This is a genomic window from Cylindrospermopsis curvispora GIHE-G1, assembly GCF_014489415.1.
Classification (GTDB): domain Bacteria; phylum Cyanobacteriota; class Cyanobacteriia; order Cyanobacteriales; family Nostocaceae; genus Raphidiopsis; species Raphidiopsis curvispora_A.
Genome location: NZ_CP060822.1, coordinates 57,672 through 980,417 on the forward strand (window position 1 = coordinate 57,672; position 922,746 = coordinate 980,417).

Below are 922,746 nucleotides of genomic sequence, written 5' to 3' on the forward strand. Positions count from 1 at the left end.
ATCAACTCAACGCCTTTACTGAGGATATTAATTATCGGGTATCTGTGGCTAAATATAAAAAGCATTTACCTGTATTATCCTCAAAAGATAAATTAATTGCTGAATCCCTAAAGCAGCAAGGTGTTTATATTACTTCTCTCACAGATTTAGGACTGCCATCAACCACACAAATGTGGGTAAGTGCTACGGGTTATGCAGGGATGATATCAGCTCCCAGAAATGTGGAGTCGGGATATAGCTTACCGCAAATTTACACAGTTACAGATCTACCAGAATTTTTTGCCTGGGGAATTGAATCTAGGTTAAGGAATATCATTGAAAGTTATATAGAGTTACCTATAGCTTTTCATGGTGTTCACGTGCGGAAGGATTTTCCCAATGAGCAGCAACTACAAACTCTGTTGTGGCACAAGGATTCGGAAGACCGACGGATGATTAAAATCATCGTCTATTTACACGATGTGGGGGAAGAACATGGACCTTTTGAATATATACCTTTACCAGGTAATATTGGAGAATGGTGCAATTATTATCGGGTCGATTATAGATTGTGGAAGTCAGGTTTTTTGGGAATTGATGACCGAGCAATGATGAATGTTATTCCTAAAAAATTCTGGAAATCTTGTCCAGGAAAAGCAGGAACGGTAATTTTTGTTGATCCTAGAAATGTTTTACATCACGGAACAGTCAGAACTAAAGAGCGTTCTACAGCATTTTTTGTTTACACTTCTGATGCTCCTAAACGCCCGGAACTTTGCACTCAATACCATGATCATACCTTCACCAAACCCCATGGGCAATTTAAGACTGAAATTGCAAATAAAGCCCAGTAAATTTTTCTAGGGTCTGTTGTTAGAGCATCCCGATCAAGTTTTCATTTTCGCTTATCCAAATTCACCGAGAGTTTTCAAAAATATGATTTTTACCCAAACAAGTCTAGCTGGCGCTTTCATTATCGAATTAGAAGAAAAACCAGATCATCGCGGTTTTTTTGCCAGAACTTTCTGCGCCCAGGAATTTGCTGAACATGGTTTAAAGCCAACAGTTGCTCAATGTAATTTATCTTTTAATCATCAAAAAGGCACTCTGCGAGGAATGCACTACCAAATTACACCAGCAACAGAAACCAAATTAATTCGCTGTACTCAAGGTGCAATTTATGATGTAATTGTGGATATGCGTCCGGAATCTCCTACCTACTTATCATATATTGGCGTCGAACTAACAGCAACAAATCGTCGCGCTTTATATGTACCGGAAATGTTTGCCCATGGGTATCAAGCTCTAACTGATGGCGCGGAAGTTGTTTACCAAGTTGGTGAATTTTACACCCCTGGTTATGAACGAGGACTGCGTTATGATGATCCCATTTTAGACATTGTTTGGCCTTTGAACGTGACTGAAATTTCTCAGAAAGATCGTAGTTGGCCCCTATTGGAATCTGTGTTAATAGGTGTCTAGTAACCGTTTTTATAAAGAATTATTGGGAGTTTCCCTGGAGTTGAAAATGATAATAGTTGATCAAGCATTACAAGCACGTGCTGAATTAGGTAAACCAGTAAAAGTTGCTATGATTGGTGCTGGTTTTATGGGGAGAGGTATAGCTAATCAAATTATTAATTCTGTTCCAGGAATGGAATTAGTAGCTATTGCTAACCGTCATATTCAAACAGCAGAACGAGCATATTTGGAAGCAGGAATTGAAAATTTCCGAACTGTGGATAATTTAGGAGCTTTGGAAGATTCCATCGCCCAAAATGGATATGCAATCACAGAAGATGCCATGTTGCTATGTGAAGCAGACGGCATAGATGCAATTATTGAAGTCACTGGAACCATAGAATATGCAGCTCATTTGGTAACTAGAGCGATCGCCCATCAAAAGCATGTGATATTAATGAATGCGGAACTAGATGGGACAGTGGGACCGATTTTAAAAATTCATGCTGATAGAGCTGGAGTGGTTTTCACAGCTTGCGATGGCGATCAACCAGGGGTAGAAATGAACTTATATCGCTTTGTTAAAAGCATTGGTTTAACCCCCCTATTATGCGGAAATATTAAAGGATTACAAGATCCCTACCGTAATCCAACCACTCAAGCTGGTTTTGCTCAACGTTGGGGACAAAATCCAGCTATGGTGACAAGTTTTGCTGACGGTACAAAAATTTCCTTTGAGCAAGCAATTGTAGCTAATGGTACGGGAATGAAGGTAGCAAAGCGGGGTATGTTGGGATATGAATATATGGGTCATGTAGATGAAATGACTAACATGTATGATCTGGATCAGCTTAGGGAACTGGGTGGAATTGTGGACTATGTGGTAGGTGCAAAACCCAGTCCAGGAGTATTTGTTTTTGCTACTCACGAAGATCCCAAACAACGCCATTATTTGAACCTCTATAAATTGGGCGAGGGTCCTCTTTATAGTTTCTATACACCCTATCACTTATGTCATTTTGAAGTTCCTATTTCTGTAGCTCGTGCAGTGTTATTACATGATGCAGTTTTAACCCCCATAGCAGGTCCTATAGTTGATGTGGTGGCCACAGCCAAGATTGATTTAAAAGCAGGGGAAATAATTGATGGTATTGGCTATTATATGACCTATGGACAATGTGAAAATTCCTCCATTGTGCAACAGGAAAATTTACTACCCATGGGACTAGCACAAGGATGTCGTTTAATACGAGATATTCCTCGAGATCAAGTCCTCACTTATAACGATGTGGAATTGCCTGCAGGTAGACTTTGTGATAGATTGCGTGCTGAACAAACAGCCTATTTTTCCCCAGTTAAAACTTTAGCGATCGCTAGATAGAGTTTCCAGCAGTCATAGGGAGACCCAATACTCCCTATTCCCCCTCCCCCCTATTCAAACAATGAAAATTGCTCTAGTCCATGACTATTTAACCCAGCGCGGTGGAGCAGAGCGAGTATTTGAATTGCTTTGCAAATACTACCCCGAAGCGGATATTTTTACATCTGTATATGATGCCCAAAAAACTATTGACTTAGGCGATCGGATAGTTAAAACTACTTTTTTACAAAGCATTCCTGGGGCTAAGAAATATTTTCGACTTATAGCCCCGTTATACTTTCCAGCTTTCCGTTCCCTGGATTTACAAGACTATGATTTAATTATTAGTAGCAGTACGAGCTTTGCCAAAGCGGTTCGTAAAAAAAAGGAAGCTCAACACATTTGCTTCTGTCACAATGTAACTAGATTTTTATGGGATACACAAACTTATTTACGGGAGTATGGAGATTATCGTTACTTTGCTCCAGTAATAGAAAAAATATTTGCTATGATGAGAAATGTGGATCTGAAATACTCCCAGGAACCAGATTTATACATTGCCAATTCCAGCGTTGTTGCCAAACGTATACAACAAATATATGGCAAGGAAGCAATGGTAGTCAATTATCCAATTGATACCAATAATTTTGTTTTTTCTGAAATAAAAGATGACTACTACTTGGCATCTGCTAGGATGATAAGTTATAAACGTTTTGATATCATAGTCGAGGCTTTTAACTGGTTAGGTTGGCCTTTATTAATCTCAGGTGACGGACCAGAACTACAAAGGTTAAAATCCAAAGCGCTAGGTAATATTCAATTTTTAGGTCATGTGAGCGACGGTAAGCGTAAAGACCTATTTTCTAGAGCTAAATCCATTATTGTTGCTGCATTAGAAGATTATGGATTAGTGCCGGTAGAAGCGAATGCAAGTGGAACTCCAGTGATTGCTTATGGTGCAGGGGGTGTTTTAGACACTCAAATACCCGGAAAAACTGGAGTGTTTTTTAGCAGACAATCAGCTGACTCTCTACAAACAGGATTATTTCGGGCCAGGGAAATATCTTGGAATTATCAAAGCATTCGCAATCACGCTGTTAACAACTTCTCAGAATCGGTGTTTTTTCAAAGGATAGAGGAGATTGTGATGAAAAACTCCGGTATACATCACTGATGGAATGAAGGGGTATAGCACCCCCAAATTTTACTACTTTCGTCAACGATCCGAATTCTTAGTCTATAGTCTCTTGTACAGAAGGATAATTACAGTGCTTCAAACTAGTTTAAATTCACCTTTAAATACTTCAACAGATCCCGAGGCAAGCTATGGTCAAATGTTGTCTGTATTTATTAGAAGATTTCCCTGGGTTCTATTAGTATTTTTAACTTCCACAGCAGTAGCTGGAATTATCACTGCAAAAACTCAACCAACTTTCCAAAGTACCCTCCAGTTATTGATAGAACCTAACTACCAAGGAAGGGAAAAGGAAGATAAATTAGGAACAGATTTCACTGAATCTAATATTGTTATTGACACAGCAACCCAGTTAAATTTAATGAAGAGTTCTGCACTTTTACAAAAAGCAGTGACCCAGCTTAAGTCCGAATATCCGGATATGACTACAGAGGAACTTAAAAAATCCTTAGTTGCGACTCAGATTAAGACTTCAGAAGATAATATTGCCACGAAAATTTTTCAAATTGATTATATCAGTGACGATCCATATAAAACCCAAAAGGTTCTGACTGCTATTCAGCAAGTGTATCTTGATTACAATAAAAATCAACAGGATATTCGGTTACAAAAAGGCCTACAAATTATTAGAGAACAGCTAAATAAAGCAACTGACGAAGTGAACGCGTCAGAGGCTAATTTACAACGATTTCGCCGCAATCAGAATTTGATTGATCCGGAGTTAGAAGCAAAAGCAATTGAAGAGACCTTAAATAGTATTCGCAAGGAAAGACAAACCACTCATTCTCTATACCAAGAAGCCATAGCTAAGCAAAAATCCTTGCAACAACAACTGAATCGCTCACCACAAAATGCTTTAGTTTCTTCTCGTTTGAGTCAATCTACACGCTACCAAGGTTTGCTCAATGAAATTCAGAAAACAGAGTTAGCTTTAGCTCAAGAGCGATTGCGTTTTACCGATGATACTCCTAATGTACAAAAACTAAATCAACAACTGCAAGACCAAAAAGAACTTTTACAAAAAGAGGTAAGCAGAACTCTAGGTGAGAATAATAATTCCTTAAATTTCGGAGAAAATTTGCTAGAACAAGGACAACTAGGACAAATTGATCTGAACTTAACTAGTGAACTGGTAACAACTCAAACTAATATCGTGGCACTGAGCGCTAGAGATCAGACCTTGGCTCAGAAAGAAAGTCAACTTCAATTGCAGTTAAAACGTTTTCCTTCCTTATTATCTTACTACAATCGGATCATTCCCCAACTAAAATTTAGTCGGGAAAGAATGGAGCAATTACTAAGAGCAGAACAGCAATTGCGTCAGGAATTGTCTAAAGGTGGATTTAATTGGCAAGTAGTGGAAGAACCAAAAATGGGCATTAAATTAGGACCCAATCTTTCACAAAATTTATTAATGGGTGCAATTGTAGGACTTATCTTAGGTGGAGTTGCTGCTTTTATCCGTGAGTCATCGGATGATGCAGTGCATACTACCGCTCAATTGCAAAAACAATTAGCATTACCTTTATTGGGAACAACACCAAAATTACCATTAGCAAAAGGTAAGGAATCCGTCATTAAATTGCCTTTTGGTAAACCCGATGTTTTAGCTCCCTGGACAATTCAGGTTTTACAGTCTTCTCCTGGGTGGGAGTCCCTAGATTTGATTTATAAAAATATCGAATTGCTCCACAGCAAGTCCGATTTAAAATCCTTAATGGTAACTTCAGCATTACCAGATAGCAGTAAGTCATCTTTAACGTTAGGTCTAGCCATGAGTGCAGCACGTCTACATAAAAGAGTGCTCCTAATTGATGCCAATTTACGAGATCCAAATTTACATAAGCAGTTAAATCTACCTAATGAACAGGGTCTATCAACCCTGCTAGCTAATGATGCAAACATACCCGATCAAATAGGAATTTCCTACTCAGGTTCAGCTTACATTGATATTTTAACTGCTGGTCCCATACCTGCAGACCCAGCACATCTTTTGAGTTCTCCACGTATGAGAGAAATAATTACTATCTTTGAAGAAAACTATGATTTAGTGCTCATAGATGCACCTTCAGTTTTAGGTATGGTGGATGCAATAATTACAGGTTCTTCCTGTCGAAGTGTAGTTATGGTTGCTAGTATTGGTAAAGTGACACATAATCATTTAGCCCAGGCTACATCTATGTTGAGCAAATTAAATCTTATTGGCGTTGTAGCTAATGGGGTATCTGACTCCGAAAGCACTTATGTTCCATATATCAAACCACAACCATTAGCTCTAAAAGAATTTGTGGAAAAATAATTATTCTGGGGAAACGGGGAATTTTCTATTGTTCTATATTATTTAAGGAATTAATCAAGAGTTAATCAAGAATCAATAAAGAATTCTTGAGTTCAAAAATCAGCTGACCATCTTATTCTATTATAGAAAATATAGAGATAAGGAAAAACACGACCATGACGACTTCCATTTTTCCTAGTTTACAGCAATCTGGTGTGGTATCTGACCTATCTGAAAATTTTGCCTTTCCATCTTACTCTCTGAAATGGCGTAGGGATCAGTTATTAGTTACATTCTCCCGAAATTCCTCACAAATACATTTACCTTCCCTAAACAATGAACAACAATTGATTAACTGTCTAAAACATTCCACAGTTAATTTAGTAACTATAGATTCCAAACTGGGAACTTCCACATTAAAATTTTGGGCTAATGCTTGTGAGAAGGCTAATAAACCAATATTTATACGTCCTGTTAATAAAAATCAACCTCTTACAATAGGTGATGATATACTGGTGGTATTAGAGAGAACAATAAATATATTTTTGGCATTGTTTTTCTTGTCTTTATTTAGTCCTTTAATAGGATTTATAGTCTTATTAATGTTATTGAAATCACCAGGATCAATCTTTAAGTATGAATGGTGTATTGGCAAAAAAGGCAAATTATTTCGTTTGGTAAATTTTGATCATAATCTTCAACAAAATCTTCCGATCTCGAGCCTAGGGATGACGAAGTTAAGATTACATAGATTGCCAGAGCTATTCAATATCTTGCGCGGTGAAACTAGTTTATTTAACTCCAAACACTCCAAGCTTTAGACAAACCTATCCCCGAGATAGGGTTTCTAATAACCCATGAAAGTTCACATAATTAACAACAGCTAACAACGGCAACAAAAAATGAAAACCGCTATTTGTACCGTATTTGAAAAAGACTATCACTATGGTGTAGGCGCGTTAATCAACTCATTACACCATCATGGTTTTAAAGGAATATGCTGGGCTGGCTATCGTGGTAAATTACCAAGTTGGGCGAAGTATTTAAAAACAGGAGCAGGTTATGAAGAGTTTACTGTGTCTCCAGATTGTGCCATCAGATTTATAGAGGTAAAAACTAATAAACATCTAGGTTTTTACAAACCCGATTTTATGTCTCTACTATGGCAAAAATACTGTCCTGATATGGAGGCATTATTTTACTTTGATCCTGATATAGTCAATAAGTGTAAATGGAACTTTTATGAAAACTGGGTTAGTCGGGGGATTGCCATTTGTGGTGACTCCTGGTATTTGGTTCCTGCTAATCATCCCCGAAGACTAGCATGGAAAGAATTTGCCGAAAGTAATGGTTTTATTTGTGAACGCCAATTAGATTATCACTATAATAGTGGGTTTATTGGTCTACCCAAGCAATATCAATCAGTTCTGACTACTTGGCAAAATTTGCAAGAAATAGGTGAGAAATTGGGTTACAGCGACCTAACGGATCTATACGGGAGTCGTACTTTTAATTTTCCTCCCTATCTGTATGGAGATCAAACATATTTAAATCTAGCTTTAATGCTAAATAATTATCCTTTAAGTACTGTTGGACCCGACGGTATGGATTTTATTCCTGGTGGTACTATTATGTCTCATGCGACAGTACCAAATGTCAAACCTTGGCGCAAAAAGTTAATGCTTAGTGCTTTATTAGGTAGTGCTCCCAGCATCACAGATAAGTTGTATTGGAAACACAGTCATACACCTATTAAACTTTATTCCAATGCCAAATTAATTCAGCAGAACCTAGAAATTCTCTTGGGTTCTGCTATTGGTCGTTTTATCCGTCGCGCTCCCATGTAATCCCTGGATCGTGATTAATCCTATTACCAGTTATTATTGATTATTCTCATGTACCTTAAACTTGCTAGTCTCCCTCTCGAAATCTTGCAAAGTGCAAGTTTTTGGCAAAACCATAAATTAATTCTCAAAGAGTTTCAGCATTTTCGCTTGATGGCGATTGGTGCCATATTTTTTTCAGCTCTTGCTGCTAGTTTTGAGGGGTTTGGTTTAGGTTTTTTGTTAGTATTTCTGCAGAGTTTAACCACTCCTGCTGCTGCACCTGTAAAAACGGGAATTGATTGGGTTGATATTTTTATTTTAGGAGTTAATACCTCAGCAATAGAAAGATTATATCGCATATCCGCTCTCATTGTAATTACTACCTGTATACGGGCATTATTTAACTATGTAGGACAATTATGTATTCAGTTCAGTGAGATTAATTTAGTAGATAACTTGCGAAAACGCATCTTTGAGCAATTGAGTACACAAACTCTGGGTTACTTTTCTAAAAAAAGCTCTGGAGAATTGATTAATACTCTCACCAATGAAATGGAGAGAATTAGACAGATTTTCGGAGGATTGGCTTTTTTAGTGACTAAAAGTCTTACTTTAGCAGTCTACTCAATTTCCCTATTTGTTTTATCCTGGCATCTTTCCATCTTATCTATTTTCCTATTTAGCTTTTTAGCCGTGGGACTATCGACACTAAATAAACATATTAGGGAACGCAGTTTTGAGATTACTAAAGCCAATGATATTTTTACCACTAGAGTGCTGGAGTTTTTGGATGGTATTCGTGTAGTTCATGCTTTTTGTACACAACAGTTTGAACGGCAAAGATACTTTGAAGCCAGCGCCAACATTGTTAAATCTTGGCGTAGAGTTTATTGGATTTCCCTGATAGTTAAACCCCTGGCGGATAGTATATCAACTCTGATTTTAGTTGGTATCATTTGCGTGGCTGTAGTTGTAGATTTAATGCCAATTTCTAACCTCCTGACTTTCTTTTTCGTACTGTTTCGTCTGGTACCAATGATTCAAGATGTCAACGGAGTTTTAGCATTTTTAAATACTCAAGCCGGTGCGGTAGAAAATATCAAAGATTTATTGAAATCTGAAAATAAAGCCTATTTTAAAAATGGCTATCTTGAATTTAGTGGGATTCAAAAAGCTATAGACATACAGGCTGTAAATTTTGGTTATGAGCCCAATCATTTAGTTCTCAAAGATATCACCTTGACAATAGAAAAAGGTAAAATGACTGCCCTAGTTGGTGCATCAGGTGGTGGCAAAACCACATTAGCTGACTTACTTGCTAGATTCCACGAACCAACTAATGGGAGAATTCTCTTAGATGGGTTAGATTTCCAAAAATTTGAAATCAACTCTCTTCGTTGGAAAATGGCTATAGTTGGTCAAAAAAGTTTTATTTTTAACACTTCAATCCGTCATAATATTGCCTATGGTACACCCCTAGCCACCGAGGAAGAAATTATTGAAGCTGCACGGTTAGCCAATGCTCTAGAATTTATTCAAAAATTACCTGAAGGTTTTGATACTATAATTGGTGCTGATGGTATTCAATTATCTGGAGGACAACAACAGAGAATTGCCATTGCTCGAGCTTTAGTGAGAAATCCTGAAATCCTTATTTTAGACGAGCCAACTAGTGCATTGGATGCAATTACAGAGCAGCTAATTCAAGAGTTGTTAGATAAATTCACTATTGGGCGAACAGTAATTGTTATTGCCCATCGTCTTTCTACAGTGGCTAAAGCTGATAAAGTTGTGGTCATTGAACAGGGAAAAATTATGGAACAGGGTTCATACCAAGATCTGATTCAACAACAAGGTAAATTTTGGCAATATTATCAGACCCAAAATGATATCAGATAGTTTCTAGTTCTTTATCAAATATACAAAACACATGACAATAATTGCACAGTTGAAACATAAGTTTAATGGTAAAGTATATTTTTTATGTGATCCTCGAGAGTTGGATGATGTTGGTGATCAGTTTCAACATTTACTGGTTTGCTTAGCTGAAGGTTTTCAGGAACTAGGAATCTCATTTTTTGCTAATGTAAATTATTGGTTAGAATCATCTCAAGAGGAAAAATATCTTTTTAATTATGACCCAAATATTACCTTTGATGATTGTGACTTGGTTATATTGACTAATATTTGGTTGTCTGTTAATTATGCCTGGGTAGATAATCTATTTAAACCGAATCGTGGATATCTTACGGTTTACTTAGATGGAGAAGACAGTGATAAAACTTATAGGTTTAGACCTGAATTCAACCAGTTTGATTTTATTTTTCGAACCCATTATAATCGTAAGTTACAATATGGAAATAGTAAATCTAGGAATAATTTTTACCCTTGGGCTTTTGGTTTAAGCAGTCGAATTTTGCGAGAACTGAACACAGTGCCAGATTTTGATGATCGTCAAAAACAAATTTTGGTTAATTTTCGCCACTGGAAAAAAGGCCATCCTGTGAGAAATATTAGTTCTCGGATGTTTATACCCCAAATCAGTAAAATTTTCTCCATAGACCACACTATTGATAGTCCCCACAATCTAACATCAGACCCATATCATCAATTGCAGTGGTTACAAACCGGTAAGAGACATTATCCCAGCTTTTACCAGCGTCTAAAAAACTCCATTGCTTGTGCTTGTTTTGGAGGTTTTTTTGTGCCTAGCTGGCCTGATGACCCAGCCAGTTTACTGAATCGTATAGGTAAGCAAATGCTCAATCATTTACAGTTAAAATCCCATCAGATAGTACAGTGGGACAGTTGGCGATTGTGGGAATCTTTAGCAGCTGGATGTGTTACTTTTCATCTGGATTTTGAAAAATATGGTGTTTGTTTACCTGTTATGCCAGAAAATTGGGCACATTATATTGGTGTGGATTTAGATAATGTTAAAGCCTCAATTGAAAGAATAGCGGATCAACCAGAAATTTTACCAGCAATTGCTACAGAGGGTAGAAAATGGGCTATGAAAAATTATAGTCCTGCTCCCACAGCTTTACGTTTCCTAAACACCATTTATCAAAAGTCAAGTCAAACCAACCATAGTGAGTTAACAACATGTCTATAACTTCTGACTTACTACCACCCTTAGTTAGTGTGATTATCCCTACTTATAATCGTCCTCAATATCTCAAACAAGCAATTTTCAGTGCTGTTCTTCAAACCTATCAGAATATTGAAATTATTGTTTCGGATAATTGTAGTCCAGAAAGTCCAGCAAATTTAGTAGCTGATTTTTGTGATCCACGGATCAGATTTTGGCAACACCCACAAAATGTAGGGATGCTCAAAAATCAGATTCATGCTCTCAAAATGGCACGGGGTAAATATGTCGCTACTCTCCATGATGATGACCTATGGCATCCTGATTTTCTTGCCACACTCATACCACATTTGGAGAACAATTCGGATTTGATTCTTGCTTTTTGTGACCAATATATTATAGATGCTAATGGTCAAATCAATCTTGATGCCACCCAGAAAAGTTCTCGTGCTTATAAACGAGATCAAATATCCCTGGGAATACATAGAAATTTTTTAAAAATGGGATTGGTTGATAAAAGCATCCCCACCGCCGCTGCTTGTGTAATTCGTAATGGTTTGATTAATTGGGATGCTATTCCCCTACAGGTAGCAGGAATGTGGGACTTATATTTGACATATTTATCCTCTGTATCTGGCTATGGTGCTTACTATGTCCCAGAAAAACTAACTTATTATCGTGAACATGAACAAACAGAAACTATGCTCAGTGGTAGACGCAATGTAAAAGCAAAAATCAGCAAGGCTGAAAGTGAAATTTTCTGTTATAAAATATTTATGAATGACCCCCATCTACAGTCTTTCTATAATCACTTTAAAAAATTATGGTTAGAAGCGCACACAACCTTAGGCATTGGACTGATAAGAGAAAATCAACCATCTGCGGCACGTTCTTATTTTTGGCAAGTTTTACGGCAAGGAAGATTGAATTTCCGGACTATTATTGCTTTATTAATTAGTTTCTTCCATCCAAAATTAATTAATAAATTTTTGAGCAGTACTTCATGAAGATTAGATATTAATCTTGATCTTAGCCAGATTTTTTATATAATCATAGCATAGAGTAAATAAACAAATTTTGGGAGATGATTTTTTGTTAGTTTTATAACAGATAATGGTAAAAAAATAGCAGAAGTTTTTAGGACTAGAACAACTAGAAGTTTGAGGTGAGAAGTGAAAATCTGTATTGTCACCCACAAGATTAGAAAAGGTGATGGCCAGGGTAGAGTTAATTATGAAATAGCGATGGAATTGTTACGTCGTGGTCATCAATTAACATTATTGGCCAGTGAAGTCGCCCCTGAATTAGCAGACAGTATTTCCGTTGATTGGGTTCCAATCATTGTCCATAAATATCCCACTGAATTCATTCGTAATTTGGTCTTTGCCGAAAAAAGTGGCAGCTGGTTACGAGATCATCGAGGAGAACTTGACATCGTCAAAGTTAATGGTGCAATTACTGGAGTTAATAGTGACGTAAATGCTGTGCATTTTGTTCATAACTCTTGGTGGCGATCGCCTGTACATATTTCTCAAGAGCATCGAGACCTATATGGTTTATATCAGTGGCTATATACCGGGATCAATTCCTATTGGGAAAAACAGGCATTCCGCAAAAGTAAAGTTGTGGTAGCGGTTTCCACAAAAGTGGCGGAGGAACTAATAAATATTGGTGTAGATCCCAGAAAAATTCGCGTGATTGCCAATGGAGTAGATCTAGAAGAATTCACACCGGGAACCATAGAAAGGGAGGAATTAGGTTTGCCAAAAAACGTTACTTTAGCAATGTTTGCAGGAGATATTCGTATTTCCCGCAAAAATTTAGATACAGTACTTCAGGCCTTAGTAAAAGTTCCCGATTTACATTTAGCCGTGGTGGGAGAAACTAAAAATAGTCCCTATCCCAAAATGGTAGAAAAATTACAATTAGGTCAACGAGTACATTTTTTAGGTTATCGTCGAGATATGCCACTTCTACAAAAAGCGGCAGATTTTTTTGTATTCCCTTCCCGTTATGAACCTTTTGGACTAGTAGTAATTGAGGCAATGGCTTCCGGTTTACCAGTAATTACGTCCAAAAGCACAGGTGCAGCAGATCTAGTTACCCCTGCTTGTGGAATTGTATTAGCTGACTGCAATGATATAAATAGCCTAGCTCAGTCTTTAGAATTACTAAAAAGCGATTACCAGTTACGTCAAAAAATGGGCAAGGCTGCTCGCGCTATTGCTGAGCAATATAGCTGGAAGATCATGGCACAAAACTATTTAGATTTATTTACTGAAGTAATCCAAAATGCGCAATACGGTTCTTATCCCTACTTATCGTCGTCCTCACGATCTATGGCGGTGCCTTGTCGCACTGCAAGCCCAAACTAGACCAGCTAATCAAATAATTATAGTGGTTAGGGATGTGGATACACAGACCTGGGAATTTTTAAATCAATTACCAAGTGAACTATCTTCTGATAACCTACCATTGCAAATAGTTACAGTTACCAAACCAGGAGTAGTACAAGCTCTGAACACTGGATTAAAAGTTGTCAATGGTGATGTCCTATCCATCACCGATGATGATGCTGCACCCCATCCTGACTGGTTGGAAAAAATCACTGCCCATTTCACCAAAGATGCTGATATTGGTGCAGTAGGTGGAAGAGACTGGGTACATAGGGGAGATAAGGTGGAGGGAGATTCCCGTGCGGTTGTGGGACGTGTACAGTGGTTTGGAAGGGTTATTGGTAATCATCATCTAGGAACAGGAAAAGCTCGCGAAGTAGATGTTCTCAAAGGTGTAAACATGAGTTTTCGCACCCAGTCCATAGGGAAACTAACTTTTGATGAAAGGATGCGCGGTACAGGAGCTCAAGTACATTTTGAAATGGCATTTACCCTAGCTATTAAGCGTGCGGGATGGAAAATAATTTATGATCCCCATATAGCAGTAGATCACTACCCAGCTACACGTTTTGATGAAGATCAGAGGGAAAATTTCAATGAAATTGCCCTAACCAACCTAGTTCATAATGAAACCCTAGTTTTACTAGAATACTTGCCACCTTTAAGACAAATCGTTTTTTTATTATGGGCAATATTCATAGGAACAAGAGATGCTTTAGGCATAGTGCAATGGTTAAGATTTTTACCTAGTCAAGGGAGAATTGTCAACAAAAAATTGCACGCTTCTTTGCGTGGGCGTTGGCAAGCATGGCAAACCAATAAAACCAATCAATTGATAATTTCCAACTCCTAAAAAAAGTGACTTCCAAACAACTGCTTTTCAATAGCTTTTTACAATCCTCCTATTCCCCGGAAGATAGATCAGCCCAAAGTTGGGTAATCATTTTTTCCTTTATTCTATTTATAAGTACCTGTTATTTTGTCGGTGCTGCCAACTTACTAAGAATTATTTTTCCTGTTAGCGCCCTTCTAGTGGGAATATTTTTATATTTGCGTCATCCCATTCTCTATCTTGGTTTTACCTGGTGGATATGGTTTATTACCCCATTATTAGCAAGATTAATAGATTATCGAGTGGGTTGGGATCCCACCCGTCAAATTTTAGTAGCACCTTATTTAGTAGTACTGATAACTACTGCTTCGATAATTAAAAACTTACCTCGCGCTCTCAAAGAAGGGGGATTACCGTTTATCTTAGCCTTAATCGCTGTTATTTATGGATTGTTAGTTGGACTGCTTTACAATCAACCAATATCAGTCATTCGAGGCTTTTTAGACTGGTTTACACCTATTATCTTTGGCTTTCATTTATTTATCAATTGGCGAGATTATCCCAGCTATCGCCAAAATATCCAACGGGTGTTTATTTGGGCTGTTTTACTAATAGGAGCCTATGGGATATATCAATTTATATTTGCTCCTGAGTGGGACAGATTTTGGTTAGTAGAGTCAAAAATGTTTACCAGTGCTGGATCTCCCAAACCATTTGGCATGAGAGTTTGGAGTATCCTGCACTCACCAGGTACTTTCGGTGCGGTTATGCAAACAGGATTACTATTGCTATTTACCAGTTATGGACCTTTAATTTTTCCTGCTTCAGTGGTAGGGTATTTGTCATTTTTACTGTCACAAGTTCGCACTAGTTGGGGATGTTGGTTATTGGGAATTCTCATCATGCTAGGTTCTGTAAAAGCAAAAGTTCAAATGCGCCTAGCAGTAATCATTTTAATAATGGTTCTTAGTATTATACCCTTAGTCACCATAAAACCTATTTCTGAAGTTGTGACCACACGGCTTGAAAGTTTTTCCAAGTTAGAAGAGGATAGTAGTTTTCAGGACAGATCTAAAACTTATGATAGGAATCTAAACTTAGCACTTTCTACCCCTCTGGGTAATGGAGTAGGAAATATTTGGAAGGTAAATGAAAAGACAGGACAGATTGAAGTTGTTGTAATTGACAGTGGCATTTTAGATATGTTTTTTACCCTGGGTTGGTTTGGTGCCATACCCTATACTAGCGGATTAGTCCTGATGCTGGTTGCTGTGATTAACTGTACTGAAGCCAAACGGGATGTTTTTACGGGTGCAGCTCGTGCTATTGGTATAAGTTCATGTGCCCAGTTAATTATTTATAGCGGGATGCTAGGTGTTGCGGGTATGATTATGTGGGGGTTCTTAGCTGTATCTATGGCTGCCCATAAATATTATAAACACCATTATTAATAAAACAAACTACCAAAGATGCTACACTAATAAAAACATCAGAGTAAGGCATCAAAATGTTGGCATACAAGGTAGTTAATGGTGAAATCAGTCGAGTAATAATTGCAGGAGGAATTCACGGTAATGAACTGATTGGAGTTTATTTGGTCAAAACGTTTGAAAAGTATGGAAATTTAATTGAGAGAGAAACTTTTGAAACCATCTGTTTACTTGGTAACACCCCAGCTATTAATGCTGGGAGAAGATATGTTGATAAAGATTTGAATCGTTGTTTTACCAAAGACATATTATTCAATGCCAATACTTCTATATATGAGGAATCAAGAGCTAAGGAAATTTGGCAACTTCTGCAACCACACCATCCCCAAAAATTAGATGCTATAATTGACATACATACAACCACTGCCAATATGGGATTATGTATGATCATTAATAGTATGCACCCCATATTGCTCACTTTAATAGCTCACTTAACCAGTATAAGTCCCTTAATTAAAGTATGTTTTCACCCAGAAACACCCAGTGGTGGTTTTTTGCGTTCTTTAAGTGAACTAGGTTTCACTTTAGAAGTAGGTCCTGTCCCTCAAGGAGTTTTAAATGCCCAACTATTTCAACAAACAGCAAAAATCGTTTATGCAATATTAGATTTTTTTGAAAACTATAATCAAGGCAAAATTTGCATTAATCAGAAGTCGAATGAGAAGAAACTAAAAGTTTATGAATTTATAGGTACGATTGACTATCCCAGAAATGAATTAGGTCAGCTCCAAGGGATGATTCACCCCCAACTTGAATATAAAGATTATCAACCACTAAATTTCGGTGAACCAATTTTTCTGACCTTTGATAATCAAGAGGTTTTCTATCAAGGAGAGTCTACAGTTTATCCAGTTTTTATTAATGAAGCTGCCTATTACGAAAAAGGAATTGCCATGCATTTGACGCAGAAGAAATTAGTTGATATATAGTTTATATAGACGATTGAGAGATAACAATATGGCTTAGTCTAGACTTTTAAATTATGCTCGAAATATAGCTACTTACCCGTTACCAATTGCCTGGTGTCAATGGAGGAGAAGACGTTATATTTGTTGCTTAATTCGCGGTATATGCTCAAAGTTTCCTCACTCACACGTGTGGTGCTAAATCTTTGAAGATTTTGTTGACCACGTAATTTCCAAGCTTGTAGCTTATGGCGATCCCTCAAAAGTTGGATTAAAGCATAAGCCAAACTTTGACTATCTTGAGGAGGAACTAAAATACCTGCTTGACCATAATCTAAAGTTTCTGGAATGCCATCTACATCAGTAGCAACAATAGCACAACCAGCTTCTCTAGCTTCCGTGAGAACCAAGCCAAATGACTCACAATGGGAAGCCAAAACAAAGATATCTGTTGATAACATATATCTTTGTGGTTCCGGTTGAAATCCTTCAAAATGAATACGATGTTTAAGTTCCCCACACTTTTGTACCATGGCTTCAAACATAGTCCGATCGGGACCTTCACCCACAATATAGAGATGAGCTTGAGTAAAATCCTGGGCAATGATTTGAAAGGCTTGAATTAATTCACTAATGCCTTTGCGCGTGTACATTCCTGCTACTGTAGTAATAGCTGGATGATGTAATTTCATAGGTTGATATTCTTGAATTTTTTTGTGTCTCGGACTCCCCAAAGTGCCATTAGCAACTACCCGCAATTTTCGGGATGGGATTCCACGACGGATCATCGAATTAGCCACCGCATGACTGACTGCAATTACCCGATCTGCTAATCCCATTAATATTGCACTGCGTTGGAATTCATTATGCACTGTAGCAACTAAACCATATTCATGATTATTTCTAAAAATTCCTGCCAGTAAAACTCCTGTCATCATGTGGCAATGAACTATATCAGGTTGAAATTTTTTAATTATGTCCCGGTAGGAATAAACTGCCTTAATTAACTTGGTTACTCTCCGGGACTGGTCTAATTCAAAGTGAGAAATACCATACTTTTCTAAGAGTATTTCGTATTCTCCTCCCAGGGAAGCAATTGCCACTTCTAAACCGTCTGCGGCTTGTAAACAAGCCAAATCTACTGCCACATTGACAATACCGTTACCAACATTTTGAATATGGTTAGTTAAGTGTAAAATTCGCATTTATTTTTACTCCTCAGTATTTTTTTAAACTGATTTTCTCTAGAATTAATATTTCGTTTTAAAGAAGATTTCTTCCGCTTGTAAAAATCTCTTAATAAAGCCCCGAGGAAGAGTGGATATTTGAGAAGAATAGGCGGCGATCGCTTGTTTTTTTTGAGATTGAACTTGTGCAACTGATAATCTATAAGCTGGGGCAATATCCCGTAATTTTAACAGAATAAATAATGGTGCTCTCCAAAAGATCCAAATAGGGTACTGGAAAAGTTCTACGCTGATTCCACTTTCGGCGATCGCCTGTTTCACTAGAGAATATGTAGCCTCGTGATCCCTGTGACAATCTTTAAAATGAGGCACATAAACCTCACCTGGTTGATAATCTCTTAACAAAGTAACTATTTCTGAGATCAGTTGTCTTTTTTGAGAAATATTCAAATCTAATAAACTGCCATCCTCCCTATTTAAAAACTTAATTTCTGTCTGGGGAACTCCCAAAATCTCTAATGCTTGTAGGGACTCCTGCTGACGAATTTGCATAACCTGATTTTGGATATTAGGTTCTAGTCCATGGGAACCTCTTCCATCGGTAAGAAACACCACTCCCACCCTAATTGCCTGTTGTCGTTTGCGAGCAATCATTCCCCCGCAGCCAAAAGTCTCATCATCCTGATGAGGAGAGAAAACCATAACTGGTGCTGTGGTCAATGCTATTGGTCGACTTCCCCATCGTAAAATCCAGTGCGAAAGTAAACAGGCATGGATATACTGAATGGTACTTAAAAAATGAATGGGAATTAATCTTTGTAATTTGGTCAAAGTTGTTTTTTGCATATTCCTCATAAAACTACTCATAAAACCGTCATTTATTAATTATGGATGAACTTGTTAATGAACATCAATCCCATAGCCATAGGCGTTATAGCTAAAGCCATAATTTAGCTGACAACTTATTCACTATGATAATAAATGTAGACACCCGATATTTGTTGATTGTGTAAATTCAGAATGTGAATATGAAGATGGTGATTGTTTTTAAAAACGGAACCGATAAATAATCACCTTGCCATTTCTATTCTCCTCTACAAACAATAAATATTCACCATTGCGACGACGAAAAGCTCGGATACCATGGGGAATATCCACCCAACCACTTTCCTGACCGACTTCTGGACCTGGACCAAATTTGCGCACAAATTTTCCCGTATCGTTTCTATAGACATAAACCTCCGCAGTTTTAACTGTAACAGCAAATACATAATCGCCTGCTACGCTCATAGCAGCAGTAGATACTGCTCGTTGACCCGTATTGTCATAGGGAATTACTGCTCGCCATCTGGGAGTGCGATTTCCTTGACTCCAGCGATCAAAGCGGATAATTTCCGATCCCACAACCCCGGTATCATCACCAACGGAAGGATGATCAACCGTAAAACCAGACAAATACATAGTATCTGTGTCTGGGAAATATTCAATCCTGCGCAAATCTCGAAACATACTAGGAGTTCTTTCTCTTTTCATAGAACCATAGCTATAAATTGGATTCCCCCGACTATCCAATCCCTGTAGAGGATAGTGACGAATACCATCCTCAGTCCGTAGGGTTTTCCATACGTCCCCCTTAGTATCTACCCACCAACCACCTATATATAAATAATCTTCGCTGCTTTCATACTCATTTTGCTCGAATGCACCATTACCATTTTTATCACGCCAAATCCATTCGCCCTTACTGGGTTGAAGAGGTGGCCAATTACCATTAATGGCTTTACCTTTATCATTAGTCCCCACAAACATTCCCGCAGGAACTGCAATTTCTCCGTCGGTTTGTGGTTGGAATCGATAAATTTGTAGTAAACGCCCAAACATATCCGTCAGAAATAAAAATGGTTTGCCTTGAATACGACGGAAAATTGGACCATCAGGAGCAGTGTGTAAACGAGGGTCTTGAGGATATTTAAAAGGGTTTAAAGTATAGGCCTGGTAAGTCCATTGTTTACCAATGGGTTTACTATAATCTACTAGGTATTTTTCATGTTTGGTGAAGATGACTGTCCCATCACTTTGAGGATCCGTATCCCCATTATCCACAAATATTAAACCCAGTAATTGCCATTGTAATTTTCCTGAAGGAGAAAATTTCCTCAGATCTGTTCCCGATCTATTGAAGCCATTACTATTAATATATACATTGCCTGCTCCATCTGTACCAATGGCAGTGATACCATAGAGTTTTAAATCTCCAACCGCTCCCGGTACACCACTATAAATACCTTTTTTATCTCCAAAATTTCCTACCTGTAAAGGTTGATTGTTTATTTCATAAATTAGTATCTGCTGGCGTTCACTATTTTCTGCAACTAATAATCTATTTTTTGGATCCATGGTGATCGCCGTTGGATCTTGCATATCCATAATTTCTTGTGGCAATTTTTTCCCAGAGGGACTGTAATGCAATACTTTTCCAGATTTGTTCCCTTTTTTATTTTGGATAATCCATAAATTATTCTGGTGATCAATAGCTATTCCTCCAGGATTTTCTACGGGGAATCTGCCAATTTCTTCCATAGTTTCCCTATGGAAAATTCTCACCATATTACTACCCCCATGACTGACAAACAATTTATCACCAAGGGTGGCCAACCCAGTTACTTCCGTTTGGTCACTAATAACCAACATACTTTTATCCCAACCCTTACCCTGGGTAAAAGCAATAGGTTTTCCTTGTAAATTATAACGTCTGACACAATACCAAGTTTTATCTCGGGGTGGATAACTATCTTTGTCACCTCCTTTTTCACCTTGAAGTGATCCTTGACTCATGGCTACATAAATATATTGATTATTTGCAGTTACTGCTCGACCACCAAGACGATACCAACCATGTAAATCTTCTAAAAAAGCAATGGGTTTACCATTTTCATATATTCCTGCTTCTCCTCCATTTTCATCCCAAATACTATTTGTGTAAATCAGCCCATTGGCTGTCACATACATAGCTTCTATATTATTTTGTACCCTCAGTTTTCCCTTACCTATAGTATTACCTACCCAGGACGTTGTATATTCAAATCCAGATGCTGTGGTGCTAGAAATTATTATCAATCCACAAATTGTGACCAGTAACATCTGAAAACCTAGGTTTCCAGATTTGACCAAAGAGGACTTTTGAGAAAATAAACTACTAAGAATCTTATGAATTTGATGAACAATTTGATGAACAATTCTCATATATTTCTGATAAACAATTGTCGGGTTTGAAATAAGTTCGCTAATCAAAGATCTGGCAATTGACAAATAATTAGAGATCATGTTTTTTATCTAATTCACATATCCAGTCAACAGCAAGATCATCAACCACTAATAACCTAACAGCTGAAGTTTCCTGTTTTTATGAAATTTGTCAAATCTTCATCAAAAAAATATCTCCTTTAATTCTATATTAAAGTGAAAACTATAAGCTGTGAACTACCCGCAGTCAGTAGAGTCTATGTTACATCACACCTAATCAGTATTAAATTTTACTTAAATATACGTTAGATTACGTAATAAAAGTTTTACAGTTTTAACAGGCGCAATTTAGCATAATTTGCCAACACAGACGGATAATTTGGCAAGTTAGGTTTACAATCGGGATGACTGGATTCGAACCAGCGGCCCCTTCGTCCCGAACGAAGTGCGCTACCAAGCTGCGCTACATCCCGTGAGAAAAACACAAGCAGTAAAAATAATATAACTCTCATTATAACATAAAAACCATCAGTTTTTCTAATTTAGAATTTAGATAAATATTTACAAATATCTTGCTTAGAACTGGAGTAAGATATATTGTATTGAGTGGAATTTATTGAGTGATCAGGATATTAAGACAGCGATGTCTTAATAATCTCCGCACCTTCAGGCGCGGAGATTGTTACAGCTATCACACAACTCCACTCCTGGCTGAACGCTAGTGCTGTAAAACAGAGGGGCAAGCATTATGACAACTACAAGCATTTCTAAGAAAGAAATCGCCGCCATGACACCAACAGATGTCAAAGATTTGGCCGCTCGTCTAGAACTAGATAATTATAGCAATGCTTTTGATGGTTTAAATGATTGGCATTTACTGCGAGCGATCGCCTTTCAGCGTCCAGAGTTGGTGGAACCATACGTTTATCTATTGGATTTGGAACCTTACGATGAAGGTTAGAAACCGTGAAATCAATTCACCTTTCCCTTAGCAATGGGAGCGTCAACCACCCATTTCTTTTAACATCTCTTCTACCCTAATCATCCCGTCCGTGTCCCTACCAGTACGATATAGTCTTAGGGCTTGTCTTAAAGCATTACCAGCCTCTTGCATTTGTCTGCGCTTTTTAAACATAGCACCTATTAACTCATACACCCGTGGGTTATTTCTATCTATTTTAGTTGCCTGTTCAAAAGCCCATTGTGCAGCATCATAATCTCCCAACCGGGTTTGACTTGCACCCAATCCTAAATAGGCATTGAAATTATTGCGATTAATCTGGATGGCACGACGGTAAGCCTCTTTGGCACCTAATACGTCTCCCAGATTCCCTTTAATGTAACCAATAGCGTAGTAAAAGTCACTGTTGTTAGGATTGATAGAAATGGCTTGGCGGTAAGCAGATAATGACTGTGAAAAATTGCCTTGTTGAGCATATAAATAACCAATACCAGAATAAATTTTGGCATTTTGAGGCGCCAACTTGGCTGCATCCTGATAAACAGCAATAGCATCGCTGTAATCTCCTGAATCTACCAATCTTCGTCCCCGCTCTAACAATTCTCGTAGTTTACGATTATCAGCTTGTACTAGTAATACCTCTGCTGCTTGAGACTTAGCTGTCATCACAGGACTAATAGTTGAAACTACGCTTAATATTAGCGTTGCTACTAAAAAAGATGTTTGTTTGTATTGCATAACTTTTTGGTATTTTATTCATCAAGATTTGGTGTATTTGTATAGCTGTAGCCACCTGTAAGGAAGTGAGCCAGAACGCTTACCCAACTATCATTTTTAGCCATCAACCCTGTCTATAGCGTTCCCACTAAAGCTATATTTTGAGGATAAGATGAGCAATAACCGTTGGAAACCCTCCTTCATACTCCACTTGCTATCGGTAACTTTCCTGTATACTAGTCAACAAAAAGACTGAACTCCAGTTCCTACCTACAGATTCTGAAAAACATCCTTTGATCAGGATTAACAGCTAGAAAATATTGCGGTTATACTAAGAACTTAAACCCAATATGTTATTAATTAATCTGTATAAGCTTTTTAAATCTAGTATAATTAACAAATACCAAAAAGTGTTAAATCTTAAGATGTATGTTTTGGGTAAAGTAGTTAATAGAAAATGAGAAACCTTACCTTTGGCGCTGATATTTGCCCATGAGTTGTGCCTTAGCCAAAACATGATTTTTCATAGCTACCATAATGTCATTTTTAGTTACACCAGATGAGAAATTTAGCTGTTTATCTAATGCGTAAAGATGAAAAAAATAACGGTGGATCCCACTTGGTGGACAAGGACCGCCATAACCCAAGATATTAAAATCATTTTTACCCTGTATACCACCACCGGGGATATGCTGACTGGTGATTATATTTTCTGACAATTGGTTAATTGTTGGGGGAATATCATAAACAACCCAATGAACAAAGGTTTTTCCTGGTGCATCTGGGTCATCCATAATTAACGATAAACTCACCGTTTCTGGAGGAACCTCATCCCAGACTAAGGGAGGAGAAATATTTTCACCATCACAGGTATACCTCATGGGAATTAAACCATGGTCAATGAAAGAACTGCTAGTTAGTTTCATAGGTTTTTGTACCTTAGAAGTTATAACTGTAAGTGGGTAGGTGGAATTAAATATAAGATGAACGTCATCCTACAAATAATTGTGCCTTCCTACTTACACACCTTTAGAGAAATGGAAGGGAACCATAACGTCTATGCAAACCTGACTTTTACCTAGGTTTCTACAATCTAAAGATAGCAAAACTTTCATGAATAAAAACTCGTCTTTTAGTCATATATAATTGGTAGTATGGCCCTAGCCACCCGGAGGATTTATTAGTTCATGATTGCTAACTATCTACCATTTCAAAAACGCCTCCTCAACGCCCTTTTCTCTTCTAATCTTTCCATCTGATTCAAACCAATTAATAATTTGCTTAGCTGTCAATTGCTCAATTGGTAGCTCATATTCCTGGGCAATATGTTGTAAAATCCTCAAGGAAGAAATGGTCAGTCTGGTTAAAAACTTCTCAGAAGATGATAACAGAGCTGCATCAACCTGAGCGGATTCATCGGGGGTTAAAAATTCAGTTGATGATTGATTAGGTACAACTTCCATAAGATTTCTGGGTATGGGTTTACAATTACTACCAGTTCATTAAACCATAAAAAATTACGGTATGCAAAAACTACCCTAGGTCAAAACATGAGGTCTTTGCACTATAATTATTTATTATTACAATTTGTGACTAGTTTCTCTTAATCAAGTACACACACCTATGCTGCCCATCTATTATCCAGTGGGTTCTTTGCACACTACAATCGGGCAATATTGCTGCAAACATTTCTAGCTCATGTCCACACACACTAGGAAAAGACTCAGCAACATTAGAAATGGCGCAGGTGTGCTCCATAAATAAAAAGCTATTATCACCCTCATGACCATCATCCTTTTCTTCCACTGGGCGGAACTCAGCCATAAAACCTTCGGCCTTTCTTAATTCTACTAGGGTAGCTACCCTTTCTTCTAAACAACCCTGGCCAACCTTTTCCTGATATTCCTGGGCTTTCCTTTCCCACTGCTTTTGTAAAATAGTTTTTACCTGCTCCCTTCCTACAGTTTCCGCTAGGGTATCCAATAGCGAAACTGCAAATTCCCCATAACCACCACTAACCCTAGTAGCGTTTCTTTGTAAATACTCCTTACCTCCTGGACTCAAATGATAAATGTGTTGGGGTCTGCCCATACCGGAATTTTCTGGTACGGAATACACAACCATGTCATCCGCCTCTAAATCTTTCAAATGCCTACGAACAGCTTGTGGACTAACTTCTAGGATTTCTGATAGTTGCCCCGCTGTGGCTTGAGAGTGTTTCAAAAGATACTGTAGGATATCCTGCTTAGTTGAGGACTGCTGGGTAGTCGCCATTTTAGTCCCAAAAAAATTTTTCTAAAATTTGACTTAAACAACATTGTTGTTGTTAATCTATCGTACAATAGATTTGGGTTAAACAACAGCCTAGTTGTTTTACTCGCCGATTCCATTCTAGCAGTTTAGTGACTGAGTTAGTTACACCTTAACAGCTAAACCCATTGGTTATCCTTTAAAGAGAACACAATAGAAACGATGAGCGCATCCGTCAAGACCATAGTTAACCAACCTTACAAGTATGGCTTTGTCACCGACATTGAAACCGACACCATACCCCGTGGGCTAAATGAGGAAGTTATCCGCTTAATTTCCGCTAAAAAACAAGAGCCAGAATTCATGCTGGAATTTCGTTTGCGTGCCTACCGTCAGTGGTTAAAGATGACGGAACCAATTTGGGCTCATGTTAACTATCCACCTATTAATTACCAAGATATTGTTTATTATTCTGCACCCAAGCAAAAGAAAGCAAAACTGAATAGTTTGGAAGAAGTTGACCCAACGCTACTAGAAACCTTTGAGAAGTTAGGTATTTCTCTATCGGAACAAAAGCGACTGGCCAATGTAGCTGTGGATGCAATCTTTGATAGTGTTTCCGTGGCCACCACATTTAAGGAAAAACTAGCGGAGGATGGGGTGATTTTCTGCTCTATTTCGGAAGCATTGCGGGAGCATCCAGAATTAGTCAAGAAATATCTTGGCAGTGTGGTGCCCATTGCTGATAATTATTTTGCTGCTTTAAACTCCGCTGTTTTTAGCGATGGTTCATTTGTATATATTCCCAAAGGGGTCAAATGTCCCATGGAATTATCTACCTATTTTCGCATTAACTCCGGTGATACGGGACAGTTTGAAAGAACTTTAATTGTTGCGGAAGAAAGCAGCTATGTTTCCTATTTGGAAGGATGTACAGCACCAATGTATGATAGTAACCAATTGCACGCTGCTGTTGTGGAATTAGTTGCTTTGGATAATGCTGAAATTAAATATTCCACAGTGCAAAACTGGTATGCTGGTGATGAAAATGGCAAGGGAGGAATTTACAATTTCGTGACCAAACGGGGTTTGTGTCAAGGAGTGAATTCCAAAATTTCCTGGACTCAAGTAGAAACAGGCTCTGCTATTACGTGGAAATATCCCAGTTGTGTGTTAGTTGGTGATAATTCAATAGGTGAATTCTACTCTGTAGCTCTAACCAATAATCGCCAGCAAGCTGATACGGGAACTAAAATGATTCATATTGGTAAAAATACTCGTAGTACAATTATTTCTAAAGGTATTTCCGCAGGCAAATCAAGTAATAGCTATCGGGGTTTAGTCAAAATTAATCCTAGTGCCAAGGGTGCTAGAAATTATTCTCAATGTGATTCCATGTTGATTGGAGACAATGCCCAGGCCAACACATTTCCCTACATTCAGGTTCAGAATAATACAGGTAAAGTAGAACATGAAGCTTCCACCTCTAAAATTGGTGAAGACCAACTATTCTTTTTTGCCCAACGTGGTATTTCTGCTGAAGATGCGGTTTCAATGATGATTAGCGGTTTCTGTAAGGATGTTTTTAACCAGTTACCGATGGAATTTGCGGTAGAAGCTGATAAGTTATTGAGCTTGAAATTAGAAGGTAGTGTGGGTTAGTAGATCAAAAAGAGGATAGGAGCCATGATTATTGAGAACAGTGATTTGATTTTGTCCGTTAAAGATTTGCAAGCCCAAGTGGATGGAACTCCAATTTTGAAAGGAGTTAATTTAGAGGTGAGAGCAGGTGAAATCCATGCCATTATGGGACCAAATGGCTCTGGCAAAAGTACCTTGTCTAAAGTTTTAGCTGGACACCCTACTTACAGTGTCACCAGTGGTGAGGTAGTTTTTCAGGGTGCTAATCTTTTGGAAATGGAAGCAGAAGAAAGAGCTAGAAGTGGTGTATTCTTGGCCTTTCAATATCCTCTAGAAGTTCCTGGTGTTAGCAATTTAGATTTTCTGAGGGTTGCCTATAATTCTCATCGTAAAGCCAAAGGTTTACCGGAAGTGGACACTTTTGATTTTGATGATTTAGTAATGGAAAAGTTGGAAGTTGTGAAAATGAATTCCAGCTTTTTAGAACGCAGTGTTAACGAAGGCTTTTCCGGTGGTGAAAAAAAGCGCAATGAAATTCTGCAGATGGCTATTTTAGAGCCTAAATTAGCAATCCTAGATGAAACAGATTCTGGTTTGGATATTGATGCCCTCAAGATTGTTTCTAATGGGGTGAACCAGTTGACAAATGCAGAAAATGCCACCATCATGATTACTCACTATCAACGACTTCTGGATTATATTGTTCCTGATTTTGTCCATGTGATGGCTCAAGGACGTATTATTAGAAGTGGTGGTAAGGAGTTAGCTTTAGAGCTAGAATCTCAAGGTTATGACTGGGTATTGGAAGAAGCTTTAGGAGTGGGTGTGTAATTATGACTATGGAAGTTTTCCCCCCTGCTGTTAGCGATTCTTTATTAGATTTGGATAAAGATGCTTTTTTAACTAGGTTGCTAAATCAGCTAAATGAGATTTGTCTATCAAAAGAACCAAGCTGGTTAGAACAAGTTAGGACTAATGCGACCAAGTGGGTGCGTCATTCGGTGATTCCTACTACCCGAGATGAAGAGTGGCGTTTTACAGACCTATCTCCTTTACGGGAGATCAGTTTCGCATTAGGTTCTAATTTAGGTAGTTCCCAAATTGCCATGGAATCTTTTATGGAGGGTTTAGGTTTACCTGAAGCTACCCACCGGTTGGTTTTTATTAATGGTGTTCTCACACCAACTTTATCCCAGACTTCAGATCTACCCTCCGGTTTACATGTTGGTAACTTAGATTCTTTAGAAGATTCTGTTGCTCAGAAATATTTGGCGCAGTTTGACGGAACAAGAGATGTCTTCAGCGACTTAAATACTGCTGGTTTGAATGATGTTGCAGTGGTATGGGCGGGCAAAAATGTGGTAGTTGAAGATCCCATACAGCTGTTATTTATTTCCCTGGTGGGAGAGTTCCCAACTTTTTGTCAACCTCGGTGTTTGGTAATTGCTGAGGGTAATTCCCAAATAAGTCTAATTGAAGAACATATTACCCTAAATACACCGTCACCACAAAATGAACCTATGGGTGCTGGTTTGAACAACAGTGTGACAGAAATCTGGGTACATGAAAATGCCCAGGTCAATCATTCCAGAATTGTCTTGGGTGGTGATCATAGTTTTGATATTGGTAAAACTGCTGTAACCCAAGCAAGATACAGCCGTTATAGCTGTAATGCCATAACTATTGGTGGTAAAATTTCTCGTCACAACTTAGAGCTTGTACAAACTGGTGAACAAACTGAAACAAATCTCCACGGATTAACGGTTATTGCCCAAAAGCAATTGGGTGACACTCATAGTGCGATCACACTGAACTATCCTTATGCTACTAGTAAACAATTACATAAACTTATTATAGGCGATCGCGCCCATGGGGTGTTCAATGGTAAGATATTCGTTCCCAAATCCGCACAATTAACGGATGCGTCGCAATTAAACCGCAATTTGCTATTATCATCAAAAGCGAGAGTGGACACCAAACCCCAATTAGAAATTACCGCTGACAATGTTAAGTGTGCCCATGGTGCAACCGTTAGTCAATTACAAGACGATGAAATCTTCTACCTGCAAAGTCGGGGAATAGGAGAAACGGAAGCGCGTAAGTTATTAGTTAATGCTTTTGCAACAGAAGTTATTAACCTAATTCCACTTGCTTCCTTGAGAGAGAAGCTGTTAAAAACAGTTAGCTCTCTAGTCAATAACTAAGAAATCAGATAATCAAAACTAGCGAAATATGACATTCACATCAACTAAAACCCTAGCAGATCAGGTTCGTCCAGACTTTCCCATTCTTAAACAAAAAGTTCATGATAAACCCCTAGTTTATCTAGATAATGCAGCCACTTCTCAAAAACCAACCTTAGTATTGAACACTTGGCGGAATTACTACGAAGAGTATAACTCCAACGTGCATAGGGGTGCGCATTTTTTAAGTGGAAAAGCTACGGATGCTTATGAAGCAGTAAGAGATAAAGTGGTTAATTTTATCCAAGCAAAATCCCGTCAGGAGATAGTTTTTACCCGCAATGCTAGTGAAGCCATTAATCTAGTGGCTTACAGTTGGGGAATGAACAATTTACAACCAGGAGATGAGATTATCCTCTCTGTAATGGAACACCATAGTAATATTGTCCCCTGGCAATTTGTGGCTCAAAAAACCGGAGCAGTCCTGAAATTTGTAGAATTGACACCTGCACAAACCCTAGATTTAGACCAGTTTAATAACCTAATTTGTGAAAAAACTAAACTGGTATCTATTGTGCATATTTCTAATACATTAGGTTGCATTAATCCAGTCCAAGAAATAGCTAAAATTGCTCATAGATATGGAGCAAAATTCCTACTAGATGGATGCCAAAGTGTTCCTCACACCCCCATCAACGTCCAAGACATTGACTGTGATTGGTTAGTTGCATCTGGACACAAAATGTTAGCTCCCACCGGTATTGGCTTCCTATACGGTAAATTAGAATTACTAGAATCCATGCCACCATTTTTCGGTGGTGGAGAAATGATTGCAGAAGTATATTTAGACCATTCTACCTATGCAGAACTCCCCCATAAGTTTGAAGCTGGTACACCTGCTATTGGGGAGGCCATAGCTCTGGGTGCAGCAATAGACTATTTAACTAATATAGGGATGGATAAAATCCATGCTTATGAAGCAGAATTAACTAGCTATTTATTTGAGCAACTAGCACAAATACCCCAACTAACAATCTATGGACCAAAGCCAGATATTCATGGTGAAGGCAGAGCCGCTTTAGCGTCTTTTACTGCCAAAGGTGTTCACGCTAATGATTTAGCCACGTTACTAGACCAAGAGGGTATAGCTATACGTTCTGGTCATCATTGTACACAACCATTACACCGTTATCTAGACTTGGCAGGGACTGCACGGGTAAGTTTATCTTTTTATAATACCAGGGAAGAGATAGACGTGTTTGTTAACGCTTTGAGAGAAACATTGAATTTTTTTGCCAGTGTTTTTAGTGAGTAGACGGAAATAAATAGACATAAATAAATGTATTGGAAAAAAAAATGGACTTTGTGAACATAGTGGGATTAGCTGCGGGAACCCTAACAACAATTGCTTTTTTACCTCAGATGTTACAGACCTGGAAAACAAAGTCAGCAAAAGATGTTTCTTTTGCGATGTTGATTACATTCATGACTGGGTTGTTCTTATGGTTTATTTATGGTATTATGCTGGGCGCCACGCCAATTATTTTGGCCAATGGTACTACTTTGTTTTTTAACCTAATTATTCTGGGTTTGAAGGTTAAATACAAGTAAGAGGAAATATAGCTTTAGACAAAATGCTATTATATCCCCATACCCCCATTATCAACCCATTAAAATAACAGTGTCAATAACATGAATGACCCCATTGTCGGCCTCAATATCCGCTGCAATAACTGTAGCATTTTTGACTTCAAAACCATCATTACAGTCAATTTTTATTGGTGAACCTTCTACGGAACTGACCGTGCCCAATTGGGCTAAATCCGCTTTCGTCAATTTTCCGGGAACTACATGATAGGTTAAAATTCTTGCTAACTGAGGGATATTTTGCAATAGGGTGGTAATGGTACCAGGGGGTAGTTTAGCAAAAGCATCATCAGTGGGTGCAAAGACCGTGAAAGGACCCGGACTTTTGAGAGTTTCCACCAAGTTAGCTGCTTGTACCGCCGCTACTAAGGTTTTGAATGAGTCATTGCCAACTGCAATATCAACAATATCAGCCATTAATGCCACCTTTTATCTACTGAGGGATATTTACAAATTGTAAATCATTGAGAGGGTAGGTCGCTCATCTCCCCTAACTACAGCTGTAATTGCTAATTTTTCTCATACTAGTTGACAAAGATTCTCAATCAAGTTAGAGTTTTATATAGTGTTCTCTTCTCTTTAAAGGATCGGCAAGTGGGAGTAGTCCTGGTGGCTAGTCCCTATTTTTTAAGAATTATTCCTAATAATTAATTGTTTTGGATAAAATTTGTTTTAACTTCTCACAACTTTTTTGAATACTATCAATACTACCAGCGTTTATAAATCCATAGTAGTCTACCACATAAATGCGATTGTTCTGAACCCTTTGTCTTTCTCCCCCTGATAGCTGTTCTACTGGGCGATCGCCCAGTTTTTTCAGTTGGGTTAATTCCAAGGCAATTGATACTTGCTGTTGGTCTTCAACACTTAATTCCCATTGCCACCAGCACTGGTGAGGAGATCTACCTAAACTAACCAACTGTTGAACTGTTAAACCTTGGGGTATAATTTGTTGTTGTGGTAGAAATGCCAGTTTTCGTGCCACCTCCATAACTAAAGACTATTATGGTGAATTTGTCATCCTCAACCCAAAACCGTGAGCTGGTGTCATCTTATTGATTTTTCGAGTAAAGCGAACGCTTATTTTAGCGTACCAGTCAGCTACCTTTACATAAAAAGCATTATTCGTAGGGCTTTGGCTATTTCCGGAGATGTCTAAAGGTGTTGCTGGAGTAGATAATTTTCCAAGAGATATGGCGTAGAGTTTTCAATTTTCTAACCAATTATCTAGTTTTAAATTGGGAATATTGATAAAATCTTTGATATTATTAGTAACGAGAATATCGTTACGAGAACGGGCTACAGCAGCAATTAAAGCATCAAATTCTCCTGTTGGTTTACCAATTTTTCTGAGTTCGCTTTGAATCTTGCCAAATTCGATAGCTGCTTCTATTTCAAATGGTTCTACTGGTAGTAGTTCTATGAACTCAGTTAATGTTTCTAGATTTTTGGCTACCTGTTGAGAACAATAAACTCCTTTATAGAGTTCTGAAACTACGATGATGGATAGATAACATTGGCTAAAGTAGCGATTGAATTTAGCAACAGCTTGAGGGTTTTCGTTGAGTAGTGCTATGCAAATGTTGGTATCTAGTAGATACATTAGTCGTTATCCTGATTATCAATTGAGTCTATAATTCTACCTTGATAAGTATGGCGTTCTTGGTCAATTTCTGCAAATATTTGGGTTAATTCAGGTTGATTTTTCCAAGTACCGAATAATTTATTTAGTTTAGCTAGTCTCTCCTGTTCTGTTAATGGTTGTTTTGGTTTTCTGATTTGGTTTTCAATAAATTCTAAGTCTATTATTTCTAAGTCTACTATGATTTCTGTTCCATCTGGAATATTGTTAAGTTGTTCTAATATTTCTATATTCTGTCCCCGTTTTATGCCTCTAACTTTCATTTTCAATTTCCTCTTATTAATAGTTATTAGTTGACTAGTTGACTGTTTAATTTTCGGTGAGTTGATAACATTTTATTTGTCGGAATCCAGAAATGTTGAATGTCGTTACAAAACTTTATATCTTCCATCCAATGAACATAACTGATAGCTCACCGATTAGACCTGTTGGGAAATACTAATTAAAACGGCAGAAATCCTGATGCAGTCTAGCTTTGAGGAATTTTACGGTATAATTCCTGAAATCCTTTTGATGAATCTAACTGGCAATCGCTCCTCATTTTAGTATAAACTCCAGTAAAATGACTCTAAACAGGTTTAATAGGTATATCAAAATGAACTCCGTAGATATTGGAATTATTGGTGGCAGTGGTTTATACAAAATGTCAGCATTACAAGATGTGGAAGAACTGGATATTAAAACGCCCTTTGGTTCCCCATCTGATGCGATTATTATCGGTACTTTAGCGGGAGCAAGGGTTGCATTTTTAGCTAGGCATGGTCGCAATCATGCCCTGTTACCGACTGAATTACCATTCCGCGCCAATATTTATGCCATGAAACAGTTGGGAGTCAAATACCTACTTTCAGCTAGTGCTGTTGGTTCCTTGAGAGCAGAGGTAAAACCACTGGATATGGTGATTCCTGATCAGTTTATTGACCGGACTAAAAATCGTGTTTCTACCTTTTTTGGAGAGGGAATTGTAGCCCATATTGCCTTTGGCAATCCCATTTGCCAAAATTTGGCAGCAGTTCTAGCAGATGCGATCGCATCTTTGAATTTACCTGATGTTACTCTTCACCGTGAAGGTACTTACTTATGTATGGAAGGCCCTGCTTTTTCTACCAAAGCGGAATCAAATATGTACCGCAGTTGGGGAGCAACGATAATTGGCATGACCAATTTAACTGAAGCCAAGTTAGCTAGAGAAGCGGAAATTGCCTATGCAACCCTAGCTTTAGTTACTGACTATGACTGTTGGCATCCGGATCATGATCATGTGACGGTAGATATGGTGATCGCCAATTTACAAAAAAATGGCATAAATGCTCAAGAAGTAATCATAGAAACTGTGAAAAGATTAAGTGAAAATTCCCCCCCAAGTGAGGCCCATTCCGCACTAAAATACGCCATTCTCACAAATTTGGCCGATGTCCCCACAGAAACAAAACAAAAGTTGGGTCTGCTACTAGAAAAGTACTTGGAGACTGGCCGTGTTTAAACTGATTGAAAAACAAAATTAATGCTTGCCCAGTTATTCACATCTAGTACGTAAGAATCAGTACTACTCACACTACTAGCAACATGCAAATCCTCTAGTATGGCTTGAGTCACATCCAGAGGATTAAATAGTTCACTAATAGACTGTTGATCTGTAGATTTATTATATGAGCTTGCTAAAGCTAATAAAGTTTTGGTAAAAGGAGAAGTGCTGAAAATCAGTTGGTGTTCACAAAACAATGACTTTTTCGGCAATAACCAACTAAAACTTTGACCATTCTGGGGAAATTGAAGTGATCCTCCCGGAGCAATCACAATCTGCTCTAACTCAGGTTGATTATCAGTCACATTTGGAGAGGAAATTGCCCATGGGTAAAAAGCTACGGGAGTTTTATGATTATTTAACCCTACTAGCATACAATAAATTGGGCGATCGCCAAAATTTACCACCCGGTAGACCATGATGCTATTAACTGGAACAGTAGGAACAGCTGCTGATTGGTCTGCAAATCTTTTTTGGCTTGTCCCATCCTGTAAGGAAACAGGAGAGGTTTCCCTTTCCCACACTAGGTGACGTGAAATTGTACCGGACTGAGAAAAGAGATTTTTGCTAACAACTTCCAAGCTCACTTTCACAGACAATTGAGAAGAACCCTGATTTTCTGTCAGTCGCCATAATTTGATTGCCAGTAATTGAGAAAAGTTCCTAATTAGTCTTTGCACTGCTACTTTCACTAGTTCTCCTGGTTCCCCAGTGCTACTCTCCAGGAGTTCACCACCCAGGGAAAATAAACCATAACGAGCAGGGAGATTTGATAATTTACCAAAGATGTAGTCAGCACCCCGTTCTGGTGAAGTGATATTTACTATACGGGTTAAGGCGGAAAAAGCACTAGTAGCATCTACACGCTCAATTCTTTCCAGTGCTGAATCTAAAGCTACTGTGAGGTTAATATTACGAGACAAGACACGCACCGTCTCTTGCACTAATTGACCAATCTGTAAAGAATTACCGGTCTGTGCCTCTTTTCTAATAATTTGTGCTTTAGCTGTCAAACCACTAGAAGACTTGAAGACTAGTTGTTCTCCACCAACTGTAGCAAATCTGGAATTAACCCCATAATTTAACCATACTTGGGGTGGTAGTCCCCCCAACCATAACTGGGCTGTTTTCCCCTCTTGGTCAATACTGGTAACTACCCCTTGAGCACCAGTGGTTTCCAAGGGAAAATTCTCCGTAATTAAAACGGATGGGAAATTTTCCTTTGTAGTTAAGGTTAACAAATCTGGTTGTTGACGATTACCTAGTTTATATATATGATTATTAATCTCGGATAAGAGAATATGAATAGTTTTGGGCGGTATAACTTCCCAAAGATACTGGGTCAGGGCGTAGGTGAATAAACCTGCACTAAAACCATAAAATAGGGACTCCCCTGGCGATTGGTCGGGTTGTGAACTGGCCCTTAAAATTATGGACTCATTCTTGCTTGAACTAACTCCCTTGGCAATGCCATTATTTATGGGCAAACCCCCTCTTAGGAGATGGTTCAAGAAATTCAGCTCTTGGGGATTTAATCTCTTGGTTGGGGGGGTCACCAAGGAGCGAAATCTTAACCCAGAAGGTTGGGATATGGTTTTGGGATAATAACCAGTATCTAACACTGCTGTTACCTTATCCGTGGGAACTAAACCCAATAATAACAACAGGGTTTCTTCTAACAGGTAGTTAGCAAAATTATTATCTTCTGTGTGGTTAGATCCATCCGACGCACTTTCATCCACGGGGATTAAAGCATGAGCCCCCCCTGGTAAGTCTTCTAATTGAACACGAGTGCCATAACCACTAAAATGGAAAACCACCGCATCATCAGTCTTAACCTGCTTAATCAAATGCTCAGAAATGGCCGCTTCAATAAATTCTCGACTGGCTTGTTCCTCGGTTAAAGTCAGGATATCAGAACTCAAAAACCCAAAACGGTGAATTAACAGTTCTTTTTGTAACTCAACATCGGTTAAGCAACCACTCAATGGAGGACTTTCTGGGTAGTTATTAATACCTATTAGTAAAGCCAACTTGTGACTAGGGGGTGTTGCTAAGGCTTGATAATACTGACCTCCTAAACCTGACCATGCAAGGTTAGTCCATCCTGCAGTTCCCAGTATGGAAGCAATTCGTTGTAAAAATCCACGCCGTTTCATAAGTTAACTAGTAGCCCCGATTCCATCAGCTAATAGCTTAAATGGCAAAGGGCTAAAGAGTAAAGTTTGAAATTACACTTTTTTAGCTTTGCCGACAGAAGCCGCCCCACGCTCACTCTTAGGAGCGTGGGATGAATGGCGCGTGAGTTGACGACAGTTCCCTGACTAATAGGGAACGAAAACGAACACTGTCTTATTCTGCCGATATGATCTTCTTCTCCATTACAGCAGTTTTCCTAAATGAGTAAAAATGCTCAGGGACGGAAGGTAAGGCCTGTGAAAACCAGATTCTTATAACTGTGTGTTCATGTAGGTGTAAATCCTACCCCCTAGGTGCAAGGGTGACAGCATCATCCTTACGGTAGCGACTAGCCATCAATCCGTAAAGCAGGAAGAGAAGGCGTTCTTACTGGGAGCCCAACCTGGTACACGTCGAGCAAAGTACCCATGAGTAGTAAACAAAGATGTGTTGGAAGCGTCGTGATTCTAAACCAGCCAAATGAGGCTGACAGGCTGGAACCAAAAGGTAAAGGATAAGGAAACGGCTACTTGTTACTAGACCGTTATGCACTTCCGATAAACCCGGCGTAGAACATCACTCTAAAGGTACACAGAATGAACGCACGGAACGAAGTAACCCCTTGTTAGCTCTTTTAGAAGGTCGAATCTAAAAGTAGGTGCTAACCGGATGCTACAAGCGGGAAAGACTGAGTCAGAAGCGAACGCTTAGGGTAATGCCTAAGATATGCTGACAGATTTACGGTGATATGGACGATAAAGTTGTTAGTAGGAATTATGTCTAAAACGAGTGTAAAGACTACGGTAGAATGGAACATGATTAACTGGAAACAGTTAGAACGTCGTGTATACAAAATCCAAAAACGAATTTATCAAGCCTCAGCCCGTGGGGATGTCAAGGTGGTTCGTGGACTCCAAAAGGTGCTGATGAAATCCTGGTCGGCCAAAGCTTTGGCTACACGCAGGGTAACTCAAGACAATTAAGGAAAGAAAACCGCCGGGGTTGATGGAGTTAAAGCTTTATCGCCCAGCGAAAGACTGGAATTGGTAGAAGAGTTAAAACTAGGGTCTAAACCCAAACCAACCAGAAGAGTCTGGATAGACAAACCTGGGAGGGATGAGAAAAGACCACTAGGAATACCTACAATGTATGATAGGGCATTACAAGCACTTGTCAAACTAGCTTTAGAGCCAGAATGGGAAGCCAAGTTTGAGCCTAACTCATATGGATTTAGACCAGGACGCTCATGTCATGATGCCATACAAGCAATATTCAAGGCCATCAGATACAAACCCAAGTTTGTATTAGATGCTGATATTGCTAAGTGTTTTGACAAGACTAACCATCAATCATTGCTAAAGAAAATGAACACCTACCCAAAACTACGTCGTCAAATCAAGGCATGGTTAAAAGCAGGTGTGGTTAATAGCAAAGTCCTGTTTCCTACAGAAGAAGGCACACCACAAGGTGGTGTTATATCCCCTCTACTGGCAAATGTAGCCTTACACGGTATGGAGGAAATTCTTAAAGAATATGCTTCAAAATTACCAGGTAAAGGCTCTAAAAGGGACAAAGCTAATGCAATATCAATCATCAGATATGCAGATGATTTTGTCATCTTGCATGAAAATTTAGCAGTTATTGAACAATGCAGGGAAATCTTAGTTAAATGGCTAAATGAAATGGGGTTGGAATTAAAACCCAGTAAGACCAGATTAGCACATACTTTGTATGAACACCAAACAGAGAAACCAGGATTTGATTCTCTTGGCTTCAATGTGAGGCAATACTCAGTTGGTAAATACAACTCAGGATTGAATACTAACAAGGAAATACTAGGATTTAAAACCGTCATCACTCCATCTCAGAAATCGGTCAGGAATCACTACGAAAAGATTTCCATTACCATTAAAAGAAACTTACCAACACCACAACTAGGACTGATAAGTAATCTCAACCCGATAATTCGGGGATGGTGTAATTACTACTCATCAGTTGTAAGTAAGGAAATCTTCAATAGTATCTCTAATCAGGTGCACCGACGACTGTACAGATGGGCAAAACGCCGACACCCCAACAAAACCGATAAATGGATAGCCAATAAATACTGGCATACCATCGGAGGCAACCACTGGGAATTTGCAGTAAAAATGGATGATAAGTTTATCAAACTGTATAGACACCCAGAGACTCCCATTGTACGTCATAGAAGAGTCGTTGAGAAGCCCACACTCACCTGTAAGGGAGTGTGTGGAGTATGTCACGTTATCTGTAATTTGCCAAATGTCAACGGGTGGTTCAAGTAGTATACTATACTAAAGCTGGTTGTCCAATACGCATGGCTCGTGCCAATTCTGCTGCTACTTCAGGACGAGAAAACTCAGGTGGTGGTAACTCACCACGACGCAACATTTCTCTAACCTTTGTCCCTGAGAGATGAACTCGCTCTGCTGGGGTACTGGGACTAGTTTTAGTTGTAGCCATTTGTTTAGTACGGGTACAATAGAAAGCATGTTCAAATTTCATTGGTACAATGCCCAATTCTGAAGGTTCAAACTCATCGAAAATATATTGGGCATCATAGGTACCATAATAGTCACCCACACCCGCATGGTCCCTCCCAACTATAAAATGGGTACAACCATAGTTCTTGCGAACTATTGCATGGAAAATAGCTTCCCTAGGTCCAGCATAGCGCATGGCAGCAGGGTTAATTGCTAAAATCACCCGATCTAATGGATAATAGTGCTCGATTAAAATTTCATAGCAGCGCATACGAACATCCGCTGGAATATCATCTTCCTTGGTAGCGCCCACCAGGGGATGTAGAAATAGACCATCAACGGTTTCTAAAGCACACTTTTGAATGTATTCATGGGCCCGGTGGATGGGGTTACGAGTTTGAAAGCCCACAATAGTTTTCCAGCCTTTTTCTCGGAACATTTGTCGAGAAGCTGCAGGGTCTATTTGGTAGGTGGGAAAGTGGGGGTGAGCATTACGTTGCAGTAACCAGATATCCCCAGCCAGATTCACAGAACCCTGGGTATATACTACTTGAACTCCTGGATGTTGGGCTTCATCTGTGCGATAGACATTCACAGCTTCGCGCTTTTTATTGTAGGTATACTTTTCACTGAGTTCCAATACGCCAATATATTCACCTTGGGAGTTATCTAGACGCACTAACCCACCCACCTGCAAAGGACTTCCCACTTCTTCTGTCACAGACAAAGTGATGGGAATTGACCAAACTACACCATTAGCCAGACGCATTTCCTCTACTACACGGTTGTAGTCCACCTGGTTCATAAAACCAGTTAAAGGACTAAAACCACCAATGGCTATCATTTCTAAGTCTGAAACAGCCCGCTCATCCAGGATCACTCTTGGTAGAAACTCAGCCTTAGCAAGAAAAAATTCTTTTTGTTCTGGTGAAGCAACTCGGTTTATTAACTGTCCGCCGTGGGGGGCGATCGCATCTCGATGGTAACTCAAGGTGATCCTTCCGTAATTTAGTAATTTATAGTTTTGTTGCCAATCAATTAATAAGTTATCAAATGCTTGGTGCACTGTCCTAGTACTTTGGCAAAAAAATTTCTTGGTGGTGCCCTAAGCGATCACCTAAAAGTCCATCAATCAACAAGCTCTGCATCAAAAAGTCTTTTCGTGGAGATAGGAAACAGTTTTGGCTCTCCACCTAGGACTTTTCAATGCAAGTCCTAATTACTCATTAGTTGGGGGAAGAACGGTGTCACTAGATTTCTGCTGACGCTGGTCACGCTTCTTGCGGTCCGCAGCCAGCATATCCGCCATAACTATTAGAGCCTGTTCCATCTTATCAAGATTAGAACGATATAAGTCTAAATCCTTATTTAGTTTATCCTCAGACAATTTTAAACCTTGAGCAATGACTGCAATAGCTTGATTGCGCTGAGTTTCATCCTTGACAAATTCAGGATCTGACAATTCCAATAAGGAGAATAAACCAATAGCCAACAAACGACTGTATTTAAAATTGGGATTTTGGGCTATGGCTTGTAGTTCCCCTTGGATATTAGCATCTTGATCCAATGGGGTAGTTTGACTGCACCAAGCAATTAAGTCTTTGACAGGAAAAGATTTAGCTATAGCCTTGAGCTTAGCTGCATCCTGGCGATACACCTGGGGATCCTGCTCCACAGCACAAATGATGGCATTAAAAATAGATACTAGATCCTCGGATGGTTGGTAGCCCTGCATAAAGCGGTCAAAAGTTGTGACAACCCCTAAGGCATAGATTGAATTGTAGCTAAAATCTACATTGACTGACAGCAAGTGCATCTCTACCATCAATTCCTCTACTACCCGACGGTAAATAGTGTTGATGGGGCGGGTATGACGGCTATAGAAAGTTCGCTTTGTATCAGAGACAGTACGGAAGTTATTCACAAGGAAAATGTTAAGGGCAATGTATTGTTATTTCCTATTCTAACAAAAAGCCGTCCTTTCTTAGATTCAGTTGTGCATTCAAAAAGGAATAGTAAAAGCTTCCTCTTCTGTTTCACAGATTTCAAACACAGTATCCATCATGGTGACCTCAAAAACGAGTTTTGCATCTGGATGAATATTACAAATGCGAAAAGTTCTATTTAACTTGTTTGCATCACGCATTCCAGCTACCAAGGAAGTTAAACCAGAGCTATCAATAAAATCTACTCCTCCCAAATTCACCACTAGATGACAAGTCTTCTTACTAATACACTCCTGTAACTTTAATCTAAATTCCCAAGCAGTTGTAATATCAAGGCGACCCGCTGGTGCTAAAACAATTACAGTTTCATCGCTTTTAGTCTGATAGCTTTTTTCTTGTATAGAGAGCATATCTGTTAATATTTTTGTCTAATAGTTTTAGCAGTTTTTACCAATTGAGGCTGGAATATTAAAAAGCTGCTGTCTTGCTGCCATATTATTATACCAGCCCATACCAATGCTATATACACTCAATGACTAGATTGTAACTTCCAATTGAGCCAGTCTTGGGGTTTGAGGAAAGTTTCATATAGTTCGGATTCGGGAGAATTTGGTTGTGGTTGATAGCCATATTCCCATCGCACCAAGGGAGGTAGGGACATTAAAATCGACTCCGTCCTTCCATTAGTTTGTAGTCCAAAAATCGTACCTCGGTCATAAACCAAGTTAAATTCCACATACCTACCTCTACGGTACAATTGGAAACTACGCTGGCGATCGCCATATTCCATATTTAGGCGACGCTCGACGATAGGTGCATAAGCTGGGATAAATGCCTGACCACAGTCTTGGACTAAAGAAAACACTTGTTCCCAGGTACGACGGGGTAATGGTGTCAAACTGCGACTGTAGTTGGCAGCTTCCCCCTGGGAATCAGGACCTCGATAAATATCACCTTGTCCATCCTGATAATCTAAAAATATGCCTCCCACGCCTCTAGTTTCACCCCGATGTTTAAGATAGAAGTATTCATCGCACCAGCGTTTAAACACCGGGTAGTAATCTTCATGATGTTTATCACAAGCATCCTTAAGAGTTTGATGAAAATGAATAGCATCTTCAGCAAAAGGGTAGTAAGGAGTTAAATCAGCACCACCGCCAAACCACCATACTGGGCCTGCTTCAAAGTAACGATAATTTAAATGGACAGTAGGTATATATGGGTTACGCGGATGTAAAACTAAGGAAGTACCAGTAGCATAGAAACCATGTCCTGCAGCTTCTGGGCGCTGAACCAAAATAGATGGTGGCAGCTGATCGCCCCACACTTGGGAAAAATTAACACCAGCTTGTTCAAAAACTGTCCCTTCACGCAAGACACGGGAACGCCCACCACCACCTTCTATACGCTCCCAAGAGTCTTCCGTAAATTTAACTCCACCATCCAACAATTCTAACTCAGTAGTAATTTTATCTTGTAATTGTTTCATAAACTGACTGACTCTAGTTTGAGCGTCAGGGGGGGGAAGAAATTTGGATAATTCTGCTGAGAGAGTGGGGGTTTGCGAGTTTGTCAACATAGATTCCCGAACCTAAAAATTACAATTTTTACAGAAGCTGCACGACAGCTTACGTCAATGGAAACGACAAATCGTTTGGGAAGATTATATCAGAAACCAGTATGAAAAATCAGTATCAGAAATTAGGAAAAGCCTTTCTAAAGCGGTGTGGCTCTCCTATCATTCTTTTGGCTAGTTGGTAAATTTTCTTTGCAATTCTTGAAAAATTAAGATGAACAAACTGACAAAAGGGCCCATTTTGTATATCATGTCCTTCTCATGTTCTACAATGAAGTGGAAAATAGTCTAAAATGCACCGCTGACAATTAAACAGACAAATAGCTAGGAGAGATTCAGAGTGCAAAATTGGTTATCCAGGTTCCTGCACCGTAAGCATCGTCGAGTTTGCGTTTCCCTCATGAAAACCTATCGACAAATCAGTTCCGCTTCCGTAGACCAACTATGGTTAAAAGTGTCAGATCTAACGGATTTTTCCTGGCATCCCCTGTTTAAAAGCACTAATGTACCCCTAGGTTTAGTGCCCAAACCAGGATTAATATTTCAGGCAGTGTCAAGATTTTGGCCAATCCCTATTCATATTTTCGTAGAGCGAGTAAATCCTAAACAACTCCTAAGTGTTCGTGTTTTGTCCATTCCTGGCGTAGAAGAAAGGGTAACTTATCAAATAGACTCTACTCTATGTGGTAGTTATCTATCCTATTCAGTAGATCTACGTGGCTGGTTATCCCCGATAATTTGGTCACTATTTGGCTCATATATAGATCAGGTGGCACGTTGTTTGGTGGAAGCAGCAGAAATGTCCCAGGGATCTAATCTTTAACTGGTGGACAGTTAAGATTTAAATTAGTAAAAATCTAGTAAAAATAAAAGTCTTTTAAATTTGATTAAGGCGGGTACATATGTCCAATCTCCTCAATTCCCAGTCAGTGCTGGAAGTGTTGCGTCCAGTAGAAGACCCAGAACTTCGCAAAAGTCTGGTGGAACTAAATATGATTCGCAACGTGAAAATTGATGGTGGCAAAGTTAGCTTTACTTTAGTCTTGACTACTCCCGCTTGCCCATTACGAGAATTTATTGTAGAAGATTGTAAAAAAGCTATTCGTAATTTACCAGGTGTTACAGACATAACAGTTGAGGTAACAGCGGAAATACCCCAGCAGAAAGCTCTACCTGACAGGACTGGTATCCAGGGAGTGAAAAATATAATTGCTGTTTCTAGTGGTAAAGGTGGAGTTGGTAAAAGCACTATAGCTGTAAATGTGGCTGTGGCTTTAGCACAAGCAGGTTCCAAAGTGGGTTTATTAGATGCTGATATCTACGGTCCTAATGACCCCACTATGTTAGGTTTAGCAGATGCAGAAATTGCCGTGCGCTCCTCAGAGAAGGGGGAAATCCTGGAACCAGCTTTTAATTACGGGGTGAAGTTAGTATCCATGGGCTTTTTAATAGACCGAGATCAGCCAGTTGTTTGGCGTGGTCCCATGCTCAATGGTGTGATCCGTCAGTTTCTCTATCAGGTTGCATGGGGAGAAATTGACTATTTAATCGTGGATATGCCACCCGGAACGGGAGACGCCCAATTAACCCTCAGTCAGGCAGTACCTATATCAGGAGCAGTAATTGTTACTACTCCTCAAACCGTGTCTCTGTTGGACTCCCGCAAGGGTTTACGGATGTTCCAACAGATGAATGTTCCTGTGTTGGGGATTGTGGAAAATATGAGTTATTTTATCCCTCCGGATCAACAGGATAAACAATATGACATCTTTGGTTCCGGTGGTGGTTCTAAAACAGCTGCAGAATTGCAAGTACCACTTTTGGGATGTGTACCTTTGGAAATGTCTATCAGAATTGGTGGAGATAATGGTATACCCGTGGTCATTTCCCACCCAGATTCAGTTTCCGCTCAGTCCCTAAAGGCGATCGCCCAAGGGATCGCTGCTAAGGTTTCTGTGGCAGCTCTAACATGATTAGTGTTAACATCTACTGTTTATTAGTATAATGTTATTAAAACGTTCAACTCGAAAATTTACTTGGCATTCTTGGATAAAACCCTGGCAACAAATGGACTGGTTGCTATTATGTCTACCTGTGGCAGCCAGTGTATTTGGCGGGTTGATGATATTTAGTACAGAACGCAATCAACCTGTTACTGATTGGTGGTGGCATTGGCTGATCACCGGTATTGGGTTGATTATAGCCTTGTGTATATCTCGGTTTCGGTATGAAAAACTAATAGAATGGCACTGGTTCACTTACGGATTGACTACTTTCAGCCTAATTTTAGTGATGATAGCCGGTACAAGTGCTAAAGGAGCTCAAAGGTGGATTAGCGTTTTAGGATTTAATGTGCAACCTTCGGAATTTGCTAAAATAGGAGTTATTATCACCCTGGCAGCTCTGTTACACAAGCGCACAGCTTCCAGTTTGGATAATGTTTTTCGGGCTTTAGCATTTACAGGAGTTCCCTGGTTATTAGTCTTTTTACAGCCAGACTTAGCCACCTCACTAGTATTCGCCTCCATAGTGATAGGAATGCTTTACTGGGCGGATGCTAACCCTGCTTGGTTAATCCTGATGGGTTCCCCAGTAATATCTGCTATTTTGTTTAGTACATCTTGGCCCCTGTCTCAACCAATTATACTCTTTAAAGAACTCATTTTTAGTCCCCTGGGCATACTCTGGGCGATCGCCATGGGAGTTTTAGGGTGGTTAAACTTACCCTGGCAGAAATTTAACATTAGTGCGATCGCCAGTTTTAGTTTAAATATGCTAGGTGGTGAACTGGGGGTTTTTGCCTGGAATCATGTCTTAAAAGAATATCAAAAAAACCGACTGACTGTGTTTATGAACCCTGATCATGACCCCCTAGGAGCTGGCTATCACCTGGTACAGTCTCGCATTGCTATTGGTGCAGGGGAAGTGTGGGGATGGGGATTATTTAAAGGTCCAATGACTCAATTAAACTTCGTTCCCGAGCAGCACACAGATTTTATCTTTTCCGCAGTTGGGGAGGAATTTGGTTTTATTGGTTGTTTAATAGTCTTATCCCTGTACTGTTTAATTTGCTTCCGATTGCTCCATGTGGCCAAAACTGCCAAAGATAATTTTGGCTCCCTAATAGCTATTGGTGTATTGTCAATGATTGTATTTCAACTGATTGTCAACGTTGGTATGACTCTGGGTTTAGCACCGGTGGCGGGTATACCCTTACCCTGGATGAGCTATGGACGTTCAGCAATGTTGACTAACTTTATCAGTCTAGGAATAGTGGAATCTGTAGCCATTTTCCGTCAGCAACAAAAATACTACTAAATTGATCTTCCCCCCCCAATACCCAATAGTTTAGGATTACTATATGATCAAGCTAACAACAAAATTTGAGGATAAAAACATGATCCTACCTGGAGCTACTGTTCGCGTCAAAAATACTGCAGACACTTATGATCGTTATGAAGGACTTGTACAACGGGTTAGCGATGGTAAAGTTGCCGTTCTTTTTGAAGGAGGTAACTGGGATAAAATTATCACCTTTCGCCTTCCGGAATTAGAAGTAGTGGAAACTATACCTACAAAAAAAGGAAAATGACCATGAAGTTTGGGTGGGGATTTTATACTCACGATTGTCACCCCCCTCTTCTCTTATACCAGTATCAACATGTTTTTACCCTTACCACAGTTTGCCACGGAAGATCGTCATCCTGACCACATTGCTGAGGTAATTGAAACCAGCTCTACCGAGTTTCTGGCTCAGTGTTTGGATCCGGAAGATTTAAGATTTCCCCTAATGCCAGCTTTTGGTAGCTGGATTTCCGCCTTTGATGAAGAATCCGATAATCAAATATATGCTGTAGTATACTATGCTACTACTGCTCCCATAGATAGTGTGCACCGGGCGCGGGCCCTGGGGTTGTCCCTAAAAAATTTACGTCAGGAACAACCCCAAATATTTGCCATGTTGAAAACAGAATTTAAAGCTGCTATTGTTGGCTTTGAGGCACCATCGGACATATCTACTCAAAGACAAATGTATCACTATTTACCTCAACGTCCACCTCAAATTCATCAGGCAGTGTATAGGTGTAGACCAGAATCTATACTTAGATTTACGGATAATATGGATTTTCTGCGAACCTTACTGTTAGTTCCCGGAGCACCAGTAGAATCATTAGTTGCATCCGCGATTCGTGAAGTTTACAAATTACGTAAGTTAGACAGAGAATGGCTTGTAAAAGCCTGTCGCTACCTAAGTTTACTTTTAAAGGACGATTATGATCAATTAAGATTTATTCTTGGTCAGATCCATCCCTAGTTAGAACGAACAGTTAGAACCGAACAAATTTGGCTGGCACACTTCTCAATTTGCAACCAGCATGAATATCCTATAGGAGTAATAATAATCAAACAACCATGAGAATTTTAGTCACTGGTGGAGCGGGTTTTATAGGTTCTCATCTTATAGACCGTCTAATGTCCAACAATCATGAAGTTATATGCCTTGATAACTTCTACACAGGGAGTAAGCAAAATCTGCTGTCATGGTTAAACAAGCCTAGATTTGAAATTATTCGTCATGATATTACCGAACCAATTCGCTTAGAAGTAGATCAAGTTTATCATTTAGCCTGTCCCGCATCCCCAGTACATTACCAATACAACCCCATTAAAACTGTCAAGACAAATGTAATGGGAACTTTGAATATGTTAGGTTTAGCCAAGAGAGTCAAGGCTAGATTTTTATTGGCATCTACTAGCGAAGTTTATGGAGATCCAGAAATCCATCCCCAAACGGAAGACTATCGTGGTAGTGTAAATCCCATCGGGATTCGTTCCTGTTATGACGAAGGTAAAAGGGTTGCTGAAACATTGACATTTGACTATCACCGAGAAAATAAAGTAGATGTTCGGGTAGCTAGAATTTTTAACACTTATGGACCAAGGATGTTAGAAAACGATGGTCGGGTGGTTAGTAATTTTGTAGTTCAAGCTTTGAGGGGTAATCCCCTAACTGTATATGGGGAAGGTCAACAAACTCGGAGTTTCTGCTATGTTTCAGACCTAGTAGAAGGTTTAATTAAATTAATGAATGGTGATTACACTGGTCCTGTCAACCTAGGAAATCCAGAAGAATACACAATTTTAGAACTGGCCCAGACAATACAAAACATGATTAATCCAGAGGTGCAAATTAAATTTACACCCCTACCAGCAGATGATCCCCGTCGTCGTCGTCCCGATATCACCAAAGCCAAAACCTGGTTAAATTGGGAACCGAAAATTTCTCTACAAACCGGTTTAAAGTTGACCGTGGAAGACTTCTACTCCCGCATTCATACTAATGACTAAAAATATTGAATTATACAAAAATTAGAAAAAATTAGGAGTTGAAAGATGCGCGTTTGTGTAATTGGAACCGGTTACGTAGGGTTAGTAACGGGAGCCTGTCTAGCACACATTGGACATGATGTTATTTGTATAGATAACAACGAAGAAAAAATTAAAATGATGAAGTCTGGACAATCGCCAATTTTTGAGCCAGGACTATCGGAAATTATGCAATCTGCCATAAATAGCGGTAATATTCATTTTTCAGCGGATTTAGCCGCAGGAGTGGCCCATGGGGAAATTCTGTTTATTGCAGTGGGAACACCTCCCTTACCAAATGGTGAAAGTGATACTAGATATGTAGAAGCAGTAGCTCGTGGTATTGGAGCAAGTTTGAATGATGGTTATAAGGTGATTGTGAATAAATCTACCGTACCTATTGGTTCTGGTGATTGGGTGCGAATGATTGTGCTAGATGGCCTTGCTGAACGCCAAGCATCCTTGGTAGAAGGAGTAAATTCCCCTGAGTTTGATGTGGTTAGCAATCCAGAGTTTTTACGGGAAGGTTCGGCAATTTATGATACTTTTAACCCAGACCGAATTGTATTGGGGGGAAGTAGTCCAGAAGCTATTGGTATGATGAAAGAACTCTACGCCCCAATTATAGAAAGAAAATTTGCCGTGGACAAATCCTTACCACCCATACCCTTGTTGGTGACGGATTTGAGTTCAGCTGAAATGGTAAAATACGCGGCAAATGCCTTTTTAGCCACTAAGATTAGCTTTATCAATGAAGTAGCAAATATTTGCGATCGCGTAGGTGCGGATGTTACTCAAGTAGCAAAAGGCATAGGTTTAGACTCCCGCATTGGTAGTAAATTTTTACAAGCTGGAATTGGTTGGGGTGGTTCTTGTTTTCCTAAGGATATATCAGCTCTAATTCACACTGCTGATGACTATGGCTATGATACCCAAATACTCAAAGCTGCGGTAAGTGTAAATGAAAGACAACGGGTAATTGCCATAGAAAAATTGCAACAGGCATTAAAAATTCTCAAAGGTAAAACCATAGGACTGATGGGTTTAACCTTTAAACCAGATACAGATGATTTACGGGATGCACCTGCGCTTAAACTTATACAGGAGCTAAATCGTTTAGGCGCAAAAGTAAAGGCTTACGACCCGGTCATTTCCCAATCTGGTATGCGCCATGGTCTTTCCGGGGTGTTAGTGGAAACCGATGTTGAAAGATTGGCAGATGGTTGTGATGCTTTAGTGCTAGTAACAGAGTGGCAAGAATTTATCAGCTTGGACTATGGAAAAATGGCGAAACTGATGAAACATGCTGTAATGATTGATGGCAGAAATTTTCTAGAACCAAAAATGTTGATTAACGCTGGTTTCCAATATTTAGGTATTGGTAGATAAGGTTGGAGAATCGCTTGCTGATCGTTGATAAACATCCTTACTACGACCTAGGGCAAAGCGTAGTGATTGGAATACCCCATGATTAGATTGGGACATAAAGATTAAAATAGCCAGGAGGGTTAAACCAAAACTAAGACCAAAAACATGACGATAGCTAGTGGATTGGGCTATGTAACCCACCACTGGACCAGCTATACCCAGTCCCAGATCAAATCCCACCAGGGATACACTGAAAATGCGCCCTCGTTCATGGGGTAGGGCTCTATCAGTCATCATGGCGGAAATCATGGGAATGGCAATACCAGAAGCAGCACCCTCCACAATTGCTCCCAATAGGAGAATTGGAGAACTGTTGGCTTGCCAAATAGTTAGCATGGCTATGCCATAACCGATTAAACTAAGAGTGACAAATAAACCCCTACCATATTTGTCTGAAGCTCTACCTACAAATAATCTAATAACAAAGCTGGAAATGGCCGCAGCAGCGAAAAATAAGCCAGCGTTTAAATCAATTCCTATTGATTTAATAAACAGAGCGATAAAGGTGTGTATGGTACCAATGGAAAAACCTATGATCAATAATATAATTGCTGGGACACGAACTCGAGGACTAATTAAAATTCCCCAGAAATCATCCCCTGTTTCTTGTTTGTTATTTTTCCATGTGGGGGGATTGGTTATAGGAATCACACAGATTAAACCTAAACCAGCTAGTAAACTGGAGAAAATAAATAATGGGGTGTAACCCGCTATGGCTTGTAAATATCCACCCAGGGCAGGACCAACAGCTACCCCAATGGGATTGACTAAGCTCATATACCCAATAACTTCGCCACGACGGTTATCCGGAGCTAAATCCGATACTAGTGCAATATAGGCTGTAGCAAATGCTGCAATGCTTATACCATGAAAGGCTCTAATTAGCATCAATCCCACCAGGGATTTTACTGCTAAATAACCTAAAGGGGCAATTGTGGCTACTACCATACCAATTAGTAAAACTAGCTTTCTCCCCTGACGGTCTGCTAATTTTCCTACCTGGGGGCGAAACACTAATACTCCCACAGCAAAGCTACCCATAACAATACCAATTTGTTGCTTTGTTGACCCTAGGGACTCTATGTATAATGGCAGTGTGGGCAATAGGGACGCCAAAGCTGACCAAAACAACAAACCACATGTAAAGATTACTACTAAGTTTTTCCTCAAATCAGGATCTAAGCTGGGGGAATTTCTCACGCTGAACACTACCTAAATAAATAATAGTCATCTATTAAGTATATGTTAAGATGGGTCATCGCTCTGGATTATCTGCAGAATGTGAGTTCAAGATGAAAGAACACAAAAAAGCCAAATGGAAAAATCCCAGAATGGTCATTTATGGTATTATTACCATGGTCATTGTTAGTATTATAGGTTTATTTTTAGGTCAGATAGCCACTGCAAGCGTTATAATCACGGACATAGAATTTCTTGGTGTAGCTACTTTACCCACGGGATATACCTTTCAAAATACTGAAATAGGTGGACTCTCAGGAATTACCTATGATGTTGATCACGATCTTTACTATGTTGTTTCCGATAACCGGGGACAAAAAGGACCACCTCGGTTCTATAACTTCAAAATTGACCTAAGTAAAGGTAAGTTAGACCAAAGCAAAGTACTACCTGTAGGTGTCACAACTCTACTAGATGAAAACAATCGAAAATTTGCCCTTGGGGGAATTGATCCCGAGGGTATTGCAGTGACAAAAAAATCCACCGTCTTTATTTCTTCAGAGGGGGATGTCAGTCAATCAATTAATCCGTTTATTCGGGAATTTTCTCTAGCTTCAGGGAACGCAATTAATAGTCTACCCATACCAGAGAAATTTTTACCCGATGGCAAAAATCAACGGGGTGTGCATAATAGTTTAACCTTTGAAAGTTTGACAATCACACCTAACAATCAAATGTTGTTTACAGCTACGGAAAACGCCCTAGTTCAAGATGGTGAAGCTGCTAAACCCAAATTTGGCACTCTGTGTAGAATTCTACAATATAACCTCACTTATAATCAACCGCAAAAAGAATTTCTCTACCCTATGGAACCAGTTACACCCCTATTTAACTTCATGGATAGATTTTATAGTGGACTGTCGGATTTAGTAGCTTTAGATAATAGAGGAAACTTTCTCAGTTTAGAAAGAAGCTTTACCGGTGTGGGCTTTGCAGTTTCCCTATTCGAAGTGTCTCTGAACAATGCTGATGATATTCAGAATATCCCTAGTCTTAAAGCTATTGACATCGGCAAAATCAAACCAGTTGAGAAAAAATTACTTCTAGATTTGCAAACCCTACCCCTACCCTTAGATAATATAGAGGGACTAACTATCGGACCAAAATTATCCGATGGCAATATTTCTCTAATTTTGGTGGGTGATAACAACTTTAATAGACTACAAAGCACCCAAATACTAGCGTTAAAACTGAAAAGAGAATCCCCCTTAAAAAGACTACTACATCAGTTGGGATTGACCTGGTGACTAAAATTGAAAAGTAATTGGAAAAAGTTTTACCTATTTCCAATTAATCAAAACCCTAGGAAAGTTGATTTTTCAATTTCTCTAAAGCTGACCAACGTCTATCAACTGAACTTTCATTAACACCAGTAGCTATAATTCCCGGACAATTTGAGTTACATAACTGGCGTTGAGGAATGGCTAAACACATCTGTTCATATACCCACTCACCAGGATCAAAATAACCATCAGGTGCAATGGTTTCTACCAAATCCTCCATAGCAACTTCCCTTTCCAAGGGTAAATCTTCTACCGGACTAGAATTAGTGTCAAACCAAATAATTTCTTTAGTCTTAATAGCCAACCTCTGATTATATTGTTGTAAACATCGGTTACAGCTACAAGTAATTATAGATTCTGCTTTACCAGAAACTTCTAAGTAATTACCATGGTGTTGCAAACGAACAACACCACGCACGGGTGTTAAAGTTTCTAGCCCCGGTAGAAATTCATCAACCTGAATCTCTTCTGTACACTGCGGAGCCTTAGTTAGTTGTGGCAGAAAAATAGCATCCATGATACTTATGAATACACTTCAATATTTACCCAATTGGAAAGTATTGTTAAACCTTCGCATTTAACCCCATTTTAGCTTGAGTAATCAGAATTAGCTGGCGATTGAGTGGCTAAACGAATCACCAGATTGCGATTAGGTTCCCGACCACGGCTAAAGGTTTCCAAATCTGGAAATTCCTTCAAGAAGCTGTGAACTTGTCGTCTCTCAGCGGAATTCAGAGATCTAATTTCCACCTCCCTTCCGGAAAACCGCACTTCCTGAGCTGCAGTTTTCACCAAAGTACTGATTTCTGCTTGTCTTAGGACACGATAACCATTCAACTCAATGATATAGGATATTTGTTCCTGTTCCTGGTGATGTAAGTTCAACACAGAATTAGCCAAGGACTGTATAGCATCTAAAACGGATCCGCTAGTACCTATCAATACCCGTATCTGTTCGGGCATTAAATTAGAGTCATCAATTGTCAACCAATAGCTATTTGGTTCCAGGGGAGCTGTTTCTAAAGTTGGTGCAGCACCCATTTGACTGTAAACATTAGCAGAGATTCCAGCTAACTGCAGCAATTGTTTTAACCACTGTTCACTGTGCTGCATAGAAATGTCACTCATAAGTTGGGTTACTTAGGTTTTAGATTCTTTGTTATTGGGCTGTTTTTTCTTGGAACCTTTTGGTTCAAAGGGTAAGGTCTTCACATCTACCGTTGCTGCTTGTTTTTCTTTTTCCTGTATTGCTACAATCTTTTGCAGCTCCTCTGGTAAAGGTTCCCGAGACAGAATATAGGTCTGGAGGGTTTGGAAAACATTACCAATTACCATGTACATGAGTACACCTGCAGGTAAAGGAAAGAACAAAAACATCCCAGAAAAAATCACAGGAGTGATTTTATTGACGGTTTCCTGTTGAGGGTTACCACCACTGGAATTTTGCCCAGACAGCATTTGGCTAAAGTATAAGCTAATGCCAAAGAAAATAATCATACCAACAATGTCCCAGTGTACCTTGCCATCGGGATCAATTGCTCCCACCCTACCCAACGCATCAATAAACAGAAATCCACTATTGGCAGCTAGTCCAGGGATTGTGCCTTGAATTGTCACGTCCCCTGGTTGCAGAGCTTCAACATTACCTTCTGAGTCAATCTTGATGCGGTCTTCTCCCTTAATGATTTTCCATTCGGGGGTCAACTTTGTTTGGGGATATTCCAATAAGAGTGCATCAAAGGGTTTACCCTCCATAGTTTGATATTGGATCTTGGTTTTTTCCCCTACTGCCAATTTATTGCCACCAGGAAGAATGGCGGTGATTTTAGTGTGCACACCGTCTGCAACGTAAATGTTTTGAGGAGAGGTAGCAAAAGCCTGAGGTTGAATGCGTTCAATTTGTTCTGAGGGCACAATTTGTAGGTTAACTGAGTAATTAGCACCCGCAAATGGCGAACCCCTGAGAGTAGCAAACAAAGCCAACAACACTGGCATTTGTAACAGCAGTGGCAAACATCCAGCTAAGGGATTGCCAAATTCCTTTTGGACATTTACCATTTCCTCTTGCTGTTTTTGCGGATTATCTTTATAGCGCTCTTTTATTTCCGCCATCCGCTTTTGCATCAAAGGTTGTACTATTCGCATGCGACGCATACTGCGAATAGACCCAGCACTCAGAGGGTAGAGTGCGAAGCGAATGATTAGTGTTAAAGCCACAATTGCCAATCCATAGCTGGGGAAAACGCCATAGAAAAAGTCTATGATTGGCAACATGACATTGTTCGAGAGAAACCCAATACCAAAATCCATTATTCTCAATCCAACCCAAGGTAATGTAAACGTAAACTGAATCTAATTTATCTAAATTGTGATTTACTGGCGACTATCACCAGCTACGGATAGCCGCACCTACAAGATAATAGGTAGATCAAGAGGGGTTAGAAGTATATTGAGGATTCTTAGCGGCAACCCTATCATTGATATATTCATAAACCTCTCGAAAGTTGGGAATAGCCCTAATTTCCAAACGACTACCGTTTTTCAGGGTTAACACCATGTCACCCCATAGACCAACGCCACGAGGGACTTTCACCACCTTCACAACTTCTGAATAAATCACATCAGTGCGATTTTGTCCCATCCAACCACCCATCACAGCAACTCGCCGATCAGTGATCTTAAAACGCAACCACAAAGCTCTAATAATCGCCCCAATTGTCAATGGCAAGCCAACTATGGTCAGGCCAATTAGTAGATTGAGAATTAAATCCCCAATGTGGGGACCACCTTCATAATAAACTTCCTCACGAATGCCCATTTATCACCTCAGCTTTTACCAACAACTGCTCTAATTCTCGCAGAAATTGTTGGCTTATGCACTGCCATTCTCCTGTCTTTGGCTTGACAATTACCACCAGTCGCCATCCTTTGGATAACTTCGGTAATAATTGGTACAAAACACCCGTAATTTGTCTTTTGATACGGTTGCGAACCACTGCTCTTTTGCTAACTTTAGTGCTAATAGAAATACCAATTTTAGTATTAGGTAAGTTTTCACAGGTGTTAGCAGGTATATTTATAGAAGAGGAGTGCAGGTGAGTTGGAGATAGGGGTTTTAAAGCTCTCAGGGTGAAATGAGAGCTATGACACCGGACTCCTTCCCGGAAAACTGCCTGGAAGTCGCCACGGGATTTTAGTCTGTATGCTTTTGGCAACGGCACAATAGGTTTGTGTTAGCTAGGTTCCTATTAAACGCTCAAACGATGACGACCTTTTTTTCTTCTGGATCTAATTACGTTTCGACCGGTTGGGGTTTGCATTCTGGCGCGAAACCCAGAAGTTCTCTTTCTTTTGCGACAAGTTCCACCCAGTGTTCTTTGCATTGTTTTCTCCTCTTAGGCAATTTTATAAAAAGTCACAATCTCTTATCTTAGCACTTTACTCCAGATCAGAACATATTTTGCAGGTACTAGATTTAGGATATGCTAATGATCCAGGTTCCAAGATAGCGAGGAATTTGCACCCCACCAGGGGAGAGAACCTGACAGTTAAAATAGAACATCCCGCCAAAACTTGGGTTTTGCACGTTGGAGAGAATTAGTTCAACTTTACTACGAGCAGGCACGGGTTCTTGGGTCACTATCTCAATTACTCTTGTTTCTTTATCCCATTTAACTTCTTTTAAACCTACACTTTTACCTTTAACTCGAACTTCTATTTCTTTTGTTTCGAAGCTACCTTTGTAGTGTTCAGGATAGGTAATATTAAATTGAGATACTGGCAATTTCATCTTATTGGCAGGCACTCTTAGTCTATATCTATCTGTGCTATTAGTTTGTCCGCCAAAATCCAAGAAAAAGGACAGCTGATTTTCTGATTTAACACCACTAAATAGTGTTAAGCCCGGTAGGCTTTGAGCTAGGGTGGTAGTGGAAATACCAGTTAACAGGCAACTAGATAGGGCTAAAGCCGGGAGTAAACGCTTCATAATTTTAACCATTCGATGACAAATTTGATTGGTATGACGTAGGAACTGGCATAAGGGTGCCAGCAATCATCAAGCAATTTTTACGGACGTTAAGTTTCTTTTCGATTTTGGACACAGCTTTAACTAACCCACTAGAATACCCTAAACAAATGAGAAAAACAATCTCAACAACCTAGCTACTTGTTTCGAACCACAATAATATACTCAGTAATATGAATAAAAAAAATCCCTAAGATAATCTGAAAACTTACACACAATACCTGACACATAGTATATACATCAAGTATACATCAAGTACAACAGCTTGCTAATGTCCAGGACTATACGTCCGTAGCTAGAGATTCCCTCTGGTATAGCACCAAAGGTAATCCATGAAAGTTAAACCTGAAGCTAAAAAAGGATGTTAGGAAATATTGAGTATTGATCTTATTCATCTTGAGGAGACTAAATGAAAATTGCAGTTGCTAAGGAAATAGAAGTAAGTGAACGGCGGGTGTCATTAGTTCCTGACATGGTAGCCAAACTGGTCAAACAGGGACTAGAAATCTCTGTGGAAACCGGTGCAGGAGAAAAAGCATACTTTAGTGATGGGGACTATGAAGCAGCAGGGGCAAAAATTATTACTGATGCTGCTGTCTTATGGGGTGAAGCTGACATACTGCTCAAGGTGAGTCCACCCCAGGAAAGGGAAGATGGTCGGCACGAAATAGACCTGCTCAAACCAGGAGCAGTGTTACTTAGTTTTCTCAACCCCCTGGGTAATCCGGAAGTAGCTCGAAAATTAGCACAACGGCAAATCACTGCTCTAAGTATGGAACTCATACCCCGTACTACCAGGGCCCAAAGCATGGATGCCTTGTCTTCTCAAGCTTCCATAGCTGGCTATAAAACCGTATTATTGGCAGCAGCAGCACTACCTAAGTATTTTCCCATGTTGACTACCGCAGCAGGTACTATTGCGCCTGCTAAAGTGTTTGTTATGGGTGCAGGAGTAGCTGGGTTACAAGCTATAGCTACTGCTCGTAGACTGGGTGCCTTAGTGGAGGCTTTTGATATACGCCCAGCAGTGAAGGAGGAGGTACAAAGCTTAGGAGCGAAATTCGTAGAGATTAAATTAACAGAAGAAACCACAGCAGCAGGTGGTTATGCCAAAGAGATTTCTGAAGATAGCAAAAAACGCACCCAAGAGGTGGTTGCTGAACACGTCAAACACTCGGACATAGTCATCACCACAGCTCAAGTACCAGGTAGAAAAGCCCCCATCCTAGTCACGGAGGATATGGTAAAAGGAATGAAACCTGGCTCTGTAATTGTGGATTTAGCGGCGGAACAGGGAGGAAACTGCGCTTGTACAGCACCTGGTAAGGATATAGTTTATCACGGTGTGACTATTATTGGACCGATTAATCTGCCTTCGTCAATGCCTGTACACGCTAGTCAACTTTATGCCAAGAATGTTACTGCATTAATGCAGCTGGTCGTTAAAGATAAAGCCCTAAATATTAACTTTGCAGACGACATTGTTGATGCTGCTTGTATTACCCACAATGGTGAAATCAGAAATCAACGCATTAAGGATGCACTACAGACCGTTACGGTTTAATTTTTGAAAGACCATTTTCGAACTAACAATCTGTGAAATAAATCTCAAATCAAAATGACTGAAACACTACTTGCAGCTTTGTCTGTACTTGTTTTGGCTTCTTTTATAGGTTTTGAAGTCATTAACAAAGTTCCCCCTACACTACACACTCCTCTAATGTCTGGTTCCAATGCCATTTCAGGAATTTCCGTAATTGGTGCGATTTTAGCAGCGGGGGAGAAAAATACGAGTTTGTCCGTAATTCTTGGTTTAATTGCGGTCATATTAGCCATGGTTAACGTTGTCGGGGGTTTTTTGGTAACTGACAGAATGTTGCAGATGTTTAAGAAAAAGGAGGTTAAAGCATGACCAGTTTTATCCCTACCAGTATTCAGCTCACCTACTTGCTGGCCGCATCCCTATTTATATTTGGTTTGAAAAAACTAGGCTCTCCTGCAACTGCACGCAATGGTAATGTTATTGCAGCAGTGGGAATGTTATTAGCCGTAGTTGCTACCTTACTAGACCAAAAGGTTCTCAATTATGAGATGATATTAGTGGGTCTAGTCATTGGTTCCATTATTGGGGTTATTGCAGCTTATAAAGTGCAAATGACAGAAATGCCCCAAATGGTGGGTTTACTCAACGGTTTAGGTGGAGCATCTTCCGCTCTTGTAGCTGTTGCTGAGTTTTGGCGTCTTTTGGATGCTGGCCAATCTATACCTTTGGATATCAACATATCCATGCTATTGGATGTGTTAATCGGTGGTGTGACTTTTACTGGTAGTTTTCTAGCTTTTGCTAAATTGCAAGGTTTAGTTAGTGGGACTCCCATTACTTTTCCCCTGCAACAACCTGTGAATTTGTTGCTTTTAGGTACATATCTAGCAGGGAGTGCCTATTTAATCGCTTCTCCCGATAGTTTACCAGTATTTTTGGCAGTGGTGGCCGTTTCCCTGGTGCTTGGAGTAATGTTCGTATTACCCATTGGCGGTGGAGATATGCCAGTAGTAATTTCTATGCTAAACTCATTATCAGGTGTGGCAGCATCAGCAGCAGGCTTTGTGGTGATGAATAACATGTTAATCATTGCTGGTGCTTTAGTTGGTGCTTCTGGAATTATCCTTACGGAAATTATGTGTAAGGCCATGAACCGGTCTTTGTTCAGTGTTCTATTTAGTGCGTTTGGTTCTGTTTCTACTGTTAGTGGTGGAGCTACTACTGCTACTGGTAATCAAACCGTGCGGAGTATTGATCCTGAAGAAGGTGCTATGATGTTGGGTTATGCACGTTCTGTGGTCATAGTACCCGGTTATGGTATGGCTGTAGCACAAGCCCAGCATAGCATTCGCGAGTTAGCAGATCAACTGGAGCGCATGGGTGTAGATGTTAAATACGCCATACATCCAGTAGCTGGTAGAATGCCAGGACATATGAATGTATTGTTAGCAGAAGCTAATGTGCCTTATACTCAGTTATATGACATGGAGGATATTAACCCCCAATTTGAACAAGCTGATGTAGCTCTGGTCATTGGTGCCAATGATGTGGTTAACCCTGCAGCTCGCAGTGATGCTAACAGTCCAATTTATGGAATGCCCATTTTAGAGGTTGATAGGGCTAGGCAAACTATTGTGATTAAACGAGGTATGAGTACGGGTTTTGCTGGTGTGGATAATGAGTTGTTTTATAAGGAAAAAACAACTATGTTATTTGGTAGTGCCAAGGATATGGTGGCTAAGTTGGTCTCCGAGGTGAAGCAGCTTTAGAAATATAGGGAATGGGAAATGGGGATTAATTAACATTTAACATTATTAGAGCGATCGCAATCGCTCTAATCTTTCCAAATATGTCTGAAACCCTATTGATATCGTTAGGATTTTATTGCGTTTGAGGATTTTGGCTAAGGTATTGATTAGGTAATGATTTTTTTAAAAACTGGCTCCTCAAATGATATGATAGGCGATTTAACAGTAGCTAATCAAAAGACTAACTAACCCTAATCATGACCCAAAAATACAGTATTACCCTACTTCCTGGCGATGGTATTGGTCCTGAAATTATGGAAGTAGCAGTGGATGTACTAAAACTGGTTGGTAAGCAATTCAAGTTGAATTTTCAGTTTGAAACTGCTCTAATCGGTGGTGCTGCGATCGACGAAACCGGAGAACCTCTACCATCCCATACCCTAGAGACTTGTGGGCGCAGTGATGCAGTTTTATTAGCTGCTATAGGTGGTTATAAATGGGACTCTTTACCTGCAAATAAACGTCCTGAAGCAGGACTATTGGGATTGAGAGCTGGGTTAGAACTATTTGCCAATTTAAGACCCGCAAAAATAATCCCTCAGTTAATAGGTGCTTCCACCCTCAAACCGGAAGTAGTGGAGGGTGTGGATATCATGGTGGTACGAGAACTCACAGGGGGGATTTATTTTGGTAAACCCAAAGGTATTTTCACTACAGAAACAGGAGAAAAACGTGGTGTAAATACGATGGTCTACAGTGAATCAGAAATAGAAAGAATTGGCAGAGTTGCTTTTGAAACAGCACAAAAACGAGGTGGCAAACTTTGTTCGGTGGACAAGGCTAATGTCTTAGAAGTATCTCAGTTGTGGCGAGAGGGGATGAATAAACTGGCTCCCGAATACCCCCAGGTAGAATTATCTCATTTATATGTAGATAATGCTGCCATGCAGTTAGTTCGGTCCCCTAAGCAGTTTGATACTATTGTCACTGGCAACCTTTTTGGTGATATTCTTTCTGATGCAGCAGCTATGCTAACCGGTAGTATAGGCATGTTGCCATCAGCTAGCTTAGGATCTTCCGGTCCAGGTGTGTATGAACCCGTCCATGGTTCTGCTCCTGATATTGCAGGACAAGACAAAGCCAATCCTCTAGCACAAGTCCTAAGTGCGGCTATGATGTTACGCTATGGGTTAAATCAGCCAGCAGCAGCAGACAGCATAGAAAACGCAGTGTTACAGGTTTTACAACAAGGCGATCGCACAGGAGATATTATGTCTCCAGGAATGAATCTTTTAGGGTGTCGAGCTATGGGTGACGCCTTACTGAACATTCTGGAAAAAAATAGTTAAATGGTCTATACAGTTAGATAGTCCATGAGGGAAAATTTAGCGTTACTTGCTAAAGGTTTCCGATAAACTAAGTAGGGAGGCATAATTATTTGTAGGATGGGTCGAGTAACGAGACCCGTGGTGTTGGGTTTCATACTTCAACCCAACCTACGTTAATCTTATATTTAATTCCACCCACCCACTTAAAACTAAATCTAACTCCATCTATATAATAACCAAAGGGTTCCAGTGTACCTTTCACAACCAGATCTCAATAATTTCAGTGTCCAACCCAACCAAACTGCTTTGATCGATCCCGCCGTGATTAAAGCAGCAGGACAAATTTATCACACCTATTCTCAAGTCCATCCAGAAATTATCGGTCAAGTATCAGGGGTGGCGATTAGTCGCACAACCTATAGGGGTAAGGTCATTTTTACCCAGCAACCAGTTCTTTTACCACAGGAATGTTTTATACCTTTACAACAAATAGAGTCTTATGTTTACTAACAAATACCAATAATCAACCCAACAGTTAATCACTGATATGATGCTAACTTTAGTGACTAGCAGTGTCGTTGTTTTATTATTGGGCGCATGCATTGGCAGCTTCATCAATGTGGTGGTTTACCGACTACCCAGGGGATTGTCATTACTATGGCCTCCTTCCCGTTGTCCTCACTGCTTGAACCAGCTGAAAGTATATCACAACTTGCCCATTTTAGGTTGGCTATGGCTAAGGGGAAAATGTGCTTATTGTCAAGGTGAAATTTCCCATCGTTATCCCCTGGTAGAGTTATTGACGGGAATAATATTTTTAATTGTATTTTGGGTATTTCAATTTTCACTGCCAACTATTGGCTATTGGGTTTTTTGTAGTTGGTTACTAGCCTTATCCTTAATAGACTGGGAGACAATGATCCTACCGAGTAGTCTGACTAAATCAGGACTGGTCTTGGGTTTAATATTTCAAACCACTTTAGGTTATGTAACACATAACACCTGGTCTGGGACCATTGGGCAGTTAATCTGGGGAATAGGTGGCATGGTTTTAGGTATATGGTTGTTTGACATTATTGCCAACTTGGGATTTGTGTTTTATGGCCAACCAGTTATGGGTGGTGGTGATGGTAAACTAGCAGCAATGATGGGTGCTTGGCTCGGTTGGCAATACTTATTAATAGCTAGTTTTATAGCCTGCTTTTCTGGGGTGTTAGTAGGTTTTGGGGCAATTATTGTCTCTGATGGTCAAATAGGACAAAAAATGCCCTTTGGACCATTTTTAGCCTGGGGAGCGCTGATTTCTATTTTTGGTGGTCAGGTCATCCTGGATCATTACCTACGCTTTGTACTATCCCATTCTTGAGGTGAAATGTATGTATTGTGATACTATTCAAAGAATATTCCAAACAACAAAACTATTACTGTAATTCACAATTTAAATTGACAGTTTAAATAGTTATAGCTAGAGTTATAAACTTCTTAAAAATCTGTCAAAGTGGTAAATCTGATCAAATCCCTTAACAAAAGTTCAACAACCATAAGATAACAATGGCAAACAACGAAGAATCACGCGGTTTAAAGTCTTTATTAGATTGGTTTGCGAATCGTCGTAAGTCCGGGAATACAAATCTGGATCGTCAAGAACGAGAAATAGCTGATGGATTGTGGCACAAATGTCCTGAATGTGGAGTTCTCTCCTATACAAAAGATCTCAAAGCTAATCAAATGGTTTGTGCTGAATGTAGTCATCATAATCGAGTCCATAGCGATGAACGCATTAGACAATTAATTGATGCCAATACCTGGACATCTATGGATGAAAACCTACGCCCCACAGATCCTTTAGGCTTTCGCGATCGCAAGCCCTATAGCGATCGCCTGCGAGAGACCCAGGAAAAAATCGGGTTAACGGACGCGGTCAAAACTGGATTAGGACAAATCAACGGTTTACCCATTGCCTTAGGAGTGATGGACTTCCGTTTTATGGGAGGGAGTATGGGTTCAGTGGTAGGAGAAAAACTAACCCGTTTAATAGAGCAAGCTACCCAAAGACGCTATCCGGTAGTGATAGTTTGTACATCTGGGGGTGCCAGAATGCAGGAGGGAATGTTATCTTTAATGCAAATGGCCAAAATTTCGGCTGCTCTCCAGCGTCATCAGGATGCTCGTTTACTATATATTCCCGTCTTGACCAATCCTACCACCGGTGGCGTTACCGCCAGTTTTGCCATGTTAGGGGATATAATTATTGCCGAACCCAAGGCCACCATTGGTTTTGCTGGTAGAAGGGTAATTGAACAAACCCTGCGGGAAAAACTCCCAGAAGACTTTCAGACCGCCGAGGATCTGCTAAAACACGGCTTTGTAGATGAAATTGTTCCCCGAACCCAGTTAAAGCATACCCTGACACAACTGATATCCTTACACCAACCCATGCCCATAGCAGTAAATATGGTTTTATTGGCTGGAACCTAAAATTGTTCGGGGGGTAGGATTATAGTCACAACCCCCACCCATCCATCATCTTTACAGCCATAAATCAAAAATTTCAAATCTCAAATCTTAAATCCAAGTACCTAAATGGTAAACTGATTCATGCTGATGTTAATGATAGCGAGGAGATTTTACCTAAGCTTATTCTCCCTAGTTTAAACTAAAGAATCAAAGTTTTAGTACTAGATAAATATCCGTGTTTTGTCTGTGCTCAAAAAAACTACTCGTATCTTAACTATCTTGATCATGACAAATTTCAAGGGGAAATATGTTTATAAGACTGATAAGCGTTGTTTTGGCTACTGTGTTGCTGTCGTTTCATCTGTTTATGGGTAGTGCAACCGCAGTAGAGCTAGATGAAGCCACCAGAACAGTCAAACTGAATGAAGCTGGTGATACAATAGTTATTAGCCCTAAGCAGTTACAAGAAGGAAAAAAGCTATTTCAGGATACATGCGCTCAATGTCATGCTGGTGGTGTAACTAAAACCAACCAGAATGTGGGTCTGGAACCAGAAGCTTTGGCGGGTGCTGTCCCAGCACGTGACAACATTGAAGGATTGGTGGCCTTTCTCAAGGAACCTAAAACTTACGATGGTGAACAGGATATATCGGAAATACATCCCGGTATCAAGAGCGCGGATATCTTTACGGAAATGAAAAACCTCACAGAGGATGATTTAAAAGGGATATCAGCCTACATTCTTATCCAACCCAAAGTCGTTGGTGCTCGCTGGGGTGGTGGTAAGATATACTACTAAACATCTCTAGTTAGTATTGTTCTATAATGCGCACACTTTTGTTTTGAAATAGTTTTGGTTCCTAGTCCTGATTTGCTAAGAGTATGTTGCTCCATCAACTCTGGTCTAGGAACTGCTTAATAATTACAACTAAAAATTAAAGCCTTTACCCATGATTCAATTATATAGCTTTGGCCAGAATCGACAGGGGTTGCAAGCAGTTGGGTGGGCCTCACAGGTCCCCTCTTTCCCCTTGTAGGTGGCTAAATCCATAAAAAATGACCTGAAAAATAAATTTTTATATGACAAGCTGTCATATTTGGTGTTAAATATAGTTAACATGAGATTGGAAAAATAAAACTATATCTCGGGAGAGAATTATGAAACTAATCATGGCAAATTGGAAGCGTTTAACCTTGACTGTGCTGACTTTGGTTTTAGCCGTTAGCACCTTAGTCCTGTTTAGCCCCACCGCATCAGCTGAAACCTACACCATCAAACTAGGTACGGACAAAGGACTCTTAAAATTTGAACCCAGTAAGTTAACAATTAAACCAGGGGACACTATTAAATGGGTTAACAATAAAGTTCCCCCCCATAACATTGTATTTGATCCCGTTAAAAACCCTGGCAAGGATAAAGCCTTAGCAAAATCTCTGTCCCACAGTAAATTATTGTTGAATACTCGTCAAAGTGTGACCACAACCTTTCCAGCAGATGCACCTGTTGGTGACTATACCTTTTACTGTGCTCCCCACCGTGGCGCCGGTATGGCGGGTAAAATAACTGTTGCCAGCTAAAATATATAGCTTCGGTTTTTAAAAACGGTTAGAGTGAATCCATGGCACGCCCGGCGTGCCATTGACATATAATCAAACAGTGATTATTGGGAGGAAAATTTCTTGTCTAGACCTCTACCGTTGTTAGTTTTAATTCTAGTGATCGCCGTATTTTTTAGCTTCACACTTATTATCAAACCAGTCTTATCAGCAGAAATAACTATAGGTCATGCTATTTTCAATGCTGAATGTGCTTCCTGCCATGTAGGGGGTGGTAACATACTTATTGAAAATAAAACTCTACAAACATCAGCCATGAAAAAATACTTAGACAACTATGACACCGACCCTATCGGAGCAATTGTTAATCAAATTCATAACGGTAAAGGTGCCATGCCTGCTTTTAAGAACAAATTAACCAAGGAGGAAATTCTAGAGGTGGGTCTCTATGTTTTTCAAATGGCAGAAACAGGATGGTAGATTTAGTGGAGATCAAAACTATGATGTGATGACCTCCCACTAAATAAGCCATGCCCATTCTACCTACCTACTTTGGGGTTGTTGAGCGCCCTGAGTTTGAGGGAGGTTTTCCGCATTTGAAGAGGTTTTAGGAATGTTCTCACTGGCATTATTGACCAAATTGAAACGGAGTTGGAAAGGATAAGAACTAATGTTCTGTTCACCTTTAGGGGGATTAGCGTTAAAAAACTCCCGGGTTTGAGATTGGAGTTGAGGAGACACCGATTGGTCTTCAAACTTAATGTCCAAAACCTTGCCATCAGGATCCACAACTAAACGACCGAAAACCACACCTTCCATATCCCGGCTTTTCACAGGCACACTTTGACGGATTGGGGACTGTTGTTTAGAGTTGGGGTATTCCTTAAGAATAGTTTGTCTGAGTTTGTTATAGGATTCCAACCTAGCGATTAATTGTTGTCTTTTTTGAGTTCTAGCGTCATTCTCTTGAGATACGGGGGTTTGCACTTCTGGTTGGGAACTAGGCAAACTAGGCATTTGTTCCTGTGGCTTTGTAGGAATGTCTGGAACAACTGCCATGGGCCCACCTAACTGGCCTGCAGTGGGCAAAGGAGAAGATGGATTGGAACCGGTTCCATTTTGCTGTGGATCAGAGTTAGCTGAAGGCTGGTTTTGACCTATTCCCCCACCAGAGTCAATATCAATCTTAGTGGGGGAAGGATTATTTAAAGGCTCACTTGGTATTTCCGTGGTTATTTGGTTATCAACTTGTGGTTGCTTACTAACATTGGATTGATTTGGTCTAACTTGGGCATCTATATTATCGACAAAAGGAGGTGCTGATAAAGGGCGGGGAGAAAATTTATCTTTGAAATCTTTGAAGCGTAAATTACTAGCTTGGATATCCACACTAGTAGTGGAGATCCTTGGTAGTGATTGCCTTTGAGGCAATACAGAAAGATTGTAGTTGGAAGAAGAGGTAGGGATAGGAGGTAAGAGGGGAGGGGGTAAAACTGGCTGAACAGGAGGTTCTAGGGGCTTTCCAGCAACACTCAAACCACCCAAGGGAATTTGGGATTGTAATGCCAGTTGGGGGAGCTGGGCGGCTATTTGGGTTGAATCTGTAGACTGTGGCAGTCTATTTTGGTCAGCAGGGCCCAGTTCCATTAGTCCCACAGCCCTAGTCGTATCAGTTCGTGCGATCTGATTGTGATTAGAATCAATGGGCATTAATGGCACAATGAAGGCAATAGCCCCATGGATACCAAGAGAAGCTATGGCAGCTATTCCTGTGGGCTGGCCTAATATTTCTGGAATGCTTTTCAGGACGGAGACGTAAGACATAATCTGAATCGTTCACTCGACTTAGTTGCTGTCAGCTAGTTCCAGCAGGCAAAAGGCGGGCAACTAACATAACTTACTTGGGGTTTGCAGTCACAGCCATTTCTGCCATGCCCAACTAGAAACTTGATTTCTTAAATTATATTCCCATTTTTCAAATGTGGCTTCATCTATTCGACAAATAATAACTGTCCACCTTGACAACGAAAATAGCAGTTTTAGGTGTTGACTATCAAAAGAACTTGCTAATAGGCATTTCCTCCACCTCCGGTAAAGTTTCTAAGGCTAAAACCCCAGACTGACTGGATCCAGAGAGAAGTTTTAACAGACTTGGTCGGGAATCATACAACAGATAAATAATGCGATCGCCCACTTCCCAAGTTTCATTCACCGATATTACCTGTAATCTTTCTTCTCTTTCCAATAATAAGGGAACTAGTACGCCACTGCGAATCTTTTCCTGAATATGCTGCTGTTGACTTTCAAATTCTTCTTCGTTTAAAGTTGTGTTTCCCAATTTCACCCTACCACCACTCAAATACTCATTCCAGGTTTTTATTGGTAGGTCAGAAACAAAAGCCTGACTCACTCTACTATGAACTGAAACATTACCATGAGGATCCCGGGGGAATATGGCCAAAACTCGGGGTGGATTGAACTCTTCAGCTGCTCGTTGCGCCAAAACAAAATTCACTTCTCCATTATTAGTCATTGCTATAAATGTACCAATTTTAGCAATACCCGCATTTTCTAAAACCTGAGCATCTAAAGCACTATTGACAAGCACAGGCAAATTTTGAGCCTCTGCCTGAGTTAAATATTCTGAATCAGTATCAATTATTACTACTTTTTCCCCCCGTTCCTGGAAAAAGCGAGCAATGAGCAAACTGAGAGGATTACAGCCAACTATCAAGGCTCCTGTTAAATTTTCTGAAGTAATTCCTAGGCATTTCACCAGCCATGAAGCTGTTAAACCTTGACAAAAAACAGTCATAATAATAGTCAAAAATACTAAAGCCTTAATGGCATCTCCACCATTAATTCCATGTTGAGTCAGGGAAATAGCAAATAATGAAGCCACAGAAGCGGACACTATTCCCCTGGGAGCAACCCAACTTAAAAACAACTTTTGCCGCCAATTCAGACCACTATTCCAAGTACACAAAAGAATATTGATTGGACGCACTACAAACATTAATACCAGGACGGTAAATAAACTGCCCCAACCCAGGGCAAAAACACTGGCAATAGATAAATCAGCTGCCAATAAAATGAACAGTACGGAAACACCCAGAATTGTCAGTTGATTTTTAAAGCTGCGTAATAACCGTTCTTCGGGAACGGATGAGTTAGCAAATACCGCACCTGCTACAACTGTGGTCATCACCCCAGATTCACTGCGGATGGCTTGCGCCATGGTAAACAGGCCCCATAACAATGCTAAAACTACCAGATTTTTTAGTTCAAAGGAGAGGAAGTTGGCACGTTTGAAGACCATACTCATTACTAAACCACCTAGAACTCCAATAATCCCTCCCACACCCAGTCGCATTATTAAACCCATAATCGCTCCCATGGGATCGGGATCGCCATTAACAATTGTATCTAGTACCACATAACCTAAAATTGCCCCCACAGGATCAATTAAAACCCCTTCCCCTTCTAGTAGTGTAGCAACCTGCTTATCTACATTAATTTGTTTAACTAATGGACCAATAACAGTCGGACCAGTAACTACAACTATGGAGGCGTAAAGAAAGGCCAAGTTCCAGGGAAATTCTCCTAGCCAATGGGCTGCCATACTCCCACCCAGCAAGGTAATTAAAGTCCCCAGGGTTACTAACAGTTGCAAACTCACTGAAACCCTACCCACCTCGCGGAAGTCCAATTTCAGTCCACCTTCAAACAAGATGATTGCCGTTGCAAGGGAGACAATCACTTCTAATCCAATACCCAATAATTGGGGATGTAATATTCCCACACCATCATTACCCAGGATGATGCCCAAGAGGAGTAGTAGTACGATACTGGGTAGACGGAAGTGTGCAGCTATTACCTGGGCACCAATACCTGCCAGAACCGTTAGTACCATTTGTAAAGTGATTTGAAAAGATGTTTCCATGTTGTGGACTTTGTGATATTGGTCTCAAAATCCTTTAATTAACCTCTTCAACAGTTACAAGTGTAAGTTTACAAGTCTAAATAACATTCCCTTCATGACGAATCCGAGGGCGTTTTTTCTACTTGGCCCCCTATATTACATGTTTTTTCCGGATTTAGCCACCCGCTTGGCATATTATGTCGGAAATGTGAAGAAATCTTGGATTGAAAGATGTGCAATTGTTGCAATTAAGAGGTTTACTAGTTAGCAAAAAAAATTTTTCTCAAACCAGTTGACATTCCCGAAATAATAGGGTAAGTTAATAAGAGTGAAGTCCAGCGCCCCCATCGTCTAGAGGCCTAGGACATCTCCCTTTCACGGAGGTAACGGGGATTCGAATTCCCCTGGGGGTATGTAATAATTAGTTGACATATAACAATATCTATGTTTATGTGGGACAGCCATTATTATCATTAGAAAGTTTATGAAAATCCTAGTTACTGGTGCAGCAGGCTTTATCGGATTCCACCTCAGTAATTACCTATTGAATCGGGGCGACTATGTGGTGGGAATTGATAATCTCAACAGCTACTACGATGTCTCTTTAAAAAAAGCTAGATTGGTCCAATTAGAACCCTACAATAAACTATTCAGCTTCATAGCGCTAGATTTAGCTGATCGGGACGGAGTTAACAATTTATTTGCCCAACACCAATTTGATGTGGTTGTTAATCTAGCAGCTCAAGCTGGGGTCAGATATTCCATAAAAAATCCTCATGCTTATATTGATAGTAATATTATAGGATTTACTAATGTTTTAGAAGCTTGTCGCCACTATGGAGTGAAACACTTAGTATTTGCTTCCTCTAGCTCTGTTTATGGAGCTAATACCAAAATACCATTTTCTACCCATGACAATGTGGATCATCCTATTAGTTTATATGCGGCTACTAAAAAAGCTAATGAGCTAATGGCACATACTTACAGTCATCTGTATGAATTACCTACTACCGGACTACGCTTTTTTACCGTTTATGGTCCTTGGGGAAGACCAGATATGGCTTACTTTTTATTTACCAAAGCCATTTTATCGGGACAGCCCATAGATGTTTTTAATTATGGTAAAATGAAGCGCGATTTTACTTACATTGATGATATTATAGAAGGAGTGTTAAGAGTTATAGATACTATCCCTCAAAGCAATTCTCACTGGTATGGTGACAGTCCTGACCCCAGTAGTAGTAAAGCACCATATAAAATATATAATATTGGCAATAACAATCCGGTAGAGCTAATGCACTTCATTGAAGTTATAGAACAGTGCCTAGGGATGAAAGCTAAAAAGAACATGCTACCTCTACAACCTGGAGACGTAACTGTCACCTATGCGGATGTTGATGATTTAATTCAAGACGTTAATTTTAAACCTGACACTCCCATTGAGTTGGGAGTGAAAGAGTTTGTTAAATGGTATAGGGAGTATTATCAAGTTTAGCTTAAACTCGACCTTAAAGGTTTATCCTGCTCATAAATCAGACCACTAGATAGAGCTATTTCGGCCTTTTGTAATTCCGAACCCAAATACATGGCGTGGTCAACTTGTAGTCCAGGGGAATTTAATGTTATTTCCCGGGAGAGTTGAGTGGAGGATTTACCAGAATAACAATTAACCACCTCTCCCGAATTAGGAGTAGTATGCTCCACTATGATCCTACCATTTTGGAGATAAATAATAAAGTTGCCAGTTGGGTCGTAGTAATCCTTTTTTTGGCATATTTTGCTGTACTGGGAAGCAATTACACTTTCTGCATGTTCCCAGCATTCATCATAAATATGAGCACTTTGACTAAAAGTAATCAAAGGTCCAAGTCGGAGGTTCTGATGAAGATTGGAACCCCGGACAATGCCATCATAAATATATTTTTGTAAAGCTCTTAATCCCATCCCATTGGCTGGCCAAGCGGAAAACATATCATTACTGCGGAATGTGGCTGTTAAAGATAATTGATCATCTACTATTCTCACCCAAATATGATTTAAACAGGGTGGACTGTGATGCTCATCCTTGACAGGATCCCATAAAGACATGACTGCTCTAGCAGAATCGGGATCATTAATTAATTTATTAATGACCTGTTGAATTTGGTCTTTGCCAAACCAAGAGCGGAGTCTTTGTCCATAGGTATATTTAACACCTTCCCGATCAGGAGCATCATCTAAAACTTGGGAAATGTATTCTGGTAAATAGCTTTTATTTATAGGCAAATAGTTAGGCTCAGGAAAATAAAAATCCTCAGGTTCATCGGTAATAATTGCCATTAAATTGATTAATTCTTGCCATTTACTATCATAAGCGCTAGGTCTAATTATCCCTGTGGTTTTAATCCGATGGATAATCTTCACCCAGGTTTCAGCTATGGTTTTACCTTCTATTCTATGGCCGTAGCGTACCCCTGGTAAAATTGTGGTTTCAAACTGGGATAAGGGAAATTCCAGTGCCATACCCCAAGGATCAACCATGGGTTTTTGGGCGTAATATTTAATTTTTTCCACTGCTACAGAAATTGATTCCGCTGTTGCTACTTCTAGACTGTGACGTAGTTTTTCCAAAGCATTCAGGTCAATATCTATATCTATATATCCAGCAATAGAAGAGCAAATTACCCAAGACTTGCGACCACTAGCACTAAAATTTTCTTCCACACCATAGGCAAAAAAATCTAGTAAACATTTTATGGCACCAGCATTTTTATCTTCCTTAGTGGCATTTATCAGCACCAAATAGCGCACATGGGGATTTATCAACAAGTTGCGAACTAATATGTTTATCCCCCTAGTCGGTGAGTACAATTGTCCAATGACTGCATACTCGGATGGTTGTAGATTTTTACATAGGGCTTCTTTTACGGTCCAACCAGTTACTACTGCTGTGTTTCCATGACCATAAATCAATTGATTGCTTTTATACCTTGCAATATAATTAAATCTATCTGTTTTAACTTCTGGTGTCATCTTTACTTCCCTCCCAGATCCTCCCGCTCTCTAATGATGAATTTCCAAGTTGAGAATATATCGACCCAATTGCAACTTTTGCGACCACAATTCATAGTCAATCCGTAAATTTTCTGGCAAGATTTTTCCAGTCAATTTTAGGTCAGTGGTAAAATTACGTAGATGAATTGGCTGACATGGTTGTAAAGATTCGAGAGGTAGCCAATAACGACTCATTCCGTAAACTCCTTTCTCCCAAAAATGCCTGTAACTTATTTGAGTATTACCCTGCATAGTCATGGTAATTCGGTAGGGTGAAATCTCTACCCATAAAATTCTGGGACTGGGAGGGGTCTGCAAATGTTTGTGGATGGAACCGATCACATTTTCCGTAGTGGATATATTTCGTGCTTCACAACTAATTAAGGGTGGTGCTGTTAGAAGTAAGTGAAACCTTTCAGTGTCTTTTTGATATAGGGTACCTGGAGTTTCCACCACTGACCAAACTGGTAAATCGGTGGAAATAATAGATAAACAAACGGGTTTGTGGTGATGAGTGAGCATGATCAATAAGTATTACAAGGAGTTAGTTGGATAAATAAACTATTTAATAAATAAGTAAATGAGTGTAATACACTAGGATTAAGCTTAATTTGACCGGCATAAATTGGGTAAAGAATTGATGAGTATGGTTGAGGTTGGTAGGCGCTATAGTTAGCTATATGTGAGAGGATGTTTTGTCAGAAATTTGGATACTAGGACCTAAAAAGCGGTAGGATATTGGGGAGGAATTTACCAGTGACAGCAACAGAAGCGACTGAAAAATTTCCCACCTATTCCAAAGCTAGTGTACTCTAATGTCAGCTGCTATTATAACTTTAGAAACTCAAGAAACCGGTTCTCATAATTTAATTATTCACAGATCTGATTCCGATTTGTCTCTACAAGGTCGCATTCAAGTTCCCGGTGATAAGTCTATTTCTCATCGAGCTTTGATGTTGGGAGCCATTGCTGAGGGAGAAACGGAAATTCAAGGACTGCTATTGGGTGAGGATCCCCGCAGCACCGCCAGCTGTTTTCGTTCTCTGGGTGCAGAAATTTCTGATTTAAATACCCAGTTGGTGCGGGTTCAGGGTATTGGTTTAGGGAATTTACAAGAACCTATCGATGTTTTAAATGCGGGTAACTCGGGTACGACTATTCGCCTAATGTTGGGTTTGTTAGCTTCCCATCCTGGCAGATTTTTTGCTGTAACTGGTGATGATTCCTTGCGATCGCGTCCTATGTCGCGTGTGGTCAAACCTTTACAACAAATGTCAGCTCAAATCTGGGGTAGAAAGGGTAATACTTTAGCACCTTTAGCTATTCAAGGACAATCTCTTAAACCCATCCATTACCACTCCCCTATTGCTTCAGCTCAGGTGAAATCTTGTATTCTTCTTGCTGGTTTGAACACGGAAGGAAAAACTACGGTAACAGAGCCAGCTTTATCTCGAGATCACAGTGAAAGAATGTTAAAGGCTTTTGGAGCGGATTTAACCATAGACCCAGGGAGCAATAGTGTGACTATTACGGGTAATGCTAAACTTTATGGTCAGAAGGTGATTGTTCCTGGTGATATCAGCTCTGCTGCTTTTTGGTTGGTTGCTGGATCTATTGTTCCTGGGTCTGATTTAGTGGTAGAAAATGTGGGTGTCAATCCCACCCGCACAGGAATTCTGGAAGCTTTGACTACTATGGGAGCAAATATCCAATTAGAAAATCAGCGGGAAGTCGCAGGAGAACCTGTTGCTGATTTGCATGTGCGCTATAGCCAGCTACAGAGTTGTACCATTGCTGGCGATATTATACCTAGACTAATTGATGAGATTCCTATTTTGTCCGTTGCTGCTACCTTTGCTAAGGGAACAACTATAATTAGAGATGCAGCAGAGTTGCGAGTCAAGGAGAGCGATCGCATTACTGTAATGGCACAACAGTTGAATAAAATGGGTGCCAGGGTCACTGAGTTGGCTGATGGTATGGAAATTACTGGTGGTACTACTTTAGTGGGTACGGAGGTGGATAGTTATACAGATCATAGAATCGGCATGAGTTTGGCGATCGCAGCTTTAAATGCTATTGGTACTACTACCATTCATCGTGCTGAAGCAGCGGCCATTTCCTATCCCAATTTTACCAGCACATTAGTGGAAGTTTGTCGGTTGAGAAAATTGCAATAACTATGAATAATCAACCGTCGAATTATCAATTTTCCCGAATGAGTGAGGTGCAATCTCCAGTGATTCCTCTAGTGGGGGAGTTGATTAAAAACAATCCAGGTACAATTTATTTGGGACAGGGAATAGTTCACTACAGTCCGCCAAAGGAGGTGCAGGATTTCCTGGAACAATTTTTTCAGGATCCTGTTAACAATTCCTATCAGTCCGTATTAGGACTTCCTAAATTACTCTCTGCACTAACACAAAAATTAGCTGAATTCAATGGGATCATAATTAATGATCACCAAGCTAGTGTCGTGGTAACAGCTGGTAGTAATATGGGTTTTATGAATGCGGTTCTGGCTATTACTAATCCCGGGGATGAAATTATTTTAAATGTGCCCTATTATTTCAATCATGAAATGGCAATTACTATGGCGGGTTGTTTACCCGTACTGGTAGAAACTGACGAAAATTACCAGTTAATTCCGGAAAAAATAGCAGATGCAATTACAGATAAAACTCGTGCCGTAGTTACAGTTTCACCCAATAATCCTACCGGTGCTGTTTATTCTGAAATAGCATTACATGAGGTTAATCAAATTTGTCGAAAAAGACATATTTATCATATTAGTGATGAAGCGTACGAACATTTTACATATAATGGGGTCAAGCATACTTCCCCAGGTGCATTTCCAAACAGTAGCCAATATACAATCTCTCTATATAGCCTTTCTAAATCCTATGGTTTTGCTAGTTGGAGAGTTGGTTATATGGTGATTCCCCCACACTTGTTAAGTTCAGTTAAAAAAGTACAGGACACAATTTTAATTTGCCCTCCCGTGGTCTCCCAGTATGCTGCATTGGGAGCATTACATGCAAATGGGGAATTTTTAAAAACCAATCTTCAATCTGTGAGTCAAACACGCAAAATTGTCATGGAAGCACTCCACCAACTTCCCTCCTCATGTACCATTGCACCTGGGGAAGGTGCTTTTTACTTTCTCTTAAAAGTCAACACTTCCCTCAATGCTTTTGAATTGGTTAAAAAATTAATTGAGGAGCATAAAATAGCTGTTATTCCAGGAACAACTTTTGGCATCCACCAAGGTTGCTCTTTACGAGTTGCATACGGTGTGTTGAAACCGGAAACAGCAGCACCAGCTATAGAAAGATTAGTCAACGGATTGCGGGTTATATTAGGCTGAGTTTATTGCTATGGAGAAAAGTCTCTACTTCCTGTGCAGTTGGTTGAGATGCGATCGCTCCTGGGTTGATAGTAGTCATGGCACCTACCGCACTGGCGTAGGTAATAACAGATTGGGCAACTTGCGGATCGCTTAAAGCTTGAATCCCATACTGGTTTAACTGATGGACAAACCCAGCCAAAAAACTATCCCCCGCACCAGTGGTATCCACCACGGGTACGGAAAAAGCTGGTAGTTTGCCCTCGTTTTCCGCCAAACAATAGGAACAACCATTTTCCCCATCTGTCACTAAAACCCCTTCTAAAGAGTTGATTCTATAAGTAATTGCCCCTGCATCACTAGTATTAAATAGCCAATTGCCCTCTTCTTTAGTCAGCTTGATAAAATCACAATTGGGTAATATTTGGTGAATCTTCTGCTTTGCTAACTCGCTGTCTTGCCAAAACACAGGTCGCCAATTCACATCTAAAATAATCTTTAGGTCATACCGTTCCGCTAGTTTTAAAGCTTGATGAGTAGCAGCTTCACTTTCGGGATAGGCCAATTCTAATGTTCCCAAGACCAAAAAATCTGCTTCGTTAAACAACTCCTCAGGTAAATCAGTGGCCTTTAAGCAGGTGTCAGCAAACTCGCTAGTGTGATATTTACCAAATCCAGCAAAAGTGCGATCGCCATTCAAGTCTCTAACCACATAAACTTGACGGGTAGGAGCTGTAGGATGGCGTTGAACACCTCTAGTATCCACACCTACATCTCCCAGGAGTTTTACCAGGGTGTCACCTGGTTCATCCTGTCCTACAGCACCGATAAATCCTGCTTTTGTTCCTAGTTTAACCAAAGCACAGGCCACATTAGCAGGAGCTCCCCCCGGGTAAGGAGTCCAGGAGTTCACTTCTTCTAATTTTAGACCTATTTGATCAGCTAGACAATCAAATAAAATCTCGCCAAGACACAAAACACTGGAATTACTCATCTGACTTTAGATAAATGACCTAGTTGGGGAGTCTGTAGGAATGGATTCAAAAACAATAGAGTTCACTATTTTTAGTCTGTTCAATATGATCAAACAACTAAATTATATCTTAAATTTATCCTATCTTTTAGAATATTTGGTGCAATAATATAACAAATTTGTCTATTTTTAACTACCAACAGAGTTAATCTTTGGAATACTAACGGAGAAATCTATAAATCATGGCTACTAGTGAGTCTCGGACCCCTGTTACTCTCTCAGATAGAGAACTGCAAATCATCGACTTGGTGGCCGCAGGCTTAACTAACCAAGAGATTGCAGCAAAGTTGGAAATTAGTAAACGTACGGTTGATAACCACATTAGCAATATCTTGACCAAAACCAGGACGGACAACCGAGTAGCTTTAGTACGTTGGGCTTTACAGTGGGGAAAAGTATGCTTAAATGATATTAACTGTTGTACATTGCCTAACTATGATATCTCAAATGGTTCACAGGATTCAAATATAAGCTAATTGATTTAACAAACCAACATCTGTTTGCTCTATCAAAAACCTGCCTACAAATCCAAAGAAGCATTTTAGCATGAATGGTTCAATGGCGTAAATAGTTCTTCAATTCTGGGGACATCTATGAAAATGAGAAAACTTTACTTTTTATTACCGGGAACAAATGGTAAGTTCGCCTGTGGCGGTCTTTGGGCTGAGTTAAAAACCATTAATTTAGTCCGCAACATCTGTAATGCAGAAGTTGTCACCTATCGACAACGGGAAAAAAACCAACTGTTTTTGGATGATCTCCTCCCAGACCCAAGTTTGCAGGATGTGATTTTTGTGGTTAGCTGGGGATTTGACATTCCTAAATTGGTACGTAAACTGCAAAAATACAATGTGGTCTATCATGCTCACAGTGCTGGGTATAAATTCCATCTGCCATCTCCCATACCTATTATTGCGGTTAGTCGCAATACTATGGGATATTGGGGACAAAAAGCACCCAATAATTTAATTTATTACTTACCTAATCAAATTTCTGACGAGTTTACTAATCTTCATTTAGACAGGGATATTGATGTTCTCGTCCAGTGTCGCAAGTCCTCAGAATATCTACTTCACCAATTAATTCCCGCACTCCAACAAAAATGTCGGGTTTTAGTAGCGGATTCCTATGTTCCAGACCTACCAGGACTATTCAATAGGTCGAAGATTTACCTTTATGACTCTGCGGAATACTGGGCCCAACAGTCTGTTAGTGAGGGCTTTGGGTTACAACCCATGGAAGCTTTGGCCTGTGGTTGTCAGGTATTTTCTAGTATTAACGGTGGTCTTTCAGATTATTTAGATCCCGCATTTAATTGCCATAAAATAGCTGGTTATTCTCTTGAGTATGATTTACAACGCATTATAAAAATATTGGATTCCCCAGTTCATTTTTTAACTTTGTCTAATCAAGTTTTATCTGAATATCGAGCTGAAAGCATCACAGCACGACTTTCAGTAATCCTATCGGAAATTAACCACTTTTTTGACCATCAAAGCCATCAATTATCTACTATTCCTCAACTTACTAAATTCCGATTGGCAACTTTACTGATGAAAAGGCTCTATGGGAAATTTATTCATCGGTACTTTAATTTGCCTAAATCTAAATAGCCAGGTTTATTTAAAACTATAAACAATCCTAAATAACCACTTCCAATTTTAAACTATTAACTCTTTCTTAGATGTTCTATCCAGACCTATTTGGGTAGAATGTCATGCTTTACTAACAAAACTATCCGTTAACTGGGAGAAAATGTTATAATTTAATGACAATTGATCCCCAAAGACCTGATAAATAGGTAAAATGAGTAAAAAACCCACTCTACCCCTTGATCAATAGGCATAATTACCTGTTAATATTTCTTCAGGAAAAACACACCGCCCGATCCCAAAATCGGAAAGTATGTAAGCAAATTTAAAAAACAATAAAAACGCTTATACGCTGGGTAAAACCAGAAGTCATGAATGAAAATTCATCTGGAATGGGTAGCATTTTATGAACCTTCCTATAATCAGGGGAAGTAACTTGCCCTACAAACTACTGGAGGCTAAAGCCAATGGCAAAAGAACGCCCACCTATGGAGGAGATGACTCTCAGGCAACTCCGCAAAGTTGCTAGTGAGTATGGTGTCTCTCGGTACAGCAGGATGCGTAAATCCCAACTGCTGGCATCAATTCAAGAAGTGCAAACTCGCAAATTTTCGATTAGTCCATCTCAGTCGTTGGAGGCGCAGGAAAACGTGGAAGCAACAAAATTTGAATTAGGTCAAGAAGATCGTAATGGTGGTTCTTTGTCTGACGTGGATGCTGGACTAGGAGATTTACCAGGTGGTTATGGTGAAAGTCGCATCGTACTTTTACCCCGGGATCCACAATGGGCTTACACCTACTGGGATATACCTAATGAGCATAAGCAAGAGTTGCGTCGCCAAGGTGGACAACAATTGGCTCTACGGATTTATGATGTCACCGATGTTGATTTAGATCATCAAAGTCCTCATAGTCTTCAAGAATATCCTGCAGACGAATTGGCCAGGGAATGGTACTTACCTATTCCTGTGAGCGATCGCGATTATGTTATAGATATTGGCTATCGTACTCCCGATGGTCGCTGGTTGGTGCTAGCACGTTCTGCGAGGGTTCATATTCCTCCTGTATATCCCTCGGATTGGATTGAAGATGTGTTCATCACCGTGAATTTTGAGGAAGACCTGCGTGGTAAGACTAAGTATGAATTAATACCTCCTGCTAAGAAAGCGGCGATTGCAGCAGAAGCTGCAAGTGCTGCAATTCACGACCAAATGCTTAGTTTAGCGGAATCAGGGGAAGCACAAAGAGTTGCTGGTTCCCTGTTTGGCTCTATGCAGCATGTACCTGGATCCGTACGTCCAGAACAGGCTATAAGTTCTTATGTCTTCCCATCCGGTGTTGGTATGTGGGCAGTTCCCACTGCATCTGGAATTAACGTTAATATGTCCGGTGTTGGCATGTCCGGTGTCGGATTCTCCGCTTCCGCTGTACCTGTACGTCCTCGACAATTCTGGTTGGTTGCTGATGCGGAACTAATTGTCTATGGTGCGACTGAACCAGATGCTACGGTGACCATTGGTGGTCGTCCAATTAAACTTAATCCAGATGGTACCTTCCGTTTCCAAATGTCCTTCCAAGATGGTTTGATTGACTACCCAATTTTGGCTGTTGCTGCTGATGGTGAGCAAACCCGCTCTATTCACATGAAGTTTGAACGGGAAACACCTTCTCGCCATACTAATACCAAGGAAGAAGCTGTTCTGGAATGGCTTTCTTAGGTATTGAATTTTACATTACTTCATAACTGCAATTTCTCCCCCGCTATATAACTATGTGGCGGGAGTTTTTCCTACTTTTGGTGTTTTTCATAGGCGGAAACTATCCTTTGCACCAGGGGATGACGCACCACATCCTTTTGGGTAAACTCACAAAATGCAATACCATCCACATGTTTTAAAATTTGTAAGGCCACGGTCAAACCTGAGTCTTGATTGAGGGGTAAATCGGTTTGGGTGAGATCACCGGTGATAACCATACGGGAACCGAAGCCTAAGCGGGTCAGCACCATTTTCATTTGGGAAGGTGTAGTATTTTGGGCTTCGTCAACAATGATAAAGGCATTGTTTAAAGTACGCCCCCGCATATACGCCAAAGGTGCCACTTCGATGATTCCCCGTTCCATCAAGTTGGGTACTTTTTCAGGGTCAATAAACTCATTAATAGCGTCATAAAGTGGACGGAGGTAGGGGTTAACCTTTTGCTGCAAGTCCCCAGGTAAAAATCCTAGTCTTTCCCCAGCTTCCACTGCAGGACGTGTCAAGATCAATCTTTCAAACTGATTAGATAGCAGTTCTTGTACAGCAACCACAACAGCAAGATAGGTTTTGCCAGTGCCCGCAGGACCAACACCAAATGTTAGATCTCGTTTACGAATGGCTTCAATATATTGTCGTTGACGAAAAGTTTTAGCGCGAACCTCCTGACCGCGACGACTCTTAGCCAGAATGTCCCGTTGTAGATCTTGCAGTTCCCCCTGGCGATCGCCCTCTATTGCTTGACGTGCGGTCAAAATATCCGCACTGGCAATATTATTCCCTGTACTCCAAAGCTCTTCTAGGGATTGGACTATTTTCACTGCTAGATCCACATGTTGTTCCTTACCGGAAACTAGAAGTTCTTGTCCCCTGAGGACCAAATTAGCTCCTGTTTGTTGGGACAGAAATTTCAGATTTGCTTCCCCATATCCTGCTAGTGCGATCGCACTAGGAATATTAGGTAACCCAATTATAACCGTACCTGCCATATTTGTAAAATTCGTGGAACATACATCCTTAACCTCATTAAAGAAGTTAAGGATCCCAGTATGAGGTTGTTGATAACTTAACGACGGAAACGGGGTTTAGAAAAAGATCCGGGGGTATTTCCACTCCGTGATTTGGGTGGGAATATTTTTTCTTCCTCATCACTTCCATCTGGACTATGGGAATTATTGCCATAAATGTCCAGATATACCGATTGACCCGCTAATTCTGCTGCTGCTGTAACTACAGTCCTAATTGCCTGAATATTGCGTCCTCCCCGACCAAAAACCTTGCCTTTGTCCGTAGGGTCAAAAGCAATGCGAATCCAAGCCCGTTTTAGGGTATTGGACATTTCACAATCGATTCTCAAAGACCCTGGGGAGTCCAAAAATGGTTCCACAAGAAATCTCACCAGTCCCGTATAGTTAGGACTGGTTGTTGATAATTTTGTCTCTAGCTTATGATGATGCGGCGTTGGCACTGACTTGTTCAAAAACATTAGCTTTTACTAAAAGGCGACGAACTGTGTCCGTAGGCTGAGCGCCTTGTTGCAGACGCTTTACAATACCAGGAACATCAAGACGCACTTCATCAGTTCTGGGGTTGTAAAATCCTAGTTCTTCCAAAGGACGACCATCACGACGAGATAGGTCGTTAATGGCAATAATACGGTAGCTTGCTTCCCGCTTTTTACCAAGTCGCTTTAAGCGCAATTTGATCATGTTGAGAGTTTATTCTCCTGTTAATTTATCAGTGGTCATTTTTTGGGCATTAAACCCCAACTATAGCATAGCCATCAAGGAATAGGGAAACCTATAGGGTGCCAAATCCTTTTTTCTTTTTTTCCTTCTTTTTCTTGGTGGTAGGTGGTGCGCCTCCAGGATAACCCCGCCAACCTGGACTGGGACGATTTCCTGCTGCTAGGGGGTTACCCCCACCAAACATACCTGGCGGAAAATTACCCTGTCCCATTTGCTGCATTAGCGATCGCATCTTTTGAAAGTCTGATACTAATTTACTCACATCCGATTCTTTGTAACCAGAACCAGAAGCAATTCGCCTGCGTCTACTAGGAGAGCTAGCCAACAAATCTGGGTCTTTACGCTCTTGCTTAGTCATAGAACTAATCATAGACTCACAGCGTTTTAGTTGGGTTTCTCCTTGTTTCAACTGCTCATCAGAAATTTTATTCATTCCTGGGATTAATTTCATAATCCCACCTAAGGAACCCATATTTTTCATGAGGCGCAGCTGTTTCAGGAAGTCGGTAAAATCAAACCTGGCCGAGAGAATTTTCTCCTGCATTTTCTCAGCATCAGCTAGATCAATTTCCTCCTGTGCTTTTTCCACCAAGGTGAGAACATCACCCATACCCAAAATGCGGGATGCCATGCGATCAGGGTAAAATGGCTGTAGAGCTTCAACCTTTTCCCCTACACCGATAAATTTAATTGGGGCCCCAGAAATTTGCCGCACTGATAAAGCTGCACCACCTCGGCTATCACCATCCATTTTAGTCAAAATAGCACCGGTAATCCCAATCTGCTCATGAAAGGTGCGGGTCAAATTAGCCGCTTCTTGTCCCGTCATGGCATCCACAACTAACAGGGTCTCATCCGGTTTAATAGTTGATTTGATCCTGGATAATTCCGCCATCATGTCCTGGTCTATTTGTAACCTTCCAGCTGTATCAACAATTACTGTGTTGATCCCTTCATTCCTGGCTCTTTCCACTCCTTGACGAGCTATTTCAACTGGGTCAGCATCACTACCCATTTCAAACACAGGTACGTCAATTTGCTTACCTAGGGTGACCAGCTGATCAATAGCTGCGGGACGATATACGTCCGTAGCTACCAGCAAACAACTGCGATTGGTTTTTCTTAAATGCAGGGCTAACTTAGCAGTAGCGGTAGTTTTCCCCGTACCCTGTAAACCAGCCATGAGGACTACGGTGGTTTGGTCTTGTGCTTCTGCTAGAGGTACATTTTCTTCCCCCATGACCTGCACTAGTTCATCATAAACAATTTTGATAAACTGCTGGTCAGGTCGTACTCCAGATATTACCTCTGCTCCCTGGGCCTTGTTCTCAACATCGGCAATAAAATCCTTGACTACCTGTAAGTTAACATCTGCTTCTAACAAGGCACGACGCACTTCTCGCAAGGCATCTTGAATGTTAGATTGGGATATCTTGTCTTGTCCCCGGAGTTTTTTCCAGGCAGCTTCTAAGCGGTCAGATAATGCATCAAACATCTGGTCAAATATGAATTTACATTATATATCATTGTATATAATTTATTATCTTAATTATCTTCTACAATCGACTTGACCTTGGCATTTTTGTGGTTTTGTCCCCAACTAATCAAAGCGCTGTTCATTGCATAAATCCTCACTGTCAACATCCCTATCCCCAACCCTGGGGAAATCGCTTTTGTAGTAGCTGTGGCAGTATTTTGTACCTGCTGGATCGCTATTACCCAATTCAACCTTTAGGTTTAGGTGGTTTCGCCCAGATATATACTGTCTGGGATGTTAAAACTCAAACTCAAAAAGTACTGAAGGTACTCTTGGAAAGTTCTCCAAAAGCATTGGAATTATTTATTCAAGAAGCAGAGGTTTTGAGTCAGTTCCATAATCCTGGAGTACCAAAAGTGGATGGATATTTTCAAGTTCATCTCCCTTACCCCAAACCATACCAGTTAGCTTGTCTGGTAATGGAGAAAATTGAGGGCTATACTTTAGAGCAACTACTTCAAAATTATCCCCATGGTTGTCCAGAGGATTTGGTCTTGAATTGGTTTACCCAAGCTCTGAAAATCCTATGGGAGTTACACACACATAAAATTATTCATCGCGATATCAAACCCTCTAATTTGATGTTGCGTATTCCTTCGTCTAACTCTCATTTAAAGATAGGAAGTTTAGTATTAATAGATTTTGGTGGTGCAAAACAAGTTATAAAAGACACTTTAAAATACCCCTCTTCTACTCGATTATTTTCCCTAGGATATAGTCCACCAGAACAAATAGCAGGAGGAAGTGTGGGACCAAGGGCAGATCTGTATGCTTTAGGAAGGACAATAATTGAATTGTTGACGGGTAAGCACCCTCAAGAACTAGAAGATCCCATGACAGGGAAATTACAATGGCGACAGTTTCGTCGTGTTAATTCTCAATTAGCAGACCTACTAGATGAAATGATAGAGATGGAGGTGGCATACCGCCCCAAGGATGCAGCTAGTATTCAAAAGCGTTTACTGGCAATAACACCAGTCAAATCACCAAGGGCAATTTTTTGGCAATGGCACAATTATCTGTTCCAAATCATTATTCAATTTACCCAAAAAGTTACTAATACAACTATATTGACCATAGTTACCATTGGTAAATGCCTATTTGCTGTTTTGGCAATGATTTGGACGGTAATACTTACAGTTATGGGTGCTGGTGTGGGAACTATATTAGGTTTTTTCCTAGCATATTACACAAAAGTCGGTGATATAGTTGATATATTCATATCTATCCAAGTGAGCGAGCTAATTCGCCAAGTGATGTTTTTTCAACTCATCAACTCCCGAGAAGTTATTGTTTATGCCTTGGCAGGATTGGGCACATCCTGGGGAATTACACTAGCTAGTAGTTTTGGACAAATGAGAAAATTTTTGCCCTCGGGAATTCTGGCCTTAATAGGTTATAGTTTGAGTTGGATGAGTTGGCAACTAGTGGAGCCAGAATACGCAAAACCTATTATTTCCCTACTCATCTCAGTTTCCTTACTCGCCTGTGGTTTACAAATCACAAGTCATACTTTATACTATATACTATATTATCTACTTTTTAACTCTCTTGTGGTCGCTGTTACTTTATCATTTTTAATAAGTCTAAAAACGCCAATTTATTTTATTCATTCCTATAATCAACCCGGTTATCTAGAATTATTTCAATATATAGCATCTTTTACTCTTATAGGTCTGATTAACAGCTTTTGTTTAGGACTAAGCCTTTATGTTATTAGTCCCTGTTTTCGCCGATTTGGATTAAAATAGTCAAACTTGATTTGAGTTGAGGACCTAGCTCTTGCAAAAACAAGACCCCCCCAGGGTGGAACTAACCTCTCTGGGGGGATCACATATTGGATAGTCTATAAGTCTTTCGGTATAGTCAGTTAAGTAAAATATAACCAATCTATTCTATTTTGGCTACCCCTTGAGAGTTCAATTAACAAAAATTTATAAAAAATTTATATTTATGGATTTTTATGGCTTTAACCAGATCCCTTGAAATCATGAAAAAGAGAGAGAGCAGACCTTCCCAAACTTGATAAAAAAAGAATCTCTATATGCTTGAATTAGCCAATTAATCAACTATCATAGTAGGGAGCTTAGCAAAGTACATTCCAAACAACTTCAAATAATGCTAAACCGCATTAAAGATATAAGTAATAATCTTGCACCTCGCTTACGAGAAATTTACCGTCACCTTCACGCCCACCCAGAATTGAGCGGTCAAGAGCATCAAACTGCAGCATTTGTGGCGGGTGTGTTGTCTTCCAGCGGGTTGCACGTCTTGGAGGGAGTGGGTAAAACTGGTGTGGTGGGGGAATTACTCACCAATCATCATGGAGAGGAGATTTTAGCAATTCGTACCGATATGGATGCCCTGCCTATACAAGAACATAGTGGATTAGACTATGCTTCATTAAGGGAGGGAGTGATGCACGCTTGTGGTCATGATGTTCATACCACAGTAGGTCTGGGAACAGCCATGGTGCTATCGGAAATAGCCAACCATGTAGAAGGGAGAATCAGGTTTTTATTTCAACCTGCGGAAGAAATCGCCCAGGGTGCTAGTTGGATGGTACAAGAGGGAGCAATGAATGATGTTTGTGCTATTTTAGGAGTTCATGTTTTTCCCTCTATTTCTGCTGGATCTGTGGGTATTCGTTATGGTGCGCTAACTGCGGCAGCAGACGATTTAGAAATTATTATTTTAGGTGAATCTGGACATGGCGCTCGTCCCCATGAAGCAGTGGATGCAATCTGGATTGCATCTCAAGTAGTTACTGCCCTACAGCAAGCTATTAGTCGAACTCAAAATCCCTTACGTCCTGTCGTATTGAGCATTGGTAAAATTAGTGGTGGTAGAGCCCCAAATGTAATTGCCGACAAAGTTCAGTTATTGGGTACCGTGCGATCGCTTCATCCAGAAACTCGCAGTCAAATGCCAACATGGATAGATAAAATAGTTGCTAACGTTTGTAATTGTTATAATGCCAAATATCAAGTGAATTACCGTCATGGTATATCCAGCGTGCAAAATGATTATTCCCTAACTCAATTATTACAATCTGCTGCGGAAGAAGCATGGGGTAGCGATTACGTACAGGTTTTACCAGAACCCTCTTTAGGAGCAGAGGATTTTTCCGTTTATTTGGATTATGCTCCCGGTTCCATGTTTCGTCTCGGGGTGGGATATAAAGACAGAATTATCAATCATCCCTTACATCATCCTCAATTTGAGGTAGATGACTCTGCAATTATTACCGGAGTTGTGACATTGGCCTATGCAGCATATAAGTACTGGCAAAAATAAGATATATATTCCATGTTAACTATCATCGGATGCGGAAATCTCAATCGTAATGATGACGGTGTGGGGGTAATTATTGCCCAGAAATTACAGCAATATGTGGCGGAAAATCCCCACCCCCAGGTGAGGATTTTTGATTGTGGTACTGGGGGAATAGAAGTGATGTTTCAAGCTAGAGGAAGCAAAAAATTAATTATTGTGGATGCTAGTTGCACGAATTCCCAACCTGGTGCTATATTTAGAGTCCCAGGGAAAGAATTGGAAGATCTACCCCAAATTGGTTATAACCTGCATGATTTCCGTTGGGATCACGCCCTAGCTGCTGGGAGAAAAATCTTTGTGGATGATTTCCCCCAGGATGTGACTGTTTATTTGATTGAATCGGAAAATCTGGGTTTTGGCCTAGATTTAAGTCCTGCTGTTAATCACTCCGCCCAATTAGTTTTTGCTGAACTAATTACAATAATTGAGAGTGTCAACCTTACTTAGGACTTATAAATCCTGGGTTCTACGCCCAATCCCGATAAACAGAGAGTTCATCTACCCTCATTTCAAATGGTATAGCACCAGCATCGGGCGGACAAACACGAATTTTGGCACTACTAACCACACTGTAAAGTAAACTGGCCATGGGGACAATTTTTTGCAAAATTCGCCAATTGCTTACTTGGTCTGGACATTCAATCACTAAAGTCAAAGCTTTAGTGTCTGTTATCATGTACCAACGACAGTAAGAGAGCAGGTTTTGAATATTCCGGTCACACCCATGATAAAAGTAGCGACTGATAGAGTGTTCCAGCTGTTGGCGCAGAATAATATCTGCTGAAGTGGCTTGAATGGGGTGTTGGTCATCAGCGTTGAATCCTGACTTTATTCTAACCATTTCCGTTGATTTTCCTATGTTATTTGTCGGTAGTCGTCACATAAAAAACATCCTTATTGGGTTTTAGAAAAGATTGGACTTAATGATTATAATAAGCACCAATATGATTACAATCTACTCCCCAATAATTATTGCTGGAGAAATATAGATAACTTCTATATTGAACAGGTATGTAGCAGCTGCTGTTACCTGGGGATGCACCACAGCGTAGAGTGAAGATTTTAGTAGGAATGGTCGCCCATCCCGCTTTAATACCTAAACAAGTTTCTCTATCCATAAATGTGCCATGAAATGGATAACCTGAAACATCTGATTAGCTTTGGTGATCATTCCTCCACCACTACGTAACTACCAATAAAACTCTAATTTTCAAATTCTCAATCAGTATTTAGAGGTAGTTTACCATGGTGAACGATTGATTTTGATGTTGTTGCGTTTAAAGATCTAAAGGTCTGATGAGATACCAACAGCATCAGTATTGAATTTATCTTGGTTATCCAATGTACCATGTCGTCCCTGTCTTGAGATTTCCAGCTAGACCTATGATAGACATAACTAACTAAAAAAATGAAATTATTGATACTGTTACCCAGTATAATGTTGATGGAAAAGGAAGCATCATTACTCAATTTTAGCCATCAACTTTGTCTATAGCGTTTTGGCTAAAGCCATAATTTCTAAATTCCAACTAGAATTATGTTCTGGTTTTCTGCTAAATTTCCTATGGATCAGGATATTTATGTTGAATCCTATGAAAGTTGAACACATAGTTTAAGCCCGGACATGTGCCAATATGTCCGGGCTTAACACGGCTAATTTGACCCAAACCTGGTAAGATACTCCCATAGCTTGGCTTATCCCCGTTCTAAAGAGACAGGGATTCATTAAAACCGTTTGTGTATGCTATTTAGGTTGGACTATCTTGCAGGTCATTTCCATCATGCAACGGTAGCTGGTTTCTTGTCTTCACCAAACATTTCTCGAGCGGACCTACAAGGTTTTGGCACACCGTAAAAAGTTGCTTCTGCTTCTAATTCATCTACAATATCCCATGCTTCAATTGCTCGTTTAGAATCTGAACCATAGTTAGCAGAAATCAACCGAGCTTCAGATACAGCTTTTTGTATCTCTTTACGTAAGAACTTCAATTTTGGTTTATCTACAAAGTTACCCTTTGTGATAATATCAGTAACAGAAACAATACCCAATAATTCCCCTTGGATAACTGGTGCACGCCACACACCCGTATTAGCAAATAACCGAGCCACATATTCAACATCCAGGTCAGGATTGACTACCACACAAGGTTTAGTCATAATTTCATACACATGAACTGCTTCCGGATCCCTCCCAAAAGCTGCGACCTTACCTACAATATCCATTTCCGTCACCATCCCATAAGCATCCCCACTGTGACGAGGTTCAACAACCAAAGAGCGTAGACCTTTGAGTCTCATGAGCTTTACTGCTTCTGCTACGGTTGCAGATCCCCGAATAGTAGCAACGTCTTGAGTCATAATATGTTTAGCTCTCATAATTCCTGCTCCTTTAGCTGGGTGAGCGAGTCATTGATTAATTTCTAAACTGTGGCCCTTCAACTCTTGGTGTTTTTCCCCTTCGTTCATCAGTCCAGTGCTTTCGGAAATAAGATTTGCGCAGACTCTATTGTTCAAGTTTAGGTTCACTGCCAACAATTTAGCCTACCTATATAGTATCACTCTCCCTCTCATTAAATATGAATCATTTATAAAGATTGAACCGCAAAAAAAATGCTCCCCATTTCTGGAGAGCATTTTTCAATCAGAATCCTTTGAGATTAACCATTGATTGCAGGAGCAGTCAAAGCAACAGGAGCAACTTCACCAGCAGCTAGGTCTAAGGGGAAGTTGTGAGCATTGCGCTCGTGCATTACTTCCATACCCAAGTTAGCGCGGTTGATTACATCAGCCCAAGTACCGATTACACGACCTTGAGAGTCAATAATGGATTGGTTGAAGTTGAATCCGTTCAGGTTGAATGCCATGGTGCTTACACCTAAAGCAGTAAACCAAATACCAACTACTGGCCATGCAGCCAAGAAGAAGTGTAGAGAACGGCTGTTGTTGAAAGAAGCGTATTGGAATATCAAACGACCAAAGTAGCCATGTGCAGCAACAATGTTATAGGTTTCTTCTTCTTGACCGAACTTGTAACCGTAGTTTTGAGATTCGGTTTCGGTGGTTTCACGCACCAAGGAAGAGGTTACCAAAGAACCGTGCATTGCAGAGAACAAGCTACCACCAAATACACCAGCCACACCTAGCATGTGGAAGGGGTGCATCAAAATGTTGTGCTCAGCTTGGAACACAATCATGAAGTTGAATGTACCGGAAATACCTAAAGGCATACCGTCGGAGAAGGAACCTTGTCCGATGGGGTAGATCAGGAATACTGCAGTAGCAGAAGCCAAAGGCGCAGAGTAGGCTACACAGATCCAAGGACGCATACCCAAGCGGTAGGACAATTCCCACTGACGACCTAAGTAGCAAGCGCAACCGATCAGGAAGTGGAAAATCACCAACTGGTAAGGACCACCGTTATATAACCACTCATCTAAGGAAGCAGCTTCCCATATGGGATAGAAGTGCAAACCAATAGCGTTGGAGGAAGGAACAACTGCACCAGAGATGATGTTGTTTCCGTAAATCAAAGATCCTGCTACGGGCTCGCGGATACCATCAATATCCACGGGAGGAGCAGCGATGAAAGCGATAATGAAACAGGTGGTTGCAGCCAATAGGGTAGGGATCATTAATACTCCGAACCAACCGACATAGATACGGTTTTCGGTGCTGGTGATGAATTCACAGAAACGATCCCATACGCTAGCGTTGGAGCGCTGTTGTAAGGTTGTGGTCATTTTTTATGATTGCTTTATGAGCTTTATGATTATGATAATTAAGTAGGCGGTTATTCCTACTTGACATACCACTTTAAAGGATAGGTCTATTATTGTAAAGGGGTTTGTTATTAGTAAATCTGATAACATTTCCTGATTATGATAAGTTTATCAAATAGTTTTGGAATACAAACCTCCCACGAGGAGTAACCCCCAGATTGATGTCCTACTTTTTCTATTAGCACGGGGATGGATCCGGCGATTTTGGGCTTTTTCAACCCGGAGGCCAGGACAAGGATCTTCCCCCTAGGATATGTATGTGCAGGTGATAGACTGTTTGTCCTCCGTCCTGTCCTGTATTCATAACTACGCGATAACCCTGTTCAAGACCCGCTATTTGGGCAACTTTTTGTACGGTTAATAATAAGTGTCCTAACAACAGCTGGTCTTCTGCTTGTGCAGTAGCTAGATTGACTATGGGTTTCTTGGGTATGACCAGAATGTGAGTAGGTGCTTGGGGGTTAACATCTGTAAATGCTAAAGCCAATTCATCCTCATAAACTATGTTGGCGGGTATTTCCCGACGGATGATTTTACCGAAAATGGTGTCTGGAGTTAAAGTCATGAAGAATTGCTGTTAAATATTGCTAAAGTGGTTTGTCTGTAAATTTTAGGACAAATCTGGCCATCTCAAAAGTAGTTTTAGAGTAGTTTTGCGTAATTTCCCCAATGGCAATCTGGGAAAAAATCTGCTTTTATAAAGTGGAGTGATATGAAAATTTCTTCCTATAAGGAAATGCTATCTAGAGTCTGGAGTGCATCCATTATTGGTATAGATGCTGTGAAAGTAGGCGTAGAAGTGGACATTTCTGGTGGAGGATTACCAGGAATTATCATTTTAGGTTTACCTGATTCAGCAATTCAAGAGTCTAAGGAAAGGGTAAAAGCAACCTTGAGAAATGCGGGTTTTAACGTTCCTGTACGTAAGATAGTGATTAATCTGACTCCTGCAGATCTCAGGAAAGAGGGACCTGCTTTCGACGTACCTATTAGTATAGGAATTTTGGCCGCATCGGAACAGGTCAATCCTGATTTGTTGGGAGAATTTTTGTTTTTGGGTGAGGTTTCCCTAGATGGTACACTCCTACCTGTTACAGGGGTTCTACCCATTGCAGCTGCTGCTGAAAAATTGGGGATTAGCAGTTTAGTAGTACCCATGGAAAATACTCAAGAAGCAGCAGTAGTAGAGGGTTTAAATGTTTACGGTTGTACTAACATTTTACAAGTGGTGGATTTATTAAATAACATCAACAACTACCATAAGGTAAGTTTAAAAACCACCCAGGAAAGTCTCTTATCTACATCTTCTAACTCGGCGGATTTGCAGGATGTTAAGGGTCAATCCCACGCCCGGAGAGCATTAGAAATCGCCGCTGCAGGGGGACACAATTTGATTTTTGTCGGTCCCCCCGGGAGTGGAAAAACAATGTTAGCCAGACGCTTACCGGGGATTTTGCCACCATTAGAATTTTCTGAGTCTTTGGAGGTAACTCGCATTCATTCTGTTGCTGGTTTATTGAAAAACCGTGGTTCATTAGTGCGCGAGCGTCCTTTTCGCAGTCCCCACCACTCCGCTTCCGGTCCATCCCTAGTTGGAGGTGGCAGTTTTCCTCGTCCCGGAGAAATTTCATTATCCCATAGAGGTGTGCTTTTTTTAGATGAATTAACAGAATTTAAAAGGGATGTTTTGGAATTTTTGAGACAACCTTTAGAAGATGGATATGTAACTATTTCTCGTACTCGTCAATCAGTAGTTTTTCCAGCACAATTTACTTTGGTTGCTAGTACCAATCCCTGTCCTTGTGGATATTATGGTGATGCAGTCCAACCATGCACTTGCTCCCCCCGACAACGAGAACAATATTGGGCAAAGTTATCGGGTCCATTAATGGATAGAATTGACTTACAGGTAGCAGTAAACCGGTTAAAACCAGAGGAAATTACCCGCGACACCACCGGAGAATCCTCCAAAACCGTCAGAGAAAGAGTGCAAAAGGTCAGAGCTATTGCTAATCTTAGGTTTAAGTCGGAACCCCATGTTAAATGCAATGCTCAAATGCAAAGTCGTCATCTACAAAAATGGTGCAAATTAGATGGTACAAGTCTTAAACTCTTAGAAAATGCAATTACACGACTAGGACTTTCCGCACGAGCAAGTGATCGCATTCTTAAAGTAGCACGGACTATTGCGGATTTGGTAGATGAGGAAAACTTAAAGTCTCAACATGTAGCAGAGGCTATTCAATATAGAACTATAGATAGAATCCAGTAGAGAGTTGCAATAGATTTTTATTTTTTTATTAAAGTTTTTTAGCACATACATCAACTAAATCGCAACTTTTACAACTGGGAGATCTAGCTTTACAAACCGCACGACCATGATATATTAATCTGATTGACCAGTTTTCCCATTCTGGTTGGGGTAGTAGCTCCATTAAATCTTTCTCTATGCTAATTGGTTCGGTACTTTCTGTTAAACCTAACCGTTGACTCAATCTTTTAACGTGGGTATCCACTGTCACCCCCCCATTAATACCATAAGCATGAGCTAAGACCACATTTGCCGTTTTTCTTGCTACCCCGGGTAGTTTTAATAGATCCTCCATCTTATTTGGAACAATTGAGTTAAAATCACTCACTATCATCGTACACGCAGATTTAATGTTCTTAGCTTTGTTGCGATAAAACCCAGTAGAATGCACTAATTTCTCCAATTCTAATACATCTGCTTCTGCTAAACTTTGGACATCGGGAAAGCGACCAAATAAATCTGGGGTTACTTTATTAACTCTTTCATCCGTGCATTGTGCGGAAAGAATAGTGGCCACCAAAAGTTGGACTGGGGTTTGATAGTTTAGAGAACAGGTTGCATCAGGATAAAGACGATAAAGACGAGAGAGAATTTCTAAAGCTAGTCCCCTTTTAGATAGTTTGGAGATTTTTTTATTACCCATGGAGACCCAGGATCTGATGATTTTAACATTGCGACTAACCGGTACTTATCCGATTAGTCGGTGATTTGGAATTACATTTTCTGAAATATTTGTTGGATAAAGCTTAACTGGAGAGTTTCTTTAAAAATCAAGAAAATTCCCAGTCCTAGTAACACCACTAATCCAGTTTGCATAACCCCCTCTTGAATTTTCATAGGTAGGGGTTTACCAAATAGACCTTCAATCAACAGAAAAAACAATTGTCCACCGTCCAAAGCTGGTAATGGTAAAATGTTGATAACTGCTAAGTTAATACTAATTATAGCTGCAAATGACAGGAGATTTGCACTATTATCTGCTGCTAATTTAGCACCAATTTTGACAATATTGACCGGACCCGACACCTGACTGGCGGTTTGTTGAAAGTTAGTGATTAGTTGTCCAAATCCTTTAATTGTGCCCACAAATAACTGCTGGAATCTCTCTCCTGCAACGGTAAAAATCTGCATGGGATTTTGGGGACGCTCGTAAACAGCTTTACCATTGGGCGCAAGTTCCACACCTACCAATCCTTTCCCTTCTGGATTTTCCCCAGGGGTGATTTGTAGGGTAATTTCCCGGTCTTGACGTTGGAGTTGCAAATCAATTGGTTGACCGGGATGGTTTTGAATTTCCTGTGTTAGATATAAGGTGGAATCTTTACCAGCTACTAATTCACGTCCACTAACGCTAAGAACAATATCACCTTCTCTAATACCAGCCTGGTAAGCTATTGATTGCTCGTTAATTGGTTTGATTAAAACTCCAGGTTGATATTGAAATTCCTTTGGTATACCTACAACACCTAACTGCAAGGCAAGGACTAAATAAGCAAACACCAGATTTGCCATCACGCCAGCACTAATGACAATTGCTCGATCTAGAATAGGACGATTTCGCAATAGGTTGGGATCATTAGGGGGAATTGTGCTATCAGGATCATCATCGGGGAAACCCACAAAACCACCCAGGGGGAAAGCACGAATTGTGTATTCCGTTTGTGATCCTTGATATTTCAACAAAATAGGACCAAAACCCAGGGAAAAACGGTTGGCATAAATCCCTTGGGATCTAGCTGCTATAAAATGTCCCAACTCATGTACTAAGATAAGGGTCGCCAAAACTGCTATCGCTGCTAAAACTGACATAGAGCAAATTAGTCAACATACTGAAAATATATATCCTAATTCTAGTTGGATTTTATTCCAGTTTGGGAATTTCTCAAGAAACAGGGCGGGTTTACCCTACTGGCCCCGATCTAACCTATTCCAACTAGTTCTCCATCATTCCATTCCAGGGTATCACCAATGCTCTGACCATTGTGATAAGCTGCCAATAGTATTTCACTAGTCTTACCATAGGATATGTTTCCCGTGCAATCTAGGGCGATCGCACCTAAATCTCTTTGGTTTTTACTGGCTTCGGTAAAGGAACGCCACATCGCTTCCTTTAAAGACATCCCATCGCTAACACGAACCGCAATTTTGGCAGCTAAACACTCGTCAATGATATCTTCTCCAATACCTGTACAACTTATTGCTGCGTATCTGGTAGCATAGTTACCTGCTGGCATAGCAGAATCACTGACTCTACCAATGCGTTCAAAGCCTTTACCACCAGTAGAAGTGCCTGCAGCCAATTGCCCAAAGGTATCTAAGGCTACTACGCCAATGGTTCCCCTCCCAGCTTCAGGATCTGGGGTTTCCGGTTCGGCAACTACTCCAGCCATAGTTCTCTTAAATTTGTCTTCTCTTTCTTGTATCCATTCTTTGAGTCGTAAATCTGTCAAGGCACTATAACTAGGAACTTGTAACTCTCGTGCTAACTCCAGGGAACCATGATCGGACAATACCCGGTCAGGAGATTGTTGTAGAAATAGGGCCATTTCAATGGGGTTTTTCACCCGAGAAACGTTAATTACTCCACTAAATTTGCCAGATGTGCCATCCATAAAAGAAGCACTCATGCGAATTTGACCATCGGACTGCAGGACTGAACCTGTGCCAGCATTAAAACGGGGATCGTCTTCCAGGAGTTGACAACCCCTAACTACTGCTTCGCTGGCAGATACACCAGAGAGTAGCATTGAGTATACATCTTCTATGACGTTATGGAGCGATCGCCTGACAGCGGCTAATCCCCCTTTGCTTTGGAGGGAACTACCCGCTCCACCATGGATAATCAGTTTAGGCTGTACTTGAGTTTGTGTTGATGAAGTCATTTATTAGTTTAACTATGTATGTATTTAAGTAAGATGGTTAACTTTCACTTAGCTTGAGAACGACGCCGACGACAACGTTCCGAACAGTATTTCACATCATCCCAACAATCTTGCCATTTTTTCCTCCAAGTGAAGGGAAGTTGGCACACAGGGCAAATTTTTTCCGGTAGGTTAGACTTAGAAAGTTTACGCCCCATAGATTAATTTATGGTATGTGGTGGTTTTTGGTATTTTAGTGTATTTTAGTAATGGCAAAATTTTACCATCAACCTTATTCTTAACTAGCGTATTATAACCTAAATTGGATATCTATAAGGCAGTAATTCTTCCATTTTTATTTACTCTGATAAAAGCAGATCCAGAATGGTTACACGGTGGGCTGATAAGTTCCCTAGACTGGTTTCTACAACCTTCCCATCCTTACCGTGCTATATGGTTGAAATCTTTTGTCGGGGATTCTTTATGTGTCCATGACAATAGGTTAAAACAGAACCTATTCGGTTTGAATTTTCCTAACCCCCTGGGTTTGGCCGCAGGATTTGATAAGGATGGTATGGGATCTCACTTTTGGTCCAGGTTCGGTTTTGGCTTTGCTGAGTTAGGTACTGTCACCTATCATGGACAACCAGGAAATCCCCCACCTCGTTTGTTTCGTTTACCTATGGACTTAGCAGCTCTTAACCGTATGGGCTTTAATAATTCGGGTGCTGCTGCTATGGCCGCAAGACTAACTGCACTTTATCAACAACAGCTACCTGCCATACCTATAGGTATAAATCTTGGTAAGTCTAAAATCACCCCCCTAGAAGCAGCAGCAACAGACTATCTGCAAAGCTTTCGTTTGCTAAAGAATTTAGGTGATTATTTTGTAGTCAATGTTTCTTCTCCTAATACACCAGGACTGCGATCGCTTCAGGATGGAGCTATGCTTAGTCAAATATTGGAGGTCATTCAAACAGAAAACAGTATACAAAACCAACCCAAGCCATTATTTGTCAAAATAGCACCTGACCTAGAATGGGAAGCAATAGTAGACATTATTAATCTTGCCCAAACCTATAAACTGGCGGGGATTATTGCCACTAACACTACTATTAGTCGTCAAGGACTGAAAACCCAAGTGATTGAAAAAACCGGTAACCCACCCCAAGTGGAAGCAGGAGGGATTAGCGGATTACCATTACGTCAACCCTCCACAGAAATTATACGTTTTATTTATAAACAAAGCCAAGGTCAAATACCAATTATTGGTGTGGGAGGGATTTTTACCGCAGAGGACGCCTGGGAAAAAATTACAGCAGGTGCAAGTTTAATCCAGGTTTATACTGGTTGGATTTATGAGGGACCAATGATGGCAAGCCGAATCTTGACAGGATTATTAGCAAAACTGCAAAATCACGGCTTGGGTTCCATTGGTGATGCGGTGGGAATCCTTACTTAAATCCACTAAATCCACCACTGCTTATTTATCCAGGGGGAAAAACTCTCTATTTTTGCGAGAGTAAGACCAGGCAATCCCCTCTGGGTCTCGACTGCGAGTCCATTCGGAAAAATCAGGATCATTGCGTCGTTTGTAGACTGTACTTGAATAAACACCTAAGCGTTGGGCCAATTCAGACTGGATTAAGGAACCAAAAGCTAACTGTCTCTCTAGGGATTTGGTTTGCAAGCTATTAGTGATTTGACCTTCTTTATCTCCTTCCCTACCCTCTAAAACAAGTACAGGTGGAGATAGTAGAGATCTGGGCTCCTTGGTTACTGATCTACCAACTGGTTTGATATCTGATTCGCTACCATCTAAAATCTCGCCCAGAATACTCCCAGTGATAAAGTAGTAGTATGGACTGTCGGTTTCTGAGTCTACCAGATTGACACCAAATTCCTTGGCTTTCTTTTCTAGGTAGCGTTTTGCCTCGTCTCCTGGAAAATTTCCCCTGATGGCCAGGTCAACCGAGGAGATTTTTCCCTGATTTTCCTCAATTAACTCATAAAACAGAGGATTTACCTGATCACACCATTTTTCCCACCTATACTTTTGCCACAGATTAAAACTCATGATGACCAATAACCCTATGAGTAAAAACTTCCAGGTGTTGAGAACGAAAATAATCAAAAAAGAAATCGGCAAAATGATTACGAGAAAACTTTTGCCGTAGTTTTCCATGTTTGTTTGAGTCATGCTGATTTTTGCCAGGTGGCCTTTTACAGAATAATATTTCCATTATTTCTATCTTGGCAAAAATTGACCCCTTTTTTGTATTCCCTGGCAAAATTTCCACTACCAGTTGGCAAAAACCACCAATTTTTGCGGTTTTACCCCTTCTAAAATCCTACAACTGATTATCTTCCTACCTACCCGGTCACACCCAAATCCCAATTATATTCTTCAAATTTAAAAACAATGGCTCACATATCTTATGAAACGGTTAAAGAACTACTCAGTTCTGAAAATTTAGGCGATCGCCTTCGTGGTGTGAATCAAATTAGGGAATTGGCACCCGGACAGGGTTTAGAATTATTACAAATTGCCATTAAAGATCAAAACTCAAGAGTGCGTTATTGTGCTGTAAGTCAATTAGACACATTAGGATCCGAGGATTTAGATTTTTCCCTAAATATTTTAAGAGAGTTGCTAAATGATAATGAAGCGGATGTACAAGCAGCAGCAGCTGATTGTTTAGGGGCGCTAAAACTACAAGTGGCCTTTCCCGATTTAGAAAAGCTCTACCATGAGACCCCGGAATGGGTAGTAAAATTCAGCATAATTGCCACCCTTGGATCCCTGGGAGATCCAAGGGGAGTAGATTTGCTCAAAAAAGCCCTGGAATCAGATAACGGTTTAGTCCAAAGTGCGGCCATTAGTTCCCTAGGTGAATTGGGCAACCCTGAAGCAGTAACCATCCTAGCTCCCTATACTCAAAACCCAGATTGGCAAGTACGTCATCGCTTAGTTCATGCTTTAGCAAATTTAGGTGGAAAAGAGGCTAGGAAAATTCTAGAAGTGTTGGCTACTGACTCAGTAGAAGCAGTTGCAAAAGAAGCCAAGGATGTTCTTAACCATGAAATTGAGGTAGAATCTTGATATGACAACAGACTACCCAAAAATTGATATTGCCCCATTTATTGATCATTCCCTGCTTTTACCTACCACAACAGAACCGCAGGTAGAAAAGTGGTGTGAAGACGCGTACAGATTTAATTTTGCTGCAGTTTGTATTCACCCATCCCATGTTAAGCAAGCGGCGGAGCTATTACACAACAAAAAGCCACAAGTATGTACTGTAATTGGATTTCCCACCGGGTTGACCACCTCAACAGTCAAATTATATGAAGCACAGGAGGCGGTGGAAAATGGTGCCACGGAGTTAGATTTAATGATTAACTTAGGCTGGTTAAAAATCGGCAAGACTGAGCAATTACACCGAGAAATTGCCACAATTTGCGAAGAAACTGGGAAACCAATCAAAGTAATTTTAGAAACCAGTTTACTGACAGATGCGGAAAAAAAAGTAGCTGCTGAAATAGCCATGGATGCGGGTGCGGCATTTTTAAAAACTAGTACGGGTTGGAATGGTGGAGCAACAGTGAAAGATGTGCAATTTTTAAAACAACTAACAAAAGAAAGGGTGGGAATAAAAGCTTCCGGAGGGATTCGTACCCATCAAGAGGCTATAGATCTAATTATGGCCGGTGCAACCAGACTGGGTACATCTCGTGGAATAGACTTACTCCATCAGCGCCTGGATACAGAAAAATAACAGGGGTAATTACTAATGAACGGGAGTTATCACGTAAGGGGAATCAATCTTAAAAGCCAGTTTCTAGGTGAGTCGGATCAAATACTCACCGTGTTAACCAGGGAGTTGGGCCTAGTTAAGGCGATCGCCCCTGGTTCCAGAAAGTACCAATCTAGCCTAAATGGTAGAAGTGGAATATTCATGGTGAATGAATTATTGATTTCCTCTGGCAAATCTAACCCCACTCAAACATCAAGCCTTTATAGGATTAACCAAGCACAGACCCTCAAGACCTATCCTGGACTGACCAAAAGTTTAGGAAAACTGGCAGCGAGTCAATATTTAGCAGAAATTGCGCTCCATCAAGCATTGGAGGAGCATCCCCAACTAGAGCTATATGACTTATTAAATCAACATCTTGAGACCTTAGATTCCCTCCCCCCAATTCCCCAGATTGCCATAGTAGCACATTTAGTTAAGGGAGTCTTTGATATGTTAAACTTAGTTGGAATAAGCCCACAGGTCCAAGTGTGCTGTTTAACCCAAAAACCCTTAATACCAGATTTAAGCAATCCAAAATGGCAAGCTGGTTTCAGTACAACAGCGGGGGGAACAATTTGCCTACAAACCTGGGAAAACTTAAAAAAACAGGAAAACTTTCATGAGCCAAAAATCCCAGAAAATGACTTTGAAAGGGTTTTGCACCACCAAGAGTTACCAAAAATTTCCCGTCGATTGGGAGCAAAAGAATTAATGATGCTCCAATATTTATCCCAACCAGGGATAATACAAATAGATTCAGCCTATGATGATAGCTGGTTATCTGTTGAGCAGATCTTGCGCCATTATACTCAGTACCACCTGGGTTTTCCTATTCGCTCTGCTACCTTGATAGATTCCTATTTTGCTCCCAACCATGATGCAATCGTCTGATTTAGATAGAAACAACCAGCCCTTATCACCCAAATTTAAACACAAAAATAGGGTGAAATCATACCAAGATAATCACCAGCAAAGATCCGTGAAGGGATTTTCCATGGAAAAAACCAAGACAAGTGATTTACCAAAATCACCTCCCACCAACTCGGATCTTCCTCTGGAGGTAAATCCTATTAATGAACCTGCTGAGACCACCCGTGAAAACGAAAAAGCAGTTTTAGAAGAGACACCATCACAACTAGACGTAGAAGATAGAGACGGTTCCGGGTCCGATCTAAAATCTAGTAGTAAGCATGGAAAGGAAGGATTTTTCCCAGTATTAAAAAATCGCAATTTTCTAGCACTTTGGGGGGGGCAAATCTTTTGTCAATTAGCTGACAAAGTATATCTAGTTCTTATGATTGCCTTAATCAACAGTGAGTTTCAACAAAGGGGTCAAAGTATTAGTGGTTGGGTTTCAGCCCTAATGATGATTTTTACCATTCCCGCAGTTTTGTTTGGTTCTGTTGCTGGGGTATTTGTGGACCGCTGGTCAAAAAAAGCTGTACTAGTAGCATCTAATATTTGGCGTGGTATTCTAGTTATTGCCATTCCCTTTTTAATCTGGTTAACCCATGATTGGCATCCTATAGGCGCTTTGCCAGTAGGTTTTTTAATGATCTTACTGGTGACCTTTTTAGTTTCTACCTTCACCCAATTTTTTGCCCCTGCAGAACAGGCCACTATTCCTCTAGTGGTGGAAGAACAACATTTACTCTCCGCCAATTCTCTGTACACAACTACAATGATGGCATCAGTAATTATTGGTTTTGCAGTAGGTGAACCAGTTTTAGTTTTAGCTGATAGTCTCTGGTCAAAATTCGGTGGTGCTGGTGGACTGGGCAAAGAAATTTTAGTTGGCAGTAGTTATGGTATTGCTGGTATCATTTTACTCCTAATTCAAACTCAAGAAAAACCTCATCCTCCAGAAACAGAATTTCCCCATCTTTTATCCGACTTGTGGGATGGTTTGAACTACCTCAAGTCCAATCGCAGCATTAGAAATGCTATGTTACAGTTAACCATATTATTTTCTGTATTTGCAGCGCTTACTGTTTTAGCAGTTCGTATGGCAGAAATTATCCCCAATTTAAAGGCCTCCCAATTTGGTTTTTTATTGGCCGCAGGTGGTGTGGGTATTGCTGCTGGTGCTACAATTGTGGGACAGTTCGGTCGCAGTTTTACCTATGGACAGTTGAGTTTATGGGGTTCCTTGGGAATGTCGGGATCTTTGGTTGGTCTTGCTATCTTCACAAACCAACTATGGCCCGTACTGCTATTAGTAGCACTGCTAGGTGTTTTTGGGGCTTTGGTCGGTATTCCCATGCAAACAACTATTCAAACCGAAACCCCAGCAGAAATGCGTGGTAAAGTGTTTGGACTGCAAAATAACTTGATTAACATTGCTCTAACCCTACCTCTAGCTTTAGCTGGTCTAGCGGAGAATTTTATTGGGTTAAAGTCAGTTTTTTTGCTTTTATCCGTCATTGTATTTGGCGGAGGAATAATTACCTGGTATAATTCGAGCAATCATTAGTTAATAAAAGTTGATTAACAGTTCAAAAACCACTAAGTTTTGTGCTACAATTGTTCCCAAGATAATTTCTCAATTTTTCGTAGCCAAATAAAGAATGCGTATAGCCTGGATTGGAAAAAAATCACCCTTTTGTGGCAATGTTACTTACAGTAGGGAAATTACAAATGGTCTGTTGGACAGGGGACATGATGTAAGTTTTTTACATTTTGCTCAGGAAGAATCTCAACCTGATAACTGGCCAAATTTTAAGGAAGTTCCCTTACCATTTATCTATAAGTCGCAAGTCTACACACTTCCCGCTTTCAATGCAACTAAAGTTTTAAAAGACGCGCTACGGGAAATACAACCCCAAATAGTTCATGCTTCCTTAACCTTATCCACCCTTGACTTTGTTTTACCCGAAATTTGTCAGGAACTAAATATTCCCCTAGTGGCCACTTTCCATACTCCTTTTGCGGGTAAAGGTGCCAAATTGATCTCTGGTACCCAATTGCTAGCGTACCAGTTATATGCTCCTTTTTTAGACAACTATCACCGGGTGATTGTATTTTCCCAAATTCAAAAAGAATTATTGGTAAAAATGGGAGTTAGGGAAGCAAAAATTGCTGTTATCCCTAATGGGGTAGATACTGTGAAATACTCTCCTGGTACTTCTAAGGTGAAAGATGAATTTAATGCAGAACGACTATTTGTTTATCAAGGTCGTCTCGCACCGGAGAAAAACGTTGAATCCCTACTAAGAGCATGGAAACAGTCATCCATGTCACCTACTAGCAAGCTGTTAATAGTTGGCGATGGTCCTTTGAGATCTTCACTCGAGCCATTTTATGAATCTGAATATGGTATTATCTGGTTAGGTTTTGTTGCTAGTGAGGAGCGACGTATAGAGATACTAAGAGGTGCGGACTTATTTATTTTACCTTCTTTGGTAGAAGGCTTGTCTCTATCTTTGTTAGAAGCTATGTCCTGCGGTTTGGCATGTCTTGCCACTGATGTGGGTGCAGATGGAGAAGTTTTAGAAAAGGGAGCAGGCGTTTTAATCAGTACAAGGTCTGTGCGCTCTCAAATTAGAACTATTTTACCTTTATTTCAAGATCATCCAGAGTTAACTGCCCTGTTAGGTCAAAAAGCAAGAAAACGCGTCCTAGAAAAATATACTCTCAGTGATAATATAACCAGTTTGGAGAAGCTTTACCACGGGGTTTTACCAAAAGCTATATAATTTTTCTACATGATTCTTGTACAGTTTAGACTGTAACCAAACCCTACCATACTAACCTCAATTTTTTCCTAGGGGCGCTGAATAATAGTTTCTAGCACTCGACGTTTCAATTTAGGATCAATAACTACCAAGCGTACATATTCACCAGGATGTTCCAATAAACAAGACTCCAAAGCGAAAACTGCTTGTGAATAATCGCTCATATGTAAATTGCCACAACTTTGCCAAGATCCCATAGAAAATCGTCTTTTGTCAACGTATTCCACAGTGATCTTATAACCCTGGGATAAAACCTGACGAATTTGTCCCTGGGTGTGTAGACTTATCAGACTTAAAGGGGTGCTATTTTCTAAAGTGTTATGTGAATTGATACCAATTGTACGCTATTTTGGCAACCAGTTAGAACTTAAAACCACTGTTAAACCCAGAAAAATAACTACCAGGGACCAAGTAACGCGATTGAGTGTATTCTCAGCACTTTTAGTACTGCTAAAAAGTTGAGCTTGTCCACCAATAGCTCCAATACCATCTCCTTTGGGACTATGTAGCAAAACTAAAACGATTAAACCCAAAGCAGAAAAGGCCCAAATTCCTTGTAGAATATTGTTAATGTTCATAGCTAGTCAAAGTGGTGTAAATTGAACTTGAATAATGACGGTGCAAGTCCTACAAAGAACTATAATGTGATAAAAAACCTGCAAGTGCAGGTTTTATCCCTATTTGCGACTTGGAATCGCCATTACTTGGAAATACGAAAAAGTATAACTTATTTACAATCCCACTTGTACAGGTCTACGAGGAAATTGTAAATCATATTCGGGCGCTCTCAAGAGGGATTTACCAGTCATTTCTGGAGGTTGAGGTAGTTTCAAAATATCCAGAATGGTGGGAGCAATGTCCGATAGTTTGCCATCATTACGCAAATCAACATTTGCACCATATCCTGGTATTTTCAGCTTTTCTCCTTCGATTAAAATCAAGGGAACTGGGTTAGTAGTATGAGCTGTCCAGGGACTGCCATTTTCATCTACCATATACTCAGCATTGCCATGATCAGCTGTAATGATCAATGTACCACCTGCTTTACCCACGCTTTCTACCAGTTTGCCCAAACATCGATCAACAGTTTCAATAGCCACCACGGTAGCATCCACTTTCCCCGTATGGCCTACCATGTCAGGGTTGGCATAATTCATCACTATTAAAGAATAAATTCTTTTCTCTATAGCGGAAATAGCCAAACTGGTCACAGCGTCAGCAGACATTTGGGGTTCCTTGTCGTATGTAGGAACCTGGGGACTTGCTACCATTGCTCTGTCTTCACCTTCATAAGCATACTCTAATCCCCCATTAAAGAAATAGGTGACATGAGCATACTTTTCAGTTTCTGCAGTGCGAAACTGCTTGAGACCATGATTAGCAATCACCTCACCCAACATATTCTGTAAGTTCTGGGGGGTAAATGCTACAGATACAGGCAACTCGGGATCATATTGGGTAAAGGTGACAAAAGACAGAGGTGTAATTTGCTCCCGTGGAAAACCCTGAAAATTACAACTGACAAAAGCCTGAGTCAATTCCCTGGCCCGATCTGGGCGAAAATTAAAGAATATCACCCCATCACCAGGACTAATTGCACCGGGAGCAATTCTCACAGGAACGATAAACTCGTCGGTTACTCCCTCAGCATATAAAGACTGCAAAACCTCTACAGCTGTTTTTCCTTTACCAGCACCCTCTTGTGTCATTACATCGTAGGCCAGTTGGACCCTGTCCCAACGACGGTCTCTGTCCATAGCATAATATCGACCACTGATAGTAGTTATTCTTCCTACTCCCACCCGGTCTATATAGTTTTGCAATTGTTGGATGGTTTTGATTCCATCCACTGGTTGGGTATCACGCCCGTCCATAATAGCGTGAATACATACATCTAAAACTTGCTGTGATTTAGCAAAATCAAGCAAGCCTAACAGATGGGTAATATGAGAGTGTACCCCTCCATCAGAACAAAGGCCAACTAGATGCAACTTGCCATTTCGGGATTTCACTTCTTGGCAAATGTTGAGAAGTGCGGAATTAGTAGCTAGAGAACCATCTTCTACAGCATCAGAGATGCGTACCAGTTCTTGGGGAACCACTCTTCCAGCGCCAATGTTCAAATGACCAACTTCTGAGTTGCCCATTTGACCTTCTGGCAACCCTACGGCTTTTCCTGATGTGCGGATGAGGGTGTGGGGATAACCTGCCCATAAACCGTCCATAATGGGAGTTTTAGCAGCTGCGATCGCGTTTCCACGTTTATCCTCACAATAGCCCCATCCGTCTAAAATGACTAGCACCACAGGACTAACAGGTGCTTTGGTCATAGTAAAATTGCCCTTTACTTTTTTTAATAACCGAATAATAGCACTACTCCCTGAAGATTGCAGCAATAATTTCCACAACCTGCAAGTGTAGTTAGGTAACTCTAGTTATTAGCAGTAGCTAGTTCTGCTAAACGTTCCTGTTGATCTTGAGAAATACAAGATTGAATTAAAGTTTCCAAGTCCCCTTCTAAAACTGGACTGAGGGTGAAGTTTTGCCCCAAACGATGGTCAGTAGCTCGACTATCTTTATAATTGTAGGTGCGGATCTTTTCTGAACGAGAACCAGTACCAACTTGAGATCTCCTCATGGAAGTCACCGCTTCTTGTTGTTCCCGTAGTTTGATTTCATAGAGTTTAGCCCTAAGAATTTGCATTGCCCGTTCCTTATTCTGTAGCTGACTGCGCTCTTCGGTGCAGAAAATGCGTATACCGGTTGGTTTGTGAAACAAATCAACTGCTGTTTCCACTTTGTTGACGTTTTGCCCACCAGCACCACCGGAACGAGCGGTAGTCATTTCAATATCTTTTGGGTCAATGTGTACTTCCACATCATCAACTTCGGGCATAATCGCCACTGTAGCTGTGGAGGTGTGAACTCTACCACCCGCTTCCGTTGCTGGAACCCGCTGAACACGATGGACCCCAGCTTCAAACTTTAACTTGCTGTAAACGCTATCACCTTGAATTTCTAGAATTACTTCTTTAAATCCACCCATCTCTCCTGGAGATTCGCTAACTAGTTTCACCTTCCAACCCTGGGTGTCAGCATAACGGGAGTACATGCGCAGCAAATCTCCAGCCCAAATACTGGCTTCATCTCCACCAGTACCAGCGCGGATTTCCAACATGATGTTTTTCTCATCGTTAGGATCACGGGGCAGCAGTAATATTTTTAACTGCTCTTCTAAATGTTCTATCTTGTTTTCCAAGTCTTTTACTTCCATGGTTGCCATTTCATGCAACTCCGGATCTCCATTAGACTCTTTTAGTATCTGCCTTGCTCCAACTAACTCCTCTTGAGAGTTTTTCCATGTTTCATAGGCAATTACTACCTCTTCTAAAGAGGAACGGGACTTGGCAATCTTCTGATACTCATCAGGACTTTTTGCCGTGTCCGGATCGGCTAACCGACGAGTTAATTCGTGAAAGGTTTGTTCAACAGATTTCAGTTTCTCCAGCAAATATGATTCAGCCATAACTAGTAAACAAGCTCCTAAAAAATCACAAGTTGGCCCAAGTTAAAAACAACAAGCGACCCCGCAATTATGCAGGGTCCCTGTAGTACAAGCTACAGCCAACCAGCTACTTTTTCTTTTTGTTACCTTGCTCGCTAGACATGCCATACTTACGAAGAAAGCGTTCCACACGACCCTCAGCATCAATAATTTTCTGAGTACCAGTGTAGTAGGGATGGTTTCCAGACCAAACATCTACGTGTAATTCGGGTTTAGTTGAACCGACGGTCATCACAACCTGACCATTACAATAGACTTTAGCTTCTGGATACCACTGGGGATGAATATCAGGTTTAGCCATTTTTCCTTTTGTGGTGTTTATCAAAATTATAGCTTTTATAGCTTTGCAACTCGACAGCTTTTCCGTCAACTATCGTTTTGAGTATTGAGGGGCTTTTCGAGCTTTATGTAATCCGTATTTCTTCCGCTCTTTAGCTCGTGGATCCCGAGTTAAATAACCCTCAATTTTTAAGGGTGAACGATTGTCTGGATCCAACTGACATAGGGCACGAGCTACACCCAAACGAATTGAGTCCGCTTGTCCAGTTAGACCGCCACCTTTGGCTTTTACTAAAATGTCGTACTCGTTTTCCAACCCTAGAGTTTCTAAAGGGGCTTTAATGACTCCTAAGTAGTTGGGATTGTATTGGAAGTACAACTCCCCTTCTTTGCCATTAACCACAAATTTACCCTCTCCAGGAACTAGACGTACCTGTGCAACTGCGGACTTGCGCCGACCAGTGCCCCAATACAGAGCACGACCACTATTATTTTCTGCTACTGTTGCCATGATTAGTTTTCTCCCGGAATAGTGTTAATAATTAGTTCTTTAGGTTTTTGTGCTGTGTGAGGATGGGTCGAACCACTATAAACTTTCAGTTTGGTGAATAACTGTCTACCTAAGCTATTTTTAGGTAACATACCTTTTACAGCATGCTCGACTATTCTTTCTGGTAGGCGCTGTTGCAATTTAGCAAAGGTTTCTGTTTTCATCCCACCGGGACGACCGGAATGCCTCCGGTAAAGTTTTTGACTCTGTTTTTTGCCCGTAACTACCACTTTTTCCGCATTGATTACTACTACAAAGTCTCCTGTATCTAAATGGGGGGTATATTCAGCTTTTCTTTTACCCCGGAGAACCATGGCAATTTCAGTTGCTAGCCTACCTAGACGCTTGTCTGCGGCATCTACTACATACCAGTCACGTTTAATTTCTTCCTCTGGAGGAAGATAAGTTTTACTACTCATTGTTTTTTCCTTTGTCGGTTTTAAGTGATCTGTCATCGGTCCGGTGACCAAATACTAAATAAGGTTGAGTTTCATACCAAATTTCCCGGGAAAAGGGAAAGTCACTATATCCAACCCTTAGTAAGCATAGACCTTGAGGTGGTGCTGCATATTTCACTTTTTCTCGGTCTTCTGTTTGCCAAATGTTTGTGAAATCCTCTAGGGACTTCTGTTTGCTTCCTACCTGCACCAACATCCCCACTAATAACCTTACCATGCCATACAAAAATCCATTGGCTTGAATCTCTATATGTACTAATGAACCTTGCCGACCACATTCCACTGCTTGTATTTCTACCCAGGAATGCGATCGCGCTGATCCAGCACGGTGAAAAGCTGCTAGGTGGTGTTTTCCCACCAGGGGACTTAAAGCCGCTTGCATCAACTCTTCTTCCAGGGGAGCATAATAATAATGCCAACTAAACGGACTCACAAACAAGTTTGGTAGAGCTTCAGTATAGATTGTATATCTATATCGTCGGTACACTGCACTAAATCGGGCGTGCCAACTTTCGTTTACACCAGCAGAAGCCCTGATTAGTATATCCGGGGGTAAGTAACTGTTCAAAACGGTTGCCCACTTGTGCCCAGGTATATGCCCTGTAGCATTGAAATGGGCAACTTGAGCAGCTGCATGAACCCCGGCATCAGTCCTTCCCGCACCATGTAGTGTTACATGATGCCCTAGAACACTGGCTATAGCTGTTTCTATTTCTTCTTGGACTGTACGGTGGGCTTTTTGCCGTTGCCACCCATGGAAGTTGGTACCTAGATACTGAATAACTAAGGCAACTCGATAAGTTGGGGTGGGCTGGCGGCTATCTGACATCATGGGTTGGATGGGTTTTCCCTATTCCCTACACTAGTTCAATAATCGCCATTTCGGCATGATCGCCCCGACGGGGCACAGTATGCAAAATACGGGTGTAACCACCTTGACGATTCCCATACCGAGTTGGTGCTTGTTCAAATAATGCCTTGACTAGGGACTTATCGTAGATATAACCCAATGCCTCTCTACGAGCTGACAAAGACCCATCTTTTGCCAAAGTGATCATCTTTTCTGCTTCACTACGTACTACCTTAGCACGAACTAGTGTGGTAGTAATACGACCATGACGTATAAGCTCTGTGGTCAGCGATCGCAATAAAGCACGACGCTGGTCTGCTGGTTTACCAAGTTTTTTTACTTTACAACGGTGACGCATAATAGGGACCTATTACTATGAAAAACAATCGGACTAGCTTGGTTTAGAACTTCTTTCCTGTGGTAAAGTAATACCTAGACGGCGCTGTAAGGCTTCCACTACTTCTTCTGCCGATTTTTGACCAAAGTTCTTGATTTCTAACAAGTCTTCTTGGGTATAATCCAACAAATCTGCTACAGAATTAACTTGAGCACGTTTCAGGCAGTTGTAAGCACGAACAGATAGCTGTAACTCCTCAATAGGAATTTGGGCAGTGGGATCATCTGGCATATCCAAGCCCATGTCCGTAGGCTCCAAGGAGATATCCTTAAGAGGGTTAAATAATTCTACCAGAATTGCCGCAGATGAAGACAAGGCCTCCTGGGGTGAAATACTGCCATTAGTCCAAACTTCCAACAAAAGCCGATCTTTCAGGCTACCATCACCACGGGATTCCTCCACGCTATAATTAACTTTTCGCACTGGCATAAATACTGAGTCAATCTGCAAAAAGTCCAGGGATGTAGCCTCTTCTCTTCCCTTTTCTACAGTGCGATAGCCCTTACCTCTTTCAATGCGAAACTCCATTTCCAGTTTGCCGCCCTCTGCTAAAGTAGCTACATACTGGGTAGGATCAATCACCTCTACCTCACCAGGCAAATCAAAATGGGCTGCAGTAACCGTTGTGGGACCGGTAACCAGCAACCTTCCTATTTGCGGTTGATGGGAATAGCTTTTGAGAATCACCTCTTTCATCCGCATGATGATTTCCATCACATCTTCCCGCACACCGGGAACTGTGGCAAACTCATGGGTAACACCAGCTATTCTTACTGCAGTAACTGCTGTTCCCTCTAAATTAGATAGCAAAACCCGTCGCAACGCATTACCTACCGTCGTTCCCTGACCCCTTTCCAGGGGTTCTAGGACGAACTTGCCATAATGATTACGACTTTCCTCGGTACTAGACTCTACACATTCAATTTGAAACTGCGCCACGGAGTAGCCTCCCCTTTAAGGTGCTGCTGGCAAAAATTTGCCCCTCGAATTAACTTTATGCCCTGATCTGTAATTTTGGTGGATCAAAGTGCCATAATTTAAACCAATCTCTAACCAATCTTTCCAGTAATAAAAGTTTAACTTTCCCAATTGGTTATCTAGAGTTTTCCCCTCCCCTTGAGGAAAGCCCATCAAGGGGGAATCCTGTTCACCATTAATACCAAATGAATGCCAACTACATATTTACACCCGACGGCGTTTAGGTGGACGACAGCCATTATGGGGAATAGGAGTAACATCCCGAATCAGGGTAATTTCTAATCCTGCCCCTTGTAAAGCTCGAATTGCCGTTTCCCTTCCTGCTCCTGGTCCACTAACCATCACCTGAATTTGACGCATTCCTTGGTCAATAGCGCGACGACCGGCGCTTTCAGCTGCGGTCTGGGCGGCAAAGGGAGTACCTTTTTTTGCCCCCTTAAATCCACTGGAACCAGCACTGGCCCAGGAGATTACATCTCCATTTTGGTCCGTAATGGTGACAATGCTATTGTTGAAAGTAGATTGAATGTAGGCAATGCCATTAGGTACATTCTTCTTCTGCTTTTTACTCCCGGTTTTTTTGGTTGGTTGTCTTGCCATGTTTGTTTGCTGAATTTAGACTAAAACTTGTTCACTTATTTACCAGGGGCCTTTTTCTTACCAGCCACTGTTTGTCTTCTACCGCGTCTGGTTCTGGCATTGGTACGGGTTCTTTGACCCCTCACAGGTAGACCCATACGATGACGACGACCACGATAACAGCCTATGTCAACTAGACGCTTGATATTCATGGCCTCTAAACGTCGCAGATCCCCTTCCACTTGATAGTTGCTTTCTATCTCAGCTCTTAAAGCCGCTAAATCAGCATCAGTCAAGTCTTTAACCCGGGTGTCTGGGTTTACATCTGTAGCTGCTAAAATGTCCTGCGACCTTGTCAGTCCAATCCCATATATGTAAGTTAGACCGATCTCTACGCGTTTGTCACGCGGTAGGTCTACTCCTGCAATCCGTGCCACAATTAATCTCTCCCTCTTTTTTTGGTCATTTTCTTTATCAGCCTACTGAAACTGCAAATTTAATTGACAGTTTTAGCCTTGCCTTTGCTTGTGTTTAGGGTTTTCACAAATAACCATAACGCGACCACGACGTTTAATCACGTTACACTTATCACAGATTTTCTTGACTGAGGCTCTAACTTTCATGGCCTTTTTGTTGAACTCCAAATGGTGAATTATAACATTTCCCGAAAAATTATTTCAGTCACTACGAAGGGAAAATCCGCAGCTTTTATGATAAGATTGTTGGTCTTACTTCTTCCGTAGTCGGTAGGTAATACGACCCTTAGTTAGGTCATAGGGGGTCAGCTCCACCTTGACCCGGTCCCCCGGCAAAATTTTGATATAATTACGGCGGATTTTCCCAGAAATGTGTGCTAGGACATTAAACCCGTTATCTAGGTCAACTCGAAACATGGCGTTGGGCAATGATTCGGTTACAGTCCCTTCCATTTCAATCAAGTCTTGTTTAGACAAGTTTTTTCCTCAACTCGGTAATTATTCGTTCCAGGACAGATGCAGTCTTGACAAGGAACCAATGTGGAATATATCAACAGCTTATTAATATATCTTAGCTAAAAGGGATGGGGAAGATGGATTAGAAACTGGGGTCATCTCCTTAAACAGTGATAGCCATTTTTAAGGCGCTGGTGACTTCTTCTTGGGATTGGTTACCATTAACAGTCAAGAGCTTCTGGCGATCGCCATAATACTGAATTAGGGGAGCAGTGTCTCGCCTGTAAACATTTAGTCTATGGCGAATAACATCCTCCGAGTCATCTTTTCTACCCCTTCCCAACAAGCGAGAGACGACAATCTCATCGGGTGCGTCAAGATTAACCACCCTTTCTGAATCACCCTGGATCCGGTCTAAAAGATTGCCCAAGAAAACTGCCTGAGATACTGTGCGGGGGAACCCATCAAGAATCCAACCTTTTTGGGCATCTGATTTTTGCAGTCTTTCTTCCACCATATCTTGCACCAGCTGGTCAGGGACTAGATCACCCTTGTCCATGTACTCCTGAGCTTTCACACCCAGAGCTGTTTGGTCAGTAATGGCTTGGCGTAAAATGTCCCCAGTGGAAATGTGAGGAACCTGGAAAAAATCAGCCAAAACCTTGGCTTGAGTTCCCTTACCTGCACCTGGTGGTCCCAAGAAGATTAATCGCGTCACTATTGTTTCACCATTCCTTCATAGCGTTGAGAGATGACGTAAGTCTGGATTTGCCTTGCCGTATCAATGGCCACACCCACTAAAATCAACAAAGAAGTGGCTCCCAAACCTCTAAAAGTTGGTACATTTAAAGTGCTTTCCACCGCAGTAGGAATAATGGCCACCAGTCCTAAGAACATAGCTCCCAAAAAAGTTAAGCGGTTGCTGACGCGCTCAATATACTCACTAGTAGCTTTGCCCGGTCTAATCCCAGGAATACTAGAACCCATTTTCTTCAAGTTTTGAGCCACATCTACCGGGTTGAGAATCAAGGAAGAATAGAAATAGCTAAAGAAGATAATAGAAATCATGTACACCAAAGCATACACCCAAGAACTAGATCCGCTAGGGCTCAAATAGGTGTTAACTATATTTGCCAATTCAACATTCTTAGTGAAGTTAGCAATTAGCAAGGGCAAACTGAGGATGGCAGCGGCAAAAATAATCGGCATGACACCGCCCTGATTCAACCGTAAAGGCAGAAAACTTCTTTGTTCTGCTAAAACTCGCCGACCTACCTGACGGCGTGCAGAAATAATTGGAATTCGGCGTATACCTTCCTGGACGAACACGATACCAATAATGGTGGCTACAAACACCAACACCAAAACAATCACCCGTCCCACAATTTCCCTACCACCGACCTGCACCAAGTCAATAGTGTCACCCAGGGACTTAGGTAAGGAAGCCACAATATTGACAAAAATCAACAAAGATGCACCATTGCCAATTCCCCGCTCCGTAATCAACTCGGATGCCCACATAACAAACATGGAACCAGCAGTCAAGGCTATTGCGGTTTCCGCCACAAAAATGGGGCCTGGATTGAGGGCAAACTGCTGCAGGAACAAAGCTGAAAAAGCCGTACTCTGAAGAATTGCCCAACCCAAAGACACATATCGGGTAATCTGAGATATTTTCCGCCTTCCTGCTTCTCCTTCATTTTTCTGTAAATTTTCTAAAGAAGGAATAGCAGCAGTCAACAATTGGATAATAATAGACGCATTGATAAAGGGAAGAATACCCAAGGCAAAAACACCCAAGGTGGATAGTCCCCTTCCCGAAAATATATCCAACAAACCGAAAATGGCATTATTCCCAGATATGGCCTCTGCAAATCTTTCGCGGTTAATTCCGGGAACTGGCAAAAAGATGCCCAATCGCACCAAAATTAGAATCCCGACCGTGACAAGCAGCCTTCCTCTTAGTCCAGCTGCTTGTGCCATTTGCATGAAAGTTTCTTGAGCCGTTGGGGCTTTGTCTCGACTGATCATAAAGTCTTACCTTGATAGTGAACCGGGTGCTGGCAGCTAGTTGACTAGCATATCCTCAGCTTAAAACCTCACAACTACCACCAGCAGCCTCAATTTTGCTCCGAGCTTGACCGGTGAAAGCTGCTGCTTGCACCTTGAGTGGAACACCCAATTCCCCATTACCCAAGACTTTTAAAGGTCCTTTAACGGAGGTAAGAATACCCGCCTCTTTTAAAGAGGCCAGATTTACTTCCGAGTTAGGGGGTAGGGAAGCCAACTTCTCTACATTTATCGTAGTGTAAACCCGACGATTGACTACAGGAAAACCCTTGAGTTTAGGTATCCGACGGTAAAGGGGTTGTTGACCACCTTCAAAACCCGGTCTAGTGCTGCTACCAGAGCGGGACTTTTGACCCCGCATGCCCAGACCCGCACTAGCGCCTTGACCGGCAGAAATACCTCTACCTACACGCTTACGGCGTTTTTTAGAGCCCTTTTGAGGCTTAACATCGTTCAGTCTCATGTTGATTTGGGTGTTTAGATTTAGTATTGATCCTCTGATTGTGCTATGGATTTTCCTGAGAAAATCCTGCATAAAGCATTATTAAATATAGAGATTCTCTACCGCAATGCCCCGATCTTCAGCGACTTCAGCAAATGTCCGCAGTGTAGATAAAGCATTAACAGCAGCTCTAGCGTTATTTAAAGGGTTATTAGAACCTAGTTGTTTGGCTAGAACGTTACGTACCCCAGCTAATTCCAATACAGTTCTAACTGCACCACCAGCGATTACACCAGTACCTGGTGCGGCTGGACGCATAATCACCTTGGCTCCACCACCAACACCATCAATGGGGTGGGGAATAGAGTTAGACTTGGTGATAGGAATTTCAATCAGATGCTTTTTGCCATCTGCGACACCCTTTTTCACCGCTCCGATTACATCGGAAGCCTTACCAACTCCCACACCCACCTGACCACGTTCGTTGCCAACGATGACAATTGCCCGGAAGCTGAGTTTTTTACCACCTTTGACTACCTTACTGACACGACGGATTTGAATCACCCGTTCTTGCCAATTGGTTTCTTCTTTCTTTGCTTTACTTGCCTTACGACGACCCGTTGCCATAATCACTTTTCTCTCAACGTCAGTTGTCAGTTGTCAGTTGGGACTTTTTCCCCACAGAAAACTTTAGAAATCCAAACCTGCTTCCCGTGCTGCCTCAGCTAAAGCCTGAATACGACCATGATAAAGATTACCACCTCGATCAAATACGACCTTAGTAATACCCTTCTCCAAGGAGCGCGCTGCTATTAACTTACCAACTTGGGCTGAAGCATCACAGTTGGCACCAGAGGCCAAATCAGACCTCAACTGAGGGTCTACTGTTGATGCTGCTACTAGTGTGCGATGTTGTGTGTCGTCAATAATTTGAGCATAAATATGCTCATTAGAGCGAAACACTGATAGACGTGGACGTTCTGGGGAACCGTTAACTTTACCACGTACGCGCCTATGGCGACGTTGTTTTGATTCTCTACGAGTAAGTTTCATGTTTACTTCTTACCTTTACCACCAGTCTTACCGGCTTTACGTCTTACCACTTCACCGGCATAACGAATACCTTTACCTTTATAGGGTTCCGGGGGACGAACAGCACGAATTTTAGCTGCTGTGTTACCCACCACCTCTTTGTCATAACCACTAACAATGACATTAGTGTTATTTTCAACAGCAAATTGAACTCCCGCTGGTGGTTCGATTTGCACCTGGTGGCTATAACCAATATTCAATACCAGATTGGCACCCTGCACCTGAGCCCGATAACCTACCCCTTGAATTTCCAACCGGCGTTGAAAACCTTGGGAAACGCCCTCCACCATATTGGCTACTAAAGTCCGGCTTAAACCGTGCATTTGTCGGGAAGTGCGTGTGTCATCACGTCTGGTGACTAACAATGTTTCTCCAGATTGAGAAACTGTGACGTGGGCGGGTAGATCACGGGAAAGCTCCCCCTTGGGACCCTTAACCACCACCTTTGTACCATCTATTGCCACCTGCACTTTGGCGGGAATAGTAATTGGACGTTTACCAATACGAGACATGAATTTTGTCCTTTGTCAGTTATGAGTTGTGAGTATGAGTCATCTAGAATTAGCCTGGGTCGCCCTACTCCCGAACTCCTGAGCTTGTTTTTACCAAACGTAGCAAAGCACTTCACCACCCAGGTTCTGGCGACGCGCTTCCCGGTCAGTCATAATTCCACTAGAGGTGGAAATAATCGCGATCCCAATACCACCTAGGACTCTTGGCAGTTCCTTTCTGTTGGAGTAAACTCGCAACCCAGGTTTACTTACACGTTTTAGAGCTGTGATTAGAGGTTGACGATTTTTACCTTTGTATTTCAGGGAAATAACTAGGTTACGTTTTACCCCTTCTCCCGCTTCAGTGTACTCGGAAATAAACCCCTCTTGCTGTAGAACCTTAGCAATACTACGAGTCATTTTTGTTGCTGGCACTTCCGTTGTTTGATGCCTTGCCAGGTTAGCATTGCGGATGCGCGTCAGCATATCTGCAATTGTGTCGTTAGCGGCCATCGTTCCCTCTTTAGATGAACTTATTGATCCCGAAAGGGCATTCCCATTTCTTTAAGCAAAGCACGACCTTCTTCGTCGGTTTTGGCTGTGGTGATAATTGAAATATCTAAACCACGGATTTGATCTATCCTGTCGTACTCGACTTCTGGAAAGATTAGTTGTTCTCTCACCCCTAGGGTGTAGTTACCTCGACCGTCGAAGCTCTTGGCACTAACCCCGCGAAAATCGCGAATTCTGGGTAGGGCCAAACTAATCAACCGATCCAAGAAAGCATACATCCGTTCGCCTCGGAGAGTCACCATAATGCCCACGGGCATGCCTTGACGAATTTTAAAGCCGGCGATCGCCTTTTTTGCTCTGGTCACCACTGGCTTTTGACCAGTAATTAGGGCAATTTCACTTAAAGACGCTTCTAAGGCCTTAGCATTTTGAGCCGCCTCCCCCAAACCTCGGTTAACAGTAACTTTCAGCACTTTAGGTACTTGATGCACATTAGTATACTGAAACTGTTGGGTTAGTTTGGGGACAATTGTTTGGCTATATAAAGTTTTGAGTCTAGTTGTGGCCATTCACCTACTTATCCAAAATCTCACCTGTTTTCTTCAGCATTCTCACTTTTTTGCCGTCTTCGGTAAAAGTGTAGCAGACACGACTAGCAATGTTTTGCTTAGTAGAATAGAGCATCACATTAGAGCTGTGAATGGGATACTCCTGGCTTACAATCCGACCAGATTCGCCTTCCTGTTGAGGTTTAACGTGCTTGGTCTTGATATTAACACCCTTAACAATCACCCTGCTGTCTTGAGGTAATGCTTTAATCACCTCGCCTACTTTACCCTTATCCTTGCCAGCAATCACTTGCACGGTATCACCGGTTTTGACGTGCATTTTATGGAATACCTTGGGTTTTACCTTGGCCATTACAGCACCTCCGGAGCGAGAGAAACTATTTTAGTAAAGTTTTTATCCCGTAATTCCCGAGCTACCGGTCCAAATACCCGTGTACCTTTGGGATTACCTTCTTTGTTGATAATTACTGCTGCATTATCATCAAAGCGAATACTCATGCCACTGTCACGGTTAATGCTCTTTTTAGTACGAACGATTACCGCTTCCACCACATCAGACTTTTTCACAGCCATATTGGGTTGGGCATCCTTAACAACGGCGATAATTCTATCGCCCACGCCACCATAACGGCGATTGCCAGCACCCAGTACCCTTATGCACATTAGTTTGCGGGCACCGCTGTTATCGGCAACATTGAGGTAGGTTTGGGGTTGAATCACAATTAATCTCCCGATAAAAGTTGTTAATCAAATAACAACCTAAACAACAACCATTCTTCAAGCCTTGACATTGAGGATTTCCGTCACTTGCCAACGCTTGGTTTTGCTCAGGGGTCTAGTTTCCTGAATGCGAACGCGATCGCCCACTTTGCAGCTGTTTTCCGCATCATGAACCTTATAGCGCCGGGTTTTAACCACGGTTTTACCGTACTTAGGGTGAGAAGACCGGTTTTCCACGGCGACCACCACAGTTTTTTGCATTTTATCGCTGACTACCAAGCCAACTCGTTCTTTGATTGCCATAATCTTCTAGTTGCTTTCTTGGGTCGGTTGACTACTTGCCTGTTTACGCTCTGTTTCTACTGTTAGTAGTTGAGCCAAACGGTGGCGGGCATGTTTAAACTGGTGGGGTTTTTCCAACTGTCTAGTAGCCTTTTGTAATCGCAGTTGAAATAGTTGTTTTTTCAAACTCACTATTTCCTCAGCCAGTTTTTCATCACTTAATTCTCGAGCTTCTGAAATCTTGGGAAGAGGCATAACCTACTCCTGCTCCTGTGGTTGAGAGCGGACAATAAACTTGGTTTTAATTGGCAACTTATAAGCAGCCAAGCGCATAGCTTCACGAGCTATTTCTTCAGACACACCAGCGATTTCAAACAGAATCCGACCTGGTTTGACCACCGCCACCCAAAATTCCGGATTACCCTTACCAGAACCCATCCGGGTTTCTGCGGGACGCATGGTAACAGGCTTATCTGGGAAGATGCGGATCCAGATTTTACCACCCCGGCGAATATAACGAGTCATTGCCCGACGGGAGGCTTCTATTTGGCGAGAGGTAATCCAACATGGTTCTTGGGCTTGCAGGGCAAAATCCCCAAAGTTTAGGGTGCTACCACGGTGTGCTAGACCCTCCATGCGTCCGCGTTGTTGTTTGCGGAATTTTGTTCTTCTAGGACTTAACATGGTTTGTGGATTGGTAGTTGGTAATCGGTGATTAGCAATTGGTTGCGACTAGTTTTGTTATAGCCACCTGTCACCTAATTACGCTTCATTTGACCGGTCTTCAAATTGCTGGCGACGGCGTTGTTGTTGACGACGACGGGGTTCACGCTCTCTGGTTACTGGTTGGGAGACAATGTCTTCTTGTCCGGGAATAATTTCTCCCTTGAACACCCAAACCTTAATACCCAAAATTCCGTAAACCGTTTGAGCTGTACAGTAGGAGTAGTCGATGTCAGCCCGTAGGGTATGTAACGGTACTCTCCCTTCACGAGTCCATTCAGTTCGAGCAATTTCCGCACCATTGAGACGACCACTCACCTGCACTTTGATTCCCTGCACTCCTGCTCTTTGGGCCCTTTGAATCGCTTGGCGAACTACGCGACGAAAAGAAACGCGTCTTTCTAGCTGTTGAGCAATATATTCAGCAATCAAATAGGCATCCGCATCTACTTTTTGCACTTCTACAACGTTGATGCGCACTTGTCGGTGACTGCCCAACAACTGCTGGAGTCCAGTACGCAGGGCCTCTATACCCTGTCCACCCCGGCCCACAACCACACCGGGTCTAGCCGTCCGCAGCTCTAAATCAACTTGATCAGCTTTACGCTCAATGTGGATCTCAGAAATACCAGCATTATTTTGAGCGTTTCTACCCAGCTTTTGTTCTATGTACTGACGGAGTTTGTGGTCTTCCTGCAGCAGTTCCGGATAGCGATCAGGAACTGCGAACCAAAGGGATTGATGTTCTTGTGTTATACCCAGACGAAACCCGACTGGATGAATTTTCTGTCCCACAAATGCTTCCTCTAAAATTTCTGACTGTACTCACACAACCCAATTAGTTGTAGCTGTGGTTGTAACCCTATCTGACTCATTGAGCAGCTTCTCCCACAGCAACAGTAATATGACAGGTCGGTTTACGAATCTGGTAAGCTCTCCCCTGGGCCCTGGGCTGGAATCTCTTCAAGACCGGACCTTGATCCGCATAGGCTTGGGTGATTACTAGACTCGCCCTGTCTAATCCAGCATTATGTTCGGCATTGGCAGCGGCACTTCTTAATACCTTTAACACTGGTTCACAAGCACGATAAGGCATAAATTCCAGGATGATTAGTGCCTCCCGATAAGATAGCCCCCGAATTTGATCTAACACCCGCCGCACTTTATAGGGAGAAACGCGGATGTATCGAGCGATCGCTTTAACTTCTGTAGTATCCGTTGCCATAATTTACTCCGTTTAGGGCCACTTGTCACCAGCTATGTTTTTGGGGCCAATGACTAATGACATAACTATCTGCCCGATTTTTTGTCGGTTTTTCCGTGGCCCCTGTAGGTACGAGTGGGAGCAAATTCTCCCAACTTGTGTCCCACCATTTGCTCATTCACAAACACTGGCACATGTTGTTTACCGTTGTGAACTGCAATAGTGTGACCTACCATAAGTGGCAGAATTGTAGAAGCCCTTGACCAAGTCTTAATAACTTGCTTTTCATTATTAGCGTTGAGCTTTTCAATCTTGCTGAGTAAGTGATCAGCAACAAAAGGACCCTTTTTTAAAGAACGACCCATAGTTCAATCTCAGATTTTGGATTTTGGGGTTTTGGATTTACATCCTAAGACTGACGACCGCCACGTCCCCGTTTAGAAGACTTACGACGACGACGTACAATCAATTTACTACTAGCTTTTTTACGCTTTCTGGTTTTAGCACCTAAAGCTGGTTTACCCCAAGGGGTAACCGGACCCGATCTGCCAATAGGTGCCCTACCCTCTCCACCACCATGGGGGTGATCTACAGGGTTCATCACACTACCTCTGACCTTAGGACGACGACCTTTCCAGCGATTTCTACCAGCTTTTCCTGCACTCAGGTTTCTGGCATCCGTATTGCCCACCTGGCCAATGGTGGCGTAGCATTCCCGGCGTACCATTCTCACTTCCCCGGATGGCAGCTTTAAGGTGACATAGTTACCTTCTTTTGCCATCAACTGGGCCGTTGCTCCAGCTGCACGCACTATTTGTCCACCTTTCCCTGGTGTCATTTCCACGTTGTGTACGTTAGTACCCAGGGGAATATTACCTAGGGGTAGGGCATTACCATCTTCAAAAGGTGCTTGGGGTCCAGCAGTGATCTTTGCCCCTACCTTCAAGCCATTGGGATGTAATATATACCGCTTCTCACCGTCTTCGTATTCTACTAAGGCAATCCGCGCATTCCGGTTAGGATCATATTCAACTGCTATAACTGTGGCGGTTATATCCCGCTTATCTCTTTTAAAGTCGATAATCCGGTATAGTTGTTTGTGTCCGCCCCCCCGACGACGGCTAGTTATCCGCCCTTGATTATTCCGACCTTTGGGTCTGTGCACTGATTCAGTCAGTGATTTTTCAGGTTCGGTTTTTGTGATCTCCGCAAAGTCTGAAATAGTGACTTGGCGAGTGCTAGGGGTGTAAGGGCGATAGGAACGAGTACCCATAAACGATTTTGGATTTTGGATTTTAGTATGGGAGGCTTTTGAGTTGGATGGGGATTTTTAATTGCTGCTTAAATATATCTACTAGACATGCTTTACTCAGCTTGAAATCCAATCTCAAATTCTTAAACGTCTGGGAACAGAACTTGTCTGATTTTTGTTTCATCCCCAGATGCAATAGTCACCACAGCTTTTTTGTACTGGGGTTTAAAGCCAGTAAACTTCCCTACACGACGCTTTTTCCTGGGTGGTAGGGCAGTATTTACTTTAACAACTTTAACCTGAAACAAATCTTCAATGGCGGCTTTAATCTGGGTCTTGGTAGACTTAGGAGTGACCTCAAATGTGTATTTGTTCTGCTCCATCATGATAGTGGCTTTTTCCGTCAGGATTGGACGTCGCACTAAGTCTGGTAGGTTGCGGGGTTCAAGGTTAGGCACTGTACACCTCTTGAATTTTGGTTAATGCTGAAGATGTAACTACAATCTTGTCAGCGTGCAACAGGTCAAATACGTTCAACTGGTCAGCCGCAATCACCTTAATGTTTTCCACATTACGGGCTGAAAGACTGATGGTCTCCGTGCTTTGCCCAATTTCTGACAAAATTAATAAGGTTTTTTGATCCGCTTCTGCTCCCCAACGAGCTAGCGCTGCCACCAATTCCTTACTTTTAGGACGTTGTAGTTGGTCTGTGAATTCTTCTACAACTATCAAATCTTCCCTACGGCTAACAAAAGCTGTACGCAGTGCTAAACGTCTCTCTTTACGATTAAGCTTGATGTTAAAGTCCCTCGGTTTTGGTCCGAAGATCACACCACCGCCACGCCATAATGGTGAACGAATAGAACCTGCTCGGGCACGACCAGTACCTTTCTGTCTCCAAGGTTTGCGACCGCCTCCTCGCACTTCTGCACGGGTTTTGGTGCTGGCTGTACCTTGGCGAGAATTGGTCATTTGTCTAACTAGGGCCCGGTGCACTATGTGGGACGCTGTCTCTTCCTTGGCAACTCGCAACTCGAAGCTGGTTTGACCAACCTCTTCTCCTTGCCAATTCTTAACTGTACTCTCAACCATTTTTCTGTCCTTTGTTAGTAGTCAGTTGTCAGTTTTTACTGACAGCTAATCAACTAAAACTATTTGTTACCAACTTTAGTCGTGGGCACTACATTGACTAAGCCACCGGGTTTGCCAGGAATTGCTCCCTTGATTAATATCAGGTTACGTTCCGCATCTACTTTCACCACGGTCAGTTTACGAACGGTGACGCGACTACCTCCCAATCTTCCTGCCATCCTTTTACCAGGATAAACACGACCAGGGGTTGTACCTGCTCCAATGGAACCAGGGGCTCTGTGGTTTTTGGAACCGTGGGACATTGGTCCCCTGCCAAAGTTATTGCGCTTCTGGTTACCCGCAAAACCACGCCCGATACTCGTCCCAATCACGTCTACAATCTGACCTACGCTGAAAATATCTGCCTTGATCTCCTGTCCTAGGGCATAATCACCTGCTGTGTCAGTCCGATATTCGTTTAAATACCGTACTGGTCCTGCTGATGACTTGGCCAGGTGACCTAACTTGGGTTTGTTTAACGCTTTTGGTTTTACTTCCCCATAGCCAACCTGAATGGCACAATAACCATCCGTGGGTTGGGTTTTAACTTGTGTAACAGTGCATGGACCAGCTTTGATGACGGTCACGGGAATGGATACTCCCGCTTCATCAAAAATTTGGGTCATGCCCAGCTTGGTGCCGAGAATACCTACAGACACAGTAACTGGTTCTCCTTAATCTAGTTGCTGACCTTGGGAGCGGATTTTCAGAGGATTTTACTACGTCCACAACAGAGTTGTACTGGCGTTAGACAGCGCAAACCGCTAGTGACGTAACAAACTGTGAGCCTACTGTTTGGTGAATCCGTCTATTGTTTCTCTTTTTTATCCACCAGAACAGTGATAATTACCTTTTTAATTGGAAGGCATTATTTCTGGTATCAGTGCAAAAGCTTATAGCTTTGCTTTTGTGCAGCAATGGGTTACTTTGTTCCACTGCTTTGGCACTCTCCGTTCGCAACAGGACTTAAGCAGTGATGCTCAGTATCCATTTTCTGATAACTTTCAGGTTGCTCTTAAGACCTTAAACTACTGTTTGAGGATCCGCCTTTTTAGGGCTGGCCGGAGCGAACTATAACTTAACTTCGTCAACTCAACTTCGTTTTGGCTGTGGGTTAGGGGCCTTCACTTGAGTTTTACCTAAATTGTCTCTATTTTAGCAGCTTTTTGGTTTTTTCACCAAAAGACCAAAGGCTTTGTGCTACTTTTTTCCAAGGCGGCTAAGAAGACCACTAGTACGGTTTAGTTACAATCTAACAATATAATCCATAAACCTGTTTTTGTCCAGTGGTTGATCAAAGATATTTTGGCAAGGTGTAAATGTATTGCCAAAATCCAACTTCCCAACCTATCCTAATCTACCATTAAGGTGAATAATAATAATAGAGATATATAGGTGGGAGAAAAATCTATGGCACTAATTACCACTGGCAGCGGTTTCATCCGGGATTTGGAAAAATTTGGTTCCTTGGGTGTATTTGTTCCCTTGGAAGGGGGGCATGAAGGTCGCTATCGCCGTCGTCTCAGGGCTGCAGGATATGTTAACCTTCATATTACAGCTAGAGGTTTAGGAGACGTAGCAGCCTATTTGATGGGGATTCACGGGATTAGACCTCCCCATCTGGGCAAAAAGAGTACCAGCAATGGTGCAGCGGTAGGTGAGGTACAATATTTACCCCCCTTAATCTCCTCCCATTTAGCCCAGCTACCCCCCAATTCCAAAGGATTGTTATTGTGGGTAATTGAGGGCAATATTCTTTCCGATCAGGAAGTGGAATATTTCACCAATTTACCCCGGTTGGAAACACGGGTCAAGGTAGTGATTGAAAGGGGTGGCGATCGCTATTTTCGTTGGACTCCCCTAGAAAAAACCTTACTGGCCAGTTAATTGCAGTTAATCACATTTAATTGTACTTAATTACCGGCGAACCTATTCGCCGTTGGCCAGGTTTTGGTCCAGGTCTGCAAATTGAAGCAAAACAATATTTAAACTGCTAAAGCAAGTAGTTAAGTAAAAATGAGACGTAAATCAACTCCTAGAACGGCTACAAGTTCCAAACCATCTATTTTTCAATCTCCCATATTTAATTTAACCACCATTGCTGTTTTAGGGGGAGTATTGGTCTTGGGTATTGGCATTGGCATTGCTTTTAGCTCCACCACCACCCTTACTCCCTCAAATGTAGCCAGCCGTGAATTTATTGATTTAAAAGCCCCAAATCCAGAAATTTGTGTTCAGTATGGGGCCAGTGCAATGGTTATGGATGCCCGATTGTTTGTTACTCTTAACCCATTTAATGTCTACGTATCACAACCAAATATTCGTCCTGGGTGTGTAATCCGCCAAAATAACTGGGCTATTTTAGAAAACAAGAAATTGGTCACATCTGATCAGGTAAGAGAGTGTAAAAATCGTCTGAATACTTTTGGATTTACTGGCAATTTGGACAGTGAAAAGCCTGATATTAGATGTATCTATCAAAATGAGGCGGGTCAAAATTTCTTCTTATCTCAACCAGGTGCAGTAGCACCCAATCAGGAAACAGACCGATTCTAGTTATTGATTGATAGTCATTTTTTTACCTCAAGAAAGGTATTGGTTGACCAAATTCAATAACAGGAACTTGAAAACCTTGATTTGAAGGCTCCGTTTTGGGGGTAGCGGTTGGCTGAGAGTTAGAGGGCATGATCAGGAATTGAGAAGGTGCAAAAGTGCTTCGATTCGGAGGTGGCACCATAATAAAGGGTTGTTGGTGATTGATCGGGTTAGTAATTGCTGATGGCAAACTAGAAGAGGGGAAAGATTTGGTGGTGGTTTGATCATCGGAAAATACCGGGCGTAATATCCAGCGTTTGGACTGGTGATCGGTGTGCACCCCCATAGCGTTCATATTCACCACTGTCCCCGGCTTAAATTCAATCACCATGCGGGTAATTTGAGAGCTAAATTGGGAAAGGCGAATTTTCTGAATTCTACCAGAATAGGTTTTTTGGGTTTCCACATTGCCCAGTTGAGTATTAGGTAAATCTATCACCAAGCGAGAAGGTTGTTCAAGGTAGAAGTAATCCGCTTTGGTCTTGTTAGAAAGGTTTAGTTCTATCTGTTGTGATTTGACATGAAGTAGCCACTTATAGAGTATAGCTTTAGGGAATGAATTGGCTAACGCTAACTCCATCCAACTGTTAAAAGTTAACAGCGTAAACAAACTCAACACTTGCAGCCTAAACATATAAAATAAAAAACGGGTCTTATTACTGATCGGATTGTTCATTGTTGTAATTTGAATTGGTATGTCAGTGATTTGGGGGTGTTGTAGCAAAGTTTTTACATTATCCAAATTCCTTAACCAGTGATCTGGTCAATTCTGACTCAACAATGTGGTCGTTCAACTTGAGAATCAAACCAATCAATATGTTGTTAACTTTTGTTAAGATTGAAAATGACCTCAAAGTTTCGCTTTTTTGATCTTCTATTCCTTATTCGAGAGATATTTCATGTTAAGACTGGAACACATTAGTAAAATTTACCCGACAGGTGAAGTTCTACAAGATATTAACTGGGAAGTCAAACCAGGCGATCGCATTGGTTTAGTGGGCGTTAACGGTGCGGGAAAGTCTACCCAATTGAAAATCATCTCTGGGGAAATAGAGCCCACTGCTGGTCAGATCATTCGTCCTGCTAGTTTGCACATAGCCTATCTTAACCAGGAGTTTGAAGTAGATCCCACGCGAACAGTTCAGGAAGAGTTTTGGACCGTTTTCAAAGAAGCTAACGCGGTACAATTAGCACTACACGAAGTGCAGCGTGACATGGAAACAGCGACCATAGAACAACTAGACAAACTAATTAATAAGTTAGACAAATTACAACGTCAGTTTGAGTCCCTAGATGGTTATAATTTAGATGCTCGCATTGGTAAAATTCTCCCAGAAATGGGGTTTCAGGTAGAAGATGGGGATCGTCTGGTCAGCGCTTTTTCGGGGGGTTGGCAAATGCGCATGAGTTTGGGCAAAATCCTCTTACAAAAGCCAGACTTATTACTGCTAGACGAACCGACAAACCACTTAGACTTAGAAACCATTGAATGGTTAGAGAATTACCTCAAGAGTTTGACCACCCCTATGGTAATTGTTTCCCATGACCGGGAGTTTTTAGACCGACTTTGCACACAAATTGTGGAAACTGAACGAGGGGTTTCCACTACCTACCTGGGTAACTATTGTGCCTATCTCCAACAAAAGGCTGAAAATGAAGCGTCTCAGTTAAGTGCCTTTGCACGTCAACAAAAGGAAATAGAAAAACAGCAAGCGTTTGTAGACAGATTTCGTGCTAGCGCTACTCGCAGCACCCAGGCAAAAAGCAGAGAAAAGCAGTTGGAGAAAGTTGAAAGAATTGAAGCACCAACTACAGGGGTGAGAACCCTACATTTTCGTTTTCCACCAGCACCGCGCAGTGGTAGGGAAGTGGTAGAAATTAAAGACCTTACCCACACCTATGGAGACAAAATCCTGTTTCTAGGGGCAAATTTACTCATTGAAAGGGGAGACAGGATCGCCTTCTTAGGACCTAATGGAGCAGGAAAATCCACTTTGTTAAAAATGATTACGGGTATGGAAATTCCTACGGAAGGAACTGTTAAACTAGGAGAACATAATGTTATTCCAGGTTATTTTGAACAGAATCAAGCGGAGGCCCTGGATCTAAATAAAACCGTCATGGAGACTATTCATGATGAAGTTCCTGATTGGAAAAATGAGGAAGTGCGTACGTTGCTAGGAAGGTTTTTATTTGCTGGGGATACGGTTTTCAAACAAGTAGGGGCCCTAAGCGGAGGGGAGAAAGCAAGACTGGCATTGGCAAAGATGCTATTATGCCCAGTTAATTTAATCATTTTGGATGAACCCACTAATCACTTAGATATTCCCGCTAAAGAAATGCTGGAAGAAGCACTACAAAACTATGATGGTACAGCTATAGTAGTGTCTCATGACCGTTACTTTATCTCCCAGGTGGCAAATAAAATTGTAGAAATTCGAGATGGAGAATTTCGAGTTTATTTAGGAGATTATCACTACTATCTGACTAAGATCGAGGAAGAAAAGCAACAAGCTAAATTAGCAGCCAAAAAAGCGGCAAAAACAGCAAAAGCGGCTGCTAAGAAAAAGTAACTTAGTGTTAATTTAGACCTTAGATTAAGTAAGTCAAAGAACCTGGGGACTGAATCGCCTGTCCCCCGTTTAGAATCTTCGTGAATTCTCTCATACTCTCATAATTGTAGATGCTTGCTTGATCATAAAGTTTATCACTTAAACTAATTTATGGGTGATAATTGAGTGATAAGAATTGTGGTGAGGTGCAACCCGTCTTTGAGTGTTGGCTACTGCTGGGTATTATCTAAGGAGTTTCTCAACCGCATCAGTTGTCTTCTCATTTGAGGAGAGGCCTTAAATTCAGAGATCTCCTGAGCTTTAACAGATGCTTGTAGCATTTCCAAAAATTCGTCCGATCCCTCTGTAAGTGCGTCTAAGAAGACTTGCAGAAGCTGTTCACGATCTCCCAACAAACTTTTTTCTTCTATTAAGCGAAACTTAAGGTGAATTTCACATTCATAAACACCGACTTCGAGATTATTGACCTGGCGTGGTAATGCTTTGGAGTTCATAGTTGTGAGGATTCCTTTACTGGGTTAGAAACGGTGTTCATACAGGTGAGGAGCCAAAATATCCAGAAAAAAATCTTTATATTTTCTCAATATTTTCTCAAACACAGCGAAGACATAATTTAAGTTTACTCATCTGCTAAACTTCTTTCTCATTGCGCCCTCCATAGTGATGAAAAATTGCTTTTAACTGTTCCAATTTTATCCCTCCTTGTGTAGTTGTTGTATGTTGAAGTAGTAAAGCATGATCGGATTTTTAAGTTCTACATAATAAAGGTTCTGTAAGAACTCATCCCACCTTTTTAAAAGTTTGTACAACAACTTTATCCAAACGTCAATACTGGGAAAATATATCACTTTATCAACTGGTAATTATATTTAAACTTATTTTTTAAAGTCTATACAGGTAATACAATTTGATGTTAAGAACAGTTTTATTAAATAAAAACAGTGCTATTTGGTACATGCACAAAAATTTGTGACAAAAGTGACATAAAACCTAGCAGTATTTGATATGTATAAGCGAAGCCCTACCGATTTGTTAATCAATCTATTTGGCAAATCCAAACAATTAAGATCGGGCACAGCAGTTAAAATAATTGCAGTGTGATTAACCAAAATCCTAGACCTAATTATGGATAACCCAATACTGCTCAAGTCCACAACCCGTCATATCCGCATTTTTGCGGCGGAAATAAACAAAGACGAATTAGTCCCTAGCAACCAGGTTCTTACTTTAGACGTTGATCCAGATAACGAATTTAACTGGAGCGAAGACGCACTACAGAAAGTATATCGTAAATTTGATGAAATTGTAGAATCTTCAGAAGGTGTAGACCTAACAGACTATAATTTGCGTCGGATTGGTTCAGATTTGGAGCATTTTGTGCGATCGCTGTTACAAAGAGGTGAGATTAGCTACAATCTTGCTGCTCGCGTCACTAACTACAGCATGGGACTACCCCAAGTTGCAGCGAATGGCAATCCATGAGATAAAAATTTGCTTCCAGTCATGGTTGATGAGTTAAGGTAAATGAAAGTTTCTAACCCATCAACAAAATTAGGGCTCTGGTAAAACCAGGCTCTAAAAAGTTGGGCTAAAAGCTGAAAAAATTCTACCCAGATATTAACAAATCTGCCGAAATGTCCACATACTAAAATTTTGAAGGAATTCATATTCCGATTCGTTCGGATCAAACGGTAAGCTCTACCGAGATAGCTTGTGGAGTAGACAAACCTCTCAAGAATCATCTTGAGACTACGATGAAACAGGAAGTAGGTAGTCCAGATCTGTAAAGGTCTGGGTAGCTTTGGGTAGATCCTATAGAGCGGGACATCTCCTAAACATAGTCTTGAATAATTGCTAGTCGCTGCTTGGTGCGAGAAATATGGAAAATGAAGTAGCAATGCTTTTCTGCCCAAACGAATATTGTCAAGCCCCCAACCCTCTAAACCACAGGTTTTGCCAGAGATGCTCCACACCCTTGCCTAAGCGTTATCTGTGGACGGTCGGGGTCCATGATCTGGGTACTCCTGGAAAAATTGTCGGAGACCGTTATGTAATCATTGAGGGGTCGATAATTTTAGATCTCAAACCTGGATTACCACCCCAAGCACCTGATTTAGCTTATTTAGATCAAATAAAGCCCTATCTAAAACTCATTCCCCACCGCCTGCACATACCACAGATTTATGGGGTTCTTTGTGTAACTGAACAAGAACCTAGAAAAAATACACTACTTTTAGAAGCCATACCCCTAATCTATGATAACAAAAACCAGCAAGTAGATTTGTGGAGTGATCTAATTACAGCTTGGGATAAAGCTTCTTCCATACGACAAATTAATTGGTTGTGGCAAATAGCGAGACTGTGGCAACCCCTACACGAGCAAGGGGTTGCTAGTAGTTTGTTAGACTGGGACTTAATTAGAGTACAAGGGGGTTTAGTTAAACTCCTGGAATTACGCAGTGACAGATCACCCATAAACCTGTCACATTTAGGAAAAGCTTGGCAACAACTTTTACCAAATGCTCAACCATTCTTAGTGGACTTGCTCGAGCAAGTTTGTGAATCTTTGATTAAAGAAGAAATTATTTCTTCTGAACATTTAACTATAACTTTAGACCAAGCGCTATCACAAATAGATAAGTTGCAAAAAAACACTTCAAGCATTGCCATAAAGATTGTGACTCAAACGGATTCAGGTCCGAGTCGTCAAAGAAATGAGGACTCCTGCTATCCGCCCCCGGGGATTGTAGTTAGTCTATCTTCCCCAAAGGATGGTTTAGCTATTGTTTGTGATGGTATTGGCGGACATGAGGGAGGAAATGTAGCATCCGATTTAGCAGTGAAGACCATTGTACCACAAGTAGAAGAAATATTAACAATTCAGGAAAGTGCAGACAACTATAGAGACTCATCAACAGTTGTCCAAATGTTGGAACAAGGAGTAGCACTAGCAAACGATAAGATCAGTCAGCAGAACGATATTGATCACCGTCAAGGTCGTCAGAGAATGGGAACCACCCTAGTCATGGCCGTACCCATTGCTCACCAGATGTACATTACCCATGTGGGAGACAGTCGTGCTTATTGGATTACCCATCATGGTTGTTATCAAGTGACCCTGGATGATGATGTGGCTTCCCGTGAAGTGCGTTTAGGTTATGCCACTTACCGTGAAGCTATACAACATCGTGGTTCGGGTTCCTTAATTCAGGCCCTGGGTATGGGTAATAGCGCTTTACTTTCCCCCACTTGTGAGCGGTTTATTCTGGATGAGGATGGTATTTTCCTGCTCAGTTCCGATGGACTGACGGATTTTGATCGGGTAGAGGACTACTGGGAAACCGAAATCCTACCTGTTTTGCGTGGGGAGTCTAATTTAGAAACTACGGCGTCTCGACTGGTAGAAATTGCTAATACCAAGAATGGGCATGATAATGTCACTATTGCTCTCTTACATTATCAAGTTCAATATCAAGAGCCCAATACAGTGCTAGAGGCAAAAATCCCACCCATTGGTTTCGGTAAAACAGTTAATATAACGGGTAGTAATTCCCAAGCAAGGGATGTAAATTATTTCCCTCAATCAACTCGGGTGATTCCTGAAACTCCATTTAGTAAGGATCATAACCGCAAAATCCCCATACAGCTATTAATTCTGTTGGCTGTACTTTTGGGGGCTGGATTTTTAGGATCCTGGCTCAAGCGAGAAAAAAAATCCCCGGTTCCCACACCATCGGTCATCCCCACGATTACCAATCTTCCCATTGGTCAATCATCTGGAAGAGAGATATCAAGGTAGGCGTTCTGTCTAGAGGTAAAAGGTATAATTTGATTTTATCATAACTAACTGGAATTTATCTGGCGTTTACAAATGCACCAACATACTTTAGCTGCTGAAATTTGCCAAACAGGTGTGGGACTTCATAGTGGTGTAAATAGTACCGTGCGAATACTACCAGCTCCAAGCGGGAGCAAACGCTACTTTGTGAGGGTGGATTTACCTGATTTGCCAATTATTCCCGCTGAAATCGCCGCAGTTAATCAAACTCTTCTCTCTACTGAATTAGGCACAGGAAATGCTTACGTACGTACAGTAGAGCATTTGCTAGCGTCCCTGGCTGTTATGGGTGTAGATAATGCCCGGATTGAAATTGACGGATCCGAAGTACCACTTTTAGATGGTTCTGCCCAAGTATGGACTAATAGTATTGCTGCTGTGGGATTAACTTCACAGCCTGTTAGTGATCAATATTTACCCATAGTAATTAACGAACCTATCTACGTTTATGACAAGGACGCATTTGTTTGTGTTCTACCTGGGGAAGATACACGTTTTAGCTATGGAATTGATTTTGATGTGCCAGCAATTGGCAATCAATGGCACAGTGTTGTCCTTTATGATTCCTTTGTCACCGAAATTGCCCCAGCTCGAACCTTTGGCCTATTACATCAAATTGAACACCTACAGAAATCCGGTTTAATCAAAGGTGGTAGTCTAGAAAATGCCCTAGTTTGCGGAATGGATGGCTGGGTAAATCCACCATTAAGGTTTATGAATGAACCAGTCAGACATAAAATCCTCGACCTGGTAGGTGATATCAGCCTATTGGGACAGTTTCCCAAGGGCCACTTTCTAGCTTATAAAGCTAGTCATAACCTGCATATCCAGTTAGCACGCAAAATTTTAGAGAGTGTGTGAAAAGTTGTGCTAAAAATTAAGTAAACTTTAAGATTGTACGCTATTATCTAGGCTAATTTAACTTCCCACATCTCAATCAAATCCATTGCCAATGTCAACCCTCAGCCAAACCAATTTTATCCAAGTGACTACATCCCAAGGAGAAGACCAAACCATTAATACATCAGCAACTAAAACAACTTTCACCATAGAAGAGATTCAGCAACTAATACCTCATCGCTACCCGTTTTTACTAGTAGACAAAATAGTTGACTATATTCCGGGAAAGTTGGCTGTAGGTATCAAAAATGTTACTTTTAACGAGCCTCAGTTCCAGGGACATTTTCCTGGACGTTCCCTAATGCCAGGGGTTCTAATTGTGGAAGCTATGGCTCAAGTTGGAGGAGTTGTTATGAGTCAAATGCCTAACATGCCCGAAGGGCTGTTTGTATTTGTAGGTATTGACAAAGTGCGGTTTCGTCGTCAGGTGGTACCCGGTGACCAATTAATTATGACTGTGGAACTGTTATCTGTCAAACAACGTCGGTTTGGAAAAATGCAGGGTCGAGCTGAAGTTGACGGAAATCTCGCCGCCGAGGGAGAACTAATGTTCTCTTTAATTAGTTAAAATTGGACCGATAAAAAACCTGCGTATTTAGATGCAGCCGTGAAGTGCATCATCCTAATTAATAAATAGTTTGTCATCCCTGCTCCCTAATTTCAAATCTCATTCACATCTCAAATTCGCCTTCCTCACACATCACTTATTTTGCCCGACACTTTTTCTATGAAACCAGTTCTGGAGAGTTACCCTTGAAGACACTTATTCATCCAACTGCTGTAATACATCCTAACGCGGAACTCCACTCAACGGTGCAAGTAGGTGCCTATGCTGTGATTGGAGCGAATGTTCAAGTCGGACCAGAAACCGTTATTGGCGCCCATGCGGTGGTGGAAGGACCATGTAAAATTGGATCGGGAAATCACATTTTTCCAGGCGCTGTAATCGGTATGGAACCCCAAGACCTGAAATATGTGGGGGAACTATCTTGGGTTAAGATTGGTGATAATAATGCCATTCGTGAGTATGTGACTATTAATCGGGCTACCGGTCATGGTGAAGCGACGGTTATTGGTAATGGTAATCTGCTAATGGCTTATGTCCATGTGGGTCACAATTGCATAATTGAAGACTCAGTTATTATTGCTAACTCTGTAGCTTTGGCTGGTCATGTGCATATTGAGTCCCGAGCCAGACTCAGTGGGGTTTTGGGTGTTCACCAATTTGTCCACATTGGTGGTATGTCCATGATTGGAGGTATGACACGTATTGATCGGGATGTTCCTCCCTATATGTTAGTTGAGGGAAATCCATCACGTATCCGATCACTCAATCTGGTGGGACTAAAGCGCTCAGGAATGCCGATAAATGAGTTTCAACTACTGAAAAAAGCTTTTCGTATTCTCTACTGCTCTGATATGTTGTTTAAGGATGCTTTATCTGAGTTAGAACTATTAGGGGATACATCACAGCTAAAACATTTACGTCGGTTCTTGCTACTTTCACAAATGCCAGGAAGAAGGGGGTTGATTCCCGGGAAAAGTGCCACCAAGGGTACTGATAATAATGAGTTGTGATTGGTTGGTTAGCTAGTCTTGACAAATCCTGAATGATGAGTTTACTTATATTCATAAATTAATACATGAGTATAATCAATGGGTAGAGTAGTTACTCATCATTCTAATGATTAGCTCTTTCCCCAGCGTACTGGCTAAAGGTATATATAGCTAGTGGTCTTAATTATAATCCCTCATTTAAAATCTAAAGTTCATGCGAGTATTTATCAGTACTGGGGAAGTTTCGGGAGATTTACAGGGTGCCATGTTAATTACAGCACTAAAAAATCAAGCTGCTACTTTGGGCTTGCCATTAGAGATAGTAGCACTGGGTGGATCCCAAATGGCTAAAGCTGGGGCGAGAGTTTTGGGAGATACTAGTGGTATTGGTTCCATGGGAATTGTTGAGGCATTGCCATATATTATACCAACTATTATGGTGCAAAGACAGGCGATCGCCTATTTAAAAAAAAATCCCCCGGATATAACAGTGTTAATTGACTATATGACACCAAATATGGGAATTGGTAGTTATATGCAGCAGCATTTTCCTCAGGTTCCCATAGTATATTACATTGCTCCCCAGGAATGGGTATGGTCAATGAGTTTAGATAGAACTAAGAAAATCGTTAGTTTTACTCATAAGTTGTTGGCAATTTTTCCCCAAGAGGCGAGATATTATGAGGAAAACGGAGCTAATGTTAATTGGGTGGGCCATCCCTTAGTAGATAAAATGGCGAACACACCCAGTCGTGAAAGTGCCAGAAAAATATTGGGTATTAAGGAGCAAGAATTGGCGATCGCTCTTTTGCCTGCTTCTCGTCATCAAGAGTTAAAATACTTACTACCTGCAATTTTTCAAGCTGGGAAAAGTATACAATCACAACTATCAAAAGTAAAGTTCTTTGTACCCTTATCCCTGGAAAGATTTCGAGGAAAAATTACCGCAGCAATTAGAGATTATGGGTTAGAGGCCAAAATATTGTCTGGGAATCAGAGGGAAATTTTTGCTGCTGCTGACTTGGCAATTACTAAATCGGGGACGGCCAATTTAGAATTGGCCCTGGCCAATGTTCCTCAAGTAGTTGTTTATAGTCTTAATCCTTTCACTGCTTGGTTAGGTAGAAAGATTCTCAAAGGTTCCATTCCGTTTGCTTCCCCCGTCAATTTAGTTCTTATGCGAGAAATTGTACCTGAGCTATTACAGGAACAAGCTACAGCAGATAATATTACAAAAGCAGCCATGGAATTATTATTAAATTGTGATAAAAGAGAAAAAACCCTATTAGACTATCAAGAAATGCGTCAATGTTTGGGTTCGGTTGGAGTGTGCGATCGCGCAGCTAAAGAGATTTTAGCAATGGGAAGAGTCGAAAAAACACAATAGATGACTATGACGCTCCCCGATTTATCGGGGGATTCTCAGTTCTTCCAATAAAATGTACTTAATCATTCAATTACTGACTCCTGTCCATTTTTTCGATTGGTCTCACCTGTGATAATTTGAAACAATCTATGGATACGTTTGAAACCGCTCAGAATAATTAAAGTTAGTACTCCACCGATTAATCCCATTTGCCACAAACCACAACCAATCGCTGCTCCCAATCCTGCTGCTATCCAGATGCAAGCTGCAGTTGTTAATCCTCTAACTTTTGGACGCAGGGATTTTCCAGAAGATTCTTGTAAAATCAATCCCGCTCCCAAAAATCCCACACCACTAGCTACTCCCTGAACTGTTCGACTAAGTGCATTAGTAGCTGCATAGGAACTATCTCCCTCAGCTTGTAAAGGAATCATTACGAACAGAGCTGCTCCCATACTTACCAACATAAATGTTCTCATTCCTGCTGGTCTACCTCTCTGCTGACGGTTAAACCCTATCATGCATCCAACAATGAGAGCCAAAACTAGTCTAAATCCTATTTGTAACCAATCATTTGTGGGGAGTAGCATATTTGTCATTATTAAGTTCCTTAATTTTCAAATCTGGAATATGGGTTTACACTTACACACTGGATGATATAGCCTTAGTCAGAACACCAGTCATTGTTGGGTTCTGAATATGACTACTAAAAGTCTATAGATTTAGTAAACATTAAGGAGAGTTTAACAAAAAGTTAAGAATAAGTAAAGGAATAACTTTGGTGCTTTTTTCCATGAATCCCATCCGTGGATTAAATCATGATAGAAGTGTGATGATTGTGCTATAAAATAGCACAAATAGGATGTTTGTAAACCTAATGCATTAGGTAATATACATAGCTTGTACAGCTTTAACTATAAAGAAGTGAAAATCATGTATAACAATTATAAAAGAGTTAGTGGATTGTCAGCATTTTCAATGCTAACAATCCAGCAAGTTGATCATTCAGCTGCAACTCTTACAGCTGGATAGGGAAAGAAATTTCTAAATCCTTCCAAGCGTTGTTCCAAAGTTTCAGGAGAGCGATTCCACAAAGTTTCATAGTAAAAGAAAACGATACCTAACTCTTCCCTTTGCACAGTTCTGACCTGTTTAGTAATTTGTTGTATAGGAACAGGACTAGTTCTTAAACCGGCCATAATGCCAATTCCAGTAGGAATAATTTGGCGCACTTCTTGTATTTCATCCCGGGCAATTTTAGAGGTAAAACTTTCCAAATCAGAACGATAAACTTGCATAACCAACTCATCCACAATATTCAGTCTTACCCAATTCAACCAATCTTGTAACTGAAACCTATAAGCATGATTGTAGTAATTTGGTGAAACCGAAAAGATGAGTTTTGGTTTAATTTGCTTGATAGTATGGTTCAACCTCACCATGAATTCCGTGATTTTATTGGCCCGCCATGCTACCCATTCTGGATCTTGAGAATTGGCCGGGGGATTTTTACCCGTTTCTTGCTTATACAAGTTTACGGTATAATCATCATAGCCAAATTCATGGGGTAAACTGGTGTGGTCATCAAACTGAATACCATCAATATCATAATTGTTAGTCAGCTCCACCAGTAGATCAATAATAAATTTTTGAACCTGGGGATGAAAGGGATTTAACCAAGATACTTCACCAGCAGCACTAATAGAAACTACAGCACCATCTCGCGTTTTAGTGAGCCAATCTGGCTTATTTAACGCCAGCTCTCCAGTATTGGGGGTCATAAATCCAAATTCAAACCAGGGGATTGCCAGCAGATTTTGACTATGGGCCTGATTAATAATATCTGCTAGAATATCATGACCATCGGATCCGCGAAATACAAAGGGTTGAATATCCAAGCTCTTAGCTACATTGCTAGGATACATAACATAACCTGAATTCCACACCACGGGGTAAATTGTATTAAAATTGAGCCGCCGCAATTTCGTCACAGCATCTCGGACTTGGTCACGATCCTTGAAAACATTTAAATCGTTACTTGTTACCCAGACACCCCGAATTTCCTCGCGAGACATTTGAGCGGTTACACTTGGTACTGAGTGTATGAGTACCACTGTCAATAGGGAAATTAAGCATAGCCAAGGGGAAAATTTCTTCCAGATTTTTCGTGGCCAGTTGGTTTGGTCCTTAGGATGATAATTGAACGAAAAAAGATGGAGTTTCATGTTGGTCAAGGAGTTATTCGTGTTGAGATTGGGAGGCGTTGCGGATTATCAACTCAAGTTGTCATCCAATCCCTAATCATAACTTAATAATAATCGTTATTCAAGAGATGTTATGTATATATAGCTTTATCCAAAACGCTATATACAGAGTTAATGGATAAGAGCGACTCACCTTTACCTCCTATTGCCAAAGCTATAAAACAGCGTATTGGTTAGCCTTCTCTAGTATTAACTTAGAACTCTTCACCTGTTGAGGAATCGCTACAGGATAATCACCCGTAAAACAAGCAGAACAGAACCCATTTGTATCTTCCCCGGTGGCGGCTAACATTCCTTCCCAACTTAAATAAGCGAGAGTATCCACCTCTAAATGTGTACATATCTCACTAACTGATTTTGTAGCTGCAATAAGCTGATCCTGTGTATCCGTATCTATTCCATAGAAACAAGGATGAGTCACCGGTGGAGAAGATATTCTCATGTGCACTTCCCTAGCGCCTGCTTCCCGCAGTGCTTTTACCAGTTTGCGGCTAGTAGTTCCCCTGACAATAGAATCATCAATTATTACTACTCTTTTTCCCGATAACACATCTTTGAGGGGGTTCAACTTTACTTTTATCCCCGCCTCTCGCATACTCTGAGTGGGTTGAATAAATGTTCTACCGACGTAACGATTTTTAATTAGTCCCTCGCCATATACTATACCTGATTTTTGGGAAAACCCTATAGCAGCAGGTATACCAGAATCGGGTACACCAAAGACTATATCAGCATCTATGGGAGACTCCTGTGCCAAAGTTCTTCCCAGTCGCATTCTATAACTGTATAACGTCTCATTGTGCATTAAACTATCTGGACGGGCAAAGTAGATCATTTCAAAAATACATAACTTGCGCTGGGGTTGGGGATTCCAAAATAAAGATGCTAAACCCGTTTCTGTAATCCAAACTAACTCTCCCGGTTCCACATCCCTTATATATTCCGCACCAATAATGTCTAAAGCACAGGTTTCAGACGCCAAAACATAACGTATTGGCTGACTATCCAACTTACCAATCACCAGGGGACGAATCCCATGGGGATCTCTTGCTCCCATAATTCCATCCGGTGTTCCAATTACTAAACTAAATGCACCCTGACATCGATGGAATGCATGAGTTGCAGCGTCTAACCATCCCGCACCAGTATTTATCTCCTCAGCGATCGCATGGGCTATCATTTCTGAATCCGTACTTGTCACCAGGTGTAAGTTGGTTTTGAGCAATTCTTCCCGTAATTGTATGGTATTCACCAAATTACCATTGTGAGCCAATGCCAGGGTTCCTAAACGAGTGTCCACCACTGCTGGTTGAGCATTCACTTTACGACTAGAACCGGTGGTGGAGTAACGAGTATGACCAACTGCCATATTACCTGGTAATTGCTCTAAAATCGCCTCGCTAAATACCTGAGAAACCAAACCCATATCCTTATGTTGATGTACATAAGGTCCTTCAAATGTAGCAATACCAGCGGATTCTTGTCCCCTATGTTGCAGCGCATATAATCCAAAATAGGTCATTTTTGCCACATCCTGTTCCGGGGCATATATACCAAAAACACCACAGGCTTCTTCTGGTTTGTCACAGAGGTTTTTAGAACTGTTCATGGTTAGATCAAAAGTGGTAGGATGCTGGGGAATCATGCTGGTTTTTGCTCCTGGTGAGTCACTAAATACTAGAAAATACGGGTGGCTAGGGTTAGAGAATGGTTAGGTGTCAGTGGTTATTGATCCGGAAATAAATGTCGAACTTTTGCCATCCTTGTTCTTAATTAAAACTTAACCATTCACTAACAGAGTATCGCAAATCGGTCAAGGATAAAAAGGATCAAAAAGAAATTGTTAGTTACTTCAGTAAAAAAACCTTACTCATGGCCATAAAAAGCCAGTCGCTGGGCGATCGCCTGATGATAAACATTGTCCATTTGAGGAATATCTATACGCATTACCTCATAGTCATCAAGGGTAGAAACGGTCAACCCGGATGATAAATTGACAACTGAACCCAACTTTTGCCAATTATTCCCTAGGTGTGCTTGTAAATAGGACTCCCAAACTTGTTGATAGGTTCCGGGTACGGAAACTAGGATTCGGGCCCCGCCTTCACTAAAAAGTACTTCATCAAAGCGACATTCCTCATTAGAAGAAATTCCCAAATTAATGGAAGCTCCTAAATTACCACTCAAACAGCATTCCGCTAAGGCAACTATTAGACCACCCTCAGCACTATCGTGGGCAGAACTAATCCATTTGTGACTAATACCATAACGACAGACCTGTTGCACATCCCGTTCCAGGGCAAAATCAATTTTTGGTGGTTTACCAGCAACAGTATGATGAATGACTGCTAAATATTCAGATCCACCCAACTCCAACTTTACGGAAACTGGTAAACCCAGCAGATAAATTCCATCACCTACATTTTGCCAACCCTGACCACAGATTTTTTGTAAATCTTCAATCAAACCAACCATTCCCACCACCGGGGTAGGGTAAATTGCCTGGGGATTTCCCTGTGCATCAAAGGTCTCATTATATAAGGAAACATTACCACCCGTTACAGGAGTTCCCAGCTCCCTACATCCTTCACTAATTCCTTTACAAGCATAAGCTAACTGCCAATAACCTATTTCCTTTTCTGGACTGCCAAAATTCAGGTTATCAGTCACTGCTAACGGTTGTGCACCCACACAACTAAGATTCCGCGCTGCTTCAGCCACTACTGCCTTAGCACCCTCATAAGGATCAAGATACACATAGCGCGAATTACAATCTACTGTAGCCGCTACTCCAGATTCCCAATTCGTTACCGTAGATCCTGATAAGGGACGTAATCGCAGCACTGCTGCATCCGCACCACCTGGCAACAATACCGTATTATTTTGCACCTGGTGATCATATTGACGATATACCCAACTCTTAGAAGCAATAGTAGGTGTATTGAGTAATTTCAAGAGAATATCTTGCCAACTTAAAAACTCTCCCTGCACCTCAATTCCCCTGACATCGCAAGTTGGTAACTTGGCTGAAGTCCACTCCCAAGCTAGTTTTACATATTCTGGAGGTTCGGACAATAGTTTCCTTTCATACAAAGGAGTATTTTCAGCCAAAGCCTTTGCTGGAATGGACGCTGCTACTTCCCCCTGAAATAAAATTCTCACCACTGGTTCACTAATTACCTCCCCTGCAACTACTGCATGGAGTCCCCAACGCTGGAAAATATCAATTAACTCCTGCTCTCTCCCCTTCTGGGACACAAATAACATCCTTTCCTGAGATTCGGAAAGCAAGTATTCATAAGGTGTCATTCCTAACTCTCGAGCCGGAACCTTATCTAAGTCAAACTCAATACCTACACCACCCTTAGCCGCCATTTCCGAAGTAGAGCAAGTAATCCCTGCAGCGCCCATATCCTGAGCAGCTACTACTGCTCCTGTCTTGAATGCTTCTAAACATGCCTCAATTAAGGACTTTTCTAGGAATGGGTCGCCCACCTGCACTGCGGGACGGTTATCCATGGACTCATCAGTTAATTCAGCGCTGGCAAAACTAGCACCACCCATACCATCTCTCCCAGTGGTAGAACCAACGTATAGAACTGGGTTCCCTATTCCTGCTGCCCCAGATTTAACTATGGTGGGTGTTTCCATTAATCCCAAAGCCATCACATTAACTAGAGGATTTCCCGAATAGGCTGAATCAAAATAAACTTCACCGCCCACAGTGGGAACACCTACACAATTGCCATAATGAGCTATACCTGACACTACACCCGTAAATAATCTTTGGGTTTTTGGATCCTCTAAATTGCCAAACCGGAGGGAATTTAATAGTCCAATGGGACGCGCCCCCATGGTAAATATATCCCTTAATATACCACCTACACCGGTAGCAGCGCCTTGAAAGGGCTCCACAGCAGAGGGATGATTATGGGACTCTATTTTAAATGCTAATTGCAGTCCCTGTCCCAAGTCTACCACACCAGCATTTTCACCAGGTCCCACCACAATGCGTGGTCCGGTAGTGGGGAACTGTTTGAGCAACGGGCGGGAATTTTTATAGCAACAGTGTTCGGACCACATCACTCCAAACATTCCCAATTCGGCCTTATTGGGGTGACGACCCAGACGACGCACTATGTCAGCATATTCATCTGGTTTAATGCCTTGGGAGGCGATTTCTTGGGAAGAAAAGGGACTTTCTGTGGTACTCATGTCTGTTTTACACCAAAGGTACAGATGTTTATTTTATCGAAAAGTTGCGATAAAACCGGTGTTTCTAGCACGGCTTTTTTAGAAAATCTGCTTGACATCTTGAACAAGACAAGGTAATATCCAAAGATAGTCGAGGGGTTATAGCTCAATTGGTAGAGCGCTTCAATGGCATTGAAGAGGTCAGCGGTTCGATTCCGCTTAACTCCACTCTAAATACGATTAGAAAAGCAAGCTTGTCAAAAATCTGCTTTAATAAAATTAGACTAGTATGGAATTCTTGCAGCAATGACTGTAGAGGGAAGCACAAATACAGAAGTATTTCTCAATTATGTAAATCAGGTTTTATTACCCCAATTATGGAAAGGGGCTATTGTTGTTTTAGATGTGGGGAAAATTAATCGCCTCACAAGAAAATCGCCGAAAGGCACGGAAGCCACTTGGCTTTAGACAGGAAGTGCCAACGGCGAATTTATTCGCCTTGATATTTAACCGTGATGCGGCTCTTCAATATACCTTTTAATAACATCTGCTGAAACCTGTCCAGCAGTGGAATAAAAATAACTATTAGTCCATAGGCTAGGAAGTTTAAGTAATTCAGGAAATTTTCGTCTTAACAAGCAAGATGACCGTCCTTTAAAAGCTTTAACCACTTGATTTATAGCAACATCTGGTTGATGTTCTACAAATAAATGAACATGGTGCAACCTCAAGAGCGAGGATATCCCAGTCTTTTTCTTTGGCTAGTTCGTAAATTATCTGTCGAAGGCATTTAGGTATCTATACAAGATGCACTACTGCATTACCTTTTGAGTGATTTCCTATTCTGTATTCCAGTGTTGTCTTCATATTGTTTCGTGGCTGCTATTGACAAGTAAATCATATCTCAACTATACTTTTGAAATCAACAAACATTGAAGGTCGAACAATGTACGGATGCCAACAAGTTCTTATCAAGTCCGATAAATCAATAACAGCCATATTGGAGTACGTCTGCACAGAAGCTAAAAAGCTGACAAATTGTGGCGTTTACTATTCTAGGCAGATGTACTTTAAAACTGGTTATATTCCTAGTAGAGCAGATTTGCATAAACAACTAGGAACTTATCAGAAAAACGTTCATTTGTTTCTAATCTGGGAACATCATTTATTGTTGATGGACTTCATTTAAAAAGTTTAAATCAGTGGTACAACAAATCAGTAGCTAAACTTAAAAGTGATAAACCGCAAGGTTTTTGGTCTAACAGATTAGCTGCTATTACCGAAAAAAGAAACCGACAAATGCGTGATGCAGTTAACAAAGCTGCAAGAATAGTCGTTAACCACTGTATTGAAAATAAGATTGGTGCTATTGTTTTTGGATGGAATAAAGGACAAAAAGATAGTATTGATTTGGGGTCTAAAAACAATCAGAAGTTTGTCCAAATTCCCACAGCAAGATTAAAAGACCGTATTGCTCAATTATGTAAACAATACGGAATAGATTTTATTGAAACAGAAGAATCATACACTTCTCAATCATCGTTTTTTGATTGCGACAATATACCTAAATTCGGTGAAAAACCCGAAGGGTGGAAAGCAAGCGGGAAACGAGTTAGTCGTGGAGTATATGAAACTTCTGATGGGTTCAAAATTAATGCGGACTGTAATGGTGCTGCTAATATTTTGAAAAAAGTAGCGGTGATGCTAGGAATTGATCTTAGCGGAATCAGTAGAGGCTGTTTAAGCCAGCCTCAGAAAGTTCGTTTATGGACTCTTCAGAAATCTCCGTGTCTTCAGACCGGAGAAGCTTAATCGACCATAATATCAAATTTGTTGCATAAGTCAAGCCGTAATTGCGGTTAATTTACATTTCTTTTCAATTCATACTGGTCAGGAGTCAGATTGCTGTTGTGTCAATTTAATTTATCCTAGTGTTAAAAACGCAAGATTTGGAAACAATCAAGGATTTACTCAGGATCTAAAGCGTGATCGATATAAGATTCCTAGTCGTTAAAATTTCTGTTTAGAAAATTCTGCACTTGCAGTTTATTCTCTTACTACGCCAGTTCAACTTATCTCAGTATTTACCACGTGAACGATGATGAGTTTTTATTTCTGGTAGCAGGCACTGTAATAGTGTTATGATCTCCCACGTGGGCTGTGTGTGGTTTTTGAGTTTTCGTTTTGCAAGACTATAACTCTACTACATTGGCCCTTCCTTTTCATACTCTTTTTTTGGCTAAGGTATTAATTGACTACTACTATTGCTCCCCCAATCAGCAAGTTGCCAACCAGTTGGCATCCTCTCCAACCCATTTGGCAAGGTGAGGAAGAGGAAATTCAAGGAGGACTGCCACACACCCAATTAGCTCCCCCATGGCAGTTGTTATTATTGGGTGATGGTTCCCCCACTAAACATCTACAATTACTCACCTGTGAACCAATAGAAGTGGACGTAATTGATATGTCATTTGTGGGCATGGATTTAGATCAGGCTCCCAATTTAATTGAAACCGTACCGGGCCCAAGATTACGACGACAGGTATGGCTAAAGACATCATCCGGTCAAAGATTGGGTTATGCTACATCTTGGTGGGAGGCCAGTCATGTAGATGAATTTTTGCAAAACCGCTCTCTACCAATTTGGGCAAGTTTAGCAAGAATTCGTACAGAATTGTATAGGGACATTCGGGGAATTTATTGCGGTTACTCGGATGGGCTACAGTTAGGTTTTGGGCAACCAGGACCTTTTTGGGGTCGCCATTACTTGTTTTGGCATCGCGGAAAACCTTTAACCTTAATTTATGAGGTTTTCTCACCCTATTTAACTAAATACTTGGGTGAAACTGTGGTATCCACTTCACCAGTGGATTTGAGTAGGTTGTAGATACCGGAGAACTGTTTATGAATCTGGTTGTACTCCAGAATTGGCTAGATAATGCTTCCTTTGCTATTTTGTTCTGTACCATGCTGATATATTGGGTGGGGACGGCTTTTCCCAGTTTGTCCATCACCGCAGCACTGGGAACCGCTGGAATGGCCATTGCCAATTTGTCCATTGCTGCTCTATTAACAGCAAGATGGATAGAGGCGGGTTATTTCCCTTTGAGTAATCTTTATGAATCCCTATTTTTTCTCACCTGGGGAATTACTGCTATTCATCTAATTGCCGAGTATACTAGTCGTAGCAGATTGGTAGGGGTAGTAACTGCTCCTGTAGCTATGGGCATTACCGCTTTTGCCACCCTCACCCTACCATCGCAAATGCAGAATTCAGAACCACTAGTACCAGCTCTCAAGTCTAACTGGCTAATGATGCACGTCAGTGTGATGATGTTAAGCTACTCAGCTTTAATGGTAGGTTCTTTACTGGCGATCGCATTTTTAATTGTCACCCAGGGTCAAAATATTGAATTACAGGGTAGTTCGGTAGGTAATGGTGGTTATCGTACGAATGGTTATAAACTGCTCAAACCCCAGGAATTAATAATGGAAGGTTCTGGAGGAGAAAAGAATGGTTTTGCCCGGGTAGAAAGCAATCAAAATGGTAATGGATATGGTACAGCGGTTTTAGAAGTGGTGAAAGCGGACCATATATCACCAGTTACAACCCTTTCTCCCCAACGTCTGACCCTAGCGGAAACCTTGGACAACATTAGCTATCGGGTAATTGGTCTTGGTTTTCCCCTACTAACAATAGGTATTATTGCTGGTGGGGTATGGGCCAATGAGGCCTGGGGTTCCTATTGGAGTTGGGATCCTAAAGAAACTTGGGCCCTAATTACCTGGTTGGTTTTTGCTGCTTACCTTCACGCCAGAATTACCCGTGGTTGGCAAGGGAGAAAACCAGCAATTTTAGCAGCTGGTGGTTTTTTAGTGGTTTGGACCTGCTATTTAGGCGTAAATCTATTGGGTAAAGGCTTACATTCCTACGGTTGGTTTTTCTAATTCTAAGTAGGGAAGGGAGGCACAATTATTTGTAGGATGGGTTTCTTTCCTCAACCCATCCTAATGTTCATCTTATATTTAATTCCACCCACCCACTTATCAGGGGGAATCTCCCCTGATCCCCATTCCCGATTTGAACAATATTTAGATAGAATAACTGGGCATAACCTAAAGTTACCAAATCGCTTTTGACTAAGACGAAATGATGATAAGTCAATTAAATAATGGTTTTACTCTATTTCTAAGTCTGCTGGTCGAGGCAATGCCTTTTTTGCTTTTAGGTGTTTTATTTTCTAGCTTGTTGTTGTTTTTCGTTGAAGAGCGCAAACTTGTAGATATAATGCCTAAAAATCCCCTCCTGGGAGCTTTGTTTGGCAGCATGATTGGCTTTTTATTTCCAGTTTGCGAGTGTGGTAACGTACCAGTAGCTAGACGATTATTAATGCAGGGAGTACCTACGTCAGTTGCTATTGGTTTTTTGCTAGCAGCACCAACTATTAATCCAATTGTGATTTGGGCAACATGGACTGCATTTAGGGATCAACCAGAAATAGTAGTTTTAAGAGTGGTCTTATCTTTATCAATTGCTACTATTATTGGCTTTGTGTTCAGCTTTCAAAAGGATATTACTCCTTACCTGCAACCCCAGATCGCCCGTTATTTGAAATTTAACCCTCCAGCACAGACAGAACCAAAAACCTCAGCAAGACAATTACAAGAACAGGTTACAACTCCCAGTCCCCTTTTACAATCGGGAACCTACATCCTCGGTGGTAAAGCAGGTATATCCACCCGGTTAAGTGGAAATTCTTCTCAAACAGCTCTAAAAACAACCAATAGAACTTTAATGGGGAAACTTGGTCTGGTTTTAGACAATGCTATCCAGGAACTCCGAGAATTGGGAGCTGTAATGGTAATAGGTAGTGCCATAGCGGCTGCTATTCAAGTATTAGCCCCTCGGGATGTGATCCTCAGTTTAGGTGCGGGGCCAATTAGTTCAATTCTTACCATGTTATTACTGGCTACAGTGGTATCAATTTGTTCCACGGTGGACTCCTTCTTTGCCCTCTCCTTCGCTTCAACTTTTACCAGTGGATCTTTATTAGCCTTTCTTGTCTTTGGTCCAATGATTGACATTAAAGGTGTGGGATTAATGTTATCAGTTTTTAAACCAAAGGCTCTGTTTTACTTATTTGCCTTAGCAGGTCAACTGACACTTTTATCTACTTTGTTTTTAAATCTCTACATCATGTAGCTTAAATACCGTAAATTACCGTGTATGAGTTCACTACGAAATGCTAAATCCCTAACCATTAATCATTTACTCTCTTGGTTAGAAGTAGTAGCCATTGCTGCTTGGGGAGTGCTAATCTTGAAATACTGGCTAACTGATAAACTGAATCTCTTAATTCATCCTGATTTCTTTTGGTTAGTCATTGTAGCTGCTATTGGTTTACTGACCATGAGTTTTTGTAAAAGTTTACAACTTTGGCACAAAATTCCTCCTGATCAAATCACCAGTGGTGAACAACATATTAATGTGTTTCCCCCTGGATGGAGTAGCAGCTTGCTATTAGTTGCTGCGGTTTTAGGATTTATTATTAGTCCTCAAGTCTTTGCTTCCCAAACAGCACTGAATAGAGAAGTTACCGAAATACTAGGAGCAACACGGACTCAACCCCAGGCCTTTCGTGCTAACACCCGTCCAGAAGAGCGAACTCTAATAGATTGGGTAAGAATACTCAGTGCCTATCCGGAACCGGACGCTTATACTGGACAGAAGGTCAAAGTCCAAGGGTTTGTGATTCACTCCCAGGAACTCAATCTAGACCATCTTATCTTAGCTAGGTTTGTGATTACTTGTTGTGCTGCGGACGTTTATCCCGCTGGATTACCTGTCCAACTCCCCACTAATCGCGACCAATATCCCCCAGATACCTGGTTAGAAGTGGAAGGACAAATGATCACGTCCAATATTGCCGATAAACGCCGACTCACTATTAAGGCTAATTCTATCCACCAAATTCCCCAGCCCAAAAATCCTTATAGTTATTAGGTGTATTAGGTGACTAAAATATGTTAACTAACTCGAGACTTGTTTAGATTTGTTTGGATTTGTACAGGAATTATTTTCCATTTCTACCGATGACTAAAACCTATAAATCTATTTTGTCTTTTTCACAATTAGATCGTGCGGCGATCGCCGTGATATTAGTGTTAGGCTTGTTGATTGGAATAACCATTGCTCAGGGGGATGGTGTAAAACCCACTGTGCGCAGTTTTAGTTGGCAAGATCGACAAATTGGTGCGGAAGATACTGCATTTAGTCTGGTCTTTAGTCGTCCCATGGATACCAAAAGTGTGGAGGATAATTTGCAAATTACCCCACCACTAGCTGGTAAAATCAGCTGGGCGGGGAAAAGGATGGTTTACACACTATTAACACCAGCTCCCTATGGCACAAATTATCAAGTTTCGTTAAATAAAGCCAAGGACAAATTTTCCCGCAGTCAGAATAAAAACAGATTAATCAAATCCTTTACCGGAAGTTTTTCTACTCGCAATCGTGCGTTAGTTTATATTGGTACGAGTCCCCAGGAATATGGCAGGTTGGTTCTTTATAACTTAACCCAAGAGCAGAAAACCATACTTACCCCTAGAGATTTAATTGTTATGGACTTTGAGCCATTTCCTATGGGAGATAAAATCCTGTTTTCCGCTCGTGCGAGTAATAATCCAGATTTACTGTCGGCGCAAATTTATACAGTGACCACAGGAATAGCTAACGGACAAGAAGAAAAGTCAGAACCAGCAGGTAAACTGGGTTTAATGTTGGACAATCAGGAGTATCAAAACCTCAAGTTTGACTTGTCCCCTGATGGAGTGACCCTTGTGGTTCAAAGAGGTAAAAAAGATAATCCTGGAGATTTTGGACTATGGTATTCATCCCTGGATAACCTAGATTCTAATGGAAAAGTAATACTAAAACGCTTAGAAGGTAAACCAGCAGGTGACTTTATCATTACACCGGATAGCAAAGCAGTAGCAGTTGCCCAAGGACAAGGAACTGCGATTTTATCCCTAGCAGGGGATACAAGTAAACCATTGGACTTTTTACCTCAGTTTGGTTTGGTACAAGCTTTCTCTAAAGATGGTTCCCAAGCTGCTATGGTAAAATTTAATGGCGATTACACTAAAGATTTATTCTTGGTTACCAATCAGGGAGTTCAGAAACCATTACTAAAAACTTCAGGATCCATACTTTATTGCAGTTTTGATCCTTCCTCACCCACTCTATACTGCTTGTTAACTAGTTTAGTATCACAAGATAAATATGTGGAACAACCTTACCTAGTGGCGATCAATCTGGATACAAAAAAGTACAAACCAATTTTAATGTTACCCGTAGGACAAAGAAATGTACAAATGAGCCTGGCTCCCGATGGTTTAGCAGTTTTGTTTGACCAAACTGTACCTATAAGTAATAACACCCTTTCCTTACCACCTAGTATCTTGAAAACTGATGATGGAGAGGCGATCGCCAAAAGTAGTCTATGGTTCATGCCCCTACTACCGATTGCTGAAGATCAAGCCAAGTCTCTGATTAAACCGGAAGCACTTCCCATAGATGGGTTTAACCCGGTATGGCTCCCATAACCTTTCTATTATTTCACAATTATACAGAGAGAAACAAGTCATGGTAGATCCAGAAATACAACAGTTAGTAACCTTAAATCAAGAACTAAAAAATGTTAACAATGATTTATGTCGAAAATTGGAGAAATTAAGCAAGGAATTAGGGGAAGCGGAAAAAATTCTACAGTGGCAAAAAAAACGCTCCAGCGTCAGCGAATCCATGTTAAACCAGCAGAATCAGGAGATAACAGCTGCTCAAGAGCGAATACAGTCTCTTTCCCAACAATTGGAAACTGCTTTGCGGAATATGGAAAGTCAGGAGATGTTTATCGAAACCCATAAAGCAGAATCACAACTAAATCAACAAAGAATCGCCCAACTAGAAAGAGAATGTACCCTCCTACAAACTAAGTGTAGTGAACAGTCTCAACAGTTACTACATTCAGAGAATACCTGTCGTGAATTAGGTATGCGACTTTTAAGACAACAGCGTCAAACCTTACAGTTTAAAGCTGCTTTAGAAAAGTGTTTAGATAATCCTGGTTTTAGTGATCAAGAGATAGATGATAATGCTTGTTATTTAGATGGAAATTCGGAGGACAGTAGATTTTATAAAAAAGTGCAGTCTTTATTATTACACAGGGAACCCATTAGACCTTGGTCAGCAATGGACTATGTGGAGTCAGAATTTAACCAACCTACTAATGAAAATACAGAAAACACAATGGATGTCTCTGAGGAGATTTCCCATGTAGATCAGAGATTGGAAGATATTCTGTCCGTGTTTTTTGCTTCTAATCCGGACTTGTCAAGTACATCAGATATATCACATACCAATCGGACAAATAACACCAAGGAGACCAGTATCAAAGGTGAGAGTACCTCTTTTCTGGGTGATGGATTGACAGTCCAAAATTTAGATTCCAATCCGGAGGAAAATGAACCCAGACTAACCATGATTCCAGAAAGTCCAAAAAATATGAATAATTTACCCACAGTTAACTTGTCATCTGATAATACCATAAATACCAGTGACCAACAAAATAATTACGATCTACAATGGTCAATTCATAATTTGTCTAATAACTTCTCCCCTGTGGAACTTTTAGAGCAAGATTCAGAACAGAAATCACCCTCACCTTTGATTTACCCTGGTCGAACGGTTAAAGTGAGAAAAACCTTAGCAGCAGTAGAGCTGCCAAATTTCCCACCTCAGTCTCAAAATCAAGATGCTGCTCGGTAATTAACTCTTCCTAAGCTTCCGCTCTATAGGATCTACCCAAAGCTACTCAGACCTTTACAGATCTGGACTACCTACGTTTCATCCTAGTCTCAAGATGATTCTTGAGAGGTTTGTCTACTCCACAAGCTATCTCGGTGGAGCTTACCATTTGATCCGAACGAATCGGAATATGAATTCCTTCAAACCATTGTTCTAGATTTTTTGCTATTGAGATCCCATAGGCAAATTTGAGGAAATGGAAGTGACAAACCGAGTATTAACACGCTTACCAATGGTAACGGCATAATTAATTTCCAACAATTGTAGCCAAAGTGCGGGATACTTGGGTTCCAACCAGGACTGATTCCACTGGAGGAATGGGGTGAACCAGGTTCCCAGTAAAGCGCTTACCAGAGCATGAAAACCAAAATTAAAATAATTGCCCAACCATTTAACTAGATCCTGAAAACCCGCCATTTGCCAAATCCAAATCAGTAGAGCAGGATTTTTGCTAGCAGCTTTTATGGCTAGACGATTAAAGGTTAACCAGTCACAGCGGTCTTTAATAAAATTGTCCACTACCTGTAAAGGTTCATCCACCAGCAAGCCAAAGAAGGTATTCAGCATAGCATTTACCCTTTGGGGAGGAATAAATTTCCCCGTGGGAACCATCATTCCTTTAGAGAATAACCAAGTTACAGAAACGTTACTTTGGTAGGCACGAATTCTATTGAGATGTGTAAAACTCAGTAGATTATGTTTTAAAGCCGTGTTCAGCAGAGTCGTTAAACGCTCCAGATTGCGAACCAAAGAACCAAAACCAGTAAACACCAAAGGAGATTGTAAAGAAGCGGAATCACCAATGGCAATTATGCGGTTAAAAGCCACCTTGCGATCTTTACTACTGGTGCTAAAATGCCCGGGTATATAGCCAAAAGTAGCCTTTTTCCACACCAGGTTATCCAGTTCACAACGGCGATATTCTGGCAAAATTGCGAAAAAGTCCTCATACATTTCCAAAAGAGAACCGGGATTTTCACCATTTACCTGATGATAGTGAAATAGATAAATTGTCAGTTCTTCCCCCTTTCCTGGAAACAACTCCCAAATTAACTGTCTTCCTCTGGAAATATCCCCGTGACTATACAAAACATCTCCATACTGGGAATCCCACACCCCAGGAGCGAATCCTTTCTCTATAATAGCACCTACCGTAGGACACACACTATCAAAAGCTCTACCACCATTTAATTGCCAAGCTATAGGAGAAGCAGTACCCATAGCATCTACGAGTAATCTACCCCCAACTAGTTTCTCCTTTTCCGTATTTATACTCTTGACAGTTACACTAACTTGTGAGTCAGTGACATCTGCTCGCACAAATTCCGTTTCATCCCAAATATCACCACCAGCATCTCGCAGTTTTTGACCACATAGGGTTAATAATTTCTCAGCATCCAGAGCCACATTGAGAACCGTAGGTGTGTGTAATACAGGTGCTTGCAGGTCAGATGGATTATTGGCATCAAAAAACTTATTAAAACCATCTTTATACTCTCTAGCAATAATAGTTTCTACTTCTTCATTTGTGAGTAAGTTTAGATTGATTAAACTTTGAATTTCATCGCGAGAAATATTCCATTCCCTATTCATTCTGCCAAAAGGTAATCTTTCAATCAGTAGCACCTTATAACCCAATCTAGCCATAACTGCAGCGTGGATTGAACCCAGGGCACCACCGATATAGATTAGGTCATATATTAGGCCAGATGAGTTTTCTGGTGGGGTTGTTTGGTGGTCAAAAACTACCTGACGGGGTTGCTGAGGACTTTTGACACCTTCTCGCCAACGTTGCTCCCACCAGTAAACACGTTTAAGATCATATTCCCCATTGGGAATTTTCTGAAAATACTTGACAGTTAGAGGATAATAGGGTTCTAATTCTGTAAAAATTGACCTTTGGGGGTCAATCTTTGGGGGATCGGGGTATTGGTAGGGAAAGCGGCTCCGAATACCCACAGTTAAGCGTCGTAAAACTAAACCTTCTCTTCCAAACGGTTTATCTCCCCAACGAAACACCTTTAAGTATGTTGTCCGCTGTACAGACCAAACAAAAATCGAGAGTTCCGTAGCTAAATGTTTTTCAATAGATAAACCCTCATTTACCACGCGAACTCCTTGTGGAGTTAGTAATTTTTCTCCATCTCCCGGAACAAACTCTGTTTGTAGCCAGTCCCGGACAGCACCACTATCGCTGGTGGGAATTTCTAAGTAAAGAAGCTCTTTCATTTTCTAGTGATATCTCCCCATGTTTTTGTGATGTTGTTGTAAACGTACCCAAACTTACCTAAAAAATTTATCCTAAATTCGCGCCATGAATTATCCTATCCCACAGAGTCCCCAAGAAATCGTCGCCCTGCGACAACAACCCGTTGATGAAGAGTTAGTAGCTGCCGCCATTGCAGGATTAGTCCAGTTAGGTCGCGCCCAAGGGCAGTCGCTAGAAGATTTAACCGCTCAAGTGCTAGAAGAGGATCCCATGTTAGACCGCCAACAAAGAAGATGGCTGAGCCAGTTGGTAGCACAAGCATGGGAAATTTTCTCATAAATCTTGCCCTCATCTCCTGTACTCATCACCACAGTCTCCTATCACCTCATACAAATCTCGTGATTGTTGGGAAACCCTATTGATGATTTTGATATCTTCATCATCCAAATCAAACTCAAAAACCCGCTGATTATCTGCTATGTGTTCGCTAATTCCCAGCCTTGCGCCTACGATTACACCTGCTACTGCTGGCTCTTTTAGAATATAATTGATAGCCACATTAGCAATAGTAGCGTGATACTTATCTGCTACTTGTTTAAGAGTGGCAAGTAGGGACTGGAACAATTGCCATCCACCCCAAGCATCAATCATGTTCTTGTACTTTTTCAAGCTAATGGTATTTAAATCAAAACTGCGCGGTTCTGGTTGTCCCAAATATTTTTCGGATAAGAAACCACCGCAAATGGTACCATAAGTCAATAGCTTAATATTGTGTGCTTCACAAAATTTACTCATATTTACTTCTGGTCTTCTATCAACCAGAGAATACTGGACTTGATTGGAAACAATTCTTATGCCAGCTTGGGTAATGATTTGTAAGTGTTCCGTATCGAAGTTAGTCAAAGCTATGTGTTTAATTTTACCCTCAGCTTGTAATTCTGCCATATACTTGAGAGCGTCTAGGTAACTAGGGTTACCATATTCCCACCAGTGAAACTGCATTAAGTCCAGGGATGGTACATCCATTCTCCTCAGGGAAATATTAATATTCTCTTCGACGATGGATTTAGTCATATTGACAGGGCGAGGGACCCATTTAGTGAAGGTTTGAATATTATTAGCTGCTAACTCTCCACGCTGTGCTATTAACTGACGACGAAACTCCCCGATTAAATCTTCTGCTGGTCCATAATGATCTGCTAGATCCCAGGTGGTAAAACCAGCATCAATATATTTGAACATTGCATTTAAAGCATTTTTTGGCACAATGCGTCCGTGTCCGCCAGAAACTTGCCACATTCCATTTAAAATGCGGCAAATTCGTAAATCAGGAGTAAGTTGTAAATAGCTTTTTGTAGGTAGCATAATAGTTTGTTTTAATGGATTTTAAAAAGGGGTTATTTAGTAGTAGTTAGTCTAAATATAGCACTTTTTGTGAGCTGTATATTTTGAAAGCAGTTTTTGCAGGTTGGATTGACGCAAGGAAAACCAGCGGCCTAAAATTTTGCCATATTTGGCAGATTATACCAGAAAGGCGATCACTCCGCCACAGGAGTAGGAGTACCCTTCTACAAATACAGCAGATTTCATGTAAATAAACCACAATGATTGAACCAATTAAGCGCATTCTCTACTGTAATATAATTTACTGCACTTGTCATGGACTCATTTAGGGCTTCTAAGGTTCGTGCCTCACGACTACGGAGAAATTGCTTTAATTTTGACCAACATAATTCTATCGGAGAGTGGAGTCTCCTGTTCACTGGCATTTAAGTAGGGAGGCACAATTATTTGTAGGATAGGTTAGCAGTAGCGTAACCCATGGGGGTGTTGGGTTTCATACTTCAACCCAACCTACGTTCATCTTATATTTAATTCCACCGACCTACTTAGACTTTTTTTATGACGTAGACCCAACTTTTCTAAGGCTCGATGCATGGTTGTGATACTAACACTAGTGCCCGTCGTTTCTCTCAGGCGATCGCATAATTCTGAAAGCAGTAAATCATTTTTCTCATCCAGCCAAGACTTGATCATGTTTAAATATTGGCCTGCAATTATAGGCTTTTCATATCCTCCACATTGCTTTGGCTCAACTTGCCCAGTTTCACGATAACGACGTACTAAATTTCTCACAAATGATAAGCTGACCTTGAATCTTTCTGCCAACTGGCGTTGAGATCCCTCTCGAGCAACCCATGCTACAATCACGCGATTACGCAAATCTATTGAATAAGGTTTTGGCATATAATTTGACAGCATTTTTACTCTATTTTAGTTTATTACCCTTATTATAGCTTATCTTATTTTGGAGTTTAACTACATGAAAATTGCTGTAAAATAGATTTTTATGGAATAAAATCATTAAAGGGGTTTACCACAAACCCGCGCCCTTGATAGCTCAGACTTCACCATGCCCAAACACTTTAACACTGCTGGTCCTTGCCAATCTGATATCCACTACATGCTCTCCCCAACAGTTCGCCTACCGGACTTGAAAGCACTAATCGATGGACGCAATTACTTTATCATTCATGCACCGCGACAAGTAGGCAAAACCACTGCTATGATAGCCCTAGCCCAAGAATTGACTGATAGTGGGGAATATATCGCCGTGATGCTTTCTTTAGAAGTAGGGGCACCCTTCTCCAGGGATCCGGGTATGGCTGAACGTGCAATTTTGGATGAATGGCAAGAATCCGCTTGTGTTTACCTATCAACTAATCTCCACCCACCCCGTTGGCCAGCATCTCAACCAGGACGGCAAATTGGAGCCGCGTTAGCCAGTTGGGCTAAAGTTGCTACTCGTCCCCTAGTGGTTTTCCTGGATGAAATTGATGCTTTAGCAGATGAAACACTGATTTCTGTTTTTAGACAACTACGCTCAGGTTACAATCGCCGTCCCCATAGCTTTCCCCATTCGGTAGGGTTGATTGGTATGCGGGATGTGCGGGACTATAAGGTTAAATCTGGTGGAAGTGAACGACTTAATACGTCAAGTCCTTTCAATATCAAGGCTGAGTCTTTAACTCTCAATAATTTTACCTTACCAGAAGTAGAAGAACTTTACTTACAACATACACAAGCGACGGGACAGGTTTTTACCCCCGAAGCCATCTACCGTGCATTTTATTTAACCGATGGACAACCGTGGTTAGTCAACGCCCTAGCTCGTCAAGCTACCCAGGTTTTGGTGAAAGATATCACCCAACCCATTACTACTCAAGTGATTAACCAGGCTAAGGAAATTCTTATTCAGCGCCAGGATACTCATTTAGACAGCTTAGCAGAAAGATTACGGGAAGATAGAGTCAAAACCATTATTGAACCAATTTTAGCGGGTGAAGATTTACCTGATGTACCCCAGGATGATATTCGTTACGTCCTGGATTTAGGACTGTGTCGAGACCGAGGACAGGGTTTGGAAATTGCCAATCCAATTTATCGGGAAGTTCTACCCTTGGTGTTAAGTTACACAACCAGGGCTTCCATTGGAGTTATTGAACCTCGTTGGTTAAATGAACAAGGGGAGCTATTACCCGATGAATTATTGGAAGCATTTCTGGAATTTTGGCGACAACATGGGGAACCACTGCTTAAAAGTGCGCCCTACCATGAGATTGCTCCCCATTTGGTATTAATGTCATTTTTACATCGAGTAGTAAACGGTGGTGGTACGCTAGAACGGGAATATGCCATTGGTTCTGGAAGAATGGATATTTGTTTACGCTATGGCAAGGTAGTGATGGGCATAGAATTAAAGGTGCGGAGGGAAAAGTTGGATCCCTTAACCAAGGGTTTAACACAATTGGATAAATACCTGGATGGGTTAGGATTGGATAGAGGGTGGTTAGTGATTTTTGATCGCCGTGCGGGATTACCACCCATGGGAGAGAGAATTAGTACGGAGGAGGTCATTAGTCCAGGGGGACGAACCATTACCGTCATTCGTAGTTAGGGAGATTACCTACAGTATCACACTCTTATTCCCCCTTATAAACATAATATAGTCTAATACTCATACCTCACCATGCCCAAACACTTTAACACTGCTGGTCCTTGCCAATCTGATATCCACTACATGCTCTCCCCAACAGTTCGCCTACCGGACTTGAAAGCACTAATCGATGGACGCAATTACTTTATCATTCATGCACCGCGACAAGTAGGCAAAACCACTGCTATGATAGCCCTAGCTCAAGAATTGACTGATAGTGGGGAATATATCGCCGTGATGCTTTCTTTAGAAGTAGGGGCACCCTTCTCCAGGGATCCGGGTATGGCTGAACGTGCAATTTTGGATGAATGGCAAGAATCCGCTTGTGTTTACCTATCAACTAATCTCCACCCACCCCGTTGGCCAGCATCTCAACCAGGACGGCAAATTGGAGCCGCGTTAGCCAGTTGGGCTAAAGTTGCTACTCGTCCCCTAGTGGTTTTCCTGGATGAAATTGATGCTTTAGCAGATGAAACACTGATTTCTGTTCTTAGACAACTACGCTCAGGTTACAATCGCCGTCCCCATAGCTTTCCCCATTCGGTAGGGTTGATTGGTATGCGGGATGTGCGGGACTATAAGGTTAAATCTGGTGGAAGTGAACGACTTAATACGTCAAGTCCTTTCAATATCAAGGCTGAGTCTTTAACTCTCAATAATTTTACCTTACCAGAAGTAGAAGAACTTTACTTACAACATACACAAGCGACGGGACAGGTTTTTACCCCCGAAGCCATCTACCGTGCATTTTATTTAACCGATGGACAACCGTGGTTAGTCAACGCCCTAGCTCGTCAAGCTACCCAGGTTTTGGTGAAAGATATCACCCAACCCATTACTGCTCAAGTGATTAACCAGGCTAAGGAAATTCTCATTCAGCGCCAGGATACCCATTTAGATAGCTTAGCAGAAAGATTACGGGAAGATAGAGTCAAAACCATTATTCAACCCATGTTAGCTGGTGAAGACTTAGCTGATACGCCAGAAGACAACTTACGATACGTGTTAGATCTGGGTTTATGCCGTCGCGATCGCGGGGGTGCACTAGAAATTGCTAACCCCATTTATCGGGAGATTTTACCTAAAGCTTTAGCCTCCGTGGCGATCGCCTCTTTAACCTCGGTGGAACCCAACTGGTTAAACCCTGATGGCACACTCAACCCTCAAATCCTATTAGACTCTTTTTTGGAATTTTGGCGACAACATGGGGAACCACTGCTTAAAAGTGCGCCCTACCATGAGATTGCTCCCCATTTGGTATTAATGGCATTTTTACATCGAGTAGTAAACGGTGGTGGTACGCTAGAACGGGAATATGCCATTGGTTCTGGAAGAATGGATATTTGTTTACGCTATGGCAAGGTAGTGATGGGCATAGAATTAAAGGTGCGGAGGGAAAAGTTGGATCCCTTAACCAAGGGTTTAACACAATTGGATAAATACCTGGATGGGTTAGGATTGGATAGAGGGTGGTTAGTGATTTTTGATCGCCGTGCGGGATTACCACCCATGGGAGAGAGAATTAGTACGGAAGAGGTCATTAGTCCAGGGGGACGAACCATTACCGTCATTCGTAGTTAGGGAGATTACCTATAGTATCACACTCTTATTCCCCATTCGGTAGGGTTGATTGGTATGCGGGATGTCTGGATGGGTTAGGATTGGATAGAGGGTGGTTAGTGATTTTTGATCGCCGTGCGGGATTACCACCCATAGGAGAGAGAATTAGTACGGAAGAGAAACTTCCTAGCCTATGGACTAATAGTTATTTTTATTCCACTGCTGGACAGGTTTCAGCAGATGTTATTAAAAGGTATATTGAAGATCCGCATCACGGTTAAATATCAAGGCGAATAAATTCGCCGTTGGCACTTCCTGTCTAAAGCCAAGTGGCTTCCGTGCCGGCGATTTTCTTGTGAAGAACGTCAACGAGAATATGAAGAACGTCAACGGGAATATGAGGCACGTCAACGGGAATATGAGGCACTTCAACGGGAATATGAAGAACGTCAACGGGAATATGAGGCACGTCAACGGGAATATGAAGAACGTCAGCAACGGGAGCGTGAAGAACGTCAACGGGAAAATGAAGCACGTCAGCGAAAACATGAAGAAGAGATGAACCAATTCCGTATATCTATGGAAGAAACTAGGAAGATGGTAGCTGAAACTAATAAGAATATGGGATCTATCACTAGTAGATGGGGTGAGTTTGTAGAAAACTTAGTCAGACCTGCTGCGGTGAGATTATTTAAGGAGCAGGGTATTAATGTACACTATACCTCTCTTCAGGTAAAAGCTCATGATTATGCAGGTTCCATAGAAATTGATATTTGGGCAGAAAATGATGGTGAAATTGTAGCCATTGAAGTTAAGTCTCACTTAAAAGTACGAGATATTAAACGATTTATAACAGTACTTGATCGGTTCAAGGATGTATTTCCTAAATATAAAAATTATAAGCTTTATGGAGCAGTAGCGGGTATCAAAGTAGATGAGAAAGCAGATCAATACGCGTTAGAACAAGGTCTCTTTTTAATCCGTCCAGCGGGAGATTCTGTAGCTATTGATATGAAGAAGGATTTTCAAGCCAAGGTGTGGTAACTGGGTCACAATCATTGCCCACTTGGTACATCTACCTTCTAGAATTAGATGATTGATGACACCAGTGTAAGATTTAGATGATAAGTAAATAATATGAAAAAACCATTTATCTATATAATCATGATTGTTACCGGTATGCTGGGGAGTTCTGCTCTACTACTCGAACCAAAGTTAACAGCTATTGCCCAATCACCCAATTGTGTTAACCGGATTACTCAGTATGATATGAATTTATGTGCGTCCCTTGATGCTAAGGTTGCGGATGGAAAGTTAAATCAGATTTATAAACAAGTTCGAGTCAGGTATAATGCAAATCCGGAAGCAAAACTTCTTATAGATGCACAAAAAGCCTGGATTAAATATCGAGATGCTAGTTGCGCATTTTCTAGGGGTAGATTTCAGGGAGGATCTATTGTACCAATGGTATATCACGGTTGTTTAGAACGATTGACTAAAGAACGAACGAAGGAACTTGAAAGTTACTTACAAGAAGGAAGTTTTTCTAAGCGCTAGCGGAGATACTAACGAACCCGAATCTGAACCATGCAATCGCATTGATCTTCGAGTTTTGGGTTTTCTCAACTGCACCCAGGAAAAGCGATCGCCTGTTTTTGTGGGTAATCATGGGATTTTAAAGTAAAGTTGACTTTCACACAAGTTTCGTGTACTATTAGATATTTATATGCCTCAATATAACCCATGACTTTCACAAGGGCACAGTTTCAAGTTGTAATCAAAGATAAAAATGACAGCAGTCGCGTTGCAGCTTTACAACAACTGTTAGGATACCCTGTGGGAGAAAAGGATCCGGGAGGTTCACGATTCTGGTATTTGCGCCCAGGGGTGGATGGGGAACAAGCTACTGACACATGTCCTATTGCAGTGGGTTTTTATGAAGAACTGGTGTCTTTAAGTGAATTAGAGGCTAAAAGATTTTTCACTGAGGAAGCACAACAAAGAGATATTTACGGACATTATATCAGTCGAGTAGCTGAAGAACAACCGGTCATGTATGTACTTTTACCCCATGGGTCATCTGGTAGGGTTTCTTTAATCCTTCCTGGGGAAGGTAAATTGCGTCAGCAACAAATTCAAACTTTTAGTTGTGATGATGAGCAGTTACTGTCACGACTAAAAAGAATTACACAAGATGAAATATTTATTGCTACTAAAGCACTGATGTCTGTTCCTTTGGTGGAATGGGTGTTTTATGAACCAATCAAGACTGCTAAGGAATTGGCTCTAAAATTAGCACAAGCAGCACGTCAGATTGAGCAGGTAATACCTATCGCTTACAAGCAAGAACGGGAAGATGGATATTTACATACATTACTTAAAAGTTTTCAGCGGGAATTATTACCTTCTCTTAAACTTAGTGCAGATAATGAAAAAGATTACAGTTTCGCTGATATTTATGCCCAAACTATTGCCTATGCTTTGTTTACAGCTCGGGTATTCGGTTATGTGAGAGATAAAAGAGCAGGAAGGACACAAGAAACCTTATTTGATAGAGAATCAGCTTGGCAACAATTACCCGAAACTAATCCATTTCTACGTAAGTTGTTTCAGGATGTTTCTGAACGCAGTGCTGAGAAATTGGGTGATGATTTGATAGGGGCGATCGCGGATATTTTTGTCATCCTTCGTACTACTAAGATGGATGCGATTTTATCGGATTTTGAGATGAAAATGAACCGGGAGGATATTGTAATTCGGTTCTATGAAGATTTCTTAGCAGCATATAAACCCCAAATGCGGGAACGACGGGGGGTTTATTACACACCTGAACCTGTGGTTTCTTACATGGTGCGTTCTGTGGATATTTTGGTGCAGGAAAAGTTTAATAAACCCTTGGGTTTAGCAGATCCCACAGTGACTATTCTTGACCCTGCTTGTGGTACTGGTACATTTTTATTATATATTTTTCAACTTATCTATCAACGCTTTCAAGAGTCCCCAGCAACACTTACGGAAGGCTTAGCTGATAGGTCTTGGTCTGGGTATGTTGAGGAGCGGTTGCTACCTAGAATATTTGGTTTTGAGCTGTTAATGTCTCCCTATGCGATCGCCCATCTGAAAATAGGTTTGTTTTTGCAAGAAACTGGGTATAGGTTTGATGGTGCTAAGCGATTGGGAGTTTATTTAATTAATACTTTGGAGGATATTACGTTAAGGGAAGAAACCCAGCAGTTAAGTTTAAATATTCCCCAAATGGAGGAATTAATAGCTGAGGAAGCGAAAGCAGGGGCTAGGGTTAAGAAGGAGGAACCGATTATGGTGGTAATTGGTAATCCTCCCTATTCAGGACATTCAGAAAATAATAACCCTTGGATTAAGGAGTTAGTTAATGATTATTATTTTGTAGATGGCAAACCATTGGGTGAGAAAAATCCTAAATGGTTACAAGATGATTATGTTAAGTTTATCCGTTTTGCTCAGTGGCGAATTGATAAATCAGGTCAGGGAGTTTTAGCTTTTATTAGTAATCATGGATTTTTAGATAATCCCACCTTTCGGGGAATGCGTCAGCATTTGATTGATAGTTTTAATGGCATTTATATTTATGATTTACATGGCAATAGTAAGAAGAAGGAAACTGATATGGATGGAGGGAAAGATGAAAATGTCTTTGATATTCAGCAAGGTGTAAGTATTACTTTAGCTCTTAAAGTAGAGAATGAATGTATTAATAATCATGCTCATTTATATGGATTGAGAGATTACAAATATAATACTTTGACTGAAAATACAGTTAATACTACTAGGTTTTCTGAGGTTAAACCAAAGTCTGAGTTCTATTTATTAATTCCTCAAGATACGGATTTATTTACAGAATATGAGCATTATTTTAAAATAACTGATGTTATGCCTGTGAATTCTGTAGGTATTGTGACAGCTAGGGATAAATTAACTATTCAAGACAGTCCTGAAGAGGTTTGGAATATTGTTACTGATTTTGTAAATTTAGGTATTGAAGAAGCAAGAGAGAAGTATAGTTTAGGTGAAGATACTAGGGATTGGAAAGTTAATCTAGCCCAAGAAGATATTAGAAACAGTAATCTTGATAAAGATAATATATCACCGATTTTATACAGACCATTTGACCAGAAGTTCACTTATTACACTGGGAAGAGTAGAGGTTTTATTTGTATGCCTCGTCCCGAAGTTATGAGAAATATGTTATTAGGTGATAACTTAGCTCTAATAACTGTTAGAAAATCACCACCTATGAGTATTTCTAATTACTTTTTGACAACTTCTCAAATTATAAGTAATGGTGTTATTAGGTCTGATAATCAGAGTATTGATACTTTATTACCGCTTTACCTCTACCCAGATAAAAACAACCCCAAAGAACTCCAACAAGAAAAACGAGCCAACTTTTCAGAAGACTTCCTAAAAAAAATAGAAATAAACCTGGGTTATCTCCCCACACCAGAAACCATATTCTACTACATATACTCCATCTTCCACTCCCCCACCTACCGCACCCGCTACGCTGAATTTTTAAAAATAGATTTTCCCCGAGTTCCCATCACTAGTGACAAAAACCTCTTCTCTCAACTAGCAAAATATGGAGAAGAACTAGTAGCACTACACCTGATGAAATCCCCTAGATTAAATAACCTCATCACCCAATTCACTGAAAATGGAGGTCATGGAATAGTAGATCCCGCTCACCCTAAATATACCCAAAGCACAGTAGTCATCAACAAAAAAGGTGACAAATTTGTGGGAGTACCAGAACCAGTCTGGAACTTTTATGTTGGAGGTTATCAAGTTTGCCAAAAATGGCTTAAAGACCGTAAGGGACGCACCCTAAATGATAATGATATTCAACATTATCAGCGCATAATTGTAGCACTACAGGAAACTATTAAACTCATGCAATCAATTGACGAAACCATACTAAACTGGCCCATTCAGTAAATATTGCATTAGTTATTTTTCATCTGCTACAATCAAACTAATTATTTCCCCAAACCGCACCTGTGATTTTTAGATATTTTTAACCTCAAATGCTGGACACCTTTATCCAAGAACTGATCCGAAAACAGCGTCCTTACTACATCATCCAAGGTACACCCATAAAAGGGCTTGAGAATCAGTATTGGTTGGTTTTCAAACATCGTGATGCAGATAACCTGCTGCATAAAGTTGTTAAATTCTTAGGTGCTAGTAAAAAACAAACAACTTATAAACTATTAAGAATAGACCAAAAAGCTGCTAAGGTCTTTACATATACCCCCATCAAGCAAAATGACTTACCCAGCACCAGCTTACTGAGAACATCCAAGCTCGATATTATTGAAAAATTCTTGGATGTGGAAAATGTCACTAAAGAAAAAGCCTTATTAACTGGTAGTTTCCGAGAAATCTCTGGTCGTCAGCGGCGCTTCAATCTGCCCAATGATTTGGATAAGTACCATCAATTCTTTAGTAAAGTATTAGAACGCAGTCAAATTTATCGTCGTTCCACAGCTTATTTTGATAGTGGTATTCTGAAATTATATGAGGAACCATTGGCTGCTATTATTCAAGCAGAAGGAAGAATTCGCTTGTTAATGGACTGGCAAGGATTTACTAAAAAGTCCGATGTTCAAGAACTGGAAAAACTTCATGACTCTAATTATCGCACTCAGTTTATTCAACGCACCTTACAAGAGTTTCTACGAAATTTAAAAGATAGAGAATTAGATCACACAGAAATATTAGCTGAGTTAGTCAGACTAGGATTTATGGTGATTAAACTAGTCAAAATGGAATCAGAAAGGGCCATTTATCATAAAAAAACAGGTATTCTCAGCGACTCCCTGGGATATCATATTCAACATGATGGTTCGGACAACTTCACCCGCGCTGCTTATTCTCGAAATGCTGAAAGTATCACTTTTTTATATTCCTGGGATGAACTGGATACAGAAACCATATTAGAGAACATTCGTCAATTTGATAGGGAATGGGAACGGGAAGATATAGCATTTGATATCAGTTTAGAATTCCTCCAAGAAGTATTAGCAGAAAAGGAACGTCGCAGTCAATTAAAAACACCAGTTATTGATTCTATCACTCCTGACACCGTTCCCTCGGGAAAAACTACCAACGTTGAAATTACCGGTCAAAACCTAGATCGCGTAGAAGAAATCCAAATTGTTGATAATGACCTGGTACAAGTTACCATTAATAGTAAAGAACCAGAGCGTATTTTCGGTCAAATTACTATAAACACAAACCATCCACCAACAGTTTTAAAAGAGTTTAAGGTAAGAACTACTGAACAAAGTTATGAAATAGCACCGAAAAAACCTCCGGTGGTCACTAATTCCCCAGAAATTCCTGAGTTTGCAGAAATTGAGGGATTTAAACGAGCAGTAGAAATGATTTTAGCGGGTAATCATGGTACACCTAGTGACTTTCTTTATTGGTTAGCACGGCAAAAACCCCAACAGTTTCAAGTAGAACGCAGTGATTTATTAGACGAACTGTTAAATAATAGCACCCTCTTTGAACACCAAAAGTCAGGCGCTCAACATTGTTTAAGAGTGATGAAAAATTTTGGTGTAGCTGTGTGTGCAGATGCAGTAGGCTTAGGGAAAACCCGTTTAGCTGCTACTGTAGCCAGACTATATCGTCAACAAAATGCACAAGCTAAAATTGCTATTATAGCTGCTAAAAAACTTCATCCCAACTGGGAACGGGAACTGGGAGAATTAGGATTATTTCAATCCCGTGATTACGAACCCTATAACAAAAACCTCATGAGTCGTAAAGGTGGTTTTATAGAAAACTTTGGTCGTTTTGGGGGACCAGACTTAGTAATTATTGATGAGGCCCACGAAGGTATTCGCAATTATAGAAACCGTATTCACAAAACTTGTTTAGAGATACAAGAACAAGATAGAAAAACTGGCAAGCAACGTCATTTTCTGCTTTTGACCGCCACTCCCTGGAATAATCGCCGAGAAGATATTTATAATATCCTTTCACCCTTTATTAGTCGTCCAGAAGGTTTTAATGATTTAAAATTCCCCCCAGAAGTAACCCACTGGTTTCAAAATCGCGAAAGTGGTGTAGAAAATTTTACGGACAATACGGAACTATTTCGCCGCACCTATCGGGAACTGTTTCTTCAACGGACTAGACAAATGCTACGAGAAGCTACTCCGGATTTAAACTTGTATGCCAAACGGGTGGCGGAATGGTTACCAGTAAAATTTGAAGATGGTACTGAATTAGCGCTAAATCAAATTTTCACCCAGTTTGAAACTAGTTTATATATTCCTTTTGCTGACCCTATTCGTTATTTAACCAGTAATGTGGAACAACGTAGTTTGTTATCCAATCAGCGCCGCTTTTTCTTACAAAGAGCTGAATCTAGTATGTATGCCTTGGGTAGAACTATTGGGAGTTTTGGTTACCGAATTGAACAAATGCAGAAACGTTTAGAATCAGTTTCTTCTGATGCGGAGGGACTAAAGGAGTTTTTACTAGTCCACTATAATTTCAACTCCGATAGAAAAGATAACTCAGAAAAGTTCTTAGATCATTATTTAGATCATTATGAAGATGAGGATTATGAAGAAGAGGAGGAAGAAGAGGAAAATGAAGCAAATCAAGAACAAAACCGTCAACAATTAAGACGTTCTATAGATACTCTCACAGGTAATCTACAGAATGATCCTGACAATGCCCAAAAAATTTATAATCGCATGCTAGATGATTGTGAAAAAGACCTACAACAATTGGATGAAATTCACGCCTTATTAAAGAATGAGTTTTTGGTTGATCACAAAAAACAACAAGTTACCCAAAAAGTTCGTGAGTTAGTGAAACTTGGTCATAAGGTACTACTAATTTCTACCTTTAGCGATACTGTGATTGATTATTATCATTATATGACCCGCGACAGTGCGATCGCAGCTAAGGGTATTGGGATGTTAATTGGTTCCACAAAATTATATTATCCGGACAATTCAGATAAACCACAAAGAGTAAGTCCTGCTTATGTAGTACAACCTAAACAAGGTCGAGTTGTTTCCAATCGCCAAAGTATCTTTAGATTGTTTGCTCCACATGCTACCTGTAAAAGTCCTGAAGAGCTTCCCAAACCAGAAGAAGAAATTAGAGTATTAATTGGTTCAGAAACCTTATCGGTGGGTCAAAATTTGCAAGATGCGGATTATTTGATTAATATTGATTTGCCTTGGAATCCCATGATTTTAGAGCAAAGAATTGGCAGGATTGATAGACCGAAACAACATAAGACGGAACATATTTATATTTATTATGCCAACAGCGAAAGTCAGCTACTGAGACAAGCATCTCGATTAACAAATTTACATAAAAAACTAGTAGGTGAATTAGCTCAACTAGATGGGAAGATCACAAATATTGAAGACCATCCTCCTATTCCTACTATTTCCAGTGTTAATAAATTAGGATCTTCTATTTATGGTGATACATTATTTGATGATGAAATTTTACCAGGATATGTGGATTTCATCCAAAGTCTAATTAAAGCTAGAAAAATGGAACAAGGTAATTTACAGGAGGATGCTTATAAAAAACAAGAAACCAATCGAGATGTTTATACCCAAAATGAAATATTACACAGTGAAGAGCTGAGTGAACTTTTAAAAAAAATGGGCGATGATTACCAACCAAATCCCATTGCTCTAGGTCGAATCAATGAACCAAACCAACCAACCGGATTAGTAGCACTAACAGTGCGATATTTCGGACCCAATGGTGAACCTATAAAAAATAAACAAGAAACCCTATTTTGGAACAATATCACAAGAGAAAAAGATGGTTATGGTTTGGCGATCGCCACTGCTATCAAAACCCCAGCAGCTAACAATGTGTTTTCTTCAAAATATTTAATATCATTAGCTGAATCAATTTATGACGAACTGGTGAAACTCAAGGAACAACGCAGTGCAGAACTAGAGGAACCAGAAACCCTAGAAAATATTAATATTACTTCGGAACGGATTACCAAAATACAACGTCGTTTAAATAAGCTAGATAGGTTCCCAGGTAATTTAGACCGTGTTATGGTGAAAAGTACGCTGAAAAAACTGAATAGTTGGAAAGAGGGAAAATCTGTACAAAAACTTTTGAAGGAATATACAGATGGGGATAAATCAAATTTGGATGATGAGAAATTTATTATTCAGTTGGTGGAAGATACGGATAGGTTAAACCTAATTTTGGATGAAGGAATTAAACCTACCAGTATGCAAATTTCCTTAACAGCATTTTTATTAAGAGGTTGAATGCAACCAGTAATTACCGCTTATAAAAATAGATGCACATCTAATTAATTATCTTTAAATTAGGGTTTAACTTTCTACTTTGGGCTGAGAATTTCACAACATAGGAATTCTATGCTGATTCCATGACCAGTTAGGATTTGATAAAACTTAGTCCAGTCTGAATCAAGAGCATTAACGATGGGAGGGCGATTTGGCGTAGCGAGGGCGACAGCGACAAATTTTCGATCTGATGGGTCAAATTTTTCTAATTCAGGATCATTAGGAAATTCTTTAAAGCTGTTATCTATCTTACAGCAGTTTTCATCTATTTAAACCAGATTTTGATTACCTTCTCCCTTTGCGCGAAACAAAAACCGTGGTTCATTTACCTGAAATTCGCTGTATCTAAAGGATGAATCTCAGTCCACTCACAATGCTGTGAAAATAGTATGTCGTGCTGGGAGCTTTCTGGATTAAAAATTGTTAATTCCTCTAGTAAATCCCATTCTATTTCATAATAGATTGTACTGGGAATAATGTGATTGTGAGTAATATCATATAATGTGCCTAATTCTACATAACTTCTTTCATCTCCTGTATTTAAAACCCTCTGGCGATCGCTCGACTCCATAGTTTGTTTAAGCAGCAAAAAGAACTGGATAATGCTTGATTTTCCGGAGCTATTACTGCCAAAAAATCCTGTGATAGGGCCTAAGGTAATGTCTCCTGTATCCCGCCACGATTTAAAGTTTTGAAACTTGATTTTTTTAAACATAAATATGAACTATGGTAACACCATATCAGCATAACTATATATCTCAATGCCTAGAGATTTCGCTACCGGTATAGCCCGTTCATCCACCATAGGGGAAATCACAATTTTACGGTCAACCACTCTATTTTGACTTTTAGCGTAGAATTCCACCTTGCGACCAAAAACGTACATACCAGCTTTGTCAATGGAAGACTTAAGTTCACAGACAATAGTCAGTCCATTTTTGATAATTATATCCAATTCCACCTGCTCTGGGCGTCCAAATACTTCCCCCTCCTGGTCATAAAGGGTGAGATTGAGCACCTCCACCCCGAAGGACTGACCTAAAATAGCTTTAAGTCCATTACGGAAACTAGCTTCAGAATAGAGACCCCAGCGGGAACCAATAGCACCAATGGCGCTTTCATAACGACGGTTAGCCTTCTGGATCTCCTCCAGGGTAGCACTGTTCTGGGCTTCGATTCTGTCAAGACGTTGAGTATTTTCCTCCCATTTGCGATTTTGCTCATCCCACTTACGAGCTTGCTCCTCCCTATCTCGCTGTAACTCATTCAAAACTCGGTCAAATTTTTCGTCGAACTCAGTCCGGGGGGTGTAATATTCTGACACCGTGCGCAAGACGAAATCCCGTACCCCCGGTTCTTCGGCGAGCTCCCGTAGGGAGTGCTTCGCAATCGCCCGGGGCAATTCTTTTTGGATTAATGCTTTAATTTCAGCCTCTATCATAGGTTTTGGTATAGATGTTGAAATGCTCCCCTCAAATGGTAGGGATTCTGGTAACTAGTTTTTAGCTACTTACCCATATTATAACCTCTAATTTTAGGATCTTTGTAAACTCTACTAAGTAAAGATGCACAATTGCAGGATGGGTTAGCGGTAGGTTAACCCATGGGGGTGTTGGGTTCATACTTCAACCCAACCTAGCTTCATTTTATATTTAATTACACTCACACACTTAATTCCTTAACAGAGTAGAGTGTGATTATAAGCTATGATACCACCATGTCAGCGTAACTATATGTCTCAATACCTAGGGATTTCGCTACCGGTATAGCCCGTTCATCCACCATGGGGGAAATCACAATTTTACGGTCAACCACTCTATTTTGATTTTTAGCGTAGAATTCCGCCTTGCGACCAAAAACGTACATACCAGCTTTGTCAATGGAAGATTTAAGTTCACAGACAATAGTCAGTCCATTTTTGATAATTATATCCAATTCCACCTGCTCTGGGCGTCCAAATACTTCCCCCTCCTGGTCATAAAGGGTAAGATTGAGCACCTCCACCCCGAAGGACTGCCCAAGAATAGCCTTGAGTCCATTACGGAAACTAGCTTCAGAATAGAGACCCCAGCGGGAACCAATAGCACCAATGGCGCTTTCATAACGACGGTTAGCCTTCTGGATTTCCTCTAGAGTAGCACTATTCTGAGCTTCGATTCTGTCAAGACGTTGAGTATTTTCCTCCCATTTGCGATTTTGCTCATCCCATTTACGATTTTGCTCATCCCACTTCTGAGCTTGCTCAGCTTGAAAAGCATCGAATTTGCGATTTTGCTCATCCCACTTACGAGCTTGCTCCTCCCTGTCTCGCTGTAACTCATTCAAAACTCGGTCAAATTTTTCGTCGAACTCAGTCCGGGGGGTGTAATATTCTGACACCGTGCGCAAGACGAAATCCCGTACCCCCGGTTCTTCGGCAATCGCCCTGGGCAATTCTTTTTGGATTAATGCTTTAATTTCAGCCTCTATCATAGGTTTTGGGTATAGATGTTGAAATGCTCCCCTCAAATGGTAGGGATTCTGGTAACTAGTTTTTAGCTACTTACCCATATTATAACCTCTAATTTTAGGATCTTTGTAAACTCTACTAAGTAAAGATGCACAATTGCAGGATGGGTTAGCGGTAGGGTAACCCATGGGGGTGTTGGGTTCATACTTCAACCCAACCTAGCTTCATTTTATATTTAATTACACTCACACACTTAATTCCTTAACAGAGTATGGTGTGATTATAAGCTATGATACCACCATATCAGCGTAACTATATATTTCAATGCCTAGGGACTTCGCTACTGGTATAGCCCGTTCATCCACCATGGGGGAAATCACAATTTTACGGTCAACCACTCTATTTTGACTTTTAGCGTAGAATTCCGCCTTGCGACCAAAAACGTACATACCAGCTTTGTCAATGGAAGATTTAAGTTCACAGACAATAGTCAGTCCATTTTTGATAATTATATCCAATTCCACCTGCTCTGGGCGTCCAAATACTTCCCCCTCCTGGTCATAAAGGGTAAGATTGAGCACCTCCACCCCGAAGGACTGCCCAAGAATAGCCTTGAGTCCATTACGGAAACTAGCTTCAGAATAGAGACCCCAGCGGGAACCAATAGCACCAATGGCGCTTTCATAACGACGGTTAGCCTTCTGGATTTCCTCTAGAGTAGCACTATTCTGAGCTTCGATTCTGTCAAGACGTTGAGTATTTTCCTCCCATTTGCGATTTTGCTCATCCCATTTACGATTTTGCTCATCCCACTTACGATTTTGCTCATCCCACTTACGAGCTTGCTCCTCCCTGTCTCGCTGTAACTCATTCAAAACTCGGTCAAATTTTTCGTCGAACTCAGTCCGGGGGGTGTAATATTCTGACACCGTGCGCAAGACGAAATCCCGTACCCCCGGTTCTTCGGCAATCGCCCTGGGCAATTCTTTTTGGATTAATGCTTTAATTTCAGCCTCTATCATAGGTTTTCGGTTATAGATGTTGAAATGCTCCCCTCAAATGGTAGGGATTCTGGTAACTAGTTTTTAGCTACTTACCCATATTATAACCTCTAATTTTAGGATCTTTGTAAACTCTACTAAGTAAAGATGTACAATTATTTGCAGGATGGGTTAGTGGTAGGGGTAACCCATGGGGGTGTTGGGTTCATACTTCAACCCAACCTAGGTTCATTTTATATTTAATTCCACTCACCTACTTAATTCCTCAACAGAGTATGGTGTGATTATAAGCTATGATACCACCATATCAGCGTAACTATATATCTCAATGCCTAGGGACTTCGCTACTGGTATAGCCCGTTCATCCACCATGGGGGAAATCACAATTTTACGGTCAACCACTCTATTTTGACTTTTAGCGTAGAATTCCGCCTTGCGACCAAAAACGTACATACCAGCTTTGTCAATGGAAGATTTAAGTTCACAGACAATAGTCAGTCCATTTTTGATAATTATATCCAATTCCACCTGCTCTGGGCGTCCAAATACTTCCCCCTCCTGGTCATAAAGGGTAAGATTGAGCACCTCCACCCCGAAGGACTGCCCAAGAATAGCCTTGAGTCCATTACGGAAACTAGCTTCAGAATAGAGACCCCAGCGGGAACCAATAGCACCAATGGCGCTTTCATAACGACGGTTAGCCTTCTGGATTTCCTCTAGAGTAGCACTATTCTGAGCTTCGATTCTGTCAAGACGTTGAGTATTTTCCTCCCATTTGCGATTTTGCTCATCCCATTTACGATTTTGCTCATCCCACTTTTGAGCTTGCTCAGCTTGAAAAGCATCGAACTTACGATTTTGCTCATCCCACTTTTGAGCTTGCTCAGCTTGAAAAGCATCGAATTTGCGATTTTGCTCATCCCACTTACGAGCTTGCTCTTCCCTATCTCGCTGTAACTCATTCAAAACTCGGTCAAATTTTTCGTCGAACTCAGTCCGGGGGGTGTAATATTCTGACACCGTGCGCAATACAAAATCCCGCACCCCCGGTTCTTCGGCAATCGCCCGGGGCAATTCTTTTTGGATTAATGCTTTAATTTCAGCCTCTATCATAGGTTTTGGTATAGATGTTGAAATGCTCCCCTCAAATGGTAGGAATTCTGCTAACCAGTTTTTAGGTGTTCACCCGTATTATAACCTCTAATTTTAGGATCTGTGTAAACTCTACTAATTCCTAAACAGGGTAGGGTGTGATTATAAGCTATGATACCACCATATCAGCGTAACTATATATCTCAATGCCTAGGAATTTCGCTACTGGTATAGCTCGGTCATCCACCATGGGGGAAATCACAATTTTACGGTCAACCACTCTATTTTGACTTTTACCGTAGAATTCCGCCTTGCGACCAAAAACGTACATACCAGCTTTGTCAATGGAAGACTTAAGTTCACAGACAATAGTCAGTCCATTTTTGATAATTATATCCAATTCCACCTGCTCTGGGCGTCCAAATACTTCCCCCTCCTGGTCATAAAGGGTGAGATTGAGCACCTCCACCCCGAAGGACTGACCTAAAATAGCTTTAAGTCCATCGCCACTTAGGAAGCTAAATCTGCTACAATCAGTAAAGGTCAAAAGAATTTTACGGACAAATCTTTCTTATGCTGCTGCGACCAGAACAACGTCTAAAAATAGACGACACCGATGATAACCTATTTTACGACTACCCACGATTGGTAACTCATGTTGATGATGGGTTTATTCAGCAGCTAACCGATATATATCGTCAATATCTGCAACCCAAAACCCGCATTTTTGACATGATGAGTAGCTGGGTATCCCATTTACCACCAGAAGTAGACTTTGACCATGTGGAAGGGCACGGACTAAACCCTGAGGAATTAGCACGCAATCCTCGTTTAAATCACTACTTTGTTCAAAATATCAACGCCCAACCCCAGCTACCACTAGCCAACCAGGATTTTCATGCTGTGATCAATTGCGTTTCTGTGCAGTATATCCAATATCCAGAAGCTATATTTTCAGAAATTCATCGTATTCTCAAACCTGGTGGTGTGGCCATTATTAGTTTTTCCAATCGGATGTTCTATCAGAAGGCAATTCAAATCTGGCGTGATGGCACAGAATCATCCAGAGTAGAGTTAGTCAAACGTTATTTTGCTTCCGTACCCGGTTTTACCACCCCTAAGGTGATTGCTACTAGAGCACAAGCTCCCCATTTAATACAACAATGGTTGGGTTTACCTGGAGGAGACCCATTTTACGCGGTGATAGCTCATCGAGCCTTCAAGTAAAAATACTTAAAATTAAGTAGCATATTTTAGAAAAGAATAGAAAAATAATAAGGAAATAATAAATTTTTCCTTACAAATGATCACAAGAAAATCGCCGAAAGGCACGGAAGCCACTTGGCTTTAGACAGGAAGTGCCAACGGCGAATTTATTCGCCTTGATATTTAACCGTGATGCGGATAATATACCTTTTAATAACATCTGCTGAAACCTGTCCAGCAGTGGAATAAAAATAACTATTAGTCCATAGGCTAGGAAGTTTAAGTAATTCAGGAAATTTTCGTCTTAACAAGCAAGATAACCGTCCTTTAAAAGCTTTAACCACTTGATTTATAGCAACATCTGGTTGATGTTCTACAAATAAATGAACATGGTGCAACCTCAAGAGCGAGGATATCCCAGTCTTTTTCTTTGGCTAGTTCGTAAATTATCTGTCGAAGGCGTTTAGGTATCTATACAAGATGCACTACTGCATTACCTTTTGAGTGATTTCCTATTCTGTATTCCAGTGTTGTCTTCATATTGTTTCGTGGCTGCTATTGACAAGTAAATCATATCTCAACTATACTTTTGAAATCAACAAACATTGAAGGTCGAACAATGTACGGATGCCAACAAGTTCTTATCAAGTCCGATAAATCAATAACAGCCATATTGGAGTACGTCTGCACAGAAGCTAAAAAGCTGACAAATTGTGGCGTTTACTATTCTAGGCAGATGTACTTTAAAACTGGTTATATTCCTAGTAGAGCATATTTGCATAAACAACTAGGAACTTATCAGAAAAACGTTCATTATCAGGCATTGTATTCTGATACTTCTCAACAAATACTAACCAGTGTAGCTGAATCCTTTAAATCATACATTGAGCTAGTAAAAGCTGCAAAAAAGGGCGAAGTTTCCCAAAAACCCAAATTACCTAATTACTGTAAAAGTGTTATGACTGTAGCTACTTTTACGGGCAGGTCATTAAAGTTAATTGATGGGATGATTAGGTTTCCTTTGGGAACAAAAGTTAAGGCATGGTTTGGGATAGATTCTTTTTGTCTACCAATGCCATCTAACCTTGACTTCAAATCAATCAGAGAAGTACGTATTTTACCTAGAAATAGACAATTTTATGCAGAATTTGTCTATCAGGTAGATGAAATAAAATCTGATGTTGATAGAAATAATGTTTTAGGGATTGACCACGGGTTAAATAACTGGTTAACTTGTGTTTCTAATCTGGGAACATCATTTATTGTTGATGGACTTCATTTAAAAAGTTTAAATCAGTGGTACAACAAATCAGTAGCTAAACTTAAAAGTGATAAACAGCAGGGTTTTTGGTCTAACAGATTAGCTGCTATTACCGAAAAAAGAAACCGACAAATGCGTGATGCAGTTAACAAAGCTGCAAGAATAGTCGTTAACCACTGTATTGAAAATAAGATTGGTGCTATTGTTTTTGGATGGAATAAAGGACAAAAAGATAGTATTGATTTGGGGTCTAAAAACAATCAGAAGTTTGTCCAAATTCCCACAGCAAGATTAAAAGACCGTATTGCTCAATTATGTAAACAATACGGAATAGATTTTATTGAAACAGAAGAATCATACACTTCTCAATCATCGTTTTTTGATTGCGACAATATACCTAAATTCGGTGAAAAACCCGAAGGGTGGGAAGCAAGCGGGAAACGAGTTAGTCGTGGAGTATATGAAACTTCTGATGGGTTCAAAATTAATGCGGACTGTAATGGTGCTGCTAATATTTTGAAAAAAGTAGCGGTGATGCTAGGAATTAATCTTAGCGGAATCAGTAGAGGCTGTTTAAGCCAGCCTCAGAAAGTTCGTTTATGGACTCTTCAGAAATCTCCGTGTCTTCAGACCGGAGAAGCTTAACCTGCATTAAATTGGTAATTGCTTCAACAAAAACCACAATAAATTACAATAATTCCAGGAGAATCAACATGAATTTATCCCGTGGACGCAGGGTATTAGCCAGCTTGCTACTGTGCATTTTACTTTTGACAACAGCTTGCGCAGCCAAAGCACCTAGTCGTTTTGATGCAGTACAACAAGAAAGCACAAAGCAAAAAAGTGGTCAAGCAGTTTCTAAAAATGCCACCCAGGGTAGTAAATTAAATGCTTTCTTTCCTAAAAGTGAGGATGGCTACAGTCGAGTTTATACCCAAGAGAAAAAGGGTTTCTCGGAGGCTAATTTGAAAAAAGATGGTAAAGTGGTAGCACAGTTAGCCATTTCTGACACCACTAGCACTCCTGGAACTGCTTCAAAATATGCCAACAGCACCAAAACAATAGATGGTTATCCTGCAGTGGAACTGGGTAAAACCCAAACCTCTGTTTTGGTAGGTAAGTACCAAGTAAAAGTGATTTCTAAAGACCCATTATTTAACGCCAGTGAGAGGGAAGATTGGATTGAAAAGTTCGATCTTGATGGTTTATCCAAGTTGAAATAACCTTTCAACTGAATTCAAATTGTCCCCTCCCACAACAACCTAAAATAGCACCATACCAATCAACAGATAAATCAGGAGATTATTGTGAGCAAGCCAATTTTTGAACTAGTTGATGAGTTACCTACCAGTGGTTTAACTGTTTCTTTATTGAACGCTTTGGACTTTGTTGCTCCTGGTGAATGGCAAAATACAGTAGGGTTTGTCAATACAATTAAAACTGTTACTGGTGAAACTGACGAAGATTTAATTCAAGCCATTGGTGAACGGGCGATTTACCTTTTTAACGATAAATCTCAAGGTTATCAAACTGCCTTATGGCTCTATCAAACCGTAGATGGCACTGATAAAGCTTTGGGTGCAGCAGCTTTGGCAAATAAGGTTGGTGAAACCATACCCCTATTTGGTTTCTTAAACTCTATCACCCCCAAACCCGATAAAGCTCAAACTATTGACCTCACCTTAAAAGTTGTGGCGGAATTAGTGGCTTTTTGTCAAATTAATGGCATTCCTGGTGATAGTATTGGTGATTTTGTAGCCGCTTTGGGAGAATATGCTGGTGAATCACTAATTAGGATGGTAGCATTAATTTGTGTGGATGGTATTCTCCCCCTCGGTCCTGATTTTGTGCAAAAATCATTGGCCTTCCTCAGTAGTATGAATCCCCAGGAATTGGACCAAAATTCTACTTTTAGAAGCATTAAGGATGCAATCCCCGGAAATGGTACCGGGGGAAAAATAGACTTTATTGGTCAAAGTCTGGACTCTGTTCAGGGTTGGATGAATGGAATAGTTTCTGCTAATGCCTTAACTGCTCAAAAAGTCCTGAATAACATCAGTGGTTTTCTTGATTTTGCTGATGATAAATTAGACTATGTAGCAGCCTTTTTAGATGTATCCACCAACTATTATGAACACACGGGAACTCAAACTCTAGCTCGTCGCTTGATTGAACGGGCTGTGGCTGAAATATAAGCCCCATTAGTCCACAATCATCTCCTATAACCCTAACCATCTGGTCGCAGCCAGAATGCTTCATAGGCGTTCTGGCTAAAGCTGTACAAGCTAAAATGGTATCTCGTCCGGATTAGGTGCTGGCTGAATCACTGGTTGAGGACTTACCGGTTGAGAACTGGAACTAAGGTTAGTTACTAAAGGTGCTGTGTCTGCTACCGTGGGAGTTGGAGTGGGTCTACTTGCTTGATAGTTAGCGGTCTCTTGGAAGCGTGGTTCACCCGATTGGCTAGGTTCTATATTTTTGGTGACAGGGTGAATCTTTTGCACTGTTAACTCCGCACGTTTCTCTTTAAATCCTTCAGGACGCTCAAAAGTGTTCATTCCCAGACGACCCTCTAAAATGACCCGGTCACCCGCATGATAATTCTGGTGAATATCCTTAGCTAAATTTCCCCAACCTACTACTTTTAGGGGATGGGTAGGGTCATCAGCGCGTAATCCTGGCACATGAACTATCATCTCTGTGACTTCCAATCCCTCTGTTGTGTGTCTCAATTGAGGTTGGTCATAAATCTCTACCATTAAAATACAACTGTTCATAATATATCCTCATTCAATTTCTTAGGAAGCTGAATAACTTGGCTTATAATTTGAGGGGTGATGCAAAATCGACCCCTCAAGACCTCAAGTTTAGATCTTGGTTATATTCTAGTCCAACCTAGTCTCCAGTAATGGAAAGTTCACCTACCCAAATTCTGGGACAAACCCCCCCCGGTGTTAACTCTGCTTCCTTCTCTATGTAAACAATAGACTGCAATAGTTCTAGAAAATCCCCTGCCACAGTTGCTGAATCAATGCTGATTTTTTCGCGCTTGTTCACTAACCAACCATCAAAGGGTAAGGAAAAAGAACCTTGTAAAGCTTTAACACCCGCATGAAGGGCCTGTAAATCATCAATTAGTATCACATTTTCTGCTGTTTGTAAACTGAATTCTTTTTCAGTTGTATTAGCAGCAAACACATGATAAAAATTAGGACTCACAGTTACTTTGGCACCAATACTCGCATTACCTGTAGGTTGAGCATTGAGTCTTTTGGCAGTTCCCGCACTGTGTAAAAAACTGGTTAAAATTCCCTTTTCTATTAGCTTCACTTGACGGGTAGGTGTACCCTCTCCATCAAAGGTTTCTGCTCCTACATTAGCTGGATGCAAGGCGTCATCATAAACTGAAAGTAAAGGAGAGGCAATTTGCTTCCCTAGGTCATCTACCTGGGATAAACTTTGATTATCTAGAATATTTTGGGCATTAAATAAATTAGAGAACGCACCCAATAAACTCAAAAAAGCTTCAGGAGAAAAAACTACCTGATATCTACCAGTTTTAACTTTTTGGTAATCCAAATGACTGATAGTTTTATCTGCTGCTTCTTTGATGCAACCTGCAATATCTAAACCGTCTACATTTTCTTTCACCCGATAAGCACCAGCACTACGGGGCTTTTTCCCTTCCTGCTCTGTTTTACTGTATAAATAAATTGAGGCTAAGGAGTGAGACTCTCTTCTTAATGCACCATCACTATTGAGATAAAACCGCTCTATGTCTCGTTGAGATAAGCCATTATAAGGTACACCATTAATTGCAGGGTGGGAGTCTAAAAGTTCTTTTTCCGCCAATAGCAGTTTGTCAATCAGTTCCGAAACAGGTGCTTGAGCAAATTTCTCTTTGGATGTACTTTCAATGGGCAATGTTGCTTCTGGACTAAAGTCAGGAACATTTTCCTTCACCCCGAAGAAACTGGCTTCATAAGCAGTTTGCAAGGCTAATTCTAAACCTTTGAGATCTACATCCGTGGTGCTGGTAACCCCCATTGTATTCTCCTCGTTCCAAACCCTGACTGTGACCCCAGAACGATTGGAAGCTTTTACCTGTTTGGGTTCTCCTTGGTCAACTTGTACGCTAGTGTCATCTACAGTTGAACCATAAATATCGAATTTTTGAATGCCCAGTTTTCTAGCGGTTTCCTGGGCGTTTTTAGCGACTTGTTGGATATTAGACATGACAATTCTAGTATTTAAACTTTGTTATTGGTTACTGATAGTTATTGATATGTGCTTCCAATCCCCAACTATCTTCCCCCTACGGTAATGGAATCTACCTTAATATGTGGCTGTCCTACTGTGGTGTAAATGCTACCACTCACAGAACCACAAAAACCAGGTGCCAATTCTAAATCCTGGGAACAAAGGGAGATTTTGTTCATGATTTCCTTAGCTTCTCCAATTAGGGTAGCGCCCTTTAAAGGTTTGGTGACTTTCCCATTTTCTATGAGATAGGCCTCATCAACGCTGAAATTAAATTGCCCAGTTGCACCCACACTACCTCCACCCATTTTTTTGCAGTAAATCCCCTTGTCGATGGAAGCAAACAGGTCTTCGTTGGTGTATTCTCCAGGAGCAATATAAGTATTTCTCATGCGACTGGCAGCAGCAAAGGTATAATTTTGACGGCGACCACTGCCCGTTCTTGGGTGTCCAGTTCTCACAGACCCGGTTCGATCGGCTAAGAAGTTTTTGAGAACTCCTTTTTCTATGAGTAATGTTCTTTGGGCTGGCATTCCCTCATCATCCATGTCAATTGTGCCAAAAGCATTATCCGATCTCCCTTCATCCCAAGCTGTTAGACTTTCATGGGCAATTTTCTCGCCCTTTTTATCCGCAAATGGGGTGGTTTTTCTTTCTATTTGGGTGGTTTCTAATAGGTGTCCACAAGCTTCATGGAAGATGACCCCGCCAAAGTGATTGGCCATGACAATGGGGTAATTCCCTGATTCTACATAATCCGCATAAAGCATTTTACCAGCTGATTCCGCAATTTGGTCAGCTGACTGTTCATAATCCCAGCTTTTGAGGAAGTTAGGATCGCTGGTATTACCCGCTCTTTCACTGATGGATGTACGGTGAGATCCGTCAGCACACAGGAGGCTAAAACCTGCGGATTGGGTCAGGCGAATATCCCGAGCAAATGTACCATCACTGGCTGCAACTAATACTTCTTGCCAATCACGAAAATAGCTGGCACGACGGGACTGAATGTGGGTGGCCTTTTTATGCAATTGGGCTGTACCCTCTAACAGTATTTCCCCCATTTCCCTAATTGTGGTACACAGGGGTAACCAACTATCTTTCCCCCTTTTGCTGGCGTAGTCTCGGAACAATTCCAAATAGATTTCTGGGATGAAGGCATTTGCTGCGGGTAGTTGTAAGCCTAGTATGGAAAGTGCCTTTTCTAAAGCTGATTTTAAACCCGCAAAGGTAAGATTGTTGGTGCTAACATAACAATCGGCTTTGCCACGGAACACCCTCACCCCCGCACCTGTGCTGAAACTGGGTGAAATGCTGGTGATAATATCTTCTTCTGCTAAACAGCTAATGTAATTACGACGCTCTAAAAAAAACTCCACAAAGTCCGCACCAGCAGCACGCCCCAACCCCAATAGGGTTGCTAATGGAGCCTCCCAGGTTTGGTCAAAACGCTCTGTGGTGGATGAGTAATTTAAGTTAGGGATTTGAGAGGAAATAAGTAAGGTATTTATAAGCATGTATGGCCTCGCCTGCTGGCTTTGTGTGGAAAATATCCATTTACATTCTAATTACATTCTAACAATTTTTAGAATTCGCCACATCACCTACAAGGATGTGATGGTTCCTGTGGTGGGTGAACTGGCACTGGCATATTCTTTGATTGGCATTCTACCTGATAGGTATGCCATTCTTCCCGCTGCGGTGGCTAACTTCATAGCATAGGCCATCGCTGGTGCATTCTGCGCCAGGGCGATCGCACTATTAATTAATAAGGCATCAGCTCCTAACTCCATGGCTTGTGCTGCTTCTGAAGGTGAGCCAATTCCCGCATCTACCACCACTGGTATTTTACTGTTTTCTATGATAATCTGAATATTGGCACTGGTTTTTAATCCCTGTCCTGAACCTATGGGAGCTGCTAAGGGCATAACTGTAGCACATCCTACCTCCTCTAAGCGCTTTGCTAATATTGGATCGGCATTAATATAGGGCAACACCGCAAAACCTTCTTTTACCAGTTGCTCTGCTGCTTCTAAGGTACCAATGGGGTCGGGTAACAAGTATTTGGGATCGGGTATCACCTCCAATTTGACAAAGTTATTATCTTCTTGTCCTAACAATTTAGCCATTTCCCTACCTAAGCGAGCTACTCGGATGGCCTCCTGGGCGGTTTGACATCCAGCTGTATTGGGCAACATCCAAATTTTACCCCAATCTAAGGACTCTGCTAAACCCTCATGTCCAGGAGCATTAGTTTGCACCCTGCGCACAGCTACGGTAACTATTTGACAACCACTAGCATTAATGCTTGCTTGCATTTCCCCCATACTGCGATATTTTCCTGTCCCGGTCATTAATCTGGAATGGAAGACCTTGTGACCAATCTTTAATTCTGAATCTATCTGGTTGAATTCTGGAAATTTTAAGTATGAATTATTAGCTTTGCTGTCAGTAAAATTAGCGGAATGAGTGAATGGTATGTTTGGCACGGGTGAATGTTCAAAGCGGGAGTAATGGAAATGGCTGAGCAGGGGATCGGGTTTTTGTGACACAATCAGGTCAGCTAGTAGTTTGGCTGTCACTGGTGCTAACAAAACCCCATTGCGATAATGACCGGTGGCCATGGTCAGGTTTTGACAGTAACTTTCACCCAAAATGGGCAATTCATCGGGTGTAGCTGGACGAAAACCCCACCACATTTCTTCTAGGGAATAATCTGCCAGGGACGGGTACAAACGGGTGCAGTGGTTGAGTAAATTTTGAATCCCCGCTGCTGTGTTATTGGGTGTAAACCCTACCTCCTCCACGGTAGCACCCACAATAATAGAACCGTCTTTTCGAGGAACAATATAAACATTTTCACCATATAACACTCTTGTTAGAGGTATTTCTTGCACAATTCCTGGCACGCGCAACCGCAACATTTGTCCTTTACAGGGACGCACTGGTAAAGGTAACAGTTGATTTGACCAAGCACCAGCAGCTAGAATATAGTGACCAGCGTGGAATAAACCTTTGTTGGTTTGAACCCCCATAATCTGGGACTGTTGCTGTAGGATTGCCTCAACATTAACCCCATCCTGGAATTCAATCCCTAAAGACTCTGCTGCTGAGCGCAAAACCTGAATCAGGGCTTGATTATTCACCTGTCCGTTTTCAGCATACCACCAACCACCAACTATATCCGATCCTAAACCCTGTTGATATTGTTCAATTGTTGCTTTATCCAACCAGTAACCTGGGGACTGGCTGTGATTGCTTGGTTTTTGACTCACGGGAGCAACAATACCACAAGGCCAATAACCCGTATTCAACCCTGTCAACTCCTCCAACTTACCAACCCATTCTGGATATAAATAAAGCGATCGCTTGCTGAGTGTCAACATGGCTTCATGGGCTATGTTTTCAGCATCAGGAGCCAACATACCTGCTGCTGCATGACCAGCTGCTTCAGTAAAGTTACGACATAAAACCGTAACATTTTCACCTCTTAATTTCAACTCTACAGCACAGGCCAACCCAATAATACCACCACCAATAATTAAAATATCCGTATTCATTACTCAGTATTTATCAGTATTTATTTAGCTGTTATTAGCTATTAAGTAGGGAGGCGCAATTATTTGTAGGATGGATTAGCAGTAGCGTAACCCATGCGGGCGTTGGGTTTCATACTTCAACCCAACCTACGTTCATCTTATATTTAATTCCACCCACCTACTTAGTTGACAATTTCCATAGTAAATTAAGTGAAACATTAAATGGTAGACTGGGGGCTTTAGCCCCCTAACCTAGATTACACCTTATATAATTACTTTACTACCACAAAGCACGAATAGGTCGTTTGTTTCGATTAGTTCTAACAGATTCCGATCCATTATTTATATCAGAGCTAGATCCATCACTGTTGTTCAGGTCTTGGGTGGTACTAGAATCTCTGGGTGAACCGTTGGTAGAATTGCTTTGAGCTACCCTAGCACCTCTGGGAGTATTGGGAAAATCATCGGGGATATCCGTGTTATTGGCACTTTCCGAATTGTTTTGATTATTTCTATTAGCAGATTCCCCATCCTCTCCCGGAGCAGAGGTGTTAACATTAATATTAGCTGGGAGAACGCCCGAAGCACGCCTTTCTGGGGGAACATTAGCAGACTGGTCTCCACCCATGGGAAAGTTAATCCCCAATAGGGTACCCACTAGGATTGCCACGCCTCCAGCCATTAAAACTAATGGTGTCCATTTACCCATCTTGTTTATCTCCTTTGTAAGTTTCCGGTGTGCAAACTGGCTGAGAACCTTGACCGTGAAAATCCATGACGTGTCATCTTCAAACTACCTAAAATCCACATTTGATAGGCTAAGAACAAATCATATCTCACTTTGGGGATAACAGGTGGGACTTCCTTGGAAAGGAAGTACATATACCACCCCAAAACGACACAATCTATCGGGGATGCCTTGCTTTCTACCTTAACCGTACAAGGGAGGTAACGGCAAATTCCGCTTCGTGAGATTCAACTTTTTTCCAATCTTTTTAACTTTTAAGGATATTTTAAACATATTTAAGTTACGGCTAATTAATAGCTACATTGCACAGTGATGAGAGAACATAGAAAATAGGTAGTAGTTTACCAGATCTTTGCTTTATGACCAAAGCTCTATCCAAGCCAATTCTAATCTATGACACCACTCTCCGAGACGGCAGTCAACGGGAAGGCTTGTCATTATCTATACAAGACAAATTATGTATTGCCCATAAACTGGATCAATTAGGTGTACCTTTTATAGAAGGTGGTTGGCCAGGCGCTAATCCCAAGGATATAGAGTTCTTTTGGCAAGTGGGCAAAAATCCCCTGCAGCAAGCTCAACTAGTCCCCTTTTGCTCCACCCGTCGTCCTTTTTCCCAAGCTATTAATGAACCCATGCTAGAACCGATTTTAGCTGCGGGCACAACTTGGGTGACAATTTTTGGCAAATCTTGGGATCTACATGTTACAGAGGGCATTAAGACCTCTTTGGATGAGAATTTGTCCATGATTGGTGATACCATCGAGTATTTACGTTCCCAAGGTAAGCGGGTAATTTATGATGCTGAGCATTGGTTTGATGGATATAAGCAAAATCCAGATTATGCCTTGCAGACCATCAAAATAGCTGCCCAATGCGGTGCTGAGTGGTTAGTTTTATGTGATACTAATGGTGGAACTTTTCCCCAGGAGGTTTCCCAAATTGTTACTATTGTTAGCAAGTCAATTTCTGACTGGTCATCAAATGTCCATATTGGCATCCATACTCATAATGACGGAGAAATGGCAGTTGCTAATGCTATTACAGCTGTAATGGCGGGAGCTACAATGGTTCAGGGGACGATAAATGGTTATGGTGAACGCTGTGGCAATGCTAATCTCTGTTCTTTAATCCCCAACTTACAATTAAAACTAGGTTATAATTGTATTGGCGAACATCTACTAAGTCAACTGACATCTACAAGTCGTTTTGTCAGTGAAGTGGTTAATTTGGCACCAGATGATCACGCGCCCTATGTAGGACGTTCAGCTTTTGCTCATAAAGGTGGCATTCATGTCTCAGCTGTGGAGCGCAACTCTCTCACTTATGAACATATCCAACCGGAGCAAGTGGGGAATCTCCGTCGAGTCGTGATTTCTGAACAAGCTGGGGTAAGTAACGTTTTAGCCAAGGCAAAAACTTTGGGCATAGAATTAGATAAACATGACCCGAAAACCAAGGAAATTCTCAGACGCATTAAGGAACTAGAAAATGAAGGCTATCAATTTGAAGCTGCAGAAGCTAGTTTTGTCCTATTAATGTATGAAGTATTAGGACTCAAGCAACAGTTCTTTGAAGTCCAGGGTTTTCGAGTACATTGTGATCTAGCCAACGAAAAAAACATCACCAACTCCCTAGCTACAATTAAGGTAGGTGTGGGGGGAGAAAATATTTTAGAGGTAGCAGAAGGAAACGGTCCCGTTGCAGCTTTAGACGCAGCGTTACGTAAAGCGCTGTTGAATTTTTACCCTCAAATTGCCGAGTTTGAACTAACAGACTACAAAGTGAGAATTCTCAATGGTAATGTGGGCACCTCTGCCAAAACCCGGGCCCTAATTGAGTCTGGTAATGGTCAAGCACGTTGGACAACCGTAGGAGTATCCACTAATATTTTGGAAGCTTCCTATCAAGCGGTGGTAGCAGGTTTGGAATATGGTTTACTAGTACATTTTCCATCTTCCGTTCCCTACTGTAAAATCTAAACTTGCCCACCTACATCAGCATTTCTACCAGGTGGGATCGGTAAAAAGATGTATGGTTAATTCCTCCGTTACTGCAGGAACAGGTGTAATGCAGGCACGGATAACTTCACCATCATCTAATTCTACAGTACAAGCATGACAACTCCCCATTAAACAACCAGTGGGTATGCACACTCCTGCTCTTTCTGCCACATCTAATAGGGATTCTCCTATTGTGGCTTTGACGGTAACATTATCTGGTAAAAAGCGAATATTAATCGTCATGGTAAATGGGAATGTGAGATAAAGCGTTTTTACAATCTGATGGTGTCAACATTAGTTAGGGGACTCAGATTCAAATGGCTTTCAATTTCAGTAGCTAGGGAATCTAAAATCTTTTCTCTGTGTTCTCCGTAATTGGCAACACCAGTGGGCAAAGACTTGAGACCGCGCTGTTGACGAAGACGATTTAGCCAACTGCGTCTCCAAGCTCCGTTATCAAAAATTCCGTGTAAATAAGTACCCCAAATTGATTGACAATTATCTACTAGACCTAAATTAGCATCATCAAATAGGGGTTGACAGGGGGATTCATGACTGGATTTATCCGTGGGTTCTTCTACGCGAGAACGTCCTTGGTGAATTTCAAATCCCTGTATGGGTAGACCCATCTGGGGATAATTGGAAATTACCTGACGCTGACGGGCGGTTTTTTGCCCTGTAATTATGGTTTTAATTGGCAATAGGTTTAATCCCTGATATTTCCCGGGTGGACCCTCAATTCCTTCTGGGTCTGCCACTACTTGACCTAACATTTGAAAACCACCACAGATACCTAAAACTGTGCCTCCACTGGCCGCATATTGTTGAATTGCTTCCGCCATGCCACTTTTTTGTAGCACAATTAGATCGGCTATTGTGGTTTTTGTCCCTGGAATAATGACCGCATCAGGATATCCTAACTCCTGTTTAGGACTTATATATTTCACCGATATTGTTGGTTCCGATTCCAATGGATCAAAGTCGGTGAAATTAGCAATTCTTGGTAATCGGATAACTGCTATATTCAGATCAGATTCAAATTTAGTGGATTTGCGATCCAATAAGTCCAGGGAATCTTCTGCGGGGAATATTTCTGAAATGTATGGTATCACCCCAAGTACTGGAATTCCCGTCCGTTCTTCTAGCCATGTAATTCCCGGATCCAGCAGGGAACGCATTCCTCGGAACTTATTGATGATTATCCCCTTGATTAGAGCTCGTTCCTCTGGTTCTAACAATTCCAGGGTACCAACTACATGAGCAAAAGCTCCACCTCTATCAATATCAACTACGAGAATAGTGGATGCTCCTAGATATTTGGCCACCCGCATGTTGGTTAGGTCCCGATGCTTGAGATTAATTTCCGCAGGACTGCCAGCACCTTCACAAACAATCAAATCAAATTCCGAGCTTAATTGTTTCAGAGATTCTTGGATCGTTTGCCAACCTATTTCAAAATACTGTTCATAATAATCCCTAGCACTAACCTTACCTACAACTTTTCCCTTAATAATGACCTGAGAAGTCATATCTCCCTGGGGTTTGAGTAAAATTGGATTCATTTCTACCGTTGGAGGTATTTTAGCTGCCCAAGCTTGTACAGCTTGAGCGTAGCCTATTTCTCCACCATTAGCCGTGACATAGGCATTTAAAGCCATATTTTGGCCTTTAAAGGGAGCCACTCGCCATCCCTTTTGAGAAAAGATACGACACAAAGCTGTTGTGATTAGAGACTTACCCGCGTGGGATGTTGTTCCCACCACCATAATTGATTTCATACTTCCATCCGAAATTTAGATTGACGGTAGACGCAACCAACGAGTTATAGCATCCTGCAGGCGATCGCCCCATGAAGCTCTAGTCCAGGGTTGGTGGGCAAATTTTTCCACCAATTGATGACCAAGGGGTGTGAGACGAAATCGATCAGTGATTCCTTGTCCATCAACTTCTCGACGTAATACCCCGACTTCAATCAACCAACCCAAAGCATTATCACATCTTAACCCTGAGAGACTAACTTGGGTATAACCCTGTTGGACACCATTTACCGTGGCGATCGCTCCTTGGGGAATACTTTGACTTTGCATGTCTCGAAAGAGTTTCAGGCGAAAGGGTGAACAGATGAGGGCTCGCTCTGCTCTAGATAGTGTTTTTCGAGTATACACAAAAGATTTAGGATTTGGCGAATTTACCATATTCATAAGTTTACATATTTAGAGTTGAGTTATAGTATCATGTAAGTCCTACAACAGATGCAATTTCAGCTATTATTTATTTTCATTTGGTGGGGTTGACTATTGACCTTTGGATGTGATACCCTGACAATGGAAGTCCTTGCACTTTTCCACAGATGCTCACACTCCATTATACTTAACCCTCATATTGCCACATTTTTATCCCCTCGACCATAAAAAAAGTTATCTCATCCCCCTAATTTTTTCTTATTATTTATCCCTATATAAATAAATGTAGATAGATAAATTTGATTATGCACTTATATCCGGTTGGTTTGTTGGGTTTCGTTCCTCAACCCAACCTACGTTGATCTTATATTTAATTCCACCCACCCACTTATTCCTAACTTTTTTAAATCCTCCAAATTTTGTAATGATCTTTTTTGATGTTAAACCCATTTCCTTGAATCAAACTATTAACTCCAACCTCTGGTGTTTTTTATAATAGTCGGTTAGAAACCGACTTAATGTACCCTACAATAAATCAGCGAGTCTCTCCCTGAGAATCTGAGCTTGTTTTTCTGCTTCTGCTAGAGTATCTCTAGCGGTTTGCACCACAGCTGGGGGAGCTTTGTCAACAAAGTTAGGATTATTCAACCTTCCAGTTAAAGCATCTATTTCTGCTTGCACTTTACCTAGGCTTTTTTCCAATTTGGCTCGCAACACCTCCACATCAACCACCCCAGTTAGGGGAATTACTATCTGTACTGTACCTACCACACCTGAAATCGAATTTTCCTTCACACTGACGTTAGGTTCTGTGGATTCTGTAGATTTGGTTTCCGATGCTGGTGCTTTTGAGGGAGCTGTAAGGTATTTGTCCAAAAATTCCCGTCTGGCTTTCCAATTGACCAAATGACGCAAAACAAACCAAACTACATAAAACAAACCCACAGCTTCAAATAAAGCTCCAAAAAGTGGTACACTCAATAGTGTATTGCCCACAAAAAAGGCAACTTTGAGTATCACCAACACACCCAAAATTATGGCTAGGGTTCTGAAATTATCCCAATAGGGACTGCTGAAAATCTCGCTATTCTTGAAGATATTCCCGAGATTATTCGCGATATTAGTCCCTACATCAGTTCCTACATTAACTTCTGGTTCTTCCTCAACCTCGCTACTCTCTTGAGGAATGTTAATAGTTAAAGTTTCCACCTTAGCTAGGTCTTTGATATAATCTTGCCCAACAACTAAAATTGCTCTTTCCTTTTCGCTATCACTTTCTAAATTAGCAGTTATTTTTGCCCCAGGTTTAACATCAGCTTCTGCACGCAAATTGCGAATATTACGAATGGTAGCAATCAACAAATCAAACTGTTCTTCTAACTCAGAATCAATTAATTTATTATCCGCTTCTGGATAACTTTGCAAGGCTAAAAATTGCCCGTTGTCTATTGGTTGTTGGGTGAGGGTTTGCCAAATTTCTTCCGTAATATGGGGCATGAAAGGATGTAATAACTTTAACACTCCCGATAAAACTAAGGCCAGTATTTGCTGGGCAGTTTTCCGCGATACGGGATCCGCATCCTTTTGTAATCTGGATTTTACCAGTTCAATATACCAATCACAAAAGTCTCCCCAAATAAATTCATATAACCCCTTAGCTGCTTCCCCTAACCCATAATTATCAATATGGTTGTTGGTTTGTTTTACCACTTGATGATAACGGGAAAGAATCCATCTGTCACTCAGTTCTATCCCCTGGGGTTCCCCCAACTGCTCTGGTGTTTGTCCGTCCAAATTCATCATCACAAATCTGGCCGCATTCCATAATTTATTAGCAAAATTACGAGATGCTTCTACTGAAACTGACTCATCCTTTTTACGGTCATATTCTAAACGAATATCTTGACCTGCACCAACCACTTCTTTTACTAGGGTGTAACGTAAAGCGTCCGTACCATATTTGTCAATCAACAATAATGGATCAATCCCATTATTAGCTGACTTGGACATTTTCTTGTTGTTCTCATCTCGGACAAGACCATGAATATAAACCGTTTGAAAAGGCATTTTTCCGGTGAAATGTCCAGCCATCATAGTCATTCTTGCTACCCAGAAAAATATAATATCAAAGCCCGTAACGAGAGTGGTTGTGGGGTAATATGTGTCAAAATCTTGGGTTTTTTCTGGCCATCCCAGGGTAGAAAATGGCCATAACCCGGAAGAAAACCATGTGTCTAACACATCCGGATCTTGAATTAGTTGCACATTTTCAACCCCTAAAGCTCGGGCCTTTTCTAGGGCCTCCGTTTCGTTGTGAGCCACAAAATAGGGTGTGCTGTCGGTAATTTCTCCCCCAGTTTCACTCACAGCATACCAAGCGGGAATTTGATGACCCCACCACAACTGACGGGAAATACACCAGTCCCTTAGATTGACTAACCAGTCACGATATACTTTTCCCCACCTCTGGGGGACAAATTCCGGTGAGTTCTCTTGGTCTAGGAACTCTAGGGTTTTGTCCGCTAAAGGACGAATTTTCACAAACCACTGGGTAGAAAGTAGGGGCTCAACAGGAACTTTACCGCGATCGCTATAAGGTACTGTGTGTTTATATTCTTCTACTTTTATTAGTAGATTTTCCGATTCCAAACGACTAATTACATTCTTTCTAGCAACAAATCGGTCTTGTCCCTGAAATTCCCCCGCATTGTCGTTAAGAGTGCCATCTTTATTCATAATATTAATAAACGGCAAGTTGTGGCGTTTACCCATTTCAAAATCGTTAGGGTCATGGGCGGGGGTAACTTTCACACATCCCGTACCAAAAGCAGGATCAACCAACTCATCAGCAATAATTGGGATTTGTCGGTTCATAATCGGCAAATTTAGGGTTTTTCCGATTATATCCTTATACCTTGAGTCCTCTGGGTTGACTGCAACTGCTGTGTCTCCTAACATGGTTTCTGGTCTAGTGGTAGCTACCTCCACATATCCAGTACCATCTGTAAGATGATAGCGAAAATGCCACAGATTACCATTTACTTCCTTGGGTTCTACCTCTAGGTCCGATACAGCAGACTGGGAAGCTGGACACCAGTTGACTAAATAATTACTACGGTAAATTAACCCCTCTTCATAAAGTTTAATAAATGCTTCTAAAACAGCTTTTGATAACCCTTCATCTAAGGTAAAGCGTTCCCGTGACCAATCCACTGAAACACCCAAACGTCGTAACTGATTAATAATCGTACCACCAGACTCAGCTTTCCATTGCCAAGCCCTTTCTAAGAATTTCTCTCTACCTAATTCGTAGCGGTTTTTACCTTCTGATTTAAGTTTTTTTTCTAAAATAGTTTGCACTGCTATACTTGCGTGGTCAGTACCAGGTAGCCATAGTGTATTCCTTCCTTTCATCCGATGATATCTCACCAGGGCATCAATTAGCGCACTTTCAAAGGCATGACCCATGTGCAAACTACCAGTGACATTTGGAGGCGGAATAACAACACAGTATGGCACGCCAGGGTGATTAGGATCTGCTTTGTAAATTTGATTTTCTTCCCAGGATGTTTGCCATTTTGCTTCTGTGGAGAAGGGTTCGTAAAGACTAGGAAGATTGGTGATTGCAGTCATGCTAGAAATAATCTGTTTAGGGACTAGTTTTTGAGAACTCGGATCCATTGTGCCATAAGGTTGAAGACTATGCGAAAAATCAATGGGGAGAAGGATTGAAAAAACGCGTCCAACCACCGAATTAGACCCCCCTGAATTAGACCAGCTAAATTAGTCCTGCTGACTCATATAGTCTTTTGAACAAGGCTTTAATTTTTGTTCCATAGTCTAAATCCGCTGACCATCTCCCAGAAAGTTGATCCACTGAGGGTGCTACTCCCCTGGTGACAAACCTAAAACGCGGATCTACTTCTTCTTGCACTAATGGTTCCAAACTTGCGTATGCTTTTAAGTGTTGAATATGGGCTCTAACACCAATTCTCGCACTACTAAAAGAAGCTGCTTCTGCACCACCACTAATTCCTCCTAAACCGGCAAAATTGTTTTGTTGTGGTTTAATATCACCGCCAAATCTTAAAAATCCGGTTTCTAAACACATCTGACAAAAGGCAATGTCATGATTTACACCCTCTAATGTGGCTTCTTCTCGATAGAGTTTTGGTATATCCCCAAACTGATTTAAGGCATTTTCGTTGTTGTTGCGCAAAAACAGTTGTAATTGCACTTCTGTGGTACTACCATTGGAAATTATTTTATCAATATGTCCAGCACAAATTGCCAAAACCGAACGCAGTTTTACGGTTTTGGTGCTGCTATCCCAAGCAATGGAAATGTTAAAGTCCCGCAGTTCGATGGCTTTAACATAAACAATACGACGATAAGTTACACGATTAATATTAGATCCCTGTGATAAATCAATGCGCAGTCTATCTACTAGGTCTACAGGGATATAGGAATTACCATTAATTAATATTCCTTGTTCACCATAGTTTTGCCCATTAATATTAATGTTAATTGCCAGATAATTGGCATCTACAGGGGTCCCAGGTTTAGGATCAATGATTTGACTCCAACCAACTAATCCATCAACAATTCCTAGGGCAAAATCCCGACGACGAGTTTGTAATAAATTCCGGTCTTCTGGACTGGTGATAAACCCCACCTGCATCAGTAATGCAGGAAGATTGGTTTGACGACAAAATTGTAAACTCCCCAAACCACTATCCGTATCTGGTCTCACTCCCCGACTGGGCAGTTGATTGACGCGACGCAACAAACCTGTTAACAGTATTTCTGCATTTTGTTTCCGCTCGGTGTTGTTAGCAATATAAAACACTCCCGCACCTCTGACTGTGGGGTTATTAGCACCATCAGTGTGAATTTCCAGCGCCACATCACCAGCACGACTACGAGAATTAATCCAAGAGATGGTTTGGACAGCACTTAAATCATCGGGAACAGATAAAACTTCTAAGTTACGACCTCGCAGTTCTGTAACAATTAGGTCTCGTAACAGAATCATTTCTCCGGATTCTGTTGTACCCCCAGCTATAGATCCCGGGTCAATTTTGCCATTTTCTTTACCCCCATGTGCAGCGGAAATGAAAATACGTCCCATTTTGATGAATTCCTATGGTTAAAAGGAAATTTTTTGAATTAAATTTTACTCCAGTAATATGCGATTCTGGCAATCCCATTCTACTAATTTTAATGGTACTATGAACTTGTGCGATAAATAGTTCCTGAAGAAATGCAAATCCCCCGTTTACACCCAGATACCGTGGAAGAGGTTAAACATCGTGCGGACATTGTGGATGTTATCTCAGATTATGTGGTTTTACGCAGACGAGGTAAGGATTTTGTCGGTTTATGTCCTTTTCATGAGGAGAAAACCCCCAGTTTTACCGTCAGTCCTACTAAGCAAATATACTATTGCTTCGGTTGTCAGGCTTCCGGGAATGCTATTAAGTTTATCATGGACTTGAATAAGAGACAGTTTGCAGAAGTGGTTCTGGACTTGGCGAAACGCTATCAAGTGCCTGTGAAAACTTTAGCACCCGAACAAAGACAGGAATTACAACGTCAGTTATCTTTACGGGAGCAATTATTTGAGGTTTTAGCGTCTACGAGTCAATTTTATCAACACGTTCTAAGACAGGATATAGGTCAACAAGCACTACAATATTTACAAGGAAAACGGTTTTTAAAAACAGAGACTGTGGAAAAGTTTGCCTTGGGTTATGCTCCTCCAGGTTGGGAAACTTTATATCATTATCTGGTGGAAAATAAAAATTACCCCGCCCACCTGGTAGAAAAAGCTGGTTTGATTAAACCAAGAAAGGAAGGTGGTGGTTATTATGATGTATTTCGTAATAGGTTGATGATTCCCATTCGTGATGTTCAAGGTAGGGTGATTGCTTTTGGTGGTAGAACTTTGACTGATGAACAACCAAAATATTTGAATTCTCCCGAAACAGAATTATTTGATAAGAGTAAAACCCTATTTGCTTTGGATCTGGCTAAAGATGCTATTTCTAAATTGGATCAGGCGGTGGTTGTAGAGGGATATTTTGATGCGATCGCCCTCCATGCCAAAGGAATTAATAATGTGGTAGCTTCTTTGGGTACGGCGTTGAGTTTAGAACAGGTAAGATTATTATTGCGGTATAGTGAATCAAAACAATTAGTGCTAAATTTTGATGGAGATAAGGCAGGTATTAATGCCACAGAACGAGCAATTGGGGAAATCAGCAACTTGGCATATAAGGGTGAGGTACAGTTAAAAATCTTGCATATTCCTGATGGTAAGGATGCGGATGAATACTTAAAAAATCACTCGGTAACAGACTATGGGCAATTATTAGTTGACGCCCCCCTGTGGTTAGACTGGCAAATTGCACAAGTTATTCAAGGTCGAGATTTAAAACAACCTACGGATTTTCAATTGGTGAGTAGGGAGTTTGTTAAGCTATTGCAAAAAATTTTAAATAGTGATACTTTGAATTATTATATCTCCCACTGTGCGGAAATCCTCAGTTTAGGAGATAGTAGATTAATACCCCTGAGAGTGGAAAATCTCATTACTCAGGTTACACCCACTGCAATTTTACGCCCCACCCCAAATTCTACAATATGGTCAAAAACATCCCCCATATCCCATCCTCAACCCAGTCTGTTGGAGCAAGCTGAAGGATTATTATTAAGAATCTTTCTCCATTGTCCTCAAGAGCGTCAAGTAATCATCGAAACCTTGGGATCCAGTAATTTGGAATTTAGTGTTTCCCATCATCGTTTTTTATGGGAAAAAAGTTTGCAGTTCCCTTCACAAACCCTAGATTTAATTTCTCAATTACAGAACCTCTATTTGGAAACACAAAATGATCTAGGTCCGGTTCAGCATATATTCCAACTGAATGAGAAGAATAAACAAGAAATATTACTACGCACAAATCAACTAGTACAAGCTGCGATCGCCTGTATGGAAAAAGTATTTAGGGAAAATCGCTATCGTCACTTTTTAGAACTTTGGCAAAAAACAGATCCCAACACGGATCCAGATCAGTATAATCTTTATGCCCAAACTATATATGCTGACAAGATGCGAATACAAGAATTAAGCAAGCAACGTCAATTATCCATAGCAGACCTAATTGATTAATAGATTCTACTCTGGGAAATTATTTGTAGGATGGGTTTTGTTCCTCAACCCATCCTACGTTCATCTTATATTTAATTCCACCCACCCACTTAGCAGATCTTTGATATGATAAAATCAATTACATCTGTTAATCCCACTTGGGTTTTCAAGTTGGTCAAGATAAAAGGGCGATCGCCACGCATTCTCTTGGTGTCTCGTTCCATAACATTTAGATCTGCACCAACGTAGGGAGCGAGATCAGTTTTGTTAATGACCAGTAAATCCGACTTAGTAATTCCCGGTCCACCCTTGCGGGGAATTTTATCCCCCGCAGCAACGTCTATAACATAAATGGTTAAATCCACCAGTTCCGGACTAAATGTAGCAGCTAGATTATCTCCCCCACTTTCTAAAAAGACCACATCTAGATCGGTAAACTTCTCTTCTAACTGTTCAATAGCTGCCAAATTCATAGAAGCATCCTCTCTAATCGCTGTGTGAGGACATCCCCCCGTCTCCACCCCCAAAATACGATCCTTTTCTAATGCTTGAGAGCGAACTAAAAATTGTGCATCCTCTTGAGTATAAATATCGTTGGTAACAACCGCTAATTTATAACTCTCTCTCAATGATTTACATAGTGCATCCACTAAAGCCGTCTTGCCAGAACCCACAGGTCCTGCTACTCCTACACGATAGGCACTCATAAGCAATAATTAGTTATTATTAATGTTAATGTTTATCAACTATTCTAACTTCTGAATAGTCTTGTGTACTGAGTTTCGTGTTGCATACTAGCTAAAGATAAACCCCAACTACAACAACTGAGATGATCATCTTCCAGGGAGAGAATTTCCTCCACTGTTGTATCTAATAGTCCCTGTAACTCCCACAACAATTCTTGACCACTGGTTTGACCTAAGGGAATGAGTTTTATGCCTGCTGTAATTAAATTACTCACCCAGCTATGTAAATATGCCAACAACGCTACCCGAGTATCAATTTGCCAGTGTCCACAGCCAATACCAAAGGCGATCGCATAGTTACAAGGATAACCAACCGTATTGGATATGGATGTAATTGGGGGTGATAACTTGCCCAATAATTGTAAGAGAGATCTTCCCATTTGCCAACTAGCAGCGCGCAGTTCTTGTGTATCTCTAAAAGCAGACAACCAAGAGTTCCATTTTTTCAACCCTTCTAAATCTTCCAAAGTAGTGGCTTGTATGGTTCTAATCATAACTGCACCATCAATACGAATTGAGCCGTAGCGCAATTCGGAATCTAACCAATTTTTCAGTCCAACCCTGTCGTGAATAGTCCTATTTTCCACGAGCACTTCTAATCCCTCAGAATAGCTATAAGCACCCACAGGTAAAGAGGGACTGGCTAGTTGTAAAATAGACAAAAAACGACTATTCGTGAGAGTGATGGTCTCCATAAGCTCCTAGTTCGGGGTAAAAAGGTGCCACTTCTTCTGTCACCTCCAACTGCAATTTTTGCAGCATCGATTGTAGCACTAAATCGGGAGACAAGCGCAAATAATCAGTAGTAAGTTCCACTGGTACATGACGATTGCCCAGGTGATAAGCTGCTCGTAGTAATTGTATAGGGGTTGTGCCAACCACTGTCAAAACAGGTTCGGGTTTGGCAACAATTTTTATCCAAGTTGTTTCACTTTCATCTGCGAGCATATCTCCATGATGAAGAACCTTCCCGCGAGATAAACGCCAACATATTTCCTGATGGTTTTCTAATATTAAGCGATAACGACTGCGCCTGCGTTCCTCAGCAGTAAGGGGTAAAACTAAGTCAAAAGCAGTGTGACCATGGTCGCTTTTCAGTTTTGTTAATATCAACATGGCAAGCTGGAATAAGATTCACCACAAGTTTGAAAACCATATAAGTAGGGAGGCACAATGTTCATCTTATATTTAATTCTACCCACCCACTTACGCCTATTCAGAATTAAGAGACGGAGAGGGAGGGATTCGAACCCTCGTTGAAGTTTCCTCCAAACAGCATTTCCAGTGCTGCGCCTTCAACCACTCGGCCACCTCTCCAGTAGGTCATGAGTTATAACTATAAACTAAGATCTTAAAAAATGCAATGGTTAAATCAAAAAATTTTTGCCATTTTTGCCAGGTATGTTTTTTACAATAGGGTGGTTATATATTTTTCCAACTCCGACGAAACATGACTCAAACCCACACAATTACAGTTCATAATCGCCAAACTGGCCTATCCCATAGGGTGCAAGTTCCCCATGATCGTTACATTCTCCACTCCGCAGAAAACAATGGTGTGGAATTGCCCTTTTCTTGTCGCAATGGGGCTTGTACCACCTGTGCTGTGAGAGTTTTATCCGGGGAAATTTACCAACCCGAAGCTATTGGTTTATCTCCAGAATTACGTCGTCAAGGTTACGCCTTGTTATGTGTAAGTTATGCTTGTTCCAACCTAGAGGTAGAAACTCAAGATGAGGATGAAGTTTATGAACTTCAATTCGGGCGATTTTTTGGCAAAGGTAAGGTAAGGGCTGGGTTCCCCTTGGAAGAAGACTAGAGGCAAATTAATGAGGATTATAGAACTTTTCCTAGGGAATGATAACAAAGTACCCAGGATGGCAATTAGGGGCAATTCCTGGAATTGTATAAGTTTGCTGCCAATTGTACTTTGTTGTTCACTAATGTTCCTCTTAGTAGGCTGTCAAAGCAAGGACAAAACCAAAGATAGTATAGTTCAAGCGAGAGTAGTAAGAGTAGTAAGCGGGCAAACCCTAGAAGTGGCAAAAATAGGAGAGCCAACAAATTCAGTCTCCTCCGTGCGACTAATTGGTTTAGACGCACCCGACCTGCGTCAGTACCCTTGGGGAGAAGATGCCAGAAAATTGTTAGAAAAGTTGATTCAAGATGCCAATAGTGATAATACTACCAATAATAATACCAATAGCGCCCAAATCACACTAGAGTTTGATTTACAAACCCAGGATAAATTTGGACGCAACCTAGCTTATGTTTGGAAGGATCAGGTGCTAGTGAACGAGCAGATCATCAAACAAGGGTATGCTCTATTTGCAGGAAGATCCCCTAATCACAAATACGATTTACGCCTGGAAAATGCCCAACACTGGGCTAGACTCATGGGGGAAGGGATTTGGAATCCAGAAAACCCCTTACGTCTAACTCCCGGTCAATTTCGTCGGATCAACGGTTAGGTTCCCGCTTTTTTATTTGCCATTGGCCATGGAGATGACGAATTTACAAGTTTTTCTAGACATTGCTACGGAAGCAGCCCTAGCTGCTGGTGTGATTTTACAAGACTATTTAGGGAAGGTAGAAGATGCAATTAGTGAAAAAGGTAGACCGGGTGATTTAGTCACTGCTGCTGATCAAACCGCTGAAAAAGCAATTCTGGCAGTGATTAATCGTCACTTTCCCGAACACCGTATCTTAGCTGAAGAATCAGGAAAACTGGGAAATCAAACCAGTCAGTATCTTTGGGTAATTGATCCCCTGGATGGCACCACTAACTATGCCCATCAATATCCCTGTTTTTCTACTTCCATTGGATTGCTAGTGGAGGGAGAGCCAAAAGTAGGTGTGATTTACGATCCCCTCCGGGAGGAACTATTTCAAGCTGCTGCTGGTCTAGGTGCAACACGTAACCGTCGTCCCATTAAGGTCTCCACCACCACAGAATTGGGCAAAAGTCTCCTAACTACGGGTTTTGCCTATGATAGAAGAGAAACAAGTGATACTAACTATCCAGAATTTTGCCACTTTACCCATCGGACCCAAGGTGTGAGACGGGGGGGATCCGCAGCCTTGGATTTAGCTTATGTTAGCTGCGGACGGGTGGATGGATATTGGGAAAGGGGTCTTGCTCCCTGGGATATGGGTGCTGGTATAATTTTAGTGCGGGAAGCAGGAGGTAAGGTTACCGCCTATAATGGTAGTGATTTAGAAATTGATTCTGGGAGGATCCTAGCTACTAATGGTTATCTTCACCAGGTCATTAGTGATGAACTAATGCAGGTTAACCGCTAATTTGGATTTGGTTTAGTTATTTGTTTGGTGGGAAGAAAAAATCATGGTGTATCAACCAGCAGCGGGAGCTAGAGATTTATTACCCTTAGATGTGGCTCAAAAACGCTGGATTGAAGATAGGTTACAACAGGTTTTTCATCGTTGGGGATATCACAGGATTATCACCTCAACTTTGGAGCGTATGGATACTCTCATGGCCGGAGAGGCTATTGATCGCCATAAAGTTATACAGTTACAAACCGGTCAAGATGAAGAATTGGGTTTACGTCCCGAATTGACTGCTTCTATTGCTCGGACCGTGGTTACCCGTATGGCCATGGCTAATTATCCCCAGCGATTATATTACAATGCCAATGTGTTTCGTCGTAATTGGGAAAAACGACACAATCGTCAGCAGGAATATTATCAAGCAGGTGTAGAACTGTTAGGTGCTGAAGGTTTATTGGCTAATGCAGAAGTGTTACTTTTAGCCTCTAACTGTTTGACAGCTCTAGGGTTAAACCAATGGCATTTAATTTTGGGTGAAGCAGGAATTACTAAGTCCCTACTCAATGCTTTCCCCCCAGAAATGAGAAGCCAGGTGAGAATGGCGATCGCCAATTTAGATAGGGTAGCCATAGATACTTTACCCCTGGGTGAGGATCTACATAAACAGGCGAAAATCATGATGGATTTACGGGGAAAAAGTGGGGAGGTGTTGCAAAAAGTCAGTAATTTCCCTTTAGATTCCAGTCAGCAAGCAGCGGTCAACCATCTGAAATCCCTGGTGGAATTATTAGAAGCGGAAGGGAAATTTTCTCTCATTCTTGATCTGAGTCTCATTCAAACCATTGATTATTACACGGGAATTGTGTTTGAAGTGGTGGGTGACCTGAATGGTCAGGCCCAGGTTTTAGGACGGGGAGGTCGCTATGACCAACTGTTGGGTTTATATAATCCTCGAGGAGAAAATATTCCTGGTATTGGGTTTGAATTGAGTATTGATGATTTATATCAAGTTTTATCCAGTACCCAACAATTACCCCAAACTATTCCTTCCAGTAATTGGTTAGTAGTACCAGAAGGGGACAATGCTCAAGTTGCCACTTTTGCTTATGCACAAAAGTTACGAGATTCAGCCGATTTAATTAGGGTGGAAATGGAATTAGGAGGCAAAGATCCTCAAGGGGTTCGTGAATATGCCAAAGAACGCTCCATAGCCCAAATTGCCTGGATTAAATCCGATGGCACAGGCAGAATTGAAACCGTTAGTTGATGGAAAAATAATTAAGAGAGGAGAATCTATGCCACATACAATAGTTACAGAAACTTGCGAAGGAGTTGCAGACTGTGTTACTGCTTGTCCAGTAGCGTGCATTCATGAAGGTCTAGGTAAGAATATGAAAGGTACAGATTGGTACTGGATAGACTTTACCACTTGTATTGATTGTGGTATATGTTTACAAGTTTGCCCAGTAGAAGGAGCAATAGTTCCCCAGGAACGACCTGAATTACAAAAAATACCACAATAATAGGTGATAATGATGATAAACAACCCGGAAAATAGTCCTAAAAACAACTCCAGAAATAATTACCTACTAGAAGTAGAAAACGTCCACGCGGGGTACATTAAGGATGTGGATATTTTGCAAGGGATTAATTTTCGGGTTGGTTATGGAGAGTTGGTCACTGTCATTGGTCCTAATGGTGCAGGGAAATCTACCTTGGCTAAAACCATTTTTGGACTCTTGACACCTCACACGGGTACCATCACCTTTGGGGGAGAAAAAATCAACGGGTTAAAATGTGATCAAATCGTTAAGAAGGGTATGTGTTATGTACCCCAAATAGCCAACGTTTTCCCCTCATTAACCATAGAAGAAAATTTGGAAATGGGCGCTTTTGTCAGAAATATCCCCCTAAAACCCTTGAAAGATAAAATCTTCACCATGTTTCCCAGATTAGGCGATCGCCGTTTGCAACGTGCTGGAACTCTATCTGGTGGAGAAAGGCAAATGTTAGCTATGGGTAAAGCTTTAATGTTAGAACCGAGACTACTATTATTAGATGAACCGTCAGCAGCTTTATCTCCTATTTTAGTGACCCAGGTCTTTCAGCAGATTAAACAAATTAATCAGGGGGGAACAGCTATAGTTTTAGTAGAGCAAAATGCCCGGAAAGCACTAGAATTAGCCCATACAGGATATGTATTAGTCTCTGGAAAAGATGAGATCTCCGGATCAGGTCAGAAATTGCTCCAAGATCCCAAAGTGGGAGAATTATACCTGGGTGCAGGAGAGGTGAGGAGATAGTAGATGCGGAAATGTTGGGTTGCGTTCTACCCAACCTACAATCTACCTACCATATTTACACTACCACCAGCAGTTAAAAGTTGTTTTGCAGTTAATTGTAAACTGGGGAAAATAGCAGAAACAAGAAGATCATCATGTTGAAACAACTGCTTTTGATACTCATCTTCAATTAACTTACAAATAGTAATAGTTGGCTGCTTAACTTTACCAATATATTCCCTACCACCTAAACCCAAATAATCTATAATCCAATATTCAGGTACACCTAATAAAGCATAATCTTCCACCTTACGAGCATAATCATTTTGCCAGTTTGTACTCACAACTTCTGCAATTAACTTAATTAATTTTCCTGATGTAATTACAGGTTCTTGTTGCCATAAAGGCTCATTAATTAATTGAGTTTGATCCAGTACAATCACATCAGGACGAAAAGCCGTATTAGTTCCCAAAAGTTTCACCAAGCAGCGAGAAGGTGTAAAATATGGTAAATCTTGATGATCAATTTCTACATTGAGTTTACGACTGGTAAAAGCTGATATTTGTTCATGTGGTCCAGTGGGTTCCATCTCGATTAATTCCCCATCAATTAATTCATAATGATTATTGTCACCATATTGAGTAATAAACTCATTGACAGTGATTAGTTTTGGTGCTACTTGTACCATGATGATTTTTCCTCATAATTTAGTTCAATATAATTCAACTATACTTTAGCTAAAGTTACTCTTTCAGGCTGATTTTGATATTTACCTACTCTATCTGCATAGGTAGTTTGACATGGTTCTCCTTCTAAAAACAATAATTGCACAACTCCTTCATTGGCATAAATTCTACAATCAGCACTTGATGAATTACTAAATTCCAGGGTAAGTGCGCCATTCCACGAAGCCTCCGCAGGTGTAATATTTGCTATCAAACCCACACGAGCATAAGTGCTTTTTCCCAAACAAATTGCAGTTACATTAGGAGGTATTTGTAATTTTTCTAATGCTACTCCTAGTCCATAAGAATGTGCAGGAATAATAAAAAAATCTCCATCTTCATCATGTTGTAAATCCACAGATTCTAAATTTTTGGGATTAAATTTTTTAGGATTAACAACTGTTCCAGGAATATGTTTAAATACTAAAAATTCTTTAGGTGATAAACGTATATCATAACCATAGGAAGATAAGCCATAACTCAATGCAGGTACTTCTGCGCCAGATTCTAACCTGATAGTGCGAAGTAAACTAGGTTCAAATGGTTCAATCATTCCTTTCTTTGCTTCTTCAATTATCCACTTGTCATTCTTCAGCATTTGATAGTTACCTAAATTCCTAACCTCGTTATTCTAGCATGATTAAGGATACCAATACAGTAACTCCCGAAGAAATTGCTCAGTTTCGGACCCAATTAGCGGATTATCCCAGTGCGATCGCGGCTTTTGGATGCAATTGAGGGGTGTGAGGGCTATTTGGAGGATGCTATACCATGTTAATGTGCCCACCAAAGCGGGTACAGAATGAGACAAAAAGCGAGCGCGGCAGGGTTCGAACCTGCGACCAATTGCTTAGAAGGCAATTGCTCTATCCACTGAGCTACGCGCCCAATTTCAGCACTTGTAAATTCTCAAAACATCCCTCACTATCCCCAGACTCAACACAGTTCCTGTATTGATCGTGGAAGATTTTTTAGGCTTTCGTGTTTGGTGGAGTCCCAAATGCCATACAATTCTACAATAGACAGGAATTTTCGGAATGTCAACCTTTTACCCAAAAATTAAACTGTGCCTCTAGGTTTGTATAAGTTTCTGATCCATGAATCAAAATCTGACGATAGCTTGTCAATGGTTACTCAATCTCGATATACTGGACAGATGGCGAGCTAGTTATTATAAGTTAGTGGTTAAATGTGACGAATCCCGTGCTTCCAAAGCTCCTACTAATTCTAGTTAATTTGGTAACAGACTAAGTGAGAATAAGAAGTTTAAATTTCCTGATAATTGCTGATAGGGATGTAAATGGTGCATAAAAGTTCGATTAGTGCCTTACAGACAAATAAAGTTAACAAATTTTGGTGTCTACCGTGAGAAAACTAACAGATTCAGACAAGACTGAAATTCTCAAACTCTATAGAGAAACCGCCGAAACTACCTCAACTTTGGCAGAACGCTATGGAGTGAGTAACTCCACCATTAGCCGTCTGCTTAAAGGTATTTTACCGGAAGAAGACTATGAGTATCTAGTTTCCCTCAAGCGCGCTGCTAGAACTCCGGAAGGTAGGGCCCTAGTAAGCTATGAACAACTACCCCTGCTGGGTCAATCCCAGGGGGATGAGATTGCAGCTACCCAAACTCCGCTGGAGGACTTAGAACCTCCCAAGGTTGAGGTAACCAGAGTTGATACACCTGAGATGGAAGTGTCCAAACCTGTAATAAAGGAAATCAGGGATGTTGTAGATATTCAAACGACACCCATTCCTGCTCCCATCATTAGAAGAGTGAAGACACGCTCCTCTGCAACGGACAAGCCTCCCTTTGCAGTCTCTCCAGACCTGGAACCAGTCAAAGACCAAGCTACAATCCTGGAAGAAACCGATTCCCAAGCTAGTATCATTGCTAATATGTTTGGTGATGATTTGCTCGACGAGTCTGAGGATTTGGATGATTTAGATGATGATTTATATGAAGACGAGGAGGATTTTGAAGAAGAGGAGTTTGAAAGACCTACACCTTTTGTAACCAGATCTAGAGCAGGAGATGGCTCTGTTCAAATCTTGCCACTTTCAGTTGCATCACTACCAAAAACGTGCTATTTGGTAATTGACCGCTGTGCAGAACTAATTACCAGACCCCTAAAAGACTTTGGGGATTTAGGCGCTATACCCATTGTGGAAACCCAACAAAAAACCCTGCCAGTATTTGATAATCATCGAGTGGCTAAACGCTTCTCTACCAAACGCGATCGGGTGATTAGAATACCTGACAGTAGGGTGCTGCATAAGACTAGTAACCATTTGCAAGCTAAGGGTATTACCCGACTATTAATTGATGGTCAGGTTTACTCTTTGACCTAGGGTGTACTTAAAACCACAGGTTCTGGTGGTCTTTCGCTCTCCATGAGGTAACATGGCTTTTTCTCCCGAAAGTACTTGCCATGTTCACCAGAGAAATGTACAATAATTTAACTGATAAATTTTGCCCTCCACAGTCAACCGAAGAGAGCGGGGGTCTCCATGAGGGAAAATAATGAAGGCTAAATGTCAAAACTTGCATGAAAACAAATAAATATTCAGTTACATTTATTGACTAAATATATGTACTTGAGGTATTAACAATCAGGAGCAATTCTGAATACTCATAACTCAATATAACTCATACCTAATTACCTTACTACCAACACTACTCACAATTGTGTCACTGTAATGATTAACTCTGCACCTTCCTCGATTAGCGATCGCAAGCCTTCTAAAGTAGAGGGGATAAAAGAAAAAAGTAACTTTCTTAGGGAGCCCCTAGCCACGGAAATCCTTGAGGATACTACCCATTTCACCGAGGACGCAATACAAATTCTCAAGTTTCACGGTTCCTACCAACAGGATAATAGGGATAACCGAGTCAAAGGACAGGAGAAAGACTACCAGATGATGCTGCGCACAAGAAACCCTGGTGGTTTGGTTCCGCCCCAGCTATACCTAGCCTTGGATAAATTAGCTGATGAATATGGTAATCATACACTAAGAGCCACTACCCGTCAAGGCTTTCAAATTCATGGTGTGTTAAAAAAGAACTTGAAAACCGTAATTGGGACTATCATCGAAAATCTTGGGTCCACCTTGGGAGCTTGCGGGGATATTAACCGCAATGTGATGGCACCCCCCGCACCTTGGAAAAACCGTCCAGAATATCAATATGCTTGGGAATATGCCCAAAATGTTGCTGATTTACTGTCTCCTCAAACGGGAGCTTATTATGAAATTTGGTTAGATGGGGAAAAAGCCATCACAGCCCAAGAACACCCAGAAGTAAAAGCAGCAAGGCAAAAAAATGGCACTGGGACTATTTTTCATGACTCCGTAGAGCCCATTTATGGCACCCATTATATGCCACGTAAATTCAAGATTTGCGTGACCGTACCCGGTGATAATTCGGTGGATTTGTATTCTCAAGATTTAACCCTGGTAGTCATTACTAATGAGCAAGGAGAACTGGAGGGTTTTAACGTCTTTGCTGGTGGTGGTTTAGGAAGAACCCATAACAAGGAAGAAACTTTTGCTCGGTTAGCAGATGCTATTTGCTATGTAGATAAAAAAGATGTCTATGAGCTTGTGAAAGCAATTGTTGCCACCCAAAGAGATTATGGCGATCGCACGGACAGAAGACATGCCAGGTTAAAATATCTAATACAAGACTGGGGAGTAGATAAATTCCGGGCTAAAGTAGAAGAGTATTTTGGCAACAAGGTTAAACCTTTCCAAGAGCTACCACCATTCAAATATCAAGATTTTCTGGGATGGAATGAGCAAGGGGATGGTAAACTGTTTCTAGGGATTTCCATAGACAATGGTCGAGTGAAAGATGAGGGGAAATTTCAACTAAAAACTGCCTTACGGACCATAGTTGAACAGTTTGACCTACCCATGCGTCTTACCCCCAACCAGAACCTAATTTTCTATGATATTGTCCCCAAAGATCGGCAAACCATTCAAGCCATTTTAGAAAGATCCGGGGTAATTACCAATCCCCAGACCATTTCTACCCTAACCCGCTATGCCATGGCTTGTCCAGCCTTACCCACCTGCGGTTTAGCTATTACCGAATCAGAAAGAGCAATACCTGGAATATTAGAGCGGATTCGCACCTTACTGGATAAGGTAGGTCTGCAAAAAGAACACTTTGTAGTCAGGATGACCGGTTGTCCCAATGGGTGCGCTCGTCCCTACATGGCCGAATTAGGGTTTGTAGGGAGCGCGCCAGAATCCTATCAGGTATGGTTAGGTGGTTCCCCGGATCAAACCAGATTAGCACAACCAATAATTGAGAAATTGCACCACAATAGTATTGAGAGCTTTTTAGAACCCATCTTTGTCTTTTTCAAGAAGTCCCGTCAAGCGAAAGAGAGTTTTGGTGATTTTTGTGATAGGGTTGGTTTGGATGCCATTCGGGAATTTTCAGCTAGTTACAAGCCAGAAGAGGTAGTTAGCACTAGTAAATACCGACATCGGGTAAGTTTGCAAGATGACATTTACTTACAGCTCAAGCAAACCTCAGAGAGAGTAAATAAACCCATGACTCAGCTGGTCAATGAAGCGTTGGCTACCTATTTGGCACAGTTGGACTAAACACACCTGACTAGAGCTTTAATCCAGGGAATTCAATTCCCTGGATCCCCCTATGATTGGTTAGAAACTAAAGGTAGTTCTCAACGCGCCAATAATAACACTGTCATTTTGCTTGTTGTGATTTGGTGCAGTTAGCCAAATCAGACCGGGAGTGACGGTGATATTGTCATTGACTTTAAACTGATAAAAACCTTCCAAATGATAGGAAGTATCTTTGTCTTTAAGTCCGGACAAAGTGGTGCTTGCATTGGTCACTTTTGGCTGCATACCGACTATTAAACCACCCAAGTTGCCTTTTTTCCACAAATCTGGAAAGGCCAGGTTAACAGCATAGTTCCAAATATCCACATCTCCTTTTATACCCGTTAACAACTGGCTCTTGGTATATCCCGCCCAACCTTCTAAACGCAGTTTGGGGGTAACACCCAGGGATGCTTGTACTCCGTAGGAATTGCTGGAGAAATTGCCCAAGAAATTGGTTGTAGCATTATTGCTACCCGCAGCAAGTGGCAAATTGTAGGAGTTGATGTAGGTCAGTCCCAGAGTAACACGGTCACTTGGTTTAACAGTTAACTGAGCTAAAGCTCCGTAGGGTCCCTCAAACAAACCCTTACCAGAAGCGGGACTAGCAGCGCTACTGCTTCCAGTACTCATATCTCCACCCAAGTACCCTAGGCTCAATGTTAAATTTTTATTGAACTCGTGGTTTATTCCCAAACCGCTAGCACCCAATTGGGAGTAAATAGGGTTACGCGTACCAAAGGTAGATAAAGCACCAAAAGCACCATCACCATTAAAGCTGGTAATAGTGGTAGTTAGGTCCTCCGCTGCACCATCGTTAGCAACAGCTATGACCTGGGTTTTATCACCTATGGGGAATTTGTATGACAATGCACCCACGGAAAGAGCTGTACTAGCTCCACCACCCCCAAAGTAGAAACCTGCTTCTGTAGTTCCCACATCAGGGGTTCTAATGTTATTACTTTGAAGTCTGGTAAATAGGGTATCTTTACCTGTAAAACTGGTAACCAGCTCCAATCTTGTCCGCGCTCCCAAGGTGGCACTCCTACCCGCTCCCGGATTTCCGTCAACCTTCCTAGCAGAAATGTCACTAACAACAGCTACTACCTGACCTTGCAATTTTGTGGTTGTGGAAAATTGGGTTGCTTCCAATCGGGTGGTTTTAGCCTCTAATGTATCTACACGACGCTTGAAAGTTTCCAGTTCCGGACCAAACTGTTTTTGCAGTCTCTCTATATTGGCAATGTCCTGTTTAGTTACCTGATCAGCAGTAGCACTACTAATTAGCTCATTAACACGGTCTAAACAAGCACTTAGTGCGGCGGCAAATTCAAATCTGGTCAGTGTTCGATTACCACGAAACTTGCCATCGGGATAACCACCCACACAACCATAACGCTCAATTAATGACTGTATTGCTTGAAATGCCCAATCCCCCGGTTGCACGTCTGATAGCTGGGACACGGATGTCATCTGGGATATGTAGTTTGGCTCAGATACCTGTACAGATGATTCTGTTTTTGACACATCCTCGGCTAAAGCACTGCCACTCATAGAAATGGCATATCCAAGTACAGAACTTGTTAGCAAATACAACAGAAATTTTTGCATGGCTTCCTCACACCTCTTTATCATTAGCATCAGCATCTTTCCCAACTACTGGGTAAATGCAAACACTCAAGAAAAATCCTTTCCTTCTCACCTTAACACCAAGCAAACATTTTTTTAACCTCAAGTTAACAAACCCTGATTTATTTCCCAGTTGATCCTGGTAGTATCCATATTTTCCTTAGCTCCCATGAAAATATTGCTTCACCTCCACTCCGCTCTATAGGATCTACCCAAAGCTACCTAAACCTTTACAGATATGGACTACCTACTTCCTGTTTCATCGTAGTCTCAAGATGATTCTTGAGAGGTTTGTCTACTCCACAAGCTATCTCTAATGTCTGGGTAGAATTTTTTCAGCTTTTAGCCCATTAGCTATTGCCTGATAATGATAATTATTATAATATTTTTCTGGTGATGTTTTTTAGTATGGTTCGAGGAGAGAACATGAAAAAGTTTGGCAAAACTACCAAAATCACTAAGATTGCCAGAAAGATTCTGGGTTGGTCATCTTCTGTCTTATTTATTTCTTTAATATATGGTTGTGAGCGATCGCAGGTTAATTTACCAACAGAAAAATCAACATCAACCGAATCTAGTCCAGCTACTCAAACTAAAATAGTGGCAACATTTTTACCGGTCTACCTATTCACCAAAGCTGTAGTAGGGGATGTGGCCAAGGTAGACGTGTTAGTAAAGCCTGGTACTGATATTCATGAATATCAATCTACTCCAGATAATGTCAAGGCGATCGCCAGTGCGAACATTTTGGTAAAAAATGGTCTAGGGTTGGAAGAGTTTTTAGAGGGTACAGTGAAAAACGCTAAAAACCCTCAATTAGTAGAAATTGATGCTAGTAAAGGGATTAAGATTATAGACGAGGGTTCACCAGTAGAGGAAATAAAAGGGGAGGAACACGACCATAAACATGATCACGCCCAGGGAAATCCCCATGTGTGGTTGGATCCGGTATTAGCTAAACAACAAGTGATTAATATTAGAGATGGTTTAATTGCTGCTGATGCGCGAAATAAACAGATCTATAAAACTAATGCAGCGACTTATATTCAGGAATTAGACAATCTCAACAATGAATTTGAGCAAACTCTTAGTAAAACTCCCAACTGCACCTTCATCACTTTTCATGATGCTTTCCCTTATATAGCTAAACGTTATAATCTGAAACAGGTTGCAGTGGTAGAGTTACCAGAGGATAAACTCGCACCAGGAGATATACAAGCGGTAATTAATACGGTGAGAAAGTACAAAGTTAAAGTTTTATTTAGCGAACCAGGAATAGATAATAAACTACTTACCAGTCTTGCTCAAGATTTGAATCTAACTTTATATTCCCTCAATTCGTTAGAAACAGGAGAGAGAAATCCCCAGTATTATTTTCAAGCCATGAGAGACAACTTAAAAAGTTTAGCAACAGGATGTCAAAAATAATAATGACTCAAAATCCGTCAAATCAGTCAAAAATTACATTACCAATATTAAAGGTAGAGGGGTTGAACATCTACCAGGGGAAATATTTGGCCATTAGAGATGTTTCCTTTGAATTGTTTCCGGGGACGGATACAGCTATAGTTGGACCTAATGGTGCTGGTAAAAGCACCCTGGTAAAGGGGATTTTAGATTTGATTCCCCACACTGGTGGGAGAATTGAGATTTTTGGTCTTCCCCTTTCCAGGTTAGGGAATTTACGTCAATTACTGGGCTATGTACCACAAAACTTTATCTTTGATCGTAGTTTTCCTATTTCCACAAGTGAGTTAGTAGGACTAGGTATTGGTCAATATGAATCAGTCGGTGGGAGAAATAGCTCTTCTGTTAATTCATGGTTATGTAAATTTCGGCAAATCCGACGACAAGAATCCACAGCTATTAAGGTAGCATTACAGCGTACAAATTCCTACCATTTAAGAAATAAGACCATTGGCACACTCAGTGGTGGTGAATTAAAAAGGGTTTTGTTGGCCTATTGTTTAGTAACTCCCCGAAAACTGCTAATTTTAGACGAAGCTTTCGCTGGGGTGGATATTCAGGGAGCAGCAGATTTTTATGCTTTGCTCAATCAGTTAAAATTAGAAGAGCAGTGGACTGTATTACAGGTTTCCCACGATATTGACATGGTGAATCGCCATTGTGACCGCGTGCTTTGCTTAAATCAAACCTTGGTCTGTTCTGGTAAACCGGAAATTGCTCTTTCACCACAAAATCTGTTAGCAACCTATGGCCCAGGTTTCAGTCGTTATCAACATCATCATTAAATAATGACTAGTCTTATTACTAATATTCACGACTTGTTTAATCTTTTGCAATTTCCATTTATGCAACGTGCCATGATAGGCGCAGTATTAATGGGAACATTGGGGGGGTTATTGGGCAGTTTTGCCACTCTACGCCAACTATCCTTTTTTAGTCATGCGGTGGGTCATGCAGCACTGGTGGGAGTTGCTTTGGGAGTGTTATTAAATACTAATCCCCATTGGATGTTATTGCCATTTACCCTAATTTTTGGTGTCATTGTCCTCTACATAATCGACCAAACTGATTTAGCTAGTGATAGTGTGCTTAGTATAGTCTTATCAGGATCCTTAGCCATCGGTGTGATCCTCACCACCATGATTCAGGGATATCGTGGTAACCTAATGGCGGTTCTCTTTGGGGATATTCTGGCCATTGACCATACGGATTTAATTTTAACCCTGATCATCTTATTAATAAGTAGTATTTTTATATTATCAACTATGCGATCGCAAATTTTGTTGACGTTAAATCCGGATGTGGCTAAGGTTCAAGGTATACCGGTTGAAATTTATCGCTATATTTTTGTGATTTTATTATCTTTGGCAGTTGCGGTAGCAATTAAAGCAGTAGGTATATTACTAGTGAACGCATTTTTAGTAATTCCCTCAGCGACAGCCAAATTAATGAGTGAGCATTTCAGTAAATTTTTAATCTTATCAGTGTTAATAGGTTGTATGAGTAGTATTGTTGGCATGATAGTTTCTGGTCTGTTTAACCAAGCTTCTGGTCCGACCATAGTAATTGTGCAGTTTCTTTTGTTTGTGTTTACTTTTAGTTGGGTTAGATTGAGGAGGATATAAATGGAGTATCAACATTAAGACCTTAGCTAGTCAAATATTAACTCTAATTGTCTGACAGTAGTAATTTTGTTTTGGTTTTTATCTTTAATATATTCATTAATACAGTTTGCAACATATTCGGCAAGTTTTACTGGAACCGCGTTACCTATCATTTGCTCTAGATCTGTCTTACTACCATTGAAAATAAAATCTTTGGGAAAAGTTTGAATTAAACTTCTTTCTTTAGTTGTTAATGGTCTTACCTGATCTGATATTTCAATTGGGTCACCATTATGCTTCTTATAACCTTTGGGAATTGGTCTATTTACACCACGAATTGTTGGACTTGGTTCATAGATGCTAAAAACTCCTCTTCTTGCATAACTTCTAGGATGTCGGTAGTAGTATTCAACACCTAATGAGTTGCCAAAATATTCGAACAATGTCATGGGTTGACCGGATTGATTTTTATTCAAATATGGGGTTAAAAAATTGTCAGGTGACTGGTTATTTCCTACCAAAAAGAAACGCTTTCTTGACTGTGGAACTCCACAGAAACTTGCATCCAATACTTGATAAGAAATTCCATAACCAGCTTGCTTAAAAAGTAATATAGCTTCTTTAAGAATAGGACTTTTAACTATTCGCTCAACATTTTCCATGACAAACCATTCAGGTTTGGTATCTACCACAATCTTGGCGTATGAAATGGTCAAGTTTGCACGGCCCAATGTTTCATCTCTTTTTCCTGCACTTGAAAAGTCTTGGCAAGGTGGACCACCAATAATCATTTGTGGTTTAAGATCTTTGATAAATTCAAGTCCTACTTGAGTTCCCAAATCCGTTTCGTAAACTGGGTGCTTGAAATTGTCCCGGTAAACCTTTACAGCAGCTCTCCACTGGTCAAATGCTGCCAATATTTGAAAACCTACATTTTGAAAACCCAGCGATAATCCCCCACATCCTGCAAATAAATCTACTGTTTTCATCATCGAAAAAGTGTTGGATAGTTATAAATAATTGCATCAAATCTTCTTTCCGGACTCAGGGAGACAGGGAATGAATTGTCTCAAAGCCTAAGTCGGTTGAAAACCGACTGGTTTTGTAGTGAGTCATTATGGGTAACCCATTCTACAAATAATTGTGCCTCCCTACAAGGAATAGCGATCGCTTTTTCGTGAAGGGGGGATATCAAATATTAGTAGTGTTGGGTGGAGAAAACACAACAGGCAATTTACCAAACATGACCAAATTATGTGGGGTTATAAACTTGTAGTTAATAACGCTAAAAAACGGTTGCACAATTGTATTAACACTTAAACTCATGTATAAAATATAAACAATAAGAAAAAATTATGTTTATAGGGGGTTGAGATAAGTTTTTTTGTGGTCGAAGGGGTAAAAATGTGGTACTATGAAGGTTGATTATAATGGAGTGTGAGCATTCGCAAAAAAGTGCACAGATTCCCATTGTCAAACTATCATGTCCAAGAGACAATAGTCAACCCCCTCATGGAGAAAAAAATGGGCGCGTGGGTAGATTCCTCACTTGAAATTAATTGCGATCGCTATTTTATAGGATTTTCGGTGTAATTACCAAAGGTAGGAAAAATCCTGCTAGGAGATAGAAGGAAGAGCGATCGCTCTTTCGCGAAGGGGGGTAATATCAAATATTAGTAGTGTTGAAACACCAGCGGGATATAGAGTTCCATTATTATTAGGTGGAGAAAACTCAACAAGCAATTTACCAAACGTGACCAAACTATATGGGGTTGTAAACTCATTGTTAATAACGCTAAAAAACGGTTACACAATTGTATTAACCCCTAAATTCATGTATAAAAGATAAATAATAAGAAAAAATTATGTTTGTAGGGGGTTGAGATAAGTTTTTTTGTGGTCGAAGGGGTAAAAATGTGGTATTATGAGGGTTGATTATAATGGAGTGTGAGCATTCGCGAAAAAGTGCACAGATTCCCATTGTCAAACTATCATGTCCAAGAGACAATAGTCAACCCCCTCATGGAGAAAAAAATGGGCGCGTGGGTAGATTCCTCACTTGAAATTAATTGCGATCGCTATTTTATAGGATTTTCGGTGTAATTACCAAAGGTAGGAAAAATCCTGCTAGGAGATAGAAGGAAGAGCGATCGCTCTTTCGCGAAGGGGGGTAATATCAAATATTAGTAGTGTTGAAACACCAGCGGGATATAGAGTTCCATTATTATTAGGTGGAGAAAACTCAACAAGAAATTTACCAAACGTGACCAAACTATATGGGGTTGTAAACTCATTGTTAATAACGCTAAAAAACGGTTACACAATTGTATTAACCCCTAAATTCATGTATAAAAGATAAATAATAAGAAAAAATTATGTTTGTAGGGGGTTGAGATAAGTTTTTTTGTGGTCGAAGGGGTAAAAATGTGGTATTATGAGGGTTGATTATAATGGAGTGTAAGCATTCGCGAAAAAGTGCACAGATTTCCATTATCAGACTATCATGTCCAAGAGACAACAGTCAACCCCCTCATGGAGAAAAAAATGGGCGCGTGGGTAGATTCCTCACTTGAAATTAATTGCGATCGCTATTTTATAGGATTTTCGGTGTAATTACCAAAGGTAGGAAAAATCCTGCTAGGAGATAGAAGGAAGAGCGATCGCTCTTTCGCGAAGGGGGGTAATATCAAATATTAGTAGTGTTGAAACACCAGCGGGATATAGAGTTCCATTATTATTAGGTGGAGAAAACTCAACAAGAAATTTACCAAACGTGACCAAACTATATGGGGTTGTAAACTCATTGTTAATAACGCTAAAAAACGGTTACACAATTGTATTAACCCCTAAATTCATGTATAAAAGATAAATAATAAGAAAAAATTATGTTTGTAGGGGGTTGAGATAAGTTTTTTTGTGGTCGAAGGGGTAAAAATGTGGTATTATGAGGGTTGATTATAATGGAGTGTGAGCATTCGCGAAAAAGTGCACAGATTTCCATTATCAGACTATCATGTCCAAGAGACAACAGTCAACCCCCTCATGGAGAAAAAAATGGGCGCGTGGGTAGATTCCTCACTTGAAATTAATTGCGATCGCTATTTTATAGGATTTTCGGTGTAATTACCAAAGGTAGGAAAAATCCTGCTAGGAGATAGAAGGAAGAGCGATCGCTCTTTCGCGAAGGGGGGTAATATCAAATATTAGTAGTGTTGAAACACCAGCGGGATATAGAGTTCCATTATTATTAGGTGGAGAAAACTCAACAAGAAATTTACCAAACGTGACCAAACTATATGGGGTTGTAAACTCATTGTTAATAACGCTAAAAAACGGTTACACAATTGTATTAACCCCTAAATTCATGTATAAAAGATAAATAATAAGAAAAAATTATGTTTGTAGGGGGTTGAGATAAGTTTTTTTGTGGTCGAAGGGGTAAAAACGTGGTATTATGAAGGTTGAGTATAATGGAGTGTGAGCATCAGCGAAAAAGTGCACGGATTTCCATTGTCAGAGTATCATGTCCAAGAGACAATAGTCAACTCCCCCCATGGAGAAAAAAATGGGCGCGTGGGTAGATTCCTAACTTGAAATTAATTGCGATCGCTATTTTATGGACTTCCGGTGTAATTACCAAAGGTGGGAAAAATTCTGCTACGAGATAGAAGGAGTTGCGATCGCTCGTGAATATCAAATACTAGTGAGTGGAATTAAATATAAGACACAAATTTCCATTGTCAGAGTATTATGTCCAAGAGACAATAGTCAACTCCCCCTGAAAAAAATTCCGTGGGGATGTAATAGGAGATAGATGGCGATCGCTATTTTATGGGTATTATACAACAATTTTCTTATGAAAAAATTTCTTTGAAATCCCCTTGACAAATAACTATAACTTTGTTATGGTTATCTAATGTGAGCAATAAACAAACCTAGCCGGGATAGCTCAGTCGGTAGAGCAGAGGACTGAAAATCCTCGTGTCACCAGTTCAAGTCTGGTTCCTGGCATTTTCAAATCCCCTATTTCCCCGTTTCCCAACTTAGTGGTGATGGTGATGATGGACGGACAATTGAAGATTTACTTCCTGTCCTGCTTCCTTCATCAACTCGCTAATCTGGGTGTTAGCCCAACCGGCAGCCATTTTTAAGAATTGTGGGTGGTCATTAACACAAGGCATTTGCACATAGTCTAGACCAGAATACTGTTTCTCCAAATCATGAATTATATGGTGTACATCCAACAGGGTTTCATGATTTTCTGTGGCAAAACCAATGGGCATAAATATCACCACTTTAGCACCCAATTGAATTAAATTTTTGGCAGCTTGAGTAGCATTGGGTTGAGTCCATTCAATTAGAGGTGTGTCGTGGTTTAACCAACCCACAGAAATTAAGGGATAACGGTGAATTAATTTCTCCCTGACTAACTCATAGAGAATTTGACTTTCATCAATTCCTGATGTGAATCCTTTGGCTTTGTGTGGACAACCATGATTGAGCAGTACAATGCCAATTTGGGAAGGTAAATAATTAGTCGCCAAATCACTACTAACTTTTTCCTCTACTAGTCTTGCCATTAAACTTATATATTCTGGCTCATTGTAAAAGGACGGAATATAGCGCGTTCCCTTGAGCCAATGTTGTTCCCCATCCGATAATTCTGCTAAAGCTTTATTAACTTGTTCGATCGCTATACCACTGGTGAAGATAGAGTCTACTACTAATAAGGGATAGATTAAGATTTTTTCAAAGCCTTGATTTTTGATCTCAGCTAAAACTTGTCCAGGCAAAAAGGGAGCGCAAAAGTTAAAAGCTTTGAAAACTTGAACCTTATTACCCCATTTATGTTGTAATTCGTGTTCAATCCCTGCTCGTTGCTTTTCAAAAATGGCGTTGTGAGGAGAAATAAAATCATGATGGGTATGTCCCCATTCATGACGGTCAAACAGTGCCAAAAGTTTAGCTAGGGGAGGATAAACCCAAGTAGGAACGGGTGCAAATTTGGCAGTGAGCAGATTTAACGCCTGTTCATTATAATTAGCAAAATCCTCATAACTCTCCACTTCACCATAACCCATTAGTAATACCGCTATGGAGTCATGGTTTGGTAGATGCTCGTGAGTATGTTGTAGTTTTTCTGGTGTTACAACCACAATAATTACCTCAATATTTTAGTGGAATCATCTTGGACTCTTGATGTCGATGTTAAAAATCATCAAAGCCAAAGATTACAATCTATACCTACTATCCCCAACCATTATTATCCTATCCCAGGGGATAGGATACTGTTGCACACAAAAATATACATATTGTTCCAAAAAAATGGGGTCAAGGATTAAACCTATGCAAATTGTAATCTGTCCTGGAATTCATCAGCGGGAATTGACTCAAAGATTCATCGAGGATTTATGGTCTCTAGGGGAAAATAACCTCAACAATCTACAGATGGATAACATGTTAGTATTTCCCGAAGAGGGAATTTTAACTTTATCAACATTTCATATTTTACTGTTTATGGGCGATCGCCTGGGGAATAGGTTAGAATCACCGGTGATATTCATTGGGTTTAGTGCGGGTGTGGTGGGAGCGATGGGTGCTGCTATCAAATGGCAAATGCGGGGTGGAAATGTAAAAGCGTTGATAGCTATAGATGGGTGGGGGGTTCCGGTAGGTGGTAATTTCCCCATTCATCGTCTGAGTCATGACTATTTTACCCATTGGAGTTCTGCTATTCTGGGTAGTAAGCAAGATAATTTCTATGCAGATCCACCAGTGGAACACTTGTCAATGTGGGGATCACCGGGAAAAGTGCAAGGTTATTGGCAAAACCTATCCACAGGGTTTTTCGGGTGTCCAACCTACCTGAGTGCAACGGAATTTTTACATTTGCTGCTAAAAAGTTATGATAGTGAGTTATGAGTAAACCGACCATGGAGGTTAAACCTTGGGTCTTGATTTTCGCCAATCACCAATCAAACAATTCTCATGTTTCCCACGGAACCTACTGCAATTAATCAAGGCTTTAGTGCCCTGGTCAAAAACCGCAATTTTATGCTGCTGTGGATTGGTCAACTAATATCCCAGTTAGCTGATAAGGTATTATTAATACTAATGATTGATTTATTGGAGAAAAAATACTTACCTCCCCATTTATCATCGGGGACTGGAAGGTTTTATCTGTATATGGCATTTACCCTACCAGCAATATTCTTTGGTTCGGTTGGTGGTGTAATTGTTGACAGAATGCCCAAGAAGTTAATTATGATTGGTTCCGATGTCATTCGCGGTGTATTAACACTGAGTATAGCGTTCTTACCTCGACAGCTGGGGATTCTATTAGCACTGAATTTTGGTATTTCCTCGGTTACTCAATTTTTTGCCCCAGCGGAACAAGCTACCATACCTCTTATGGTCAAAAAAGAGAACTTGATGGCAGCTAATGCTCTATTTAGTAGTACCATGATGGGTGCACTAATAGTGGGTTACGCCTTAGGCTCTACTATTTTAAATGAGGCGGAACATATTGGTATTGATTTTGGTAAAGAACTACTGGTGGGTTTATTATACTTGCTATCTGCTGCTATTATGCTACCCATCCAGTTTCGAGAACAGCGTCACACTTCTGTAGTCAACCCGGTGGCAGAATTTTTACAGGGTTGGCAATATCTGAGGACAAACCGCTTGGTATGGAATGCTATGATTCAAATTGTAGCTCTATACTGCGTTTTTGCATCTTTACTGGAATTATCCATTAGACTAGCAAACAGACTAAAATTAGAACAAACAGATTTTAGCTTTTTCGTAGCTGCAGCTGGTGTAGGTATGGTTCTGGGCGCAGCAATAATTGGGCATTTTAGTCAACAGCTAGATCGTCAACCCTTACCCCTAATTGGGTTTATATTTATGGCATTGGCACTGGGAATGTTTATTTTCACCTATAACCTTCCCTGGGGTTTATTTCTATGTGTTTTCCTGGGTCTAGGAGCATCCCTGGTTAACGTGCCCATGCAAACCCTAATTCAACAATATACTCCCCCATCCATGCACGGGAAGGTATTTGGCTTTCAAAATCACGCCGTGAATATTGCCCTTTCCTTCCCCCTACTAATTACTACTAAACTGGTGAATGCTCTGGGTTTATCTTTATTTCTGTTTGGCATGAGTCTCACTGTGGCTATAATTGGCCTGTGGACCTGGCAAAATACTAGAGAATAAATAAAGTGTCGGTTTTTCAATTAAAATGGTATCCTAAATACAAAATCCAGGCTTAATTTTAGTTATATTTTGAGGTTAATCGTGCGATCGCCTTCTCAAATCAATTCCTCACAGTCTGAAAAACGCAAGTCTGCTCCTATCTCCCACTCCTGGACCCAACCCATAAGAGCAACCGGTGGTTTTGCTCTGTTGGATAGTCTACTCCGTCATGGAGTGGAGTATATTTTTGGTTATCCCGGAGGAGCTATACTTCCTATTTATGATGACCTGTATAAAGTAGAAGAAACAGGTAGTATTAAACACATTCTAGTTCGTCATGAACAAGGTGCTTCCCATGCTGCGGATGGTTATGCCCGTGCAACGGGCAAGGTGGGGGTATGTTTTGGTACTTCCGGACCGGGAGCTACCAACTTAGTAACAGGTATTGCCACCGCCTACATGGACTCCATACCCATGATAATTGTCACTGGACAAGTACCCAGACCCGCTATTGGTACTGATGCTTTCCAAGAGACAGATATTTATGGTATTACCTTGCCCATAGTCAAACACTCTTACGTGGTGCGGGATCCCAAGGACATGGCCAGAATTGTGGCTGAAGCCTTTCATCTAGCTAGTACGGGTAGACCTGGACCAGTTCTCATAGACGTTCCCAAGGATGTAGCCCTGGAAAAATTTGACTATACCCCAGTGGAACCAGGTTCGGTTAAATTACCGGGATATCGCCCCACAGTTAAGGGCAATCCTAGACAAATTAATGCCGCTATTCAACTAATCACAGAAAGTCGCAAACCACTCTTGTATGTCGGTGGAGGAGCGATCGCCTCTGGATCCCATAAAGAAATCAAAGAACTGGCGGAATTATTCAATATCCCAGTCACCACCACCCTGATGGGAATTGGTGCATTTGACGAACATCATCCCCTGTCCTTGGGAATGTTAGGTATGCACGGAACTGCATACGCTAATTTTGCCGTAACAGACTGTGACCTACTAATTTGTGTAGGGGCAAGATTTGATGATAGAGTAACAGGAAAACTAGATGAATTTGCTTCCCATGCGAAAGTAATTCACATTGATATTGACCCAGCGGAAGTGGGCAAAAACCGAGTTCCGGAAGTTCCCATAGTTGGGGATGTGAAAAACGTCTTAGAAGACCTATTGAGGCGATGTCATAACAATCATCACAATCACCATAATCGCAATCAGGAATGGCTAAACCTAATTGGTCGTTGGAAACAAGATTACCCTCTCATTGTTCCCCACTACCCTGATAGCATTTCCCCCCAAGAAGTAATAGTGGAAATTGGCAAACAAGCTCCCAACGCCATTTACACCACTGATGTGGGACAACATCAAATGTGGGCAGCCCAATTCCTCAAAAATGGACCAAGACGGTGGATTTCTAGTGCGGGTTTAGGCACCATGGGTTTTGGCGTACCCGCAGCTATGGGAGCCAAAGTAGCCTTTCCTGAAGAAGAGGTCATTTGTATTAGTGGTGATGCCAGTTTCCAAATGTGTTTACAAGAACTGGGAACTTTAGCACAATATGGCATAAATGTCAAGACCGTGATTTTAAATAACGGTTGGCAAGGAATGGTAAGACAATGGCAAGAGGCCTTCTATGGTGAGAGGTACTCCTGTTCTAATATGGAAGTAGGAATGCCCGATATTGAGCTTTTAGCTCAAGCTTATGGCATTAAGGGCATGGTGATTACTAAACAAGAAGAGTTATCACAAAAAATAGCAGAAATGTTAGAGCATAAAGGTCCAGTAGTGGTTAACGTTCACGTCACCAAAGATGAAAACTGCTATCCTATGGTAGCACCTGGTAAAAGCAATGCCCAGATGTTCGGGTTACCCAAACCAGGACCAACCACAGTAGTAGAATCAACTTATTGCAACCATTGTGGCACCAAAAACCCTTCCACTCATAATTTTTGTTCCCAGTGTGGGTCTAAATTGTGATTGTGACCAGTCACGGGGGAGAAAGCTTCCCCGGATTTGGCACTTAGAACAAATTCCAGACCAAAATGCCAGTGAAATACAAAATAGCCACCACGCCAAAGGTCATCTGTAAGCGTCCCAAAATGGGTTTAATTTCATAAGCCACAATTAAACGATCTCGATCAATAATTTCCCGTGGCTTATGCCATATTTGTCCATCATACCAGCCAGATTCCTCATATAAAACCGTGGCACTGTAAAGGCGATTTCTTATATAAAACCAGCCTAGATACAACCTGATTAGTACCAGAACCACCACTAGACTAGCAATAGCACTACCACAAAGGATAAAATGAAATATATGCTTTTCTACAGGGAAACTAGAAGCTGAAACCGGACCAGCTATCAACCAAGACCAACCCCAAATCCATAAAATTCTGGTCAGGTAACCACGCCAACCTAGGGTACTATCCCCAAAAAACCAGGAATTTTTTAATTCCTCGTACTCGTGGAGCGGTTGCTGTTCAATGGGAACTGGACAATTATCAACCGAAGATCTTATCATTTGGACCATCCTCAAGGTCTTTAGGGTTTTCTAAAGGAATATGCTCTGCATGACTCCAGAACGCTTCCAAATTATAAAATTCTCGTTCCTTGGGCATCATAATGTGAACAATCACATCTCCATAGTCTTGTAATACCCAACTACCTTCCCCTTTTCCTTCTGTGCGCAAAGGACGACGTTGTAATTCCGTTTCCACCTTTTCTTCTATAGCAGAGGAGATGGCCCTAACCTGCACCCTGGAATAACCAGTCATCACTAAAAAATAATCCGACAGGTAGGAGACATCTGTTACCTTGAGCAGTAAAATTTCGCCTGCTTTACGTTCTGATGCTGCTTGTGCTATGGTGAGAGCTAATTTCCCACTGCTATCTCCAGTTTCCACCATTGGGGTGTTCACTGTCTTTTTGCTATGTGGAATTGATTTTAACGGTAAATTGCTTGGGAAATAATCAGTCATTAAACCTCAACTGTTACACGCCATAAAACATATCATAACAGAAAACCTCATCCTCAGCAATGCGGAGTTTATTCCACCAGCAATTCTATAACCAACCACGCAGAGCATAAACTAGGTAACCAATATATTCTTTTAAAGCGTTGGTAAAATTATTTAAATTGTCAGCACTGGGGAACAAATTTAATATGGTGGACTTAGGAGTAGCAATTAGTTCTTCTAGCTCACTCCGACTAACAATAAAATCCGTGGGAGCGGGAATTACTTCCACACCCTGACGTTGAAAAATTTTCAGAGCCCGGGGTGTGTGCATGGCTGAAGTGACCAATAACACTTTTTTGATTCCCCGACTTTCCAGGATTTTCTTGACATTGACCGCGTTCTCGTAAGTATTAAAGGAATTTGGTTCCTCAATAATTACTTCTGGAGGAATACCTAGAGATATGAGAATGGCAGCCATATCCGCTGATTCTGGTGGTCCACCACCACGCCAATCAATACGTCCACCACTTAAAATAATCAAAGGTGCTTTTTTTTGTCCATACAGTTGAGCAGCATAGATTACCCTGTCTCCGGACTCGTTTAAGTCTACTGTGGAACGGGGCCAAGTAGCTGGTTTGGTAGCACCACCCAGAACCACAATCGCTTCAGCTTCGGGTATTTTTTCCAGGGGGATATTTTGCCATTCCAGGGACCTAACCAAACTTTTAGATACCCACCCATTACCAGATATCATTAATGTAGCTAAGGATATGGCAATGCAACCTGCGGCAATTTTAGGACGCTTCCACAAGGTGATAAAAGCAATAACTAAACTGACACCAGCTAAACCTAAAGGATAAAAAAATAGCGGTAGTAGTTTAGAAAGATATAAAAACATATTTTGTCTATATTGGTTTGACAACGGTTGGGCAAAAAGTTACCTTCCTATTTTTCCCAAAATCGAAAATTGAAACTTCCGGGAGGACGACGTAACCGACGAACAGGTAATCTTTTTTTCCGCTTAGTAACTCTAGTATCTGATTGTTCGAGATCATCATCCTCTACCAAATCATCTTGAATTTGAGTGACGGTTAATTCCTTGCTTCTCCACCAAGCAATAATCCAACCTCCACCTAAACCAGCTATACAACCAAACAAAATACTAATAGGAGCAGAATAACCCATAAATAAAAAACTAAACATGAAAACCAAACAGTATTTCAGCGCAGCATCAATACCATCATTAGCCGCAACATTGGGAATTGTTGCGTCATTTTCGTTAGCAATAGTGAACCAACCTAAAGCTAAACCACCCGCAATTCCCAAAAATACGCACAGAATTAGAGAAGCTCCCGCAAACCTGGAAATCGCAGCTAATAAAAACCCAAACACGAATTGGGAAAAAAAGTTGGGTGATGTGGATAGTATTTCGCTGAGGATATTTTTGTTGGATGCCATAATTTCACCAATCTCATCTAGCTTTAACTTACCTAAATTTACCACTAATCTGTTGAGCCAAAGGTTGAGTAGTATCTACTACTATAATGTAGGGTAGTTCCTCCTCGGTAAATGCTTCATACTGCTCAACTTGACCTGCCAATAATTCGGGAGTAGCATCAGTAATATCACCACTACGGTGTATTATGCGTTCCTCTAATACCTCTAATGGTGCAGTACAGTAAACAATTTTCCCAGGTAGCTGGTGCCTATTTGCTTGATCAATTACCTCTTGACGTAAATGCTTACGATCATATTTAGCATCTAAAATTACAGACCAACCTTGATTGGCCAGTGTAATTCCCAATTCTAACAACCGATTATAGGTCTTTTGAGTCATTTCTGGAGTATATATTTCATTCCTACCCCGCTCCCTAAGAGAAATACCCGCCAGATGTTTTCGCACCGCGTCAGAACGTAAATGAACCGCGCCCAGTTTAGCAGCTACATACCTCCCAGTAGTACTTTTGCCAGAACCAGATAGACCAGACATCAATATTAATTGTCCCCGTCTGGGTTGGGTATATTTCCACGCCTGTTGATAATATTTTTCAGCTGTTTGGGCTGCGATCGCTCTAGTTTCTGACCCTATAGCTTTATCATCTAATAAAAATGAATTTACTTTGGCTCTTACATAGGCTTGACGAGTTAAGTATAAATGTAGTATTTGCAAACCCTCCCAGTCCCCGGTTTCCTCAACATAAGTGTTTAAAAAGGTATTTGCTAAGTCTTCTCGACCTTTCGTCTCCAAATCCATGACTGTAAATGCCACATCATACATAACATCCACGAAGCGAAAGGTCTCATTAAATTCAATACAGTCAAAAAGGATAATTTCTTCATTCCACAGAGCAATATTTGCTAAGTGTAAATCTCCATGACATTCACGGATGCGTTGGTGGGCAATTCTGCTGGCAAATAACTCCGAATACTGCTGACAAAACTTATCTGTATAGGCTTTTGTTTCTTCAAATCTGGACTGAGTTTGGGGCCCACCACTATATTTTTCAATATATTTTAATGTTTGAATATAATTTTCATCAATAGCTGACCGCACCAACCCTACTTGGCCAAAACCACTGATATAATCATTGGTAAGACATTTAGTGTGATAGTCAGCCAGCACCCTTCCTAGTTCTTGTAGATGGAGCTGATTTAACTTACCTTGGGAGAGCAGTTGACTAAATAAAGCATCTTCAGGAAATTGACGCATTTTCACCGCATACTCTACAATTTCACCCCTTCCCCCCAAATGGTATTTTCCCTCACTCCAGGTAATGGGTACAACTTGTAGATATAACTTACTGGCACCACGTTGATTTAAGCGTAATTCTTCCTGACAAAAGTGTAAGCGCCTATCCAGAGTTGAGTAATCTAAAAAACCAAAGTTAACAGACTTCTTCAGCTTATAGACATAATTGCCTGTCAAAACTACCCAAGAGATATGAGTTTGAATAACTTGAATAGGTTGGGTTACAGCGTGAGGATAAAATTCCGTCTGTAACATCTGATCAACTAAATTTTCAAGACTTGTAGTTTCCATTGAAGTTATAATTTAGTTCTCACTCCAAGAATCCCCGTACCTGCAGCACGAAGATTCTTGCCACCTCGAAAGACTCCTTAACTCTTAGCTGCAAAAAAACTCAAATGATAGGGAGTTCCCTTCGCTGGGTGAACTTGAACTTCCCTCAAAACAGTTTTACCAGTCCATTGAAGATCTGGAATACTCAGTTCAATTTCCGTCTTATTAGGTGCAGCTTGTTTAAGCAAGCGGTCAACTGTTTTAGCTTCCAGAGCCAAGGAAATTGACTCAGTACCGTTGTGTCCATACAAATTAGCGGGGATCAAACCAGAACGGCGTAAAGCCTTGGGTTTAATGCCTTCTGGACGTTTTTGAGATTCTACTGTCAGTGCCATACTAGTTTTAACTTGTCAATTAGTTATCAGCCATCAATTAATCACCAATCACCGCTCCAGCTAAACTGCAACTGGTGTACCATTGGGTTGCAATAAAGCCCGTTTTGGGCCGTGGATTGGATCCTCCACAATTATAGTCTGATCACGACTTGCTCCTAGGGAAACAATCGCGATCGGGACTTCCATCAATTCGGCTAGGAATTTCAGATATTCCAAAGCCTGCTTAGGCAAGTCCTCTAGGCTACGGCATTCTGTAGTAGAGACTTGCCATCCAGCTAAGGTTTGATATATGGGAAGACAACGAGAGAACTGACGGGCACTAGTGGGGAAATGTTCACACCTTTGACCATCAATTTCATAAGCTACACAAACCTTGATTTCCTTCAACTCATCTAGAACATCTAGTTTGGTAATAGCCATACAATCCATGCCATTAATACGGACAGCATAACGTCCAATTACTGCATCAAACCAACCACAGCGACGTTTTCTTCCCGTAGTCGTGCCAAATTCTGCGCCCCGACTGGCTAACAAATCACCAATTTCCCCCTGGAGTTCCGTGGGGAATGGCCCTTCACCCACTCTGGTAGTATACGCCTTGGAGACCCCAATTACCCGATCTATCATTGTTGGTCCCACACCCGTACCCACACAAGCTCCTCCAGCTACAGGATTGGAAGAGGTAACATAGGGATAGGTTCCATGATCTAAATCCAGAAGAGTGCCCTGAGCACCTTCAAACAGAATATTACGTCGTTTTTGCACCGCGTCATATATTCTCACCGAGGTGTCAACCACAAAAGGACGTAATCTTTTGGCATAACCCAAATACTCCTGAAAAACCTGTTCTGGATCCAGGGGAGGAAGATTATACAACTTCTCTAAAATTGCGTTTTTATAGTTTATTGTCCATTCCAACTGTTCTCGTAACCCGTCAGCATCCATCAGATCTAAAACCCTGATCCCAGTTCGTTCTGACTTATCCGCGTAGGTTGGACCAATACCTCTTCCGGTGGTGCCAATTTTATGACTTCCCCTCTGCTCCTCCGAGGCCCGATCAATCAATCTATGATAGGGCATAGTAACGTGAGCAGTCTGGGATATGCGCAAATTGTCCGTGGAAATATTTAATTTTTCTAGTTTGTCGAGTTCTCCTATTAACACCTGTGGATCAATCACTGTCCCACAGCCGATAATACACTCGGTATCTGGATACAATATACCAGAGGGAATTAAGTGCAACTTAAATGTTTGACCGTTCACCACTATTGTATGACCGGCATTAACTCCCCCCTGGTAACGTACCACCACATCTGCAGAGCGGCTGAGTAGGTCAGTTATTTTACCTTTTCCTTCATCGCCCCACTGAGCACCTATGACAATGACGTTAGCCAAGAGATTATATTAAAAGTAAAGTTTTCACAAACAATCATTATCACCAGATTGTTTGGCATTTGTCAAGAGGTTTTTTCACCTAGGAAAGTGAACTGCTTCTCACCGTTTAACCAAAGGAGAAAACCATATCGTTAAAATCATAATCACTGACCCCTACACCAGCAGGTAAATCCTCAAATCCAAAGACATTGTTCCCAAAGCTCTTGATATGAGCCGATCCGTCTGGGTTAGCTGCACCAAAGCTAAAGTAAGCAACTGGCAAACTAGTGTAATTTTGCGCAGTGGCTCCACTATTATTTGGATTAACCTTAAAAAACTCGTTAATGGCATTTTGTATGCTACCAGAATAATTACCACCATTAGCAATGACGAAGGGTGCATAAATTTTCCCTTCAATACCAATTAAATCACCACTAACACTATGACCCGCTCCCCCAGCTCGTACGGTGAAATTGCTAACTACCCTATTTTTGTCTAAAGCAGCTTTCGCGTAATTAATTTCTCCCGGTGCAATACCATTAACCGTTCCTGTAGCATCATCTACCTGATATAGCCCAAATATGTTCTGAAAGAGTGCACTGGTTTGACCCAAGGTGTTTTCCAGTCCTGTCTTTGCTTCCGTTTGTTTATAGTTAGTGGGGAAATTGTAGGACACATTATTAACTATATTGGTTTGATCACCCCCTTGCTTAGATATGAGAGGGTCTCCAGGTTTTAGGATGGTTACTGGATACATGATAATGTTTGTTGTTGTCACAGTAACGTTGACAGTAACATTCACATTAGCTGTAGCTATTAAGCCCTCTTTATTGGAAATAGTGTAAGTAAAAGTATCATCCCCTACATAGGTGGCACTTAACAGAGTGTATATTAAATCATTACCATTAATATCCACTTTCCCATATTTACCACTTGTGACATCAATAATTTTCAGTTGGTCGTTTAAATCTGATAGAGATGGATTTGTGTCATTTATCAGGGGGTTAACAGTCCCGCTAGTAGTTCCTTTAATAATGGGTAACAGGTCATTAATCGCAACGGGAGGTTGATTACCCGTCTTAATGTTTAGGCGTTGATTAATAGGAGTGGCAAAATAATCTTTAATTGTTATGGAATTACCAGATCCTAATGTTATCAATAGGTCGTTTCCAGCTTGGGTTTGGCTGATATTACCAGCGTAAAAACTTGATAAATCTAGGATGTCAGCACTGTTGGCATTCTCAATGGTATCTTTCCCTGTGGTGGTGGTTGGACCATAACCGGTAAATCTATTAGCCGCTGAATTGGCAATAATATAATCATTACTAGAAGAGTTAATTAAATTCTCTATGATTACCCCATAAGCCAATCTTGTTCCCGATGCTGTAGCCTTATAAATTCTTCTACTATCAGTAAAACTAACCAAATTTGAATCCAGCACAACATCATATTCAACCGTATTAAAATCAGCCTGTTTTGACAACCAACCACTCGGATTCATGTCTAGGCGATAACCAGTACTATCAAATAATAAATTGGCAAAATTTAAAGTGTCCGTTCCACCACTATCCCAGATTGTGCTCTTACTCCTAAGATTTGAATCACCAACAGTTTTTATTCCATCTGAGTATAAATCTATCTTAGTGAAATTATAAGTAGTGTTACTTTCATTATATACCTTACTTCCATATAGATGCTGTAATGCTATAACATCAAATGGCATTGGTGTAATGGGCTGAGATCCGGAATTGAAGTTGTATGTCATCAGGGTGTTATCCCCATTGTCTTCACTATAAGCAAGATAGGGAGGATTATCCTCTGACGAATAGCGATTGGGATGTTTTGTACCTAAAGCATGCAGCATTTCGTGCATCAAAGCAGTATACCCGGGAGTACCTGGGCCACCCTGGAATCCACTTGGATCTGTATTATTATCTTGTTTAGCATTAAGAAAAATATCACCTCCAATAGCACTACCATTAGGCGGGTATGTATAGGCATATTGAGGAGTGGTAGAAAGCAAAAAGCGAATATTACCGTAGTAGAGAGGAGAATCTTCAACTTCTACAAAATTGCGGCCAATTAGTGGAGCAATTGTATCGTTGAAAATTTGTCGCACATTATTTTTAACCGCATCACTGACAGTTACTAATCCCTCTTCAGTACCGTAGTATTCACCTCCAACATAAAAACTATAGGTTATAGTGTTGTTACCCCATTTATCACCGGTTAAAAGTGCATTATTTATGGCTTGGTTATTTATTGTACTCATAAGAAATTCTTCTCATCTGCTCAAACCTGATTATTATTGTAAAATGAAACAGGAATTAGGTAGTCCAAATCTGTAAAGGTTTGAGTAGATCCTATAGAGCGGTCAAACCATAGGCCAAAATAGCACTACCAATGGGAACCGTTAAATTATCAATCCCCAAAAAGGAAACGGATTCTAACAATGTGGCAGTGATAGATACTAGCGCTGATACTAACCATATTTGCCAACTACTTCCCCGTGTTGCTAACAAAATAATTACACTTACTAAGTAACTGACCACTGTCATGGTTAAAGAACCTTCCCAACTTTTATTCGCGCCAAAGAGGTAATACTTGTGCTTACCAAATCTTTGCCCAATTAGTGCTGCTAGTCCATCACCCCAGGTCATAATTAAAATACCTAAAGCTGCATATTCAGGTTTTTTTAAATACCAGAAATATCCAACCAAAATTCCAATACTCACAGCATAAAAAAAAGTGCCTAAACTTTGTCTCCCCACACTATTAATTCCAGGCAAAATTGGCACAAAATATGATATGACGCTAATTAGACCAGCTAAAATTGCCGCACTAATTCCCACGTAAGCAGGAATATGGAACCACCAAGCTAATAAAATTACATTACCACTACCAATATGCACAATTTTACGGATGATTTCCGGTTGACTAGGAGTAAACCGACTGACTAACCAAGCAATTAATATGATCAAAAAGACCCAACCAGCAGCGATCGCAATTTTCAGCCACAATGGAAACATGGATTCTAAACCGGAGAATATAATCTTGAGATATACAGTTATTATCAAATATTAGGGAATTCCTCAACCCAACTTCTTTAGTCTAAACTCCAGATCTCAAACAAGTGAGGTACTTCTCTAACCAATAGAACCTCCGTTTCCTCCCTTTCGCTTTCTAAAGTCTATCCCCGGATTTATGAATTCCTGAGCAATAGTGCTTATGTTTATATTATTAGATGGAAATGATAAGAGTTAACAAAGATGACCTTTGGTCAATAAATATCTATGGCTATTGCTAAACGTTACTGAGTATTGGCGCGTATTTGTAAAATCTTGCCATAAAATACTGTGAAATCTTTATACCAATATCAAGGAGATTCTCAAGACCATATTGAGAATGGATATCCAAATTTTGAACATTTACACCCGTTTGAAGTGAATGAATTTCTCCCTCAAATTCATAGGTTGACTACTATTGGTGCGGGGATAATGTTGACTATTCTTTTGGTAGGGATAGCTCTAGCGACTATAATGACTTATAAAACAACCGTTAAAGTAGCTGGTACTATTAGACCAGTGGGAGAAATCAAATTAGTTGAGTCAGCTATTTCTGGGGAAGTGCAAAGAATTTTAGTGCAAAATCATCAGGTAGTTCGTCAAGGAGATAGCATGGCTTTTGTTGATGATTCTCAATTACAAACCCAAAAGAAACAATTAGAAGATAGCATTCAAAAATCTCAATTACAACTGCTAGGAATCGACTCTCAGCTCAATGAAATTCGTAATCAAATCCTAGATCAAACTAATTTAAATGAGGAGACAATTTTTGCCGCACAATCGGAACTTATGGGAACTCAACGTAATTTTGATGATCAACGGATTAAGGGAAATGCAGAATTATTGCAAGCAGAAATTACTTTTCACTTTGCCAAATCACAACTACAACGACTGGAAAAACAGGGAATTCTCAAATCTACCATCCAAGAAGCAGAAACTGCTTTAAACCTCGCCATACTTCAAAGGGATAGACTACAGGCGATCGCCAGTTCTGGTGCTATTTCAGTGAGTCTTTTAGAAGAAAAACAACAAGCAATAAAATCTGCACGAGCCAAATTAGAAAGTGCCAAAAATAATGCCCAAAGTCTGTGGGATGATAAACAACAGGCTTTGAAAATTGCCCAAACAAACCTATATAAAGCCAGAACAGCTATGAATCCCAGTAATTCAGCTGTGATTATGGCATCACAACGTATAAAACAGGAACAAGCTAGGGGAGAAATGACTATTGCAGCTTTAAATAAAGAACTGGGCAATTTATCACAACAAAGACTGGAAATACAAAAACAACTAACTCGTTACCGTCAGGATTTACTGCAAACAGAAATTAATCTACAAAAAACTGTAATTCGTGCACCTATTACTGGAACATTACTACAATTCAAACTTCGTAATCTTGGACAAGTAGTTCAATCTGGTCAAGCGATCGCCCAAATTGCTCCGCTCAATGTTCCGTTAGAAATTAAGGCTTATATACCGAGTCAGGAAATTAATAAAGTGCAAGTGGGAAGAAAGTTCCAAATGCGAGTTTCTGCTTGTCCTTATCCAGATTATGGTACTCTCAGGGGTAGGGTTAAAAATATTTCTCCAGATGTTTTGTCCAGTAATATAATAACCAACAATATGACCAATACCAATACTGCTGGCGTAAATGGATATGAAGTCACCATGGAACCAGAAACATTATATCTTGGTAAAGGACAAAATAAATGTTATCTACAACCGGGGATGGAAGGAGGCGCTGATATTATTTCCCGCGAAGAAAATGTGATGCAATTTATCCTCCGTAAAGCTAGACTAATTAGTAATTAGGGTTAATTTCCATAGTTTACAATTGTTACTCATCAATAAGTCCCACACTCAAATATGATGTTTAATCCATTCCAATTTAGGAAAAAATATGAATGTGTTTTACAAGCAAGTGAAGAAGACTGCGGAGCAGCTTGTCTAGCTTCAATCTGCAAATATTACGGGAGATTTCTCACCATTAATAAAAGTCGAGAAGCAGTAGGAACGGGACAATTAGGAACAACATTATTGGGCTTAAAACGTGGATCGGACAGTTTAGGATTCAATTCCAGAGCAGTTAAAGCACCACCGGAAATTTTAGACCGAATCACGGAAATTCCCTTACCAGCTATTATTCATTGGCGGGGTCATCATTGGGTCATTCTCTATGGTACTCGGGGCAAAAAATATGTTATTGCTGATCCAGCTGTAGGTATTCGCTATATTGAACGCCAAGAATTATTAGCAGCGTGGAATGGAGTGACTCTATTATTAGAACCTGACCCAGAACAGTTTTCTACCCAATCTCAAGAGCAACCTCATGGTGGTTTGTTACGCTTTTTCTTGAGAATTTTACCCTATCGTGGACTGCTAGCACAAGTTATTGTTATCAATATTATTCTAGGTGTGTTAGCTTTAGGAACTCCAGTTCTCATTCAATTATTAACTGATGATGTTTTGGTCAGGGGTGACCTACAACTACTGACGGTCGTAGTATGTGCTGTGGTCGTGATGACCATATTTAGTAGCAGTTTACAACTAATACAATCTACTATGATTGCCCATTTTGGGCAAAGATTACAATTGGGATTGGTTTTGGATTTTGGTCGTAAATTGTTGCAATTGCCTTTGAGTTATTATGAGTCCCGTCGTAGTGGTGAAATTACCAGTCGCTTGAGTGATATTAACGAAATTAATCAGTTGGTTTCTCAAATTGTCATTCTTTTACCTAGCCAATTTTTTGTGGCAGTTATTTCTTTAGGACTAATGCTATTTTATAGCTGGCAATTAACCATAGCAGTGATAATTTTCGCCACTGTTATGACTGTGGTTGCTCTACCATTTTTGCCCATACTGCAACAAAAAACTCGTAGTCTATTGGTTTTAGGAGCGGAAAATCAAGGAGTATTAGTGGAAACCTTTAAAGGAGCTCAGGTTGTGAAAACCACCAATGCTGCGCCCCAATTTTGGGATGAGTTCCAAAGTCGTTTCGGTCGATTCGCCAATCTGAATTTTAGCACCATTCAACTCGATATTATTAATGGCACTATCGCCAAACTTCTTTCTAGTTTGGGTGGTGTTATTTTATTAGGTTTGGGCAGTATATTAGTGATTAACCATCAATTGAGTATTGGACAAATGCTGGCGTTTAATACTTTACAAATTAATGTTTTGGCTTTAATTGTATTTCTGGTGGGACTGGTGGATGAATATTTTCGTTCACAAACGGCAATCTCCCGATTATTAGAAGTAATTGATGCTACACCAGAAGTAGTGGGCGGTGGGCAAAAACCAATTGCTCAAATTGCTGGTGATGCGGATATTTTTTTTTCTCACTTGACATTTCACCATCTGGGAAGGGTGGATCTATTGGATGATTTTTCTCTCAAACTTCCCGGTGGTAAGGTTATTGCTGTTATTGGTAAATCAGGTTGTGGTAAAAGTACCTTGGCAAAACTTTTAGCTGGGTTATATCAACCCAGTTCAGGAAACATCCGAATTGGAGTTTTTAATATTCATGATCTCGCCCTTGATTGTTTACGCCAACAGGTAGTTTATGTACCTCAAGACCCTCATTTCTGGAGTCGTTCAATTTTAGAAAACTTTAGATTGGGTATACCTAATCTTTCTTTTGATCAGATAGTTCAAGCTTGTGAAATTGCTGATGCTGATGGTTTTATTAGTCAATTACCTAATAAGTATCAAACCGTTTTGGGAGAATTTGGAGCTAATCTTTCCGGTGGACAAAGACAACGATTGGCGATCGCTCGAGGAATACTCAATAACCCTCCAGTTCTCATATTAGATGAAGCTACTGCTGGATTAGACCCTGTCAGTGAAACCCATGTTTTAGACCGACTATTGGCATTTCGCAAGGGAAAAACCACAATTTTAATTACCCATCGTCCCAGCGTGATGCACCGTGCTGATTGGATTGTCTTATTAGAACAAGGGAAAATTCAATTACAAGGTAGTTTAGAAACTTTTATTGCTCAACCTGGGGAGCATTTGCACTTTCTCACTATTTAGCGGTTATAAACTGTTTAATCTCCATAAACACCTAAATCCCCGATGTCTTTAAGATATATCCTAAAGATGTCGGGGATTCAAGACTGTCTTTAAGTCAAAGAAACAGTTAAAGTTCCCGGTTTACTCAAATCACCTGTCAAAACCACACCTCGATTATTAGCATGAAGATGACGGAGAATTTTGTAAATGGGTTCTACCTGATCACTAGCACCCGCTTTATCAGCGATCTCCCCAATGGTTAGTCCTTTCCTTTCTGATTGTAATACCTTGATTACCTTATTCTGTAAGTCCAGTATTACTGCTGCTGCTTTTTTCCCTGCTTCTACCCCTGGTTGATGATAAGCATTAACATTTACCAAGCTAGCATATAAACCCACAGCTCTCTCATACAACGCAATTAATGCTCCTACTGTTTGAGCATTAACTTGGGGAATTGTCACAGTAATGGAATCCCGATGATTCTCATAAAGTGCTTGACGGGTTCCTAATAAAAACCCAGATAGGTAATCACCAGCAGTTACACCAGGATCAATTTCCGAAGATGCACCTTGACGATCTTCCAATACCTCAATTAAGGTGGCAAAAAAATTAGGCACTCCTTCTCTTAATTGTTGTACATAAGCATGCTGGTCTGTTGAACCTTTGTTGCCATACACAGCAATACCTTGGTATACAGTCTTGCCATCTAGGTCTTTCTCTTTGCCTAAAGATTCCATTACCAACTGCTGTAAGTAACGGCTAAATAATAACAAGCTATCTTTATAGGGTAAGACAACCATGTCCTTTTCACCCTTACCATTACCAGAAAAATACCAGGACAAGGCTAATAAAGCTGCTGGATTATTTTTAATGTTGGCAATGCGGGTAGCATCATCCATTTGTTTAGCACCATCTAGCATAGCACGAATATTAATACCCTGCAATGCTGCTGGAACTAAACCCACAGCGGACATTTCTGAAGTCCTTCCACCTACCCAATCATACATGGGGAAGGTCCCTAACCAGTTTTCTGATTTGGCAACTTTATCCAAATTACTACCCGTACTAGTAATGGCGATCGCATATTGGGCAAAGTCTAAATTTCTACGGGAGTATGCCTGTTTCACCTCTATCATACCATTGCGAGGTTCAGGTGTACCACCAGACTTGGAAATCACTAATACTAGGGTGCTACTTAACCTATCTCCCACGCGGGAAAGCACTCGGTCAATTCCCGCAGGGTCAGTGTTGTCGATAAAGTGAATGTTAAGAGGGGGAAGGTCAGGAGCAAGTGCTTCTGCAACAAATTGTGGACCTAAAGCTGAACCTCCAATTCCAATGGAGATAATATCGGTAAAGCGGTTTTCTTTAGGAGGATGTATGGCTCCAGTGTGCACTTGATCTGCAAAAACTTCGATTTCTTCTAAAGTTCTGACAATTTCTGCTCTCAGTTGGGAATTGGGTGCTAAATCGGGATTTCGCAACCAGTAATGTCCCACCATGCGGTTTTCATCGGGATTGGCAATTGCTCCCTTTTCTAGAGCTACCATTTCCCTAAATGCTTGCTCAAATTTTGACTGTAATGACTCCACGAAAGTGTTATCAAACCGCATTCGGCTGATATCCAGATACAGTCCCAATCCCTCGTGGTAATATAACCAGTCTTGGTATCGTTGCCAAAGTTCCTTAGCATCCATAATGAGGGAATTCTCACATAACTTAGTCAAACTCCAGTTTAATCTATGGTTTTGGCGATCCCTGCTCTGTCTTATACAGTTTGTAATCAGGAGTTATGACTTTGGTTAAATATGGTTAATTTTTGTTAAATATCCTTATTATATTACATTCATGCCCTATCTTATGTGAGAATGGCTCACCCTTATCCCTTTTGAAACATCCCTGGTTATGAGTGAATACCTGATCTTTTTGGCTATTTCTACCGCTACTTTTTCTCTGTTTGCATTGGGACTTAATTTACAGTGGGGTTTTACTGGCCTGATTAGTTTCGGTCACATTGCTTTTATGACTTTAGGTGCCTATACCACTGTTATTTTAAGTCTACAGGGTGTTCCTCTATTTTTATCTGCTGTTGCTGGAGCAATTGTAGCTGCTTTGTTGGGTCTGGTCATTGGTTTTGCCACTCTACGTCTGAGAGAAGACTATTTGGGTATTGTCACTATTGGTACTGGTGAGCTAATTCGGTTAGTTTTTAACAATCAAGATTTACCAGTGGGCGATCGCTGGATATCTGGAGCTTTTGGTATTCAAAGTTATGTGATTCCCCTAACAACAACACCTAATTTATTGTTCCGATTACTGATGATTGGGGTGCTTACTTTACTTACAAGTATTACTTTATTTTCTCTGTGGCGCTGGGTAAAAAATACTCGCAAGAATAACCATAGAGCAGAATTTACTTCCCATTTGGTGGTAGCCATAATTTTGGGTTTGTTGTCATTAGCGATTTATATTGCTGGTGTACTAGGACTTTACAACTATAATCCTAAAGCAGGGTTAATGTTACTGGTCTTATTAGTTCTAGCTTTTGTATTTTGGCGGTTAGAATTTTTAGTCCAATCTCCTTGGGGACGTGTTCTTAAAGCAATTCGAGAAGATGAAGAAGTACCTAAAGCTCTGGGTAAAAATGTTTTTTCCTACAAATTACAATCTTTAATCTTAGGTGGTGCGATCGCTGGAATTGCTGGTGCTTTTTTTGCTTGGCAACTGAGTGCTATTTATCCCGATAACTTTCAACCACAACTGACCTTTGATGCTTGGATTATGGTAATTTTAGGAGGGTCTGGCAATAATCTGGGGACAATTTTGGGAGCGGTAATTTATTTTGCCTATGATGCTCTAACCAGGGAATTTTTACCCAAAATAGTTCCTTTAGATGCGGAGCGTATTGGTGCTTTTCGGATTATGTTCATCGGTTTCATTCTTATGAGCTTAATGATTTGGCGACCTCAAGGTATTTTAGGAAAAAAGGAAGAACTAACTCTAGGAAAATAGTTGATTGGTTTCAAATATGAATCTCAGCGACCAATAATTAACCATACAACTATAGCTGTTATTAAGGGCACGCTTAAGTTATCCGTGCCACGGGGAGAAATCCCCTCTAGCAAGGTAGCAAAAGTGGCACTGATCACAGCAGCAAGCATTGCCCTCCACCCATCTATGGGGGTTGCTAATGGACTAAATAAAGAACCGGGAATTAGTAGTAATATCAGAAATATCACCATTGTGGTGACAAAAAACATCACAGCTGATCCTTCCCAGGAGCGAACGGAGGTTCCTACCTGGTACTTGTGCTGACCAAATTTTTCCCCAATCAATGCTGCTAGTGCATCTCCCCAGGTCATAGACATGACCCCTGCTAGTGCAATTGTAACCTGGTCTGTGGGTTCATTGGGTCTCCAGAATAGGGCAAAAAGTATGGTAATGGAAATGGCAAAATATACTGTACCAGGGGAGCTATTTTTTCTATCTAGGGAATGAATCAGAGGATATTTATACAATAGGTAATTAACCATTATAAAACTAGCAAAGGGAATAATTCCTATTTGCCAACTGTTGAATAAAATCAAAATTCCAAATACCCACATACCGGCAGATATGTGAACGATTTTGCGGGTGATACTTTGTTTAATTTTAAATACTCTATGCAGAAATTCACTAATAATTAATAGGCTCATAGCATAGCCATAGGAGATTAATAATCCTAGGAGGTTTTGCTTATCCATACTTTTAAAAAACTGGTTTTTTTAGTTTTCAGTCATGATTATTTTCCGGGTTTATCCCCTAAGTTTACACTACCAAGACCCTGGAGTACACCACGAGCAATTAATCCTAAACCTCTACCAACTATTTTTGTTAAAATAAAAACTATAACATTCCCCACAAAAGACAATAGAGACTGTAACCGAGGTGCGATCGCATCTCTAAACTCCAGTGCTAGTGTTACTGCTAGGGGAATACCGGAAAGGTTAGCTAGTTGGTGATTACGGGGGGAATAAATAGAAGTTTTAGTAATACCACGAGGTGCAATGACAAACAGTTCATAACGACTTTCAAAAATTGCCTGGGGTTCACCAAAATGGCGAGTTAACCAGTACTTCCAAGATAGGTTGTTTCTAAATCTTTCAATTTCTCGTGTGGAGATAAAATGACGGTCATAAAAATGTTGTTTGACAGTTTCCACATCGGCTAAAAGGTTAATTAGGGGTTGCAATACACCATTGGCAATTTGAATCAATAGATTTTCTAAAATCATTAATATTTGATAATTGGCTGACTCTGAACCTGGAGAATACAACCTATTATCCACATATAAGTCCGTTTGCCAAATTAGATAGGATAATAATTCTTCAACCAGGGGAATTTTATCTAAGATTTCAGTTTCTACTCCCCTAGCATTATCTAATAAAAATCCCACTGTTTCTATGGTACTCTTACCCACATTTACCTGGGGGATTTGACCATAAAACTCTCTCACTACTCCCTCCCATAAATCATAAAGTATTTCCTTTTTTAAATTGGATAGTTGGGAAATCTCAAATTGGCAATCTCGGAGTTTATCTAGGCGTTGAGATAATTTTTGTAATATCAGATAAAGCAGTTCCTTTTTTTTCTCTTCCCGTAAGATATCAATTTCTAATGGCACTTCCCCTATATTGGATAAATGAGAATGCAGCTTGTCAAGGCAAGACGTAAATATTATTGACTGTAGAGCTTTTTTAGTTTGTAATGGTGAGCTAGCTATTGGTACTGACTCAGATTCACCCCGATTCCTGGGAACAGGTTGTGGTTCCGATGAACCAAATAACTGATGTACTAACCAACCCGCAGCTAACAGTTCTCTCCTATGTCCAGCTAAAATGACTCGCTCCAATAATGGGATTCCAGGAATCCTTAGTCTTAGCGTAATCTTGGTCAAATCTCGGGTGATATAACTAATTCCCGATGAGTGGATTTTATGTGTCCAGCGGGTCAAGGGTGAATCTAGAGATTTACTAGGATTTTTCTCCCACCAATAATAACCACCCTTGGCAATTTCCTCCATAATCCCCACTAATAGGGAAATTGATATACCTTTGGGACAATAGCCATTCACACCTAGATTTTTTGCTGTCAAAAGAGTTTCTGAATTGGACACAGCTGTGAGTAATAGAACTGGTATATGGGGATATAGAGCTTTCAGTTGTTCACAAAATTGTAACCCTAACTCTGCTTCTTGAGAGTTCCTACCCAATTCTAAAACTATTAGGTTAATTTCTCTGTGGTCTTTTTTTGGTTCTTGACTATTTTCGTTTTCATCAGTCTGTTCCTGACTAGAAGCAGTGTCACCTAATAACTGTAACGCGGCACTATCATTAGAAACGTCACCTACTACTTTAATAGAAGATGAAGCTTCCAAAGCAATTCTTAAACCCAGACGAAAAATAGGATCTGAGTCGATTAATAGCGCACCCAGATGTGAGAAAGTCAAAAGGCGATCGCTCATGTCAGGTCAAGTAAAAACAGAATTTTTTCCCAGTTCGGTCAATATTCGTCTCTAACTCACTCAAAGGAATGTAAGTAATCAACACTATCAATACTATCACCATGTTTAGGATCACGCATACCAAAAAAGTTAATGGTATAACTTTTTATTCTCACGCCTGTTTGTAATTCAACTTGGCGAATTAAGTCCAAAGGTAATTCCACGTGTACATCAATAACTTCATGATTGTCAATACAGCTAACATGACTATGAGCTTGGGTAACACTGCCATATAATCTGCCATGACTATGTTCAATACACTCAATAATCCCTTGACTGGAGAGCAATTCCAAATTTTGATAAACAGACGTATGACCTATTTCCTTACCTTTTCTATTCAGACGATCATAAATCTCCCTAGCTGAGAGATGTTCCTTAGATTCCCAAAGTAACTCTAATATAAAGCGACGCTGACGGCTAATTCGCAGGCCTAAAAGTTGACATCGTTCTAAAGCATCTTCCAGGGAATGAATCCCCAGTGTAGAAATAACAGGTTTCTGCATATTTTTAGTTTTAAATGTATGAATATGGCTTTAGCTGGAACTGGCTTCGCTCCATTTGATTTCCCCCCCCACTGGGAATCGGCAAATTGCTGGCATTAGGAAATGAAAACTGCTACCGTTGATGTAGAAATACAAATCAATAAGCTAACAGGTCAATGACAATCAGCATTCAGGTAGGTCGGGATTCCATCAATAACTTAGATTTATCACCCGCACTAAAAGTAATTGAATCAATCCTCCAAAAAGAGTCAATCATATCCCAGGAGCAGCAACTGCGCTTTGATGTTGACTACCCAAGACAAGACAACGATCCCAGAGAAATCTCAGAAATTCCAGAGATCCGACTATGGTTTGTGCGATTAGATGCCCAATATCCATGGCTACCATTTTTACTAGACTGGAAATCTGGCGAGCTAGGACGTTATACGGCCATGTTAGTACCTCACGAATTTCACAAGAAAGAAGGTATACAATATAACCCTGAAGCTCTAGAAATTTTCTTGATGCACAAAATTTTTATTTTGAGTAACTGGTTAAAGCAGAATCAGATACCTGCCAGGTTCCGTTTAAAATCTCTAGCGCAAATGTTAGGTTATGAATTAGAAGATGGTTTTTTTGAGATGATTGATAGTTAAGAGGATTTAGCTACTAACTACAACTATAATAACAAAAACACAAAGATAACAGCAAAAATTTCGTCCCCCTTCCCTCTTAACTACCTAACCCCCCCAAATTGTTTTTAAAACAGTTGCTGGTGGAATATCAGCCGTTTTACCTGTGGGGGATTTAATGGCTAAGAACTTGTCATTAACAGGCAGTAACTTAGTTGAATCCGCAGAGCTTAGTAAGGCAATAGTATAGGTTTGTATAGCTATGGCTAATTGTAAAGGAGAACCATTAACAGTAACCATTAAACTGGCACCACCAATAATAGCAGCCAATTTACCCATGTCAGGAACGGGAATAACCTTAATGTTAGGGAAAGATTCTACTAGAGAAGGGACAAAATAGTCATCACCCTGTTCCTTAACCACTAGTATGGGTAAATCTGGCTGTTTTTGCTCACATTCTCCAATAATTTGCTGCCAACTATCTATGGGGTAGATATTGTCAGGGTCAGAAGATAACTCACCATAACCACCATAAATCAAAATGTAGCCTGTTTCACCAATACCTAATCGTTTTTGTTGCTGTTTAGCCCACTCCACATCTGGTTTGAGCAAGTTGATGGCTAGGGGTGGACAAGGTGTGTTAATGCCTAAAGGCTGTAATAGATCATGGTAGATATGAGGTATGTATTGGGAAGTGTTGGGAGAAATGACATGGGTAAGAAAATTGGCTCCACTACCCCGGAAGCCAATACGGGTAGGAATACCACTCAACCAAAGAAACAAACCAACAAACCAACTTTCTCCCGCAGTAATAGCTAGGTCATACTCACGGTCGCGGATTGTTCCCAACAGGTTGCTCCAATCTGCTAAACTATTACGGTCTTTGTAATCAAAGAGAAATACCTCGTGAACATACTTGTTCACCTGGTAAGCAACCTTTGATCTAGGTTCCACAATCACATCTATCCAGGCATCTGGGTAAGAACGCTGTAGAGAGTCTAAAGTGGGAAAGAAAAGAATCTGATCGGCAATGGAACCAGGTACAAGGGCTACTACTCGCATAAATAATATATTTATTGAGGCTTATCGTTCCTATTTTATCGAAAATCGGGTTCAGAAAATTCCTTTTCTCAAGTCTTAGTGGTCGTAAAATCGAGGAAAACAGTGTATTTATTAATTCCAGCCGCTGGTAGCGGCAAAAGAATGGGTGCTAATTGCAACAAATTGCTATTGAAGGTTCACTCTCAGTCTATTATCGCTTGGACCTTATTGGCCGCAGAAGCTGCTAGCCAGATCCGTTGGATCGGGATTATTTCTCAACCCTCAGAATGGCACGATTTTAAAGCTATTGTGGCTGGTTTAGCCATGACTAAACCTGTGGAGTTTATTCCCGGCGGTACTACTAGACAAGAATCTGTTTACAATGGATTACAAGCATTGCCATCAGAGGCTAAGGAAGTGTTGATTCACGATGGAGCACGCTGTTTAGCAACACCAGAATTATTTAATGCCTGTGCGATCGCTATTCTCAATTGCCCAGGACTGATTGCTGCAGTACCAGTAAAAGATACAATCAAGGTGGTGGGTGAAAGTGGTATAATTGAGTCCACGCCAAAACGGGAAAAGCTTTGGGCAGCTCAAACCCCCCAGGGTTTCAATGTGCAGTTGTTAAAACAATGTCATGCAGAAGGAGTACGTCAAGGGTGGGAAGTAACCGATGATGCAGCCTTATTTGAAAAGTGTGGCATCCAAGTACGCATAGTCCCAGGAGAAGAAACCAACCTAAAAGTGACAACTCCCCAAGATTTAGCGATCGCTGAATTGATCCTCAGTCTCAGATGATTGCCCTCCCTATCAAGAGCAGAATCTCCCAACATGTCCCAACAAAATATACCTATAGCTCTAAAAATAGAAGCAGTTTTATACTTAAAGGGTCAATCCTTGTCCCTAATTGAAATTGCTGAATATATAGGATGCGATCGCCACACAATTGAAGAGGGAATAATAGAACTAATGGACAATTATGCCCGTAGGGAAAGTGCCCTAGAAATTGTAGAAACAGAAGGTAGTTATGGTTTACAACTAAGAGCAGACTTTCAAGATTTAGTACAAACCCTAATACCGGTAGAGTTGGGAGTCGGGTCCTTACGAACATTAGCAGCGATCGCCTTAAATAGTCCTATTTTGCAAACCGACTTAATTAATTTACGAGGATCCAGTGCATATCCCCATGTTGCTGAACTGGTAGAGTTAGGATTTATTCGCAAAAAAAAGGATCCCAATTCCCGGTCTTACTCACTACAGGTAACATCAAAATTTCATCAATATTTTCAGATAGACGAACTACCCATAGAGCAGCAGAAAATCAAGGAAAGAGAAATATAAAAGGTTTCTCACTTGGGCTACCCTTTTTCTTGCACTATGAGCTAAAGTAGAATTAGCAACTAAGGTAAGAAGAATTGCCAATGGTGTTTGATCCTGACTTTTTGAATGACAACTCTGAGGAACACGGTAATCAGGTTCTGAACGATCAATTTGGGGAAAATCCAAACCAACTATTAAAATATTTACAGCATCAATCTCCTGACGTTCTAGCCCGTGTTGCCCAGTCCGTCACGCCGGAAATCAAACAGATTATCTCCCAAAATGTCCAAGGTTTGGTAGGAATGCTACCACCAGATCATTTTAATATCCAAATTACTACGGATAGGGATAATTTGGCTGGACTTTTAGCATCAGCCATGATGACCGGTTACTTTCTCAGACAGATGGAACAAAGAATGGAGTTGGACTACCTATCTAATCAATAGAAGTACCCACCTAAGAGAGCGGGGGTTTGAAAGAGCCTAAATTGACATTACCTATCTAAGGATGGTTATAGCTATGTTGCTTAGACCTCACCCCTCCCCCACCTAAGAGAGTGGGGGTCTCCAGGAGGGAACATAAGTTACTGACGGAAAATTTCTACACTATCCAGGGTCACATCTTGGTTAGGGCGATCGCGCGTGGTAGAAACATTAGCGATCTTATTGACCACATCCATACCATCAACCACATAACCAAAAACACTGTGTCTTCGATCTAAATGGGGAGTTGGTCCTTCCGTAATAAACCACTGAGAACCATTAGTTCCAGGTCCTGCATTAGCCATGGATAAAATACCCGGTGCATCATGCTTTAGATCGGGATGAAATTCATCAGGGAACTTGTATCCGGGACCACCGGTGCCCCAACGACGAGCCAAATCGGGGTAAAGGGTGAGAGGGTCTCCACATTGAATCATAAAACCAGGAATCACACGGTGAAACCTGACACCGCTATAAGCGGAGGTTCCTTGCATAGATTTGCCAGTTTGTGGGTCTTTCCAGTCAATTGCTCCGGTTGCTAGACCAACAAAGTTTTTAACGGTGTTGGGGGCACGCTCTTCTTCTAGTCTCACCACAATCTTACCCAGAGAAGTATTTAGGTTGGCGTGAAGTTTTCCCTCACCGGCGATATTAATTTCTGGAAAGTTCATTACTTGTCCTGCTTTTCAAACTGTCCCAGCTATTATATCTCATTATGGCAAACACCAGGTTTCATCCAGCTGCTGTCTTAACCCAGGATTATCCTCCAATAAACGCTCTAACTGAATACGCTGTTTATCAATGGACATTTTCCAGCTAGGGGAACGGTGATTGGGTTGAAACTGCCATTTGAGCAGATGCAATGATAACTGCTCTATAGCTGATACAAGGGCTCTATATTCACTCCTTGCCAAATCTTCAATTTCCTCAATAATATGATCCCAGTCAACCTGCTGAAATTTTTTCTCCCGTAGTAATTGAGCTTGTTGTAATGCCCATGTGTAAAAGTCTTGATGGTACAGCATATAGTCTTAGTGTGGTTTGATCAAATGACCATTATCTTTTTATAGCCAGTGAGTCACCCTCCCGTTTGTCTTTTAAATCACCATAATAACCTCTATAATAATAATATCCTCCATATCCGCTATCTTCACTGACACCATTGACCACCATACCTAAAACTGGCACTTTGGACTGGGCCAGTAACGAATTGGATGCTTTCACAGCTGAAGATTCTACCTGACCAGGGCGGACAACTAACAACACCCCATCTACCAACTTGCCCACAATCAGTGCATCAGCTACAGCAGTTAGGGGTGGTGTGTCAATAATCACAAAGTCGTAGTCCCGGCGAGCTGCTGCGATTAAACTGGCCATGGATTGGGAATCTAATAGCTTAACTGGATTGGGCGGAACCTTACCAGCTGTTAAAACATGCACCGAGGATACATCCTGTAAGCAATTTTCCAGTTGTGTTTGGGCAACTAGCACGTTACTAAGTCCCACAAAGTTGGGCAGTCCCCACACTTTATGTTGACGGGGACGACGTAGATCCCCATCTACTATCAAGACTCTTTTGCCTAGATGGGATGCTGCTAGGGCTAAATTGGCTGATACAAAGGACTTACCTTCACCAGGAGAGGAACTGGTGAGTAAAATGACCCGCAATTCTTTATCCGTAGCAAAGCCCAGATTAGTTTGCAACATTTCAATGGATGTGCTAACAGGTGAATAGGGATTATCAAGAATCGGTAGCTCTCTTTGACTTTCTTCCCCCCCTGCATTTTTCTGTCTTTTAGTGTTCTCGTACTGGGGAATGGTTCCCAACATGGGTAAATCTAGTATTCGATTTAACTCCTCAATATTCTTGACGGATTTATCCAAGGTTTCTAATAGTAGTGCTGTTCCCACACCCAAAACCACACCCACAAGCGCCCCAATACCAATGTTGAGTGCTGTTCTGGGAGAGATTGGTATTTCAGGTACCAAGGCGCTGGATATGACCCTGGCATTACCAACATTTTGATTCTCCAGTACCTGAACTTCTTGTAATTGTTTTAATAATTGTTGATAAGTACCTTGTGCTACCTGTAATTGTCTTTGTAGTTGCAGTTGTTGCTGCTCCAATCGAGGTAAGCTGTCTAAACGTCTTTTGTTAATGATAAATACACTCTGTAAAGCTTTAACCTGATTAGCTAGTGCTAGTCTTTCTACTTCCGATCTCACCAAATCTTGAGTTAGTCCTTGTTTTAACTCTCCTATTTGCAAGTTACTCTGTTGTAAAACTTCCGCATTACCTAGGGTTTGGGATACTCTCTCTTGCAATTGCTTTTTCAGGGCCTGTTCCTTGAGCTGCAAATTGACCACCTTGGGGTTGTCACTGGTATAGGTTGTTTCAGCTATAGCCAACTCCTGCTGGGTCTTCTGATATTCTGTCAGCACCTGCTGCACTCCTGGAATTTGACTGATGTTACTGAGAGCGACTGCTTGCTGGGTAGTCAGTTGTAACTCATTTTGTAGTGCTAATGATCTAGTAGAAGCTGCTGCCAATTGACCTTGGGCTTGGGTAATTACCTCATCTATCCTACCCAGGGTTTCTATACCTACTTTAGCTTCCGCATCTAGGGCTACTACTCTATTAATTTCTTTAAACCGACGTAATTCCAGTTCTGCTTTAATAACTTGTTTTTCTATCCTTGGTAATTCCTGAGATAAGAATTTCCTTGCTGCTGTTGCTTCTGAACGATTGATGAGAATATTATTATCTAGGTAATATTTCATTAGGGTGTTGACTGTATCCGCTGCTTCCTGGGGGTTTGTACTATTATAAGAAAGCTCCATTACGTCCGTACCCCGAATTGTTTGCAGTTTCAGTTGTTTCAGAAACCGGTCAATGTCTATGGGTTCACCTTTGGTATTTTTTATCCCTAGTTGATTAATAGTCTTTGTAATCAGAGGATGGGAACGAATCACTTCCGCTTCTGTGTCTATAGGGTTACTATTATTCCCAAGTCCTCCTAGTTCTCCCACACTTGTGGCTAAACTTGTTAGGGAAGAAACTCCATCTTTTTTCTCAAACAGCAGTTTTCCCTTGGCTTGGTAAACTGGTTTCTGGGAGTAAGTGTAGGAAATGGCAGCCCCCAACACTGAAGCTATAACAAGTAATATTACTAGCCAGCGCCGTTTAAGTATTAGCCAATATATCTGTAAATCAATTACATCTGTTTCCTCTTGGTTAATGGGCATATAAACTCCAGTCGCAATAACAGGTTCTACCATAACACAAAATATTAGCACAACAAAAAGACCAGCTTCCCACAGCTGGTCTCAAGAATGTTGTTCGTTTTGTCTTCTTAGTAGAGTCAAACCAAATTGCACGCGTCTAAGATACAGTGGGCAATGGTCAAACTGAAGGGTCGGAGATGTATTTCCCCGACTTTCTGTCATCAAGAATTGTAACAGAAGAATTGTAGCAGTCGGTACAGATTTTGGAAAACGGCAAGAAATTGATCAGTCCTCATTACTCGCATAATAGCTTCATGTAGTATTTACATGCTATGTTTTATAGATAGTTGTTTTAAAAAATGTGTTGGTACTTTCAAAGGTAGGGAGGAGAAGGTTTTGAGAACGATAAAATTTGATGATTTTAAATAGTCCTCTCCCCAATCTATCCATTAGACCATAATCTTTGAGCATTTGGGCAATCAGAGGATTGCGATAATAGGAAATTCCAGCTAAAGCTCTCTCTAAGCTCAGGGTGTTAGGTAAACTACCAGGGGAAAATATTTCCAGGCGATCGCCAAATAAAGACAGACGAATACGTTGACCGAAAATAGACCAGTCTCGGTGGGCAAAAGCATTAACTAGTAATTCTCTAATGACAAATGGTTGATAATCAGGTAGGTCATGACGACGGGTTTCTTCTGGGTTAAAAATAGGAAGATGACGAGAATTTCTTCTGACAAAGGATTCACTAACTTCTATAGCTTCAGGGATGGTTTCGGTTAAGGTTAAACTATCAATTATAGGAGAGGTAATATCATTACCACTAAAGGCATTTAATTCAATTCCTGCTTGTGGTAATATTCTGGCTACTTGTCTGGAAAAAAAAAGACTTCCCCCAATGGTCAATCTTTCTTGTTCATCGATTATTTGTAGGTTATACCAGGTACGTGGGTTGTTCTCTTCTGCTGATAAATCTCTCATTTTTTGACAATAGTAACCCAGTCTTAATGGTTCTAGATCTATTATTCCCGTTCCGGGTAAGGAGGAAATCTCAAAGTGAAATTGTCCACCATCTTGTAATAATCTGACCAATTCTTCTTGAGTTGGCTCAATGGCCACCGTACCCGCTCTAATATAATAGCGATTTAGGGATTTTACCTTATAAGGTTTGCAGATACCCTTTTCAATTTCTATAACCACAATATATTTATCCTGATGAGGAATTGATATCAGTTCGGGAATTAATGGTGGTTGAATGTTATTGCGGCAAATTTGAATGATTCTCTCCATCAATTCCTGGTAATTTTCTACTCCTGAAATTTCGCCGTTATCTTCCACCCCCACGAATATTGTCCCCCCTCTCATATTAGCAAATGCCACAATTTCTTTGGCTAAACTTTCATTGCGAAAGCCACCAGATTTAAACTCTACCCGGGAATTTTCTCCCAGTTTAATTAGGTCTAAAAACCTACTAATAGACATACTTCTATACTCCCTGCTGCAAGTGATTAATTACCTGACTAATTTTCCCTGGGTTACCCCATATAATTTTCTCTTGCTTGTAAATTACTAGTCCTGGCTTGGCACCTTTGGGTTTATATACTCTATTGGGTCGAGTATACACTACGGGAACCTGTTCGCTATGACGAGCGCGACTAAAATAGGCTGCTATGTTGGCTGTATATTTTAAATCCGCTTCTTCAGGAACTGTGCCAGGTGGCAATCTCAATAAAACATGACTTCCGGGTATTTCCTGCGCGTGAAACCACAGGTCATAATCCCCTGCTACTCTAAATGTTAAATAATCATTCTGATGATTATTACGACCAATTAAAATTTCTAACCCACTGGGGGTGCGATAATGGTGAAAATTATGGCTGACTGTTTCACTCTGACTGGGACGACGATATTCTAATTCCTCTAAGTACTTTTGTTCTATTAGTTCGTCTCTAATTTCTTCTATTGCTTCTAAATCTTCTTTTGTTTGATAATTATCTATTTGATTAGTAGTAGCTTCTACTTGCTCTAGATACTCTATCTCTCTATTTACTTCTAATAGTAAAGGATATACTGCATTTCGGGCGCGTTTCAATTTCTGATGTTGTTTATAAAACCGTTGGGCATTTTGCACAGCATTTTTGTCCGCTTCCAGGACAATTCTCTGGGGTTGATCTGTCTCAAAGTCCGGAAGGATAATTTCTGTCATACCTGGTTGCCATTGATGCAAGTGCGCCATTAACAAATCCGCTTGCCGTTTGTACTTATCCGCATCCTCTGACTGTTCTAACCTATCCCTAAACGCTTTGGCTTTATTATTTAACTTACCAAGAATATTTTGCAGTTTCTGGGTCAATTGATGGCGCAGCTGATAAAACCCTTGTCGATTAAGTTGCTGCGTATAATACTGATTAATTAATTCTTGAATGTTGTCAACTGATTGGATTTCACCCCATCCCACAACAGTATAACCTTGTTTTGTCCACGCCGGTTTAAAATCACCCTCCTCTAGTCTCCGTAACCACTCTTGCCATCTAGCAAATAGTGTGGACCAGTCTTGATTAGTTAAACTGGTAGTGCTGGTTTCAGGAGATATGTGGGCTACTAATAACAGAGAATCCAATAATGCAGCACTAACCCCACTATAACTCTTCAATATTTGCTTTTTAATACTCCCTGGGACTAAACTTACCCTTTCTTGCCATCTGGCTTCAGTTTCCTTTAAATTTGGTATATTCCCCGTAAGTTTGGGCGGAATTTCGTAGGGTTGACCGGTTTGAATAGGACGAACACTAGATTTTTGTTGACTCACCTGATGAGCAGCAGTAATGATTTCATTTTTAGCATCTGTAAGAATGACATTACTGTACTTACCCATAATTTCCACATACAGATGATAAAGGGGAGCTTCTCCTGGACGACGGGCAAATTTTAGGTCTATTACCCTTTCCCAAGGGGCGATAAATTCCATACCTACTAATGCTAACCCCCCTAACTGATGTATAAGCTGGTGACTAAAGGTAAAAGTATCTATAACACGTGGCGGTGGTTCGCCGATGCAAATACGCGTAGCTTGCGGATGCCATGATATGTCTAGCCAGTCCCGCTTTTTCATGGTCCGCAGGGCTAGAGATATGGTGTAGCGATCGCGCTGGTAGACCTGTTCTGTACGAGCTGGTAGCCAGTTAGTTCGGAGGTGGCTACAGATTGCGGTGAGGGTAGTGAAGTCGAGGGGTTGCAAGATAGTTAGAGAAGGTGCGGGAGAAGCTGGATAAGGATTATCCCCAGGGTGAGGGAATAGCTGTGGTGGATAAGATTTTACTGGCCATCAGTCTAATTCCAGTCTTACCACAATTGGGACAGGGGACTTCTAAGAACTGTGAGGATGTGATATCCACCTCACTCAAAATCCCTTGTCTACAATGCCAGCATTCAAATATAACCCTACTAACCGGTTGATTACAATCCAATACTTTAATGTGTTGTGAAGGGGTTGGTTGGCTTGATATCTTTCTGGGCCTGGGCAGTTGTTTAATTTCTTGAGTTTCCATGTTTTTGCTTGTGTGTTTTTGGGTAGGGGGAACTTAGCGGTTTATGTTCCAAGAAATCATTCTTAGTATAGCTCACCGGACAAACCAAAAACTTATCCCCAGCTATTGTACAATACAAAAAAATATTTAAATTATCAAAGCTGATCCGATGACCAACCCAGAAGTTAACACAAAATCCAGTGATAAAAGCTTAGAAGCAATGCGGCACTTTTCAGAACAGTACGCCAAACGGACTGGAACGTACTTTTGTTCAGAACCATCCGTGACAGCAGTGGTCATTGAAGGTTTAGCCAAGCACAAAGATGATTTAGGTGCACCATTGTGTCCTTGTCGTCATTATGAAGACAAACAAGCGGAAGTTAGCGCTGCCTATTGGAATTGTCCTTGTGTACCAATGCGGGAGCGCAAAGAATGCCACTGTATGCTTTTCTTGACTCCTGACAACGAATTTGCCGGGAAAAACTTACAAGAAATTTCCATGGCAACCATTAAAGAAGTACGAGACAGTATGGGATAATTTCCGATGAATGGAAATCAACCAGAAGAATTTTGGTTAGGTGTAGAACAGTTCAATGCTGGACAGTTCTACGCTTGTCATGATACCCTGGAAGCACTGTGGATAGAAGCAACAGAACCAGAAAAAACCTTGTATCAGGGAATTTTGCAAATTGCCGTGGCCTTGTATCATCTGGAAAATGGCAACTTGCGAGGAGCAATGATCCTTTTGGGTGAGGGTACGAATCGTTTACGTCGGTTTCCTGATGATAACGATTATGGGATTAATTTGCGGCAACTTTTAATTGATAGTGTGAACTTTTTAAGAGCCATTCAGCAGGGAAAACCAGAAGAAGTTTCAACGATGACTTTGCCTAAGATTGTCAGGTCAAATCCCCTGGATACTGATTCCAAAGTTAGCAAAACTCCATAGTCGAGAAACTTTAATTAGGGGAAAACGTCGAATGTTTCGTTGGCAAGATTTAGACTGAAAGACCTATGCTCAAATCACAAATGCACCGTCTGGGATTGGCTATAATGCTCCCTGTAACTATCATTATGGTTACCCTAACTGGTAAGCTATCCACGGCCCAATCTTCCGGGGGAAATCGCCCATTGACCATCCGTGCTGACATTCAAGAATATGATGCTAAAAGTCAAGTGATTACTGCCCGTGGTAATGTGCAGATGCTTTATCCTGCTCGTCGAATTCAAGCAACTGCTGCACAAGCCCAATATTTTAGCAAGGAACGTCGGATAGACTTTAGCGGTAATGTATATATTTTGCAGCAAGGTAATAATAGCATCAGAGCTGAAAAGGTTACTTATCTCATTGATGAGGGACGATTTATCGCCCTACCCCAATCTAACCGTCAGGTGGAATCAATTTATATGATAGAGGATGATGATTTGAGTCAACCAACTAGCAGACCAATTCCTAAGCAAGGTTCTAAAACTCGGTCTCCCCTCTAGTTACTATTAATCATTGCAAGAGCAGCGATAGTGAAAATCTTTCTGGAAAATATTCACAAGTCTTACAGTAAAAGAGTAATTGTCAATCGTGTTAGTCTTTCTGTATCTCAAGGTGAAATAGTTGGTTTGTTAGGACCCAATGGTGCTGGCAAAACAACGACGTTTTACATTGCTACAGGTTTAGAAAAACCAGATCAGGGCAAGGTATGGTTAGATGAACTAGATATTACTTCCATGGCTATGCACAAGAGGGCTAGATTGGGTCTTGGCTATCTCGCACAGGAAGCGAGCATTTTTCGTCAACTATCTGTAAAAGAAAATATACTTTTAGTCCTGGAGCAAACTAATGTGCCAAGACGAGAATGGTCTAGTAGACTACGAGAACTATTAACAGAATTTCGCCTGCAAAAAGTTGTTAATAGTAAGGGTATTCAACTTTCTGGAGGTGAACGACGACGCACAGAGTTAGCTAGAGCTTTAGCAGCAGGTAGGGAGGGTCCGAAATTTCTGTTTTTGGACGAACCCTTTGCTGGGGTTGACCCCATCGCGGTGGCCGAAATTCAGCAAATTGTTGCCCGATTAAGAGAGCGTGGTATGGGTATTTTAATCACTGATCACAATGTTAGAGAAACCTTGGCCATTACTGACAGAGCTTATATCATGCGGGAAGGACAAATCTTAGCCTTTGGCATTGCTGATGAACTATACAATAATCCTCTTGTTCGTCAATACTATTTAGGAAATCACTTTCTCCTTTAGAAACAATTAAACTAGTTCAACTGGTTATATTAATTATATAGAATTAACATCCCTTCTTGGTAATCATATTTCCCCTTAGTGCGATTGCGAAGATCGCCCAATTTTGTAGGTTAGGTTGAGGAACGAACCATCATATGCAAACCAAACCATTCTATACGATTAATTCCCTGGTGCCATTTTCTATTATGGATCGCTACTTAGCGATGCAGTTACTACCCATCTTTCTATTTGGTGTTGGTGCTTTTACCTCTGTAGTCTTAGCCATTGACAGTTTATTTGAGTTGTTGCGCAAAGTAGTAGAATCCGGACTACCAATTAACATTGCATTAAAAGTGTTTGTGCTGAAATTGCCCTACGTCATGGTTTATTCCTTTCCCATGTCCACTTTACTAGCAACTTTAATGACTTATAGTAAGTTATCCAGTGACAGTGAACTGATAGCTTTAAGAGGATGTGGTGTAAGCGTTTATCGAATGGTACTAACAGCAGTTTTGCTAAGTGGTTTAGTTACTGGAATGACCTATATATTTAATGAATATATTTCCCCTGCAGCCAATTATGAAGCTACTACTACCCTAGAAAGGGCATTAAAATCAGATCAACCATCATTTAAACAACAGAATATTTATTATCCAGAATATAGAGAAGAAAAAACAAAAGATGGTGGTACTAGTAGACTATTGGCTCGCTTATTTTATGCTGATGAATTTGATGGTAAAAAAATGAAGGGATTGACAATTATTGATCGCTCTCAAGCGGGAGTAAATCAAATTGTTGTATCTGAATCTGCCCAATGGAATGCATATAAACAAGTTTGGGACTTTTATAATGGCACCATTTATTTAGTTGCTCCTGATCGTTCCTATCGAAATATTTTGCGTTTTGAACATCAGCAATTACAATTGCCCAACACACCCTTAATTGTGGCTAAAAATAGTCGAGACTATGAAGAAATGAACATTGCCCAATCATTACAACAACTGGAAATAGAAAAGTTAGCAGGTAATCCCCAAAGAATTAAAAAATTGGAGGTAAGAATTCAACAAAAAATAGCCTTCCCCTTTATTTGTATAATTTTCGGTTTAGTTGGTTCAGCTATGGGAACCATCCCCCAACGCACTGGTAGGGGAAGAAGTTTTGGTGTCAGCATTATAGTCATTTTTATTTATTATTTATTACTGTCTGTTTGTGGAGCTTTAGCACAAGCGGAAATTTTATCTCCCTTTGTCGGTGCATGGTTACCTAATCTGTGTGGGTTAGGAATGGGAATTTTAATTCTTATGCAATTTTCCCAAAAGTAAGTGGGTGGGTGGAATTAAATATAAGATGAACATAGGATGGGTTTCGTTCCTCAACCCATCCTACAAATAATTGTGCCTCCTTACTTAGATGGGGCTATTTAACGATTTAAGTTTGAGCACATAACTCGGAAACCTAAGTTGTTCTTGTCAGAGAGGTGACGATTACGGGAACCACAACGACAGTGGTTGGCAGAATCACACCAAGAACCACCACGTAACACATGGCCGCGAAAAACACTAAAAATTCCCTTCTCAACCCATGGACTACCATCCTTTGGTATATCTTGGTAGTGATCATGCCAATGATCTAAACACCATTCCCAAACGTTCCCGTGCATATCGTATAATCCAAATGGGTTAGGAGGAAAACTTCCCACCTCCGTAGTTTGTTTGCGATATTTTCCTTGAGGTGCTAAACTATTCCCATGGTCTCCATGATAGTTGACCAGATCTGTGGTGATGGTGTCACCAAAATGAAATTCTGTGCTGGTTCCCCCTCTGCAAGCATATTCCCACTGTGCTTCACTAGGTAAGGTGTATATCTTCCCGGTAATCTGACTGAGTTTCTCGCAAAAATCAACTGCTTGACTCCACTTTACCCGTTCTACTGGGCGTTTGTCACCCTTGAAATAAGAAGGGTTATTTCCGGTAACAGCTTCATATTGTTCTTGTGTTATCTCGTATTTTCCCATGAAAAAACTGGGTATTGTGACTAAATGTTCAGCCATGTCCTCCGAGGTTCCCCGATTTTCAGCTGACTTGATGGTAAATGTCCCTCCCGGAATTTCTACCATTTCTAAGGTGATATCATCACCTAAATCCTCCAAAAAGTATATGGCACTAGCGTCACGTTTGATTATCTCTCCGGAATTTTTCTTACTAACTACTTCAAAGCTGAGGATTTTTAAGTTAAGGTAATTATGAGGTGTAATGGTCAGTGTTAATCCTCCCTTCTCCCAAAACTTGAGGTTGTCCGTTAGGTCTAAACTACCAAGACTTAAAGCTCGGTTAAAATCCTCTATTGCTCCCTGTCTATCTCCCAATTCGTAGCGAATGTTCCCTCGCATGTTATACGCTTCAACACAATTGGAGTTAATATTTAAAGCCTGATTTAAATTCTCTATTGCTTCTTGTTTATCTCCTAATTCATAGCAAACAATTGCTCGATTGTTGTATGCTTCTGCATAATGAGTATTTATTTGTAGAGCTTGACTAAAATCATCTTTAGCCCACTCCTTATCTCCTAAATCTCTGTAGGCAACTCCCCGATTGTTGTATGCTTGGGCGTGATTGGGATTAATATTTAAAGCTTGATTAAAATCTTCTATGGCTTTTTGCCTATTCCCCAGTTCATAGCGTACATATCCTCTATTAATATACGATTCTGTATAATTATAGGCAATTATAGTAGCTTGACTGAAATCTTCTATAGCCAATTGCCTCTCGCCCAAACAAATACGCACAATTCCCCTATTGTTATAGGCTTGGGCATAGTTAGAGTTAATATTAATAGCGTGATTGAAATCCTCCATTGCTCCCCGATTATCCCTCAACTCATAGCGAACAATTCCCCTATTGTTATAAGCTTGGGCATAATTGGGATTAATATTAAGAGTATGATTGAAATCCTCTATTGCTCCCTGGTAATCTCCCAGCTCATAGCGAACAATTCCCCGATTGTTGTAAGCATCAGCATAACTAGGGTCAATATCCAGACCATGATTGAAATCATTTATTGCTCCTTGGCTATCTCCTAACTTATAAAGGGCAGTTCCTCTGCCAATATAGGCATCAGCACAATTAGACTTAATTTCTAGAGCTTGAGTGTAATCATCTATTGCTCTCTGGTAGTTTGCTAAATCATAGTAAGCAATCCCCCGATTATAGTAGGCATCAGCATAATCAGGACTAATATTAATGGCTTCCGTATAATCATCTATTGCCGTTTGATAGTCTGCCATATGACTACGAACAATTCCTCGATTGTTATATACGTAAGCATAATCAGGATTAAGATTCAGGGCCTGGGTATAATCATCTATTGCTCCCTGGTTGTCTCCCAACTCACTTCGGGTCAGTCCCCGTGCAATGTAGGTTTCAGTATCATCAGGGTTAATATTGAGTGCTTGAGTATAATCATTTATCGCCCCTTGTTTATCTCCCAGTTCGCTGCGAAGCATTCCCCAAGCGTAGTGGGCTTGAGCATAATTAGGATTAATATTAATAGCTTGAGTATAATCATCTACCGCTCCTTGTTTATCTCCTAAGCTAGTGCGAGCAATTCCTCGGTTGTAGTAGGCTTGAGCATAGTTAGGATTAAGACTCAAGCTCTGGGTATAATCATCTATTGCTCCTTGTTTATCTCCTAGGTTAAAACGAGCAATTCCCCGACCGTAGTAGGCTTGAGCATAATTAGGATTAATATTAATGGCTTGGGTATAATCATCTATTGCTCCCTGGTTGTCTTCTAAATTAATGCGGGTAGTTCCCCAATTATAATAGGCTTCAGTATAGTTATAATCAACTCTGAGAGCTTGAATGTAATCATCTATTGCTCCTTGATAATTTCCCAAGTAAGTACGAATAGCTCCCCGATTATTATACGCTTGAGCATAATTGGGATCAATTCTGAGAGCTTGGGTGTAATCATCCATCGCCGCCTTTTTAGAACCCAGGTCACTACGAATTATGCCCCGGTTGTAATAGGCACTAGCAAACTTAGGATTAAGATTCAGGGCGCGGGTATAGTCGTCTATTGCTCCCTGCTTATCTCCTAATTGACTGCGAGCAACACCTCGATTATGGTATGCTTGGGCATAATTAGGATTAATTGTAATTGCCTGGTTGAAATCATTTATAGCTTCTTGGTAGTTTCCTAAGTCACAGTAAACAAATCCTCTGGCAGCATACCCATCGGCAAAGTGGGAGTTAATCCTGATAAGCTGATTAAAATCATCTATTGCTCCCTGCTTATCCCCCAAATCATATCTGGCAAGTCCCCGTCTAGTATAGGCATCAAAAAAAGCAGAATTAAGGTGAATAGCTTGGTTGAAATCATCTATTGCTTTTTGGTGATATCCCATGTCACCGTGACTAACCCCACGACCGTAATAAGCTAAAGCAAGATTGGGGTTAATATGAAGAGATTGGTTAAAATCCTCGATTGCTCCTCGCTTATCCTCCAAATTATATCTGGCAATTCCCCGCTCCATGTATGCCTGAGCAAGGTTAGAATTAAGACTTATAGACTGAGTAAAATCATTTATTGCCCCCCGATTGTCTCCTAAGTCGCTGCGGGCAATTCCTCGGCAAAGGTAGGTATGGGCATCCTCTTCCAGGTCAATTTCTAAAACTGCCTGATTACCTAGGGAGATAATATTGTCAGTCTGTCTTGGTGATAAGGTGCTAGAGATAGCCTGTAGTTGTGCTAAATGAACTGAAAATATGGGTAATGCCTGTTCAAATTCAATTTCTATATGTTCCAATATTTCCAACTCTGCCCTATTATCAACTGGACTAGAAGGACATATAAAGGGATTGGGGGTAAAGGTGGTGTCTCCACTAAATGTGCGATGAAACCAGATAGCTAACTCCCTAGCTATCTTTAATATAGTCAAAGCCTGACTAAAATCACTAGTATACTCATAGGTTGCTCTATCACTAACAACCCTAACTTGATGGAATAGAAGGGCTACCTTTTGTGGTAGGATTCGTTTGAACTCTAATTGGCGCAATAAATCTGCTTGGTTTTCAACAGTGGAATGGAAATTTCCCGTTCTAGCAGCAATTAATTGAGCTAAGGTTTCGCCCAAGTAGCGCAATTTAACCAGACAAGTGTTGGGTTTATGCCACACATAGCCCTCAGCCAAAATACCAAGACGTACTAACTGTAAATCCTGCGGTTGTAAAAACTGGAAGTTGACTGATTCTTTTGTCATAACTCAATTTGACCAGCGTGACACAAAATTAATGGTAGTGGATTGTGGGAGATACTTCAATATTACATTACTACACACCACTGATGACGGTCAATCTTAATCAAGCCCACGCTGGCACGAAAAATTACCTAAAACTTTTCTAGGAGGTGGACATCATGGCTGCTAAGACTTTTCCTATAAGTAGTCTCTCTATAAAAGGATACAAGTCTATCAAAAACCTTCAAGACTTCCCCCTGCGATCGCTCAATATTCTTATCGGTGCCAATGGCGCAGGAAAGAGTAATTTTGTCACATTTTTCGCAATGCTCAGTGAACTGGTAGAGCAGCGATTACAAGTTTGGGTACAAAAGCAGGGCGGTGCGGAGCGAGTTCTGAGCTTTGGAATCAGAGAGACTCCTGAGTTGTATTCTAGAATTTATTTTGCGCGGAATCAATTGTGAAGGACAGACAGAAGAAGATTTTATCAAAGAGGTATTGCGTCCCCATTTTTCCCAAAAGGGAATAGCAGTCTACCCCTCCCTCATTGGTAAGCCAGGTCACAAGGGAGGTAATTTCAAGATTGAACGCCTACTGAATGATGTGCGTAACCGCATCAAAGGGGACACAGAGGCTTTCTGTACTACTATGTTTGACTACTATGGTCTTCCCACCTCATTTCCTGGGAAGACTACAAGCACTGCGGGGATGACCTCAGAAGAAAAATCAAACATCCTGTGTCGGGAGCTAGCACAGGTGATTGAGAGTCAGCTTGGTCATTCTATTAGCAAACGTTTTATTCCCTACGTTCAAATGCACGAGTTTGAGGCGCTACTATTTAGCCATCCGATAATGTTTGCCAAGAGTATAGACAAACCTGCGATCGCATCGGAGTTATTAACCATTAGGAATAGTTTTGCTTCGCCAGAGGAGATAAATGATGGGCCGATGACAGCACCGAGCAAACGAATACTGACCCTCATTGCTGAGTATCAAAAGCCAATAATGGGCGTAATTGGCGCTCTTGAGATTAGTCTCCCCGTTCTGCGACATGAGTGTCAGCTTTTTAATAAATGGCTTTGCTGTCTGGAACAGTTATCTTCTTAGATTTTCAGATGTTACCCTGGAATAAGAAACTTAGCTGCTGTCTGTACATCCTTATCACCCCTACCAGAACAGTTAATCACAATTCGTGGACTACCTACTAACTGGGGACATAAAGTTTCTAAATAGGCGATCGCATGGGATGTTTCCAAAGCTGGTATAATCCCCTCCAATTGGGACAGTCTTTGAAAAGCCTCTAAAGCTTCCTTATCTGTTACGCTATAATATTCGGCTCTACCCGTATCCTTCATGTAACTGTGCTCTGGTCCAACACCGGGATAATCAAGTCCTGCACTAATAGAGTGTGGTTCAATAACCTGTCCCTCCCCGTCTTGTAGCAAATAACTCATGGCACCATGCAATACACCCACTTGTCCTTTGGTCAAAGTAGCAGCATGTTTACCAGTATCCACTCCTTCACCAGCTGCTTCTACACCAATTAATCGTACAGAAGGTTCTTTAACAAACTCATGGAAAAGTCCCATAGCATTAGAACCCCCTCCCACACAAGCCAAAAGAATATCTGGTAAACCGCCCCATTTTTCCATAGCTTGCTCCCGGGTTTCCCGACCAATCACAGCATGAAAGTCTCGCACCATCATGGGGTAAGGATGGGGACCAGCAACTGATCCTAGAATATAGTGAGTTGTTTCCACATTAGTCACCCAATCCCGAATGGCTTCAGACGTGGCATCTTTAAGAGTACCTGTTCCCGCAGCTACCCCTCTCACCTCCGCCCCCATTAGTCGCATTCTAAACACATTTAAAGATTGGCGTTCCATGTCATGAACGCCCATATAAATAACACATTTTAAACCAAACCTGGCGCATACCGTTGCTGTGGCTACCCCGTGCTGTCCTGCTCCGGTTTCAGCAATAATTCGCTGTTTACCCATGCGTTTGGCTAAAAGTACCTGACCAAGAGCATTATTAATTTTATGAGCACCTGTATGATTTAAATCCTCACGCTTTAAGTAAATTTGCGCTCCAGTACCATCGGGACGAGCATAATGAGCCGTAAGTCTTTGGGCAAAGTATAGAGGTGTGGAGCGTCCCACATAATCTTTTAATAAGATCTGTAATTCTGTCTGAAAATCCGGATCATGGCGGTAACGCTGATAAGCAGCTTCCAATTCAAACAAAGCTGGCATTAAAGTTTCTGGAACGTATTTGCCCCCAAAGCGACCAAAACGCCCCAGATTATCGGGGACAGAACTAGCTTGGGACAGGTTAGGAGAAAGGGGAGTAGTAATCACAGATTCAGTAAAAGGAGACAACAGGGTTAATTTTAAGAGTTAATTCTAATTCTATCTGCAATTATCTTGCAGATAGATATTGGTCTGGACAAGAGCATGAAAAATGCTACTTAATAAGCATCTTGCAACTCGTAGAAATCCGGTGAAATGTAGTCCTTACGTAAAGGCCAACCCACCCAATCTTCAGGCATGAGGATTCGTTTCAAATTGGGATGACCCTCATAAATAATACCAAACATGTCATAGGATTCCCGTTCTTGCCAGTCAGCAGTCCGCCAAATCCAGTACACAGATGGTACAACGGGATTCTCTCTGGGTAAGAATACCTTAATTCTTACTTCGGCTGGTTTATCAGCATCACTACTGACCTTAATCAAATGGTAAACACTAACCAAATCCTGCCCAGGACCTAAATCAATACCTCCTTGAAACTGGAGATAATTAAACCCATAAGCATATAAAGCCGTTGCGGTGGGTAGTAAAAAATCCGATGCCACCTTAATAATTTCTACACCGTTGACATCAGGATTTAAAGACTCATGGTCAAAGCCATTTTCCGTTAACCAGGTAGAAACCTGACCTGCAGGAACCAGTTTAGATTCCGCTTGAGATTCCACATCAGCCACGCTTTTGTTCCTCCTTTGTCCTAGATGTCAACAGTGCGGGTGGTACGGGCATACCAATTGCTTGGGTTAATTCCTTAGGTGGATTATAGCGAGTTTCTGATTGTAAATACTTACCAGTTAAAATCTCTGGAACTGGTTTCATGCTGTGAGTAGTACTGTAATAGCGATGGGTTTGCTTGATTTGATTCCGTTCCTGCATAGAATCATTAGCAATTTTCTTGCGCAACTTAATAATCGCGTCAATAATCGCTTCCGGACGAGGTGGACAACCGGGTAAATACACATCTACAGGAATCAACTTATCCACTCCCCGCACTGCACTAGGAGAGTCCACGCTAAACATACCACCAGTAATAGTACAAGCCCCCATAGCGATCACATACTTAGGTTCAGGCATTTGTTCATAAAGACGTACCAATTGGGGACCCATCTTCATGGTAATTGTGCCAGCAGTAATCAATAAATCAGCTTGACGGGGGCTAGAACGGGGAATTAACCCAAAACGGTCAAAGTCAAAACGAGAGCCAATTAGGGCAGCAAATTCGATGAAACAACAGGCCGTGCCAAATAACAAAGGCCACAAACTGGAAAGCCTGGCCCAGTTATAGAGGTCATCTACCGTGGTTAAGATCACATTTTCTGACAGTTCCTGAGTAACCGTGGGTCGCTCAATAGGATTAATAATTCTTTCTTTGTCCTGGGTGGTTAAATTAGAACCTACGACCATTCTAATGCTCCTTTACGCCATGCGTAAACTAATGCGACTACAAGAATCGCAATAAAAATCAATGCTTCTATAAATGCCAATAATCCTAAACGGTGGAAAGCCACCGCCCAGGGGTAAAGAAAAACTGTCTCCACGTCAAATACAACAAAGACCAGAGCAAACATATAGTAGCGAATGTTAAATTGAATCCAGGCACCACCAAAAGGTTCCATACCGGACTCATAAGTAGTGCGTCGTTCGGGACTGTAGCTACTAGGTCTCAGGATTTTAGATGCTGACAGCGCCAGGGCTGGAACTAGGCTACAAAGGATTAGGAAGCCTAGAAGATATTCGTAACCGCTAAGGACAAACACAATGGATATCTACCAAACTATGGGGAAAATAAGGCTGTGAGCTTCTTTTACATTATATCTTTTCGGCATGTCTGAAATCTAGAAAACAGACAGACTAAACTATTGGATTAGGTTTTGACAATTATCGAAAAGTTTTACAAATATAATGTCATAATTTTTAACGTATCTTTAAGATTTCCCCTCTAGGAGAATCCGACCATGAGTGAACAAGCTCAAGAAGCTCTGGAGACTCAGGCGCCAGACCGTTATGAGTGTCGCGCCTGCGGTTATGTTTATGAACCAGAGAAGGGAGATGATAAATATAATATCCCAGCAGGCACAGCTTTTGCCGACTTACCGACAAATTGGAATTGTCCAGTATGTAGTGCTAAGAAAGTGGCTTTTGCCAATATTGGTCCTACGGGCACTGCTTCTGGTTTCAAAGAGAACTTAGGTTACGGGTTTGGTGTTAATCAACTAACACCAGCGCAAAAAAACATCTTGATTTTTGGTGCCTTAGCCTTGGGATTCTTGTTTTTTATTAGTCTCTATGGCTTACAATGATAGCCCTTTGGGCCTAAAACCTGTAAAAATTCAACTCTTGATAAAGACTAAAACATACTGATGAGTTCAATAACAAAAAAGTGGCAAGGATTATTTGCCGTGTTACTAGTGGTGCTGACCTGTATTGCTTGTAGTAAGGTTCCATCTACCAGTTTTAACCCTTGGGAAATAATTAGTGTACCAACAGAGGAAAAACTGTTTGATATTGCTTTTACGGATGAGCCCAATCACGGTTATTTAGTAGGTAGCAATGCCACCCTATTAGAAACTAAAGATGGTGGAAACACTTGGCAGCGTTTAGAATTGGCAGTGGAAGAGCCAAAGTCTCGTTTTGACTCTATTAGTTTCGCTGGTCAAGAAGGTTGGATTGTGGGTGAACCCTCTGTACTACTACATACCACTGATGGCGGTAAATCTTGGTCTAGCTTACCTCTGAGTCAGAAACTACCTGGCAACCCTATTTTAGTAAAAGCTTTGGGCGAAAATGTGGCGGAAATGGCTACTGACGTGGGGGCAATATATAGGACCACAGATGGCGGTTTAAACTGGAAGGCCCAGGTAGAAACCGCTGTGGGTGTGGTGCGCAATTTAGAGCGTTCTAGTGACGGCAAATATATTGCTGTTTCCGCTAAGGGTAGTTTTTATTCTGTTTGGGAACCGGGTATGACTGCTTGGGAACCTCATAATCGCAATAGTTCCCGACGGTTGGAAAATATGGGTTTTGCTGATAAGGGTCAATTGTGGTTGTTAGCAAGGGGTGGTCAGGTGCAATTTAGTGACCCAGCTAAACCAGATGAGTGGTTAGAAGCTGCATATCCCGAGTTGTCTACCAGTTGGGGGTTATTAGATTTAGCTTATCGCACACCCCAGGAAATCTGGATTGGTGGTGGTAGTGGTAATTTATTACGCAGCACCGATGGCGGTCAAACTTGGGCAAAAGACCGAGAAGTAGAAGAAGTTGCTGCTAATTTATATAAGGTTGTATTTTTCAACCCTGATCAAGGTTTTATCATCGCTGATCATGGTGTGTTGCTTAAATATAATCCTCATAATCCCAACGAGGAAAATACCACCCCAGCTGATGCGGTTTAGTTGATGGTTTAGTAGCCAGAACGCCATCAACTATTTATATAGCGTTCTGGCACAAGCCATAATTCATAAAAATGAACCAAAATAAGGAAAGACAAAAAAGAAGACCAATTGCCATTGATTTATTTTCTGGAGCGGGTGGACTTTCTCTGGGAATGGAGTCTGCTGGTTTTGAGGTGGTGATATCTATTGAAATTGATCCCGTTCACAGTGCCATTCACAACTATAATTTTCCCAATTGTGCTAATATTTGTCGAGACATATCAAATGTGTCTAGCGAAGAGTTATGGAATATTTTATATGATAAAGATATAAGTGAAGTTGATTTATTAGCTGGGGGACCCCCCTGTCAAGGATTTTCCCAAATGGGACGCAGACAAATAGAAGATCCCAGAAATAAATTAGTGTTTGAATATGTAAGAGTTGTCAGAGATATCAAACCAAGGTACTTTATTTTTGAAAATGTTCCTGGTATAGTATCTGGCAAGCATAAGGGATTTATAGAGGATCTTTGTCAGGAATTTATCCAGATAGGGTATAATACTATTGTCCCGGTCTTAATTTTGAATGCAGCGGATTTTGGTGTAGCTCAAAACAGATCTCGTTTAATTTTGCTCGGTTGGCGCAAGGACATGCTAAAACCAGTATATCCCGAGATTCTGTTTGAAAAACCCACAGTAGATGGTAAAAGTAGGGACCTATCTTCTCTACCACCATGGCTAGGAGCATCAGACGTGTTGAGCGATTTGGAGGGTGTTTCAGTTTTTATTGGCAAAGATGAAGGGATCAGTCCTCATAAATTGAACTATTGTGGACCCCGATCTAACTTTTCCTTTGATCCCAATGGTGTGTTTGACCTATGTCACAGAAGAACCTTTACCGAAAAATTAATTTACGGTCACTTGTCCTCTACCCACACAGAACAATCAATCATCAGATTTCAGAATGTTCCCCAAGGAGTAGTAGAACCAACAACTAGGCTCTTCAAATTACATCCTTATAAACCCTCTAACACACTTAGAGCTGGTACAGATAGTAAACGAGGTGCACATACTGCGCCTCGACCCATACATTACTCTCATCCACGTTGTATTTCCATCCGCGAAGCTGCAAGATTACATTCCTTTCCGGACTGGTTTCAGTTTCATAGGACTATTTGGCATGGACATAGACAGATTGGTAATTCTGTACCTCCCCTATTAGCTAAGGAAATTTCCCAAAGCTTAATTGAGCTTTTAGATTATGACCTCAGCAAGATTCCCGTGGAGAATTTACCAACTTCAGATCCAGGACTTCTTTCTTTAACTATGCACCAGGCTTGTAATTTATTTGACGTGCCTAAGGATGTGATAGGAAAGCGGAATCGTAACAAAGGAACCACCTAAAATGGTTCACTAACAATATTAAACAATATATGTCACATTCTATCCTTCAACAAAATATAACACAAAATAAAATTAGTCGGGTCAGCTTTTTTGCGGACTTTCTCTTAGCAGGAATGGTATTGGGTCCATTCTTAGCTCCCTTCTTGGCCGCATCTAATGTATTTGTACTACAAATTATCAGTAATATAATTTATTTCATAGGTGATCATGTTTGTCCTCAACCTGAAACTGGTTTGGAATTAGCGCCTCCTTACATTATGTCGGTTTGTATGCGGTGTTATGGAACAGTTACGGGATTATTAATAACACGTGTTTTGTATGGTCTAACCCGGGGGAAAGGAGTTTTTTGGTTGCACCAGTATGGTTGGATGGGCGCATCCGTGGCTACGATTTTGATGACAGCTTATCCTTGGGAGTTAGCTGCTGAGGTTTTTGGTTTGTGGGAGTTTAATAATTATGTTGTTACTCCCTTTGGTTTGGTTACCGGTTTGGCTTGGGGGTTGTTTGCTATGCCAATTTTACATTCTAGTAAGACAACTTTTGAATCTAAATACTAGTCAAATCTGTTGTTACTATTTACAGTATAAAATCTTCGAGTAGCATTATTTCACCTCATCAACTGCTTTAGCCATACCCTCAATCAACTTTTTGTTTTTGTGACTTCTAGCGCCATAAAGACGACTGGAAAACACTTGAATCAACTCTATCATGTCCTGTACAAGTTCTTGTTCAAAACTGATTTCTTCTGATGATTTGTTAACAATCACCACCTCAGTTTCAAACTCCTCACACATAGCGAAAACTAACTCTGAACCAAATCTTAAAAGTCTGTCTTTGTGAGTGATAACAAGTCTGCCAATCTCTCCAGACATAATTCTTTTAAGCAGTTTAGTTAGACCTTTTTTCTTGTAGTTCAAACCAGATCCAATGTCTTGAATTGTTTCAAACTGCCAACCGTTAGAAGCGCTGAAAGCTTCTAACATTTGAACTTGACGTTTTAGATCTTCTTTTTGGTCATCACTAGAGACTCTTGCATAATTGATTGTAATGCGAGTCTCTAGCTTGTCTAAGTCTCTGGGAGTGATGCGTTTAATATCCGCTAAGTAGTAACGTCTATGACCGCTAGGACTTCTCTCAAACCTTAGTTTTCCTGAATCAGACCACCTCCTTATAGTTTTTACGGAAACGCCTAATTCCTTAGCCGCTTCGCCAATGCTTACCGTCACTTCTGAAGTCTCCATATTGAACTCAACAATATATACTACATTTTAGTATATTGACATTCCAGGAGACTTGTAAATATCTGGGCAGAAATTTTATTTCAGCTTTTAGCCCTCACATTGTCAGCAAAGCGAATTCTCAGGTAGTCACCCTCCATTTTTGCTCCCGCAGGTTGGAGAGCAGCTAAAGCTTGGGGTAAAACTAAATTACGTCGGTGATTACCAATAGTAATATTTAATTCATCTCCACTTTTACTTAATTGAATCTGACTTTTAGGAATAGTCGGTAAATAAAGTTCCAAGCTGTACTGGTTGTTTTCTTGCACCACTCTAATGGTCGTCTCTCGATAATAAACCTGGGTGGGATCTTCACCTGGATACAAAGTATCCTTCAATCTCTCTAATGCAGCTAGACCACACATCTCCTCGGAAAATAAGGGGACTTCCTTCACCGGTAACGGGAGAAAGTTGTCATGAATTTCTCGTCGATATTGTTCTTGATTTTGTTTCCATCTTAGGAAAAATGGATCCGCAACCTCCTCTGGAATAATCCTATTGGCTACGACTAAATCTGTAGCTACATTATATAAACTCAAGTAAGCATGTGCTCGTAATGATTCTTTGATTACCATTTTTTCTGGATTAGTCACTAGTCTAACTGAGGTCTGAGTGTTATCAGTTAAAACTTTTTCTAAGGCTTCTATTTGCTCATAAAACTCATATGGTGCATCCATTACCTCCTTGTCTGGTAAAGAAAATCCCGCTATGGGTTTAAAAATCGGCTCTACGAATGGTCTCAGGGCTACTGATATGTTTTGAAAAGGTTTATAAAACCGCCTCATATACCAACCACCTACTTCTGGTAAACTTAATAGTCTTAAAGCTGTACCAGTAGGAGCAGAGTCTATAATTAAAACATCAAATACTCCTTCATCGTAGTGACGTTTCATTCTCACCAAACCGAAAATTTCATCCATCCCCGGTAAGATTGCTAGCTCTTCTGCTTGGATTCCTTCTAAACCCCTAGCTTGTAACACCTGGGTAATATAACGTTTGACTGCTCCCCAATTACCCTCTAGTTCTTGCAAAGCATCCAGTTCTGCACCCCATAAGTTGGGACGCACTTGTTTTGCATCGTGACCTAACTCTAAATCAAAACTGTCTGCTAAGGAATGGGCTGGATCTGTACTTAAAACTAATGTTTTATAACCTAGTTCTGCACAACGCAATCCAGTTGCAGCGGCGACGGAAGTTTTACCTACTCCACCTTTACCAGTCATTAAAATTACGCGCATGAATGATTCTGTCCTACCTGAATTTTGTTGACATTTATTTACATTATCCTTTGTTTACGGAAAATAGGTGTTGTTTTAGTACATCTAAACGTGAACAGTACCAATAATCTATATGGGAACTAATTAATCCTTGATTATTAAGATCTAATTGGGTCCATCCGGAGATAGAAATTCTCGGTTTCCACGGTAGGTAAGCACTCCAGCTTAATGTCCATTCAGTCTTAATCATGTTTTGCTCTTGTTCAATGTGGTGCAAATCCATCCGTAATTTGCTGAAAAATATGTGAATAAATTTAATCATCCACTTATAAAGTTCTAAACCACGAAATTTAAAAACTGGATCTTGAAAGTAAACATCTGCTGCATAAATGCTGTAAGTTTGCTCAAGGGGAAATCTTTGGTAATCTGCTTTTAGGGTTTCGATAATGTTCATCATAAAAATAAAAGGAATAGGTGGCCTAACTACAAACTCAAATCCGCTTGGGTAATTTCTACATAAATATGTTCTAAACGTAGGGATTGACGCGAAATAGAGTCAATCTCTATACCATCGAATTTAGTCAATAATTCTTTTAGTTCTATTGGTTCTGGTACTAAAAAGGCTAAATCACTCCCATACCGTCGGACAATAAAACCATGTTCCCGTCCTACTGATATAGCTGTACTTTCTTCTTTGGTTTGCACCAAAACAATTTCCTTCCCCGGAACCCGGTTTTTTAATTCTGCTAAACTCCCCTCAGCTAATATCTGACCATTTTTTAAAACCCCAATGCGACTACAAAGTCTTTCAGCTTCATCTAGTAAGTGAGTAGTTAGCAGTATGGTCATACCTTGATTTTTTAAATTGCGAATTAATTCCCAAATTTCATATCTAGCTTCAATATCTAGTCCTGTAGTTGGCTCATCAAGAATCAGTAATTGAGGTTGATGTACCAAAGCAACGGCAATATTTAAACGCCTTTGCATACCTCCACTGAGAGTTTCTACGGGACTATCTGCTCTATCTAACAAGTTTACGGATTTTAGGGTAGTCACTACTTGTTTTTGTTTGGTTTTGGGGTCTAAACCATAAATTTCAGCAAAAAATCTCAAATTTTCCGCGCAGGAGAGGGTTTTGTATAGAATATTTTCCTGGGGAGCAATACCAATGAGTTTTTTTGTAGAACGAGAAATTGGCTCATGATTTACTGTGATGTAACCGCTATCCGCTTTAAGTAGATTACAAATAATATTGATGGTAGTTGTTTTACCAGCTCCATTAGCACCCAGTAAACCGTAAACTTCCCCTGGTTGGATGGTAAATGTTAAATTTTGCAGAACTTTCCGGTTTTTGTAAGACTTGTTTAAATTTTTAATTTTAAGCATCTTGGTAACTGATATTTTTCAGGAATGGGAGCTGGAATTGAATCATGCTCCCCCGCTCTTGGCTTTAATTCACCAAATTCAACTCTTTGTATAGAAACAGGATATTTATTTGTGATTATACTGTTTTAAAGTCTTTTTTCTACCATCAACATCCGTCTATAAGATATCCAACCACAAACCAAGGTAAGTGTAGCAAAAAATAATAAAAAGCGCAAGTGTAAGCTCACATCGCTAAATTTTTCTCCATTAGCGGAAACACCCAAAAGAGCTTCATTCATGTGGTAAATGGGATTATACTTAGCAATATCTAATAGAGTCTTAGGAAATAGGGAACTTGGGAAAAATGTCCCCCCCAAAATTAACAGGGGTACGCCAAAAGTAGCTACCAAAGCATTAACATCTTCCGTACGACGAGCTAGTTGTGTACCGAGGACAAATCCCAGACCCACGTATGCAATGATGCTCAAGAAAATAATGACTATTCCTAATAATATTGAACCTTGAAAGGTTGCACCCCAGAAACCAGCAACTATATAAACTAGCAGAGTTTGTCCAATTCCTATACAGCTATGGGCTAAAAAAATTCCCAGAAAATAAGATGTGCCACTTAAAGGTGAAATAAATAATCGTTTTAGAGTTTGTTGTTCTCTCTCCGCAACCACTGTTGCAACAGTTCCACCCAAACAACTGAAAAATAGTGCAGCACCCACTAAACTCGAAGGTGCAGCTTTTTCTAAGGCCAGCTCCATGGCTAATTCTCCCCGTTCTGACAAAATAAAGCCATTAAGTATCAAAATAGAAACCGGGAAAATGCTCCAAAAAATTAGACTTCGTCTGCGTCGTAGTAGTTCCGTTAAAATGCGCTGAGCTATAGCCAGGGTTTCACGCCAATATTTCATGTTAATCTCTTACCAAATTACCCGAGGTCCATGCTACCATGTCTCCCACAATTTTCCGGAACATACTGAAAGCGAGTCCTCTTTTCTCGACTTTCCACAATTCTACTAATCGGTAATCGCATTCATTAGAACTTCTGTTAAACTCATTTCTTCTAATTCATCTAAAGTCACAGTGTCACAAATATCAAATTTAGCTCCTACACTTTGCAACTGATCATCAAGAGCTTTGAGAAATTTTGTAGCTTGTGGATCTGTACCTACTTGAATTAAAGAAATTGCTAATTCCTCATCTTTATCTATTTTGCGAGAGGCGTTAATAACTACTTCAAAAACCGCTTTCCGATCATCCGGTTCCCCGTCAGTAATTACCAGAATGGTTTCACCATTCGGTTTGGCTTGACCAGATGCTTTACGTTGAAAATAGTGATTGGTAGCATCTAAAAGCACTCCAGCCAAGTTGGTTGTACCAACAGGATCATTTTCTTGAAATATCTGGGTGACCTTTGCTGCTGTCACATTTTCGTATCGTTTAAATTTACCGGAAAATACATAAACAGTAATACCATCTGGGTCAAATTGCTCACACTTTCTGGCTAGGGCTATGGTAGATTCTTGGGCTATGTCCCATCTGGTTCTTCCACCCCGTTGATCCGGAGTTGACATGCTCCCACTTTTATCAATGATTAGTGTATAGTCGCGATCGCTCATCATGTTTCACTCTAAATATTAGTTTATTCTCATTTTATCTTTTACCTGGCATTTTTGCACAAGGTGGGGCGGCTATTCCGTCACCGTAATTCTCAGTTGAAAAATGCGATAAATTTGGACCACACCTTAAATTATTGCCGATTATGTCTAAACACTTTAATACTGCTGGACCCTGCAAAGCTAGCATTCACTATATGATTTCCCCCACAGGACGACTACCTGAGTTGAAAGCATTAATTGATGGAGAAAATTACTTTATCATTCATGCACCGCGACAAGTAGGCAAAACCACTGCTATGATAGCCTTAGCTCAAGAATTAACTGATAGTGGGGAATATACCGCTGTCATGCTCTCCGTGGAAGTGGGGTCGGTTTTTCCTGATGAACCAGAACGTGCTGAAAGGGCCATTTTGGGTTCTTGGCAAGATGCAATTGATATTTGGCTTCCGGAAGACCTCCATCCCCCTTTTGATCCGGAGCGTAGGGAGAGTATTGGAGCTTTCCTCAAAAGTTGGGCAAAAAGTTCTACCCGTCCCCTAGTGGTCTTCATTGATGAAATTGACTCATTGCAAAATCAAACGTTGATTTCGGTATTGCGACAGTTACGGGATGGTTTTCCCCGTCGTCCCCGGGGTTTTCCCCATTCGGTGGGCTTAATTGGCATGCGGGATGTGGGGGACTACAAGGTTAAATCTGGTGGAAGTGAACGACTCAATACGTCTAGTCCGTTCAATATCAAGGCTGAATCCTTAACTTTAAGTAATTTTAGTTTTACAGATGTGCAAAATTTATATGAACAACATACAACAGCTACAGGGCAAGTACTTACCCTGGGAGCAGTTCAACAGGCATATTATTTAACCGATGGACAACCGTGGTTAGTTAACGCCCTAGCTCGTCAAGCTACCCAGGTGTTAGTCAAGGATGTGAATCAACCCATTACTGCTGAGGTGATTAACCAAGCCAAAGAAATCCTCATTCAACGCCAGGATACCCATTTAGATAGCTTAGCAGAGCGATTACGGGAAGAGCGGGTTAAGACCATTATTGAACCAATTTTAGCAGGTGAAGACTTACCCGACGTACCACCGGATGATATTCGTTATGTCCTGGATTTAGGTCTGTGTCGAGATCAAGGACAAGGCTTGGAAATTGCCAATCCAATTTATAAAGAAGTTCTACCTCTAGTGCTAAGTTACACAACTAGGGTTTCTATTGGAGCAATTGAACCTCGTTGGCTAAACCAACAAGGGGAACTATTACCTGATGAATTATTACACGCTTTTCTGGAGTTTTGGCGCCAACACGGGGAACCATTACTTAGAAGTGCACCCTACCATGAGATTGCTCCCCATTTAGTTTTAATGGCATTTTTACATCGGGTGGTAAATGGTGGTGGCACGTTAGAACGGGAATATGCCATTGGTTCTGGGAGAATGGATATTTGTTTACGCTATGGCAAAGTGGTAATGGGTATGGAACTCAAGGTGTGGCGTGAGGGAAAGTTAGATCCATTAATGAAGGGTTTAATCCAACTCGATAAATATCTGGATGGGTTAGGATTAGATACAGGTTGGTTAGTGATTTTCGATCGCCGTCCCGGATTACCACCCATGGGAGAGAGGATTAGTACGGAGGAGGTTATTAGTCCTAATGGGCGCACCATTACCCTCATTCGTAGTTAGATTCCCATAAATTTGAATCACAGTAGTACCTTAACTTATTGCCAATTATGCCTAAACAATTTAACACTGCTGGTCCCTGCAAAGCCAACATTCACTATATGCTCTCTCCCACAGGGCGACTACCTCAGTTAAAAGCATTAATTGATGGAGAAAATTACTTTATCATTCATGCACCACGACAAGTAGGCAAGACCACTGCCATGATGGCCCTAGCTCAACAATTAACTGACAGTGGACAATACCTAGCTGTGATGTTAACCCTGGAAACCGGTGCGCCATTTCCAGATGCACCAGAACAAGCGCAACAAAGTATCCTTAGACGCTGGCAGAATGAAATTCGGTTTCGAAAATTACCCTTGCCCACTTTAACCCAAATTCAAACAGAGACTGAGACCTCTCCCTTAGATATTCAAACAGTCCTACAAGGGTGGGCCATGGCTTCTCCCCTACCCTTAGTTGTCTTTCTGGATGAAATTGATTCCTTACAAGATCAAACTCTAATATCCATCCTCAGACAATTGCGAGCGGGTTATCCCAATCGTCCCCAGGGTTTTCCCCATTCGGTGGGCTTAATTGGCATGCGGGATGTGCGGGACTACAAGGTTAAATCTGGTGGAAGTGAACGACTAAATACGTCTAGTCCATTCAATATCAAGGCTGAATCCCTAACTTTAAGTAATTTTAGTTTTACAGATGTGCAAAATTTATATGAACAACATACAACAGCTACAGGGCAAGTATTTACCCTGGGAGCAGTTCAACAGGCATATTATTTAACCGATGGACAACCGTGGTTAGTTAACGCCCTAGCTCGTCAAGCTACCCAGGTGTTAGTAAAGGATGTGAATCAACCCATTACTGCTGAGGTGATTAACCAAGCCAAAGAAATCCTCATTCAACGCCAGGATACCCATTTAGATAGCTTAGCAGAGCGATTACGGGAAGAGCGGGTTAAGACCATTATTGAACCAATTTTAGCAGGTGAAGACTTACCTGACATACCACCGGATGATATTCGTTATGTCCTGGATTTAGGTCTGTGTCGAGATCAAGGACAAGGCTTGGAAATTGCCAATCCAATTTATAAAGAAGTTCTACCTCTAGTGCTAAGTTACACAACTAGGGTTTCTATTGGAGCAATTGAACCTCGTTGGCTAAACCAACAAGGGGAACTATTACCTGATGAATTATTACACGCTTTTCTGGAGTTTTGGCGACAACACGGGGAACCATTACTCAGAAGTGCGCCCTATCATGAAATTGCTCCCCATTTGGTGTTAATGGCATTTTTACATCGGGTAGTTAATGGTGGTGGCACATTAGAACGGGAATATGCCATTGGTTCTGGAAGAATGGATATTTGTTTACGGTATGGCAAGGTAGTAATGGGTATGGAACTCAAGGTGTGGCGTGAGGGAAAGTCAGATCCATTAATGAAGGGTTTAACCCAACTGGATAAATATCTGGATGGGTTAGGATTACATACTGGCTGGTTAGTGATTTTCGATCGCCGTCCTGGATTACCCCCCATGGGGGAGAGAATTAGTACGGAGGAGGTTATTAGTCCCACTGGGCGCACTATTATCCTAATTCGCAGTTAGAAAAGTGCGATCGCTAAGTAAAACGTACTTTATTATTTTGATAATTACAAATTATACCTTACTATGGCTAAACAATTTAACACTGCTGGACCCTGCAAAGCTAGCATTCACTATATGATTTCCCCCACAGGACGACTACCTGAGTTGAAAGCATTAATTGATGGAGAAAATTACTTTATCATTCATGCACCGCGACAAGTAGGCAAAACCACTGCTATGATAGCCTTAGCTCAAGAATTAACTGATAGTGGGGAATATACCGCTGTCATGCTCTCCGTGGAAGTGGGGTCGGTTTTTCCTGATGAACCAGAACGTGCTGAAAGGGCCATTTTGGGTTCTTGGCAAGATGCAATTGATATTTGGCTTCCGGAAGACCTCCATCCCCCTTTTGATCCGGAGCGTAGGGAGAGTATTGGAGCTTTCCTCAAAAGTTGGGCAAAAAGTTCTACCCGTCCCCTAGTGGTCTTCATTGATGAAATTGACTCATTGCAAAATCAAACGTTGATTTCGGTATTGCGACAGTTACGGGATGGTTTTCCCCGTCGTCCCCGGGGTTTTCCCCATTCGGTGGGCTTAATTGGCATGCGGGATGTGCGGGATTACAAGGTTAAATCTGGTGGAAGTGAACGACTAAATACTTCTAGTCCGTTCAATATCAAGGCTGAATCCTTAACTTTAAGTAATTTTAGTTTTACAGATGTGCAAAATTTATATGAACAACATACAATAGCTACAGGGCAAGTATTTACCTCAGGAGCAATTCAACAGGCATATTATTTAACTGATGGACAACCGTGGTTAGTTAACGCCCTAGCTCGTCAAGCTACCCAGGTGTTAGTCAAGGATGTGAATCAACCCATTACTGCTGAGGTGATTAACCAAGCCAAAGAAATCCTCATTCAACGCCAGGATACCCATTTAGATAGCTTAGCAGAGCGATTACGGGAAGAGCGGGTTAAGACCATTATTGAACCAATTTTAGCAGGTGAAGACTTACCCGACGTACCACCGGATGATATTCGTTATGTCCTGGATTTAGGTCTGTGTCGAGATCAAGGACAAGGCTTGGAAATTGCCAATCCAATTTATAAAGAAGTTCTACCTCTAGTGCTAAGTTACACAACTAGGGTTTCTATTGGAGCAATTGAACCTCGTTGGCTAAACCAACAAGGGGAACTATTACCTGATGAATTATTACACGCTTTTCTGGAGTTTTGGCGACAACACGGGGAACCATTACTCAGAAGTGCACCCTACCATGAGATTGCTCCACATTTAGTTTTAATGGCATTTTTACATCGGGTGGTAAATGGTGGTGGTACGTTAGAGCGGGAATATGCCATTGGTTCTGGAAGAATGGATATTTGTTTACGCTATGGCAAAGTGGTAATGGGTATGGAACTCAAGGTGTGGCGTGAGGGAAAGTCAGATCCATTAATGAAGGGTTTAATCCAACTGGATAAATATCTGGATGGGTTAGGATTAGATACAGGTTGGTTAGTGATTTTCGATCGCCGTCCTGGATTACCACCCATGGGAGAGAGGATTAGTACGGAGGAGGTTATTAGTCCCGGTGGGCGCACCATTACCCTCATTCGTAGTTAGAAAAGTGCCAGAACCTCGGTAATCCCGACTTGGGGAGATTAGACACTTCCAAATCAATATTAATGTTCATTTATCTAATCTGGTTATTAAATAATCCATGTTTGCTGCTTCCCATCAATTATTATGGTCTATGATTGGCTTGCTGTTGACCATTGGCGGCACCTTTTTAGAAGCATACGGTACCACCCCACCCTGGAGTTGGAGTCAACAGGGAATTAAAACCTTTCCCCTAGGTGCTAGCTATCAAATTGCTGCTGTACTGTTTGTTGGTTGTTTAGGGGGTAAAAGTGCTGGTGCCCTTTCCCAAATTGCTTATTTAGTGATGGGATTGACTTTACTACCCGTATTTGCCCAAGGAGGAGGTATAGGATATGTTAAACTCTCCCAATTTGGTTACTTACTGGGGTTTATTCCAGGAGCATGGATTTGTGGACATTTTGCCTTTAAAGCCAGACCCCGATTAGAAACCCTAGGTTTTAGTTGTCTGTGCGGGTTGTTAACTATTCACATTTGCGGTATTTGTTATTTGGTAACCAGTTATCTTTTCTCCTGGGGGGACAATCAAAATTTGTCCTTAATGGAGGGTATTCTTAAATATTCCTGGTTTTCCCTCCCTGGACAATTGGCCGTGCTTTGTGCTGTTACTGTCATGGCTTACCTTCTGCGACACATTATGTTTTATTAATGTTTTATTAGTAATTTTTGCCTCCCACATAATTAATGGTAGAACTGTCATGGGTTTAAAAAATCGCCTGTTTTGGATTGCTGCTGTAATAGCTTTTGCTCTAGACCAACTGACAAAGTTGTCCGTGGTTCAAAGCTTTGATTTACACCAAACCTTGCCCTTACTACCAGGAGTCTTTCATCTGACATACGTAACTAATACAGGTGCAGCTTTTAGTCTTTTTAGTGGTAAGGTTGAGTGGTTACGTTGGTTATCCCTAGTAGTAAGTTTACTGTTACTAGCGATCGCTCTTTGGGGACCATTATTAAGTATATGGGAACAGTTGGGTTATGGTTTAATTTTAGGGGGAGCTATAGGTAATGGTATTGATAGATTCATATTGGGCTATGTGGTGGATTTTCTGGACTTTCGTCTATTCAACTTCCCAGTCTTTAATTTAGCAGACTCATTTATTAGTATAGGTATTGTTTGTCTACTAATTGGTTCCCAGAAAAAAGCCTAAGCACAAAACTCCCAATTAATTTTGATATAAATTAACTTTACCCAATCTTAGACCATGAGTTCCCAACAACCACCCCAAAAACCCCAAACCTTTCTTGGTCACATCACTCAAGCTGTAAATACCATTCAAGCTAGAGTAGACTTTTCTAAACTGACTTTGAAACCCAATGCTAAAGTACCGGAACTGTGGGTGCAAAATGGGGAAGAAAACCAAACATATCCTTTATTGGGAGAACGTTACATTTTAGGTCGCAGTTCCAGATCCTGTGATATCATCGTTCCCAACCCAGTAGTTAGCCAGGTTCACCTTTCCCTCACCAGGGACTCAAGCCAAAACAACCCGGTCTTCACTATCAAAGACGAAAATTCCACTAACGGTATTTACTTAGGAAAACGCCGAATCAAATCTCTCAAACTTAGACATGGTGACATTGTTACCCTGGGTCCACCAGAACTAGCTGCTTCAGTAAGTCTTGAGTATATTGATCCACCCCCTGCCCATATTAAATTTCTTACTTGGGGAATGTATGGTATCAGTGGTATTACTGCCCTATTTGCCCTGGCTATCGGTTGGGAATGGACAAAATTTGACGTTAACCCCCTACCTACAGCAACCAGCGGACCAGTAGTAATTTACGCCCGGGATGCCTATACCCCATTGCGAGAACCCCGCAATATCTCTCACGTAGATCTCAAGGAAATAGCAGATTTCGGTCCTTACATACCCGGTGCAGTAGTCGCTTCCGAGGACAGTCGTTATTATTGGCACTTTGGGGTTGACCCCCTGGGAATTTTGCGGGCAGTATTCATTAACACCCAGAGTGGGGATGTGCAACAAGGGGCTAGTACAGTTACCCAACAGCTTGCACGGAGTTTATTTCGTGATTATGTAGGTAGACAGGATTCTTTAGGAAGAAAAATTCGTGAAGCTATTGTCTCCTTAAAATTAGAAACCTTTTATAGTAAGGATGAGATCCTGCTTACTTATTTAAACCGAGTATTTTTAGGAGCTGACACTTCTGGTTTTGAAGATGCGGCTAAATATTACTTTGAAAAATCTGCCAAAGAATTAACCCTGTCAGAAGCAGCAACTTTAGTGGGAATATTACCTGCACCCAATGGGTTTGACTTTTGTGGAGATGGACCGAGGAAATTAGCAGCAGCAGATTATCGGAATCGGGTCATTCGACGCATGTTAGATATGGGTACGATTAATTCCACTCAAGCAAATCGAGCTAGAAGATCCCCCGTACAGGTAAGTCCTAGAGTTTGTGAAAGACAAGCTAAAACTATTGCTCCCTATTTTTACAACTACGTTTTTCAAGAACTAGAATCAATTTTGGGTGCAGGAGCAGCCAGGGAAGGTAACTACATCATTGAAACAAAATTAGACCCAGTAATTCAAGCTAAAGCTGAGTCAGCCTTGCAAAATTCGGTGAATAAGATTGGTTCCAACTTGCGATTTTCCCAGGGAGCAATTGTCACCCTAGATTCCAAAACTGGGAGCATATTAGCCATGGTGGGGGGGAAAAATTACAAAGAAAGCCAATTTAATCGTGCTGTACAAGCTCAAAGACAACCCGGATCTACTTTTAAAGTTTTTGCCTATGCTGCAGCTATAGAAGCGGGAATACCCGCCTACAAGAGCTATTCTTGTAATTCTTTTCCTTGGGGAGGATTTACTTATAGACCCTGTCGCAGTGGGAGTGGTAGTTTAGATGTAGCTACTGGTTTTGCACTGTCAGAAAACCCCATTGCTCTGAGACTAGCGCGAGAGGTAGGATTAAATAAAGTGGTAGAAATGGCCCAGAAGTTAGGGATAAAATCCCCATTAGAACCAGTTCCGGGTTTAGTTCTGGGTCAAAGTGTGGTCAATGTTTTGGAAATGACCGGTGCGTTTGCAGCAATTGGTAATCGAGGAGTATGGAATCCTCCCCACGCTATTACCCGGATTCTAGATAGTAGTGATTGTGAAGATCGGAATAATTTAAAAACCTGTCGGGAGATTTATTCCTTCGCTCAAAATCCCAAAGCTAATCAAACCGTGTTAAAAAAGAATGTAGTTAATACTATGACTGACATGATGCAAGCTGTGGTGGCTAGGGGTACTGGTCGTGCTGCTTCCATAGGAATGGGTGAGGAAGCAGGTAAAACCGGAACCACGGATAAAAATGTGGACTTGTGGTTTATTGGTTTTATTCCCAGTCGTCAATTGGTCACTGGTATTTGGCTAGGTAATGATAACAACTCTCCCACCCTTGGTAGTAGTGGTCAAGCAGCACAGTTATGGGGAAATTATATGCGACAAATTAAGTAGCTAAGACGGGGCGATTTATAATGCGTGTTTTACTTTCTGGTTATTATGGTAAGGGTAATGGTGGTGATGAAGCTCTCTTGGCTACTCTTTTACAAATGCTACCACCTCACATCACGCCCGTAGTTCTCTCCGGTAGTCCCCAACTAACCACTAGAAATTATGGGGTGGAAAGTCATGACCGGATGGCACTTATCCCCTTGATTCGAGCTTTACGCTCTTGTCAAGGATTTATCTGGGGTGGAGGTAGTTTAATGCAGGATGCAACCAGTAGTATTAATCCCTTATATTATGGGGGAATAATGGCTTTAGCCCAATTTATGGGTCTAAAAACCATAGCCTGGGGCCAGGGTATAGGTCCCCTATCCCTACCACAAAACCGTTGGTTGGCTCAAAGAAATTTTGCCGGTTGTGTGGGAGTAAGCGTGCGGGACAGGTCAAGTGCTAGTTTATTATCAAGTTGGCACATACCACATATCCTAGCACCTGATCCGGTGTGGGGTTTAGCATCTGAGTCAGTACCAGAATTAGCGGGTCTACCGAAACCACGAATTGCAGTTACCCTGAGAAAACATCCCCACCTGACAGAGAGTAGATTGGCAAATCTAATCCGTGGATTGGTGGATTTGCAGAAACATACCCAAGCATTTATTTTAATTCTACCATTTCAAAAAACCGAAGATTTAGAAATTTCTCAACAAATTCACTCTCAACTGCCAAATAATAGCCAGGTTTTTTGTTTGGAGAAACCACAAATGTTAAAAGGCGCATTTAGAGGTGTGGATATGGTAATAGGAATGCGCCTACATAGTTTAATTATGGCCGCTAGTGAAGGGTGTCGTTGCTTTGCTTTAAGTTATGATCCTAAAATCAACAGGTTGATGGAAGATTTACCCATACCAGGTTGGAATCTTCCAGATTTACCCAATCATGCTAATTTAATTGCCAAAACTTGGTTGGACTTGTATCACAATGCCGAGTGTTTGTCAAGAGATAAATTACAGTCTTTGTTGAGTAGTTGCCTGTTGCACCGCGACTTGTTGTACCGAGTATTTAGTTAGTATGGTGTTGTACAATTTTATGGGTAACCGGGTAAGTATGTTAGTCTACTTACCTTTAGTTTCTAAACTTAGTACAGCTTGACGAAAACCCAAGACAATTAAAATATTAGCAAAAGTTAAGAATAACTCAGCACTGCCATGAAGCCAGTCTATATTCGCTAGGGCTTCTTGGTAAGCAATTTTGGCGTAAATGCCAGCTGGAATGGTAACACCAACAAATACTAAAGTGCCATAGAATCCATAGAGTGCTAAACGTGGCATTTGTGGACTGCGACTGATAAACCACAAGAAACCCAAATAGGGGAACAAGGAGAGAGCAAATAGAGTTTCTTTTGAGATCATGACCGTCTACTCCTTATTTGAGATATTAAGAACTCCACTCGCTCGAGTAGAACGCCAAACCCAGACTGCTGCTGCCCAAAGAGTAAAATTACCTACTAGCGTGGTAGTGGCCTGGAGGGTGACTAACCATTCTAGGGACTGGGGATTATCGAAATAATGCCAGGTACAAGCACATAGGGCGCTGATTAAGGCAGGTATCATAGCTAGGGCAAATCCCCTCCAACTATGGTTTTGGGTCAGTTCCCCATATTTCCAGATGAGGGAAATGGCAACTACCCATTCAATAACACTAGAAATATGGATAACCCAGGTGGGAATTGAAAGAGCGTTCATGGGATATAAATATGGCTTTGGAGAGCTTTGGCTATTAAAATCAAGACTGCCCTCATTGTGGACTAACTCATATTTTATATCTACTGTTGGAGGAGCGCCACTAGAAATTGTTAAACTTTATATTCAAAATCAAAAAGAAACTTGTCGGGGATTTCAATCCCCGACGGATTTCATCCTTTGATTTTTGGTTGTCCACTTGAAAAAAATCTCTTGACAAGCCAAAAATTGTCTGTTAAGGTTGTCATATCATAATTTTTAATAGACTTGGAGAGGTGGCTGAGTGGTCGAAAGCGGCAGATTGCTAATCTGTTGATGGAATCGTAAGGTCCATCCGAGGGTTCGAATCCCTCCTTCTCCATTTAGCTCAACTAAAATTAACCTATTCACTAACTAGTCATGGAAGTTATCCCAGCAATAGATCTATTAGAGGGGCGTTGTGTAAGACTCTATAAGGGTGACTATGCACAATCCCAGGTTTACAGCCATAATCCTGTGGAAACCGCTAAAATGTGGGCAGACCAAGGAGCAACAAGACTACATCTAGTAGATCTAGATGGAGCAAAAGCTGGTAAAATAGTAAATCTATCTACTATAGAAGCTATTACCAATGCTGTTTCCATACCTGTTGAAGTTGGCGGAGGAATACGCGATAGCTCCAGCGTCATACAGTTATTTAATCTTGGGGTACAGTGGGCAATTCTGGGAACTGTAGCAGTAGAGCAACCAGATTTGGTTCAAGGACTGTGTGAACAATTCCCCCAGCAAATTATAGTTGGCATTGATGCGCGGAATGGTTTAGTTGCTACCAGGGGTTGGTTAGAAACCTCTCAAATTTTGGCCCCCCAATTAGCAACCCAAATGCAGGAATTGGGTGCAGCAGCTATTATTTATACGGATATAAATCGTGATGGTACGCTTCAGGGACCAAACTTGGAAGCATTAAGAGGGTTGACATCTGCCATTTCCATACCCGTGATTGCCTCTGGGGGTGTGGGTTCTGTTACTGACCTATTAACCTTGTTATCTTTAGAACATCAGGGGGTTACAGGAGTAATTGTCGGTAAAGCCCTATATACTGGAGATATTAGTTTACCAGAAGCACTGCGGGCTATAGGTCCTGGAAGAATTCAGGATATTCCACCCACTTTGGATTTCTCTAGTTTTGCCTGAACTAAGTAGGGAGACACAATTATTTATAGGATGAGTTTAATACGAAACCCATGGGGGTGTTGGGTTTCATACTTCAACCCAACCTACGTTGATCTTATATCTAATTCCACCCACTCACTTAAAAGGCACAAATGTGGAAATATTCGACAAAATTTCTATAAAACACTTATAATTTAGGCAAATTGTTGTATTGAATACAATAATTTTGTGTTCCCCAATATGTGTCCTCAATTCGTGAGGATCATAACTAGTTGGAAACAAAGCCCAGTACATTCTTACAAATTTTTGTTGTCAATGTATACTACTGAATTGCCTAGGTACTCCACTAAATCGGATATTGAACCAGTTAGTCGCGTTTTAATAGTGGAAGACGAAGAACTAATCCGAGAGATGCTTGTAGTAGCCTTAGAGGGTGAAGGTTATGAAGTTGTGACTGCTAAAGATGGTCGTTGTGCTGTGGAATTAATCAGAAATTTAGAGGCCCAACCTGGTGAATTATTATTCGACCTGCTTGTGCTAGACTTGATGTTGCCACAAATCAACGGATTAGATATTTGTCGTTTATTACGTCACCAGGGTAATTCCATCCCGATTTTAATTCTGAGTGCGAAAGGTAGTGAAACTGACCGGGTGCTAGGTTTAGAGGTAGGAGCGGATGATTATCTAACTAAGCCCTTTAGCGTAAGAGAAATGGTGGCTAGGTGTCGTGCCTTGTTACGTCGCCAGCGGTTTTCTAATTTGCCCTTGGCACCCACCTTAAAACATAAAGATATTAGTTTAAATCCTCAGGAATGTCGGGTGTTAGTGAGAGGAAGAGAGGTGAGCTTGTCACCGAAAGAATTCCGGTTACTAGAACTATTTATGAGTTATACTCGCAGGGTGTGGTCACGGGAACAGTTATTAGACCAGGTTTGGGGTCCTGATTTTGTTGGTGACAGTAAAACTGTGGATGTTCATATTCGATGGCTGAGGGAAAAATTAGAGTTAGACCCTAGCCATCCAGAATATATCGTCACAGTCAGGGGTTTTGGCTATAGATTTGGTTGATTTCTATATCTGGGCTATTCCGTTTTTGGTTTTCCTATTCCTTTAGGTGGTCGTGGTCTTTTTATTTTAAACCATCCCCTGGATTGGGGTTTTTGGCTCTTGTCTCGGGAGTTATCATTTTGGGAGTTGTCATTTTGATTGGACATAAAATTCGGCAAGAAGTGTATCAGTTACCTTATCCAGTCTAACCTGTAGCACAGGAATGGTCACAGATACCTAGGCGATCGCATTTTCCGGGAGAAATCCCTAGGAATTATGATTATAGTAATAATATAACAATCAAGAAAAGCCGTCCTAAGGAGACCTTGCTTGCACCCTTCCCCTTTAATTCCGGTCAAATAGCACACTTACTATCAAATGTTCTTATTGGGATTTCTTCTGGGTTTGGCAGTCGGTTTTGGTTTTTGGCTGTGGCAACAATTTCAACTTAACAGCTATTTAGAGCAGTTAACCAAACCCTTAAACCCCCATGCTGAAAAGATATTATTACCCCTATTAGCTGGATTACACCGTAAAATATCTAGTGTTAGGGATGAGCAACAAAACTTACGCTTGTCACTCAAAGCTTATGAACAGTTGCTGGATGCTGCACCATTGGGATACTTACAAGTAGATGAAGAAAACCAACTACTATGGTGTAATAAGTGCGCACGGGAAATGCTACATTTACAAAGATGGCAACCGGGTCAAGTGCGCCTGCTACTGGAATTAGTGAGGTCCTATGAACTAGATCAGTTAATTGAGCAAACCCGGGATTGGCAAAAACCGCAAATGCAAGAGTGGATTTTTCACCCTTCCCGAGACCATGGTCAGGGTGTCTTAGAATTAAAGCCATTGTCCTTAGCAGCTAACAGTTTTCCCCTTCCGGAAGGACAAGTAGGTGTGTTTCTGGAAAGTGACCAACAATTCTTGGACATTAATGAGCAACGTGACCGCTCTTTTTCTGACCTGGCCCATGAACTGAGAACACCTCTGACCTCCATTCGTCTGGTGGCGGAAACCCTGCAAACTCGCTTAGATCCTCCCTTGAACCGTTGGGTCATCCGCCTGATGCAAGAGGTTGACAGACTAATTAATTTAGTCCAAAATTGGCTAGACCTGACCCAGATGGAAATAACCTCCTCCATACAACTGAATTTGGAAATGCTAGAAGTCCGCTCCCTGATTTTTTCAGTCTGGGAAAATTTAGAGCCCTTGGCAGCAAATAAGCATCTTAGCATTTCCTACTCCGGTCTAGAAAAGGTCTATATATGTGCTGATAAGTCCCGAATTTATCAAGTGTTTCTTAATCTGTTAGATAACTGCATTAAATATAGCAACCTCAATGGTACTATTCTCATTGAAATGAATTCAGGTGCTGGGGAAAAGTCTATTAATGGGGTTGATGCAAAAACAGATACAATATCAAATCAAATTTTAGAAATTAACATTATTGATTCTGGTGTTGGATTTGCTCCTGTGGATTTACCTTATGTCTTTCAAAGATTTTATCGGGGGGACAAAGCTAGACACCACGAGTCGCGCTCTGACAATGAAACAGTAGAAATTACTGGTAGTGGTCTAGGTTTATCCATTGTCCGCCAAATAATTATAGCTCATGGTGGCAAAATCAGGGCCATGAACCATCCTGATACCGGTGGTGCTTGGATACAAATTCATCTTCCCCAGGTAGTTCAACATGATAGCGGATATTTCTGAATCAAGACTATAATAGCTAGAAATATATTAAACTCGAGATTAAAAATATGAAAGCTGTTGTGAAATATACAATTTTTGAAAAACCTCAGCCTATACGTGCCATTAAAAGACTGGAAAGAGATGTTTTACGTATGGGTGCTTTAGTAGAGCAGTCATTCCGTCTGAGTCACCAAGCTCTCTTTAATCGGGATTTAACAGCAGCTGAGCAAATACGCAGATTAGACAAAAAAATTGATCGCTTTTACAGACAGATAGAAGTCGATTGCGCCTCAATTATGAGCAGTCAAGCTCCCACAGACCAAGAATCTCGTTGTTTAAGCTCATTCATGCAATTAGTTAGAGATTTGGAACGTATTGGGGACTATGCCAAAGATTTGGCAGAAATAGCAATGAAAATATTTCCCTATCCCCCCCATCCTACTTTGGGGGAGGTTGCCATTATGTCCGATCATGCCCAATCTATGTTGGCTACTAGCCTAGTAGCTTTAGCGGATTTGGATGAGATTAATGGTAGAAGAATTAAATTATTAGATGACACAGTAGATGATGCTTACAAAAAATTATATCGTAATTTGGCACAGCAGAAAGATGTTCCTGGGGTAGTGGAGCCCATTCTACTATTAACATTAGCAATTCAATGTCTAGAGAGAATGGCAGATCATGCTACCAATATTGGTCAAAGGGTAGCATACATTGTCACAGGGCAAAGGTAAAGAGAGCTTAATTAAGGTTGGGTTGAGAAAACCCAACAACTCTCCTATATTCAAGGCACTATCGCTCCTGATAAAGTGCCATTATGCTATAGTAAATTAAACCGATTGAGTCAGTACCAAAGTGAATGGGAGGTATAGATATGGTGAGGCAAATTGCACCAAAAACTCAACTGGGGGTGATAAAATCTAACGTTAATCAGGTTGGGGAGACGATCGCGCCTGAAATTGTCTACCCAGAAAGTGATGGTGAACCCATGGCGGATAACACTAGGCAATTTACATGGATTGTCAAAATCAAGGAGAATTTAGAAATACTATTTAAGTCTAATGCGGATGTGTTTGTGGCTGGGGACTTATTTTGGTATCCAGTAAAGGGTAGTAACAAAATTAAACTGGCTCCTGACACCATGGTAGTGTTTGGGAGACCCAAGGGACACCGGGGGTCCTATCGACAGTGGGAAGAGAATAATATTCCTCCCCAGGTGGTTTTTGAAATTTTATCTCCCAGTAATAGTGATAGTGAGATGACGAAAAAAAAGCTCTTTTATCTCAAATATGGAGTGGAAGAGTATTATGTATATGACCCAGATGGGATTAGTCTAGAAGTATGCATTAGGGAAAATAATTCGTTTAAAGAAATTGAGAATTTTGCTACTTGGACTAGTCCAAGATTGAATATAACATTTGACATGACTGGAGATGAATTAGTCATCTATTATCCAGATGGGAGTAGGTTTCTTAGTCCTGTGGAATTGAGTAATTATGTAGAACAGGCAAATCAACGTGCAGAACGAGAAAGATTTCTTAAAGAGCAGGAAACTCAACGTGCGGAACAAGAAAGATTTCTCAAAGAGCAGGAACAACTAAAGTATCAAACTTTACTAGCACAATTAAAAGCTAAGGGTATTGATATTACTGCACTCGAATAAACTATTTGCACTCGAATACCCTTGGGGGTTTTTAAAAACTGGAGTTTAGACTAAAAGCACTCCCTATGGGAGATCGTCAATTACCTGTTATTGTTTGAATTAATCCACACCTGGAGACTGTCCGTGGGGGAGACAATCAATTCCCGGTCTCAAAGCTCAAGTCAGTTAAAACTGACTAGTTTTGTCATATTGTAGTTTGGGTTGATTAAACTCAATACTCCTACACAAACCATGTTATGGTAAATTAAACCGATTGAGTCAGTACCAAAGTGAATGGGAGGTATAGATATGGTGAGGCAAATTGCACCAAAAACTCAACTGGGGGTGATAAAATCTAACGTTAATCAGGTTGGGGAGACGATCGCGCCTGAAATTGTCTACCCAGAAAGTGATGGTGAACCCATGGCGGATAACACTAGGCAATTTACATGGATTGTCAAAATCAAGGAGAATTTAGAAATACTATTTAAGTCTAATCCGGATGTGTTTGTGGCCGGGGACTTATTTTGGTATCCAGTAAAGGGTAGTAACAAAATTAAACTGGCTCCTGACACCATGGTAGTGTTTGGTAGACCCAAGGGACACCGGGGGTCCTATCGACAGTGGGAAGAGAATAATATTCCTCCCCAGGTGGTTTTTGAAATTTTATCTCCCAGTAATAGTGATAGTGAGATGACGAAAAAAAAGCTCTTTTATCTCAAATATGGAGTGGAAGAGTATTATGTATATGACCCAGATGGGATTAGTCTAGAAGTATGCATTAGGGAAAATAATTCGTTTAAAGAAATTAAGAATTTTGCTACTTGGACTAGTCCAAGATTGAATATACGGTTTGATATGACGGGAGATGAATTAGTCATCTATTATCCAGATGGGAGTAGGTTTCTTAGTCCTGTAGAATTGAGTAATTATGCAGAACAGGCAAATCAACGTGCAGAACAGGCAAATCAACGTGCAGAACAAGAAAGTCAACGTGCAGAACAAGAAAGTCAGCGTGCAGAACAGGCAAATCAGCGTGTAGAACGAGAAAGATTTCTCAAAGAGCAGGAACAACTAAAGTATCAAGCTTTACTAGCACAATTAAAAGCTAAGGGTATTGATATTACTGCACTCGAATAAACTATTTGCACTCGAATACCCTTGGGGGTTTTTAAAAACTGGAGTTTAGAGTAAAAGCACTCCCTATGGGAGATCGTCAATTACCTGTTATTGTTTGAATTAATCCACACCTGGAGACTGTCCTTGGGGGAGACCGGGAATCAATTCCCGGTCTCAAAGCTCAAGTCAGTTAAAACTGACTAGTTTTGTCATATTAGTGAATGGGAGGTATAGATATGGTGAGGCAAATTGCACCAAAAACTCAACTGGGGGTGATAAAATCTAACGTTAATCAGGTTGGGGAGACGATCGCGCCTGAAATTGTCTACCCAGAAAGTGATGGTGAACCCATGGCGGATAACACTAGGCAATTTACATGGATTGTCAAAATCAAGGAGAATTTAGAAATACTATTTAAGTCTAATCCGGATGTGTTTGTGGCCGGGGACTTATTTTGGTATCCAGTAAAGGGTAGTAACAAAATTAAACTGGCTCCTGACACCATGGTAGTGTTTGGGAGACCCAAGGGACACCGGGGGTCCTATCGACAGTGGGAAGAGAATAATATTTCTCCCCAGGTGGTTTTTGAAATTTTATCTCCCAGTAATAGCGATAGTGAGATGACGAAAAAAAAGCTCTTTTATCTCAAATATGGAGTGGAAGAGTATTATGTATATGACCCAGATGGGATTAGTCTAGAAGTATCCATTAGGGAAAATAATTCGTTTAAAGAAATTAAGAATTTTGCTACTTGGACTAGTCCAAGATTGAATATACGGTTTGATATGACGGGAGATGAATTAGTCATCTATTATCCAGATGGGAGTAGGTTTCTTAGTCCTGTGGAATTGAGTAATTATGCAGAACAGGAAACTCAACGTGCAGAACGAGAAAGATTTCTTAAAGAGCAGGAAACTCAACGTGCGGAACAAGAAAGATTTCTTAAAGAGCAGGAAACTCAACGTGCGGAACAAGAAAGATTTCTCAAAGAGCAGGAACAACTAAAGTATCAAACTTTACTAGCACAATTAAAAGCTAAGGGTATTGATATTACTGCACTCGAATAAACTATTACCTGCACTCGAATACCCTTGGGGGTTTTTAAAAACTGGAGTTTAGACTAAAAGCACTCCCTATGGGAGATCGTCAATTACCTGTTATTGTTTGAATTAATCCACACCTGGAGACTGTCCGTGGGGGAGACAATCAATTCCCGGTCTCAAAGCTCAAGTCAGTTAAAACTGACTAGTTTTGTCACATTGTAGTTTGGGTTGATTAAACTCAATACTGCTACACAAACCATGTTATGGTAAATTAAACCGATTGAGTCAGTACCAAAGTGAATGGGAGGTATAGATATGGTGAGGCAAATTGCACCAAAAACTCAACTGGGGGTGATAAAATCTAACGTTAATCAGGTTGGGGAGACGATCGCGCCTGAAATTGTCTACCCAGAAAGTGATGGTGAACCCATGGCGGATAACACTAGGCAATTTACATGGATTGTCAAAATCAAGGAGAATTTAGAAATACTATTTAAGTCTAATCCGGATGTGTTTGTGGCCGGGGACTTGTTTTGGTATCCAGTAAAGGGTAGTAACAAAATTAAACTGGCTCCTGACACCATGGTAGTGTTTGGGAGACCCAAGGGACACCGGGGGTCCTATCGACAGTGGGAAGAGAATAATATTCCTCCCCAGGTGGTTTTTGAAATTTTATCTCCCAGTAATAGTGATAGTGAGATGACGAAAAAAAAGCTCTTTTATCTCAAATATGGAGTGGAAGAGTATTATGTGTATGACCCAGATGGGATTAGTCTAGAAGTATGCATTAGGGAAAATGACTCATTTAGGGAAATTGAGAATTTTACCACTTGGACTAGTCCAAGATTGAATATACGGTTTGATATGACGGGAGATGAATTAGTCATCTATTATCCAGATGGGAGTAGGTTTCTTAGTCCTGTGGAATTGAGTAATTATGCAGAACAAGAAAGTCAACGTGCAGAACAAGAAAGTCAACGTGCAGAACAAGAAAGATTTCTTAAAGAGCAGGAAACTCAACGTGCAGAACGAGAAAGCCAACGCGCAGAACAGGCAAATCAACGCGCAGAACAAGAAAGTCAGCGCGCAGAACAGGCAAATCAGCGTGTAGAACGAGAAAGATTTCTTAAAGAGCAGGAAACTCAACGTGCGGAACAAGAAAGATTTCTCAAAGAGCAGGAACAACTAAAGTATCAAACTTTACTAGCACAATTAAAAGCTAAGGGTATTGATATTACTGCACTCGAATAAACTATTACCTGCACTCGAATACCCTTGGGGGTTTTTAAAAACTGGAGTTTAGACTAAAAGCACTCCCTATGGGAGATCGTCAATTACCTGTTATTGTTTGAATTAATCCACACCTGGAGACTGTCCGTGGGGGAGACAATCAATTCCCGGTCTCAAAGCTCAAGTCAGTTAAAACTGACTAGTTTTGTCACATTGTAGTTTGGGTTGATTAAACTCAATACTCCTACACAAACCATGTTATGGTAAATTAAACCGATTGAGTCAGTACCAAAGTGAATGGGAGGTATAGATATGGTGAGGCAAATTGCACCAAAAACTCAACTGGGGGTGATAAAATCTAACGTTAATCAGGTTGGGGAGACGATCGCGCCTGAAATTGTCTACCCAGAAAGTGATGGTGAACCCATGGCGGATAACACTAGGCAATTTACATGGATTGTCAAAATCAAGGAGAATTTAGAAATACTATTTAAGTCTAATCCGGATGTGTTTGTGGCCGGGGACTTATTTTGGTATCCAGTAAAGGGTAGTAACAAAATTAAACTGGCTCCTGACACCATGGTAGTGTTTGGTAGACCCAAGGGACACCGGGGGTCCTATCGACAGTGGGAAGAGAATAATATTCCTCCCCAGGTGGTTTTTGAAATTTTATCTCCCAGTAATAGTGATGGTGAGATGACGAAAAAAAAGCTCTTTTATCTCAAATATGGAGTGGAAGAGTATTATGTATATGACCCAGATGGGATTAGTCTAGAAGTATGCATTAGGGAAAATAATTCGTTTAAAGAAATTAAGAATTTTGCTACTTGGACTAGTCCAAGATTGAATATACGGTTTGATATGACGGGAGATGAATTAGTCATCTATTATCCAGATGGGAGTAGGTTTCTTAGTCCTGTGGAATTGAGTAATTATGCAGAACAAGAAAGTCAACGTGCAGAACAAGAAAGTCAGCGCGCAGAACAGGCAAATCAACGCGCAGAACAAGAAAGTCAGCGCGCAGAACAGGCAAATCAGCGTGTAGAACGAGAAAGATTTCTTAAAGAGCAGGAAACTCAACGTGCGGAACAAGAAAGATTTCTCAAAGAGCAGGAACAACTAAAGTATCAAACTTTACTAGCACAATTAAAAGCTAAGGGTATTGATATTACTGCACTCGAATAAACTATTACCTGCACTCGAATACCCTTGGGGGTTTTTAAAAACTGGAGTTTAGACTAAAAGCACTCCCTATGGGAGATCGTCAATTACCTGTTATTGTTTGAATTAATCCACACCTGGAGACTGTCCGTGGGGGAGACAATCAATTCCCGGTCTCAAAGCTCAAGTCAGTTAAAACTGACTAGTTTTGTCATATTGTAGTTTGGGTTGATTAAACTCAATACTCCTACACAAACCATGTTATGGTAAATTAAACCGATTGAGTCAGTACCAAAGTGAATGGGAGGTATAGATATGGTGAGGCAAATTGCACCAAAAACTCAACTGGGGGTGATAAAATCTAACGTTAATCAGGTTGGGGAGACGATCGCGCCTGAAATTGTCTACCCAGAAAGTGATGGTGAACCCATGGCGGATAACACTAGGCAATTTACATGGATTGTCAAAATCAAGGAGAATTTAGAAATACTATTTAAGTCTAATCCGGATGTGTTTGTGGCCGGGGACTTGTTTTGGTATCCAGTAAAGGGTAGTAACAAAATTAAACTGGCTCCTGACACCATGGTAGTGTTTGGTAGACCCAAGGGACACCGGGGGTCTTATCAACAGTGGGAAGAGAATAATATTCCTCCCCAGGTGGTTTTTGAAATTTTATCTCCCAGTAATAGTGATAGTGAGATGACGAAAAAAAAGCTCTTTTATCTCAAATATGGAGTGGAAGAGTATTATGTGTATGACCCAGATGGGATTAGTCTAGAAGTATGCATTAGGGAAAATAATTCGTTTAAAGAAATTGAGAATTTTACCACTTGGACTAGTCCAAGATTGAATATAACATTTGACATGACTGGAGATGAATTAGTCATCTATTATCCAGATGGGAGTAGGTTTCTTAGTCCTGTGGAATTGAGTAATTATGCAGAACAGGCAAATCAACGTGCAGAACGAGAAAGATTTCTTAAAGAACAGGAACAAATAAAGTATCAAACTTTATTATCACGATTAAAAGCTAAGGGTATTGATATTACTACACTCGAATAAACTATTACCTGCACCAGAATGACCTCGGGGGTTTTTAAAAACTCTCCTCCTGTTAGAGTCAGCTCTCAACCGACTCTCAGAGTTTTTCAAGTTGCAGCAGTGCGATCGCTCCCCTAGGGTGCGGAATGTGGGATTGAATCCCAACTCCCAGACATAAGGGACACCGGGGGATATTAAGCTGGTTTCAATTTTTTACCGGATGATAACTCATTCTTAACCTTTTAATTATTAATCTTTGCTATTGTAAGTGGGTCAGTGGAATTAAATATAAGATCAACGTAGGTTGGGTTGAAGCATGAAACCCAACACCCGCATGGGTTTAGTTCCTCAACCCATCCTACAAATAATTGTGCCTCCCTACTTAGTCACATATTGTCAAACAATATGTTATGGCTTTAGCCAAAAGGTGATGGGCCCTAAAAATTGCCTTTAAGCCACATAGCTAAAGTTTGTCGAACTTAACAACTGATTATAAAGCCTAACAATTATATAAGATGTAACCATTTAACATTGCAGTGACTAACCTCTATTAATAAACCCTTCTGGCATTTCTGGCAATGAACCCTACTGAAAATATCATCCATCTACCAAGAAAGAGTTTGCCGCAACAGATACTTACCCAGCACTCAATCATTCCGGTCAGAAATGACGTTCTGTGGCGGATTGAGCGTGGTGTAGTGCGCACATTGACCTGGAATGAAGAGGGCACAGCTATCACCCTAGGTTACTGGGGACCTGGAGATATTACTGGTCATGCTTTATCAAAAGTGACACCTTATCAAATTCAGTGTTTAACCAGTGTACAAGCAACAATTATACCACCTCATTTGTGGCATGAGCATATTGAGGCCTTGCTCTCTCATATTCAACAGACAGAACAAATTTTACATATTCTCCATTGTCAACCCACATCATTAAGATTGTGGCATTTTTTGCTGTGGTTAGGGGATAAATTTGGTAGGGATTTGGAACAGGGCAAGTTGATTGATTTGAACCTGACCCATCAAGATATTTCAGAGGTGTTGAACACAACAAGGGTGACAATAACTAGACTGTTGCGGAAATTTGAGACCCAGGGAAAAATATCACGTCCTAAACGCAGTATTATTCTCCGGTTGGATGGGGATAGGAGACAAATTGACTGCCAAAATAATGGCTTGAGCCAAAATACTTAGCACACCGGTGAGCGCAGGATAGCCGTTCTGGCTTGGCTCCCCTCTGTTGCAGATGGCTACACTATAAGAGCTATAACAAAATCAAAATTATAATTTGTGTTCCGGAACAAAAATAGTGTATAGTGGTCAATGAGGATGTGGTATGTAATTCCCCGACCCCTCAAAAGTAAGCACGATGCTTTAGGCGGAGTGCCCACGGACTATTTGGCACGGCCGTTGAGAGTGGGAATCTCTTAAAAGTCTCTGTCCTTAAACGGGGCAGTAAAATGTCAAAACTATTTTTTTAGGTGTGAGAAAAGGTAAAAACATGACAAAACTATTTTGGAATGTTCTCAGAGTGAGTCCCGTTGTTGCAGCTACCATCCTTTCTGCCAACAGCGTATTAGCAAATGAAGTGAAAGAGCCAACCACTAGCGTTGCTCAATTGTCGTCTGATAAGATTAGTCAGACAACATCCGTTTCCCAGTTTCGTGATGTACAACCGAGAGATTGGGCGTTCCAAGCATTACAGTCTTTAGTTGAGCGTTATAATTGTATTTCTGGTTATCCCGATGGTACATTCCGTGGTAACCGCACCCTAAACCGCTTTGAATTCGCGGCTAGTTTAAACGCTTGTTTAGAAAGAGTTAGTGAGCTAATTGCTTCTTCAACGGCTGATGCAGTTAGAAAAGAAGATTTGGCTACCTTACAGCGTTTACAAGAAGAATTTTCCGCTGAATTGGCTACTCTCCGTGGTCAAGTTGATGCGTTGGAAGCACGTACTGGTGAGTTGGAAGCTAATCAGTTCTCCACCACCACCAAGTTGAAGGGTGAAGCTATTTTTGGTCTGAGCCAAGCTTTTGGAAAGGGTGTAGCTGGTAGTCCGAGTACAGACCTAAATTCCAACTTCACGTTCTCTGACCGGGTAAGGTTGACTTTGGAAAGCAGCTTTAGCGGTAAGGATAGGTTGCAAACTAGGTTAAATGCTGGGAATATCTCTCCCTTGAGTAACGCAGGACTGACACGCAATACAAGTAGTCAACCTGTTGGAAGCATTCCAGCTAATGAGACACCTGACCAATTTGCGAATAGAGTTGCATCAGCAGGTGGTACAAATACTAACATGGCCCGCTCAAGCTATGATGGTAACAATAGCAATGCAGTAGTAATTGACAAAATCAACTACACCTTCAACCCCTTTCCCAATCTTAGTGTGAAGGTTGATGCCATAGGTGCTGACCTAGATGACAACTTTGAAGCCTTTAACCCTGACTTTAAGAGCAGTGGATCAGGTTCCATTTCCCGTTATGGACGTTTTAGCCCCATCTATCGCCAAGCTGCTAGTGGATCTGGTATTGCAGTGAACCTCAAAGCTAATGACGCTATCACCTTGGGTGCTGGTTATTATGCTAGGGGTAATGCTACTGCATCCGATCCAGGTCCCAATAAAGGACTTTTCGAGGGCGACAGCACCATTTTTGGTCAGTTGGCCTTTAAACCAAATCAGGCTGTTAATCTCGGTATCACTTATGCTCATACTTACCTGACACCTCCACTAGTCGATAGTAATGGTAGAAATACCTCTACATCTATTTTTGATAGTACAGGTGGTACAGGTGGTTCTTACTCAGTTGGTACTACTGGTGTGAAAACTGAAGCCAATCACTACGGTGTGGCATTGAACCTAAAAGCTACTCCTAGCATTTCATTAGGCGGTTGGGCAGGCTACACAACTGCTAGCACCTTGGGAGGTACTCCCACCAGTCGCGATTATTGGTACTGGACTGGTAATGTGGCAATTAAAGACTTCCTGAGAGAAGGCAACACCCTTGGTTTCGTCTTCGGTCAACCTCCCAAATTTACTGGTGGTAAAACCAGAAATGCTGCTGGTGTAACCACCAATATAAACGGAGAAACTGATACTTCCTTCCACTTAGAAGGCTTGTATAAAATCAAGGTTTCTGACAATGTTCTCATTACCCCAGGTGTGTTAGTCATCCTAGATCCTGAACACAACAAAAATAACCCCAATATCTATGTAGGTACAATACGTACTACCTTCAGCTTCTAAGCTCAACATTGACTTAGTAACCTGTTAAACTCTAATAACCCGCCCTAGGGCGGGTTATTATTTGGAACCTATTTTGCCAGGATTAGGTCATACTATCCAAGACAATTATTGGTAATATCTTATGAGTGGTCTAATAACTTGGAAAGCAACTGCAGCTACACTAATGACCATAGCCATTAACACAGGGGCTGTTATTCCCTGGATCTACCCTAATCCTGCTCAAGCACAATTTAACTTTAACCAACCGCGCACGATTACCATTCCAGCTAATGTGACCCTACCTGTAACCTATGAAAAAGAAAAAATAATTCTCCAACCGGGGGAAAGAATACCCCTGACCCTGAGAATAGCTAATGATATTATGGATAGTAATAGAAATATCTTAATCCCTGCTAATAGCGAGGTAACAGGAGAATTGACACCGGTTAATTTAGGTGGCAATAATAGAAGGGGGGTAAGATTCGTCGCTACAGAATTGGTGTTTCCTAATGGTAAAACCCAACCAATTAGTGCCAACTCCAGAACCATCACTAAAACTGAAACCATCACTAAGGGAAGTAACACCGGTCAAATTTTAACCGATGCTGCTATTGGTGCTGGTGCAGCAACCTTGATCGCTCTGGTCACTGGTAATAAAAAGGTGGAGGTTTTAGAACCCATTGGTGGTGCAGCAGCGGGCGCTTTAGCCAGTGTGTTACTGAGAAAAAACAGGGCTGATGTGTTTGTTCTACGCCCAGAACAGGATTTGGCTATTACATTAACTAGCAATCTGGTGCTATCCCGCTAATATTCCTTAAATCATAAGCAGGAGCGTAACCCATGGGGGTGTTGGGTTTCATACTTCAACCCAACCTACATTCATCTTATATTTAATTCCACTTACCCACTTGGGGGAAGGTGTCAAATCTTCCCCCACATTAGGGATTAGTAGTCCAAGTCTCCACTAGCAGGAGCAGCTTCCTTCTCGCTAATATTCCTTAAATCATAAGTAGGAGCGTAACCCATGGGGGTGTTGGGTTTCATACTTCAACCCAACCTACGTTCATCTTATATTTAATTCCACTTACCCACTTGGGGGAAGGTGTCAAATCTTCCCCCACATTAGGGATTAGTAGTCCAAGTCTCCACTAGCAGGAGCAGCTTCCTTCTCGCTAATATTCCACAAATCATAAGTAGGAGCGTAACCCATGGGGATGTTGGGTTTCATACTTCAACCCAACCTACGTTCATCTTATATTTAATTCCACTTACCCACTTGGGGGAAGGTGTCAAATCTTCCCCCACATTAGAGATTAGTAGTCGAAATCTCCACTAGCAGGAGCAGCTTCCTTCTAATATTCCACAAATCATAAGTAGGAGCGTAACCCATGGGGGTGTTGGGTTTCATACTTCAACCCAACCTACGTTCATCTTATATTTAATTCTACCCATCCACTTAATTAGGGAAAGGGTGAAACCTTCCCCTACATTAGAGATTAGTAGTCGAAATCTCCACCACCCATACCAGCACCAGCAGCAGGAGCAGCTTCCTTGGGTTCTGGTTTGTCAACCACAATACACTCGGTTGTTAGCACCATACCAGCAATAGAAGCAGCATTTTGCAGTGCAGAACGGGTTACCTTCGCAGGATCCACAATACCCGCAGCTAACATATCAACAAATTCGTTGGTAGAAGCGTTAAACCCTACGTTGAACTCTTTCTCTTTCACTCTTTCAGCAATTACAGCACCGTTTTGTCCAGCGTTTTCTGCAATTCTCTTTAAAGGAGCAGGTAAGGCACGGGCAACTATTAAAGCACCTGTTAACTCTTCACTGGTTAAGGTTTTATTGGCCCATTCCTCTAAGTGGGGTGCTAGGTGAGCTAGGGTTGTACCACCACCAGGAACTATGCCTTCTTCTACAGCAGCTTTGGTAGCATTGATAGCGTCTTCTAAACGCAGCTTCTTATCCTTCATTTCGGTTTCCGTAGCTGCACCAACTTTGACTACTGCTACACCACCAGAAAGTTTGGCTAGACGCTCTTGCAGTTTTTCTTTGTCGTAGGAAGATTCAGTTTCATCCATTTGACGACGGATTTGTTCGCAACGAGCTTTTACTGCAGCTTCATTACCTTCAGCTACAACGGTGGTGTTGTCTTTGGTAATGGTGATGCGGCGCGCTTTACCTAAACTATCTAGTTTGGTGTTTTCTAGTTTTAAACCAGCATCTTCTGTGATTACTTGTCCACCAGTTAGAACCGCAATATCTTCTAACATGGCTTTACGACGATCCCCAAAACCAGGAGCTTTCACTGCTGCTACGTTCAGTACGCCGCGTAGACGGTTAACTACTAGGGTAGCTAGAGCTTCTTTTTCAATGTCTTCAGCAATGATGACTAGGGGTTTACCTTGACGTGCTACTTGCTCTAACACAGGTACTAAATCCTGCACTAGGGCAATCTTCTTGTCGGTAAGAAGAATATAAGGATCGTCAAATACTGCTTCCATGCGCTCAGCGTCGGTAGCAAAATAAGGGGAAATATAACCCTTATCAAAACGCATACCTTCGGTGATTTCCAATTCTGTGGTCATGGATTTCCCTTCTTCCAAGGAAATCACACCCTCTTTACCCACTTTATCCATTGCTTCCGCAATCATTTGACCCACTTCTTCATCGTTACCAGCAGAAATGGAGCCTACTTGTGCAATGGCTTTGGAATCTTCCACGGGACGAGCATGTTCCGCAATCTTGTCTACTAAGAATGCTGTGGCTTTATCAATACCACGCTTTAACTGAATCGCATTAGCACCAGCAGCAACGTTACGGAGACCTTCCTTCACAATTGCATGGGCCAATACGGTGGCTGTGGTGGTACCATCACCAGCAGCATCGTTGGTTTTAGAAGCAGCTTGGCGAATCAAGGAAACGCCTGTGTTCTCAATATGGTCTTCTAATTCAATTTCTTTAGCAATGGTGACACCATCATTAACAATTTGTGGTGCGCCAAATTTCTTCTCTAGAACTACGTTACGTCCTTTGGGACCTAGGGTCACAGCTACAGCTTCGGCCAAAATGTCAATACCTTTTTCCAAAGCTCGACGGGCGTTTTCGTTGTAAATGATGCGCTTTGCCATAATCTGTTTACTTCTTGAATTGCTTATGTGTTAACTATCAACTTTTTAGGGTAGTTTCTAGGGTAGTTCGTTCTCCTACCCAACTACTATTACCCAACTACTGCTAGAATGTCTTTTTCAGAAAGTAGTACAAATTCGTCTGTACCCAGTTTGATGTCTGTACCTGCATACTTGGAATATAGTACTTTGTCCCCTACTTTCAGCTCAATTTCTTGACGGGTTCCGTCATCATTACGCTTACCAGGTCCTAAAGCTACTACTTCCCCTACCTGGGGCTTTTCTTTTGCTGTGTCGGGCAAATATAAACCACCTGCTGTCTTTTCTTCAGCTGCTGTGACTTTTACAAACACGCGATCGCCTAGGGGCTTAACTGTGGATACGCTTAGAGATACTGCTGCCATATTTTTTCCTTATCTTTAAATGTCGTTGATTAGCACTCTCAACTCCTGAGTGCTAATGTACCGAAAAAAGACCACAAATGGCAACAATCTTATCTGTACGGGTTTCCGAACCAGATAAATTCCCAATAGGTGAGGAAAACAGAATCAACTGGATTTTTGCTTTTCCACCCCATACTTAGCCATATTTATTACCTACTAATTGAGCGTAAATACTGAATTATTCTAGTTGTCTGGTTCTGTTGCGTAAGTAGTGAATATTTTTATATGAACAACTTTATTTCCAAATGAGGAAAATTGTTATAGAAATGTAGTCAAGGAATCCTTGAATGAGTAACAATACAGGAGTTCCCAACTTTTGGCTATTGGTGCAACCAAATTTCGTCAATTTCCACATTCTACTTGCAGGAGAAAACTAGATGCAGTTAGTTAAAATGCATCCCATTTACAAAAATGATAAACATTGGCAGGGATGTGATTTAATCTGCTTTAGAGCCAAAAATCTCTACAATTTGTGTACCTATTATCTAAGGCAGTCTTTCTTTAAAACGGGCAAGATACTTTCTAGTGGGAAGTTATATGGCTTAGTATTTCGTTCCAGAGCTTATCAGGAGATAGCAGTTACTCACAGAGGTTTGTCAGTAGTTAGACAGGTATTACGAAGGTGGAAAAACTATATCAGATCTTGGCAAGATTGGCAAGCTAATCCATCTAAATATGTGGATCCACCAAAAATCCCCAATTACAAACACAAAATTAAGGGACGCTTTCCAATTGTCGTATACAATGTATATCAGGGTTGTCCAACCATGGATCAACCATCTCTAGTCCAAGGAATGTGCCAGTTATTTGAAGGTCTATTTGAGGGTGAAGTGAACGATTCCATCGGTAAGGCTAGAAAACTGGTGGAAGCCATGATTATTCCCAGGAATAATGGTTCATACCTCCTCAAGTTCATTTATGAGGTGCAAGAGCCTACAACTAAATCTACACCAGTTATAGCTGGTATAGACTTAGGAGTTAATAACCTGGTTGCCTTGACAACTAATAGTTCAACTATTAGACCTTTATTGGTGAATGGTAAACCGTTGAAATCCCTCAATCGACTGTTCAACAGAAAGCGGGATCTAATAGGATCTTATCAGTCTGAGAGTCAACCCAGTCAAAGATTGGGTGGAATAACCATCAAACATCATAACCGAGTAGATAACTATCTTCATCAGACATCCTCTATCGTAATCAATTATCTCAAGTCTAATGGTATTAAAACCTTAGTAGTGGGAAAGAACGATGAATGGGAAAAAGAGACTAGGATGGGTACAAGCAAGAGACACAACTTTATGCCAATACCCCATAGTAGACTCATTGATATACTGGAACACAAATGCCGACTAGCACAGATTGAACTAATCACAGTTAATGAGGCATACACCAGCAAGTGCTCTGCTTGGGATTTTGAACCCATAGCAAAACATCAAAAATATTTGGGGGAAAGATTACATCGAGGACTATTTAGATCCGCCAATGGTCAGGTTATTAATGCAGACCTCAATAGTAGCCTGAACATAATTAGAATGTATTCCTCAGAGGCGTTAACTGCCGAGAGGATAGGGAGTTGTGGCGTTCAACCACTAAAGGTAAATCCTTTAGCAAGAGTTAAACAGATATAGAAATGTAAAATCGGTTCTCCAATTTTATTTTCTTGTGTGATTTAACTTCAACGCTAAAAACTGGATATTGTATGGGCAATAGTAACCTAATAGAAATGCAGGTAGGGTTGTAAAGATCATCTTTGGCTCAACACTGAACTTGTCAAAATGATTAAATCAGATTCTTGTACCCGTTTCTGGCAAAGGAAAATATAATAGCGCATTATAAATACTTTTGCTCTCCGTATCCTTACTAGACCTTTGTCATTAAGTTACTAGTATTATGTAAGGAGTAACAACCACCCTCACAAACCACAACCAACAGGAATGAGTTAGGTGGAAAGAAGCTCCTCCATCCCATCCCGGGAAGGATCTAAGCGCGAAAAATGCCAACGCTATAAAAGAATTCAGCATGAAAGACCAAAAACGACTTTTACTGATTGATGACGATCCTAATTTAATTCTGCTAGTCAGAGACTATCTAGGATTTAGGGGATATGACGTTCTAACAGCTGAAAATGGGCGAACAGCTCTAGGTGTTTTAGAACAGGATATTCCCGATATGATCATCTGTGATGTGATGATGCCAGAAATGGACGGTTATACCTTTGTTGAACAGGTGAGACAAAACGAGCGGACTAGTTGGGTACCCGTCCTTTTTCTGTCAGCGAAAGGACAAAGTGCGGACAGGGTAAAAGGGTTAAATAAGGGAGCTGACGTATATATGGTCAAACCCTTTGAACCAGAAGAACTTGTGGCCCAAGTAGAATCCTCACTCAAGCAAACCAGTCGCTGGAAAGAACATCAAACTAAAGTAGGGGAACCTGGTTCTCGCATCCAAGTTCCTTTTGATGTTCAATTGACCCCCACGGAACTAAAAGTAGTTCAATTTGTGGCTAGGGGTTTAGCAAATCGGGAAATTGCTGAGGAATTAAATGTCAGTCAACGTACGGTTGAAAGCCATGTGTCTAATATGCTGGGTAAGACTAACCTGCATAATCGTACTGAGCTAGCACGCTGGGCAATTGAAAATCAAATGGCTTAAAGCCATAGCCATGCAGTTGAATGAAATTTTGAGTTTTGAATTGATGTCCTTATCACTCAAGGCTCAAAAAATCATTCTTCTGAATTTTATAACTTGATGAGTGAGTTAAAAATCCCTGTTTTAACAAGCCCTATATATTACTCTTCCTGGATATTCTTCCTCATTTACTTTTGCATATAAGCGGAGGCAAGATAAAACCTCTCCTGGAGTTCCCCCATCCTCCAGTTGTAAATCATCCTTAGCGTACTGGCAAATATCAGCATATAGTCCTGATAGTTGCTTGATCTTGATGTTATTACCTGCTTTCGTAGCTTGATCAGCCATTTTTTTGAGTATACGTCTTGATTCTTGTTGTAGTTTTCCCCACCAGGAATATCTTTCTGCTGGGGGGACAAATACTAGGGAATGTATTGCTTCATCTAGATCTAGCCAACTGCGTAAATTTATGATACTGGTGGAATCATCATTAAGTTTTTGGTTACGTTGCAGGCGATCGCTAAATGCTTCCAGATATAATTGCTTTTGTTCGGGATGAGATTTAAAAGAAATAACATCAAAGCTAAAGACACTTTTGAGGGCGTGATGTAGATCGGGATCAAGATCAATGAAACTAGTATATAAGGAGAGGAAACCGGTTAAAAAATGCCAAGTATCGGAGTTATGTGATTGAGCCAGGTTTGATTTGAGCAAAGCTTTTTTAGACAAAGAGAGTCCGGGAGAGACGATTGTGCCACTTAGACCGGGATAAATAATTTCATCGCGCACAAAAGGTAAATAACGAAGATTCACATAATCTTCCATAGCACCGAACCTTTTGGCAATTTCCAGAGTGCGATTTTTCCAGATTGTAGCCAAATCTTCTGGTAAGCGCAGCAACTTGCGGTGAATTTCATTCCAGAGATCACAGTCATTATCACTGTGTAAAGGTTGATCTCCCAAGTAAAACCTGACCTCTAAATCAGAATTAAAAATTTCCCTTAATTCTGTCAGTAATTGACCAGATGTGGAATCATGGATTGTGAATTCAACATCTTCAACCTCCCCAACAGACTTCAACTGTAAAAGACCATCTATTTCCCCAATGACCTGGGAACATAAATCATTGCCTGGATCTGCGGGATATGCTGTTTTGGCCTGTCCTAGGGTCTCCTTGAGTCCGTATAGGTTAAACCTCAATAGTTGAGAAATAACCGAATCTTGAGTTGCTAATAATTGTTGTAGATGTTGTAGATGTGGAATCATGATTATGTAAAGATATGACAAAATATAGTTTTAATGCACACCACAAAAGGGGTCTCGTTCCTTATCAATTTCATTGGGTTGTAATTCCAAGTCAGTAAAATAAACACATCCTGGTTGTTGCAAAGATTCCAGACTATGGGATATCCAGTAGGGAACTGCTCCTGGGTGCATTCTTAATATCCCCTTACTATCTAGGGTGACATAGTATTGACAAGGGTAATCTGTAGAGATTTCTGGTTTGCTAAGGGATCCAATACGGATCCATTTTTTAGTCTTGGTCAAACTATCAGTTTGACAGATATAGAAATTATGTTGACCATTTTGGGGAAATGGTGGTAAAGGACTACTAATTAATCCCTTTCCAGTTTCTTGGCTTCCATCTTGTAAGTAATGAAACGTTTCTAATATCTGATTTTGACTGTTGTCAACTGCAAAGACTAAATGATAGGCATCCGGTTGATCCACTGTAGCAGATTCTAAGACATTGATAGCAATATCACCATCTTTTAAATTTTCATAATCCCCTATAAGAGCAATATTCCATTTTAATTTTCCATCAACAAATATATCAGAACCAGTTGAATGGGGGTCAATGACAGAATTGATATCAATTCCTGGCACATCTATTAAATAATGGGGACTACCTTGACAGAGTAAAACAGTAAATTGAAGAGTTTGGTCAATTTCAAATTGGACTTGAATTTTTTTGAGAAATTCAGCTTCTTCCATTCTCAAATTTTCCATGAGAGTTTTACCATCCAAACTACCCCAAAGACGTAATTCCCCATCTTGGTAATCTTGACGATAGATGATATTAGTTAACTGAATACCTTGCCAGGTTGTTCTTACCTTAGCGACACTTTCCCAAGGGATAAGTTGATAGAGTTCTTGTCCAGCATTAAAAATAGATAATAACTCCTGAGTTTGGGTTTTGCGCTTGAAGTTGCACGGTAAATAATAAAAGAGATTTTTCACATCTATTTCCAGCTGATTTGCTCCCTTGCGCAGTAAATTTTTAGAAGCTTCAGGATCAAATCTTAACCTTCTTAATTTTTCCGCATAACAAGCACCAGCAGAAGTTGCCAACTTAGTGAATTCTAGGACAAAGGTAATCCGTTCTGGATTCCAGATAAAGTAGGGAGATTTGCTAAATTCTTGGTAAATTTGGGTTTTCACCAAATCCAGATTACAAGTTTTACCTGAGAGAATTAACCAATCTACCTTTTCATCTCCATTTAAACGACTTTCCATCAGTCCTTTGGCGATTCCTATAGCTTCTCTAATACTAGAAATAGCACAACGTTGAAATTGTTGGGCGTTTATAGTTAGGTAAATAGAATCAGCACTAACCAGTTGAAATTTCACCCCACTTTGTAAAAGCAACTCGCTAATTTCTTGCTCATTGAGGGTAAAGGTTAATAAACCATCTTCAGATCCTTTCTCCCCTAATTTTAATTTGGCCGATTCTGCATGTTCCCACAGAGTATAGAAGGTTTGGAGACGTTGAGGAGCTTGTTGCCATCGAGTTGGTAAGACTTTTTCAGCGGTGTCTAAAGCGTCTTTGAAAGCAACATCCCCTTCTGGATTCTCTTTATCCACACATTTTAATAAACTGCCACTTTTGAATTTGCCATCTTGTAAAAATCGCTCGTTGAGTTCTGAATTAATTAAGTCTTCTAGCTTATCACTGGTTATATTGCCATCGGTAACCGCTGTTAATAAAAAATCAGCTAGGGCAATTTTTAACAGTCGAAAAACTCGTAAGGTAATTAATTCCCCACCTAATTGTAAATGTCCTGAAGAACCCAATAATTTTGGTGTCAGTTTATAATAACGTCCTCCCAAACCTCTATCCTCACTATTGGCAAAAACAGGGGTTTTATCTTCTAAGGTGAGTTTGATTAATGCTAGGTCGGTTGTACCTCCACCAATGTCTAATACCAGAACATTTTGGGACCAGTTATTTTTTTCCTGACGACAACGGGTTTTAAATGATTCAATACCAATATTCAAATTGCCACCAAATTCTCGCCATAAAAAGAATATGGCTACGGAAACAGCTTCGTCATAGGCCGTTTGCACATCATCCAACCCTAATTCTTCTACTAGTGCTTTAATCTCCTTTCGCACCACCGGAGGAGCAACTGTGGGATAGGTGACCACCGCTGTTAATAAGTCTCCTTGAGAAAATCTTCTACCTGCACGTTGACGATAGTCTTCGGTTAATTCAATGAGGTGTGCCCATGCTGCTTGAATTAATTGGTGAACTTCAATGTTGTTATTTTCTAGATCATTTTTTTCTCCCTCATTTATCACCACAGGAAAAGTGCGATTTTGCCCAAAATATCGTTTTGGTGAATGATGAAATCTACTAATAATATCTTTAACTGCAGGAATTGTCCCCTGGGCAATCGCCTTTTTGCGGTTATCTCTTGCAGCTCTACCCATTTGCAATTTCAATGGTTGTATTTTACAGATTTCTATTTCACTAGGAATTTCTGTTTGTCTTCTATTAAAATCCAAAACCACTGGAATCAAATTTTGGGACTCCAGGGTAGGAACGCGAAAAACCTCATGATATATTTGATAGAGTTTTTTACTGACAGCACGACGAAATCTTTCACTGTTTCCCAAACATAGTTCGATTTGACGCAGAGCTTCTAGAAATTTTTCTTTATGGTCGTTTTCAAAAATTTCCCCTATTGTTTCTGGTGGAATTTCCAAATTCCTACTCAGATTAACCAGGAATTTTTCCCATTCGTTCACACCAATATCTGGTAGAGCTAAATGGGGAGGTGAGTTTAACCATTCCCCCAACCGCTGACGCAGTCTTACTTCTTGTTCTCTAGGTAGGGTTTCTGCAATTGGCACTTCAATAGGGTCAAATAGTGTTACTGTAGAGTTAGAAGTGCCAAAATCCACTGCCAACCAGCCCGGAAATCTCTTGTGAGAGTCTTCATTTAGGTTTTCACTTAGTTTCTGACTTAATCGGTTAAGGTAAGTGTCCAGTTCAAAATTGTTCATAGTTTATTTGTTATTGATTTTTATTGTTACTACAGGTAAAACTACTTTAAGTGTACTCATAGATACGTTGCTGGTCAATAGATGCAATATCGCTGAGAATTTCTAACCAGGTAGGTATGGTCAATTCTAGGGTTGTGTCTCCAGCAGCAATATATCTAAGTAGTTCTTCTTTTTTCAATAAGTTTTGCAAACTGGGGATAATTTGATCTAAAATTCCCTCCAATTCTAAATTTATCTGTCGGTTTACTTCACTCACATATTGAACCAGATGTAAACTAGCACTAGTAATAATTTCATCTCTTAATCGTAAAATAAAAACTTGGTGATTTGTACTGCTAGACAAATATTGACTTCTTTCCCCGGACCAATCAAATACTTGTCCTGTATCATGCTTTTCATCCTGTTTGGCTAGGGGAAATATATTTTCCGGTATTATGGGTTTATCTTGGTTCTCTATTTCCTCAATAATTGCCTCCTTCCATTGATTTGGTTTTGATGCCAACAACAGTCTATAAAATAGGTCTGCTGCTTCTGCTCCAAACTTATCTTCTATCAATTCTTCCAGTTCGGGATTGAGCGCTAATTTTTCTGATCCCAATTCTGACTCCAGATTGATGGTATTAGTTAATTTGACCAATAAATCTATTACAGCTTGTCTAATACAATCTCTGGCAAATTTTTCCATATCTTTAATAGTTTGGGCAAAAACAGGATAGAAATCATCACTTTTGGTGGGTAATGTATTATTAACCTTGCTTCCACGATCTGCGCGATCGAATAGTTTTCCCGCTGCACCTTTAGATTCTACCAAGGCAATTCTACCACCTTGCAATTTATTAAATAATAAAGTCCACTGATTCCAATTGAGAATTTGATAAGTTAATTCATCTTTGATAATACTACTCACTACTAAACCACGTCTATCTTTTAGAGGTTCCTTACCCAAATCTCTACGAAAATTGCGGTAGATTTTATCCAAACTCTCAATGGCCAATCGCAAATCAACTAGGGCTTGACTATCAGCAGCAGGTACGCCTTGGGCATGAATTTCAGACACAATATCTTTCAATTGTTCCTGTTGTTGACGAATAAGATCCGCCGATCTACGAGTATCTTCATATAACTGTTTTAAACCATGGGTATTCACATGATTTTGAATCAATTCCCTTAACTTGCTCACACCTCCATCCCGAGCAAAATAATCCAATTGTCTACCCAAAATACTGCGGGAATCCTGGGTTAATAATTTCTGGCTTAACCTTCCCCACTTTTCTTGTAATTTTTTCGGTCGTTCCAGATAATCGGGATAATCTATATTTGCTAAAAATTCATCCGAACCAGCTTTCACCTTAGTTGAACGTTTAGATAATTCCGCTAACCCCAACAATGGCGATAATAGAACAATTCTTTCATCTTCACTGGTAAAAGCTCTCCCACTATCAATAATAGTTTCCAAAATTTTTAAATTTTCTAAAACTACTTCAGTTTCTAAAGCTTTACCATGGTACTCCTCAGCAATTAGACTGTCTAAAATTCTTTCCCCCCCTTCATTCTCTAAAGGTAATTGATCGAAACGTCCTACCCCTACCAAAATTAAATCCTTTAAATCTTGACCCGGACGTTGTTGCTGCATCATCGTAAATATCTTATTGGCGCGATCGCTCCCTGGGGATTTGCCATTTAATAGCACCAAAATAGTTTGTACCTGGGACAATTCTCGTAAAGAAAGAAAAGTATCTCTAGCACCGGAATTGGCCGCACCCAAACCAGGAAAATCCAACAGAACAAATTCTTCTGCTCCAGTCAAATCCCAAATTTCCCTAGATATTTTCACCTGAATATCCACTCTCCGAATCAAGGGAAAACTATTTTGTAATAATTGGGATGGCAAAATTTGTGGAGCTTTGGGCAATCTAATCTGAGCTGGGGGTAAATCCTCAAATCGTAACGTTTGAATTGCCATAGGCAATTCAACTAACTGTAGACCATTTTTGGCAGTTTTGGCATCAATAGTATAGATTTTATCGCATAGAGATTCACCATAAGCTTGATAAGAACGTAAAAATAATATTAACTCTCGTAATAAATAGCGCAGTTCCAAATTATTAGAGCTTTGCCAAGCTTCCTCACACCAAGAAGAAATATCCTTACCAGTTTTAATTTTACCAACCTGTAAAGGTGGTAACCCAGCAGCAACCGCACGGCGATTAGCTTCCGATAACATAAAATGTAAACATTCATTCACACCCTCATGGGATAAATACTCAACACCATAACTAGTTACTTGAGTAGTACTAAAATTCTCCTGTGGTTGAATATGAATAGCAGTGACATTTCCCGTCGTAGGATTTTCACTAACTGGTAGAGCATCCGCATAACCAATTAAACTACCCAATAACAAACTTTTGCCACTGCTAAACTCACCCATTACACCAATTTTCACAGGAGAGTTAGCCATTTCCACTGTTTTTTCAGCTGCACCTCGTAACTGCAGCAAACACTCATCTAAACGGGAGGGAATCCAATCTTCCTGCTCAGACAGATGGAGAGGTACAGAGTCAATTTTACGAAGGATAAATTCACCGTAGTCTTTAAACCTGGTTAATTTGTCTAGTTCCATATTAGTCTTTTTAATCTGAGTGAAACACTATTGAATTTGCGATTCCTCCCATTTTATTCATCTTACTCAAGTTTGGGAGGCTTTTTCCAACTTTCAGCTAAGGTGGAGAGTTTGGCGAGTTCTTGAACCGAGAAAGATGAACCTTATAAACATAGCTTCCTGGGGATAGATTTCCCACATATACCTTGTACTCTCCAGGGGACCAAAATCCAGTCATTTCTGGTTGATTTCCGTCTGGTAACATACAAAAACGTCCACCCGGGCCATCAACTAGTAATGTGGCTTTTCCTTCCCCTTCCAGTGTGAGTCTCAGATAGGGTATAGATTCTTTGACCACAATAATTTGGTTGGGTTGGCTAGGGATAAGGCCACAGTCCTTTTTAACTCTTGCTCGGGAGTTCCCACTAATAACTAGTGGATCCGGAGAAAGTTCCTGTTTAATCTCGATAACTCCCTGTTGTGCTACCACGACCTGGTTCAATGGCAAACCCATGAGGAGGTTAACTGTAAGAAAGGTTAGTAATTTTACTGTTTTCATGTTCGCCTTTGTATTTGTCAACTCTTGGATAAAAATTTTGGTTAGTTTGACTAAACCACTCAAGTTTTGTTCCCGGTTTTATCGTGTTAGGTACAGTATTTATTGAATACTAATCAATACCAGTCAATACGAACAGGAAATCAACCTATCTGAAAAATATCCTCAACTGCGGTGATAAACTATCCTGAAATATTACGGTAGAAATGGAAAATCCTGACTGTGGGTAAGATCCTGTTGACCTTCTCCCCTATTCAATTGTAGATTTATATGTACATGTAAATTTACAGGGCGGTGATAAAACATCATGAGTTCTCAACCACAAGAAGAATGGAAACGTCGCATCCAAGAGTTAAAATCGGAAATTAATTCATTTTACTCTGATCGACCACAAGGTACACAACTGCGTCAAAATGTTATTAATCAGGTCAACAACTATTGGAATCAATACCAAACTTGGTTTCAAGGTTTGTCCACTATGAAAAAGATCGCTGTTGCTACCATTACCGTCATATTATGTTTTATCACCTTACAAACAGTATTTAGACTGTTAATTTCCATTATCAGTCTAGCAGTGTTGGGGGTGTTATTATATCTTGGTTATAGGTTTTTACTTAACAAAAACTTATTCAATAAGCCTTAACCTATTTACTTCAAGTATAGTTCAACTATATACGAACTCGTCAATGGATAATCAATCTAGTCCGTCTCCCCAACCACGAAAAACCAAATCCCTACCCCTACCAGCAAGACGCTTGCTCGCTTGGTTAGCAGAAATAACCTTAGTGACAGCTAGTGGGGTTATTCCCTTTAGTATTGGGGCTTATATTAATTCCCAAACCGATTTACAAAGAACACCTTTAAATCCAGTTTTAGCAGGAATAGAAAGAGCGATCGCACAGCCATTAGCCCTACCAGTTAATTATGGTATTCGCAATGTAGCCAGTCCCACCAATTTTTTATGGACTATAGGTTTGTTAACACCTATTACTATTGGAGGTTGGCAATTATACTTATTAGCTACAACAGGTAGCACCCTTGTCAAAAAGAAATTAGGAATCAAGGTAGTTAACAAAGAAGGAAAACCCCCCGGTTTTAAAGCCATTATCATTCGTGAAGGAATAGGACGTTGGGGTGTTCCAGTGAGTATGGCTTATGTATTGTGGCGTTATAGTTTTGCCTTTCCTAACCTGGAACTATTTACATTTTTGGTTCTGGTAATGGTAATAGCAGAAGGCATGGGTATTAATTCTCGCAAACGTGCCATCCATGATCAGTTAGCTGATACATACACCCTAGATATTAATATAGCAATCACTGGTAAACAACTAACAGAAAGTTCCCCATCTCACCCCATTGCCAATTTTACCTTTAACTTTCCCCCCAATCTGACCCTGATTGTAGTAGGTGCAACGGGTATAATAGCCCTATTGTCAACCCTGGTGGGTACACAAATATATATTCAAAACCAGGCCAATGAAAGACAAACCCAGCTGGTAAACAATCAAAACTTCCTAGAACTGAACAAACAAATTAACCCCCAGTCTGGTACTGGCATTGAGGAACGCCAACGGGCAATTCTTGCCATGGGTGGAGTTAATGATCTCCAGTCAATCAAGTATCTAGTGGATTTACTGACTAAAGAAACTGATCCCAGCATATTGAATACTATCCAACAAGCATTATCTAATATAGGAATCACATCCCTACCGGAACTAAAACGGGTCAACCAGTTCATTGGCAAAGAAATCAAATCCGGTGCTATTTCTAGTAGTATGGGGGAACAACTGTTAAACATCAACCAACAGACTATCAACAAAATATTAGCGGTTTATAGTGGCAAAACTCACAACTTGGATTTAACGGAAATTCAACTAGGTCCGCAAAATGCCGAAGAAAATTCCCAATCCCCATTAATCCTAGAAAATGTAGATTTATCTGGAGTTATACTCAAATCCGCCAATCTTAACCAAGCTAGTTTTAAAGGTAGTCGTTTTCGTAGTGTGGGAGAAGATGGTCGTTGGGACACCTACGATGATATTATAGCCGACTTGAGTAAAGCCCAACTAAAAAGATCCAATCTATCTAACGCCAATCTCAGTCGGGTTTTAATGAGTCGTGTAGATCTAAGTCGTTCGGTGTTAAACAGGGCAAACCTAGCAAATAGCAAGTTGATAGGTGCTAACCTCAGCAGTGCCCAACTTGTAGGTTCGGATTTACAACAAGCGACCTTGCAAGATGCCATTTTGACCGGAGCGGATATCAGCGGTGCACAACTACAAGAAGCTGATTTATATGCTGCTCAATTGGCTCGAGTTTCTGCTATAGGGTCCCAACTTTCCCATAGCAACTTAACTAAAACTAATTGGCAAGGTGCAGACCTCTCCGAATCTTATTTAAATCATGCCAACTTAAACAGTGCCAATTTCAGTGCTGCCAATCTCTCTGGTGCTATTTTGCGTTATGCTAACATGACTAACGCTAACCTACGCAATGCTGATATTAGTCGTACTGATTTAAGAGGAGCAAATTTGGAAGGTACGGATTTTCAGGGAGCGATCTTATTTCCTGGTAAACAGGATCCTAAAGATAGATTTGTAGAAACCTCCGACCTTGGTTCCCAAGCAGCTATTGTTCAGGGTGTAGATTTTAGCAATGCTAAAAACTTAGATGTGCAACAATTGGCCTTCATTTGCACCAATGGTGGAATTCATTCTCGTTGTCCATAACTATAAGAAGTGGTAAACTGTTATGAAATATATGAAATTTACTCAACACTTAGTTTCTCTGTTAGGTACTGGGTTGGTTTTTAGCTTATTGATGAACCAAAAACCCGCACTAGCGCAAGTAGCTTATGGTAGTTATGTAGGTGTGGGACCAACGGTGGACACTCAAAACGGTCAAGTTGGTGGAATCTTAGCCTTTCGATATAAGTTATTAGAAGCTCCAGTTTCCTTCCGCACCCAAGCTCTAATTGGTAAAGGTACAGCAGTGGTGCCCACTGTTTCCTACGACGTTCCCATTAATTGGCAAACTGATATTTACTTGGGAGCAGGTGTGGTTTTGACCAGTGGTGACACCCCTTCCCCCGTTGGTAATAAAATCAGTTTTGCCCTGCAACCAGGTATTGATTATACCATACCCAATAGCAGTGCAGTAATTTTTGGTAACGCCATTATTGCCTTTGACGCTTATCGTAATAGTAGTTCCACAGCTGTTTCAGTACAAGGTGGTGTTGGTTTAAGATTTTAACTAACCTTTCCTTATATTTATGATACGGGTTTTAATTCTTGGTGGTACCGGTGATGCCATAGAAATCACTAACAAAATAAATCACATTCCGGAAATACAGGCGATCGCATCGTGGGCGGGTCGAACCAGGAATCCGGTTATGCCCCCCAACGTGCGCATTGGCGGTTTTGGGGGTGTACCTGGGTTAGTAGAATATTTACGGGAACAAAAAATTGATATTTTAATTGATGCGACCCATCCGTTTGCGGATAGCATATCTTGGAATGCGGACAGAGCAGCTAGAGAGGTAGGGATTCCCCGATTATTATTTCATCGTCCAGGTTGGGAAAAAGAAGCGGGGGATAATTGGATTGAAGTAGGGAACCATAGGGAAGCTGCGGCCATTTTGCATAACCAGAGTATGAGTCACCAAGTTTTTAAAAACCAAATCAACCCAATCAAAAGAGTTTTTTTAACCATAGGTAGACAAGAAATAGCAGCTTTTGCCCACCTAGAGAGAATATGGTTTTTAATGCGAATGATTGATCCTCCTGCGGTAGATAGCAAGATTCCTTGTGGAGAGATATTATTCAACAGAGGACCCTTTGATTTGAGAGACGAAAGAGAAATTTTAACCCGATATAATATAGATGCGATCGTCAGTAAAAACAGTGGGGGGAGTGCCACCTACCCTAAAATCATAGCAGCAAGGGAGATGGGTATACCAGTGGTGATGGTAAAGCGTCCACCTTTACCACCTGGAGAACAGGTAACAGATGTGGAAGCTGTGATCAATTGGCTAATGGCTAATAGAAGGAAATAAGGTAGGGATATTTATTTGGATTAGAGAAATAATTTCTGTAATTTGTTTTGTCATTAGAGTTACTGCTATGATGATCATCATAGCCAATGTGATTTTCCCACCGGGAATTAGGGACTGATAAATCCCATTTGTTAACTTTTCCCGTTCTTGCCAACTAATAATTGCGGGAATAATAGCACCCAAAATTGAAATAGTGAGGATACCACTATATTCTATAGCTATAAAAAAGATGTAGGGGTTGATTGTACCCAAACTCAGAGGTGGAAGCAGCACCAGAGAGAAAATGGGTAACCGGGAAATTTCCACCTGTTTAAGACGATAAATATCCTGAAAGAAATCAATCAATCCATAGACAAAACCAATAAAGGATGTGACAATGGCAAATTCGGAGAAGACAGTTAATATTATAGCTAAGACCTCTCCTGCTTCTCCTGATTGTAAAACCTCTAAGGGGTCGAAAATAGAACCATTAGGTTGGTTGATTTGCCAAGATTGAAAATTTACACTGCCTAAAATAACAGTATTCCAGGCAAGAAATAGAATCATGGGAATACCGGAACCAATGATAATAGATTTTCTAATTTTGGAGATATCTCCTTCCAGTTGGCTTACCACCAAAGGAACAACATTCTGATAAAAAAGGGTCACACAAATAACTGAAATAGCACCACCCACAGCAGGCCAATTTTGGAATAGGAATAGGGAACTTTTTACGTGACCAACTCCCAAAAATAATATTCCCATAAAGGAAACAATCACAATTCCTACCAACACATTATTTAATTTTTCCAAAAATTTCTCTTTCCCCCAATACAACATCCCTCCAAATAATATGGTAAAAGTTGTTGTACCTAACCAATGGGGTAAATCCTGATCTAAATTGCCTATTTTGGCAAAGGTAGAGATCAGGATATCTCCACCTCGACTAATATATGCTACCAAAATAGCATAGTGCTCAAATAAATAAGTAGCACCTGCAATTCTTGCTCCTAGGTTGCCCAATTTTTTTTCCACAATTGCCAAAAAACCGATGTGGGCAATTCCCTCCATACCCATCACATTTACAGTAATTTCTGCAATTAGTAACCCTGATAATAGGGTATAGATCCAAACTAGACAAATAGCAACATTAGAAGGCAATACACCCGATGGTAGGGTAACTGCAGGTAGGGCAAGAATACCAGCACCAATGGTAGTTCCAGTAATTAAAGCTGTGCTACCTAAAAGGCTACCCGGTTGATGATTTAACTGCTCTCGATCAAATTTGAGGTGAGAAAACAATCGGGTGCTTTGGTCTGGGAAATTTTTTTCTGGCATATCACAAGGTACTAGCAAGTTTTCAAAAACTTATTTTACTATCATACTACAAAACTACCTTTGGTAATTGTAATGTTATAAGTGGGTGGGTGGAATTAAATATAAGATGAACGTAGGTTGGGTTGAAGTATGAAACCCAACACCCCCCGTTCCTCAACCCATCCTACAAAACTACCTTTGGTAGTTTGATAGTGAATGTACTACCTTTACCCAATTGTGAATATAGCTCTATTTTACCCCCATGTGCTTCAATAATCCGTTGGGAAAGATGCAGTCCTAAACCACTACCAGATCTTTTGTTTTTGCCTTGACGAAATCTCTCAAAAATAATAGTTTGATCTTCCGGTGCAATACCATAGCCAGTGTCCGATATCTGAATAATAACCTGTGCCATATTTTTGTGGCGGGATTTTTCAAAAATCCTTACTTCCACAGTCCCGTGATCAGTAAATTTGATGGCATTGCCAATTAAATTGTTGAGAACCCGACCTAATTCTAGTCTATCCCCTAAAACCAGGTTTTGTTCTTCTAAACGGGTTTCTAATTTCAGAGTTAGGTTTTTTTCCATAGCCAATGGAGTTAATTCATTAACTACTTCCTGGGCTATTTCATGCAGATCACATTCTTGCACATTTAAAAACTTCTTATCAGCATCAAACCGATACACCTCTAGAAGATTATTTACCATTTCTAGCAGGTTCTGGTTACTGCGAATCATCATGGCGATCGCTTGTTTCATTTCAGGAGGAATTTGACCAAAGGTCTCCTTTTGAAACAGGTCTAACATACGATCTGCTGCTAATAAAGGAGTGCGCAAATCGTGAGTTAGTCGCGAGACAAAATCTTCTCGTTGTCGGCTCATTTTTTGTTGTTCATCAATGCTGTGTTTCAGTCTCAGTAAGCAGCGGACTCTTGCCAATAACTCATTGGTATCAAATGGTTTACGAATAAAATCATCTGCACCCGCATCTAATCCTTCCACCACACTAGATTGATCAAAAGCTGTGATCAGTAAAATAGGAACGTAGTCAATATTAGTATAGCTACGAATTGTGCGGGTTACTTCATAACCATCCATTTCTGGCATCATTACATCCAAAAGAATTAGGTCTGGAGGTGATTGGACAGTTTTTTGTAAAGCTGTTGCTCCATCAGAAACTGAATCAATTGCATACCCTTCACTCTCTAATAGGGTTTGGACTAAAATTAAATTATCTCTTATATCATCGACCACAAGAATACGCGCAACTTGATCACTCTTGCTAACTGACATACCCTATCCACCTGAGTAAATTTAGTTTAATTGGTAAGTAGGGAGGCACAATTATTTGTAGGATGGGTTGAGGAACGGGGGGTGTTGGGTTTCATACTTCAACCCAACCTACGTTCATCCTATATTTAATTCCACCCACCCACTTAGTTGTTTATTGACGCTCCCCGGACAAGTAAAAAACTAATATCTGGCCCTCCATTTTTCTGGAACTGACATGCTGTGACCTTTTTTCTCCAAATAGCCCAGTTTTTCTTCACTAAGTAAATTTACACTAACTTGTCTTGGTAATTCAACTCTAAATAGTGAACCTACTGCTAATTGACTTTCCAATATTATTTTTCCTCCCATGATTTTCACTAATGAATCAATAATTGCTAAACCCAGTCCAGTCCCTGGATACTTACGACTCATACCTTGATCTACTTGTCTAAATGCTTCAAAAATATGTTCACAATCTTGACTGGAAATACCAATTCCAGTATCCCTAATAGAAATAGCTATGCGACTTTTACTGAGTTCGGTAACTCTAACCCAAACACACCCGCTCTCTGTAAACTTAATGGCATTTGAAAGCAAGTTAATTAAAATCTGACGCACTCTGATAGGATCATTAAACACAAGAGTATTTTCCAAATCTATTTCTACAGATAAAGATAATTTCTTGGCTTCCACTAAAGAGCGGATTTCACCCACAGTATGATTAACCATCTTAGATAGATCGAAAATTTCTGGTTTTAATGCTAGTCCACCAGAATCAATCTTAGAAAAGTCTAAAACTTCATTCAGTAACATCGACAAATCCTTGGCATTATTCAGAATGCGTTTTAAAATATCTGTCTGTACACTACTTAGCTGACTAAATTTAGGACGCAGTAGAATTTGGGCAAACCCAATTATGGCATTCATGGGAGTTCGCAACTCATGAGATATGGTTGACAAAAATTGTGATTTCAATCTTGATACTTCTAAGAGTTTTAAATTCTGTAATTGAATTTGTTGTCGTTGTCTCTCTAATTCCTCATTACTACGAATTAACTTTTCATGGCTTTCTTTAAGCTGCCCATAGGCTAACTGGGCTTTAATCTCGGACTGGTGTAAGCGAATTGCATTTCGCAATGTTATAGATAAAACTTCTGGAGTGAGACTGGATTTATTCAAATAGTCTGTAGCACCGTTATGTAATAAATTGAGAGCGGTTTTCTCTTCTCCTGGACTTGTGAGAATCACCAGGGGGACTTTATTCTGGGAGGAATGTAATTTGTCAATTAGGTTCAAAGTTCGATCCACCAAAGGAGAACCAAGAAAAATACAATCGAATTTAGCACTTTCTAGGACACAAAAAACATTCTTGCTGTCACTGATCTCCCATAATTCCAAGGATAACCTGGTTTCGTTTACTACCAAACGAAATACCTTACGTGCTAAGTGATCCTCATCCACAACCAAAATTTTCAGCCTCTCTTCCATTGGTTTCCATTTCCCCTATTGAGTAGCAGAGGGAAAAAATAGAGTATTTGATTGATATTGACTACCTCCAATTTTTTCTCCCCGTTTACATATATTTGTTTAATTTCCACATAGACCAGTTTTCCGTGTTAACACGACCAGTTTACCGGACTCAGTTATACCGACATTATTTCGTGTTCGCATCAGTATTTCATATCCCGGAAATTTTGGCATATATCCCTGGTTATATTTTTACTCTTCCCTAAGATAGATGTAATTTACAATATATATCATCTAAGATTCCCCTGGGGATGTTAGATACACAAGGACTTTGACCTAATGGGTAAATTTCCACGACAATTAGATAATTATGATAATTTGGTACGACAATGAGTGAAATTAGCATTATTTTAATAGAAGACCATGATTTAACTAGAATGGGTTTAAAGACTGTCATCCAGTCCCACCCGGGGTTGAAGGTAATCGGTGAAGCAGCAAATGCAACTCAGGGACTAAAACTTTTAGAAACTACTAAACCCGATGTGGCAGTGGTCGATATCGGTTTACCTGATATGGATGGGATAGAATTAACTCGTAAGTTTAAGCGCCATCAGGGTGAAAACGGACAGGACAATACCAAAATTCTGGTTTTGACCATGGATAGTACGGAAGAATCAGTTCTAGCTGCTTTTGCAGCGGGGGCAGACTCCTATTACATGAAAGAGACCAGCATTAATAAATTAACAGAAGCTATAAATGCTACTTATGCGGGAAATTCTTGGATCGATCCAGCGATCGCTAGTGTAGTTTTAAGAAAAATGCGTGTCCAGTCACCGGGGGAAGCGGGGAGTACGGATAAGCCAAAAATGGTAAAAATAGAGGGTTTAGCCATAGAGTATGAACAGGTGTTAGAAAGCTCTCCCCTCACCCAACGGGAGTTAGAAATTTTGGAATTAATAGTGGATGGTTGTAGCAACGGACAAATAGCAGAGAAACTCTACATTACGGTGGGAACGGTAAAAACCCATGTTCGCAATATCTTGAATAAGCTCTGTGCGGATGATAGAACTCAAGCTGCTGTGCGGGCTCTACGTTCAGGATTGGTTGGGTGAACCCAATCTCACTTCTAAACATTCAGCAATGCGTCTTGCTGCTCCTGGTTTCCCCATACGTTCCCATCCATTTGTAGCAATTTCTTGGAAAAAGTCAGGATTTTGGAACAGATTTGACACAGTTTTGGGAACTTCTCTGGGGTGATCTACTAATATTAAAGAAACTCCTAAAAGACGACTTTGAGCTTCAGCAAAATTGGGATTATATTGGGGACCTTTACCTGGAAAAGCAATTACAGGTTTTCCCAGTCCTACAAATTGCTCTGTAGCGGTACCCGCCATAGCAATGGCTAAATGTGCCCAGTGTAAACAGTCATTATAAGCTGTTTGTGTTAGTAGTAAATAGGCATTTCTTTGTTTAAAAACTAGAGCATGAGGATCCCTAATAGCAATGGGGGATGAATGATGATTTTCCCAACCTTGAATTTTTAAACTTTCAGATAAAATTGCCTGGTCTAAACCGGGGGCGATCGCACCGAGAAAAATAATTTTTCGCCCGTGAAAACTCTCCATTAAACCGGATATAGCCACCATAATCATTTCCCAATTATTATATGCTTCACCAGTGCGGGAACCGGGGAGCAAAGTAACAATGAGGGGGTAATAGCTTTCTGATTTTTGGAGATTAGAATCTAGAAATTGGGGTGTATTAGAAGAAGGTTCCAAACCATCCATCATGGGATTTCCTGCATCAAAAGCTGGGATAGGCCACCTTCTTAAAATTTCCGTTGTTAGGGTATCTCGAGGGAACACTGCACGACAGCGACGACGACTCATCAACCATCTTTCCCAGGGGTGGTAAATGGAACCAGAGAAGTTTTCCCACCAAGATTTTTGGGAATTTCTCCTGAGTAAACTGGTTTTATCCCGCACATAATATTCTGATTTTGCAGTTCCCACAAAAGCATAATTAGCACCGCTGATGGTGGCAAATAATAGAGGTATGATATCACCCACCGCCACAATCCCTTGGTGATTGCCCAATTTTCTTTGACATTTTACCCAGGTACGAACTGCTTGAAGTTGCTTCCAAGTCAGTTGAATTAGACCACTTTGGATATCCTGCACTAGTTGACTTTTATCCATATAGATAAAACCACCTGAAGGCATGGTTTTTACATCACCAATACGGGGTATATTTAAACTTTGATATGTATGACCTTCTCCTACTATTGGTAAGGCAAAAATATCGGGAGGTGAGGGGAGCTTTCTTAGTTCCTCGATAATCCTTCCTGCAATTATATCCTCTCCGTGACCATTACTTAAAATAAGTAACTGCCAATTGGGGCTTTTTTTCAGGCTATGGTTTGAGGGTAACGATGAATGTTTCATATTTACAAAGGGAAATAATATATTTTAGAATTAGACCACAACTGCTTTTAAAAACAATTCGTGGATAAGTGGGTGGGTGGAATTAAATATAAGATGAACGTAGGTTGGGTTGAAGTAGGAAACCCAACGCCCGCATGGGTTAACCCATCCTACAAATAATTGTGCATCCCTACTTAGGGTATTTTGCCCTCAGCTTGCAATCTTTCTAAACAGGATTTCAGGGTTCTAGGGTCAAATAAAATTGGCAAAAAATGGATACTTTTGATTTCTCTAAAATAAAACAAAATTGGCACCCTATGCCAAAAAATTCGCCAACTTTGCCACTCCCTATAAGGAAATCTCCTAATTAATTTCTCACCTCGGTAAATATCAAAGTCATTCCCGGTAAATAAAAACCGCAACGACACAGCTTGAAACATCAGAAATAATCCGAATAGGGCGATCGCACCACCCAATAAAGGTTGAACCACCAAGAGGGGAATGGAACTAATTACTAATACCAGAGGAATATTGTAACTGGCTTTGAGTTCCGTGGTAGATAAACTACTAGATAAGGGATAATTTGTCATAATTTTTGAGAGTTGTAGGTGAAATAAGTGGGTAGGTGGAATTAAATATAAGATGAATGTAGGTTGGGTTGAAGTATGAAACGCCCGCATGGGTTAACCCATCCTACAAATAATTGTGCCTCCGTACTTAATTAAGGTCTAATAGATGGATTACCCGCTCCCTGAAACATCAACCATGATAAAAAGAAATTGCTGATGAAAATCACTAACAGAGCAGTAACCACTGCTGTGGTGGTCGACTGTCCCACACCCTTAGCTCCCCCTGTAGTGGTTAAACCCCAGCTGCAACCAATTATGGCGATTAAAACCCCAAAACATGCTGCTTTAATCATGGCACTAATTATATCTCGGAGATCTAGAAAGTTACGCGCTGAGTCTAAAAATACCGTATCCGAAAGATTGTAAAGATTGGTAGCAATTATCAATCCCCCCCACATTCCAGTAACCAGAGATAACAGGGTCAAAATTGGTAGCATTAATAAACAGGCTAAAAGACGAGGTATGACTAAAAAATCAATAGGATCAGTCTTTAACATTAATAGAGCATCTATTTGTTCTGTAACCCGCATAGTACCAATTTCTGCCGCAAATGCAGAACCTACTCTACCCGCTAAAATAACTGCTGTGAGTACGGGTGATAATTCTCGGGTTAAAGCTACTGCTAATACCCCCCCTACCAAATTCCCAGCACCAAAGTTGATAAACTCTCGCGCTACCTGAATTGTAAATACTGCACCCACGAAAATCGCCGTTAGTAAGGCTATAAATAGGGAATCCGGTCCCACCACCGCTAGTTGCTCTAGTGTGTTACGACGATGAATTTTTCCCCTGAGCAAGTGCAGTGTCACTTGTCCCCCTAAAAAAATGGCCTCCACCAGTCTTTGACCCCATAGTCCTAAACTGGATTTAGATATAGTCTGGCTCAATGTCTTCTATCTAACTCGGTGACTCTTCTAAGAATAGCGAAACTTCTCGCTTTTTTCTCCTGACCATTTTGATAACTATATTAACTTTGGTTAAGGACTTTCTCACTAATTATATCTTAATATATCTTAATTTTTAACCTGGTACAACACATCCAAATGCAATTAACTAACCAAACCCATGTATATCAAGGGTTTTACCACTTGAGGTTACTCAAAACTCACCCTGCACCAGATGGTAATTTTTATCTTTATTTTAATTAAGATTTAAGATTTTTGACAAATCCGTATTTTCGTCGCGATCGCCCCTATTGTAGAAATTGACGTGCAGGTTTTGGTCTGTCGTCGTCTTAATCTTGGAGATGGCCTGAAATGATGGTTTTTACTAACTTTCTCCGCTCAGTTTTACTAGCTATAGTATTGAGTTTTATAGCTCCAATATTATTTGTTGGTTTTTTATTGTCCTGTCTATGTTTGTTTGGACTCATCCCTATTTTGCATGGAGTGACTCAGGACATACCCAATGACATACTGCATTTTTTAGCTACCTTTGGCACTGGTAGTCCCCTCCATGGATTGTTAATCATTGGTCTGACCTTTGGTTTTGTCGGTGGGTTATTTGACGTTTATGCCTACTATCGTCATCAGATTTTTAGTTTAAACAGTGAGGGATTGATTCAAAGTTCAACAATTACAGTGTTTTGTGAATCCTTAGAGAATGAGGAAGTATATTTAAAACCTTTAACCAGAACACCATAAAAGAGTTGATAGGTAAAAATGGGTGCTGGCCCAGCTATCTCTTAACAAACAAAGCGCGGTAAATGGGTTCACCCTTATTCTGGGTAGCTATTTCCCGTTCTGTGGGGACTAGGGGGTTTTCTGATAACCATTCGCCCACCCCGTTAAATACCCTAGTAAATGCTGGGTGTTCTTGCAGGCGATCGCACATTTGAGTAGCTAGAAAATGTTGATCAGATTGTATAAACACTTCTCCACCCACAACCAAGTAATTAGCCAAGTGTGCCACCAATTGGGGTTGTACCACACGACGTTTAGCATGACGGGATTTAAACCAAGGGTCGGGGAATTGGATAGTTACCCGTTGTAGAACTCCCGTTGGCAAACTGGACAAAATTGGCTCTAGGGAATTATTCACATTACAAAATAAATAATGTAAATTTTGCCAATCTAATTGATTAGCTAGTCTGTTAGCTTCCATCACCAGAGGTTCTCTAATTTCTAAACCCAAAAAATTCCAGTTTAATTCTCTTTGAGCCATTTGTAATAAAAACCTACCTCGTCCCGAGCCAATATCCATGTGTAGAGGTTGGTTTGTTTGAGAAAAAACCTGTTCCCATATTGGTGGATCAATAGGAGTTTGAAACTTTCTGGCTAGAGGGTTAACGTGCTGACGCACCCGAATCAAAGGCAAAATTTCCACCTCCAAAGACTAGTCTAATTTAATGTACATTTTAAATTAAACAGATAAGTGGTTTTAACATTTTTTTAAATCAACAGATATGAAATTTCGCTTTGCCATAGTTAGCGATTTGCACATTGCTCTACCCCACACCATATGGGATCATCCTGATCGGTTCCACCTGGTGGAAGTAAGTATCCCCGCTTTGGAAATTGTCTTAGCACATCTGACCCAACTGGATCTGGACTTTCTTTTACTCCCGGGAGACCTCACCCAACATGGTGAACCAGAAAATCACGCCTGGTTGACCAAAAGATTACTAGAGTTACCATTTCCCAGCTATGTTGTCCCTGGTAATCATGATGTCCCTGTATTGTTAGCCAATCACCAATCTATTGGCTTTGTAGAGTTTCCCTATTATTACCATAAATTTGGCTATGATCACCCAGAACATTGTTATTATAACCGTCAAATATTGCCAGGTGTGAGACTAATTGGGTTAAACTCTAACACCTTTGACTCCGATGGTAAACAGATAGGACTTTTAGACCCGAAACAATTTCAATGGTTAGAGTCAGAATTGGCAAAAATCAAGGATGAATTAGTTTTGGTCATGATTCATCACAATGTTGTTGAGCATTTACCAAATCAGGCAAGTCATCCCATGGCTAATCGTTACATGTTAGAGAACGCCAGGGAACTGGTAAACCTGTTAGGTAAACATGGAGTGAAACTGGTATTTACAGGACATTTACACGTACAAGACATAGCCCACGCTCATGGGGTTTATGATATTACCACCGGTTCCCTTGTGAGTTATCCCCATCCCTATAGAATATTAGAATATGAACGAGACCATGTAGGGAGAGAATGGCTACAAATATTCTCCCATCGAGTCCAATCAGTACCCCAATTTCCCGATTTACAACAATCATCCAGACAATGGATGGGCGATCGCTCCTTTCCCTTTGTGATCAAACTATTAACCCTACCCCCCTTGAACTTACCCTTAAATCAAGCTCAAAAGTTAGCTCCCGAGTTACGAGAATTTTGGGCCACCATAGCAGATGGAGATGGAATCTTGGAATATCCCACTTTTCCCCCAGAAGTGCGGTCTTACATTGAAAAATATGGAGCCATTAGTCACACTGGTGATCCCACTTATATTGATAATAACAGTCGTCTTTTGCTCAATGATTGGTAAAATCATACCGGGATTCTTATTTCCCCTTCCGCATTCGCGGATGGATCAGTTCATTTAATCCCTCACCCAGTAGTGATAAACCTACCACCATAATAGTCATAGCTAACCCAGGGAAAAGGGTAGTCCACCAAATACCGGTGGGCAAAGCTTCTAAAGCTTGTCGTAAATCGTATCCCCACTCTGGTACTTCTTCTGGTAGTCCTAAACCCAAAAAGCCCAAACCACCCAGAACTAATATGGCATCTGCTGCATTAAGAGTGAATAGCACAGGAACACTCTGAATCACATTTAAAAATAAATATCGAGATAACACAGTCCAAGTAGAAGCACCCATAGCTTGGGCAGCTTCGATATATACTTCCGTTTTCACACTCACCGTATGATTACGGACAACCCGATAATATTGGGGGATGTAGGCTATGCTAATGGCGATCGCCGCATTTAAGATTCCCCTACCCACCACAAATGCCAGGGTAACAGAAAGTAGAAGTCCGGGTAGGGTGTAAATGCTGTCCATGAGAAATAGCAGGGTCTTATCTAATTTGCCACCTAGATAACCACTAACCATTCCCAGGGGTACGCCCACTACCATACTCAACCCTGTAGCTAATATGACCACTTGTAATGCTGCTTGAGCGCCAAAAATGGTACGGGAGAAAACATCATAACCCAAGCGACTAGTGCCAAACCAATATTTTCCCGAGGGGGGTTGATGAATGGGATTGGTCAAAAGTTCTTTAGGGTCAGATAACCACCCCCAATTTTGCCAAACTGGTGCCATAAAAGCCAGTAAGACGAAAAATAGGGTAATTATCAACCCTAGGAGCATGAGTTTGCCAGAGAGATTGGACTGAGCAAAGTTTAAAAAAGAGGGTATTCGTCGTTTTTTGATCTGCATAATGCAAATTGGGGAAGTGGTCAATTGATTTTAACTCACAACCAATCAACCATTAAGTAGGGAGGCACAATTATTTGTAGTACGTTCATCTTATATTTAATCCCACCCACCCACTTACCACAAACAAAATCAGTTGCACCTACAAATTACCCGCAATTACCTGACGATACTCCCCCTTGGGTTTTACACCCTTCCATTCTTGAATCAACTCCTTGTTTTTAAAAACTTGCACCGTCGGTGTACCCACAATTCCAGCATTTTGGGCAATGTCCTGATCCTCATCAATATCAATTTCCACAAAATGTATCCTCCCATCAAACTCATCCACCACCTTGTTAAGTATGGGTTTAAGGGTATGACAAGGACCACAACCAGGAGCAACATACTTTACCACTAACAGGCGATCGCTTTCGTGGAATAGTTTCCTGAGAGCATAACCACCATGATGGCGTGTTTTCTGTAGATTGAACTCGGTTGGGGGAATTTCTTCCTGGGGTTGTGTTGTGGATTCTGGAGTTGGTTCCGATTGGGTTTGATGGAATTCCTGAATTAAACCCCCTGATGATAACCATCTTTCCGCTAACAGCGCTGCTTGACAACCAGTACCCGCAGCGGTGATCGCTTGACGAAATTCATGGTCTTGAACATCACCAGCAGCAAATACGCCCTCCACACTAGTTTCCACACTTCCATGTCTGGTGACAATGTAACCTACCTCATCTAGCTCTAATTGTCCCCGAAACAGCTCTGTATTTGGTTTATGTCCTATGGCGTAAAATAAACCCCTAGCAGGAATGGTATTTTCTTCCCCTGTGTAGTTGTTACGCACTTGCACCCCCACCATTTGCTCCTTACCGATTACGTCTAACGCTTCTGTGTGCCAGTGAACCTTAATCTTAGAATTAGTTAAAACCCGATCTTGCATGGCTTTAGAAGCACGCATCTTATCAGAACGCACCAATAAATGGACTACAGAGCCATACTTGGTTAGGTAAACAGCTTCTTCCGCTGCAGAATCGCCAGCACCAATCACCACCAACTCTTGACCGCGAAAAATAGGAGTTGCACCATCACAAATGGCACAAGCAGAAATTCCCCGACTCCAAAACTGCTCCTCACTGGGTAAACCCAGACGTTTAGCAGTTGCACCAGTCGCAATAATTAAACCATGGGTTTTTACCTCCCTTTCTGAAGAACGAACAATAAAAGGACGCTGACTCAAATTAACGGATATCACATCCTCTGTGTACAATTCTGCCCCCCAGCGTTCCGCTTGGGCTTTCATATTAGTCATTAACTCTGGTCCCGTTATTCCCTGGGGAAATCCCGGAAAATTTTCCACTTCCGTGGTTGGTTAAACTAAGCCAAAAGGTCACCCTTCTAACTCGTCTTCAAAACCGTGCATGAATTTTTCAATTCACACGGCTCCTCAATGGGGTGGGACTTGTCTTGTCTACCTAGCATACCGTTTTTAACAGCTTTTACCTGGGGATGAATATTCTCTATAGATGTGCTTCCAGATCTTCTTAATTTCAAATCTTGGTGGATATGTTGGTGCTTCATCAGTTCGTAGGTTTTACCCTCCGAGTTCTGGTGACCAAATCTCCAACCCTCTCCCTTGGTGATTGACCAGTATCTTTTACTAATCCATCTCTTGCCTTTTTGGTTGTGTCTTCGTCGTGACCAAGCTCTTAATTTTGAGTGCAACTCAAAATCCACCTTGCTAAAAATGCGATCGCTGATTAGGGGAGAGTAGTATTTTGTCCAGCGTTCAATTAAGGGATTAAGCTTACTGATCAGCACCGATTGTTTAGCAGATCGGTGCTGGTCAATAATCGCTCCTAAGGACTTAGTATGTTCTTTTAGGCTTTGTTGACTAACAGTAATCAAAGTATTATAGTTAGATCCATCAGTCAAAGGTTGACCATGTGAATTCCTTTGTCTGACAAACTGTCTAATATAAAACCCCAAAAAGTTACAACCCACATTTCCCTGATAATCATAGAGACTGTGGGAGATTTTTAACCCTTCCGCTTTTAACTTTAAACCCACTTCTGATAGCCATTGGGTGATAATGCGCTCACAAGAAATAATCACTGCCAATTCCTGATGTACCAGCACAAATCCACCTTGGTGCTTAACAAAATGGGGAATTACATTAATTACATTAGAGTTAAAAGCAGTAGTTTTGGGTTGATTAGAATCAGCCATTAGACCAATTAAGATCCCATCTATCCTCCGTTGTAATTCCCCCAAAGCTACACCCAGTAGAAGAGATGATAGGGAGCATATAGTAGTTCTTTCCCTTGGGAACAATAGTTGTTGATGATTGAGAACACCCAACTTCAACCATAACTTAATTTGTTTCCCCAGCAATGGAAAAGTATTAAGCTCCTTGAGGAAATATTCAGAGTTAACCCCCTGGAAACTTTCTTCCAACTCACCAGCTAAAACATACTTAGGTTTTTTTACCACTTCCCTGTGAATAGACTTAATAGCATTGTAACAAGAAATATCAGAATTACCCTCATGTAAACCCAAATTGAACTTTGCATCCCATTCTGGACTCATAGCCATACTAATAAGCAAAGTCAGAGCCTGATTGTATATAGTAAACACAACCAAAGAAAGATTCTTCCTGACCAGTAGTGATTTGGCAATGACAGAGAGTTGCCTGGCCAAAACCAGTTTTTGTTCAGGAGAGAAAGATTTAGCACCCTGGTTTTGTGGAAATACCCCCTTCACAGCAATACATCTTGCTGACCAAGATTTAATTAACAGCTTCTGGAGCTTATGAACCGTTTTGACATCCCCACGCTGCGAGGCTTTGTATATTCTCTTTTGCAGCTTAAAAACATGACGTTCCAGTTTTTTCCAGGGAATTTCTTGCCAGTTTACATCTGACTCCATTTCCCCAGGAACTGGACCGTTGTTTTTCCATTCCATCCTCAAGTTATTTTCGGCCTTGGACATTTTTACTGCTACTTAAAACCATACATTCCAACCCATCGTGTCTACGTCAGCTTATCCTTTGGCTTTCCCAAAGGCCAATGCTTCTTAGACAATCCCTCCCACTATGTTGCTTGCGGTTAGCACCTACTCAAGTTTTCGACCTCAACTCAAGAGCTCACATAGAGGTTACTTCGTTCCTAATCTTCGTTTGGCGTTAGTTTTAGAACCTCTCTCTCCACCGGGTTACTTCCAGGGTGCAAGGTTGCAAATAATGAATTTTCCAACCCTTTTCACCATTCCTATTTTAGGAAAAGCCTAATCCGCGTTGGCTTATTGGTCATTACGATGGTTCTGTCGAAAGTTTGACCCCTAGGTCTGTTCATGACTAACTGTGCTAGAAGGGATTCCCAGTCGGATTCTATAGGTTACCTCCGTTTATCCCCGCTTCATTAGTTTGATGGCTAGTCTCTCCAATGGGGGATATGCTTTCACCCATGCACCTTGGGGGAAGGAATTACCTGATATTCAACAATGTTCAGGTTCACCTTCACGAAGATTAAGTTATCTGGGTTTGTTCCACCCAGTGACCTATCCCTCAATCTAATTATCCATTAAGTAGGGAGGCACAATTATTTGTTCATCTTATATTTAATTCTACCCACCCACTTATGCAAGTTATAGCTATTTTATAGCTATTATTTGCACTCATAACCAAGATTGATTTCAGATCAACGAATCGCACTCATTAGTTGACCACCAGGTAAACCACCTGTTGCAAACCCTTCAAACACAATCGGTTTTAAATTGGCTCTCCCAGCATAAATAGCTGCTGTATATCCAGCTGGCCCAGAACCAATAATCACTACATTTTCTACGGTTTCTACTGTCAACTTGGTCATATTTTTATCCCACGTCATATTGACTACACTCTACTGAATATAGTATAACAGAATAATGCCTGTGCCTAACCTCTTATATCAAAAGTAAACTTAAATTTTAACGGTTATGTGAACCATTGATAATATCATTCCATATCATCAACTTTTCCTTGGCTTCAATAACCGAAAATTACCCACATTCCCTTTGATTTTTGGTATAAATAAATCAGAATGATATTACCAACAAGCTACCATGAAAACCAAATTCCAGGTTAGACTACTACAGTATATCCTGATTAGGGACAAAACAGCTCAAGGTTTTACTCTGCTAGAACTACTAGTGGTTATTGTCATTATTGGTATACTGTCCGCGATCGCCTTGCCCTCTTTTTTAAACCAAGCTAACAAAGCTAAGGAATCGGAGGCTAAAACCTATGTCAGTTCCTTTAACAAAGCCCAAACCCTATACAGGCTAGAAAATACCGGGTTTGCTACCACTCTTAACCAGTTATCAATTACCATTCCCACATCCACAGATTTTTACAATTACACTATTGGAGGGAGTGGTACTACTACCAACCTTACAGCAAGTACTAAGGACCCTAACTCCCTCAAAGGGTTTAGTGGTGGAGTAACGATCTTGTCAGCAACCGGACAAACCCAATCTGTTGCCTGTCAAACTGAACAAGTGCAGCAAGTTCACCCTGTTGTTGTTCCCATTCTGGATTCTACCCAAGCCAAATGTGATGATACAAAAAATATGACCGCGATGAAATAATGACATAAATTATAACTTGAGCCAGAAAGCTTAGTACAGTGTTGATAAGCAAAATTAAGTGCTGACTAGGCGTTCTGGCTCTCCCTTTAATGTAATTAAAATATTTGTAATCGATTATAAGTAATTGCTATCCTAGCTAGGTTGATAATTGATAGCTGGTGGTAGTAATTACCGTACAAAAGCTAAAGATTCTAAATTTGTGGGAATTTTGTATGATATACTATGGGAGTTAAAACCAAAAGTTAAATGTTGCACGGTAGGAAAATCGCCAACAGTGGATCATCTTCCTCTTGACTAAAATAATAGGATAGTTTACAATGGGGCGTTAGTTATCAGGAATTAACCCTGAAACTATCTGTTAAATGACTGCTAAAAGCAACCACAATGCTAAAACAAATCCCTAGCAAGATTAGCACAAGTTGTTCAAATCAGTCTAAGACAGTCCTCCGTGGACTCCTCAACAAATCTCTGTCTACCCCAAGCAAGAAAGCTCAAACACCGGTAATCATCAATCCTAAGACAAACTTGCTAGTAACAAAAACCCAAGCTACACTTTTCCAATTACGTGCATGGCTTTAAACAGCTTTGTATAAATTCGAAAAGGTCAAATGTTGCACAGTTTTAACTGAGCATTTATTTCAATAAAATCTGAACACAATCCTGGTTATGACTCAACAAGTGATTCACCACATGGTGAAATTGCAGCGTAATGTTCAATCATTAGTAGAATCGAATATTATCAAGCCTAGCGACAGTATATGGAAGATTGCCTTTTTATATGCTGACGAATGGAAATATTGGAAACAAGAGCTACTAGACTTTGGTTTTAGTATGCAAGATCCCATAGGGGATCTATTAGCAGTAGAAACCTGGGACGAAGATTAGGGCCACAACATCCACAATTAACATTCCAACAGTGCTTGAGCCAAATCCTGAGCGCTTTGAAAACGGTTCCCCGGTAATGGTTCGGTCACTCTCTCAATAACTTTCTGAATTTTCGGTGTAATGGTCGGAATGTTTTGCACATCAAAACAAAACCCCTTCCCCTTAGGACGAAAGAACTTGAGAGGATTTTGTCCAGTTAACAAAAAAATCAAGGTTGGTCCTACTGCATACAAATCCGACTGAGTCAGCGGTTGTCCCCGTTCCTGTTCGGGAGCGCAGTACCCCTCAGCACCAATCCTTGTTCCCGATCCACTACCAATTTCCTTCACAGCACCAAAGTCCAAAACCACAATTCGATGATTACCATTTCTCACCATCAGATTAGCTGGTTTAATATCCCGATGAATCAAAGGTGGGTTTTGAGAATGAAGATAATCCAGAATCTCACAGGTTTGCACCATCCAGGCGATCGCCTGGGTTACCGTTACAGGTCCACCATGGGATACAACTTTTTCTAAATCCTGTCCCTGGATTAATTCCATGGCCAAGAATTTTTTCCCCCCTTCCACAAAAAAATCGTAATATTTAGGGATTCCCGGATGATGGAGACATTTCAGCGTACTTGCTTCTCGCTCAAATAGTTCCTGAGCTTTTGCAATTCCGCTCATGTCTCTGTTCATTTGTTTCAGAACTAAAAGCTGTGGTACTCCCGTAGTTGTACCCGCACTATCCCAAGCTAGATAGGTAGTACCCATACCTCCCTGTCCTAAAATACGTAACATTTGATAATGACGTATTTGTTTAATAATAGATATAGGCTGACCACAGTGCACACAAAAAATGTTATTGGGTAAATTTCCTTCGTGTTTACAAGATAAGGGTGAGACTTGACCCATCACTTGTGGTGCCATCCAAGGGGGATTGGTCAAGTTAGGTATGTTTTGTATTTGAAAGCGTACTATAGGACCACCCTGTGCCAACTGCAACAGATAATTATCCATCAACCTACACTTTGAAGTTAGTACACCATTGACAAAAGTCCCATTTGTCCCCCGACTAACTATTTGCCAGCTATCAACATCTCCAGCCTCTGGGAGTTTTTTTAGTTCTAAATGATACCTTGAAACTAAGTTACTATGTAATACTACGTGATTATCTACAGCTCGACCAATGCGAATGAGAGTGGTATTCTCGAAACGCCATTCTTGGACTGGAGTTTGGTATTGGGGATCTAAAAGGGTGAGAATAACCAGCATGACTAATTATATAACTAATTATACAAATACAAATATAGATAAGTAATAGAGACTAACAATTAAACTAAAAATTCAACTAACAACTTATTAATTTAAATTTATCATTCATTTTATTTTTTGCTTCAATCGGTACAAAATAGTATTTTTTTCCACCTGGGTCAAAATTTCCTCAATTACGGTGTTAGCACCCAACCTTCCCCAGGTACAACCATTTTCTAAATATACTTGTGCGGCTTTTCCCACGGCATAAGCACCATAGGAAGCCACACCGGACTGAGCTAGGGCACCACCAGCAAAAGTAGTAATATTTATAGAATTTTCACCACTTACTACTGCTGCACTTTTACCCATCCCTAGAACCAAGTTACTAGCTATTTCTGAAAGTAATAAACCACCAGAACTCAAGAGGATAGTTTTTAATAACTTAGTTGCTTCATAGCTAGTCATAGGGAGAGAGTATAATCTAGCCAAAGAACGAATTAAGGCCAAATCGGTAATTAGACCACCAATAACATCTAAAAAAGCAATGGGATTTAAAGCAATAGCTAAGGCTTTATATTTACAGAATCGCCAAATCAACTCCTCTGCTTCTTGTTGACGAAAATGCAAGGTTTTTTCCGCCATAATTGCTTCCGATTCCCTAGCTTGTAACAGTGCATTTAAAGCCAAAAGCGATCGCCCTTCCCGATTTAGTATATTTAGAATAGTTTGCTTTAGCTCTTGTATTTGAGGTTTGGGGGTTTCCCATTCATAACTGATCCTACCATCCGCATATTCCACCCTCACCTCCATGGGTGCAGGTTCAGCGGCTACCATCACAATTTCATCTGGTAATAACGGATCACTTTGCTGACTACCCGTAGCTGCTCCTAAAACTTGTAAATTGTGATAAATTGCGCTTTTATCGGTATCTGGATACAAATCTATTTTATTAAACACTAAAATCAGAGGTTTTTGAGCTTGTCGTAATTCCAGTAAAGCTTGGTACTCTGTTCTAGTTATATCTCCGGATACAACAAACAGAATTAGATCAGCCTGTTGTGCCACAGTGCGAGCCATTTCTCCCCGAACTTCCCCATTGATTTCATCCAAACCAGGAGTATCAATTAATTCAACATACACCTTAGTACCTGGTTGCCAACGGAGGGAGCGGGGCCATTGAGTGACACCATTAAGAGGTCCTGTTTCCAGGATTTTTTCCCCCAGGAGGGAATTTAACACAGCGGACTTACCACGACTGACCAGACCAAAAGCAGCTATTTTGATCAGATTTAAGTCCAGCTTGTGCAGGGTAGCATTGAGGATTTCTATTTGAGGTTTAATCAAACTTGCCAAATCTGGTCTAGACGATAAGTGTCCTGACTTACGAAGATAGGCATACCAAGACAGAGTTTGTTTGATGCTGGCACGAGCGCGATTTAGATGGGTTTCTTGGGAAACTACTCGCGACTGAAATTCCTGCATTGTGAACACTAGGTGACCAAATAAGTTTAGTTTATCATGAAATCATTGCCGACTGCTATACCAATGCTCGCCAGACTACTTCCTGAAATGGCGATGCAAACCTAGAACGGTTATTAAGGCAACCAAGCTTCATCTAAAAGCTGCTCCAGAGTAGCAATAGGTTGGGAAGGAAATGTATCCAAAGGCAATTGGGACCGCTTGGATGCAATTTTTCTTCCATCCAAATAACAATCGCTGAGGACTTGTTCAGCAAATGTGTTTAAACTAGGACTACGCTTTAACAAACGATTGATTTGCAATCGAAAATTGAGGATTTCTGCTTCCCAATGGCCCCGATTGCGCTCTAATTCAGATTCCCAATAACGCCACTTCAATAAATGCTCCCATAATCTGATTAATAAGCTTTCCAATTTATTTTTATCTCTTTGACTCAAATCCAAGACTTCTTCTAACAAATTATCCATATCCAGATCGGCGAAGTTTTTGGATTGGAGTTGTTTGGCCGTTTCCAGTACCCAAAGATTATAATCAAGTTCGTAGAGCTGTGTGCAAGTTGATACTAACCTAGCATGTTGATTTTTCATTTTACTCCTCCATTATCGCCCTTTTGATTTAAAATAAATTCACATATACGAATGAATTCCTCAACTCAACAGTCACCCACGACAAAACCAAATGATCTACCATAGAACTCAATCAATCGTTGGCAAGTCTTTGTATGAGTCCGATTTCTGGTTATGGACTCAGGATACCATAGCTAAACTCAAAGCTAGAGATTTTGACCGTCTAGACCTAGAAAACTTGTTAGAGGAGATCGAAGCATTGGGGCGATCAGAAAAAAAAGAACTGGCCAGCAGACTAGAAACCCTATTATGCCATCTCCTAAAGCGAGTTTATGTTAACCTACCTCAAGACTTTAATGGCTGGGAGCGCACTATAAGAGAACAACGAAGACGTTTAGCCCAATCGCTCAGACAAACCCCTAGTTTGAAAACCTTTTGGGAAGAACTATTTAGTGACGCTTGGGAGCTTGCACTAGATACCGTTCGAGACGATTACCCCCAGTATCAATTTCCAGATACATGGGAGTTTGGCACTGATATTGACACCATACTCAATGCCCATTTTTGGGAATAGCGATCGCAAACTGCATTGCATAACTAAAATAAACAGAATTAATGTTATAAAAAATGGCTTATAGTGAATTTACTATATGCAAAACCATTATAACGGGTAAATCCCCAGATCGGCCTTTTGATTTAAAATAAACTTACAGATCAACAAAGGCGTAAGCTTTGTAAAGAAATGTAGATTAAGTGCCATATCCCCTTGACTTATGCAAGAAATCTGATATGATCAGACAGCGAGGTAATTAATGGCCTCGTGTCGAAATAAAATATAAGTCAAACCATAAGGTGCAGAGCTTTGACGGTCTACATGATCTCAGTTCGTACCAACCAGACTCACCCACCCAAGTAACTACAAGAGTCAAGTGGTAAGGGTTTTCTGTCTCAATTTTAACCTACAAACAATAATTACCTACGGACAGTATCCGGGCGTGGGTTATCTCAAACAATCATTGTTAATTCCGTAGCGAGATCCCACAGGGAGTCCTTGGCAATCGCCCTTTTAATTGAAATTCACAAGAAAATCGCCGAAAGGCACGGAAGCCACTTGGCTTTAGACAAGAAGTGCCAACGGCGAATTTATTCGCCTTGATATTTAACCGTGATGCGGCTCTTCAATATTCCAGTGTTGTCTTTATGTTATTTTGTGGCTGCTATTGACAAGTAAGTCTTATCTGAGGCTATACTTTCGAAATCTACTTAAAGTAGCGGTGATGCTAAGAATTAATTTTAGCAGAATCAGTAGAGGCTGTTTAAGCCAGCCTCAGAAAGTTCGTTTATGGACTCTTCAGAAATCTCCGTGTCTTTAGACCGGAGAAGCTTAATATAAGTTCCCAGATTTGACCAAGGAGATGATTATGCAGTTACTGGATTTTAGACAGATTTCTGATTTAGAAGCATGGTTAAAAGACACAGAAAAGTCCAACGATATAGCTGAATCTCCACCCTTAAATTAGAAAACTGGATTTCATCCTGATGCAAAAGTTTTATTAAATTTAGTAGTCCACCTCCCTGACTTCCCTTTTCAAGACATCCACACCCACGGGAATACTTATGAGGAAGCAGCCAAACATGGTCAGCAAGTGATTGACAGTTATCTTCAGCTTTATCAAGAAAATAACCAACCTCTACCCCAGCCTAAAAACCTCTTGAAATATATTCAGGTAGCATAACCACTCTGGAAGATTGCCTTGACCAATATCTTTTAACCAAGAGCGATCGCCCGACTGCTAACCAATAATCACCCGTAAGGTGACGAGTTGCCTTTTACGTTAAAGAAGCCATGTTATAGTAAATTAAACCGATTGAGTCAATACCAAAGTGAATGGGAGGTATAGATATGGTGAGGCAAGTTCCACCAAAAACTCAACTGGGGGTGATAAAATCCAATAAAAATCAGCTTGGGGAGACAATCGTCCCTGAAATTGTCTACCCAGAAAGTGATGGTGAACCCATGGCGGATAATACTAGGCAATTCACATGGATTGTCAAAATCAAGGAGAATTTAGAAATACTATTTAAGTCTAATGCGGATGTGTTTGTAGCCGGGGACTTGTTTTGGTATCCAGTAGAGGGTAGCAACAAAATTAAACTAGCTCCCGATACCATGGTGGTGTTTGGGAGACCCAAGGGACACCGGGGGTCTTATCGACAGTGGGAGGAGGATAATATTCCTCCCCAGGTGGTGTTTGAAATTTTATCTCCTGGTAATAGTCAAGATGAAATGGACAAAAAAAAGCTGTTTTATCTGAAACATGGAGTAGAAGAGTATTATGTGTATGACCCAGATAGAATTAGTCTAGAAGTATCTATTAGGGAAAATAATTCATTTAAAGAGATTAAGGATTTTAGTGTTTGGACTAGTCCAAGAATGAATGTACGGTTTGATATGACGGGAGATGAATTAGTCATCTACTATCCAGATGGTGGTAGGTTTCTTAGTCCTGTAGAGTTGAGCAATTATGCAGAACAAGAAAATCAACGTGCAGAACGGGAAAGATTTCTGAAAGAGCAGGAAACTCAGCGTGCAGAACAAGAAAGACTGCTTAAAGAACAAGAAAGATTTCTGAAAGAGCAGGAAACTCAGCGTGCAGAACAGGAAAGACTGCTTAAAGAACAGGAAAAATTTCTGAAAGAGCAGGAACAACTAAAGTATCAAACCTTACTAGCACAATTAAAAGCTAAGGGTATTGATATCAGCACACTCGAATAAACTATTACCTGGACCGGAATACCCCCGTGAGAAGGGTTTTCTCAACCTGAGATTTTTCTCTACTTAAAACAGTACGAAGTAAGTCGTCCGTGGCAAGGTTTGCTGATTTTGCCCAGTCAGGGTTATAATGTGGGTGCCAAGAGTAACGCGGCTTTATCTAACGGATTTGAGGGAAAGGCAAAACCTGAGTTCCAATTTGACCTTGTTACAGTTGTTAGGAACGAATGAGGAGGAGAGTGGGGAGATAGGTAACCACAGGAGAATTTCTACCGACGGTTTTTTATGAATTTCCAGATACATAGGAGTTTGGGACTGATAAGAAACCATGTAATAGTAAATTAAACCGATTGAGTCAATACCAAAGTGAATGGGAGGTATAGATATGGTGAGGCAAGTTCCACCAAAAACTCAACTGGGGGTGGTAAAATCCAATAAAAATCAGCTTGGGGAGACGATCGCGTCTGAAATTGTCTACCCGGAAAGTGATGGTGAACCCATGGCGGATAATACTAGGCAATTCACATGGATTGTCAAAATCAAGGAGAATTTAGAAATACTATTTAAGTCTAATGCGGATGTGTTTGTAGCCGGGGACTTATTTTGGTATCCAGTGAAGGGTAGTAACAAAATTAAACTAGCTCCCGATACCATGGTGGTGTTTGGGAGACCCAAGGGACACCGGGGGTCTTATCGACAGTGGGAGGAGGATAATATTCCTCCCCAGGTGGTGTTTGAAATTTTATCTCCTGGTAATAGTCAAGATGAAATGGACAAAAAAAAGCTGTTTTATCTGAAACATGGAGTAGAAGAGTATTATGTGTATGACCCAGATAGAATTAGTCTAGAAGTATCTATTAGGGAAAATAATTCATTTAAAGAGATTAAGGATTTTAGTGTTTGGACTAGTCCAAGACTGAATGTACAGTTTGATATGATGGGAGATGAATTAGTCATCTATTATCCAGATGGCGGTAGGTTTCTTAGTCCTGTAGAGTTGAGCAATTATGCAGAACAAGAAAATCAACGTGCAGAACGGGAAAGACTGCTTAAAGAGCAGGAAACTCAGCGTGCAGAACAAGAAAGACTGCTTAAAGAACAAGAAAGATTTCTGAAAGAGCAGGAAACTCAGCGTGCAGAACAGGAAAGACTGCTTAAAGAGCAGGAACAACTAAAGTATCAAACCTTACTAGCACAATTAAAAGCTAAGGGTATTGATATCAGCACACTCGAATAAACTATTACCTGGACCGGAATACCCCCGTGAGAAGGGTTTTCTCAACCTGAGATTTTTCTCTACTTAAAGCAGTACGAAGTAACATGGGAGTTTGGAACTGATATTGACACCATGCTCAATGGCCATTTTTGGCAATAGCGATCGCAAACTGCATTGCATAACTAAAATAGCCTCGTGTGGAAATAAAATATAAGTCAAACCATAAGGTGCAGAGCTTTGACGGTCTACATGATCTCAGTTCGTGCCAACCAGACTCACCCACCCAAGTAACTACAAGAGTCGAGTGGTAAGGATTCTCTTACCCCAGCCTAAAAACCTCTTGAAATATATTCAGGTAGCATAACCACTCTGGAAGATTGCCTTGACCAATATCTCTTAACCAAGAGCGATCCCCCGACTGCTAACCAATAATCACCCGTAAGGTGACGAGTTGCCTTTTACTTTAAAGAAGCCATGTTATAGTAAATTAAACCGATTGAGTCAATACCAAAGTGAATGGGAGGTATAGATATGGTGAGGCAAGTTCCACCAAAAACTCAACTGGGGGTGGTAAAATCCAATAAAAATCAGCTTGGGGAGACGATCGCGTCTGAAATTGTCTACCCGGAAAGTGATGGTGAACCCATGGCGGATAATACTAGGCAATTCACATGGATTGTCAAAATCAAGGAGAATTTAGAAATACTATTTAAGTCTAATGGGGATGTGTTTGTGGCTGGGGACTTGTTTTGGTATCCAGTAGAGGGTAGCAACAAAATTAAACTAGCTCCCGATACCATGGTGGTGTTTGGGAGACCCAAGGGACACCGGGGGTCTTATCGACAGTGGGAGGAGGATAATATTCCTCCCCAGGTGGTGTTTGAAATTTTATCTCCTGGTAATAGTCAAGATGAAATAGACAAAAAAAAGCTGTTTTATCTGAAACATGGAGTAGAAGAGTATTATGTGTATGACCCAGATAGAATTAGCCTAGAAGTATCTATTAGGGAAAATAATTCATTTAAAGAGATTAAGGATTTTAGTGTTTGGACTAGTCCAAGAATGAATGTACGGTTTGATATGATGGGAGATGAATTAGTCATCTACTATCCAGATGGCGGTAGGTTTCTTAGTCCTGTAGAGTTGAGCAATTATGCAGAACAAGAAAATCAACGTGCAGAACGGGAAAAACTGCTTAAAGAACAAGAAAGATTTCTGAAAGAGCAGGAAACTCAACGTGCAGAACAGGAAAGACTGCTTAAAGAACAGGAACAACTAAAGTATCAAACCTTACTAGCACAATTAAAAGCTAAGGGTATTGATATCAGCACACTCGAATAAACTATTACCTGGACCGGAATACCCCCGTGAGAAGGGTTTTCTCAACCTGAGATTTTTCTCTACTTAAAGCAGTACGAAGTAAGTCGTCCATGGCAAGGGTTGCTGATTTTGCCCAGTCAGGGTTATAATGTGGGTGCCAAGAGTAACGCGGCTTTATCTAACGGATTTGAGGGAAAGGCAAAACCTGAGTCCCAATTTGACCTTGTTACAGTTGTTAGGAACGAATGAGGAGGAGAGTGGGGAGATAGGTAACCACAGGAGAATTTCTACCGACGGTTTTTTATGAATTTCCAGATACATGGGGGTTTGGGACTGATAAGAAGCTATGTAATAGTAAATTAAACCGATTGAGTCAATACCAAAGTGAATGGGAGGTATAGATATGGTGAGGCAAGTTCCACCAAAAACTCAACTGGGGGTGGTAAAATCCAATAAAAATCAGCTTGGGGAGACGATCGCGTCTGAAATTGTCTACCCAGAAAGTGATGGTGAACCCATGGCGGATAATACTAGGCAATTCACATGGATTGTCAAAATCAAGGAGAATTTAGAAATACTATTTAAGTCTAATGCGGATGTGTTTGTGGCTGGGGACTTATTTTGGTATCCAGTGGAGGGTAGCAACAAAATTAAACTAGCTCCCGATACCATGGTGGTGTTTGGGAGACCCAAGGGACACCGGGGGTCTTATCGACAGTGGGAGGAGGATAATATTCCTCCCCAGGTGGTGTTTGAAATTTTATCTCCTGGTAATAGTCAAGATGAAATGGACAAAAAAAAGCTGTTTTATCTGAAACATGGAGTAGAAGAGTATTATGTGTATGACCCAGATAGAATTAGTCTAGAAGTATCTATTAGGGAAAATAATTCATTTAAAGAGATTAAGGGTTTTAGTGTTTGGACTAGTCCAAGACTGAATGTACGGTTTGATATGATGGGAGATGAATTAGTCATCTACTATCCAGATGGCGGTAGGTTTCTTAGTCCTGTAGAGTTGAGCAATTATGCAGAACAAGAAAATCAACGTGCAGAACGGGAAAAACTGCTTAAAGAACAAGAAAGATTTCTGAAAGAGCAGGAAACTCAACGTGCAGAACAGGAAAGACTGCTTAAAGAACAGGAACAACTAAAGTATCAAACCTTACTAGCACAATTAAAAGCTAAGGGTATTGATATCAGCACACTCGAATAAACTATTACCTGGACCGGAATACCCCCGTGAGAAGGGTTGCTGATTTTGCCCAGTCAGGGTTATAATGTGCGTGCGGAGTTATCTTCCTTAAATTAGAAAACTGGATTTCATCCTGATGCAAAAGTTTTATTAAATTTAGTAGTCCACCTCCCTGACTTCCCTTTTCAAGACATCCACACCCACGGGAATACTGAGGAAGCAGCCAAACATGGTCAGCAAGTGATTGACAGTTATCTTCAGCTTGATCAAGAAAATAACCAACCTCTACCCCAGCCTAAAAACCTCTTGAAATATATTCAGGTAGCATAACCACTCTGGAAGATTGCCTTGACCAATATCTTTTAACCAAAAGCGATCACTCTTCTAAACAAAACCCTGAGAAAAAGCAAGCCTCATACTGCTTTTGTGAGTGGCGATCGCATTTAGCAAAGGGAGAATCATCAAACTGGTCTCTGATTGTACTGCATCTTTGTGAAACCCGCTATATATTTATTTAATAACTTTCAATTGAATGCCTAAAAAAATTCGAGAACTAAAGGCAATGTTGTTAAAAGCCGGGTTTATCCAACGGACTGGTAAAGGTAGTCACACAATCTGGATTCACGAAAAAATGCCAGATATGCCAATAACAATTGCAGGTAAGGATGGTGACGATGCTAAAATCTATTTAGTTAGAGAAACAAGTTAAACAAAGACTCGCAAGACTAGAAGAATTGCAATGAATTCACATTACAGTATGATTATTTTCTGGTCTCAAGAGGATAACTGCTATGTAGTCCACCTCCCTGACTTCCCTTTTCAAGACATCCACACCCACGGGAATACTTATGAGGAAGCAGCCAAACATGGTCAGCAAGTGATTGACAGTTATCTTCAGCTTTATCAAGAAAATAACCAACCTCTACCCCAGCCTAAAAACCTCTTGAAATATATTCAGGTAGCATAACCACTCTGGAAGATTGCCTTGACCAATATCTTTTAACCAAGAGCGATCGCCCGACTGCTAACCAATAATCACCCGTAAGGTGACGAGTTGCCTTTTACTTTAAAGAAGCCATGTTATAGTAAATTAAACCGATTGAGTCAATACCAAAGTGAATGGGAGGTATAGATATGGTGAGGCAAGTTCCACCAAAAACTCAACTGGGGGTGGTAAAATCCAATAAAAATCAGCTTGGGGAGACGATCGCGTCTGAAATTGTCTACCCAGAAAGTGATGGTGAACCCATGGCGGATAATACTAGGCAATTCACATGGATTGTCAAAATCAAGGAGAATTTAGAAATACTATTTAAGTCTAATGCGGATGTGTTTGTAGCTGGGGACTTGTTTTGGTATCCAGTAGAGGGTAGTAACAAAATTAAACTAGCTCCCGATACCATGGTGGTGTTTGGGAGACCCAAGGGACACCGGGGGTCTTATCGACAGTGGGAGGAGGATAATATTCCTCCCCAGGTGGTGTTTGAAATTTTATCTCCTGGTAATAGTCAAGATGAAATGGACAAAAAAAAGCTGTTTTATCTGAAACATGGAGTAGAAGAGTATTATGTGTATGACCCAGATAGAATTAGTCTAGAAGTATCTATTAGGGAAAATAATTCATTTAAAGAGATTAAGGATTTTAGTGTTTGGACTAGTCCAAGACTGAATGTACGGTTTGATATGACGGGAGATGAATTACTCATCTACTATCCAGATGGCGGTAGGTTTCTTAGTCCTGTAGAGTTGAGCAATTATGCAGAACAAGAAAATCAACGTGCAGAACGGGAAAGACTGCTTAAAGAGCAGGAAACTCAGCGTGCAGAACGGGAAAAACTGCTTAAAGAGCAGGAAACTCAACGTGCAGAACGGGAAAAACTGCTTAAAGAACAAGAAAGATTTCTGAAAGAGCAGGAAACTCAACGTGCAGAACAGGAAAGACTGCTTAAAGAACAGGAAAAATTTCTGAAAGAGCAGGAACAACTAAAGTATCAAACCCTACTAGCACAATTAAAAGCTAAGGGTATTGATATCAGCACACTCGAATAAACTATTACCTGGACCGGAATACCCCCGTGAGAAGGGTTTTCTCAACCTGAGATTTTTCTCTACTTAAAGCAGTACGAAGTAACATGGGAGTTTGGAACTGATATTGACACCATGCTCAATGGCCATTTTTGGCAATAGCGATCGCAAACTGCATTGCATAACTAAAATAAACAGAATTAATGTTATAAAAAATGGCTTAAAGAAATGTAGACTAAGTGCCATATCCCCTTGACTTATGCAAGAAATATGATATTATCAGACAGGTAATTAATAGCCTCGTGTGGAAATAAAATATAAGTCAAACCATAAGGTGCAGAGCTTTGACGGTCTACATGATCTCAGTTCGTGCCAACCAGACTCACCCACCCAAGTAACTACAAGAGTCGAGTGGTAAGGATTCTCTTACCCCAGCCTAAAAACCTCTTGAAATATATTCAGGTAGCATAACCACTCTGGAAGATTGCCTTGACCAATATCTTTTAACCAAGAGCGATCGCCCGACTGCTAACCAATAATCACCCGTAAGGTGACGAGTTGCCTTTTACTTTAAAGAAGCCATGTAATAGTAAATTAAACCGATTGAGTCAATACCAAAGTGAATGGGAGGTATAGATATGGTGAGGCAAGTTCCACCAAAAACTCAACTGGGGGTGGTAAAATCCAATAAAAATCAGCTTGGGGAGACGATCGCGCCTGAAATTGTCTACCCAGAAAGTGATGGTGAACCCATGGCGGATAATACTAGGCAATTCACATGGATTGTCAAAATCAAGGAGAATTTAGAAATACTATTTAAGTCTAATGCGGATGTGTTTGTGGCTGGGGACTTATTTTGGTATCCAGTGGAGGGTAGCAACAAAATTAAACTAGCTCCCGATACCATGGTGGTGTTTGGGAGACCCAAGGGACACCGGGGGTCTTATCGACAGTGGGAGGAGGATAATATTCCTCCCCAGGTGGTGTTTGAAATTTTATCTCCTGGTAATAGTCAAGATGAAATGGACAAAAAAAAGCTGTTTTATCTGCAACATGGAGTAGAAGAGTATTATGTGTATGACCCAGATAGAATTAGTCTAGAAGTATCTATTAGGGAAAATAATTCATTTAAAGAGATTAAGGATTTTAGTGTTTGGACTAGTCCAAGACTGAATGTACGGTTTGATATGACGGGAGATGAATTAGTCATCTACTATCCAGATGGCGGTAGGTTTCTTAGTCCTGTAGAGTTGAGCAATTATGCAGAACAAGAAAATCAACGTGCAGAACGGGAAAGACTGCTTAAAGAACAAGAAAGATTTCTGAAAGAGCAGGAAACTCAGCGTGCAGAACAAGAAAGACTGCTTAAAGAACAAGAAAGATTTCTGAAAGAGCAGGAAACTCAGCGTGCAGAACAGGAAAGACTGCTTAAAGAACAGGAAAAATTTCTGAAAGAGCAGGAACAACTAAAGTATCAAACCTTACTAGCACAATTAAAAGCTAAGGGTATTGATATCAGCACACTCGAATAAACTATTACCTGGACCGGAATACCCCCGTGAGAAGGGTTTTCTCAACCTGAGATTTTTCTCTACTTAAAACAGTACGAAGTAAGTCGTCCGTGGCAAGGGTTGCTGATTTTGCCCAGTCAGAGTTATAATGCGGGTGCGGAGTTACCTTCCTTAAATTAGAAAACTGGATTTCATCCCGATGCAAAAGTTTTATTAAATTTAGTAGTCCACCTCCCTGACTTCCCTTTTCAAGACATCCACACCCACGGGAATACTTATGAGGAAGCAGCCAAACATGGTCAGCAAGTGATTGACAGTTATCTTCAGCTTTATCAAGAAAATAACCAACCTCTACCCCAGCCTAAAAACCTCTTGAAATATATTCAGGTAGCATAACCACTCTGGAAGATTGCCTTGACCAATATCTTTTAACCAAGAGCGATCCCCCGACTGCTAACCAATAATCACCCGTAAGGTGACGAGTTGCCTTTTACGTTAAAGAAGCCATGTTATAGTAAATTAAACCGATTGAGTCAATACCAAAGTGAATGGGAGGTATAGATATGGTGAGGCAAGTTCCACCAAAAACTCAACTGGGGGTGGTAAAATCCAATAAAAATCAGCTTGGGGAGACGATCGCGCCTGAAATTGTCTACCCAGAAAGTGATGGTGAACCCATGGCGGATAATACTAGGCAATTCACATGGATTGTCAAAATCAAGGAGAATTTAGAAATACTATTTAAGTCTAATGGGGATGTGTTTGTAGCCGGGGACTTGTTTTGGTATCCAGTAGAGGGTAGCAACAAAATTAAACTAGCTCCCGATACCATGGTGGTGTTTGGGAGACCCAAGGGACACCGGGGGTCTTATCGACAGTGGGAGGAGGATAATATTCCTCCCCAGGTGGTGTTTGAAATTTTATCTCCTGGTAATAGTCAAGATGAAATGGACAAAAAAAAGCTGTTTTATCTGAAACATGGAGTAGAAGAGTATTATGTGTATGACCCAGATAGAATTAGTCTAGAAGTATCTATTAGGGAAAATAATTCATTTAAAGAGATTAAGGATTTTAGTGTTTGGACTAGTCCAAGAATGAATGTACGGTTTGATATGACGGGAGATGAATTAGTCATCTACTATCCAGATGGTGGTAGGTTTCTTAGTCCTGTAGAGTTGAGCAATTATGCAGAACAAGAAAATCAACGTGCAGAACGGGAAAGACTGCTTAAAGAACAAGAAAGATTTCTGAAAGAGCAAGAAACTCAGCGTGCAGAACAAGAAAGACTGCTTAAAGAACAAGAAAGATTTCTGAAAGAGCAGGAAACTCAGCGTGCAGAACAGGAAAGACTGCTTAAAGAACAAGAAAGATTTCTGAAAGAGCAGGAAACTCAACGTGCAGAACAAGAAAGACTGCTTAAAGAGCAGGAACAACTAAAGTATCAAACCTTACTAGCACAATTAAAAGCTAAGGGTATTGATATCAGCACACTCGAATAAACTATTACCTGGACCGGAATACCCCCGTGAGAAGGGTTTTCTCAACCTGAGATTTTTCTCTACTTAAAACTGAATTTAAGTTTGATGGCTTTTTACAGCGGTAACGGATGACCCTACAATACCCATAGTGTTTGCGGAATTCCAGATACATGGGAGTTTGGAACTGATATTGACACCATGCTCAATGGCCATTTTTGGCAATAGCGATCGCAAACTGCATTGCATAACTAAAATAAACAGAATTAATGTTATAAAAAATGGCTTAAAGAAATGTAGACTAAGTGCCATATCCCCTTGACTTATGCAAGAAATATGATATTATCAGACAGTGAGGTAATTAATAGCCTCGTGTGGAAATAAAATATAAGTCAAACCATAAGGTGCAGAGCTTTGACGGTCTACATGATCTCAGTTCGTGCCAACCAGACTCACCCACCCAAGTAACTACAAGAGTCGAAGAGATGCCTCTTGTTGGGAGTTAACCAAAAGATAACACCTATGTGAGATAATTTATTTTTAGCCAAGTCCAAATCTTGATAACTAAAATAAGTAGGTTCCCATTCGGAAACGAACAAGTCCACAAATAGTCATGATTACCTGTTCATACTTACTTGAATTTAATCGAAATCTTTCTTGTGCCACTCTGAATATTTTCACTACACGAATTAAATGTTCAACAAAAATTCGTTCGGAAGCTAACTCTTTATTTTTTTCTTTTTGTTCAGACGTTAATTCTTGGTTTTTAGGTTTTTTTGTCGGAGTTTTCATTAACTCCTCTCCTTGATAAGCTTTATCACCACTAAATTTTTGTTTTTTATCAAATATATTTCTGGTTTCACGGAATAAATTTACATCACTTTTTGGACCAGGTTTACCCGCTACTACATCAACAATATCTTTACCATTTGGTAAAACGATTAGTTGACTTTTTCTAGTATGACAGGCTTTTTTACCTGAATAATATTTTTTTTGTTCTTGGTACTCTCCAGGTCTGTCTATAGGCTGTTCATAGCTATCCACTATTAACTCAAATTCTGTTAATATTTCTTTAACGACTTCGTAATCACTGGAGTTTTTTTTTACCTGTTCTAGCAAACTTGGTGGCAATAATTCTCCTATTATTGGCAACCAATAGAGCTACCCAAATTTTTCGCTACAATTTAGCAATGTGGTTAATGACGATTAGAGGAATCTTATTTACACGTGGTGATAGAATTGTTGTGGGTTCGGTCTTAGGTCCAGAGTCTCTGGCCATTTATGCCATAGTAAGTGATGTTGCATCTGGAATAAATTTCCTTGTAGCGCAGCCAATTCAACCATTTTTACCTGTGGTTAGTCGCCTTGCACTATTACCTGTGGCTGAAGCTGATCCAAAATGGTTACCGCATCGGAAACTTACCTGAAGTGTTGTTGTATTTTAGGGTTGGCAACGGTATGATTAGACGCAGGCATGGATGGGAATATTTGAAAAAAGAGCTTAAATTTTATTACCGAGTAATGCTTAATGGACTTATACCGCCTCAAACCCTTGTTGTCTCAGTTTTACTGCGACTGCCATTGCGGTTATTACCAATCAGGCTATTACAATTTTTATATGAAAAAGTGGTTCGCTACTGAAAATTACGATTCAGACATTTACTGAGTATATCATATCTCATATTATTTAGTGGCTATCCCAGCAAATATCAAGACATACTTTTCTATTTTGTAAAAACCCATACATAACCTAAGTACAGCCAATAATGGCCCTTGCCTTAACTCCTTACCTGTGCCATCCTGTTTATAACTAGAACCCACTTTCAGCCCAGTTGTTATACTGCTATCCTCTAAATAGCCCATAATGAGATACATGCTAGAAGTAAAACTTGAAAATCCCAGATTAAAAATCAATGCTTCCAGAGTCAGCAAAATCTTGCGCTTAATCGCCCCAATTATCTTGACCGCTGACCTCTTTGGACTAGTTATTTCCCTAGCACTAACATCCTATTTAAGGCTTGGACACGTACAACTCATACTCAACCCAACCACATGGGCATTTGTCTTACTAATTCTTACAGGGATGTACTTACTAGATACATACCATCCCAATAAGCAAATTGCCGGAATGCGAGCTGGGGCCAGGGTCATCATTAGCAACTCTACCACTGCTCTCCTCTGCTCACTGTTAATTTATCTCGCCAACTCCTGGCAAAAAGATTTATCCTTAGACCCAATAACATTTCTAATTAGCTTAGTCGCTTTTACAATCTGGGCTATCAATATCCGACTATTGGCAGCTCAGTGGGAGCGATCGCACGTACAAAATTCCTATTGGCTAATGCTGGGCGCTGGGGATAGGTCTATGAAATTTGCCGACATTTTCTCCCAGACCAAGCATAGTGGACAATTGATAGTCCTAACGGAAAATCCCCATATACCTAAGCTCAATGGCATGGACCCTCCACTCATCTTAGACAAACTAGATAATCTGCCCAATTGGGCTGACCAAAAGTGGTCTGGAGTAGTTGTGGGAGATGGCATAGATATATCTGATAACTTACATCAGACATTGATGAAACTTCGCCTACAGGGCATTCCAGTGTATAGACTGCCTGATGCTTGTGAAGAACTATGTTGGAAAATCTCCCCCTCTTTGCTAGAAGATCATTGGTTCGCCTTCAGTAGTGGGTTCAATTTGGTCTCCGGTAGTCTGAGAATTAGGGTTAAACGTGTCATCGATATTATCCTAGCTACTCTATTACTAGTAACACTGTTTCCAATTATGGTAGTGGTGGGAATCTTGATTAAATTGGAGAGTCCCGGACCCATTTTCTATAGCCAGATCCGCACAGGACTCCATGGCAAACCATTTCGAGTGTACAAATTCCGCTCCATGTATCGGGATGCGGAAAAAAGAGGGGCTCAATGGGCAAGTGAACGGGATCCACGGATCACCACGGTTGGTTACTGGCTGAGGATATTACGCATTGACGAACTACCACAGATTTTGAATGTGTTACGAGGGGAAATGAGTCTGATTGGTCCCCGTCCAGAAAGACCAGAATTTGATATCAAGCTGAAAGAGGCCATTCCTTACTACGAATTGCGTTATCTGGTCAAACCGGGAATTACTGGTTGGGCTCAGGTTCTCTATCCTTATGGAGCTTCCTTGGAGGATTCCTATGAAAAACTGGCTTATGACCTCTACTACATCAAAAATTATTCTCTATGGTTAGACTTTGCTATCATTTTCAAAACCATCAGAGTGGTCTTTTTAGGTAAAGGTAGATGAATAAAAAGGTTTTAGTGACTGGGGGTGCAGGCTATATTGGCTCCCATGTGGTGCTTCAGTTAGCTGAATCGGGATATGATATAGTAGTATATGATAATTGCTCCACTGGTACGCCTGATTCCGTACTTCATGGGGAGCTAGTTATTGGTGATTTATCAGATATAGACCGACTTTACCAAATATTTAGCCAGCACAGATTTAGTGCGGTATTACATTTTGCAGCTAGTTTAGTGGTCCCAGAGTCTGTAGCCCATCCCCTAGACTACTATACTAACAACACCCGTAACACACTCAACCTGCTACGGTGCTGTAGTGTGATGGGAGTCAACCAGTTTGTTTTTTCCAGCACAGCTGCAGTTTATGGTCAACCCCAGGAAAATCCTGTAACAGAAGATAGTCCCACCTTACCCATGAATCCTTACGGTCGTTCCAAGCTGATGAGCGAGTGGATAATTCAGGATCATGGATTGGCATCTGATTTTCGCTACGTAATTTTACGGTACTTTAATGTTGCTGGAGCCGATTCCCGGGGGAGACTTGGTTCCAACTCACCCCATGCCAACCACCTAATTGCCAATGCTTGTAATGTGGCACTGAAACGCCAACCGGAACTCAAGATTTTCGGTGTGGATTTTCCCACTGTGGATGGTACGGGAGTGCGTGATTATATTCATGTAGAAGATTTAGCTTCAGCCCATGTGGATGCCTTGAAGTATTTGGAGAATAATGGAACGTCCCAAATTTTAAACTGTGGGTACGGTAAAGGTTATAGTGTGTTGCAAGTAGTAGAAAGAATCAGAGCTATTTCTGGGATGGATATTCCCATAACCATAGCCAGTCGTCGTCCGGGGGATCCAGCTTGTGTGACTGCTCATGCACAGAAGATTAAGCAAGTTCTCAATTGGGAACCTAAGTATGATAACCTGGATGATATAATATCTACCACTCTGGATTGGGAAAAAAGTAAAGCCACCAGGTAGGTGATTGTTTTAAATTGGACTTCGTTATTTATTGCCTTATTCGTGTAAGCTTGACAAGCTAAAAGGAGATAGGGAATAAATTCACTTTCTCAAAGCTCAAGTCGGTTGAAAACCGACTAATTTTGTCATATTGTAGGTTAGGTTGAGAAAACCTAACCTACGGTACAATACAGTATGATGTTGATAACGACCATAGAAGTCTTGTATAGACCATACATACCAAGTTTCCACAAAAGTTCTAAACAAGGAGATAATGAATCATGTATCAAAGTGAAGCACCTCCACTAAAAACCATACCCACTGATTTACCCAGTAAGGATATTGATGAAGAATTAAACTCCACAATTCATCCCCGTCCACCCTGGGAAACCTTGCCCACCATGTATGACTTACCTAGTGAAAATCCGGAGGAACCAGGGTTGCCAGACGAATTTCATAACTTTCAGCCTCAATTATTGCGCGAAACTTGCCAATCTTCGGTTTATCCCCGAGAGGAAATGTTCATTGGTACAGATTTAAACTTGTACTATGATGTGCATCATTTCTCATGGTATAAAAGACCAGATTGGTTTTTAGTATTAGGCGCACCTGCTTCCGAAACCCAGCAAGATATGCGGTTGAGTTATGTGATTTGGCAAGAGGGATTCGCTCCATTTTTAATCGTGGAATTATTATCGCCAGGTACAGAAGCGGAAGATTTAGGAAAAACATTAAGAAGTGCCAATAAACCCCCAACAAAATGGCAAACCTATGAGCAGTATTTGCGCTCACCTTACTATATCATTTTCGACAGATATGAAAATCAACTGCGAGTATTCCAACTATTGGGAATAAAATATCAAGCGGTGGAACTGACAGAGCCAAAATTCTGGTTTCCTGAGCTAAAATTGGGGTTGGGAGTTTGGTCAGGAAAATATCAAGGTACAGAAGGTTTATGGCTACGTTGGTATAATGAAGATGGTGATTGGATAGCTACTTTAGCTGAAACAGCAGAACGGGAAAAACTACGAGCAGAACAGGAAAAACTACGGGCGGACAAATTAGCTGAAAAATTGGCAGCTCTGGGTGTAAGTTTCGATGAATGAAAACGCTCATTAATATCTACCCAAACCTACCTAGATATTAACAATCTGGGTAGATGGGGTGAGCGTGCATGACTCCGCCAGAAAAAAGAGTTACCTACCATCAGGTAAGGTTGGCTACGAAAGACAGGTCATGACACCTACAAATTAACTCCAGTTTGTAGCTCTGTCGGTAACTTCAACAAAAGGCGAGACATCTTAGAAAGCCCTCTGAACTACCATGACAAGCCTGTTTTTCATTGTCGAGGAGCACATTACTAAGGACTGGTCAAACCGACCAAATTAAACTATGTCAAACTTCGTTTTTCTAATTGATGCCAACAAACAGCCAATGAATCCAATTCATCCGGTACACGCGAGAAAATCGACCATTGCGCCCGATTCACGGTTTTTGCACAGGTGACATTGTGAAAACGGTCATCCCGAACTGGAAGGCAATCGCTCCCTGATAAATCTACTTTGAATGTAGGGAGGCACAATTATTTGTAGGGTGGGTTAGCGATAGCGTCAACAAACGATTAAACAAATTGGCAGCTTTAGGGAGCTAAATATGAATTTAGAAGCTGAATATGACCTGGATTTCTATGCTTGGATCAATAAAAATGTGAAATTATTGCGGTGTGGCTGTTTGTCAGAAATTGACGCCGAACACATTGCTCAAGAGTTAGAAAGCATGGGAAAGCGCGATCGCCGTCAACTTCGTTGCCGCTTACAGGTTTTAATTATGCATCTACTCAAATGGCAATATCAGCCAGACAAACAAAGCAAGAGTTGGTTAGCTACTATAGATCATCAACGAGAGGAAATCCAAGCTCTACTCCTGGATAGTCCAAGTCTCCGTAGGGATTTAGAAACCGCACTGGTAACGGTTTATGCTAAAGCTGTGCGTGATGCCCAGGAAGAAACATCTCTCCCAGAAACCGCATTTCCCCTGTCTTGTCCCTTTGCGCTAGAAGAAATTCTAGCTGTACGTTTCTTACCTGAGGCGCTATAGAAAAATTAGACTGCCCATCACCATGATAAAAAATATACTGAAACTCTAGAATGGAATTAAGCTTCTCCGGTCTGAAGACACGGAGATTTCTGAAGAGTCCATAAACGAACTTTCTGAGGCTGGCTTAAACAGCCTCTACTGATTCCGCTAAGATCAATGTTCGACCTTCAATGTTTGTTGATTTCAAAAGTATAGTTGAGATATGATTTACTTGTCAATAGCAGCCACGAAACAATATGAAGACAACACTGGAATACAGAATAGGAAATCACTCAAAAGGTAATGCAGTAGTGCATCTTGTATGGATACCTAAACGCCGAAAAAAGGTATTATCTGGAGAGATAGCTAAACGCCTTCGACAGATAATTTACGAACTAGCCAAAGAAAAAGACTGGGATATCCTCGCTCTTGAGGTTGCACCATGTTCATTTATTTGTAGAACATCAACCAGATGTTGCTATAAATCAAGTGGTTAAAGCTTTTAAAGGACGGTCATCTTGCTTGTTAAGACGAAAATTTCCTGAATTACTTAAACTTCCTAGCCTATGGACTAATAGTTATTTTTATTCCACTGCTGGACAGGTTTCAGCAGATGTTATTAAAAGGTATATTGAAGATCCGCATCACGGTTAAATATCAAGGCGAATAAATTCGCCGTTGGCACTTCCTGTCTAAAGCCAAGTGGCTTCCGTGCCTTTCGGCGATTTTCTTGTGATTCTGACAAAAATTCAACTATCAAGGTTATCCCTTGTGGCTAATCCTCCAGACCTTTACGGGTCTTAGTTTCTAGCCAACGAATCCCACGATTTAACCGACTTTAGCCGCTAATGCAGGGAATTAATTCCCTGCTCCTGTGATCCTGCTTCCTTCCTACGACCACCATAACTATAACCGTAGTAATAATCATGATATTGATGAATGGTCTTATTATATTGATTAGCAACTATGCCTAATATACTAATAGATGACTGCCTTAGAGCATCCTGAGCTTGCTTGATCATCGAGCGGTCTGTCTTGTGCATTTTAACCACTAAAATCAAACCATCTGTTTGCGAAGCCACCAGTCTACTATCCACTATACCCATAACAGGTGGTGTGTCGTAAATTACTAAATCGAATTTTTCACGAAAGTATGCCATCATTTGTTTCATCTTCTCAGATGAAATTAGTCGCATGGGATCTGGCGGTTGAGTTCCCGAGGTAATTACTGATAAAGTATCCAAATCTGGTAACTTTTGCATTACCTCATCAGGAGTAAGATTAGAAGTGATAGCATTGCTTAAACCAACTAAGTTGGGTAAGTTTAACCTCTTGTGTACTTGAGGAAGTCGCAAATCAGTATCCACCAGCAAAACCCTTCTTCCCACAGAAGCTGCCATTTGAGCTAGGTGTAGTGCCAATGTACTTTTTCCCTCCCCTTTGAGAGCAGAGGTGATGGCTACAGACTTGACAACTTCGTCGGAGTTGAGTAACTGAATGTTGGCATACAGCACTTGCAAAGATTGCCAAAAATGACCCTCTCCATAATAGCCATATCCATAACCATAGCCATACCCGTAGCTTTTCTTCCTTTTTTTGCGGGAGAAAGAAAGAAGGGGTATATCTAATGGATTGGTTTTAGCAGGTTTATTTTGGCTTTGGTCAGAATCATGGCGAGATTGATAGCTGACACCAATATTTTTCGCCCTTGGCAAAGTCCCCAACAAGGGGAGTTTGGTCCTCTCCTGCATGTTTATGGCATCATGATAGGAATTGTCTAGTTTCTCTAAAAGGAAGGCGATCGCAACACTTATAGATAAGCTGCCAATTAGTCCAATCAATAAACTCTGGTAGATTTTACGAAAAACTGGCAATTCAGGCGTCATTGGAGCTTGGACCAGTTCCCAAGGTATTTCTGTTTGGGCTACTTCAATGGCCAGTTTTTCCCGGGCTTCTAAGAAGCGATTTAAACTTTCACTAGCTAGTTGTAATTTTCTTTGCAGATCCGTGTTTTGTCTAGCTAAACGGGGTAATAGATCGAATCTGGCTTTGCTTTGCTCTTGCGCTCTGGTGATTTCTCTGTTTTCCGATTCTAGTAATAAAATGGTATTGGCCACTTCCGCTATTTTCAGACCTATATATCTCTCTTTCTCTTTTTCTATGAGAGGTAATATGTTTTGTCTTTTTTCTTCTAATGTTGTTATATATGGATTATCCCCTTGAAATCTGGCTAGTTCTCCAGATAGTTGGGCTTCTATTTGTCTAAGCTGAATAACTAATATATTGTAAGGCGACTGAGTTTGACTCTGAGTCTGGTTTAATGCAGCTTGTTGTCCTTCTGGTGTGAGCAATGTGGCGTAACTGGTTCTAGCCACAGCCAACTTCTGCTCTATGGCTATTCTTTGTGTTTCTAAGCTCTGAATTTGCTCCACCAACTTACCGGACTGATCCTCTGGATTAACAAACTTGTACCTTTGTCTAAATACTTGTAATTCGCGCTGTAGTTGATCCACAGTAGCGCCAATTCTAGGTAGTTGTTCGTCTATAAACCTTAGACCTTGATTTAATTTAGTCTTGCGTTTCTCTAAGCTATATTTTAAATAAAATTTGGACAGGGTATTTAACACCAAGTCAATTTCCGCCCGATCTGGACTTTTATAGGTAATTTCTAGAACTTTAGTTTCAGCTGATCTCTGGATGGCTAAGTTTTTGATAAATAAATCGTATGTAAGCTCAGGATATTGAGATTGTATGTCAGGTAGGGCCTGATTAAGCAATTCAGGGCTTTTGAGAACTTTAATTTGGCTATCGTAGTCTAATCCTGATTGGTCAAGTTGAGTGCTTTCTAGGGCTGCGGTCAGTAAGTTATTTTTTTCGCCACTAACTGGTTCTACTAAAATCTCAAAACTGCCTTGGTAAATTTTTTCTGCTGTAAACAGGTAGTAACTACCTCCAGCCATGATCAGGGAGGCAATTGTCAAAATGCCTAATGCTCGTCTTTTGAGGATGGACATTATCTCTTTGAGATCAATGTCATCCTCAGTTGTTTGAAGGGATATCAGATTCCCAGAGGATATCACTTCTGGTTGGAGAATAATATTTTCTTTTTCTCTGGTGATGAGACCTTTGCTTTCGTTGGTACTGTTCATACTTAACTTATGCTTGACATTTAAACTACGGAGAATTCATTTTTAGCAGAGGGTATTCTTACTGATTGAACAGAATAAACCTGAACTACATGGACATAATATCATAAACTGTACCAGTTTAACATTTTAATACAAATTAACAAGTCCATTTTCAACCGACTGGTTTTGTCATATTCAAATTCCCACCTGATAATTACCACATTTTTTTGAGTCACGCATTAAGCGATCGCATTTTATTCTAACTCAAATTAAGAGAGGGAGTGCTTCGCAATCGCCCACCTCCAATTTAACACTGGACCTGCGGGGAATATAGCGCAACCTCATCCAAGTGGATTAGGAATAAATTAGTGTAAGAATTTCTGATACTATATTGACATGGGGTAATTAACTCACACCACATCTAACAAATTCCGGTTATGGTAAGTAAAAAACCCAAACTTCAGAAAAAAAAGGACACCCCAAATAGAGACTGGCACCGCCTATTAGGAATGTTTATGACCGTCCACTTCTATAATAGCCCTTATGAGGTAGAAGTAGAAAAGGATCTAACCATCAGAAAACAACTGCTAGACATTATAATCATTAAGAGATATAAAGACAGCGGATTTAATCTGTATCCAGCAGGTTTAGAAAACATGTCTAAACACAACCTAATCAGCTATAAATCCATTCATGAATCATTCACAGTTTGGTCACTAATGGAATTAATAGGACACTATGTCAATTATCGGAAGCAAACGAGTAAATCCTTGTCGAACCTGCTACCAGAGGAGGATTACAGACTGTACGGATTAACAACCCACGAACCGACCCAATTAATGGGGAGATTAAAATGGAAAACTGTCAGTGAAGGGGTTTATGATATAGAATGTGTTACTATGAACGTGAGACTGATAGTGCTGTCGAAAATACCCAAAAGTGCCAACAATGAGTTGTGGAGACTGTTTAGTGCGAGAGCAGAAGTGGTGGAAGAAGCGATTAGCCATTATCAAGAAAGTTATCGCAAGAGCGAGTATAGCATATTAATGCAACAACTGTATGAGTTTTACATAAAGGAGAAACTGCCAATGACATACACATTAGAGCAATTCAAAAAAGATTTTGTAATAAGTCACTTGAGAGAGATACCGACTGAGGAGGTATTAAAGCAATATTCTCTCGAAGAGATTAAGCAATATTCTCCAAAAGAGCTGTTAAAGCAATATTCTCTCGAAGAGATTAAGCAATATTCTCCAAAAGAGCTGTTAAAGCAATATTCTCCTCAGGACCTCGTAGAAGGACTTTCACCAGAGACACTACAGCACTTGGCAGTTGTTCTATCTCAATTGGGTGTCAACCAAATAAAAAATCAGGAGCAATGATATTGGGATCTTAAAACTGTAAAACACACAAAAACGGTTCCTGGGAACTCTATTTTCAAATTCCCACCTGATAATTACCACATTTTTTTGAGTCACGCGTTAAGCGATCGCATTTTATTCTAACTCGAATTAAGAGCATAAGCGTTAACCGACACTAGCAATAATCTGCCCAATATCTTATCGCCATCACCATGCAAAAAAGGTTTGAGATAAGTTTTTGTGGTTGAAGGCGTAAAAATCTGGTGTTATAACAAGATGTTAGGTTTTTAACGAATAAAATTAATCGGACAGATTTGTAAAGGTACAATTCGGTCGAATTCATGATGATCTGAAGTCAGTAATATTCCTCGAACGGTTGTGGTTAATGCTAGAGCGAAACAGTCAGCTAAAGAGACACGGGCAATCTAAGCTTTATATTGTCCTACTAATTTCCAAAAAGGTTCAGTCATAGTCTTTCTAATAATTACTCCCGCTAATTTTAATTCACTGATTATTTGCTCTGCATAAACTTGATTATTGCTTCTGATAAAATCATAATAAACCTCACATAAATTAATCGCATGAATATAAGAATTACAATCAGGATGAATTAAAAACTCTTCAACAATATCACCTCCCTCTTCGTCCCGAAAAAAGGAAATGACCGCACAAGCATCTAAAATAATATTCATTTATTTCTTTCTTCCCACTCAATTTCTCTTTGTTTTTGTTGCATAAAAAAATCACTGGGACTCAAGTAATTTTTATACTTGCCTCTAAGAGAACGAATAAACTCTTTCCGCTGATTAGAGACATCTTCCTTAACCTGATCTAAGCCAATGGTAGACACAGAAATTTTTTCTTCGGCTAAAGACATTACAAAGTCTCGATGGCTTAATCCTGCTATTTGAGCAGCTTTTTTTTCAGAAATTTCGCCTTTTTGATACCAATGAATAGCAGCGGCGAGTTTCATTTTTTTCACAAACTCTTGAGGTTTACAGCGAAAACTGTCAAAGATTTCATCAGGTAATTGAATCGAAATGTCCATCATAATTCTACACGTAAATTTAATAAGTTAATAGAAACTTTATCTGGCAAATATCCCCATTTCTCAAATTGTACCTGCAATTCCGGATTATACTGTATGGTGTCGATAACCGGCAAATTCATTTTATCTCCACTGGCACTTACCCAATGCCATAAGGATTGATTGCCACTAATACCACTTGTTATTAGCTTAGGCTGGGCTTTGCGTGCTGCTCGAAAACTACCCCACACTTGGGTTTGCTCATAAGCGACGCATTTTATTTTAACTCGAATTAAGAGGGCGATTGGGAAGCACACAGAATTAACCAGGTAAACGTACGGACAGTTCATAGAGTGTTTCTGGCGCAATATCAATTTCCCCGGGCCACACCACTGTGCCATAATTGACAGAGGCCAGTCCAAAAAAACCTGGATTTTTCAATGGTTGAAAGACAGTCATGTCCAGATAGGGACGCATATCGAACCGACGTTTTTCGTCATTACTAAATCTCAAAATAAGATGGAAGTCTGATTCAGCAACAACGGTAAATACTCTTATCATAAGACAACCTAACGTAGTGGTTCAATCTTGAATATAGGCTCACCCTTAACTGCTAATGACCAATCAGCCATCAGCTCTTCTTCATGTATTACTATCCATGCCTGAAGCATTCTCAATTTTTTGGGCGGCAACACACCTTGAACAATCTCCCCATCTGGTATAGAAACAACTGCTTCCGCACCTTGATACTCCACATGCAGATGCGGCAAATTGTGTTGCTGGATATCTGTAAAAAACATTCGGATAATCAAACCATAAAACATACTAATGGTAGGCATAGGTGGTTCCTGTTTATTGGGGAATAATAACGATCTGAGAGTTGATGCCATTTCTCTAGTAATTCTAAAGGTTTAGTTGTGAAGCTTGGGATATCGTAATCAATCCGATAAGCGATCGCATTTTATTTTAACTCGAATTAAGAGGGAGTGCTTTGTAATCGTTCCCCTCCAATTTAACACTGGATCTGCGGATACTGGAATATAGCGCAACCTCATCCAAGTGGATTAGGAATAAATTAGTGTAAGAATTTCTGATACTATATTGACATGGGGTAATTAACCCACACCTAATAAATTATGCGAACAGTCCGGTTATGGTAAGTAAAAAACCCAAACCTCAGAAAAAAAGTCTTCCGACACCCCAAATAGAAACTGGCACCGCCTCTTAGGAATGTTTATGACCGTCCACTTCTATAATAGCCCTTATGAGGTAGAAGTAGAAAAGGATCTAACCATCAGAAAACAACTGCTAGACATCATAATCATTAAGAGATATAAAGACAGCGGATTCAATCTGTATCCAGCAGGTTTAGAAAACATGTCTAAATATAACCTAATCAGCTATAAATCCATTCATGAATCATTCACAGTTTGGTCACTAATGGAATTAATAGGACACTATGTCAATTATCGGAAGCAAACAAGTAAATCCTTGTCAAACCTGCTACCAGAGGAGGATTACAGACTGTACGGATTAACAACCCACGAACCGACCCAATTAATGGGGAGATTAAAATGGAAAACTGTCAGTGAAGGGGTTTATGATATAGAATGTGTTACTATGAACGTGAGACTGATAGTGCTGTCGAAAATACCCAAAAGTGCCAACAATGAGTTGTGGAGACTGTTTAGTGCGAGAGCAGAAGTGGTGGAAGAAGCGATTAGCCATTATCAAGAAAGTTACCGCAAGAGCGAGTATAGCATATTAATGCAACAACTATATGAGTTTTACTTAAAGGAGAAACTGCCAATGACATACACATTAGAGCAATTCAAAAAAGATTTTGTAATAAGTCACTTGAGAGAGATACCGACTGGGGAGGTATTAAAGCAATATTCTCTCGAAGAGATTAAGCAATATTCTCCAAAAGAGCTGTTAAAGCAATATTCTCCTCAGGACCTCGTAGAAGGACTTTCACCAGAGACACTACAGCACTTGGCAGTTATTCTGTCTCAATTGGGTGTCAACCAAATAAAAAATCAGGAGCAATGATATTGGGATCTTAAAACTATAAACGCACAAAAATGGTTCTTGGGAACTCTATTTTCAAATTCCCACCTGATAATTACCACATTTTTTTGAGTCACGCGTTAAGCGATCGCATTTTATTTTAACTCGAATTAAGAGGGCGATTGCGAAGCACAGCGATATCCCATAGGGAGTGCTTCGCGATCGCCCACCTCCAATTTAACACTGGACCTGCGGATACGGGAATATAGCGCAACCTCATCCAAGTGGATTAGGAATAAATTAGTGTAAGAATTTCTGATACTATATTGACATGGGGTAATTAACCCACACCTAATAAATTATGCGAACAGTCCGGTTATGGTACGTAAAAAATCCAAACCTCAGAAAAAAAAGGACACCCCAAATAGAGACTGGCACCGCCTTTTAGGAATGTTTATGACCGTCCACTTCTATAATAGCCCTTATGAGGTAGAAGTAGAAAAGGATCTAACCATCAGAAAACAACTGCTAGACATTATAATCATTAAGAGACATAAAGACAGCGGATTTAATCTGTATCCAGCAGGTTTAGAAAACATGTCTAAACACAACCTAATCAGCTATAAATCCATTCATGAATCATTCACAGTTTGGTCACTAATGGAATTAATAGGACACTATGTCAATTATCGGAAGCAAACGAGTAAATCCTTGTCGAACCTGCTACCAGAAGAGGATTACAGACTGTACGGACTAACAACCCACGAACCGACCCAATTAATGGGGAGATTAAAATGGAAAACTGTCAGTGAAGGGGTTTATGATATAGAATGTGTTACTATGAACGTGAGACTGATAGTGCTGTCGAAAATACCCAAAAGTGCCAACAATGAGTTGTGGAGACTGTTTAGTGCGAGAGCAGAAGTGGTGGAAGAAGCGATTAGCCATTATCAAGAAAGTTATCGCAAGAGCGAGTATAGCATATTAATGCAACAACTATATGAGTTTTACTTAAAGGAGAAACTGCCAATGACATACACATTAGAGCAATTCAAAAAAGATTTTGTAATAAGTCACTTGAGAGAGATACCGACTGAGGAGGTATTAAAGCAATATTCTCCCGAAGAGGTATTCAAGCAATATTCTCTCGAAGAGATTAAGCAATATTCTCCAAAAGAGCTGTTAAAGCAATATTCTCCCGAAGAGGTATTAAAGCAATATTCTCCCGAAGAGGTATTAAAGCAACACTCTCCTCGGGAATTCCTAGAAGGACTTTCACCAGAGACACTACAGCACTTGGCAGTTATTCTGTCTCAATTGGGTGTCAACCAAATAAAAAATCAGGAGCAATGATATTGGGATCTTAAAACTGTAAAACACGCAAAAACGGTTCTTGGGAACTCTATTTTCAAATTCCCACCTGATAATTACCACATTTTTTTGAGTCACGCATTAAGCGATCGCATATTATTTTAACTCAAATTAAGAGGGCGATCGGGAATCAATTCCCGGTCTCAAAGCTCAAGTCGGTTCAAAACCGACTGGTTTTGTGGTGGGTGATTTGTGGGGTATTGAGTAATCGTAGGTTGGGTTGAGGAACGAAACCCAACAAACCAACGGGATATGTATAAATGCGATTGCAAAGCACTCCCTACGGGAGCTCGCCATCATCATCCAAGTTCCCAGTCAATTTCTAAGGGAATGAATTTATCTCCTTGCAGAAGTCGTGATTCACAAGAAAATCGCCGAAAGGCACGGAAGCCACTTGGCTTTAGACAGGAAGTGCCAACGGCGAATTTATTCACCTTGATATTTAACCGTGATGCGGATCTTCAATATACCTTTTAATAACATCTGCTGAAACCTGTCCAGCAGTGGAATAAAAATAACTATTAGTCCATAGGCTAGGAAGTTTAAGTAATTCAGGAAATTTTCGTCTTAACAAGCAAGATGACCGTCCTTTAAAAGCTTTAACCACTTGATTTATAGCAACATCTGGTTGATGTTCTACAAATAAATGAACATGGTGCAACCTCAAGAGCGAGGATATCCCAGTCTTTTTCTTTGGCTAGTTCGTAAATTATCTGTCGAAGGCGTTTTAGGTATCTATACAAGATGCACTACTGCATTACCTTTTGAGTGATTTCCTATTCTGTATTCCAGTGTTGTCTTCATATTGTTTCGTGGCTGCTATTGACAAGTAAATCATATCTCAACTATACTTTTGAAATCAACTTAAAGTAGCGGTGATGCTAGGAATTGATCTTAGCGGAATCAGTAGAGGTTGTTTAAGCCAGCCTCAGAAAGTTCGTTTATGGACTCTTCAGAAATCTCCGTGTCTTCAGACCGGAGAAGCTTAAAATGGGAACTCCATTTTCAACTTCCCACCTCATAACTACCACTCCGTCAATGCTTAGCCACCCCTCACCAACTGTACCATTAAGCATAAACTGGGCATCACTATTAGTCAAAACCGTACATATCATTTCTGACCAATTAAATTCTCCTACTAGTCTCCGACTTGTCAAGACTAAGCGGGAATGGCGAGAACCAAAGCAAGGAGAATACCAACTGTCATTATCCACGGAAGTGCTAGCATCGGAACTATAGGTCAGTAACTGTAACCGCAAAGGATTTTCACGGTCATTCTTTTTTGACCCCCTGTTATCCACTTCTAAATTCCAACCATGCTGGTTTTCCCTACAAATAACTCCTGGACCTAAATGTAGTCTATGAATCCAACCTAGGGGAGACTTACTCTGTATCCAGTCTAACACGATAAGGATAAACTTATTGTTCGATACACCACTGTCTATTTCTGAACACCCTAACCAACGATGATGGCTGGCTTTTAACCAGTCATAGCCACTGTGACTGGCACTTACCCAATGCCATATGGATTGATTGCCACTACTACCACTTGTTATTAGCTTGGGCTGGGCTTTGCGTGCTGCTCGAAAACTACCCCACACTTGGGTTTGGTCAAAGGGATATCCCCCTTCTATTGGCGTAAGGGTAATGGTATTATGGGCTAGAGTACCCCTTTCCCGTTGACGGGTGCTATCACTGCCATACTTACTAGTTCCTGTTTCTACAATTAAGGGTTCCCCTCGCCAATAAACATCAAAACTTAAACAGTCTGAGTGAGCATGGGCAGGCAAATCAGGAGGACAAGGAGGTGCAGCGTCAAAGGTAATTTCAAACCCACTGGCAGTTCGCAGCAAGAAGTAGCCAGAATCGGGAAATTCCAATATACCTGTTGCACGGGGAGAAGGTGAACTGATGGTGGCTAGTGCTAAATTGGCGGTTCTACAACTTAAAAGACGTTGATTGAAGGGGGAAACTGCTGCGGATGACCGTCCCAAAATGCGATCAGCACAAGCTACAATTTCATCTAGTGGTTCGGCAATGTTGTAGGCACAGTCATTCCAAAGGGGATAATTACCATTTCTCAAACGTATCCCTTTTGCAAATTCGGTCATTGATGTTAGGGTGGTGATAAGTGTTTGTGGGATTTCACTACCCGCACTGCTTAAACAAATAATTACTTCACACAACCGCTTCAGTAAAATAAGATGGTACATGGGGCTGCGTTCAAAGTGACCACCATCACCAAGAATCTGCACTGCCAGTTGCTTTTTTAAACGATTAAGGGATGTTGCTACTATTTTTTCCGCTCTCTTACCCCTGAAGTTTAACCCGGCAATAATTAGGGCAGCTAGGTTCTCAAACCAGTGATTTCCCTTAAAAAATGTCTCCTGATAGTGATATAAATAACACAACTGTAGCCACAGGGAGTGGTTGACCTGGAGGCTTTGCAGTTCGGGTGCTGTTCTCAGTAGCCAGGTCCAGTTAATTAAACGAAGGGAGGTGGGATAGGGATGCCAACCATCAAAGGTGCCTAGGGGGTTATGGGTAATCCAATCTTGGAGGAGGTATAACCTTTCTATTGCTGATTCAGACCAATTATGTGTGGTGTAAAGGTGATTGAGATCATCTCTTATCCAATCAAAATAATGGAGGTTGAATTGCCAAAGACGAGAATAGGTGGGGGAATTCCAAGGTATTGGATAAGGTAATATCTTTGATTCACCGACAAACTTAAATGGCAGTGCGGTGGGTGGAATGTTTCTATGCGCTATTCTATGGCTTTCTATATTGGTTGGGTTGCCATGGCTAAGTCTCACTAGATAATCTTCCCGATTTAAGGGAGGGGGAAATTGGGCGCCAATCCAAACCTTTTTCATTAGGTCTGGCAATCGCTTATAAACACGGCGACGGCTTTCAAACCAAATTCGATCTAACAGTTTGGGAATCGGTACGTCTTTTAAAGTGTAAAACCAGAGGCTTGGGTCCATGGAATATGTGAAAATATACTAAATTTTACTTGCTCGCTTACTTACTTGCTTGTATATAAGAAAGTAAGTGATCTGCGTACTTCCTCATGATGTTCCTCCGATCATATTGCTCGATGAATTCATCTCGGTTGTGCCAGCCTGTTTTTATCTGTTTGAGCTGGTTGAGAAAGGATTTTATGTCTTTCTGGGTGAAAAATTGCACTCCGGGAATTTGACCGATAAAGTCCCGGGTGTATCCTCTCACACCAGCTAGAATTGGTAGTCCCGTAGCTGCATACTCGAATATTTTCGATGGAATCACCATGTCTAAACTTCGGTAGCTGCCAACCTGCAAAAATAAGGCATCAACTTGTCCGTATTCTCTAATCAGCTCCTGTCTGGGAATGGGTCTTAATACTGTGATTATTTCTCTGAGGTGAGGGAACTTCGCTAGTTCTCTGAGTGCTGGAGCTTGGGCTCCGTCCCCCATAATCTTAATTGACCATTTTAGCTCTATTAGCTCTTCTACTATCTCTTTTTCCTCAATTAATGGTTCTAATAGTTTCAGCAGGTCTTGTCCAATACCTAGGTTGCCAGCATACAAAATTGTCTTGGGTTTATCCGTGTGGTTTGTTTGCTTAACTGTGTCAATTTCTAGTAATGTGGCGCTATTTATTTTATTATCTAATGTTTTTCTAACAACTAGTGTGTTATTGGTTGTATGGTTAAATGTTTTATTAAGAAAAGTTTTCAATGAGGGGTGCTGACTGTTGGCATAAAACTCCACAAATTGCTCATCCACACCGTTGGTGAAGTAGGAAACTTTACTGGAATCTAAGAGTTCGTCGTAAAGTTGGGAAAATCCTGGGGATACAAGGTTAATACTTGTGGCCCGATTGGCTACGAAGTTCTCTATATATAATAGTATGAGGTAGACTAGAACCTTTCTCTGTCGTCTAAAAAAGCTGAGGAAGTTTTCTGAAAAGGTGTCTCTAATATCAACACATAAGATGGCTCCTGTGATTAAAGAAGCTAGGGCTCCTAGATAACTGGTGAGTAGTTTGGCACTGGTGGCAAAAATTAGATGGGGTCGATTCCAGATTAATACTGGTAGTGCTTGAATTAAAAAAAAGAGGTAGGAGAAGCTCTCCGCCACAAAGCCTCGACCAAACATGGGAACGTCTAGTCTAATAATGTCAACATCCTCTAATCCTCGAATTAGATTGTGTTTGGGGGAGGATGAACCTGGCTCGTTTTTGTTATTGTATTTGTATCTAAAGGGTTTAGCGCAAACCACCGTAATTTTTAAATCTATCTTCCGAGTTGAAGCTTGTTTTTGAATGGATTCAACTAGAGAAAGCATTCTAAAGGAGGCAGCTCCGAAATCCGGGGGGAAATTAAAAGTGACTATAGCAAGACGTTGTTGAAGCATGTTAGTCTTTGGGATTATCTAAAAATATCTGATGTTGGAACTTCCGACTCAAATAACGAATTTGTGGGCGCAAAAATATCAGTGGATTCCGCAAAAGTCCAGATATGGTTTGTTAGCAAGATCCAAACCGATAAATTCCCTATGACCCACCAAAAAAACTAATATATCCGCATTCTCCAGGGCTAATTTCCATGGAGTTAATTCTAAGGAAACATGGTACTGTAAATTGGGCTCAACAACTAAAACACTATATCCACTACTAATTAAGGTTGTAGCTATTTCCAGCGCTGGTGAACCCCGCAGGTCGTCAACGTTGGGTTTAAAAGCTAGTCCAAAACATCCAATGGTGGGAGCGCGATGGTATTTTTGCTGAAATTCTTGTGCAAGGGTAATAATTTGCTGGACTACCCATTGGGGTTTGCTATCATTGATATGGCGAGCAGTTTGAATCAGTGATGTGTTTTCTGAATCCGCTGCGGCAATAAACCATGGATCAACTGCTATACAATGTCCACCTACGCCGCAACCGGGTTGCAAGATGTTGACTCGGGGATGGTGGTTAGCTAGATGAATGAGTTCTCGCACGTCAATTCCCAGGTGGGGACACAACATGGACAGTTGGTTGGCAAAGGCTAGGTTTACATCCCGATAGGCGTTTTCCGTTAATTTACAGAGTTCCGCCGTGCGAGCATCGGTGGTTAGTATTTGTCCCTGACAAAAGGTTTGATAAAAGGTTTGGACTAAGGTTGTTGCTGCTGGTGTTAGCCCACCTACTACCCGGTCATTATGAATCAGTTCTTGCAGAATCTTTCCTGGTAACACCCGTTCAGGACAGTAGGCTAAATGTATGTGGTCTGGGGATAAACCAGCTGAGTTGAAGATTTCTCCTACCTTTTCCGTGGTTCCCACGGGGGATGTGGACTCTAAAATGACTATGTTACCCGGTTTTAATACGGGGATGATTGATTGGGCTGCTGCTAATACGTAGTCAATGTTAGGTTGGGGAATGCCGTTATCATTTTTGTGGAAGGGGGTAGGTACACAAATAATGAAAATATCCGCAGCACTGGGGGTGGTACTAGCACTGAGTTTTTGGTTATGAACTGCCTCGGATACTACTAAATCTAGATCTGGTTCGACAATGTGGATTTTACCTTGGTTAATGGTTTCTACCACTTTGGGGTTGATATCCACCCCTTTTATTTGGTAGCCATGCTGGGATAAAATTGCTGCTGTGGGCAGGCCAATGTAGCCTAGTCCAAGGATGCACACTTGGTACGGATTAGCTTGCATAATAGTTCAATAATTTAATGCACTAGCAATATCTATGGTCGCTTTACTCACCTCTAGTAGTTCCTCAAACCCAATGGGAATGGGAGATCCCTGAAGCAGGGATTGAACAAATTCTGCCACGCAAGCTGTTTGTCCCTTATTTTGTCGCCAACTGCTCTGCTGTCGGAATCTGGACCAACCCCAACCTCTTAATTGCCGATAATTGTCTAGTTGCAAAATCTTGCCTCCACAAAATACTTCTACACGCTCTTTGGCAAATGCTTTGGATCCGTTGGCTAGGTAGTGTATTGTGCCTATGGATCCGTCGGCAAAGTTGAGGGTAATCGTACTACTATCTGGACAGGTTTTACTATCGGGTAGCATACTAGTTTGCCATTTAACTATGGAACTACCTACTAAAAATCTCATCAGGTCAACAAAGTGACAAGCTTCACCAATAATGCGCCCTCCCCCTAATTGGGGATCTTGGGTCCAGTGGTTACTGGGTATTTCTCCGGCGTTAACTGTTATGATTAATACTTTTGGCTGGGATAGGGTTGTCAACATTTGGTGCATGGTCTGTACCATGGGTGCAAACCGTCGGTTGAATCCTACCATTAGTTGCTTGGGTTGACCCGTTTGAATATTACTAGTATATATTTCTTCTATTTCTTCCAGTTCTTGATGGCTCAGCGCCAGTGGCTTTTCCACGAAAATATGTTTCCCTTTAGCGAGAAAGCGACACACTAGATCTGCGTGGCTGTCGTGTCTGGTGGCAATGACTATGGTGTTAATTTCTGGGTGATCTAGCAAGCTATCTATATCCGTAGTAATCTGTTTGAAGCCAAACTTGGCTCCATAGTGGCTAGTGTTGACTCCCGAGCTAGCTGCTAGGGTGTGCAACAGGGCAGGGGTCTTAGCAAAGGCGGGAATTAAAACTCGACTGGCATAGTTACCAGCACCAATACATCCTATAACTACGGAAGATGGGTGAATGGTAAGATTGTCAGTGAAGCGAATGGTAGTTTGGTGCGGTTGACTGGTGCTGGGATAATCAATAAGAATACCTAAACAAGGACCACTGGTCAATACGCTGTAGGCCTGGTGGGCTTCCTCTATGGAAAATCGATGGGAAATTAGGTCATGGGTGTTGATCTTGCCTGTGGCTAGAATATCTAGTACAGCTTGAAAGTTCCTTTGCTCTGTCCAGCGGACATAGCCTATGGGGTAGTCTTGTCCTTTTTGTTCATAGTTAGGGTCGTAGCGTCCCGGTCCGTAGGAACAGGAAACTTGAAAGGAGAGTTCTTTTTCGTAGAAGTCAGCACGAGAAAGTTCTAGTCCTGTTACTCCCACTAGTATGATGCGCCCCCGTTTGCGGCACATTTGGGCAGCTTGGTGGATGGGTTCGTTGCTGGAAGTGGAAGCGGTAATAATCACCCCATCTACTCCCACTTGGCGGGAAAATTGGGATGCGGCAATTAAAGGGTCTTCTCCAGCACCTAGGTTAACAGTATGGATACCCAGTTTATTGGCTAGAGCTAATTTGTCCGGGGCGAAGTCCAGTCCCAGGACTCGACAACCCTGGGCTTGTAGCAGTTGGGCTGTGAGTATGCCGATTAGTCCCAATCCAGTAACGACAAAGCATTCTCCCAGGGTGGGTTGGGCAAGGCGGATAGCTTGCAGTCCTATGGCAGCTAGGACGGTAAAAGCTGCTGCATCGTCACTAACTGGATCTGGAATAATGGCACAGAGGTTGGCTGGCACATTGACTATTTCCGCGTGATGTCCGTTAGAAACAATGCGATCGCCTATTTGAAAGCCGGTAACTTTATCACCGATGCCAATTACCGTACCTACATTACAGTAACCGAGGGGTAAGGGTTGGTCGAGTTTAGTTTGAACTGCTTCTAAGGTGGTGAATATTCCATCAGTGTGGATTTTTTCTAGGACTTGGCGGACTTTATCTGGTTGTTGTCGGGCTTTTTCTAGCCAGTTACTTTGACCAAATTCTACCAGCATTCTCTCTGTACCCGCAGACACTAGGCTACGGGAGGAGCGAATCAGTAATTTGCCTGGCTGAATTTTGGGGGCGGGTACGTCTGTGACTTTGGTTACTCCTGTGCTTAGCGATTGGAGGATTTGTTTCATGTTATTTTCTGGCTTGAATTAGCATGAATATACCAGCACTTGGCAAAAACTTTTGGATGAACCATCGCGGCCAAATCTTTTTAGCTAGGGATAAAATTATACCTCTGTGTCGTTGTCCAGCGTCTGAGGTGAGCAGATCCCCATGGGAAAGCTGTGTATGAATATCTACATGGCTAAACTGCGCAAACATCTGCTGTGCCTCACTGACAGAATATGCCTTAGTTCCAGGACTTTCTAAGTAGTTACCATAGATGGTCTTCATGCTGGTGAAGGGACGTAAACGAAATAGACCATAACGCATCCATAGCATTATGCCCACCATGCTCCATTTATGATAAATCATAATTTTTGCTACCCCCCCCCCGCTTAAGTACACGCCAACATTCAGATATTGCGGCTGGAGTATTAGGACTATGATGTAATACTCCCCAGGAATATACTACATCAAAGGTTTCTGCATCAAAGCTAAGATTTTCCGCATCACCCACTGCAAGGGAAGAATGGAGTCCAAAACGGTCAAGTCGTTTTAACGTGTGTTCTATAGCTCTTTCTGTGAGATCTATGCCATACAATTCGGCTCCAGCTTTGGCAAACTCCTGATGATCTGCGCCTAAACCTACCCCAATTTCTAACACCTTCATTCCTTTAGTGGATTCAAATGCAGCAAAATCTAAAATGATGGGTTCTAACTGGTAGCGTTTTCGCGCCTGAGCTTCATAACCTTCTATATCTGTTGATTTTAAATATAGGGTTTCACCACATGCAGCTTGGTTCCAGAAGTCATGAACCTGTTGCTTTTCATTAAATGCTGTCATATTTATATCTAAGTTATGGAAGTTGTGATTGTTTATCTGTATCAATAAAGCGACGACACCACAGTTCAATAGATATGAGAGATAGCAGAGTATAAGTGGCATCAACCCTACCAGAATCATTATCACTTATCAACTGTTGGACGGCGCGAGGATCGAACAAGCCCCTTTGTTTAAGACTTTCTGCACTGAGAATATCACCCAGAAGTTCCCGCAACTCAAAACGCATCCAACGACGCAGGGGAGCTCCAAAACCACTTTTAGGACGATAAATAACCTCTCTGGGTAAATAAGGTTCCATTGCTTTTTTTAGAATCCATTTGCCTACTCCACGACGTTGTTTTAAGGATGGAGGAATTTGGGCGGCAAAATCAACTAGTTCTAGGTCCAGAAATGGTACTCGCACTTCCACACCTACTGCCATCGCCATTTTGTCAGTATAAGTTAGATTGTGATCACTCAAGAAAAAACGTTGTTCCAGGGCGAGCATCTTTTCTAGAGGAGGAACTCCATCACATAATGGGGATAAAAACTCTAACATTGGAGTTGCAGCAACCGTATCACTTAAGGCTGCACGAAATTCGGGGGTATAAAGTTTTAGGAGATCGGGTTGGCGAATCCAAGCAAAGTAGTTGACTAAACGCTGGTCTCCCGTTAATGTTGGTCCGTTAAAAAACTTACTTACACGGCGTAAAAAAGAAATTTTTTGATTGAAGCCTCCACTGATGTGTTCTAGCCAACTACGAATACTAAGGGGTAGCCAACGCCAGTAAGATTCCCAGCCAAGTGCCAGATGCCGTCTATAACCGGTGAATAAATCATCACCACCAGACCCGGATAGCAAAACTTTAATCCCCTGCTGCTGTGCTAATTGACTGATGTATAAGACGTTTAATGGTGCTGGATCAGCCAATGGTTCATCTAGTTGTTCAACCATCTTGGGCAAGTCTCTAGCCATTTGAGCAGAGTCAATTTTCACCACATCCAGGGGGACTTTTAAATGAGCTGCTACTAGACGACTATATGGTAAGTCATCACTCATGCCCTCCTCCTGCCCATTTACATCTATGGTAAAACAGCGGATATGTGGGTTGACTTCCCGTGCAAATGCAACAATGGAGCTGGAATCTAATCCCCCTGAAAGGAAAGCTCCTACAGGCACATCGGCTATCATTTGTCGGTGAACAGCATCTTTTAGGTGCGTCACTGTTTGCTCCAGGACGGTTTTTTGGTCACTAATGATTTGGGGATAACGAAAGATAGGTAGCTTATACCAAGTCCATTGGCGGGTTACTCTCCCGGTTACAGTCATTGCTTCCCCTGGTAAGAGCTTCCTAACGGAGTTAAACGGCGTACCCGCTCCGGGACACCACAGAAAAGTCAGGTAGCGATGCAGTGCTTCATAGTCGAGAGATGGTGTGGATGGTAAAAAAGGCGACAGGGCTTTTATTTCGCTAGCAAAGGCAAAATAATCTGGTGTATTGGTATAATAAAGAGGCTTAACACCTAGGGCATCACGCGCAATAAAGAGGCACTGCTTACTAGTGTCCCATAAAGCGAAGGCAAAAATGCCGTTGAGGCGAGACAGCATGGAATGTCCCTGGGAAAGATAAAGATTTAGTAGCACCTCTGTATCTGAATTACCACGGAAGTGAAAACCTTTATCTATGAGTTCTTTTCGTAGCTCTAAGAAATTATAAATTTCACCGTTAAACACCAGGGTGATGGAACCGTCTAAACTTGCCATGGGTTGATGACCCAGGGGAGAAAGGTCAAGAATGGCCAACCGACAATGGGCAAGACCAACTCCTGATTGGGAGTCTAAATATATACCCGTGTCATCTGGTCCACGATGAATTTGGTTGTTGACCATTTTCCACAGGGTTGATTCATGACCGCCATTTACAAAACCGGCAATTCCACACATGGTTTATTATAGTTTATTTATTAAAAACAGCTACTCAGCAAGAACTATTAGTGTTTCCCCGCCCAGCAGTCGTGTCCCCCAGTCTTTGTTGACAGCATAAACCACATACCTGGGAAGTCGGAATAGGTTTGTTTTTAGACTGCGATTTGGCATATTTAAAGCTGCACCAGTATAACGCCACTCAATAATTTTAAACCCACATTCTCTTAAAGTTGCTAGAGCCAAATCTTTAGTGTAAAAGTGAAGGTGCCCAGTGCGATCGCGAGCTTCCAGCAGAGGTTTTCCTCTCAATACGCTACTGGCACTTAAGTCCAAAGGAATATGAAAAACAAATCTATCAGCATGGCGATGGGATTCCTCAAGAAATGTGAATGGATCCCGTACATGCTCAAAAACATCCAACATTAATAGGACATCATATTTATCCGTGTTATTCTCATGAAAGTCAGCCAGTACAAACGAGATTGTTTCCCCCCCCCCGATATGTTTAGTATTATTTATTGCATCTGATTCCCAAAACTCAGCAGCTTGTGGGGAGATATCATAACCAACAAGGTGAGTATTGGGATAAAGTTGGTGTAGATGGCGGAGAATATCTCCCGAACCACAGCCAACTTCACAGATGGATAGGGGATTTATCTGATGGTCTTTCAAGATCGAACTGACTTGGGAGGCTTTCCAAATCGCGTCTTCACTATGCCATGACGGATTTCCATTTAGGTATGATTTATCAATGTAACGGTTCTCTATTTTCATTATCTTTAAGTGTGAGAGCAACTGTATTACTCGGTTCACCGAATTCAAACTTGATTTGCTGAGGAACTTCACTTGCAAAACGATGCCAAAAATTCAAATGTTTCTTCGGCACATCGCTTCCAGTCAAAAGCCTGAGATTTTAAGTATGCACGTTCAGCCAAATCCTCTCTGAGAGCTGGATCATGAATGAGTTTTTCTAAAGCGCTGGCAATTTCATCTACAGATTCTGGGTCAAAATAAACTCCCGCATCTTCTAAAACTTCCGGCATCGGTCCCCTATTAGAACAAGCAATGGGTAAACCTGATGCCATAGTTTCTAAAAGAATATTAGGCATATTTTCACAGGTAGATGCAAATACACCTAAGTCAGCCTTCCTATAGAATTCATGAAGATTCTGGTAAGAAATAGATCCACGATAACGGCACCAATCTCCACGGGGATCACATTTATCCAAAGTTTTACGCAGTCGAACTAGAGAAGGAGCATAAGCTGTTCCCACCAGATCTAGTTGCAGAGGTAAACCAGAATGACGTAAAAGAGACACAGCTTCTACTAAATTCCATTGATGTTTATATACGTCAACAATTGAAACGTAAAGGATACGATAGGGGTTCTCCGGACTATATTCCAGGATGGAAATCTGGGGCTTTACGGAGTGTCGAAAACGGAGGTTCAAACCGTGAGGAATAATGGTTGTCTTTCCTTTCAGAAAACCTGTAGTTTGAGTGACACGTTCTTTGGCATATTTAGTCAAAAAAATTACACCATCGGCATTCCTAAAACTCTGGCTTTGAAATTGACGTAATAAAAAAATTCTTAGTCTGTTTAATGACCAGCCATAGCGCTCCATTTCTGGAAGATCGAAGGGTAAAAGATTTTGACTCATGGTAACCACAGGGTGGAAGTTACCAAAATAACTCCCGCCAGGCACGAAAAGTAAATCGCATCCCAAATGTCGAGCGGATTTGGATAATTGCAGGCTTTGCCAAGAAACACGACTGAAAATGCCTTGATTCAGCTGTGGGGGATTGATTTTTTTCAACCAGGGCTTTTCGCTTAAACCGGGTAGAGTTTTAGATCCACCCCATACAATTACACTGGAAATGCCATGCTTTATGGGTTCAGCAGCATCTAGTAGTTCAGTTAAATGAGTTACACCACCGCCATTTCTAATATTAGTTGCATCAATTCCAATTACAATTTGGTTTCGGTCAGCTCTGTTGTTAGATATGAACATACAGTTTTTTTGATAACTCGATAGCCAATTGGGTATATGTTTCAGATTTCGTTGCATCCATAGCATAAGACAGGCCCTGTTGGGGGAGGTGCATGGGTTGATGGCCCAGGGGGGAGAGATCAAGAATTGATAACCGCCGATGGGCCAGACCTACGTGCCCATGAGACCTACGTGCCCATTATCCGACCACCACTCCCCTGCATCATCGGGGCCTCTGTGGGTGATCGGTTTGGGGGGTGGTTGAGGCGAGTCCGACTATTCCGCACATTGCATCAATTCCTCTGTACTATTTATTACTTCGAGCAGGGGTTGTATTGATCGCTCTACAGTCCAGGTTTCGGATTGGATTCGGGCTGACTTAGCGATCAACATAATGTCAGAACCAATGGCACGTAATTCTCTGATTTGTGTGGAGAGTTGTTGCCAATCACCAGCCCTATGGATGAAGCCACTGATTTTGTTCTCAATTCGATCAATAGCTGAGCCACAGACATCTGATGCCATCACAATACAACCTGCAGCCATCCCCTCCAATACCGCATTTGGATAGGGGTCATGAACAGGACTCGAGTGTATTAGTATATGACTTCTTGACATTCGATGAATGAGTTCAGAAGGCTCCACCCAACCTAAAAAACGGATATAATCTTCGATACCGAGACCCCGAGCAAGATCTTGAAGTTCTTTTAGATCCGGTCCTGTCCCTGCGATCTCATATTCCCAATTTTGATTCGAACCTAACGCGGCAGCAACTGCACGAATACTTATGTCATGGCCCTTTACAGAATTCTTTAATCTTCCCGAACTGATAAAACGCAAAGGATAAGGGTATTCATATTTTATCTCTAGAACTTGCCATGTAGGGTATTTTTCTAGATCTAAAACAAAAGGTAGATTTCTCGTTCTTTTCGGTGCTGATCCCATACGAATTAAAGCATTGATTCCAGGACTACCCGTTCCAAAGATGGCCTTCGCACCGAGCATAATCCATTTTAGCCACCTATCTCTTGCCCATTCTCGTAGATGTGGTGAGTTTTTTTTGCGTGGTCTTGGTACATCTGTCCAGATTGAGTATGTCCGACCCAAAAGTCTAAGCAGCGAGAGTAGAATAAGAGTTGTTGGATGATCCCACCCTGCGATAACAAAAAGGGAGATGCCTGGGTCAAATATCAAACTTAGGGACCTCCAATCGACACCCAAAAAGGTGTTATAAAAGCGGTTTTTATAGCCTAATCCAAGCGGTGATTTCCACGGATGAGATGACAAAACCTGCGAGCGATAATTAACCGAAAGATCAATTTTTGGGATAAGAGCAAGTGATTTGAAGAGGACATCATTGTAAGGAGTTGGCTGGCAATTAAACCACTCAATCCTGATTTTTGCCATGATATTGTACCTTTAATTAAGTAGTCGCACGTTGAGGTTAAGACGAGATTTTATATTATCTCGCAAAAGTACACACACATCCGTAGCGAGAGATAAGCCTTAGTAATGTTCGTGATTCGATTAGTTTAATCAAGTTATCAACATCAAAGTGCTTATTCTCGTAAGTAGTAGCATGCAGCTCAAAAATTGCTAACTTGCATGCTAACAAAGATTCAGTATCGTTAAAAATAATTTCGACTTCAGCGCCCTCAATATCACAAACCAATGTGTAATCAGTGAGGTCTTCGGACTGTATTATATCTTTTAGTTGTATTGCGGGCACTAGTAATGCGGTGTCTCCTTCTCCAAGGGATGAAGAAAGGGGACAGTGGCTTATCGAAAAACTAACTTCATCAAGCCCATTATAAGTGACCGCTCCATTTATGATCTTTGTTTTTTTCTCTGGAGCATTCACAGTCAAGTTTTTGGCTAAAAGGTTCAAAAGATTTGGGTTAGCTTCAACACAAATAAGCTTATTCTGTGGTGACAGCTTTTTAGCAAGGACACATGAAACACCTCCAATACTACTACCAAGTTCGATAACGTCCATATTAACTGGTAAATACTTATTAATCATCCTGATTTCGGCACTTTCATAGAGCCCAAAGAACAGGTAAGATTTTAGCTTCCCCCCCCCTGGGGGAACTAAAATACGGCTGCCTTGATGTGGGATAAGGTTTTGGAAAATGATACCTATTGTCCAATTAACAAGCGGATGGCAAATGAAATAGGATACAACCCGTTTTACGGGTAACCATCGTCCAACTGGCTCAATGGATGGATTCATAGTAGTTTACGTGCAACGATATAAAGTTGAGAATCGACTCTATAATATGTCCGATTGCGGAGACGGAAGAACCGCTCGACCAGACCTAATGGATAGAGTAACCAAGTAAAGCCATGGAATAGAAATGTACACAATACCACCAGGTCTCAGCAAGGCATTGATTTGCTCAATCACCTTCCAAGGATGGGGAGTATGTTCAAGCATGGAACAATTTGCTAAATAATCATATTGTTGAGTTAAGTGCTGACTCATTTCTTCCGCATCAACCACTATATCTACAAGTTCCAAAGGTTTTAAGTCTATTTGGGTGATTTTATTGGGTCCAAAATTAAACTTGTGGGGGGGTGTTTTCACCCTCGCCCATTTAGATACTTGTTAAAGTGTCGCTCACTTAGAGCTATTCCAGGGTGAGGATGTGGCGGAACAATATTCTTCCACCACCAAATACAGAATCTCAGGAGCTTTCCTTTGATACCTGGGATGTTATCCCTTTGCCGATAAAGATCTTTAATGTTCATTGGTTATAGCTTTTAGAAATTGTTTGGCTCTGCTGTTTACATCATGCCCATCTGCCCACACGCGGCGCAGCCCTGCAGCGGCGATATATTCCCGGATACTAGGATTCGCCAGTAACCAGCGTACTTTTTCGATCAGTTCGTCATTGGAGGAAAAGAAGCAGGCCTCCTCATCTTCCCTGAACATGCACATTAGGTCGTCGGTGCGCTCTGCCAACATTAGCCGCCCACAGGCGGGAATTTCAAAACACCGTCTGGTGTAGGTATCCCTATTCAACTTTGAGAGAAACGCTAGACAGATCTTTGCACCACAAAGCGCTTTGGCGTAATTATCTCCGAGGGCTGGTTCTATAGGCTTAAGGCGATCATACAAATGACCAAGAGCATGACGTGGCCAATCACCCCCACTCCAGATCTTGACCTCAATTCCAGCATCTATGAGTGATCGTATAGTTCGTTCTCGACCATCAGGCTCGTAGTGGCCTACGAAAACCAAGTCAGTCGAAAATCTCTCCTGATCCTGCAATGTCAAGTCCACCGGGCGATCCTGTTGAGGAATAAAGTAGGGCATCAGCACTTCTGCATGGCGGACACCATGCTCTACCAGGGCTTCCCGACAATTAATCTTACGGTAGAAGAAATTACAGTCGAACTCAGGAAGACAGCGCAGATACCAAAACCAAAGCCAGTGGTGATGCCAGGGTAACCGTCCATGAGCCTTTGGTCCAAGGGGGTCATCGTTGTTGTATGAGACAGTCTTGATGCCTAACCGACGGAGCTTTCGCAGTGTTGAGGGTAGCACATGGGTGGATCGCCAGAACAGAATCCAGTCCGGCCGTTCCTGCTCTGACTGACGAATCAGATCTCTATTCAGACCTAACAATGCCCATCCGGGTAGTGGCAACCTTAACTGAAGGGATCCGAACCAACCTGAAAAATAGGAACTTGTGGAAAACCGGCTGACTTCCACTCCGTTTCCCTCAAGACCTTTAGAAAAGGCATCCTCATACTGAACCCAACGCCAGGTACCAACTATCAAGAGTTTCATAATAAGTTTTAAAGTTTTACAGCTACATCATTACGTGCTAGGAACTGCTCAATAAGCAGATTTTTTCGGGTTGTGGCAAGATCCCGTATCAAGTTGACGGTGTCTACACTGCGAGCATTCTGACGGTGTCTACACTGCGAGCATTCTAAAATCTCAAAAAATGGTCACTAGCAAAGTAAGCAAAATCACAAGTTTAAAATCTCTCCCAACCATGGCAAAAACTATCACTGTTAATAAAATTATCAGCCGCAAAAATCAGCTGTTTGTCATGCAGCTTCTGGCTTAACCAAGCCCCCCACCAATAATAAGAACTATTGGTAAACACATGGTGGCGACACTGAGAAAGGAGCCACATCCTCTCCAAAGTTCCCTCATAACCATCATCATGGGTAACAAAAACACTATTCTCGGGAAGATTTAACTTTTCCAGGATTGGGGAGCGATGGGTGCAGAAGATGAAAAAACGAGCATTTGGGCGTTGAGATAGTAGTTGCAATATAGCATTGTTGATTTCCTTGGGTGTTTTTAAAACTCCACCCTTAGCATGCACGCTAGGATTAGTACTTTCTTCGTACAATCTAACCCCTAAAGCAACGGATTCATCTTCACGTAACTGTTGCCCCAAACTCAAAAATCTAGGATCAGTTGGCGAGGGAGGTGTAAGTTCTCTCAGTAAAGTGTCTGTGTGGTTTTTGAAGTACAGAGGACTTTGCCAGTAACCCAATAGCCAAAAGGAAGAATTGAGGTTTAACCCATTGAGCTGCTTAAGATAAGCCTTCTCTGTCTCTAAGATGAATTGACCATACCAGTGTATTTCAATAAACGAGTTTTTTCTGTCTAAACGTTTTTCCAAACGATGTAACCAGATTGGTAACGTTTCCCAAGTTTGGATGGTCCGACCACTAATGGGTAAAGCATGGAGTTCATAGTGACGGCGATACTGAAAATCTCGAACAAATCCACTCCAGTTATCTAAGACTAAATGTGCTTTGTGACTCAAAGCAAGCGATCGCGCTGTGGCATATTGGAACATTTGATTTCCCAGTCCACCACAAAGGTATGTGTATATTTTCATGATATTTTGTTGAAAAGGCTAAGTTCCAACAGCTACATGCCGATTTACCCAGCTATGGTAGATTTCCTGAAAAATCTCTGGCAAGCCTTTAGTGATTTGCCAATTGGGATAGTGAGATTGCATTTTGCTGAGGTCGCTGTAGTAGACAATGTGATCTCCCTCCCGAGCCTTTTCTGAATACTGGTAATCCATGGGCTTACCACTGATCGACTCAATTAAAGCAAAAGATTCTATCATGGAAATACTATTACCCTTACCACCTCCTAGATTATATACTTCCGCAATTCTGGGGGATTGGATAAACTCCCCTATAAAATTAGCCACATCCCAAGCGTGGATATTATCTCGCACCTGCTTGGCTTTATAACCATAAACGGTGTATTGTTTACTTTCTACATTACATCTAATCAAGTAACTAAGAAACCCATGTAGTTCCACACCACTATGGCTTGGACCAGTCAAGCAACCTCCTCGTAGGCAACAAGTTGGTATGTTAAAGTATCGTCCATATTCCTGAACAAGAATGTCAGCAGCTACCTTAGAAGCTCCAAATAAAGAGTGCTTAGACTGATCTATAGTAAAGTTTTCTGGAATTCCGTTGTTCCAAGGTCCAAGGGCAAATTCCCAACGAGTTTCCAGTTCTACTAGAGGTAATTGGTTAGGAGCATCACCATAGACTTTATTTGTGGACATGTGAACAAAAGAAGATTCAGGACAATGCTGTCGAGTTGCCTCTAACAGATTTAGAGTGCCTACTGCATTAGTATCGAAGTCATCAAAGGGAATAGATGCTGCGCGATCGTGGGAAGGCTGGGCAGCAGTGTGAACAATTGCATGTGGCCGAATAGCATCTATTAAATTAAGGATCCCAGAGCGATCTCTTATATCTATCTCATGATGGGTAAAAGTGGGAAATTTTTCTTTTAACCGCTGTTGGTTCCAACGGGTGGAACCATGAGGTCCAAAAAACACTTCTCGTTGATTGTTGTCAATGCCATGGACTTGATAGCCCTGAGCAGCAAAGAAGCTGACAACTTCGCTGCCAATTAATCCACTGGAACCCGTAACTAAAATGGTTTTCTGCGTCATAGTTCACGATGATGGACAAAGCTAATTAACTAGTAAATCAGTTTGGTAAATACAAAAATCGCTAGGTTATATGTTTGTATAGCAAGTTTAAGAAGTGAATCTTCACTGATTTGTATATTTTGGACAACACCATACTGGCTAATGACTGTCAATTGCTCAAGTTGTAACCCTTCTGAACTTGTTACGCGTATGATAGTCCTGGGATCAAACACCCAATTAGCATTGAATTCCACACGTTCTCGCCCAATGGGAGTGGAAAGATAAAATTTACCACCAGGTTTTAACAATTTGGACATGGTTTTAATTCCGGATGCGTAACCAAATGGGTTAATTTCATCACCGTAGCGCCCTAAGCCAAAGTGTTCTATGGCGTGTAAGCAGGAAAGAGAATCACAGTATCCCCCCCCCATTTGTATAACTAGTTACAGATTTCATACTTTGGAAATCTGCCTGACGGAAGACTATTCCCGGAACTTGCGTTGTAATATTACGAATATCGAAAACCTCAACTTCACGAAAGCTGGCCACGTGAGCAACAAAACCATCCACTCTGGAACCCACATCAACATGTAGTTGAGGTCGGGCTTCATATACCCAACGGGACACTAGCAGGTCTTGCCAAAAATACTCGCTTTTGGTGGTGCCACCTTCTTCAAAACGATCGTGTAGGCATGGCATGATAGTAATCTTACCAGTATAGGTTTTTCTAAACTTCCACCAATCAGAAATAAAAGTAGGAAGTCCACAGACCGATCGCCACAGGCGTAGCGGGTCTATGCCAAATTGGGAGGAAGTGAGCCAGTGAAGTTTGATAAGAATTTGTTTCACGTTGTGTCATTTATGTAGCTATATACTTAAGACCCACCGCTCTCAGACAAAGGGATAGGCAAAAACAGAGCGGTGGGTCTGGGACAATTATTACAGGCGAATTATCGATTAATCGGAAATGAAAGCAGGAAACCCTAGGAGCGATCGCCACAGGCGTAGCGGGTCTATGCCAAATTGGGAGGAAATGAGCCAGTGAAGTTTAATAAGAATTTGTTTCACGTTGTGTCATTTATGTAGTTATATACTTAGTTTTTTACTGCTACCACATGCCAGCCAAAACATGCTAGATCCTCTCTGAACTGCTTACCACGCAATGTAAAATACATATACCCCAGCAAAGCGTAGGCATAAGCCATTGGCCAGATCCAATTACCTCTCTGTCGCTCCATCGAGCCTAGACGAGTAATCTCCTGATACAAAAGGGCATACCAGTCCCCATTAGCTACGAGTTCAGTAATCTGAAAATCTCGTTGAACCAAATGATGCTCATACCAGTATTTGGAAAAACCACTACAGAAGTGGTATGGTGCCATATGTACGTTGGAATAGAATGGGGCAGTCAAAATCAACACTCCCCTAGGTTTTAACAAACGGGTAAACTCATCCAATGCATGGGTAGGTTCAGGTAGATGCTCAAGTACTTCGCTTTGTTAAGCGGGATCATCAAGACGATAATTAGGATTATGGATCCAGAGGAAATCAAAGATGTTGATCGGGTGATTGTCAATCTGTTAGATGGGTTAACTGTGGACGAAGGATCCCCATGAGTATTTCCTTCTAAGGTTACTAAATAGTGTTTACGCTTGCTATTTCTTATTAGCCTTTCCCAAATGCTTACAAACAACAGTAAGACTAAGAGAAATGTACCAATCTTATAAAATACATCTAAGGAGGCTAGTCCGGTAAAATTAAACGGCCGATGACGCTGAAAAGCATATTTTTTCGGGTTAAGGTAAAAAATAGGCATGGTAACAGCCTGGGTGATGAAGCTTGTCCACACTACAATTTTAGTAGATAAAAAGCTACTCTTCGTCACCCATATCAACGCGGGAATAAAACAAGAAAGCATGATCCACCACGCGATAACTATTTCTAACTGATTAGTAAGAAGCAGTGTTAAACTGACAAAACAACTTAGCAAAATTAGCCTATTGATCAACCTTTTGGGGAACATTGCCAGGGATTTATTCATGGAAAATAATTAGGCATTGACAGAATGAGAAAACCAGTCTTGTGCATTATAAGAGACATCTCTAACGCCAGAAGTGTTGAATGTTAAGAAAGTTGTGATAAAAATTGCCCAAAATATATTAGACATCTCCGAAAAAGAATCAAAGTGTGATAAAATAATAGAGCTGTTGGGAAATAAAAGCATATTTCCGGATGACAGAACTTTCCCCATCCCGATTGAATTTATGCTGCATCTAAATAGAAGTTCCATAGCCCTGCACTGACCAACATCAACTGAGAAAGGAGCCACATCGTCTCCAAAGTTCCCTCATAACCATCATCATGGGTAACAAAAACACTATTCTCGGGAAGATTTAACTTTTCCAGGATTGGGGAGCGATGGGTGCAGAAGATGAAAAAACGAGCATTTGGGCATTGAGATAGTAGTTGCAATATAGCATTGTTGATTTCCTTGGGTGTTTTTAAAACTCTACCCTTGGCATGTACGCTAGGATTAGTACTTTCTTCGTACAGTCTAACCCCTAAAGCAACCGATTCATCCTCACGTAACTGTTGCCCCAAGCTCAAAAATCTAGGATCATTTGGTGGATGGGGTGTGAGTTCTTTCAATAAAATGTCTGTGTGGTTCTTGAAGTATAGAGGACTTTGCCAGTAACCCAATAGCCAAAATGAAGAATTGAGGCTTAACCCATTGAGCTGTTTAAGATAAGCTTTCTCTGTCTCTAAGATGAATTGACCATACCAGTGGCTTTCAATAAATGAGTTAGTTTTATGGAAACGTTTTTCAAAACGATGCAACCAGATTGGTAAAGTTTCCCAAGGTTGGATGATCCGACCACTAATGGGTAAAGCATGGAGTTCATAGTGACGGCGATACTGAAAATCTCGAACAAATCCACTCCAGTTATCTAAGACTAAATGTGCTTTGTGACTCAAAGCAAGCGATCGCGCTGTGGCATATTGGAACATTTGATTTCCCAGTCCACCACAAAGGTATGTATATATTTTCATGATATTCCGTTAAAAAGGCTAGGTTTCAACAGCTACATGCCGATTTACCCAGCTGTGGCTGGGCAGCAGTGTGAACAATTGCATGTAGCTGAATAGCAGCCATTAAATTAAGGACCCCAGCACGGTCTCTTTAACGAAATATAAAGTTGTGGGTCTTTAACTTAGCTTCACCTACTTGAACCCTTTTTATCAAATCCTCAGAGACGGGTTGGGACGAATCTTCAGCCGTAAATGCTTTATATCCATGTCTAAGGAACATATCGAAAGTGTTGCTAAAGTTGGGATTAATTGTAGTGCCAAAGGGTTGGTGCTCAGTGGTTGAAATTTCTACCATCCATACCGGACGAGGGTGATGTTTAAGAGTAGCAAGAGCACCCTTCAGGAGCATATACTCTGCTCCCTCAATATCAACTAAAATTAGGGAGCGGCGATTTTCAAGCGCATTACCTAAAAGACGATCAAGGGTAATAATGGGAACTTGAGTAACATAGCTTTCTGGTATCGAAGCCCATCCCTTAATTAGGGAGGCCCCTGTCCCCCCCCAAAAATTTCCAAAATATCAATACTTTGACCCAGTGCTACGGGAAAAATTTCTGCTTGCTTTGCCCAGCCATTATCACGAATGTTCTTCAGAAGGTAGTGTAAGTTACGAGAAATTGGCTCGGCGGCAATTACAGGTTTGCCTAAACTGAGAGCATGCAGACAATAATAACCAACATTCGCGCCAATATTTACTAGTACATCTACTTCCTTTAGTAAGTGTCGAACAATTTGAGTTTCTGAAGGCTCAAAATCTCCCATGGCCATAAACCGATTACCGGCTAGAGTAAATCCGTACTGAGTTTTAATAGGTTGATCATTCCTGTCCAATTGATCCCGTAGAGTACGTAAAAAAAGGGATGTTTCAGGAGAAAGTTTAATGATTTTTTTGATTAAGCTCTTGATCATATCTTGTATTTCAGAAGTGTTGAATGTTAAGAAATTTGTGATAAAAATTGCCCAAAATATATTAAAATTCGGGCAACACGTATCAAAATATTGATTTGATAATGACCATAAATTCATTCCCCAAGATTGTCAAGGAAATCCTCAGACCGTTACCAAAAAATGATTATCCAGTTTTGAAAAGCCGTCTTTATGTTGAGTGTTGGTTGGCTTATGCCTTGGATAATAGTTTAATAAGTATGCGGGACTTATTTACAAGATTAAACCATAAAATGTTATATAAGTTCCGCTATCTTCAAGCTTGTATGTGTCAACAAATCAGTTATGTTCATTGGATGGAAGATATTAAAGGATTTCTGGTATTTTAATCACTATTTCCAAACAGGTCTAATATCTGAATAGCCTTGCATGCTGGAAAACGTAAGTAGTAAATTCCATAATCAGAATAAATAAAAGTGGATAGGTCCATGGTATGCGGAATGAACGGTATAGCAACATGGGTACTAAGAAAACAAAGGAAGGGGTGATGTAATTGTGAAAAGCCGTAGCACCGCCTAAAACGCCAAGGCTGATGCACAGACCAAACAGTAGGCTGGATCTGACAACCGGATCCAAAATTTTAAGTCTTTTCCACCCTAATATCACGGCAAGAAAAAGATAGACTCCTGTGATTGCCGACAGCATGTGTAGGAAAAAATGTAGCCAAGACCCTCCAAAATGAACTTGGATGATAAAATTATACTTGTACCATGGAAAAGGAGACAATAATGCAAAAACATATTTGTACAAAATACTGATGATGGGCAAGTTTTGCCCCGGATATGTAACACTTGATGACACAACTTTAGCTTGCTCTCTGATTCCTTCCGCAGCATCCAGAAAGAAATTCTGTAGATCTGAATACAAATACATGCTAGATGCCACAAAAAGGATTAAAGATACTATTTTTAGGTTCCTTGTGTTCCGAACTAAAACACTTTTGTATTCAAAAAGTTGATTCGAAAACCGTTCTACAAGAAAGAAGAATCCATAAAGAAGCAAATAAGCCGGTTTACTTAATATCACCAAGGTAATTCCCAAGAAATATACAGCTGTCCGATCCCAACTAATTCTCTTACTAATCGCCAAATGACCAAAGAACAAAGCGACTAGGGAGAATTGGGTCACGAAATGCCTATGAGGCGCATAGGTGAACACGAGGAGTGATGGAGAGAGACCCAGGAACAATGCGAATATCAGAAGTATCTTTTCGCTTGCGACATTCCAACTTCTCACCAAAGGTAGGAAGGCTGCTAAAAGGATCAGGATCACTAAATTTTGGGAGATGATATAGGCTTCCTGAGGTGCTTTTTCGAGGAGTATTCTTGGAATGGCAAAGCCAGGCACTGCTCCCAGTGATAGTACCTTAGAGATGAGTAACGGATTAGTTGTTCCGTATTCACGGGAAACTTGAGTAATTCTGGCAATGAGTCCGGTTTGGATAACCCTTACCGCTTCCTGAGTGTGCGCCACTCCATCACCATTGTCAAACCAATTGTTGGCGACGCTAAGGCTAATGATCAAAAGCAGAAAGGGGTGCAGCCAGAATAGTACGGAGTAGTGATATCGTCTGAACAGGTAAACAAAATATGCGCTGAAACACAAATCCACTGCAACTATTGCAGCAAGAGGCATATCAATGAGCAATCGGGTCAGCAAAAATGAGATTAAAAAAGCCGAGCCTAGTACAAAGTAGTTGTAAACAATCTCTTTAGAGGAGTTGAATCGACTGCCGGATCCAAGACTTAATTCGGTTTTCACCATTCTAATAAGTGGTCGTGCAAAATAAATTTCGCAGTTCAGGGAGGGAACTGATAACTGAAAAGACCTAACAGATAACCCTTACAGAAATTTCTTCTTCAATATAGTTGTTGGGTAATAAGCCAGAATATCCCTGAAAGGCTTTTCCGACAAGGATTTCGGGAATTATACCGTGAAACCCCTCAAACCTAGACTGCATAAGGATTTCTGGTATTTTAATCACTATTTCCCAACAGGTCTATTTTTTGGGGTGATTGGGTCATGAAAGTGAGTGCGTCCCGGATGGACCTTGGGAATTTGCAATACCTTTCTAATTGGCCAAGATAATTTAGGGGTTTTAATTGACAAGTATATTACACAAATAGCAAGGGCTTGAAAGAATGGTAAGCAAGAATATGCTCTTCTAACCCACAGCAAGTGATGATTCTTAGTCGGCGGGCGATTGTACAGTCTGTCTATTTCTTCTCGTGTCTTAAATGAGTAAATGTTCTTGTACCCGGCACCAAAGCAATCAATAATTGGTCCCTTAACTAGTAAATGGAGAATCAGGAATTTTTCTGGCGTATACACATCCCTTTCAAACTTATAGTCCCTCACATAATGGGTGCAAAACATGCCATACATTATATGATCTGTAATGTTATTAATTAAATATACTCTTAGTCTTTCAATTAGAGAACCATCAAGTTGATATGGAGGTTCATCGCGAATAAAGGCCTCACCGCTACTATCGATGTAGTCTACTGTAGCCATAGCACCGGAAGCAGCAGGTGCCAATTCCAATGATTGGACATATTTTTCAATGAGGTTTGGATCATCATAATGGTCATCATCCGGAAAGATTATGAGGTATTTTCCTTTTGCATTACTGAATAAAAACTCAAAATTGAACAACGGACCCATGTTTTTCTCATGACGTACGTAGCGAACTCTGGAGTCAATTTTATGCACTTCAACGATTTTGGTAACGTCTTCTTTTGGCTCTGTACAGTTGTCAGCCACCAAAATCTCCAGATTTGCATAAGTTTGATTCACTGCGCATTCCATAGTGTGTTTTAGACCCTTTGGTCGGTTGTAAGTCGGTATGCCGATAGTTACAAGCGGTTTAAAGAACTCCATAGAATAATTGATCCTATAATGAGAGACAATAATTTAAGTGTGCAGCCAACCTCATGCGTCCAAAATCCATCATTCAACTCACAGAGGACCTAAAATCCCCGTACATAAAAACAGCCAACAAACTCAAGGGAACTGATCGAAGACAATTCATGGCAGAAGTGGTCAAAAGTTTGGGAATAGGCGGACAGATTTTAGCAGAACGGGAATTAGGATGGTACGTCCATTCCATCCGAAAAGGTATGCGGGAGTTGGAGAGTGGTCAGCCTTTTATTGATGGTTTCCGGCGTAGTGGACGGAAGCGGGTAGAAACAAAATTACCAAACTTAAAGGTGGTGGCAAACTGTCAAACACCGTTTTACTCAAACTGGTAATTAATCAGGATAATGGACCGGAAAATCATTCTCCTCATAGTTATTGGATCATCTTTTTTGTGGATTTCTCTTAGAAATTAAAGTATTTAAGGAACTGACAAAAACTGTCTTTACTTGTTTACGTACCATATTAGCACCTAACGTAGCCGCAAGGAAACTACTAACAGAAGCTAAAGCCAATGTTCCCAGTTGAGGAAACAGGCCGACCGGACTGGGGAAAAAGCAACGGATGACAAATACAACAGCACCAGCTGAAATCAGTGGATAGAGCAAATCTTGCCGATACCAAAACCATTTCTCAGTTTTTAGAATACGACGGTGCATGAAGTGTATACCTATCAAAACATAACCAGCATTAAGACTTACCCATGCCCAAGATGCTCCTATTGCCCCATACATAGGGGTCAACCACAAAACAGCAGGGACAATAAAGACAACTGCTACAGTATTAATTTGCAGTCCTAGTCTAGTCCAACCATAAGCAAGTTGGGTTTGGTAAGGAATCCACATTAGACTATTGAGCATATTCCCCAGTACTAAAATACTCAGCAAAGGGGCGACCCGCTCAGCCAATTCCGAATTCTTACCCCAAAGCTGAAGAAAGGTTTCCGAAAAGAAGATCAGCACCATGGCAGTGCTCCCCATTACTACGGTTACTAATTGCGCTCCTTGATGATAGGTTCGGTTCAACGTGGAAAAGTCTTGAGACGCAAAGAGTTGAGTTAATCGCGGAAACCAAGCTTGTGTTATTGGACTTATTAACATATATAAAGCACCTGCTACAGTGGTTGCTAAGGTATAATATCCATATTCCGACAGTGTTAAAAGCTTAGACAGTAAAACTTTATCAACCTGGGTGAGTAACATAGCAAGAAAGGTAATACCAATCATACCCCCTGCATAACCCCAAATGTCGCCCAATACCTGCCAAGAAAACCTTCCAGAACGATTGGAATGGGGCAATATTTTATATATTGCAAAGGATAATGCAACCAGGGTCACTATGGAAATCAGTCCTTGCCAAAGAAAGAAGGCCTGAATGGTAGGAGAACCCCAGGCTAAAATTGCTACTGACCCTAAACCCCGCAGGGTGGACAAAACAATGTTCATTGTGTTGAACAGCACTTGCTGTTGCAGACCCACCAAACTACCACTGTAAATGGTTTCTATAAATCGCAGGGCGCTAACTAGTCCCATAATCCTAAAAGCATCAGATACCGTTGCTATAGATAGATCTTTGGATTGGATCCAAGAACTGGCTAGCCACTCAGAACCAAGAGCAAGGATAAGCGCAATTAAAGCAGCAGTGATAAAGGTAACAATTTCAATACTGCGCAGCAGGTCTTTGATTGACTCAGTAGTGTGTTCACCCCCAGTAAAACGGGCCATCTCTCGGCTCAAGGTAGGAGTCATACCCATATCTAACAGATTTAACCAAACAGTTACTACTCCAAACAAACCTATTAACCCATAGGACTCAATGCCAATGTAATGAATATACAAAGGCAAGAATCCCAGCGCCATTACACCCTTCCAAATCTGACCTAGGTAGTTGGCAATTAGATTACGTTTGAGCATTGCTAGTTTCGTTTTGATGAGATATATGTTTTTATGGGAGAGTATTAGACTGTTGGAAGCAAATCTGAGAACTGGGGAAGGAGATTCAAGCGATCCGTTTCAAATACCCATCTGGAGCGACGGTGATCAGCAACTTATGCTGAATACTCTTATCGATCGCAAATTCCGGGTGGGTTTTGAGATATTCCCAAACGGCGGTCTTGGGGTTGTTACCGGGACCCCAAGGTCTGTCGCTAAACATGTCCCCTGGTAGATCTTCTACTACAGTATCAAAAACAACGCAATAACTTCCCACGGATGTTAGAGGAGCATAGGACTCAAGTTCTGCTAATACGTGACTATGGGTATGATTACTGTCTAAGCAAACAAGAATCTTTTGCTTGTCTGCTGCTTTGGATTTCACTTCCTCAATTACCTCTGATGCGATACTTGAACCTTGAATCATGGAAATTCGCTTAAACATCGGATGGGTTTCGATAGCTTCTCGGTTGTGTTGACGAATATCAATGTCAATGCCCAAAACCTCGGCATTTTGAGGACCTCCACATAAAGCGTTAAGTTCTAGCATGGAAGCGGAAAAAATCAAAGATCCACCATGAGCTATACCGGTTTCAATAATTAAATCTGGTTGGATGGACCAGATCAATTCTTGCATGGCAACAATGTCTTGGGGATATTGAATAATCGGACGACCTAGCCAGGAAAAATTGTAAGAATATTTACTGAGGATGGAAGTTTCCAGGAATCTATTGCCAGCCTCGCACAATAGAGCGTTTTCATTTACTTGGTCAATTCTTGCTTGGACTTCATGTTTAAAATTAATCATTATCAATACTCACATAATTAAAACAATGGCGGGACATTTCCCTAATTTCTTCTAGATAATTAGAATTCATTACAAACAATTTTGAATCTTTGGGAAGTAGATCAAAAACTTCTACTGGAGAACTCACCTTTATACCCGTAGCAGGCAAGTATCTTTTTTGCTTCGCAGGATTAATATCAATCACAGCACTTATTGTGTTACCTAATCGCGACATCAATAGGGAAAATATCACACCTTTGGATGCTCCTCCCCAGACCCCTATTCTGTCAGTTTCTTTTGACTCATGTTGTGTTAATTTTAACAGAAAATTAGACGGAAAATCTACACGATCATAGAAGTCAATTTTTGGCACTTGTAAACTGGCAAGTTCAGCCACAACATAAATATACTGTCCACCAAATAGCTGACCGCTATCCATAACATTTGAAAACAGACGGTGAAAGTCCGATAATCGGAAATAATTAACGTGCTCATAATAGATATCAAACCAGGCTCGACGTTGACATATCCAGTCAAAACAAGGAACTTCAATGTAAATTTTACCCTCTCCTTTGTTAGCATCTTTTAACTGAAAGAGAAAATTGACCGGGTCTTGTATGTGTTCCAGGACATGTCGCAAGACCAAACCTCTCGAGTGAAATCCCAGACCGGAAGTAAAATACTCGCGCTGAATATTAGGATTGCTCCCTTCGTATGTTGGATCGAAACCGGTAACGTTAAAACCTTTGTTCGTAAGCAGCTCTAAGAAAAAACCCTTGCCGCATCCGACTTCCACTAAATCTGTTTTTCCAATCTTGTCTTCAATGATCAGGGCAACATTCTGTAAGTGCTTTTGAAACACCGGGCTTAATGCCTGCTCGTTTTGATAATGCTGATCGTACTTAACTAAGCTGGAACAAAATGATTCGTTGTAAATTAATCCCGTTGCTGCACTCTCAACTAAGTGCATACTACCTTTTTGACAGTCTTTGGCTTCCAATTCAGAATCATACATCCGGTTCTGAAATACTGGTAAATCTTCAACTTGATACAGCAATCTACTTGTTTTGTGTGTTCCCAATTTTAGATCTCCTATAGTAACTAGTAACCGAATAATTCGGTGTTATTAACAAACCAACCTATCATAGGGAAGTTTCAACCCAACTACCAGTTTTTATTTGGAGCAAATTTAACAGAATATTAAATTTTTTATACCTTACAATTCAGTTAAATTACTAACATAAACGTTGAGACTTTCCCAAATGTTATATTCAGGCAACCAACCTTGTGATACAAGGGACTGATTGTCCCCTAACAAAAAATAATCTGGGTAAAGAGAACTGTCAGCTTCAACCATAAGCAGGTCAATATTTCTATTGAGCATCACTCCAATCTTTTGGATCACCTCAGACAATTGAGTTGGTTTTCCAGAACAAATATTAAAAACTCCAGAGCTTTCCTGCGCAACTAAAAAAACTAATCCGTCAGCAACTATTTCAACAGGTAAAATATCTCGCCACTGGTGAACACGAATGGGAAAGGGGGGACGCAATCCTGATAAAGCATGGGTAATTGAAGGAATAAGTCTTTGGGAACTTTCCCCTAGACCAAATGGCAGAAAAATTCTGCCCCACGCTAGTGGTACACTTTGCAGGGCGCAAATTTTCTCGGACATGCGTCGGGCACAGTCCTTGGCAGTACCATATAAGGTAGATGGCCGACTAGGAGTCTTTACTTCATGACAATAACCAAAAGACCAATCATATTCCGCGCATGAACCTGCCACAACAACTCGCTTACCTCCTTGGTTGACAAACGCATTAACTAGATGAACTGTTGCATCGCACCAATTTAGGTTTAGTGGAGATGTCCAATATTTTCCATGTTCAGCATACCAAGCTAAATGTAGCAAATGAGATGGTTTATATTCTGAGATCCAGTGATGATTTTTTTCCTGTAGTAGGTCTACTGGCAAAAACGACAACTTTTGACCTGGTAAAGGAGCAGAACGTCCAACAGCTAAAACATCGTACCCATTGGAGACTAAAGCGTTAACTACATGACGACCAATAAAACCCGTTGCTCCTGTAACAGCAATTCTCATACCACCTCTAGTTTTGGTACTGCAGTAACAAACTTTGCTCCCCATTCGCGCACATAATCAAGCTGATTCACAATTTCATTCTTTAAATTCCAGGGTAAAACAACTATATAATCTGGTTTAGCATCTTTCAAATAACCCTCATTCACAATTGGTATGCGACTTCCAGGCATAAATTTCCCCTGCTTCGCCGGATTTCTATCTACCACAAAAGGAATTAAGTTGGGACGCACCCCTGCATAGTTCATCAATGTGTTACCCTTTGCTGCAGCACCATAGGCAGCTATTTTCTTGTTTTGACGCTTAGCTTCTAATAAGAAGAACAAAAAATCCCTACTAATTTCATCTGCTTTCTCCTGAAAGCCCTGATAATAAGCAGCTGTTTTAATTCCAACTTTTGACTCCCGCTCCAAAAACTCGCCCACCCTGGGAGAAACATCATAATAATTTCTGTCAGCTCTTTGTGCAAACACTCGCAAACTACCTCCATGGGTATCCAGTTCTTCCACGTCAAAAACACAAAGACCATGGCTTTGAAAAAGCCCCACCACTGTGGTAAAGGAAAGGTAGGAAAAATGCTCGTGATAGATTGTATCAAACTGACTTTGATTAATCAAATTGACTAAATGAGGAAACTCAAAGGTGGCTACCCCTTCAGGTTTTAGCAAGGTGGCAAAACTGGCGGCAAAATCATTAATATCTGGTACATGAGCCAGAACATTGTTAGCTATCATCAAGTCAGCTTGCTTACCCTGTTCAACTAACCGTTTAGCTAAGTTCAGGTCAAAAAACTCTTCTATGGTCTCAATACCCTTTAGTTTAGCCGCAGCAGCAGTACTAGCCGTTGGTTCAATACCAAAACAAGGAATACGCTCCTTTTGAACATACTGTAACAAGTACCCATCATTAGAGGCTACCTCTACCACGCAGCTGTTTTCATTTAGTCCCAACAGCGATACCATCTTGCTAACATACCGCTCTGAGTGATCTAGCCAGTAGCGAGAGAATGAACTAAAGTAGGCATACTCATCATTAAACAACTCGGCTGAACGGGAGTAAACTTCCGCTTGTACTAACCAACAATTGCCACACACCATTACCTTCAAAGGAAACCACTTCTCTGGACGACGCAGTGTTAAAGTGCTTAAATAAGCATTAGATGGTGGAGCACTTCCCAAATCAATTAGGGGTATTGTGACATGTGAACCACAGTGACGGCATTTCATACGATAAGACCCTGGAAATTTTCAGAAAGTAGTGGGTGAGATTTGTCCCGCTGGGAAATGGTAGTTACTCCCATTGGCCACGAAATATTCAGTAGTGGATCGTTGTAAAGTAATCCCCCTTGATGATTAGGTTGATATGGAGCAGTGTTCAAGTATAACATTTCTGTCCCAGCTTCCAAAACCTGGAAAGCATGACCACAACCTTCAGGAATTACTATCATGTCACCATTTTCTCCCGACAATTCCGCAGAGAACCAATGGAGAAATGTTGCTGATCCCTGCCGTAAATCCACTGCCACATCCCAAATCTTTCCACGAGTGCAACGGATAAATTTCATCTCACTATGGGGAGAACACTGGAAGTGTATTCCTCTAATAGCCCCTACATCTTCAGTTTTGGATACATTCACTTGACTAATGGTTCTGTTTTCTAAAACTGATTTTAGTTCCTCATTACAAAAGCCACGGTAAAAGTAGCCTCGCTCATCTATAAATGGAATAGTTTTGACTATCCACACCCCAGCAATAGGGGTAGTCAGAATTTTCATAGAACACTTGCGTAGGAGTGAGTTTTTTGATAGCCAGCAATTTGCCACAAAGAAAAGTCACGCATATCCTTACCTTCTAGCCAGGCTCGGTGCCAATCTACGGTAGCTTGCAGTGCTTGTTTAACTGTCCATTGGGGATTCCATCCCAGCTCAGTACGTACACGACTGATGTCAAGTCTTAACAGTCCAGCTTCATGGGGGTGGTTTTTATTCTTGTCTACGTCAACTGTTGCATTGTTACCCCAAAGATGAGCAATGGTTTTGGCAACTTCTCCCACTGTTGCATCACCTCGATCATCTGGACCGAAATTCCAAGCAGATGCATATCGATTACTTTCTGAACTCATCAGTTTTTCCGCCAGAAGTATATAACCTGAAATTGGCTCTAGCACGTGCTGCCAAGGACGTACTGCTTGAGGTGAACGTAAAACCACAGGTTCTCCACTCTGAAAAGCTCTCAGGCAATCCGGTACTAAACGATCTGTTGACCAGTCTCCACCACCTATAACATTACCGGCTCTCGCTGTGCCCAGTGCTATATCTTTCTCTGAGTTAACATGGTTAAAAAAGGAATTGCGATAAGCAGCTGCTACCAACTCCGCACAAGCCTTACTGCTACTATACGGGTCATATCCACCCAGTGCCTCAGTTTCTCTATACCCCCAGACCCATTCCCGATTTTCATAGCATTTGTCAGAAGTAATGTTTACCACAGCACGCACTGTTTGTGTCTGGCGGATAGACTCCAGTAGGTTTACTGTACCCATTACATTTGTGGCAAATGTGTACACGGGTAACTTGTAAGACTCTCTTACTAATGGTTGGGCTGCTAGATGAAATACCACCTCTGGAGAGAAATCTTCTACCACTTGCTTCAGGGTACTTAAGTCTTGAATATCCCCTATCACAGAGGTCATGTCACTATCAATTTTAGCTAGACTAAATAAATTGGGATGAGTATGGGGATCTAAGGCATACCCAATGACTTTGGCACCCATAGACTGAAGACACAAACATAGCCAACCACCTTTAAAACCAGTGTGACCCGTTACCAAAACCCGCTTTCCTTGCCAAAGACTTGTATCCATTTACCAGACCCTCCATGGAGCTTGCCCAGAACGCCACAAATCCTCTAACATATTTTTGTCTCTTAAAGTGTCCATTGGATGCCAAAATCCATGGTGGTAAAATGCGCCCAACTGATTTTTGTTAGCTATTAGGGGAAGGGTATCACTTTCCCAACTGCTGCTATCCCCTTCTATTAGGTTGAGTACTTGTGGTTCTAAAATAAAGAAACCTCCATTGATCCAGCCCCCCTCTCCTTGAGGTTTTTCTAAAAAATTCATTACTAATCCTTCATGGTTGATATTTAAAGCACCATATCTACCCGGTGGTTGCACTGCTGTCACCGTGGCCCATAAACCACCCTTCTGATGGTGGTTGATCAATCTTCCTATATCAATATCACTGACCCCATCTCCGTATGTAAAGCAAAACGCTTCATTGCTTATATAATCCTTAACTCTTTTCAATCTTCCACCCGTAAGAGTTTTTTCACCCGTGTCTACCAAAGTTACCCGCCACGGCTCTGCATGTCTATGATGCACTTGCATCTCATTCATCTGCATGTCAAAAGTCACATCAGACATGTGTAAAAAGTAGTTTGCAAAATACTCCTTAATTACATAACCTTTGTATCCACAACAAACTATAAAGTCATGCACTCCGTAGGCTGAGTATAACTTCATGATGTGCCAGAGGATTGGGCGATCGCCGATTTCAATCATGGGTTTTGGTTTTAAGTGAGTTTCCTCGCTCAGTCGAGTGCCATACCCCCCCGCCAGAATAACTGCTTTCATATTCTGAATTCTTTTACTTAAAGTTTATTATTAGAAAGTAGTAACTTTGATGGTGCAGGCTTAATTGCTTTAAAATTGACTGGTTTTTTTTGTAATTGATTATAAGTTGGGTTAACAAAAACTAACATCTGTTTTATCAATTATGGTATGTGTGAGTTTGTTTTAAATCAAGAACGCGATCGCCAGTCTGTTTTGCACCTACTGCTTAGTGCTAACCTGTCAGACTGTAAACCGGCACAAACCACTAAAAACTTAGAAGACCAGGTGTGATGATCACTGATGACTTCCACACCAGAAGAATTGACCACCATATCCTTCACCGATTCACCCAAGAAGATTTCCGCACCTGCTTCCCGGATTTTTTCCCCATACCTAATAGCCACAGCCTTGTAATCCACAATACCAGTTTGAGGAACTCTAATTCCCCGTAAACCCACACAATGAGGTTCAACCTCAGAAATTTCCTGGGAGCTTAACCACCGTATTCCCTCCAACTAGCTATTACCCTGTGCTAAAGCATTTCTAATTGGGGGAGTTCCTTCTCGCTAGTAGCGACCACTACCTTACCGCAAATTTCATGCGGGATTTCTTCATCTTGACAAAAAGTCAAGAGCTGGCGATAGCCTGCTATACAGTTAAGAGCTTTTAGGGAACCGGGACGATAATAGAGACCGGAGTGAATGACACCGCTATTATTGCCAGTTTGATGTTTAGCTAGGGTGGATTCTTTTTCCAGGAGGACTAATCGGAGATCGGGGCGAGATTGCAAAATACGGAGGGCGGTAGCCAAACCGACAATACCACCTCCCACTATTAAGATGTCACAGGATTTGTCTATATGGGTCATTGTAGCTTGGGTTGAGAAAAACCAAATGGGAGATCGCTGGGAGATCGCTTTTTAGTAAGAGGGGGATGCGATTGGGAAGGAATTACCCGTGTGGTTGGGCTAACCCAAGCCTGGAGACTGTCCGTGGGGGAGACTGGGAATCAATTCCCGGTCTCAAAGCTCAAGTCGGTTGAACCCGACCGGTTTTGTCGTAGGTAATCGTAGGTTGGGTTGAGGCACGAAACCCAACAAACCAACGGGATATATATAAATGCGACTTCAAAGCACCCCCTAGGGGCGATTGCGAAGCACTCCTTACAGGAGCTCGCCAGAGAATTAACCGTGATTGGGTTGAATTAACCCAAGCCTGGAGACTGTCCGTGGGGGAGACCGGGAATCAATTCCCGGTCTCAAAGCTCAAGTCGGTTTTAACCGACTAGTTTTACCGTGGGTGATTATGGTGTATGTGAATTTGTTTCAAATTAAAAGGGCGATTGCAAAGCACTCGCGAGATCACCCGTTGTAGACATTGTGACCGATTACACATCCAGTTGATTGCCATTTTGGATATCAACTTGTGGTCTTAGATCATCGGTTAAAACCGACTGGTTTTGCCGTGGGTGATTATTGGTTATAGGTTAGAATTAAGACAGAAAATCCATGCCACTCGACTCTCTTAGCTGTGGGTGAGTCTGGTTGGTACGAACTGAGATCATGTAGACCGTCAAAGCTCTGCACCTTATGATTTAGCTTGTATTTTATTTGGATACGAGGCAATTAATTACCCCATGCCAGAATGATATCAGATTTGTTGCATAAGTCAAGAAGCTATAGGGATTAATTTACATTTCTTTACAAACCTGATGGTTTAACATTACAGATTTCGATTACACATCGGGTCAACCGGTTTTGACCCCCTCAACAGCGTTGTTTATATGAATTTATTTCAAATTAAAAGGGCGATTGGGAAGCACTCCCTATGGGCGATCGCCAGTCTGTTTTGCACACACTGCTGTTAACTACCACCCCCGAGGTCTAAATTTATCGTCATTGAGATAGAAGTGTTACTGGCTAAATTATGGTATATGTGAGTTTGTTGTATCTATTATCAGATACCGTTCCAATCCATCCGGTGCCAAATCTTCCCCTTCAGGCCAGCAAATCCCCCCTAGTGTATCTATCTGAGCCTGACGAAAATAACGAGGACTCTTTAGACGCCAGTAACGCTCTCGGGTTTGAATTAATTTTTCCAGGGAAAGCCTCATCTCTTGCCCATTTTCAAAGATGACCTGCAAAGGGCGATTGCTTCGCAATCGCTCGTTGTAGACACTGTAACCGATTACACATCCAGTTGATTGCCATTTTGGATATCAACTTGTGGTTTTAGATCATTGGATTTTTCTGCGTCTTTTAACCACGCTTCTAAATCAGAAATCTGTCTAAAATCCAGTAAAGATTCACCCATTGCTTCTAATTGCTCTAGTGATAGTCTGTTTATCCTTTCCACCACAGGTGACTCGATTCCATCAAACTTGTGATTCAGCAACAGTAATATTATCTTTCGCTGTCCTTCTTGTCTTCCTTCTTGTCTTCCACGTTGTTCTCCTCGAAGTTCGCCTTCCTGAAGACCTTTCTGAAGACCTTCCTGAAGACCTTCCTTAAGAATTTCGTTGTACCAGGGCGATTCACGTAATACCGTCATGTCCCACCTCATCATTTGTTGTACTAAAGGGATATCAAATACAAAGCTAGCAAAAAAAGACAACAACGGCTCCAAATCCCCCAACACTTGATTCTTGCGAAGATTGAGTAGAGCCTGACGCAGATTTACCTCACTATTACCCCCCTTCAAAATTGGGACAAACGGTAGCAAGGAAGACAGATTTTGCTCAAACACCGTCTCCGCCTCAATCTCCCACAAATTAATCACCCGATAGTCCTGATAGGCCCTACAACCCATAATTTCGGACTCATAACGGCTGCGAATTATCTCCGTCGGCCCAGGTTGAAGAATATTGACGACCACTGGATAGACTAGTAGCCCATACTTTTCCTCTACTAGAGCAGCATAAGCTCGCATCCTTCGGGGCATCTTAGCATCATGGCGCAGTTGTAGCTCATTCAGTAGAATAAAATCGCCACACTCAGGACTATGGGCCTTGAGCAAAACATCACTTTCCCGCTCGATCCATTGAAGTTCACTGTTAATAATTTCCTGAACTTTGATCGTTTTATCCCCCGTGACCCAACGCCCCCAAGCTTGTGGACTAAGTCCAATTAAACGTTTACCGCCAATATCTGATTTTTTTACCATAAACAATCACACAATGGATTTTTCTGCGTCTTTTAACCATGCTTCTAAATCAGAAATCTGTCTAAAATCCAGTAAAGATTCAGCTTCTGCATTTTGCAACAGTTCCTTACCTATCTCCTCTTCATTCGTTCCTAACAACTGTAACAAGGTTACATTAGGACTTAGGTTTTGCCTTTCCCTCAAATCCGTCAGGTAACTCCGCACCCACATTATAACCTGGACTGGGCAAAATCAACAAACCTTGCCACGGGCGATTGCTTCGCAATCGCTCGTTGTAGACACTGTAACCGATTACACATCCAGTTGATTGCCATTTTGGATATCAACTTGTGGTTTTAGATCATTGGATTTTTCTGCGTCTTTTAACCACGCTTCTAAATCAGAAATCTGTCTAAAATCCAGTAAAGATTCACCCATTGCTTCTAATTGCTCTAGTGATAGTCTGTTTATCCTTTCCACCACAGGTGACTCGATTCCATCAAACTTGTGATTCAGCAACAGTAATATTATCTTTCGCTGTCCTTCTTGTCTTCCTTCTTGTCTTCCTTCCTGAAGACCTTTCTGAAGACCTTTCTGAAGACCTTCCTTAAGAATTTCGTTGTACCAGGGCGATTCACGTAATACCGTCATGTCCCACCTCATCATTTGTTGTACTAAAGGGATATCAAATACAAAGCTAGCAAAAAAAGACAACAACGGCTCCAAATCCCCCAACACTTGATTCTTGCGAAGATTGAGTAGAGCCTGACGCAGATTTACCTCACTATTACCCCCTTTCAAAATTGGGACAAACGGTAGCAAGGAAGACAGATTTTGCTCAAACACCGTCTCCGCCTCAATCTCCCACAAATTAATCACCCGATAGTCCTGATAGGCCCTACAACCCATAATTTCGGACTCATAACGGCTGCGAATTATCTCCGTCGGCCCAGGTTGAAGAATATTGACGACCACTGGATAGACTAGTAGCCCATACTTTTCCTCTACTAGAGCAGCATAAGCTCGCATTCGTCGGGGCATCTTAGCATCATGGCGCAGTTGTAGCTCATTCAGTAGAATAAAATCGCCACACTCAGGACTATGGGCCTTGAGCAAAACATCACTTTCCCGCTCGATCCATTGAAGTTCACTGTTAATAATTTCCTGAACTTTGATCGTTTTATCCCCCGTGACCCAACGCCCCCAAGCTTGTGGACTAAGTCCAATTAAACGTTTACCGCCAATATCTGATTTTTTTACCATAAATAATCACACAATGGATTTTTCTGCGTCTTTTAACCATGCTTCTAAATCAGAAACCTGTCTAAAATCCAGTAAAGATTCAGCTTCTGCATTTTGCAACAGTTCCTTACCTATCTCCTCTTCATTCGTTCCTAACAACTGTAACAAGGTTACATTAGGACTTAGGTTTTGCCTTTCCCTCAAATCCGTCAGGTAACTCCGCACCCACATTATAACCTGGACTGGGCAAAATCAACAAACCTTGCCACGGGCGATTGCTTCGCAATCGCTCGTTGTAGACACTGTAACCGATTACACATCCAGTTGATTGCCATTTTGGATATCAACTTGTGGTTTTAGATCATTGGATTTTTCTGCGTCTTTTAACCATGCTTCTAAATCAGAAATCTGTTTAAAATCCAGTAAAGATTCACCCATTGCTTCTAATTGCTCTAATGATAGTCTGTTTATCCTTTCCACCACAGGTAACTCAATTCCATCAAACTTGTGATTCAGCAACAGTAATATTATCTTTCGCTGTCCTTCTTGTCTTCCACGTTGTTCTCCTCGAAGTTCGCCTTCCTGAAGACCTTCTTGTCTCACTTTTTCTATATCTTGCTGGTACAGTGGTGCTAACCTCATAATTAACTCCTTATCTTCCCTTTCTTCAGCTTTTCCACTTTGCTCCAAGTTTTGTCTCAAAGTATATAGCAATTCTAGCACCTTTCTTCGTAATGGGTGATCTTCTGTCAGTTTTTCTAACTGATCAATTGCTTTTGTTCGTACTTTCCCCCTTCCCAATATTCTTAGCCATAATGTTTCCGGCGTGTTTGGTAAGTGGTGAATCGCTACAATCTTTGTCCTCAGACTTTTTCCTAAATGGTACAGTCTAACTTCTCCTGGAACTCGCTTAGAAGATTCTATTTCTCCATAGGGCCTGAGTATTTCCTCTAAGTAGTCCTTGGCAAATTGGTCGTGAATGAATCGGGTCATTCTCTTAATCTTCCTTGTTCTTTCCTCTCAAAATTTCTTTGTGTCACCCATTAAGCGATCGCAGTTTATTTTAAACTCGTATTTGGTACACAAGTCAAGAGAATATGGTGCTTAATTTACATTTCTTTGCAAGGCTGATGGCTTATTACACATAGGGTGAGCTGGTTTCTACACCACCCAACATTTGTTTCAAATTAAAAGGGCGATTAGGAAGCACTCCCTATGGGCCGTTCCAGCCACTGGTGTTAATTACCACCCTCGAGGTCTAAATTTATCGTCATTGAGAATGACTAAATTATCTCCCGACTGCCCAATTACAAATAATCCCTTCCGATAAGCATAACGAGAAACATCCAAGGGATTAATTTACATTTCTTTACAAACCTGATGGTTTAACATTACAGATTTCGATTACACATCGGGTCAACCGGTTTTGACCCCCTCAACAGCGTTGTTTATATGAATTTATTTCAAATTAAAAGGGCGATTGGGAAGCACTCCCTATGGGCGATCGCCAGTCTGTTTTGCACACACTGCTGTTAACTACCACCCCCGAGGTCTAAATTTATCGTCATTGAGATAGAAGTGTTACTGGCTAAATTATGGTATATGTGAGTTTGTTGTATCTATTATCAGATACCGTTCCAATCCATCCGGTGCCAAATCTTCCCCTTCAGGCCAGCAAATCCCCCCTAGTGTATCTATCTGAGCCTGACGAAAATAACGAGGACTCTTTAGACGCCAGTAACGCTCTCGGGTTTGAATTAATTTTTCCAGGGAAAGCCTCATCTCTTGCCCATTTTCAAAGATGACCTGCAAACGAAAACCATCCAAAGGAACTACCTTTATCGCTTTTAGCCAGGGAGTTTTAATCTGAGAGTTCATGCCATTTCTCCAGTAATTCTACTTGATTATTCAGTATAAATATTTTGATTTTTTTTGCTTGAGCAGGGGGCATCTCCCCCGCTAGAGGTTCACCGTCTTCAAGGCTAAATGAACCGGCAAAATCTCCATACATGGCATGACAATGAGGTATCCCATGGTCATCCATGTACATATAAATGGAAATTCCAAAGAAAAAAGCGACTCGCGGCATTGTCAAATTCTCGCTACTAGGTTCAATTATTATCACATATTACGCACCGGGTTTTCCATAAAAAACCAAAACATTTTTATTCCAGCTTCAATTAAACTTAGGTACGTCTGAGTAAGTTTCTAAGAGATAGGAATAACTCAATCGGGTAAAAATATATCCCTCAGCAATTGTTCTGGACTATAGGGGCAATCTTTAGGATAATTAGACAGGCCTGCTTCCCGCTTAGCATTTATTACTGCCAAGGGATAGGCTGACAAAATGATATCCGATACGATGGGTTTTAGACTGGGGTTTTCTTGCAAAAGCTTGCCTAACCGCAGGCGTTGTTCTTGGATGGTCAACTGCCAACTCTGAGATCTGAGATTGGGCTGATAGTGCCACTTTAGCAGATGCATGATGAGCACCTCCAGGCGAGTGGCAAGCTGGCGTTTTTCTGAACGACCCATTGCTTCGATTTCTTCAGCGAGATTCATCCAGTCTAAGAAACTCGCTTGCCGTTGTCGCAGAAGTTCTGCCTGCTGGCTTGCCCAAGCATAAAAGTCGGCTTCATAATTGATAATCTCCATCGTGTATACCTCAAAAATGGCAGGTCGCCTCGCTCGCCATATTAGTATCTAATTAAGTATAACACTTGGTAGGTTGAGTTTAAAACGAATCCCACTTCATGAACGGTTTAAAAGGGCGATTGCGAAGCACTCGCACTTGCGAGATCGCGAAGCACTCCTTACAGGAGATCTGCTTTGCGATCGCTCGTTGTAGACACTGTAACCGATTACACATCCAGTTGATTGCCATTTTGGATATCAACTTGTGGTTTTAGATCATTGGATTTTTCTGCGTCTTTTAACCACGCTTCTAAATCAGAAATCTGTCTAAAATCCAGTAAAGATTCACCCATTGCTTCTAATTGCTCTAGTGATAGTCTGTTTATCCTTTCCACCACAGGTGACTCGATTCCATCAAACTTGTGATTCAGCAACAGTAATATTATCTTTCGCTGTCCTTCTTGTCTTCCTTCTTGTCTTCCTTCTTGTCTTCCTTCCTGAAGACCTTCTTGTCTTCCACGTTGTTCTCCTCGAAGTTCGCCTTCCTGAAGACCTTCCTGACGACCTTTCTGAAGACCTTCCTGAAGACCTTCCTTAAGAATTTCGTTGTACCAGGGCGATTCACGTAATACCGTCATGTCCCACCTCATCATTTGTTGTACTAAAGGGATATCAAATACAAAGCTAGCAAAAAAAGACAACAACGGCTCCAAATCCCCCAACACTTGATTCTTGCGAAGATTGAGTAGAGCCTGACGCAGATTTACCTCACTATTACCCCCCTTCAAAATTGGGACAAACGGTAGCAAGGAAGACAGATTTTGCTCAAACACCGTCTCCGCCTCAATCTCCCACAAATTAATCACCCGATAGTCCTGATAGGCCCTACAACCCATAATTTCGGACTCATAACGGCTGCGAATTATCTCCGTCGGCCCAGGTTGAAGAATATTGACGACCACTGGATAGACTAGTAGCCCATACTTTTCCTCTACTAGAGCAGCATAAGCTCGCATTCGTCGGGGCATCTTAGCATCATGGCGCAGTTGTAGCTCATTCAGTAGAATAAAATCGCCACACTCAGGACTATGGGCCTTGAGCAAAACATCACTTTCCCGCTCGATCCATTGAAGTTCACTGTTAATAATTTCCTGAACTTTGATCGTTTTATCCCCCGTGACCCAACGCCCCCAAGCTTGTGGACTAAGTCCAATTAAACGTTTACCGCCAATATCTGATTTTTTTACCATAAACAATCACACAATGGATTTTTCTGCGTCTTTTAACCATGCTTCTAAATCAGAAATCTGTCTAAAATCCAGTAAAGATTCAGCTTCTGCATTTTGCAACAGTTCCTTACCTATCTCCTCTTCATTCGTTCCTAACAACTGTAACAAGGTTACATTGATTGTTTGAATGTAAGGATTCAGGTCTGAACTGGAGGTATTAGGGATATTATTTTTGTAATAATTCAAAGAACATTTCTTTTTTTAAACTTTCAAGATACAATTCAATAGCTTCTGTAATATTATCAATTGTTTCTTCAAAAGTGTCTCCTTGAGAATGACAGCCTTTCAGAATCGGGCAAAAAGCATGATAGCCTCCATGTTCTTCCTTTTCGAGAATCACGGTGTAATTGTAAATTTGTTTGCTGTTGTTGTTCATATATATTTTTTACTTGAACTGGTTTGAGCGCAAAATATTTTGGGTAAATCTCGAATTTGTCGTACCAGCTGATTTAATTCTTGGGGTTCTAAGGAGGCCTGATGCTCCGGACTAGGGAGAGTGCGATCGCCAACGAATTACCCGTGATTATTCGTTATAGTTTAAAATTGAGACAGAGACATCCTACCGCTAGCCACCTAGGTAGATGAGTCTACTTGGTACGAACTGAGATCATATAGACCGTCAAAGCTCTGCACCTTATGGTTTAGTTTATATTTCATTTAGAAACAGGAGGAACAATTACCTCATGCCAGTATAATATCATAACTTGTTGCATAAATAAACCAAGGATTGCGATTATTTTACATTTCTTTACATCATTGGGAGATCCCCAAGGAATTACTCGTCATTGTTTAAATTAACCCTTACCTGGAGACTGTCTGTGGGGGAAAGCTCAAGTGGGTTAAACCCGACTGGTTTTGTCGTGGGTAATCGTAGGTTGGGTTGAGGCACGAAACCCAACAAACCAACAGGATATATATAAGTGCGATTGCGAAGCACTCCTTACAGGAGATTGCGAAGCTCAAGTCGGTTGAAACCGACTGGTTTTGTCGTGGGTGATTATTGGTTATAGGTTAAAATTGAGACAGAAAAACCCTCGAACGCGATACTACCGCACCCGCACCCACTACAACTCCATTTCCTAAAGTAACACCTGGTAGGATAATAGCTCTATAGGCAATCCAAACGCCATCGCTTTTTATGTATGATATGTCTACTTCAAGGAAACTTTTGGTGAACTAAACTACTGGCTACAATCAATCGATCTGCTGGATCACCATGAAAATTCCCTGGTAATCTAGTTGACAGCACCGCAATTTCTGGTGTTAAAGCTAACAGTTGAATTTTTGGATGTTGAAGTGCGAGATTTATCCAAATTTGGACATCCATTGATAAACCAATTCTATTTTTGGCAACCAGCATTGCTAATTCCCAGCAACTAATTGCAGCAATGCCAATGATATCAGCTTTGTTAATGGCTTCAGTAGCTTGTACCGAAAGATTTTTAGATTCTGTTATCCACCAAATCCAAGCATGGGTATCAAGAATAATCATCTCTCAACATCCCACGTTTCATCAATGGGGCTAATAATATCTTTTTCATAGATGATACTATTCTTGAGTGGGTTATTTGCGAACCAGCTAATTTCATTGTTAGCCACAGGTATGGGATGTTTAAGTGCCATCACAATACGATACACTACGTTAATGGTAAAATCATCGATGTAATCCAGTTCCAGTTTGAGTTTTTCTCGATCAGTAATCATTTTTCTATGCTTATTAGTATCGGTTGGTAGCTCATATTAGCTATTTTTGAGTTACGGTATTTAATTATTTTAGCTGGATTGCCAACAGCGATCGCTTGAACCATCATCTGATAGTAAAATCTCATAAGGGGCTTGGGTTTGTTCAAGACAAGAAGATATTGTGGTGCGAATAAATTTTTCAGCATTGTAAGTGGGAATACAAATACTTATTTTCAGTGCGTTATTGTGCATTGTAAATTGTAAAAATTTTGTTAATTTTTCAATCAAAGTAACCAAGGAAAGTAGGTTCTTGCGCCTGTTTTATGGAGAATTAGTCGCCATATTCTCCCGCTCCAATATACTCTTACACATCAGCTTAGCTGATTTCGACTCCGCTCAACCACAGGAGTTGTTTATACGAGTTCATTTTAAATCAAAATGGCGATTGCGAAGCACTCCTTAATCGACATGGTGGGATGAGAGGGACAAAGCTTCCGGAATTAGGCAATATTCACAACAACCATTGGCGCGATCGCCCACTATTCGCCGCAGGGACGCATAAATATAGCTTTTACTCATCCTTCTTAAGTTTAAGGAGGGCTTGAGCTTTTGCTAGTCGCACAAGATGCTCTATAAATTCGTATTGTTGCCAAAGACGCTGCTCGTCGTTGTTTAAACTCTGAGTGCGATTTTTTTCCAGGAGGATTTCAACTTCAGTTTGCACTGGAGGTGATCAAATTTATTTATCTACCCTACCACTCGACTCTTATAGCTACTTGGGTGGTTGGGTCGAGTTGGTACGAACTGAGATCATGTAGACCGTCAAAGCTCAGCACCTTATGAAGTTTATATTTCATTTGGATATGGGCGGGATTAATTACCCCATGGCAACATGATATCAGATTTGTTGGATAAGTCAAGGGTAAGCTCTACCGAGATAGCTTGTGGAGTAGACAAACCTCTCAAGAATCATGTTGAGACTAGGATGAAACAGGAAGTAGGTTCTAAAGTCCAGATCTGTAGGGGGAGACCGAGAATTCATTCCCGGTCTCCCTGACCTTAGCTTTAACCAAAGGAGAAGACCGTGTCATTGAAGTCGTAATCATTGACCCCTACACCAGCAGGTAAATCTTCGAATCCAAAGATATTGTTGCCAAAGCTCTTGATGTGAGCTGCACCGTCTGGGTTAGCTGCACCAAAGCTAAAGTAAGCAACTGGGAAAGAGGTATAGTTTTCAGCGGTGGCTCGACTATTATCAGCATTGAGTTGGAAGAAGGTGTTAATAGCATCCTGCATACTACCGAACAAGTTACCACCATTGGCAATGACGAAGGGAGCGTAAAATTTATCCCCGCCCACAACCACATTTCCAGTTATGCCATTTCCCGAACCCCCAGCTCGTACTGCAAAACTAGATACTGCTCTGTTTAAAGCAGCCCTAGCATAGCCAGGTTGTCCTGGAGCGATGCCATTAACTGCGCCTGTAGCATTATCTATTTCATAAAGACCAAATAGGTTATTAAAGGCTGCATCAGTGCTAACTAAAGTTCTTTGCAGAATATCCCTTGCTTGAGTTGGATTGTAGCCAGCACGGAAATTGAAGGACACATTATTAACAATACCAGATAGGGAACCAGCTTCTGAAGGAATTAAGGGGTCACCAGGTTGGACATCTGTTATTACGCCCGAATTTACTACAACTTTTGTTCCCGTCACATTAACCTTGACGTTTGCGGTTGCTGTTAAATTTCCTTGGTCAGAGATAGTATAGCTAAAAACATCATCTCCTGTGTATGCAGCATCTAAGAGGGTGTATTTTAGCTGATCACCAATGATTTCAACCTTGCCCTGTTTACCATCGGTTACGCCAATAATTTTCAGTTTATCACCGCTATCAGGATCAGTATCGTTCTTCAAAGGTTCAATGGATCCGCTAGTATCTCCAACAATGGCTAAAAAGTCACCAATAGCAGCGGGTGCTTCATTGACATCTTCAACCTTGATATCGATATCTTGGGTTACGGGAGGGGTGTTACCATCTCCGACTGTAACTTGTACTTGATAAATATTATTCTTGCCCGCATCCTCGGGTTTTTCAAAGTCTGGTGCTTTATTAAACGTCAAGTTACCTTGGGAATCAATGGACAGCAATTTAGCATCAACTCCTGCTAGGGCAAAGGTAATAACGTCTTCCGGTTCCGGATTTTGAACACTGATTCTACCAACTAATTTACTATTTTCACGAACAGGGAAGGAGACAGCAGAGAAAACAGGTGGTTCATTAACATCCTTAACACCAATAGTCAGCTGTTTCTCAAAGAACAGTCCACCTTGGTCGGTGCTGCGAACTCTAATGTTATAAGTATTCTTGGTTTCAAAGTCAAAGGCAGCAGCAGTTTTTAGTTGACCACCATCTATGGTAAAGGAACTATTATCGATAGAACCTGTTCCCGTAACTAGGCTATAGGTAAAGGTGTTGCCAGCATCCGGGTCTGTGGTAGACAAGTTACCCACCACTGTGCCAATTGCTTGATTTTCTGCAATGGTAGTAGCTGATAGGGTCAGGTCTGTGGGTGCTTCGTTAATGTTGGTGACATTAATGGTTAACTGTTTCTCAAAGAACTGTCCACCTTGGTCGGTGCTACGAACTCTAATGCTGTAGCTGTTCTTGTTTTCAAAGTCAAAGGCAGCAGCAGTTTTTAGTTGACCACCATCTATGGTGAAGAAACTGTTATCGGTAGGACCTGCTCCTGTAACTAGGCTATAGGTAAAGGTGTTGCCAGCATCCGGGTCTGTGGTAGACAAGTTACCCACCAATGTGCCAATTGCTTGATTTTCTGCAATGGTAGTAGCTGATAGGGTCAGGTCTGTGGGTGCTTCGTTAATGTTAGTAACATTGATAATCAAGTCCTGGTTAACAGTATTTTTACCATCCGTAACCCCGATTCGTAGGTTGTAAACGTTATTAATTCCCCCATCTCCTGGTGCTTCAAAATTAGGAGCAGCAACAAAGCTCAAGTTCCCTGTATTGGCATTGATGGTGAATAAACTTTGGTCTGTTCCCCCACTAATGCTGTAGGTAAGAGGATCACCATCCGCATCGGTAGCAGTAATATTTCCTACTGTGGTACTGTTTTCTGCCACGGAGAAGTTGGAGCTGCTAGTTATCACCGGTGGATTGCCAATTTCTACCACATCAGTGACATTAACGGTAACTGTCTGGGTAGCGTTTAAACCCCTAACATCGGTGGCGGTTACCGTTACACTGTAAGCATTGGTCCCCGCTGCACTACCTTTCGCCTCAAAATCAGGGGGAGTTTTAAAGCTAAGGGCGCGAGTAATGGTATTAAAATTAAACTTGGTTGCGTCTGCTCCCGATAGGGTGTAGTTAAGAATATCCCCCCCATCTGGGTCGGTAGCAGGATCGATGGTTCCTACAGTAGTGCCATTCTCCGCTACAGGGAAAGTGGCGGTAGTATTGGTAAAGCTGGGCGCTTCATTAACGTTGGTGACATTAATGGTTAACTGTTTCTCAAAAGACAGTCCACCTTGGTCTGCGGTACGAACTCTAATGCTGTAGCTGTTCTTGGTTTCAAAGTCAAAGGCAGCAGCAGTTTTTAGTTGACCACCATCTATGGTGAAGAAACTGTTATCGGTAGCACCTGCTCCTGTAACTAGGCTATAGGTAAAGGAGTTGCCAGCATCCGGGTCTGTGGTAGAGAAGTTACCCACCACTGTGCCAATTGCTTGGTTTTCCGCAATGGTAGTAGCTGATAGGGTCAGGTCTGTGGGTGCTTCATTGACATTAGTTACTGTGATTGCTACTGCTTGGGATGTGCTTAAACTGCCATCACTAGCACTAACGGTAATGTCATAAATATTGTTGCCACCACCATCACCGGGAACTTCAAAGTTGGGTGCGGTTTTGAAGGTAACTGCTCCTGTACTGCTGTTTATATTAAACAGTGGGGCGTCAGTTCCCAATAGGCTATAAGTAAGGGTGGCTCCAGCATCTGGGTCTGTGGCTAGAACGGTGTAAGCAGTACCTGTTCCATTTTCTGCAAAGCTGGCTGTAGCTGAACTGGTAATGGTGGGTGCTTCATTGACATTAGTTACTGTGATTGCTACTGCTTGGGATGCACTTAAACTGCCATCACTAGCACTAACGGTAATGTCATAAATATTGTTGCCACCACCATCACCGGGAACTTCAAAGTTGGGTGCGGTTTTGAAGGTAACTGCTCCCGTGGTGCTGTTTATATTAAACCGTGCTGCGTCAGTTCCCAATAGGCTATAAGTAAGGGTGGTTCCAGCATCTGGGTCTGTGGCTAGAACGGTGTAAGCAGTACCTGTTCCATTTTCTGCAAAGTTGGTTGTAGCTGGACTGGTAATGGTGGGTGCTTGATTGACACTAAGACCGGCTAATCCGGGGTCAACTATGATGCCATTAGCTAAACCGTCCCGATCCCACTTATCGCCATCTGTGAGGGTGAGGGTGAGGACAACCTGCTCACCTGTCTGCCACAAGTTATCGTTGTTTCCACCCTCGACCCTAAATGCATAGAGATCGTTGCCGTTGTTATCTGTAAACGCTTTAAACTGGTTGTCTGTGCTATCTAGTTTATAGTAAGTCCATCGGGTTAGGGGAGTGTCGTTAGCTGCTAAGCGAGATGCTACGTTTGCTGGCAGATAGAATTGAGTTGTGACAGTTGCACCAGGTCGAACTCCGGACACTGTCATTGCTAGGGGATCGGCAACTGGTGTAAAGCTGGATCTAGGGGGAGCAGAAATAGGGGTGCTGCTGCCATCTGATCCGGGAATGGTATAAGTGCCGTCTTGGCCGGTTTCAAACTGTTCAACACCCTGGATGGTACCTGTGGAAGTGTTAAGACCAGCTCCTGTTCCTTTGTCGGCAGTATCAGCACCGGCATTGAATTCGTCGGCGGTACCATAGGTGAAGACCAGGGCATTGGGTTGGCTGGTATCTACTCCCTGGAACTCCACACCCAATGCCTGAAGGTTACGCAGCACGTCAGCAGTTAGTCCCCCGGGCTGGGAGGCATCAATAACGGTAGGAGCGGTGCGATCAGCTAGTACCCCTTGAGAAATGAACAGGGTGCGAGATGTTTTACCTATGCCAATCTGGTTTCCTTCAGTGCGGGTGAATCGGGCGGTGACTTGGTTGTCCTCATTGCCCACTAACCAGGTAAGATCTGCTGCAGTGAGGGTGTAACTCCAGGCAACCGGACTGGTGGTACTAGTACTAGCATCACTTATCCTATTTCCATCCGTATCAACCGCAAGTCTTGCTACTCGGGTCTGTCCCCCAAATGTAAGGGTGACAGAGGTGTTAGGGCTGGTGACTGTACCAGTGAGGGTGAGTCCTCCAGCTAGGCTGCTAGTATCGTTGTTCACAGGAAACTCTTCCACTGAGGCAATGTCATCCCCGTTGGATGTCATGGCATCAAAGCTACCACTGGCTACCGGTGGTGGCGCAGTTTGGATGACACTAGTTGCTGCAGAGTAGATGGTGCTGGTGAAACCCTGGAGGTCGGTGTAGGTGATTTGCACTCGCAGGTTTTGGTTCAGATCTTCATCTGTGACGACATAAATGGCTTTGTCACCATCTTTTAAGATGTTATTCCAACTACTATCGTTGTTAGAGCGTTGCCATTGGTAAATCACATTGGTACTGTTGGGATCTAGCCCATCCAGGTCTCCGACCACGGAACCAGTTTTTAAGGTTGCCCCAAGCACAAAGCTGGGCTGGCTACTCTCAGGAGCAATGGTGATGGGACTGACAGTTCCTACTCCGTTGTCCACGGTCTGGATAAACAAGGCTGGGGTGGGAGTACCATTGAGCAGCAGACGCACCTGACGACCACCTAGGTCGTTTTTAGTCTGGAGAGAGGCCCTGGTTTCTCCGGCTAAATCTTGCCAACCCGTGCTGGAGCTGAACACTTGCCACTGCGATGTGGCAGGCTGGGCGGAAAACCATGTAATTACAACTCCCTCGCGGGCATTACGAATTACATTGGTGGTGGGACTTGATGTGATGGTTTCAGAGAATCCCTGCTGGTCAGTGTAGCGGGCAACAACACGCAGTGGGCTACCGGATACTGTGTCGGCAATTGTGTAGGTCGCACCTGTGGCAATATCAGACCATTCACCAACTGTTCCACGAACTGAAGTGGTGGCTGGATTTTGCCGCTGCCAGGTGTAGGTTACGCCACTGGGGGGAATACCGTCAGCATCAACTAGGGTGCTGGCGGCTGTGAGAACTTGACCAACTACTAGGAATCCATTAATACCAATGCTACCTGTGGGCAGATCATTGACGGGTCTAACTTGACCAGGTATGTTATTAAGACTGCCCACTGGGGTAGGGACTATTTCTGTGGTGCCGCGCAAATCCGTATAGGTGGTGACCAGGCGCAGACGCTGACCCGACTGGGCATCACCTGGGGTGAAGGAGCGACCGGTGGCGTTGGTGATGTTATTCCAGTTGTTACTGTCAGTGGACTGTTGCCATTGGAAACTGAAGGGGGTGGTGGCGTCAATTCCATCAGCATCGCTAATGCCACTAACATTTACTGTTAGGGTGCTGTCTTCCTGGGCTGCACCATTCACCAAACCACTAAAGGTGGGGATGCCTTCTGGCTGGTCATTGACATTAACCACTGGGGCAGTACCTTTGGAAAGGAGGGACGAGCTGAGACCAGTGGGGGTAACAGCTACGGTGATCACCTTGCCCACATGATCGTCACCTGGTGTGAATAGGTCACTGTTGGCACCAATGATAGCCACCCCATCCGCATACCACTGATAGGAGAATTGCACCCGTCGTATACCATTGAAAGTAATCTGGGTTGTCCAGGGATCAGCCACTAAGGTGACGTTTTCTTGGGCAATCAGATTACCGCTGGCATCTACACCCTCCAGGGCATTAGTGGAAAGAATTGACACATCTCCAGTAAGGAGTTGGTCAGCGCTAATAACTGCTAAGGAGTTGGGGGATAAGACACGTTCTACAGTCCCACGTTGATCTGTGTAGGTGACCTGGACAGTTAAGGTCTTGTTCAGGTCGTCGTCGATGGGGGTATAGGTGGCATTGGTGGCACCCGTAATGGAAACTCCGTTGGCAAACCACTGGTAACTAAAGGCTCGTACCGAATTAACCTCATCATCTGGATCAACTAAACTCCTGGTGTCAGCAGAAAGGGTTACTCCAATGGCTGGAGTCCCTCGAACTGTAACTGATCCGGTGGGCGCATCGTTAACATTCAGGATGGGGGTGGTGGCAGTGGAGGTGACGGTTTCTCGTGTGCCTAGACCATCTATGTAGTTTACTCGTACCCGCACCTGGCGACCAACCTGATTCTGGGTGAGGCGGTAGGTATTGCCAGTGGCATTGGGGATATTGTTCCAGGTAGTTCCATCGGTGGACTGCTGCCACTGGTAACTGAAGGTACCAAATCCATCCAAATCCGCTATGGAGCTAGGATCGGCTGTGAGCAACTCACCCTGGGTAAGAGTACCACTAATGGTGGGTTGACCAGTGGGCCCATCGGGTAGGTCAATGACTAACCCGGTTGCTGTGGAGAACAGGGTTTCTTGGGTTCCCCTACCATCGGTATAGGTTACCCTCACCCGTAGAGAACGATTCACGTCTCTCTGACTGGGATTATAGGTGGCAGCATTAGCACCGGTGATGGCTTCCCAGGTAGTGTCGTTGAGCCGTTGCCACTGGTAATTGAAAGTACCAAGTCCATCAATGTCGCTGATGCCGTTGGTGTTGGCAGTGAGGGTCTGTCCCTGGTTCGGGACGGTGACCCCAATTGTAGGATCCCCCAGGGGCGCATCGTTGACGTTGAGGATGGGGTTAGTAGCAACCGAGGTGACGGTTTCCGAGAAACCTCCGTTGTCGGTAAAGGACATGGTAACCCGTAATCTTTGACTTACCAGGGTCTCTGTCAAGTTCAGCCTTGCAGTTGTGGCATTGGGGATATTACTCCAGGTAGTACCATCGGAGGACTGTTGCCACTGGAAGGTGTAGTTGGTAATGTTGCCCTGGGAATCACGCTGAATCGCTGGTGCGCCATCTAAATCGGTGATAGAGTCAAGCTGAGCTGTTAGGGTTTGGTTCTGAACTATTGCCCCTGTTAGTATTAAGGCCAGGGCAGGGTCGTTCACATTCAGTACAGGCGGGGTGGCTGGGGAGCTGATTTCTTCGTTGGTCCCTCCACCATCGATGTAGCGAACCCGTACTGCGATCGCCTTGCCTACTTGAGGTTGACCTAGGGTCAGGCGATCGCCTGTGGCACCACTAATCACCTGGCCATCAGCTAACCATTCGTAGCTCAAGGCTCCTATACCATCACCATCTCGAATACCGCTAGTGTTGGCTACCACAATCTGGTTTTGACTGGGGGAACCAGTGAGGGGATTTCCGTTCAGGGTCAAGACTACTGCCCCTTCCACCGGATTGAGGTTGCTATTACTGACCAGTGCAGTTGCACCCGATTCGCGAGTTTCTAAGGTGCGCTGGGTTTCTGGTCCTCCGGGATAGTCGCGATAGCTTACCCGCACCCGCACTCGGTTATTGACCTGGCTATCTCCTAGAGTTAGGTTACTACCAGTGCCACCAGATATATCACTCCAGGTATTACCATCACTGGATTGTTGCCACTGGTAACTGAAGGTACTAGTGTCTATACCGTCGGCATCGCTTAACCCTTGAGTAGAAACACTGAGAACCTGTCCCTTAGCTGGTGTACCTATGATTTGGGGCGTGCCACTGGCAGGGTCATTGATGTTGGCAACCTGGGTCGTGGGGTTAGAAGTTAAGGTTTCCCTATTACCATAACCATCAGTGAAGGAAACCAAATTACGGACTAACTTGCCAACCTGGTCTTGGCCCAGTCGCAGGCTGGTGCCAGTAGCACCACTGATGGCGGTCCAAACAGAGTTATCACTGGATTGTTGCCATTGATAGCTGAAGCTACCTAACCCATCCAGATCGCCAATACCACCGGTGTTCACGGTTAGGGTCTGTCCCTGGGTGGGAGTGCCTGTAATTTGCTGACCACTCCAGGTAGGGGTATCGGGGCGATTCTGAATTAGGTTAGTGGGGTTGGAGATGACGCTTTCTAGGTTGCCCCCCTGGTCAGTAAAACTCACTTGCACCCGAATCACTTTGTTGATATCCGTGGCAGCTAACTGGTAGGTGGGGGTTGTAATACCCGTAATCTCCTGAAACAGACCGGGATTGCTGCTGCCATCCACCGATGCCCGGAACCACTGATAACTAAAACCACTTGCGGGCAACCCATCCACATCGCCAATACCACCGGTGTTCACGGTTAGGGTTTGGCCCTCTTCCAAAGTGCCAGTAATTCCTGGTTGCCCGGTGGCAGGGTCATTCACAGCAGTGAGATTGATGGTAAATGTGGCGGGAGAAGAAACCCCATCTCCCTGGTCTAGGACCCGGAATTGGAAGGTAGCATAAGGCCCATTGGCATTAGCTGCGGGGCGGAATCGCAGGGCACCTTGGCTAATTTGTTCCCGTGTTACTTGCAGGGGATAGGTGACAGGGTTGCCATTTAGGAGCAAACTGCCAGCTGTGGGGGGGGCGACAATCTGCACTGCTTTGAGTGAGTCCCCACTGTCCACATCTGTGAAGGCAAAATCCGAGAGTTGGAGGGTGATATCCGTGTCTTCTTGTCCAGTGCGACTGGTTGATGCGGTTGTGGGCGCATCGTTCACATTTTGCACCACCAATTTAAAGTTATAGCTCCCCAGCAGGTTGTTGCCGCTATCCAGTTCATTGAGGCGTAACTGCACCGCTTCTGCAAAGTTGGTAGGTGGTGTACCACTGACTTGCCTGGTGCTAGGATTGAAAGATATCCAATCAGGACGGGGCGTGCTATCTAGGGATAATAGCTGATAACTTACCGCTCCAGAACTGCCTACCACCGGCAAAATGAAAGAGTTAATTGAACTCTCTTCCTGAGTTATTTGGTCGTTGAGGGACTCCCGCAGGTCTCGGATATTGATGGTGAAGGCTTGATCTCGGGATAGCCCTCCTTGATCTGTAGTGCGAACATTAATGCGGTAGTTGGATTTGGTTTCAAAGTCTGGTGAAACAGATAATCTTAACTGTTCACCAACAATGACAAAGCTACTATTGTCTACATCTACCCCACCTGTTCCTGAGACTAGGGTGTAGGTGAAGCTTTGGGGACTGGCATCCGGATCCGTGCTGGAAAGAAGACCGACTAGGGTTCCCACCCCTAATAACTTCCAGTCTTCATGGGTTTGATGAAGAATACTATCAACGGCATTAGCCAAATAATCTTGACCATTATAAACTGGTATAATAATAGATATTGTCATAAGTTTAATAAATCAAGTGGGAGAAACTTCTATTAACCACACTATTGTAAACAGTTCAGGCATAATTTTAATCATCAAGTTTCTTAATTTAACTAAGGTATCTTGTTTTAGCACTTTAGATAAATACTGTTCAAAAGGAATCATGCCTTCTGTCGGAATTAATTGAACTACTTGATAACCCGATTTCTCAAGCAAATCTTTCCAAGTATCAGCCGTGTAAAAATGTAGGTGTGTTCTGTCCATAATTCCACTCTCGGAATAATTCCACCTTCCTAGCAAAAGATTTTTACGAACTGCCCAATAACCCACATTCGGTCCTGTTATAATAACCTTTCCATCAGGTTTGAGCAAAGATTTTAAAGACAAAAGAATTTTCTCTGGATAAACAAAGTGTTCAACAACGTCCATAAGAAGAATAACATCAAACTTTTGGTCTATATTTTTTTGAATATCTATATTTTCAATATTGCAACATAAAACTTTACATCCTTTTTCTACGGCAACTCTTGAGGCACTTTCATCAATTTCTATGCCGAGAACATCATGACCATTTTGCATAAGGAATTGAGTAAAGTATCCAGTATGACATCCGATTTCTAAAATAAAACTTTGAGGTGGTAATCGGTTAGCAACTTCAGCATATTTACCAACTATTCCTAAAGAAAAATCTCTGTTGTAGTTTTGTGCCATTTGAGCTATGTCCCTATATTTTTAATTATAGTTTCAAACTGATTTTCATAGTTCCACTCATCTAAAATCCGCTGTCTCCCCCGTTCTCCCATCACCCTCATTTCTGTAGGATGCTCTAAATACCAACGTAAAACATCAGCGATACTATCAGCATCTTCAGGATTACAGGCTAAACCATAACCTGGTTCTACATACATCTGTTCCCAGTCGGGTAGACTTGACACTACCAAGGGTAAACCACAAGCTAGGTAGTCAAAAGGCTTATTAGAAGCGCCTGTCATAGAAACTAAATTAACATCGTCGCTAGTAATTGGCATAAAAGCAAGACCGATATCACTTTGTTCAGACCATTTCAATAGCTTTTTTCTGGGTAAAGCCTCAATAAGCTGTAGCCTGTCAGTGAAACCTAATTCTCTAGCAACGACCTTTAATTTATTTACATACCCTCTAGACCCCAAGGTTTCATATCCAATCACCCTCAATTTAACTTTTTTTGGCAATCTAGATATCGCATCTATTACAGTCATGGGTAGCCTTTCTGGTACAATTGAGCCGTGATATAATACCCAAATATCATTATCATGTCGATACTGTAAGCGTTGAGAAACTACCTCCTCCTTATCGGGACAATTCCAAACACAAAAAACTGGTTTATGAGTCCTAGTTTGGCTCACAAACTTCTCTAATCTTGCTTGATTAGGCAAAATTGAGAAATTAGCAGCACTAGCTAACTTGATTCGCGCCTGTGAACACCAACGTAGAAACAAACTCTCGGGGGTAGTAGTGGGCGAATCATGCTCATGGTAAATCACCTTGACTTGGGGCAAAAAAGTTAATATGTAAGCCAGGGGACAGATTAAAATATCCGAAGCATAGATCCATTGGGGTTCCCAACGCAACACCCACATTACCACCCACAGGCAAAACTTAATATAATGCAATTTCTGTCGCCAACCAGGACGACAAAAAGGAATTTGATATACAGTAATCTGAGGGTGTGGGGCAAATTTCAAAGCATTTGCTCCCTCTGCTCCCGTGCCTAAAAATAGAACTTCCCATCTATTACTTCCTAATATGCGTGAACTATGTTCTAAGGGAGGATAGCCTGCGGGGTTGGTGTATTGGATATATAAAATGCGTTTTAATGGCTGTTTTTTGTTGTAAGTCATCTTAATCCTCTAATTGTCTCGATAGATAGGGAATTTTTTTAAAGGCAACTCTCCATTGTTTATGAATAATATTATTAAGAACCCAAAAACCTATTAACACTTGTAACAATGGCTTCAATTTGTGAGAATTCTAGTTGCGGAAACATAGGCAATCTTAACAAACAATCCGAAAGATGATTGGTATTTTCCATGGAACCGTGAACTTTTGTCAGGCGATGACCTGCTGGAGAACTATGTAGCGGAACATAATGAAACACCGCATTAATCCCCTGAGATTTTAGCATCTTACAGCGATTTTCATGTAGTTAAACTCCAAAATAAGATAAGCTATAATAAGGGTAATAAACTAAAAAGGATGATGCAATCACAGAAAAATAACCTTCATTCCCACCAACATCCAAAAAGCTATCATTCGGACGTAAGAGGGTTTGCAACAAGCGAGTCATTGAAGACTCATAAATTCCCTCAGATAAAAGGGTATAACCGAACACAGAGACAGGATCTGCAAAAAATGTGTAACCAATACTGGTAACTATATTTTGACGCCTAATTTGAAGAACATTTTTGATAAAGCTACCTAACTGGGCAGGACGAATACTTAATAAAGTTTTGTAATATTCTGTTGAATGAGTCATATTTTTGATGTTTAGTATTGTCGACTATGTCTTAACTTAGTGGCTAGTATTTCTAGTCAATTCATACTGATATAAAGTCCGCTCTATAGTATCTACCCAAAGCTACCCAGACCTTTACAGATATGGACTACCTACTTCCTGTTTCATCGTAGTCTCAAGATGATTCTTGAGAGGTTTGTCTACTCCACAAGCTATCTCGGTAGAGCTTACCGTTTGATCCGAACGAATCGGAATATGAATTCCTTCAAACCATCGTTCTAGATTTTTTGCCGCGATCTCTGTGTTGGGTGTGTCCACATTCAGGACAAACGTAAACTCGTTAAAAATGCTTTGATACTCAAGTCCTCAATTTTGATAACGCTGTGGTTTTTAGCGAGATCATAAGTGAGTTACCCAGTAGCATTATTTCACCTCATCAACTGCTATACTCTCAATCAACTTTTTGTTTTTGTGACTTCTAGCGCCATAAAGATGACTCGATAACACTTGAATCAAGTCTATCATGTCCTTGTTCAAAATTGATTTCTTTATTGAACTTAACAATAATATACACTACATTTTATGGACATTTTGGTAAATTTGTCAATATCTGGGCAGAAATTTTCTTTCAGTTTTTAGCCCCCGTCTTTTGATAAATTAACTTCATCTTCTGAGCTACCATCTCCATGGTTGGAGGCGGAGTAATTCCAGACTGGAGTCGACCTAACTGCTCCCTGTTATCACATAGAAACTGTAATTCCTGACCCCAAGCTTTTATACAACCAGCTTCAACAAGTATACCATTAACATGATGCTCCACTAACTCTCCAATACCTCCTAAATTGGAACCAATTACTGGAATACCCGCAGCAAAGGCTTCTAAAACCACCATTGGTCCTGTTTCCAACCATTGGGAAGGAACCACAAGTAAGTCATAATTTTTCATGGTTTTGACGACTTGCGCTGGTAACACGGGGGTTTTCCAGTTAATTCGGTGGTCATTGCGGGATAAATGTTGAATTTTTGCTTGGTAAGAATCACCAGAGGTAGATTGGCAAATACCATAAATATCCAAGGTAGCATTGAGCTGGGGGTGAGCGATAAAAGCTTGAATGAGAATATCAATTCCCTTGGTGGGATCAAGACGACCAAAAAAGACCAACCGCAAGGGTACACCAGATACGAGGGAGGAAAGGGGTGAAAATTCCCCTGTTTCTAGGAGAAGTTCTTGACATAATCCTTGACGAATAACCACAATTTTTTGTTGAGGAACCTGGTTAAGGATTAAAACCTTTTTGACCCAATCACACACAGCGATAATATGATCAACTTCTAACATTAAAGATTGAAAGGCTTGGGTACGAGAATTAACTAATTCTCTCATTTGTAATGCAGTCCAAATACCTCCACTCAGACCAATTCGTGTGAGAGTTGCGCCGACTATGGGGGGTAAGTTGCTAATTATCTGAGCGGTGCTTGAACTTATCCCCAAGCCTTGAAGAGTACAAGCGGTACATTGAGATAATTGAATTTGACCACTACACACTTGATTTCCCCACTGTAATAAGGTACCCCGTTGACAGCTAACTGTAGGGGTATGATAGGTAAAGATGACTGGTATTCCCCTCGATTTAGCTAACCTAACTAGGCGTAGAGATACACCACGGGTGAAAGCATGGAGATGGATTAAATCTGGTTGTTCCGCATCCAGGATTTTACTAAACTCCATAGCGCCCAGTTCATCTCCCTGTCCATAGATTTCTTTGAGATGTTTCACCTGGGGGGATATGGCAAAGCGCCTCACAGGGGTTTGGTTATAGATGTAAGATTGATTAGTTGCTGCTGGTGCAGCGATGATGTTGGTAATTCCCTGTTTAGTTAATTCCCTGGCTAATGCTTCGACATAAATTTCTGTGCCTCCCATGGGATCTGGGTGAAAGCAAAAGGGAAGATGAATAATTTTCATGAAAAATTTTTATATGCTTCTCACTTTGGCAGCAAAACATAATCCCTAGAACTGGTCCAATTAAACTCAAAATATTGGACTATCCCCTCTTTAGTAAGATTATATAAATTGTATGATTGATGCAAAAATTCTAGAGAGTTTAATTTTCCTTCATACATACTTAATACTTCAACTATAATTGTTGGCTTATAACGAAGGATAAAATTTTTCATCCCTGACAAAACCTCAAATTCCAATCCCTTTAACACCTGTTGCTTAATTTTGTGGAAAGGTAAAGGTTCTAATATGAAACTCAGAAAGTAGACATATATATGACTCAAGATAATTGATTTAGACACCAAGGAATGGAATAAAATAGCATTATTTTTTAGAAAATTTTTAAAGTTAAACATCAAGAAATTATCCTTTTCACTTTCCGATAAATTAAAGCGATCGCTTCTGCTTGTTCATAACCTAACCATTTTGACAATTGGCGCAATCCTTGGGGACTGGTAGGAATGTATTCTTGATCAATTCTACGGATTCTAGTTAATACTTCGTGAAATTTATTGTGATCGTGTTCAAAGAAAAATCTAGCTAATTGTCCATAAATCTGTAAGAAAATATTTAATTCATTTTCGCCTAATTGCGAAGCATCAATTAAATTTTGCACGTATACAGCGTTTTCATAACAAGCATTACAGAACTCCAATTTTCTAGAACTGGATAAACTTTGACTGTTACCCACCCTATAAAAAAACAATGGTTCTTTACTAGGAAAAACTATAAAGTTAGAGTTTATTTTTGATAAATCTATTAAAAATCTCACATCTTCAATCAACCACTGATCTTCTCTAAAACCTCCAGCTTCTAAAAAAGATTGTCTATTAATTAATCCAGACATTAAAGGGACGAATCCATCATCTTTGATTAGTGAAAGAGGAATAGGATTGCTAAAATGAGGCTGGTAAATGCAAATATCTTTTCGATGATTCCAATCAGATTCCCATGTTACCCTTGCCCAATTTGAAGTTATGAAGCTAGGAAAATTATTTTCTAATGCGAAGTTATATTGACGAATGATTTTAACGGGATTAAACCAGTCATCAGCATCTAATAATTGAATATATTCACCTTGAGCTTTTTCCACTCCTCGATTACGAGAGTAACTCGGTCCATAATTTTGGTCAAGGAAAATAAATCTTGTTGTGATTGAAGAAGAAACTTGTTGCTCTTTAAGATACAGAGTTTGTCTTAGGGATTCCGATTCAGAAGAAAGGTTATCAACCACAATCATTTCTACTTGATAAGGAAACCAATTAGATTTCCACAAATAATCGAGTAGTGGAAGTAACAACTTTCCTTGTTGATAGTTGGTAATAATAATACTTACATCCATAATGTACAAAAAACTACGAAGTGAGAATTCGTTTTAAAGCCCCCATCGTGAACCTTGTCCATCGAATCTGAGGATCTCTAAAGGACTTAAAAATTATATCCTTTGACCGAAGTAGTTTATTCCCTTGAATAGTTAGTTGTTCGGAAATATATCTATTCCAACTTTTTTTTCTATTTCTCAATTTGATTAAATGGTGAAGTTTATAATATTTTTCATCTTTGAGTAAATTATTTAAAACAAGATCTCTTTCATGATCAAAACCTTTTACATAGTTGATCGTTTTTGACACATTATGAAGTCTAAATTGAGCTAATACCATTGAAGTATAATTGATATTGGGAAATAAGTATAAATATTTAATAGTCAAGTCCCAATCAAAACAGTAGTTATAATTGTCCATAAGCCCACCAATGTTTTTAACTAAATCTGTTTTTAACCACAATCCTGGTTGCTGAAAAGTTATATTTTTTACGTCTCTTACAATATTGTAAGAAGATAGGTTATTATTGGGGATAACTTCTACTTTATTGTCATTGTCATGAAAATTCAAAACTTGTCCACCCAGGGCATCTGCATTTTTAATCTCTTGAGCAATGGATTTTAAACTTTTTTGAGATAAAATATCATCAGAATTAATCCAGTTAAATATCTTCCCTGTCGCTTGCTCAAATCCCTTATTAATCGCATTTGCCTGTCCCCTATCCTTCTCACTCACCCAATAACTTAACCATGGCTCATACTTTTTAATAATCTCGACGGAATCATCTGTACTACCACCATCAATCACAATATATTCCAAATTGGGATAACCCTGAAGCAACACAGAACGAATGGTTTCCTCAATAAACTGCCCGTAATTATAGTTAGGAGTAACAATACTAATTCTTGGCCATTCCCCGCCATCGGGCATGGTATTAGGTAATCGTTCCGTTTCCTCAGTCCAAGGCCAACCGGTTTTCCCCGGTGGAGGTGGTGGAAGCTCGCTTAATTTAGGACATTGCATAGACATGACTCCGCTTTTCTATTACACATACAGTTAACATACAGATTGTATCTGCCAATAACTGGCATATTTGGATCCTAACTCCAGTAATTCCTAGATAACATTGTAATCCTCTAAAACCTATAGTCTTCAATCTTCCAATACCCATCCGGATGATCTGAATCAACGCGGACAATTTTTTGAGCATTATATCCCCATCTAGATATTATGGAACTTCTTAACTTAGGTATTTTCCTAATCTGGTGGAATACTCGGTTTTTTCCTGTCTTAATATAATAATTTAAATTTAAGTGCTGACGCATAGCAAGCAAAGCTAAGGTGGCTTGTGATATGTATTCTTGAATATTTTTACTTTTTTGGTAGTATTGAGACCTAAAACCACCTAGAGGTGACGCTGTGCCATATAAGTTAGTATGAAGATAGAAGCGACACCATAATTCAAAGTCGCCAGCAAGCTTGAGGTTGTTATTTAAGCAACTTCCTGACCTTACCCATAAACTCCTACGCCAAAACGTGGATTCCTGCTGAATCCAATACCCTACACCATTAGTAGGCAAGTAGTACCCATCCAGGAATGCATCAATTGAGAATCCTGGAGTATTGCCAAATCCTTTACAAAACCCTGAATAATCGTAATGACCAGGGTAAAGAGTTGTTAACCATTCTACAGTAGGTAAGGAGTACATAATGTCAGCTACTGTTTTTAATGCCCAAGGTAAATACATATCATCACTATTTATCCATGCCATAATTTCGCCTTATTTGTAAGAATCAGATAGAAAGAAAGGAGGTTGCAAATCATGGACTTGACAAACTGAGTCAATAGTAACAACTGGCACTTTGATTTTACTACTTTGAGATGGAGCATGTGAAGCTAACCCTCCGAAAGGATTCAGAAGCATCAAAATATATTTCGCATTCAATGTCTCATGCTGCTGCGAGGATAAAGTCAACCTTTTTTTGTGATGATTTAAATTCTTGTAATGCACTCAAGTGAATTGGGTTGGCTTCAATCAAGTAGTAAAAAGCCCATGGAAAATAGGCTTTGACAACTTTAGTCCACTGTCCATCAGAAGCACCAATATCAATCACAGTCTTAATTTTAATGTCTTTAGTAGTAATTCTCGATAAAGCTGATTGCAAGGACAAATCCTTTGTCAAGCTTGTCTTGGGGATTTTTTGAAGACCTAGTCTTTTTAATATTAGTTTTACAATAATAACTATTAATTCGGGACGTTGCATAAACAAAAATAACCTCGCTTTTCTATTACACATACAGTTAATGGGCAGATTGCATCTGCCAATAATTGGCATATTTGGACCCTAACTCCAGTAATTCCTGATGAGTACCCCGTTCCACAATACAACCCTGTTCCATAACCAGAATTTCATCAGCATTCACAATAGTAGACAACCTGTGAGCAATCACCAAAACAGTGCGCTCCGCTTGAAACTGACCTAAAGCCTGCTGCACCAAACGCTCAGACTCACTATCTAACGCACTGGTAGCTTCATCAAGAATCAGTATTTCTGGCTGTTTTAGAATCGCTCTGGCCAGGGCTACACGTTGACGCTGTCCACCAGATAACCTATAACCACGTTCCCCCACCACTGTTTCATATCCCTTGGGTAATAACTGAATAAACTGATCAGCTTGAGCTACACGAGCTGCTTCTAGCACTTGTTCATCCGTCGCATTGGTCATTCCATAACGAATATTCTCTAAGATACTCTGATTGAATATAAATGTATCCTGACTTACCACCCCCAATTTACTTCGCCAGCTTTCCCAACTATAAGACTGTAAATTTAACCCATCTACTAATATTTCCCCCGTTGTTGGTGCGTACAGTCCAATTAATAAATCAGCTACGGAAGATTTACCTGCACCAGAACTCCCAATTAGGGCCACCACCCGATTCCTAGGCAATTTAAAACATATGTCCGATAAGGCAGGTAGGGAAGTGCCTTCATATTTCAGGGATACATGATTAAAGGTAATGGCAGACTTTAACCCCTTAAATATCTCACCACCCACTCGACTAAATTCCTGTCCCTCACCTCCTAAAATTGCATCTAAACGATCCATCCTCCCGGAGTTTTCTGCCAGTCCATTCATTGTTCCCGCCAAACCCTGAACCTGCATTGATAAGCGATTTAAAGCTAGAATAAAGGTGGCTAAAGCTGGCAGTACGTTTCCTTGCCCTCTCTGGAGCAAAAAGGAACCGGTGAGTAACAAGGCTGCAATGACAAAAATAGTCAGCGCGTTATTTAATGGGCTAGTGATAGAAAGTAATCTAGCTTGTCTTTGCAAGAAGACTAATACCTGTTTTTGTAAATAAACTACCCTGTTAATAGTTGAATGCTGGTAACCAAAAGTATGCACTACTCGCAAACCTTGAATGTTTTCTACCATGTCCTTAGCCACGTCAACCTGAGCTTGGGAGAGTTCCCTAGCAGTTGATTGAATTCTGGGTATTAAGTATCTTTGAAGCCAAATTAGCAAAACAAATAGTAAAATTGCCACAGCGGAGAGAGGTAGAGAAATGGTTAAGACTGTGATACTATAGGCGAAAAACATCATTATCCCAGTTAAAAACCCGCTCCACAGTCGCATTTGCATATCTACCGTACTACCAGCTTGACCTACGTATGTACTCAGGTCGCCTATTTTATAGCGACTGGCGCAGGAAAAAGTGAAACTCATGATGCGGGCGAAGACTTTCTCGGTCATCTGTGCTTGCACTCGGGCGGTTAAATCTCCAGATGATACTAAGCTGATGTAGGTCATCAAGCTGCGCACAACTTGTGATAGAACTGCTAAGCCAATCAAGAGTAAAAAAACTTCTTGGTTTTCTCCTTTCCATCTGTCAGCTAACCAGGGAAGGGCTGATTTTATTGTGTCCGGTAATTGGGGTAACTGATTGTCTTGTAAAACTCCCAGGGCTAGAAAAATGATCCCCAAGGTTGCAGTTTCTAAGGTTGCTGAGAGCAGATTACTCACAAAGGTAAATACCACTAAACTGCGATTGCGGTTCATGGTTGTGGCAATTGTTCTATAAGCAGGTGTGTTATATCTTGGCAGCGATCGGAGGAGAATTTTTTTAATTGGGATCATGGTGATCACTGATCTTTATCATGTTAAATATAGGGCAATTTCATGTGAGTAAGCTGTTATACACTTTTATATATTTTCTGGCTTGTAATTCCAAAGAGTACTCATTAACAGCTATCTCTCTACAGTTTTTACTCATTTGCTCCCGTATTGCTTGATTGGTTAATAGATCTACTATACCTTTGGAAAAATCTGCTGTATCTTCTGCTGGTGCTAAATATCCCGTAATCCCAGGACGGACCAAATCAGGTACACCACCTACATCAAAAGACACCATGGGTGTACCACAGGCTAGACTTTCTTGTAGTACTAAAGGTAAGTTATCCGCACGGGTGGGGAAGATAAACAGATCCGCTGCGGAAAAAACTACTGATTTTAGGCGATCGCTACTTATGTAGCCCAGATTCAAAGTGGAGATTCCTAGTCTAGACGCTATCGTTTCACCACCACTACCAAGGGTCAAAAGTATAATTTCTGTTTTCAGGCTTTGAGGCAAAGCTTCTAAGGCTCTCAGAAGTAAGTCACCACCTTTACGGGACTCTTCAAGACTAGCTGCACCAAATAATAAGACTTTTTTATTGGGGAGAATATCTAATATTTTTTTACATAGACTGGGGTCTATAGGTTTGTAAATATCTATGTCGATTCCATAGGGAATATGACTAATCTTAAACCGATTTAGCATACTGACTTGAGCCTGCTGTGTTAGCCAACGGCTAGGGGTAATGACACTTAGATTGGATTGTCCATAAACTAGATCTTTTAGCTTCCATTCTAAATGACTACTATCTACTCTAATAGACGGGTAAGTTTCCGGGTAGGGACATTGACCACAGCCGATTTTCCATCTATCACAATCGTAGCTATAGGAACAATGTCCAGTAAAACTCCACATGTCGTGAAGAGTGAAAATAGCGGGTTTGGATGCAGTGAGTTTAGATATAGCCAGGTAGTTAAAATAACCAGTATGCAAGTTATGGAAGTTGAGAATATCCGCATCCTCATAGAAGTTTTCGCGGTGGATGTAGAAGCTATTGAACAGGTGAATGTAATTTAATCCTAACCTTTGTGTAAGCCTGCCTATTACATTTTCTAATCTACTACTACGTTTCACAGTTCCTACACGCAAGTCGCGAGTTTGAGCAAAACCAACTAACAGTTTTGAATCAATGGATTGATTTAACAGTCCCTGATGAAGGCGGTAAGCTGCTATACCAGCACCTCCCCCGATATCGGATTGATTGATGTGAAGAACTCTCATTTTATTTTACTGGTTTTACAGATTCTACATAAAAGGGTATACCAGTTCGTAAATTATGGGCAATTACACTTTCACCTGTGAATATAAAGTTAATATTTGTCCAATCGGGGTGATAGCGGTTTCCAGAACCTAGATTAAGACAGGTTGTATGGGGGCTAGCTTCAGAATTTTCTGAGTTATGTATTGTTTTCACGAGTTATTCCTTTGAGAAAACCGGGTTTTTGCTCATTTAGTTGTTGAGATTGATGATCTAGAACAATTAGTAACGTGTGACCTGGTATGTAATGTCGTAGTCCTAATAATCTAATAATCTCAGTGGTGAAAACGTTTTTAGTTCAGCCTGGTCAAGTAAGTTGATCCATAATTTTTCAAATCTTTCATCATTTGAACAATAAAAACTACTCAAATATCTCTTTCTAAGATCACGGTCAATAAATGGAAAAATTCTGCCCCTATCTATTCCCAAAATTAGCTTTGCAGTGAGTGAGCTAGACGATGAACAAGAAATAATTTTTGAGAAGTTCAGGTGGTTGAAAAAAAACTCGACCGGAAGGTGGGAAAAATTCTTATCGATAACTGCTGCTTCATAACCCCTTTGAGATAACATATGACATAATACACTTGACTGATTCAATGTTTCTCTGGGATGTGACTTAATAATTATAAACTCATTTATAGAAGAGTATCTGATAACCTGATTAAAATACATCAAAGCTTCCCGTTGTGCCAAAGTCGAATTTGCGCGTTGCTGTATCAAATTTAGAGTTTTTTCCAAAGTATTTATCTTCAATAATAATAACCGTCTATTTGCAGCAGAAACCACTCTTAGTAGCCATAGCCACCCCAGACTGGGTCTCACCGAAGATGATTCAGTGAAGTTACTCGTTGTTACAAGAGTGAGTTTTTTCTCCGAATTATCAGTTAGGGATTTAGCGTAGGTTTTTAACTGCGTCATGTTTGAAGCAATATCGTTGATTATGCTGATCAAATAATCAATAGGAGGTTGGATAAAATCATCAACTAAAGAAAAACATTTACTCTCAATTTCTACTGGTGCAAAAATATAGGCTTGATTAAGTTTCCAATAGCCTCTTGGATTTATAGAAGGCTGATGATCTGTAGCACCCTTAATATCTAAAATACCAAAGCCATCACCGTAACATACTTTAACAGCACTTGGGCAACATTCAAGAAGAATTTCATTAAATGGTTGCCAGTTGCGGCAAACATATATTCTTTCAAAGAATCCTATATTGAGTTTTTGTTTAACGCTTTCGACCACTTCAAAAAATGAAGAACTGATTGATAAATCATCATCACTTAAATACTTAACTGATTTGAAGTTCCAATATTTGGATATGTTAATGCAAACCTCTTTCATTCTGGCAAGATTTTCATCGGAACCTTGGATATAAAAACCACCTAGGACTAAATGATCTTCCCAATATTCATTGGCTTCGTTTCTAAGTTGATATTTTAAAATTCCTAAAACGTTCAGTAGCTGGGCGGGTCCCTGAGCGGATACTACTCTAACTCTATCACTTACTGGTTGCTGCATATAATTAATCATTTCAAAGGATATTCGTCAAATCTGGGAACTTATTTGCTAGTATAGTCTCTATCAAACTCAACCGATGCTCAAACTCCGGCTCCGTTTCTGCACTTTGCAACTTACTTCATACTGTTTTAAGTAAAGAAAAATCTCAGCAAAAAATCGTCGGTAGAAATTCTTTAAGGATTTATGGTATTTTAATCAGTATTTCCCAACAGGTCTATTAAATAAATCCCTCAGATGGGGAATGGTCACAATATTAGAGTTGTTGGAAAATAAGGGATATTATTTTTGCAATAATTCAAAGAACATTTCTTTGTCAATGCCAATATCTTGAATCATGCCCATGAGAGTACCTTGCTTTATATCTTGTCCTGAATGAATAGGAACTACAACCCTGCTCCCGTTAATATTCTTGTAAATGGCATGACTACCTTTTTGCCGATCGAGATAAAAGCCTAATTTTTCAATGACCTTAATAAATTCTTTTGCTTTGACAGTAGGAAAGTTGCTCATCCTAAAATACTCAATGATTTAAAAATTAAATCCTCTTTAGGTATAGGTTGACTATCTGCTTTTAAACTTTCAAGATACAATTCAATAGCTTCTGTAATATTATCAATTGTTTCTTCAAAAGTGTCTCCTTGAGAATGACAGCCTTTGAGAATCGGGCAAAAAGCATGATAGCCTCCATGTTCTTCCTTTTCGAGAATCACGGTGTAATTGTAAATTTGTTTGCTGTTGTTGTTCATATATATTTTTTACCTGAACTGGTTTGAGCGCAAAATATTTTGGGTAAATCTCGAATTTGTCGTACCAGCTGATTTAATTCTTGGGGTTCTAAGGAGGCCTGATGGTCCGGACTAGGGAGAGTGCGATCGCTAGTAAAAGGAATTACCCGTGATTGTTTGAATTAACCCGCGCCTGGAGACTGTCCGTGGGTGATTATTCGTTATAGGTTGAAATTGAGACAGAGATATCCTACCACTAGCTACTTGGGTGGATGAGTCTAGTTAGTACGAACTGAGATCATATAGACCGTCAAAGCTCTGCACCTTATGGTTTAGTTTATATTTCATTTATATATGGGGAGAATAATTACCGCATGGCAGCATAATATCATAATCTGTTGCATAAATCAAGGATTGCGATTATTTTACATTTCTTTAGATCATATCCCACCAAGGGGTATCCCAAATGTCTCACTTCAACAACTCAAAGGATAAGGGGGTTCCCGCTTTAACATCTTTCTTCACAGCTAATCCGAGGAGTGATTCTAAATACTTGGGGGGCAATCCTAAGCCTGGACGAATCGCTCTCACATTCTCTTTGGTTAATATCTCTCCAGCTTTCATATCTTCAGCTACATATAAGCTACGCCTAAATATTAACGATTTTTTCTCCTCTTCGGTGGATCCATACCGAACTTGACCTAAAGCTTGCCAAGCTCTTTTCGACTCCACCACAAGTTGGGCCATTTCCTCCGGTTCCATGGAAAAACTGGCATCCACTCCACCATCAGACCGGGAAAGGGTAAAGTGTTTTTCTATTACACTGGCTCCTATAGCTACACTCGCTACTGATACCCCTATACCTAATGTATGGTCTGATATTCCTGCTTCTACGTTAAATAAATCTCGCAGGTGGGGAATTGTGGCGATGTTACTGTTCTCTGCACTGGCTGGATAGGTGCTGGTGCATTTTAGCAAAATTATGTCTTGACAACCCGCTTCCCTGGCAGCACGTACTGTTTCATCTAGTTCACATATATTGGCCATCCCTGTGGAAATTATCATGGGTTTCCCCGTTTGGGCAACTCTTCTAATTAGTGGTAGGTCGGTGTTCTCAAAGGATGCTATTTTATAGCAGGGAACTTTCAATGACTCTAAAAATTCAATGGCTGTCTCGTCAAAAGGGGTGCTAAAACCAATTATTCCTAGCTCTTCACAACGTTTGAATATTGGCTCGTGCCACTCCCATGGTGTATAGGCTTGCTGATAAAGTTTGTGTAGTGAGTTTCCTCGCCATAAAGAGTTGGGATCGTTAATGAAAAATTCCCCTGTCTCTATGTCTAGTGTCATGGTATCTGCTGTATAGGTCTGGAGTTTGAGTGCATCAACACCCGCTTTCGCTGCTGCTTCTACTATTTCTAGGGCTCTTTCAAGAGACTGGTTGTGGTTACCCGACATCTCCGCAATTATGAATGGGGGATGACTTTTACCTAATATTTTACTTGCGATCGCAATGCTCATAGGAATATGTTTAACTAAAGTTGATATTTATCATGTAGTGCGATTGGTCGGGAAGGGTTTTTACATACTCAAAGCCCAGTTTCTCAAAAAATTTGGGAATACGGGTCGTAATTTGAATCACTCCCTTATTCTCCTTGAGAAGGGTGTTAACTAGCTGGGAACCTAGGTTTTGATTTCTGAAGTCGGGATGCACAGCTAAGGATTCTAGAGTTCCCCCCTTGCTGTTGATAGCTAGGTAGGTAAATCCGACAATTCTGCTAAAGTTGTCAATGGCTATATAAACGGGAAATCCAACACAGTATTTCTCTATCAGGAGGTAAAAAACATTACGTGGTGGTCGGGGATAACAAGTGTCCAGTAGTTCTTTTATATCTGGGAGTATATTGTGTAAATTGTTTTTACAAGAAATCTGTATGGTGGTGGCTTGCAACATAATATATGAGTTAAGTTTATTTTAAAACAAAAGGGCGATCGCGAAGCACTCGCACTTGCGAGATCGCGAAGCACTTCCTAGCTCGCTAAGGAATTAACCATTATTGGGTTGAATCAACCCTTACCTGGAGACTGTCCGTGGGGGAGACCGGGAATCAATTCCCGGTCTCAAAGCTCAAGTCGGTTGAAAACCGACTGGTTTTGTCGTGGGTAATCGTAGGTTGGGTTGAGGCACGAAACCCAACAAACCAACGGGATATATATAAATGCGACTTCAAAGCACTCCCTACGGGCGATCGCAAAGCAGAGCTCCCGTAGGGAGTGCTTCGCAATCGCCCGTTGTAGACATTGTGACCGATTACACATCCAGTTGATTGCCATTTTGGATATCAACTTGTGGTTTTAGATCATTGGATTTTTCTGCGTCTTTTAACCATGCTTCTAAATCAGAAATCTGTTTAAAATCCAGTAAAGATTCACCCAGTGCTTCTAATTGCTCTAATGATAGTCTGTTTATCCTTTCCACCACAGGTAACTCAATTCCATCAAACTTGTGATTCAGCAACAGTAATATTATCTTTCGCTGTCCTTCTTGTCTTCCACGTTGTTCTCCTCGAAGTTCGCCTTCCTGAAGACCTTCTTGTCTCACTTTTTCTATATCTTGCTGGTACAGTGGTGCTAACCTCATAATTAACTCCTTATCTTCCCTTTCTTCAGCTGCATTTCTAAATGGTTCAAATATCCCTGGCAATCTGGCAAAACTGCCTAGTACACCTAAACCCGATAGTTCGGTGATTTTTTCACCTGCTGGAGAAAAGAAACAGTCTATTTGTCTAACTTCTCCTGGAACTCGCTTAGAAGATTCTATTTCTCCATAGGGTCTGAGTATTTCTTCTAAGTAGTCTTTGGCAAATTGGTCGTGAATGAATCGGGTCATTCTCTTAATCTTCCTTGTTCTTTCCTCTCAAAACTTTTTTGTGTCACCCATTAAGCGATCGCAGTTTATTTTAAAATCGTATTTGGTACACAAGAATATGGTGCTTAATTTACATTTATTTACAAAGCTGATGGCTTATTACACATTAGCTTAAGTGGTTTTTACACCACTCAACATTTGTTTCAAATCAAAAGGGCGATTGGGAAGCACTCCTTACAGGAGCCCGCCAGAGAATTACCCGTGATTGGGTTGAATTAACCCCTACCTGGAGACTGTCCGTGGGGGAGACCGGGAATCAATTCCCGGTCTCAAAGCTCAAGTCGGTTTTCAACCGACTGGTTTTGTCGTGGGTGCTTGTAGTTGGGTTGAGAAAACCCAACAAACCAACGGAATATATATAAATGCGATTCCAAAGCACTCCGTATGGGATCTCGCAAAGTAGAGCTCCCGTAGGGAGTGCTTCGCAATCGCCAGTTGTAAAAATTATGACTCATTACACATCTAGTTGATTGCCATTTTGGATATCAACTTGTGGTTTTAGATCATTGAACTTTTGTGAATCTTTTAACCATGCTTCTAAATCAGAAATCTGTCTAAAGTCCAGTAAAGATTCAGCCAGTGCTTCTAATTGAGGTACTGACAATTGCCGGATCTGTCCCAACCGTTGCTCCGACAACTCCCCCAGTCGCCGAGTTAGTTGGCGAATCACCATTTTCTGGAGACTCTCCTGGGTACCTTCCTGGCGACCTTCCTGGAGACCCTCCTGACGAATCTCTTGATAAAAACGAGACTGGGTAATATCCGTTTGTTTCAAATCCAGCAACTGCATAATCATCTCCTTCGTCAAATCTGGGAACTTATTTGCTAGTATAGTCTCTATCAAACTCAACCGATGCTCAAACTCTGGCTCCGTTTCTGCACTTTGCAACAGTTCCTTACCTATCTCCCCACTCTCCTCCTCATTCGTTCCTAACAACTGTAACAAGGTCAAATTGGGCTCAGGTTTTGCCTTTCCCTCAAATCCGTTAGGTACAGCCGCGTTACTCTTCGCTCCAACAACTCTCGGTAAGGTAACTCCGCACCCACATTATAGCCTCGACTGGGCAAAATCAACAAACCTTTCCACGGGCGATTTACTTCATACTGTTTTAAGTAAAGAAAAATCTCAGCAAAAAATCGTCGGTAGAAATTCTTTTCTGTTTGCATCTGGACTTCTGCAAACACTATGGGGACTGTAGGGTCATCCGTTACGGGTGTAAAAATGCCATCAAAATCAAATTCAGTTTCCTTTATTACCTGGGCGCTATAACTAAACTGCCAATGGGCATCTACCCCAGGGATTAACTCCGCCAGCATCCCCGGTTGTAACAAAAATAATTTATAAAACCATTTATCCGTTTTCATATATGTGAATTTAAATTAAATGGGCGATCGCGAGAGTTAATTACTAAAATTCAGTCACAGAGCGGGTTGACCATAAATTTTAACCACGTATAATCGACCTGCCCAGTCAAAAAATGCCGGGTAACGTTCATTATCTACCACCCGTAGTAAATTAAACTGATCACCTATGGAAATATGCGGATCCAGCTTACTGTCTTGGGGTGTTCGACGGGGATAGAATGAGGATTTACCCACTTGAGGTCGAGTTCTTTTTAATATGTCGGGATATTCTCTGACAAATTCCTTACACAATTCTAATGTGGACTGGGCTTGGGCGTGGCGCAGCTCATCTATGGTTTCATGACCTTGGAAATGTAACCATTGCTGTAAATATATATTCCCACTGTCTACCTGTTTTGCTGCTTCAAACAAGGTTACAGGAATGTCATTTTTGCCTTCCAGAATTTGCCAGGTCAGCGGTGACCAACCTTTACCTTGGGGTAGTTCACTCTCATGCACTACTAGGTTGTGTTTAAATTGTGACAGAACAGACGGAGGAACAATCTTGCCATAACTGAGATAGAAGCATAGATCCCCACCTTGCAAGTCTCTGATGTGGTGTGTCCACTTAACATGATGACCTTCCTCTAACCAGTCTGTTAACAATTGGGCAATGTAGTTGTTTAACCAACTTTGACTGTCGGATAGAATGGTAAGCGAAAGGTTCTGATTGAAGGTTCTGATTGAAGGTTCTGATTGAATGACGGATCTTCCTCTTGGAAACCTAGGCGCAAAAACACTGCACTCGATGCTGGATTATGAGACTTTACATCCGCTCTTAAGTATTTGGGTTTAAGAGAGTCTAAAGTATCTACCCCCATTTTTACAAGAGAGGTAGCCCAACCTCTTCCTCTTACTAGGGTATCTAGGGAATAGTCAATTAGTGCTTCTTCATCTTTTAGGTCAAAACGAATTTGTCCAATCGGTAGGTCGGATGCTTCTAATACACAAAGGTAACAATCATTATCTGCTATTTTTCTGTCAAACCAAGCTTCATGTTCTTGCCAACTGATAGGTTCTGAATTAAAAGACTGACGACGCACTTCTATATCATTTACCCAAGCATAATAAAACCACTTATCTGTTATTCTTGCTCGCCTTAGCCTTAGTTGATTTTGATGAGTCGGTTTCAAATACTCTGTAACTCTTTTCGCTCCTAACCCATCTACATAGTGTCTACATCCATAAGATATTTTCTCTAGGGTATCGGTATTATGAAACAGCGAACTTATTGAATTTTGTATATCCTCTATTTTGACTGTATTGGCAGTGCCTAGGTAAATAATGGCCCCCACATCCAACAAAGCCAAACAAGCTGGAACTTGGTTTTCCGCAATACTAATGACTAGGCTAGGTAATCCTAAACACAGTCTTTCCCAAGTAGTTGTACCTCCAGCTCCAATGGCTAAATCCGCATGAGCCATTAGCTGGGCTAGGTGAGGAAGGTTTTCATAAAAATTGGTTCGAGGACGCTGTTGAATTTGTTGTTGTAATAGTAGTTTATGGGGATTACTAGAACCTACTACTACGTCCAAATGTAAGAAGGCAAATTCTGGAGCAGACAGGGCGGATAGGACTTTACCTGTAATGTTTTGCGGATCAGTACCACCCAAGAAAATCAGCACTCGCTCTAATTTACCATTACGGGAAGCTAAGGTCTGACGATATTGCCAATATTCGGGACTCAGTAAGGCATAATGGCAACCCAAAAGCAATTGACAATCATTAGGTACTAATTTCTCATAACTATGATTGGGTAACTGGTAATTCTGATCCAGTAACACATCACAATCATGGGGGCGATTAGCTAAGTCGTCTATGATTAGAATCTTACCCACATGGGGGCGCAATTTCCTCTCCCAAAATTGGTCTATGCCATAATGGTCTACAATTAACCAGTCGGGAATTTCTCCCTCTAAAGCTTCTATGGTCTCTGCTGCATCGGTTTCTGAACTGACTCCTAACCACTGAGTGTAGTATTCTACTGTTGGTTCACACAGTGGCGGTGCTGGTAAAACGGTAACAGAAAAAGCAGATCGGGTAAGCAGGTGGACTAAATTACCGGGGTGATCCCGACAGATAAATCTCACATCCGCACCTCGAAGGCGTAATTCCTCTGCTAAGGTGCGACAACGCACTAAGTGTCCAGACCCCATGGGATGGGAAGAGTCTACTCTAATGGCTACTTTCATCCAGGTGTCTCCCTAGAATAAAGGCTTCTGCTGCTTTCACTCCCACTGTTGCTCCACGCCATCGTGCTAAAGCGGTAACTGCTTCTTGAGAGCGGGAATGGGGGAAAGGACGCAACTCCTCCTTGTAAAAAGCCAACGCTTGCTGTTTTAAGGTCAAGGTATGGGAAATATCTATAAACCAGTTGGGTTGAAAATTGGGCGCCGATCCGGGGGGTTGCCACTCAGTGCTGGAAGCTACTTCAAAAAATAGGAGAGTTTTGACCGGATGTTGGGGTTGGGGACGACATGCTGTCACTACCGCTTGATGTACTTTTTGATGATCTATGTTTACATCTCCAACATGGTGGGTAAAAACTGTATCCGGTCTATAACGAGCGATCGCCTGTTCTACCTGTTTTACTATTGATAATAGGGGAACTGTATCCAGTTGGTTATCAGGAAAATCACTGAAACTGATGTCAGAAATTCCCAAACAGTGTGCTGCTTTTTTGGCAGCTAGGTGACGACATTCCAGCTCTGATATGTTGTGGGCATCGCGGGAAGAAATGCCATCAGCTAAAAATATAATGTTTACTGGCACCCCTTGAGCAGTGTAAGATGCGATCGCACCTCCACAGCCCAATACTTCATCATCTGGGTGAGCAGCTATAACAAGTATAGACTTAACCATTTTCTAATTTAGGCGCTTGAAGCCACTATAGCAAATCAGAACCTGTAATTATAGTATAAACAACTGTGAGGAATAAAAGTCTGTACATTATGTTGTAGCAAAGTTTAGACGAACTGGTATACCTGCCTTTTTCATGGCCTCTTTCGCACCTGCTGGAGTCTGTTCTGTGAAATGGAACATGCTTGCAGCAGCAACAGCAGAAGCACCTGATTGTTTTATTGCCTGAATCATATGATTATAGTTACCAGCACCACCAGAAGCAATAACGGGTATTTTTACTGATTGGCTTACAGTCTCAATTAAACTAAGGTCGTACCCCTGCATCATACCGTCATTATCAATCGATGTGATCAGTATTTCACCAGCACCGCGATCCTCAAGTTCTCGTGCCCAAGAAACGACTTCTCGTCCCGTATCCTTAGAACCAGAATGGCTAAAGCAAATCCAATCACTCCTAGATTTACGCTTTACATCAATGCTTGACACAACACACTGTGTCCCATAACGACGTGCTATATCAGTTATTAAGGATGGTGAACTGTAAGCTGCTGTGTTAACTACAATCTTGTCAGCACCTGATCGAAGTAGATTTTGAACATGATCAAGTAGATTTTGAACATGATCAATATTAGTGACTCCACCACCGACTGCAAAAGGCACAAAGCATTCCTGACTAAAGTCAGCAATGGATTCAAAATCGGGAGATTCACCCGTAGTATTGGCTGTAATATCCACCAATATCAACTCGTCAACATCACGCTGGTTGTACACTTTAATTGCGGGTAAAACTGAACCTACTCTTCGCCAACTATTAAATCGAGTTCCCTTGACCAGTCCAAACTGTTTCCACAACAGGGTTGGTATTACCCGCACTTTTAGCATGGCTGACCATCAAGAAAATTACGTAGAAGTTGTATCCCAGCCCGAGAACTTTTCTCTGGGTGGAATTGTGTACCCCAGACCCTTCCGAGTCCTATTGCTGCCGTAAATGAAATATCATATTCAGCCCTCGCCAGCACAGTACTTTGTTCGTCTGGCATAAACACGTAGCTGTGTACAAAGTAAAAGTCTGTACCATCACTAATGCCATTTAAAAGACATAGTTTCGAGTCTAGCTTAGTAATGTTGTTCCAGCCCACATGAGGAACTCGCAAAGAACAGCCTTGAGATTTAAGACTCACCACTCGTCCAGGGATCAACCCCAAGCCTTCCGTCCCAGTGGTCGAATCTAATGTACCCTCCAAACCAACATTGGCCAGGAGTTGCATGCCAAGGCAAATTCCTAATAAGGGTCGGTGATAGCTAGTGACTTCTTCTTTAATTGCATCTACCCAACCTCCTTTTACCAAAACTTGCATGCAGTCAGTGAAGTTACCAACGCCAGGTAAAATAAGTGCATCAACTGCATGGAGATCAATGGCACGGTCAATTAGAACAGGTTTAGACCTTAGCTGTTCAACGGCCGTTGCAATAGACCCCAGATTACCAACACCGTAGTCAATAATTCCTACCTTCATAAATTGTCACCCGAAAAAAACAATCTGCTTGTTCGAGGGAACGTCATCGCCACCTTGGAACTAAATACTTTCTGGGACGCACTACATTACAATTAGCACATAGATCAGGATAATTCTTGTTCATAATCAGTTCTCTTAAATACTGATATTTACTACCCGTAAATAATTCTTTTATGTCGTCAGTGAGAATATTTCCCATAGGCAGTTTTGATGTCAGATCATAACAGCAGGGAACTATTGTACCGTCTGCACGAATAGTCAGAGTGTGTTCAATATGATCACATTCAACTGAATCTGTCCCATCAACTTCCCAAACCGTGTATTCTTCAGATACATTCATATGTGGCCAGACCATTGCATATGTGGGCTTAAATTCATCCACTTTATCCTCAAAGATTTCTTTTAACCATGTTGGAACTTCTGGTTGAATCTCTGAATTTCTCTGAATCTAAAAATTGTGTTGTGGAAATTGCCACTCTGATTGGATGTCTTAATTCTTCCTTTTTAGTTAAAAAGTGAGTGATGTTGTTTATTACTCGTGAAGATGAAGAGTTTACACGTATCTGTTGATTTTCACTTTTATTTAAACCATCAAGGCTAAACTCAATGAGGTCTAGAGGAGTAGATAGTAAGGATTCACACTTGCTTTGACTCAAAAGCATTGCATTGGAAACCATTTTTATAAAGAAGGGTTTTATAGACTTAATAGCAGTAATCATTTGGCAAATTGATTTGTTTAAAAGAGGTTCGCCACCATGATATAGAACTACAACTTCAACTTCATCTTTATACTTCGACAAATTTTCTAAAACCTTCTCAAAAATTATATCACTCATGATGTCACGAGTCATTTCAACAGTCCCAGTTGGGCAGTGACTACATGCAAGATTACACTTGCTTGCAGGTTCGATTCTCACAACCTTTAGTTTTGGCATTTTGTTTTTCCCAAGCATTACTAAGATTTGTTGGCGTTGCTGAAAAGTGCTTATAAAGTCTCATAAGTTGTCGTAATTAACCTTGGTTAAGTTTCCATCATTATCCTTAATCAGAGATCCTGAAACATCTCGTTTGAATATTTTCTTGTTCGTAAATCTATCGCACACAGTAGTAAATTCTGGAACCGTCATACCCAAAGGACGTAATATGTCCTCAAGGGACTTACCCAAATATTCCCAGGGAAATTGACCATCAAGACGTTTCACTATGTCTAAGCCATCCTGGCGAGTTAGACGTTCTCTTCGAATATGTAAACAGGCCAGATCCGTAGCGCGTCCGAAGCCAAACTTTAAAAACTTGAAATAGTCGTGAATACCGGTCTGGTGATTGTCCAAATTCTCATAATTAACCATCGATCCTTCAACGGATTTAGAGTAAGTTGTAAAACCATTAGCTATGGCAATCAGCCCATTAGATAAACCATCCCAAGGTAGATAATGACCTAGGAAAAGCCCCGTCACACCGACCCGCGCCAGCTCGTCATCACTTGGATAGGTGTAGTGAATCAAATGCTTTGCTTCAATTCCGTCTTGTCCAATCAGATCCGATACACGCATCCCTAATAAACCGCCAAACTCCTCTAGCCATCTCCGTGTAAGTACATTGTTTTCTGACGCAGCAGCAGGACCACCATACTCGTTTTGTGAGTTTTCACCCCATATAATCAAAGGAACATTAAATTGGACAGCAGCGCGCACCGGTATAGTAAAAATACCCACATGTTCCGGCCAGGATATGTCTCCTACTTGAGTCAGTCCTATACGATTGAGTTTAGACCTCACCAAAGGATTTGGTGTAACCTCAATATAATCTACTCCTAATTGCTTGAGATTTTCAATGTTTCGCCTACCTATAGGGGATAGATCACAAGTTGTTGAAGTTACACAAAGTGGATTTAAACCAAGTTGTAGCATTCTCACAACCTGATAGGTGCTATCCTTACCACCGCTGACCGGAACGATACAATCCCAGTTAGTACCATCTCTAGAACGATACTTGTCCAGTAACAAAATTAGCTCTTTATACCGGGCATCCCAGTCCACTTCCCTGCGTCGTTCATAGCTGCGGCAAGCGTTACACACACCTTCCTCATCCAGAAATAAATCTGGCTTGGTAGATGGCATCACGCAACGTTTACAGTAGGTGAGCATAAGATTGTCTCCTGTTTGTTATAATGTGTTTTATGGTCAGTATTTCTACTTCTCAAGTAGGAACCAAGTAATATCGTCTTGAGGAAAGTTAGGATCGCGACGATAAAAAAAGCCATAGTCAACTAGACTGAATTCGGGGTAGCGATCTAAGATTTCACCAGCAAAATCTCGCTTAAACAAGCGATCTAAGTGACCTCTATAGGGAATGGCAACTGGCGAGGGATTGTAATACTCTGCAATTAATAAGTATCTACTAGTGGCATTATTTAATTTAGTATAGACAACGGGTAAGTATTCCGGATTGATATGAATAAGAACCCCTTTGATAAGAACAAGATCCCAGTGACGCGGTTGACAAAATTCAAGTATTGATTCTGAATATACATGCTCTGCAGGAATGACATTGGTTAGTTCTCTGGCGGCCTGTTGATTAATCTCAATTCCGTGCAAATCAATGCCAGGGTAAAGCAATTTGAGAGCCTTTAGATTCATGCCAATGTTAGCGCCAAACTCTATACAGTTTCTTATACCCTTAGCGGCGTAGAGCGTTCTTGAGAAAAAGGCTAAGTTAGATGCAAGCAATTGTTCGCTTTGATTACGCTGAATATAGTCTGTACCAAAATCACCTGCCCAAAATTGTTCTTGCTGTGTTTTATAGTTCATGTTTATACTCCAAGGGTCATTTCCAATCTGCAATAACAAATTATGTATATTCTCAATCAACAATTTTTTCGCCTAATTCCGAGAAATTCTAATCACCTCAGAAGATCTTTCTAGCGTTTAAATTATTTGGAGACTATCCTTTTACCACCTGTTAAGGTCAAAAAGATTCACTCTCCATACTTCTTCTGTTCTATATGACTATTAATAAGATACCATTCTGGTCGTTCTCCCAGCAGTCGCAAGCAATCTTCTAATGTAAAATTAGGTACATTGGGATAAACTGCTTCAATGATTTTTTGAATTAACTCAAAATCTTCGGCGGTGTCGACGGTCCATCGGTGATGACTACAATCTTGGGAATAAAGAACGTGACCCAAACGATATAGTACCGGTTGCCTATAAATAAAAGGCGTAACGTGCTCGCGGTCTGGTTGTGACCTAGCCCTTACAAAAGCTTCTTGTAGCACTGAAAATGGAAAGACTTCAGTATCCATCCCTCTGGGGTAAGTGCGTTCTAAGCTGTTAGACACATAGTCATATTGTGAATGGTTTTTTAGGTAGTAATCGATTACCCTATTAACCACTTGAGGATCAATTAGAGGGCAATCAGAAGTCACGCGAACCACCACTTTTGCTTGATGTGCCACAGCAGCTTGATAATATCTTTCTAAAACATCAGCTTCAGAACCTCGAAAGTAAGCGACTGAGAGGCGATCACATAAGTCAATAATAGGAGCATCAGTTTTATTTGTCGTTGTCGCGATGACTATTTCATCAGCTAGTTTGACCCCTTGCAACCTCTCAATTTGGTATTGGAGCAAGGGTTTACCCAACACCTGCTTCAGTATCTTTCCCGGTAATCGGGTAGAGGTCATTCTGGCTTGAACAATTATTACAGTTTTTATTAAAGGAAAATTAGGTTCTAAGGTTTGCATATTCATGGTCGAACTTTCCTATTTCTTCACCCTTCACTCAAAATTTTCCTCAAAACACTCCCAACCTGCTCTTGATTTTCCTCCGTTAAATCATAGTACAAAGGAATACTAATAGCCTCCTGATAGTATTGTTCAGCCTCGGGAAAATCCCCCCACTTAAACCCTAAACCCTGATAATAGGGTTGAGTATGCACAGGAATATAGTGTAAATTAACACCTATCCCAGCTCGCCGCAATTCCTCAAAAACCTGTGTATGAGTCTTAGCAATCCTATCCAACTTTAACCGGATAACATAAAGATGCCAGCTGGACTCAGTCTCAGGATGTTGCCAGGGTAAAACCAGAGGAAAGTCTTGAAGCAACTGATTGTAGCGAGCTGCCAAAAACCTACGTCGTGACACAAAATCATCCAAACGCTGCATTTGACTCAAACCCAAGGCCGCCTGAATGTCCGTCATGCGGTAGTTAAATCCCAAATCCAGCTGCTGGTAGTACCACAATCCATGGGACTTACCCTGCATCAGATCTGGATTGCGGGTAATACCATGGGTTCGCAAGCGAATCAGCTTTTCATACAAGTCCTGCTGATTTGTCACCACCATCCCCCCCTCTCCGGTGGTAATAATTTTTACAGGATGAAAACTAAACACTGTCATGTCCGAAAACTGACAATTTCCTACGGAACTGCCTTGATATTTGGCACCAATAGCATGGGAAGCATCCTCCACAATCCTAAAACCATACTTGCGGGACAAAGCCCCAATCTTTTCCGGCGTTGCATATTTGCGGGATGAATCAACTAAACGCGGGTATTACTTCATACTTTAAATAGTGAAGTAATAATTTAATTGAATACCTAAGCATATCTACAGATTTTGAATAGCATAGCGTTTTTCTATGTAGTCGCGCTAAGTAGTGACGTAAACGTGTATTTTCACCCTCTACCCTAGTCATATATGTTTTGCTCACAATATGATCCTCTGGCTGAATAAAACTCGGATAAACCCTCCACCCATCAGTAACATAAAAAAAGCATTGCCAGAGTTTAACGATGTCCCACAAAGGTTGAAATGCTTGTGAGCTGTGGTCTCCCACAACCCAAGCCAGGATATTTTTACGGAAGTGATTTACTGCTGTCCACAACCATATTTTGTTTTTTTTTGATCCCACAAAGGTCTCCAACTCATCAAGCTCACCTACCAAGGGTGTTTCCTCAACTGGTGGAGCATCTGGAAGTATGGAACCAATTTGTTTTAGCCAGTAAATAATAGTTGTATGATGAACGCCTTTATCGCGTTCAATTGCTCTAAATCCCATACCGTTAATATAAGAGCGCAGGCAACTTTGTTTAACTTCTTCTGAATAACCTTTAGGTGGACTATAGACATCGATAAATTGACGACCACAATCAACACAAATGTGATTTTGTTTACCTCGACGTTTGCCATTCTTTCTGATTTTGGAAGACCCGCAGTTTGGACAATGCACAGTAGATTACCTCAATTCATACCTCTATTATGCAACGCCAAAATTCCTAAAACTTGACGAGTAATATCTGGTTCCCAAACTCGAAAGTGTAAAAAAAGTAGTCCGCTGAATAGAATGTAAGCTGTAAACAGCAATGCTAATTCACTGACTAATTTGCTCCCTACAACGAACTGCTTTCTATCTAAGGTCTGTATTTCCGACATAAAGGTATCTGTTATTTTATTTAAGGTCATAGTAGCTTGTTGCAAAGAAACCTATTAACACTTTCAACAGTGGCTTCAATTTGTGAGAATTCTAGTTGGGGAAACATAGGCAATCTTAACAGACAATCCGAAAGATGATTGGTATTTTCCATGGAACCGTGAACTTTTGTTAGGCGATGACCTGCTGGAGAACTATGTAGCGGAACATAATGAAACACCGCATTAATCCCCTGAGATTTTAGCATCTTAATTAGTTGGGTACGAGTTTCTAAATCCTCCACAAGAATATAATACATGTGTCCGTTGTGCTGGCAATGGTCAGGAACAATTGGACGACGCAATTTACCAGCTTTTTCTAATGGCTCTAGCAGTTGATGATAATATCCCCACACTTTTAAACGACTTTTAATAATCTCTTTTGCTTCCTCAAATTGAGCATATAAAAAAGCAGCAATTAATTCTCCAGGTAGGTAGCTAGAACCTTTATCTATCCATGTGTATTTATCAACCTCTCCTCTAAAAAACTGGCTACGGTTTGTTCCTTTTTCTCTGATGATTTCCGCTTCCTCTATAAACCTGGGGTTATTAATCACTAATGCACCCCCTTCACCAGAAATAATATTTTTGGTTTCATGAAAACTAAAACAACCCAAATCCCCAAAACTACCCAAGGGTTTGCCTTTGTAATATGCTAGCAATCCCTGGGCCGCATCTTCAATTAAGAGTAGGTTATTCTTGGTGGCAATTGACTTCAGGGTATCCATTTCACAACCCACTCCCGCATAATGCACGGGTACAATGGCACGGGTACGAGGGGTGATTGCTGCTTCTACTAAAGTTTCATCTAAATTGAGAGTGTCATACCTAATATCAACAAATACCGGCACTGCTCCTCTGAGTACAAAAGCATTAGCTGTGGAAACAAAGGTATAACTGGGCATAATCACCTCATCCCCTGGTTCCAGTTCGCCTAAAATGGCTGACATTTCTAATGCAGCAGTACAAGAATGAGTTAACAGAGCTTTATGACAGTTGGTCTGATTTTCTAACCAACGATGGCATTTTTGTGTAAATTGACCATCTCCAGCAAGTTGTCCTGCGTGGTGAGCTTGGCTGATGTACCAAAGCTCTTTTCCAGTCATATAGGGTTTGTTAAAAGGTATTTTATTCATATTCTTTTGTTTATGATTTATGGGCAATAATCAATAAAGAACCACCCAGGGGTAGGGAAATGCCCAGTTTAATCAACCACCGCTCTGCATCCAAAATTTTTTCTAGCAGGTAATTTAAGGTGCTACTGATTTTGAATTCGCTGATTGGGTCATAATTCTGGGGATGATGGCGGTTTTTGACCCGAGAAATGAGCATTAAGGGGAGCAGTAAGGATACAAATGATGTGGCTTTAACTACTTTAAAACCCGCCTTTTGCAGTTTATAGATTAAGTTTTGCCTAACATACCGCCGAAAATGATGAGCATGGGTATCCGATGGACTCCATAACCAAGGATGCTGGGGAACCGTCAGTATTATACCCCCCCCCATTTCGGGTCGCAACGTACATTTGTCTAATTACGTCTTCATCTTGTTGAATGTGTTCAATAACATCAAAGGCTCCAATAATATCAAATTCATTGGTGAAGGGTATATTACGGGCATCCATTTGAAAAAGATTAGTTTTGCATAGGCGCTCAGTTGCAAACTTGAGTCCTTCAGTAAATATTTCACTGCCAGAGGTAGTGAGATGAGGGAGGTGTTTTTCAATTCCTTGAAGGACAAAGCCAGTTCCGCAACCGATTTCTAGGAAGGTTTGAGCGTGAGGGAAGTAGTGTTGGATGGCATAAATTATTATGCGATTGCGAGAACGAAACCAGAAGTTTTTGGCCTCTAGTTTTGCCAGTTGGGGGAAAAATTCGGCATCAAATCCTTCACTTTCGGTTGCTAGGTCTGGTGCAAAGGTTATATTTCCTCCTATGGTTACAGGGGTATAGTTACATACGGGACAATGCCAGTCTTGGCTTTCAAATTGGCTATTGCAGTTTAAGCATTTTTTCATTTAAGTTAATAGTTTTTTTAATTTTATCCCCGACTACCAAAAATAATACCTAAAACTATAAAACCCATGCCAATACTTTTTGCCATGGTAATAGGTTCTTTAAAGAAGATATTGCTTAAAATTAACACGAGTACAAAAGCTAGGCTCATAAATGGGTAAGCATAGCTGAGTTGAAATTTGGTCATGGCAGCAATCCAGCTAAGAGCAGCAATGAAGGCACAAGCAAAGCCGCTAATTACCCAGGGATTGAGTAATAGTTTGATTAAGTATTGTAGTTTTTCCGTGTTTTCTTGAGGAAATGCTCCAGCCAGTTGCACTTGCCATTTAATGACAATTTGTCCGTAAACTGTGAACAGAATGGTAAAGAGTATGTAAATATGATTCATGTAAAATGACCGTTACACTTAAATTATTGTTTCGTTGCTTCTACGTAAATAATTAACGACTTTTTGTTTTTTTATTACACTTTTGTAGAAGATGAAACGGATACATAGTGAGTTCATTGAGTACTAATCCCAAAATATTTGGAAAGTTAGTTTTGAGGAAAACATTGCGATTACCGGATCTTTGAGTTCTTGCAAGCATTGTCTGGGATTTTAGTTTACTTTCGGCTCGTGATACAAGCAGCTCTGAAACAGGATACAAAATGTTTGATATGGGATAAGTTAGTCCGGCTAAGTCTTTAATAGCAAAACCAAAAGATGATAGTTTTTGCCTGATCTCAGCAAATGTATACCTTCTGTAATGTCCTGCTATTTCATCCTCACAACCCCAGTAATCTGGGCATGATGGAACAAGCAAAATCGCCGTACCTTTCTCATCGAGAATATTTCTTGTGGTTATAAAATAACTAGACTCTTCCTCAGTATTTAAATGCTCTAGTACCATGCAAGAGATAATTAGATCAAACTTAGATACATTTGTGATATTAAAGCATTAAGTCTTTCACAATGTTCAAGAGATTGCGGATTTATATCACATCCCATTCCAGTCCACCCTAAATCTAAAAGTATTTTGGATATAAACCCCTTGCCACAACCTACTTCTAAAAAATGGCCTGGTTTAATGATCTTTAGTCTTTCTTTTAAATAAAGATGTTGCAGTATAGTTCCCGGTGGTAAAACTGGTAATTTCATATTTTTCCTTCCCTACTTATCAAATATTGATCTATTCCACTGGGTACTTGAAACTTATACCCCAAAATTTCACGCTGATGATCATTTGCTTGAAAGTCGATACCAAGAACATTAGGGATGTTAATTTGTTGTTTTAAGTAAGGTATAGTAAAAACGTGATTAATTGCTCTTCGTGCTTTTGAAGCATTATTAATGCCCCCCCTATGAAACAGCATACAGTCGATAACAATAAAGCTACCTGCTGCTGCGGCAACTGTTATGCTGTGATTATTAATATAAGTATCTGAAGGAAATTTTTCAGACTTATGGCTGCATGGTATTACCTGCGTTGCACCATTCAACTCAGTGAACTCATCAACGCAAAAAAGGGCATTAATAGCTAAAGGTCTGGAACTGGTAAAATGTTGATAAGGTAAGTCTCGATGGTAGGCATCCTGGTTATAACGTTTGCCAGGGGGATTAATGATTGCATTCTGCTGATTTAAGTAAAACTTACCTTTTATTAAGGATTGAACTAATCTGGTAATAATTGGGTTTAACGCCATGTCAAGAAATAGTTTATCAAAAGCAAGGGGTAACCTGACACCATTAAACTCATCTATTTTTTCGAGAAAAGACTTTCCATATTTTTCTACATAAGAAGAGTGAACATGGTCAAAACAGTGAGCAATTTCCTCCAGTTTACGTGAGGAATATCCAGAATCAATGACTGTATAGCCAAGATGATTGATTTCCTCTGCTGCTAACTCGATAAGATCATTATCGTTAATCTGATGTTGCTCTAAAACACCATAGTAATTTAGTCTAGACATTCGTATTATGTTCCTCAAGAATTGCTATGCCAAAACCTGTTTTACCGTAGCCGTTACCATTATAAAGCATATAATATTCCCCTTTGTGGTTAAATACAAAAGGATATTCAATCATTTCTGAATCCCAACCTTCAGTAGAAATACTGATTCCAGATGATTCTAAGGCTAGTTCCCACCTCGCACCATCTTGACTAAAAGCATAACCAATACGGTATTTTTCTCCCCTACCACTTCTATAAGAAAACCACATTTGATAGCCTTTTTGTGAATTTCCAATTACAGTTGGTCTGGAAAAAGCTTGTGCTTTGTTAATTTCATAAGGAACACACAATCCTTGACGCTGCCAATTATGACCATCTGTAGAAAACGCATAATTAATTACGTGTAACATTTCCCCGTTACCTGCATCCCAATTTACGGTTGAACCATACCACATCTTATACCCTTCAACGTCATCTTTTAGAACCCAAGGATAGGATAAGCTAATAGGATCAAGCTTGTCCACACCCAAAAAAGGTGTCTCTCTGTCCAATTGTAATGTCAAATCTGGATTGACAATCAGCCTTCCTATATCGCCTCTCCAGTGACTGTTACTGGGGTTTTGCCACCCCATAAATAACATATAAGTAATACCATCAACTTGATAACAGTTTCCGATACTTACACCATCTTGGTAAAAACTACCTTCACTGCCATGAACAAAGAAAGGATTGAAGTGCCTTTGGACAATTTTGCGTTTAACTATGTCAATATCTACGGCACCTACTGATGATCTATTTTTATTATCTCTACTACTAAAGAATATGCGGTATATATCTGCTTCTAGATGAACAGCTAAGGGATTGCCAGCATGAGAAACTAGTTTGCAATGATGAGTAGAACTGTCAGAAGCGTACAACAGACCTAGTTTTACCCATAAGATTTTTTTCGTCATATTTTAATTGTCTATATTTTAATTCTCTTACTAGGCACTTTGGAACGCTCAGCAGCTGTACCCATGTAAACACCTTCAGATTCCGCGTTAGACAGAACCAAAGAACCTGCACCAATTACACATTTATCTCCAATATTAATGTGGTCTCTAATTGTTGCATTAACTCCAATAAAACAATTTTTACCAATGTTAACTCCACCGGAAATTACCACATGGGAGGTAATAAAGCAATTGTCACCAATTGTGGCATGATGCCCAATATGATTACCGCTCCACAGGGTGACATTATTACCAATCTTAACAAAAGGTTGAATAGTATTGTCCTCCAAAATAAAGCAGTTTTCGCCAATTGACAGATCTGGCCAGGTTGTCGCTTTGGAACTAACATAACTAATTAGCTCATAACCTTTTGCTTTTGCAGTCTCGTACTTTGCTGCTCTGACTGCATTGATTTTAGTGTAGCTAATCGCTATGAACATGGCAAATTTTTCAGGAGAATATAGTTCTTCTATGTCCTCAAAAGGTACTACTGGCAGGCCACAAAAGACTGACGTGGAAAGGTAATCCCGATCAACCGTAAAAGCCTCTACTGTATAATCACTATCATGAGTTAAGTAGAAGTGTGAGACCTGTGCGAGGTCACCAGCACCAAAAATAATTACAGGTTTCATAAACTTAGATATCAACAACTCCTATTATTGTTTTCTCACAATCACAGTAAACTCATATAGATTGTAGTCATGTAAAATGGCTACGTTTTTAGAGAAGTTAGTTTTACAGTAGTCGAATAAAAAACAAGGATCTTCATAATATAAATTGGGGCGCATCTTGTCAGCATCAGAGTATCTAGTTAAAATGTTAAATGCGAAACCATATTGACTTAAAGTAAATAAATCTTCCAAAGTGGAAAGGATATAGTCCTGCCATTCTTTATCAGTTGTACTATTTTTGACGTTAAATATCCCACTAGCTACTGTGTAATCTGAAATTGGCAAATCAGATCTGGTCCCAGAAAAAAGCACATTGGGATAATTATCATATAGTTGCTTAGCATATTCGAGCATTTCGGGCGATATGTCGTATCCAAAATAGCTAAAATCATATTTTTCACTGTTCATATAGTTTACTAATGCACCATATCCACAACCATAGTCGTTAATCGAAAAATGATCTTGACTATTACAAACTTTAAGTAACTGCTTAAATCTGAGCAACTGGGAATCTATGGAATTCCAATCAGCTCCCTGGGGGGAGGGTCCATAACTAATAAACTTTTCAGTGTAGTACCGTCCCACTTCTTTTATGATTGACTCAAAATTCATGATACGACATCCTGATATTTATGATTATTTTGATTCATAAACACTTCTCACAATAGTGTAAGGCCGTTGCTTTGTTTCAGAGAAAATTTTGGCTAGGTAAATTCCAATAATCCCTAAACAACAAATTGTCAACCCCCCAAGTAACCAAATCGAAACAATTAAGGAAGGCCAACCCGCTAGCAAAACATTAAAAAATATTCTCCGAATAAGTAAAGTAATGGCAGCTGTCCCTGATATGATCGAAATTACGCTCCCCAAGTAAAAAACAAAAATTAGTGGCTTATTACTGAAAGACGTGACAGAGTTTATAACTATAGAAAGTTTACGAAAAAAATTATAATTTGACTTGCCTTTGTAATGTTTTTGCACCATTAAAGGAACTTGCTCAAACCCTGTGATTGCCCAAAGACCAGCCAAAAATATTTCTCTTTCTCTATGCTCAAGTAGGGCTTTTACATAGCGTTGACTCATCAATCTAGCAGTAATCAAATTGGTTGGAACTGGATAACTAGATATTAAGTTGAAAAGACTATAAAATATGTTTCCTGTAACTTTTTCAAAAAAGGAACCCTTGCGAACTTTTTGCACGCCATATACTACATCAACATCCGACAGTCTATTATAATGTTCAAAAAACAACTCAAGTAATTCTGGTTCCTCTTCTAAATCAGAGTCGATTAGGAATATTAAATCCCCTTTTGCATAGGATAGACCCGTCATCATGGCTTTATGGTGTCCAAAATTCCGAGATAGATCTACCACTGTGACCCTTTTATCCTCTCTGTATAATTTAATGGCAATATCCAGTGAATCATCAGGAGAACCATCGTTGACGAAAATAATTTCGTATTCGGTAGTTAACTTGAGAGATTGTGTAGATATACGTTTGTAGAACTCAGTAATATAAGGGGATGAACAGTATAGGGTTGTGACAATTGACAAATACATATTAGCTAAAGGTATTCATGTATTTTTTAGCATTTTCCCCTTCATTAAAGATGAGGTCAATTACGCTTACACCATGTTCAAAAGGTGGAAACAGCTGATGGTATTCTGGGTAGTTGGAATAGTCGATGTAACTTAATTTGATATTTGAACTCTGAAACAAGTTAGCATCAATGTAGTCGCGAGCAGACGGACCAGAAATGTACTCCGTACCCCCCGCCTGCTCACATAGGGAAATTAACCTTTCAGTTTTACCCTCGACTATATCGTAGTCCATAGACCACGAAATTTTCGTCCTAACACCTAATATCTCACATATATTTACTATAAATTGGTAATTAATTTGGCTTAGATATATGTCCTGACAGTTCAGATATAAGCTCTCAAATGTGTTTTGATAAGTTTTAAAGTAGTTGCTACGAGTATAATTATAAGTGATGGACTTCCAGTGTTCATGTCTCCAATTTACGTCACTAACTTCAGTATCCTTAATTTTTTGGTAGTACTTACCTTTAACCTGCACTGGAATTGTTAACCAAGTTAAGCCTTTATTAGTTTTGATTTTATTACGATTGCGCCAATCTCTTTTTGTGTATTGCATATCGTCAAACAGAATAAATTCATCTACGGAATTTATCAAGTCAAAATAGCCCTTCCAAGGGATATAGTTGGATTGAACAATAGCAATCTTTTTCATAAGGAGGTTTTTTGAGCTTTTTAGTTTTGATAATAGCTTATGCAAGGTGACCGCATTTATTAACAAAAAGCCGGTCGCGTTTCCGTTAACAACGGAAATTTGTCCACTTGACAGCATTTTCTACCCCTCACCCTACTATCTTTTTGAGCCAATTCTAATATAATATCCCAAGAGCGATCGCCCCCACAATCTTCTACTAAAATAATTTCAAAGTCTTGGGTGATTTGCTCCAAGGAATGTTTTAACCTCTCATAGAGAACGCCAAGACATCCCTCAGCTTTATACACTGGAATAACAACAGATAAATGAGGCATTAGAAACCGTTATTTGTAATTTTGTAATTAGGGGTTTAAGGCGAAAACTTCATATAGAAGACCAACTCTGTTATGCAGAAATTTCGTAGTAGCTTATGCTAATAAAGGCGATCGCTGGCTGTGGGCATCACAGGTTAGATTATCCTTACCTGGAGACTGTCCCCGGCTGGGCAATAATTCGCCGACAAGTTCGCGCCTGGTTAAAAGCGGGAGTGATGGATGGTAAGCAGTTCCAACATCTGAGGGTACGCTACAGGGATATGAATAGTTACAAGGCATGGGTGTAGAATCTTTTGCTGGTAGTTCAAGGTCTAAAGCACTTGTCTTGCTGGTATAAGATTCTTCAGTTACTACAACTTTGATTCCTGCTAACTGACATTTATACAGCAGATTCTTCCGTTAGGAAGTACATCGTAGCCCCTCCAGAAAACTTGAAAGAGTTGAGGATAAATGGGTAATGAGGCGTGCGTGACAAGAAGCAGCAAATCATTGAGGAGCCGTCTGAAGGGAAACTTTCATGCACGGTTTTGAAGACTAACGGGGTTGGTGACTACCTCGTTGAGTTTAATCCCGGAAATGCCAATTAGGGTCTCAAGACTCCGAGTTAGTTAATATAACAACAGACCTCTGATGATTTCAAAGATTCAACTGCTTCATCCACCGCACGGTGTAACAGCGATCGCTCTCTACCAATTCCCCTGATTGATGCTTAGCAATAATCTCCTCAATAGCATCATCCACCGAATACTAGGGATTAATTTACATTTCCTTACAAACCTGATGGCTTAACATTACAGATTCCGATTACACATCAGGTCAACCGGTTTTGACCCCCCCCAAGAGCGTTGTTTATATGAATTTATTTTAAATCAAAAGGGCGATTGCGAAGCACTCCCTATGGGATATCGTTCCACCCACTGCTGCTAATTACCACCCTCGAGGTCTAAATTTATCGTCATTGAGAATGACTAAATTATCTCCCGACTGCCCAATTACAAATAATCCCTTCCGATAAGCATAACGAGAAACATCCAGTGGAATTACCATTCCCGCTACTGCTCCCAATACCCGGTAACTTTCATACCTGGGGAAGAAACGCTTGAATTTTGATAGTCTTTCTAAATGTTCATTCACATCATCTTCTGATACTTTACTTTTCGCTTCAATTAAAATAATATCAGAACTATTAATAACTAATAGGTCAATTTCTAATCCTTCTTTTCCCGTTTGGATATAAGTGTTGCTGGCTATTTCTTTGACCGCTATACCTCTTTCTTGAAATAATTTCACCGCTGCTGGACGCACCTGTGATTCGACGAACTCTCCCAGTCGATTGCCTAATTGACCAATTTGGTTATTAACCCTTTTGGATTCTTCACGTAAGAAACGGTCCGTTTCTTGGGACTGCTCGCGCAAGAGACGTTCTGTTTCTTGGAACTTCCGATCCGTTTCTTGGGACTGCTCACGCAAGAGACGTTCTGTTTCTTGGAACTTCCGATCTGTTTCTTGGAATTTCCGTTCCGTCTCTTTCTGAGACTCAATAAGTTCTCCCAGCAGTTTCCATACCTCATCAGCAGTAGTCGCCATATTATCCCGCTCCAATATACTCTTACACATCAGCTTAGCTGATTTCGACTCCGCTCAACCACAGGAGTTGTTTATATGAGTTTATTTTAAATCAAAATGGCGATTGCGAAGCACTCCCATAGGGAGCTCGCCAGTTAGGTTTCCAAACAATGCTTTTGTGTGCCACAAAGTTCCGAGTTAGTCAATATAACAACAGACCTCTGATGATTTCAAAGATTCAACTGCTTCATCCATCTCACAGTATAACAGCGATCGCTCTCCACCAATTCCCCTGATTGATACTTAGCAATAATCTCCTCAATAGCATCATCCACCGAATACTGAGGACTAAACCCCGTAGTCACCAACTTATCAGAATTTTGCCTGTAGGAGCGGGGGTCATTAGATTCAGTCACCACGATTTCCGCCAACACCCTTTTTTGCACCCGCTCCGCAATTTCCAAAATGGAAATATTCTCAAATCCCGCATTGTAGCAACCCGTTGGCAACTCAGGATGAGCTAAAAAATGGCGATAGACATTCACCATATCCTGAATGTGGATATTGGGTCGGGTCTGCTGACCCCCAAATACAGTTATCTTACCGTTCTTCAACGCCTGAAAAGTCAACATGTTCACACTTACATCCAATCTCATGCGAGGGGAAAACCCGCACACAGTAGCAGGTCGAATACAATGAACCTGAAAAGCATCCTGGTAACTTAACAACACCCTTTCCGCCACCATCTTGGTCTTGTTATACACCGAAATTGGCACCAATGGTAAATCCTCCGTTACCTGGGGTTCCTCCTTTACCCCATAAACACTCCCCGAACTGGCATACAAAAACTGCTTTACCCCCACCCGCACTGCTCTATCCGCCAACTGCTGAGCTGCTAACACATTTACCTCCCAGGACAGGGACGGGTTCAGATCCACACTAGGATCATTAGCAATATTCGCCAAATGAATAATTGTTTCTATCCCCTCTAAAGGAATAATGCGCACAGGCAAGTTAGGATTGCTTTTCAATGCCAACCGGTCAGACTGTAAACCGGCACAAACCACTAAAAACTTAGTAGACCAAGTGTGATGATCACTAATGATCTCCACACCAGAAGAATTGACTACCATATCCTTCACCGATTCACTTAGGAAAATTTCCGCACCTGCTTCCCGGATTTTTTCCCCATACCTAATAGCCACAGCCTTGTAATCCACAATACCAGTTTGAGGAACCCTAATTCCCCGTAAACCCACACAATGAGGTTCAACATCAGAAATTTCCTGGGAGGTTAACCACCGTATTCCATCTAAACCATTAGCTATTCCCCTATGGTAGAGCATTTCCAGTTGGGGGAGTTCTTTCTCGTTGGTGGCGACCACCACCTTACCGCAAATCTCATGGGGGATTCCTTCATCTTGGCAAAAGGTGAGGAGTTGGCGATAGCCTGCTATACAATTAAGAGCTTTTAGGGAACCGGGACGATAATAGAGACCGGAGTGAATGACACCGCTATTATTGCCAGTTTGATGTTTGGCCAGGGTGGATTCCTTTTCTAGGAGGACTAATCGGAGATCGGGACGGGATTGCAATATACGGAAGGCTGTAGCCAAACCGACAATACCACCTCCGACTATTAAGATGTCACAGGATTTGGTCATGGGGATAGCTATAGAATGAACCGCGATTTGGTTGAATTAATCCACGCCCGGAGACTGTCCGTGGGGGAGACCGGGAATCAATTCCCGGTCTCAAAGCTCAAGTCGGTTGAAAACCGACTGGTTTTGTCGTGGGTGATTATTGGTTATAGGTTAAAATTGAGACAGAAATCCCATGCCACTCGACTCTCGTAGCTGCGGGTGAGTCTGGTTGGTACGAACTGAGATCATGTAGACCGTCAAAGCTCTGCACCTTATGATTTGGCTTATATTTTATTTGGATAAGAGGTAGTTAATCACTCTATGGGATAATAATATCAGATTTGTTGCATAAGTCAAGAGGCTATGGTGATTAGTTTACATTTATTTACAAATCTGATGGCTTAACATTACAGATTCCGATTACACATAGGTCTAACTGGTTTCGACTCCCTCAACAGCGTTGTTTATATGAATTTATTTTAAATCAAAAGGGCGATTGCCAAGGAATGAACCGTGATTGTTTGAATTAACCCGCGCCTGGAGACTGTCTGTGGGGGAGACCAGGAATCAATTCCCGGTTTCAAGTGCGACCTGAAAAGGGTCTTTCTGTTACGGGGAGCCTACTCCCCCAGGGGATTCACAGCCCTTGCTCTCGTGTAAAAGACTCTGTTAAGAGTCCGGTCACGTCCCAGTACAGTAATGGATAAGGACGGAATGCAGACCACAAATGTAGCCAAAACTAGTAGTCTAAAACCGGTTAGGAGCTAGAGGGAATTCTTCCAAAGGTGAACCACGTGAATTATCGATAAAACTGCGTTATGGGAAGAATGTCCAAATTAGACTGATAGGACATAAGCGGTGTAGTTTAGGTGCTTTGAGATTGCCTAAACCTGTGAATAATAAAACCGCCGCAGGATAGATAGCACCCAAGGAAGAGTGTAACAACAGAAGGACCAACAGGGCAAGCCCTACAAGGTCTGGAGAATGTCGATAACTCCAGTAGGTCAAAGGTAACAATGACGGAACTCCTTGGAGGGTACAGGATGGGTGAGAAAGCGAATGTTGGAGGTAATGCTCCAAATAGGGGTTCAAGATTTGCCTCTGACCGAAAGGAATAGCAGAATTCACCTGGGTCTTACAGCAATTTTCATGTAGTTAAACTCCAAAATAAGATAAGCTATAATAAGGGTAATAAACTAAAATAGAGTAGAAGTGCTGTCAAATTATATGCCAAAACCTTATTCAATAGATTTGCGTAATCGCGTGATTGTAGCATGGGTTGCTCGAGAGGGATCTCAACGCCAGTTGGCAGAAAGATTCAAGGTCAGCTTATCATTTGTGAGAAATTTAGTACGTCGTTATCGTGAAACTGGGCAAGTTGAGCCAAAGCAATGTGGAGGATATGAAAAGCCTATAATTGCAGGCGAATATTTAAACATGATCAAGTCTTGGCTGGATGAGAAAAATGATTTACTACTTTCAGAATTGTGCGATCGCCTGAGAGAAACGACGGGCACTAGTGTTAGTATCACAACCATGCATCGAGCCTTAGAAAAGTTGGGTCTACGTCATAAAAAAAAAGTCTAAATGCCAGTGAACATCCACGTGTTCAAGAATTAAGGCATGATTATCGTCGTTGGGTAGATACAGTTGATATTAGAAATTTAGTGTTTTTAGATGAATCGGGGATAAATTTAGGGATGTCAAGGTTGTTTGCCAGAAGCCAAGATGGACAAAGAGCAATTGGTAGCGTACCAGGAAACAAGGGCAAAAATATTTCTCTGATTGGTGCTTTAAATATAGATGGAATTCTGGCAGCAATGACTGTAGAGGGAAGCACAAATACAGAAGTATTTGTCACTTATGTAAATCAGGTTTTAGTACCTCAATTATGGAAAGGGGCTATTGTTGTTATGGATAATTTAAAGGTTCATTATGCCGAGCGCGTGAGATTGTCAATTGAATCAGTCGGTGCAAAAGTTAAGTTTTTACCCCCCTATTCTCCAGACTTATCTCCGATAGAATTGTGTTGGTCAAAATTAAAGCAATTTCTCCGTAGTCGGGAGGCACGAACATTAGAAGCCCTAAATGAGGCCATGACAAGTGCAGTAAATTATATTACAGCAGAGGATGCGCTTAATTGGTTCAATCATTGTGGTTTATTTACATGAAAACCGCTGTAAAAGGGCGATTAGGAAGCACTCTCTATGGGCGATTGCGAAGCACTCGCACTTGCGAGATCGCCCGTTGTAGACATTGTGAACGATTACACATCCAGTTGATTGCCATTTTGGATATCAACTTGTGGTTTTAGATCATTGGATTTTTCTGCGTCTTTTAACCATGCTTCTAAATCAGAAATCTGTCTAAAATCCAGTAAAGATTCACCCATTGCTTCTAATTGCTCTAATGATAGTCTGTTTATCCTTTCCACCAGAGGTAACTCAATTCCATCAAACTTGTGATTCAGCAACAGTAATATTATCTTTCGCTGTCCTTCTTGTCTTCCTTCTTGTCTTCCACGTTGTTCTCCTCGAAGTTCGCCTTCCTGAAGACCTTTCTGAAGACCTTTCTGAAGACCTTCCTTAAGAATTTCGTTGTACCAGGGCGATTCCCGTAATACCGTCATGTCCCACCTCATCATTTGTTGCACTAAAGGGATATCAAATACAAAGCTAGCAAAAAAAGACAACAACGGCTCCAAATCCCCCAACACTTCATTCTTGCGAAGACTGAGTAGAGCCTGACGGAGATTTACCTCACTATTACCCCCCTTCAAAATTGGGACAAACGGTAGCAAGGAAGACAGATTTTGCTCAAACACCGTCTCCGCCTCAATCTCCCACAAATTAATCACCCGATAGTCCTGATAGGCCCTACAGCCCATAATTTCCGACTGATAATGGCTGGGAATTATCTCCGTCGACCCAGGTTGAAGAATATTGACGACTACTGGATAGACTAGTAGCCCATACTTTTCCTCTACTAGAGCAGCGTAAGCTCGCATCCGTCGGGGCATCTTAGCATCATGGCGCAGTTGTAGCTCATTCAGCAGAATAAAATCGCCACACTCAGGACTATGGGCCTTGAGCAAAACATCACTTTCTCGCTCGATCCATTGAAGTTCACTGTTAATAATTTCCTGAACTTTGATGGTTTTATCCCCCGTGACCCAACGCCCCCAAGCCTGTGGACTAAGTCCAATTAAACGTTTACCGCCAATATCTGATTTTTTTGCCATAAACAATCACACAGATGGTCTTCGTTCTTTCCTCTCAAAACTTTCTTGTGTCACCCATTAAGCGATCGCAGTTTATTTTAAACTCGTATTTGGTACACAAGAATATGGTGCTTAATTTACATTTCTTTGCAAGGCTGATGGCTTATTACACATAGGGCGAGCTGGTTTCTACACCACCCAACATTTGTTTCAAATTAAAAGGGCGATTGCACATTTCAAAGATTCAGATCATTCATTCATCGCACGGTGTAACAGAGCTGGCATCCGTAGTCTTTGTTTGTCACCCCATGTCTAGGAACAAGGCCCGATTCATCACAAGACTATGCCAACTGCGCCAAAAACCTATCCAAGTCGGCCATCCTGTCCAAATCCCACAATGCCGCTTCCAATTCATCCAAGGCGGTGATCGACAAGGCGCGGATTTTTTGTTCTTGTTCCGCCGACAAACTGCCGAAATCTCGGGTTATTTGATCCACAAGCTCGTCTTTAGCTATTTCATAGTAGCCTTCATTCAACATTGCCCTTGCCAGGGTAAAACGAGTTACAGTACCAGTAGGGGGATCGAAAACAAGCATGGTGTAAACCTCTTGTTTAGCTTATATTTTATTTGGATACGAGGCAATTAATTACCCCGTGCCACAATAGTATCAGATTTGTTGCATAAGTCAAGGGGATATAGCTGTGAATTCACATTTCTTTACAAACCTGATGGCTTATTACACATTGATTGTGGGGACATCATCTGCGTCAGTTTTGCCAAAATTGAGTTAATTGGGGGTAGTGGATATTCATTAAGATCTATAGTTACGGTTTGCTCCTGTAATTTGAGAAATCGCCACACTGTGCCAGTGGTTACGACACCATAAACGCAACTGATGGTACTGTTGCGCTCTGTATTAAACTTCCAAGCGGCAACCATTTCAGCAATACACTGCCCTAATCCCCCTTTGAGATTTTCCTTTTTCGCTTCCACCACCATTGTCACGGGAGCGGTAACATACAACTGCTCGGCGGATTGGCTCAAAATGTAATCACAAACCCCATTTAAACCTAAATCGGCATCAACGTTAAATTCTTCCCCAGAAAAAAAGCTAATACTGGGTAAGGTTTCTTTGATTGCCAACAAAACAGGGCAAATAATTAATTCAGAACGGGCTTTTTCGGTATTCAGCGCAATGGCGAGTTGTAAATTTTTAGTAATAAATTCCTCAAGATAAGGACTGAGGGTGACAGTTTGAGTTGCATTGAGAAATGCCCCACTTTCAATCAAGGTGAGTCCAAAATCTTCCACAACTTTAGGGATTGTAAACTGGCTATATGGCATATAATATTCTTGTAAATGCATGACTACCTTTTTGCCGATCGAGATGAAAGCCTAATTTTTCAATCACCTTAAAACTGTCTCCTTGAGAATGACAGCCTTTGAGAATCGGGCAAAAGGCATAATAGCAATAGCCTCCATGTTCTTCCTTTTCGAGAATGACGGTGTAATTGTAAATTTGTTTGCTGTTGTTCATATATATTTTTTACTTGAACTGGTTTGATCTTATCTTCTCTGTACCAGGGCGATTCCCGTAATACCGTCATGTCCCACCTCATCATTTGTTGCACTAAAGGGATATCAAATACAAAGCTAGCAAAAAAAGACAACAACGGCTCCAAATCCCCCAACACTTCATTCTTGCGAAGACTGAGTAGAGCCTGACGGAGATTTACCTCACTATTACCCCCCTTCAAAATTGGGACAAACGGTAGCAAAGAAGACAAATTTTGCTCAAACACCGTCTCCGCCTCAATTGGGAGCTCGCCAAGGAATGAACCGTGATTGTTTGAATTAACCCGCGCCTGGAGACTGTCTGTGGGGGAGACCGGGAATCAATTCCCGGTCTCAAAGCTCAAGTCGGTTGAAAACCGACTGGTTTTGCTGTGGGTGATTATGGTGTATGTGAATTTGTTTCAAATTAAAAGGGCGATTAGGAAGCAATCTCTATCGGTGATTGCGAAGCACTCGCGAGATCGCCTGTTGTAGACATTGTGACCGATTACACATCTAGTTGATTGCCATTTTGCATATCAACTTGTGGTTTTAGATCCTTGGATTTTTGTGAATCTTTTAACCATGCTTCTAAATCAGAAATCTGTCTAAAGTCCAGTAAAGATTCAGCCAGTGCTTCTAATGGCGATCGCCATTCTATAATCCTGGTCGTGAGCAACTATACCATCCTTCGTGTAAATAATCCATTCTCCACGATATTGTTTTAGTTTTCGGTAATTTGGCTTACGCCATTCTAGGGACGACTTACTTAGTTTGGTCTTTTCACGCCAAGTTACTTAATACTTGATTAACACTTTCAGAAAAAATAAAATCAATTACTCCCATTAATTCTAGTAAGTTTTCTAAAACATAATATTTGATATTTTTAGTAAAAATATTGTTCTGTAATTGTCCAAATTCCCAAAGTTTACCATTAGAAACAACACCAAATATTTTATGTTGTTGATTATTGTTTAGTTTTTGTGCTGCAATTAATTCAGCTAAACATTGTCCCCAGCCTTCATCAAAGTTATCTTTTTTGGCTTCAACTAAAATTAAGTAGGGTTGATCTAATATCACTTTTCCTCTAGGAGAACGTTGAGCAATAATATAATCAGGTGTTCCTGATAACTTTTCATCATAATTTAAGGACTGATGACTCCAAAGTAACAATTTATCTTTGTATTTGAGCCAAATTTCTACTAAAATTGGAGAAATAATATTTTCACATATAGCATATTCTGAATTAAATACTACTCCCTCTTTGAGTATTAATTGTAATCGCTCAATGAAGTAAGGACTAATTTTAGAGACATTTTCTTTGATAAAAGTTTCCTCTTGGTATATCAGAGGAAACTCATTTAAAACATCTGCAATACTTTTATAGTTATTAAAGGACATTATTCACCTTGCGCAACTAAATAATTTAGATTTCCTAATGGTAGCATTATTCTGAGATTTATTTTAAATCAAGAGGGCGATTGCTTTGCAATCGCCAAGCAATTACCCGTTACAGGGAAACTTTCATGCACGGTTTTGAAGACCAACGGGGTTGGTGACAACCTAGTTGAGCTTAATCCGACTAGCTTTTGTGGTGGCGGATTTTATTCATCCAAACTTACACCCAGAGCTGCCAATTTTTCAGCTAATTTGTCCGCCCGTAGTTTTTCCTGTTCTGCTCGTAGTTTTTCCTGTTCTGCTCGTAGTTTCTCCTGTTCTGCTCGTTGCTTTTCCTGTTCTGCTCGTTGCTTTTCCTGTTCTGCTCGTAGTTTTTCCTGTTCTGCTCGTAGTTTTTCCTGTTCTGCTCGTAGTTTCTCCTGTTCTGCTCGCAGTTTTTCCTGTTCTGCTCGTAGTTTTTCCTGTTCTGCTGTTTCAGCTAAAGTAGGTATCCAATCACCATCTTCATTATACCAACGTAGCCATAAACCTTCTGTACCTTGATATTTTCCTGACCAAACTCCTACCCCCAATTTTAGCTCAGGAAACCAGAATTTTGACTCTGTCAGTTCCACCGCTTGATATTTTATTCCCAATAGTTGGAATACTCGCAGTTGATTTTCATATCTGTCGAAAATGATATAGTAAGGTGAGCGCAAATACTGCTCATAAGTTTGCCATTTTGTTGGGGGTTTATTGGCACTTCTTAATGTTTTTCCTAAATCTTCCGCTTCTGTACCTGGTGATAATAATTCCACTATTAAAAATGGAGCGAATCCTTCTTGCCAAATTACATAACTCAACCGCATATCTTGCTGGGTTTCAGAAGCGGGTGCGCCTAATACTAAAAACCAATCTGGCCTTTTATACCATGAGAAATGATGCACATCATAGTACAAGTTTAAATCTGTACCAATAAACATTTCCTCTCGGGGATAAACTGAAGATTGGCAAGTTTCACGCAATAATTGGGGTTGAAAGTCATGAAATTCGTCTGGCAAACCTGGTTCCTCCGGATTTTCACTGGGTAAGTCATACATGGTGGGCAAGGTTTCCCAGGGTGGACGGGGATGAATTGTAGAGTTTAATTCTTCATCAATATCCTTACTGGGTAAATCCGTGGGTATGGTTTTTAGTGGAGGTGCTTCACTTTGATACATGATTCATTGTCTCCTTGTTTAGAACTTTTGTGTAGACTTTGTATGTATGGTCTCTACAAAATTTCTATGGTTGTTATCAACACTATACTGTATTATACCATAGGTTGGGTTAAGAAAACCCAACATCATTATTCAAGGTGGTTTTATGGGGAGCGATTGCGAAGCACTCGCTACACGAGCTCGCAAAGCACTCCCTATGGGAGCTCTCTATGGGATTAACCATAATTGGTTGAATTAACCCACACCTGGAGACTGTCCGTGGGGGAGACAGGGAATTCATTCCCTGTCTCAAAGCCTAAGTCGGTTGAAAACCGACTGGTTTTGTCGTAGATGATTTATAGGTTGGATTAAGAAAATCAAATATGGTTTATCTTAATTTATTGCCAATCCGCTTGAATGAGGTTACGTTTACTGCGACTGAAAACTAACCCCACTTCATGAACGGTTTTTCCTGGTTCTCCTCTATACTTTTGCGCATAGTTACATTCCCGTATTTGTTTTAGTGCTAGGTTCTCTTTTATATTCTCTCCATCTACTACTTTGATTTCTATGACGTAAATATGATCACCCAGGATGGCTGTCATGTCCGCTTGACCATAGTTGGTGATATCTTCGGGAATGATGCGCGCATTTAAGGAACTTAAAAAGGCATATAGCACAGAAGCGTAGTATCCCTCGAAATTAGCCAGACCGTTTTTGGTGAAGTTCCGCCAGGGAATCCCTGCAAATAGACGCTTTACTGCTTTCACTGTGGATTCTATATCTCCACTACACATATACTCATATAATCTATCTTGGATAGCACTTTTTTCATTTACTATTTCCGTATACGCGTTGATAAAATGGTCATTTAATGTCAGACGAACTTCCATGTTGGGTATTTTTAGAGCAAACATGGAGCGATGGCGACGGATAAAGGTGTGATCAATGGTCAAATACCCTGATTGGAACAACAGGGTGACTGGGTTGATCCTTTCTAATTCAAAGGACTCCAGGATCTCCTCGGTTACCTCTAAATGCTCTAAGTTGGGGAGGAAGTAGCAGTTGGCTTGAAATAATTTAACCAGGAAAGTCGGGTTCCCCGTTTCAAACCAGTAGTTGTGAAATATCTTGCCCTTATCGATAAACATGAGGATATCGTAGGGGTTATAAACGCTCTCGGCACCTGTCCAGTTATAACCATTATACCAGGACCGTACTGCTTCTCGATCTGCTCCTGCAAGATGTTCTCCGAAGGATTCGGTCAGGTCGGTTTCGGTGTAACCGCAGATGGAGGAGTATCTGGTATCAATGGTGATATCCGTGAGTTGGTTTAAACCGCTAAAAAGGCTGACTTTGGAGAATTTGGTCACTCCGGTCATGAAGACGAACTGCAGGTTGGCATCCTGTTGCTTGAGGACGGAGTATAGGTTTTTGAGTCCCTCTCTCATTTCCGCAGCAATAGGTGGATTGTCGATGTTGTCCAGGATGGGTTTGTCGTATTCATCCACTAGCACCACAGCGCGCTCTCCATATTTGGCCATGGCTTTACGAATCAGAGTTCCTAATTTTCCCGGTATATCCGTTGACTCGTAGGACACGTCTAGATGCTCTGCGTTTTCGTGCAAAATATCCAGTATGCGCAGATCCAGTTCTTGTCGGTTCTTTAATACCCCACCAGCAAAATCTATTTTAATCACGGGGAATTTTCTGCTCCAGTCCCACTGGTCATGAATATAAAGCCCCTCAAATAATTTCTGATTCCCTTCAAAAATCTCCTTGAGGGTATCTATAAACAGACTTTTACCGAAACGTCGGGGACGAGATAGAAAGAAGCGTCCAGGAATGCGTATCAGACGGTGAGCTATTTCGGTTTTGTCCACATAGACACAATTGTTTTCCCGCAGCATACTCAGGGTGTTGATTCCCAGGGGGAGATTTTTGGAGTTCATACTAATGAATATGTGCTTATTATTTTATCCTAGTTTATCTCTAGTTCAATCACCGGAGTTATTTATATGAATTTATTTTAAATCAAAAAGGCGATCGGGAAGGATTCCCTATGGGCGATTGCGAAGCACTCCCTATGGGATCTCTCTATGGGATTAACCATAATTGGTTGAATTAATCCACACCTGGAGACTGTCTGTGGGGGAGACCCTGTCTCAAAGCGAAAGTCGGTTTTTAACCGACTGGTTTTGTCGTAGATGATTTGTAGGTTGGATTAAGAAAATCAAATATGGTTTATCTTAATTTATTGCCAATCCGCTTGAATGAGGTTATATTTACTGCTACTGAATACCAAGCCCACTTCATGAACGGTTTTCCCTCTAGCTTTTGTGGTGGCGGATTTTATTCATCCAAACTTACACCCAGAGCTGCCAATTTTTCAGCTAATTTGTCCGCTCGCTGCTTTTCCTGTTCTGCTCGTTGCTTTTCCTGTTCTGCTCGCTGCTTTTCCTGTTCTGCTCGCTGCTTTTCCTGTTCTGCTCGCTGCTTTTCCTGTTCTGCTCGTTGCTTTTCCTGTTCTGCTCGTTGCTTTTCCTGTTCTGCTCGCAGTTTTTCCTGTTCTGCTGTTTCAGCTAAAGTAGCTATCCAATCACCATCTTCATTATACCAACGTAGCCATAAACCTTCTGTACCTTGATATTTTCCTGACCAAACTCCCAACCCCAATTTTAGCTCAGGAAACCAGAATTTTGGCTCTGTCAGTTCCACCGCTTGATATTTTATTCCCAATAGTTGGAATACTCGCAGTTGATTTTCATATCTATCGAAAATGATATAGTAAGGTGAGCGCAAGTACTGCTCATAAGTTTGCCATTTTGTTGGGGGTTTATTAGCGCTTCTTAATGTTTTTCCTAAATCTTCCGCTTCTGTACCTGGTGATAATAATTCCACTATTAAAAATGGAGCAAATCCTTCTTGCCAAATTACGTAACTCAACCGCATATCTTGCTGAGTTTGAGAAGCAGGTGCGCCTAATACTAAAAACCAATCTGGTCTTTTATACCATGAGAAATGATGCACATCATAGTACAAGTTTAAATCTGTACCAATAAACATTTCCTCTCGAGGATAAACTGAAGATTGGCAAGTTTCACGCAATAATTGGGGTTGAAAGTCATGAAATTCGTCTGGCAAACCTGGTTCCTCCGGATTTTCACTAGGTAAGTCATACATGGTGGGCAAGGTTTCCCAGGGTGGACGGGGATGAATTGTGGGGTTTAATTCTTCGTCAATATCCTTACTGGGTAAATCAGTGGGTATGTTTTTTAGCGGAGGTGCTTCACTTTGATACATGATTCATTGTCTCCTTGTTTAGAACTTTTGTGTAGACTTTGTATGTATGGTCTCTACAAAATTTCTATGGTCTTTATCAACATTATACTGTATTATACCATAGGTTGGGTTAAGAAAACCCAACATCATTATTCAAGGTGGTTTTATGGGGAGCGATTGCGAAGCACTCCCTATGGGATTAACCATAATTGGTTGAATTAACCCACACCTGGAGACTGTCCGTGGGGGAGACAGGGAATTCATTCCCTGTCTCAAAGCCTAAGTCGGTTTTCAACCGACTTGTTCTGTCGTAGATGATTTGTAGGTTGGATTAAGAAAACCTAATATGGTTTATCTTACTTTATTCCCAATCCGCTTGAATGAGGTTACGTTTGCTGCGACTGAAAACCAACCCTACTTCATGAACGGTTTTTCCTGGTTCTCCTCTATACTTTTGTGCATAGTTACATTCCCGTATTTGTTTTAGGGCTAGGTTCTCTTTTACGTTCTCCCCATCTACTACTTTGATTTCTATGACGTAAATATGATTACCCAGGATGGCTGTTATGTCCGCTTGACCGTAATTGGTGATATCTTCGGGAATGATGCGCGCATTTAAGGAACTCAAGAAAGCATATAGCACAGAAGCGTAGTATCCCTCGAAATTAGCCAGGTCATTTTTGGTGAAGTTCCGCCAAGGGATAGAAGCAAACAGGCGTCTTACTGTGTCGATAAATCCATTAACATCGCCTTCGAATAAGTTTTCATACAAGGGTCTCTGAATACCCAATTTCTCTTCAACGAAGTCGGTGTAGGCGTTGACTAATTGGTCCCCTAGGGCGACTTTTACCTCCCGGTTGGGGATTTTCAGTCGGAACATGTAACGTTCCATGGCCGTAAAGGTGCTCTCAATGGTCAAATACCCTGATTGAAATAACAAGGTAACTGGGTTGATCCGTTCTACTTCAAAGGACTCCAGGATCTCCTCGGTTACCTCCAAATGCTCTAGGTTGGGGAGGAAGTAGCACTTGGCTTGGAATAGCTTGACTAGAAAGCTCGGACTACCTGTCTCAAACCAGTAGTTGTGAAATATCTTGCCCTTATCGATAAACATGAGGATGTCGTAGGGGTTATAAACGCTCTCGGCACCTGTCCAGTTATAACCATTATACCAGGACCGTACTGCTTCTCGATCTGCTCCTGCAAGATGTTCTCCGAAGGATTCGGTCAGGTCGGTTTCGGTGTAACCGCAGATGGAGGAGTATCTGGTATCAATGGTGATATCCGTGAGTTGGTTTAAACCGCTAAAAAGGCTGACTTTGGAGAATTTGGTCACTCCGGTCATGAAGACGAACTGCAGGTTGGCATCCTGTTGCTTGAGGACGGAGTATAGGTTTTTGAGTCCCTCTCTCATTTCCGCAGCAATAGGTGGATTGTCGATGTTGTCCAGGATGGGTTTGTCGTATTCATCCACTAGCACCACAGCGCGCTCTCCATATTTGGCCATGGCTTTACGAATCAGAGTTCCTAATTTTCCCGGTATATCCGTTGACTCGTAGGACACGTCTAGATGCTCTGCGTTTTCGTGCAAAATATCCAGTATGCGCAGATCCAGTTCTTGTCGGTTCTTTAATACCCCACCAGCAAAATCTATTTTAATCACGGGGAATTTTCTGCTCCAGTCCCACTGGTCATGGATATAAAGCCCCTCAAATAATTTCTGATTCCCTTCAAAAATCTCCTTGAGGGTATCTATAAACAGACTTTTACCGAAACGTCGGGGACGAGATAGAAAGAAGCGTCCAGGAATGCGTATCAGACGGTGAGCTATTTCGGTTTTGTCCACATAGACACAATTGTTTTCCCGCAGCATACTCAGGGTGTTGATTCCCAGGGGGAGATTTTTGGAGTTCATACTAATGAATATGTGCTTATTATTTTATCCTAGTTTATCTCTAGTTCAATCACCGGAGTTATTTATATGAATTTATTTTAAATCAAAAAGGCGATCGGGAAGGATTCCCTATGGGCGATTGCGAAGCACTCCCTATGGGATCTCTCTATGGGATTAACCATAATTGGTTGAATTAATCCACACCTGGAGACTGTCTGTGGGGGAGACCCTGTCTCAAAGCGAAAGTCGGTTTTTAACCGACTGGTTTTGTCGTAGATGATTTGTAGGTTGGATTAAGAAAATCAAATATGGTTTATCTTAATTTATTGCCAATCCGCTTGAATGAGGTTATATTTACTGCTACTGAATACCAAGCCCACTTCATGAACGGTTTTCCCTCTAGCTTTTGTGGTGGCGGATTTTATTCATCCAAACTTACACCCAGAGCTGCCAATTTTTCAGCTAATTTGTCCGCTCGTTGCTTTTCCTGTTCTGCTGTTTCAGCTAAAGTAGCTATCCAATCACCATCTTCATTATACCAACGTAGCCATAAACCTTCTGTACCTTGATATTTTCCTGACCAAACTCCCAACCCCAATTTTAGCTCAGGAAACCAGAATTTTGGCTCTGTCAGTTGGCAAACCTGGTTCCTCCGGATTTTCACTAGGTAAGTCATACATGGTGGGCAAGGTTTCCCAGGGTGGACGGGGATGAATTGTGGGGTTTAATTCTTCGTCAATATCCTTACTGGGTAAATCAGTGGGTATGTTTTTTAGCGGAGGTGCTTCACTTTGATACATGATTCATTGTCTCCTTGTTTAGAACTTTTGTGTAGACTTTGTATGTATGGTCTCTACAAAATTTCTATGGTCTTTATCAACATTATACTGTATTATACCATAGGTTGGGTTAAGAAAACCCAACATCATTATTCAAGGTGGTTTTATGGGGAGCGATTGCGAAGCACTCCCTATGGGATTAACCATAATTGGTTGAATTAACCCACACCTGGAGACTGTCCGTGGGGGAGACAGGGAATTCATTCCCTGTCTCAAAGCCTAAGTCGGTTTTCAACCGACTTGTTCTGTCGTAGATGATTTGTAGGTTGGATTAAGAAAACCCAATATAGTTTATCTTAATTTATTCCCAATCCGCTTGAATGAGGTTACGTTTGCTGCGACTGAAAACCAACCCTACTTCATGAACGGTTTTTCCTGGTTCTCCTCTATACTTTTGTGCATAGTTACATTCCCGTATTTGTTTTAGGGCTAGGTTCTCTTTTACGTTCTCCCCACCTACTACTTTGATTTCTATGACGTAAATATGATTACCCAGGATGGCTGTTATGTCCGCTTGACCGTAATTGGTGATATCTTCGGGAATGATGCGCGCATTTAAGGAACTCAAGAAAGCATATAGCACAGAAGCGTAGTATCCCTCGAAATTAGCCAGGTCATTTTTGGTGAAGTTCCGCCAAGGGATAGAAGCAAACAGGCGTCTTACTGTGTCGATAAATCCATTAACATCGCCTTCGAATAAGTTTTCATACAAGGGTCTCTGAATACCCAATTTCTCTTCAACGAAGTCGGTGTAGGCGTTGACTAATTGGTCCCCTAGGGCGACTTTTACCTCCCGGTTGGGGATTTTCAGTCGGAACATGTAACGTTCCATGGCCGTAAAGGTGCTCTCAATGGTCAAATACCCTGATTGAAATAACAAGGTAACTGGGTTGATCCGTTCTACTTCAAAGGACTCCAGGATCTCCTCGGTTACCTCCAAATGCTCTAGGTTGGGGAGGAAGTAGCACTTGGCTTGGAATAGCTTGACTAGAAAGCTCGGACTACCTGTCTCAAACCAGTAGTTGTGAAATATCTTGCCCTTATCGATAAACATGAGGATGTCGTAGGGGTTGTAGACGCTCTCGGAACCTGTCCAGTTATAACCATTATACCAGGACCGTACTGCTTCTCGATCTGCTCCTGCAAGATGTTCTCCGAAGGATTCGGTCAGGTCGGTTTCGGTGTAACCGCAGATGGAGGAGTATCTGGTATCAATGGTGATATCCGTGAGTTGGTTTAAACCGCTAAAAAGGCTGACTTTGGAGAATTTGGTCACTCCGGTCATGAAGACGAACTGCAGGTTGGCATCCTGTTGCTTGAGGACGGAGTATAGGTTTTTGAGTCCCTCTCTCATTTCCGCAGCAATAGGTGGATTGTCGATGTTGTCCAGGATGGGTTTGTCGTATTCATCCACTAGCACCACAGCGCGCTCTCCATATTTGGCCATGGCTTTACGAATCAGAGTTCCTAATTTTCCCGGTATATCCGTTGACTCGTAGGACACGTCTAGATGCTCTGCGTTTTCGTGCAAAATATCCAGTATGCGCAGATCCAGTTCTTGTCGGTTTTTTAATACCCCACCAGCAAAATCTATTTTAATCACGGGGAATTTTCTGCTCCAGTCCCACTGGTCATGGATATAAAGCCCCTCAAATAATTTCTGATTCCCTTCAAAAATCTCCTTGAGGGTATCTATAAATAGACTTTTACCAAAACGCCGGGGACGAGATAGAAAGAAGGCTCCAGGCTGTTTTATCAACTGGAGGGCAAGTCGTGTTTTGTCCACATAAATACAGTTGCTACCGCGTAGTTTATCTAGGGTGTTGATCCCCAGGGGTAGATTTTTGGGGTTCATACTAATTAATATCTGCTTATTATCTTATCCTAGTTTATCTCTAATTCAAGAGGGCGATTGCGAAGCACTCGCTACGCGAGCTCGCGAACCATTCCCTATGGGCGATTGCGAAGCACTCTCTATGGGATTAACCATAATTGGTTGAATTAACCCACACCTGGAGACTGTCCGTGGGGGAGACAGGGAATTCATTCCCTGTCTCAAACGGAGATTTCTGAAGAGTCCATAAACGAACTTTCTGAGGCTGGCTTAAACAGCCTCTACTGATTCCGCTAAGATCAATTCCTAGCATCACCGCTACTTTTTTCAAAATATTAGCAGCACCATTACAGTCCGCATTAATTTTGAACCCATCAGAAGTTTCATATACTCCACGACTAACTCGTTTCCCGCTTGCTTCCCACCCTTCGGGTTTTTCACCGAATTTAGGTATATTGTCGCAATCAAAAAACGATGATTGAGAAGTGTATGATTCTTCTGTTTCAATAAAATCTATTCCGTATTGTTTACATAATTGAGCAATACGGTCTTTTAATCTTGCTGTGGGAATTTGGACAAACTTCTGATTGTTTTTAGACCCCAAATCAATACTATCTTTTTGTCCTTTATTCCATCCAAAAACAATAGCACCAATCTTATTTTCAATACAGTGGTTAACGACTATTCTTGCAGTTTTGTTAACTGCATCACGCATTTGTCGGTTTCTTTTTTCGGTAATAGCAGCTAATCTGTTAGACCAAAAACCCTGCGGTTTATCACTTTTAAGTTTAGCTACTGATTTGTTGTACCACTGATTTAAACTTTTTAAATGAAGTCCATCAACAATAAATGATGTTCCCAGATTAGAAACACAAGTTAACCAGTTATTTAACCCGTGGTCAATCCCTAAAACATTATTTCTGTCAACATCAGATTTTATTTCATCTACCTGATAGACAAATTCTGCATAAAATTGTCTATTTCTAGGTAAAATCCTCGCTCTTGAGGTTGCTCCAGACCCACAAGTGTTGAATCCTGCAATAAAACTTTACAATCTTTGCGTTTTACCCAGGTAAAATCCATTGTCTATTGAGAATAGAGTCATTAATTGATCAAATTTGGTATCACCAATACCAATGCACAACTTGGACACAATCCTCAAAATCTTAACATTCAACACTTCTGCTCCAGACCATGTTCATTTATTTGTAGAACATCAACCAGATGTTGCTATAAATCAAGTGGTTAAAGCTTTTAAAGGACGGTTATCTTGCTTGTTAAGACGAAAATTTCCTGAATTACTTAAACTTCCTAGCCTATGGACTAATAGTTATTTTTATTCCACTGCTGGACAGGTTTCAGCAGATGTTATTAAAAGGTATATTATCCGCATCACGGTTAAATATCAAGGCGAATAAATTCGCCGTTGGCACTTCCTGTCTAAAGCCAAGTGGCTTCCGTGCCTTTCGGCGATTTTCTTGTGAGAAAAATCCACGGGAAATCGGTTAACCTATGGTAAAAATAGATCGCTGAGCAATTGTTCTGGACTGTAGGGGCAATCTTCAGGATAGTTAGACAGGCCTGTTTCTCTCTCGGCACTTATTACTGCCAAAGGATAGACTGACAAAATAATCTCCGCCACCATGGGTTTTAAACTGGGGTTTTCTTGTAAAAGCTTGCCTAGCCGTAGGCGCTGTTCTTGGATGGTTAACTGCCAACCTCGAGATCTGAAATTGGGCTGATAGTGCCACTTTAGCAGATGCATGATGAGCACCTCTAAGCGATTGGCAAGCTGGCGTTTTTCTGAGCGACCCATTGCTTCAATTTCTTCAGCGAGATTCATCCAGTCTAAATTATTTCCTTGCTGTTGTCGCAGAAGTTCTGCCTGCTGGTTAGCCCAAGCATAAAAGTCTGCCTCATAATCGACAATTCGCATTGTGTATACCTCAAAAATAGGAGGGGTTGAGAAAACCCACCATCTGTACTTTGTACTTACAAGTTAATTCCTTGTTCTGCTATTAACTGTCTTAGTTTAGCTAATTCTGCTTCTGCTAAATCTGCCCGCTGTTTTTCTTGTTTTGCCAGTTGGGTTGCTCTTTCTTCTGGAGTAGGCAACCAATTATTATCTTTATCATACCAACGCAACCATTGTGTGGTTAGTCCTTGATATTCTCCAACCCATAATCCTAAACCCAATTCAGCTTCTTCTAGCCATATTCCTAATCCATTAATAGATGGCGGTTGATAACGGTTCATTACTAAACCAAAACAGTGAAATTCGTTGGTATAACGGTTATGGACAAAATAATAGGGGATTCTCAGAATTTGCTCATATACTGTCCATTTATTAGGGGGTTGATTAACTTCTCGTAAATTTTTACCTAGGTCTTCTTTTTCTGTTCCTGGTGATATTAGTTCTAGCACAACAAATGGATATGTTCCTTCACACCAAGTAACATAACTTAATCTTAGTTCTGTTTGTTCATAAAAACGGGATACCCCTAAAACTGCAAACCAATCAGGGCGTTTATACCGTTGTGTATGCTTAGTGTCATAGTATAAATTTAAGTCACTACCTATAAATATATTATGTTTTGGATAAGAAGGTTGACAAAAGGTGCTACGCAATAATTCTGGTTGTAAAAGGTGAAATTCGTCTGGGAAGCCTGGTTCCTCCGGATATTCGCTAGGTAGATCATACATTGTTGGTAATGTTTCTTGAGGAGGTAATGGCTCATAGCTGGGTTTGCTATACACATCACTTTGATACATTATTAAACATCTCCTGTATTTAATCGCTGTTGCCAAGATTGAATTATATGCTTGTCTCTTTAACCATAGTATCTTAAAGCATAACCGCCGATCAATAGATACTCAACCTGTCTATTATCCCACACCTGAAGACTGTCCGTGGGGGAGACAGGGAATCAATTCCCTGTCTCAAAGCGAAAGTCGGTTTTTAACCGACTTGTTCTGTCGTAGATGATTTGTGGGTTGGATTAAGATAAACCATATTAGTTTATCTTAGTTTATTTCCAATCCGCTTAAATGAGGTTACGTTTACTGCGACTGAATACCAAGCCCACTTGATGAACGGTTTTCCCTCTAGCTTTTGTGGTGGCGGATTTTATTCATCCAAACTTACACCCAGAGCTGCCAATTTTTCAGCTAATTTGTCCGCTCGTTGCTTTTCCTGTTCTGCTCGTTGCTTTTCCTGTTCTGCTCGTTGCTTTTCCTGTTCTGCTCGTAGTTTTTCCTGTTCTGCTCGTAGTTTTTCCTGTTCTGCTCGTAGTTTTTCCTGTTCTGCTGTTTCAGCTAAAGTAGCTATCCAATCACCATCTTCATTATACCAACGTAGCCATAAACCTTCTGTACCTTGATATTTTCCTGACCAAACTCCCAACCCCAATTTTAGCTCAGGAAACCAGAATTTTGGCTCTGTCAGTTCCACCGCTTGATATTTTATTCCCAATAGTTGGAATACTCGCAGTTGATTTTCATATCTGTCGAAAATGATATAGTAAGGTGAGCGCAAATACTGCTCATAAGTTTGCCATTTTGTTGGGGGTTTATTAGCGCTTCTTAATGTTTTTCCTAAATCTTCCGCTTCTGTACCTGGTGATAATAATTCCACTATTAAAAATGGAGCAAATCCTTCTTGCCAAATTACGTAACTCAACCGCATATCTTGCTGAGTTTGAGAAGCAGGTGCGCCTAATACTAAAAACCAATCTGGTCTTTTATACCATGAAAAATGATGCACATCATAGTACAAGTTTAAATCTGTACCAATAAACATTTCCTCTCGGGGATAAACTGAAGATTGGCAAGTTTCACGCAATAATTGGGGTTGAAAATCATGAAATTCGTCTGGCAAACCTGGTTCCTCCGGATTTTCACTAGGTAAGTCATACATGGTGGGCAAGGTTTCCCAGGGTGGACGGGGATGAATTGTGGGGTTTAATTCTTCGTCAATATCCTTACTGGGTAAATCAGTGGGTATGGTTTTTAGTGGAGGTGCTTCACTTTGATACATGATTCATTGTCTCCTTGTTTAGAACTTTTGTGTAGACTTTGTATGTATGGTCTCTACAAAATTTCTATGGTCGTTATCAACATTATACTGTATTATACCATAGGTTGGGTTAAGAAAACCCAACATCATTATTCAAGGTGGTTTTATGGGGAGCGATTGCGAAGCACTCCCTATGGGATTAACCATAATTGGTTGAATTAACCCACACCTGGAGACTGTCCGTGGGGGAGACAGGGAATTCATTCCCTGTCTCAAAGCCTAAGTCGGTTTTCAACCGACTTGTTCTGTCGTAGATGATTTGTAGGTTGGATTAAGAAAACCCAATATAGTTTATCTTAATTTATTCCCAATCCGCTTAAATGAGGTTATGTTTACTGCCACTGAATACCAAGCCCACTTCATGAACGGTTTTCCCTCTAGCTTTTGTGGTGGCGGATTTTATTCATCCAAACTTACACCCAGAGCTGCCAATTTTTCAGCTAATTTGTCCGCTCGTTGCTTTTCCTGTTCTGCTGTTTCAGCTAAAGTAGGTATCCAATCACCATCTTCATTATACCAACGTAGCCATAAACCTTCTGTACCTTGATATTTTCCTGACCAAACTCCCAACCCCAATTTTAGCTCAGAAAACCAGAATTTTGGCTCTGTCAGTTCCACCGCTTGATATTTTATTCCCAATAGTTGGAATACTCGCAGTTGATTTTCATATCTGTCGAAAATGATATAGTAAGGTGAGCGCAAATACTGCTCATAAGTTTGCCATTTTGTTGGGGGTTTATTAGCGCTTCTTAATGTTTTTCCTAAATCTTCCGCTTCTGTACCTGGTGATAATAATTCCACTATTAAAAATGGAGCAAATCCTTCTTGCCAAATTACGTAACTCAACCGCATATCTTGCTGAGTTTGAGAAGCAGGTGCGCCTAATACTAAAAACCAATCTGGTCTTTTATACCATGAAAAATGATGCACATCATAGTACAAGTTTAAATCTGTACCAATAAACATTTCCTCTCGGGGATAAACTGAAGATTGGCAAGTTTCACGCAATAATTGGGGTTGAAAATCATGAAATTCGTCTGGCAAACCTGGTTCCTCCGGATTTTCACTAGGTAAGTCATACATGGTGGGCAAGGTTTCCCAGGGTGGACGGGGATGAATTGTGGGGTTTAATTCTTCGTCAATATCCTTATCAATATCCTTACTGGGTAAATCCGTGGGTATGGTTTTTAGTGGAGGTGCTTCACTTTGATACATGATTCATTATCTCCTTGTTTAGAACTTTTGTGTAGACTTTGTATGTATGGTCTCTACAAAATTTCTATGGTTGTTATCAACACTATACTGTATTATACCGTAGGTTGAGTTTAATAACCCAATATGTGTTATATCAATTATGGATTATGGTGTATGTGAATTTATTTTAAATTAAAAGGGCGATTGCGAAGCACTCCCTATGGGATTAACCGTAATTGTTTGAATTAACCCACACCTGGAGACTGTCCGTGGGGGAGACAGGGAATTCATTCCCTGTCTCAAAGCCTAAGTCGGTTTTCAACCGACTGGTTTTGTCGTAGATGATTTGTGGGTTGGATTAAGATAAACCATATTGGTTTATCTTAGTTTATTCCCAATTCGCTTAAATGAGGTTACGTTTACTGCGACTGAATACCAAGCCCACTTGATGAACGGTTTTCCCTCTAGCTTTTGTGGTGGCGGATTTTATTCATCCAAACTTACACCCAGAGCTGCCAATTTTTCAGCTAATTTGTCCGCTCGTTGCTTTTCCTGTTCTGCTCGCTGCTTTTCCTGTTCTGCTCGTTGCTTTTCCTGTTCTGCTCGTAGTTTTTCCTGTTCTGCTGTTTCAGCTAAAGTAGCTATCCAATCACCATCTTCATTATACCAACGTAGCCATAAACCTTCTGTACCTTGATATTTTCCTGACCAAACTCCCAACCCCAATTTTAGCTCAGGAAACCAGAATTTTGGCTCTGTCAGTTCCACCGCTTGATATTTTATTCCCAATAGTTGGAATACTCGCAGTTGATTTTCATATCTGTCGAAAATGATATAGTAAGGTGAGCGCAAATACTGCTCATAAGTTTGCCATTTTGTTGGGGGTTTATTAGCGCTTCTTAATGTTTTTCCTAAATCTTCCGCTTCTGTACCTGGTGATAATAATTCCACTATTAAAAATGGAGCAAATCCTTCTTGCCAAATTACGTAACTCAACCGCATATCTTGCTGAGTTTGAGAAGCAGGTGCGCCTAATACTAAAAACCAATCTGGTCTTTTATACCATGAAAAATGATGCACATCATAGTACAAGTTTAAATCTGTACCAATAAACATTTCCTCTCGGGGATAAACTGAAGATTGGCAAGTTTCACGCAATAATTGGGGTTGAAAATCATGAAATTCGTCTGGCAAACCTGGTTCCTCCGGATTTTCACTAGGTAAGTCATACATGGTGGGCAAGGTTTCCCAGGGTGGACGGGGATGAATTGTGGAGTCTAATTCTTCGTCAATATCCTTATCAATATCCTTACTGGGTAAATCCGTGGGTATGGTTTTTAGTGGAGGTGCTTCACTTTGATACATGATTCATTATCTCCTTGTTTAGAACTTTTGTGTAGACTTTATATGTATGGTCTCTACAAAATTTCTATGGTCGTTATCAACATTATACTGTATTGTACCATAGGTTGGATTAAGAAAACCCAACATCATTATTCAAGGTGGTTTTATGGGGAGCGATTGCGAAGCACTCCCTATGGGATTAACCATAATTGGTTGAATTAACCCACACCTGGAGACTGTCCGTGGGGGAGACAGGGAATTCATTCCCTGTCTCAAAGCCTAAGTCGGTTTTCAACCGACTTGTTCTGTCGTAGATGATTTGTAGGTTGGATTAAGAAAACCTAATATGGTTTATCTTACTTTATTCCCAATCCGCTTGAATGAGGTTACGTTTGCTGCGACTGAAAACCAACCCTACTTCATGAACGGTTTTTCCTGGTTCTCCTCTATACTTTTGTGCATAGTTACATTCCCGTACTTGTTTTAGGGCTAGGTTCTCTTTTACGTTCTCCCCATCTACTACTTTGATTTCTATGACGTAAATATGATTACCCAGGATGGCTGTTATGTCCGCTTGACCGTAATTGGTGATATCTTCGGGAATGATGCGCGCATTTAAGGAACTCAAGAAAGCATATAGCACAGAAGCGTAGTATCCCTCGAAATTAGCCAGGTCATTTTTGGTGAAGTTCCGCCAAGGGATAGAAGCAAACAGGCGTCTTACTGTGTCGATAAATCCATTAACATCGCCTTCGAATAAGTTTTCATACAAGGGTCTCTGAATACCCAATTTCTCTTCAACGAAGTCGGTGTAGGCGTTGACTAATTGGTCCCCTAGGGCGACTTTTACCTCCCGGTTGGGGATTTTCAGTCGGAACATGTAACGTTCCATGGCCGTAAAGGTGCTCTCAATGGTCAAATACCCTGATTGAAATAACAAGGTAACTGGGTTGATCCGTTCTACTTCAAAGGACTCCAGGATCTCCTCGGTTACCTCCAAATGCTCTAGGTTGGGGAGGAAGTAGCACTTGGCTTGGAATAGCTTGACTAGAAAGCTCGGACTACCTGTCTCAAACCAGTAGTTGTGAAATATCTTGCCCTTATCGATAAACATGAGGATGTCGTAGGGGTTGTAGACGCTCTCGGAACCTGTCCAGTTATAACCATTATACCAGGACCGTACTGCTTCTCGATCTGCTCCTGCAAGATGTTCTCCGAAGGATTCGGTCAGGTCGGTTTCGGTGTAACCGCAGATGGAGGAGTATCTAGTATCAATGGTGATATCCGTGAGTTGGTTTAAACCGCTAAAAAGGCTGACTTTGGAGAATTTGGTCACTCCGGTCATGAAGACGAACTGCAGGTTGGCATCCTGTTCTTTGAGGACAGAGTACAGGTTCTTCAGTCCTTCGCGCATTTCAGCAGCAATGGGTGGGTTGTCTATATTGTCCAGGATGGGTTTATCATATTCATCTACCAGTACCACGGTCCTTTCTCCAAATCGTTGGTATGCACCAGCGATGATTTCTCCAAAACGACCTTGAATATCCTCTAGTTCATAGTCCACTCCTAGGTACTGGGCAGTTTTTAAAAAAATACCATTAATTTTTTGGTCCAGCTCTTGTCGGTTTTTTAATACCCCACCAGCAAAATCTATTTTAATCACGGGGAATTTTCTGCTCCAGTCCCACTGGTCATGGATATAAAGCCCCTCAAATAATTTCTGATTCCCTTCAAAAATCTCCTTGAGGGTATCTATAAATAGACTTTTACCAAAACGCCGGGGACGAGATAGAAAGAAGAGTCCAGGAATGCGTATCAGACGGTGAGCTATTTCGGTTTTGTCTACATAGACACAATTGTTTTCCCGCAGCATACTCAGGGTGTTGATTCCCAGGGGGAGATTTTTGGAGTTCATACTAATGAATATTTGCTTATTAAGTAGGGAGGCACAATTATTTGTGGGATGGGTTGAGGAACGCAACCCATGCGGGTGTTGGGTTTCATACTTCAACCCAACCTATGTTGATCTTGTATTTAATTCCACTCACCCATTTATCTTAGTTTATCTGTTTATCTCTAATCCAATCACCGGAGTTATTTATATGAATTTATTTTAAATCAAAAGGGCGATTGCGAAGCACTCGCTATGGGATTAACCATAATTGGTTGAATTAACCCACACCTGGAGACTGTCCGTGGGGGAGACAGGGAATTAATTCCCTGTCTCAAAGCGAAAGTTAGTTGAAAAACGACTGGTCTTGTCGTGGGTGATTGTAAGGTGTAAAATTTTTCATTTTTTACTTATGCTTGACAAGTCGAAAAGATTTACAAATTTTATTAATTTTTTTCTATAAACCCCTTGCATATTTATTTGACTAGCTGTTATACTTAAAAGTAAGGTGATCGGGCCCTTCCTGACCAGAAATCCAGATCACCTTACACCCCTTTACTCAGAGGTAATGAAATTATGGCACAGACTAAGAATTTTATTGGCAATGTTAATGACAGTACAGTAGTTGGCACTAAGGTAGTTCCAGAAGGCGATCGCAGGGAACCATTAAAGCACCTGTTGATTGGATCGAAGAAGACAGTTATCAGTACGATTCATTATTTACATGTGCTTGGTTATGCTCACGCAACTGATTGGAGTGATTTGATGCCAACTAGTAACCCGGGAGAGGTGATGAGTATATTGGTAAGGGAGATGGTGATTAAATAGAGGAAGGAAATGGGGACAATAAGTAACAATAAGTGGTTTTTATGAATCGTTTAAAATCCTGGCAATGGTTAGTATTAATCTCGCCTATAGTATTAATCATTGCTTTCATACTTGTATTGGCGGGGATACAAATTAACAGTTGGGGGTTAAATTGGATTTGGGGTATATTTATACTAATATTGACTGGATGGCGTTGGCTGTTGGTGAAATTGACCAAACCAATGATTAATCAAATTGAGAGTGTGTTTGATCAGGTTAAAGAAGAATTGGCATGGAGTGAGGAGAAAGATCTGAATTTCTCTTTAGAGAAAGAAAAAAGCGAGCAGGTAGAAAGGATATTACAAAAAGTTCTAAATGATGGTAAAAATGATCTTGCCATTTGGGAGGACTTACAAACTTTCTGGCAAAGATGTGAAGATTTAGTAGTGGGGATTGCCCATATATATAACCCAGAAGTGAAATATCCCTTGTTAAGTATTTACATTCCCCAAGTATATGGATTAATTCGTGGTACGGTGGATGATATGGATAAATGGATGCAAAAATTATCCCCGTTTTTAAATCAAGTTAGTGTGGGACAAGTTTATCAAAGCTATGAAGTTTATCGTCAATTAGAACCTGCTGCCAAGAAACTTTTTCAGGTGTGGGATATTGCCCAGTTGTTTTTAAATCCTGTGGGAGCTATGGCCAAAAAAGCCACTGATAATCTCAATAATAGGGCTACACAAGAATTATTAATTAATCTGAATCAAATATTAAGAGAAGCCACCTTGAGGAACTTATGTCAACAAGCAGTTGTTCTATATGGTGGGGTAAAAATGGAATTAATCGTATCTGAATTGCCAGAAGCTAAAACTCAAACCTTGCGGGATATTATTCAGCAAGCTGAGCCACTAGAAAACCTAGAAAAAACCCCTCTGAATATTTTGATTGCGGGGCGTAATGGTGCTGGAAAAAGTAGTGTTATTAATACCATTTTTGCCAGTGAAATAGCTGAAGTTGATGTTTTGCCAAGTACGGATAAAATAACAACTTATAATTGGCAAACAGAAAGTGGTGAAATAGTCGAACTTTGTGACACTCCTGGTTATGAACAGGTAAACCGTCAAGATTTTCGCAACTTAGTGATGGATTATGCAAAAAAAGCAGATTTACTTTTATTAGTAACTCCTGCACTGGATCCTGCTTTGCAGATGGATGTAGATTTTTTGCAAGATATGCAAAAGCAAGTGACTGACTTACCAATTATTGCTGTGGTTACTCAAGTGGATAAACTACGTCCAATCAGGGAATGGCAACCTCCCTATAATTGGCGCAGTGGAAATAAACTCAAGGAAATGGCAATTAGAGAAGCGGTATTATACCGAGAAGAGAAATTCAAACCAGTCTTGATTAATAGCTCTCATCTGGTTTTGCCATTGGTGACTGATGACCCCAAAACTAAACGTTGTGGTTGGAATTTAGAAGAATTTTCTGGTGGACTGTTATCAGTTCTAGACCCAGCAAAGCAGTTAAGATTATCCCGCTTTCTGCGTAACTTAGATATCCGGATTGCCCAATCGGCAAAAATTATTGATCACTATAGCTTTCAAATGACAACTACCCAGGGAATTACCAGCTTATTAAAAAACCCTATTTTGCAATTTGTTGCTACCTTATCTACGGGTTCACCTGCTCTAGCTTATATTCTAGCGGAAAAAATTCCCGTGGAACAATTACCTGTGGTAATTGGTAAATTACAAATGTCTTATGATTTATTTAAACTACTCAATACAGTCCAAGAGGATGGAAGAAAAACAAGGGAATTTGATTTATTATCCCTTTGGCCTTTTTTGGTGGAAAATTCTGGCACACCCCAGCAAGGTGCTTGGTCTTTAGGTTATTCTTTAATAGAATACTGGACTCAAAATTTAACCATAGAACAGTTGGGAGAGAGATTTGAGTTTTGGCAAAGAACTAATAATAACTAATGGGAATTCAGCTGCACATCCGTGATAATTAAAACTCCTCTACTCTTCTATTTCCAATTGTGCAACCGCAACTGCATCAAAAGCAAAAGCAACAACTAAGGGCATGGGGGATACACAAATAAATGCCCAACTTATGCACAGAAGAGTAATAACTAATGCAATAACTGATATTAATCTTTCCTCATTGGTAGCACCCTTTTTCTGTTTAATTAATTTCAAAGTGTCCATGGGAATGGGCTCTGGAATTACACAACCTGGGGGAAAAGCCCAATAATTACCACGACGTTCTACAAATAAATCAGTCCAACCATTTTCCGTGCACCAGTCCTCAATCCATTCAATATAGTAATGATTGATAATCAACATAACAGTTAGGTTTTAATAGGTTTTAAGTTAGGATATCTAATTGACCGCACCCGCATACTAACAACCAAAAATGATCCCTGGCTAAAAAGTACAAAAAACTTTACGGTGGGTGAATCCCCCCATACATTAACGGTTAATGTCAATTAACAATTCTAAACGTCAAGTTGATTCTAGATTGAACTTTTTTAGCTGTTTTCCCAACTTGATGTTGCCAAAAGTGCTGTGTCTGGTCTTGCATTAACAGTAAACTACCATTTTCTAAGTCAATAACAGTCTTTTGACTCTTGTCATATTTGTGTCGTAAATAAAAGCGACGAGTTGCACCAAAACTAAGGGAAGCAATCAGAGGATTCTTACCCAATTCTGGTTCATCGTCACTGTGCCACCCCATACTATCCTTACCATCTCTATATAGATTTATTAAAACACTATTAAACCTAACTGGTACAATTTCCTCAATTTTAGATTTAATAAACTTCAATGTAGGATTCCAAGATTCTGGGTGCTGTTCTATTCCAGAGTAGGTATAGGATTTACCCTCATCCCCATACCATGCAGTCAGTCGTGGAATGGGCATTTTTTTGCCAAACAAATGAATAATTTCTTGTTTCCACTTAATATTACCATATAACTCGCAAAACAACTGGTTTGAGTGTTCCACACTGAAAAACTCAGGATACAGTATTACATTGCCATCAGTAGCAATAATTACTTTATGCTCAAACAGATTTTTTTCAGTCAAGTGGTGATTATGATACAAACAGCACCTTCCTTATAAATAATTTAACTTAATTAGGTGAGGTCTAAAATGAAAGTAGGTTGGGTTGAAGCATGAAACCCAACACCCCCATGGGTCTCGTTACTCGACCCACCCTACAAAATAATTGTGCCTCCCTAATTAATGGTGAGTCCGAATTTGAAAAAGTCTTGCTAAATTATTAAGATTTGCTAATAATGGTTACGTTTTTTATATCATTTTGTTTCAGTTCCAGAGGAAAACTCCCACTCAACCCGGGTTTTCTGGTACAAAACTCTTAATTGCCTAAGAAAATGGAAGAGAAGAACTTCCAACAGACCACACGCATCAAAGGAGCTTTTCTAAATGTTCACCCAGGTGAAATCCACAATTAGACATATTGAACCTGATAATTTAGGGGACCGTACTCTCATCAAGGTCGTTTATGTTGTCCTTGAGTCTCAATATCAAAGTTCCTTATCTCAAGCAGTAAGGCAAATTAATGCCAAACATCCCTCCATAGGGATTGAAATTAGTGGCTATTTAATTGAAGAGCTGCGCAATCCAGAAAACTATGAAGAATTTAAACGTGATATATCTAGTGCTAATATATTCATCGCCTCTCTGATATTTATTGAAGATTTAGCACAGAAACTGGTTACTGCTGTGGCACCACACCGGGATAATTTCGATGTAGCGGTTGTTTTTCCATCTATGCCTGAAGTAATGCGCCTGAATAAAATGGGTAGCTTTTCCTTGGCACAGTTGGGACAATCTAAAGGAGTTATCGCTAACTTCATGAAAAAGCGCAAGGAAAAATCTGGCGCGGGGTTTCAAGATGGAATGCTCAAGTTATTACGTACCCTCCCCCAAGTGTTAAAATTTCTTCCCATGGAAAAAGCCCAGGATGCAAGAAATTTCATGCTAAGTTTTCAATACTGGTTGGGTGGTTCAGCAGAAAATCTAGAAAACTTTTTGCTGATGTTGGCAGATAAATATGTTTTGAAAGGTGAAGACAAAACGAATCTGGCTAAAGCTGAATATCAAGCACCCGTAGTTTATCCCGATATGGGGATTTGGCATCCTTTAGCTCCCACCATGTTTGAAGATGTGAAAGAATATCTCAATTGGTATAATAGTCGTAGAGATATTCCCAAAACCTTAAAAGACCCCCTAGCACCCTGCGTGGGTTTAGTGCTGCAGCGAACTCACCTAGTTACTGGGGATGATGCTCATTATGTGGCCATAGTCCAGGAATTAGAGTCTTTAGGTGCTAAGGTTCTCCCGGTGTTTGCTGGAGGATTGGACTTTTCTAAGCCTGTGAATGCCTATTTCTATGAGCCCACAAGTCAAAGACCCTTAGTGGATGGGGTGGTATCCTTAACTGGATTTGCTTTAGTAGGTGGACCTGCAAGACAAGACCATCCCAAAGCCATAGAAGCATTAAAACGGCTCAACCGTCCTTATATGGTGGCTCTACCCCTGGTGTTTCAAACCACGGAAGAATGGTTAAATAGTGATTTGGGTTTACATCCCATTCAAGTAGCTCTACAAATTGCCATACCTGAATTGGATGGTGCAATTGAACCAATTATCCTCTCCGGTAAAGATGGTGCTACAGGAAGAGCGATCGCACTGCAGGATAGGGTAGAAATAGTTGCCCAACGTGCCTTAAAATGGGCTAGTCTCCGTCGTAAACCAAAATTGGATAAAAAGATTGCCATTACGGTTTTTAGCTTTCCCCCTGACAAAGGTAACGTGGGAACTGCTGCTTATTTAGATGTATTTGGTTCTATTCATGAAGTTCTCAAAGGATTGAGAAATAATGGATATGACGTACAGAATGTTCCTGACACTGCTAAGGAACTGATGGAACAAGTGATTCATGACGCACAAGCACAGTATGCCAGTCCCGAACTGAATATTGCTTATAAAATGTCTGTGTCAGAATATGAGACCCTCACACCTTATTCGGAACGTCTAGAAGAAAACTGGGGACCACCACCAGGACATTTAAATAGTGATGGACAAAACTTATTAATTTACGGTAAAGAGTTCGGTAATGTTTTTATTGGTGTCCAACCTACCTTTGGTTATGAAGGGGACCCAATGCGCTTACTATTTTCCCGTTCCGCTAGTCCTCACCATGGTTTTGCCGCTTTCTATACCTACCTAGAAAGAATTTGGGGTGCTGATGCGGTTTTGCATTTTGGTACCCATGGTTCCTTAGAGTTTATGCCCGGTAAACAAATGGGTATGTCGGGAGATTGCTATCCTGACCAACTAATTGGCACAATTCCCAATCTGTATTATTACGCAGCTAATAATCCCAGTGAAGCCACAATTGCCAAACGGCGCAGTTATGCAGAAACTATTTCTTACTTGACCCCACCTGCAGAAAATGCTGGTTTATACAAGGGGTTGAAGGAACTGAGTGAGTTAATTGCTTCTTATCAAACCTTGAAGGATAGCGGAAGGGGAGTTTCTATTGTCAACGCGATTATTGACAAGTGTCGGATTGTTAACTTGGATAAGGACATAGACCTTCCCGAAAGCGATGCTAAGAATCTCTCCTCAGAAGACAGGGACAATGTGGTGGGGATCGTCTACCGCAAGTTAATGGAAATAGAATCTAGGTTACTACCTTGTGGTTTACATGTGATTGGTAAACCACCAACCGCGCAAGAAGCTATTGCTACCCTAGTTAATATTGCTAGCTTGGATCGGACAGAAGAGGAAATTCTCAGCTTACCTCGGATTATTGCCCAAAGCTTAGGAAGGGACATTGAAGAGATTTACCAAAATAGCGATCGCGGTATTTTGAGTGATGTACAGTTACTACAGGACATTACCATGGCTACCCGTGCTGCTGTAGGTTCTTTAGTACAAGCACAAACAGATGCGGAAGGTAGGGTTTCTCTAGTTTCTAAGTTGAATTTCTTCAACATGGGTAAAAAAGAACCCTGGGTCGAGTCCCTACATAACTCGGGTTACACCAAAGTAGATGTATCCGCACTCAAACCCCTATTTGAGTATTTAGAATTTTGTCTCAAACAAGTGTGTGCAGATAATGAACTAGGAGGTTTATTACAAGGACTGGAAGGGGAATATATATTACCGGGACCGGGAGGGGATCCAATTCGCAATCCGGACGTATTGCCAACGGGTAAAAATATACACGCCCTAGACCCACAATCCATACCCACAACCGCAGCTGTGCAGTCAGCGAAAATTGTAGTGGATAGATTGTTAGACAGGAATAAGGCGGAAAATAATGGTCAATGGCCAGAAACCATCGCTTGTGTGCTGTGGGGTACGGATAATATTAAAACCTACGGAGAATCCCTGGCGCAAATCATGTGGATGGTAGGGGTAAGACCCATTCCTGATTCCTTGGGGAGGGTGAACAAATTAGAATTAATTCCCCTAGAAGAATTGGGGAGACCCAGGATAGATGTGGTTATTAACTGTTCTGGAGTATTTCGAGATTTGTTCATTAACCAAATGAATCTCCTTGACCAAGGGGTAAAAATGGCCGCTGAAGCTGATGAACCCTTGGAGATGAACTATGTAAGGAAACATGCTCTACAACAAGCCCAAGAAATGGGTATAAACCTACGTCAAGCTGCGACTAGGGTGTTTTCTAATGCTTCTGGTTCCTATTCCTCGAATATTAACCTAGCAGTGGAGAATAGCACTTGGGATAGTGAAGCAGAATTACAAGAAATGTATTTGAAGCGCAAATCCTTCTCTTTCAATTCTGACAATCCAGGAGTGATGGATGAATCTCGTCAGTTATTTGAAAACACCCTGAAAACTGCTGATGCAACTTTTCAAAATCTGGACTCCTCGGAAATCAGCTTGACTGATGTTTCTCATTATTTTGACTCCGATCCCACCAAGTTGGTAGCTAGTCTGCGGGGAGATGGAAAGAAACCAGCATCCTATATTGCTGACACAACCACTGCGAATGCACAAGTGAGAAGTTTATCGGAGACCGTGCGTTTAGATGCGCGGACAAAACTGCTCAATCCTAAATGGTATGAGGGAATGTTATCTCACGGTTATGAAGGAGTGCGGGAGCTTTCTAAACGGTTAGTAAATACCACTGGTTGGAGTGCAACTGCTGGCGCTGTGGATAACTGGGTTTATGAGGAAACTAATGAGACCTTTATTAAGGATGAGGAAATGCAAAAACGTCTACTCAACTTGAATCCTCACTCTTTCCGCAAGATAGTTTCTACCCTATTGGAGGTTAATGGTCGTGGTTATTGGGAAACCAGCGAGGAAAATTTAGATAGGTTACGGGAGTTGTATCAGGAGGTGGAAAACCGCATTGAAGGTATAGATTAGGGTTCTTAGTGGCGATCGCTCGGGGTAATATGACTCTAGGCGATCGCTATGATTTCTGCACATGGCAATATAGATAAGCCAGATGAATGCGGTCTTGTGGAATATCTCGAGAAACAAGGAAAGACAAAAAAAAGACCAATTGCCATGGATTTATTTTCCGGAGCAGGTGGACTTTCTCTGGGAATTCTGCTGGCTTTGATGTGGTGATATCCATTGAAATTGATACTTTTGAATCTAAATACTAAGTAGGGAGGCACAATTATTTGTAGGATTGGTCGAGTAACGAGACCCGTGGCGTTGGGTTTCATACTTCAACCCAACCTAAGTTCATCTTATATTTAATTCCACCCACCCACTTAGTCAAATCTATTTTTACTATTTACAAAAACTCTGGAGATCTGTATAAAATCTTCTGAATAGGGGACATTTTCCCATCAGCTGACTAGGTTGTATTTCTAGTAATAGTGAAGGGGTATGATAACCTTTGCGAAATAATACACTTGATTCTTGGCTACACTCCATTAACAATTCTGATAGTTTGTCTTCACACAATTTCTTTGGGAGTCATATTTACTAAAAGACTCTGGAGCATCAAAGGAAAAACCCATTTCCTTCATTTTATGGCTTAAACGCCAAAGGATTGCATCACTTTTAGCCCTTTTATCAGCAAGCATTTCTTGGGTAAGTTTTTTGATCGAAAAATGACTTTTACCATAGGAATCAAAACAATAAACCTTCTCTAAACAGTCAGTAAAATGATCTAAAAGATCGGGACTGTGGGTAGCAATTATGATCTGAGTTTTATGGGCAGCCATTTTAATCCACTCGGACAAAATTCTCATCCACGCAACGTGCAAACCTAATTCTGGTTCATCAATAACCAGTAAAGATGGTAACACAGGTGAATGTAGTATAATCGCCCAACATAACATTCTTATGGTTCCATCAGATAGTTCCTTTAAACATAAAGGTTTCTTTGTATCCAACGAATACCATTCCATGACCAATGATAACTCTTGAGAACGAACACAACGAATACGATATGTTCTAGGTAAAACTAATGTCATGGCTTTATTGATGGTTTCTTCAAAAAATATGTCTTCCCTGATTAAGTTTTCAAAAACTAAGGCTAGATTATCCCCTGATGCTGATACGTACTTGTCTGGACTTGTTATTTTGGTCTCTGAGGTTTTAATTTTTTCTAAGTCAAAACTATTGGCATTATAAAACTGCCACTGTGAAACAAAATCAAGGAGTTTTCTTGCATCTTCAATTACATTACTAGCAGGTTCTATCTCATCAAGGGTTCCCCAACCTCAAGACTTTTTGATAACAGTAAGTTTAAACATAAATTGTTGTTAGTTCGAGTGTAACCATCTTCACAATAAACTCTTGGATCTGGTTCATAGCCCGGATATTCCGGATTATAGTTAAAAATCTGTCTTTGAGCTAATAATTTCCCTGATAACACTGCATTGAATGGATCGTTTTTGAGCTCGTAGTAAAATTTAAATGTATCTTCTTCTATGACTTTGTCTCCCACTTTTAATGATTCTTGATCAATAACTACTGCTTGTTTTCTATCTTCCTTTCGGTTCACTAAAAGACTCAATTCCAGGATGTGGTTTTTTGACGTAGAATCGGAGGATAATCCTGCAAAACAATAAACAAAGTAAACACTAGCTGGGTCTTCTATGGTATTGTCTAAAATCCCAGCACCTCCGATTTTATTGACCGCATCCTCAAAACCATTTATTTCCAGAGCATACTTCGTTGGATATAAACAGTCTCTAAGGAATTTTAAAGAGTTAATATAATTACTTTTACCTGAACCATTAGGACCAAGTAAAATGTTTAAATTATTGAACTCGACTGGATCTGGTAAATAGAGATTCTTGTAGTTTTTAGTAGCGATGTATTGCAAAACAGGCTGACTCATATTTTTTTCCCTTATATGGGTTAATTATATGGTACTATGAGAGAGTAATAATTATTCTAATTATTCAACAACTTCCACAACAAAAAAATTTGTGGCGCAGCAATAAAACTGCGATCGCTCTCCACTCCTCTAATAATATTGGTCTAGCATACCTCTGACTCAGAGGGTAAAAAGCCATTAGCCTGCGTTTTCCATTAGCTCCTCTTGGTTAGCAACCTCCTATTTTTTTGCGCTTATTGATTTTCTTTATTTCTTTTATATTGAATTCCACCCACCTACTTACTCCCAGTGGGAAAAAAGTCCCCATCCAAAGTTTGTTCCCAGGAATAAGGACAGGATTGGGGGAAAAGGTCATAAGAAAAACCGGTTTCGCGTACAGCTAGGTCTAACCCATTTTGATATGCTACAGCAAAAACTTCTTGGGTATATGGTTTGAGACTAGGATTCTCTTCCAAAAGAGTTTTTATTTCCCTTCTTTGCTCTCGAACCGTCGCTAACCAGCTATTACCTCTGAATTTTGCTTGATACTCCCATTTGAGCAGATGTCCCAGCAAAACTCCCAAGCGGTTTTTCAGCTCCTTTTTTTCCCTTCTCCCCAAAGCTTCTATCTCCTCCCACAGGTTTGGTAAATCCAAACATTCCCATTGACCCTCTTTTATAGCTTTAGCTTGATGTTGCGTCCATGCGTAAAAATCCGTTTCATAAAGACTCATAGTATTGTTCGCCTTCCTCAAGTTCCGGAAACCAGTTTTCCGTTAGTATGCGATCGCCATCCCAGGGGAATTGTTCAGGGAACTGGTCATAAGCAATAGAGGTTTGTTGGCTTGCAGCATCTTTTGCATCTGCCCAAGCATCTAACCACCACTCTGGGTCTTGTAAACAAGTTTTTAAGCTAGGCGTTTTCTGCAAGCGACATCTAATACGGTCCCGTTGGGTTCTAATTGTTGCTTGCCAACTGGACCCCCTGAGCAAAGGTTGATACTGCCATTTAAGGAGATGACATAACAAGACAGCCATGCGACTAGCTAGTTCCCTTTGTTCGCTCTTACCCACATCCTCTATTTCCTCCGCAATATGCTCCAGGTCAAGCAAGTGAAATTGGCGACTGCGTATAAATTTAGCCTGTTGATTTGCCCAAGCGACAATATCCTCATCATAGTTGGTAGCATTCATCCTAATTTCTCCTTTTCGCCAGCGATCGCTATTCCTCCTATCTCCTAAATTATATCGCTACAGAATTTTTCCCATCTTTGATAATTACACCGGAAATCCTATAAAATGGCGATCGCAGTTAATTTCAATTACCCCCGCGCCCATTTTTTTCTCCATCGGGGGGGTTGACTATTGTCTCTTGGACATGATACCCTGATAATGGAAATCTGTGCACTTTTTTTGCAAATGCTTACACTCCATTATACTCAACTCTCATAATACCACATTTTTATCCCTTCGACCACAGAAAAACTTATCTCAACCCCCTATAAATATAATTTTTTCTTATTGTTTATCTTTTATATACGAATTTATGGGTTAATACGATTGTACAACCATTTTAAGTTATACAACCCCAAATAATTTGGTCACGTTTGGTAAATTGCCTGTTGGGTTTTCTCCACCCAACAATAATGGAAATCTATATCCCGCTGGTGTTTCAATACTACTAATATTTGATGTTCCCCCCTTCGCGAAAGAGCGATCGCTTGTAGGTAGGCACAATTATTTGTAGGATGGTTTATCCATGCGGGCGTTGGGTTTCATCCTTCAACCCAACCTACATTGTCTTATATTTAATTCCACTCACTACTATTTGATATTCGCGAGCGATCACTACTCCTTATCTATCTCCTAGCACCGCACGATTTTTCCCATCTTTGGTAATTACCCCCGCGCCCATTTTTTTCTCCATCGGGGGGGTTGACTATTGTCTCTTGGACATGATACCCTCACAATGGAAATCTGTGCACTTTTTTCGCGAATGCTCACACTCCATTATACTCAACCCTCATAGTACCACATTTTTATCCCTTCGACCACAGAAAAACTTATCTCAACCCCCTATAAATATAATTTTTTCTTATTGTTTATCTTTTATATACGAATCTATGGGTTAATACGATTATACAACCATTTTAAGTTATACAACCCCAAATAATTTGGTCACGTTTGGTAAATTGTCTGTTGGGTTTTCTCCACCCAATAATAATGGAAATCTATATCCCGCTGGTGTTTCAATACTACTAATATTTGATGTTCCCCCCTTCGCGAAAGAGCGATCGCTTGTAGGTAGGCACAATTATTTGTAGGATGGTTTATCCATGCGGGCGTTGGGTTTCATCCTTCAACCCAACCTACATTGTCTTATATTTAATTCCACTCACTACTATTTGATATTCGCGAGCGATCACTACTCCTTAAGTGGTCGTGCAAAATAAATTTCGCAGTTCAGGGAGGGAACTGATAACTGAAAAGACCTAACAGATAACCCTTACAGAAATTATTTCTTCAATGAATATGTAAAATTAAATTTGCCTGGGTACTTATCTATCTCCTAGCACCGCACGATTTTTCCCATCTTTGGTAATTACCCCCGCGCCCATTTTTTTCTCCATCGGGGGGGTTGACTATTGTCTCTTGGACATGATACCCTCACAATGGAAATCTGTGCACTTTTTTCGCGAATGCTCACACTCCATTATACTCAACCCTCATAGTACCACATTTTTATCCCTTCGACCACAGAAAAACTTATCTCAACCCCCTATAAATATAATTTTTTCTTATTGTTTATCTTTTATATACGAATCTATGGGTTAATACGATTATACAACCATTTTAAGTTATACAATCCCAAATAATTTGGTCACGTTTGGTAAATTGTCTGTTGGGTTTTCTCCACCCAATAATAATGGAAATCTATATCCCGCTAGTGTTTCAATACTACTAATATTTGATGTTCCCCCCTTCGCGAAAGAGCGATCGCTATCTATCTCCTATTACAGCACCGCATCTCCTATTACAGCACCGCAGGATTTTCCCCATCTTTGGTAATTACACCGCAAGTCCTATTAATTTCAAGTGAGGATATCTAGGCGCCGATTTTTTCTCCATGGGGGGGTTAAAATATAGTTAGCTAAGGTTGGTTTTACTTTATAGGTTTTATGACTCCAGTTATTTTGCAAAAGCTTAATCCTATCGTTCTTGAAAAACTCAAATATCTTGCTCAAAGTCATCAACGGACTTTAGAAGAAGAAATCACATCTATTCTTGAAGATATCACGGAAAATACACCTATAATTACGCCTGAAAATAGGGGCTGGTTTCCTGGTTTTTTTGAGGAAGTTATTGGTGGATGGGAAGGAGAACCACTGGTTAGGGAGCATCAAGCAGAAGCGCAGGAGAGCGTTTTCTGAGTCAGTTTAGAATTCTTAGTTTTGATAAAGATGCAGCAAAAGTTTGTGCTTATATTCGTTCTGATTTGAAGAAAAAGGGAACACCAATAGGAGTTTATGATTTGCAAATTGCTGCAATCGCTATTGCTAATAATTTAGTTTTGGTGACTCATAATGTGGGAGAGTTTAGCCGAATAGAAGAGTTACAATATGAGGATTGGGAGATGGAGTTATGAAATTATAGGGATTTGTTCAAGATTTAGAACTTAAATTAAATCCCGGTTCTAAACAAACAGGAATTGCTTTATTATTTAAATAGAAAGATTAAGGAACATTTAGCAAAGATTGGTTTTTCTTTAGAGGAATAGAAATGATACAGGATAGTGATCGAAAAATTGTTTCAGAGTTTCCCTCTCGACTAGAAGCGATAATTCCCATTTTGGATTTACGAGTATTTGGTTCAAGAGCGCGGGGTGATGCTACAAAAGAAGTTCGGGTTACTAATAACTCACGAACTTTCTGATAGGTATAATGGGGGTGTTGGGTTTTATATTAAACTCAACCTACGTTGATCTTATATTTAATTCCACTTACCCACTTACAGGATTTTTTCCATCTTTGGTAGTCCCATAAAATAGCGATCGCCATCTATCTCCTATTACAGAACCGCAGGATTTTTCCCATCTTTGGTAATTACACCGCAAGTCCTATTAATTTCAAGCGAGGATATCTATTTACCCACGCGCCGATTTTTTTTCAATGGTAGGGGTTGACTATTGTCTCTTGGGGATGATACTCTGATAATGGAAATCTATGCACTTTTTTTATGAATGCTTATACTCGATTATAATCAACCTTCATAATACCACATTTTTATCCCTTCGACCACAGAAAAACTTATCTCAACCCCCTATAAACATAATTTTTTCTTATTGTTTATCTTTTATATTTATATATGAATTTATGGGTTAATACGATTGTACAACCATTTTAAGTTATACAACCCCAAATAATTTGGTCACGTTTGGTAAATTGCCTGTTGGGTTTTCTCCACCTAACAATAATGGAAATCTATATCCCACTGGTGTTTCAATACTACTAATATTTGATATTCCCCTCGCGAAAGAGCGATCGCTATTCCTTCTATCTCCTATTACAGCACCGCAGGATTTTTCCCATTTTTGGTAATTACACCGGAAGTCCTATTAGTTTCAAGCGAGGATATCTATTTCCCACGCGCCGATTTTTTTTCAATGGTAGGGGTTGACTATTGTCTCTTGGGGATGATACTCTGATAATGGAAATTTGTGCACTTTTTTTACAAATGCTTACACTCCATTATAATCAAACCTTATAATACCACATTTTTATCCCTTCGACCACAGAAAAACTTATCTCAACCCCCTATAAACATAATTTTTTCTTATTGTTTATCTTTTATATTTATATATGAATTTATGGGTTAATACGATTGTACAACCATTTTAAGTTATACAACCCCAAATAATTTGGTCACGTTTGGTAAATTGCCTGTTGGGTTTTCTCCACCTAACAATAATGGAAATCTATATCCCACTGGTGTTTCAATACTACTAATATTTGATATTCCCCTCGCGAAAGAGCGATCGCTATTCCTTCTATCTCCTATTACAGCACCGCAGGATTTTTCCCATTTTTGGTAATTACACCGGAAGTCCTATTAGTTTCAAGCGAGGATATCTATTTCCCACGCGCCGATTTTTTTTCAATGGTAGGGGTTGACTATTGTCTCTTGGGGATGATACTCTGATAATGGAAATTTGTGCACTTTTTTTATGAATGCTTATACTCGATTATAATCAACCTTCATAATACCACATTTTTATCCCTTCGACCACAGAAAAACTTATCTCAACCCCCTATAAACATAATTTTTTCTTATTGTTTATCTTTTATATTTATATATGAATTTATGGGTTAATACGATTGTACAACCATTTTAAGTTATACAACCCCAAATAATTTGGTCACGTTTGGTAAATTGCCTGTTGGGTTTTCTCCACCTAACAATAATGGAAATCTATATCCCACTGGTGTTTCAATACTACTAATATTTGATATTCCCCTCGCGAAAGAGCGATCGCTATTCCTTCTATCTCCTATTACAGCACCGCAGGATTTTTCCCATTTTTGGTAATTACACCGGAAGTCCTATTAGTTTCAAGCGAGGATATCTATTTCCCACGCGCCGATTTTTTTTCAATGGTAGGGGTTGACTATTGTCTCTTGGGGATGATACTCTGATAATGGAAATTTGTGCACTTTTTTTACAAATGCTTACACTCCATTATAATCAAACCTTATAATACCACATTTTTATCCCTTCGATCACAGAAAAACTTATCTCAACCCTACTAATATTTGATATCCCCCCTTCGCGAAAGGGCGATCGCCATCTATCTCCTATTACAGCATTAAGTAGGGAGGCACAATTTATATTCGCAAGCGATCGCTCCAACACCACATAGTTTAGTCGTATTTTGTAAATCACCATCACGCTGGGTTTTCTCCACCCAACAACAATGGGAATCTGTGTCTCGCTGGTATTTCAACACTACTAATATTTGATATCCCCCCTTCGTGAAAGAGCGATCGCTATCTATCTCCTATTACAGCACCGCAGGATTTTCCCCATCTTTGGTAATTACACCGGAAGTCCTATTAGTTTCAAGCGAGGATATCTATTTACCCACGCGCCGATTTTTTTTCAATGGTAGGGGTTGACTATTGTCTCTTGGGGATGATACTTTGATAATGGAAATCTATGCACTTTTTTTATAAATGCTTATACTCCATTATAATCAACCTTCATAATACCACATTTTTATCCCTTCGACCACAGAAAAACTTATCTCAACCCCCTATAAACATAATTTTTTCTTATTGTTTATCTTTTATATTTATATATGAATTTATGGGTTAATACGATTGTACAACCATTTTAAGTTATACAACCCCAAATAATTTGGTCACGTTTGGTAAATTGCCTGTTGGGTTTTCTCCACCCAACAATAATGGAAATCTATATCCCACTGGTATTTCAACACTACTAATATTTGATATCCCCCCTTCGTGAAAGAGCGATCGCCATCTATCTCCTATTACAGAACCACAGGATTTTTCCCATCTTTGGTAATTACACCGGAAGTCCTATTAGTTTCAAGCGAGGATATCTATTTACCCACGCGCCGATTTTTTTTCAATGGTAGGGGTTGACTATTGTCTCTTGGGGATGATACTCTGAGAATGAAAATCTATGCACTTTTTTTATAAATGCTTACACTCCATTATAATCAACCTTCATAATACCACATTTTTATCCCTTCGACCACAGAAAAACTTATCTCAACCCCCCTATAAACATAATTTTTTCTTATTGTTTATCTTTTATATTTATATATGAATTTATGGGTTAATACGATTGTACAACCATTTTAAGTTATACAACCCCAAATAATTTGGTCACGTTTGGTAAATTGCCTGTTCGGTTTTCTCCACCCAACAATAATGGAAATCTATATCCCACTGGTGTTTCAATACTACTAATATTTGATATTCCCCTCGCGAAAGAGCGATCGCTATCTATCTCCTATTACAGCACCGCAGGATTTTCCCCATCTTTGGTAATTACACCGCAAGTCCTATTAATTTCAAGTGAGGATATCTATTTCCCACGCGCCGATTTTTTTTCAATGGTAGGGGTTGACTATTGTCTCTTGGGGATGATACTCTGATAATGGAAATTTGTGCACTTTTTTTATAAATGCTCACACTCCATTATAATCAACCTTCATAATACCACATTTTTATCCCTTCGACCACAGAAAAACTTATCTCAACCCCCCTATAAACATAATTTTTTCTTATTGTTTATCTTTTATATTTATATATGAATTTATGGGTTAATACGATTGTACAACCATTTTAAGTTATACAACCCCAAATAATTTGGTCACGTTTGGTAAATTGCCTGTTCGGTTTTCTCCACCCAACAATAATGGAAATCTATATCCCACTGGTGTTTCAATACTACTAATATTTGATATTCCCCTCGCGAAAGAGCGATCGCTATTCCTTCTATCTCCTATTACAGCACCGCAGGATTTTTCCCATTTTTGGTAATTACACCGGAAGTCCTATTAGTTTCAAGCGAGGATATCTATTTCCCACGCGCCGATTTTTTTTCAATGGTAGGGGTTGACTATTGTCTCTTGGGGATGATACTCTGATAATGGAAATCTATGCACTTTTTTTATAAATGCTTATACTCCATTATAATCAACCTTCATAATACCACATTTTTATCCCTTCGACCACAGAAAAACTTATCTCAACCCCCTATAAACATAATTTTTTCTTATTGTTTATCTTTTATATTTATATATGAATTTATGGGTTAATACGATTGTACAACCATTTTAAGTTATACAACCCCAAATAATTTGGTCACGTTTGGTAAATTGCCTGTTGGGTTTTCTCCACCCAACAATAATGGAAATCTATATCCCACTGGTGTTTCAATACTACTAATATTTGATATTCCCCTCGCGAAAGAGCGATCGCTATTCCTTCTATCTCCTATTACAGCACCGCAGGATTTTTCCCATTTTTGGTAATTACACCGGAAGTCCTATTAATTTCAAGCGAGGATATCTATTTACCCACGCGCCGATTTTTTTCAATGGTAGGGGTTGACTATTGACCCTTGGACGTGATGCTCCGACAATCGAAATCTGTGCACTTTTTTTACAAATGCTCACACTCCATTTTCTTTATGATTTATTAACAATTTCTAGTTGTAATCTTCCCAAAATTAGATAAAACTTGAATGGGATTGGTCTTCCCAAAAAATAAAAAGCCCCTACGTGCGGACAGAGCAAAAGTCATCCCTAAGACTCATCAATCCATACGGATTGAGGTTAGGAAACATGGCTGTGACTAGATTGGTGTTCAATTAAAAGTGTTTGATTTTGAACCCTACCAGTCTGGTGAATCCCCATACCTAAAGGTAAGAGGTTGGCAGTTTGAAACAATTCAAGACCAAAGGTCTGAGTAGCTTTGGGTAGATCCTATAGAGCGGAGAGTCAATTAAATCTAGTGCTTAGGCAAGGTAAAAGTCAATTATGGTAAAGATAGTGCCAAACCAACATAATGATGTCAATATTTTAGTAATTGGGGCAGGGGTAAGCGGTCTAACAACCGCTATCTGTCTGAGAGAAGCTGGTTTTAATGTGATTATTATTGCAGACCGTTTCGCCCCTGATTTAACCTCTGTTGTCGCAGGTGCGTTGTGGGAATGGCCACCAGCGGTTTGTGGTCGTCATGGGACTCCTAGATCCCTGGAACGCTCCAAAGAATGGTGTATGACCGCTTACAATAAATTCAAGGAAATACACGCAGAGTTTGGTTCACAAGAAACAGGCGTTTATTTAAGGGACTCCTATTTTTATTTCCGAGATATTTTGGAAAATCGACCCGCTGATTTTCGCAAGATGAATGAACTCAAGGACAAGGTTGATGGATTTGAAAGAGGATTACACATCGTTAAAGAAACCATTGATTTAACTTTCCAAGGAGGCATAAAAGATGCTTTTAAGCATATGGCTCCCATGGCAAATACTGATGTCTACATGAAGTGGTTACTGCAATACGTCAAGGATATTGGATGTGAAATCATCCAGGAAAAAATTACTGTCAATGTAGTTCAAAATGAGCACGAACTTCTCCGTCGCTTCAATGCAAAAGCAATTGTTAATTGTGCGGGACTAGGTTCTATCGCAACTACAGGAGATACTTCCATGTATCCCTTGAGAGGCGCACTTGTCAGAGTTAAAAATTTAGGTGGAGTGATCACAGATGCTCATTGCATTTCCCACGATGAAACTTCATCCTCTGAACAAGACATTATTTTCATTGTTCCTAGAGGGGATGATTTAGTAGTTTTAGGAGGATTAGCACAGCAAGACCAATGGGATACAAACTTATCTTTGGAAGTGCCAATTATTCGACAGATGTATGATGGTTGTTTGCAATTTCTCCAAGAATTAAGACCACTCCCACTTGATGAACAAGAGCCTGTAAGAACTGGTTTGCGACCATTTACAGAAGAAAATGTTTGTGTAGAAAGAGTGCCAAATACTCGGGTATTTTATAATTATGGACATGGAGGAGCAGGTGTAACTCTATCATGGGGATGTTCACAAGAAATTGTCGAGTTGGTACAAGAAATGATCCGCGAAGATGCCAATCCAGTTGCCTTTTTGAGTAATAAAATAGATACCAATAAGCAGACTATTTTCGTGCTGCATGATATGCTCCCCAGCAAAACTGATTTTAGAGAGATTCAATCAAGCAATAGAAATCTAGTTTTACTCTGTAGTAGGAGAGGAATAAGTAAGGTTATACCCTCCCAGTATCAACACTTGAACCTTGTGCAGATTGTAGAACCCTATAATTTGCAAAATCTCCTCCAAACCTATCAACAAATTAAGGCAGCTTATGGACTACTGGATGATAATTGTCGGATTGTCACCAATGATGAGTATTCCGTACTATTAGCCGCACAGTTACGTGAAGCTCTAAATTTAGCTGGCGATCGCCCCACAATGATCCGCCAATTTACTGACAAGAGTTACCTCAAATCTGCCCTCAAAAATTCATCCATTCGTGTACCAAAGCATCTAATTTTTAATCAGAGCCAATACCGCCACGAGGGAATTTCTTACTTACAGTTTGTCATCAAAGAACTGGGTAATGACATTTTTGTCAAGCCTGTCATTGGTGCGGGAAGCGAAAAAACTAGAAGAATACATACTATTGATGAATTGAAAGCTTGGTGTAACAGCAATGTAGATTCTGATGATGAATTTGAATTTAATGAATTTATCAGAGGCGAATTATACAATACAAGTGTTGTCATGAAAAATGGTCTACCTTGTTATTTTGCTGCTTGCAAACACTACCGACCTAATGATGATTTCATTTACGGTCATGCAATCGGGAATATTGTTGTTAGAGAGGAAGATCCAAAATTTGAGAAACTGCGACAATTCTCCAGTGATACGTTGCAAAGTTTAGAACACGATTATCCCAAAAATGGTGTACTCAATATTGATTTCTTCCTACAAGAAGGCAGTGAAGAACCAATTCTCATGGAAGTAGCAGCACGCACTCCTGGCGGCCTTGTATCAAAAATGTTCTACACATATCAAGGAGTACGTCTCAACGAATTACATCTCCAATTACAGATGGGAGATGATCCTGAAATCATCCTCAAAAACAGAAGTGAATGGAAGTATAGTGCTTACTCGATTCATCCAAAGCAGGAGGGTGTGGTGACAGAAATTGAGAAGCCAATTCTCGACAGTGACGTGGAAGTTTATTGGCAGATTTATCTGGGAGAGACACTCAAGGTATCAGAAAGTATGAGAGATGTTGCTATTGCCATGCTTTTGAGCAATCATGACTTTTCAACACTCGAACAGGATTATAAACTAGCTAATTCGCTCAGTTTATATAAGACTAAAAAAGATTCTTTCCAGGAATTAAAAGCTGTTTTTGTAGCCCTGACAGTATAAGCAAATATGGCGGTATACACCTGATTAAGATACGGTTACTAAATTATTAAGCATGTAGGAGCGTGGGGCTTATACTTCTAGCTTATTTTATACCATTCTAGGGATAACCGCCATATCCAGTTCAAGTTTAACTGTTATGGTTCAGTAAGCTATAATTATCTTCCTGTAGCGAGTATAATGCTTTATACAACAGACAAATAAAATATCTTTCAAAACTTATGCTTGAGCAACCAGGTTTACCACTAAATAGTACCAAAAACTATTCATTTTCATGGGCTTTTGTTTGGTTATTATTAGGAGTTTTTATTTTATCCTTTGGGGCAATTTTTACTCGACTGAGCGAAAACGAACTTGGACCAGCAGCAACTAGTTTTAATCGTTATTACATAGCTACAATTGTTTTGGCTCTGTGGGAAGGAACTCAATATGGGATGAATAATTCATCTAACCCGAATAAATCCATTCAGTTGAAAGATTGGGGAATTTTTCTTTTGTCATCAGTATTAGGAACGGCTACTATTTTTCTTTGGGCTTTGTCATTAACTCAAACCAGCGTTGCTAATTCTAATTTACTCCATAATTTCACCCCTATCTTTGCTGTATTAGGTGGATGGCTGTTCTTTGGTCAACGTTTTGATTATAAGTTTGTATTGGGAATGACGTTAGCAATCATTGGGGTAGCTATCATCAGTTTTGGAGATTTTCAAGAAGCAGTTAACTCCCTTTATGGTGATTGTTTAGCTCTTCTATCTGCTGTTTTTTATGCTCTCAATTATCTAGTTCGAGAAAATCTTCGTTCCAAATTTTCAGCCTCCACTATATTACTGCGGACTTGCTTATTGGGTGGATGCTTTACTTTCTTAATTACATTAACTACTGAAACCCAATTATTTCCAACCTCTTGGCAAACTTGGCTCACAGTTATTTCTCTAGGGGTTTTGTGTCAAATTATAGGACAGGGATTACTAATTCATAATCTTAAGCAATTTTCTTCGGGTTTTGTGACGCTTTTAATGCTCATTGAACCTTTGCTAACAGCTTTATTCGCTTGGGTAATTTTTGGAGAAAAATTGAGCCCTCTTAATTGGATAGCATTTTTTCTGATTTTAACAGGTATATATATAGCAAAATTAAGCATTGGTTCAGTAAAGCTGACTGAGGAAACCTCAGGAGACTGATCGACATTCCCCCCAGTATACTCAACATTCACAAAGAGAGACTTTTAAGATTTGGTTCACAGTTAGTTTTCGCTATGTGTGAGGAGCTTGAAACTGAGACCGAAGACGAGGATATCTATTTACCCACGCGCCGATTTTTTTTCAATGGTAGGGGTTGACTATTGTCTCTTGGACGTGATACTTTCATAGTGGAAATCTGTGCAATTTTTTTACAAGTGATCACACTCCATTGTAATTAACCTTCATAATACCACATTTTTACCCCTTCGACCACAAAAAAACTTATTTTACCATCCCGTAAATATAATTTTTTCTTATTGTTCATATTTATCTATATGAGTTGAGGGATTAATACAATATGTAGTTATACAATATAACCCCACATAATTTGGTCATATCTGGTAAATTGGCTGTTGGGTTTTCTCCACCCAACAATAATGGCAACACTACTAATATTCGATTTAAATTTTAATCAAGTTCTGTAAAAAAGCTATATAGCTTGTTAATTCATTAAAGACCAGAGCTATTGCCCTTTCATAAATATTGGCTAAATAGTCCAAACGAGACCAATCATAGTTAAAATCGTAGTAATATCTTTTAAAGTGACGGAATCGTCGTAACTCATCCAATAGTTGGTAGGAGTGGTGGGACAAAAGAGCTTGACGAATTCCGGGAATCTCAATCCGCATTTTGCGCAGCAGTTCTTTATGCCATTGGGAATCATCCAGGTGGTTTTCAAATTCTCTAGAGATGCGTAGAAATATAGTTTCTAAACAAGTATAAGTATTACAAAAGATATCCGCCAGCAAAACTGCATCCCGAATATCTCGTTTGCTCTCATCGGTAAAAAATGGTTTATAGGTATTATATAATTTTTCCAAATCTGTCAATACCTTTTGACTCTCTTCAATTTCTGCAATTAGAACCGGTAAACTATCATGATGCATAAATGACTTTACCCTTAAGCAAGAGGATTTGTTGAAAAGCAGGATGAATATCTTCCCAACGAATCAAATCTAAAGAAAAGTTAGTCATAGCTTCTGCATCTGCAAACAAGCGAAGAAAAACCAAAGGTTCAATACCCAACACTGCCAAATCAATATCAGAGACAGAGGAGAAATGTTCTGGCGCTAAAACCGACCCCCACTGAATAATTTGTTTAGGCGCGTAGTCCTGAATAATCATGGTGACAATTCTTTCCGAGTCCAGTTTAGCCTTTTGCCAAAGAAGGTGACGCTCATCTTGAAGTGACCTTTGTTTATCCAGATAGAATTGCTTTGCCTTAGTATAATCAAACATTATATATCCGATACTTTTTTGCTAATCAATGCTAACAAATACATAAGTTAAGACTTTTTCTTAACCAAGGCGTATCAATCACTGCACGTTCGCGATAGCGCATAGATAGATTTCTCGCGCAATTTTATTCGTCTGCGGCTTGGTTCTCGCCGTCTTTACTAGACAGAATAATTTTTCACTAGACTCCTTAGAGGTGACTTAAAGCCGGGATTTTCACCTGATTATTCTGCTCCTAGAGTATAGCAATAGTCAGTAAAAGTTGTCAATTGATTAACTAGCTAATTACCTCTCTAATTTTTTAGTTCTCCCATTTTAGTTCTTATGATATATAATAAGGGATTGTGTCAATTATGAGCCACCATGCCTAAACTCAAGACCCGAAAAGCTGCAGCAAAAAGATTCCGCGTCACTGGTAGCGGTAAAATTGTGCGTCGCAAAGCCTTCAAAAACCATTTGTTAGAACATAAAACATCTGGCAAGAAGCGTAGTCTGTCAAAAATGGCAGTTGTTGACGAAAGGGATGAAGATAATGTGCGCTTAATGTTGCCCTATCTATAAGTCTTGTCAACTTTGGGATTAGTTAGCTATTTAGTTAGTCCATAGTTGAAATAGTTAAAGTTGTTGAAATTGTTGAAATCATCCAGGTAAAGTAAAAATGACTCGTGTAAAACGCGGTAATGTTGCTCGTAACCGTCGCAACAAAATCCTCAAATTAGCCAAGGGTTTTCGAGGATCCCATTCCACCCTATTTAGAACTGCTAATCAACAGGTAATGAAGGCACTCAGAAGTGCCTACAGAGATAGAAAAAAGAAAAAGCGTGATTTTCGTCGTTTGTGGATTACAAGAATTAACGCTGCTTCTAGACAACAAGGTTTAAGCTACAGTCAGTTAATTGGCAACTTGAAAAAAGCTAATGTGGAGTTGAACCGGAAAATGTTAGCACAATTGGCAGTGTTAGATCCTACTACTTTTGCTAAGGTAGCTGAATTAGCGAGTTCTGTAAAAGGTAATTAGTTAGTTAAGTGCGCGAGGAATTTCTCTTCGTGCACCGATTTATACCCCTTGGTTGGCAAAAAAGTATCGAGCCATTTCCATTTTAGTTGTTTATGAGTCTATACAAAACGGATTACTATCTGTGGGTACTAGAAACAGTTAACCAACTGCAAAGTCGTGATTTTACGTCTATTGACTGGGAAAATCTCATTGAAGAGGTATGGGACTTAGGTCGCTCAGAAAAGAGGAAACTTAAAAGTCTTTTAAGGAATCTATGTGAGCATTTGCTTAAACTAACCTACTGGGAATCTGAAATAGATAGAAACAAATTTCATTGGCGAGGTGAAATCCGTAATTTTCGCCAACAAATTCAAGATGAGCTGGAAGAGAGTCCCAGTCTGAAAAATTATCTGGATGAAGTTCTGTTAGAATGTTACCAAGATGCTAGGGAAATATTTGCGGATAAATCACAAATTCCTTTAAGTAGTTTACCGGAAATTCCCATGGGCACTTTAGAGCAAATATTAGATGCAAAATGGTTGCCAAACCATGCACCCAAACAATGAAATTTTTCCTTTTTTCGTTAAGTTTCCTCCCCCTAACTATCTTACTTTTTTCCTGCGTGCTTTTACCCCTACCTGGCACAATAAATACCAGCTTGGCAGCAACCATGCAGGAAATTCAAGAAAGGGGGTACATAACCATTGCAGTGAAGGATAACATTCCTCCCCTAGCATTTAGGGATAAACAGGGCAATTTACAGGGTCTGGAAATTGATTTGGCCAAACGTTTGGCTAGGGACTTGTTGGGTGATTCCCAGGGTTCTAGGGTTAAATTGCAACCGGTAACTAATATTGAACGTCTACCAGCAGTATTCAACCATAGGGTGGATTTAGCCATAGCAAGAGTTACTGCTACTCCATCTCGTTCCCGCATAGTTAGCTTGAGTATCCCTTATTACTATGATGGCACAGCCATAGTGACAAAAAACCCTGCTATTCAAAAACCATCAGACCTCAATAACCGTCGGATTTGCGTACTCAACTATTCCAGCACTATTCCCCATGTTAAATATGCTATTCCCCAAGGGGAGTTGGTGGGCGTGAATTCTTACCTAGAAGCCAAAAAACTATTAGATAATGGTCAAGTAGACGCTTGTGCAGCAGACTCTACTGTATTCCAAGGTTGGATAGAACCACATACTCAATATAGCCAATACAAAATACTACTAGACAGACTGTCAGTAGAGCCATTATCAGTAGTGATGCCTAAAGGATTGCAGTATGATGAACTAAGAACAAGAGTGAATGACTTAATAGCTGATTACATAGCGCAAGGTTGGTTGAAGAGTTCCTATTAAACCTCTTGACAGGTATCGCTTTAGCCGGAGTCAGTTAGAAACTAATCTTTGTAAAGACTGAATACGTCTTTTGGCAATAGGATTATTCGGGTTAAATTTAACTGCTTCTTGGTAAGCTTGTAAAGCTTGCAAGGGGAGCTTTTTCTTCTCGTAGGCGTGGGCAAGATTATTCAAAGCAGTAACATAGTCTGGTTTTAACTTGATTGCTTCTTTATATTGTCGAATAGCTAAATCATATTGGTCTTGACAGAAGTAAACATAACCCAGGGCATTATATACAGGAGCAATATCCTTTTCTTCCTCTTCTTCAGCTGCTTTAATAGCCTTTTGGTAGAGGGTAATAGCCTGGCTAAAAACCTTTTTCTCGGAATAAATACTTGCTAGTTCGTAATATTCCTGGGCGGAACCCTTTTCCTTGGTCAATTTATTTTTTAAGCGCTCAAGGGAGTTTTCAGTTTTGCGGGTTTTGAGAACCTGACGAAAAACACTAATGGCCGCAAACAAAAGTAACCCAACAAATATTGAAAGATAAATGATAATTAGGTTGTTATCCATACTTGATAATTTACTTGGCAAATTCCATAGAATTAATTTATAACTAGTTTAAAGTTTAACATCAAGTAAGTATTGACACCCCCCTTGGTAAGGGGGTTGGCTTCGACAATTTCTGGACATAGTTTAACTCGACAATGAAAAACAGGCTTGTCATGGTAGTTCAGAGGGCTTTCTAAGATGTCTCGCCTTTTGTTGAAGTTACCGACAGAGCTACAAACTGGAGTCAACTTGTAGGTGTCATGATCTGTCTTTCGTAGCCAACCTTACCTGATGGTAGGTAACTCTTTTTTACGGCGGAGTCATGCACGCTTACCCCACCTACCCAGATTGTTAAGGTCTGAGTAGGTTTGGGTAGACATTAATGAGCGGACAGGCGTGATGAGATAGAGAATTAAATCCCCTAACTCTCCTACATATTAGTATCTGGTAGGTTTATGAACAATAAAGCTCAATACTTGACACTGTTTGATGTTATCAAAACCCACAACCCGAATGTAGCAGTTGCCGTATTGAGAACGACAAGACTGTACTTCCCCTAACACCTCACGGGTGGTTTTGGCGTTGAACAGGGGTAGCTTCCACAATGTCCAGAAAAACTCTGTAGGTTCAGAAGTCTCATTGAACTCTACCGCAGGAATATACCCTTGGCTCAAAATGTATTGCACTTGTTTCTCAATTTGGGCGTCCGACAGGGGAGGAAGATAGGATAGGGTTTCGTAACGACGCTCTTTTGGTAAGGTTTGCATAGCTAAACGCTCTGTGGCTATAGTTTACTACTGATTGTGCTGGTTTTATGGAGAATTCTTCAACCAGCTGGGTTATCTAAATTGTTATCTGGGTGAGGTTCAAATACGCTTAGTTGGGTTATTCGCTCAAGATGTTGACGACGCTGCTCCATGTTGGCTTGCTGTATGTTAGTCCGTACCATCTCTGGCAAAAATTCTGTGATTTCCGCCGCAATGTATTCCCGCACTGTCATAATCCGCAAGGCTAAATCCGACTTCTCTCGAAACAGCTCTTCGATGTATCTCTCTCCATCCTGAACCTTCCCCGCAGAAAAGTTATGTAGCCAAACCGCCAAGGGTGGATTAGTTTCGCTCAACTGCACTAATACTATCCTCAACGCCTGGTATGTTAGGTAGCTCTGGAGAGTTTTGGCAGTCTCTTTGGCAATTTCCCGCAAATTCATATTTGAACCGTCCCCTCGATAAAAGGAATAATGCAATTTTTAGGATGAGGTTATTATTAGCCTTCATCCTTGCACTTTTGCACTAGATCAGACGGTATCAACGGTCTCAAATTCAAATTTGATTTCTTTCCACAGTTCGCAAGCAGCTGCTAATTCAGGTGACCACTTGGCAGCTTCCCGAATAATGTCGTTACCTTCACGGGCTAAGTTACGACCTTCGTTACGCGCTTGAATACATGCTTCTAAGGCTACACGGTTAGCTGTTGCTCCAGGCGCATTACCCCAAGGGTGACCTAAGGTACCACCACCAAATTGTAGTACGGAATCATCTCCGAAGATCTCTACTAGAGCTGGCATGTGCCATACGTGAATACCACCGGAAGCTACCGCCATTACCCCAGGCATGGAAGCCCAGTCTTGGGTAAAGTAAATACCACGAGATTTGTCTTGCTCTACGTAATTCTCACGTAGTAAATCTACGAAACCCATGGTGATAGCGCGATCGCCTTCTAATTTACCTACTACAGTACCAGTGTGAATATGGTCTCCACCAGACATACGCAGGGCTTTAGCTAGTACCCGGAAGTGAATCCCATGGTTCTTTTGACGGTCAATTACGGCGTGCATAGCCCGGTGAATGTGTAATAACAATCCGTTATCACGACACCAACGAGCTAGGGTTGTGTTAGCTGTGAATCCTGCGGTCAAGTAATCGTGCATGATGATAGGCATCTCTAGTTCTTTTGCAAACTCAGCACGCTTGAGCATTTCTTCACAGGTAGGAGCCGTAACGTTTAGGTAGTGACCCTTGATTTCACCTGTTTCTGCTTGAGACTTCTTAATAGCTTCTGCTACAAACAAGAAGCGATCGCGCCATCTTTGGAAAGGAGCGGAGTTGATGTTTTCATCATCTTTGGTGAAATCCAGACCACCGCGTAAGCACTCATATACTGCGCGTCCATAGTTTTTAGCGGAGAGACCCAATTTGGGTTTAATGGTACAACCCAATAAAGGACGACCATATTTATTCAACTTGTCGCGCTCAACCTGAATACCATGAGGAGGGCCTTGGAACGTCTTGAGGTAAGCTACGGGAATACGTAAATCTTCTAAACGCAGGGCGCGTAGGGCTTTAAATCCAAACACGTTACCTACAATAGAGGTAAACATGTTGGTTACGGAACCTTCTTCAAATAGGTCCAGGGGGTAAGCTACATAAGCGATATATTGGTTATCTTCACCTGGTACTGGTTCGATGTCATAACAACGTCCCTTGTAACGATCTAAGTCAGTTAATAGATCTGTCCAAACTGTTGTCCAAGTACCTGTAGAAGATTCAGCTGCTACTGCTGCGCCTGCTTCTTCGGGAGGAACTCCGGGTTGGGGTGTCATCCGGAATGCAGCTAGAAGGTCTGTATCCTTTGGTGTGTAATCGGGTGTGTAATATGTTAGTCTGTAATCTTTAACCCCAGCTTGATACCCAGATTTGCTCTGAGTCTTCGTTTGCGCGTAAGACATATTTTCCTTCCAAGAAGTCACTCTTTCTAATATCAAATCACGTTATGTGCCACTTCCTATCACTCTCTCCTTTGATCCTTTTCTCATCAACTCTATAAGAAAAACTTATATAACAGTCAGTCTTTATGGCCACAAGGCACTGTTTGGGGACCTTACTACGTTAGTCTCCCACTACTCCCCTAAACTGGTAGAATGTGGAAATTTCAGCTGCTACTGGTTATTTTCTGACTTAGAACACAAAGTCTTTTTTATCTTGTGATGCTGACCCTATAAACCCCATTAAGGAAAAATGGAGCTATTACAGGCATGGTGACATTTATCCCCAAGGAGGGTAAATTCGTGGATTCTAGCCTATTTAGCCTTCTTTGCCTGGGGGACTTGGGCGAAAATAAAAGCTTTATTTAGGCACAAATCCCTTAGTTTGCCGATGAACAGTTCCTATTTGAGGAAATCAGGTCATGGAAACTTCTGGAATTATGGTTGGATCAAGAGAACCGGGGGATAAAAATTGCACAGGACGGAATTTTGGACATTCCTCTAGCCTTTATTCCAGAGGAGTTTTGCTCTTTGGGGAATTTGATGAATTTTCCTCAAGTTGCACCGGTTACGGGTACCACCGCTTGAGAACTTAACCAATAACCTAACCATTGTGGAATATTAGAGTATAATACCCTCCTAGTTGGGGTTTGGTTAACCAGCACTTTTGGTAACCTGTTCCACAATATATCAAGAATTGGATCACTTATTCTTTTAATGTTTGGAATTGATAGATTTAAATTTCTTATGAGAAGAAATTTTTAACTTTTCTTTCTTTTTTACCATCTACCTACTTTGGACCAATTATGCCGATTAACACCCAGCAATTAAAACAGTGGAAACAACAAGGAAGACCTATTGTGGCTTTGACCGCTTGGGACTATGCGATCGCCCAACTGTTAGATGCTGCTGGGGTGGATTTAATTCTAGTGGGGGATTCTCTGTCGGTGATTCTGGGTTATGAAACCACCTTGCCTGTGACCTTAGAAGAGATCATTCATCATGCGAAAGCCGTAAAGCGCGGGATTAAACGAGCTTTGTTAGTAGTAGATCTACCCTTTTTAACCTATCAAGAAAGCATATCCCAAGCCATGCAGTCAGCGGGGAGGGTATTGAAGGAAACAGGAGCCCAGGGGGTAAAATTAGAAGGGGGTTATCCCGCCATGATTGATATTATATCCAGATTAGTACAAGCAGGTATTCCCGTACTAGGTCATTTAGGTTTAACCCCACAATCCATACATCAATTGGGTCTCAAGCAACAAGGCAAAACCCCCCAGACTGCCGACCTGATTTTTCACCAGGCGATCGCCCTAGAACAGGCGGGTGTGTTTGCCCTGGTTTTAGAGCATATACCCAGTCATTTAGCAGTTAAAATCACAAAAGAATTGAGTATTCCTACCATTGGAATTGGGGCGGGGCAAGAATGTAATGGTCAGATATTAGTCACTTCAGATGTTTTAGGACTTTCTGAAAAACAACCACCATTTGCCAAAGTTTATACAGATTTACGGCAAGAAATCACCAAGGCTGTAGAAAAATATGCCCTAGAGGTTCGTAACCACCATTTTTAGCTTCCCCCAATAGATTTAATAGATTTAAACCTATGCCTAAAATACTCCGAGAGTGGCAAAATGGGAGAAGAAAAATCAAACATCAAGTCCAAAAAGTACAACTGCAATCCTGCTGTCCTGACAAACTAAAATTGGGCAGATGCGGTCAATAGCATCTGATTAGCAGCGGTTCAATACAAACTGTTAAAAATGGGAGAAAATCCATGAGTAGAATAGAAACCCGCACGGAACCGATGGTGCTAAATATGGGTCCTCATCACCCCTCAATGCACGGGGTGTTGAGATTAATAGTCACCCTAGATGGAGAGGATGTAGTTGACTGCGAACCCGTCATTGGTTATTTACACCGGGGGATGGAGAAAATTGCCGAGAACCGCTCAACTATTATGTATGTTCCCTATGTTAGTCGTTGGGACTATGCTGCGGGGATGTTCAACGAAGCGGTAACAGTCAATGCACCGGAAAAACTAGCAGGTATTACAGTTCCCAAACGGGCCAGTTACATTCGTGTAATTATGCTAGAGTTAAATCGTATTGCCAACCATCTATTATGGTTTGGACCTTTCTTAGCGGATGTAGGTGCTCAAACGCCCTTCTTTTATCAATTCCGGGAAAGGGAAATGATATATGACCTGTGGGAAGCAGCAACAGGTTATCGCATGGTAAACAACAACTATTTCCGGGTTGGTGGAGTAGCAGTGGATTTACCCTATGGTTGGGTAGATAAATGTGAAGAATTTTGTGATTATTTCCTTCCCAAAGTAGATGAATACGAACGGTTAGTTACCAACAATCCTATATTCCGTCGTCGGATTGAGGGGATTGGGACAATTACCCGGGAAGAAGCGATTAACTGGAGTCTTTCAGGTCCGATGTTACGGGGTTCGGGAGTGAAATGGGATCTGCGGAAAGTTGATCATTATGAGTGTTACGACGATTTCGACTGGGAAGTACAGTGGGAAACCGCAGGTGACTGTCTTGCTAGGTATATGGTAAGAATGCGAGAAATGCGCGAATCCGTAAAAATCATCAAGCAAGCTCTAAAAGGATTGCCAGGTGGTCCTTATGAGAATTTAGAAGCAAAACGCATGATGGCTGGACCTAAATCCGAATGGGATAGCTTTGATTATCAATATGTGGCCAAAAAAGTTGCTCCCACCTTTAAAATTCCTGCTGGGGAAATTTACTCCCGTGTGGAAAGTGGTAAGGGAGAACTAGGCATTTATTTAGTAGGTGATAATAATGTCTTCCCCTGGCGTTGGAAAATTCGTCCTGCTGACTTCAACAATCTGCAAATTCTGCCCAGTTTATTACGGGGTGTTAAGGTAGCGGATATTGTGGTGATTCTCGGTAGTATTGACGTGATTATGGGTTCGGTTGACAGATAGTTTTTGGGTTGGGGAAATGGGGTATGACTTTTTTCCCCATCAAACGAATGAATCTAATGAATCTAAATTTTCCCTTATATCAAATTATTGCCGATTATATTGACACCAGCGACCAGAGACGTATTAGTTTTGCAGAATATATGGATTTGGTTTTATATCATAGTGAATATGGCTATTATTCTGGCCATTCAGGGCAAATTGGCTTTGCAGGTGGTGATTTTTTCACCTCCCCCAGTTTAGGTGATGATTTTGGTGAGTTGCTTGCCAAACAGTTTTTGCAAATGTGGGAGAATTTAGATCAACCTAGACCTTTTTACCTGGTAGAAATGGGTGGGGGAACCGGTGTTTTGGCATGCCAGATTCTCAAGTTTTTAAAAAATCATCATCCAGACTTTTGGGAAATAATAGAATATATTATTATTGAAAAATCCCCCAAATTAAAACAGGAACAACAACAAACATTGGAGGGATTTTCCGTCCAATGGTTAGATCTACCAGAAATTCTACCTGGTTCGATTGTAGGTTGTTTTTTTTCCAATGAACTAGTGGATGCTTTCCCAGTTCATCAGTTCATTTTACAAAAAGGCAAATTACAAGAAATTTATGTGACCTATAGAGCAGATAGGAGCAACCCCATAGAATTTATGGAGGTAGTAGGGGAACCATCCACACCCAAATTAGCAGAATATCTACAGTTAGTGGAAATTGACATCAGTCAAAATACCTATCCAGAAAATTATCGCAGTGAAATCAACCTAGCTGCTTTAGACTGGTTAAGTATAGTGGCTAACTGCTTACAGCGCGGCTATGTGCTAACAATAGATTATGGCTACCCTGCAACTCGATATTATCATCCTCGAAGATCTCAAGGGACATTACAGTGCTACTACCAACACCGTTACCACCATAACCCCTATATTAAAGTGGGAGAACAAGACATTACCACCTATATAGACTTCACAGCTTTAGAAAACTGGGGTAAACGGTGTGGGTTAGATCCCGTGGGTTGGACACAACAAGGATTATTTTTGATGGCTTTGGGTTTAGGTGATAGAATATGCGCCCTCTCCTATCAACAACACCCCCTATCACAACTGCTAAAACGTCGGGAAGCTCTACACCAACTAATTTCCCCAGAAGGACTAGGCAATTTTGGGGTTTTAGTACAGAGCAAAGGACTCACAACCACCCAAAGTCAGTTACCTCTCCAAGGATTTATTACACCAGTGGTTTTTTGAGAGGTTAATGGTTAACATAGCAGTGTCAATTGCTGTAGCTATAATCTACCCATAATCTAAACCTTGGTAAATAACTATGAGTACCCATGATTTGATTGTTTTAGTTACCCTACTTACCCCTGGACTTTTGCTTTCAGTTGTAATTATGGCAACTTTTGCAGCTGGAGGCTAATTTCTTGGAGTTTGATATCTAAAAATCAACAGTCAACAAACAGTAACAAGGAACACAAAACATGAAGGTGGCATTTCTGGGAACTGGATTAATGGGACTACCAATGGCTCAACGGTTATTAGCAGCTAATATTGAACTAATTGCTTATAATCGCACCCCAGAAAAATTAACACCTCTTCAAGCAGCAGGTGCAGAAATTGCCGTCAAACCCCGTCAAGCCATTCGTGCTGCTGACTGTATTATTCTTATGCTCTCTAACGCCGCTGCTATTTATCATCTACTACTTACGGATACCTCTTGGCACGCCTTATCAGGACGCAGTGTAATTCAAATGGGAACCATTGCTCCCATAGAAAGTCAAGAAATCCGTAATGCTGTAGTTGCAGCAGGTGGTGAGTACATAGAAGCGCCCGTACTGGGTAGCATTCCCGAAGCTGAAACAGGTCAGCTGATTGTTATGGTTGGTGGTGAAAGGGAACAATATGAACGCCACGTTAATTTATTGTCCCATTTTGGACCCAATCCTGTTTATGTGGGGGAGGTGGGATCCGCATCTTCCCTCACCCTCGCACTCAATCAGCTCATCGCTTCCCTGACCACTAGTTTCGCTCTCAGTTTAGCATTTGTTCAATTACAAGGTATAGACACGGAATTATTTATGCGTGTCCTGCGGGAGAGTAAACTCTATGCACCCACTTTCGATCAAAATCTGAGTCGCATGTTACATGGTAATTACACTCAGGCTAATTTACCTACCAAACAGTTAATCAAAGAAATAGATCTGTTTATTAGCGAGGCTAAATCCCTGGGTTTGAATCTCAGCAGCATTGAGGGCGTAAAATATATCTTGCAGTCAGCTATGAAAATGTCTTATCCAGAAGATGATTACTCTTCTGTTTTCCCCGCTATTCGTGAGTGGGGAGAAGCTGGTGGAGATTAAATACATGATTAAATATATATTTATATACCTATGCCCTCAAATTTAGTTCTGGTCAAAATTAAGCTGTTTGCCGCCTACCAAGAAGCCTACGGAGTCACAGAACTGGAGTGGGAATTTCCTGAGCATACACCCGTTAAGTCTATTTGCGATCGCATGATTTGGGAACATCCCAAATTGAGTCAATGGCGTGATATTACCAGATTTGGCATTAACCTGATGTTTGTAGATCCGGACACCATCCTCAACCATGGAGATGAAGTCGTGCTCATCCCCCCCGTCAATGGTGGTTAGCATATCCGACTTTTTTAGTCGGGTATGTTTGACGAGTAATTTGAGTCATGTTAGTATTTTTCTCATAGTCAACGGATATACGGGGAAAAGTAGTTATGACTCAGGCGATCGCAAATCTAAACACAGCCAATCCTAGCATATTAAAAGCTCTCAAGTGTAAGGAATGTGGAGCGGAATATGAACTGCAGGCCACACATGTTTGTGAGCTTTGTTTTGGTCCGCTAGAAGTGAAATACGACTATAGTGTTTTGCGTCAGTCTGTAAGTCGAGCGACTATTGAAGCTGGTCCCCACTCCATTTGGCGGTATCGTCAGTTTTTACCCGTAGCTACCGAAAACTATATAGATGTGGGGACAGGGATGACCCCCCTGGTACGTTCTCACCGTTTAGCGCGACGCCTGGGTTTAAATAAACTTTATATTAAAAATGATGCAGTGAATATGCCCACCCTGAGCTTTAAAGATCGGGTGGTATCCGTGGCTTTGAGCAGAGCTAGGGAGCTAGGTTTTACAACCGTTTCCTGTGCGAGTACAGGGAACCTAGCCAATTCCACAGCAGCGATCGCGGCTCATGCTGGTTTAGACTGTTGTGTATTTATTCCTGCTGATTTAGAAGCTGGTAAAGTATTAGGGAGTTTAATTTATAGTCCCACCTTAATGGCTGTGAAAGGGAACTACGATCAAGTGAACCGCCTGTGTTCAGAAGTAGCTAATACCCATGGTTGGGGGTTTGTAAATATTAACCTGCGTCCTTACTATTCCGAAGGTTCTAAGACCCTGGGTTTTGAGGTTGCGGAGCAACTGGGTTGGGAATTACCAGACCATATAGTAGCGCCCCTAGCTTCTGGATCCCTATTCACCAAGATTTATAAAGGCTTCCAAGAATTTACGGAAGTTGGCTTAGTAGAAGGTAAGAAAGTTCGCTTTAGTGGTGCGCAAGCGGAAGGTTGCTCACCAATTGCCACAGCGTTTAAAGCAGGTAGGGACTTTATCCAACCAGTAAAACCGAATACAATTGCCAAATCCATTGCCATTGGCAATCCTGCGGATGGGGTTTACGCAGTAGAAATAGCTCAAAAAACAGGTGGTAATATAGAGTCAGTCAATGATAACGAAATTATCGAAGGAATTAAACTACTAGCGGAAACCGAAGGTATCTTCACAGAAACAGCGGGTGGTACCACCATTGCCGTGTTGAAAAAATTAGTGGAAGCTGGTAAAATAGACCCAGATGAAACCACAGTGGTGTATATCACTGGTAATGGTTTGAAGACCCAGGAAGCATTACAGGGTTACGTAGGCGAACCGCTGACCATTGAAGCCAAACTAGACAGTTTCGAGCGGGCATTAGAGAGATCTCGCACTCTGGATCGTTTAGAATGGCAACAAGTCCTTGTTTAATTAGATTTTCTATCGAACCGGAATGACTTGTTGGTTTTTGGATTAATGCCTAATTAATGCAATTAACCAACCAACTAATCAACTAACCAACTAAAAATTAACTATGGCCATAAAAGTTTTAGTTCCCACAACGCTACAAAAAGACACCAATAACCAAGCGGTGGTAGAATGTAGTGGTAGCAGTGTAAACGAATTATTAGACACCCTAGAAAAAACCTTTCCCGGGATTAAGGGTAAATTGCGTGATGATAAAGGAATTCCTCGCAGGTTTTTAAACTTGTATGTAAACAGCGAGGACATTCGTTTTTTGGATGGCACAGAAACAGCTCTTAAGGATGGAGACGAGATAAGTATTGTTCCTGCAGTTGCTGGTGGTTAAACAGCAGTGGAGAAACTTTGGAGCAATTGCAGCAGTTGAGGAGTTTTCAATCTAGGACCGTAGACCGTGACGATTTGAGAAGCTGCGGTGGATGCCAACTTTCCTGCTAGGGGATAACTCATCCCGTGGGTAATACCATAAAGAAAAGCTCCCGCATACATATCTCCTGCACCAACAGTGTCCACAGCATGAACTGGGGGTGCAGGGATTTCAATTAACTGTTCGCCATCAAATACTATAGAACCCTGAGATCCGCGAGTAATAGCAAACCCCCGACTAAGGAGCTTCATTTTATCTATAGCCACCTGAAAATCCGTAGTTTGTGCCAAACCCAGAGCTTCAGTTTCATTAGCAAAAATAAAATCCAGACCAGGTCCAATCATATCTACTAGACCATCCCCAAAGAACCGTACCATATTATAGTCCGATAAAGACATGGTAGTTTTCACACCAGCAGCTATAGCAATATCTCTAGCTTGAATAGCTGCTGCTTTAGCGGTGGGGGAAGTAACTAAATAACCCTCGATATATAAATATTCAGCAGCTGTAATTGCTTCTGGAACCAATTCCTGGGTAGAAAACTCCGCACTGATTCCCAGAAACGTGTTGAGAGTGCGGTCAGCATCGGGGGTAACCAGGACTAAACATTTACCTGTAACTCCTGACTGTAAATCAGCATTTTGGAGATTAGTTTGCACGTGGGAATCAAGTAGATCTTGAATGTAGAACTTACCAAACTCATCCTTAGCCACCTTACAGGAATAAAAAGGGTTACCTCCCAGTTGTCCAATAGCTACCATCGTATTTGCTGCTGAACCCCCACAACTTTTATGATGATCCAGGTGTTGGAGATTTTCCAAAATATGATGTTGAGTTTCTTCATCTAAGAGTGTCATTACACCCTTATCAATGTGTAACTTTTCCAATAAATCAGTAGACACCTCATATTCTATATCTACCAGAGCGTTACCCACACCATAAACATCATATTTCTTGCCCATTTTCAGCTCCTGCAAAAATTAGTAAAGCCAGGTCAATCATAGCAGATGGTTGACCGTTACTAATTTACCAATCAGGTTCGTTCTAGATCAGCAATTTCCTTAGGAACTCCCGCAGTTAAGACCTCATTTCCCTGGGGGGTAACCAACACATCATCTTCTATCCTAATACCAATTCCCACCCAACGGTCATCAATAGGGGGTTGGTCTTCAGCGGGTGGGGTATGTGGTACAATATAAAGACCTGGTTCTATAGTTAACACCTGTCCTGGTTGTAAAACTTGTGGAACTTCCCCATGTTGATAAACACCAACATCATGCACATCTAATCCTAACCAGTGACTAGTACGGTGCATATAGAATTGTTTATACTTTCCTTCCTGTATGAGCTGGTTAACCTCTCCTTTAAGTAAACCCACCTCCACTAACCCTTCTGTAAGAACCTGTACTGCTTTCTTATGAGGTGCATCAAATCCATTGCCCGGTTTGACTTCTTGAATTGCCTGTTTTTGTGCTTCCAATACTATTTCATATAAAGCCTTTTGTTCTGGTGTAAACTTACCATTTACAGGAAAGGTTCTAGTAATATCCGAATTGTAATATCTATAGGCACAACCAGCATCAATTAGTAACAATTCCTGTTCTTGCATTTGGTAATTGTTTTCTATATAGTGTAGAACACAAGCATTTTTACCAGCTGCGACAATAGAAGGATAAGCAGGACCCATACCACCCTGCAAGCGGAAAATGTGCTCTATTTCCGCTTGGATTTCATATTCATAACTGCCAGGTCTAGCAATACTCATCGCGTGGTTATGTGCTGATACAGCAATATCCGCCGCCTGGCGCATTAGATCTACTTCAAAATTGCTTTTATGTAATCTTAAACCATGTAGAATAGGACCCGTATCTTCAATAGCGATTGGTCCAGTACCCCTTCTAGGACGAGTAACAAGTAAATTTTGGTAATGTCTGATTATCCTATCATTAAAATGGCTATCCCTACCCAGGTGATAATATATCCGTTCAGCTTTTTGTAAATATTGTGGTAGCTTGTCATCCAATTCAGTAATAGGGTAGGCCATATCCGCGCCATAAATTTCCTTAGCACCCTCCACCCCACAACGATAACCACTCCACACCTCCTTTTCCCTGTCCTTAGGTTGTACAAATAAGATAAAGCGGTGTTCCCCATGGTGAGGTGCCAAAACTGCTACTGCTTCCGGTTCATTGAAACCAGTTAAATAATAGAAATCACTATCTTGTCTATAAACATATTCCACATCATTGTGCATGACAGCTGTGGGAGCGCTGCGGAATATTGCGGTCCCCCCACTGATTTTTGCCATTACCTGTTCACGACGTTGTCGGTATTCTGATTCCATAGTTAATTAACCTCATATAAGAGACCCAAACTCATGCTATCATATCCCTAAATCCATAACCGGACATTTTTCTCCGCACTTATACTTGAAATGTAAGGGTAAATATTAAGGTAATTAAGTAGGGAGGCACAATTATTTGTAGGTTGGGTTGAGGAACGAAACCCAACCTACGTTAATCTTATATTTAATTCCACTGACCCACTTATTGCTAAATTGTTGAGGCGAAATCCTGGTCTAAAATCCCGTTTACAGGAAGCGTTAAATGAAAGCCGGTCGGAAGCTAGGGATTTAGCGATCGCCGAAACTGATTTACCAGATGAACAATTTCCTCAAGTGTGTCCATTTAGGTCATGAGTCCTGACTTTTGGCCTGATAGAGCGTGATAGCGCATTCGCTTCAAAAATACTCAATGCATAACCGGTAAAGAAATGTAAATTAATCGCCATATTCTCTAGACTTATGCAAAAAATCTGATGCTGTTGACAAGTAAATCATATCTCAACTATACTTTTAAAATCAGCAAACATTTAAGGTCGGACAATGTACGGATGCCAACAAGTTCTTATTCTCAGCTTTATGAACTGTTTATTGATCAGGTTATTGGTTTAAGTCAAAAAACAGATTTTTCCTTTAATGACAGATTTTGTGATCTGGCTCAATTCAGATGCTGCTTTAACACTCCATCCTGTAGAATATGCAACCATGGCACATTATCGTTTTGTTTCTATCCATCCTTTTCGAGATGGGAATGGCAGAACGGCTAGATTATTAATGAATTTATTGTTAATTCGTGCCGGATACCCTATTGTAGTGATTAATAATCAAATTCGTAATGATTATATTCATGCTTTGTCCTATGGACAACGAAACCAAGATGATTTAAATCAGTTGTTTGATTTGGTTTGTGATGCTACTATCAGTTCATTAGTGGAAACTTTAAGGTTATTAGTAACTGCGAGTAGTAGTAGGGAAAAAGGGCGGGTTTTTTATCAGGAAATTACTGATTTTATTGATAATTTTTTGATAAAATAGGTAAATTGCTGTGTCAAATTAATGGGACAATTCCATTATTCAGGGCGATCGCTCTGGGTTTGGGTGTATCCAGGTTGTATGTAATTATTAGAGGTTTCCCAGTTTGTGCAAACTATCGAAAGTCGTCAGGGAGATTATCGTGGTGACCCTTGCTACAAAGCGGTCTTTTCTGACCAAGGTTGGGTTGATTAAACTCAACACCCCTACACAAACCATGTTATGGTAAATTAAACCGATTGAGTCAGTACCAAAGTGAATGGGAGGTATAGATATGGTGAGGCAAATTGCACCAAAAACTCAGATGTTACTGCACTCGAATACCCTTGGGGGTTTTTAAAAACTGGAGTTTAGACTAAAAGCACTCCCTATGGGAGATCGCCAATTACCTGTTATTGTTTGAATTAATCCACACCTGGATACTGTCCGTGGTCGGTTTTAACCGACTAATTTTGTCATATTGTAGTGATTGTAGTTTGGGTTGAGGAACGAAACCCAACACGTGTTTTATTAATTACGGTACAATGTAAATTTGTTTTAAAAGAACAGAGCGATTGCGAAGCACTCGTGAGATCGCCAGGGAATCAACCGTGATTTGGTTGAATTGACCCACACCTGGAGACTGTCCGGAGACATGGAATAAATCCCTTATAGTTTTCTGTATGATTAATATTAGTATAGATTAGGCTGGTTTTAGAGAAGATTAATGCACTGGCAATTACAAGCGATCGCCAGTTATTTCTGTTTTATACTATCCTGAATTATCTTAATCTCCTCTTACTAATTCCTTCAGGTCATGATCTACCATTAGTTCTACCAATTGTTCAAAGGAATATTCAGGTTTCCAACCTAATTGGTTGTGAATTTTATCAATATTACCCACTAATTGCACTGATTCATCTGGTCGGTAAAAGGACGGATCAACTACTACATAATCTTGCCAGTTTAACCGAACAAAGTTAAAAGCACACTCTACCAATTCCTTGACTGAGTGGGTTTCACCACTAGCAATAATATAATCATCAGGCTGCTGTTGCTGTAGCATCAACCACATAGCGTTTACAGCATCTTTGGCGTAGCACCAATCACGACGGGCATCTAAATTTCCCAATTTCAATTGATTAGCTAATCCCAGCTTAATCATGGCCGCAGTTCGGGTGATTTTGCGAAATACAAATTCTGCACCACGTCGGGGTGATTCGTGAGTATAAGTAATACCGCAGCAAGTGTAAAGGTTATATTGTTGGCGATAATTGATAGTCATCCAATGGGCATACGCCTTAGCGACACCGTAGGGATTGCGGGGACGGAAGGCTGTAAGCTCGTTTTGGGGAGATACGTCAGGCTGACCAAAAACTTCACTACTGGAGGCTTGGTAAAATCTCGCATCAGGTTTACAACGACGAATGGATTCTAAGAGACGAGAAACACCCAAAGCAGTGTATTCCGCAGTGAGAGATGGTTGTGTCCATGATGTAGGAATATAGCTTTGGGAAGCCAGGTTATAAATTTCGTCTGGTTGAGATTCTGTAATCACATCCATGAGTGAGGATTGGTCGAGAAGATCACCAGAAAGAATTTCAACAGTACCACTGAGGTGATGAATCCGTTCAAGGTTTCCAGAACTGGAGCGACGGACTAAGCCAAATACTTGGTATCCTTGGGATAGGAGGAGTTCGGCAAGATATGAGCCATCTTGACCCGTTAATCCGGTGATTAGCGCTTTTTTAGTCATTTTTTATAATGAAGTATTCAAGCATTTACAAATTCCTCGATGAGAAAAGTGTTTGAATACGAACTTCTGTTGTAGGGGTTGCTCCAGCAATCAAAAGTTTAACATCAGGAACTGTTTGTTGAATTATGGGTAGACAAAGTTCAACAAACCACTTAACAGCATGAATATTAGGTGCATAACTCATATTTCCAGAAAAAATTAGGGTTGGTTCTATTGGTGGTTGTTTTTGTAAACTAAAAAATTCAGTATCTATTCCGAATGGAATAACCTTTACTCGTTCACTAGGAATTAGTTGTGCATCTTTTTCAGACACAACTACCAAATTATTAAATAAGTTATAGCGGTATGCGGTTGAATGAAATGCAAACCAATGTACTTAAGAAATTAAGTACTAAAATGGTAAACAACAGCATCCAACAGAGATTCTTCATTATTAAGTAACACATACGCAGCCTTTAAATCTCGCTGGCTCTTGATTAACCACTGTCTAATTGGCAATTTCTGGCTCAACTTGAATGGTAATGTTTTCCATGATAAGTTACAAGTTAATTAGTCTAGTTTTATTATAGCGATCGCCAGTTATCTTAATCTCCTCTTCTGTTAACCTATGCAACTTATACACTATAGGGTGTGTTGGCTAGTGTTAAGTATGTTTTAGATGAGATGCAAGCACAGGGAATGAGAATTTCAGGTCGGCTGTATGTGCAGGTTTTGACTATGGTTCACTTACGCTGCACGCTACTAGGGTGCTACCCTTAGCTTATAATAAAGTATTGACGTATTTACAGATTCCTCGATGAGGAAAATGTTTGAAGCTTTTTTTTAGGTTTTGTGGAAAAAACTTGTTATCATCTCCAGCCTCAACATATATGATCTTGATTCTTGAGAGAATATCTGGAGATATTGAGTTTAGTACTATCTCTTCCAAACCTTCAATATCCATTTTTAGAATATCAATAAAGTCATGAGAATAAAGAACTTGTGACAGTGCGAAATTAATATCAATAGTCTGAACTGTTATTTGAGATTCAGTTTTAACTCCTATTCCTCCATATCTACCTGAACTTTCTACTCCCATTTGACTTGTACCATTTATGTTACTTATAGCAACTTTCTGATTAAAAGCTCTATCCTTAAATTTACTTATGTTGTTTTGAAGTTGGTCATATAGCTTAGATACTGGTTCAAAACCATACACAATATTGCTGTTATTTCTAGATAAGAAATATAGTTCAGAGACACCAATATTTGAGCCGAGATCAACAATTACTTTGGCTTGGTTGTCTGTATAATAAATTTCCCAACAAAATATTTCATTAATGGTGAATGTGTCTAAAGAGTTTAATATCTCTATTGAATTAACTCCAATCGGGGTTTGGAGATGCACTATATGTGGATAATTACCTTTTTGGAGGATATAGCCTTGCAGAAAATCCTGGATAGGATTCACGTATACAAAAGGTGCTTTTATAACTGATAGATAGTTTCTATAGTCAAATAATGCTCTGAAAACTCTACTCAATGATCTTCCAAACATAATTTATCTTACTCCTATGTATTATTTTAGATTTCTTTGCTTGAAAACTTCAGTTTATCTGCTTATATCAAGCATTATATGATTGTACAGGTTTTCAACTTGGTTAGCTGAAAATTCCCAGCTATATTTATTCACAACAAATTGTCTTGCAAGATTTCTAATCTCTCTGGCTAGATCAGAGTTTTGTAGTAGAGTAATCGTAGCTTTTGCAAAATCTTCTGGACTGTCTCCTATCAAAATTTCCTTGCCAGGGTTTGCACTCAGAGAACCAAGTCCCAAGGTTGTAGTAACTACAGGTAGTCCAGAAGCCATTGCTTCCAGAATTTTGCTTTGCATACCTGATCCTGATTGCATGGGAGCGATCGCAATCTTAGCTTTTTTTAGAGTTTCTGGCATAGACTTTACAAAGCCAGTGACTATAACTCCTCTCTTTTGCTCTAAACTGCGAACTTCTGTTGTAGGGTTTGCTCCAGCAATCAAAAGTTTAACATCAGGAATTGTTTGTTGAATTATGGGTAGACAAAGTTCAACAAACCACTTAACAGCATGAATATTAGGTGCATAACTCATATTTCCAGAAAAAATTAGGGTTGGTTCTATTGGTGGTTGTTTTTGTAAACTAAAAAATTCAGTATCTATTCCGAATGGAATAACCTTTACTCGTTCACTAGGAATTAGTTGTGCATCCTTTTCAGACACAACTACCAAATTATTAAATAAGTTAGGTAAATCACGTTCGTAACGGGTGACTCGTCGAAGTTCCTTCTGAAAAATCAAGCGCTTAGGAAAAGATTCTAAAGCTACACGACGCTTTAAATTTAATTGCATCGAATCAATAAGTTCTATAATTTTAGGGGTATGTATATGATGAAAATAAGGGGCTATCCTCATCATAAAAGCATGAACTACATCAAACTTATTGGCTGCTAAAATTGAATCTAGCTGTTGCTGAAACCTGCTAGAAGAGTAGTAACAAGCTTGAAGAGGTAATTCTGAAGTAAATAAACCTTTTCCTACATTGATAAGTGATTGCCATTTGGGGAGATGAACAGTATATATTGCTTTACAATAATGACTTATCTGATCAATATTTTCTAGTTCCCAGGCACTATGATAAAGGGTTAACAATGTAAGTTCATGCCGCTGACTTAATATGCGAAGGCGATGATAAGGTATAAACTGATCTCCTCGTAACAGAGGATAAGGAAATCTCGGAGTAACAAAAAGTATTTTCATAAGTTATTATCATCGGCAATAATAGATTTATAGACATCTAGAGTTTCTTCAGCCATTCTTCGCCAAGAAAATTTCTTTGCTCTTGCTAATCCACGTTGAATTAAGTTATCTCTTAAAGAGTGGTCAATTAATAATTTATATACTGCTACTTCAAGTTCTTCTTGATTGTTGGGGTCTACCTGTAAAGCAGCATCTCCAACAATTTCAGGAATAGATGTTGTATTGGAGGTAATAACTGGAGTACCACAAACCATTGATTCTAAAGGTGGGATACCAAAGCCTTCATATAAAGAAGGATAGATAAATAATGTGGCACAATTATAGAGACATACTAATTCCTTTTGAGTAACATAGTCCGTAAAAATAACATCATTTTCGCATTGAAGCAAACAAACAAGATCATAAAATTCAGACTGCTTCCAGTTTGGAATTCCTACAATAACTAACTTTTCATTAATGTTTTTCGTTTGCTTTAGCTTTGAAAAAGCTCTAATAACTAATTTTGTGTTTTTTCGTGGATCTGTACCACCTAAAGTTAATAAATACTTTCCAGATAGATTAAAACTATTCTTGATAATTTCAGATGCGTTTCCCCTGTCAAGTATCCTAAATGCAGCATCCGGTGCTTCATAGGTAGTTATAATTGAGCTTGTTTGAAGACTGGGGAAGTGATGCAAAATATCACTTTTAGAAAAGTTAGAAACTGTAATCACTTTAGTAGCATTTCTAATAGTTTTGCTGACAATAGCACTTCTGTATATCCTACCTAGTCTTTGATAAGCAACATTTGACTTTGGCAATAGTACGGAATCTTTTAGATACATCACATCGTGAATAGTGACTATGAGTTTTGTACTTTTTTTTAGAAACGCTGGAGATGTGTTAGCCGTGCAATGAAGTATGTCTATGCGATCTTTGATTGCTTGTCTTGGTAGAATTAGCTGTTCCCATAGTAAATAATTAGCTGGAACTAGGTTTCTAATTTTAAAATTTGCAGCTTTTGGTAAAATATTTTCAGAATCAGGTTGATTTGTATAAAGAAAATACTGATTTTCCTGATCTATTTTTGCTAAAGATTGCAATAAATTGAGCGTGTAGTTGCCTATTCCCCTACGCTTTTTGAGCGCAAAACGGATGTCAATTCCAATAATCAACACAAACCTCCTTTTTGATCAATTCAGATAAAATTATATAGTATTTAGCTCTACCGCTGTCTTTGTAAGATTTTCAGTAAATACGATTAAAAATCTTGTAATTGTTTCATTTAAACGCATTTAAAAAAGTCAGTATGATTGAGTAGATAATTATGGCATTTATCAACTGCACAACGTTGTTTAACTTTCAGTTCACGTGAGATAGTGCTGAAATTAAAAAATTTTTAACTTCAGCAAAACACCGAAAAGCAATAACTCTTCCCAAAAATATGGTATCTTCAAAAAAAGATAGTTTAACTCCCCAGGTACGCAAATCATTTCTTGTATATATAAGATACCTTAATAACTCAAATAACTTTGACGAACGTCCTCCACTTAAAAAGTAAGTTGTATTAAAAGGCAATATAGTGAAACGCTCACCACCGGCAAATACAATTCTTAGCCAATACTCGTAATCCATAGCCTGTTTCATATCGACTCTAAAAAGTCCATGCTTATCAAAAATATCTCTGACTAAAAATGTCGATTGATGAGGGATAAAATTCTTTTTGATTAGTTTTTTGTAATCGTTTAGTGGTCTATATACATGAGTTGCAATTCTATTTTCATTGACCACAATTGAACCAGCTACTGCCCATCTCCAAGGTGATTTCATATATGTTTGTACAACTTGATCTAGAACATTTTTATCAATAAAACTATCACCTGCATGCAAATGAATGATAATATCACCGCTAGAGTTTAAAACGCCCTTGTTCATTGCATCGGCAATACCATAATCAGATTCAGATATTACTTTAATTGTCCGAAGTGGGAAATTACTAGCAATTTTATTTACAATTTGTAAAGTTTCATCTGTTGATTCTCCCTCTACAATTACATATTCTATATTTCGATATGTTTGCTGAAGCACACTCATCATTGTTACCTCAATTTGAGGTTCAGCATTTCTACAAATAGTAACAACGGTAACACAAATAGACTCAAAATAATTACTCATATTTAAAGTTACTCTAGGTTTTAGTGAGATCTGGTTGAAAAAGTGATAAAATGCAAGATAAGGATGAATTAGTTATTCAATCAAGATGCAACCATGATTTTTTGTTGTTTGTAATTAGGGCTTGCTGAATAAGGATAAAACCGGTTATTAATCAGGTTTTCGCGGATTTTCAGAACAAAAAAGTGCAAATTTTTGGCTTATGGGGTCTCAAAACAATCGCATTTTTCCTTGTTGGATATGGGAAATTGAGTATATCTTAAATAGCTGAAACTGTTCTCTATTCCCTGTTAAGAGCAAAATTATGTTCTAATTCAAAAGCAAGCATTGACGTAATTAAAGACGTTTTTAATACACCTACAAAGGTGAAATTCTCTATTATAAAAATTAAAGATATTATTAGTAATGGCTCTAATAAATTATTGTATTTACACTGGCTATTTACGGACTTAAGCCTCTGAATATTAACAATTGAAGCATGCAAGAATCTGCTTATCAAAAATACTAAACTAATGCTACCTACAACACCCCATTTATGGATGAGTACAGGAGGAGTCCAATTGAAAATAAATTTCACGGGTGAAGCTAAAGAATCTTCAGGTGTTTCACCTAGAGATGTACCGACAGAATAAATATCGTTTGTTGGAACGGGAATATACTCAAACCACGTACTGCCAAGTCCTTTGCCTATTATCCCAGGAATGTTTTCATTAAAATTTAACACAGCATTTTCCATCTGAATTTTTCTTGTAATTGCTCCGTCTATTTTAGCTGTCAGAATATCCATATCGAAAGGATTACTAATCATAAAGACAGATGTAATATTAGTCAATGTTACTAATAACAAAATAGTGAAAAAACGCTGAACAAAATTGATTCTTAATTTTACTATAAAAATACATGGAAATATTAACATTATTGAGTTAAATATATATCCTAGAGATAATCGGTTTATGCTATTAATTAGCTCCAGTAGTATTAACATAAAGAACAAGATTTTGTGAAATTTGTTTTTGCTATAAATAGTGGAAACAATAGCCACTGATAACGGTACTAATGTTAAAATGGTTGGTAAACCCAAAAAACTGGGGTATTCTGATGTGCCAAAAATGCTAACAATTATAAAATCAATCATGCTAGACAAAGCAGAGAAAGTGAATATATTTCTATAACTAAACCATTGTCGCAACTGCTCATTATTACAAATATGCAAAAACAAGTATGGTATAGTTAGATAAATAACAGCTTTCACATCATATAAAAAAGTCTTCCAATTTGGAAATACGAAAAGATTATATAAAACTCCAATCAACAAATAAAACATTGCTAGATAACATAATGCTAAGTAAGGAGAAAATAAAAATGTCACTTTTCTCCTCAAATCTATCCAATATCTGCGTATGAATACATTTAGTGCAATTAAAATTATATCTATATCGGCTAAAGTTAAAGGTCCAATCTTATATAACCATACCGTCCACCAAGCTAATGAACGATCAAGAGCTATTGAAGTTTGTAAGGAAGACTCTACTGAAAGTAACAATATTACCAATGAAATACAAAATATTTTATTCATAAGGACTTTTTTCTTAGGGAAGCACACATAGATTAGTATTTTGGTCAGAGGACCAGCATGATTACTTACTAGCCTCCAATTTTAAACCATCCTCTTAAGAGGTAAATAATCTTTTGTTTATAAATATTTAAGTACCAGCAAATTAGAATTATCATTTGAATTGTAGAAATAATTAGTATAAACTCAGTTTGAGAAATTAATAATACAGTTAATATGCATACTGTAAACCAAATTAATGGAAATATTAAAGATTTTAGCCATAAAAATTCGGGTAACTTTAACAGTTTTAATCCGAAGAAAATCATCAGCCAAGTCAGAATAAACCCAACATTGCCCATCATAGCCCCCAACAATCCAAATTTGCTAGACCCAATAGCAATCAGTATCAATGAAAAACATCCACTTATCAACTCAATACTCATCACTAATTTGGGAGCGATGCTAAGAAGGATAAAGAAGCCTACTGCATTTAGGGAAAAAAGTCCATAAATCATCGTCGCAATTCGAAATAATAGAATAGTGTTGTTAGTAACTGTAGGCTGAAATATTAGAGGCATTAATAATGGTGCAAGCATAAACAGCCAAGCAGCAGAACCCAAAGCGAATAGCGCATTGACTTCCAAAGCCTGTTTTACCTGTTGCACGAACTCTGGATTATTGATGTTATTCTTGGCCACATGATTGCTGACAATGGGAACAAGAGGTTGAACAGGCAATGCCGAGGATAAGTTAATTGCTGTTGTCACATCAGTAATCCCAGCATATATTCCAAGGCTTTCAGAACCTAAAAAATAACCAACAATCAAACGGTCACCTCTACTGAACAAAGCAGTACCTAAAGATGCCAACCATGTCATTAAGCTATAGCTTGCAATTTCTATAAACTTTTCAGTTTTCCATCTGGGGTGTAAGCAGACATTTTGAAGTAGAGATCGCACTACCGAAGCATGAATTAATAAAGATACTACACTTATTAAAGCTTGCCACTGCATTAGTGAAACAGTTCTACCACCAAACCAAGCTACCCCAAACAGTCCCAAACTTAAGAAAAAATACTGTACTGTGTTGACAATATTAAGCAATATGTAACATTGATAAGCTTGTTGTATACCGATTAAAACTTGTTGAATTAATTTTGACCAAATGACAAAACCACCAAACTGTAAAGCCTGTATGACTGCCGACTGTTGTGCTTTTACTAGTTTAGGGAATAGATTAACAATACTCTCAGCACCAAAGAAAAGAGTGATCGCCGCAAGGGTAGCCAGTATAAGCATACCCCCCACGGTAATGGTTAAAGTTTGCGATAAACCATTAACATCTTCCTTTCCCAAATCCTGGGAAACAAACACGGTAGTTGCTGTAGCAAGACCAGCCTCAGCTAAAGCAACAATTGTAATTACAGTGGAAGAAAGTGTCCACAAACCATATTCTTCAACGCCAATCAGGCGAATTAGTAAAGGAATTGTCAGGATAGCCAATCCAATTCGGATAATTCCACCGGCGGCATTATATAATCCATTCTTTAAAAAATTTTTGTTCACGGAAAGTTCTAAATATACCAAGATATCTAAATTTTTTAGATTAAGTAAGTCGGCGGAGAAGTTTATAACTATGTAACGAAAGGTTAAGAAGGTCAAGAGTTGTTAAATTTAATACGTTTTGTAATATAGTTTTTTCTCTCTCCCCTGGCGTTTACTCAATTCATTACGGCATAAGCAAGATTTAACTCATCTTCAAACATTTGTCCCGATAGCTCATCTTTCTTAAGATGCTGCCACTCCAATTCAATTGGATTCATCTCAGAGCAATATTTAGGTAAAAAGAAAATGTATAAATTCTGACTCTCCCACTTTGACCATAACTTTTGTACTTCTTTGCATTGATGTATTGAACCATTATCCTGTACTATTATTCTTATGCGTCCCAATTTTTCCGCCTCTTGCGCTTCATGCTCCATGATTTCGATATACAGCGCTTTCCACTGTCATGAAGTACAATAACCGCACCCCGCGCCCCACCCCGCAAGCGATAAGGGGGCTATGATGTACTTCATAACGAAAGAATCTGCTGTAAGATTTGCGTTACTAAACCGTAAAGAAAGCTGATTAAAGGTTGAACAAGACCAATAATACTTACCCTGCGGCCACGGCGTTTTGTTTGCTCTAAATGTTTTTGCTCACCTCTTTAGTAATATGTATAACTCGGTTCGCTCCACATACAAAAACCCGATTCATCCAAATATTTCAGGTCTATTTCTCCCGCAGCAGCAGACAATTCCAACATGTCTAGGTCTGCTTGCTTGATTTGTCTACTTTCTGGGTCTTGTTTTCCTTTGTGGCTTTTTCTGGATCGTTTCCAAATGGTCCCCTTTTTTGAGTACCCGTCTTAATTTGTCGGGACTCAATTTAACGAAGCGTCAGCTAATTGAACACTGTTATATCAATACTATTGCCAATTTTTCCAAATACGTCTGAAACCCTATTGATGTCGTTACGATTTTATTGCGTTTCAGGATTTTGGCTGAGGTATTGTTATATGTACCTCTTTTTTAAGGCATTCCTCCAAAAATACCATGTTTGACTCCTGGTATTTCTGTTTTCCTCCTCGACCAGGTTTTTCCCAAAGTCCTTCTAGACCAAGCTTTTCCCATTTATGTAAAACCTCTCTGACTGTTTGTGAAGTCCAGTATATCTTATCACCTCGGTAGATCCTATTTATTTATCTTGACATAGTTTGGTCTTTTAACGCCAACTTACTTAAATGGGTAATGAAGGTGTGCGTGACAAGCACCAAATCATTGAGGAGCCGTGTGAAGGGAAACTTTCATGCACGGTTTTGAAAACCAACGGGGTTGGTGACAACCTCGTTGAGTTTAATCCGACTAGTTTTGCTGTGGGTGATTATTGGTTATAGGTTAAAATTGAGACAGAGGTATCCTACCACTCGACTTTCCTAGCTACGGGTGAGTCTGGTTGGTACGAACTGAGATCCTGCGGACCGTCAAAGCTCTGCACCTTATGGTTTGGCTTATTTGTATTGAGCGGCTAATAATTTGCCTGATAGCAATCGTGTCAGATTTATTTTATAAGTCAAGGGAATATGGCGATTAATTTACATTTCTTTACAAAGGTGCCCGGGAGTGAATTCCCCAACCCAATTTATATTTATATATATAATGCTTTAGTAGTTGGGAGGGGCCCGCTTCTAATTGGAGCATATGTTAATGAGTAAAATTACTTATGAAAAGGACTTCTATAGGTGGGTTTACCAGCAATCTAACCTGCTACGGGAAGGGAAATTTGAGCAATTAGATTTAGGTCATTTGATTGAGGAATTAGAAGACTTGGGGAATCATCACTAGTTTGATGCAACTAATTGCCCATCTGCTCAAATGGCAAATTCAGTATTGGAAGCAGACAAATAGTTGGCGAGCAACTATCTGTGTTCAACGCACAGCTATTGCTAAATTGTTGAGGCGAAATCCTGGTCTAAAATCCCGTTTACAGGAAGCGTTAAATGAAAGCTGGTCGGAAGCTAGGGATTTAGCGATCGCCGAAACTGATTTACCAGATGAACAATTTCCTCAAGTGTGTCCATTTAGGTCATGAGTCCTGACTTTTGGCCTGATAGAGCGTGATAGCGCATTCGCTTCAAAAATACTCAATGCATAACCGGTAAAGAAATGTAAATTAATCGCCATATTCTCTAGACTTATGCAAAAAATCTGATGCTGTTGACAAGTAAATCATATCTCAACTATACTTTTAGAATCAGCAAACATTTAAGGTCGGACAATGTACGGATGCCAACAAGTTCTTATTCTCAGCTTTATGAACTGTTTATTGATCAGGTTATTGGTTTAAGTCAAAAAACAGATTTTTCCTTAACTGCTTTAATCAGTAACTATATTAGCATGAATTACCAGATTAAATTAGAACAAATAGATAAGTTAAAAGCCTGGTTAGATGAGTTTAGACCATTTGACCAAACAATAATCGCCGAAATCAAAAAGCTGTATGATGTCCGCTTTACTTATAACTCTAATGCCATTGAAGGCAATACTTTAACTCAAAGTGAAACTGAGTTAGTGTTAACCAAAGGAATTACAATTGGTGGGAAGACTCTTGATGAACATTTAGAGGTAGTTGGACATAAGGAGGCGATTGACTATATTGAAAGTTTAGCACAAAAAGATACAGTAATTAATGAATGGGAAATTAAACAAGTTCACAATCTAATTCTGAGGAAAATTCACCCTGATGAAGCGGGTTGTTATCGGCAATTAGATGTAATGGCAGCAGGGACAAATTATATTTATCCTCCCCATTATTTACTGTCTCAATTAATGACAGATTTTGTGATCTGGCTCAATTCAGATGCTGCTTTAACACTCCATCCTGTAGAATATGCAACCATGGCACATTATCGTTTTGTTTCTATCCATCCTTTTCGAGATGGGAATGGCAGAACGGCTAGATTATTAATGAATTTATTGTTAATTCGTGCCGGATACCCTATTGTAGTGATTAATAATCAAATTCGTAATGATTATATTCATGCTTTGTCCTATGGACAACGAAACCAAGATGATTTAAATCAGTTGTTTGATTTGGTTTGTGATGCTACTATCAGTTCATTAGTGGAAACTTTAAGGTTATTAGTAACTGCGAGTAGTAGTAGGGAAAAAGGGCGGGTTTTTTATCAGGAAATTACTGATTTTATTGATAATTTTTTGATAAAATAAGCAAAGATGTTTTAGATAAGATGCAAGCACAGGGAATGAGAATTTCAGAAAATCTCGCTGGCTCTTGATTAACCACTGTCTAGTTTCTGCAAATAACGACCCAACATCTGTTGCATTAATTAGGGTATATTTGAATTTATTTCAAGCTAAAATCTTAAATCGGAAACCAATTCTCATTTAAAATTGTCTCCAGGTCAGTAGTAGGTTCGACTGGGAAAGTAATGAGCGGTAATTGAGATCGCCTGGCAGCAATTTCCCTTGCGTCTTGATAACATTCTATAAATATCTCTTTTAGATAGGTATTGAGGCTGGGACTCGCTTTTAATTCTCTTTTGATCTGTTTACGAAAGTTAGTGATTTCGGCTTGCCAATGCGCTAAATTTGTCGGTTTTTCTGACTCCCAGTAAGTGCTTTTCAGCAGGTGTTCTATTAACAGGGTGAGCAAACTTTGCATGCGTCTTTTCTCCCGTCTACTCAAATCCCGCACCTCATCGATTAAGTTATTCCAGTCAACGGAGTTAAAGTCACGACTCTCCAGTTGTTTCACAGTTTCGAGTACCCAGAGATGGTAATCACTGTCGTATAAGGTGGGTTGCACCTGCGATAATTTGGTTTGCATTCTTACTTATCCTGCGGTTGGCTTGGGCTATTTTAAAGCGTGCTTTAAATTACACTTTATAATATTGGTACAGAAAACCCCTGACACTCGACCCTGGTAGCTGTGGGTGTCGGGTTGGTACGAACTGAGATCATGTAGACCGTCAAAGCTCTGCACCTTAATGGTTCGGCTTATATTTTATTTAGATTTGGGCAGCTATCTATTAATTACCCTAGTGTCACTTAATTATATCAAATTTTTTTTATTAAGTCAAGGAAATATGGGGATTAATTTACACTTCTTTACAAAGTTGGCCGTAGGGGAGTGAATTCTCCAACATTTCCAAATAAATGTGTAAACTTAAAGAGTTCACCTATTACCAAAATCATCATGACTCGCTGGTTTAATATTGCAGGTCCATGTTCAAACGATATCCACTATGTCCTATCTCCCACAGTCAGATTACCAGACTTAGAGGCGTTAATTCAACAACGTAGTTATTTTGTCCTACACGCACCACGACAAACAGGGAAAACCACTGCCATGTTATCCCTAGCAAAACAACTTACCGACAGCGGAAATTATGCCGCAGTCATGGTATCCGTAGAAGTAGGCAGTGCATTTAATCATGATCCTACCACCGCAGAATTGGCAATTTTAGGGGCATGGTATAATACAATAAATATCTACTTACCCAAAGAATTACAACCACCTGTTAAACAATGGCAACAGGAAGAACCAGGAAATAGAATTAATGATTTTTTATCAGCTTGGGCAAAAGCTATAGATCGTCCCATAGTATTATTTATAGATGAAATTGATTCTTTACAAGACCAAACATTAATTTCAGTTTTAAGACAGTTAAGAGATGGTTTTCCTAAACGTCCAGAAAATTTTCCCTCATCAGTAGGATTAATTGGTTTACGAGATGTGCGAGATTATAAAGTAGCATCGGGAGGTAGTGACAGATTAAATACTTCTAGTCCTTTTAATATAAAAGTTGCTTCTCTGACTATGAGAAATTTTAATCTTGTAGAAGTAGGAGAATTATATCAACAACATACAGAAGCAACTGGACAAATTTTCACACGAGAAGCAATAGAAACAGCCTTTTATTTAACCCAAGGACAACCTTGGTTAGTGAATGCTTTAGCTAAAGAAATTGTAGAAAAAATGGTAAAAGATAGAAACATTACTATTATTAAAGAACATATTTTAACAGCTAAAGAAATATTAATTAATCGTCAAGATACTCATTTAGATAGTTTAGCCGAAAGACTTAGAGAAAAACGAGTTAAAAATATTATTGAACCCATTTTAGCAGGTCAAACATTACCTGACACTTTAGCAGATGATCGCCAATATTTAATAGATTTAGGATTATTAAGACGTGATCCAATGGGGGGATTAGTTATTTCTAACCCCATATATCGTGAAGTAATTCCCCGTGTTTTAGTCCAAGGAACTCAGGATAGTTTACCTTTAATTAGTCCTAGTTGGTTGACTGCAAATGGTGAATTAAATATAGATAGGTTATTAACTGCATTTCTCAAATTTTGGCGACAACATGGAGAACCTTTATTAAGTAGTGCTGCTTATCATGAAATTGCACCCCATATAGTATTAATGGCTTTTTTACATCGTGTGGTTAATGGTGGAGGAGTTTTAGAAAGAGAATATGCCATTGGTAGCGATAGAATGGATTTATGTCTGCGTTATAAAGATGTTATTTTAGGGATTGAATTGAAAGTGTGGCGGGATAAAAAACGCGATCCTCAAGGTGATGGAATTGAACAATTAGAATCTTATTTAGGGCGTTTGGGTTTAGATTTTGGTTGGTTATTTATCTTTGATAGACGGAAAAATGCCTTACCTATGGAAGAAAGGTTATCAACTGAGGTTGTGGTGACAGAAAATCAATATAGAATTACTGTGATTAGGGCGTAAATGTTGATTTATTCCAATACCTTAACCCCAAAATCATCTACAATCAAAATTTCGGCGTTGCATATTTGCGGGACGAACTGGCATCCGAAATCGTTGAAAATTTGGGTAAATCATCCCATGGTTCAGCAACGCCATAAAACTATAAAATGATTGCATCAGATTTATTTTATAAGTCAAGGGAATATGGCGATTAATTTACATTTCTTTACAAAACTGGCCGTAGGGGAGTGAATTCCCCAGGATTTACATATATAATGTTTTAGTAGTTGGGAGGGGCCCGCTTCTAATTGGAACATATGTTAATGAGTAAAATTACTTATGAAAAGGACTTCTATAGCTGGGTTTACCAGCAATCTAACCTGCTACGGGAAGGGAAATTTGAGCAATTAGATTTAGGTCATTTGATTGAGGAATTAGAAGACTTGGGGAATCGTCACTACGACCAACTTGAATCTCGTTTGATGCAACTAATTGCCCATCTGCTCAAATGGCAAATTCAGTATTGGAAGCAGACAAATAGTTGGCGAGCAACTATCCGTGTTCAACGCACAGCTATTGCTAAACTGTTGAGGCGAAATCCCGGTCTAAAATCCCGTTTGCAGGAAGCGTTAAATGAAAGCTGGTCGGAAGCGAGGGATTTAGCGATCGCTGAAACTGATTTACCAGATGAACAATTTCCTCAAGTGTGTCCATTTTCCTTGGAACAGGTCATGAGTCCTGACTTTTGGCCTGATAAAGCGTGATAGCGCATTCGCTCCAAAAATACTCAACCCAAACTACAATCAGTATAAATTACCTACGACAAAGCCAGTCGGTTGAAAACCGACTTTCGCTTTGAGACAGGGAATTGATTCCCTGTCTCCCCCACAGACAGTCTCCAGGTGTGGGTTAATTCCTTGGCGAGCTCCTATAGGGAGTGCTTCGCAATCGCCCTTTTAATTTAAAATAAATTCACATACACCATAATTGATATAACACATGTTGGGTTTCGTTCCTCAACCCAGCTACAATCAATATAAATTACCTAGGAGAAAACCAGTCGGTTGAAAACCGACTTGCGCTTTGAGACAGGGAATTGATTCCCTGTCTCCCCCACGGACAGTCTCCAGGCGTGGGTTAATTTAACCAAATCACGGGTAATTGGCGAGCTCCTGTAGGGAGTGCTTCGCAATCGCCCTTTTAATTTAAAATAAATTTACATAAATAACCCCGGTGATTGAATTAGAGATAAACTAGGATAAGATAATAAGCACATATTCATTAGTATGAACCCCAAAAATCTTCCTCTGGGGATCAACACCCTAGATAAACTACGCGGGAGCAACTGCGTTTATGTGGACAAAACACGGCTTGCCTTGCAGTTGATAAAACAGCCTGGAGCTTTCTTTCTGTCTCGTCCCCGGCGTTTTGGCAAAAGTCTGTTTGTAGATACCCTCAAGGAGATTTTTGAAGGGAATCAGAAATTATTTGAGGGGCTTTATATCCATGACCAGTGGGACTGGAGCAGAAAATTCCCAGTGATTAAAATAGACTTTGCTGGTGGGGTATTAAAAAACCGACAAGAGCTGGATCAAAAAATTAATGGTATTTTTTTAAAAACTGCCCATTCCCTAGGAGTGGACTATGAACTAGAGGATATTCAAGGTCGTTTCGGAGAAATTATTGCGGGTGCATACCAACGATTTGGAGAAAGGACCGTGGTGCTGGTAGATGAATACGACAAACCCATCCTGGACAATATAGACAATCCACCTATTGCTTCGGAAATGAGGGAAGGACTCAAGAATCTATACTCAGTCCTCAAGGAACAGGATGCCAACATCCAGTTCATCTTCATGACTGGAGTCACCAAATTCTCCAAAGTCAGCCTTTTCAGTGGGTTAAATCAACTTACCGACATTACCATCAGTAGGGACTTTTCCACCATTTGTGGGTATACCCAGGAAGATTTGGAGCAAACCTTTGCCCAGCACTTGCAAGGAGTAGACTGGGATAAACTGCGCCTCTGGTATAATGGGTACTCGTGGCGTGGTGAGTCAGTATATAACCCCTACGATATCCTACTGTTTATCCGCGAGGGAATGGAGTATGGCAACTACTGGTTTGAGACAGGGAACCCCACCTTTTTAATTAAGTTGTTTCAGACCAACCGCTACTTCCTTCCCAACCTGGAGCATCTGGAAGTAACCGAGGAGATTTTAAAGTCCTTTGAAATAGAACGAATTAACCCAGTCACCCTGTTATTCCAATCCGGGTATTTGACTATTGAGAGCACCTTTACTGCTATGGAACGTTCCATGTTCCGACTGAAAATCCCCAACCAGGAAGTGAAAGTCGCCTTAGGAGACCAATTAGTCAACGCCTACACGGATTTTGTAGAAGAGAAATTGGGCATTCAGAGACCTTTATATGAATATTTATTTCAAGGTGATGTGAATGGGTTTTTGGACACAGTCAGACGCCTGTTTGCCTCTATCCCCTGGCGTAACTTTAACAACAATCACCTGGCTAATTTTGAGGGATACTACGCTTCTGTACTATATGCTTTCTTGAGTTCCTTAAATGCGCGCATCATCCCCGAAGACATCACCAACTATGGTCAAGCGGACATAACTGCCATCCTGGGTGATCATATTTACGTGATGGAAATCAAAGTAGTAGATGGAGAGAGTGTGAAAGAGAACCTAGCCTTAAAACAGATACGGGAATGTAACTATGCGCAAAAGTATAGAGGAGAACCGGGAAAAACAGTCCATGAAGTAGGGTTGGTATTCAGCCGCAGCAAACGTAACCTCATTCAAGCAGATTGGGAATAAATTAAAATAAACAGACTAACCTACAACATAATCACCCACTGTAAAACCAGTCGGTTGAAAACCGACTCGCCCTTTTAATTTAAAATAAATTCACATACACCATAATTGACATAACACATGTTGGGTTTCGTTCCTCAACCCAGCTACAATCAATATAAATTACCTACGACAAAACCAGTCGGTTGAAAACCGACTTGCGCTTTGAGACAGGGAATTGATTCCCTGTTTCCCCCACGGACAGTCTCCAGGCGTGGGTTAATTTAACCAAATCACGGGCAATTGGCGAGCTCCTGTAGGGAGTGCTTCGCAATCGCCCTTTTAATTTAAAATAAATTTACATAAATAACCCCGGTGATTGAATTAGAGATAAACTAGGATAAGATAATAAGCATTAGTATGAACCCCAAAAATCTTCCTCTGGGGATCAACACCCTAGATAAACTACGCGGGAGCAACTGCGTTTATGTGGACAAAACACGGCTTGCCTTGCAGTTGATAAAACAGCCTGGAGCTTTCTTTTTGTCTCGTCCCCGGCGTTTTGGCAAAAGTTTGTTTGTAGATACCCTCAAGGAGATTTTTGAAGGGAATCAGAAATTATTTGAGGGGCTTTATATCCATGACCAGTGGGACTGGAGCAGAAAATTCCCAGTGATTAAAATAGACTTTGCTGGTGGGGTATTAAAAAACCGACAAGAGCTGGATCAAAAAATTAATGGTATTTTTTTAAAAACTGCCCAGTACCTAGGAGTGGACTATGAACTAGAGGATATTCAAGGTCGTTTCGGAGAAATTATTGCGGGTGCATACCAACGATTTGGAGAAAGGACCGTGGTGCTGGTAGATGAATACGACAAACCCATCCTGGACAATATAGACAATCCACCTATTGCTTTGGAAATGAGGGAAGGACTCAAGAATCTATACTCAGTCCTCAAGGAACAGGATGCCAACATCCAGTTCATCTTCATGACTGGAGTGACCAAATTCTCCAAAGTCAGCCTTTTTAGCGGGTTAAATCAACTTACCGACATTACCATCAGTAGGGACTTTTCCACCATTTGTGGGTACACCCAGGAAGATTTGGAGCAAACCTTCGCCCAGCACCTGCAAGGAGTAGACTGGGATGAACTGCGCCTCTGGTATAATGGATACTCATGGCGTGGTGAGTCAGTATATAACCCCTATGATATCTTACTGTTTATCCGTGAGGGAATGGAGTATGGCAACTACTGGTTTGAGACAGGGAACCCCAGCTTTTTAATTAAGTTGTTTCAGACCAACCGCTACTTCCTCCCCAACCTGGAGCATCTGGAGGTAACCGAGGAGATTTTAAAATCCTTTGAAATAGAACAAATCAACCCAGTTACCCTGTTGTTCCAATCCGGGTATCTGACCATTGAGCGTACCTTTACCCGTCACCGACGTTCCATGTTTGCCCTGAAAATACCCAACATGGAGGTTCGCCTGACATTAAACGACCAGTTCATCAACGTATACACAGGAATGGTGAATGAAAAGACCGCTATTCAAGATATCCTTTATGAGTGTATGTGGAATGGGGATTTGGAATCAATAGTGAAGGCGATAAAGCGTCTATTTGCAGGTATTCCTTGGCGCAACTTTACCAACAATCACCTAGCTGATTTCGAGGGTTACTACGCTTCTGTACTATATGCTTTCTTGAGTTCCTTAAATGCGCGCATCATCCCCGAAGACATCACCAACTATGGTCAAGCGGACATAACTGCCATCCTGGGTGATCATATTTACGTGATGGAAATCAAAGTAGTAGATGGAGAGAATGTGAAAGAGAACCTAGCCTTAAAACAGATACGGGAATGTAACTATGCGCAAAAGTATAGAGGAGAACCGGGAAAAACAGTCCATGAGGTGGGACTGGTATTCAGCCGCAGCAAACGTAACCTCATTCAAGCAGATTGGGAATAAATTAAAATAAACAGACTAACCTACAACATAATCACCCACGGCAAAACCAGTCGGTTGAAAACCGACTTGCGCTTTGAGACAGGGAATTGATTCCCTGTCTCCCCCACGGACAGTCTCTTAATTTAAAATAAATTCACATAAATAACCCCGGTGATTGAATTAGAGATAAACTAAAATAAGATAATAAGCACATATTCATTAGTATGAACCCCAAAAATCTTCCCCTGGGGATCAACACCCTAGATAAACTACGCGGGAGCAACTGCGTTTATGTGGACAAAACACGGCTTGCCTTGCAGTTGATAAAACAGCCTGGAGCTTTCTTTTTGTCTCGTCCCAGGCGTTTTGGCAAAAGTTTATTTTTAGATACCCTCAAGGAGATTTTTGAGGGGAATCAGAAATTATTTGAGGGGCTTTATATCCATGACCAGTGGGACTGGGGCAGAAAATTCCCAGTGATTAAAATAGATCTTGCTGGCGGGGTATTAAAAAACCGACAAGAGCTGGATCTGCGCATACTGGATATTTTGCACGAAAATGCAGAGCATCTGGGTGTATCCTACGAGTCAACTGATATACCGGGAAAATTAGGAACTTTAATTCGTAAAGCCATGGCAAAATATGGACAACGTGCTGTGGTGCTGGTGGATGAATACGACAAACCCATCCTGGACAATATAGACAATCCACCTATTGCTTTGGAAATGAGGGAAGGACTCAAGAATCTATACTCAGTCCTCAAGCAACAGGATGCCAACATCCAGTTCATCTTCATGACTGGAGTGACCAAATTCTCCAAAGTCAGCCTTTTTAGCGGGTTAAATCAACTTACCGACATTACCATCAGTAGGGACTTTTCCACCATTTGTGGGTATACCCAGGAAGATTTGGAGCAAACCTTCGCCCAGCACCTGCAAGGAGTAGACTGGGATGAACTGCGCCTCTGGTATAATGGATACTCGTGGCGTGGTGAGTCAGTATATAACCCCTATGATATCTTACTGTTTATCCGTGAGGGAATGGAGTATGGCAACTACTGGTTTGAGACAGGGAACCCCAGCTTTTTAATTAAGTTGTTTCAGACCAACCGCTACTTCCTCCCCAACCTGGAGCATCTGGAGGTAACCGAGGAGATTTTAAAATCCTTTGAAATAGAACAAATCAACCCAGTTACCCTGTTGTTCCAATCCGGGTATCTGACCATTGAGCGTACCTTTACCCGTCACCGACGTTCCATGTTTGCCCTAAAAATACCCAACATGGAGGTTCGCCTGACATTAAACGACCAGTTCATCAACGTATACACAGGAATGGTGAATGAAAAAAGCGCTATTCAAGATATCCTTTATGAGTGTATGTGGAATGGGGATTTGAAATCAATAGTGAAGGCGATAAAGCGTCTATTTGCAGGTATTCCTTGGCGCAACTTCACCAACAATCACCTAGCTGATTTCGAGGGTTACTACGCTTCTGTACTATATGCTTTCTTGAGTTCCTTAAATGCGCGAATCATCCCCGAAGACATCACCAACTATGGTCAAGCGGACATAACTGCCATGCTGGGTAATCATATTTACGTGATGGAAATCAAAGTAGTAGATGGAGAGAATGTGAAAGAGAACCTAGCCTTAAAACAGATACGGGAATGTAACTATGCGCAAAAGTATAGAGGAGAACCGGGAAAAACAGTCCACGAAGTAGGGTTGGTATTCAGCCGCAGCAAACGTAACCTCATTCAAGCAGATTGGGAATAAATTAAAATAAACAGACTAACCTACAACATAATCACCCACGGCAAAACCAGTCGGTTGAAAACCGACTTGCGCTTTGAGACAGGGAATTGATTCGCTGTCTCCCCCACGGACAGTCTCCAGGCGTAGGTTAATTTAAGCAAATCACGGGTAATTGGCGAGCTCCTATAGGGAGTGCTTCGCAATCTCCCTTTTAATTTAAAATAAATTCACATAAATAACCCCGGTGATTGAATTAGAGATAAACTGGGATTAAGATAATAGGCAGATATTCATTAGTATGGACCCCAAAAATCTCCCGTTGGGAATCAACACTCTGAGTGTGCTGCGGGAAAACAATTGCGTCTACGTGGACAAAACCGAAATAGCTCACCGTCTGATACGCATTCCTGGACGCTTCTTTTTGTCTCGTCCCCGGCGTTTTGGCAAAAGTTTGTTTGTAGATACCCTCAAGGAGATTTTCGAGGGGAATCAGAAATTATTTGAGGGGCTTTATATCCATGACCAGTGGGACTGGAGCAGAAAATTCCCAGTGATTAAAATAGATTTTGCTGGTGGGGTATTAAAAAACCGACAAGAGCTGGATCTGCGCATACTGGATATTTTGCACGAAAATGCAGAGCATCTGGGTGTGTCCTACGAGTCAAATGATATACCGGGAAAATTAGGAACTTTAATTCGTAAAGCCATGGCAAAATATGGACAACGTGCTGTGGTGCTGGTGGATGAATACGACAAACCCATCCTGGACAATATAGACAATCCACCTATTGCTGCTGAAATGAGGGAAGGACTCAAGAATCTATACTCAGTCCTCAAGCAACAGGATGCCAACATCCAGTTCATCTTCATGACTGGAGTCACCAAATTCTCTAAAGTCAGCCTTTTCAGTGGGTTAAATCAACTTACCGACATTACCATCAGTAGGGACTTTTCCACCATTTGTGGGTACACCCAGGAAGATTTGGAGCAAACCTTCGCCCAGCACCTGCAAGGAGTAGACTGGGATGAACTGCGCCTCTGGTATAATGGATACTCGTGGCGTGGTGAGTCAGTATATAACCCCTATGATATCTTACTGTTTATCCGTGAGGGAATGGAGTATGGCAACTACTGGTTTGAGACAGGGTTTTTAATTAAGCTGTTTCAGACCAACCGCTACTTCCTCCCCAATCTGGAGCATCTGGAGGTAACCGAGGAGATTTTAAAGTCCTTTGAAATAGAACGAATCAACCCAGTTACCCTGTTATTCCAATCCGGGTATGTGACCATTGAGCGTACCTTTACCCGTCACCGACGTTCCATGTTTGCCCTAAAAATACCCAACATGGAGGTTCGCCTGACATTAAACGACCAGTTCATCAACGTATACACAGGAATGGTGAATGAAAAAAGCGCTATTCAAGATATCCTTTACGAGTGTATGTGGAATGGGGATTTGGAATCAATAGTGAAGGCGATAAAGCGTCTATTTGCAGGTATTCCTTGGCGCAACTTCACCAACAATCACCTAGCTGATTTCGAGGGTTACTACGCTTCTGTACTATATGCTTTCTTGAGTTCCTTAAATGCGCGCATCATCCCCGAAGACATCACCAACTATGGTCAAGCGGACATAACTGCCATCCTGGGTGATCATATTTACGTGATGGAAATCAAAGTAGTAGATGGAGAGAATGTGAAAGAGAACCTAGCCTTAAAACAGATACGGGAATGTAACTATGCGCAAAAGTATAGAGGAGAACCGGGAAAAACAGTCCATGAAGTGGGGTTGGTATTCAGCCGCAGCAAACGTAACCTCATTCAAGCAGATTGGGAATAAATTAAAATAAACAGACTAACCTACAACATAATCACCCACGGCAAAACCAGTCGGTTTTCAACCGACTTGCGCTGTCGGGTAAGGGAATTGATTCCCTGTCTCCCCCACGGACAGTCTCCAGGCGTAGGTTAATTTAAGCAAATCACGGGTAATTGGCGAGCTCCTATAGGGAGTGCTTCGCAATCGCCCTTTTAATTTAAAATAAATTCACATAAATAACCCCGGTGATTGAATTAGAGATAAACTGGGATTAAGATAATAAGCATTAGTATGAACCCCAAAAATCTCCCGTTGGGAATCAACACCATGAGTGTGCTGCGGGAAAACAATTGTGTCTACGTGGACAAAACCGAAATAGCTCACCGTCTGATACGCATTCCTGGACGCTTCTTTTTGTCTCGTCCCCGGCGTTTTGGCAAAAGTTTGTTTGTAGATACCCTCAAGGAGATTTTCGAGGGGAATCAGAAATTATTTGAGGGGCTTTATATCCATGACCAGTGGGACTGGAGCAGAAAATTCCCAGTGATTAAAATAGACTTTGCTGGTGGGGTATTAAAAAACCGACAAGAGCTGGATCAAAAAATTAATGGTATTTTTTTAAAAACTGCCCATTCCCTAGGAGTGGACTATGAACTAGAGGATATTCAAGGTCGTTTCGGAGAAATTATTGCGGGTGCATACCAACGATTTGGAGAAAGGACCGTGGTGCTGGTAGATGAATACGACAAACCCATCCTGGACAATATAGACAATCCACCTATTGCTGCTGAAATGAGGGAAGGACTCAAGAATCTATACTCAGTCCTCAAGGAACAGGATGCCAACATCCAGTTCATCTTCATGACTGGAGTCACCAAATTCTCCAAAGTCAGCCTTTTCAGTGGGTTAAATCAACTCACCGACATTACCATCAGTAGGGACTTTTCCACCATTTGTGGGTACACCCAGGAAGATTTGGAGCATACTTTTGCCCAGCACTTGCAAGGAGTAGACTGGGATAAACTGCGCCTCTGGTATAATGGGTACTCGTGGCGTGGCGATTCCGTGTATAACCCCTACGATATTCTACTGTTTATCCGTGAGGGAATGGAGTATGGCAACTACTGGTTTGAGACAGGGTTTTTAGTTAAGCTGTTTCAGACCAACCGCTACTTCCTTCCCAACCTGGAGCATCTGGAAGTAACCGAGGAGATTTTAAAGTCCTTTGAAATAGAACGAATTAACCCAGTCACCCTGTTATTCCAATCCGGGTATTTGACTATTGAGAGCACCTTTACTGCTATGGAACGTTCCATGTTCCGACTGAAAATCCCCAATCAGGAAGTAAAAGTCGCCTTAGGAGACCAATTAGTCAACGCCTACACGGATTTTGTAGAAGAGAAATTGGGCATTCAGAGACCTTTATATGAATATTTATTTCAAGGTGATGTGAATGGGTTTTTGGACACAGTCAGACGCCTATTTGCCTCTATCCCCTGGCGTAACTTTAACAACAATCACCTAGCTGATTTCGAGGGTTACTACGCTTCTGTACTATATGCTTTCTTGAGTTCCTTAAATGCGCGCATCATCCCCGAAGATATCACCAATTATGGTCAAGCGGACATAACTGCCATCCTGGGTGATCATATTTACGTGATGGAAATCAAAGTAGTAGATGGAGAGAATGTGAAAGAGAACCTAGCCTTAAAACAGATACGGGAATGTAACTATGCGCAAAAGTATAGAGGAGAACCGGGAAAAACAGTCCACGAAGTAGGGTTGGTATTCAGCCGCAGCAAACGTAACCTCATTCAAGCAGATTGGGGATAAATTAAAATAAACTATATTGGGTTTTATTAACTAAATCACCCGCGACAAAACCAGTCGGTTGAAAGCGGAAGTAGCGAGTGATTGGCAATCCCATTCTCTAATTTAACACACCGGAGAGCGTTACTGGAGATTAACCGTAAAATCTTACAATCCATCATCCACATCTCCCCATAGGGGTAGATGACCAACTGGTGCGGTAATGGCAAAGTTAATATGGGAGTAGTCAAGCCATTTTCCTTCCCTTCTCCATCCCACCTGATCTCCAAATGCTCTCCAAATTAGAAGATCGTAGTTTTTACCCCCTCCCAAACTCTGATATATTCGTCGCTGGACGGAGAAACCAAATTTTCCACCACTGTGTTCTAACCATAATTGGTCAATGATATGCAGGTCAAAACAGGGAAAATTCTCAATGTCCTGTAACTGTAAGTACCCTTGTTCTGTTCGTTTTGCCACTATCAACATTATCTTTTCTGTTTCCAGATCTGCTTGTTTCCAGTTTTTGTCCTTGAGTAATTTATTTAGTTTTGTATAAATATTAACTGTTGGTTCATCCGCTTTTAGTGATGACCCTTGAGAGGTATGAGATGTGTCCGTGATGAGTGTTTTGTTATTATTGAGAGAGCTAATTAATCCACCACATTTAAATAATAGACCATAGACTACATCCTTGACTTCTGGGGTTTCTTGTTTGTCGTTGAGAATGGAAAGGAGGAACTTTGTCCCCTCCTTTCCGTAGTTTAAGGCTTGCTGTATTATTTCTGTCCTTCTGTTAGGTGGAGAGCTGTAATAGTTGATTATCAATCCTGCTATTCCACTGATAGCAGGATTGTTTGGGACATTGTTGATGCTAATTAGGGCGGCATCGTATTTGGACAATTCTATTGTGTTGCTCATGAATACAGTGGCGGATAGTTTTTACATGGTTCTGACTACAACAGTTTTCATGAGATTACGGTTTGATCGGCACATTTTATATACGCGAAAACTTTGTCACTTTACATGAGTGGTTAATACTCATAGTCATCCAGATTGTATACTTCTAGGTCACCATCCATTGATGCACCAATTCCTGCTAGGTCAAAGTTGTCATCTGTGAGCTGAGTGATTTGTCCGGAGAAGAATTCAGCCAAACTTTTAGATGCTTTAGCTACTTGACTCTCATCCCAATTAGAAACTGACCCATTGGATGTAGGTGATTGATTGGTTGTGACTACGGAATCTGGTTCCCTGTTGTGTTGATGGGATGGAGTGCTTGGATGAGGGGTTAACTTATTGACTAGTGGTAGGTTACTAGCTGGATTATTAACTATTGTGTGAACCGTTTCAATTTTGGGTGATGGGGTTGGTGTGGTTGGTGGTTGATAAACACGAGTGGAATCTTCCGGTGTGGAATTTCTTCTGGTGGTGGTAGCTGGGGAGGAATTTGTCTTTTCTAACTGAATCTGAATATGACGCTGAAAGGTCTGATGAAAGGCATTTTGAATAATCCCTAGGTCTGACTTACCTTTCTCGTACCATGCTTGTTTAATGCCAATCTTGGCTAAATTACCATCGAATTCTAATAGTTGACTCATCTGACGGAGCATTTCTCTCCTGGATGCTGGTTGAAGATTGGCCAGTACTTGATACCAAATTTGATTTAGGTCGTATTCGGATGATGGCGGTATTTCTTGTCTTGTTATATTGGGTGTTTTATCAGACCCATTGGGTACTGCTTCTGATGAGCTGGATATAGCTTGTTCTAAACTATGAGGGTTTGGTTGTTGATACGTGTGAGATGGTGGCACATTGTAGTTAGTCCCATTCTGGTTTTGTATAGTCGGTGTATAGACTGATGGGCTAGATGGAGCTACCATAGAGTTCTGGGTAATAGGTAGTAGTCCTAGTAGTGTCACTTCTAGCCATAAACGTGGCTGGGTGGTACTCTTTAATTGCACCTCGGCTGTTCTTAATTGTTGCTGTCCACGTAAAATAAATGTTATGTCTAATTTAGCTGCAAAGCTAACTAATTGTTGCCAGGTTTCTTGAGTACAACTGACTAGATCCTGACGGCTAGAAGCAGTTTTAGCTATCAGTAAATCTCGGTAAAAAGCCCCCAGGTTTTGGAGAATAATTAGGGGTTCTCGACCCCTGTCTAAAATCTTGCGCGTGTGATCTAATACTTTCTCACTGTCATTTTGGGCGATCGCCTGTAATAGGGCAAATAAATCCTTTTCGCTAACGGATCCGACCAGATCCCAAACCTGCTCTGGGGAAACTTCTCCGGGTAATAAAGCCAATTGGTCCAATAAACTTTCAGCATCTCGTAAACCCCCCTGAGATATTTGGGCCACTAGGGTAATAGCGTCTTGGGAAATAGGGATATTTTCATTATGAGCGATTTTAGATAAATGTTTGACCATTGCTTCCAACTGAATCCGGCGAAAGTCAAATCTTTGACAACGGGAAATAATAGTTGGCAATACTCTTTGAGGGTCAGTTGTGGCCAGGACAAAAACTACGTGTTTAGGAGGTTCCTCTAAAGTTTTAAGTAATGCGTTAAATGCTGCTGCACTTAACATGTGACACTCATCAATTACATAAACCTTGTATCGACACTGTACGGGTGCGAATTGGGCTTTTTCTATTAGTTCGCGAATATTATCTACACCCGTATTACTAGCAGCGTCAATTTCAATCACATCCAGGGAATAACCCTTGGTAATGCCTTGACAAATATCACATACACCGCAGGGGGTGGGAGTGGGATGACCACTTTGGAGACAATTTAATGATTTGGCTAAAATCCGGGCACTGGAAGTTTTCCCCGTACCCCTGGGACCTGTAAACAAATAAGCTGGAGCAATCTTAACCAAACTAATAGCATTTGTTAGGGTGGTGGCAATTGCTTCCTGTCCAACCAGTTCAGCAAAACTCTTGGGGCGATACTTATGGTGTAGGGGCTCGTAGGACATGGGTAGTCTAGTTTCTATACCAGAATATAATTGAAATTCGACCAGTGAATAGGCTTTAATTCTAGGCAATTGTGAAACAAACATTATCAGTAAAGATTTAACCGTGTTAAACCTATTTAGTAGAAAACTACAGAAATGGGAGATTCTAATCGGATGCTGCCCAACGATTATAACTCACTCTTGAGAAATAGGTTTTCCAACAAAATTTTTGATTTAAAGGAGGTTCCAGAACTCCTACCTGGCTAAAGCTATATAATGTTTACCGGATTGTGTCAATAAAGGTAAACCTTTGCTTCCAAAATTAAATGATAGAACAGATGTTAAACCGTGTAGTTAAATGGCTTAAACAAATTCTAAAAAGAGTGTTTCAAGCCTTGTCTTGTCAAAGACGTAGATCTAGCCAGTCGCCACAAAATGGTGAGGAAAAGACTATACCACCCCTAAGTGACACAGATTTAGAATTTTTGTTCACAGAACTGTTGGCAGGGGTTCGTCAGGCCAAGGGACGCACCTGGGCGCGAAACTGGTTACATCAAATTGAACATCGGGTCACTACTGAGCGATGGTTAGACTGGTTAGGCAAGTTTGGTAATAAATTATTAAATTCCAAAAATCCCCACAACGAGATAGCATCTCGTCTAGTACAGTTAGGGGAGTTAGATGTGGGTGAGGTAGGTGATCTAGCCTATGAGGTAGGCATGGAGCTATTAACCCGGACTCCCATAGAACCAATATGGGAATATGACGGACCTGACAGGGAAGTAGTAGAAAGTCCAGCAGAGGAAAACCTATCCCCAGGAGAACAAATAGTAACTCAGGATGATTTATTGGCTATTTTACGGGAAAATGAACCCCTGCGCCGACAAATATCCCAAAATCTACAAATAGACTCAGATGATCCCCAGGTGATTCTTGAGGGTATAATCAACCAAGGAAAAGAAAATCTCTAAGTGGCTTGGGCTACCAACCTCCCAGACTTTTTATTTGTTGTCCAAGAGTTGGAAAAAATTTTTAGATGTGATAGAATAATCTATCTGGAAGATAATATGTGTAAGCCTAGCTTCCGGGCTAGGATCAGGTAAGGATGTAAGTGTAGATTTACAAGGAACTGGCAAAGGACCCCCCTGTGGGATAGCTTAACTAGTTTTTTGCTACACTATAAACAATCGCCTTATGGCATATAGATCGTTAACTTTGACAAAAACTTACGGAGACTAGAACCAGGAACAAATCAGCATGGTCAATCAGAACTTAACCGCCAAAGAAATTGGATTTACTCACGAAGATTTCGCTGCTCTACTTGATAAGTACGATTATCACTTCAGCCCTGGTGATATTGTACCAGGTACAGTGTTTAGTATAGAGCCGCGTGGCGCTCTGATTGACATTGGTGCTAAAACAGCAGCATACATACCTATACAGGAAATGTCTATTAACCGGGTGGATGCCCCGGAAGAGGTCTTACAATCAAATGAAACGCGGGAATTTTTCATTCTCACTGATGAAAACGAAGATGGTCAGTTGACTCTGTCTATTCGTCGTATTGAATACATGAGAGCATGGGAAAGAGTGCGGCAATTACAGAAAGAAGATGCCACTGTCCGTTCTGATGTTTTTGCGACTAATCGTGGCGGTGCATTAGTACGAATCGAGGGACTCAGGGGTTTCATTCCCGGTTCCCATATTAGCACTCGCAAGCCCAAAGAAGAACTAGTAGGGGAACAATTGCCCTTAAAATTCCTAGAAGTGGATGAGGAGCGTAACCGCTTGGTCCTCTCCCATCGTCGGGCACTGGTTGAACGTAAGATGAACCGCTTGGAAGTGGGAGAGGTAGTAATTGGCACTGTTCGCGGCATCAAACCTTACGGTGCATTTATTGATATTGGTGGTGTAAGCGGACTACTGCACATCTCTGAAATATCTCAGGAACATATAGACACGCCCCATAGTGTATTTAATGTAAATGACGAAGTCAAAGTCATGATCATTGATTTAGATGCTGAGAGAGGTCGTATTTCTCTATCTACCAAGCAATTGGAGCCTGAACCCGGGGACATGATTAAGAATCGTGATTTAGTCTATGACAAGGCTGAAGAAATGGCAGCTAAGTATAGGGAACAAATGTTAGCTAAACAGCAGGGTATTGCCGTTGCACCAGTGGAAGGAGCGGAAACCGCACCGGTGGAACAACTAGAAGTAGTTGCCCAAACAGAAGTTCCACCAGCAATTGAAGTGGAAGAAGAAATCCCGTTGGCCGTTGAAGAGTAACATATCTGTTGTGGTTATCTACAACAAAACACTTAAACAAGAGGGTAACTCCCCTCTTTTTTGTTTTGCTAACTGGCATTGTTAATCTTAATTAATCTTATAGGGGTTAGGCTCTAACATGGCTACTATTAAATGTGGTGAGGTTGTATTTTCAGATATTCAGGCAGTTTTATTCGATAAAAACGGTACTTTAGAAGACTCAGAAGATTTTCTAAGATCCCTAGGTCAAAAAGCAGTAAGACTAATAGACGCACAAATTCCCGGTATTGGGGAACCATTGTCAATGGCATTGGGGATTAGTGGAGATGTTTTAGATTTAACAGGTTTAATGGCCGTAGCCAGTCGTAAGGAAACGGAAATTGCTGCTGCTGCTTACATTGCTGAAACTGGTAGGGGATGGTTTGATTGTTTAAAAATTGCCCGTCAAGCTTTAGAAGAAGCTCATGAATATATTGGACAAAACCCATCCCCTTTATATCCAGGAGTTTTAGATCTGTTTGAGTTATTATCATCCCGGGGAATAAAACTGGGGATTCTTTCAGCTGCGACCACTAGAGGAGTGGAGCAGTTTGTCACCTGTTATGGTTTGAGAGACTATCTAGAATTAGAAATGGGGGTGGATGAAGGCCTTGGTAAACCAGATCCTAGATTGTTTCTACAAGCTTGTGAGACCCTAGGTGTGCAGCCTCAAAATGCTTTAATGGTAGGGGATTCTATAGGTGATATGCAAATGGCACGAGATGCTAAAGCAGGGGGTTGTATAGGGATTATCTGGAACAATAACTTGGCACAGGTAAGGGGAGCGGATGTGGTTATCCATCAACTTACTGACATCCGAGTTTTAACTGATTAATGGTGGTGATTTGGAAATCTCACGGTTTCAATCCAGCAATTTTCTGGACAAAATAACCCTCTTGGTATTTTAATTCTCGGGCAATTTTTAATCCCTGCTCAAAAGCTATTAAAGCGTTGGCACTTTCTTCTTTCTGTAAATAAATATCCCCTAGTTGATCATAGGCTTGCATTAGCCCGTAATAATTTCTGGCTAGGGTTTGGGTTTCTAGTAGAATTTTACTAGCTTGTAATGCTTCTCGAGTTTGATTTTGGGAACGATAAAGATCAATTAGTTTTTCTAATGCTTCACCAGCACTTAGATACATTTGTAATTGCCAGGCAATAATATAAGCCTCTTGATAACTGTTTAATGCTGGTTGGAGAAAGGAAGGATTTTTCGGGATTAGGGACTGATAATTTTCTGCTATTGCTATTTTTAAGCGGGGAATTGCCCCCTGTTTGTCTTGTTGATTGTAAATTGATGCCAACTCATTGAGTATGTTAATTGCTTTAAGGGGTTGTTTGCTTTGTTCGAAAATATAAGCCAGTTGTTGTAGGTATTTTAATTGGCTGGTTTTATCACCTCTATTTGCTGCTAAATTCAGTAGTTCTTGATATGTAATAGCTGCTTGGGAATAATTAAACCAGTTGAGATGTAGCTCACCTATTTGATTGAGAGTTTCCACCTCACCAACAGGGTCGTTATCACGTTTGACCAAACCTAGAACCTGCTCATAAACCTTCACTGCTAACTGGGGAGAACGCAAATTTTGATATGCTACCCCTAGCGATCGCCATAATTGTAAATCAGCACTTTTTTCATTCCGTAACTGGGTTTCAATTTTCCGTAAGCTCTCCGTGATATACTGTACTTGTTGTGGATTATTTTCTCCCCAGGCAATTGCACCTACTCTTGATATTGCTTGTACCTGTGATAACAGTCCTAAGAATCGCCTTAGTCGCAATTCTCGATTCCATATAGAAAAAGCAGTTTCTTGATCTCCACTTTCTAACCTGATTGTAGCCTGTTGATTCAACTCATCTAAGGCGGCTTCTAAGGTTTTTAATTCTTCCGTGGTTAATGGTTTTTTTTTGACAGAACTCCTAATGAGGGAGTCTGGTATATTAATTTCTAAGGGATTGGGGGAAAACTTATCTATTGTTGGTTTTCGATTTTGTGCCAATGTGACAAAAGTGGACAAATGGCAGATAATGATACTAACTATTACATACTTTAATGATTTGAGCATAAAGCACCCATCTCCTGTAAATAAACCGTGAAATTACCATATTTAGGCCTATCCCTTATGAGTAAACTCATCCCCGCCCTGAGCATCAAAAATTTTAACTTTTATTACAACAGTCGAAAAATCCTTGAGGGCGTATCAATGAATATATCTCAAAACAAGATCACAGCCATGATTGGGCCTAGCGGGTGTGGTAAATCGACTTTTCTAAAATCTCTTAACCGTATGAGTGAACTAGAAGGAGAAGTGAAATTAGAAGGGACAGTAGAATTTTTTGGACAAAATATCTATGGTAAACGGGTAAATTTAAATCGTCTTCGCCGTCAGATTAGTATAATCTATGCCATACCAAATCTTTTCCCCATGAGCATCTATGACAATGTGGTCTACGGGGTGAAATTAATTGGCTGGCGTCCCAAAGCAGAATTAGATGAAATAGTAGAGATGGCACTCAAGAAGGCAAATATTTGGGAGGAGTTGAAAAATAAACTGCACAAATCGGCCTTAGAATTGTCTATGGGACAACAACAAATACTTTGTATTGCCCGATCCCTAGCTGTAAAACCACAGGTACTATTAATAGATGAATTTTGTCTGGGACTAGACCCCATTGCCATTAGAAAGATGGAAGAACTCATAGAGTGTTTGCGATCAGAGTTAACAATTGTCTTTATTTCTCACAATATACAGCAGGTTTTACGACTATCAGATTTTACTGCCATATTTCAATACAATCAAAATCATATTGGGAAGCTGGCGGATTTTGGTCCTAGCAAAAGAATCATAGCCAATAGTTTTCACTATCGGACTCGGGATTCTATAGGTGGCTATTGGCGATAAGGTAGGTTTTAATATTTTAGGAACAAAAAGGAACGAGCTAAGAAAAAGCTGGTAATAGTTTTGGCATCTATATGCTCTCCCCTATCAATAGCAGCTTCCAATTCTTCAGGGGTTAAAAATACGGTTTCAATATCTTCGTCTTCATCTTGCTGGGGGGGTGTTTCCAGTTTTTCTAAATCCCGAGCTAAAAAAGCATAGATAATTTCATCGGAATAACCAGGGGCTAGGAAAAATTCTCCTAACTTGTGCCACTGATGAGCTTTGTAACCAATTTCTTCTTGAATTTCTCTTTGTACTGTTGTCAAGGGCTTTTCATTGGGTTCCACAGTACCAGCGGGAAATTCTAACAACCTTCCCTGAACTGCAAAACGATATTGGCGCACCAGAATTAATTTGCCATCATCAGTAACTGGGATGGCTAAAGCACCACCGGGATGACGAATACACTCCCATTCTCCTTCTGACTTGTTAGGTAACCGTAAACGACTCACTTCAAAGTCGAATTTGCGACCCTTATGGAATAAACGCTGCTTAAGCAACTGTGGCAATTCTCTACCTAATGGCATAATAAAGTTCTAATTTTGGCAACTACTAGGAATACATACGGGGAGTAAGTGGTACAATCAGGGTCTTTCTGCGGATAATAATTTTCACAGCTGGTCAAGCACCACTAACCAAGTGTACATCAGAATGGTCTACATTTCTCAATAGATTCCTAATTGTCATTCCAGATATGGGATCTTGCCAATCTCCAGCAATTTCTTCTAAGGGAACTAACACAAAACCTCGTTCATACATTCGGGGATGGGGAATTTGCAGGTTAGACTGATTTAAAATTAGGTTATCATACATTAACAAGTCCAAATCTAGGGTTCTTGCTCCCCAACGTTCTAGACGCACGCGACCGAACTTTTGTTCTAATGCCAATAAGCTAGCTAATAGATCCTGAGGTGACATTGTCACCTCAAGTATGGCACAAGCATTTAAATAATCTGGTTGAGGTGGCCCTACAGCCTTAGTTCTATAGAAACTAGATCTAGCTTTTATAAGTAAGTCTGGGGTTTGGGATAATGTATCTAAACATGCTGATAAGATTTTGGCTGAATCGCCCAGGTTACTGCCTAGGGCAATTGCAGTTTTATGAGTACTCCCCATGTTAACTAGGTCCAAAACCAAGGTTCGGTGAGTTTTGATCAGTTTTGATTATTCCTTATCAATCTTGGGAACAAAATCAGGACGATCCTTACTTTCCCAACCTGGGGGACGTTTAGAATTGTACCAAGCGATTGAACCAATAGTAACCGCAGCAACAAAGCCAACCACATAGACTAAGGTGAAGGCCAATGGAAACTGATTACCAGCGGCCACGGGCGCTGCTTCTAGTAATATTAAACTCATGAGTGTTTTATCCCACTGTTTACAATATATGATTTTACTATAACTTTACCGAAAATCAAAGGATGAAAGCTCCTGCATTCATGGATGGGGACGAAATCGTCTAAGAATCAGGTTTGAGTCGTTCTCGCCAAGATGGTTGTCTAGCTGGGGAATTGGGAGAATTATTGACGGAATTTCTATTTTCCCCGGTTGAGGATGGGACGGTCTGCACATCATAGCGACGACGCCGTCTTCTTCTGGTGGAAGTGGTGTTCTCCTCGGTTGAAGATGGCACAGTCTGCACATCATAGCGACGACGCCGTCTTCTTCTGGTGGAAGTGGTATTCTCCTCGGTTGAGGATGGCACAGTCTGCACATCATAGCGACGACGCCGTCTTCTTCTGGTGGAAGTGGTATTCTCCTCGGTTGAGGATGGCACAGTCTGCACATCATAGCGACGACGCCGTCTTCTTCTAGTGGAAGTATCCTGGTCTTGGTCTAATTGCCCATAATTGCGCTCTCTTCTACGACTTTGCCTGGTAGATAAAGTACTGTCTTGAGAGTCTGAGTTATCATCACGGTTAGAAATTTTAAAGCCAGTATTTTTTTTAGAAATTGGTTGAGCCTTGATTGTAGCTTTGCGCTTTGCCACTCGGGAAGGTCGTGGAAACTTTTCCACTGTCAGGTCTTTTACTGCTCCCTCCATGAATTTAGACCAGGTGTAAGCAGCTGTGGAACTGGAACCATAAGTGGGGCGATTGTTATCATTGCCTAGCCAAATTCCTGTTACTATTTGGGGTATGTAGCCAATAAACCATAAATCCCTTGACTCATCGGATGTACCGGTTTTCCCTGCTACTGGCCTGTCTGGCAATTGGGCGGCCCGTCCAGTACCGTTAGTCACTACATTGGTTAACATCTTAGTCACAATACGACTGCTGTCAACATCTAAGGCTCTTTTGGGTTGGAAATTCGCACTCCAAATTACATCACCCTGACGATTAAGAATGCGACGAATAGCGTGTGCTTCCGTATGTAAACCTTGAGTGGCAAAGGAACCATAGGCGCTGGTTAATTCTAAAAGGTTAACCTCATTAGAACCAAGAGCTAAGGAGTAGTTATGTTCTAAAGGTGATTTAATCCCCATGTCTTGGGCAATTTTAATGGTTGGCTCATAGCCAACATCTACTAGCACCTGAAGGGAAATTGTATTGATGGATAGAGCCAATGCTTCTTGCATGGTCATTAAACCACGGAATTTCTCGCTATAATTCTTAGGTTCATAACCTCTAAATGAAATTTGCCTATCCATATATGTGTCGTTTGGATTCTTGCCCGAGGCTATAGCAGCTGCATATACAAACGTTTTAAATGTTGAACCTGGCTGTCTTTGAGCTTGGGTTACTCGGTTGAACTGAGTTTTCGCAAAATCTTTCCCCCCGACCATGACCTGAATTTCCCCATTACGAGGATTAATGGATACTAAGGCACCCTCTCGAAACCTCCCCCAGGTTCCTTCGTTTTTCAGTGTTCTTACCAGTACCTTCTCTGCCAGGTTTTGCCAATTTGGGTTTAGGCTAGTTTCTACGGTCAATCCACCCGCAGCTAAAACATCAGGTTTTAGGTACTTGGGTAGCTGCTGTTGCACGTAGGCGCAAAAATAGGGTGCAGTAACTTGAAACCGTCTGGGTAAATTAGTCTTTACTGTCAATGTTTGTTGGAGTGCAGACTGTTTTTCTTGGGGTGTAATTACTCCATCTTCCTCCATTCTTTGTAAAACCGTATTTCTTCTGGCTATAGCTCCGGGGAGATTCTTGTCGGGAGCGTAAATATTGGGTGCAGGAGCAAGACCTGCGATCGTGGCCATTTCTGACAGGTTCAGTTGATCTACTGTTTTGCCAAAATATACCCAGCTTGCATCTGCTACTCCGTAAGCACCTGAACCTAAATAAACTAAGTTGAGATAACGTTCTAAAATCTCTTGTTTGCTCAGTTCCTCTTCTATTTTCTGGGCTAAACGCACTTCCTTGAGTTTGCGCCACAGAGTCCGCTCTTGACTGAGAAAGAGAATTCTAGCCAGTTGTTGAGTAATGGTACTACCACCTTGCACAACATTTTGTGACTGGAAGTTACTAACAACAGCCCTAACAATTCCCTGAATGTCTACTCCGTCATGTTGTCTAAATCTTCTATCTTCTGATGCAATAAAGGCCAACTGCAGTTTGTCTGGAATCTGTTGTATTTTTAACTGTTCCCTTGTTGCTTCTCCTTGCTGCATTAAAACAGTGTTGTCCCCAGCTTTAATGGTGAGGGTTTGTTGCCTTATCATCGCATTAAGTTCTGATTTGTCTGGTAAGGAACTGTCTACTTTCCGAATACCATAATTGAAACCAATGATGGTAGTACCTAAACCTAACCCCGCCCAGAACCAAACACGCCGATAAAATGGCTTCCCACTTCTCCCAATTTTCTCTCTCACCACCAATGATAGTTGCTGAATATGCCCAACTAACAACCTCAATTTTGGTGGCATGGTCAGGGGCGGTTTTTCATCTGTGGGATTCTCGTTTTTCTGATTATTACCAACTGGCAAGAGTAATTTCTCCTTATCAGACATAGTTTAAGTGAACTCCTGAGTCGAGTCAACCACAATAATATTAATGTAAAACTAACAAATCTCTCTCTTTTGGGAGAGAGTTTGGGCGAATTTGCCTTAATTTTGTACATCCACCCAGCGACGGTAAAGTTTTTGAATTTTCCTGAGTAAGGAGGTGTAAATTGTTTGATTATGATCCGAGTTTTTAGCTAAATCCTGTATTCTTGTTAATAATTTAGCCTCTTCCGTGGCAACCTCACCATCACTGTAGATTAGCCCACTGATGGATTCAATTAAGTCTTGACACTGTTCCAAACTAGGGCGATCGCCTAAATACTCCCTTACCCATTGATAGCACTGATCTGGTTTAACTTGAACTAACTCGTAGAGCCAAGGTTTGATTTCTGGATCAGTAGAAAGACCCTTAGAATGGGCTATCTCTCTGAGATATTGTCTTTCCTCTGGCTGAATTCTACCATCAATCCAAGCTGCACCAATGAGAATTTTAACTAGATTTTTTACGTCGGGATGATTAACCATTTTGCCTCCTCCAGTAGATTCGGACTCTGGTTAAATGGTACAATAGTTGGGCATATTTTAACTCTAATCCTTGTTTTTTCTTAAACGCACTAAGAAGAAACCGTCCATATTCTGTTGGTGTGGCCACAGCTTTAACCATCCAGGGGAGGAAACATCCAGAAAATCAAAGTTCGGCTTTTCCATCTCCCACTGGGGATTAACATGCAAAAATTCTCTAACTAGGTCCTCGTTCTCCTGGGGATGCAAGGTGCAAGTAGCATACACCAAAACTCCTCCCGGCTTGACAAAGTTGGCAGTATAGGATATGAGTTCTTTTTGTATGTGGGCAAGATCTCCTACAGAGCTAGGGTTTTGTCGCCATCGTGCATCAGCGTGACGATGCATGGTCCCTAAACCAGAACAGGGAGCATCTAACAGTACCCGGTCAGCCACATGGTGGAATTTGGTCAAATTACGACTGTCTCCAGGAAAAATTTCAATAGATTGCAAACGGAGACGTTGGGCATTTTCAGTGAGTTTACGTAAGCGAGAAGGAGTGCGATCGCAGGCATATATTTTGCCATTATCGCCCATTAATTCGGCAATGTGGGTAGTTTTTCCACCGGGGGCGGCACAAACATCAATGATCACCTCACCAGGCTTAGGATCCAGCAAATGACCAACTAACTGGGCCCCAGCATCTTGTATGCACCACCATCCCTCAGTGAACCCCGGTAAATTTTGAATTGGTCCAGCAGGGCCCACTAACCTTAACCCCTGGGGTAAGTGGGGTATCCTATCCACCAAAATACCAGCCTTTTTAAAAACTGATTCCACCATTTTCACGGAAGCTCGAAGAGGATTTACCCGTAAATCAATCGTGGGAGTTTGATTCATCCACTGACAGAGTTTTTCCGTTTCTTCCTGGCCCAATTGTGATAACCAAACCTCAATTACCCAATTGGGAAAGCTGTATAAAATACCTAGTCTTTCTACCAAATTTTCCGGGAGGATCAGGGGATCAGAGGTCTTTTCTAAAAGACGTATATATTGGCGCAAAAAACCATTCACAAAACCAGTTAACCCAAAGAAGCCATTTTCTTTTGCCAGTTGTACAGTAGTATTGACAGCAGCAGAAACGGGTATTTTTTGTTGGTAACGCAGTTGATACAAACCCAGATGCAAAATACATCGCAGATCCCTTGGCTGTTGTTGTGATTTTTTATCAGCAATTTGGTCAATGATTGCATCTAAGCTGCGTTGTCTCCTCACACTACCGTAGACCAATTCTGTCATTAATCGTCGGTCATGATCAGATAACTTAAACTTCTTTAAAGTGCGATCGATAGCAGTATCAGCATAGGCTCCTCGGTGTACTTCTCTGAGAGCAGTAAATGCTATTTGTCGAGTAGATAGTGTATTCATAAAAGGATCCTTAAACCATCTTTAACATGCACGGAACAAAGGGAATTGCCCTAGGCAATTCCCTTATTGCACGGTTGTCAAAGGTGCTGTGATATTGATTTATCTTCTTCTGCTACCAAAACCGCCAGAGCGCCGAATGCCAGAAGAACGAGATCCGCTACCAAAACTACTACCAGAATTGCGCCGCAGAGAGCTGGACCCCCCGGATGAACGGAGATTACTACCCCCAAAGCCAGATCCGGTGGCTCTACCACCAGTATTAGTCCGATTTGTCAATCCACTATTTGATCTAAGAGATCCCGTAGTGCGGAAAACCGTACGATTTCTCACAGCTGCAGGTGGTTGATTATAGCGACTTTGATAACTAGAAACTGCTGCATTATAGGTAGAACCATATCCACCATGACCATAAATACCACCAGGTTGATAAGCGGGGGGTACGTAGTACTGAGGTCTGAATAACATATTACCAATAGCTTGACCCGCTATATTACCAGCTACAGCAGCTGCGAAAGGAGTCCAGAAACTAGACTCTTGACGGACAAAAACCGTTTCCTGCTGTCCGGTTTGAGGATTACTTCTGGTTTCGGTAACATTATGGACATACTCAATTTTAAAGTCTTCGGTTATATATAAGGCTGGTTGTCCATTTTCCACCTTTAAATAACTTTTTTTGCCTTCTTTGACCTCCTCGTCAGTTAAACGAGCCATTTGTAGTTTCTCTGTGGCAAAAGTTGGTGGTTGATTGCCTAGTAAAAATAGGGTATACTCACCATTGGCATCGTTATAAGTAACCTGTTGTACTTGATACTGTCCATCATTGAGTTTAGTGGGGGTTGCACTTTGACTACCATTGGAATAAGTGGTATTTTGGGAAGCTCCCCCACAAGCAATGGTTGTTAAGCACAAAGTTAGGGCTAAACAAACAATTGTCAGTTTACGCATTATAGTCTTGACCATTTGAATAATTTGATTTTTCCAGGGGGTTATTTTTGATTGCCAATAACTCAAGGTTAACAAGAAACTTAGAGAGGAATCAACTCTGGATAATATTCTAACAAATGATCATCTGTCAGTTCATCGCCTAAACGTGCAGGCGAGAAATGAACTTGGATGGCTCTAAGTTTATTTTGGTAGTGTAAGTTAACTAATGATTTTAATCCAGCTTTCAAGGAAGAAATCTGGGCCAGATTTGTTTCTATTTCTGGCACTTCACCTTCAAAAGCAACTGTGAGCATTACCAGCACATTCCGGGTAACGGGAATAGATACCACCTGACCTGGACTGGAACCATTATCCAGGTCAGCTCCATATCTCCCCGCAGAATCAGTAAATAATTCATTTACATAGTCTCCCGCTTCTCCCTCGTTCCAGAATACATCTCCCTCATTACCAGCAGCAACCCAGCACTGGTCATATCTCAAAAGGGTTTCACATACTGTGACTAGTTGCTCTCCTAGTGATTTTAAATCACCTTCAGCATCTATTGCTTCTCTAGCAGCCCCATTTAAGACTCCTAAAATTGGTGCCACTTCCTGTCCATGCAGGTGCAAAAATATACGGGAAACTACGTAACGTGTTCTACCGATAAATTTATTAAATAAATTAGTCATTTTTTTCAAAGTTTACAATCCCTACCCCCATTATAGGGCCATACGCTGAAAAACGCTAGATCTTAGGCATCCGTTTAAATAGTTCTATTAAAGGAGATAGTTTCAGCAGTATAAGGTAAAAGTAAAAAATATATATATTTATGATGATTTATCATATTACCTAGCTATTCTGTATTGATATTCTGTTTCGCTAATGAGGTCTTGGGGAGATTCCACACGCTCTAAAAATACTAAACCTTCTAAATGATCATACTCATGTTGAAAAATTCTTGCCACGAAGTTGACTAACTCCTGTTTTTGAAAATTACCATTTCTATCAGTATATTCTACTTGAATTCTTTCATACCTGGGGACTAAACCTCTGATTCCTGGAACACTTAAACAACCTTCCCATCCTTTGGTAATTTCCGTCCCATAACTAACTATTTTAGGATTAATCATTGCCGTTGGCTCCATTTCTGGTGCATGGGGATATCTAGGATTGGGACGGGAAGCTACAATAAATAGGCGCAATGACTGGGCTACTTGGGGTGCAGCAATGCCCACACCATTGGCCTGGGCAACTGTGGTTATTAAATGATCAATTAGTTGTTGTATTTCCCGATCATTAATCCCTTCAATTTCTGCAGCTTTTTGCCGCAATAGGGGATTGCCCAATTGAATAATTGATGATTTATCAGTCATATTTTAACTTCCTATTTCCTACTATTAATTACTCTACTCAGTAGTATAGCATGTTATTTAAGCCCATGCTGGAAAACTATCTTCGGGATCTTATCGGTAAAGATCCTGGCTCAACAGCTAAATTTACAGTTGTACCATTACGCTCCACTTCTATTGTCAGAGGAGTTCCAATTTGACTATTTTCTACTATTTTTTGCACTTCTTCAACTTTAGTAATTAATTGTTTGTTAATACTCTTAATTATATCCCCTGCTCTCAATCCTCCCCGCGCTGCTGGTGATTGAGGAACAATTCTAACTAAGAATACTCCTTTATCAGTAATAATATTGACCCTATCACCAAATCTACTAACTATTCTATCTTTAATCTCAGGAGTGAGGGTGATCATTTCTACTCCCAAATAAGGATGATCAACGCGACCATTGGCAATTAATTCTTGGGCAATTTTTTTGACCGTGTTAATGGGAATAGCAAAACCTAAACCTTGAGCACCTTGAATAATCGCAGTGTTCATGCCTATAGCTTCTCCGCGAGCATTTAAAAGCGGACCACCGGAATTACCTGGATTAATCGCTGCATCAGTTTGTAAGTAATCTACCCGTTTATCGCTAGCACCAATGTCAGTGCTAGACCGATCTGTGGCGCTGATAATGCCAGAAGTTACGGTATTATTTAAACCCAGGGGATTACCAATAGCAATTACTGCTTCTCCAGGTTGTAAATCACTGGAATTACCTAGAGTTAAAGTGGGTAGATTTTTAGCATTAATTTGAATAACTGCCACGTCTGTAACTGCATCTTCTCCCAAAACCTTACCATCAAAACTACGTCCATCTTTCAGGGTTACTGTTACCTGATCCGCACCGTCTACCACGTGGGAATTAGTTAAAATTTGACCGGAGGCATTAATGATAAATCCTGAACCACTACCTCTTTCTACCCTTTGTTCTGGTCGGGGAAGAGCATCACCAAAAAATCTACGTAAGAATGGGTCGGAAAACTCCTCTGGCACTTGAGAGGTGACGGTTCTGGCAGAATCAATACGGACAACCGCACTTCCCACTTTTTGCACTACTTGAACAATAAAATTGGGATCACCACCAACAGGATCTACTACCACAGTGTTGGACTTGGTGGTTGATTCAACTTGAGGGTTGATTTTTTGTGGTGTGAGATTTCTGCTGTTTAAATTGGAGCAGCCTGTCACAAGTACGATTAGTCCAGTCATCAATATTGAGCGTTTTAATTGGGCCATGGAAGGATGAATGATAGGAGAAAATAGGTAATTGATCATGAATTTTGTGGTCGAGCTGGTGGGGGGTTGGAAGCATAAGCTAGGATAGCGGAAAATTTGCTAGGATGATCCATCACTATCTGTGTTCAGATTTATGAAATTAATTTGCTCTCAAAGCGATCTTAGTACCAATCTTGCCCTGGTCAGTCGTGCAGTGCCATCTAGACCTACCCATCCCATATTAGCTAATGTACTTTTACAAGCAGATGTAAAGACGAACCAAGTTAGTTTAACAGCTTTTGATTTAAGCTTAGGTATTCGTACTAGTTTCACTGCGGAGGTGATAGAAGGTGGAGCAGTTGCTCTCCCTGCTAAAATCTTAGTAGATATTACTTCCCGCTTACCAGAGGGGGATATTACTCTGGATGACCAATCAGGAGACTCTACAGCAGAGGGTATCAATTTTATTCTAAAGCCTAAAAATGGTAAGTATGAACTTAGGTCCATGGGGGCAGAAGAATTTCCTGAATTACCCTTAATTGAGAATTCCAATCCTATTCAAATAACCACTGCGGCTCTAGTTGAGGGATTAAAAGGTTCATTATTTGCTACCAGTAGTGATGAAACCAAGCAGGTTCTAACGGGAGTACACTTAACAGTTAAACAGGATGTTTTGGAATTTGCTGCTACGGATGGACATCGGTTGGCGGTTTTAGAAACCATTAATGAACGTCCCCTGGAAAATGATGAACAACTGGAAGTGACTGTACCTGCTAGAGCACTACGAGAATTACAAAGAATGCTAAATCATAGTGCTTCAGAAGAAGCAGTGTCTTTGTACTTAGATGAAGGTCAAATAGTATTTGCTTGGCAAAATCAACGTTTAACCAGTCGCACCTTGGAGGGTCAATACCCTTCCTATAGACAATTAATACCTCGTCAGTTTGAAAGACAACTAGTGTTGGAAAGGAAGCAATTTATTAGCACTTTGGAACGAATTGCCATATTAGCTGACCAGAAAAACAATATTGTTAAAATCAGTATGAATACTGGAGACCAGGAAATTACTTTATCTTGTGAAGCCCAAGATGTGGGTAATGCCACTGAGTCTATGCCCGCACAAATTTCTGGCGACGATATTGATATTGCCTTTAATGTCAAGTATTTACTGGAAGGATTGAAGGAATTACCATCTACGGAAATTCAGATGCACTTGAATCAAAATCTCACCCCGGTAATTTTTACTCCGTTAGGTGGTTTAAAAATGACCTATTTAGCTATGCCCGTACAGTTGAGAAATTAAATTTGGTAGTCAACTACTCAAAATCGTAATGACTGTGATATAGTTTGGATAGACTGTAACTAAACTGTCACAAAACCCACGCCGAAAATTTGATATAATGTGCTGAAGGAGAAGTACTTTAATGACTAGTCTTCGTGTTGGCCAACAGGCTCCCGATTTTACAGCCACAGCTGTGGTAGACCAGGAATTTAAGGCTGTCAAACTTGCTGAATATCGTGGCAAGTATGTGGTCTTGTTTTTCTATCCCTTGGATTTTACCTTTGTTTGCCCCACTGAGATCACAGCATTTAGCGATCGCTACGAAGAGTTTAAGAAATTGAACACAGAGGTATTAGGTGTTTCTGTGGATAGTGAATTTTCTCACTTGGCGTGGATTCAAACAGACCGCAAATCTGGTGGTGTTGGCGATTTAAACTATCCCCTGGTTTCGGATATTAAAAAAGAAATTAGCAGTGCTTACAATGTTCTTGACCCCGATGCGGGTATTTCTTTGCGTGGTTTGTTTATCATTGACAAGGACGGGGTTATTCAACACGCTACCATAAATAACTTGGCTTTTGGTCGCAGTGTGGATGAGACTTTGCGTACTTTGCAAGCAATTCAGCATGTACAATCACATCCAGATGAAGTTTGTCCAGCTGGCTGGCAACCGGGAGAAAAGACCATGATTCCCGATCCTGTGAAGTCCAAAGTGTACTTTGCAGCAGTATAGAGTAAAATAGACCAGCGGAGGAATTTTTCCGCTGGTTATTCTTGACTTTAGAAGCCCACACTCACCTGTAAGGGAGTGTGTGGAGTATGTCACGGGATAGCGTTTCTCAATTGTTTAAGGGTACGACCAATACCAACGAAACTTGCGTCTTGAGACAGACGTTTGAGAGTAGGTGGTTTACTTTCGATGACAATACCGTTGTAAGCAGTAATGGCAGCACTGAGCTTGTCAATGTTGACGCTAAATGCCGCACCCGCTTGTGCAACTGTATTATTACCTTTCCAATCCTTAGTGCTAACTAACATAGCACCGGGTGAAGATGCAGTAGAAGGTGAGAATAAACCATTCAGGGCATTAACAAGTGCGATCGCGAGCTGGGAACTAATACCCGCCGATGTTAAAGCTGCTGTTATTCTCGCAGCAGCTTCCGTTACCCCTGGTCGTGCAAGCACGAGGGTGACCAAGTCAGTAGTATTAGCGCTTGTGCCAAGCACTTGAACTATATTGGGAACTAGCTGGTTTAGGGCTGATTGAACTTCTTGTGTAACCGCTAGGGTTGCACTTTGCCCCTGTCTGGTTACAATTATGCTCTCTGCATTAGGTATGAAAGTGACACCGCTTCCACCACTAGAACCTCCTGGAGTTGTTTTCCCGGTTGGTGGTTGTACAGGATCTTCTGGGTTTGGTGGTTCCGGTTGTGGTTGTACAGGATCTTCTGGGTTTGGTGGTTCCGGTTGTGGTCGTTGTACAGGATCTTCTGGGTTTGGTGGTTCCGGTTGTGGTTGTACAGGATCTTGTGGAATTGATGGTGGTGAAGGCAATACATTTCCACTAGGACCTCCTGGTGTTGTGCTACCTCCCTCACTGGTCAATTGCAAAGATGCTAATAAGAACGGGACTAGACTTAAGGTAAAAATGAGACTTTTGGGTTTTAACATGATGATTATCTAATAAACTATAGTACCTATGTAATTACTTAGGTAAAAAATTGAACCCATAGCTGACGCTCAAAGAAAGTATGGTGCCACCAGGGCTATTATTAGTGATATCCGCACCCTGGGCTGTAATTGTTAAAGGTAAGGTAGGTATGGGAACATAGGAAGCACCAAGGTTAAAACCCACTCCACTCCAACCGAAACCTACACCCAATTGGGGTTGAACCTGCATACCCACACTGCCAAACACACCTGTGCTAGCAAATTCTTGTCTAAACGGACCACCCCCAGCACCGAAAGAGACGGAGATAGGCATTTTATTAACTTCATCATCTGGCTGTAATAGGGAGTAACTAGTAACTACACCATAAACTCCAGAAGGGGTAACACCATCAGTACCATACTGGGCAAAATAGTTCCAACCTGCAGCTACGGATACCTGGTTGTTACCCTGGGCATAGACAAGACGATGAACTTTCAGGTCAAAACTACCATTGGCACCAAATTTTCTAATACTATTGTTGCTGAAGCCCAATTCCAAGGCAGCAAGTTTGTTAGAGTCCCCTATACCAGCGCCAAGGTTAATGCCGCCATCATACTGGCCATCTCTAAGTTTACCGGGGGTAGTACCTGTTATTCCTATAAACGCATCACCGGTATTAGCACCAAAAGCACTTACACCCGCAAAAGTAAGTCCGGGGGGATAGGTGGGCTTTTGCACCTCCCGTGGTTTGGTTTTTACCAGAGGTTCAATTAGCAATTCTTGCCGAATTCTTCTTACTTCTTCCGGACTGATATTCTCAGCTTGTGAAATCTGTGGGGGAACGGATCTGGTTTCGTAGCCATTCTGATTCGTAACACCCTCTTCCGCAAATACAAGATCTGGAGACAGTACCAAAGTTAAAAGGATACTGGGCAAGGTTAGGGAGATTGCTGAAAAAACTAAACCCCGGTGATTGTAACCTGATGTAAAATAAGGCTGTGTGCTGTTCAAAATATTACTCCTCACTGGACATTCTACCATAGTAAATGTTTGCCCGGCTATATTTTGTTGCTATAAACTTTTGCCTAGTGTATCATTAAATTACCGGTTCATAAAACTCCTAGTTTTCGTATTTTTGTGATGTTGTTATTTACTTGGAGTTATGGTTTAGGTGTTGTTTCGGAATTGTTTGCTGCTGGAGAAGATTTTTTGGTATAACGGCGTTCAAAAATTTCTGCGGATTTCTGATAGTCCACCAAGGCGGCTGAAAAATTCCCAGTCAGGGTGTATGCTGTAGCACGATTAATGTAGGCATTAAAATCATCTGGATCGATTATAATCGCTAAGGTTGATACCTTAATAGAAGCAGCGTAGTCCTTTAGATAGTTAAATACATCACTCTGAATCGTATAACCATAACTGTTATTAGGGTCTAGACGAATAGCTTGTTTAGAAGATTCCAGTGCTGCTTGGTACTTACCCAGTTTAATGTAAGCCATACCTTGATGGGCATAAGCTATAGAATAACTGGGATTGAGCCGAATCGCGCGATTAAAATCCTCAAGAGCGGCCTGATCATTTTGTAACCAGATATAAGTCCAACCACGATTCAGATAACCATCCAAATAATTTGGATCCAAGGCAATTACCTGGTTAAAGTCCAAAAGGGCTTCTTCGTATCTTCTAAGCCAACTGAGAGCATATCCACGCTTGAAATAAGCTTCTGCATATTTGGGGTCAATTTTGATTGCCTGATCAAAATCATCTAGGGACTCTTTATAACTAAACTGGTCTAGCTTAGTAATACCTCTGGCATAAAAATCTCGTGCAGATTGAGGAGAGTTTAAGCGCTGCTGTGGCACTTCCCCAGTGGCGGTGGTATTCCTTTGAATTGGTAGCTCTTTGAGCAAGGGGTTGTTGAAGTTCAAAAAAGTATTAATGGGAATGCCAGCATTAAATCCCGTTTTCTGTGATACTATTTCTCCCGTTTCTGTTTTACTCTTATTCGAGGTGTCTGCTAACCCGTGAATTCCCACCACCCTACCCTTAATATCAAAAACTGGGCCCCCGCTATTACCGGTCAGAGTTATAGCATCGTAAATTAAACTATAACCATTGATAGAAGTTCTACCGCGAGAAAGAACGATCCCTTTAGTAAAACTGAAGTCCCGAGCTGACCCAATTTTAGTGAACACAGCTGGAAATCCGCCCACAAATACATCGGATGCTTCTGTCATTTGGTCAGAATCACCTAAATTGGCTGTGGCATATTCCTGTGTAGCTACAAAGCTAACTAGGGCTAAATCAGGATCATTTTTGGTTGACTGTAGGACTATAATGTCTTGTGATTTAATAGGGTATTCTTTGCCATCATTTGTTCTTACAGAATACGCAATGTCTTTAGCGCAGACGATTTTTCCAGGTCTGTCTATAATATCACAGACCACGTGATTGGCGGTTAGTACAGAATAACGATTACCTTGTTTGGCAATAATTACTCCTGAACCACCAGGAGTAACGTCACCCTCCGTATTAATTTGTACAGATGTCTTCTTGGCAATTTGTGCTATATCTTGGATACTGATAGTATCAGCAGCTATTGAAGTAGTAGATAAAACAGCTGTTACAGCAGTTATAAGAGTTGTTGCTAGTAAGGAGTTATTTGTTATTCCAAGTTTAAAATTCATTTTTTCTGTTCTTGAATAAAATTAACCACAGTAGCAATGGGGATAGCCCAACTTAAGGACTCGATTCTACGGTAATCTGCTTTGTTGGGTTTAGTTCCATCAGTAAAAATAAAGGCATTAATACCTTGAAAGGGATACTTTAATAACCCACTGATACCAACAAGTTCCCCCCGTTGATTTAAAACGGGCCCTCCACTCATACCCTGAGTAAAATCATTGGTGAAACCCACCTTATAACCACCAACTAGGGTTTTGCCGAGATACATCTTGATTTTACCCGCTTGTAGCTTGAAAGCGCCCAGTCCCCAATCCCGGGTTGTTTCTACTTTGGTGATAGTATCACCATTAAAAACAAAATGCCAAGCTGGAAACCCAGATACATACACCACTTCCCCCTCAGATATATTTGGTGACTGGGAAAACTGCACAGATTGATAGTTTTCCCCACTGGTAAATTCCACCAGTGCTAGGTCTAAAGAATGAGGATTGACTGTTGGTACTTGCTGTGCCTTGTAAATCTTACCATCAGGTGTTAAAACTTCATAACCACTCTCAGGACTATCCACTACCACGTGATCATTAGTCAAAACCCTGTAGTTTTGTCCTTTACGGTCGATAATCACTCCTGACCCAGATCCAGATTTAGTAAAAATTCTTACTGTTACTTTACTGGCAGTCCTGGCAGCGGCAAATTCAAATCCGGGATGGGGTGTGGAAGCTAGGAAGTTGGGTACAGTATGAGGATACACAATGGGGGAAAAAATTGTTGCCAGTAATGCCACAGAAAATCTAAAAGATATGGGGTAAAACACAGCGATTCACTCAAAAAAGGAGCAGTTGATTGATTCTTGTCATTCGGGTAGAATTTACAGTTTGAACCTCCGATCAGAGTTTGCTGGTGGTCTTATTTGGTCGGAATCCTGGGGTTTTAGGTCATTTTGGTCGAGAACCTCACTTAATTCAAGTCGCAGACGACTGCTTGTTTCTCGGACAACACCTGCGCTGGAACCTTGTTTACTAATTCCCGTCAGTTGCGCCAGAATCTCATTGGCTTTCTGAGCATTTTCTGGTTTAAGAGTAAACAAGAAATTCTGCGCATTACAACCTATTCTACTTGTTATAGAAGCTATACAAATAACCGTTTCATTGTTAACACGACCTTTAATTAGAGCTACATTTTTCAGACGACCACCATTTTGTTTCACAGCTCGATTAAATTTAGGAGTTACCATTTGACAACGGTTTTGAGGAGTATAGTTATCTCCAAAATATTTAGAACCCGCGTCTGTCCAAGTAATTACGGTAATTGGACTACCACCGGGACGCTGGCCAACCGTAGCCCAATTGCCATTGCCTTGGGAAACACATGTAAACTTGGTGCCATTGTAACTTTCAGTAGGGGGCTTAGCTTGTACCCCAGACTGAATCAAAGTTCCTGCTAGGGCTAAATTAGCAACTAGAACTGTCGTGGATAGTTTCATCATGCACCATTCCTTTTTCCCATTATAATTACTTTACAAACCAGGTTGATTACGTCGGTTATTTTGAACTTTTGGCCTTTTAACAGGTGAAGAAGATGAGCGTCGAGCTGCTAGCACATCACTCAGTTTGACTGTAACCCGTTGGCGACTACTTCTTGTTTCGGTAATCACACCTCCTTCCGATCCCTTCTTGCTAATCTCCAGGAGTTGAGATAAAACCTTATCAGGGTTTTTGGCATTTTCCGGTTTCAGGGTAAATAGGGTATTTTTATCTTGACAACCATTATCTCGGTCGGAAATTACACAAATAACAACCTGACCATTAACATTGCCACTGGTTAATAAAACATCTTGAAGCCTACCACCACTCTCTTGTACTGCTGTGTTGAACTTGCGGGTGACAATTTGGCACCGGTTTTCGGGGGCAAATTGGCTACCAAAATATTTGGAAGCTGATTGAGTCCAAATAATCACAGGTATTGGTTGGCCACCAGGGCGCTGACCAACGGTAGCCCACTTGCCATTACCCTGGGATACACAGGCAAATTTCGTCCCATTATAGCTTTCATCACCAGTCGGTTCTGAGTCTGATGGGTTGTCGGATGCAGGAATAGTGGGGGGGTTAGGGGGGTTATCTCCACTTTCCACTGGCACAGCTCTCACCATGCTAGGATGCCAACCGGCTGATACAGCTATAAGAGTAGCTAAAACTGTTGCTGAAAATTTCATATATCCTGTTATTTTTTACCAAAGAAGTGTGAAAAGTTCTGAGTTTTCCATCACAGGCCACCTGTAGTGGGTCTGGGAGTTTTGCGGGTTCTGGGTGTTTGTTGAGGCAAGCGCTTGGCTGCTTTGGAGATAACTTCACCTAGGTTTACTGTGGCACGAGAACGACCTCTTGTTTCAGTAATAACCCCTGCACTGGAACCTCTAATACTAATTTGAGTCAGGGTTTCTAAAACCCTATTAGGGTCTTTGGCATTTTCGGGTTTCAGGGCAAACAGGGTATTGTTACCATCACAACCTCCTGTGTCCTTTAAAGAAAGTGCGCAAATAACAGTTTTGTCACCGACTTCTCCCCAGGTTAAAACTACGTCGTAAAGATTGCCAGCGCTATCTTCTACGGCTTGGTTGAGATTGGCTGTGACGATTTCACAACGGCTCTTGGGATTATAATTTTCGCCAAAGGACTGTGCTCCTTTTTTTGTCCACACAATTATGGGAATTGGTCTACCAGCAGGGCGCTGTCCCACTGTGGCCCAGTTACTACCTTGAGCTACACAAGCAAATCTCGTCCCATTGTATTGACTGGGATCGCTCGGATCAAAGAATGCGTCATCAGATGATTGGGCTTTTAATTGACCATGTCCTAAACCCAAAATGCTTGATAGGGCTAGGGTAGCCACTAAAAATTTTGCTGAGAATTTGCTACTCATAATATCTCCATACCTCCTTATTTTTATTTTTTGCCGATGGCGCGTGGAAAGTTTTGGCTGTTCCACGCCTTCCACACTTTTGCAATAGTTGCCAGTCCTTAAACAGAGCCTTTAGTTGATCTGGGAGTTTTGCGGGTCTTGGGTGTTTCTCGGGGCAAGCGTTTGGCCGCTTGCGATACAACCCTACCTAAGTTTACACTTAACCGACCTCTTGTTTTAGTTTCAGTAACAACCCCTGCACTAGAGCCTTTAATACTAATTTGAGTCAGGGTTTCTAAAACCTTATTAGGATCCTTGGCATTTTCCGGTTTCAGCGCAAACAGAGTATTGCTACCATCACAACCTCCTTCGTCTTTTAAAGAAAGTGCGCAAATAACAGTTTTGCCATCATCAAGTTTACCCCAGGTTAGGACTACGTCATAAAGATCACCAGCGCTGTCTTCCACTGCTTGGTTAAGATTGGCTGTGACGATTTCACAACGGCTCTTGGGATTATAATTTTCGCCAAAGGACTGTGCTCCTTTTTTTGTCCACACAATTATGGGAATTGGTTTACCGCCAGGGCGCTGTCCCACTGTGGCCCAGTTACTACCTTGGGCCACACAGGTAAATTTAGTCCCATTGTATTGACTGCGATCGCTCGGATCAAAAAATTCATCATCTGATGATTGGGCTCTTAATTGACCATGTCCTAAACCCAAAATGCCTGATATAGCTAGGGTTGCTGCTAAAAACGCGGCTGAGAATTTGCTGTTCATAATGTCCCCTTGATCTAGTGTTGGTTTTAATGGTGAGATCTTGCTGGAGCAAAATCTACAGGTTACCTGGTTTGGTGGGACGGGGGCCAGTTCTTAAAGCTCTGAGTGTGCCGGTAGTAGGATTGTACTCATAGGCCTTAGCGGTTAAGTCTGGGTGGGGACTGACACAATATTGTCTATCACCTATAAAGATGCCAATTACTGGAGTAGAGCTGCAGGAAACAGCTGTTAATTGCCATTTTCTTAACAGGGCTAAATTCGGGTCGTTGGATGATACTGGTTTCCTGTTCCCTGTAATTTGGATTCCATCTATTTCTACTTCACCTAAAATCCCTGAGTCGTCAATAGTATTGCCCAGTGCGGAAATGGCAACACCGGTTGTGGCGGCATTATAAATGTTGTAACGACCATTGTTGACGATAACATTGCCACCTGGATTACTCCGGGTGCCTAGATCGGGGGAAGAATTAAGAGTGATGACTATGCCATCCCGTTCGTTATTCTGAACCACATTGCCGCGTAACAAGGGTTGAGCTGAATCGGTGATCACTATTCCGTCTCTATTATTAGTGATTTGATTTTTGGTCAAGACTGGTGTGGAATCGTCATTAATGCTTAATCCAAAGCCACTCTTCTCAAATACATTATTGCTGATTTTCCCCTTGCTGGATTTAGTTATGGAAATACCGTTGCCATTGTTTGCCGTAAATTGGTTGTTCTCAACGGTAGGATCCCCACCAGCTGTGACAAATATCCCCTCTCGCAAACTCTGAGCAAATGTGCTATTTTTAATAACTGGGTTAGTGGACTCTACCCATACACCTGTTCCTCTGGGATTTCTATTAGTCACGGTTACACCGGCAATTGTGCTGTCTTGTTCTGCCAGAATTGTCACATTTTGTTTGGCAAAACTACGACTGTTGTAGTCACCACCACCGGAAATAACTACGGTCTTTCCTTTAGTAGATTCATCACCACGCAAGGTGACCCCCTGTTTAATTGTGAGGGGGAAGGACTCATTACTGTAACTACCTGGAGCTAACTGAATTATGGTTCCCGGTTGGGCTTGCTCTAAGGCAAAGGTAATAGTTTTGTAGGGTTTTGCTCCGGAGTTACCAGTGTTTACAACGTTAACGCCATTAATGGGATCTACATAGATAACTGGCGCCACTGGAGGCAATTGAGCGCCCACGGGAAGTGTAACTGACAAAGAACCGCAGATGGTCAGGGTTGCCATAACTACGGAAGATTTTAGATGTGATTTTGATTTAATGTTCATAATGTTCCTAAATGACTCCCTAATTTTGTTGTGTACATCCCAGAGAAAATTGACTAGGGTTTAATTGTGAAAGTTCCCGATGCTGATGACTTATAGTACACTAGTACGGAGTGTGGAGGATTTGGTTTCTAAAGCGGTTCTATAATTTTTACTGCTGGCCATTTTGTTACCAACTGTGCGTCACAGAGTACCTTTAGTGGGTCTATTTACGGGAGTTGTGCGAGTTTTGGGTGTTTGTTGAGGCAATCGCTTGGCTGCTTGTGAGACAACTTTACCTAGGTTTACACTCAAACGACCTGTTGTTTCACGAACAGTCCCTGCACTAGAACCCTTAATACTAATTTGAGTCAGGGTTTCTAAAACCCTGTTAGGGTTCTTGGCATTTTCGGGTTTCAGCGCAAACAGGGTATTGTTACCATCACAACCTCCTTCATCCTTTAAAGAAAGTGCGCAAATAACAGTTTTGCCATCAGTAAGTTTACCCCAGGTTAAGACTACGTCGTAAAGATTACCAGCACTATCTTCTACCGCTTGGTTGAGGTTAGCTGTAACTAGTTCACAACGGCTCTTGGGATTATAATTTTCGCCAAAGGACTGTGCTCCTTGTTTTGTCCACACAATTATGGGAATTGGTCTACCACCGGGGCGCTGTCCTACTGTGGACCAGTCGCTACCTTGGGCTACACAGGTAAATTTAGTTCCGTTATATTGACTGGGATCGCTGGGATCAAAGAATGCGTCATCTGATGATTGGGCTTTTAATTGACCATGTTCTAAACCCAAAATGCCTGATAGGGCTAGGGTTGCTACTAAAACTGTGGCTGAGAATTTGCTGTTCATAATATCTCCTAATTTTATTCCGTACATCCTAGCAAGAAACTGCTAGGGTTTAAGTATGAAAATGCCTGACGCTGATGATTTTTACTGACTCAACCGCAAACTATTATATACTGCTGCTCTGACCTTTACTACAAAGGCACCTCTTATATTTACTGAACCCGCCCAGGGAGATGACAAGGACTTATCACCTACAAACAAAAAGTCTTTTAACTAGCATCTAATATTGTACTATGCGTGAATTTACTCCGTCAAGAGTAAAAAGTAGAAAATTTAGCATTTTCTACTTTCCTCATGGCATACATACCACTTGAGAAAAGCGGTCGAATTTCTGGGATTGCATCCAAACACTTTGAGGAGATATGCAGATGAGGGGAAAATCAAAAGCATTAAAAACCCAGCAGGGCAAAGATTGTATATGTGGAATCTTATGTCAGGGGTGATTCAATTAGAACTCCCACTATTTGCTACTGTGGGTGAGCTAGAATCAGAATTTAATTTGCTGTAAATGAGCACGAGGATCATAACTACGGATAGCACGCAGTTTCTCGTAATATTCCCGCTCTTGGGGAGTGGGGTCTTTAGGGGGTACAATGGCAATTTTTACCAACTGGTCACCACGACCGCCCTTGGGTAGGGGCCATCCCTTACCACGTAAGCGCAGAGACTGACCAGAACGCACTCCTGCGGGTAATTTTACGCTGGCATGACCATCAGGTGTGGGAACCTGGATGGTCGCACCTAAAGCTGCTTCGTCTGGTGCGATTGGCACTTCGCAAATTAGTTGGTCACCTTCAAGTTGAAAAAATGAATGGGGTGATAGTTCTGTCTTTAAATATAAATCTCCCCTTTGTCCACTCTTAGGGTTAACTGCACCTTTACCTCTCACCCGTAAACGAGTGCCAGTTTTTGCCCCTGCGGGAATACGCACTTCAATGGTTTCATTTCCTAAACTGAATCGTTTTTGCACTCCTGCAAATGCCTCGGCGAAGCTTAGGGTAATGACAAATTCACTATCTTGGGCACCCATATCCGGAAAACCAAAGTCTCCAAAACCACCAAAACCACTGGGTCTACCACCGGACCGAGAAGAAGTTGAGCTGCGAGGTCCTACCCCACCAAATAAATCATTGAGGAAATCATTAAAACTGCCGTATTGACCAAAGTCAAAACCACTCATATCTACTCCCGCACCACCAGGAAAACCGCCTTCTCCTACTTGTTTCCAATATTGACCATATTGGTCATATTTTTTCCGTTTATCTGGATCCGAGAGAACTTCATAGGCTTCATTAATCTCTTTGAATCTTGCTTCAGCTTGTTTATTTCCAGGATTAACGTCCGGGTGGTATTTACGAGCTAGTTTGCGAAAAGCTTGTTTAATTTCTTCTGGACTGGCAGTTTTACTGATTCCTAAAATTGAATAATAGTCTTTAAAATCGGTTCCAGCCATCTACAAGCCTCCTGTTACAATATAGGCGAAATATAGGTTATGTTTTTTCTAGGATTAAGATGATGATCCTAAACTAGCAAAGCATAGCAAAAATTTATTCTGGTTGTCGCTCACATCCAGGGCAATTACCGTACTTTATGGAAATTATCCCCACAAGCTTGTGGGGATAAATTTGTAGGTTAGTTCCCTAACTAGATGATAGTTCCATCGGGAATAACAGCATTTTTTAAAACCACAACTATACCGCTACGGATGTAGAAACCTTGTTTTTCTCGCTCCGCTTCCTGGACGTTGTCTTTGTTGATTATCCTAACATTATGACCAATGCGAGCATTCTTGTCAATGATCGCTCGGCGAATAATTGTATCCGTGCCAATACCTAAAGGAATGTCTCCTTTGTCCAGGTTACATACCCTTTCCACTGAAGGTTGATAGAAGTCTGAACCCATAATTAAAGATTCCTCAACTATGGAACCTGACTCCACACGCGATCGCACTCCCAATACCGAATGTTGAATGCGGCAGTTTTTCAAGATACAACCTTCACCAATCATGGATTCTTTGATATCACAGTCCAATAATTTGGAAGGTGGTAGGTAGCGGGCGCGGGTATAAATAGGTGCTTCCTCATCATAGAAGCTAAAGGGGGGGACTGGTTGTTGGGTTAGGGCCAGGTTAGCATTGTAGAAGGCTTCGATTGTACCTATATCTTCCCAGTAACCATCGAATAGATATGCTTGAACATTGTGATCTTTGGCAGCGTCGGGGATAATTTCTTTGCCAAAATCGGTTTTTTCTAAGGACTCCCTCAAAAGTTTAATGAGAACGTCTTTTTTAAAGACATAAATGCCCATAGAGGCAATATAGGGCTGTGATCGGGCTTCTTCGCTGGTTAGACCCAAAATAGTGGTATCTACCTGCATTTTTGCCAGGGCTTCACCTTTGGGTTTCTCACTAAAGTCAATTACCCGACCAGCACTGTCAATTTTCATTAAACCAAAATCCGAGGCCCGACGACCATCTATGGGAATTACCGAAAGGGTAATATCAGCGTTGGTCTCCCGATGGCGCTGGACAAATAAACGGTAATCCATCCGATATAGATGATCACCAGAAAGAATCAGAAATTCATCTACATCCCATTCCTGTAACATCCAAATGTACTGACGTACAGCATCAGCGGTTCCCTGGAACCAATTGGGGTTTTCCGGAGTTTGTTGTGCTGCTAGTACCTCTACAAAGCCATCGCTGAAGCCACTAAAATTGTAAGCACGAGCAATATGACGATTTAGGGATGCTGAGTTAAACTGTGTAAGAACGTAAATTTTAAAAATCTCTGAATTTATACAGTTACTAACGGGGATATCTATTAACCGGTATTTACCAGCCACAGGTACTGCTGGTTTAGCCCTGAGCTTAGTCAGGGGGTACAGTCTTGTACCCGCTCCCCCACCTAGAATAATTGCTAAAACTCTTTTCACAAAATTTCTCCAGACTACCTTTCAACTCTCATCTTTAGTTTAGGACTATGGGTTACAAATGATAAGAGGGGGGGATCAAAGAATGTTAGCCAAGAATTTTCAGCAAGTTGATTCAGTGGGTGGGGGAGACGCGGGAAATAAGGTTAAAATGAGTATAAACTATCTTAATTACATCCCTTATTTAATATTTACATGTATCAGCTAGTTATACTCTTAATTGTATTGATTAGTATTCCTAAGAAACCACTTGATTTTCTATCTGTAAAAACTGCCAAATAGTACCAATTGTTACCACACTATAAACAATCTTTATTTGCTGATTTTGTTTTTGTCGATTGAACTCTTGAGCTGCTATCATTTCTGCTATACACTGTCCTAGTCCAGATTTGAGGTTTTCATTGGTTGGGTTTCGTATTAAACTCAACCTACAAAGGGGGCTCAAATGTCTTTATCAAGATTAGAATCTTGATGGCTAAAGTTATGTGTTATGCTGCTAAAAATCTTCACTTTTTACCTGGATTTATGCAGATTCACACACCAGACTGGGTCAAGCACGCCATTTTTTATCAGATCTTCCCTGACAGATTTGCTAAGGGTAAACAATTTAAACCTAGCTTATTAAGCAATCCCCAATGGGAAGATTGGGATGCTTCCCCCACTTTACAAGGTTATAAAGGTGGAGACTTGTGGGGTGTTTTAGAAAAATTAGACCATATAGAAAACTTGGGAGTTAACGCTATTTACTTTACTCCTATTTTTCAGTCTGGGAGCAATCATCGTTATCATACCCACGACTACTATCAAGTGGATCCGTTATTAGGGGGAAATGGAGCTTTTAGAGAGTTGTTAAACGAGGCGCACAAACGCAATATAAAGATTGTGTTAGATGGGGTTTTTAATCATGCAAGTCGAGGGATTTTCTTCTTCCATGATATATTAGAAAATGGTCCAAATTCTCCCTGGGTGGACTGGTTTAAAATTCAGGACTGGCCACTTGCACCCTATACCAACGACGCACCAGCAAATTATGAAAGTTGGGCAGATATTCGTTCCTTACCAGTATTTAATCATGATCATCCAGATGTGCGGGAATATATTATGCAAATTGCCGAATATTGGATAAAATTTGGCATTGATGGATGGCGTTTAGATGTACCTAATGAAATTAAAACTCCTGGGTTTTGGCAAGAATTTCGAGAACGGGTGAAAGCAATTAATCCGGATGCTTATATTGTGGGAGAGGTGTGGGTTGATTCTCGTCAGTGGTTAGATGGCACCCAATTTGATGGAGTCATGAATTACTTATTTACAGGTCCTACTATTGCTTTTACTGTAGGAAATCGGATAGAATTGGAAATGATAGAAGGACGTGCTTATGAAGCTTTTCCATCTTTATCTGCAGCTGAGTATGCTGAGAAAATGCAGGAGCTATTAAACCTGTACCCATGGGAAATTCAACTAACCCAACTAAATTTACTGGCAAGTCATGATACAGCCAGATTAATTTCCATTGCTGGTGGTGATATTACATCTGTTGAATTGGCAACCCTATTACTATTGACATTTCCTGGATCGCCCAGTATATATTATGGAGACGAAGTTGGCTTACCTGGTGGGTTAGACCCCGATTGTCGTCGAGGTTTTCCTATAATTGATAAATGGAACTTAGAAATCCTGAAAACTCATAAACAGTTAATTTCTTTGCGTCATCAATATGCTGCTTTAAGGATAGGAGATTATCAAGTTATTTATGCGGATACCACATTATATGTGTTTGTCAGGAGTTGGGAAGATCAGGAGTTAATGATTGCCATTAATATAGGAGAGGATAGAGTTACAGCTAGTCTACATAGCTACAAACCAGCCAAGCTGTTGTATGGTAATGGAGAAGTATTATGGAATGGAGAGAAGATTGAGATCAATATTCCTGCACGCAGCGGGGCGATTTTTGGTTAGAGATAGGGGACTTCCATAAAGGAAGTTCTCTATTTATTAGTGATCGGTTAATGCACCACGAGTTACACCCAGTTGATTTTGCAATTTTAAGGTTTTCCAAACTTGTGAACCGGTGATTTCTCCTTGGATAAGTTGTTGGTAATAATTGATGGTTTGGGTAACCTGTTGTGGTGTTTCATGGAGAAATTCGATTCTAAAATTTTTCAACCCCACACTAATTAGTTTGTGTACATATTCTGCTCCAGTTTGTGCAGCACTGTTATATATAGTATTTCTACATCCTGTATCTGCTTTTACTATATGCTCGCTACCCACTCTATCTCGAATTTTTAATTCCTGTTTTTCACAAGGACGACCACAATTGGTGTAATCTGTTCCCTGGGAGAGAAAGGCACAAAATACACAGTGTTCTATATGGAACATGGGGATATGTTGATGTATTGTCACCTCTAAAAATTGCGGTGTGTAAGTGGTGATTAAATCTATAAGTTGATTAATATTCAAGTCATAGGAAGCAGTTAAACGTTTTAGGTTAAATTGTTTTTGAAAATAGTCCGCACTCAAAGGGTTAGCAATATTTAAAGAGAAATCACCAACACACTGGGCATCAGCAAAATATTCCAGGTGATCATAATTTCTAACTAAGTAACCATCTGCTTGGCATTCTTTTAGCTGTTTCAAAATCCAATTTTCTCCCGGTTTAGTAATGCGAGGAGGTGCAATATATAGGTTCACAGATTTCTGGGTATCCCGACAGAGTTTTACTGCGGTTTGATATTTACGAGGATCTTCAAATTCACAATATACTGTTTCAATATTTGTATCTAACACAGCCATGAGTTGTTTCATGCTCCTGACTAGTATTATCAAAGAAACACCTGCATCGGTTACACTCTTATCATCTCTGACAATCTTGAGCAGATCTTGCCATTGATGATCATGATTTATCTGCCAAACTTGGGGTTTACTTCTAAGAACTTGCAATCTTGTGACCAGTTCTCGACGCATTCTATTCAACTCACTCACAGGTAAAATCACATTACCCATAATTTTGTTTTCTAAAGTTCCTAAATGAAATGGTGTATTGCCCAAACGTCCAAATTGTTCTTGCAATTTTTCTGTAGTTAAGGGTTTAGTATGAGCCTCAACTAGGAGCATTTCTGATTCTACTTTGACAATATTACCAATTTCATCCCCAACTATAGCTATTAATTTTTCTCCTGTTTCCCCAAATAATTCTAGATGAATTGGTTTGGTAAAATGGGGATTTTCTCCTGTGTAGGTTTGACGAATTGCTTTATCTAATTCTGGGTCACTGGTTTTCCAAATCTTATCGCCTATATGAATTTTGCTGGGATTGATAGCATCCCTACCAAAAGTTAAAACTACTTCTTTTCCTTTTTGTGTGACCGTGTATACCCTCCCCCCCTCTTCTGGTAATTCTGGATGTGCACAGTCAAATACCACCCCATCACCTGCTTTAATGGGTGCGACTATTTTTAAAGTTATTTGTTCATTTTTAATGCGGGTTACCTCGCCCACATAAACCCCGCGTTTTTTGCCAAAATTTCCATGTACCAATTCTTGATTATTAATACCTCTAAACCATCCCGTATAAAGTCCACGGGAGAAAGCCATCTCTAAGCGATACTTGTTATGGCCATCATCTAATCTCCTTTTGTCACCTGTGCTAGCTTCACTGGCAATTTTGTTTAATGCTTGGCGATAAACTTGAGTAACGTTAGCAACGTATTCAGGAGTTTTTAATCTACCTTCAATTTTTAAAGACGTTACTCCACATTTTACTAAATCTGGCAATACCTCTATTCCAGATAGATCCTGGGGACTGAGTAAATATTTGCGATTACCTAGGTCAACAATTTTCTCGTCTGCTATTAAATCATAAGGCATTCTACAAGCTTGAGCACATTCCCCTCTGTTCGCGGAGCGTCCCCCCAAGGCTTCACTAGTTAAACATTGTCCGGAATAAGCAACACACAATGCACCATGTACAAATATTTCTAAGGGTAAGGGGATGTTTTTGTCTAATATTTGTTGTTGGATTTTATTAATCTCCCTAATTGAACACTCTCGCGCTAAAACAACTAATTGACATCCCAGAGATTTAGCAAAATTCACCCCAGCAGCACTGGTAATGGTCATCTGAGTTGATGCATGAATGGGAAAATCACAAGAAAGATGACGAATCAGACGACAAATACCCACATCCTGAACAATCACAGCATCCACACCAGCAGTAATCATGGTTTTGAGGTATTGCTCCACTTCCTGGAGTTCTGAACTGAAAATTAGGGTGTTTAGGGTGACGTATCCCTTTACTCCCCGTGAGTGTAAAAACTCTATTAATTCTGGTAAGTCGCTAATAGTAAAGTTGTGCGATCGCATTCTTGCGTTAAATTTCTCTAAACCAAAGTAAATTGCATCTGCACCATTTTCTACTGCTGCTTTTGCACATTCCCAGTTACCCGCAGGTGCTAGGAGTTCGGGGAGTGTGATGTTTTTGATGTTATTCATCTTTCTTCCCTCCTGGAGCGCTCTCTTCAGACGGGGGAAAGGAGGGGTGGGGTCTAAGCAACATAGCTATAACCATCCTTTTTATAAATAATTTGACAACACTTGTGGCTGATGCCTTGCACCAGGCTATGAGCAGTTGAAATGTTAAGTGCAAAAACGTAGTTAGACATAAAATGTTTGCGCAGAAGGGGTAATGTTCGCTCCGCCAATGTTTAGAGTCAACTTAGGCTCTTTCAAGCCGCCGCTCTCTTCGGTGGGTTGTTGACAACTGAAATAGCATCACCTTGGATTTTTCCTCATGGTAGGTAGTTTACCACCTTATCCGCTGTGATGAATTGTCAACTTGGATTTTTCCTCCTCAAGGGGGATTAATAATACACTTAAAAATACTACTAATTATACAAGTTACTTATACAAATATAGTTAGTAAAAAGATATGAAAAATTTGGGGTGGATTATTTGTGATTGATAGAGAGGCAGAAAAATCAGATTAGAAAATCATGAATGACGGAATCATAAAAGTTTTGTTAATTGATGATGCTGAAGATGATTATATTTTAACTCGTGACTGTTTTGGACAGTTCCAGCTGACTACCTGTGATTTGGAATGGGTTAATAGCTATCAATTAGCTAGGGAATATATAGCCCAATACCAACATGATATTTATCTAGTAGATTATTATTTAGAGAGTAACAATGGCTTAAAATTATTACAAGAAGCTACAGAAAATGGTTGGAACTTTCCATTTATTTTATTGGCACGTAAGGAGGATATAAAATCGGATATAGAGGTGATAAAAATTGGAGCCGTGGATTATCTGGAAAAAAGTCAATTAACAGCCCCCTTATTAGAAAAATCAATCCATTATGCGATTGAAAAAAAACAAAGAGATGAGAAAATTCACCAACAAGAGATCTTGCTGGATGGGTCTAATGATGCGATTTTTGTAACTGATTTAGATCATCAGCACATTTTATTTTGGAATAAAGCAGCAGAACGTATATATGGTTGGTCTGCGGAAATAGCAATGACAAAACAAATTCATCACTTATTTTCAGCAGAAAAGTTACCTCAACTTTCCCGGGTGCTTAAATTACTAACCAGCTATGGCAATTGGGAGGGGGAACTGACACAAATTAATAAGTCCGAGCAAGAAGTAATTGTTGCGAGTCGCTGGACATTAGTAATGACCTTCAACCGTAAACATCAATCTATTTTAGTGGTTAATACTGATATTACCCAAAAAAAGCAATTGGAGCAGAAATTCCTACGGGTTCAAAGACTAGAAAGTATCGGTACTTTGGCTAGTGGTGTGGTCCACGATCTAAATAATGTTCTCACCCCAATTTTGATGACAGCACAAATCTTAGAAACTCAAGTGAAAGATGAAAAACCTCGTCAACTGATTCCTATATTAATTGCTAGTGCTAAACGCGGGGCAAATTTGGTTAAACAAGTGTTATCCTTTGCCAGAGGTATAGAAGGGGAGCGGACTATTTTACAAATAAAACACTTACTCATAGAAGTTCAGAATATTATTAAAGAAACATTCCCTAAAACTATTATTTTAACCACTGAAATTCCTCAAGATTTGTGGACTGTCTGTGGTGATGCTACTCAATTACATCAGGTTTTAATGAATCTGTGTATCAATGCTCGGGATGCTATGCCCAATGGTGGTACTTTAAGTATTAAATCTGAAAATCTATTGATTGATGACCATTATACTCAAACACATACTGATTGTAAACCAGGTGCTTATGTGTTGATTAGTATCAGAGACACCGGTGTGGGTATTAAACCAACCCTGATTGATCGGATATTTGAACCTTTCTTCACCACTAAGGATGTTGGTCAGGGTACCGGTTTAGGACTTTCCACGGTTTTGGGAATTGTTAAAGCTCATGGTGGTTTTATTAATGTTTACAGTCAAGAAAACAAGGGTAGTGAGTTTCAAGTTTATTTGCCAGCTCAAGATACAAGTGAAGTTATGGAGACCACAGAAATATCCCCTCCTCGTGGTCACGGAGAAACCATTTTGGTGGTTGATGATGAACCAGCTATTTGTGAAATAACAAAAGCATCACTAGAGAATTATAACTATCGGGTAATGACCGCCCATGATGGTATTGAAGCGATCGCCTTATATGTGGAACATCGAGATCAGATATCCCTGATTCTAACTGATATAGTTATGCCATCCATGGATGGATTGACCAGTATTCGAACTCTCAAGAAAATTAATCCCCATTTAAAAATTATTGCTTTTAGTGGGTTAGCACCCAGTGATAAAATTAATGCAGCTTATAATATGGGTGTAACAGCATTTTTATGTAAACCTTTTACTGCTACCCAATTATTGCAAACCATTAGTGCGGTAAATGGAATAAATAATTTTGCCATCAATTAATTGCTGATTAACTCCACTGCGTCCCTACCATCAAAATCTTGCAGGTAAACCTTAACAATTTCTTCCTTGGTAGTTGGTAATTTTTTACCGATAAAATCTGGATGAATAGGTAATTCTCGGTGACCCCGGTCTACTAGAACTGCTAAACGAATTAGTTCTGGTCTACCATATTCATTAACAGCATTCAGAGCTGCGCGAATAGTTCTACCTTTAAAAATCACATCATCCACCAAAATCACAGTTTTACCAGTCAAATCAAAAGGTATGTGAGTTTTAGCTGGGGTTCTTGGTCCAATTTTGTCTAGGTCGTCACGATAGAATGTGATATCCAATGCTCCCACGGAGACGCTGATACCTTCTAAATTTTCCACTTGACGTGCTAGTAACTTAGCCAAACATACTCCTCTGGTGTAGATACCTAAAAAAACTAACTGTGATAAGTCGCGAGTCTTTTCCACAATTTGAGAAGCTAGACGGGTTGAAGTACGACGTAACTCTTCCGATGAGAGAATTTCAACTACCTTAGTAGACATGATAATCAATATAATAAGTTGTAATAACTTTATATGCTGCAATTGTCAACCCTAACCAAAGTAAAAAGGAATATCGAGTTAATTGTAAAGCTCGATAAATAGAAGTAGAAGTAATGGGATAAATAGGATCCCCCAAAAGTGGTTTATACTTAGCCACTCCTTTATACCAGTTCAATCCTCCCATCTGGACGCCCAAAATGGCAGCATAGGCGCATTCACTCCAACCAGAATTGGGGCTAGGGTCTTGAATGGCATCCCGCCTGCAAAGACGCCAAACACGTAGGGGTTTAAGTGACAAAATAGCCAAGGTGATGACTGTTAAACGACAGGGAACCCAAGTCAAACAGTCTTCCAGTTTAGCACTAAACCAACCGATATAGGTATAGGGAGGTTCTCGATAACCAACCATAGAATCTAAAGTGCTACTAGCTTTATAAGCTAGGGCCAAAGGAATAGGACCAATACCGGGAATCAATATACCGATAATAGCATAAAATAAAGGAGCCATAACCCCATCCGTGGCATTTTCCGTCACGGTTTCTAAAACTGCTCGCAGGATTTCTGATTCCGAGAGATCTGCTGTATCTCTACCCACGTATTGACTGAGAATCTGTCGAGCTTGTGATAATTGGCCATCATTTAAAGGTTTGATAACATCCAAAGCAGCTTTGGTTAAACTGTGAAGAGCAAAACAACTGGCCAGTAAAATACTGGCAATAGTAATGCCTAACCAGGGGTGTAACCAGTGGGTAATATGAACAATCAGCCACCCAGATACAGCAGCAGCACCAATTGTAGTCAAGGCCAAACCAATACCAGCTAGACGCTGTGATAGGGGTTCATAGAAGTGTTGCCAGGAAAATTGAGTGCAATGAGAAATAAACCAACCCATTACCCTAACAGGGTGAGGCCAACCCCAGGGATCACCAATGATGTAATCTAAGAAAGCAGCCATTATTAATATGATGTAGCTCATATCCAATTCCAACTAAACCACAAAACTTGCTTCTTCCCCAACAGCAGCTTGTCTGCTTCTAGCATCATAATAGAGGTCAGCCAAGGTAATACTATATAGAGATTCTCGTAACTTTTGGTTGAGTCTTTGCCACAAAGTAAATGTTACCCAATCTTCAGCTTGTGTGGATGGTGAAACTTTCACAGCCAAATCAGTGATATTTTCCCCCACCGCTTCTAAAATCTCCCCTATGGAAATTTGTTGAGGGTGTCTTGCTAATTTATAGCCACCAATACTCCCACGTAGGGAGTGAACTAAACCAGCATGACGCATTTCTATCAATAGCTTTTCTAAATAAGCAGCAGGAATTTCTTGCCGCGAGGCGATCGCCTTCACGGAAGCAGGTCCATATTTTGGTTGTAAACTCAAATCCAGCAACGCCTTTACACTGTAGTGTCCCCTGGTAGTTAATTTCATCTTTATAGTTTAACGGTTATCGCTCAACAAACTTTCTCCACCATCTTCCTCCAACCCAGGAAATATTGACAGGGGTTTAAAAAACTTAATCAACTTGATCCTAAAAATCAGTGTACAAATCAACTTACCCATCTAAAGGTAAGAGGAGGGAGAAAATTTTCTTCAAAAAAACCCCTTGACAAAATAGATAATTGTGCAACAATTTCTATTATAATTTCCATATAGTTTAACTGCAAACCAAGACCAAATTAGGGAAACCAAGTTATGGCCTTTCCATTGGCTTGACTGTCAGTTAAAATAAAATCGAATCAACCACTTCAGTTATCCAATTTCAGCCAAAGTTGATGCCTAAGCAAAAGAAAATTGACCCCCTTGTTGGTGAAGAACTGCTCCAAAGGGTTAAGGAGCTAGGGAACGAAACCAGGGAAGAGAAAGCTAAACAGTGTGGCTACTATACCATTACCAAGAATGGGATAGAGCGGGTGAATATAATGAAGTTCTTGAATGCCTTAATTGAGGCCGAGGGTATTCAGTTAGATGGCACACCCAGTGCCAACGGTCGTGGTGGAAGGAGTGCCAGCTATAGAGTTAGCGTGCAGTCGAACAACAATTTACTCATAGGTTCAGCTTACACAAAACAGATGAATCTAAAACCCGGCGATGAATTTGTCATCACCTTAGGTAAAAAGCATATTCGACTGCGACAAGTAGAGCCAGAAGAAAGAGAAGATGATGATCAGCTGGAAGAAGTAACAGCCTAATTATCGAAAATTTTGTAATCCCCGTCTTTTTAAAGCGGGGAGTTTTCATTACTTCAGCAGTCTTTAGATAAATAAGGCTCTACAGCTTTGCGAGTGGTTGCTAAATTACAGGTTAAAGCAATTTCTTTCTGTTCTAACAAACCCACAATACAATCAGGATTATGCCTGTCTAAAACCGGTAATTGCTGTAATCCTCTGAGTGCCATACGGTCTAAAGCCTCAGACAAAGGTTCATCTTGCCAAGCATAAAGGATATCGGTGGTACAAATATCGAGAATGGTTTGACCAAAAAAATCGGGCTTTAGTTGGTCAGAGGGAGTTTGGTAGTTTTCCCAGCGAGAAAGGGTACGATTAATATCATCCAAAGAGACAATACCCACCAATTTTTCATTAGCATCAATCACTAAGGCGCTAGGAACATGATCATGGATCATTTCCAAAGCTGCTTCTAACACGCTAAGATTGGCGGGGATTTTTTTGGGGTGGAAATGGATGGCCTCAGCGACAGAAGTGGTTTGAATTACTTCCAATTTGTGATCTTTTAATTCCGCAAGACCAATTTGTTGTAGGTTCACGTTGGAACTAACAGTAGGTTTGATCAATTCTATGAGCCATATACTTAAACCCACTGCTGCCATCAAAGGCAAAACAATACGGTAATCACGGGTCAGTTCAAACAACATTAATATAGCAGTTAAAGGAGCTCGAACACTGGCAGCTAAAACAGCGGCCATGCCAACCATGGCATAAGCGGGGGGTGCAGCCATATACTCAGCCACACCTGGAAATATCAAGGACAGGAACTTTCCGTATGCAGAACCCAGGGATGCGCCTAAAAACATTGCTGGGGCAAAAAGTCCCCCAACAAAACCACTGGCCGAACTAATTGCCGTTGCTAATAGTTTTAATACCATTAAAGCCAGCAAGAGATACAAAGAAAATTCCCGGTCTTGTAAAATAGCTTCCACGGTTCCATAACCGATACCCAAAATTTGCGGATACTTTAAGGCTACCAAACCAACCAGAAAACCACCGATAACTGGTTGTAGAGGTTTGGGAATCTTACCCAAAAATGCCAGACCCTTAAATTTGCCATTAAACAAGTTTTGGGCCATGCTAATAGATTGTTTATAAGTAAGAGCTACCACACTAGCTCCCAAACCTAAACCCAGATATAGGGGTAATTCCAAAAGACTACGAACCTCGTATGCAGGTAAAGTAAAAGCCGGTTGACTGCCCAAACCAATTTGAGCGATTAAGGCTGCCACCACTGCTGCTAGTAAAACCACACTAACTGCTGATGTAGCAAAAGAGGTGGTGCCCAAAACCACTTCTAAGGCGAAAAACACTCCAGCAATGGGAGCGTTGAACCCAGCGGCTAAACCAGCAGCAGCACCTGCTCCTATTAACAGTCTTTGTCGTTCTTGAGAAACCTGTAAGACATCTGAGAATAAAACCCCAAAATTTGCCCCAATTTCCACACTGGGACCCTCTGGACCCAGGGAAGCACCACTACCCAAAGAAACACCAGCAGCTATCATTTTGGTAACGGGACGAAGTTTTTGCTTAACTTCCTTCCCTTGAGAAACAGCAATTAAAGACAAAAGCCCAGGACCAAAATCCTGAGTGCGCCAACGCATTAGACCAACAATTATGCCACCTAAGGTAGGAACACAAGCTAAAGTCCAAGCTCCCCACCTTCCTATGGATGCCATTAAGTTTTCTAACATTAAGTCGTGAACAAATTCAATTAAATAGTGGAAGGTTACTACACCCATACCTGTACCACTACCGATAAGTATAGCTAGAAATAATACTACCGTTTCCTGGGATGGCTGGAAACGGCGAATCAGATTGGTTAAGAAAGTGGAAATATGGGGAAAGGTAGTCGGTTGAAATACCTTATGTATTTGTGTGGGAGGCAACAAGCTCATGGAAAACCAGTAAATATAACGAAAAATTTAATTTTTTATCTGTTAGTCTTTATTGTGAGGCATAATTTACCTAGTAAACAACTATTGGAAGAGAAACTGTGACTAAATTCCCAGTTGTCTATTCCATTGACTGGGCAAATTCCATAAATGAACATAAACATTTCTGATAGTAATCATCTAAGCTGCCCGATTTGCCGGGGGAGTAACACAAGAAAATCCTTTGGGACGTATATGGGACTTTTCACCTGTCCGTTCTGTCACGAAAGGCTAGTAGTTTGCAAAAGTGGTCACTATGTGCGTGACCCCTTTAGCTGGCGGAAAATTGTTTTGGGTTCGGCATTGCGCCGTCAAAGTCAACCCTTATCGAGATTGGTACGCGACTTGTTTTCTCTCAGACCATACTTGCTCCTAGTGGGAGTGGGAATTAGCGTGATATTGACGACAATGGTAATCACTGAACAAAACACTAGTTATAAACAGTACCCTAATCAATTACGTCACCTTTGATAGATGGGATTGGGAATTTGGTATTTCTTTTGGCTTACCATATCCAGTGGTGAGAGCGAACTAGCAGGAGTAGGGAAATGTAACTACCCCAGACCAGAATGGGCAAAAATTGTCGGTCTTGTTTTTGTGCTAGGATTGCGGCTAAAATCATGGTTACGGCCGCAGTTCCCAGGACTACCTGTAGGTCTGTTGTTCCAGGAATTGTCAAGCCCAGATAAATACTAGCTCCAGAGGACACCAGAGACAAAATGGCAAAACTGATCACCCAGATCCGAGGATAGGAAAAAAATGAAGTCCAGTCTTCAATTGTTGTCAAGTAGAATCCCAAGGCCAATGCCAAGCTAGGATAAACGGGAAATAAGTACCAAGTCAGTTTAGATTTAACTAGGGATATCATCAGTAAATAGACTCCACCCCAGACCATAGTCAATTTTGCCCAGCTAAAATTGCGGTTTTCCCAAGTAGCTCTAATGGTTTGCGGTAAAAACACCAGCCACGGCCAAGTCCATTTTATCAACTCCACACAATAGTACCAGGGGGGTTGGGTTTGATTTCCCCAGTCACCTGACCAGTGGTTGTGTAGTTGACAAGTGTACCAAGTTAGGGAAGGTAATAAACCAATAAAAATTCCTAGCCATAAATAGGAACTAATCAGGATTCTTGGTGTGTCCCAAAATAGAAATACCACTACCATTATAGAAGTTAGTGATATTGCGAATAGTCCCTTGGTCAGGCAAATTATTCCCAAGCAGATTCCTATACCCAAACAGTAGCGCAAGTCTCGGCGCGATCTCAAAACGGACAAAATTAGAACCATTAATATGGTAGTAAATATACCATCTGATATAGCTAACCTGCCATAGCAAACCACTGGTAAAATAGTAAGATAAATAAATGAACTATAAATAGCAATAGCCCGAATCCGAAAACTCTCTCTGGCAATACAATACAATAGGGGTACAGAAAAGGAGGTAAGAATAGCTCCTGGGAGACGGGTTGTCCACTCGTTGTTACCTCCGAAAAAATACGCCAGAGCTACTAACCAGTGGATAAGATGAGGTGTAAGTACACTATCAGAAGTAGAGTAGCCCATAATACCTATTTGGGAAATTTTACTGGCTACCACAGAAACGGAAATTTCCTGACTGGTAAGTGGTACTTCACCAAGATCAATACTGAATAGTAATATTGCTGCTAGGACTAGTATGGTTAGAAATATCCTATCAGTCCGGTTATTAACTGCACCATACTGTTGTTGTGGCCAAATCCAAATATAGCTTCCTTCCTGCATATTCCATAGTAATAATTTTACTGACTGATCGGATCTCCATTTGCTCTGTGTCACCCTGTGTCAATTGTTTGTGCTGACAAGTAATAACTAGATCTAAAAATAGCGCAGTTTTCGGCAGAAAATAATAATTTTTTGAACAAAACTTTTCTTAGTTATTTTTTAAACAATTTAACATTTTTTGAGTCAATTAAATGTTATAAGTGACACAAAACCAACTTAACCAGTCTGTTACAAGGAGTTTACCAATGAACCTACCTGTTGTTTTAGATATAGCCCTAGGGTTAGTTTTCACTTACCTGATTTTAAGTTTGTTAGCCTCGGAGATTCAAGAGCTAATTGCTACTGTTTTGCAATGGCGAGCGGTACATCTGAAAAAATCTATTGAGATATTCTTAGCAGGGGATGTAAAGAATTCAGATGCTAAGGATGTACTGGACCTGGTGAATAGGATTTATAATAATCCTATCATTAGAAGCATTAACCAGGAAACAAAAGGATTTTTATCAACCTTACCCAGAAAAATGACCTGGAAGGTAGCTGACATAGTTCGTTCAGTCAAAAAGTTGGTTTCTAGATCATCACCGGAAAACAAAATTTTTGCCAATCAAAATAGTGGACCTTCCTATATCTCTAGTGACAGTTTCGTTTCTAGTTTATTAGAGGAATTAAAACTGCCTAAAATCATTCATGCTCTTGCAGAAGTGAGGTTAGAAAATTTTAAAATCCAACATTTGCGAGAAATTAAATTAATTTTAACCAGGTCTTTAAGACAAATAGCAGCTAGTGAGTTATCAACTAATGTTACTCATGATATCAATGATGATTTTGTGAATTTAGACTCTGAATATAGACAAATTGTAGATGATTTTAAAAATCAAAAATTTGATGTAGATACTAGTGTGAATCGGATGCAGGATAGCTTAAACAAATATATCAACAATTTTCAAGCTAATATTGAAAATAATCATCCAGCCTTAATGGAAACACATAAGCGGTTGCAGACTTTACAAAATCATATTTTTCCTAGTATTGAGGAAGCAATTACTGTTGCGGGTCTCAAACCCAGTATTAGTGAAATTATCCAATTAATGGAAACTGGTAAAGCTGGATATAATGAAATTCAAAGTAGTTTACAACAGAGAGATAGTGAAAAATATGCCACCATTAGAGATTTGATTGATAGCTTACCACCGGGAATGAAGCATAACATTGCGACCATGGCCAAGCGAGCCCAGTATAAAGCCAAAACTACAGAGGAGGGGATACGGGTATTAAGACAAGAAATAGAAAATTCTTTTGATAGTTCCATGCAAAGAGCTGGAGGTGTTTATAAACGTAATGCCAAAGGGGTGGCAATTTTAATTGGTATTGTTATAGCTTTTGGTGCTAACGCGGATACCTTTTACATTATTGATCGGTTATCGAAGGATACAGCGTTGAGGGAAGCAATTGTTTATAAAGCTCAACAGACCATAGATCAGCAAGTGCTGGATCCTAACTTGAAAAGTATTGACACCAATCAGATATTAGAGGATATTAGTTTACCCATTGGTTGGAGTGAAAAAAACTTAGCTGAGCAACTGGGGACTAATCCGATCAAAATTAATGGTGTCTCGGTTGTAAGTTCTAATATGATAATGGGTTGGCTAGTCAGTGGTTTTGCCATTGCTATGGGTGCGCCTTTTTGGTTTGATTTACTAGGTAAAGTTATGAATGTGAGAAATACGGGTAAAGGGAACAAGGGAACGGGGAATTAGGGAGTAGTTTTTAAAAACTGAAGATGATTTGTAAATTCCAATTTTCACCTTGACGAATAATCTCTATTTGACGAATAAATTCTCGGAGGTAAAAACGCCTTTCTACCTCCGATAAGTCCATCCAGAACTGTGGAATGGAGACAGCTTGTGCAACGGAGGACAAATTCACGGGAGGGAGAATAGCCAACTGAGACTCCAGTTGAGAAATTTCTGTCTGGAGTTTATAACGCCTTAATTTTGCTGTTTCTTGATCTAGCACTCCCGTTTCTATTAAGACGGGTAACTGGTCAAGAATTTCTTGTTGACTTACAATTTGAGCAGTTAACTTTTTTTTCATATTATCTAATTGGGTAAAATTTACTTGGGCAACAGCTGTAGGTAAATTTTGACAAATAGTTTCAATGGTTCTGGTTAGAACCTGTTGATAAGAAATAGAATGACATTTAGGATTTTGGGGACACTTGGTGTTTCGCAAATATAGGTACTCTTGTGATTGGAAAGAGTGTGTAACCCGGTTAATATTCATTTTTTGTTGGCATTGATTACATAGGACTAGTCCAGCTAAGGAATAGGGCGCACTAGCTGTACGGGATGATAAACGACTATTACTGCGTAAAATTCTGTCAACTTGGGCTGATTCTTCCTTAGATATTATACCAGGATGGGTGTTAGGGATAGTTTCTCCATTTTGATAAATAGTGTCACCACGATAAACAGGATTGGTTAACCACCGTCTACCAGTGGTAACGGAGATTTTTTTACCGTATTTTTTGGCTAGGTAACGAACTGCACCCCGTACAGAAGCATAGATTAAAAAGTGATCAATAAATTCTTTGACTACGGGAGATGTACTGCGATCAATAATGTACTTTCCCTTACTGACCCGATAGCCATAGGGAACCTTACCAGGTGGTCGCAAGGCTTCTAGTCGATTTTTGGCGTGTCCACGACGAATACGACGACTACGCTGTTGGCTTTGAATTTCCTGGGCTAAATCCAGCATAGTCAGGGGTACCTCAACATTTTCCGATATATATGGTTGTTCTATAGCAATAATTATTACTCCCATAGTTTCTAGTTGATTCAGGCGATCGCCCACTTCCTGTAAAGTATTGCCCAGTTCTTCTAAACGTCTAATCAGAAGATAGGTAGGGGAATGGCAGTCCCAGATTAACTGTTGTAATTGAGACCTTCCTCCCAGGTCATGATAAATCTTATCTACCTCCCAACCCCAAATAGAGTCATCGGGTGCAGTTTCTAAAAGTGGATCTGTATAACTGTAGGCAATGATTTTCATTGGATCTTTACTTAATTCTACTTTAATTTTGCTAGGGGATGATATACACCAGATGTATTCCATAAATTAAAATCTATGGGAAAAATTATTTTCATCTATTCTATTAACTTTTTTGTCATTATATTGACATCCAGAATAATTAAACCATAGGTTGGGAACAATGATAACTATTGGGTTAAAAATATAAATTTTTTCTTATATATCTAATCCAATATTTGTGTACAATTTCCTGCTGACCAGTGATCTATTTTTTTTAAAACCCTGTACACTAAGTTTGACCGGTTGAAAGGAAACAGTTGATCCCATCCAAGATAACTAATTAATCAGGGGGTGTAATCAGGGGATAGCAAGTAGTAAGAGATTAACAAAAGTCTATAGCCTAATCGAAATCATGAATCAAAATTATGCTAGGAAAATCTGTTTAAGCTTTCACTAGTACAGAGTTTCTTATAGCGAAAAATTAGACTCTGACTCAACCAGAGTTTTCCCAGGTAAAAACAGGTATTAACAACAGGAGATAAACTTATGTCCGGATCATGGAGTCAAACTTCCCGACGCAAATTCCTTACCACAGCTGGAATTGCCACCGGTGCGGTATTCATTAAAGGATGTTTAGGAAATCCACCAGAAAAGGGTGGAGGAACAAGCTCCCAAAGTCAACAAGTAGAAGCAGTCAACCTAACACCAGAGATCACACCAGAAACGACCAAGGTTAAGTTAGGATATCTTCCCATTGTAGAAGCTGCACCGTTAATTATTGCCCAGGAATTAGGATTCTTTAAAAGATGGGGAATGACCGAAGTTGAACTTGCCAAACAAGCATCTTGGGGTTCCATGCGAGACAACACGGAAATTGGTTCTGCAGGAGGAGGTGTAGATGGTGGACAGTACCAAATGCCCATGCCACACTTAATCACTGAAGGACTAATTACTAAAGGCAACGCTAAAATACCCATGTATATACTGGCTCAATTAAATACACAGGGTAATGGCATTGCGATCGCTAATAAGCACGCAGGTAAACAAGTTCATCTCGACCTGTCTAAGGGTGGAAAGGCAGTTTTTGATAAATTAAAATCAACTCCATCACCTTTTACAGCAGCATTTACTTTTGGCAAAGTTAACCAGGAATTTTGGTTGCGTTATTGGTTAGCAGCGGGAGGGGTAAATCCTGACACTGATGTGAAATTGATTCCAGTACCTACTGCTCAAACGGTAGCCAATATGAGAACTGGAACTGTGGACGCTTTTAGTACGGGAGATCCTTGGCCTTATAGAATCGTCAAAGACAAAATAGGTTTTATCTCCGCGCTTACTGCCCAAATATGGAAAAATCATCCTGAAGAATACCTTGCAATCAGAGGAGAGTGGGTAGATGCTAACCCAAAAGCCACAAAGGCGATTTTAAAAGCAGTTATGGAGGCACAGCAGTGGTTAGACAAATTTGAGAACCGAGAAACTGCTGCCAACATTTTAGCTCGCCCTAACTACTATAACCTATCACCCACGTTCCTGACAGACACCTTCCAGGGTAACTATGATATGGGGGATGGCCAACAGGTCAAAGATAAGTCAATGGCAGTATTATATTGGAAAGATGAAAGAGGTAGTGTTTCCTATCCATATAAAAGCCATGACCTGTGGTTTTTAACTGAAAGTATTCGTTGGGGATTCCTCCCACCAGAATACCTAGAAAAATCAGAGGATATAATCAACAAAGTTAACAAAGAAAATATATGGCGGGAAGCTGCGAAAGAATTGGGCATACCCGATGCTGATATTCCCACTAGCACATCCCGTGGTGTAGAGAAGTTCTTTGATGGTATTACATTTGATCCTTCCGATCCCCGTGGGTACTTAAAGAGCTTAAAAATTAAAAAAGTGAACATTTGATCGCTTTAATAAATACTGTAGCCAAGACCCTGAAACCTCATTAATATCCTTAGGATCTTATTGGGTTTCAGACATATATGGGAAAATTGACGATGGTATTGTTTGATCACCGACTGAAATCCATAGAGTACAAAAGGATAAAAAAATGACAACATTCACTGCCAAACGCCGTACTAGTAACAACAGTTCTGAGAATTTCATAGTCACATTTATCACTAAACAGACCCCAGAAATTCTACCCCCACTTGTTGCCATAGTCGCCTTTTTGGTTATTTGGCAGATATTTTCTCTGACAGGTGGTACGTTACCCGGACCAATTCAAGTAGTACAAGACACTTGGGAATTGATTATTTACCCATTTTATGATCGAGGTGGGATTGATAAAGGTTTATTTTGGCAGGTTTTTGCTAGTTTACAAAGAGTAGCCATTAGTTATACATTAGCTGCGATTGTAGGGATAGGTTTAGGCATTTTGATTGGTGTAAATTCTACCATGTCTAAGGCTTTAGATCCCCTATTTCAATTACTGAGGACAGTACCACCTTTAGCATGGGTACCTATTTCATTAGCTGCGTTGAGACAGAACGAACCAGCGGCATTGTTCGTAATTTTTATCACCTCTCTTTGGCCGATTCTCATTAATACTGCTGTTGGTGTCAAAGAAATACCCGTGGATTATAATAATGTGGCTAAGGTCTTACAACTTTCCCAAAAAGAGTATTTCTTCAACGTCTTGATTCCTGCAGCGTTACCCTACATTTTCACCGGGTTAAGAATTTCCATTGGGTTAGCATGGTTGGCGATTATCGCAGCAGAAATCGTCATGTCCGGTATTGTTGGTATTGGGTTCTTTATTTGGGATGCTTATCAAGCTAACAAGGTAAGTGAAGTAATCTTAGCCCTGGTTTACATTGGGGTTGTGGGTTTACTGCTGGATAAATTCATGGCTTGGTTACAAACAAGAATTTTACCAGAACAAAAATAGTTACTGACTTTTTCTTACCCATTTTTATCTACCATTCACAACCTAAACCTATGTCTGTATTTGTTGCTGTTGATCAAATTGACAAAGTCTTTGAACTAAGTAATGGCGGTCAATATATTGCCCTCAAAGGTATTGACCTACAAATTAAAAAGGGTGAATTTATTTCTCTCATTGGCCACTCCGGTTGTGGTAAATCCACCCTCCTCAATATGATTGCTGGACTGGATTTACCCACAGAGGGTTTAGTCACCCTAGAAGGACAGAGAATCAAAAAACCCGGTCCAGATAGAATGGTAGTATTTCAAAACTACTCTCTATTACCATGGCGAACTGTGAGAGAAAATATTGCCCTAGCAGTAGATTCCGTCCTAAGTGGAATGCCAGCGGGAGAACGTAAATCTGTAGTTGAAAGACATATAGATATGGTAGGTTTACGTCCCCATGCAGACAAACAACCATCCATGTTATCAGGTGGACAAAAACAAAGAGTAGCGATCGCCCGGGCCTTAGCAATCCGTCCTAAATTATTACTACTAGACGAACCTTTTGGCGCATTAGATGCACTGACCAGGGGAAATTTGCAAGAACAATTAATGCAAATTTGTGAAGAGAATCAGGTAACTGCGGTAATGGTGACCCATGACGTGGATGAAGCTGTGTTATTATCAGATAGAATCGTCATGTTAACCAACGGACCAGAGTCCAAAATTGGGGATATTTTAGAAGTAGATATTCCACGTCCTCGCAAACGGATGGAAGTAGTAGAGCATCCCAGTTACTACACCTTGCGTAGCGAGATGATTTACTTTCTCAACCAACAAAAAAGGATCAAGAAACTGCGGGCCAGAAAAACTCCCAATATTGCCCGCCATGGCTTAGAAAAAGTTAATTTGGAAGTTGGTTTTTTGCCAATTACAGCCTGCGCACCCTTGGCAATAGCCCAAGAAAAGGGTTTGTTTGCCAAACATGGTTTAGACGAAGTTCATTTGGTCAGAGAAAGTAATTGGCGAGGTATTGTTGACGGTATTATTGGCGGTTATTTAGATGCTGCTCAAATGCCATCGGGTATGCCCATGTGGTTATCTTTAGGAGGTAATAAAAGTCAGCCCCTACCAATTGTCACCTCCTTAACCATGACCCGTAATGGTAATGCCATTACCCTAGCCAAAAGATTTTATGAACAGGGGATATATACTCTATCTGATTTCAGATCATATCTGTTGCAGACCCGAGATCAGATGCACCGCATGGGAGTAGTACATCCAGCATCAATGCACAATTTACTGTTGCGTTATTGGTTAGCAGCAGGGGGAATTGATCCAGATGTGGATGTAGAGATGAAAAATATTCCCCCTGCGCAAATGGTGGTAGATTTGAGGGCTAAAACTATTGATGGTTATTGTGTGGGAGAACCTTGGAATTATCGTGCTGCTATTGAAGGTTCAGGTTTTACCATAGCCACAGATTTAGAGGTTTGGCTGGGACATCCCGGTAAGGTATTAGGTGTGAGAGAGGATTGGGCTAATGCTTATCCTAATAGCCATATTGCCTTAACCAAAGCCTTGTTGGAAGGGTGTAAATATTGTGCAGATCCTAATAATGCACAAGAGGTGAGAGCAATATTAGCCAGTCGGGAATATGTGAACACTGATATGGATTTTATTCAGGTGGAAGATCCCAGTGGTAATAGCTGCGATTTAGACCATCCCATGCGTGAGTATGCCCACCATCAATTTTATGGTAACTCAGCAATTAATCGTCCTAGTAGGACTGAACAAACTTGGATTATGACCCAGCTGGCCAGATGGGGTGAAACTCCTTTTCCTCGCAACTGGGTAGAAATTGTGGAAAGGGTTTGTCGCGTGGGTGTATTTAGTACCGCCGCTAGGGAATTGGGTTTGGATATCAGTTATACTCGTCAACCCATTCAGTTATTTGATGGCAAACCTTTTAATGCTGATGATCCTTTTGCCTATCTTAATGGTCTAGAAATTAAACGAGATTTTTCTGTCGCAGAAGTAGTTCTAGACATTAACAGAAAATTTGTAGCCTAGATATTTCTAGATAGCTCTAGATAGTTGTTCAACAATTTACCCTGGGAAAAATCAGATGACATCCTCTACTCAAGTCCGTAACCGTCAATCCTTCCTCACAATTGAAAATGTCACTAAAATTTACCCGACTAAAAAAGGACCTTTTACTGTTTTAGATGGGATAAATTTAGAGGTACAAAAGGGTGAGTTTATTTGTGTGATTGGCCACTCCGGGTGTGGTAAATCCACCCTATTAAATATGGTGTCTGGTTTTAACACTCCTACCACGGGTCAGGTATTATTAGAAGGACAACCCATAGTTAAACCTGGTCCGGACCGGATGGTGGTATTCCAAAACTACGCCCTTCTACCTTGGCGAACCGCATTTGAGAATATTTATTTGGCTGTAAATGCGGTTTACCCAACTAAACCAGAAGCGGAAAAACGAGCCATTGTCCGGGAGCATTTAGTCATGGTGGGACTGTCTGATGCTATGGAGAAAAAACCCCCTCAAATGTCTGGAGGGATGAGACAGCGTGTTTCTATTGCTCGTGCCCTAGCTATTCGTCCCAAGGTTTTAATTTTAGATGAACCGTTTGGCGCTTTGGACGCTATCACCAAGGAAGAATTGCAGGAGGAGTTATTAAAAATCTGGAATGAAAACCGTTGTACTGTGTTAATGATTACTCATGACATTGACGAGGCTTTATTTTTGGCTGATAAATTGGTCATGATGACTAATGGACCCCATGCCAAAATTGGGGAGGTGATGGAAATTCCTTTTGCACGACCACGTGAGCGGACTCTGATTATGGAAGATCCTCAATATTATCAATTGCGTAACTATGCTTTAGACTTCTTGTTTAATCGCTTTGCTCATGATGATGTTGGTTAGGATGACAATAGGCGAATCACATTCGCCTAATTGTACCCAACTAGGGATTCTCCTCAGCTATAGGTTAATACCTATGCAATTCATAAGAATATATATTCAGTAAATTGTTTGCGTTGGTAAATTTTGGCTACCTAAGAAGAGTATGCTGATAGAGCAACCTAAGCATCGCTTAAACGCCATCTAAAACCAATTAACAAACATGGCAATAACTAATACTATTAACACGCGCAACTTACGGAGCGATATTTTTGGTGGTGTCACTGCGGCCATTGTCTCTTTACCACTGGCTTTAGCATTCGGTGTTGCTTCCGGTGCAGGTCCAGTTGCTGGTCTTTATGGTGCAGTTTGTGTGGGTTTTTTTGCTGCTTTATTTGGTGGAACACCCACATTAATTTCCGAGCCCACTGGTCCCATGACTGTTGTAATTACTGGCATTATAAGTTCTTTAACAGCTATGGATCCAGAAAATGGCATGGCTATGGCTTTTACCGTAGTTATGTTAGCGGGGATATTTCAAATCATATTTGGTATCTTCAAGCTGGGCAAATATATCACCCTCATGCCCTATAGTGTAATCTCTGGGTTCATGTCGGGTATTGGTGTGATTTTAATTATTTTGCAAATTGCACCGTTTTTAGGGCAACCTAACCCAAAAGGGGGAGTTTTAGGAATAGTTCAAAATTTACCTCAGCTCCTAGAAAAGATTAATCCCATTGCCCTCATTTTGGGTGTAATGACTGTGGCAATTATTTATTTGACACCATCAAAGGTCAAACGCATTGTGCCACCCCAATTAATTGCCCTAGTTTTAGGAACTATAGTTTCACTGGTCTTTTTTAGTAATGCGGATATCCCACGTATCGGTGTGATTGAAACTGGATTGCCAAAACTGCAAATGCCAACTTTTACCCCCACTAGTGTAACGATTATGTTGGTTGATGGGGTTATGTTGGGAATGTTGGGATGTATTGATACCCTATTAACCGCAGTAATAGCTGATAGCTTAACTCGTACGGAACATAAATCTGACAAAGAGCTGATTGGACAGGGTATTGCCAATTTAGTTTCTGGTTTGTGTGGAGGTTTGCCCGGTGCTGGAGCGACCATGGGAACGGTAGTAAATATCCAAACCGGAGCACAGACGGCAATATCTGGAATCACCCGCGCTCTAATTTTGTTGGTAGTGGTTTTAGGTGCTGCCGGTGTTACTCAAAGTATTCCTATGGCTGTCTTAGCGGGAATTGCGCTGAAAGTGGGGATTGATATCCTAGATTGGAGTTTTTTAAAGCGATCTCACAAAGTTTCCTTCAAGGGTTCCATCATTATGTATGGTGTGTTACTCTTGACTGTTTTTGTAGATCTGATTGTAGCTGTGGGGATAGGTGTATTTGTTGCTAACATCCTCACAATTGAGCGTTTGTCCAGCATGAGTTCTGAGAAAGTTAAGGCCATCAGTGACGCTGATGATGATATTGATTTAAACGAAGAAGAGAAAAGATTGCTCGACCAAGCTGGGGGTCGAATTTTGTTATTCTACTTAAGTGGTGCCATGATATTTGGCGTTTCCAAGGCCATCTCTCGTGAGCATAATGCCATTCAAGACTGTGATGTGATTATTTTTGACCTCAGCGATGTTCCTATGATGGGTGTCACTGCTTCTTTAACTATCGAAAGTGCAATTCGGGAAGCAGTTGAAAAAGACCGACAAATTATTCTAGTTGGCGTCACTGGTAAGGTTAAAAAGCGACTGGAAAATTTGGGAGTTCTAAGTTTATTACCCCCCCACCATTTGGTGATAGAGCGCAAACAAGCTCTAGAACAAGCTATGACTTTAGTTAAAAGGTGATAATCAAAGATTGATAGGGGGAATCAAGCAAGTGTTATATTTGATCGTTCCCCGTTCTTTTACCCAAACCCTGAACAATGCGCTTGACCTTTTCTGAGGAAATAAAATCTTTGCTACAGCGTCTAGCACACCAACCTCTAACCTTGGGTGACGTGCTGGAAACAACCTCTCAACGCGGATTCATTCTAGTCATTGCTTTATTGGTTTTACCATTCTTGTTCCCTATGCCACCCGGACTCACGGGTCCTCTTGGCTCCGCTTGTTTGCTCTTATCATTGCAAATGCTTTTGGGCAGGCGATCGCCCTGGTTACCAAAAAAAATTGCCAATTATCAATTTCCCCGGGTTTTTGCCCAAACTATTCTCCAGAACTTAGGTAGGGTCACCAGGTTGTTAGAGAAAATTGCCCGTCCTCGCTTGACAAAATTGGCAAATCATGATATCACCTGGAGATGTAACGGTTTGTGTATTTCCTGGTTGGCTATTTTACTTATTTCTCCTGTACCTTTGACTAATCCCATACCCACCATTGGCATTTTACTGTTTGCTGCGGCTAGTATGGAGTCAGATGGACTACTTATATGTGTTTGCTATGTATTAACACTATTAATCACCCTAATTTTCTACCTCATTTTCTATGGAGTTTTACAGCTCCCTGGTCTGATTACATAAAGGTTACTGGTACTATTGACATTTATGGGAAGTGTCTTATAATCCTAGTTAAGGGATAAGAGCTAGTAACAATGTAATTAAGGTGCATCTACTAGTTTGATTATTCCTAGGGGATAACATGGAGTCCGGAAATTTATTTGATTTTTGTTTAATTTCCATGTTTTTAAAAAAGCCCCCAGTTTTGGCTGGGGGGATTGATCAATTAAGGTTTCAATGTTTTCAAGGGCCAATCTGTAAAATCGGGAAGGTAATTCCTACCTTCCATTTTTTACAAGGGCTCCTAAAACACTGGATTTGGGACTAAATAAAAAAGCTAGGACAAACGCTGTGCAAACGACTAATACAATAGCTGGTCCAGAAGGTAAATTATAGAAGTAACTCAGGTAAATTCCTACAATACTAGAAATTATAGCGATCGCAGCTCCTAGGATCATAACCTGATGTAGTCTGTTAACTAATAAATATGCTGTAGCACCAGGGGTAATTAACATTGATAGGACTAAAATCACTCCCACTGCTTTCATACTAGCAACAATGGTTAGGGAAATGAGCAACATCAAACTAATGTTGAGTTGATTAACTGGTAGACCAGCAACCTGGGCTCCTATGGGATCAAAGGTATAGAATAGTAGTTCTTTGTAGAGTAAAAAAACCATAATTAACGCCACAGCAGCAAGGATGGCCGTATCCCTAACCTCATTGGGGGTAACACCTAGAATATTGCCAAAAAGAAAGTGATTGAGGTCGATTTTATTAGTTTTTTGAATCCCTGTAATGAGGGTCACACCAAGAGCAAAAAAACCAGAAAATACTATCCCCATAGCTGCATCCTCCTTAATGGGAGACCGGTTTTTAATCACTGCTATAGCTACCGTGCTTACCATAGCAGCAATAAAAGCTCCCACAAATATATTCGCACCTATTATAAAGGCGATCGCCAGTCCTGGTAAAACGGAATGACTAATAGCATCGCCTAGTAGTGCCAGACGTTGTACCATTAAATAAGTACCAACCACAGCACATAACAAACCAATTAACACTGCAACTATTAGCGAGCGTTGCATAAATCCATACTGCAACGGTTCCATTATTTCGCTTAACATAAATAATATTAAAAAGGAAAATTATATTGTAAAGTAGGCACGTTGTAGATTAGTTTCTGTAAGTACATGCAGACGAGGTCCACTAGCTATAAGTTGACAGTTAATTAGAATTAAATCGTCAAAATGGTTAATTGACTGACCCAGATCGTGGTTGACCACCAGGACAATTTTCCCCCGGGCTGCGAGTTCTTGAAAAATGTTAAAAAGGACACCTTGAGTTTTGTGATCTATACCGATAAAGGGTTCATCAAAACAAAAAATTTCAGGTTCTTGAGTTAAAGCACGGGCCAGGAATACCCTTTGTTGTTGTCCTCCGGAAAGCTCTCCTATGGGTCGGTCAGTATATTTTACCATTTCTACCCGTTCCAATGCTGTCATTGCTATTTGCCGACTCATACTAGAAAAACTACGTAACCAACCGGTTTTTTTCACTCTTCCCATCATGACCACATCCCAGACCGTAGCGGGGTAGTTCCAGTCAATTTGGCTTCTTTGTGGGACATGGGCAACTTTTTCTAGTTGGTCTACTAATGGCCTACCGTCATACAGTACGCTGCCCATCCTCATGGGAACTAATCCCAAAATTGCTTTGATCAACGTACTCTTACCAGCACCATTAGGTCCAAAAATTCCTGTTAATCTTCCCGCTTTAATAGTACAGGTTATATTCTGTAAAGCGTCTTGTCTATGGTATTGTACTCCTAAATGGGAAATGTGAATATCCCTAAACTCTCTATTTATGGGCATCCTTTGGGGTGTTTTTGGTAGTAGACCAAATTTTGGGGAGGTATTTTGCATAGGGTTGATAATTTTTGAGATCCTACTTTGAGCTTACTATGAAGAAGGCTAAAAATATGAGACAAATATGAAAAATAAAAACATTCGGATATGGATAGTAATATTTTTACCATTATATTTACTAGGATGTAGTGTTTCTCAGGTAGAAACCTGGAATAATGGCAGCCGTGGGAAAATAGGCAAAATAAAAGTTGTAGCAACAAGTACAATTATTACGGACTTAGTGGCGCAAATAGGAGGTGAAGAGATTAGTTTAACTGGAATACTTCAACCTGGAACAGATCCCCATGTATATGAACCAGTACCAGGAGATAGCAAGGTCTTAGAGACAGCGGATTTAATTGTATATAATGGGTATAATTTAGAGCCAGGAATTATTAAGTTAATGAATTCTACGGGTGTAAGGGCCAGAAAACTGGCGGTGGGGGAAGTGGTTAAACCCTTAAAATTAAAAACCCATGGGGGGGAAATAGTTCCCGATCCCCATGTGTGGGGGAGTGCTAAAAACACCATAGCCATGGTAAATGCTATTAGAGATACTTTAGTGGAGTTGTCGGATGAGGACAAGGAAAAATTTACACGAAATGCTGCCCAACTGACTAAGGAACTGGAAAAGTTGGATAATTGGATCAAACAGCAAATTGAAACTATTCCACCGCCCAACCGCAAAATAGTTACCTCCCATGATGCTTTTCAGTATTATGCTGATGCTTATGGTATGGAAGTTATAGGGACTTTGATTGGAATTAGCACAGAAGAAAAACCCAGTGCTAAAACAGTAAAGGAGTTAGTGGATGCTATTGTTAGAGCAGATATTCCTACTATCTTTACCGAAACTACGATTAATCCGGACTTGATGAAAACAGTAGCTCAAGAAGCGGGGGTAAAACTGGCAACAAATCAACTTTATTCCGACTCTTTGGGTGCAAGGGGAAGTGGTGCGGATACTTATATCAAGATGATGAGGGTTAATACCAAAACTCTTGTGATGGGTCTAACTGAAAGAGTAAAATAAAGAACATGATTGACAAAATGCCAAGAATCCAGTATTATTGTTTGCGGATTTCCCGAGTTATAATTTTGGTGATGCTTTAGCCAAAAACCTTAGAGTTGATGGATAAAAGCGAGGGCTAGTTACAAATAGAGACAAAACATCTTGCCTATGGTTATATAAACCACTCAAGACAAATCCTTTTGGTAAGGCGTTAACAAAAAAATTTTTTTGCTCTGTACCGGATAAATCCAAAAAGGGTTGAATGATTAACTAAAATCACGCCGCGTCGAATACAGTATTAAATACAAATTATCAACAAAGATTTTGTTATATGTACGCTCTCGTAAGGAGATGACGGCAGATATTTTTCAGTGTGGCAAGGAATGGAGCGGTGATTTATGAGTTTTCTTTAAAGGGGACTGACATAAAGCATTACCAATTCGTTGGCTTTTTTGTATTGAAGAGAATGGAATTTACCATTTTGACTATGGATGATAGTAATATCAACTTAGATTAGGATAGGTTTTATTCTTCCTGGTGACCTGGGTGGTAAACCATAGTTTTATCAACTTGACCAAAGTTAAACGTTTGAATTTTTTTAAGTGTGGAGTGAAGGAAAAATTTCTGTGGACGCAAAATTATCTCCCAACCAAGGATTGAGTATTTCCGGGATCGGGTTAGCATCGGTTTTAGCTACAGCTATGACTTGTGCCACCCTAGTTGTAGATGGTCTAGGAAATAGGGTTTTTTGGCAACCTAACTCTTTAACCATGCCATTTTTACTGAGTGCTTTGGGTAGTGCAGTAGCTGGTTTATGGGTTGTGCCACTGTTGCAAGCGTTGAAAACTGGGCAGATTATTCGAGAAGATGGACCCAAGGCCCATTTAAAAAAGGCGGGTACTCCCACCATGGGTGGTGTATTTTTCATACCCGTAGCCCTGCTAGTAGGTTGTGTGCTTTCCAATTTCGCTCAAGATGTATTGGCTGTTTCCGCTTTAACACTTGCTTATGGAATAATTGGTTGGATAGACGATTGGCAAATCCTGCTGAGAAAATCCAACAAAGGTATATCCCCCAGAACAAAATTGATTTTACAAATTGTTTTTGCCATTAGTTTTTGTGTGTGGATGATTTTAAAGGGGGATTTTAGCATAACAAATATCGTTTTGCCCTGGGTGGGTTTTTCTTTACCTTTAGGATTCATGTTTTGGCCCTTAGCCACCTTTGTGCTAGTCGCAGAAAGCAATGCTACTAATTTGACTGATGGAGTTGATGGGTTAGCTGGGGGAACAGTGGCGATCGCCATTTTGGGTTTAGGAGCTTTGATTGCTCCCACCGCACCCAGTTTAATGATCTTTTGTGCAGCGGTGAGTGGTAGTTGTCTGGGATTTTTGGCTCATAATCGCAATCCCGCCCGAGTTTTTATGGGTGACACTGGTTCCCTTGCTTTAGGCGGTGCTTTAGGTGCGGTGGCCCTTTTAACTAATAACTTGGTGGGACTGTTCATTTTAAGTGGAATATTTTTTGTAGAAACCCTATCTGTAATGGCACAAGTGAGTTACTACAAAGCAACTAAGGGACCAGATGGCAAGGGCAAGCGATTATTCAAGATGGCTCCTTTACATCATCATCTGGAATTATCTGGTTGGTCTGAATTGCAGGTAGTAGGCGTGTTTTATATAATTGGTGCGGTTTTAGCCAGTATGTGTCTAGCTTTAATCAAGTGATTTTCCTAATACAATGCCACCCATTTCCTAGGGTGGTTTTTTTTTGATATGGAATAATAAATATAAGTATGGACACAATAGAGGACAATGTGATGGTGGAAGAAACAAACCAAAAACCCGTAGCTAAAAAAGAAAAACCCCCAGCAGTGGAAGATAAGCCATTTGAGGAGTTTATGCAAGAACACTACTTACCTGCTTTACAAAAAGCGATCGCCCAGGAAGGTATTTCTGACGTAAAACTGACCTTTGCCAAGCAGAAATATGCCATTGTTGGTTTTGATTCTTCCCAGGAGTGTTGGCAAATCATTGGCTCTTGGCAGAACGGGTCCAAACAGTTTAATGTTTACTTTCCCGACCAAGATATTCAAGGTAAAAAGGGGTTCTCTTGTCATGAAGGGAAAAAACCCAGCACCCTGGAGTCCTTCTTGATAGACGAGCGGAAGATCACCCTTGATTTGCTGGTATCCCGTCTAGTTTATCGTCTCAACGGTCAAAAATGGCTAGGTAGGAACTAGTTCCAACTTTAATTATAGAGACGTTGGGTATTCAACTGCAACGTCTCTAGACGATTGGGGGCTAAACGGTGAGAGATTGGGGATCGGTTTCAATCAATTTTGCCAAATCCTGGAGGAAAGCAGCTGCATGGGCACCGTAAATAATTCGGTGGTCACAGGTAATATTCACCTTCATTTGTTGTCTGAGAGCAAATGAACCATCTCCAGTAGCTACAACTTGGGAACGCCCAGCTCCAACTGCCAAAATGGCACCTTGTCCCGGTGGCAAAATTGCATCAAAGGTATCCACACCAAACATACCCAAATTGGAGATGGTAAATGTACCCGTGCTGTACTCCTCGGGTTGCAGTTGTTTAGACCTAGATCTATCCACTAAGGATTTCCAGTTCCGCGACAGGGAGTAAATATCTATTTGATCCGCATTCTGTAAAACCGGGGTAATTAAACCACCATCATCCATGGCCACAGCTACAGAAACATTAATCTGGGGGTGATGAACAATTCCTTGTTCTGAATAACTGGCATTAAGTAAAGGATGTTTTTGTAAGGTAACTGCTACAGCTTTAGCTAAAAGGGCTGTCATGGTTACACCCTTAGATTTGATTTGCTTGTACAGTTTATCTAGACCATCAGTGGTAATGGTATAGCCAACATGAAATGTAGGTACAGATAGGCTGGACATCATGTTACGTACCACAGCATTCTGCAAAGTAGTTAATGGTACTACTTGTCCAGCAGTAACCACGGGGGTTGCTGGTTTTGTTGGTGTAGCTGGTGCAGTGGATGGAATAGTAGGAACGGTACTAATAACAGGGCCAGTGGTTTGCTTGCCCACAGCAGCTTCTATGTCTCCCGCAATAATACGACCATAAGGACCACTACCTTGGAGATTATTTAAATCAACCTTGAGTTCCTTAGCCAGCTTACGAGCGCGAGGAGAAACCACTAGTCTACCCTGTTGATGGTTTGACCCGTTTTGGGAAACTGTTACAGGTACTGGAACCGCAGGGGCACTTACCGGTGCTACCGGGGGAGTGGGTACAGTAGCTCCACCTCCAAGAATTTTAGCACTGGTAATTTCTTCTTGGGTTTCGGCCACATAAGCGATCGCTGCGCCAACGGGAGCAGTTTCACCAGCTTGAACGAGAATATGGGCTAGAAATCCTTCATAAAAAGATTCTACATCCATATCAGCCTTATCTGACTCAACAACCACCACTGTTTCACCTTTTTCCACTTTATCTCCTGGTGATTTGACCCAAGAGACTATTTTTCCTTCCGTCATGGTGGAACTTAGGGCTGGCATAAATACTTCATGAATGCTCATAATGGTGGCTTTAGAATCAATTTGGTAATTTTTTGAGTGGAATTTAACATGTGTTCCCAAGTCAAATTGTAGCCCACCAAGGGGATTTTTCGCCAAAGATTTAGGCAGAGTGGAATTTAACTGAGATTTAACAGGAACTTAAAGTTAGTGTGAAATATCCATATAGTAAATTGTATGGTGCAATGGGTGGTTCAATAATGGGAGATCCTAATTGACATTATAGTCGTGGTGGGCCACCCACTCTGATACAAGTTACGATCCTCCGCTTTCTCACACACAATCTGCTCTTGAGTAGTCGCTAGAGGTGGAGAGGTAAATCTGAAACTCTGGAAAATTCCTCTTTTAATCACACTTAAATAACCATGTTAGCAAGACTCAAGTTTTTTTTAATTTTTACCCTAGGTACTTTCATTAGTACTGCTACAGTTTATTGGATTCAGCATCAACCTTATGGAAGGTTGATGCTGTCCGCCCATGGACAGCCACAAACTATCCCCAAGGAACTCAATCCGGATGAAGTACGAATAAACTTGGAACGTTCTGATTACCAGATAATTCCCTTAGAAACGGTGAACTCTCTTTTGATAGGGAGCGACCCTGCCACTATAGCGTTAAATATGATTAATGAAAGTAAAGATTCCAATAAAAAAGTACAAGTGCAGGTAGTGTATCCCCAACCTAATCAGGCCCTGGTTACAATTATCAAACCCTCACCGGCTAAAAATAGTGTGGTCAACACCACTAAATATCGTGTGGAAATGAGTCGCTTTGGGCGATCGCTGTTGGTAAATTCACCGCCAGTATGGGAGGTGATCTGGGCTGGATCCCAAAGAGAGTGTTTTTCCCAGGATCCAACCGAGGATGATCTTAGTCAAGAGTGTGATTAGACTTCGCCGCGAATTTCCTCTACTACGCCATCACGAAGAACGATTTCAACCTGCATTTTACTAATCAAGTTATCACCGGTTTTGACCTGGAAAAAACTTTCCATTTGAAACTGATTGACCTCTTGATCCAAATCTAAATACTGTACTTGCTGAAGGTTTTGCAATAATTGGTTCTTCTGTTCCAACAACTCGCTTTTCTTCTGGTTAATTTGTAGTTGAACATTGTCGATTTGTTGTAGAGTTTGGGGACCGGGGGGTTGCAGACTCTGTTTTTGAATAACACTAATTGTTCTTTGTCCTTCCATGTCAAGTTGTTGCAACTGCTGATCTGTTTGGTTGATCTGTTCTTGCAATTGTTGTTGTACTTCCTCCTTCCATAGTGGAGTTACAATCACCTTCACGTTAACAACACGTTTGAGCATTAATTCCAGGTTCGATAGTTCCATAAAGATTATAGGTTTGACCTAACTAGTTTGTAATTGTTTTTAATTAGACCTACTTGACAAACATGCTGTCAATAGTATCACCATACTTTTGTGCCACAACATGACGACGAATTTTCATGGTTTGGGTCATCATGCCATTTTCCATGGAAAAGGGTTCCGGGATTAGCTTAAAGGGCCCAATGCGGTCATCAACCCTATAACCTGGACGATTTTGCACCTCCCTATTTAATTCCTTCCGATATAAATCCTGAATTATTTTGTTCTCTAAGTCAATTTTTTGACCGATTTTTTGATCTTCATTTTCCGTGGAATCATCCTGAGTAGGTAAATTGATATTCTCAACTTCCGCCCATTTTTCCAAAGCATCCAGGTTAGGAACTATTAAAGCACCAAGACTGCGCTGATCTTGTCCTACCAGCATAATTTGGTCAATATAGGGCGATCGCAAGCAAGCATCTTCTATAGGTTGGGGTTCAATATTTTCACCATTGCTTAATACAATAGTATCCTTAGCTCTACCGGTTAGCACCAAGTCATTTTCAGGTGTTACCCAACCTAAATCACCGCTATTAAACCAACCATCATTGTCAATAACCTGTCTTGTAGCTTCCAAATTCTGATAATAGCCCTCCATCACCTGGGGACCTTTAAGTAGAACTAAGCCAATTTTCCCTGGAGATAGAGGGTCTTTTGTTTCTGGGTGAACTATCTTCACCTGAGTTCCTGCTATTGGTTGTCCCGAGGATCCGCGTAAATTTCTCCAGATACGACGAGCATTAGTGACCGGTGAAGTTTCCGTCAATCCATAACCCTGTAAAATCTCCACCCCGATAATTTCAAAGAAGTTGTCTATATGTCTAGGCAGTGCCCCACCTCCACTAATCACCTGCTTGATTTTTCCTCCTGTAGCTTCTCGCACTTTAGCATAAACTAACTTTTCTCCCAATATTTGTAATGGTGATAAGACTAATTGCTTAATTTTTGCTGCCCATCTTATCCATTCTGAAGCACCAATATGCTCTAAACTTAATCCCTGGGCAACACGTCGAGCGAAAATATATTCTTGACCCATTTTCAGCAAGAATTGAATTAGTTTTTGTTTTTTCACTGGTTGGCTACGGAACTGCTTTTGCACCCCTTCATAAATTGACTCCCACAGTCTGGGCACGGCAATCATAAAGTTAGGTCTAAACCTTTTTAGGTCTTCTTTAATCATTCTCAAATTTGTATATATTTGTGTACAACCTTGAGAAAGTAAAAAATATTCGCCACTGCGCTCATAACTGTGCCAGGTTGGTAAAATGCTTAAAGCCACATCACCAGGTTGGGGTTGAACTATAGTTCCCAGGGTTTTAACCTGATGTAATAAGTTGTTATGGGAAAGCATAACACCCTTGGGTTTACCCGTAGTTCCGGAAGTGTAAATCAAGGTTGCTAAAACATGACCAGCACTTGTGACAGGAGTCAAAGTATGATCATTAGCCAGATTTAACAGCTGAGTAAAATTCATCACCGAATAGGTTTCTATAATAGGCAAGGTATTCCACTCAGGCATATCCGTTTCATCAGAGAGTAAAATGACCAGCTTAATTGGTAGCTCAGCCAAATCAGGTTCTAGCTTATTTAACGTTTTAACATCTTCAACTACCACAACCGTACTACCACTGTGGGAGATAATATATAGTAATTCATTCTTTTCAGCTTGGGAGCTACGAACTGCATTCACTGCTCCAGCAGTCATAATACCTTGGTCTGCAATAAACCAACGGGGACTATTATCTGCTATGAGAGCAATGCGTGGGGGGTGGGGATCATCATCATTTTTGTTTACCCCCAAGACCTGTAAACCTATGGCAAAACGCTGGATTTGATCCCACAATTGGGAGTAGGTGATTTTGACCTCTGGTTTGCTATGGGGGTTATATAGAGCAGTGATATCGCGAAAATGTTGAGCTGCTAATGGCCATATTTCTGGTAAGGAATGGATACCAGAATAACTAGTCAAATCTTGTATTGCCTTTTTTTCTCGATCTGTAAAGGTAGATAAAAAAGGAGGCTGAAGTTGCATAATTGACAAATGGTATACAGAAATAGTTTATGATGGCATATTATATAATAGTGGGGTAGTGGTTTTTGGGTGGAAATCTAAACTAATCAAGGAGGTGATTGATAATAGTTATAATTGAGGGGCTATTAGCCAGCATTGTTAGTGCTGTTGTTTGCTTAATTTTACCCAAATTTTTATCTTTGTTCTTATCTGGAAAAAATAATCATCTTGAGCGGGATAGAAACCAGACTGGAATCACGAGTTTTCCTTATTGTACAGTTTATAAATTAACAGGAAGTCAATGGTGCAAGTTTAGTCCCCAGTTTTGTGAGCGATGTTCTTCTTACCGAAAGTCAAAGGATGAGAAACTGAAAAATTTATGGAAGTGGTGACGCAAAAACTCGTAAATCCTTCAATTAGGGACATTCCAACCTACATAGCTCAAATCATTTAATTTGCTTATAGGTCATAAAAGAAATTTAAAACTAAATAGTTGGTCTGATCTTAGAATTATGGTTAATGATTAGGTAATGTCTAAATTTTAGGCAAATCGAGGCAATAAAAAGCAAATTAAGGGGTAATCATCTATGAGTTTAATGGATGTCGTCACTTTTACGCTATTCAACGCAGGTATTTGCATGGTTTTGCCCAAACTGATCTCAATTGTGTTTCCCATTCATAAGAACAGAATAGAGAGCAAACCAATCAAAACCCCCAAATCCCATCCTGCAACAGAAGTTTTTCCTACTCCAACAGTAGTTTTTAAAAACTGTGGCTAAAAACTCTATTTAGGGGATAGATTTTTAGGATTTTCCCTTCGCCATCTAGCTCTGACTAGGCGTATCTCATTATAGCTATAACTCTCACCCAAATAATCTCGAATGGGGGTTAAATTAATGTCACCCAAAACATCTATGACCTGCCAAATTTTCTTTTGTCTATCCAAAGGTATTAACAAATTCAAATCAACAGGTTGTTTTTTTTCTATCAGGTCTGACAGATGACGAATAATGGTGGCAGTTTTCATATTCCGTTTTTGGGCAATTTGTTCAATAGTGAATCCTTGCTGGTGCAATTCCAAGGTAGTTGATTCTGTATTAGTTATCAGATCATCATCACTCTTTTTTGGTGGTTGCCAACTTTGTTCTTGAATATAGGATTGAATAACTGCCAAAAACCTTTCTCCATATTGGTTGACCTTATAACTAACCACCCCAGAAATCTGTCCTAACTCTTCTAGGGTTCTGGGTTTGATTTGGGCCATTAGTCGTAAGGTCGAATCCTGAAAAATAATATAGGGAGCTAAACCCAGTTCGTCAGCAATTTGTTTTCGTAGCTGTCTGAGTTCATTCACCAGAACTTCTATATCTAAAGCCTTAGTATTAACAGCGACCAAATCAGCCTTTTGATATACGGGAGCAGCAATCGAGACCTGTCGTTGTTTTCGCATGACCTCCCAACTTAAGGCATTTAATTTTAACACCGAATAGCCATCATTGGTTTGTTCCAATAACCCTTGATGCAACAAAGATCTGCATAACATTTTCCATTCATCTGCTGTTTTATTTTTCCCTATACCATAGGTAGAAAGTTGATCATGTTTATGCAAAGAAATTTTTTGATTTTTCGTCCCTCTTAACACATCAATAATATAATTCATACCATATTTTTCCTGACATCGTGCCACACAAGATAAAAACTTCATTGCTTCCACAGTCCAATCTTGCAAGGGTTTGGGATAACGGCAATTATCACAATTAGCACAACTACCAGGAAATCTTTCCCCAAAATACCCCAATTGAATTGTGCGTCTACAGTCCGTTCCTTCAGCATAATCTATCACTTGTCTTAACTGCTGTTTAGCAATCAGCTGTTCTTGGGGATCGGTTTTCTTACCTATACTCCATTCAATGGTTTTCACATCACCAAAACTAAAAAATAAGGTGCATCGAGAGGGTTCCCCGTCTCTTCCAGCGCGACCTGACTCCTGATAATAACTTTCTAAATTTCTGGGCAAGTCACAGTGAATGACAAACCGTACATCAGGTTTATTAATACCCATGCCAAAGGCAATAGTTGCCACCATAATTCGCACATCATCACGGATAAATCGAGTTTGGTTTTTGGCTCTTTCGTGATCAACTAAACCTGCATGATAGGGTAAAGCAGCAATTTGACTATTCTGTAGTTTTAAGGTTAGTTCATCTACGTTCTTACGGGTTAGACAGTAAATAATTCCCGAACCCTCATTTTCTTTAATAATCTCTAATATTTCCCCATAGGAATTTCTATTTTTAGGACGCACTTCATAGTACAGGTTCTGTCGGTTAAAACTAGCAATGTGAACCGCTGGTTGTTTCAATCCTAACTGTTGGATGATATCAGCTCTAACTCTATCAGTAGCAGTTGCGGTTAGAGCTATGGTGGGAACATGAGAAAATCGCTTCCTCAGCAAGATTAATTGTCTATATTCCGGACGAAAATCATGACCCCACTCAGAAACACAATGGGCTTCATCAATAACAAAGTTAGCCAGGCCAAATTTTTCTTTAACCACATCTAAAATGGGCAAAAATCTCTCGCTGACTAATCTTTCTGGAGCTACATATAATAATTTCACCTTACCATTCATGATCGCTTCTTCCCGAGAGCGAACTTGATAAGTAGTAAGACTGCTATTAATAAGAGTGGCAGAAATATTATTATTTCTTAGTGCTTCCACCTGATCTTGCATTAATGCTATCAGGGGAGATACTACAACTGTTAAACCTGGTTTCAAAAGAGCTGGTAATTGGAAACATAGGGACTTTCCACCTCCCGTGGGCATAACTACCATTAAATCACGGTTTTCTAGTGCGTCTTCTATAATTTGTCTTTGTCCAGGACGAAATTGGTCATAACCAAAGTATTTTTTTAATTCTTTTTCTAAATCGGGATACTGCATCATGGTCAGTAACTATGGGTAGATCATCTAATCTTGAGCAATGACAATATCAGAAGTTAATTCAACTCTATGGATAATTTCTAAGGTCACCTCCGTACTTACCTTTCCTATGGTCACCTGTTTAATCACTTATATTATCCCGAGCGCAGGACTAACTGTGAAGACTACCATCTGGCATAATCGCACCGGTTAAAAAAGTTTCACTCATGTCCGTAGCACTTAAATTTGCCATGGACAAGTTCACTTCACACATGTTGGCTTCACTTAAATCCGCACCGGTTAAATCCGCTCCTTGTAGGTCAGCTTTCCACATCCGCACACCGCCCATTTTTGCGCCATTCAATTTGGCGCTTTGTAAGTTGGCAGCTGTGATTGATGCTTGATGTAAATCAGCATCACACAAATTGGCATCTACTAGTAATGCTCCACTAAGATCGGACTCATTTAAATGAGCATTGATTAGTACAGCCTGGGTTAGATCAGCTCCACACAAAATTACTTCCGATAAATGGGCATTTTCTAGTTTTGCACCTCGCAGATTAGCCTGGCTTAAATTCGCTCCACTCAGGGAAATTCCCGTCAGATCGGACCAACTTAGATCTGCTCTAGCAAAGTCAATACCACCTAAATTAACTCCCCTGAGATTGACTGCTCGCAAGCAAATACCATTGAAGTTTCTTTCTCCCCTAGCGTATCTATTTAGTAGTTCTTTAACTTCCATGGTCATACCTCCATTTTATTCTGTATTACTTATACTTTGATAAACCAACGTTGTCGATACATGAAAAATGCTAAACCGTACCACAATGATAGGGTAGCAAGTGCAAATAAAAATGAGCCGTTGGTATTACCTACCCAGGAAGCAAACAGATTGCGGTAAATCCAATTGTATACGCTTATGGTATTCTCTCCTTCACCAATTTTCAATTTTACGGTGACTTTAATGAGAAAAACTGATGCAACAAACAGGGCGATCGCATTTAGTCCAATAATTTCAAATCCTTTACTCCAACGTTTAATTTTTCTCACCTCTATTAGATCGTAACACGCTGCCAAAAAAACTAACCCCCAACCAGTACTAAACAAAACGTAGGAACTTGTCCAGAGTTTTTTATTAATGGGAAATAGACCATCCCAAATCATACCCACGACTAAACTACATAGTCCCCACAGGACTAAATCCATACTAGTATGGGAGTTAATGGTGCTTTTTCTTATCCATTGTCCGGCAAAATACCCAAAGAGAACATTGACTATTGCGGGAATGGTACTAAACAACCCTTCTGGATCACCCCTGAAGTTAAACCCATCTCCTGCATATAAATGGGGTTTAGCAATAATTAATCTATCAATAAACGCCCCGAAATTTCCCTCTTGGGTGAGCATACCCGCACCATAATCAGGAACAGGAATATACATCATGGTCAACCAATAAAATATCAGCAGTATTCCTGCTAATGCCCATTGAGTTTTTTCTGGTAATTTTAAAACTATTAAAGAAGCAAACAAGTAGGCTAAACCAATTCTTTGCAATACCCCCATCACTCGTAAACTTTGTAAATCAAAACTGCCAACGCCTTGATTCCAAAAACCGTTTAGTAGCAGTCCTAAAGTAAATAGTATTACTGCACGACGGCACAAATTGAAATAAACCAAATTATCTAACTTACTCTCCAAACTATATTTAAATAGGGAGAAGCTCATAGCCACCCCAACAATAAATAAAAAAAAGGGAAAAACCAAGTCCGTTGGCGTACAACCGTTCCATGGTGCATGGGAAAGAAAAGGATAGACGTCTGGTACAACACCTGCCATATTAGCAATAATCATCATTGCAATTGTCAAGCCACGAAAAACATCTAAAGAGATTAGACGCATAGAGATTATATTATTTTGGGGTTGGCTGCTGTTCGACCTACCAAGATTGTTAAGGTCTGGGTAGGTTTGGGTAGACATTAATGAGCGGTTAGAAACCGGGAAGATTATGAAGATTATATTGTAGAATTTTAATCAGTCTAGTTAACTTTTAAATATGTCCATCAAAATCGGGGATTCTGCACCAGAATTTAGTCTAACTTCTCAAAATGGCTCTACCATCAGCTTGAGAGATTTTCGCGGCAAAAAGGTGGTCGTCCTCTATTTTTACCCTAAGGACGACACCCCCGGTTGCACTGCGGAATCTTGCGCCTTCCGAGACCAATATGAAGTATTTAAAACTGCTGGCGCGGAGGTCATCGGTATCAGTGGTGACTCTAGGGAGTCTCACCAAAGATTCGCAACCAAATACAATTTGCCTTTTACCCTATTGAGCGATCCAGGCGATCAAGTTAGAAAACAATACGGAGCAACCACTGCTTTTGGTTTCATACCTGGTCGGGTAACCTATATCATCGATCAAAATGGCATTGTGCAATATGTGTTTGACTCTATGCTAAACTTTAACGGTCACGTTCAAGAAAGCCTGAAAAAACTCCAACAGCTTTCTTCCATATAACAATAATATTGATTGGTGATGGGTGAATTATTTACCCTATCACCAGTCTCCACAATTCTCCCTAGTGCACTACTTTAGACTTTTCAGAAGTGCTAGCGGTTTTACCATTGGTGTGTCCATTCCCGTTACGGGGTTGAATTACCCCATATCCGCCATGATTGCGTTCATAGATCACATTGATTTCTCCACTCTCCGCATTGCGGAACATGTAAAAATCATGTCCCACCAACTGTAACTGTTCCTGCGCCTGGGCCACTGTCATAGGTGGCATAGAAAAATACTTGGTTCTTACTACCTCACCAGGTAATTCAGGAGTTCGACCAGCTATTAAATCGGTCACTGGTTCGGGAACTAATGCTTCATTTGTGGGTATGGGCTGGGTTTTATGCTCTTGTCTTCTCTCTTTATACTTACGCAACTGACGTGCTATTTTATCCGCTACCAAATCTATACTCGCATATAGACTCTCACTGCTCTCTTCCGCTCGAATCACACTACCATTAGCGTAAATTGTTACTTCTGCTGCTTGCTTGGTGCTAATTCTGGGATTGCGAGCCACACTTAAGTGTATATCTACCTGATTTGTGATATTTTGAAAGTGACTAACTGCTTTTTCAATTTTCTGATGTACATACTCACGTATTGCACCGGTGATTTCAATATTTTTGCCGTGAATGACAAGGTTCATGTAAACTCTCCCGCTAAACTTGTTTATTTTCTTAAATCGTGGAGATCAAAAATTACGCTCCCACATATAAGAGACGCTGATTGCCGATTATTCCTCCCAACATCTTTGAGGTTATATATTCTATATGTTCAGGTTAACACCTTTTCTGTAAGAAAGTTACTTCGTTGACTTTACTTTAAAATACTTTGCATTACTTGACATTTTTTTGTCCTGACTGCTGGTAAATAGAGCGATCGCCCTATAAAGGTCTATATAGTCTATATTTAGTCATGAGTGATAATTCGCCAATCTCCCCACATCGTTGTTTATTGTATAATGAGGGATTAAAACCATACCTTGATGTTCTTGTATGGCAAAGACAGTTACTCCAGGAGCGGATTGAGAATAGTGATTTAGAGGATGTAATTATTCTGGTAGAACACCCTCCAGTCTACACCTTGGGACAGGGTGCAGATCCTAACTTTCTCAAATTTGATCTTGACAAAAGTGAGTATAACGTGCATCGAGTAGAAAGAGGTGGGGAAGTGACCTACCACTGTCCAGGACAACTGGTAGGGTATCCGATTTTAAACTTGCGTCGTTATAGTCAAGACCTACATTGGTACTTGCGCCAACTGGAGCAGGTATTAATTGATGTTTTAGCCAGTTATGGTTTAGTAGGGGAAAGGATCTCCGGTTTAACGGGTGTTTGGGTAGAAGGAAAAAAAGTTGCTGCTATAGGGATTAAAGTCAGTCGTTGGGTAACTATGCACGGGTTTGCTTTAAATGTTTGTCCTGACATGACAGGTTTTGAAAAGATTGTACCTTGTGGGATTAAAGATAAAAAGGTTGCCAGTTTAGCTGAGTGGATTCCCGATATTGACTGTTTAGCAGTACGTCCCCGGGTAGCTGAGTGTTTTGCCAAGGTTTTTGGGGTAAAATTGCAGGATGTGAAGATTTGTTAGATCACCATGCTGCAAGATGTTCGAGACTACCAAATTCTGTTTCTCGGTCTATTCCTAATTTTAGGAATTAGCACAAGAGATTGGACCTTCCATCCACAATTCATTTTAGTTTCTCTAGTCACTTGCTTATTGACCCAATGGATATTATCTTCCATCATTTTACCAACAACAAAGATCAATATCCGCAGTCCCCTAATTACCTCCCTGGGAATTAGTTTATTGCTGAGATCTGACCAGTGGACAACAATAGTTTTAGCTGCTACAACAGCAATAGGTAGCAAATTTGTTTTTCAAGTCCGTGATAAACACTTCTTTAATCCCGCCAATTTCGGTATTGTTACTGCCCTATCTCTCACCTCTGATGCATGGGTATCTCCTGGTCAGTGGGGGGAAGAGTGGTGGTATGGTCTGTTGTTTGTGGGAGGTGGAAGTATGATTTTAAACAAGGTTGGTCGTTGGGATACAACAGCAGCTTTTTTGGGCGTATATTCCCTATTGGAAGCTCTTCGTAATCTTTGGTTAGGTTGGACCTGCGATGTTTATTTACATCGGTTGGCCAGTGGATCTTTATTACTATTTGCTTTGTTCATGGTCACCGATCCTCGCTCTATACCTAATACTACTACTGGACGCATCCTTTGGTCTGCATTGATTGCCCTAGTGACTTTTATTTTGCGTAATTATTTTTACCTTCCTACGGCAGTCTTTTGGGCTTTGTTTAGTCTAGCGCCTTTGACCACGGTTATTGATGTACTATGGTTTAGTCCTCAGTTCTCTTGGTCAGGTATTGGGGATAAAAAATAGAACGTTTTGTACTAGTCCAATTCCCCATCTAATTAGCAACTACCAAAAATATGAACAAGACTTGTTTCAACTTTTTCGTCAGATACTGCTCAAGACTCATATTGTTTATGCCATTAATGGCGATTTTGGTCTTAATTTCCTTTGCTCCCACAGCTTGGGCCTTTTGTGGGTTTTATGTTGCCAAAGCTGATACCAGATTATACAATCAAGCTTCCCAAGTAATTATAGCTAGGGACGGCACAAAAACCGTGTTGACAATGGCCAATGATTTTCAGGGTGATATAAAAGATTTTGCCGTAGTTGTTCCCGTACCCACAATTATTCAAGAACGCCAAGTACGCGTACCTGACCCGAAAATCATTCAGCGGTTAGATGCTTTTACTGCTCCTCGATTAGTGGAGTACTTTGATCAAGATCCTTGTAGGAGGAGGTATTACGATTCATCAGGTGTAATACCAGAGACAAGGTCAACACGACCTCCCGCAATGGAGAAAATACCAGGGGATAACACATTGGGGGTAACTATTGAAGCCCAATTTAACGTAGGCGAATATGATATTGTGATTCTCAGTGCGAAAGAGTCAGATGGATTAGAAACTTGGTTAAATCGGAATGGTTACAAAATCCCTAGGGGTGCAAATCGGTTACTGCAACCCTACGTTCGTTCCGGGATGAAATTCTTTGTAGCCAAGGTAAATTTGGACAAGTTTGAGCAATCTGGTTATCAGTTTTTGCGCCCTTTACAAATTGCATACGAGTCCCCCAAGTTTATTTTGCCCATTCGATTGGGAATGATTAATGCTACTACCGAACAAGATTTAATTGTTTATATCATCTCCCCCAAGGGACAAGCAGAGGTTACTAACTACCGCACAGTAAAAATTCCTTCGGATACTAATATCCCCCTTTTCATTAAAGATGAATTTGGTAGTTTTTACAAAGCCATGTTCCAAAATTCTTACCTTCAAGAAGACAGGAAAGTCGCCTTTTTAGAATATGCGTGGGACATGGGTAATTGCGATCCTTGTTCCGCTGAACCTCTCAATTTAGAAGAACTAAAACAAGCGGGAGTGTTTTGGTTAGATGAAAGAGGTAATAATTACAATCGTATTGCACCCAACTTTGGTTTTGCTTCCTCAGAAACTAATGCTTATATTACCCGGTTACATGTTCGCTACACCAGGGATAAATTCCCAGAAGATTTGATATTTCAAACCACTTCTAACCAAGAGTCATTTCAAGGTCGTTATGTTTTAACTCATCCCTTTAATGGCAAATTGGAATGTTCTGCAGGGAAAACATATAAGGCCTCCCTACCCCGCAGGTTTGAACAAGAAGCGCAGAATTTAGCCAGATTAACCAATTGGAAAATCGATGACATCCGTCAAAAAATGAGGTTGTCTGTGGGTGATTTCCATACTTCCTGGTGGGAAAAAATATCTCTGTTGTTAGGATTTTAGATTCAACACCTATTTTAAACCGCCCTGCAAATCAACCAGTGTTTCAGATAACTTAGTCAAACGACCCTCTAAATAGAGTTTACGTCCCAGGAGATGGCGTAACTTTTGGTAGCGTGCTATAGCTATGCTAAGACTAGGAACTTCTTCTACAGAACAAGGACGTGACCAAAGTTGACCATTAGTATCCACACCACAAAGACGATAGTCTGTGCGAGATGATCGGTCCACTGTCACTCCTGACTGACAAATTTGCTGTACATAGTCCAAAATAGCTTCAATTTCCCCATGACGCAGGGTTGCAGTTCCTTCCGTTTCCTGGGGTTGGGTATTGGACTCTAGCCAACCATTAATCACCTGACCTTCTAAGTAAATATCTTGAATTTGCTGGAGAATTATTTCTAACTCACCCTGCCAAGCTATGACGGTTTGTTGGATCTCTTGCAAAAGACCGATTGTAAACCCAGGATTGGCACTGTGTCTATGATTACTAAAACTAGGGGTTTTGAATTTAGGTAAGTCCGGAGTTTTGCTGTCAATATCTTGGGTAGGGAAGGTTGGGACTGAAGATGATATGTGCTCTTGAAGTTGGGAGTTGATTTTTTTATTGCTGTTTATATCAACAGTTTCTTGACCGGTGTTGTTTAACTGGGTAGTATCGCTACCCAGGCTAACCCTAAAGGAGAAAGGTCGTTTTTTAGCTGGGGATTTTGCTGATGGTGACTCAGGATTACGGATCCCTAAATCATGTAAAGTTGCCTCAATCCGTTTTAAGCCTGGTTTCATCTTTTTTCTCTCCTGGAGACTGCCGATTTAGCTTCGGGAGGAAAGGAGGGACGATGTCTAAGCAACATAGCTATAGTCATCCTTCTTGTAAATAACTCGACACTCATACTATAATACCATATTTCCACCCCTTCAACCATAAAAAAACTTATCTTGCTTGCCACCAAATATAATTTTTTCTTATTCTTTATCAATTAAATCGCCAAGACTCCTAGGTTGAGTTTTCTTTGTAATAACATGCAATCAAATATATAATGGCAAATATGGGAAAAATTATCCTAGTTACTGGTCCAGCACGTTCAGGAAAAAGCGAATGGGCAGAAAATTTAGCCATCGAGTCAGGGAAAAAGGTAGTTTATATAGCCACTGCTAATGAGAATCCCCGTGATCTGGAATGGCAACAACGCATTGAAAAACATCAGCAACGTCGTCCAAAAACTTGGGTAACTATGTGTGTTTCCAGGGAACTGACAGGGAGTTTGAAGAATCAAACAGCTGACACCTGTATTTTAATTGATTCTCTGGGTACCTGGGTGGCCAATTGTTTAGAGCAGGATGATCTCAGTTGGGAAAAAACTCTGGAGGAATTTTTGGCAGACCTACCTTTGGTAGATGGGGATTTGCTATTTGTAGCAGAAGAAACCGGTTGGGGTGTGGTCCCAGCTTACCCCACAGGGCGTAAATTTCGGGATCGGTTGGGTGGGTTGGTACGTCAGTTGGGGAGAATTTCTCACACGGTCTACCTGGTGACTGGAGGTTATGTTTTGAATTTGAGTATTTTGGGTGTTGCTCTACCACAGGTGAAATCTTAAGAAGGAATTCAACATTGACAAGTTCAATTACGGAATTAGTGATTAAAATAGGGATTATGGCAAACAAACAAGAAGTCAAAAAATACCTGGCCCACTGGTTTCAATTAGGTAAAAAGGTTATAGTTGGTCAAAACCATCACAGCTTCTTACCAAGTACCGTTTTAAAAGGCGATCGCTATAGTCAAGAGTTTGAAAACTGTTGGCAAGAAATTCTATCCTTAGAAACCCGCGATTGTTATTTAGAGGGAACCCAGGAAACCATAGCCCAATTGTTAACACCTAGCTGGGAAATCTTACCCTGTGGACGCTGTGCCATGCCAGTCCCCATTAAGACCATAGGACTGCCATCAAACTCCTGTCCCTGTTACTACATGCTCACCTGGCCCAATAGTGATTTACCAGCACCTAGATGTCCGGTTAACACCCAAGAACATTTAACATCTATCCGCGATCGCCTGTTGTATAGCTGAATGATAAATTGTTTTTTAATGGTTTTTTTTCAATAGTCATCAATAGTTAAAGTAGAGTGAAAACCGGTGACACAGTCAGAAACTACCACTGCCAAAAGTTTTCCTCAGCTGCTAGCTGGGCTCGGCCTAATTTCTTTATCTTTGGTCATCAGCACTTGGATTGGTTCCAGAGCAATTCTAGATTTTAAAAAAGCTAACGACGTGTTAATTGTGACTGGTTCAGCCAAGCGCCCAATTCGCTCCGATTATATTGTTTTAAGATTATCCCTAGTTAGTCAGAAACCAACCATAGAGGAAGCATTTAAAGATCTCAAAAATCAAACCGTAAGAGTCCAAGCATATCTCAAAGAAAACGGTGTTCCCGATGCAGCAATTACCACCAATCCCGTAGAAACGATGATAATTCCGGAAATTGCTGAAAATGGCAGAGAAACAGGTCGGATCCTAGCCCATAAGTTAACTCAAAACCTACAAATCCGCTCTCAGGATGTGGATAAATACAGTCAATTATCTCAAAAGTCTACAGAATTAATTAACGAGGGAATTAATCTCACCGTACAACCACCAGAATACCTCTATACACAATTAAGTAAATTACGAGTGGAAATGGTAGCCGAAGCTACCAAAGATGCCCAAGCTAGGGCCAAAGCCATTGCTGACAGTGCTGGTGGTCAGGTGGGTTCCGTGAGGAGTGCGCAGACAGGAGTATTTCAAATCACTGCTCGTAACTCTACGGATGTGAGTGATGTGGGAATTTATGATACATCCTCCATTGATAAAGACATCACTGCGGTGGTGTCTATTACCTTCAGCATGAAATAGGAGAAATAAAGAGTTACTCCACCGTCACGGATTTAGCCAAATTCCTAGGTTGGTCCACATCTAAACCCCTGCGCGCTGCAATGTGATAGGCTAACAATTGCAGGGGAATGACGGTCAAAATCGGTGATAAAATCTCCTCCACATTAGCAACAGGGATGAAATCATTAAATATTTCTGCTGCTTCTCCATTATTGACAGAAGTTATCCCTATGAGTCGGGAATCCCTTGCTTTTGCTTCTTGCGCATTGGAAATCACCTTTTCATATACACTACCACCCATGGCGATCGCCACTACGGGGACTTTAGAATCCAACAGAGCAATTGGTCCATGTTTCATTTCTCCTGCGGGATATCCTTCAGCATGGATATAGCTAATCTCTTTTAACTTTAAAGCGCCTTCCAAAGCAATAGGAAAATTAATACCTCGCCCTAGAAAAATAAAATCCCGGGTTTCCGAAAAATCATGCACCAGTTGTTCAATATATTTTTCCTGGGTTTCTAAAATGGTTTCAATTTCTATAGGTAATTGACGTAACCCGGTAATAATATCCTGTATCCTTTGTAAACCAATAGTCTGACGACGATAAGCCAAATCCAAGGCCAAACCATAAAAAGCCATTAACTGGGCAATAAACGTCTTAGTCGCTGCTACACCAATTTCAATCCCTCCATGGGTATTAATCAAACTACCCACCATTTGTCCCAAGCTGCTTTCCGGACGGTTGGTAATCCCTAATAGTCGAGCTTCATATCCCCCTGATTTACCCAGTCTCCGTTCCTTTTCCATGGCTAAAGCTGCTAGGGTGTCAGCAGTTTCTCCCGATTGAGTCACACCAATGGTTAGGGTATTAGCCATTAATGGTGATGGTGCATACCGAAATTCGGAAGCATATTGTACTTGGGTAGGAATTTCTGCTAACTGCTCTAATAGGTATTTACCAACTAATGCTGCATGCCAACTGGTTCCGCAAGCAACTATTTGAATTTGTGCCAGATCTGTATATAATTCTTCTCGCAGTCCTAAGCTTACCGGTGTGTGGTAGTGATTGGGAAAATAGGTCTCTAAGCAAGTTCTCACCACCCCTGGTTGCTCATATATTTCTTTGAGCATAAAATGCTTGAAACCCTGTTTCTCCACCATGATAGGATTCCAATCCAGGGTACGAGGATGTTTCTTTAATCTATTTCCAGCAAAATTATAAACCTCAACCCCTAAAGGAGTTAACCGGGCAATTTCTCCATTCTCTAGGGTCAATACCGCACGGGTATAGGGAACTATTGCTGGGGTGTCGGAAGCACAGAAAAACTCCCCTTGTCCAAAACCTATAACTAAGGGCGCCTGTTGACGAATCACAATCAACTCATCGGGAAAATCCGCACAAATAGCAGCGATCGCAAAAGCACCCTCTAATTTACCCACTGCTGCTAACACTGCATCTAAAAATGGTGAATTGGAACTATTACTAGATAAAACATGCTTTAAACACTCCGCAAACAGATGGGGAATTACCTCCGTATCCGTGTCCGAACGAAATTCATGACCCAAAGCCTTTAAATATTCTCGCAGTTCGCGGTAGTTTTCTATAATACCATTTTGCACCACTGCAATGCGTAGGGCAGTATCTTGATGGGGGTGGGCATTATATTCTTCAGGTTTACCATGGGTTGCCCAGCGGGTATGACCTATACCTAGTTGAGCTGGGTTTTCTATTTGTTCTAGCTTGGAGCGTAAATTTACTAATTTGCCCTTGGCTCGCACGCAATTAATATTACCTTCTCCAACTGTGGCAATTCCAGCTGAATCATAGCCTCTATACTCTAGTTTTTCCAGTCCAGATAGTAGGATTTCCGTTGCTGTTTGAGTGCCTATATAACCAACGATTCCACACATTTTTTATACTACTCCAGTTATATTAATGCAATTGCGGTAATTATAAGAAACTTAATAATAAACCATAATAAACTAATCTGTCTAACTTTGACACTGAGGACAAAAGTGACTAGAACGCCCACCCAGTTTAGTCCTTTGGATCATGCTACCACAAACCTTGCAGGGATCTCCCGCTCGGTTGTATACCCAAGCTTCACCACCATAATTGCCATTTACACCTTTGACATTCAAAAAGTTACTAAAAGTGGTACCACCAGCAGCTATACTAGCTGATAGAACCTCAATTATGGCCATTCTTAAACTCCTTATCTGTTTTTTGTCTATGTTTGTAGAGATAGTAGTTGGTAAAATACCACTTTTAAATAAAGCTTCATCAGCATAAATATTTCCTAAACCTGCTACTATAGACTGATCCAATAGGGCGGTTTTAATGGGACGACGGACCTTTGCCAGTTTAGTTGCCAAGTATTCAGGTGTGAACTCTACAGCAAAGGGGTCAATTGCTAGTTTGCCTAAACCTGTTATGATTTCCTCCCTCACTACCCCACTTGGCACATACCACATTTTACCAAAGGTACGTTGGTCTACAAACCGTAGTTCTTGCTCCTTGCCAAAAAACAATCTTACCCTGGTGTGTTTATGTAATGATTCCTCTTGATTTAACCATAACAATTGTCCAGTCATGCGCAAATGTACACCCAACCAAGCAGAAGAAGAAAGCTCAGCCAGCAGATATTTCCCGCAACGGATCCAGGATTCAATGGTGTTACCTTTAAGATCTCGAATAAACTGGTCAGCAGCAAAAGGATAAGCGACAGTGCTTGTAAGCAAAACATCTCCACCAGTAATCGGTTGATGGAGGGTTAATTGATTTAAACCCCTGCGGACTGTTTCAACTTCCGGCAATTCAGGCATAAGTGGGTGGGTGGAATTAAATATAAGATGAACATAACTATGATTGTGCCTCCCTACTTAGTTGGGTAGTTGCTGTTTGCAAGCTCAAATAATTTAGTTCCTTGAGGTTAACAAATTTGACCTTCCTCCAAACAAGTAAGTTTAGCACTGCTTAATTACTTATTTAGAGGATTACTAAGAGAATAATAAATTCCTAGAGGCGTGGTCAAGACACCTGGAGCTGAATAAAGTTTGATGAGTAGTGCTTATACCTACAGCCAGTGGTCTTATTTACTGGGTGGTTGTACTTCCAATAACTCACTCAGAGCGAAATTATTGGTATTCACACCACTGTAATTGACATTAGGAAAACGCACAATCACAGGATATTTAATGCCACTTTTATCTACGGAAGCAACAGTACCTACTTCTTGAAACCAGTAGGACTCGGGACGAAGGACACGAACTTTAGAACCGCGTTGAACCATGATATGTTCCCTTTAAATGATCACTTGAAAGCAAATAGGGTTATTTCCTTTCAGTTTAGAACTTTTTGTTCTATGGTCAAGAATCTGAATGAAATCTTAATAGCACTCAGTTAGCAAATCCCCAGGCAATATAGGGTAACTGACTTGCCACCGCTGTTACCTGGACCGCATTAGCTACTAACTGTCCACAAGCATCCCAGGTTCCCGACACAAAGGCAGTTTTTGTTCCCTGACCCATGAATACGGGTAGGGTTAAATCATGAATTTGTACTTGCAAATTTTCCACATCTATGGTAAGCAATGCCTGAGGATCAGCAGTAACTAGTTCTTGTAGTTGTCTAACTATGGCAGATTCAGCAGTGACGCAGGGTATACCCATAGCTACACAGTTACCAAAAAAGATTTCAGCAAAGCTTTCACCAATAATCCCCCTAATACCCCATTTAGCCAATGCTTGGGGGGCGTGTTCCCTGGATGAACCACAGCCAAAATTACGGTTGACTATTAATACTTTCGCCCCTTGATATTGGGGAAGATCAAAGGGATGTTGACCATTTAAGGCTTTTCGATCATCTATGAATGCTCCCTCCCCTAAACCGTCAAAGGTGATGGCTTTTAGGTAGCGGGCAGGTATAATCCTATCTGTGTCAATATCGTCTCCCACTAAAGGTAGGGCGCGATCGCTGATTTTGTTAATTTGATTTAGCATGTTTATGATCATTAATTAACTTTAATTACATTTCTGTTAAAAGTTCGCGCACATCAGCAACTTCACCCTTAATAGCAGCCGTTGCTACCATAGCAGGACTCATGAGCAGGGTGCGACCAGAAGCGGAACCCTGTCTACCCTTAAAGTTACGATTAGAGGAGGAGGCGCTAATTTGTCTTCCTTGTAATTTGTCAGGGTTCATAGCCAAACACATGGAACATCCTGGTTCGCGCCATTCAAAACCTGCTTGAATAAAGATTTGATCTAGACCCTCAGCTTCAGCTTGTTTTTTCACCCTTTCCGATCCAGGAACCACGAAGGCCTTCATACCCGGTGCAACTTGACGACCTTGGGCAATTTTAGCTGCTTCCCTCAAATCGCTGATGCGTCCATTAGTGCAACTACCAATAAAACAAACGTCTATTTTTGTTCCTTGAATGGGTTGACCAGGGTAAAGATCCATATAACGGTAGGCTTCCTCCGCTACAAACCTATCTTCTTCTGGTAGGTCTTGGGCGGCGGGTACTTTTTCATCTACCCCAATTCCCTGACCAGGTGTAATTCCCCAGGTGACTGTGGGTGGAATATCTTCCGCATTAAATACTACCACATCATCATATTCCGCATCCACATCACTCCGTAGAGATTGCCACCACTCCAGGGCTTCTTCCCAGGTTGCTCCTTGGGGAGCAAAGTCTCTATTTTTTAAATACTCATAAGTAATTTCATCGGGATTTACATATCCACACCTGGCACCGCCCTCAATAGCCATATTACAAACGGTCATTCTTTCTTCCATGTTCATTTGGGCAAAGGTGGTTCCCGCATATTCGTAGGCGTAGCCCACACCACCTTTTACTCCCAGGGTGCGAATAATATGTAATATCACATCCTTGGCATAAACTCCTGGGAGAAGATTCCCATTCACCTCGATTTTCCGCACCTTGAGTTTTGATAACGCTAAAGTTTGAGAAGCCAAAACATCACGCACCTGACTTGTGCCAATTCCAAAAGCGATCGCTCCAAAGGCACCATGACTAGATGTATGACTATCTCCACAGGCAATAGTCATACCTGGTTGTGTCAATCCTAATTCTGGTGCAATCACATGGACTATACCCTGATTTCCCGAACCGATATTATAAAAAGTGATGTCATTTTCTTGACAATTTTTTTCCAAGGCCCGGATCATTTCTTCTGCCATATTGTCCACAAAAGGACGTACTTGGTTATCCGTAGGGACAATATGATCTACCGTAGCCACAGTTCGGTGTGGGAACAATACCTTGAGACCCCTTTCCTTGAGCATAGCAAAGGCTTGGGGACTGGTAACCTCATGGATAAGATGGAGTCCGATAAACAGTTGGGTGAGTCCTGATGGAAGTGTGCCCACGGTGTGAATTTCCCAAACTTTGTCAAATAGAGTTCCCTTGCTCATACACTCAATGCTATATTTACTACTTAAAAGGAGTCTAACCCACTATCATATCAGATATATCAGAAAACTGGAATTTTAAAAACTGTTCACAGCAGCACGTAAATTACCTTTATGTGCTGCTAGTAGCTGTTGAGCCTCCTCCCTATCCAAATCTTTCCAGTGCATCAGCAAAGCCAGTTTTACCCACTTACCACTTCTTTCTAGTAAAGTCTCAGCTGCTTCCCTATTTAGGTCAGTCAAATCTCCTAATATCCTTAAAGCGCGGTCATGTAGTTTTTGATTAGTAACAGCGACATCTACCATGCGATTACCATAGACCTTGCCCAATTTGACCATCACACCGGTAGAAAGTATATTCAAAGCCAACTTGGTAGCCGTACCAGCTTTTAAGCGGGTTGAACCAGCCAAAATTTCTGGTCCAGTTAATAGGCGAATATCCACATCTGCTTCAACCGGAACCTGTTGTACAGGAACACAGGCAATAAAAATTGTTAAAGCACCCCGTTGACGTGCGCCATGTAATGCACCATGAACATAGGGGGTAGTTCCTCCAGCAGTGATACCTACCACCACATCGAGGCAATTTACCTCATGTTGAATGATAGCATTTTCCCCATCCTCTGCCAAATCTTCCAAACCTTCGGAACTGCGTAACAAAGCACCCGCACCACCAGCAATAATCCCCTGTACCAAATCCGGAGATGTACAGAAAGTGGGTGGACACTCGGCCGCATCTAATACCCCTAATCTCCCACTTGTACCCGCACCAATATAAAACAAACGTCCCCCTTGATGTAGCCTTGGGGCTATTTGTTCAATAGCTGCTGCCAACTCCATCTTAGCACCAGCTATAGCAGATAAAGCTTTTTGATCTTCGCTGTTGAATAACTCTACCAGTTCCAGAGCATTAAGTTGGTCTAGGTTTAAACTATGAGGATTTATCTGTTCTGTTAAAAGATGTCCGCGCTCTTGTAAGTTAGTCATTTATTACCCAATCACGTACTATTATATATTTCCTATATATATCTCGGAATTGGTAATTTTCAAAACCTCCTAGAAACAGAAAAATTGGCGAATTGTGATTGAACATACAGAACTGAACCATAGATAACAGTTTGATAATTTACAGTGGATTAAAAAAATGCTAGGGATTCCCCTAGTTACGGCTTTGTCCTTCAAAAAACATTAGAAAAACATTAGCTAAATTACTCACTTACACTGATGAGCATGACAAGAATAAGATCAAAACGCCTCCGGCGTAAGCGGGGTTCTGCCCTTCGACTGAGTTTTCCATGGCTATCAGCAGGAAACCTGGCTCCTATTGGGCGTGCTTGTATAACTGTGGCTATGCTAATTGTAATTGGCTGGGGCTATGCAGCTGTTGCAGCTGACCCACCTAAACTGGAAGACATTGCTAAACAGTCCGCTGATCTCAAAGTTGGCATTGACACCATGTGGGTGATGTTTGCCGGGATGCTAGTATTTTTTATGAATGCTGGTTTTGGTATGTTAGAAACGGGGTTATGTCGTCAGAAAAACGCCGTTAATGTACTGGCAAAAAACCTAATTGTATTTGCCCTTTCTACAGTAGCTTTCTGGGCCATTGGATTTGGCCTGATGTTCAGTGATGGTAACCCCTTCATAGGTTTTGGTGGTTTATTTTTACAGGGAGCTGATAATAGCCCAGCCATGGGGGATGCATATAAGGGAATTTTCAGTTCCCTCAACTGGACTGGTGTTCCTTTAGGGGCCAAGTTCTTCTTCCAACTAGTGTTTGCAGGTACAGCGGCCACAATCGTATCCGGAGCAGTAGCAGAAAGAATCAAATTTCTCAGCTTTCTCATCTTCAGTATACTCTTGGTTGGCTTGGCCTATCCCATCACAGGTCACTGGATCTGGGGCGGAGGATGGCTATACAAACTGGGTTTCTGGGACTTTGCTGGCTGTGCTGTGGTTCACTCCGTTGGAGGTTGGGCCGCTCTAGTGGGAGCCTTCTTGTTAGGGCCCAGAATTGGTCGCTACAATGAGGATGGTTCTGCTAACGCCATGCCAGGTCATAATATGAGTATTGCTACCCTTGGTTGTTTGATACTATGGCTAGGTTGGTTTGGTTTCAACCCTGGCTCTACTATGAGTGTATCAGATGGAACCGCTATTGCCCACATCGCCCTAACTACCAATACAGCTGGTGCCTTTGGTGGTATAGCAGCAACCATTGCAGCTTGGGCATTTCTAGGTAAGCCTGACTTATCTATGATTATTAATGGCATTCTAGCTGGATTGGTGGGAGTTACTGCTTCTTGTGCCTATATTAGTGTTCCCTCATCAGCTATTGTGGGTGCTATTGCTGGTATTCTTGTGGTGAGAGCGGTGCCCTTTTTTGACAAGCTAAAAATTGATGACCCAGTGGGAGCAATTTCCGTACACCTGGGTTGTGGTGTGTGGGGTACCTTAGCAGTGGGATTATTTGCTGAGGGGAACGTTTACTATCAGGGTGGTCCCACAGGGCTATTCTTTGGTGGTGGTATTGGACAACTTTGGACTCAATTTGTAGGTGTGTTGGCAGTGGGTTTGTTTACAATTCTCATATCTGGCATTTTCTTCCTCGCCCTCAAGTATACTATGGGTATTCGAGTTAAAGAATCAGAGGAACTGGAAGGTCTGGATGTGGGTGAACACGGTATGGAAGCCTATCCCGGATTTGTGAAGGAAGCATCCTCTCCTGATTTGATTGGTTTTGGCAATCGCTAGTCAAGGACCTGGGGGTGGAGACTGACGCGTTCACAAGCAGCAGCAATCAAAGATAAAGCAACTATGGGGGCAGTTGCTGCACGCAAAATGCGATCGCCTAGGGATACTGGCTGAAACTTGGCTAGGATGGCAGTGGCAATTTCTGTTTCTGTCCATCCACCCTCTGGACCTATGGCAACTACAATTTCTTTAATACTTTTAAGCGGAAGATTAATTATATTGATTAAATGGGGATAGCTACCCCTGGCCTGGCATATATAACATTGATAGTTAATATATTCACTTAGAGCAGCATTAAAAACCACGGGTTCCAATATGGTGGGAACAAAAGCGCGTTCTGATTGCTCCGCAGCTTCAGCAGCTATACGTCGCCACCGTTCTAGTCTTTGAGGACTGGGATTTAATAAAGTGCGATCGCTCAAAACAGGTAAAATAGAGGATACGCCCAGTTCTGTGGAGTAGCGAACCACGTCATCAAAAGCATTGCCTTTGGGTAAGGCCAGCATGAGGGTTATAGATAGGGGTAACTCTGTTTTTGGTGTCAGGGGTTGTAAAATCTGTGCCGTATCTGCTGTTAATCTGGTCAACCACCATTTACCCATGCCATCCATAGAAATAAATTCATCCCCATCTTGTAGTCTTAATACTCGTAACAAGTAATGTTTTTGTTGAGGGGTTAAGAGAACTTGGTTTTGTTGTAGTTGGGATGCTTGAATGGTGAGACGTTGCAGTTGGGCCATAGTTTACAATTAAACAACTGGGATCTAAAATCAGCAATTTACTACACTTTGAATTAGTTGCCATTTACGGTTATGTTCAACTTCTTGACGAACCTGGTCAAAGACTTGTCGGCAATGATTATCCAACTTTAATGGCAGTTCTTCACTCTTCACCACAAGATTTATCCATGTTTCATTTTCCGTTTTGGATTTATCAACTAACACTTCTATAGCTACTAACTTAGAAAATGCCACCTTACCAGGGATCTCACTAGCCATAATATAGTCATGGGAGTAAAATTGAACCGAGAATCCGCAATCCTGCAGTAGTTGGATTATTAGCGAGTGTAAATATTCAGCTTTGACAGCTATGAGAAAGGAAGAGGTATAACGAGCCATATTAGGTTCAAGTTTTTTGTAAAATGTAGATTCACAAGGTTATTCATGGAGTTAAAAACAGAGGGGGAACCCGAGCTTGAAAGGATTCCCCATTACCCACTATTCTGGTATGTCAATCAAAACATGATCATTTTCCACACGCAAGGGAAACACGGGTAAATTTTTTTGTTGGGAGACCATTCCCATTAACTTCCCAACTGCGGGAGGCCAAGGACACCAGGTTTTGACTTCCCCAGTAGCTAGGTCAAAAGCACTACGGTGAAATGAGCAAACAATTGTACCATTTTCAATTTTTGCGGATTTCATTGGTACTTTGAGGTGGGGACAGCTGTTTTCTACAGCATAATACTGGTTATCATGGTTTAACACCAATATATTTCTTTTTCCTACCCTTACCACTTCTCGACCTCCAGGTAGCAGGTCACTTGTTGCCAGAATTTTTTGCCACGCCATTGTTTTCTCCCCTAGTGTTAAGATTCAGTTTAAAGGTTAAAGATCACATTGTAAATCATTGGCCTTTTGGGTGAACCTACGATTTTCTCTATAGTCCACCCTACAATCTATCACGCTGGGAACATCTTGCACTAAGGCCTCTTTCAGGACGGGAATCAAATCAGTGGCTGAATCAACACGGTAACCCTTTAATCCCATGCTTTCTGCTAGTTTGACAAAGTCGGGATTGCCAAAATGCACAAAAGCTGCTTTACCCTTACCAAATTGATTTTCCTGTTTCCATTCGATTAGTCCATAGCCACCATCATTAAAAATTAGTGTGACAAACGGTGTGCCAACTCGCAATGCTGTTTCCAACTCTTGACAATTCATCATAAAACCGCCATCGCCGGTTACAGCCACAATTTTGCGGTTGGGATATACCAGCTTAGCCGCTAAAGCGCCGGGGATGGCAATTCCCATGGCCGCAAAACCATTGGATATAATACAAGTATTGGGACTATGACAATGGTAATGTCTAGCCATCCACATTTTGTGAGCCCCTACATCAGAAATAACAATGTCCTCTGGTCCCATGACCTGACGTAGATCATAAATTAATTTTTGTGGTTTAATAGGGAAACCATCATCCTGAGCATACTGTTCATAATCAGCTCGAATATTGCCCCTTAAACTAATAGCGTAAGGTTCCGGTTTACCATGTCTGTCAGCAATTTTTAAAATCTCATTTAGGGAATCAGAAATATCACCTATTACTTCTACCTGGGGAATATAACTACTATCAATTTCCGCTGCATCAGCTGCAATGTGAACAATGGGAATATTGCATTCCATATTCCATTTTTTGGGAGAGAATTCAATTAAATCATAACCAATGGCTATGACCAAATCGGCGTGATCAAAACCGCAGGCAATAAAGTCTCTTTGTTGGAGTCCTACAGACCATAGGGCTAAAGGATGGGTGTAGGGGATGACACCTTTACCCATAAAAGTATTAACCACGGGAATATTCATTTGGGTGGCAAATTGGGTCACAGCATCACTAGCTTGGGCGCGAATTGCCCCATTCCCTACTAAAATTATAGGGTTAATTGCCTGAGAAATCACTGCTGCTGCTGCGCGAATACTGGCAAAAGCTGCGTAGGTTTTCTCTAGATTATCCTTTTGCAGGGGTTTACCTTCTGCTGGCATGGCCGCAATATTTTCCGGTAAATCGATGTGAACTGCTCCGGGTTTTTCTGTTTGCGATCGCTTGAAGGCTTTTCTGACTATTTCTGGTGTAATACTGGGTCTAACTATCTGTTTATTCCACTTAGTAACTGGAGCAAACATAGCCACTAAATCTAAATATTGGTGAGACTCAATGTGCATTCTATCTGTTCCCACCTGTCCGGTAATTGCCACTAATGGTGCGCCATCCAGGTTAGCGTCCGCCACACCGGTCATGAGATTAGTAGCTCCGGGTCCTAGGGTAGAAAGACAGACCCCTGCTTTACCGGTTAATCTTCCATAAACGTCTGCCATGAATGCTGCACCTTGTTCATGGCGGGTGGTAATAAATTGAATGGAGGAGTTTTTGATAGCTTCTAAAACGTGAAGATTTTCTTCACCAGGTAAGCCAAAAACATACTCTACACCTTCATTTTCTAAACACTTTACTAATAGTTCTGCTGTATTCATTGATTTTCCTTGAATTATATCACTACCAACCATTAACTACTTAACCCAAACAGTCTTAATATTCACAAATTCATGCATACCTTGAGTACTTAATTCTCGACCATATCCGGAACGTTTAATTCCCCCAAATGGCAATCGGGGGTCTGATTTAACCATGCCATTAATAAATACAGCTCCTGCTTCGATTTCTGTAATTAGCCGCTCCTGTTCTTGGAGATTATTTGTCCAAGCACTTGCACCTAATCCGAATGGTGTGTCATTAGCCAGTTTAATGGCTGCGTCTAGATCTGGAACTCGAAATAATAAGGCTACTGGACCAAAAAATTCTTCTTGAGCAATGGGATGATCTAGGGGAATATCTACAATAATAGTGGGTGGATAAAAGTTACCATGACCCTCTTTTATGGGATAACCACCTGTGAGAATTTTGCCTCCACTGGCTATGGCAATTTGCACTTGATTATCTAGGTCTGCCAAAATTTTGCTAGTTGCTAATGGTCCAATATCTGTGTCATCTGCTAAAGGATCTCCAATTTTCAAAGTTGCAAATTTTGCCAATAGCATTTCCTCAAATCTATCAGCTATAGCTTCAGCCACAATTAACCGTTTCGCCGCTATACATGACTGACCATTATTGATCAATCTTGCTGTAACTGCGGTACTAACAGCTAATTCTAAATCCGCACTTTCTAACACTATGAATGGATCGCTTCCCCCTAATTCTAAAACAGTTTTTTTAATATGTTTACCAGATGCAACTGCTAAGGACACACCCGCTGGTTCACTTCCCGTTAAGGTGGCAGCCTTAATGCGATTATCTCCCATTAAATCTGCTACTTGTGTGGCTGGAATTAATAAGGTTTGAAATACACCTTGAGGAAAACCAGCACGATTAATAATCTCTTCTATAGATAGGGCGCATTGGGGAACATTAGATGCGTGTTTAAGTAATCCCACATTCCCCGCCATCAGCGCAGGTGCGGCAAACCGAAAAACTTGCCAAAAGGGAAAATTCCAGGGCATTACGGCTAGAATAACCCCCAATGGTTGATATTTTACCAGACTGCGACTGGCATCGGTGCTAATACTCACGTCGGCCAAGAAGTTGGGTCCATGTTCGGCATAGTAGCGACAGACTAAAGCACATTTTTCCACCTCAGCGATCGCAGATTTTAGAGTTTTACCCATTTCTAAGGTGATTAATTTCCCCAGATCGGTTTTTTCTCTTTCCAGAATATTGGCAGTTTCCAATAACCAGTGCGATCGCTCTACAAAGTTTGTATGACGGTAATGTTGAAAAGTCTGACTTGCTAAATGCAGTTTAGCTTCAATTTCCTCATCTTTCAGAGGTAAAAAGACCTTGAGAGTTTCCCCAGTGGTAGGATTAATGGTAGCAATAGCCACTTCCTGACCTCCCATAAAAAATTGCCTTAGGTTTTTTCTTAGTCTGACTTGACTCTATCACATAATCTAATATGGCAATTGAAAACTAGGAAACATTAATTAAAAATTTAAGTCTGGGTTTAAAAGAGAAATGGTAGATCACAATCAGGAACTACCATACATAAAACCTGGTGGTTTGTTTAATATTAGAGGAATTTGCTTTTTCTCACTTCAAATAATCTACGGGGTTCTTGGCGGTCCATCCTAAATCCTCACTAGCACGAACTTCAAAATGTAAATGTGGTTCTCTGGAACTGGGTTTTCCCGTAGCGCCTACAGTTCCCAACACTTGATTAACCTTAACTTGTTCACCCAACTTTACTTTAATAGATTCTAACTGGGCATAACGGGTTTGCATTCCACCCTGATGGTTAATAATAACTAAGTTACCATAGCTACCTTGCTCCTTGGCAAACACTACTACACCAGTAGCAGTAGCGCGGACAGGAGTGCCCACTTCCGCTAATAAATCAACCCCACTGTGGAAAAAAACTTGATTGGTGATGGGATGAATTTGCCAACCATAGGGAAAAGACACGCCAGTAGAATTAGATATGGGCAATCCCATAGTGGTGATAGACGCAGCAGACCTAGATGTGGGTTTGACCTGGGATGAAGAGGGAACAAATACCACCGTAGGATTTTGTTGACAACCATTCAGTTCAAATAGTGTATCTGGACGAACCCTATACTTTTTAGCTATTTGTTGCCAACTCTGACCATTTCCTACCTGCACCACCATCCCATCAAAAGGGGGAATTTGTAATTGGGTTCCCGGTATAACCTGACCATTACTGACTAACGGATTCATCTGCAAGATAGTAGCTGGCATTAGCTTATATCTTTCCGCTATAGTAACTAAGTTTTCACCTGGTCTAACTTGATGTTTTTTGATGCGAGACAAAGCAGGAGTTGAACAATTTTCTACAGCACTGACACTGGGCAGGTTTAGGTTTGAGGGTATTAATGCCAAACTAGTGGTCAAGCCAAAAAGAAAAATTGAAGGACAGCGAAAATTCATGTCAAGTCCAAAAATTGCTGACCACACCATTGTAATAGAGAACTGGGTAATGGGACTATCCATTACCCATAAAGGTTATAGTTGTTGGGACTTTTGACCCACAACTAAACTGGTTTGACTACTAGCCAATTTTCCAGCTTGTAAAATTGGTGTGTGAGCAACAGAACTGTTGACCAAGGTAAATAACGGATTAGACAAAATACCAGAGATAGTTGTAGCAATGAGGGTGACTATCAATCCCACTTGTAAAGGTCTAAATCCTGGTAGATCCCACCGCACGGTCGGATAATTCTTAACCACATCAGACATTTCTTGAGGTTCTTTCACCACCATCATTTTCACTACCCGAATGTAGTAATAAATGGAAATCACACTGGTGACTAATCCTAACAACACTAACCAATATAGACCCGCTTGCCAACCTGCCCAAAATAGGTAAATCTTCCCGAAAAACCCAGCCAAGGGTGGAATTCCACCCAAAGATAATAGGGAAACACTTAAACCCAGGGTGAGTAAGGGGTCTTTTTGATATAAACCAGAGTATTCCGTAATCTGATCTGTACCTGTTCTCAAAGAGAAAAGAATAATACAGGTAAATCCGCACAGATTCATAAACAGATATACCAGTAAGTAAAATAACATACTGGAGTAACCTGCATCCGTACCAGCAATTAAGCCAATCATCACAAAACCAGCTTGGGCAATGGAGGAGTAGGCTAACATTCGTTTCATGCTGGTTTGAGCCAGGGCCACAACGTTACCCAAGATCATACTCAGCACGGCCAAAGCAGTAAACACAAATCTCCACTCTTGGGCTACTAAGGGGAACACTACCGTTAATAAACGGATGGACAAAGCCAAACCTGCTGCTTTAGAACCAACGGATAAAAAAGCTATAACCGGAGTTGGGGCACCCTCATAAACATCTGGTGTCCATTGGTGGAAGGGTGCAGCAGATATTTTAAACCCAACGCCAGCAATGATGAACACTAGAGCAATTACTAAACCTAGGGACTGACCTCCATGAGCTGTGGCAATACCACTAGCGATCGCATTTAATTCAGTTTCGCCTCCTGATAATCCATATAGAAGGGACATGCCATACAAAAATACAGCTGTAGTAGAGGCGCCAATAAGGAGATATTTGAGAGCAGCTTCATTAGAGCGTGGGTCACGCTTAGTATAACCTGTTAGCAAATACGAAGAGATACTCAAAGTTTCCAAGGAGATGAAAATCATTACTAATTCACTAGCACCAGAGAGGAACATACCTCCCATAGTAGCTGTCAATAGAATAGCGATGAATTCTGACAAAGCTGTACCACTTTGCTCCACATAGCTGATTGACATGAGGATGGTGACAGCAGCAGACAGGGCAATGATTCCGCGAAAGATAATACTGAGGTCATCAGCGTTAAATCCACCGGTAAAACCGATAGGATGGGGGGAGTCCCATTGTAACCACAGGGAAAGAATGGCTCCCAGTAACCCAGCAACACCTAGGTATCCAATCCAGCGATAGGAAGCGCGCCCCAAAATCAAATCCACGATCAAAACCCCCAAGAGGGTGATGATCACAATCCCCTCTGGTAAAATAGTTCCCGCGTTTAACTGGGATGCAATATTAGCAAAATCCATGATATGTATAGGTTTTGGTGATTAGAGATTAAGGCCAACTACTTCAATTCTATATATAGTTCATGACCGAATTTGCATTAATCTCTATGTTTTTAGCTCCGGTAACTGGAAATTATAGAATTATGGACAAGGATCATGAACCCGGGTAGAAGGCAAAATCAAACTGGAGTGGGAATTTCCCAACTTTATTCGCCAAGCACACCATCCATAAGTTAAAGATGAATATAGATGGCATCCCAGATTACCTTTGCCGTTTATACTCATATTTATGGGATTTATGGGATCTTTACCCGTTTCCTATAGTTTGTGGCAAAATAAAATCACTGCCCAAACGTGATATTTAACCTTGAGATTCTGCCAAAATTATCTCAACTTGACTGTTTAGCTTCAAAGCTATTCTTTTTTTTGAAATTTCCATGTCAACCCTTGTCATTGTTGAATCTCCAACCAAAGCCCGTACCATTCGCAACTACCTGCCAAAAGACTACCAGGTAGAAGCTTCTATGGGTCATGTCCGTGACTTACCCCAGTCTGCTAGTGAAATCCCTGCTACTGTTAAGGGGGAAAAATGGGCTCGGTTTGGGGTAAATATAGAAGCAGATTTTGAACCAGTATATGTTGTTCTTAAAGATAAGAAGAAAATTGTCAGTCAACTAAAAGAAGCTTTAAAAACTGCCAATGAGTTGATTTTAGCAACTGACGAAGACAGGGAAGGTGAAAGTATAAGCTGGCATTTATATCAGTTACTTAAACCTAAAGTGCCTACCAAGCGCATGGTGTTCCACGAAATTACCCAGGAAGCAATCAAAAAGGCTTTAGCGAACTGCAGAACTATTGATGATCAATTAGTCCGCGCTCAGGAAACCCGACGTATCTTAGACCGTCTGGTGGGATATACTCTCTCTCCTCTGCTGTGGAAGAAAATTTCCTGGGGACTTTCTGCGGGTAGAGTTCAATCTGTAGCAGTGCGCCTACTAGTAAATAAGGAACGTCAACGTCGAGCTTTTCGTGAAGGTACCTATTGGGATTTAAAAGCTAGTCTGTTACAAGCAAAAAGCCCTTTTACCTCGGTGTTAATCACCTTAGAAGGAACAAAAGTAGCCACGGGTAGTGATTTTGATCCTGCTACAGGACAAATCGCTGCAGGACGTAATGTGGTCTTACTAAATGAGGAGCAGGCTTTAGCACTCCAGGAACGTTTGGAAGGCAAAACTTGGACTGTGACGGATATAGAAGAACGTCCCGTGATCCGAAAACCCGCTCCACCATTTACTACCTCCACTTTGCAGCAGGAGTCTAACCGAAAACTACGTTTATCCGCTAGGGATACCATGCGAATCGCCCAAAATCTCTATGAGCAAGGATATATTACCTACATGCGGACAGATTCTGTACACCTGTCAGAACAGGCGATCGCCGCAGCTAGAGCTTGTGTAACCCAAAAGTATGGCAAGGAATATCTCAGTCCTCAGCCTAGACAATATACCACCAAGTCTAAGGGTGCCCAAGAAGCTCATGAGGCAATTCGCCCTGCTGGTAGTACATTTCGCACTCCCCAAGAAACTGGTTTAAGTGGGCGGGAATTTGCAGTTTACGATTTAATTTGGAAGCGTACTATTGCTTCCCAAATGGCTGACTCTCGCCAAACCCAGATTGCAGTTCACTTAAAAGTAGAAGAGGCTGGATTCCGCTCTTCTGGTAAACGTATAGATTTTCCTGGCTATCTTCGTGCTTATGTAGAAGGATCGGACGACCCGGAAGCTGCACTGGAAGATCAAGAAGTGATATTACCTCCTTTAAAAGTAGGTGATCATCCCCAATGTACAGAATTAGAAGCAGTGGGACATGAAACCCAACCTCCAGCTAGATATACAGAAGCAACTTTGGTGAAAACTCTAGAAAGTGAAGGGATTGGTCGTCCCAGCACATACGCCAGTATTATTGGCACCATTGTTGATAAAGGTTATGCTCAACTGGTAAGTAATGCGCTAATTCCTACTTTTACTGCCTTTGCTGTTACCAGTTTATTAGAACAACATTTCCCGGAGATTGTGGATCCCAGTTTTACCTCGAAAATGGAGCAAACTCTGGATGAAATTGCCACTGGTGAAGCTGAATGGCTACCCTATCTGCGGAAATTCTATTTAGGGGAGAAAGGTTTACAGGCCCTAGTGCAAGAACAAGAAGATCAAATTGACCCTAGCAAAGCCAAAACCGTAGAATTAGAAAACCTTAACGCCAAGGTTCGCATTGGCAAGTTTGGTCCATTTATTGAGGTAGAAAATGAAGGAGGGATAGTAACAGCGTCTATTCCTAAAGACATTACACCAGCGGATTTAGACCCTGAGCAGGTGGATATGCTACTGCGACAAAAAACCGTGGGACCAGATCAGTTGGGAACCCACCCAGATACGGGTGAACCCATTTACTTGAAAATTGGCGCCTATGGACCTTATATCCAACTAGGAGATAAAACCGACGACAACCCCAAGCCAAAACAAGCTTCCCTTCCTAAAGGTGTTACCCAAGAAAACCTCACTTTGGATATGGCTGTGGGTTTATTGTCATTGCCTCGATACTTAGGAGAGCATCCAGAAACGGGAGCAAAAATTCAAGCTAGTTTAGGCAAGTTTGGACCTTATATAGTTCATGATCAGGGGAAAGATGGTAAAGATTACCGCTCACTAAAGGTAGGTGATGATGTATTGACAATTTCTATGGAACGCGCATTGGAATTATTAGCAGAACCCAAAAAAGCCAGAAGTTCCAGAAATAGTAAATCCAAGACTGCTCTACGGGAATTAGGTTTACATCCGGAAGATGACGCACCTATAAATATTTATAACGGTGAATATGGTTATTATATTAATCATGGTAAAACCAACGTCGGTCTACCGGAGGGTCAAACAGTAGAAAGTGTTACTCTCAGCCAAGCTCTAGAATTGTTAAAAGCTAAAACCTCTAGTAAGTCCAGGAGTAAAACTACTGCCAAAACCAAGTCAACCACCACAAAATCCACCAGTAGGAGCCAAAAGAAGGGCTAGATCTTGACAACTAAGGTAAAAACATAGTATGTTGAGGAAGGTTTCCATTTCCCGATTGTTGTCATAAATCACAAATGGGGATGGGGAAGTATCTCAGGAGTGTTCAGTTAAATGGACTATATAGAAAAGGTACTGGAAAAGCTTAAAGAATTAGCCCGGAAGTTGGTAGAAGCACTACTAGGTCCGGAAGTGGAACCCGAGGGGGAACTCATCCCTATTCCAGTGCACGAACGCCCACGAGGTCGTTAATGACCGGAATACATGGCTCTAACTTTTATGCCAGTGTTTTAGTGCTGCATGGACCCAATCTTAATCTCCTAGGACAGCGAGAACCGGGTGTTTACGGTTCTCAGAGCCTAGAAGAGATAAACTCCCTCCTCGCAGCAGAAGCTGTAAGATTGGGTGTGAAGGTTACTCCCTTCCAGTCTAATCACGAAGGAGTGCTAATAGATAATATCCATGCTGCCACAAAACAGCACCAAGGCATAGTAATTAATGCGGGTGCCTACACCCATACTAGTGTGGCTATTAGAGATGCGATCGCAGGTGTTAACTTACCTGCAGTGGAGGTTCATTTAAGCAATATTTATAGACGAGAGGATTTTCGTCATAATTCCTACATAGCTCCAGTGGTGATTGGTCAAATTAGTGGGTTTGGCGTTCAGAGTTATATACTAGGTTTACAAGCACTGGTGCATTACCTCAGAAAGAATGAGACTTAATCATATCATGCGTTATTCTCTAAGGAATCGAGTTAGGGGTATTTTTTATGGCATGCTGCTAGGTGAAACTTTAACTACTCAGGAATCGGTGAGTTTGGGGGAAATTGCGGTTTTAGGTAGTCAGAGTTTGATTAAGTGGGGTAGATTAGAGATAGAGGAATGGTGGGAGAATTACCGAAACACCACAAGCACAGCAGGAATAATGGTCATAGCTGCTCTACCGCTGGCAATTTTTTACCATGAAGATCCAGACAAATTCAAGGAAAATTTACAGCAATTCCTCAAACTTGGCAATGCAGACCCAGAAGAAAGAGATAACGCTTTAGCTTGGGGATATGTCCTAATCAAATGTCTCACAGAAAGACTACATACTGTTACCCTGATTCCCGAAACAATTGATTTTTTAGGAAAGACAACCTCCTCTCTTCCGGAAAGCTTATTAAAATTAAATAACTTGTTAAAGCAGCAAGCAGGGATGGCCCGAATGGGCGCGGAGTTTAACTTAAAGGAAAATATCAGCCATAATATGGCCCTTTCCCTTTATTGCTTTTTGAGTAGTGTGGAAGATTTCAAATTAAGCCTTTTGCGGAGTAATAAACAAGCTCAAATTTTCAACTGCTATTGTAGTGTGCTCACAGGGGTAATGTCGGGAGCATACAACAGTGTGGAGGGAATTCCAGTGAACTGGAAAATTTTATTGTCACTAAAACTGGGAATGGGCAATCTTTCTCAAATAGAAGAACTAACAGACAACTTGGTAAGATTGTGGTCAGGTGCATATAACGTCAATATAAAACTTGCTCCTCATTCCATATTTGCCGCACCACATCTAATTCGACCAAGGTAATTCTTGTCAAATCAAAACCAGGTTATCCCTATGAACAACAGTTTCTATACCCCCATAACCTAAAATATCTTCAATATCCCGGGAATGAGAACCGCGAATTTTTTCCAACTCTTGACTGTTATAGTTAACTAATCCCCTGGCAATCTCATTACCTTGAAGATCACATAATTGCACCGCGTCTTGAGTGTCAAATTCCCCCTCTACCATTTTAATTCCTGCTGGTAATAAAGATTTTCCACCGCGAGAAATAGCTATAACTGCTCCCTCATCCAAATATAACTTTCCTACTGGAACTAAACCATAAGCTATCCACCTTTTTCTAGCGGAAGTGGGTTCTGGTTGGGGTGCAAAGTGAGTTCCTATTTGCTCTCCCCCAATGATTTTTTCTATGTCATGGGGAAAACGTCCTTGGGTAATTACCGTGCGCACCCCCCCCACCATAGCAATCCGAGCAGCAGATATTTTTGTCATCATCCCCCCTGTCCCCCATGGTGAACCCTGTGCCCCTGCTTGAATCTTCAGATCCTCCAGTTCTCTGGTGTTACTAATTAGGCTAATCGGTTGAGCATTGCTTACCTTTCTTGGATCAGCTGAATATAACCGGTCAACATCTGTCAGCAAAAATAGCCAGTTTGCTTCTACTAAACTGGCAACTAAAGCTGAAAGAGTGTCGTTATCGCCAAATTTTAATTCCTCTACTGCTACTGTATCATTTTCATTGACTATGGGAATTACTCCTAGTCTTAATAACTCCTGAAATGTATTATAGGCATTTAAATATCGGCTACGCTCTACTAAATCTGCCCTGGTTAATAATACTTGGGCTATAGGTTGTTCCAGAGTGGTAAATAGGTCATCATAAATACCCATGAGGCGACCCTGTCCTACAGCAGCTACAGCTTGTTTTAGGGCCATGACTTTAGGTCTTTCTGTTAGTCCCAGTCGGGCACAACCCACACCCACAGCACCAGAAGAAACTAAAATCACCTTGTGTCCTTGCTGTCTTAAACGACAGAGGGTTTCTGTGAGGGTAGCAATGGTGGAAAGGGCTAATTTGCCAGTTTCCGCTTGAGTGAGGCTAGAAGTGCCTATTTTAACTACTATTGTCTCCGTCATCTGTAATCAGCAAAAGTTTGCACAACGCCTTTCCCTCTATGGTGAAGGAAGACGTTGCACGGTTTTATATTTACTTATGATTATCTAGGGCTTTATTTTTTGCCCCATGTTATTAATAATTATATTCTCCGATTTTTTTCCTAATCTAAAATTCCTTAATTATTTCTTTAGATTTAGTTTTGTTTCGCTTTATCAATTTTTGTGAACTTTTGTGTGTTTAGGTCTGATAGAAGCTCCCAGAATCTCCGAGATCCAAACTTCTAGATTGCGAATAGAATAACCACGCAAAACAGTACCCTCATGAACCATAGGTTCTACCAGGATAGTAAACATTCCCAAGCGGTTACCAGCAACTACATCAGTAAACAGGCGATCGCCTACCATAGCAACCTGATTAACAGACAAGTTCATTTCTTGTAGTGCTGCTCTAATTTTCCGTCGTGAAGGTTTAGCCGCCCCTAGGTAGTAGGGTAAATTTAAAGACTTAGCAATAGAGCTAATGCGGGGTTGACTCAAATTATTACTAACCAACCATAATGCTGCATATTGTCTGATTTCCATAACCCACTGTTCTAATTCTGGGGAGACGGAGTTGGCAGTTATGGGTACTAGAGTATCATCAACATCTAAAATGAGTCCTTTGAGTCCATATTGTTGAATGATATCCGGTGTCAGATTTAAAATCGGACCGTGTAAGATCAAATCTGGTTGTAAGATTTCACTCCAAATCATAGCTTGCTCAAATGAGTGGACTAGGAAAATATAGTTCGAGCTTAGGTTGTTCCTTATGTGTGCTAAAGCCTAACTGGGGAAGCCTCAAATGGGCTGATTTTAATTTTCCCCAGTTGGACTATTCGACTGTATCAAACAAGTATTCTTCTAAAAGGGGCTGAACCTGATTGAACTCCTCTGGAGAAAGCAGCTGGGGTTTACCACTCTGAGTTTTTCTGGCAAAAAATAGGAGTGGATCAATAGGTGTGTAGATTTCGTACTCTTGGTCTTCGTAATAGAAATTGGTCAGCAGTTGTAATTGCTCTGGTTCTGTCTCTTGTTCTTCCTCACCCTCAACTTCTAGGGTCAAGATCTCAGATTCTTCCACTGGTGGTAGCTCACCAGTTACGGTCAAAGCGTAGGCAGTGTTTTTTAAAGTTAAATTCTGCTCAGATAGTACAGCCTGGGCAGTGCTGAAAATCCGATCAATTGTTTGATCATCTTCTACTAAAGTTGCTTCTTCTTCGTCTCCATGACCCTCCCAGGCAAAAATTTGTATGGGGGAGTCCACCGGTAAAAGCAAAATATACTCTTGACCTTCTATCTCAAAGGAATTCTCTATATAACACTCGAGCGATCGCCCTTTTTCATCTGTTAAAGTAATCAAATCAACATCAGCACGGTCATTTTCTTCGGAAAAGTCAGAGGAATACATAGTTACACAATCTAAATTTATCAATACTCAAATGCACCAGAATCATTCAACTATATGACAAGCCAAAAAGCCGAATACAGTATTGAGTAATAGTCTTGAGGATATCACCTTTAAAGGTACTAGAACAAGAAAAAATCACCCAGAGGTTATAGTTCACTTTGGTTTGGTAGATTTTGCGGAGTTCTTAACCTTCTATCGTCTAACCACTGCTGTAAAATTATGGATGCTGCTTTGCGGTCCACTAAACCTTTATTATAGGATGGTGAGCGATTTTCCGCTAGGAGCATTTGCTCAGCTTGAAAAGAGGTTAATCGCTCATCCACATGCTCCAGGGGTAACCCTAGAGCTTTAGCTAGTCTATTAGCAAACTTCTGTATTCGACGGGCTTGCTCTCCCATAGAACCATCCCCGGAGTAGGGTATACCAACAACTAAAATTTGCACTCGTCGCTTTTCTACCAGTCCCCGTATTTCCTGTAGATCTTCTACAAAGGACTTGCGTTGTATTGTAGTTATACCCGTGGCAATTAGTCCGGTACCATCGCAACCAGCAACACCGATACGCTTGCTACCCACATCTAAACCCAGAGCGGATACAAAAGATCTTGACTGGGATTCAACCACTACTCTAATTATTCTCCTGTGGTGGTTCTGATGGCTCAATTGTAAGAGCGACCATTTCTGATTTACCCATGGTTACTTCAGGAACAGGTGTCGATTTAGGAATCCAGGACATACCACCGGGAATGGGTTTACGTGCGGGTTGTAGTCCCTGAAGCACCTCCGTCCACTGAATACCTTCTAAGGAGACCAATTTGGACTCCCGGATTTTATGCCACACGGAGCGAGACATAATTAGGGTGTGTTCAATCCGCTGGGCACCAATATTCTCCAGGTATTGTTCCCTTTCGGGTTGATAATCGGATGACGCTAATTTTAGATTCTGTTGGGGAAAATCTTGAGTAATACGAGCCAATTGAGATAACAATTCTGGATATAACCAGGTGTAAGCTGGATGAACTGTTAAGGTAGCTACATGAGGACTAGTTCCTTGTCTGTCTAATTGCAATTCAAAGTAACCGATTGCCGCCTTACGCTGAGGTTCAAATACATAGGCACTCACTACCTCTGTCTCCTCTACCCATTGTTTAATAGCATTACCAATTATATCGAATAAACTAGTTTTAAAATCATGCGTGTGGCGATCAAATACCTGTCTTACCAAAGGCGGCATGGATGCCGTATCTAACTGGTACAATAGGGGCGCATCCGCATTACTAACCGGTAGGAGATTAGGTAAATCCGGCTCAGCCTGTGCTAATTCTTGTAATAGATCTGGTTTAATTTCCCAATAGGTGGTTTCCGCTAAACGCTGAAATCCATTTTGACGATAGAGTGCCAAAGCATTCACATCGTTAATGTTGACTTCTAATATCCACGTGCGAGCTTCTAAAATTGATTCAAAGCAGTGCCGTAGTAGTTGGGAACCTATGCCCAATTTATCAGCGCAGGGATCTAACATGACCTGGTCAACACGCCAAGTGCTGCGGGTGCGATTGAAAGGGGAAACCTGAATTGTGCCTAGCAACTTACGACCCCGCTCCGCTACAAATTGACGGAAACGATGTTGCCACGGGTTGGGGAAGCAGGTTAAAAATTTCAGCACTCCAAACCAGCGACCTAGCCACTGCATGGCAAAAAGACCATACTTAGGAGGGACCTCTATAGGACAATCTTGTTTCAGACGTTCAAGAGCGTCCAGATCCCTATATTGTAAGGGACGAATTATCAGTTCCAGATTTGGAGGAAGTAGTGAGTTCATTTCGATTTAAAAGGATTATATCCAGATCTAAGAAGCTGGTTTCACGCTACCAATATGAAAAAAATTGCCGAACGTTTGCCAATTATAGCACTTTTTTTGTTGAATTTTTCTTATGTTCGTTTTTTATGCCAAACCGGGGTTGGGCAATTTTCTCCTGAAAATGGTTGGTTAAAATGCTTGACGAGAGGCCATTTTTTCAAAGCAGGCTTGGGTTTGATGAAGTAATTGCTGGCGGCTATCTTGCTGAATGTGTTTTAGGGTGGGAACCAAATTGCGAGCTTGTAGGGTCATGTGTAGCTGTAAATGGGCTACGTATTCACTAATATCCTGGCTTTCATTTTCCACAGCAGTTCTTGTTAATACTTTTGATTCCATGACCACTTTTTTCTCCTTGGGCAATACCGCTAGATTTTAATACATGATCAAAACCTATCACATGGTTTTACTTAGCTTATTGATTTGCAATCAACCTTAACATTTGAGGTTATCTAGGTGGATCCCAGAATCATCCCTAGTAGGACCAAGAAACCTATGCTCACATTTTGACTAAACATTTTTCCATATTCCCGGTGGGGTAGGTTGGGATCCCTTAATCGTAGCACCTGCCAAAACCAACCAACACTAGCAATGAATAAGCTGATCCAAAAAAATATATTTAATTTTAAAGAAATAGCCTCCGCCATTAACAGTATAATAGTACCAAGGAAAAAAATACCCACAGCGTTAGGAGTCTGATCACCAAAAAATAGGGCGCTAGATTTAACGCCAATGCGCTGATCATCCAGGCGATCGCTCATGGCATAGATGGTATCAAATCCCAAAGTCCAAAGAACCGTGGCCCCCCACAAAAACCAGGTAGGTAGAGAAATATTGCCTGTGACTGCACTCCAACTAATCAAAACGGCGAAACCCCAGGCCAGAGAAAGAATTAGTTGGGGTATGGGAAATACTCGTTTAGCGCCGGGATATAGTAATATTACTGGTACAGCACTCACGGATAACCAGAAGCTCAAGGGATTAAGATAGAGGGCGAGAATAGCTGCACAAACTAGGGCAACAATTCCCACCACTACACCAACTTTCACCGAAAGAGCCCGGGAAGCCAAAGGACGATCCCGTGTTCTGTTAACCTGGGTATCAATGTCTCGATCCCATAAATCATTGATTACACAACCAGCAGCACTGGTAGCCAAACTACCTAATATAATTACTACTACTAGGATTGTGGGTGGTTTGCCATCAGCTGCCAAAAACAGGGCCCATAAAGCGGGAATCATCAAAATTAGCCTACCCTCTGGTTTATGCCACCGTAATAGTCGCATAATGACAAACCATAATGGTTTTTGATTGCTTTCTGGTGTGGTTTGCATGTTTACTAGATTTGCACTTCGAGTCTACATCTATAGAATATCCTTTTTGGAAGACTTGGCAGATCTGGAAAACTAGCTTTTTTGTCCATGTAAATTAAGAGAGAATTAAGAGACACTCATAATGGTGAATATAGTTCCTGCTAAATGGAATGTTGTACCAGTTCCACCGGTAAAGCCAAACCCAATTATTGCCTCTATTGATATTGGCACTAATTCCTTGCATATAGTCGTAGTACGTATTGATCCAACCTTACCAACTTTTACAGTGATTGCTAAGGAAAAGGAAACTGTCAGATTGGGCGATCGCAATTTGGAAACTGGTGATTTAAAACCGGAAGTGATGAAAAAGGCGATCGCCTGTTTAGGTCGTTTTCAAGAACTGGCGAAGAGTTTTGAAGCTGATAGTATTATTGCTGTAGCTACCAGTGCGGTTAGAGAGGCACCCAACGGTAGAAGTTTTTTACATCAAATAGAGATTGAGTTAGGTTTAGATGTAGACTTAATTTCTGGACAGGAGGAAGCGCGACGGATTTACTTGGGTGTGTTGTCGGGGATGGAGTTTAACCAACAACCACATATTATCATTGATATTGGAGGAGGTTCTACGGAATTAATTTTAGGTGATTCTCAGGAACCCCGGAGTTTAACTAGTACCAAAATTGGCGCGGTGCGACTAACTGGGGAATTAATTACAACCGATCCTATTGGTAATACAGAATTTCAATACTTACAGGCTTATGCTAAAGGAATGTTAGAGCGGTCTGTAGAAGATATACTTTCTAAACTGCAACCGGGTGAAATTCCTAAGCTGGTGGGAACTTCCGGGACGATTGAAACCATAGGGACCATTCATGCTAAGGAGAAAATGGGAATTGTACCTTCTACCCTTAACGGTTATTGTTTCAATCTCCACGATTTACAAACCTGGGTAACCCGTTTAAAAAGAATGACCAATGTAGAGCGATCAGCAATTTCAGGAATGCCCGATAGAAGGTCAGAAGTAATACTAGCTGGAGCAGTAATATTACAGGAAGCGATGACATTGTTGGGATTAGAAACCATAACAGTTTGTGAAAGTTCCCTGAGAGAAGGTGTAATAGTTGACTGGATGCTGACTCATGGATTTATTGCCGACCGACTACAATATCAAAGTTCTATTCGGGAGAGAAATGTTTTAAAGCTCGCTCAAAAGTACCACATTAACTTAGAGTGTAGTCAACGGGTAGCGGAATTCGCTTTGACTTTGTTTAGTCAAACCCAAGGCAAGTTACACAATTGGGGTGAAGATGCCAGAGAACTATTATGGGCTGGGGCAGTTTTACATAATTGTGGTCACCATATTAGCCATTCAGCACATCATAAACATTCCTATTATTTAATTAGGAATGGGGAGTTATTAGGTTATAATGAGACAGAAATAGAAATAATTGCCAACTTAGCCCGTTATCATCGCAAATCACCACCCAAGAAAAAGCATGAAAACTTTCAAAATCTAACCCATAAAGGACATCGGCAAATGGTATCTCAACTAAGTGCCATTTTACGGGTAGCTGTGGCTTTAGACAGGAGACAAATTGGAGCGGTTGGTGGGATTAAGTGTGAATACTTACCTACCATTAGGCAATTAGAGATGGTTGTTTCTCCCAGTAGGTATGATGATGATTGTGATCTAGAAATGTGGAGTTTAGACTTGAAAAAGCAAGTGTTTGAGCAAGAATTTGGGGTTAAGCTAGTGACCCATTTAGCTCGATTTAATAGGTAAGCAAGCATCCGGTTACCAGGTGGCTATGGTCATATCTTAATGCTAGAGTAAGGGAACTTGGGATTTTGTTTTTTGACCATAGAATCACAAAAGGTTTTATAGTAGTAAATAATGGCATAGGGTTTGACGAAAAAAACTACAATTCTTTTTGTACTTCTGATTCAACCTGATTGAAGCCAGCAGTCAGGATTGAACTGACGACCTTCCGATTACAAGTCGGATGCACTACCGCTGTGCTATGCTGGCAAAGGGCTAGGATGTAATTAATGCCCACTGATATCCAATCATAGCACAGAACCAAAATTTGTCCAGTGGTTTTTTCTAAAAATCTGGCAAAAAAGTCCCAAAAATTTTTCCCCCAGTGCTATAGTATAAATGTGGCATACAAAATCCTGTAATTTCAGGTAACAATAGTTAGTAGAGTTTCAACTTGAAACCCTAGTAATGTTGAAATATCTGAAAGACTTAAAAAACACATTAATAATACAAATCATCAGCATGGTAGCATTGACTGGAAGAGACTTACTAGGTTTAGGAGACCTAAGTTCTACAGAACTACTAGAACTCCTGTCCATGGCAACATTACTGAAATCGCAAAAACTAACACTACATTCCAACAAGGTTTTGGGTTTGTTATTCTCCAAGGCCTCCACTCGCACCAGAGTAAGTTTTACAGTAGCTATGTACCAATTAGGAGGCCAGGTGATTGACCTGCATCCAAATGTCACTCAGGTGAGTCGGGGTGAACCTGTGCAAGATACCGCTAGGGTCTTAGACCGTTATTTAGATGTCTTAGCAATTAGAACCTTTGCCCAACAAGAATTAGTCACCTTTGCTCACTACGCCAAAATACCAGTGATTAATGCCCTAACAGATCTAGAACACCCGTGTCAAATTCTAGCAGATTTGTTGACTATTCGAGAAGTATTCAGTGATTTAACAGGATTAACCCTTACCTATGTAGGGGATGGTAATAACGTAGCTAATTCCCTAATGTTGGGTTGTGCCTTAGCTGGCATGAATGTAAGGATAGCTTTCCCACAAGGATACGCCCCCAATCAAGATATTGTAGAAAAAGCCCGGGCTATTGCTGGTGATAAAACTGAAGTAATGCTTACCCATGATCCAGTCATAGGAGCTAAAAATGCCCACATCCTTTACACTGATGTTTGGGCAAGTATGGGTCAGGAGTCAGAAGCTGATAATCGTCTACCAATCTTCCAACCCTATCAAATTTCCCAGGATTTACTCAGTCTAGCAGACCCCCAAGCCATAGTTTTACACTGTCTACCCGCCCACCGTGGGGAAGAAATTACCGATGAGGTAATAGAAGGTTCCCAATCAAAAGTTTGGGACCAGGCTGAAAATAGATTGCATGCTCAAAAAGCTTTACTGGCTAGTATTTTGGGTGCCAGCTGAATTTTCGCTCAACTTTCGGCTCTAAGAACCATAAAATCCAAATTCCCATGGGCCCAAGTTGATTGACACCAGAGTTTTTTTGAATTATCATAGGGCACAGGATACAAATAAATCTATCTATCTTCAATCCTACCAACGGAATATTAATTTCTTGCTAAAAAATACCCAATAGGGTCTTGCTAAGGGAGACCTTTTGTAGTACAAATGTTCTCAGGACATTTGTTGTTGCTTTCCCCAAAAATATGGAAAAACTGACGGAAGCCCAAAACGAACTATACGAATGGCTGGTAGAATATATTCGGGTTAATCAACATTCACCATCTATTCGTCAAATGATGCAGGGAGTAAATTTGAAGTCTCCAGCACCGGTTCAAAGCAGGTTAGAACACTTGCGGAACAAGGGATACATTGGCTGGGATGAGGGTAAAGCGCGAACCATTAGAATATTGCATTCTAGTAAGTACGGCGTGCCCATTTTAGGAACCATTGCAGCAGGGGGCTTAATTGAACCTTTTGCTGATGCGGTAGAGTGTGAATACTTAGATTTAGCTAATCTACCTATTCCTCCTCAAAGTTATGCTTTGCGCGTAGCTGGTGATAGTATGATTGAGGATTTAATTGCTGATGGTGATGTGGTATTCCTGCGTCCTGTGGCCGAACCCAATCTGATGAAAAATGGCACTATTGTTGCTGCTAGGGTGGAGGGATATGGTACAACCTTAAAACGGTTTTATCTTGAGGGAGATATGGTCACTCTTAAACCAGCTAATTCCAACTATCAACCTATTCAAGTCCCCGCTATTCATGTGGAAATACAAGGTTCTTTAGTCGGTGTCTGGCGAAACTACAATTATGGCTTTAGCCAAAATGCTTAGGAGCTGCTACAGGTCTAATCCTAATTGATTTGAATAAAAAATGTATTTTATAGCGTCTTCCATTGCTTCCAGTTCTAAACTACCGGTATCAGCACCATATACCTTTTCCCTTAAATTACCCTTTGTCAGGGAAAATAGGGGTGACTACCATGTCAATTCATCCTTACCCGGTTGTCCTAGAATACCTTTACACGTCGAATTACGAGGATACCAAAAACAGGCTATTACTAGCTGGTTTGCTAATAATGGTCGGGGAACATTGAAAATGGCTACCGGTAGTGGAAAAACAATTACCGCACTGGCGATCGCCTATGAATTATATAAACAGATAGGCTTACAAGTCTTGTTAGTGGTCTGTCCCCATCGTCACTTGGTTACCCAGTGGGGTAGAGAGTGTGAGAAATTCAACTTAAAGCCCATTTTAGCTTACGAAAATATACGGAATTGGCATAGTCAAATGTCCGTAGAGTTATATAACTTGGGTTCTGGTTATCAAAAGTTTCTGACTGTTATTACCACTAACTTGACCTTAATTGGGGAAGGTTTCCAATCACAACTGAAATATTTTCCGCCGAAAACCTTAATCATTGGGGATGAAGCACATAATTTGGGTGCGCCCAGGTTAGAAGAAAGTTTACCTCGTAATGTGGGATTAAGACTAGCTCTATCAGCTACACCAGAAAGATATTTTGATGAGGAAGGTACGGAGTCCTTATTGGAATATTTTGGACCAGTTTTACAACCGGAGTTTAGCTTAAAAGATGCCATTGACCAGGGAGCATTGGTGCATTATTTATACTATCCAGTTTTCGTTGAATTAACGGAGTTGGAGAGTATGAATTATTTAAGATTAACAAAAAAAATAGGGCGTTGTTTACAAAATCGGGAGATAAAGGAGACCGTTAGTTTTGAGGATATGGAGGGTATTAAATCTCTACTGATAAAACGAGCTAGATTAATTAGCAGCGCGGAAAATAAACTAGTGGCATTAAAACATTTAATGTTAAATCGTCTAAACACGAGCCATACATTATTTTATTGTAGTGATGGTTCCCAAGAGGGGGGGAACCATTCTTACCAACTGGAAGAGGTAACCAAAATTTTAGGAGTGGAACTAGGGTATAAAATCAGCACCTACACTGCGCGAACATCATTACCAGAGCGAGAAGTGTTAAGAAAACAATTTGAAAGTGGGGACTTGCAGGGTTTAGTAGCTATTCGTTGTTTAGATGAGGGTGTAGATATACCAGCAATTAGAACCGCAGTGATTTTATCCAGTTCTAGCAATCCCCGTCAATTTATTCAGCGTCGGGGTAGGGTGTTACGTCCCCATCCCGGTAAAGAAAGGGCGACAATTTTTGATATGATAGTGTCACCTCCAGACTTAGATCGAGAAGCAATGGAAGTGGAAAGGAACTTGCTGAGAAAAGAATTGAAAAGGTTTGTAGAATTTTCTAATTTAGCGGATAACGCAGGTGAAGCTAGAATGAAGCTATTTAACCTGCAAAAGCGCTATAGTTTGCTGGACATTTAGATTATGGAAAATTGATGGAGAACTTTTCTGTAATTCGTTGCATTGCTACTTCCACATTTTCCCGACTATTAAATGCGGAAATGCGGAAGTAACCTTCACCAGCAGCACCAAAACCCGAACCGGGAGTTCCTACAACATTTACAGTCTGTAGTAGTTTGTCAAAAAACTCCCAACTAGTTAAACCAGCTGGTGTCTTCACCCATACATAGGGAGCATTTACTCCACCATAAACTTTTAGACCTGCACTAGTTAATTGTTGACGAATGATTTGAGCATTTTCCAAATAGAAACTTACTAAGGCTTTGATTTGAGCTTGTCCTTCCTCAGAGTAAACAGCTTCTGCACCCCTTTGGACAATATAAGAAACCCCGTTAAATTTGGTGGACTGACGACGGTTCCATAATTTCCACAATTCTATATTGGAACCATCTGCAGCTTTAGCAGTTAGGGTTTTGGGAACAACCGTTAGAGCGCAACGGGTACCAGTGAACCCAGCATTTTTAGAGAAGGAACGAAATTCTATGGCACATTCCCTAGCACCTTCAATTTCATAAATAGAATGGGGAAGTTCAGGATCGGTAATAAATGCTTCATAAGCAGCATCAAAGAAAATTATGGATCCCTGGGATCTAGCATAGTTTACCCAGTCTTTTAGATGTTCTTTGGTAGCTGTTGCACCGGTAGGATTATTAGGAAAACATAAATAAATTAAATCTACCTTTTGCTGGGGTATTTCCGCTGTGAAGTTATTTTCCGCAGTCACAGGTAAATACACCAAACCACCATACTCTCCCTTGTCGTTAGCTTCTCCAGTATTGCCCGCCATCACATTAGTATCGACATAAACGGGATATACAGGGTCAGTAACAGCAATAATGTTATTTCTGCCAAAAATATCTAAAATATTGCCCGTATCGCATTTAGAACCGTCAGAAATGAAGATCTCATCCGCTTCTATGGCAGCTCCCCTAGCTTGAAAATCATGAACAGCTATTTTTTCCCGTAACCACACATAACCCTGTTCCGGTCCATAACCCTTAAAAGTAGTGCGATCGCCCAGATCATGAACAGCTTGAATCATAGCATGGCGACAAGCATCTGGCAGTGGTTCAGTAACATCACCAATACCCAGACGAATAATTTGGGCATCAGGGTTAGCTTGGGCAAAAGCATTGACTCTTCTAGCAATTTCCGGAAACAGATAACCAGCTTTCAGTTTTAGATAGTTGTCGTTAATAGTAGCCATAGTTAATTTACAAGTAATTTTTACGAATAACGGTTTGATCAATCAATTAAAGCATCATACCATGAACTCGCGACTAAAATTGGTCCTAGCTAGTTTCCGAGATCAATTGGTTCAATTCTGTTTGCATCTGGTTCCTGACCAGTTCATAACATTCATTGACATAGTCCACGTCATTAACAGCATCTTTTCCATATCTTTTAAATACAATCGGTGGACAAACTCTAGTATATATCTTAGCAGGTAAAGGAATATTTGGCAGGGGACCTAGGGCTAAACCCCAAGGTAAACCCAAGTATAACGGAAAAACTATAGGGTCAACATCAAATAACCATGGCATTCCCCACTGATGGAACCGCTCCATGATTTTATATAAATCAGTTAATACAATCAAGGTGTCGTGGGATCCCCAGGAAATAGCTGGAACAATTGGCACATTCTCTCGTAATGCTAACTTGATAAAACCCCGTCTGTGGGCAAGATAGATTTTATCTCGCATTCGATGTGGGCGGAATACATCCTCTGCGCCACCAGGATAGACTAAAACACTTGCACCTGCACGAAATGCTGCATAAGCCATTTTAGGATGGGCTCGGATTGCCCCTCCCTTCATAGCTATTTCAGCTGCTGGGGGAAAAACTTCCCATACTTTTGGATGCATTAAACCGTAAATCAGCCTTTCAGTACCAAATCGACGTAACCAGTCATACATCATCATAGACGTATCCGGAGATGCCAACCCCCCATTGTGAGAACCAACAACCAAAATTTTTCCTTCTGGAATATTTTCCCAACCACTGGTTTCTACCCGGAAATAGCAATTATATAAAATTGCTAATAATGGCATCATCTTGGCAATAAATTGGGGATCTCTATGTGTGAGAGACCACCCCGCCCTTTCAGTTTTTACATCCTGCATTTTCAACATTGATTTCATTTAATTATATGGTTTCCAAGTTCCATGAAAACTATGGGGAATTACGGAAGGTAAGGCAAGTTGACAAACTGGTTCTTCGTTCATTCGATGACTGTCAAATATGCAAATTGTGCTACTATGGCTATTGCCATCATAAACCACTGTTAATACCCAACCTCTGTCAGAACTTGTTCTATCTTCAACATAAATTGGTTCTGAAGGATAGCAGTTTAAACCTAGGTTAGCTTCAGTTAAACTACCGTCCTCATGGTCAAATTTGGCCATGCCATTTAATATTTCCCCTTGTGTCTCGGTCCCTTCTTTAAAAATGGACATGTATGTAGCGGGTGAAAATTTGCCAACATTTTTGCTGGGGACACTAGGAAATTCACAGGTTCTATTTAATAAGGTCACCAGTTGTTTAACTCGACCGGTTTGGGGGTTGAGTTCTACTCTGGTAAAGGTAGTTTTGGCGGTTGTTTTTACTTTTCCAGTTGCTACTTCCCGTAAATATTCATTAGTTTGGAAATCAGCATATTTGGCAAAGTCAATAATTACTATACCTCTATTATCAACATAACCATTACTAAAATGCCACTGAAACCAGGATTCGGTTTCTCCTCGACTAACTAAAGATAAATTTTCTCTATCAATAACAATGATTTGGGTTCCTATATGTGGTTGCCAAGTCAAAGCCTGACTGTAACTGCTAATTCCCAATAATACCGACCAGATATTTAACTGTACGGGTGGGGCAAAAAAGATTAAATATGGTCCCGCTAAAACAAAATCATGAATGAGGCTAAATTGGGTCAAATCAAATTGGGACTGTTTAATGATTCTACCAGTGAAATCACTTTTGTAAATATTAAGTATGCCACTCCCCGGAGAACTAGTGCCAAGGTTCACCCCAAAGTTAAATATTTCCCCTGTTTGATGGTCAACCTTGGGATGAGCAGAATAAGCTTTTCCCTGGGTTAACCCCCCCAAACTAGTTAAACCCTTGGTTTCTAAGTTCTCTAAATCTAAAGCATGGGGATGATCACCCTCCCAAAGAGCTAAAAGTTCATCTGGCAATGCCAAAACTGAAGTATTAGCAGCATTTTTAACCGGTCTTTGCCACTTATTCCAAATCATACCGGGTGCTGTCATACCATAATTACCGTAAAGGAACTTATCTGCTTGAGTCTCTTCTTGATACCCCCTGGTCTGTACATAACGATAAACCGCTTTAGCACCGTCATCGCGAAAGTGGACTGCTAAAATGGCTCCATCCCCATCAAACCAGTGTCCCACAGACATATTTCCCCGTTGTAATCTCCCTGGACCGTTGCGGTATAGGGTACCCCGCAAACCCTGGGGAATTTTACCTGTAATTATGGGTAATTGAGAGAGGGGAAATTCTTTTGCTGGTTGCGATATGGCATGGGCCCAAGTTTTTTTATCTAATTTTTGATCATTTACATCTCTGATATATTTCTTATTTACAGTCATATTGACCAATACCTTAGCCAAAAAAAGAGTATTAAAAGTAGGGGCGATGTAGTAGAGTTATAGTCTTACAAAGCAAAAACTCAAAAACCACACACAGCCCATGTTCGAGATTATAACACTATTACAGTGCCTGCTACCAGAAATAAAAATGACGACAATACGTCAGTTGAGTCGGATCCTCATGGCGATAACCCAACCTACACAAGCTGGTTTCAATGAAGATCCCTTAGGAGTTCGCCTTTATTAGGTTCTAGAATAAAGTTGTTAAGGTTATTTTTTCAAAACCTCCACCATGGCTAAACACTTTAACACTGCTGGACCATGTAAAGCCAACATCCACTATATGCTTTCCCCCACCGCTCGCTTACCGGAGTTAAAAGCGCTAATTGATGGAGAAAACTACTTTATCATTCATGCACCGCGACAAGTAGGCAAAACCACCGCTATGATAGCCCTAGCCCAAGAATTGACTGATAGTGGGGAATATATCGCCGTGATGCTTTCTTTAGAAGTAGGGGCACCATTCTCTAGGGATCCGGGTATGGCTGAACGTGCAATTTTGGATGAATGGCAAGAATCCGCTTGTGTATACCTACCAACTAATCTCCACCCACCCCGTTGGCCACCATCTCAACCAGGGCGGCAAATTGGAGCCGCATTAGCTAGTTGGGCTAAGGTTGCTACTCGTCCCCTAGTGGTTTTCCTGGATGAAATTGATGCTTTAGCAGATGAAACATTGATTTCTGTTCTCAGACAATTACGCTCAGGTTACAATCGTCGTCCCCATAGCTTTCCCCATTCGGTAGGGTTAATTGGCATGCGGGATGTGCGGGACTATAAGGTTAAATCCGGTGGAAGTGAACGACTTAATACGTCAAGTCCTTTCAATATCAAGGCTGAGTCTTTAACCCTAAATAATTTTACTTTATCAGAAGTAGAAGAACTTTACTTACAACATACACAAGCTACGGAACAGGTGTTTACCCCGGAAGCCATTCAACAGGCATTTTATTTAACCGATGGACAACCGTGGTTAGTCAACGCCCTAGCTCGTCAAGCTACCCAGGTTTTGGTGAAAGATATTACCCAACCCATTACTGCTGAAGTCATTAACCGAGCCAAAGAAATCCTGATTCAGCGCCAGGATACCCACTTAGACAGCTTAGCAGAGCGCTTACGGGAAGATAGAGTCAAAACAATTATTGAACCAATTTTAGCGGGTGAAGATTTACCTGATGTACCCCAGGATGATATTCGTTATGTCCTGGATTTAGGACTGTGTCGAGACCGAGGACAGGGTTTGGAAATTGCCAATCCAATTTATCGGGAAGTTCTACCCTTGGTGTTAAGTTACACAACCAGGGCTTCCATTGGAGTTATTGAACCTCGTTGGTTAAATGAACAGGGGGAGCTATTACCCGATGAATTATTGGAAGCATTTCTGGAATTTTGGCGACAACATGGGGAACCACTGCTCAAAAGTGCGCCCTACCATGAGATTGCTCCCCATTTGGTATTAATGGCATTTTTACATCGAGTAGTAAACGGTGGTGGTACGTTAGAACGGGAATATGCCATTGGTTCTGGAAGAATGGATATTTGTTTACGCTATGGCAAGGTAGTGATGGGCATAGAGTTAAAGGTGCGGAGGGAAAAGTTGGATCCCCTAACCAAGGGTTTGACCCAACTGGATAAATACCTGGATGGGTTAGGATTGGATAGAGGGTGGTTAGTGATTTTTGATCGCCGTGCGGGATTACCACCCATGGGAGAGAGAATTAGTACGGAGGAGGTCATTAGTCCGGGGGGACGAACCATTACCGTCATTCGTAGTTAGTCGCGAAGCACTGGGTACGCGAGATCGCCATTATTGTTTAAATCATTAATGTTGGGTTTCATACTTCAACCCAACCTACGTTCATCTTATATTTAATTCCACCCACCTACTTAGGTTCTAGAATAAAGTTGTTAAGGTTATTTTTTCAAAACCTCCACCATGGCTAAACACTTTAACACTGCTGGACCATGTAAAGCCAACATCCACTATATGCTTTCCCCCACCGCTCGCTTACCGGAGTTAAAAGCGCTAATTGATGGAGAAAACTACTTTATCATTCATGCACCGCGACAAGTAGGCAAAACCACCGCTATGATAGCCCTAGCCCAAGAATTGACTGATAGTGGGGAATATATCGCCGTGATGCTTTCTTTAGAAGTAGGGGCACCATTCTCCAGGGATCCGGGTATGGCTGAACGTGCAATTTTGGATGAATGGCAAGAATCCGCTTGTGTATACCTACCAACTAATCTCCACCCACCCCGTTGGCCACCATCTCAACCAGGGCGGCAAATTGGAGCCGCATTAGCTAGTTGGGCTAAGGTTGCTACTCGTCCCCTAGTGGTTTTCCTGGATGAAATTGATGCTTTAGCAGATGAAACATTGATTTCTGTTCTCAGACAATTACGCTCAGGTTACAATCGTCGTCCCCATAGCTTTCCCCATTCGGTAGGGTTAATTGGCATGCGGGATGTGCGGGACTATAAGGTTAAATCCGGTGGAAGTGAACGACTTAATACGTCAAGTCCTTTCAATATCAAGGCTGAGTCTTTAACCCTAAATAATTTTACTTTATCAGAAGTAGAAGAACTTTACTTACAACATACACAAGCTACGGGACAGGTGTTTACCCCAGAAGCCATTCAACAGGCATTTTATTTAACCGATGGACAACCGTGGTTAGTCAACGCCCTAGCTCGTCAAGCTACCCAGGTTTTGGTGAAAGACATTACCCAACCCATTACTGCTGAAGTCATTAACCGAACCAAAGAAATCCTGATTCAGCGCCAGGATACCCATTTAGATAGTTTGGCAGAGCGCTTACGGGAAGATCGGGTCAAAGCCATTATTCAACCCATGTTAGCTGGATCCGATCTACCCGATACCCCGGAGGATGATCGCCGTTTCTTGCTGGATTTAGGCTTGGTAAAGCGCAGTCCCTTGGGTGAACTAACCATTGCCAATCCCATTTACCAGGAAGTGATTCCTCGTGTTTTGTCCCAGGGTAGTCAGGATAGTCTACCCCAAATTCAACCCACTTGGTAGGATTCTTCCCACTCCCCATGTACACTATAAGTGGTTCTATTGACATATCCTATGACCCATTCTCAAGATGTTCTTACCTTAGCTCGTTGGATGGCAGCGGATTTCAGCAATCAAGCTCAGGCTTTTGAAAATCCGCCTCTATATGCCCACATTCGTGTCTGTATGCGTCCCCTAGCTTATTCTCTCCTATCTGGGGTCAGTCTTTTTGTTGAACAAGCTTATGATTATGATCTCAAAGATCCCTATCGCGTCCGAGTGTTAAAGTTATTGGTTGAACAAGGGCAAATTATCATTGAAAACTATACGGTCAAAGATGAGAAGGATTTTTATGGATCATCTCGGGATTTGGGTAAATTACAAAATTTAACTGCCGATCGCCTGGAAAAACTATGTGGTTGTAATATGCGGGTGGAGTGGACTGGTAACTGCTTTACCGGTACTGTGGAATCAGGTAAGAATTGTCTAGTGGTTCGCAAGGGACAAAAAACCTATTTAGATAGTAAATTTGAGATAGACGACCAAAAATTCCTCAGCTGGGACAGGGGGAGGGATTTAGAAACCGATCAACATGTTTGGGGTTCCCTCGCTGGGCCATTTCACTTTCTCCGTTGGGGAAATTTCGCCGATGAGGTAAAATTACCCTAGTATTATTAAGGTAGGTATATCTAGTCCGTGAAGATATTTGTATATCATACTCCAGAATTAACCCCCACAGGGGAAATACCAGAATGTGCGATCGCCGTCGATGTTCTACGCGCCACTAGCACTATAGCTACAGTATTGGCTGCTGGTGGCGAAGCGGTACAAGTTTTTTCTGACCTCAACGAACTAACAGAGGTTAGCGAACAATGGCCTGCGCAAAAGCGATTACGGGCTGGAGAACGAGGTGGTGGTAAGGTAGCTGGGTTTGAATTAGGTAATTCCCCTCTGGATTGCACACCAGAACTAGTGGAAGGGAGACGTTTATTTATTAGTACCACCAATGGCACCCGTGCCCTAAAACGAATAGAAGATGCCCCAATTGTTTTAGCAGCAGCCCTAATCAATCGCTCTGCAGTAGTCAATTTTTTATTAGACAAACAACCCCAAAGCGTCTGGATAGTTGGTTCGGGGTGGGAGGGGAGTTTCTCCCTGGAAGATACTGTTTGTGCAGGTGCGATCGCCCATAGTGTATGGCGAAAAACCGGTTTACCGTTAGATGAAATTGCTGGTAATGATGAAGTTACGAGTGCGATCGCTCTTTATGAACAATGGGAAGATAATTTAATAGGATTATTTCATCAAGCCAGTCATGGTAAAAGATTATTACGTCTAGAATGTGCAGAGGACTTAAAATATTGTGCTCAGACGGACATTTTAGACGTTTTACCCCTACAGAGGCAACCAGGGATTTTAACAAGTCACAATGCTTACTGAATTGTGGTGATTGGTACTTCTAGCCAACCCTCAAAGTTGTTCTTTTGGGTGGTACTAGGATTTTCCACTGGACGTAATTGATATTTGTGGGGACGTGGTTTGCCCAAGGTCACCTTGTAGTTCCGCAATTCATCCTGGTGAAAAACCGTTATTTCAATGGTGTCCTTGGGTTGATAGTCTTGTAACCGATGACCTAGTTGATTTATACCTACCTTAATCCCATCAATGGCTAACAGTTCATCACCCACATCTAATCCTGCTGTACTAGCAGGGGAGTGAGCTTCCACAAACTTAATAGTTTCCTGTCCATTTTCCGGTTCCACCCTAATTCCCAGATAAGGTGCGGACTCGGATTGCTCGACTAATGCCAACCCAAAAGGTTCTAAATACTTGAGGAATGGTAAATGCTCTAGACCATCTATATATTGTTTAAAGAAGTCAGATAAATCTATTTGGGCTACCTGTTCAATGACTTCTTTTAAATCTTGGGTAGTATAACCAGTTTCCTGTGTACCAAATTTCCGCCACATTTCCACCATCACATCATTTAAAGAAACTGTATTTTGATGGCGATCGCGAATGAGCAAATCTAATAACAAGGCGACCATTTCCCCTTTTAAATAGTAAGAAATTTGAGAATTTCGACTATTAGGAGAGGGACGATATAACTTAATCCAAGCATCAAAACTAGATTCACTCAGGGGTTGGACATAACGTCCTGGAGTTGTGAGATATCTAGTAATTTGCTGACTCAAATGATGTAAATAAGACCTAGCGTCATAGATTCCTGCTTGAAAAGGAATTAGTAAATCATAGTAACTGGTAATCCCCTCGCAAAACCATAAAGAAGGTGTATAGTTCTCCTGGTCATAATCAAAACTCTGTAACTCCCGGGGACGAATTCTTTTCACATTCCACAGATGAAAGAATTCATGGGCTAACAACTGCATGAATCTTTCATATTTTTCCTTAGTCCTAAATCCTAGCCGATCATAAATTAAGGAACAGGAATTTTTATGCTCTAGACCGCCATAAAGCTCATGGCTTAGGTGGAGGATAAATACATATCTTTCATAAGGTAACCCCCCGAATATTTGTGCCTCACGGGTGATAATTTTTTGTAAATCATCTAGTACCTGTTTGATTTGATAATTTCCCCTCCCCCAAATTGCTAATTCATGAGGTTTATTCCCTACTTGGAAGTGATGTAAATGATGATTACCGATTTCAAAAGGACTATCAATCAGAGCATCGAAATTATCTGCTAAAAATGTATTAGCCTCTTGGTTAACTAGTGGTAAGGCGGTAGTTACTTGCCATTGTGGATTAGGTGTGACCACAGTAATGTAAATTGGCTTTTGTTCCCAACCAGGGATTCTAAAAAACATCCCTGCACCGTTAAAATAACCATGGGTAGCATCCAGGTGATTTGTACGTACTGACAGTTCGTGAGCAAAAATACGATAGCGTACAACGACCTGATTAGCTTTACCTTTTTCTACTTGCCAGTGATTTTTGCTAACCTTCTTCCACCTTAAAGGTTTAGAACCAGCAAATGCGGTAAAATCCTGTAGGTTTTTAGCATATTCTCGCACCAAGTATGACCCTGGTGTCCATACGGGCATTTTCAAATCAACGACTATTCCGGGGTAGTTGTCAATGTGCAGAGTCACCTCAAATAGGTGATTTTCTGGTTTAGGCATTGATACCCAATAGTGAGTTGATGTGTTAGTTTGTTGCAGTAGATCCCTAGATGATAATTTTTGTTCTGTCCCGTTCATGGCCTGATTATAGGAGTAGTTGCGGTAGTCGGAAGTCCCTGATGGGGTGAAAACTGTTTTTTAAGTGAAATTTGAGAATAGATAATTATGGTATCACAGTTATATCCGCTCAATCACTTAAACTACCAGAAATTTGCGGAAAATTCATCAATTCTTAGCACTTCATGGCTTTTACCAGCAACTGGGGAATTTGCTGAGGATATTGGGCAACAGGTATTTGGGCATTACTAAAGGTGCTTAACTTAGTAGAAACACTGCCAAAATCAGGATCACGTTTGACCACGGTGGCAAAGTTGCCTGATTGGTGCCAGGATTTAGAAGGTGGTGCATGTCTACCAGCAATATAAGCAACAACTGGCTTATCAATAGCTGTTGATATGTATTTGGCAGCTACCTCCTCACTTTCACCTCCTGGTTGACCAACTAAAACTATTGCTTCCGTATTTTCATCCTCATCTAGAATTTGTAACCATTGAGAAAAAGAAGAACCTACAATTGCATCACTACCAATACTCACGCTAATAGACTGACCCAACCCAGCTTTAGTTAGTTCCCAAGCTACCTCGTAGGTAAGGGTACTGCTGCGACTGACAATACCTACATTACCAGGAGTATAAAATTCACAGGGCTGGATGCCCAGGAGAATCTTCCCTGGCACAATAATCCCCGGACTATTAGGCCCAACAACTAGAATTTCCTGGTTTTCTGTTTTCCTCAGCAATGTAACCATATCCAGAGGTGGCACCCCTGGGGAGATAATAATGATCTGGGAAATGTTAGCGGCGATCGCCTCTAGTGCAGCATCTAACACTTGATAGGGATGTACACTAATAATTGTTGTATCAATTGTCCCGAAACTTGATACCACCTCTTCCACCAAATCAAAAACTGGCAAATTGTGTGCCATCATGCCACCATGACCGGGATCAACGCCAGCGACCAAATTAGTGCCATAGTATGATTTCATTTGGTCAATATGGGTTGTGGATATCAACTCCGAAAAACCTTGAATTAAAACTTTACTATCCGGCTTTAAGTTCATAAACTCCTTATTAAACTTAGAAAATTTCTTTAAAAAAAGTTAGTACAGCTATTTTCTATACACTGGTGACTTGGTTAAACTTACTGCTTCCTTAACAGCTACATCCAAATTTTCAACCAAGATGAAATTTTCGCTTTGAACTTGTAGGATGGACAGTAATGACTTCCTGGCCACTTGAAAATCATTACCAGCTAGGCGCATGACTATTTTGGGTAAGCGCTGGGGGAGGGTTTTCTGAGGAGTATTTAAAAAGCATCTAAGTTCTTCCAATTGTAATGCCATAAAATCAGTCATCACTCTTGGTACTTCTGAGAGTTCAGGAATAGTACCCAGCAAATTAATGAGAATCACCTGAATATTGCGATCAGCAGCCAAAACCCTTAGTCCAGTTTCCATGCGTTGACTAAATTTTGTCGGTTCTGTGTGGTTCAACCAAGAATGTCGTAAATTTAAGGAGACAGCAGGTTTACCTCCTGCAGCTACCACTGCATCCCAAGTGGTTAAAGCGGAACCAGTACCGTTGGCTAATATGCCAATTTCCCCTTGGTTATTCCTACCCAGCATATCAACCAACATGCCATTTATTCTTTTGCTCCCGGGATCCCGTGCTATTTTAGTTGCTATGTCAGCTATGTCTGGATGACGATTAATAGCCCTTTCATTAACTCTGATTTTGCCATTAAGTGTCATTACTTGACAAGATGAACTCACGCCAAGAGGATTAATTTCCACCAAATCTAAGTCCTTGTGCAAAAACAAATGATACATTTTTGTCATAATGTCGCTGACAGACTGCATTAGTCCGCCCCTCAAACCCATGAGATATGCTAGTCTTCTGGCATAAAATGGGGAAAACTCTTGTTCCACAACCACGTATTGCATGTTCTCTCCGGGAGACTGCCAATCTATGTCTCTTTCCCTACAGCCTAAAAGCACAGGACGACTAATAACTGTATCTAAAACTACTGCTAGGTAGAATTCTTCTTGAGCATTATACTTGCTCTCCGCTAATAAAACTTTTGGTAGTTCTCCACCAATGGGCAAGCTAAATATACTTTGAGCAGCTGCAATGGCATCAATGGTCGTTTCTACAATTTTGACTCCGCCAACCTGTGAGCGATCGTTGGCATACACCTGGGATTTCAGCACAATTGGGTAGGGGATTTTTAACTTTTTTAAATCTGTGGGGTGGTCAATTCTTTGAGATGGTAATACGGGAATTCCTATCTTGTTAAACCACTCCTTAACTTGATACTCGAGTAAGTCCATTATATATACCTTTTTGTGTTAAAAATTAATTTTATTTGATTAACGGATATAGATGTTTTTCCGAGTTCTACCATTCTAGGAGAAATACTACAAAGGTTTCAACTACTGGATAAGAGTAAAATTATTTACTACGTATTTGATTAGCTGTTCTAAGCTTTCCTCGACAGAAAGTTGAGAAGTTTCTACCCGTAAATCTGGCGCTTTGGGTGGTTCGGGCGCTTTGGGTGGTTCGTAGGGGGCGCTGATTCCCGTAAAGGACTCAATTTCTCCACAGCGTGCTTTTGCATAGAGTCCCTTGGGGTCACGTTGTTCACAAATTTCCAGTGGAGTTGCAATATATACTTCATGAAATAGATCTCCGGACAGAATCCGGATTTGCTCCCGGTCTTTCCTGTCTTTAAACAACGATCAAATGGGGACACAAAATGTTCTGTATGTTGAATATTCGCTGATTTCATAATCCATAGAGTTGTTGGAAAATAAGGTATAATAGTCTAGCAGACAAGTAGGGTGATATCAATGTTGGACTTAGACCGCATCCTGAATCAAGAGCGACTGCTACGAGCAATGACTGGACTCAACCGTCAAGCATTCAACAAGCTGTTATCTCAGTTTGCTGATACCTATGAACGCACCGTGTTCAACTCCTTAGCAAACCGTAAACGTGCGCCCGGGGAGGGACGCAAGCCCACATTGAGAACTATAACTGGTCATGGACTCATTTAGGGCTTCTAATGTTCGTGCCTCACGACTACGGAGAAATTGCTTTAATTTTGACAAACATAATTCTATCGGAGAGTGGAGTCTCCTGTTCACTGGCATTTAGACTTTTTTTATGACGTAGACCCAACTTTTCTAAGGCTCGATGCATGGTTGTGATACTAACACTAGTGCCCGTCGTTTCTCTCAGGCGATCGCATAATTCTGAAAGTAGTAAATCATTTTTCTCATCCAGCCAAGACTTGATCATGTTTAAATATTGGCCTGCAATTATAGGCTTTTCATATCCTCCACATTGCTTTGGCTCAACTTGCCCAGGTTCACGATAACGACGTACTAAATTTTTCACAAATGATAAGCTGACCTTGAATCTTTCTGACAACTGGCGTTGAGATCCCTCTTGAGCAACCCATGCTACAATCACGCGATTACGCAAATCTATTGAATAAGGTTTTGGCATATAATTTGACAGCACTTCTACTCTATTTTAGTTTATTACCCTTATTATAGCTTATCTTATTTTGGAGTTTAACTACATGAAAATTGCTGTAGCATTGCCCTGCAATAGCCAAAACATTAGTACTAATAAAGCATTGATAATAATGCCATATTGTCCAATACCCAGAGTAGTGGTATGAGTACCAAGTGACAAACAAGTAACTATTGTAAACCAGGCTTTTAATTTTCCATAGGGTTTGCCGATTTGATAAGCAAAAATGGCTAAAATAACTAGAGAGATGGCATTTAAAAGAACATGATACCACAGGGTTAATTCAAAAGGAATGGGTGGGAAAAATATGAAACCTGAGAAAAAAGCCCAAGCTGGATATCCCCCAGATGTTACAGCACCCAGTTGAGGATCTATCAAAGGTGAACCGTTGGTAATATCATAGGGATATAAACCATAATAAATATACCTTTGTTCTTTCCAACGAGTATATAAATCTGTAGATTGTGCATTTATTATCAATTTATAAAAACCTATGATAAGGTAAAGAAAACAGAGTATGCTTAAAGCTGCGGATAGGCCAAAGATAATTTTTGAGGGGGTAAGCTTTTTAAAAAACAGTAGTTTATTCATTCTCTTGCTTAAAACTGACTTCATGAGTAAAGATTATTATAGCCAACTTACTTAAAGCTGCTGCGCCTTTTTCCAGTAGCATTTCCAGTCTATCCAGTGCCATCGCACCCTTTGGGTAAGCTAAATATACTTTGAGCAGCTGCAATGGCATCAATAGTCGTTTCTGCAATTTTGACTCCGCCAACTTGTGAGCGGTCTTTGGCATACACCTGGGATTTCAGCACAATTGGGTAGGGGATTTTTAACCTTTTTAAATCTGTGGGGTGGTCAATTCTTTGAGATGGTAATACGGGAATTCCTATCTTGTTAAACCACTCCTTAACTTGATACTCGAGTAAGTCCATTATATATACCTTTTTGCGTTAAAAATTAATTTTATTTGATTAACGGAATAGATGTTTTTCCGAGTTCTACCATTCTAGGAGAAATACTACAAAGGTTTCAACTACTGGATAACAGTAAAATTATTTACTACGTATTCGATTAGCTGTTCTAAGCTTTCCGGTCAACCTACTCGAGGGTGCCTTCTCCGCTCTCCGCAAGAGAGGGAAAGTTTTTAAAAACCCCTCTCCCAGGGGTATTTCGGTCCAGGTAATAGTTTATTCGAGTGTAGTAATATCAATACCCTTAGCTTTTAATTGTGCTAGTAAGGTTTGATACTTTTGTTGTTCCTGCTCTTTAAGAAATCTTTCTTGTTCTTTAAGCAGTTTTTCCCGTTCTGCACGCTGAGTTTCCTGTTCTTTAAGCAGTTTTTCCCGTTCTGCACGCTGAGTTTCCTGTTCTTTAAGCATTTTTTCCCGTTCTGCACGTTGATTTGCTTGTTCTCGAAGAAATTTTTCCTGTTCTGCATAATTGCTCAACTCTACAGGACTAAGAAACCTACCACCGTCTGGATAATAGATGACTAATTCATCTCCCGTCATATCAAACCGTACATCCAATCTTGGACTAGTCCAAACACTAAAATCCTTAATCTCTTTAAATGAATTATTTTCTCTAATAGATACTTCTAGACTAATCCTATCTGGGTCATACACATAATACTCTTCTACTCCATGTTTCAGATAAAACAGCTTTTTTTTGTCCATTTCATCTTGAGTATTCCCGGGAGATAAAATTTCAAAAACCACCTGGGGAGGAATATTATCCTCCTCCCACTGTCGATAAGACCCCCGGTGTGCCTTGGGTCTCCCAAACACCACCATGGTATCGGGAGCTAGTTTAATTTTGTTGCTCCCCTCTACTGGATACCAAAATAAGTCCCCAGCTACAAACACATGTGGATTAGACTTAAATAGTATTTCCAGATTCTCTTTGATTTTGACAATCCATGTGAATTGTTTAGTGTTATCCGCCATGGGTTCACCATCACTTTCTGGGTAGACAATTTCAGGGACGATTGTCTCTCCAAGCTGATTTTTATTAGATTTTATCACCCCTAGTTGAGTTTTTGGTGGAACTTGCCTCACCATATCTATACCTCCCATTGACTTTGGTACTGACTCAATCGGTTTAACTTACTATAACATGGCTTCTGTAGAAATGTGTTTCGTACCCCCACTTAAAATTAATTGAGTTGATTAAATCTAATATCTTTACTCATGCTTGAGAGCGATCGCCTCCTGAATTATGCCAAAAAAACCATCTATCTAAATATCACGCTTGACTTACTCAACAAAGTTAGATAAGTTAGGGTCATAATCATGTGCTGAGCCTTGATGGTCTTCATGATCCCAGTTCGTATAAACCAGACTCGCCCACCTAATGATTCAAATTCAACTCAACCTACCCGAGGGTGCCTTCTCTGCTCTCCGCAGCACCCCAGGGGAGTTCGCTCAAGAATTGCTTATCGCTGGCGTAGTTAAGTGGTATGAAATTGGCATGATCTCCCAATCCAAAGCTGTCGAAATTGCTGGCATCAGTCGTCAGTCTTTTTTACAGGCCCTTGAGCGATTTGGAGTTTCCCCATTTCAGACTACCTTAGAAGAACTCACGGAGGAAATTAACCGTGGTTAAGCGTTGGGTAGTCAATGCCTCCCCGATTATCAGCCTAGTCAAAATTAATCGCATACATTATTTACTCAGTGAACTGTGTTTAGAAAAGCTGATGCAAGTTGGTTTACGCATTAGTCCGACTATCCTTGCTCATGCGATCGCTCTGGCAAAAGAGTAGTAATAAGCTGTCGTGCAGCTAGAACGTATAAAATGAGCGGTAAAATTTAACTTGCAGTTTGGACCCCGAGTGTGAGAACCTGCTGCATTTTGACAATGGGGATCTCCACATTGACATTTTCTTGTTGTAGCCAAAGTTTTAAAGCTGCTGCACCTTGTTGCACCAGCATTTCCAATCCATCCAGTGCGATCGCACCCTGTGCTTGTGCTAATTGTAAAAATCGGGTTGGTTTGGGAGTGTAGATTAGGTCATAGGCGATCGCATGGCTAGGTAATTTATGCAGTTGGTCTTCAGTCACAGGTGACTCATCTATATTTGGGTACATACCAATGGGTGTGGTATTGACTAACAAGTTACATTGAGGGATGAGCTGTGGTAATTGCTCCCAACTATGGGTCTTGAGTTTATTAGTCAATTCATGAGCAAGGGGAGAATCTATCCAACTTTGCTCAAGTTGTTTTAATTTTTCCATATTCCTACCTACTAGGTGAATTTCTCCCATTCCCAGTTGAATACAACCAGCAACCACTGCTCTTGCTGCACCACCGTTGCCTATAACTACCGCTTTCTTTTCATGCCAGTTTTGATTGTATGTAGTTTGTAGTGGTGCTATAAATCCTGCCACATCCGTATTTGTTCCTATCCACCTCTCCCCTACACGAATTACCGTATTAACTGCACCTATAGCTTGAGCAACAGGAGATATTTCATGTAATAAAGGTATAATTGCCTGTTTATGGGGAATTGTGACATTAAAACCAACCACACCAATGGAAGCAAAACCAGCGATCGCCTGTTGTAAATTGTCCGGTGCAATGGGAAAAGGCAAATACACGTAGTCTAATCCTAAGTGGTGTAAAGCTGCATTGTGCATCAAGGGTGATAGGGAGTGCTCCACAGGATAGCCAATCACTCCCATAATTTTAGTTTTTCCAGTAATTCTTGGACAATGATCATATTCTTGGTCATTCATACAATTAGGACGCTGACATTTTTAAAAACTTGAGGTAATTATACTAGTTTAGAAGACAAGTAGGAAAAATACAAAGTAAGATCCCCCTAGGTTCTGATGGAACCTGGGGGGATTTTAACTAAGAACTAGGAAGAACTAGGAATTGCTGCCTAAACTAACTTTCACCACTTTGCTTTTTTCTTCTACCAATTTGGGTAAGGTCAGATGCAAAATACCATCTTTGTAATCAGCAGTAACATTGGTGTTTTGAACAGGTACGGGAAGGGAAATCACTCGGTGGAACTGACCATAATAAAACTCTGTCTTGGTTTTGTTTTTTCCCTCAACAGTAGTTTGAGACTTCCTTTCTCCGGTAATAGAAACTGAATCCTCTGTAACTTGAATATCCAGGTCTTTAGCTTCCATGCCAGGAATCTCTAGCTTGAGAACAATTGTGTCCTCAGTTTCAGTCATTTCTGCTGCTGGAACCCTAGCCACAGTATTTAAATCCTTTAAGCTAGTAGGTACAAAATCACCCAACAATTGGTTCAAATTACGTTCTAGGGTTTCTATTTCTTTCCAAGGACTGTAACGAATTAGTGCCATAATCGATTCCTCTGTCAATTTATTAGTAGTTTGTTTAGTGATTGCAAGAGTTTTATCAACCCTTTGACTATTATGTTATTCCTAGTTAAAAAAGATGTAAATTCGGCTCTCTCACTTATTTAATGATGATTACCGTACTTATAGTTTCCTAGACATAGATAAGGATATAAATAATATCCCCAGCTTTTTTGGGAAATGAGGTACAATTTTAATTAATCTTCCGTTGTTGATTTACAATATTGACGGGGAGGTAATACCAAAATGGCTACCACGGATGAATACAGACAACATATAAAAAATCTTCTGTCGGCACAAGCCAAGCTAGTTTGGGATAAACGTATTTAATCAGAAATGATTTTTGATACTGAACGGGATCACTATCAACTCTTATTATTGTTCTTTAAAACCCTCATATTAGTGCTTGTACAAAAAAACATTGATATTTCCAATGAATTTCCGATCGCAAAAACCATATTCGTGACAATTGAGTTAGAATTATTAAAGGTTTGTTACAGAGCTGGCAAAAGACCCCCATTTCTGATATGCAAGCCCTATCTAGTTCTCAAATATAAAAACTCAAAAACTCACAAAGGCTCTCTATGACGCTCCCAATTCGTAACGTCGCCATTATCGCCCACGTTGACCACGGCAAAACCACCCTGGTTGATGCTCTCCTGAAACAGTCCGGCATTTTCCGCGAAGGCGAAGACGTTCCGGATTGTGTCATGGACTCCAATGATCTAGAGAGAGAGCGAGGCATTACTATTCTTTCCAAGAATACTGCGGTTAAGTATAAAGATACCCTAATCAATATTGTGGACACTCCCGGTCACGCTGACTTTGGTGGAGAGGTGGAACGAGTTCTGGGTATGGTGGATGGTTGTATACTAATTGTTGATGCTAATGAAGGACCCATGCCTCAAACCAGGTTTGTGTTAAAAAAGGCTTTGGAAAAGGGCCTACGTCCCATTGTGGTAATTAACAAAATCGACCGCGCTAAGGCTGATCCCCATGTTGCTGTTGATAAGGTTTTAGACCTGTTCCTGGAATTGGGTGCAGATGATGATCAGTGTGATTTTCCCTATCTATTCGCATCGGGAATGGCTGGTTATGCTAAAGAAACCCTGGAAGCAGAATCGGTAGACATGAAACCCTTGTTTGAGGCAATCTTACGCCACGTTCCCGCACCGGTGGGTGACCCCCTCAAACCACTCCAACTACAAGTGACCACCCTGGACTATTCCGAATATCTGGGACGGATTGTAATTGGTAGAATCCACAACGGTACTATTCGCGCTGGACAACAGGCAGCTTTAGTAACAGAAACTGGCAATATTGTCAAGTCCAAAATTTCTAAACTGATGGGATTTGAAGGCTTAAAGCGAGTAGAACTAGAAGAAGCTTCTGCTGGCTATATTGTGGCGGTAGCTGGTTTTGCGGACGCATATATTGGAGAAACTATTACAGATCCTAATGAACCCCAGGCATTACCACTCATTAAAGTGGATGAACCAACCTTACAGATGACCTTCTGGGTAAATGATTCACCCTTTGCTGGACAGGAAGGTAAACTGGTCACATCTCGTCAAGTGCGCGATCGCCTGTTCCGCGAACTAGAAACCAACGTAGCTTTAAGGGTGGAAGAAACCGATTCACCTGATAAGTTCCACGTATCTGGTCGAGGTGAACTGCACTTGGGGATCTTGATTGAAACCATGCGTCGGGAAGGATATGAGTTCCAGGTTTCCCAACCTCAAGTAATCTACCGAGAAGTTAACGGTCAACCTTGTGAACCCTACGAACTGTTAGTATTAGACGTTCCCGCTGATGCTGTTGGTAGCTGTATAGAACGTTTGGGTCAACGTCGAGGAGAAATGCAAGATATGCAACCAAGAGCAGGCGATCGCACCCAATTAGAATTTGTGATTCCCGCTCGTGGTTTAATTGGGTTCCGGGGGGAATTTATGCGCATGACCCGTGGTGAAGGTATCATGAACCACAGTTTCCTGGACTATCGCCCCCTTTCTGGAGAAATTGAAGCCCGCAACAAAGGTGTATTAATTGCCTTTGAAGAAGGTGTTTCCACATTTTACGCCATGAAAAACGCGGAGGACCGTGGTGTATTCTTTATTCATCCTGGAACCAAGGTCTACAAAGGTATGATTGTAGGTGAGCATAATCGTCCTCAAGACTTAGAACTAAATGTTTGTAAAACTAAGCAATTAACTAACCACCGGGCATCGGGTGGGGACGAACTTGTGCAGTTACAAACACCAGTAGAAATGAGTTTAGAAAGGGCGTTAGAGTACATTGGTTCAGATGAGCTAGTAGAAGTGACACCCCAGTCCATACGTTTACGTAAGATGGTGAAGAAGCTGGCAAAACAAAGGTAATTGATGTGGGGAGATGGGGATTTCAAAATTGCAGGGAGGGCTAAAAGCGGTTTTTAAAAACATCCTCCCTGGATTAGGTGGGTGGAATTAAATATAAGATGAATGTAGGATGGGTTGAGCAACGAAACCCATCCTACAAATAATTGTGACTCCGTACTTAAATCTGTAAAATACGGGCAAAGAAGTCAGGAATGGGGAGGACAATTAGTAATAATAAAGCTATTGCCATCAACCCTAAAAAATCTCTTTTGTTGTCTAGTTCCGTAATATCATTGAGAGCTGGTTCATCAACTAGAGGAATAAACAATAACATAATTGCCCAGAATAAAAACTCTTGTCTAATAAAAGAAAGAATCAACAGAAGAAACCGAGCAAGTTGCCCGATTAACATGGCAGTTCTCTGACCAAACATGGCATGAACAATATGACCACCATCCAATTGACCCACGGGCATTAAATTTAAGGCTGTGACTATTAGACCTAAAAGTCCCGCTACGGCTACAGGATGCAAATCTAGGGCTGAGTTAGCTGTTAATTGACCACCCAATACCAATTTAGATAGTAGGGCTAATAATATTGAATAACGAGGATTCAATGCGTCAGGATTTAAAATTCCTGCCTGTTGATTAATAGTCACGATTTCTGAATTGGCTAAACCCCACAATAGTAAGGGTAAAGTTGCCAAAAAACCAGCTAATGGACCTGCTATACCCACGTCAAATAAAGCTTTTCGGTTGGGGATTGGACTTTTAATTTGAATAAATGCTCCAAATGTGCCCAAGAAAAAAGGTATGGGAATAAAATAGGGGAGGGTGGAATTGATTCTATACAATTTAGCAGTAAAATAGTGCCCCAGTTCATGAATACCCAAAATTGTCATTAACCCCAAAGCATAGGGTAAACCATAAATCATCAAAGACCAGTCAGCTTGTAATCTTCCTGCTTGAATTCCGGCAATTTGTACACCTATCCCAGTGGTGGTCACTAGGGTGAGTATTAATAGTGTTAATGCTGTGAACCCTTGGCGTAAATTGTCTTTTTCTCTCTCTTGTCTATTGCCCTGTTTGTTGGGAATTAGAACAAAGAATGGTTTGCCATCTGCTCCTTCTTGAAAAATGACCAAAAAGCGATCCGCAAATTCTCTTTCAATATTGGTCTTAATCTGCTGATAGGTTTCCTGGGGATTGCCTCGTAAATGTCCACGACATATTACTGCTTGAGGTCTATACTCAATATTATGAATATAATATAAGGACCAAGGAAAACAATTTCTCAGATTTGTCTCTTCTGCTATTTCAATTGGTCTCACTGGTGACTGCTGTGGTTCGCTATTACTTATTGATGTTGATTCTCTATTCTCACCTCGGGGTTCTCTATTTCTTTGTCCTCTGTTTCCAGAAATAAACAAAATCCAACATAAGAACACACTTAAAAATACACACGCAACAATGAATACTAATGGCGGTGATTGGGTTGGACCATAGATGATTGTCCAAAGTTCCCAAATAATTGCTGGGGCCATTAATATCAACCATAATAACCAGACCGGAACGCGGGTTATATGGGAAAGGACGTTTCTCACTATAACATAGGTCAACAGTCCTAATAACACTAGAAACCAAGATGTCATATTTTTTCAGATTTTTTCAGAGTTTGGGAGGTTCAGGATTTATCAGAAATATTGGACCCCACAATGATCTATATTTGAAATTGATTAATGAACACGATTAATCCAGTATAATTGCTCTTAATTATTTTTCGAATCGTTATCAACTTATGTCCTTAGCACCTCCAACATCTAGTAATACAATAAAACCTCCACAAATTATACTATCTCAAGATCCGGAGGAGGAAGCAACAGTATCACCAGATACAAAATTTACCAATTCCCAAAAGTCAACCAAAATTTTAGCCTTTCCCCCAAATCGGGAAACTTTGGGTGGAACCTCCTATTTGATTGTCAGGAATGGGGGTAATATCCTCATTGATTGTCCCGCTTGGGAACAAATAGCTGGGAATCAGACCTACCTGCAAAAGGGTGCGGTACGTTGGTTGTTTATTAGTCATCGCGGTGCTATGGGTAAGGTTGCCCAAATTCAACAAGCTCTTGACTGTGAAATTCTCATCCAAGAGCAGGAAGCCTATTTATTACCAGGTTTAACTCTCACCACTTTTAGTCAAGAACTGTCTGTTGATCACACCACACAATTAATCTGGACTCCAGGTCATTCCCCAGGGTCCTCTTGTCTATACTATCGCGAATTTGGAGGAATTTTATTTTCCGGAAGACATTTAGTCCCTAACCCCCAAGCTCAACTAGTACCATTTCGCACTGCAACAACTTTCCATTGGCCTAGACAACTCAAAAGTCTTGCTAAACTATGCGATCGCTTTTCTCCTGACACACTACAATACATCTGTCCAGGTGCTCATATTGGCTTTCTCCGGGGAAGATTTATTCTGGATCAAGGATATGAGCTATTGATGAATGCATCCTCTAATGCTTATCAAATATAGTTTCTATCATATCCCCCATGGTTAACAATAGATTACTAATTATTGTATCAGTTGTGGGTGTGAGCTTATCGGGATTAGCCACACTTATGATCAGTCATTGGGAAAAATCCAATCAGCAATTACGGTTCCAGCGACAAACTGAAAATCTAACTACAGCCTTACAACGTAGTTTAAATCGCTACATTGATATTATAGGATTTTTAGGAGACTATTATGCCACACATCATTATATACAAAAAGACAAAAAGCCCATTGATCGTTCATCCTTCCATAAATTTACCCATCGTTCAATCCAAATCTATTCTGGGATACAAGCTTTAGAATGGGCGCCTCTGATTTCCCACCAAGAGCGTTTTTCCTATGAAAAACAAATACAACTTGAAGGATACAAAAATTTTCGCATTAGGGAATTAAACCGGCAAAATCAACTGGTAGTAGCTCAAAAACGTCCCTATTATTTTCCCGTAACTTATGTAGCGCCCTTCCAAGGTAATGAGTCTGCTTTCGGGTATGATCTTAATTCCCATCCTACTCGTAAAATAGCTATTAGTCAAGCTATTAAAACCAAACAGATAACCACTACTGGGAGAATTCGTTTGGTACAAGAAAGACGGGATCAATTTGGATTTTTAGTTTTTTTACCAGTGGATGATCCACAGTCTAAAGAGAAGATGACATTGCCAATTAGGGGAGTTTTAATAGGTGTGTTTCGGTTGTCAGACGTAGTTGAAGAGTCCCTGAAAAACTTGCGATATAGCATTAACTTTATCATCCAAGATCAGGATGCAAAGTCAGGAGAAAAATTTCTGGGTCAGTATGACGCCACCCGTAAAACAGTTGTCAACCAATCCATACCAGTCACCAGAAATATCTATCACTATTTTTTATGTTCCGATCCTCAAATTTGTCAAAAAACTCTCAAAATAGGTCAAAGAAAATGGAGGATTGAATTTTCTCCATCACCAGATTATCCGGTAGAACAACCCTACACCACTTTTGCCACTCTTATTATAGGATGTTTAATAACCAGCAGTTTGGTATTCTTCTTATATATTTTAAATCGAGATCTAGAAAAAACCAGAAGTTTAAGTGAATTGAGATTTCGCTTTTTTTCCATGGCTTCCCATGAATTAAGAACTCCCTTGAGTACGATTTTATTATCTAGTGAAAGCCTGCAAATTAACTATGATCGCCTGACAGAAACACAAAAACAATTTAATATTCAGCGTATTAACCTAACTGCTCGGCAAATGAGCAAGCAAATCAATGATTTATTACTTTTAAACAGATCCGAATTTCAACAGTTAGAATTTCAACCTGAGATATTTAATTTAAAAGATTTTTGCCAGAAAATCATAGGGGAAATCCAGTTAACTACCGATCACCCTATTGAGTTAGAATTTTCTTCTAAATTAACCCAAGTATTCTTAGATAAAAAATTGCTTCGTTCTATTCTAATTAACCTTCTAGATAATGCCATTAAATATTCTCCAGGTGGAATTCCAGTCCAAATGAGAATTACCCAAGAGGAACAAAACATTATTTGGCAAATTCAAGACTCTGGTATTGGCATTTCTCCCGATGATAAACCTCACATCTATAAACCATTTTATCGAGGTAGTAATGTGAGAGAAATTGGGGGTACTGGATTGGGTCTAGCTATTGTCAAAGCTTGTATACAAACACATAAGGGTGAATGGAAAATTAAAAGTGAACTAGGTCAAGGAACATTAGTTATGGTGAAATTACCAATTTTTGAGTAGATTATTTATTGATCACATGATTGATCATACTTTCGCCATCCACCATACATAGTAATTTCTTTTTTTCCTGCTACTAAAAAAGGCTCTGCTAACACTCCCAAAACTACTTTTTTATCATACAACTCAATTTTACCCACACACAACCCTGGTGGTTCTTGTATTAAAATATCAGCAATTCCTCCTAAAGGAACTTGCCAAATCTCCACACTAATGGATTTACCTCCTTCCACATCACGAAGCATTCCCGGATATTGATCATCAATTGACCATAGACGATAGCAGGGTGCTGTGGAAGATTCTCGGTCGAAAACCGCACCCACGTTCAGCAAATTATTATTTAATTTTAGTCCCCTCATTAGGGTTCCATTTACAGCAAATTCAATCATGATTTCTCCCTCAAATAATTAAACAATTACTTACCACTCCAGTGTATTAAACGCTTTTCCAGTGATAAAAATAGCATGTTCAGCAGGTAACCTAAACTCCCTGTAATTAAAATTGATGCGTACATATCCCGAACATTTAAAATCTGTTGAGCATCAATAATACGCTTTCCTAATCCTTGTTGACTACCAATAAACATCTCAGAAACAATCACAATCACAAGAGCAATACTAATTCCACTGCGCAGTCCAATAAAAGTTTGTGGTAAGCTCTCTAATAATAATACATCCTTAAAAATTTGCCAGCGATTTGCTCCCATGACTCTAGCAGCTAAAATCCGAGATTGTTTGGCATGAATTACTCCGTAAGCACTATTGAAAACAATTAATAAGAAAGCACTAAAGCCAGCAATTACCACCTTAGAAAAATCACTAATACCAAAAAAGAGAATAAATAAGGGAATCAATGCACTAGCGGGGGTAGACCTAAAGAACTCAATTAGAAACTCCAGACTACGATAGATTTTTTCAGAACTTCCCAATCCCACACCTAGGGGAATGCCAAATAAGGTAGCTAGAAAAAAGGCGCTAAATGTTCGTAAAACTGTGGTAGCTAAATCAGAGAACATGGAACCACCAAACAATCCCTCCATCAAGGTTTGGACTGTTGCTAAGGGAGTTGGTAGCAAAACGGGATTAACAAATCCTGATACAGCAATAAACCACCACAATCCAAAAAACAATAGAACACCAGTTAAAGGTAAACAGCGGTTCAGGATGAAATCTAGGTTTAAACCTTGGTTTGAATTTTTGTTCTTGATGATGGTAGAAAATGGGAAATTCATTTTTGCATTTCCTGGCGAAAAATATTTAAACAATAACGACTGACTTCTACAAATTTATGAGAAGTTAGAGTTTCAGGTGTGCGAGGTCGAGGAGCATCAAAGGTCACTGTCTCAACCACTCGGGTTGGACGTTTACTTAGTAATAAAATCTTATCAGCTAAAAATATCGCCTCCTCTAGGTTATGTACAACCATCAGCATAGGAATGGTGGTAGCCATAAAAATTTCTTGCAATTTATCTCGTACAAATAAGGTAGTTTCAAAGTCTAAAGCTGAAAATGGTTCATCTAAAAATAGCACCTCCGGTTGGGCAACTAACGCTCTGAGAATTGAAACTAACTGCTGCTGTCCACCAGAAAAACTATAGGGATATCGTTTTAGATCTAAGCAAATATTGAAAGTCTCAATTAAATGCTCTACAGAATGACGACACTCCCGTTCAGAAATACCTTTGACCCGCAGTGGATAGGCAATATTATCGTAGGCGCTCATCCAGGGAAAAAGAGAGTCTCGGTAATTTTGAAATACATAGCCAATGCGGGTCCGCTGAATGGGTTTACCATGGATTTTGATTTCACCTTGATCCACCGGAATTAAACCACTCATCATATTGATTAAAGTAGATTTACCACACCCATTAGGACCAAAAATCGAGACTAATTGATGATTGGCTAGGTTGAGATCAAAGTTTTTGTATACAGGTTGCCCAGCAAAGGACTTACACAACCCTTTGACCGTGATAAATTCTTCCGATTTTGCTGTCTTTGTCTGTAGAAGTGAATCCATGATTATCTTCAATTATTGCTGAATAATGGCTTTAGCCAGAATGGGTTGATGGCGTGAATCCTTACGAATTTTTATATAACAGATTACTCACATCTACTTTTTTGGAAAAGACTTTTTTATCAGTCATAAAATCGAAGAATTTTTGGAAGTAGTTAATATCCTCAGCGGTAAATTCATCATACATGGTGTAGGTAATTAGTGGCACTTTTTGTACTAAGTCCCCAGAGATGGCTGTATATCCAACTAAGTATTGTCGCACTGCATCCGGTTGGTTTTTAATATCCGCAATAGCTCGACGATAAGCTTGTATATAAGATTGGGTAGACTTGGGATAGGTTTGCAAAAATTGAGTGCTTAAAACCGCCGCACCACCAAACCAGGGTGCTTTAGGATCTCCTAGGATATATTTCGACACCACACCATTTTCTAAAATTCTGGTGATACCTTTCATATCCCCAACCGTACCTGTAGGTTCTAAAGTATAAGCAGCATCTATTTGTCCTGATTCAATTGCTGCTACGTGTTGGCGTATCTCTAACTGTTGGATTTCTGGTTTTTCAACCCCTGCTGCGGCTAAAATAGCTTGAGCAATGGCTAGATTTTGCGCTCCCGGTCCTGTGGCAAACTTTTTATTTTTTAAATCGGCAACAGATTTAATAGGGCTGTTTTTACCAACCACAACTTGATCTAGTTTATAATCCACATTACTGGGATTAGCTGCAATAATTTTAAACAGACCCGGTGAAGTAATTTCAGACAGGCCCAATACACCACTGGCCACTCCATTACCCGTACCCTGTAATCTACCAGCAATTAAAGCCTCAGCTACTTGATTGGGAGAAGCAAATTGAGCTACTTCCACGTTGAGACCCGCTTCTTTAAAGTAGCCTTTTTTATCCGCTACAAATAAGGGTAACCCAGAAGCTACAGGCCAAAACCCAATGGTGATTTTACCAGGATTCTCACTAGTATCCGGGGTGGATTTGGAATTCCCTTGGGTACAACCATGGGTCGCAAGTGCTAAGGTAGCACCACCACCCAGATAAAGTAAGTGTCTTCTGCGCATTGCTTTTGATTTCTATGATGTGTTGATGAAATCAATATTACAAGGTTAGGGTAAATATTTAGGGGAGATTTGGTGGAGAAATCGGGGAGAATGTCATCTTTTGGTGACAACATGGTTTATTTATTCCGTATTATTATTTATTCTAAACGTTTGGCACACCTCCAAGATTTCCCATAAGCCAAAGGCGAGATAAAGGATACTTTTGGTTGAGTTGAATTAGTTCCGGTGTTAACTCAAGGCGACGAATATTTGTTTGACCATTGCTGTTGCGTTCAACTACAAACAAACGTATTTCCGAGACAAATCTAATCCATCCAAACCTGCAGGATTATGGATCGTGAAGAGAATCTGTCGATCCCCATTTTGGTAATCTAGCCAACTGGGAAGACGAGAAATAAGTCTTACCAGTAGACGTGGATTTAGAGATTGATCTAAATTATCTATTGCTAGTATTTGGGGAGCTTGTGGTATAATACAGAGGATCGCTGTAAACAGAATATATTTGGGCAATAGATAGCAAAGTTTTGTAGCCGATGCATTAGTTTGGCAGCAGGATTGGCAGGTTCAATTTCGACTTATTTTAATTCTAGATGACCAATCAGTTTTACACGATAAAAGACAAGACTAAATAAACAAAATTACAAGCGCGATTAATTTATCAACTTGTATAGACTAATAATATATACTACATACAATACATAATATTGTGGTATGATGGAGGGTAAAACCTGGGGGGAATGTCATGAACAGAGAACTAGAAGCTCAAGAGTCAAAAATTCAGGATGTACAAGCACCAATTACTGCTGCACCACCGGAAGTAAAACAGATAATAGAAAAAGTGTGTAGACTGGAAAAATCGCGACTGGCCAGAAAAAGCAAGGGTGCAGTTAATGAAGATATTTTAGCAATAATTAAAGAAGCGGTAAAATAAGTAGTGTAGCAATGAAATTAACTTCAATTAAATTTTGTAATTTTCGTTCCTTTTATGGGCAAACACCAGAAATTGCCATAGCAGGTGGAGAGTTTCAGAATACCACCATAATTCATGGTAATAATGGTGCGGGAAAAACCAGTTTATTAAATGGATTCACCTGGGTGCTATATGAAAAATTTACAGCTGCTTTCGCGGTGACAGAGCAGCTAGTTAACAAACGTGCGATTTCAGAAGTAGGAGAGGATCAAGCTGTAGAATGTTGGGTAGAAGTAGGTTGGGAACATGAAGGAGTTCGCTACCGGGCAAAACGTAACTGTCGGGTTTATAAAAATCCCACTAGTATTGATGCTACCAAAACTAAATTAACAATTCAAATTGTGGGGGATGATGGTAAGTGGTATTTTCCCATTGAACAACCGGAGGAAATAATCAATAATATATTGCCTGTAAGTTTACATCAATACTTCTTTTTTGATGGAGAAAGAATAGAAGAAATTGTCCGCTCTGATAAAAAAGCTGAAATTGCTGAAGCCACGGAAATATTTTTAGGTGTTAAGGTAATTGATCTGGCGACAAAACATTTAAAGGAGGCTAAAAAAACTTTAGACAGTGAATTGGCAGCTATTGGAGATGCGGAAACTAAACAATTATTGAAACAGCAAAGTAAACTAGAAAGAGAAATTAGTAAAATTTCCCAAAGACAAACGGAAATAGCTGAAGATTTAGAAAATCAACAAGTTTTTAAAAAAGATATCAGTGCCAGATTGGTAGAATTAAGTTCAGTTAGGGATTTACAAGAAAGAAGGGAAAGGCTAGAAAATCAAAAACGCAATAATTATGAGGAATTAAAAAAAACTAAAGAGGGTTTAAAAAAAGCTATTTCCAAACAGGCATACACATTATTATTAAGTGAAACAACAGTTAAATTCAGACAGATTATTGTTGCTTTTAAACAGCGCGGGCAATTAAAATCTGGTATTTCCAGAGAATTTGTCAGCGAACTGATGAAAAGTGGTAGGTGTATTTGTGGCGCAGAATTAAAAGAAGGAGGGAATGGACATTTTCACGTTAAATCACTGTTGAGAAAAACCGGATCTTCTTCCGTGGAAGAAACTGCAATTAGAATGGGAGCGCAAATAGATGATCTGGAAAAACAAGCTCAATTATTTTTAGAGATGATCAATCGAGAACAACAAAGAATCTATCAGTTAAAGACATCACTTTCTGACATAGAGATGAATTTAGATAGCATTGAGGAGATTTTGCGGAAAGACCCAAATGAAGACATTAGCGGTTTACAAAAGAGATTGGATGAAATAGAAGCAAGAATTGACGATTTAAATCGGGAGCAAGGAGCAAACCAAAAAGAAATTTCTCACCTCAATACAGAAATTGATCTTGTAGTCAAACAAATTGCCAAGCAAAAACAAAATGAAGGAAGACAGATTTTGGCACAGCGTCGAATTATTGCTACCCAAGATGCTATTGACATATTAACTGAAGTGAAAAATAGACAAGAAAAGCAATTTAGATTGCAATTAGAAAAAAGAGTGCAAGAAATATTCTCAGAAATTTCCGTTACACCATATATTCCCAAAATTAGCGAAAAATATGAACTGACCTTAGTAGAGAATACAACCGGAATAGAAGCTGCTGTTGCAGCATCTACCGGGGAAAATCAAATTCTGAGTTTATCATTTATCGCCAGTATTATTGATAAAGTAAGGGAATGGAGTGAAAAGAAAAAAATCATGATGGTTCCCGATAGTAGTACCTTCCCCATAGTAATGGACTCACCCTTTGGCAGTTTAGATGCTAACTCTCGTCGTCATATTGCACAAACCATTCCCAAGTTGGCAAATCAGTTAGTAGTGCTGGTGACTAAGACCCAATGGAGAGAGGAAGTTGAGTCCGAGATTATGGAGCGAATTGGTAAGGAATATGTGTTGACCTATTATTCTTCTAAAACCAACTGTGAAGAGGACTTTTTGCAAATAGGTAGGGAGAAGTATTACCTAACTCGTCAAAGTCCTAATGGTTTCGAGTACAGTGAAATTGTAGAAGTAGAAAGGAGTTAATTTTTTTCTGGTTATGGCTGAAACTAGTAGAATTAGAATTGCTGGGGATAAAGCTGATTTTGTCAAGGCTTTGGTTGCTAATGATGGGGCCCAGGGTCCCTTTCAGACCTTTGCTGATGTGATTGCTTTTGCTGCTGCTTTAGGTATTAAATATCAGAAGCGTATTCCATTTGAAGAAATCTCTAAAAGGGATCCTTCTCCCATCAGATTAGAGGTTTTTGCAACATCAGGATATGATGTGTTGATCAAATTACTGGCAATTGTAGAAACGGAGAACATTCAACTTTTATCACCTAATAATGACGAAGAAGAAAAACAACGTAATCAAATTTTTGAAGAATATGCTAATGGGGGGTTAGAGATTTTAGAGACTCAAATCAGAGGATCCGTGGATTATACGGAGAGAATTCTATTGTTTTTACAGCGTGAACATCAAACAATTGATGGAGAAGATGGAGAATTTGATCTCTCTAGATTTTTATCCTAGTCCCCCCCACTTGTAATCTAAGTCGGTGAGTGGAATTAAATATAAGATGAACGCAGGATGGGTTTCATACTTCAACCCATCCTACAAATAATTGTGCCTCCCTACTTAACTCCTATATAGATGCTACTGGAAGTCCTACCTCTTGAGCACTAACCCAGTTCCCATCAAAGTCAATGGCACGATCTTCTGTGGTTCTAGCACTTGCTAGTGCTTTGCGTAGTTGTGCAATTTCCATCTGGTCTTTTATTTCTCCCAATAGATAAATTAATAATTTCACTGCCAATTCTTTTTTAGACACTTGAACCCGCTTTTTATTCGGATCATATAAAACTCCATACCATACGGAATTAGGAAACTCCATTTGACTAAAACCACCCTGAAGATCAAATTTTTGCAACTTTTTAAAAATGTTTTCTAATAAGAGACCATTTTTAAAAACTAAAATCCCTAAAGCTTCTGCTAAGGCAACTTGTGCCACAGGACGAAATAAAATATTGCCCTCACCACCACCTTTTTCAAAACTGAATCGCCGTAAAACAGTTGTATCTTCATGATCTAAAATTTTATAACTGGGGAGGGTGGCTAAATGGTCAAATAGCTGTTCAAATTCCCTAATTCCTTCTGCTAACTCGTCAGGGTCTGGACGCATGGGAATCAATCCCTTAATTTGGGGTTGCCAATGGGGAAATTTGTATCCTAAATATTTAGTTGACATATCTTGTAAGGCTTGTAATGTGGTCAATACGGTGGAATTAGCTGCTACTGTGGCGCTGTTCCAGTTAATCCGAGGTTTCCGATTCTCTCTTTCCGCTAACAGGGGATGACTTACTGCTATTTTTCTGGCTACAATTGCAAAACCATTATCTTCATTTAATTGGATCAGTTGACCTTTAGTTAAGGGGGTAGCCATTAAATTCACATGCACAAAAATTGATCTGACTCTCTGTTTGGCTTCTGAGTAGGTTTCTCCACTATTGACTGCACAAATAAATTCAATTCCAATTTTTTCCTGGGGTAATTGTTTGAGATAGTCAACATCAATCCCATATTGGTCTACCAACTCTGACAGATCTATATAACTATCAGTGGGGATTTTATCTCGGTTATATCTTGTTAGTCTTCCAGTTTCTAACAGTTCTAATAAACCTTGAACTCCCATTAATCGGTGCTGACCGTCTAAAGCATATATATTTACATCCTCTTCTGCCACATTTAATAAACCAATATGACCATTTGCATCTAAAGGGGTAAAATCAGTGGTTGCTTTTTTGGCACGACCCTCCCCACCCCATAATTCTGATTTTGCATCATTCACCCAGGGTTGACTGATTACAACTAGTACTGGTGGAAACTTATGATTTCTATGTATAGCTAGATATTGTAACAATGAAGCTTGACGTGACCAATCAAGAGAACGCTGTTGAATCTGACCAATACTATCCGCGTCAATTTCAATGTTGTCTGTAACCGGATTATATTTATTTTGCAATATTGGTAGAGTAGAGGCGAATTTAACCTTTGTTGCAAACCATTCTAAAGTAACTGAGCCTAGATAAGCGGTAACATCACCCATTTTTGTTTGTTGAACTATAATTTGAGATGGGAGTTGAGGAGGTTGACCTGATGGGTACTGAGGAAAAATGTTACGGTTATCTTGAGGTATTTTTGCCATGAAGTTAATTTTTTAAAAACTTACTTGGAGATTAGGTTGTCTATTTTGCCAAAATATTACATACTAGTACGAAACTATAGTTGTCAATACTTTTTAGAAATTAGCCTTGTAAAGGTCTGATTTACATTCCCGACCTTGAATCCCCACTGAATTCATCGGTGAATTGATAAAATCATCCGCAATTGTCTTCCCAATTATCCCCAATTATAACCATGGTGACATCAGAAAGTAAAACCCCGCCGAATCGAACTGTAGCCGAGCTGGTGGAGTATATTCAAGTTCTTACCAAAGAAATTCAGCAATTATACTGTTTGGACCACATACCCTGGGTGGTTGGTTATTCTGGAGGAAAAGACAGTACGGCAATCTTACAACTGATTTGGAATGCTATTTCTGATTTACCACCAGAAAAAAGAACTAAGACCATTCACGTCATTACCACAGATACAGGCGTAGAGAACCCTTATGTTTCCGCTTGGGTACGTGCTTCTCATGAAAATATCAAAAAAGCTGCCCAAGAACAGCAGGTTCCCATGCAAGCTCACCTTTTACAACCAGAAACAAAGGAGACATATTGGGTGGGTCTAATTGGTAAGGGATATCCTGCTCCCCGTCAAAAATTCCGCTGGTGTACTGAACGTCTAAAAATTAGCCCATCTAACCGTTTTATTCGTGATATGGTTAGGGAAAGTGGAGAAACAATCTTGGTTCTGGGTATTCGCAAGACCGAAAGTAAAAATCGTGCTGCTACCATGAAAAAAATGGAGGCTAAAAGACTGCGCGATCGCCTGAGTCCCAATGGCAATTTACCCAATTCCCTGGTTTACAGTCCCATAGAAGATTGGCGGACTGATGAAGTTTGGCTATATTTGATGCAGTGGGATAATCCTTGGGGGCACAGTAATAAGGATCTATTTGTGATGTATAGGCAATCAACGGAAGACAATGAATGCCCATTGGTTGTTGACACATCTACTCCTAGTTGTGGCAGTTCTCGTTTTGGTTGTTGGGTTTGTACCCTAGTTGATCGTGATGTATCCCTGAGTGCAATGATTCAAAATGATCAAGAAAAAGAGTGGATGCAACCAATAGTTGAGTTTAGGAAGGAATTAGATATTGAAAATGACAGAGAAAAAAGGGATTTTCGTCGCATTTGGGGGGAAGTTCAATTATTTGAACGGAACAGAAATGGGGAAATGTCGGTTGAACCCATACCTGGGCCATATACAAAATATTGGCGAGAATACTGGTTAAGAAAATTATTAACAGCACAAAAAGAAATGAGAGAGAATGCACCAGAAAACATGGCCAATATCACCCTAATCTCAATGGAAGAACTGAGTGAAATTCGCCGTATTTGGCTGGAAGAAAAACACGAATTTGACGACAGTTTACCCCAAATATATGAACAAGTGACAGGAGAAAAATTTAAAGATTCTCGACCTGGCGCAGATTATAGTCTATTAGGTGGGGATGAGTGGGAGGTGTTAGAACAAATCTGTGCGGGTAACTCTATGGAATTAGAGCTGATGGCAAAGTTACTAGACACGGAAAGACAATTCAAGAAAAAAACCCGCCGAGTAGGGATTTTTGAAACTTTAGAAAAGTGCTTTGAAACTAGTTCCCGTTCCCAACAAGAGGCTATTGATTATGCTCATTTTAAAAGAGATCTACGTCTAGCAGCTAGTGAAGGCAATGTAGCAACAATTCGTCAGGCATTTAAACAATTAGATATACCACGGGTGCAAGAGCAAAATAACACTGAATATAAGACCGAAGATAAAAAACCCCTAGAGCAACCACTGAGTTTTGCGAGCATGAAATATAGGAAGCATGAATATAAGCAAGAAGAATAGAGAATATTCTTAGATTAGGTGGGTGGGTAGAATTAAATATAAATTGTGCTTCCCTACTTATTAGTTTGCCATCTTGATTTTTGAACTGCTGGAATTATGATTTTTTTAGAACTTGTACTGCAAAACTTTGGTCCTTATGCTGGTAAGCAAGTTATTAATTTAGATACCAGAATCGATCGGAATAATATTCGTCCAATTATTCTTTTGGGGGGGATGAACGGAGGAGGAAAAACCACCCTTATGGATGCTATTCGCTTGGCATTATATGGAGCAAGGGCCCAATGTTCCACCAGAGGAAATTTAAGTTATGGTGACTTTCTGACCCAGTGTGTGAATAACAAAGCTGACCCGATTAATAAAACCAGAATCGAGTTGGTTTTTGAACACATTGAAGATGATAAACCCGTGAAGTATCGGGTAGTGAGAACTTGGGAAAAAACCCCCAAGGATGGTAAAGATTCCCTGGGAATTTTGGGGGATGACGAAACCTGGCCCCAGTCTTTAGCCAATATCTGGGACGAATACATAGAAAATATATTGCCCTTGGGTATTTCTAATTTATTTTTATTTGATGGTGAGCAGGTCAAGGAACTAGCAGAACAGGAAGTTCCTCCTCCCATAGTAGTGGATGCAATTAATGGACTCTTGGGATTGGAGTTGGTGGATAAATTGTCCTTAGATTTGGAAATATTAGTCAATCGCAAAAAAAAGGAAAATGCTGATAATCAGGATTTGGCTAAGTTAGAAGAATTGGAAACCCGTTTGCATAAACAAATGGAGCAAAAAAATTTTCAAAAAGCTCAATTGCAAGACCTAGAGGATCACGTAAAAAATTTAAAGGTTAAATATGAGGAAGCCCTAAATAAGTATATATCAGAAGGTGGCAAAATTGCTGGGGAACGCAGTCAACTGGATAGGGAGAGAGAAACTCAGGTTGGCAAGGTGGAAAATCTCCGGAAAACTTTATGCGAATTGGCTGAGGGTGTGTTACCTTTACAGTTAATTAGTAATTTATTATCTCAAGTTCAGATCCAGGGGGAAAAAGAGTTAAGACTTCAACAAGTGCAGTTACAAAATCAAGTGGCTAGAGATATTTTAACCACCAGAGATAAAAGATTGGTTTCCTTCCTCAATCAATTGAATCTAGAACGGGAAACAATCACCAGTATTGAAAATTTCCTGGATCAAGATATTGATAGTTTATATGTGGATTTATCTGCTGAATTGTATGATAGTGAAACAGTTAAAGCAAATGTGAAAGCCAATAATTATCAAGAGTCTTTCTTGAATGCAGACGAGGAAACTTTAAGTTCTTTAGATCGTCTGGTCTATGGCTTGCCAATAGTCCACAATAACGCCAAAAACCACCTGCTTGAACTGCGCAATTGTCTAGAATTAATTGTCAGCCTAGATAGGCAAATTCAAGCTGCTGCTCCACCGGAAGCATATATCAAACTACAAAAAGTCCGAGAAATGGCTGAAAAAGAATGGAGTCGAGCAAATACCAATCTGGAAATACTCAATCGCCAGTTCATCGATCTAACCACCACCATTGATAAAACCAAAAGAGAGTTGAATAGTTATACCGATAAAAATCTTAAATATCAAAGTAATCAACATTTGATTGATTCAGTCCACCGAGTACAAGAAAATTTAAATTTGTTTAAAGAAAAACTAACTTTAAGGAAATTAAATAAATTAGAAGAAGAAGTAAAAAACTGTTTTTTGTATTTACTACATAAATCAGATTTGGTCTATAGAGTGGGAATTGATGCTAAAAGTTTCCAACTCTCATTGTATGATCTCCATGGTAAACTAGTCCCCAAACATAGACTATCCGCAGGAGAAAAACAACTCTTGGCGATCGCCTTTTTATGGGGTTTAGCAAAAGTGTCCGGAAAACAACTACCAGTGGCAATTGACACTCCCCTAGGAAGACTAGATTCATCCCATAGAAATAATCTATTGGAAAGATATTTTCCCACAGCAAGCCATCAAGTAATTTTACTATCCACAGATACAGAAATAGCCAGGAAAGAAGTAGAAATACTCAGAGAAAATCAGGCGATCGCACGAGAATATATTTTAGAGTATGATTCAGGAAAAAGAGAAACAACCATCAAAGAAGGATATTTTTGGTAATTAGGTAACAGAGTTAATATCATACCAGGTATGAAAATGGAATCACCCATAGAAAGAATTAAACTATCGCAGACGGCCAAGGATCAACTGTTGAAATTAAAACGTGTCACCCGCATAGAACAATGGAATATACTATGTCGGTGGGCGTTTTGTCGTTCTCTAGCTGAAACCAGTCCCCCATCACCCATACCCATACCCCAAGATAGTAATGTAGAGCTGACATGGAAAGTATTTGGGGGAGAAATGGCAGATATTTTGCTGTTAGCACTAAAACAACGGTGTAAGAACGACGGTTTAGGAACAGACTCAGAAACCCTAATTACCCAATTTCGGTTGCACCTACATAGAGGTATAGGATATTTAGCAGGGGATCCAAATATTAAGAGTATTGAAGATTTCATAGATCTGACTAGCAAGAATGTGAAAAGGTAGTAATAATCTAGTTGATCAACCATAACACCAGACATGATTCAAGAAATCCAAGCACTAAAACAGGCATTTTACAGTCGCAAGATGGGAAGTTTGCTGTTACTCGGTTTTGCTTCCGGGTTACCACTGTTTCTCACCACTCGCACCCTGCAACTATGGATGAAAGATGCTGATGTAGAGGTTGCCAAAATCACATTATTTAGCCTAGTCAGTCTACCATACTCCTTAAAATTTATTTGGTCTCCCCTAATTGATAGATTTTCTCCATCCTTTTTAGGGGGGAGGAGAGGTTGGTTGTTCATTACTCAATTGGGGTTAGTGCTAGCAATAGTAACCATGGCATTACAGCAACCAACCCAAAACACCCAGGTGCTAATCACCTTAGCCATTATATCATTTATTATTGCCTTTTTTAGTGCCACCCAAGATATTGCTGGGGACGCCTATAGAACCGAAATTTTAAAGCCTCTAGAATTGGAAACAGGAGCATCTGTATGGGTTTTAGGTTATCGGGTAGCCCTATTTATTGCCTTTTCTTTAGCAGCATGGTTAGCAGGATTTCTGTCATGGAATATGGTATACCTACTCATGGCAGGATTTATGTCTGTGGGACTAATTACCACTCTTTTGGCTCCACCAGAAACCCAAGAGAAAAACAATTCACCCAAGACCAACAATAGGTTTTTAAAAACCAAGGACATCATATTTCTCCTGCTGATTATTACCATAACTGCTGCTTTGGTGGGGGGTGTAATTTCCCAGGTAATCCCCCTGCAAGTCTTTTATTGGATATTGGGTGGACTATTAATAACTTGGGTTCTGGCCTCAATTATCTTGCCCAAACCCCAACTAAATGAACAGTCACAAGACCTGACACCACACACCCTACAAGAAGCAGTAATCTTACCACTACAAATCTTCCTAGAAAAATATGGCATTACTAAAGCAATAATCATCCTCATCTTCATTATACTTTATAAACTGGGAGATTCCCTCGTAGGAATCACAGCCAACCTATTTGCCAAAGAAATTAACTTTAATAACCAGGAACTAGCAACAGTTTACATTATTGGACTAATAGCCACTACTACAGGAGTCATCCTCGGTGGAATAATAATGTCTAAAATTGGCATCAACCGCGCCCTTTGGGTATTTGGAATCCTCCAACTACTCAGCAACCTGGGTTATTATACACTAGCTATTGTTGGCAAAGACTACCCTCTCCTGGCGATCGCTATTATGATCGAAAACAGCAGCGCTGGACTAGTCACCGTAGCTACAGTGGCTTACCTAATGAGCTTATGTAGTCATAACTTTACCACTACACAATTTGCTTTATTTTCTAGCCTTATGGCACTAAGTCGAGACATACTTTCAGCACCTGCAGGGGACTGGGCAAAAGCTACTGGTTGGCCTAATTTCTTTTTGTTATCTATATTAGCAGCTTTACCTGGATTAATACTGTTACCCATAGCCGCCCCTTGGAATAATAAATCGTTAACAGTAAACAGACCGGGACTTGAAGAGGAGGATTTATGGAACCACAAGCAGTAATAATTCTTGGCACAATCGTATTAGTAATTACAGGGTTATTATTGGGTTATGTAGTTTCACAATTAGTTTTAGGATATTTGGGATTTAGCCTTCTTAACCTGCTAGGAACAGTCAGCCTGATTTTGATTTTTTGTGCCCTCTACTACGTAATATTTTGGCAACTGCGACGACAGTTACAACCAGCAAATTTCGGTTCTGTCAAACAAGTAGATGAGGAAATAACAGGAAGTTACCTGAAAAACAGACTCATTGCCAGACTATCTGGTGATGTAGCTGCTGCGGAAAGATTAATTGAACAGGCCCAACAAAACTATCCAGGAATGCCAGAAAATTGGTACTGTGAAAGAGTCCTTGATGATTTAGATCGGGATGAACATTAAAACCACTTAGATTATTACAGGTCATGTCTATTTTTCGTCAGTACATCGCTCCCTTGCTGGTTGTTTTAGTATTTTTAGTTGCCTTGGCTGCTGTCAGTGCGAGGATTTTTCTACCCGCCGACATGGCTGCACCCGCTCCAGTTGGTACAATTATTCATCATTTATCAGTTTACACCCTAAGTTACAATTTTAACATTTGACTTTGGAATTTCCTTTGCCGGACTATTCTCTTCGTCGAGGTTCTATCCTAGACAAGGCCCTCTTGGTCAAGTTTATCCAGCGTACTTACCAAGAAATTTTTCCCTCCCGAGATTTTTCCCACCTGTGCCGTACTGTGGAGAACTATCTTTCTAATGATACGCCTTTGTGGTGGGTATATAAAAATCAGCAACCGTCTCCAATAGCTTGTTTGTGGGCTGGTAATGCCATAGATCAGGTAACAGGTAGTCGTCATACCCACATATTTTTACTTTATGTGGAACCTACCCACCGTAGACAGGGTATTGCTAAAACCCTCATGCAGCACATAGAAAACTGGGCTAAACAAAAGGGAGACCGACAAATTGGACTCCAGGTGTTCACCACTAATACCCCTGCTCTAGAGCTTTATGAACAGCTAGGTTATCAAACCCAATCCCTCTGGATGATAAAATCACTTGAGGGCTGATTTTTAACTAACTGAAAAGATATTATGTATGACAAAGAGAATGTTAGTCTGCTCGATGATGAAGTAGATCTACAAAGTCCACTAGATAATATAGAACCAATTACCTCAGAATCGGAAATAGTGAAACCCGATCCTGATGCCATGCTAGAACTTTTGCAAGCGTCCGATTCTAAACAAAGAATGTTGGCTGCTCGTGCTTTTTGTGACATTTCCGATCAGCGATCCATACCCTATCTAATTAAACTATTATCTGACTATTGTCCTTTAGTTCGAGTTAGTGCGGCATACGCCCTAGGTCGTAATACTGCTATGGAAGCAGTTGACCCCCTAATTAATCAGCTAAATCTTGATTTAAATGGCTATGTGAGAAAGGGTGTAGTTTGGGCATTAGGTAATTGCCATGATCATCGTTGTTTAAACCCGCTCACGGATGCTTTAAAAACAGACATTCCCGCAGTTCGTCTATGGGCAGCCAGTGCTTTAGCGCAAATGGCAAATATAGGTTATGAAGCTATAATTCGTGCTATACCACCTTTAATAGAAGCCTTAGTTCAAGATCCTACTCCAGGGGTGCGCAGTAACTCCGCCTGGGCAATTGGTCAACTCTGTAAAGAGTTACCTTCTAATATTATTTACGCTACAGCTATAGACGCCTTAATTCAAGCTTTTGCTGAAGATCAGGACTTAGGAGTTAAAGAAGATGCCAAGGCTTCACTATTGGGAGTGGGAGATACTCGTGGGTTGCAACTCATTGAAACGCTAGAACAGGAAGGTTGGTTTTAGGAATTCCCCACCCTAAGGTGGGGATGAATCAAGAACTATTGGGCAATCACAGGGGTATTTACGGAAACATGTTGTATTGCTTTTTCCGCAGTTAAGGTGGGGACTGAGTCCCGCAATCTTTGAGTTAATTGTACTGTGGTCGCATCATACACTTGGGTGAGCAACTTGGGGTAAAAACCAATACCAATAATGGGGACTAATAAACAGGCAATAATGAATACTTCTCTTGGTTCAGCATCAATTAATGCTTGGTGAGAAACTAACTCGTCGTTTTCTTGACCATAGAATATTTCCCGCAGCATGGATAGCAAATAAATGGGGGTTAGAATCACACCGACTGCCATCAATAATACTACAATGACCTTAAAAGTGGGGTTATAAGCATCACTAGTAGCAAAGCCCACAAACACCATTAATTCCGCTACAAAGCCACTCATGCCTGGTAAAGCTAAAGAAGCCATAGAACAGGTGGTAAACATAGCGAAAATTTTCTTCATCCGCTTACCAACCCCACCCATTTCATCCAGCATCAGGGTGTGAGTCCGGTCATAGGTAGCACCTACTAGGAAAAACAAACTCGCACCGATTAAACCATGGGAGACCATTTGTAAAACCGCACCACTTAAACCCAGGTCAGTAAATGAGGCCATACCTATAGTGACAAAACCCATGTGGGATATGGAAGAATAGGCGATTTTCCGTTTCAGATTGCGCTGGGCAAAAGAGGTTAAAGCCGCATAAATGATATTTACCACACCTAAAATTACTAATACGGGAGCAAAATAGGCATGGGCATCAGGTAACATTTGGGCATTCATGCGAATTAGAGCATACCCACCCATCTTGAGCAAAATACCTGCCAACAACATGTGTACTGGTGCCGTAGCTTCTCCGTGAGCATCTGGTAACCAGGTATGGAGGGGAATGATAGGCAATTTAACCGCATAGGCAATTAAAAAGCCGGCATATAGCAGCAGTTGTAAGTTGAGAGCATAGTCTTTTAAGGCTAGAGATGACATATCAAAAGTGATATTATCACCATAGAATGCCATTGTTAGAGATCCCAGCAGAATAAACAGGGAACCGCCCGCAGTATACAAAATAAACTTAGTTGCTGCGTAATGGCGTTTTTTACCACCCCAGATAGCTAGTAAAAGGTAGACGGGAATCAATTCCAACTCCCACACCAGGAAAAACAACAACATGTCCTGGACTGCAAACACGGCAATTTGACCACCGTACATGGCTAAAAGTAAAAAGTAAAATAGCCTTGGTTTAAAGGTTACAGGCCATGCAGCTAAAGCAGCCAAAGTTGTAATAAAACCCGTCAAAATAATTAGAGGCATGGATAAGCCATCCACACCCACAGACCACTTCAAATCTATTTGGGGGATCCAGGAATAGCTTTCCACCAATTGAAGGTCGGGATTGGAGAAATCATAACCAGTGTAGAAAGCAGCGACAATCAAGGCAAAATCAATCAAACCCACAATCAAGGCAAACCAACGGACTGTTTTACCCTCTTTATCGGGGATGACAGGAATGAGTAGTGACGCAGCTATTGGAAAAAGAATAATCGTCGTCAACCAGGGAAAATTAGGCATATTCATGACAATTTATCTGTAATTAACATGAAGTTGGTACGGGAGCCCCTAATTAGTGACCTTATCCACTCCACGACATTTATATTTTCAGCTTTTAGTTCTCTAATAAATGCTCAAAATTATCTTAAAGTTGCCTTGATGGACAATTGGAAACATTTAAGGAGAACAAAAGAAGTGAGGAATTTAGACCAACACCCACATTATTATCATCCATTCCCCCATAAGGACAGGATTTGGATAACAAAGATATAAGATTTTCCTCACTTTTTCCTAATTAGGCCGTAAAATACTTAGCTGTCGGATGATAAGCAATAATTGCAGTTGTAGACTGTTCAGGATACAATTGTTCACTTTCATCCATATACATACCCATCCTGTTAGCATCTAATAATTGTAGTTGCTTGTGTTGATCGGAAATGTTGGGACAAGCTGGGTAGCCAAAACTATATCGAGAACCCTGGTAACGTTGAGCTAAAATATCCCGAATATTATCCGGTTCAACATGACCAAATCCCAGCTCTTGGCGTATTTTAGCGTGAGTCCATTCTGCTAATGCCTCAGCCACCTGCACTGCTATCCCGTGAAAATAGAGATAGTCAGTGTATTTATCCTCAGCAAATAACTTTTGGGCAAACTTTGTTGCTACCTCTCCCACGGTTACCGCTTGCATGGGGAATACATCAATTAATCCTGACTCTTTGGGAGCAAAGAAATCGGCAATACAATATCTTCTCCCCGAGCGTTGACGAGGAAATTCAAAAGTTGTGCTAATTTCTTTACTATCTATGTGGGTAGTGTCGTAAATCAATAAACTATTGCCTACTGCTTGACAGGGGAAATATCCATAAATTACCTGGGGATGCAATAATTTCTCCTGGATTACACGTTGCTTCCAGTTTTCTAAAAGGGGGTAGACCGTATCAATTAAAAACTCCTGGTGTTCCGCTTGAGACTTTTCTTTGGGTTTGCGAAATTGCCATTGTCCCACTATCAAAGCCTGTAAATCTAAATAGTACAATACTTCTTCTAAAGGAATATCCTGGGGTTGTAAAAATCTACTTCCCCAAAAAGGTGGTTGAGGACGTTCAATATTGGCATTCACGGCTTCAGAACGTTGGGTATCTACTTCCGTGGGTTGCTGTTTTACTTCCTCCTTAATCCGGTCTTTAATTTGGGTATTAATCTCTGGGATATCCCCCTTAACCTCATCCAAAAACCCTTGTAAATCATCCCATTTACCTGCTGCTTTTGCTGGCATTAATTTATCCATAAAATTCAAGTCATCAAAAGCGTCTTTACCATATATCACCTTGCCGTGATAAGTGTTTTGACAATCCTGGTTAACAAACTTAGGAGTTAATGCTGCACCTCCCAAAATTACAGGAACCGTAATGCCCTTTTCATTAAAAACCTCTAAATTCTCCTTCATAAATGCGGTGGATTTAACTAATAAACCACTCATGGCAATACAATCAGGTTGATGCTTTTCATAAGCCTGAATGATATTTTCCACCGGTTGCTTAATCCCCAAATTAATCACCTTATAACCATTATTGGATAAGATGATATCTACCAGATTTTTACCAATATCATGAACATCGCCCTTAACCGTGGCAATCACAAAAATCCCCTTGGCATTACTACCAGCTCCCGACTTTTCCATAAATGGTTCCAAATAAGCCACCGCTGCTTTCATGGTTTCTGCTGACTGCAAAACAAAGGGTAGCTGCATTTGACCAGCACCAAATAATTCACCTACAACCTTCATCCCATCCAACAAGAAAGTGTTGATGATATCTAGGGGGGGATACTTCTCCAAGGCCTTGGCTAATTGTGCCTCTAAACCTATTCTTTCACCGTCAATAATATGTAGTTTCAACCGCTCTTCAATGGGCAAACTTTCATCAATTCCTCGATTCTGTTTAGCCTTAACTCCCGCAAATAATCTCGTTAGTTCAGCTAAGGGATCATATACACATACATCACCCTCGAATCTGCGCTGATCATATATTAGTTGTTTACATACCTCCTGATGTTGCGGGTCAATTTTCGCTAAAGGCAAAATCTTGCTTGCACTAACAATAGCTGCATCCATCCCAGCTCCCATTGCCTCATGTAAAAACATAGAGTTTAATACAATCCGCGCTGCTGGATTTAAACCAAAGGATATATTAGATACACCCAAAATTACATGACACTCTGGCAATTCTTCCCGGATACGACGAATAGACTCTATGGTCGCACTGCCATTTTTCCGATCCTCTTCTATGCCAGTAGAAATAGGTAAAGCTAAAGTGTCAAAAAATATTTCTGATGGGGGTATGCCATACTCAACTGCTTGACGATAAGCGCGCTGGGCAATTTCAAACTTCTTCTGTGCTGTTCTGGCCATCCCCTCCTCATCAATAGTACCAATTACCACACCCGCACCATACTTTTTCCCTAATTCCAAGACCTTTAAAAAACGGGTTTCTCCATCTTCATAGTTGGTGGAATTGAGTAAACACTTACCCCCAGCTACTTTTAAACCCGCTTCCATTTTTTCCCATTCGGTGGAATCTAGCATGAGGGGGAGAGTGACATTATTCACAACCCGGGAAACTAACTGGTGCATATCATGCACCCCGTCTCTCCCCACATAATCAACATTCACATCTAAGATGTGAGCCCCCTCCTTAACTTGACTGCGAGCTATGGAAACTAAACCATCCCAGTCCTCAGCATTGAGCAAATCCCGGCATTTTTTGGAACCACTAGCATTGAGACGCTCACCAACTATTAAAAACGAATTATCCTGTGTGTAATTTTGTATGGAGTAAATTGATGCAGCAGCAGGTTCCAAACTTGGCTGTCTCACCTTTGGTTTTAAATCCTTAGCAATTTCCGCCAATTGTTGAATGTGATCCGGTCGTGTCCCACAGCAACCCCCAATCACTTGGACACCGAGATCTTCAACAAAATGCATCAACGCCATGCGCAGTTCTAAAGGAGTCAGTTTGTAGTGAGCTTGACCACCTATATTTTCCGGTAACCCCGCATTGGGAATACAGGATACAACAAAAGGTGAATGTTCTGATAAATACTTAATGTGTGGTTTCATTAAGTCCGGACCAGTGGCACAGTTTAAACCTAGAATATCAATGGAGTATGGTGCTAAAATAGTCAAAACTGCGGCAATTTCCGTGCCAACTAACATAGTCCCCATACTTTCCATGGTGACGGAAACCATAACCGGTCTTCTTTCACCTTTTTGGCTGAAAACTTCCTCGATGCCATTTAATGCAGCTTTAATCTGTAATACATCTTGGCAAGTTTCTACAATAAATAGGTCTACCCCACCATCAAATAGAGCTGTTACCTGTTCAGCAAAAGCTGATTTCATGGTGTCAAAGTCTATGTGTCCTAAAGTTGGCAGCTTGGTGGTTGGACCTATGGAACCAGCAACAAATCTGGGTTTTTCTGGAGTGGAAAACTCCGCAGCCACCCGTTTAGCCAGCTCGGCGGCGGTCTTACTTAGATAATAAGCTTGATCCGCTAAGTCATACTCTGCTAAAACTATGGAGGTGCCACCAAAAGTATCAGTTTCAATTACATCTGCGCCAGCTAGTAAAAAGTCCCGGTGAACTTTAGCCACCGCCTCTGGTTTGGTGTGTATTAGATATTCATTACACCCCTCGTATTCAGGACCTCCAAAATCCTCGGCGGTTAGGTTCTGAATTTGTAGGTTTGTCCCCATTGCACCATCAAACACTATAACTGGATGTTCAGGACTATGTAAACGTTCAAGAAAGGAATGGGTCATATTTTTAAACGCAGCTCAAGATTTATAGGTTAACTTTTAGTAACATTTTAGTAACATTGGCTAGGAATATGAAGTGGAAATATTTTAGTTCACTTGTTAGTTCATTTGTGCAAAGGTTAATTTGCCACGAACTGATAGTTAGAGGAGCAAAGGATTGGACAACAAGAGTGGGCATTATTTTTTTGATGTTGACAACCTTTATTATAGTAATTTCTACCGGTCTAGCAAGGGAACAGTATGGACAGAACGCCTTGACTAGTTCTGAAACATCTCAAGCAGTAGTTGTGAATCCATACCCAAAACAATTATTACAGGCACAAGCAAAAACAAAACAACCGAAATCAATACAAATACAAAATTTTTCTCAGTCACTTATCGAAAGAATTAAACAAAAAAAGGTTGTGAAAAAATACGTCACAACTGATAGCTTTAGTAAGTACCAACCTAAGTTAACAGCAGCACAAGTACATCCTAGTAATTATGGGGAAAGATTCAGTCGGGATACCAAGGGTATGGCAGTTAGTAACCAACCAATTATTGTTTTACATGAAACAACATATTCTGCTAGGAGTGCAATCAATTACTTTCAGAACCATAATGTGGATGAAGATATTCAAGCTAGTTATCATGCCATCATTGCCCGGGATGGAACTGTAATTTATTTAGTCCCACCCGATAAAAGAGCATTTGGCGCTGGCAATTCAGTTTTTAAAAATACAGATGGCACAATAGAGACAGTTCAAACTAATCCTAAATTAGCTCCTTCCGTTAATAATTTTGCCTATCATGTTTCTTTAGAAACACCTCCTGACGGTTGGGGAAAAAGAGATATTAGAGAACATAGTGGTTATACACAGGAGCAATACAATTCCCTAGCTTGGTTGATTGCCCAAAGCCAAGTTCCCGATGACAGAATCACTACTCATCGAGCTGTAGATGTGGCTAATGGTAAAGTTGACCCTTTGAGCTTTGATTTTGACAGATTCTTTAAAAAATTGCATTCTTTTCGAAAACTTCACAGTATTGCCCAATCACACTCCTAAATCTTTATGGGTAAACCCTTTCCTGCGATCGCCTGTATAGGTCTTCACAACGTGTCCATCTCCGACTATATGATATTTATAGGTTACCAACCCTTCTAAACCCACAGGTCCCCGAGGTGGCATTTGCTGGGTACTAATTCCCACTTCTGCACCAAAACCATAACGAAAACCATCAGCAAATCTAGTGGAACAATTGTGATATACTCCTGCTGCATTGACTAATGCTTGAAAGGTATTAGCTGCTATCAAGTCTTCCGTAACGATCGCCTCGGTGTGCCGTGAACCATATTCACTGATGTGAGCGATAGCCTCTTCTAAAGAATCAACTATTTTAATGGACAAAATCAAATCACTATATTCTGTTTGCCAATCTTTTTCTGTGGCCAATTCAATTTTTGGTAATATATCCAAGGTTCGGTTATCTCCCCTTAGTTCTACATTTTCAGATTCTAAAGCTGATGCAACTTGGGGCAAAAATTCCTGGGCAATACTACTGTGTATTAGTAAGGTTTCAATGGCATTACATGCAGCTGCATATTGGGTTTTGGCATCTATAGTAATATCAATTGCCTTGTGAATATCTGCTGCTTTATCTACATACAGATGACAAATTCCATCCGCGTGACCTAATACTGGAATTCGAGTATTTTCTTGGACAAATCTGACAAAGGAATTTGAACCCCTAGGAATAATTAAATCTACATATTTATCTAAATTTAAAAGTTCTAATATTTCTTCTCGGGTGGTTAATAATTGCACCACATCTGGGTTAATATCAGTCTTAGATAAACCTTGTTTAATCGCTTTCACTATGGCTTCACAAGAACCTATTGCTTCTCTCCCTCCTTTAAGAATGACCCCATTCCCCGATTTAATTGCCAGGGAAACAATTTGAATAGCAGCTTCTGGTCTAGCTTCAAAAATAACCCCCAGCACACCCAAGGGACAGGTTATACGCTTGAGAATTAATCCCCTGTCAATTTCTCGATGGATTTGAACTTGACCCACTGGATCCTTTAGTTTGACTAGATCTCTTACACCAGCGATCGCTTCTTGTAGTTTATTAGAATCTAAATACAATCGTTTATATAATGATTTACTGATACTCTGAGACATTGCATTTTGACAATCAGCTATATTTGCCTGAAGTATTTCTTCTTGGGCAGACTCTAAAGCTAAAGCAATTGTATCAAGAGCATAATCTTTCTGTTTACTGGTTAACAGGGACAAATTAAGAGCAGCTAAGCGGGTTTTTTGGGCAATCTCTTTTAGGGTAGAGGTATGTTGCAAACTAATTTCTAAACTCATATCTAAACTCATAATCACAAAAACTAACTGTAGTAACTAATTATTTTGGGGGGAAATAAGTAGGGAGGCACAATTTATATTTAATTCCACCCACCCACTTACATATTGTATAGATTTGGGACATGCTTCCAACAACGGATATAGCGATCGCATTTTTCCGCTCTATAGGATCTACCCAAAGCTACCCAGACCTTATTCCTTCAAACCATCGTTCTAGATTTTTTGCCGCGATCTCCGTCTTGGGTGCGTCCACATTCAGGACAAACGTAAACTCGTTAGCGGTATTTTGTTAAGGGTTCAATGGCTGTGGTTAATATATCGCATATATTTTTAACCATGCGATCGCCCTTACAATCAAGAAAATAACACAAGAGAATAACAAGAGGAATGACAGTGCTTGATACTTCATACCGTCATTTCTAGTTAGGGCGATCGCATTACTTTTACTGCAACTGAGTGAGTGCGAGATTCTTACATTTTGCATTTATGCTTGACAAGTCGAGAGATTTTACAAAAATTGTTAATTATTTTCTGTAAACCTATTGCATGTCTGTTCAAATAGTTTTATAATTAGAAAAAAGTAAGGTGATCTACATTTCTTGGCGGAAAGTCCTGATCACCTTACACCCCAACATGGAGGTAAGTAGTTATGCAAAATTAATTACATATTCTTTGCCAAAATCTCGAATGACTTTTTCAACATAATTAACTAAATTCTGCCAACTAGAGTAAGCATCCATTTCTATCCATTCATATTTCATAAATCGCCAGAGAATTTCTATTAAATTTAGTTGGGGAGAATAGGATGGCAACCAAAAAATCTCTAAATTCTTCTGTTGCCATTCATTAATTTTATCCTGGATTTTCTTGCTTCTATGAAATGATGCTTTATCCATAACCACAAACGTTTTTATCGGAAGGTTTTCCGCAAATTTATCAAGACAAGATATAACCACTTCACTGGTAATTGTTCCTTCAAATGTATAGGCATCTAATTCTTGATAGCGATTCATTAAACCTAGTATATTTAATCTACGACTACGACCACTTTTTATAGGAATATTTTCTCCTTTTTTTTGCCATCCATAAGGTACAAAGGTATCACATCCAAAGGTAAATAGTCAACCCCCCATATTGAAAAAAATCGGCGCGCGGGTACATAAATATTTTTAAACGTATTCCAATGCAGTGTAATATATTTTAGATTTTATCAAGCCAGCCTACAACATGACAAAACTAGTCGGTTTTAACCGACTTGAGCTTTGAGACCGGGAATTGATTCCCGGTCTCCCCCACGGACAGTCTCCAGGTGTGGATTAATTCAAACAATAAGGGGTAATTGCTACCATGGGGAGTGTTTATATCCCGTGGGTTTGTTGGGTTTCGTTCCTCAACCCAACCTACGAGTCCTCTGGCGATCTCCCATAGGGAGTGCTTTGCAATCGCCTGATAAACAATAAGAAAAAATTATGTTTCGCGGCAAGCAAGATAAGTTTTTTTATGATTAAAGGGCTGGAAATGTGGTAGTATGGTAGTGGAATAATGGAGTATTGGCATTTTTAAAAAAATTGCACGAATTTCCATTATCAAGGTATCACATCCAAAGGTAAATAGTCAACCCCCCATATTGAAAAAAATCGGCGCGCGGGTACATAAATATTTTTAAACGTATTCCAATGCAGTGTAATATATTTTAGATTTTATCAAGCCAGCCTACAACATGAAAAAACTAGTCGGTTTTAACCGACTTGAGCTTTGAGACCGGGAATTGATTCCCGGTCTCCCCCACGGACAGTCTCCAGGTGTGGATTAATTCAAACAATAAGGGGTAATTGCTACCATGGGGAGTGTTTATATCCCGTGGGTTTGTTGGGTTTCGTTCCTCAACCCAACCTACGAGTCCTCTGGCGATCTCCCATAGGGAGTGCTTTGCAATCGCCTGATAAACAATAAGAAAAAATTATGTTTCGCCGCAAGCAAGATAAGTTTTTTTATGATTAAAGGGCTGGAAATATGGTAGTATGGTAGTGGAATAATGGAGTATTGGCATTTTTAAAAAAATTGCACGAATTTCGATTATCAAGGTATCACATCCAAAGGTAAATAATCAACCCCCCATATTGAAAAAAATCGGCGCGCGGGTACATAGATATTTTTGAGCGGATTCCAATACAGTGTAATGTAAATTGGGTTTTATCAAGCCAGCCTACAACGTGACAAAACTAGTCGGTTTTAACCGACTTGAGCTTTGAGACCGGGAATTGATTCCCGGTCTCCCCCACGGACAGTCTCCAGGTGTGGATTAATTCAAACAATAACGGGTAATTGCTACCATGGGGAGTGTTTATATCCCGTGGGTTTGTTGGGTTTCGTTGCTTAACCCAACCTACGAGTCCTCTGGCGATCTCCCATAGGGAGTGCTTTGCAATCGCCTGATAAACAATAAGAAAAAATTATGTTTCGCGGCAAGCAAGATAAGTTTTTTTATGATTAAAGGGCTGGAAATATGGTAGTATGGTAGTGGAACAATGGAGTAGTGGCATTTTTAAAAAAATTGCACGAATTTCGATTATCAAGGTATCACATCCAAAGGTAAATAATCAACCCCCCATATTGAAAAAAATCGGCGCGCGGGTACATAGATATTTTTGAGCCGATTCCAATACAGTGTAATGTAAATTGGGTTTTATCAAGCCAGCCTACAACGTGACAAAACTAGTCGGTTTTAACCGACTTGAGCTGTCGGGTAAGGGTTGGACATCACTATCCTTCCCTCCCCTAAGAACCGGACTTGACGGTTTCCCATCATCCGGCTCAAGCCTTACTTCAAGCCTTTCAACTTGGGTTTTGAGTGTACCTGTTTATGACACGCTGAGTGCAAATGCTTCAGGTTTTCTATGTCGTCCAGACCACCTTTTGCAACAGGTACTATGTGGTGGGTTTCGATTCCATCTCCATTGAGTAGTGGTTCACCGCAGATGGGACATTTCCAGTTTTGGATTTTGGCTACCTCATAATATTTCGAGCCTTTATCCCAATGTGATTTCCCTTTCTTTTGGTGACGTTTATTCCAATATTCTTTTAGATTTGGGTCGTCTGGGGACACACTACCCTTAACTTTTATATGGCGCTCAATTGGTGTCTTATCTATTGGATAGACCGATATCAACGATATCTTCCCACGGCGTTCCCTTTTACAAACGAACCTCCACTGATTGCCTTTTATTGATTTAAAGTAGCGGTCTTTAATCCACTTTTTGCTCTTCTGTGGGTGCCTCCGCTTTGCCCACCTCCAAAGGTATTGCCATACTCTATGAGAGATGTAATCAAAGATTTCTTTACTAACTACACCTTTGTAATAGTTAGCAAACCCTCTGAGAATCGGATTGAGTTTATTTATGACTACCTCTTGCTCTCGACCGTTTAGACTTTTGACTTCCATCCCTAGCCTCTTACAGAGAGCTAACACTTTCTTTTTCGAGGGTTTGATAAGGAGTTTGCCATCATAGTGCTTGAGGTTGAAGCCAAGGAAATCGAACCCATCTACCATTGACGTGATTAGCGTCTTCTCAGAACTGAGTTCAAGACCCTTTTCTCTCAACCATTGCTGTATCTGGTTTCGTGCCTTTTTGAGACTTTCTTTGTCTCTAGCTGTGACTATGAAATCATCAGCATATCTCACCACACCAAGTTTTGGATTGGTAGATTTTATAAAAAATTCTAATCCATGTAATCCTATATTAGCTAGTAAGGGCGATATTACCCCTCCTTGTGGTGTGCCTCGTTCTGAAGGGTTTATTTTCCCTTGGAATATGAAACCAGCTTTTAGCCATTCTTTTATCAGTTCTTTCTTAGGAAAGTCACCAATATTTTGTAGAATGGTTTCATGGGCAATGTTATCAAAGAAGCCTTTGATATCGGCTTCTAGAACCCAGTTGTCTCTGCCATTTTTCAATCTTATGAAGGACTGTGCTATGGCATCTTGACAACTTCTACCTGGTCTGAATCCATAAGAATGTTCTTCAAACACGGCTTCCCATTCAGGTTCTAGTGCGTTTTTGACTACTGTTTGCATGACTCTGTCCCTTATAGTTGGGATACCAAGGGGACGTTTCTTGCCGTTTGGTTTTGGAATCATTACCCGTCTTGTAGGACTAGGTGCGACCTCATTCCATTCAAGTACAAGTTTCACTCTTTCTCCTGGGGTGTTTATTATCTCCTTGTCTATCCCAGATGTTTTCTTGCCACGATTGGTCTGAGTGATTTGTCTTACTGCAAACAGTAGGTTTGCGTGGCTTCGTAACATAAGCTTTTGCAAGCTCCTTAGCTTGCGAAAGTTACCAAGTTGTCTAGCACGAAAGATTCTTTGCCTTAGATTTCGAACAGCTTTCATTATCCGTCGCCAATTGATTTGGCTCCAGTTCTCAAGCTGTTTCCTCTGTCCGTTTACTAACATAAGAGTGTTTGTATCTAACTTGTCATTGGATTTGATTTCTTTTTCAATTTGTCTTTCGTATAAGACCCAGGTGAATTCTGCTATTCCTTTCGGTCAGAGGCAAATCTTGAACCCCTATTTGGAGCATTACCTCCAACATTCGCTTTCTCACCCATCCTGTACCCTCCAAGGAGTTCCGTCATTGTTACCTTTGACCTACTGGAGTTATCGACATTCTCCAGACCTTGTAGGGCTTGCCCTGTTGGTCCTTCTGTTGTTACACTCTTCCTTGGGTGCTATCTATCCTGCGGCGGTTTTGTTATTCACAGGTTTAGGCAATCTCAAAGCACCTAAACTACACCGCTTATGTCCTATCAGTCTAATTTGGACATTCTTCCCATAACGCAGTTTTATCGATAATTCACGTGGTTCACCTTTGGAAGAATTCCCTCTAGCTCCTAACCGGTTTTAGACTACTAGTTTTGGCTACATTTGTGGTCTGCATTCCGTCCTTATCCATTACTGTACTGGGACGTGACCGGACTCTTAACAGAGTCTTTTACACGAGAGCAAGGGCTGTGAATCCCCTGGGGGAGTAGGCTCCCCGTAACAGAAAGACCCTTTTCAGGTCGCACTTGAGACCGGGAATTGATTCCCGGTCTCCCCCACGGACAGTCTCCAGGTGTGGATTAATTCAAACAATAACGGGTAATTGCTACCATACGGAATTTGGAGCTAAGTTTTCAGCCAGTTGCTTTGATGGCTATGTATTTTTAGACCATATTAGTTAGAGGGAGAATAGAAGTTGGTGTCAAGAAAGAGGGATTAGAATTAGTGGTTCCCCATTAGGAAGACCACCCAAAAATGTGACTCCTTCGATGAAGAAACAAGCAAGAGAAGATGAAGGGATTCGTAACCATATTGAGGGTAAATTTGGGCAAGGTAAACGGAGATTTAGCCTGGATAGGGTTATGTCTAAATTACCTAATACCTCCTTAACTTCCATTGCTATGTGCTTTTTGGTCATGAACCTTTGCAGAATATTATCAAGGGGGTTTGGAGGATTTTTGTGTCAATTTTTGGGAATTACATCTTTTTTACCTTGTTTGATTAGTAAAGTTAATTACTTCGTAAATTTCAATGAGGAAAACTTATCTTTTTTCTTGCATGACCACCGAGCCAATTTTCATTAGGTTTATTCTCAACTTTTTCAGCAACCCCTAACTTAGATTGAATCTACCGCTCTATAGGATCTACCCAAAGCTACCCAGACCTTTACAGACCTGGACTACCTACTTCCTGTTTCATCGTAGTCTCAAGATGATTCTTGAGAGGTTTGTCTACTCCACAAGCTATCTCGGTAGAGCTTACCGTTTGATCCGAACGAATCGGAATCTGAATTCCTTCAAACCATCGTTCTAGATTTTTTGCTGCATTGAGATCCCCATAAGCTACTCTGGTTAATAACCATTTCCTATTTTGTCATGAGTCAAGTTTTTAAAAATTGGATAGTTCGTATTTCCAGTATTCTACTGAGTAGTTTATTTTGGTCTGCTTTGATATTACCCACTTATGCCCAAAACCAGATAGATCCAAAACTAGAACAACAAGTACTAGAAATTATACGTCGCAACCCGGTAACTATTATCGAGAGTGTTCAAGCATACCAAGAGGAACAACAGCAAAGAGTTATCACCAGGAGACAAGAGTTTATCAAGAACTTCAGCCAAAATACACAGGATGTTATTGGTAACTCCCCTACTATTGGTTCATCAAAACTACAAACTGTTCTACTAGAGTTTTCTGACTTTCAGTGTCCCTATTGCAGTGAAGCACACAAAACCCTCAAGGATTTATTGAAAAAGTACCCTAACAGGTTTACCCTAGTTTATAAACATTTTCCTCTTTTTCAAGTCCATAGTCAAGCATTACCAGCTGCTCGAGCTGCCTGGGCTGCACATCAACAAGGTAAGTTTTGGCAGTATCATGACACCTTATTCACTAAACAAAACCAGCTAGGGGAGAGTCTATACATAGAAACTGCGAAAAATCTCAAATTAGACCTAAGCAAATTTAATCAAGACAGACAGCTAGCAGACGAAGCAATTCAAAAAGACCTAGATTTAGTGAACAATCTCAACCTTTCTGGTACCCCCTCCTTTATTGTCACTAGTCCAAATTTTACCGGACCTATCAAGCTATCAGAGCTGGAAACATTTTTGGCAGCTGCTAGAAATTAATCAGCATAACTCCCCGCTTTACCAGCGCAGGAGTTTTGCAGCCCAATAATTCTTAAACCTGACCGCTAAAGACAGGCTTTACTTTGCGGTCAATCTTTCCCCCCAGGTCTTCAATGGTCAGATTATCAGGTTTGCAACGCTTAACATTGACTGTAATTCCCTGTGCTCCCTCTGCTTCCAAGTCCTCTACATAGCCATTACTGGCAGATGTGGCCTCGGTCACGCTTAAAAAAGGTCCAAAGTAATAGGTACAACGGGGATTCTGAGTGACAATCTCCACCCACCAAGCCAAACCCAAATTGTTATTTAGGTTGATTAAGGACTCTTTAAGGTTTTGCCAAATATTTTTCATGGTTTCCACCAATTTATAAATGTGTTAACAGGTGACAGAACAAAATTAAAACAGATTAGGTTTTACATTTCTTTATACTCTGTTAGGTTGATTTTTTCAAAGTTTTTTCCCAGAAAATGTATGTAATTTATCAAGATAATGAGTATTTGACAAGCGTTGGCGATAAATTTCATAAAGTGCCATACCGGTTGCTACGGAGGCATTGAGGCTAGGGGTCTTACCCTGCAAGGGAATAGAGACTAGAACATCACAGGATTTTTGTGTCAACATACTCAGACCTTCACCCTCGGATCCGACCACTAAAACCGTAGAGCCTGTGAACCGAACACTATGTAAAGGTTCACTGCCAGTAGCAGCAGTTCCATAAATCCAAAATCCGGACTCTTTTAGCTGTTCTAAAGCGCGACTTAAATTAACAACTCTAGCCACAGAAAAGTTTTCCAAAGCTCCAGCAGCGACTTTCACCACGGTAGAAGTAATGCCAACAGCTCTTCTTTGAGGAATTACTAGTCCTTGAGCGCCAATGGCCTCAGCAGTGCGAATAATTGCTCCTAGGTTGTGGGGATCGGTAATCCCATCAGCAACAACTATCACTGGTTCTGATACAGTTTGGGCCTGACTAATTAAGTCCTCTAATTCAGTGTAGGTATAGGGAGCAATTTGAGCAGCTACACCTTGATGATTTGCACCATTGGTAATCTGGTCTAAACGCTTGGGGTCAACTTCATCAATTACAGTGCCATTATCTTTAGCTTGGAGAACTAGATGATGAAATCTGGGATCATACCTTAACCGGGAAGTAATCCAAAGACGATTAAGATTACGATGACTTTCCAAAGCACTTAGGACAGGATGGCGTCCATAAATAAGATCATTATCTTGCTCTTCAGAGTTTTTAGTTTGTACCGGTGGTTGGTAACCTTGGTCTAAAAGGCGAGGTTTAGGGGGTATAACCTCTGCTTTCTTGTGAGTGCGAATAGGATGACTTAGGACGCGCTTACCTTTGATTTTTATTGGTTGGGGACGTTCCGATTCCCTGGCATGATTGTTCTTTTTAGGTTGGTAGCTCATGGTTATTTATTGTAGTAAGTATGTGAACAAACAATTCCATCTGGATTCATGAAAAGTAACTACCGACACAGGTAAGCTAGTTAATTATTTTTCCAGAGGGAGTTTTTGTAGCAATTCTGTTAAACGGGGGTAATCTGTGAGATATAAATAGCCAACTAAAGTTTCTAAACTGGTGGCCTGCTGGTAAATTTCGGGATCTAGTCGTTTGGGACGCCCTGTGGCTGCATTGCGTCCCCTGCGAACGATTTCTAATTCATGATTCCTCAGTTCAGGAATCAAAGAGCGTAAGTGTGAGGCCTGTTTTTCTGCTCTCACCTGCGCTACTACCAAGCTATGATAAATCTCCGGTCTTTGCTGTGGCCACAGATAAAACATTCTAACATAAAGTTCATAAATTGCATCACCTAAATAAGCTAAGGCAGCAGGGGAGATTTTTTTTACTTGGGCTTCACATAGAAACTGGGGAGATTGACCAATGTTTGTCAGCAATGCCAGAATTTGAGATGATTGCTGTGTTGCAATTTCATCTTCGGTTTGGAAATCTTCCTCCTGGGGTTTCACCTGTTAATTATTCCTTGGCTTGAAATTTGACAGCGCTTTTGTATTCTCTTTCTTGGGAAATAGGTTTTCCACAGTGAGATGAGGAAGAGAAAAACTGGGACTTTTTCTACTTCCTCATCATCAACTGGGGAATGTTTTTGGCGAGCTGTCACGATTTGTTATTAATCTTTTCTACAGCTTCTTCAACCGTACCTTGTAAGGAGAGAAATTTTTCCAACCGCACAAGCTTGACTGTCTGAGTCACCCGGGCATTAGGGACAATTTGGAAACTTCCCTGGCTATTTTGGGCTTGTTTGGCTAATTGCACCAGAGCACCCAAACCCGAACTGTCTATAAAGTCAATTTGTGACAGATCCAGAATTATATTGTTTGGGCCTTCCCCAATTTTACCCTCTAGTACCTTACGAAATGTTGGCTCCGAAAAGGCATCCAACAACCCTGTGAGACGGAACAGCTGGCAGTTGTCCCGGACTTCCCGGGTGCCCCTTAGGCTCACGGTTAAATTTAGTACTTCTCTGTTTTCAGCAATAACTCCCTCCTGTTCCTATTAACTAAAATAACTAAACAATAAACGCTTGTTGGGGATCAAATTTCCCCCTTTTGACGTGCTGTTTGCATTTCTAGCACAAATTGCTCAAATAAGTAATCAGCATCGTGGGGACCGGGACTGGCCTCGGGGTGATACTGCACGGAAAAAATAGGCAGGGATTTATGACGCACTCCAGCAACCGTTTGATCATTTAAGTTCAGATGACTAACCTCTACCATTGCTGATGGTAGAGAATCCGGATCAATAGCAAAACTATGATTCTGGCTGGTAATTTCTACTCTTGTTTGTAATCCAGCTGGTTGATTTAAACCCCGATGCCCAAATTTTAGTTTAAAGGTTTGGGCCCCCAGGGCATGACCTAATATTTGGTGACCCATACAAATCCCAAACATTGGTTTTTTGCTCTCTAGCAGGCTTTTGGCAGTGGTGATCCCTTCTGTTACTGCTGCTGGATCCCCTGGACCGTTGGAAAGAAAAATACCATCTGGATTATATGCCAGGATTTCCTCGGCGGTTGTATGGGCGGGAACAACTACCACTTTACAACCATAACTGGCCAAACGTCTGAGAATATTTCTTTTTACCCCAAAATCTAATGCTACTACCGTTAGGGCTTCCCTTTGTTTGGCGCTAGACTGGGAATTAAATTCCCACACTTCTGGGGTCGGTTCTGACCATTCATAGACTTTTTTTGTGGTTACCTGTTTCACTAAGTTTAGTCCGGTCATACTTGGTGCCGCTTGCACTAGCTCCAGTAATTCTGTTTCCTCTAAAATGGTTGTGGAAATCCCCCCATTCATTGCTCCATCAATTCTAATTTTCCGGGTTAGGCCTCTTGTGTCTATTCCAAATATACCAGGAATTTGCTGCTGTTTCAAGTACTCTGTTAGGGGTTGGGTCGAACGCCAGTTACTGGGTTGATGACATATATTGCGGGCAATTACTCCCTTTACATGGGGTCTTACCGATTCCTCGTCCTCAGGATTAACTCCCGTGTTTCCCAATTCTGGATAAGTAAAAATTACTATTTGCCCTGTATAACTAGGATCAGTTAGCACTTCTTGATATCCGGTCATGCCAGTGTTAAATACTACTTCTCCTACTGTGGTTCCCATCGCTCCGAAAGACCAGCCACGATATGCGGATCCGTCTGCTAGAACTAAAAGGGCAGGTATTGCTTCAGATAGAGCCATAAGTAATTAGTAACCTATTTTGTTAGTTATGATAGAAATTGTTAAATCTCAAGTATGTTTGAATTGTTGAAAGGTTAAAATGGGAGATGGCCAGGTGGTTAATCTGTAAGAAACTATGTTAGATTCTATTTTGCCACGCACAACTGTGATTGTCATGAATAGTGCTTTAGCAACTTTAGTAGTTGCCTGTACTGGTCATAAACAGACTAATCAAAGCATAAACCACTCCAGGGATGTGGGTAATTTAGCAGCAGTACAACCACCTAAAAGACTGCCACACAGTCAAGAAGTCAGTGTGTTGGAATTGGCTTTAGACAAGGGTACTAGTGCTGTGAGAATAGGTCAGTGGGCCCAATCTGCTGAGGACTGGCAATTGGTGGAGAGTAATTTCAACAGGGCGATCGCCCTATTAAAACAAATCAGACCAAATAGCCCCAATTTTGCTTTTGCTCAGAAAAAGATTATCGAGTATAAGGGTCAACTCCAACTGGCCCGTCAACAAGGTAATCCTAGCAGAGGATCCTCCTTATTACCAGATTCCCCAGTGGTAACCAGGTCAAACCCAGGGAGAAAAATAGGTTATTTTCCCCCCGTGAGGGAAACGCCCACCACACCAGATTTCCAATCACCTTCACCAGACATTGTCACCAAGAAGATTCCAACGGAGACTACTAATGACCATGAACAAGTATACATTGTACCCATTAAGCGACGAATTGGTGGCACTCCCATTGTGGAAGTAACTTTTAATGGCAAAAGTCGTTTTGAGATGATTGTGGACACAGGTGCTAGTGGTTCTGTAATTACCCAAGAAATGGCTCGCTCTTTAGGGGTTGTCCCCGTTGGTGTAGCCAGGGCCAATACGGTCAGTTCCCAAGGACTAGAATTTCCCATAGCCTACGTTGACTCTATGGAGGTGGGGGGGGTGATGGCAAAAAGGGTGCCTGTGGCCATTGCTGGAGTAGCACTAACTACTGGTTTATTAGGACATGATTTCTTTGGCAATTATGACCTCACCATTAAGCGGAATGTGGTGGAATTCCGTCCTCAAAACACAACTTCTAACCCCGTAAAAATTCCACCAGCTGTTCCAACTTTTCCCAAGGACTACCAGTTGCCAGAATTTCCCTAGCCCTGTTTACTCCCTGATGATGATGGAACAAAGGAACCATACCAGCGACTTGTAAAGCTAGGGAGGCATTTAATGCTACTACATCTTGTTGAGCTGTAGTGCCTTTACCCTGTAACACCCTGGTTAAAATATCAGCATTTTCAGCCACATTACCACCTTTTAAAGCGGCGATGGATGCTGGTGTAACTCCTGCTTCCTCGGGGTTGAGGGTAGTAATTTGCACTTCCCCTTGATTCAAAACTGCCAGGTCGGTGATTCCCCCCAGTCCTGCTTCATCTAATTTTTCCCGACCATGTAATACGATTGCCATTTGTGTCCCCAAATTATTTAGGGTTTGGGCCACAGTCCCAATCAAGGTAGGATCAAATACCCCTATGATTTGTCCTGTGGGTGCCATGGGATTAACTAATGGGCCTAACAGATTAAATACAGTTTTAACTTTTAAACTGCGTCGTAATGGAGCCACGGCTTTCATGGCCGGATGCCATCCCGGAGCAAAGAGAAAAGTAATTCCCACTTCCTTGACCGCAGCTTGTATTTTTTCAGCAGGTGCATTTAGGTTCACTCCTAAAGCTTCTAAAACATCTGCGCTACCAGTTAAGCTAGAAGCAGAACGTCCGCCGTGTTTAGCTACCGGTACACCAGCAGCAGCAGCGACAAAAGCCACCGCTGTAGAAATATTAAAGGTAGCTGCTCCGTCTCCACCAGTACCACAAGTGTCAATGAGGGGGGTATTTTCTGGGTTGGTTTTCAGACATAAACCTTTTAAGACCCCAGCCATACCAGTCAATTCCTCTGGAGACACCCCTTTGAAATGGAGTGCGGTTAATATTGCCCCCGACAGTTCAGGGGGAATCTTTTCCTGGATCCACCCTTCCATAAGGGTTGCTGCTTGATTGCGGGATAATGATTGGCCATCTAATAGCTGTTTGAGTAAGTTTGACCATGTATCATCAGCAACTAAGTTTATCATGATTGGATAATTTCCTCTTCGACAATTCTTTTTGCCGCTCCTAACAGGTATTCATAGTAAGTACGAGCCACAATAGACAACTGCTTACCGGAAGGATGAACTATATACCAGGTACGTTTGATAGGAAAATGTTGTGCATCCAAAATACTAAATTGGTGGGCATCACTCAATAAGGTATGACGGGATAAAACCGATATCCCTAAACCTCCAGCGATGGCTTGCTTAATCGCTTCATTACTACCCAGTTCTAATTTAACCTTGACTTTAATACCATTTTCCTCTAATAAACTCTGGATGGCACGGCGAGTACCAGAACCAGGTTCGCGCATAATAAATGGTTCCTGTGCCAATCTTTCCAAAGAAATGTTGGTTTCCGTAGACAAAGGATGATTCACAGGTGCAAAAACCACTAGGGGATTCTCTAAAAAAGGTTGAAACTGAATATCCAAATGCTCTGGCAGTTGACTCATAATATACAAGTCATCCAAATTGGCAGTCATCCGTTCCAAGATGCCTTCATGGTTTGTTACCTGTAGGGAAACATCAATTCCTGGATAAAGTTCACAAAAAGGTCCCAATAAACGGGGAATAATGTATTTGGCAGTAGTAATGACTGCCAAACGTAAGCTACCTTGTTTTAGTCCTTTAAGATCTGCTACAGTTATTTCAAACTGGGAAATAACATTAAAAATCTCACGACAGGTGGCAAATAATTCCCTTCCAGCTTCGGTCAAAAATAAGCGCTTACCCACCTGTTCAAACAATGGTAAACCCACGGATTTAGTCAGTTGTTTGATCTGCATGGAGACAGTAGGTTGGGTAAGAAATAGTTCCTCTGCAGCACGGGTAAAGCTGCCGTGTCTTGCAGCGGCCTCGAACACCTTCAACTGGTGCAGTGTCGCTTGGTTCAAGGTGATTCTCCTCTAACAGCAGTTCTTAATATATTTAGTAAACACTATTCGTCCACCAGCAATTCTTCCTTAATTTTAACCGGCAATTTGGCTAGATCAGGTAACTCTACAGCTTGGGCGTCAACAATTTTCTCTTTGACATGTAGGGGTATATCTAAAGGTTGATGTTCTTCTACCCAACAACTAGCAATGGGTAAGGTCTGCTCCAGCTCGTCCAGAGGACGAGGAATCACCATGACGGCATTTAATTCCCCTATTCTTTCTGCTTCATACATACCCGCTTCCACAGCTACAGCTACGTTAGCCACTGTGCCTCTAATAATGGCAGTACACAATCCCGCACCAATTTTCTCATAAGAAGCTAAATGAACTTCTGCTGATTTGAGCATAGCATCACAAGCACCTACCATGGCAGGGAAGCCACGGGTTTCTACTAAACCTATAGCTTGATTACTCAGACGACTATAACTGCCATCCGCCATAATTTGGGTCAGACGATTAATTGGTAAAACTATATCCAGATTAGGATAGGGTCTAGGAATAACTAGACTTGACACCAACTGTCCAAACTGTTCCGCCGTTTGCACCCCCGCCTCTACAGCTAGACGTACATCCGCAATATTACCTCGCACAATAGCTGTACAGTGACCACTACCAATTTTCTCATAGCCTACCAGATGCACTCCAGCAGACTTTAACATCATGTCAGCTGTCCCCACTATGGCAGGGAAGCTCAAGGTCGAAACTAAGCCCAAGGCAGTATCCTTGAGATTATTGTGGCGACGAGGTGATTGAATAGTACTAAGAGTAGGTTGACTGTATGTTTCCATATTTATTCACCAGCATAATCGCAAAAATGACGACTGACCATACAACTAACAATTAACATTTACTCCACACCATTGTTAGCATCCTGGTCACTGAGGGACTGGCGATGGGGAAACAAGGTACTTAAAAGTCGGTTAATGCTTCCTTGCCCGTAGATTTGCGTTCCTAAGGGATGGGGCTCAGTGGGATCCCTACTATGGGGTTTACCATCACTTGTCTCTTGCGACTCAGTACTAGATTCTGTTTCCGGCGGTGACTGGCTTTTTGGAGTGGGAGAAGGTGGGGGTACGGAAGTAGACTGTGTTTTAAAATTCACAAAAGTGGCAGTAAATTGGGTCTTGCTTACCACTTGTTCTCCACTCTGACTGGATGTATGACCCCTATCTACAGATTCTTCAGACTCCTGGGAATTTGCTTGGCGACTGCTATCTCCCAAAATCGAACCTGCTGGTATTACTTGTTGAGCAGCTACAGAATAGTTAAATACTGTAGTGCCCGAACCAATACAAGCATTGGCTCCTATTTTACCTTCCCCAACCATCAAAAAACCGGCCCCCAGACTGGCCCCCATTTCTATTTCTAGAATGCCGTGACTTACCTGGAGAATTGATCCCATGCCAATACAGACCCCAGGACCAATAATAATTTTGCTGTTAAGGGCCGCCTGGAGTATTACCCCCGGTGCTATTACGGCACTAGGATCAATATTCACCTCACCACTAATATAAGGATCAAATTTGTCGCTGAGGCGAAGCAACGGCACAGAAGACATGACTTTTATTACCTCGGAAGCCGGAACAATGATTTCACAAAAAATTGGTTGTGGGATGATGCCAATTCAAGTGGTAAGTGGTAATTGGCCAAACCTACCAGCCTATTATGGACGTTGGATAATTACTTCCAGTACACGACGCTTCACTTGGGGATCAATACCTATTAATCTTACATACTCACCTGCATACTCGGATAGATAAGATTCTACAGTGGCGATCGCCTCTCTTTCACTTCTAGCTTCAATGGGTCCTGCACTGGACCAGGTTCCCATCCGGAAGCGTCTTTGGTCTACGTGTTCCAGACTAATCTTGAATCCACCGTTGACTAATTGTCTGAGATGATCTACCACTTCTCCACTTAGATGGTTACTAACAGCTGTGGTGGCACCAGCGGGAGACAGGGAAGATTTGCCATTACCAGATGTGACTACCTGTCCATTAGGGCGTTGCACAATACTTTCCAACACTCGCCGTTTAGCCTTGGTATCAATACCAATTAGTCGAACATATTCACCCTGATGAGAGTTTAAGCATGACTCCAAAGCTGCCACTACTTCTTGAGTGGAGGTAGAATTAATAGGTTCACAGCTTTGCCAAGTCCCAGTCCGGAATCTTCGTTCATCTACATGCTCTGTTCCAATCTTATAACCATTGCTCAAAAGCTGGTTAATCTGATTGATGATTTGGGCATCAATACCACCAAACTTGCCATTACCATTGCCATTATAGCTGCTTGGGGATGGGCCCTTAAAGCTAGGGGAAGTAGCTACCACCACACCATCAGGACGTTGAATAATGGTTTCCAAAACCCTCTTCTTACCACTATCAATCCCAAATAAACGCACGTACTCACCAGCGTGATCCACTAAACAAGTTTCCAAGGCACTAATTGCCTGTCCCAAGGAGCGGGTTTCAATGGGCTGGCAACTTTGCCAGGATCCTGTCCGAAACCGTCTTTGATCCACATGCTCTGTACCAATTTTATAACCTTGCTCCAGTAGATACCGTAGCTGTTCTACTGTATCTGCACTCAATTTGCCTGCCACTTCACTACTCCTATCTAACTCTTCAACTGTAATGCTTGTATAAGTTTTTTCTTCGTGATCTTTTAACTCATCCCGAATGGGGGTAATACATTTGAGATCTTCCGCGCAGCGATAACCAGCTCGTAAAGCCTGATTTATCCCCACAACATGGTGGGCAAACTGCTGATCTTGAGCCTGCACATCTGGTAAGCGATCAGCTTGCTGCTGTGTTGTAATAATTGAACCGGAAGCTATGTATTTCCCCGGAGGTATTTCCACATCTTGTATTAGGGCATGCATCATGACGATGCAACCCGCTCCAACTCTGGCATTAAAGACGGTGGAGCGAAAACCTATAAAACAGTTGTCCCCTACATAAGCTGGCCCATGAATCAGCGCCATGTGGGTCATGGAAGCATTTTTACCAATCCATACGGAATATTTCTCGCCGTCATCCCCGACTACTCGGCCCTGCTCCAAACCATGAATAACTACCCCATCTTGAACATTAGTATTTTCACCGATATGAAAGGGAGTTCCTTCATCTGCTCTAATAGATGTTCCTGGGGCAATAATCACATTCTGACCGAGATGAACATCCCCAATCAAGTTAGAGGAAGGATGTACATAAGCAGTTTGATGAACGTCCGGTTCGGCTAAACTCTTGGACCACGGGGTTGGGGGTGCCGCCGTGCTGCGGACTACCATTGTGGGATTCCTCCTGAAATAATCTTGTTGTCAGTGGTCGTGACCTCCTGACTATCTATAATGGTCTTTTTTGCTGTAAACTAAACGATCCTCGACGTGAATAGTATCTATTATCGCCACCACTGCCGCATCTAGGGGTCGCTGTTCATTGCCAAGAACTTGACGGGCGGCACTACCTCGACTGAATAGTACCCACTCATCTACTCCTGCTCCCACGTTGTCAGCTGCTACCTCATATTTTGGGAGAAGATTACCGTTCTCATCTACCAGCTGGACCATGAGTAGTTTCACACCCCTGAGACTGGGATCTTTTTGGGTGCTGACTACTGTGCCACGCACCTTCGCAATTTGCATTTTTAATTACGGTCTCCTAAAGGGGCGAATCCCACTTACCCCTTCCCGGAATTGTTCTACGTCTTCTGTATATCGAATTGGCAGTACGTACTCTAGGTTTTCGTGAGGGCGAGCAATAATATGGGTAGACAATACCTGTCCACCATTGACTCGCTTCACGTTTTCTACTCCTGCTGCTACTGAGGCTTGAACTTCGGATACGTCACCACGCACAATTACTGTTACGCGACCACTGCCGATCTTCTCATATCCTACTAAGGTAACACGGGCTGCTTTTACCATCGCATCAGCAGCTTCTACCACTGCGGGAAAACCTAAGGTTTCCACCATTCCCACTGCAATTGACATTTTCTCTATCCTTACTTACAATTGTGATTTTACATTGTTGACTATCAAAAGTAAAAAGTTATTCCTCTTTACTGTCGGGCAAGCTGTGAGCTACCTGTTTAAGTTCGGAACTGCTCTACTGCTTCTGTATACCTGATGGGTAATACATATTCTAGGTTCTCATGGGGACGGGCAATGATATGAGTGGATAATACTTCTCCACCATTTACCCTTTTAGCCGCTTCAATACCCGCTGCTACTGAGGCTTGAACTTCGGATACGTCGCCTCTCACAATCACGGTAACGCGTGCGCTGCCGATCTTTTCATACCCTACTAAGGTAACACGGGCTGCTTTTACCATCGCATCAGCGGCTTCTACTACTGCTGGAAACCCTTTTGTCTCAATCATTCCTACTGCAATTGGCATCGCAGAACTCCTCAAAATTAAATAGGACTTTTGTACTGTGGTTGGTTAGAAATTTTTGACGGGGATGCTCATTTTGAGCGAAGCAAATACTTCTAGATCTAAGGATATGAGACCTGGGCACCCCTGGCAACATAAATTACTATAATAGTTTGTGATAAAATAGTTTTAGAAAACTTAACAAAATTTAACTGCCCAGGAAAGCTTTAGTCAGATTAACCAGAACTCTATAAACCGGGTTGATATATGAATATATTCGCATTGAAGAAAAATTTCCCAGGTAATAGGATTGGCACGGCAAATTGTGGTAAGTGTATAAATAATAATGAGGTCGTCAAGAGTGGGTCGAGGTCAGGACGACAATATTATGAAAAAAATATTAAAAAAACTTGATTGTGGTCAGGTTGACTTATTCTAAACCGAGATTTGTTTTAAGCCTGTTTAAGAAAGAAAAATTGGAGTCCGATGATTTAGATGAATGAGGTCTTATTATTCACAAGTTGGTTTGTGCCGTTTTATAGCCTATTGGGGGCAATTCTCACCCTGCCGTGGTGTGTGGGAATGGTTAAAAGTACTGGTCCTAGACCTGCTGCTTATCTGAACTTGTTAATGACTATATTGGCTTTCTTCCATAGCTTGCTTGTATTTAAAAATTTTGGGGGTACGGATTCACAAAGCTTAGTAATTAACTGGTTTGAGTTCGGCGATTTTCAGTTGAATTTTGCTTTAGAATTATCTCAGGTGAGTGTGGGAGCATTAGTGTTAATTAGCGGATTAGGTCTATTAGCTCAAACCTATGCTTTGGGTTATATGGAAAAAGACTGGTCCCTAGCACGCTTTTTTGCTCTCTTGGGATTTTTTGAAGCAGCTTTGAGTGGATTAGCTGTGAGTGATTCCTTATTTCTTAGTTATGCTCTACTGGAGGTTCTTACTCTTTCTACCTATCTACTGGTGGGTTTTTGGTATGCCCAACCTCTAGTGGTAACAGCAGCCAGGGATGCGTTTTTAACTAAACGAGTGGGGGATTTATTACTACTTATGGCTGTGGTTATACTTTCCACTAAAGCTAATAGCCTGAACTTCTCAGATCTTTATGAGTGGGTGCAAGGGGCAAATTTAAATCCTCTGACTTCCACCTTGCTAGGTATAGCCCTAATTGCCGGGCCTGCTGGTAAGTGCGCCCAATTCCCCCTCCATTTGTGGTTAGATGAAGCGATGGAAGGCCCAAACCCAGCTTCTGTCATGCGCAACTCTCTGGTGGTCGCTGGTGGGGCCTATGTTCTGTATAAAATTCAACCTATCCTCAGCCTATCTCCCGTGGCTTTGAATGCCTTGATCATCATGGGTACTGTTACAGCAGTGGGAGCGACTTTAGTTTCAATAGCTCAAATTGATATTAAACGTGCCCTATCTCATTCTACGAGTGCCTATATGGGACTGGTATTTTTAGCGGTAGGAATGGAGCAGGGAGGTGTGGCTCTGATGCTGCTGTTAACCCATGCGATGGCCAAGGCACTATTATTTATGAGTTCTGGTTCTGTCATATATACCACCCAAACTCAAGATCTGACGGAAATGGGTGGGTTGTGGTCCAAGATGCCAGCAACAACAACGGCTTTTTTGGTGGGTGCAGCGGGAATGGTCACCTTGTTACCCCTGGGAAGTTTTTGGGCCATGTTAGCGTGGGCTGATGGTTTAGTGAAGATTAGTCCGTGGGTGATTGTAGTGTTAATTTTAGTCAATGGCCTAACCGCTCTAAATTTAACTAGGATTTTTCGTCTGATCTTTTGGGGACAACCTCAACAAAAAACCCGTCGCGCCCCGGAAGTGGGTTGGCCCATGGCTCTCCCCATGGTTACCCTAACAATTATGACCCTAATATTGCCAGTCATGCTTCAGCAATGGTACTTACTTCCTGACTGGGAAGATGTTGATTGGTACATAGCTGTGGCATTAGTAGGTTCCACTGTCTTGGGGGTGGTAATCGGCTCTACCATACATCTACACAAGGGTTGGTCGAGATCGAGGATTTTGGCATGGAGATTTGTTCAAGATTTCTTAGGATATGATTTTTACATTGATAAGATATATCGGTTGACCATAGTCGGTGTAGTAGCACTCTTATCTAAAATATCCTCCTGGTGCGATCGCTATTTAGTAGATGGTCTGGTTAATCTGGTGGGATTTGCAGCCATGTTTGGTGGGCAAAGCCTAAAATATAGTGTTTCTGGTCAATCTCAGGGTTATATGTTAACGATTCTGGTGGTGATCAGTCTGCTTGGTTTCTTGATTAGTGGTTACTTAGGTTTACTAAACAAATTACCCTTCTAGTCGTAGTGAATAACCGCCTAAATGCCAAATTAGCAATAATGAACTGGTGATGAACTAATGATGTTAAGTACCCTAATTTTGCTACCTTTAATTGGTGCAGCTGTGATTGGTTTTTATCCAATATCTATAACTGGAAAAACTGCCCGTCAAATCTCTCTGGCCATTGCTGGAATGATTTTTTTGTGGACTGTTTTGTTAACGATTAAGTTTGACCCTAACCAGGGGACTGTGCAATTTACCGAATCCCTGATTTGGATAGATGTGTTGGGGTTAAACTATCGTTTGGGTGTGGATGGTTTATCCTTACCTTTACTATTGTTGAACGGAATTTTGACTGTTATTGCCATTTACAGTACTGATGAGTCAATCCAGCGTCCCAAGTTTTATTATTCCTTAATTTTTTTACTGAGTACTGGAGTAATTGGAGCTTTTTTAGCCCAAGACCTATTATTGTTCTTCCTGTTTTATGAATTGGAACTAATTCCCCTATACTTACTAATTGCCATTTGGGGAGGAATACGAAAAGGTTATGCAGCTACTAAGTTTCTCATTTATACCGCCCTTTCAGGAATCCTAATTCTGGCCAGTTTCTTGGGAATGATTTGGTTGAGTCATTCCCCTAGTTTTGCCCTAGAAACTGTCAATGCTCACACTCTACCTTTAACCACCCAACTCTTGTTATTGGCTGGAATCATCATGGGATTTGGCATCAAAATCCCACTTGTTCCTTTTCATACCTGGTTACCCGATGCCCACGTAGAGGCTTCCACTCCCATTTCCGTACTTTTAGCGGGAGTACTGTTGAAATTGGGAACCTATGGTCTGGTTAGATTCGGTATGAACTTATTACCCCAAGCCTGGGAATATGCAGCACCTACCCTGGCAACATGGGCAGTAATTAGTGTATTATTTGGAGCATCTTGTGCGATCGCTCAGAAGGACATGAAAAAAATGGTAGCCTATAGCTCTATTGGACACATGGGGTATGTACTGTTAGCAACAGCAGCGGCCACACCTTTGAGTGTACTAGGTGCTATCATGCAAATGGTGAGTCACGGACTGATTTCAGCCATGTTATTCTTACTGGTAGGTGTAGTATACAAAAAAGCTGGTAGTCGTGATTTAGAGGTGCTGCGGGGGTTATTAAATCCGGAACGGGGAATGCCAGTGGTTGGCACACTAATGATTTTAGGAGTTATGGCCAGTGCAGGTATACCGGGGATGGTAGGTTTTATTTCAGAATTTATTATCTTCCGGGGTAGTTATGAGGTTTTTCCGGTGCAAACCCTATTATCCATGGTGGGAACTGGTTTAACAGCAGTTTATTTCCTAATTTTGGTGAACCGGGCCTTCTTTGGCAGATTATCACCACAAGTAGTTAGACTACCTCGCGTATACCTGAGCGATCGCTTGCCTGCTGTAGTATTAGCGGGATTAATTATTATTTTGGGAATTCAACCGTCATGGTTAACCCATTGGAGTCAAGCAACAGTGCAGGTCAGTGTGCAAAAACCAGCAAGCCAATTAACTCAAGTAAGTAAATGAAACAGATTGAAAACAGGGTCCATCCCCTACATGAATTCATCGAGCAATTGCAAACCGGAAAGGCCCTACTCAAAGACAGTCCAGAAAATGTCTTAGAAGTTGTAGGGATTCTCAAAAGTTATGGTGTGGTACTAGATGCTTATTCTCAAAACCTGATCTACATAGCAGATCATCAATTTTTAGTATTCTTCCCATTTTTCAAATATTTTAACGGCAAAATCTCCCTTCCCCAATTATTCCGTCATTGGTGGCACGATCGCATTAACTTTGAATATGCAGAATACTGCATGAAAACCATGATGTGGCATGGTGGTGGGGGGCTAGATTCCTATTTAGATAGCCCTGAATTTGCCCACAGAGCCCAGGCCGTAATATCAGCTAAATTCAAATACAACCTAGGGGTTATAGGTCTTAACCAGCTGTTTCCGGACTTTTTAATTGAACAATTGCGGATGTCTGCTTATTATAGTGGTCTCGGTCAATTTTGGCGAGTCATGGCTGATATCTTTCTCAGTTTATCAGATTTGTACGATATCGGAAAAATCACATCTATTCCTCAAGTAGTAGAACATATTAAAGCTGGTTTAGTCAAAGATGCCCTAAAACCAATCACCTACCAAGTAAAAATTCGGGAGCAAGTTTATGATATTATTCCTAAGTCCATGGGATTAACATTCTTGGCCGACACAGCCATTCCCTACGTAGAAGCAGTATTTTTCCGAGGCACACCCTTTTTAGGAACAGTGTCCCTAAACGCTCAAGCATATCAGGTTCCCCCAGACCAGGCCAGATTTGAATATGGTGCTTTATATGCGGATCCTCTCCCTATTGGTGGTTCAGGTGTTCCACCCACATTATTAATGCATGACATGCGCCATTATCTACCCGAGTACCTCCATCAGATTTACCGTCACAGTTTGAGAGGTGAAGATGACTTGCTGGTACAAATCTGTATCAGCTTTCAAAAGTCCATGTTTTGTGTGACAACCGCAGCTATTCTAGGGTTAATGCCCTATGCCATAGATACAGGGGATCCCAGTGAACAGATAGCCAATCTAGTGTACTTGGAAAAGTGGATGGATAGATTTCAAACCTCCCGATTGCTGGAAGCAAACAATTAAAACAACAATCAATCGCATGCCATAGTGCGAATAATATCACCACGGGTCAGAATACCAATTACAGTACCAGCATCATCAACCACGGGGAGACGACGAACCTTGTGGTCCTGGATAATTTTTGCTGCTGTTTTCAAAGACTGATCAGGACTAATAGTGATCGGATTGTTACTCATCACTTCCCCCACAGTTTGTCCCAGAGCTTTGTGTAAATCCCGTTCGTAAGTAGCAGGGTTTTGTAAGTAAATCACACTATCCAAAAACATAATGTATGCAGGAGGAGTAATTCCTGTTTCTTGCCACATTAGATCCGTTTCTGAGATAATCCCGACCAACTTACCCATATCATCAACCACAGGCAACCCGCTAATTTGCTTCTCAGCCAAGATTTGGATTGCCTGTTTTAAAGGAGTTTGAGGATTAACCATAATCGGATTATGGGTCATCACCTGGGCAACAGTTTTAGACATGGTTCTACCTATACCTTACTATAGAAACGGGAAAGTCAAGCTACTAACTTACTATTTAGATAATACTACTAGCAACTATCTCAGTTAACGGAATAAACTACTCAGAGAAGTATCCTCATGAATACGCCAAATGGCCTCCCCAAGCAAATTAGCAACTGAAAGCACTACTAATTGGGGGAATTGATCCGCTGGAGAAATGGGAATTGTATTAGTAACTATCACCTCCTCAAACAGTCCAGTGGAAAGACGTTCAATAGCTGGTGGCGAAAATACTGCATGGGTAGCACAAGCATATACTTGACTGGCACCTTCTTCTCGGAGTAACTTTGCTCCCTGAGTAATGGTACCTCCCGTATCAATCATATCATCGACTAAAACAGCCGTTTTGCCCTTCACATCCCCAATCACATTCAGAACTTCAGCTACATTATGAGCCTGACGACGTTTATCAATTATTGCCAGGGGAGCATCATTGAGTTTTTTAGCAAATGCTCTAGCTCGAGCTACCCCACCCACATCAGGAGAAACCACAACAATATCTTGTAGTGCTTTATTCTGTAGGTACTCCAGTAAGACTGGCGAACCATAAACATGATCAAAGGGTATATCAAAGTACCCCTGGATTTGTGCCGCATGTAGATCCATAGCTAGGACTCGATTAGCCCCTGCTTGGGTAATTAGGTTAGCAACCAATTTAGCAGTAATAGACTCTCTCCCGGCGGTTTTTCGATCCGCACGGGCGTAACCATAATAAGGAACTACTGCCGTAATCTGTCTAGCAGAAGCACGACGACAGGCATCAATCATGATTAGTAATTCCATTAAATGGTCATTAACTGGCTTACAAGTTGGTTGAATTAAATAAACATCACAACCGCGAATAGACTCTTGAATTTGAATATACAACTCACCATCCGCAAATCTTTTGCGGATCATGGGGCCCAAGTCCAGGCCCAAGTAGCGTGCGACTTCTTGAGCTAATTGGATATTGGACGATCCAGAAAATAATCGCAGACGTTGATTGTCAGTCACTCCCGTGGCGACTGGGTGCATGGTTAAACTTGCAGAATTTAGCACAGCAGATCCTAGATGCGCATTCATGGCGATATTATCATCAAAGATGTAGCAGATTTCATGAACAAATGCAGAAAAATCGGGAATACCTCCATATAAATTAACACTATTTTCCCAGATTAGATTGACGATTTGTTGATTTTTTAACTTGAGAGAGATCTTCGATGTTGAACCAAAGCCAAACTCCCCTAATTGATGCCTTAAAATCCTCCATATCCAAAAACCATACCCCCTTTTATACTCCTGGACATAAACGGGGTGCAGGAGTTTCACCCATTTTAACCGATTTGCTTGGTAAAGACGTATTTAGAGCCGATTTAACCGAACTATCAGAATTAGATAATTTATTCGCACCTGAAAGTGCAATTTTAGCAGCACAAGAGTTAGCTGCCATGGCCTTTGGTGCTCAAAGAACTTGGTTTTTAGTCAATGGCTCTAGTTGTGGTATTATAGCAGCAATTATGACCGTTTGTGGACCAAATCAGCATATCCTTTTACCCAGAAATATACATTCATCTGTGGTTTCTGGACTGATTATAGCTGGTGCTATTCCCATTTTTATCAATCCCCAGTATGATCAGGATGTGGATATCACTTGTAGTATTACACCTAAAGACTTACAGGTAGCTTTAGCTCAAAATCCCCAGGTTAAGGCTGTATTAGTAGTTTATCCAACCTATGATGGAGTTTGTGGCAATTTAAAGGCCATCTGTCAAGTTACTCATGAATATAATATTCCTTTAATAGTTGATGAAGCTCACGGTGCCCATCTTAGTTTTCATGATCATTTACCCATATCCGCCTTAACCGCAGGTGCGGATTTAACCATACAATCTATTCATAAGACCCTGGGAGCTATGACCCAAACATCAATGTTACATATTCAGGGAAATAGAATTAACATTGATAGATTAAATCAAGCTCTACAATTAGTACAATCCACTAGTCCGAGTTTTATACTTTTAGCTTCTCTTGATGCAGCACGTCAGCAAATGGCTATAGATGGTCAAAAGTTGATGCAGCAAACCCTAGAACTAGCAAATATAGCTAGAAATAAAATTCAGGAAATTCCTGGTTTATCAGTTTTAGAATTGCCAAAAATTAGGCAGCCAGGCTTTTTTGATCTGGATAAAACTCGATTAACCGTGAATGTAAAAGAATTAGGCATCACAGGTTTTGCCGCAGAAAATTTCCTAATTGAAATGGGTATTGTACCAGAGGTTTCTTCCTTTGAGAAGGTCACATTTATTATTAGTTTAGGAAATAGTGAATCAGATATTAATGCCTTGGTAAAAGTTTTTAAAAAAATCAATGATATACCCAGGTGTAGAAAATATGGGATGAGAACCTCTACCATAATCTCCAAGATAATATTTAATTATCAGCCAGATAATAGGTTGTGTATTTCTCCCCGTGAGGCTTTTTTTGCCACAAGTGAAATTCTACCTTTAGAAAAAACAGTGGATAGAATTTGTGCAGAAAACATTTGTCCATATCCTCCAGGAATACCAATATTAATGCCAGGGGAAAGAATTACAAAATCAGCCCTAGACTATTTACAACAGGTGCAGGATTTAGGAGGAATGATTACAGGTTGTCTGGATACAAGTTGCCATACCCTCAAAGTTGTCAAATAGTATGGCAAACCCTAAGCAAAAAAGCTCCTTCACCTCTTATGTAAGTTTAGGAGCTGGCTTAATCAAACTAACTTTTATAACTGGGACCACCAAAACCATAAATTTGGGATTTTAACAACTCTTTCACTGCGTCCTCTAAATTTTCTTCTCGCAGTAAACAATCTCCTATTAATACCCCACTAACACCAACATTAGCCATCAAGGATAAATCTTGAGACGTCTCAATTCCTGACTCACTTACCACCAAAATCCCCAAATTATGTAGGTGTGATTTTCTGGCAGCCATTAACTCCAGAGTAGTGTTGATATTAACAGTTAAATCCTCCAAACTGCGATTATTAATGGCAATAATACGCACATCCTCTAACCTAATAACACGGTCTAACTCCATCAAATTATGAACTTCGACCACAGCATTCATTCCTAAATAATGAATTACCCGTAAAAGGTTATTAATTTGCTGATCCGTGAGAATGGCGGCAATTAATAAGATTGCATCTGCTCCCGCTGCTCGTGCTAAGTAAATTTGACATGGATCCAGAACAAAATCTTTACATAGAATAGGTAAAGTGACTTTATGTCGAACAATGCGTAGCTGATCAAACCCACCATGAAAGAATTTCTGATCTGTCACAACAGATATACAAGCTGCCCCAGTTCGTTCATAGGATTTAGCAATAGACAAAGCATCAAAATCAGATGAAAGTATATTCTCGGATGAAAATATCCTTTTCACTTCTGCAATTAAACTGGGTTTGTAAATGTTTTGTTGCAAAGCAGTGAAAAAATCTCTCACACTAGGAGCAGCAGTTAATTGACGTTGGAGAGAAGCAAGAGACATTTCCTGTTGAATTTGGGTAATCTCTAGTTTTTTGTGCCATATAATTTCTCTGATTATAGGTTCCATTGTGTTCTGTAGCATGATCATAGGTAGAATGAATTAACACATTATTTCCACTTCTTTTTTGCTTGGTTGATTTTGCCCAGAGCCACCTAGTAAATAGTTATTTTTCAGCAATCTGATATAAGTGCGGTATGGTATGTAGTCAATGGGGTTAAGTCCCGAAAATCTCAGCAGCAAAACACAAGCCCAAGAATATTTACCAGCTATAATTGCCTTGATTATTTGCTCTATTTGATCCGTATTGATTTTCTTATTAATCTGCCTATTATAATCATCTAACTGTCCTTTCATAGTATGCACTCCTAATTTCTGACATCAATCTATGGTCGAAGAGATGATTTAACACGCCATCAGGTTTATTTCATCTATTATCCCATTGATCAATGTCTTCAGGATACTCAATTTAACTGAGAAATAAATGAACTATTTTTAGATAGACTTGTCTATTTTTTCGTTGTTACCTTGACGATGTACCTGTCATTAATCAATAATTGTATTCTCAAACACTCACAATCTTTACAACTAATACTTCTTTAGTTAGATGACGGATGATCACCAAGCTGTTCTAATGGTTATGTCAAAAGTAGGATGATTTACCTTCTGGAGATATAGTTGAATCCCCTTGGTGGGAGATTACAAAAAATTCCTAGGATTGAAGTTGATGAGGTCTATACATAAGGTATTTCCCATCTTAGTTGGTAATGACAAACAATGAATAGATGGCTAAGAACGCTTGGTACAGAATTGATGGGAAAATTCAGTATTTGCGGGTAGTTAAATTTATACAAGCATATGTAAATTAACTATGGCAGTCTGGTCTATATCCTTTTGTACGCTACAAACACTCAGGAGTAAATAAAGATGATGAATTGTCGGGATTCCGTGCTAGAAACAATCAATTATCAATTAAACTATCCTTCGATGGAGGATAAACTTGCCGATTTTTTGATTAATCAAATCATAGATGCTGCCTTTTGTATTAGAAAAGATGGAGAATTTATTTACATAAATAAGTCTATGTGCATTATTACTGAATATTCGCACCAAGAGTTACTATCTATGAATCTGAGTAATTTGGACATAGATTTTTCCCTGAATCAATGGTTGCAAAAATGGGAAAATCTCAAAAATGTGGAAGGTCTGTCTTGGAAATCTCGCTATCGCACTAAGGGGGGGAGAACATTTGTAGCAACAATAGATTTTGCCTATATTCAATTACAAGAAAGTGAATTTTGTTATGGAGTCATCAAAGAAAATACACAAGAGTTAGTGCCCATACTCTGCCATGAATTTCGTACACCGCTCAATATTATTTCCTTTTCCAACAGTCTACTTAAACGAAATATTCATCAATGGGAAGAAGAAAAAATGTTGTCGCTTGTTAGACATATTGAAACAGCAGTAAAACAAATTGATCACATATTAGATGACATTTTATTTTTAAGTAAGACCAAATATTCCCAAGCAATTATCTCAACGATCCAGGTAAATTTGATAGATTTTTGTCAGAATTTGGTCAAAAAAATGACCCTAATTAAAAATGGCAGGTCAATTCAGTTCGATTATCTAGGAGATTGTAGACAAGTATGGATAGATCCCCACCTAATAGAAGCAATTTTGACTAACTTACTAGATAATGCCATTAAATATTCATCTGATAGGACTATTGTGCATCTTTTAATTGAACATGAAGATAAGCAAATCATTTTGAAAGTTAAAGATCAAGGTATTGGCATTGCCCAGGTGGATCAAGATAGACTATTTGAAAAATTCTATCGAGGTCATAATGTTGGTCAAACTTCTGGTACTGGACTTGGTTTATCAATTGTTAAGACTCTGGTGGATCTATGTGAGGGTCAAATCATAATAACTAGTGAATTGGGTATAGGTACCACATTTACTATTGTTTTACCATCCTTGCCAAGATAATTCAATTCTTAACAGTCTATTGACAGTCACAAGTTTTTAAAAAATTATATTCGTTGAAAATGACAGCTGAAGCATCAAAAAAAATTCTGCTAATTGAAGATGACTATTTAATGCAAAATCTTTTATTGGAATCTCTGAAAGCTGAAGGTTTTGCCATCATAGCAGCAGAAACCGGTGGCCTTGGTCTTCACAAGGCAATGGAAAACCTACCTGACATAGTTATTTGCGAGTTGATTATGCCAGATATGGATGGTTATACCATTTTAACTGAATTGCGTCAAAATTCCCAGTTAGCAATCATGCCATTTATTTTTCTTTCCGCCAATAATTCCAAAGCAGCTGTGAGAAAGGCCATGGAATTAGGTGCTGATGATTATTTGACCAGACCCATCACAATTAACGAACTGCTAAAAGCCATCCATATCAGATTAGAAAAACAGTCTCTCGTGAAATCTTGGTATATCAATAACAACTCCCCCATAACACCCAAACCAAACAATCCACCTTTAGTATTTCCTAATATTCCCCATTTTAAAAAGGTTTTTGACTATATTGAAAATTATTACCATTTAGGCATTACTTTATCTGATGTTGCACAAGCTGTAGGTTACTCCTCAGCTTATTTAACCAACCAAGTATCTCAACAGACAGGAAATAGTGTCAATAGCTGGATAGTCAAACGTAGAATAACCCAAGCCTGCTTTTTATTAAAAAACACTGGTTTAACAATTGAAGAGATTGCCACGAAAATTGGCTATCAAAATTGTTGTCATTTTTCTAGGCAGTTTAGTCAGTATCAAGGTCTATCACCAAAGATGTGGAGAAAACAACACCAATTGTCTCATGTTTGTACCCAAAAAGGCATAAGATCCACCAATTTACCCAACCTTTAACTATTTTTTCCTTGGATTAATAACTGGATAGCTAAAGCCAATAAACCTATGGCCACTATGCTAAAAATTCCCATTCCCAAAGCTACCACGCCTACTACTAAGGTACGAACTGCGGAGGCAATATTAATAACTATTTGGTTATCGGAATGAATCGGTTTACTAGCAAAGGTAGTGGCTATAGCAATCATTAGGGAATACATGGCAAAAGCCAGTCCCCCGGAAATTGTTGCTCCAGTTATACATCTTAATGGTGTTGGTGGGGCGGTCGTATCCTGTGCCGATTTTAAAGGTTCTTTCATAGTTCTCTCCTTTTTCTAAACTAATTTTAATGTCTGGTTTCTAATTGGATGCCATGACCAATTGTTTGGGTTACAAACAATTCTAAATCACTATCATTAATAGCTACTGTGATTTTTTCTTTAACTGTTTCAGCATCCTGTTTTGATTCTACAATAGCAAATACTGAAGGTCCTGAGCCTGACATCATTGTTCCTAAAACCTCTGGTTGTTTGGCAAATAGTTCCCGTAGTTGTAGAACCTGGGGATAAGCTGGTAAGACAACCTTTTCTAAATCATTGTGCAGTTTATGACTGATTACCTCTACGTCCTGAACTGCAATGGCTTGGACAATTTCTGCTGCATGAACTGCTTTGGTACGCTGGGTAAAGTCTTGATGGTTTTTTATATACTCGGCACCAAATTGCTCACGATAGGTTTGATAGGCCCAAGGGGTAGACACAGCTAAACTTTTATATTTGGCTAAGACTAAATACATGTTATTTAAACTGGGAAGGGGAGAAAGTTGCTCACCCCTTCCAGTAGCAATTGCTGTTCCTCCACCAATACAAAAAGGTACGTCTGAACCCAGTTTTGCCCCTAATTCTTCCAATTGAGATTGAGTTAATCCTAAACCCCACAGTAAGTCTATGCCTACTAACACCGCTGCTGCATTTGTGGAACCCCCAGCTAAACCTGCAGCTACGGGAATCCTTTTTTTCACTGTAATATCAACTCCACCAAAGTTACTAAAAGCAGTAGGAAAATTACTGGCCATCAGCACTGCTGCCCGGTGTGCTAAATTACTTTCATCTGTAGGTACTTGGGGGTGATCACAAAAAACTCTAATTGTTTGTGTATTTGCTGCGTGTAAATCTATTTGGTCTGCTAAATTAATGCTTTGTAAAATCATTGCTAACTCATGATAGCCATCAGCACGGGCACCAATGATTTCTAGGTATAAGTTGATTTTTGCAGGTGCATTTAAACTGTAGTGACGCATATTAGTACTATTTAATAGTATTTTATTTGGGTTGAGTATGAACAGACATCAAAGAAGTTGTGTTCAGAGAATTTACCAGTGATACCCATTGAGATACACTGATTTCCTCCGCCCGAACATGAGGATTAATGTTTAATTCCTCCAGTAATTTAGTCAGGGACTCACGGTCAATTACTGATTGCAAATTATTTCTGAGCATTTTTCGTTTACACCCGAACCCCAGTTTAACCATATTTTCTAAAAGTTTAGGATCATTAGCCCCTATTTCCATATTTCTGGGCAATAAACGCACTACCGCAGAATCTACTTTTGGCGGTGGATAAAATGCACTAGCGGGGACTGTACAGATGAACTCACAGTCTGCCAAATACTGTACTCTCACAGATAGGGCTCCAAAATTTCTAGAACCGGGTTTAGCATATAATCTTTGTGCCACCTCCTTTTGGATAAGTAATACAATGGAATCGAAGGGTTGGGGATTAGGATCAGCAATAGTACCCAAAAGTTTTTCGATAATTGGACCTGTAATATTGTAGGGAATATTGGCAACCACTTTATTTTGTCTTTGGAATTTAGGAAAGGCGGTCACTTGGGATGCTATACCAAGAGTGAGAAAATCACCCTGGAGAAGTAAAAAGTTTTCTCTTGCACCCAGTTTTTTGGCCAGTACTTCACACAGGTCTCGATCAATTTCTACTGCTAGCAAGGAATCAACTAAGGGTAGCAACCGCTTAGTGAGAATTCCGGTTCCCGGACCAATTTCTAAAATCCTATCATTTACTTGACATTCAGCAGCTTTAACAATGGAGTTTAGTGCTTTTTCACTTCTTAACCAATGTTGAGCAAACTGTTTTTGTGGTCTTACCATGGATCAATTACCATTACTTACAAACGCATTTGTTGTTTAATTAAGAATTAATAAGGGTCATCACTACTATGAAGCTCAGTTTATCAAGTGATATTTTAACTGTACTGCCATTACCCATATTATTAATTGTAGTGGGCACGGTCAGCAGTTGTACTCCCAGAAATTTGCCAGACCCTGCCAAACCTTCCCCCACCTCTCAACCCTTTTCCCCTCCACCGTCTCCAGATACCAGTTCTCAGTCCCTTAGTAACACTGATAAAAATATCCCGGTTACTCTATACACGAGTGATGCCCAATGTCAAGATTATATTCCCCAGGTGGTCAGGTTATCACCAGACCAGATCCTTGACCAAAGCATAGGCAAAATCCTGGAGCAGCAAAATAGTGCTGATTTTAGCATAGTTAGCTATCGTTTAGATATCTCTAATGGGATAGCGACAATTGATCTGCGAGTAGCTCCAGACTCTAGTCGTCAAATTGCTTCCCTTTCCAGTTGTGAACAGTTTGCCCTCTTTGGCAGTATTCGCAAAACCCTAACCAGTAAACCAGAGTGGAACATTAAAGATGTCCGTTTTACCCAGGGAGGTAAAGAAATTATTTTTTAAGGAGTTCTAAACCCAGTTTTGCGATAATATGGGTTAATATAATGCCAGCATAAGTTGTGTAGGTTAAAGTAGGGTAACATAATGGATGTCAAGTTGATTCTGGTAATACTAACTTTTATATTCACCGTGGCTTGCCTATTTTTTGGCACTCAAAATGGATTCTATGATTCGGAAAATTATCATGGCAACGGTTCTGCACATTAACCTCATCCTCCCCTTTTGAGTGTAGTGACCAACGAATTAGAATGTTTACTCTATAGTGTTCAGCACGAGGATGAAGGGGTGTGTGTCATAGTTAGAATGGGCCCCCACCGCATTCTCTTAGATTGCGGTACGGCTGATATTTCTTCCATCAATAAGGAAAACTCACCAGCAGATTTGGTCTTGATTAGCCATGCACACCCAGATCACTGCCGGGGACTGCTATCACTAAATCGTGCGTTCCCTCTGTTGCCTATTTACACTAGTGAAGTAACTAGTAAGTTGTTACCCTTAAATTGGACCGAACTAGAAGCAGCAGAAACTCTCACCTTTTGTCAAGCACTCCCTTTGCGATCGCCTATTGAAGTACAGGAAAATCTAGTGGTGGAATTATTCCCTGCTGGTCATCTTCCTGGTGCTGTGGCAATTTTACTCACCTACCAAGGTCCGGAAAGAGACTACAAACTGCTCTACACAGGGGATTTTTTCCTTTCTAACTCCCGGTTGGTAGATGGTCTAAGATTAGAAGAGCTCAGGGGTTTAAATTTGGATGTGCTGTTAATTGAGGGTAGTTACGGAACATCTCGCCACCCCCATCGTCGTCATCAGGAAAATCAAATCGCAGAAAGAATCAATCGGGCCATCATAGATAAGTACTCTGTACTGCTACCTACACCAGCGCTGGGGTTAGGTCAGGAATTGTTGATGTTGTTACGCTCCCACCATTATTTCACTGGACAGGACATAGATATTTGGGTTGATGGTGAAGTAGGAACTGGCTGTGATGCTTATTTGGAGCTTTTATCCCATTTACCTGCATCAGTACAGAATTTTGCTCGTCACCAACCCTTATTTTGGGATGAGCGAGTGCGTCCTCGGGTGCGACGACTTAAGGTTGAGGATTTACAAACCCTGGGAAGTTCACCCTGCATTGTCCTAACGGATGATAAATCGGATTTAAATAAATATATTAACCATGGGGATGGTGCTTCCTGGGTGGTTCTATTCCCAGAAAAGATTGGCAGTGATCTAGAAAACCCCCTGGTTCAAACAGAAACATACCTTTTAGCTCAGCATAGTGATGGACCGGGAACAACCCAATTAATTCATAACTTACGTCCCCAGCACGTAGTATTTATTCATGGTGATCCCACTTACTTAGCTGACCTAACAACCCTAGAAGAACTACAAAATCGTTATCACGTACACTCACCCCCTGGGGGAACCTTAGTTGAATTGCCAATTGGAGAAACACCAATACAATCCCCAGTCCCAGAAGCCAATTATCAGGGTGAATTAACTGAACTACAAACAATTATTACCATTATCTTGCCCAGAGAAATTAGAGATGATCCACGTTGGCAGGATTTTGCTGATACTGGCTTAGTAGAAGCCCGTTGGCAGGGAGAAGATTTAATTCTAAAAGGTTTATCCCAAAGAGATTTACTAAACAGGAACAGCTTAGACAGCGTCAAAAATAAATACTACTATAACTGGTCTGAAATTGAATGCTGTGGAACTTGTAGACACCAAAGAGGGCAACGGTGTTGGAATGCCGCTGCCCCATTATATAACTTTAAAGTTACTCTTGAAGGATACTGTCCAGCTTTCGAGCGCTTATCTGAGAATGAGTCCTAGGGACTAGGAATCAGGATTGAGATCTGTAAATCGGTTATGGATACGTTCAGACTCGGGACAGTCGTCTGTCATCAAGGGATCCACATTTCCGCGTGGTACAGAAGCTAACTTCTGAGTTACAGAGCCAATACTCTCCAAGCGAACCATTTCTTCCCAGGAACAGACTTCGTCCTCTTCGTCGGTTTCATAACGTAGAGTCACGAGATCACCCTCTATATCAATAATGCGGGCCCGCTCTATCCAGCGTTGCTGATCCCGCAAAAAAACACATACCTCCCGCCCATCGCAACACAGTTGATAAATCTTGCGGTGTAGCATGTAGTACTTCTGCCTTTTTAAACTACGTAGTTAAACTTGTGAAAATTGGAGCATGGACCCAAGTCCCAGGGAATCAATATCAAGTTTTGTTAACTATCATCTGTTTATACCCAACTTAGTGATAACTAGCTATTGTTAGACAATAGAGGTAAAGTTAGATGCCATCAGTAATAGTTTACTTGACTGTAGGTGATTTAGGGACTCTGTTGGATAGGATTTACCTCATAGAATTTCAACATCTTTTGGTTTTCTCCCCACCAGGTGAATGTGTGGTGATGATTCCTTACTATCATCATGTAACAGATAACACTCAAAAGCTAGTGTTGATTGCGGTTGTTTAGGTTGCCTACTTGTAGTCATTGGCATTTCTAGGAAGTCTGGGGAATGGGTTGTACTTTTCACCCTAATGTATTTGATCTTAACTCATTTTCAGCAACAATCTCATAATCTCATAAATAAATAGTTAGCGCCTATCCAGCAATCACTTTTATCCCCCGGTCTATGGTGTTATGGCTAAAGCTATAATTCTTTTATGGTGGATATCTGGGTATGTTATTACTCTCTGTTACTTTTATTTTCTCTCCCAAACATGCACAAGTGGTTATCAATAATAGGCATAGGTGAAGACGGAATTGCTGGATTAAGTAAGACGGCTATTTTATTTGTTGATCAAGCTGAGATCTTTGTAGGTGGGGAGCGTCATTTAGCTATGTTACCTCCGGATGATGGGAGGAAAAAAATTTCCTGGAACTCTCCCTTTGGTAATTCTATTCAACAGGTTATACAATATAGAAATCAGAATAAGTTAGTATGTGTTTTATCTAGTGGAGACCCTATGTGTTATGGAGTGGGAGCCAGTTTAATTAGGTATATTCCTAAGGAAGAAATCACTATTATTCCCACAAACTCAGCTTTTAGTTTAGCGTGTTCTCGATTAGGCTGGAACTACTCAGAGGTGGAAACCATAAGTGTATGTGGTCGTCCAGTTTCCTTACTGACATCTTATATTTACCCTAATGCCAAACTGCTGATTTTAAGTGAGGGTAAACACACACCAGCAATAGTGGCTAATATTTTAACTACCCGGGGTTATGGTGGCAGTAAAATTACGGTTTTGGAAAAGATGGGTGGTGTAAACGAGAGGATTTTAACCGGTTTAGCCCAAAGTTGGCAAGAGACAGAAATTGCCGATTTAAACACCATGGCCGTAGAATGTATTGCCCAGATGGGAATATATGGGTTATCTAGACTACCTGGTTTGCCTGATGATGCTTTTCATCATGATGGACAGTTAACTAAACGAGAAGTCAGATCCCTCACCCTATCAACTTTAGCTCCTTTACCTGGGGAATTGCTGTGGGATATTGGATCGGGTTGTGGGTCTATTGCCATAGAGTGGATGCGAACTAATATTAGATGTGCAGCAGTAGCTATTGAAAAAAACCTCGTGCGATCGCACTACATAGCGGATAATGCCAATGCTTTGGGTACACCGAACTTGCAAATTATTCGTGGTCAAGCACCCCAGGTGCTGGGGGACCTGCCCACCCCTGATGCCATTTTTATTGGTGGAGGAATCAGCACACCAGGATTGCTAGAGGAATGTTGGAATTCTCTATCTCCTGGGGGGAGAATAATGGCTAATGTGGTCACCCTAGAGGGAGAAAAAACATTATTTACGTGGTATGAACAGGTGGGAGGTAGTTTTACCCGGATTTCCATTCAACGGGCCCAACCCCTGGGCAAATTTTTGGGTTGGAAGGCAATGTCTCCGGTTACCCAATGGGTAGCACGCAAATCCTAACACCAACAAAATTGACAAGTAGAGACGAATTAGCGTCTCTACTCAAAATTAGGCGGGAGTATTAACAGCGGGTTGTGACACAGGTTCTTCCTGAACACCGCGCACCTTAATTAACCGAATAGCCCTACTAACACTTTCCGGTAAAATTACCACTAAACTACCATCCGGAGCCATGTCCAAACCTTTATTAATGGCTTGGGTCTCGTCTAGGATAGACTCATAACGACAATTGGCTTTAGTTTGGGTGATACCTTGAACAATCAAATCCGATCCTGATCCCCTAGGTCTTCCTCTGGTGTCATCATCTTCCTTAACAATGATGTAGTCAAAGATCTCAGCTGCTAATTTCCCTAGAGTAACAAAATCCTCATCACGGCGGTCTCCTGGCCCACCAACCACTCCTATACGCTGACCGCTCGTCCAATTGCGTACAAAAGAACCTAAAGCCTGGTAGCTAGCGGGATTATGGGCATAATCCACTAAGGCATGGTATTTACCCAAATTAAACAAGTTCATTCTACCTGGTGTTTGACTTACAGAAGCCCGAAAAGATCTTAACCCAGCGCGAATTTGTTCAATAGTGACATTTTGTACAAAAGCTGCTAGACTTGCAGCTAAAGCATTGGCAATCATAAATGGTGCTTTACCACTCATTGTTAAGGGTATACTTTCAGCTTTTTCTATCCGGTGTGTCCAATCGCCTTTGACAATTGATAGATAACCATTTTCATATACTGCTGCCACTCCTCCCTTTTGAATATGCCGTTGCACAAGTTCCGAATCGGGATTCATAGTGAAGTAAGCAATATTAGCCTTTGTTTTTTCTGCCATAGCAGCCACCCGATAGTCATCAGCATTCAATACTGCATACCCATCAGGAAATACCGCTTCCGCCACAACACTTTTAAGATTAGCCAACTGTTCAATAGTGTCAATATCACCGATGCCTAAATGATCTGCGGCCACATTTAAAACCACGCCCACATTAGCGAACTCGAAGCCCAAACCGGAGCGGAGGATCCCGCCACGGGCGGATTCCAGTACGGCCACCTCCACGGTTGGGTCTTGCAGGATGAGGTGGGCGCTCTGGGGACCAGTATTGTCTCCAGCTTCCACCAAGAAATCACCGATATAAGTACCATCAGTAGTAGTGTAACCCACAATTTGACCTGTCTGCTTATAAATATGAGCCAACAGACGAGTAGTAGTAGTTTTACCATTAGTACCAGTAACACTAAGGATGGGGATGCGGCTGGGTTTTTCATTGGGAAACAGCATATCCATCACCGCACCAGCCACATTGCGGGGGATACCCACACTGGGAGCAACGTGCATCCGAAAACCAGGGGCGGCATTAACTTCAACAATTACACCATCCATTTCTCTCAAAGGGCGACTAATATCCGTGGTTACCACATCCAAACCAGCGATATCCAAACCGATAATTTTTACTACCCTTTGGGCTAACCAGATATTTTCTGGATGAATTTCATCCGTACGGTCCACAGCAATGCCACCTGTACTCAAATTTGCTGTAGCTCGTAAATAACAAATCTGTCCTTTACCAAGGACAGTATTAATGGTATAACCTTGCCTTTCTAATAATTGATAGCTAGTGCGGTCGAGTTCAATTTTAGTTAGCACATTGTCATGTCCTTCGCCGCGATTAGGATCGTTATTAGTTTCTTCCACTAATTCAGCAATAGTTAATTTGCCATCACCAACCACGTGAGCGGGGACACGTTCAGCCACAGCTACAACTTTACCATCTACGACTAGAACCCGATGGTCACGCCCCACATAATAACGTTCTACGATAATTGAGCGAGAAACTTGCCTAGCGGAGTGATATGCAGCTTCAGCATCATCCCAATTTCTAATATCAATGGTAATCCCACGACCATGATTACCATCAAGGGGTTTAATGACGATGGGATAACCGCCAACATAGTCAATGGCCTCTTCCAAATCGTCCAGAAAATTGATTACGGTGCCCTTGGGTACGGGGACTCCGCTATTAGCCAAAATGCGTTTAGTAGCTTCCTTGTCACAAGCCAGTTCCACCCCAAGAATGCCAGTGTTGTCAGTCATGGTGGCTTGCATCCGCTTTTGATGGACACCATAGCCCACCTGGATCAAAAACCTGGCAGACAATGGCATCCAGGGAATACCTCGCCTTTGGGCTTCCTTAACTATGGCCTCTGTTGAAGGACCTAGGGAAGCATCTCGCCAACAGTCTTTTAGATCTTGAATATCTTGTTCCAATTCTGCTTTAGGATAGCGACCTCTGTCAACAATACTTTGACATATTCTGACTGCTGCCCGAGATGCATAGCGTCCAGCTTCTTCATTGAGATATTCAATCACAACTTGATAAATCCCAGGGGTGGCGGTTTCACGAGTACGGCCAAAGCCTACTTGCATTCCAGCCAATTCCTGGAGTTCTAGGGCTACGTGTTCTACGATATGACCCATCATGGTCCCTTCTCGTACACGCATCAAAAAACCACCTCTACAGCCTGGCGAGCAATAATGACCTTCCAGGCTGGGTAGGGCTTCCACCAATCCTTCATAAAAGCCTGAAATCTGATTGGATGGCGTTTCTGCTAAGTTCTCCAAATCTAGGCGCATGACGATTAGTTTATGGCGTCGAATGCTCCAATAATTTGGTCCGCGTAAGGTCTGGATCTTGAGGATTCTCATGGGTGTAGGTAGATGGAGATTCGGAACCAAAATTTTAGTTTCTTACTCAAGTTAACCGGTAAACTGTTCAGGGTGAACGGTTTTTTCCCTTTACTTAGGAATAGGCTGAGCTTTTGGTGATAAATCATAGCTGGCGGGTTAAGACACATTGTCACCATAACTAGGGAGACGATGTACTGCTGGTAAAACAGTACGTTGGTAGAGGTGAAACCGATCTCCATAACTAAGAATGTGTAAGCGTAAATTATGGACGTTCAAGGGTTCATTTGCACTAACATGAGGCTCATTGGTATGAGTCAGTTCAGTAGGATCCACAATGGTCACACTACCCTTGCCCACCACTTGCAACCACCCATCCCTTTCAAACACGGCACAAGTATCCTCATCAATACCAATACCAAGACGGTCCGGATGGGCCGCAATAGCACTAATCAATCTTCCCATACGGTTTCGATTATGAAAGTGCTGATCGACAATCACTTCAGGAATAAATCCCAAACCTGTTGCCATATCTACCAAAGAACGATTAGGCGTTTCCCCGCTTCCACCACCAGCAATCATGTGGTGTCCCATAACGGCTGCTCCTGCACTTGTTCCTGCTAGAGTTAATTGTCCTGCTCTTACACGTTGCCGGATTAAGTCCATGGCTGGTGTATCCGCGAGGACTCCACAGAGTCGCAATTGGTCACCCCCGGTTAAAAATACCCCAGTACAGTTTTCTAGAGATGCTTTAATTTGAGGGTTTTCACATTGTTCACGCTCACGAATGTCCAAAATTTCCACTTTCTGGGCACCCATTTCTTCAAACAAGCGAATGTAACGACCACCGATAATGGCCGGTTCTCTTGAAGCAGATGGAACAATTGTAATATAAGCCTTGCTAGCGCCAGCACGAGCAACAAAAGTCCTCAGAATTTCACGTCCGTGAACTTTGTCCTCTGCGCCTCCGATCACTAGAACGGCAGTTTTAGTTGCTTGGGGTGTCCTCATTTCCAGCGTTTTAGCTTTTAATTGCTGCATTGTGTTTCTTGGTTCGACAACTTCAGTGGCCTTCGCCTTAAACGGTTGGTTGGTGACGAATGGCAAGTGAATTCATTTAATCAGGTTTCTTACCCTGTTGATTTCCGACCTTTGCTTTTTTGAGAGGACATTAATGAACTTTTGGGAGCGAACCCCCTAATTTTTCCTTAAACGCACACGAAGCCTATTTTCTGTCATGTTCGTTACTTTTCCTCATCACCATCACCGTTCACCTTTCTATTTGTTTGTCTGAAATAAAATAGATTTTACGGTGTTTTCAGGTTTGCGATCGCTTTTGGGTTGGTCTGGATTGTCCTAGAATGTTTTAGGGCATTTTCACTTTAGGTGGACCCCTTAGAGATTCAAGCTCGCCTCCCCCCGGGTGGCTACGGCTATAAATTCAGTCGTGATAATTATTTAAACATAGATCCAAACATAAACTAGATGATAAATATAGTTCTCTTACTTTTTAGTCAACCCTTATGATAATCTAAAACATGCGGGGAATTAATAACCTTGCTGTCAAAAGATTACTTGATAGGGATATATGACCAGACTTATTTGCACGGTCATTTTACCTGCTTCTGATCTGGAACATTGTGCGTTTTGATACTGTGCGTTTTGATATAGTTACACTTTTTCCGGACTGTTTCAGTTCCATTCTCAGTTCTGGTCTTTTAGGGAAGGCTCTAAATAGGGGTATTGCTCAGGTTTATTTGGTTAATCCCAGGGATTTTACCAAGGATAAACATCGTAAAGTAGATGATGAACCCTACGGTGGGGGTGTGGGCATGTTGCTTAAACCTGAGCCGATTTTTACTGCGGTTGAGTCCCTACCAGTTTTACCTCGTCGGGATATAATTCTTATGAGTCCCCAGGGCCAAACCATTAATCAATCCCTTTTGGGAGAATTGGCTACCAGCTATGATCAGTTAGTTGTCATTTGTGGACACTATGAAGGCGTTGATGAGCGTGTTCTCAATTTAGTTACCCGTGAGGTGTCTTTGGGTGATTTTATTCTCACGGGTGGGGAAATCCCCGCAATGGCCCTATTGAATGGTGTGGTTCGTCTTCTACCGGGTACTGTGGGTAAGGTAGAATCTCTCAAGGCTGAAAGTTTTGAAGCGGGTTTATTGGATTTTCCCCAATATACCCGTCCCGCTGAGTTTCGGGGTTGGAAGGTTCCCGATGTTTTGCTTAGTGGTAATCACGCGGAAATTTCTCGCTGGCGCTTTCAACAACAAATTAAACGTACTGCTTCCCGTCGTCCTGATCTGCTGGAAAAATGGCAACGGGAATGCTCTGATTCTCTAGATCCCACCCCAAGGGAGAAAGAGGATTAATTTACTAAACACCCAATAAATCAACAGACAATGACTACAAATATCAGAATTGGTAACGGCTATGATATTCACAAATTGGTGAGCGATCGCCCATTAATTCTTGGTGGTGTGCATATACCCCATGAATTGGGTTTGTTAGGACATAGTGATGCTGATGTGTTAACCCATGCAATTATGGATGCTATGTTGGGTGCCCTGTCTTTGGGGGATATTGGTCATTATTTTCCCCCTAGTGATCCTCAGTGGAAAGGGGCCAACAGTTTGGTATTATTAAAACAGGTTCATGGTCTCATTCTCAATCAAGGTTGGGAAGTGGGAAATGTGGATTCTGTAGTGGTAGCTGAACGTCCCAAGTTAAAATCCTATATTTATCAAATGCGTGAGCAGTTAGCATCTACTTTAGCAATACAACCCCATCAGGTTGGGGTAAAAGCCACAACCAATGAAAAATTGGGTCCCACTGGTAGGGAGGAAGGTATTTGTGCTTATGCGGTCGTTTTGTTGGTGGCAAACCCCTAGTATTTAATAGTATGTTATCGTATGTCCTTAATTCACAAGTATCTGAAATCAGCAAAACAAAACTTATTATTTATCATTATAGTTTGCTTTATAGCCACACCACTGACCGGTTGCAATCCTAGTAACTTTAAAAACCCTAATGTTAGGGACGTGCCCCAATTAGTAACCAGTATTCTCAGTGATCCAAAAACTTTTAACTACGCTTTAAGTTCTGAGTCTCCCAATATATTTGGTTATACCTACGAAGGATTAGTTAGCCAAAATCCCCTGACGGGTGAGATAGAACCAAATTTAGCCCAATCCTGGGAACTTTCCGAGGATAAACTAAAAATTACCTTCACCATGCGTGACAACTTAAAATGGTCTGATGGTCAACCCCTCACCGTGGATGATGTTGTATTCACTTATAATGAAATTTACCTAAATAAACAAATACCCACAGATATAAGAGATATTTTGAGAATTGGCAAAGAAAGAAAACTACCTAAGGTAACAAAAATAGACAACAGGAGAGTAGAATTTACCGTTCCCGAACCCTTTAGACCCTTCCTACAAAGCGTAGGTGCTGCCATATTACCAGCACACATCTTACAAGAATCAGTGGTGAAAAAAGACCAAGATGGTAAACCTAAATTCCTGAGCATTTGGGGTGTGGACACTCCTCCGGAAAAAATCATCGTTAACGGTCCCTATCAACTAGAACGTTACGACACCAGTCAAAGAATCATTTTTCGTCGTAATCCCTACTATTGGCGTAAAGATTCCCAGGGTCAACCCCAACCTTACATTGAAAGGATTATTTGGCAAATTGTGGAATCAACGGACACAGCTCTGCTACAATTTAGATCCGCTGGACTGGATGCCATATCAGTCACACCTGATTATTTCTCATTGTTAAAGGTCCAGGAAAAACAAGGAAATTTCCAGATCTATAACGGCGGACCCTCCACTGGTACTAGTTTTATTTCCTTTAATTTAAACCAGGCCAAGAGAAATAATAAACCCTTAGTGGATCCGATTAAATCCCAGTGGTTTAATCAAGTAAAATTTCGTCAAGCGATCGCCTATGCAGTAGACAGAGAAACCATGATTAATAATATTTACCGTGGTCTAGGTCAAACCCAAAATTCTCCGATTTCCGTGCAAAGTCCTTACTATCTTCCACCGGAAAAGGGATTAAGAGTCTATAATTACAATCCCGAAAAAGCCAAAGAATTACTGATAGAAGCTGGATTTAAATACAACAGTCAAAACCAATTAGAAGATAGTCAAGGAAACAAGGTAAGATTTAGTTTGCTCACCAATGCTGGTAATAAAATCCGGGAAGCAATGGGTGCCCAAATCAAACAGGATCTGAGTAAAATTGGCATTCAAGTTGATTTTACCCCGTTAGCGTGGAGTACATTTTTAGACAAACTATCTAACACCCTAGATTGGGAAGCATCCCTATTAGGTTTAACGGGTGGTTTAGAACCAAATGATGGTGCTAACGTTTGGTCTCCTGAAGGAGGGTTACACATGTTTAATCAAAAACCACAACCAGGACAAAAACCCATAGAAGGATGGCAAGTAGCACCCTGGGAAAAGAAAATTCATGAACTATATATTCAAGGGGCCCAGGAATTTGATGAAACCAAGGTGAAAGAAATTTACGCCCAGAGTCAAAAATTAACCCAGGAGTATTTACCATTTATTTATCTAATAAATTCCACCTCCTTGGTAGCAGTGCGCAATCGGTTTACGGGAATTAAATATTCTGCACTCGGTGGTCCATTCTGGAATATTCATGAAATTAAAATTAGGGAATAGATTAATGACTCAGCCAGAAAATTTGCAATCCCTATTACAAGCTGTAGCTAATGGTAAAATTAGTCCCGATCTAGCCCTAGAATCTCTCAAAAATCTAGCATACGAATCTGTAGGTGAATTTGCCAAAATTGACCACCATCGTCATTTAAGAACGGGGTTTCCAGAAGTGATTTGGGGACCTGGTAAAACCCCTGACCAAATTGCCCAAATCATGGAAATTATGCGTCCACGCGCTTCCGTAGTCATGGCTACCCGAATTGCTCCTGAGATATATTCCATACTACAAAAAAAAGTAAGGGGATTAAAATACTACGACCTAGCAAGAATTTGTGCCCTTTCTCCCGATGAAACCCCACCGCGATTTCCTGGAGAAATAGGAATCCTTTCCGCTGGTACTGCGGACTTACCCGTAGCTGAAGAAGCTGCTATAACTGCTGAGCTATATGGTTTTAGAGTGCAGCGTCTCTGGGATGTGGGTGTAGCAGGAATTCACCGCTTACTAAATAATCTTCATTTGCTCAATTCAGCATCTGTCCTGATTGTTGTAGCGGGTATGGAAGGTGCCCTACCCAGTGTGGTAGCTGGTTTAGCAGATTGTCCCATAATTGCCGTGCCCACCAGTATTGGTTACGGGGCAAATTTTGCCGGTTTGGCTCCCCTGCTCACCATGCTCAACTCTTGTGCTGCTGGCGTGGGAGTGGTCAATATTGATAATGGATTTGGCGCAGCAGTTTTGGCAGGTCAAATTCTACGTACGTCCCAGAAACTGGTGGAGAAATCAACATAAAACCTATAATACAACTAAACAATAGATTTTCTAAAATTGATTTTATGACCGCAAAACAAACTTGGAGCCAAAGGTTTGAATCCGCCCTACACCCGGCGATCGCCCGTTTTAATGCTAGTATTACTTTTGACATTGAACTATTGGAATATGATATTACTGGTTCCCAAGCCCATGCGAAAATGTTGGGTCACAGTCAAATCATTAGTCCAGAGGAAGCAGAGCAATTAGTTACCGGTTTAGAGCAGGTACGTCAAGAATATCGACAGGGAAAATTTCAACCCGGTATTGATGCGGAGGATGTACATTTTGCGGTAGAAAAACGACTTACGGAAATTGTGGGTGATGTAGGAAAAAAACTACACACTGCTCGTTCTCGTAATGACCAAGTAGGAACTGACACGAGACTCTACCTAAGAGAGCAAATCCAACAAATCCGTCAACATCTAAGGGAGTTCCAGCACGTATTACTAGATCTGGCTGAAAAAAATATTGAAACTCTCATCCCCGGATACACCCACCTGCAAAGGGCCCAACCCCTAAGTTTGGCCCATCATCTCCTAGCCTATTTTCAAATGGCACAAAGAGATTGGGAAAGATTAGGGGATGTGTATAAGCGGGTAAACATTTGCCCTCTAGGTAGTGGTGCCCTAGCAGGTACTACCTTTCCTATTGACAGGAAATACACCGCACAGCTATTGAATTTTGACAGTATTTATGCTAACAGTTTGGACGGGGTAAGTGATCGAGATTTTGCCATAGAGTTTCTTGCTGCTGCTAGTACAATTATGGTGCACCTCAGTCGCTTGTCAGAAGAGGTAATTCTATGGGCCTGTGAAGAATTCCGTTTTATCCACCTGAAGGATAGCTGTGCCACCGGTTCCAGCATTATGCCACAAAAGAAAAACCCAGATGTTCCTGAGTTAGTTAGAGGTAAAACAGGTAGGGTCTTTGGTCATCTTCAGTCCATGTTAGTAATTATGAAAGGACTACCCCTAGCCTATAACAAAGACTTACAAGAAGACAAGGAAGCTATATTTGATAGTGTAAACACTGTTAAGTCTTGCTTGCAGGCAATGACGATTTTATTAAGAGAAGGTATGGAGTTTCGCCAAGAGCGTTTAGCTGCAGCAGTGACAGAGGACTTTGCTAATGCTACTGATGTTGCAGACTACTTAGCAGCTAGAGGAGTACCCTTTCGAGAAGCTTATAACATAGTTGGTAAAGTGGTTAAAACTAGTATTTATGCTGGTAAACTGTTGAAAGATTTAACCTTGGAAGAATGGCAACAAGTACACCCATCCTTTGACAGTGACATCTATGAAGCTATTTCCCCACGTCAGGTAGTAGCTGCGCGTAACAGTTATGGTGGCACTGGTTTTGAGCAAGTTAGACAAGCGATCGCCAGTGCCCATAGTCAAATTTTACAAGGTTGACTTCTCCTCCAAGGACTACCCTATTTCGGACCTAAACCAACTGTGCCAGCATAAATAGCGCGATCGCCCAATTCATACTCAATTCGCAACAAACGATTGTACTTAGCTACTCGTTCACTACGACAGAGAGAACCAGTTTTAATTTGTCCTGCACGGGTAGCAACAGCTAGATCGGCAATAGTGGTATCTTCAGTTTCACCGGAGCGGTGACTGATCACAGAACGAAAACCATTACGGGTGGCCAAATCAATAGTTTCCAAAGTTTCCGTCAGGGAACCGATTTGATTTAACTTAATCAAAATCGAGTTACTAGCCTTTTGTTCAATACCTTTTTGTAAGCGGTTGGCATTAGTTACAAATAAGTCATCACCCACCAACTGCACCTGGGAACCGACCTTCTGGGTTAGTAATTGCCAATTATGCCAGTCTTCTTCGTGTAAACCGTCTTCAATAGAAATGATAGGATACTGACCAACCAACTGTGCTAAATAATCAATAAACTCTACTGGAGTATGGGACTCACCATCATAAACATATTGACCATCTTTGTAAAACTCACTAGCGGCTACATCCAAAGCCAAAGCGACCTGCTCACCGGGTTTATAACCAGCTTTTGCGATCGCAGCAACCAACAACTCCAAAGCTTGTTGATTGGACTCTAAATTAGGCGCGAAACCGCCCTCATCACCCACACCAGTTAATAGACCTTGGTCATCCAGAACCCGACTGAGGGTGGCAAATACTTCCGCACCCCAGCGCAAAGCTTCACTAAATGAAGGAGCTCCCACAGGAACAATCATAAATTCTTGAAAGTCCACATTATTAGCTGCATGGGCGCCCCCATTGATCACATTCATGAGGGGAACTGGCAATAAATTGGCTAAAGGTCCACCCAAATAACGATAGAGAGGAATATCCAAAGCTGCTGCACCTGCTTTTGCTGCTGCTAGGGAAATTCCTAAAATGGCATTGGCCCCCAAATTAGCCTTGTTAGGGGATCCATCTATGCCAATCATGGTTCTATCTAAAAGTTCTTGGTTAAGAACATCCAACCCCAATAACTTGGGAGCCAATATTTCATTGGCATTTTTCACAGCCTTGAGGACTCCCTTACCACCATAACGACTCTTATCCCCATCTCGCAGTTCATGAGCTTCAAAAGTACCCGTGGAAGCACCGCTAGGAACTTGGGCCAATCCCACCGCACCCCCAGCTAGATGTAATTCTGCTTCTAGGGTGGGTCTTCCTCGGGAATCGAGAATTTCCCGAGCTACAATAGCATTGATAGCAGTATCCAAATAATTGGTCATTCCTTTTCCTCAGTCTGTATTATCCTTGGTTTACAGATTAGTTTATGGGGTGATCGGGCAAAATGGGTTGAGATTAAGGAATATTTTCGGTAATTGTGCAGCAGTTGCTCCTAAGTTTACCAAATCCGCTATCCTGTTACTTGTTTTACATTACAAATCCAGATTTAAGAGGTCAATTATGAGATTGTTACACACTATGCTCCGGGTGGGAAATTTAGACAAATCTTTGGAATTCTACTGTGATATCCTGGGAATGAAATTATTGCGTCGCAAGGACTATCCCACGGGAGAATTCACCCTAGCTTTTGTGGGATATGGAGATGAAAGTGACAATGCTGTTATAGAATTAACTTATAATTGGGGAGTGGAAAAATATGAATTGGGTACTGGATATGGTCATATTGCTTTAGGAGTTGATGACATTTACTCCACCTGTGAAGCCATTGGAACCCGTGGTGGTAAGGTTGTGCGTCAACCAGGTCCCATGAAGCATGGTTCAACGGTTATAGCCTTTGTGGAAGACCCAGATGGGTATAAAGTGGAGTTGATTCAGATGGCCAGGTCCTAAATTCAAAGTCTTAAATTGCAAGTCGTAAAAATGCAGCCTACAGATCCAAATAAATTTACTGACACAGCATGGGATGCTGTAATTAAGTCTCAAGATATAGTCCGTGCTTATCAACAACAACAATTAGAAGTAGAACATCTAATTTTAGCCATCTTAGAAACCTCTAGTGCGGTCACTTCAGGTATTCTCACTCGTGCTGAAATTGATCCGATTAGATTACAAGAACAATTGGAAACCTACACTAAACGCCAACCCAAGGTGGGAAAGACGGATCAACTCTATCTAGGGCGTAGTTTAGATCTACTCCTGGACCGAGCAGAGGAAATTCGGGGGAGAATTAAGGATGGGGAAATCTCTGAAGGTCACATTTTATTGGCCCTTGGGGAAGATGAACGGGTCGGTAGACGGATCTTTAAAGGTTTAAATATTGATATTTCTAAGTTAGAAGCTGCTGTCAAAACTGTCCGTGTGACTCAAAAGGTTTCCGGAAAATCAGGAGACAATGAGTCTGGGGATGCTTATGAACCAGCTCTAAAACGTTTTGGGCGAGATTTAACTGAACAAGCAAAAGCTGGAAAGTTGGATCCTGTTATTGGTCGTGATGATGAAATTAGACGGGTAATTCAAGTTCTATCTAGACGTAGTAAAAATAATCCAGTTCTTATTGGTGAACCAGGGGTGGGTAAAACTGCGATCGCTGAAGCTCTGGCCCAAAGAATGATTAATGGGGATGTTCCCGAATCTCTGAAAAATCGTCAGTTGATTACCCTGGATATTGGGAGTTTAATTGCTGGTGCTAAATACAGGGGCGAATTTGAAGACAGATTAAAAAATGTCCTCCGAGAGGTTACTGAATCTAATGGTCAGGTGGTTTTGTTTATTGATGAGTTACATACGGTGGTGGGAGCTGGTTCCAATCAACAGGGAGCTATGGATGCTAGTAATCTCCTCAAACCTATGTTAGCTCGCGGTGAACTTAGATGTATTGGCGCGACTACCTTGGATGAATATCGTAAGTATATAGAAAAAGATGCTGCTTTAGAAAGACGTTTTCAACAGGTTTTTGTGGATCAACCTACGGTAGAAAATACTATTTCTATTTTGCGAGGTCTTAAAGAACGGTATGAAGTCCACCATAATGTGAAAATTGCCGATTCCGCTTTGGTTGCTGCAGCAACTTTATCAGCTCGTTATATTGCAGATCGGTTTTTACCTGATAAGGCCATTGATTTAGTTGATGAAGCAGCAGCCAAGTTAAAAATGGAAATCACTTCCAAACCTACGGAACTGGAAACCATTGACAGACGTTTAATGCAGCTGGAAATGGAAAAATTGTCCTTGTCGGGAGAAGAAAAAGCTACTGCTCCCACCAGAGAACGCCTAAACAGAATTGAACAGGAAATTTCTAATTTAACCGCTAAACAACAAAAATTAAATGAACAATGGCAAGGAGAAAAACAACTATTGGAGGCAATTAGCACTTTAAAGAAAGAGGAGGACACTTTAAGGGTACAAATTGAGCAAGCGGAAAGAGATTATGACTTAAATAAAGCCGCTCAATTAAAATATGGTAAATTGGAAGGGGTGCAAAGGGAACGAGAAATCAAAGAAACCCAGTTATTAGAAATTCAACATCAGGGTTCTACTCTATTGAGGGAACAGGTGACGGAAGCGGATATTGCAGAAATAGTGGCTAAATGGACCGGTATCCCAGTTAATCGTCTGTTGGAATCAGAACGTCAGAAATTACTCAAATTGGAATACCACCTCCATGAAAGGGTGATTGGTCAAGAAGAAGCTGTACTCGCAGTATCAGCTGCTATTCGTCGTGCCCGCGCAGGTATGAAAGACCCATCCCGTCCCATAGGTTCCTTTTTGTTTATGGGCCCAACCGGAGTGGGGAAAACCGAACTTGCTCGTGCCCTGGCTCAATTTCTGTTTGATTCCGAGGATGCTTTAGTTAGGTTGGATATGTCCGAATATATGGAAAAGCATTCTGTCTCCCGTTTGGTGGGCGCTCCCCCAGGATATGTTGGTTATGAAGAGGGTGGTCAGCTCTCAGAAACTATTCGTCGTCACCCCTATTCTGTAGTTTTGTTGGATGAGGTGGAAAAAGCCCATGGCGATGTATTTAATATCTTACTCCAGGTCTTAGACGACGGAAGAATTACTGATAGTCAGGGTAGAGTGGTGGATTTTCGGAACACTGTTATAGTGATGACTAGTAATATTGGTAGTGAATATATCATTGATATTTCCGGAGATGGGGATAAGCACGAATTGATGCGGAACAGGGTAATGGATAGTTTGCGATCGCATTTTCGTCCTGAATTTATTAATCGGATTGATGATTTAATTTTGTTCCATACCTTAAATCGTTCTGAGATGCGTCAGATTATTCGTATTCAATTACAAAGAGTGGAAAAATTATTAAAAGAACAGAAGATATGTTTAGATATATCCTCAGATGCGTGTGATTATTTAGTAGAAATCGGGTATGACCCAGTATATGGTGCCCGTCCGTTGAAGAGGTCAATTCAGCGGGAGATAGAAAATCCCCTAGCGACCAAGATATTAGAAAACAGCTTTGTTGCTGGGGACATAATTTTTATAGACAAGGGGGAAAATGGACTGACATTTTTTAAAAAGCAGGAAAATTTGTCCGTTTCTCGTCCCATTAATTCCCCTGTGTTGGTTACAGGATCTTGAGATCAATAAACACTTGCGGACTTGCGATGGTGGACAGCAGTTATACCATCTTGATTGAGAACCTTACCGTTATTCACCGTCGCATAAACTAACCAGTGATCTCCCACTTCCATGCGACTTTGTACAGTACATTCCAAGTAAGCCAAGGCACCATTTAAAATTACACCCCCATTCCCCTCAGTGATGTCTAAACCCTTAAATCTGTCCTGTCCGGGTTCGTAAACCTTCATAAAATGTTTACGTATTTCCCGTCCTTCAGCTAGAATATTAACAATAAATGGATTACTTGTATGGGTCAGGTTTTCCATGGCCCGGTCCTTAGCCACTGCAATAGTCAATCCGGGAGGATTAAAACTGGCTTGTGTTACCCAGGATGCTAACATTCCCGTTTTGATTTCTCCCTGAATTGCTGTGACCACACATAAAGAACCGACGATGCGACCCACAGCTTGTTCTACGTTAGTTGCAGGTTGTTTTGCTACTAATGATTTTTTAGTAACTCGTTTTAACGCTTGGGCAAAATCTGTACCTGCTTCCTCACAGTTTTGGAGTGTGACATCATTGGGTTTAAACTTGACACGAATAGGTTCAAACCCAAATCTAAAACCAGCATCTTTCAGTTTACCTTCCAGTAGATCTACCGCTTCTCCACTCCAACCAAAGGAACCAAACACCCCTGCTAACTTATTATTGGTTGCAGTAGACAAAACAATTCCCAAAGCAGTTTGTACTGGTGTAGGTGCATGACCACCTAAAGTGGGGGAACCAATAACAAAACCCGCACATTTTTCGATCGCACTTTTAATTTCTTCTGGGTCTGCGAACTCGCAATTAATCGACTCCACCCTAACACCCGATTTTGTAATACCATGGGCGATCGCTTGGGATAGGGTAGCGGTGTTACCATAGGCGGAAGCATAGATCAATGCTACACTAAGTTCTGAATTAGTTTGTTGTTTAATCCATTCTCGATAAGAGTGCGTTAGCTCCTGCAGCCCATATCTTACTAATGGTCCGTGACCGGTAGCATATAGTCGAATTTGTAAATTTGCGAATTTATCCAAAGCAGTTTCTACTTGTCTTGGGTGGGGTGCCATGAGACAGTCGAAATAGTAACGACGATCTTCGGTAAAAACTTCCCAACCCTCGTCAAAAACCTGATCACCACACAAATGAGATCCAAACAACTTATCAGAAAAGAGAATTTCCGTTTGGGGGTCATAGGTACACAGTTGGTCTGGGTAACGGGGGTTGGGAGTGGGAATAAACTGGAGATGATGACCCTTTCCTAAATCTAGGGTTTCATCACCCCGCATGATCAAAATGGGTAAATCATCATTTTCCAATGCTGCTTTGAGGTTTTTCGCTCCTGGGTTAGAGCAGACAAAAGTGATTTGAGGAGCAATTTCTCTTAACGCTTTTAAGGTTGCAGATCGATTAGGATTGACGTGACCTAGAATTATATAGTCAATAGATTTTGGGTTAATTCTATCTTGTAATGCGTCTAAGTAAATCCTTGTAAAAGTTTCCCCCGGGGGGTCAATTATGGCAATTTTATCACTCTGAATGATAAAGGAATTAGCCGTTGTCCCCTTGGCTAAAGCATATTCAATTTCAAACCGCAATCTTGTCCAACTGCGAGAGCGTAATACGACTGTATTTGTACCAATAGGTATTATCTGTACATCACGGGGTTTATTAATTAACATAGTATCTCCAAGACTTCAAGTGTGATTTAAAGTGTATGGGGTGCGCCTGGTTAACGCCCCCAAAATTGGCGAATTAGGGATTAGTAGTGATTACCAACTTTACGATGGTGAACTGCTGTGAGTGAGTTTGGTTTAGACACTCTTCCCGCATAGACGGTGCTATATACCGCCCAATGATCACCACAGTCCATCCGACTCACCACTTCACATTCCATATAAGCTAAAGCATCACTTAAAATCGGAGCACCATTTTCTGCTAGTTGGGTTTTTACACCTTCAAACCGATCCGCACCTGGAGCAAATCGCTTTAAAAAGTGCTTCATCAATGTTTGATAGTTACCTTCTTCTAAAACATTGAGGACAAACCGATCTCCTACTTGCATCAGAGATTCTATGGCCCGATCTTTAGCTACCGCAATGGAAAAACCTAGGGGTTTAAAACTGGCCTGACTTACCCAGGAGGCCAACATAGCACTGGAAACCCCACCTTTTTTGGCGGTGATGATATATAAACCACCACTAATCCTCCCCAGGGCTTTATCTAAATCAGCACCCAAGGATTTCATCGTTTTGATGCTTTTCTCTTTGGTAACTAACTGTCCTAGGTCAGTCCCAGCTTCCTCGCATTTTTTGTATGTGTTTTCTGTTGGTGTTTCTCGTATCTCAATCACGGGGAAACCAATCATTAAACCCGCAGCTCGGAATTTATTTAACAGTGGGTAGGTGGGTTCATCATCTCCACCACCAGTTTCAAAAATACCAATGGCTTGTTTTTCACTAGCTGACCCTAAAACGGTACCCAATGCAGCTTGCACGCTGAGACTACTAGAAACTGGGGACATTCCTATAACTAATCCCTTACAGCGTCCCACTAATTCCCGTAACTCCTGTAGGTCCACTGCTCCACCCATATCGACCATCTCTACCCCTACACCCGTCTTGACTACCCCGTTAGCAATGGATTGGGCCAGGCGATCGCTATAACCGTACTCAGAAACATAGAATATACCTACTACGCTTTCCGCTTTGGTTTGACTTTGACTCCAGGTGCGATAACGTCCCGTTAATTCCTCCACGTTGTGGTACAACAGAGGCCCGTGACCGGTAGCAATCATTTTGATATGTTTCAATTCTGCCATCCGCTTTATAGCAGATAACACAGAGCGGGAGTTGGGTCCCATGAGACAGTCATAGTAGTATTTGAAGTCTTCTTCAATGGTGGCTAAATCGTCATCGAATGTGCTTTCTGAACAGTAGTGCATGCCAAAAGCATCACAGGTATATAGGGTTTCTGTATGGTGATCGAAACTAAAAATGGTATCAGGCCAGTGTAAATTAGGAGCTATGACAAATTCCAATTCATGACCATTTCCCAGAGACAAGCGATCGCCATTTTTAACAATTCGACGTTTAAATGGTTGATGTACCAAATCTTCTAAAAATTGAATTGCTACTTTAGAGCCAACCACGGTAATATCAGGAGCTTTTTGCAATAGATCCTTAACCAATCCGCTGTGATCTGGTTCTGTATGGCTGATAATCAGATAGTTTATATCCTGGGGATTGATTAAGCTAGTGAGGGTGTCAAAATATAGCTGACGGAACTTTTCATGGGAGGTGTCAACTAGAGCTATCTGCTCACCGCGAATGAGAAACGAGTTATAAGTTGTACCATTTTGTAACCCAAACTCAATATCAAAACGGTCCCTATCCCAGTCCAAGGAGCGGATAGCTGTGGTGTCTTGAGCAATTTCTACAGTCTGTATGGTCAGACGTTTGACAGGAGCTTGTTTTTCCTGTCCAGCATCAGTGAGCAATACCATAACTCCCCTCCTTAATTTCTTTTGAGCATTAATTCCTCTACTCTTGATTGTGACACGGTTTCCATGTTAGTGTTTATTAAAAAACCTATGGCTGAGTTAAGAAACTTAAAACTGTGAAACTGAATAGCAGATCAGAAGTTAGGGATGATTTTGTGCTAGGATTGGCGGTTGGCAACTCCCATTTACACTGGGGTTTATTTCTGGGGAAGAAGTTATGCTTCACCTGGGATAGTAAACATTTACCAGAAGATGTGATCTTGCAGATCCCTCAATGTCAAACCCTGGATGACCTAATTACCCTGACCACCCAATTTTCTTTTCCCTCCCACTCCCCAGCTATTTATTGCCCTCCTCCCATTTTTTTAGCCTCCGTGGTTCCCCAGGAAACTCAAAAATGGCTATCCTACTCTAACATACAAGTGATCACTTTAAATCAAGTCCCCCTAAAAGAAATATATCCTACCCTGGGTATTGATCGCGCTTTAGCTTTATTGGGTACGGGTAAAAAGTACGGATTCCCAGCTTTAGTAATTGATGCAGGTACAGCCTTAACTTTTACAGGTGTAAATGAAAATGAGTGTTTAGTTGGTGGAGCAATCTTACCCGGTCTGGGTTTACAACTAGCCAGTTTGGGAGAAAATACTGGGCAATTGCCATTATTAACAACGGGGGAAATTCTCCATTTACCACCACGGTTTGCGCTGCATACGAAAACAGCAATTCTCAGTGGAGTTATTTACATGTTGTTGGCGGGAATCCAGGATTTTATTGATCATTGGTTTTCCTTATTCCCCCACAGTCAAATTGCTATTACTGGAGGGGATGGAACGTTATTAACAGACCTTTTAATTCAACTATCTCCCTCTCTAGGAAAGAGGTTAATTCCAGACCCACATCTCATCCTGTGGGGGATTGAAGAAGTCTTGAGAAACCACTCAAACTCTGAAAAAGTCTAGGATATATTGAGCTACTACACCTGTACAGGTTTGGGGTAAGTTGTTTTCTCCATGGGTAATGATTTTTAACTGAGATTGTGAAATTCTAGAGGCATAAATCTTGCTCTTCTCCAGATTTTCTCTCCCATCCTGACCACCTTGCAAAATCAAACAAGGTAGTTGTAAGTTGACCAAATCATTGCTTACTAATTCGCTGTCAATTTCCCTAAATTGCCGATTGAATAACAATTGGCAAGCTGTAGGATGGTCCGAGAATTTGTGGTGTAATTCCAAGTATTTATTTATTTTGTTTTGGCAACCTAGTATTTTAATTATCAGGTTTAACTTCTTATTTAACCAGCTCAATACTGCAAATAATAAAGAAGGAGTATTAGCTAAACACAGCATATCTGAGCAAATTTTTTCTAACTTGTCTGTCTTTACACCCTCTGGCTGTAATAACAATAAACCAATAACATGATTGGGATATTTCAAAGCATAACTGGTGGCAATCCAAGCTCCCAAGGAATCCCCTACTAAATAAAACCGCTCTAACTTCAAAGATCTTACAAACTCATTTAAACATTCTACTTGTAAGCGAATTGAATGATGTGCACTAGGATTGGCGGATGTACCAAAACCTAATAAGTCTGGTGCAAAACAATGGAATTTATCAGCTATTAAACTCATTACCTGTATCCACTGACTACCATCATTCCAAGCTCCGTGTAATAGGATAATAGGGATTCCTTCACCTATTTCATGCCAGAATAAAAGTCCTTGGGGAAGTTTGATCCGGGAGTTACGGAATGGGTTTGTATATAACATAATCCATTTAAGCAATGCTAGGGTTGAGTTTTAAGTAGTATAAAAAGGTTAAGTAGAAAAATTATAGGCTTAAATTAAGCCAATGTGGTTAAACCACTCAAGTAGTCTTGTAACTGCTGATAGTGATCATGGGACATGGGGGTTAGGGGAAGGGACGTGGGAGGAAAAGCTTGAATTTCTAGAACTTCTAGGTCATCTTGAATGTTCATTTCTCCTTCTACTTCTGCTTCTACTACAACACAAATTGAGTGAATTCTAGGATCTCGCTCCCAAGAAGAATAAACTCCCACTAAGCGTCGAATCTTTACCAGTTCTAGTCCTGTCTCTTCCCTCAACTCTCGACGGACCACACTGGGAATATCTTCTCCCCAATCCACTATACCACCAGGTAAAGCCCAACATCCATCATCACTACGACGAATCAAGACGATTTTACCATCGGGCAAGGTTGCAATAATACTCGTCCCTGGAATGGGGTGACGAAAAATAATGCCTAGTATAGTTTTGACAACGCGCCCCAATTTAAGTGGGGAATAAATCAACGACTTAAAAAAGTTCACTGTGTACTGATTCATCGAAAATCAACTACAGTAATTTTAATATGGTTTCCGAATATGGCTGAATTATTTATTTTGAAACTCCGCTCAGGTGGCTATGACCAGGAAATCCTTACATTTAGCTTGACATACCCCATTCACATGCGATATACTAGGGCACTGTTTAAAGATTAATATTTTCCACACTAGGCACCAAAGTGTATCAATTACATAGGTAGCTGGATATGACCTAAGTGTGGTTGCTCTTGTTGTTTATTCATGAGGTGAATATGGCCAAGCGCCGTAACCCCAAAAAAGAAAAGGCGCTACGGAACCAGGCTTATGCCAGAAAGTTTCGTAAACGGACTACTACAGGAAAAATGCAAAGAAGGTTCCAACAAAGACCATCTAAGGGTGAAGATGATGAAACAGTAGCAGCAGCAATGGATGCAGCTGATTAAATTATCTGTTTGATTTAACTCTCCTGTGCATGAATTCGCACTTGACTCAATAAAGCGAATGGAATTGGAATGTTGCCAGTCCATTCGCTTTATTGTCAACCAGTTGTTTTTAAGGATAAAATCCTAGCTTGGGTAGTCCCAGACTCTCGTCCCATCCCATCATGATGTTCATACATTGAATTGCCTGTCCTGCTTGACCTTTAATTAGGTTGTCAATGGCCGAGGTCACGATTACACGACTAGTTCGTGGATCTACTTCTATGCCTATATAACATGTGTTGCTACCACAAGCCCATTTAGTTTGCGGATAAACTCCACTATCACAGATTTTAACCCAACTAGAATTACGGTAAAATGCAGTATAAATAGTCCTTAAATCATCCCTAACTAAACCAGGATCTCGGAGATTGGCGTACACAGTGGCCAGAATTCCCCGAACCATGGGAATTAAATGGGGAGTAAATTGAATTCTCACCTCCTGTCTGGCTAAGTCACTACAAATTTGCTCAATTTCTGGGGTGTGACGATGACAAGCAATGTTGTATGCAGCTAGGGAGTTATCTGCTTCTGCTAACAATAGATTGATTTTGCCCTGTCTACCACCACCGGATGTTCCTGATTTAGCGTCAATAATTGCTGTTTCTGGAACTACTAAACCCTGTTTCAGTAGGGGAGCTAATGCTAATAAACTGGCGGTGGGATAACAACCAGGACAACCGACTAAACTTGATTCGGCAATTTTGTCTCTATATAGTTCCGGTAGTCCATACACCGCTTTCTGTGCTGTCAAGCGATCGCTCCTTTGTGTACCATACCAAGTTGTATAAGTTGTCAAATCAGTGAAACGATAATCAGCACTTAGGTCTAATACTTTACAACCTTTTTCTAAAAGTTTTGGTGCAATATCACAAGCCAAACCATTAGGTAGGGAAAGAAATACCACTTCACAGCGACTAGTAATCAGTTCTGTGTCTACCGCTTCAATACTTAGATTGAGTATGCTTCCTATATGAGGGTATAAATCAGCAAATGTTTTACCAGCACTGCTTTCACCACCTAGGTATACCAGTTCTATCTGTGGATGATCCATCAGTAGTCTAACTAGTTGCACTCCCCCGTAACCTGAGGCGCCAACAATTCCAACTGGTATGCGCCTAAAATTATTCATTTTGTAAAATCCTCATCCAGTTTGGGTAATATCAGTAATGTCATATAATACCACCTAATAATATTACGGTTGAGTCTTCTCAACACCCAAACTAGAATTATTGGCAACTGAGTCACCACAAATAGGCTACAATTAGAAATCAGAAGGTCTTACAAAATTCACTTTGGTAGCTAGAAATTTGCTGTGTCTCAGTCCAATAATAACCAAACCTTTAAATTTGATCCTATTAATGCCGCTTTAGCAGACCTCAAGTCTGGTCGTGCCATTGTGGTGGTAGATGATGAAAACCGGGAAAATGAAGGCGATTTAATCTGTGCTGCTCAATTCGCTACCCCGGATATGATTAATTTTATGGCGGTAGAAGCAAGAGGGTTGATTTGCCTAGCCATGACAGGCGATCGCTTGGATGAGTTAGATCTACCATTAATGGTTAGCAATATCACAGATACTAACCAAACTGCCTTTACCGTAAGTATTGATGCTGGTCCCCATTTGGGAGTGACCACAGGTATTTCTGCAGAAGATAGGGCACGTACAATTCAAGTGGCCCTCAACCCAGCCACCCAACCCCTGGATTTGCGCCGTCCGGGTCATATTTTCCCTATCCGGGCTAAAGCAGGGGGTGTGTTAAAACGGGCAGGTCATACAGAAGCTGCTGTAGACTTAGCAAGACTGTCCGGATTATATCCCGCTGGTGTGATTTGTGAAATTCAAAATCCTGACGGGTCTATGGCTAGATTACAACAGTTGATGGAATATGCCACCCTACATCACCTGAAAATTATTAGCATTGCGGATTTAATTAGTTACCGACTACAAAATGATCGCCTCATCTATAGGGAAATAGTGACTAAACTACCCAGTCAGTTTGGGCAATTTGATATTTACGGTTATCGTCATACTTTGGATAATACAGATCATGTTGCTATTGTCAAAGGAGACCCCGCAGAATTTGGGGAGCAGCCAATTATGGTACGCATGCACTCGGAGTGTTTGACTGGGGATGCTCTGGGTTCCCTACGATGTGATTGTAGGATGCAATTACAAGCAGCATTAAAAATGATTGAAAATGCTGGTCAGGGGGTGGTTGTTTATTTGCGTCAAGAGGGAAGAGGTATAGGTTTAATTAATAAACTGAAAGCCTATTCCTTGCAGGATATGGGACTAGATACGGTGGAAGCTAACGAAAGATTGGGATTTCCAGCGGATTTGCGTGATTATGGTATGGGAGCGCAAATTTTAATGGATTTGGGAATTAAGAAAATTCGTCTGATTACTAATAACCCCCGTAAAATTGCTGGAGTTAAAGGTTACGGGTTGGAAGTGGTAGACCGTGTTCCTTTGCTCATCGAATCCAACGATTTTAACTCCTATTATTTAGCCACTAAAGCCAAAAAGTTAGGACACATGCTGTTACAAACTTATTTGGTGACTGTTGCACTGCACTGGGGAGATGAACCAGAATCTATTACCCAACGCTATGAAAGGTTGGAAAAATTGCGATACCTAGCCAGAACTAATCATCTTCTGTTACAGGAAGAAGCTAGACCCCTGGGAATTGCTTTATTTGATCAAGCATCATTGATTGCACACTTGGGCTTTGACCAGCCAAATGTAGCCGATGTAAACTGGTATCAGCAAAAAGGTCATCCTTACTTACAAGCCATGGGTCAGATATTGGACCGCCTAGTTGAGTTGCCATACATCCATAAGTTGGAATTTCTAGTCTCGTCTGGTAGTGACCCTTTGAGTAACTTACAGGTAAAGTTAGATCGCCAGCTTATTAGTTCTGATGTTAAACCCTCATCCCTTCAAGACCGTCTCCAGACACAACAGATTTATTGTTTTGGTAACTGTACCTGAAGCACCCGGGCGGCTATTGTTCCATCTGCTTGACAAGATGAGCAATTTCAGGCAGTATCAGCGCCTCCATCCCTAAACGCACTGCATTACTAGATCCAGGTAGGGAAAAAATTAGTTTATTTTTGTATGTACCAGCTACAGCACGAGAAGCGATCGCCCGGGAACCAATTTCTTGATAACTTAACCAGCGAAACAGCTCACCAAACCCCGGTAAGGTCTTTTCTAACAGACTGGCGATCGCATCGTAGGTGGTATCCCTAGGAGCAACACCCGTACCGCCATTGTAAATCACAACATTAATCTCCGTTTTATTACTGAGGTAATTGAGATGGGATTGAATTAGTGCAGGATCATCAGGGATGATGAGATAATCAGCAATAATATGGTTAGCAGTCAACAATAATTGTTGAATTAGTTGACCACTGCGATCTGTTTGGATGTTACGGGTATCACTAACAGTAATCACTGCACAGTTAGCAGTAATTGCTGTCATGTCATGGTGTGGTTGTATTTCCATGATTCCAGGTATGAAGTAGTTACTCAGATTTACTCAAACCCAAACCATTTTCTTCAGCGTAGCGATTCATAAAACGCATAAAGCGATCCCACTCCTGAGAAGTTTTGATTAAATACACCGCTTCCACAGCTTCTGGTTTACCATTAACAAATTTCCCTCTTACCTCGCGGGTAACAATTTCGCCCTCCTCGTCAATCATATACATTCCAGTGATTCCGTCAGTATTGCCTTCTTGGAGAATATCGGGGTTGACAAAGGTAAAGGTTGCTGTACCTTGGTCACCACTGCGGGATCTGGTCAACCTTACATCTGGAACTACTTTTTCGTCAGTACCTTTAGAAAACTGGATGCTTGCCATAATTAATCATTTTAAGTTTTGTGACCTATCTTCATATTTTCCCATCATGGGGACATTTTATCCACAACCACCTCTAAAACCTTTACCCTTATTTGCGGGAGGAAGACAAAGACAGTGTTCTATTTGTTGTAGTAACTTCCGTTCATCCAAGTTTTGACCTATTAAAACCAACTGATTTTTCTTTTCCCCATGCCATTGATCATCATCAATGGTGAAGCGCTTACCACAGAGGTGAAAAACATGACGGTTGGGACTCTCGTCAAACCACATAATACCCTTAGCGCGAAACACATTGGTTGGCAATTGGTTATCCAAGAAATATTGAAATTTCCTAATGGCAAAAGGTTTATCACTCTGGAAAGAAATGGAAACAAACCCGTCATTTTCTAAGTGATGAGAATGGTGGTGATGTTCGTGTTCATGATGGTCATGGTCACAACTAGAATGATCATGATGCTCATGTTTATGACTTGACGTATCAAAATATTTATCAGACTCAAATAAGCCAACACTGAGAATTAGGGCCAGGGGAACCTGGGAATTTTTAGTTCTAATAATTCTGGCACCTTCCTTAACATCATGAATCTTCCTTTCCAAGATTGTTAAAGTTGCTTCGTCAACCAAATCTATTTTATTCAGCAAAATTACATCGCCATAGACGATTTGGCTGTGGGCAGCTTGGGAATTAAATAGATCCAAGCTATAGTTTGCAGCATCAACCACAGTTATAATAGAGTCTAGCCTGGTTAGATCTCGCAACTCTGAGCCTAAAAAGGTCATGGCTACAGGCAAAGGATCTGCTAAACCCGTGGTTTCCACCACCAAATAATCTATTTTTTCTTGTCGTTCCAGGACCTGGTAAACAGCATCAACTAAGTCATTGTTAATAGTGCAACAAATACAGCCATTGCTCAATTCTACCATGTTATCGTCAGTAGTAACAATCAACTCATTATCAATACCGATTTCACCAAATTCGTTCACCAGAACAGCAGTTTTTAGACCTTGCTGATTAGTTAGAATATGGTTAAGCAGGGTAGTCTTACCACTTCCTAGAAATCCGGTAATAATTGTCACTGGTAAGCCATGTTTAGAAACAGGCATTTTGGGAGATTCTATAGTAACTGCTGAAGTCATAATGATTAATTGAGGGACTAAGGTCGAGTAGACTCATACTGAAAGAGTACCCACAAACCATTGTAAAGAACAGAAATAGTTTTGGCAAATTGACAGGAATAAGTGAAAATTGCCATTTACCCACCCTAAGATAGGCTATGATTTTGAATCATCAGATTGTCCCATTTCTCGATTATGACCCTATCTATTTATAATACTCTCACCCGTCGTCAAGAGGAATTTCAAACCGTCGAACCTGGTCAGGTTAAGATGTATTATTGTGGTGTAACAGTATATGACTATTGTCACTTGGGTCATGCTAGGGCTTGTATAGTATGGGATGTAGTCAGACGTTACTTAGAATTTATTGGTTACAGGGTACGTTATATCCAGAACTTTACAGATATTGACGATAAAATCCTCAACCGGGCCAGAAAAGAAAACTCCACCATGGAAAAAGTGGCAGAGCGTTACATAGAAGCTTACTTTGAAGATATGGGACGCTTAGGTGTCAGGGAAGCAGATGAATATCCCCGGGCGACACATACCATGAATGGTATAAAAAGGTTAATTCGAGATTTAGAAACAAGAGGTTATGCCTATCCTGCTGATGGAGATGTTTATTATGCTGTGAGAAAGTTTGATGAGTATGGCAAACTTTCAGGAAGGAAATTAGCAGATTTGCAAGCGGGTGCGAGTGAGAGAGTTAATATAGAAGATCCAGAATATCAAAAAAAGAAAGATCCCTTTGATTTTGCCCTATGGAAAGCGGCAAAACCGAGTGAGCCAGCATGGGAGTCGCCCTGGGGCAAAGGTCGTCCAGGATGGCACATAGAGTGTTCAGCCATGGTGAGAGATAGACTAGGAGACACAATAGATATTCATGCTGGTGGTGCGGACTTAATATTTCCCCATCATGAAAACGAAATTGCCCAATCAGAAGCAGTCACAGGGAAACCACTGGCAAATTATTGGTTACATAATGGTATGGTAAAAGTAGATGGGGAGAAAATGTCCAAGTCCCTGGGGAATTTTACCACCATTAGGGATTTATTAGATCGGGGGGTTGACCCCATGGCATTAAGATTATTTGTCCTCATGGCCCAATATCGCAAACCCCTAGATTTTACTGAGGAGGCGATTTTAGCAGCAACCAATGGTTGGCATACCCTGAAAGAAGGTTTATTGTTTGGTTATCACCATGGTGGGGAATTGGGTTGGGATTTGCCGTCAACCCAGGAGTGCGCTGACATAGACCAGATGGAGGTTGGGAAATTTACCAGAGCAGTGGATGATGATTTTAACTTTCCTGGTGGGTTAGCAGTTATTTTTGAGATAGCCAAAGATCTGAGGAAAGAAAGAAATATTATAGTTCATCAAGGAAAAACCGAAACCCCGTCTGCAAAATTATTGACAAAATGGCAAACACTGGTGGCTTTGACCCGGGTTTTAGGTTTAATAGCTAAACCAGAGGAGCCAAAAACCATAGATGAAAGTTTAAGTGATAAAGCAATTGAACAGTTAGTACAGAAAAGACAGGAAGCGAGAAAAGCCAAAGACTTTGCTGAATCTGACCGTATCAGGGAGGAACTAAAAGCAAAGGGTATCACCCTAATAGACAGCAAAGAGGGGACTCGTTGGCAAAGGGAACAGGCTTTTTAACGCATTAATCAACTAAACCAATATTAGTAACATGTGGAAAGAATTAACACAAGCTATTGATCAGTTTGACATTACCGTGGATTGGATAGGGATTCGTGCTGTCAAAGAAGTTGCAAGAGATTACTATGTCAGAGATAGTCTACCCAGAAGTAATGGTAAATCCCTAACAATGGGAGCAATGATAGAGATTATGGTTAATGGTAGTATAGGTTACGCCGCTACTAACTGCCTAACCTCATTGTCACTCAAGAATGCAGCTAAAATAGCTTATCAACAGGCAATTGCAGCTAGTAAATTTCGGATATATCCCCTAGAAAAAAACACCCGTCCAGCAATGGTTGGCGAATATAATACACCACTGGATCAACCATTAAATTTTCTGAATCCAGGGGAAATAAATGATTTACTAATCCGTATTTGTCACGGACTAAAAATTAGTGATCAAATAGTGCAAACTAGTGCCCAGATTAACACAAGTGAAAAAGAGACCTGGTTTGTGAGTAGTAATGGTTCAGAGATTTACCAGAAAATCACTTCTGTGGGCAATCATTTTGGGGTGATAGCCCAGGATGGTCGAGTAGTACAACAACGAAGTAATCATGGAATGCACGCCAACTGTTATCAAGGCGGATGGGAAGTATTACAACAAGATAAATTATGGAATAGGGTTCAACAAATTAGTGAACAAGCCATAGAATTATTAAATGCTCCAGAATGTCCCAACCTAGAGACAAATTTGGTCTTAGCACCAGATCAAATGATGCTACAAATTCATGAAAGTGTGGGACATCCCCTAGAAATAGATCGCATTTTAGGTGATGAACGGAACTACGCGGGTGGTAGTTTTGTGAACCCAGAGGATTTTGGCAAATTACAATATGGCTCACCTTTAATGAATATTACCTTTGATCCCACTGTTGAAGGAGAATCGGCTAGTTATCAATTTGATGATACTGGTGCAAAAGCTACAAAACAATATCTAATTCAAGATGGTATTTTGCAAAGGGGTTTGGGCAGTTTAGAAAGTCAAGCTCGTTCTGGTTTACCAGGAGTAGCTTGTGCTCGCGCTTGCTCTTGGAATCGTCCACCAATTGATAGAATGGCTAACCTTAATTTAGAGCCAGGGGATACTAGTTTTGGGGAAATGATTGAGGGTATAGAACATGGTGTTTATATGGAGTCCAATCGCTCTTGGTCCATAGATGATCTTCGCCATAAGTTCCAATTTGGGTGTGAATATGCCAAACTAATTGAAAATGGTCAACTGACAAAAACTTTAAGAAATCCCAATTACAGAGCAACAACACCACAATTTTGGCATAGTTTAGTCCAGGTGGGTAATTTTGAGAATTGGCAAATGTATGGCACGCCATTTTGTGGGAAGGGAGAGCCAAATCAAGCTATATGGGTAGGTCATGGTTCACCCCCTTGTGTGTTTACAAATATAGAAGTTTTTGGTGGAGGGTAAGATGGAAGTAGATGGTTTCAAATTAGAAAAAAACTTTCATAATCTTAGGGAAATGCTGTTAAGCAAAAAATCAGATCAGGAAGATTTTACACTTAATCTTAGCAGTGAAAGGAGTCAGTTTACCCGGTTTAATCAGGGAAAAGTTAGACAAACGGGAGTAGTGTATGATGGTTCTGTGCATTTAACTTTAATGGCTGATCATCGCAGTAGTTTTTGTCATTTTCCCTTCACTGGTAATTGGGAGATAGATCGGGAAGTTGCATGTCAAAATTTAGAAGAACTAAGGGAAGAAATCTCCATGTTACCAGTAGATCCCTACATAGTTTTACCAGGGGGAGAGGGAAGCATTAGGGAAATACATAGAGGTGAATTATTAGCACCAGAAAAAGTGCCCGATAGCATTTTAACATCCCTAGAAAATTTAGATTTTACTGGTATGTATGCTGGGGGTATCATTATAAGGGGATATGGAGATTCTAGAGGAAAAAGCCATTGGTTTGTTACCAATTCTTTTAATTTAGATTATTCTTTAATTATTGCACCGAAAAAAGCAGTCAAAGCCACCTTTGCTGGGAGAGAATGGAAACAATCAGCATACATTGATAAAATCGCGGATGGCAAAAAACAATTGTCTTTATTATCCCGTGAACCTAGGAAACTGCCCAGGGGTAAATATAGAACCTACTTTGCTCCTGGTGCGGTAGCTGAACTATTGGATATGTTATCTTGGGGTGCTATTAGTGAATCTTCTATACAGCAGGGTAATAGTGCTTTAGCACCATTGTCAAGAGGTGAAAAACAGCTTTCACCCAAGTTTAATTTAAAGGAGAACTTTAGCGCTGGTTTGACCCCCAGATTTAACAGTTTAGGAGAAATATCACCACAGGAATTAACCCTAATCGAAAATGGGGGTTTAGTCAATAGTTTGGTCAATTCCCGCACTGCTAAGGAATATAATAAAGTCAGCAATGCTGCAAACAGTTCAGAAACATTACGCTCCCCCGAAATCAAGATAGGCAACTTGGATTTTGGAGATATTCTGGCCAGTTTAGGAACTGGGTTATATGTTTCCAATTTACATTATTTAAACTGGAGCAACCGTCAAACTGGTAGAATCACCGGAATGACCAGGTATGCTTGTTTTTGGGTAGAAGATGGAGAGATGGTCGCCCCCATAGAAAACCTGCGTTTTGATGAAAGTTTGTATGACTTTTGGGGAGAAAAATTAGTTGATTTTACCAACTTTCAAGATCTAATCCCTGAAGTAAGTACATACACTAAACGTCAATTGGGTGGTAGTTTAGTACCTGGAATGTTGGTTGAGGACTTTAGTTATAGTTTCTAGAGCCAGATGTTTTTAAAAACCGATCTGGAAAATTTCCGGACTTCATCTAGTTTCAATTGTAAACGTAAAGGTGGTTAGTTAAACACCAAGGTTGATAGGTAAAAGCGAGGGTTGGATGGGCGGATCACCTCCATCCCTTATAGTTTTTTATTTTGACGACACCTTTACTTAATATTGCACACGGCAAGATACTTTCATCCCTCGTTCTTGCTCATTTGCTACCGAAAATTTTATTTTCTGTGCCAATTTTGCGTTGAAGACAAAATAATTATCATCAATAATTGTATTTAACTCTCCATTCCCCTATCTACATTTTTAGCAAACCCTGTCTAGGAGTGATTGAATATGGCTAATCTCAACCCATCCCATGGTAGTAAACAGCTTTTGGCAGGTTACTGTGGCATTATTTTCGGTGGCTTTGGTATTCATAAATTTATCCTTGGTTATGCGCCCGAAGGTTTTATTATGTTGGTTATTTCTGTAGTTGGCGGTTCTCTCACATTTGGATTGACATTGATTATTATGCAACTGATTGGTCTCATTGAAGGTATGATTTACCTGAATAAAAACCATGAGGATTTTGTTGATACTTATTTTATTGGTAAACAGCGCTGGTTTTAATACCCCCTAATCATCCCTATTCTCTACTGTTACAAATTATTTCAAATTATTTCAAATATGCGGATACTGAGACATCAAAACCTGGCTGGACCTATACTATTTATTGTGTCCGTCACTTATTTTACAGCCATGTCTACTTGGGAAACTAACTATTTTGTTAAAAGCATAATTTTGATGTTGCCTATACAAGTAGTATCTTTAATATACATGAACCATAAGCACTGAAATCATAATGGTTAATTGTTAATGATTAACTATTTGTCATGTTCTAATTATGAATCATATAACAGTTAAATCTCCAGATTTTGTTTATGCTAGAGATGGCAGTAGTTTTAGCCATATAGTCTTAGGATGGAGGCGAGCCAGAACGCCTGAACTAAAGCCTTATTTAAGTTCTTTGCTAATTCCAAACTTATTATGCAACTTGCACAAAAAAATGAATTGACAGAAGAAAGCGCTGCAACAACTAGAAAAGTCATACTCGATGTTAGCGGTATGAAGTGTGCTGGCTGTGTAAAAGCAGTAGAAAGACAGTTAACCCAACACCCGGGGGTAAAAAGCGCCTGTGTGAATCTAGCTACGGAAATTGCTGTGGTAGAAATAGAAGTGGATGCTGTTGAGGGGAATACGCTGGCACAGGTATTAACAGCGAAAGGGTTCCCCTCAGAAATGCGAAACACTCAGGGATCCAGCAGGGTTGGAAAGCAAGACCAAGAAATGAGATCTGCTTTTGTGCAGTTAATAGTTGCTTTTGGACTGTTGTTGTTTTCAGGACTGGGACACTTTGGCAGTCATCTATTTCCCATTTTGAGTAGCATTGGGTTAAATAACATTTGGTTTCATTGTACATTGGCAACTCTTGCACTCCTGTTTCCTGGTCGTCCAATCATTATAGATGGTTGGTTGGGTTGGCGACGAGGATCCCCAAATATGAATACCTTAATCGCTTTAGGAACTTTAACTGCTTACATTACCAGTTTAGTTGCACTTTTATTTCCCCGCATGGGTTGGGACTGTTTCTTTGATGAACCAGTAATGATATTGGGCTTTATCCTTTTGGGTAAAACCTTGGAGAAACAAGCTAAAGGGCGTACTGCATCAGCATTTCATCAATTGTTAGCCCTAAGACCACAAATTGCTAGACTAATTGTCAACCCTGATGGACAGAAATTAGCAGTTAGTCCCAACATTAATGTTATTGAAATACCAGCTGAACAGGTACGAGTAGGAGAGTGGTTACAAGTACTACCAGGGGATAAAATTCCCGTCGATGGTCAGGTGCAGTTTGGACAAACCACCGTTGATGAATCAATGTTGACTGGGGAAGCTGTTCCTGTAATTAAACAACCAGGAGATTCGGTTGCAGCGGGAACTATTAATCAGTCAGGGACTGTCTCGATTGTAGCTAGGAAAACCGGTGAACATACTACCTTGGCTCAGATTGTTGCTCTGGTAGAAACCGCCCAAACTCGTAAAGCTCCAGTGCAAAAATTGGCTGATACCATTGCTGGTTATTTTACTTATGCTGTTTTAACAGCTTCTTTTCTAACTTGGGCATTCTGGTATTTTGTGGGAACTCGTGTTTGGCCAGAGGTGTACATTGCTTCTGGAATGGTTATGGGTAATCATTCTATCCCCCTACCCAATGATCAAAATTCGGCACTCCTTATTAGTTTAAAACTGGCGATCGCAGTTTTGGTAGTAGCTTGTCCCTGTGCTTTAGGACTAGCCACACCCACAGCCATCTTGGTAGGGACTGGTGTAGGTGCAGAATCTGGGTTACTAATCAAGGGCGGAGATGTATTAGAAAAGGTTCACCATTTAAACACCATCGTATTTGACAAAACTGGTACTCTTACCACAGGTGATCCCACAGTTACAGACTGTATGCCACTAACAGATATAGACGCTGCCAATTTGATCCAATTAGCAGCAGCGGTGGAAAAAGGCACTTGTCATCCCCTAGCAAAAGCCATACAGCAGTCGGGAGAAAAGCTAAATTTACCCATCCCCCATGCCATGAATTTTTACACAGAACCAGGTATGGGAGTTTCCGCTCTAGTAGAGGGGAAAAGTGTGCTGTTGGGTAACTGGGAATGGTTAAACAATCATGGAATTACTATCAGTACCACTGCCCAACAACAAGGACAAAAGCTGGCAAAGGAAGGAAAAACAGTCATTGGTGTGGCTATAGATCACATGTTGGCAGGTTTAATTGCTGTTAGTGATACCATTAGACCTGATGCAAAATTAACAGTAAACCACTTGCAAAAAATGGGTTTACATGTTATGATGCTCAGCGGTGATAGGTTAGAAGCAGCGGTTGTTATTGCCCAACAGCTTGGTCTCGATAGTACCAGTGTTATTGCTGGTGTTACTCCAGAGCAGAAATCTGGACTAATTCTTTCTCTCCAGCAGGGTAGCTTAAATGTAGGTAATAATTCCTGTGTGGTAGCTATGGTGGGAGATGGTATAAACGATGCACCCGCTTTATCCCAAGCAGATGTGGGAATTGCCTTAGGTTCAGGAACAGAGGTGGCTATGGAAAGTGCGGAAATTGTCCTCATGGGTGACAGCTTGAGTGATGTGGTAGCATCTATTCAACTGGCTCGTAAAACTTTCACTAAAATTCGTCAAAACCTATTTTGGGCCTTTGCCTATAACACCATTGCCATTCCCTTAGCTGCTGGGGTTCTCTTACCCAGCTTACATTTTGTCCTAACTCCCTCCAGTGCTGCTGCGATTATGGCTTTTAGTTCTGTTAGCGTGGTGACTAACTCTCTTTTATTAAGAGGTGTGAAACTACAAAAATGCATTGTTCAAAATTAATAGTTCCCAGATAAGTCCTGTTTTCTTCCATAGCATCTACTATCGAATTGTATATGAAACCTAACCATTCTAACTGGGATGATGATCTACCACCAGATCCGCAGGAAATATATCAGGATTTAATTTCCACTCTGGAACGAAAAGTGGGATTTGGCCTGTACTTTGTCCAGTGCACACCTATTGAAGCTGATAACTTTGTTCAACGTATTAGTCGTGATCTAGCCAACAAAAAAATAGCTTTACTAAACTTATACGAACCAATAGAGAAGTTCTATGAGCATGTGAAAAACTATGTGCAGGGACAAACTATTGATATCCTCCTAGTTAAAGGTTTGGAATACTCCCTATACAAGTATGAGAAAAGGAATTTTGGTGAAGTTACAGAGGGACAGTTTACCAACTTAACCAAAGTGCCACCCATACTAAATCATCTCAATCAACAGCGAGAAAGATTCAGAGATGATTTCTCATTTTGCTTTGTGTTCTTACTACGGTCATTTTCTCTAAATTATTTGATTCATCGTGCCCCAGACTTTTTTGATTGGCGATCTGGAGTGTATGAGTTACCAACCACAGCAGAGTTGGTGGACGAAGAATCTCGTCGTTTAATTGTAGAGGGAGACTATAAAAAATATTTAGAGCTTACCCCCCAACAGAAAATCGAAACAATGTTGGAAATTCAAGAACTTCTGACAGAAAAATACCAAAATGATAGCAACAGAGCTAGATTGTTATTTGAAATGGGGAATCTACTGTATTCCGCTAACGAATACGAAACAGCCATTACATTTTATGAGCAGGAACTCAAACTTCAACCAGATGATCATAGTGCTTGGTGTAATCACGGACATGCACTGTTTAGTTTATCCAGGTATGAAGCCGCCATTGTATCCTATCGCCAGGCTCTGAAATTACGACCAGATGACCCGTTTTGCTGGTATGCACTAGGTAATTCCCTGCGTAAGTTGCATCGAGACCAAGAAGCAATTTTATCTTACAATCAAGCCATAAAAATTAAGACCGATGATCACTATTTCTGGTACAACCGGGGTAATGCACTCAGGAATATAGGGTGTAATGAAGAGGCAATTCTATCTTATGGTCAAGCCATAAAAATTAAACCGGATGAGAGTAATGTGTGGAACAATAGAGGTATTGCTCTGAGAAATTTAGGCAGATATCAGGAGGCAATTTTCTGTTATGATCAGGTGCTAAAGTTGCAACCCGATGACTACTATGCTTGGTATAATCGGGGAGTTGCACTAAAGAAACTCAAACAAAACGAAGCAGCTGTTTTATCCTATGATCAGGCCTTGAAACTGAAACCGGATGACCACTATACCTGGAACAATAGAGGCAATGCACTGGACGATCTAGGACGCATAGAAGAAGCAATCTTTTCTTATGATCAAGCTCTGAAAATCAAGCCAGATGATCAATATGCTTTTTATAACAAAGCCTGTTGTTATGCAGTTCAGGGTAGAATTCAAGAAGCACTAGAAAACTTAGAAAATGCAGTTAGTCTCAAACCTGAAGAATTTACACAAAGGGCAAAAGCTGATCCTGATTTTGATCGCATTCGAGAAGATGCACGCTTTCAGGCTTTAATTAATAAAACTTTTCACGATTGACCTCCAATTAACCCAGGCTGTTTACTTATGTCCCAAAATGCGGAACTGCTCAAGAACCTTTACAATGCCTTTAACCCGTTCCAACCTCTGTCAGCAGGAGATCCTAACTATGTAGACTGTCAAGACGTTAGAGGTGAAGCAGATATTTTGGAGGAATTGGGAAATCGCATTCAGCTGGCACGGGGAAATACTTGTCAACTGTATTCTGGACACAGAGGAGCAGGTAAATCTACTGAATTACTAAGATTGAAGAAATATCTGGAAGAGAGGCATTTTTACGTAATTTATTTTGCCGCTGATGAAGAGGATATAGATTCAGAGGATGCTCATTATACTGATATTCTTCTGGCTTGCACCCGCAGGTTACTTAAAGATTTACAACAAATAGGTAATCCTCAACCAGTACTAAATTGGCTGAAAGAGCGCTGGCAAGATCTAAAAGATTTAGCACTGACAGAAATCCATCTTGAGGATATGAACATAGAGATGCAAATTACTCAGTTTGCTAAGTTAACAGCTAACCTAAGAGCAGTTCCCGAACTACGCCAACAAATTCGAGAGAAGGTAAACCCCCACACAGTAACTTTAATTAGGGTGTTAAATGAATTTATTGGAGACGCGAAGAAACGGTTACCATCGAAACAACACCAATTAGCAGTAATTGTTGATAACTTAGACCGGATGATACTGGTGAAGGAGGGAAATCGGACTAATTATGAAGAGGTTTTTCTAGATCGGTGTGAGCAGCTCAAGTCTCTGGACTGTCACCTCATCTACACAGTTCCCATTGCTATGGTTTATTCCACTAGAGCTACTGATCTGCGCGACATTTATGGTGATCCCCAAGTTTTACCAATGGTGATGGTGCGCACTCCTGAGGGGGAAGTTTATCAACCAGGGTTGAAAAGGTTAACCGAGGTAATTGGGAGACGAGTTCGGCAATTTGCACCCAATATATGTATGGAAACGGAAATTTTTGACAGTCCAGACACTTTGGAAAAACTTTGTTTAATGAGTGGAGGTCACGTCCGAAATCTATTACTATTGACCCAGGATGCCATTGGACGCACCCAATATTTACCCGTATCTGAAAGAGCAGTTCGACGAGCTATTACTCAAGCTAGGGATACCTACCGCCGTGCTGTAGAAAATCATCAATGGCCTTTGCTGGCAGAAGTATCCCGTTCCAAACGCATCCTTAATGATGATCAGTATCGCAATCTGATGTTTAATCGTTGTTTATTAGAATATCGCTATTTGGATAAAGAAGGGGAAATACAGCGCTGGTATGATATTCACCCGCTGATTCAGGGAATCCAGGAATTTAAAGAAGCTCTAGCAAACATTTTGTGAGTTTCAACGCCTGGTAGCAAAATCTATCTTTCCAGTTTTCTGGTTTTTGTTAGAATATGAACATGATTTGGAGGGCCAGGTAACTGGTCATGGGCCTATAGAGACTATTTTCGGAAATCTACAGGGTTTAAAATCCAGCCAACTAAGACAATTACAACGGCTGTATCATCAGCGCGTATCAGGTAATTTTATTACCACATCTGAGTTTGCTCAAAGGCTGGCTGCAATTAGTACAGAGATAAATCAACCTGTTTGTTCTTATATTAATCGCAAAGGAAAAGTAATCAGGGTTGGTGTGGGCACTGTGCGTCAAACTCAAATTCCTCCCATGGAAATTCCCCGCTATGGTGCAGAAAGACTAAGTGGAATTCGCTGCATAGCAACGAATCTCAAATCAGAACCTCCCCATGAAGCAGCACTGACAGCAATGCTGTTACAGCGATTGGATGCTTTGGTTATTTTAAATCTCACAGGTACAGGATTTACAAAAAGGGGTGGGGGAGCAACTGGTTATGTGAAAGAGGTTTACTTAGCTCATTTAGTGTGTAATAGTCTACAGGTATCTTTTAATTCCTCATCGGCTATGACTGTTGGGGAGTCTAGATCTCCTGATTTTCACGTTTCACCCCCCTTAAGTTTAGATGCAATTGCCCAACTGGATTTTCTAGGTTTGGTAGAGGGTTTAGAAGCAGAATTTGAGCGGGAACATGTTGGACAGGAAGTAAATGGGGATCATGACCGAGTCATAGTTGTAGGGGTATTCACTGATGATGTAAGTGACCAACAATTCCAAGATACTATAGCGGAGCTGGCTAGGTTAGTAGATACAGCAGGAGGAGAGGTATTACAAAGCCTGCAGCAAAAGCGATCGCGCATTCATCCCCAAACGGTTATTGGTCAAGGAAAAGTCCAGGAGGTGGCTTTAACTGCTCAAACTCAGGGAGCCAATCTGATTGTTTTTGATCGGGATTTATCACCCGCTCAAGTACGAAACTTAGAATCCCAGATTGGTATTAGAGTAGTTGATCGTACAGAAGTAATATTGGATATATTTGCCCAGCGGGCTCAATCGGGAGCTGGGAAGTTACAAGTAGAACTAGCTCAACTGGAATATATGCTACCACGATTAACTGGTAGGGGGAGGGCTATGTCACGGTTGGGAGGCGGAATAGGAACTCGTGGACCTGGTGAAACCAAACTAGAAACGGAAAGACGAGCCATTCAAAGACGTATTTCCCGACTGCAACAGGAAGTTAACCAATTGCAGGCCCATCGTTGCCGTTTGCGTCAAAAACGACAACATCGGGAAATACCATCAGTGGCTTTAGTGGGATATACCAATGCGGGTAAGTCTACTCTACTTAACGCCCTAACTAATGCCCAGGTTTATACAGCTGATCAGCTATTTGCCACTCTTGACCCTACCACCCGTCGTTTAGTTATTCCGCAAGGGGAAAACCATCAAGTTCGGGAGGCATTAATTACGGATACTGTGGGGTTTATCCATGAGTTGCCCAATTCTTTGATGGATGCTTTCCGTGCTACTTTGGAGGAAGTTACAGAAGCGGATGCCTTAATACATCTAGTTGATTTATCCCACTCTGCTTGGTTAAGTCACATTAGATCAGTGCGAGAAATTCTAGCTCAAATGCCTATTACTCCTGGACCTGCTTTAGTTGTTTTTAATAAAATTGATCAGGTCAATAACGAAGTACTAGTTTCCGCACGGGAGGAATTTCCTTTGAGTGTGTTTATATCAGCTAGTCAGCGTTTGGGGTTGGAAACTCTCAGACTACGATTGTCACAGTTGATTGAATATGCTCTAGAACCAATAATACAAGAACAAGGATTTTAAAAACATGGGAATGTCAAATTGATGATGTAGAATTAGAAATTATCTAGGATTAGGGAGTATCTGATTAGGAAGGTTATGACTGCAAAAGTAGAAATTTACACTTGGAATAATTGTCCATTTTGTATACGTGCCAAAGGCTTGCTTACAGCTAAAGGGGTACAATTTACCGAATACAAAATTGATGGGGATGAGGAAGCAAGGCGCAAAATGGCTATTCGGGCAAATGGGAAACGCTCTGTACCCCAAATTTTTATTAATGATGTCCACATTGGTGGTTGTGATGATATTCACGACCTAAACAGTAGAGGGGGTCTGGATCCACTACTGCAAAATTCTGGGGACCAGCAGTGAAACTAGCTTTTATTATTGATCCCATCCATCAGCTAGACCCCTGTCACGATACCAGTGTGGCCCTGATGGAAGCAGCACAAATCCTGGGACATGAGGTCTGGATAACTCAGGTTAACCTACTGAATGTTATCCACAGTCAAGCCTGGGCCCTACTCCAACCTATAGAAATAACTCCAGTCGAATTGGTGGAGGGACGTTGGGTAGCAGCAAATCCTTGGTATAATTTGGGTCAGGCTGTTTTTGCTCCCTTGGAATCTATGCATGCTGTCTTTATGAGGACAGATCCCCCAGTTAATGATTCCTACCTCTATGCTACTTATATTTTAGACTACATTGACCCTGGTAAAACTCTGGTGGTTAACTCCCCTAGCGGTATCAGAGCTGCCAATGAAAAAATGTATGCACTACAATTCAAAGAAGCAATTCCTGAAACTATTGTTAGTGCAGATAAAGATGTAATTCGGGACTTTCTGGAAAAGAAAGGCACAACAGTTATTAAGCCCTTAGGTAACAAGGCCGGGGAAGGAATATTGATTGTGCAGGCAGGCGATCGCAATTTTAATTCCATAGTTGAGATCAGCACCATGCGGGGGCGATTGCCAGTCATGGTGCAAACCTATTTGCCAGAGGCGAAAAATGGGGACAAGCGGATCATTTTAATTAATGGTCAACCTATGGGGGCGCTCAACCGTCTAGCTAGTGGCAATGATTTTCGCAATAACATGGCTGCGGGTGGTACGGTGGCAAAAACAGAAATTAGCACCAGAGAGGAAGAAATTTGTCAACTATTAGCCCACAAACTGTGTCAGGATGGGTTAATTTTTGTTGGTATTGACATCATTGGTGGCTATTTGACAGAGGTCAATGTTACCAGTCCCACAGGAATCAGGGAAATCGACCGTCTCAATGGCACTCATTTGTCTAGGGAAGTGTTGTCACTCATCATTGCGGGGATTGGGGCGTCTCCTTTGTAAAAAGTCTGGTATGTCTGGGAGCTTGGAGGGCGGGGGAGTTGTATCGGTTTTTAGTGGTTGATTAACCGGAGTTTGAGGTACTGGTTTTTTAGGTGGCGTACTAGGACCTCTGGAATTAATAGCAGTCTGGGGGGTGGCCACAGGAGCTTCTCCGGTAAAGCCAGTGGCAATCACAGTAATTCTCACCTCTCCTTGTAGTCTGTCATCAATTACCGCTCCAAAAATAATATTAGCATTGGGATCAACCACTTCATAAATAGTTTCTGCAGCTGCATTCACCTCATGGAGTGTGAGATCGCTGCCACCGGTAATATTAAACACTACCCCTCTAGCACCCTCAATGGAGGATTCTAGCAAAGGTGATGAAATGGCTGCAATTGCTGCTTCTCGGGCCCTGGATTTTCCAGAACTCACACCAATTCCCATCAAAGCAGATCCAGCATCAGCCATAACTGCTCGCACATCAGCGAAATCAACATTGACTAAACCTGGGATAGTAATGATATCAGAAATACCCTGCACCCCCTGACGCAATACATCATCAGCGTAGCGGAATGCCTCCTGTACGGGAGTTTGTTCAGGTATAACCTCTAAAAGTTTATTATTAGGGATAATAATTAAAGTATCTACTCGACTTTTTAACCCCTCAATACCCTGTTCTGCTTGACTAGTACGTCGTCGTCCCTCAAAGACGAATGGTCTAGTAACCACCCCCACTGTCAGGGCACCCATTTCCTTAGCTACTTCCGCCACTATGGGAGCCGCACCCGTACCTGTACCGCCCCCCATACCAGCAGTAATAAATACCAAATCTGCTCCCTCCAGAGCGGTAGCAATTTCATCACGGGACTCTTCCGCCGCCTTTTGACCAATGGAAGGATTACCCCCAGCACCTAGACCCCTAGTTAATTTTTGTCCGATTTGCAGACGACTTGATGCATTAGCCCAGGTTAGAGCCTGAGCATCGGTATTAATGGACCAAAATTCCACCCCGGTCACATCAGATTCAATCATCCGGTTCACTGCATTACCCCCGCCACCACCAACACCAATTACCTTAATATTGGCGACCCTTCCGGGAACAATTTCCCCAATCCGTTTAGCTTCCAACATCTTTGTATTATCACTACCCTGTCCTAAGTTTAGCCCGGAACCGCCAAAAGGATTACTAGAATTAACTGATAAGGATAACCCTGGGTGTCCAAAAGATTGGGAGTTTTTATAGGTAAGCTCTTGGTTATTATCAAGTGTCATAGTTTACAAAATTACGTGGATGATTTTTTATGCTGTTCTTAATCCGAAAATCAAACATAGAGTCAACTATAGCCTGTGAAAACTATTATCATCTATGGAAACAAATTATTCCACAAACAGTCTAATACCGAATGTGCAACCCTGAAAAAAATTGGTGGTTATTGATGCAATTGTACTAATGGGTAATCAGGACTTTGGATATCAATATACACTATTTCCCCAGATTTAAATTTTGCTTTTAAATTACCCATTTCCCTGAGCCTCTGTATTTTCTGATCTAATTGCACCACAGGAATCCCCAAATGTACAGTACCTAATTCCATTTTGAAAATCACATTTGTCGGATCTCGAAAATCAATTTCCATTACGTTTAAATAATTCTCTCGGATGGCTTGATACACCAGAACCCAGTAAGGGTGATATTGTTCTGGTGAACCTAATACTTTCAAAGCAGGTAATTTACCCTGGGGATTGAAGGCAATATATTTTTCCCAAGGGATCAAGTTTCCACTGGCATCTATTAAATTTATATCATCACCTTTGGGATTTTGCGAACATGGAATTGCGGGTGAGGTGACTTTTTTTGAAGGGGCCTGAGGATTGGAGAGACAATTAGTTGCATTAGATTTTGACGAAGGTTGAATCATTGCTACTGGTAGTCTTTCTTGAATCTCAATATTTAACCCAGGTGGAAACAGACGACGCTTAACTATTGCCTGGGCAATAGTTGGTTGTCTTTCCAGAGATTGGGCAATTGCAGCGGGTCTAATTCGCCATAAGGACTGAGGATAAGAAAATTGCAGCAGTCTTTGAACTGTTTTCTGGGGTAGTATTTGATTCCCCGATCTCATCAAAATTTGTCCGGGAGTTGTGATCAACCAAACCGGTCCCAATATTATCCAAAACATTCCCCCTGCAATGCTACTAGTGGCTAGAATTCGCCAAACAGCTGTAAGAATTTTCACTTGTCTATGGCGACGCAATTTTTGTCTCCGTTTAACCAAATCCTGACGAGAAACCGATAACATGCCTGTCATTACAACCCCTTTCTAGTTTTTGCAATTCTTGGTATCAGACACAACCACGATTGGCTTACTATTCTATATTACTTTTATTGCTTTGAGTATCATCAGTATGGGGTTGAGGATGGCAAATTTCTATTTCCGCATCATATTCATTTCTTTTGGTAGCTAAGTTTACTAGAAACCATTGCAATCGCATACGCTCAATATAGGGCCATCCACCAGTGGATTCAATATCTTTCAGAAGGGTATACAGTTCTTGACGATTTTCCGGTAAACCATCTTGAAAAACTCCATCACGAATTTCTTTGTGTAAATACTCTAATTGTCTCAATAAATTTAGTAAGTTTTTTGTCTCACCTTGACAAGCTGTAACTGCTTCCCTAACTGCATTGTTAACTGCTTGTAAGCTGCTGGATGAATCTTCCAACGGCAGATTTTGGTCTTTCTTCATCGGAAATTATGGGTTGGAAACCCCGTCCTTGTGGACGGCTTGACATTTGAGGCACTTCTTGCTACGCTCTTCAAAGATTTGCAGAAGCTGGAATAACTGAACGTTACTCCAGGATAACACGGAATCAGAAGACAAACTGCCCATTTAAAATACCGATAAACCGAGAGATTAGGTTAACACTCCCGGTTTCCGCTGACTTGATTAATTATCATCGTTAAATTGGTCAATTGATTGATGCTCCCCTCAATGGTAGTTTGAATGTAGAGCAGTTTTACAACTTAGATATTAACGACATTGAGGTTGACCATGAGATATCGCGCTTTAATAATTGCTTTCTTAGCTTTATGCTTGGGTCTAATAACCGCTTGCAGTGATGCTACCTCATCCAGCGGCAAAGATCTACTAACTTATGAAGAAATTAGAGGAACTGGTTTAGCTAATAAGTGTCCTCAGCTATCAGAGGTTAGTCGTGGCTCTATTAATTTAGACAGCAACCAGTCCTATACTATTAAGGAACTTTGCTTAGAACCTACGAGTTACTTCGTCAAAGAAGAACCAGCTAATAAAAGGCAAGAAGCTGAATTTGTGCCTGGTAGATTGTTGACTAGATACACATCTACCATTGACCAAGTGCAAGGGGATCTGAAAATAAATCCAGATAATAGTTTGACCTTTGTAGAAAAAGATGGTTTTGACTTCCAAGCTATTACCGTTAAACTACCTGGTGGTGAACTAGTACCTTTCCTATTCACTATCAAAGATTTAGTTGCACAAACACAACCTAACTCGATCAACATCAATACTTCCACTGACTTTGAAGGTAAGTTTAAGGTTCCTTCCTATCGTGGAGCTTCTTTCCTTGATCCTAAAGGTCGTGGGGTGGTAAGTGGCTATGACAATGCTGTAGCTTTACCAGCTCAGTCTGATGCTGATGATTTAACTCGTACTAATGTAAAGCGTACAGAAATTCTCCAAGGCAAGATTTCTCTACAAGTATCTAGAGTGGATAATTCCACTGGTGAAATAGCTGGCACTTTCGAAAGTGAGCAGCCCTCTGATACGGATTTGGGTGCTGGTGAGCCTAAGGAAGTGAAGATTCGCGGTTTATTCTATGGTCGGGTGTCAACAAACAGTTAGGACTTGACCAACAAACCTAAGCCCCTGGATTTAGAAGCTCTAAACCAGGGCTTACTCAAATGACTAACTGTACAAACAACAATAACTCACATTTAAACTCAATCCCTAAATCCACTTACCTCAATGAGCGCGAAAATTATAGCGTTAGCTATTTCAAGTTTGGCTATTAGTGGGTGTGGTCTGGAGAACAGTTCAAATTCCCCGGGAGAAGGCCAAAAACCCCCAGCTAGTTTTCAGTTGACCAATCCTGTTGTTCCTGCTAAAATTGTTCCGGTAGTTAAAAGCAATAACATTCAGGTTACGCCATCAACCACCCAAAACAGTTCTGCCAGACCCTTGCCAAAGGCTAGACGTGACCCTTTTGGGGAAATTGTCCGGGTCCCACAAAAAATCTCCACATTGCCTTCTGTGGTAATGAGCACGAATGCTAGTCCTAATCCGCCAAAAAAACCAGTGGTAATTAAAGGTCAAAATTCTGTAAAACCTTTGTTGCCAAAAGTACCGGACACTAAATTAGCACAGGACATTCTAGTGAGCGGTGTAATTTTAGTTGATAAACAGGCTCGGGCAATTATTGCACTACCCGAGGATCCCACTGGTCGTTATGTGGAAGCTGGGGAAAAATTGCCTAATGGTATTTTAATTAAGCGGATAGAAATCAATCAGTGCGATAACCCAGTGGTTGTTTTAGAGCAGTTTGGGGTAGAAATCAAGAAGGTTGTCAAGGGAGAGTTTCCAGAAGATGGGAATGAACTTTGCTAGGTTTTACCTCTTTCCCCGGGCTTAGAGCTATAAATAGGATTTATACATATAAAAAATATGAAAACAATGCCGACCATAACACAAACTGAAACCAGGATTGAAATTGAATTCCCCTATTTACCCTTGGCTGTATATAGGGAAATAGCTGCACATTTATGCCAGGTAAAAGGGGTAGATGTGGAGTTAGTTACTCAAACATCTCTAGAGTTTGATTATTACCAAAGTCAAATCAAGTCTCTATGCATTTCCTGGCGACCTGATAGTGATTTACAAAGAATTCAGCAGATACTGGAATATTACCAAAAACGTTGTCACAAGGACTAGAAAAGGGTTGATGGGTAAAAGTTAATACTGGGTGGGGGTTCGGGGTCGCCTCCGCCCAGGTGGGGCATAAGTAAATGCGATTAAGGCAGGTACGGGAATAATAACATGTGAATTCGTCATATTTCACTCATACCTGCTTGCTATGGATGATAAATTTCACAGAGGAAACTGTGGGGTTCGCATTTAGTGTTGATGGAGATCTTAACTAACTCTGTTAATTGATTCTGCTGGTAAGCAAATCAAATTGTCACCCTGGGTGAGAATTAGTCCACGTTGACGTAACTTACCCATCAAGCGGGTGACAGTGACCCGGGTAGAACCGATCGCACTACCAATTTGGGCATGGGTAAGGGGGAAAGGTAGACAATAGCCACGAATGACATCAGGATCAGTCTCACTCATTGCTGGTTCTCCGTATTCCTCAATCAACAGGGTAAGAAATCCGAGGAGTCGATCGATGGTGCGGCGTTGACCTAAAGCACTTAACCATAACAACTTGCGTTGATGTTGGTATCTAAAAGCATCCATAACTTCACGGCGGAAGTGAGGCCAGTTATCTAAATCATGCCAGTACATCCACAGAACCGCAGTTTGGTCAACGTGGGCATAAGCTTGGAGTGTAAATGGGGACTGGGCAACTATTTCAAATGGTTGTCCTGCTCCTACAAAACCCAAAAATGCTTCCTCAGGAGTTCTGTTGATACGTCTGGATGTTAGTTGACTAGCAGTAGCACTTACTTGTGCTGTTCCCACCATGCGGATGGCACCTCTTTGAACTAAATATAGCAACCCAGGTCTAGCGGGAATGCGTTCGTCTTTACTGAAGGTCCGACAGCGGTAGTGTTCTTGTGCCCAGTCAAGAATTCGTTGCCAGGTTAAAAATGGGCGTGATGCTTCGGAAAAAGATGATTGAGATTGCATAGGTAACAAATAGCGTTCAACTCAAGACAAAGATTAAATTAAAGGGCGCAAGGAGTGTCTTGGTGTTAACAGGGTAGGCCTAACACCCAGTGGTGTCAGCCATCCAAAATGTAGACAGCTAATATGGGTATATGTTGCTATCTACTATTTTGTTATACTTCTTAGCCATGAGAGTAGTGAAGTTTACCGATTATTCATGGATTACTCATGAAATTTTATCCTACCCTCATTTTCCTCCACTTAGAGTAAATTTCTATCTTAAGACAGATGGAACAGGATAAAATTGGGATAACCCTAAGAGTTTTCTGTTTGACTACGTGCAACACTGGCTACTATTTCAGAAGTATACCTCAGTTAAACATTTAGTATATATCCATTTGGTGAATTTTCTAAGTGTTTATACTAAGAATGAGAAAATTCTATGGATGGAACGAGGAAAATTACCTCTATACCAAGATACAAATGGTAAAAAAATATTATATATTGCTGGTGTAGCTTTGCAAGTCTTCCCTAGGGATAATTTTTTAGCACCTGGTAAACTAACTGATCATAAACTTGATCTGGTTAATTTAATTGCAAGCCATTTTTCCGCCAGCAACAGCGATATTTTTGACGTTCAGGTTCCCACAACTGGTTCCATTCATATACAACCAACTGACTTGACTATAGCATCTTGGCTACATAGACTCACAATTAAAGATCATAATTGGCAACCTATACTAGACTGGGGGGTGGAATCCCAAATTCGGAGCCATGGTTCTGTCTATAATTCGTTGAGCATTTTTGCTGTTCAACATGCTTACGCCAGGTGTGTTTCACTCATTAGTTTAGCAAAACGTGAAGGCTGGATAAAAGTTGTCGAAAATGGCACTGACAGTCAACCGCTATTATCAGTCGGTTCCATACCTTGGTTAGACCACTGCCAAAAACTCCGTTTTTATCAACCGGATGAAATTCATCTCATTCACCTGTTGGTGAGCACTGTGGATGATTTGGCATTCCCCTATATTCAGCGTTCTATTAATTGGTTAGCAGTCGCTGAAAAATTAAGTTCCGCGTTTGAGAAATTTTGGTCTAACTGTCCTATTTGGGGATATGTAAAAATTCATGATCTGGAATTAGCTAAAGCGAGAATAGGAGTGCTGATTTTGACTCAGGTAGTTATAAAGTATATTTTGGAAGTTAAGTTGGGTGTTACTGCTATTTCTCGGTTGTAGTAACTATTTAAGTAAAAACTTTTCTATGGCAATTGCTACCCCATCCTCTTCCACACTGGAAGTAACCCAATTGGCGATCGCCTGTACAGGTTGAGGTGCGCCACCCATAGCCACACCAATGCCAGCATATTCCAGCATTTCTAGATCATTAAAATTATCACCAATGGTCATCACATTATCACTGGTTAATCCCAGTAGTTCCTCCGCCAAATATCTCACAGCAGTACCTTTATTGACAAAAGGGTTAGTTACCTCCAAAAAAGTGGAAACAGAAGTTGTCATATAAAGTTCTGCGGGAGTATATTGGAGACGTAACTTACCTAAAAGTTCCTGAATCAAATCCACATCATGGGATAAAGCCAAAACCTTAGTGGGTCCTGGAGAGGAACCATGATCAGTTAACAACTGACGTAAATCGCCAATAGCTAAAGGAGTAACGCCACAACGCTCCACATATATTGTGGTTTCGGTTGTCATCTCTCGCACGTAAAGTTGATCACCAACGTAGAAATGAACAGAAAGCAAAGGGCGTAAATCTGGCTGTTCAAAGTAATCCAACAACTGCTCAGCAATGCTCTTAGAAACAGCTAGGTGACGATGTAACTCACCCGTGTGAGGATTTTGAATCCAAGCTCCTTGATAAGCCATTAGTGGTAAACTGGACCTAATATCCTGATGAAATCGCAAAGCAGAGCAATACATCCTTCCGGTAGCTATGGCCACCTCAATCCCCTGACTTTGAACCTGGCCAATAGCTGTTTTAACAGTTTCACTAATTTGATTGTCATGTCCAGCAATTGTACCATCTATGTCCAATACCAGGAGCTTAATCTCCCCACTAATTACCGGTTGATTGTTGATAGATACCATAATAAAACATACTTCCATTATTGATTGTTCTTAATCTCGACAACAAATTATAACCATAGGCCAACTCAGTGATTTTAGATTCTGTAGACAAAAGTTATCCTACCATCATTCTGGTAGATGGACACTCCCTAGCTTTCCGCTCCTATTTTGCCTTTGCCAAAAGTAGAGCAGGTGGATTACGCACAAAATCAGGTATTCCTACCAATGTTTGCTTTGGCTTCATTCAATGCTTATTAGATGTAATAGCAAAGGAACAGCCACAAGCTATAGCAATAGCATTTGATTTAGCTGGGCCAACCTTTCGCCATGAAGCAGATAGTAACTATAAAGCAAATAGGGCAGATACACCAGAAGATTTCATTCCCGACTTAGTGAACTTGTATAGTTTGTTGGAAGCATTAAAAATACAAGTTGTCACACAGCCAGGTTATGAAGCAGATGATATATTGGGCACCTTAGCCGAAACAGCATTCCATAGTGGCTACCGAGTGAAAATCCTATCAGGAGACAGGGATTTATTTCAGCTTATTGATGAAAATAAAGGGATTACAGTTTTAAACTTTACCCCGGAAGCATTAAAAAGTTCTGCCAACGGAATCAAAGAATTTTACACCCTAGACGTTAAGGAAAAATTAGGGGTTTTACCTAATCAAGTTGTAGACTTCAAAGCTCTTTGTGGTGATACATCTGATAATATTCCTGGAGTTAAGGGAATTGGAGAAAAAACGGCGGTTAAATTATTAAATAGCTATAAATCCCTGACGGAAATTTATGCCAATATCAATAAAATCACCGGTGCAAATCAGCAAAAACTAATTGCAGGTCAAGAAAATGCCCTCCATTCCCAATATTTAGCTAAGATAGTTACCGACGTACCCATAACAATCAAAATACAAGACTGTCATTTAAAAGGTTTTGATACTGCTAAGATAATTCCCATTCTGGAGAAATTAGAATTCAAGAAATTTCTAGACAGGATTGAAGAAATAGAGAAAAAATTTAGCCATTCCCAGTCAGCTTCCTTGACCGGGGAGCCTAATAACTCTAACACTAATAAAACTAATAACTTGGCACCGGATGATGAGTTATGGTTTTTCAGTGCAGCAGATACGCTAAATGCACAAAAATCACAAACATTAAAACAAGGTAGTTCGGAGATTAAAGTCCGCATTATAAATACAGAAGAGAAATTGCGAGAATTGGTTAGTGTACTAGAACAGCATAAAGATCCAGAAAACCCTGTTGCATGGGATACAGAAACCACAGATTTAGATCCAAGAAATGCAAATTTAGTGGGAATAGGTTGTTGTTGGGGGACGGGAGAAAATGATGTGGCCTATATCCCCTTGGGACATAACATAACAACTAATCTGGAGCATAATCTTCAACTAAATACAGTATTATCAACCCTGGAGAAAATTTTAGCCAGTAGGGACTATCCTAAAACATTTCAAAATGCTAAATTTGATAGATTGATTTTTAAATACCAAGGAATTACCTTGGATGGCGTGGTATTTGATCCCATGTTAGCTAGTTACGTATTAAATCCCGATCACACCCACAACTTAACTGACCTAGCATTAAGATATTTAGGATTGCAGTTGACAGAATATGATCATATTGTGCAAAAGTCAGGTAAAAAAGAACCACAAAAAACTATTGCTGATATTAGTATCCATACAGTTGCCAATTATTGTGGCAAACAGGTTTATGCAACCTGGCAACTGGTAGGTAAATTAAGAGAGGAATTAAATAAAATTCCTGCCTTATTTAAGTTGTTGGTAGATGTGGAGCAACCACTAGAAGTAGTCTTAGCGGAAATGGAACATAGGGGAGTAATAATAAATTCTGCTTATCTACAACAATTGTCCCAACATATAGAGTCAGATTTAGCTACCTTAGAAATTAAAGCAACAAAAATTGCCGGAGAAAATTTCAACCTAGGGTCCCCCAAACAACTTAGCTATATTCTGTTTGAAAAACTGGGTTTAAGTACCAAATATTCTCGCAAGATCTCCACAGGTTATTCTACAGATGCACCAACTCTGGAAAAACTACAAGAGGTTGATGAAACTGGTTTTGTAGACGCGATTATTGAATATCGAACATTGGCTAAATTAAAATCAACCTATGTGGATGCTTTACCAGAATTAGTAAATCACAAAACTCAACGAATTCACACTAACTTTAACCAAACCGCAACTGCAACCGGTCGATTATCTTCTTCCAATCCTAATTTGCAAAACATTCCCATTCGTACAGCTTTTAGCAGACAAATTAGAAAAGCCTTTTTACCTGAATCTGGTTGGCTAATGGTTGCTGCTGATTACTCCCAAATTGAATTGAGGATATTGGCACATTTAAGTCAAGAACCAATGTTAATTCAAGCCTATAGCAACAATCAGGATATCCATAGTCTGACGGCAAAACTACTGTTTGATAAAGAGGATGTCACATCACAAGAAAGGCGTTTTGCTAAAACTATTAATTTTGGTGTGATTTATGGAATGGGTGTATTAAAATTCTCTCGCTCCACAGGTGTAGACAAGAATATAGCAAATGAATTTATTCAGAAATTTAATCAAAGGTATCCGTTGGTTTTTACATATTTAGAAACTATTAAGAAACAGGCTATTTCTCAAGGTTATGTGGAAACAATTCTAGGAAGAAGACGTTATTTTGATTTCACTAATAAAACCCTACGGGAGTTAAAAGGTAAAGATTTACAAGAAATAGAACTAAACAAGTTAAAGAATTTAGGTCCCTATGATGCGGGACTATTACGCTCTGCTGCTAATGCACCAATTCAGGGTTCTAGTGCGGATATTATTAAGATTGCTATGGTGAGGTTACATGAGGTATTAAAGCGTTATCAGGCAAGATTACTTTTACAGGTACACGATGAGTTAGTTTTTGAAGTTCCACCCAGTGAGTGGGATGAGCTACAATTACAAATTAAGTCACTTATGGAGAATTCCATGAAATTAAGCGTTCCCCTAGTAGTGGATATACATGTGGGTGAAAACTGGATGGAAACAAGGTAAAAGTTCTCTAAGGTTTAAAAAACTCTAAAAAATTCCATGATGTTTTCCACAAATATTAAGGGATTTTCTAAGTGCGTGTTGTGTGCAGATCGGTTAATTATCACCAATTTACTCCCCGGAATTAAATTGTATATAACAGTATTAATATCAATAAATTTCTGATCATATTCACCTACTAATAAAAGCAGGGGAATTTGATTATATTCTAGTTTGTGCCAGAGTGAAGGTTGATATCCAGTACCCATAAATTGTAAGGATTTAGCTATTTTCAAGGGACTATTTGCTAATCTGGTTTCTATCATTTTTGGATATGCTGGATGATTTTTTATCTGACCGAAAATCGGCTGACTATACCAATTATTTAAAAAAACACCGAACTCATTTCTGGTCCTAATTCTGGTTAGCTTCTGGATAATTCCAGCATCGCTTTTTATTCTCATCATTCTCTGGGAATCCTTTGATAAGCCAGGTGAGGAAGATTCTAGCACAACTTTAATAAATCTCTCCGGGAAATTTATGGTGAGATATAGTGCTATTCTTCCTCCCATAGAATAACCTACTAAAAAGCATTTTTCTATCTTTAGTTCATCCAGGAGATTAATAATAGCCTGGGCGGTATTTTCCATTCGATAATAATCATTACCCCCTAACACCTCAGTCTTCCCATGTCCTGGTAAATCCACAGTTAAATAGGAAAAATTGTTATTTAGTAATTTTATGACATTATCAAACTCGTAAATATTACCCATGAAACCATGCAAAAACATAATTACTTGCCTATCACTATTTAAATCTAAACAATAGTGCAATAGGATTCTTGAATCAAAAAAGCTATATTTCTTATTCACAAATTCCTTATAACTTCCTTATAAATTCCTGATAGGTTTATGCTACCTATAACAAACGGTGGACTCATTGGACACAATATACGCTTATTATCTTTATTGGGTGGGAATATGCCAAAACGTGTTGTGATAGAACCTCATTTAAGTACTGGAGACTTAGAAAAACGTTATCGACAATCACAGAATAGCATTGAACGCAGTCATTATCAAATCATCTGGTTGTTAGCACTGGGGAAAACAACTCTAGAGGTGTCCAATGTTACAGGATATGGTGTTTCCTGGATTTATGAGTTAGTTCGTAGTTATAATCGTTACGGTCCAGAGATTCTGGGAGACCTGCGCAGAAACAACCGGGGGACAAAGCCATTATTGAACGATGAGCAACTTCAGTATTTGCAGCAAGTTTTACAGTCCGAACCTGAAGATGGGGGTGCATGGAATGGACCTAAAGTTTCACAATGGATGAGTAAAATATTAAATAGAACTGTTTATCCTCAAAGAGGATGGGAATATTTGAAGAAACTTCAAAATGGATAATTCTTGGAAGTTTTCCCAGAGCAGAAAACAAAATTCCCAAAAAAATTGACATTTTGCACAGTCCACTCCAAAATAGTAAATGTTTACCTTTACCCAAAAATAAACATTTTGGGTAAATATGTTGAGAGTACAGACTCAGCTTATATGTGATTGTTTGAGTGGAAAACCTCTACTGGCTAGAAAAAATCAATCCAGAAGACTGTTCCTTCGTTGGAGATAAGGCGTTTTACCTGAGCAGAATTTCCCAAAAGGGCTATCCGGTTGTTCCTGGTTTCGTGCTTTCCGCAAATCTGTGGCGCGAATTTGTGGTAAATCTCACGAGTTCTGAATCCCTAATTGCGGATTTACCCAACTCCTCCCTACATTTGGATATCAATAATTGGCGACAACTTCAACAAGTGTCTAGTCGTTTGCGACAAGAAGTGATTGGTGCTAGTCTGCCCAGTTCTTGGATAAGCCAAATTTATCAAGCTGGTAGAGATTTAACAGATAATTGTTTAATCCTACGTCCTAGTTTGAGCATATCATCGGCTAATTGTCTTGTAGGCAATATTTCTGGTTTATTTAAACCAGTGCTTTGTGCCGTTAACGAGCAGTGTATCACAAATGGATTGAAGCACACTTGGGGACAAATATTTGGGGCTCGAAGCATTCTATATTGGCAAAGTGTAGGTGTTAATTTACAACATATTAATTTGGCAGTATTAGTACAACCCGTGGAAAATGCGATCGCATCGGGGTCAATAAAATTTCATACTTCTGCATTAGAAGTGGAAGCTACTTACGGATTAGGAATGGCTATTACCAAGGGGGAGGTTTTGCCAGACGTTTATTACATTAACCATAACACGGGTGGGATTGAAGAAAAGCATTTGGGAAATAAGGTTCTGTCATATTCTGTAGATGGATCTAAAGCAATTACCAATGACAACTGTTTATTTTCCTATACAGTAAGCCAAGAAAAGCAGAAGCTGTATGCACTACCAGATGAATTTCTAGAGGAAATTATTACTTTAGGCAATCAATTAGTTAGGGAACTAGGTAGAAAATTAACTATTAAATGGACTATTACTGCCAATCCCCCAAAACTGTACATCACTCAAGTTAATGTTCCTAGATCCGTAACTCCTCATCTATTACTTAAAGGGATTGGCGCGGCCAAAGGAAAAATAAATGCTAGTGCTTACGTAATAGGTAACATCCAGCCCAAACCCTCGCAAATTCCTAAAGATGTCATTTTAGTCGCCCCAATAATTACAACTGACTGGTTTCCTATCTTACATAATGTTAAGGGTATTATTACTGAAAAAGGTGGGTTAACCAGTCATGGGGCAATTTTGTCTAGGGAATTGGGGATTCCTGCTGTAGTCAGTGCTAGGAATGCGACCAATATAATTCAAACTGGGGAGAGAATATTGCTGGATGGTGATCGGGGGGAGGTGTATTATAGTTCTGGTTCAGAAGATAGTTTGAGAGGTGCTGAAAAAATCGCTCGTGACAATCAAGATCTTGATTTTTCCCATGAGAAAAGTTATGTTCATGATGGGTTTAGTAACCATCGAATATTACCGATGATTGGCACTAAATTGCTGGTGAATCTTAGTCAGCCAAATTTGATTGAAAAAGTACGAAATTTGCCGGTGGACGGTGTGGGACTATTACGATCTGAACTAATGTTACTAAATATTCTACATGGAGAAAATCCCCACAATTGGATTGCCAATGGTAGAGAAACAGAATTATTAGACAGGTTATCAAAGCAAATTCAGGACTTTGTCCAAGCTTTTACACCGCGACCAATTTTTTACCGTTCTTTAGATTGGTATCATCAAGATTTATCTTCCTATCATGGTAGGGAAAATCCACCTGCTTCTATTTTAGGGGAACATGGGACTGCTAGCTATTTAAAAAATCCCGGAGTCTTTGAACTAGAATTAAAAGCCCTAGCTAGGTTACAAAAAGATGGTTACAGTAATATTTATTTAATGCTCCCTTTTGTAAGAACAGTAGAGGAGTTTATATTTTGCCAGCGCAAAGTTGTGGAGTTTGGATTAACTGAAAATCCCCAGTTTCAATTGTGGATCATGGCAGAAGTTCCTAGTATTTTATTTTTATTACCGGAATATATTAAGTCTGGTGTGCGTGGTATTTCCATTGGTACTAATGATTTAACCCAATTAATTTTAGGCGTGGACCGGGAAACAGAAGACCTATCCCCCCTACTTAATCAACGTCATCCTGCTGTTATGAGGACTATTTCCCAGTTAATTAAAATGGCTCAAGCTGGTGGTATTTCCTGTTCTATTTGTGGTCAAGCTCCTGTTTTATATCCGGAAATTATTGATCAGCTAATACAATGGGGTATAGATTCTATTTCTGTAGAACCAGAAGCGGTGGAAAGAACTTATCACACAATTGCTAGTGCTGAACAAAGACTGATTCTCGCAGCAGCTAGAAAGCAACTAGAAAGTTAAATAAATGGTTTCTAGTTACCCGATCTTAATCCTAGGGCAATTTTGCTGTGTTTTTCAATTTGTCCCATTACTTGTTTGGCCCTTTCAATAACTACTGGTGGTAAACCCGCTAGTCTCCCCGCTTCTATCCCATAAGACTTATCCGCACCACCAGGTTGCACTTGATGCAAAAAGATAATTTGGTCTGGTAATTCTTTGACGGTTACTTGATAGTTGGCTACGTTGGTGAGAATACTTGCTAACTCATTTAATTCATGATAGTGGGTAGCAAAAACAGTTCGAGCTTTAATCTCTGCTGCTAAGTATTCCGCTACTGCCCATGCAATTGATAGACCGTCAAATGTTGCTGTTCCCCTACCAATTTCGTCTAATAACACTAAAGAATTAGCAGTGGCATGATTTAGTATGTTAGCGGTTTCATTCATTTCTACCATGAATGTGGACTGACCTGTGGAAAGATCATCTACCGCCCCTACACGAGTAAAAATGCGATCGCAAATTCCTAACCGAGCAGACTTAGCGGGTACAAAACTACCAATCTGGGCCATTAACTGAATTAAACCTAACTGGCGTAAGTAACAACTTTTGCCACTAGCATTAGGACCAGTTAAGATGACCAGGTCGGGATAGGAGACAATTTGCTCTTGGGAATCCTGAAGTTCGCCACCAAGTGCAGTGGAGTTGGGAACGAAAAATCCTGCAGGTAAGGACTTTTCGACTACGGGATGACGACCATCAATAATTTCCAACTCCCTTCCCTCTAACATCTGGGGACGACAATAACCCTGATGTACTGCCAATTCTGCTAAACCACATAATACGTCAGCAGCAGCTACCGCACGCGAAATGTCCCGAATTGTTTCTGCATGGGAACCAACCTCATCTCGTAGGTTGGCAAATACTTCATATTCTAACTGATTTAAGTCATCTCTAGCTGTTAATATTCTAGCCTCTCTTTCTTTTAATTCTGGCGTAATATAACGTTCTTCATTGGTTAGTGTTTGTTTACGAATGTAATTGTCAGGAACTTGGTCAGACTTGGAACGGGAAATACTAATGTAATAACCAAAGGTCTTATTGAATCCCACCTTTAAAGTAGGAATTCCCGTTCTCGCTCTTTCATCAACCTCTAAGTTTGCTATCCAATGTTGATCTGCTTCTACCGTAGCTTTCCTCTCATCTAATATACGATCAACTCCTGAACGAATTAAACCACCCTCCTTTAACTGGGTTGGGGGTGCTTCCACCAGATAAGCATGTAGCTTCTTACCCAGCTCTTCTACTATGGGTGGAACCTTTTTTAGAACCTTGAGAAATGGCGATCGCGCATCTGCTACCAGTTGTGACAACTCGGGTAACCGAGAAAAAGAATCAGCCAATGCCAGTAAGTCTCGCGCATTGGCGGTTCCAGAACCTGCGCGACCCGTTAATCGTTCCAAATCATAAATTTGCCGTAATAATTTCCGTAAATCTTGACGCAGGGGGGTGTTTTCCACCAACTCCTCAATAGTATCTTGTCGTGACTTAATTCTCTTAATATCAATGAGAGGTTGTAACAACCATCTTCTTAAAGCTCGTCCTCCCATAGGGGTGCTAGTATGGTTTAGGGCCCACAAGAGAGATCCATGAAATGTGCCATCGCGTACCGTCTGGGAAATTTCTAAATTTCGGCGGGTTTGGTGGTCTAAAATTAGATAGTCATTGAGAGTATAACTACGTAATAGCTGGAGAGGTACAGAATTTTGCTTTTGAGTGTCCTCAATATATTCCAGCAGTCCACCTGCAGCGCGAACTGCCAGGGGGAGATGCTCACAACCAATACCTTCCAGGGAGCGTAATTTAAATTTTTGTAATAATTTACTCCTAGCTTCCCCCTGGGAAAAGGGCAATTGAGAGCGCAAACTATAACAAAATGTCGGTGGTAAACATTGAGGGAGGGAAGGTGAAGTTTCTCCTGGTCTCAGTAGAGTTCCCAGATCTGGTGCATTGGTAGGAAATAGCACTTCTGCAGGTTGTAATCTCATCAGCTCTTGGGTGAGATTTTCCAACTCACTGCTCTGGGTCGTCAAAAATTCTCCTGTTGAGATATCAGCGTATGCTAGACCCCAATGATTTGCAGCAATTACCACAGCTGCTAAATAGTTATTGCGACTAGCTTTAAGCATACCCTCTTCTAATACAGTTCCTGGTGTGAGTATACGGGTAACTTCCCGTTTTACCAAACCTACTGCTTGGGATGCGTCCTCCACTTGATCACAGATTACTACAGCATAACCTTTTTCCACTAATTGGGTAGCGTAACGCTCCCAAGCATGATGAGGCACACCTGTCATAGCTATGCGACCAACATCACCACCATGTTTACTAGTTAAAACTAGTTCTAATTCTCTGGATACAGTTATTGCGTCTTGGAAGAAAGTCTCAAAAAAGTCCCCCACACGGTACATTAGCAGCGCGTGAGGATATTTATCCTTCATTTCTACGTAGTGCTGATACATTTTACTCAGCTTACTACGGTCTCCTACCAGGTGGATATCATTAATGGGGATGGTGGGTGGTTGAATTTCTGGTGTGGTCATAGGAGATGCGGAGTTTTTTAGCACTTTATTTTTGCACTGTTTGCCATTGTAGCTTTAGGTATGGGAATTTGACGATTATTTAATGTTTCTTATTAATGTTTTTTAACTTATAGCTTTGACCTCAAAGTTAGGGTCAGGTAGGGGTGGTGATCTTTCCCTTCATAGAATCAGTCTGTAATTGACCCTCCCGCCAAATATCAGCAAAATCCTTGATAAAACTGGCAATAGGAATAGCTATTAACAGTCCCAGAACTCCACCCAGTTTGGCTCCAACCAGTAAAGAGATTACTACCCAAACGGGATTTAAACCCGTCAAATTTCCCAATAGTCTAGGGGCAACAATATTAGAATTAATTTGGTCAATTGTTACTGCTATTAATGCCACTTCTACCGCTTGCCAAAAGTTTTCTAAAGCTATCAATAAACTTACAATCCCAATGCCAATACCCGTGCCAAATGGAAAGAGGGAGAAAAAGCCAATGGTAATTCCAAATAATAAGGCTAGGGGAATTTTCAGAGCTATAAATGTTAGAGTTACGGTCACTCCCAAAACCGCTCCCAAGGTGGCTTGTCCAATGAAGTAATTTTGGAAATCTTCTTTTAGTAAAGCTCTGGCTTTCACCCTTAGGTAGGTAGGCAACCATCCATATAGACCATCCCACAATTTTTCCCCGTTTAATATGAGGTAAATGGTTAAAACAATAGTCAGGATTAAGTTTAGCAAAAACCCAATTGTATCAAATGCAAAAGTTAGGATTTTACCGGTAAAAGATTGAATTTGATTAGAAATTTTCTCCAACAATTGTGTAGCTATACCAATAATATTAACAGGTAAGTCCTGTTGGGTAGCTGCCCAATCCAAAAATGCTTGTAATTGTTGAGTTCCAGAACTTATCCAAGCGGGAAGAATATTGATTAACTCATTCAGTTGCTGAAAAATCAAAGGTAGTAAAATCACGCCTATGGCTCCCAACATCACTATTGTAAGAAGTAAAACACCCACAATAGCTAAGATTCTAGGAAACCCCAGGTTATGAAAAAATTTGATTGGATAATTTAAGACAAAAGATAGTAGAATAGCTAGAACAACAACACTAACTAATGGTTGAAAATATTTTATGACCTGAATGAGCAACCATCCATTCAGAATAATTATGGGGAAAGCCAAGGCAAAGGTTAACCAACGAGGTAATTTATTTGTCATTTCCATAAAAGTACATACCAATTCTCAACTAGCGATAAATGAAATCCAGCATGATTTTCTGGTGAATGTGTGCTAAGTATCTTACCTGACCAGCTTTGTGAGAATAGCAACTACCCGCCATAATATCTTGATCTGTTAATAAGCCCATGTCCCAACCTTCATACAAGGTGAGTTGTGATAACTCTGTTAGTAATGGTGCATGAAAAACATGACGAGTCACGTTGTCATCAGGATAAATGCCGAATTTTGTAAAGGTTGCTAATTGATAATCTATTTCCTCCTTGATTTCCCGCACTAGTGCTACTTCCGGGGTTTCACCCAGTTCTAAATGCCCACCAAATAACCCCCAACAACCGGGGGCGGCAATATGGGGAATATTATCTCTTAATTGCATGAGGTACTGGTCATTTTGGTAGAGAATAACTATAGAAACCTCTGGTATTTGATGATTAATCATAATGACCTGGTTTACTCCTCCTCTAAATATACTTCTCCGTACTCTTGCTGATGCAAGTTAATACTTTTGTACTTTATTTTACCTCTTAGTACCACCTCCTGTCCCAATTGTAACTTATTTTGATTTATCACAACCCAGATTTTACCAGTAGAGTCAGCAATTTGATATGCCTGCTGGCCAATCAAGGGAGCATGTTTTTCAATCTTTCCTTGGATATAAACTGTAGTTTCTGGCTGACCCATAGGTTTAATCTTAGCAATAGGCGTAATATTAGTCCCCAGACTGAAGGTTCGTAAATGGAAATTTATTAAGTTACCTTTAGCACAACTACCAATCATTAAAAGTAAAGCCCAGGTTAATACTTGGTAAATAAAACCGAGATTGCTCAAATTAGTAAGTAGTCTAGAGTTAGTCAGAGGAGAGAATTGTGGCATAAAGCGCTTACAACCCGAAACTGATGACGACCTTTTTCCCATTTTGCCCGTTTTGATTTATATTATCTATGTTTCGTTACTAAAAACCCAGAAGTTTTTACAAATCTAATTAGGAGATAAACGCCTATTTTCTCACTAAGATAGGGAAAAGATGAATAAAAATGGAAACAAAAACTGCAAAAATCCTTGATGGTAAGACACTAGCCGCAAAAGTTCAAAAAGAACTGGCTAAAACCATCACAGAAATACAACCTAAAATAGGCCGCCCCCCCGGTTTAGCAGTGTTGATGGTGGGAAATAACCCCGCCTCAGCCACCTATGTAGCTAACAAAGAAAAAGCCTGTCATCAGGTGGGAATTGCTACTTTCGGTAGACATTTTCCTACTGAAACTAGCCAAAATGAACTAGAACAAATCATAGAGGAACTCAACCGTGATCAGCGGGTAGATGGAATTTTAATCCAGTTACCCCTACCCAAGCATTTAGACTCTATTGCTCTACTACATAGAATTCTTCCTAGCAAAGACGCTGATGGACTGCATCCAATTAATTTAGGGCATTTAGTCCGGGGAGAAATGGGAATGCGCAGTTGTACCCCTGCTGGAGTGATGAAACTGTTGGCAGAATATAAAATTCCCCTAGCAGGAAAACAAGCAGTGGTGATAGGACGTAGTATTTTAGTGGGTAAGCCCATGGCATTAATGTTATTGGAAGCTGATGCTACAGTTACTATTGCCCATTCTCGCAGCCAAAACTTGACAACCATTACCCAAAACGCTGATATTTTGGTAGCAGCAGCAGGTATTCCCGGATTAATCACAGCAGAAATGATAAAACCGGGCGCAGTTGTGATAGATGTGGGAATAAACCGCATTACTGATGGCAATGGTAAAAGTCGCCTAGTTGGTGACATTGACTTTGTCTCCACTGCTCAGGTGGCACAGTATATTACCCCTGTTCCCGGTGGTATTGGCCCCATGACAGTCGCCATGTTGCTGCAAAACACTGTTTGTAGCTATTTAAAAGTAGCCAATCAGCAGTAATTAGCATTGATTATTGTTTATCACCATCAACCCAAACTTTTAGGACTCCCAGCATGGTAGCAACGGATAACATTCACAAAACATCACAGCCAGCCCGGTTTAACCTCTATGCCTATCTTGGGGAGCGACAGCAGCTTTGTGATGCAGCTCTGGATAAATTCATTCCGCTAGTATATCCAGAAAAAATCTATGAAGCCATGCGCTATTCCCTCCTAGCTGGAGGGAAGCGTGTACGTCCCATTTTGTGTCTTGCTACTTGTGAAATGATTGGTGGCACTGTAGAAATGGCTATGCCAACTGCTTGTGCTATGGAAATGATTCATACCATGTCCCTAATTCACGATGATTTGCCAGCCATGGATAATGATGATTATCGACGGGGTAAATTGACAAATCACAAGGTCTATGGGGAAGACGTAGCCATTTTAGCTGGTGATGGCCTGTTGGCTTTGTCCTTTGAACTTGTAGCCACCCAAACCCCTCAAACCGTAGCACCTGAGAGGACTTTACAGGTAATTGCCAGAATGGGGAAAGCTTCTGGGGCTCCCGGGTTAGTCGGTGGTCAGGTGGTAGATTTAGCATCGGAAGGTCAGTCAAATATTTCACTGGAAACCCTCAATTTTATCCACAACCACAAAACAGCAGCACTATTAGAAGCATCTGTGGTCTGTGGGGGAATTATCGCTGGTGCTTCTCCACAAGACATACAAAAATTGACACGTTACTCTCAAAATATTGGTCTAGCATTCCAAATTATAGATGATATTCTCGATATCACTGCTACCAAGGAACAACTGGGCAAAACCGCTGGTAAGGATATTGAAAGTGCAAAAGTCACCTATCCTAGTTTGTGGGGAATTGAAGAGTCAAGGCTGAAGGCCCAAGAACTTGTGGAAGAGGCTTGTGCCCAATTAGATTTTTATGGGGATAAAGCAGTCCCTCTACAGGAAATAGCTCATTTTATTATTAATCGCAATCACTAGGTGGCAATTGAGATTATGGATTTGAATATGATATCAAGGCACAAAATCATACTTGATAATTATTATTCACTTACAGTCAAGCTACAACCAACTTTACCTCAACACACAACTGCTGCTCTTAGTTCCATCACCCCACCAAAATACCATGCAGGACATCGGCGATATTTTCTACAACCGAGTGCTACTGGTTGCACTTGTGGCTTGTTTTGTTTCACAAGGATTAAAACTCATTTTTGAATTTATCAAACATCGTAAATTAGATCTCCGCGTTTTGGTTACCACTGGAGGTATGCCTAGCGCCCATTCGGCTCTAGTTACAGCTTTAGCAGCTGGTGTCGGGCAAACTATAGGTTGGTCATCTCCAGATTTTGCCTTAGCTGCGGTTGTAGCTATTATTGTTATGTACGATGCTACGGGAGTTCGCCAAGCAGCAGGTAAGCAGGCCCGCATCCTCAATCAAATGGTTGATGAACTCTTCCATGAAAAACCAGAATTCTTTCAAGACCGTCTTAAGGAACTTCTCGGACATACGCCCCTTCAAGTCGTAGCTGGCTCGGTTTTAGGAGCCGCTATTTCCTGCTTGGCAAGTTATTGGTTAACTAAGGCTCCTTCTTAAACCTTTGGGTTTGCTGAAAAGTCATCATTTCAGCAGGCCCTAACAACTCATTTTAATGTTACTACCGACCGCAGTAACACTACTTTTCTACCATCGGCTAAAATGGCAAATAAACCATTTTGATTCAGGTTTTGTAATGTTCTGTAGGCTTCTGTTTGATTAGTAGTATATACGGCCAATAAATAGGGACGTTCTCCGTAGGAAACTAACCCTACGTTACCCCCGACAATCTTTTGTATATTGTTGGCCAATTCCGGGCGTCTGAAATAATCTACTAAGACCGCAAATCCATCCCCTAATATGGTTGGATTATAACTGTAATTGGGTTTTGGTGGTTCCCATCCTATCGGTTGGGCAATAATGGCGGGCAAACCTATAACGTTGCTGACATATTTTGCCCAGCGATTAGCATCTTCAACTTTCTTAAAACCACCTACTCTTGTTACTACTTGATCCAGGTATTTACAAGTTACGGATTTTAGTTCCGATGGCAAAACAGTACGCAACTGTTCTTGATTATTAGCTGTAGGGGTCAGAAATAATAACAAATACTCCTCCGCACTGGGCGGTTGGCAAACAGTAAGGGTGGATTGAGACAGGACAGGATTAGGATGGATAACCGTGGCAACTAGACATGCACCTAAAGCAGCAAGGTCACGTGATAAATTATTTGGTAGGCTCAGTTTTAGCTTAGTTTTTGGTAAACGTATTTGCATAGTTTAGTAAAATTGCACCAAAGTAATTATTCTTAGGTTATGTGTTCACTTATTTACACATTTGTCAAAGAAGCTAGCGGGTCATGAATAGTTCCCAAAGGAGTAGTAAATTCACCCACTATAACATGTTCTAAACGTAATTTTAACCAGGTAATAAATTGAGAATCGGTGGAAATAATGGCTACTGGTGGTTGGGGACATTTTTTCTTAACATCTGTCATTTCGGGCGCTTCCAAAAAAGCAGGATTTTTTACTAACCAGAAGTCTATTTCCTTTTCCCGCTCGTGGTAATTACGGATCCGTTCCCTTAAAACTTCTTCTAGTGGTTCCTCCTCGAGGAGAAACTTTTGACTAGCCAACACGTAATGATACTTTTCCATTTTTGTTCTGATCTGTTTATTTAAGTTTATTTAGGTTTGATATAGCCCTAGCCACTTGCAGCGGGAGGTCCAACTTTTGCCTATTAGCCCTCTACAGCGTTTTGGCTAAAGCTATATATGTAAATTTCACACTGCTGGGGAAATTGCCATTAGGGACAATTATTTTCTGACGTGTTGATCTTACCACCCGATGTGAGTTTGTGCAGGAACAGGTTGTTGTCAAAATAGTGTTCCAAGGAAATAATCTTTAAATCATCGGTTACATGAGCTATGCTTACCCCGATAATTTCCACAGTTTCCCCTGTGGGAGCAAACTCCTTATATGCACCCCGAAAATGTCCCCAGTGTCTCCACTTGAATGTCACCTTTGGTGGACCTGAGTAGACTTCTAGCAGTTCCCAGGGAAAACCCTGGGGAAATGTGGTTTGAAACAATTTAGCTGACGATTCAAAGGTTTCTTGGGAAGCTGTGTAATGTTCAGAATCACCCATAAATGTATTATAGGTTCCTTGAATAGACACATCTGCTGCTGTAAACTCTTTACCTCCATTGGTAATAACCCGAAACTTGTCCTTCACTACTGATAACCATTCTTGATGGTTGCTCTTAAAAGAAGCCTCCATCTCAAAGGTTCGCACTAGGTTCTGTACAATAGCCTCTAGGGAGCCCTCTAAATGATTACAGACACTTTCTTTCGCCAAGTTTTCTTTTGAGTGGGTATAGTCTGGAGGTGTTTGATAGCGCCACTGTGTGTTCACACTATGTTCAATTACTGTGTCCCTGTCTTGTAACCAAAGAGGTAAGTTATTAGATACTTTGGAAGTCATAAGTTCCTTGAGCAATAAATTTGACTTTAGCTGGATAACACAGTGAATTCCCCTCTAGAGACTAAAGCATTGCTAATCACTAATGATAATTATTCATGCTCCCATTGCCTGTTTCATTTCTCGTACTGCTCTTTCTATTCCCACTAATGCAGCTCGACTAATAATAGTATGACCAATATTTAACTCCTCCATCCCTGGAAGTGCTGCTACAGGAAACACATTCCAATATGTGAGTCCATGACCAGCATTAACACGTAAACCAGCAGCAATAGCCTGCTCGCATCCCTTGGCTAATAAAGCTAGTTCTTGGTGACGAGTAGTTTCATCTTTAGCCTCGGCATATTTTCCTGTGTGTAGTTCGATAAACTTCGCCTGCACCTTGACAGCAGCCGCAATTTGTGCAGGTTCAGCATCAATAAACAAACTCACCGGAATGTTAGCATTTTGCAATTTGTCCACTATCATCCCTATTCTAGCAATTTGTCCCAGAATATCCAAACCACCTTCCGTGGTGATTTCTTCGCGTTTTTCCGGAACTAGGGTGACATAATCCGGTTTGATGTCTAAAGCTATGGCTAACATTTCATCAGTGGCGGCCATTTCTAAATTTAGGTGGGTTCTGACTGTTTGTCTTAATAACCGCACATCTCTATCTTGAATATGTCTTCTATCCTCCCTTAAATGGGCAGTAATCCCATCTGCACCCCCTAACTCTGCTAGCACCGCCGCAACTATAGGATCTGGTTCGATAGTGCGTCTGGCTTGACGAATGGTGGCTATATGATCAATATTTACACCCAGTGTAGGCACTTGCAGTCTCCCTTATTTTACGCTTAATCATCAAAATTGTTTTAAATACCTTCTAAATAACTTAACAGATCTGCCATTTCCTGCAAACCAGGCTGAAACTTAGGCATGGGAGGCGTTTCCCCACTAATTACCTGGTGAATCAAGCCATAAGTGGACTTGCGCTTGGAGACATCTTTTAAGCTCGGACCAACCAGTCCATTTCCTTGCCAACCGTGACAACCAGCACAATTTGTTCTAAAAATGGCTTCTCCTCGTTCTGGATCTCCCACTAGAGATAACACATTTTTTACATAAGGATCCGATATATTTACCATATCAACCGTAAAAATAGTTATAGGAACAACAATTATTATCACTAAAGCCAATAAGGGTATCCAGTGAACGGCAATCTCGGTTTTTGTTAGCTGCTTATCCAAAAGTTTTTCAGGTCTAGGTTTACAAAAAACTGTGATCAGTCATCATTTATCGGCCGTCGGGAGCTTTATTTCACTCCCAATCCTTACCACCGAAATTATGACAAAAAACTTTCATTTTCTACACAAACCTTAAAATTTATTTATATCTCTCCGTTAATTAAAACCTATGCCTAACTCCTCCCAGTAAGAGCGGTGTTTTAACCAGTTTTTCGGTAGAATCAGAAAAGAAGCTAATTTGAGTATTTCTAAAGAGGAGATTTATAGTGGTTGAACCCCTACTGTCGGGAATTGTTCTGGGTTTGATTTTCGTCACCCTGAGCGGACTTTTTTATGCTGCTTACAGGCAGTACAAACGACCTAGTGGATTAGGTGGTTAATTCCTCACATCAGTTGTGAGTTCCCAGTGATGGGGACATATCATAATACAGTACCCCATCACTTTCAGACTCTTCTCTACAGCTATAAAAAGTTAATGATGTGTTACCATAATTCCTCTGGCGAATAACCTGCCATACAGGTATTATTGGAACTTTAAAATCACTGCTATGTTCTACTGCTACTTCCCCATGTTTATGTAAAAGTTTAAATCTCGCGATCGCATTTAAAACTTGGTCATATAAATCACTTGCGTAGGGGGGGTCAAAGTATATCCGATCAAATGTTTGACCCGATAGTTTTTTTAACTGTTGAAGAACATCTCCCCGCAGGATATGAAATACCTGCTGCTCAGCAACCAGACGTTGCCAGTTTTCTTGAATAATTGCACAGGCGTGACTAGACCTTTCAATGCCCACAACTAACTTAGCGCCTCTACATAAAGCCTCAGCACCCATAGAACCACTACCAGCACATAGATCTAACCAGCGACACTGGTCAATGTTTCCCTGCCAAATATTAAAAACTGCTTCGCGCACTCTTCCACTGGTGGGTCTGGTGTTTTTTCCTGGCAAAGTTTTCAACAGACGATTCCCGTAAATTCTCAAGCTCATTGACAAGGCATTATTACTAATTTGGTCTTTGGTGAATTAATTTCCCAGGTCTTGAGGGAATTGTTAATTTTTATTAAGCAGGAATTTTTTCACGAACTTGAGCCACAAAATTTGACAGGACCTGCAGTCCAATATTAGAGGATTTTTCGGGGTGGAATTGAACCGCCAGAAGATTTTCTCGAGCGATCGCAGCGGTGACGGTTTGACTACCGTGGGTAACCGTTGCGGACTGAACTTCTGGTTCAAGGGGATCAACATAGTAGGAGTGAACAAAATAGACCCAGGGTTGAGATGGCAAGTGTTCCCACAAAATGCTTTTGGGTTGAGTCAGTTGTAGTTGATTCCAGCCCATCTGAGGGATAGCAATACCAGGTTCTGGTCGGAATCGTCGTACCTTTCCCCGAATAATTCCCAGTCCTGGTTCGTTTCCCTCTGCACTGGATTCAAATAGAATTTGCAGTCCTAAACAAATGCCCAAGAAAGGTTTCCCAGAGGTGACGATATCTTTTATAGGCTGTTCTAAATTACGGGAGCGCAAATTTTGCATAGCCGGATCAAAAGCTCCCACCCCTGGTAAAACTATAGCATCTGCTCGAGCTAATTCCTTGCCACAAGCAGTTACCCTGGCAATTGCCCCAGCTTTTTCCAAAGCTTTGCAGACCGAGTGTAAATTTCCCATATCGTAATCTACGACTGCAACGACTGGCATTTAGTGACTCCTTGTAAATTGGTTCGGGAAAACATTTATATTCTAATTCTAGATAATATTTGTTATGTGGCAAAAAATATTATTAACTTCTTTTGACAGTTGGCTAAGAAAATCCTCTCACCAGTGCCACCAGTTGTTACTTTAACTAGCCAATATGGCTGTTTTTGCCGATAATTTCACTTTTTGGCAGCCATTACCTGTAGATATTGTTCTGGCTACTTCTGTGTATTCTGTCCCAAATCAATCAACTCAAATCAAGGGATATTATTATTTAGACCAGGTTTGTACTATTGTTGTACTATTGCTTTATCGAATTATTTGGGAGATAATTCTGTAAGTAGGAAGGCACAATTATTTGTAGGATGGGTTGAGGAACGAAACCCGTGGCGTTGGGTTTCATACTTCAACCCAACCTACGTTAATCTTATATTTAATTCCACCCACCCCTTTGTTATCGTACTATAGCTGCTGGTTTTCTAGTTTCTTATGTTGTTAGTATTACCGGATCTGATCCTTGCCCAAGCAAATCCCACCGCATCACCAGAGGTGATACAAAATCAACAAGTGCGGTCTTTACCAGGAAGTTTAGATAATGTTCCAGTGTTTAATAGCAATAGTCCCGAACTGGTATTAAGAGAAGGAATTTTACTTTCTACCTTTCCCCCGCAAGACAAGAAAAATCCCAGGGCCCATCTAAATTTCCCATTTCGTGGGCGATTTGATGTTTTTTCCCATCACGTGGCTAAAGCGGATCCACCAGAAAACTTACGTTCCCTGTATCACGCTATAATTTTACATAACCCTAGTCAAAATACCGCCACTGTAAACATACTGCACGCTGCCAGTTATTTAAGTCAGCCCGATGCACCCTTCATTCCCTTAGAATCTTTACTTCCTAACTACTCTGGAATGGTTTTTGCAGGTCCTGGTAGTCGGGTAATGTCTGATATATTAAGAGGAAAACGACAAGAAAAATTCCCCCCTCAAATAATCATTCCCCCAGGGGAAAGTCGAATTTTATTAAATTTACCAATTCCCGTGGGGGGACTGACACCTCCCCTCAATGGCCGTTCAACTTATATGCGATTATGGAGTAATCAAACTGTTTATGCTGCCAGTTTAGCCATGTTCGCTAAATTAAATGCTGACGGTAGTGAACGGGCTCCAAACCAAGCGGAATGGGAAGATTTACTCAATAATGGGGATTTATCCACTCCTAGGGATAAAGTTCCCACCCCCATTGAGGGAACTGCTAAACCAACCATTTATGGTAGGGTTGCAGGAGTTGCTCGTGGTTCCCAATGGCGAGGATTCATAGCAGACACTCCCCAGAGCGCATATCTAACTATTCCCGAACCAGGTCGGGCTTTTTCATACGTTTTAAGTACCCTACATGGTGGTGCGCTAGGCACAGGACAAATTCAAAGCGCACCCATGTTAGTTAGGTATGCTGACACTGCTTATTTTGCCCATGGTAACTATGGCATTCAATATAGTTTAAGACTACCTCTGTGGAATAACTCCACCACCCAACAGAATGTCACCCTAGCTTTACAGACACCGATTAAAGAAAATCAGCTCACCAATCCTGGTTTACGCTTTTTTACTACTCCCCAACGGCAAGTTTTTTTTAGGGGGACTGTGCGCATACGCTACCAAAACGAAAAGGGTCAACCCGCAACCAAATTCGTGCATTTAGTTCAAACCAGAGGTCAAGTGGGAGTTCCTCTAATGTCTGTAAATATTAAACCGGGAGCTTCTTCCTTAGTGGATGTGGATTTTCTTTATCCCCCGGATGCATCTCCCCCACAGGTATTAACCTTGTCAACACAAAACTAGTAGTGTGGTTTATTTTTAGTTGCTTTTATAATTGGCAATGAGGAGCTGGAGGAAGTGGGTGGTAGGTAATATTGGAAGGTCCTTTCTTCCTCCCGAGTTGAACGCTGTTGCGCACGCGACAATTTAGAAGCCAGTTTCAAACCCAAAGCTACTCCTGTTGTCCCTAAACCAAAAGCAAATAATGACCAACTATCATCCAGTCCACCAATAAGTGCATCCATAATACCCATGGTGATTAACACACTAATGATGGGATCTTTTCTATAGAATGACTTCAAAAATTGAGGTAATATAGCGTTCATAACAGCTTACTTTCCCTAAATGGTGTTACTCTAAATTGGTAATGGTTAGTCCGCATACCATTCTACATCCTATTTTAACCGTCCCTATTCCCCGATGATCCTAACTTGCTAACTATTTCAAGCCTAACCAAGCTAACACGCCTTGATTAGTCACATATTCAATCACTACCATTAAAATAAAACCAATCATTGCTGCTCTTCCATTTAATCTTTCAGCATACTCATTGAAACCAAATTTGGGTTCTTCCAATTTAGGGGTAATGGTTGGTTGTGGTTCTGTCATAATCAAAAGCTCCTTGGTGTGAATGATGTTGTTCTATAAATTATACTCCTAAATTATATTCCCATTAGGAATAGATCAACCAAAATAGATCCGTGATGCAATTTGGGAATTTTGATTAATCCAATACGGAACTAATGGGAGGAATGCTGCAATCTATAAGTCAACCAACTATAATTAGAGGTTATAAATGCAAATTGGTGTTCCTAAAGAAACTAAAGATCAGGAATTTCGCGTAGGGTTAACCCCTGCCAGTGTACGTGTTATTACTGAAAATAACCATAGTGTATTTGTCGAAACTATGGCTGGTTATGGTGCGGGCTTTACGGATGAAGATTACCTGGCAGCAGGGGCACAAATAGTAGGATCTGCTGAATCAGCATGGCACCAAGATCTAGTTGTTAAGGTCAAAGAGCCATTAAAAAGTGAGTACCAATTTTTACGAAAGGATTTATTACTGTTTACCTATTTACATTTAGCTGCTGACAGGGAACTAACAGAACATTTGATAGATTCGGGAACTTGTGCAATTGCTTACGAAACTGTGGAGCAGGTGGGTGCCAATAGACTCCCCTTACTGACACCAATGAGTATTATTGCAGGAAGATTAGCAGTACAATTTGGTGCCAGGTTTTTGGAAAGTCAACAGGGAGGGAGAGGAGTGCTTTTGGGTGGTGTTCCCGGGGTTAAGTTCGGTAAAGTGGTAATTTTAGGCGGTGGTGTGGTGGGAACAGAAGCTGCTAAAATTGCTGTGGGTATGGGCGCTGGGGTACAAATTTTAGATGTAAATGTGGAGCGACTCTCCTATTTAGAAACCCTATTTGGCTCGAGAGTGGAACTACTCTACAGCAATTCTGCCCAAATAGAAGCAGTTGTTAGAGAAGCTGATTTGCTAATTGGTGCAGTGTTAATCCCAGGAAAAAAAGCCCCAATTTTAGTTCCTCGGAAATTGGTCAAACAAATGCGTCCTGGGTCTGTAATTGTGGATGTAGCTGTAGATCAGGGTGGATGTGTGGAAACTTTATACCCCACATCTCACAGCACCCCAGTGTATGTTGATGAAGGCGTTATACACTATGGTGTCCCTAATATGCCAGGAGCTGTTCCTTGGACATCTACACAAGCACTAAACAACAGTACTTTACCATATGTGTTACAACTAGCTAACTTAGGACTGGAAGCCCTGGAGGTTAACTCAGCTTTAGCCAAAGGTTTAAATATCAAAAATCATCATCTCTTACACCCTGCGGTACAGGAAGTGTTCCCCGATTTATAGCTTTAGCTCTTGACACTTTGCAGTAGCTGCTTCATAAGCATCTAAGTAATCTTGATCACCTAACATTAAATCACCGTAATACTGATAGGGTGCATCACTATATATTGGTAAAGGATTATCTTCTGGATAGTCCTCTTCTGATTCTTCGATAATTGCTTTTAATTTCTTCAGGGTTAAAACTTGTGCGGGGAAATACCAAATATTTTCGGCTTTTCTTTGCAAATAGGCAAAACTAGGATCAATAATGACATCTTCCAATTCTATCCAAGCATGTTCTATAGGTTGATAGAGGTGTCCGGTCAAGACTAAAAAACCCTGAACATATTTAGCACCATCTGTTACTAGTAATGCTTTGTATGCGTTTTCAAAAGGTTTCTTAGCTTGACTTTTGATAGTTTGAGCAACCTGTAAAGACAGGGATTCGTTTAATAATTTGCTCATGAGAAGTTAGTTATTTTTTTAAGGACAAGGGGGACCAGAAGCATAAAACACTATAAAACTAAAAACAAGCGACCAAAACCCCATGGTAACTTTACCATGATGAAATGATCGCTTTTATCCAATTAATTAATTGACACCTAGCCAAAGGAATCAATTCTTATGATCGTATATCAACTGAGACAACGGAGGATGCAGTGTTATTCCCATAGGGTGTCTCACCCCCCATGGGATGGTGTAGGTTGTAGTATTTGTTGCAAAGTTGTAGCTAAGTTGGACAAAGGTACTTCTATTTGCTCTCCCGTACTCAAATCCTTTAAGCATGATTTGGCGTTAACAGCTTCCTGACTACCAATGATGACACAAAATCTAATTCCCTGTTTATCTGCTAACTGAAATTGCTTACCTAATTGTTTTTTCTCAAAGTTAGTGACAACATTAATTCCCCCTCGTCTTAATTGTTGTGACACCTGTAAATAAATGGGCATTAGGTCTTCTTGGATATTTACTACCATTACTTGAGCGGGTGTGGGTGGTAATTTCTGTAAAATATCCGCTTTTAATAATCGATTAATTAGTCTAGATAGTCCTATGGAGATCCCTACTCCTGGCATTTTTTCACCCAAAAATATTCCCACTAATTCTTCATATCTACCACCAGAACAAATACTACCGAGGGATTCATGTCCAATTAGGGTGGTTTCATAAACGGTTCCCGTATAGTAGTTTAATCCACGCGCAATGGATAAATCAATACAGAAACGTTGGCTGGGTACTCCTAAATTATTCACTCCATCAATGACTGCTTCTAATTCACTTACTCCTAAGTTAAATCCTTCTGCTTGGGGTAAATTTACTGCTAGATGTTTGAGTTTGTCTAAAACATCATCCACATTGCCATCAATGTTGATAAATTCAATTATCTTTCTGCTTTGTTCGGAGGAAATACCGGATTTTTCTAGATCCTGTTGAACTTGAGCTTCACCAATTTTTTCTAGGTTATCAACAATACCAATACAAGTTTTAATTTGCTCCTGGGCAACCCCCAGAGATTGAAAAAAGCCCGAGAGAATTTTGCGGTTATTAATACGAATGACAAAATCACCAATATTAATGGCTGCAAATATTTCTGTGATAATTGCTGGCATTTGGGCATCGTATAACAAACTTAGCTTGTCTCGACCAACTACATCAATGTCACACTGACGAAACTGTCGAAAACGCCCATCTTTTGCCCGTTCACCCCTAAATACCATATCCATTTGATAACGGGCAAAGGGGAAAGTCAATTCATTTAAATGACGAGCTATATAAGCAGCTAAAGGAACAGTTTGATCAAATTTTAAAGCCCTAGCTTCCGCACCAGTTTCGCCGGATTTATCTCTTTCTAACTGGCGGTTCGGTGGTAGAATTGGCTCAATTCCATATATGATATTATCCCCTTGATTACCTTTGGCTTGTAGTACCTCTAGCCTTTCTACTGCTGGTGTTTCTATGGGTGTAAAACCATAACTCTCAAATACTTTACGAATGGTGTCTAGTAAGTATAATTCTAGCCGCTTTTCCCCGGGGAGAAATTCGGGAAACCCACTGGGAGTAGCAAAGTTAATTTTCTCGTTTCTTGTCATGTTTATACCTGGTTTTGTTAATCTTTCTAATTATGGTTCATCATCCTGGGAAATTTGCAGAACTACTAGGGTCATGTCATCAGTATTTTGTTTTTCAGTGCCAATAAATTCCTGCACTTTATCAAATAAATAATCCGCTATTTCTTGGGGCCCATTACAATAGCGACAAGCAGCACTAAATGAAGTAATGAAATTATCTTCACTAAAGCGATCGCCACTTGCAGCTGCGGCATCCGTTAAACCATCAGTATAATAAATTACAGTATCACCCGGTTCTAAGAGAGCTTGACCATTTTCATATTGACTGTTAGCATCAAGACCAATAAGCATACCCATTGTGTCCAGTCTAGTCACAGTTCTGGATGCGGCATGCCACCACAGAGGTGGGTTATGGGCAGCATTACTATAAGACAAGACCCGGGTTTTTGGGTCATATTCAGAATAGAACATAGTTACAAAGCGGTTGGAATTTTCTAAATCAGCATACATGACCCGGTTTAAATTCTGCAAAATTCCTGCTGCTGAATTACCATGAAGTACCTCACCCCTGAGCATTCCTCGCAACATGGTCATAATTAAACCTGCGGGAACACCTTTACCCATCACATCCGCAATCACTAGAGCCCAACAGGTGTTTTCCTGACTCAGATGGTGGGGATAGGACGGATAATTGGTGGTGTGATTGGTGGCAATAAAATCATAATAATCTCCTCCCACGCGATTGGCTGGTTTAAAACGTGCAGCTAAGACCGCACCAGGAATATTAGGACATAAACGGGGTAAAAGTCTCCGCTGGATTTCCGCTGCGATTTCCAGTTCTTGATCCAACAGTTCTTTTTTCCGTAGCTCTACGGACAATTCATCATTGCCAATAGCTACTGCGGTTTGATCAGCAACCAGTCTCACTAGTTTTTGCCTGGTTTCTGTCCAACTGTAATCAGGATCCCGACTTAGAACATATAGCCAACCTCTTTCTGTATGTTTAACTATAATTGCCGTACCAAAAACCTGTACATCTGGACCCAAATACATTTGCATCTGGTCATCCAGTATGCCAGTGGTTGCGAGTGGCACTGAACTGGGGAAAAGGGTAATTTGACTACTGGCAATTTCCAGGGCTTTACGGATACTTTTCCGCTGCTGACTATCTTGCCAATGTAACTGTTCTAAGGTAACTTGACCATTGGGTTTATACAGAAACAGGGCACTGCCATCCGCATCCGTTACCTTAGCAGCCATAAACGGAATTAGTTCCAGAAACTGATTTAAATTGTTGAAACTTCTCAGGGCAAATCCCAGAGAACTCAGCAGCTCTTGAATTTTGTTCTGTTCCCGATGTAACCTAGCCACAATCTCTTTTAGTGCCACCATTGGGGTGACATCTCTAGTGGCACTACTATTGATTTCTGTGGATTGAGAAGGAAATTGGGACACAGGCTGCTATTTTCTGTAAGTGTTAGAATAAATGAACAAGCTTTTAAGATTAGTCATTTTAGCAAGGGCATCATAACCGAATATGTAACTTTTAGGGTATTTTAGGTTATAAATTCCAGGCGGGAATTTTGAATCGTGTGTATATGCTCACTCTCCGATGACTAAAAAACAGTTCTAGTGTGAGATCATACCAGAAGTTGTCCATTTTTTACGAAAAAAAGAATTATTTTTGATAATTTTTATTTCCAACCTCTCCCTCCATCTTTTTTAGTTTAAAAGGGCCTCCACAAACTCATAACTGGAGAATGGACGTAGATCCTCAATTCCTTCCCCAGCACCTATAAAGCGAATGGGTAAACCTAACTGTTGCACCACCGCCAAGGCTACTCCCCCTTTGGCTGTGCCATCTAACTTGGTTAAAACAACACCGCTAAGTTGAGCAGCTTGAGAAAAAACTTCAGCTTGTCGCAGTCCGTTTTGTCCTAAGGTGGAATCTAAGACCAACAGCGACTCTACACGGGCATCAGCGGCTTTCTTGTCAATAATTCGACGAATCTTGCTCAGTTCATCCATCAGGTTTTTCTTGTTTTGTAGTCTCCCTGCTGTGTCTACTAACAGTAATTCCGTTTTCCGTGATTGGGCAGCTGCGATCGCATCAAATACAATAGCAGCAGGGTCAGTATTTTTACCAGGGTTAGCAATAACTTCTACACCACTTCTACTTCCCCAAACTTTGACCTGCTCCACAGCAGCAGCGCGGAAAGTATCAGCAGCAGCAATCAAACAGTTATACCCAGATTTCTGAGCTAGGTGAGCGATTTTACCAATAGTTGTGGTTTTACCAGCACCATTCACCCCTGTAATTAACCAAATAGTGAGTTTGTCTTTTTCTGGAGCAAAACCCGATCTAGGTGATGATTCCAGAGGTTTCTCCAGCATATCCCTCAGGATTTGCTTGAGATAGGCAATTGCTTGTTCGGGGGGGGTAACCTCATCGCGAAGTTTTTTCTGGAGGGACTGAATAATCAGATCGGTGGCTTCAACACCTACATCAGCCTGTAGCAGTATTCCCTCAATTTCTGCTACTGCATCTTGATTTAAGGGGCCTTGTCCAACAATAGCCTTTAACTGATTTAGGATATTACGTCTAGTCTTATCTAGTCCCTGACGCAGTTTTTTCAACCAGGTAATTTCCTCTATAGAAATATCTTCTGCTCGTCTACCCTGGGCGGCTAGAACCTCTGCTGACCAAACAAAGCCATCGTCAAATTCTAATTCAGGAATTGCTATAGTGATGCTAACGCTAGGCATAACCGTAGTTTCCGGTTCAGGAACCTCCACAGCAGTGGCAATTAATCTCTCTTGTTTAGCCTGTCTATCTGCAGTTGCTCTCTCTAAAAAGGATAATTGCGGCTGGCCATCAATTCCCACCTCCGATGGAGTATGGTCCGTGTCTGAACCGACATCCCTACTGGTCACCGGAATCTCATCTTTAATGACGGAGCTTTCCTCTGATATTTCCTCAATTTCTTGGGTAATTTGAGGGATTTCCGAAGTTTCACTGGTTGTAACTGAAGATGCTTCATCAGTTACAGTCGTACTTTCTTGGTCTTGAGACTGTTGTTTTTGCTGAATATTTTTATAAGCAGCTTTGGCATAGGCTAACAGATCCGCTGGATCGATTATTGTTTCCGGAGCTGATTCTGGTGACACTTCCTGATCAGACGAAGTTTCACTTTGTACTTGAGTTTCCGTACTAGCGGAAGAATCATCATGTTGACGGCGAAACCAGTTAAATGACATTTTAGCTTTATTAAGTATGATTATTGTGATTTGATCCTTGGAGGATTGACAACTCAGAACCACCAAGGTATGGAATTAAGCAGGTTGTTTTTGATCTGTGACCCGACGTAAAACACCATTAATAAATCGATGTCCATCATCGCCACTATAACGTTTAGCCAGCTCCACCGCTTCATTAATGGCAATGCTGGGAGGAACTTCCATGAATTTCATTTCAGCCACAGCAATTTGAAGTATATCTCTATCTATTTGAGCTAGTCTAGTTACTTGCCAGTCTACCAGTGCTTGGGAGATAATCTGATCTAAAATAGGTCGATTCTCATCAACAGTAACCACAATTTCCTTAGCGTAATTGCGAACTTCCTTATCTTGATTAGCTAATTGAATCAACTCAGGGAAATCAACAGCTAAACCCAATTGATTAATAGCTGTTTGAGTGCAGCCAATGGCTTCTTGAAGCATTATTCTGGCCGTATTTAAGTCAGATGCACGGGTTTGACTAGTTAATAAACGGTCATTACTACGTTGTAGTTCAGCAGCAGCACTATTTAACGTATCCTGTACTTCTGCAGTTAAAGTGCGGACAGCACCAAGAACAAGCTTGGCCATTAGTTGGTCATCTGGTAGTTTCTGCAATTTTTTAGGATTAACTGGCAACTGACTAAGACTTAGTAGTGCTAGTTCTCTAGCTATTTGTTGGGGTTTACGAGGTTGCATAATCTTACATAATATGGTATGAGGTAGGAATACAAAATTAACAATCATTACAGGTCAAAACCAGGATATTTTTGCAGGAAATAAATTCCCACCATCCCGGTAATTCCTGTCTTACGTTCATAGACTCATCATCACTCAGCAGGTTTTGACATTCCACCCTAATAAATTGAGGATTCACCAGTACGTCAAAAATCAGGTTCAGCACCAACCAGATGGCTTTTGCTTTCTGTACTTAATGCTGGAGTTGTTAAGGGCAATTGGGACATAACTACACCATTACTAGGCGCGACTATACCGCCGGAGACAATGATTTTAAACGCATCCTCTATAGATATTGTCAGATTGATTGCTTCATCTTCTGGAACCACTGCGTACCACCCAGTAGTGGGGTTAGGGGTAGTGGGAATAAAAATGCTCAACATGGGACGACTCAATTTTGCTTGAATGTCGCTGGCAATTACACCGGTGACAAAGCCAATGGACCATATCCCCCTCCTAGGATACTCCAATAACACCACTCGACGGAATTTGCCATTGGAATCCTTGAGTATGGTTTCTAATAATTGTTTGAGCGTCTTGTAGACTTGACCAGCTAGGGGAATTGCGTGTAATATCCTCTCTCCAAAGTCAAGCAACCATTTGCCAAATATATTCCGGGCCATTAGGCCAATAAACAGGATACTGATTAATGGTACTGCTAAACCAACTAAAAAGTTTAATAGGTTGACTAATATGGGGTTTAGTCCATCAAAAGGGTTAAGCTGTTTAGGGATTTGGGTGAGAAAGTTAATTACCCAGTTGGCAATCGTAATGGTTAACCAAATGGTGGTTGCTAGGGGTATTACCACCAACAACCCAGCTATCAAGTCATTTTTTAAGTCCTGTTTAAGCTGTTCCATGACCAAGCCCGGATTCTCCTTTTTTTGGCTACTAGAATGTTTGTGATTGATTTCCATACCACAAATCCTTGTTGTCAGTCCAGATAAATGAGTCCTAAGTTTAAGATTTATTACTTATTTCTCATGATCAGTTGCTTTAGGCCTGCAAATAGGCACGTAAGAATATAGTGCCTGTAAATTATTGTTGCAGGTTTTCGAGGTATTATTAATCCTAGCGTTAATCGTAGCTAATGATCACTCAAGATTTTGGTTTATTAAACCCTACGTGTACTAGATGTAGTTTTTAATCCAGTCCAACCAATGATAATATAACCAATAGATAACAACAGACTGCCAATTCCTATTCTTAGTCCAGACTTCCAAGCATTCTCTTTAGCTTGTTTTTCTGCTTCCCTTTGGCGTTGGCGAATTTGCTCGATTTTTTGTTTGGCAATTTCATTGGGATCGGTCTGCTGGGCAATAAATTTATCTATGTCTTGCGGGTTGGCCTGCAGTTTCTTGAGTAACTCCTTCTGTTCCGGGGGAAGTTGGGGGTTTTCTAGTGCTTGTTTATATTTTTGTGGATCTTTAAGTAATTCAGTAATTTGTGCTTTCGCCTGAACTTGAGCCTGTTGCAATTGAGCGCGACCTTGATCATTATTCAGCTGACCCTGGAACTGGGCCAACTGGGTATTGAGTTGAGACTCTGCTTGTTGAGCATCTTGGGCAATTTGATTAACCTTTTCTTTGCTAACCTGGTCAACATTTGTCAGGTGTAGAGGAAAGATCAACAAGAACATTAGACCGAAAATACTGGAAAGCACTAGGGAAGGAAATTTAAAATCCATACCCGGATTTTTTCCCTGATCATTGGTGTCCAACCAATGGGCAATGAGAATCATTGCTAAACCTACCATAGGAACAATACCACGATCTACTAATGCTGTGGTTAAGCCAACTTGTGCTTGTTTATCTGTAAAGTTGAATCCCAGCATCAAAATCAAAAAATCTATGAAAAAAGATAAAATACAAACTATCCCCACTACTTTGAGAGTGAGAGAAGTATTGGATTTGGTAGGACGATTAACCATATTTTCCTAAGTCTAATGACCATCATCCATAAAATATATCATACTGATCATACTGGCCCATCACCTTGGTCATGGTTTTTAAAAACTGAAACTCGTATTACCTAATAACAGTAAGCATTATTTCTGAGGACAGTATTTTCCTTAGCAGTTCTGAGGGAACCCAAAATTGTGGACACAATAACACAGCGTTTTGCGGTTCCACCCGACTTCATAGACAGGGTAACTGTGCCCAAAGGTGGTTTTCTGATAGCTCCTAGATCATCGAATTGAATATGTCTGATACCATTAGACTCTTGTAAAGTAGTTTCTGGATCTAATTGAACAGCAGAATCTAAACTATGCCAAACCGCATTAGGAGGGTGAACCAAAATTGGGTGAACAGCCCATTTAACTATACCATTTTCTTGTTTAAAACTAGCTTGCCAAGTAGACTTTTCTTTTTTAGCCTGACTTTGGGCTTGACGCAATGCTTGATAAACTTGTTCTTGGGCCACATTGAGACGATAGTTTGTCAAAAAACTTAGCCAGGAGGGTGTTACTATTGCTGATAGAATACCAATTATCGCTAAAACTATGAGATTTTCCCACAAAGTAAATCCTTCATTGGAGCTTTGATAATTCATAGATATTGTTCCCTTTTGGTAGAAAAAGACTTTAGCAACAACTACTAAGTAGAAAGGCACAATTATTTGTAGGATGGGTTAACCCCTGCGGGTGTTGGGTTTCATACTTCAACCCAACCTACATTAATCTTGTATTTAATTCCACCGACCCACTTATCCTATTTATCTTTACATAGTTTGGTCTTTTAACGCCAACTTACTTATTTATAGAAAAAACCCTTTCCTTGAACCTGAGTACTAACAGTGGGGAAATAGTGACTTAGTTGATTACTATTGGTATTTAAATTATTAGGAATGCGAGCTAAAGCATCTCCCCGAATAAATACTTGTGCCGTTACATTTAGTCTATCTACGCAGGCATAAAAACTAGTCATCCGACCAGTGGTAGTGTTACTAAAATTGGATGAAGTAACCCTTGACCAAGTAATTCTAGGGTTAGTAGAATCCGGAGGGCAAACCGCAGGAGGTATATTATTAATTCTACTGTCAATATAATCTACTAAAACTATGGGATCATTAGTATATCTAGCACTATGTTTTCTCCAACCATTCATGATTTGTTCTAAACTGCCTGAATTATTGAGATTAAAAGCAGCAAAACCAGGTTCAGGACAAAATTCTAGGGAGTTAAAATTACCCTTAACATATGTTCCTGTATATCCATTACAAAGAACTATCTGATTAAAATCTCTAGTATTAGCCAGAACACCATCTCTAATTTTCCATCTAGCAATGCGAGCTGATTTTGACCACTCAGATACGGATGCAGTAGTATCTCTAATTAAATAGTAAACAACCAGAGAATAAACAAAAGCATCATCTTTAATTAAACTTCCGGGAACTGGCAAAACATTTTCTATTGTTTCCTGTCGCCAAAAAACCAGCACAGGAACTCTATCTATACCCGTGGGAGTGGAGGGTAATTGGGATCTGATGGCATTTATACCCTGAGCATCATAAATATAAATTGCCTCTTTTAAATCATTGGCAATATAGTCCAAAGCTGTTTGAATTTCTGCCCCAGTAGTGATTTTAGCTTGTTCCTGTTGGTTTATTTCCATCACATTAATTAACAACCTTAATAAAAGAGTAATACTGATGACTCCTATGGTCAAACCAACGAGTAGTTGCATTATGGTAAATCCATAGAATGAACGATTTTTTGAGGGAGTAGGGAAGGAGATTATTGACATAGGGTAGAACTAGAATAAGTGGTGGGTGCGATCGTGCCTAAACGCTGACATAGAGAGTAAAAAGAGGTTTTATTATTGGTTATTTCCGTGGTCATTTGTATTAGTGGCACTTGTTTATCGCCAAGATTATGAGTTATGGACGATGGGGTGGATTTATTAATTGGGATTTGTTGAGTAAAATCAATATCCGCTCTAAAAACTCGTATGGACAAAAGATAACTCTCATTTTTGGAACTTGTGGCAATTGTACCAGCTTGAATATAAAACAAATTATTGGAATTATTTTGGCATTCCGTAAAACCAATTATGCCATTTTGGTTATAACAATATAAGCCATTTGCTGATGTTGGTGCTGGCATTTCCGAGCTGGTAATCAAATAATCTTGAGGACTGGTAGAAATATTTCTGGAAGCTTGTTGACTAGGAGTAATTTCAGATATTACTTGTGGTGTGACAATGGAACCCGTTTTCACACCATTAACAAATGATGTTGCTGCTTGAGCAGCCATTTCCACACGCCGTGACTGCATACGGATGGCTGTGGACATAATCCATATTGGAGTAATCACCATCAATAATAAAGATAGGGTTAAAATGGCAACCAATGACTCCAGAATACTAAAACCATCATCTTCTTCTACAGGAAAGAGTAAATATTTTTTCAGATGACCCAGCATATTTTTAAAAACAACCTAATAACAATTAAGTAGAGAGGCACAATTATTTGTAGAATGGGTCGAGTAACGAGACCCATGGGGGTGTTGGGTTTCGTTCCTCAACCCAACCTACGTTAATCTTATATTTAATTTCACTGACCCACTTAAATCTAATAACAGTTAAATCTTTGGTCTTGGTCAACCGCGTAGGTTCCATCGGTGGTCTGTTTGGCACATAAAAGGGTTTGAATCCATTCATCATCTCGATCAACTTGACGAAAATAGTCTTTGGATAACTTTTGTGATTTTATAGGAATTTTTTGAGCAAATAAATCCAGTGGTTGAGATAAAAGTCCCACATCATAATGCCATTGTCGTCTAGGTGGAAGATGTCCAGAACTTCTACCAAGATTGAGGGCAATTTTGTATTCAAAATCCTGGGGTTGACTGTTAATAGATGTGCTATAGGTTCCCGTAGCATAGTTACTCCTTTTCATTTGAATAAATGCACCATTAATTCTCAAAGCTATAGGGGTAGTATTAGGACTCCAATTTTCCAATAAGCGTAGTAAATTGGGTAACCCTCCATTATCTTCCATGGGACGAGCTGGGTTATCTCCCGTAGCGGCAATAAAATTAACAGTAGTTGGGGTCGCCATCTGTAACCAATGATTATGTGAACCATTGGTAATGCTGTTACTGTTATGGGGGTCAGTTGGGGTGGCAAATGGTTGATTAATTTGTAAAACTGGTTGCCAAAAACCATTGAAATCAGGTGTTAACCAGGGAATGAGAAATCCTTGATTATTTTCATTGACGGCTAATTTCGGTAGGGTATTACCTGAAAAAGAAAAAGTCCGAATTATCTGATTATTATCCACCCCATAAACAGTTAGGGGTTGAAGTAATTTACCTGTCGCCACATTTCTTTTGAAAGCAATTCTTTTAGGCAAGTTTGTCCCTTCCCAACCATCAGATGGTCGGTGTGTATAACCAATAGTTCCAGTTTTAATGGCATTTATTGGTAGACCCTCGATATTACCTTCTGGTTGTCCATTATATTGACTTCTAGGAAATCTACTAATTACCCATTGTGTTGGGTCACTGTTACATATATCAGTATTAGAAACTAGACAAACCTCTAACAGAAATTCTCTAGCTGGTATCTGTTTAACTACGGGTGTGACAAAGTTATGAAAATAGGAACTACCTTGTATACCATTGGTTACGGGATCCAGATCGATATTCGGTATGCCATTGATATCATAATTCTGGGTTATTGTGGGAGCATAAGTGTTGTATTCAAAATTCGTAGGACGATTATTGAAGGATGCAGTATCACCAATATAATTATTCCAATCATAGTCTCCTTCATTGCGAAAACCAAATCTAAAGTTCTGAGAAAGTACGGTAATAGAATCTGCTAATATGGCCGCATTTCGCCATTCATCACCCACAGTACAGTTAGGTAGTTTAGGATCACTAGGACGACAAGCAAATTGATGATTTATTTGACTACGATTGTAAAAATTACTCCAATCATCTGCTAACGTGCTGGTAAATTCTTGTTGGGTATGTCTATTGAAATCACCTTTAATATAAACCGGTAAGTTGGAGACCAAAATCAAGCCCTTTTCTTCTCTCCTGAATATATTACTTGTGCCACGAAACAGTTTGGTTGGTGAACCATCACTACTGGTAATTAGGATCCCATTAGGACGACGAGTAGGATCAAGTTTATAATCCACAGAACTTTCTGATTTACCAGATATTCCTCCACTGGTATCTGGTAGAGCATCATCGCGAGTCGCATAGATAATTCCACTATTGGGTAATAAATACTCATCAGTTGATATTCTAGTTGTGCGTAGCTGATTTAAGTCTATAACCGTGGCACGAATTTCTAAAGGTTGTCTATTTCTCAGGGGTAAATTGTAGGGTAAATCACTATCCACCTGATTTGAGGTTTGATTAGCTCTGATTTCCCTAGCGTCTAAAAAAGCTATTTCCTTAATTGCACCATGGGGAATGGGAGGGTTACTCAGAGGACTTATACTACCATCCATGATTTGCAAAGCACATAAGGCACTATCTATAGCAGACCTTTCGGATAAGGTATAGTTATTTTTTGCTAAAGCATTTTTCAAAGGTTCATTTACCCAACGTCCATTAGGATATTGCAACTGGGCTTGATATGTGAGTAAATTTGCATAAGCATTAACATTTCTAGTGGGAGGTGGATAAACGATACCATTGTTAGATACTCCCCGCATAGATTTTTCTATTCCTACCGCATTAGGTAATGTGATCATATTTGTCGCTGTGGTGCTATTGGTAGGAAGATAAAAACTACTGATACAAGCTATGGGAGTGGGGTTGTTCTGATGATAATTGCTAGATTTATAGTGGTAAACCACCGTAGCTCGCATTTTTAAATAGGGGGTTGTAATATCCGTTTCAGGTAGTTTGGGCAAAGTAAACCCTAGGGATGAATCATACATCCAGTAGGGGTTAATGGTGGTGTTTGCATATTCTGTGGATGTTTGTGGTATGGGCAACATATCGGACCAAATTTTTGTGGAAACACCCCCGAAGTTAGTGCTAGAAGCAGTATGATTTCTGGGTAAATATATTCCAGAACCAGTCACCACGCGCAAACCACCAATGAAATTTTCCTGTTGTGGATTTTCAGGTACTTGTGCTGCTGCATATTCCCAATCTCCATCCCTTTCTATTGCAGCTAAATCAGCTAGGTTATGCAGGGTGGTATGACGGGTTCTATTTTTTGGTTCATTACTTAGATCCCAATTAATATCTTTGAGGTTTTGAGTGTGGTTAATATCAGTGGTAAAAAAGCGATTTTGTGGATAATTCCACCACATTTGGGGTAGATTGTGACCAACTATAACCCGGTCTCCTAAATACTGCTCTACTCCCCCTAGTTGTTTTTGCAGTTGCTCCATAGGTTCTGTTGCACTGGGTTTGAGTAAATTACCGCTGATGTTTAATGATAATTGACTATGACCACTTCCCGTGATTCCATCGGTAGCAAATGGATAAATCCATTGATCTATGGGACGTAGGGTATCACCAGTACCTTGTAAGGGATTATCGATCTTATTTACATCACTCTGTTCACTACCAAAGGGTACTTCTTGAAAGGGTACGCGGCGGGTACGTTTTTGAAAATAGAGTTCCAATTCTTTACGGCGAATTTGGTCATATTGTTCAATTGTATATGCCGTTCCTAATTGTTTTTGTTTTTTGATAATCCCCTGTTTTACTTCTTGAGGATCGGTGGTCAAAGAATTTGCCATTTGCCTCTCAACTAACTTATTAATTCTTTTCACATAAGCCAGACTATTATAGGCTATATTCTGTGGTGAGTTGGTAACCGATTTATGGTCTGTAATTCTGGGGTTATACCCTGCTATTGTTTGTGGATTTACGCCTTTATCTTTAAATAAATCTACTGTAGTCGCTGTGGAGAGGTCTTTATTATCTGTAAATCCGCCCGCTGCTAAATTGCCACCTACAATAATTTTAGAGTTTTCTGGTTCGTAAAAGCAAGAATTCTGACTGCTAATTTGATAGAGTCTAATTGATCGGGAAGCTGAACCAGTTAACAAGTTACTATTGGTAAAAATTCTGCCATTAATTCTCAAGTCTTCATTGCCAGTAATTTGTAAGTCATCTTCATAAAGAATAGCATTGTTTGTGGGTGGAAGCTGGATTCTCTCTTGCTTATATTCCAAGGCAAAAAATCCCTTATTATCTGGGTATATTTCATAGTTAATTTGAGTTTCTGCTGGTATGGTGTTCTGGCTAGTAATGGGGACTGTAGCAGTGTAAATAAAAAAGGCTTTTCTCATTTTTCCACCGATTATTAACCACCCGTTTGTATCTACTAAATTACCACTTATTGAATTAGAATCCTGACATCGAGAATTAAAATCGATTGGGTTGATAGGTAAAGATCTAGCTTCTAAAGTGTTTCTAGCCCGCATATATTGCTGATTGCTTTGAGGAGGATTTTGAAAATAAATACCATAAACGGTATAGCTATCAAATTTACCATTGTTATTACTGTCCACGGGAAATTTCCAAGCGGTTTTTAGGGGTTCGTAATTTTGCAAGTTCAGGGTCAGATTAGTCTCATCACCAAAGGTATATTCGTCTAGGTGATTAACTAGGTTATTATATAAATCTTGATCTGAAGGTAAAAATTGGGTAATTCTAGGATCTGCCAACATTTGATTAATCTTGGCTCTTCCCCTATCTATTGCGGGAGTCGCTGCATTGATTAATGTTTGATTAATCCTAGTATTATGGGCATGTTTAGCTCTTTCAAAGGAGCGAAATATAATTGCCATTGTTAGTAAGATCATGACCAGGATAACCATGGTTGTTGTAGGGAGTACAAAGCCTTTGTTTTTTAAGTTTTGTCTCCTTTGATATCTCAAAATAATTTTTAAAAACAATCTTATAAGGTTTTTAATATTTCTTTGTAAAATAGACAAAAATTGATCGATCACCTTGGGATATTTTTTGGTGACGATCCGGTAAGAATGACACTTTTTAGCCATAAATATGAGTCCCCCTCTATAACCCAATGACTTTTGAGTAATTCTGTTAATTGGATAAACCTAATATATCTAATATAGATTGTTATCTCTTGGCGAGGATTTTATGTACAGTATTTACACTGTTTTTAAAAAAAAGGACTGAATATTGAAAATTGGGAATTCACGGAAGGAATCTTGGATATGATAGATTTTTATCAGCAATTCCGTAATCAAAACACCAATTCCCTAAGTAAATATGAAAACCTTAGTTAATTTACCAACTAAACCCGGAGCGGAAGACAGTTTTGCTATTACCCTAGCTCCCCTATTACCAGAAGAAATATATACTGCTGCTCAAGACCTGGGCAATGGTGCGGTTGTGTTGATGAGTGGTGTGGTTCGTAATCAAACCGATGGTAAACCCGTAGTAGCATTAGAGTATCAAGCCTACGAACCTATGGCTTTGCAGGTGTTTTACCAAATTGCTGCCCATATTCGTCATCAATGGTCTAATGTGAATAGGGTAGTGATTCATCATCGCATTGGCAAATTGAGAGTGGGAGAAATTAGCGTCCTAGTAGCGGTAGGATCTCCCCACCGAGGTGAAGCCTTTGCTGCTTGTCAGTACGCAATAGATACTCTTAAACATCACGCACCAATTTGGAAAAAAGAATATTGGCAAGATGGTTCCAGTTCTTGGGTAAGTATTGGCTTGTGTCAACAAGAATGTTGATTTAGCAATAGGATAGATAATTATATCCTAAAGATCTGTGGAGGGTAGGATGGGATTCAATCTCTATGAAACCGACTTTTACGGGTGGACCCTAAAACAGTCCAGGTTACTTAAACAAGGCGATTTTCGACAATTGGATATTACTAACCTAGTAGAGGAAATTGAGTCATTGGGGAAGCAAGAACGTCGGGAGTTAGAAAATTGCCTAGCTATCTTAATCGGTCATTTGCTCAAGTGGGAATACCAAGCTGAAAAACGCGCGTGAATGATAAGTGGAAAATATTTCAGTTTGTTACTATTTTGTGTCATCCCCGGGAATATGACCTTAGACTAATGCGGGTATGAATATGATTGAAATAGGAACAAAGGTAAATGTGTCTAGCAAATGTGTTTTGCCACCAATTTGTCATTGCTCTTTCCTTTATAGCTTGTATTATGGGGTTGTGGTTGCTTAGGAACAGTCAACAGCAAACAGATGAAACTGAGGAAACTGAAGCAGTTCTCTTAAGAATGAGCTTTACCTACTGGTTAGTTTATTGTATTGCCTTCACCTGTGAAAAAATTCTCATAAGCTCAGAATGGGAAGGTTTAACAATGACCCTAAAAATTACTACGGCCTTGGCATATTTTTTAACTTTCTCTTGCATCCTGAGTCTACCACTATATAAGTTCGCCGTCCATAAAGTTGAAATTGATTGAAAGCTATCATAAGGATCAAAAGAGGAGTGCTGAGAACTCCTCTCGTGATACTTAATGCTCATGCAGTTTTCATAGCGATCGCGATCGCATTTTCCAATTCTTCCTGTGGTAAACTAGTAACGACAAACACTTCTTGTACGGTTTTACCCTGGCGTGCAATTACCTTATAACCACCGCGAATTGGTACGGAGACACGCAACTGCATTTTAGGAGCGTGTCCTTTAACTCTGCCAATTACTGCTGGCGTTACAGTAGTAATGCCATGTTGTTGACATAAACGTTCTAGAATAGGAATAAGTCCGGGAATATGGGTAGAATGATTCCAAACGAGTCTACCATCTGTTAGTTTACTCATATTAGCTAAGCTGCTTCCAGGGGGGCCATGGTCAATCCAGCGCGACGCAGCTGTTGGTGGTATAATTCCGCTTGTTCTTGAGGTCCTACCCAAACAATAGCTTGTCCCTCATAGTGTACCTGGTTGGTCAGCTCCCAAGCTTGTTCAGTGGTCATTCCCGGAATATACTTCATTAAAGATTTAGCCACATGTTCAAATGTATTAAAATCATCATTTAAGACAATGACCTTATAATTGGGATAGGGTTTACGAACCACTTGAGTTCCCTGGTCAGGTGTGACAGTGGGAGCTGGGGCCATTGCATAAACGGGGAATGGTCTTGTTTTCATAAATCAAAAAGCTACGGTTGAAAAAAAAAGACTTCAACTCTCCAGTGTAATTCAATGTTGGGAAACGGGTTGAGCTTAGGATTTTAGCCGTTGATTGGGGAGAAGTAATTATTATAGATAGGGAAATCATGAACAGCAAAAACTCCACTTTTTCCGGACTAACATTAAAAAGCCTAATCCTATTGTCATCCTTATTGGTATATAACGGGTTAACTCTTGAGGGGTTTGAATTGTCTGCGAATGCTCAGGTACTATCAAATACGGAAAGGGAAGAATTAAGTAAATTTAGGACAGAAACTAAGATTCAAAAGCAAGTACAGTCTTATTTGAGTATTTGGTTGACATTACTCAGTTTGTTTGGGGTGGGTTTAATAGCCACTTTATGGTTTTTGAGAAAGGCCATAATTAAGAATATTGTTGAACGAGCGATGAGACAAATTGGGAATATAGAAAACTTGCAGACGGAGCTAATTGGTACTAATCAAAAGACAACTAGTTTGATTGAGTACTCACAAGATTTAGCCCTGGAGTTAGAACAAAAGGTGAATCACCTGAAAACGACTATTGAGGGTGAGGGAGGGAAATTATCCGTACTTTTATCTGATTTGCCCAAGTCGAAGCAGGAATTTTTAACTGCGTTGGAAAGGGAAGTAACAGCTGCGCAGGAGAATATTAGTAGCTTAGAATTTAAGCTGAATACTCAATTGGAGCAAGTGACTCTTGCTGCGCAACAGCAAAGGGTAACTATTGAAAATATTAAAAAACTAGAATCGGAGCTATTTGCCCAGTTTTCGGAAATAAAATTATCTATAGAAAATCATCGAGATACTGCTGTTAGTGATATTAGTAATTGTCGTTCTCAGTTAGTTGAGCAGTTTGAGATTTTGGCACTGGAAACTCTAGAAAACAAAACCCAGGTTGTGGAAGCTATCACCAAAAATGCGTCGGAATTTACTGGTAATTTGTCCCAGTTACAAACCAATGCTCAAGAACAAATAAATAGCTTTACTGGTAATTTGTCCCAGTTACAAACCAATGCTCAAGAACAAATAAATAGCTTTACTGGTAATTTGTCCCAGTTACAAGCCAATGCTCAAGAACAAATAAATAGCTTTATTGGTAATTTGTCCCAGTTACAAACCAATGCTCAGCAGAAGATGGATGTCTTTACATCTAGTTTATCAGATATAAATCAAGCCAGTAAATTACAATTATCGGATTTACAAACTGATGCTCAAAAACAAAAAGACGATATTTGCAACGATTTGGCAAAATCACAGTCCGAATTTTCTCACTACTTGCTACAGCTAAAGAACACCACTGAAAGTCGCCAAGGAGAAATAATTGATAATTGGCAAAAATCTGTTGATGAGGTTGAACAGATGCTTTTTAACCTTCACAATGATGTGGAGGAACAAAAAACTAATATATTAGAAAATCTAAAAGCTTTGGGCTTAGAGTTCCAGAAGCAAATTGGGGATTTACACAACTCTACTGAACAACGTCAGCGCAAATTCTTTCAAAACTCCCAACATTCCGTTGACCAGTTCATATCAGAGTTTACCTCTGAACTATCAGTTATGAAATCACACATGAAAAATGATCTTGATCATCAAAAAACAACCTTGATAGCACGACTAGCAAAACTAGAAAAGTTAGAGGCTCAATTTGTTGATAAACTAGAAAAATTGCAACTAGATGCGGAAAATCGCCAGTATGAAACCTTAAAAGAATTATCACAAATGACTCCCCAAACTCCCGTAAAGGAACAACAGCTATCACCACCGGGGACTGACACCAATACTATTGATGTTAATAATATTACTGATATTAATATCAATGTTGATAATCCTGATAATTTTGATCATCGGATTCAAGAAGCAGAAGAGCTGCTTTCACAAAACCGTTATGAAGATGCTTTGTCAATTTATGAAAAAATCACCAATATTCAACCCAACCAGGGAGAACATTGGTTAAAACGTGGTTTTATCCTCAATAAACTCAAAAGACATAAAGAAGCAATTGGAGCATACAATCAGGTAATTAGAATTAACCCAGCACACTACCAAGCATGGTTTGACATTGGTATTACCTGTGGTAAACTAGGTAAACATCAAGAAGCTTTCAATTGTTTTAATAAAGCCACAGAAATCAAACCGGAAGAGAGTGTTGCTTGGTTGAATCGTGGTTTATCCCTGGTGGAATTAGAAAATTACGAAGAGGCCATATTTTCCTTTGATAAAGCACTAGAAATCCAACCCAGTTCCTTTAAAATTTGGGATAAAAGAGGTTATACATTAGTCAGATTAGGAAAAGACGAGGAAGCAATTACTAACTTTAATAAAGCCCTAGAAATCAACCCAGACTACGGTAGCGCCTTATATAACAAAGCAGCTTGTTATGCACTACAAAAGAATGTAGAATTAGCCTTGATCAATTTGCAACAAGCTATAAAAAACAAACCTAGTTATAGGGAAGACGCTGCAGGTGATATAGACTTTGATGACATCAACCATGACCCCAGATTTCAACAATTAATTCATGGTGATTAAACCTGGAAAATCCCTCCTATCTCCAATCTTCCCAACTTTGATTAAAAATGGAAGTATCAGGAAAAGCAGTTGGATTTCCGTTCTGGTCAAGAATTTTCCTGAGCATCTGTAACTTAGGTTCGAATCTCGGTAAATTATCAACCAACTCATAGGGAAATATATTTTTCCTCAGTGCAAAACTCGCTACAGTCCCAGCAGCAGCACCGGAAGACCATTCAAAAGAATGGACTCGATAAGCAGCAGCAGCGATGTGACTAGTAGCAATGCTTTTACCCCCAACTATTAAATTATCAATTTTTTGGGGGATCATTGCTCGCAGTGCAATTTGAAAAGGATAAGCATAACCAGCACCCCTTCTTTCTCCAGGACGTTCTATATTACCTGGTGCTTCTGGTGGACTTTTATCCATACAAGGATGAAAATCTATAGCATAATGTCCGATACCTACTGCATCTGGAAAAATTGTGGAGCGACTACGATTTACTATCCTATCTGATGGTAGTTTACCTGTAATTACAGAAGTTGCTTCTAATCCTGCAAGGGTTGCTTTCAACTGACGATACATAGCTGGTGACAGGGTTTTGCGGTAATATTCATCATTATAATTGCGACGAGAAATATCCACTTCCCAAATACTAAACCCTTGGGGTTGTCCCCAACTAGGACGACCAATAATTCGTCTTCCCTCCCTCATATAAGGATATTTTGATAAACCATGTCCAGTTCCCATGGGTGAGTTGAAACCAGTTAATAAAATGTGATTTGGTTGGGGTTGTTTGATGTTTTCACCCAGTAAACTATCCGTATTTCCCGCTACTAGCCAGTAATAATAGGCAAAGGCATTTTCTTCTCCTTTGCGGAGAGTTTCCGTTCTCATTCCTCCCATCCATCCACCTGGATTCAATTGACCTGTGGATTGTAACTGTTGGCGAGTATAAATTAAATTATCCTGGGCTGTTCCTGGACGGTAGTCATTACCCCAAGTCCAGTTCTGCATGGATATATCTCCAGGAGTGGGAGTGGTAAAATTAATTCCACCAAATCTACTCCATGGACCTGTTTGGGGACTCCAAATACGACGATAGGTGAAAACTAAATCAAAGTTGGCTAGTCTGGGTAGTTCATAGCTAAAATAGGGAGCATATTGGGGATAAAATGCTGGCATGGTTTGGTTTTGTGGCTCTTTTGTGGCCTCCATGGCAAAGGTGTAGGTAAAACCTTGGGTACAATAGGGATCCCCTGTGGTACTTGAAGATGAAGGTTCCAGATAGGAAATGGGATCCACTCCCAGACGATAGGGTACATCTGCTAGAGCAATAATTTCCCCAGTTTCAGTAGTATCCACAATATACCATTGTTTGCTTTTTGGGGATGTTTTGGGAACAAAGCGAATGATGGTTTTATCCAACTGGGATGAGTTTTTATAACTGTAAGAATCCTCTATGGTCTGAGATAGGGGGAAGGTGTTCAGAGGTGGTGCATTTTTCGCTGGTCGATGTTGAATTGCGATCGCACTGTTAATGATCTTACCATTTTGAGAAATCTCTATATCTTTAACCACAGTGTTAGGAAAAAAGTGTAATTTTCCTCTTCCTTTGTTTTGTGCATCTTGCAACATTTGGTAAAGAATCCCATGACCATCCCCGGGGAGAAAACAAGAGTCACTTACCCAACAGTCACCAGGGTTAATTGTCCCATATTTTTTTGCAATCCGGTCTCTTAATTCTAGATATCCGCGAGAGTAAAATCTTTTGATCCTTTGGGTTGGTCTTTCATCTAGCGCTGATGTACCCTGGGCGGAAATTTGTCCCCCTAACCAGTCAGTTATTTCGGTTAAACAAACTGTGTTCCCTGCTAGTAAACTTTCGTAAGCTGTGGCAATTCCTGAAAGTCCACCACCTGCAATGACAACTTCACAGTTGATGATTTTGTCTGGATTTCGCGGTGGGTTTGCCAGGACGGAACTGGGCGAAAAGACCATGCTGAGTGTAGCAACACCTGTTAGTATTTGATTGGCTTTTTTCTGTTTACTTTTCATGCAATTCGCTTTATAACCTACTTAACTGTTTTGGCTTTATAGCCCGAAAATGAGTCAAAACGCCTACTCTCACTTTTACCCACCGTTCTGACTAAAGCTATAATAGCAAAAGGATTTATCTTCTATATAGATTTTCCTCGGTTGGGGTTGAGAAAACCCAAAAAACCCACGGGATTGCCTGGTCAAATTATTTATATATGTATATATAGGGGTAAATAATAAGAAAAAATTATGTTTATAGGGGGTTGAGATAAGTTTTTCTGTGGTCGAAGGGGTAAAAATGTGGTACTATGAAAGTTGAGTATAATGGAGTGTGAGCATTTGCAAAAAAAGTGGACAGATTTTCATTATCAGGGTATCACGTCCAAAGGTCAATAGTCAACCCCCACCATGGGAAAAAAATGGGCGCCTAGATTCCTCGCTTGAAATTAATTGCGATCGCTATTTTATGGACTTCCGGTGTAATTACCAAAGATGGGAAAAATTCTGCTGTGATAGAATATCAATCGCGAATATCAAATACTAGTGAGTGGAATTAAATATAAGACAATGTAGGTTGGGTTGAAGTATGAAACCCAACATCCCCAACCCATCCTACAAATAATTGTACCTCCCTACAAGCGATCGCGAATATCAAATACTAGTGAGTGGAATTAAATATAAGACAATGTAGGTTGGGTTGAAGTATGAAACCCAACATCCCCAACCCATCCTACAAATAATTGTACCTCCCTACAAGCGATCGCGAATATCAAATACTAGTGAGTGGAATTAAATATAAGACAATGTAGGTTGGGTTGAAGTATGAAACCCAACATCCCCAACCCATCCTACAAATAATTGTACCTCCCTACAAGCGATCACGAATATCAAATACTAGTGAGTGGAATTAAATATAAGACAATGTAGGTTGGGTTGAAGTATGAAACCCAACACCCCCAACCTATCCTATAAATAATTGTACCTACCTACAAGCGATCGCTCTTTAGCGAATAGGGGAATATCAAATATTAGTAGTACAGTTTAATTATGGGAACTCTTATAGTTGACTAGTTTATGTCCTAATCTTGATGGCTACAGCTATATATGATTGAGTGATGATAAGTGATGATTTTTGTATTAACCAATCCTGATTCAGAATCGATAAAAATACCCCCAATTAGTTTCTATGTAGATAGAGACTTTTTAGAGGTATTTTGAAGTCATTAATGTTTTTTGCAAGCAAGGGGGAATGCAACTGAGAAATTTGATAATTGATTAACTGCAATTGTTAAAACAACCCAGCTCTGACTAGAGTATTCCCTATGAATAGACTTTAGTTATATCTCATGTAGAAGATATAACGTTTTCCCCCCTATCTCATCTATCCTAAGATATAGTTAATATCTACCCTAGGATATATTGACTAATTTATCATATATATGATATGAGAAGGTTGATTTACAGACTAAGTAGTCGTGCAAAATAATTGGGAAAAGGTTATATTAGGTTAATTGCTAATTCCTCGCTACTATAAAGTAAGCAAAGTAAGTAATATTGATTAAGCGTAATTTACTATGAATGGTTTACCTCGTCGTTATCACATTACCACATTCGGTTGCCAAATGAATAAAGCTGACTCAGAGCGCATGGCTGGTATACTGGAAGATATGGGCTTTGAATGGTCAGAAAATCCTCAGAATGCTAATCTGATTGTCTACAATACTTGCACTATTCGGGACAATGCAGAACAAAAGGTTTACTCTTATTTGGGTAGACAGGCTAAACGTAAACACCAAGAACCGGATTTGACTCTGGTTGTTGCTGGCTGTGTGGCACAACAAGAAGGCCAGGCTTTGTTGCGACGAGTGCCAGAATTAGATTTGGTTATGGGTCCCCAATATGCTAACCGCTTGAAGGATTTATTGGATTCGGTTTTTGCGGGTAATCAAGTAGTAGCTACAGAAGAGGTACACATATTAGAGGATATTACCCAGCCCCGTCGTGATAGTCGGGTAACTGCTTGGGTGAACGTAATTTACGGTTGTAATGAACGTTGTACCTATTGTGTAGTCCCTAATGTCCGGGGTGTGGAGCAGTCTCGTACCCCTGAAGCTATTCGTGGAGAAATGGAAATTCTGGGTCAACAGGGTTATCGGGAAATCACTCTTTTGGGTCAAAATATTGATGCTTATGGCAGAGATTTACCCGGTTCAACCGCTGAAGGTCGGCATCTGTACACCTTTACCGATTTACTCTATTATGTCCACGATGTGCCGGGTATTGAAAGAATTAGATTTGCTACTAGTCATCCTCGCTACTTTACAGAAAGGCTGATTAAAGCATGTGCAGAGCTACCCAAAATTTGTGAACACTTTCATATTCCCTTCCAGTCCGGGGATAATGAAATATTGAAGGCCATGTCCCGAGGTTATACTCAAGAGAAATATCGGCGGATCATTAACACAATTCGTAGCTATATGCCAGATGCTTCTATCAGCGCAGATGCTATTGTGGGATTTCCCGGAGAAACAGAAATACAGTTTGAAAATACTCTACAATTGGTTGATGACATTGGATTTGACCATTTAAATACTGCTGCTTACTCACCCCGTCCCGGTACTCCAGCAGCACTGTGGGATAATCAGTTGAGTGAAGAAATCAAGAGCGATCGCCTGCAAAGATTGAATCACTTAGTTAATGTGAAAGCAGCACAGCGATCGCAGCGTTACCTAGGGAGAATGGAGGAAGTATTGGTAGAAGATCAAAATCCCAAGGATCAATCTCAGGTCATGGGTAGAACCAGGGGAAACCGTCTGGCCTTCTTTCAGGGGGATATCAATCAACTGAGAGGAAAAATGGTCAGGGTACAAATTCAGGAGGTTCGCGCTTTTAGTTTAAGTGGTGACCTGGTGGAGTAAGACCTTCATAGGTCAAACCATCTATATTCTCAAATCTTTGACCTGCTTTTTGCCTATAATCTACAATGGGCAAATCTTGACATTTATTCATCCAGACCGAAAAAAGAACTTACTATGCGAACTCACTATTGCGGAGAACCTCGAAAACATCATATTGGAGAAAATGTAATATTGTATGGTTGGGTAGACCGTCACCGCGATCATGGAGGTGTAATTTTCCTAGACCTGCGCGATCGCTCTGGTATTGTGCAAGTTGTAAGCGATCCACAGCGCACTCCAGAATCTTATCAAATAGCCAATAGCATACGCAACGAATACGTCCTCAAAATCACTGGTAGAGTGACGGAGCGTCCAGCTGAATCCCTAAATCCCCGTCTGGTCACGGGTGAAGTAGAAGTATACGCAGATCATATAGAACTACTCAATTCCGTTAGCAAGAATTTACCTTTTCAGGTTTCCAGTGGGGAGACAGAGAATGTGAGGGAGGATGTGCGGTTAAAATATCGTTATTTGGACTTACGACGGGAACGGATGGCTAAGAACATACAACTGCGCCATCAAGTGGTCAAAGCCATGCGTCGTTATTTAGAAGACCAGGAGGGTTTTATAGAAATAGAAACTCCTGTTTTGACCCGTTCTACTCCTGAAGGTGCTCGGGACTATATCCTTCCCAGTCGTGTTAATGAAGGTCAATGGTTTGCCCTACCCCAATCCCCGCAGTTGTTTAAACAAATATTAATGGTATCGGGAATGGATAGGTACTATCAAATTGCTCGCTGTTTTCGGGATGAGGATTTGCGTGCAGATCGACAACCGGAGTTTACCCAACTGGATATGGAAATGAGTTTCATGTCAGAAGAGGAAATTATCCAGCTGAACGAAAAATTAGTTTGTCACATTTTCAAAACCGTTCAAGATATTGACCTACCCCATCCCTTTCCCCGGTTAAGATATCAAGATGCCATGAATAAGTATGGTACGGATAAACCAGATACCCGCTATGGTTTGGAACTGGTAGATGTTTCTGACGTGGTCCAAGATTGTGGTTTTAAGGTGTTCAGGGATGTGGTTGCTGGGGGGGGTATGGTAAAAATCTTACCTATTCCCCATGGGAATGATGCCATCTCCAACGTACGGATTAAACCCGGTGGAGACATTTTTCGGGAAGCAGCAGAAGCTGGTGCAAAAGGTTTAGCATATATTCGGGTTAGGGAGAATGGGGAAATTGACACTATTGGTGCAATTAAGGACAATTTAACTGGGGAGCAAAAACAAGAAATTTTAACTAGAACTGCTGCAAAAGAGGGACACTTGTTACTTTTTGCTGCTGGTGATGCTTTTGTTGTTAACAAGACTTTAGATAGATTGCGCCAGTTTATTGCCAGGGAGTTTAACTTGATTCCCCCTGGGAAGATCAACTTCCTCTGGATTACGGAATTTCCTATGTTTGAATGGAATGCTAACGAAAAAAGATTAGAAGCTTTACATCATCCATTTACTGCTCCCCACCCGGATGATTTACATGATTTGAAGACTGCTCGCGCTCAAGCCTATGATTTAGTGTTAAATGGATTTGAAGTAGGTGGGGGAAGTTTAAGGATTTACCAGCGAGAAATACAAGCGCGAGTATTTGAGACTATTGGGCTTAGTTCAGAGGAAGCACGAAACAAATTTGGTTTTCTTTTAGAAGCTTTTGAATATGGCACACCTCCCCATGGTGGAATCGCTTATGGGGTGGATAGACTAGTTATGTTACTAGCTCAGGAAGAGTCTATTCGGGATGTGATCGCTTTTCCCAAAACCCAACAAGCTCGCTGTTTATTGACCGATGCACCTGCAACAGTAGAGCTTAAACAATTAAAAGAACTTCATGTTGCTTCCACTGTAAAACCTAAAGAAAATAGCCTTTGACCTATTATTTAAACATGGGTAGAAAAAGGCTGTAATGAGTAAACCCACAGCCTTTGGCTATGTTAAAATCCCCACTAATATTTTCATGAGTACTTCCAAATCCATAGGGACGCGATACAGCATTAGATCTTGGGTAACCAGTTTGCTCTCAGGTTGAAAACTACCAAATTGCCAAATTTCTCCTGTGGTTACTGCTCCATACAATATGGGTTCGGTCCTCCATATCCATTCATTTAGGGCAATTAGTTCCACAGCAAGTTGAGTAAAACCTCTAGTTAAATCCGCCTGTTTGGCTTCCACAACCAATATTTGGTGTTCAGATTTTAGGTAATAATCTAGATCTCCCCGCAAAAATTGGTTGATTTCTATAGGGTATTCTATATTAATGCTGGACCGGGTAATGTGGGCAATTTCTAGTAAAATCGGGGCTATTAAAACCTCTCTTCTAGCTGCTTCGCTGGTAAGATTAACTATTTGAATTGCCTCTTCTAATCTCTGTTTTAAATCCTCCAATCTAGTAATCTCATTCTTACTCGTTGGTAGGTCAATTGCACTCTTAATTAAATTTGCACCTAATTCTCTTAAAATATCACTAGGGGCAAATTTTAGATCAAAGTACTTGCGAAAGGTATAGGTTTCACCGACTTTGAGAATTGATGGACGTTGTATATTATCCATAAAACTACTAAACCGTTATGTTTCTATTACCTCATAAGCACTCAACAGCTTAACACAGATTTATATGATGCGGATGAAAGGACTTGAACCTTCACTCCTGTCGGAACTAGAACCTAAATCTAGCGCGTCTGCCAATTCCGCCACATCCGCATTAGTATTTCATACTATCATAACAACTTTTCCTTGGCAAGAGGGAACTGCTATTTTTTTTCTTTTTGATCAAATTTGCCATCAACCCCTATGGACACACGGGGTAGACGATGTTTGAATCCGCAAATGATTTCCCAGGAAATAGTGTTCAATTGATTTGCCCAATCATCCGCTGTGATTTTCTCTTCTCCCTGTTCCCCCAACAGGGTGACTATTTCCCCTTCCTCTACTTCCACCAGGGGACTAATATCTATCATCAGTTGATCCATGGTAATCATACCAATCTGCTTAACTCTTTGACCCTGCACCAACACATCCATTTGGTTAGAAAGACTCCTAGGTACTCCATCAGCATAACCAATACCAACTACTCCAATTCGCATTTCTCTAGGAGCAATAAATTTATGCCCATAACTTACCCCTGTTCCTTTACTGATTGTTTTTATATGTGTAATTCTCGCTTTTACCTGTAGTGCGGGGCGCAGTTGCAAATGATTTCTCTGGTGAGCAGCTGGATAAAGTCCATAAATGGCTAGTCCCGCACGCACCATGTCATAGTGTAATTCTTTGTCCCCTAGGGTAGCAGCAGAATTGGCTAGGTGTAAACTTGGTATTTTTATGCCTCTTGCCCTAATTTGAGCGATCGCCTGTTGGAATCTTCCATGCTGTTGTTCCATAATTGTGGTATCAGGACTATCCGCTGTAGCAAAGTGAGAATAAACACTAGCAATATGTAACCGAGGTAGCTGTTGCACCAACTGAGCAAATTCACCTGCTTGTTGCCAGTCAGCACCTAGTCTTGACATTCCTGTATCCAACTTAATATGAACTGGCAATTTATAATTATAATCAATAGAATTTAATAAATCAGAAAATATTAAAGCTTGTCCTGGGCTACATAAAGTAGGTTCCAGTTGCCAAGAGGTGATAGCATGAATTTGTTCTGGTGTATGGGTAGCACCCAAAATCAGGATTGGGGCCTTAATTCCAGCCTCCCGCAATTGAATACCCTCAGTAACTGTAGCTACTCCTAGCCAGGTGGCCCCCGCCGCTAAAACAGTTGTAGCTACAGCAACAGCACCGTGTCCGTAGGCATCCGCCTTGACCACAGCCATCAATTGGGTTCCTGGGGATAAAAATCCCACTAACTGCTTCACATTATTAGACAAGGCTCCCAAATCAATTTCTACCCAGGCACGTTGTGAAAACCAAGCGTAAGTATCTTGTACAATAAGCATTTTCATATAATCTCCGCTCTATAGGATCTACCCCAGACCTTTACAGATCTGGACTACCTACTTCCTGTTTCATCGTAGTCTCAAGATGATTCTTGAGAGGTTTGTCTACTCCACAAGCTATATTAACTGCTATACCCTCAATCAACTTTTTGTTTTTGTGACTTCCAGCGCCATAAAGGCACACTTGAATCAACTCTATCATGTCCTGTACAAGTTCTTGTTCAAAATTGATTTCTTCATTGAACTCAACAATAAATAATATACACTACATTTTAGTATATGGACATTCTGATAGATTTGTCAATATCTGGGTAGAAAATTTCTTTCAGCTTCTAGCCCTGTTTTTAAAGTGGGGAGATGTGAAATTCTCACTCCTATTTAACCACCCTTTTTACCATTTGGGCCATCTCATCTGTCTAAAAAGGTATATTTGTGTTAGAATGTCTGAAACTAATACCTTGAGCTAAAATCAATGGGGAAGGTTTTAGTCCTAAACGCCTCCTACGAACCGCTCAACATTACCACTTGGCGACGTGCCATTGTTTTGTTGATCAAAGGCAAAGCAGAACATGTGGAACACAATGGCAAATTCCTCTGTTCCGATTTTCCGCTGCCAACCGTAATTCGGTTGCGTCATTATGTCCGCGTTCCATACAAAGAAATCCCACTTACACGTCGAAACATCTTTCACCGTGATGGTCATAGTTGTCAATACTGCGGCTGTACCGGTGATGATCTGACATTAGACCATGTAATACCCCGATCTCGTGGTGGAGGTGACACTTGGGAGAATATTGTTACTGCTTGTGTACGTTGCAACGTCAAAAAAGGCTGTCGCACCCCCCAAGAAGCCCGGATGCCATTACGGTATCCGCCGCGTCAACCTCATAGTAGCCTCTACTTTGAGGTAACGAAACATCTGAACAGTGGACTTCATCAGGAGTGGCAAAAATATGTTATAGGACTTTAACCAATTAACTGGGAATGGGGATGTTTGGGTGAAAAGGGTTAAACAGATCATATAGATATATAATTCCATAACAATTAGAACTGTCCGCACCATGTTGAATTCTAGTGTTTCTCAAATTGAGACTTTCACGTTGACTACAGAGCCAAAGGGGGAGGATATAGAAATAGAGACTACGGTTGACATTCCTCCACTGCATCGAACTCAGGTGCTAGCATCTAATGGTGATGGCAGCATTGCTAATGCTTTCCGTCCCAGCTCCCTGGCCGCTCAAAAGTCAGAAGAATTACAAAAAACTCTTCTCGCCCACCGACACGAGCGCCATTTGGTCATCCTCCAAGACTTTCCTGACCCGGATGCTCTCTCTAGTGCTTGGGCATATCAACTGATTGCTCAACAGTATGACATCAAGTGTGAAATTATTTATGCGGGCACTCTCAGCCATCAGGAAAATATCGCTTTAGTTAAACTGACTGCCTTACCTGCTCAACGCTGTACAGCACAAAGCATTAAAACCAAAGATTTGGTTTCCTATCAGGGTTTTGTCTTGATTGATAATCAAGGAACCACTTCTGCTTTAACGTCTGCCCTTCAGCAAGCTGGAATCCCTTTGATTACCCTGGTAGATCATCATAGTTTACAGGGGGAACTGAAAGCCGAGTTTACTGATGTTCGTCCCTATGTGCGAGCAACAGCAACTATTTTTACCCAGTATTTACAGTCAGGTCTACTCACCCTAGATAGTAGCATGGGACAGCATGTGAAATGTGCTACAGCATTGATGCATGGGTTAAGATCTGATACTAATCGGTTAATGCAAGCCCAGGAGGAAGACTTTATGGCTGCTGCATACCTAAGCAAGTTCTATGATGCTCAACTACTTAATGCCATTTTACAAGCTAATCGTTCCAAGCGTGTAATGGATGTTATTGAGCGTTCTCTGAAAAATCGCATTGTCCAGAATAACTTTTCTATAGCTGGTGTTGGTTACTTACGTTATGATGACCGGGATGCCATACCTCAGGCGGCGGATTTTTTGGTGACAGAAGAAAATGTGCATACTGCCATGGTATATGGAATAGTACATGATGAGGACGATGAGTTAGAAGTGGTGATTGGATCCTTAAGAACTACAAAGTTGACCTTAGATCCGGATGAGTTTATTAAAGAAGCTTTTGGACAAGACAGTACGGGAAGATTTTTTGGCGGTGGACGCACTGGTGCTGGTGGGTTTGAGATTCCCATGGGATTCCTGTCTGGTGGTAACGAGAATTCCGCATACGCTAAGATTAAGTGGGAAGTTTTCGATGCCCAAATTAAACAGAAACTATTAAAACTAGTCAATCCCAAAGATAACCCAATTTAGTTAATACATGGTATGGACTTCTTTACACGCTAAAATACATCGCACAATCCGGCATCGTCATTTATTTGCACCTCATGAACATCTACTGGTTGCCCTATCTGGTGGACAGGACTCACTGTGTTTAATCAAGTTGTTGGTGGACTTACAAGTTAAATGGAAGTGGAAACTGGCGATCGCCCATTGTGATCATCGTTGGCGAGAAGACTCCCAAGCGAACGCGGATCATGTAAAAAATCTAGCGACTAGTTGGGATTTACCGTTCCACTTACAAATCGCCACTGATTCGGTAGATAGCGAAGCTGATGCTAGAAATTGGCGATATAGAGTATTTAGGGAAATTGCTGAAGATTCTGGTTATAAATACGTTGTTACGGGACACACCAGTAGTGATCGAGCGGAGACCCTAATATACAATCTGATTCGGGGGACTGGTGCTGATGGTTTACAGTCCTTAAATTGGCAAAGGTCGTTAGGGGAGAAGACGATGTTAGTTCGTCCCCTGTTAGAGATTACCCGGGAACAAACTGGAAAATTTTGCCAAGACCTTGACCTACCAGTTTGGGTGGATAGCACAAATCAAAATTTACAGTACCCCCGAAATCGTATTCGTCAGCAGTTACTCCCCTATCTTGCAGCAAACTTCAACCCCCAGGTGGAATCCCATTTATCTCATACAGCAGAGTTGTTGCGAGCAGAAGTAGAGTATCTAGAACAAATAGCTCACCAGTTGAGGTCAATAGCCTCAACAAAGTGTGAAAACGGTGATTTACGTCTGAATCGTCATTTATTAAAACAACAGCCCTTAGCTCTCCAACGCCGGGTGATCCGTCAAATATTGCAGGAAGCGTTACCACAAACCCCCAATTTTGATCATATTGAAAAAATCACAGATTTAATTAACGCCCCCAACCGTTCTCAAAGTGATCCTTTTCCTGGTGGTAGCATAGCAATAGTAGAAAATGCTTCCATAGTTATTCGACAACCCATTCTAACTTTAAGAGAAAAAGAAAGTTAGAATGGGCCACAACCCATTTGGAAAACTCCTGAAAATATGGTCAGCAAACCGGACTTTGTAACAGACCCTCGCCAGAACCTACATGGCAAATTACCAGAAAATGCTGATGCTCCCGTGCTCATTACCCTCAAAGATGAGCCAGAATGGTCAATAAAACGGTTACTTGATATTTTAGCAGGTCGAGCGATCGCACCTTTAAAGGGTAATGGTTGGGGTGGTGGTACAGTGATGCACCTCCGAATATACCCAGTTTGAGTATAGAGGAGGTTTTGGGCGATCGCTTATCTGATCTCAATATTCCCATTGTTTCCGATTTACCCTTTGGTCATGATAGCCCTAATGCAGCTTTACCTGTGGGGGTACAAGCAACATTAGATGCAGATCAGGGAATATTAGAAATTGTCCATGAAATTAAATCCATTTGCGATAACAACGAGCAGTAATTAAATAAGGATGAAAAACTTCTACAAATTTAGTTTGTAATGTCTGAAAAAACCTATCTAGCAATTCTGGTTCATCATGGTGAAAAGGATATTCTTGATTAAAACCTTTAAAGAAATACCAATTCATAATGATTTTTCCTGCATCATCTAAAGACTGATGAAACGTAAGTAATTGCTGAATAGGATCTGGTAAATGCTCTAAAACATCAAAACAAACAATAGTATCAAACATTTCTGAACTAGGCATTTCTTGACACAAAACTATTTTTTTGTCTAACCCTAATTGTTTAGCTCGATATTCGACAAACTCGCAATTAATCGGATTAATATCAAAATAAAACACCTCTTTAACATTTGGCGAAAGTGCAGCACCAATAGCATGAGTACCAATTCCCCCACCAAAATCTAATACCCTACCTTGGGCATATTTGGCAATTAATAGTAAAGTATTACCAATATAATCATGACTGTTTAAATGCCAAGCTCCAAGCTCAAAAAGATACTCATTTTTCACCTGATACTGATAGAAAGCTGTAGCTTTTTCCCAGTCAAAATCTTTATGGCCTAACTCAGCCATTTCTTTTTGACCAGCAGCTAATTTACTTTCTAATGTTTGCTCATCCAAACTTAAAAATCCCTGAAGATGTTGCTTTAAACTAAAAGCATCTTCCCAAAAGCTATTTAAAAAAGATGGAATAGGTGGTGTGATCATATTTTTCTACCTGCTGAATACAATAATTTAGCTAAATCATGCGTAATATTTGATATTATGCCTAAAAGCACATCAATTTCACAATTGTATCGGAAATTGACCTAAACTGCTGTATGATTCTAAGTACACACTCTAGCCTAAGTGCTGTACCTTTGTATTTTTAACATATTTTCATTGATAGGAGATCAAAATGCCTAGTGTTCAGGAAAACTTAAATACATGGTCTAATTACGATTGGACCCAACAGGGTAATGAATGGTCGAGTCCATGGGGTGGAACAGATAACTGTTTTTTTGGAACTATACATCCGCGAATTAAAACCTTTATTCCTGAGACAAAAACAGGAACAACAATATTAGAAATAGCTCCTGGTTTTGGACGTTGGACACAATACCTAAAGGATTATTGTCAAGATTTAATTATCGTAGATTTAACTGAAAAGTGTATTGCCGCTTGTCAAGAACGCTTTGCAGATTGTTCTCACATTACATATCATGTCAATGATGGAAAATCATTAACCATGATTGAAGATGAATCTATTGATTTCATTTTTAGTTTTGATTCCTTAGTCCATGTGGAAAAAGATGTCATTAAATCCTATTTACAACAGATAGCCCTGAAACTTAAACCCAATGGTGTAGGATTTATCCATCATTCTAACTTGGGCAATTATCTCAATCCCGCTACTGGAAAGCTAGAGTTAGAAAACATTCATTGGCGAGCAGAAAGCATGACTGCTAAACTATTTGAGCAATACTCCCAAGAGGCTGGCTTACAATGTTTTCACCAAGAAATAGTTAATTGGTGTGGCGATATTTTGTGTGATTGCTTTTCCTTAATTACACTAAAAAACTCTCAATGGAGTCAACCCAATCATGTAATTGAAAATCCGAATTTTGGTGCAGAAGCTCAACGTTTACGCCAAGTATCATAAAATAATTGGAGGTAAGCAAGATGCTTACCCCAAAAGATTTTGAATATTTTGCTGTCATATCATGTTCAGTAAAAACAGATAAGGAATAAGCAAACTATTGATTTTTTCTTATCTGTGTAAAATCTTCTCAAACCATTGTTCTACACGAGCGCCCATTGCTGCCAAAGAATATAAACTCTCTGCTTGCTGGCGACAATTTTGACGATCAATAGTGTGTACCCGTTTAACAGCATCTATTAAACCTTGTACACTATCTGGCTCAACCAAAAACCCAGTTTTGCCATCTTCCACTATTTCCACTAAACCGCCCCGACTATAAGCAATCACCGGTACTCCACAAGCTAAAGATTCTAAACCTACAGTGGGGAAAGCGTCTATCCAGTGGGGAGTAGCTAACATAGCTTGACATTCCCTCAGTCCCGCTTGTAATTCGTTTGTAGAGACAAATCCTTGGTAATCTATCTGTGCATCGGGATACGCTTGACGAACTTGCTGCCAATATTCCTCATTTTGCATCAAACCAAAGATTTTTAGAGGCATTCCTAAAGTATTTGCTGCTGCTACCGCATCTTCTAAACCTTTTTCTGGTGCTATGCGGCCTACCCAACCTAAGCTATTACCAGGTTGATCACAAAACTGATACAAAGACAAGTCTAATCCATTAAATAAACAAACACATTCATCAGGGCAAGGAAAAGTTGCAGCTTGTGTTTTTGAGTGAACACCAATAGCATGGGGAAACTGAGTTGCTACCTTGGCAATCATATCATCCATCGCATCCAGTAAAGAACTCATACTAATTAAATGGGCAACTGGACGATGAAAAAATTGCGTTAAATATAATGGCAACCAATCATAGCTAAAATTCAAAATTAAATCATAATTTCCCTGTACTTGATAAGCATAAGTCCACATATTTGCTAAAACTGAATTTGTCGGAATCCCTATTTCTGCATCATACTTTTGATCTTGGGCGGCATTTTGTGTATTTCCGGGTATTTCTATCAAAGGTAACGAACCACTGCGAGAACCTGCTGGTGCGACAATATCTATTGTGTGTCCTCTTTGCTGCATTGCTTTGACAATATTGGGGAGGGTGACTTCTATTCCACCACCTAACCCTGAACCCAAAGCACCAACACCTGTGGACATAAATAATAATTTGTAAGTCGGTTGACTCATTATTAATATCCTCAATTAAAAATTGCAGTTATCATCATACATGAGTAACTCTACAAATTAAATAGGAATACTATATTTTTGTGATAATTTTTCAGCCTCCAGTGATTAATTATTTTTGCTTTGACATCGGGTAATTAATTTACCAATCTGAGTTTTATATATTGCGGCTTTGATTAAATGCGTGCAAGCATAATATATGTAGCCATTTAATTAGGCTATTAAAAAATCTAGCAACTAGTTGGGATTTACCATTCCACAAAATTTACAGTACCCCCGAAATCGTATTCGTCAGCAGTTACTCCCCTATCTTGCAACAAACTTCAACCCCCAGGTGGAATCCCATTTATCTCATACAGCAGAGTTGTTACGAGCAGAAGTAGAGTATCTAGAACAAGTAGCTCACCAGTTGCGGTTACAAGCCTTAACAAAGTGTGAAAATGGTGATTTACGTCTGAATCGTCATTTATTAAAACAACAGCCCTTAGCTCTCCAACGCCGGGTGATCCGTCAAATATTGCAGGAAGCGTTACCACAAACCCCCAATTTTGATCATATTGAAAAAATCACGGATTTAATTAACGCCCCCAACCGTTCTCAAAGTGATCCTTTTCCTGGTGGTAGCATAGCAATAGTAGAAAATGCTTCCATAGTTATTCGACAACCGTTTCTAACTCCAACAGAAAAAGAAAGTTAGAATGGGCCACAACCCACTTGGAAAACTCCCGAAAATATGATCACTCGCCAAAACCGACACGCCAAATTACCAGAAAAGGTTGATGCTAAAGGTCTCAATCAATCCCCGTCTTTAAAAGACGAGTTGTATCTGAGGTTTTATTTGTCCTCACCCGAGGAATTTGCCCTACCCTTAATTAGCATCAAGGAGGTAATAGAAGTTACTCCCAATCAAATCATACCCATTCCTAACACCTCCCCATTGGTTTTAGGAGTAGTCAATTGGCGAAGTCGGTTAATTTGGGTAGTAGACTTAGGAAAGTTTATGGGAGAAATGATACCTTTAAATCTAGAACGTAGATCACAAGTATCAGTTATTACGACTGAGTATGAAGACACCATAATTGGTTTAGCAGTAGACCAAATATGTGCTACGTTTTGGTTAGATATGGAATCTGTAGTAGCTCCAACCGATGTGCCAGATGACATACTTCCTTTTGTGCAGGGGGAATGGCTAGATAGTGAAAATAACAAGTCCGTGAAGCTGATTAATCAAAGAGTAATTCTGCAAAGCGATAAATGGGCAAGTATGGTCAAATTTAATCAGGAGGGAAAATGATAAATATAAATACAGATGAGCCAAATTCCAAATATCAGGAGGCGTTAACAGCTTACATAGAAGGTGATTATCAACGTGCTGCTACTCTAATAGACCAAGTAGTCAGCATTCTAGGAGAAGACCCTAATTCCCACCTGTTGCGGGGTAATATATACTATGCTCTAGGAAAATTTAAGGTTGCCAAAGCGGAATATGATCGGGTATTGGGTTTAACAAATAATCAAGAAATACTGGGTTCAGCTCGTCAAAAATTACAAGTGATTGAACAGGAGCTAGTCACTGACAGCTCTGCTTTAAAGAGTGGTTCTGATAGTACTTTCGTTGCAGATCCCAGTAGTGTTGAACAACTGTTTTCGGACATAGAAGAAAATCATCAACCACACCCGTTGGAATCAGATAAAAAGTATAGTTATAACGATATGGACAAAATTGAATTCCTGGTTAATTTTGATGAATTTGATGATTTAAGAAGTATTTCATCTTGGGAACCGGTAGAAATAGATGAAAACATACATACCCATGATGAATCAGCTGGTAACCATAACCAAAAGTTACTAGAATATAAATCCGTAAGTACCCAAGACCCATCACCAGAGAATGTTCCCATTCGGCAAAATTCTTCCTTAAATGCTATCTTAAAGAAACAGCAGTGGTCTACCGCACTAGTAGTAGGTTTTACCTCAGCCCTAACAGCTGCTGTGATTGGCTTTGGAACCAGCTCATGGATATCACCCACCCAAACTGAATGGATGAGAAATGCCAATTGGGGAGTACCTCTAGGTGCTGGAATCATAAGTGGAATCACTGCTGCTTCCGTGGGTGGTCTGGCACATCAATCTGTTCGACGTGCTTTTCAGGAACAGAACTCCGGTCAGGCCAAAGAATTAGCAGTCACTCTCAACTCTGTAGTAAGTATGACCCAATCCCTAGAGGAAGTCAGAAAAATAGGTAAAGCAGCTCAAACCTCGGTTCATCGCGTTAATGACATTAATAGTCAAGTTAGCGAAGTTTTGGAAAACATGGTGGCAGAAATTTTGGTAATTGGAGAAACCTTAACAAAAACCGAACCTCAACTAAAATACTTGGCCCAAACTTGTCAAGAAGTTAATTCCTTGGCTACATTAACATCCCAATTAGCCTCTCGTACTAACTTGTTAACATTAAATGTCAGCATTGAAGCGACAAAATCTGGCATAGGAGGAAGAGGACTGGCAATTATGGCCAATGAAATATCCCAACTAGCAGATAAGACAGCTAAATCTGTTAAGCAGATTCAAGAGATGTTTGGAAACATTGATAAGGAGGCTAACCGTATTATACTCACTATGGAAGGGAGTAAACAACGAGTTATTAATAGCACCAAACTTGCACAACAAGCTAGGCAATCTCTGGATGATATTACCCCTATAATAGCTGATATAGACTCCTCAATTGAGAAAGCAACTCTTAACTCCCCCTAAATACCATTATTTAAACTTAGGTTAGGTAAAAACAAAAAGTATGCATGATGCTAATAGTTTTTGGGAAGATACAGGAAGCAAACCTGAAAAAAAACCTGTAGATGAGAATTTGGAAGATTTGATTAAGGAATTGGAAGATAGCTTGTTAGCAGGATCTAAACAAGTCTCATCACAAATAATCAGGGAAAAAGGAAAGCAAGTTGGCCTTACTTCCATAGGGGGAAAACCTCAAGTTACTAAAATACCAGATCCCGTTTCTTTTGGGGGTAAGGAGGGTGTCAATATTTCTTTTGGTCATTTAAATCAAATGGCAAATTTGGTGGGGGACTTGCTGACCAGTCACCATGTCCTAGCGCATAATCACCAGCACCTGTGCCAATCTTTAGACCATCTGCTCTCTCAAATTCAACACCTTTCCCAGATCGGTATCAGAATACAAGAGTTAAATGACCCATCTAATCCTTTCTATTCCCTGCACCAAGAAATTATAGAATGTACTTCCACCATGGTGGAGTCTGCATTAGATATTGATTTTGTTCAAGAGGAGATTCAAACTCTAAGTGAGCAGTTTGATCAAGTCACGGAAAAATTACGAGATAGTTGTGTCAGCATACAACGGATCCCTTTTGCTCGAGCTAGTGAACGATTACGTAATCAGGTGACTATTGATGGAGTGAAGTATGGCAAAAAGGTGGACTTGGTTATACAAGGACAAGAAACACCTGTGGATAAGCTAATTTTACCCCACCTGACTGATTGTCTGATTTATATACTCCATCATGCTATGTCCCAGGAAACTAAAACTGCTCCAGTCCGCATTGCTTCTGGCAAATCACCTGCAGGAAAAATCACTATCCAGGTTTCTGTTGAGGGTAAATACAATCTGATATGTATAACTTTTATATCTGTAGCTAATAATACTCTGGGACTTAACTACCATAGGCTAATCCAAAATTTGCTACCAACTCTTCACCAAGTTTATGGCACTATTAGCACTGATTCCTCTATCGCTCACCAAAGAACTTTGACTATCAAGTTACCTATTAGTTTAAGTGGTTTGACTGCTTGTGGAACTATATGTTGTGTTTTCCATAACTACACAATTGCCTTTCATCAGGAATATGTGATCGAAACCATGGATATATTGGTGAAGGATCTGGCCAGGGATGCTAAAGGTAAACCATTTATCCGCTGGGGAAAACGGATTTTGCCTTTACGCAGTCTCTCTGAAGTGTTAGGATTTCATCGTCAAATTGTTGACACTCCTTCAACGGACAATCGTCAAAACACTTCTGTAGTTATTCTTCACCCCGGTAGTACTGATATTATAGTCGCTCTCCAGGTTGACCAGGTGTTGGGTGAAAGGGAAATCTTTGTTAAACAATTCCCAGGAATTTTACCCAAACCCACTGGTCTTGCAGGAATGTCCATTGGCTCAGATGGTACTATTGTTTTTGTAGCAGACCCCTGGGAAATTATCAGTCAACTAAATCTAGTGTCACCGACCTAATAAGATCGGTGACTTGCTAGTTTAGGCAAACGCTGCCGTTTTTACATCATTATTAGACAGAATATCCTGCAATTCGTCAGCATCAACCGTTTCTTTATCAATCAGCATTTGAGCAATTTGGTCTAAAATCTGACGGTTATTTAGTAATACTTCCTTGGCGCGAAAATATGCCGTATCAACAAGTTTGCGAACTTCTTCGTCAATTGCAGCGGCAGTCTCCTCCGAGAAATCCCGTTCGGACATGATGTCTCTACCTAGGAACATATTACCTTGCTGACGACCTAAAGCCACAGGACCCAAGCGATCGCTCATACCAAAACGAGTAATCATTTGTCTAGCTACTCTAGCTACCTGTTGCAGGTCGTTGGAAGCACCAGTGGTTACTTCTTCTTCACCAAAAATAATTTCTTCTGCTAAACGACCACCCAACGCAACGGCCATTTGATTTTCTAGATATGCGCGGCTATACAAGCCTGTATCCATCCGGTCTTCACTGGGCGTAAACCAGGTTAAACCACCTGCACGACCACGGGGGATAATGCTAATTTTTTGTACGGGGTCATAATCAGGCATTAATGCACCAACTAAGGCATGACCAGCTTCGTGATATGCTACCAAGGTTTTGCGTTTTTCGCTCATTACCCGGTCTTTCTTTTCTGGACCTGCTAATACCCGATCAATAGCATCGTTAATTTCATCCATGGAAATTTCGGTCAGGTTGCGACGTGCTGCTAAAATTGCTGCTTCGTTCAACAGGTTGGATAGGTCCGCACCGGTGAATCCGGGAGTGCGACGGGCAATTCTATCTAGGTCTACATCTTTTGATAGGGTTTTACCTCTAGCATGAACTCTGAGGATTTCACTCCTTCCACCATAGTCAGGACGGTCTACTACCACTTGACGATCAAAGCGACCAGGACGCAATAGAGCTGAATCAAGAACGTCTGGACGGTTAGTGGCAGCAATAATGATAATTCCTGTATTACCTTCAAAACCATCCATTTCCGTTAGTAATTGGTTGAGGGTTTGTTCCCTTTCATCGTTACCTCCCCCTAAACCAGCACCTCTTTGACGACCTACCGCATCAATTTCATCAATGAAGACTATGCAAGGAGCGTTGGATTTTGCCTGTTCAAACAGGTCTCGCACTCTAGATGCACCTACACCCACGAACATTTCCACAAATTCCGATCCGGAAATACTGAAGAAGGGTACACCTGCTTCCCCTGCTACTGCTCGTGCTAATAGGGTTTTACCTGTTCCTGGTGGTCCTACTAATAATACACCTTTAGGAATTTTCGCGCCAACAGCAGTAAAGCGATCAGCATTTTTTAAAAAGTCTACAACTTCATTTAATTCCAGTTTGGCTTGGTCAATACCCGCCACATCCCCAAAGGTGACTTGGGTTTGGGGTTCCATTTGCACTCTGGCTTTGGATTTCCCAAAGTTCATGGCTTGACTACCAGGACCACTCTGGGCCCGACGTAGTAAGAAAAATAAACCCACTAACAGCAATACAGGGAAAAATAGGCTACTCAGTGCCCTAAACCAAAATCCGTCGTCTGTTTGAGGTAGTACGGCAATATCTACACCTTTATTGCTTAGGGTGTTGATTAAATCTGGGTCGTTGACCAGGATGACCCGCTTTTTGTTCGGATCATATTTTGGTGTCACCACCGCTGTGGTCCGATCTGAACTGAGGCTAACTCTTTCTACCCGCCCCTGTTCCACCTGTTGGATAAATTCACTATACCTCCACGTTTCTACCTGTGGCGGTTGATTGTCAAAAAACGCTGTCCCTAAGGCTATTACTACTATAAATAACAGCGCGTACAGCCCCGCATTTCTCCATCTCTTGTTCACTGAGGTATATCCTCCTAGTTTTGGGCGTTAGTCTAAGTTCTCTAAAATAAGAGAGATTTTATGAGAATTATGTTAACTTATTTTAAGATATACCAAAACTTCACTCCTGTCATGATAGAAATAATCTTTTGATCTCCCAAAAGCATGAATGTCTAGGATTATATTCTAACCTCTCTTGACAATCCTGCACCATATATATGGGAACTATCTCTACCACGCTGTTGCTATAGGCGATCGCCTCTAGGTCTTTGACCAGGTTTCCTGTCCATGGTTCTTGCTTGACGGGAATTTGATTTTTCTGTAAGTGATCAATAATGAGCGATCGCTCGATTCCTGGGAGGATTCCCTCTGTGAGGGGTGGTGTCCACCAGCAGTGGTCTTTCCAACCCCAAAGGTTGCCAGTGGCGGTTTCTAGCCACTTTCCCTGGTTGTCTACTAAAATTACTTCTTGGGCCTTGAGACTTTGGGCATTAGTTTTTGCCAACCAAGGAGCCAGATAGTTACCGGTTTTATGCTGGGGTAGGGAACGGTTCCACCTGACATTACCAAGGGTGACCATTATACCATGATTTTGTCTTTCAGCTAGGTTTTCTGGGAGGAATCTACCTGTAATCCATTCTCGACCATCGGGGAAAACAGTGATTCTGATGACGGGGAAATTTTGTGAGAGTATTTCCGCACCTTGATGTATATCTGACCAGTTAGGTTCTTTCCAGTCAAATATGTCTAGGGTGGATTTTAGACGAAAACAGTGGGCATACCAATTAGTTAGGCGATGATTGAGACAGCTTTGATATACCCTGATAGTTGTAAAAACTGTAGCTCCGTAAATTAACCCTGGGTCATCAACATCTAATGTGAGTGTTGTTGATTTTATCAGTTGACCACAATACCAATACATCATCTGTTCCTATTCTATAACCAAACAAGTCAGTCTCTTTCAGGAAAAATAACAGTGGGTAAACCCAAATTATTCACAACTACCTTACCACCTAAATTTTCAATTTCGCCAGTGGCAATTTGTCGGGTTTTGCCATCTACATTATTTTGTAAAACCATGGTCCAGGTGGCAATACGAGCAAACTTACTGTCAGGATTCCTCAAAAGAAAATTAGCAGTTTTTTCAGAGAAGAAAACCACTTTTTGCGCCTCTGGATCATCATATTCCCGCGCCCAATTAGCAGCTTTTATAAAAGACTGACGAGCTGCTTGATGATCACCCAAAAATAACAATTCATCAATACCCTTATAACTCCACACATAATAGGACTTTGGCGGTAATTTGGGAGAGAGGAATTGTAAATTAGTCTCCATTAGATTAACAGCAGTTTTAGGCATACCAGCATATAAAGAGGTACTAACAGAAAGACTTAAATAGGCATCAAGGAATCTTGGGTCATGTTTGAGAACAATTTTTAAAAACTCCGGACTAAGACCATAGCCAGTCCTCTGTCTTTGCTGGTCATCCCCAAAGTATTGTAAAAAGTCAACATATACCCATTTGGCAAGTAGGTTACCATAGCCAAAACTGGGCATGTTATCAAGAAATTTAAGACGTAAAGCATTTTTCTGATCATCTTTTTTTACAGACTCTTCCGACCTATTTTCCGGAGCAGTTACCAATTCCCGTAGTCGTAGGTACTGATTGGAAGTCACAGCGAGAATAGACAAACTAACAACCAAGGGAGCAATAATCAATTCGCGAGCTGATAGCATAAGTAGGGAGGCACAATTATTTGTAGGATGGGTTGAGTAACGAAACCCATCCTACGTTCATTTTACTTAGTAAAATTTATTGTTGTTAAGTTTTTCTAAAAACAATGGAAAAAAAATCTCAAGTAGTTAATAATGACCTAGGTGTCAATGGAAACCCATACAGTCCTATCCACACTTGTTCACATAGTACCTAAAACTAAGTATGTCTGAAACCAACTTCTCCGCCAACCTAGAAATTCAAACAGTGCAAATTGAAAAGGTCGAGTCAGCAAAAGTAAATAAGTTCCAAAGCCAGCTTAACAATTTAGATTTTAAGAGCAATACTGTGAACTTGAGTAGTGTCATGGATATTGTTAAGACAGTTCTTGCAGATGTGATTGAATTACAAATTGAAACTTCTGTTATTGATGAGTCATCATATAACAACAACGCTTCCCGTGCCAAACCAGAGAACAAAATGGTAACTCGTATTAACCTGGTTGATGGTGACATTAGAAATGAAATAGGTACTAGCTTCATTGGTAGTGGTCCCTATGTAGAGCTGAGGGAATTTCATTTGAGCCAAGTTCAGGAAGGTCGGGAAATAATCCAAAAAAACATAGAAAGCGTGCAAAAACTGGGTGAGATTTTGATGTCAATGGTTAAACAAAGTCAAAATAGCCAAAGTTCCCAATTAGCAAAACTTCCCTAGCATTTATACACGGTACTTAATGCGGAGAGCAACCCCCATGTTAGCAAAAGACACAAGTTCCCTAGAATCTAAGCCAAATCAAGGTACAGCAGGGAGAGCTAAAGACCTACTGGGCAAATTTGTTGATACCGTAGGCGTAATAGTTAGGGACATTACAAGCTTAGAGGTAAATACAATAGTTGTAAGTAATATTAGCGGTTCCAAATTCAACCCCTGGCAATCATACTATAATATTTATGCCATAAGTCAACCGAATTATTTTGCCAGTAAGAACATTGCGTCCGAGTTAGAAGAACGTTATATTAATATATTCTTGCAATTGGAAAGGGAATATATTTATACGCTTTTAACCAAGGAATTAGAATCTCCATCACCCAAAGCTCAGGTGGTGCAGGAATATCGTAGTCGTCTGCAATATATAGATGAAAATCGCTTAAATTCCGATGGCACAAAAGTGTCCCAAATAGTTTTACCCTCACCTTTTGACCAGGAAAGTCAGGTGGAAAATTATCAGAAAATCGCCGAACTAGTAACTGATGATAAATTTGTTTTGACCTTGCGGAAGGTTTCAGAAATGAAAGCAGCACTGGATGGCGGTGATGTCACAAGTGAAAATGTGGATACCATCTATGCTCAAACCATCATACAATTAGACGGAGATATTATTACTCGTTATCACCGCGATTTATTTGGTTTGAAGGAATCTGACAAAGATCTAATTATGAAGGTTCATAATGATGGAGTGGTATCTGGAGAAAAACAATGGCGTGAGGTAATAGACTTCCTGATTAATTTTATCAAAGGTATTGCTTCTTGAGCAACATGAATATTCGTGAACTTAGATATACTAGTAGTTTGGGTGGGTGATGCGTGAATATATTCCAAGAAAATTACCAAAAACCAGACCTGAATTATAGTTTGAATTATAGTTTCTTATTTCCCTGGCAATTTCCTCAAAATAATGGACAGGATAATTGTTGCTTAGAGGTAAAAGCTGAGGAAGGAGCATATAGTTTTTATTTAAATAGAACTATTTTAGAAAAAATTGCACAGTTAAAATTGCAGGGTATATCTTTAGATATACCCAAGGGACTGTTATTGAATTTATGGTACTATTCCATTTTTGATTCCCTTGTTGATAGGGATGAGAATTATGATAAGAGTGCGGATATTTATCAACATCCCCAGTTATCTGTTTTAATATATTTCTTCCTGGTAAAAACTTGGAAAACACTCACCAGTCAGAACCGCAATAAAACCATTAAATTTCAATCTGGGTTTACCTTTAATTCCTATTATCAATCAACTGAAAATCAGCATTTTGATAATTTAAATATTATGATGCAAAGCACCATACTATTTGACGGTGATATCATCCAAAAAATATCCCAGGACTTAATAAACAATGGGGATGCTTCTGGTATTGTCAATTCCCATTATTGGCTAACAGAACAAGTCACCAAATGTCTAAGAAGTAATTTGAATTCAGTGTATTGGTTTGTATCTGCTATATTTCCCGCAGCTGTCATAACCTGGAAAATCTCCTCCGGAATGTCATTGTGGTTATCAATATTAATCTCAACCTTGGGTTGGATAATAATATTTTTAGTTTTGGGAACATTGAGTTTACTAATTATCAGTCAATTAAAAAAATTACTGGTAAGGATAAGAAATAAATCTGTGGATAAATTTATAGAACCTGTTATTAGCTGGTTGGTTTGGGTGGGGACCAACTTGGTAATTAGTATCAATGTTTTTTCCCGTGATTCGGTTTTATTGATCGCAAATTCCCTATTTATGCTCCTACTCCCCAATTTACTTAAATACTTCCTTCCCAAAGTGGGTAAATATTTATTCAAATTCTTTATGAAATAATCTATGTTGAGATTACTCTTTCCTGTTCTAATTTTTGATGACGAATAGAATAGTCCAATAATTCCATAGGGTGTATTACAGATACTTTCCTGTCCCGTAAATATTTACTGATTTGTAAACTACATCCTGGGTTAGGAGAAGCAATAACATCAGCACCTGTATTTAATAAATTCTGTGCTTTTTGCTCACCCAGCTCCTGAGCAATTTCTGGTTGTAGGAGATTATAAACTCCTGCGCTTCCACAGCACAAAGCAGCATCTAAAGGTTCTTTTAAAGTTACCCCTGGAATTTGTTTTAAAAGTTGACGAGGTTGAAGACTAATTTTTTGACCGTGCAATAAATGACAAGCATCTTGATAAACTAAAGTTAAAGGTTTGTCGCTCAAGGGTGAAAGTTCAGCAGTTAACCCAACAGAGGCTAAAAATTCCTGCGCATCTTTTACCTTTGCTGCAAATATTTGAGCTTTTGCTGCGTATTCTAGGTCATCAGCTAAAATATGACCATATTCCTTTAAGGTATGACCACAACCAGCAGCATTAATAATGATAAAATCCACATTACTATCTGCAAAACTATCAATCATTTGTCTTGCTAACGCTTTTGCTTGTTCTGTTTGTCCTTGGTGTTCAGGGAGTGCAGCACAACAACCCTGGGATTTGGGAATTACCACTTCACAACCATTAGCAGTTAAAACCCGCACTGTTGCTTCATTAACAGGGGAGAAAAACAGACGTTGTACACATCCTAAAATCATTCCTACTCGATACCGTTTTGCACCCTGAGCGGGAATGATATCTGGTAAATTATTACCAAAAGACTGGATGGTAATTTTCGGTAAAATTGATTCCATCGCAGCTAACCTAGGAGAGATTTTCTCGATTAGTCTGGTAGCGCGTAACAATTGGGAAATTCCTAACTTTTGATAGAGAAATAGGGGAAAAAGCAATATTCTTAAAATATCTGGATTGGGGAAAAGGGAGAAGATTAATTGTCGGATTAATTTATCAGCAAAACTGCGCTGATAATTTCTTTCTACCTGGTGACGAGTCGCGGAAATCAACTTATCATACTGCACCCCAGAAGGACAGGTAGAAACACAGGCAAGACAACCTAAGCAAGAGTCAAAGTGTTGAACTGTAGCAGTATTTAGGGCAATTTCCCCTTCGTTAATAGCATCCATTAAATAAATACGACCTCTGGGTGAGTCCATTTCTTTACCTATTACCCGATAACTAGGACACGTGGAAAGACAAAATCCACAATGCACACAACTGTCAATTAATTGTGGGTCAGGGGGATGGTTGGAATCAAATCCCTGTAAATTTTTCATATTATTGCTGGAACCACTAGCAATTTGCATGATTTTGTTCCTCTTTTAATTTTTGATTCTTGGATATTTCTGACTAATAATGATTAGCAATGACTAATACAGCTAACTCCTTGCTCTCCATCATGTAATTATTACCAACAATTCCATATTAAATTCCAGCCACAAAGCGACCGGGATTTAATATGGAATTGGGATCAAATTTTTGTTTAATCCGTCGCATAATTTCTATACTATTGGCATTATAACCCCAAACATCTATATTTTTTTTGATTATCACAGGTGCGGATAAAATACTTAAAAACCCTAAATTCTCTTGACACAAACTGCGCAAGGTGAGAACCGGATTTTCGTCTTCCAACCGAACTAAACCTAACCCGCTGTTGAGATGAATTAATCCATACTGGATTTGACTAATGATGCTCACAGCAGCAGTTGGCAATACTCCTATTTTGGCAGTAATTTCCCAATTGTGCCCACAGTTATAAATTAATTCTAGTAATTGTTGCCATAGACTAGCTTCTTGCTTGGTCTCATCAACTGAGTAAACTGTTGATGTTAAACCTAGTTCTTCCCCCATACTTGAACATCTTTGTAACTGCTGCTGGACGCTGCTCTCAATACTTTGAAACCTAACCATTAAACCAATACCGTCTCCTAAACCTAATTGGGAAACTAATCCATGGGATATTAAATCAGCTTGGGTTGGTGTTAATTGAGAACTTTGAAGAATTTTGGCAACCCGGGAAATAGGTTCCGGTTGACCAGTTAGTATTACTGTTCCCGAAGTTTCTGGTAAGGGATAAACCCTAAGAGTAACTTGACTGATAATCCCTAGAGTACCATAAGCACCAGTAAACAATTTCATCAGGTCATAACCAGCAACGTTTTTCACCACTCTTCCCCCAGCTTTGGCAATTTTTCCATCAGCACGGACAAAAGTTATGCCTAAAATTTGGTCACGCACTCCCCCATAACGTTGACGTAGAGAACCAGTGTCCCCAGTCGCTACTATACCCCCAATAGTCGCATGTTCAGGAAAAGCAGGATCTAATCCCAAGGTTTGCCCATGTTTGCCTAAAATTTCCTGTATTTCCCCGAATTTCATCCCCGCTTCTACTGTAATGGTCAAATCACCAACCGCATGTTCTATGAGTTTATTTATATGTTCTGTGCGGACAATGATATCAGTACTGGTTAAACCACCCCAGTTAATTTTCGTCATTCCCCCACAGGTCAGAACTCGCCATCTATTACTATTTGCTGTGGCTATAATCATACTTAGTTCTTCTTGGGTTTGGGGATAAACCATACAACTGGGGTGGGTTTGATCTATTGCCAATCGCACCCGGTCTTGTACGGTCTGGCCTAGTTCTTCCCAAGGAATTACCTTATTTTCTAAGTTGATTATCCGCGCTAGGGTTAGAAACTGAGAAGTCGTACTCATAGTTGTGTCTAAAGTTATATCTAAGTTGTATATTCGGCATTAATTTTTACATAGTCATAACTCAAATCACAACCCCAAGCTTTACCAAAACCATTTCCATGACCAACACTCACAGTAATTAACACCGTATCTTCTTTGAGATAAATTCCTGAAGCTGCTTGTTTTAAATAGGCATTGACAGCACCTTTATCAAAGGGTAGGGGTTGACCATTTTCCATCAGCAGGAAGTCACCGATCTTAATTTTCAGGTCATCTTGTTCGAATGGCACTCCCGCACGTCCAGCAGCACCAGCAATACGTCCCCAATTGGGATCACGTCCAAAAATTGCCGCCTTGACTAGGGATGACCCAGCAATGGTTTTAGCTATTTGTCGTGCTGTAGTTTCATCCGCTGCACCTGTAACCTGTACCTCTATTAAACAAGTTGCACCTTCACCATCTCGAGCGATCGCTTTTGCCAAATGTTGACAAACAGCTGTTAACATCCCTTCTAGTTTTTCGGATTCTGGTCCTATTTCGGTGATAGCGGGTGTGCGAGATTCTCCATTGGCTAAGGCAATTAAACTATCATTAGTGCTGGTATCACCATCTACGGTAATGGAATTGAAACTTCTATCTGCAGCGCGTGTTAACATTTGCTGCCATAGAGTGGGGGAAACCGCTGCATCACAGGTGATAAATGCCAGCATGGTAGCCATTTGCGGGTGAATCATCCCCGAACCTTTGGCAATACCACCAATACGTACTGGTCGATCATGTATGGTGGTTTCTAACGCAATGGACTTGGTGACTAAATCCGTAGTCACAATAGCCTTAGCTGCTGCATCTGAACCCGTTTCCGAGAGTTGGGCAACCAGTTTGGGTATACCATTTGCCAAAGCATCCATTTTAATTCTCTGACCAATTACTCCCGTAGAAGCAAGCAAAATTGACTCCGGGTTTATATTTAGTTCTTTCCCTAATAGGTTTGCACTTTCTATTGTATCTTTGATACCTTGATCACCAGTTGCAGCATTAGCTTGACCTGCATTACACAGTATAGCTCTGGTTGTATGCTTGGTCTGTAGTCTTTGACGACAATAATCTACACAGGCGGCCCTTACATGACTTGTGGTGAATACACCAGCAGCAATTGCATCTACGTCTGATAGAATTAAAGCTAAATCAGGTAGTCCCGAAGGTTTTAACCCAGCTGCGATTCCTGCAGCTCTATATCCCCGTGCTGCGGTGATACCACCCGTGATTTCATCCCAGTCTGCCATAATAAAGGCCCCAAAATTCCACAAGTTCTTAGTACAACTATTATATAGGGGGAAGGAAACTTAAAGACAAAATTCCCAAAAATTACAACTCATGAAAAAAGAGAGCCATGAAATAGCTCTCCAAATCATCAGGGTGCATCTACTTATCACACTATAACATTATTAGTGTGAGGGGTCAAACCCCTTTTTAGTTTTTTTTCAAATTTTTCCATTTTTTTCCCCCGGTTGGTTATGAGTTGTTGAGTTTCCTTTCCACTAGTTCATTGGTTAGTTTGGGTTCCGCTCGTTTATTAGTCTTTTTCAATACTTGTCCCACAAAGAAACCCTTGAGGTTAATATTGCCACCCCGGTATTTCTCTACCTGTTGTGGATTAGCAGCAATTATTTCATCCACTATGGGACCTAACACAGTTGGATCAGTGATTAATTCCTGACCAGCAAACACTTCCTCCACGGAAATACCTGTAAGTAAATCCGCCAATTTTTCTTTCGCTTGAGCATTACTAATTTTACCTTTCTCAATACGACTAATCACCTCCGCCATGGTCTGCGGTGTCAGTTTAATTTCTGATATGGTAAGTTTTTGTTTGTTTAAGTAGGCAGCTATATCTTGAGTAATCCAATTAGCAGCTGATTTGGGGTTAGCACCAGCATTTATAGCACTTTCAAAGTATTCTGTGACTGGTAGATCTTCCGTTAATACTCTGGTGTCGTATGCTGAAAGTCCCAACTCACGTTCATAACGGTGACGTTTTTGAGCGGGCAATTCTGGTAATTCAGATCTCCAGGTTTCTAGTTGGCTATGGGAAACTTCAATGGGTGCCAAATCCGGTTCGGGGAAATAACGATAATCACTAGAACCTTCTTTCACTCGCATACTGCTAGTGCGTTGGGAACCTTCCTCCCACAAACGGGTTTCTTGAATTATTCTCTCTCCTGCTTCTATAGCAGCAATTTGACGTTGAATCTCATAATCTATTGCTCTTTGGATAGCACTAAAGGAGTTCATATTTTTGATTTCCACCTTAGTGCCAAATTTCTTTTCCCCCACTGGACGAACAGAAATATTCACATCACAGCGGAGGGAACCTTCTTGCATATTCCCATCACTCACACCCAAATATCGCATAATTCTACGTAATTCCTGGGCGTATTCAGCTGCTTCTTGACCGGAACGTAGATCGGGTTCCGAAACAATTTCTATTAAGGGTACACCAGCACGATTGTAGTCTACTAGGGAATAACTGGAACCAGCTAATCGATCACTGCCAGCATGCACCAACTTTCCTGCATCCTCTTCCATGTGTAGACGAGTAATACCAATCCGTTTACGAACGGGGTTATCATGATCATCTACCATTTCGATTTCTAGCCAACCATGTTCAGCTATGGGTAGGTCATATTGGGAAATTTGATAGTTTTTTGGCAGATCAGGATAAAAATACTGTTTACGGTCAAATTTACTATACTTGGCAATTTGACAGTTTAAAGCTAAACCTGCTTTAACTGCATATTCTAGAACTTTAGCATTGAGGACTGGTAAGACACCCGGTAAACCCATACAGACTGGGTCAATATTGGTGTTGGGTTCAGCACCAAAAGCAGTAGAGCTGCTGGAAAAAATTTTGGTATTGGTGCTAAGTTGACAATGGGTTTCTAGTCCTATGATGGCTTCGTATTCTGTTTTTACAGCTGTGGCTATGCTCATATTTTCATAAGGTAGTTATAAAGTGATTCTAACAGATGGGATCCGTGGTTGGTTTTGGTTAAAGCTATAATCCCCAGTCAATTTCTGGTTTATCCCAGATCTTTAAAGCTGAATTTATTGCTGAGAAGGGTTTGCTACCAAAAAAGCCATGATAGGCGGATAAAGGAGAAGGGTGGGCTGATTCAATCACTAAGTGTCGATTTGTGTCAATTAGTTTGACTTTTTTTCTCGCATATCCACCCCAAAGAACAAAGATGACGGGTTTTGTTTTTTCATTAACCTTTTTAATCACCTCATCGGTGAAAAGTTCCCAACCTTGATTTTTATGAGAATTGGCTTGTCCCTCTCTTACGGTTAACACCGCATTTAGCATTAAGATACCTTGCTTAGCCCAATTAGCTAGGTAACCATGATTGGCAATAGGACATCCTATATCTTGTTGAAGTTCCCGATAAATGTTTTTGAGAGAAGGTGGTGGTTGAATACCAGGTTTGACGGAAAAACATAAACCATGGGCTTGATTTCTTTGATGATAGGGATCTTGCCCTAATAATAAAACATTTACCTGTTGGTAAGGTGTTAATTCAAAAGCAGAAAAAACTTCTGACTCTGGTGGGTAAATGGTTTGAGAACTTCTTTCTTGAACGAGAAACTCTTCCAGTTGCTTCCAATAAGGTTTCCGGAACTCGTCCGAGAGAACACTATCCCATTCCCCAGGAACCTTTAAATTAGACATCAATAATTTATATGCTTCTATTTTAGTCACACCAGATCTGGATCACTCTTCCTTTTATTTCCTCTCCTAACCACGGTGTATTATTACTTAAAGAACAAAGATTATCTATGGTTGCTTCCCAAGTCTTGTCAGGATTAAACAGTGTTAATTCTGCCCTCTCTCCTGGTTGAATAGGGTTCGTTTTCTGATTTAAACAAGTTGCAGGTCCATAACTTAAACTCTTCCATAATTCCAAGGCCGTAAATTCCCCAGTTTCTACCAGGTTTTGCCACAACAAGGGTAAGGCCAGTTCTAGTCCAATTGCTCCTGGTAGGGATTCAGCAAAAGCCTGCACCTTCTCTTCATAGGTGAATGCAGCATGATCAACAGCTATACCATCTATTATACCCTGACGAACCCCCTCACGTAACGCTTTCATATCACTAACATTTCCCAAGGGTGGTTCTAAATGTAAACTAGTATGGTAGCTGTGAATATCTTCGCTACTCAATAACAGGTGCATCCAGGTACTACTTGCAGTTATGGGTAAACCGTCGGATTTAGCCCTGGCAATTAATTCCACACTCCTGCTTGTAGATACCCGCATAATATGTACAGGGGTCCCAATTTCTGCTACTAATTCTAATAGTCCCGCTATGGCACTGGTTTCCGCACTCGCTGGTATCCCTGGCAATCCCATGCGCAACCCCTCTACACCTTCTCTCACTTTACCATTTAAACATAAAGAGCGATCGCATGGTGAGAAAGCGACAATTTGACTATATGGCTGTAAATATTCTAAAATCCTCCTAACCATACCCAAATTTTCCCAAGGTTTATCATCCGTAAAACCCACCACACCACAATTGGCTAAATCAGCAAATTCGGTTAACTGCTTACCCGCTAAATCCAGGGTTATTCCCCCCCAAATTTGTAGTCTGGGGACATTTTTACCCCTATATTTTTGCTGTAACTGTAACACTAAAGATGGTTGGTCAATCACTGGATATGTATCAGGTAGAACATTTATTCTGGTAAATCCACCAACTTGAGCCGACCTTAATAAAGAACTCAAAGTTTCCCTTTCTTCAAACCCAGGTTCACCGGAATGACTGTATAGATCCACCAAACCATTGCCCAATAACAGACCTTGACAATCTCTCACAACAGTTTCAGGGCTGGGATTGGGAATTTGCCGGGCGATCGCCTTAATTTGGCCATCAAAAATCAACACATCGGCTACTTGGTCAGTTTGCATAACTGCATCAATCACCCGCACTTCTTTTAGCAATTCAATCATATCTGCTTCAATTCCCCAATGATTATTAGAGAGCGCCCGCTGCAGTTTTATCTAACACTCCACCACTTAAATGTCCGGTAATATTCATAGCTTGCAGAACGGGTGAACTGTCAGCACCTTGAGGATAATCAATCACACTAACTGCTCCATTCCCCTGACGGAAATTCCAGAAATTTTCCAGGGACAGACCGAGTATGTGACAAAGTAAAGTTTTATTTGTTGCATCGTGAGCCACAACTAGACCTATAGCAAGGTTTTGACTTTGAGCAGTTTGTAATATTTCTTGCCACGACCCAACACTACGTTCATATACCTCTTGTAAATTTTCACCTTCTGGCATTTGCACCTGAGCAGGAATAGTGCGCCAGCGGTGCAACTCACCGGGGAAATCCTGATCTATTTCCGATTCAAACTTACCTTCCCATTTTCCATGGCTAATTTCCCTTAAACCATCCAATAATTGTAAACTGACACGGGGATGGTCTTGAAGGATAATTTCTGCTGTTTCTCGGGGACGGGCCATAGTGCTACTAAAAGCAAAATCAAGAGATATGGTTTTGAGAAACTCTCTAGCTTTTGTTGCTTGAACCCTACCATGGTCATTCAAAGGTACATCAATTTGTCCTTGGAACTTCCCTTGACGATTCCATTCAGTTTCTCCATGACGAACCAATAGTAAACGAAACCCTTGATGATTTGGGCGCAAACTAGGCAAAATATCTCCCACATGTTGGGTTTGATTCATTGATTCCAACTGTACAGGTTCACCCAGTCCTCCGCTAAAATTAAGAACACTGATTCCACAATTAGACTGTTGTATGGCATGATAGCGACTAGGGGGAATACCTAGTGCTGTACTAATTAGAGCACGGTTAATGCCATTATGTGCAACTACAAGAATAGTCCTTCCCGAGGGATGGGATAAGATATGCTGCCAAAATTGTCGTGCTTGTTCATATAAAGATAATATGGGGGAGTGATCTCTTGTGCCATTTGCGTCACTAATTGTCATTAGCAACTCCTGGGGACGTTCTTTCCACACACTATAATCCAGGGGGAACTTTTCCTTCACCTCTCCAGATAACATTCCCTCCCACAGGGGTAAGTCCACTTCCAGTAAGTAGTCAGTAATCTCCACCGATGGAACCGGATGACCTGTCAACTGATTGTGGATAATTTCCGCAGTCTGTTTAGCTCGGGTGAGGGGACTGCTATATATAGCCGCAAATGGTATATTACTAAGCACTTGACCAGTTCTAAGAGCATCCTCGGAACCTTTTTTTGTTAAGCTGGACGTGTTAGTACGTCCCTGAATGCGTCCTTCAGTGTTATAGGTACTTTGTCCATGACGCACAATAATCACACGAGTCATTTAAAAAACCTCTTCTCTTTTGAGGAAGTAATTGTACAGTAAAATGTCAATTAACACACCGCTCTATAGGATCTACCCAAAGCTACTCAGACCTTTACAGATCTGGACTTTAGAACCTACTTCCTGTTTCATCGTAGTCTCAAGATTATTCTTGAGAGGTTTGTCTACTCGGTAGAACTTACCCTACAAATAATTGTGCCTCCCTACTTAGTCTTGCCAAAGTCCTGGAACTATTGGGGAGACCACTGGTGCTGCACCCAAGGATTAACCATTTCTAATTGTGATGCGATGCTAATCAACGTAGCTTCAGCAGCAGGTTTACCAATTAATTGCACACTCAAGGGTAACCCATTAGCATCAAACCCCATGGGTATGGACATAGCAGGGAGTCCCGTAGCATTTGCTATGGGACAGGGTGCGATCCATTTAATGATTCTTTCTAGGGTATCATCAGGGTTTAACTGACTCCACTCACCAATTTTCATGGGTGAATGAAGGTAAACAGGTAATACTAATATATCTATTGTATCAAAGAAAGCCACAATTTGCCTAGATAGGATCTGCATCTGTGTTACTGCTTGTACATACTCACCTGCTGAACCCGTTCTCTCTAATAAAAACCGGTTGAGAGGTTGTAAGATCTGTGGCGGTATTTTAGCAGCAGCTACCCCAGCTTGCCATACAACTTGAAATGGTTGGACTAACCCACTTATATCCGGACACTTCTCTACTACATTATGTCCTAACTCCTCTAATAATCTAACCGCTTTTAATACCCCCTGTTGACAGTTCCCATCTGCTTCCCCTACCGAGGGAATACTTGTACTAAAGGCTATGTTCAGTCCTACTTTTGTTCTCGATTCCAAGAAACAAGGTTCTGGATTGTTTAGCCAAAAAGGATCTCCCGGGAAATATCCAGAAATTGCGTCTAGCATAGCAGCTGCATCAGCTACTGTTCTGGCCAGGGGACCACTGGTAGCTATGATACTAGTACCAGGAGCATTAGTTACCCTTCCCCTAGCAGGTTTAATCCCTACTAGGCCGCAACAAGCCGCAGGAACCCTAATAGAACCACCACCATCGGAACCTTGGGCGATCGCACATAATCCAGCTGCAACAGCGGATGCAGCACCACCACTAGAACCACCGGAAGTGTAATCCAAATTCCAGGGATTTCTAGCTGGGGGAAAACCTGCAGGTTCAGTATAGGGATAAGACCCCAGTTCTGAGGTAGCTGTTTTTCCCAGGATGACAAAACCCGCTTGTTTGATTTTGGTAACCACACCATCATCATAATTGGGGATGTTATGAAGCAAAGCTGGACTACCAAAGGTGCAGGTAACACCCGCCACAGCATTTAAATCTTTGATTGAAATGGGAACGCCAAAAAAGGGTGGTAATTCAGTTTTTTGGGTATTAGCTAGTATTTCTGTTTTATAACGACTGTCAGCTATGGCTGATTCCGCCATAACTGTGAAGTAACTACCCAATTGAGGATTAAAACGGGAAATCCTGTCTAAATATAATTCTGTGAGTTCTAGAGGAGATACTTCTCGCTTGCGAATTAACCTAGCTAATTCCAAAGCGGGGGTAAATGCTAAATCAGTCATCAGTTATCTGGGGGGTCTGGTTTAAAGTGATGATCTATCAGTTAAGATTTCATAACCCGTTTCCGTAACCAACACAGTATGTTCAAATTGGGCAGATAAAGCATTATCAACAGTAACAGCAGTCCATCTATCACTTAATATTTTAGTAGTTTTTGAGCCAGCATTAATTATGGGTTCAATGGCCAAGGTCATACCAGCACGTAATTTAACATTAGGAATTTCACGAGTTCTATAATTAAAAACTGCAGGTTCTTCATGGAGGTTTCTACCCACCCCATGACCTGTGAACTGCTCTACCACATTAAATCCAGTTGTTTTAACATAGTCTTCAATCCCACCAGCAATATCAGCCAGATGGGCACCTGCTTTCACTTGTTCTATGCCTGAATATAAAGCTTTTTCAGCCACTTCAATTAGTTTTGCTGCATCCGGACTAACACTGCCCACAGCAATAGTGATACAAGAGTCACCATGGAAACCTTGATAGTATGCTCCTGTATCAACCTTTAATACATCTCCTGAGCGAATGACTTTTTTATGGCTGGGAATACCATGTACCACCTCGTGGTTGATGCTAGAACATATAGAAGCTGGAAATCCATGATATCCTTTAAAACTGGGAGTTGCGCCCATTTCTCCAATACGTTTTTCTGCATGTGCATCCAGATCCGCAGTGGTCATCCCCGGTTCAACCAATTCAGAAATTTCCTTGAGAACAGTAGCAACAATCCTAGCTGATTGTCGCATGATATCAATCTCACGAGGAGATTTGATTTCTATTCCCCGACGTTGGTGTGATATGGAAGGTTTAGACTGCACTGGTAAGGTAAGTAGGTCGCTGAGAATGTTCATCATCTGGTTTGGTAGTTATCGCTGTTAAACAGCTAAGGTTTGCTCTAGTTGAGATTTGATTCCAAAGTGGATTTAGTTCCCCACCCTCCCATTTTAACACAATGGTTTCCTGCTCTCCATAAGCTGATTGTCTACATTAATTTCACTTCCTGGGGGGAAGACCTTATCATTGTGAGGTTTTTGTCTTATTTATTGCTGTCACTCCATCAGGATTGATGAGTTTACCGTAATCAACGGTAGCATAAATTACCCAATGATCTCCACAATCTAAATGCTGATTAACGGAACATTCTAAATAAGCAGCTGCATCAGCTAGAATAGGAGAACTGTTTTCCCCTACTATAGTTCTAATCCCACTCGGATGTTCTTCTATGGGAGTAAAATTCCTGCGAAAGGATTTTATATAGTCCGTGTGAATATCTTCACTGAAAATATTCAGTACAAACTTACCGCCAATGTACATTAGACATTCTATGGCTCTTTCCTTAGCGATCGCCACTGTAATTCCCGGTGGTTTAAATGTAGCTTGAGAGACCCAGGTAACCAAGATTGCCATGGAAATTTCTGCTTGTTTAGTTGTCAATACACATACGGATCCAACTATTTTACTTACTGCTTGTTCTGTAGGTGTGGCAATTTTCCGAGGTGGGTGAGTTTTTTTGGCATTCTTTAAGTTTTGACCAAAGTCTTTACCTATTTCCTCACAGATTTTTAAAGTTAGTTCATCAGGTTTGAATTTGACTTTTAGGGTATCAAATCCAAAGGGAAACCCTGCATGTTTCAGTTTTGTTTCCACTATATCTAAAGCTTCTCCACTCCATCCGTAGGAACCGAATACACCCACCAATTTGCTGTTATCGCTAGTAGCTAACACAATAGCTAATGCGGTTTGAATAGGTGTAGGTGCATGACCACCGATAGTAGGAGTACCAATAATTAAAGCGTCTGCTTTTTCCACGGTGGTATGAATTTCTTCGGGGGAGGTAAATTCACAATTAATAGATTTGACTGCTATACCAGTTTTAGTTATCCCCAGAGCTATTGCTTGTGCTAGGGTAGCTGTATTTCCATAAGCGGAAGCATAAAGTAAAGCTACGGATATTTCCCGCTCTTTTTGAGCGTGACTCCATTGGAAATAGGATTGAGTTAACTTAATTAACCCACTACGAATCAATGGACCATGACCTACCCCATAGATTTGAACTTGCAAGTGGGCGATTTTTTCTAGTGCTGCTTCTACATGGGTTATGTGGGGTGCCATTAAACAATTAAAATAGTATTTTTGATCTTCGTTCAATCCCTGGTAATGACTATCTGAGTTGCTATACAAATTGTCATCAAAAATCTGATCACCACAAATATGAGCTGCAAATAATTTACCGGTATAAAGAATTTGGGTTTGTGGGTCATAAGTACAAAGTGCTTCTGGCCATCGAGGACTAGGATTGGGGAAGAACTTTAAAATATGACCTTGACCTAAATCTAAAGTTTCTTTCCCCCGCATAATCAAAATCTTCAGATCTTCGTCTGGGAAAGTGGAATGTAAATTATTAGCACTAGGAAGAGAACAAACAAAAGTAATTTGTGGTGCTAGTTCCAATAATGCTGTTAAGGTTGGTACGCGATTGGGACTAAAGTGACCCAAAATTACATAGTCTAAGTTTTGCCAATGGATTTGGTTTTGTAAAGCTGCTAGATAAATGTTGATAAAACTTGCGCCAGGTGGATCAATGATAGCAGTTTTATCTGCTGTGATTAAATAGGAGTTAGCAGTAGTTCCACGACAAAGTCCATATTCAATTTCAAACCTTAATCGTGACCAACTTCTAGCTCTCAAAACCTGTGTATTAGTCCCAATACTCCCAATTTGTACATCCCGTGGCTTAGAATCTATCATAGGTATTTTAGGTGCAATAAAACTCAAGAAACCCCATATATATTAATAATAGTTTCCTACTTTACGGTGACGCACTGCTGTTAAACCATTAGTTTGAGAAACTTTGCCATCTTCAACAGTGCAATATAAGATTCCATGGTCACTACATTCCATCCTGCTGATGACTTCACATTCCATATATGCTAGGGCTTCATTTAAGATTGGTGAACCATTTTTACCGGGTTGAAATTTCACTCCTGCAAATCTATCCATACCTGGTAGTAATCGTTTGAGAAAGTGTTTTTTCAACTCTTGATAGTTTCCTTCTGCTAAGACATTAAGAATAAAGCGATCGCCTGGTTGTAATAGATTATTAATAGGTCGATCATGGGCGAGTGCCATGGTAAATCCCAAGGGTTGAAAACTAGCTTGTGCCACCCAAGAAGCCATCATGCCATCAGTAATTTCACCTTTTTTAGCAGTTATAATATATAGTCCACTACTAATTCTCCCTAGGGCTTTTTCCATATTCAAATCCAGAGATTTAACCTGGTTATTACTAGTTTTTTCCAGGATTAATCTCCCTAGATTTGTACCTGCTCTATTACACATTTTATAGATGGATTCCCCAGGAATTTCTTGAATGCGAATGGCAGTAAATCCCTCTTTAATTCCCAAATCAGTAAACTTCCTTCCTAAGATATCTATTGGTTGGTCATCACTGCCAAAAGACTCAAATAAACCTATGAACTGATGATTTTTTACTCCGGCTAAAAGGCAACTAATACCTGCTTGAGCAACCGTTGAATAACTCGGTGGCATTCCTACAATTAAACCCGATGCTCTGGTGACTAGTTCTTGAATTTCTGTAAGGTTGTCCCTATGGAAATCAATAATTTCTACCCCCACACCTGTTTTTTGTAGTCCATCACCAATTGCATGGGCTAACTGATCACTATATCCATAACCAGAAACATAAAATAAACCTACAGTATTCTCTGTCTTGGTCTGTTTTTGACTCCAATTTTGATAATATTCGGTTAGGGTTTCCAGATTATGGTAGAGTAAGGGTCCATGTCCACTAGCAATAATTTTAATTTTGCCTAGTTCACCCATTCTCTTCATAGCATTCAATAAAGAACGGGAATTTGGACCCATTAGGCAATCATAATAAAATCTAAAATCAGTCTCAATCGCTTCTAAATCTTCGTCGAAAGTGCGATGATCACAAAAGTGCATCCCAAAAGCATCACAGGTGTAAAGAATCTGGGTTTTGCGATCAAAGCTAAAAATTGTGTCTGGCCAGTGTAAGTTGGGAGCGCTGACAAATTCTATTTCATGTCCCTTGCCAATATTCACGCGATCGCCACTTTTAACTATTCTTTTAGAAAAGGGACTATGTACCAAACCTTCTAAAAATTGAATGGCAACTCTGGATGCTAAAACTGTAGCTCTAGGTGCTAATCTCAGCACGTCTTCTATTAATCCACTATGGTCGGGTTCAGTATGACTAACGATGATATAATCAATGGTCTGAGGGTCAACTAGGTTATTTAGGGTCTCTAAATACAATTGACGAAATTTCTGATGGGATGTATCAATCAGAATGGTCTCTTCACCCTGTATTAAATAGGAATTATAGGTCGTGCCATTTTGTAAACTAAACTCAATATCAAAGCGATCACGATCCCAATCTAGAGAACGAATCGCAATGGTATGGGGAGCAATTTCTACAGTTTGGATGGTCAAACGTGGTGTCTCTGATATCGCTACCATGATTCGTCTTCTATGATTAATAATATTTTTTTTCTCTTCTACTATTTTCTAATTAAATTCTTTTTTGGGTTGTAATCAACAATGTATTTTTTAAAAACTAAAATGTATCTAAAATATATCTTTAGCCCCCATAGGACTTGGGAAAGTGCTACAATTCTATGGCATTCTAATCTAGCTATGAAGGATAAAAAGCATAAATTATGGATAACACTAATACTTTAGATTTAATTACTGGAGGACTAGCAGTCCTCATTTTGCTGGGTGGGATGGTGATGATGTTTACCACTGTCTTTACCACCAAGAGATGATTCCCCGCCCAGATTCCCTACATTTTACCGGTAAATACCCGCTCCGCTGGACCGGTCATATAAATCCTTTGATCGGTTTCTGCCCATTCAATTTCTAAGTTCCCCCCTGGTAGTTCTATAATCGCCATGCGATCGCATAAATTATTCAAAACTCCAGCAACTAAGGAAGCACAAGCACCTGTACCACATGCTAGGGTAATACCTGCTCCTCTTTCCCACACTCGCATTTTTAAGTGACTAGGATTAACAACCTGAATGAACTCTGTGTTAGTACGTTGAGGAAAAACTGGATGATGTTCAAATTGAGGACCGATAATTTCTAAGGGAATACTAGCTACATCCTCCACAAAGGTAATACAATGAGGGTTCCCCATGCTCACACAGGTAATATGCCAAGTTTGGTTCCCAATTTCTAGGGGGAGATTAATTACCTTGCTCTCACCAGGTGCTAGGGTTGTGGGAACCTCCTGAGCAAGTAAACGGGGTGAACCCATATCTACCCTCACTTGACCATCATCCGTCAGTTGGGGTCTAATTACACCAGCTAGGGTATGAATTAAATAGTAGTCCTTACTGCGGGAGATTCCTTCCAATTCGGTTAAAAAAGCAGCTAAACAGCGAATACCATTACCACACATTTCTGGTTCCGAACCATCGGAATTGAAAATTCTCATGCTGTAGTCTGTTCCCTTCTGACCGGGAAGGGCAAAAATAACACCGTCAGCACCAATGCCAAAATGGCGATCGCACATCCTTATGGCTATTTCAGGGGTAATTAGGGGAGTTAGGGCGCAACGGTTATCAATCAGAATAAAATCATTGCCCAAACCGTGATACTTTGTAAATTCTATGGTCATTTTCGATGATCAAATCTAAATTGTTCTAGTCAACCTAATCTAACCTTATTTCTTCTGTCCCAAAATGCCACCCATAGAATTTGATACTACTCTACCCAGTATTCGACAAATACAAAATTGGATCAAGCAGAAAACTACTGTGCAGTTTAAATTGACTACCGGTGATACTATCACTGCTAGGATTTTTTGGCAAGATGTTAACTGTATATGTGTGGTGGATTCTCAAGATGATCATATTATAATTAGTAGACTGGCTATTGCCTATTTAAAGGTGTCCCATGACAGCAGTCCACCAACATAATATATATTAAACTTCATTCATGAATATCAGGTATGACAGGCAATTGTATGGCAAACGGCTTGTCAAGTAACTGTTGCATCTGCTCTGGGTAATTGAGTTGAGGCAAATTACCACATAGTAGAACCTGATCTCCAACTTTCAGATCCACATTGGCCGGATTGCGACTTAATTTACCATCCCGACGGATTGCTTGCACTTTTATTCCATAATCTTTATAAATCAAATCCGCCAGATTATTACCCAAAATGGGAGAATTAGCCTGAATCGTTACCCACTGACAAGCACTTGCTCCCCCTGGAACTGCAATGCTACCCTGGGCAAAATCTACTAAAGCTGTTAGTTCCTCATCTGCACCCACCACCAACAGGCGATCGCCTGATTGTAGTCGTGTACCATTATGGGGATAATCTATTTCTGTGCCATCAGCACGACGAATAGCCATTAAACTAACTCCAATGAGACGACGCATATCCAATTCCTCTAGGGTCATCCCAATTAAAGGAGAATTAACAGGTAGGTCATACCAACGACGGTTTAAATCCTGGGTGACTTTTTGTAAGTGCTGGGAAACTTGAGCAGCAGAGCATTCCGGTCGTAAATCCAAATAATGATCTTGACGTATTTGCTGCATTTTTTGCCCTATTACCTCTTTCCCTAGTCCCACATCCATTAGTAAGTGGGAGGCCATTTCCAAACTAGCTTCAAATTCTGGTTGCACTACCTCCTTCGCACCCAACTGATAAAGTACCTCAATATTTTTATCCTGAGTAGCACGCACCACTAAGTCTAATTCCGGTGATAACTCCAAAGCCCTTTTTAAACATAGACGAATGCTTGTGGGGTCAGGAAGCGCAATCGCCATTGCTTTGGCATAGTTTACCCCAGCGGTTTCTAACACGTGAAAACTAACTGCATTACCATATACATAAGGTATTCCCGATTCCCGTAACTGCTGAATTCGACTTTCTGACTGTTCAATCACTACCACAGGTAACTGGTAGGGTTCTAGCAACCGCACCAAATTTTGACCAATACGACCATAACCACAAATTACCACATGATCTTTGGTGGGTAGGTCTTCCGTAAAATCTTCTGCTTGTTCATCCACTAAATAAGGTTTTAACCAAGGTATAAACTCTACTAAATTAAATAAAAATGGTATGACTCTCAGCACGAAGGGAGTCAACATTAAAGTAACAGCTGTTGTCCCCACAATCAACAAATAGACATGACGGGAAACCAATCCCAACGCCTGACCCTCACTAGCAAGCACAAAAGAAAACTCACCAATTTGAGCCAATCCTAATCCAGCAATCAAAGCTGTTTTAAGTGGGTAGCGAAATAATTTAACCAAGGGGGTAATAATTAAAAACTTCCCTAGGAACACCAGAGCAACTAAACCGAGAATCAAATCTAGATTTTGCCATAAAAACACCGGATCAATTAACATCCCGATGGAAGCAAAAAACAAACTGGCAAAAACATCTCGTAGCGGTTCAACAATTGTTAATGTTTCGTCCGCATATTCCACCTCAGAAATCATTAACCCCGCGACAAAAGCTCCCATTTCAATGGAAAGACCCAAATATTCGGTTAGGATAGCAATAGATAAACACAAGGTCACCACGCCCAATAGGAACAACTCTCGACTTTCCGTGCGTGCTAAAAAACGCAATATACGTGGCATTATCCAAATACCAGCAACTACAGCACCTGCTGCAAATAAAGCAATGCGTACAATGGCGGTGAAGAGTGCTAAACCTATAGATTCTCCTGGTTGATGGAGGGCGGGCAAAATTGCCAGCATTAAACCTAGAGCTAGGTCCTGAATCACCAAAATACCCAGCATCACTTGAGCATGGGTTGTCTCTGTTTCATTGCGCTCCATCAAACATTTGAGAACGACTGCTGTAGATGAGAGAGAAAGAATAGAACCTAAAAATACCCCCTTAGCAGGTAAAGTTTCCCAAGCACCGGTAATACCACAAACAATAACAGTAGTAATAATAGTGAGAATAATTTGTAATCCCCCACCGCCCAAGGCTATAGCCTTTACCTTTTTCAGCTGACTAAAGGAAAATTCTACCCCCAAGGCAAACAATAAAAAAGCTACACCAAACTGTGCAAGAGTTTCTACTTGCACCACCTCCTTGATTAAACCCAGTCCGGTAGGTCCAACAATCATTCCTCCCACCAGATATCCCAGGAGGACAGGTTGTTTCAGCAAAGCTGCTAACATTCCACCACAAGCAGCTACAGCAAATACTGAAACCAAATCCACAATCAACCGAAAATCTTCTTGCACGGAGGTTCCATCATAAATATAAAGATTATTAATCTTAGTTTACAAAACTTTTCATTTTTTTGCAGGCGATCGCCATATGTCTTGGAGGGTGTTAAAAAAATACCCATTTAGCCTCCACCCACAATGGTAACAATTTCCAGGTGGTCACCATCCTTGATTTGCGTTTCTGACCAAAATTGATGGTGTAAAATTTCACCATTGTATTCTACAGCTACCAATCGAGGGTTAAAACCCAGTTTTTGGAGTAATTCTGGTAAAAAAGTTGCTGGTGGAAAGGTGCGACTTTCTCCATTTACTTGTAAGGTGACATACATCATTTTTGTAAACCCCAACTTTTTGATAACTGATTTTATGTTAACAGGGAACGGTATGTGTTTTTAAGTGTTTCCTCAATTGAACCCATACTTTTCCACAATTCAATTAGTTGATGGGACTTAGTTTTGCGACTCAGTAAAATTTGTTTTAATGGATCCAAAAACTTAACATCTGAATCATTAATCAAAGCTTCCTCAGCAGCTTTTAAAAGTTTATTAGCCATGTTAAAAATATCCTCATGGTCAAATCCCTGTTTGGCGGAAATTTGATGTAGCTTAGCATTGGGTACAATAGCCCTGTCTAATAAAGTGTTATCCAGTACCAGACCCTTCAATAATGTTAATAGACCTGCATAAATAGCAAAATCATCACAACTATCACAGGCTTTAAACTCTATTCTGCCAATTTCAGCTGGAATACGAGCTATTTTAGTTAATGAAGGCGTACTTGTAATCAGCTGTTGCTGGTTCTCTACAAATACTAAAGTAGCAGATCTTTTTCCCGTTCTGATAAAGGTTCTCACAGAAAGTCCATCCCAGAGAGTACCATGATAAAATGGTGAACTATAGGTAAAAGGAACAATAAAAGGACTGTAGTAGGTCAATTTTTGACCGATATCAATTACCTTTTCCATTGGTAAATCTGCCAGGGAAATATTTAAATCTGGTCCATAAGAAACCATATAGATATAGGCAGTTTGTTCATCAGGATATACCTGTAATTGTTGGAGTTCAAAATCATTTAATGGTGGTTGTGGTTCAAATTTACAGGTGTAGGGATTAAAGCTGACCAAAACGGGAACAAACCCCCGATTATTAGCCACTTGGCTCAACAAAGAAAAACTGGTAGTCAATTCATCAATGACACCTTGAATAGTTGGATGTATGGTAGTTCTAATTTCAATTCCTTTGGGGGAACAATTCAGTAATGCTCCCCCCAGATCAAATCTTTCAAATCCTTCAATATACCATCTTTTCTTTTTAATCCCCGCATCACCAACTCTTAACTCCAGATAATCATGAGGATAAATGGGCAAAGCATCAACTATTTGTTGAAAGTCTTGAAAATTTGTGCAGTTAAAATCGGCAAACTTTCCCTGGTGGTTGATAAAAGCTACTTCATGTTCAATTCCAAAAAAAAACATATATACTTCTCAAAAAATTTACTGTTAACAATTCACAGTATATAGTTTAACAGTTCAATTAGCAAGTCCCACCTCCCTAGTCAATAATTACCAGTTGGTTATCAACATAGGAACCAATGGTTTTTAAAAACTGAACACCAAAAGAAGTAAAAATCAATAATGATCTCCACGGATAATTGTCCACAGGTTCAGAAACAGTCATAATGAGAATGACCTAACTAAAAATTTTTGGGCGTGAGTTTTTATGAGTGCTACTCCCTATACCAGAGAACAAATCGCAGTTTGGTTACGTGGACTACTAACTATTGCTTGGGCTGATGGTAATTTTGATACTCAGGAGCAAGAGCTAATCAACAGTATTACCAAAGACCAACTAGCTCCTTGTGTTAACTTCCAGTCCCTAGAAACCATTACACCCGAGGAACTAGCAGCTATGCTAGGGGAATCCACTCCAGCAGCGGAAAATTTCCTACGAACAGCAGTAATGGTGGCGATCGCAGATGGAATATATTCTCCCAGTGAGGAAAAAATATTAAAACAGTTTTGTCGAGCGTTAAAATTGGATCCCCACATACTCAACAGTTTACAACACACTTTAGAAAATTTAGAAAATAGGGAGTTGGAAGATGAAGTCCCAGAAAACAAAATAAACTCACTAGACTTATTACACCCGCTCCGGGAATGGTTAGATAGACTGGAAATTCACGATCACCGATTGGCTAGATTCTTGTGCAACATGATTCCTTCCCAATGTCCTTTTGAAAGGGATGTTACGCTTTTTGGCAAAAAAATAGTCCACATTCCACCCATGTGTAAAATCAACCCCCTCTATGAACAATTAGTTGGGTTACGCTTCCGCGCTTTGTCCTATCTTGCAGATGATTGTCAGGAGGATATTTCCAAATACATCTAGAGATGGCTATAATGGTTTTCCATGGCAAATAATGTCCAAAATGTCCAAGTAGTTATTACTATGCAATTTATAGACCAAGCAATTATTGAGGTGGAAGCAGGTAAAGGTGGTGATGGTATTGTGGCTTTCCGCAGGGAGAAATATGTCCCAGCAGGTGGTCCTTCCGGTGGAAACGGAGGGAAGGGTGGTTCGGTAATTTTTGTGGCGGATCCCAATCTCCAAACTCTATTGGACTTTAGATACAAACACTTATTTAAAGCGGAAAATGGCGGTCGTGGAGGTCCCAATAATTGTACGGGTGCTGGTGGCAAAGATTTAATCGTGGAAGTTCCCTGCGGTACTGCTATTTATGATGGAACAACGGATGGTTTATTATGTGATTTAGTGGAACCACAACAACGGTTTCGCGCAGCAGAAGGAGGTAAGGGTGGACTGGGAAATCAGCACTTTCTCAGCAACCGCAACCGCGCCCCAGAATACTCACTCCCCGGTCTGGAAGGAGAAAAAAAGGTTTTGCGCTTGGAGTTAAAACTGTTAGCAGAAGTCGGTATTATCGGTTTACCCAATGCTGGTAAGTCAACTTTAATTTCTTCCCTGTCTGCTGCACGTCCCAAAATCGCTGATTATCCTTTTACTACTCTAATTCCCAATTTGGGCGTGGTGAAAAAACCCACGGGTGATGGTACGGTATTTGCTGATATTCCAGGTCTAATTGAGGGCGCATCCAATGGTGCAGGCTTAGGTCATGACTTCTTACGTCACATCGAACGTACCCGGATCCTCTTACATCTCATAGATAGTACCAGTGAAGATGTTATTGCTGACTATCACACTATCCAAGCGGAACTCAAAGCCTACGACAGAGGTTTGGCTAAACGACCACAGATTTTAGCTCTTAACAAGGTTGATGCTGTGGATCAAGAAACTGTGGATTTAAATGGACTAGCCATAAGGTTAAATCACCTATCCCTAGCCCCAGTTTTTATTATTTCCGCTGTCACTCGCACAGGACTAGATGCCATGATGCAAGAAATATGGCAAGTACTAGATCAGATTAATCCTATTCAAGCAGAAACATAAAGACGAAAAAATATGGATGGTAGACCTAATATCACCCACCCTGAACGAACCCTAGACACCTCACGGAAGCAAAGCCCTCTGGAGATATCTAGGAGCAACAACGTGCTGTTGCTTGTATGCTATTGGTAGTGTTGGTAGTGTTAAGAGTGCCGAGATTTTTATAGTTTGTCCTCTGACTATCCTTTGGAATGTCCTTTTTTTGGTCTATTATCCTCTTTTGGTTTAGCTTTGTTCACTCTTAGTTGACGACCCATCCATTCTGCACCGTCTAATTCTGATATGGCAGCATCTTCTTGTGCATCCTCGTTCATTTCAACAAAAGCGAACCCGCGCATCTTTCCTGTGTCGCGGTCAGTAGGTAAAACAACTCTTTTTACCTCGCCATAATCTGCAAACACGGCTTTTAAGTCTGCTTCAGTTGCGCGGTAAGAGAGATTTCCAATGTAGATAGTCATTGTGAGTCACGTAATTTTCAACAAAGGGGGATGGTTCGTAAAAAAATGCAACCTGGCAATTTTTTAGCGTTGGTTTATGGCTAAGTAGGAAGCCGATTAGACGCTCTCAGATTTGCCACACCACCAAACACAGCCATCCATTAACATATTGACACAAGCACTGACCTAGAAGATCAGGGATTCTTGACGATTGTCCACAACTTGCTACCTAAGTAGTATTGTTGCTCTCACGTCCGTTTAAAGTCTGCCGATGCCTCATGCCGACCACCCATGTATTTTACACTGGTCTACTCAAAATGGCAAGTAGTTTGGGAAAAATAGCCCAAAAATATGGTTTAAGCACCTGCACAAAGGGGAGCTATAACGCTTACCCATCATGTCCATATTTCTGGATTTTCATTAATCAATAGAAATTTGCTGAGGTTTATTTTTGGCTCCATTTTGGTCATCAGTGGCACTTTTACAGGGCTGACATGAGGAGGTTTGTTTATCCAGCCAGGTTTTTACAGGATCCTCAGCCAGATTGATTCGTAATAGTCCAGAGACAAACCCACTGAAAAAGGAAACGGGATGCTCTCTTAGCTCTTGAAACAGGGGCGATAATTCACTTATAAACATTACACTCTCCACACATAATGTAAAAACTTATTATAGCCGCAGTCACTCGCAAGGGGGCGAGCTAGAACGCCTAGGCAGTTCTCACTTTTAGCCATTGGCACTGTATATAGCGTTTTGGCTAAAGCTACCACTAGTAATATTAACAGAATGCAGTTGTTATGGCAATCAATCTAGTATTAAAAAATCAGCATGGTGTAAATGTTAGGATGGTTCCAGTAGGTGGTATTTGGGTAGATCTTATAGAGCGGATGAGGTTATGTTAACCAATTGGCGGAATTTTCTTAAAAATGCTGGGGAGTGGAGAGGTTCATTTACTCGCATTTCTAGTCAGGGAGAGATTTTGGATTCTACTCTAAGTATTTTAAACTTAGAGGCTATTAATAACAACGAAACCGTATTGTTTAGACTACGGCGTTTCCAAGGTCATGATTATGATAGTCCTGTTATTCAAGACTACCAACAGGAATATACCTCCCTAGCTAAAGAGAACATATTTTTTGAAACGGGTGCTTTTTCTAAGGGAACTGTACAACTAGCACCCTTTGCTGAATTTGGTGCGGAATATGGTTTTGTCCATGAGAACCGCAGGTCTCGTTTGGTGCAATTATATAATAAAGAGGGTGAATTAATTGGTTTAACACTAATTAGGGAGTTTCGTAGTTTTACAGATGCACAGGAAAGACCTCAATTAACCGTAGAGCAGCTAATCGGTAAGTGGCAAGGAATATCCCATACAGTTTACTCAGATTTAAGACCATCTAATAAAGAAACAACTTACTTGGAAATTAAAAGACTAGATAATGGGTATTTAGAAAAACAGCAATTGTTTGCTGGGGAGGAAACTATATTTTTAGGTAAAATAGTAAACAACAGACTGATATTTGCACCATCATCCAAACAACAATCTAATCAAAACTTGAACTATGAAGAAGTACTGTTGCCAGACGGGGTGTCTAGCAACCTTCCCCCCAAACTGGAGCGGAGAAAAGAGTTTTTTACCGAAGCAGCTTGGTTAGTCAAAGATACGGAAAGGCAAAGACTGATTCGTAGTTATAATGCTCAGGGAGAATGGATCAGCTCCAGCCATATAGTGGAAATCAAAATGGCATGATAGCTGTATCCACCTCCCCGCAAACCTACAACTTCTCTATAAGCTGTTCGGGAAACATACATTTGTCAGAATCACAAGCAGTTGGACCTGATTCTATTAATTCACCTAAATCATAACGACTTAAAGCTTGACAAAAATCTTCCGTTTTCCGGCGCAACTTTACCTGAGCGGATAACATCTGATATGTTTTCTGATCTATGGGTTCAAAGGGTAGACGAGGGAAAGTTTGAATATCATCAAACCTTCCCAATATAGCTGCTGAAATATACCCTTCATCCTTCTGGATAGCTTCGTATATACGAGTTCCTAAGCATTCTACTTCGTCAGATCTCAACTCTAAGGTTGCTGAGGTGTTATGGGTAGTATAACATCTTTGCACCTCCATGACAAAATCTAACTGGGCCAAAACAGAAAATTTAGATACATCTATTTTGTCTGCTCCTGGTAAATCTGCCCAAGAAACTGCTACGGGTATTTCCACTAACCACTCTGTACAACGGGGGTCAAAGGGATTATCCAGTAAATTACCCTGTTCGTCTTTATCAGATTGTGAAGGTATGACACTGTACCCGTAATCCAAACAAGCTAGAGCTACTGGGTCGTTCTTACGGAAAGTAATCCGACGAATAAATCGTTGCGCTTTGGGGGGATGCCAACCAGGAGAAGCACCTGTTAATAAGGATTTTGTGCCGCTGGGTTGGACCGTAGTACAACGATTGGGCCTTTTAATCCCATGTTTATCACAATATTCCCAAACGGTTTGATGTACTATTTCTCGCCATTTATTGAGATATTTTTGCTCACCCCGTTTAAATATTAGTCCTTCTTGGGTTTCTGGTCTTCCCTGTTCCCACCAATGTAACCACTTCACCCCAAAAGCATGAACAAAGAAGTCAAACAGTCCCGTAAAGGAAACACCAACAATAGGATCCAATTCCCGACTATGTTGATAGCGGGTTTCCTGAAATTTGTGATTTAATAGGGCAGCTACAGATATAGCAGCTGCTTTAAAGGCTTCCTCCTGTTCTTTATAGTTATCAGGATCAATTTGGTTTAAGTGTACCTCTGCTAAATTACAATGGAAGTCAGCACCAATAATTTCACCACAGGGGTTTAAACCATATCTACTTAAACGATGTTCCAGTTCGGAATCGTCCATATCTGGATAATGTTCTTTTATCCATGTTCTGGCTTGTCCCTGGTTATAAGCATTCAGAAACTGTTTTTTTAGTTCCAGCGTTTTGAGTAAATCAATGTTGGCTCTAGCTACTGCTTCACCAGCCCATTGAATCGCCCCTTCACCACTATAATACTGTTTCTGAACAGATGCAAGGCATTCTTCCAAAGTGGGTTTGTGATGAAACACTCGAGTATGATTGGCCATGCGCAAAGCATCTCTTTCTGGATCTATGCTCCAGTTTCCTTGAGCATCTTGTTTCCATAGATTATCTTTTGCTGTTGCCCCGTTTTCATCCTCTGCAATGAATTGTCTCATACCCGCAGATCTGCGAATATTGCCAGCAACAATTGATACGGCAGCTTCGTCTATTAATAAACAGCATTCGACGGAATTTAACTGTCTACCTAGAGCTTTGTTGAGAATGGAAGCACAACGAGTATATAGTCCCGATAATTTGACTGGGTTGGCAACACCACCAAACCCTTTGAGGGTTTCTCCGGAGCGACGCACATCATCAAGATTTACATACACCTGAACATCATCGGTAAAGCGTATATCCGTAGAGAGTTCCAGAAGAGTTTGGTAGGAATTTACCCAACCTTCTCGACTATCTCCTACGTAAATAGTAACCTGATTACCTTGTATAACTGTTTCTGTAAACTCCCGACGGTCTTCTTCTGGAGTGTGGCCAATTTCCCCCTCAATGGTCACCTGTAACCGATTACGAATGGGGGGTAATTGATTAATATACTCGGGTTCAATTACTGCTCCTGTGCCACAACCCATCATGGCCAGATCCATCATTAAACCAAATGCTTGCCAATCTATTAGGTTTGTAGAAGTGCAGTTATAAGCTCCAGAAAAATTTTTCGACTTTCTTAACCATTCTGTATTACCCTAAGCCACATTGTCTCCAATATGACTCGGCTTCAGAACCGTGCGTGATACTTTCGCATCACACGGCTCCTCAATGATTTGGCTCTTTTAAGAGTACCAATTTGGGTTTGATGTCTTGGTATGGGTGTCACACTGCTTGACAGCATTGAGAAATTCATCATGGTAGGTGAGGTACACAGGTTGATTTTCTTCAAACGCACGAAATACCCAATTACCTTGGTCTTTGGAGCCAAAATATTTCTCGACCCACTGTTTGGTGGATTTGTGATTATGTCTGGCCTTCATCCAGGCAATTAATTTTAATGTCATTAGGTGGTCTAGCTTTTGGAATGTTTTAGCACTATTAACAGGGAAATAATAGTTACTCCATCTGGTAATGATGGGATTTAGTCGTTTAATTAAGTCTACTTGGGATTGACAAGACTTAAATTTGTCTATTTCTTGAGCTATTTCCCCATAATGGGTTTTAATTGCTTCTTGACTGGGCTGGATGAAAGTTTGATACCTTTGTGGTTGGGAGTGGGTTTTGATTCCATATTGGCGGATATTAAAGTCCAGAAAATTGAACCCAGGGGATTTTGTACCCTTTTTCCAGGTGTGACTTATGAGAGTTTGCTCCAAGTTGATTTGTATACCTAGATCACTCAGAAACTTCTCAATCAGTATTTTAGCTTTGATGATTAGATCAAATTCAGAATCTAGCAGTGCAAATTCACTGCCATGTCTAATCAAGGTTATTTCCTCTTTTTTACCTGGAATAGTTTTGCTATATTCTCGGACGATTTTTTCCATACCATGGAGAGCAATATTGACTAAAAGTGGAGAAAGTAAGCTACCGGGATGGGTTATCTCTTGATTTAATAACCATGAGTTAAGATTGTACACACCCAATTTCATTCCTACCTTTATTTGCCTACGGAGTTTTGGAAAAGTGTTTATCTTATTCAATAGCTTTTCGTAGTTAATTTGCTCGAAGTGTTGGGCAAGGTTGGCACTGAGAACATACTTGCTACCATACCTCATCGCCTCTTTAATAGCCACTATGGTATCCATATAAGTTTTACCCGGTCGGAATCCATAACTATGAGGCTCAAATTTAGCCTCCCACTCAGGTTCTAAGGCCATCTTAATCAATAATTGTCGTGCTTGTTTATCCATCTGGCGAATAGCAAGCATTTTGGCAGACCAGGAATTGAGCAGGGTCTTTTGCAGTTTACGCACTACCTTAACATCTCCCCGACTAGAGGCTTGATAAATTCTCTTTTGCAACTTGTACACAGCCCTTTCTAGCTTACGCCAGTTTATCTGTGCCCATACCACCATCGGTTTTTTCCGTGTCTTAGTCATTTTTATTGCTATGTGAAACTCTATCTTCCAAATCATCGGGAATCTGTCAGCTTATTCATACCCATTACAGGTAGACCTTTGCTTCTGATTCCATCTCTTTTTATTAGAGCTTGCGGATTGGTTCCTACTCTCCTATCGACCCGGGAAAGAGCTGCTAATAAAATTACTTCGTTCCGTATAACCATTGATTTGAGTGTTTAGGATGGCACTACTCAGCCGGAGACAGGAAAGCGTGACCTTCATGGTGGTACTTTTGGGTTCCTTAATGTCTCTTTGTCTTTTGACAGCAGCGTATCAACCATTGTTTTCGCTACTTGCTGGGTGACGACTGTTTGATGTACCTTCACTTTCGTTATCCATGCACTCCTGCTCGCTGGGATTCACCTCATGGTTTGGCGTTACCAGCTTTTTTCCCCGCTTTACCCTTTGATTACCAGTCTTTAGGTAGGGGAAATGCTTTCACTCCCACGCTTGGAGGATAGGACTCTGTGTTTATCACATCACCTATAAGGTTATACAGTTATCTGGGTTCGGTTGTTGAACCCACCGAATCATCCCCCGGTTCAATTAAACCGGTTTCGATTCAACGAATCACACACCACCAACCCACAACCATCTTCCACTCGGTAAGGCTTTCATCTGTAGTTGCATTTTTTCTAACAGTGCAGTTTCTTCCGAGTTGAGTTTTCCTAACTCTACTAGTCCTTTTAAAGTGCGATCGCATAGGTCGCTCCAGGATTCTCTTAATCCTGTTTGGGTGCGACGGCTATAGGTCCTGAAAAACACAGGATTGGCTGCGGGAGCAGTTTCGGGAAAGGACGCACTCTGGCGTGGACGTTTCAGCTCTTGAACCATAATTAGTTGGATAAGGTTTACTGACTAACAGATTAAGACTATAACCTCAAGTAGTTTTAGGATCAAAGATTGCTAAATTTGCCACTTTATGCTCTATTTTTTTGTATTGTAAGTTACAGATTTATGTCTCTTGCTATATGGTGCGATCGCGAAGCACTGGCGAGATCGCTGATAGTGCTATAGTACAATTAATTCCAAGAGAATACCTAGGATTTTATTGAGATCACTGATATAGTAGTTGTTTAGGTCAATCAGTAACTTGCTTTCTACTAACTGCAAAAATTTCCAAATGTCCCCTGTGGTTAAGGCTCCATAAATGGTTTTAATTTCAGACGATCCATTATGTTGCTGTTCATTGAACAGCTGGGCTGCTAACATGGTAGCTGCACACTGACCCAAACCAGCTTTAATGTTCTCATTTTTTGCTTCGACAATAACTGCCACAGGAGCATTAATAATTAATTGCTCCCGAGAGAGACTGATAATAAAATCACAATAGCCAGTTAAACCTTGTTCAGGGTCCACATTGAAATCACTGCCAGAAAACAGACTAATTTGATAATTGGCCCTGCGTCGTACTTCCAGCAAAATGGGGGTGATGATGAATTCCGATCGCGCTTTTTCCGTATTGATTGCTAGGGCCATTTCCATAGTTTCCGCCAGAGTGCTGATTAATTTATCACTGGGTTCCACGGGGTTGACATGGGCAAATAAATCCGGATCTTCATTAATTTCAATGTGAAATTTATTTCTAAATTGAGTTAAACTAAAATCACTGTAGGCCATTTTCTTCACGGTATATAATTACAATTAAAAACACCAACTAAAGACCAACTAAAAATCCCCCAATATTTTTTCACCATAATGATTATGGAAACTACCGTTCAAAATGCTATTAGAAATAATAATCACCATAACATTGAATTTCAAGATGCTTATGATGTAATTGTAGTAGGTGCAGGTCATGCTGGTTGTGAAGCAGCTTTAGCTGCTGCTCGTCTTGGTTGTCCTACCCTATTGTTAACCCTGAATCTGGATAAAATCGCTTGGCAACCATGTAATCCAGCGGTGGGAGGCCCAGCCAAATCCCAACTCACCCATGAAGTAGATGCTCTAGGTGGGGAAATTGCTAAAATGGCAGACCGTACCTACCTGCAAAAACGAGTCCTGAACTCCTCCCGAGGACCAGCAGTTTGGGCCCTACGAGCTCAAACTGATAAACGCGAATATGCAACTGTGATGAAGGGAATTGTGGAAAACCAAGAGAACCTGACCATTCGGGAAGGTATGGTAACCGACTTGGTTTTGGGCAAAAACGATGAAATAATTGGGGTTGAAACCTATTTTGGTGTGGCTTTTGCATGTAAAGCTGTGATTTTAACTACAGGAACCTTTTTAGGAGGGAGAATTTGGGTAGGAAATAAATCCATGGAAGCTGGTCGAGCAGGAGAATTTGCAGCAGTGGGTTTAACGACCACCCTCCATCGCTTGGGTTTTGAAACTGGAAGATTGAAAACTGGAACTCCCGCTCGGGTGGATAAGCGATCTGTAGATTACAGCAAAATGGAAATCCAACCGGGAGATGGGGAAGTCCGTTGGTTTAGCTTTGACCCGCAAGTATGGGTAGAAAAAGAGCAAATTCCCTGTTACATGACCCGCACTACTCCAGAAACCCATCGTCTCATTCAAGAAAATCTGGGTCTATCTCCCGTATATGGGGGTTGGGTGGATGCTAAAGGTCCTCGTTATTGTCCCAGCATCGAGGATAAGATAGTCCGGTTCGCAGACAAGGAAAGTCATCAGATATTTATTGAACCGGAAGGAAGAGATATACCGGAACTCTATATTCAGGGTTTTTCCACGGGATTACCAGAAACTTTGCAAATTCTCATGTTGAGAAGTCTTCCCGGTTTGGAAAAATGTGTGATGTTACGTCCAGCTTACGCTGTGGAGTATGACTACTTACCCGCAACTCAATGCTACCCATCTTTAATGACTAAGAAAATAGAGGGGCTTTTTTGTGCCGGACAAATTAATGGCACGACGGGTTATGAAGAGGCAGCTGCTCAAGGATTGGTGGCGGGAATTAATGCGGTTCAGTTTGCCCAAGGTCGAGAAATGGTGATTTTTCCCCGGGAACAAAGTTATATTGGCACTTTAATTGATGATTTGTGCACGAAGGATTTACGAGAACCCTATCGCATGCTCACCAGTCGCTCAGAATATCGGTTGTTACTAAGATCTGATAATGCGGATCAACGTATGACCCCCCTAGGAAGAGCAATAGGTCTAATTGATGACAGAAGATGGAATTTGTTTACTAGAAAACAAGAACACATTATTGGGGAAAAGGAAAGACTCCATTCCACTAGAATTAAGGAGCATGAGGATATTGGTAGGTTGATTACTCAACATACTCAACAGGTTATTAAGGGTTCAATCACCCTGGCAGATCTGTTGCGTCGTCCGGAAATCCACTATGTTGATTTGGAAAGATACGGACTTGGTAATCCCCATCTCCATGCAGCGGAAAAGGAGGGTGCGGAAATAGATATTAAGTATTCTGGGTATTTAGCCAGACAGCAAAACCAAATCGACCAAATCGCTCGTCAAGCAAATCGCCATCTACCCCCCAATTTGGATTATGATTCTATTACCACTCTTTCTAAAGAAGCTAGGGAAAAACTCACCACGGTTAAACCTCTCACGGTTGGACAAGCATCGCGCATTGGAGGAGTTAATCCTGCTGACATTAATGCCCTACTTATCTATCTGGAAACTAGACAAAATTTGACTACATCCCCTTGGTAATGATGGAGTTAATGTTCTATTATATAGCCAGCCCACATAAAACTAGCGGTTAATACGGTAGCTAGACCAACCAAAATGCCCCTTAATAGTTTGACCTGGGAGCGGAGTTGTGTTACTTCATGGTTAACTTCATAAATTTGGTCTTGAGTCATGGGAGGTAGGGAATTAGCATCTGTAATTACTTCCACTCTAGGACTTGCTAAGGGTGTAGGTTGGGGGGGTTTAAACTCTATTTGGCTATGTAACCAGTCAGCAATGAGTTGGGGGCAATTTTTTTTGAACCATTGCCAAGCAATCATGCGAAATGCGGGTTTAGATGTTTTCGAGATCCATTTTAACAGCTTATTTATAGTACCGTAGCGAAACTTTTGGTTAATCAGATTATTAGCACCAATGTCATAAAGACAATTCAAGATTAGTTTAATAGTGGACTCTTCCCTTTGTAACATACTAGATAATAGTATTAACACATCCTGCATTAGTTTTTCTTCTAATTGAGCTTCGGTGGATAATTTCCCGAATTGGTTGGGTGCGGGCAATTGTTGAGACATAAATTTGACACACTCTCAGTAGAAGCCGTGTAAGTTAAAGTCGGTATTTACAAGGTGGGAACACACTTGAAAATACGGAGAATTAACGTCCTTGCCAAAAGATAGCACCTTGAGGGGTATTAATTAACCAGCATTCAACCGATTGTTGAAAAAACTTAATATCCGGATGAAAATTGCCAGAACTGGAAAGCACTATATGAACTGGTTCAAGAGATAGATTTTTAATTTTTCTGGCGTTGCAGCAGTGTTGAATCTGATATGGCAAGTGTTGTACCGTAGGTATGAAGGGTTAAAGTTGGCTATTTTGCCATCTGTACTCATGACCAAAACCGCTGTGGTATGAGGAGGATGTGGCGTCATAGTTCACCCAATCCTAGGTTACCTAGATATATTTTGCCTAATAGTGTACACATTTTTGGAAGTGAGTCCTGCGATGGTTAAACTCCGTCAATCTTCCTTTAGACGAATTTTAGTAACCAGAATATTACTGGTCTTTGTTCCGGTTTTATTAATTGGGGAAATAGCCGCACTGAACAAAGCACGTTCAAGCTTGCTAAATAATGTTCGGCAAAATTTAATTGATAGTGCGATTAATAAAGGAGAGAAAATTACAGATGCGATCGCCACCCTAGAAACAAATTTACTGACAGCTACTCAGACTCAAGCGATAAAATCCGGGTCAGTTATAGAAGCGGAAAAATTAATCAAACAAATAGAGAGATTATTGCCCAATCAAATTGATTGTATTCAACTCAATCATCTTGATAATAGGGATGACAGGAATCCGGTGATTGCTAGTAGCTGTGGCGATCAACCTTTGATAGAAAATAATATGTCATGGATTAATAGTCAATTTCTTGGTGGAATTAATCATCAGGTTCACATTACACCAGTTTTACCATTGAAATCGGGAATTACTGGTAAACGTCCTGCAGGAAACCAATTGGAATTAGTTTTGTCAGCACCAGTGTATAATCAGCGGGGAAATTTGGCTTATGTTTTAATTATCAAAACCACGCTACACCGACAAATGGAAAATCAACGAGGTTCTCTCATTGGTGCTTTGGTAGTGATTAGTGAAGACGGGACTATTCTGGCCCATCCATCTTTAGAAACCATAGGAACTAATATTAATAAATATACAGATTTGCAGCAGCTGAAAGGAGTTATTAAAGATGCTCTTGAGGGTAATAATAACTCCATAAATTTTTATTTTAGCGACGGAGAGGACTCGGTAGCTGGGTATACAGCTATTCCCAATCCCATTACTAAACAAAGACAGGAAAAATGGGTGATATTAGCTGTTGCTAGTGTTAGAGATGCTCTTTTAGGATTAGATCAGATTAAACTGATACTTATTGCCTTAACAGTTGGTTTAGTAGGTGCTAGTTTATTGGTTTCTTTGTATTTGGCACCCTTGTTAGCAAATCCTGTAGAGGAGTTAAGGGACTATGCTCTAAATATTCACAGTCATCATGCAGTACAACCAATTCCGCGCAATTTTAGAATTAAGGAGTTTAATCAATTAGCTCAAGCATTGGATCAAATGGTGGAGCGACTGAAAGCATGGACAGAAGAGTTAGAAATGGCTTGGAAAGAGGCTAAATCAGCTAACACCGTCAAAAGTCAGTTTTTAGCCAACACATCCCATGAATTGAGAAATCCCTTGAATATTATTATTAACTGTGTGCGTTTAGTGAGAGATGGTTTATGTGATGATAAGGAGGAGGAATTAGAGTTTTTAAAAAAAGCTGATGATACAGCAATTCATCTTTTAGGGATTATTAATGATCTGCTAGATATTTCTAAAATTGAAGCTGGTAAACTTTCGGTGGTGATGATTCCATTGGAATTACGCCAATTATTACTAGAAGTAATTAATTTACAATCAGTCAACGTGCAAAAGAAGGGACTGCAATTAAAATGTGAAATATTAGAGCAAGTTATCCCTATTAAAGGTGATAGAATCAAACTCAAACAGGTGCTGATCAATGTTATTGGTAATGCCACTAAATTCACTGAGGAAGGAAGTATTACAATTGGCACTAAAATTATCAAACAAAATAGTAAGTTATATGTGGTTATTTCCGTGGTGGATACTGGTATAGGTATAGATCCACAGCAGCAGCAAAAATTATTTCGTCCCTTTGTGATGGTGGATGGTAGTACCACGCGCAAATTTGAGGGAACGGGTTTAGGATTAGCTATTTCCCGCAATTTGATTGAATTAATGGGGGGGAAAATTACTTTGGAAAGTTTGGGTTTAAATCGGGGAACAACGGTTAAGATTCTTTTACCACTTATAGATATTTCTCTTTTACCTGCTCATTAGTAGTTAGGTCGACCCAGGTTGGTTGACGCGCTATATATCTTCAGATTCCATTCGTTTGTGTTCAACCATCCCCGGATTCGCTACCTATAACTAAATACCCGCACCATCCAAAAATTCCTGTATGGCTTTATCTCGAATATGACAGAGTTTCTGTTCCCTAGGTGATTCTTGATCTGCTATTAGTTTACCCACTAAAACCGAGGTCTTCAGGTAACTAGGGAGAGATGGAATTGGGTCTTTGAGATTTTTGATTTCTTCCTCTAGCATTTCAATACGATTAACTAAAGCTCGAATTGCTTCCGCTTCAGAATCGGGTAGATTATTATGTTCTAAGGGAGCAATACGCACCCCTGAACGATAGATAATTCTCCCTGGTATACCAACAACAGTACAATTGGATGGTACATCCCTGAGTACTACCGAACCTGCACCAATACGAACATTACTACCTATTTGGAGATTACCTAACACCTTAGCACCCGCACCAACAACCACGTTTTCTCCCAGGGTGGGGTGACGTTTACCGCTTTGCTTACCCGTACCACCTAGGGTTACACCTTGATATATAAGAGCATAATCACCCACAATGGCAGTTTCTCCAATCACAACTCCCATACCATGGTCAATAAATACTCCCTTACCAATTACCGCACCTGGATGTATTTCCACACCCGTGAAAAATCTAGCTATCTGGGAAATGAGACGGGGAATTAAGGGAATACCCATGGTATGTAGGGTATGTGCTATTCTATGGAAGATGAGAGCTTGTAAACCTGGATAGCAAAATAAAACTTCCAACCAGTTGCGAGCAGCTGGATCCCGTTCAAAGATGATACGAAAATCGTCACGCAGTGTAGACAGCATCAAAATATTATCCAAAACAATAAGCTACTTCCTTATTTTAAATCATAGATTGAACCATATTTTCAACCGTAGTTAAAAAATATTGCAAATTGCAAATATGGCTCAAAGTCTTTAATCTTTAACCTGGAAAAACACTCCACCTTTCCACATCCCTGGATTGTGACCATAATTGCTAATTGTGAGCGATCGCAAGTTTTTAAAAAGTGGTTGAGCGAACAATTCCCCCAATGGAACTAGGGGTTGTTGACTTTCTAGAAATCTTTGACTTTTTTGCCAATCAATATACACATAACCCTGGTTGGTTTGTGATCTATGACCAGCAGCTGTGTTAAATTGGTGGTTTTGGGTCAGGGGATTTTCCTCATGGGTGAGGATTTTTTGCATTGTTAAAATATCGGAAGCAAAAATTTCATATTTATTAACAGTTGTATGAAGACCTATGATTTGTGTATCTAGAATTTTATTAAGGAATTTTAGTTTTGTCCACGCAAAAATTGTTTGGCCATTGAATTGGAAAGAACTAATATTACATCCCTGTTTCACAGCAACAGTATTTAGGCGAGCAATCCCCTGGATTAGACTAGGGGAATTTTCCACAATAAAAGTCCAATGAGTATTATCCTCCAAACTGGGAAAAATCCCCAGAGCATATTCCCCGTCTATCCAACTGAAAATATCATCGGCCAAGCTGATTCCTAATTGTTCTTGAACTTCCCATAAATGTGGTAATAACCTACGAGTACCTATAGTTGGGGATCCGTAAATAGTAGTTGTTGCCTGTTGCCAAAGCTTATTTATACCACTCTCCTCCTGGAGATTGATGCCACTAATTACTAAACCAACAGATTCCGGAAGATAACTCACAGCATTATCTAACCTTGCCATAGATGCTTGTTCCCGTTTAGGAACCGGGGATGAGTTAAAAAATCCAGTTTCTACCAACAAACCATCAGGATTTAATACTAAAGAAATAAGCTGACTATCATACTTGGCAGAAATTGATGTTCCTGGGAAATGTAAATTTTGCCATTTTGCCAAATACGGTAAATTAAAATATCCCAGAGCTAGGGCATTTTTAGGCATTTCTTGAATAGCTTTTTGATATTTGGGGGAACTGAGTAAATTCAAATTGGGAGCTTGAACATTATTAATTGACTCTTTTAAAACCTTGATATCATTGGCAAACAAAACATATTTACCTACAACCGCACCAGCTAAAGAACTGTTGATTTCAAACCCCGAAAATTGACTGGATGTTAACTTGTTTTCACCGGGCAGATCATAAACTAACTTTGTGCCATTATATTTGGAAACTTCTAGTGTTTTTCCTGATAAAGCTCGTTGAGAAAATAATAATTTAATAAACTCACGGCTTCGAGTTGGATCCTCCGTTGCCAATATCATTAAATATCCCGGTTGCATGCCATTATCTGGGTTACGGTCAAGATCCCCAGTGGTAACAACCAGGCTAATTTCCTTACCTAACCAGGATTGAATATCATTAGTTATATTTTTTGCCAATAATTTGGCGATCGCCTGAGTAAATTCCCGGTCTAAAGATTGTAACTCCTGGGGATTAACTAGTAGAGATATCATTGCAGGTGATGTTCGAGAAACAAACATACTAGCCCCAGGTTGAGAAATGGGGGTAATAGTCTTACTTGCATGGGGGAGCCAGTATAAGCCAGTAGCAGCAATTAACAGCAAAGTAATAATACCAGCCAAGATCCAACCAAAAGATAAGCGTTGATAATTCGCGTTCAAATTATTCACTTTTAACCTACTTTCCCGCTTTTTTGTCGCCACCATATAGTATAATTTGAGTTGGGAGTTTAACAATTATGTTATGATGGCTAATCAATCTTTTAAAGAAATTCGAGTTCAAGAACTACAACAACGTTTAATCCAGGATGGTTCAAATTTACAGTTACTAGACGTGCGAGAACCACAAGAGGTTGCAATAGCACAAATTTCCGGTTTTGTCAACCTCCCCCTGAGTGAATGTGATCAATGGCAAGGAGAAATTTCCACCCGTTTTGATACTTCTAAGGAAACCCTGGTGTTATGCCACCATGGTTCAAGATCTGCTCAAATGTGCCAATGGCTCCTATCTCAGGGATTTACGGACGTTAGTAATATTGTGGGTGGGATAGATGCCTATTCTCTCTTGGTGGATAACTCCATACCTCGATATTAAACACTGTGTTTACAGATAGGAAGTGCTTAATCATCTTGCTACCCATTAAAAGGTAGCTTTTTGTATCAGCAAGCACAAACTTTTGTAGAAAATTTATGGGAAGATGGTAGAATACTTGGATATGAATGCTCCAATATAAGTAATACAAATATTATAGACTTGTTAAATTTTAGGTTTGTTAAAGTAATAACTAATCACAATTAATCTCCCTTTATGTTTCCCTTGTCCGTGTCGTGAGACGAACTTTTCCACCCCTTAAAATACGCCTTCACCAAAATAAACTTTATGCAAGTCCAGCTGACAAATCGACAACAACATATACTATGGGCAACGGTAAGACATTACATTGCCACAGCGGAGCCAGTTGGTTCAAAAGCTCTAATTGAAGAATTTGATCTTGGTATTAGTTCTGCCACTATTCGCAGCGTGATGGGCGTTTTAGAGAAATCGGGTTTATTGTACCAACCCCATACTTCTGCGGGTAGGATTCCCTCGGATTCAGGTTATCGTATATATGTGAATCAGCTGATGAAACCGTCAGCAGCTTTAGTCAAAGAAGTGGAATCCACCTTACAGCAGCGACTCCCTTGGGATGATTGGAGTTTGGAAGCCTTATTACAGGGTGCGGCGCAAATTTTAGCGACTTTAAGTGGCTGTATTACCCTAATTACCATGCCACAAGCTAACACTACCCAAATCCGACACTTACAACTTTTACAAGTGGAAACGGGAAAAGTCATGCTGATTGTGGTCACCGATGGATACGAAACCCATTCCAAAGTGGTAGACTTATTCCCAGAATCGGGTGTAAATCAACTGGAAGCAGAAACGATTGACAGAGAACTACAAATACTTTCTAACTTTTTAAATACCAGCTTGCGTAACTATACCTTATCAGATCTAGCCAATATGAATTGGAGTGAACTAGATCGAGAATTTCAAAGTTATGGAGAACTGTTGAAAAAATCCTTGACAGAATTACTCAAGCGTGCATCCAATCCACCAACTAGCCAAATTATGGTGCGGGGTGTGGGAGAGGTGTTAAGACAACCGGAATTTTCCCAGGTGCAGCAAGTACAAACAATAATGCATCTCCTAGAAGAAGAACAAGAACAACTATGGAAATTAATATGTGACGAACCGGAGATAGAAGAAACTGGTCAACCCAAGGTAACAGTGCGCATTGGCACAGAAAATCCCTTAGAACCTATGAGAACCTGCTCCTTAATTTTTTCTAGTTATCGTAGGGGTACAGTACCTGTTGGAAGGGTAGGAGTTTTGGGACCAACTAGGTTAGACTATGAAAATGCCATTGCAGTGGTAGCAGCAGCAGCAGCATATCTTTCGGAAGCATTTAACTACTATTGATTTGCTATTGATGTTATGGTTTTAATTGGTGTGTAGAGGCGTGAGAAAATGTTCAGAAGAATCATGTTATTGGCAATATGGCTAGGGTTTGTCAGCTACGCCTTTTTCCTTGCTCCCCCTGATAACTTTCCCTTAACTGTAGAGCTAATCAAAAACCTGTGTATAGGAAATTGGCAAGGTATTAATCCTGTGATTATCGCCCTATTTTATTTAATGGGAATTTGGCCTTTGGTGTATAGTGCAGTCTTGTTTTTTGATGGAAGGGGACAAAAAATAGTGGCTTGGCCATTTGCGTTTGCATCCTTTGGCGTTGGTGCTTTTGCCATTTTGCCCTATTTAGCTTTAAGAGCAGAAAACCCAGAATTTACGGGGGATAAAAACTGGTTTTTAAAAAATTTCGACTCTCGATGGACAGGAATTTTATTAACTTTAGCAGCACTGGTTTTGGTAGGATATGGGTGGAGAGGGGATGGGTTTGATTTTGTTCATCAATGGCAAACCAATAGATTTATTCATGTAATGACCCTGGATTTTTTGCTACTGAGTCTATTATTTCCCATACTATTGGGAGATGACATGACGCGACGGGGTTGGCACAATCATCGATTATGGTGGTTATTTGCCTTGATTCCCCTTTTTGGTCCTTTGGTTTATTTGTGTGTTAGACCACCCATAAAAGAATCAACCTCCCAATAATACCGGAGGTCAACAGTTGATAAAATAGATAAAATATATGCAGATCAGCGAAAAAACAGATATTAAGAAATCACAACCTAGTCAAGATGAAAGCTTCTCAGCTAAAGAGTTTTTCAATAGACAGTGGGAAGTTTATCAAAAGGTATTAAACAATAATTACATGGGACATCAGGAAATATATGATGTGCTACACAAATTATTAGCTGAATGGTCAAAACCCTTTACTATGCTAGATTTAGGGTGTGGGGATGCCAGTTTCACTAGTGGAGCTTTATTAAACACCCAAATTACTGAATATACAGGTGTAGACGTATCCACAGCTGCGTTGGTGGATGCTGAACAAAACATTGCCCTAATTGGATGCGAGAGAAAACTTGTGTCAGCAGACTGTTGGCAATTCACCAATGATTTAGTCCAAGATGGAACCCACAAATTTGATGTTGTTCTCATATCCTTCGCTCTTCACCATTTGCAACCGGAGGAAAAAGAACGGATAATTAATAATATCAGAACCCTGTTAAATCCCCATGGAGTTTTCATCCTTATTGACATCATCCGTCGAGAAAAGGAAGATCGGGAAAGTTATATACAACGTTATTTAGGGAATGTGAAAAGGGACTGGTCTTTAATTGACCCCCAAGAGTATACAATGGTAGAAAATCATATTTCATCCAGTGATTTTCCTGAAACTCAGTCTTGGTTTCAAACCATCTCTCAAAAACTGGGTTTTAGCAACTTCACACCGGTTTATTGTGACAATTTAGATACTACAGAGCTATTGTGTTTTTATCGCTAGAGACTAGGAACTATGCCATACAGTCAGTTCACATTTAGTAAAGTCAAAGAACAGTTTGACCTTACAGTTACTGAAGGCGTCCGGTTTTTTCCCCCAGATATTGACCCAATTGTACCTAGTCAAAAATTGCTAGCAATTTTAGAAGATATCCCATGGGCGATCGCAGTTGATACGGAAAAAGCTCGTTCTGAGGTAATTATTAACCCGGTGTTGTTAGAGCTGAGGCGTATATTTGATCGCCAGATCAGCATTTTTTCTGGGGAGGAATTTAGCGTTGATCCTGGAATAGGACTAACTGGATTTTGTGATTTTCTCATTAGTAAATCAGCGGAGCAGTTAGCTATCGAAGCACCTGCTATGGTAATTATAGAAGCAAAGAAGGCGGATTTAAAGGTTGGAATTGGGCAATGTATAGCGGAAATGGTAGCTGCACAGAGATTTAATCAAGCATGTAACCGACAAGTTTCCACAGTATATGGTTGTATTAGCAGCGGTACACAATGGCGATTTTTACAACTGGAAGGTTCCGTTGTTACTATTGATTTAACAGACTATCCTTTACCTCCAGTGGAGGTGATTTTAGGTTTTTTGGTTTGGATGATCAAAAACTGTTAATAATAAACAGCATACCTGTGTTTTTAAAAATAACTTTGATTCAAAAGCTGTTCTAAACTGTAAGGACAATCTTGGGGGAAACTAACCTCAAATCTAGTTTTCTGTAACCAAATGCTGTAAATCCAAGTCATAAAACCTTGAGCAAGACAATTGTTTTTTCCAACCATAAATTCTCATCTATATCATAGAGCAACTGTAAATTTTCGGAACTGCTATACATGGTTATTTAGACCTCACATTCTCGTTTAGTAATAAAATGACGGTAGCGAAACATTGCTTCCAATTGCACTTGAACCACCCACCCACCTATTAATTCTAGTCTTTCAGCACCGGGGAGAGAATATTTAATATTATCAGTTAATCTGGTTTGACCATTTTCTTCCATAAACTCATGACGATGTACCCATGAATCAAAAGGTCCTGACACCTGTTCATCAGTAAACAGTCGATATTTCTCACATTCAGTATGACGCGCTAACCAGGTCAGGGGTAGTACCCCCACAAACAATCTAAATTCTGTGATAGCACCTTTATTGAGTCCCCCCTCCCGACGCAACACTTGCACAGGTTGCCAAGGAGGAGTAAGGAGCTTCAAAACATCCTGTCTCTCATGGAATTCCCAAACCACTTGAACTGGTGCATTAATAATCGAAGAATGAGAAAAGTGTAACATGAATAAAACCTAAATTGAATTTTTTCTACCTGTTGACTTTAACTGGGGGAGGGGAACGAAAATCATTAGTTGCTATTTCCAGATGTTTGATTAGTGTAGATGGTGGTAATGGTCCTTGTAGGTGATTCCAAGGGAGGATTTGCTGGGGTGACCAGTGACTATGAACGTAAAAGTCTAAATCGGGAATTTTGCCTTTTAATTCCTTAAATGCTCGTTTATAACTTCCTAAAGAATCACCAAAATTACGAGTTAGTTCTAATAAATAAGAAAGACGACGGTCTCCCCTAGATAACAAAGACTGAATCACAGACCAATTATAACTTTCGGGACGAAAATCTATACCTTGGGGTTTTAGTTGTTTTTGTAAAAACTGTAACCTCTTTTCCGCAATCTTGTTAACTCCAAACCATTGAAACGGAGTATGGGACTTAGGAACAAAGGTGCTACATCCTAGAGTTAATCGTAATCCAGGAGTAGCCTTCTTTATATCTGTCATCATAGTCACCGTAGCATCTAAATCTTCAGGTTCCTCACCGGGAATACCCACCATGCCATATAATTTTAATGCTGATAGACCCCCAGCTTTGGCATTAATAGCAGCTTGGATAATTTCTTGATTATCTAATTTTTTATTAATAATCTGGCGGAGTTTTTCTGAACCACTTTCTACAGCAATGGTCAAGGAATGGCAATCTCTTGTGGCTAAAGTATGAGCTAACTTTTGGGTAACCGTATTGGTTCTTACAGAAGCAACACTCAATCGCACATCATCATATTTAGGTTGACTAATATAATCCAAAAGGTCAGAAAATTCTGGATGTTGAGTTACAGATGCGCCCAGTAAACCCAGACGATTAGTAATTTTTAAACCCCGTTCAATAGCAGGAATTAAAGAACCTTCCAAACTGGCGGTTCTAAAGGGCAAAGTTAAATAACTGGCTAAACAAAACCGACACATTTCGGGACAACTGCGCACCACCTCCACCATGAAAATATTTTCCCATGCTGCTTTTTGTGTCACCACAGTTGAAACTGAGAGATTGTTCCCTCTATAGGTCTGCTTGTGAACAACGGGAGGAATATCAACCCCGAGGGGATAAATAGCCTTGATTTCCCCATCTTGACCCGAATATTCAACATTGTATAAACTGGGAACATAGATTCCCGGTACTTGAGCTAAGGTTCTAAGTTGAACACTTTTAGGAGCTTGTCTAACTTGCTTATAACAATCAATAAAACTCTCTAATAAAGTCTCTCCATCACCCAATAGCACCACATCAAAAAAATCAGCAAAGGGTTCAGGATTAGCTGTTAAAACCGGACCACCACCAAAAACCAGAGGATGTTCCAAACCGCGATGACTTGCACGTACGGGAATTTGCAAAGACTCTAAAATTTGCAGGATGTTGACATAATCCAATTCCCAGGACATGGAAAAACCAATAATTTCCGCTTGTCTAGGAAGGGGTTCTTGCACATCAGTAAATAAGCGACTTACTTGCAGATCATTGCGTACTGCTAAATTTGCCCACACCACCTGATAACCAAGACTAGTGATACCCACAGTGTATTCATTGGGGAAGGCAAAAATCACGGGGATAGGATTGGTGGTGGGTTGAGCTGGGGTAAATAACAGACGTTCAAACTCAAATACGGATGATGTCACGGATGTGCAATAGTTTGTTCTACTGGTGTTACCACTATATCACAATATTTTACCTTTAGATTTTACCGGTAAAATCTAAAATGTGCTGTGCTGTAATTTCTGGCTTTTCTACATGGGGAATGTGACCACAGTCGGGAATCCAAATTAATTGACTTTGGGGAATTGCTTGTCTAAATTTATTCGCATCCTTTGTCCCCAGTATTCTATCACTGTCTCCCCATAAAATTAGGGTTGGTTGCCCAATTTTCCCCAACTGCTGTAATTTAAAGGCTTGATAACCACCACTTTGGGTAAAGGTAATTAATGATTCCTTCCAATTTGCCATTTCTATGTGCAGGTCACGACAACATAAAGTGTCATCATTAATTAAATTGGGGTTTTTGTAAGCAGAGCGGCAAATGCGATCGCGCACTTGGGAATTACGCAAGAACTCTGCTGCTAATGAGTATAGTTGGGGGAACATCAATTTACTTAAAGCCGAACCCCCTTTTAAACCAGCACTATCAATCAAGATTAGCTTTTTTACCAGTTCAGGATAGGTGAGGGCAAAGTCTATGGCTGCTGCACCCCCCATAGAAGCTCCCAGCAGAATCACAGGTTGACCAATAAGGGTTTTCCAAAAATGATAGAGATGGGTTTTAATCGCAGCAGGACTATAGGCAATATCCCGTTGTCTTTCTGTAAAACCAAACCCCAGTAAATCTACTGCCCAGGTTGGATGGGTAAGAGATAACAGGGGCAAAAGTCGGCGAAACTCCAAAACCGAACTGTCAAAACCATGAATTAATAATATGGGGGTGTTCCCACTACCCTGCAGGACATAGCTAGTCCTAATTGGTTGGGGACTTAAAGGAGTAATCATCTCCTCAATTTGGATACCTTGAGCTAAAGCTACAGAAGTTGGTTCCGAGAGTTGTTCAACAGCTGACGGCAAAAAAATGAATGTGTCCCAAGAGGTAGTCATTAGTTATCAGATTGTAACTTTGGCATTATGAATTTGGGCGCTGACTTTCTTATAAATAAACTATAGGTATATAACACCTTTTAATCATTAAGTCTGGTTCATCATTAACACTGGAGTATGTTATGTTAAAACCAAATACCCTATCCCATATCCTACCAGAGTTGTCTGTGGAAGAACAACAACTAATTTCTGGCGGTGGACATTGGGCAAAATTCTCCCACCAGGGTCATTACCATCCTTGGTATCGTCATGATCGTAGAGTATATTATTACGATTCTTCCTGTAATAATAACTGTGGATGTGGTGACAGATGCTGCGACTAGTTAAATTCAATAACTATGGATCCACTCTTGTAAAAGAGAATTCACCAACTCAGGAGCTTCATCCTGGGGACAATGTCCCACTCCTTCCAGAGGAATAAATTTTTGCACCTGGGGAAAATTGGCTAACTCCCTACCCAGATCGATTGGTTCCCAGGGGTCAGCCGTTCCCCATAAAATGATTGCCTGACAGGGTAATATCGGTAACAAGTCCTCCGGTAAGGGTCCGCTGGAATAGTTTGTAAAGGCTAAAAATACAGCAGCAGCACCAGGATCTCTTGCTGGTTTCATCAAAATATCTATTAATTCATCCGTAACTGCTTCTTTAATATTATAGGCTTGTAAAAGAATTCTTTTGACGGTTTTTGGTTGAGCCAGTTGACTAAAAAAGAAGTTGCCAATGGATTTAATAGATAGGAATTTTTGTAAGAGGGGGGTTCCTACCCGCCTAATCCAGGGTAAATTTTGCCGTTTGCGGTCATGTAATAATCTCAGGGAGCAATTTAGTAAAGCAATTGATAAAGCTATATCCGGACTGCTAACGGCTGCCTGCATTGCTACAATACAACCAATAGAGTTACCAACTAAAAATGCAGGCTTGCCTACTACTTGTTGACAAAAGTCCACTATTTGCTTTCCCCAAGTTTCTAGGGTGTAAGTGATTTTTTCATTGGGTTGGGGTTTAGCGGAAGCTCCAAAACCAATTAAATCAATGGCGTACACCTGACAAGTTTCCGCAAGAACAGGTATGTTTTTGCGCCAGTGTCCCCAAGAAGCACCAAATCCATGTACTAAAATCACCGCTGGTCCTTTAGTCCCTTGCATTTGATAGGATATAGGTAGTCCTTGCCAAAACCAAGTTTTTGTGGATGTGAATGTGGTAGAATTCATAGGATGTCAGATCAAAAACTGCCAAGGCAAAAAAATGGATTTAAATAATGTTACAAATTACAAATCATAAACTATAGAATTGTAAAATATAAATGTAAAAATAACAATAAGTTACAAAAATCAATTTAGGACTAGACACAGATTGCCACTCTACTGCTATCTTAAATTGGAGGCAATTGCAACTTATTTCATAAAGCGTAACTTCATGGGAACGAATTACCAACGGGTTTTACTGAAACTGAGCGGTGAGGCCTTAATGGGCAACTTGGGCTATGGCATTGATCCAGAAGTAGTCAAGGGAATAGCTCAAGAATTAGGAGAGGTGGTGGCCACTGGTGTTCAAGTCGCTATCGTGGTTGGTGGTGGTAACATTTTTAGGGGCGTTAAAGCAGCATCAGCAGGTATGGACAGGGCAACAGCTGATTATATAGGAATGATTGCCACAGTAATGAATGCCATGACTCTACAAGACTCCCTAGAGAGAATAGGAGTACAAACAAGAGTACAAACGGCGATCGCCATGCAAGAGTTGGCTGAACCATATATCCGCCGTCGTGCCATCCGTCATTTGGAAAAAGGACGAGTGGTGATTTTTGGTGCGGGTTCAGGTAATCCTTTCTTTACCACAGACACCACTGCTGCTTTAAGAGCAGCGGAAATCGAAGCAGATGTGATTTTTAAGGCTACTAAGGTAGATGGTATCTACAGTGCAGACCCTAAAGTTCATTCCAATGCCAAACGCTATAAAACCCTCACCTATGGTCACGTTTTGGCGGAGGATTTGCGAGTCATGGATAGTACCGCAATTGCCCTATGTAAAGAAAACAACATTCCAATTCTCGTCTTTGACTTAACCGTACGGGGGAATATCCGTCGCGCAGTCATGGGAGAATCTATTGGTACTCTTGTGGGAGGTTCTTGTGACATTAGCTGAAGCTGAAAGTACAATGAAAAAAACCGTTGAAGCTACTCAAAAAGCTTTCAACAGCATTCGCACCGGTCGTGCCAATGCTAGTTTACTAGATAAAGTACAAGTCGAATATTATGGGAACCCTGCGCCCCTGAAATCCCTGGCCAACATTACTACACCAGACGCATCAACTATTCTCATTCAACCCTATGACAGGACCAGTTTGAATATAGTGGAAAAGGCTATCTCCTTGTCTGATGTAGGTCTAACTCCTAGTAATGATGGTTCTGTGATTCGCCTAAATATACCACCTTTGACATCTGAGCGCCGTAAAGAATTAGTTAAACTGGCTGCCAAGTATGCTGAGGAAGGTCGGGTAGGAATTCGCAATATTCGACGCGATGCTCTAGACTCAATCCGCAAACAGCAAAAAGCGGCGGATATTTCAGAAGACGAATCCCGAGATCAGCAGGACAAATTGCAAAAGATCACCAACATTTATACTGCAAAAATTGATGAATTGCTTGCAGAAAAGGAGAAAGATATTAGTACTGTGTAAATGGATGCGGGTGGGGGGTTGAGATCCCTAAAAACCCCATAACCCCCACTCCTACTGGAATTTATTCTTCTTCATCGCTGTCTAAATCGTCATCATCATCAGTTTCTAAATTGTCATCATCACCATCAGTCTCGGAAGATAGCAGTTTTTTATCACTTTCACTTAGTTGAATCAGGTGAATATGTTTATAACCCAGACGAATTTCAAATTCATCTCCGGGTTTTAAACCCATAGCCTTGGTGTAAGTAGCACCAATGACAATTTGACGGTTTTGATGGACACTTACACGATAGGTTGGCTCTCTTCCTCTTCCATCTTTTGTTGATTCCGGACTGAGGGGAATACCTCTAGCAGACAACAAAGCATCATAAAAATCCGTGAGGTTAACACGCACCTGATTGTTTTTAGTTACGGTGTAATACCCACATTGCTTTGCTCTTTCTCGGCGGGGTAAATTGGAAAGTTCTTTTACCCTAGACAGCAATGCTTTTCCTGTTAATGGGGCACTTGCAGTTTCAGTCATTATGCTCAAAATTCCCTTAATCTATGCAAACAGATCATGCCAAGTAGTCTAGTTTTACATTTGGCTTGCAGCCAATGTTGATAGCTACTTAAAAACTTGCAGTTTAACTGTGAATTACCTGCTTATATTATCAGCCTTGTCACCTTCATTTGGGTTATTCGCTCTGTGAGAGGTTTATCCAGGGACATTTATGAGGTGATTTTACAACACTTTCAACCATTATTCACCATGAGCAAAAACTGACTTTAATTTTTGGGCAATCCCAAAGTGATGTAATGCCAGTGATGTAATGCAAATTGGGCCAGTTCCACTCCTAAAAAGTGGTAGATACAATAAGTCGCAGGGTTTTCACTTTTAGTCCTTGCTGTTGAGTTGTAGGTTGGTACCCACTCCCCATATTGAGGTAGACCCAGTATTCTCTAAAGGACATACACCCGTTGATCTGACCTGGAAAATTCAGAAAATTCTCCCAGTCTGTTTATCAACAAAGCACTATCAACCGCACTTGTACGACTGTTAGTCCTGCTTTTGGTGCTGGTGCAGTTTCATATCAAATACTATCATGAACCAATAGTAGCAAAATATTTCTTTAATTGAAAAAACAATTTACAATTTATTATCTATCCATTAGACATCTCCCCCAGAGCGGTCATTTATCAGGTCGTCACAAAAGTTAGGGGGAATTTTGTCCTCATTTTATGCTTCTACTAGATCCATGGAGTTAAGATGTTGATCCGAATTTATATAATAAGGGTGAGTCTATAGATTATCATCTGGCAGTCTCGGTTAAATGGGTTAAAATTACTGGGAGATTATTGGGAAAAGCCAAAAATAAACAATAGAGTTTAAAGGACTTAGGAGCAGCCAGGTTTTTTTAAAAATAAAACAGGAGCCTTATATATGGAAGTTATTTTCGAGATTATTCGCCAGCAACCAAATTCTACTCCCGTGGTTCAATCCTATAATCTACAGGTGGATCCGGGAACTACAATCTTGGATTGTCTTAATCGTATTAAATGGGAGCAAGATGGAACTTTGGCATTCCGCAAAAACTGCCGTAATACTATTTGTGGTAGCTGTGCTGTGGTCATTAATGGACGTTCCGCTTTAGCTTGCAAAGAAAACGTTGGTAGCGAACTGGCTAGGTTAAGAAACATTTCTGCTTCTGTTTACCCCCACCATACCATTAATTCCATTAATTCTATTACCATCGCTCCTCTAGGAAATATGCCTGTAATTAAGGATTTGGTGGTAGATATGACCGGGTTTTGGGACAATCTGGAAGCCGTCACACCATATATTAGCACAGCAGCACGACAAATCCCAGAACGGGAATTTCTCCAAACCCCCCAGGAGCGATCGCTTTTAGACCAAACGGGAAATTGTATTATGTGTGGTGCATGTTATTCCGAATGTAATGCTCGTCAGGTCAACCCGGATTTTGTTGGTCCCCATGCTTTAGCTAAAGCCTATCGTATGGTAGCAGATTCTCGTGATGACAATCAAGAAAATCGCTTGGAAGAATATAATCATACAACTCAAGGTGTGTGGGGTTGCACTCGCTGTTTCTATTGTGATTCTGTATGTCCCATGGGAGTAGAACCTTTAGCACAAATCAACAAAATCAAACAAAAGATTTTAGAACGTAAACAAGCTCATGAAAGTCGTTCTGTTCGCCACCGCAAGGTACTGATAGATTTAGTTAAACAGGGAGGATGGATAGATGAGCGTCAGTTTGGGGTGCAAGTGGTTGGCAATTATTTTCGCGATCTCAAAGGACTACTTTCCCTAGCTCCCCTAGGTTTAAGAATGTTAGTCCGAGGCAAGTTTCCCCTTTCCTTTGAGCCATCAGCAGGTACTCAGGAAGTAAGATCTCTTATAGAGTCTATCCAAGAGGAGGAATCAAAATCACATTAGTGTATATTTATATATTTAGGGTATATTTAATTTTTGACCAAATCGGTCATAAACCAAAATGTCCCATTGTCCATTATTGGTGAACTCAAATGCAATTCTATTGCCATCAGCACTAATGGTGGGATTGCGGAATTGAGCTGCTAAATTGGTGGTTAAGTTACGAGATTGGCGTGTTTCTTTATCATAAAGAAAAATGCCAGATTTTCCCTGACGACTAGCAGCAAAAACAACATAACGACCATCCTGACTTACTGCAGGATGGTCAGCCATGGTGTCAAAAGTATTCAGTCCCGGTAAATCTACTAGGCCTCTAGTAATTGTGTCAAATAAATACACATCCTGGCTACCCCGACGGTCAGTAACAAACACAATATATCTACCACCAATCTGTGGGTTAAACTCAGAAGCTAAACTGTTTAAACCACGACCACTAGAGTCAAAAGGATAACTTAATATTCGTGGGTAACCAAAACATCCAGCTAACAAACCTGACATCAAAACTAGGCTCAACAGTAAAATGGCAGATGATCTAGATAACTTATGTGAATTATATAACATACAACCAACAAACTAATTTCCCACCGCCCCACCATTAGGAATATCTAACTCCACAGTTGGTCCACGATCCAAAACTTCAATATCCCATTGTCCACGACCAGCAGATTGGAAGACAATATAACGACCATCAGGACTAATATACGGATTTTTAATCCAACCCCCGTATGTGGGAGTTAACACTTGTGACCGTTTTGTAGCCCGGTCATAAAGAGCTATCACCGGTTTAGCGCGATCGCTTGTTAAATAACAAACATAACGACCAGTGTAGCTGAGACTAGGATTTTCCACAATAGTTTCTCGTCGGTTTAAACCAGGAATGGGAGCAAAGCCTTGATTTTGCAAATCATAGACTAATAACTGCTGACTACCACTACGATTAGAAACAAAAGCTAGAAACCTTCCATCACCACTAAGAGCAGGATCCTGCTCTGTATAGCGGGTATTCACCGAGAAAATATCCATGCTCACCTCACCAGTGCCACAAGAGACTAGTAAAATAGCCAGTACTAAAATTAGGACTTGGATGAAAAAGTGAGGAGGGGGAGAGAAGAACCGAATTAGATGCACAGCAGATTAAAATTACACTCCAACTAATTTCTTGAACTAATGTCTAAACCATCCCAAGATCCAGCCACAACCTAACTAATATCATCCAAATCATCAGAATCATCTGGTTTTCGAGTTGGTGTTTCTATGGGATTATAAGGTACATAATCAGCATTAATGGGTTCATCATCGCCAGAGATAAAAGACTCCACGGGGGGACGACGCCTTCTTGGTCTGGTGGGGGGTTCGTTCTGGGGAAATTCTGGAGATTGAGGTTTACGAGGACGAGATGGTTTTCTGGTTTCTGAAGGGGGAGTTTCCCAGTCATCAACTGGTCTAGGAGGATCACCCCAATTTTCATCAGAATCATAAATATTAGGACGGTTTGAGGAGCTTCCATAACCGGTGCGGCGTTTTTTAGTTCGTGAATCTGGTTGTTCCCGACCACTACGACGTGGTGTCCGTTGGGGACTGGCTTCGTAGTTCTCTTGACTAGGACGATCATCCCGACTACCCCTAATTCTAGGACGTTGGGGGGGTTCCGGTTCTTCCTCTTCGTAGTATGGTAGTGGGTCTAGATCTTCATCTACTTCTGCTTGATAATTACGACGTTGAGAATAAGAATATTTTTTACTAACTTCCCGCTCATCATCTACAATGGGCGTATTACGTTTAGCTTGTTGAGTAGCAATACTCCTTAACCTAATACTTTCAACTGCAAAAAATACTGTAGAGCCAACCAACAGCAACTGGCCAAATTGTAAAATCGGGTCAAGTCGCCACCCCTGAAAGATGAGAATAAACCCGCATAATAATCCAACAGCAGCAAAAAATATATCCTGGTCTCGTGAAAGTTCGGGACGCACAGTACGTAGGAAATACAGTGCTGCTCCAGCTACCGCTAGAAAAATTCCCAGCACACTAGCTGAATTAGCCCCGAAATTTACCTGAGCTAGAAGACCAGTCCCATTGATCCCAAAAGTTATCATTGTTCTTTCCCTTGTGATATTAATGACTGATGAGGGTTCATCAGTCATTAGTTAACCATTCCTTATTGTCTAAATTGTCTAATTGCGTTGGACCTTATCTTTTTGGCTGATAAAAATCAAACCCACGGTAGCAGGGATAACTACAATAGCAGTACCCCAAACTAGACTCCAAAGGAAATTTGCTAAAGAGGGTGTCATAATTCTTAACCTGATTTTTTTACACAATTCATCCTGATTTTAGCAAAGAATGAACTCCATTGTGGTACTATTGGATTTAACTGATAGTCATGACTAGTGTTATGAGTGGTGTTGACCTGATCTCCTGGACTGTTGGACCCCTTCTGGGTGTCATGACCTTTTTATTTATTTTCCGGATCATTTTGACTTGGTATCCCCAGGTGAGTCTTAAAAATTTACCCTTTAGTCTAATTGCCTGGCCAACTGAACCTTTTTTAGTCCTACTCAGAAAAATTGTACCACCTCTTGGTGGTGTGGATATCACCCCCATTATTTGGGTAGGTATCTTCAGCTTGGTAAGGGAGTTCTTGCTAGGTCAGCAAGGATTACTGACCATGGCGGCACGGTTAAATGGGTAGTTATTTTCAACAGCAATTAGGGAAGTTTCATATCCTGTATGAAACTGGTGTAGACCTGACCTTGTAAGAACTGTGGATGTTCCATGATCCTTTGATGAAATCCAATGGTTGTAGGTAGTCCGGTAATTGCACATTCCCTTAGGGCCCGTTTCATACGGTTAATGGCTGTATGGCGATCAGGTCCCCAGACGATTAATTTGCCAATCAGGGAATCGTAGTAGGGAGGGATTTGGTAATCTGTGTAAACATGAGAATCAATTCTTACCCCTGGTCCTCCTGGTGGTAGGTAGCCACTAATTTTGCCAGGTGATGGACGAAAGTCATGATCTGGGTCTTCAGCATTGATGCGACATTCGATGGCATGGCCCTGGAGGGTAACTTTGTCCTGATCGAATTTGAGTCTTTCACCTTGAGCAATGCGAATTTGTTCTACCAGAAGGTCCACACCGGTGACCATTTCAGTCACTGGGTGTTCTACTTGAATCCGGGTGTTCATTTCCATAAAGTAGAAATGACCTGACTTGTCTAAGAGAAACTCAATGGTTCCAGCACCTGTGTAGTTTATGAACTGTGCTGCTTTCACAGCTGCATGTCCCATTTTTTCCCGTAGGTCTTCATCCAGAGCAGGACTAGGTGCTTCTTCTAGTAACTTCTGGTTACGACGCTGAATAGAACAGTCCCTTTCTCCTAAATGGATGACATTACCATAGTTATCCGCCAGGATTTGAAACTCGATGTGTCGGGGACGTTCAATAAATTTTTCTATATAGACACCAGCATTACCAAAAGCGGCGCCAGCTTCTCCTTGAGCTGCATGGAACAGCTTAGTAAACTCATCTTCACTGCGCACAAGACGCATACCCCTTCCACCACCTCCAGCAGTGGCCTTGATCATCACAGGATAACCGATCTGGTGAGCGATCGCCAGTCCTTGGGTTTCAGTTTCCACCAGTCCATCACTACCGGGAACCGTGGGAACTCCAGCCTTTTGCATAGTTTCTTTAGCTGTGGATTTATCCCCCATTAAGCGAATTGCTTCTGGTGTAGGGCCAATAAATGCAATTTGGTGGTCTGCACAAATCTCCGCGAATCTGGCATTTTCTGCGAGAAAACCATAACCTGGGTGAATAGCAGTGGCACCTCTGGTTAAAGCTGCTGCAATAATGTTGGGAATATTTAAGTAACTTTTAGCACTAGCTGGTTCACCAATACAAACCGCTTCATCAGCCAATTGAACGTGTAGAGCATTACGGTCAACGGTAGAGTGAATAGCAACTGTGGAAATTCCCATTTCTTCACAGGCCCGGAGAATACGAAGGGCTATTTCCCCTCGATTGGCAATTAAAATCTTGTCAAACTTCATTTTTTAGTTACCATATTACTACCAGTGGATTCACATTTTCTCCCATCTGCTTGAAGTAAAGCTGTTATATTATATTAATTCCCATGATTTTCTGATCACAGGGAGGAAGAAAATTCCAGAAAATCTTTGCTAGACCTTATTTAAAAAACTTTTCAAAAAACATTTGCCATTGTCAATTTACCGTGCTATACTCTGGATCTAGGCAACCGTGCGGATGTGGCGGAATTGGTATACGCGCACGCTTGAGGTGCGTGTGGCATTGCCTTGCGAGTTCGAGTCTCGCCATCCGCATAATGCCCTGTTAAAGTTGATTTAATCGAGAAAATAAAAGCGCCACCTTGTCTAGGTCCTTGTCCCCGGGCGATCGCTCTACTCCACTAGAGAGGTCAATACCATCTGGGTGGATTTGAGTGAGGGCGGTAAGAACATTATCTGGAGTCAATCCTCCCGCCAAAAACCAGGGAAGGGCGGGGCGGAAGGATTGTAGGACTTGCCAATCCAAAGTTTTGCCCGTTCCTCCCAACTGTTGGGGATGATAAGCATCCAATAAAAATGTGTCCACACCACTGGTGTAGTTGAGGGTGGTTTCTAGCTGTTCCCAGCTCCTTACCCTAAAGGCTTTAATTAGTTCTATGTTAGGCAGGACTTGACGTAGTTCCTCACAGAACAGTGGTGTTTCGTCCCCATGTAATTGTACACCGGTTAAACTTGATGAACTGACCACTTTGGTAATTTCAAAAATGGTACTGTTTGCGAACACACCAATTTTATCAATATGGTCAGGTATATGGGAAGTAGCTAGGTTAATCTGTTCTATACTGACATAGCGGGGTGAACTAGGTACACAAATAAAACCTAAAGCAGTTGCACCCAGTTGGGTAATTGCCAAAGATTGTTGTGGTTGAGTGATACCGCAAATTTTAATTCGCATTGAAATAGTAAATTATATAGTAAAGGAATAAGGAGAGAACGTAGGATGGGTTTCGTTCCTCAACCCATCCTACAAATAATTGTGCCCCCCTACTTAGTGAACAATTTTAAATAGTGCGGGAGAATTTAGACTCCTTCATTTTACTATGAGCGTCAAAGTGACAAGCAATATTTCTCACCAACAATCTACCAATATCCGTGATTTGGATTTCATCAGTGAATAAATTTACCAGTCCATCCCTTTCTAGAAGTCTTAATTCTAGGAGTTCTTCATGGAAATACTGATCAAAATTGATGTGATATTTACTTTCAACTTCCAACTTACGTAGACAGAAATGAGACATAATAGACATAATCACATCCCGTCTGATCATATCATCTGGAGTTAATTGAATTCCCTTACTAATGGGAACTGCGCCCATTTCCACAGATTGATAGTAATGCTTCAAATCCTTATAGTTTTGAGAGTATGCATTATCTAGCATGCTGATAGCAGTGATGCCAAAACCAAACAGTTCAGTTTCTGCATGGGTGGTATAACCTTGGAAGTTTCGTTTTAAAGTACCATTAACCTGAGCGATCGCCAATTCATCATTATGCTTAGCAAAATGGTCCATACCAATAAACAAATATTGATGACTAGTCAACTGCTCAATAGTCATTTTCATGATGTCTAGTTTTTCTTGAGCGGTGGGTAGAGTAGTAGGATCAATTTTTTTTTGCACTGGTTTCATCCAGGGGACATAGGCGAAATTAAAGACAACAATTCTGTCTGGGTCAAGAGCAATGGTTTTGGTGAGGGTTTCTTGGAAACCTTGTAAATTTTGGTAAGGTAAACCATAAATTAAATCCACATTCACACTAGAAAAATTGGATTGTTTAATCCAGTCCATAGCATCAAACAGCATTTTTTCTGGTTGAATTCGGTTAACTGCTAATTGTACTTGGGGGTCAAAATCTTGGATACCAAAGCTAATGCGATTAAAGCCAATACTCCTCAGAGAGTTAATATAGTCCCTATTGATATAACGGGGGTTAATTTCAATAGAAACTTCCGCATTTGGATCAACACAGAAATAGCGATTAATAGTTTCCCATAGAAATTGGACTTGATGTATTTCCAGATAATTGGGAGTGCCTCCACCCCAGTGAATTTGAAGGACAGGGCGACTTGTATCAATAAGACGAGAAGTATTTTTTATTTCCTGAGCTAAATTATTCACATAAGGTTCAGCAATCTTTTTGTTATGAGAGATGACCGTATTACAACCACAAAAATAGCAAGGAGTTTCACAGAAAGGAATGTGGAAATATAAAGACAGAGGGGTATGACGGTGATTAGAATGAGAAATAGCCATTTCCCAGTCTTGAGTTGTAAATGTTTCAGATAATTCCGTAGCGGGTGGATAACTAGTGTATCTAGGAGCGCGAGTGTCATATTTTTGAATCAAGTCCAAATCAAATTTGACACCTGGTAAAACGAAAACCATAAAAACCTCTGAATTATTCTTGCATGGGAGAAGGATTTACGCATAAGTTAATTTTGAGTGTTGCTAGATCAAACTAGCTGATTATAGTTAGCTTGACCCAACTTGGCCATTAATATAGGTTCCAACTCTTTCACTATCTCCATATTGAGATAGAAAGCATAATTAGCTTCAGCGACAATTTGATCAGCAGTTGTCTCATCCACCGGTACGAGATCCAATGCTTGACGATACTGGTTTTTAAAAACCTGTTTATCGGGAATTTGCTCGAAATTATAAAACTCAGTTCCCTCATAACCAGAGAGTTGTAAAGCTGACTGAGCAATTTTTTGCAGCATTTGTCCACCGGAAAGATCACCCATATAACGGGTATAGGCATGACCTAATAGTAGAGCAGGTTGATGGGTAGAAAGTTGTTGCAGACGAGCAACATATTTTTGAGTAGCTAAGGATGGTTTTAGGTAACTACGCCAGAGATCACCATAATAAAATAACATATCTTTTTCTAGGGATGGAAGACGATTTAGTTGGGGAAAATACATCACCTTAATTACAGGATGTTGTTGATGTTTAGTAATTGCAGCTTCTAGTTCACCATAGACAAAATACAGATTGCCCAAAAATTTTCCCAAACATTCTTTGTCCACAATCCCCTTGACGAAACACTTCATAAAACCCACGTTTTCTGCATCCGTATGAGCTTTTTGAGTACCGGAGCGAAGTTTTACCGCTAAGTTATTGCCCATTAGTTTTTCCCTCAAATTTTTGTCCACTAAGAGAGATGAATGGTATTGCTTGGTTGGAAGCACATCTTTGATAATCATCATAAAATATTTAACTATGAAACTTCTTGATTAGTTTAAAGATATTCATATTTCTTTAGAGTTTATTCCATAGCATTACTCCTGTTATTAACAAAAATCCGCCATCGAATTTACCGAAAATCAATCGCTGTAGGTTTCGTCCATCACCTTAGCAGCACAGGGAGAACAAATGCTCCAGCGTTCCAGTTCCCCTGGTGGGGATGGACAATGACATTGGGGACACAAAGGTAAATGACTATCCTTGACTTGTTTAGTCCTGAACCAGTTTTCAAAAACCATTTTAACTGAAACCACTGGCTGAGCAATTTGACTAGTATGATTGATATTAGTGCTCTGTTCTAAATAACTGGGGTGTTTTTGGCAAGAAAAAGTTTCTTGTGTCTGGTTTTGTGCTGTTTGATTCCATTGTGCAGTTGAAAACCGAATATCTGTTATAGCAGGAATTTGCAATTGGTTTAATCGCTGATTTAACTTTAATAGAATAGCATAGCGTCCAAAGGTTAAGTTTTGTGACCAAGCAGCACTGGAAGTTGCTACCCACAAAACATGACGCCGTATGGACAGGGGGCGAGTTTCCCGAGCTACCTTCACACCAACAACCTCTGGCCAAAAATTAAGTAACTTGAGCAAAGGTTCTTCTTGACACCTAGACTCTATTTGGAGAATCCCTAGAATTTCATTAACTGATTTTAACGACATCTGGACTAAAGATCTTGTTTATGATTTTTGACGATTTTTTTGCCAGTTTTACTGATACAGTTGACTATACGGTACAAATCCCAGTGTAAATTTCATAATTTAAATTTTAAGGTGTGGTGTCGAATGAGTCAGAATACCAGAATCAATTCTCATAACCCATTCCCCAAGACTTCCAGACTTAATCCCATCCTGGCCACAGCACTCAAAAACTTGGAGGTGCGACTAGATGAGGAATTAGTTAGATACAGACGCACCCGTTATAGTGCTCGACCGGTTGATAGTAAATATATCACATCTGATAATATAGACTTAAAAGTGTCATCCGGAGAAGAGGGTGATCCTTTATCAAATCGCTTTTCCCTAGACCCCACCCTAGGTTATTCTGAATATGTGTGTACTCCATCATCAGATGGGAGTTATGGGGACACAACCACAAGCTTTCCGGAGGGAGCAGGGCAAGAAATTTTCGATTCCCCATCTTTGGAGGAAGAATCAGCCTTCCAACCTCCACCAGAAAAGTTGAACAAAAAGAATTTCAATAAAAACAATAGGAAGACGTTTAATCGGAGTAAGGGTGGTTCGCTCTCACCCCTGGGAGTTTTTTCTATTTTTCTCATGCTCTTGACCAGCTTAGGTTTCGGTTATGTGCTATTTAATTTCCGTAGTCTCTCCAAATTAAGTTTAAGTAAGTTTAACCCATTTAATATTAATCCGGAGGTTTCCACCTCTAACACCTCTGGGAATACAAACAGTCCTGCAGTGAACAATCAATTTTCCATTGGTTCACAATCACTTACTTCTGTTCCTCAACTTCCTAGGGTGTCACAGATAAAAAGTGGAAACAATGGGCAATTACCATCCCCGAGCCAACCTAATTCCCCTCCAAAATCCACCAATCTTCCTGTTTCTCTCCAATCCGGTCAAAATTCTACCCGCCAAAATACATCCTCTCGATCTGGCTTAGGGGTTTCATCTAGTAATCCATCCGCCCCCCGATCCAATACCCAATTTGCTAGTATTAGTGGGGGAAGAATTAAACGACAAATCAAACAGGAAGTCCCGAGGCGAAACTTACAGCTAGGTGAAGGTTCTAACGCAGTAGCACAAGCGGTCAATAATCCCTATTATTATCTGATAACTGATAATGAGAGTGATACTATCTTGAGTGCAGCTAAGGAAGTTGTCCCCGATGCTTATTTGTCACCTAATCAAAAGTACATCTATCTGGGCGCATTCCTAACTCCAGAGGAAGCAAAACAAAGGTTACAGCAACTAGAAGCTAGGGGAATTAAAGCCCGCTTACGAAATTAATCTTTTCTCCCTTACTGGAGTTATCTTGATATTCGTTTTTACACAAGCTCTTGACCTCAATAAAGCAGCTTTGTAAACTTGTTGGTCAAGCCATCGTCTTCCAAATAAAAAACACACAAGCAGGAAAAAATTATGGGATTATTTGATAGGTTAAAAAGAGTAATTAGTGCCAATCTAAATGATTTAGTCAATAAAGCTGAAGATCCAGAAAAAATGCTGGAACAGGCCCTCTTGGAAATGCAGGAGGACTTGGTGGAGCTTCGTCAAGGGGTGGCACAAGCTATTGCTGCCCAAAAACGCACGGAAAAACAATATAATGATGCTGCTAGTGAAGTGAATAAGTGGCAGCGCAATGCCCAGTTGGCCGTACAAAAAGGAGATGAGAACCTAGCACGTCAAGCTTTGGAACGGAAGAAAAGTGCTAATGAAACATCTATAGCTCTCAAGACCAGTTTAGACCAGCAAATTACTCAGGTGGAGACTCTTAAAAAGAGCTTGATTCAATTGGAAAGCAAAATTGCTGAGTACAAGAACAAAAAGGACATGCTCAGGGCGCGTATTACTGCTGCTAAAGCTCAAGAACAGATTGGCTCGATGGTTACTAATATGAATAGTAATAGTGCCATGGCTGCTTTTGAGCGAATGGAAGAGAAAGTTCTCATGCAAGAGGCTCGTGCCCAGTCTACAGCCGAATTAGTAGGTGCGGATTTAGATAGCCAATTTGCTCGTCTAGAAGGTAGTAGTGATATTGATGATGAATTGGCAGCTTTGAAGGCTAGTATACTATCACCAGCTCCTACACCTAAAGGAGAATTACCTCCTGCTGAATCTAGCAGTAGTTCCCAAAAGGATCAAAGCAAATTCGCTGAACCCGTAGATGCTGAATTGGAAGAGCTGAGAAAACAACTGGATAAATTATAATTGACATAATTGACTCTCCCCATCTGACTTTTCGGGTAATAATGACCAGTTTACGGTAAACTGGTCTGTGGGTTAACTTTTGACAATGGCATGGAGAATTTTATGAGTAAGGGTGTAATAACTATCACTGATGCTGAATTTGCATCGGAGGTTCTGGCTGCTGATCAGCCAGTATTAGTCTACTTTTGGGCTTCCTGGTGTGGTCCTTGTAAATTGATGGCTCCATTGATGAATGTAGCTGCGGAAAAATATAGCGATCGCCTGAAAATTGTCAAGATGGAGGTTGACCCAAATCCGAATAGCGTCAAAACCTATCAGGTGGAAGGTGTGCCTGCATTGAGACTGATTGCATCTAAAAAATTAAAAGCTTCTACGGAGGGGGTGATCGGGAAGGAAAAACTTCTTGGTTGGTTGGATGAGAATTTAAATAATTAACTGTTTACTTTTTTCCGTTGTTTTTTGTTAGTTCGGTTATTGCCATGTCCAAAAATAAAATCCGATTTGCACAACGTTTACAACCTTTACAGTCTAATGTATTTTCGGATATGGATACAGCTAAGTCTTTAGCTATAGCTGCGGGACAAAAGTTAATTGATTTATCCCTAGGATCTTCTGATTTACCAGCAGAAAATCATGTGATTCAGGCGATCGCCCAGTCCCTGCATGATCCTGGAACTCATGGTTATTTACTGTTTAAAGGTACTCAAAGATTCCGTCAAGTAGCAGCTGAGTGGTATGAACAGAAGTTTGGTATTCCCATAGACCCAGAAACAGAGGTTTTACCATTAATTGGTTCCCAGGAAGGAACTGCGCATTTACCCCTAGCAATTCTTAATCCTGGAGATTTTGCCCTATTGTTGGATCCGGGTTATCCCTCCCACGCGGGTGGAGTGTATTTAGCCAGTGGGCAAATCTATCCCATACCATTAACGCCAACAAATAACTTTTTACCCGTACTAACTGATATTCCCCCAGCAATTGTCAGTCAGTCTAAAATGATGGTTCTAAGTTATCCTCACAATCCCACAGGTGCGATCGCTCCTTTATCCTTTTTTAAGGAGGCTGTGGAATTTTGTCAAAAACATAATATTGTCCTAGTACATGATTTCCCCTATGTGGATTTAGTCTTTACCCAGGGAGAAATAAGTGATTCTCAATCTTTAGCTCCTTCAATTTTGCAAGCAGATCCAGAGAAAACCATCAGTATAGAATTCTTTACCTTATCCAAATCCTATAGTATGGGTGGTTTCCGCATTGGTTATGCCATTGGAAATGCTCAATTAATTCAAGCTTTAAAGCAAATAAAATCAAGTATAGATTTTAATCAATATTTAGGTATTTTAAATGGAGCGATCGCCGCGTTAACTGGTGACCAAGAAAGTGTTAAAAAAACGGTTGACATTTTTCGGCAACGGCGAGATGGATTTATCAAAAGTCTACACAACAAGGGTTGGGAAGTAGAGACTCCAAAAGCCACCATGTATATTTGGGCAAAATTACCTAATGAATGGAGTAACAATTCAATTAAATTTTGTACGGAACTAGTACAAGCAACAGGGGTAGCTGTTGCTCCTGGGGTAGGGTTTGGTCAAGGAGGGGAAGGGTATGTACGTTTTGCGTTAGTACAAGAAATGGACATATTGGAGAATGCAGTAGAGAAGATTGCCGACTTTTTAGCGATCGCAGGTGATGGTAAAACCATACCATGGAACAAGCGATCGCCTTCAGCTACGAATTAACTAGTAACATATTCTTTTACATTACTCCTACGACGACGTAAATGTGTCAGAGCTTGATGTTCAAGTTGACGAACGCGCTCACGACTAATATTCAGTCGCTCCCCAACCTTCGCTAAAGACATTTCGTTTCCATCTTCTAACCCAAACCTCAAAATCACAACTTCCCTCTGCTGAGGAGTCAGTTCTGCTAATAGGTTATTGAGGTCATGACGCAAAAACTCCTGGGTGGTGTAATGCTCAGGTGACAGGCCATCATCTTCTAACATTTCTTGCAGCTCTGTATCCTGATTGTCACCCACTCGCACGTCTAGGGAAATTGGTTGACGAGCTATATTCAAATACTCTCGAATTTGAGCAGGTTCCAACTCCAATTCCTTGGCAATCTCCGTGGGTGAAGGAGACCTCCCTAACTTTTGCGCTAACTCCCTTTGCACTTTTTTGATTTTGTTCAACTTTTCGGTAATATGGATGGGGAGACGAATAGTTCTTCCCTGTTGGGCAATTGCTCTGGTAATTGCTTGACGGATCCACCAGTAAGCATAGGTAGAAAACTTGTAACCCATGGTAGGGTCAAACTTCTCTACCCCCCTTTCCAATCCCAGAGTTCCTTCTTGAATCAAATCCAGAAATTCCATATTCCGCTTCTGGTACTTCTTGGCAATTGCTACGACTAATCTTAGATTGGCTTCAATCATCTTTTGCTTAGCTCGCTTACCTGTGGATATTTTATGTTTCACGTCGTTCTCCGACTGGTTAACATAAATTGCCCATTCTGATAAACTTGGTTCATACCCCAGTTCTTTAGCTAGTGCTTCCTTAGCTTCCACTAAGATCATCATTTGCTGCACTTGCTTACCATAGATTATTTCCTCTTCCCGGTTCAACAGCGGTACGCGGCCAATTTCTCGCAGATAGGTTCGCACCATATCCGCTGTCAGTTTGGTTTTTCCGTTATCACTTTCTTTTTTAACAGTAGACATTAGTACTTTACCCCTTACTCTATATACACCTATACAAAATCACTCTTTCTTCAGACTACTTCCCTGCTTATCTCCTGATTGCTATGATAAGGAGGTATATTTTCAGTCGAGCTACATTTCCAAAAATAAATTTCAAAGCTGATTAAAACTATCACATTCGTTTATATCAATATCATTTACTACAGTCGTTGATTGAGTGTACTTGTAATCACGACGCTGTTACCTCAATCCTTGTTCCTAAAAACTCAGGAATATGTGACGACAATCCCATTACTGCTGTATTATTAACTCTGGGGATCTGCTAACCTACCGGGATAGTCAAGCCATACATCCATTATGACTTGAGGAGTAGTTTTTAGTGTTACCACAGCTTACCTGATAACCGAACCAATCCCAGTTTTTCCATGGTGGATATTACGAAATTGGCAAAGCAAAAATCTCATCCTGGTTCGCCACTAAAAACCCAAATCTGCTTTAGCCAGCTTGGCAGCAGCAAAAACCTCTACATCCGACATCTCTTGCCAATCTACATCACCAATCTCTTTATAAAACACTCCATCATATGCCCGAGTACGTATTACTACAGGCATTGGCACAGCATGACCTAGGATCAGGGCTTGCTGCTTAGAGTCCAGTTTCGCCAGTACTGAACGCAGCACGCTACCACCCGATACCCCGGTAAAAATCGCCTCAATATCCTTTTCGTCGTTTAGCAAAGCTGTAATCCGGGTGCCAATCTGGGACATGATTTCATTATCTATTCCCGATGGGCGCTGATCAACCACCAAAAGGGTGACAAAATACTTCCTCAACTCCCTAGCGATGGTGCCAAATATGGTACTTTGAACTACTGCGGAATCAAGAAACCTATGGGCTTCTTCTATTGTAATCATTAGTGGTGTTGGCTTATCCAGCGGATTCTTGCTGTGCAAAAATTTGTCCGCTTTGGTAACATAGTGATCATGTATACGTCTGGTAATCATGTTAGTCACCAACATATATGATAGCATGTTTGACTGTGTTCCAAATTCTATCACTACATTTTTCCCAGCTTCCAAAGATTGCACTATTTTCTTAATATAGTTATCTTTACGTGCGTTTCGTATATATTTGAGGTTCTCAAGTCGCATTAGTTTGCGCTGCAAAGCTGCAATTGACCCCACATGACCGGGATTTTCATCGCAAAACAATTTGATGTCATCCCCTGTCATCCCCAACAATTCGGGAATCCAACGGTCACCTAACTGTTTATATAGGATGCTAGCACTATCCATTGAAGCATCACTAACTCCTAACTCATTGGCACAAAGTTTCAGATCTTCTACTTCTATTTGCTCGTAATTGAGATATAGCTCCTGTGCATCCCTAACACCTCTTCGCTTAGTCGCTTCCGGATCTAGGGTATAAACTTCTACCTTGTCAGGAAATAGTTGTTTGAGACCTTTGACCGTGCTTACTTCTTTACCCTCTGCTACCGCTTCCCAACCATATTCGGAGTGCATATCAAAAATTAGGTTAACAGCAGCATTTTTACGGATAACACCAGCTAAAAGTAACCGGGTGAGAAAGGATTTACCAGTTCCAGATTTACCAAAAACCCCATTACTCCTTTCTACAAACCGATTTAAGTCAATACAAACTGGCACATCCATATCCAAGGGTTTACCAATGGAGAAGTTTTTGCGCTGCTGATCGTCTTCCCATCCAAAAACTTTGCGAAAATCATATTCCTCAGCTTCGTAAACCTGACTAAAGTGAGTAGGTATGGTTTTTACCGGTAGCAGTTCCATTGTGGTTGCGGTTTGAGGCTGAAAAGATGCCAAACCATTCCCAGAAAATCCTGAACTCTGGGCATATTTACCGTTAAAAGTATGCTCCGTATCTTCTGGTGTAAACATGAGCATTGGTGCCAAGGTGACGATACCATAGGTACTGCTACCAGCCAAAACCTCCCTTAAAAAAGTATCTTCCCAATTGGGAGGACTGGCTATAATCCGTTCATTTGCCGTTCCTAGGGCAACATCAGTCACCATGCAAAAGAAACGAGAACGGGCACCTTGGATGACCAGAAATTTACCAACACGCATATCTTCTACGGAGACATCAGAGTGTAATCTGATCTCTAACCCCTTGGTTAAAGAACCTCTAATAACCGAACCTAATGGATTTCCAGAACTCATTTTAAACTCATTTCAGTTGATCTAAAAAATTAGTTGGTTAGTGCCAGAACGCCTATCCGGTAATCACGCCACCAACTCTAGCGTTCTGGCTTAGGTCACAGTCCTATTTAATCAATTTCTATGGAACTTGGACCGCTGGTGGTAGCAGGAGTTTGACCCGTTAAAGGTTTCCTGAATTGTGAATAAATGCGATCGCGCCAAGCGAAAAATCGCTCATAATCAAGATTGTCTGCTAAGACAGGCAGACCCTTGCCTCTAAGAGATTCTGGTAAATCTAAATAGGGACCCGTGGGGAACTTCAATAGGATTGATAATCCCGCTACAGCTAGATCTGCTATACAGGGTTCGTCCCCTAGTAGGTAGGGACTATCCGATAATAGTTCCATGAGGATTTCTAGATCTTGCTTCAAATTGGCGATCGCCGATTTAATTGCATCCGGAGTGAAGCCAACTCCCACACCTAAAACACTCAAGAGATCACCAGGAACACCCACCACTACAGATTTGAGAAAATCTGGAGTTGATAGAGGTAAAAGTGATTTACGAAAAGACAGGTCTTGACTAACAGCAGCAAAAAAGGCTTTACGTCCCAGAACACCAAGGGTTTCATCAGCCCAATCTTCTAATAATAGTGCCTGGGCGCGTTTTTTTGGCTCCTTGGGTATTAAAGGGCGATCGGGATATTCCAGATCCAGGTACTTAGCGATTTCACTAGAATCCACAATATAGTTATTACCATCTTTCAACACAGGAACCTGTTTTTGTCCAGTCAAGCGGAAAAGCTCCCACTGACCTATGCCCGGTGTAACTTCAATTTTGCGGTATTGTAAGCCTTTATAATCAAGGCATAGACGTACTTTCTCTGAATAGTGAGATAATTCCCATTGATATAATTCCAGCATATTCTCTTAATTGATAAACCTCTTGATTTGTATATATCCTCCATTATATACTCCTACTCTTAACACCTGGGATAGAAATAAATATTTCTCCTCCCATAGTCTCATAAAATATGACATAGGTCAACTAATAAGGACAAAAAATACTAACAAACAAAATCTATGAAATTTAAACTGAGAGCTAATTTGAGAAACAGTTGGAGATTTGGTCAGGTGAAAGTATTCACCGGGTTCATGGGGATTTTGGGATTAACCAGTATCAGTGTGGGGGTGGATTTACCATCTGTGGGGAGTAAAGTGGAGATAGTTCAATCCAATCCTGCAATAACTACCCCACAAACCCCCAACCAACCCACTACCAGTCCAGATCCAAAACCGCCGGAACTACCAATATTTATACCGGAAGATACTGAGGCAAAAAATCTCATTGAGGTAGCCAAGTCCACAGGTAATTTTAAAACCCTGATTAGGGCCTTAGAAGCGGGAGGACTAATAAAAACCCTAGAAGAGGGTGAACAATTCACCATTTTCGCTCCCACAGATGAAGCATTTGCTAAGGTTCCCAGAAGGGAGCTACGGAATTTGTTTAGACCCAAAAATAAACAAGTTTTAGTAGACATATTAAAATACCATGTGGTGGTGAGAAGAATCGGATCTGAGGAATTAAAATCGGGCGCAATTAAAAGCTTGCAAGGAGAACCAATTCAAGTCAAAATTAAAAATGAAAGTATATATGTAAGTGATGGTCAACCTAAAGGCACCAGTGCCAAAATCACCAAACCAGATATTAGTGCCAGCAATGGTGTGATTCATCAAATTGACAGCTTGCTCTTACCACCCAGTTTAAAATAAAGCATGTCCCCCCAGCTCAAATCAGACTAGAATATATATTGATGGAAACGTGATGTAATAACGATGAATGTTCCCAGCTTAGAGGAAATTTCCACCCAGTTAGCAAGTCCGAACTTGCGCGATCGCATGGTAGCTCTAACACAATTACGGGATGTTCCTGCGGAGGATGCAGTTCCCCTAATTAAGAAGGTTCTTAATGACGAATCCATACAGCTGCGCTCTATGGCAGTGTTTGCATTGGGAATTAAATCAACTTCAGAATGTTATTCCATTTTAGTGAGAATTCTAGAAACTGATCCTGATTATGGGATTCGTGCGGATGCAGCTGGGGCTCTGGGATATTTAGGAGATAACAGAGCGTTAGAACCTTTATCAAGAGCTTTCTACGAAGATACGGAGTGGTTAGTTAGATTTAGTGCAGCAGTAGCCTTAGGTAATCTCAAGGACAAGCGTGCATATAACATTCTAATTCAGGCTTTAGATAGTCAGGAGATAGTAATTCAGCAAGCAGCGATTTCAGCATTAGGAGAAATTAAATCAATTGAGTCAGTAGATCATATTTTGCGATTTGCACAATCAGAAGATTGGTTAGTCAGACAGCGATTAGCAGAAGCCCTAGGCAACCTACCTACAGCCAAAAGTATTTCAGCTCTAAAATACTTGGAAAAGGATAGTCATCCCCATGTTTCTCAAGCTGCAACCATATCTCTGAAAAAAGTCCAAAGTGAGTGAAAGTAACAGTTGATCTCAGCAAAATGGAAATATTGGAAATATTTGAGTATATTTTCTTTAGTAGCTATTTTCCTTTAGGATAATTACATTCATGAATGTGGAAGAGTTTTTCGAATTAAGTGCTGGAAAGTGGTTTTCCCACCGTACTAGCCACCATTTGGCCTTTAAACAGTCAGAAGATGGTAAATCAGACATTGTAATTGACATACTCACAGTAGACCATCCAGAAGTAATTAAACTGTGTGAACAGTATTCCATTCTTCCCGATGTAGCTTCCTGTGGAGCAAGAGTCACCTGGAAAGGAACCATGGAATGGGACCAAGAGTGCGATTCGTTGTGGGCTAACATCGGTAACTAATCCGTAATAACCTCACCAACCTCAACTAGTAATAAACAAGTAGATGAAGGTTGAACTCTCAGTTGGATATGGGTGAAAGTCCCATCCGCCAGACTCAGGTGTGACTCCCGATCTGCCCACACTGACCAGACTCGGTAACTGGAGGGTGAAGCTGGGAACAGGGTGCAATCAGACATCCGTTGTGGGATGACACTGGTGCTAATGGGGTGTTTCTACGGTGAAACAGAGTCTAAAAAAGCAACTTACCCATAAGCGGGACACAACATTAAAACCCGACTTGACTGGATATATTTCCCGCCGCATTTTCTTGGATTAGCGGTAAGAGTCTTGGGAAACCAGTAGTTGAATTGACTACACCTAAGGAAACTAACAATCTAACCGGGGGAACGAATAAAAACGAATTGAGGGTCTAGGGAACGTCGAAACCCAAGTAGGCTTGACGAGAAGCAAAATTCCCTCACTTCGGGTAGGACTGACCGTAATTGGTCGGAGGTGTTCAGAATACACAAGTTGGAGTTAAAGTATGATTAGACACAGCAGAAATGTTAGTGAATCTTGGCAGAGGTTACCCTGGCGACAATTTTGCCGCCATCTCTTCCGCTTACAAAAACGAGTGTACAAAGCCGTTCGGGTTGGGGACCTGCGCAAGGCCAAGTCTCTTCAAAAGCTAATCTTAAAATCTAGGTCAGCACAATTACTAGCCATTCGTCAAGTATTACAGGCAAATTCTCTTACAGAGGTTTTATCCCCTACCATTAGACAGCGGGTATGGCAGTGGGTGATTAAATACGCCTTAGAGCCAGCCCATGAAACTAATTTCCATATCAACAGTTATGGATGGAAACGAGGATTTTCCCCCCAGGATGCACAAAGAATGTTACAAGTATATTTATCGGAAATTCCTGGTCATCAAACAAGAGTAATCAAAATTGATTTGGGGAAATCTCTAGAAAAAATCAACCCAAGAGCGATTTGCAAAAGACTGATAGCTCCTGTAGAGATCAAACGGGGGATTAGGTCACAATGTGTTTCAGTGGAGAACCCGGAACTGATAACCTCCTTACTGGCTAATATTTTCCTCAAGGAAATAGAAGACATAGGAAAATTAGTTTGGTATGGAAGGGAAATAGTGATTATCCTCCAATCCCAGGATCACCCAGAAAGAATACTTGACACTATTCGTCACTCCCTGGCAAAAGATGGCATAGAATTAGCTACGGAAGAAACTAAATTGATTGCAGCGACAGATGGGTTTGATTTTCTCAGTTGGCATTTTCAAGTGCAAAAAAACGGAAAGTTGAGATGTGTCCCCGGACTAAAAAACTTCCAAGCTTTTCGCCAGAAAGTCAAACACATAGTCAACAACTCGAATTATGGAGCTACTATCAAGGCACAGAAATTGAGCTTGATCGTAGGAGAGTGGAGAAATTACCATCGCTATTGCAACATGAGTGGGGCGAGATTTTCCCTCTACCATATAAAGTACAGAGCTTTCAAGGTGTTTAATCGGGAAACAAAACAAAACCGACAAATCAGTAAGCAACTGATAAATAAGGCATTTCCACGAGTAAACTCTGGTCAAAGCTCTTCTAGAAATGGTGAGTGGCAAAACTCCACCCTTTCTCACACTCCAGGCAAAAGCTATAGCTAAGAACATCGGAAGCTGGGTGCGGTGAAAGTCGCACGCCCAGATTTAAACGAGAGGTGCGAAGGATAATACCCTCCATCGACTCAACCAAAACATGAAGGTTCCACAGTTTTAGTCACCGTACCCGACACCAATAAACCAGGTGAAGGTAAACTATTGAGAGAAATGGGTTATGCAGAAAAAATGCCAGTAGCTGGAACCTATAAGATGGGCAACGATGGTGCATTGACTCTAATCACAGAGTATGAAACCATGTCCTCCGAGGAACGGCTATGGTTTGCTAGTCCCAATCTACGGATGCGTGTGGGAGTGCTTAAACGTTTCGGCGGTTTTAGTATGGCTTCCTTTACTTCCGAAATTCGTATGGGCAGTACTGCTGCATCTCAAGCAGCTATGGAGCGGGCTAATAAAGCTAATTAAAGACTAGCTGATAATGGATAACACAAAAGGATAAAGCCAACACTGAGGTCAATTATTAAGGTGCTTTCATAGCACCTCCCTTCCAAATATAATGGGGACTATGACCTTTTTTTGATAGAATCAATAGTAGTTTTTGCAAAGGTAGTAGTCTAAATGTCAGGTACCACTGGAGAACGTCCATTTTCGGACATTATAACCAGTATTCGTTACTGGGTAATTCATAGCATCACCATTCCCGCTTTATTCATCGCTGGGTGGTTGTTTGTCAGCACAGGTCTGGCTTATGATGTATTTGGTACACCTCGTCCTAATGAGTATTTTACTCAAGTGCGTCAAGAAGTACCAATTGTTAGCAACCGTTATGAAGCTAAGAAACAAGTAGAAACATTTATCGCAAAGTAATTTAAGAACATGGCTACCAGCAATAACGTCAATCAACCTGTTACTTATCCAATTTTTACGGTGAGATGGCTAGCAGTTCACACACTCGGTGTGCCAACTGTCTTCTTCTTGGGTGCGATCGCAGCAATGCAGTTTATTCAACGCTAGGAGTAAATCATGGAAAGAACGCCTAATCCTAATCAACAACCTGTTGAACTAAACCGTACTTCTTTATACCTAGGACTGTTATTAATTTTCGTTCTAGGGATTCTATTTTCCAGTTACTTCTTTAACTAACTGTTAACGAGCTGGAAATATGACTGCTGATTTTTTGTTGACTTGTTAAGGGAGGAGAAAACCATGTCTGGAGGCGGGAGAATTCCCCTGTGGGTTGTTGCCACAATCGCGGGTTTAGGTGTAATTACTGTTGTAGGTATTTTCTTTTACGGAGCCTACGCCGGACTTGGTTCTTCATTGTAATCAAAACCTGATCCGCATTTTTGTCTAATGAGCTGAATAAGCAACATTAAACCGTCCATCTGTTGTGGATGGACGGTTAATTTGTTGGTTTTTTTATGCCTTATAGCCTCTGTAGGTAGACAGAACGCCTCTTCAGCATCCCATCGACCCTGTTTTAAGCGTTTTGTCTAAGGCCATAACCTGTATTTCTTTTCTCAAGTTGATTCTTAACCGAATCAAATCTTGCAGCTAACTGTTCAGTTTCTTTACTACTCATATTATTGTCAATAGCTACAAGCATTGTATTTTCTTCTTGGCGAATATGATTGGTAACATGGTCCCAAATTTCTCTAAGTCTATTTTTAAATTCTGGTGTGCTAGGACTAATCAATCTCAGTTCTTCCCACCAGGGAATCCAAAGAGCGTGTTGGTCGTATAGTTGTTGAGTATTTTCTTCCCCATAAAACCCACGGACTCGTGGATAAACCACTTCCTCTTCAGCGGCTATATGAACAGTGAGAAGCTGATTAATTTTTGCAAAACATTCCTGAATTTTTTGGGAGTCACTGCTTTGCATTAAGTCTGTGAATAACATATTCAACTGATTATGATCTTGGCGGATAGCATCTTGGATAGTAGCTTTTTCCCTTTCATGACCGGGGGCACCACCAACCGCACCAGTAATTGCAGCAATTGCGTCTTGAACCCGAGACCAGATACCCTGGTCTGCGTCTTGTCCTGTTAGTTCTCGGACACCGAGGATTTCTAAAATTCCCTTCAATTGTTCTTGGTGCGTACGATTTTCAGAATTAATGGCACTTAGAGGTCTAATTGCTACCATGATATCAGCGCCAACTTTCTGAGCAGCCTTATAAATTGTTATTCCATTCATCACCTGTTGGTGCTTTAATAGTTCATGTTGAAAGACCTTATCAAAGAAGCTGAGTTCTTCACTTGCCATTAGTTGACGAACCTTTTCAACCATTTGCAGCACCGTGGGTTCAGCATTTTTTTCCAGACCAAATTGGTCAACCACAGTATTAAGAAGGGCTAGGTTTTTCCGGTCATCATCTAGCATTCTGCGAATAATTCCTGCTATTTCGCCGTCGGTACATTCCAGCAAAAATCTTTCCTCGTTATCCAGTAATAACTGTTGGAGTAATTTCATATCACCCAGTTTTACCGCCATGGAATTCTTTTTAGTGTCATCTAAAACCGCCACCATTGGAATTTGCCCTCGTTAGGTTTATTGAATCTAACCTAAGTTTTGCTCAGCACTTAATATTTTCCATCTTTCTGATGAAATAATACCTATTATCCCAAGGGGGAAAAAAATCAATCTGCCATAATTTCAGTATCTAACTTTGGGGAGATTGTGTTGTGCGATCGGATTTATTTCTATGAGAATTGTCCACGGATAAAGAATATAAAAATATTTGGTGAGAAAGGAGAAGATATCAAAACAGAAGACGCAGAATGTAAAGTTTATTGAGATAGGAAGGCTTCTATTCCAGCTTTAAAGCAGTTAAAACTTGGAGAGTAATTTTGATCTGGGTTCATATGGAGAGAAATGCGGCGGGCCGCTTCTATTTTGGGGTAGCCGTTTTCATAAATGCCATGTTTTTTTAAGAACCGATGTAGAGCCTCCCAACTACCCCCATTA

Annotated in this window: 866 protein-coding genes, 10 tRNA genes and 26 pseudogenes (2 of these 902 running past the window's edge); 371 read left to right on the forward strand and 531 right to left on the reverse strand. The window is 40.7% G+C overall.

Going from position 1 to position 922,746, the window contains the following annotated elements; translation table 11 throughout:
* The 14 genes from IAR63_RS00245 to IAR63_RS00310 form a co-directional block, all read left to right on the forward strand.
* On the forward strand, positions 1-833 hold the 3' portion of the coding sequence (locus IAR63_RS00245) for a phytanoyl-CoA dioxygenase family protein (protein WP_187707286.1). 22 nt of this gene lie to the left of the window's left edge; only the last 833 of its 855 coding nucleotides appear in the window; its start codon lies beyond the left edge, outside the window; the stop codon is at positions 831-833.
* An 82-nt stretch (positions 834-915) separates the two neighbouring features.
* A complete protein-coding gene (rfbC, locus tag IAR63_RS00250) occupies positions 916-1,461 on the forward strand; it encodes a dTDP-4-dehydrorhamnose 3,5-epimerase (RefSeq protein WP_006277194.1) in 546 nt (181 codons plus the stop codon).
* Between the two features lie 46 nt (positions 1,462-1,507).
* The gene (locus IAR63_RS00255) at positions 1,508-2,821 is read left to right on the forward strand and encodes an NAD(P)H-dependent oxidoreductase (protein ID WP_187706183.1); all 1,314 of its coding nucleotides are present in this window, start codon (positions 1,508-1,510) and stop codon (positions 2,819-2,821) included.
* A 61-nt stretch (positions 2,822-2,882) separates the two neighbouring features.
* Positions 2,883-3,974 (forward strand): glycosyltransferase, encoded by a 1,092-nt coding sequence (locus tag IAR63_RS00260; RefSeq protein WP_187706184.1) that lies wholly within the window; start codon positions 2,883-2,885, stop codon positions 3,972-3,974.
* A 94-nt stretch (positions 3,975-4,068) separates the two neighbouring features.
* Positions 4,069-6,294, forward strand: coding sequence for a GumC family protein (locus tag IAR63_RS00265; protein WP_187706185.1), 2,226 nt, complete (start codon positions 4,069-4,071; stop codon positions 6,292-6,294).
* Positions 6,295-6,449: 155 nt separating this feature from the next.
* Positions 6,450-7,094 carry a heterocyst development glycosyltransferase HepC gene (gene hepC, locus IAR63_RS00270; RefSeq protein WP_057178823.1) on the forward strand — a complete coding sequence of 215 codons (645 nt, stop codon included), beginning with the start codon at positions 6,450-6,452 and terminating at the stop codon, positions 7,092-7,094.
* 81 nt (positions 7,095-7,175) lie between these two features.
* A complete protein-coding gene (locus IAR63_RS00275; RefSeq protein WP_057178824.1) occupies positions 7,176-8,120 on the forward strand; it encodes a hypothetical protein in 945 nt (314 codons plus the stop codon).
* Positions 8,121-8,168: 48 nt separating this feature from the next.
* On the forward strand, positions 8,169-9,998 hold the full coding sequence (gene hepA / locus IAR63_RS00280) for a heterocyst formation ABC transporter subunit HepA (protein ID WP_187706186.1): 1,830 nt from the start codon (positions 8,169-8,171) through the stop codon (positions 9,996-9,998).
* A 31-nt stretch (positions 9,999-10,029) separates the two neighbouring features.
* The gene (locus IAR63_RS00285) at positions 10,030-11,214 is read left to right on the forward strand and encodes a glycosyltransferase family 1 protein (protein WP_187706187.1); all 1,185 of its coding nucleotides are present in this window, start codon (positions 10,030-10,032) and stop codon (positions 11,212-11,214) included.
* Complete coding sequence (locus IAR63_RS00290; RefSeq protein ID WP_096545408.1) at positions 11,205-12,197, forward strand: glycosyltransferase family 2 protein; 993 nt, start codon at positions 11,205-11,207, stop codon at positions 12,195-12,197. The genes IAR63_RS00285 and IAR63_RS00290 overlap by 10 nt, the downstream gene beginning before the upstream one ends.
* Before the next feature lie 165 nt (positions 12,198-12,362).
* Entirely contained in the window at positions 12,363-13,565 is a 1,203-nt protein-coding gene (locus tag IAR63_RS00295; protein WP_187706188.1) for a glycosyltransferase family 4 protein, read from the forward strand.
* A complete protein-coding gene (locus tag IAR63_RS00300) occupies positions 13,483-14,439 on the forward strand; it encodes a glycosyltransferase family 2 protein (protein ID WP_187706189.1) in 957 nt (318 codons plus the stop codon). Before IAR63_RS00295 ends, IAR63_RS00300 begins: the two co-directional genes overlap by 83 nt.
* Positions 14,440-14,444: 5 nt before the next feature.
* The gene (locus IAR63_RS00305) at positions 14,445-15,869 is read left to right on the forward strand and encodes an O-antigen ligase family protein (RefSeq protein ID WP_187706190.1); all 1,425 of its coding nucleotides are present in this window, start codon (positions 14,445-14,447) and stop codon (positions 15,867-15,869) included.
* 56 nt (positions 15,870-15,925) lie between these two features.
* Positions 15,926-16,837: an aspartoacylase gene (locus IAR63_RS00310; protein ID WP_187706191.1), complete on the forward strand. Its 912-nt coding sequence runs from the start codon at positions 15,926-15,928 to the stop codon at positions 16,835-16,837.
* A 68-nt stretch (positions 16,838-16,905) separates the two neighbouring features.
* Here the strand turns inward: IAR63_RS00310 and IAR63_RS00315 are convergent, their stop codons facing one another.
* From IAR63_RS00315 to IAR63_RS00330, 4 genes are all read right to left on the reverse strand, one after another.
* A complete protein-coding gene (locus tag IAR63_RS00315; protein WP_187706192.1) occupies positions 16,906-18,018 on the reverse strand; it encodes a glycosyltransferase family 4 protein in 1,113 nt (370 codons plus the stop codon).
* 45 nt (positions 18,019-18,063) lie between these two features.
* On the reverse strand, positions 18,064-18,846 hold the full coding sequence (locus tag IAR63_RS00320; RefSeq protein WP_187706193.1) for a PIG-L deacetylase family protein: 783 nt from the start codon (positions 18,844-18,846) through the stop codon (positions 18,064-18,066).
* A gap of 201 nt (positions 18,847-19,047) precedes the next feature.
* Complete coding sequence (locus IAR63_RS00325) at positions 19,048-21,243, reverse strand: NHL repeat-containing protein (RefSeq protein WP_235678310.1); 2,196 nt, start codon at positions 21,241-21,243, stop codon at positions 19,048-19,050.
* A 399-nt stretch (positions 21,244-21,642) separates the two neighbouring features.
* Positions 21,643-21,716, reverse strand: a tRNA-Pro gene (locus IAR63_RS00330).
* A 275-nt stretch (positions 21,717-21,991) separates the two neighbouring features.
* Here IAR63_RS00330 and isiD point away from each other — a divergent pair.
* Positions 21,992-22,204 carry a protein IsiD gene (isiD, locus tag IAR63_RS00335; protein ID WP_061545466.1) on the forward strand — a complete coding sequence of 71 codons (213 nt, stop codon included), beginning with the start codon at positions 21,992-21,994 and terminating at the stop codon, positions 22,202-22,204.
* A gap of 42 nt (positions 22,205-22,246) precedes the next feature.
* On the opposite strand, the gene IAR63_RS00340 is transcribed toward isiD, so the two are convergent.
* From IAR63_RS00340 to sufR, 4 genes are all read right to left on the reverse strand, one after another.
* Positions 22,247-22,942 (reverse strand): tetratricopeptide repeat protein, encoded by a 696-nt coding sequence (locus tag IAR63_RS00340; RefSeq protein WP_187706195.1) that lies wholly within the window; start codon positions 22,940-22,942, stop codon positions 22,247-22,249.
* A 446-nt stretch (positions 22,943-23,388) separates the two neighbouring features.
* A complete protein-coding gene (locus IAR63_RS00345; RefSeq protein ID WP_187706196.1) occupies positions 23,389-23,847 on the reverse strand; it encodes a YbhB/YbcL family Raf kinase inhibitor-like protein in 459 nt (152 codons plus the stop codon).
* A 276-nt stretch (positions 23,848-24,123) separates the two neighbouring features.
* Positions 24,124-24,384 carry a hypothetical protein gene (locus IAR63_RS00350; RefSeq protein WP_187706197.1) on the reverse strand — a complete coding sequence of 87 codons (261 nt, stop codon included), beginning with the start codon at positions 24,382-24,384 and terminating at the stop codon, positions 24,124-24,126.
* A 130-nt stretch (positions 24,385-24,514) separates the two neighbouring features.
* Complete coding sequence (sufR, locus tag IAR63_RS00355) at positions 24,515-25,195, reverse strand: iron-sulfur cluster biosynthesis transcriptional regulator SufR (RefSeq protein WP_187706198.1); 681 nt, start codon at positions 25,193-25,195, stop codon at positions 24,515-24,517.
* Between the two features lie 198 nt (positions 25,196-25,393).
* Here sufR and sufB point away from each other — a divergent pair, with 198 nt between their 5' ends.
* From sufB to IAR63_RS00380, 5 genes are read left to right on the forward strand one after another with little or no spacing between them, the layout of a single operon-like run.
* Positions 25,394-26,833, forward strand: coding sequence for a Fe-S cluster assembly protein SufB (gene sufB, locus IAR63_RS00360; protein ID WP_006277481.1), 1,440 nt, complete (start codon positions 25,394-25,396; stop codon positions 26,831-26,833).
* Between the two features lie 24 nt (positions 26,834-26,857).
* The gene (gene sufC / locus IAR63_RS00365) at positions 26,858-27,643 is read left to right on the forward strand and encodes a Fe-S cluster assembly ATPase SufC (RefSeq protein WP_006277482.1); all 786 of its coding nucleotides are present in this window, start codon (positions 26,858-26,860) and stop codon (positions 27,641-27,643) included.
* Positions 27,644-27,645: 2 nt separating this feature from the next.
* Positions 27,646-29,016: a Fe-S cluster assembly protein SufD gene (gene sufD / locus IAR63_RS00370; RefSeq protein ID WP_187706199.1), complete on the forward strand. Its 1,371-nt coding sequence runs from the start codon at positions 27,646-27,648 to the stop codon at positions 29,014-29,016.
* A gap of 28 nt (positions 29,017-29,044) precedes the next feature.
* Positions 29,045-30,310, forward strand: coding sequence for a SufS family cysteine desulfurase (locus IAR63_RS00375; RefSeq protein WP_187706200.1), 1,266 nt, complete (start codon positions 29,045-29,047; stop codon positions 30,308-30,310).
* Between the two features lie 41 nt (positions 30,311-30,351).
* On the forward strand, positions 30,352-30,606 hold the full coding sequence (locus tag IAR63_RS00380) for a SemiSWEET transporter (protein ID WP_006277485.1): 255 nt from the start codon (positions 30,352-30,354) through the stop codon (positions 30,604-30,606).
* 51 nt (positions 30,607-30,657) lie between these two features.
* Here IAR63_RS00380 and IAR63_RS00385 read toward each other — a convergent pair whose 3' ends face one another.
* The 4 genes and pseudogenes from IAR63_RS00385 to IAR63_RS00400 all read right to left on the reverse strand — a co-directional run bounded on the left by IAR63_RS00385 (position 30,658) and on the right by IAR63_RS00400 (position 32,547).
* On the reverse strand, positions 30,658-31,059 hold the full coding sequence (locus IAR63_RS00385) for a fasciclin domain-containing protein (protein ID WP_057177179.1): 402 nt from the start codon (positions 31,057-31,059) through the stop codon (positions 30,658-30,660).
* A 223-nt stretch (positions 31,060-31,282) separates the two neighbouring features.
* A pseudogene (locus IAR63_RS18735) lies at positions 31,283-31,627 on the reverse strand (ATP-binding cassette domain-containing protein); the annotation flags it as partial.
* Between the two features lie 222 nt (positions 31,628-31,849).
* Positions 31,850-32,245, reverse strand: a complete 396-nt coding sequence (locus IAR63_RS00395; protein ID WP_187706201.1) for a type II toxin-antitoxin system VapC family toxin — start codon at positions 32,243-32,245, stop codon at positions 31,850-31,852.
* Positions 32,245-32,547 (reverse strand): hypothetical protein, encoded by a 303-nt coding sequence (locus tag IAR63_RS00400; RefSeq protein ID WP_141303697.1) that lies wholly within the window; start codon positions 32,545-32,547, stop codon positions 32,245-32,247. Before IAR63_RS00400 ends, IAR63_RS00395 begins: the two co-directional genes overlap by 1 nt.
* Before the next feature lie 332 nt (positions 32,548-32,879).
* Here IAR63_RS00400 and IAR63_RS00405 point away from each other — a divergent pair, with 332 nt between their 5' ends.
* Complete coding sequence (locus IAR63_RS00405; protein WP_187706202.1) at positions 32,880-33,767, forward strand: S-methyl-5'-thioadenosine phosphorylase; 888 nt, start codon at positions 32,880-32,882, stop codon at positions 33,765-33,767.
* On the opposite strand, the gene IAR63_RS00410 is transcribed toward IAR63_RS00405, so the two are convergent.
* On the reverse strand, positions 33,764-35,968 hold the full coding sequence (locus IAR63_RS00410) for a caspase family protein (protein ID WP_187706203.1): 2,205 nt from the start codon (positions 35,966-35,968) through the stop codon (positions 33,764-33,766). The two genes, IAR63_RS00405 and IAR63_RS00410, sit on opposite strands and share 4 nt — an antisense overlap.
* 795 nt (positions 35,969-36,763) lie before the next feature.
* On the opposite strand from IAR63_RS00410, the gene IAR63_RS18270 reads away from it, so the two are divergent.
* Positions 36,764-36,970 (forward strand): reverse transcriptase N-terminal domain-containing protein, encoded by a 207-nt coding sequence (locus IAR63_RS18270; RefSeq protein ID WP_235678311.1) that lies wholly within the window; start codon positions 36,764-36,766, stop codon positions 36,968-36,970.
* Between the two features lie 60 nt (positions 36,971-37,030).
* Positions 37,031-38,293 (forward strand): group II intron reverse transcriptase/maturase, encoded by a 1,263-nt coding sequence (ltrA, locus tag IAR63_RS00415; RefSeq protein WP_235678312.1) that lies wholly within the window; start codon positions 37,031-37,033, stop codon positions 38,291-38,293.
* A 4-nt stretch (positions 38,294-38,297) separates the two neighbouring features.
* On the opposite strand, the gene sat is transcribed toward ltrA (IAR63_RS00415), so the two are convergent.
* From sat to hemF, 4 genes are all read right to left on the reverse strand, one after another.
* On the reverse strand, positions 38,298-39,482 hold the full coding sequence (gene sat, locus IAR63_RS00420; RefSeq protein ID WP_187707287.1) for a sulfate adenylyltransferase: 1,185 nt from the start codon (positions 39,480-39,482) through the stop codon (positions 38,298-38,300).
* 228 nt (positions 39,483-39,710) lie between these two features.
* Positions 39,711-40,415, reverse strand: coding sequence for a photosystem II biogenesis protein Psp29 (gene psb29 / locus IAR63_RS00425; protein WP_187706204.1), 705 nt, complete (start codon positions 40,413-40,415; stop codon positions 39,711-39,713).
* A 78-nt stretch (positions 40,416-40,493) separates the two neighbouring features.
* Positions 40,494-40,847, reverse strand: a complete 354-nt coding sequence (locus tag IAR63_RS00430) for an STAS domain-containing protein (RefSeq protein ID WP_115538759.1) — start codon at positions 40,845-40,847, stop codon at positions 40,494-40,496.
* A 119-nt stretch (positions 40,848-40,966) separates the two neighbouring features.
* Positions 40,967-42,016, reverse strand: coding sequence for an oxygen-dependent coproporphyrinogen oxidase (gene hemF, locus IAR63_RS00435; RefSeq protein ID WP_187706205.1), 1,050 nt, complete (start codon positions 42,014-42,016; stop codon positions 40,967-40,969).
* 337 nt (positions 42,017-42,353) lie between these two features.
* Here hemF and IAR63_RS00440 point away from each other — a divergent pair, with 337 nt between their 5' ends.
* The 7 genes from IAR63_RS00440 (at position 42,354) to IAR63_RS00470 (ending at position 48,769) form a co-directional block, all read left to right on the forward strand.
* A complete protein-coding gene (locus IAR63_RS00440) occupies positions 42,354-42,836 on the forward strand; it encodes an SRPBCC family protein (RefSeq protein ID WP_187706206.1) in 483 nt (160 codons plus the stop codon).
* 79 nt (positions 42,837-42,915) lie between these two features.
* A complete protein-coding gene (locus IAR63_RS00445; RefSeq protein ID WP_187706207.1) occupies positions 42,916-43,986 on the forward strand; it encodes an Mrp/NBP35 family ATP-binding protein in 1,071 nt (356 codons plus the stop codon).
* 31 nt (positions 43,987-44,017) lie between these two features.
* Complete coding sequence (gene rodA / locus IAR63_RS00450) at positions 44,018-45,331, forward strand: rod shape-determining protein RodA (protein ID WP_187706208.1); 1,314 nt, start codon at positions 44,018-44,020, stop codon at positions 45,329-45,331.
* A 79-nt stretch (positions 45,332-45,410) separates the two neighbouring features.
* Positions 45,411-45,605, forward strand: coding sequence for an NAD(P)H dehydrogenase subunit NdhS (locus IAR63_RS00455; RefSeq protein ID WP_187706209.1), 195 nt, complete (start codon positions 45,411-45,413; stop codon positions 45,603-45,605).
* Between the two features lie 69 nt (positions 45,606-45,674).
* Positions 45,675-46,328, forward strand: a complete 654-nt coding sequence (locus IAR63_RS00460; RefSeq protein ID WP_187706210.1) for an HAS-barrel domain-containing protein — start codon at positions 45,675-45,677, stop codon at positions 46,326-46,328.
* 98 nt (positions 46,329-46,426) lie between these two features.
* Positions 46,427-47,362 (forward strand): UDP-glucuronic acid decarboxylase family protein, encoded by a 936-nt coding sequence (locus IAR63_RS00465; RefSeq protein WP_187706211.1) that lies wholly within the window; start codon positions 46,427-46,429, stop codon positions 47,360-47,362.
* Positions 47,363-47,407: 45 nt separating this feature from the next.
* Positions 47,408-48,769: a UDP-glucose dehydrogenase family protein gene (locus tag IAR63_RS00470; RefSeq protein ID WP_187706212.1), complete on the forward strand. Its 1,362-nt coding sequence runs from the start codon at positions 47,408-47,410 to the stop codon at positions 48,767-48,769.
* Here IAR63_RS00470 and IAR63_RS00475 read toward each other — a convergent pair.
* Positions 48,752-50,008 (reverse strand): MFS transporter, encoded by a 1,257-nt coding sequence (locus IAR63_RS00475; protein ID WP_057177515.1) that lies wholly within the window; start codon positions 50,006-50,008, stop codon positions 48,752-48,754. The two genes, IAR63_RS00470 and IAR63_RS00475, sit on opposite strands and share 18 nt — an antisense overlap.
* Before the next feature lie 92 nt (positions 50,009-50,100).
* On the opposite strand from IAR63_RS00475, the gene IAR63_RS00480 reads away from it, so the two are divergent.
* Complete coding sequence (locus tag IAR63_RS00480) at positions 50,101-51,294, forward strand: esterase-like activity of phytase family protein (RefSeq protein ID WP_057177594.1); 1,194 nt, start codon at positions 50,101-50,103, stop codon at positions 51,292-51,294.
* A gap of 55 nt (positions 51,295-51,349) precedes the next feature.
* On the opposite strand, the gene IAR63_RS00485 is transcribed toward IAR63_RS00480, so the two are convergent.
* From IAR63_RS00485 to IAR63_RS00515, 7 genes are all read right to left on the reverse strand, one after another.
* On the reverse strand, positions 51,350-51,847 hold the full coding sequence (locus tag IAR63_RS00485) for a YceD family protein (protein WP_057177514.1): 498 nt from the start codon (positions 51,845-51,847) through the stop codon (positions 51,350-51,352).
* A 71-nt stretch (positions 51,848-51,918) separates the two neighbouring features.
* Positions 51,919-52,458, reverse strand: coding sequence for a Jag family protein (locus tag IAR63_RS00490; RefSeq protein ID WP_057177513.1), 540 nt, complete (start codon positions 52,456-52,458; stop codon positions 51,919-51,921).
* A 12-nt stretch (positions 52,459-52,470) separates the two neighbouring features.
* On the reverse strand, positions 52,471-53,640 hold the full coding sequence (yidC, locus tag IAR63_RS00495) for a membrane protein insertase YidC (RefSeq protein ID WP_057177512.1): 1,170 nt from the start codon (positions 53,638-53,640) through the stop codon (positions 52,471-52,473).
* Positions 53,641-53,758: 118 nt separating this feature from the next.
* On the reverse strand, positions 53,759-54,148 hold the full coding sequence (locus IAR63_RS00500; RefSeq protein WP_006278542.1) for a PH domain-containing protein: 390 nt from the start codon (positions 54,146-54,148) through the stop codon (positions 53,759-53,761).
* On the reverse strand, positions 54,135-54,551 hold the full coding sequence (rnpA, locus tag IAR63_RS00505) for a ribonuclease P protein component (RefSeq protein ID WP_057177511.1): 417 nt from the start codon (positions 54,549-54,551) through the stop codon (positions 54,135-54,137). The genes IAR63_RS00500 and rnpA overlap by 14 nt, the downstream gene beginning before the upstream one ends.
* A gap of 27 nt (positions 54,552-54,578) precedes the next feature.
* The gene (rpmH, locus tag IAR63_RS00510) at positions 54,579-54,713 is read right to left on the reverse strand and encodes a 50S ribosomal protein L34 (protein WP_071985364.1); all 135 of its coding nucleotides are present in this window, start codon (positions 54,711-54,713) and stop codon (positions 54,579-54,581) included.
* 92 nt (positions 54,714-54,805) lie between these two features.
* The gene (locus tag IAR63_RS00515; protein ID WP_187706213.1) at positions 54,806-55,318 is read right to left on the reverse strand and encodes a DUF2808 domain-containing protein; all 513 of its coding nucleotides are present in this window, start codon (positions 55,316-55,318) and stop codon (positions 54,806-54,808) included.
* Between the two features lie 448 nt (positions 55,319-55,766).
* Between IAR63_RS00515 and IAR63_RS00520 the strand changes: the two genes are divergently transcribed.
* From IAR63_RS00520 to IAR63_RS00565, 10 genes are all read left to right on the forward strand, one after another.
* Positions 55,767-56,921 (forward strand): Re/Si-specific NAD(P)(+) transhydrogenase subunit alpha, encoded by a 1,155-nt coding sequence (locus tag IAR63_RS00520; protein ID WP_057177509.1) that lies wholly within the window; start codon positions 55,767-55,769, stop codon positions 56,919-56,921.
* A 54-nt stretch (positions 56,922-56,975) separates the two neighbouring features.
* Entirely contained in the window at positions 56,976-57,269 is a 294-nt protein-coding gene (locus IAR63_RS00525) for an NAD(P) transhydrogenase subunit alpha part 2 (protein ID WP_006276576.1), read from the forward strand.
* A complete protein-coding gene (locus IAR63_RS00530; protein ID WP_057177508.1) occupies positions 57,266-58,669 on the forward strand; it encodes an NAD(P)(+) transhydrogenase (Re/Si-specific) subunit beta in 1,404 nt (467 codons plus the stop codon). Before IAR63_RS00525 ends, IAR63_RS00530 begins: the two co-directional genes overlap by 4 nt.
* A 236-nt stretch (positions 58,670-58,905) precedes the next feature.
* Positions 58,906-59,997: a 3-isopropylmalate dehydrogenase gene (leuB, locus tag IAR63_RS00535; RefSeq protein ID WP_057177507.1), complete on the forward strand. Its 1,092-nt coding sequence runs from the start codon at positions 58,906-58,908 to the stop codon at positions 59,995-59,997.
* Between the two features lie 228 nt (positions 59,998-60,225).
* On the forward strand, positions 60,226-60,486 hold the full coding sequence (locus tag IAR63_RS00540) for a hypothetical protein (protein WP_057177506.1): 261 nt from the start codon (positions 60,226-60,228) through the stop codon (positions 60,484-60,486).
* 40 nt (positions 60,487-60,526) lie between these two features.
* On the forward strand, positions 60,527-61,342 hold the full coding sequence (locus IAR63_RS00545; protein WP_057177593.1) for a prepilin peptidase: 816 nt from the start codon (positions 60,527-60,529) through the stop codon (positions 61,340-61,342).
* A gap of 185 nt (positions 61,343-61,527) precedes the next feature.
* The gene (accD, locus tag IAR63_RS00550; RefSeq protein ID WP_187706214.1) at positions 61,528-62,454 is read left to right on the forward strand and encodes an acetyl-CoA carboxylase, carboxyltransferase subunit beta; all 927 of its coding nucleotides are present in this window, start codon (positions 61,528-61,530) and stop codon (positions 62,452-62,454) included.
* Positions 62,455-62,740: 286 nt separating this feature from the next.
* Entirely contained in the window at positions 62,741-63,232 is a 492-nt protein-coding gene (gene psbV, locus IAR63_RS00555) for a photosystem II cytochrome c-550 (protein WP_187706215.1), read from the forward strand.
* A gap of 359 nt (positions 63,233-63,591) precedes the next feature.
* Positions 63,592-64,011 carry a plastocyanin gene (gene petE, locus IAR63_RS00560; protein WP_187706216.1) on the forward strand — a complete coding sequence of 140 codons (420 nt, stop codon included), beginning with the start codon at positions 63,592-63,594 and terminating at the stop codon, positions 64,009-64,011.
* Positions 64,012-64,113: 102 nt separating this feature from the next.
* The gene (locus IAR63_RS00565; RefSeq protein ID WP_187706217.1) at positions 64,114-64,470 is read left to right on the forward strand and encodes a c-type cytochrome; all 357 of its coding nucleotides are present in this window, start codon (positions 64,114-64,116) and stop codon (positions 64,468-64,470) included.
* 63 nt (positions 64,471-64,533) lie between these two features.
* Here the strand turns inward: IAR63_RS00565 and IAR63_RS00570 are convergent, their stop codons facing one another.
* Positions 64,534-65,814: an energy transducer TonB gene (locus IAR63_RS00570; protein ID WP_187706218.1), complete on the reverse strand. Its 1,281-nt coding sequence runs from the start codon at positions 65,812-65,814 to the stop codon at positions 64,534-64,536.
* Between the two features lie 229 nt (positions 65,815-66,043).
* Positions 66,044-67,933, reverse strand: a complete 1,890-nt coding sequence (locus IAR63_RS00575) for a cation:proton antiporter (protein WP_187706219.1) — start codon at positions 67,931-67,933, stop codon at positions 66,044-66,046.
* A gap of 319 nt (positions 67,934-68,252) precedes the next feature.
* Between IAR63_RS00575 and IAR63_RS00580 the strand changes: the two genes are divergently transcribed.
* Positions 68,253-68,325 (forward strand) — tRNA-Glu (locus tag IAR63_RS00580).
* Between the two features lie 71 nt (positions 68,326-68,396).
* A complete protein-coding gene (locus tag IAR63_RS00585) occupies positions 68,397-69,407 on the forward strand; it encodes an NAD-dependent epimerase (protein WP_187706220.1) in 1,011 nt (336 codons plus the stop codon).
* Here the strand turns inward: IAR63_RS00585 and IAR63_RS00590 are convergent.
* Together IAR63_RS00590 and IAR63_RS00595 are read right to left on the reverse strand one after the other, a co-directional pair.
* Positions 69,404-70,924: a thymidylate synthase gene (locus IAR63_RS00590; RefSeq protein WP_187706221.1), complete on the reverse strand. Its 1,521-nt coding sequence runs from the start codon at positions 70,922-70,924 to the stop codon at positions 69,404-69,406. The two genes, IAR63_RS00585 and IAR63_RS00590, sit on opposite strands and share 4 nt — an antisense overlap.
* A 30-nt stretch (positions 70,925-70,954) precedes the next feature.
* Positions 70,955-71,467, reverse strand: a complete 513-nt coding sequence (locus IAR63_RS00595) for a hypothetical protein (protein WP_187706222.1) — start codon at positions 71,465-71,467, stop codon at positions 70,955-70,957.
* A 293-nt stretch (positions 71,468-71,760) separates the two neighbouring features.
* On the opposite strand from IAR63_RS00595, the gene aroA reads away from it, so the two are divergent.
* Positions 71,761-73,125 carry a 3-phosphoshikimate 1-carboxyvinyltransferase gene (gene aroA / locus IAR63_RS00600; RefSeq protein ID WP_187706223.1) on the forward strand — a complete coding sequence of 455 codons (1,365 nt, stop codon included), beginning with the start codon at positions 71,761-71,763 and terminating at the stop codon, positions 73,123-73,125.
* A 2-nt stretch (positions 73,126-73,127) separates the two neighbouring features.
* Complete coding sequence (locus IAR63_RS00605; protein WP_235678313.1) at positions 73,128-74,312, forward strand: pyridoxal phosphate-dependent aminotransferase; 1,185 nt, start codon at positions 73,128-73,130, stop codon at positions 74,310-74,312.
* Here IAR63_RS00605 and IAR63_RS00610 read toward each other — a convergent pair.
* Positions 74,299-75,285, reverse strand: a complete 987-nt coding sequence (locus IAR63_RS00610) for a carbohydrate kinase family protein (protein ID WP_187706224.1) — start codon at positions 75,283-75,285, stop codon at positions 74,299-74,301. The genes IAR63_RS00605 and IAR63_RS00610 overlap by 14 nt on opposite strands.
* A gap of 221 nt (positions 75,286-75,506) precedes the next feature.
* On the opposite strand from IAR63_RS00610, the gene pedR reads away from it, so the two are divergent.
* From pedR to IAR63_RS00625, 3 genes are all read left to right on the forward strand, one after another.
* The gene (gene pedR, locus IAR63_RS00615) at positions 75,507-75,800 is read left to right on the forward strand and encodes a photosynthetic electron transport-dependent transcriptional regulator PedR (RefSeq protein WP_115538773.1); all 294 of its coding nucleotides are present in this window, start codon (positions 75,507-75,509) and stop codon (positions 75,798-75,800) included.
* Between the two features lie 123 nt (positions 75,801-75,923).
* The gene (locus IAR63_RS00620) at positions 75,924-76,937 is read left to right on the forward strand and encodes a glycosyltransferase (protein ID WP_187707289.1); all 1,014 of its coding nucleotides are present in this window, start codon (positions 75,924-75,926) and stop codon (positions 76,935-76,937) included.
* Positions 76,938-77,383: 446 nt separating this feature from the next.
* Positions 77,384-78,634 (forward strand): DUF4912 domain-containing protein, encoded by a 1,251-nt coding sequence (locus IAR63_RS00625; RefSeq protein ID WP_187706225.1) that lies wholly within the window; start codon positions 77,384-77,386, stop codon positions 78,632-78,634.
* 71 nt (positions 78,635-78,705) lie between these two features.
* Here IAR63_RS00625 and IAR63_RS00630 read toward each other — a convergent pair whose 3' ends face one another.
* From IAR63_RS00630 to ffh, 4 genes are all read right to left on the reverse strand, one after another.
* Positions 78,706-79,659, reverse strand: coding sequence for a PhoH family protein (locus tag IAR63_RS00630; protein ID WP_187706226.1), 954 nt, complete (start codon positions 79,657-79,659; stop codon positions 78,706-78,708).
* A 77-nt stretch (positions 79,660-79,736) separates the two neighbouring features.
* Positions 79,737-80,156, reverse strand: a complete 420-nt coding sequence (locus IAR63_RS00635) for a KH domain-containing protein (protein WP_057177493.1) — start codon at positions 80,154-80,156, stop codon at positions 79,737-79,739.
* Complete coding sequence (rpsP, locus tag IAR63_RS00640) at positions 80,116-80,379, reverse strand: 30S ribosomal protein S16 (RefSeq protein ID WP_006276599.1); 264 nt, start codon at positions 80,377-80,379, stop codon at positions 80,116-80,118. The genes IAR63_RS00635 and rpsP overlap by 41 nt, the downstream gene beginning before the upstream one ends.
* A gap of 91 nt (positions 80,380-80,470) precedes the next feature.
* Positions 80,471-81,913: a signal recognition particle protein gene (ffh, locus tag IAR63_RS00645; RefSeq protein WP_187706227.1), complete on the reverse strand. Its 1,443-nt coding sequence runs from the start codon at positions 81,911-81,913 to the stop codon at positions 80,471-80,473.
* A gap of 89 nt (positions 81,914-82,002) precedes the next feature.
* Here ffh and IAR63_RS00650 point away from each other — a divergent pair, with 89 nt between their 5' ends.
* The 3 genes from IAR63_RS00650 to IAR63_RS00660 all read left to right on the forward strand — a co-directional run bounded on the left by IAR63_RS00650 (position 82,003) and on the right by IAR63_RS00660 (position 85,738).
* Entirely contained in the window at positions 82,003-83,706 is a 1,704-nt protein-coding gene (locus IAR63_RS00650) for a serine/threonine protein kinase (RefSeq protein ID WP_187706228.1), read from the forward strand.
* A 367-nt stretch (positions 83,707-84,073) separates the two neighbouring features.
* On the forward strand, positions 84,074-85,252 hold the full coding sequence (locus tag IAR63_RS00655; protein WP_187706229.1) for a M20 family metallopeptidase: 1,179 nt from the start codon (positions 84,074-84,076) through the stop codon (positions 85,250-85,252).
* Positions 85,253-85,264: 12 nt separating this feature from the next.
* Entirely contained in the window at positions 85,265-85,738 is a 474-nt protein-coding gene (locus IAR63_RS00660; RefSeq protein ID WP_187706230.1) for a hydrogenase maturation protease, read from the forward strand.
* Positions 85,739-85,757: 19 nt separating this feature from the next.
* Here IAR63_RS00660 and IAR63_RS00665 read toward each other — a convergent pair whose 3' ends face one another.
* From IAR63_RS00665 to IAR63_RS00685, 5 genes are all read right to left on the reverse strand, one after another.
* Positions 85,758-86,132 carry a hypothetical protein gene (locus IAR63_RS00665; protein WP_061544907.1) on the reverse strand — a complete coding sequence of 125 codons (375 nt, stop codon included), beginning with the start codon at positions 86,130-86,132 and terminating at the stop codon, positions 85,758-85,760.
* Positions 86,133-86,211: 79 nt separating this feature from the next.
* A complete protein-coding gene (locus IAR63_RS00670) occupies positions 86,212-86,409 on the reverse strand; it encodes a hypothetical protein (RefSeq protein ID WP_187706231.1) in 198 nt (65 codons plus the stop codon).
* A 661-nt stretch (positions 86,410-87,070) separates the two neighbouring features.
* Positions 87,071-87,667, reverse strand: coding sequence for a CBS domain-containing protein (locus IAR63_RS00675; RefSeq protein WP_187706232.1), 597 nt, complete (start codon positions 87,665-87,667; stop codon positions 87,071-87,073).
* A 281-nt stretch (positions 87,668-87,948) separates the two neighbouring features.
* Positions 87,949-89,031 (reverse strand): photosystem II q(b) protein, encoded by a 1,083-nt coding sequence (psbA, locus tag IAR63_RS00680; RefSeq protein ID WP_061544908.1) that lies wholly within the window; start codon positions 89,029-89,031, stop codon positions 87,949-87,951.
* A gap of 253 nt (positions 89,032-89,284) precedes the next feature.
* Positions 89,285-89,635, reverse strand: a complete 351-nt coding sequence (locus IAR63_RS00685) for a histidine triad nucleotide-binding protein (protein WP_006276606.1) — start codon at positions 89,633-89,635, stop codon at positions 89,285-89,287.
* A gap of 171 nt (positions 89,636-89,806) precedes the next feature.
* Between IAR63_RS00685 and IAR63_RS00690 the strand changes: the two genes are divergently transcribed.
* Positions 89,807-91,342: a YifB family Mg chelatase-like AAA ATPase gene (locus IAR63_RS00690; protein ID WP_187707290.1), complete on the forward strand. Its 1,536-nt coding sequence runs from the start codon at positions 89,807-89,809 to the stop codon at positions 91,340-91,342.
* A gap of 28 nt (positions 91,343-91,370) precedes the next feature.
* On the opposite strand, the gene nth is transcribed toward IAR63_RS00690, so the two are convergent.
* The 4 genes from nth to IAR63_RS00710 form a co-directional block, all read right to left on the reverse strand.
* On the reverse strand, positions 91,371-92,024 hold the full coding sequence (nth, locus tag IAR63_RS00695) for an endonuclease III (protein ID WP_187706233.1): 654 nt from the start codon (positions 92,022-92,024) through the stop codon (positions 91,371-91,373).
* Positions 92,025-92,095: 71 nt separating this feature from the next.
* On the reverse strand, positions 92,096-93,190 hold the full coding sequence (rseP, locus tag IAR63_RS00700) for an RIP metalloprotease RseP (protein WP_187706234.1): 1,095 nt from the start codon (positions 93,188-93,190) through the stop codon (positions 92,096-92,098).
* 110 nt (positions 93,191-93,300) lie between these two features.
* Positions 93,301-94,263 carry an isoaspartyl peptidase/L-asparaginase gene (locus IAR63_RS00705; protein ID WP_187706235.1) on the reverse strand — a complete coding sequence of 321 codons (963 nt, stop codon included), beginning with the start codon at positions 94,261-94,263 and terminating at the stop codon, positions 93,301-93,303.
* Between the two features lie 44 nt (positions 94,264-94,307).
* Entirely contained in the window at positions 94,308-94,460 is a 153-nt protein-coding gene (locus IAR63_RS00710) for a DUF2256 domain-containing protein (RefSeq protein ID WP_096544765.1), read from the reverse strand.
* A gap of 104 nt (positions 94,461-94,564) precedes the next feature.
* On the opposite strand from IAR63_RS00710, the gene IAR63_RS00715 reads away from it, so the two are divergent.
* Complete coding sequence (locus IAR63_RS00715; RefSeq protein WP_187706236.1) at positions 94,565-95,704, forward strand: quinone-dependent dihydroorotate dehydrogenase; 1,140 nt, start codon at positions 94,565-94,567, stop codon at positions 95,702-95,704.
* A 21-nt stretch (positions 95,705-95,725) separates the two neighbouring features.
* Here IAR63_RS00715 and IAR63_RS00720 read toward each other — a convergent pair whose 3' ends face one another.
* Positions 95,726-96,442 carry a hypothetical protein gene (locus IAR63_RS00720; protein ID WP_187706237.1) on the reverse strand — a complete coding sequence of 239 codons (717 nt, stop codon included), beginning with the start codon at positions 96,440-96,442 and terminating at the stop codon, positions 95,726-95,728.
* 222 nt (positions 96,443-96,664) lie between these two features.
* On the opposite strand from IAR63_RS00720, the gene nblB reads away from it, so the two are divergent.
* The 5 genes from nblB (at position 96,665) to IAR63_RS00745 (ending at position 101,737) form a co-directional block, all read left to right on the forward strand.
* Entirely contained in the window at positions 96,665-97,345 is a 681-nt protein-coding gene (nblB, locus tag IAR63_RS00725; protein ID WP_187706238.1) for a phycobilisome degradation protein NblB, read from the forward strand.
* Between the two features lies 1 nt (position 97,346).
* A complete protein-coding gene (gene deoC, locus IAR63_RS00730) occupies positions 97,347-98,021 on the forward strand; it encodes a deoxyribose-phosphate aldolase (RefSeq protein WP_187706239.1) in 675 nt (224 codons plus the stop codon).
* A gap of 15 nt (positions 98,022-98,036) precedes the next feature.
* Positions 98,037-98,933, forward strand: coding sequence for a DNA repair protein RecO (recO, locus tag IAR63_RS00735; protein ID WP_187706240.1), 897 nt, complete (start codon positions 98,037-98,039; stop codon positions 98,931-98,933).
* Positions 98,917-100,515, forward strand: coding sequence for an MFS transporter (locus tag IAR63_RS00740; RefSeq protein ID WP_187706241.1), 1,599 nt, complete (start codon positions 98,917-98,919; stop codon positions 100,513-100,515). The genes recO and IAR63_RS00740 overlap by 17 nt, the downstream gene beginning before the upstream one ends.
* Before the next feature lie 94 nt (positions 100,516-100,609).
* Positions 100,610-101,737, forward strand: a complete 1,128-nt coding sequence (locus IAR63_RS00745) for a glycosyltransferase family 4 protein (RefSeq protein WP_187706242.1) — start codon at positions 100,610-100,612, stop codon at positions 101,735-101,737.
* Between the two features lie 68 nt (positions 101,738-101,805).
* Here the strand turns inward: IAR63_RS00745 and IAR63_RS00750 are convergent.
* From IAR63_RS00750 to rplC, 34 genes and pseudogenes are all read right to left on the reverse strand, one after another.
* Positions 101,806-102,060, reverse strand: a pseudogene (locus IAR63_RS00750) (ribulose bisphosphate carboxylase small subunit); the annotation flags it as partial.
* Positions 102,061-102,120: 60 nt separating this feature from the next.
* Positions 102,121-102,354: a preprotein translocase subunit SecG gene (gene secG, locus IAR63_RS00755; RefSeq protein ID WP_187706243.1), complete on the reverse strand. Its 234-nt coding sequence runs from the start codon at positions 102,352-102,354 to the stop codon at positions 102,121-102,123.
* Positions 102,355-102,507: 153 nt separating this feature from the next.
* Entirely contained in the window at positions 102,508-104,106 is a 1,599-nt protein-coding gene (gpmI, locus tag IAR63_RS00760) for a 2,3-bisphosphoglycerate-independent phosphoglycerate mutase (RefSeq protein WP_187706244.1), read from the reverse strand.
* 101 nt (positions 104,107-104,207) lie between these two features.
* Positions 104,208-105,302: a peptide chain release factor 1 gene (gene prfA, locus IAR63_RS00765; RefSeq protein ID WP_096544748.1), complete on the reverse strand. Its 1,095-nt coding sequence runs from the start codon at positions 105,300-105,302 to the stop codon at positions 104,208-104,210.
* Between the two features lie 106 nt (positions 105,303-105,408).
* Positions 105,409-105,642, reverse strand: a complete 234-nt coding sequence (rpmE, locus tag IAR63_RS00770; RefSeq protein ID WP_061544925.1) for a 50S ribosomal protein L31 — start codon at positions 105,640-105,642, stop codon at positions 105,409-105,411.
* Positions 105,643-105,711: 69 nt separating this feature from the next.
* Positions 105,712-106,131, reverse strand: coding sequence for a 30S ribosomal protein S9 (gene rpsI / locus IAR63_RS00775; protein ID WP_187706245.1), 420 nt, complete (start codon positions 106,129-106,131; stop codon positions 105,712-105,714).
* Positions 106,132-106,133: 2 nt separating this feature from the next.
* Positions 106,134-106,589, reverse strand: coding sequence for a 50S ribosomal protein L13 (gene rplM / locus IAR63_RS00780; protein ID WP_187706246.1), 456 nt, complete (start codon positions 106,587-106,589; stop codon positions 106,134-106,136).
* Entirely contained in the window at positions 106,582-107,457 is an 876-nt protein-coding gene (gene truA / locus IAR63_RS00785) for a tRNA pseudouridine(38-40) synthase TruA (protein ID WP_187707291.1), read from the reverse strand. The genes rplM and truA overlap by 8 nt, the downstream gene beginning before the upstream one ends.
* A 28-nt stretch (positions 107,458-107,485) precedes the next feature.
* Positions 107,486-107,836 (reverse strand): 50S ribosomal protein L17, encoded by a 351-nt coding sequence (gene rplQ / locus IAR63_RS00790; RefSeq protein WP_187706247.1) that lies wholly within the window; start codon positions 107,834-107,836, stop codon positions 107,486-107,488.
* A gap of 33 nt (positions 107,837-107,869) precedes the next feature.
* Positions 107,870-108,814: a DNA-directed RNA polymerase subunit alpha gene (locus IAR63_RS00795; RefSeq protein WP_187706248.1), complete on the reverse strand. Its 945-nt coding sequence runs from the start codon at positions 108,812-108,814 to the stop codon at positions 107,870-107,872.
* Positions 108,815-109,057: 243 nt separating this feature from the next.
* Positions 109,058-109,453, reverse strand: a complete 396-nt coding sequence (gene rpsK / locus IAR63_RS00800; RefSeq protein ID WP_187706249.1) for a 30S ribosomal protein S11 — start codon at positions 109,451-109,453, stop codon at positions 109,058-109,060.
* A 35-nt stretch (positions 109,454-109,488) separates the two neighbouring features.
* On the reverse strand, positions 109,489-109,869 hold the full coding sequence (gene rpsM / locus IAR63_RS00805) for a 30S ribosomal protein S13 (RefSeq protein WP_187706250.1): 381 nt from the start codon (positions 109,867-109,869) through the stop codon (positions 109,489-109,491).
* Between the two features lie 72 nt (positions 109,870-109,941).
* Entirely contained in the window at positions 109,942-110,055 is a 114-nt protein-coding gene (rpmJ, locus tag IAR63_RS00810) for a 50S ribosomal protein L36 (protein ID WP_071985141.1), read from the reverse strand.
* Positions 110,056-110,160: 105 nt separating this feature from the next.
* The gene (gene infA / locus IAR63_RS00815) at positions 110,161-110,385 is read right to left on the reverse strand and encodes a translation initiation factor IF-1 (protein WP_006276978.1); all 225 of its coding nucleotides are present in this window, start codon (positions 110,383-110,385) and stop codon (positions 110,161-110,163) included.
* 142 nt (positions 110,386-110,527) lie between these two features.
* Positions 110,528-111,082, reverse strand: a complete 555-nt coding sequence (locus IAR63_RS00820) for an adenylate kinase (protein ID WP_187706251.1) — start codon at positions 111,080-111,082, stop codon at positions 110,528-110,530.
* The gene (gene secY / locus IAR63_RS00825) at positions 111,082-112,395 is read right to left on the reverse strand and encodes a preprotein translocase subunit SecY (protein ID WP_187706252.1); all 1,314 of its coding nucleotides are present in this window, start codon (positions 112,393-112,395) and stop codon (positions 111,082-111,084) included. The genes IAR63_RS00820 and secY overlap by 1 nt, the downstream gene beginning before the upstream one ends.
* A gap of 55 nt (positions 112,396-112,450) precedes the next feature.
* Positions 112,451-112,897, reverse strand: a complete 447-nt coding sequence (gene rplO / locus IAR63_RS00830; RefSeq protein WP_187706253.1) for a 50S ribosomal protein L15 — start codon at positions 112,895-112,897, stop codon at positions 112,451-112,453.
* Between the two features lie 81 nt (positions 112,898-112,978).
* Positions 112,979-113,503 carry a 30S ribosomal protein S5 gene (gene rpsE / locus IAR63_RS00835; RefSeq protein ID WP_006276970.1) on the reverse strand — a complete coding sequence of 175 codons (525 nt, stop codon included), beginning with the start codon at positions 113,501-113,503 and terminating at the stop codon, positions 112,979-112,981.
* Between the two features lie 63 nt (positions 113,504-113,566).
* Complete coding sequence (rplR, locus tag IAR63_RS00840) at positions 113,567-113,929, reverse strand: 50S ribosomal protein L18 (RefSeq protein WP_009344498.1); 363 nt, start codon at positions 113,927-113,929, stop codon at positions 113,567-113,569.
* 2 nt (positions 113,930-113,931) lie between these two features.
* Positions 113,932-114,480 carry a 50S ribosomal protein L6 gene (rplF, locus tag IAR63_RS00845; protein ID WP_187706254.1) on the reverse strand — a complete coding sequence of 183 codons (549 nt, stop codon included), beginning with the start codon at positions 114,478-114,480 and terminating at the stop codon, positions 113,932-113,934.
* 90 nt (positions 114,481-114,570) lie between these two features.
* A complete protein-coding gene (gene rpsH, locus IAR63_RS00850; RefSeq protein ID WP_187706255.1) occupies positions 114,571-114,972 on the reverse strand; it encodes a 30S ribosomal protein S8 in 402 nt (133 codons plus the stop codon).
* Positions 114,973-114,992: 20 nt separating this feature from the next.
* Positions 114,993-115,541: a 50S ribosomal protein L5 gene (gene rplE / locus IAR63_RS00855; protein WP_187706256.1), complete on the reverse strand. Its 549-nt coding sequence runs from the start codon at positions 115,539-115,541 to the stop codon at positions 114,993-114,995.
* A 4-nt stretch (positions 115,542-115,545) separates the two neighbouring features.
* The gene (gene rplX, locus IAR63_RS00860; protein ID WP_006276965.1) at positions 115,546-115,893 is read right to left on the reverse strand and encodes a 50S ribosomal protein L24; all 348 of its coding nucleotides are present in this window, start codon (positions 115,891-115,893) and stop codon (positions 115,546-115,548) included.
* Positions 115,893-116,261 (reverse strand): 50S ribosomal protein L14, encoded by a 369-nt coding sequence (rplN, locus tag IAR63_RS00865; RefSeq protein ID WP_006276964.1) that lies wholly within the window; start codon positions 116,259-116,261, stop codon positions 115,893-115,895. The genes rplX and rplN overlap by 1 nt, the downstream gene beginning before the upstream one ends.
* A gap of 57 nt (positions 116,262-116,318) precedes the next feature.
* A complete protein-coding gene (gene rpsQ, locus IAR63_RS00870; protein ID WP_006276963.1) occupies positions 116,319-116,564 on the reverse strand; it encodes a 30S ribosomal protein S17 in 246 nt (81 codons plus the stop codon).
* A 6-nt stretch (positions 116,565-116,570) separates the two neighbouring features.
* On the reverse strand, positions 116,571-116,798 hold the full coding sequence (rpmC, locus tag IAR63_RS00875; protein ID WP_187706257.1) for a 50S ribosomal protein L29: 228 nt from the start codon (positions 116,796-116,798) through the stop codon (positions 116,571-116,573).
* A gap of 3 nt (positions 116,799-116,801) precedes the next feature.
* Complete coding sequence (gene rplP, locus IAR63_RS00880) at positions 116,802-117,227, reverse strand: 50S ribosomal protein L16 (protein ID WP_006276961.1); 426 nt, start codon at positions 117,225-117,227, stop codon at positions 116,802-116,804.
* A 78-nt stretch (positions 117,228-117,305) separates the two neighbouring features.
* The gene (rpsC, locus tag IAR63_RS00885; RefSeq protein WP_187706258.1) at positions 117,306-118,061 is read right to left on the reverse strand and encodes a 30S ribosomal protein S3; all 756 of its coding nucleotides are present in this window, start codon (positions 118,059-118,061) and stop codon (positions 117,306-117,308) included.
* 76 nt (positions 118,062-118,137) lie between these two features.
* Entirely contained in the window at positions 118,138-118,491 is a 354-nt protein-coding gene (gene rplV / locus IAR63_RS00890) for a 50S ribosomal protein L22 (protein WP_187706259.1), read from the reverse strand.
* Positions 118,492-118,556: 65 nt separating this feature from the next.
* Positions 118,557-118,835, reverse strand: coding sequence for a 30S ribosomal protein S19 (gene rpsS, locus IAR63_RS00895; protein ID WP_187706260.1), 279 nt, complete (start codon positions 118,833-118,835; stop codon positions 118,557-118,559).
* A 44-nt stretch (positions 118,836-118,879) separates the two neighbouring features.
* Positions 118,880-119,743: a 50S ribosomal protein L2 gene (rplB, locus tag IAR63_RS00900; protein WP_187706261.1), complete on the reverse strand. Its 864-nt coding sequence runs from the start codon at positions 119,741-119,743 to the stop codon at positions 118,880-118,882.
* Between the two features lie 122 nt (positions 119,744-119,865).
* Positions 119,866-120,180: a 50S ribosomal protein L23 gene (locus IAR63_RS00905; RefSeq protein WP_187706262.1), complete on the reverse strand. Its 315-nt coding sequence runs from the start codon at positions 120,178-120,180 to the stop codon at positions 119,866-119,868.
* Positions 120,173-120,814 carry a 50S ribosomal protein L4 gene (gene rplD / locus IAR63_RS00910; protein WP_187706263.1) on the reverse strand — a complete coding sequence of 214 codons (642 nt, stop codon included), beginning with the start codon at positions 120,812-120,814 and terminating at the stop codon, positions 120,173-120,175. The genes IAR63_RS00905 and rplD overlap by 8 nt, the downstream gene beginning before the upstream one ends.
* A 59-nt stretch (positions 120,815-120,873) precedes the next feature.
* Positions 120,874-121,512: a 50S ribosomal protein L3 gene (rplC, locus tag IAR63_RS00915; RefSeq protein ID WP_187706264.1), complete on the reverse strand. Its 639-nt coding sequence runs from the start codon at positions 121,510-121,512 to the stop codon at positions 120,874-120,876.
* Between the two features lie 751 nt (positions 121,513-122,263).
* Between rplC and ndhN the strand changes: the two genes are divergently transcribed.
* Entirely contained in the window at positions 122,264-122,740 is a 477-nt protein-coding gene (gene ndhN, locus IAR63_RS00920) for an NAD(P)H-quinone oxidoreductase subunit N (RefSeq protein WP_187706265.1), read from the forward strand.
* A gap of 129 nt (positions 122,741-122,869) precedes the next feature.
* Complete coding sequence (locus tag IAR63_RS00925) at positions 122,870-123,409, forward strand: DUF3172 domain-containing protein (RefSeq protein WP_187706266.1); 540 nt, start codon at positions 122,870-122,872, stop codon at positions 123,407-123,409.
* 22 nt (positions 123,410-123,431) lie between these two features.
* Here the strand turns inward: IAR63_RS00925 and IAR63_RS00930 are convergent, their stop codons facing one another.
* Positions 123,432-124,124, reverse strand: coding sequence for an AMIN domain-containing protein (locus tag IAR63_RS00930; RefSeq protein ID WP_187706267.1), 693 nt, complete (start codon positions 124,122-124,124; stop codon positions 123,432-123,434).
* Between the two features lie 223 nt (positions 124,125-124,347).
* Here IAR63_RS00930 and IAR63_RS00935 point away from each other — a divergent pair, with 223 nt between their 5' ends.
* Complete coding sequence (locus IAR63_RS00935) at positions 124,348-126,021, forward strand: ABC-F family ATP-binding cassette domain-containing protein (RefSeq protein WP_187706268.1); 1,674 nt, start codon at positions 124,348-124,350, stop codon at positions 126,019-126,021.
* 209 nt (positions 126,022-126,230) lie between these two features.
* Here IAR63_RS00935 and IAR63_RS00940 read toward each other — a convergent pair whose 3' ends face one another.
* Positions 126,231-126,515, reverse strand: coding sequence for an Npun_R1517 family heterocyst differentiation transcriptional regulator (locus IAR63_RS00940; protein WP_006276949.1), 285 nt, complete (start codon positions 126,513-126,515; stop codon positions 126,231-126,233).
* A 631-nt stretch (positions 126,516-127,146) separates the two neighbouring features.
* Here IAR63_RS00940 and ndhM point away from each other — a divergent pair.
* The 6 genes from ndhM to lpxB all read left to right on the forward strand — a co-directional run bounded on the left by ndhM (position 127,147) and on the right by lpxB (position 133,703).
* Positions 127,147-127,503 (forward strand): NAD(P)H-quinone oxidoreductase subunit M, encoded by a 357-nt coding sequence (ndhM, locus tag IAR63_RS00945; RefSeq protein WP_318264345.1) that lies wholly within the window; start codon positions 127,147-127,149, stop codon positions 127,501-127,503.
* Between the two features lie 493 nt (positions 127,504-127,996).
* On the forward strand, positions 127,997-129,820 hold the full coding sequence (locus tag IAR63_RS00950; RefSeq protein WP_407927143.1) for a PP2C family protein-serine/threonine phosphatase: 1,824 nt from the start codon (positions 127,997-127,999) through the stop codon (positions 129,818-129,820).
* Positions 129,821-129,892: 72 nt separating this feature from the next.
* Positions 129,893-130,720, forward strand: a complete 828-nt coding sequence (lpxC, locus tag IAR63_RS00955) for a UDP-3-O-acyl-N-acetylglucosamine deacetylase (RefSeq protein WP_187706269.1) — start codon at positions 129,893-129,895, stop codon at positions 130,718-130,720.
* Between the two features lie 91 nt (positions 130,721-130,811).
* The gene (fabZ, locus tag IAR63_RS00960; protein ID WP_061544940.1) at positions 130,812-131,327 is read left to right on the forward strand and encodes a 3-hydroxyacyl-ACP dehydratase FabZ; all 516 of its coding nucleotides are present in this window, start codon (positions 130,812-130,814) and stop codon (positions 131,325-131,327) included.
* Between the two features lie 185 nt (positions 131,328-131,512).
* Positions 131,513-132,337, forward strand: coding sequence for an acyl-ACP--UDP-N-acetylglucosamine O-acyltransferase (gene lpxA, locus IAR63_RS00965; RefSeq protein ID WP_187706270.1), 825 nt, complete (start codon positions 131,513-131,515; stop codon positions 132,335-132,337).
* Positions 132,338-132,530: 193 nt separating this feature from the next.
* Positions 132,531-133,703, forward strand: a complete 1,173-nt coding sequence (gene lpxB / locus IAR63_RS00970) for a lipid-A-disaccharide synthase (protein ID WP_187706271.1) — start codon at positions 132,531-132,533, stop codon at positions 133,701-133,703.
* Between the two features lie 62 nt (positions 133,704-133,765).
* On the opposite strand, the gene IAR63_RS00975 is transcribed toward lpxB, so the two are convergent.
* From IAR63_RS00975 to purL, 4 genes are all read right to left on the reverse strand, one after another.
* The gene (locus tag IAR63_RS00975) at positions 133,766-134,281 is read right to left on the reverse strand and encodes an MgtC/SapB family protein (protein WP_187706272.1); all 516 of its coding nucleotides are present in this window, start codon (positions 134,279-134,281) and stop codon (positions 133,766-133,768) included.
* A gap of 402 nt (positions 134,282-134,683) precedes the next feature.
* Positions 134,684-135,907: a glycoside hydrolase family 10-like protein gene (locus IAR63_RS00980; RefSeq protein WP_187706273.1), complete on the reverse strand. Its 1,224-nt coding sequence runs from the start codon at positions 135,905-135,907 to the stop codon at positions 134,684-134,686.
* A gap of 193 nt (positions 135,908-136,100) precedes the next feature.
* Positions 136,101-137,591, reverse strand: a complete 1,491-nt coding sequence (gene purF, locus IAR63_RS00985; RefSeq protein ID WP_187706274.1) for an amidophosphoribosyltransferase — start codon at positions 137,589-137,591, stop codon at positions 136,101-136,103.
* Between the two features lie 221 nt (positions 137,592-137,812).
* Positions 137,813-140,161, reverse strand: coding sequence for a phosphoribosylformylglycinamidine synthase subunit PurL (gene purL, locus IAR63_RS00990; protein ID WP_187706275.1), 2,349 nt, complete (start codon positions 140,159-140,161; stop codon positions 137,813-137,815).
* A 134-nt stretch (positions 140,162-140,295) separates the two neighbouring features.
* Between purL and IAR63_RS00995 the strand changes: the two genes are divergently transcribed.
* Positions 140,296-140,368 (forward strand) — tRNA-Ala (locus IAR63_RS00995).
* 78 nt (positions 140,369-140,446) lie between these two features.
* A complete protein-coding gene (locus IAR63_RS01000) occupies positions 140,447-140,608 on the forward strand; it encodes a hypothetical protein (protein ID WP_187706276.1) in 162 nt (53 codons plus the stop codon).
* Positions 140,609-140,646: 38 nt separating this feature from the next.
* Here the strand turns inward: IAR63_RS01000 and tnpA (IAR63_RS01005) are convergent.
* Positions 140,647-141,007, reverse strand: a pseudogene (tnpA, locus tag IAR63_RS01005) (IS200/IS605 family transposase).
* A gap of 196 nt (positions 141,008-141,203) precedes the next feature.
* On the opposite strand from tnpA (IAR63_RS01005), the gene IAR63_RS18740 reads away from it, so the two are divergent.
* The 8 genes from IAR63_RS18740 to IAR63_RS01040 all read left to right on the forward strand — a co-directional run bounded on the left by IAR63_RS18740 (position 141,204) and on the right by IAR63_RS01040 (position 148,967).
* Positions 141,204-141,329 (forward strand): hypothetical protein, encoded by a 126-nt coding sequence (locus IAR63_RS18740; protein WP_407927142.1) that lies wholly within the window; start codon positions 141,204-141,206, stop codon positions 141,327-141,329.
* On the forward strand, positions 141,308-141,952 hold the full coding sequence (locus IAR63_RS01010) for an RNA-guided endonuclease InsQ/TnpB family protein (protein WP_407927164.1): 645 nt from the start codon (positions 141,308-141,310) through the stop codon (positions 141,950-141,952). The genes IAR63_RS18740 and IAR63_RS01010 overlap by 22 nt, the downstream gene beginning before the upstream one ends.
* Before the next feature lie 439 nt (positions 141,953-142,391).
* Positions 142,392-143,027: a chorismate lyase gene (locus tag IAR63_RS01015; RefSeq protein WP_187706277.1), complete on the forward strand. Its 636-nt coding sequence runs from the start codon at positions 142,392-142,394 to the stop codon at positions 143,025-143,027.
* A gap of 17 nt (positions 143,028-143,044) precedes the next feature.
* Positions 143,045-144,088 (forward strand): c-type cytochrome biogenesis protein CcsB, encoded by a 1,044-nt coding sequence (gene ccsB, locus IAR63_RS01020; RefSeq protein WP_187706278.1) that lies wholly within the window; start codon positions 143,045-143,047, stop codon positions 144,086-144,088.
* A gap of 205 nt (positions 144,089-144,293) precedes the next feature.
* On the forward strand, positions 144,294-145,343 hold the full coding sequence (locus IAR63_RS01025; RefSeq protein ID WP_187707294.1) for a permease: 1,050 nt from the start codon (positions 144,294-144,296) through the stop codon (positions 145,341-145,343).
* 24 nt (positions 145,344-145,367) lie between these two features.
* A complete protein-coding gene (locus IAR63_RS01030; protein WP_187706279.1) occupies positions 145,368-146,144 on the forward strand; it encodes a TIGR03943 family putative permease subunit in 777 nt (258 codons plus the stop codon).
* 89 nt (positions 146,145-146,233) lie between these two features.
* Positions 146,234-147,745: an Ig-like domain-containing domain gene (locus IAR63_RS01035; RefSeq protein ID WP_187706280.1), complete on the forward strand. Its 1,512-nt coding sequence runs from the start codon at positions 146,234-146,236 to the stop codon at positions 147,743-147,745.
* Between the two features lie 40 nt (positions 147,746-147,785).
* Positions 147,786-148,967, forward strand: coding sequence for a coiled-coil domain-containing protein (locus IAR63_RS01040; protein WP_187706281.1), 1,182 nt, complete (start codon positions 147,786-147,788; stop codon positions 148,965-148,967).
* Between the two features lie 204 nt (positions 148,968-149,171).
* Here the strand turns inward: IAR63_RS01040 and IAR63_RS01045 are convergent, their stop codons facing one another.
* Positions 149,172-151,235 (reverse strand): NAD(P)/FAD-dependent oxidoreductase, encoded by a 2,064-nt coding sequence (locus IAR63_RS01045; RefSeq protein WP_187706282.1) that lies wholly within the window; start codon positions 151,233-151,235, stop codon positions 149,172-149,174.
* A gap of 85 nt (positions 151,236-151,320) precedes the next feature.
* Here IAR63_RS01045 and IAR63_RS01050 point away from each other — a divergent pair, with 85 nt between their 5' ends.
* A complete protein-coding gene (locus tag IAR63_RS01050) occupies positions 151,321-151,554 on the forward strand; it encodes a hypothetical protein (protein ID WP_006276929.1) in 234 nt (77 codons plus the stop codon).
* A 9-nt stretch (positions 151,555-151,563) separates the two neighbouring features.
* On the opposite strand, the gene IAR63_RS01055 is transcribed toward IAR63_RS01050, so the two are convergent.
* Entirely contained in the window at positions 151,564-152,580 is a 1,017-nt protein-coding gene (locus IAR63_RS01055) for an aldo/keto reductase (RefSeq protein ID WP_407927144.1), read from the reverse strand.
* A 495-nt stretch (positions 152,581-153,075) separates the two neighbouring features.
* Positions 153,076-153,477 (reverse strand): helix-turn-helix domain-containing protein, encoded by a 402-nt coding sequence (locus tag IAR63_RS01060; protein WP_235678315.1) that lies wholly within the window; start codon positions 153,475-153,477, stop codon positions 153,076-153,078.
* A 151-nt stretch (positions 153,478-153,628) separates the two neighbouring features.
* On the opposite strand from IAR63_RS01060, the gene IAR63_RS01065 reads away from it, so the two are divergent.
* The 8 genes and pseudogenes from IAR63_RS01065 to IAR63_RS01100 all read left to right on the forward strand — a co-directional run bounded on the left by IAR63_RS01065 (position 153,629) and on the right by IAR63_RS01100 (position 166,095).
* Positions 153,629-155,173: an ATP-binding protein gene (locus tag IAR63_RS01065; protein ID WP_187706283.1), complete on the forward strand. Its 1,545-nt coding sequence runs from the start codon at positions 153,629-153,631 to the stop codon at positions 155,171-155,173.
* A gap of 72 nt (positions 155,174-155,245) precedes the next feature.
* Positions 155,246-156,793: an ATP-binding protein gene (locus tag IAR63_RS01070; protein ID WP_187706284.1), complete on the forward strand. Its 1,548-nt coding sequence runs from the start codon at positions 155,246-155,248 to the stop codon at positions 156,791-156,793.
* 155 nt (positions 156,794-156,948) lie between these two features.
* Positions 156,949-157,053, forward strand: a pseudogene (locus IAR63_RS01075) (transposase); the annotation flags it as partial.
* 74 nt (positions 157,054-157,127) lie between these two features.
* Entirely contained in the window at positions 157,128-157,334 is a 207-nt protein-coding gene (locus IAR63_RS01080) for a hypothetical protein (protein WP_187706285.1), read from the forward strand.
* Positions 157,331-157,816 (forward strand): YraN family protein, encoded by a 486-nt coding sequence (locus tag IAR63_RS01085; RefSeq protein ID WP_235678316.1) that lies wholly within the window; start codon positions 157,331-157,333, stop codon positions 157,814-157,816. Before IAR63_RS01080 ends, IAR63_RS01085 begins: the two co-directional genes overlap by 4 nt.
* A 93-nt stretch (positions 157,817-157,909) precedes the next feature.
* A complete protein-coding gene (locus IAR63_RS01090; protein ID WP_141303822.1) occupies positions 157,910-158,329 on the forward strand; it encodes a lysozyme inhibitor LprI family protein in 420 nt (139 codons plus the stop codon).
* 186 nt (positions 158,330-158,515) lie between these two features.
* Entirely contained in the window at positions 158,516-161,746 is a 3,231-nt protein-coding gene (locus IAR63_RS01095; protein WP_187706286.1) for a type ISP restriction/modification enzyme, read from the forward strand.
* A gap of 89 nt (positions 161,747-161,835) precedes the next feature.
* Positions 161,836-166,095, forward strand: a complete 4,260-nt coding sequence (locus IAR63_RS01100; protein ID WP_057178458.1) for a helicase-related protein — start codon at positions 161,836-161,838, stop codon at positions 166,093-166,095.
* Positions 166,096-166,459: 364 nt separating this feature from the next.
* On the opposite strand, the gene IAR63_RS01105 is transcribed toward IAR63_RS01100, so the two are convergent.
* The 6 genes from IAR63_RS01105 to IAR63_RS01130 all read right to left on the reverse strand — a co-directional run bounded on the left by IAR63_RS01105 (position 166,460) and on the right by IAR63_RS01130 (position 171,223).
* Positions 166,460-166,849 (reverse strand): AAA family ATPase, encoded by a 390-nt coding sequence (locus IAR63_RS01105; protein ID WP_223007674.1) that lies wholly within the window; start codon positions 166,847-166,849, stop codon positions 166,460-166,462.
* 9 nt (positions 166,850-166,858) lie between these two features.
* Positions 166,859-167,575 carry a PD-(D/E)XK nuclease family protein gene (locus IAR63_RS01110; RefSeq protein WP_187706287.1) on the reverse strand — a complete coding sequence of 239 codons (717 nt, stop codon included), beginning with the start codon at positions 167,573-167,575 and terminating at the stop codon, positions 166,859-166,861.
* Positions 167,576-167,838: 263 nt separating this feature from the next.
* Entirely contained in the window at positions 167,839-168,606 is a 768-nt protein-coding gene (locus IAR63_RS01115) for a PD-(D/E)XK nuclease family protein (protein WP_141303823.1), read from the reverse strand.
* A 264-nt stretch (positions 168,607-168,870) separates the two neighbouring features.
* Positions 168,871-169,605, reverse strand: a complete 735-nt coding sequence (locus IAR63_RS18860; RefSeq protein ID WP_187706288.1) for a PD-(D/E)XK nuclease family protein — start codon at positions 169,603-169,605, stop codon at positions 168,871-168,873.
* A 270-nt stretch (positions 169,606-169,875) separates the two neighbouring features.
* A complete protein-coding gene (locus IAR63_RS01125) occupies positions 169,876-170,697 on the reverse strand; it encodes a PD-(D/E)XK nuclease family protein (RefSeq protein WP_187706289.1) in 822 nt (273 codons plus the stop codon).
* 148 nt (positions 170,698-170,845) lie between these two features.
* Positions 170,846-171,223, reverse strand: a complete 378-nt coding sequence (locus tag IAR63_RS01130) for a DUF3782 domain-containing protein (protein WP_235678317.1) — start codon at positions 171,221-171,223, stop codon at positions 170,846-170,848.
* Between the two features lie 26 nt (positions 171,224-171,249).
* On the opposite strand from IAR63_RS01130, the gene IAR63_RS01135 reads away from it, so the two are divergent.
* Positions 171,250-171,903 carry a class I SAM-dependent methyltransferase gene (locus IAR63_RS01135; RefSeq protein WP_096543672.1) on the forward strand — a complete coding sequence of 218 codons (654 nt, stop codon included), beginning with the start codon at positions 171,250-171,252 and terminating at the stop codon, positions 171,901-171,903.
* A gap of 146 nt (positions 171,904-172,049) precedes the next feature.
* Here the strand turns inward: IAR63_RS01135 and tnpA (IAR63_RS01140) are convergent.
* Positions 172,050-172,422 (reverse strand): annotated as a pseudogene (gene tnpA / locus IAR63_RS01140) (IS200/IS605 family transposase).
* 79 nt (positions 172,423-172,501) lie between these two features.
* On the opposite strand from tnpA (IAR63_RS01140), the gene IAR63_RS01145 reads away from it, so the two are divergent.
* The 3 genes from IAR63_RS01145 to IAR63_RS01155 all read left to right on the forward strand — a co-directional run bounded on the left by IAR63_RS01145 (position 172,502) and on the right by IAR63_RS01155 (position 175,338).
* Positions 172,502-173,788 carry an RNA-guided endonuclease InsQ/TnpB family protein gene (locus IAR63_RS01145; RefSeq protein ID WP_187707297.1) on the forward strand — a complete coding sequence of 429 codons (1,287 nt, stop codon included), beginning with the start codon at positions 172,502-172,504 and terminating at the stop codon, positions 173,786-173,788.
* Between the two features lie 68 nt (positions 173,789-173,856).
* The gene (locus IAR63_RS01150; RefSeq protein ID WP_187706290.1) at positions 173,857-174,366 is read left to right on the forward strand and encodes a hypothetical protein; all 510 of its coding nucleotides are present in this window, start codon (positions 173,857-173,859) and stop codon (positions 174,364-174,366) included.
* Between the two features lie 84 nt (positions 174,367-174,450).
* Positions 174,451-175,338, forward strand: a complete 888-nt coding sequence (locus IAR63_RS01155; RefSeq protein ID WP_096543668.1) for a hypothetical protein — start codon at positions 174,451-174,453, stop codon at positions 175,336-175,338.
* A 90-nt stretch (positions 175,339-175,428) separates the two neighbouring features.
* On the opposite strand, the gene IAR63_RS01160 is transcribed toward IAR63_RS01155, so the two are convergent.
* From IAR63_RS01160 to IAR63_RS01180, 5 genes are all read right to left on the reverse strand, one after another.
* Positions 175,429-175,920, reverse strand: coding sequence for a single-stranded DNA-binding protein (locus IAR63_RS01160; protein WP_187706291.1), 492 nt, complete (start codon positions 175,918-175,920; stop codon positions 175,429-175,431).
* Positions 175,921-176,038: 118 nt separating this feature from the next.
* Positions 176,039-177,379 (reverse strand): TldD/PmbA family protein, encoded by a 1,341-nt coding sequence (locus IAR63_RS01165; RefSeq protein WP_096543664.1) that lies wholly within the window; start codon positions 177,377-177,379, stop codon positions 176,039-176,041.
* 68 nt (positions 177,380-177,447) lie between these two features.
* Complete coding sequence (locus IAR63_RS01170; protein ID WP_096543662.1) at positions 177,448-178,920, reverse strand: TldD/PmbA family protein; 1,473 nt, start codon at positions 178,918-178,920, stop codon at positions 177,448-177,450.
* Between the two features lie 87 nt (positions 178,921-179,007).
* Positions 179,008-180,963 carry a glycine oxidase ThiO gene (gene thiO / locus IAR63_RS01175; protein WP_187706292.1) on the reverse strand — a complete coding sequence of 652 codons (1,956 nt, stop codon included), beginning with the start codon at positions 180,961-180,963 and terminating at the stop codon, positions 179,008-179,010.
* Between the two features lie 259 nt (positions 180,964-181,222).
* Positions 181,223-181,651 carry a hypothetical protein gene (locus IAR63_RS01180; protein WP_187706293.1) on the reverse strand — a complete coding sequence of 143 codons (429 nt, stop codon included), beginning with the start codon at positions 181,649-181,651 and terminating at the stop codon, positions 181,223-181,225.
* A gap of 398 nt (positions 181,652-182,049) precedes the next feature.
* On the opposite strand from IAR63_RS01180, the gene cimA reads away from it, so the two are divergent.
* Positions 182,050-183,672 carry a citramalate synthase gene (gene cimA, locus IAR63_RS01185; protein WP_187706294.1) on the forward strand — a complete coding sequence of 541 codons (1,623 nt, stop codon included), beginning with the start codon at positions 182,050-182,052 and terminating at the stop codon, positions 183,670-183,672.
* A gap of 24 nt (positions 183,673-183,696) precedes the next feature.
* Here the strand turns inward: cimA and IAR63_RS01190 are convergent, their stop codons facing one another.
* The 5 genes from IAR63_RS01190 to tftA form a co-directional block, all read right to left on the reverse strand.
* Complete coding sequence (locus IAR63_RS01190; RefSeq protein WP_187706295.1) at positions 183,697-183,936, reverse strand: 2Fe-2S iron-sulfur cluster-binding protein; 240 nt, start codon at positions 183,934-183,936, stop codon at positions 183,697-183,699.
* 29 nt (positions 183,937-183,965) lie between these two features.
* Complete coding sequence (gene cobQ / locus IAR63_RS01195; protein WP_187706296.1) at positions 183,966-185,471, reverse strand: cobyric acid synthase CobQ; 1,506 nt, start codon at positions 185,469-185,471, stop codon at positions 183,966-183,968.
* Between the two features lie 15 nt (positions 185,472-185,486).
* Complete coding sequence (locus IAR63_RS01200; protein WP_006277160.1) at positions 185,487-185,894, reverse strand: Npun_F0494 family protein; 408 nt, start codon at positions 185,892-185,894, stop codon at positions 185,487-185,489.
* Positions 185,895-186,401: 507 nt separating this feature from the next.
* On the reverse strand, positions 186,402-189,509 hold the full coding sequence (locus IAR63_RS01205; protein ID WP_187707298.1) for a valine--tRNA ligase: 3,108 nt from the start codon (positions 189,507-189,509) through the stop codon (positions 186,402-186,404).
* A 145-nt stretch (positions 189,510-189,654) separates the two neighbouring features.
* Positions 189,655-191,007, reverse strand: coding sequence for a hormogonium tapered terminus morphoprotein TftA (gene tftA, locus IAR63_RS01210; RefSeq protein WP_187706297.1), 1,353 nt, complete (start codon positions 191,005-191,007; stop codon positions 189,655-189,657).
* 132 nt (positions 191,008-191,139) lie between these two features.
* Between tftA and dnaG the strand changes: the two genes are divergently transcribed.
* Positions 191,140-193,047 (forward strand): DNA primase, encoded by a 1,908-nt coding sequence (dnaG, locus tag IAR63_RS01215; RefSeq protein ID WP_187706298.1) that lies wholly within the window; start codon positions 191,140-191,142, stop codon positions 193,045-193,047.
* An 89-nt stretch (positions 193,048-193,136) separates the two neighbouring features.
* Here the strand turns inward: dnaG and ureG are convergent, their stop codons facing one another.
* The 4 genes from ureG to IAR63_RS01235 all read right to left on the reverse strand — a co-directional run bounded on the left by ureG (position 193,137) and on the right by IAR63_RS01235 (position 195,089).
* Positions 193,137-193,733 carry an urease accessory protein UreG gene (ureG, locus tag IAR63_RS01220; RefSeq protein ID WP_187706299.1) on the reverse strand — a complete coding sequence of 199 codons (597 nt, stop codon included), beginning with the start codon at positions 193,731-193,733 and terminating at the stop codon, positions 193,137-193,139.
* Positions 193,734-193,777: 44 nt separating this feature from the next.
* Positions 193,778-194,467: an urease accessory protein UreF gene (locus tag IAR63_RS01225; protein WP_187706300.1), complete on the reverse strand. Its 690-nt coding sequence runs from the start codon at positions 194,465-194,467 to the stop codon at positions 193,778-193,780.
* Positions 194,442-194,888: an urease accessory protein UreE gene (ureE, locus tag IAR63_RS01230; RefSeq protein WP_187706301.1), complete on the reverse strand. Its 447-nt coding sequence runs from the start codon at positions 194,886-194,888 to the stop codon at positions 194,442-194,444. The genes IAR63_RS01225 and ureE overlap by 26 nt, the downstream gene beginning before the upstream one ends.
* Positions 194,889-195,002: 114 nt before the next feature.
* Positions 195,003-195,089: transfer RNA gene (locus IAR63_RS01235), tRNA-Ser, on the reverse strand.
* Between the two features lie 133 nt (positions 195,090-195,222).
* On the opposite strand from IAR63_RS01235, the gene IAR63_RS01240 reads away from it, so the two are divergent.
* The 6 genes from IAR63_RS01240 to IAR63_RS01265 are packed head-to-tail and all read left to right on the forward strand — an operon-like array spanning position 195,223 to position 199,366.
* Entirely contained in the window at positions 195,223-195,591 is a 369-nt protein-coding gene (locus IAR63_RS01240; RefSeq protein WP_187706302.1) for a 2Fe-2S iron-sulfur cluster-binding protein, read from the forward strand.
* 10 nt (positions 195,592-195,601) lie between these two features.
* On the forward strand, positions 195,602-196,243 hold the full coding sequence (locus IAR63_RS01245; protein ID WP_096547507.1) for a thermonuclease family protein: 642 nt from the start codon (positions 195,602-195,604) through the stop codon (positions 196,241-196,243).
* 34 nt (positions 196,244-196,277) lie between these two features.
* The gene (locus IAR63_RS01250) at positions 196,278-197,075 is read left to right on the forward strand and encodes an inositol monophosphatase family protein (RefSeq protein WP_187706303.1); all 798 of its coding nucleotides are present in this window, start codon (positions 196,278-196,280) and stop codon (positions 197,073-197,075) included.
* Between the two features lie 43 nt (positions 197,076-197,118).
* Complete coding sequence (locus tag IAR63_RS01255) at positions 197,119-198,330, forward strand: ATP phosphoribosyltransferase regulatory subunit (protein ID WP_187706304.1); 1,212 nt, start codon at positions 197,119-197,121, stop codon at positions 198,328-198,330.
* A 28-nt stretch (positions 198,331-198,358) separates the two neighbouring features.
* Positions 198,359-198,586, forward strand: a complete 228-nt coding sequence (locus IAR63_RS01260) for an indolepyruvate ferredoxin oxidoreductase subunit alpha (RefSeq protein WP_115538646.1) — start codon at positions 198,359-198,361, stop codon at positions 198,584-198,586.
* Positions 198,587-198,598: 12 nt separating this feature from the next.
* Positions 198,599-199,366, forward strand: a complete 768-nt coding sequence (locus IAR63_RS01265) for an ABC transporter ATP-binding protein (RefSeq protein WP_187707299.1) — start codon at positions 198,599-198,601, stop codon at positions 199,364-199,366.
* Positions 199,367-199,401: 35 nt separating this feature from the next.
* Here IAR63_RS01265 and IAR63_RS01270 read toward each other — a convergent pair whose 3' ends face one another.
* From IAR63_RS01270 to IAR63_RS01280, 3 genes are all read right to left on the reverse strand, one after another.
* A complete protein-coding gene (locus tag IAR63_RS01270) occupies positions 199,402-200,034 on the reverse strand; it encodes a Uma2 family endonuclease (RefSeq protein ID WP_187706305.1) in 633 nt (210 codons plus the stop codon).
* A 38-nt stretch (positions 200,035-200,072) separates the two neighbouring features.
* A complete protein-coding gene (gene dcd, locus IAR63_RS01275) occupies positions 200,073-200,669 on the reverse strand; it encodes a dCTP deaminase (protein ID WP_096547502.1) in 597 nt (198 codons plus the stop codon).
* A 217-nt stretch (positions 200,670-200,886) separates the two neighbouring features.
* Positions 200,887-200,959, reverse strand: a tRNA-Arg gene (locus tag IAR63_RS01280).
* 477 nt (positions 200,960-201,436) lie between these two features.
* Between IAR63_RS01280 and IAR63_RS01285 the strand changes: the two genes are divergently transcribed.
* Positions 201,437-202,426: a helix-turn-helix domain-containing protein gene (locus IAR63_RS01285; RefSeq protein ID WP_187707300.1), complete on the forward strand. Its 990-nt coding sequence runs from the start codon at positions 201,437-201,439 to the stop codon at positions 202,424-202,426.
* A 348-nt stretch (positions 202,427-202,774) separates the two neighbouring features.
* Entirely contained in the window at positions 202,775-204,691 is a 1,917-nt protein-coding gene (sir, locus tag IAR63_RS01290; protein ID WP_187706306.1) for a sulfite reductase, ferredoxin dependent, read from the forward strand.
* A gap of 60 nt (positions 204,692-204,751) precedes the next feature.
* Here the strand turns inward: sir and IAR63_RS01295 are convergent, their stop codons facing one another.
* On the reverse strand, positions 204,752-206,323 hold the full coding sequence (locus tag IAR63_RS01295) for an iron uptake porin (protein WP_187706307.1): 1,572 nt from the start codon (positions 206,321-206,323) through the stop codon (positions 204,752-204,754).
* 444 nt (positions 206,324-206,767) lie between these two features.
* Here IAR63_RS01295 and IAR63_RS01300 point away from each other — a divergent pair, with 444 nt between their 5' ends.
* From IAR63_RS01300 to IAR63_RS01310, 3 genes are read left to right on the forward strand one after another with little or no spacing between them, the layout of a single operon-like run.
* Positions 206,768-207,769, forward strand: a complete 1,002-nt coding sequence (locus IAR63_RS01300) for a metal ABC transporter solute-binding protein, Zn/Mn family (RefSeq protein ID WP_187706308.1) — start codon at positions 206,768-206,770, stop codon at positions 207,767-207,769.
* Between the two features lie 2 nt (positions 207,770-207,771).
* Positions 207,772-208,593 carry a metal ABC transporter ATP-binding protein gene (locus IAR63_RS01305; protein WP_177169504.1) on the forward strand — a complete coding sequence of 274 codons (822 nt, stop codon included), beginning with the start codon at positions 207,772-207,774 and terminating at the stop codon, positions 208,591-208,593.
* Between the two features lie 3 nt (positions 208,594-208,596).
* Positions 208,597-209,433: a metal ABC transporter permease gene (locus tag IAR63_RS01310; protein ID WP_187706309.1), complete on the forward strand. Its 837-nt coding sequence runs from the start codon at positions 208,597-208,599 to the stop codon at positions 209,431-209,433.
* A gap of 26 nt (positions 209,434-209,459) precedes the next feature.
* Here the strand turns inward: IAR63_RS01310 and IAR63_RS01315 are convergent, their stop codons facing one another.
* Positions 209,460-210,404 carry a DNA cytosine methyltransferase gene (locus IAR63_RS01315; RefSeq protein WP_328701217.1) on the reverse strand — a complete coding sequence of 315 codons (945 nt, stop codon included), beginning with the start codon at positions 210,402-210,404 and terminating at the stop codon, positions 209,460-209,462.
* Positions 210,405-213,350: 2,946 nt separating this feature from the next.
* On the opposite strand from IAR63_RS01315, the gene IAR63_RS01320 reads away from it, so the two are divergent.
* Positions 213,351-213,423 (forward strand) — tRNA-Phe (locus IAR63_RS01320).
* 32 nt (positions 213,424-213,455) lie between these two features.
* On the opposite strand, the gene IAR63_RS01325 is transcribed toward IAR63_RS01320, so the two are convergent.
* Positions 213,456-214,568, reverse strand: coding sequence for a ferrochelatase (locus IAR63_RS01325; RefSeq protein WP_187706310.1), 1,113 nt, complete (start codon positions 214,566-214,568; stop codon positions 213,456-213,458).
* 190 nt (positions 214,569-214,758) lie between these two features.
* Between IAR63_RS01325 and IAR63_RS01330 the strand changes: the two genes are divergently transcribed.
* The 3 genes from IAR63_RS01330 to ilvB all read left to right on the forward strand — a co-directional run bounded on the left by IAR63_RS01330 (position 214,759) and on the right by ilvB (position 218,598).
* Complete coding sequence (locus tag IAR63_RS01330) at positions 214,759-215,334, forward strand: hypothetical protein (protein ID WP_187706311.1); 576 nt, start codon at positions 214,759-214,761, stop codon at positions 215,332-215,334.
* A gap of 66 nt (positions 215,335-215,400) precedes the next feature.
* On the forward strand, positions 215,401-216,630 hold the full coding sequence (locus tag IAR63_RS01335; protein WP_115538655.1) for an MFS transporter: 1,230 nt from the start codon (positions 215,401-215,403) through the stop codon (positions 216,628-216,630).
* 81 nt (positions 216,631-216,711) lie between these two features.
* Entirely contained in the window at positions 216,712-218,598 is a 1,887-nt protein-coding gene (gene ilvB / locus IAR63_RS01340) for a biosynthetic-type acetolactate synthase large subunit (RefSeq protein WP_187706312.1), read from the forward strand.
* Positions 218,599-218,641: 43 nt separating this feature from the next.
* Here ilvB and IAR63_RS01345 read toward each other — a convergent pair whose 3' ends face one another.
* The 9 genes from IAR63_RS01345 to IAR63_RS01385 all read right to left on the reverse strand — a co-directional run bounded on the left by IAR63_RS01345 (position 218,642) and on the right by IAR63_RS01385 (position 227,395).
* Positions 218,642-219,142 (reverse strand): CGLD27 family protein, encoded by a 501-nt coding sequence (locus tag IAR63_RS01345; protein ID WP_187706313.1) that lies wholly within the window; start codon positions 219,140-219,142, stop codon positions 218,642-218,644.
* Positions 219,123-219,599: a ribosome silencing factor gene (rsfS, locus tag IAR63_RS01350; RefSeq protein WP_096547490.1), complete on the reverse strand. Its 477-nt coding sequence runs from the start codon at positions 219,597-219,599 to the stop codon at positions 219,123-219,125. The genes IAR63_RS01345 and rsfS overlap by 20 nt, the downstream gene beginning before the upstream one ends.
* An 85-nt stretch (positions 219,600-219,684) precedes the next feature.
* A complete protein-coding gene (locus IAR63_RS01355) occupies positions 219,685-220,476 on the reverse strand; it encodes a YdcF family protein (RefSeq protein WP_187706314.1) in 792 nt (263 codons plus the stop codon).
* A gap of 47 nt (positions 220,477-220,523) precedes the next feature.
* Positions 220,524-221,036, reverse strand: coding sequence for a hypothetical protein (locus tag IAR63_RS01360; RefSeq protein WP_187706315.1), 513 nt, complete (start codon positions 221,034-221,036; stop codon positions 220,524-220,526).
* Between the two features lie 28 nt (positions 221,037-221,064).
* Entirely contained in the window at positions 221,065-222,618 is a 1,554-nt protein-coding gene (locus IAR63_RS01365; RefSeq protein ID WP_187706316.1) for a bifunctional aminoglycoside phosphotransferase/ATP-binding protein, read from the reverse strand.
* Between the two features lie 77 nt (positions 222,619-222,695).
* Complete coding sequence (gene rplY, locus IAR63_RS01370; RefSeq protein ID WP_009342714.1) at positions 222,696-222,992, reverse strand: 50S ribosomal protein L25; 297 nt, start codon at positions 222,990-222,992, stop codon at positions 222,696-222,698.
* 60 nt (positions 222,993-223,052) lie between these two features.
* On the reverse strand, positions 223,053-224,387 hold the full coding sequence (locus IAR63_RS01375) for an adenylosuccinate synthase (protein WP_096547487.1): 1,335 nt from the start codon (positions 224,385-224,387) through the stop codon (positions 223,053-223,055).
* A 106-nt stretch (positions 224,388-224,493) separates the two neighbouring features.
* The gene (locus IAR63_RS18275) at positions 224,494-226,638 is read right to left on the reverse strand and encodes an Ig-like domain-containing protein (protein WP_235678318.1); all 2,145 of its coding nucleotides are present in this window, start codon (positions 226,636-226,638) and stop codon (positions 224,494-224,496) included.
* 91 nt (positions 226,639-226,729) lie between these two features.
* Positions 226,730-227,395: a diacylglycerol/polyprenol kinase family protein gene (locus IAR63_RS01385; protein ID WP_187707303.1), complete on the reverse strand. Its 666-nt coding sequence runs from the start codon at positions 227,393-227,395 to the stop codon at positions 226,730-226,732.
* A gap of 327 nt (positions 227,396-227,722) precedes the next feature.
* Between IAR63_RS01385 and IAR63_RS01390 the strand changes: the two genes are divergently transcribed.
* Positions 227,723-229,243: an HlyD family secretion protein gene (locus tag IAR63_RS01390; RefSeq protein ID WP_187706317.1), complete on the forward strand. Its 1,521-nt coding sequence runs from the start codon at positions 227,723-227,725 to the stop codon at positions 229,241-229,243.
* A 57-nt stretch (positions 229,244-229,300) separates the two neighbouring features.
* A complete protein-coding gene (locus IAR63_RS01395) occupies positions 229,301-231,469 on the forward strand; it encodes a peptidase domain-containing ABC transporter (RefSeq protein WP_187707304.1) in 2,169 nt (722 codons plus the stop codon).
* 89 nt (positions 231,470-231,558) lie between these two features.
* On the opposite strand, the gene IAR63_RS01400 is transcribed toward IAR63_RS01395, so the two are convergent.
* Positions 231,559-233,145: a glucose-6-phosphate isomerase gene (locus IAR63_RS01400; RefSeq protein WP_187706318.1), complete on the reverse strand. Its 1,587-nt coding sequence runs from the start codon at positions 233,143-233,145 to the stop codon at positions 231,559-231,561.
* Positions 233,146-233,353: 208 nt separating this feature from the next.
* On the opposite strand from IAR63_RS01400, the gene IAR63_RS01405 reads away from it, so the two are divergent.
* A complete protein-coding gene (locus IAR63_RS01405; protein ID WP_187706319.1) occupies positions 233,354-234,460 on the forward strand; it encodes a branched-chain amino acid ABC transporter permease in 1,107 nt (368 codons plus the stop codon).
* A 23-nt stretch (positions 234,461-234,483) separates the two neighbouring features.
* Here the strand turns inward: IAR63_RS01405 and IAR63_RS01410 are convergent, their stop codons facing one another.
* From IAR63_RS01410 to IAR63_RS01420, 3 genes are read right to left on the reverse strand one after another with little or no spacing between them, the layout of a single operon-like run.
* The gene (locus IAR63_RS01410) at positions 234,484-235,191 is read right to left on the reverse strand and encodes a diacylglycerol/polyprenol kinase family protein (RefSeq protein ID WP_187706320.1); all 708 of its coding nucleotides are present in this window, start codon (positions 235,189-235,191) and stop codon (positions 234,484-234,486) included.
* 38 nt (positions 235,192-235,229) lie between these two features.
* On the reverse strand, positions 235,230-236,951 hold the full coding sequence (locus IAR63_RS01415; protein WP_187706321.1) for a DUF3685 domain-containing protein: 1,722 nt from the start codon (positions 236,949-236,951) through the stop codon (positions 235,230-235,232).
* Between the two features lie 56 nt (positions 236,952-237,007).
* Complete coding sequence (locus tag IAR63_RS01420; protein ID WP_057178128.1) at positions 237,008-237,493, reverse strand: Fur family transcriptional regulator; 486 nt, start codon at positions 237,491-237,493, stop codon at positions 237,008-237,010.
* A gap of 155 nt (positions 237,494-237,648) precedes the next feature.
* Here IAR63_RS01420 and IAR63_RS01425 point away from each other — a divergent pair, with 155 nt between their 5' ends.
* On the forward strand, positions 237,649-238,128 hold the full coding sequence (locus IAR63_RS01425) for a CRR6 family NdhI maturation factor (protein WP_187706322.1): 480 nt from the start codon (positions 237,649-237,651) through the stop codon (positions 238,126-238,128).
* 84 nt (positions 238,129-238,212) lie between these two features.
* On the opposite strand, the gene IAR63_RS01430 is transcribed toward IAR63_RS01425, so the two are convergent.
* Positions 238,213-239,166, reverse strand: a complete 954-nt coding sequence (locus tag IAR63_RS01430; protein WP_096547478.1) for a glycosyltransferase family 9 protein — start codon at positions 239,164-239,166, stop codon at positions 238,213-238,215.
* Between the two features lie 102 nt (positions 239,167-239,268).
* On the opposite strand from IAR63_RS01430, the gene ispD reads away from it, so the two are divergent.
* From ispD to IAR63_RS01445, 3 genes are all read left to right on the forward strand, one after another.
* Positions 239,269-239,946 (forward strand): 2-C-methyl-D-erythritol 4-phosphate cytidylyltransferase, encoded by a 678-nt coding sequence (ispD, locus tag IAR63_RS01435; protein ID WP_057178125.1) that lies wholly within the window; start codon positions 239,269-239,271, stop codon positions 239,944-239,946.
* A 33-nt stretch (positions 239,947-239,979) separates the two neighbouring features.
* Entirely contained in the window at positions 239,980-240,489 is a 510-nt protein-coding gene (gene scpB, locus IAR63_RS01440; protein WP_187706323.1) for an SMC-Scp complex subunit ScpB, read from the forward strand.
* A gap of 80 nt (positions 240,490-240,569) precedes the next feature.
* Positions 240,570-240,914 carry a DUF760 domain-containing protein gene (locus IAR63_RS01445; RefSeq protein WP_009342729.1) on the forward strand — a complete coding sequence of 115 codons (345 nt, stop codon included), beginning with the start codon at positions 240,570-240,572 and terminating at the stop codon, positions 240,912-240,914.
* A 137-nt stretch (positions 240,915-241,051) separates the two neighbouring features.
* Here IAR63_RS01445 and IAR63_RS01450 read toward each other — a convergent pair whose 3' ends face one another.
* The 6 genes from IAR63_RS01450 to IAR63_RS01475 form a co-directional block, all read right to left on the reverse strand.
* Positions 241,052-241,621, reverse strand: a complete 570-nt coding sequence (locus IAR63_RS01450) for a peptidylprolyl isomerase (RefSeq protein WP_006277112.1) — start codon at positions 241,619-241,621, stop codon at positions 241,052-241,054.
* 42 nt (positions 241,622-241,663) lie between these two features.
* The gene (locus IAR63_RS01455; RefSeq protein WP_235678319.1) at positions 241,664-241,975 is read right to left on the reverse strand and encodes a DUF29 domain-containing protein; all 312 of its coding nucleotides are present in this window, start codon (positions 241,973-241,975) and stop codon (positions 241,664-241,666) included.
* Between the two features lie 31 nt (positions 241,976-242,006).
* Entirely contained in the window at positions 242,007-244,229 is a 2,223-nt protein-coding gene (locus IAR63_RS01460; RefSeq protein WP_235678320.1) for a GumC family protein, read from the reverse strand.
* A 276-nt stretch (positions 244,230-244,505) separates the two neighbouring features.
* Positions 244,506-245,657: an RNA-binding domain-containing protein gene (locus tag IAR63_RS01465; protein ID WP_187706324.1), complete on the reverse strand. Its 1,152-nt coding sequence runs from the start codon at positions 245,655-245,657 to the stop codon at positions 244,506-244,508.
* Between the two features lie 4 nt (positions 245,658-245,661).
* Positions 245,662-247,413: an Rqc2 family fibronectin-binding protein gene (locus IAR63_RS01470; protein ID WP_187706325.1), complete on the reverse strand. Its 1,752-nt coding sequence runs from the start codon at positions 247,411-247,413 to the stop codon at positions 245,662-245,664.
* A gap of 37 nt (positions 247,414-247,450) precedes the next feature.
* Positions 247,451-247,723: a hypothetical protein gene (locus IAR63_RS01475; RefSeq protein WP_187706326.1), complete on the reverse strand. Its 273-nt coding sequence runs from the start codon at positions 247,721-247,723 to the stop codon at positions 247,451-247,453.
* Between the two features lie 148 nt (positions 247,724-247,871).
* Between IAR63_RS01475 and IAR63_RS01480 the strand changes: the two genes are divergently transcribed.
* From IAR63_RS01480 to IAR63_RS01500, 5 genes are all read left to right on the forward strand, one after another.
* Entirely contained in the window at positions 247,872-248,240 is a 369-nt protein-coding gene (locus IAR63_RS01480) for a ferredoxin thioredoxin reductase catalytic beta subunit (protein ID WP_187706327.1), read from the forward strand.
* A 6-nt stretch (positions 248,241-248,246) separates the two neighbouring features.
* The gene (locus IAR63_RS01485) at positions 248,247-248,651 is read left to right on the forward strand and encodes a DUF309 domain-containing protein (protein ID WP_187706328.1); all 405 of its coding nucleotides are present in this window, start codon (positions 248,247-248,249) and stop codon (positions 248,649-248,651) included.
* 65 nt (positions 248,652-248,716) lie between these two features.
* The gene (locus tag IAR63_RS01490) at positions 248,717-249,190 is read left to right on the forward strand and encodes an LptA/OstA family protein (protein ID WP_187706329.1); all 474 of its coding nucleotides are present in this window, start codon (positions 248,717-248,719) and stop codon (positions 249,188-249,190) included.
* A gap of 30 nt (positions 249,191-249,220) precedes the next feature.
* Positions 249,221-249,949: an LPS export ABC transporter ATP-binding protein gene (gene lptB, locus IAR63_RS01495; RefSeq protein WP_006278624.1), complete on the forward strand. Its 729-nt coding sequence runs from the start codon at positions 249,221-249,223 to the stop codon at positions 249,947-249,949.
* 185 nt (positions 249,950-250,134) lie between these two features.
* Positions 250,135-251,250 (forward strand): LptF/LptG family permease, encoded by a 1,116-nt coding sequence (locus IAR63_RS01500; protein WP_187707306.1) that lies wholly within the window; start codon positions 250,135-250,137, stop codon positions 251,248-251,250.
* A 98-nt stretch (positions 251,251-251,348) separates the two neighbouring features.
* Here IAR63_RS01500 and IAR63_RS01505 read toward each other — a convergent pair whose 3' ends face one another.
* Complete coding sequence (locus IAR63_RS01505) at positions 251,349-255,188, reverse strand: tetratricopeptide repeat protein (RefSeq protein ID WP_187706330.1); 3,840 nt, start codon at positions 255,186-255,188, stop codon at positions 251,349-251,351.
* 155 nt (positions 255,189-255,343) lie between these two features.
* Here IAR63_RS01505 and IAR63_RS01510 point away from each other — a divergent pair, with 155 nt between their 5' ends.
* Positions 255,344-255,628, forward strand: coding sequence for an AAA family ATPase (locus IAR63_RS01510; protein ID WP_235678321.1), 285 nt, complete (start codon positions 255,344-255,346; stop codon positions 255,626-255,628).
* The gene (locus IAR63_RS01515) at positions 255,609-256,271 is read left to right on the forward strand and encodes a DUF4276 family protein (protein ID WP_235678322.1); all 663 of its coding nucleotides are present in this window, start codon (positions 255,609-255,611) and stop codon (positions 256,269-256,271) included. Before IAR63_RS01510 ends, IAR63_RS01515 begins: the two co-directional genes overlap by 20 nt.
* An 11-nt stretch (positions 256,272-256,282) precedes the next feature.
* On the opposite strand, the gene trpB is transcribed toward IAR63_RS01515, so the two are convergent.
* From trpB to ndhC, 4 genes are all read right to left on the reverse strand, one after another.
* Positions 256,283-257,524, reverse strand: a complete 1,242-nt coding sequence (gene trpB / locus IAR63_RS01520; RefSeq protein WP_187706331.1) for a tryptophan synthase subunit beta — start codon at positions 257,522-257,524, stop codon at positions 256,283-256,285.
* Between the two features lie 110 nt (positions 257,525-257,634).
* Positions 257,635-258,150 (reverse strand): NAD(P)H-quinone oxidoreductase subunit J, encoded by a 516-nt coding sequence (locus IAR63_RS01525; protein WP_187706332.1) that lies wholly within the window; start codon positions 258,148-258,150, stop codon positions 257,635-257,637.
* Positions 258,143-258,877, reverse strand: coding sequence for a photosynthetic/respiratory NAD(P)H-quinone oxidoreductase subunit K (gene ndhK, locus IAR63_RS01530; protein ID WP_096545337.1), 735 nt, complete (start codon positions 258,875-258,877; stop codon positions 258,143-258,145). Before ndhK ends, IAR63_RS01525 begins: the two co-directional genes overlap by 8 nt.
* Positions 258,868-259,230, reverse strand: coding sequence for a photosynthetic/respiratory NAD(P)H-quinone oxidoreductase subunit C (ndhC, locus tag IAR63_RS01535; protein ID WP_006278615.1), 363 nt, complete (start codon positions 259,228-259,230; stop codon positions 258,868-258,870). Before ndhC ends, ndhK begins: the two co-directional genes overlap by 10 nt.
* 198 nt (positions 259,231-259,428) lie before the next feature.
* On the opposite strand from ndhC, the gene IAR63_RS01540 reads away from it, so the two are divergent.
* From IAR63_RS01540 to IAR63_RS01555, 4 genes are all read left to right on the forward strand, one after another.
* Positions 259,429-259,773, forward strand: coding sequence for a rubredoxin (locus IAR63_RS01540; RefSeq protein WP_096545339.1), 345 nt, complete (start codon positions 259,429-259,431; stop codon positions 259,771-259,773).
* 60 nt (positions 259,774-259,833) lie between these two features.
* The gene (locus tag IAR63_RS01545) at positions 259,834-260,865 is read left to right on the forward strand and encodes a photosynthesis system II assembly factor Ycf48 (RefSeq protein ID WP_187706333.1); all 1,032 of its coding nucleotides are present in this window, start codon (positions 259,834-259,836) and stop codon (positions 260,863-260,865) included.
* Positions 260,866-260,936: 71 nt separating this feature from the next.
* Positions 260,937-262,247 (forward strand): DNA cytosine methyltransferase, encoded by a 1,311-nt coding sequence (locus IAR63_RS01550; RefSeq protein WP_187706334.1) that lies wholly within the window; start codon positions 260,937-260,939, stop codon positions 262,245-262,247.
* A gap of 29 nt (positions 262,248-262,276) precedes the next feature.
* Positions 262,277-262,804, forward strand: a complete 528-nt coding sequence (locus tag IAR63_RS01555) for a DUF2085 domain-containing protein (protein ID WP_187706335.1) — start codon at positions 262,277-262,279, stop codon at positions 262,802-262,804.
* 45 nt (positions 262,805-262,849) lie between these two features.
* Here the strand turns inward: IAR63_RS01555 and IAR63_RS01560 are convergent, their stop codons facing one another.
* The 6 genes from IAR63_RS01560 to IAR63_RS01585 all read right to left on the reverse strand — a co-directional run bounded on the left by IAR63_RS01560 (position 262,850) and on the right by IAR63_RS01585 (position 267,737).
* Positions 262,850-263,488: an IS607 family transposase gene (locus tag IAR63_RS01560; protein WP_187706336.1), complete on the reverse strand. Its 639-nt coding sequence runs from the start codon at positions 263,486-263,488 to the stop codon at positions 262,850-262,852.
* 80 nt (positions 263,489-263,568) lie between these two features.
* Positions 263,569-264,762, reverse strand: coding sequence for a TRC40/GET3/ArsA family transport-energizing ATPase (locus tag IAR63_RS01565; RefSeq protein ID WP_187706337.1), 1,194 nt, complete (start codon positions 264,760-264,762; stop codon positions 263,569-263,571).
* A 43-nt stretch (positions 264,763-264,805) separates the two neighbouring features.
* Positions 264,806-265,195: a C6orf136 family protein gene (locus tag IAR63_RS01570; RefSeq protein WP_187707308.1), complete on the reverse strand. Its 390-nt coding sequence runs from the start codon at positions 265,193-265,195 to the stop codon at positions 264,806-264,808.
* Positions 265,196-265,224: 29 nt separating this feature from the next.
* On the reverse strand, positions 265,225-266,127 hold the full coding sequence (locus IAR63_RS01575; protein WP_187706338.1) for an ABC transporter ATP-binding protein: 903 nt from the start codon (positions 266,125-266,127) through the stop codon (positions 265,225-265,227).
* Between the two features lie 125 nt (positions 266,128-266,252).
* Positions 266,253-267,026: an ABC transporter permease gene (locus tag IAR63_RS01580; RefSeq protein ID WP_187706339.1), complete on the reverse strand. Its 774-nt coding sequence runs from the start codon at positions 267,024-267,026 to the stop codon at positions 266,253-266,255.
* A gap of 105 nt (positions 267,027-267,131) precedes the next feature.
* Complete coding sequence (locus tag IAR63_RS01585) at positions 267,132-267,737, reverse strand: vWA domain-containing protein (protein WP_187706340.1); 606 nt, start codon at positions 267,735-267,737, stop codon at positions 267,132-267,134.
* 140 nt (positions 267,738-267,877) lie between these two features.
* On the opposite strand from IAR63_RS01585, the gene IAR63_RS01590 reads away from it, so the two are divergent.
* From IAR63_RS01590 to csaB, 7 genes are all read left to right on the forward strand, one after another.
* Complete coding sequence (locus IAR63_RS01590; RefSeq protein ID WP_187706341.1) at positions 267,878-269,419, forward strand: ATP-binding protein; 1,542 nt, start codon at positions 267,878-267,880, stop codon at positions 269,417-269,419.
* Between the two features lie 47 nt (positions 269,420-269,466).
* Positions 269,467-271,020, forward strand: coding sequence for an ATP-binding protein (locus tag IAR63_RS01595; RefSeq protein ID WP_187706342.1), 1,554 nt, complete (start codon positions 269,467-269,469; stop codon positions 271,018-271,020).
* A 63-nt stretch (positions 271,021-271,083) separates the two neighbouring features.
* Positions 271,084-272,625, forward strand: coding sequence for an ATP-binding protein (locus tag IAR63_RS01600; RefSeq protein WP_187706343.1), 1,542 nt, complete (start codon positions 271,084-271,086; stop codon positions 272,623-272,625).
* A gap of 97 nt (positions 272,626-272,722) precedes the next feature.
* Entirely contained in the window at positions 272,723-273,310 is a 588-nt protein-coding gene (locus IAR63_RS01605; protein ID WP_187706344.1) for a biotin transporter BioY, read from the forward strand.
* A gap of 49 nt (positions 273,311-273,359) precedes the next feature.
* A complete protein-coding gene (gene lspA, locus IAR63_RS01610) occupies positions 273,360-273,812 on the forward strand; it encodes a signal peptidase II (protein WP_187706345.1) in 453 nt (150 codons plus the stop codon).
* 54 nt (positions 273,813-273,866) lie between these two features.
* Positions 273,867-276,128 (forward strand): transglycosylase domain-containing protein, encoded by a 2,262-nt coding sequence (locus IAR63_RS01615; protein ID WP_187706346.1) that lies wholly within the window; start codon positions 273,867-273,869, stop codon positions 276,126-276,128.
* Between the two features lie 20 nt (positions 276,129-276,148).
* Positions 276,149-277,186, forward strand: a complete 1,038-nt coding sequence (gene csaB, locus IAR63_RS01620) for a polysaccharide pyruvyl transferase CsaB (protein ID WP_187706347.1) — start codon at positions 276,149-276,151, stop codon at positions 277,184-277,186.
* Positions 277,187-277,231: 45 nt separating this feature from the next.
* Here csaB and IAR63_RS01625 read toward each other — a convergent pair whose 3' ends face one another.
* Positions 277,232-277,528, reverse strand: a complete 297-nt coding sequence (locus tag IAR63_RS01625) for a DUF3593 domain-containing protein (protein WP_187706348.1) — start codon at positions 277,526-277,528, stop codon at positions 277,232-277,234.
* 6 nt (positions 277,529-277,534) lie between these two features.
* Positions 277,535-277,861, reverse strand: coding sequence for a DUF2499 domain-containing protein (locus tag IAR63_RS01630; protein ID WP_187706349.1), 327 nt, complete (start codon positions 277,859-277,861; stop codon positions 277,535-277,537).
* Between the two features lie 34 nt (positions 277,862-277,895).
* On the opposite strand from IAR63_RS01630, the pseudogene IAR63_RS01635 reads away from it, so the two are divergent.
* From IAR63_RS01635 to IAR63_RS01705, 15 genes and pseudogenes are all read left to right on the forward strand, one after another.
* Positions 277,896-278,042: pseudogene (locus IAR63_RS01635) on the forward strand (transposase); the annotation flags it as partial.
* 85 nt (positions 278,043-278,127) lie between these two features.
* Positions 278,128-278,219 (forward strand) — tRNA-Ser (locus IAR63_RS01640).
* 38 nt (positions 278,220-278,257) lie between these two features.
* Positions 278,258-279,031: a 1-(5-phosphoribosyl)-5-[(5-phosphoribosylamino)methylideneamino]imidazole-4-carboxamide isomerase gene (gene hisA, locus IAR63_RS01645; protein ID WP_187706350.1), complete on the forward strand. Its 774-nt coding sequence runs from the start codon at positions 278,258-278,260 to the stop codon at positions 279,029-279,031.
* 294 nt (positions 279,032-279,325) lie between these two features.
* Positions 279,326-280,078 carry a winged helix-turn-helix domain-containing protein gene (locus IAR63_RS01650; protein ID WP_187706351.1) on the forward strand — a complete coding sequence of 251 codons (753 nt, stop codon included), beginning with the start codon at positions 279,326-279,328 and terminating at the stop codon, positions 280,076-280,078.
* A gap of 357 nt (positions 280,079-280,435) precedes the next feature.
* Positions 280,436-281,776 (forward strand): ATP-binding protein, encoded by a 1,341-nt coding sequence (locus tag IAR63_RS01655; RefSeq protein WP_187706352.1) that lies wholly within the window; start codon positions 280,436-280,438, stop codon positions 281,774-281,776.
* Positions 281,777-281,823: 47 nt separating this feature from the next.
* The gene (gene phoU / locus IAR63_RS01660) at positions 281,824-282,489 is read left to right on the forward strand and encodes a phosphate signaling complex protein PhoU (protein ID WP_187706353.1); all 666 of its coding nucleotides are present in this window, start codon (positions 281,824-281,826) and stop codon (positions 282,487-282,489) included.
* A 140-nt stretch (positions 282,490-282,629) separates the two neighbouring features.
* Positions 282,630-283,418 (forward strand): Uma2 family endonuclease, encoded by a 789-nt coding sequence (locus tag IAR63_RS01665; RefSeq protein WP_187707309.1) that lies wholly within the window; start codon positions 282,630-282,632, stop codon positions 283,416-283,418.
* Between the two features lie 288 nt (positions 283,419-283,706).
* Entirely contained in the window at positions 283,707-284,537 is an 831-nt protein-coding gene (locus IAR63_RS01670) for a Uma2 family endonuclease (protein WP_187707310.1), read from the forward strand.
* Between the two features lie 215 nt (positions 284,538-284,752).
* Positions 284,753-285,583: a Uma2 family endonuclease gene (locus IAR63_RS01675; protein WP_187707311.1), complete on the forward strand. Its 831-nt coding sequence runs from the start codon at positions 284,753-284,755 to the stop codon at positions 285,581-285,583.
* Between the two features lie 276 nt (positions 285,584-285,859).
* A complete protein-coding gene (locus IAR63_RS01680; protein ID WP_235678323.1) occupies positions 285,860-286,810 on the forward strand; it encodes a Uma2 family endonuclease in 951 nt (316 codons plus the stop codon).
* Positions 286,811-287,101: 291 nt separating this feature from the next.
* The gene (locus tag IAR63_RS01685; protein WP_187707313.1) at positions 287,102-287,974 is read left to right on the forward strand and encodes a Uma2 family endonuclease; all 873 of its coding nucleotides are present in this window, start codon (positions 287,102-287,104) and stop codon (positions 287,972-287,974) included.
* Positions 287,975-288,265: 291 nt separating this feature from the next.
* Positions 288,266-289,012 carry a Uma2 family endonuclease gene (locus tag IAR63_RS01690; RefSeq protein ID WP_187707314.1) on the forward strand — a complete coding sequence of 249 codons (747 nt, stop codon included), beginning with the start codon at positions 288,266-288,268 and terminating at the stop codon, positions 289,010-289,012.
* A gap of 557 nt (positions 289,013-289,569) precedes the next feature.
* A complete protein-coding gene (locus tag IAR63_RS01695; RefSeq protein ID WP_187706354.1) occupies positions 289,570-290,187 on the forward strand; it encodes a Crp/Fnr family transcriptional regulator in 618 nt (205 codons plus the stop codon).
* Between the two features lie 307 nt (positions 290,188-290,494).
* Positions 290,495-292,237, forward strand: coding sequence for an iron uptake porin (locus tag IAR63_RS01700; protein ID WP_187706355.1), 1,743 nt, complete (start codon positions 290,495-290,497; stop codon positions 292,235-292,237).
* A 121-nt stretch (positions 292,238-292,358) separates the two neighbouring features.
* Complete coding sequence (locus IAR63_RS01705; RefSeq protein WP_187706356.1) at positions 292,359-293,024, forward strand: TraB/TrbI/VirB10 family type IV secretion system protein; 666 nt, start codon at positions 292,359-292,361, stop codon at positions 293,022-293,024.
* 688 nt (positions 293,025-293,712) lie between these two features.
* Here IAR63_RS01705 and groL read toward each other — a convergent pair.
* Together groL and groES are read right to left on the reverse strand one after the other, a co-directional pair.
* Entirely contained in the window at positions 293,713-295,350 is a 1,638-nt protein-coding gene (groL, locus tag IAR63_RS01710) for a chaperonin GroEL (protein ID WP_006278400.1), read from the reverse strand.
* An 89-nt stretch (positions 295,351-295,439) separates the two neighbouring features.
* Positions 295,440-295,751, reverse strand: coding sequence for a co-chaperone GroES (gene groES / locus IAR63_RS01715; protein WP_006278399.1), 312 nt, complete (start codon positions 295,749-295,751; stop codon positions 295,440-295,442).
* Positions 295,752-296,167: 416 nt separating this feature from the next.
* Between groES and IAR63_RS01720 the strand changes: the two genes are divergently transcribed.
* The gene (locus IAR63_RS01720) at positions 296,168-297,418 is read left to right on the forward strand and encodes an RNA-guided endonuclease InsQ/TnpB family protein (protein WP_187706357.1); all 1,251 of its coding nucleotides are present in this window, start codon (positions 296,168-296,170) and stop codon (positions 297,416-297,418) included.
* A 391-nt stretch (positions 297,419-297,809) separates the two neighbouring features.
* The gene (locus IAR63_RS01725; RefSeq protein ID WP_006278397.1) at positions 297,810-298,442 is read left to right on the forward strand and encodes a response regulator transcription factor; all 633 of its coding nucleotides are present in this window, start codon (positions 297,810-297,812) and stop codon (positions 298,440-298,442) included.
* A gap of 120 nt (positions 298,443-298,562) precedes the next feature.
* On the opposite strand, the gene IAR63_RS01730 is transcribed toward IAR63_RS01725, so the two are convergent.
* The 4 genes from IAR63_RS01730 to IAR63_RS01745 form a co-directional block, all read right to left on the reverse strand.
* Positions 298,563-299,684 carry a hypothetical protein gene (locus IAR63_RS01730; protein ID WP_187706358.1) on the reverse strand — a complete coding sequence of 374 codons (1,122 nt, stop codon included), beginning with the start codon at positions 299,682-299,684 and terminating at the stop codon, positions 298,563-298,565.
* 30 nt (positions 299,685-299,714) lie between these two features.
* Positions 299,715-302,708, reverse strand: a complete 2,994-nt coding sequence (locus IAR63_RS01735) for an acetate and sugar kinases/Hsc70/actin family protein (protein ID WP_187706359.1) — start codon at positions 302,706-302,708, stop codon at positions 299,715-299,717.
* 46 nt (positions 302,709-302,754) lie between these two features.
* Positions 302,755-305,328: a dynamin family protein gene (locus IAR63_RS01740; RefSeq protein ID WP_187706360.1), complete on the reverse strand. Its 2,574-nt coding sequence runs from the start codon at positions 305,326-305,328 to the stop codon at positions 302,755-302,757.
* Positions 305,329-305,425: 97 nt separating this feature from the next.
* Positions 305,426-305,866 (reverse strand): hypothetical protein, encoded by a 441-nt coding sequence (locus IAR63_RS01745; RefSeq protein WP_235678324.1) that lies wholly within the window; start codon positions 305,864-305,866, stop codon positions 305,426-305,428.
* A gap of 304 nt (positions 305,867-306,170) precedes the next feature.
* On the opposite strand from IAR63_RS01745, the gene IAR63_RS01750 reads away from it, so the two are divergent.
* The 4 genes from IAR63_RS01750 to IAR63_RS01765 are packed head-to-tail and all read left to right on the forward strand — an operon-like array spanning position 306,171 to position 309,917.
* Positions 306,171-306,506 carry a hypothetical protein gene (locus tag IAR63_RS01750; RefSeq protein WP_187706362.1) on the forward strand — a complete coding sequence of 112 codons (336 nt, stop codon included), beginning with the start codon at positions 306,171-306,173 and terminating at the stop codon, positions 306,504-306,506.
* Positions 306,507-306,549: 43 nt separating this feature from the next.
* Entirely contained in the window at positions 306,550-308,592 is a 2,043-nt protein-coding gene (locus IAR63_RS01755; RefSeq protein WP_187706363.1) for a pentapeptide repeat-containing protein, read from the forward strand.
* Between the two features lie 31 nt (positions 308,593-308,623).
* The gene (locus tag IAR63_RS01760; protein ID WP_187707315.1) at positions 308,624-309,115 is read left to right on the forward strand and encodes a hypothetical protein; all 492 of its coding nucleotides are present in this window, start codon (positions 308,624-308,626) and stop codon (positions 309,113-309,115) included.
* 19 nt (positions 309,116-309,134) lie between these two features.
* A complete protein-coding gene (locus IAR63_RS01765; RefSeq protein ID WP_187706364.1) occupies positions 309,135-309,917 on the forward strand; it encodes a cobalt-precorrin-6A reductase in 783 nt (260 codons plus the stop codon).
* Here IAR63_RS01765 and IAR63_RS01770 read toward each other — a convergent pair.
* From IAR63_RS01770 to IAR63_RS01780, 3 genes are all read right to left on the reverse strand, one after another.
* Entirely contained in the window at positions 309,894-311,234 is a 1,341-nt protein-coding gene (locus IAR63_RS01770) for an amino acid permease (protein WP_187706365.1), read from the reverse strand. The genes IAR63_RS01765 and IAR63_RS01770 overlap by 24 nt on opposite strands.
* 163 nt (positions 311,235-311,397) lie before the next feature.
* Positions 311,398-312,507 carry a hybrid sensor histidine kinase/response regulator gene (locus tag IAR63_RS01775; protein WP_187706366.1) on the reverse strand — a complete coding sequence of 370 codons (1,110 nt, stop codon included), beginning with the start codon at positions 312,505-312,507 and terminating at the stop codon, positions 311,398-311,400.
* Between the two features lie 180 nt (positions 312,508-312,687).
* Positions 312,688-313,974, reverse strand: a complete 1,287-nt coding sequence (locus tag IAR63_RS01780; RefSeq protein ID WP_187706367.1) for an ATP-binding response regulator — start codon at positions 313,972-313,974, stop codon at positions 312,688-312,690.
* Positions 313,975-314,342: 368 nt separating this feature from the next.
* Here IAR63_RS01780 and IAR63_RS01785 point away from each other — a divergent pair, with 368 nt between their 5' ends.
* Positions 314,343-315,065 (forward strand): response regulator, encoded by a 723-nt coding sequence (locus IAR63_RS01785; protein ID WP_187706368.1) that lies wholly within the window; start codon positions 314,343-314,345, stop codon positions 315,063-315,065.
* Here IAR63_RS01785 and IAR63_RS01790 read toward each other — a convergent pair.
* The 3 genes from IAR63_RS01790 to IAR63_RS01800 all read right to left on the reverse strand — a co-directional run bounded on the left by IAR63_RS01790 (position 315,048) and on the right by IAR63_RS01800 (position 317,892).
* Positions 315,048-316,397, reverse strand: a complete 1,350-nt coding sequence (locus IAR63_RS01790) for a lipid-A-disaccharide synthase-related protein (protein ID WP_187706369.1) — start codon at positions 316,395-316,397, stop codon at positions 315,048-315,050. The genes IAR63_RS01785 and IAR63_RS01790 overlap by 18 nt on opposite strands.
* A 173-nt stretch (positions 316,398-316,570) precedes the next feature.
* A complete protein-coding gene (locus tag IAR63_RS01795) occupies positions 316,571-316,966 on the reverse strand; it encodes a DUF3119 family protein (protein ID WP_187706370.1) in 396 nt (131 codons plus the stop codon).
* A 131-nt stretch (positions 316,967-317,097) separates the two neighbouring features.
* Complete coding sequence (locus tag IAR63_RS01800) at positions 317,098-317,892, reverse strand: MlaE family lipid ABC transporter permease subunit (RefSeq protein ID WP_187706371.1); 795 nt, start codon at positions 317,890-317,892, stop codon at positions 317,098-317,100.
* 369 nt (positions 317,893-318,261) lie between these two features.
* On the opposite strand from IAR63_RS01800, the gene IAR63_RS01805 reads away from it, so the two are divergent.
* Positions 318,262-318,648, forward strand: coding sequence for a hypothetical protein (locus tag IAR63_RS01805; RefSeq protein ID WP_187706372.1), 387 nt, complete (start codon positions 318,262-318,264; stop codon positions 318,646-318,648).
* A 34-nt stretch (positions 318,649-318,682) separates the two neighbouring features.
* Here the strand turns inward: IAR63_RS01805 and trmB are convergent, their stop codons facing one another.
* Entirely contained in the window at positions 318,683-319,321 is a 639-nt protein-coding gene (gene trmB / locus IAR63_RS01810) for a tRNA (guanosine(46)-N7)-methyltransferase TrmB (RefSeq protein ID WP_187706373.1), read from the reverse strand.
* Positions 319,322-319,409: 88 nt separating this feature from the next.
* Between trmB and IAR63_RS01815 the strand changes: the two genes are divergently transcribed.
* Positions 319,410-320,513, forward strand: coding sequence for a metallophosphoesterase family protein (locus IAR63_RS01815; RefSeq protein WP_187706374.1), 1,104 nt, complete (start codon positions 319,410-319,412; stop codon positions 320,511-320,513).
* Between the two features lie 16 nt (positions 320,514-320,529).
* On the opposite strand, the gene IAR63_RS01820 is transcribed toward IAR63_RS01815, so the two are convergent.
* The 4 genes and pseudogenes from IAR63_RS01820 to IAR63_RS01835 all read right to left on the reverse strand — a co-directional run.
* On the reverse strand, positions 320,530-321,411 hold the full coding sequence (locus tag IAR63_RS01820) for an ABC transporter permease (RefSeq protein ID WP_187706375.1): 882 nt from the start codon (positions 321,409-321,411) through the stop codon (positions 320,530-320,532).
* Positions 321,412-321,550: 139 nt separating this feature from the next.
* Positions 321,551-322,762: pseudogene (locus IAR63_RS01825) on the reverse strand (FAD-dependent oxidoreductase); the annotation flags it as partial.
* A 29-nt stretch (positions 322,763-322,791) separates the two neighbouring features.
* Positions 322,792-324,384 carry a reverse transcriptase N-terminal domain-containing protein gene (locus tag IAR63_RS01830; protein ID WP_187706376.1) on the reverse strand — a complete coding sequence of 531 codons (1,593 nt, stop codon included), beginning with the start codon at positions 324,382-324,384 and terminating at the stop codon, positions 322,792-322,794.
* Positions 324,385-325,103: 719 nt separating this feature from the next.
* Positions 325,104-325,253 (reverse strand): annotated as a pseudogene (locus IAR63_RS01835) (FAD-dependent oxidoreductase); the annotation flags it as partial.
* 241 nt (positions 325,254-325,494) lie between these two features.
* Between IAR63_RS01835 and IAR63_RS01840 the strand changes: the two are divergent.
* Together IAR63_RS01840 and IAR63_RS01845 are read left to right on the forward strand one after the other, a co-directional pair.
* Entirely contained in the window at positions 325,495-326,019 is a 525-nt protein-coding gene (locus tag IAR63_RS01840) for a type IV pilin protein (RefSeq protein ID WP_187706378.1), read from the forward strand.
* A gap of 666 nt (positions 326,020-326,685) precedes the next feature.
* On the forward strand, positions 326,686-326,904 hold the full coding sequence (locus tag IAR63_RS01845; protein ID WP_040010333.1) for a DUF4327 family protein: 219 nt from the start codon (positions 326,686-326,688) through the stop codon (positions 326,902-326,904).
* Positions 326,905-326,921: 17 nt separating this feature from the next.
* Here IAR63_RS01845 and IAR63_RS01850 read toward each other — a convergent pair whose 3' ends face one another.
* The 3 genes from IAR63_RS01850 to IAR63_RS01860 form a co-directional block, all read right to left on the reverse strand.
* Positions 326,922-328,157: an FHA domain-containing serine/threonine-protein kinase gene (locus IAR63_RS01850; RefSeq protein ID WP_187707317.1), complete on the reverse strand. Its 1,236-nt coding sequence runs from the start codon at positions 328,155-328,157 to the stop codon at positions 326,922-326,924.
* Positions 328,158-328,265: 108 nt separating this feature from the next.
* Entirely contained in the window at positions 328,266-329,624 is a 1,359-nt protein-coding gene (locus tag IAR63_RS01855; protein ID WP_187706379.1) for a GTP-binding protein, read from the reverse strand.
* Between the two features lie 113 nt (positions 329,625-329,737).
* Positions 329,738-330,208, reverse strand: a complete 471-nt coding sequence (locus tag IAR63_RS01860; protein WP_187706380.1) for a DUF29 domain-containing protein — start codon at positions 330,206-330,208, stop codon at positions 329,738-329,740.
* 91 nt (positions 330,209-330,299) lie between these two features.
* Here IAR63_RS01860 and IAR63_RS01865 point away from each other — a divergent pair, with 91 nt between their 5' ends.
* The 11 genes from IAR63_RS01865 (at position 330,300) to IAR63_RS01920 (ending at position 341,723) form a co-directional block, all read left to right on the forward strand.
* Positions 330,300-330,761, forward strand: a complete 462-nt coding sequence (locus IAR63_RS01865) for a DUF29 domain-containing protein (RefSeq protein WP_187706381.1) — start codon at positions 330,300-330,302, stop codon at positions 330,759-330,761.
* A gap of 1,329 nt (positions 330,762-332,090) precedes the next feature.
* A complete protein-coding gene (locus IAR63_RS01870; RefSeq protein WP_187707318.1) occupies positions 332,091-332,963 on the forward strand; it encodes a Uma2 family endonuclease in 873 nt (290 codons plus the stop codon).
* Positions 332,964-333,345: 382 nt separating this feature from the next.
* On the forward strand, positions 333,346-334,197 hold the full coding sequence (locus IAR63_RS01880) for a Uma2 family endonuclease (RefSeq protein WP_187707319.1): 852 nt from the start codon (positions 333,346-333,348) through the stop codon (positions 334,195-334,197).
* 510 nt (positions 334,198-334,707) lie between these two features.
* Positions 334,708-335,517, forward strand: a complete 810-nt coding sequence (locus tag IAR63_RS01885) for a Uma2 family endonuclease (RefSeq protein ID WP_187707320.1) — start codon at positions 334,708-334,710, stop codon at positions 335,515-335,517.
* 382 nt (positions 335,518-335,899) lie between these two features.
* Entirely contained in the window at positions 335,900-336,709 is an 810-nt protein-coding gene (locus IAR63_RS01890; RefSeq protein ID WP_187707321.1) for a Uma2 family endonuclease, read from the forward strand.
* 511 nt (positions 336,710-337,220) lie between these two features.
* Positions 337,221-337,397: a type II toxin-antitoxin system HicA family toxin gene (locus IAR63_RS01895; RefSeq protein ID WP_235678325.1), complete on the forward strand. Its 177-nt coding sequence runs from the start codon at positions 337,221-337,223 to the stop codon at positions 337,395-337,397.
* Positions 337,398-337,427: 30 nt separating this feature from the next.
* Positions 337,428-337,655 (forward strand): type II toxin-antitoxin system HicB family antitoxin, encoded by a 228-nt coding sequence (locus IAR63_RS01900; protein WP_115538828.1) that lies wholly within the window; start codon positions 337,428-337,430, stop codon positions 337,653-337,655.
* Between the two features lie 167 nt (positions 337,656-337,822).
* On the forward strand, positions 337,823-338,737 hold the full coding sequence (locus tag IAR63_RS01905) for a Uma2 family endonuclease (protein WP_187707322.1): 915 nt from the start codon (positions 337,823-337,825) through the stop codon (positions 338,735-338,737).
* 614 nt (positions 338,738-339,351) lie between these two features.
* Positions 339,352-340,245 (forward strand): Uma2 family endonuclease, encoded by an 894-nt coding sequence (locus IAR63_RS01910; protein WP_187707323.1) that lies wholly within the window; start codon positions 339,352-339,354, stop codon positions 340,243-340,245.
* A gap of 51 nt (positions 340,246-340,296) precedes the next feature.
* On the forward strand, positions 340,297-340,404 hold the full coding sequence (locus IAR63_RS18755) for an Rpn family recombination-promoting nuclease/putative transposase (protein ID WP_223007716.1): 108 nt from the start codon (positions 340,297-340,299) through the stop codon (positions 340,402-340,404).
* A gap of 383 nt (positions 340,405-340,787) precedes the next feature.
* Positions 340,788-341,723, forward strand: a complete 936-nt coding sequence (locus IAR63_RS01920) for a Uma2 family endonuclease (protein WP_187707324.1) — start codon at positions 340,788-340,790, stop codon at positions 341,721-341,723.
* A gap of 540 nt (positions 341,724-342,263) precedes the next feature.
* On the opposite strand, the gene IAR63_RS01925 is transcribed toward IAR63_RS01920, so the two are convergent.
* Positions 342,264-342,830 (reverse strand): HARBI1 family protein, encoded by a 567-nt coding sequence (locus IAR63_RS01925; protein ID WP_006277732.1) that lies wholly within the window; start codon positions 342,828-342,830, stop codon positions 342,264-342,266.
* On the opposite strand from IAR63_RS01925, the gene IAR63_RS01930 reads away from it, so the two are divergent.
* Positions 342,824-343,126 carry an oligosaccharide flippase family protein gene (locus IAR63_RS01930; RefSeq protein ID WP_187706382.1) on the forward strand — a complete coding sequence of 101 codons (303 nt, stop codon included), beginning with the start codon at positions 342,824-342,826 and terminating at the stop codon, positions 343,124-343,126. The two genes, IAR63_RS01925 and IAR63_RS01930, sit on opposite strands and share 7 nt — an antisense overlap.
* Positions 343,127-343,382: 256 nt before the next feature.
* Here the strand turns inward: IAR63_RS01930 and IAR63_RS01935 are convergent, their stop codons facing one another.
* Positions 343,383-343,562, reverse strand: coding sequence for a hypothetical protein (locus tag IAR63_RS01935; protein WP_187706383.1), 180 nt, complete (start codon positions 343,560-343,562; stop codon positions 343,383-343,385).
* A 10-nt stretch (positions 343,563-343,572) separates the two neighbouring features.
* Here IAR63_RS01935 and IAR63_RS01940 point away from each other — a divergent pair, with 10 nt between their 5' ends.
* The 5 genes and pseudogenes from IAR63_RS01940 to tnpA (IAR63_RS01960) all read left to right on the forward strand — a co-directional run bounded on the left by IAR63_RS01940 (position 343,573) and on the right by tnpA (IAR63_RS01960) (position 348,683).
* Positions 343,573-344,994 carry a sugar transferase gene (locus IAR63_RS01940; protein WP_187706384.1) on the forward strand — a complete coding sequence of 474 codons (1,422 nt, stop codon included), beginning with the start codon at positions 343,573-343,575 and terminating at the stop codon, positions 344,992-344,994.
* On the forward strand, positions 344,991-345,974 hold the full coding sequence (galE, locus tag IAR63_RS01945; protein ID WP_187706385.1) for a UDP-glucose 4-epimerase GalE: 984 nt from the start codon (positions 344,991-344,993) through the stop codon (positions 345,972-345,974). The genes IAR63_RS01940 and galE overlap by 4 nt, the downstream gene beginning before the upstream one ends.
* A 260-nt stretch (positions 345,975-346,234) precedes the next feature.
* A complete protein-coding gene (locus IAR63_RS01950) occupies positions 346,235-347,059 on the forward strand; it encodes a Uma2 family endonuclease (RefSeq protein ID WP_187706386.1) in 825 nt (274 codons plus the stop codon).
* Between the two features lie 547 nt (positions 347,060-347,606).
* A complete protein-coding gene (locus IAR63_RS01955) occupies positions 347,607-348,050 on the forward strand; it encodes a DUF29 domain-containing protein (protein WP_187706387.1) in 444 nt (147 codons plus the stop codon).
* A gap of 236 nt (positions 348,051-348,286) precedes the next feature.
* Positions 348,287-348,683: pseudogene (tnpA, locus tag IAR63_RS01960) on the forward strand (IS200/IS605 family transposase).
* A 191-nt stretch (positions 348,684-348,874) separates the two neighbouring features.
* On the opposite strand, the gene IAR63_RS01965 reads toward tnpA (IAR63_RS01960), so the two are convergent.
* Positions 348,875-351,178: a GumC family protein gene (locus IAR63_RS01965; protein ID WP_187706388.1), complete on the reverse strand. Its 2,304-nt coding sequence runs from the start codon at positions 351,176-351,178 to the stop codon at positions 348,875-348,877.
* 494 nt (positions 351,179-351,672) lie between these two features.
* Between IAR63_RS01965 and IAR63_RS01970 the strand changes: the two genes are divergently transcribed.
* Entirely contained in the window at positions 351,673-352,539 is an 867-nt protein-coding gene (locus IAR63_RS01970; RefSeq protein ID WP_187706389.1) for a hypothetical protein, read from the forward strand.
* Between the two features lie 404 nt (positions 352,540-352,943).
* Here the strand turns inward: IAR63_RS01970 and IAR63_RS01975 are convergent, their stop codons facing one another.
* From IAR63_RS01975 to IAR63_RS01995, 5 genes are all read right to left on the reverse strand, one after another.
* Entirely contained in the window at positions 352,944-353,210 is a 267-nt protein-coding gene (locus IAR63_RS01975) for a PIN domain-containing protein (RefSeq protein WP_223007676.1), read from the reverse strand.
* Entirely contained in the window at positions 353,207-353,569 is a 363-nt protein-coding gene (locus tag IAR63_RS01980; RefSeq protein ID WP_096547408.1) for a UPF0175 family protein, read from the reverse strand. Before IAR63_RS01980 ends, IAR63_RS01975 begins: the two co-directional genes overlap by 4 nt.
* Positions 353,566-353,796 carry a hypothetical protein gene (locus IAR63_RS01985; protein WP_057177985.1) on the reverse strand — a complete coding sequence of 77 codons (231 nt, stop codon included), beginning with the start codon at positions 353,794-353,796 and terminating at the stop codon, positions 353,566-353,568. Before IAR63_RS01985 ends, IAR63_RS01980 begins: the two co-directional genes overlap by 4 nt.
* Positions 353,797-353,866: 70 nt before the next feature.
* Complete coding sequence (locus IAR63_RS01990) at positions 353,867-354,106, reverse strand: DUF2442 domain-containing protein (RefSeq protein WP_006278985.1); 240 nt, start codon at positions 354,104-354,106, stop codon at positions 353,867-353,869.
* Positions 354,107-354,114: 8 nt separating this feature from the next.
* On the reverse strand, positions 354,115-354,384 hold the full coding sequence (locus IAR63_RS01995) for a DUF4160 domain-containing protein (RefSeq protein WP_187706390.1): 270 nt from the start codon (positions 354,382-354,384) through the stop codon (positions 354,115-354,117).
* A gap of 397 nt (positions 354,385-354,781) precedes the next feature.
* Between IAR63_RS01995 and IAR63_RS02000 the strand changes: the two genes are divergently transcribed.
* On the forward strand, positions 354,782-355,597 hold the full coding sequence (locus IAR63_RS02000; RefSeq protein WP_187706391.1) for a hypothetical protein: 816 nt from the start codon (positions 354,782-354,784) through the stop codon (positions 355,595-355,597).
* Positions 355,598-356,011: 414 nt separating this feature from the next.
* A complete protein-coding gene (locus tag IAR63_RS02005; protein ID WP_187706392.1) occupies positions 356,012-356,908 on the forward strand; it encodes a hypothetical protein in 897 nt (298 codons plus the stop codon).
* Between the two features lie 460 nt (positions 356,909-357,368).
* On the opposite strand, the pseudogene tnpA (IAR63_RS02010) reads toward IAR63_RS02005, so the two are convergent.
* The 19 genes and pseudogenes from tnpA (IAR63_RS02010) to IAR63_RS02095 form a co-directional block, all read right to left on the reverse strand.
* Positions 357,369-357,730, reverse strand: a pseudogene (tnpA, locus tag IAR63_RS02010) (IS200/IS605 family transposase).
* A gap of 137 nt (positions 357,731-357,867) precedes the next feature.
* Positions 357,868-359,913: a heparinase II/III family protein gene (locus IAR63_RS02015; protein ID WP_187706393.1), complete on the reverse strand. Its 2,046-nt coding sequence runs from the start codon at positions 359,911-359,913 to the stop codon at positions 357,868-357,870.
* Positions 359,914-359,950: 37 nt separating this feature from the next.
* Complete coding sequence (locus tag IAR63_RS02020; protein WP_187706394.1) at positions 359,951-361,324, reverse strand: glycosyltransferase; 1,374 nt, start codon at positions 361,322-361,324, stop codon at positions 359,951-359,953.
* 78 nt (positions 361,325-361,402) lie between these two features.
* Entirely contained in the window at positions 361,403-362,617 is a 1,215-nt protein-coding gene (wecC, locus tag IAR63_RS02025; protein ID WP_187706395.1) for a UDP-N-acetyl-D-mannosamine dehydrogenase, read from the reverse strand.
* A gap of 6 nt (positions 362,618-362,623) precedes the next feature.
* Positions 362,624-364,744: a bi-domain-containing oxidoreductase gene (locus IAR63_RS02030; RefSeq protein WP_187706396.1), complete on the reverse strand. Its 2,121-nt coding sequence runs from the start codon at positions 364,742-364,744 to the stop codon at positions 362,624-362,626.
* A gap of 1 nt (position 364,745) precedes the next feature.
* A complete protein-coding gene (locus IAR63_RS18115; RefSeq protein ID WP_223007678.1) occupies positions 364,746-365,087 on the reverse strand; it encodes a hypothetical protein in 342 nt (113 codons plus the stop codon).
* Positions 365,074-365,559 carry a class I SAM-dependent methyltransferase gene (locus IAR63_RS18120; RefSeq protein WP_223007680.1) on the reverse strand — a complete coding sequence of 162 codons (486 nt, stop codon included), beginning with the start codon at positions 365,557-365,559 and terminating at the stop codon, positions 365,074-365,076. The genes IAR63_RS18115 and IAR63_RS18120 overlap by 14 nt, the downstream gene beginning before the upstream one ends.
* A 13-nt stretch (positions 365,560-365,572) precedes the next feature.
* Positions 365,573-367,483: an asparagine synthase (glutamine-hydrolyzing) gene (gene asnB, locus IAR63_RS02040; RefSeq protein ID WP_187706397.1), complete on the reverse strand. Its 1,911-nt coding sequence runs from the start codon at positions 367,481-367,483 to the stop codon at positions 365,573-365,575.
* Between the two features lie 30 nt (positions 367,484-367,513).
* Positions 367,514-368,239, reverse strand: coding sequence for a class I SAM-dependent methyltransferase (locus tag IAR63_RS02045; RefSeq protein WP_187706398.1), 726 nt, complete (start codon positions 368,237-368,239; stop codon positions 367,514-367,516).
* 68 nt (positions 368,240-368,307) lie between these two features.
* Complete coding sequence (locus tag IAR63_RS02050; RefSeq protein WP_187706399.1) at positions 368,308-369,477, reverse strand: glycosyltransferase family 4 protein; 1,170 nt, start codon at positions 369,475-369,477, stop codon at positions 368,308-368,310.
* A gap of 255 nt (positions 369,478-369,732) precedes the next feature.
* Entirely contained in the window at positions 369,733-370,863 is a 1,131-nt protein-coding gene (locus tag IAR63_RS02055; protein ID WP_187706400.1) for a glycosyltransferase family 4 protein, read from the reverse strand.
* Between the two features lie 55 nt (positions 370,864-370,918).
* A complete protein-coding gene (locus tag IAR63_RS02060; protein WP_187706401.1) occupies positions 370,919-371,689 on the reverse strand; it encodes an FkbM family methyltransferase in 771 nt (256 codons plus the stop codon).
* Between the two features lie 39 nt (positions 371,690-371,728).
* Positions 371,729-372,043, reverse strand: a complete 315-nt coding sequence (locus IAR63_RS02065; RefSeq protein WP_187706402.1) for a class I SAM-dependent methyltransferase — start codon at positions 372,041-372,043, stop codon at positions 371,729-371,731.
* Positions 372,044-372,196: 153 nt separating this feature from the next.
* Complete coding sequence (locus IAR63_RS02070; protein ID WP_187706403.1) at positions 372,197-373,252, reverse strand: CgeB family protein; 1,056 nt, start codon at positions 373,250-373,252, stop codon at positions 372,197-372,199.
* Between the two features lie 193 nt (positions 373,253-373,445).
* Positions 373,446-374,327: an alpha-1,2-fucosyltransferase gene (locus IAR63_RS02075; protein ID WP_187706404.1), complete on the reverse strand. Its 882-nt coding sequence runs from the start codon at positions 374,325-374,327 to the stop codon at positions 373,446-373,448.
* An 18-nt stretch (positions 374,328-374,345) separates the two neighbouring features.
* Positions 374,346-375,416 carry an NAD-dependent epimerase/dehydratase family protein gene (locus IAR63_RS02080; protein WP_187706405.1) on the reverse strand — a complete coding sequence of 357 codons (1,071 nt, stop codon included), beginning with the start codon at positions 375,414-375,416 and terminating at the stop codon, positions 374,346-374,348.
* 29 nt (positions 375,417-375,445) lie between these two features.
* Complete coding sequence (locus IAR63_RS02085; protein ID WP_187706406.1) at positions 375,446-375,826, reverse strand: DUF268 domain-containing protein; 381 nt, start codon at positions 375,824-375,826, stop codon at positions 375,446-375,448.
* Entirely contained in the window at positions 375,807-376,244 is a 438-nt protein-coding gene (locus IAR63_RS02090; RefSeq protein ID WP_187706407.1) for a protein-tyrosine phosphatase family protein, read from the reverse strand. Before IAR63_RS02090 ends, IAR63_RS02085 begins: the two co-directional genes overlap by 20 nt.
* A gap of 245 nt (positions 376,245-376,489) precedes the next feature.
* The gene (locus tag IAR63_RS02095; protein ID WP_187706408.1) at positions 376,490-376,777 is read right to left on the reverse strand and encodes a hypothetical protein; all 288 of its coding nucleotides are present in this window, start codon (positions 376,775-376,777) and stop codon (positions 376,490-376,492) included.
* A gap of 96 nt (positions 376,778-376,873) precedes the next feature.
* On the opposite strand from IAR63_RS02095, the gene IAR63_RS02100 reads away from it, so the two are divergent.
* The gene (locus IAR63_RS02100) at positions 376,874-377,011 is read left to right on the forward strand and encodes a hypothetical protein (protein ID WP_187706409.1); all 138 of its coding nucleotides are present in this window, start codon (positions 376,874-376,876) and stop codon (positions 377,009-377,011) included.
* Positions 377,012-377,657: 646 nt separating this feature from the next.
* On the opposite strand, the gene IAR63_RS02105 is transcribed toward IAR63_RS02100, so the two are convergent.
* The 3 genes from IAR63_RS02105 to IAR63_RS02115 all read right to left on the reverse strand — a co-directional run bounded on the left by IAR63_RS02105 (position 377,658) and on the right by IAR63_RS02115 (position 379,394).
* Positions 377,658-378,446, reverse strand: a complete 789-nt coding sequence (locus tag IAR63_RS02105) for an O-fucosyltransferase family protein (protein WP_187706410.1) — start codon at positions 378,444-378,446, stop codon at positions 377,658-377,660.
* 130 nt (positions 378,447-378,576) lie between these two features.
* A complete protein-coding gene (locus IAR63_RS18760; RefSeq protein WP_187707325.1) occupies positions 378,577-378,966 on the reverse strand; it encodes an FkbM family methyltransferase in 390 nt (129 codons plus the stop codon).
* Positions 378,966-379,394 carry a class I SAM-dependent methyltransferase gene (locus IAR63_RS02115; RefSeq protein WP_187706411.1) on the reverse strand — a complete coding sequence of 143 codons (429 nt, stop codon included), beginning with the start codon at positions 379,392-379,394 and terminating at the stop codon, positions 378,966-378,968. Before IAR63_RS02115 ends, IAR63_RS18760 begins: the two co-directional genes overlap by 1 nt.
* A gap of 101 nt (positions 379,395-379,495) precedes the next feature.
* On the opposite strand from IAR63_RS02115, the pseudogene IAR63_RS18765 reads away from it, so the two are divergent.
* Positions 379,496-379,660: pseudogene (locus IAR63_RS18765) on the forward strand (IS4 family transposase); the annotation flags it as partial.
* Between the two features lie 118 nt (positions 379,661-379,778).
* Here IAR63_RS18765 and IAR63_RS02125 read toward each other — a convergent pair.
* Positions 379,779-381,194, reverse strand: coding sequence for a hypothetical protein (locus tag IAR63_RS02125; protein WP_187706412.1), 1,416 nt, complete (start codon positions 381,192-381,194; stop codon positions 379,779-379,781).
* Positions 381,195-381,413: 219 nt separating this feature from the next.
* On the reverse strand, positions 381,414-382,226 hold the full coding sequence (locus IAR63_RS02130; protein WP_407927145.1) for a glycosyltransferase: 813 nt from the start codon (positions 382,224-382,226) through the stop codon (positions 381,414-381,416).
* 137 nt (positions 382,227-382,363) lie between these two features.
* Between IAR63_RS02130 and IAR63_RS02135 the strand changes: the two are divergent.
* Positions 382,364-382,636 (forward strand): annotated as a pseudogene (locus tag IAR63_RS02135) (ISAzo13 family transposase); the annotation flags it as partial.
* 93 nt (positions 382,637-382,729) lie between these two features.
* Here IAR63_RS02135 and IAR63_RS02140 read toward each other — a convergent pair.
* The 77 genes and pseudogenes from IAR63_RS02140 to IAR63_RS02520 all read right to left on the reverse strand — a co-directional run bounded on the left by IAR63_RS02140 (position 382,730) and on the right by IAR63_RS02520 (position 447,000).
* On the reverse strand, positions 382,730-384,259 hold the full coding sequence (locus tag IAR63_RS02140; RefSeq protein WP_187706414.1) for a lipopolysaccharide biosynthesis protein: 1,530 nt from the start codon (positions 384,257-384,259) through the stop codon (positions 382,730-382,732).
* An 85-nt stretch (positions 384,260-384,344) separates the two neighbouring features.
* Entirely contained in the window at positions 384,345-385,085 is a 741-nt protein-coding gene (locus IAR63_RS02145) for a cephalosporin hydroxylase family protein (RefSeq protein ID WP_187706415.1), read from the reverse strand.
* Entirely contained in the window at positions 385,078-386,145 is a 1,068-nt protein-coding gene (locus tag IAR63_RS02150; protein ID WP_223007682.1) for a class I SAM-dependent methyltransferase, read from the reverse strand. The genes IAR63_RS02145 and IAR63_RS02150 overlap by 8 nt, the downstream gene beginning before the upstream one ends.
* A 135-nt stretch (positions 386,146-386,280) precedes the next feature.
* Entirely contained in the window at positions 386,281-387,168 is an 888-nt protein-coding gene (locus IAR63_RS02155) for an NAD-dependent epimerase/dehydratase family protein (protein WP_187706416.1), read from the reverse strand.
* Complete coding sequence (locus IAR63_RS02160; protein WP_187706417.1) at positions 387,165-388,391, reverse strand: class I SAM-dependent methyltransferase; 1,227 nt, start codon at positions 388,389-388,391, stop codon at positions 387,165-387,167. The genes IAR63_RS02155 and IAR63_RS02160 overlap by 4 nt, the downstream gene beginning before the upstream one ends.
* Positions 388,388-388,939: a dTDP-4-dehydrorhamnose 3,5-epimerase family protein gene (locus IAR63_RS02165; protein ID WP_187706418.1), complete on the reverse strand. Its 552-nt coding sequence runs from the start codon at positions 388,937-388,939 to the stop codon at positions 388,388-388,390. Before IAR63_RS02165 ends, IAR63_RS02160 begins: the two co-directional genes overlap by 4 nt.
* Positions 388,936-390,027, reverse strand: a complete 1,092-nt coding sequence (rfbG, locus tag IAR63_RS02170) for a CDP-glucose 4,6-dehydratase (protein ID WP_187706419.1) — start codon at positions 390,025-390,027, stop codon at positions 388,936-388,938. The genes IAR63_RS02165 and rfbG overlap by 4 nt, the downstream gene beginning before the upstream one ends.
* Positions 390,028-390,798, reverse strand: a complete 771-nt coding sequence (gene rfbF / locus IAR63_RS02175) for a glucose-1-phosphate cytidylyltransferase (protein ID WP_187706420.1) — start codon at positions 390,796-390,798, stop codon at positions 390,028-390,030.
* Positions 390,799-390,965: 167 nt separating this feature from the next.
* On the reverse strand, positions 390,966-391,292 hold the full coding sequence (locus tag IAR63_RS18610) for an FAD-dependent oxidoreductase (RefSeq protein ID WP_187706421.1): 327 nt from the start codon (positions 391,290-391,292) through the stop codon (positions 390,966-390,968).
* A 17-nt stretch (positions 391,293-391,309) separates the two neighbouring features.
* Entirely contained in the window at positions 391,310-391,645 is a 336-nt protein-coding gene (locus IAR63_RS18615) for an FAD-dependent oxidoreductase (RefSeq protein ID WP_187706422.1), read from the reverse strand.
* 1,055 nt (positions 391,646-392,700) lie between these two features.
* On the reverse strand, positions 392,701-392,937 hold the full coding sequence (locus tag IAR63_RS02190; protein ID WP_235678330.1) for a DUF2442 domain-containing protein: 237 nt from the start codon (positions 392,935-392,937) through the stop codon (positions 392,701-392,703).
* Between the two features lie 26 nt (positions 392,938-392,963).
* The gene (locus tag IAR63_RS18290; RefSeq protein ID WP_187706423.1) at positions 392,964-393,938 is read right to left on the reverse strand and encodes a DUF4351 domain-containing protein; all 975 of its coding nucleotides are present in this window, start codon (positions 393,936-393,938) and stop codon (positions 392,964-392,966) included.
* Between the two features lie 6 nt (positions 393,939-393,944).
* Positions 393,945-394,148, reverse strand: coding sequence for a hypothetical protein (locus IAR63_RS02200; protein WP_141304001.1), 204 nt, complete (start codon positions 394,146-394,148; stop codon positions 393,945-393,947).
* A gap of 81 nt (positions 394,149-394,229) precedes the next feature.
* Positions 394,230-395,180 (reverse strand): DUF4351 domain-containing protein, encoded by a 951-nt coding sequence (locus IAR63_RS18295; RefSeq protein ID WP_187706424.1) that lies wholly within the window; start codon positions 395,178-395,180, stop codon positions 394,230-394,232.
* A gap of 6 nt (positions 395,181-395,186) precedes the next feature.
* On the reverse strand, positions 395,187-395,390 hold the full coding sequence (locus IAR63_RS02210) for a hypothetical protein (protein WP_141304010.1): 204 nt from the start codon (positions 395,388-395,390) through the stop codon (positions 395,187-395,189).
* Positions 395,391-395,471: 81 nt separating this feature from the next.
* Complete coding sequence (locus IAR63_RS02215; protein ID WP_187706425.1) at positions 395,472-396,152, reverse strand: DUF4351 domain-containing protein; 681 nt, start codon at positions 396,150-396,152, stop codon at positions 395,472-395,474.
* 600 nt (positions 396,153-396,752) lie between these two features.
* Positions 396,753-397,037, reverse strand: a complete 285-nt coding sequence (locus tag IAR63_RS02220) for a DUF2442 domain-containing protein (RefSeq protein ID WP_006277523.1) — start codon at positions 397,035-397,037, stop codon at positions 396,753-396,755.
* Entirely contained in the window at positions 397,021-397,209 is a 189-nt protein-coding gene (locus IAR63_RS02225; RefSeq protein ID WP_187706426.1) for a DUF4160 domain-containing protein, read from the reverse strand. The genes IAR63_RS02220 and IAR63_RS02225 overlap by 17 nt, the downstream gene beginning before the upstream one ends.
* Before the next feature lie 176 nt (positions 397,210-397,385).
* Positions 397,386-397,814 (reverse strand): DUF29 domain-containing protein, encoded by a 429-nt coding sequence (locus IAR63_RS02230; protein ID WP_187706427.1) that lies wholly within the window; start codon positions 397,812-397,814, stop codon positions 397,386-397,388.
* Positions 397,815-398,020: 206 nt separating this feature from the next.
* A complete protein-coding gene (locus tag IAR63_RS18300; protein WP_187706428.1) occupies positions 398,021-399,043 on the reverse strand; it encodes a DUF4351 domain-containing protein in 1,023 nt (340 codons plus the stop codon).
* Positions 399,044-399,049: 6 nt separating this feature from the next.
* Positions 399,050-399,268, reverse strand: coding sequence for a hypothetical protein (locus IAR63_RS02240; protein WP_057176829.1), 219 nt, complete (start codon positions 399,266-399,268; stop codon positions 399,050-399,052).
* Positions 399,249-399,458, reverse strand: a complete 210-nt coding sequence (locus tag IAR63_RS02245; protein ID WP_096547342.1) for a type II toxin-antitoxin system HicB family antitoxin — start codon at positions 399,456-399,458, stop codon at positions 399,249-399,251. The genes IAR63_RS02240 and IAR63_RS02245 overlap by 20 nt, the downstream gene beginning before the upstream one ends.
* Positions 399,455-399,547, reverse strand: a pseudogene (locus tag IAR63_RS18685) (hypothetical protein); the annotation flags it as partial. The gene IAR63_RS02245 and the pseudogene IAR63_RS18685, both read right to left, overlap by 4 nt.
* 546 nt (positions 399,548-400,093) lie before the next feature.
* Complete coding sequence (locus tag IAR63_RS18770; protein ID WP_187707328.1) at positions 400,094-400,231, reverse strand: hypothetical protein; 138 nt, start codon at positions 400,229-400,231, stop codon at positions 400,094-400,096.
* A 7-nt stretch (positions 400,232-400,238) separates the two neighbouring features.
* On the reverse strand, positions 400,239-400,574 hold the full coding sequence (locus IAR63_RS02260; protein ID WP_187706429.1) for a type II toxin-antitoxin system VapC family toxin: 336 nt from the start codon (positions 400,572-400,574) through the stop codon (positions 400,239-400,241).
* Positions 400,571-400,786 carry a hypothetical protein gene (locus IAR63_RS02265; RefSeq protein ID WP_168357620.1) on the reverse strand — a complete coding sequence of 72 codons (216 nt, stop codon included), beginning with the start codon at positions 400,784-400,786 and terminating at the stop codon, positions 400,571-400,573. Before IAR63_RS02265 ends, IAR63_RS02260 begins: the two co-directional genes overlap by 4 nt.
* Positions 400,787-400,855: 69 nt before the next feature.
* Complete coding sequence (locus tag IAR63_RS02270; RefSeq protein ID WP_082604623.1) at positions 400,856-401,017, reverse strand: glycosyltransferase family 2 protein; 162 nt, start codon at positions 401,015-401,017, stop codon at positions 400,856-400,858.
* 319 nt (positions 401,018-401,336) lie between these two features.
* Positions 401,337-401,489, reverse strand: a complete 153-nt coding sequence (locus tag IAR63_RS02275) for a hypothetical protein (protein WP_187706430.1) — start codon at positions 401,487-401,489, stop codon at positions 401,337-401,339.
* A 341-nt stretch (positions 401,490-401,830) separates the two neighbouring features.
* A complete protein-coding gene (locus tag IAR63_RS18305) occupies positions 401,831-411,160 on the reverse strand; it encodes a cadherin domain-containing protein (RefSeq protein WP_187706431.1) in 9,330 nt (3,109 codons plus the stop codon).
* A 12-nt stretch (positions 411,161-411,172) separates the two neighbouring features.
* Positions 411,173-411,850, reverse strand: a complete 678-nt coding sequence (locus IAR63_RS02285) for a class I SAM-dependent methyltransferase (RefSeq protein ID WP_187706432.1) — start codon at positions 411,848-411,850, stop codon at positions 411,173-411,175.
* Between the two features lie 5 nt (positions 411,851-411,855).
* A complete protein-coding gene (locus IAR63_RS02290) occupies positions 411,856-413,019 on the reverse strand; it encodes a glycosyltransferase family protein (RefSeq protein ID WP_187706433.1) in 1,164 nt (387 codons plus the stop codon).
* A 74-nt stretch (positions 413,020-413,093) separates the two neighbouring features.
* Positions 413,094-413,303 (reverse strand): DegT/DnrJ/EryC1/StrS family aminotransferase, encoded by a 210-nt coding sequence (locus IAR63_RS02295; RefSeq protein WP_187706434.1) that lies wholly within the window; start codon positions 413,301-413,303, stop codon positions 413,094-413,096.
* Between the two features lie 21 nt (positions 413,304-413,324).
* Positions 413,325-413,654, reverse strand: coding sequence for a hypothetical protein (locus IAR63_RS02300; RefSeq protein WP_187706435.1), 330 nt, complete (start codon positions 413,652-413,654; stop codon positions 413,325-413,327).
* A 114-nt stretch (positions 413,655-413,768) separates the two neighbouring features.
* Positions 413,769-413,951, reverse strand: a complete 183-nt coding sequence (locus IAR63_RS02305) for a hypothetical protein (RefSeq protein ID WP_235678331.1) — start codon at positions 413,949-413,951, stop codon at positions 413,769-413,771.
* 310 nt (positions 413,952-414,261) lie between these two features.
* Positions 414,262-415,599 (reverse strand): glycosyltransferase, encoded by a 1,338-nt coding sequence (locus tag IAR63_RS02310; protein WP_187706436.1) that lies wholly within the window; start codon positions 415,597-415,599, stop codon positions 414,262-414,264.
* Positions 415,600-415,990: 391 nt separating this feature from the next.
* Positions 415,991-416,977, reverse strand: a complete 987-nt coding sequence (locus IAR63_RS02315) for a glycosyltransferase (RefSeq protein WP_187706437.1) — start codon at positions 416,975-416,977, stop codon at positions 415,991-415,993.
* A 13-nt stretch (positions 416,978-416,990) separates the two neighbouring features.
* On the reverse strand, positions 416,991-417,887 hold the full coding sequence (locus IAR63_RS02320) for a glycosyltransferase family 2 protein (RefSeq protein WP_235678332.1): 897 nt from the start codon (positions 417,885-417,887) through the stop codon (positions 416,991-416,993).
* 206 nt (positions 417,888-418,093) lie between these two features.
* Complete coding sequence (locus IAR63_RS02325; RefSeq protein ID WP_187706439.1) at positions 418,094-418,729, reverse strand: glycosyltransferase family protein; 636 nt, start codon at positions 418,727-418,729, stop codon at positions 418,094-418,096.
* A 178-nt stretch (positions 418,730-418,907) separates the two neighbouring features.
* On the reverse strand, positions 418,908-419,222 hold the full coding sequence (locus IAR63_RS02330; RefSeq protein WP_187706440.1) for a class I SAM-dependent methyltransferase: 315 nt from the start codon (positions 419,220-419,222) through the stop codon (positions 418,908-418,910).
* Between the two features lie 37 nt (positions 419,223-419,259).
* Complete coding sequence (locus IAR63_RS02335; RefSeq protein ID WP_187706441.1) at positions 419,260-421,098, reverse strand: ABC transporter ATP-binding protein; 1,839 nt, start codon at positions 421,096-421,098, stop codon at positions 419,260-419,262.
* A gap of 40 nt (positions 421,099-421,138) precedes the next feature.
* Positions 421,139-422,356, reverse strand: coding sequence for a glycosyltransferase family 4 protein (locus tag IAR63_RS02340; RefSeq protein WP_187706442.1), 1,218 nt, complete (start codon positions 422,354-422,356; stop codon positions 421,139-421,141).
* 1 nt (position 422,357) lies between these two features.
* Positions 422,358-422,549, reverse strand: a complete 192-nt coding sequence (locus IAR63_RS02345) for a class I SAM-dependent methyltransferase (RefSeq protein ID WP_187706443.1) — start codon at positions 422,547-422,549, stop codon at positions 422,358-422,360.
* 102 nt (positions 422,550-422,651) lie between these two features.
* Positions 422,652-423,914: a hypothetical protein gene (locus IAR63_RS02350; protein WP_187706444.1), complete on the reverse strand. Its 1,263-nt coding sequence runs from the start codon at positions 423,912-423,914 to the stop codon at positions 422,652-422,654.
* A gap of 279 nt (positions 423,915-424,193) precedes the next feature.
* Positions 424,194-424,424, reverse strand: coding sequence for a type II toxin-antitoxin system HicA family toxin (locus IAR63_RS02360; protein WP_006278007.1), 231 nt, complete (start codon positions 424,422-424,424; stop codon positions 424,194-424,196).
* Positions 424,421-424,660 carry a type II toxin-antitoxin system HicB family antitoxin gene (locus IAR63_RS02365; protein ID WP_187706445.1) on the reverse strand — a complete coding sequence of 80 codons (240 nt, stop codon included), beginning with the start codon at positions 424,658-424,660 and terminating at the stop codon, positions 424,421-424,423. The genes IAR63_RS02360 and IAR63_RS02365 overlap by 4 nt, the downstream gene beginning before the upstream one ends.
* Positions 424,657-424,803 carry an N-acetylneuraminate synthase family protein gene (locus tag IAR63_RS02370; protein WP_187707329.1) on the reverse strand — a complete coding sequence of 49 codons (147 nt, stop codon included), beginning with the start codon at positions 424,801-424,803 and terminating at the stop codon, positions 424,657-424,659. Before IAR63_RS02370 ends, IAR63_RS02365 begins: the two co-directional genes overlap by 4 nt.
* A 307-nt stretch (positions 424,804-425,110) precedes the next feature.
* Positions 425,111-426,160 carry a pseudaminic acid synthase gene (gene pseI / locus IAR63_RS02375; protein ID WP_187706446.1) on the reverse strand — a complete coding sequence of 350 codons (1,050 nt, stop codon included), beginning with the start codon at positions 426,158-426,160 and terminating at the stop codon, positions 425,111-425,113.
* A 10-nt stretch (positions 426,161-426,170) separates the two neighbouring features.
* Positions 426,171-426,593: a GNAT family N-acetyltransferase gene (locus IAR63_RS02380; RefSeq protein ID WP_071242239.1), complete on the reverse strand. Its 423-nt coding sequence runs from the start codon at positions 426,591-426,593 to the stop codon at positions 426,171-426,173.
* A 357-nt stretch (positions 426,594-426,950) separates the two neighbouring features.
* Complete coding sequence (locus IAR63_RS02385) at positions 426,951-427,529, reverse strand: DUF4351 domain-containing protein (protein ID WP_187706447.1); 579 nt, start codon at positions 427,527-427,529, stop codon at positions 426,951-426,953.
* A 493-nt stretch (positions 427,530-428,022) separates the two neighbouring features.
* Positions 428,023-428,364 (reverse strand): DUF4351 domain-containing protein, encoded by a 342-nt coding sequence (locus IAR63_RS02390; protein WP_407927167.1) that lies wholly within the window; start codon positions 428,362-428,364, stop codon positions 428,023-428,025.
* 42 nt (positions 428,365-428,406) lie between these two features.
* Positions 428,407-428,933 (reverse strand): annotated as a pseudogene (locus IAR63_RS02395) (Rpn family recombination-promoting nuclease/putative transposase); the annotation flags it as partial.
* Between the two features lie 54 nt (positions 428,934-428,987).
* The gene (locus IAR63_RS02400) at positions 428,988-429,578 is read right to left on the reverse strand and encodes a formyltransferase family protein (RefSeq protein WP_187706450.1); all 591 of its coding nucleotides are present in this window, start codon (positions 429,576-429,578) and stop codon (positions 428,988-428,990) included.
* A gap of 17 nt (positions 429,579-429,595) precedes the next feature.
* Positions 429,596-431,164 (reverse strand): UDP-2,4-diacetamido-2,4,6-trideoxy-beta-L-altropyranose hydrolase, encoded by a 1,569-nt coding sequence (pseG, locus tag IAR63_RS02405; protein ID WP_187706451.1) that lies wholly within the window; start codon positions 431,162-431,164, stop codon positions 429,596-429,598.
* A complete protein-coding gene (locus IAR63_RS02410; RefSeq protein WP_115538092.1) occupies positions 431,148-431,834 on the reverse strand; it encodes a PIG-L deacetylase family protein in 687 nt (228 codons plus the stop codon). Before IAR63_RS02410 ends, pseG begins: the two co-directional genes overlap by 17 nt.
* A gap of 87 nt (positions 431,835-431,921) precedes the next feature.
* Positions 431,922-432,716, reverse strand: a complete 795-nt coding sequence (hisF, locus tag IAR63_RS02415) for an imidazole glycerol phosphate synthase subunit HisF (RefSeq protein WP_187706452.1) — start codon at positions 432,714-432,716, stop codon at positions 431,922-431,924.
* Positions 432,710-433,351, reverse strand: coding sequence for an imidazole glycerol phosphate synthase subunit HisH (gene hisH / locus IAR63_RS02420; RefSeq protein WP_187706453.1), 642 nt, complete (start codon positions 433,349-433,351; stop codon positions 432,710-432,712). Before hisH (IAR63_RS02420) ends, hisF begins: the two co-directional genes overlap by 7 nt.
* 43 nt (positions 433,352-433,394) lie before the next feature.
* Positions 433,395-433,691 (reverse strand): SPASM domain-containing protein, encoded by a 297-nt coding sequence (locus IAR63_RS02425; RefSeq protein WP_187706454.1) that lies wholly within the window; start codon positions 433,689-433,691, stop codon positions 433,395-433,397.
* A gap of 49 nt (positions 433,692-433,740) precedes the next feature.
* Positions 433,741-434,286 (reverse strand): radical SAM protein, encoded by a 546-nt coding sequence (locus tag IAR63_RS02430; protein WP_187706455.1) that lies wholly within the window; start codon positions 434,284-434,286, stop codon positions 433,741-433,743.
* A 60-nt stretch (positions 434,287-434,346) separates the two neighbouring features.
* Positions 434,347-435,498 carry an N-acetyl sugar amidotransferase gene (locus IAR63_RS02435; RefSeq protein WP_187706456.1) on the reverse strand — a complete coding sequence of 384 codons (1,152 nt, stop codon included), beginning with the start codon at positions 435,496-435,498 and terminating at the stop codon, positions 434,347-434,349.
* Between the two features lie 45 nt (positions 435,499-435,543).
* Complete coding sequence (locus IAR63_RS02440; RefSeq protein WP_115538920.1) at positions 435,544-436,161, reverse strand: pseudaminic acid biosynthesis-associated methylase; 618 nt, start codon at positions 436,159-436,161, stop codon at positions 435,544-435,546.
* 167 nt (positions 436,162-436,328) lie between these two features.
* Complete coding sequence (locus IAR63_RS02445) at positions 436,329-437,102, reverse strand: cytidylyltransferase domain-containing protein (RefSeq protein WP_223007686.1); 774 nt, start codon at positions 437,100-437,102, stop codon at positions 436,329-436,331.
* A 20-nt stretch (positions 437,103-437,122) separates the two neighbouring features.
* A complete protein-coding gene (locus IAR63_RS02450) occupies positions 437,123-437,851 on the reverse strand; it encodes a DegT/DnrJ/EryC1/StrS family aminotransferase (protein ID WP_235678333.1) in 729 nt (242 codons plus the stop codon).
* A gap of 40 nt (positions 437,852-437,891) precedes the next feature.
* Positions 437,892-438,584, reverse strand: coding sequence for an IS1 family transposase (locus tag IAR63_RS02455; protein ID WP_187706165.1), 693 nt, complete (start codon positions 438,582-438,584; stop codon positions 437,892-437,894).
* Between the two features lie 11 nt (positions 438,585-438,595).
* Positions 438,596-438,817: a hypothetical protein gene (locus IAR63_RS02460; protein WP_187706457.1), complete on the reverse strand. Its 222-nt coding sequence runs from the start codon at positions 438,815-438,817 to the stop codon at positions 438,596-438,598.
* Complete coding sequence (gene rffA, locus IAR63_RS02465) at positions 438,814-439,959, reverse strand: dTDP-4-amino-4,6-dideoxygalactose transaminase (protein WP_187706458.1); 1,146 nt, start codon at positions 439,957-439,959, stop codon at positions 438,814-438,816. Before rffA ends, IAR63_RS02460 begins: the two co-directional genes overlap by 4 nt.
* A gap of 10 nt (positions 439,960-439,969) precedes the next feature.
* Positions 439,970-440,155, reverse strand: coding sequence for a hypothetical protein (locus IAR63_RS18155; protein ID WP_223007688.1), 186 nt, complete (start codon positions 440,153-440,155; stop codon positions 439,970-439,972).
* Positions 440,156-440,237: 82 nt separating this feature from the next.
* Positions 440,238-440,840, reverse strand: a complete 603-nt coding sequence (locus IAR63_RS02470) for a class I SAM-dependent methyltransferase (protein WP_223007690.1) — start codon at positions 440,838-440,840, stop codon at positions 440,238-440,240.
* A gap of 23 nt (positions 440,841-440,863) precedes the next feature.
* On the reverse strand, positions 440,864-441,226 hold the full coding sequence (locus IAR63_RS02475) for an EamA family transporter (protein WP_187706459.1): 363 nt from the start codon (positions 441,224-441,226) through the stop codon (positions 440,864-440,866).
* A gap of 52 nt (positions 441,227-441,278) precedes the next feature.
* Positions 441,279-441,728 carry a hypothetical protein gene (locus IAR63_RS02480; protein ID WP_187706460.1) on the reverse strand — a complete coding sequence of 150 codons (450 nt, stop codon included), beginning with the start codon at positions 441,726-441,728 and terminating at the stop codon, positions 441,279-441,281.
* Between the two features lie 11 nt (positions 441,729-441,739).
* Positions 441,740-441,976: a methyltransferase domain-containing protein gene (locus tag IAR63_RS02485; RefSeq protein WP_187706461.1), complete on the reverse strand. Its 237-nt coding sequence runs from the start codon at positions 441,974-441,976 to the stop codon at positions 441,740-441,742.
* Positions 441,973-442,788 (reverse strand): phytanoyl-CoA dioxygenase family protein, encoded by an 816-nt coding sequence (locus tag IAR63_RS02490; protein WP_223007692.1) that lies wholly within the window; start codon positions 442,786-442,788, stop codon positions 441,973-441,975. Before IAR63_RS02490 ends, IAR63_RS02485 begins: the two co-directional genes overlap by 4 nt.
* The gene (locus tag IAR63_RS02495) at positions 442,781-443,722 is read right to left on the reverse strand and encodes a glycoside hydrolase family protein (RefSeq protein WP_187706462.1); all 942 of its coding nucleotides are present in this window, start codon (positions 443,720-443,722) and stop codon (positions 442,781-442,783) included. The genes IAR63_RS02490 and IAR63_RS02495 overlap by 8 nt, the downstream gene beginning before the upstream one ends.
* A gap of 11 nt (positions 443,723-443,733) precedes the next feature.
* Positions 443,734-444,393, reverse strand: coding sequence for an acetyltransferase (locus tag IAR63_RS02500; RefSeq protein WP_187706463.1), 660 nt, complete (start codon positions 444,391-444,393; stop codon positions 443,734-443,736).
* A gap of 24 nt (positions 444,394-444,417) precedes the next feature.
* On the reverse strand, positions 444,418-445,017 hold the full coding sequence (locus IAR63_RS02505; RefSeq protein ID WP_223007693.1) for a class I SAM-dependent methyltransferase: 600 nt from the start codon (positions 445,015-445,017) through the stop codon (positions 444,418-444,420).
* A 51-nt stretch (positions 445,018-445,068) separates the two neighbouring features.
* Positions 445,069-445,992 (reverse strand): glycosyltransferase family 2 protein, encoded by a 924-nt coding sequence (locus tag IAR63_RS02510; RefSeq protein WP_187706465.1) that lies wholly within the window; start codon positions 445,990-445,992, stop codon positions 445,069-445,071.
* Position 445,993: 1 nt separating this feature from the next.
* On the reverse strand, positions 445,994-446,686 hold the full coding sequence (locus IAR63_RS02515) for a WbqC family protein (RefSeq protein ID WP_187706466.1): 693 nt from the start codon (positions 446,684-446,686) through the stop codon (positions 445,994-445,996).
* 59 nt (positions 446,687-446,745) lie between these two features.
* Positions 446,746-447,000, reverse strand: a complete 255-nt coding sequence (locus IAR63_RS02520) for a glycosyltransferase (protein ID WP_187706467.1) — start codon at positions 446,998-447,000, stop codon at positions 446,746-446,748.
* 95 nt (positions 447,001-447,095) lie between these two features.
* Between IAR63_RS02520 and IAR63_RS02525 the strand changes: the two genes are divergently transcribed.
* Positions 447,096-447,287, forward strand: coding sequence for a hypothetical protein (locus IAR63_RS02525; RefSeq protein ID WP_187706468.1), 192 nt, complete (start codon positions 447,096-447,098; stop codon positions 447,285-447,287).
* A 640-nt stretch (positions 447,288-447,927) separates the two neighbouring features.
* Here IAR63_RS02525 and IAR63_RS02530 read toward each other — a convergent pair.
* On the reverse strand, positions 447,928-448,587 hold the full coding sequence (locus tag IAR63_RS02530) for a hypothetical protein (protein WP_187706469.1): 660 nt from the start codon (positions 448,585-448,587) through the stop codon (positions 447,928-447,930).
* Positions 448,588-448,796: 209 nt separating this feature from the next.
* Positions 448,797-450,230: an FAD-dependent oxidoreductase gene (locus IAR63_RS02535; RefSeq protein WP_187706470.1), complete on the reverse strand. Its 1,434-nt coding sequence runs from the start codon at positions 450,228-450,230 to the stop codon at positions 448,797-448,799.
* Positions 450,231-451,436: 1,206 nt separating this feature from the next.
* Here IAR63_RS02535 and IAR63_RS02540 point away from each other — a divergent pair.
* Positions 451,437-451,796 carry a helix-turn-helix domain-containing protein gene (locus IAR63_RS02540; RefSeq protein ID WP_187706471.1) on the forward strand — a complete coding sequence of 120 codons (360 nt, stop codon included), beginning with the start codon at positions 451,437-451,439 and terminating at the stop codon, positions 451,794-451,796.
* An 80-nt stretch (positions 451,797-451,876) separates the two neighbouring features.
* Entirely contained in the window at positions 451,877-452,380 is a 504-nt protein-coding gene (locus IAR63_RS02545; RefSeq protein ID WP_187706472.1) for an IS630 family transposase, read from the forward strand.
* Positions 452,381-452,475: 95 nt separating this feature from the next.
* On the opposite strand, the gene IAR63_RS18310 is transcribed toward IAR63_RS02545, so the two are convergent.
* The 15 genes and pseudogenes from IAR63_RS18310 to IAR63_RS02610 all read right to left on the reverse strand — a co-directional run.
* A complete protein-coding gene (locus tag IAR63_RS18310) occupies positions 452,476-453,450 on the reverse strand; it encodes a DUF4351 domain-containing protein (protein WP_187706473.1) in 975 nt (324 codons plus the stop codon).
* Between the two features lie 320 nt (positions 453,451-453,770).
* Positions 453,771-454,025, reverse strand: a complete 255-nt coding sequence (locus IAR63_RS02555) for a DUF4351 domain-containing protein (RefSeq protein WP_187706474.1) — start codon at positions 454,023-454,025, stop codon at positions 453,771-453,773.
* 122 nt (positions 454,026-454,147) lie between these two features.
* On the reverse strand, positions 454,148-454,795 hold the full coding sequence (locus IAR63_RS02560) for a hypothetical protein (protein WP_328701220.1): 648 nt from the start codon (positions 454,793-454,795) through the stop codon (positions 454,148-454,150).
* Complete coding sequence (locus IAR63_RS18315; protein WP_235678334.1) at positions 454,764-454,967, reverse strand: type II toxin-antitoxin system HicB family antitoxin; 204 nt, start codon at positions 454,965-454,967, stop codon at positions 454,764-454,766. Before IAR63_RS18315 ends, IAR63_RS02560 begins: the two co-directional genes overlap by 32 nt.
* A 525-nt stretch (positions 454,968-455,492) precedes the next feature.
* Complete coding sequence (locus tag IAR63_RS02570) at positions 455,493-455,645, reverse strand: DUF4351 domain-containing protein (protein WP_235678410.1); 153 nt, start codon at positions 455,643-455,645, stop codon at positions 455,493-455,495.
* The gene (locus tag IAR63_RS18325; protein WP_328701258.1) at positions 455,611-455,688 is read right to left on the reverse strand and encodes a hypothetical protein; all 78 of its coding nucleotides are present in this window, start codon (positions 455,686-455,688) and stop codon (positions 455,611-455,613) included. The genes IAR63_RS02570 and IAR63_RS18325 overlap by 35 nt, the downstream gene beginning before the upstream one ends.
* A gap of 79 nt (positions 455,689-455,767) precedes the next feature.
* Positions 455,768-456,385 carry a hypothetical protein gene (locus IAR63_RS02575; protein WP_187706475.1) on the reverse strand — a complete coding sequence of 206 codons (618 nt, stop codon included), beginning with the start codon at positions 456,383-456,385 and terminating at the stop codon, positions 455,768-455,770.
* Between the two features lie 203 nt (positions 456,386-456,588).
* Positions 456,589-457,581, reverse strand: coding sequence for a Uma2 family endonuclease (locus tag IAR63_RS02580; protein ID WP_187706476.1), 993 nt, complete (start codon positions 457,579-457,581; stop codon positions 456,589-456,591).
* 377 nt (positions 457,582-457,958) lie between these two features.
* Complete coding sequence (locus IAR63_RS02585) at positions 457,959-459,512, reverse strand: ATP-binding protein (protein ID WP_187706477.1); 1,554 nt, start codon at positions 459,510-459,512, stop codon at positions 457,959-457,961.
* A gap of 400 nt (positions 459,513-459,912) precedes the next feature.
* Positions 459,913-460,863, reverse strand: coding sequence for a Uma2 family endonuclease (locus IAR63_RS02590; protein WP_187706478.1), 951 nt, complete (start codon positions 460,861-460,863; stop codon positions 459,913-459,915).
* Between the two features lie 340 nt (positions 460,864-461,203).
* A complete protein-coding gene (locus tag IAR63_RS02595; protein ID WP_187706479.1) occupies positions 461,204-462,757 on the reverse strand; it encodes an ATP-binding protein in 1,554 nt (517 codons plus the stop codon).
* Between the two features lie 400 nt (positions 462,758-463,157).
* A complete protein-coding gene (locus IAR63_RS18330; protein ID WP_235678335.1) occupies positions 463,158-463,328 on the reverse strand; it encodes a hypothetical protein in 171 nt (56 codons plus the stop codon).
* Positions 463,329-463,341: 13 nt separating this feature from the next.
* On the reverse strand, positions 463,342-463,536 hold the full coding sequence (locus IAR63_RS18335) for a hypothetical protein (protein WP_235678336.1): 195 nt from the start codon (positions 463,534-463,536) through the stop codon (positions 463,342-463,344).
* 340 nt (positions 463,537-463,876) lie between these two features.
* Complete coding sequence (locus IAR63_RS02605; RefSeq protein ID WP_187706480.1) at positions 463,877-465,430, reverse strand: ATP-binding protein; 1,554 nt, start codon at positions 465,428-465,430, stop codon at positions 463,877-463,879.
* Positions 465,431-465,557: 127 nt separating this feature from the next.
* A pseudogene (locus tag IAR63_RS02610) lies at positions 465,558-466,406 on the reverse strand (RNA-guided endonuclease InsQ/TnpB family protein); the annotation flags it as partial.
* A gap of 187 nt (positions 466,407-466,593) precedes the next feature.
* Here IAR63_RS02610 and tnpA (IAR63_RS02615) point away from each other — a divergent pair.
* Positions 466,594-466,827: pseudogene (gene tnpA / locus IAR63_RS02615) on the forward strand (IS200/IS605 family transposase); the annotation flags it as partial.
* A 92-nt stretch (positions 466,828-466,919) separates the two neighbouring features.
* On the opposite strand, the gene IAR63_RS02620 reads toward tnpA (IAR63_RS02615), so the two are convergent.
* The 6 genes from IAR63_RS02620 to IAR63_RS02645 all read right to left on the reverse strand — a co-directional run bounded on the left by IAR63_RS02620 (position 466,920) and on the right by IAR63_RS02645 (position 473,937).
* Entirely contained in the window at positions 466,920-467,345 is a 426-nt protein-coding gene (locus IAR63_RS02620; protein WP_187706481.1) for a DUF29 domain-containing protein, read from the reverse strand.
* A 56-nt stretch (positions 467,346-467,401) separates the two neighbouring features.
* Complete coding sequence (locus IAR63_RS02625; protein WP_187706482.1) at positions 467,402-468,181, reverse strand: Uma2 family endonuclease; 780 nt, start codon at positions 468,179-468,181, stop codon at positions 467,402-467,404.
* A 355-nt stretch (positions 468,182-468,536) separates the two neighbouring features.
* Positions 468,537-469,445 carry a Uma2 family endonuclease gene (locus IAR63_RS02630; protein WP_187706483.1) on the reverse strand — a complete coding sequence of 303 codons (909 nt, stop codon included), beginning with the start codon at positions 469,443-469,445 and terminating at the stop codon, positions 468,537-468,539.
* 438 nt (positions 469,446-469,883) lie between these two features.
* Positions 469,884-470,699: a Uma2 family endonuclease gene (locus IAR63_RS02635; RefSeq protein ID WP_187706484.1), complete on the reverse strand. Its 816-nt coding sequence runs from the start codon at positions 470,697-470,699 to the stop codon at positions 469,884-469,886.
* Between the two features lie 465 nt (positions 470,700-471,164).
* The gene (locus IAR63_RS02640; protein ID WP_187706485.1) at positions 471,165-472,043 is read right to left on the reverse strand and encodes a Uma2 family endonuclease; all 879 of its coding nucleotides are present in this window, start codon (positions 472,041-472,043) and stop codon (positions 471,165-471,167) included.
* 340 nt (positions 472,044-472,383) lie between these two features.
* Positions 472,384-473,937: an ATP-binding protein gene (locus IAR63_RS02645; protein ID WP_187706486.1), complete on the reverse strand. Its 1,554-nt coding sequence runs from the start codon at positions 473,935-473,937 to the stop codon at positions 472,384-472,386.
* Positions 473,938-474,489: 552 nt separating this feature from the next.
* On the opposite strand from IAR63_RS02645, the gene IAR63_RS02650 reads away from it, so the two are divergent.
* On the forward strand, positions 474,490-474,741 hold the full coding sequence (locus IAR63_RS02650; RefSeq protein WP_187706487.1) for a hypothetical protein: 252 nt from the start codon (positions 474,490-474,492) through the stop codon (positions 474,739-474,741).
* Between the two features lie 41 nt (positions 474,742-474,782).
* Entirely contained in the window at positions 474,783-476,711 is a 1,929-nt protein-coding gene (locus IAR63_RS02655; protein WP_187706488.1) for a GTPase family protein, read from the forward strand.
* 39 nt (positions 476,712-476,750) lie between these two features.
* On the opposite strand, the gene IAR63_RS02660 is transcribed toward IAR63_RS02655, so the two are convergent.
* Together IAR63_RS02660 and IAR63_RS02665 are read right to left on the reverse strand one after the other, a co-directional pair.
* Positions 476,751-477,077 (reverse strand): slr1957 family protein, encoded by a 327-nt coding sequence (locus IAR63_RS02660; protein ID WP_187706489.1) that lies wholly within the window; start codon positions 477,075-477,077, stop codon positions 476,751-476,753.
* Between the two features lie 139 nt (positions 477,078-477,216).
* Positions 477,217-477,837, reverse strand: coding sequence for an alpha-ketoglutarate-dependent dioxygenase AlkB family protein (locus IAR63_RS02665; RefSeq protein WP_187706490.1), 621 nt, complete (start codon positions 477,835-477,837; stop codon positions 477,217-477,219).
* A gap of 342 nt (positions 477,838-478,179) precedes the next feature.
* Between IAR63_RS02665 and IAR63_RS02670 the strand changes: the two genes are divergently transcribed.
* Complete coding sequence (locus tag IAR63_RS02670; protein WP_187706491.1) at positions 478,180-482,166, forward strand: magnesium chelatase subunit H; 3,987 nt, start codon at positions 478,180-478,182, stop codon at positions 482,164-482,166.
* A gap of 48 nt (positions 482,167-482,214) precedes the next feature.
* Positions 482,215-482,373, forward strand: coding sequence for a hypothetical protein (locus IAR63_RS18170; RefSeq protein ID WP_220272387.1), 159 nt, complete (start codon positions 482,215-482,217; stop codon positions 482,371-482,373).
* Positions 482,374-482,687: 314 nt separating this feature from the next.
* Here the strand turns inward: IAR63_RS18170 and IAR63_RS02680 are convergent, their stop codons facing one another.
* The 4 genes from IAR63_RS02680 to IAR63_RS02695 form a co-directional block, all read right to left on the reverse strand.
* The gene (locus tag IAR63_RS02680) at positions 482,688-483,233 is read right to left on the reverse strand and encodes an AAA family ATPase (RefSeq protein ID WP_407927146.1); all 546 of its coding nucleotides are present in this window, start codon (positions 483,231-483,233) and stop codon (positions 482,688-482,690) included.
* Between the two features lie 224 nt (positions 483,234-483,457).
* Positions 483,458-484,105: an AAA family ATPase gene (locus IAR63_RS02685; protein WP_187706492.1), complete on the reverse strand. Its 648-nt coding sequence runs from the start codon at positions 484,103-484,105 to the stop codon at positions 483,458-483,460.
* Between the two features lie 275 nt (positions 484,106-484,380).
* Positions 484,381-484,818, reverse strand: coding sequence for a DUF29 domain-containing protein (locus tag IAR63_RS02690; RefSeq protein WP_187706493.1), 438 nt, complete (start codon positions 484,816-484,818; stop codon positions 484,381-484,383).
* Positions 484,805-485,278, reverse strand: a complete 474-nt coding sequence (locus IAR63_RS02695; RefSeq protein WP_187706494.1) for a DUF29 domain-containing protein — start codon at positions 485,276-485,278, stop codon at positions 484,805-484,807. The genes IAR63_RS02690 and IAR63_RS02695 overlap by 14 nt, the downstream gene beginning before the upstream one ends.
* A gap of 1,985 nt (positions 485,279-487,263) precedes the next feature.
* On the opposite strand from IAR63_RS02695, the gene IAR63_RS02700 reads away from it, so the two are divergent.
* From IAR63_RS02700 to IAR63_RS18865, 5 genes and pseudogenes are all read left to right on the forward strand, one after another.
* Positions 487,264-487,515, forward strand: coding sequence for a hypothetical protein (locus IAR63_RS02700; protein WP_187707515.1), 252 nt, complete (start codon positions 487,264-487,266; stop codon positions 487,513-487,515).
* An 11-nt stretch (positions 487,516-487,526) separates the two neighbouring features.
* Positions 487,527-487,730 carry a PIN domain-containing protein gene (locus tag IAR63_RS18340; RefSeq protein ID WP_328701259.1) on the forward strand — a complete coding sequence of 68 codons (204 nt, stop codon included), beginning with the start codon at positions 487,527-487,529 and terminating at the stop codon, positions 487,728-487,730.
* 4,938 nt (positions 487,731-492,668) lie between these two features.
* Positions 492,669-495,110: an FAD-dependent oxidoreductase gene (locus tag IAR63_RS02705; RefSeq protein WP_235678337.1), complete on the forward strand. Its 2,442-nt coding sequence runs from the start codon at positions 492,669-492,671 to the stop codon at positions 495,108-495,110.
* Between the two features lie 218 nt (positions 495,111-495,328).
* Positions 495,329-496,288, forward strand: coding sequence for a DMT family transporter (locus IAR63_RS02710; RefSeq protein WP_187706495.1), 960 nt, complete (start codon positions 495,329-495,331; stop codon positions 496,286-496,288).
* Between the two features lie 29 nt (positions 496,289-496,317).
* Positions 496,318-496,386 (forward strand): annotated as a pseudogene (locus IAR63_RS18865) (IS607 family transposase); the annotation flags it as partial.
* Between the two features lie 363 nt (positions 496,387-496,749).
* Here the strand turns inward: IAR63_RS18865 and IAR63_RS02715 are convergent.
* Positions 496,750-497,235 carry a ribonuclease toxin HepT-like protein gene (locus tag IAR63_RS02715; protein WP_187706496.1) on the reverse strand — a complete coding sequence of 162 codons (486 nt, stop codon included), beginning with the start codon at positions 497,233-497,235 and terminating at the stop codon, positions 496,750-496,752.
* The gene (locus tag IAR63_RS02720; protein ID WP_181407060.1) at positions 497,225-497,587 is read right to left on the reverse strand and encodes a nucleotidyltransferase family protein; all 363 of its coding nucleotides are present in this window, start codon (positions 497,585-497,587) and stop codon (positions 497,225-497,227) included. Before IAR63_RS02720 ends, IAR63_RS02715 begins: the two co-directional genes overlap by 11 nt.
* A 360-nt stretch (positions 497,588-497,947) precedes the next feature.
* On the opposite strand from IAR63_RS02720, the gene rpmI reads away from it, so the two are divergent.
* From rpmI to IAR63_RS02740, 4 genes are all read left to right on the forward strand, one after another.
* Entirely contained in the window at positions 497,948-498,145 is a 198-nt protein-coding gene (gene rpmI, locus IAR63_RS02725; RefSeq protein WP_009342994.1) for a 50S ribosomal protein L35, read from the forward strand.
* 97 nt (positions 498,146-498,242) lie between these two features.
* Positions 498,243-498,602 (forward strand): 50S ribosomal protein L20, encoded by a 360-nt coding sequence (gene rplT / locus IAR63_RS02730; protein ID WP_006278193.1) that lies wholly within the window; start codon positions 498,243-498,245, stop codon positions 498,600-498,602.
* Between the two features lie 92 nt (positions 498,603-498,694).
* Positions 498,695-499,147 (forward strand): DUF29 domain-containing protein, encoded by a 453-nt coding sequence (locus IAR63_RS02735; protein WP_096547328.1) that lies wholly within the window; start codon positions 498,695-498,697, stop codon positions 499,145-499,147.
* Positions 499,144-499,941, forward strand: coding sequence for a transporter substrate-binding domain-containing protein (locus IAR63_RS02740; protein WP_235678338.1), 798 nt, complete (start codon positions 499,144-499,146; stop codon positions 499,939-499,941). Before IAR63_RS02735 ends, IAR63_RS02740 begins: the two co-directional genes overlap by 4 nt.
* 30 nt (positions 499,942-499,971) lie before the next feature.
* On the opposite strand, the gene IAR63_RS02745 is transcribed toward IAR63_RS02740, so the two are convergent.
* From IAR63_RS02745 to IAR63_RS02760, 4 genes are all read right to left on the reverse strand, one after another.
* Positions 499,972-500,496, reverse strand: coding sequence for a tetratricopeptide repeat protein (locus tag IAR63_RS02745; RefSeq protein ID WP_187706498.1), 525 nt, complete (start codon positions 500,494-500,496; stop codon positions 499,972-499,974).
* A gap of 416 nt (positions 500,497-500,912) precedes the next feature.
* Entirely contained in the window at positions 500,913-501,242 is a 330-nt protein-coding gene (locus tag IAR63_RS02750; protein WP_187706499.1) for a ribulose bisphosphate carboxylase small subunit, read from the reverse strand.
* Positions 501,243-501,301: 59 nt separating this feature from the next.
* Complete coding sequence (gene rcbX, locus IAR63_RS02755) at positions 501,302-501,685, reverse strand: RuBisCO chaperone RbcX (RefSeq protein ID WP_006278198.1); 384 nt, start codon at positions 501,683-501,685, stop codon at positions 501,302-501,304.
* A gap of 87 nt (positions 501,686-501,772) precedes the next feature.
* Complete coding sequence (locus tag IAR63_RS02760) at positions 501,773-503,203, reverse strand: form I ribulose bisphosphate carboxylase large subunit (protein ID WP_187706500.1); 1,431 nt, start codon at positions 503,201-503,203, stop codon at positions 501,773-501,775.
* Positions 503,204-504,045: 842 nt separating this feature from the next.
* On the opposite strand from IAR63_RS02760, the gene panB reads away from it, so the two are divergent.
* The 7 genes from panB to IAR63_RS02795 all read left to right on the forward strand — a co-directional run bounded on the left by panB (position 504,046) and on the right by IAR63_RS02795 (position 510,621).
* Positions 504,046-504,813, forward strand: a complete 768-nt coding sequence (gene panB, locus IAR63_RS02765) for a 3-methyl-2-oxobutanoate hydroxymethyltransferase (protein WP_187706501.1) — start codon at positions 504,046-504,048, stop codon at positions 504,811-504,813.
* Between the two features lie 203 nt (positions 504,814-505,016).
* A complete protein-coding gene (locus IAR63_RS02770; protein WP_096547331.1) occupies positions 505,017-506,201 on the forward strand; it encodes an NAD(P)H-quinone oxidoreductase subunit H in 1,185 nt (394 codons plus the stop codon).
* A 56-nt stretch (positions 506,202-506,257) separates the two neighbouring features.
* Positions 506,258-507,439 carry a class I SAM-dependent methyltransferase gene (locus tag IAR63_RS02775; RefSeq protein ID WP_187706502.1) on the forward strand — a complete coding sequence of 394 codons (1,182 nt, stop codon included), beginning with the start codon at positions 506,258-506,260 and terminating at the stop codon, positions 507,437-507,439.
* Between the two features lie 233 nt (positions 507,440-507,672).
* Positions 507,673-508,551, forward strand: a complete 879-nt coding sequence (locus IAR63_RS02780) for an NAD(P)-dependent oxidoreductase (RefSeq protein WP_061547219.1) — start codon at positions 507,673-507,675, stop codon at positions 508,549-508,551.
* Positions 508,552-508,581: 30 nt separating this feature from the next.
* On the forward strand, positions 508,582-508,842 hold the full coding sequence (locus IAR63_RS02785; RefSeq protein WP_096547332.1) for a MoaD/ThiS family protein: 261 nt from the start codon (positions 508,582-508,584) through the stop codon (positions 508,840-508,842).
* Positions 508,843-508,937: 95 nt separating this feature from the next.
* Entirely contained in the window at positions 508,938-510,242 is a 1,305-nt protein-coding gene (thrC, locus tag IAR63_RS02790) for a threonine synthase (protein ID WP_187706503.1), read from the forward strand.
* Between the two features lie 103 nt (positions 510,243-510,345).
* Complete coding sequence (locus IAR63_RS02795) at positions 510,346-510,621, forward strand: MoaD/ThiS family protein (RefSeq protein ID WP_187706504.1); 276 nt, start codon at positions 510,346-510,348, stop codon at positions 510,619-510,621.
* Here IAR63_RS02795 and IAR63_RS02800 read toward each other — a convergent pair.
* Both IAR63_RS02800 and IAR63_RS02805 read right to left on the reverse strand, forming a co-directional pair.
* Positions 510,618-511,622 carry an adenosine kinase gene (locus IAR63_RS02800; protein WP_187706505.1) on the reverse strand — a complete coding sequence of 335 codons (1,005 nt, stop codon included), beginning with the start codon at positions 511,620-511,622 and terminating at the stop codon, positions 510,618-510,620. The two genes, IAR63_RS02795 and IAR63_RS02800, sit on opposite strands and share 4 nt — an antisense overlap.
* A 71-nt stretch (positions 511,623-511,693) precedes the next feature.
* The gene (locus tag IAR63_RS02805) at positions 511,694-513,004 is read right to left on the reverse strand and encodes an aminopeptidase P N-terminal domain-containing protein (RefSeq protein ID WP_187706506.1); all 1,311 of its coding nucleotides are present in this window, start codon (positions 513,002-513,004) and stop codon (positions 511,694-511,696) included.
* 216 nt (positions 513,005-513,220) lie between these two features.
* On the opposite strand from IAR63_RS02805, the gene IAR63_RS02810 reads away from it, so the two are divergent.
* A complete protein-coding gene (locus tag IAR63_RS02810; RefSeq protein ID WP_223007696.1) occupies positions 513,221-513,358 on the forward strand; it encodes a DUF29 family protein in 138 nt (45 codons plus the stop codon).
* A gap of 279 nt (positions 513,359-513,637) precedes the next feature.
* Complete coding sequence (locus IAR63_RS02815) at positions 513,638-514,036, forward strand: Fic family protein (RefSeq protein WP_235678339.1); 399 nt, start codon at positions 513,638-513,640, stop codon at positions 514,034-514,036.
* Between the two features lie 763 nt (positions 514,037-514,799).
* Here IAR63_RS02815 and IAR63_RS02820 read toward each other — a convergent pair.
* The 9 genes from IAR63_RS02820 to IAR63_RS02860 form a co-directional block, all read right to left on the reverse strand.
* Complete coding sequence (locus IAR63_RS02820) at positions 514,800-515,768, reverse strand: GDP-mannose 4,6-dehydratase (protein ID WP_187706507.1); 969 nt, start codon at positions 515,766-515,768, stop codon at positions 514,800-514,802.
* 25 nt (positions 515,769-515,793) lie between these two features.
* On the reverse strand, positions 515,794-516,081 hold the full coding sequence (locus IAR63_RS02825) for a glycosyltransferase family protein (protein ID WP_187706508.1): 288 nt from the start codon (positions 516,079-516,081) through the stop codon (positions 515,794-515,796).
* A gap of 447 nt (positions 516,082-516,528) precedes the next feature.
* Positions 516,529-517,305, reverse strand: coding sequence for an FkbM family methyltransferase (locus IAR63_RS02830; protein WP_187706509.1), 777 nt, complete (start codon positions 517,303-517,305; stop codon positions 516,529-516,531).
* Positions 517,306-517,359: 54 nt separating this feature from the next.
* A complete protein-coding gene (locus IAR63_RS02835; protein ID WP_187706510.1) occupies positions 517,360-518,541 on the reverse strand; it encodes a glycosyltransferase family 4 protein in 1,182 nt (393 codons plus the stop codon).
* Entirely contained in the window at positions 518,538-519,698 is a 1,161-nt protein-coding gene (locus IAR63_RS02840; RefSeq protein WP_187706511.1) for a glycosyltransferase family 4 protein, read from the reverse strand. The genes IAR63_RS02835 and IAR63_RS02840 overlap by 4 nt, the downstream gene beginning before the upstream one ends.
* A gap of 184 nt (positions 519,699-519,882) precedes the next feature.
* Positions 519,883-520,695 (reverse strand): glycosyltransferase family 2 protein, encoded by an 813-nt coding sequence (locus IAR63_RS02845; protein WP_187706512.1) that lies wholly within the window; start codon positions 520,693-520,695, stop codon positions 519,883-519,885.
* Positions 520,696-520,972: 277 nt separating this feature from the next.
* Entirely contained in the window at positions 520,973-522,268 is a 1,296-nt protein-coding gene (locus IAR63_RS02850) for a hypothetical protein (protein ID WP_187706513.1), read from the reverse strand.
* Positions 522,269-522,336: 68 nt separating this feature from the next.
* Positions 522,337-523,812, reverse strand: coding sequence for an oligosaccharide flippase family protein (locus tag IAR63_RS02855; protein WP_187706514.1), 1,476 nt, complete (start codon positions 523,810-523,812; stop codon positions 522,337-522,339).
* 155 nt (positions 523,813-523,967) lie between these two features.
* Positions 523,968-524,228 carry a transposase gene (locus IAR63_RS02860; protein WP_223007698.1) on the reverse strand — a complete coding sequence of 87 codons (261 nt, stop codon included), beginning with the start codon at positions 524,226-524,228 and terminating at the stop codon, positions 523,968-523,970.
* Between the two features lie 1,266 nt (positions 524,229-525,494).
* Between IAR63_RS02860 and IAR63_RS18620 the strand changes: the two genes are divergently transcribed.
* From IAR63_RS18620 to IAR63_RS02870, 3 genes are all read left to right on the forward strand, one after another.
* Positions 525,495-525,632, forward strand: coding sequence for a DUF29 family protein (locus IAR63_RS18620; RefSeq protein ID WP_255356429.1), 138 nt, complete (start codon positions 525,495-525,497; stop codon positions 525,630-525,632).
* Between the two features lie 4 nt (positions 525,633-525,636).
* Positions 525,637-525,879, forward strand: coding sequence for a DUF29 domain-containing protein (locus IAR63_RS18625; RefSeq protein WP_255356430.1), 243 nt, complete (start codon positions 525,637-525,639; stop codon positions 525,877-525,879).
* 194 nt (positions 525,880-526,073) lie between these two features.
* A complete protein-coding gene (locus tag IAR63_RS02870; RefSeq protein ID WP_187706515.1) occupies positions 526,074-527,015 on the forward strand; it encodes a Fic family protein in 942 nt (313 codons plus the stop codon).
* 154 nt (positions 527,016-527,169) lie between these two features.
* On the opposite strand, the gene IAR63_RS02875 is transcribed toward IAR63_RS02870, so the two are convergent.
* Entirely contained in the window at positions 527,170-527,634 is a 465-nt protein-coding gene (locus IAR63_RS02875) for a DUF29 domain-containing protein (RefSeq protein ID WP_057177415.1), read from the reverse strand.
* A gap of 369 nt (positions 527,635-528,003) precedes the next feature.
* Here IAR63_RS02875 and IAR63_RS02880 point away from each other — a divergent pair, with 369 nt between their 5' ends.
* The 7 genes from IAR63_RS02880 (at position 528,004) to IAR63_RS02910 (ending at position 539,708) form a co-directional block, all read left to right on the forward strand.
* A complete protein-coding gene (locus IAR63_RS02880; RefSeq protein ID WP_187706516.1) occupies positions 528,004-529,560 on the forward strand; it encodes an AAA-like domain-containing protein in 1,557 nt (518 codons plus the stop codon).
* A 302-nt stretch (positions 529,561-529,862) separates the two neighbouring features.
* Positions 529,863-530,303: a DUF29 domain-containing protein gene (locus tag IAR63_RS02885; RefSeq protein WP_187706517.1), complete on the forward strand. Its 441-nt coding sequence runs from the start codon at positions 529,863-529,865 to the stop codon at positions 530,301-530,303.
* A 522-nt stretch (positions 530,304-530,825) separates the two neighbouring features.
* Positions 530,826-532,376, forward strand: a complete 1,551-nt coding sequence (locus IAR63_RS02890) for an ATP-binding protein (protein ID WP_187706518.1) — start codon at positions 530,826-530,828, stop codon at positions 532,374-532,376.
* Between the two features lie 396 nt (positions 532,377-532,772).
* The gene (locus IAR63_RS02895; RefSeq protein ID WP_187706519.1) at positions 532,773-534,323 is read left to right on the forward strand and encodes an ATP-binding protein; all 1,551 of its coding nucleotides are present in this window, start codon (positions 532,773-532,775) and stop codon (positions 534,321-534,323) included.
* 203 nt (positions 534,324-534,526) lie between these two features.
* On the forward strand, positions 534,527-536,077 hold the full coding sequence (locus tag IAR63_RS02900; RefSeq protein WP_187706520.1) for an ATP-binding protein: 1,551 nt from the start codon (positions 534,527-534,529) through the stop codon (positions 536,075-536,077).
* A 277-nt stretch (positions 536,078-536,354) separates the two neighbouring features.
* The gene (locus IAR63_RS02905) at positions 536,355-537,896 is read left to right on the forward strand and encodes an ATP-binding protein (RefSeq protein ID WP_187706521.1); all 1,542 of its coding nucleotides are present in this window, start codon (positions 536,355-536,357) and stop codon (positions 537,894-537,896) included.
* A gap of 270 nt (positions 537,897-538,166) precedes the next feature.
* On the forward strand, positions 538,167-539,708 hold the full coding sequence (locus tag IAR63_RS02910; protein ID WP_187706522.1) for an ATP-binding protein: 1,542 nt from the start codon (positions 538,167-538,169) through the stop codon (positions 539,706-539,708).
* A 144-nt stretch (positions 539,709-539,852) separates the two neighbouring features.
* Here the strand turns inward: IAR63_RS02910 and IAR63_RS02915 are convergent, their stop codons facing one another.
* Together IAR63_RS02915 and IAR63_RS02920 are read right to left on the reverse strand one after the other, a co-directional pair.
* The gene (locus tag IAR63_RS02915; RefSeq protein ID WP_187706523.1) at positions 539,853-540,605 is read right to left on the reverse strand and encodes a GUN4 domain-containing protein; all 753 of its coding nucleotides are present in this window, start codon (positions 540,603-540,605) and stop codon (positions 539,853-539,855) included.
* Between the two features lie 113 nt (positions 540,606-540,718).
* Complete coding sequence (locus IAR63_RS02920; protein ID WP_187707335.1) at positions 540,719-542,665, reverse strand: DNA polymerase III subunit gamma/tau; 1,947 nt, start codon at positions 542,663-542,665, stop codon at positions 540,719-540,721.
* A gap of 317 nt (positions 542,666-542,982) precedes the next feature.
* Between IAR63_RS02920 and IAR63_RS02925 the strand changes: the two genes are divergently transcribed.
* From IAR63_RS02925 to IAR63_RS02935, 3 genes are all read left to right on the forward strand, one after another.
* Positions 542,983-543,615, forward strand: a complete 633-nt coding sequence (locus tag IAR63_RS02925; protein ID WP_187706524.1) for a hypothetical protein — start codon at positions 542,983-542,985, stop codon at positions 543,613-543,615.
* Between the two features lie 286 nt (positions 543,616-543,901).
* Positions 543,902-544,933, forward strand: a complete 1,032-nt coding sequence (locus IAR63_RS02930; RefSeq protein WP_187706525.1) for a 30S ribosomal protein S1 — start codon at positions 543,902-543,904, stop codon at positions 544,931-544,933.
* Between the two features lie 118 nt (positions 544,934-545,051).
* The gene (locus IAR63_RS02935; RefSeq protein ID WP_187706526.1) at positions 545,052-545,786 is read left to right on the forward strand and encodes an HAD family hydrolase; all 735 of its coding nucleotides are present in this window, start codon (positions 545,052-545,054) and stop codon (positions 545,784-545,786) included.
* A gap of 19 nt (positions 545,787-545,805) precedes the next feature.
* Here IAR63_RS02935 and IAR63_RS02940 read toward each other — a convergent pair whose 3' ends face one another.
* Entirely contained in the window at positions 545,806-547,017 is a 1,212-nt protein-coding gene (locus IAR63_RS02940; protein WP_187706527.1) for a tetratricopeptide repeat protein, read from the reverse strand.
* Between the two features lie 57 nt (positions 547,018-547,074).
* Between IAR63_RS02940 and IAR63_RS02945 the strand changes: the two genes are divergently transcribed.
* Positions 547,075-547,854 carry an ATP-binding cassette domain-containing protein gene (locus IAR63_RS02945; RefSeq protein WP_187706528.1) on the forward strand — a complete coding sequence of 260 codons (780 nt, stop codon included), beginning with the start codon at positions 547,075-547,077 and terminating at the stop codon, positions 547,852-547,854.
* A gap of 8 nt (positions 547,855-547,862) precedes the next feature.
* Here IAR63_RS02945 and IAR63_RS02950 read toward each other — a convergent pair whose 3' ends face one another.
* The 10 genes from IAR63_RS02950 to IAR63_RS02995 all read right to left on the reverse strand — a co-directional run bounded on the left by IAR63_RS02950 (position 547,863) and on the right by IAR63_RS02995 (position 557,362).
* On the reverse strand, positions 547,863-548,420 hold the full coding sequence (locus IAR63_RS02950) for an NUDIX hydrolase (RefSeq protein WP_187706529.1): 558 nt from the start codon (positions 548,418-548,420) through the stop codon (positions 547,863-547,865).
* 94 nt (positions 548,421-548,514) lie between these two features.
* On the reverse strand, positions 548,515-549,009 hold the full coding sequence (gene folK, locus IAR63_RS02955) for a 2-amino-4-hydroxy-6-hydroxymethyldihydropteridine diphosphokinase (RefSeq protein ID WP_187706530.1): 495 nt from the start codon (positions 549,007-549,009) through the stop codon (positions 548,515-548,517).
* A 48-nt stretch (positions 549,010-549,057) separates the two neighbouring features.
* Complete coding sequence (gene psb35 / locus IAR63_RS02960; RefSeq protein ID WP_187706531.1) at positions 549,058-549,252, reverse strand: photosystem II assembly protein Psb35; 195 nt, start codon at positions 549,250-549,252, stop codon at positions 549,058-549,060.
* A 100-nt stretch (positions 549,253-549,352) separates the two neighbouring features.
* The gene (locus IAR63_RS02965) at positions 549,353-551,848 is read right to left on the reverse strand and encodes a transglycosylase domain-containing protein (protein ID WP_187706532.1); all 2,496 of its coding nucleotides are present in this window, start codon (positions 551,846-551,848) and stop codon (positions 549,353-549,355) included.
* 96 nt (positions 551,849-551,944) lie between these two features.
* Positions 551,945-552,367: a tellurite resistance TerB family protein gene (locus IAR63_RS02970; RefSeq protein WP_115538968.1), complete on the reverse strand. Its 423-nt coding sequence runs from the start codon at positions 552,365-552,367 to the stop codon at positions 551,945-551,947.
* Between the two features lie 63 nt (positions 552,368-552,430).
* Positions 552,431-553,771 (reverse strand): 16S rRNA (cytosine(967)-C(5))-methyltransferase, encoded by a 1,341-nt coding sequence (locus IAR63_RS02975; protein WP_187706533.1) that lies wholly within the window; start codon positions 553,769-553,771, stop codon positions 552,431-552,433.
* A gap of 99 nt (positions 553,772-553,870) precedes the next feature.
* Positions 553,871-554,731 carry a hypothetical protein gene (locus IAR63_RS02980; protein ID WP_187706534.1) on the reverse strand — a complete coding sequence of 287 codons (861 nt, stop codon included), beginning with the start codon at positions 554,729-554,731 and terminating at the stop codon, positions 553,871-553,873.
* A 65-nt stretch (positions 554,732-554,796) separates the two neighbouring features.
* Entirely contained in the window at positions 554,797-555,384 is a 588-nt protein-coding gene (locus IAR63_RS02985) for a DUF1517 domain-containing protein (RefSeq protein WP_187706535.1), read from the reverse strand.
* A gap of 156 nt (positions 555,385-555,540) precedes the next feature.
* The gene (gene def / locus IAR63_RS02990; protein ID WP_141303876.1) at positions 555,541-556,068 is read right to left on the reverse strand and encodes a peptide deformylase; all 528 of its coding nucleotides are present in this window, start codon (positions 556,066-556,068) and stop codon (positions 555,541-555,543) included.
* Positions 556,069-556,144: 76 nt separating this feature from the next.
* On the reverse strand, positions 556,145-557,362 hold the full coding sequence (locus tag IAR63_RS02995) for an HhoA/HhoB/HtrA family serine endopeptidase (protein ID WP_187706536.1): 1,218 nt from the start codon (positions 557,360-557,362) through the stop codon (positions 556,145-556,147).
* Between the two features lie 94 nt (positions 557,363-557,456).
* On the opposite strand from IAR63_RS02995, the gene dnaN reads away from it, so the two are divergent.
* Positions 557,457-558,605 (forward strand): DNA polymerase III subunit beta, encoded by a 1,149-nt coding sequence (gene dnaN, locus IAR63_RS03000; protein WP_187706537.1) that lies wholly within the window; start codon positions 557,457-557,459, stop codon positions 558,603-558,605.
* Positions 558,606-558,726: 121 nt separating this feature from the next.
* Complete coding sequence (locus tag IAR63_RS03005) at positions 558,727-559,317, forward strand: peroxiredoxin (RefSeq protein ID WP_187706538.1); 591 nt, start codon at positions 558,727-558,729, stop codon at positions 559,315-559,317.
* 89 nt (positions 559,318-559,406) lie between these two features.
* Here IAR63_RS03005 and IAR63_RS03010 read toward each other — a convergent pair whose 3' ends face one another.
* The 10 genes from IAR63_RS03010 to IAR63_RS03055 form a co-directional block, all read right to left on the reverse strand.
* Entirely contained in the window at positions 559,407-560,255 is an 849-nt protein-coding gene (locus tag IAR63_RS03010) for a hypothetical protein (RefSeq protein WP_187706539.1), read from the reverse strand.
* Positions 560,256-560,289: 34 nt separating this feature from the next.
* Positions 560,290-561,246 (reverse strand): hypothetical protein, encoded by a 957-nt coding sequence (locus IAR63_RS03015; RefSeq protein WP_235678340.1) that lies wholly within the window; start codon positions 561,244-561,246, stop codon positions 560,290-560,292.
* 149 nt (positions 561,247-561,395) lie between these two features.
* The gene (locus IAR63_RS03020) at positions 561,396-562,922 is read right to left on the reverse strand and encodes a tetratricopeptide repeat-containing S1 family peptidase (RefSeq protein ID WP_187706541.1); all 1,527 of its coding nucleotides are present in this window, start codon (positions 562,920-562,922) and stop codon (positions 561,396-561,398) included.
* Complete coding sequence (locus IAR63_RS03025) at positions 562,919-563,704, reverse strand: S1 family peptidase (protein ID WP_187706542.1); 786 nt, start codon at positions 563,702-563,704, stop codon at positions 562,919-562,921. The genes IAR63_RS03020 and IAR63_RS03025 overlap by 4 nt, the downstream gene beginning before the upstream one ends.
* An 84-nt stretch (positions 563,705-563,788) precedes the next feature.
* A complete protein-coding gene (locus IAR63_RS03030) occupies positions 563,789-564,406 on the reverse strand; it encodes a COP23 domain-containing protein (protein WP_328701221.1) in 618 nt (205 codons plus the stop codon).
* Between the two features lie 30 nt (positions 564,407-564,436).
* Entirely contained in the window at positions 564,437-565,132 is a 696-nt protein-coding gene (locus IAR63_RS03035; RefSeq protein WP_187706543.1) for a COP23 domain-containing protein, read from the reverse strand.
* 50 nt (positions 565,133-565,182) lie between these two features.
* Positions 565,183-565,839 carry a COP23 domain-containing protein gene (locus IAR63_RS03040; protein ID WP_187706544.1) on the reverse strand — a complete coding sequence of 219 codons (657 nt, stop codon included), beginning with the start codon at positions 565,837-565,839 and terminating at the stop codon, positions 565,183-565,185.
* Between the two features lie 98 nt (positions 565,840-565,937).
* Positions 565,938-566,597 carry a COP23 domain-containing protein gene (locus IAR63_RS03045; protein ID WP_187706545.1) on the reverse strand — a complete coding sequence of 220 codons (660 nt, stop codon included), beginning with the start codon at positions 566,595-566,597 and terminating at the stop codon, positions 565,938-565,940.
* Between the two features lie 55 nt (positions 566,598-566,652).
* The gene (locus IAR63_RS03050; RefSeq protein ID WP_187706546.1) at positions 566,653-567,876 is read right to left on the reverse strand and encodes a DUF1565 domain-containing protein; all 1,224 of its coding nucleotides are present in this window, start codon (positions 567,874-567,876) and stop codon (positions 566,653-566,655) included.
* Between the two features lie 180 nt (positions 567,877-568,056).
* Positions 568,057-568,716 (reverse strand): COP23 domain-containing protein, encoded by a 660-nt coding sequence (locus tag IAR63_RS03055; RefSeq protein ID WP_187706547.1) that lies wholly within the window; start codon positions 568,714-568,716, stop codon positions 568,057-568,059.
* A 349-nt stretch (positions 568,717-569,065) separates the two neighbouring features.
* Here IAR63_RS03055 and IAR63_RS03060 point away from each other — a divergent pair, with 349 nt between their 5' ends.
* A complete protein-coding gene (locus IAR63_RS03060) occupies positions 569,066-569,221 on the forward strand; it encodes a hypothetical protein (RefSeq protein WP_235678341.1) in 156 nt (51 codons plus the stop codon).
* Here the strand turns inward: IAR63_RS03060 and IAR63_RS03065 are convergent.
* From IAR63_RS03065 to IAR63_RS03075, 3 genes are all read right to left on the reverse strand, one after another.
* Entirely contained in the window at positions 569,201-570,166 is a 966-nt protein-coding gene (locus tag IAR63_RS03065; protein ID WP_187706548.1) for a DnaJ C-terminal domain-containing protein, read from the reverse strand. The two genes, IAR63_RS03060 and IAR63_RS03065, sit on opposite strands and share 21 nt — an antisense overlap.
* A 191-nt stretch (positions 570,167-570,357) precedes the next feature.
* Positions 570,358-571,647 (reverse strand): glucose-1-phosphate adenylyltransferase, encoded by a 1,290-nt coding sequence (locus IAR63_RS03070; RefSeq protein ID WP_187706549.1) that lies wholly within the window; start codon positions 571,645-571,647, stop codon positions 570,358-570,360.
* A 235-nt stretch (positions 571,648-571,882) separates the two neighbouring features.
* The gene (locus tag IAR63_RS03075) at positions 571,883-572,071 is read right to left on the reverse strand and encodes a hypothetical protein (protein ID WP_187706550.1); all 189 of its coding nucleotides are present in this window, start codon (positions 572,069-572,071) and stop codon (positions 571,883-571,885) included.
* A 98-nt stretch (positions 572,072-572,169) separates the two neighbouring features.
* Between IAR63_RS03075 and IAR63_RS03080 the strand changes: the two genes are divergently transcribed.
* Positions 572,170-573,603 (forward strand): glycoside hydrolase family 13 protein, encoded by a 1,434-nt coding sequence (locus tag IAR63_RS03080; RefSeq protein WP_187707337.1) that lies wholly within the window; start codon positions 572,170-572,172, stop codon positions 573,601-573,603.
* A 36-nt stretch (positions 573,604-573,639) separates the two neighbouring features.
* Here the strand turns inward: IAR63_RS03080 and IAR63_RS03085 are convergent, their stop codons facing one another.
* On the reverse strand, positions 573,640-576,138 hold the full coding sequence (locus IAR63_RS03085) for a U32 family peptidase (RefSeq protein WP_187706551.1): 2,499 nt from the start codon (positions 576,136-576,138) through the stop codon (positions 573,640-573,642).
* A gap of 500 nt (positions 576,139-576,638) precedes the next feature.
* Between IAR63_RS03085 and IAR63_RS03090 the strand changes: the two genes are divergently transcribed.
* Positions 576,639-578,549 (forward strand): ATP-binding response regulator, encoded by a 1,911-nt coding sequence (locus IAR63_RS03090; RefSeq protein WP_187706552.1) that lies wholly within the window; start codon positions 576,639-576,641, stop codon positions 578,547-578,549.
* Here IAR63_RS03090 and pyrR read toward each other — a convergent pair.
* Genes pyrR through IAR63_RS03105 form a run of 3 tightly spaced genes read right to left on the reverse strand, consistent with a single transcriptional unit; the run spans position 578,546 to position 580,514 of the window.
* Complete coding sequence (gene pyrR, locus IAR63_RS03095; protein WP_187706553.1) at positions 578,546-579,082, reverse strand: bifunctional pyr operon transcriptional regulator/uracil phosphoribosyltransferase PyrR; 537 nt, start codon at positions 579,080-579,082, stop codon at positions 578,546-578,548. The two genes, IAR63_RS03090 and pyrR, sit on opposite strands and share 4 nt — an antisense overlap.
* Positions 579,072-580,058: an adenosylcobinamide-phosphate synthase CbiB gene (gene cbiB / locus IAR63_RS03100; protein ID WP_187706554.1), complete on the reverse strand. Its 987-nt coding sequence runs from the start codon at positions 580,056-580,058 to the stop codon at positions 579,072-579,074. Before cbiB ends, pyrR begins: the two co-directional genes overlap by 11 nt.
* Positions 580,059-580,070: 12 nt before the next feature.
* Complete coding sequence (locus IAR63_RS03105) at positions 580,071-580,514, reverse strand: Rrf2 family transcriptional regulator (protein WP_071241884.1); 444 nt, start codon at positions 580,512-580,514, stop codon at positions 580,071-580,073.
* Positions 580,515-580,858: 344 nt separating this feature from the next.
* Between IAR63_RS03105 and IAR63_RS03110 the strand changes: the two genes are divergently transcribed.
* A complete protein-coding gene (locus IAR63_RS03110; RefSeq protein ID WP_096547438.1) occupies positions 580,859-581,275 on the forward strand; it encodes an AbrB family transcriptional regulator in 417 nt (138 codons plus the stop codon).
* Positions 581,276-581,328: 53 nt separating this feature from the next.
* Here IAR63_RS03110 and IAR63_RS03115 read toward each other — a convergent pair whose 3' ends face one another.
* Both IAR63_RS03115 and IAR63_RS03120 read right to left on the reverse strand, forming a co-directional pair.
* The gene (locus tag IAR63_RS03115) at positions 581,329-583,209 is read right to left on the reverse strand and encodes a chloride channel protein (protein ID WP_187706555.1); all 1,881 of its coding nucleotides are present in this window, start codon (positions 583,207-583,209) and stop codon (positions 581,329-581,331) included.
* 541 nt (positions 583,210-583,750) lie between these two features.
* Complete coding sequence (locus tag IAR63_RS03120) at positions 583,751-585,061, reverse strand: ArnT family glycosyltransferase (RefSeq protein ID WP_235678342.1); 1,311 nt, start codon at positions 585,059-585,061, stop codon at positions 583,751-583,753.
* Positions 585,062-585,252: 191 nt separating this feature from the next.
* On the opposite strand from IAR63_RS03120, the gene IAR63_RS03125 reads away from it, so the two are divergent.
* The gene (locus tag IAR63_RS03125) at positions 585,253-586,764 is read left to right on the forward strand and encodes a hypothetical protein (RefSeq protein ID WP_187706556.1); all 1,512 of its coding nucleotides are present in this window, start codon (positions 585,253-585,255) and stop codon (positions 586,762-586,764) included.
* Positions 586,765-586,774: 10 nt separating this feature from the next.
* Here IAR63_RS03125 and IAR63_RS03130 read toward each other — a convergent pair whose 3' ends face one another.
* Complete coding sequence (locus tag IAR63_RS03130; protein ID WP_187706557.1) at positions 586,775-588,061, reverse strand: recombinase family protein; 1,287 nt, start codon at positions 588,059-588,061, stop codon at positions 586,775-586,777.
* A gap of 525 nt (positions 588,062-588,586) precedes the next feature.
* On the opposite strand from IAR63_RS03130, the gene IAR63_RS03135 reads away from it, so the two are divergent.
* From IAR63_RS03135 to IAR63_RS03160, 6 genes are all read left to right on the forward strand, one after another.
* Positions 588,587-589,954: a CmpA/NrtA family ABC transporter substrate-binding protein gene (locus tag IAR63_RS03135; protein WP_187706558.1), complete on the forward strand. Its 1,368-nt coding sequence runs from the start codon at positions 588,587-588,589 to the stop codon at positions 589,952-589,954.
* Between the two features lie 145 nt (positions 589,955-590,099).
* On the forward strand, positions 590,100-590,939 hold the full coding sequence (ntrB, locus tag IAR63_RS03140) for a nitrate ABC transporter permease (protein ID WP_187706559.1): 840 nt from the start codon (positions 590,100-590,102) through the stop codon (positions 590,937-590,939).
* 50 nt (positions 590,940-590,989) lie between these two features.
* Positions 590,990-592,993: an ABC transporter ATP-binding/substrate-binding protein gene (locus tag IAR63_RS03145; RefSeq protein ID WP_187706560.1), complete on the forward strand. Its 2,004-nt coding sequence runs from the start codon at positions 590,990-590,992 to the stop codon at positions 592,991-592,993.
* A 55-nt stretch (positions 592,994-593,048) separates the two neighbouring features.
* Entirely contained in the window at positions 593,049-593,867 is an 819-nt protein-coding gene (locus tag IAR63_RS03150; protein ID WP_187706561.1) for a nitrate ABC transporter ATP-binding protein, read from the forward strand.
* Between the two features lie 199 nt (positions 593,868-594,066).
* Complete coding sequence (gene bicA, locus IAR63_RS03155; RefSeq protein WP_187706562.1) at positions 594,067-595,713, forward strand: bicarbonate transporter BicA; 1,647 nt, start codon at positions 594,067-594,069, stop codon at positions 595,711-595,713.
* A 77-nt stretch (positions 595,714-595,790) separates the two neighbouring features.
* Entirely contained in the window at positions 595,791-596,384 is a 594-nt protein-coding gene (locus tag IAR63_RS03160; RefSeq protein ID WP_187706563.1) for an exopolysaccharide biosynthesis protein, read from the forward strand.
* Between the two features lie 254 nt (positions 596,385-596,638).
* Here the strand turns inward: IAR63_RS03160 and IAR63_RS03165 are convergent, their stop codons facing one another.
* Both IAR63_RS03165 and IAR63_RS03170 read right to left on the reverse strand, forming a co-directional pair.
* Positions 596,639-597,487 carry a metal ABC transporter permease gene (locus tag IAR63_RS03165; RefSeq protein WP_187706564.1) on the reverse strand — a complete coding sequence of 283 codons (849 nt, stop codon included), beginning with the start codon at positions 597,485-597,487 and terminating at the stop codon, positions 596,639-596,641.
* Positions 597,488-597,508: 21 nt separating this feature from the next.
* Complete coding sequence (locus tag IAR63_RS03170) at positions 597,509-598,234, reverse strand: metal ABC transporter ATP-binding protein (RefSeq protein ID WP_187706565.1); 726 nt, start codon at positions 598,232-598,234, stop codon at positions 597,509-597,511.
* A gap of 118 nt (positions 598,235-598,352) precedes the next feature.
* On the opposite strand from IAR63_RS03170, the gene IAR63_RS03175 reads away from it, so the two are divergent.
* The 3 genes from IAR63_RS03175 to IAR63_RS03185 all read left to right on the forward strand — a co-directional run bounded on the left by IAR63_RS03175 (position 598,353) and on the right by IAR63_RS03185 (position 601,521).
* Entirely contained in the window at positions 598,353-599,300 is a 948-nt protein-coding gene (locus IAR63_RS03175) for a metal ABC transporter substrate-binding protein (RefSeq protein WP_187706566.1), read from the forward strand.
* A 605-nt stretch (positions 599,301-599,905) separates the two neighbouring features.
* Complete coding sequence (gene mraY, locus IAR63_RS03180) at positions 599,906-601,006, forward strand: phospho-N-acetylmuramoyl-pentapeptide-transferase (RefSeq protein ID WP_187706567.1); 1,101 nt, start codon at positions 599,906-599,908, stop codon at positions 601,004-601,006.
* Between the two features lie 68 nt (positions 601,007-601,074).
* Positions 601,075-601,521, forward strand: a complete 447-nt coding sequence (locus IAR63_RS03185) for a DUF2996 domain-containing protein (protein ID WP_057178530.1) — start codon at positions 601,075-601,077, stop codon at positions 601,519-601,521.
* 61 nt (positions 601,522-601,582) lie between these two features.
* Here the strand turns inward: IAR63_RS03185 and IAR63_RS03190 are convergent, their stop codons facing one another.
* Positions 601,583-602,848 carry a dihydrolipoamide acetyltransferase family protein gene (locus IAR63_RS03190; protein WP_187706568.1) on the reverse strand — a complete coding sequence of 422 codons (1,266 nt, stop codon included), beginning with the start codon at positions 602,846-602,848 and terminating at the stop codon, positions 601,583-601,585.
* A gap of 362 nt (positions 602,849-603,210) precedes the next feature.
* Here IAR63_RS03190 and IAR63_RS03195 point away from each other — a divergent pair, with 362 nt between their 5' ends.
* Positions 603,211-603,735, forward strand: coding sequence for a hypothetical protein (locus IAR63_RS03195; protein WP_187706569.1), 525 nt, complete (start codon positions 603,211-603,213; stop codon positions 603,733-603,735).
* Here the strand turns inward: IAR63_RS03195 and IAR63_RS03200 are convergent.
* The 5 genes from IAR63_RS03200 to IAR63_RS03225 form a co-directional block, all read right to left on the reverse strand.
* Positions 603,732-604,181 carry a YlqD family protein gene (locus tag IAR63_RS03200; RefSeq protein WP_187706570.1) on the reverse strand — a complete coding sequence of 150 codons (450 nt, stop codon included), beginning with the start codon at positions 604,179-604,181 and terminating at the stop codon, positions 603,732-603,734. The two genes, IAR63_RS03195 and IAR63_RS03200, sit on opposite strands and share 4 nt — an antisense overlap.
* A gap of 49 nt (positions 604,182-604,230) precedes the next feature.
* Positions 604,231-606,249, reverse strand: a complete 2,019-nt coding sequence (locus IAR63_RS03205; protein ID WP_187706571.1) for an AMP-dependent synthetase/ligase — start codon at positions 606,247-606,249, stop codon at positions 604,231-604,233.
* Between the two features lie 763 nt (positions 606,250-607,012).
* On the reverse strand, positions 607,013-609,175 hold the full coding sequence (gene recQ / locus IAR63_RS03210) for a DNA helicase RecQ (RefSeq protein WP_187706572.1): 2,163 nt from the start codon (positions 609,173-609,175) through the stop codon (positions 607,013-607,015).
* A 148-nt stretch (positions 609,176-609,323) separates the two neighbouring features.
* A complete protein-coding gene (locus tag IAR63_RS03220) occupies positions 609,324-609,893 on the reverse strand; it encodes a pentapeptide repeat-containing protein (protein ID WP_187706573.1) in 570 nt (189 codons plus the stop codon).
* Positions 609,894-609,922: 29 nt separating this feature from the next.
* Entirely contained in the window at positions 609,923-611,050 is a 1,128-nt protein-coding gene (locus IAR63_RS03225; RefSeq protein WP_187706574.1) for an acyltransferase family protein, read from the reverse strand.
* A 154-nt stretch (positions 611,051-611,204) separates the two neighbouring features.
* Between IAR63_RS03225 and IAR63_RS03230 the strand changes: the two genes are divergently transcribed.
* On the forward strand, positions 611,205-611,666 hold the full coding sequence (locus tag IAR63_RS03230; protein ID WP_057178524.1) for a peroxiredoxin: 462 nt from the start codon (positions 611,205-611,207) through the stop codon (positions 611,664-611,666).
* A gap of 61 nt (positions 611,667-611,727) precedes the next feature.
* Here IAR63_RS03230 and hpf read toward each other — a convergent pair whose 3' ends face one another.
* On the reverse strand, positions 611,728-612,354 hold the full coding sequence (hpf, locus tag IAR63_RS03235; protein WP_187706575.1) for a ribosome hibernation-promoting factor, HPF/YfiA family: 627 nt from the start codon (positions 612,352-612,354) through the stop codon (positions 611,728-611,730).
* A 269-nt stretch (positions 612,355-612,623) separates the two neighbouring features.
* Here hpf and lipB point away from each other — a divergent pair, with 269 nt between their 5' ends.
* From lipB to IAR63_RS03250, 3 genes are all read left to right on the forward strand, one after another.
* Positions 612,624-613,298 (forward strand): lipoyl(octanoyl) transferase LipB, encoded by a 675-nt coding sequence (lipB, locus tag IAR63_RS03240; RefSeq protein ID WP_187706576.1) that lies wholly within the window; start codon positions 612,624-612,626, stop codon positions 613,296-613,298.
* 6 nt (positions 613,299-613,304) lie between these two features.
* Positions 613,305-614,102, forward strand: coding sequence for an RnfABCDGE type electron transport complex subunit D (locus tag IAR63_RS03245; protein ID WP_187706577.1), 798 nt, complete (start codon positions 613,305-613,307; stop codon positions 614,100-614,102).
* Between the two features lie 107 nt (positions 614,103-614,209).
* Positions 614,210-615,562 carry a DUF2330 domain-containing protein gene (locus IAR63_RS03250; protein WP_407927168.1) on the forward strand — a complete coding sequence of 451 codons (1,353 nt, stop codon included), beginning with the start codon at positions 614,210-614,212 and terminating at the stop codon, positions 615,560-615,562.
* A gap of 9 nt (positions 615,563-615,571) precedes the next feature.
* On the opposite strand, the gene IAR63_RS03255 is transcribed toward IAR63_RS03250, so the two are convergent.
* Positions 615,572-616,345, reverse strand: coding sequence for a hypothetical protein (locus tag IAR63_RS03255; protein ID WP_187706578.1), 774 nt, complete (start codon positions 616,343-616,345; stop codon positions 615,572-615,574).
* A gap of 263 nt (positions 616,346-616,608) precedes the next feature.
* On the opposite strand from IAR63_RS03255, the gene cobU reads away from it, so the two are divergent.
* The 3 genes from cobU to IAR63_RS03270 all read left to right on the forward strand — a co-directional run bounded on the left by cobU (position 616,609) and on the right by IAR63_RS03270 (position 618,449).
* Complete coding sequence (gene cobU / locus IAR63_RS03260) at positions 616,609-617,157, forward strand: bifunctional adenosylcobinamide kinase/adenosylcobinamide-phosphate guanylyltransferase (RefSeq protein ID WP_187706579.1); 549 nt, start codon at positions 616,609-616,611, stop codon at positions 617,155-617,157.
* A gap of 56 nt (positions 617,158-617,213) precedes the next feature.
* Complete coding sequence (locus IAR63_RS03265) at positions 617,214-617,627, forward strand: hypothetical protein (RefSeq protein ID WP_187707340.1); 414 nt, start codon at positions 617,214-617,216, stop codon at positions 617,625-617,627.
* Between the two features lie 66 nt (positions 617,628-617,693).
* A complete protein-coding gene (locus IAR63_RS03270; RefSeq protein ID WP_187706580.1) occupies positions 617,694-618,449 on the forward strand; it encodes an SIMPL domain-containing protein in 756 nt (251 codons plus the stop codon).
* 13 nt (positions 618,450-618,462) lie between these two features.
* On the opposite strand, the gene glmS is transcribed toward IAR63_RS03270, so the two are convergent.
* The 6 genes from glmS to murQ form a co-directional block, all read right to left on the reverse strand.
* Positions 618,463-620,340, reverse strand: coding sequence for a glutamine--fructose-6-phosphate transaminase (isomerizing) (gene glmS / locus IAR63_RS03275; protein WP_187706581.1), 1,878 nt, complete (start codon positions 620,338-620,340; stop codon positions 618,463-618,465).
* An 81-nt stretch (positions 620,341-620,421) separates the two neighbouring features.
* A complete protein-coding gene (locus IAR63_RS03280) occupies positions 620,422-621,255 on the reverse strand; it encodes a DNA-formamidopyrimidine glycosylase (RefSeq protein ID WP_187706582.1) in 834 nt (277 codons plus the stop codon).
* 266 nt (positions 621,256-621,521) lie between these two features.
* Positions 621,522-621,722 carry a photosystem I reaction center subunit IV gene (locus IAR63_RS03285; RefSeq protein WP_006275840.1) on the reverse strand — a complete coding sequence of 67 codons (201 nt, stop codon included), beginning with the start codon at positions 621,720-621,722 and terminating at the stop codon, positions 621,522-621,524.
* Positions 621,723-621,828: 106 nt separating this feature from the next.
* Positions 621,829-622,431 (reverse strand): 3-isopropylmalate dehydratase small subunit, encoded by a 603-nt coding sequence (gene leuD / locus IAR63_RS03290; protein ID WP_057178516.1) that lies wholly within the window; start codon positions 622,429-622,431, stop codon positions 621,829-621,831.
* A gap of 25 nt (positions 622,432-622,456) precedes the next feature.
* Complete coding sequence (gene leuC / locus IAR63_RS03295) at positions 622,457-623,869, reverse strand: 3-isopropylmalate dehydratase large subunit (RefSeq protein WP_057178515.1); 1,413 nt, start codon at positions 623,867-623,869, stop codon at positions 622,457-622,459.
* A 75-nt stretch (positions 623,870-623,944) separates the two neighbouring features.
* Positions 623,945-624,853 (reverse strand): N-acetylmuramic acid 6-phosphate etherase, encoded by a 909-nt coding sequence (gene murQ / locus IAR63_RS03300; RefSeq protein WP_115539206.1) that lies wholly within the window; start codon positions 624,851-624,853, stop codon positions 623,945-623,947.
* A 243-nt stretch (positions 624,854-625,096) separates the two neighbouring features.
* Here murQ and IAR63_RS03305 point away from each other — a divergent pair, with 243 nt between their 5' ends.
* Positions 625,097-626,620 carry an ammonium transporter gene (locus tag IAR63_RS03305; RefSeq protein WP_223007702.1) on the forward strand — a complete coding sequence of 508 codons (1,524 nt, stop codon included), beginning with the start codon at positions 625,097-625,099 and terminating at the stop codon, positions 626,618-626,620.
* On the opposite strand, the gene IAR63_RS03310 is transcribed toward IAR63_RS03305, so the two are convergent.
* The 7 genes from IAR63_RS03310 to IAR63_RS03340 all read right to left on the reverse strand — a co-directional run bounded on the left by IAR63_RS03310 (position 626,617) and on the right by IAR63_RS03340 (position 633,973).
* The gene (locus tag IAR63_RS03310; protein WP_096546793.1) at positions 626,617-627,360 is read right to left on the reverse strand and encodes a 16S rRNA (uracil(1498)-N(3))-methyltransferase; all 744 of its coding nucleotides are present in this window, start codon (positions 627,358-627,360) and stop codon (positions 626,617-626,619) included. The genes IAR63_RS03305 and IAR63_RS03310 overlap by 4 nt on opposite strands.
* Before the next feature lie 30 nt (positions 627,361-627,390).
* Positions 627,391-627,738 carry a hypothetical protein gene (locus IAR63_RS03315; protein ID WP_006275834.1) on the reverse strand — a complete coding sequence of 116 codons (348 nt, stop codon included), beginning with the start codon at positions 627,736-627,738 and terminating at the stop codon, positions 627,391-627,393.
* A gap of 99 nt (positions 627,739-627,837) precedes the next feature.
* Positions 627,838-628,191: a Rieske (2Fe-2S) protein gene (locus IAR63_RS03320; protein WP_187706584.1), complete on the reverse strand. Its 354-nt coding sequence runs from the start codon at positions 628,189-628,191 to the stop codon at positions 627,838-627,840.
* Positions 628,192-628,227: 36 nt separating this feature from the next.
* Entirely contained in the window at positions 628,228-629,871 is a 1,644-nt protein-coding gene (locus IAR63_RS03325) for an acetolactate synthase large subunit (RefSeq protein WP_040007987.1), read from the reverse strand.
* Positions 629,872-629,907: 36 nt separating this feature from the next.
* Positions 629,908-631,275 (reverse strand): NAD-dependent succinate-semialdehyde dehydrogenase, encoded by a 1,368-nt coding sequence (locus tag IAR63_RS03330; protein WP_071241881.1) that lies wholly within the window; start codon positions 631,273-631,275, stop codon positions 629,908-629,910.
* A gap of 205 nt (positions 631,276-631,480) precedes the next feature.
* The gene (locus IAR63_RS03335; protein ID WP_187707341.1) at positions 631,481-632,335 is read right to left on the reverse strand and encodes a LysM peptidoglycan-binding domain-containing M23 family metallopeptidase; all 855 of its coding nucleotides are present in this window, start codon (positions 632,333-632,335) and stop codon (positions 631,481-631,483) included.
* 75 nt (positions 632,336-632,410) lie between these two features.
* The gene (locus tag IAR63_RS03340; protein ID WP_187706585.1) at positions 632,411-633,973 is read right to left on the reverse strand and encodes an NAD(P)H-quinone oxidoreductase subunit N; all 1,563 of its coding nucleotides are present in this window, start codon (positions 633,971-633,973) and stop codon (positions 632,411-632,413) included.
* Positions 633,974-634,389: 416 nt separating this feature from the next.
* Here IAR63_RS03340 and topA point away from each other — a divergent pair, with 416 nt between their 5' ends.
* The 4 genes from topA to IAR63_RS03360 all read left to right on the forward strand — a co-directional run bounded on the left by topA (position 634,390) and on the right by IAR63_RS03360 (position 638,586).
* A complete protein-coding gene (gene topA / locus IAR63_RS03345) occupies positions 634,390-637,017 on the forward strand; it encodes a type I DNA topoisomerase (RefSeq protein WP_187706586.1) in 2,628 nt (875 codons plus the stop codon).
* A gap of 111 nt (positions 637,018-637,128) precedes the next feature.
* A complete protein-coding gene (locus IAR63_RS03350; RefSeq protein WP_006275827.1) occupies positions 637,129-637,266 on the forward strand; it encodes a hypothetical protein in 138 nt (45 codons plus the stop codon).
* Positions 637,266-637,739 (forward strand): type II 3-dehydroquinate dehydratase, encoded by a 474-nt coding sequence (aroQ, locus tag IAR63_RS03355; protein WP_187706587.1) that lies wholly within the window; start codon positions 637,266-637,268, stop codon positions 637,737-637,739. The genes IAR63_RS03350 and aroQ overlap by 1 nt, the downstream gene beginning before the upstream one ends.
* 7 nt (positions 637,740-637,746) lie before the next feature.
* Positions 637,747-638,586, forward strand: coding sequence for an ADP-ribosylglycohydrolase family protein (locus IAR63_RS03360; RefSeq protein WP_187706588.1), 840 nt, complete (start codon positions 637,747-637,749; stop codon positions 638,584-638,586).
* Positions 638,587-638,592: 6 nt separating this feature from the next.
* Here the strand turns inward: IAR63_RS03360 and proB are convergent, their stop codons facing one another.
* The 7 genes from proB to IAR63_RS03395 form a co-directional block, all read right to left on the reverse strand.
* On the reverse strand, positions 638,593-639,702 hold the full coding sequence (proB, locus tag IAR63_RS03365) for a glutamate 5-kinase (protein WP_187706589.1): 1,110 nt from the start codon (positions 639,700-639,702) through the stop codon (positions 638,593-638,595).
* Between the two features lie 192 nt (positions 639,703-639,894).
* The gene (locus IAR63_RS03370; RefSeq protein WP_187706590.1) at positions 639,895-640,434 is read right to left on the reverse strand and encodes a YqeG family HAD IIIA-type phosphatase; all 540 of its coding nucleotides are present in this window, start codon (positions 640,432-640,434) and stop codon (positions 639,895-639,897) included.
* A gap of 118 nt (positions 640,435-640,552) precedes the next feature.
* Positions 640,553-641,128, reverse strand: a complete 576-nt coding sequence (locus tag IAR63_RS03375; protein ID WP_187706591.1) for a DUF3727 domain-containing protein — start codon at positions 641,126-641,128, stop codon at positions 640,553-640,555.
* A 146-nt stretch (positions 641,129-641,274) separates the two neighbouring features.
* Positions 641,275-641,751: a Holliday junction resolvase RuvX gene (gene ruvX / locus IAR63_RS03380; RefSeq protein WP_187706592.1), complete on the reverse strand. Its 477-nt coding sequence runs from the start codon at positions 641,749-641,751 to the stop codon at positions 641,275-641,277.
* Positions 641,752-641,755: 4 nt separating this feature from the next.
* Positions 641,756-642,949 carry a GNAT family N-acetyltransferase gene (locus IAR63_RS03385; RefSeq protein ID WP_187706593.1) on the reverse strand — a complete coding sequence of 398 codons (1,194 nt, stop codon included), beginning with the start codon at positions 642,947-642,949 and terminating at the stop codon, positions 641,756-641,758.
* Positions 642,950-643,117: 168 nt separating this feature from the next.
* Positions 643,118-643,324 (reverse strand): hypothetical protein, encoded by a 207-nt coding sequence (locus tag IAR63_RS03390; protein WP_061545054.1) that lies wholly within the window; start codon positions 643,322-643,324, stop codon positions 643,118-643,120.
* 113 nt (positions 643,325-643,437) lie between these two features.
* Positions 643,438-644,319 carry a 4-hydroxybenzoate solanesyltransferase gene (locus tag IAR63_RS03395; RefSeq protein ID WP_187706594.1) on the reverse strand — a complete coding sequence of 294 codons (882 nt, stop codon included), beginning with the start codon at positions 644,317-644,319 and terminating at the stop codon, positions 643,438-643,440.
* 121 nt (positions 644,320-644,440) lie between these two features.
* Here IAR63_RS03395 and IAR63_RS03400 point away from each other — a divergent pair, with 121 nt between their 5' ends.
* Positions 644,441-646,081 (forward strand): Ppx/GppA phosphatase family protein, encoded by a 1,641-nt coding sequence (locus IAR63_RS03400; RefSeq protein ID WP_187706595.1) that lies wholly within the window; start codon positions 644,441-644,443, stop codon positions 646,079-646,081.
* Positions 646,082-646,255: 174 nt separating this feature from the next.
* Here the strand turns inward: IAR63_RS03400 and IAR63_RS03405 are convergent.
* Positions 646,256-646,327: transfer RNA gene (locus IAR63_RS03405), tRNA-Thr, on the reverse strand.
* Between the two features lie 252 nt (positions 646,328-646,579).
* On the opposite strand from IAR63_RS03405, the gene argF reads away from it, so the two are divergent.
* The 3 genes from argF to IAR63_RS03420 all read left to right on the forward strand — a co-directional run bounded on the left by argF (position 646,580) and on the right by IAR63_RS03420 (position 649,909).
* Positions 646,580-647,500, forward strand: a complete 921-nt coding sequence (gene argF, locus IAR63_RS03410; protein WP_187707342.1) for an ornithine carbamoyltransferase — start codon at positions 646,580-646,582, stop codon at positions 647,498-647,500.
* Positions 647,501-647,742: 242 nt separating this feature from the next.
* On the forward strand, positions 647,743-648,375 hold the full coding sequence (gene lexA / locus IAR63_RS03415; protein WP_040007947.1) for a transcriptional repressor LexA: 633 nt from the start codon (positions 647,743-647,745) through the stop codon (positions 648,373-648,375).
* A gap of 40 nt (positions 648,376-648,415) precedes the next feature.
* Entirely contained in the window at positions 648,416-649,909 is a 1,494-nt protein-coding gene (locus tag IAR63_RS03420; RefSeq protein ID WP_187706596.1) for a DNA phosphorothioation system restriction enzyme, read from the forward strand.
* Between the two features lies 1 nt (position 649,910).
* Here the strand turns inward: IAR63_RS03420 and IAR63_RS03425 are convergent, their stop codons facing one another.
* From IAR63_RS03425 to IAR63_RS03435, 3 genes are all read right to left on the reverse strand, one after another.
* A complete protein-coding gene (locus IAR63_RS03425; RefSeq protein WP_187706597.1) occupies positions 649,911-651,155 on the reverse strand; it encodes an LL-diaminopimelate aminotransferase in 1,245 nt (414 codons plus the stop codon).
* 85 nt (positions 651,156-651,240) lie between these two features.
* Complete coding sequence (locus tag IAR63_RS03430; protein ID WP_096547682.1) at positions 651,241-652,080, reverse strand: lysophospholipid acyltransferase family protein; 840 nt, start codon at positions 652,078-652,080, stop codon at positions 651,241-651,243.
* Positions 652,081-652,089: 9 nt separating this feature from the next.
* Positions 652,090-653,562 carry a carotenoid oxygenase family protein gene (locus IAR63_RS03435; RefSeq protein WP_187706598.1) on the reverse strand — a complete coding sequence of 491 codons (1,473 nt, stop codon included), beginning with the start codon at positions 653,560-653,562 and terminating at the stop codon, positions 652,090-652,092.
* A gap of 292 nt (positions 653,563-653,854) precedes the next feature.
* On the opposite strand from IAR63_RS03435, the gene IAR63_RS03440 reads away from it, so the two are divergent.
* The 4 genes and pseudogenes from IAR63_RS03440 (at position 653,855) to IAR63_RS03455 (ending at position 658,081) form a co-directional block, all read left to right on the forward strand.
* Positions 653,855-655,399: an ATP-binding protein gene (locus tag IAR63_RS03440; protein WP_057178494.1), complete on the forward strand. Its 1,545-nt coding sequence runs from the start codon at positions 653,855-653,857 to the stop codon at positions 655,397-655,399.
* A gap of 159 nt (positions 655,400-655,558) precedes the next feature.
* Positions 655,559-656,662: pseudogene (locus IAR63_RS03445) on the forward strand (ATP-binding protein); the annotation flags it as partial.
* Positions 656,663-656,716: 54 nt separating this feature from the next.
* The gene (locus IAR63_RS03450) at positions 656,717-657,310 is read left to right on the forward strand and encodes a chromophore lyase CpcT/CpeT (RefSeq protein WP_187706599.1); all 594 of its coding nucleotides are present in this window, start codon (positions 656,717-656,719) and stop codon (positions 657,308-657,310) included.
* Between the two features lie 27 nt (positions 657,311-657,337).
* Entirely contained in the window at positions 657,338-658,081 is a 744-nt protein-coding gene (locus IAR63_RS03455) for a 2-phosphosulfolactate phosphatase family protein (RefSeq protein ID WP_187706600.1), read from the forward strand.
* Here the strand turns inward: IAR63_RS03455 and IAR63_RS03460 are convergent.
* The 4 genes from IAR63_RS03460 to IAR63_RS03475 all read right to left on the reverse strand — a co-directional run bounded on the left by IAR63_RS03460 (position 658,075) and on the right by IAR63_RS03475 (position 662,578).
* Entirely contained in the window at positions 658,075-659,784 is a 1,710-nt protein-coding gene (locus IAR63_RS03460) for a M61 family metallopeptidase (RefSeq protein WP_235678343.1), read from the reverse strand. The genes IAR63_RS03455 and IAR63_RS03460 overlap by 7 nt on opposite strands.
* A 232-nt stretch (positions 659,785-660,016) precedes the next feature.
* Positions 660,017-660,904, reverse strand: coding sequence for a succinate--CoA ligase subunit alpha (locus tag IAR63_RS03465; protein WP_187706601.1), 888 nt, complete (start codon positions 660,902-660,904; stop codon positions 660,017-660,019).
* Between the two features lie 48 nt (positions 660,905-660,952).
* Entirely contained in the window at positions 660,953-662,173 is a 1,221-nt protein-coding gene (locus IAR63_RS03470) for an ATP-grasp domain-containing protein (RefSeq protein WP_187706602.1), read from the reverse strand.
* A gap of 102 nt (positions 662,174-662,275) precedes the next feature.
* Complete coding sequence (locus IAR63_RS03475; RefSeq protein ID WP_187706603.1) at positions 662,276-662,578, reverse strand: adenylyl-sulfate kinase; 303 nt, start codon at positions 662,576-662,578, stop codon at positions 662,276-662,278.
* 114 nt (positions 662,579-662,692) lie between these two features.
* Here IAR63_RS03475 and IAR63_RS03480 point away from each other — a divergent pair, with 114 nt between their 5' ends.
* The gene (locus IAR63_RS03480; RefSeq protein ID WP_235678344.1) at positions 662,693-662,899 is read left to right on the forward strand and encodes a hypothetical protein; all 207 of its coding nucleotides are present in this window, start codon (positions 662,693-662,695) and stop codon (positions 662,897-662,899) included.
* Between the two features lie 25 nt (positions 662,900-662,924).
* Here the strand turns inward: IAR63_RS03480 and IAR63_RS03485 are convergent, their stop codons facing one another.
* The 4 genes and pseudogenes from IAR63_RS03485 to IAR63_RS03500 form a co-directional block, all read right to left on the reverse strand.
* Complete coding sequence (locus IAR63_RS03485) at positions 662,925-663,353, reverse strand: helix-turn-helix domain-containing protein (protein WP_235678345.1); 429 nt, start codon at positions 663,351-663,353, stop codon at positions 662,925-662,927.
* Between the two features lie 72 nt (positions 663,354-663,425).
* Positions 663,426-663,863, reverse strand: coding sequence for a hypothetical protein (locus IAR63_RS03490; protein WP_187706604.1), 438 nt, complete (start codon positions 663,861-663,863; stop codon positions 663,426-663,428).
* A gap of 224 nt (positions 663,864-664,087) precedes the next feature.
* Positions 664,088-664,318: pseudogene (locus IAR63_RS03495) on the reverse strand (ATP-grasp domain-containing protein); the annotation flags it as partial.
* Positions 664,319-664,573: 255 nt separating this feature from the next.
* Positions 664,574-665,446 (reverse strand): Uma2 family endonuclease, encoded by an 873-nt coding sequence (locus IAR63_RS03500; RefSeq protein ID WP_187707344.1) that lies wholly within the window; start codon positions 665,444-665,446, stop codon positions 664,574-664,576.
* Between the two features lie 292 nt (positions 665,447-665,738).
* Here IAR63_RS03500 and IAR63_RS03505 point away from each other — a divergent pair, with 292 nt between their 5' ends.
* Together IAR63_RS03505 and IAR63_RS03510 are read left to right on the forward strand one after the other, a co-directional pair.
* Positions 665,739-665,990 carry a UPF0175 family protein gene (locus tag IAR63_RS03505; RefSeq protein WP_187706605.1) on the forward strand — a complete coding sequence of 84 codons (252 nt, stop codon included), beginning with the start codon at positions 665,739-665,741 and terminating at the stop codon, positions 665,988-665,990.
* Positions 665,983-666,147 (forward strand): hypothetical protein, encoded by a 165-nt coding sequence (locus tag IAR63_RS03510; protein ID WP_187706606.1) that lies wholly within the window; start codon positions 665,983-665,985, stop codon positions 666,145-666,147. The genes IAR63_RS03505 and IAR63_RS03510 overlap by 8 nt, the downstream gene beginning before the upstream one ends.
* A gap of 46 nt (positions 666,148-666,193) precedes the next feature.
* Here the strand turns inward: IAR63_RS03510 and IAR63_RS03515 are convergent, their stop codons facing one another.
* Together IAR63_RS03515 and IAR63_RS03520 are read right to left on the reverse strand one after the other, a co-directional pair.
* Positions 666,194-667,120: a shikimate dehydrogenase gene (locus tag IAR63_RS03515; RefSeq protein WP_187706607.1), complete on the reverse strand. Its 927-nt coding sequence runs from the start codon at positions 667,118-667,120 to the stop codon at positions 666,194-666,196.
* A 135-nt stretch (positions 667,121-667,255) separates the two neighbouring features.
* Positions 667,256-667,705: an Hsp20/alpha crystallin family protein gene (locus IAR63_RS03520; protein ID WP_096545286.1), complete on the reverse strand. Its 450-nt coding sequence runs from the start codon at positions 667,703-667,705 to the stop codon at positions 667,256-667,258.
* Between the two features lie 599 nt (positions 667,706-668,304).
* On the opposite strand from IAR63_RS03520, the gene typA reads away from it, so the two are divergent.
* Entirely contained in the window at positions 668,305-670,098 is a 1,794-nt protein-coding gene (typA, locus tag IAR63_RS03525; protein WP_096545290.1) for a translational GTPase TypA, read from the forward strand.
* A gap of 157 nt (positions 670,099-670,255) precedes the next feature.
* On the opposite strand, the gene IAR63_RS03530 is transcribed toward typA, so the two are convergent.
* The gene (locus IAR63_RS03530; protein WP_187706608.1) at positions 670,256-671,728 is read right to left on the reverse strand and encodes a site-2 protease family protein; all 1,473 of its coding nucleotides are present in this window, start codon (positions 671,726-671,728) and stop codon (positions 670,256-670,258) included.
* 146 nt (positions 671,729-671,874) lie between these two features.
* Between IAR63_RS03530 and IAR63_RS03535 the strand changes: the two genes are divergently transcribed.
* Together IAR63_RS03535 and IAR63_RS03540 are read left to right on the forward strand one after the other, a co-directional pair.
* Positions 671,875-672,615, forward strand: a complete 741-nt coding sequence (locus tag IAR63_RS03535; protein ID WP_187706609.1) for an MBL fold metallo-hydrolase — start codon at positions 671,875-671,877, stop codon at positions 672,613-672,615.
* A 17-nt stretch (positions 672,616-672,632) separates the two neighbouring features.
* Entirely contained in the window at positions 672,633-674,378 is a 1,746-nt protein-coding gene (locus IAR63_RS03540; protein ID WP_187706610.1) for a CHASE domain-containing sensor histidine kinase, read from the forward strand.
* 5 nt (positions 674,379-674,383) lie between these two features.
* Here the strand turns inward: IAR63_RS03540 and IAR63_RS03545 are convergent, their stop codons facing one another.
* The 4 genes from IAR63_RS03545 to IAR63_RS03560 all read right to left on the reverse strand — a co-directional run bounded on the left by IAR63_RS03545 (position 674,384) and on the right by IAR63_RS03560 (position 677,457).
* Positions 674,384-674,764, reverse strand: coding sequence for an allophanate hydrolase-related protein (locus IAR63_RS03545; RefSeq protein WP_187706611.1), 381 nt, complete (start codon positions 674,762-674,764; stop codon positions 674,384-674,386).
* Between the two features lie 26 nt (positions 674,765-674,790).
* Positions 674,791-675,606, reverse strand: coding sequence for an ABC transporter permease (locus tag IAR63_RS03550; protein ID WP_187706612.1), 816 nt, complete (start codon positions 675,604-675,606; stop codon positions 674,791-674,793).
* Positions 675,603-676,391 carry an ABC transporter ATP-binding protein gene (locus IAR63_RS03555; protein WP_187706613.1) on the reverse strand — a complete coding sequence of 263 codons (789 nt, stop codon included), beginning with the start codon at positions 676,389-676,391 and terminating at the stop codon, positions 675,603-675,605. The genes IAR63_RS03550 and IAR63_RS03555 overlap by 4 nt, the downstream gene beginning before the upstream one ends.
* Before the next feature lie 61 nt (positions 676,392-676,452).
* A complete protein-coding gene (locus IAR63_RS03560; protein WP_187706614.1) occupies positions 676,453-677,457 on the reverse strand; it encodes an ABC transporter substrate-binding protein in 1,005 nt (334 codons plus the stop codon).
* Positions 677,458-678,199: 742 nt separating this feature from the next.
* Here IAR63_RS03560 and IAR63_RS03565 point away from each other — a divergent pair.
* The 3 genes from IAR63_RS03565 to IAR63_RS03575 are packed head-to-tail and all read left to right on the forward strand — an operon-like array spanning position 678,200 to position 680,956.
* Positions 678,200-678,388, forward strand: a complete 189-nt coding sequence (locus IAR63_RS03565; protein ID WP_006275789.1) for a hypothetical protein — start codon at positions 678,200-678,202, stop codon at positions 678,386-678,388.
* A gap of 11 nt (positions 678,389-678,399) precedes the next feature.
* A complete protein-coding gene (locus tag IAR63_RS03570; protein WP_071241853.1) occupies positions 678,400-680,469 on the forward strand; it encodes an AAA family ATPase in 2,070 nt (689 codons plus the stop codon).
* A gap of 13 nt (positions 680,470-680,482) precedes the next feature.
* On the forward strand, positions 680,483-680,956 hold the full coding sequence (locus tag IAR63_RS03575; protein ID WP_096545329.1) for a DNA phosphorothioation-associated protein 4: 474 nt from the start codon (positions 680,483-680,485) through the stop codon (positions 680,954-680,956).
* Positions 680,957-681,068: 112 nt separating this feature from the next.
* Here IAR63_RS03575 and IAR63_RS03580 read toward each other — a convergent pair whose 3' ends face one another.
* On the reverse strand, positions 681,069-682,628 hold the full coding sequence (locus IAR63_RS03580) for a DGQHR domain-containing protein (protein ID WP_096545327.1): 1,560 nt from the start codon (positions 682,626-682,628) through the stop codon (positions 681,069-681,071).
* Positions 682,629-682,840: 212 nt separating this feature from the next.
* Between IAR63_RS03580 and dndC the strand changes: the two genes are divergently transcribed.
* From dndC to IAR63_RS03620, 8 genes are all read left to right on the forward strand, one after another.
* Entirely contained in the window at positions 682,841-684,484 is a 1,644-nt protein-coding gene (dndC, locus tag IAR63_RS03585; protein WP_096545325.1) for a DNA phosphorothioation system sulfurtransferase DndC, read from the forward strand.
* Between the two features lie 96 nt (positions 684,485-684,580).
* Positions 684,581-686,626 carry a DNA sulfur modification protein DndD gene (dndD, locus tag IAR63_RS03590; RefSeq protein WP_187706615.1) on the forward strand — a complete coding sequence of 682 codons (2,046 nt, stop codon included), beginning with the start codon at positions 684,581-684,583 and terminating at the stop codon, positions 686,624-686,626.
* 36 nt (positions 686,627-686,662) lie between these two features.
* The gene (dndE, locus tag IAR63_RS03595) at positions 686,663-687,058 is read left to right on the forward strand and encodes a DNA sulfur modification protein DndE (RefSeq protein WP_187706616.1); all 396 of its coding nucleotides are present in this window, start codon (positions 686,663-686,665) and stop codon (positions 687,056-687,058) included.
* Positions 687,059-687,091: 33 nt separating this feature from the next.
* A complete protein-coding gene (locus IAR63_RS03600) occupies positions 687,092-688,609 on the forward strand; it encodes an AmpG family muropeptide MFS transporter (protein WP_187706617.1) in 1,518 nt (505 codons plus the stop codon).
* Positions 688,591-688,989 carry an ABC transporter permease gene (locus tag IAR63_RS03605; protein ID WP_096545321.1) on the forward strand — a complete coding sequence of 133 codons (399 nt, stop codon included), beginning with the start codon at positions 688,591-688,593 and terminating at the stop codon, positions 688,987-688,989. Before IAR63_RS03600 ends, IAR63_RS03605 begins: the two co-directional genes overlap by 19 nt.
* Positions 688,990-689,012: 23 nt before the next feature.
* Entirely contained in the window at positions 689,013-689,189 is a 177-nt protein-coding gene (locus IAR63_RS03610; RefSeq protein ID WP_167379308.1) for a hypothetical protein, read from the forward strand.
* Between the two features lie 14 nt (positions 689,190-689,203).
* Entirely contained in the window at positions 689,204-689,656 is a 453-nt protein-coding gene (locus IAR63_RS03615; protein ID WP_187707345.1) for a GNAT family N-acetyltransferase, read from the forward strand.
* 24 nt (positions 689,657-689,680) lie between these two features.
* A complete protein-coding gene (locus IAR63_RS03620; protein ID WP_187706618.1) occupies positions 689,681-690,439 on the forward strand; it encodes a HEAT repeat domain-containing protein in 759 nt (252 codons plus the stop codon).
* A gap of 35 nt (positions 690,440-690,474) precedes the next feature.
* On the opposite strand, the gene ndhD1 is transcribed toward IAR63_RS03620, so the two are convergent.
* Entirely contained in the window at positions 690,475-692,043 is a 1,569-nt protein-coding gene (gene ndhD1, locus IAR63_RS03625) for a photosynthetic/respiratory NAD(P)H-quinone oxidoreductase subunit D1 (protein ID WP_187706619.1), read from the reverse strand.
* Positions 692,044-692,317: 274 nt separating this feature from the next.
* Entirely contained in the window at positions 692,318-695,845 is a 3,528-nt protein-coding gene (metH, locus tag IAR63_RS03630; protein ID WP_187706620.1) for a methionine synthase, read from the reverse strand.
* Positions 695,846-696,030: 185 nt separating this feature from the next.
* Between metH and IAR63_RS03635 the strand changes: the two genes are divergently transcribed.
* Positions 696,031-696,888 carry an N-acetylmuramoyl-L-alanine amidase gene (locus IAR63_RS03635; protein WP_187706621.1) on the forward strand — a complete coding sequence of 286 codons (858 nt, stop codon included), beginning with the start codon at positions 696,031-696,033 and terminating at the stop codon, positions 696,886-696,888.
* On the opposite strand, the gene IAR63_RS03640 is transcribed toward IAR63_RS03635, so the two are convergent.
* The 3 genes from IAR63_RS03640 to ltrA (IAR63_RS03650) form a co-directional block, all read right to left on the reverse strand.
* Positions 696,877-698,196, reverse strand: a complete 1,320-nt coding sequence (locus IAR63_RS03640; RefSeq protein ID WP_187706622.1) for a glutamate-5-semialdehyde dehydrogenase — start codon at positions 698,194-698,196, stop codon at positions 696,877-696,879. The two genes, IAR63_RS03635 and IAR63_RS03640, sit on opposite strands and share 12 nt — an antisense overlap.
* 647 nt (positions 698,197-698,843) lie before the next feature.
* Positions 698,844-699,257 carry a transposase gene (locus IAR63_RS03645; RefSeq protein ID WP_328701260.1) on the reverse strand — a complete coding sequence of 138 codons (414 nt, stop codon included), beginning with the start codon at positions 699,255-699,257 and terminating at the stop codon, positions 698,844-698,846.
* Between the two features lie 1,760 nt (positions 699,258-701,017).
* Complete coding sequence (ltrA, locus tag IAR63_RS03650) at positions 701,018-702,652, reverse strand: group II intron reverse transcriptase/maturase (RefSeq protein ID WP_187706623.1); 1,635 nt, start codon at positions 702,650-702,652, stop codon at positions 701,018-701,020.
* Between the two features lie 704 nt (positions 702,653-703,356).
* Between ltrA (IAR63_RS03650) and IAR63_RS03655 the strand changes: the two are divergent.
* Positions 703,357-703,824, forward strand: a pseudogene (locus IAR63_RS03655) (transposase); the annotation flags it as partial.
* A gap of 291 nt (positions 703,825-704,115) precedes the next feature.
* On the forward strand, positions 704,116-704,871 hold the full coding sequence (locus tag IAR63_RS03660) for a DsbA family protein (protein WP_187706624.1): 756 nt from the start codon (positions 704,116-704,118) through the stop codon (positions 704,869-704,871).
* 52 nt (positions 704,872-704,923) lie between these two features.
* Here IAR63_RS03660 and IAR63_RS03665 read toward each other — a convergent pair whose 3' ends face one another.
* The 5 genes from IAR63_RS03665 to carA form a co-directional block, all read right to left on the reverse strand.
* A complete protein-coding gene (locus tag IAR63_RS03665) occupies positions 704,924-705,223 on the reverse strand; it encodes a DUF1816 domain-containing protein (RefSeq protein WP_187706625.1) in 300 nt (99 codons plus the stop codon).
* A 96-nt stretch (positions 705,224-705,319) separates the two neighbouring features.
* Positions 705,320-706,294: a 23S rRNA (guanosine(2251)-2'-O)-methyltransferase RlmB gene (gene rlmB, locus IAR63_RS03670; protein WP_187706626.1), complete on the reverse strand. Its 975-nt coding sequence runs from the start codon at positions 706,292-706,294 to the stop codon at positions 705,320-705,322.
* Between the two features lie 84 nt (positions 706,295-706,378).
* A complete protein-coding gene (locus IAR63_RS03675) occupies positions 706,379-706,855 on the reverse strand; it encodes a Mini-ribonuclease 3 (RefSeq protein ID WP_187706627.1) in 477 nt (158 codons plus the stop codon).
* A gap of 148 nt (positions 706,856-707,003) precedes the next feature.
* On the reverse strand, positions 707,004-707,351 hold the full coding sequence (locus tag IAR63_RS03680; RefSeq protein ID WP_235678346.1) for an STAS domain-containing protein: 348 nt from the start codon (positions 707,349-707,351) through the stop codon (positions 707,004-707,006).
* An 89-nt stretch (positions 707,352-707,440) separates the two neighbouring features.
* The gene (gene carA / locus IAR63_RS03685; RefSeq protein ID WP_187706628.1) at positions 707,441-708,598 is read right to left on the reverse strand and encodes a glutamine-hydrolyzing carbamoyl-phosphate synthase small subunit; all 1,158 of its coding nucleotides are present in this window, start codon (positions 708,596-708,598) and stop codon (positions 707,441-707,443) included.
* Positions 708,599-708,713: 115 nt separating this feature from the next.
* Here carA and IAR63_RS03690 point away from each other — a divergent pair, with 115 nt between their 5' ends.
* Positions 708,714-709,730, forward strand: a complete 1,017-nt coding sequence (locus IAR63_RS03690; RefSeq protein WP_187706629.1) for a retropepsin-like aspartic protease family protein — start codon at positions 708,714-708,716, stop codon at positions 709,728-709,730.
* Here IAR63_RS03690 and trpD read toward each other — a convergent pair.
* The 8 genes from trpD to IAR63_RS03730 form a co-directional block, all read right to left on the reverse strand.
* A complete protein-coding gene (trpD, locus tag IAR63_RS03695; protein WP_187706630.1) occupies positions 709,660-710,703 on the reverse strand; it encodes an anthranilate phosphoribosyltransferase in 1,044 nt (347 codons plus the stop codon). The genes IAR63_RS03690 and trpD overlap by 71 nt on opposite strands.
* The gene (locus IAR63_RS03700; RefSeq protein ID WP_096545073.1) at positions 710,700-711,614 is read right to left on the reverse strand and encodes a LysR family transcriptional regulator; all 915 of its coding nucleotides are present in this window, start codon (positions 711,612-711,614) and stop codon (positions 710,700-710,702) included. Before IAR63_RS03700 ends, trpD begins: the two co-directional genes overlap by 4 nt.
* 44 nt (positions 711,615-711,658) lie before the next feature.
* Positions 711,659-712,444 (reverse strand): beta-carboxysome assembly protein CcmO, encoded by a 786-nt coding sequence (locus IAR63_RS03705; protein ID WP_096545071.1) that lies wholly within the window; start codon positions 712,442-712,444, stop codon positions 711,659-711,661.
* A gap of 59 nt (positions 712,445-712,503) precedes the next feature.
* Positions 712,504-713,214, reverse strand: a complete 711-nt coding sequence (locus IAR63_RS03710) for a beta-carboxysome scaffolding protein CcmN (RefSeq protein WP_187706631.1) — start codon at positions 713,212-713,214, stop codon at positions 712,504-712,506.
* 105 nt (positions 713,215-713,319) lie between these two features.
* Entirely contained in the window at positions 713,320-714,948 is a 1,629-nt protein-coding gene (locus tag IAR63_RS03715) for a beta-carboxysome scaffolding protein CcmM (RefSeq protein WP_187706632.1), read from the reverse strand.
* A 51-nt stretch (positions 714,949-714,999) separates the two neighbouring features.
* Complete coding sequence (locus tag IAR63_RS03720; protein WP_187706633.1) at positions 715,000-715,302, reverse strand: beta-carboxysome shell vertex protein CcmL; 303 nt, start codon at positions 715,300-715,302, stop codon at positions 715,000-715,002.
* A gap of 6 nt (positions 715,303-715,308) precedes the next feature.
* Positions 715,309-715,650, reverse strand: coding sequence for a carbon dioxide-concentrating mechanism protein CcmK (locus tag IAR63_RS03725; protein ID WP_006276526.1), 342 nt, complete (start codon positions 715,648-715,650; stop codon positions 715,309-715,311).
* A gap of 98 nt (positions 715,651-715,748) precedes the next feature.
* Positions 715,749-716,057 (reverse strand): carbon dioxide-concentrating mechanism protein CcmK, encoded by a 309-nt coding sequence (locus IAR63_RS03730; RefSeq protein WP_096545062.1) that lies wholly within the window; start codon positions 716,055-716,057, stop codon positions 715,749-715,751.
* A 471-nt stretch (positions 716,058-716,528) separates the two neighbouring features.
* On the opposite strand from IAR63_RS03730, the gene IAR63_RS03735 reads away from it, so the two are divergent.
* The 3 genes from IAR63_RS03735 to IAR63_RS03745 are packed head-to-tail and all read left to right on the forward strand — an operon-like array spanning position 716,529 to position 721,051.
* Complete coding sequence (locus IAR63_RS03735; RefSeq protein WP_187706634.1) at positions 716,529-718,385, forward strand: NAD(P)H-quinone oxidoreductase subunit F; 1,857 nt, start codon at positions 716,529-716,531, stop codon at positions 718,383-718,385.
* A 60-nt stretch (positions 718,386-718,445) separates the two neighbouring features.
* Positions 718,446-719,930, forward strand: a complete 1,485-nt coding sequence (locus IAR63_RS03740) for an NADH-quinone oxidoreductase subunit M (RefSeq protein WP_096547674.1) — start codon at positions 718,446-718,448, stop codon at positions 719,928-719,930.
* Positions 719,927-721,051, forward strand: coding sequence for a CO2 hydration protein (locus tag IAR63_RS03745; protein WP_187706635.1), 1,125 nt, complete (start codon positions 719,927-719,929; stop codon positions 721,049-721,051). The genes IAR63_RS03740 and IAR63_RS03745 overlap by 4 nt, the downstream gene beginning before the upstream one ends.
* 8 nt (positions 721,052-721,059) lie before the next feature.
* On the opposite strand, the gene IAR63_RS03750 is transcribed toward IAR63_RS03745, so the two are convergent.
* Both IAR63_RS03750 and IAR63_RS03755 read right to left on the reverse strand, forming a co-directional pair.
* Complete coding sequence (locus IAR63_RS03750) at positions 721,060-721,518, reverse strand: CBS domain-containing protein (protein WP_057178354.1); 459 nt, start codon at positions 721,516-721,518, stop codon at positions 721,060-721,062.
* Positions 721,519-721,602: 84 nt separating this feature from the next.
* A complete protein-coding gene (locus IAR63_RS03755; protein WP_187706636.1) occupies positions 721,603-722,619 on the reverse strand; it encodes a ribose-phosphate pyrophosphokinase in 1,017 nt (338 codons plus the stop codon).
* Positions 722,620-722,756: 137 nt separating this feature from the next.
* Between IAR63_RS03755 and IAR63_RS03760 the strand changes: the two genes are divergently transcribed.
* Positions 722,757-724,229: an aminotransferase class I/II-fold pyridoxal phosphate-dependent enzyme gene (locus IAR63_RS03760; protein ID WP_187706637.1), complete on the forward strand. Its 1,473-nt coding sequence runs from the start codon at positions 722,757-722,759 to the stop codon at positions 724,227-724,229.
* Between the two features lie 67 nt (positions 724,230-724,296).
* Here IAR63_RS03760 and IAR63_RS03765 read toward each other — a convergent pair whose 3' ends face one another.
* Positions 724,297-725,136 (reverse strand): indole-3-glycerol phosphate synthase TrpC, encoded by an 840-nt coding sequence (locus IAR63_RS03765; protein WP_115538744.1) that lies wholly within the window; start codon positions 725,134-725,136, stop codon positions 724,297-724,299.
* 33 nt (positions 725,137-725,169) lie between these two features.
* The gene (locus tag IAR63_RS03770) at positions 725,170-725,424 is read right to left on the reverse strand and encodes a HetP family heterocyst commitment protein (RefSeq protein ID WP_057178357.1); all 255 of its coding nucleotides are present in this window, start codon (positions 725,422-725,424) and stop codon (positions 725,170-725,172) included.
* A 570-nt stretch (positions 725,425-725,994) separates the two neighbouring features.
* Between IAR63_RS03770 and IAR63_RS03775 the strand changes: the two genes are divergently transcribed.
* Positions 725,995-727,062 (forward strand): PAS domain-containing sensor histidine kinase, encoded by a 1,068-nt coding sequence (locus IAR63_RS03775; protein ID WP_187706638.1) that lies wholly within the window; start codon positions 725,995-725,997, stop codon positions 727,060-727,062.
* Positions 727,063-727,121: 59 nt separating this feature from the next.
* On the forward strand, positions 727,122-727,955 hold the full coding sequence (locus IAR63_RS03780; protein ID WP_187706639.1) for a response regulator: 834 nt from the start codon (positions 727,122-727,124) through the stop codon (positions 727,953-727,955).
* Here IAR63_RS03780 and IAR63_RS03785 read toward each other — a convergent pair.
* Genes IAR63_RS03785 through rsmA form a run of 3 tightly spaced genes read right to left on the reverse strand, consistent with a single transcriptional unit; the run spans position 727,952 to position 730,102 of the window.
* Positions 727,952-728,254 (reverse strand): DUF3082 domain-containing protein, encoded by a 303-nt coding sequence (locus tag IAR63_RS03785; protein ID WP_141304026.1) that lies wholly within the window; start codon positions 728,252-728,254, stop codon positions 727,952-727,954. The genes IAR63_RS03780 and IAR63_RS03785 overlap by 4 nt on opposite strands.
* A gap of 26 nt (positions 728,255-728,280) precedes the next feature.
* Positions 728,281-729,234: a 4-(cytidine 5'-diphospho)-2-C-methyl-D-erythritol kinase gene (gene ispE, locus IAR63_RS03790; RefSeq protein ID WP_187706640.1), complete on the reverse strand. Its 954-nt coding sequence runs from the start codon at positions 729,232-729,234 to the stop codon at positions 728,281-728,283.
* Between the two features lie 22 nt (positions 729,235-729,256).
* A complete protein-coding gene (gene rsmA / locus IAR63_RS03795; protein ID WP_096545039.1) occupies positions 729,257-730,102 on the reverse strand; it encodes a 16S rRNA (adenine(1518)-N(6)/adenine(1519)-N(6))-dimethyltransferase RsmA in 846 nt (281 codons plus the stop codon).
* Between the two features lie 68 nt (positions 730,103-730,170).
* On the opposite strand from rsmA, the gene IAR63_RS03800 reads away from it, so the two are divergent.
* Together IAR63_RS03800 and IAR63_RS03805 are read left to right on the forward strand one after the other, a co-directional pair.
* The gene (locus tag IAR63_RS03800; RefSeq protein WP_096545037.1) at positions 730,171-730,707 is read left to right on the forward strand and encodes a GerMN domain-containing protein; all 537 of its coding nucleotides are present in this window, start codon (positions 730,171-730,173) and stop codon (positions 730,705-730,707) included.
* A 228-nt stretch (positions 730,708-730,935) separates the two neighbouring features.
* Positions 730,936-732,546, forward strand: a complete 1,611-nt coding sequence (locus IAR63_RS03805) for an MBL fold metallo-hydrolase (protein WP_187706641.1) — start codon at positions 730,936-730,938, stop codon at positions 732,544-732,546.
* A 3-nt stretch (positions 732,547-732,549) separates the two neighbouring features.
* On the opposite strand, the gene IAR63_RS03810 is transcribed toward IAR63_RS03805, so the two are convergent.
* The gene (locus IAR63_RS03810) at positions 732,550-732,864 is read right to left on the reverse strand and encodes a DUF6679 family protein (RefSeq protein ID WP_168729064.1); all 315 of its coding nucleotides are present in this window, start codon (positions 732,862-732,864) and stop codon (positions 732,550-732,552) included.
* 158 nt (positions 732,865-733,022) lie between these two features.
* On the opposite strand from IAR63_RS03810, the gene IAR63_RS03815 reads away from it, so the two are divergent.
* Complete coding sequence (locus IAR63_RS03815) at positions 733,023-733,205, forward strand: hypothetical protein (RefSeq protein WP_187706642.1); 183 nt, start codon at positions 733,023-733,025, stop codon at positions 733,203-733,205.
* A 248-nt stretch (positions 733,206-733,453) separates the two neighbouring features.
* Entirely contained in the window at positions 733,454-734,668 is a 1,215-nt protein-coding gene (gene cbiE / locus IAR63_RS03820; RefSeq protein WP_187706643.1) for a precorrin-6y C5,15-methyltransferase (decarboxylating) subunit CbiE, read from the forward strand.
* 48 nt (positions 734,669-734,716) lie between these two features.
* Here the strand turns inward: cbiE and cphA are convergent, their stop codons facing one another.
* A complete protein-coding gene (cphA, locus tag IAR63_RS03825) occupies positions 734,717-737,371 on the reverse strand; it encodes a cyanophycin synthetase (protein ID WP_187707347.1) in 2,655 nt (884 codons plus the stop codon).
* Positions 737,372-737,509: 138 nt separating this feature from the next.
* The gene (locus tag IAR63_RS03830; RefSeq protein ID WP_057178366.1) at positions 737,510-738,391 is read right to left on the reverse strand and encodes a cyanophycinase; all 882 of its coding nucleotides are present in this window, start codon (positions 738,389-738,391) and stop codon (positions 737,510-737,512) included.
* A 614-nt stretch (positions 738,392-739,005) separates the two neighbouring features.
* On the opposite strand from IAR63_RS03830, the gene trmD reads away from it, so the two are divergent.
* Genes trmD through argH form a run of 5 tightly spaced genes read left to right on the forward strand, consistent with a single transcriptional unit; the run spans position 739,006 to position 744,282 of the window.
* On the forward strand, positions 739,006-739,734 hold the full coding sequence (trmD, locus tag IAR63_RS03835; RefSeq protein WP_187707348.1) for a tRNA (guanosine(37)-N1)-methyltransferase TrmD: 729 nt from the start codon (positions 739,006-739,008) through the stop codon (positions 739,732-739,734).
* Positions 739,735-739,764: 30 nt separating this feature from the next.
* Positions 739,765-740,253, forward strand: a complete 489-nt coding sequence (gene ispF, locus IAR63_RS03840; RefSeq protein WP_096545027.1) for a 2-C-methyl-D-erythritol 2,4-cyclodiphosphate synthase — start codon at positions 739,765-739,767, stop codon at positions 740,251-740,253.
* A gap of 21 nt (positions 740,254-740,274) precedes the next feature.
* Entirely contained in the window at positions 740,275-742,062 is a 1,788-nt protein-coding gene (locus tag IAR63_RS03845; RefSeq protein ID WP_187706644.1) for an ABC transporter substrate-binding protein, read from the forward strand.
* A gap of 4 nt (positions 742,063-742,066) precedes the next feature.
* Positions 742,067-742,849 carry a nickel pincer cofactor biosynthesis protein LarB gene (gene larB, locus IAR63_RS03850; RefSeq protein WP_187707349.1) on the forward strand — a complete coding sequence of 261 codons (783 nt, stop codon included), beginning with the start codon at positions 742,067-742,069 and terminating at the stop codon, positions 742,847-742,849.
* Between the two features lie 44 nt (positions 742,850-742,893).
* The gene (gene argH, locus IAR63_RS03855) at positions 742,894-744,282 is read left to right on the forward strand and encodes an argininosuccinate lyase (protein ID WP_187706645.1); all 1,389 of its coding nucleotides are present in this window, start codon (positions 742,894-742,896) and stop codon (positions 744,280-744,282) included.
* 20 nt (positions 744,283-744,302) lie between these two features.
* Here argH and eno read toward each other — a convergent pair whose 3' ends face one another.
* On the reverse strand, positions 744,303-745,592 hold the full coding sequence (gene eno / locus IAR63_RS03860) for a phosphopyruvate hydratase (protein WP_187706646.1): 1,290 nt from the start codon (positions 745,590-745,592) through the stop codon (positions 744,303-744,305).
* Positions 745,593-745,770: 178 nt separating this feature from the next.
* Between eno and gloA the strand changes: the two genes are divergently transcribed.
* Together gloA and clpB are read left to right on the forward strand one after the other, a co-directional pair.
* The gene (gene gloA / locus IAR63_RS03865) at positions 745,771-746,160 is read left to right on the forward strand and encodes a lactoylglutathione lyase (protein ID WP_187706647.1); all 390 of its coding nucleotides are present in this window, start codon (positions 745,771-745,773) and stop codon (positions 746,158-746,160) included.
* A gap of 30 nt (positions 746,161-746,190) precedes the next feature.
* Complete coding sequence (gene clpB, locus IAR63_RS03870) at positions 746,191-748,869, forward strand: ATP-dependent chaperone ClpB (protein WP_187706648.1); 2,679 nt, start codon at positions 746,191-746,193, stop codon at positions 748,867-748,869.
* 2 nt (positions 748,870-748,871) lie between these two features.
* On the opposite strand, the gene IAR63_RS03875 is transcribed toward clpB, so the two are convergent.
* Positions 748,872-750,578 carry a diflavin flavoprotein gene (locus IAR63_RS03875; RefSeq protein WP_187706649.1) on the reverse strand — a complete coding sequence of 569 codons (1,707 nt, stop codon included), beginning with the start codon at positions 750,576-750,578 and terminating at the stop codon, positions 748,872-748,874.
* Positions 750,579-750,658: 80 nt separating this feature from the next.
* Positions 750,659-752,401, reverse strand: a complete 1,743-nt coding sequence (locus tag IAR63_RS03880; RefSeq protein WP_187706650.1) for a diflavin flavoprotein — start codon at positions 752,399-752,401, stop codon at positions 750,659-750,661.
* A 113-nt stretch (positions 752,402-752,514) separates the two neighbouring features.
* Between IAR63_RS03880 and IAR63_RS03885 the strand changes: the two genes are divergently transcribed.
* Positions 752,515-753,357: a pantothenate kinase gene (locus tag IAR63_RS03885; protein WP_187706651.1), complete on the forward strand. Its 843-nt coding sequence runs from the start codon at positions 752,515-752,517 to the stop codon at positions 753,355-753,357.
* Here the strand turns inward: IAR63_RS03885 and IAR63_RS03890 are convergent.
* On the reverse strand, positions 753,337-754,164 hold the full coding sequence (locus IAR63_RS03890) for an alpha/beta fold hydrolase (protein WP_187706652.1): 828 nt from the start codon (positions 754,162-754,164) through the stop codon (positions 753,337-753,339). The genes IAR63_RS03885 and IAR63_RS03890 overlap by 21 nt on opposite strands.
* Positions 754,165-754,238: 74 nt before the next feature.
* Complete coding sequence (locus IAR63_RS03895) at positions 754,239-754,739, reverse strand: NUDIX hydrolase (RefSeq protein WP_187706653.1); 501 nt, start codon at positions 754,737-754,739, stop codon at positions 754,239-754,241.
* Between the two features lie 251 nt (positions 754,740-754,990).
* On the opposite strand from IAR63_RS03895, the gene IAR63_RS03900 reads away from it, so the two are divergent.
* On the forward strand, positions 754,991-755,161 hold the full coding sequence (locus IAR63_RS03900; RefSeq protein ID WP_006276561.1) for a hypothetical protein: 171 nt from the start codon (positions 754,991-754,993) through the stop codon (positions 755,159-755,161).
* 109 nt (positions 755,162-755,270) lie between these two features.
* Here IAR63_RS03900 and argC read toward each other — a convergent pair whose 3' ends face one another.
* Positions 755,271-756,329 carry an N-acetyl-gamma-glutamyl-phosphate reductase gene (gene argC / locus IAR63_RS03905; RefSeq protein ID WP_187706654.1) on the reverse strand — a complete coding sequence of 353 codons (1,059 nt, stop codon included), beginning with the start codon at positions 756,327-756,329 and terminating at the stop codon, positions 755,271-755,273.
* 183 nt (positions 756,330-756,512) lie between these two features.
* Here argC and ribBA point away from each other — a divergent pair, with 183 nt between their 5' ends.
* On the forward strand, positions 756,513-758,192 hold the full coding sequence (gene ribBA, locus IAR63_RS03910) for a bifunctional 3,4-dihydroxy-2-butanone-4-phosphate synthase/GTP cyclohydrolase II (RefSeq protein ID WP_187706655.1): 1,680 nt from the start codon (positions 756,513-756,515) through the stop codon (positions 758,190-758,192).
* Between the two features lie 13 nt (positions 758,193-758,205).
* Here the strand turns inward: ribBA and IAR63_RS03915 are convergent, their stop codons facing one another.
* From IAR63_RS03915 to IAR63_RS03925, 3 genes are read right to left on the reverse strand one after another with little or no spacing between them, the layout of a single operon-like run.
* Complete coding sequence (locus IAR63_RS03915; RefSeq protein WP_187706656.1) at positions 758,206-758,709, reverse strand: MogA/MoaB family molybdenum cofactor biosynthesis protein; 504 nt, start codon at positions 758,707-758,709, stop codon at positions 758,206-758,208.
* 19 nt (positions 758,710-758,728) lie between these two features.
* Positions 758,729-759,067 (reverse strand): photosystem II reaction center protein Psb28, encoded by a 339-nt coding sequence (gene psb28 / locus IAR63_RS03920; RefSeq protein WP_006276565.1) that lies wholly within the window; start codon positions 759,065-759,067, stop codon positions 758,729-758,731.
* Between the two features lie 57 nt (positions 759,068-759,124).
* Positions 759,125-760,204: a CobW family GTP-binding protein gene (locus IAR63_RS03925; protein WP_187706657.1), complete on the reverse strand. Its 1,080-nt coding sequence runs from the start codon at positions 760,202-760,204 to the stop codon at positions 759,125-759,127.
* Positions 760,205-760,378: 174 nt separating this feature from the next.
* Here IAR63_RS03925 and cysS point away from each other — a divergent pair, with 174 nt between their 5' ends.
* From cysS to gshB, 10 genes are all read left to right on the forward strand, one after another.
* Positions 760,379-761,845 (forward strand): cysteine--tRNA ligase, encoded by a 1,467-nt coding sequence (cysS, locus tag IAR63_RS03930; protein WP_187706658.1) that lies wholly within the window; start codon positions 760,379-760,381, stop codon positions 761,843-761,845.
* Positions 761,846-761,876: 31 nt separating this feature from the next.
* Positions 761,877-763,313 carry a TldD/PmbA family protein gene (locus IAR63_RS03935; protein WP_187706659.1) on the forward strand — a complete coding sequence of 479 codons (1,437 nt, stop codon included), beginning with the start codon at positions 761,877-761,879 and terminating at the stop codon, positions 763,311-763,313.
* A 1-nt stretch (position 763,314) separates the two neighbouring features.
* Positions 763,315-764,658, forward strand: coding sequence for a TldD/PmbA family protein (locus IAR63_RS03940; protein ID WP_187706660.1), 1,344 nt, complete (start codon positions 763,315-763,317; stop codon positions 764,656-764,658).
* Between the two features lie 345 nt (positions 764,659-765,003).
* The gene (locus IAR63_RS03945) at positions 765,004-765,279 is read left to right on the forward strand and encodes a TM2 domain-containing protein (RefSeq protein ID WP_006276570.1); all 276 of its coding nucleotides are present in this window, start codon (positions 765,004-765,006) and stop codon (positions 765,277-765,279) included.
* Positions 765,280-765,696: 417 nt separating this feature from the next.
* Positions 765,697-768,108, forward strand: coding sequence for a heavy metal translocating P-type ATPase (locus tag IAR63_RS03950; RefSeq protein ID WP_187706661.1), 2,412 nt, complete (start codon positions 765,697-765,699; stop codon positions 768,106-768,108).
* Positions 768,109-768,161: 53 nt separating this feature from the next.
* A complete protein-coding gene (locus IAR63_RS03955) occupies positions 768,162-769,739 on the forward strand; it encodes a tetratricopeptide repeat protein (protein ID WP_187706662.1) in 1,578 nt (525 codons plus the stop codon).
* A 27-nt stretch (positions 769,740-769,766) separates the two neighbouring features.
* On the forward strand, positions 769,767-771,092 hold the full coding sequence (locus IAR63_RS03960) for an ATP-binding protein (RefSeq protein WP_187706663.1): 1,326 nt from the start codon (positions 769,767-769,769) through the stop codon (positions 771,090-771,092).
* A 97-nt stretch (positions 771,093-771,189) separates the two neighbouring features.
* On the forward strand, positions 771,190-772,947 hold the full coding sequence (gene hflX, locus IAR63_RS03965; protein WP_187707350.1) for a GTPase HflX: 1,758 nt from the start codon (positions 771,190-771,192) through the stop codon (positions 772,945-772,947).
* 75 nt (positions 772,948-773,022) lie between these two features.
* The gene (grxC, locus tag IAR63_RS03970; RefSeq protein ID WP_187706664.1) at positions 773,023-773,298 is read left to right on the forward strand and encodes a glutaredoxin 3; all 276 of its coding nucleotides are present in this window, start codon (positions 773,023-773,025) and stop codon (positions 773,296-773,298) included.
* Entirely contained in the window at positions 773,295-774,272 is a 978-nt protein-coding gene (gshB, locus tag IAR63_RS03975) for a glutathione synthase (protein WP_187706665.1), read from the forward strand. Before grxC ends, gshB begins: the two co-directional genes overlap by 4 nt.
* Here the strand turns inward: gshB and ftsZ are convergent.
* From ftsZ to IAR63_RS03990, 3 genes are all read right to left on the reverse strand, one after another.
* The gene (gene ftsZ, locus IAR63_RS03980) at positions 774,234-775,526 is read right to left on the reverse strand and encodes a cell division protein FtsZ (protein ID WP_187706666.1); all 1,293 of its coding nucleotides are present in this window, start codon (positions 775,524-775,526) and stop codon (positions 774,234-774,236) included. The two genes, gshB and ftsZ, sit on opposite strands and share 39 nt — an antisense overlap.
* Before the next feature lie 158 nt (positions 775,527-775,684).
* The gene (locus tag IAR63_RS03985) at positions 775,685-776,563 is read right to left on the reverse strand and encodes a cell division protein FtsQ/DivIB (RefSeq protein WP_187706667.1); all 879 of its coding nucleotides are present in this window, start codon (positions 776,561-776,563) and stop codon (positions 775,685-775,687) included.
* Positions 776,564-776,621: 58 nt separating this feature from the next.
* Entirely contained in the window at positions 776,622-777,002 is a 381-nt protein-coding gene (locus tag IAR63_RS03990; RefSeq protein WP_187706668.1) for a hypothetical protein, read from the reverse strand.
* A gap of 306 nt (positions 777,003-777,308) precedes the next feature.
* Between IAR63_RS03990 and psbO the strand changes: the two genes are divergently transcribed.
* The 3 genes from psbO (at position 777,309) to IAR63_RS04005 (ending at position 779,225) form a co-directional block, all read left to right on the forward strand.
* Complete coding sequence (gene psbO / locus IAR63_RS03995) at positions 777,309-778,139, forward strand: photosystem II manganese-stabilizing polypeptide (protein WP_187706669.1); 831 nt, start codon at positions 777,309-777,311, stop codon at positions 778,137-778,139.
* Between the two features lie 123 nt (positions 778,140-778,262).
* Positions 778,263-778,901 (forward strand): hypothetical protein, encoded by a 639-nt coding sequence (locus IAR63_RS04000; protein WP_187706670.1) that lies wholly within the window; start codon positions 778,263-778,265, stop codon positions 778,899-778,901.
* 57 nt (positions 778,902-778,958) lie between these two features.
* Positions 778,959-779,225, forward strand: a complete 267-nt coding sequence (locus IAR63_RS04005; RefSeq protein ID WP_187706671.1) for a hypothetical protein — start codon at positions 778,959-778,961, stop codon at positions 779,223-779,225.
* A 201-nt stretch (positions 779,226-779,426) separates the two neighbouring features.
* Here IAR63_RS04005 and IAR63_RS04010 read toward each other — a convergent pair whose 3' ends face one another.
* Positions 779,427-780,146 (reverse strand): Crp/Fnr family transcriptional regulator, encoded by a 720-nt coding sequence (locus IAR63_RS04010; protein ID WP_006278709.1) that lies wholly within the window; start codon positions 780,144-780,146, stop codon positions 779,427-779,429.
* Between the two features lie 425 nt (positions 780,147-780,571).
* On the opposite strand from IAR63_RS04010, the gene IAR63_RS04015 reads away from it, so the two are divergent.
* Positions 780,572-781,363 carry a hypothetical protein gene (locus tag IAR63_RS04015; RefSeq protein WP_187706672.1) on the forward strand — a complete coding sequence of 264 codons (792 nt, stop codon included), beginning with the start codon at positions 780,572-780,574 and terminating at the stop codon, positions 781,361-781,363.
* A gap of 3 nt (positions 781,364-781,366) precedes the next feature.
* Here the strand turns inward: IAR63_RS04015 and IAR63_RS04020 are convergent, their stop codons facing one another.
* Complete coding sequence (locus IAR63_RS04020; RefSeq protein ID WP_187706673.1) at positions 781,367-782,251, reverse strand: Cof-type HAD-IIB family hydrolase; 885 nt, start codon at positions 782,249-782,251, stop codon at positions 781,367-781,369.
* A gap of 50 nt (positions 782,252-782,301) precedes the next feature.
* On the opposite strand from IAR63_RS04020, the gene polA reads away from it, so the two are divergent.
* On the forward strand, positions 782,302-785,277 hold the full coding sequence (gene polA, locus IAR63_RS04025; protein ID WP_187706674.1) for a DNA polymerase I: 2,976 nt from the start codon (positions 782,302-782,304) through the stop codon (positions 785,275-785,277).
* A gap of 14 nt (positions 785,278-785,291) precedes the next feature.
* Here polA and menH read toward each other — a convergent pair whose 3' ends face one another.
* Positions 785,292-786,125: a 2-succinyl-6-hydroxy-2,4-cyclohexadiene-1-carboxylate synthase gene (gene menH, locus IAR63_RS04030; protein WP_187706675.1), complete on the reverse strand. Its 834-nt coding sequence runs from the start codon at positions 786,123-786,125 to the stop codon at positions 785,292-785,294.
* 108 nt (positions 786,126-786,233) lie between these two features.
* On the opposite strand from menH, the gene IAR63_RS04035 reads away from it, so the two are divergent.
* Both IAR63_RS04035 and IAR63_RS04040 read left to right on the forward strand, forming a co-directional pair.
* The gene (locus IAR63_RS04035; RefSeq protein WP_187706676.1) at positions 786,234-786,659 is read left to right on the forward strand and encodes a helix-turn-helix domain-containing protein; all 426 of its coding nucleotides are present in this window, start codon (positions 786,234-786,236) and stop codon (positions 786,657-786,659) included.
* Between the two features lie 158 nt (positions 786,660-786,817).
* Positions 786,818-789,133 (forward strand): putative PEP-binding protein, encoded by a 2,316-nt coding sequence (locus tag IAR63_RS04040; RefSeq protein WP_187706677.1) that lies wholly within the window; start codon positions 786,818-786,820, stop codon positions 789,131-789,133.
* 11 nt (positions 789,134-789,144) lie between these two features.
* Here IAR63_RS04040 and mutS read toward each other — a convergent pair whose 3' ends face one another.
* The 4 genes from mutS to IAR63_RS04060 form a co-directional block, all read right to left on the reverse strand.
* On the reverse strand, positions 789,145-791,712 hold the full coding sequence (gene mutS / locus IAR63_RS04045) for a DNA mismatch repair protein MutS (RefSeq protein ID WP_187707351.1): 2,568 nt from the start codon (positions 791,710-791,712) through the stop codon (positions 789,145-789,147).
* Positions 791,713-791,845: 133 nt separating this feature from the next.
* Positions 791,846-792,922 carry an AI-2E family transporter gene (locus IAR63_RS04050; RefSeq protein WP_187706678.1) on the reverse strand — a complete coding sequence of 359 codons (1,077 nt, stop codon included), beginning with the start codon at positions 792,920-792,922 and terminating at the stop codon, positions 791,846-791,848.
* A 22-nt stretch (positions 792,923-792,944) separates the two neighbouring features.
* Positions 792,945-793,373 carry an NUDIX hydrolase gene (locus IAR63_RS04055; protein WP_187706679.1) on the reverse strand — a complete coding sequence of 143 codons (429 nt, stop codon included), beginning with the start codon at positions 793,371-793,373 and terminating at the stop codon, positions 792,945-792,947.
* An 11-nt stretch (positions 793,374-793,384) separates the two neighbouring features.
* The gene (locus tag IAR63_RS04060) at positions 793,385-793,807 is read right to left on the reverse strand and encodes a hypothetical protein (RefSeq protein WP_187706680.1); all 423 of its coding nucleotides are present in this window, start codon (positions 793,805-793,807) and stop codon (positions 793,385-793,387) included.
* Between the two features lie 161 nt (positions 793,808-793,968).
* Here IAR63_RS04060 and folD point away from each other — a divergent pair, with 161 nt between their 5' ends.
* The 3 genes from folD (at position 793,969) to IAR63_RS04075 (ending at position 796,449) form a co-directional block, all read left to right on the forward strand.
* Complete coding sequence (folD, locus tag IAR63_RS04065; protein WP_187706681.1) at positions 793,969-794,850, forward strand: bifunctional methylenetetrahydrofolate dehydrogenase/methenyltetrahydrofolate cyclohydrolase FolD; 882 nt, start codon at positions 793,969-793,971, stop codon at positions 794,848-794,850.
* 53 nt (positions 794,851-794,903) lie between these two features.
* The gene (gene crtE / locus IAR63_RS04070) at positions 794,904-795,833 is read left to right on the forward strand and encodes a geranylgeranyl diphosphate synthase CrtE (RefSeq protein ID WP_187706682.1); all 930 of its coding nucleotides are present in this window, start codon (positions 794,904-794,906) and stop codon (positions 795,831-795,833) included.
* Positions 795,834-795,978: 145 nt separating this feature from the next.
* Positions 795,979-796,449: a divergent PAP2 family protein gene (locus IAR63_RS04075; RefSeq protein ID WP_187706683.1), complete on the forward strand. Its 471-nt coding sequence runs from the start codon at positions 795,979-795,981 to the stop codon at positions 796,447-796,449.
* A 47-nt stretch (positions 796,450-796,496) separates the two neighbouring features.
* On the opposite strand, the gene IAR63_RS04080 is transcribed toward IAR63_RS04075, so the two are convergent.
* The 5 genes from IAR63_RS04080 to IAR63_RS04100 all read right to left on the reverse strand — a co-directional run bounded on the left by IAR63_RS04080 (position 796,497) and on the right by IAR63_RS04100 (position 799,598).
* On the reverse strand, positions 796,497-797,165 hold the full coding sequence (locus IAR63_RS04080) for a hypothetical protein (protein ID WP_187706684.1): 669 nt from the start codon (positions 797,163-797,165) through the stop codon (positions 796,497-796,499).
* Between the two features lie 53 nt (positions 797,166-797,218).
* Positions 797,219-797,545 carry an MgPME-cyclase complex family protein gene (locus tag IAR63_RS04085; protein WP_187706685.1) on the reverse strand — a complete coding sequence of 109 codons (327 nt, stop codon included), beginning with the start codon at positions 797,543-797,545 and terminating at the stop codon, positions 797,219-797,221.
* A 149-nt stretch (positions 797,546-797,694) separates the two neighbouring features.
* The gene (locus IAR63_RS04090) at positions 797,695-798,372 is read right to left on the reverse strand and encodes a nuclear transport factor 2 family protein (protein WP_187706686.1); all 678 of its coding nucleotides are present in this window, start codon (positions 798,370-798,372) and stop codon (positions 797,695-797,697) included.
* Positions 798,373-798,465: 93 nt separating this feature from the next.
* On the reverse strand, positions 798,466-799,182 hold the full coding sequence (locus tag IAR63_RS04095; protein WP_187706687.1) for a pyridoxine 5'-phosphate synthase: 717 nt from the start codon (positions 799,180-799,182) through the stop codon (positions 798,466-798,468).
* 41 nt (positions 799,183-799,223) lie between these two features.
* The gene (locus IAR63_RS04100; protein ID WP_187706688.1) at positions 799,224-799,598 is read right to left on the reverse strand and encodes a c-type cytochrome; all 375 of its coding nucleotides are present in this window, start codon (positions 799,596-799,598) and stop codon (positions 799,224-799,226) included.
* A 263-nt stretch (positions 799,599-799,861) separates the two neighbouring features.
* Between IAR63_RS04100 and petG the strand changes: the two genes are divergently transcribed.
* The gene (petG, locus tag IAR63_RS04105) at positions 799,862-799,975 is read left to right on the forward strand and encodes a cytochrome b6-f complex subunit V (RefSeq protein WP_040008399.1); all 114 of its coding nucleotides are present in this window, start codon (positions 799,862-799,864) and stop codon (positions 799,973-799,975) included.
* A 9-nt stretch (positions 799,976-799,984) separates the two neighbouring features.
* Here the strand turns inward: petG and rsmD are convergent, their stop codons facing one another.
* The gene (gene rsmD, locus IAR63_RS04110; RefSeq protein WP_187706689.1) at positions 799,985-800,587 is read right to left on the reverse strand and encodes a 16S rRNA (guanine(966)-N(2))-methyltransferase RsmD; all 603 of its coding nucleotides are present in this window, start codon (positions 800,585-800,587) and stop codon (positions 799,985-799,987) included.
* 73 nt (positions 800,588-800,660) lie between these two features.
* The gene (gene hisH, locus IAR63_RS04115) at positions 800,661-801,296 is read right to left on the reverse strand and encodes an imidazole glycerol phosphate synthase subunit HisH (protein WP_187706690.1); all 636 of its coding nucleotides are present in this window, start codon (positions 801,294-801,296) and stop codon (positions 800,661-800,663) included.
* A 154-nt stretch (positions 801,297-801,450) separates the two neighbouring features.
* Between hisH (IAR63_RS04115) and IAR63_RS04120 the strand changes: the two genes are divergently transcribed.
* Together IAR63_RS04120 and IAR63_RS04125 are read left to right on the forward strand one after the other, a co-directional pair.
* Positions 801,451-801,633 carry a hypothetical protein gene (locus tag IAR63_RS04120; protein ID WP_235678348.1) on the forward strand — a complete coding sequence of 61 codons (183 nt, stop codon included), beginning with the start codon at positions 801,451-801,453 and terminating at the stop codon, positions 801,631-801,633.
* Between the two features lie 149 nt (positions 801,634-801,782).
* Complete coding sequence (locus IAR63_RS04125; RefSeq protein ID WP_187706691.1) at positions 801,783-803,135, forward strand: DUF3370 domain-containing protein; 1,353 nt, start codon at positions 801,783-801,785, stop codon at positions 803,133-803,135.
* Here the strand turns inward: IAR63_RS04125 and IAR63_RS04130 are convergent.
* Together IAR63_RS04130 and IAR63_RS04135 are read right to left on the reverse strand one after the other, a co-directional pair.
* Positions 803,132-803,437 carry a hypothetical protein gene (locus tag IAR63_RS04130; RefSeq protein ID WP_187706692.1) on the reverse strand — a complete coding sequence of 102 codons (306 nt, stop codon included), beginning with the start codon at positions 803,435-803,437 and terminating at the stop codon, positions 803,132-803,134. The two genes, IAR63_RS04125 and IAR63_RS04130, sit on opposite strands and share 4 nt — an antisense overlap.
* A gap of 112 nt (positions 803,438-803,549) precedes the next feature.
* Positions 803,550-803,720, reverse strand: coding sequence for a chlorophyll a/b-binding protein (locus IAR63_RS04135; protein ID WP_006276367.1), 171 nt, complete (start codon positions 803,718-803,720; stop codon positions 803,550-803,552).
* Between the two features lie 187 nt (positions 803,721-803,907).
* Between IAR63_RS04135 and ald the strand changes: the two genes are divergently transcribed.
* Positions 803,908-804,993: an alanine dehydrogenase gene (ald, locus tag IAR63_RS04140; RefSeq protein ID WP_187706693.1), complete on the forward strand. Its 1,086-nt coding sequence runs from the start codon at positions 803,908-803,910 to the stop codon at positions 804,991-804,993.
* Here ald and IAR63_RS04145 read toward each other — a convergent pair.
* From IAR63_RS04145 to hpsA, 11 genes are all read right to left on the reverse strand, one after another.
* The gene (locus IAR63_RS04145) at positions 804,988-805,434 is read right to left on the reverse strand and encodes a hypothetical protein (RefSeq protein ID WP_187706694.1); all 447 of its coding nucleotides are present in this window, start codon (positions 805,432-805,434) and stop codon (positions 804,988-804,990) included. The two genes, ald and IAR63_RS04145, sit on opposite strands and share 6 nt — an antisense overlap.
* Positions 805,435-805,649: 215 nt before the next feature.
* Entirely contained in the window at positions 805,650-807,059 is a 1,410-nt protein-coding gene (gene hisS / locus IAR63_RS04150) for a histidine--tRNA ligase (protein ID WP_187706695.1), read from the reverse strand.
* 30 nt (positions 807,060-807,089) lie between these two features.
* Positions 807,090-808,493 carry a PP2C family protein-serine/threonine phosphatase gene (locus tag IAR63_RS04155; protein WP_187706696.1) on the reverse strand — a complete coding sequence of 468 codons (1,404 nt, stop codon included), beginning with the start codon at positions 808,491-808,493 and terminating at the stop codon, positions 807,090-807,092.
* A 267-nt stretch (positions 808,494-808,760) separates the two neighbouring features.
* Positions 808,761-810,296 carry a signal recognition particle-docking protein FtsY gene (gene ftsY, locus IAR63_RS04160; RefSeq protein ID WP_223007704.1) on the reverse strand — a complete coding sequence of 512 codons (1,536 nt, stop codon included), beginning with the start codon at positions 810,294-810,296 and terminating at the stop codon, positions 808,761-808,763.
* Positions 810,297-810,371: 75 nt separating this feature from the next.
* Positions 810,372-811,013 (reverse strand): transcription antitermination factor NusB, encoded by a 642-nt coding sequence (gene nusB / locus IAR63_RS04165; protein WP_187706698.1) that lies wholly within the window; start codon positions 811,011-811,013, stop codon positions 810,372-810,374.
* A 185-nt stretch (positions 811,014-811,198) separates the two neighbouring features.
* Positions 811,199-811,969, reverse strand: a complete 771-nt coding sequence (locus tag IAR63_RS04170) for a DUF502 domain-containing protein (RefSeq protein WP_187706699.1) — start codon at positions 811,967-811,969, stop codon at positions 811,199-811,201.
* A gap of 197 nt (positions 811,970-812,166) precedes the next feature.
* The gene (gene hpsJ-B / locus IAR63_RS04175; protein ID WP_187706700.1) at positions 812,167-812,982 is read right to left on the reverse strand and encodes a hormogonium polysaccharide biosynthesis protein HpsJ; all 816 of its coding nucleotides are present in this window, start codon (positions 812,980-812,982) and stop codon (positions 812,167-812,169) included.
* A 101-nt stretch (positions 812,983-813,083) separates the two neighbouring features.
* Complete coding sequence (locus IAR63_RS04180) at positions 813,084-813,605, reverse strand: type II secretion system protein (RefSeq protein WP_187706701.1); 522 nt, start codon at positions 813,603-813,605, stop codon at positions 813,084-813,086.
* 200 nt (positions 813,606-813,805) lie between these two features.
* Entirely contained in the window at positions 813,806-814,738 is a 933-nt protein-coding gene (gene hpsC / locus IAR63_RS04185; RefSeq protein ID WP_187706702.1) for a hormogonium polysaccharide secretion pseudopilin HpsC, read from the reverse strand.
* Between the two features lie 50 nt (positions 814,739-814,788).
* A complete protein-coding gene (gene hpsB / locus IAR63_RS04190) occupies positions 814,789-815,475 on the reverse strand; it encodes a hormogonium polysaccharide secretion pseudopilin HpsB (protein WP_187706703.1) in 687 nt (228 codons plus the stop codon).
* A gap of 149 nt (positions 815,476-815,624) precedes the next feature.
* Positions 815,625-820,040: a hormogonium polysaccharide biosynthesis protein HpsA gene (hpsA, locus tag IAR63_RS04195; RefSeq protein ID WP_235678349.1), complete on the reverse strand. Its 4,416-nt coding sequence runs from the start codon at positions 820,038-820,040 to the stop codon at positions 815,625-815,627.
* 235 nt (positions 820,041-820,275) lie between these two features.
* Between hpsA and IAR63_RS04200 the strand changes: the two genes are divergently transcribed.
* The 3 genes from IAR63_RS04200 (at position 820,276) to IAR63_RS04210 (ending at position 821,451) form a co-directional block, all read left to right on the forward strand.
* Positions 820,276-820,752, forward strand: a complete 477-nt coding sequence (locus IAR63_RS04200) for a molybdenum cofactor biosynthesis protein MoaE (RefSeq protein ID WP_187706704.1) — start codon at positions 820,276-820,278, stop codon at positions 820,750-820,752.
* Positions 820,753-820,801: 49 nt separating this feature from the next.
* Entirely contained in the window at positions 820,802-821,017 is a 216-nt protein-coding gene (locus IAR63_RS04205; RefSeq protein ID WP_235678350.1) for a DUF29 domain-containing protein, read from the forward strand.
* Between the two features lie 107 nt (positions 821,018-821,124).
* A complete protein-coding gene (locus IAR63_RS04210) occupies positions 821,125-821,451 on the forward strand; it encodes a hypothetical protein (protein WP_187706705.1) in 327 nt (108 codons plus the stop codon).
* A gap of 58 nt (positions 821,452-821,509) precedes the next feature.
* Here the strand turns inward: IAR63_RS04210 and IAR63_RS04215 are convergent, their stop codons facing one another.
* Together IAR63_RS04215 and clpS are read right to left on the reverse strand one after the other, a co-directional pair.
* A complete protein-coding gene (locus IAR63_RS04215) occupies positions 821,510-821,806 on the reverse strand; it encodes a DUF2103 domain-containing protein (RefSeq protein ID WP_006278795.1) in 297 nt (98 codons plus the stop codon).
* 5 nt (positions 821,807-821,811) lie between these two features.
* Complete coding sequence (gene clpS, locus IAR63_RS04220) at positions 821,812-822,135, reverse strand: ATP-dependent Clp protease adapter ClpS (RefSeq protein WP_187706706.1); 324 nt, start codon at positions 822,133-822,135, stop codon at positions 821,812-821,814.
* Positions 822,136-822,263: 128 nt separating this feature from the next.
* On the opposite strand from clpS, the gene IAR63_RS04225 reads away from it, so the two are divergent.
* Complete coding sequence (locus IAR63_RS04225; protein ID WP_187706707.1) at positions 822,264-824,687, forward strand: tetratricopeptide repeat protein; 2,424 nt, start codon at positions 822,264-822,266, stop codon at positions 824,685-824,687.
* A gap of 16 nt (positions 824,688-824,703) precedes the next feature.
* Here the strand turns inward: IAR63_RS04225 and IAR63_RS04230 are convergent, their stop codons facing one another.
* Positions 824,704-826,668, reverse strand: a complete 1,965-nt coding sequence (locus tag IAR63_RS04230; protein ID WP_407927169.1) for an FAD-dependent oxidoreductase — start codon at positions 826,666-826,668, stop codon at positions 824,704-824,706.
* Between the two features lie 1,613 nt (positions 826,669-828,281).
* Here IAR63_RS04230 and miaB point away from each other — a divergent pair.
* Positions 828,282-829,625, forward strand: a complete 1,344-nt coding sequence (gene miaB, locus IAR63_RS04235) for a tRNA (N6-isopentenyl adenosine(37)-C2)-methylthiotransferase MiaB (protein WP_187706709.1) — start codon at positions 828,282-828,284, stop codon at positions 829,623-829,625.
* 114 nt (positions 829,626-829,739) lie between these two features.
* Positions 829,740-831,536 (forward strand): aspartate--tRNA ligase, encoded by a 1,797-nt coding sequence (gene aspS / locus IAR63_RS04240; RefSeq protein WP_187706710.1) that lies wholly within the window; start codon positions 829,740-829,742, stop codon positions 831,534-831,536.
* A gap of 57 nt (positions 831,537-831,593) precedes the next feature.
* On the opposite strand, the gene IAR63_RS04245 is transcribed toward aspS, so the two are convergent.
* The 4 genes and pseudogenes from IAR63_RS04245 to IAR63_RS18870 all read right to left on the reverse strand — a co-directional run.
* Positions 831,594-832,214 (reverse strand): hypothetical protein, encoded by a 621-nt coding sequence (locus IAR63_RS04245; RefSeq protein ID WP_187706711.1) that lies wholly within the window; start codon positions 832,212-832,214, stop codon positions 831,594-831,596.
* A gap of 68 nt (positions 832,215-832,282) precedes the next feature.
* Positions 832,283-832,364: transfer RNA gene (locus IAR63_RS04250), tRNA-Leu, on the reverse strand.
* Positions 832,365-832,414: 50 nt separating this feature from the next.
* Entirely contained in the window at positions 832,415-833,608 is a 1,194-nt protein-coding gene (gene alr / locus IAR63_RS04255) for an alanine racemase (protein WP_187706712.1), read from the reverse strand.
* Positions 833,609-833,729: 121 nt separating this feature from the next.
* A pseudogene (locus IAR63_RS18870) lies at positions 833,730-833,849 on the reverse strand (IS607 family transposase); the annotation flags it as partial.
* 225 nt (positions 833,850-834,074) lie between these two features.
* On the opposite strand from IAR63_RS18870, the gene IAR63_RS04265 reads away from it, so the two are divergent.
* From IAR63_RS04265 to IAR63_RS04280, 4 genes and pseudogenes are all read left to right on the forward strand, one after another.
* Complete coding sequence (locus tag IAR63_RS04265) at positions 834,075-834,572, forward strand: HNH endonuclease (protein ID WP_096547448.1); 498 nt, start codon at positions 834,075-834,077, stop codon at positions 834,570-834,572.
* 91 nt (positions 834,573-834,663) lie between these two features.
* Complete coding sequence (locus tag IAR63_RS04270) at positions 834,664-835,935, forward strand: DHH family phosphoesterase (RefSeq protein WP_187706713.1); 1,272 nt, start codon at positions 834,664-834,666, stop codon at positions 835,933-835,935.
* Between the two features lie 7 nt (positions 835,936-835,942).
* Entirely contained in the window at positions 835,943-836,950 is a 1,008-nt protein-coding gene (gene tilS, locus IAR63_RS04275; protein ID WP_187706714.1) for a tRNA lysidine(34) synthetase TilS, read from the forward strand.
* A gap of 108 nt (positions 836,951-837,058) precedes the next feature.
* Positions 837,059-837,393: pseudogene (locus tag IAR63_RS04280) on the forward strand (hypothetical protein); the annotation flags it as partial.
* Here IAR63_RS04280 and IAR63_RS04285 read toward each other — a convergent pair.
* On the reverse strand, positions 837,362-838,105 hold the full coding sequence (locus IAR63_RS04285) for a class I SAM-dependent methyltransferase (protein WP_071241667.1): 744 nt from the start codon (positions 838,103-838,105) through the stop codon (positions 837,362-837,364). The pseudogene IAR63_RS04280 and the gene IAR63_RS04285 overlap by 32 nt on opposite strands.
* A 190-nt stretch (positions 838,106-838,295) precedes the next feature.
* Between IAR63_RS04285 and IAR63_RS04290 the strand changes: the two genes are divergently transcribed.
* On the forward strand, positions 838,296-839,039 hold the full coding sequence (locus IAR63_RS04290) for a class I SAM-dependent methyltransferase (RefSeq protein ID WP_187706715.1): 744 nt from the start codon (positions 838,296-838,298) through the stop codon (positions 839,037-839,039).
* Between the two features lie 108 nt (positions 839,040-839,147).
* Here the strand turns inward: IAR63_RS04290 and IAR63_RS04295 are convergent, their stop codons facing one another.
* Positions 839,148-840,221, reverse strand: coding sequence for a glycosyltransferase family 4 protein (locus tag IAR63_RS04295; RefSeq protein ID WP_187706716.1), 1,074 nt, complete (start codon positions 840,219-840,221; stop codon positions 839,148-839,150).
* A gap of 256 nt (positions 840,222-840,477) precedes the next feature.
* Here IAR63_RS04295 and IAR63_RS04300 point away from each other — a divergent pair.
* The 4 genes and pseudogenes from IAR63_RS04300 to IAR63_RS04315 all read left to right on the forward strand — a co-directional run.
* Positions 840,478-840,915: pseudogene (locus IAR63_RS04300) on the forward strand (TilS substrate-binding domain-containing protein); the annotation flags it as partial.
* Positions 840,916-840,951: 36 nt separating this feature from the next.
* Positions 840,952-841,512: a chemotaxis protein CheW gene (locus tag IAR63_RS04305; RefSeq protein WP_187706717.1), complete on the forward strand. Its 561-nt coding sequence runs from the start codon at positions 840,952-840,954 to the stop codon at positions 841,510-841,512.
* On the forward strand, positions 841,509-842,972 hold the full coding sequence (locus IAR63_RS04310; protein ID WP_187706718.1) for a methyl-accepting chemotaxis protein: 1,464 nt from the start codon (positions 841,509-841,511) through the stop codon (positions 842,970-842,972). The genes IAR63_RS04305 and IAR63_RS04310 overlap by 4 nt, the downstream gene beginning before the upstream one ends.
* Before the next feature lie 40 nt (positions 842,973-843,012).
* Positions 843,013-844,482: a chemotaxis protein CheW gene (locus tag IAR63_RS04315; protein ID WP_187706719.1), complete on the forward strand. Its 1,470-nt coding sequence runs from the start codon at positions 843,013-843,015 to the stop codon at positions 844,480-844,482.
* A gap of 21 nt (positions 844,483-844,503) precedes the next feature.
* Here the strand turns inward: IAR63_RS04315 and ftsH3 are convergent, their stop codons facing one another.
* The 3 genes from ftsH3 to IAR63_RS04330 all read right to left on the reverse strand — a co-directional run bounded on the left by ftsH3 (position 844,504) and on the right by IAR63_RS04330 (position 848,061).
* The gene (ftsH3, locus tag IAR63_RS04320) at positions 844,504-846,345 is read right to left on the reverse strand and encodes an ATP-dependent zinc metalloprotease FtsH3 (protein ID WP_187706720.1); all 1,842 of its coding nucleotides are present in this window, start codon (positions 846,343-846,345) and stop codon (positions 844,504-844,506) included.
* A 109-nt stretch (positions 846,346-846,454) separates the two neighbouring features.
* Positions 846,455-847,246: an aminotransferase class IV gene (locus IAR63_RS04325; RefSeq protein ID WP_187707353.1), complete on the reverse strand. Its 792-nt coding sequence runs from the start codon at positions 847,244-847,246 to the stop codon at positions 846,455-846,457.
* 29 nt (positions 847,247-847,275) lie between these two features.
* On the reverse strand, positions 847,276-848,061 hold the full coding sequence (locus IAR63_RS04330; RefSeq protein WP_187706721.1) for a hypothetical protein: 786 nt from the start codon (positions 848,059-848,061) through the stop codon (positions 847,276-847,278).
* Between the two features lie 202 nt (positions 848,062-848,263).
* On the opposite strand from IAR63_RS04330, the gene IAR63_RS04335 reads away from it, so the two are divergent.
* The 3 genes from IAR63_RS04335 to IAR63_RS04345 are packed head-to-tail and all read left to right on the forward strand — an operon-like array spanning position 848,264 to position 850,627.
* The gene (locus tag IAR63_RS04335; protein WP_141303586.1) at positions 848,264-848,752 is read left to right on the forward strand and encodes a hypothetical protein; all 489 of its coding nucleotides are present in this window, start codon (positions 848,264-848,266) and stop codon (positions 848,750-848,752) included.
* 37 nt (positions 848,753-848,789) lie between these two features.
* A complete protein-coding gene (locus IAR63_RS04340; RefSeq protein ID WP_141303745.1) occupies positions 848,790-849,569 on the forward strand; it encodes a hypothetical protein in 780 nt (259 codons plus the stop codon).
* Between the two features lie 53 nt (positions 849,570-849,622).
* Positions 849,623-850,627 (forward strand): hypothetical protein, encoded by a 1,005-nt coding sequence (locus tag IAR63_RS04345; protein ID WP_141303587.1) that lies wholly within the window; start codon positions 849,623-849,625, stop codon positions 850,625-850,627.
* A 1-nt stretch (position 850,628) separates the two neighbouring features.
* Here the strand turns inward: IAR63_RS04345 and IAR63_RS04350 are convergent, their stop codons facing one another.
* The 12 genes from IAR63_RS04350 to dapF all read right to left on the reverse strand — a co-directional run bounded on the left by IAR63_RS04350 (position 850,629) and on the right by dapF (position 867,037).
* Entirely contained in the window at positions 850,629-851,987 is a 1,359-nt protein-coding gene (locus tag IAR63_RS04350) for a (Fe-S)-binding protein (RefSeq protein ID WP_187706722.1), read from the reverse strand.
* Positions 851,988-852,105: 118 nt separating this feature from the next.
* A complete protein-coding gene (locus IAR63_RS04355; protein WP_187706723.1) occupies positions 852,106-853,401 on the reverse strand; it encodes an FAD-binding oxidoreductase in 1,296 nt (431 codons plus the stop codon).
* 20 nt (positions 853,402-853,421) lie between these two features.
* On the reverse strand, positions 853,422-854,663 hold the full coding sequence (gene argJ / locus IAR63_RS04360) for a bifunctional ornithine acetyltransferase/N-acetylglutamate synthase (RefSeq protein ID WP_187706724.1): 1,242 nt from the start codon (positions 854,661-854,663) through the stop codon (positions 853,422-853,424).
* Between the two features lie 229 nt (positions 854,664-854,892).
* A complete protein-coding gene (gatB, locus tag IAR63_RS04365) occupies positions 854,893-856,371 on the reverse strand; it encodes an Asp-tRNA(Asn)/Glu-tRNA(Gln) amidotransferase subunit GatB (protein WP_187706725.1) in 1,479 nt (492 codons plus the stop codon).
* Positions 856,372-856,435: 64 nt separating this feature from the next.
* Positions 856,436-857,107: a uracil-DNA glycosylase gene (gene ung / locus IAR63_RS04370; protein ID WP_187706726.1), complete on the reverse strand. Its 672-nt coding sequence runs from the start codon at positions 857,105-857,107 to the stop codon at positions 856,436-856,438.
* A 22-nt stretch (positions 857,108-857,129) separates the two neighbouring features.
* The gene (locus IAR63_RS04375; RefSeq protein ID WP_187706727.1) at positions 857,130-858,386 is read right to left on the reverse strand and encodes a dihydroorotase; all 1,257 of its coding nucleotides are present in this window, start codon (positions 858,384-858,386) and stop codon (positions 857,130-857,132) included.
* 25 nt (positions 858,387-858,411) lie between these two features.
* Positions 858,412-859,758, reverse strand: a complete 1,347-nt coding sequence (locus tag IAR63_RS04380) for a histidine phosphatase family protein (protein ID WP_187706728.1) — start codon at positions 859,756-859,758, stop codon at positions 858,412-858,414.
* A 230-nt stretch (positions 859,759-859,988) separates the two neighbouring features.
* Positions 859,989-861,368 carry an amidase gene (locus IAR63_RS04385; RefSeq protein WP_187706729.1) on the reverse strand — a complete coding sequence of 460 codons (1,380 nt, stop codon included), beginning with the start codon at positions 861,366-861,368 and terminating at the stop codon, positions 859,989-859,991.
* Positions 861,369-861,389: 21 nt separating this feature from the next.
* Positions 861,390-862,220 carry a type I methionyl aminopeptidase gene (gene map / locus IAR63_RS04390; protein ID WP_187707354.1) on the reverse strand — a complete coding sequence of 277 codons (831 nt, stop codon included), beginning with the start codon at positions 862,218-862,220 and terminating at the stop codon, positions 861,390-861,392.
* 166 nt (positions 862,221-862,386) lie between these two features.
* Entirely contained in the window at positions 862,387-864,117 is a 1,731-nt protein-coding gene (locus IAR63_RS04395) for a diflavin flavoprotein (protein ID WP_187706730.1), read from the reverse strand.
* 42 nt (positions 864,118-864,159) lie between these two features.
* On the reverse strand, positions 864,160-865,872 hold the full coding sequence (locus IAR63_RS04400; protein ID WP_187706731.1) for a diflavin flavoprotein: 1,713 nt from the start codon (positions 865,870-865,872) through the stop codon (positions 864,160-864,162).
* A 325-nt stretch (positions 865,873-866,197) separates the two neighbouring features.
* Positions 866,198-867,037 (reverse strand): diaminopimelate epimerase, encoded by an 840-nt coding sequence (dapF, locus tag IAR63_RS04405; protein WP_187706732.1) that lies wholly within the window; start codon positions 867,035-867,037, stop codon positions 866,198-866,200.
* A gap of 64 nt (positions 867,038-867,101) precedes the next feature.
* On the opposite strand from dapF, the gene IAR63_RS04410 reads away from it, so the two are divergent.
* Positions 867,102-867,338, forward strand: coding sequence for an Hfq-related RNA-binding protein (locus tag IAR63_RS04410; RefSeq protein ID WP_187706733.1), 237 nt, complete (start codon positions 867,102-867,104; stop codon positions 867,336-867,338).
* A gap of 13 nt (positions 867,339-867,351) precedes the next feature.
* Here the strand turns inward: IAR63_RS04410 and IAR63_RS04415 are convergent, their stop codons facing one another.
* The 4 genes from IAR63_RS04415 to IAR63_RS18630 form a co-directional block, all read right to left on the reverse strand.
* The gene (locus tag IAR63_RS04415) at positions 867,352-869,643 is read right to left on the reverse strand and encodes a monovalent cation:proton antiporter family protein (RefSeq protein ID WP_187706734.1); all 2,292 of its coding nucleotides are present in this window, start codon (positions 869,641-869,643) and stop codon (positions 867,352-867,354) included.
* Positions 869,644-869,750: 107 nt separating this feature from the next.
* On the reverse strand, positions 869,751-869,960 hold the full coding sequence (thiS, locus tag IAR63_RS04420; protein WP_187706735.1) for a sulfur carrier protein ThiS: 210 nt from the start codon (positions 869,958-869,960) through the stop codon (positions 869,751-869,753).
* A 32-nt stretch (positions 869,961-869,992) separates the two neighbouring features.
* Entirely contained in the window at positions 869,993-871,102 is a 1,110-nt protein-coding gene (locus IAR63_RS04425) for a glutamate--cysteine ligase (RefSeq protein ID WP_187706736.1), read from the reverse strand.
* 76 nt (positions 871,103-871,178) lie between these two features.
* Positions 871,179-871,304 carry a hypothetical protein gene (locus IAR63_RS18630; RefSeq protein WP_268905684.1) on the reverse strand — a complete coding sequence of 42 codons (126 nt, stop codon included), beginning with the start codon at positions 871,302-871,304 and terminating at the stop codon, positions 871,179-871,181.
* Between the two features lie 42 nt (positions 871,305-871,346).
* On the opposite strand from IAR63_RS18630, the gene IAR63_RS04430 reads away from it, so the two are divergent.
* Positions 871,347-872,015: a Mo-dependent nitrogenase C-terminal domain-containing protein gene (locus IAR63_RS04430; protein WP_187706737.1), complete on the forward strand. Its 669-nt coding sequence runs from the start codon at positions 871,347-871,349 to the stop codon at positions 872,013-872,015.
* 60 nt (positions 872,016-872,075) lie between these two features.
* Positions 872,076-873,095: a GTPase ObgE gene (gene obgE, locus IAR63_RS04435; RefSeq protein WP_187706738.1), complete on the forward strand. Its 1,020-nt coding sequence runs from the start codon at positions 872,076-872,078 to the stop codon at positions 873,093-873,095.
* 176 nt (positions 873,096-873,271) lie between these two features.
* Here obgE and IAR63_RS04440 read toward each other — a convergent pair whose 3' ends face one another.
* Both IAR63_RS04440 and IAR63_RS04445 read right to left on the reverse strand, forming a co-directional pair.
* Positions 873,272-873,550, reverse strand: coding sequence for an RNA recognition motif domain-containing protein (locus IAR63_RS04440; protein WP_187706739.1), 279 nt, complete (start codon positions 873,548-873,550; stop codon positions 873,272-873,274).
* A gap of 399 nt (positions 873,551-873,949) precedes the next feature.
* A complete protein-coding gene (locus IAR63_RS04445; protein WP_187706740.1) occupies positions 873,950-874,168 on the reverse strand; it encodes a ssl0294 family protein in 219 nt (72 codons plus the stop codon).
* Positions 874,169-874,424: 256 nt separating this feature from the next.
* Here IAR63_RS04445 and IAR63_RS04450 point away from each other — a divergent pair, with 256 nt between their 5' ends.
* Positions 874,425-875,279, forward strand: coding sequence for a DUF3598 family protein (locus IAR63_RS04450; RefSeq protein ID WP_187706741.1), 855 nt, complete (start codon positions 874,425-874,427; stop codon positions 875,277-875,279).
* Between the two features lie 25 nt (positions 875,280-875,304).
* Here the strand turns inward: IAR63_RS04450 and nrdJ are convergent.
* The 4 genes and pseudogenes from nrdJ to IAR63_RS04470 all read right to left on the reverse strand — a co-directional run.
* Positions 875,305-877,335 (reverse strand): annotated as a pseudogene (nrdJ, locus tag IAR63_RS04455) (ribonucleoside-triphosphate reductase, adenosylcobalamin-dependent); the annotation flags it as partial.
* 108 nt (positions 877,336-877,443) lie between these two features.
* Positions 877,444-878,703, reverse strand: a complete 1,260-nt coding sequence (locus IAR63_RS04460) for a reverse transcriptase N-terminal domain-containing protein (protein ID WP_235678351.1) — start codon at positions 878,701-878,703, stop codon at positions 877,444-877,446.
* Positions 878,704-879,294: 591 nt separating this feature from the next.
* Positions 879,295-879,558: a hypothetical protein gene (locus IAR63_RS04465; RefSeq protein ID WP_187706742.1), complete on the reverse strand. Its 264-nt coding sequence runs from the start codon at positions 879,556-879,558 to the stop codon at positions 879,295-879,297.
* 177 nt (positions 879,559-879,735) lie between these two features.
* Positions 879,736-880,344: a hypothetical protein gene (locus IAR63_RS04470; RefSeq protein ID WP_187706743.1), complete on the reverse strand. Its 609-nt coding sequence runs from the start codon at positions 880,342-880,344 to the stop codon at positions 879,736-879,738.
* 84 nt (positions 880,345-880,428) lie between these two features.
* Between IAR63_RS04470 and mnmG the strand changes: the two genes are divergently transcribed.
* A complete protein-coding gene (gene mnmG / locus IAR63_RS04475) occupies positions 880,429-882,369 on the forward strand; it encodes a tRNA uridine-5-carboxymethylaminomethyl(34) synthesis enzyme MnmG (protein ID WP_235678352.1) in 1,941 nt (646 codons plus the stop codon).
* Positions 882,370-882,377: 8 nt separating this feature from the next.
* Here mnmG and IAR63_RS04480 read toward each other — a convergent pair whose 3' ends face one another.
* Together IAR63_RS04480 and IAR63_RS04485 are read right to left on the reverse strand one after the other, a co-directional pair.
* Positions 882,378-882,920 carry a hypothetical protein gene (locus tag IAR63_RS04480; RefSeq protein WP_187706744.1) on the reverse strand — a complete coding sequence of 181 codons (543 nt, stop codon included), beginning with the start codon at positions 882,918-882,920 and terminating at the stop codon, positions 882,378-882,380.
* A 192-nt stretch (positions 882,921-883,112) separates the two neighbouring features.
* On the reverse strand, positions 883,113-883,280 hold the full coding sequence (locus IAR63_RS04485) for a hypothetical protein (protein WP_187706745.1): 168 nt from the start codon (positions 883,278-883,280) through the stop codon (positions 883,113-883,115).
* A gap of 73 nt (positions 883,281-883,353) precedes the next feature.
* On the opposite strand from IAR63_RS04485, the gene IAR63_RS04490 reads away from it, so the two are divergent.
* Positions 883,354-885,252, forward strand: coding sequence for a sensor histidine kinase (locus tag IAR63_RS04490; protein WP_187706746.1), 1,899 nt, complete (start codon positions 883,354-883,356; stop codon positions 885,250-885,252).
* A 90-nt stretch (positions 885,253-885,342) separates the two neighbouring features.
* Here IAR63_RS04490 and cysE read toward each other — a convergent pair whose 3' ends face one another.
* Positions 885,343-886,116 (reverse strand): serine O-acetyltransferase, encoded by a 774-nt coding sequence (gene cysE, locus IAR63_RS04495; RefSeq protein ID WP_187706747.1) that lies wholly within the window; start codon positions 886,114-886,116, stop codon positions 885,343-885,345.
* A 111-nt stretch (positions 886,117-886,227) separates the two neighbouring features.
* Positions 886,228-887,889, reverse strand: a complete 1,662-nt coding sequence (locus tag IAR63_RS04500) for a DUF3352 domain-containing protein (RefSeq protein WP_187706748.1) — start codon at positions 887,887-887,889, stop codon at positions 886,228-886,230.
* Positions 887,890-887,965: 76 nt separating this feature from the next.
* Here IAR63_RS04500 and IAR63_RS04505 point away from each other — a divergent pair, with 76 nt between their 5' ends.
* The 5 genes from IAR63_RS04505 (at position 887,966) to IAR63_RS04525 (ending at position 891,788) form a co-directional block, all read left to right on the forward strand.
* Positions 887,966-888,313, forward strand: coding sequence for a rhodanese-like domain-containing protein (locus tag IAR63_RS04505; RefSeq protein WP_187707357.1), 348 nt, complete (start codon positions 887,966-887,968; stop codon positions 888,311-888,313).
* Between the two features lie 285 nt (positions 888,314-888,598).
* Positions 888,599-889,681 (forward strand): heat-inducible transcriptional repressor HrcA, encoded by a 1,083-nt coding sequence (hrcA, locus tag IAR63_RS04510; protein ID WP_187706749.1) that lies wholly within the window; start codon positions 888,599-888,601, stop codon positions 889,679-889,681.
* Positions 889,682-889,729: 48 nt separating this feature from the next.
* A complete protein-coding gene (locus tag IAR63_RS04515; protein WP_057177730.1) occupies positions 889,730-890,377 on the forward strand; it encodes a hypothetical protein in 648 nt (215 codons plus the stop codon).
* 37 nt (positions 890,378-890,414) lie between these two features.
* Complete coding sequence (locus tag IAR63_RS04520) at positions 890,415-891,173, forward strand: class I SAM-dependent methyltransferase (RefSeq protein ID WP_006275688.1); 759 nt, start codon at positions 890,415-890,417, stop codon at positions 891,171-891,173.
* A 12-nt stretch (positions 891,174-891,185) separates the two neighbouring features.
* Positions 891,186-891,788, forward strand: coding sequence for a hypothetical protein (locus IAR63_RS04525; protein ID WP_057177728.1), 603 nt, complete (start codon positions 891,186-891,188; stop codon positions 891,786-891,788).
* 226 nt (positions 891,789-892,014) lie between these two features.
* On the opposite strand, the gene IAR63_RS04530 is transcribed toward IAR63_RS04525, so the two are convergent.
* From IAR63_RS04530 to IAR63_RS04540, 3 genes are read right to left on the reverse strand one after another with little or no spacing between them, the layout of a single operon-like run.
* Positions 892,015-892,461, reverse strand: coding sequence for an SRPBCC family protein (locus IAR63_RS04530; RefSeq protein ID WP_006275691.1), 447 nt, complete (start codon positions 892,459-892,461; stop codon positions 892,015-892,017).
* Positions 892,462-892,486: 25 nt separating this feature from the next.
* Entirely contained in the window at positions 892,487-894,127 is a 1,641-nt protein-coding gene (locus tag IAR63_RS04535; RefSeq protein ID WP_187706750.1) for a B12-binding domain-containing radical SAM protein, read from the reverse strand.
* 55 nt (positions 894,128-894,182) lie between these two features.
* Positions 894,183-895,091, reverse strand: a complete 909-nt coding sequence (locus tag IAR63_RS04540; RefSeq protein ID WP_187706751.1) for an alpha/beta fold hydrolase — start codon at positions 895,089-895,091, stop codon at positions 894,183-894,185.
* 122 nt (positions 895,092-895,213) lie between these two features.
* Between IAR63_RS04540 and IAR63_RS04545 the strand changes: the two genes are divergently transcribed.
* Positions 895,214-895,414, forward strand: a complete 201-nt coding sequence (locus IAR63_RS04545; protein WP_187706752.1) for a hypothetical protein — start codon at positions 895,214-895,216, stop codon at positions 895,412-895,414.
* A gap of 6 nt (positions 895,415-895,420) precedes the next feature.
* Here IAR63_RS04545 and IAR63_RS04550 read toward each other — a convergent pair whose 3' ends face one another.
* Positions 895,421-896,302 (reverse strand): alpha/beta fold hydrolase, encoded by an 882-nt coding sequence (locus tag IAR63_RS04550; RefSeq protein WP_187706753.1) that lies wholly within the window; start codon positions 896,300-896,302, stop codon positions 895,421-895,423.
* A gap of 205 nt (positions 896,303-896,507) precedes the next feature.
* On the opposite strand from IAR63_RS04550, the gene pyrH reads away from it, so the two are divergent.
* Both pyrH and frr read left to right on the forward strand, forming a co-directional pair.
* The gene (gene pyrH / locus IAR63_RS04555; protein WP_187706754.1) at positions 896,508-897,236 is read left to right on the forward strand and encodes a UMP kinase; all 729 of its coding nucleotides are present in this window, start codon (positions 896,508-896,510) and stop codon (positions 897,234-897,236) included.
* Positions 897,223-897,771 (forward strand): ribosome recycling factor, encoded by a 549-nt coding sequence (gene frr, locus IAR63_RS04560; RefSeq protein WP_187706755.1) that lies wholly within the window; start codon positions 897,223-897,225, stop codon positions 897,769-897,771. Before pyrH ends, frr begins: the two co-directional genes overlap by 14 nt.
* Positions 897,772-897,832: 61 nt before the next feature.
* On the opposite strand, the gene IAR63_RS04565 is transcribed toward frr, so the two are convergent.
* Positions 897,833-898,294 carry an AbrB family transcriptional regulator gene (locus IAR63_RS04565; protein ID WP_187706756.1) on the reverse strand — a complete coding sequence of 154 codons (462 nt, stop codon included), beginning with the start codon at positions 898,292-898,294 and terminating at the stop codon, positions 897,833-897,835.
* A gap of 900 nt (positions 898,295-899,194) precedes the next feature.
* On the opposite strand from IAR63_RS04565, the gene IAR63_RS04570 reads away from it, so the two are divergent.
* Positions 899,195-900,211 carry a succinate dehydrogenase/fumarate reductase iron-sulfur subunit gene (locus IAR63_RS04570; RefSeq protein ID WP_187706757.1) on the forward strand — a complete coding sequence of 339 codons (1,017 nt, stop codon included), beginning with the start codon at positions 899,195-899,197 and terminating at the stop codon, positions 900,209-900,211.
* Positions 900,212-900,226: 15 nt separating this feature from the next.
* Here IAR63_RS04570 and IAR63_RS04575 read toward each other — a convergent pair whose 3' ends face one another.
* From IAR63_RS04575 to psbX, 4 genes are all read right to left on the reverse strand, one after another.
* Complete coding sequence (locus IAR63_RS04575; RefSeq protein WP_187706758.1) at positions 900,227-900,769, reverse strand: TolB family protein; 543 nt, start codon at positions 900,767-900,769, stop codon at positions 900,227-900,229.
* Positions 900,770-900,781: 12 nt separating this feature from the next.
* Positions 900,782-901,327, reverse strand: a complete 546-nt coding sequence (locus tag IAR63_RS04580) for a TolB family protein (protein WP_407927170.1) — start codon at positions 901,325-901,327, stop codon at positions 900,782-900,784.
* Positions 901,328-901,407: 80 nt separating this feature from the next.
* Positions 901,408-902,304, reverse strand: coding sequence for a Ycf66 family protein (locus IAR63_RS04585; protein WP_187707358.1), 897 nt, complete (start codon positions 902,302-902,304; stop codon positions 901,408-901,410).
* A 78-nt stretch (positions 902,305-902,382) separates the two neighbouring features.
* Complete coding sequence (psbX, locus tag IAR63_RS04590) at positions 902,383-902,502, reverse strand: photosystem II reaction center X protein (protein ID WP_009344046.1); 120 nt, start codon at positions 902,500-902,502, stop codon at positions 902,383-902,385.
* A gap of 101 nt (positions 902,503-902,603) precedes the next feature.
* Here psbX and IAR63_RS04595 point away from each other — a divergent pair, with 101 nt between their 5' ends.
* Positions 902,604-902,900: a YggT family protein gene (locus IAR63_RS04595; protein WP_187707359.1), complete on the forward strand. Its 297-nt coding sequence runs from the start codon at positions 902,604-902,606 to the stop codon at positions 902,898-902,900.
* Positions 902,901-902,916: 16 nt separating this feature from the next.
* On the opposite strand, the gene accC is transcribed toward IAR63_RS04595, so the two are convergent.
* Positions 902,917-904,263, reverse strand: a complete 1,347-nt coding sequence (gene accC, locus IAR63_RS04600) for an acetyl-CoA carboxylase biotin carboxylase subunit (protein WP_096546597.1) — start codon at positions 904,261-904,263, stop codon at positions 902,917-902,919.
* A gap of 210 nt (positions 904,264-904,473) precedes the next feature.
* Between accC and IAR63_RS04605 the strand changes: the two genes are divergently transcribed.
* Positions 904,474-904,554, forward strand: a tRNA-Leu gene (locus tag IAR63_RS04605).
* 10 nt (positions 904,555-904,564) lie between these two features.
* On the opposite strand, the gene IAR63_RS04610 is transcribed toward IAR63_RS04605, so the two are convergent.
* The 4 genes from IAR63_RS04610 to IAR63_RS04625 all read right to left on the reverse strand — a co-directional run bounded on the left by IAR63_RS04610 (position 904,565) and on the right by IAR63_RS04625 (position 908,203).
* Complete coding sequence (locus IAR63_RS04610) at positions 904,565-905,194, reverse strand: phosphoribosylanthranilate isomerase (RefSeq protein WP_187706760.1); 630 nt, start codon at positions 905,192-905,194, stop codon at positions 904,565-904,567.
* 106 nt (positions 905,195-905,300) lie between these two features.
* Positions 905,301-906,683 (reverse strand): oxygen-independent coproporphyrinogen III oxidase, encoded by a 1,383-nt coding sequence (gene hemN / locus IAR63_RS04615; RefSeq protein WP_187706761.1) that lies wholly within the window; start codon positions 906,681-906,683, stop codon positions 905,301-905,303.
* Positions 906,684-906,751: 68 nt separating this feature from the next.
* Positions 906,752-907,426 (reverse strand): biliverdin-producing heme oxygenase, encoded by a 675-nt coding sequence (locus IAR63_RS04620; RefSeq protein ID WP_187706762.1) that lies wholly within the window; start codon positions 907,424-907,426, stop codon positions 906,752-906,754.
* 198 nt (positions 907,427-907,624) lie between these two features.
* Positions 907,625-908,203 (reverse strand): DciA family protein, encoded by a 579-nt coding sequence (locus tag IAR63_RS04625; RefSeq protein ID WP_187706763.1) that lies wholly within the window; start codon positions 908,201-908,203, stop codon positions 907,625-907,627.
* 123 nt (positions 908,204-908,326) lie between these two features.
* On the opposite strand from IAR63_RS04625, the gene IAR63_RS04630 reads away from it, so the two are divergent.
* The 4 genes from IAR63_RS04630 to IAR63_RS04645 all read left to right on the forward strand — a co-directional run bounded on the left by IAR63_RS04630 (position 908,327) and on the right by IAR63_RS04645 (position 912,174).
* Complete coding sequence (locus IAR63_RS04630; RefSeq protein WP_187706764.1) at positions 908,327-909,514, forward strand: hypothetical protein; 1,188 nt, start codon at positions 908,327-908,329, stop codon at positions 909,512-909,514.
* Between the two features lie 132 nt (positions 909,515-909,646).
* On the forward strand, positions 909,647-910,435 hold the full coding sequence (locus tag IAR63_RS04635; RefSeq protein ID WP_187706765.1) for a PspA/IM30 family protein: 789 nt from the start codon (positions 909,647-909,649) through the stop codon (positions 910,433-910,435).
* A gap of 102 nt (positions 910,436-910,537) precedes the next feature.
* Entirely contained in the window at positions 910,538-910,870 is a 333-nt protein-coding gene (locus IAR63_RS04640; protein WP_187706766.1) for a thioredoxin family protein, read from the forward strand.
* Positions 910,871-910,914: 44 nt separating this feature from the next.
* Positions 910,915-912,174 carry an LL-diaminopimelate aminotransferase gene (locus tag IAR63_RS04645; protein ID WP_187706767.1) on the forward strand — a complete coding sequence of 420 codons (1,260 nt, stop codon included), beginning with the start codon at positions 910,915-910,917 and terminating at the stop codon, positions 912,172-912,174.
* Here IAR63_RS04645 and IAR63_RS04650 read toward each other — a convergent pair.
* From IAR63_RS04650 to IAR63_RS04660, 3 genes are all read right to left on the reverse strand, one after another.
* Positions 912,171-913,154 (reverse strand): RNA polymerase sigma factor, RpoD/SigA family, encoded by a 984-nt coding sequence (locus IAR63_RS04650; protein ID WP_187706768.1) that lies wholly within the window; start codon positions 913,152-913,154, stop codon positions 912,171-912,173. The two genes, IAR63_RS04645 and IAR63_RS04650, sit on opposite strands and share 4 nt — an antisense overlap.
* Positions 913,155-913,609: 455 nt before the next feature.
* The gene (locus IAR63_RS04655; RefSeq protein WP_096547309.1) at positions 913,610-915,334 is read right to left on the reverse strand and encodes a helicase HerA domain-containing protein; all 1,725 of its coding nucleotides are present in this window, start codon (positions 915,332-915,334) and stop codon (positions 913,610-913,612) included.
* Positions 915,335-915,441: 107 nt separating this feature from the next.
* Positions 915,442-916,236, reverse strand: coding sequence for a glutathione S-transferase family protein (locus IAR63_RS04660; protein ID WP_187706769.1), 795 nt, complete (start codon positions 916,234-916,236; stop codon positions 915,442-915,444).
* Between the two features lie 159 nt (positions 916,237-916,395).
* Here IAR63_RS04660 and IAR63_RS04665 point away from each other — a divergent pair, with 159 nt between their 5' ends.
* The 9 genes and pseudogenes from IAR63_RS04665 to IAR63_RS04705 all read left to right on the forward strand — a co-directional run bounded on the left by IAR63_RS04665 (position 916,396) and on the right by IAR63_RS04705 (position 921,104).
* On the forward strand, positions 916,396-917,085 hold the full coding sequence (locus IAR63_RS04665) for a fasciclin domain-containing protein (RefSeq protein WP_187706770.1): 690 nt from the start codon (positions 916,396-916,398) through the stop codon (positions 917,083-917,085).
* A gap of 63 nt (positions 917,086-917,148) precedes the next feature.
* The gene (locus IAR63_RS04670; RefSeq protein ID WP_096547787.1) at positions 917,149-917,817 is read left to right on the forward strand and encodes a HEAT repeat domain-containing protein; all 669 of its coding nucleotides are present in this window, start codon (positions 917,149-917,151) and stop codon (positions 917,815-917,817) included.
* Positions 917,818-917,908: 91 nt separating this feature from the next.
* A pseudogene (locus IAR63_RS04675) lies at positions 917,909-918,142 on the forward strand (phycobiliprotein lyase); the annotation flags it as partial.
* A gap of 556 nt (positions 918,143-918,698) precedes the next feature.
* Positions 918,699-919,826, forward strand: a complete 1,128-nt coding sequence (locus tag IAR63_RS04680) for a reverse transcriptase N-terminal domain-containing protein (RefSeq protein WP_187706772.1) — start codon at positions 918,699-918,701, stop codon at positions 919,824-919,826.
* An 81-nt stretch (positions 919,827-919,907) separates the two neighbouring features.
* Positions 919,908-920,243: pseudogene (locus IAR63_RS04685) on the forward strand (phycobiliprotein lyase); the annotation flags it as partial.
* Positions 920,244-920,396: 153 nt separating this feature from the next.
* On the forward strand, positions 920,397-920,645 hold the full coding sequence (psbE, locus tag IAR63_RS04690) for a cytochrome b559 subunit alpha (protein ID WP_187706773.1): 249 nt from the start codon (positions 920,397-920,399) through the stop codon (positions 920,643-920,645).
* A gap of 9 nt (positions 920,646-920,654) precedes the next feature.
* Complete coding sequence (psbF, locus tag IAR63_RS04695) at positions 920,655-920,792, forward strand: cytochrome b559 subunit beta (protein WP_071985093.1); 138 nt, start codon at positions 920,655-920,657, stop codon at positions 920,790-920,792.
* Positions 920,793-920,801: 9 nt separating this feature from the next.
* Positions 920,802-920,921, forward strand: coding sequence for a photosystem II reaction center protein PsbL (locus IAR63_RS04700; protein ID WP_197704893.1), 120 nt, complete (start codon positions 920,802-920,804; stop codon positions 920,919-920,921).
* A gap of 63 nt (positions 920,922-920,984) precedes the next feature.
* Positions 920,985-921,104 (forward strand): photosystem II reaction center protein J, encoded by a 120-nt coding sequence (locus tag IAR63_RS04705; protein WP_006277319.1) that lies wholly within the window; start codon positions 920,985-920,987, stop codon positions 921,102-921,104.
* A gap of 154 nt (positions 921,105-921,258) precedes the next feature.
* On the opposite strand, the gene IAR63_RS04710 is transcribed toward IAR63_RS04705, so the two are convergent.
* Together IAR63_RS04710 and IAR63_RS04715 are read right to left on the reverse strand one after the other, a co-directional pair.
* Positions 921,259-922,308 carry a hemerythrin domain-containing protein gene (locus IAR63_RS04710; RefSeq protein ID WP_187706774.1) on the reverse strand — a complete coding sequence of 350 codons (1,050 nt, stop codon included), beginning with the start codon at positions 922,306-922,308 and terminating at the stop codon, positions 921,259-921,261.
* Positions 922,309-922,568: 260 nt separating this feature from the next.
* Positions 922,569-922,746 carry the final stretch of a DUF4276 family protein gene (locus IAR63_RS04715; protein WP_187706775.1) on the reverse strand. Its footprint extends 455 nt past the window's final position, so only the last 178 of its 633 coding nucleotides appear in the window; its start codon lies off the right edge, out of view; it ends in the stop codon at positions 922,569-922,571.

Coding starts and splice junctions, on each gene's coding strand:
- rfbC (WP_006277194.1), top strand. CDS start 916: ATGATTTTTACCCAAACAAGTCTAGCTGGCGCTTTCATTATCGAATTA.
- IAR63_RS00255 (WP_187706183.1), top strand. CDS start 1,508: ATGATAATAGTTGATCAAGCATTACAAGCACGTGCTGAATTAGGTAAA.
- IAR63_RS00260 (WP_187706184.1), top strand. CDS start 2,883: ATGAAAATTGCTCTAGTCCATGACTATTTAACCCAGCGCGGTGGAGCA.
- hepC (WP_057178823.1), top strand. CDS start 6,450: ATGACGACTTCCATTTTTCCTAGTTTACAGCAATCTGGTGTGGTATCT.
- IAR63_RS00275 (WP_057178824.1), top strand. CDS start 7,176: ATGAAAACCGCTATTTGTACCGTATTTGAAAAAGACTATCACTATGGT.
- hepA (WP_187706186.1), top strand. CDS start 8,169: ATGTACCTTAAACTTGCTAGTCTCCCTCTCGAAATCTTGCAAAGTGCA.
- IAR63_RS00285 (WP_187706187.1), top strand. CDS start 10,030: ATGACAATAATTGCACAGTTGAAACATAAGTTTAATGGTAAAGTATAT.
- IAR63_RS00290 (WP_096545408.1), top strand. CDS start 11,205: ATGTCTATAACTTCTGACTTACTACCACCCTTAGTTAGTGTGATTATC.
- IAR63_RS00300 (WP_187706189.1), top strand. CDS start 13,483: ATGCGCAATACGGTTCTTATCCCTACTTATCGTCGTCCTCACGATCTA.
- IAR63_RS00310 (WP_187706191.1), top strand. CDS start 15,926: ATGTTGGCATACAAGGTAGTTAATGGTGAAATCAGTCGAGTAATAATT.
- IAR63_RS00315 (WP_187706192.1), bottom strand. CDS start 18,018: ATGCGAATTTTACACTTAACTAACCATATTCAAAATGTTGGTAACGGT.
- IAR63_RS00320 (WP_187706193.1), bottom strand. CDS start 18,846: ATGCAAAAAACAACTTTGACCAAATTACAAAGATTAATTCCCATTCAT.
- IAR63_RS00325 (WP_235678310.1), bottom strand. CDS start 21,243: ATGAGAATTGTTCATCAAATTGTTCATCAAATTCATAAGATTCTTAGT.
- isiD (WP_061545466.1), top strand. CDS start 21,992: ATGACAACTACAAGCATTTCTAAGAAAGAAATCGCCGCCATGACACCA.
- IAR63_RS00340 (WP_187706195.1), bottom strand. CDS start 22,942: ATGCAATACAAACAAACATCTTTTTTAGTAGCAACGCTAATATTAAGC.
- IAR63_RS00345 (WP_187706196.1), bottom strand. CDS start 23,847: ATGAAACTAACTAGCAGTTCTTTCATTGACCATGGTTTAATTCCCATG.
- IAR63_RS00350 (WP_187706197.1), bottom strand. CDS start 24,384: ATGGAAGTTGTACCTAATCAATCATCAACTGAATTTTTAACCCCCGAT.
- sufR (WP_187706198.1), bottom strand. CDS start 25,195: ATGGCGACTACCCAGCAGTCCTCAACTAAGCAGGATATCCTACAGTAT.
- sufB (WP_006277481.1), top strand. CDS start 25,394: ATGAGCGCATCCGTCAAGACCATAGTTAACCAACCTTACAAGTATGGC.
- sufC (WP_006277482.1), top strand. CDS start 26,858: ATGATTATTGAGAACAGTGATTTGATTTTGTCCGTTAAAGATTTGCAA.
- sufD (WP_187706199.1), top strand. CDS start 27,646: ATGACTATGGAAGTTTTCCCCCCTGCTGTTAGCGATTCTTTATTAGAT.
- IAR63_RS00375 (WP_187706200.1), top strand. CDS start 29,045: ATGACATTCACATCAACTAAAACCCTAGCAGATCAGGTTCGTCCAGAC.
- IAR63_RS00380 (WP_006277485.1), top strand. CDS start 30,352: ATGGACTTTGTGAACATAGTGGGATTAGCTGCGGGAACCCTAACAACA.
- IAR63_RS00385 (WP_057177179.1), bottom strand. CDS start 31,059: ATGGCTGATATTGTTGATATTGCAGTTGGCAATGACTCATTCAAAACC.
- IAR63_RS00395 (WP_187706201.1), bottom strand. CDS start 32,245: ATGTATCTACTAGATACCAACATTTGCATAGCACTACTCAACGAAAAC.
- IAR63_RS00400 (WP_141303697.1), bottom strand. CDS start 32,547: ATGAAAGTTAGAGGCATAAAACGGGGACAGAATATAGAAATATTAGAA.
- IAR63_RS00405 (WP_187706202.1), top strand. CDS start 32,880: ATGAACTCCGTAGATATTGGAATTATTGGTGGCAGTGGTTTATACAAA.
- IAR63_RS00410 (WP_187706203.1), bottom strand. CDS start 35,968: ATGAAACGGCGTGGATTTTTACAACGAATTGCTTCCATACTGGGAACT.
- IAR63_RS18270 (WP_235678311.1), top strand. CDS start 36,764: ATGTCTAAAACGAGTGTAAAGACTACGGTAGAATGGAACATGATTAAC.
- IAR63_RS00430 (WP_115538759.1), bottom strand. CDS start 40,847: ATGCTCTCTATACAAGAAAAAAGCTATCAGACTAAAAGCGATGAAACT.
- hemF (WP_187706205.1), bottom strand. CDS start 42,016: ATGTTGACAAACTCGCAAACCCCCACTCTCTCAGCAGAATTATCCAAA.
- IAR63_RS00445 (WP_187706207.1), top strand. CDS start 42,916: ATGTCCAATCTCCTCAATTCCCAGTCAGTGCTGGAAGTGTTGCGTCCA.
- rodA (WP_187706208.1), top strand. CDS start 44,018: ATGTTATTAAAACGTTCAACTCGAAAATTTACTTGGCATTCTTGGATA.
- IAR63_RS00455 (WP_187706209.1), top strand. CDS start 45,411: ATGATCCTACCTGGAGCTACTGTTCGCGTCAAAAATACTGCAGACACT.
- IAR63_RS00460 (WP_187706210.1), top strand. CDS start 45,675: ATGTTTTTACCCTTACCACAGTTTGCCACGGAAGATCGTCATCCTGAC.
- IAR63_RS00465 (WP_187706211.1), top strand. CDS start 46,427: ATGAGAATTTTAGTCACTGGTGGAGCGGGTTTTATAGGTTCTCATCTT.
- IAR63_RS00470 (WP_187706212.1), top strand. CDS start 47,408: ATGCGCGTTTGTGTAATTGGAACCGGTTACGTAGGGTTAGTAACGGGA.
- IAR63_RS00480 (WP_057177594.1), top strand. CDS start 50,101: ATGAAAGAACACAAAAAAGCCAAATGGAAAAATCCCAGAATGGTCATT.
- IAR63_RS00485 (WP_057177514.1), bottom strand. CDS start 51,847: ATGGATGCTATTTTTCTGCCACAACTAACTAAGGCTCCGCAGTGTACA.
- IAR63_RS00490 (WP_057177513.1), bottom strand. CDS start 52,458: ATGAGTGACATTTCTATGCAGCACAGTGAACAGTGGTTAAAACAATTG.
- yidC (WP_057177512.1), bottom strand. CDS start 53,640: ATGGATTTTGGTATTGGGTTTCTCTCGAACAATGTCATGTTGCCAATC.
- IAR63_RS00500 (WP_006278542.1), bottom strand. CDS start 54,148: ATGGGCATTCGTGAGGAAGTTTATTATGAAGGTGGTCCCCACATTGGG.
- rpmH (WP_071985364.1), bottom strand. CDS start 54,713: ATGCAAAGAACACTGGGTGGAACTTGTCGCAAAAGAAAGAGAACTTCT.
- IAR63_RS00515 (WP_187706213.1), bottom strand. CDS start 55,318: ATGAAGCGTTTACTCCCGGCTTTAGCCCTATCTAGTTGCCTGTTAACT.
- IAR63_RS00520 (WP_057177509.1), top strand. CDS start 55,767: ATGAAAATTGCAGTTGCTAAGGAAATAGAAGTAAGTGAACGGCGGGTG.
- IAR63_RS00525 (WP_006276576.1), top strand. CDS start 56,976: ATGACTGAAACACTACTTGCAGCTTTGTCTGTACTTGTTTTGGCTTCT.
- IAR63_RS00530 (WP_057177508.1), top strand. CDS start 57,266: ATGACCAGTTTTATCCCTACCAGTATTCAGCTCACCTACTTGCTGGCC.
- leuB (WP_057177507.1), top strand. CDS start 58,906: ATGACCCAAAAATACAGTATTACCCTACTTCCTGGCGATGGTATTGGT.
- IAR63_RS00545 (WP_057177593.1), top strand. CDS start 60,527: ATGCTAACTTTAGTGACTAGCAGTGTCGTTGTTTTATTATTGGGCGCA.
- accD (WP_187706214.1), top strand. CDS start 61,528: ATGGCAAACAACGAAGAATCACGCGGTTTAAAGTCTTTATTAGATTGG.
- psbV (WP_187706215.1), top strand. CDS start 62,741: ATGTTTATAAGACTGATAAGCGTTGTTTTGGCTACTGTGTTGCTGTCG.
- petE (WP_187706216.1), top strand. CDS start 63,592: ATGAAACTAATCATGGCAAATTGGAAGCGTTTAACCTTGACTGTGCTG.
- IAR63_RS00570 (WP_187706218.1), bottom strand. CDS start 65,814: ATGTCTTACGTCTCCGTCCTGAAAAGCATTCCAGAAATATTAGGCCAG.
- IAR63_RS00575 (WP_187706219.1), bottom strand. CDS start 67,933: ATGGAAACATCTTTTCAAATCACTTTACAAATGGTACTAACGGTTCTG.
- IAR63_RS00585 (WP_187706220.1), top strand. CDS start 68,397: ATGAAAATCCTAGTTACTGGTGCAGCAGGCTTTATCGGATTCCACCTC.
- IAR63_RS00590 (WP_187706221.1), bottom strand. CDS start 70,924: ATGACACCAGAAGTTAAAACAGATAGATTTAATTATATTGCAAGGTAT.
- IAR63_RS00595 (WP_187706222.1), bottom strand. CDS start 71,467: ATGCTCACTCATCACCACAAACCCGTTTGTTTATCTATTATTTCCACC.
- aroA (WP_187706223.1), top strand. CDS start 71,761: ATGTCAGCTGCTATTATAACTTTAGAAACTCAAGAAACCGGTTCTCAT.
- IAR63_RS00605 (WP_235678313.1), top strand. CDS start 73,128: ATGAATAATCAACCGTCGAATTATCAATTTTCCCGAATGAGTGAGGTG.
- IAR63_RS00610 (WP_187706224.1), bottom strand. CDS start 75,285: ATGAGTAATTCCAGTGTTTTGTGTCTTGGCGAGATTTTATTTGATTGT.
- pedR (WP_115538773.1), top strand. CDS start 75,507: ATGGCTACTAGTGAGTCTCGGACCCCTGTTACTCTCTCAGATAGAGAA.
- IAR63_RS00620 (WP_187707289.1), top strand. CDS start 75,924: ATGAGAAAACTTTACTTTTTATTACCGGGAACAAATGGTAAGTTCGCC.
- IAR63_RS00625 (WP_187706225.1), top strand. CDS start 77,384: ATGGCAAAAGAACGCCCACCTATGGAGGAGATGACTCTCAGGCAACTC.
- IAR63_RS00630 (WP_187706226.1), bottom strand. CDS start 79,659: ATGGCAGGTACGGTTATAATTGGGTTACCTAATATTCCTAGTGCGATC.
- IAR63_RS00635 (WP_057177493.1), bottom strand. CDS start 80,156: ATGTTTTTGAACAAGTCAGTGCCAACGCCGCATCATCATAAGCTAGAG.
- rpsP (WP_006276599.1), bottom strand. CDS start 80,379: ATGATCAAATTGCGCTTAAAGCGACTTGGTAAAAAGCGGGAAGCAAGC.
- ffh (WP_187706227.1), bottom strand. CDS start 81,913: ATGTTTGATGCATTATCTGACCGCTTAGAAGCTGCCTGGAAAAAACTC.
- IAR63_RS00655 (WP_187706229.1), top strand. CDS start 84,074: ATGCTAAACCGCATTAAAGATATAAGTAATAATCTTGCACCTCGCTTA.
- IAR63_RS00660 (WP_187706230.1), top strand. CDS start 85,265: ATGTTAACTATCATCGGATGCGGAAATCTCAATCGTAATGATGACGGT.
- IAR63_RS00665 (WP_061544907.1), bottom strand. CDS start 86,132: ATGGTTAGAATAAAGTCAGGATTCAACGCTGATGACCAACACCCCATT.
- IAR63_RS00670 (WP_187706231.1), bottom strand. CDS start 86,409: ATGGATAGAGAAACTTGTTTAGGTATTAAAGCGGGATGGGCGACCATT.
- IAR63_RS00675 (WP_187706232.1), bottom strand. CDS start 87,667: ATGAGAGCTAAACATATTATGACTCAAGACGTTGCTACTATTCGGGGA.
- psbA (WP_061544908.1), bottom strand. CDS start 89,031: ATGACCACAACCTTACAACAGCGCTCCAACGCTAGCGTATGGGATCGT.
- IAR63_RS00685 (WP_006276606.1), bottom strand. CDS start 89,635: ATGACTTTAACTCCAGACACCATTTTCGGTAAAATCATCCGTCGGGAA.
- IAR63_RS00690 (WP_187707290.1), top strand. CDS start 89,807: ATGCTATCTAGAGTCTGGAGTGCATCCATTATTGGTATAGATGCTGTG.
- nth (WP_187706233.1), bottom strand. CDS start 92,024: ATGGGTAATAAAAAAATCTCCAAACTATCTAAAAGGGGACTAGCTTTA.
- rseP (WP_187706234.1), bottom strand. CDS start 93,190: ATGTCAGTTTTAGCAGCGATAGCAGTTTTGGCGACCCTTATCTTAGTA.
- IAR63_RS00705 (WP_187706235.1), bottom strand. CDS start 94,263: ATGACTTCATCAACACAAACTCAAGTACAGCCTAAACTGATTATCCAT.
- IAR63_RS00710 (WP_096544765.1), bottom strand. CDS start 94,460: ATGGGGCGTAAACTTTCTAAGTCTAACCTACCGGAAAAAATTTGCCCT.
- IAR63_RS00720 (WP_187706237.1), bottom strand. CDS start 96,442: ATGACTCAAACAAACATGGAAAACTACGGCAAAAGTTTTCTCGTAATC.
- nblB (WP_187706238.1), top strand. CDS start 96,665: ATGGCTCACATATCTTATGAAACGGTTAAAGAACTACTCAGTTCTGAA.
- deoC (WP_187706239.1), top strand. CDS start 97,347: ATGACAACAGACTACCCAAAAATTGATATTGCCCCATTTATTGATCAT.
- recO (WP_187706240.1), top strand. CDS start 98,037: ATGAACGGGAGTTATCACGTAAGGGGAATCAATCTTAAAAGCCAGTTT.
- IAR63_RS00740 (WP_187706241.1), top strand. CDS start 98,917: ATGATGCAATCGTCTGATTTAGATAGAAACAACCAGCCCTTATCACCC.
- IAR63_RS00745 (WP_187706242.1), top strand. CDS start 100,610: ATGCGTATAGCCTGGATTGGAAAAAAATCACCCTTTTGTGGCAATGTT.
- secG (WP_187706243.1), bottom strand. CDS start 102,354: ATGAACATTAACAATATTCTACAAGGAATTTGGGCCTTTTCTGCTTTG.
- gpmI (WP_187706244.1), bottom strand. CDS start 104,106: ATGACCAAAGCACCTGTTAGTCCTGTGGTGCTAGTCATTTTAGACGGA.
- prfA (WP_096544748.1), bottom strand. CDS start 105,302: ATGGCTGAATCATATTTGCTGGAGAAACTGAAATCTGTTGAACAAACC.
- rpmE (WP_061544925.1), bottom strand. CDS start 105,642: ATGGCTAAACCTGATATTCATCCCCAGTGGTATCCAGAAGCTAAAGTC.
- rpsI (WP_187706245.1), bottom strand. CDS start 106,131: ATGGCAACAGTAGCAGAAAATAATAGTGGTCGTGCTCTGTATTGGGGC.
- rplM (WP_187706246.1), bottom strand. CDS start 106,589: ATGAGTAGTAAAACTTATCTTCCTCCAGAGGAAGAAATTAAACGTGAC.
- truA (WP_187707291.1), bottom strand. CDS start 107,457: ATGTCAGATAGCCGCCAGCCCACCCCAACTTATCGAGTTGCCTTAGTT.
- rplQ (WP_187706247.1), bottom strand. CDS start 107,836: ATGCGTCACCGTTGTAAAGTAAAAAAACTTGGTAAACCAGCAGACCAG.
- rpsK (WP_187706249.1), bottom strand. CDS start 109,453: ATGGCAAGACAACCAACCAAAAAAACCGGGAGTAAAAAGCAGAAGAAG.
- rpmJ (WP_071985141.1), bottom strand. CDS start 110,055: ATGAAAGTTAGAGCCTCAGTCAAGAAAATCTGTGATAAGTGTAACGTG.
- secY (WP_187706252.1), bottom strand. CDS start 112,395: ATGATCAGTCGAGACAAAGCCCCAACGGCTCAAGAAACTTTCATGCAA.
- rplO (WP_187706253.1), bottom strand. CDS start 112,897: ATGAGACTGAACGATGTTAAGCCTCAAAAGGGCTCTAAAAAACGCCGT.
- rpsE (WP_006276970.1), bottom strand. CDS start 113,503: ATGGCAACGGGTCGTCGTAAGGCAAGTAAAGCAAAGAAAGAAGAAACC.
- rplR (WP_009344498.1), bottom strand. CDS start 113,929: ATGAAACTTACTCGTAGAGAATCAAAACAACGTCGCCATAGGCGCGTA.
- rplF (WP_187706254.1), bottom strand. CDS start 114,480: ATGTCTCGTATTGGTAAACGTCCAATTACTATTCCCGCCAAAGTGCAG.
- rpsH (WP_187706255.1), bottom strand. CDS start 114,972: ATGGCCGCTAACGACACAATTGCAGATATGCTGACGCGCATCCGCAAT.
- rplE (WP_187706256.1), bottom strand. CDS start 115,541: ATGGCCACAACTAGACTCAAAACTTTATATAGCCAAACAATTGTCCCC.
- rplX (WP_006276965.1), bottom strand. CDS start 115,893: ATGGCCAAGGTAAAACCCAAGGTATTCCATAAAATGCACGTCAAAACC.
- rpsQ (WP_006276963.1), bottom strand. CDS start 116,564: ATGGCAATCAAAGAACGAGTTGGCTTGGTAGTCAGCGATAAAATGCAA.
- rpmC (WP_187706257.1), bottom strand. CDS start 116,798: ATGCCTCTTCCCAAGATTTCAGAAGCTCGAGAATTAAGTGATGAAAAA.
- rplP (WP_006276961.1), bottom strand. CDS start 117,227: ATGTTAAGTCCTAGAAGAACAAAATTCCGCAAACAACAACGCGGACGC.
- rplV (WP_187706259.1), bottom strand. CDS start 118,491: ATGGCAACGGATACTACAGAAGTTAAAGCGATCGCTCGATACATCCGC.
- rpsS (WP_187706260.1), bottom strand. CDS start 118,835: ATGGGTCGTTCTTTAAAAAAGGGTCCTTTTGTTGCTGATCACTTACTC.
- rplB (WP_187706261.1), bottom strand. CDS start 119,743: ATGGGTACTCGTTCCTATCGCCCTTACACCCCTAGCACTCGCCAAGTC.
- rplD (WP_187706263.1), bottom strand. CDS start 120,814: ATGGTTGAGAGTACAGTTAAGAATTGGCAAGGAGAAGAGGTTGGTCAA.
- ndhN (WP_187706265.1), top strand. CDS start 122,264: ATGGCACTAATTACCACTGGCAGCGGTTTCATCCGGGATTTGGAAAAA.
- IAR63_RS00925 (WP_187706266.1), top strand. CDS start 122,870: ATGAGACGTAAATCAACTCCTAGAACGGCTACAAGTTCCAAACCATCT.
- IAR63_RS00930 (WP_187706267.1), bottom strand. CDS start 124,124: ATGAACAATCCGATCAGTAATAAGACCCGTTTTTTATTTTATATGTTT.
- IAR63_RS00935 (WP_187706268.1), top strand. CDS start 124,348: ATGTTAAGACTGGAACACATTAGTAAAATTTACCCGACAGGTGAAGTT.
- IAR63_RS00940 (WP_006276949.1), bottom strand. CDS start 126,515: ATGAACTCCAAAGCATTACCACGCCAGGTCAATAATCTCGAAGTCGGT.
- ndhM (WP_318264345.1), top strand. CDS start 127,147: ATGGATAACCCAATACTGCTCAAGTCCACAACCCGTCATATCCGCATT.
- lpxC (WP_187706269.1), top strand. CDS start 129,893: ATGCACCAACATACTTTAGCTGCTGAAATTTGCCAAACAGGTGTGGGA.
- fabZ (WP_061544940.1), top strand. CDS start 130,812: ATGTCAACCCTCAGCCAAACCAATTTTATCCAAGTGACTACATCCCAA.
- lpxB (WP_187706271.1), top strand. CDS start 132,531: ATGCGAGTATTTATCAGTACTGGGGAAGTTTCGGGAGATTTACAGGGT.
- IAR63_RS00975 (WP_187706272.1), bottom strand. CDS start 134,281: ATGACAAATATGCTACTCCCCACAAATGATTGGTTACAAATAGGATTT.
- IAR63_RS00980 (WP_187706273.1), bottom strand. CDS start 135,907: ATGAAACTCCATCTTTTTTCGTTCAATTATCATCCTAAGGACCAAACC.
- purF (WP_187706274.1), bottom strand. CDS start 137,591: ATGATTCCCCAGCATCCTACCACTTTTGATCTAACCATGAACAGTTCT.
- purL (WP_187706275.1), bottom strand. CDS start 140,161: ATGAGTACCACAGAAAGTCCCTTTTCTTCCCAAGAAATCGCCTCCCAA.
- IAR63_RS01000 (WP_187706276.1), top strand. CDS start 140,447: ATGACTGTAGAGGGAAGCACAAATACAGAAGTATTTCTCAATTATGTA.
- IAR63_RS18740 (WP_407927142.1), top strand. CDS start 141,204: ATGTACTTTAAAACTGGTTATATTCCTAGTAGAGCAGATTTGCATAAA.
- ccsB (WP_187706278.1), top strand. CDS start 143,045: ATGAATCTGGTTGTACTCCAGAATTGGCTAGATAATGCTTCCTTTGCT.
- IAR63_RS01025 (WP_187707294.1), top strand. CDS start 144,294: ATGATAAGTCAATTAAATAATGGTTTTACTCTATTTCTAAGTCTGCTG.
- IAR63_RS01030 (WP_187706279.1), top strand. CDS start 145,368: ATGAGTTCACTACGAAATGCTAAATCCCTAACCATTAATCATTTACTC.
- IAR63_RS01035 (WP_187706280.1), top strand. CDS start 146,234: ATGACTAAAACCTATAAATCTATTTTGTCTTTTTCACAATTAGATCGT.
- IAR63_RS01040 (WP_187706281.1), top strand. CDS start 147,786: ATGGTAGATCCAGAAATACAACAGTTAGTAACCTTAAATCAAGAACTA.
- IAR63_RS01045 (WP_187706282.1), bottom strand. CDS start 151,235: ATGAAAGAGCTTCTTTACTTAGAAATTCCCACCAGCGATAGTGGTGCT.
- IAR63_RS01050 (WP_006276929.1), top strand. CDS start 151,321: ATGAATTATCCTATCCCACAGAGTCCCCAAGAAATCGTCGCCCTGCGA.
- IAR63_RS01055 (WP_407927144.1), bottom strand. CDS start 152,580: ATGCTACCTACAAAAAGCTATTTACAACTTACTCCTGATTTACGAATT.
- IAR63_RS01060 (WP_235678315.1), bottom strand. CDS start 153,477: ATGCTGTCAAATTATATGCCAAAACCTTATTCAATAGATTTGCGTAAT.
- IAR63_RS01065 (WP_187706283.1), top strand. CDS start 153,629: ATGCCCAAACACTTTAACACTGCTGGTCCTTGCCAATCTGATATCCAC.
- IAR63_RS01070 (WP_187706284.1), top strand. CDS start 155,246: ATGCCCAAACACTTTAACACTGCTGGTCCTTGCCAATCTGATATCCAC.
- IAR63_RS01085 (WP_235678316.1), top strand. CDS start 157,331: ATGAACCAATTCCGTATATCTATGGAAGAAACTAGGAAGATGGTAGCT.
- IAR63_RS01090 (WP_141303822.1), top strand. CDS start 157,910: ATGAAAAAACCATTTATCTATATAATCATGATTGTTACCGGTATGCTG.
- IAR63_RS01095 (WP_187706286.1), top strand. CDS start 158,516: ATGACTTTCACAAGGGCACAGTTTCAAGTTGTAATCAAAGATAAAAAT.
- IAR63_RS01100 (WP_057178458.1), top strand. CDS start 161,836: ATGCTGGACACCTTTATCCAAGAACTGATCCGAAAACAGCGTCCTTAC.
- IAR63_RS01105 (WP_223007674.1), bottom strand. CDS start 166,849: ATGTTTAAAAAAATCAAGTTTCAAAACTTTAAATCGTGGCGGGATACA.
- IAR63_RS01110 (WP_187706287.1), bottom strand. CDS start 167,575: ATGATAGAGGCTGAAATTAAAGCATTAATCCAAAAAGAATTGCCCCGG.
- IAR63_RS01115 (WP_141303823.1), bottom strand. CDS start 168,606: ATGATAGAGGCTGAAATTAAAGCATTAATCCAAAAAGAATTGCCCAGG.
- IAR63_RS18860 (WP_187706288.1), bottom strand. CDS start 169,605: ATGATAGAGGCTGAAATTAAAGCATTAATCCAAAAAGAATTGCCCAGG.
- IAR63_RS01125 (WP_187706289.1), bottom strand. CDS start 170,697: ATGATAGAGGCTGAAATTAAAGCATTAATCCAAAAAGAATTGCCCCGG.
- IAR63_RS01135 (WP_096543672.1), top strand. CDS start 171,250: ATGCTGCTGCGACCAGAACAACGTCTAAAAATAGACGACACCGATGAT.
- IAR63_RS01145 (WP_187707297.1), top strand. CDS start 172,502: ATGTACGGATGCCAACAAGTTCTTATCAAGTCCGATAAATCAATAACA.
- IAR63_RS01150 (WP_187706290.1), top strand. CDS start 173,857: ATGAATTTATCCCGTGGACGCAGGGTATTAGCCAGCTTGCTACTGTGC.
- IAR63_RS01160 (WP_187706291.1), bottom strand. CDS start 175,920: ATGAACAGTTGTATTTTAATGGTAGAGATTTATGACCAACCTCAATTG.
- IAR63_RS01165 (WP_096543664.1), bottom strand. CDS start 177,379: ATGTCTAATATCCAACAAGTCGCTAAAAACGCCCAGGAAACCGCTAGA.
- IAR63_RS01170 (WP_096543662.1), bottom strand. CDS start 178,920: ATGCTTATAAATACCTTACTTATTTCCTCTCAAATCCCTAACTTAAAT.
- thiO (WP_187706292.1), bottom strand. CDS start 180,963: ATGAATACGGATATTTTAATTATTGGTGGTGGTATTATTGGGTTGGCC.
- IAR63_RS01180 (WP_187706293.1), bottom strand. CDS start 181,651: ATGGGTAAATGGACACCATTAGTTTTAATGGCTGGAGGCGTGGCAATC.
- cimA (WP_187706294.1), top strand. CDS start 182,050: ATGACCAAAGCTCTATCCAAGCCAATTCTAATCTATGACACCACTCTC.
- IAR63_RS01190 (WP_187706295.1), bottom strand. CDS start 183,936: ATGACGATTAATATTCGCTTTTTACCAGATAATGTTACCGTCAAAGCC.
- cobQ (WP_187706296.1), bottom strand. CDS start 185,471: ATGAAATCAATTATGGTGGTGGGAACAACATCCCACGCGGGTAAGTCT.
- IAR63_RS01200 (WP_006277160.1), bottom strand. CDS start 185,894: ATGAATATGGTAAATTCGCCAAATCCTAAATCTTTTGTGTATACTCGA.
- IAR63_RS01205 (WP_187707298.1), bottom strand. CDS start 189,509: ATGACTGCAATCACCAATCTTCCTAGTCTTTACGAACCCTTCTCCACA.
- tftA (WP_187706297.1), bottom strand. CDS start 191,007: ATGGGACGTATTTTCATTTCCGCTGCACATGGGGGTAAAGAAAATGGC.
- dnaG (WP_187706298.1), top strand. CDS start 191,140: ATGCAAATCCCCCGTTTACACCCAGATACCGTGGAAGAGGTTAAACAT.
- ureG (WP_187706299.1), bottom strand. CDS start 193,733: ATGAGTGCCTATCGTGTAGGAGTAGCAGGACCTGTGGGTTCTGGCAAG.
- IAR63_RS01225 (WP_187706300.1), bottom strand. CDS start 194,467: ATGGAGACCATCACTCTCACGAATAGTCGTTTTTTGTCTATTTTACAA.
- ureE (WP_187706301.1), bottom strand. CDS start 194,888: ATGTTGATATTAACAAAACTGAAAAGCGACCATGGTCACACTGCTTTT.
- IAR63_RS01240 (WP_187706302.1), top strand. CDS start 195,223: ATGACTCAAACCCACACAATTACAGTTCATAATCGCCAAACTGGCCTA.
- IAR63_RS01245 (WP_096547507.1), top strand. CDS start 195,602: ATGAGGATTATAGAACTTTTCCTAGGGAATGATAACAAAGTACCCAGG.
- IAR63_RS01250 (WP_187706303.1), top strand. CDS start 196,278: ATGACGAATTTACAAGTTTTTCTAGACATTGCTACGGAAGCAGCCCTA.
- IAR63_RS01255 (WP_187706304.1), top strand. CDS start 197,119: ATGGTGTATCAACCAGCAGCGGGAGCTAGAGATTTATTACCCTTAGAT.
- IAR63_RS01260 (WP_115538646.1), top strand. CDS start 198,359: ATGCCACATACAATAGTTACAGAAACTTGCGAAGGAGTTGCAGACTGT.
- IAR63_RS01265 (WP_187707299.1), top strand. CDS start 198,599: ATGATAAACAACCCGGAAAATAGTCCTAAAAACAACTCCAGAAATAAT.
- IAR63_RS01270 (WP_187706305.1), bottom strand. CDS start 200,034: ATGGTACAAGTAGCACCAAAACTAATCACTGTCAATGAGTTTATTACT.
- dcd (WP_096547502.1), bottom strand. CDS start 200,669: ATGCTGAAGAATGACAAGTGGATAATTGAAGAAGCAAAGAAAGGAATG.
- sir (WP_187706306.1), top strand. CDS start 202,775: ATGATTAACTCTGCACCTTCCTCGATTAGCGATCGCAAGCCTTCTAAA.
- IAR63_RS01295 (WP_187706307.1), bottom strand. CDS start 206,323: ATGCAAAAATTTCTGTTGTATTTGCTAACAAGTTCTGTACTTGGATAT.
- IAR63_RS01300 (WP_187706308.1), top strand. CDS start 206,768: ATGAAAAAGTTTGGCAAAACTACCAAAATCACTAAGATTGCCAGAAAG.
- IAR63_RS01305 (WP_177169504.1), top strand. CDS start 207,772: ATGACTCAAAATCCGTCAAATCAGTCAAAAATTACATTACCAATATTA.
- IAR63_RS01310 (WP_187706309.1), top strand. CDS start 208,597: ATGACTAGTCTTATTACTAATATTCACGACTTGTTTAATCTTTTGCAA.
- IAR63_RS01315 (WP_328701217.1), bottom strand. CDS start 210,404: ATGATGAAAACAGTAGATTTATTTGCAGGATGTGGGGGATTATCGCTG.
- IAR63_RS01330 (WP_187706311.1), top strand. CDS start 214,759: ATGCAAATTGTAATCTGTCCTGGAATTCATCAGCGGGAATTGACTCAA.
- IAR63_RS01335 (WP_115538655.1), top strand. CDS start 215,401: ATGTTTCCCACGGAACCTACTGCAATTAATCAAGGCTTTAGTGCCCTG.
- IAR63_RS01345 (WP_187706313.1), bottom strand. CDS start 219,142: ATGATAAGATCTTCGGTTGATAATTGTCCAGTTCCCATTGAACAGCAA.
- rsfS (WP_096547490.1), bottom strand. CDS start 219,599: ATGACTGATTATTTCCCAAGCAATTTACCGTTAAAATCAATTCCACAT.
- IAR63_RS01355 (WP_187706314.1), bottom strand. CDS start 220,476: ATGTTTTTATATCTTTCTAAACTACTACCGCTATTTTTTTATCCTTTA.
- IAR63_RS01360 (WP_187706315.1), bottom strand. CDS start 221,036: ATGGCATCCAACAAAAATATCCTCAGCGAAATACTATCCACATCACCC.
- IAR63_RS01365 (WP_187706316.1), bottom strand. CDS start 222,618: ATGGAAACTACAAGTCTTGAAAATTTAGTTGATCAGATGTTACAGACG.
- rplY (WP_009342714.1), bottom strand. CDS start 222,992: ATGGCACTGACAGTAGAATCTCAAAAACGTCCAGAAGGCATTAAACCC.
- IAR63_RS18275 (WP_235678318.1), bottom strand. CDS start 226,638: ATGAGTACAATAAATAACCAAGCCATAAATAATGCACTTTTAACCGGT.
- IAR63_RS01385 (WP_187707303.1), bottom strand. CDS start 227,395: ATGTTTCCATTGTGGCTGAAAATTGCGATCGCTGCTGGTTGGGTCTTT.
- IAR63_RS01395 (WP_187707304.1), top strand. CDS start 229,301: ATGTTTAATCCATTCCAATTTAGGAAAAAATATGAATGTGTTTTACAA.
- IAR63_RS01400 (WP_187706318.1), bottom strand. CDS start 233,145: ATGGATGCTAAGGAACTTTGGCAACGATACCAAGACTGGTTATATTAC.
- IAR63_RS01405 (WP_187706319.1), top strand. CDS start 233,354: ATGAGTGAATACCTGATCTTTTTGGCTATTTCTACCGCTACTTTTTCT.
- IAR63_RS01410 (WP_187706320.1), bottom strand. CDS start 235,191: ATGGATAAGCAAAACCTCCTAGGATTATTAATCTCCTATGGCTATGCT.
- IAR63_RS01415 (WP_187706321.1), bottom strand. CDS start 236,951: ATGAGCGATCGCCTTTTGACTTTCTCACATCTGGGTGCGCTATTAATC.
- IAR63_RS01420 (WP_057178128.1), bottom strand. CDS start 237,493: ATGCAGAAACCTGTTATTTCTACACTGGGGATTCATTCCCTGGAAGAT.
- IAR63_RS01425 (WP_187706322.1), top strand. CDS start 237,649: ATGACAATCAGCATTCAGGTAGGTCGGGATTCCATCAATAACTTAGAT.
- IAR63_RS01430 (WP_096547478.1), bottom strand. CDS start 239,166: ATGCGAGTAGTAGCCCTTGTACCTGGTTCCATTGCCGATCAGATTCTT.
- scpB (WP_187706323.1), top strand. CDS start 239,980: ATGTCCCAACAAAATATACCTATAGCTCTAAAAATAGAAGCAGTTTTA.
- IAR63_RS01445 (WP_009342729.1), top strand. CDS start 240,570: ATGGTGTTTGATCCTGACTTTTTGAATGACAACTCTGAGGAACACGGT.
- IAR63_RS01450 (WP_006277112.1), bottom strand. CDS start 241,621: ATGAACTTTCCAGAAATTAATATCGCCGGTGAGGGAAAACTTCACGCC.
- IAR63_RS01455 (WP_235678319.1), bottom strand. CDS start 241,975: ATGCTGTACCATCAAGACTTTTACACATGGGCATTACAACAAGCTCAA.
- IAR63_RS01460 (WP_235678320.1), bottom strand. CDS start 244,229: ATGGTAGAACCTGTTATTGCGACTGGAGTTTATATGCCCATTAACCAA.
- IAR63_RS01465 (WP_187706324.1), bottom strand. CDS start 245,657: ATGTCTATTAGTAGGTTTTTAGACCTAATTAAACTGGGAGAAAATTCC.
- IAR63_RS01475 (WP_187706326.1), bottom strand. CDS start 247,723: ATGGAAACTCAAGAAATTAAACAACTGCCCAGGCCCAGAAAGATATCA.
- IAR63_RS01480 (WP_187706327.1), top strand. CDS start 247,872: ATGACCAACCCAGAAGTTAACACAAAATCCAGTGATAAAAGCTTAGAA.
- IAR63_RS01485 (WP_187706328.1), top strand. CDS start 248,247: ATGAATGGAAATCAACCAGAAGAATTTTGGTTAGGTGTAGAACAGTTC.
- IAR63_RS01490 (WP_187706329.1), top strand. CDS start 248,717: ATGCTCAAATCACAAATGCACCGTCTGGGATTGGCTATAATGCTCCCT.
- IAR63_RS01500 (WP_187707306.1), top strand. CDS start 250,135: ATGGATCGCTACTTAGCGATGCAGTTACTACCCATCTTTCTATTTGGT.
- IAR63_RS01505 (WP_187706330.1), bottom strand. CDS start 255,188: ATGACAAAAGAATCAGTCAACTTCCAGTTTTTACAACCGCAGGATTTA.
- IAR63_RS01510 (WP_235678321.1), top strand. CDS start 255,344: ATGGCTGCTAAGACTTTTCCTATAAGTAGTCTCTCTATAAAAGGATAC.
- ndhK (WP_096545337.1), bottom strand. CDS start 258,877: ATGGTCGTAGGTTCTAATTTAACCACCCAGGACAAAGAAAGAATTATT.
- IAR63_RS01540 (WP_096545339.1), top strand. CDS start 259,429: ATGAGTGAACAAGCTCAAGAAGCTCTGGAGACTCAGGCGCCAGACCGT.
- IAR63_RS01545 (WP_187706333.1), top strand. CDS start 259,834: ATGAGTTCAATAACAAAAAAGTGGCAAGGATTATTTGCCGTGTTACTA.
- IAR63_RS01550 (WP_187706334.1), top strand. CDS start 260,937: ATGAACCAAAATAAGGAAAGACAAAAAAGAAGACCAATTGCCATTGAT.
- IAR63_RS01555 (WP_187706335.1), top strand. CDS start 262,277: ATGTCACATTCTATCCTTCAACAAAATATAACACAAAATAAAATTAGT.
- IAR63_RS01560 (WP_187706336.1), bottom strand. CDS start 263,488: ATGGAGACTTCAGAAGTGACGGTAAGCATTGGCGAAGCGGCTAAGGAA.
- IAR63_RS01565 (WP_187706337.1), bottom strand. CDS start 264,762: ATGCGCGTAATTTTAATGACTGGTAAAGGTGGAGTAGGTAAAACTTCC.
- IAR63_RS01570 (WP_187707308.1), bottom strand. CDS start 265,195: ATGAACATTATCGAAACCCTAAAAGCAGATTACCAAAGATTTCCCCTT.
- IAR63_RS01575 (WP_187706338.1), bottom strand. CDS start 266,127: ATGCTTAAAATTAAAAATTTAAACAAGTCTTACAAAAACCGGAAAGTT.
- IAR63_RS01580 (WP_187706339.1), bottom strand. CDS start 267,026: ATGAAATATTGGCGTGAAACCCTGGCTATAGCTCAGCGCATTTTAACG.
- IAR63_RS01585 (WP_187706340.1), bottom strand. CDS start 267,737: ATGATGAGCGATCGCGACTATACACTAATCATTGATAAAAGTGGGAGC.
- IAR63_RS01590 (WP_187706341.1), top strand. CDS start 267,878: ATGTCTAAACACTTTAATACTGCTGGACCCTGCAAAGCTAGCATTCAC.
- IAR63_RS01595 (WP_187706342.1), top strand. CDS start 269,467: ATGCCTAAACAATTTAACACTGCTGGTCCCTGCAAAGCCAACATTCAC.
- IAR63_RS01600 (WP_187706343.1), top strand. CDS start 271,084: ATGGCTAAACAATTTAACACTGCTGGACCCTGCAAAGCTAGCATTCAC.
- IAR63_RS01605 (WP_187706344.1), top strand. CDS start 272,723: ATGTTTGCTGCTTCCCATCAATTATTATGGTCTATGATTGGCTTGCTG.
- lspA (WP_187706345.1), top strand. CDS start 273,360: ATGGGTTTAAAAAATCGCCTGTTTTGGATTGCTGCTGTAATAGCTTTT.
- IAR63_RS01615 (WP_187706346.1), top strand. CDS start 273,867: ATGAGTTCCCAACAACCACCCCAAAAACCCCAAACCTTTCTTGGTCAC.
- csaB (WP_187706347.1), top strand. CDS start 276,149: ATGCGTGTTTTACTTTCTGGTTATTATGGTAAGGGTAATGGTGGTGAT.
- IAR63_RS01625 (WP_187706348.1), bottom strand. CDS start 277,528: ATGATCTCAAAAGAAACTCTATTTGCTCTCTCCTTGTTCCCCTATTTG.
- IAR63_RS01630 (WP_187706349.1), bottom strand. CDS start 277,861: ATGAACGCTCTTTCAATTCCCACCTGGGTTATCCATATTTCTAGTGTT.
- hisA (WP_187706350.1), top strand. CDS start 278,258: ATGGAAGTTATCCCAGCAATAGATCTATTAGAGGGGCGTTGTGTAAGA.
- IAR63_RS01650 (WP_187706351.1), top strand. CDS start 279,326: ATGTATACTACTGAATTGCCTAGGTACTCCACTAAATCGGATATTGAA.
- IAR63_RS01655 (WP_187706352.1), top strand. CDS start 280,436: ATGTTCTTATTGGGATTTCTTCTGGGTTTGGCAGTCGGTTTTGGTTTT.
- phoU (WP_187706353.1), top strand. CDS start 281,824: ATGAAAGCTGTTGTGAAATATACAATTTTTGAAAAACCTCAGCCTATA.
- IAR63_RS01665 (WP_187707309.1), top strand. CDS start 282,630: ATGGTGAGGCAAATTGCACCAAAAACTCAACTGGGGGTGATAAAATCT.
- IAR63_RS01670 (WP_187707310.1), top strand. CDS start 283,707: ATGGTGAGGCAAATTGCACCAAAAACTCAACTGGGGGTGATAAAATCT.
- IAR63_RS01675 (WP_187707311.1), top strand. CDS start 284,753: ATGGTGAGGCAAATTGCACCAAAAACTCAACTGGGGGTGATAAAATCT.
- IAR63_RS01680 (WP_235678323.1), top strand. CDS start 285,860: ATGGGAGGTATAGATATGGTGAGGCAAATTGCACCAAAAACTCAACTG.
- IAR63_RS01685 (WP_187707313.1), top strand. CDS start 287,102: ATGGTGAGGCAAATTGCACCAAAAACTCAACTGGGGGTGATAAAATCT.
- IAR63_RS01690 (WP_187707314.1), top strand. CDS start 288,266: ATGGTGAGGCAAATTGCACCAAAAACTCAACTGGGGGTGATAAAATCT.
- IAR63_RS01695 (WP_187706354.1), top strand. CDS start 289,570: ATGAACCCTACTGAAAATATCATCCATCTACCAAGAAAGAGTTTGCCG.
- IAR63_RS01700 (WP_187706355.1), top strand. CDS start 290,495: ATGACAAAACTATTTTGGAATGTTCTCAGAGTGAGTCCCGTTGTTGCA.
- IAR63_RS01705 (WP_187706356.1), top strand. CDS start 292,359: ATGAGTGGTCTAATAACTTGGAAAGCAACTGCAGCTACACTAATGACC.
- groL (WP_006278400.1), bottom strand. CDS start 295,350: ATGGCAAAGCGCATCATTTACAACGAAAACGCCCGTCGAGCTTTGGAA.
- groES (WP_006278399.1), bottom strand. CDS start 295,751: ATGGCAGCAGTATCTCTAAGCGTATCCACAGTTAAGCCCCTAGGCGAT.
- IAR63_RS01720 (WP_187706357.1), top strand. CDS start 296,168: ATGCAGTTAGTTAAAATGCATCCCATTTACAAAAATGATAAACATTGG.
- IAR63_RS01725 (WP_006278397.1), top strand. CDS start 297,810: ATGAAAGACCAAAAACGACTTTTACTGATTGATGACGATCCTAATTTA.
- IAR63_RS01730 (WP_187706358.1), bottom strand. CDS start 299,684: ATGATTCCACATCTACAACATCTACAACAATTATTAGCAACTCAAGAT.
- IAR63_RS01735 (WP_187706359.1), bottom strand. CDS start 302,708: ATGAACAATTTTGAACTGGACACTTACCTTAACCGATTAAGTCAGAAA.
- IAR63_RS01740 (WP_187706360.1), bottom strand. CDS start 305,328: ATGGAACTAGACAAATTAACCAGGTTTAAAGACTACGGTGAATTTATC.
- IAR63_RS01745 (WP_235678324.1), bottom strand. CDS start 305,866: ATGAAAACAGTAAAATTACTAACCTTTCTTACAGTTAACCTCCTCATG.
- IAR63_RS01750 (WP_187706362.1), top strand. CDS start 306,171: ATGAGTTCTCAACCACAAGAAGAATGGAAACGTCGCATCCAAGAGTTA.
- IAR63_RS01755 (WP_187706363.1), top strand. CDS start 306,550: ATGGATAATCAATCTAGTCCGTCTCCCCAACCACGAAAAACCAAATCC.
- IAR63_RS01760 (WP_187707315.1), top strand. CDS start 308,624: ATGAAATTTACTCAACACTTAGTTTCTCTGTTAGGTACTGGGTTGGTT.
- IAR63_RS01765 (WP_187706364.1), top strand. CDS start 309,135: ATGATACGGGTTTTAATTCTTGGTGGTACCGGTGATGCCATAGAAATC.
- IAR63_RS01770 (WP_187706365.1), bottom strand. CDS start 311,234: ATGCCAGAAAAAAATTTCCCAGACCAAAGCACCCGATTGTTTTCTCAC.
- IAR63_RS01775 (WP_187706366.1), bottom strand. CDS start 312,507: ATGTCAGTTAGCAAGAGTGATCAAGTTGCGCGTATTCTTGTGGTCGAT.
- IAR63_RS01780 (WP_187706367.1), bottom strand. CDS start 313,974: ATGGAAGAGAGGCTGAAAATTTTGGTTGTGGATGAGGATCACTTAGCA.
- IAR63_RS01785 (WP_187706368.1), top strand. CDS start 314,343: ATGAGTGAAATTAGCATTATTTTAATAGAAGACCATGATTTAACTAGA.
- IAR63_RS01790 (WP_187706369.1), bottom strand. CDS start 316,397: ATGAAACATTCATCGTTACCCTCAAACCATAGCCTGAAAAAAAGCCCC.
- IAR63_RS01795 (WP_187706370.1), bottom strand. CDS start 316,966: ATGACAAATTATCCCTTATCTAGTAGTTTATCTACCACGGAACTCAAA.
- IAR63_RS01805 (WP_187706372.1), top strand. CDS start 318,262: ATGATGGTTTTTACTAACTTTCTCCGCTCAGTTTTACTAGCTATAGTA.
- IAR63_RS01815 (WP_187706374.1), top strand. CDS start 319,410: ATGAAATTTCGCTTTGCCATAGTTAGCGATTTGCACATTGCTCTACCC.
- IAR63_RS01820 (WP_187706375.1), bottom strand. CDS start 321,411: ATGCAGATCAAAAAACGACGAATACCCTCTTTTTTAAACTTTGCTCAG.
- IAR63_RS01830 (WP_187706376.1), bottom strand. CDS start 324,384: ATGTCCAAGGCCGAAAATAACTTGAGGATGGAATGGAAAAACAACGGT.
- IAR63_RS01840 (WP_187706378.1), top strand. CDS start 325,495: ATGAAAACCAAATTCCAGGTTAGACTACTACAGTATATCCTGATTAGG.
- IAR63_RS01845 (WP_040010333.1), top strand. CDS start 326,686: ATGACTCAACAAGTGATTCACCACATGGTGAAATTGCAGCGTAATGTT.
- IAR63_RS01855 (WP_187706379.1), bottom strand. CDS start 329,624: ATGCAGGAATTTCAGTCGCGAGTAGTTTCCCAAGAAACCCATCTAAAT.
- IAR63_RS01860 (WP_187706380.1), bottom strand. CDS start 330,208: ATGAAAAATCAACATGCTAGGTTAGTATCAACTTGCACACAGCTCTAC.
- IAR63_RS01865 (WP_187706381.1), top strand. CDS start 330,300: ATGATCTACCATAGAACTCAATCAATCGTTGGCAAGTCTTTGTATGAG.
- IAR63_RS01870 (WP_187707318.1), top strand. CDS start 332,091: ATGGTGAGGCAAGTTCCACCAAAAACTCAACTGGGGGTGATAAAATCC.
- IAR63_RS01880 (WP_187707319.1), top strand. CDS start 333,346: ATGGTGAGGCAAGTTCCACCAAAAACTCAACTGGGGGTGGTAAAATCC.
- IAR63_RS01885 (WP_187707320.1), top strand. CDS start 334,708: ATGGTGAGGCAAGTTCCACCAAAAACTCAACTGGGGGTGGTAAAATCC.
- IAR63_RS01890 (WP_187707321.1), top strand. CDS start 335,900: ATGGTGAGGCAAGTTCCACCAAAAACTCAACTGGGGGTGGTAAAATCC.
- IAR63_RS01895 (WP_235678325.1), top strand. CDS start 337,221: ATGCCTAAAAAAATTCGAGAACTAAAGGCAATGTTGTTAAAAGCCGGG.
- IAR63_RS01900 (WP_115538828.1), top strand. CDS start 337,428: ATGAATTCACATTACAGTATGATTATTTTCTGGTCTCAAGAGGATAAC.
- IAR63_RS01905 (WP_187707322.1), top strand. CDS start 337,823: ATGGTGAGGCAAGTTCCACCAAAAACTCAACTGGGGGTGGTAAAATCC.
- IAR63_RS01910 (WP_187707323.1), top strand. CDS start 339,352: ATGGTGAGGCAAGTTCCACCAAAAACTCAACTGGGGGTGGTAAAATCC.
- IAR63_RS01920 (WP_187707324.1), top strand. CDS start 340,788: ATGGTGAGGCAAGTTCCACCAAAAACTCAACTGGGGGTGGTAAAATCC.
- IAR63_RS01935 (WP_187706383.1), bottom strand. CDS start 343,562: ATGGGCTATTTAGAGGATAGCAGTATAACAACTGGGCTGAAAGTGGGT.
- IAR63_RS01940 (WP_187706384.1), top strand. CDS start 343,573: ATGCTAGAAGTAAAACTTGAAAATCCCAGATTAAAAATCAATGCTTCC.
- galE (WP_187706385.1), top strand. CDS start 344,991: ATGAATAAAAAGGTTTTAGTGACTGGGGGTGCAGGCTATATTGGCTCC.
- IAR63_RS01950 (WP_187706386.1), top strand. CDS start 346,235: ATGTATCAAAGTGAAGCACCTCCACTAAAAACCATACCCACTGATTTA.
- IAR63_RS01955 (WP_187706387.1), top strand. CDS start 347,607: ATGAATTTAGAAGCTGAATATGACCTGGATTTCTATGCTTGGATCAAT.
- IAR63_RS01965 (WP_187706388.1), bottom strand. CDS start 351,178: ATGAACAGTACCAACGAAAGCAAAGGTCTCATCACCAGAGAAAAAGAA.
- IAR63_RS01970 (WP_187706389.1), top strand. CDS start 351,673: ATGACCGTCCACTTCTATAATAGCCCTTATGAGGTAGAAGTAGAAAAG.
- IAR63_RS01975 (WP_223007676.1), bottom strand. CDS start 353,210: ATGAATATTATTTTAGATGCTTGTGCGGTCATTTCCTTTTTTCGGGAC.
- IAR63_RS01980 (WP_096547408.1), bottom strand. CDS start 353,569: ATGATGGACATTTCGATTCAATTACCTGATGAAATCTTTGACAGTTTT.
- IAR63_RS01990 (WP_006278985.1), bottom strand. CDS start 354,106: ATGATAAGAGTATTTACCGTTGTTGCTGAATCAGACTTCCATCTTATT.
- IAR63_RS01995 (WP_187706390.1), bottom strand. CDS start 354,384: ATGCCTACCATTAGTATGTTTTATGGTTTGATTATCCGAATGTTTTTT.
- IAR63_RS02000 (WP_187706391.1), top strand. CDS start 354,782: ATGACCGTCCACTTCTATAATAGCCCTTATGAGGTAGAAGTAGAAAAG.
- IAR63_RS02005 (WP_187706392.1), top strand. CDS start 356,012: ATGACCGTCCACTTCTATAATAGCCCTTATGAGGTAGAAGTAGAAAAG.
- IAR63_RS02015 (WP_187706393.1), bottom strand. CDS start 359,913: ATGGACCCAAGCCTCTGGTTTTACACTTTAAAAGACGTACCGATTCCC.
- IAR63_RS02020 (WP_187706394.1), bottom strand. CDS start 361,324: ATGCTTCAACAACGTCTTGCTATAGTCACTTTTAATTTCCCCCCGGAT.
- wecC (WP_187706395.1), bottom strand. CDS start 362,617: ATGCAAGCTAATCCGTACCAAGTGTGCATCCTTGGACTAGGCTACATT.
- IAR63_RS02030 (WP_187706396.1), bottom strand. CDS start 364,744: ATGAAACAAATCCTCCAATCGCTAAGCACAGGAGTAACCAAAGTCACA.
- IAR63_RS18115 (WP_223007678.1), bottom strand. CDS start 365,087: ATGATTTATCATAAATGGAGCATGGTGGGCATAATGCTATGGATGCGT.
- IAR63_RS18120 (WP_223007680.1), bottom strand. CDS start 365,559: ATGACAGCATTTAATGAAAAGCAACAGGTTCATGACTTCTGGAACCAA.
- asnB (WP_187706397.1), bottom strand. CDS start 367,483: ATGTGTGGAATTGCCGGTTTTGTAAATGGCGGTCATGAATCAACCCTG.
- IAR63_RS02045 (WP_187706398.1), bottom strand. CDS start 368,239: ATGAAAATAGAGAACCGTTACATTGATAAATCATACCTAAATGGAAAT.
- IAR63_RS02050 (WP_187706399.1), bottom strand. CDS start 369,477: ATGTTCATATCTAACAACAGAGCTGACCGAAACCAAATTGTAATTGGA.
- IAR63_RS02055 (WP_187706400.1), bottom strand. CDS start 370,863: ATGGCAAAAATCAGGATTGAGTGGTTTAATTGCCAGCCAACTCCTTAC.
- IAR63_RS02060 (WP_187706401.1), bottom strand. CDS start 371,689: ATGAATCCATCCATTGAGCCAGTTGGACGATGGTTACCCGTAAAACGG.
- IAR63_RS02070 (WP_187706403.1), bottom strand. CDS start 373,252: ATGAAACTCTTGATAGTTGGTACCTGGCGTTGGGTTCAGTATGAGGAT.
- IAR63_RS02075 (WP_187706404.1), bottom strand. CDS start 374,327: ATGAAAATATACACATACCTTTGTGGTGGACTGGGAAATCAAATGTTC.
- IAR63_RS02080 (WP_187706405.1), bottom strand. CDS start 375,416: ATGACGCAGAAAACCATTTTAGTTACGGGTTCCAGTGGATTAATTGGC.
- IAR63_RS02085 (WP_187706406.1), bottom strand. CDS start 375,826: ATGGGGGGGGGATACTGTGATTCTCTTTCCTGCTTACACGCCATAGAA.
- IAR63_RS02095 (WP_187706408.1), bottom strand. CDS start 376,777: ATGGCACCATACCACTTCTGTAGTGGTTTTTCCAAATACTGGTATGAG.
- IAR63_RS02100 (WP_187706409.1), top strand. CDS start 376,874: ATGCTCAAGTACTTCGCTTTGTTAAGCGGGATCATCAAGACGATAATT.
- IAR63_RS02105 (WP_187706410.1), bottom strand. CDS start 378,446: ATGAAAATATATACATACCTTTGTGGTGGACTGGGAAATCAAATGTTC.
- IAR63_RS02115 (WP_187706411.1), bottom strand. CDS start 379,394: ATGATCAAGAGCTTAATCAAAAAAATCATTAAACTTTCTCCTGAAACA.
- IAR63_RS02125 (WP_187706412.1), bottom strand. CDS start 381,194: ATGGTGAAAACCGAATTAAGTCTTGGATCCGGCAGTCGATTCAACTCC.
- IAR63_RS02140 (WP_187706414.1), bottom strand. CDS start 384,259: ATGCTCAAACGTAATCTAATTGCCAACTACCTAGGTCAGATTTGGAAG.
- IAR63_RS02145 (WP_187706415.1), bottom strand. CDS start 385,085: ATGATTAATTTTAAACATGAAGTCCAAGCAAGAATTGACCAAGTAAAT.
- IAR63_RS02155 (WP_187706416.1), bottom strand. CDS start 387,168: ATGAGAATTGCTGTTACAGGAGCAACGGGTTTTATTGGTCGTCATGTA.
- IAR63_RS02160 (WP_187706417.1), bottom strand. CDS start 388,391: ATGAAATGCCGTCACTGTGGTTCACATGTCACAATACCCCTAATTGAT.
- IAR63_RS02165 (WP_187706418.1), bottom strand. CDS start 388,939: ATGAAAATTCTGACTACCCCTATTGCTGGGGTGTGGATAGTCAAAACT.
- rfbG (WP_187706419.1), bottom strand. CDS start 390,027: ATGGATACAAGTCTTTGGCAAGGAAAGCGGGTTTTGGTAACGGGTCAC.
- rfbF (WP_187706420.1), bottom strand. CDS start 390,798: ATGAAAGCAGTTATTCTGGCGGGGGGGTATGGCACTCGACTGAGCGAG.
- IAR63_RS18615 (WP_187706422.1), bottom strand. CDS start 391,645: ATGACCCATATAGACAAATCCTGTGACATCTTAATAGTGGGAGGTGGT.
- IAR63_RS18290 (WP_187706423.1), bottom strand. CDS start 393,938: ATGGTAAAAAAATCAGATATTGGCGGTAAACGTTTAATTGGACTTAGT.
- IAR63_RS02200 (WP_141304001.1), bottom strand. CDS start 394,148: ATGTGGGTGCGGAGTTACCTGACGGATTTGAGGGAAAGGCAAAACCTA.
- IAR63_RS18295 (WP_187706424.1), bottom strand. CDS start 395,180: ATGGTAAAAAAATCAGATATTGGCGGTAAACGTTTAATTGGACTTAGT.
- IAR63_RS02210 (WP_141304010.1), bottom strand. CDS start 395,390: ATGTGGGTGCGGAGTTACCTGACGGATTTGAGGGAAAGGCAAAACCTA.
- IAR63_RS02215 (WP_187706425.1), bottom strand. CDS start 396,152: ATGACCCGATTCATTCACGACCAATTTGCCAAGGACTACTTAGAGGAA.
- IAR63_RS02220 (WP_006277523.1), bottom strand. CDS start 397,037: ATGAACTCTCAGATTAAAACTCCCTGGCTAAAAGCGATAAAGGTAGTT.
- IAR63_RS02225 (WP_187706426.1), bottom strand. CDS start 397,209: ATGTACATGGATGACCATGGGATACCTCATTGTCATGCCATGTATGGA.
- IAR63_RS02230 (WP_187706427.1), bottom strand. CDS start 397,814: ATGGAGATTATCAATTATGAAGCCGACTTTTATGCTTGGGCAAGCCAG.
- IAR63_RS18300 (WP_187706428.1), bottom strand. CDS start 399,043: ATGGTAAAAAAATCAGATATTGGCGGTAAACGTTTAATTGGACTTAGT.
- IAR63_RS02245 (WP_096547342.1), bottom strand. CDS start 399,458: ATGAACAACAACAGCAAACAAATTTACAATTACACCGTGATTCTCGAA.
- IAR63_RS02260 (WP_187706429.1), bottom strand. CDS start 400,574: ATGATTATTCTTGATACCCATGCTTGGATTTGGTGGATAACAGAATCT.
- IAR63_RS02265 (WP_168357620.1), bottom strand. CDS start 400,786: ATGATTACTGATCGAGAAAAACTCAAACTGGAACTGGATTACATCGAT.
- IAR63_RS02270 (WP_082604623.1), bottom strand. CDS start 401,017: ATGCACAATAACGCACTGAAAATAAGTATTTGTATTCCCACTTACAAT.
- IAR63_RS18305 (WP_187706431.1), bottom strand. CDS start 411,160: ATGACAATATCTATTATTATACCAGTTTATAATGGTCAAGATTATTTG.
- IAR63_RS02285 (WP_187706432.1), bottom strand. CDS start 411,850: ATGGCACAAAACTACAACAGAGATTTTTCTTTAGGAATAGTTGGTAAA.
- IAR63_RS02290 (WP_187706433.1), bottom strand. CDS start 413,019: ATGACTTACAACAAAAAACAGCCATTAAAACGCATTTTATATATCCAA.
- IAR63_RS02295 (WP_187706434.1), bottom strand. CDS start 413,303: ATGCTAAAATCTCAGGGGATTAATGCGGTGTTTCATTATGTTCCGCTA.
- IAR63_RS02300 (WP_187706435.1), bottom strand. CDS start 413,654: ATGACTCATTCAACAGAATATTACAAAACTTTATTAAGTATTCGTCCT.
- IAR63_RS02310 (WP_187706436.1), bottom strand. CDS start 415,599: ATGAAAATTATTCATCTTCCCTTTTGCTTTCACCCAGATCCCATGGGA.
- IAR63_RS02315 (WP_187706437.1), bottom strand. CDS start 416,977: ATGGATGTAAGTATTATTATTACCAACTATCAACAAGGAAAGTTGTTA.
- IAR63_RS02320 (WP_235678332.1), bottom strand. CDS start 417,887: ATGCCCGATGGCGGGGAATGGCCAAGAATTAGTATTGTTACTCCTAAC.
- IAR63_RS02325 (WP_187706439.1), bottom strand. CDS start 418,729: ATGGCATGGATAAATAGTGATGATATGTATTTACCTTGGGCATTAAAA.
- IAR63_RS02330 (WP_187706440.1), bottom strand. CDS start 419,222: ATGCAACGTCCCGAATTAATAGTTATTATTGTAAAACTAATATTAAAA.
- IAR63_RS02335 (WP_187706441.1), bottom strand. CDS start 421,098: ATGATCCCAATTAAAAAAATTCTCCTCCGATCGCTGCCAAGATATAAC.
- IAR63_RS02340 (WP_187706442.1), bottom strand. CDS start 422,356: ATGAGAGTTCTTCACATCAATCAATCCGATATCGGGGGAGGTGCTGGT.
- IAR63_RS02350 (WP_187706444.1), bottom strand. CDS start 423,914: ATGCAGCAACCAGTAAGTGATAGAGTTAGAGTAGTATCCGCTCAGGGA.
- IAR63_RS02360 (WP_006278007.1), bottom strand. CDS start 424,424: ATGAGCAACTTTCCTACTGTCAAAGCAAAAGAATTTATTAAGGTCATT.
- IAR63_RS02365 (WP_187706445.1), bottom strand. CDS start 424,660: ATGAACAACAACAGCAAACAAATTTACAATTACACCGTGATTCTCGAA.
- pseI (WP_187706446.1), bottom strand. CDS start 426,160: ATGAGCATTGCGATCGCAAGTAAAATATTAGGTAAAAGTCATCCCCCA.
- IAR63_RS02380 (WP_071242239.1), bottom strand. CDS start 426,593: ATGTTGCAAGCCACCACCATACAGATTTCTTGTAAAAACAATTTACAC.
- IAR63_RS02385 (WP_187706447.1), bottom strand. CDS start 427,529: ATGACCCGATTCATTCACGACCAATTTGCCAAAGACTACTTAGAAGAA.
- IAR63_RS02390 (WP_407927167.1), bottom strand. CDS start 428,364: ATGATTATGCAGTTGCTGGATTTGAAACAAACGGATATTACCCAGTCT.
- pseG (WP_187706451.1), bottom strand. CDS start 431,164: ATGAAAGTAGCCATTAGAGTAGACTCTTCCCATCCCATGGGGTCTGGA.
- IAR63_RS02410 (WP_115538092.1), bottom strand. CDS start 431,834: ATGGTTAAGTCTATACTTGTTATAGCTGCTCACCCAGATGATGAAGTA.
- hisF (WP_187706452.1), bottom strand. CDS start 432,716: ATGCTAAAAGTGCGGGTAATACCAACCCTGTTGTGGAAACAGTTTGGA.
- hisH (WP_187706453.1), bottom strand. CDS start 433,351: ATGAAGGTAGGAATTATTGACTACGGTGTTGGTAATCTGGGGTCTATT.
- IAR63_RS02425 (WP_187706454.1), bottom strand. CDS start 433,691: ATGAATGTATCTGAAGAATACACGGTTTGGGAAGTTGATGGGACAGAT.
- IAR63_RS02430 (WP_187706455.1), bottom strand. CDS start 434,286: ATGCCAAAACTAAAGGTTGTGAGAATCGAACCTGCAAGCAAGTGTAAT.
- IAR63_RS02435 (WP_187706456.1), bottom strand. CDS start 435,498: ATGCTCACCTACTGTAAACGTTGCGTGATGCCATCTACCAAGCCAGAT.
- IAR63_RS02440 (WP_115538920.1), bottom strand. CDS start 436,161: ATGAACTATAAAACACAGCAAGAACAATTTTGGGCAGGTGATTTTGGT.
- IAR63_RS02445 (WP_223007686.1), bottom strand. CDS start 437,102: ATGAATATGCAAACCTTAGAACCTAATTTTCCTTTAATAAAAACTGTA.
- IAR63_RS02460 (WP_187706457.1), bottom strand. CDS start 438,817: ATGACCTTAAATAAAATAACAGATACCTTTATGTCGGAAATACAGACC.
- rffA (WP_187706458.1), bottom strand. CDS start 439,959: ATGAATAAAATACCTTTTAACAAACCCTATATGACTGGAAAAGAGCTT.
- IAR63_RS18155 (WP_223007688.1), bottom strand. CDS start 440,155: ATGCTCATTTCTCGGGTCAAAAACCGCCATCATCCCCAGAATTATGAC.
- IAR63_RS02470 (WP_223007690.1), bottom strand. CDS start 440,840: ATGAAAAAATGCTTAAACTGCAATAGCCAATTTGAAAGCCAAGACTGG.
- IAR63_RS02475 (WP_187706459.1), bottom strand. CDS start 441,226: ATGAATCATATTTACATACTCTTTACCATTCTGTTCACAGTTTACGGA.
- IAR63_RS02480 (WP_187706460.1), bottom strand. CDS start 441,728: ATGGTACTAGAGCATTTAAATACTGAGGAAGAGTCTAGTTATTTTATA.
- IAR63_RS02485 (WP_187706461.1), bottom strand. CDS start 441,976: ATGAAATTACCAGTTTTACCACCGGGAACTATACTGCAACATCTTTAT.
- IAR63_RS02490 (WP_223007692.1), bottom strand. CDS start 442,788: ATGTCTAGACTAAATTACTATGGTGTTTTAGAGCAACATCAGATTAAC.
- IAR63_RS02495 (WP_187706462.1), bottom strand. CDS start 443,722: ATGACGAAAAAAATCTTATGGGTAAAACTAGGTCTGTTGTACGCTTCT.
- IAR63_RS02500 (WP_187706463.1), bottom strand. CDS start 444,393: ATGAAACCTGTAATTATTTTTGGTGCTGGTGACCTCGCACAGGTCTCA.
- IAR63_RS02510 (WP_187706465.1), bottom strand. CDS start 445,992: ATGTATTTGTCAATTGTCACAACCCTATACTGTTCATCCCCTTATATT.
- IAR63_RS02515 (WP_187706466.1), bottom strand. CDS start 446,686: ATGAAAAAGATTGCTATTGTTCAATCCAACTATATCCCTTGGAAGGGC.
- IAR63_RS02520 (WP_187706467.1), bottom strand. CDS start 447,000: ATGCCTCATTTATCTGTTGTTATTCCAGTGTATAAAGCTGAGGGATGT.
- IAR63_RS02525 (WP_187706468.1), top strand. CDS start 447,096: ATGCTAATAAAGGCGATCGCTGGCTGTGGGCATCACAGGTTAGATTAT.
- IAR63_RS02530 (WP_187706469.1), bottom strand. CDS start 448,587: ATGGCGACTACTGCTGATGAGGTATGGAAACTGCTGGGAGAACTTATT.
- IAR63_RS02535 (WP_187706470.1), bottom strand. CDS start 450,230: ATGACCAAATCCTGTGACATCTTAATAGTCGGAGGTGGTATTGTCGGT.
- IAR63_RS02540 (WP_187706471.1), top strand. CDS start 451,437: ATGCCAAAACCTTATTCAATAGATTTGCGTAATCGCGTGATTGTAGCA.
- IAR63_RS18310 (WP_187706473.1), bottom strand. CDS start 453,450: ATGGCAAAAAAATCAGATATTGGCGGTAAACGTTTAATTGGACTTAGT.
- IAR63_RS02555 (WP_187706474.1), bottom strand. CDS start 454,025: ATGCTTGTTTTCGATCCCCCTACTGGTACTGTAACTCGTTTTACCCTG.
- IAR63_RS02560 (WP_328701220.1), bottom strand. CDS start 454,795: ATGCATTTACAAGAATATTATATGCCATATAGCCAGTTTACAATCCCT.
- IAR63_RS18315 (WP_235678334.1), bottom strand. CDS start 454,967: ATGAACAACAGCAAACAAATTTACAATTACACCGTCATTCTCGAAAAG.
- IAR63_RS02575 (WP_187706475.1), bottom strand. CDS start 456,385: ATGTCCTTTAATAACTATAAAAGTATTGCAGATGTTTTAAATGAGTTT.
- IAR63_RS02580 (WP_187706476.1), bottom strand. CDS start 457,581: ATGTATCAAAGTGAAGCACCTCCACTAAAAACCATACCCACGGATTTA.
- IAR63_RS02585 (WP_187706477.1), bottom strand. CDS start 459,512: ATGAACTCCAAAAATCTCCCCCTGGGAATCAACACCCTGAGTATGCTG.
- IAR63_RS02590 (WP_187706478.1), bottom strand. CDS start 460,863: ATGTATCAAAGTGAAGCACCTCCGCTAAAAAACATACCCACTGATTTA.
- IAR63_RS02595 (WP_187706479.1), bottom strand. CDS start 462,757: ATGAACTCCAAAAATCTCCCCCTGGGAATCAACACCCTGAGTATGCTG.
- IAR63_RS18335 (WP_235678336.1), bottom strand. CDS start 463,536: ATGTATCAAAGTGAAGCACCTCCGCTAAAAAACATACCCACTGATTTA.
- IAR63_RS02605 (WP_187706480.1), bottom strand. CDS start 465,430: ATGAACCCCAAAAATCTACCCCTGGGGATCAACACCCTAGATAAACTA.
- IAR63_RS02620 (WP_187706481.1), bottom strand. CDS start 467,345: ATGCGAATTGTCGATTATGAGGCAGACTTTTATGCTTGGGCTAACCAG.
- IAR63_RS02625 (WP_187706482.1), bottom strand. CDS start 468,181: ATGTATCAAAGTGATGTGTATAGCAAACCCAGCTATGAGCCATTACCT.
- IAR63_RS02630 (WP_187706483.1), bottom strand. CDS start 469,445: ATGTATCAAAGTGAAGCACCTCCACTAAAAACCATACCCACTGATTTA.
- IAR63_RS02635 (WP_187706484.1), bottom strand. CDS start 470,699: ATGTATCAAAGTGAAGCACCTCCACTAAAAACCATACCCACGGATTTA.
- IAR63_RS02640 (WP_187706485.1), bottom strand. CDS start 472,043: ATGTATCAAAGTGAAGCACCTCCACTAAAAACCATACCCACGGATTTA.
- IAR63_RS02645 (WP_187706486.1), bottom strand. CDS start 473,937: ATGAACTCCAAAAATCTCCCCCTGGGAATCAACACCCTGAGTATGCTG.
- IAR63_RS02650 (WP_187706487.1), top strand. CDS start 474,490: ATGGCACAGACTAAGAATTTTATTGGCAATGTTAATGACAGTACAGTA.
- IAR63_RS02655 (WP_187706488.1), top strand. CDS start 474,783: ATGAATCGTTTAAAATCCTGGCAATGGTTAGTATTAATCTCGCCTATA.
- IAR63_RS02660 (WP_187706489.1), bottom strand. CDS start 477,077: ATGTTGATTATCAATCATTACTATATTGAATGGATTGAGGACTGGTGC.
- IAR63_RS02670 (WP_187706491.1), top strand. CDS start 478,180: ATGTTCACCCAGGTGAAATCCACAATTAGACATATTGAACCTGATAAT.
- IAR63_RS18170 (WP_220272387.1), top strand. CDS start 482,215: ATGATTTCTGCACATGGCAATATAGATAAGCCAGATGAATGCGGTCTT.
- IAR63_RS02680 (WP_407927146.1), bottom strand. CDS start 483,233: ATGACATTAGTTTTACCTAGAACATATCGTATTCGTTGTGTTCGTTCT.
- IAR63_RS02685 (WP_187706492.1), bottom strand. CDS start 484,105: ATGAGTCAGCCTGTTTTGCAATACATCGCTACTAAAAACTACAAGAAT.
- IAR63_RS02690 (WP_187706493.1), bottom strand. CDS start 484,818: ATGAGTCTTTATGAAACGGATTTTTACGCATGGACGCAACATCAAGCT.
- IAR63_RS02695 (WP_187706494.1), bottom strand. CDS start 485,278: ATGAATGCTACCAACTATGATGAGGATATTGTCGCTTGGGCAAATCAA.
- IAR63_RS02700 (WP_187707515.1), top strand. CDS start 487,264: ATGACTCCAGTTATTTTGCAAAAGCTTAATCCTATCGTTCTTGAAAAA.
- IAR63_RS02710 (WP_187706495.1), top strand. CDS start 495,329: ATGCTTGAGCAACCAGGTTTACCACTAAATAGTACCAAAAACTATTCA.
- IAR63_RS02715 (WP_187706496.1), bottom strand. CDS start 497,235: ATGCATCATGATAGTTTACCGGTTCTAATTGCAGAAATTGAAGAGAGT.
- IAR63_RS02720 (WP_181407060.1), bottom strand. CDS start 497,587: ATGTTTGATTATACTAAGGCAAAGCAATTCTATCTGGATAAACAAAGG.
- rpmI (WP_009342994.1), top strand. CDS start 497,948: ATGCCTAAACTCAAGACCCGAAAAGCTGCAGCAAAAAGATTCCGCGTC.
- rplT (WP_006278193.1), top strand. CDS start 498,243: ATGACTCGTGTAAAACGCGGTAATGTTGCTCGTAACCGTCGCAACAAA.
- IAR63_RS02735 (WP_096547328.1), top strand. CDS start 498,695: ATGAGTCTATACAAAACGGATTACTATCTGTGGGTACTAGAAACAGTT.
- IAR63_RS02740 (WP_235678338.1), top strand. CDS start 499,144: ATGAAATTTTTCCTTTTTTCGTTAAGTTTCCTCCCCCTAACTATCTTA.
- IAR63_RS02745 (WP_187706498.1), bottom strand. CDS start 500,496: ATGGATAACAACCTAATTATCATTTATCTTTCAATATTTGTTGGGTTA.
- IAR63_RS02750 (WP_187706499.1), bottom strand. CDS start 501,242: ATGCAAACCTTACCAAAAGAGCGTCGTTACGAAACCCTATCCTATCTT.
- rcbX (WP_006278198.1), bottom strand. CDS start 501,685: ATGAATTTGCGGGAAATTGCCAAAGAGACTGCCAAAACTCTCCAGAGC.
- IAR63_RS02760 (WP_187706500.1), bottom strand. CDS start 503,203: ATGTCTTACGCGCAAACGAAGACTCAGAGCAAATCTGGGTATCAAGCT.
- panB (WP_187706501.1), top strand. CDS start 504,046: ATGCCGATTAACACCCAGCAATTAAAACAGTGGAAACAACAAGGAAGA.
- IAR63_RS02770 (WP_096547331.1), top strand. CDS start 505,017: ATGAGTAGAATAGAAACCCGCACGGAACCGATGGTGCTAAATATGGGT.
- IAR63_RS02775 (WP_187706502.1), top strand. CDS start 506,258: ATGAATCTAAATTTTCCCTTATATCAAATTATTGCCGATTATATTGAC.
- IAR63_RS02780 (WP_061547219.1), top strand. CDS start 507,673: ATGAAGGTGGCATTTCTGGGAACTGGATTAATGGGACTACCAATGGCT.
- IAR63_RS02785 (WP_096547332.1), top strand. CDS start 508,582: ATGCCCTCAAATTTAGTTCTGGTCAAAATTAAGCTGTTTGCCGCCTAC.
- thrC (WP_187706503.1), top strand. CDS start 508,938: ATGACTCAGGCGATCGCAAATCTAAACACAGCCAATCCTAGCATATTA.
- IAR63_RS02795 (WP_187706504.1), top strand. CDS start 510,346: ATGGCCATAAAAGTTTTAGTTCCCACAACGCTACAAAAAGACACCAAT.
- IAR63_RS02800 (WP_187706505.1), bottom strand. CDS start 511,622: ATGGGCAAGAAATATGATGTTTATGGTGTGGGTAACGCTCTGGTAGAT.
- IAR63_RS02805 (WP_187706506.1), bottom strand. CDS start 513,004: ATGGAATCAGAATACCGACAACGTCGTGAACAGGTAATGGCAAAAATC.
- IAR63_RS02815 (WP_235678339.1), top strand. CDS start 513,638: ATGACAGATTTTGTGATCTGGCTCAATTCAGATGCTGCTTTAACACTC.
- IAR63_RS02820 (WP_187706507.1), bottom strand. CDS start 515,768: ATGACTAAAAAAGCGCTAATCACCGGATTAACGGGTCAAGATGGCTCA.
- IAR63_RS02830 (WP_187706509.1), bottom strand. CDS start 517,305: ATGTTTGGAAGATCATTGAGTAGAGTTTTCAGAGCATTATTTGACTAT.
- IAR63_RS02835 (WP_187706510.1), bottom strand. CDS start 518,541: ATGAAAATACTTTTTGTTACTCCGAGATTTCCTTATCCTCTGTTACGA.
- IAR63_RS02845 (WP_187706512.1), bottom strand. CDS start 520,695: ATGAGTAATTATTTTGAGTCTATTTGTGTTACCGTTGTTACTATTTGT.
- IAR63_RS02850 (WP_187706513.1), bottom strand. CDS start 522,268: ATGAATAAAATATTTTGTATTTCATTGGTAATATTGTTACTTTCAGTA.
- IAR63_RS02860 (WP_223007698.1), bottom strand. CDS start 524,228: ATGGAGCATGAAGCGCAAGAGGCGGAAAAATTGGGACGCATAAGAATA.
- IAR63_RS18620 (WP_255356429.1), top strand. CDS start 525,495: ATGAGTAAAATTACTTATGAAAAGGACTTCTATAGGTGGGTTTACCAG.
- IAR63_RS18625 (WP_255356430.1), top strand. CDS start 525,637: ATGCAACTAATTGCCCATCTGCTCAAATGGCAAATTCAGTATTGGAAG.
- IAR63_RS02870 (WP_187706515.1), top strand. CDS start 526,074: ATGCCAACAAGTTCTTATTCTCAGCTTTATGAACTGTTTATTGATCAG.
- IAR63_RS02875 (WP_057177415.1), bottom strand. CDS start 527,634: ATGCAAACCAAATTATCGCAGGTGCAACCCACCTTATACGACAGTGAT.
- IAR63_RS02880 (WP_187706516.1), top strand. CDS start 528,004: ATGACTCGCTGGTTTAATATTGCAGGTCCATGTTCAAACGATATCCAC.
- IAR63_RS02885 (WP_187706517.1), top strand. CDS start 529,863: ATGAGTAAAATTACTTATGAAAAGGACTTCTATAGCTGGGTTTACCAG.
- IAR63_RS02890 (WP_187706518.1), top strand. CDS start 530,826: ATGAACCCCAAAAATCTTCCTCTGGGGATCAACACCCTAGATAAACTA.
- IAR63_RS02895 (WP_187706519.1), top strand. CDS start 532,773: ATGAACCCCAAAAATCTTCCTCTGGGGATCAACACCCTAGATAAACTA.
- IAR63_RS02900 (WP_187706520.1), top strand. CDS start 534,527: ATGAACCCCAAAAATCTTCCCCTGGGGATCAACACCCTAGATAAACTA.
- IAR63_RS02905 (WP_187706521.1), top strand. CDS start 536,355: ATGGACCCCAAAAATCTCCCGTTGGGAATCAACACTCTGAGTGTGCTG.
- IAR63_RS02910 (WP_187706522.1), top strand. CDS start 538,167: ATGAACCCCAAAAATCTCCCGTTGGGAATCAACACCATGAGTGTGCTG.
- IAR63_RS02915 (WP_187706523.1), bottom strand. CDS start 540,605: ATGAGCAACACAATAGAATTGTCCAAATACGATGCCGCCCTAATTAGC.
- IAR63_RS02920 (WP_187707335.1), bottom strand. CDS start 542,665: ATGTCCTACGAGCCCCTACACCATAAGTATCGCCCCAAGAGTTTTGCT.
- IAR63_RS02925 (WP_187706524.1), top strand. CDS start 542,983: ATGTTAAACCGTGTAGTTAAATGGCTTAAACAAATTCTAAAAAGAGTG.
- IAR63_RS02930 (WP_187706525.1), top strand. CDS start 543,902: ATGGTCAATCAGAACTTAACCGCCAAAGAAATTGGATTTACTCACGAA.
- IAR63_RS02935 (WP_187706526.1), top strand. CDS start 545,052: ATGGCTACTATTAAATGTGGTGAGGTTGTATTTTCAGATATTCAGGCA.
- IAR63_RS02940 (WP_187706527.1), bottom strand. CDS start 547,017: ATGCTCAAATCATTAAAGTATGTAATAGTTAGTATCATTATCTGCCAT.
- IAR63_RS02945 (WP_187706528.1), top strand. CDS start 547,075: ATGAGTAAACTCATCCCCGCCCTGAGCATCAAAAATTTTAACTTTTAT.
- IAR63_RS02950 (WP_187706529.1), bottom strand. CDS start 548,420: ATGCCATTAGGTAGAGAATTGCCACAGTTGCTTAAGCAGCGTTTATTC.
- folK (WP_187706530.1), bottom strand. CDS start 549,009: ATGGGGAGTACTCATAAAACTGCAATTGCCCTAGGCAGTAACCTGGGC.
- psb35 (WP_187706531.1), bottom strand. CDS start 549,252: ATGAGTTTAATATTACTAGAAGCAGCGCCCGTGGCCGCTGGTAATCAG.
- IAR63_RS02965 (WP_187706532.1), bottom strand. CDS start 551,848: ATGTCTGATAAGGAGAAATTACTCTTGCCAGTTGGTAATAATCAGAAA.
- IAR63_RS02970 (WP_115538968.1), bottom strand. CDS start 552,367: ATGGTTAATCATCCCGACGTAAAAAATCTAGTTAAAATTCTCATTGGT.
- IAR63_RS02975 (WP_187706533.1), bottom strand. CDS start 553,771: ATGAATACACTATCTACTCGACAAATAGCATTTACTGCTCTCAGAGAA.
- IAR63_RS02980 (WP_187706534.1), bottom strand. CDS start 554,731: ATGGTCAAGACTATAATGCGTAAACTGACAATTGTTTGTTTAGCCCTA.
- IAR63_RS02985 (WP_187706535.1), bottom strand. CDS start 555,384: ATGACTAATTTATTTAATAAATTTATCGGTAGAACACGTTACGTAGTT.
- def (WP_141303876.1), bottom strand. CDS start 556,068: ATGACTGATAAATCATCAATTATTCAATTGGGCAATCCCCTATTGCGG.
- IAR63_RS02995 (WP_187706536.1), bottom strand. CDS start 557,362: ATGATCAATTACCTATTTTCTCCTATCATTCATCCTTCCATGGCCCAA.
- dnaN (WP_187706537.1), top strand. CDS start 557,457: ATGAAATTAATTTGCTCTCAAAGCGATCTTAGTACCAATCTTGCCCTG.
- IAR63_RS03005 (WP_187706538.1), top strand. CDS start 558,727: ATGACTAGTCTTCGTGTTGGCCAACAGGCTCCCGATTTTACAGCCACA.
- IAR63_RS03010 (WP_187706539.1), bottom strand. CDS start 560,255: ATGTTAAAACCCAAAAGTCTCATTTTTACCTTAAGTCTAGTCCCGTTC.
- IAR63_RS03020 (WP_187706541.1), bottom strand. CDS start 562,922: ATGAATTTTAAACTTGGAATAACAAATAACTCCTTACTAGCAACAACT.
- IAR63_RS03030 (WP_328701221.1), bottom strand. CDS start 564,406: ATGATGAAACTATCCACGACAGTTCTAGTTGCTAATTTAGCCCTAGCA.
- IAR63_RS03035 (WP_187706543.1), bottom strand. CDS start 565,132: ATGAAATTTTCAGCAACAGTTTTAGCTACTCTTATAGCTGTATCAGCC.
- IAR63_RS03040 (WP_187706544.1), bottom strand. CDS start 565,839: ATGAGTAGCAAATTCTCAGCAAAATTTTTAGTGGCTACCCTAGCCCTA.
- IAR63_RS03045 (WP_187706545.1), bottom strand. CDS start 566,597: ATGAACAGCAAATTCTCAGCCGCGTTTTTAGCAGCAACCCTAGCTATA.
- IAR63_RS03050 (WP_187706546.1), bottom strand. CDS start 567,876: ATGAACATTAAATCAAAATCACATCTAAAATCTTCCGTAGTTATGGCA.
- IAR63_RS03055 (WP_187706547.1), bottom strand. CDS start 568,716: ATGAACAGCAAATTCTCAGCCACAGTTTTAGTAGCAACCCTAGCCCTA.
- IAR63_RS03065 (WP_187706548.1), bottom strand. CDS start 570,166: ATGGCTGGAACCGATTTTAAAGACTATTATTCAATTTTAGGAATCAGT.
- IAR63_RS03080 (WP_187707337.1), top strand. CDS start 572,170: ATGCAGATTCACACACCAGACTGGGTCAAGCACGCCATTTTTTATCAG.
- IAR63_RS03085 (WP_187706551.1), bottom strand. CDS start 576,138: ATGAATAACATCAAAAACATCACACTCCCCGAACTCCTAGCACCTGCG.
- IAR63_RS03090 (WP_187706552.1), top strand. CDS start 576,639: ATGAATGACGGAATCATAAAAGTTTTGTTAATTGATGATGCTGAAGAT.
- pyrR (WP_187706553.1), bottom strand. CDS start 579,082: ATGTCTACTAAGGTAGTTGAAATTCTCTCATCGGAAGAGTTACGTCGT.
- cbiB (WP_187706554.1), bottom strand. CDS start 580,058: ATGAGCTACATCATATTAATAATGGCTGCTTTCTTAGATTACATCATT.
- IAR63_RS03105 (WP_071241884.1), bottom strand. CDS start 580,514: ATGAAATTAACTACCAGGGGACACTACAGTGTAAAGGCGTTGCTGGAT.
- IAR63_RS03110 (WP_096547438.1), top strand. CDS start 580,859: ATGCCTAAGCAAAAGAAAATTGACCCCCTTGTTGGTGAAGAACTGCTC.
- IAR63_RS03115 (WP_187706555.1), bottom strand. CDS start 583,209: ATGAGCTTGTTGCCTCCCACACAAATACATAAGGTATTTCAACCGACT.
- IAR63_RS03125 (WP_187706556.1), top strand. CDS start 585,253: ATGAACCTACCTGTTGTTTTAGATATAGCCCTAGGGTTAGTTTTCACT.
- IAR63_RS03130 (WP_187706557.1), bottom strand. CDS start 588,061: ATGAAAATCATTGCCTACAGTTATACAGATCCACTTTTAGAAACTGCA.
- IAR63_RS03135 (WP_187706558.1), top strand. CDS start 588,587: ATGTCCGGATCATGGAGTCAAACTTCCCGACGCAAATTCCTTACCACA.
- ntrB (WP_187706559.1), top strand. CDS start 590,100: ATGACAACATTCACTGCCAAACGCCGTACTAGTAACAACAGTTCTGAG.
- IAR63_RS03145 (WP_187706560.1), top strand. CDS start 590,990: ATGTCTGTATTTGTTGCTGTTGATCAAATTGACAAAGTCTTTGAACTA.
- IAR63_RS03150 (WP_187706561.1), top strand. CDS start 593,049: ATGACATCCTCTACTCAAGTCCGTAACCGTCAATCCTTCCTCACAATT.
- bicA (WP_187706562.1), top strand. CDS start 594,067: ATGGCAATAACTAATACTATTAACACGCGCAACTTACGGAGCGATATT.
- IAR63_RS03160 (WP_187706563.1), top strand. CDS start 595,791: ATGCGCTTGACCTTTTCTGAGGAAATAAAATCTTTGCTACAGCGTCTA.
- IAR63_RS03165 (WP_187706564.1), bottom strand. CDS start 597,487: ATGTTAAGCGAAATAATGGAACCGTTGCAGTATGGATTTATGCAACGC.
- IAR63_RS03170 (WP_187706565.1), bottom strand. CDS start 598,234: ATGCCCATAAATAGAGAGTTTAGGGATATTCACATTTCCCATTTAGGA.
- IAR63_RS03175 (WP_187706566.1), top strand. CDS start 598,353: ATGAAAAATAAAAACATTCGGATATGGATAGTAATATTTTTACCATTA.
- IAR63_RS03185 (WP_057178530.1), top strand. CDS start 601,075: ATGGACACAATAGAGGACAATGTGATGGTGGAAGAAACAAACCAAAAA.
- IAR63_RS03190 (WP_187706568.1), bottom strand. CDS start 602,848: ATGAGCATTCATGAAGTATTTATGCCAGCCCTAAGTTCCACCATGACG.
- IAR63_RS03195 (WP_187706569.1), top strand. CDS start 603,211: ATGTTAGCAAGACTCAAGTTTTTTTTAATTTTTACCCTAGGTACTTTC.
- IAR63_RS03200 (WP_187706570.1), bottom strand. CDS start 604,181: ATGGAACTATCGAACCTGGAATTAATGCTCAAACGTGTTGTTAACGTG.
- IAR63_RS03205 (WP_187706571.1), bottom strand. CDS start 606,249: ATGCAACTTCAGCCTCCTTTTTTATCTACCTTTACAGATCGAGAAAAA.
- recQ (WP_187706572.1), bottom strand. CDS start 609,175: ATGATGCAGTATCCCGATTTAGAAAAAGAATTAAAAAAATACTTTGGT.
- IAR63_RS03220 (WP_187706573.1), bottom strand. CDS start 609,893: ATGGAAGTTAAAGAACTACTAAATAGATACGCTAGGGGAGAAAGAAAC.
- IAR63_RS03225 (WP_187706574.1), bottom strand. CDS start 611,050: ATGCGTCTAATCTCTTTAGATGTTTTTCGTGGCTTGACAATTGCAATG.
- IAR63_RS03230 (WP_057178524.1), top strand. CDS start 611,205: ATGTCCATCAAAATCGGGGATTCTGCACCAGAATTTAGTCTAACTTCT.
- hpf (WP_187706575.1), bottom strand. CDS start 612,354: ATGAACCTTGTCATTCACGGCAAAAATATTGAAATCACCGGTGCAATA.
- lipB (WP_187706576.1), top strand. CDS start 612,624: ATGAGTGATAATTCGCCAATCTCCCCACATCGTTGTTTATTGTATAAT.
- IAR63_RS03245 (WP_187706577.1), top strand. CDS start 613,305: ATGCTGCAAGATGTTCGAGACTACCAAATTCTGTTTCTCGGTCTATTC.
- IAR63_RS03250 (WP_407927168.1), top strand. CDS start 614,210: ATGCCATTAATGGCGATTTTGGTCTTAATTTCCTTTGCTCCCACAGCT.
- IAR63_RS03255 (WP_187706578.1), bottom strand. CDS start 616,345: ATGAAACCAGGCTTAAAACGGATTGAGGCAACTTTACATGATTTAGGG.
- cobU (WP_187706579.1), top strand. CDS start 616,609: ATGGGAAAAATTATCCTAGTTACTGGTCCAGCACGTTCAGGAAAAAGC.
- IAR63_RS03265 (WP_187707340.1), top strand. CDS start 617,214: ATGGCAAACAAACAAGAAGTCAAAAAATACCTGGCCCACTGGTTTCAA.
- glmS (WP_187706581.1), bottom strand. CDS start 620,340: ATGTGTGGAATCGTTGGTTATATAGGCACTCAAACAGCAACGGAAATC.
- IAR63_RS03280 (WP_187706582.1), bottom strand. CDS start 621,255: ATGCCTGAATTGCCGGAAGTTGAAACAGTCCGCAGGGGTTTAAATCAA.
- IAR63_RS03285 (WP_006275840.1), bottom strand. CDS start 621,722: ATGGTTCAACGCGGTTCTAAAGTTCGTGTCCTTCGTCCCGAGTCCTAC.
- leuD (WP_057178516.1), bottom strand. CDS start 622,431: ATGCTAAATCAAATTAACAAAATCAGCGATCGCGCCCTACCTTTAGTG.
- leuC (WP_057178515.1), bottom strand. CDS start 623,869: ATGAGCAAGGGAACTCTATTTGACAAAGTTTGGGAAATTCACACCGTG.
- murQ (WP_115539206.1), bottom strand. CDS start 624,853: ATGACTAACTTACAAGAGCGCGGACATCTTTTAACAGAACAGATAAAT.
- IAR63_RS03305 (WP_223007702.1), top strand. CDS start 625,097: ATGACAAGAATAAGATCAAAACGCCTCCGGCGTAAGCGGGGTTCTGCC.
- IAR63_RS03310 (WP_096546793.1), bottom strand. CDS start 627,360: ATGGCCCAACTGCAACGTCTCACCATTCAAGCATCCCAACTACAACAA.
- IAR63_RS03315 (WP_006275834.1), bottom strand. CDS start 627,738: ATGGCTCGTTATACCTCTTCCTTTCTCATAGCTGTCAAAGCTGAATAT.
- IAR63_RS03320 (WP_187706584.1), bottom strand. CDS start 628,191: ATGGCGTGGCAAAAAATTCTGGCAACAAGTGACCTGCTACCTGGAGGT.
- IAR63_RS03325 (WP_040007987.1), bottom strand. CDS start 629,871: ATGAATACAGCAGAACTATTAGTAAAGTGTTTAGAAAATGAAGGTGTA.
- IAR63_RS03335 (WP_187707341.1), bottom strand. CDS start 632,335: ATGAATTTTCGCTGTCCTTCAATTTTTCTTTTTGGCTTGACCACTAGT.
- IAR63_RS03340 (WP_187706585.1), bottom strand. CDS start 633,973: ATGGATTTTGCTAATATTGCATCCCAGTTAAACGCGGGAACTATTTTA.
- topA (WP_187706586.1), top strand. CDS start 634,390: ATGTCAACCCTTGTCATTGTTGAATCTCCAACCAAAGCCCGTACCATT.
- IAR63_RS03350 (WP_006275827.1), top strand. CDS start 637,129: ATGGACTATATAGAAAAGGTACTGGAAAAGCTTAAAGAATTAGCCCGG.
- aroQ (WP_187706587.1), top strand. CDS start 637,266: ATGACCGGAATACATGGCTCTAACTTTTATGCCAGTGTTTTAGTGCTG.
- IAR63_RS03360 (WP_187706588.1), top strand. CDS start 637,747: ATGCGTTATTCTCTAAGGAATCGAGTTAGGGGTATTTTTTATGGCATG.
- proB (WP_187706589.1), bottom strand. CDS start 639,702: ATGACGGAGACAATAGTAGTTAAAATAGGCACTTCTAGCCTCACTCAA.
- IAR63_RS03370 (WP_187706590.1), bottom strand. CDS start 640,434: ATGATTTGGAGTGAAATCTTACAACCAGATTTGATCTTACACGGTCCG.
- IAR63_RS03375 (WP_187706591.1), bottom strand. CDS start 641,128: ATGTATTCCTCTGACTTTTCCGAAGAAAATGACCGTGCTGATGTTGAT.
- IAR63_RS03385 (WP_187706593.1), bottom strand. CDS start 642,949: ATGAACTCACTACTTCCTCCAAATCTGGAACTGATAATTCGTCCCTTA.
- IAR63_RS03390 (WP_061545054.1), bottom strand. CDS start 643,324: ATGGAATCAAAAGTATTAACAAGAACTGCTGTGGAAAATGAAAGCCAG.
- IAR63_RS03395 (WP_187706594.1), bottom strand. CDS start 644,319: ATGCAAACCACACCAGAAAGCAATCAAAAACCATTATGGTTTGTCATT.
- IAR63_RS03400 (WP_187706595.1), top strand. CDS start 644,441: ATGGTGAATATAGTTCCTGCTAAATGGAATGTTGTACCAGTTCCACCG.
- argF (WP_187707342.1), top strand. CDS start 646,580: ATGGTAGCATTGACTGGAAGAGACTTACTAGGTTTAGGAGACCTAAGT.
- lexA (WP_040007947.1), top strand. CDS start 647,743: ATGGAAAAACTGACGGAAGCCCAAAACGAACTATACGAATGGCTGGTA.
- IAR63_RS03420 (WP_187706596.1), top strand. CDS start 648,416: ATGTATTTTATAGCGTCTTCCATTGCTTCCAGTTCTAAACTACCGGTA.
- IAR63_RS03425 (WP_187706597.1), bottom strand. CDS start 651,155: ATGGCTACTATTAACGACAACTATCTAAAACTGAAAGCTGGTTATCTG.
- IAR63_RS03430 (WP_096547682.1), bottom strand. CDS start 652,080: ATGTTGAAAATGCAGGATGTAAAAACTGAAAGGGCGGGGTGGTCTCTC.
- IAR63_RS03435 (WP_187706598.1), bottom strand. CDS start 653,562: ATGACTGTAAATAAGAAATATATCAGAGATGTAAATGATCAAAAATTA.
- IAR63_RS03440 (WP_057178494.1), top strand. CDS start 653,855: ATGGCTAAACACTTTAACACTGCTGGACCATGTAAAGCCAACATCCAC.
- IAR63_RS03450 (WP_187706599.1), top strand. CDS start 656,717: ATGACCCATTCTCAAGATGTTCTTACCTTAGCTCGTTGGATGGCAGCG.
- IAR63_RS03460 (WP_235678343.1), bottom strand. CDS start 659,784: ATGCCTAAACCAGAAAATCACCTATTTGAGGTGACTCTGCACATTGAC.
- IAR63_RS03465 (WP_187706601.1), bottom strand. CDS start 660,904: ATGAACTTAAAGCCGGATAGTAAAGTTTTAATTCAAGGTTTTTCGGAG.
- IAR63_RS03470 (WP_187706602.1), bottom strand. CDS start 662,173: ATGGACTTACTCGAGTATCAAGTTAAGGAGTGGTTTAACAAGATAGGA.
- IAR63_RS03480 (WP_235678344.1), top strand. CDS start 662,693: ATGTTGGACTTAGACCGCATCCTGAATCAAGAGCGACTGCTACGAGCA.
- IAR63_RS03485 (WP_235678345.1), bottom strand. CDS start 663,353: ATGCCAAAACCTTATTCAATAGATTTGCGTAATCGCGTGATTGTAGCA.
- IAR63_RS03500 (WP_187707344.1), bottom strand. CDS start 665,446: ATGGTGAGGCAAGTTCCACCAAAAACTCAACTAGGGGTGATAAAATCT.
- IAR63_RS03505 (WP_187706605.1), top strand. CDS start 665,739: ATGATTCAAATTCAACTCAACCTACCCGAGGGTGCCTTCTCTGCTCTC.
- IAR63_RS03515 (WP_187706607.1), bottom strand. CDS start 667,120: ATGAATGACCAAGAATATGATCATTGTCCAAGAATTACTGGAAAAACT.
- IAR63_RS03520 (WP_096545286.1), bottom strand. CDS start 667,705: ATGGCACTAATTCGTTACAGTCCTTGGAAAGAAATAGAAACCCTAGAA.
- typA (WP_096545290.1), top strand. CDS start 668,305: ATGACGCTCCCAATTCGTAACGTCGCCATTATCGCCCACGTTGACCAC.
- IAR63_RS03530 (WP_187706608.1), bottom strand. CDS start 671,728: ATGACATCTTGGTTTCTAGTGTTATTAGGACTGTTGACCTATGTTATA.
- IAR63_RS03535 (WP_187706609.1), top strand. CDS start 671,875: ATGTCCTTAGCACCTCCAACATCTAGTAATACAATAAAACCTCCACAA.
- IAR63_RS03540 (WP_187706610.1), top strand. CDS start 672,633: ATGGTTAACAATAGATTACTAATTATTGTATCAGTTGTGGGTGTGAGC.
- IAR63_RS03545 (WP_187706611.1), bottom strand. CDS start 674,764: ATGATTGAATTTGCTGTAAATGGAACCCTAATGAGGGGACTAAAATTA.
- IAR63_RS03550 (WP_187706612.1), bottom strand. CDS start 675,606: ATGAATTTCCCATTTTCTACCATCATCAAGAACAAAAATTCAAACCAA.
- IAR63_RS03555 (WP_187706613.1), bottom strand. CDS start 676,391: ATGGATTCACTTCTACAGACAAAGACAGCAAAATCGGAAGAATTTATC.
- IAR63_RS03560 (WP_187706614.1), bottom strand. CDS start 677,457: ATGCGCAGAAGACACTTACTTTATCTGGGTGGTGGTGCTACCTTAGCA.
- IAR63_RS03565 (WP_006275789.1), top strand. CDS start 678,200: ATGAACAGAGAACTAGAAGCTCAAGAGTCAAAAATTCAGGATGTACAA.
- IAR63_RS03570 (WP_071241853.1), top strand. CDS start 678,400: ATGAAATTAACTTCAATTAAATTTTGTAATTTTCGTTCCTTTTATGGG.
- IAR63_RS03575 (WP_096545329.1), top strand. CDS start 680,483: ATGGCTGAAACTAGTAGAATTAGAATTGCTGGGGATAAAGCTGATTTT.
- IAR63_RS03580 (WP_096545327.1), bottom strand. CDS start 682,628: ATGGCAAAAATACCTCAAGATAACCGTAACATTTTTCCTCAGTACCCA.
- dndC (WP_096545325.1), top strand. CDS start 682,841: ATGGTGACATCAGAAAGTAAAACCCCGCCGAATCGAACTGTAGCCGAG.
- dndD (WP_187706615.1), top strand. CDS start 684,581: ATGATTTTTTTAGAACTTGTACTGCAAAACTTTGGTCCTTATGCTGGT.
- dndE (WP_187706616.1), top strand. CDS start 686,663: ATGGAATCACCCATAGAAAGAATTAAACTATCGCAGACGGCCAAGGAT.
- IAR63_RS03600 (WP_187706617.1), top strand. CDS start 687,092: ATGATTCAAGAAATCCAAGCACTAAAACAGGCATTTTACAGTCGCAAG.
- IAR63_RS03605 (WP_096545321.1), top strand. CDS start 688,591: ATGGAACCACAAGCAGTAATAATTCTTGGCACAATCGTATTAGTAATT.
- IAR63_RS03610 (WP_167379308.1), top strand. CDS start 689,013: ATGTCTATTTTTCGTCAGTACATCGCTCCCTTGCTGGTTGTTTTAGTA.
- IAR63_RS03620 (WP_187706618.1), top strand. CDS start 689,681: ATGTATGACAAAGAGAATGTTAGTCTGCTCGATGATGAAGTAGATCTA.
- ndhD1 (WP_187706619.1), bottom strand. CDS start 692,043: ATGCCTAATTTTCCCTGGTTGACGACGATTATTCTTTTTCCAATAGCT.
- metH (WP_187706620.1), bottom strand. CDS start 695,845: ATGACCCATTCCTTTCTTGAACGTTTACATAGTCCTGAACATCCAGTT.
- IAR63_RS03635 (WP_187706621.1), top strand. CDS start 696,031: ATGTTGACAACCTTTATTATAGTAATTTCTACCGGTCTAGCAAGGGAA.
- IAR63_RS03640 (WP_187706622.1), bottom strand. CDS start 698,196: ATGAGTTTAGAAATTAGTTTGCAACATACCTCTACCCTAAAAGAGATT.
- ltrA (WP_187706623.1), bottom strand. CDS start 702,652: ATGTTAGTAAACGGACAGAGGAAACAGCTTGAGAACTGGAGCCAAATC.
- IAR63_RS03660 (WP_187706624.1), top strand. CDS start 704,116: ATGAGTCAAGTTTTTAAAAATTGGATAGTTCGTATTTCCAGTATTCTA.
- IAR63_RS03665 (WP_187706625.1), bottom strand. CDS start 705,223: ATGAAAAATATTTGGCAAAACCTTAAAGAGTCCTTAATCAACCTAAAT.
- rlmB (WP_187706626.1), bottom strand. CDS start 706,294: ATGAGCTACCAACCTAAAAAGAACAATCATGCCAGGGAATCGGAACGT.
- carA (WP_187706628.1), bottom strand. CDS start 708,598: ATGGCTCTATCTGAAGCAATACCTGCCCTTTTAGTTCTAGCAGACGGA.
- IAR63_RS03690 (WP_187706629.1), top strand. CDS start 708,714: ATGTTAGATTCTATTTTGCCACGCACAACTGTGATTGTCATGAATAGT.
- trpD (WP_187706630.1), bottom strand. CDS start 710,703: ATGATAAACTTAGTTGCTGATGATACATGGTCAAACTTACTCAAACAG.
- IAR63_RS03705 (WP_096545071.1), bottom strand. CDS start 712,444: ATGGAAACATACAGTCAACCTACTCTTAGTACTATTCAATCACCTCGT.
- IAR63_RS03710 (WP_187706631.1), bottom strand. CDS start 713,214: ATGTCTTCTGTGCCGTTGCTTCGCCTCAGCGACAAATTTGATCCTTAT.
- IAR63_RS03715 (WP_187706632.1), bottom strand. CDS start 714,948: ATGGTAGTCCGCAGCACGGCGGCACCCCCAACCCCGTGGTCCAAGAGT.
- IAR63_RS03720 (WP_187706633.1), bottom strand. CDS start 715,302: ATGCAAATTGCGAAGGTGCGTGGCACAGTAGTCAGCACCCAAAAAGAT.
- IAR63_RS03725 (WP_006276526.1), bottom strand. CDS start 715,650: ATGTCAATTGCAGTGGGAATGGTGGAAACCTTAGGTTTTCCCGCAGTG.
- IAR63_RS03730 (WP_096545062.1), bottom strand. CDS start 716,057: ATGCCAATTGCAGTAGGAATGATTGAGACAAAAGGGTTTCCAGCAGTA.
- IAR63_RS03735 (WP_187706634.1), top strand. CDS start 716,529: ATGAATGAGGTCTTATTATTCACAAGTTGGTTTGTGCCGTTTTATAGC.
- IAR63_RS03740 (WP_096547674.1), top strand. CDS start 718,446: ATGTTAAGTACCCTAATTTTGCTACCTTTAATTGGTGCAGCTGTGATT.
- IAR63_RS03745 (WP_187706635.1), top strand. CDS start 719,927: ATGAAACAGATTGAAAACAGGGTCCATCCCCTACATGAATTCATCGAG.
- IAR63_RS03750 (WP_057178354.1), bottom strand. CDS start 721,518: ATGTCTAAAACTGTTGCCCAGGTGATGACCCATAATCCGATTATGGTT.
- IAR63_RS03755 (WP_187706636.1), bottom strand. CDS start 722,619: ATGAATGCGCATCTAGGATCTGCTGTGCTAAATTCTGCAAGTTTAACC.
- IAR63_RS03760 (WP_187706637.1), top strand. CDS start 722,757: ATGTTGAACCAAAGCCAAACTCCCCTAATTGATGCCTTAAAATCCTCC.
- IAR63_RS03765 (WP_115538744.1), bottom strand. CDS start 725,136: ATGGAACCTATAATCAGAGAAATTATATGGCACAAAAAACTAGAGATT.
- IAR63_RS03770 (WP_057178357.1), bottom strand. CDS start 725,424: ATGAAAGGACAGTTAGATGATTATAATAGGCAGATTAATAAGAAAATC.
- IAR63_RS03775 (WP_187706638.1), top strand. CDS start 725,995: ATGATGAATTGTCGGGATTCCGTGCTAGAAACAATCAATTATCAATTA.
- IAR63_RS03780 (WP_187706639.1), top strand. CDS start 727,122: ATGACAGCTGAAGCATCAAAAAAAATTCTGCTAATTGAAGATGACTAT.
- IAR63_RS03785 (WP_141304026.1), bottom strand. CDS start 728,254: ATGAAAGAACCTTTAAAATCGGCACAGGATACGACCGCCCCACCAACA.
- ispE (WP_187706640.1), bottom strand. CDS start 729,234: ATGCGTCACTACAGTTTAAATGCACCTGCAAAAATCAACTTATACCTA.
- rsmA (WP_096545039.1), bottom strand. CDS start 730,102: ATGGTAAGACCACAAAAACAGTTTGCTCAACATTGGTTAAGAAGTGAA.
- IAR63_RS03800 (WP_096545037.1), top strand. CDS start 730,171: ATGAAGCTCAGTTTATCAAGTGATATTTTAACTGTACTGCCATTACCC.
- IAR63_RS03810 (WP_168729064.1), bottom strand. CDS start 732,864: ATGCTACACCGCAAGATTTATCAACTGTGTTGCGATGGGCGGGAGGTA.
- IAR63_RS03815 (WP_187706642.1), top strand. CDS start 733,023: ATGCCATCAGTAATAGTTTACTTGACTGTAGGTGATTTAGGGACTCTG.
- cbiE (WP_187706643.1), top strand. CDS start 733,454: ATGCACAAGTGGTTATCAATAATAGGCATAGGTGAAGACGGAATTGCT.
- cphA (WP_187707347.1), bottom strand. CDS start 737,371: ATGAGAATCCTCAAGATCCAGACCTTACGCGGACCAAATTATTGGAGC.
- IAR63_RS03830 (WP_057178366.1), bottom strand. CDS start 738,391: ATGCAGCAATTAAAAGCTAAAACGCTGGAAATGAGGACACCCCAAGCA.
- ispF (WP_096545027.1), top strand. CDS start 739,765: ATGACTACAAATATCAGAATTGGTAACGGCTATGATATTCACAAATTG.
- IAR63_RS03845 (WP_187706644.1), top strand. CDS start 740,275: ATGTCCTTAATTCACAAGTATCTGAAATCAGCAAAACAAAACTTATTA.
- larB (WP_187707349.1), top strand. CDS start 742,067: ATGACTCAGCCAGAAAATTTGCAATCCCTATTACAAGCTGTAGCTAAT.
- argH (WP_187706645.1), top strand. CDS start 742,894: ATGACCGCAAAACAAACTTGGAGCCAAAGGTTTGAATCCGCCCTACAC.
- eno (WP_187706646.1), bottom strand. CDS start 745,592: ATGACCAATTATTTGGATACTGCTATCAATGCTATTGTAGCTCGGGAA.
- gloA (WP_187706647.1), top strand. CDS start 745,771: ATGAGATTGTTACACACTATGCTCCGGGTGGGAAATTTAGACAAATCT.
- clpB (WP_187706648.1), top strand. CDS start 746,191: ATGCAGCCTACAGATCCAAATAAATTTACTGACACAGCATGGGATGCT.
- IAR63_RS03875 (WP_187706649.1), bottom strand. CDS start 750,578: ATGTTAATTAATAAACCCCGTGATGTACAGATAATACCTATTGGTACA.
- IAR63_RS03880 (WP_187706650.1), bottom strand. CDS start 752,401: ATGGTATTGCTCACTGATGCTGGACAGGAAAAACAAGCTCCTGTCAAA.
- IAR63_RS03890 (WP_187706652.1), bottom strand. CDS start 754,164: ATGTTATATACAAACCCATTCCGTAACTCCCGGATCAAACTTCCCCAA.
- IAR63_RS03895 (WP_187706653.1), bottom strand. CDS start 754,739: ATGAATCAGTACACAGTGAACTTTTTTAAGTCGTTGATTTATTCCCCA.
- IAR63_RS03900 (WP_006276561.1), top strand. CDS start 754,991: ATGGCCAAGCGCCGTAACCCCAAAAAAGAAAAGGCGCTACGGAACCAG.
- argC (WP_187706654.1), bottom strand. CDS start 756,329: ATGAATAATTTTAGGCGCATACCAGTTGGAATTGTTGGCGCCTCAGGT.
- IAR63_RS03915 (WP_187706656.1), bottom strand. CDS start 758,709: ATGGAAATACAACCACACCATGACATGACAGCAATTACTGCTAACTGT.
- psb28 (WP_006276565.1), bottom strand. CDS start 759,067: ATGGCAAGCATCCAGTTTTCTAAAGGTACTGACGAAAAAGTAGTTCCA.
- IAR63_RS03925 (WP_187706657.1), bottom strand. CDS start 760,204: ATGACTTCAGCAGTTACTATAGAATCTCCCAAAATGCCTGTTTCTAAA.
- cysS (WP_187706658.1), top strand. CDS start 760,379: ATGACCCTATCTATTTATAATACTCTCACCCGTCGTCAAGAGGAATTT.
- IAR63_RS03935 (WP_187706659.1), top strand. CDS start 761,877: ATGTGGAAAGAATTAACACAAGCTATTGATCAGTTTGACATTACCGTG.
- IAR63_RS03940 (WP_187706660.1), top strand. CDS start 763,315: ATGGAAGTAGATGGTTTCAAATTAGAAAAAAACTTTCATAATCTTAGG.
- IAR63_RS03945 (WP_006276570.1), top strand. CDS start 765,004: ATGGCTAATCTCAACCCATCCCATGGTAGTAAACAGCTTTTGGCAGGT.
- IAR63_RS03950 (WP_187706661.1), top strand. CDS start 765,697: ATGCAACTTGCACAAAAAAATGAATTGACAGAAGAAAGCGCTGCAACA.
- IAR63_RS03955 (WP_187706662.1), top strand. CDS start 768,162: ATGAAACCTAACCATTCTAACTGGGATGATGATCTACCACCAGATCCG.
- IAR63_RS03960 (WP_187706663.1), top strand. CDS start 769,767: ATGTCCCAAAATGCGGAACTGCTCAAGAACCTTTACAATGCCTTTAAC.
- grxC (WP_187706664.1), top strand. CDS start 773,023: ATGACTGCAAAAGTAGAAATTTACACTTGGAATAATTGTCCATTTTGT.
- ftsZ (WP_187706666.1), bottom strand. CDS start 775,526: ATGACACTTGATAATAACCAAGAGCTTACCTATAAAAACTCCCAATCT.
- IAR63_RS03985 (WP_187706667.1), bottom strand. CDS start 776,563: ATGACAGGCATGTTATCGGTTTCTCGTCAGGATTTGGTTAAACGGAGA.
- IAR63_RS03990 (WP_187706668.1), bottom strand. CDS start 777,002: ATGAAGAAAGACCAAAATCTGCCGTTGGAAGATTCATCCAGCAGCTTA.
- psbO (WP_187706669.1), top strand. CDS start 777,309: ATGAGATATCGCGCTTTAATAATTGCTTTCTTAGCTTTATGCTTGGGT.
- IAR63_RS04000 (WP_187706670.1), top strand. CDS start 778,263: ATGAGCGCGAAAATTATAGCGTTAGCTATTTCAAGTTTGGCTATTAGT.
- IAR63_RS04005 (WP_187706671.1), top strand. CDS start 778,959: ATGAAAACAATGCCGACCATAACACAAACTGAAACCAGGATTGAAATT.
- IAR63_RS04010 (WP_006278709.1), bottom strand. CDS start 780,146: ATGCAATCTCAATCATCTTTTTCCGAAGCATCACGCCCATTTTTAACC.
- IAR63_RS04015 (WP_187706672.1), top strand. CDS start 780,572: ATGGAACGAGGAAAATTACCTCTATACCAAGATACAAATGGTAAAAAA.
- IAR63_RS04020 (WP_187706673.1), bottom strand. CDS start 782,251: ATGGAAGTATGTTTTATTATGGTATCTATCAACAATCAACCGGTAATT.
- IAR63_RS04035 (WP_187706676.1), top strand. CDS start 786,234: ATGCCAAAACGTGTTGTGATAGAACCTCATTTAAGTACTGGAGACTTA.
- mutS (WP_187707351.1), bottom strand. CDS start 791,712: ATGACCACACCAGAAATTCAACCACCCACCATCCCCATTAATGATATC.
- IAR63_RS04050 (WP_187706678.1), bottom strand. CDS start 792,922: ATGGAAATGACAAATAAATTACCTCGTTGGTTAACCTTTGCCTTGGCT.
- IAR63_RS04055 (WP_187706679.1), bottom strand. CDS start 793,373: ATGATTAATCATCAAATACCAGAGGTTTCTATAGTTATTCTCTACCAA.
- IAR63_RS04060 (WP_187706680.1), bottom strand. CDS start 793,807: ATGCCACAATTCTCTCCTCTGACTAACTCTAGACTACTTACTAATTTG.
- folD (WP_187706681.1), top strand. CDS start 793,969: ATGGAAACAAAAACTGCAAAAATCCTTGATGGTAAGACACTAGCCGCA.
- crtE (WP_187706682.1), top strand. CDS start 794,904: ATGGTAGCAACGGATAACATTCACAAAACATCACAGCCAGCCCGGTTT.
- IAR63_RS04075 (WP_187706683.1), top strand. CDS start 795,979: ATGCAGGACATCGGCGATATTTTCTACAACCGAGTGCTACTGGTTGCA.
- IAR63_RS04080 (WP_187706684.1), bottom strand. CDS start 797,165: ATGCAAATACGTTTACCAAAAACTAAGCTAAAACTGAGCCTACCAAAT.
- IAR63_RS04085 (WP_187706685.1), bottom strand. CDS start 797,545: ATGGAAAAGTATCATTACGTGTTGGCTAGTCAAAAGTTTCTCCTCGAG.
- IAR63_RS04090 (WP_187706686.1), bottom strand. CDS start 798,372: ATGACTTCCAAAGTATCTAATAACTTACCTCTTTGGTTACAAGACAGG.
- rsmD (WP_187706689.1), bottom strand. CDS start 800,587: ATGAGCTTGAGAATTTACGGGAATCGTCTGTTGAAAACTTTGCCAGGA.
- hisH (WP_187706690.1), bottom strand. CDS start 801,296: ATGCCAGTCGTTGCAGTCGTAGATTACGATATGGGAAATTTACACTCG.
- IAR63_RS04120 (WP_235678348.1), top strand. CDS start 801,451: ATGGCTGTTTTTGCCGATAATTTCACTTTTTGGCAGCCATTACCTGTA.
- IAR63_RS04125 (WP_187706691.1), top strand. CDS start 801,783: ATGTTGTTAGTATTACCGGATCTGATCCTTGCCCAAGCAAATCCCACC.
- IAR63_RS04130 (WP_187706692.1), bottom strand. CDS start 803,437: ATGAACGCTATATTACCTCAATTTTTGAAGTCATTCTATAGAAAAGAT.
- IAR63_RS04135 (WP_006276367.1), bottom strand. CDS start 803,720: ATGACAGAACCACAACCAACCATTACCCCTAAATTGGAAGAACCCAAA.
- ald (WP_187706693.1), top strand. CDS start 803,908: ATGCAAATTGGTGTTCCTAAAGAAACTAAAGATCAGGAATTTCGCGTA.
- IAR63_RS04145 (WP_187706694.1), bottom strand. CDS start 805,434: ATGAGCAAATTATTAAACGAATCCCTGTCTTTACAGGTTGCTCAAACT.
- hisS (WP_187706695.1), bottom strand. CDS start 807,059: ATGACAAGAAACGAGAAAATTAACTTTGCTACTCCCAGTGGGTTTCCC.
- ftsY (WP_223007704.1), bottom strand. CDS start 810,296: ATGTCATTTAACTGGTTTCGCCGTCAACATGATGATTCTTCCGCTAGT.
- nusB (WP_187706698.1), bottom strand. CDS start 811,013: ATGCAACCTCGTAAACCCCAACAAATAGCTAGAGAACTAGCACTACTA.
- IAR63_RS04170 (WP_187706699.1), bottom strand. CDS start 811,969: ATGGAAATCAATCACAAACATTCTAGTAGCCAAAAAAAGGAGAATCCG.
- hpsJ-B (WP_187706700.1), bottom strand. CDS start 812,982: ATGGTTAATCGTCCTACCAAATCCAATACTTCTCTCACTCTCAAAGTA.
- IAR63_RS04180 (WP_187706701.1), bottom strand. CDS start 813,605: ATGAATTATCAAAGCTCCAATGAAGGATTTACTTTGTGGGAAAATCTC.
- hpsC (WP_187706702.1), bottom strand. CDS start 814,738: ATGCAACTACTCGTTGGTTTGACCATAGGAGTCATCAGTATTACTCTT.
- hpsB (WP_187706703.1), bottom strand. CDS start 815,475: ATGCTGGGTCATCTGAAAAAATATTTACTCTTTCCTGTAGAAGAAGAT.
- hpsA (WP_235678349.1), bottom strand. CDS start 820,040: ATGGCTAAAAAGTGTCATTCTTACCGGATCGTCACCAAAAAATATCCC.
- IAR63_RS04200 (WP_187706704.1), top strand. CDS start 820,276: ATGAAAACCTTAGTTAATTTACCAACTAAACCCGGAGCGGAAGACAGT.
- IAR63_RS04205 (WP_235678350.1), top strand. CDS start 820,802: ATGGGATTCAATCTCTATGAAACCGACTTTTACGGGTGGACCCTAAAA.
- IAR63_RS04210 (WP_187706705.1), top strand. CDS start 821,125: ATGTGTCTAGCAAATGTGTTTTGCCACCAATTTGTCATTGCTCTTTCC.
- IAR63_RS04215 (WP_006278795.1), bottom strand. CDS start 821,806: ATGAGTAAACTAACAGATGGTAGACTCGTTTGGAATCATTCTACCCAT.
- clpS (WP_187706706.1), bottom strand. CDS start 822,135: ATGAAAACAAGACCATTCCCCGTTTATGCAATGGCCCCAGCTCCCACT.
- IAR63_RS04225 (WP_187706707.1), top strand. CDS start 822,264: ATGAACAGCAAAAACTCCACTTTTTCCGGACTAACATTAAAAAGCCTA.
- IAR63_RS04230 (WP_407927169.1), bottom strand. CDS start 826,668: ATGGTCTTTTCGCCCAGTTCCGTCCTGGCAAACCCACCGCGAAATCCA.
- miaB (WP_187706709.1), top strand. CDS start 828,282: ATGAATGGTTTACCTCGTCGTTATCACATTACCACATTCGGTTGCCAA.
- aspS (WP_187706710.1), top strand. CDS start 829,740: ATGCGAACTCACTATTGCGGAGAACCTCGAAAACATCATATTGGAGAA.
- IAR63_RS04245 (WP_187706711.1), bottom strand. CDS start 832,214: ATGGATAATATACAACGTCCATCAATTCTCAAAGTCGGTGAAACCTAT.
- alr (WP_187706712.1), bottom strand. CDS start 833,608: ATGAAAATGCTTATTGTACAAGATACTTACGCTTGGTTTTCACAACGT.
- IAR63_RS04265 (WP_096547448.1), top strand. CDS start 834,075: ATGGGGAAGGTTTTAGTCCTAAACGCCTCCTACGAACCGCTCAACATT.
- IAR63_RS04270 (WP_187706713.1), top strand. CDS start 834,664: ATGTTGAATTCTAGTGTTTCTCAAATTGAGACTTTCACGTTGACTACA.
- tilS (WP_187706714.1), top strand. CDS start 835,943: ATGGTATGGACTTCTTTACACGCTAAAATACATCGCACAATCCGGCAT.
- IAR63_RS04285 (WP_071241667.1), bottom strand. CDS start 838,105: ATGATCACACCACCTATTCCATCTTTTTTAAATAGCTTTTGGGAAGAT.
- IAR63_RS04290 (WP_187706715.1), top strand. CDS start 838,296: ATGCCTAGTGTTCAGGAAAACTTAAATACATGGTCTAATTACGATTGG.
- IAR63_RS04295 (WP_187706716.1), bottom strand. CDS start 840,221: ATGAGTCAACCGACTTACAAATTATTATTTATGTCCACAGGTGTTGGT.
- IAR63_RS04305 (WP_187706717.1), top strand. CDS start 840,952: ATGATCACTCGCCAAAACCGACACGCCAAATTACCAGAAAAGGTTGAT.
- IAR63_RS04310 (WP_187706718.1), top strand. CDS start 841,509: ATGATAAATATAAATACAGATGAGCCAAATTCCAAATATCAGGAGGCG.
- IAR63_RS04315 (WP_187706719.1), top strand. CDS start 843,013: ATGCATGATGCTAATAGTTTTTGGGAAGATACAGGAAGCAAACCTGAA.
- IAR63_RS04325 (WP_187707353.1), bottom strand. CDS start 847,246: ATGTATTGGTATTGTGGTCAACTGATAAAATCAACAACACTCACATTA.
- IAR63_RS04330 (WP_187706721.1), bottom strand. CDS start 848,061: ATGCTATCAGCTCGCGAATTGATTATTGCTCCCTTGGTTGTTAGTTTG.
- IAR63_RS04335 (WP_141303586.1), top strand. CDS start 848,264: ATGTCTGAAACCAACTTCTCCGCCAACCTAGAAATTCAAACAGTGCAA.
- IAR63_RS04340 (WP_141303745.1), top strand. CDS start 848,790: ATGTTAGCAAAAGACACAAGTTCCCTAGAATCTAAGCCAAATCAAGGT.
- IAR63_RS04350 (WP_187706722.1), bottom strand. CDS start 851,987: ATGCAAATTGCTAGTGGTTCCAGCAATAATATGAAAAATTTACAGGGA.
- IAR63_RS04355 (WP_187706723.1), bottom strand. CDS start 853,401: ATGAGTACGACTTCTCAGTTTCTAACCCTAGCGCGGATAATCAACTTA.
- argJ (WP_187706724.1), bottom strand. CDS start 854,663: ATGGCAGACTGGGATGAAATCACGGGTGGTATCACCGCAGCACGGGGA.
- gatB (WP_187706725.1), bottom strand. CDS start 856,371: ATGAGCATAGCCACAGCTGTAAAAACAGAATACGAAGCCATCATAGGA.
- ung (WP_187706726.1), bottom strand. CDS start 857,107: ATGTCTAATTTAAAGGTTCCTGGGGAATGGGATAGTGTTCTCTCGGAC.
- IAR63_RS04375 (WP_187706727.1), bottom strand. CDS start 858,386: ATGATTGAATTGCTAAAAGAAGTGCGGGTGATTGATGCAGTTATGCAA.
- IAR63_RS04380 (WP_187706728.1), bottom strand. CDS start 859,758: ATGACTCGTGTGATTATTGTGCGTCATGGACAAAGTACCTATAACACT.
- IAR63_RS04385 (WP_187706729.1), bottom strand. CDS start 861,368: ATGACTGATTTAGCATTTACCCCCGCTTTGGAATTAGCTAGGTTAATT.
- map (WP_187707354.1), bottom strand. CDS start 862,220: ATGAACATTCTCAGCGACCTACTTACCTTACCAGTGCAGTCTAAACCT.
- IAR63_RS04395 (WP_187706730.1), bottom strand. CDS start 864,117: ATGATAGATTCTAAGCCACGGGATGTACAAATTGGGAGTATTGGGACT.
- IAR63_RS04400 (WP_187706731.1), bottom strand. CDS start 865,872: ATGGTAGCGATATCAGAGACACCACGTTTGACCATCCAAACTGTAGAA.
- dapF (WP_187706732.1), bottom strand. CDS start 867,037: ATGACCATAGAATTTACAAAGTATCACGGTTTGGGCAATGATTTTATT.
- IAR63_RS04410 (WP_187706733.1), top strand. CDS start 867,102: ATGCCACCCATAGAATTTGATACTACTCTACCCAGTATTCGACAAATA.
- thiS (WP_187706735.1), bottom strand. CDS start 869,960: ATGATGTATGTCACCTTACAAGTAAATGGAGAAAGTCGCACCTTTCCA.
- IAR63_RS04425 (WP_187706736.1), bottom strand. CDS start 871,102: ATGTTTTTTTTTGGAATTGAACATGAAGTAGCTTTTATCAACCACCAG.
- IAR63_RS18630 (WP_268905684.1), bottom strand. CDS start 871,304: ATGACTGTTTCTGAACCTGTGGACAATTATCCGTGGAGATCATTATTG.
- IAR63_RS04430 (WP_187706737.1), top strand. CDS start 871,347: ATGAGTGCTACTCCCTATACCAGAGAACAAATCGCAGTTTGGTTACGT.
- obgE (WP_187706738.1), top strand. CDS start 872,076: ATGCAATTTATAGACCAAGCAATTATTGAGGTGGAAGCAGGTAAAGGT.
- IAR63_RS04440 (WP_187706739.1), bottom strand. CDS start 873,550: ATGACTATCTACATTGGAAATCTCTCTTACCGCGCAACTGAAGCAGAC.
- IAR63_RS04445 (WP_187706740.1), bottom strand. CDS start 874,168: ATGTTTATAAGTGAATTATCGCCCCTGTTTCAAGAGCTAAGAGAGCAT.
- IAR63_RS04450 (WP_187706741.1), top strand. CDS start 874,425: ATGTTAACCAATTGGCGGAATTTTCTTAAAAATGCTGGGGAGTGGAGA.
- IAR63_RS04460 (WP_235678351.1), bottom strand. CDS start 878,703: ATGACTAAGACACGGAAAAAACCGATGGTGGTATGGGCACAGATAAAC.
- IAR63_RS04465 (WP_187706742.1), bottom strand. CDS start 879,558: ATGGTTCAAGAGCTGAAACGTCCACGCCAGAGTGCGTCCTTTCCCGAA.
- IAR63_RS04470 (WP_187706743.1), bottom strand. CDS start 880,344: ATGGCCTACAGTGATTTTAGTTTAACTCAATTTAGAAATAAATTTCAC.
- mnmG (WP_235678352.1), top strand. CDS start 880,429: ATGGAAACTACCGTTCAAAATGCTATTAGAAATAATAATCACCATAAC.
- IAR63_RS04480 (WP_187706744.1), bottom strand. CDS start 882,920: ATGTCTCAACAATTGCCCGCACCCAACCAATTCGGGAAATTATCCACC.
- IAR63_RS04485 (WP_187706745.1), bottom strand. CDS start 883,280: ATGACGCCACATCCTCCTCATACCACAGCGGTTTTGGTCATGAGTACA.
- IAR63_RS04490 (WP_187706746.1), top strand. CDS start 883,354: ATGGTTAAACTCCGTCAATCTTCCTTTAGACGAATTTTAGTAACCAGA.
- cysE (WP_187706747.1), bottom strand. CDS start 886,116: ATGCTGTCTACACTGCGTGACGATTTTCGTATCATCTTTGAACGGGAT.
- IAR63_RS04505 (WP_187707357.1), top strand. CDS start 887,966: ATGGCTAATCAATCTTTTAAAGAAATTCGAGTTCAAGAACTACAACAA.
- hrcA (WP_187706749.1), top strand. CDS start 888,599: ATGCAAGTCCAGCTGACAAATCGACAACAACATATACTATGGGCAACG.
- IAR63_RS04515 (WP_057177730.1), top strand. CDS start 889,730: ATGTTCAGAAGAATCATGTTATTGGCAATATGGCTAGGGTTTGTCAGC.
- IAR63_RS04520 (WP_006275688.1), top strand. CDS start 890,415: ATGCAGATCAGCGAAAAAACAGATATTAAGAAATCACAACCTAGTCAA.
- IAR63_RS04525 (WP_057177728.1), top strand. CDS start 891,186: ATGCCATACAGTCAGTTCACATTTAGTAAAGTCAAAGAACAGTTTGAC.
- IAR63_RS04530 (WP_006275691.1), bottom strand. CDS start 892,461: ATGTTACACTTTTCTCATTCTTCGATTATTAATGCACCAGTTCAAGTG.
- IAR63_RS04540 (WP_187706751.1), bottom strand. CDS start 895,091: ATGACTACCTCTTGGGACACATTCATTTTTTTGCCGTCAGCTGTTGAA.
- IAR63_RS04545 (WP_187706752.1), top strand. CDS start 895,214: ATGTTAAAACCAAATACCCTATCCCATATCCTACCAGAGTTGTCTGTG.
- IAR63_RS04550 (WP_187706753.1), bottom strand. CDS start 896,302: ATGAATTCTACCACATTCACATCCACAAAAACTTGGTTTTGGCAAGGA.
- pyrH (WP_187706754.1), top strand. CDS start 896,508: ATGGGAACGAATTACCAACGGGTTTTACTGAAACTGAGCGGTGAGGCC.
- IAR63_RS04565 (WP_187706756.1), bottom strand. CDS start 898,294: ATGACTGAAACTGCAAGTGCCCCATTAACAGGAAAAGCATTGCTGTCT.
- IAR63_RS04570 (WP_187706757.1), top strand. CDS start 899,195: ATGGAAGTTATTTTCGAGATTATTCGCCAGCAACCAAATTCTACTCCC.
- IAR63_RS04575 (WP_187706758.1), bottom strand. CDS start 900,769: ATGTTATATAATTCACATAAGTTATCTAGATCATCTGCCATTTTACTG.
- IAR63_RS04585 (WP_187707358.1), bottom strand. CDS start 902,304: ATGATAACTTTTGGGATCAATGGGACTGGTCTTCTAGCTCAGGTAAAT.
- psbX (WP_009344046.1), bottom strand. CDS start 902,502: ATGACACCCTCTTTAGCAAATTTCCTTTGGAGTCTAGTTTGGGGTACT.
- IAR63_RS04595 (WP_187707359.1), top strand. CDS start 902,604: ATGAGTGGTGTTGACCTGATCTCCTGGACTGTTGGACCCCTTCTGGGT.
- accC (WP_096546597.1), bottom strand. CDS start 904,263: ATGAAGTTTGACAAGATTTTAATTGCCAATCGAGGGGAAATAGCCCTT.
- IAR63_RS04610 (WP_187706760.1), bottom strand. CDS start 905,194: ATGCGAATTAAAATTTGCGGTATCACTCAACCACAACAATCTTTGGCA.
- hemN (WP_187706761.1), bottom strand. CDS start 906,683: ATGGTTTTCGTTTTACCAGGTGTCAAATTTGATTTGGACTTGATTCAA.
- IAR63_RS04620 (WP_187706762.1), bottom strand. CDS start 907,426: ATGGGCAATAACTTAGCGGTAAAACTTCGCTCCGGTACTCAAAAAGCT.
- IAR63_RS04625 (WP_187706763.1), bottom strand. CDS start 908,203: ATGTCGTTAAAATCAGTTAATGAAATTCTAGGGATTCTCCAAATAGAG.
- IAR63_RS04630 (WP_187706764.1), top strand. CDS start 908,327: ATGAGTCAGAATACCAGAATCAATTCTCATAACCCATTCCCCAAGACT.
- IAR63_RS04635 (WP_187706765.1), top strand. CDS start 909,647: ATGGGATTATTTGATAGGTTAAAAAGAGTAATTAGTGCCAATCTAAAT.
- IAR63_RS04640 (WP_187706766.1), top strand. CDS start 910,538: ATGAGTAAGGGTGTAATAACTATCACTGATGCTGAATTTGCATCGGAG.
- IAR63_RS04645 (WP_187706767.1), top strand. CDS start 910,915: ATGTCCAAAAATAAAATCCGATTTGCACAACGTTTACAACCTTTACAG.
- IAR63_RS04650 (WP_187706768.1), bottom strand. CDS start 913,154: ATGTCTACTGTTAAAAAAGAAAGTGATAACGGAAAAACCAAACTGACA.
- IAR63_RS04655 (WP_096547309.1), bottom strand. CDS start 915,334: ATGAGTTCTGGAAATCCATTAGGTTCGGTTATTAGAGGTTCTTTAACC.
- IAR63_RS04660 (WP_187706769.1), bottom strand. CDS start 916,236: ATGCTGGAATTATATCAATGGGAATTATCTCACTATTCAGAGAAAGTA.
- IAR63_RS04665 (WP_187706770.1), top strand. CDS start 916,396: ATGAAATTTAAACTGAGAGCTAATTTGAGAAACAGTTGGAGATTTGGT.
- IAR63_RS04670 (WP_096547787.1), top strand. CDS start 917,149: ATGAATGTTCCCAGCTTAGAGGAAATTTCCACCCAGTTAGCAAGTCCG.
- IAR63_RS04680 (WP_187706772.1), top strand. CDS start 918,699: ATGATTAGACACAGCAGAAATGTTAGTGAATCTTGGCAGAGGTTACCC.
- psbE (WP_187706773.1), top strand. CDS start 920,397: ATGTCAGGTACCACTGGAGAACGTCCATTTTCGGACATTATAACCAGT.
- psbF (WP_071985093.1), top strand. CDS start 920,655: ATGGCTACCAGCAATAACGTCAATCAACCTGTTACTTATCCAATTTTT.
- IAR63_RS04700 (WP_197704893.1), top strand. CDS start 920,802: ATGGAAAGAACGCCTAATCCTAATCAACAACCTGTTGAACTAAACCGT.
- IAR63_RS04705 (WP_006277319.1), top strand. CDS start 920,985: ATGTCTGGAGGCGGGAGAATTCCCCTGTGGGTTGTTGCCACAATCGCG.
- IAR63_RS04710 (WP_187706774.1), bottom strand. CDS start 922,308: ATGGTGGCGGTTTTAGATGACACTAAAAAGAATTCCATGGCGGTAAAA.